The sequence below is a fragment of the Microbacterium sp. che218 genome, from assembly GCF_040436305.1.
In the GTDB taxonomy this organism is placed as follows: Bacteria; Actinomycetota; Actinomycetes; order Actinomycetales; family Microbacteriaceae; genus Microbacterium; species Microbacterium algihabitans.
Genome location: NZ_AP031501.1, coordinates 1364546 through 2271680 on the forward strand (window position 1 = coordinate 1364546; position 907135 = coordinate 2271680).

The 907135-nt window shown below is 70.4% G+C and carries 847 protein-coding genes, 8 tRNA genes, 4 pseudogenes and 1 riboswitch (2 of these 860 cut by a window edge); of the genes and pseudogenes, 393 read left to right on the plus strand and 466 right to left on the minus strand.

The window, feature by feature from the left end; translation table 11 throughout:
• The 8 genes from ptsP to ABXS86_RS06455 form a co-directional block, all read left to right on the plus strand.
• Positions 1-1419 carry the 3' portion of a phosphoenolpyruvate--protein phosphotransferase gene (gene ptsP, locus ABXS86_RS06420; RefSeq protein WP_353665983.1) on the plus strand. It extends 267 nt beyond the left edge of the window, so the window shows 1419 of its 1686 coding nt (coding positions 268-1686); the start codon falls outside the window, past its left edge; its stop codon occupies positions 1417-1419.
• Positions 1420-1514: 95 nt separating this feature from the next.
• A complete protein-coding gene (locus ABXS86_RS06425) occupies positions 1515-3179 on the plus strand; it encodes a PTS mannitol transporter subunit IICB (protein ID WP_353665984.1) in 1665 nt (554 codons plus the stop codon).
• 105 nt (positions 3180-3284) lie between these two features.
• On the plus strand, positions 3285-3722 hold the full coding sequence (locus ABXS86_RS06430; RefSeq protein WP_251504554.1) for a PTS sugar transporter subunit IIA: 438 nt from the start codon (positions 3285-3287) through the stop codon (positions 3720-3722).
• Positions 3719-4870 carry a mannitol-1-phosphate 5-dehydrogenase gene (locus tag ABXS86_RS06435; RefSeq protein WP_353665985.1) on the plus strand — a complete coding sequence of 384 codons (1152 nt, stop codon included), beginning with the start codon at positions 3719-3721 and terminating at the stop codon, positions 4868-4870. The genes ABXS86_RS06430 and ABXS86_RS06435 overlap by 4 nt, the downstream gene beginning before the upstream one ends.
• Positions 4871-4891: 21 nt before the next feature.
• Positions 4892-5674 carry an alpha/beta hydrolase gene (locus ABXS86_RS06440; protein WP_353665986.1) on the plus strand — a complete coding sequence of 261 codons (783 nt, stop codon included), beginning with the start codon at positions 4892-4894 and terminating at the stop codon, positions 5672-5674.
• A gap of 665 nt (positions 5675-6339) precedes the next feature.
• Positions 6340-10278, plus strand: coding sequence for a beta strand repeat-containing protein (locus tag ABXS86_RS06445; RefSeq protein WP_353665987.1), 3939 nt, complete (start codon positions 6340-6342; stop codon positions 10276-10278).
• A gap of 77 nt (positions 10279-10355) precedes the next feature.
• Complete coding sequence (locus ABXS86_RS06450; protein ID WP_353665988.1) at positions 10356-11870, plus strand: SpaH/EbpB family LPXTG-anchored major pilin; 1515 nt, start codon at positions 10356-10358, stop codon at positions 11868-11870.
• Positions 11871-12010: 140 nt separating this feature from the next.
• Positions 12011-12859 carry a class C sortase gene (locus tag ABXS86_RS06455; protein WP_353665989.1) on the plus strand — a complete coding sequence of 283 codons (849 nt, stop codon included), beginning with the start codon at positions 12011-12013 and terminating at the stop codon, positions 12857-12859.
• A gap of 133 nt (positions 12860-12992) precedes the next feature.
• Here the strand turns inward: ABXS86_RS06455 and ABXS86_RS06460 are convergent, their stop codons facing one another.
• Genes ABXS86_RS06460 through ABXS86_RS06470 form a run of 3 tightly spaced genes read right to left on the minus strand, consistent with a single transcriptional unit; the run spans position 12993 to position 16231 of the window.
• On the minus strand, positions 12993-14654 hold the full coding sequence (locus ABXS86_RS06460; RefSeq protein WP_307209622.1) for a tripartite tricarboxylate transporter permease: 1662 nt from the start codon (positions 14652-14654) through the stop codon (positions 12993-12995).
• Between the two features lie 12 nt (positions 14655-14666).
• Entirely contained in the window at positions 14667-15218 is a 552-nt protein-coding gene (locus ABXS86_RS06465; RefSeq protein ID WP_307209620.1) for a tripartite tricarboxylate transporter TctB family protein, read from the minus strand.
• The gene (locus ABXS86_RS06470) at positions 15215-16231 is read right to left on the minus strand and encodes a Bug family tripartite tricarboxylate transporter substrate binding protein (RefSeq protein ID WP_353665990.1); all 1017 of its coding nucleotides are present in this window, start codon (positions 16229-16231) and stop codon (positions 15215-15217) included. Before ABXS86_RS06470 ends, ABXS86_RS06465 begins: the two co-directional genes overlap by 4 nt.
• 169 nt (positions 16232-16400) lie before the next feature.
• Here ABXS86_RS06470 and ABXS86_RS06475 point away from each other — a divergent pair, with 169 nt between their 5' ends.
• Both ABXS86_RS06475 and ABXS86_RS06480 read left to right on the plus strand, forming a co-directional pair.
• Positions 16401-17975 (plus strand): ATP-binding protein, encoded by a 1575-nt coding sequence (locus tag ABXS86_RS06475; RefSeq protein WP_353665991.1) that lies wholly within the window; start codon positions 16401-16403, stop codon positions 17973-17975.
• Entirely contained in the window at positions 17975-18652 is a 678-nt protein-coding gene (locus ABXS86_RS06480) for a response regulator (RefSeq protein WP_353665992.1), read from the plus strand. The genes ABXS86_RS06475 and ABXS86_RS06480 overlap by 1 nt, the downstream gene beginning before the upstream one ends.
• A 269-nt stretch (positions 18653-18921) precedes the next feature.
• Here the strand turns inward: ABXS86_RS06480 and ABXS86_RS06485 are convergent, their stop codons facing one another.
• The 8 genes and pseudogenes from ABXS86_RS06485 to ABXS86_RS06520 all read right to left on the minus strand — a co-directional run bounded on the left by ABXS86_RS06485 (position 18922) and on the right by ABXS86_RS06520 (position 28540).
• On the minus strand, positions 18922-20028 hold the full coding sequence (locus ABXS86_RS06485; RefSeq protein WP_144829013.1) for an adenosine deaminase: 1107 nt from the start codon (positions 20026-20028) through the stop codon (positions 18922-18924).
• A gap of 23 nt (positions 20029-20051) precedes the next feature.
• On the minus strand, positions 20052-21341 hold the full coding sequence (locus tag ABXS86_RS06490; protein ID WP_353665993.1) for a thymidine phosphorylase: 1290 nt from the start codon (positions 21339-21341) through the stop codon (positions 20052-20054).
• Positions 21338-21742, minus strand: a pseudogene (locus ABXS86_RS06495) (cytidine deaminase); the annotation flags it as partial. The gene ABXS86_RS06490 and the pseudogene ABXS86_RS06495, both read right to left, overlap by 4 nt.
• Before the next feature lie 43 nt (positions 21743-21785).
• Positions 21786-23081 carry an ABC transporter permease gene (locus tag ABXS86_RS06500; RefSeq protein ID WP_144829018.1) on the minus strand — a complete coding sequence of 432 codons (1296 nt, stop codon included), beginning with the start codon at positions 23079-23081 and terminating at the stop codon, positions 21786-21788.
• Entirely contained in the window at positions 23078-24442 is a 1365-nt protein-coding gene (locus ABXS86_RS06505) for an ABC transporter permease (RefSeq protein ID WP_353665994.1), read from the minus strand. Before ABXS86_RS06505 ends, ABXS86_RS06500 begins: the two co-directional genes overlap by 4 nt.
• Entirely contained in the window at positions 24439-25959 is a 1521-nt protein-coding gene (locus ABXS86_RS06510) for an ABC transporter ATP-binding protein (protein WP_353665995.1), read from the minus strand. Before ABXS86_RS06510 ends, ABXS86_RS06505 begins: the two co-directional genes overlap by 4 nt.
• A 161-nt stretch (positions 25960-26120) precedes the next feature.
• Entirely contained in the window at positions 26121-27227 is a 1107-nt protein-coding gene (locus tag ABXS86_RS06515) for a BMP family protein (RefSeq protein ID WP_307209609.1), read from the minus strand.
• 194 nt (positions 27228-27421) lie between these two features.
• Complete coding sequence (locus tag ABXS86_RS06520) at positions 27422-28540, minus strand: mannose-1-phosphate guanylyltransferase (protein ID WP_154096064.1); 1119 nt, start codon at positions 28538-28540, stop codon at positions 27422-27424.
• A 212-nt stretch (positions 28541-28752) separates the two neighbouring features.
• On the opposite strand from ABXS86_RS06520, the gene sdhC reads away from it, so the two are divergent.
• The 7 genes from sdhC to trpS all read left to right on the plus strand — a co-directional run bounded on the left by sdhC (position 28753) and on the right by trpS (position 35833).
• Entirely contained in the window at positions 28753-29187 is a 435-nt protein-coding gene (gene sdhC, locus ABXS86_RS06525; RefSeq protein ID WP_013583715.1) for a succinate dehydrogenase, cytochrome b556 subunit, read from the plus strand.
• Positions 29187-29645, plus strand: coding sequence for a succinate dehydrogenase hydrophobic membrane anchor subunit (locus ABXS86_RS06530; RefSeq protein WP_144829026.1), 459 nt, complete (start codon positions 29187-29189; stop codon positions 29643-29645). Before sdhC ends, ABXS86_RS06530 begins: the two co-directional genes overlap by 1 nt.
• 58 nt (positions 29646-29703) lie before the next feature.
• The gene (gene sdhA, locus ABXS86_RS06535) at positions 29704-31533 is read left to right on the plus strand and encodes a succinate dehydrogenase flavoprotein subunit (protein WP_353665996.1); all 1830 of its coding nucleotides are present in this window, start codon (positions 29704-29706) and stop codon (positions 31531-31533) included.
• A 1-nt stretch (position 31534) separates the two neighbouring features.
• Positions 31535-32320 (plus strand): succinate dehydrogenase iron-sulfur subunit, encoded by a 786-nt coding sequence (locus ABXS86_RS06540; RefSeq protein ID WP_251504629.1) that lies wholly within the window; start codon positions 31535-31537, stop codon positions 32318-32320.
• 163 nt (positions 32321-32483) lie between these two features.
• Entirely contained in the window at positions 32484-33683 is a 1200-nt protein-coding gene (locus ABXS86_RS06545) for a YihY/virulence factor BrkB family protein (protein ID WP_353665997.1), read from the plus strand.
• 91 nt (positions 33684-33774) lie between these two features.
• A complete protein-coding gene (locus ABXS86_RS06550) occupies positions 33775-34623 on the plus strand; it encodes an exodeoxyribonuclease III (RefSeq protein WP_353665998.1) in 849 nt (282 codons plus the stop codon).
• Between the two features lie 205 nt (positions 34624-34828).
• A complete protein-coding gene (gene trpS, locus ABXS86_RS06555) occupies positions 34829-35833 on the plus strand; it encodes a tryptophan--tRNA ligase (protein ID WP_154096067.1) in 1005 nt (334 codons plus the stop codon).
• A gap of 351 nt (positions 35834-36184) precedes the next feature.
• Here trpS and ABXS86_RS06560 read toward each other — a convergent pair whose 3' ends face one another.
• Positions 36185-37051: an endonuclease domain-containing protein gene (locus ABXS86_RS06560; protein ID WP_353665999.1), complete on the minus strand. Its 867-nt coding sequence runs from the start codon at positions 37049-37051 to the stop codon at positions 36185-36187.
• A 414-nt stretch (positions 37052-37465) separates the two neighbouring features.
• On the opposite strand from ABXS86_RS06560, the gene ABXS86_RS06565 reads away from it, so the two are divergent.
• Together ABXS86_RS06565 and ABXS86_RS06570 are read left to right on the plus strand one after the other, a co-directional pair.
• Positions 37466-38023 carry a GNAT family N-acetyltransferase gene (locus ABXS86_RS06565; RefSeq protein ID WP_353666000.1) on the plus strand — a complete coding sequence of 186 codons (558 nt, stop codon included), beginning with the start codon at positions 37466-37468 and terminating at the stop codon, positions 38021-38023.
• 52 nt (positions 38024-38075) lie between these two features.
• On the plus strand, positions 38076-38939 hold the full coding sequence (locus ABXS86_RS06570) for an Fpg/Nei family DNA glycosylase (protein WP_353666001.1): 864 nt from the start codon (positions 38076-38078) through the stop codon (positions 38937-38939).
• On the opposite strand, the gene ABXS86_RS06575 is transcribed toward ABXS86_RS06570, so the two are convergent.
• Positions 38932-41601 carry a polysaccharide lyase 8 family protein gene (locus ABXS86_RS06575; protein WP_353666002.1) on the minus strand — a complete coding sequence of 890 codons (2670 nt, stop codon included), beginning with the start codon at positions 41599-41601 and terminating at the stop codon, positions 38932-38934. The two genes, ABXS86_RS06570 and ABXS86_RS06575, sit on opposite strands and share 8 nt — an antisense overlap.
• Before the next feature lie 439 nt (positions 41602-42040).
• On the opposite strand from ABXS86_RS06575, the gene ribD reads away from it, so the two are divergent.
• The 7 genes from ribD (at position 42041) to ABXS86_RS06610 (ending at position 50046) form a co-directional block, all read left to right on the plus strand.
• Positions 42041-43114 carry a bifunctional diaminohydroxyphosphoribosylaminopyrimidine deaminase/5-amino-6-(5-phosphoribosylamino)uracil reductase RibD gene (gene ribD / locus ABXS86_RS06580; RefSeq protein ID WP_353666003.1) on the plus strand — a complete coding sequence of 358 codons (1074 nt, stop codon included), beginning with the start codon at positions 42041-42043 and terminating at the stop codon, positions 43112-43114.
• Positions 43114-43770 (plus strand): riboflavin synthase, encoded by a 657-nt coding sequence (locus ABXS86_RS06585; protein ID WP_307209586.1) that lies wholly within the window; start codon positions 43114-43116, stop codon positions 43768-43770. The genes ribD and ABXS86_RS06585 overlap by 1 nt, the downstream gene beginning before the upstream one ends.
• Positions 43767-45035, plus strand: a complete 1269-nt coding sequence (ribA, locus tag ABXS86_RS06590; RefSeq protein WP_307209584.1) for a GTP cyclohydrolase II — start codon at positions 43767-43769, stop codon at positions 45033-45035. Before ABXS86_RS06585 ends, ribA begins: the two co-directional genes overlap by 4 nt.
• Positions 45035-45508, plus strand: coding sequence for a 6,7-dimethyl-8-ribityllumazine synthase (ribH, locus tag ABXS86_RS06595; protein ID WP_251504658.1), 474 nt, complete (start codon positions 45035-45037; stop codon positions 45506-45508). The genes ribA and ribH overlap by 1 nt, the downstream gene beginning before the upstream one ends.
• Positions 45509-46017: 509 nt before the next feature.
• Positions 46018-46371 (plus strand): Fe-S protein, encoded by a 354-nt coding sequence (locus ABXS86_RS06600; RefSeq protein ID WP_144829056.1) that lies wholly within the window; start codon positions 46018-46020, stop codon positions 46369-46371.
• A 180-nt stretch (positions 46372-46551) separates the two neighbouring features.
• Positions 46552-48006: an MFS transporter gene (locus ABXS86_RS06605; protein WP_230704278.1), complete on the plus strand. Its 1455-nt coding sequence runs from the start codon at positions 46552-46554 to the stop codon at positions 48004-48006.
• 162 nt (positions 48007-48168) lie between these two features.
• Positions 48169-50046, plus strand: coding sequence for an ABC transporter ATP-binding protein (locus ABXS86_RS06610; protein ID WP_353666004.1), 1878 nt, complete (start codon positions 48169-48171; stop codon positions 50044-50046).
• A 184-nt stretch (positions 50047-50230) separates the two neighbouring features.
• Here the strand turns inward: ABXS86_RS06610 and ABXS86_RS06615 are convergent, their stop codons facing one another.
• A complete protein-coding gene (locus ABXS86_RS06615) occupies positions 50231-51694 on the minus strand; it encodes an ABC transporter permease (protein ID WP_353666005.1) in 1464 nt (487 codons plus the stop codon).
• A complete protein-coding gene (locus ABXS86_RS06620; protein WP_353666006.1) occupies positions 51691-52455 on the minus strand; it encodes an ABC transporter ATP-binding protein in 765 nt (254 codons plus the stop codon). The genes ABXS86_RS06615 and ABXS86_RS06620 overlap by 4 nt, the downstream gene beginning before the upstream one ends.
• Before the next feature lie 170 nt (positions 52456-52625).
• Here ABXS86_RS06620 and ABXS86_RS06625 point away from each other — a divergent pair, with 170 nt between their 5' ends.
• On the plus strand, positions 52626-53081 hold the full coding sequence (locus ABXS86_RS06625; protein ID WP_353666007.1) for a hypothetical protein: 456 nt from the start codon (positions 52626-52628) through the stop codon (positions 53079-53081).
• A 103-nt stretch (positions 53082-53184) separates the two neighbouring features.
• On the opposite strand, the gene ABXS86_RS06630 is transcribed toward ABXS86_RS06625, so the two are convergent.
• Positions 53185-55074, minus strand: a complete 1890-nt coding sequence (locus ABXS86_RS06630; protein WP_353666008.1) for a phosphoenolpyruvate carboxykinase (GTP) — start codon at positions 55072-55074, stop codon at positions 53185-53187.
• Between the two features lie 119 nt (positions 55075-55193).
• Here ABXS86_RS06630 and ABXS86_RS06635 point away from each other — a divergent pair, with 119 nt between their 5' ends.
• Positions 55194-56633 (plus strand): helix-turn-helix transcriptional regulator, encoded by a 1440-nt coding sequence (locus ABXS86_RS06635; protein ID WP_307209568.1) that lies wholly within the window; start codon positions 55194-55196, stop codon positions 56631-56633.
• A gap of 374 nt (positions 56634-57007) precedes the next feature.
• Here the strand turns inward: ABXS86_RS06635 and ABXS86_RS06640 are convergent, their stop codons facing one another.
• Positions 57008-58480, minus strand: a complete 1473-nt coding sequence (locus tag ABXS86_RS06640) for an NAD-dependent succinate-semialdehyde dehydrogenase (RefSeq protein WP_307209566.1) — start codon at positions 58478-58480, stop codon at positions 57008-57010.
• Between the two features lie 261 nt (positions 58481-58741).
• A complete protein-coding gene (locus tag ABXS86_RS06645; protein WP_353666009.1) occupies positions 58742-60592 on the minus strand; it encodes an FAD-dependent monooxygenase in 1851 nt (616 codons plus the stop codon).
• A gap of 97 nt (positions 60593-60689) precedes the next feature.
• Between ABXS86_RS06645 and ABXS86_RS06650 the strand changes: the two genes are divergently transcribed.
• From ABXS86_RS06650 to ABXS86_RS06665, 4 genes are all read left to right on the plus strand, one after another.
• Complete coding sequence (locus tag ABXS86_RS06650) at positions 60690-61394, plus strand: IclR family transcriptional regulator (protein WP_353666010.1); 705 nt, start codon at positions 60690-60692, stop codon at positions 61392-61394.
• Between the two features lie 227 nt (positions 61395-61621).
• The gene (locus tag ABXS86_RS06655; protein ID WP_353666011.1) at positions 61622-63643 is read left to right on the plus strand and encodes a primary-amine oxidase; all 2022 of its coding nucleotides are present in this window, start codon (positions 61622-61624) and stop codon (positions 63641-63643) included.
• A gap of 281 nt (positions 63644-63924) precedes the next feature.
• Positions 63925-64518: a TetR/AcrR family transcriptional regulator gene (locus ABXS86_RS06660; protein WP_353666012.1), complete on the plus strand. Its 594-nt coding sequence runs from the start codon at positions 63925-63927 to the stop codon at positions 64516-64518.
• Positions 64519-64633: 115 nt separating this feature from the next.
• Positions 64634-65590 carry a helix-turn-helix domain-containing protein gene (locus tag ABXS86_RS06665; RefSeq protein WP_307209555.1) on the plus strand — a complete coding sequence of 319 codons (957 nt, stop codon included), beginning with the start codon at positions 64634-64636 and terminating at the stop codon, positions 65588-65590.
• A 472-nt stretch (positions 65591-66062) separates the two neighbouring features.
• On the opposite strand, the gene ABXS86_RS06670 is transcribed toward ABXS86_RS06665, so the two are convergent.
• On the minus strand, positions 66063-66866 hold the full coding sequence (locus ABXS86_RS06670; RefSeq protein WP_353666013.1) for an SDR family NAD(P)-dependent oxidoreductase: 804 nt from the start codon (positions 66864-66866) through the stop codon (positions 66063-66065).
• Positions 66867-66910: 44 nt separating this feature from the next.
• Positions 66911-67642 carry an SDR family NAD(P)-dependent oxidoreductase gene (locus tag ABXS86_RS06675; RefSeq protein ID WP_353666014.1) on the minus strand — a complete coding sequence of 244 codons (732 nt, stop codon included), beginning with the start codon at positions 67640-67642 and terminating at the stop codon, positions 66911-66913.
• A 157-nt stretch (positions 67643-67799) separates the two neighbouring features.
• Between ABXS86_RS06675 and ABXS86_RS06680 the strand changes: the two genes are divergently transcribed.
• From ABXS86_RS06680 to ABXS86_RS06690, 3 genes are all read left to right on the plus strand, one after another.
• Positions 67800-69281, plus strand: a complete 1482-nt coding sequence (locus tag ABXS86_RS06680; protein ID WP_353666015.1) for an APC family permease — start codon at positions 67800-67802, stop codon at positions 69279-69281.
• An 80-nt stretch (positions 69282-69361) separates the two neighbouring features.
• Entirely contained in the window at positions 69362-70180 is an 819-nt protein-coding gene (locus tag ABXS86_RS06685; protein ID WP_353666016.1) for a MoaF C-terminal domain-containing protein, read from the plus strand.
• A gap of 463 nt (positions 70181-70643) precedes the next feature.
• On the plus strand, positions 70644-71138 hold the full coding sequence (locus tag ABXS86_RS06690; RefSeq protein ID WP_353666017.1) for a hypothetical protein: 495 nt from the start codon (positions 70644-70646) through the stop codon (positions 71136-71138).
• A 109-nt stretch (positions 71139-71247) separates the two neighbouring features.
• On the opposite strand, the gene ABXS86_RS06695 is transcribed toward ABXS86_RS06690, so the two are convergent.
• The 5 genes from ABXS86_RS06695 to ABXS86_RS06715 all read right to left on the minus strand — a co-directional run bounded on the left by ABXS86_RS06695 (position 71248) and on the right by ABXS86_RS06715 (position 78281).
• Positions 71248-72252 carry an ABC transporter permease gene (locus ABXS86_RS06695; protein ID WP_307209543.1) on the minus strand — a complete coding sequence of 335 codons (1005 nt, stop codon included), beginning with the start codon at positions 72250-72252 and terminating at the stop codon, positions 71248-71250.
• Complete coding sequence (locus ABXS86_RS06700; RefSeq protein ID WP_353666018.1) at positions 72249-73775, minus strand: sugar ABC transporter ATP-binding protein; 1527 nt, start codon at positions 73773-73775, stop codon at positions 72249-72251. Before ABXS86_RS06700 ends, ABXS86_RS06695 begins: the two co-directional genes overlap by 4 nt.
• A 63-nt stretch (positions 73776-73838) precedes the next feature.
• A complete protein-coding gene (locus ABXS86_RS06705) occupies positions 73839-74843 on the minus strand; it encodes a sugar ABC transporter substrate-binding protein (protein WP_307209539.1) in 1005 nt (334 codons plus the stop codon).
• A 106-nt stretch (positions 74844-74949) separates the two neighbouring features.
• On the minus strand, positions 74950-76599 hold the full coding sequence (locus ABXS86_RS06710) for an amidohydrolase (protein WP_353666019.1): 1650 nt from the start codon (positions 76597-76599) through the stop codon (positions 74950-74952).
• 206 nt (positions 76600-76805) lie between these two features.
• The gene (locus ABXS86_RS06715) at positions 76806-78281 is read right to left on the minus strand and encodes an aldehyde dehydrogenase family protein (protein WP_353666020.1); all 1476 of its coding nucleotides are present in this window, start codon (positions 78279-78281) and stop codon (positions 76806-76808) included.
• 394 nt (positions 78282-78675) lie between these two features.
• On the opposite strand from ABXS86_RS06715, the gene ABXS86_RS06720 reads away from it, so the two are divergent.
• From ABXS86_RS06720 to ABXS86_RS06730, 3 genes are all read left to right on the plus strand, one after another.
• A complete protein-coding gene (locus ABXS86_RS06720) occupies positions 78676-80328 on the plus strand; it encodes a thiamine pyrophosphate-binding protein (protein WP_307209533.1) in 1653 nt (550 codons plus the stop codon).
• Positions 80325-81689, plus strand: a complete 1365-nt coding sequence (locus tag ABXS86_RS06725; RefSeq protein ID WP_353666021.1) for an FAD-binding oxidoreductase — start codon at positions 80325-80327, stop codon at positions 81687-81689. The genes ABXS86_RS06720 and ABXS86_RS06725 overlap by 4 nt, the downstream gene beginning before the upstream one ends.
• 186 nt (positions 81690-81875) lie before the next feature.
• Positions 81876-82376 carry a hypothetical protein gene (locus ABXS86_RS06730; RefSeq protein WP_353666022.1) on the plus strand — a complete coding sequence of 167 codons (501 nt, stop codon included), beginning with the start codon at positions 81876-81878 and terminating at the stop codon, positions 82374-82376.
• A 74-nt stretch (positions 82377-82450) separates the two neighbouring features.
• Here the strand turns inward: ABXS86_RS06730 and ABXS86_RS06735 are convergent, their stop codons facing one another.
• Positions 82451-83833 (minus strand): MFS transporter, encoded by a 1383-nt coding sequence (locus tag ABXS86_RS06735; RefSeq protein ID WP_307209528.1) that lies wholly within the window; start codon positions 83831-83833, stop codon positions 82451-82453.
• A gap of 118 nt (positions 83834-83951) precedes the next feature.
• On the opposite strand from ABXS86_RS06735, the gene ABXS86_RS06740 reads away from it, so the two are divergent.
• The 6 genes from ABXS86_RS06740 (at position 83952) to ABXS86_RS06765 (ending at position 90845) form a co-directional block, all read left to right on the plus strand.
• The gene (locus tag ABXS86_RS06740; RefSeq protein ID WP_353666023.1) at positions 83952-85508 is read left to right on the plus strand and encodes a fumarylacetoacetate hydrolase family protein; all 1557 of its coding nucleotides are present in this window, start codon (positions 83952-83954) and stop codon (positions 85506-85508) included.
• Positions 85472-86191 carry a GntR family transcriptional regulator gene (locus tag ABXS86_RS06745; RefSeq protein WP_307209527.1) on the plus strand — a complete coding sequence of 240 codons (720 nt, stop codon included), beginning with the start codon at positions 85472-85474 and terminating at the stop codon, positions 86189-86191. Before ABXS86_RS06740 ends, ABXS86_RS06745 begins: the two co-directional genes overlap by 37 nt.
• 104 nt (positions 86192-86295) lie before the next feature.
• Positions 86296-87816, plus strand: coding sequence for a 5-carboxymethyl-2-hydroxymuconate semialdehyde dehydrogenase (gene hpaE / locus ABXS86_RS06750; protein WP_353666024.1), 1521 nt, complete (start codon positions 86296-86298; stop codon positions 87814-87816).
• 165 nt (positions 87817-87981) lie between these two features.
• Positions 87982-89130: a 3,4-dihydroxyphenylacetate 2,3-dioxygenase gene (gene hpaD / locus ABXS86_RS06755; protein ID WP_353666025.1), complete on the plus strand. Its 1149-nt coding sequence runs from the start codon at positions 87982-87984 to the stop codon at positions 89128-89130.
• 144 nt (positions 89131-89274) lie between these two features.
• The gene (locus tag ABXS86_RS06760) at positions 89275-90060 is read left to right on the plus strand and encodes a fumarylacetoacetate hydrolase family protein (protein ID WP_144829114.1); all 786 of its coding nucleotides are present in this window, start codon (positions 89275-89277) and stop codon (positions 90058-90060) included.
• Positions 90045-90845, plus strand: a complete 801-nt coding sequence (locus ABXS86_RS06765) for an HpcH/HpaI aldolase family protein (protein WP_353666026.1) — start codon at positions 90045-90047, stop codon at positions 90843-90845. The genes ABXS86_RS06760 and ABXS86_RS06765 overlap by 16 nt, the downstream gene beginning before the upstream one ends.
• On the opposite strand, the gene ABXS86_RS06770 is transcribed toward ABXS86_RS06765, so the two are convergent.
• A complete protein-coding gene (locus ABXS86_RS06770; protein ID WP_353666027.1) occupies positions 90839-91678 on the minus strand; it encodes a helix-turn-helix transcriptional regulator in 840 nt (279 codons plus the stop codon). The two genes, ABXS86_RS06765 and ABXS86_RS06770, sit on opposite strands and share 7 nt — an antisense overlap.
• A gap of 101 nt (positions 91679-91779) precedes the next feature.
• Between ABXS86_RS06770 and hxlB the strand changes: the two genes are divergently transcribed.
• Together hxlB and hxlA are read left to right on the plus strand one after the other, a co-directional pair.
• Positions 91780-92352, plus strand: a complete 573-nt coding sequence (gene hxlB, locus ABXS86_RS06775) for a 6-phospho-3-hexuloisomerase (protein WP_307209517.1) — start codon at positions 91780-91782, stop codon at positions 92350-92352.
• 29 nt (positions 92353-92381) lie between these two features.
• Positions 92382-93005 carry a 3-hexulose-6-phosphate synthase gene (hxlA, locus tag ABXS86_RS06780; RefSeq protein WP_307209514.1) on the plus strand — a complete coding sequence of 208 codons (624 nt, stop codon included), beginning with the start codon at positions 92382-92384 and terminating at the stop codon, positions 93003-93005.
• Between the two features lie 70 nt (positions 93006-93075).
• Here the strand turns inward: hxlA and ABXS86_RS06785 are convergent, their stop codons facing one another.
• The 3 genes from ABXS86_RS06785 to glyA form a co-directional block, all read right to left on the minus strand.
• A complete protein-coding gene (locus ABXS86_RS06785; protein ID WP_144829129.1) occupies positions 93076-93558 on the minus strand; it encodes a cytochrome C5 in 483 nt (160 codons plus the stop codon).
• 90 nt (positions 93559-93648) lie between these two features.
• Positions 93649-94533, minus strand: coding sequence for a bifunctional methylenetetrahydrofolate dehydrogenase/methenyltetrahydrofolate cyclohydrolase (locus ABXS86_RS06790; protein ID WP_307214023.1), 885 nt, complete (start codon positions 94531-94533; stop codon positions 93649-93651).
• A 256-nt stretch (positions 94534-94789) separates the two neighbouring features.
• On the minus strand, positions 94790-96064 hold the full coding sequence (gene glyA / locus ABXS86_RS06795; RefSeq protein ID WP_353666028.1) for a serine hydroxymethyltransferase: 1275 nt from the start codon (positions 96062-96064) through the stop codon (positions 94790-94792).
• 57 nt (positions 96065-96121) lie between these two features.
• Positions 96122-96207: riboswitch (ZMP/ZTP riboswitch) on the minus strand.
• Between the two features lie 478 nt (positions 96208-96685).
• Between glyA and ABXS86_RS06800 the strand changes: the two genes are divergently transcribed.
• The 3 genes from ABXS86_RS06800 to ABXS86_RS06810 all read left to right on the plus strand — a co-directional run bounded on the left by ABXS86_RS06800 (position 96686) and on the right by ABXS86_RS06810 (position 99999).
• Positions 96686-97072 carry a YrdB family protein gene (locus tag ABXS86_RS06800; RefSeq protein ID WP_186325400.1) on the plus strand — a complete coding sequence of 129 codons (387 nt, stop codon included), beginning with the start codon at positions 96686-96688 and terminating at the stop codon, positions 97070-97072.
• Positions 97069-98475, plus strand: a complete 1407-nt coding sequence (locus ABXS86_RS06805) for an FAD-binding oxidoreductase (protein WP_353666029.1) — start codon at positions 97069-97071, stop codon at positions 98473-98475. The genes ABXS86_RS06800 and ABXS86_RS06805 overlap by 4 nt, the downstream gene beginning before the upstream one ends.
• Before the next feature lie 123 nt (positions 98476-98598).
• Positions 98599-99999 (plus strand): L,D-transpeptidase family protein, encoded by a 1401-nt coding sequence (locus tag ABXS86_RS06810; RefSeq protein WP_353666030.1) that lies wholly within the window; start codon positions 98599-98601, stop codon positions 99997-99999.
• A gap of 600 nt (positions 100000-100599) precedes the next feature.
• On the opposite strand, the gene ABXS86_RS06815 is transcribed toward ABXS86_RS06810, so the two are convergent.
• Positions 100600-102819 (minus strand): NADP-dependent isocitrate dehydrogenase, encoded by a 2220-nt coding sequence (locus tag ABXS86_RS06815; RefSeq protein ID WP_353666031.1) that lies wholly within the window; start codon positions 102817-102819, stop codon positions 100600-100602.
• Positions 102820-103004: 185 nt separating this feature from the next.
• Between ABXS86_RS06815 and ABXS86_RS06820 the strand changes: the two genes are divergently transcribed.
• Complete coding sequence (locus tag ABXS86_RS06820) at positions 103005-103457, plus strand: GNAT family N-acetyltransferase (protein WP_144782529.1); 453 nt, start codon at positions 103005-103007, stop codon at positions 103455-103457.
• 159 nt (positions 103458-103616) lie between these two features.
• On the opposite strand, the gene ABXS86_RS06825 is transcribed toward ABXS86_RS06820, so the two are convergent.
• From ABXS86_RS06825 to ABXS86_RS06870, 10 genes are all read right to left on the minus strand, one after another.
• On the minus strand, positions 103617-105434 hold the full coding sequence (locus ABXS86_RS06825) for an ABC transporter ATP-binding protein (RefSeq protein WP_307209497.1): 1818 nt from the start codon (positions 105432-105434) through the stop codon (positions 103617-103619).
• Positions 105431-107293 carry an ABC transporter ATP-binding protein gene (locus tag ABXS86_RS06830; RefSeq protein WP_353666032.1) on the minus strand — a complete coding sequence of 621 codons (1863 nt, stop codon included), beginning with the start codon at positions 107291-107293 and terminating at the stop codon, positions 105431-105433. The genes ABXS86_RS06825 and ABXS86_RS06830 overlap by 4 nt, the downstream gene beginning before the upstream one ends.
• A 563-nt stretch (positions 107294-107856) precedes the next feature.
• On the minus strand, positions 107857-108354 hold the full coding sequence (locus ABXS86_RS06835; RefSeq protein ID WP_353666033.1) for a methylated-DNA--[protein]-cysteine S-methyltransferase: 498 nt from the start codon (positions 108352-108354) through the stop codon (positions 107857-107859).
• Complete coding sequence (locus ABXS86_RS06840) at positions 108351-109979, minus strand: AlkA N-terminal domain-containing protein (protein ID WP_307209491.1); 1629 nt, start codon at positions 109977-109979, stop codon at positions 108351-108353. Before ABXS86_RS06840 ends, ABXS86_RS06835 begins: the two co-directional genes overlap by 4 nt.
• A 172-nt stretch (positions 109980-110151) precedes the next feature.
• Positions 110152-112143 carry a hypothetical protein gene (locus ABXS86_RS06845; RefSeq protein ID WP_353666034.1) on the minus strand — a complete coding sequence of 664 codons (1992 nt, stop codon included), beginning with the start codon at positions 112141-112143 and terminating at the stop codon, positions 110152-110154.
• 115 nt (positions 112144-112258) lie between these two features.
• Positions 112259-113326, minus strand: coding sequence for a glycosidase (locus ABXS86_RS06850; RefSeq protein ID WP_353666035.1), 1068 nt, complete (start codon positions 113324-113326; stop codon positions 112259-112261).
• A 2-nt stretch (positions 113327-113328) separates the two neighbouring features.
• Positions 113329-114156 (minus strand): carbohydrate ABC transporter permease, encoded by an 828-nt coding sequence (locus ABXS86_RS06855; RefSeq protein WP_144782543.1) that lies wholly within the window; start codon positions 114154-114156, stop codon positions 113329-113331.
• Positions 114153-115127 (minus strand): carbohydrate ABC transporter permease, encoded by a 975-nt coding sequence (locus ABXS86_RS06860; RefSeq protein WP_144829157.1) that lies wholly within the window; start codon positions 115125-115127, stop codon positions 114153-114155. The genes ABXS86_RS06855 and ABXS86_RS06860 overlap by 4 nt, the downstream gene beginning before the upstream one ends.
• Before the next feature lies 1 nt (position 115128).
• On the minus strand, positions 115129-116412 hold the full coding sequence (locus ABXS86_RS06865) for an extracellular solute-binding protein (protein ID WP_144829159.1): 1284 nt from the start codon (positions 116410-116412) through the stop codon (positions 115129-115131).
• A 38-nt stretch (positions 116413-116450) separates the two neighbouring features.
• Positions 116451-117476: a LacI family DNA-binding transcriptional regulator gene (locus ABXS86_RS06870; RefSeq protein WP_353666036.1), complete on the minus strand. Its 1026-nt coding sequence runs from the start codon at positions 117474-117476 to the stop codon at positions 116451-116453.
• Between the two features lie 186 nt (positions 117477-117662).
• Here ABXS86_RS06870 and ABXS86_RS06875 point away from each other — a divergent pair, with 186 nt between their 5' ends.
• A complete protein-coding gene (locus tag ABXS86_RS06875; protein ID WP_353666037.1) occupies positions 117663-119090 on the plus strand; it encodes a dihydrolipoyl dehydrogenase family protein in 1428 nt (475 codons plus the stop codon).
• Positions 119091-119205: 115 nt separating this feature from the next.
• Complete coding sequence (locus tag ABXS86_RS06880; RefSeq protein WP_307209476.1) at positions 119206-119727, plus strand: DUF1697 domain-containing protein; 522 nt, start codon at positions 119206-119208, stop codon at positions 119725-119727.
• Here ABXS86_RS06880 and ABXS86_RS06885 read toward each other — a convergent pair.
• The 11 genes from ABXS86_RS06885 to ABXS86_RS06935 all read right to left on the minus strand — a co-directional run bounded on the left by ABXS86_RS06885 (position 119708) and on the right by ABXS86_RS06935 (position 133690).
• Positions 119708-120661, minus strand: a complete 954-nt coding sequence (locus tag ABXS86_RS06885; RefSeq protein WP_353666038.1) for a DMT family transporter — start codon at positions 120659-120661, stop codon at positions 119708-119710. The two genes, ABXS86_RS06880 and ABXS86_RS06885, sit on opposite strands and share 20 nt — an antisense overlap.
• Positions 120662-120867: 206 nt before the next feature.
• Positions 120868-121905 (minus strand): hypothetical protein, encoded by a 1038-nt coding sequence (locus ABXS86_RS06890; protein WP_353666039.1) that lies wholly within the window; start codon positions 121903-121905, stop codon positions 120868-120870.
• Positions 121906-122204: 299 nt separating this feature from the next.
• Complete coding sequence (purH, locus tag ABXS86_RS06895; RefSeq protein ID WP_251504779.1) at positions 122205-123815, minus strand: bifunctional phosphoribosylaminoimidazolecarboxamide formyltransferase/IMP cyclohydrolase; 1611 nt, start codon at positions 123813-123815, stop codon at positions 122205-122207.
• Positions 123816-123878: 63 nt separating this feature from the next.
• Positions 123879-124478, minus strand: a complete 600-nt coding sequence (gene purN, locus ABXS86_RS06900; RefSeq protein WP_154096099.1) for a phosphoribosylglycinamide formyltransferase — start codon at positions 124476-124478, stop codon at positions 123879-123881.
• A gap of 42 nt (positions 124479-124520) precedes the next feature.
• Entirely contained in the window at positions 124521-126017 is a 1497-nt protein-coding gene (locus ABXS86_RS06905) for a DUF6350 family protein (protein WP_353666040.1), read from the minus strand.
• A gap of 40 nt (positions 126018-126057) precedes the next feature.
• A complete protein-coding gene (locus ABXS86_RS06910) occupies positions 126058-127320 on the minus strand; it encodes a CbiX/SirB N-terminal domain-containing protein (protein WP_353666041.1) in 1263 nt (420 codons plus the stop codon).
• Positions 127317-128456 (minus strand): uroporphyrinogen-III synthase, encoded by a 1140-nt coding sequence (locus ABXS86_RS06915; RefSeq protein ID WP_353666042.1) that lies wholly within the window; start codon positions 128454-128456, stop codon positions 127317-127319. Before ABXS86_RS06915 ends, ABXS86_RS06910 begins: the two co-directional genes overlap by 4 nt.
• Positions 128453-129730: a uroporphyrinogen-III C-methyltransferase gene (cobA, locus tag ABXS86_RS06920; RefSeq protein WP_353666043.1), complete on the minus strand. Its 1278-nt coding sequence runs from the start codon at positions 129728-129730 to the stop codon at positions 128453-128455. The genes ABXS86_RS06915 and cobA overlap by 4 nt, the downstream gene beginning before the upstream one ends.
• A complete protein-coding gene (gene nirD / locus ABXS86_RS06925) occupies positions 129727-130215 on the minus strand; it encodes a nitrite reductase small subunit NirD (RefSeq protein ID WP_353666044.1) in 489 nt (162 codons plus the stop codon). The genes cobA and nirD overlap by 4 nt, the downstream gene beginning before the upstream one ends.
• Positions 130212-132791, minus strand: a complete 2580-nt coding sequence (gene nirB / locus ABXS86_RS06930; protein WP_307214021.1) for a nitrite reductase large subunit NirB — start codon at positions 132789-132791, stop codon at positions 130212-130214. The genes nirD and nirB overlap by 4 nt, the downstream gene beginning before the upstream one ends.
• 461 nt (positions 132792-133252) lie before the next feature.
• Positions 133253-133690 carry a nitroreductase family deazaflavin-dependent oxidoreductase gene (locus tag ABXS86_RS06935; protein ID WP_353666045.1) on the minus strand — a complete coding sequence of 146 codons (438 nt, stop codon included), beginning with the start codon at positions 133688-133690 and terminating at the stop codon, positions 133253-133255.
• A gap of 66 nt (positions 133691-133756) precedes the next feature.
• Here ABXS86_RS06935 and ABXS86_RS06940 point away from each other — a divergent pair, with 66 nt between their 5' ends.
• Complete coding sequence (locus ABXS86_RS06940; RefSeq protein ID WP_307209457.1) at positions 133757-135208, plus strand: NCS2 family permease; 1452 nt, start codon at positions 133757-133759, stop codon at positions 135206-135208.
• Positions 135209-135703: 495 nt separating this feature from the next.
• Here the strand turns inward: ABXS86_RS06940 and sucD are convergent, their stop codons facing one another.
• From sucD to ABXS86_RS06960, 4 genes are all read right to left on the minus strand, one after another.
• A complete protein-coding gene (sucD, locus tag ABXS86_RS06945; protein ID WP_353666046.1) occupies positions 135704-136606 on the minus strand; it encodes a succinate--CoA ligase subunit alpha in 903 nt (300 codons plus the stop codon).
• 35 nt (positions 136607-136641) lie between these two features.
• On the minus strand, positions 136642-137805 hold the full coding sequence (gene sucC / locus ABXS86_RS06950; RefSeq protein ID WP_251504791.1) for an ADP-forming succinate--CoA ligase subunit beta: 1164 nt from the start codon (positions 137803-137805) through the stop codon (positions 136642-136644).
• Between the two features lie 489 nt (positions 137806-138294).
• On the minus strand, positions 138295-138489 hold the full coding sequence (locus tag ABXS86_RS06955; protein WP_144829200.1) for a hypothetical protein: 195 nt from the start codon (positions 138487-138489) through the stop codon (positions 138295-138297).
• A 53-nt stretch (positions 138490-138542) separates the two neighbouring features.
• The gene (locus tag ABXS86_RS06960) at positions 138543-138935 is read right to left on the minus strand and encodes a VOC family protein (protein ID WP_353666047.1); all 393 of its coding nucleotides are present in this window, start codon (positions 138933-138935) and stop codon (positions 138543-138545) included.
• A 53-nt stretch (positions 138936-138988) separates the two neighbouring features.
• On the opposite strand from ABXS86_RS06960, the gene ABXS86_RS06965 reads away from it, so the two are divergent.
• Positions 138989-139396 carry a RidA family protein gene (locus ABXS86_RS06965; RefSeq protein WP_353666048.1) on the plus strand — a complete coding sequence of 136 codons (408 nt, stop codon included), beginning with the start codon at positions 138989-138991 and terminating at the stop codon, positions 139394-139396.
• Between the two features lie 9 nt (positions 139397-139405).
• Here the strand turns inward: ABXS86_RS06965 and ABXS86_RS06970 are convergent, their stop codons facing one another.
• Genes ABXS86_RS06970 through ABXS86_RS06980 form a run of 3 tightly spaced genes read right to left on the minus strand, consistent with a single transcriptional unit; the run spans position 139406 to position 141575 of the window.
• The gene (locus ABXS86_RS06970) at positions 139406-139813 is read right to left on the minus strand and encodes an ASCH domain-containing protein (protein ID WP_353666049.1); all 408 of its coding nucleotides are present in this window, start codon (positions 139811-139813) and stop codon (positions 139406-139408) included.
• A complete protein-coding gene (locus tag ABXS86_RS06975; protein ID WP_154096107.1) occupies positions 139813-140415 on the minus strand; it encodes a DNA-binding response regulator in 603 nt (200 codons plus the stop codon). Before ABXS86_RS06975 ends, ABXS86_RS06970 begins: the two co-directional genes overlap by 1 nt.
• A complete protein-coding gene (locus ABXS86_RS06980) occupies positions 140412-141575 on the minus strand; it encodes a sensor histidine kinase (protein WP_353666050.1) in 1164 nt (387 codons plus the stop codon). Before ABXS86_RS06980 ends, ABXS86_RS06975 begins: the two co-directional genes overlap by 4 nt.
• Before the next feature lie 152 nt (positions 141576-141727).
• Here ABXS86_RS06980 and ABXS86_RS06985 point away from each other — a divergent pair, with 152 nt between their 5' ends.
• Complete coding sequence (locus tag ABXS86_RS06985; protein ID WP_353666051.1) at positions 141728-142228, plus strand: small multidrug efflux protein; 501 nt, start codon at positions 141728-141730, stop codon at positions 142226-142228.
• A 43-nt stretch (positions 142229-142271) separates the two neighbouring features.
• Here the strand turns inward: ABXS86_RS06985 and ABXS86_RS06990 are convergent, their stop codons facing one another.
• A complete protein-coding gene (locus tag ABXS86_RS06990) occupies positions 142272-142826 on the minus strand; it encodes an RBBP9/YdeN family alpha/beta hydrolase (protein WP_353666052.1) in 555 nt (184 codons plus the stop codon).
• A gap of 141 nt (positions 142827-142967) precedes the next feature.
• On the opposite strand from ABXS86_RS06990, the gene ABXS86_RS06995 reads away from it, so the two are divergent.
• On the plus strand, positions 142968-143399 hold the full coding sequence (locus ABXS86_RS06995) for an Lrp/AsnC family transcriptional regulator (protein WP_353666053.1): 432 nt from the start codon (positions 142968-142970) through the stop codon (positions 143397-143399).
• A gap of 23 nt (positions 143400-143422) precedes the next feature.
• Here the strand turns inward: ABXS86_RS06995 and ABXS86_RS07000 are convergent, their stop codons facing one another.
• Positions 143423-144022: a hypothetical protein gene (locus tag ABXS86_RS07000; protein ID WP_353666054.1), complete on the minus strand. Its 600-nt coding sequence runs from the start codon at positions 144020-144022 to the stop codon at positions 143423-143425.
• A gap of 76 nt (positions 144023-144098) precedes the next feature.
• On the opposite strand from ABXS86_RS07000, the gene ABXS86_RS07005 reads away from it, so the two are divergent.
• From ABXS86_RS07005 to ABXS86_RS07015, 3 genes are all read left to right on the plus strand, one after another.
• Positions 144099-144464 carry a hypothetical protein gene (locus tag ABXS86_RS07005; RefSeq protein WP_353666055.1) on the plus strand — a complete coding sequence of 122 codons (366 nt, stop codon included), beginning with the start codon at positions 144099-144101 and terminating at the stop codon, positions 144462-144464.
• 131 nt (positions 144465-144595) lie between these two features.
• Positions 144596-145177: a helix-turn-helix domain-containing protein gene (locus tag ABXS86_RS07010; protein ID WP_353666056.1), complete on the plus strand. Its 582-nt coding sequence runs from the start codon at positions 144596-144598 to the stop codon at positions 145175-145177.
• A gap of 39 nt (positions 145178-145216) precedes the next feature.
• A complete protein-coding gene (locus tag ABXS86_RS07015) occupies positions 145217-145699 on the plus strand; it encodes a hypothetical protein (RefSeq protein ID WP_353666057.1) in 483 nt (160 codons plus the stop codon).
• 97 nt (positions 145700-145796) lie between these two features.
• Here the strand turns inward: ABXS86_RS07015 and ABXS86_RS07020 are convergent, their stop codons facing one another.
• The 3 genes from ABXS86_RS07020 to ABXS86_RS07030 form a co-directional block, all read right to left on the minus strand.
• Positions 145797-146279, minus strand: coding sequence for a nucleoside deaminase (locus ABXS86_RS07020; protein WP_353666058.1), 483 nt, complete (start codon positions 146277-146279; stop codon positions 145797-145799).
• Entirely contained in the window at positions 146276-146602 is a 327-nt protein-coding gene (locus tag ABXS86_RS07025; protein ID WP_353666059.1) for a putative quinol monooxygenase, read from the minus strand. Before ABXS86_RS07025 ends, ABXS86_RS07020 begins: the two co-directional genes overlap by 4 nt.
• 130 nt (positions 146603-146732) lie before the next feature.
• A complete protein-coding gene (locus ABXS86_RS07030; RefSeq protein ID WP_353666060.1) occupies positions 146733-147005 on the minus strand; it encodes a hypothetical protein in 273 nt (90 codons plus the stop codon).
• Positions 147006-147205: 200 nt separating this feature from the next.
• Here ABXS86_RS07030 and ABXS86_RS07035 point away from each other — a divergent pair, with 200 nt between their 5' ends.
• From ABXS86_RS07035 to ABXS86_RS07050, 4 genes are all read left to right on the plus strand, one after another.
• On the plus strand, positions 147206-147565 hold the full coding sequence (locus ABXS86_RS07035) for a hypothetical protein (RefSeq protein ID WP_307209422.1): 360 nt from the start codon (positions 147206-147208) through the stop codon (positions 147563-147565).
• Positions 147562-147795, plus strand: a complete 234-nt coding sequence (locus ABXS86_RS07040) for a DUF1653 domain-containing protein (RefSeq protein ID WP_353666061.1) — start codon at positions 147562-147564, stop codon at positions 147793-147795. Before ABXS86_RS07035 ends, ABXS86_RS07040 begins: the two co-directional genes overlap by 4 nt.
• Before the next feature lie 129 nt (positions 147796-147924).
• On the plus strand, positions 147925-148632 hold the full coding sequence (locus ABXS86_RS07045; protein WP_353666062.1) for a histidine phosphatase family protein: 708 nt from the start codon (positions 147925-147927) through the stop codon (positions 148630-148632).
• Entirely contained in the window at positions 148625-149449 is an 825-nt protein-coding gene (locus tag ABXS86_RS07050) for an NAD(P)H-hydrate dehydratase (protein WP_353666063.1), read from the plus strand. The genes ABXS86_RS07045 and ABXS86_RS07050 overlap by 8 nt, the downstream gene beginning before the upstream one ends.
• On the opposite strand, the gene ABXS86_RS07055 is transcribed toward ABXS86_RS07050, so the two are convergent.
• Complete coding sequence (locus tag ABXS86_RS07055) at positions 149437-150195, minus strand: alpha/beta fold hydrolase (protein ID WP_353666064.1); 759 nt, start codon at positions 150193-150195, stop codon at positions 149437-149439. The two genes, ABXS86_RS07050 and ABXS86_RS07055, sit on opposite strands and share 13 nt — an antisense overlap.
• 121 nt (positions 150196-150316) lie before the next feature.
• Here ABXS86_RS07055 and ABXS86_RS07060 point away from each other — a divergent pair, with 121 nt between their 5' ends.
• Together ABXS86_RS07060 and ABXS86_RS07065 are read left to right on the plus strand one after the other, a co-directional pair.
• The gene (locus ABXS86_RS07060; RefSeq protein WP_353666065.1) at positions 150317-150919 is read left to right on the plus strand and encodes a hypothetical protein; all 603 of its coding nucleotides are present in this window, start codon (positions 150317-150319) and stop codon (positions 150917-150919) included.
• Positions 150920-151063: 144 nt separating this feature from the next.
• Entirely contained in the window at positions 151064-151456 is a 393-nt protein-coding gene (locus tag ABXS86_RS07065) for an aldehyde dehydrogenase (RefSeq protein ID WP_295824610.1), read from the plus strand.
• A 47-nt stretch (positions 151457-151503) separates the two neighbouring features.
• Here ABXS86_RS07065 and ABXS86_RS07070 read toward each other — a convergent pair whose 3' ends face one another.
• Positions 151504-151761, minus strand: coding sequence for a nuclease (locus ABXS86_RS07070; RefSeq protein WP_353666066.1), 258 nt, complete (start codon positions 151759-151761; stop codon positions 151504-151506).
• Between the two features lie 217 nt (positions 151762-151978).
• Between ABXS86_RS07070 and ABXS86_RS07075 the strand changes: the two genes are divergently transcribed.
• The 6 genes from ABXS86_RS07075 to ABXS86_RS07100 all read left to right on the plus strand — a co-directional run bounded on the left by ABXS86_RS07075 (position 151979) and on the right by ABXS86_RS07100 (position 160552).
• Positions 151979-153520 (plus strand): AAA family ATPase, encoded by a 1542-nt coding sequence (locus ABXS86_RS07075; RefSeq protein ID WP_353666067.1) that lies wholly within the window; start codon positions 151979-151981, stop codon positions 153518-153520.
• 116 nt (positions 153521-153636) lie between these two features.
• Entirely contained in the window at positions 153637-154185 is a 549-nt protein-coding gene (locus tag ABXS86_RS07080) for an HNH endonuclease (protein WP_353666068.1), read from the plus strand.
• Positions 154186-154518: 333 nt separating this feature from the next.
• Positions 154519-155898, plus strand: coding sequence for an MFS transporter (locus ABXS86_RS07085; RefSeq protein ID WP_353666069.1), 1380 nt, complete (start codon positions 154519-154521; stop codon positions 155896-155898).
• Positions 155899-155902: 4 nt separating this feature from the next.
• Positions 155903-158095: a molybdopterin oxidoreductase family protein gene (locus ABXS86_RS07090; RefSeq protein WP_353666070.1), complete on the plus strand. Its 2193-nt coding sequence runs from the start codon at positions 155903-155905 to the stop codon at positions 158093-158095.
• Positions 158088-159653, plus strand: coding sequence for an FAD-dependent oxidoreductase (locus tag ABXS86_RS07095; protein WP_353666071.1), 1566 nt, complete (start codon positions 158088-158090; stop codon positions 159651-159653). The genes ABXS86_RS07090 and ABXS86_RS07095 overlap by 8 nt, the downstream gene beginning before the upstream one ends.
• Before the next feature lie 266 nt (positions 159654-159919).
• Positions 159920-160552, plus strand: coding sequence for a LysE family translocator (locus tag ABXS86_RS07100; protein WP_353666072.1), 633 nt, complete (start codon positions 159920-159922; stop codon positions 160550-160552).
• Positions 160553-160745: 193 nt separating this feature from the next.
• On the opposite strand, the gene ABXS86_RS07105 is transcribed toward ABXS86_RS07100, so the two are convergent.
• The gene (locus tag ABXS86_RS07105; protein WP_353666073.1) at positions 160746-162227 is read right to left on the minus strand and encodes an FAD-dependent oxidoreductase; all 1482 of its coding nucleotides are present in this window, start codon (positions 162225-162227) and stop codon (positions 160746-160748) included.
• Between the two features lie 200 nt (positions 162228-162427).
• Between ABXS86_RS07105 and ABXS86_RS07110 the strand changes: the two genes are divergently transcribed.
• From ABXS86_RS07110 to ABXS86_RS07125, 4 genes are all read left to right on the plus strand, one after another.
• Entirely contained in the window at positions 162428-163096 is a 669-nt protein-coding gene (locus tag ABXS86_RS07110) for a TetR/AcrR family transcriptional regulator (protein ID WP_353666074.1), read from the plus strand.
• A 220-nt stretch (positions 163097-163316) separates the two neighbouring features.
• Positions 163317-164558 carry an acyl-CoA dehydrogenase family protein gene (locus tag ABXS86_RS07115; RefSeq protein ID WP_353666075.1) on the plus strand — a complete coding sequence of 414 codons (1242 nt, stop codon included), beginning with the start codon at positions 163317-163319 and terminating at the stop codon, positions 164556-164558.
• 178 nt (positions 164559-164736) lie between these two features.
• A complete protein-coding gene (locus tag ABXS86_RS07120; RefSeq protein ID WP_144829336.1) occupies positions 164737-165909 on the plus strand; it encodes an AI-2E family transporter in 1173 nt (390 codons plus the stop codon).
• A gap of 5 nt (positions 165910-165914) precedes the next feature.
• On the plus strand, positions 165915-166958 hold the full coding sequence (locus ABXS86_RS07125; protein WP_353666076.1) for an ATP-dependent DNA ligase: 1044 nt from the start codon (positions 165915-165917) through the stop codon (positions 166956-166958).
• A 498-nt stretch (positions 166959-167456) separates the two neighbouring features.
• Here the strand turns inward: ABXS86_RS07125 and ABXS86_RS07130 are convergent, their stop codons facing one another.
• The gene (locus tag ABXS86_RS07130; protein ID WP_353666077.1) at positions 167457-168734 is read right to left on the minus strand and encodes an MFS transporter; all 1278 of its coding nucleotides are present in this window, start codon (positions 168732-168734) and stop codon (positions 167457-167459) included.
• A 55-nt stretch (positions 168735-168789) separates the two neighbouring features.
• Here ABXS86_RS07130 and ABXS86_RS07135 point away from each other — a divergent pair, with 55 nt between their 5' ends.
• Positions 168790-169740 (plus strand): ArsR/SmtB family transcription factor, encoded by a 951-nt coding sequence (locus tag ABXS86_RS07135; protein ID WP_353666078.1) that lies wholly within the window; start codon positions 168790-168792, stop codon positions 169738-169740.
• Here the strand turns inward: ABXS86_RS07135 and ligD (ABXS86_RS07140) are convergent.
• Positions 169737-170762 carry a non-homologous end-joining DNA ligase gene (gene ligD, locus ABXS86_RS07140; RefSeq protein WP_353666079.1) on the minus strand — a complete coding sequence of 342 codons (1026 nt, stop codon included), beginning with the start codon at positions 170760-170762 and terminating at the stop codon, positions 169737-169739. The genes ABXS86_RS07135 and ligD (ABXS86_RS07140) overlap by 4 nt on opposite strands.
• A gap of 373 nt (positions 170763-171135) precedes the next feature.
• Here ligD (ABXS86_RS07140) and ABXS86_RS07145 point away from each other — a divergent pair, with 373 nt between their 5' ends.
• Entirely contained in the window at positions 171136-171762 is a 627-nt protein-coding gene (locus ABXS86_RS07145; RefSeq protein WP_353666080.1) for a DUF1684 domain-containing protein, read from the plus strand.
• Positions 171763-171958: 196 nt separating this feature from the next.
• On the opposite strand, the gene ABXS86_RS07150 is transcribed toward ABXS86_RS07145, so the two are convergent.
• From ABXS86_RS07150 to ABXS86_RS07160, 3 genes are all read right to left on the minus strand, one after another.
• Entirely contained in the window at positions 171959-173068 is a 1110-nt protein-coding gene (locus ABXS86_RS07150; protein ID WP_353666081.1) for an SseB family protein, read from the minus strand.
• Positions 173069-173420: 352 nt separating this feature from the next.
• Positions 173421-175856 (minus strand): ATP-dependent helicase, encoded by a 2436-nt coding sequence (locus ABXS86_RS07155; RefSeq protein ID WP_353666082.1) that lies wholly within the window; start codon positions 175854-175856, stop codon positions 173421-173423.
• A gap of 268 nt (positions 175857-176124) precedes the next feature.
• Complete coding sequence (locus ABXS86_RS07160; protein ID WP_144829359.1) at positions 176125-176601, minus strand: general stress protein; 477 nt, start codon at positions 176599-176601, stop codon at positions 176125-176127.
• 139 nt (positions 176602-176740) lie between these two features.
• Here ABXS86_RS07160 and ABXS86_RS07165 point away from each other — a divergent pair, with 139 nt between their 5' ends.
• Positions 176741-177151 (plus strand): YccF domain-containing protein, encoded by a 411-nt coding sequence (locus ABXS86_RS07165; RefSeq protein ID WP_144829362.1) that lies wholly within the window; start codon positions 176741-176743, stop codon positions 177149-177151.
• A gap of 3 nt (positions 177152-177154) precedes the next feature.
• On the opposite strand, the gene ABXS86_RS07170 is transcribed toward ABXS86_RS07165, so the two are convergent.
• Positions 177155-178096, minus strand: coding sequence for a hypothetical protein (locus ABXS86_RS07170; RefSeq protein WP_353666083.1), 942 nt, complete (start codon positions 178094-178096; stop codon positions 177155-177157).
• Between the two features lie 220 nt (positions 178097-178316).
• Positions 178317-178685, minus strand: coding sequence for a VOC family protein (locus tag ABXS86_RS07175; protein ID WP_353666084.1), 369 nt, complete (start codon positions 178683-178685; stop codon positions 178317-178319).
• 55 nt (positions 178686-178740) lie between these two features.
• On the opposite strand from ABXS86_RS07175, the gene ABXS86_RS07180 reads away from it, so the two are divergent.
• The 6 genes from ABXS86_RS07180 (at position 178741) to ABXS86_RS07205 (ending at position 182046) form a co-directional block, all read left to right on the plus strand.
• On the plus strand, positions 178741-179178 hold the full coding sequence (locus ABXS86_RS07180; RefSeq protein ID WP_307209367.1) for a MarR family winged helix-turn-helix transcriptional regulator: 438 nt from the start codon (positions 178741-178743) through the stop codon (positions 179176-179178).
• Positions 179179-179320: 142 nt separating this feature from the next.
• On the plus strand, positions 179321-180244 hold the full coding sequence (locus tag ABXS86_RS07185) for a DMT family transporter (protein WP_353666085.1): 924 nt from the start codon (positions 179321-179323) through the stop codon (positions 180242-180244).
• Entirely contained in the window at positions 180225-180965 is a 741-nt protein-coding gene (locus ABXS86_RS07190) for a GntR family transcriptional regulator (RefSeq protein WP_353666086.1), read from the plus strand. The genes ABXS86_RS07185 and ABXS86_RS07190 overlap by 20 nt, the downstream gene beginning before the upstream one ends.
• A gap of 70 nt (positions 180966-181035) precedes the next feature.
• Positions 181036-181108, plus strand: a tRNA-Met gene (locus ABXS86_RS07195).
• A gap of 54 nt (positions 181109-181162) precedes the next feature.
• Positions 181163-181633 carry a helix-turn-helix domain-containing protein gene (locus ABXS86_RS07200; protein ID WP_307209361.1) on the plus strand — a complete coding sequence of 157 codons (471 nt, stop codon included), beginning with the start codon at positions 181163-181165 and terminating at the stop codon, positions 181631-181633.
• On the plus strand, positions 181630-182046 hold the full coding sequence (locus tag ABXS86_RS07205) for an antitoxin (RefSeq protein WP_353666087.1): 417 nt from the start codon (positions 181630-181632) through the stop codon (positions 182044-182046). The genes ABXS86_RS07200 and ABXS86_RS07205 overlap by 4 nt, the downstream gene beginning before the upstream one ends.
• 3 nt (positions 182047-182049) lie before the next feature.
• Here the strand turns inward: ABXS86_RS07205 and ABXS86_RS07210 are convergent, their stop codons facing one another.
• The gene (locus tag ABXS86_RS07210; RefSeq protein ID WP_353666088.1) at positions 182050-182391 is read right to left on the minus strand and encodes a metalloregulator ArsR/SmtB family transcription factor; all 342 of its coding nucleotides are present in this window, start codon (positions 182389-182391) and stop codon (positions 182050-182052) included.
• A 117-nt stretch (positions 182392-182508) separates the two neighbouring features.
• On the opposite strand from ABXS86_RS07210, the gene ABXS86_RS07215 reads away from it, so the two are divergent.
• The 3 genes from ABXS86_RS07215 (at position 182509) to ABXS86_RS07225 (ending at position 183967) form a co-directional block, all read left to right on the plus strand.
• Positions 182509-183225: a DUF2071 domain-containing protein gene (locus ABXS86_RS07215; protein ID WP_353666089.1), complete on the plus strand. Its 717-nt coding sequence runs from the start codon at positions 182509-182511 to the stop codon at positions 183223-183225.
• Positions 183226-183244: 19 nt separating this feature from the next.
• A complete protein-coding gene (locus tag ABXS86_RS07220) occupies positions 183245-183469 on the plus strand; it encodes an RNA-binding S4 domain-containing protein (protein WP_144829382.1) in 225 nt (74 codons plus the stop codon).
• A 108-nt stretch (positions 183470-183577) separates the two neighbouring features.
• A complete protein-coding gene (locus ABXS86_RS07225; protein ID WP_307209353.1) occupies positions 183578-183967 on the plus strand; it encodes a nuclear transport factor 2 family protein in 390 nt (129 codons plus the stop codon).
• A gap of 147 nt (positions 183968-184114) precedes the next feature.
• On the opposite strand, the gene ABXS86_RS07230 is transcribed toward ABXS86_RS07225, so the two are convergent.
• On the minus strand, positions 184115-184270 hold the full coding sequence (locus ABXS86_RS07230; protein WP_353666090.1) for a zinc transporter permease: 156 nt from the start codon (positions 184268-184270) through the stop codon (positions 184115-184117).
• A gap of 155 nt (positions 184271-184425) precedes the next feature.
• Positions 184426-184548, minus strand: a complete 123-nt coding sequence (ykgO, locus tag ABXS86_RS07235) for a type B 50S ribosomal protein L36 (RefSeq protein ID WP_144829392.1) — start codon at positions 184546-184548, stop codon at positions 184426-184428.
• Positions 184549-184628: 80 nt separating this feature from the next.
• Here ykgO and ABXS86_RS07240 point away from each other — a divergent pair, with 80 nt between their 5' ends.
• Together ABXS86_RS07240 and ABXS86_RS07245 are read left to right on the plus strand one after the other, a co-directional pair.
• Positions 184629-185624, plus strand: coding sequence for a GTP-binding protein (locus ABXS86_RS07240; protein WP_353666091.1), 996 nt, complete (start codon positions 184629-184631; stop codon positions 185622-185624).
• 37 nt (positions 185625-185661) lie between these two features.
• Positions 185662-186180: an Lrp/AsnC family transcriptional regulator gene (locus ABXS86_RS07245; protein WP_230704209.1), complete on the plus strand. Its 519-nt coding sequence runs from the start codon at positions 185662-185664 to the stop codon at positions 186178-186180.
• Here the strand turns inward: ABXS86_RS07245 and ABXS86_RS07250 are convergent.
• From ABXS86_RS07250 to ABXS86_RS07285, 8 genes are all read right to left on the minus strand, one after another.
• Positions 186086-186682: an Lrp/AsnC family transcriptional regulator gene (locus tag ABXS86_RS07250; RefSeq protein ID WP_353666092.1), complete on the minus strand. Its 597-nt coding sequence runs from the start codon at positions 186680-186682 to the stop codon at positions 186086-186088. The two genes, ABXS86_RS07245 and ABXS86_RS07250, sit on opposite strands and share 95 nt — an antisense overlap.
• A 35-nt stretch (positions 186683-186717) precedes the next feature.
• Entirely contained in the window at positions 186718-187446 is a 729-nt protein-coding gene (locus ABXS86_RS07255) for a 3-keto-5-aminohexanoate cleavage protein (RefSeq protein ID WP_353666093.1), read from the minus strand.
• 27 nt (positions 187447-187473) lie between these two features.
• Positions 187474-188145 carry an RraA family protein gene (locus ABXS86_RS07260; protein ID WP_353666094.1) on the minus strand — a complete coding sequence of 224 codons (672 nt, stop codon included), beginning with the start codon at positions 188143-188145 and terminating at the stop codon, positions 187474-187476.
• Positions 188146-188148: 3 nt separating this feature from the next.
• Positions 188149-188964, minus strand: a complete 816-nt coding sequence (locus ABXS86_RS07265; RefSeq protein ID WP_353666095.1) for a carbon-nitrogen hydrolase family protein — start codon at positions 188962-188964, stop codon at positions 188149-188151.
• A complete protein-coding gene (locus ABXS86_RS07270; protein WP_230704206.1) occupies positions 188961-190100 on the minus strand; it encodes an ABC transporter ATP-binding protein in 1140 nt (379 codons plus the stop codon). Before ABXS86_RS07270 ends, ABXS86_RS07265 begins: the two co-directional genes overlap by 4 nt.
• A 21-nt stretch (positions 190101-190121) precedes the next feature.
• Positions 190122-191195, minus strand: a complete 1074-nt coding sequence (locus tag ABXS86_RS07275; protein ID WP_307209334.1) for a PotD/PotF family extracellular solute-binding protein — start codon at positions 191193-191195, stop codon at positions 190122-190124.
• Between the two features lie 73 nt (positions 191196-191268).
• Positions 191269-192060 (minus strand): ABC transporter permease, encoded by a 792-nt coding sequence (locus ABXS86_RS07280; protein WP_307209333.1) that lies wholly within the window; start codon positions 192058-192060, stop codon positions 191269-191271.
• Positions 192060-192959, minus strand: a complete 900-nt coding sequence (locus tag ABXS86_RS07285; protein ID WP_353666096.1) for an ABC transporter permease — start codon at positions 192957-192959, stop codon at positions 192060-192062. Before ABXS86_RS07285 ends, ABXS86_RS07280 begins: the two co-directional genes overlap by 1 nt.
• 291 nt (positions 192960-193250) lie before the next feature.
• Between ABXS86_RS07285 and ABXS86_RS07290 the strand changes: the two genes are divergently transcribed.
• On the plus strand, positions 193251-193460 hold the full coding sequence (locus ABXS86_RS07290) for a hypothetical protein (RefSeq protein ID WP_251504960.1): 210 nt from the start codon (positions 193251-193253) through the stop codon (positions 193458-193460).
• A gap of 69 nt (positions 193461-193529) precedes the next feature.
• Here ABXS86_RS07290 and ABXS86_RS07295 read toward each other — a convergent pair whose 3' ends face one another.
• From ABXS86_RS07295 to ABXS86_RS07310, 4 genes are all read right to left on the minus strand, one after another.
• Positions 193530-194621, minus strand: a complete 1092-nt coding sequence (locus ABXS86_RS07295) for an ABC transporter permease (RefSeq protein ID WP_307209328.1) — start codon at positions 194619-194621, stop codon at positions 193530-193532.
• Complete coding sequence (locus ABXS86_RS07300; RefSeq protein ID WP_353666097.1) at positions 194618-195670, minus strand: ABC transporter ATP-binding protein; 1053 nt, start codon at positions 195668-195670, stop codon at positions 194618-194620. Before ABXS86_RS07300 ends, ABXS86_RS07295 begins: the two co-directional genes overlap by 4 nt.
• Before the next feature lie 156 nt (positions 195671-195826).
• On the minus strand, positions 195827-196753 hold the full coding sequence (locus ABXS86_RS07305; protein ID WP_353666098.1) for an NAD(P)/FAD-dependent oxidoreductase: 927 nt from the start codon (positions 196751-196753) through the stop codon (positions 195827-195829).
• Between the two features lie 52 nt (positions 196754-196805).
• Positions 196806-197801, minus strand: coding sequence for a glycerophosphodiester phosphodiesterase family protein (locus tag ABXS86_RS07310; protein ID WP_353666099.1), 996 nt, complete (start codon positions 197799-197801; stop codon positions 196806-196808).
• Between the two features lie 142 nt (positions 197802-197943).
• Between ABXS86_RS07310 and ABXS86_RS07315 the strand changes: the two genes are divergently transcribed.
• Positions 197944-198813, plus strand: a complete 870-nt coding sequence (locus ABXS86_RS07315) for a Bax inhibitor-1/YccA family protein (RefSeq protein ID WP_251504976.1) — start codon at positions 197944-197946, stop codon at positions 198811-198813.
• A 304-nt stretch (positions 198814-199117) separates the two neighbouring features.
• Positions 199118-200347 (plus strand): non-homologous end-joining DNA ligase, encoded by a 1230-nt coding sequence (ligD, locus tag ABXS86_RS07320; RefSeq protein WP_353666100.1) that lies wholly within the window; start codon positions 199118-199120, stop codon positions 200345-200347.
• Here the strand turns inward: ligD (ABXS86_RS07320) and ABXS86_RS07325 are convergent.
• Positions 200314-200871, minus strand: a complete 558-nt coding sequence (locus ABXS86_RS07325) for a TetR/AcrR family transcriptional regulator (RefSeq protein WP_353666101.1) — start codon at positions 200869-200871, stop codon at positions 200314-200316. The two genes, ligD (ABXS86_RS07320) and ABXS86_RS07325, sit on opposite strands and share 34 nt — an antisense overlap.
• Positions 200872-200940: 69 nt before the next feature.
• Here ABXS86_RS07325 and ABXS86_RS07330 point away from each other — a divergent pair, with 69 nt between their 5' ends.
• The gene (locus ABXS86_RS07330) at positions 200941-201654 is read left to right on the plus strand and encodes an MBL fold metallo-hydrolase (RefSeq protein ID WP_353666102.1); all 714 of its coding nucleotides are present in this window, start codon (positions 200941-200943) and stop codon (positions 201652-201654) included.
• A 214-nt stretch (positions 201655-201868) separates the two neighbouring features.
• Here ABXS86_RS07330 and ABXS86_RS07335 read toward each other — a convergent pair whose 3' ends face one another.
• The 7 genes from ABXS86_RS07335 to guaB form a co-directional block, all read right to left on the minus strand.
• Entirely contained in the window at positions 201869-203236 is a 1368-nt protein-coding gene (locus tag ABXS86_RS07335; protein ID WP_353666103.1) for a glycosyltransferase, read from the minus strand.
• A gap of 869 nt (positions 203237-204105) precedes the next feature.
• The gene (gene guaA / locus ABXS86_RS07340) at positions 204106-205686 is read right to left on the minus strand and encodes a glutamine-hydrolyzing GMP synthase (protein ID WP_144829443.1); all 1581 of its coding nucleotides are present in this window, start codon (positions 205684-205686) and stop codon (positions 204106-204108) included.
• The gene (locus ABXS86_RS07345; RefSeq protein WP_144829446.1) at positions 205683-206204 is read right to left on the minus strand and encodes a DUF3817 domain-containing protein; all 522 of its coding nucleotides are present in this window, start codon (positions 206202-206204) and stop codon (positions 205683-205685) included. Before ABXS86_RS07345 ends, guaA begins: the two co-directional genes overlap by 4 nt.
• 10 nt (positions 206205-206214) lie before the next feature.
• Entirely contained in the window at positions 206215-207108 is an 894-nt protein-coding gene (locus ABXS86_RS07350) for an SURF1 family protein (protein WP_353666104.1), read from the minus strand.
• Positions 207109-207122: 14 nt separating this feature from the next.
• Complete coding sequence (locus ABXS86_RS07355) at positions 207123-208238, minus strand: GuaB3 family IMP dehydrogenase-related protein (protein ID WP_154096307.1); 1116 nt, start codon at positions 208236-208238, stop codon at positions 207123-207125.
• A gap of 15 nt (positions 208239-208253) precedes the next feature.
• Positions 208254-208940: a TMEM175 family protein gene (locus ABXS86_RS07360; RefSeq protein ID WP_307209305.1), complete on the minus strand. Its 687-nt coding sequence runs from the start codon at positions 208938-208940 to the stop codon at positions 208254-208256.
• Between the two features lie 77 nt (positions 208941-209017).
• A complete protein-coding gene (gene guaB, locus ABXS86_RS07365) occupies positions 209018-210520 on the minus strand; it encodes an IMP dehydrogenase (RefSeq protein WP_144829455.1) in 1503 nt (500 codons plus the stop codon).
• 302 nt (positions 210521-210822) lie between these two features.
• Here guaB and ABXS86_RS07370 point away from each other — a divergent pair, with 302 nt between their 5' ends.
• From ABXS86_RS07370 to ABXS86_RS07385, 4 genes are read left to right on the plus strand one after another with little or no spacing between them, the layout of a single operon-like run.
• Entirely contained in the window at positions 210823-212121 is a 1299-nt protein-coding gene (locus ABXS86_RS07370) for a branched-chain amino acid ABC transporter permease (RefSeq protein ID WP_307209303.1), read from the plus strand.
• Between the two features lie 11 nt (positions 212122-212132).
• On the plus strand, positions 212133-213113 hold the full coding sequence (locus ABXS86_RS07375; RefSeq protein WP_251505002.1) for a branched-chain amino acid ABC transporter permease: 981 nt from the start codon (positions 212133-212135) through the stop codon (positions 213111-213113).
• The gene (locus ABXS86_RS07380) at positions 213106-214038 is read left to right on the plus strand and encodes an ABC transporter ATP-binding protein (protein ID WP_144829463.1); all 933 of its coding nucleotides are present in this window, start codon (positions 213106-213108) and stop codon (positions 214036-214038) included. Before ABXS86_RS07375 ends, ABXS86_RS07380 begins: the two co-directional genes overlap by 8 nt.
• Entirely contained in the window at positions 214038-214826 is a 789-nt protein-coding gene (locus ABXS86_RS07385) for an ABC transporter ATP-binding protein (RefSeq protein WP_307209298.1), read from the plus strand. Before ABXS86_RS07380 ends, ABXS86_RS07385 begins: the two co-directional genes overlap by 1 nt.
• Positions 214827-215497: 671 nt before the next feature.
• On the opposite strand, the gene ABXS86_RS07390 is transcribed toward ABXS86_RS07385, so the two are convergent.
• The 3 genes from ABXS86_RS07390 to groES form a co-directional block, all read right to left on the minus strand.
• Positions 215498-216784, minus strand: a complete 1287-nt coding sequence (locus tag ABXS86_RS07390; RefSeq protein ID WP_307209296.1) for an ABC transporter substrate-binding protein — start codon at positions 216782-216784, stop codon at positions 215498-215500.
• 292 nt (positions 216785-217076) lie between these two features.
• On the minus strand, positions 217077-218018 hold the full coding sequence (rarD, locus tag ABXS86_RS07395) for an EamA family transporter RarD (protein ID WP_307209293.1): 942 nt from the start codon (positions 218016-218018) through the stop codon (positions 217077-217079).
• A 137-nt stretch (positions 218019-218155) separates the two neighbouring features.
• Complete coding sequence (gene groES, locus ABXS86_RS07400) at positions 218156-218452, minus strand: co-chaperone GroES (RefSeq protein ID WP_013583903.1); 297 nt, start codon at positions 218450-218452, stop codon at positions 218156-218158.
• A gap of 132 nt (positions 218453-218584) precedes the next feature.
• On the opposite strand from groES, the gene ABXS86_RS07405 reads away from it, so the two are divergent.
• Complete coding sequence (locus tag ABXS86_RS07405; protein ID WP_353666105.1) at positions 218585-219772, plus strand: class I SAM-dependent methyltransferase; 1188 nt, start codon at positions 218585-218587, stop codon at positions 219770-219772.
• A 21-nt stretch (positions 219773-219793) separates the two neighbouring features.
• On the opposite strand, the gene ABXS86_RS07410 is transcribed toward ABXS86_RS07405, so the two are convergent.
• From ABXS86_RS07410 to tsaB, 4 genes are read right to left on the minus strand one after another with little or no spacing between them, the layout of a single operon-like run.
• Entirely contained in the window at positions 219794-220195 is a 402-nt protein-coding gene (locus ABXS86_RS07410) for a hypothetical protein (protein ID WP_353666106.1), read from the minus strand.
• A gap of 47 nt (positions 220196-220242) precedes the next feature.
• On the minus strand, positions 220243-221343 hold the full coding sequence (tsaD, locus tag ABXS86_RS07415; RefSeq protein ID WP_353666107.1) for a tRNA (adenosine(37)-N6)-threonylcarbamoyltransferase complex transferase subunit TsaD: 1101 nt from the start codon (positions 221341-221343) through the stop codon (positions 220243-220245).
• A complete protein-coding gene (gene rimI, locus ABXS86_RS07420) occupies positions 221343-221870 on the minus strand; it encodes a ribosomal protein S18-alanine N-acetyltransferase (RefSeq protein WP_353666108.1) in 528 nt (175 codons plus the stop codon). The genes tsaD and rimI overlap by 1 nt, the downstream gene beginning before the upstream one ends.
• Positions 221870-222502, minus strand: coding sequence for a tRNA (adenosine(37)-N6)-threonylcarbamoyltransferase complex dimerization subunit type 1 TsaB (gene tsaB / locus ABXS86_RS07425; RefSeq protein WP_353666109.1), 633 nt, complete (start codon positions 222500-222502; stop codon positions 221870-221872). The genes rimI and tsaB overlap by 1 nt, the downstream gene beginning before the upstream one ends.
• A 64-nt stretch (positions 222503-222566) precedes the next feature.
• Here tsaB and ABXS86_RS07430 point away from each other — a divergent pair, with 64 nt between their 5' ends.
• Positions 222567-223529: an alpha/beta fold hydrolase gene (locus ABXS86_RS07430; protein WP_353666110.1), complete on the plus strand. Its 963-nt coding sequence runs from the start codon at positions 222567-222569 to the stop codon at positions 223527-223529.
• Here ABXS86_RS07430 and tsaE read toward each other — a convergent pair.
• From tsaE to coaA, 8 genes are all read right to left on the minus strand, one after another.
• Positions 223507-224010, minus strand: coding sequence for a tRNA (adenosine(37)-N6)-threonylcarbamoyltransferase complex ATPase subunit type 1 TsaE (gene tsaE / locus ABXS86_RS07435; protein WP_353666111.1), 504 nt, complete (start codon positions 224008-224010; stop codon positions 223507-223509). The genes ABXS86_RS07430 and tsaE overlap by 23 nt on opposite strands.
• On the minus strand, positions 224007-225122 hold the full coding sequence (gene alr / locus ABXS86_RS07440; protein ID WP_353666231.1) for an alanine racemase: 1116 nt from the start codon (positions 225120-225122) through the stop codon (positions 224007-224009). Before alr ends, tsaE begins: the two co-directional genes overlap by 4 nt.
• Before the next feature lie 2 nt (positions 225123-225124).
• Positions 225125-225511 carry a holo-ACP synthase gene (locus ABXS86_RS07445; protein WP_353666112.1) on the minus strand — a complete coding sequence of 129 codons (387 nt, stop codon included), beginning with the start codon at positions 225509-225511 and terminating at the stop codon, positions 225125-225127.
• Between the two features lie 74 nt (positions 225512-225585).
• The gene (glmS, locus tag ABXS86_RS07450; RefSeq protein WP_353666113.1) at positions 225586-227436 is read right to left on the minus strand and encodes a glutamine--fructose-6-phosphate transaminase (isomerizing); all 1851 of its coding nucleotides are present in this window, start codon (positions 227434-227436) and stop codon (positions 225586-225588) included.
• Positions 227437-227446: 10 nt separating this feature from the next.
• The gene (locus ABXS86_RS07455; protein ID WP_307209266.1) at positions 227447-228469 is read right to left on the minus strand and encodes an HTTM domain-containing protein; all 1023 of its coding nucleotides are present in this window, start codon (positions 228467-228469) and stop codon (positions 227447-227449) included.
• On the minus strand, positions 228466-229278 hold the full coding sequence (locus ABXS86_RS07460; RefSeq protein ID WP_307209264.1) for a DUF5819 family protein: 813 nt from the start codon (positions 229276-229278) through the stop codon (positions 228466-228468). The genes ABXS86_RS07455 and ABXS86_RS07460 overlap by 4 nt, the downstream gene beginning before the upstream one ends.
• Positions 229271-232318, minus strand: a complete 3048-nt coding sequence (locus tag ABXS86_RS07465) for an LPXTG cell wall anchor domain-containing protein (RefSeq protein ID WP_353666114.1) — start codon at positions 232316-232318, stop codon at positions 229271-229273. The genes ABXS86_RS07460 and ABXS86_RS07465 overlap by 8 nt, the downstream gene beginning before the upstream one ends.
• A gap of 301 nt (positions 232319-232619) precedes the next feature.
• A complete protein-coding gene (gene coaA, locus ABXS86_RS07470; RefSeq protein ID WP_144829506.1) occupies positions 232620-233573 on the minus strand; it encodes a type I pantothenate kinase in 954 nt (317 codons plus the stop codon).
• Positions 233574-233658: 85 nt separating this feature from the next.
• Between coaA and ABXS86_RS07475 the strand changes: the two genes are divergently transcribed.
• On the plus strand, positions 233659-234588 hold the full coding sequence (locus tag ABXS86_RS07475; protein WP_353666115.1) for a Ppx/GppA phosphatase family protein: 930 nt from the start codon (positions 233659-233661) through the stop codon (positions 234586-234588).
• A 100-nt stretch (positions 234589-234688) separates the two neighbouring features.
• Here ABXS86_RS07475 and glmM read toward each other — a convergent pair whose 3' ends face one another.
• The 5 genes from glmM to ABXS86_RS07500 form a co-directional block, all read right to left on the minus strand.
• The gene (glmM, locus tag ABXS86_RS07480; protein ID WP_353666116.1) at positions 234689-236044 is read right to left on the minus strand and encodes a phosphoglucosamine mutase; all 1356 of its coding nucleotides are present in this window, start codon (positions 236042-236044) and stop codon (positions 234689-234691) included.
• A 14-nt stretch (positions 236045-236058) separates the two neighbouring features.
• Complete coding sequence (gene rpsI, locus ABXS86_RS07485) at positions 236059-236529, minus strand: 30S ribosomal protein S9 (RefSeq protein WP_144829514.1); 471 nt, start codon at positions 236527-236529, stop codon at positions 236059-236061.
• A gap of 24 nt (positions 236530-236553) precedes the next feature.
• A complete protein-coding gene (gene rplM, locus ABXS86_RS07490; protein WP_056226423.1) occupies positions 236554-237000 on the minus strand; it encodes a 50S ribosomal protein L13 in 447 nt (148 codons plus the stop codon).
• A 189-nt stretch (positions 237001-237189) separates the two neighbouring features.
• The gene (locus ABXS86_RS07495; RefSeq protein ID WP_353666117.1) at positions 237190-237936 is read right to left on the minus strand and encodes a type II CAAX prenyl endopeptidase Rce1 family protein; all 747 of its coding nucleotides are present in this window, start codon (positions 237934-237936) and stop codon (positions 237190-237192) included.
• A gap of 210 nt (positions 237937-238146) precedes the next feature.
• Positions 238147-238983, minus strand: a complete 837-nt coding sequence (locus ABXS86_RS07500) for an alpha/beta fold hydrolase (RefSeq protein WP_307209251.1) — start codon at positions 238981-238983, stop codon at positions 238147-238149.
• Positions 238984-239124: 141 nt separating this feature from the next.
• Here ABXS86_RS07500 and ABXS86_RS07505 point away from each other — a divergent pair, with 141 nt between their 5' ends.
• Together ABXS86_RS07505 and ABXS86_RS07510 are read left to right on the plus strand one after the other, a co-directional pair.
• Positions 239125-239610 (plus strand): hypothetical protein, encoded by a 486-nt coding sequence (locus ABXS86_RS07505; protein WP_353666118.1) that lies wholly within the window; start codon positions 239125-239127, stop codon positions 239608-239610.
• Positions 239611-239773: 163 nt separating this feature from the next.
• A complete protein-coding gene (locus ABXS86_RS07510; RefSeq protein WP_307209247.1) occupies positions 239774-241063 on the plus strand; it encodes a hemolysin family protein in 1290 nt (429 codons plus the stop codon).
• A gap of 7 nt (positions 241064-241070) precedes the next feature.
• Here the strand turns inward: ABXS86_RS07510 and ABXS86_RS07515 are convergent, their stop codons facing one another.
• Positions 241071-241208 (minus strand): hypothetical protein, encoded by a 138-nt coding sequence (locus ABXS86_RS07515; protein ID WP_186325407.1) that lies wholly within the window; start codon positions 241206-241208, stop codon positions 241071-241073.
• 136 nt (positions 241209-241344) lie between these two features.
• Between ABXS86_RS07515 and ABXS86_RS07520 the strand changes: the two genes are divergently transcribed.
• Positions 241345-241824, plus strand: coding sequence for a MarR family winged helix-turn-helix transcriptional regulator (locus tag ABXS86_RS07520; RefSeq protein WP_307209244.1), 480 nt, complete (start codon positions 241345-241347; stop codon positions 241822-241824).
• A 26-nt stretch (positions 241825-241850) separates the two neighbouring features.
• Complete coding sequence (locus tag ABXS86_RS07525; protein WP_353666119.1) at positions 241851-242270, plus strand: organic hydroperoxide resistance protein; 420 nt, start codon at positions 241851-241853, stop codon at positions 242268-242270.
• A 72-nt stretch (positions 242271-242342) separates the two neighbouring features.
• Here the strand turns inward: ABXS86_RS07525 and ABXS86_RS07530 are convergent, their stop codons facing one another.
• The gene (locus tag ABXS86_RS07530) at positions 242343-243413 is read right to left on the minus strand and encodes a PIG-L family deacetylase (RefSeq protein WP_353666120.1); all 1071 of its coding nucleotides are present in this window, start codon (positions 243411-243413) and stop codon (positions 242343-242345) included.
• Positions 243414-243599: 186 nt separating this feature from the next.
• Here ABXS86_RS07530 and ABXS86_RS07535 point away from each other — a divergent pair, with 186 nt between their 5' ends.
• From ABXS86_RS07535 to ABXS86_RS07545, 3 genes are all read left to right on the plus strand, one after another.
• The gene (locus ABXS86_RS07535) at positions 243600-243881 is read left to right on the plus strand and encodes a hypothetical protein (RefSeq protein WP_353666121.1); all 282 of its coding nucleotides are present in this window, start codon (positions 243600-243602) and stop codon (positions 243879-243881) included.
• A 70-nt stretch (positions 243882-243951) separates the two neighbouring features.
• Positions 243952-244476: a YbhB/YbcL family Raf kinase inhibitor-like protein gene (locus tag ABXS86_RS07540; protein ID WP_353666122.1), complete on the plus strand. Its 525-nt coding sequence runs from the start codon at positions 243952-243954 to the stop codon at positions 244474-244476.
• A gap of 10 nt (positions 244477-244486) precedes the next feature.
• A complete protein-coding gene (locus ABXS86_RS07545; RefSeq protein WP_307209236.1) occupies positions 244487-244705 on the plus strand; it encodes a three-helix bundle dimerization domain-containing protein in 219 nt (72 codons plus the stop codon).
• A 6-nt stretch (positions 244706-244711) separates the two neighbouring features.
• On the opposite strand, the gene ABXS86_RS07550 is transcribed toward ABXS86_RS07545, so the two are convergent.
• Positions 244712-245815 carry a PIG-L family deacetylase gene (locus ABXS86_RS07550; protein WP_353666123.1) on the minus strand — a complete coding sequence of 368 codons (1104 nt, stop codon included), beginning with the start codon at positions 245813-245815 and terminating at the stop codon, positions 244712-244714.
• Between the two features lie 262 nt (positions 245816-246077).
• On the opposite strand from ABXS86_RS07550, the gene ABXS86_RS07555 reads away from it, so the two are divergent.
• From ABXS86_RS07555 to ABXS86_RS07570, 4 genes are all read left to right on the plus strand, one after another.
• Positions 246078-247634 (plus strand): sugar transferase, encoded by a 1557-nt coding sequence (locus ABXS86_RS07555; RefSeq protein ID WP_353666124.1) that lies wholly within the window; start codon positions 246078-246080, stop codon positions 247632-247634.
• A gap of 76 nt (positions 247635-247710) precedes the next feature.
• Positions 247711-249036 (plus strand): UDP-glucose dehydrogenase family protein, encoded by a 1326-nt coding sequence (locus tag ABXS86_RS07560; protein WP_251506450.1) that lies wholly within the window; start codon positions 247711-247713, stop codon positions 249034-249036.
• 180 nt (positions 249037-249216) lie between these two features.
• The gene (locus tag ABXS86_RS07565) at positions 249217-249441 is read left to right on the plus strand and encodes a hypothetical protein (RefSeq protein ID WP_144829552.1); all 225 of its coding nucleotides are present in this window, start codon (positions 249217-249219) and stop codon (positions 249439-249441) included.
• 54 nt (positions 249442-249495) lie between these two features.
• Positions 249496-251502, plus strand: a complete 2007-nt coding sequence (locus tag ABXS86_RS07570; protein ID WP_353666125.1) for an ABC1 kinase family protein — start codon at positions 249496-249498, stop codon at positions 251500-251502.
• A gap of 89 nt (positions 251503-251591) precedes the next feature.
• Here the strand turns inward: ABXS86_RS07570 and ABXS86_RS07575 are convergent, their stop codons facing one another.
• A complete protein-coding gene (locus ABXS86_RS07575) occupies positions 251592-252206 on the minus strand; it encodes a twin-arginine translocase TatA/TatE family subunit (protein WP_353666126.1) in 615 nt (204 codons plus the stop codon).
• A gap of 1 nt (position 252207) precedes the next feature.
• Complete coding sequence (locus tag ABXS86_RS07580; protein WP_353666127.1) at positions 252208-252873, minus strand: hypothetical protein; 666 nt, start codon at positions 252871-252873, stop codon at positions 252208-252210.
• On the opposite strand from ABXS86_RS07580, the gene tatA reads away from it, so the two are divergent.
• Both tatA and tatC read left to right on the plus strand, forming a co-directional pair.
• Positions 252872-253333 (plus strand): twin-arginine translocase TatA/TatE family subunit, encoded by a 462-nt coding sequence (tatA, locus tag ABXS86_RS07585; protein ID WP_353666128.1) that lies wholly within the window; start codon positions 252872-252874, stop codon positions 253331-253333. The two genes, ABXS86_RS07580 and tatA, sit on opposite strands and share 2 nt — an antisense overlap.
• Positions 253334-253401: 68 nt before the next feature.
• Positions 253402-254133 (plus strand): twin-arginine translocase subunit TatC, encoded by a 732-nt coding sequence (gene tatC / locus ABXS86_RS07590; protein ID WP_307209225.1) that lies wholly within the window; start codon positions 253402-253404, stop codon positions 254131-254133.
• A gap of 60 nt (positions 254134-254193) precedes the next feature.
• On the opposite strand, the gene ABXS86_RS07595 is transcribed toward tatC, so the two are convergent.
• On the minus strand, positions 254194-254547 hold the full coding sequence (locus tag ABXS86_RS07595) for a DUF6907 domain-containing protein (protein WP_353666129.1): 354 nt from the start codon (positions 254545-254547) through the stop codon (positions 254194-254196).
• 94 nt (positions 254548-254641) lie between these two features.
• Positions 254642-254917, minus strand: a complete 276-nt coding sequence (locus ABXS86_RS07600; RefSeq protein WP_307209220.1) for a helix-turn-helix domain-containing protein — start codon at positions 254915-254917, stop codon at positions 254642-254644.
• Between the two features lie 445 nt (positions 254918-255362).
• Between ABXS86_RS07600 and ABXS86_RS07605 the strand changes: the two genes are divergently transcribed.
• Positions 255363-256733 (plus strand): sugar transferase, encoded by a 1371-nt coding sequence (locus tag ABXS86_RS07605; protein ID WP_307209218.1) that lies wholly within the window; start codon positions 255363-255365, stop codon positions 256731-256733.
• A 69-nt stretch (positions 256734-256802) separates the two neighbouring features.
• On the opposite strand, the gene ABXS86_RS07610 is transcribed toward ABXS86_RS07605, so the two are convergent.
• Complete coding sequence (locus ABXS86_RS07610) at positions 256803-258437, minus strand: polysaccharide biosynthesis tyrosine autokinase (RefSeq protein WP_353666232.1); 1635 nt, start codon at positions 258435-258437, stop codon at positions 256803-256805.
• A 309-nt stretch (positions 258438-258746) separates the two neighbouring features.
• On the opposite strand from ABXS86_RS07610, the gene ABXS86_RS07615 reads away from it, so the two are divergent.
• Entirely contained in the window at positions 258747-261269 is a 2523-nt protein-coding gene (locus tag ABXS86_RS07615) for a LuxR C-terminal-related transcriptional regulator (protein ID WP_353666130.1), read from the plus strand.
• On the opposite strand, the gene ABXS86_RS07620 is transcribed toward ABXS86_RS07615, so the two are convergent.
• Both ABXS86_RS07620 and ABXS86_RS07625 read right to left on the minus strand, forming a co-directional pair.
• Positions 261247-261459, minus strand: coding sequence for a hypothetical protein (locus ABXS86_RS07620; RefSeq protein WP_251506426.1), 213 nt, complete (start codon positions 261457-261459; stop codon positions 261247-261249). The two genes, ABXS86_RS07615 and ABXS86_RS07620, sit on opposite strands and share 23 nt — an antisense overlap.
• A 31-nt stretch (positions 261460-261490) precedes the next feature.
• Positions 261491-262177, minus strand: coding sequence for a DUF998 domain-containing protein (locus tag ABXS86_RS07625; RefSeq protein WP_353666131.1), 687 nt, complete (start codon positions 262175-262177; stop codon positions 261491-261493).
• Positions 262178-262652: 475 nt separating this feature from the next.
• Here ABXS86_RS07625 and ABXS86_RS07630 point away from each other — a divergent pair, with 475 nt between their 5' ends.
• Positions 262653-262871 (plus strand): hypothetical protein, encoded by a 219-nt coding sequence (locus tag ABXS86_RS07630; RefSeq protein ID WP_353666132.1) that lies wholly within the window; start codon positions 262653-262655, stop codon positions 262869-262871.
• A 173-nt stretch (positions 262872-263044) separates the two neighbouring features.
• Here ABXS86_RS07630 and ABXS86_RS07635 read toward each other — a convergent pair whose 3' ends face one another.
• Complete coding sequence (locus tag ABXS86_RS07635; RefSeq protein ID WP_307209210.1) at positions 263045-263422, minus strand: hypothetical protein; 378 nt, start codon at positions 263420-263422, stop codon at positions 263045-263047.
• 80 nt (positions 263423-263502) lie between these two features.
• On the opposite strand from ABXS86_RS07635, the gene ABXS86_RS07640 reads away from it, so the two are divergent.
• On the plus strand, positions 263503-264093 hold the full coding sequence (locus ABXS86_RS07640) for a MarR family winged helix-turn-helix transcriptional regulator (RefSeq protein WP_353666133.1): 591 nt from the start codon (positions 263503-263505) through the stop codon (positions 264091-264093).
• A 23-nt stretch (positions 264094-264116) separates the two neighbouring features.
• On the opposite strand, the gene ABXS86_RS07645 is transcribed toward ABXS86_RS07640, so the two are convergent.
• Entirely contained in the window at positions 264117-264824 is a 708-nt protein-coding gene (locus ABXS86_RS07645; RefSeq protein ID WP_307209206.1) for an esterase/lipase family protein, read from the minus strand.
• A 111-nt stretch (positions 264825-264935) separates the two neighbouring features.
• Between ABXS86_RS07645 and ABXS86_RS07650 the strand changes: the two genes are divergently transcribed.
• Together ABXS86_RS07650 and ABXS86_RS07655 are read left to right on the plus strand one after the other, a co-directional pair.
• Positions 264936-265181, plus strand: a complete 246-nt coding sequence (locus tag ABXS86_RS07650; RefSeq protein WP_251506410.1) for a hypothetical protein — start codon at positions 264936-264938, stop codon at positions 265179-265181.
• 53 nt (positions 265182-265234) lie between these two features.
• Entirely contained in the window at positions 265235-266623 is a 1389-nt protein-coding gene (locus ABXS86_RS07655; RefSeq protein ID WP_353666134.1) for a glycosyltransferase, read from the plus strand.
• A 152-nt stretch (positions 266624-266775) separates the two neighbouring features.
• On the opposite strand, the gene ABXS86_RS07660 is transcribed toward ABXS86_RS07655, so the two are convergent.
• Both ABXS86_RS07660 and ABXS86_RS07665 read right to left on the minus strand, forming a co-directional pair.
• Positions 266776-266964, minus strand: coding sequence for a hypothetical protein (locus tag ABXS86_RS07660; RefSeq protein ID WP_144829610.1), 189 nt, complete (start codon positions 266962-266964; stop codon positions 266776-266778).
• A gap of 89 nt (positions 266965-267053) precedes the next feature.
• On the minus strand, positions 267054-269660 hold the full coding sequence (locus ABXS86_RS07665) for an MMPL family transporter (RefSeq protein WP_353666135.1): 2607 nt from the start codon (positions 269658-269660) through the stop codon (positions 267054-267056).
• 117 nt (positions 269661-269777) lie between these two features.
• Here ABXS86_RS07665 and ABXS86_RS07670 point away from each other — a divergent pair, with 117 nt between their 5' ends.
• The 3 genes from ABXS86_RS07670 (at position 269778) to ABXS86_RS07680 (ending at position 272655) form a co-directional block, all read left to right on the plus strand.
• Entirely contained in the window at positions 269778-270344 is a 567-nt protein-coding gene (locus ABXS86_RS07670; protein WP_353666136.1) for a TetR/AcrR family transcriptional regulator, read from the plus strand.
• A 207-nt stretch (positions 270345-270551) separates the two neighbouring features.
• Positions 270552-271574, plus strand: coding sequence for a TerC family protein (locus ABXS86_RS07675; RefSeq protein ID WP_251506399.1), 1023 nt, complete (start codon positions 270552-270554; stop codon positions 271572-271574).
• 115 nt (positions 271575-271689) lie between these two features.
• Complete coding sequence (locus ABXS86_RS07680; protein ID WP_307209195.1) at positions 271690-272655, plus strand: LLM class F420-dependent oxidoreductase; 966 nt, start codon at positions 271690-271692, stop codon at positions 272653-272655.
• Between the two features lie 67 nt (positions 272656-272722).
• Here ABXS86_RS07680 and ABXS86_RS07685 read toward each other — a convergent pair whose 3' ends face one another.
• The 6 genes from ABXS86_RS07685 to ABXS86_RS07710 all read right to left on the minus strand — a co-directional run bounded on the left by ABXS86_RS07685 (position 272723) and on the right by ABXS86_RS07710 (position 281119).
• Positions 272723-273655: a helix-turn-helix domain-containing protein gene (locus ABXS86_RS07685; protein ID WP_353666137.1), complete on the minus strand. Its 933-nt coding sequence runs from the start codon at positions 273653-273655 to the stop codon at positions 272723-272725.
• Positions 273652-275811, minus strand: coding sequence for a right-handed parallel beta-helix repeat-containing protein (locus tag ABXS86_RS07690; RefSeq protein WP_353666138.1), 2160 nt, complete (start codon positions 275809-275811; stop codon positions 273652-273654). The genes ABXS86_RS07685 and ABXS86_RS07690 overlap by 4 nt, the downstream gene beginning before the upstream one ends.
• A complete protein-coding gene (locus tag ABXS86_RS07695) occupies positions 275804-277102 on the minus strand; it encodes a glycosyltransferase (RefSeq protein ID WP_307209189.1) in 1299 nt (432 codons plus the stop codon). Before ABXS86_RS07695 ends, ABXS86_RS07690 begins: the two co-directional genes overlap by 8 nt.
• An 81-nt stretch (positions 277103-277183) precedes the next feature.
• Entirely contained in the window at positions 277184-278182 is a 999-nt protein-coding gene (locus ABXS86_RS07700; RefSeq protein WP_353666139.1) for a hypothetical protein, read from the minus strand.
• A gap of 115 nt (positions 278183-278297) precedes the next feature.
• The gene (locus ABXS86_RS07705) at positions 278298-279521 is read right to left on the minus strand and encodes a M20 family metallopeptidase (RefSeq protein WP_307209184.1); all 1224 of its coding nucleotides are present in this window, start codon (positions 279519-279521) and stop codon (positions 278298-278300) included.
• A gap of 50 nt (positions 279522-279571) precedes the next feature.
• Complete coding sequence (locus ABXS86_RS07710) at positions 279572-281119, minus strand: AbgT family transporter (protein WP_307209182.1); 1548 nt, start codon at positions 281117-281119, stop codon at positions 279572-279574.
• 113 nt (positions 281120-281232) lie between these two features.
• On the opposite strand from ABXS86_RS07710, the gene ABXS86_RS07715 reads away from it, so the two are divergent.
• A complete protein-coding gene (locus ABXS86_RS07715) occupies positions 281233-282282 on the plus strand; it encodes an Lrp/AsnC family transcriptional regulator (RefSeq protein WP_353666140.1) in 1050 nt (349 codons plus the stop codon).
• Between the two features lie 174 nt (positions 282283-282456).
• Here ABXS86_RS07715 and ABXS86_RS07720 read toward each other — a convergent pair whose 3' ends face one another.
• From ABXS86_RS07720 to ABXS86_RS07730, 3 genes are read right to left on the minus strand one after another with little or no spacing between them, the layout of a single operon-like run.
• Positions 282457-282834 (minus strand): PPOX class F420-dependent oxidoreductase, encoded by a 378-nt coding sequence (locus ABXS86_RS07720; RefSeq protein WP_353666141.1) that lies wholly within the window; start codon positions 282832-282834, stop codon positions 282457-282459.
• A gap of 2 nt (positions 282835-282836) precedes the next feature.
• On the minus strand, positions 282837-283370 hold the full coding sequence (locus ABXS86_RS07725) for a 2'-5' RNA ligase family protein (RefSeq protein WP_353666142.1): 534 nt from the start codon (positions 283368-283370) through the stop codon (positions 282837-282839).
• A gap of 7 nt (positions 283371-283377) precedes the next feature.
• Positions 283378-283755 (minus strand): hypothetical protein, encoded by a 378-nt coding sequence (locus ABXS86_RS07730; RefSeq protein ID WP_353666143.1) that lies wholly within the window; start codon positions 283753-283755, stop codon positions 283378-283380.
• A 170-nt stretch (positions 283756-283925) separates the two neighbouring features.
• Between ABXS86_RS07730 and ABXS86_RS07735 the strand changes: the two genes are divergently transcribed.
• Entirely contained in the window at positions 283926-284219 is a 294-nt protein-coding gene (locus tag ABXS86_RS07735) for a hypothetical protein (RefSeq protein WP_307209172.1), read from the plus strand.
• Between the two features lie 15 nt (positions 284220-284234).
• Here the strand turns inward: ABXS86_RS07735 and ABXS86_RS07740 are convergent, their stop codons facing one another.
• Positions 284235-284561, minus strand: coding sequence for a hypothetical protein (locus ABXS86_RS07740; RefSeq protein WP_353666144.1), 327 nt, complete (start codon positions 284559-284561; stop codon positions 284235-284237).
• Positions 284562-284723: 162 nt separating this feature from the next.
• Here ABXS86_RS07740 and ABXS86_RS07745 point away from each other — a divergent pair, with 162 nt between their 5' ends.
• On the plus strand, positions 284724-285203 hold the full coding sequence (locus ABXS86_RS07745; RefSeq protein WP_353666145.1) for a MarR family transcriptional regulator: 480 nt from the start codon (positions 284724-284726) through the stop codon (positions 285201-285203).
• Positions 285204-285209: 6 nt separating this feature from the next.
• Here the strand turns inward: ABXS86_RS07745 and ABXS86_RS07750 are convergent, their stop codons facing one another.
• Positions 285210-285449, minus strand: a complete 240-nt coding sequence (locus ABXS86_RS07750; protein WP_307209166.1) for an ATP-dependent DNA ligase — start codon at positions 285447-285449, stop codon at positions 285210-285212.
• 156 nt (positions 285450-285605) lie between these two features.
• Between ABXS86_RS07750 and ABXS86_RS07755 the strand changes: the two genes are divergently transcribed.
• Positions 285606-286631: a glycoside hydrolase family 6 protein gene (locus ABXS86_RS07755; protein WP_251506359.1), complete on the plus strand. Its 1026-nt coding sequence runs from the start codon at positions 285606-285608 to the stop codon at positions 286629-286631.
• Between the two features lie 120 nt (positions 286632-286751).
• On the plus strand, positions 286752-287705 hold the full coding sequence (locus tag ABXS86_RS07760) for a response regulator (RefSeq protein WP_251506356.1): 954 nt from the start codon (positions 286752-286754) through the stop codon (positions 287703-287705).
• A gap of 87 nt (positions 287706-287792) precedes the next feature.
• Here the strand turns inward: ABXS86_RS07760 and ABXS86_RS07765 are convergent, their stop codons facing one another.
• Entirely contained in the window at positions 287793-289268 is a 1476-nt protein-coding gene (locus ABXS86_RS07765; RefSeq protein WP_144829665.1) for a glycosyltransferase family 2 protein, read from the minus strand.
• A gap of 142 nt (positions 289269-289410) precedes the next feature.
• On the opposite strand from ABXS86_RS07765, the gene ABXS86_RS07770 reads away from it, so the two are divergent.
• Complete coding sequence (locus tag ABXS86_RS07770; RefSeq protein WP_307209161.1) at positions 289411-290490, plus strand: hypothetical protein; 1080 nt, start codon at positions 289411-289413, stop codon at positions 290488-290490.
• Positions 290491-290510: 20 nt separating this feature from the next.
• Here the strand turns inward: ABXS86_RS07770 and ABXS86_RS07775 are convergent, their stop codons facing one another.
• On the minus strand, positions 290511-291311 hold the full coding sequence (locus ABXS86_RS07775; protein WP_353666233.1) for a fructose 1,6-bisphosphatase: 801 nt from the start codon (positions 291309-291311) through the stop codon (positions 290511-290513).
• Between the two features lie 180 nt (positions 291312-291491).
• On the opposite strand from ABXS86_RS07775, the gene ABXS86_RS07780 reads away from it, so the two are divergent.
• Positions 291492-293159 carry a sensor histidine kinase gene (locus ABXS86_RS07780; protein WP_307209159.1) on the plus strand — a complete coding sequence of 556 codons (1668 nt, stop codon included), beginning with the start codon at positions 291492-291494 and terminating at the stop codon, positions 293157-293159.
• On the plus strand, positions 293156-294274 hold the full coding sequence (locus ABXS86_RS07785) for a hypothetical protein (RefSeq protein ID WP_353666146.1): 1119 nt from the start codon (positions 293156-293158) through the stop codon (positions 294272-294274). Before ABXS86_RS07780 ends, ABXS86_RS07785 begins: the two co-directional genes overlap by 4 nt.
• Here ABXS86_RS07785 and ABXS86_RS07790 read toward each other — a convergent pair whose 3' ends face one another.
• On the minus strand, positions 294275-294901 hold the full coding sequence (locus tag ABXS86_RS07790; protein ID WP_353666147.1) for a hypothetical protein: 627 nt from the start codon (positions 294899-294901) through the stop codon (positions 294275-294277).
• Between the two features lie 101 nt (positions 294902-295002).
• On the opposite strand from ABXS86_RS07790, the gene ABXS86_RS07795 reads away from it, so the two are divergent.
• Both ABXS86_RS07795 and ABXS86_RS07800 read left to right on the plus strand, forming a co-directional pair.
• Positions 295003-296772, plus strand: a complete 1770-nt coding sequence (locus ABXS86_RS07795) for a DUF4012 domain-containing protein (protein WP_353666148.1) — start codon at positions 295003-295005, stop codon at positions 296770-296772.
• A 176-nt stretch (positions 296773-296948) separates the two neighbouring features.
• Positions 296949-297521, plus strand: coding sequence for a hypothetical protein (locus tag ABXS86_RS07800; RefSeq protein ID WP_307209152.1), 573 nt, complete (start codon positions 296949-296951; stop codon positions 297519-297521).
• Positions 297522-297591: 70 nt separating this feature from the next.
• Here the strand turns inward: ABXS86_RS07800 and ABXS86_RS07805 are convergent, their stop codons facing one another.
• From ABXS86_RS07805 to ABXS86_RS07970, 34 genes are all read right to left on the minus strand, one after another.
• On the minus strand, positions 297592-298287 hold the full coding sequence (locus tag ABXS86_RS07805; RefSeq protein WP_307209150.1) for an endonuclease/exonuclease/phosphatase family protein: 696 nt from the start codon (positions 298285-298287) through the stop codon (positions 297592-297594).
• A gap of 91 nt (positions 298288-298378) precedes the next feature.
• Positions 298379-299236 carry a tRNA pseudouridine(38-40) synthase TruA gene (gene truA, locus ABXS86_RS07810; protein WP_307209149.1) on the minus strand — a complete coding sequence of 286 codons (858 nt, stop codon included), beginning with the start codon at positions 299234-299236 and terminating at the stop codon, positions 298379-298381.
• A gap of 86 nt (positions 299237-299322) precedes the next feature.
• Positions 299323-299886, minus strand: coding sequence for a 50S ribosomal protein L17 (gene rplQ, locus ABXS86_RS07815; protein ID WP_307209146.1), 564 nt, complete (start codon positions 299884-299886; stop codon positions 299323-299325).
• A 41-nt stretch (positions 299887-299927) separates the two neighbouring features.
• Positions 299928-300917: a DNA-directed RNA polymerase subunit alpha gene (locus ABXS86_RS07820; protein WP_058230893.1), complete on the minus strand. Its 990-nt coding sequence runs from the start codon at positions 300915-300917 to the stop codon at positions 299928-299930.
• Positions 300918-301095: 178 nt separating this feature from the next.
• Entirely contained in the window at positions 301096-301494 is a 399-nt protein-coding gene (gene rpsK / locus ABXS86_RS07825) for a 30S ribosomal protein S11 (protein ID WP_013583990.1), read from the minus strand.
• A gap of 36 nt (positions 301495-301530) precedes the next feature.
• On the minus strand, positions 301531-301905 hold the full coding sequence (gene rpsM / locus ABXS86_RS07830) for a 30S ribosomal protein S13 (RefSeq protein WP_056226287.1): 375 nt from the start codon (positions 301903-301905) through the stop codon (positions 301531-301533).
• A gap of 142 nt (positions 301906-302047) precedes the next feature.
• Positions 302048-302164: a 50S ribosomal protein L36 gene (gene rpmJ, locus ABXS86_RS07835; protein ID WP_005050492.1), complete on the minus strand. Its 117-nt coding sequence runs from the start codon at positions 302162-302164 to the stop codon at positions 302048-302050.
• A gap of 60 nt (positions 302165-302224) precedes the next feature.
• Positions 302225-302446 carry a translation initiation factor IF-1 gene (gene infA, locus ABXS86_RS07840; protein WP_013583992.1) on the minus strand — a complete coding sequence of 74 codons (222 nt, stop codon included), beginning with the start codon at positions 302444-302446 and terminating at the stop codon, positions 302225-302227.
• 141 nt (positions 302447-302587) lie between these two features.
• Complete coding sequence (locus ABXS86_RS07845; RefSeq protein WP_353666149.1) at positions 302588-303292, minus strand: DsbA family protein; 705 nt, start codon at positions 303290-303292, stop codon at positions 302588-302590.
• Positions 303292-304131, minus strand: a complete 840-nt coding sequence (map, locus tag ABXS86_RS07850; protein ID WP_353666150.1) for a type I methionyl aminopeptidase — start codon at positions 304129-304131, stop codon at positions 303292-303294. Before map ends, ABXS86_RS07845 begins: the two co-directional genes overlap by 1 nt.
• Position 304132: 1 nt before the next feature.
• Positions 304133-304729 (minus strand): adenylate kinase, encoded by a 597-nt coding sequence (locus tag ABXS86_RS07855; protein ID WP_251506279.1) that lies wholly within the window; start codon positions 304727-304729, stop codon positions 304133-304135.
• Complete coding sequence (gene secY / locus ABXS86_RS07860; protein ID WP_076673717.1) at positions 304726-306048, minus strand: preprotein translocase subunit SecY; 1323 nt, start codon at positions 306046-306048, stop codon at positions 304726-304728. Before secY ends, ABXS86_RS07855 begins: the two co-directional genes overlap by 4 nt.
• 109 nt (positions 306049-306157) lie before the next feature.
• Positions 306158-306691, minus strand: coding sequence for a 50S ribosomal protein L15 (gene rplO / locus ABXS86_RS07865; protein WP_144829702.1), 534 nt, complete (start codon positions 306689-306691; stop codon positions 306158-306160).
• On the minus strand, positions 306691-306876 hold the full coding sequence (rpmD, locus tag ABXS86_RS07870; protein ID WP_013583998.1) for a 50S ribosomal protein L30: 186 nt from the start codon (positions 306874-306876) through the stop codon (positions 306691-306693). Before rpmD ends, rplO begins: the two co-directional genes overlap by 1 nt.
• Positions 306876-307559, minus strand: a complete 684-nt coding sequence (gene rpsE, locus ABXS86_RS07875; protein ID WP_144829707.1) for a 30S ribosomal protein S5 — start codon at positions 307557-307559, stop codon at positions 306876-306878. The genes rpmD and rpsE overlap by 1 nt, the downstream gene beginning before the upstream one ends.
• Positions 307556-307915, minus strand: coding sequence for a 50S ribosomal protein L18 (gene rplR / locus ABXS86_RS07880; RefSeq protein ID WP_056226271.1), 360 nt, complete (start codon positions 307913-307915; stop codon positions 307556-307558). The genes rpsE and rplR overlap by 4 nt, the downstream gene beginning before the upstream one ends.
• Before the next feature lie 2 nt (positions 307916-307917).
• Positions 307918-308454 carry a 50S ribosomal protein L6 gene (gene rplF / locus ABXS86_RS07885; protein ID WP_144829709.1) on the minus strand — a complete coding sequence of 179 codons (537 nt, stop codon included), beginning with the start codon at positions 308452-308454 and terminating at the stop codon, positions 307918-307920.
• Positions 308455-308460: 6 nt separating this feature from the next.
• Positions 308461-308859 (minus strand): 30S ribosomal protein S8, encoded by a 399-nt coding sequence (gene rpsH, locus ABXS86_RS07890; RefSeq protein WP_094736305.1) that lies wholly within the window; start codon positions 308857-308859, stop codon positions 308461-308463.
• A gap of 92 nt (positions 308860-308951) precedes the next feature.
• Positions 308952-309542: a 50S ribosomal protein L5 gene (rplE, locus tag ABXS86_RS07895; protein WP_144829713.1), complete on the minus strand. Its 591-nt coding sequence runs from the start codon at positions 309540-309542 to the stop codon at positions 308952-308954.
• 2 nt (positions 309543-309544) lie between these two features.
• Positions 309545-309904, minus strand: coding sequence for a 50S ribosomal protein L24 (gene rplX, locus ABXS86_RS07900; protein WP_094736303.1), 360 nt, complete (start codon positions 309902-309904; stop codon positions 309545-309547).
• A 2-nt stretch (positions 309905-309906) separates the two neighbouring features.
• Positions 309907-310275, minus strand: coding sequence for a 50S ribosomal protein L14 (rplN, locus tag ABXS86_RS07905; protein WP_013584005.1), 369 nt, complete (start codon positions 310273-310275; stop codon positions 309907-309909).
• 35 nt (positions 310276-310310) lie between these two features.
• The gene (rpsQ, locus tag ABXS86_RS07910) at positions 310311-310637 is read right to left on the minus strand and encodes a 30S ribosomal protein S17 (RefSeq protein ID WP_144829716.1); all 327 of its coding nucleotides are present in this window, start codon (positions 310635-310637) and stop codon (positions 310311-310313) included.
• Positions 310637-310948, minus strand: a complete 312-nt coding sequence (gene rpmC / locus ABXS86_RS07915) for a 50S ribosomal protein L29 (RefSeq protein WP_144829719.1) — start codon at positions 310946-310948, stop codon at positions 310637-310639. The genes rpsQ and rpmC overlap by 1 nt, the downstream gene beginning before the upstream one ends.
• A complete protein-coding gene (gene rplP / locus ABXS86_RS07920; protein WP_013584008.1) occupies positions 310948-311367 on the minus strand; it encodes a 50S ribosomal protein L16 in 420 nt (139 codons plus the stop codon). Before rplP ends, rpmC begins: the two co-directional genes overlap by 1 nt.
• Positions 311367-312125 carry a 30S ribosomal protein S3 gene (gene rpsC / locus ABXS86_RS07925; RefSeq protein ID WP_307209124.1) on the minus strand — a complete coding sequence of 253 codons (759 nt, stop codon included), beginning with the start codon at positions 312123-312125 and terminating at the stop codon, positions 311367-311369. Before rpsC ends, rplP begins: the two co-directional genes overlap by 1 nt.
• A complete protein-coding gene (rplV, locus tag ABXS86_RS07930; protein ID WP_013584010.1) occupies positions 312125-312523 on the minus strand; it encodes a 50S ribosomal protein L22 in 399 nt (132 codons plus the stop codon). The genes rpsC and rplV overlap by 1 nt, the downstream gene beginning before the upstream one ends.
• Before the next feature lie 22 nt (positions 312524-312545).
• On the minus strand, positions 312546-312827 hold the full coding sequence (rpsS, locus tag ABXS86_RS07935) for a 30S ribosomal protein S19 (RefSeq protein WP_013584011.1): 282 nt from the start codon (positions 312825-312827) through the stop codon (positions 312546-312548).
• A gap of 12 nt (positions 312828-312839) precedes the next feature.
• Positions 312840-313679 (minus strand): 50S ribosomal protein L2, encoded by an 840-nt coding sequence (gene rplB / locus ABXS86_RS07940; RefSeq protein WP_013584012.1) that lies wholly within the window; start codon positions 313677-313679, stop codon positions 312840-312842.
• A gap of 24 nt (positions 313680-313703) precedes the next feature.
• A complete protein-coding gene (gene rplW, locus ABXS86_RS07945; protein ID WP_144829723.1) occupies positions 313704-314003 on the minus strand; it encodes a 50S ribosomal protein L23 in 300 nt (99 codons plus the stop codon).
• Positions 314000-314662, minus strand: coding sequence for a 50S ribosomal protein L4 (gene rplD / locus ABXS86_RS07950; RefSeq protein ID WP_307209120.1), 663 nt, complete (start codon positions 314660-314662; stop codon positions 314000-314002). Before rplD ends, rplW begins: the two co-directional genes overlap by 4 nt.
• 2 nt (positions 314663-314664) lie before the next feature.
• The gene (gene rplC / locus ABXS86_RS07955) at positions 314665-315324 is read right to left on the minus strand and encodes a 50S ribosomal protein L3 (protein ID WP_055959336.1); all 660 of its coding nucleotides are present in this window, start codon (positions 315322-315324) and stop codon (positions 314665-314667) included.
• Positions 315325-315332: 8 nt separating this feature from the next.
• Positions 315333-315641 carry a 30S ribosomal protein S10 gene (gene rpsJ, locus ABXS86_RS07960; protein ID WP_013584016.1) on the minus strand — a complete coding sequence of 103 codons (309 nt, stop codon included), beginning with the start codon at positions 315639-315641 and terminating at the stop codon, positions 315333-315335.
• Positions 315642-316080: 439 nt separating this feature from the next.
• Entirely contained in the window at positions 316081-316296 is a 216-nt protein-coding gene (locus tag ABXS86_RS07965; protein ID WP_353666151.1) for a hypothetical protein, read from the minus strand.
• Between the two features lie 89 nt (positions 316297-316385).
• Complete coding sequence (locus tag ABXS86_RS07970) at positions 316386-317930, minus strand: sugar transferase (RefSeq protein ID WP_353666152.1); 1545 nt, start codon at positions 317928-317930, stop codon at positions 316386-316388.
• A gap of 155 nt (positions 317931-318085) precedes the next feature.
• Here ABXS86_RS07970 and ABXS86_RS07975 point away from each other — a divergent pair, with 155 nt between their 5' ends.
• Positions 318086-319699 carry a hypothetical protein gene (locus tag ABXS86_RS07975; protein ID WP_307209108.1) on the plus strand — a complete coding sequence of 538 codons (1614 nt, stop codon included), beginning with the start codon at positions 318086-318088 and terminating at the stop codon, positions 319697-319699.
• On the opposite strand, the gene ABXS86_RS07980 is transcribed toward ABXS86_RS07975, so the two are convergent.
• Entirely contained in the window at positions 319686-321029 is a 1344-nt protein-coding gene (locus tag ABXS86_RS07980; RefSeq protein ID WP_307209106.1) for an O-antigen ligase family protein, read from the minus strand. The genes ABXS86_RS07975 and ABXS86_RS07980 overlap by 14 nt on opposite strands.
• Positions 321030-321187: 158 nt before the next feature.
• Here ABXS86_RS07980 and ABXS86_RS07985 point away from each other — a divergent pair, with 158 nt between their 5' ends.
• Genes ABXS86_RS07985 through ABXS86_RS08015 form a run of 7 tightly spaced genes read left to right on the plus strand, consistent with a single transcriptional unit; the run spans position 321188 to position 329179 of the window.
• Positions 321188-322300 (plus strand): hypothetical protein, encoded by a 1113-nt coding sequence (locus tag ABXS86_RS07985; protein ID WP_409988242.1) that lies wholly within the window; start codon positions 321188-321190, stop codon positions 322298-322300.
• Positions 322297-323652 (plus strand): flippase, encoded by a 1356-nt coding sequence (locus tag ABXS86_RS07990; RefSeq protein WP_353666154.1) that lies wholly within the window; start codon positions 322297-322299, stop codon positions 323650-323652. The genes ABXS86_RS07985 and ABXS86_RS07990 overlap by 4 nt, the downstream gene beginning before the upstream one ends.
• Positions 323633-324673 (plus strand): nitroreductase family protein, encoded by a 1041-nt coding sequence (locus tag ABXS86_RS07995; RefSeq protein ID WP_144829746.1) that lies wholly within the window; start codon positions 323633-323635, stop codon positions 324671-324673. The genes ABXS86_RS07990 and ABXS86_RS07995 overlap by 20 nt, the downstream gene beginning before the upstream one ends.
• Positions 324670-325776 (plus strand): polysaccharide pyruvyl transferase family protein, encoded by a 1107-nt coding sequence (locus ABXS86_RS08000; protein ID WP_307209100.1) that lies wholly within the window; start codon positions 324670-324672, stop codon positions 325774-325776. The genes ABXS86_RS07995 and ABXS86_RS08000 overlap by 4 nt, the downstream gene beginning before the upstream one ends.
• Entirely contained in the window at positions 325773-326825 is a 1053-nt protein-coding gene (locus ABXS86_RS08005) for a glycosyltransferase family 4 protein (RefSeq protein WP_353666155.1), read from the plus strand. The genes ABXS86_RS08000 and ABXS86_RS08005 overlap by 4 nt, the downstream gene beginning before the upstream one ends.
• A complete protein-coding gene (locus ABXS86_RS08010) occupies positions 326825-327883 on the plus strand; it encodes a polysaccharide pyruvyl transferase family protein (RefSeq protein ID WP_353666156.1) in 1059 nt (352 codons plus the stop codon). Before ABXS86_RS08005 ends, ABXS86_RS08010 begins: the two co-directional genes overlap by 1 nt.
• Positions 327884-329179, plus strand: a complete 1296-nt coding sequence (locus ABXS86_RS08015) for a hypothetical protein (RefSeq protein ID WP_353666157.1) — start codon at positions 327884-327886, stop codon at positions 329177-329179.
• Positions 329180-329210: 31 nt separating this feature from the next.
• Here the strand turns inward: ABXS86_RS08015 and ABXS86_RS08020 are convergent, their stop codons facing one another.
• The 3 genes from ABXS86_RS08020 to ABXS86_RS08030 form a co-directional block, all read right to left on the minus strand.
• Entirely contained in the window at positions 329211-330260 is a 1050-nt protein-coding gene (locus tag ABXS86_RS08020) for a glycosyltransferase family 4 protein (RefSeq protein WP_353666158.1), read from the minus strand.
• Positions 330257-331720 carry a polysaccharide biosynthesis tyrosine autokinase gene (locus ABXS86_RS08025; protein ID WP_307209090.1) on the minus strand — a complete coding sequence of 488 codons (1464 nt, stop codon included), beginning with the start codon at positions 331718-331720 and terminating at the stop codon, positions 330257-330259. The genes ABXS86_RS08020 and ABXS86_RS08025 overlap by 4 nt, the downstream gene beginning before the upstream one ends.
• An 80-nt stretch (positions 331721-331800) precedes the next feature.
• Entirely contained in the window at positions 331801-333180 is a 1380-nt protein-coding gene (locus ABXS86_RS08030; RefSeq protein ID WP_307209088.1) for a polysaccharide biosynthesis tyrosine autokinase, read from the minus strand.
• A gap of 96 nt (positions 333181-333276) precedes the next feature.
• Here ABXS86_RS08030 and ABXS86_RS08035 point away from each other — a divergent pair, with 96 nt between their 5' ends.
• On the plus strand, positions 333277-334473 hold the full coding sequence (locus ABXS86_RS08035; protein ID WP_353666159.1) for a hypothetical protein: 1197 nt from the start codon (positions 333277-333279) through the stop codon (positions 334471-334473).
• Positions 334474-334552: 79 nt separating this feature from the next.
• Here ABXS86_RS08035 and ABXS86_RS08040 read toward each other — a convergent pair whose 3' ends face one another.
• The 18 genes from ABXS86_RS08040 to ABXS86_RS08125 all read right to left on the minus strand — a co-directional run bounded on the left by ABXS86_RS08040 (position 334553) and on the right by ABXS86_RS08125 (position 360012).
• On the minus strand, positions 334553-335149 hold the full coding sequence (locus ABXS86_RS08040) for a low molecular weight phosphatase family protein (RefSeq protein WP_307209084.1): 597 nt from the start codon (positions 335147-335149) through the stop codon (positions 334553-334555).
• 91 nt (positions 335150-335240) lie between these two features.
• Positions 335241-335774: a VanZ family protein gene (locus tag ABXS86_RS08045; RefSeq protein ID WP_353666160.1), complete on the minus strand. Its 534-nt coding sequence runs from the start codon at positions 335772-335774 to the stop codon at positions 335241-335243.
• A 146-nt stretch (positions 335775-335920) separates the two neighbouring features.
• The gene (locus ABXS86_RS08050; RefSeq protein WP_353666161.1) at positions 335921-337834 is read right to left on the minus strand and encodes a DUF4012 domain-containing protein; all 1914 of its coding nucleotides are present in this window, start codon (positions 337832-337834) and stop codon (positions 335921-335923) included.
• A 116-nt stretch (positions 337835-337950) separates the two neighbouring features.
• Entirely contained in the window at positions 337951-338235 is a 285-nt protein-coding gene (locus tag ABXS86_RS08055; protein ID WP_307209078.1) for a hypothetical protein, read from the minus strand.
• A 128-nt stretch (positions 338236-338363) separates the two neighbouring features.
• Complete coding sequence (gene tuf / locus ABXS86_RS08060; protein ID WP_307209076.1) at positions 338364-339557, minus strand: elongation factor Tu; 1194 nt, start codon at positions 339555-339557, stop codon at positions 338364-338366.
• Positions 339558-339718: 161 nt separating this feature from the next.
• Positions 339719-341833: an elongation factor G gene (gene fusA, locus ABXS86_RS08065; protein ID WP_144829778.1), complete on the minus strand. Its 2115-nt coding sequence runs from the start codon at positions 341831-341833 to the stop codon at positions 339719-339721.
• A gap of 87 nt (positions 341834-341920) precedes the next feature.
• Entirely contained in the window at positions 341921-342391 is a 471-nt protein-coding gene (rpsG, locus tag ABXS86_RS08070; RefSeq protein WP_144829781.1) for a 30S ribosomal protein S7, read from the minus strand.
• A 5-nt stretch (positions 342392-342396) separates the two neighbouring features.
• A complete protein-coding gene (gene rpsL, locus ABXS86_RS08075) occupies positions 342397-342765 on the minus strand; it encodes a 30S ribosomal protein S12 (RefSeq protein WP_013584051.1) in 369 nt (122 codons plus the stop codon).
• 350 nt (positions 342766-343115) lie between these two features.
• On the minus strand, positions 343116-343949 hold the full coding sequence (locus ABXS86_RS08080; RefSeq protein ID WP_353666162.1) for a hypothetical protein: 834 nt from the start codon (positions 343947-343949) through the stop codon (positions 343116-343118).
• Complete coding sequence (locus ABXS86_RS08085) at positions 343946-345577, minus strand: DUF5684 domain-containing protein (RefSeq protein ID WP_353666163.1); 1632 nt, start codon at positions 345575-345577, stop codon at positions 343946-343948. The genes ABXS86_RS08080 and ABXS86_RS08085 overlap by 4 nt, the downstream gene beginning before the upstream one ends.
• Positions 345574-348036 carry a transglutaminase domain-containing protein gene (locus tag ABXS86_RS08090; protein WP_353666164.1) on the minus strand — a complete coding sequence of 821 codons (2463 nt, stop codon included), beginning with the start codon at positions 348034-348036 and terminating at the stop codon, positions 345574-345576. The genes ABXS86_RS08085 and ABXS86_RS08090 overlap by 4 nt, the downstream gene beginning before the upstream one ends.
• Positions 348037-348080: 44 nt before the next feature.
• Positions 348081-349457, minus strand: a complete 1377-nt coding sequence (locus ABXS86_RS08095; RefSeq protein WP_353666165.1) for a DUF58 domain-containing protein — start codon at positions 349455-349457, stop codon at positions 348081-348083.
• Between the two features lie 42 nt (positions 349458-349499).
• Positions 349500-350465, minus strand: a complete 966-nt coding sequence (locus ABXS86_RS08100) for an AAA family ATPase (RefSeq protein ID WP_353666166.1) — start codon at positions 350463-350465, stop codon at positions 349500-349502.
• Between the two features lie 42 nt (positions 350466-350507).
• Entirely contained in the window at positions 350508-356459 is a 5952-nt protein-coding gene (locus ABXS86_RS08105) for an Ig-like domain-containing protein (protein ID WP_353666167.1), read from the minus strand.
• On the minus strand, positions 356456-357592 hold the full coding sequence (locus ABXS86_RS08110; protein WP_353666168.1) for a serine/threonine-protein kinase: 1137 nt from the start codon (positions 357590-357592) through the stop codon (positions 356456-356458). The genes ABXS86_RS08105 and ABXS86_RS08110 overlap by 4 nt, the downstream gene beginning before the upstream one ends.
• A 100-nt stretch (positions 357593-357692) precedes the next feature.
• On the minus strand, positions 357693-358355 hold the full coding sequence (locus tag ABXS86_RS08115) for a spermidine/putrescine ABC transporter substrate-binding protein (RefSeq protein WP_144829799.1): 663 nt from the start codon (positions 358353-358355) through the stop codon (positions 357693-357695).
• Positions 358356-358438: 83 nt separating this feature from the next.
• The gene (locus ABXS86_RS08120) at positions 358439-358924 is read right to left on the minus strand and encodes a hypothetical protein (RefSeq protein ID WP_353666169.1); all 486 of its coding nucleotides are present in this window, start codon (positions 358922-358924) and stop codon (positions 358439-358441) included.
• Between the two features lie 11 nt (positions 358925-358935).
• Complete coding sequence (locus tag ABXS86_RS08125) at positions 358936-360012, minus strand: ABC transporter (protein ID WP_353666170.1); 1077 nt, start codon at positions 360010-360012, stop codon at positions 358936-358938.
• A gap of 118 nt (positions 360013-360130) precedes the next feature.
• On the opposite strand from ABXS86_RS08125, the gene ABXS86_RS08130 reads away from it, so the two are divergent.
• Complete coding sequence (locus ABXS86_RS08130; RefSeq protein WP_353666171.1) at positions 360131-360715, plus strand: hypothetical protein; 585 nt, start codon at positions 360131-360133, stop codon at positions 360713-360715.
• Positions 360716-360740: 25 nt separating this feature from the next.
• On the opposite strand, the gene ABXS86_RS08135 is transcribed toward ABXS86_RS08130, so the two are convergent.
• From ABXS86_RS08135 to pxpA, 5 genes are all read right to left on the minus strand, one after another.
• Positions 360741-361340, minus strand: a complete 600-nt coding sequence (locus tag ABXS86_RS08135; protein WP_353666172.1) for a hypothetical protein — start codon at positions 361338-361340, stop codon at positions 360741-360743.
• Between the two features lie 174 nt (positions 361341-361514).
• A complete protein-coding gene (gene rpoC, locus ABXS86_RS08140) occupies positions 361515-365390 on the minus strand; it encodes a DNA-directed RNA polymerase subunit beta' (protein WP_307209031.1) in 3876 nt (1291 codons plus the stop codon).
• Positions 365391-365446: 56 nt separating this feature from the next.
• The gene (locus tag ABXS86_RS08145) at positions 365447-368944 is read right to left on the minus strand and encodes a DNA-directed RNA polymerase subunit beta (RefSeq protein ID WP_154096198.1); all 3498 of its coding nucleotides are present in this window, start codon (positions 368942-368944) and stop codon (positions 365447-365449) included.
• Positions 368945-369217: 273 nt separating this feature from the next.
• Positions 369218-370762 carry an urea amidolyase family protein gene (locus ABXS86_RS08150; protein ID WP_353666173.1) on the minus strand — a complete coding sequence of 515 codons (1545 nt, stop codon included), beginning with the start codon at positions 370760-370762 and terminating at the stop codon, positions 369218-369220.
• The gene (pxpA, locus tag ABXS86_RS08155; protein WP_353666174.1) at positions 370756-371508 is read right to left on the minus strand and encodes a 5-oxoprolinase subunit PxpA; all 753 of its coding nucleotides are present in this window, start codon (positions 371506-371508) and stop codon (positions 370756-370758) included. The genes ABXS86_RS08150 and pxpA overlap by 7 nt, the downstream gene beginning before the upstream one ends.
• A 69-nt stretch (positions 371509-371577) precedes the next feature.
• Between pxpA and ABXS86_RS08160 the strand changes: the two genes are divergently transcribed.
• The 3 genes from ABXS86_RS08160 to ABXS86_RS08170 all read left to right on the plus strand — a co-directional run bounded on the left by ABXS86_RS08160 (position 371578) and on the right by ABXS86_RS08170 (position 373562).
• The gene (locus ABXS86_RS08160; protein ID WP_144829823.1) at positions 371578-372444 is read left to right on the plus strand and encodes a spermidine synthase; all 867 of its coding nucleotides are present in this window, start codon (positions 371578-371580) and stop codon (positions 372442-372444) included.
• A 71-nt stretch (positions 372445-372515) separates the two neighbouring features.
• The gene (locus ABXS86_RS08165; RefSeq protein ID WP_251506155.1) at positions 372516-373043 is read left to right on the plus strand and encodes a hypothetical protein; all 528 of its coding nucleotides are present in this window, start codon (positions 372516-372518) and stop codon (positions 373041-373043) included.
• Positions 373044-373073: 30 nt separating this feature from the next.
• The gene (locus ABXS86_RS08170; protein WP_307209018.1) at positions 373074-373562 is read left to right on the plus strand and encodes a SprT-like domain-containing protein; all 489 of its coding nucleotides are present in this window, start codon (positions 373074-373076) and stop codon (positions 373560-373562) included.
• Between the two features lie 5 nt (positions 373563-373567).
• Here ABXS86_RS08170 and ABXS86_RS08175 read toward each other — a convergent pair whose 3' ends face one another.
• Both ABXS86_RS08175 and ABXS86_RS08180 read right to left on the minus strand, forming a co-directional pair.
• Positions 373568-373786 carry a hypothetical protein gene (locus ABXS86_RS08175; RefSeq protein ID WP_307209016.1) on the minus strand — a complete coding sequence of 73 codons (219 nt, stop codon included), beginning with the start codon at positions 373784-373786 and terminating at the stop codon, positions 373568-373570.
• Positions 373787-373937: 151 nt separating this feature from the next.
• A complete protein-coding gene (locus ABXS86_RS08180) occupies positions 373938-374561 on the minus strand; it encodes a 2-phosphosulfolactate phosphatase (protein WP_353666175.1) in 624 nt (207 codons plus the stop codon).
• Between the two features lie 83 nt (positions 374562-374644).
• On the opposite strand from ABXS86_RS08180, the gene ABXS86_RS08185 reads away from it, so the two are divergent.
• Positions 374645-375166, plus strand: a complete 522-nt coding sequence (locus ABXS86_RS08185) for a hypothetical protein (protein WP_307209013.1) — start codon at positions 374645-374647, stop codon at positions 375164-375166.
• On the plus strand, positions 375163-375675 hold the full coding sequence (locus tag ABXS86_RS08190; RefSeq protein ID WP_353666176.1) for a GNAT family N-acetyltransferase: 513 nt from the start codon (positions 375163-375165) through the stop codon (positions 375673-375675). The genes ABXS86_RS08185 and ABXS86_RS08190 overlap by 4 nt, the downstream gene beginning before the upstream one ends.
• A gap of 13 nt (positions 375676-375688) precedes the next feature.
• On the opposite strand, the gene ABXS86_RS08195 is transcribed toward ABXS86_RS08190, so the two are convergent.
• The 3 genes from ABXS86_RS08195 to ABXS86_RS08205 form a co-directional block, all read right to left on the minus strand.
• Entirely contained in the window at positions 375689-376339 is a 651-nt protein-coding gene (locus ABXS86_RS08195) for a response regulator transcription factor (RefSeq protein WP_353666177.1), read from the minus strand.
• A gap of 79 nt (positions 376340-376418) precedes the next feature.
• Positions 376419-377588, minus strand: coding sequence for a sensor histidine kinase (locus ABXS86_RS08200; RefSeq protein WP_307209008.1), 1170 nt, complete (start codon positions 377586-377588; stop codon positions 376419-376421).
• Positions 377589-377660: 72 nt separating this feature from the next.
• Complete coding sequence (locus tag ABXS86_RS08205) at positions 377661-378149, minus strand: Lrp/AsnC family transcriptional regulator (RefSeq protein WP_187358364.1); 489 nt, start codon at positions 378147-378149, stop codon at positions 377661-377663.
• Between the two features lie 108 nt (positions 378150-378257).
• On the opposite strand from ABXS86_RS08205, the gene ABXS86_RS08210 reads away from it, so the two are divergent.
• Positions 378258-379667: a DUF6421 family protein gene (locus ABXS86_RS08210; protein ID WP_353666178.1), complete on the plus strand. Its 1410-nt coding sequence runs from the start codon at positions 378258-378260 to the stop codon at positions 379665-379667.
• Between the two features lie 13 nt (positions 379668-379680).
• Positions 379681-380373 carry an SDR family oxidoreductase gene (locus ABXS86_RS08215; protein WP_353666179.1) on the plus strand — a complete coding sequence of 231 codons (693 nt, stop codon included), beginning with the start codon at positions 379681-379683 and terminating at the stop codon, positions 380371-380373.
• Here the strand turns inward: ABXS86_RS08215 and ABXS86_RS08220 are convergent.
• Both ABXS86_RS08220 and ABXS86_RS08225 read right to left on the minus strand, forming a co-directional pair.
• A complete protein-coding gene (locus ABXS86_RS08220) occupies positions 380370-381836 on the minus strand; it encodes an MFS transporter (RefSeq protein WP_353666180.1) in 1467 nt (488 codons plus the stop codon). The genes ABXS86_RS08215 and ABXS86_RS08220 overlap by 4 nt on opposite strands.
• 139 nt (positions 381837-381975) lie before the next feature.
• Positions 381976-385173, minus strand: coding sequence for a DEAD/DEAH box helicase (locus ABXS86_RS08225; protein ID WP_353666181.1), 3198 nt, complete (start codon positions 385171-385173; stop codon positions 381976-381978).
• Between the two features lie 119 nt (positions 385174-385292).
• Between ABXS86_RS08225 and ABXS86_RS08230 the strand changes: the two genes are divergently transcribed.
• Positions 385293-386360, plus strand: coding sequence for a threonine aldolase family protein (locus ABXS86_RS08230; protein WP_353666182.1), 1068 nt, complete (start codon positions 385293-385295; stop codon positions 386358-386360).
• Positions 386361-386433: 73 nt separating this feature from the next.
• On the opposite strand, the gene ABXS86_RS08235 is transcribed toward ABXS86_RS08230, so the two are convergent.
• Positions 386434-388356, minus strand: a complete 1923-nt coding sequence (locus tag ABXS86_RS08235) for a M3 family metallopeptidase (protein WP_353666183.1) — start codon at positions 388354-388356, stop codon at positions 386434-386436.
• A 67-nt stretch (positions 388357-388423) separates the two neighbouring features.
• Complete coding sequence (locus tag ABXS86_RS08240; RefSeq protein WP_144829862.1) at positions 388424-389038, minus strand: NUDIX hydrolase family protein; 615 nt, start codon at positions 389036-389038, stop codon at positions 388424-388426.
• A 142-nt stretch (positions 389039-389180) separates the two neighbouring features.
• Here ABXS86_RS08240 and ABXS86_RS08245 point away from each other — a divergent pair, with 142 nt between their 5' ends.
• From ABXS86_RS08245 to ABXS86_RS08265, 5 genes are all read left to right on the plus strand, one after another.
• Positions 389181-389849, plus strand: a complete 669-nt coding sequence (locus tag ABXS86_RS08245; protein WP_353666184.1) for an alpha/beta hydrolase — start codon at positions 389181-389183, stop codon at positions 389847-389849.
• 201 nt (positions 389850-390050) lie between these two features.
• The gene (locus ABXS86_RS08250; protein WP_409988243.1) at positions 390051-391646 is read left to right on the plus strand and encodes an ABC-F family ATP-binding cassette domain-containing protein; all 1596 of its coding nucleotides are present in this window, start codon (positions 390051-390053) and stop codon (positions 391644-391646) included.
• 69 nt (positions 391647-391715) lie between these two features.
• Entirely contained in the window at positions 391716-396407 is a 4692-nt protein-coding gene (locus tag ABXS86_RS08255; protein WP_353666185.1) for an ATP-dependent helicase, read from the plus strand.
• Positions 396408-396451: 44 nt separating this feature from the next.
• Positions 396452-397228, plus strand: a complete 777-nt coding sequence (locus tag ABXS86_RS08260) for a DNA-formamidopyrimidine glycosylase family protein (protein WP_353666186.1) — start codon at positions 396452-396454, stop codon at positions 397226-397228.
• Between the two features lie 253 nt (positions 397229-397481).
• Entirely contained in the window at positions 397482-397889 is a 408-nt protein-coding gene (locus ABXS86_RS08265; protein ID WP_144829878.1) for a transferase, read from the plus strand.
• A 148-nt stretch (positions 397890-398037) separates the two neighbouring features.
• Here the strand turns inward: ABXS86_RS08265 and ABXS86_RS08270 are convergent, their stop codons facing one another.
• On the minus strand, positions 398038-398427 hold the full coding sequence (locus ABXS86_RS08270) for a DUF1304 domain-containing protein (protein WP_307208980.1): 390 nt from the start codon (positions 398425-398427) through the stop codon (positions 398038-398040).
• A 34-nt stretch (positions 398428-398461) separates the two neighbouring features.
• Here ABXS86_RS08270 and ABXS86_RS08275 point away from each other — a divergent pair, with 34 nt between their 5' ends.
• The 8 genes from ABXS86_RS08275 to ABXS86_RS08310 all read left to right on the plus strand — a co-directional run bounded on the left by ABXS86_RS08275 (position 398462) and on the right by ABXS86_RS08310 (position 406544).
• The gene (locus ABXS86_RS08275; protein ID WP_353666187.1) at positions 398462-399184 is read left to right on the plus strand and encodes a LysR substrate-binding domain-containing protein; all 723 of its coding nucleotides are present in this window, start codon (positions 398462-398464) and stop codon (positions 399182-399184) included.
• A gap of 165 nt (positions 399185-399349) precedes the next feature.
• The gene (locus ABXS86_RS08280; RefSeq protein ID WP_353666188.1) at positions 399350-400489 is read left to right on the plus strand and encodes an ABC transporter substrate-binding protein; all 1140 of its coding nucleotides are present in this window, start codon (positions 399350-399352) and stop codon (positions 400487-400489) included.
• Positions 400486-401403: an ABC transporter permease gene (locus tag ABXS86_RS08285; protein ID WP_307208976.1), complete on the plus strand. Its 918-nt coding sequence runs from the start codon at positions 400486-400488 to the stop codon at positions 401401-401403. Before ABXS86_RS08280 ends, ABXS86_RS08285 begins: the two co-directional genes overlap by 4 nt.
• Entirely contained in the window at positions 401400-402209 is an 810-nt protein-coding gene (locus ABXS86_RS08290; RefSeq protein ID WP_353666189.1) for an ABC transporter permease, read from the plus strand. The genes ABXS86_RS08285 and ABXS86_RS08290 overlap by 4 nt, the downstream gene beginning before the upstream one ends.
• Positions 402206-403309 (plus strand): ABC transporter ATP-binding protein, encoded by a 1104-nt coding sequence (locus tag ABXS86_RS08295; protein WP_353666190.1) that lies wholly within the window; start codon positions 402206-402208, stop codon positions 403307-403309. Before ABXS86_RS08290 ends, ABXS86_RS08295 begins: the two co-directional genes overlap by 4 nt.
• Positions 403310-403591: 282 nt before the next feature.
• Positions 403592-404323 (plus strand): glutamine amidotransferase-related protein, encoded by a 732-nt coding sequence (locus tag ABXS86_RS08300; protein ID WP_353666191.1) that lies wholly within the window; start codon positions 403592-403594, stop codon positions 404321-404323.
• Positions 404324-404612: 289 nt separating this feature from the next.
• Entirely contained in the window at positions 404613-405428 is an 816-nt protein-coding gene (locus ABXS86_RS08305; RefSeq protein WP_353666192.1) for a TspO/MBR family protein, read from the plus strand.
• Between the two features lie 69 nt (positions 405429-405497).
• The gene (locus ABXS86_RS08310; RefSeq protein ID WP_353666193.1) at positions 405498-406544 is read left to right on the plus strand and encodes a sodium:calcium antiporter; all 1047 of its coding nucleotides are present in this window, start codon (positions 405498-405500) and stop codon (positions 406542-406544) included.
• A gap of 5 nt (positions 406545-406549) precedes the next feature.
• Here ABXS86_RS08310 and ABXS86_RS08315 read toward each other — a convergent pair whose 3' ends face one another.
• A complete protein-coding gene (locus tag ABXS86_RS08315; protein WP_353666194.1) occupies positions 406550-408697 on the minus strand; it encodes an alpha-galactosidase in 2148 nt (715 codons plus the stop codon).
• Positions 408698-408757: 60 nt separating this feature from the next.
• Here ABXS86_RS08315 and ABXS86_RS08320 point away from each other — a divergent pair, with 60 nt between their 5' ends.
• Positions 408758-409876: an ROK family transcriptional regulator gene (locus tag ABXS86_RS08320; RefSeq protein WP_353666195.1), complete on the plus strand. Its 1119-nt coding sequence runs from the start codon at positions 408758-408760 to the stop codon at positions 409874-409876.
• A gap of 54 nt (positions 409877-409930) precedes the next feature.
• Here the strand turns inward: ABXS86_RS08320 and treZ are convergent, their stop codons facing one another.
• From treZ to ABXS86_RS08350, 6 genes are all read right to left on the minus strand, one after another.
• Positions 409931-411682 (minus strand): malto-oligosyltrehalose trehalohydrolase, encoded by a 1752-nt coding sequence (treZ, locus tag ABXS86_RS08325; protein ID WP_353666196.1) that lies wholly within the window; start codon positions 411680-411682, stop codon positions 409931-409933.
• A 64-nt stretch (positions 411683-411746) separates the two neighbouring features.
• The gene (treY, locus tag ABXS86_RS08330; RefSeq protein WP_353666235.1) at positions 411747-414152 is read right to left on the minus strand and encodes a malto-oligosyltrehalose synthase; all 2406 of its coding nucleotides are present in this window, start codon (positions 414150-414152) and stop codon (positions 411747-411749) included.
• A gap of 5 nt (positions 414153-414157) precedes the next feature.
• Positions 414158-416380: a glycogen debranching protein GlgX gene (gene glgX / locus ABXS86_RS08335; protein ID WP_353666197.1), complete on the minus strand. Its 2223-nt coding sequence runs from the start codon at positions 416378-416380 to the stop codon at positions 414158-414160.
• An 81-nt stretch (positions 416381-416461) separates the two neighbouring features.
• The gene (locus ABXS86_RS08340; protein ID WP_353666198.1) at positions 416462-416947 is read right to left on the minus strand and encodes a glutaminase; all 486 of its coding nucleotides are present in this window, start codon (positions 416945-416947) and stop codon (positions 416462-416464) included.
• Positions 416944-417795, minus strand: a complete 852-nt coding sequence (locus ABXS86_RS08345) for a transposase (protein ID WP_353666199.1) — start codon at positions 417793-417795, stop codon at positions 416944-416946. Before ABXS86_RS08345 ends, ABXS86_RS08340 begins: the two co-directional genes overlap by 4 nt.
• Positions 417796-417840: 45 nt before the next feature.
• A complete protein-coding gene (locus ABXS86_RS08350; protein ID WP_144829916.1) occupies positions 417841-418518 on the minus strand; it encodes a GTP pyrophosphokinase family protein in 678 nt (225 codons plus the stop codon).
• 302 nt (positions 418519-418820) lie between these two features.
• On the opposite strand from ABXS86_RS08350, the gene ABXS86_RS08355 reads away from it, so the two are divergent.
• Positions 418821-419147, plus strand: coding sequence for a hypothetical protein (locus tag ABXS86_RS08355; protein WP_144829919.1), 327 nt, complete (start codon positions 418821-418823; stop codon positions 419145-419147).
• A 6-nt stretch (positions 419148-419153) separates the two neighbouring features.
• On the opposite strand, the gene ABXS86_RS08360 is transcribed toward ABXS86_RS08355, so the two are convergent.
• Positions 419154-419471, minus strand: a complete 318-nt coding sequence (locus ABXS86_RS08360) for a hypothetical protein (protein ID WP_056226105.1) — start codon at positions 419469-419471, stop codon at positions 419154-419156.
• 125 nt (positions 419472-419596) lie between these two features.
• Here ABXS86_RS08360 and ABXS86_RS08365 point away from each other — a divergent pair, with 125 nt between their 5' ends.
• Entirely contained in the window at positions 419597-419908 is a 312-nt protein-coding gene (locus ABXS86_RS08365; protein ID WP_251506063.1) for a hypothetical protein, read from the plus strand.
• Between the two features lies 1 nt (position 419909).
• Here ABXS86_RS08365 and ABXS86_RS08370 read toward each other — a convergent pair whose 3' ends face one another.
• Together ABXS86_RS08370 and ABXS86_RS08375 are read right to left on the minus strand one after the other, a co-directional pair.
• Positions 419910-420164, minus strand: a complete 255-nt coding sequence (locus ABXS86_RS08370; protein WP_307208950.1) for a hypothetical protein — start codon at positions 420162-420164, stop codon at positions 419910-419912.
• Positions 420165-420253: 89 nt separating this feature from the next.
• Positions 420254-420781 (minus strand): MarR family winged helix-turn-helix transcriptional regulator, encoded by a 528-nt coding sequence (locus ABXS86_RS08375; protein ID WP_307208948.1) that lies wholly within the window; start codon positions 420779-420781, stop codon positions 420254-420256.
• A gap of 138 nt (positions 420782-420919) precedes the next feature.
• Between ABXS86_RS08375 and ABXS86_RS08380 the strand changes: the two genes are divergently transcribed.
• On the plus strand, positions 420920-421408 hold the full coding sequence (locus tag ABXS86_RS08380) for a MarR family winged helix-turn-helix transcriptional regulator (protein ID WP_307208946.1): 489 nt from the start codon (positions 420920-420922) through the stop codon (positions 421406-421408).
• A gap of 39 nt (positions 421409-421447) precedes the next feature.
• Here the strand turns inward: ABXS86_RS08380 and ABXS86_RS08385 are convergent, their stop codons facing one another.
• The gene (locus tag ABXS86_RS08385) at positions 421448-421687 is read right to left on the minus strand and encodes a DUF3072 domain-containing protein (RefSeq protein ID WP_144829936.1); all 240 of its coding nucleotides are present in this window, start codon (positions 421685-421687) and stop codon (positions 421448-421450) included.
• A gap of 78 nt (positions 421688-421765) precedes the next feature.
• On the opposite strand from ABXS86_RS08385, the gene ABXS86_RS08390 reads away from it, so the two are divergent.
• Together ABXS86_RS08390 and ABXS86_RS08395 are read left to right on the plus strand one after the other, a co-directional pair.
• Positions 421766-422728, plus strand: coding sequence for an alpha/beta fold hydrolase (locus ABXS86_RS08390; protein ID WP_353666200.1), 963 nt, complete (start codon positions 421766-421768; stop codon positions 422726-422728).
• Between the two features lie 98 nt (positions 422729-422826).
• Positions 422827-423930 carry an aromatic acid exporter family protein gene (locus ABXS86_RS08395; RefSeq protein ID WP_353666201.1) on the plus strand — a complete coding sequence of 368 codons (1104 nt, stop codon included), beginning with the start codon at positions 422827-422829 and terminating at the stop codon, positions 423928-423930.
• 19 nt (positions 423931-423949) lie between these two features.
• On the opposite strand, the gene ABXS86_RS08400 is transcribed toward ABXS86_RS08395, so the two are convergent.
• From ABXS86_RS08400 to ABXS86_RS08420, 5 genes are all read right to left on the minus strand, one after another.
• On the minus strand, positions 423950-425203 hold the full coding sequence (locus tag ABXS86_RS08400) for an ADP-dependent glucokinase/phosphofructokinase (protein WP_353666202.1): 1254 nt from the start codon (positions 425201-425203) through the stop codon (positions 423950-423952).
• Between the two features lie 7 nt (positions 425204-425210).
• Positions 425211-426074, minus strand: a complete 864-nt coding sequence (locus ABXS86_RS08405; RefSeq protein ID WP_154096228.1) for a ketose-bisphosphate aldolase — start codon at positions 426072-426074, stop codon at positions 425211-425213.
• 35 nt (positions 426075-426109) lie between these two features.
• The gene (locus ABXS86_RS08410) at positions 426110-427012 is read right to left on the minus strand and encodes a carbohydrate ABC transporter permease (protein WP_230704124.1); all 903 of its coding nucleotides are present in this window, start codon (positions 427010-427012) and stop codon (positions 426110-426112) included.
• Position 427013: 1 nt separating this feature from the next.
• On the minus strand, positions 427014-427943 hold the full coding sequence (locus tag ABXS86_RS08415; protein WP_144829949.1) for a carbohydrate ABC transporter permease: 930 nt from the start codon (positions 427941-427943) through the stop codon (positions 427014-427016).
• 73 nt (positions 427944-428016) lie between these two features.
• The gene (locus ABXS86_RS08420; RefSeq protein WP_353666203.1) at positions 428017-429309 is read right to left on the minus strand and encodes an ABC transporter substrate-binding protein; all 1293 of its coding nucleotides are present in this window, start codon (positions 429307-429309) and stop codon (positions 428017-428019) included.
• Positions 429310-429543: 234 nt separating this feature from the next.
• Here ABXS86_RS08420 and ABXS86_RS08425 point away from each other — a divergent pair, with 234 nt between their 5' ends.
• A complete protein-coding gene (locus ABXS86_RS08425) occupies positions 429544-430350 on the plus strand; it encodes a DeoR/GlpR family DNA-binding transcription regulator (protein WP_353666204.1) in 807 nt (268 codons plus the stop codon).
• Between the two features lie 3 nt (positions 430351-430353).
• Here the strand turns inward: ABXS86_RS08425 and ABXS86_RS08430 are convergent, their stop codons facing one another.
• On the minus strand, positions 430354-431487 hold the full coding sequence (locus tag ABXS86_RS08430) for a PQQ-dependent sugar dehydrogenase (RefSeq protein ID WP_353666205.1): 1134 nt from the start codon (positions 431485-431487) through the stop codon (positions 430354-430356).
• A gap of 300 nt (positions 431488-431787) precedes the next feature.
• Here ABXS86_RS08430 and ABXS86_RS08435 point away from each other — a divergent pair, with 300 nt between their 5' ends.
• From ABXS86_RS08435 to ABXS86_RS08445, 3 genes are all read left to right on the plus strand, one after another.
• On the plus strand, positions 431788-432447 hold the full coding sequence (locus ABXS86_RS08435) for a hypothetical protein (RefSeq protein WP_353664128.1): 660 nt from the start codon (positions 431788-431790) through the stop codon (positions 432445-432447).
• Positions 432448-432457: 10 nt separating this feature from the next.
• Positions 432458-434158: a LamG-like jellyroll fold domain-containing protein gene (locus tag ABXS86_RS08440; protein WP_353664129.1), complete on the plus strand. Its 1701-nt coding sequence runs from the start codon at positions 432458-432460 to the stop codon at positions 434156-434158.
• Positions 434159-434266: 108 nt separating this feature from the next.
• Positions 434267-434896, plus strand: coding sequence for a dihydrofolate reductase family protein (locus ABXS86_RS08445; protein WP_353664130.1), 630 nt, complete (start codon positions 434267-434269; stop codon positions 434894-434896).
• Between the two features lie 47 nt (positions 434897-434943).
• Here the strand turns inward: ABXS86_RS08445 and ABXS86_RS08450 are convergent, their stop codons facing one another.
• Together ABXS86_RS08450 and ABXS86_RS08455 are read right to left on the minus strand one after the other, a co-directional pair.
• Positions 434944-436299, minus strand: coding sequence for an APC family permease (locus tag ABXS86_RS08450; RefSeq protein ID WP_307208922.1), 1356 nt, complete (start codon positions 436297-436299; stop codon positions 434944-434946).
• A gap of 17 nt (positions 436300-436316) precedes the next feature.
• Positions 436317-437921: an amidohydrolase gene (locus ABXS86_RS08455; protein ID WP_353664131.1), complete on the minus strand. Its 1605-nt coding sequence runs from the start codon at positions 437919-437921 to the stop codon at positions 436317-436319.
• Positions 437922-438093: 172 nt separating this feature from the next.
• On the opposite strand from ABXS86_RS08455, the gene ABXS86_RS08460 reads away from it, so the two are divergent.
• On the plus strand, positions 438094-438723 hold the full coding sequence (locus ABXS86_RS08460; protein ID WP_353664132.1) for a TetR/AcrR family transcriptional regulator: 630 nt from the start codon (positions 438094-438096) through the stop codon (positions 438721-438723).
• A 7-nt stretch (positions 438724-438730) separates the two neighbouring features.
• Here the strand turns inward: ABXS86_RS08460 and ABXS86_RS08465 are convergent, their stop codons facing one another.
• Together ABXS86_RS08465 and ABXS86_RS08470 are read right to left on the minus strand one after the other, a co-directional pair.
• Positions 438731-439546 (minus strand): DUF1206 domain-containing protein, encoded by an 816-nt coding sequence (locus ABXS86_RS08465; protein ID WP_307208916.1) that lies wholly within the window; start codon positions 439544-439546, stop codon positions 438731-438733.
• Between the two features lie 16 nt (positions 439547-439562).
• On the minus strand, positions 439563-440243 hold the full coding sequence (locus tag ABXS86_RS08470; protein WP_307208914.1) for a phosphatase PAP2 family protein: 681 nt from the start codon (positions 440241-440243) through the stop codon (positions 439563-439565).
• A gap of 115 nt (positions 440244-440358) precedes the next feature.
• Between ABXS86_RS08470 and ABXS86_RS08475 the strand changes: the two are divergent.
• From ABXS86_RS08475 to ABXS86_RS08485, 3 genes and pseudogenes are all read left to right on the plus strand, one after another.
• Positions 440359-442032, plus strand: a pseudogene (locus ABXS86_RS08475) (amidase); the annotation flags it as partial.
• A 362-nt stretch (positions 442033-442394) separates the two neighbouring features.
• The gene (locus ABXS86_RS08480; RefSeq protein WP_353664133.1) at positions 442395-445214 is read left to right on the plus strand and encodes an aminotransferase class III-fold pyridoxal phosphate-dependent enzyme; all 2820 of its coding nucleotides are present in this window, start codon (positions 442395-442397) and stop codon (positions 445212-445214) included.
• A 27-nt stretch (positions 445215-445241) separates the two neighbouring features.
• Positions 445242-446267, plus strand: coding sequence for an agmatine/peptidylarginine deiminase (locus tag ABXS86_RS08485; protein WP_353664134.1), 1026 nt, complete (start codon positions 445242-445244; stop codon positions 446265-446267).
• Positions 446268-446315: 48 nt separating this feature from the next.
• On the opposite strand, the gene ABXS86_RS08490 is transcribed toward ABXS86_RS08485, so the two are convergent.
• Both ABXS86_RS08490 and ABXS86_RS08495 read right to left on the minus strand, forming a co-directional pair.
• Positions 446316-446804, minus strand: coding sequence for an SRPBCC family protein (locus ABXS86_RS08490; RefSeq protein WP_353664135.1), 489 nt, complete (start codon positions 446802-446804; stop codon positions 446316-446318).
• A gap of 90 nt (positions 446805-446894) precedes the next feature.
• Positions 446895-446984: transfer RNA gene (locus tag ABXS86_RS08495), tRNA-Ser, on the minus strand.
• Between the two features lie 125 nt (positions 446985-447109).
• Between ABXS86_RS08495 and ABXS86_RS08500 the strand changes: the two genes are divergently transcribed.
• Positions 447110-448063, plus strand: a complete 954-nt coding sequence (locus ABXS86_RS08500) for an L-lactate dehydrogenase (RefSeq protein WP_353664136.1) — start codon at positions 447110-447112, stop codon at positions 448061-448063.
• Positions 448064-448179: 116 nt separating this feature from the next.
• Positions 448180-449547 carry a DNA repair protein RadA gene (gene radA / locus ABXS86_RS08505; RefSeq protein WP_144829999.1) on the plus strand — a complete coding sequence of 456 codons (1368 nt, stop codon included), beginning with the start codon at positions 448180-448182 and terminating at the stop codon, positions 449545-449547.
• A 506-nt stretch (positions 449548-450053) separates the two neighbouring features.
• Here the strand turns inward: radA and ABXS86_RS08510 are convergent.
• The 6 genes from ABXS86_RS08510 to ABXS86_RS08535 all read right to left on the minus strand — a co-directional run bounded on the left by ABXS86_RS08510 (position 450054) and on the right by ABXS86_RS08535 (position 455642).
• Complete coding sequence (locus tag ABXS86_RS08510; protein ID WP_353664137.1) at positions 450054-450464, minus strand: dehydrogenase; 411 nt, start codon at positions 450462-450464, stop codon at positions 450054-450056.
• A gap of 148 nt (positions 450465-450612) precedes the next feature.
• Positions 450613-451329, minus strand: a complete 717-nt coding sequence (locus tag ABXS86_RS08515; protein ID WP_307208901.1) for a FadR/GntR family transcriptional regulator — start codon at positions 451327-451329, stop codon at positions 450613-450615.
• A gap of 23 nt (positions 451330-451352) precedes the next feature.
• Positions 451353-452132 (minus strand): 3-oxoacyl-ACP reductase, encoded by a 780-nt coding sequence (locus tag ABXS86_RS08520; RefSeq protein WP_251505998.1) that lies wholly within the window; start codon positions 452130-452132, stop codon positions 451353-451355.
• A gap of 45 nt (positions 452133-452177) precedes the next feature.
• Entirely contained in the window at positions 452178-453533 is a 1356-nt protein-coding gene (locus tag ABXS86_RS08525; RefSeq protein WP_353664138.1) for an aldehyde dehydrogenase family protein, read from the minus strand.
• Entirely contained in the window at positions 453530-454306 is a 777-nt protein-coding gene (locus tag ABXS86_RS08530; RefSeq protein ID WP_307208895.1) for a gamma-glutamyl-gamma-aminobutyrate hydrolase family protein, read from the minus strand. Before ABXS86_RS08530 ends, ABXS86_RS08525 begins: the two co-directional genes overlap by 4 nt.
• The gene (locus ABXS86_RS08535; RefSeq protein ID WP_353664139.1) at positions 454287-455642 is read right to left on the minus strand and encodes a glutamine synthetase family protein; all 1356 of its coding nucleotides are present in this window, start codon (positions 455640-455642) and stop codon (positions 454287-454289) included. Before ABXS86_RS08535 ends, ABXS86_RS08530 begins: the two co-directional genes overlap by 20 nt.
• Before the next feature lie 146 nt (positions 455643-455788).
• Between ABXS86_RS08535 and ABXS86_RS08540 the strand changes: the two genes are divergently transcribed.
• Positions 455789-457327: an amino acid permease gene (locus tag ABXS86_RS08540; protein ID WP_353664140.1), complete on the plus strand. Its 1539-nt coding sequence runs from the start codon at positions 455789-455791 to the stop codon at positions 457325-457327.
• Between the two features lie 54 nt (positions 457328-457381).
• Here the strand turns inward: ABXS86_RS08540 and ABXS86_RS08545 are convergent, their stop codons facing one another.
• The 3 genes from ABXS86_RS08545 to ABXS86_RS08555 all read right to left on the minus strand — a co-directional run bounded on the left by ABXS86_RS08545 (position 457382) and on the right by ABXS86_RS08555 (position 461197).
• Positions 457382-458044 (minus strand): hypothetical protein, encoded by a 663-nt coding sequence (locus ABXS86_RS08545; RefSeq protein ID WP_307208889.1) that lies wholly within the window; start codon positions 458042-458044, stop codon positions 457382-457384.
• A gap of 46 nt (positions 458045-458090) precedes the next feature.
• Positions 458091-458600 (minus strand): amino-acid N-acetyltransferase, encoded by a 510-nt coding sequence (locus ABXS86_RS08550; protein WP_144830023.1) that lies wholly within the window; start codon positions 458598-458600, stop codon positions 458091-458093.
• Between the two features lie 71 nt (positions 458601-458671).
• Entirely contained in the window at positions 458672-461197 is a 2526-nt protein-coding gene (locus ABXS86_RS08555) for an ATP-dependent Clp protease ATP-binding subunit (RefSeq protein ID WP_144830026.1), read from the minus strand.
• Positions 461198-461387: 190 nt separating this feature from the next.
• On the opposite strand from ABXS86_RS08555, the gene ABXS86_RS08560 reads away from it, so the two are divergent.
• Complete coding sequence (locus ABXS86_RS08560; RefSeq protein WP_353664141.1) at positions 461388-462011, plus strand: hypothetical protein; 624 nt, start codon at positions 461388-461390, stop codon at positions 462009-462011.
• Positions 462008-462244, plus strand: coding sequence for a helix-turn-helix domain-containing protein (locus ABXS86_RS08565; protein WP_144830033.1), 237 nt, complete (start codon positions 462008-462010; stop codon positions 462242-462244). Before ABXS86_RS08560 ends, ABXS86_RS08565 begins: the two co-directional genes overlap by 4 nt.
• A 40-nt stretch (positions 462245-462284) precedes the next feature.
• On the opposite strand, the gene ABXS86_RS08570 is transcribed toward ABXS86_RS08565, so the two are convergent.
• The 3 genes from ABXS86_RS08570 to ABXS86_RS08580 form a co-directional block, all read right to left on the minus strand.
• A complete protein-coding gene (locus ABXS86_RS08570; RefSeq protein ID WP_353664142.1) occupies positions 462285-463016 on the minus strand; it encodes a hypothetical protein in 732 nt (243 codons plus the stop codon).
• A gap of 112 nt (positions 463017-463128) precedes the next feature.
• A complete protein-coding gene (gene cls / locus ABXS86_RS08575; RefSeq protein WP_307208880.1) occupies positions 463129-464595 on the minus strand; it encodes a cardiolipin synthase in 1467 nt (488 codons plus the stop codon).
• 65 nt (positions 464596-464660) lie between these two features.
• Positions 464661-464858 carry a hypothetical protein gene (locus ABXS86_RS08580; RefSeq protein ID WP_144830042.1) on the minus strand — a complete coding sequence of 66 codons (198 nt, stop codon included), beginning with the start codon at positions 464856-464858 and terminating at the stop codon, positions 464661-464663.
• 134 nt (positions 464859-464992) lie between these two features.
• Between ABXS86_RS08580 and ABXS86_RS08585 the strand changes: the two genes are divergently transcribed.
• Positions 464993-466150 carry a DUF4192 family protein gene (locus ABXS86_RS08585; RefSeq protein ID WP_353664143.1) on the plus strand — a complete coding sequence of 386 codons (1158 nt, stop codon included), beginning with the start codon at positions 464993-464995 and terminating at the stop codon, positions 466148-466150.
• On the opposite strand, the gene lysS is transcribed toward ABXS86_RS08585, so the two are convergent.
• The 14 genes from lysS to tilS all read right to left on the minus strand — a co-directional run bounded on the left by lysS (position 466101) and on the right by tilS (position 478746).
• On the minus strand, positions 466101-467621 hold the full coding sequence (gene lysS, locus ABXS86_RS08590) for a lysine--tRNA ligase (RefSeq protein WP_353664144.1): 1521 nt from the start codon (positions 467619-467621) through the stop codon (positions 466101-466103). The genes ABXS86_RS08585 and lysS overlap by 50 nt on opposite strands.
• A 90-nt stretch (positions 467622-467711) precedes the next feature.
• Positions 467712-468566 (minus strand): pantoate--beta-alanine ligase, encoded by an 855-nt coding sequence (panC, locus tag ABXS86_RS08595; RefSeq protein ID WP_353664145.1) that lies wholly within the window; start codon positions 468564-468566, stop codon positions 467712-467714.
• Positions 468563-469285 (minus strand): DUF2520 domain-containing protein, encoded by a 723-nt coding sequence (locus ABXS86_RS08600; RefSeq protein ID WP_307208872.1) that lies wholly within the window; start codon positions 469283-469285, stop codon positions 468563-468565. The genes panC and ABXS86_RS08600 overlap by 4 nt, the downstream gene beginning before the upstream one ends.
• The gene (locus ABXS86_RS08605; RefSeq protein WP_353664146.1) at positions 469282-470952 is read right to left on the minus strand and encodes a PH domain-containing protein; all 1671 of its coding nucleotides are present in this window, start codon (positions 470950-470952) and stop codon (positions 469282-469284) included. Before ABXS86_RS08605 ends, ABXS86_RS08600 begins: the two co-directional genes overlap by 4 nt.
• Positions 470949-471563, minus strand: a complete 615-nt coding sequence (locus ABXS86_RS08610) for a PH domain-containing protein (protein ID WP_251505956.1) — start codon at positions 471561-471563, stop codon at positions 470949-470951. The genes ABXS86_RS08605 and ABXS86_RS08610 overlap by 4 nt, the downstream gene beginning before the upstream one ends.
• Positions 471517-472002: a DUF3180 family protein gene (locus ABXS86_RS08615; RefSeq protein ID WP_307208868.1), complete on the minus strand. Its 486-nt coding sequence runs from the start codon at positions 472000-472002 to the stop codon at positions 471517-471519. Before ABXS86_RS08615 ends, ABXS86_RS08610 begins: the two co-directional genes overlap by 47 nt.
• Entirely contained in the window at positions 471999-472526 is a 528-nt protein-coding gene (gene folK / locus ABXS86_RS08620; RefSeq protein ID WP_144830063.1) for a 2-amino-4-hydroxy-6-hydroxymethyldihydropteridine diphosphokinase, read from the minus strand. The genes ABXS86_RS08615 and folK overlap by 4 nt, the downstream gene beginning before the upstream one ends.
• On the minus strand, positions 472523-472891 hold the full coding sequence (folB, locus tag ABXS86_RS08625) for a dihydroneopterin aldolase (protein ID WP_307208866.1): 369 nt from the start codon (positions 472889-472891) through the stop codon (positions 472523-472525). Before folB ends, folK begins: the two co-directional genes overlap by 4 nt.
• Positions 472891-473682 (minus strand): dihydropteroate synthase, encoded by a 792-nt coding sequence (folP, locus tag ABXS86_RS08630; RefSeq protein ID WP_307208864.1) that lies wholly within the window; start codon positions 473680-473682, stop codon positions 472891-472893. Before folP ends, folB begins: the two co-directional genes overlap by 1 nt.
• Positions 473679-474266, minus strand: coding sequence for a GTP cyclohydrolase I (gene folE, locus ABXS86_RS08635; RefSeq protein ID WP_353664147.1), 588 nt, complete (start codon positions 474264-474266; stop codon positions 473679-473681). Before folE ends, folP begins: the two co-directional genes overlap by 4 nt.
• 6 nt (positions 474267-474272) lie before the next feature.
• Positions 474273-476276 (minus strand): ATP-dependent zinc metalloprotease FtsH, encoded by a 2004-nt coding sequence (gene ftsH / locus ABXS86_RS08640; protein ID WP_353664148.1) that lies wholly within the window; start codon positions 476274-476276, stop codon positions 474273-474275.
• A gap of 149 nt (positions 476277-476425) precedes the next feature.
• Positions 476426-476977, minus strand: a complete 552-nt coding sequence (gene hpt / locus ABXS86_RS08645) for a hypoxanthine phosphoribosyltransferase (RefSeq protein WP_251505922.1) — start codon at positions 476975-476977, stop codon at positions 476426-476428.
• Positions 476978-477026: 49 nt separating this feature from the next.
• Positions 477027-477506, minus strand: a complete 480-nt coding sequence (locus ABXS86_RS08650; protein ID WP_353664149.1) for a hypothetical protein — start codon at positions 477504-477506, stop codon at positions 477027-477029.
• A gap of 247 nt (positions 477507-477753) precedes the next feature.
• On the minus strand, positions 477754-478746 hold the full coding sequence (tilS, locus tag ABXS86_RS08655; RefSeq protein ID WP_353664150.1) for a tRNA lysidine(34) synthetase TilS: 993 nt from the start codon (positions 478744-478746) through the stop codon (positions 477754-477756).
• A 200-nt stretch (positions 478747-478946) separates the two neighbouring features.
• On the opposite strand from tilS, the gene ABXS86_RS08660 reads away from it, so the two are divergent.
• On the plus strand, positions 478947-479480 hold the full coding sequence (locus tag ABXS86_RS08660; protein ID WP_144830087.1) for an inorganic diphosphatase: 534 nt from the start codon (positions 478947-478949) through the stop codon (positions 479478-479480).
• A gap of 58 nt (positions 479481-479538) precedes the next feature.
• On the opposite strand, the gene ABXS86_RS08665 is transcribed toward ABXS86_RS08660, so the two are convergent.
• A complete protein-coding gene (locus ABXS86_RS08665) occupies positions 479539-480999 on the minus strand; it encodes a M23 family metallopeptidase (protein WP_353664151.1) in 1461 nt (486 codons plus the stop codon).
• A gap of 212 nt (positions 481000-481211) precedes the next feature.
• Here ABXS86_RS08665 and ABXS86_RS08670 point away from each other — a divergent pair.
• The 4 genes from ABXS86_RS08670 (at position 481212) to ABXS86_RS08685 (ending at position 483968) form a co-directional block, all read left to right on the plus strand.
• Positions 481212-481284: transfer RNA gene (locus ABXS86_RS08670), tRNA-Glu, on the plus strand.
• Positions 481285-481314: 30 nt separating this feature from the next.
• Positions 481315-481388: transfer RNA gene (locus ABXS86_RS08675), tRNA-Asp, on the plus strand.
• 64 nt (positions 481389-481452) lie between these two features.
• Positions 481453-481525 (plus strand) — tRNA-Phe (locus tag ABXS86_RS08680).
• A gap of 367 nt (positions 481526-481892) precedes the next feature.
• On the plus strand, positions 481893-483968 hold the full coding sequence (locus ABXS86_RS08685) for an MDR family MFS transporter (RefSeq protein WP_409988215.1): 2076 nt from the start codon (positions 481893-481895) through the stop codon (positions 483966-483968).
• Positions 483969-484022: 54 nt separating this feature from the next.
• Here ABXS86_RS08685 and ABXS86_RS08690 read toward each other — a convergent pair whose 3' ends face one another.
• From ABXS86_RS08690 to ABXS86_RS08700, 3 genes are all read right to left on the minus strand, one after another.
• Entirely contained in the window at positions 484023-485609 is a 1587-nt protein-coding gene (locus ABXS86_RS08690) for an AMP-binding protein (protein WP_307208852.1), read from the minus strand.
• 78 nt (positions 485610-485687) lie between these two features.
• The gene (chrA, locus tag ABXS86_RS08695) at positions 485688-486881 is read right to left on the minus strand and encodes a chromate efflux transporter (protein WP_353664152.1); all 1194 of its coding nucleotides are present in this window, start codon (positions 486879-486881) and stop codon (positions 485688-485690) included.
• A gap of 41 nt (positions 486882-486922) precedes the next feature.
• Positions 486923-487879, minus strand: a complete 957-nt coding sequence (locus tag ABXS86_RS08700; RefSeq protein ID WP_353664153.1) for a Gfo/Idh/MocA family protein — start codon at positions 487877-487879, stop codon at positions 486923-486925.
• Between the two features lie 106 nt (positions 487880-487985).
• Between ABXS86_RS08700 and ABXS86_RS08705 the strand changes: the two genes are divergently transcribed.
• The 8 genes and pseudogenes from ABXS86_RS08705 (at position 487986) to ABXS86_RS08740 (ending at position 496047) form a co-directional block, all read left to right on the plus strand.
• The gene (locus ABXS86_RS08705; protein ID WP_353664154.1) at positions 487986-488957 is read left to right on the plus strand and encodes a polysaccharide deacetylase family protein; all 972 of its coding nucleotides are present in this window, start codon (positions 487986-487988) and stop codon (positions 488955-488957) included.
• 158 nt (positions 488958-489115) lie between these two features.
• Positions 489116-490243 carry a glycosyltransferase gene (locus tag ABXS86_RS08710; RefSeq protein WP_307208845.1) on the plus strand — a complete coding sequence of 376 codons (1128 nt, stop codon included), beginning with the start codon at positions 489116-489118 and terminating at the stop codon, positions 490241-490243.
• Positions 490244-490277: 34 nt separating this feature from the next.
• Positions 490278-490535: a glutaredoxin family protein gene (locus ABXS86_RS08715; protein ID WP_103206884.1), complete on the plus strand. Its 258-nt coding sequence runs from the start codon at positions 490278-490280 to the stop codon at positions 490533-490535.
• Between the two features lie 10 nt (positions 490536-490545).
• A complete protein-coding gene (locus ABXS86_RS08720; protein ID WP_353664155.1) occupies positions 490546-491484 on the plus strand; it encodes a hypothetical protein in 939 nt (312 codons plus the stop codon).
• Between the two features lie 37 nt (positions 491485-491521).
• A complete protein-coding gene (locus ABXS86_RS08725; protein ID WP_353666237.1) occupies positions 491522-492760 on the plus strand; it encodes a kynureninase in 1239 nt (412 codons plus the stop codon).
• A gap of 58 nt (positions 492761-492818) precedes the next feature.
• Positions 492819-494567, plus strand: coding sequence for a cation:proton antiporter (locus ABXS86_RS08730; protein WP_353664156.1), 1749 nt, complete (start codon positions 492819-492821; stop codon positions 494565-494567).
• A gap of 95 nt (positions 494568-494662) precedes the next feature.
• Positions 494663-495415: pseudogene (locus ABXS86_RS08735) on the plus strand (SDR family NAD(P)-dependent oxidoreductase).
• A 155-nt stretch (positions 495416-495570) separates the two neighbouring features.
• On the plus strand, positions 495571-496047 hold the full coding sequence (locus ABXS86_RS08740) for a dehydrogenase (protein WP_353664157.1): 477 nt from the start codon (positions 495571-495573) through the stop codon (positions 496045-496047).
• Positions 496048-496297: 250 nt separating this feature from the next.
• On the opposite strand, the gene ABXS86_RS08745 is transcribed toward ABXS86_RS08740, so the two are convergent.
• The 8 genes from ABXS86_RS08745 to ABXS86_RS08780 all read right to left on the minus strand — a co-directional run bounded on the left by ABXS86_RS08745 (position 496298) and on the right by ABXS86_RS08780 (position 512560).
• A complete protein-coding gene (locus ABXS86_RS08745) occupies positions 496298-498637 on the minus strand; it encodes an excinuclease ABC subunit UvrA (protein WP_353664158.1) in 2340 nt (779 codons plus the stop codon).
• Positions 498638-498856: 219 nt separating this feature from the next.
• Positions 498857-500404 (minus strand): DEAD/DEAH box helicase, encoded by a 1548-nt coding sequence (locus tag ABXS86_RS08750; RefSeq protein ID WP_353664159.1) that lies wholly within the window; start codon positions 500402-500404, stop codon positions 498857-498859.
• Positions 500405-500588: 184 nt separating this feature from the next.
• Complete coding sequence (locus tag ABXS86_RS08755) at positions 500589-501161, minus strand: DNA-3-methyladenine glycosylase I (protein ID WP_353664160.1); 573 nt, start codon at positions 501159-501161, stop codon at positions 500589-500591.
• A 123-nt stretch (positions 501162-501284) separates the two neighbouring features.
• Positions 501285-503387: an acyl-CoA dehydrogenase gene (locus tag ABXS86_RS08760; RefSeq protein ID WP_353664161.1), complete on the minus strand. Its 2103-nt coding sequence runs from the start codon at positions 503385-503387 to the stop codon at positions 501285-501287.
• 591 nt (positions 503388-503978) lie between these two features.
• Complete coding sequence (gene recQ / locus ABXS86_RS08765) at positions 503979-506021, minus strand: DNA helicase RecQ (protein WP_353664162.1); 2043 nt, start codon at positions 506019-506021, stop codon at positions 503979-503981.
• Between the two features lie 169 nt (positions 506022-506190).
• Positions 506191-510195: a type VII secretion protein EccCa gene (gene eccCa, locus ABXS86_RS08770; RefSeq protein WP_353664163.1), complete on the minus strand. Its 4005-nt coding sequence runs from the start codon at positions 510193-510195 to the stop codon at positions 506191-506193.
• Positions 510192-511199, minus strand: coding sequence for an RDD family protein (locus tag ABXS86_RS08775; RefSeq protein ID WP_353664164.1), 1008 nt, complete (start codon positions 511197-511199; stop codon positions 510192-510194). The genes eccCa and ABXS86_RS08775 overlap by 4 nt, the downstream gene beginning before the upstream one ends.
• Positions 511196-512560, minus strand: a complete 1365-nt coding sequence (locus tag ABXS86_RS08780; RefSeq protein ID WP_353664165.1) for a hypothetical protein — start codon at positions 512558-512560, stop codon at positions 511196-511198. Before ABXS86_RS08780 ends, ABXS86_RS08775 begins: the two co-directional genes overlap by 4 nt.
• 291 nt (positions 512561-512851) lie before the next feature.
• Between ABXS86_RS08780 and ABXS86_RS08785 the strand changes: the two genes are divergently transcribed.
• From ABXS86_RS08785 to ABXS86_RS08830, 10 genes are all read left to right on the plus strand, one after another.
• Positions 512852-513163: a WXG100 family type VII secretion target gene (locus ABXS86_RS08785; protein ID WP_353664166.1), complete on the plus strand. Its 312-nt coding sequence runs from the start codon at positions 512852-512854 to the stop codon at positions 513161-513163.
• A gap of 29 nt (positions 513164-513192) precedes the next feature.
• Entirely contained in the window at positions 513193-513480 is a 288-nt protein-coding gene (locus ABXS86_RS08790; RefSeq protein WP_230704084.1) for a WXG100 family type VII secretion target, read from the plus strand.
• A 113-nt stretch (positions 513481-513593) separates the two neighbouring features.
• On the plus strand, positions 513594-513989 hold the full coding sequence (locus ABXS86_RS08795) for a hypothetical protein (protein WP_144830139.1): 396 nt from the start codon (positions 513594-513596) through the stop codon (positions 513987-513989).
• Positions 513990-514033: 44 nt separating this feature from the next.
• Positions 514034-515284 (plus strand): S8 family peptidase, encoded by a 1251-nt coding sequence (locus ABXS86_RS08800; RefSeq protein ID WP_353664167.1) that lies wholly within the window; start codon positions 514034-514036, stop codon positions 515282-515284.
• The gene (locus ABXS86_RS08805) at positions 515281-516852 is read left to right on the plus strand and encodes a hypothetical protein (protein ID WP_353664168.1); all 1572 of its coding nucleotides are present in this window, start codon (positions 515281-515283) and stop codon (positions 516850-516852) included. The genes ABXS86_RS08800 and ABXS86_RS08805 overlap by 4 nt, the downstream gene beginning before the upstream one ends.
• A 54-nt stretch (positions 516853-516906) precedes the next feature.
• Positions 516907-517224 (plus strand): WXG100 family type VII secretion target, encoded by a 318-nt coding sequence (locus ABXS86_RS08810; RefSeq protein WP_144830148.1) that lies wholly within the window; start codon positions 516907-516909, stop codon positions 517222-517224.
• The gene (locus tag ABXS86_RS08815; RefSeq protein ID WP_144830152.1) at positions 517224-517517 is read left to right on the plus strand and encodes a WXG100 family type VII secretion target; all 294 of its coding nucleotides are present in this window, start codon (positions 517224-517226) and stop codon (positions 517515-517517) included. Before ABXS86_RS08810 ends, ABXS86_RS08815 begins: the two co-directional genes overlap by 1 nt.
• Before the next feature lie 69 nt (positions 517518-517586).
• The gene (eccD, locus tag ABXS86_RS08820) at positions 517587-518921 is read left to right on the plus strand and encodes a type VII secretion integral membrane protein EccD (protein ID WP_353664169.1); all 1335 of its coding nucleotides are present in this window, start codon (positions 517587-517589) and stop codon (positions 518919-518921) included.
• A gap of 4 nt (positions 518922-518925) precedes the next feature.
• Positions 518926-520254 (plus strand): type VII secretion protein EccB, encoded by a 1329-nt coding sequence (gene eccB, locus ABXS86_RS08825; protein WP_353664170.1) that lies wholly within the window; start codon positions 518926-518928, stop codon positions 520252-520254.
• Positions 520251-521600 carry a S8 family serine peptidase gene (locus tag ABXS86_RS08830; RefSeq protein WP_353664171.1) on the plus strand — a complete coding sequence of 450 codons (1350 nt, stop codon included), beginning with the start codon at positions 520251-520253 and terminating at the stop codon, positions 521598-521600. Before eccB ends, ABXS86_RS08830 begins: the two co-directional genes overlap by 4 nt.
• A gap of 15 nt (positions 521601-521615) precedes the next feature.
• Here ABXS86_RS08830 and ABXS86_RS08835 read toward each other — a convergent pair whose 3' ends face one another.
• Together ABXS86_RS08835 and ABXS86_RS08840 are read right to left on the minus strand one after the other, a co-directional pair.
• Positions 521616-522899 carry a DUF5684 domain-containing protein gene (locus ABXS86_RS08835; RefSeq protein WP_353664172.1) on the minus strand — a complete coding sequence of 428 codons (1284 nt, stop codon included), beginning with the start codon at positions 522897-522899 and terminating at the stop codon, positions 521616-521618.
• Positions 522900-522928: 29 nt separating this feature from the next.
• Positions 522929-523159, minus strand: a complete 231-nt coding sequence (locus ABXS86_RS08840; protein ID WP_307208754.1) for a hypothetical protein — start codon at positions 523157-523159, stop codon at positions 522929-522931.
• 25 nt (positions 523160-523184) lie between these two features.
• On the opposite strand from ABXS86_RS08840, the gene ABXS86_RS08845 reads away from it, so the two are divergent.
• From ABXS86_RS08845 to ABXS86_RS08855, 3 genes are all read left to right on the plus strand, one after another.
• A complete protein-coding gene (locus ABXS86_RS08845; RefSeq protein ID WP_307208741.1) occupies positions 523185-523703 on the plus strand; it encodes a CGNR zinc finger domain-containing protein in 519 nt (172 codons plus the stop codon).
• 79 nt (positions 523704-523782) lie between these two features.
• Positions 523783-524187 (plus strand): GNAT family N-acetyltransferase, encoded by a 405-nt coding sequence (locus ABXS86_RS08850; protein ID WP_353664173.1) that lies wholly within the window; start codon positions 523783-523785, stop codon positions 524185-524187.
• Complete coding sequence (locus ABXS86_RS08855) at positions 524184-525206, plus strand: pirin family protein (protein ID WP_353664174.1); 1023 nt, start codon at positions 524184-524186, stop codon at positions 525204-525206. The genes ABXS86_RS08850 and ABXS86_RS08855 overlap by 4 nt, the downstream gene beginning before the upstream one ends.
• A 2-nt stretch (positions 525207-525208) precedes the next feature.
• Here the strand turns inward: ABXS86_RS08855 and ABXS86_RS08860 are convergent, their stop codons facing one another.
• Together ABXS86_RS08860 and ABXS86_RS08865 are read right to left on the minus strand one after the other, a co-directional pair.
• Positions 525209-526402 (minus strand): M15 family metallopeptidase, encoded by a 1194-nt coding sequence (locus ABXS86_RS08860; RefSeq protein ID WP_353664175.1) that lies wholly within the window; start codon positions 526400-526402, stop codon positions 525209-525211.
• Between the two features lie 72 nt (positions 526403-526474).
• The gene (locus ABXS86_RS08865; protein ID WP_353664176.1) at positions 526475-527167 is read right to left on the minus strand and encodes a hypothetical protein; all 693 of its coding nucleotides are present in this window, start codon (positions 527165-527167) and stop codon (positions 526475-526477) included.
• Between the two features lie 131 nt (positions 527168-527298).
• Between ABXS86_RS08865 and ABXS86_RS08870 the strand changes: the two genes are divergently transcribed.
• Entirely contained in the window at positions 527299-528405 is a 1107-nt protein-coding gene (locus ABXS86_RS08870) for an Rv2578c family radical SAM protein (protein ID WP_353664177.1), read from the plus strand.
• Positions 528406-528477: 72 nt separating this feature from the next.
• Here ABXS86_RS08870 and ABXS86_RS08875 read toward each other — a convergent pair whose 3' ends face one another.
• A complete protein-coding gene (locus ABXS86_RS08875; protein ID WP_307208689.1) occupies positions 528478-530826 on the minus strand; it encodes a DEAD/DEAH box helicase in 2349 nt (782 codons plus the stop codon).
• Between the two features lie 378 nt (positions 530827-531204).
• Between ABXS86_RS08875 and ABXS86_RS08880 the strand changes: the two genes are divergently transcribed.
• A complete protein-coding gene (locus ABXS86_RS08880; RefSeq protein ID WP_251505818.1) occupies positions 531205-531837 on the plus strand; it encodes an antibiotic biosynthesis monooxygenase in 633 nt (210 codons plus the stop codon).
• A complete protein-coding gene (locus ABXS86_RS08885; RefSeq protein WP_307208673.1) occupies positions 531834-532739 on the plus strand; it encodes an aldose 1-epimerase family protein in 906 nt (301 codons plus the stop codon). The genes ABXS86_RS08880 and ABXS86_RS08885 overlap by 4 nt, the downstream gene beginning before the upstream one ends.
• Before the next feature lie 1354 nt (positions 532740-534093).
• On the opposite strand, the gene ABXS86_RS08895 is transcribed toward ABXS86_RS08885, so the two are convergent.
• The 6 genes from ABXS86_RS08895 to ABXS86_RS08920 all read right to left on the minus strand — a co-directional run bounded on the left by ABXS86_RS08895 (position 534094) and on the right by ABXS86_RS08920 (position 540780).
• Complete coding sequence (locus ABXS86_RS08895; RefSeq protein WP_353664178.1) at positions 534094-537255, minus strand: efflux RND transporter permease subunit; 3162 nt, start codon at positions 537253-537255, stop codon at positions 534094-534096.
• An 80-nt stretch (positions 537256-537335) separates the two neighbouring features.
• On the minus strand, positions 537336-537701 hold the full coding sequence (gene crcB / locus ABXS86_RS08900; RefSeq protein ID WP_353664179.1) for a fluoride efflux transporter CrcB: 366 nt from the start codon (positions 537699-537701) through the stop codon (positions 537336-537338).
• Positions 537702-537732: 31 nt separating this feature from the next.
• Positions 537733-537957, minus strand: a complete 225-nt coding sequence (locus ABXS86_RS08905; protein WP_353664180.1) for a hypothetical protein — start codon at positions 537955-537957, stop codon at positions 537733-537735.
• Positions 537958-538018: 61 nt separating this feature from the next.
• Positions 538019-538903, minus strand: a complete 885-nt coding sequence (locus ABXS86_RS08910) for an alpha/beta hydrolase (protein WP_353666238.1) — start codon at positions 538901-538903, stop codon at positions 538019-538021.
• A gap of 15 nt (positions 538904-538918) precedes the next feature.
• Entirely contained in the window at positions 538919-539362 is a 444-nt protein-coding gene (locus tag ABXS86_RS08915) for an SRPBCC family protein (RefSeq protein WP_353664181.1), read from the minus strand.
• On the minus strand, positions 539359-540780 hold the full coding sequence (locus tag ABXS86_RS08920) for a flavin monoamine oxidase family protein (RefSeq protein ID WP_353664182.1): 1422 nt from the start codon (positions 540778-540780) through the stop codon (positions 539359-539361). The genes ABXS86_RS08915 and ABXS86_RS08920 overlap by 4 nt, the downstream gene beginning before the upstream one ends.
• A gap of 56 nt (positions 540781-540836) precedes the next feature.
• On the opposite strand from ABXS86_RS08920, the gene ABXS86_RS08925 reads away from it, so the two are divergent.
• The 3 genes from ABXS86_RS08925 (at position 540837) to ABXS86_RS08935 (ending at position 543960) form a co-directional block, all read left to right on the plus strand.
• Positions 540837-541472 carry a TetR/AcrR family transcriptional regulator gene (locus ABXS86_RS08925; RefSeq protein WP_353664183.1) on the plus strand — a complete coding sequence of 212 codons (636 nt, stop codon included), beginning with the start codon at positions 540837-540839 and terminating at the stop codon, positions 541470-541472.
• 143 nt (positions 541473-541615) lie between these two features.
• Positions 541616-542686: an alpha/beta hydrolase gene (locus tag ABXS86_RS08930; protein WP_353664184.1), complete on the plus strand. Its 1071-nt coding sequence runs from the start codon at positions 541616-541618 to the stop codon at positions 542684-542686.
• Positions 542683-543960, plus strand: coding sequence for an MFS transporter (locus ABXS86_RS08935; protein WP_353664185.1), 1278 nt, complete (start codon positions 542683-542685; stop codon positions 543958-543960). Before ABXS86_RS08930 ends, ABXS86_RS08935 begins: the two co-directional genes overlap by 4 nt.
• A 45-nt stretch (positions 543961-544005) precedes the next feature.
• Here the strand turns inward: ABXS86_RS08935 and ABXS86_RS08940 are convergent, their stop codons facing one another.
• From ABXS86_RS08940 to ABXS86_RS08965, 6 genes are all read right to left on the minus strand, one after another.
• Positions 544006-545463 (minus strand): aldehyde dehydrogenase family protein, encoded by a 1458-nt coding sequence (locus ABXS86_RS08940; protein WP_353664186.1) that lies wholly within the window; start codon positions 545461-545463, stop codon positions 544006-544008.
• A 10-nt stretch (positions 545464-545473) separates the two neighbouring features.
• On the minus strand, positions 545474-546130 hold the full coding sequence (locus ABXS86_RS08945) for a class II aldolase/adducin family protein (protein ID WP_353664187.1): 657 nt from the start codon (positions 546128-546130) through the stop codon (positions 545474-545476).
• Positions 546127-547056: a carbohydrate kinase family protein gene (locus ABXS86_RS08950; RefSeq protein ID WP_353664188.1), complete on the minus strand. Its 930-nt coding sequence runs from the start codon at positions 547054-547056 to the stop codon at positions 546127-546129. Before ABXS86_RS08950 ends, ABXS86_RS08945 begins: the two co-directional genes overlap by 4 nt.
• Before the next feature lie 91 nt (positions 547057-547147).
• Positions 547148-547513 (minus strand): fluoride efflux transporter FluC, encoded by a 366-nt coding sequence (locus ABXS86_RS08955; protein ID WP_353666239.1) that lies wholly within the window; start codon positions 547511-547513, stop codon positions 547148-547150.
• A 43-nt stretch (positions 547514-547556) separates the two neighbouring features.
• Positions 547557-548528: a DNA topoisomerase IB gene (locus ABXS86_RS08960; RefSeq protein ID WP_353664189.1), complete on the minus strand. Its 972-nt coding sequence runs from the start codon at positions 548526-548528 to the stop codon at positions 547557-547559.
• A 3-nt stretch (positions 548529-548531) separates the two neighbouring features.
• Entirely contained in the window at positions 548532-548801 is a 270-nt protein-coding gene (locus ABXS86_RS08965) for a Rho termination factor N-terminal domain-containing protein (RefSeq protein ID WP_144830232.1), read from the minus strand.
• A 193-nt stretch (positions 548802-548994) separates the two neighbouring features.
• Here ABXS86_RS08965 and ABXS86_RS08970 point away from each other — a divergent pair, with 193 nt between their 5' ends.
• The 3 genes from ABXS86_RS08970 to ABXS86_RS08980 all read left to right on the plus strand — a co-directional run bounded on the left by ABXS86_RS08970 (position 548995) and on the right by ABXS86_RS08980 (position 551107).
• Positions 548995-549159, plus strand: a complete 165-nt coding sequence (locus ABXS86_RS08970; RefSeq protein ID WP_186325427.1) for a hypothetical protein — start codon at positions 548995-548997, stop codon at positions 549157-549159.
• A 497-nt stretch (positions 549160-549656) separates the two neighbouring features.
• The gene (locus ABXS86_RS08975; RefSeq protein ID WP_307208604.1) at positions 549657-550502 is read left to right on the plus strand and encodes a DUF4097 family beta strand repeat-containing protein; all 846 of its coding nucleotides are present in this window, start codon (positions 549657-549659) and stop codon (positions 550500-550502) included.
• Positions 550502-551107 carry a PadR family transcriptional regulator gene (locus ABXS86_RS08980; RefSeq protein ID WP_144830239.1) on the plus strand — a complete coding sequence of 202 codons (606 nt, stop codon included), beginning with the start codon at positions 550502-550504 and terminating at the stop codon, positions 551105-551107. The genes ABXS86_RS08975 and ABXS86_RS08980 overlap by 1 nt, the downstream gene beginning before the upstream one ends.
• Positions 551108-551111: 4 nt before the next feature.
• On the opposite strand, the gene ABXS86_RS08985 is transcribed toward ABXS86_RS08980, so the two are convergent.
• Positions 551112-551642, minus strand: a complete 531-nt coding sequence (locus ABXS86_RS08985) for a universal stress protein (RefSeq protein ID WP_307208592.1) — start codon at positions 551640-551642, stop codon at positions 551112-551114.
• 159 nt (positions 551643-551801) lie between these two features.
• Between ABXS86_RS08985 and ABXS86_RS08990 the strand changes: the two genes are divergently transcribed.
• Positions 551802-551984, plus strand: coding sequence for a DUF3073 domain-containing protein (locus ABXS86_RS08990; protein WP_056225789.1), 183 nt, complete (start codon positions 551802-551804; stop codon positions 551982-551984).
• Positions 551985-552129: 145 nt separating this feature from the next.
• Here the strand turns inward: ABXS86_RS08990 and ABXS86_RS08995 are convergent, their stop codons facing one another.
• Genes ABXS86_RS08995 through purM form a run of 3 tightly spaced genes read right to left on the minus strand, consistent with a single transcriptional unit; the run spans position 552130 to position 555968 of the window.
• A complete protein-coding gene (locus tag ABXS86_RS08995; protein ID WP_353664190.1) occupies positions 552130-553347 on the minus strand; it encodes a CynX/NimT family MFS transporter in 1218 nt (405 codons plus the stop codon).
• A complete protein-coding gene (purF, locus tag ABXS86_RS09000; RefSeq protein WP_144830250.1) occupies positions 553344-554819 on the minus strand; it encodes an amidophosphoribosyltransferase in 1476 nt (491 codons plus the stop codon). The genes ABXS86_RS08995 and purF overlap by 4 nt, the downstream gene beginning before the upstream one ends.
• A gap of 6 nt (positions 554820-554825) precedes the next feature.
• Complete coding sequence (gene purM / locus ABXS86_RS09005; protein ID WP_353664191.1) at positions 554826-555968, minus strand: phosphoribosylformylglycinamidine cyclo-ligase; 1143 nt, start codon at positions 555966-555968, stop codon at positions 554826-554828.
• Positions 555969-556061: 93 nt separating this feature from the next.
• On the opposite strand from purM, the gene ABXS86_RS09010 reads away from it, so the two are divergent.
• Positions 556062-556673: a zinc-binding alcohol dehydrogenase gene (locus tag ABXS86_RS09010; RefSeq protein ID WP_353664192.1), complete on the plus strand. Its 612-nt coding sequence runs from the start codon at positions 556062-556064 to the stop codon at positions 556671-556673.
• 6 nt (positions 556674-556679) lie between these two features.
• On the opposite strand, the gene ABXS86_RS09015 is transcribed toward ABXS86_RS09010, so the two are convergent.
• Entirely contained in the window at positions 556680-557015 is a 336-nt protein-coding gene (locus ABXS86_RS09015) for a potassium transporter Trk (protein WP_353664193.1), read from the minus strand.
• Between the two features lie 179 nt (positions 557016-557194).
• Positions 557195-558163 carry a LacI family DNA-binding transcriptional regulator gene (locus ABXS86_RS09020; protein WP_307208542.1) on the minus strand — a complete coding sequence of 323 codons (969 nt, stop codon included), beginning with the start codon at positions 558161-558163 and terminating at the stop codon, positions 557195-557197.
• Positions 558164-558311: 148 nt separating this feature from the next.
• Here ABXS86_RS09020 and ABXS86_RS09025 point away from each other — a divergent pair, with 148 nt between their 5' ends.
• The 6 genes from ABXS86_RS09025 (at position 558312) to ABXS86_RS09050 (ending at position 565366) form a co-directional block, all read left to right on the plus strand.
• Complete coding sequence (locus ABXS86_RS09025; RefSeq protein WP_353664194.1) at positions 558312-559808, plus strand: mannitol dehydrogenase family protein; 1497 nt, start codon at positions 558312-558314, stop codon at positions 559806-559808.
• 43 nt (positions 559809-559851) lie between these two features.
• Entirely contained in the window at positions 559852-560856 is a 1005-nt protein-coding gene (locus ABXS86_RS09030) for a zinc-binding dehydrogenase (RefSeq protein WP_353664195.1), read from the plus strand.
• A 69-nt stretch (positions 560857-560925) separates the two neighbouring features.
• On the plus strand, positions 560926-562326 hold the full coding sequence (locus tag ABXS86_RS09035) for an MFS transporter (protein WP_353664196.1): 1401 nt from the start codon (positions 560926-560928) through the stop codon (positions 562324-562326).
• A gap of 244 nt (positions 562327-562570) precedes the next feature.
• Entirely contained in the window at positions 562571-563797 is a 1227-nt protein-coding gene (gene manD, locus ABXS86_RS09040; protein ID WP_353664197.1) for a D-mannonate dehydratase ManD, read from the plus strand.
• Positions 563787-564437 carry a bifunctional 4-hydroxy-2-oxoglutarate aldolase/2-dehydro-3-deoxy-phosphogluconate aldolase gene (locus ABXS86_RS09045; protein ID WP_353664198.1) on the plus strand — a complete coding sequence of 217 codons (651 nt, stop codon included), beginning with the start codon at positions 563787-563789 and terminating at the stop codon, positions 564435-564437. Before manD ends, ABXS86_RS09045 begins: the two co-directional genes overlap by 11 nt.
• Entirely contained in the window at positions 564434-565366 is a 933-nt protein-coding gene (locus ABXS86_RS09050) for a sugar kinase (protein ID WP_353664199.1), read from the plus strand. The genes ABXS86_RS09045 and ABXS86_RS09050 overlap by 4 nt, the downstream gene beginning before the upstream one ends.
• Positions 565367-565486: 120 nt before the next feature.
• Here the strand turns inward: ABXS86_RS09050 and ABXS86_RS09055 are convergent, their stop codons facing one another.
• Positions 565487-565843, minus strand: coding sequence for a sterol carrier family protein (locus ABXS86_RS09055; protein ID WP_144830284.1), 357 nt, complete (start codon positions 565841-565843; stop codon positions 565487-565489).
• A gap of 287 nt (positions 565844-566130) precedes the next feature.
• On the opposite strand from ABXS86_RS09055, the gene purD reads away from it, so the two are divergent.
• Positions 566131-567402: a phosphoribosylamine--glycine ligase gene (gene purD, locus ABXS86_RS09060; RefSeq protein WP_353664200.1), complete on the plus strand. Its 1272-nt coding sequence runs from the start codon at positions 566131-566133 to the stop codon at positions 567400-567402.
• Positions 567403-567522: 120 nt separating this feature from the next.
• Here the strand turns inward: purD and ABXS86_RS09065 are convergent, their stop codons facing one another.
• Positions 567523-568965 (minus strand): ice-binding family protein, encoded by a 1443-nt coding sequence (locus ABXS86_RS09065; RefSeq protein WP_353664201.1) that lies wholly within the window; start codon positions 568963-568965, stop codon positions 567523-567525.
• Between the two features lie 179 nt (positions 568966-569144).
• Between ABXS86_RS09065 and ABXS86_RS09070 the strand changes: the two genes are divergently transcribed.
• A complete protein-coding gene (locus ABXS86_RS09070) occupies positions 569145-569486 on the plus strand; it encodes a hypothetical protein (RefSeq protein WP_353664202.1) in 342 nt (113 codons plus the stop codon).
• A 9-nt stretch (positions 569487-569495) separates the two neighbouring features.
• On the plus strand, positions 569496-570089 hold the full coding sequence (locus ABXS86_RS09075; protein WP_353664203.1) for a class I SAM-dependent methyltransferase: 594 nt from the start codon (positions 569496-569498) through the stop codon (positions 570087-570089).
• Positions 570090-570481: 392 nt separating this feature from the next.
• Here ABXS86_RS09075 and ABXS86_RS09080 read toward each other — a convergent pair whose 3' ends face one another.
• From ABXS86_RS09080 to ABXS86_RS09090, 3 genes are all read right to left on the minus strand, one after another.
• A complete protein-coding gene (locus tag ABXS86_RS09080) occupies positions 570482-572044 on the minus strand; it encodes an MFS transporter (protein WP_353664204.1) in 1563 nt (520 codons plus the stop codon).
• The gene (locus ABXS86_RS09085; protein WP_353664205.1) at positions 572041-572664 is read right to left on the minus strand and encodes a PadR family transcriptional regulator; all 624 of its coding nucleotides are present in this window, start codon (positions 572662-572664) and stop codon (positions 572041-572043) included. The genes ABXS86_RS09080 and ABXS86_RS09085 overlap by 4 nt, the downstream gene beginning before the upstream one ends.
• Positions 572665-572884: 220 nt before the next feature.
• On the minus strand, positions 572885-574651 hold the full coding sequence (locus ABXS86_RS09090; protein WP_307208466.1) for a BCCT family transporter: 1767 nt from the start codon (positions 574649-574651) through the stop codon (positions 572885-572887).
• Between the two features lie 136 nt (positions 574652-574787).
• Here ABXS86_RS09090 and ABXS86_RS09095 point away from each other — a divergent pair, with 136 nt between their 5' ends.
• The 5 genes from ABXS86_RS09095 to ABXS86_RS09115 all read left to right on the plus strand — a co-directional run bounded on the left by ABXS86_RS09095 (position 574788) and on the right by ABXS86_RS09115 (position 580890).
• Entirely contained in the window at positions 574788-575705 is a 918-nt protein-coding gene (locus ABXS86_RS09095) for a phosphoribosylaminoimidazolesuccinocarboxamide synthase (protein ID WP_409988249.1), read from the plus strand.
• An 85-nt stretch (positions 575706-575790) separates the two neighbouring features.
• Positions 575791-577128 (plus strand): uracil-xanthine permease family protein, encoded by a 1338-nt coding sequence (locus tag ABXS86_RS09100; protein ID WP_353664207.1) that lies wholly within the window; start codon positions 575791-575793, stop codon positions 577126-577128.
• 22 nt (positions 577129-577150) lie between these two features.
• Positions 577151-578494 carry a carboxylesterase family protein gene (locus ABXS86_RS09105; RefSeq protein WP_353664208.1) on the plus strand — a complete coding sequence of 448 codons (1344 nt, stop codon included), beginning with the start codon at positions 577151-577153 and terminating at the stop codon, positions 578492-578494.
• Positions 578495-578605: 111 nt separating this feature from the next.
• The gene (gene nhaA / locus ABXS86_RS09110; protein ID WP_353664209.1) at positions 578606-579937 is read left to right on the plus strand and encodes a Na+/H+ antiporter NhaA; all 1332 of its coding nucleotides are present in this window, start codon (positions 578606-578608) and stop codon (positions 579935-579937) included.
• Positions 579938-580086: 149 nt separating this feature from the next.
• Entirely contained in the window at positions 580087-580890 is an 804-nt protein-coding gene (locus ABXS86_RS09115; protein ID WP_353664210.1) for a MerR family transcriptional regulator, read from the plus strand.
• Positions 580891-580894: 4 nt separating this feature from the next.
• On the opposite strand, the gene ABXS86_RS09120 is transcribed toward ABXS86_RS09115, so the two are convergent.
• The 5 genes from ABXS86_RS09120 to ABXS86_RS09140 form a co-directional block, all read right to left on the minus strand.
• The gene (locus ABXS86_RS09120; RefSeq protein ID WP_307208426.1) at positions 580895-581908 is read right to left on the minus strand and encodes a LacI family DNA-binding transcriptional regulator; all 1014 of its coding nucleotides are present in this window, start codon (positions 581906-581908) and stop codon (positions 580895-580897) included.
• Between the two features lie 257 nt (positions 581909-582165).
• Positions 582166-583620, minus strand: coding sequence for a glycoside hydrolase family 1 protein (locus tag ABXS86_RS09125; RefSeq protein WP_353664211.1), 1455 nt, complete (start codon positions 583618-583620; stop codon positions 582166-582168).
• Between the two features lie 29 nt (positions 583621-583649).
• A complete protein-coding gene (locus ABXS86_RS09130; RefSeq protein ID WP_251505721.1) occupies positions 583650-584555 on the minus strand; it encodes a carbohydrate ABC transporter permease in 906 nt (301 codons plus the stop codon).
• The gene (locus tag ABXS86_RS09135) at positions 584552-585637 is read right to left on the minus strand and encodes a carbohydrate ABC transporter permease (RefSeq protein ID WP_353664212.1); all 1086 of its coding nucleotides are present in this window, start codon (positions 585635-585637) and stop codon (positions 584552-584554) included. The genes ABXS86_RS09130 and ABXS86_RS09135 overlap by 4 nt, the downstream gene beginning before the upstream one ends.
• Before the next feature lie 75 nt (positions 585638-585712).
• Positions 585713-586984, minus strand: a complete 1272-nt coding sequence (locus tag ABXS86_RS09140; RefSeq protein WP_353664213.1) for an ABC transporter substrate-binding protein — start codon at positions 586982-586984, stop codon at positions 585713-585715.
• A gap of 228 nt (positions 586985-587212) precedes the next feature.
• Between ABXS86_RS09140 and purS the strand changes: the two genes are divergently transcribed.
• The 7 genes from purS to ABXS86_RS09175 all read left to right on the plus strand — a co-directional run bounded on the left by purS (position 587213) and on the right by ABXS86_RS09175 (position 593419).
• Positions 587213-587461 carry a phosphoribosylformylglycinamidine synthase subunit PurS gene (gene purS, locus ABXS86_RS09145; protein WP_353664214.1) on the plus strand — a complete coding sequence of 83 codons (249 nt, stop codon included), beginning with the start codon at positions 587213-587215 and terminating at the stop codon, positions 587459-587461.
• Positions 587458-588165, plus strand: coding sequence for a phosphoribosylformylglycinamidine synthase subunit PurQ (gene purQ / locus ABXS86_RS09150; protein WP_144830357.1), 708 nt, complete (start codon positions 587458-587460; stop codon positions 588163-588165). The genes purS and purQ overlap by 4 nt, the downstream gene beginning before the upstream one ends.
• A gap of 78 nt (positions 588166-588243) precedes the next feature.
• Positions 588244-589674, plus strand: a complete 1431-nt coding sequence (locus ABXS86_RS09155) for a helix-turn-helix domain-containing protein (RefSeq protein ID WP_307208371.1) — start codon at positions 588244-588246, stop codon at positions 589672-589674.
• Between the two features lie 34 nt (positions 589675-589708).
• Positions 589709-590416, plus strand: a complete 708-nt coding sequence (locus ABXS86_RS09160) for a GntR family transcriptional regulator (RefSeq protein WP_353664215.1) — start codon at positions 589709-589711, stop codon at positions 590414-590416.
• Between the two features lie 107 nt (positions 590417-590523).
• On the plus strand, positions 590524-591018 hold the full coding sequence (locus tag ABXS86_RS09165; RefSeq protein ID WP_353664216.1) for an ureidoglycolate lyase: 495 nt from the start codon (positions 590524-590526) through the stop codon (positions 591016-591018).
• 2 nt (positions 591019-591020) lie between these two features.
• A complete protein-coding gene (locus tag ABXS86_RS09170) occupies positions 591021-592493 on the plus strand; it encodes an NAD(P)/FAD-dependent oxidoreductase (RefSeq protein ID WP_353664217.1) in 1473 nt (490 codons plus the stop codon).
• Complete coding sequence (locus ABXS86_RS09175; protein ID WP_353664218.1) at positions 592490-593419, plus strand: NAD(P)-dependent oxidoreductase; 930 nt, start codon at positions 592490-592492, stop codon at positions 593417-593419. The genes ABXS86_RS09170 and ABXS86_RS09175 overlap by 4 nt, the downstream gene beginning before the upstream one ends.
• Positions 593420-593505: 86 nt before the next feature.
• Here the strand turns inward: ABXS86_RS09175 and ABXS86_RS09180 are convergent, their stop codons facing one another.
• The 8 genes from ABXS86_RS09180 to ABXS86_RS09215 all read right to left on the minus strand — a co-directional run bounded on the left by ABXS86_RS09180 (position 593506) and on the right by ABXS86_RS09215 (position 603009).
• Positions 593506-594318 carry a lytic transglycosylase domain-containing protein gene (locus ABXS86_RS09180; RefSeq protein ID WP_353664219.1) on the minus strand — a complete coding sequence of 271 codons (813 nt, stop codon included), beginning with the start codon at positions 594316-594318 and terminating at the stop codon, positions 593506-593508.
• A 100-nt stretch (positions 594319-594418) separates the two neighbouring features.
• A complete protein-coding gene (locus ABXS86_RS09185; RefSeq protein ID WP_353664220.1) occupies positions 594419-595630 on the minus strand; it encodes an ROK family transcriptional regulator in 1212 nt (403 codons plus the stop codon).
• Between the two features lie 98 nt (positions 595631-595728).
• Entirely contained in the window at positions 595729-596949 is a 1221-nt protein-coding gene (gene mmsB / locus ABXS86_RS09190; protein ID WP_353664221.1) for a multiple monosaccharide ABC transporter permease, read from the minus strand.
• Positions 596950-596954: 5 nt separating this feature from the next.
• Positions 596955-598484, minus strand: a complete 1530-nt coding sequence (gene mmsA / locus ABXS86_RS09195; RefSeq protein ID WP_144830377.1) for a multiple monosaccharide ABC transporter ATP-binding protein — start codon at positions 598482-598484, stop codon at positions 596955-596957.
• A gap of 103 nt (positions 598485-598587) precedes the next feature.
• Positions 598588-599709 carry a multiple monosaccharide ABC transporter substrate-binding protein gene (gene chvE, locus ABXS86_RS09200; RefSeq protein ID WP_353664222.1) on the minus strand — a complete coding sequence of 374 codons (1122 nt, stop codon included), beginning with the start codon at positions 599707-599709 and terminating at the stop codon, positions 598588-598590.
• A gap of 261 nt (positions 599710-599970) precedes the next feature.
• Positions 599971-601500, minus strand: a complete 1530-nt coding sequence (locus ABXS86_RS09205) for a tripartite tricarboxylate transporter permease (protein WP_353664223.1) — start codon at positions 601498-601500, stop codon at positions 599971-599973.
• Between the two features lies 1 nt (position 601501).
• Positions 601502-602065: a tripartite tricarboxylate transporter TctB family protein gene (locus ABXS86_RS09210; protein ID WP_307213986.1), complete on the minus strand. Its 564-nt coding sequence runs from the start codon at positions 602063-602065 to the stop codon at positions 601502-601504.
• Entirely contained in the window at positions 602065-603009 is a 945-nt protein-coding gene (locus tag ABXS86_RS09215; protein ID WP_409988216.1) for a tripartite tricarboxylate transporter substrate binding protein, read from the minus strand. Before ABXS86_RS09215 ends, ABXS86_RS09210 begins: the two co-directional genes overlap by 1 nt.
• 221 nt (positions 603010-603230) lie before the next feature.
• Between ABXS86_RS09215 and ABXS86_RS09220 the strand changes: the two genes are divergently transcribed.
• Entirely contained in the window at positions 603231-604511 is a 1281-nt protein-coding gene (locus ABXS86_RS09220) for an ATP-binding protein (RefSeq protein WP_353664224.1), read from the plus strand.
• On the plus strand, positions 604508-605224 hold the full coding sequence (locus ABXS86_RS09225; protein ID WP_353664225.1) for a response regulator: 717 nt from the start codon (positions 604508-604510) through the stop codon (positions 605222-605224). Before ABXS86_RS09220 ends, ABXS86_RS09225 begins: the two co-directional genes overlap by 4 nt.
• Before the next feature lie 12 nt (positions 605225-605236).
• On the opposite strand, the gene ABXS86_RS09230 is transcribed toward ABXS86_RS09225, so the two are convergent.
• Positions 605237-605806, minus strand: coding sequence for an NTP transferase domain-containing protein (locus tag ABXS86_RS09230; protein WP_353664226.1), 570 nt, complete (start codon positions 605804-605806; stop codon positions 605237-605239).
• A 51-nt stretch (positions 605807-605857) separates the two neighbouring features.
• Here ABXS86_RS09230 and ABXS86_RS09235 point away from each other — a divergent pair, with 51 nt between their 5' ends.
• From ABXS86_RS09235 to ABXS86_RS09295, 13 genes are all read left to right on the plus strand, one after another.
• A complete protein-coding gene (locus ABXS86_RS09235) occupies positions 605858-606838 on the plus strand; it encodes an XdhC family protein (RefSeq protein WP_353664227.1) in 981 nt (326 codons plus the stop codon).
• On the plus strand, positions 606835-608133 hold the full coding sequence (locus tag ABXS86_RS09240; RefSeq protein ID WP_353664228.1) for an amidohydrolase family protein: 1299 nt from the start codon (positions 606835-606837) through the stop codon (positions 608131-608133). Before ABXS86_RS09235 ends, ABXS86_RS09240 begins: the two co-directional genes overlap by 4 nt.
• Positions 608130-608756 (plus strand): helix-turn-helix domain-containing protein, encoded by a 627-nt coding sequence (locus ABXS86_RS09245; protein WP_353664229.1) that lies wholly within the window; start codon positions 608130-608132, stop codon positions 608754-608756. The genes ABXS86_RS09240 and ABXS86_RS09245 overlap by 4 nt, the downstream gene beginning before the upstream one ends.
• 27 nt (positions 608757-608783) lie before the next feature.
• Positions 608784-609719 (plus strand): PDR/VanB family oxidoreductase, encoded by a 936-nt coding sequence (locus ABXS86_RS09250; protein ID WP_353664230.1) that lies wholly within the window; start codon positions 608784-608786, stop codon positions 609717-609719.
• 739 nt (positions 609720-610458) lie between these two features.
• A complete protein-coding gene (locus ABXS86_RS09255) occupies positions 610459-611709 on the plus strand; it encodes an amidohydrolase family protein (RefSeq protein WP_353664231.1) in 1251 nt (416 codons plus the stop codon).
• Positions 611710-611736: 27 nt separating this feature from the next.
• A complete protein-coding gene (locus ABXS86_RS09260; RefSeq protein WP_230704039.1) occupies positions 611737-612513 on the plus strand; it encodes an ABC transporter ATP-binding protein in 777 nt (258 codons plus the stop codon).
• Positions 612510-613403: an ABC transporter permease gene (locus ABXS86_RS09265; RefSeq protein WP_251505681.1), complete on the plus strand. Its 894-nt coding sequence runs from the start codon at positions 612510-612512 to the stop codon at positions 613401-613403. The genes ABXS86_RS09260 and ABXS86_RS09265 overlap by 4 nt, the downstream gene beginning before the upstream one ends.
• A gap of 116 nt (positions 613404-613519) precedes the next feature.
• The gene (locus tag ABXS86_RS09270) at positions 613520-614698 is read left to right on the plus strand and encodes an ABC transporter substrate-binding protein (protein WP_307208254.1); all 1179 of its coding nucleotides are present in this window, start codon (positions 613520-613522) and stop codon (positions 614696-614698) included.
• A gap of 241 nt (positions 614699-614939) precedes the next feature.
• On the plus strand, positions 614940-616271 hold the full coding sequence (locus ABXS86_RS09275; RefSeq protein ID WP_353664232.1) for an FAD-binding oxidoreductase: 1332 nt from the start codon (positions 614940-614942) through the stop codon (positions 616269-616271).
• On the plus strand, positions 616268-617047 hold the full coding sequence (locus ABXS86_RS09280; protein ID WP_353664233.1) for a creatininase family protein: 780 nt from the start codon (positions 616268-616270) through the stop codon (positions 617045-617047). Before ABXS86_RS09275 ends, ABXS86_RS09280 begins: the two co-directional genes overlap by 4 nt.
• Before the next feature lie 136 nt (positions 617048-617183).
• The gene (locus ABXS86_RS09285; protein WP_353664234.1) at positions 617184-618413 is read left to right on the plus strand and encodes an MFS transporter; all 1230 of its coding nucleotides are present in this window, start codon (positions 617184-617186) and stop codon (positions 618411-618413) included.
• 50 nt (positions 618414-618463) lie between these two features.
• Positions 618464-619042: a LysM domain-containing protein gene (locus tag ABXS86_RS09290; RefSeq protein WP_353664235.1), complete on the plus strand. Its 579-nt coding sequence runs from the start codon at positions 618464-618466 to the stop codon at positions 619040-619042.
• Positions 619043-619109: 67 nt separating this feature from the next.
• Complete coding sequence (locus ABXS86_RS09295) at positions 619110-619490, plus strand: hypothetical protein (RefSeq protein WP_353664236.1); 381 nt, start codon at positions 619110-619112, stop codon at positions 619488-619490.
• A 62-nt stretch (positions 619491-619552) separates the two neighbouring features.
• Here the strand turns inward: ABXS86_RS09295 and ABXS86_RS09300 are convergent, their stop codons facing one another.
• Together ABXS86_RS09300 and ABXS86_RS09305 are read right to left on the minus strand one after the other, a co-directional pair.
• Complete coding sequence (locus tag ABXS86_RS09300; RefSeq protein ID WP_353664237.1) at positions 619553-620347, minus strand: alpha/beta fold hydrolase; 795 nt, start codon at positions 620345-620347, stop codon at positions 619553-619555.
• A gap of 224 nt (positions 620348-620571) precedes the next feature.
• Complete coding sequence (locus ABXS86_RS09305; protein WP_353664238.1) at positions 620572-621192, minus strand: TetR family transcriptional regulator; 621 nt, start codon at positions 621190-621192, stop codon at positions 620572-620574.
• 68 nt (positions 621193-621260) lie between these two features.
• On the opposite strand from ABXS86_RS09305, the gene ABXS86_RS09310 reads away from it, so the two are divergent.
• On the plus strand, positions 621261-622019 hold the full coding sequence (locus ABXS86_RS09310) for an SDR family NAD(P)-dependent oxidoreductase (RefSeq protein WP_353664239.1): 759 nt from the start codon (positions 621261-621263) through the stop codon (positions 622017-622019).
• Positions 622020-622235: 216 nt separating this feature from the next.
• Here the strand turns inward: ABXS86_RS09310 and ABXS86_RS09315 are convergent, their stop codons facing one another.
• Together ABXS86_RS09315 and ABXS86_RS09320 are read right to left on the minus strand one after the other, a co-directional pair.
• On the minus strand, positions 622236-623612 hold the full coding sequence (locus ABXS86_RS09315) for an amidohydrolase family protein (RefSeq protein ID WP_353664240.1): 1377 nt from the start codon (positions 623610-623612) through the stop codon (positions 622236-622238).
• An 85-nt stretch (positions 623613-623697) separates the two neighbouring features.
• Entirely contained in the window at positions 623698-624642 is a 945-nt protein-coding gene (locus ABXS86_RS09320; protein ID WP_307208194.1) for an alpha/beta hydrolase, read from the minus strand.
• Between the two features lie 144 nt (positions 624643-624786).
• Between ABXS86_RS09320 and ABXS86_RS09325 the strand changes: the two genes are divergently transcribed.
• The 8 genes from ABXS86_RS09325 to ABXS86_RS09360 all read left to right on the plus strand — a co-directional run bounded on the left by ABXS86_RS09325 (position 624787) and on the right by ABXS86_RS09360 (position 632135).
• Positions 624787-625284 carry a pyridoxamine 5'-phosphate oxidase family protein gene (locus ABXS86_RS09325; RefSeq protein WP_353664241.1) on the plus strand — a complete coding sequence of 166 codons (498 nt, stop codon included), beginning with the start codon at positions 624787-624789 and terminating at the stop codon, positions 625282-625284.
• Positions 625285-625381: 97 nt separating this feature from the next.
• On the plus strand, positions 625382-626089 hold the full coding sequence (locus tag ABXS86_RS09330) for an SDR family NAD(P)-dependent oxidoreductase (RefSeq protein ID WP_353664242.1): 708 nt from the start codon (positions 625382-625384) through the stop codon (positions 626087-626089).
• A 74-nt stretch (positions 626090-626163) separates the two neighbouring features.
• Entirely contained in the window at positions 626164-626514 is a 351-nt protein-coding gene (locus tag ABXS86_RS09335) for a carboxymuconolactone decarboxylase family protein (RefSeq protein WP_144830428.1), read from the plus strand.
• A gap of 3 nt (positions 626515-626517) precedes the next feature.
• On the plus strand, positions 626518-627837 hold the full coding sequence (locus ABXS86_RS09340; RefSeq protein ID WP_353664243.1) for a M20/M25/M40 family metallo-hydrolase: 1320 nt from the start codon (positions 626518-626520) through the stop codon (positions 627835-627837).
• Between the two features lie 654 nt (positions 627838-628491).
• Positions 628492-629535 (plus strand): amino acid ABC transporter permease, encoded by a 1044-nt coding sequence (locus ABXS86_RS09345; RefSeq protein WP_353664244.1) that lies wholly within the window; start codon positions 628492-628494, stop codon positions 629533-629535.
• The gene (locus tag ABXS86_RS09350) at positions 629532-630314 is read left to right on the plus strand and encodes an amino acid ABC transporter ATP-binding protein (RefSeq protein WP_353664245.1); all 783 of its coding nucleotides are present in this window, start codon (positions 629532-629534) and stop codon (positions 630312-630314) included. The genes ABXS86_RS09345 and ABXS86_RS09350 overlap by 4 nt, the downstream gene beginning before the upstream one ends.
• 267 nt (positions 630315-630581) lie before the next feature.
• The gene (locus tag ABXS86_RS09355) at positions 630582-631562 is read left to right on the plus strand and encodes an ABC transporter substrate-binding protein (RefSeq protein ID WP_353664246.1); all 981 of its coding nucleotides are present in this window, start codon (positions 630582-630584) and stop codon (positions 631560-631562) included.
• A gap of 69 nt (positions 631563-631631) precedes the next feature.
• Positions 631632-632135, plus strand: coding sequence for a GNAT family N-acetyltransferase (locus ABXS86_RS09360; protein ID WP_353664247.1), 504 nt, complete (start codon positions 631632-631634; stop codon positions 632133-632135).
• A 99-nt stretch (positions 632136-632234) separates the two neighbouring features.
• On the opposite strand, the gene ABXS86_RS09365 is transcribed toward ABXS86_RS09360, so the two are convergent.
• Positions 632235-633329, minus strand: coding sequence for an FAD-dependent oxidoreductase (locus ABXS86_RS09365; RefSeq protein WP_353664248.1), 1095 nt, complete (start codon positions 633327-633329; stop codon positions 632235-632237).
• Positions 633326-633829, minus strand: a complete 504-nt coding sequence (locus ABXS86_RS09370; protein WP_353664249.1) for a GNAT family N-acetyltransferase — start codon at positions 633827-633829, stop codon at positions 633326-633328. The genes ABXS86_RS09365 and ABXS86_RS09370 overlap by 4 nt, the downstream gene beginning before the upstream one ends.
• A gap of 136 nt (positions 633830-633965) precedes the next feature.
• On the opposite strand from ABXS86_RS09370, the gene ABXS86_RS09375 reads away from it, so the two are divergent.
• Positions 633966-634682: a GNAT family N-acetyltransferase gene (locus tag ABXS86_RS09375; protein WP_353664250.1), complete on the plus strand. Its 717-nt coding sequence runs from the start codon at positions 633966-633968 to the stop codon at positions 634680-634682.
• Between the two features lie 26 nt (positions 634683-634708).
• Here ABXS86_RS09375 and ABXS86_RS09380 read toward each other — a convergent pair whose 3' ends face one another.
• The 9 genes from ABXS86_RS09380 to ABXS86_RS09420 form a co-directional block, all read right to left on the minus strand.
• Entirely contained in the window at positions 634709-636139 is a 1431-nt protein-coding gene (locus ABXS86_RS09380; protein ID WP_353664251.1) for an AMP-binding protein, read from the minus strand.
• On the minus strand, positions 636136-637245 hold the full coding sequence (locus ABXS86_RS09385; protein WP_353664252.1) for an MSMEG_0565 family glycosyltransferase: 1110 nt from the start codon (positions 637243-637245) through the stop codon (positions 636136-636138). Before ABXS86_RS09385 ends, ABXS86_RS09380 begins: the two co-directional genes overlap by 4 nt.
• Before the next feature lie 31 nt (positions 637246-637276).
• The gene (locus tag ABXS86_RS09390) at positions 637277-638134 is read right to left on the minus strand and encodes a carbon-nitrogen hydrolase family protein (protein ID WP_307208104.1); all 858 of its coding nucleotides are present in this window, start codon (positions 638132-638134) and stop codon (positions 637277-637279) included.
• A gap of 24 nt (positions 638135-638158) precedes the next feature.
• Positions 638159-639415: an MSMEG_0569 family flavin-dependent oxidoreductase gene (locus ABXS86_RS09395; RefSeq protein WP_353664253.1), complete on the minus strand. Its 1257-nt coding sequence runs from the start codon at positions 639413-639415 to the stop codon at positions 638159-638161.
• Positions 639412-639702 carry an MSMEG_0570 family nitrogen starvation response protein gene (locus tag ABXS86_RS09400; RefSeq protein WP_307213979.1) on the minus strand — a complete coding sequence of 97 codons (291 nt, stop codon included), beginning with the start codon at positions 639700-639702 and terminating at the stop codon, positions 639412-639414. The genes ABXS86_RS09395 and ABXS86_RS09400 overlap by 4 nt, the downstream gene beginning before the upstream one ends.
• Position 639703: 1 nt before the next feature.
• Complete coding sequence (locus tag ABXS86_RS09405; RefSeq protein ID WP_316000786.1) at positions 639704-640606, minus strand: carbon-nitrogen hydrolase family protein; 903 nt, start codon at positions 640604-640606, stop codon at positions 639704-639706.
• Positions 640607-640614: 8 nt separating this feature from the next.
• Positions 640615-641142: an MSMEG_0572/Sll0783 family nitrogen starvation response protein gene (locus ABXS86_RS09410; protein WP_307208085.1), complete on the minus strand. Its 528-nt coding sequence runs from the start codon at positions 641140-641142 to the stop codon at positions 640615-640617.
• A 103-nt stretch (positions 641143-641245) separates the two neighbouring features.
• On the minus strand, positions 641246-642637 hold the full coding sequence (locus ABXS86_RS09415; RefSeq protein WP_353664254.1) for an MSMEG_0567/sll0787 family protein: 1392 nt from the start codon (positions 642635-642637) through the stop codon (positions 641246-641248).
• Positions 642637-643731 (minus strand): MSMEG_0568 family radical SAM protein, encoded by a 1095-nt coding sequence (locus ABXS86_RS09420; RefSeq protein ID WP_316000788.1) that lies wholly within the window; start codon positions 643729-643731, stop codon positions 642637-642639. The genes ABXS86_RS09415 and ABXS86_RS09420 overlap by 1 nt, the downstream gene beginning before the upstream one ends.
• 163 nt (positions 643732-643894) lie before the next feature.
• Between ABXS86_RS09420 and ABXS86_RS09425 the strand changes: the two genes are divergently transcribed.
• A complete protein-coding gene (locus ABXS86_RS09425; RefSeq protein WP_230704025.1) occupies positions 643895-644908 on the plus strand; it encodes an LLM class flavin-dependent oxidoreductase in 1014 nt (337 codons plus the stop codon).
• A gap of 214 nt (positions 644909-645122) precedes the next feature.
• Here the strand turns inward: ABXS86_RS09425 and ABXS86_RS09430 are convergent, their stop codons facing one another.
• Genes ABXS86_RS09430 through ABXS86_RS09455 form a run of 6 tightly spaced genes read right to left on the minus strand, consistent with a single transcriptional unit; the run spans position 645123 to position 652942 of the window.
• Positions 645123-646310, minus strand: coding sequence for a PLP-dependent aminotransferase family protein (locus tag ABXS86_RS09430; RefSeq protein ID WP_353664255.1), 1188 nt, complete (start codon positions 646308-646310; stop codon positions 645123-645125).
• Positions 646307-647953: an ABC transporter ATP-binding protein gene (locus ABXS86_RS09435; RefSeq protein WP_353664256.1), complete on the minus strand. Its 1647-nt coding sequence runs from the start codon at positions 647951-647953 to the stop codon at positions 646307-646309. The genes ABXS86_RS09430 and ABXS86_RS09435 overlap by 4 nt, the downstream gene beginning before the upstream one ends.
• Positions 647950-648798 (minus strand): ABC transporter permease, encoded by an 849-nt coding sequence (locus ABXS86_RS09440; RefSeq protein WP_307208042.1) that lies wholly within the window; start codon positions 648796-648798, stop codon positions 647950-647952. The genes ABXS86_RS09435 and ABXS86_RS09440 overlap by 4 nt, the downstream gene beginning before the upstream one ends.
• A complete protein-coding gene (locus tag ABXS86_RS09445) occupies positions 648795-649811 on the minus strand; it encodes an ABC transporter permease (RefSeq protein WP_307208036.1) in 1017 nt (338 codons plus the stop codon). The genes ABXS86_RS09440 and ABXS86_RS09445 overlap by 4 nt, the downstream gene beginning before the upstream one ends.
• Positions 649812-649840: 29 nt before the next feature.
• Positions 649841-651496, minus strand: coding sequence for an ABC transporter substrate-binding protein (locus ABXS86_RS09450; RefSeq protein ID WP_353664257.1), 1656 nt, complete (start codon positions 651494-651496; stop codon positions 649841-649843).
• A 33-nt stretch (positions 651497-651529) separates the two neighbouring features.
• Positions 651530-652942, minus strand: a complete 1413-nt coding sequence (locus tag ABXS86_RS09455; protein ID WP_353664258.1) for an FAD-binding oxidoreductase — start codon at positions 652940-652942, stop codon at positions 651530-651532.
• A 315-nt stretch (positions 652943-653257) separates the two neighbouring features.
• Between ABXS86_RS09455 and ABXS86_RS09460 the strand changes: the two genes are divergently transcribed.
• From ABXS86_RS09460 to ABXS86_RS09470, 3 genes are read left to right on the plus strand one after another with little or no spacing between them, the layout of a single operon-like run.
• Positions 653258-654448 (plus strand): LLM class flavin-dependent oxidoreductase, encoded by a 1191-nt coding sequence (locus ABXS86_RS09460; protein WP_353664259.1) that lies wholly within the window; start codon positions 653258-653260, stop codon positions 654446-654448.
• Positions 654445-655797: an NtaA/DmoA family FMN-dependent monooxygenase gene (locus tag ABXS86_RS09465; protein ID WP_307208016.1), complete on the plus strand. Its 1353-nt coding sequence runs from the start codon at positions 654445-654447 to the stop codon at positions 655795-655797. The genes ABXS86_RS09460 and ABXS86_RS09465 overlap by 4 nt, the downstream gene beginning before the upstream one ends.
• Entirely contained in the window at positions 655794-657704 is a 1911-nt protein-coding gene (locus tag ABXS86_RS09470; protein WP_353664260.1) for an FAD/NAD(P)-binding protein, read from the plus strand. Before ABXS86_RS09465 ends, ABXS86_RS09470 begins: the two co-directional genes overlap by 4 nt.
• A gap of 130 nt (positions 657705-657834) precedes the next feature.
• Here ABXS86_RS09470 and ABXS86_RS09475 read toward each other — a convergent pair whose 3' ends face one another.
• Positions 657835-658857 carry a methylenetetrahydrofolate reductase C-terminal domain-containing protein gene (locus ABXS86_RS09475; protein WP_353664261.1) on the minus strand — a complete coding sequence of 341 codons (1023 nt, stop codon included), beginning with the start codon at positions 658855-658857 and terminating at the stop codon, positions 657835-657837.
• Between the two features lie 112 nt (positions 658858-658969).
• Here ABXS86_RS09475 and ABXS86_RS09480 point away from each other — a divergent pair, with 112 nt between their 5' ends.
• The 3 genes from ABXS86_RS09480 to ABXS86_RS09490 are packed head-to-tail and all read left to right on the plus strand — an operon-like array spanning position 658970 to position 663286.
• Positions 658970-659584, plus strand: a complete 615-nt coding sequence (locus tag ABXS86_RS09480) for a pyridoxal 5'-phosphate synthase (protein WP_316000800.1) — start codon at positions 658970-658972, stop codon at positions 659582-659584.
• Between the two features lies 1 nt (position 659585).
• Positions 659586-660419: an FAD binding domain-containing protein gene (locus ABXS86_RS09485; protein WP_353664262.1), complete on the plus strand. Its 834-nt coding sequence runs from the start codon at positions 659586-659588 to the stop codon at positions 660417-660419.
• Positions 660416-663286, plus strand: coding sequence for a molybdopterin-dependent oxidoreductase (locus tag ABXS86_RS09490; RefSeq protein WP_353664263.1), 2871 nt, complete (start codon positions 660416-660418; stop codon positions 663284-663286). The genes ABXS86_RS09485 and ABXS86_RS09490 overlap by 4 nt, the downstream gene beginning before the upstream one ends.
• A gap of 295 nt (positions 663287-663581) precedes the next feature.
• Here the strand turns inward: ABXS86_RS09490 and ABXS86_RS09495 are convergent, their stop codons facing one another.
• On the minus strand, positions 663582-664439 hold the full coding sequence (locus tag ABXS86_RS09495; RefSeq protein WP_353664264.1) for a PhzF family phenazine biosynthesis protein: 858 nt from the start codon (positions 664437-664439) through the stop codon (positions 663582-663584).
• A gap of 75 nt (positions 664440-664514) precedes the next feature.
• Between ABXS86_RS09495 and ABXS86_RS09500 the strand changes: the two genes are divergently transcribed.
• Positions 664515-664883: a hypothetical protein gene (locus tag ABXS86_RS09500; RefSeq protein ID WP_307207956.1), complete on the plus strand. Its 369-nt coding sequence runs from the start codon at positions 664515-664517 to the stop codon at positions 664881-664883.
• A gap of 53 nt (positions 664884-664936) precedes the next feature.
• On the opposite strand, the gene ABXS86_RS09505 is transcribed toward ABXS86_RS09500, so the two are convergent.
• From ABXS86_RS09505 to ABXS86_RS09545, 9 genes are all read right to left on the minus strand, one after another.
• On the minus strand, positions 664937-665146 hold the full coding sequence (locus tag ABXS86_RS09505) for a hypothetical protein (protein ID WP_307207951.1): 210 nt from the start codon (positions 665144-665146) through the stop codon (positions 664937-664939).
• A 289-nt stretch (positions 665147-665435) separates the two neighbouring features.
• The gene (locus ABXS86_RS09510) at positions 665436-666719 is read right to left on the minus strand and encodes an allantoate amidohydrolase (protein WP_144783285.1); all 1284 of its coding nucleotides are present in this window, start codon (positions 666717-666719) and stop codon (positions 665436-665438) included.
• 73 nt (positions 666720-666792) lie between these two features.
• Complete coding sequence (locus ABXS86_RS09515; RefSeq protein WP_353664265.1) at positions 666793-668025, minus strand: pyridoxal-phosphate-dependent aminotransferase family protein; 1233 nt, start codon at positions 668023-668025, stop codon at positions 666793-666795.
• A gap of 175 nt (positions 668026-668200) precedes the next feature.
• On the minus strand, positions 668201-669817 hold the full coding sequence (locus ABXS86_RS09520; RefSeq protein ID WP_353664266.1) for an AtzH-like domain-containing protein: 1617 nt from the start codon (positions 669815-669817) through the stop codon (positions 668201-668203).
• Positions 669814-670056, minus strand: a complete 243-nt coding sequence (locus ABXS86_RS09525; RefSeq protein WP_353664267.1) for a hypothetical protein — start codon at positions 670054-670056, stop codon at positions 669814-669816. Before ABXS86_RS09525 ends, ABXS86_RS09520 begins: the two co-directional genes overlap by 4 nt.
• Positions 670053-671282: an acetamidase/formamidase family protein gene (locus ABXS86_RS09530; protein ID WP_353666241.1), complete on the minus strand. Its 1230-nt coding sequence runs from the start codon at positions 671280-671282 to the stop codon at positions 670053-670055. Before ABXS86_RS09530 ends, ABXS86_RS09525 begins: the two co-directional genes overlap by 4 nt.
• A 2-nt stretch (positions 671283-671284) precedes the next feature.
• Positions 671285-672619 (minus strand): allantoinase AllB, encoded by a 1335-nt coding sequence (allB, locus tag ABXS86_RS09535; RefSeq protein ID WP_353664268.1) that lies wholly within the window; start codon positions 672617-672619, stop codon positions 671285-671287.
• A gap of 51 nt (positions 672620-672670) precedes the next feature.
• Complete coding sequence (locus tag ABXS86_RS09540) at positions 672671-673507, minus strand: aspartate/glutamate racemase family protein (protein ID WP_353664269.1); 837 nt, start codon at positions 673505-673507, stop codon at positions 672671-672673.
• A complete protein-coding gene (locus tag ABXS86_RS09545) occupies positions 673504-675147 on the minus strand; it encodes an NCS1 family nucleobase:cation symporter-1 (protein WP_353664270.1) in 1644 nt (547 codons plus the stop codon). Before ABXS86_RS09545 ends, ABXS86_RS09540 begins: the two co-directional genes overlap by 4 nt.
• Before the next feature lie 159 nt (positions 675148-675306).
• Here ABXS86_RS09545 and ABXS86_RS09550 point away from each other — a divergent pair, with 159 nt between their 5' ends.
• The 4 genes from ABXS86_RS09550 (at position 675307) to hpxO (ending at position 678125) form a co-directional block, all read left to right on the plus strand.
• Positions 675307-675918: a helix-turn-helix domain-containing protein gene (locus ABXS86_RS09550; protein WP_307207898.1), complete on the plus strand. Its 612-nt coding sequence runs from the start codon at positions 675307-675309 to the stop codon at positions 675916-675918.
• 169 nt (positions 675919-676087) lie between these two features.
• Positions 676088-676615, plus strand: a complete 528-nt coding sequence (uraD, locus tag ABXS86_RS09555) for a 2-oxo-4-hydroxy-4-carboxy-5-ureidoimidazoline decarboxylase (RefSeq protein WP_353664271.1) — start codon at positions 676088-676090, stop codon at positions 676613-676615.
• Positions 676612-676932 (plus strand): hydroxyisourate hydrolase, encoded by a 321-nt coding sequence (uraH, locus tag ABXS86_RS09560; RefSeq protein WP_353664272.1) that lies wholly within the window; start codon positions 676612-676614, stop codon positions 676930-676932. Before uraD ends, uraH begins: the two co-directional genes overlap by 4 nt.
• An 8-nt stretch (positions 676933-676940) precedes the next feature.
• Positions 676941-678125 (plus strand): FAD-dependent urate hydroxylase HpxO, encoded by a 1185-nt coding sequence (gene hpxO / locus ABXS86_RS09565; protein ID WP_353664273.1) that lies wholly within the window; start codon positions 676941-676943, stop codon positions 678123-678125.
• Positions 678126-678140: 15 nt separating this feature from the next.
• On the opposite strand, the gene ABXS86_RS09570 is transcribed toward hpxO, so the two are convergent.
• On the minus strand, positions 678141-678644 hold the full coding sequence (locus ABXS86_RS09570; RefSeq protein ID WP_353664274.1) for a MarR family winged helix-turn-helix transcriptional regulator: 504 nt from the start codon (positions 678642-678644) through the stop codon (positions 678141-678143).
• Positions 678645-678707: 63 nt separating this feature from the next.
• On the opposite strand from ABXS86_RS09570, the gene ABXS86_RS09575 reads away from it, so the two are divergent.
• Positions 678708-679931: an FAD-dependent monooxygenase gene (locus ABXS86_RS09575; RefSeq protein WP_353664275.1), complete on the plus strand. Its 1224-nt coding sequence runs from the start codon at positions 678708-678710 to the stop codon at positions 679929-679931.
• A 23-nt stretch (positions 679932-679954) separates the two neighbouring features.
• Here ABXS86_RS09575 and ABXS86_RS09580 read toward each other — a convergent pair whose 3' ends face one another.
• Genes ABXS86_RS09580 through ABXS86_RS09590 form a run of 3 tightly spaced genes read right to left on the minus strand, consistent with a single transcriptional unit; the run spans position 679955 to position 682784 of the window.
• Positions 679955-680479 carry an adenine phosphoribosyltransferase gene (locus ABXS86_RS09580; protein ID WP_154096905.1) on the minus strand — a complete coding sequence of 175 codons (525 nt, stop codon included), beginning with the start codon at positions 680477-680479 and terminating at the stop codon, positions 679955-679957.
• Positions 680480-680538: 59 nt separating this feature from the next.
• Entirely contained in the window at positions 680539-681573 is a 1035-nt protein-coding gene (locus ABXS86_RS09585) for a glycosyltransferase (protein WP_353664276.1), read from the minus strand.
• A complete protein-coding gene (locus ABXS86_RS09590) occupies positions 681570-682784 on the minus strand; it encodes a glycosyltransferase (protein WP_307207835.1) in 1215 nt (404 codons plus the stop codon). The genes ABXS86_RS09585 and ABXS86_RS09590 overlap by 4 nt, the downstream gene beginning before the upstream one ends.
• Before the next feature lie 224 nt (positions 682785-683008).
• Here ABXS86_RS09590 and ABXS86_RS09595 point away from each other — a divergent pair, with 224 nt between their 5' ends.
• The 3 genes from ABXS86_RS09595 (at position 683009) to ABXS86_RS09605 (ending at position 687055) form a co-directional block, all read left to right on the plus strand.
• Positions 683009-684199: a glycosyltransferase gene (locus ABXS86_RS09595; protein WP_307207833.1), complete on the plus strand. Its 1191-nt coding sequence runs from the start codon at positions 683009-683011 to the stop codon at positions 684197-684199.
• Between the two features lie 132 nt (positions 684200-684331).
• Positions 684332-686011: a glycoside hydrolase family 13 protein gene (locus tag ABXS86_RS09600; protein WP_353664277.1), complete on the plus strand. Its 1680-nt coding sequence runs from the start codon at positions 684332-684334 to the stop codon at positions 686009-686011.
• 42 nt (positions 686012-686053) lie between these two features.
• Positions 686054-687055, plus strand: a complete 1002-nt coding sequence (locus ABXS86_RS09605) for a LacI family DNA-binding transcriptional regulator (protein ID WP_353664278.1) — start codon at positions 686054-686056, stop codon at positions 687053-687055.
• A 34-nt stretch (positions 687056-687089) separates the two neighbouring features.
• On the opposite strand, the gene ABXS86_RS09610 is transcribed toward ABXS86_RS09605, so the two are convergent.
• The 3 genes from ABXS86_RS09610 to ABXS86_RS09620 all read right to left on the minus strand — a co-directional run bounded on the left by ABXS86_RS09610 (position 687090) and on the right by ABXS86_RS09620 (position 691000).
• The gene (locus ABXS86_RS09610) at positions 687090-688205 is read right to left on the minus strand and encodes a DUF4190 domain-containing protein (protein ID WP_353664279.1); all 1116 of its coding nucleotides are present in this window, start codon (positions 688203-688205) and stop codon (positions 687090-687092) included.
• A gap of 206 nt (positions 688206-688411) precedes the next feature.
• Complete coding sequence (locus ABXS86_RS09615; RefSeq protein ID WP_353664280.1) at positions 688412-689626, minus strand: DUF4190 domain-containing protein; 1215 nt, start codon at positions 689624-689626, stop codon at positions 688412-688414.
• 180 nt (positions 689627-689806) lie between these two features.
• A complete protein-coding gene (locus ABXS86_RS09620; RefSeq protein ID WP_353664281.1) occupies positions 689807-691000 on the minus strand; it encodes an NAD(P)/FAD-dependent oxidoreductase in 1194 nt (397 codons plus the stop codon).
• A 108-nt stretch (positions 691001-691108) separates the two neighbouring features.
• On the opposite strand from ABXS86_RS09620, the gene ABXS86_RS09625 reads away from it, so the two are divergent.
• Entirely contained in the window at positions 691109-692323 is a 1215-nt protein-coding gene (locus ABXS86_RS09625; protein ID WP_353664282.1) for an amidohydrolase, read from the plus strand.
• Positions 692324-692722: 399 nt separating this feature from the next.
• Here ABXS86_RS09625 and ABXS86_RS09630 read toward each other — a convergent pair whose 3' ends face one another.
• The 3 genes from ABXS86_RS09630 to ABXS86_RS09640 are packed head-to-tail and all read right to left on the minus strand — an operon-like array spanning position 692723 to position 695875.
• Positions 692723-693631, minus strand: a complete 909-nt coding sequence (locus ABXS86_RS09630; protein ID WP_353664283.1) for a carbohydrate ABC transporter permease — start codon at positions 693629-693631, stop codon at positions 692723-692725.
• Complete coding sequence (locus ABXS86_RS09635; RefSeq protein WP_353664284.1) at positions 693628-694581, minus strand: carbohydrate ABC transporter permease; 954 nt, start codon at positions 694579-694581, stop codon at positions 693628-693630. The genes ABXS86_RS09630 and ABXS86_RS09635 overlap by 4 nt, the downstream gene beginning before the upstream one ends.
• Positions 694574-695875, minus strand: a complete 1302-nt coding sequence (locus ABXS86_RS09640) for an ABC transporter substrate-binding protein (RefSeq protein WP_353664285.1) — start codon at positions 695873-695875, stop codon at positions 694574-694576. Before ABXS86_RS09640 ends, ABXS86_RS09635 begins: the two co-directional genes overlap by 8 nt.
• 184 nt (positions 695876-696059) lie before the next feature.
• On the opposite strand from ABXS86_RS09640, the gene ABXS86_RS09645 reads away from it, so the two are divergent.
• On the plus strand, positions 696060-696935 hold the full coding sequence (locus ABXS86_RS09645; RefSeq protein WP_353664286.1) for a neutral zinc metallopeptidase: 876 nt from the start codon (positions 696060-696062) through the stop codon (positions 696933-696935).
• A gap of 591 nt (positions 696936-697526) precedes the next feature.
• Here ABXS86_RS09645 and ABXS86_RS09650 read toward each other — a convergent pair.
• The 6 genes from ABXS86_RS09650 to ABXS86_RS09675 form a co-directional block, all read right to left on the minus strand.
• Positions 697527-698114, minus strand: a complete 588-nt coding sequence (locus ABXS86_RS09650) for a copper resistance protein CopC (RefSeq protein ID WP_353664287.1) — start codon at positions 698112-698114, stop codon at positions 697527-697529.
• A gap of 2 nt (positions 698115-698116) precedes the next feature.
• The gene (locus ABXS86_RS09655; protein WP_353664288.1) at positions 698117-698854 is read right to left on the minus strand and encodes a YcnI family protein; all 738 of its coding nucleotides are present in this window, start codon (positions 698852-698854) and stop codon (positions 698117-698119) included.
• A gap of 65 nt (positions 698855-698919) precedes the next feature.
• The gene (locus tag ABXS86_RS09660; RefSeq protein WP_353664289.1) at positions 698920-699522 is read right to left on the minus strand and encodes a hypothetical protein; all 603 of its coding nucleotides are present in this window, start codon (positions 699520-699522) and stop codon (positions 698920-698922) included.
• Between the two features lie 199 nt (positions 699523-699721).
• Positions 699722-700975, minus strand: a complete 1254-nt coding sequence (locus ABXS86_RS09665) for a wax ester/triacylglycerol synthase domain-containing protein (RefSeq protein WP_353664290.1) — start codon at positions 700973-700975, stop codon at positions 699722-699724.
• A gap of 75 nt (positions 700976-701050) precedes the next feature.
• On the minus strand, positions 701051-701278 hold the full coding sequence (locus tag ABXS86_RS09670) for a type II toxin-antitoxin system ParD family antitoxin (RefSeq protein WP_353664291.1): 228 nt from the start codon (positions 701276-701278) through the stop codon (positions 701051-701053).
• Positions 701247-702374 carry a VanZ family protein gene (locus ABXS86_RS09675; protein WP_353664292.1) on the minus strand — a complete coding sequence of 376 codons (1128 nt, stop codon included), beginning with the start codon at positions 702372-702374 and terminating at the stop codon, positions 701247-701249. The genes ABXS86_RS09670 and ABXS86_RS09675 overlap by 32 nt, the downstream gene beginning before the upstream one ends.
• A 44-nt stretch (positions 702375-702418) precedes the next feature.
• On the opposite strand from ABXS86_RS09675, the gene ABXS86_RS09680 reads away from it, so the two are divergent.
• Together ABXS86_RS09680 and ABXS86_RS09685 are read left to right on the plus strand one after the other, a co-directional pair.
• The gene (locus ABXS86_RS09680; protein WP_353664293.1) at positions 702419-703267 is read left to right on the plus strand and encodes a serine hydrolase domain-containing protein; all 849 of its coding nucleotides are present in this window, start codon (positions 702419-702421) and stop codon (positions 703265-703267) included.
• A 113-nt stretch (positions 703268-703380) separates the two neighbouring features.
• Entirely contained in the window at positions 703381-705474 is a 2094-nt protein-coding gene (locus ABXS86_RS09685) for an APC family permease (protein WP_409988217.1), read from the plus strand.
• 222 nt (positions 705475-705696) lie between these two features.
• On the opposite strand, the gene ABXS86_RS09690 is transcribed toward ABXS86_RS09685, so the two are convergent.
• From ABXS86_RS09690 to arfB, 5 genes are all read right to left on the minus strand, one after another.
• Entirely contained in the window at positions 705697-706458 is a 762-nt protein-coding gene (locus tag ABXS86_RS09690; RefSeq protein WP_353664295.1) for an ABC transporter permease, read from the minus strand.
• Complete coding sequence (locus ABXS86_RS09695) at positions 706455-707243, minus strand: ABC transporter ATP-binding protein (protein WP_353664296.1); 789 nt, start codon at positions 707241-707243, stop codon at positions 706455-706457. The genes ABXS86_RS09690 and ABXS86_RS09695 overlap by 4 nt, the downstream gene beginning before the upstream one ends.
• A 90-nt stretch (positions 707244-707333) precedes the next feature.
• The gene (locus ABXS86_RS09700) at positions 707334-707693 is read right to left on the minus strand and encodes a DUF1048 domain-containing protein (RefSeq protein ID WP_353664297.1); all 360 of its coding nucleotides are present in this window, start codon (positions 707691-707693) and stop codon (positions 707334-707336) included.
• A gap of 1 nt (position 707694) precedes the next feature.
• Positions 707695-708024 carry a PadR family transcriptional regulator gene (locus tag ABXS86_RS09705; protein WP_308196430.1) on the minus strand — a complete coding sequence of 110 codons (330 nt, stop codon included), beginning with the start codon at positions 708022-708024 and terminating at the stop codon, positions 707695-707697.
• A 173-nt stretch (positions 708025-708197) separates the two neighbouring features.
• Entirely contained in the window at positions 708198-708635 is a 438-nt protein-coding gene (gene arfB / locus ABXS86_RS09710; RefSeq protein WP_353664298.1) for an alternative ribosome rescue aminoacyl-tRNA hydrolase ArfB, read from the minus strand.
• Between the two features lie 319 nt (positions 708636-708954).
• On the opposite strand from arfB, the gene ABXS86_RS09715 reads away from it, so the two are divergent.
• From ABXS86_RS09715 to ABXS86_RS09745, 7 genes are all read left to right on the plus strand, one after another.
• On the plus strand, positions 708955-709095 hold the full coding sequence (locus tag ABXS86_RS09715) for a hypothetical protein (protein ID WP_353664299.1): 141 nt from the start codon (positions 708955-708957) through the stop codon (positions 709093-709095).
• Positions 709092-709181, plus strand: a complete 90-nt coding sequence (kdpF, locus tag ABXS86_RS09720) for a K(+)-transporting ATPase subunit F (protein WP_074696280.1) — start codon at positions 709092-709094, stop codon at positions 709179-709181. Before ABXS86_RS09715 ends, kdpF begins: the two co-directional genes overlap by 4 nt.
• Before the next feature lie 29 nt (positions 709182-709210).
• Entirely contained in the window at positions 709211-710884 is a 1674-nt protein-coding gene (kdpA, locus tag ABXS86_RS09725) for a potassium-transporting ATPase subunit KdpA (protein ID WP_353666242.1), read from the plus strand.
• Complete coding sequence (gene kdpB / locus ABXS86_RS09730) at positions 710884-713046, plus strand: potassium-transporting ATPase subunit KdpB (RefSeq protein ID WP_353664300.1); 2163 nt, start codon at positions 710884-710886, stop codon at positions 713044-713046. The genes kdpA and kdpB overlap by 1 nt, the downstream gene beginning before the upstream one ends.
• 11 nt (positions 713047-713057) lie before the next feature.
• Positions 713058-713648, plus strand: coding sequence for a K(+)-transporting ATPase subunit C (kdpC, locus tag ABXS86_RS09735; protein ID WP_154096941.1), 591 nt, complete (start codon positions 713058-713060; stop codon positions 713646-713648).
• Between the two features lie 359 nt (positions 713649-714007).
• Entirely contained in the window at positions 714008-716530 is a 2523-nt protein-coding gene (locus ABXS86_RS09740) for an ATP-binding protein (protein ID WP_353664301.1), read from the plus strand.
• Positions 716527-717198, plus strand: coding sequence for a response regulator (locus tag ABXS86_RS09745; protein ID WP_251505457.1), 672 nt, complete (start codon positions 716527-716529; stop codon positions 717196-717198). The genes ABXS86_RS09740 and ABXS86_RS09745 overlap by 4 nt, the downstream gene beginning before the upstream one ends.
• Positions 717199-717205: 7 nt before the next feature.
• Here the strand turns inward: ABXS86_RS09745 and ABXS86_RS09750 are convergent, their stop codons facing one another.
• A complete protein-coding gene (locus ABXS86_RS09750) occupies positions 717206-717397 on the minus strand; it encodes a hypothetical protein (protein ID WP_353664302.1) in 192 nt (63 codons plus the stop codon).
• A 60-nt stretch (positions 717398-717457) separates the two neighbouring features.
• The gene (locus ABXS86_RS09755) at positions 717458-718360 is read right to left on the minus strand and encodes an arginase family protein (RefSeq protein ID WP_353664303.1); all 903 of its coding nucleotides are present in this window, start codon (positions 718358-718360) and stop codon (positions 717458-717460) included.
• A gap of 130 nt (positions 718361-718490) precedes the next feature.
• Between ABXS86_RS09755 and ABXS86_RS09760 the strand changes: the two genes are divergently transcribed.
• Positions 718491-718988 carry a hypothetical protein gene (locus ABXS86_RS09760; RefSeq protein ID WP_353664304.1) on the plus strand — a complete coding sequence of 166 codons (498 nt, stop codon included), beginning with the start codon at positions 718491-718493 and terminating at the stop codon, positions 718986-718988.
• Here the strand turns inward: ABXS86_RS09760 and ABXS86_RS09765 are convergent.
• The 9 genes from ABXS86_RS09765 to ABXS86_RS09805 all read right to left on the minus strand — a co-directional run bounded on the left by ABXS86_RS09765 (position 718957) and on the right by ABXS86_RS09805 (position 726561).
• On the minus strand, positions 718957-719664 hold the full coding sequence (locus tag ABXS86_RS09765) for a hypothetical protein (RefSeq protein ID WP_353664305.1): 708 nt from the start codon (positions 719662-719664) through the stop codon (positions 718957-718959). The genes ABXS86_RS09760 and ABXS86_RS09765 overlap by 32 nt on opposite strands.
• A gap of 253 nt (positions 719665-719917) precedes the next feature.
• Positions 719918-720394 carry a hypothetical protein gene (locus tag ABXS86_RS09770; protein ID WP_353664306.1) on the minus strand — a complete coding sequence of 159 codons (477 nt, stop codon included), beginning with the start codon at positions 720392-720394 and terminating at the stop codon, positions 719918-719920.
• 136 nt (positions 720395-720530) lie between these two features.
• Positions 720531-720836 carry a winged helix-turn-helix domain-containing protein gene (locus ABXS86_RS09775; RefSeq protein WP_353666243.1) on the minus strand — a complete coding sequence of 102 codons (306 nt, stop codon included), beginning with the start codon at positions 720834-720836 and terminating at the stop codon, positions 720531-720533.
• Between the two features lie 2 nt (positions 720837-720838).
• Positions 720839-721270: a chemotaxis protein CheY gene (locus tag ABXS86_RS09780; RefSeq protein WP_353664307.1), complete on the minus strand. Its 432-nt coding sequence runs from the start codon at positions 721268-721270 to the stop codon at positions 720839-720841.
• Between the two features lie 73 nt (positions 721271-721343).
• Positions 721344-722183, minus strand: a complete 840-nt coding sequence (locus tag ABXS86_RS09785) for an ABC transporter ATP-binding protein (protein WP_353664308.1) — start codon at positions 722181-722183, stop codon at positions 721344-721346.
• Entirely contained in the window at positions 722176-723000 is an 825-nt protein-coding gene (locus ABXS86_RS09790) for an ABC transporter ATP-binding protein (RefSeq protein ID WP_353664309.1), read from the minus strand. The genes ABXS86_RS09785 and ABXS86_RS09790 overlap by 8 nt, the downstream gene beginning before the upstream one ends.
• Positions 722997-723905 carry an ABC transporter permease gene (locus tag ABXS86_RS09795; protein ID WP_353664310.1) on the minus strand — a complete coding sequence of 303 codons (909 nt, stop codon included), beginning with the start codon at positions 723903-723905 and terminating at the stop codon, positions 722997-722999. Before ABXS86_RS09795 ends, ABXS86_RS09790 begins: the two co-directional genes overlap by 4 nt.
• The gene (locus tag ABXS86_RS09800) at positions 723902-724963 is read right to left on the minus strand and encodes an ABC transporter permease (RefSeq protein WP_307207757.1); all 1062 of its coding nucleotides are present in this window, start codon (positions 724961-724963) and stop codon (positions 723902-723904) included. Before ABXS86_RS09800 ends, ABXS86_RS09795 begins: the two co-directional genes overlap by 4 nt.
• 11 nt (positions 724964-724974) lie before the next feature.
• Entirely contained in the window at positions 724975-726561 is a 1587-nt protein-coding gene (locus tag ABXS86_RS09805) for an ABC transporter substrate-binding protein (RefSeq protein WP_353664311.1), read from the minus strand.
• Between the two features lie 202 nt (positions 726562-726763).
• Between ABXS86_RS09805 and ABXS86_RS09810 the strand changes: the two genes are divergently transcribed.
• Positions 726764-727300, plus strand: coding sequence for an Lrp/AsnC family transcriptional regulator (locus tag ABXS86_RS09810; RefSeq protein WP_144830646.1), 537 nt, complete (start codon positions 726764-726766; stop codon positions 727298-727300).
• Position 727301: 1 nt separating this feature from the next.
• On the opposite strand, the gene ABXS86_RS09815 is transcribed toward ABXS86_RS09810, so the two are convergent.
• Positions 727302-727652, minus strand: coding sequence for a hypothetical protein (locus ABXS86_RS09815; RefSeq protein ID WP_353664312.1), 351 nt, complete (start codon positions 727650-727652; stop codon positions 727302-727304).
• A gap of 93 nt (positions 727653-727745) precedes the next feature.
• Here ABXS86_RS09815 and ABXS86_RS09820 point away from each other — a divergent pair, with 93 nt between their 5' ends.
• The 3 genes from ABXS86_RS09820 (at position 727746) to ABXS86_RS09830 (ending at position 730042) form a co-directional block, all read left to right on the plus strand.
• A complete protein-coding gene (locus ABXS86_RS09820) occupies positions 727746-728999 on the plus strand; it encodes an aminotransferase class V-fold PLP-dependent enzyme (protein ID WP_353664313.1) in 1254 nt (417 codons plus the stop codon).
• A complete protein-coding gene (sufU, locus tag ABXS86_RS09825; RefSeq protein WP_353664314.1) occupies positions 728996-729451 on the plus strand; it encodes a Fe-S cluster assembly sulfur transfer protein SufU in 456 nt (151 codons plus the stop codon). Before ABXS86_RS09820 ends, sufU begins: the two co-directional genes overlap by 4 nt.
• A gap of 147 nt (positions 729452-729598) precedes the next feature.
• Positions 729599-730042, plus strand: a complete 444-nt coding sequence (locus ABXS86_RS09830) for a hypothetical protein (RefSeq protein WP_307207748.1) — start codon at positions 729599-729601, stop codon at positions 730040-730042.
• Between the two features lie 72 nt (positions 730043-730114).
• Here ABXS86_RS09830 and ABXS86_RS09835 read toward each other — a convergent pair whose 3' ends face one another.
• Genes ABXS86_RS09835 through ABXS86_RS09850 form a run of 4 tightly spaced genes read right to left on the minus strand, consistent with a single transcriptional unit; the run spans position 730115 to position 733338 of the window.
• Positions 730115-731092 (minus strand): SRPBCC family protein, encoded by a 978-nt coding sequence (locus ABXS86_RS09835; RefSeq protein ID WP_353664315.1) that lies wholly within the window; start codon positions 731090-731092, stop codon positions 730115-730117.
• A gap of 15 nt (positions 731093-731107) precedes the next feature.
• Entirely contained in the window at positions 731108-731458 is a 351-nt protein-coding gene (locus ABXS86_RS09840; protein WP_353664316.1) for an ArsR/SmtB family transcription factor, read from the minus strand.
• Between the two features lie 47 nt (positions 731459-731505).
• Positions 731506-732579, minus strand: a complete 1074-nt coding sequence (locus tag ABXS86_RS09845; protein ID WP_353664317.1) for a DUF4241 domain-containing protein — start codon at positions 732577-732579, stop codon at positions 731506-731508.
• Positions 732580-732588: 9 nt separating this feature from the next.
• Positions 732589-733338 (minus strand): DUF429 domain-containing protein, encoded by a 750-nt coding sequence (locus ABXS86_RS09850; RefSeq protein ID WP_353664318.1) that lies wholly within the window; start codon positions 733336-733338, stop codon positions 732589-732591.
• Between the two features lie 82 nt (positions 733339-733420).
• Between ABXS86_RS09850 and ABXS86_RS09855 the strand changes: the two genes are divergently transcribed.
• Both ABXS86_RS09855 and ABXS86_RS09860 read left to right on the plus strand, forming a co-directional pair.
• Positions 733421-733792 (plus strand): hypothetical protein, encoded by a 372-nt coding sequence (locus tag ABXS86_RS09855; RefSeq protein WP_353664319.1) that lies wholly within the window; start codon positions 733421-733423, stop codon positions 733790-733792.
• Positions 733793-733829: 37 nt separating this feature from the next.
• Entirely contained in the window at positions 733830-734711 is an 882-nt protein-coding gene (locus tag ABXS86_RS09860) for a helix-turn-helix transcriptional regulator (RefSeq protein ID WP_353664320.1), read from the plus strand.
• Between the two features lie 99 nt (positions 734712-734810).
• On the opposite strand, the gene ABXS86_RS09865 is transcribed toward ABXS86_RS09860, so the two are convergent.
• Both ABXS86_RS09865 and ABXS86_RS09870 read right to left on the minus strand, forming a co-directional pair.
• Positions 734811-736010, minus strand: coding sequence for an MFS transporter (locus ABXS86_RS09865; protein WP_353664321.1), 1200 nt, complete (start codon positions 736008-736010; stop codon positions 734811-734813).
• A gap of 193 nt (positions 736011-736203) precedes the next feature.
• Positions 736204-737289 (minus strand): citrate/2-methylcitrate synthase, encoded by a 1086-nt coding sequence (locus ABXS86_RS09870; RefSeq protein ID WP_353664322.1) that lies wholly within the window; start codon positions 737287-737289, stop codon positions 736204-736206.
• Positions 737290-737341: 52 nt separating this feature from the next.
• Between ABXS86_RS09870 and ABXS86_RS09875 the strand changes: the two genes are divergently transcribed.
• From ABXS86_RS09875 to ABXS86_RS09885, 3 genes are all read left to right on the plus strand, one after another.
• Positions 737342-738517, plus strand: coding sequence for a citrate/2-methylcitrate synthase (locus ABXS86_RS09875; RefSeq protein WP_353664323.1), 1176 nt, complete (start codon positions 737342-737344; stop codon positions 738515-738517).
• Between the two features lie 134 nt (positions 738518-738651).
• Positions 738652-738903 carry a type II toxin-antitoxin system Phd/YefM family antitoxin gene (locus tag ABXS86_RS09880; RefSeq protein WP_307207718.1) on the plus strand — a complete coding sequence of 84 codons (252 nt, stop codon included), beginning with the start codon at positions 738652-738654 and terminating at the stop codon, positions 738901-738903.
• Entirely contained in the window at positions 738900-739295 is a 396-nt protein-coding gene (locus ABXS86_RS09885) for a type II toxin-antitoxin system VapC family toxin (protein WP_307207716.1), read from the plus strand. Before ABXS86_RS09880 ends, ABXS86_RS09885 begins: the two co-directional genes overlap by 4 nt.
• Before the next feature lie 108 nt (positions 739296-739403).
• Here the strand turns inward: ABXS86_RS09885 and ABXS86_RS09890 are convergent, their stop codons facing one another.
• The 3 genes from ABXS86_RS09890 to ABXS86_RS09900 form a co-directional block, all read right to left on the minus strand.
• The gene (locus tag ABXS86_RS09890) at positions 739404-740258 is read right to left on the minus strand and encodes an NTP transferase domain-containing protein (protein WP_353664324.1); all 855 of its coding nucleotides are present in this window, start codon (positions 740256-740258) and stop codon (positions 739404-739406) included.
• Positions 740252-741448 carry a gephyrin-like molybdotransferase Glp gene (gene glp, locus ABXS86_RS09895; RefSeq protein ID WP_353664325.1) on the minus strand — a complete coding sequence of 399 codons (1197 nt, stop codon included), beginning with the start codon at positions 741446-741448 and terminating at the stop codon, positions 740252-740254. Before glp ends, ABXS86_RS09890 begins: the two co-directional genes overlap by 7 nt.
• Before the next feature lie 68 nt (positions 741449-741516).
• A complete protein-coding gene (locus ABXS86_RS09900) occupies positions 741517-741984 on the minus strand; it encodes a GNAT family N-acetyltransferase (protein ID WP_353664326.1) in 468 nt (155 codons plus the stop codon).
• A 128-nt stretch (positions 741985-742112) separates the two neighbouring features.
• Between ABXS86_RS09900 and ABXS86_RS09905 the strand changes: the two genes are divergently transcribed.
• The 4 genes from ABXS86_RS09905 to ABXS86_RS09920 all read left to right on the plus strand — a co-directional run bounded on the left by ABXS86_RS09905 (position 742113) and on the right by ABXS86_RS09920 (position 746051).
• A complete protein-coding gene (locus tag ABXS86_RS09905; protein WP_307207709.1) occupies positions 742113-742607 on the plus strand; it encodes a DUF1990 family protein in 495 nt (164 codons plus the stop codon).
• Positions 742608-742761: 154 nt separating this feature from the next.
• The gene (locus tag ABXS86_RS09910; protein WP_373459117.1) at positions 742762-743721 is read left to right on the plus strand and encodes a carbohydrate ABC transporter permease; all 960 of its coding nucleotides are present in this window, start codon (positions 742762-742764) and stop codon (positions 743719-743721) included.
• On the plus strand, positions 743721-744662 hold the full coding sequence (locus tag ABXS86_RS09915; RefSeq protein WP_307207703.1) for a carbohydrate ABC transporter permease: 942 nt from the start codon (positions 743721-743723) through the stop codon (positions 744660-744662). The genes ABXS86_RS09910 and ABXS86_RS09915 overlap by 1 nt, the downstream gene beginning before the upstream one ends.
• A gap of 27 nt (positions 744663-744689) precedes the next feature.
• Positions 744690-746051, plus strand: a complete 1362-nt coding sequence (locus ABXS86_RS09920; RefSeq protein ID WP_353664327.1) for an ABC transporter substrate-binding protein — start codon at positions 744690-744692, stop codon at positions 746049-746051.
• Between the two features lie 210 nt (positions 746052-746261).
• Here the strand turns inward: ABXS86_RS09920 and ABXS86_RS09925 are convergent, their stop codons facing one another.
• From ABXS86_RS09925 to ABXS86_RS09950, 6 genes are read right to left on the minus strand one after another with little or no spacing between them, the layout of a single operon-like run.
• The gene (locus ABXS86_RS09925; protein WP_307207700.1) at positions 746262-747149 is read right to left on the minus strand and encodes an Asp23/Gls24 family envelope stress response protein; all 888 of its coding nucleotides are present in this window, start codon (positions 747147-747149) and stop codon (positions 746262-746264) included.
• A gap of 19 nt (positions 747150-747168) precedes the next feature.
• Positions 747169-747750 (minus strand): hypothetical protein, encoded by a 582-nt coding sequence (locus ABXS86_RS09930; RefSeq protein WP_353664328.1) that lies wholly within the window; start codon positions 747748-747750, stop codon positions 747169-747171.
• Complete coding sequence (locus ABXS86_RS09935; protein WP_353664329.1) at positions 747747-748316, minus strand: DNA/RNA endonuclease G; 570 nt, start codon at positions 748314-748316, stop codon at positions 747747-747749. The genes ABXS86_RS09930 and ABXS86_RS09935 overlap by 4 nt, the downstream gene beginning before the upstream one ends.
• An 11-nt stretch (positions 748317-748327) precedes the next feature.
• Positions 748328-748720 (minus strand): hypothetical protein, encoded by a 393-nt coding sequence (locus ABXS86_RS09940; RefSeq protein ID WP_307207694.1) that lies wholly within the window; start codon positions 748718-748720, stop codon positions 748328-748330.
• Positions 748717-748905 carry a DUF2273 domain-containing protein gene (locus ABXS86_RS09945; RefSeq protein WP_144830731.1) on the minus strand — a complete coding sequence of 63 codons (189 nt, stop codon included), beginning with the start codon at positions 748903-748905 and terminating at the stop codon, positions 748717-748719. The genes ABXS86_RS09940 and ABXS86_RS09945 overlap by 4 nt, the downstream gene beginning before the upstream one ends.
• A complete protein-coding gene (locus ABXS86_RS09950) occupies positions 748902-749381 on the minus strand; it encodes an Asp23/Gls24 family envelope stress response protein (RefSeq protein ID WP_144830734.1) in 480 nt (159 codons plus the stop codon). The genes ABXS86_RS09945 and ABXS86_RS09950 overlap by 4 nt, the downstream gene beginning before the upstream one ends.
• A 299-nt stretch (positions 749382-749680) precedes the next feature.
• Between ABXS86_RS09950 and fdhD the strand changes: the two genes are divergently transcribed.
• Both fdhD and ABXS86_RS09960 read left to right on the plus strand, forming a co-directional pair.
• On the plus strand, positions 749681-750559 hold the full coding sequence (fdhD, locus tag ABXS86_RS09955; RefSeq protein ID WP_353664330.1) for a formate dehydrogenase accessory sulfurtransferase FdhD: 879 nt from the start codon (positions 749681-749683) through the stop codon (positions 750557-750559).
• A gap of 50 nt (positions 750560-750609) precedes the next feature.
• The gene (locus ABXS86_RS09960) at positions 750610-752931 is read left to right on the plus strand and encodes an FdhF/YdeP family oxidoreductase (RefSeq protein ID WP_353664331.1); all 2322 of its coding nucleotides are present in this window, start codon (positions 750610-750612) and stop codon (positions 752929-752931) included.
• A gap of 165 nt (positions 752932-753096) precedes the next feature.
• Here ABXS86_RS09960 and ABXS86_RS09965 read toward each other — a convergent pair whose 3' ends face one another.
• The gene (locus ABXS86_RS09965; protein ID WP_353664332.1) at positions 753097-754092 is read right to left on the minus strand and encodes a glycerate kinase; all 996 of its coding nucleotides are present in this window, start codon (positions 754090-754092) and stop codon (positions 753097-753099) included.
• 225 nt (positions 754093-754317) lie between these two features.
• On the opposite strand from ABXS86_RS09965, the gene purL reads away from it, so the two are divergent.
• Positions 754318-756657, plus strand: a complete 2340-nt coding sequence (purL, locus tag ABXS86_RS09970; protein ID WP_353664333.1) for a phosphoribosylformylglycinamidine synthase subunit PurL — start codon at positions 754318-754320, stop codon at positions 756655-756657.
• Positions 756658-756710: 53 nt separating this feature from the next.
• Complete coding sequence (locus ABXS86_RS09975) at positions 756711-756848, plus strand: hypothetical protein (RefSeq protein ID WP_164481587.1); 138 nt, start codon at positions 756711-756713, stop codon at positions 756846-756848.
• 71 nt (positions 756849-756919) lie between these two features.
• Here ABXS86_RS09975 and ABXS86_RS09980 read toward each other — a convergent pair whose 3' ends face one another.
• Together ABXS86_RS09980 and ABXS86_RS09985 are read right to left on the minus strand one after the other, a co-directional pair.
• A complete protein-coding gene (locus ABXS86_RS09980) occupies positions 756920-757990 on the minus strand; it encodes an epoxide hydrolase family protein (RefSeq protein WP_307207685.1) in 1071 nt (356 codons plus the stop codon).
• 33 nt (positions 757991-758023) lie between these two features.
• Positions 758024-758329 (minus strand): YciI family protein, encoded by a 306-nt coding sequence (locus ABXS86_RS09985; RefSeq protein WP_353664334.1) that lies wholly within the window; start codon positions 758327-758329, stop codon positions 758024-758026.
• A 176-nt stretch (positions 758330-758505) separates the two neighbouring features.
• On the opposite strand from ABXS86_RS09985, the gene ABXS86_RS09990 reads away from it, so the two are divergent.
• Together ABXS86_RS09990 and ABXS86_RS09995 are read left to right on the plus strand one after the other, a co-directional pair.
• Positions 758506-759495, plus strand: a complete 990-nt coding sequence (locus ABXS86_RS09990; RefSeq protein ID WP_353664335.1) for a hypothetical protein — start codon at positions 758506-758508, stop codon at positions 759493-759495.
• Positions 759496-759528: 33 nt separating this feature from the next.
• The gene (locus tag ABXS86_RS09995) at positions 759529-760302 is read left to right on the plus strand and encodes a hypothetical protein (RefSeq protein WP_307207677.1); all 774 of its coding nucleotides are present in this window, start codon (positions 759529-759531) and stop codon (positions 760300-760302) included.
• Positions 760303-760439: 137 nt separating this feature from the next.
• Here ABXS86_RS09995 and ABXS86_RS10000 read toward each other — a convergent pair whose 3' ends face one another.
• Positions 760440-760700 (minus strand): DUF3253 domain-containing protein, encoded by a 261-nt coding sequence (locus ABXS86_RS10000; RefSeq protein ID WP_353664336.1) that lies wholly within the window; start codon positions 760698-760700, stop codon positions 760440-760442.
• A gap of 47 nt (positions 760701-760747) precedes the next feature.
• Between ABXS86_RS10000 and ABXS86_RS10005 the strand changes: the two genes are divergently transcribed.
• Positions 760748-761479: a YqjF family protein gene (locus ABXS86_RS10005; RefSeq protein WP_307207674.1), complete on the plus strand. Its 732-nt coding sequence runs from the start codon at positions 760748-760750 to the stop codon at positions 761477-761479.
• 52 nt (positions 761480-761531) lie between these two features.
• On the opposite strand, the gene ABXS86_RS10010 is transcribed toward ABXS86_RS10005, so the two are convergent.
• The 4 genes from ABXS86_RS10010 to ABXS86_RS10025 all read right to left on the minus strand — a co-directional run bounded on the left by ABXS86_RS10010 (position 761532) and on the right by ABXS86_RS10025 (position 765600).
• Positions 761532-762437: a glycine betaine ABC transporter substrate-binding protein gene (locus tag ABXS86_RS10010; protein WP_307207671.1), complete on the minus strand. Its 906-nt coding sequence runs from the start codon at positions 762435-762437 to the stop codon at positions 761532-761534.
• A gap of 137 nt (positions 762438-762574) precedes the next feature.
• Positions 762575-763558 (minus strand): ABC transporter permease, encoded by a 984-nt coding sequence (locus ABXS86_RS10015; protein WP_353664337.1) that lies wholly within the window; start codon positions 763556-763558, stop codon positions 762575-762577.
• On the minus strand, positions 763555-764865 hold the full coding sequence (locus ABXS86_RS10020) for a glycine betaine/L-proline ABC transporter ATP-binding protein (RefSeq protein ID WP_353664338.1): 1311 nt from the start codon (positions 764863-764865) through the stop codon (positions 763555-763557). Before ABXS86_RS10020 ends, ABXS86_RS10015 begins: the two co-directional genes overlap by 4 nt.
• Positions 764866-765294: 429 nt before the next feature.
• Positions 765295-765600 (minus strand): chorismate mutase, encoded by a 306-nt coding sequence (locus ABXS86_RS10025; RefSeq protein ID WP_144830779.1) that lies wholly within the window; start codon positions 765598-765600, stop codon positions 765295-765297.
• 80 nt (positions 765601-765680) lie between these two features.
• On the opposite strand from ABXS86_RS10025, the gene ABXS86_RS10030 reads away from it, so the two are divergent.
• A complete protein-coding gene (locus tag ABXS86_RS10030) occupies positions 765681-766805 on the plus strand; it encodes an AI-2E family transporter (protein ID WP_353664339.1) in 1125 nt (374 codons plus the stop codon).
• A gap of 28 nt (positions 766806-766833) precedes the next feature.
• On the opposite strand, the gene ABXS86_RS10035 is transcribed toward ABXS86_RS10030, so the two are convergent.
• Both ABXS86_RS10035 and ABXS86_RS10040 read right to left on the minus strand, forming a co-directional pair.
• Positions 766834-768033, minus strand: coding sequence for a lactonase family protein (locus ABXS86_RS10035; protein WP_144830785.1), 1200 nt, complete (start codon positions 768031-768033; stop codon positions 766834-766836).
• Positions 768033-769319, minus strand: a complete 1287-nt coding sequence (locus ABXS86_RS10040) for an adenylosuccinate synthase (protein ID WP_353664340.1) — start codon at positions 769317-769319, stop codon at positions 768033-768035. The genes ABXS86_RS10035 and ABXS86_RS10040 overlap by 1 nt, the downstream gene beginning before the upstream one ends.
• A 109-nt stretch (positions 769320-769428) precedes the next feature.
• Here ABXS86_RS10040 and ABXS86_RS10045 point away from each other — a divergent pair, with 109 nt between their 5' ends.
• The 6 genes from ABXS86_RS10045 to ABXS86_RS10070 all read left to right on the plus strand — a co-directional run bounded on the left by ABXS86_RS10045 (position 769429) and on the right by ABXS86_RS10070 (position 775903).
• Positions 769429-770136 carry a Pr6Pr family membrane protein gene (locus ABXS86_RS10045; protein ID WP_353664341.1) on the plus strand — a complete coding sequence of 236 codons (708 nt, stop codon included), beginning with the start codon at positions 769429-769431 and terminating at the stop codon, positions 770134-770136.
• 26 nt (positions 770137-770162) lie between these two features.
• Positions 770163-770831 (plus strand): peptidylprolyl isomerase, encoded by a 669-nt coding sequence (locus ABXS86_RS10050; protein ID WP_260979706.1) that lies wholly within the window; start codon positions 770163-770165, stop codon positions 770829-770831.
• A gap of 81 nt (positions 770832-770912) precedes the next feature.
• The gene (gene argG, locus ABXS86_RS10055) at positions 770913-772355 is read left to right on the plus strand and encodes an argininosuccinate synthase (RefSeq protein ID WP_353664342.1); all 1443 of its coding nucleotides are present in this window, start codon (positions 770913-770915) and stop codon (positions 772353-772355) included.
• A gap of 397 nt (positions 772356-772752) precedes the next feature.
• Positions 772753-773358, plus strand: coding sequence for a TetR/AcrR family transcriptional regulator (locus ABXS86_RS10060; protein WP_353664343.1), 606 nt, complete (start codon positions 772753-772755; stop codon positions 773356-773358).
• Positions 773355-773969, plus strand: a complete 615-nt coding sequence (locus ABXS86_RS10065; protein WP_144830797.1) for a hypothetical protein — start codon at positions 773355-773357, stop codon at positions 773967-773969. The genes ABXS86_RS10060 and ABXS86_RS10065 overlap by 4 nt, the downstream gene beginning before the upstream one ends.
• Entirely contained in the window at positions 773966-775903 is a 1938-nt protein-coding gene (locus ABXS86_RS10070; RefSeq protein ID WP_353664344.1) for a YhgE/Pip domain-containing protein, read from the plus strand. Before ABXS86_RS10065 ends, ABXS86_RS10070 begins: the two co-directional genes overlap by 4 nt.
• A gap of 562 nt (positions 775904-776465) precedes the next feature.
• On the opposite strand, the gene ABXS86_RS10075 is transcribed toward ABXS86_RS10070, so the two are convergent.
• Complete coding sequence (locus ABXS86_RS10075; protein WP_353664345.1) at positions 776466-777920, minus strand: sensor histidine kinase; 1455 nt, start codon at positions 777918-777920, stop codon at positions 776466-776468.
• Positions 777917-778651: a response regulator transcription factor gene (locus ABXS86_RS10080; RefSeq protein WP_353666244.1), complete on the minus strand. Its 735-nt coding sequence runs from the start codon at positions 778649-778651 to the stop codon at positions 777917-777919. Before ABXS86_RS10080 ends, ABXS86_RS10075 begins: the two co-directional genes overlap by 4 nt.
• A gap of 122 nt (positions 778652-778773) precedes the next feature.
• Between ABXS86_RS10080 and ABXS86_RS10085 the strand changes: the two genes are divergently transcribed.
• From ABXS86_RS10085 to ABXS86_RS10095, 3 genes are all read left to right on the plus strand, one after another.
• A complete protein-coding gene (locus ABXS86_RS10085; RefSeq protein WP_353664346.1) occupies positions 778774-780231 on the plus strand; it encodes an ABC transporter permease in 1458 nt (485 codons plus the stop codon).
• Between the two features lie 32 nt (positions 780232-780263).
• A complete protein-coding gene (locus tag ABXS86_RS10090) occupies positions 780264-780971 on the plus strand; it encodes an ABC transporter ATP-binding protein (protein WP_353664347.1) in 708 nt (235 codons plus the stop codon).
• Between the two features lie 250 nt (positions 780972-781221).
• Complete coding sequence (locus ABXS86_RS10095) at positions 781222-781764, plus strand: SRPBCC family protein (RefSeq protein ID WP_353664348.1); 543 nt, start codon at positions 781222-781224, stop codon at positions 781762-781764.
• Positions 781765-781771: 7 nt separating this feature from the next.
• Here the strand turns inward: ABXS86_RS10095 and mnhG are convergent, their stop codons facing one another.
• The 7 genes from mnhG to ABXS86_RS10130 all read right to left on the minus strand — a co-directional run bounded on the left by mnhG (position 781772) and on the right by ABXS86_RS10130 (position 789227).
• Positions 781772-782152 (minus strand): monovalent cation/H(+) antiporter subunit G, encoded by a 381-nt coding sequence (gene mnhG, locus ABXS86_RS10100; protein ID WP_307207645.1) that lies wholly within the window; start codon positions 782150-782152, stop codon positions 781772-781774.
• Entirely contained in the window at positions 782149-782418 is a 270-nt protein-coding gene (locus ABXS86_RS10105; protein ID WP_307207642.1) for a monovalent cation/H+ antiporter complex subunit F, read from the minus strand. Before ABXS86_RS10105 ends, mnhG begins: the two co-directional genes overlap by 4 nt.
• The gene (locus tag ABXS86_RS10110; RefSeq protein WP_353664349.1) at positions 782415-783029 is read right to left on the minus strand and encodes a Na+/H+ antiporter subunit E; all 615 of its coding nucleotides are present in this window, start codon (positions 783027-783029) and stop codon (positions 782415-782417) included. The genes ABXS86_RS10105 and ABXS86_RS10110 overlap by 4 nt, the downstream gene beginning before the upstream one ends.
• Complete coding sequence (locus ABXS86_RS10115) at positions 783026-784582, minus strand: Na+/H+ antiporter subunit D (protein WP_307207638.1); 1557 nt, start codon at positions 784580-784582, stop codon at positions 783026-783028. Before ABXS86_RS10115 ends, ABXS86_RS10110 begins: the two co-directional genes overlap by 4 nt.
• Positions 784579-785157 carry a Na(+)/H(+) antiporter subunit C gene (locus ABXS86_RS10120; protein ID WP_353664350.1) on the minus strand — a complete coding sequence of 193 codons (579 nt, stop codon included), beginning with the start codon at positions 785155-785157 and terminating at the stop codon, positions 784579-784581. The genes ABXS86_RS10115 and ABXS86_RS10120 overlap by 4 nt, the downstream gene beginning before the upstream one ends.
• Positions 785154-788081: a Na+/H+ antiporter subunit A gene (locus tag ABXS86_RS10125; RefSeq protein ID WP_353664351.1), complete on the minus strand. Its 2928-nt coding sequence runs from the start codon at positions 788079-788081 to the stop codon at positions 785154-785156. The genes ABXS86_RS10120 and ABXS86_RS10125 overlap by 4 nt, the downstream gene beginning before the upstream one ends.
• A gap of 96 nt (positions 788082-788177) precedes the next feature.
• Positions 788178-789227: a LacI family DNA-binding transcriptional regulator gene (locus ABXS86_RS10130; RefSeq protein WP_353664352.1), complete on the minus strand. Its 1050-nt coding sequence runs from the start codon at positions 789225-789227 to the stop codon at positions 788178-788180.
• Positions 789228-789285: 58 nt separating this feature from the next.
• Here ABXS86_RS10130 and ABXS86_RS10135 point away from each other — a divergent pair, with 58 nt between their 5' ends.
• Genes ABXS86_RS10135 through ABXS86_RS10155 form a run of 5 tightly spaced genes read left to right on the plus strand, consistent with a single transcriptional unit; the run spans position 789286 to position 795249 of the window.
• The gene (locus ABXS86_RS10135; protein ID WP_353664353.1) at positions 789286-790527 is read left to right on the plus strand and encodes an MFS transporter; all 1242 of its coding nucleotides are present in this window, start codon (positions 789286-789288) and stop codon (positions 790525-790527) included.
• Positions 790528-790536: 9 nt separating this feature from the next.
• Entirely contained in the window at positions 790537-791235 is a 699-nt protein-coding gene (gene nucS / locus ABXS86_RS10140) for an endonuclease NucS (protein ID WP_144783567.1), read from the plus strand.
• Positions 791236-791282: 47 nt separating this feature from the next.
• The gene (locus tag ABXS86_RS10145; RefSeq protein ID WP_307207628.1) at positions 791283-791966 is read left to right on the plus strand and encodes an HAD hydrolase-like protein; all 684 of its coding nucleotides are present in this window, start codon (positions 791283-791285) and stop codon (positions 791964-791966) included.
• On the plus strand, positions 791959-793146 hold the full coding sequence (locus ABXS86_RS10150) for a hypothetical protein (RefSeq protein WP_353664354.1): 1188 nt from the start codon (positions 791959-791961) through the stop codon (positions 793144-793146). Before ABXS86_RS10145 ends, ABXS86_RS10150 begins: the two co-directional genes overlap by 8 nt.
• A gap of 39 nt (positions 793147-793185) precedes the next feature.
• On the plus strand, positions 793186-795249 hold the full coding sequence (locus ABXS86_RS10155; RefSeq protein ID WP_353664355.1) for a bifunctional lysylphosphatidylglycerol flippase/synthetase MprF: 2064 nt from the start codon (positions 793186-793188) through the stop codon (positions 795247-795249).
• A 95-nt stretch (positions 795250-795344) separates the two neighbouring features.
• Here the strand turns inward: ABXS86_RS10155 and ABXS86_RS10160 are convergent, their stop codons facing one another.
• Positions 795345-795551 (minus strand): cold-shock protein, encoded by a 207-nt coding sequence (locus tag ABXS86_RS10160; RefSeq protein ID WP_144830844.1) that lies wholly within the window; start codon positions 795549-795551, stop codon positions 795345-795347.
• A 333-nt stretch (positions 795552-795884) separates the two neighbouring features.
• Here ABXS86_RS10160 and ABXS86_RS10165 point away from each other — a divergent pair, with 333 nt between their 5' ends.
• Genes ABXS86_RS10165 through ABXS86_RS10180 form a run of 4 tightly spaced genes read left to right on the plus strand, consistent with a single transcriptional unit; the run spans position 795885 to position 798958 of the window.
• Positions 795885-796490 (plus strand): GntR family transcriptional regulator, encoded by a 606-nt coding sequence (locus ABXS86_RS10165; RefSeq protein ID WP_307207620.1) that lies wholly within the window; start codon positions 795885-795887, stop codon positions 796488-796490.
• 50 nt (positions 796491-796540) lie between these two features.
• Complete coding sequence (locus ABXS86_RS10170) at positions 796541-796969, plus strand: hypothetical protein (protein WP_353664356.1); 429 nt, start codon at positions 796541-796543, stop codon at positions 796967-796969.
• 4 nt (positions 796970-796973) lie between these two features.
• Entirely contained in the window at positions 796974-798290 is a 1317-nt protein-coding gene (locus ABXS86_RS10175; RefSeq protein WP_353664357.1) for a sensor histidine kinase, read from the plus strand.
• On the plus strand, positions 798287-798958 hold the full coding sequence (locus ABXS86_RS10180) for a response regulator transcription factor (protein ID WP_353664358.1): 672 nt from the start codon (positions 798287-798289) through the stop codon (positions 798956-798958). The genes ABXS86_RS10175 and ABXS86_RS10180 overlap by 4 nt, the downstream gene beginning before the upstream one ends.
• 246 nt (positions 798959-799204) lie before the next feature.
• Here ABXS86_RS10180 and ABXS86_RS10185 read toward each other — a convergent pair whose 3' ends face one another.
• On the minus strand, positions 799205-799471 hold the full coding sequence (locus tag ABXS86_RS10185; protein WP_136586355.1) for a GlsB/YeaQ/YmgE family stress response membrane protein: 267 nt from the start codon (positions 799469-799471) through the stop codon (positions 799205-799207).
• Positions 799472-799763: 292 nt separating this feature from the next.
• Between ABXS86_RS10185 and ABXS86_RS10190 the strand changes: the two genes are divergently transcribed.
• Positions 799764-800642, plus strand: coding sequence for an SMP-30/gluconolactonase/LRE family protein (locus ABXS86_RS10190; protein WP_353664359.1), 879 nt, complete (start codon positions 799764-799766; stop codon positions 800640-800642).
• A gap of 31 nt (positions 800643-800673) precedes the next feature.
• Here ABXS86_RS10190 and ABXS86_RS10195 read toward each other — a convergent pair whose 3' ends face one another.
• Positions 800674-801183: a hypothetical protein gene (locus tag ABXS86_RS10195; protein ID WP_353664360.1), complete on the minus strand. Its 510-nt coding sequence runs from the start codon at positions 801181-801183 to the stop codon at positions 800674-800676.
• A gap of 182 nt (positions 801184-801365) precedes the next feature.
• On the opposite strand from ABXS86_RS10195, the gene ABXS86_RS10200 reads away from it, so the two are divergent.
• Positions 801366-801875, plus strand: coding sequence for a DUF6611 family protein (locus tag ABXS86_RS10200; RefSeq protein WP_353664361.1), 510 nt, complete (start codon positions 801366-801368; stop codon positions 801873-801875).
• Positions 801876-801932: 57 nt separating this feature from the next.
• Positions 801933-803381 carry a glycoside hydrolase family 43 protein gene (locus ABXS86_RS10205; protein ID WP_353666245.1) on the plus strand — a complete coding sequence of 483 codons (1449 nt, stop codon included), beginning with the start codon at positions 801933-801935 and terminating at the stop codon, positions 803379-803381.
• A gap of 183 nt (positions 803382-803564) precedes the next feature.
• Here the strand turns inward: ABXS86_RS10205 and ABXS86_RS10210 are convergent.
• A tRNA-Leu gene (locus ABXS86_RS10210) sits at positions 803565-803648 on the minus strand.
• 152 nt (positions 803649-803800) lie between these two features.
• Here ABXS86_RS10210 and ABXS86_RS10215 point away from each other — a divergent pair.
• From ABXS86_RS10215 to pknB, 7 genes are read left to right on the plus strand one after another with little or no spacing between them, the layout of a single operon-like run.
• Positions 803801-804538, plus strand: coding sequence for a DUF3662 and FHA domain-containing protein (locus ABXS86_RS10215; protein ID WP_353664362.1), 738 nt, complete (start codon positions 803801-803803; stop codon positions 804536-804538).
• Entirely contained in the window at positions 804535-805071 is a 537-nt protein-coding gene (locus tag ABXS86_RS10220; RefSeq protein ID WP_353664363.1) for an FHA domain-containing protein, read from the plus strand. Before ABXS86_RS10215 ends, ABXS86_RS10220 begins: the two co-directional genes overlap by 4 nt.
• A 9-nt stretch (positions 805072-805080) precedes the next feature.
• A complete protein-coding gene (locus ABXS86_RS10225; RefSeq protein WP_307207603.1) occupies positions 805081-806319 on the plus strand; it encodes a PP2C family protein-serine/threonine phosphatase in 1239 nt (412 codons plus the stop codon).
• Positions 806316-807719, plus strand: a complete 1404-nt coding sequence (locus ABXS86_RS10230) for an FtsW/RodA/SpoVE family cell cycle protein (RefSeq protein ID WP_353664364.1) — start codon at positions 806316-806318, stop codon at positions 807717-807719. Before ABXS86_RS10225 ends, ABXS86_RS10230 begins: the two co-directional genes overlap by 4 nt.
• Positions 807720-807768: 49 nt before the next feature.
• On the plus strand, positions 807769-809223 hold the full coding sequence (locus ABXS86_RS10235; protein WP_353664365.1) for a peptidoglycan D,D-transpeptidase FtsI family protein: 1455 nt from the start codon (positions 807769-807771) through the stop codon (positions 809221-809223).
• Positions 809220-811010 (plus strand): serine/threonine-protein kinase, encoded by a 1791-nt coding sequence (locus ABXS86_RS10240; protein WP_353664366.1) that lies wholly within the window; start codon positions 809220-809222, stop codon positions 811008-811010. Before ABXS86_RS10235 ends, ABXS86_RS10240 begins: the two co-directional genes overlap by 4 nt.
• Positions 811011-811045: 35 nt before the next feature.
• Positions 811046-812746, plus strand: a complete 1701-nt coding sequence (gene pknB / locus ABXS86_RS10245; protein WP_353664367.1) for a Stk1 family PASTA domain-containing Ser/Thr kinase — start codon at positions 811046-811048, stop codon at positions 812744-812746.
• On the opposite strand, the gene ABXS86_RS10250 is transcribed toward pknB, so the two are convergent.
• The 3 genes from ABXS86_RS10250 to ABXS86_RS10260 are packed head-to-tail and all read right to left on the minus strand — an operon-like array spanning position 812718 to position 814317.
• Positions 812718-813371, minus strand: a complete 654-nt coding sequence (locus ABXS86_RS10250; protein WP_353664368.1) for an anthranilate synthase component II — start codon at positions 813369-813371, stop codon at positions 812718-812720. The two genes, pknB and ABXS86_RS10250, sit on opposite strands and share 29 nt — an antisense overlap.
• Positions 813368-813523, minus strand: coding sequence for a hypothetical protein (locus ABXS86_RS10255; RefSeq protein WP_307207593.1), 156 nt, complete (start codon positions 813521-813523; stop codon positions 813368-813370). Before ABXS86_RS10255 ends, ABXS86_RS10250 begins: the two co-directional genes overlap by 4 nt.
• Positions 813523-814317, minus strand: coding sequence for a class E sortase (locus ABXS86_RS10260; protein WP_307207590.1), 795 nt, complete (start codon positions 814315-814317; stop codon positions 813523-813525). Before ABXS86_RS10260 ends, ABXS86_RS10255 begins: the two co-directional genes overlap by 1 nt.
• A 54-nt stretch (positions 814318-814371) precedes the next feature.
• Between ABXS86_RS10260 and ABXS86_RS10265 the strand changes: the two genes are divergently transcribed.
• On the plus strand, positions 814372-814611 hold the full coding sequence (locus tag ABXS86_RS10265; protein WP_144830902.1) for a cell division protein CrgA: 240 nt from the start codon (positions 814372-814374) through the stop codon (positions 814609-814611).
• A 51-nt stretch (positions 814612-814662) separates the two neighbouring features.
• Here ABXS86_RS10265 and ABXS86_RS10270 read toward each other — a convergent pair whose 3' ends face one another.
• Both ABXS86_RS10270 and ABXS86_RS10275 read right to left on the minus strand, forming a co-directional pair.
• Positions 814663-815589, minus strand: a complete 927-nt coding sequence (locus tag ABXS86_RS10270) for a rhomboid family intramembrane serine protease (protein ID WP_353664369.1) — start codon at positions 815587-815589, stop codon at positions 814663-814665.
• A gap of 17 nt (positions 815590-815606) precedes the next feature.
• Positions 815607-816164 carry a peptidylprolyl isomerase gene (locus ABXS86_RS10275; protein WP_353664370.1) on the minus strand — a complete coding sequence of 186 codons (558 nt, stop codon included), beginning with the start codon at positions 816162-816164 and terminating at the stop codon, positions 815607-815609.
• A gap of 100 nt (positions 816165-816264) precedes the next feature.
• Here ABXS86_RS10275 and ABXS86_RS10280 point away from each other — a divergent pair, with 100 nt between their 5' ends.
• Positions 816265-816837, plus strand: a complete 573-nt coding sequence (locus ABXS86_RS10280; RefSeq protein ID WP_144830908.1) for a DNA helicase — start codon at positions 816265-816267, stop codon at positions 816835-816837.
• Complete coding sequence (locus tag ABXS86_RS10285) at positions 816834-817307, plus strand: aminoacyl-tRNA deacylase (protein WP_307207583.1); 474 nt, start codon at positions 816834-816836, stop codon at positions 817305-817307. The genes ABXS86_RS10280 and ABXS86_RS10285 overlap by 4 nt, the downstream gene beginning before the upstream one ends.
• A gap of 3 nt (positions 817308-817310) precedes the next feature.
• On the opposite strand, the gene ABXS86_RS10290 is transcribed toward ABXS86_RS10285, so the two are convergent.
• The 10 genes from ABXS86_RS10290 to dnaA all read right to left on the minus strand — a co-directional run bounded on the left by ABXS86_RS10290 (position 817311) and on the right by dnaA (position 828009).
• On the minus strand, positions 817311-817742 hold the full coding sequence (locus ABXS86_RS10290) for an NUDIX hydrolase (RefSeq protein ID WP_251505148.1): 432 nt from the start codon (positions 817740-817742) through the stop codon (positions 817311-817313).
• 86 nt (positions 817743-817828) lie between these two features.
• A tRNA-Ala gene (locus ABXS86_RS10295) sits at positions 817829-817901 on the minus strand.
• 13 nt (positions 817902-817914) lie between these two features.
• Positions 817915-817988 (minus strand) — tRNA-Ile (locus tag ABXS86_RS10300).
• A 65-nt stretch (positions 817989-818053) separates the two neighbouring features.
• Positions 818054-818455 (minus strand): DUF3566 domain-containing protein, encoded by a 402-nt coding sequence (locus ABXS86_RS10305; protein WP_144830917.1) that lies wholly within the window; start codon positions 818453-818455, stop codon positions 818054-818056.
• On the minus strand, positions 818452-821082 hold the full coding sequence (gyrA, locus tag ABXS86_RS10310) for a DNA gyrase subunit A (RefSeq protein WP_353664371.1): 2631 nt from the start codon (positions 821080-821082) through the stop codon (positions 818452-818454). Before gyrA ends, ABXS86_RS10305 begins: the two co-directional genes overlap by 4 nt.
• A 47-nt stretch (positions 821083-821129) precedes the next feature.
• Positions 821130-823163, minus strand: a complete 2034-nt coding sequence (gyrB, locus tag ABXS86_RS10315) for a DNA topoisomerase (ATP-hydrolyzing) subunit B (protein WP_353664372.1) — start codon at positions 823161-823163, stop codon at positions 821130-821132.
• Between the two features lie 119 nt (positions 823164-823282).
• Complete coding sequence (locus ABXS86_RS10320; RefSeq protein ID WP_353664373.1) at positions 823283-823771, minus strand: DUF721 domain-containing protein; 489 nt, start codon at positions 823769-823771, stop codon at positions 823283-823285.
• The gene (gene recF / locus ABXS86_RS10325) at positions 823764-824918 is read right to left on the minus strand and encodes a DNA replication/repair protein RecF (RefSeq protein WP_353664374.1); all 1155 of its coding nucleotides are present in this window, start codon (positions 824916-824918) and stop codon (positions 823764-823766) included. The genes ABXS86_RS10320 and recF overlap by 8 nt, the downstream gene beginning before the upstream one ends.
• A 53-nt stretch (positions 824919-824971) precedes the next feature.
• Positions 824972-826123, minus strand: a complete 1152-nt coding sequence (gene dnaN, locus ABXS86_RS10330; RefSeq protein WP_353664375.1) for a DNA polymerase III subunit beta — start codon at positions 826121-826123, stop codon at positions 824972-824974.
• Positions 826124-826572: 449 nt separating this feature from the next.
• Complete coding sequence (gene dnaA, locus ABXS86_RS10335; protein ID WP_353664376.1) at positions 826573-828009, minus strand: chromosomal replication initiator protein DnaA; 1437 nt, start codon at positions 828007-828009, stop codon at positions 826573-826575.
• A 294-nt stretch (positions 828010-828303) separates the two neighbouring features.
• Here dnaA and rpmH point away from each other — a divergent pair, with 294 nt between their 5' ends.
• From rpmH to rsmG, 6 genes are read left to right on the plus strand one after another with little or no spacing between them, the layout of a single operon-like run.
• Complete coding sequence (rpmH, locus tag ABXS86_RS10340; protein ID WP_013584598.1) at positions 828304-828441, plus strand: 50S ribosomal protein L34; 138 nt, start codon at positions 828304-828306, stop codon at positions 828439-828441.
• 8 nt (positions 828442-828449) lie between these two features.
• Positions 828450-828788, plus strand: a complete 339-nt coding sequence (gene rnpA, locus ABXS86_RS10345; protein ID WP_144830964.1) for a ribonuclease P protein component — start codon at positions 828450-828452, stop codon at positions 828786-828788.
• A complete protein-coding gene (gene yidD / locus ABXS86_RS10350) occupies positions 828785-829141 on the plus strand; it encodes a membrane protein insertion efficiency factor YidD (protein ID WP_154097008.1) in 357 nt (118 codons plus the stop codon). The genes rnpA and yidD overlap by 4 nt, the downstream gene beginning before the upstream one ends.
• Positions 829142-829143: 2 nt before the next feature.
• Positions 829144-830205 (plus strand): membrane protein insertase YidC, encoded by a 1062-nt coding sequence (yidC, locus tag ABXS86_RS10355; RefSeq protein ID WP_144830970.1) that lies wholly within the window; start codon positions 829144-829146, stop codon positions 830203-830205.
• A gap of 15 nt (positions 830206-830220) precedes the next feature.
• Entirely contained in the window at positions 830221-830724 is a 504-nt protein-coding gene (locus ABXS86_RS10360; RefSeq protein ID WP_307207570.1) for a protein jag, read from the plus strand.
• 6 nt (positions 830725-830730) lie between these two features.
• Positions 830731-831360 (plus strand): 16S rRNA (guanine(527)-N(7))-methyltransferase RsmG, encoded by a 630-nt coding sequence (gene rsmG / locus ABXS86_RS10365; protein WP_353664377.1) that lies wholly within the window; start codon positions 830731-830733, stop codon positions 831358-831360.
• On the opposite strand, the gene ABXS86_RS10370 is transcribed toward rsmG, so the two are convergent.
• Positions 831352-831675 carry a hypothetical protein gene (locus ABXS86_RS10370; protein ID WP_353664378.1) on the minus strand — a complete coding sequence of 108 codons (324 nt, stop codon included), beginning with the start codon at positions 831673-831675 and terminating at the stop codon, positions 831352-831354. The genes rsmG and ABXS86_RS10370 overlap by 9 nt on opposite strands.
• Before the next feature lie 4125 nt (positions 831676-835800).
• On the opposite strand from ABXS86_RS10370, the gene ABXS86_RS10375 reads away from it, so the two are divergent.
• The 3 genes from ABXS86_RS10375 (at position 835801) to ABXS86_RS10385 (ending at position 838134) form a co-directional block, all read left to right on the plus strand.
• Entirely contained in the window at positions 835801-836733 is a 933-nt protein-coding gene (locus ABXS86_RS10375) for a ParA family protein (protein ID WP_409988218.1), read from the plus strand.
• The gene (locus ABXS86_RS10380; RefSeq protein ID WP_353664380.1) at positions 836733-837704 is read left to right on the plus strand and encodes a ParB/RepB/Spo0J family partition protein; all 972 of its coding nucleotides are present in this window, start codon (positions 836733-836735) and stop codon (positions 837702-837704) included. The genes ABXS86_RS10375 and ABXS86_RS10380 overlap by 1 nt, the downstream gene beginning before the upstream one ends.
• Positions 837705-837786: 82 nt before the next feature.
• Positions 837787-838134: a tryptophan synthase subunit alpha gene (locus tag ABXS86_RS10385; protein WP_144830986.1), complete on the plus strand. Its 348-nt coding sequence runs from the start codon at positions 837787-837789 to the stop codon at positions 838132-838134.
• Positions 838135-838256: 122 nt separating this feature from the next.
• Here ABXS86_RS10385 and trxA read toward each other — a convergent pair whose 3' ends face one another.
• The 4 genes from trxA to ABXS86_RS10405 form a co-directional block, all read right to left on the minus strand.
• On the minus strand, positions 838257-838580 hold the full coding sequence (gene trxA / locus ABXS86_RS10390) for a thioredoxin (RefSeq protein WP_144830990.1): 324 nt from the start codon (positions 838578-838580) through the stop codon (positions 838257-838259).
• A gap of 61 nt (positions 838581-838641) precedes the next feature.
• Positions 838642-839628 carry a thioredoxin-disulfide reductase gene (gene trxB, locus ABXS86_RS10395; protein ID WP_353664381.1) on the minus strand — a complete coding sequence of 329 codons (987 nt, stop codon included), beginning with the start codon at positions 839626-839628 and terminating at the stop codon, positions 838642-838644.
• An 88-nt stretch (positions 839629-839716) separates the two neighbouring features.
• Positions 839717-841339 (minus strand): murein biosynthesis integral membrane protein MurJ, encoded by a 1623-nt coding sequence (gene murJ / locus ABXS86_RS10400; protein WP_307207560.1) that lies wholly within the window; start codon positions 841337-841339, stop codon positions 839717-839719.
• Complete coding sequence (locus ABXS86_RS10405) at positions 841336-843576, minus strand: DUF6049 family protein (RefSeq protein ID WP_353664382.1); 2241 nt, start codon at positions 843574-843576, stop codon at positions 841336-841338. Before ABXS86_RS10405 ends, murJ begins: the two co-directional genes overlap by 4 nt.
• A gap of 107 nt (positions 843577-843683) precedes the next feature.
• On the opposite strand from ABXS86_RS10405, the gene ABXS86_RS10410 reads away from it, so the two are divergent.
• Together ABXS86_RS10410 and ABXS86_RS10415 are read left to right on the plus strand one after the other, a co-directional pair.
• Complete coding sequence (locus tag ABXS86_RS10410; protein WP_353664383.1) at positions 843684-845198, plus strand: methyltransferase; 1515 nt, start codon at positions 843684-843686, stop codon at positions 845196-845198.
• Between the two features lie 44 nt (positions 845199-845242).
• Positions 845243-846670 (plus strand): CCA tRNA nucleotidyltransferase, encoded by a 1428-nt coding sequence (locus ABXS86_RS10415; RefSeq protein ID WP_353664384.1) that lies wholly within the window; start codon positions 845243-845245, stop codon positions 846668-846670.
• 301 nt (positions 846671-846971) lie between these two features.
• On the opposite strand, the gene ABXS86_RS10420 is transcribed toward ABXS86_RS10415, so the two are convergent.
• The 3 genes from ABXS86_RS10420 to ABXS86_RS10430 form a co-directional block, all read right to left on the minus strand.
• Entirely contained in the window at positions 846972-848075 is a 1104-nt protein-coding gene (locus ABXS86_RS10420) for a hypothetical protein (protein ID WP_353664385.1), read from the minus strand.
• A complete protein-coding gene (locus ABXS86_RS10425; protein WP_144831012.1) occupies positions 848072-848431 on the minus strand; it encodes a PadR family transcriptional regulator in 360 nt (119 codons plus the stop codon). Before ABXS86_RS10425 ends, ABXS86_RS10420 begins: the two co-directional genes overlap by 4 nt.
• Positions 848432-848580: 149 nt before the next feature.
• Entirely contained in the window at positions 848581-849615 is a 1035-nt protein-coding gene (locus ABXS86_RS10430; RefSeq protein WP_353664386.1) for an NAD(P)-dependent alcohol dehydrogenase, read from the minus strand.
• Positions 849616-849778: 163 nt separating this feature from the next.
• Here ABXS86_RS10430 and ABXS86_RS10435 point away from each other — a divergent pair, with 163 nt between their 5' ends.
• From ABXS86_RS10435 to ABXS86_RS10450, 4 genes are all read left to right on the plus strand, one after another.
• Positions 849779-851065 (plus strand): GAF domain-containing protein, encoded by a 1287-nt coding sequence (locus ABXS86_RS10435; protein WP_353664387.1) that lies wholly within the window; start codon positions 849779-849781, stop codon positions 851063-851065.
• A gap of 61 nt (positions 851066-851126) precedes the next feature.
• Positions 851127-851651, plus strand: a complete 525-nt coding sequence (locus ABXS86_RS10440) for a hypothetical protein (RefSeq protein WP_353664388.1) — start codon at positions 851127-851129, stop codon at positions 851649-851651.
• Between the two features lie 269 nt (positions 851652-851920).
• Entirely contained in the window at positions 851921-853471 is a 1551-nt protein-coding gene (locus tag ABXS86_RS10445) for an aldehyde dehydrogenase family protein (protein WP_353664389.1), read from the plus strand.
• Positions 853472-853582: 111 nt separating this feature from the next.
• Complete coding sequence (locus ABXS86_RS10450) at positions 853583-853972, plus strand: DUF779 domain-containing protein (protein WP_353664390.1); 390 nt, start codon at positions 853583-853585, stop codon at positions 853970-853972.
• Here the strand turns inward: ABXS86_RS10450 and ABXS86_RS10455 are convergent.
• The 4 genes from ABXS86_RS10455 to ABXS86_RS10470 are packed head-to-tail and all read right to left on the minus strand — an operon-like array spanning position 853969 to position 857429.
• Entirely contained in the window at positions 853969-854574 is a 606-nt protein-coding gene (locus ABXS86_RS10455) for a response regulator transcription factor (protein WP_353664391.1), read from the minus strand. The genes ABXS86_RS10450 and ABXS86_RS10455 overlap by 4 nt on opposite strands.
• Positions 854571-855680: a sensor histidine kinase gene (locus ABXS86_RS10460; RefSeq protein ID WP_353664392.1), complete on the minus strand. Its 1110-nt coding sequence runs from the start codon at positions 855678-855680 to the stop codon at positions 854571-854573. Before ABXS86_RS10460 ends, ABXS86_RS10455 begins: the two co-directional genes overlap by 4 nt.
• A 19-nt stretch (positions 855681-855699) precedes the next feature.
• Positions 855700-856497 carry an ABC transporter permease gene (locus tag ABXS86_RS10465; RefSeq protein ID WP_353664393.1) on the minus strand — a complete coding sequence of 266 codons (798 nt, stop codon included), beginning with the start codon at positions 856495-856497 and terminating at the stop codon, positions 855700-855702.
• On the minus strand, positions 856494-857429 hold the full coding sequence (locus tag ABXS86_RS10470; protein ID WP_353664394.1) for an ABC transporter ATP-binding protein: 936 nt from the start codon (positions 857427-857429) through the stop codon (positions 856494-856496). Before ABXS86_RS10470 ends, ABXS86_RS10465 begins: the two co-directional genes overlap by 4 nt.
• 181 nt (positions 857430-857610) lie before the next feature.
• Between ABXS86_RS10470 and ABXS86_RS10475 the strand changes: the two genes are divergently transcribed.
• From ABXS86_RS10475 to ABXS86_RS10485, 3 genes are read left to right on the plus strand one after another with little or no spacing between them, the layout of a single operon-like run.
• Positions 857611-857901, plus strand: coding sequence for a hypothetical protein (locus ABXS86_RS10475; protein ID WP_353664395.1), 291 nt, complete (start codon positions 857611-857613; stop codon positions 857899-857901).
• Positions 857898-859652: an alpha/beta hydrolase gene (locus tag ABXS86_RS10480; RefSeq protein WP_353664396.1), complete on the plus strand. Its 1755-nt coding sequence runs from the start codon at positions 857898-857900 to the stop codon at positions 859650-859652. The genes ABXS86_RS10475 and ABXS86_RS10480 overlap by 4 nt, the downstream gene beginning before the upstream one ends.
• Before the next feature lie 4 nt (positions 859653-859656).
• Positions 859657-860205 (plus strand): hypothetical protein, encoded by a 549-nt coding sequence (locus ABXS86_RS10485; protein WP_353664397.1) that lies wholly within the window; start codon positions 859657-859659, stop codon positions 860203-860205.
• Here ABXS86_RS10485 and ABXS86_RS10490 read toward each other — a convergent pair.
• The gene (locus tag ABXS86_RS10490) at positions 860183-861013 is read right to left on the minus strand and encodes a class I SAM-dependent methyltransferase (RefSeq protein WP_353664398.1); all 831 of its coding nucleotides are present in this window, start codon (positions 861011-861013) and stop codon (positions 860183-860185) included. The genes ABXS86_RS10485 and ABXS86_RS10490 overlap by 23 nt on opposite strands.
• Positions 861014-861121: 108 nt before the next feature.
• Between ABXS86_RS10490 and ABXS86_RS10495 the strand changes: the two genes are divergently transcribed.
• Together ABXS86_RS10495 and ABXS86_RS10500 are read left to right on the plus strand one after the other, a co-directional pair.
• Positions 861122-862063: a RimK family alpha-L-glutamate ligase gene (locus ABXS86_RS10495; protein WP_353664399.1), complete on the plus strand. Its 942-nt coding sequence runs from the start codon at positions 861122-861124 to the stop codon at positions 862061-862063.
• Positions 862056-863369: an O-acetylhomoserine aminocarboxypropyltransferase/cysteine synthase family protein gene (locus ABXS86_RS10500; protein WP_353664400.1), complete on the plus strand. Its 1314-nt coding sequence runs from the start codon at positions 862056-862058 to the stop codon at positions 863367-863369. Before ABXS86_RS10495 ends, ABXS86_RS10500 begins: the two co-directional genes overlap by 8 nt.
• 334 nt (positions 863370-863703) lie before the next feature.
• On the opposite strand, the gene ABXS86_RS10505 is transcribed toward ABXS86_RS10500, so the two are convergent.
• Positions 863704-864765, minus strand: a complete 1062-nt coding sequence (locus ABXS86_RS10505; RefSeq protein WP_353664401.1) for an LLM class flavin-dependent oxidoreductase — start codon at positions 864763-864765, stop codon at positions 863704-863706.
• A 123-nt stretch (positions 864766-864888) separates the two neighbouring features.
• Here ABXS86_RS10505 and sfnG point away from each other — a divergent pair, with 123 nt between their 5' ends.
• Together sfnG and ABXS86_RS10515 are read left to right on the plus strand one after the other, a co-directional pair.
• Positions 864889-866022 carry a dimethylsulfone monooxygenase SfnG gene (gene sfnG, locus ABXS86_RS10510; protein ID WP_353664402.1) on the plus strand — a complete coding sequence of 378 codons (1134 nt, stop codon included), beginning with the start codon at positions 864889-864891 and terminating at the stop codon, positions 866020-866022.
• Positions 866023-866152: 130 nt separating this feature from the next.
• Positions 866153-867181: a putative FMN-dependent luciferase-like monooxygenase gene (locus ABXS86_RS10515; protein WP_353664403.1), complete on the plus strand. Its 1029-nt coding sequence runs from the start codon at positions 866153-866155 to the stop codon at positions 867179-867181.
• 7 nt (positions 867182-867188) lie between these two features.
• On the opposite strand, the gene ABXS86_RS10520 is transcribed toward ABXS86_RS10515, so the two are convergent.
• Entirely contained in the window at positions 867189-868094 is a 906-nt protein-coding gene (locus ABXS86_RS10520; protein ID WP_353664404.1) for a LysR family transcriptional regulator, read from the minus strand.
• 182 nt (positions 868095-868276) lie between these two features.
• On the opposite strand from ABXS86_RS10520, the gene ABXS86_RS10525 reads away from it, so the two are divergent.
• The 6 genes from ABXS86_RS10525 to ABXS86_RS10550 all read left to right on the plus strand — a co-directional run bounded on the left by ABXS86_RS10525 (position 868277) and on the right by ABXS86_RS10550 (position 876181).
• Entirely contained in the window at positions 868277-869590 is a 1314-nt protein-coding gene (locus tag ABXS86_RS10525) for an MFS transporter (protein WP_144831988.1), read from the plus strand.
• Positions 869587-870336: a 3-hydroxybutyrate dehydrogenase gene (locus ABXS86_RS10530; RefSeq protein WP_353664406.1), complete on the plus strand. Its 750-nt coding sequence runs from the start codon at positions 869587-869589 to the stop codon at positions 870334-870336. The genes ABXS86_RS10525 and ABXS86_RS10530 overlap by 4 nt, the downstream gene beginning before the upstream one ends.
• Positions 870337-870575: 239 nt before the next feature.
• On the plus strand, positions 870576-872216 hold the full coding sequence (locus ABXS86_RS10535) for an ABC transporter substrate-binding protein (protein WP_307207514.1): 1641 nt from the start codon (positions 870576-870578) through the stop codon (positions 872214-872216).
• Positions 872217-872338: 122 nt separating this feature from the next.
• Positions 872339-873412 (plus strand): ABC transporter permease, encoded by a 1074-nt coding sequence (locus ABXS86_RS10540; protein ID WP_144831075.1) that lies wholly within the window; start codon positions 872339-872341, stop codon positions 873410-873412.
• Between the two features lies 1 nt (position 873413).
• A complete protein-coding gene (locus tag ABXS86_RS10545) occupies positions 873414-874493 on the plus strand; it encodes an ABC transporter permease (RefSeq protein WP_307207509.1) in 1080 nt (359 codons plus the stop codon).
• The gene (locus ABXS86_RS10550; protein ID WP_353664407.1) at positions 874490-876181 is read left to right on the plus strand and encodes an ABC transporter ATP-binding protein; all 1692 of its coding nucleotides are present in this window, start codon (positions 874490-874492) and stop codon (positions 876179-876181) included. The genes ABXS86_RS10545 and ABXS86_RS10550 overlap by 4 nt, the downstream gene beginning before the upstream one ends.
• 379 nt (positions 876182-876560) lie before the next feature.
• Here ABXS86_RS10550 and ABXS86_RS10555 read toward each other — a convergent pair whose 3' ends face one another.
• Together ABXS86_RS10555 and ABXS86_RS10560 are read right to left on the minus strand one after the other, a co-directional pair.
• Positions 876561-877670 (minus strand): hypothetical protein, encoded by a 1110-nt coding sequence (locus ABXS86_RS10555; RefSeq protein WP_307207506.1) that lies wholly within the window; start codon positions 877668-877670, stop codon positions 876561-876563.
• 61 nt (positions 877671-877731) lie between these two features.
• Entirely contained in the window at positions 877732-878910 is a 1179-nt protein-coding gene (locus ABXS86_RS10560; RefSeq protein ID WP_353664408.1) for a hypothetical protein, read from the minus strand.
• A 190-nt stretch (positions 878911-879100) separates the two neighbouring features.
• Between ABXS86_RS10560 and rpsF the strand changes: the two genes are divergently transcribed.
• The 6 genes from rpsF to ABXS86_RS10590 all read left to right on the plus strand — a co-directional run bounded on the left by rpsF (position 879101) and on the right by ABXS86_RS10590 (position 883037).
• On the plus strand, positions 879101-879493 hold the full coding sequence (rpsF, locus tag ABXS86_RS10565; RefSeq protein WP_058622540.1) for a 30S ribosomal protein S6: 393 nt from the start codon (positions 879101-879103) through the stop codon (positions 879491-879493).
• Positions 879494-879498: 5 nt separating this feature from the next.
• Entirely contained in the window at positions 879499-880026 is a 528-nt protein-coding gene (locus ABXS86_RS10570) for a single-stranded DNA-binding protein (protein WP_154097038.1), read from the plus strand.
• A 101-nt stretch (positions 880027-880127) separates the two neighbouring features.
• Positions 880128-880382 (plus strand): 30S ribosomal protein S18, encoded by a 255-nt coding sequence (gene rpsR, locus ABXS86_RS10575; protein ID WP_055832386.1) that lies wholly within the window; start codon positions 880128-880130, stop codon positions 880380-880382.
• Between the two features lie 10 nt (positions 880383-880392).
• A complete protein-coding gene (rplI, locus tag ABXS86_RS10580; protein WP_056224965.1) occupies positions 880393-880845 on the plus strand; it encodes a 50S ribosomal protein L9 in 453 nt (150 codons plus the stop codon).
• 429 nt (positions 880846-881274) lie between these two features.
• Positions 881275-882609: an amidohydrolase family protein gene (locus tag ABXS86_RS10585; protein ID WP_353664409.1), complete on the plus strand. Its 1335-nt coding sequence runs from the start codon at positions 881275-881277 to the stop codon at positions 882607-882609.
• Positions 882606-883037 carry a cupin domain-containing protein gene (locus ABXS86_RS10590; RefSeq protein ID WP_154097039.1) on the plus strand — a complete coding sequence of 144 codons (432 nt, stop codon included), beginning with the start codon at positions 882606-882608 and terminating at the stop codon, positions 883035-883037. The genes ABXS86_RS10585 and ABXS86_RS10590 overlap by 4 nt, the downstream gene beginning before the upstream one ends.
• A 71-nt stretch (positions 883038-883108) precedes the next feature.
• On the opposite strand, the gene ABXS86_RS10595 is transcribed toward ABXS86_RS10590, so the two are convergent.
• Together ABXS86_RS10595 and ABXS86_RS10600 are read right to left on the minus strand one after the other, a co-directional pair.
• Positions 883109-885247, minus strand: a complete 2139-nt coding sequence (locus ABXS86_RS10595; RefSeq protein WP_353664410.1) for a beta strand repeat-containing protein — start codon at positions 885245-885247, stop codon at positions 883109-883111.
• A gap of 78 nt (positions 885248-885325) precedes the next feature.
• A complete protein-coding gene (locus ABXS86_RS10600; protein ID WP_353664411.1) occupies positions 885326-886522 on the minus strand; it encodes a hypothetical protein in 1197 nt (398 codons plus the stop codon).
• 591 nt (positions 886523-887113) lie between these two features.
• On the opposite strand from ABXS86_RS10600, the gene dnaB reads away from it, so the two are divergent.
• Positions 887114-888481: a replicative DNA helicase gene (gene dnaB / locus ABXS86_RS10605; protein ID WP_144831102.1), complete on the plus strand. Its 1368-nt coding sequence runs from the start codon at positions 887114-887116 to the stop codon at positions 888479-888481.
• Positions 888482-888495: 14 nt separating this feature from the next.
• Entirely contained in the window at positions 888496-889113 is a 618-nt protein-coding gene (locus tag ABXS86_RS10610) for a GyrI-like domain-containing protein (RefSeq protein ID WP_353664412.1), read from the plus strand.
• A 243-nt stretch (positions 889114-889356) separates the two neighbouring features.
• On the opposite strand, the gene ABXS86_RS10615 is transcribed toward ABXS86_RS10610, so the two are convergent.
• Positions 889357-889935: a hypothetical protein gene (locus tag ABXS86_RS10615; RefSeq protein ID WP_353664413.1), complete on the minus strand. Its 579-nt coding sequence runs from the start codon at positions 889933-889935 to the stop codon at positions 889357-889359.
• A 57-nt stretch (positions 889936-889992) separates the two neighbouring features.
• On the opposite strand from ABXS86_RS10615, the pseudogene ABXS86_RS10620 reads away from it, so the two are divergent.
• Positions 889993-890342: pseudogene (locus ABXS86_RS10620) on the plus strand (DnaB-like helicase C-terminal domain-containing protein); the annotation flags it as partial.
• A 26-nt stretch (positions 890343-890368) separates the two neighbouring features.
• On the opposite strand, the gene ABXS86_RS10625 reads toward ABXS86_RS10620, so the two are convergent.
• Positions 890369-891451, minus strand: coding sequence for a HigA family addiction module antitoxin (locus tag ABXS86_RS10625; RefSeq protein WP_353664414.1), 1083 nt, complete (start codon positions 891449-891451; stop codon positions 890369-890371).
• On the minus strand, positions 891444-891812 hold the full coding sequence (locus tag ABXS86_RS10630) for a hypothetical protein (protein ID WP_353664415.1): 369 nt from the start codon (positions 891810-891812) through the stop codon (positions 891444-891446). Before ABXS86_RS10630 ends, ABXS86_RS10625 begins: the two co-directional genes overlap by 8 nt.
• Before the next feature lie 78 nt (positions 891813-891890).
• Between ABXS86_RS10630 and ABXS86_RS10635 the strand changes: the two genes are divergently transcribed.
• From ABXS86_RS10635 to ABXS86_RS10660, 6 genes are all read left to right on the plus strand, one after another.
• The gene (locus ABXS86_RS10635) at positions 891891-892691 is read left to right on the plus strand and encodes an adenylate/guanylate cyclase domain-containing protein (RefSeq protein ID WP_353664416.1); all 801 of its coding nucleotides are present in this window, start codon (positions 891891-891893) and stop codon (positions 892689-892691) included.
• A gap of 10 nt (positions 892692-892701) precedes the next feature.
• Positions 892702-893313, plus strand: coding sequence for a hypothetical protein (locus ABXS86_RS10640; RefSeq protein WP_353664417.1), 612 nt, complete (start codon positions 892702-892704; stop codon positions 893311-893313).
• Positions 893303-893845, plus strand: a complete 543-nt coding sequence (locus tag ABXS86_RS10645; RefSeq protein ID WP_353664418.1) for a Pycsar system effector family protein — start codon at positions 893303-893305, stop codon at positions 893843-893845. The genes ABXS86_RS10640 and ABXS86_RS10645 overlap by 11 nt, the downstream gene beginning before the upstream one ends.
• Positions 893846-893893: 48 nt before the next feature.
• Positions 893894-894484, plus strand: coding sequence for a hypothetical protein (locus ABXS86_RS10650; RefSeq protein WP_353664419.1), 591 nt, complete (start codon positions 893894-893896; stop codon positions 894482-894484).
• A gap of 1106 nt (positions 894485-895590) precedes the next feature.
• On the plus strand, positions 895591-896124 hold the full coding sequence (locus tag ABXS86_RS10655; RefSeq protein ID WP_353664420.1) for a helix-turn-helix transcriptional regulator: 534 nt from the start codon (positions 895591-895593) through the stop codon (positions 896122-896124).
• 4 nt (positions 896125-896128) lie between these two features.
• On the plus strand, positions 896129-896692 hold the full coding sequence (locus ABXS86_RS10660; RefSeq protein WP_353664421.1) for a dihydrofolate reductase family protein: 564 nt from the start codon (positions 896129-896131) through the stop codon (positions 896690-896692).
• A gap of 47 nt (positions 896693-896739) precedes the next feature.
• Here the strand turns inward: ABXS86_RS10660 and ABXS86_RS10665 are convergent, their stop codons facing one another.
• Positions 896740-896952 (minus strand): hypothetical protein, encoded by a 213-nt coding sequence (locus tag ABXS86_RS10665; RefSeq protein ID WP_353664422.1) that lies wholly within the window; start codon positions 896950-896952, stop codon positions 896740-896742.
• A 34-nt stretch (positions 896953-896986) separates the two neighbouring features.
• Here ABXS86_RS10665 and ABXS86_RS10670 point away from each other — a divergent pair, with 34 nt between their 5' ends.
• A complete protein-coding gene (locus tag ABXS86_RS10670) occupies positions 896987-898489 on the plus strand; it encodes an SPFH domain-containing protein (protein ID WP_353664423.1) in 1503 nt (500 codons plus the stop codon).
• Between the two features lie 86 nt (positions 898490-898575).
• Here the strand turns inward: ABXS86_RS10670 and ABXS86_RS10675 are convergent, their stop codons facing one another.
• From ABXS86_RS10675 to ABXS86_RS10685, 3 genes are all read right to left on the minus strand, one after another.
• Positions 898576-899802, minus strand: coding sequence for an exonuclease domain-containing protein (locus tag ABXS86_RS10675; RefSeq protein WP_353664424.1), 1227 nt, complete (start codon positions 899800-899802; stop codon positions 898576-898578).
• A gap of 245 nt (positions 899803-900047) precedes the next feature.
• The gene (locus tag ABXS86_RS10680) at positions 900048-901124 is read right to left on the minus strand and encodes an alkene reductase (protein ID WP_353664425.1); all 1077 of its coding nucleotides are present in this window, start codon (positions 901122-901124) and stop codon (positions 900048-900050) included.
• Between the two features lie 79 nt (positions 901125-901203).
• Complete coding sequence (locus ABXS86_RS10685; protein WP_353664426.1) at positions 901204-901809, minus strand: hypothetical protein; 606 nt, start codon at positions 901807-901809, stop codon at positions 901204-901206.
• 160 nt (positions 901810-901969) lie between these two features.
• Here ABXS86_RS10685 and pdxH point away from each other — a divergent pair, with 160 nt between their 5' ends.
• The 3 genes from pdxH (at position 901970) to ABXS86_RS10700 (ending at position 904863) form a co-directional block, all read left to right on the plus strand.
• Positions 901970-902611 carry a pyridoxamine 5'-phosphate oxidase gene (gene pdxH, locus ABXS86_RS10690; protein ID WP_353664427.1) on the plus strand — a complete coding sequence of 214 codons (642 nt, stop codon included), beginning with the start codon at positions 901970-901972 and terminating at the stop codon, positions 902609-902611.
• A 56-nt stretch (positions 902612-902667) separates the two neighbouring features.
• A complete protein-coding gene (locus tag ABXS86_RS10695) occupies positions 902668-903516 on the plus strand; it encodes a shikimate 5-dehydrogenase (protein ID WP_353664428.1) in 849 nt (282 codons plus the stop codon).
• Positions 903517-903705: 189 nt separating this feature from the next.
• Positions 903706-904863, plus strand: coding sequence for a GTPase family protein (locus tag ABXS86_RS10700; protein ID WP_353664429.1), 1158 nt, complete (start codon positions 903706-903708; stop codon positions 904861-904863).
• Here the strand turns inward: ABXS86_RS10700 and nagA are convergent.
• The 3 genes in view from nagA to ABXS86_RS10715 are tightly spaced (each overlapping or abutting the next) and all read right to left on the minus strand, a layout consistent with a single transcriptional unit that may run on beyond the window.
• On the minus strand, positions 904850-905977 hold the full coding sequence (gene nagA / locus ABXS86_RS10705) for an N-acetylglucosamine-6-phosphate deacetylase (RefSeq protein ID WP_353664430.1): 1128 nt from the start codon (positions 905975-905977) through the stop codon (positions 904850-904852). The genes ABXS86_RS10700 and nagA overlap by 14 nt on opposite strands.
• Positions 905974-906744, minus strand: coding sequence for a glucosamine-6-phosphate deaminase (locus ABXS86_RS10710; protein ID WP_353664431.1), 771 nt, complete (start codon positions 906742-906744; stop codon positions 905974-905976). The genes nagA and ABXS86_RS10710 overlap by 4 nt, the downstream gene beginning before the upstream one ends.
• Positions 906741-907135 carry the end of a copper homeostasis protein CutC gene (locus ABXS86_RS10715; RefSeq protein WP_353664432.1) on the minus strand. The gene runs 1423 nt beyond the window's last position, so 395 of the gene's 1818 nt are visible here — the last part of the coding sequence; its start codon lies off the right edge, out of view — the gene reads right to left on this strand; its stop codon occupies positions 906741-906743. Before ABXS86_RS10715 ends, ABXS86_RS10710 begins: the two co-directional genes overlap by 4 nt.

A 907135-nucleotide genomic window follows, 5' to 3' on the forward strand; every position in this document is an offset into this window, starting at 1 on the left:
CTGGCCGCCGGCAAGACCGGCGAGTTCGCGGTGCACGACGCCTTCGCCTCGTTCCGCGAGCAGCTCGTGGCCCTCGGCGGCTACCTCGGCGAGCGCGCCGCCGACCTCGACGACGTCGCCCAGCGCGTGATCGCGCGCCTCCGTGGCGTCGCCGCCCCCGGCATCCCCGACCCCGGTCACCCCTTCGTGCTGGTCGCCAAAGACCTGGCCCCCGCCGACACCGCCCTGCTCGACCTCGACAAGGTGCTCGCCCTGGTCACCACCGAGGGCGGCCCCACCTCCCACACCGCGATCCTGGCCCGCGAGAAGTCGATCGTCGCGGTCGTCGGCGCCGCCGGCGCGAAGGACCTCGTCGACGGCCAGACGGTGATCGTCGATGCCGCCGCCGGCGTCGTGACCGTCGACCCGAGCGCCGACGACCTGGCGCGGGCCGAGAACCGTGCCGCGGCTCGGGCCGCCTCGGCATCCGCCCCCATCACCGACGGCGCCCTCGCCGACGGCACGAAGGTTCCGCTGCTGGCGAACCTCGGCAAGCCCGGCGGAGCGGGCGAGGCCGTCGAGCTCGGCGCCGAGGGCGTGGGCCTGTTCCGCACCGAGTTCCTCTTCCTCAGCTCCAGCTCGGCCCCCACCGTCGAGGAGCAGCGCTCGGCGTACATCGAGCTGCTCAGCGCCTTCCCAGGCAAGAAGGTCGTCGTGCGCGTGCTCGACGCCGGCGCCGACAAGCCCCTGCCGTTCCTCAACGACGCGCACGAAGAGAACCCCGCGCTGGGTCTGCGTGGCCTGCGCGCCCTCCGCGCCAGCGAGGACATCCTGCGCGAGCAGCTGACGGCCCTCGCCGAAGCGGATGCCGCGACCCGGGCGTCGGAGGCCGGCCCCGCCGACCTGTGGGTCATGGCGCCCATGGTCTCGACCGTCGAGGAGACCCGGTACTTCACCGCACTGGCGAAGGACTACGGCCTCAAGACGACCGGCGTCATGGTCGAGGTCCCCTCCTCGGCTCTCCTGGCCGACCGCATCCTCGAGATCGCCGACTTCGCCTCGATCGGCACCAACGACCTGACGCAGTACACGCTCGCCGCCGACCGCCTGCTCGGCTCGGTCGCGTCGTTCCAGGACCCGTGGCACCCGGCCGTCCTCCGCCTCATCCGCGAGGTCGGGGCCGCGGGCCGCACGCACGGCAAGCCCGTCGGCATCTGCGGCGAGGCCGCGGCCGACCCGATGCTCGCCGTCGTGCTCGTCGGGCTCGGCGCGACCACGCTGTCGATGGCCCCCACGGCCCTCGCCGACGTGCGCGCGACCCTGCTCACCCACACTCTCGACGATGCCCGCCGCATCGCCGAGGCCGCCCTGTCCGCGGACGACGCGGCCTCCGCCCGCGAGGCAGCCCAGGCCGCCTCCTCTCTCGTCCATACCCCGTGAACCCCGGGGCGGTTCCGGCCGCCCCGTCGACACCGCGGCGAAAGCCGTACCCACCACGCGGCCCCGGCCGCGCAGCCAGTCAAGGAGACACAGCAATGACGACGACGTCACCCACCAAGAAGCCGGGAGGGGCACGGATCGCAGTCCAGCGATTCGGCACGTTCCTCTCCGGCATGATCATGCCGAACATCGCGGCGTTCATCGCATGGGGCTTCATCACCATGCTCTTCATCCCCGCCGGGTTCTTCGGTGCCAACAGCCCGTTCGGCTGGCACTGGGCCCCGGTCGCCGAGATCCTCGGCGGAGGCGGCAACGCCGCGACGATCAACTGGCCCGGCGCCATGACCGCGCTCACGGCCAACGAAGACGGCAGCACCTACCAGGGCTACGTCGGCCTGGTCAGCGTCATGATCACCTACCTGCTGCCGCTGCTGATCGCCAACACCGGTGGACGCATCGTCTACGGCGCCCGCGGTGGCGTCGTGGCGACCATCGCCGTGATGGGTGTCATCGTCGGCACCAACATCCCGATGTTCCTCGGCGCGATGATCATGGGCCCGCTCGCGGCCTGGGTCACCAAGCAGATGGACAAGCTGTGGGACGGCAAGATCCGCCCCGGCTTCGAGATGCTCGTGAACAACTTCTCCGCCGGCATCCTGGGCATGATCCTCGCGATCATCGGCTTCTTCGCCTTCGGTCCGGTCTTCCTCGGCATCAGCGCGGTCCTCGGCAGCATCGTCGCGTTCCTCGTGCAGTTCAACCTGCTGCCGGTGCTGTCGATCATCGTCGAGCCGGCCAAGGTGCTGTTCCTCAATAACGCCATCAACCACGGCGTCTTCACCCCGCTCGGCATCGAGCAGGCGGCGGAGTCGGGCAAGTCGATCCTGTTCCTCATCGAGGCGAACCCCGGCCCCGGCCTGGGTCTGCTGCTCGCCTTCACCTTCTTCGGTGTCGGTGCGGCAAAGGCGTCGGCTCCCGGCGCGATCATCATCCAGTTCCTCGGCGGCATCCACGAGATCTACTTCCCGTACGCCCTCGCGAAGCCCATGACGATCCTCGCGCTGATCGCCGGTGGCGCCTCGGGTGTCGCGACGAACATGATCTTCCAGGGCGGCCTGGCCTTCCCGGCCGCGCCCGGCAGCATCATCGCCGTCACCGTCGCCGCGATCGGCGCCGGTCCCGCCAACCTCCTGGTGGTGTACCTGTCGGTGGTCGTCGCCGCCGTCGTGACCTTCCTGGTGGCCGGCATCATCCTCCGCGCCTCGCGCAAGCGCGACCAGGAGGCCGAGGGCGACAGCTTCGCCGCCGCCATCGACCAGACCGCCGCGAACAAGGGCAAGGAGTCGTCGACCCTCGGCGCCCTCCGCACCCGCGCCGCCGGCACCACCGGTTCGGGCACGACCGAGGCGGCCGACCGCGATGTCGACGCCGCCCTCGGTGGCGCCGCCGGAGCCGTGGCGACCAAGCAGCTGAACAACATCGTGTTCGCCTGCGACGCCGGCATGGGCTCCTCGGCCATGGGCGCCAGCGTCCTGCGCAACAAGATCAAGAAGGCCGGCATCGACGGCGTCACGGTCACCAACCAGGCGATCGCGAACCTCGATGGCTCGGCCGACCTGGTCATCACGCAGAACCAGCTCACCGACCGCGCCAAGGCGCAGTCGCCCGACTCGCTGCACGTGTCGGTCGACAACTTCATGAACTCGCCGAAGTACGACGAGGTCGTGGAGATGGTGCGCGCCCAGCACGAGACCAAGTAATTCCCCTAGCACGCCAGGGGTCGGTGCGTCAGCCCGACCCCTGGCGTCTTCCCGTCCGGCCCGCGGTTTGCGAGGCTGGACAGCACGACGAGAAAGGCGAGAACCATGTCGAACGTCCTCCGCAGCGAATCCGTCCGCATCCACCCCGGCAGTGCCACCCGCGAGGAGGCGATGAAGGAGGCCGCCGACCTGCTCCAGGCCACCGGCGCCGTCACCGCCGACTACTTCGCCGCCATGCAGCAGCGCGAAGAGACCGTGTCGACGTACATGGGCAACGAGCTCGCGATCCCGCACGGCACCAACGAGACCAAGCAGGCCATCCTCGAGTCGGGCCTCTCCGTCGTGCGCTACGACGGCGGCGTCGACTGGGGCGGGGAGCCCGTCAGCTTCGTGATCGGCATCGCCGGCAAGGGCGACGAGCACCTCGAGATCCTGTCGCAGATCGCGATCCTGTTCTCGGAGGAGGACGACGTCGCGCGTCTGAAGGCCGCCTCCTCCCCCGAGGAGCTCTTCCAGGCCCTCTCGGGCTCCGTCAACGCATGAAGGCCGTCCACTTCGGCGCCGGCAACATCGGCCGGGGCTTCGTCGGTCTGCTGCTGCACGAGGGCGGATACGACCTCGTCTTCTCCGACGTCTCGGCGGCCCTCGTCGACGCGATCAACTCGGCATCGTCGTACACGGTCCACGAGGTGGGCGACGGAGGCGTCGACAAGCAGGTGACGAACTTCCGCGCGATCGACAGCTCGGTCGACGCCGAGGCCCTCGTCGACGAGATCGCCACCGCCGACGTGGTGACCACCGCCGTCGGCCCGACGATCCTCAAGTTCGTCGCCCCGCACATCGTCGCGGGCCTCGCGTTGCGCGACCCCTCGCTCCCGCCGCTGCAGATCATGGCGTGCGAGAACGCGATCGGGGCGACCGACCAGCTGCGCGAGCACGTGGTCGAGCTCGCCGGCGAGTCGTGGGACGCCCTGGCGGCCCGTGCCGTGTTCGCCAACACCGCGGTCGACCGCATCGTTCCGGCGCAGGCCCAGGGCGGCGTCGACGTCACCGTCGAGCCCTTCTACGAGTGGGCGATCGAGGCCGCGCCGTTCGGCGACACCCCGCCGCACATCCCGGGGGCGCACTTCGTCGACGACCTCGAGCCGTACATCGAGCGCAAGCTCTTCACCGTGAACACCGGGCACGCCACCACCGCGTACTTCGGCGCGCAGGCGGGCATCGAGCGCATCTCCGACGCCCTGGCGAACCCCGACATCGCGGCGAAGGTCGAGGCCGCACTCGAGGAGACCAGCGCGCTGCTGGTCGAGAAGCACGAGCTGGATGCCGGCGTGCAGAGCGAGTACCGCTCGACGATCCTGCGCCGCTTCCGCAACGCCGCCCTCCCCGACACCGTGTGGCGCGTGGGACGTCAGCCGCTGCGCAAGCTCTCGCGTCACGAGCGCTTCGTCGGGCCCGCCGCCGAGGCCGTGGAACGGGGCCTGCCCGTCGACGCCCTCGTCGCCGCCATGGCCGCCGCCCTCGAGTTCTCGGACACCGAGGACACCCAGGCCGTCGACCTGCAGCGCATGCTGCGCGAGCTCGACGCCGAGGCGTTCACGGCGGAGGTCACCGGCCTCGACGCCGCGCACCCGCTGTACGCGCGCATCGTCGGGATCGTCACGGCTCGCAAGGCGGCACTGCCCGCCTGAGCCCCGCGTTACCCTCGACAGGTGACCGACACGACCCCGTCCGACGCCGGCGGAGCGCCCCGAGCGCCCCGCCGGCGTCGTCGTCTTCTGCGCTGGATCCTCGGGGGTCTGGCCGCGATCGTCGTGCTGCTGATCGGCGGCATCCTGATCTACACGCAGGTGGGCGTCATGGGCGCCGAAGCCGAGCCCCTCGCGGCTGCCGAGGCGAATCCCGGCCTCACGATCAGCGCCGACGGCACGGGTATCGTGCTCTCCCCCACCTCGGGCGCGACCGGGCAGGGCCTCGTCTTCATCCCGGGCGCGAAGGTCGAGGCCGAGGGCTACATCGCGACCTTCCTCGACACGGTCGTGGACGACGGCATCACCGTCGTCATCACCCGTCCGTGGTTGAACCTCGCCTTCTTCGATCCGCGGCCGTTGTCGACGTTCACCGAACTCGCGCCCGGTGTATCTAGTTGGGCGGTCGGTGGTCACTCCCTCGGCGGCGTCAGGGCCTGCCAGTTGGCATCCGACGCCGATGCCCTGGTGCTGTTCGCCTCGTACTGCGCGAACGACCTCTCGGCGTCCGGTCTGCCCGTCCTCAGCCTGTCGGGTTCGGAGGACGGCCTCTCGTCTCCCCAGAAGATCGCGGATGCCAAGGGCGAACTCCCCGCGAATGCGACGTTCGTGGAGATCCCCGGTGCCTCGCACGCCTCATTCGGCGCGTACGGCCCGCAGCCCGGCGACGGCACCCCCACGGCGGATCCGGCCGAGGTCGACCGCGTCATCGCCGACGAACTCGCGGGGTTCCTGCCGCGGCCGTGAGGCGTCGTCGACCGAGCAGCAGTGCGATGATGCTGCACCGTATCCGCGTGCCATGCCGAGCTCAAGCCGTTTCGCGCACGACGCGCCCGAGGGGTTTCGTTCCGCCCAAGACCAGTAGTCGGGAACGGTAGTAACTGCGTAGTCAGGCTCATTGCCGCTGTGTTCGACGAATTCATAGCATCGAAGCGATCGGTCCTCGCGAGTCACGGTTGAACGGACGAGACCGGAGCCATCGTCCGTTCCCCCCGAACTGCTCGGCCTGACAGCCGACGGTCGTCGACCCCTCGCGACGCAGCGCGTCGCGCGAGAGGCCCATGTTCTCGTCGCGTCCCCCCGCGCGTCCGATCCGGACGCGAGCCGCCGCCACGGCGGCGGTCGTCGCCGTGGTCGCGATGCTGGTGGGCGCGGTCACGACACCAGCGGGTGCCGCCGCCACCGCGACTCCGGTTCCGGTCGACAGCACGCCATCGGCGACGCCGACTGTAACCCCCACCTCGACGCCGACGGCTACCTCGACCCCAGCCTCTCCGACCCCTTCTCCCGAGAGTCCCTCGGTCGACGAGGCGCCACCTTCTCCCCCCGCGCCGACGGACGCCCCCGAGGAGCCGGCTGAGCCCGTCGTACCCGCGGCGCCGGATCCGGCACCGACCGAGACGGACGAACCTGTGTCCGAGGTCGCCGAAGACGTCGAGGTGGCTGAGACCCCGGCGCGAGGACCCCCGGGCGCGCGCATCGGAATCCTTGCCGCAGGCATCCCCGAACCACCCGCCGAGGTATGGACCGAGCCGTTCGAACAGGGTCTGTCGCTGACGGCACCGTCGTCGGTCACCGCCTACGCGGGCGGCCGCTACACCGCCTCGGCCGGCTGGGCGAACGGCACCACCTGCACCGGCGTGCTGCTCAACCGCAACGCCACCTACCCGAACACCCAGTTCTGCCCCAGCCAAGGCCTCGGGCTCACCACGAACTCCGCCCGCGAGGTGCGCCGCCTCGCCGATGTCCTCGGCCAGCTCGCCGCGGGCACCGCGGGCTCCGCGACCGCCAACGCTCCGGCCAACGGTTCCACGACCGCAACCCAGAACAACCACGCTCTGGTGGCCCTCCCCTACGCCGCTGTGGCGGCGGGCGGAACCACCGTCGCGCAGAGCAATGCCGGCCTCGGCGTCACGGCCGCAGGCTCCCGCTATTACACGCTGCGCTTCGACGCCGCCGCCGCACCCTGCGCCGCGAACCCCCCGGCCCTGGCACTCTCGCTCTTCACCGGCACGACGACGCTGCTGACCGCGTTCCCGACCGCCGTGAATCCGTGCGCGGCGACCGGCAACGTGTTCTACACCTCCCCCGCGCAGGCGGCCACGGGAGGCATCGGCGGCGTCCTCGACCCGGCCGTCTCGACCTCCGCCCGAGCGGCCACGTACACCGGAACCGTTTCCGCGTTGCTCACCCCCGCACAGATCGCCTCGGCACAGGTGCGCCTCACGAACACCACGACTGGCGCCGGCAGCGGCTTCGGCGTTGACAACCTGCGGCTGTTGGATGTCACCCCGAGCCTGGACTGGTCGTTCGGGCCCGCCAGCGTCCCGGTCGGCACGCCCTCCACGCTGACCTACACGATCACCAACACCTCCGACCTGCTCGCCAAGAGCGACTGGTCGTTCACCAACACCCTGCCCACCGGACTGACCGTCGCCCCGACCCCCGCCGTAGGTGGCACCTGCGCCCAGGTCACCGGGACGGCTTTCGTTGTGACGGCCCTTGCGGGTGCGACGAGCATCGGCGCGGTCGGAGGAGACCTCGCCCTGGGCGCGACCTCGTGCACGATCAGTGTTGACGTCGTGGCATCCGCGGAGGCGACTTTCGTCAACGCCCCGACCAACGTCGTCACCCCGTTGATCGCCCCGGATGCCGCGACGCTCACCGTCACCCCCGCCTCGCGGCTGACGGTGCGCAAGGACCTCCCCGCGCGCGCCGCCTCCACCGACCAGTTCACCCTCTCGATCCGCACCGGCACCACGGTGGTGGCCTCGGCCACGACCAGTGGGACGAGCAGCGGTGTGCAGTCCGCGCAGGTCTCACGACAGATCGTCGACGCCGGAGGCACCTACACGATCCACGAGACGCCCACCTCCGGCGCCGGCATCGGCTACGCGAGCTCGTACGAGTGCACCCGCGACGGCACGGTCGTCGCCACGGGCGCATCGCGCTCGGGGACCATCGTCATGCCCAGCGACCCCGGCGCCGAGATCGTCTGCACCTTCAGCAACACCCTGCAGCAGGTTCGCCTCGCCTGCGACAGCGGGTTGTTCTACGGGGTCACGACGAGCGGTGCGCTGGTGCAGGGCGACATCGTCAACGGCGGCCAATCGACTGTCGGCACCTGGCCGAACGTCACCGGCGCCAACTCCCTCGGAGTGGGCGCCGGCGGTACCACCGCCTTCGCCCTCAACAGATCGGCGGATGCCACGACGGTGCTGTCCGTACTGAAGTGGTCGCAGACGGGCGGCTTCGAGACGCTCGCGAACACCGCGTACACCCCGATCGGACCCGGCGGAACGGCGGTCGCGGGCAGCATCGTGGCGGGCGCCGTGGATCTCACCACGGGCCGCTACCTCTTCGGCAAGTTCAACGCCGGGACCTTTTCCCTCTGGAGCTTCACGGAGTCGGCGCCGGCCGCCTCGCGCTTCACCTACCTCGGCTCCTTCGCCACCGGATCGGCGCCGAACGGCAACGGCGACATGGCATTCGATTCCCGCGGCAACCTCTACATCCTCGGCGCGGCGACCGTCAACAACGCCAGCAGCGCCGCCATCTTCACCGTGACGGCGGAGACCCTGGCCTCGGCGAACGGTGGAACCCTCGCCGTCAACACCTCGACGACGCGCGCACTGATCGGACTGGACGCCACCCCTGCCTTCGGCAGCGTCAACGGAATCGCCTTCTCTCCGCGCGGCACCATCTACCTCTCGAGCAACACGAGCACCTACGAGTTCGACCCGACATCGTGGACCCGCATCGCCGGTAGCCCGCGCATCGATTTCGCCTCGACAGACCTCGCCACATGCACGTCCCCCGGCAGCGTCAGCGTGCTCAAGAACGTCGTCGGGCGCGCGGCGACCGCGGATCAGTTCCAGATCACCCTTGCCGACCCCACCGGCGCGGTCGGCACCGCGACCACCGCGGGCTCGACGACCGGGCGACAGTCCGCCCAGGTCGGACCGTTCCCCGTGCGCGTCGGCACCGCGTTGACGGTGACGGAGGCGATGGCGACCGGATCCACCTCTGTCATCGGGGCGTACACGGTGCGACTCGAGTGCTGGACCGACGGCATCCGGATCGTGAACACGACCACCGCGACCGCCGGGTTCACGATGCCCGACCGATTCGGGGCGAACGTCGTATGCACGTTCTTCAACTCCCCCAGCCCCGTGGCGACCGTGACGATCACCAAACGCGTGCTCGATCCGGCGACGGGTCAATCCGCTCCGGCCGCCGGCTGGAGTCTCGGCACCGCAGCGAACGCGACGGCCGGCACTGCGACGGCACTGCCGAGTGAAGCTCCCCGACAGAACTCCGATGCCGCGGGCAACGCCGTCTGGACGGTGCTGTTCGGCTCCGCCGCATCGCGCGCGACCCTGACCATCTCGGAGGTGCAGCAGACGCGCTTCACCTTCGTCAGCGCAACGTGCACCGTGAACGGGACGACCACCCCGGTGACCTTCACGACGGCAGCCGGGGTCGTCAGCGGCACCCTGCCGAACGTCGGGCCTTCCGCCGTCGTCGCCTGCACGATCACGAACCAGGCGGTCACCTCGCTGACCCTGGTCAAGTCGGTACCGTTCGGTTCCGCCGCAGCGACCGATTGGACGCTCACCGCCGCCGGCCCCGCCGGCGCCCTGCCCGGTCCTTCCGGACGCACGGGGACCGCGGCCACCACGAACGTCGTCGTCAGCCCGGCGCGCGCCTACCGCCTGTCGGAGTCCGGGGCGAACGCCGCCTACGTGCAGGTGGGGGCCTGGCAGTGCGTCGACGCGAGCGGTGCCGCGCTCCCCGTCACCGCCGCAGGCGATGTCACCCTCGCCACCGGGGCGGCGGCCACCTGCACGGTCACCAACGCCACGGCCACGATGACCCTGCTGAAAGACGTCGTCACGCCCGGCTCCGGCTTCGTGCCCTCGACCTGGACGGTGACGGCCACTCCCGCCGCACTGACGGGAGCGACGCTTCCCACCCAGAACCGGGTCGGCGCCGCCTACTCCGCCGGTCAGAACGCCGCGAGCACCTTCGAGGTGCGCCCGGGTCACGGGTACACACTCTCGGAGGCCCCGACGGTGTCGGGCACCCGGCTCAGCTATCAGACCCTCCGTCTCGAGCGACTCGACGGCACGACCTGGACGACGGTGAGCAGCCGCACGATCACCGCGCCCGCCGCCGGGCAGAACGTCGTGTACCGGTTCGTCAATGCTCCGGTCGTCGGGCCCCGTCTCCCCCTCACGGGCGGAATGGGCGCCGACGCGTTCGTCCTCGCCGGGGGCCTCCTGCTCGCCCTCGCCGTCGCGGGCGCCGTGATCTCTCGCCGACGCAAGGGAGGGAGCCTTCCGACATGACCCCTCCCGTCGCGCGACGCCGCCGACCAGAACCGCTTCCCACATCCGCATCATCCATCCCTTCTCAAGGAGAGAACATGTCCATCCGCAAGAGAGCAGGCGCCATTGTGAGCGTCCTCGCGCTCGGGGCCCTCGCCGCCGTCGGTGCCGTCGCACCGGCTTCGGCCGTGACGCTCCCGGGCAACATCGATTCGACCGTCAACCGCACCCTGACGATCCACAAGCACGCGCTCGGGCCGTCGACTCCGCTCAACCCGCTGAGCACGGGCCAGGAGTTGGCGAACCCGCCCGCCGACCCGCTGGCCGGCGCGCAGTTCACTGCGACGCTCGTCTCGGGCGTCGATCTGACCACGGCAGCCGGGTGGATCCAGGCCGCTCAGCTGACGCCCGCCCAGGCAGCGCAGCGTCCGAACACGGTGAGCTTCCCGTCGACAGTCTCGAACGCTGCGGGTGTCTCCACGTTCCCCGTCGACGCCGCGACCTACCCCACCGGCATGCCGATCGGCCTCTACCTGGTCACCGAGACGCAGCTGCCCCCGGGTGCGACCAACCCGGCCGCTCCGTTCCTGGTCACGCTGCCGTTGGCCACGGGTGCCGCGGGCTCCCCCGCCAACCAGTGGATCTACGACGTGCACGTCTACCCGAAGAACGCCGTGACCCAGCTGACCAAGACGCGGGTACCCGCTCCGGCCGGTTCGGTCGAGCAGCGCAATCCCGACCTGATCCGCTGGGCGGTCGCCTCGTCCATCCCGACGCTGGCCGCGGGTGACGCGATCGACGTCTTCACGCTCACCGACAACCTGCCGGCCGAGCTGACCTACCTCACGGCCGCGACCGTCCCGGCGGGGGTGACCCCGACCAACGTCGTGGTGACGAACGCCTCGGGAACGGCGCAGACGTTCACCGAGGGCGCGGATTACTCGATCACGAACACCGCGGGGGCCCTCACGTTGACCTTCACTCCTGCCGGGCGTACGCGCCTCGCCGGTTCGCAGGGCGGCACGGTCACGTTCAACGTGCTGACGCGCGCCACCTCGATCCCCGCCAGCGGCATCATCGTCAACACCGCAACGGCCAATGTCAACGGGGCAACCGAGTCGGTCACCGGTAGCACCCCGATCGGACAGCTCACCGTCCGCGCGTACGCCAGCAGCAACAACGCGGGAGTGAACCTCGCGGGCGCGGTCTACCAGGTGTTCCTCACGGAGCAGGATGCCATCAACGGGGCCAACCCGATCGTCATCAACGGCGAGACCAACTGGACGACCGGCGCCAACGGCAACGTGGTCATTCCGATCATCACGCCGGGCAACTACTGGGTGCGTGAGATCACGCCGCCCACCGGTTACCAGCTGCCTTCGCCCGACCGCGTCCTGACCGCGGTCGTGCCCGGCCCGACCTCGACCACCGCGCCGGTGCGCAACTACCTTGAGTTCGCGCACAACCAGGTTCCCGCATTCGCCCTGCCCATCACGGGTGGCGACGGCGGCGTGTGGTTCGGTGTCGGCGGTGCGGCCCTTCTCACGGTGATGATCGGTTCCGCCTTCGTCGTCGCGCGGCGGCGTGCCCGCACGGCCCCGGCCTCGGCCTGAGGGACGATCGCACAGTGATGGGGATGACGGGTCGGCGCGCCGCCGCACCGTCGTCCCCCTCCCCGGAGGGGAGGTCCGTAGATCGGGCCTCCCCTGCGGCCTTGCGTCGGGATCGTCGACGCGCGCAGTGGCGCCTGTCCATGGTCTCTCTCCTTCTCGCGGTGGGAGCGCTGGCGGGGGTGGCCCTGTTGATGTATCCCACCGTCGCAGCGTGGTTCGCGCAGTACGCGCAGTCGCAGATCATCGACGGATACTCCGATCAGATCCGCGACCTCGGCGCCGACACCCTGGCCGACAGACTCGAGGCCGCACGGCAGTACAACACCCGGCTCGTCGACGGTGGTGCCGAGATCGCGGCGAACGAACGACTCCCCCTGGCCAACTCGCCCGACCAGACCAGCGAGTACGCAGATCAGTTGCGCTCCGACGAGGCGGGCCTGATGGCTCGGCTCAAGATCCCGAGCATCGAGGTCGACCTGCCGGTCTACCACGGCACGAGCGAGCAGGTGCTCTACGAGGGCGTCGGCCATCTCGAGGGAACGGCGCTGCCGGTCGGCGGCGACACGACCCACTCCGTGCTGACCGCGCACCGCGGTCTCGCCACGGCCGAACTCTTCACCCACCTCGACCGGGTCGCGAACGACGACACCTTCACCATCGAGGTCTTCGGCGAGGTACTCGTCTACCGAGTGGTCGAGACCCGCGTCGTCGAACCGCAGGACACGGAATCGCTCGCCCCCGTCGTCGGGCGCGACCTCGTCACGCTCGTGACGTGCACCCCTCTGGGTGTCAACAGCCACCGCATCCTCGTCACGGGCGAGCGGGTCATCCCGACCCCGCAATCCGAGCTCGACGGCGCGGGGGGCCATCCCGAGATCCCGACGTTCCCGTGGTGGATCTTCGTCCTCGCCGGCTCCGTCCTGGCCGCCGGGCTCTACGTCTGGTGGGCCGGTCGGCCCCCGCGTCGCGGGCTCCCGCCCCGGACCTGAGCCCGCGATCGTCCACGCCCTGCGGATGCCGGGGACCACGGCATCCGCTCGCTCCTCGAACCCCCACCGAACGTCCACAACACGCCGCACCCCGGGGCCGAGGAACGGCGTGTCGTGGACACTCGACAGGGGTTCACTCCCGCGGAGGCTCGCCCCGCGCAGTCCGCGCCTTCTCTGCGGCGAGCTCGGCGCGGATCGTCTCGGTCCGCACGTCGGTCGGGCGCTCGCCCGGCTCCCACAGGTGGTCGACCGCGGCCTGCGGGTGCCCCTCGGTCGCGGCGAGCGAGGCCTCCAGCGCCCGCTCGTACCGGCTCTGCCGACGCTTCAGCCACAGGCCCACCACGAGGAAGACGGCCAGCAGCACGTAGGCGCTCGCGGCGAACGGGTGCAGCACGAGGTCGGCGATGTTTCCCTGGCTCAGCTGCAGCGCCTTGCGCAGCTGCTGCTCGCCCATCGGTCCGAGGATCAGCCCCACGATGAGCGGTGCGATCGGGAAGCCGAAGCGCCGCATGAAGTACCCGAGCGCTCCCACGATGAGCAGGATCACGATGTCGAGCGTCGAGAAGCTCACCGCGTAGGCGCCCAGCACCGCGAAGGTGAGGATGCCGGCGTACAGGTACGGGCGCGGGATCTGCAGCACCTTCACCCACAGGCCCGCCAGCGGCAGGTTCAGCACGATCAGCAGGACGTTGCCGATGTACAGGCTCGCGATCAGCGCCCACACCAGGTCGCCCTGGTTCTGGAAGAGCTGGGGTCCGGGCTGGATGCCGTAGGACTGGAACGCCGTGATGATGATGGCCGCGGTCGCCGTCGTCGGAAGACCCAGGGTCAGAAGCGGCACGAGCACGCCCGCCGCGGCGGCGTTGTTGGCCGCCTCGGGGCCGGCGACGCCCTCGATCGCCCCGCGACCGAACTGCTCCTTGTTCTTCGACAGCTTCTTCTCGCTCGCGTACGACAGGAAGGTCGCCACGTCCGCCCCGCCGGCCGGGATGGTGCCGATCGGGAAGCCGATGAAGGTGCCGCGCAGCCACGGCTTCCAGGAGCGCCTCCAGTCCTCTCGCGTCATCCAGCTGCGCCAGCCGCGCGTGACGGGGATCACGGGGATCGTGCCGTGCCGGAGACGCGCGGCGACGTACAGGGTCTCGCCGACCGCGAAGAGGCCCACGGCCACGAGCACGACGCTCACGCCGTCGGAGAGGGCCAGCACGCCCATCGTGTACCGCGCCTGACCGGTCGTCGCCTCGGTGCCGATGAGGCCCACGAGCAATCCGATGCCGAGCGAGGCGAGGCCGCGCGCGGGCGAGGAGCCCAGCAGGGCCCCGACGGTGATGAACGCGACCACGATCAGGGCGACGAAGTCGGCCGGTGAGAGGTTGACCGCGAAGCGCGCCAGCAGGGGCGCGAACAGGGTCAGCAGGGCCGTGGCGATCGTGCCGGCGATGAACGAGCCGATCGCCGCGGTGGCCAGGGCGGCCGCTCCGCGACCGAGCTTGGCCATCTTGTTGCCCTCGATCGCGGTGATGACCGAGGCCGACTCTCCGGGGGTGTTCAGCAGGATGCTGGTGGTCGAGCCCCCGTACATGCCGCCGTAGTAGATCCCGGCGAAGGTGATGATGGCCGCCGTCGGCGACAGCGAATAGGTCAGCGGCAGCAGCAGCGCCACGGTCATGGCAGGTCCGATGCCCGGGAGCACTCCGACCGCGGTCCCGATGACGACGCCGAGCAGCGCGAACAGCAGGTACTCCGGCTGCAGCGCTGTGGCGAATCCCTCCATGAGGGAGTTGACAGCATCCATGTCGACGGTCTCCTAGCCGAACAGGGGTCCGGGGCCGTACCACCAGTCGAAGGCGGCCCCGCGAGGAAGGAAGAGGCCCAGGCCCTCACCGAAGAGGAGCTGGGTGCCGATGCCGATGACGAGACCGACGAGGAAGGCGACCCAGGGGCGCTTGGCGCCGAGGGTCCAGGCGACGCCGCCGAACAGTAGGGCGGCGACCATCCACCACCCGAGCAGTTCGAGAAGCAGCAGCACGGCGACCATCAGGGCGACGAGCTTGAGGATCGTCCACCAGTCGGTCGTGGCGTCGGGGTCGATGTCTTCGCCCTCTTCGCGCGGGGCGACCTGGCCCCGCAGCGCCGCGACGACGAGCGCCGCGCCCGAGCCGAGCAGGATCACCGCGACGGCGAAGGGGAACACCTGGGGGCCGATCGCGGCCCCTGCGGGCACCCGGATGGCGAAGGCCCCGACGAGGGCGAAGACGCCGAGGCCGAAGACGACGCCCGCGAAGATCGCGTTGCCGATCCGGTCGGCGCCCCACCGGGGGCGGGCGGTCGCCGCCCCCGGCGCGTCGGTCGTCGTCACGACACCAGCCCGATGTTCTTCAGGGTGCCCGAGACGTCGACGATGTTCTCGTCGACGAACGTGGTGAACTCCTCACCCGTGAGGAAGGCGTCGGTCCAGCCGCGCTCCTCGAGCACGCTCTTCCAGGCGTCGGATGAGTGCATGTCGGTCACGAGCTTGGTCAGGCCCTCGGCATCCGCTTCGCTGATCCCGCCGGGTGCGAGCAGCCCGCGCCAGTTCGTGTAGACGACGTCGAAGCCCTCGCTGGTCATCGTCGGCACGTCGGGCAGCAGTGTCGCGGGCTCCTCGCTCGACACGGCGAGCGCGCGCAGGTCGCCCGAGTCGACGTACTCGGCGAACTCGCCCACGCCCGAGATTCCGGCCGCGGCGTTGTTGCCGAGCAGGAGCGACACGGCCTCGCCGCCGCCGGCGTTGGGCACGTAGTTCAGCTTCGTGGTGATGTCGGCGCCCGTGAGCCCGGCCTCTTCGAGCAGGAGGCCCGCGAGGATGTGGTCGGCACCGCCCGCCGAACCGCCGGTGATGGTCACGGCCTGTCCGTCGGCGACGACGGCGTCGACGAGGTCCTTCAGCGTCTTGTACTCGCTCGCGGCGGGCACCACGACAACGAGGGGCTCCTCGGTGAGGCGGGCGATCGGGGTGGTGTCCTCGATGCGGTTCTCGGCCGCGTTGGTCTCGACGGCTCCCACCATCACCAGGCCCGTGACCATGAGCGTGTAGGGGTCGCGCTCGTTGGCGAGCGAGGCCAGGCCGACGGTGCCGCCGGCGCCGCCGACGTTGCTGACGGCCGCGGTGCCGACGAGGTCGTCTCCGGTGAGCACGTCCGACACGGCGCGACCGGTCTGATCCCAGCCACCGCCCGGGTCGGCGGGGACGACGATGTTCACGGCGTCGATGGATGCGGCATCCTGCGACGCCGCTGCTCCCCCGGCTCCCGCACCCTGCGGGTTGCACGCGGTGAGGGCCACGACCGACAGCGCGGCCAGCGGGACGAGGGCAAAGGTGGTGCGACGCATGCGCGGTACTCCTCTTCGAGTTCGAGGAGGCTCCGTCGCCTCCCCGCTGATCGCTCACGGTAGGCAGAGCAGCCGGATGCCGTCGCGCTTGCGCAACTAAGACCGAGTTCGGCAACTATTGGTCGCGCTCGACCGTCGGCCGGGTGCGGGTGACGAGAGAGAATGAACCGTGGTCCGAGCACTGTCGCTGAGACTGCAGCTGTTGCTGCTGCAGGCGTTGATCGTGTGCGTCGTGACCCTCGGAGCAGGCGTCGTCACCGTGTGGATCCAGGAGAGCGCGATCCGCGACTCCTACCGCGAGCGCATGGTGGGCGTCGCCCTGTCGATCGCACGCCTGCCCGTCATCGTCGAGGCGTTCGACGACCCCGACCCCTCCGTCGCGATCCAGCCCGTCGCCGAGGTGATCCGCGAGGCGTCGTCGCTGACCTACGTCGTGGTGACCGACCCCTCCGGCATCCGCTTCTCGCACCCGAATCCCGACCGCATCGGCGAGAGCGTGTCGACCGACCCGTCGATCCCGCTGTCGGGGCAGGTCTGGTCGGGCACCGAGACCGGCACGCTCGGCGAGTCGTATCGCGTGAAGGTGCCGGTCTTCGCCGACGGCGACGAGGAGGGAGCGCAGGTCATCGGCTCGGTCTCGGTCGGGGTGCTGGAGTCCGAGCTCGCCGCCGACCTGCAATCGCGCCTGCCGGGCCTGCTGCTGGCCTTCGGCGGCGCGGCGGTGGCGGGGGTGTTCGGCGCCGCCTGGGTCGCGGCCCTGATCAGGCGGCGGATCTTCGGTCTGGAGCCCGACGAGATCGCCGAGATGGTCGGTGAGCGCGAGACGATGCTGCACCGCCTCAGCGAGGGCGTGGTGCGCGTGGACCACCGTGGCATCGTCACGAGCGCCAACGACGCCGCCGAGAGGCTCATCGGCCGCGGTCCGCTCGTGGGTCGGCGCGCGGACGAGACGCTCGACGGCCCGCTGCTGCAGGTCATGGAAGACGGCGAGCCCGAGGGGCGACTGGTCTTGGCCGGAGAACGCCCCGTCATCGCCCGCTCCACCGGCCTGCGCGACGACCGCGGGCGCTCGGTGGGGGCGACCCTGCTGTTGCGCGATCACAGCGAACTGCACGAGGCGCTACGCCAGATGGACGGCCAGCAATCGCTCACCGAGGGACTGCGGGCGCAGGCGCACGAGTTCGCCAACTCGCTGCACGTGGTCTCGGGCCTGCTGGAGCTCGGCGCGTACGACGACGCCCGCGACTTCATCGCGCGGGTGCGGCCCGGCGGTCCCCTCGATCCTGGTCCGGATGCCGCGGCCCTGGGCAGCGAGCTGACGGCGCTGCTGTCGGTCAAGCTCGCCCGCTCGCGCGAGCTCGACGTCGCCCTCGAGGTCACGGCCCTCGGCACCCCTGCTCCCGAGGTGATCGGCGACCTCGTCACGGTCGTCGGCAACCTGGTCGACAACGCGCTGGAGGCCTGCCGTCCCGGCGATCGTCTGCGGGTGGAGGTCGACGCCACCGGGCCCGGCGTGCGCGTGCGGGTCGACGACAGCGGCGCGGGGGTGCCGGCCGCTCTGCGCGAGCACGTCTTCGACGAGGGCGTCAGCACCAAGGACACCCGCGACCGGGCCCGCGGCATCGGGCTCGCGCTCGTGCGGCGCGTGGCGCGGCGGCGCGGCGGCGATGCCCGCGTCGTGCCATCCCCGCTGGGCGGCGCCCGGTTCGAGGTGTCGCTGCCCGTGGCGGAGAGGGTCTCGTGATGCTGCGGGTGCTGGTGGTCGACGACATCCCCGCGGTCGCTTCTCTGCACGGCCGGTTCGTCTCGGCGCACCCGGCGTGCGAGCTCGTCGGGACGGCGGGAAGCGGTCCGGATGCCGTGACGGCGATCGACCGCCTCCGCCCCGACCTCGTGCTGCTCGACGTCCACCTCCCCGGCTTCTCGGGGCTCGACGCGCTGCGCGTCGTACGCGCCGACGCGGGCCTGCCCCAGCCCGAGGTGATCGCCGTCACGGCCGCTCGTGACGTCGACACCGTGCGCACCGCCCGGCTCATGGGCGTGCAGCACTATCTGGTGAAGCCCTTCACCGCGGGAGAGCTGCACGCGCGCATCGACGACGTACTCGCCGAACGTCGCTCGTCGGCCGCGGTCGCGGGATCGCTCGACCAGCAGGGCGTCGATGCGGTGCTCCGACCGATCACCCGCCGACCGTTGCCCAAGGGCCTGTCGCGGCCCACCCTCGACCTGGTGCGATCAGCGCTGGTCGAGCTCGGTACCGCGAGCGCCTCGGAGGTCGCCGATCGCCTCGGGCTCTCGCGGGTCAGCTGCCGACGCTACCTCGAGCACATCGCCGAGGACGGCGAGTGCACCCGCAGCCTCGACTACACGACGGCCGGTCGGCCGAGCACGCGCTACACGGTGGTCGGTGCCGCGCCCTGAGCGTCCCGCTCCCGCGCCCCCGGCGCCCCGGCCCACACCCCCGTTGAGTGTCCACAACACGCCGCACGCTGGCCGTGGCGGCGGCGTTTCCTGGACACTCAACTGACGGAACGCGCACATGGTGCGAATGCCGGCGCGGCCGTGCATCCCCCCGTTGAGCGTCCAGAACACCCGGACCGTCGCGCGCGGTCGTCCGGGTGTTTCGGACACTCAACGAGGACAGCCGAAGGGGCGCGCACCGGAAGGTGCACGCCCCTGAACAGCCCGGCTCAGCGCTGGAAGCCCTCGCTGATGATCTCGATGAGCTCCTCGCGCTCCTCCACCGGCAGGAAGGCCCCGGCGGCGGCGTTGAGCTGGAACGCCTCGAGGTCGTCGAGGTCGTACTCGAAGGCCTGAGCGAGCAGACCGAGCTCGCGCGTGAGCGTGGTCGCGCTCATCAGGCGGTTATCGACGTTCACGGTCACCGAGAAGTCGAGCTGGTACAGCAGGTCGAACGGGTGGGCGTCCATCGTGTCGCCCCAGGCCGTGACGGCACCCGACTGCAAGTTCGACGTCGGCGACAGCTCGAGCGTGATCTCGCGATCGCGCACCCACCGCGCCAGGTCGCCGAAGGTGACCTGCACCTCTTCGCCCTCGCGCGAGACGACGTCGAGGTCGTTGGCGATGCGCACGCCGTGACCGAGGCGCAGGGCGCGACCGTCGATCAGGGCGGAGCGGATGGAGGCCAGTCCCGCCCCCTCGCCCGCGTGCACGGTCGTGGGGAAGAACTCCTGCGCGAGGTAGTCGAACGCCTCGCGGTGGCGCGACGGCAGGAATCCGTCCTCGGGGCCGGCGAGGTCGAAGCCGACGACACCGCGACCGCGCCACGAGACGGCGAGCTCGGCGATGTCGCGCGCGTTGTCGTTGTGGCGCAGGGCCGTCAGCAGCTGACCGACGCGGATGTCGTGTCCGCGTGCGTCGGCGGCGTCCTCGCCCTCTTCGATGCCCTCCTGCACGGCATCCACCACGTCGTCGAGGCTCAGCCCGCGGGTGAGGTGCTGCTCGGGAGCCCAGCGCACCTCGCCGTACACGACGCCGTCGGCGGCGAGGTCTTCGACGAACTCCTTCGCGACGCGCACGAGACCCTCACGGGTCTGCATCACACCGACGGTCGCGTCGAACTTCTCGAGGTAGTCCTCGAGGGAGCCTCCGTCGAGGTGGTCGCTGAACCAGGCGGTGAGGCCCTTCGCGTCGTCGGCGGGCAGGTCGAGACCCACCTCGTCGGCGAGTTCGAGCACCGTCTCGGGGCGGAGGCCGCCGTCGAGGTGATCGTGCAGCGAGACCTTCGGCAGCTCGCTGATCTTCCGGCCGCCGATGCGGACGTCTTCGGTGGCCATGGTGCTCCTCTTTCCGGATGCCATCACGCGGTGATGCGTTCGCGCACGAGCGACCGCGCGGAGGGGGCGGTGTCGCCGATCTCCCACGCTCCCTCGACCGCGTCGAGTGCGCGCGTGAAGCGCGTCTCATCGTCGGCCGAGAGGGTGAACAACGGCTGACCGGCGCTGATGGACTGACCCACCGTCACGTGCAGGTCGATGCCCGCGGCGTGCACCACGGCGTCTTCCGCGCGGGCGCGGCCGGCACCCAGGCGCCACGCACCGATACCGAAGGGCAGGGCGTCGACGCGAGTGACGACGCCGGAGCGGTCGGCGACCACCGTGTGCGTCTCGCGGGGCGTGGGCAGAGCGGCATCCGGATCGCCGTCCTGCGCACGGATCATGCGCTTCCACACGTCCATCGCGCGGCCGTCCGACAGAGCGGCTTCGACGTCGGCGTCGGGCTTGCCGGCGAGGGTCAGCATCTCGCGCGCGAGGGCGACGGTCAGCTCGACCACGTCGGCGGGTCCGCCGCCGGCGAGCACCTCGACCGATTCGCGCACCTCGTTGGCGTTGCCGATCGCAAGCCCCAGCGGCACGTTCATGTCGGTGAGCAGCGCCGTCGTGTTCACGCCCGAGTCGGTGCCGAGGGCGACCATGGTCTCGGCGAGCTCGCGCGCGCGGTCGATGTCCTGCATGAAGGCGCCCGAGCCGAACTTCACGTCGAGCACGAGCGAGTCGGTGCCCTCGGCGATCTTCTTCGACATGATGCTCGAGGCGATCAGCGGGATCGCCTCGACTGTTCCGGTGACGTCGCGCAGGGCGTACAGCTTCTTGTCGGCGGGGGCGAGACCGGTGCCGGCGGCGCAGATGACAGCACCCACGTCGCGCAGCTGCGCCATGATCTCGTCGTTCGACAGCGCCGCGCGCCAGCCGGGGATCGACTCGAGCTTGTCGAGCGTGCCCCCGGTGTGGCCGAGGCCGCGACCCGAGAGCTGCGGCACGGCGACGCCGAACGCGGCCACCAGCGGAGCCAACGGCAGCGTGATCTTGTCGCCCACGCCTCCGGTGGAGTGCTTGTCGACCGTGGTCTTGCCGAGCGACGAGAAGTCCATGCGCTCGCCCGAGGCGATCATCGCGTCGGTCAGCACGCGGATCTGGTCGCGGCCGAGGCCGTTCAGCAGGACCGCCATCGTGAACGCCGCCATCTGCGCGTCCATGACGTAGCCGCGCGTGTACGCGTCGACGAGCCAACGGATCTCGCCCTCGGAGATCGCCTTGCCGTCGCGCTGCGCCCGGATGATGTCGACGGCATCGAACTGCTCGGCGGTCATCGAGCCGCCTCCTCGAGGTCGCGCGGGCCGAAGGCGTCGGGCAGCACCTCGTCGATGGTCCGGATGCCGCTGACGGTCTCGAGCAGCATGCCCGGGATCGCGTGCTCGAACAGCAGCTGGCGGCAGCGGCCGCACGGCATGAGCGTGCGACCCTCGCCGTCGACGCACACGAAGGCGACCAGCTGGCCGCCCCCGCTCATGTGCAGGTCGGACACGAGTCCGCACTCGGCGCACAACGTCACGCCGTACGAGGCGTTCTCGACGTTGCATCCGGAGACGATCCGGCCGTCGGCCACGAGCGCCGCGGCGCCCACCTTGAAGCGGGAATAGGGCGCGTACGCGCGGTGCATGGCATCCGTGGCGGCGGAACGGAGTTCGTCCCAGTCGATGTCGGTCATCGTGGAGTGGTGGGTCCTCTCGTGAAGGGAAGGGTGGTCGGGCCGGTCAGCCCTTGACGTACGGTTTGCCGGCGGCCGCGGGTCCGCGGACCTTTCCGACCAGACCGGCGACGGCGAAGATCGTCACCACGTACGGCAGCATGAGCATGAACTCGCTTGGCACCGGCGAACCGATGACGCCGAGGGTGTTCTGCAGGTTCGAGGCGAAGCCGAACAGCAGTGCCGCCAGCGTCGCGCGGATCGGGTCCCACTGGCCGAAGATGACCGCCGCGAGGGCGATGTAGCCGGCACCGGCCGTCATCTCCTTGTTGAACGCGCCGACGGAGCCGAGCGTGAAGAACGCCCCGCCCAGACCGGCGATGGCGCCACCGAGGGCGACGTTCCAGAAGCGCGTCTTGGCGATGTTGATGCCGACCGTGTCAGCGGCCTGCGGGTGCTCGCCGACCGCGCGGAGGCGCAGGCCCCAGCGGGTGTGGAACAGACCCACGTAGACCAGGGCGACCGTGACGTACATCAGGTAGACGATGATCGTCTGGTTGAACAGCATCGGCCCGAGGATCGGGATGTCGGCCAACAGCGGGATCGGCAGACGCGGGAAGCGCGGGGGCGAGTTCAGCGTCTCGGCGTTGGGGGCGAGCACCTGCGAGAACAGGAAGCTCGTCAGTCCGACCACGAGCACGTTGAGCACGACACCGACGATCACCTGGTCGACGAAGTACTTGATGGCGAAGGCCGCCAGCACGAACGACACCAGCACGCCCGAGACGCCCGCGGCCAGCAGACCGATGAAGGGGTTGCCCGTCGCGGTGGCGACGACCGCCGAGGTGAATGCGCCGGCGAGCAGCTGACCCTCGATCGCGATGTTGACCACGCCGACCCGCTCGCTGAGCACACCGGCCATGGCGCCGAAGATCAGCGGGACCGAGAGGCTCAGGCCACCGGCGAGCAGACCCGTCAGCGGGATGACCGAGGTGGTTGCTCCGGCGGCGGCCCAGGTGAGGAAGCCGGTCATGAACACCAGCGCGAAGATGACGGCGAGCCAGATCGGCGGGCGGCGGTGGGCGCGCACCATGAGCACGCTCACCACGGTGACGGCCGCGAGCAGGATCGTGCACACGATGCCGGTGACGACACCGCCGAGCACGACCTCGGGCAGCTGCAGGAACTCGCCGGGGCTGGAGATGCGGAACACCGCGTCGCCGTCCTGACGGGCGATGACGAAGAGCACGAGCGCCAGCAGCGTGATCACGCCGTAGACGATGGGGGCCTTCCAGCCGACGACGACGGCGGTGTCGAGTGCGTCGGGCGTGGCGGCCTCGGGCTGTGCGGCGGTGGTGCTCACCGGGCCGCCTCCTTCTTCTTGGCGGCGCGTGCCTTCGACGGGCGCGCTCCGGGGGCCGGCAGACGGAAGATCGCGCGCACCAGCGGCGGGGCCGCGATGAAGAGCACGATGAGGGACTGCACGACGAGGACGATGTCGACCGGAACGCCGTTGGCGGCCTGCATGGCGAACCCGCCGGCCTTGAACGCACCGAACAGGATGCCGGCGACGAGCACGCCGACCGGGGTGGATCGACCGAGCAGGGCCACCGTGATGGCATCGAAGCCGATGCCCGCGTCGATGCCGCTGGAGAAGCCGGTGGTGACGGTGCCGAGCACCTGGTCGACGCCGGCGAGGCCCACGAGAGCGCCCGAGATGAGCATCGCGTAGACGTACATCGACTTGACGTTGATGCCGGCCACTCGCGCGGCGTTGGGGTTCAGACCCACCGCGCGGAAGCGGAAGCCGAGCGAGGAGCGCTCGAGGATCCACCACACGACGGCGACGGCCACGAGCGACAGGATGAAGCCGAAGTGCAGGTTGTAGCCCGAGCCGAGCAGGTCGGGGAAGACCGCCGTGTCCTTCATCGCCGGGGTGGTGGGGTTGTTCGACCCCGGAGCCTGCAGAAGGCCGGGGGTGCGCAGCAGGTAGTACACGATGTAGAACGCGACGTAGTTGAGCATGATCGTGACGATCACCTCGTGCGCACCGGTGCGGGCCTTGAGCACACCCGCGATCCCCGACCAGATGGCACCGGCCGCGACGCCGACCACGAGGGCGACGAGCATGTGGACGCCCCACGGCAGGTCGAACGCGAACGCGACCCAGCCGCCGGCGGCTGCCGCCACGAGCATCTGGCCACGGCCACCGATGTTGAACATGCCGACGCGGAACGCGAGGGCGACACCGAGGCCGGCCGCGATCAGCGGCGTGGCGAAGGTGAGGGTCTCGGTCAGCGGACGGATGCCGGTGGCGAACTCGGGGCGACGGAAGTTGTAGATCGCGCCCTGGAAGAACGACGAGTACGCGCCCGACACCGACGTCCAGATCGCCGAGAGCATGTCGCCGGGACGAGCGAAGAAGTAGGCCGACGTCGCCTGCACGTTCTCGTCGGTGGCGGCGATCATGATCGCGCCGACGATCAGCGCGAGGATCACGGCCAGCACCGAGATGATGGCGTTGCCGGTGGCGATCTCGCGGAAGGCACGGCGCCAGCGGTTCTCGTCGGTGGCGGGTTCGGGGGCGACCTTGCGGGCGCCCGCTGCGGGATCCACGGCCGTCGAGCCTTCGAGGGCGACGTCGGCCTGGGCGGCCTGGGCGACCTCGGCCGCGCGATCGGCCCGCGAGGCGGTCGGATCGTGCGGGCTGTACGAATCGCTCACGCGGCGACTCCTTCGTTCTGGGGCGCTTCGCCGGCCATCATGAGGCCCAGCACGTCGCGCGAGGTGTCGCCGGGGACGATGCCCACGACGCGACCGCGGTACATGACCATGATGCGGTCGGCGAGGGCGGTGACCTCGTCGAGTTCGGTGGAGACGACGATGACGGGAACACCGGCGTCGCGCGTCTCGATGACGCGCTTGTGGATGAATTCGATCGATCCGACGTCGACGCCGCGGGTGGGCTGCGCGGCCACGAACAACCGCAGTTCGCGGCTGAGCTCGCGCGCCAGCACGACCTTCTGCTGGTTGCCGCCCGACAGACGCCCGACCGGGGTCTCGATCGAGGGGGTGCGCACGTCGAACTCCGAGACCTTCTCTCGGGCGAAGTCGGCGAGGTTCGACCGCTGGATCGCGCCGCCCTTGACGAACGGCGCCCCGTCGGCGCGGTCGAGCATGAGGTTCTCGGCGATCGAGAACTCCCCCACCAGGCCGTCTTCCTTGCGGTCCTCGGGGACGAACCCGACGCCGGCCTCGAGCACGGCGCGCACGCTGCGCCCGTTCAGCTCGGAACCGTCGAGCACGATCGAGCCCTCGACGCGTTCCTGGAGCCCCAACAGGGCCTCGGTGAGCTCGGTCTGACCGTTGCCCTGAACGCCGGCGATCGCGAGCACCTCGCCGCGGCGCACCTCGAAGCTGACGTCGTTGACGACGAGCTGGCCGATGGGGTCGACCACCGTGAGGTTCGACACCTGCAGGGCGACGTCGCCGAGGGTCGGCGCCTCTTTCTGCACGGTGAGCTCCACCGCGCGACCGACCATGAGCGAGGCCAGCTCGGCGTTCGACGCCGTGGGCTCGGCCTCGCCGACGACCTTGCCGAGGCGGATGACCGTGATGCGGTCGGCGACCTCGCGCACCTCGCGGAGCTTGTGGGTGATGAAGACGATCGAGGTGCCCGACTCCTTGAGCTGACGCATGATCGCCATCAACTCGTCGGTCTCCTGGGGCGTCAGCACGGCGGTGGGCTCGTCGAAGACGAGCACCTTCGCGTCGCGCGAGAGCGCCTTGATGATCTCGACGCGCTGCTGCACCCCGACGGGCAGGTCGTCGACGAGGGCGTCGGGGTCGACGGCGAACCCGAACCGGTCGGAGATCTCCTTGACCTTGGCCCGCGCGGCTGCGAGGTCGAGACGCCCACCGACCTTGGTGGGCTCGTGACCGAGCATCACGTTCTCGGCGACGGTGAAGACGGGGATGAGCATGAAGTGCTGGTGCACCATGCCGATGCCCGAGCGCATCGCATCGCCGGGGCCGGAGAAGTGCTGGACGGCGTCGTCGAGCAGGATCTCTCCCCCGTCGGCCTGGTAGAGGCCGTACAGGACGTTCATGAGGGTGGATTTGCCGGCACCGTTCTCACCGAGCAGGCAGTGGATCTCTCCGGCCTCGACGGTGAGGTCGATGTGATCATTCGCCACCAGGGACCCGAAGGTTTTCGTGATCCCGCGGAGTTCGAGCTTCATGTTCCCGATCCTAAGTTCTGTGGCGCCGGACGCGGGAGGCGTCCGGCGGCCGGGACCCGCCTCGTGAGCGGTCCCGATCCGGGCGCGAGGCGGAGAAACCGCCGCCTCACAAGGGAGGGGGAGGCCGGCGTGCGCCGACCTCCCCCGCACAGCGAGCGGACTCAGCCGGCCAGGTACGACTCGACCTTGATCTTGCCGCTGATGATGTCGGCCTTCAGCGCGTCGACCTTCGAGGTGAGGTCGGACGACACACGGTCGGACCAGTCGTGGTACGGGGCGATGCCCACACCGTCGTTCTCGAGCGTGCCGACGAACGGCGTGACGTCGAAGTTGCCTTCACCCGCGGCGACGATGGCGTCCTTCGTACCCACGTCGATGCCCTTGAGGATCGAGGTGAGCAGCAGGCTGCCGATCGAGGGGTCGGTCTCGAACACGTCGGCGTCCACGCCGACGAGCGCGATCTCGCGACCGGCGTCCTGAATGGCGACGGCGGCCGACTGGTAGATCGGGCCACCGACGGGCAGCAGCACGTCGACGTTCTGGTCGATCAGGGCCTGAGCGGTCTGACGGGCGGTGTCGTTAGCTTCGAAGCCACCGGTGAACGAGCCGTCCTTGGCGGTACGGTCCCAGCCGACCACGCGGACGTTGGCGCCGTTGTCGGCGTTGTACTTCTCGACGCCCTGCGCGAAGCCGTCCATGAAGATGGTCACGGTCGGGATGTTCATGCCACCGAAGGTGCCCACGACACCGGTCTTCGAGGTGCCCGCGGCCAGGTAGCCGGCGAGGTACGCCGCCTGGGCGGTGTCGAAGATGATCGGCTTGATGTTGGGGGCGTCGGTCTTGCCGTCGAAGTCCTGGTCGACGGTGTCGTCGATCGAGACGTACTGCAGGTCGGGGTTGGCCGTGGCCGACTCGAGGGCTGCGGGGGCCAGCAGGAAGCCGACGGTGATGATGGTGTTGCAGCCCTGGTCGACCAGGTTCTGCAGGTTCGACGCGAAGTCGGTCTCGGACTGCGACTGCACCTCGATGGGCTTCTTCGAGCCGAGCTCCGACGCGGCGGCGTCGAGGCCCTCCTTGCCGAGCTGGTTGAACGACTTGTCGTCGAATCCACCCGAGTCGGACACCATGCAGGGCAGGTAGTCGCTGGCGCCGGCAGCGGCACCACCGGATGCGCCGTTGCTCTCGGGTGCGGCGCCGCAACCGGCGAGCAGCGCCGCGGCGCCGATCATGGCGAGGCCGCTGACGACGGCCTTCTTCGTGGTCTTCACGAATGGTCCTCCAAGACGGATGCCCCCAACGGGTTCGGGGGACGATCCCGTCACGTTACCTACTGTGTCGCGGTGCTCGTGACCGGGGAGCCGCCGTGCGAGCCAATGGTTACAAAGACGCAATGTCGCGTCATGAGACCGCCACACGCCCTCCGTCCGAAGGCACCGGATGCCACGTGATGTGGCATCCGGTCTCAGAGCACGTCGCCGCGACCGGTCAGCTTGAGCGCGTCGACCACGCCCTTCACGCGCTGGGCGTTCTCGCTGGTCGTGACCAGGAGCGCGTCGGGGGTGTCGACGACGACGATGTCGCGGACGCCGATGAGGCTGATGACGCGCTTGGTCTGCGAGACCACGATGCCGCTGGAGGCGTCGGAGAGCACCCGCGCGTCTTCACCGAGGATGGCCAGCTCGTTGCGGCCGCCCGAGGAGTTGAGCTTGGAGAGGCTAGCGAAGTCGCCCACGTCGTCCCAGTCGAAGTGCCCGGGGATGACGGCGAGACGCCCCTTCTCGGCTGCGGGCTCGGCGACCGAGTAGTCGATGGCGATCTTCTTCAGACCCGGCCAGATGCGGTCGACCGCGGGGCCGCGGCGCTCGCGGTCGTCCCAGGCCTCGGCGAGTTCGAGCAGGCCGGCGTGCAGCTCGGGCTCGTTGACGGCCAGCTCGGCCAGCAGCACGTCGGCACGCGTGATGAACATGCCCGCGTTCCAGAGGTAGGCGCGGTCGGCGAAGTACTCCTTCGCCGTCTCGAGGTCGGGCTTCTCGACGAAGCGCTCGACGATGTAGGCCTCGGGGGCGCCCTCGACGATCAGTTCGGCCGCCTGCTTGATGTAGCCGAAGCCGACCGAGGGCTCCGCCGGCTGGATGCCGATCGTGCAGATGTACCCCTCGCGGGCCACGGCCACGGCCTGGTGCACCGCGAACTCGAACTGGCGCGTCTGACGGATGACGTGGTCGGCGGCGAACGAGCCGATGATCACGTCGGGCTCGCGGCGCACGAGGATCGCGGCGGCCAGGCCGATGGCGGCGGAGGAGTCGCGCGGTTCCGACTCGAGGAAGACGTTGTGGTCGGGCACGCCCGGCAGCTCGCGTTCGACCGCGGCGCGGTGCGCGCGCCCGGTGACGACGGCGATGCGGTCGTCGCCCGACAGCGGGGCGAGCCGGTCCCACGTGTCGCGCAGGAGGGTCTGCCCCGACCCGGTGAGGTCGTGGAGGAACTTGGGTGCGTCGGCCCGGGACAGGGGCCACAACCGGCTGCCGATCCCTCCGGCGGGGATCACGGCGTAGAAATCGTCGATCGCAGGGTTTGCCATGGCACAGACACTAGCGTTCGCGACCCGTCCCGCCCGCGCGCGAGGCGGGCGGAAGGCCGGGTGAACGGCATCCGGGATATCTCGATATCGAGAGAGTCTTAGGCGCCCCTAATCCCCGCCGTTCATAGCCCGGCCGTAGTATTCAAGAGCGCCCGTGTGACGCTCGGGGCCCGTGCGAGGCCCCACACCGTGTTCGATCAGGGAGGACGACCGTGTCAGCACCAGCACGTGCCACGCCGTCGGTGAAAGAGACCACCTCGAAGAGGCCCCGCGGGACTCTGTACCGGGGCCGCGAGGGAATGTGGTCGTGGGTGCTTCACCGCATCACCGGCGTCGCCATCTTCTTCTTCCTCCTGGTGCACATCCTCGACACGGCGCTCATCCGCGTCTCCCCCGAGGCCTACGACGCCGTCATCGGCACCTACAAGAACCCGATCATGGGTCTCGGCGAGGTGGCCCTGGTCGGCGCGATCGCGTACCACGCGTTCAACGGCCTGCGCATCATCCTCGTGGACTTCTGGCCCTGGGCCACGCGCCACCAGCGCCAGCTGTGGTGGGGCGTGCTCGGCCTGTGGGTCGTCACGATGCTCGGGTTCACCCCGCGCCACCTGATCAACGTCTTCAGCGCCGTCACCGGGAGCCACTGATGTCCGTCGCCCAAGAAGCCGCCACGATCCCCGCCCCCCGCACGCCCAGCGTGCGAAAGAAGGGCTCCAACCTCGAGAAGTGGGGCTGGATCTACATGCGCGCCTCCGGCGTGCTGCTGATCGTCCTGATCTTCGGCCACCTTTTCGTCAACCTGATGACGGGCGAGGGCATCCACCAGATCGACTTCGCGTTCGTCGCGGGCAAGCTCGCCTCGCCGTTCTGGCAGTGGTGGGACGTGCTCATGCTCTGGCTCGCCCTCATCCACGGCGCCAACGGCATGCGCACGATCGTCAACGACTACGTCGGCAACGCGACCGTCCGCAAGATCCTCGTCGGCTCCCTGTGGGTCTCGGCCGGATTCCTCATCCTCCTCGGCACGCTCGTGGTCTTCACGTTCGACCCCTGCATCGGTGTGACCGAGTCCAGCAGCCTGTGGGACGTGTGCCGCGCGGCGTGAGCCGACGGCATCCCCTCTCCACCGACGTCTTCCCCCTGACAGCAGAGGCATTGCACACGTGAGCACTCAGACCAGTTCGGACTCGATCGTCAAAGACGGCGTCCACTACCACCAGTTCGACGTCGTCATCGTCGGCGCCGGCGGCGCGGGAATGCGCGCGGCCATCGAGGCCGGCCCCGGTGCGAAGACCGCCGTCATCTCGAAGCTCTACCCCACGCGTTCGCACACCGGTGCGGCGCAGGGCGGCATGGCCGCGGCGCTGGCCAACGTCGAAGAGGACTCCTGGGAGTGGCACACCTTCGACACCATCAAGGGCGGTGACTACCTCGTCGACCAGGATGCCGCGGAGATCCTCGCCAAAGAGGCCATCGACGCCGTCATCGATCTCGAGAACATGGGCCTGCCGTTCAACCGCACGCCCGAGGGCAAGATCGACCAGCGCCGGTTCGGCGGGCACACCGCCGACCACGGCAAGACGCCCGTGCGCCGCGCCTGCTACGCCGCCGACCGCACCGGTCACATGATCCTGCAGACGCTGTTCCAGAACTGCGTCAAGCTCGGCATCAACTTCTTCAACGAGTTCTACGTGCTCGACCTCATCACCGTGAAGGACGCCGCGGGCAAGACCCAGGTCGCCGGTGTCGTGGCCTACGACCTCGCCACGGGCGAGCTGCACGTGTTCCAGTCGAAGGCCGTCATCTTCGCGACCGGTGGCTTCGGCAAGATCTTCAAGACCACCTCCAACGCCCACACCCTCACGGGTGACGGCGTCGGCATCGTGTGGCGCAAGGGCCTGCCGCTGGAGGACATGGAGTTCTTCCAGTTCCACCCGACCGGCCTCGCCGGCCTCGGCATCCTGCTCACCGAGGGTGCGCGTGGTGAGGGCGCGATCCTGCGCAACGCGAGCGGTGAGCGCTTCATGGAGCGCTACGCCCCCACCATCAAAGACCTCGCGCCCCGCGACATCGTCGCCCGCTGCATGGTGCAGGAAGTGGCCGAGGGCCGCGGCGCCGGCCCCCACCGCGACTACGTGCTGCTGGACTGCACGCACCTGGGCGCCGAGGTGCTCGAGACCAAGCTCCCCGACATCACCGAGTTCGCCCGCACCTACCTGGGCGTCGACCCGGTGGTCGAGCCGGTGCCCGTCATGCCGACCGCGCACTACGCGATGGGCGGCATCCCCACCAACATCAAGGCCGAGGTGCTCGCCGACAACGACACCGTCGTTCCGGGCCTGTACGCGGCCGGTGAGTGCGCGTGCGTCTCGGTGCACGGCTCGAACCGTCTCGGCACCAACTCGCTGCTCGACATCAACGTCTTCGGCAAGCGCGCCGGCCGCAACGCCGTCGAGTACGTCAAGACCGCCGACTTCGTCGACCTTCCCGAAGACCCCGCTGCCGAGGTGCGCGGGCTCATCGAGGACCTGCGCAACAACAGCGGAACCGAGCGCATCGCAGTGCTGCGCAAGACGCTGCAGGACGAGATGGACAAGGGCGCGCAGGTGTTCCGCACGCACGAGTCGCTGGCCCACGTCATGGACGTGATCGCCGACCTGCGCGAGCGCTACAAGAACATCCACGTCGACGACAAGGGCAAGCGCTTCAACACCGACCTGCTCGAGGCCGTCGAGCTGGGCTTCCTGCTCGACCTCGCCGAGGTCGTCGTCTACTCGGCGCAGAACCGCGAGGAGAGCCGCGGCGGTCACATGCGCGACGACTTCCCCACGCGCGACGACGAGAACTACATGCAGCACACCATGGCGTACCTGTCGGGCGACCCCCACTCGTCGCACCCGGCCGATCACATCGAACTCGGCTGGAAGCCCGTGGTGTTCACCAAGAACGAGGCCGGGGAGCTCCGCTACCCGCCGCTGGAGAGGAAGTACTGAGATGGCATCCACCGTCGTCGAGACCGTAGACACCTCCGACGAGGTCGTGGAGACCCCCGAAGACACCGGGATCCAGTCGTTCCTCGTCACCTTCAACATCCGTCGCTTCGACCCCGAGGTCGACGACGAGCCGCGCTGGGTCGACTACGACGTGGAGTTGTTCTCCACCGACCGCGTGCTCGACGCCCTGCACAAGATCAAGTGGGAGGTCGACGGTTCGCTGTCGTTCCGCCGCTCGTGCGCGCACGGCATCTGCGGATCGGATGCCATGCGCATCAACGGCCGCAACCGCCTCGCCTGCAAGACGCTGATCAAGGATCTCGACATCTCGCAGCCGATCTACGTCGAGGCGATCAAGGGCCTGCCGCTTGAGAAGGACCTCATCGTCGACATGGAGCCGTTCTTCGCCTCCTACCGCGAGGTGCAGCCCTTCCTCATCTCGAACTCGAAGCCCGAGCCCGGCAAGGAGCGCGTGCAGTCGATCGTCGACCGCGAGGTCTTCGACGACACCACCAAGTGCATCCTGTGCGCCGCGTGCACCTCGTCGTGCCCCGTGTTCTGGACCGACGGTCAGTACTTCGGTCCCGCCGCGATCGTCAACGCGCACCGCTTCATCTTCGACTCGCGCGACGACGCGGGCGATGTGCGCCTCGACATCCTCAACGACAAAGAGGGCGTGTGGCGCTGCCGCACCACCTTCAACTGCACCGAGGCGTGCCCGCGTGGCATCGAGGTCACCAAGGCCATCGCCGAGGTCAAGCAGGCCGTCCTCCGCGGCGGTCGCTGACCTCAGCCTCTCGAACGGCGGGTGCGCGGTCCCTGAGCTTGTCGAAGGGGGCGCCCCGCCGTTCGGCGTTTCCGGGTGACTTTCCTCCGGTGAGAGGGAGGGTCCGGATGCCGTGACCCGGCGCGACGCGAGCCCCCGGCATCCGTTCATCTAGGCTTTCCAGGTGACCGAGACCGCCCCCGACCCGCGTCCGCTGCCCGCGGTGCGCGCCGAGGACACCTCGCTGCGGGAGCGCCTCGCGGAGGCCCAGTCGGCGGTGCGCGGGCGACTCGACCAGCCCCTCGCGCGGGCGCAGCGCATCGCGCAGTGGTTCCCGATCCGGGTCTGGCGGCACTTCCTGCAGCACAACGGCTTCCTTCTCGCCGCGGGCATGAGCTACCAGGGACTGTTCGCCGTCTTCTCGGCGCTGTACCTCGCGTTCGCGGGCGTGGGCATCTGGCTCGGCGGCAGCACGAGCGCGATCACCGGGCTCATCCGGATCGTCAACAGCTACATCCCCGGGCTGATCAGCGAGAACGGACTCGTCGACCGCGACCAGGTCGAGGCCGTAGCGCAGGAGAGCGGGCGCCTGCTCACCGTCACCGGCATCGTGGCCGTGGTGGTGGTCGTGTGGACGGCGATCGGCTTCGTCACCTTCACCCGTCGCGCCGTGCGCGACACGTTCGGACTCCCCTTCGACCTGCGCAATTACGTGATGCTCAAGGCCCGCGACTTCGTGGCCTCGGTGCTGTTCGGCATCTCGCTGCTCGTCGGCGCTCTGCTGGGCTCGGTGACCACCGGCGCCGTCGACCTCGTGTTCGGGCTCATCGGGTGGGATCGCGAGACCCTCGGCTGGTCGATCGGGGCGCGGCTGGTCTCGCTCGTGGTGGCGTTCGGCATCAACACCGTCGCCCTCGCCTCGCTGTTCCGCTTCTTGACGGGCACGACGCTGTCGTGGCGGCGCGCGTGGCCCGGCGCCATCGTGGGTGCGGCCGGCATCGTCGTGCTGCAGGTGGCCGCCGGTTTCCTCTTCGTCTACACCCCCTCGAACCCGCTGCTGGCGACCTTCACGGTGCTCATCGGATTCCTGTTGTGGTTCCGCTTCATCGGCATCGTGATCCTCGTGTCGGCGGCGTGGATCGCGGTGGCCGCGGGCGATCGCGACGTGCCGCTGCGCTCCCCCGAAGACCGCCGGGCGATGGAGCAGGCCGCCCTCGTCATCGCCGCCCAGGTGGGTCTGCGCGAGGCCGAGAAGGCGTTCGCGATGTCGCGATGGCCGTTGCGCTGGCGTGCGAAGCGTCGGGTGATCGCCGCCGAGAAGAACCTCGCACGCGCCGAGGCCGACGTTCCCGCTCCGCGGCGGACGTCGCTGCTGCCCGACTGAGCGGGTTCGGTTCCGGATGCCGGCGGCCGGGCGCGCAGCCCCGTCCCGCCCGCACGGGCTCGATGTCGGAGGTCGTCGATAGGCTCGTGGGGTGGCTCGTTCCGTGCGTATCGTCTCCGTCAACGTCAATGGCATCCGTGCCGCCGTCCGCAAGGGCATGGTCGAGTGGCTCGACGCCTCCGGCGCCGACATCGTCACCCTGCAAGAGGTGCGGGCGACCGCCGACCAGCTCGCCGAGGCCCTCCCCGGGTGGGAGATCGTCAACGACGAAGCCCTCGCGAAGGGGCGCGCGGGAGTCGCCATCATCAGCCGTCTGCCCGGCGTCGAGACCCGCACGCACCTCGGCCCCGAGCCGCTCGATGCGTCGGGCCGGTGGATCGAGACCGACTTCGACATCGACGGCGAGACCGTCACCATCGTCAGCGCCTACGTGCACAGCGGCGAGGTCGACACCCCCAAGCAAGACGCGAAGTGGCTGTTCCTCGACGCGATGGAACGCCGCCTCGCCGAGCTCGCCGCCTCGAGCGAGCTGGCCCTCGTCACCGGCGACCTGAACGTCGGCCACCGCGAGCTCGACATCAAGAACTGGCGCGGCAACCGCAAGAACGCCGGCTTCCTCCCGCGCGAGCGTGCCTACTTCGACCGCTTCTTCGGCCCCGCGGGCGAGCAGATCGAGGGCGTCGACGGGTCGACCGGCACCGGCCTCGGCTGGATCGACGTGGGCCGCCGCGCCATGGGCGAGATCGAGGGGCCGTACACGTTCTGGTCGATGCGCGGAAAGGCGTTCGACACCGACAGCGGCTGGCGCATCGACTACCACGTCGCCACGCCCGCCCTGGCCGAGCGCGTCACCTCCTATCGGGTCGACCGCGCCCCGTCGTACGACACCCGGTGGAGCGATCACTCCCCCGTGATCGTCGACTACACGCTCGGGCGCTGACCACGGGCGTCGCATCCGTCGTCGGCCCGGAGCGGGTCCCGCCGTGGGCCACGGTGCGCGTCGCGCGCGGGACCTCCCGACCTCGGCATCCGGTCGCCTGATGCCGAGCACGGAGCACCGTGGTCGTCGCCGGGGGCCGAGCATCGGCATCCGGACCCTTCCCCGACGGAAGGTCGGCCCCGCGCACGCGGCCTAGGATCGTACGGTGACCACCGAGCGCCTCTACTCCGGAATGCAGCCCTCCGCCGACAGCCTTCAGATCGGCAACTACATCGGGGCCCTCCTGCAGTGGCGCGACCTCCAGGACCAGTACGACGCCTTCTTCTCGGTCGTCGACCTGCATGCCCTGACGCAGCCCGGCGACCCCGCCGAGCGTCGCGAGAAGACCCGCCGCACCGCCGCCCAGTACATCGCCGCCGGCATCGAGCCCTCGCGCTCCACGCTGTACGTGCAGTCGCACGTGCCCGCGCACGCCGAGCTGCAGTGGGTGCTGTCGACCCTCACGGGCTTCGGCGAGGCCGGGCGCATGACCCAGTTCAAGGACAAGTCGGCCCGCTACGGCACGGATGCCACCAACGTCGGTCTTTTCACCTACCCGGTGCTGATGGCCGCCGATATCCTGCTGTACCAGACCGACGTCGTGCCCGTCGGCGACGACCAGAAGCAGCACATCGAGCTCACGCGCGACTTGGCCGAGCGCTTCAACCAGCGCTTCGGTGAGACCTTCACGGTGCCGAAGCCCGTGATCCAGCGCGAGACCGCCCGCATCTACGACCTGCAGAACCCCACGGCCAAGATGTCGAAGTCGGCCGAGTCCGACGCGGGCGTGCTGTGGCTGCTCGACGACCCCAAGGTCAGCGCGAAGAAGATCATGCGCGCCATGACCGACTCCGAGGGGTCGGTGCGCTTCGACCGTGAGACCAAGCCGGGCGTGTCGAACCTGCTCGTCATCTACTCGGCCCTCACCGGCCGCGAGATCACCTCGATCGAAGACGAGTACGCGGGCCGCGGGTACGGCGACTTCAAGAAGGGCCTCGCCGAGGTCGTCGTGAACGAGTTCGAGCCGGTGCGCGCGCGGGCCACGGAGCTGCTCGACGACCCCGCCGAACTCGACCGCGTGCTGGCCGTGAACGCCGGCAAGGCGGCATCCGTCGCCGAGAAGACCCTCACCGACGTGTACGACCGCATCGGCCTGCTTCGCCGCGGCTGACCCTTCGGCTGTCCGACGCCCGCGCGACTCGCTGAGTCGTGCGGGCGTCGTCGTTGCGGGGGGGGGTACTCCGCGCGCGGCATCCCAGACACAGCGCAGGAGTTCCACGCATCTGCCCCCTCTCTACGGCACCCATCGGTGGCCGCGCGAGCGATTCTCCTGCGCTGCGTCGGGGCGACGCCCTCTCCGCCCGAGGGGAGGTAGCCCCGTAGGCGAGTGAAGGACTGGAGCCGGATCCGCACGTCATCGAGACCCATCGCAGGAGATTGGCGCTCTGGGTGGAGCTCACATCGCGTCTGCGGCTACTGGAGCCCTGTCCTCCTGCGTTGTGTCAGCGGGCACCCACCACTGTCACCCACTGAATCGAGCGGGGTGCTGCCGAAGACCGGCAACGGCGCGCGCGAGGATCTCCGGCTCGGAAAAGATCAGCCGCGCGGAGGGACGCAGAACCACGTAACCGCGCTCGGCCAAGCGCAGATCGCGCACTCGGTCACGCTCCTGCGCCTCCCACCCACCATGATGCGCGCGACTGTCGCACTCGACGACGATCCAGTCATCGACCACGAGGTCGACTCGTCCGACTCCGTCGATCTGCACCTGAACTCGAACGTCGAAGCCGTTTCCGCGCAGGAGAAGGCGGGCGATCGTTTCCGAACCCGCCTCCGCGCGAGCATCGGTGAGGGGTCGAAGCACCTGATATCGAGCCGAGAGGAGCTCGAACACCTCCGCAAGGCCATCCGCGTCGATCGCACCGGTGAACAAGGCGCTGTCGAGTGTCGCAATCGCGGCGCGAGGAGGCTGACAACGAACCGCAGCCGCAAGGGCCTCGACGATCGGAACCGTGTGGAGGCTGCCCGCAGCGCACGCGCGCCAGTGGACGACTACTCCCTGAGTAGCGGACAGTCGAGTCCCGCGGGAATGGGGCGACCTCAGCCGCGAACGCTCCGGCTCGACCTGGACGTGCAGACCGTTCTTGTCGAGAACGAAGATGCCCGCTTCAGCGATGGCGGACACGCAGTCAAGTCGGCCGCCGACACGCTGCGCCTCCCGAACGGCTTGCGGCGCTGACCCATCGAGGTAGACGTTCCGACGGGCGCGCACCAGCACCCCCTCGGCCAGCGCCGAGCGCACCTCGGCCCGGGTGGCCCCTGTTGCACGAACGTCTGCAAAGGTCAGCGTATGACCGGGTGCGAAACCCGGAATCGAAGGTGAGGTCATCCGACACACAGTGGACGGATCCTGCCGCAGCGATCAGAGAATCCGGCTCGAGCGGGGACAACTCAGGCAGCGGCACCGATGGGGAGAAGCCTCGCCACAGCGCAGGAAAAGCGCCCCGCGTGCCCAACGATGCCGATGTCATTGCCGTTCCTCACAGTGCACGTCCTGCGTTGTGTCCACCGAGGCTCTCGCCGCCCTGGATCGGCCACCGGTCCCTCGCCGAGCGGGGCAGGCCCGCCTGTGCGCCGTGCCGGCCACAACGCAGGATCTCCTCGGGTAACTCGCGACGTTTGGCGTGTGAGGGCGCGGAACGGGCGGATAGTCCTGCGTTGTGCCGCAGCACGGCGCCGAGGTGCGGGTGCCCCGGCGGAGCTGTGCCGCGGACGGGCCCGCCGCCGCCGGTAGCGTGGCCGCATGGAACCGGAGATCCTGCGCACCGCCCGCCTCGAGCTGTCGGCGCCGCGCGAGAGCGACGTCGCGGCGATCCACGCGGAGTGTCAGGATGCCGCGATCCAGCGGTTCACGACGGTGCCGTCGCCCTTCCTGCCGGCCGACGCCGAGACGTTCGTCGAACTGACGCGAACGTGGTGGGCCGAGGGGTCGGAAGCGACGTGGGCGATCCGCTTCGAGGGGCGACTGGTCGGCATGGTGGGCCTGGCCAAACTGCCGTCGGGTGGTCCCGAGGTCGGCTACTGGGTCTCGTCGAGCGTGCGCGGTCAGGGGCTGGCCACCGAGGCGGCGCGGGCCGTGGTCGACTGGGGCTTCGCCACCGAACGGCCGGCGGTGCAGCGCATCGAGTGGCGTGCGGTCGTGGGCAATCTCGGGTCGGCGCGCGTGGCGCGGGCGGTGGGGTTCCGCTACGAGGGGCTGCTGCGGCAGGCGGGCGCGAACTCGCTGGGGCGCTCCGACATGTGGGTGGGCGGGCTGCTGCGCTCCGACGACCGCGACCCGCAACCCTGGCCCGTGCTGTAGGCCGGGGGCAAGGGCCTGCGCCGATGTCGGAGGTCCGTGGCAGCATGGCCGCATGCCGGAGATGCCAGAGGTCGAGGGGCTCGTTGAATACCTGCGCGGGCGCGTGACAGGGCTGCGCGTCGACAAGGCCACCGTGTCGGCCATCAACGCGCTGAAGACCTACGACCCGCCGCTCACCGCGCTGGTCGGGGCCCACGTGACGGGTGTCGATCGCCACGGCAAGTTCGTCGACGTCTCGACCGACGCGGGCGTGCACCTGGTGTTCCACCTCGCCAAGGCGGGGTGGCTGCGGTGGTACGACGCGCTGCCCGCGACGATCATCAAGCCCGGCAAGACGCCCATCGCACTGCGGGTCGGTTTCGACGACGGATCGGGGTTCGACCTCACCGAGGCCGGCACCAAGAAGTCGCTCGCGGTGTACGCCGTGCGCTCCCCCGCCGAGGTGCCGGGCATCGCGCGGCTGGGTCCCGATCCGCTGAGCGAGGGCTTCGACCGCGCGACGTTCGGCTCGCTGCTCGAGGGCCGTCGCACGCAGATCAAGGGTGTGCTGCGCGACCAGTCGATCATCGCGGGGGTCGGCAACGCCTACTCCGACGAGATCCTGCACGCGACCAAGATGTCGCCGTACGCGCTGGCGGCGAATCTGTCGGGCGCCGAGGTCGACCACCTCTACGGCGCGATGACGACGACGCTGGCCGAGGCGATCGAGGCGGCCCGCGGCAAACCGCCGGCCGAGTTGAAGGATGCCAAACGCCGCGGCATGCGCGTGCACGGGCGACGCGGCGAGGCGTGCCCCGTCTGCGGCGACGAGGTGCGCAGCGTGTTCTTCGCCGACAACTCCCTCGAGTACTGCCCCACCTGCCAGACCGGCGGCAAGCTGCTCGCCGACCGCCGGCTGTCGCGGCTGCTCAAGTGACGTTATCGCCCGGCTCTTCACCCGCCCATCGCAGGGGAAGCACGACGCTCGCCCCGCCCGAGCCGGAGAGGTCGACGCGCAGGCGCACTCTGTCGCCGCTCTCGAGCACGGTGACACGACGATCCTGTCCGACGTAGGTTCCCGCTCTCGCGATCGTCACCTCCACCGAGGTCAGCGTCACCTGCGGATCGGCGAGGGCGAGCCAGGGCTGAGTCGCCGAGCGAGCGAAGACGAACGAGACCGGCTGCGTCACGGACACTCCGGCTATCGGCCCGCCCGCGGCCCACACGTTCGCGGTGACGAGGCCCGACTGCGCGAACCTCACGGCATGAGCGTCTGGGCCCTGGGCGAGGGTAACGATCCTCGCGTCGATGGTCTCCGCGAAATCCCGCGTCTCGACGAGGCTCGCACCGGGCAGCATGACGTACTCGTAAGAACCCGACGTCGGATCCACGCCGTGATCGATCGACACTCGCGCGTACCGTCGAGTCGTCACCGGGGTGGTGCCCCCGAAGGCGATATCCGACCAGCGCCCCGACCGTTCTTCCCACGCGACATCGACGAGACCCTGCTGCAGCAGGACGTATCCGCCGGTGCCGTCGAGATGGATCCAGGCGGGCCCGGTGAGACGCTTCTGGGTGCCGAGCGGGAATGGCATCCGCTCATCGTCGACAGTGAAGATGCACTCCCCTTCGGCACCCAGATTGCGGTTGTCGACGACGGTCGCGACCGGGTAGCCGTCGGCGGAGGAGATGTCACTCCCGAGACAGACGAGGACATCCTCGGCGAAGAACCACGACTTCTTTGCGGCGAGGGTCGAGTTCATCGGCTTCGCGATCGTTCCGATCGCCGCAGCGTTCTCGCAGAGCGCGCCGCCCGCCCACGCGTTGCTCGGCCGGGTGTTCGCGAAGTCGCCGCCGAATCCGTCGGGGACGGGTTTTCGACTCACCGTGATTCCGGGATGGGCGTACGGATCGACCGTGGGCCAGTAGTCGTCGGCGAACTGCGTCGCTCCGAGACCATCCACGCCCCACCACCCGACCATGCCGACGCCGGTGTGCCACCCCCGACGGTTGGCGTTGTTTCCGTACTCGTAGTACGAGGTACGGGTGGACGACATGGCGATTGCGGCGCCCCATGTGTTCGCCCGCAGCACCGCCCGGCTCATCATCGTGAACGACCGTGACGATGCAGCGACGCTGGGGACGATCGACAGGTCTCGAAGGACGTCGGAGACGACGCTGTACTCGTCTTGCCGCATCGCCGTGATCGGGGTCGGCTGGGAGCGCGAGAAGAAGTCTGCGAAACGCGCGCGCCATGAGGCCCGAACCGACGTCGGCACGACGTCGCTGAGGCGCACGAGCTGGGCGACCAGGTGACGGCCGCGCGTGTTGTCGCTCGTGCCGCTCCATGCGCACGCCCTCCCCGAGACGGCGTCGGGCACGATGCTCGCGATGAGCAGGGGCAGCACCCCGCCTTCCACGTGCTGCACCATGCGGGATAGGTCCGTCGCCGAGAGCGCCCACGAGGTCCCGGCGGTCAGTCCGGCCATCAGAGCCACTCCGCGCAGCAGTTCGGCTCCGTAGGTGCCCGTGTAGGCCACGCGGGTGTGCTGCACGAAAGATCCGTCAGCGTAGAACCCGTCACCCTTCCACACGGTGTCGATCACCTTCGGGACCGCCGCCATGCCCACCGAGATCAACGCAGGATCCCCGGACAGGACACCGGAGAGCACGCGACTGACGAGCATGTCGGACGTGTTGGCGGCCGTTGCGAGCGCGATGCTCGCGTCGGACACGTGACCACCGACGGCATCGACGATCTGGGTCACCTGCGCGGGCGTCAACGACCCGTGCGCGAAGATCGCCGCGCTCAGAAGCCTCTGGGGCGCGCCGATCGCCCAGTCGTACCAGTTGCCGTATTCGACCGCTCCGGGTTGGTAGGCGATCTCGATGAAGCGGAGAACTCCCGCCGCGATTCGTGTCGATACCGACTCGTCGCCCCGGAGGGCGCTGCCCGACGTCCGTGACGAGATGCCGATTGCCTCCAGCCTGTTCGCGGTCGACGTGAGGTTGGCGGAGTTGGTTCCGAGTGGAAGATCCGCCCAGAGACTCGACGACGAGAGCAGCATCGACCTGGCCCACAGCCCCGCGCGATAGCTCGCGACACCGAGTTCGCCGGCCGCGGCGTTGACGACGTTCTCGTCGAAGTGGTCGCCGTCGAGGGACTCGCCGACGGCCGTCAGTCGCCACCGCTGTCGCAGGTCGTCGATCGTGGGAGTTCCGGCGAGAACCGAGGCGGTGGTCGTCCCGATGGCGCTGGCCGCGGTGATCCACCCCTCGCCCGTCGAACCCGCACGCACGAAGAAGGACGCGACGCCCCCTGCGATCACGACGGTGGCGGGTCCCCGTAAGCCGGCGCTGTAGACGAGCGCCGCGCTGACCCCCCTCGTGTCCACGTCGTCGACATGCAGACTGACGAGAACGTTCTGCTCGAGCGTCGTCGTGTACGCCGTGCTCCCGAACCGCACGCGCGATGTCGAAGCCGCGAAAGCGGGCGACGCGACCATGACCGAGACGGCCGGGACCGCCCACATCGCGCCCGCCATCAGCTGTCGACGGGTTGCCAGGTCTCCGTGGTCTGCGTTCGGGTTCTGCGACATGTCTCCCTCTCGGATGTCGGTCGATCCTGGTCGGCCGAGCGCGGTCGTCCGCAGGGCAGGGGGTGCGCGGCAGAGGGGTGAAGCCACCCGCGATGCGTCGCCGATCACGACGAGAAGCGCCTCCGACGGCGGCGAGCCTCCGATGGCCAGCGGTCACGGGAGTACCACGAAACGTCGCCGCGTGACGGGGAATGAAACCGCCCGAGCGGCGTTGAGTAGACTCCGAAGAGCAAAAACGTGCTCCGGGGTCGGTGAGAATCCGAACCGGCGGTGATAGTCCGCGAACCCCTCCGCTCACGCGGTGGGGCCGATCCGGTGGAATTCCGGGACCGACGGTGATGCGAGGGTCAGCCCTCGCTAGTCCGGATAGGAGGCAGCACGGATGGCGCGACGCGCCTTCCCGCTGGCCCTGCCCCGATTCCGCGGGAAGGACAGGGAAATGGCATCCGCCGTCGAGATCGACGCCATGCGGCGAGCGCTGCAGCTCGCCCGGCGCGGCCCGCGCGGGCTCAACCCGCAGGTCGGTGCCGTGATCCTCTCGCCCGAGGGCGAGATCCTCGCCGAAGGCTTCCACCGCGGAGCCGGCACCGCCCACGCCGAGGTCGACGCGCTCTCGCAACTCGCCCCCGGCGCGGCCCGCGGCGCCACCGCCGTCGTGACCCTCGAGCCGTGCAACCACACCGGTCGCACCGGCCCCTGCGCCGTCGCGCTCATCGAGGCGGGTATCGCGCGCGTGGTCTACGCACTCGACGACCCCACCGACGCCGCGGCCGGCGGAGCCGATCGCCTGCGCGCAGCCGGCGTCGACGTCGAGTCGGGACCCGAGGCGGATGCCGCCGAGGCACTCGTCTCCGACTGGACGCACCTGCAGCGCACCGGCCGCCCGCATGTCACGGTCAAATGGGCGCAGAGCCTCGACGGTCGCGCTGCCGCCGACGACGGCACGAGCCAGTGGATCACCGGACCCACCGCCCGACGCGACGTGCATGCGCGCCGTGCGCAGGCCGACGCGATCGTCGCCGGCACGGGCACCGTGCGCTCCGACGACCCCGCGCTGACCGCGCGAGCGGACGACGGAACGCTGCTCGAGCAGCAGCCGATGCCCGTGATCATCGGCGAGAGCGAGACGGCTCCGGATGCCGCGGTGCGCCGACACCCCCGCGACCCCCTGTTCTATTCGACGCACGACCTGCACGCGGTGCTCGCCGACCTCGCCGAGCAGGGCGTGCAGCGCGTGTTCGTCGAGGGCGGGCCGACGCTGGCGAGCGCGTTCGTGCGCGGGGGCTTCGCCGACGAACTGCTCGTCTACGTCGCCCCCGTGCTGCTGGGCGGTCCGCGCCTCGCTCTGGGTGATGTGGGCGTGCCGAGCATCGACGCGGCGAAGCGCCTGACGGTGGCATCCGTCACCCCCCTCGGCGACGACCTGCTGATCGTCGCCCGCCTGGCCGCGGCCGGGCCCCGAAGCCCCGAGACTGTGCCCGCGACCGCGGGCGAGAACGAAGGAGACGCCTGATGTTCACCGGAATCGTCGAAGAGATCGGCGCCGTCACGGCCGTCGAGCCGTCGGGCGACGGCGTGCGCCTGACCCTGCGCGCCCCCCTGTCGGTGTCGGACGCCGGCCACGGTGACTCGATCTCGGTGAGCGGCGTGTGCCTCACCGTCGTCGACCAGGGCGACGACTGGTTCACCGCCGACGTGATGAAGCAGACCCTCGACATGTCGACGCTCGCGGGCGTCACCCCGGGCCTCCCGGTCAACCTCGAGCGCGCGACCGCCGCGCACGGACGCCTGGGCGGACACATCGTGCAGGGCCACATCGACGGCACCGGCGTGGTGCGCGAGGTGCGACCCGGCGCGCAGTGGAGCGTCGTGCGCGTCGGCATCCCGGCCCACCTCGCCCCGCTCGTGGTCGACAAGGGGTCGATCGCGATCGACGGCGTCTCGCTCACCGTCAGTGCCGTGAGCGAAGCCTCCGAGCCCGAGCCGTGGCTCGAGGTCTCGCTGATCCCCGAAACGCTCGAGGCCACGACCCTCGGCCGCGCCGAAGCCGGCACGCCCGTGAACCTCGAGACCGACATCCTGGCCCGTCATGTCCAGCGCATGCTCGCCTTCCGCACGACAGAGAATCCCGCGGCGACCGCCGCACAGACCGAGAGGGGCTCCCGATGAGCCTGTCCACCATCCCCGAGGCCCTGGAGGCCCTGCGTCAGGGTCGACCGATCCTGGTCGCCGACGACGAGAACCGCGAGAACGAGGGCGACGTCATCATCTCGGCGCAGCTCGCGACCCCCGAGTGGCTCGCCTGGACCGTGCGGTGGTCCAGCGGGTACGTCTGCGCCCCCATGCCCGGCGAGTGGGCCGACCGCCTCGACCTGCCTCCCATGGTCGAGGTCAACCAGGACGCCCGCGGCACCGCGTACACGGTCAGCGTCGACGCGGCATCCGGGGTCACCACCGGCATCAGCGCCGCCGACCGCGCGCGCACCCTCAACGTGCTGTCCGACCCCGCGTCGGTTCCGACCAGCCTCATCCGCCCCGGCCACGTGCTGCCGCTGCGCGCCGTCGACGGCGGCGTGCGCGAGCGCGCGGGCCACACCGAGGCCGCGGTCGACCTCATGCGCCTCGCGGGACTCGAGCCCGTCGGCGCGATCGCCGAGGTCGTCGCCGAAGATGGCAGCATGATGCGTCTGCCCGGACTGTTCGAGCTCGGCGAGCGCGACGGCATCCCGGTCATCACGATCGAGCAGCTCATCGGCTACCTCAACGAGACCGACCCGCTGCCCGCGACCGCCCCCGCCCGCCGTCGGGTGAGCCTGCGCGCCGAGTCGAACGTGCCCACCTCGCACGGCACCTTCCGCTTCCTCGCGTACAAGGACCGCATCACCGGCACCGACCACCTCGCCGTCGTGTCGGGCGACCTGTCCGACGAAGCCCCGCTCGTGCGGGTGCACTCCGAGTGCCTGACGGGTGAAGCCTTCGGTTCGCTCAAGTGCGAGTGCGGTCCGCAGCTCGAGGCGGCCCTCGACACGATCGACCGCGACGGCGGCATCGTGATCTACATGCGCGGACACGAGGGTCGCGGCATCGGCCTGATCAACAAGCTGCGCGCCTACAACCTGCAGGAGCGCGGCATGGACACCGTCGACGCCAACCTCGCCCTCGGCCTGCCCGCCGACGCGCGCGACTACGCCGCCGCCGCCGGCATCCTGACCGACCTCGGCGTCGAGAAGGTGCGCCTGCTGACGAACAACACCGACAAGGTCGCGCAGCTGCGCGCCTTCGGCCTCGACGTCGTCGAGCAGGTTCCGCTGCTCGTGGGCGTCGGGCCGAACAACCACCAGTACCTCGAGACGAAGCGCGACCGCATGGGTCACATCATCGCCGAGGACGACCTGCGCGACGCCCTCGCGCACATGAAGGAAGAGAGCGCCTGATGGCCGGCAGTGGAGCACCCGAGACCGGCGGCGTCGACGCGTCGGGTCTGAACGTCGTCGTGGTCGCGGGAACGTGGCACGAGGTCATCACGAACGGTCTGATCGCGGGCGCGAAGCGCGTGCTCGACGCGACCGGCGCGACCTACCGCGTCGTGCGGGTCCCCGGCTCGTTCGAGCTGCCCGTCGCCGCCCGCGCGGCCTTCGAGGGCGGGGCGGATGCCGTGGTGGCCCTGGGCGTGATCATCCGGGGCGGCACGCCGCACTTCGAGTTCGTGTCGTCGGCGGCCACCGACGGTCTGACCCGCGTGGCCCTCGACGCCGGCAAGCCCGTCGGCTTCGGCGTGCTCACGCTGGACGACGAGCAGCAGGGCCTCGACCGCGCGGGCCTCGAGGGCTCCAAGGAAGACAAGGGCGAAGAGGCCGCGGATGCCGCGATCCGCACCGCCCTCGTTCTGCGCGACCTGCGCGGCTGACGCGTTCTTCACGACGGGCCCGGCGACCTCTGCGGTCGCCGGGCCCGTTCGCGTTCGCGGGCCCGGGGCGGAGAGAGGTGGCTGAGCCTGTCGAAGCCACCGGGGGCCCGCGGGTCGGGGGCGGCCCTTCGACAAGCTCAGGGACCGCGCGCGGGCTCAGGGCCGAAGCGAGGTGGCTGAGCCTGTCGAAGCCACCGGACGTCCGCGGGTCCGGGGGCGGCCCTTCGACAAGCTCAGGGACCGCGCGAGGTCGGGGCCGAAGGGAGGTGGCTGAGCCTGTCGAAGCCACCGGGGCCCGCGGGTCGGGGCGGCCCTTCGACAAGCTCAGGGACCGCTCGCGGGACGGGGCCGCACGGGAGGTGGCTGAGCCTGTCGAAGCCACCGGGGCCCGCGGGCCGGGGGCGGCCCTTCGACAAGCTCAGGGACCGCTCGCGGGGCTCAAGGGGCCACGCGCGCTGTGAGGCCCGCCTTGCTGGCGACAAGGCTGCGGCATCCCTACCCTGACGGGCATGGAGATCCTGCGGAACGTCGTCGTCCTGGTCCACCTCGTCGGTTTCGCCATCCTCTTCGGCGCGTGGGTCGTCGAGGCCGTCGCCCGCCGCATCCGCGTGACCCCGCTGATGAACTACGCGCTGGTCATCTCCCTCGTGACCGGCCTCGCGCTCTCGGCGCCGTGGGGCCTCGACCACGACCTCAACTACGCCAAGATCGGCGTGAAGCTCGTCGTGCTGCTCATCATCGGCGCACTGCTGGGCATCGGCTCGGCCCGACAGAAGCGCACCGGGTCGCTGTCTCCGGCGATCTTCTGGCCCATCGGCATCCTGGCCCTGCTCAACGCCGGTCTCGCCGTCATCTGGCGCTGACCGACGCGGACACGGGCGCGCTCAGCGCGCGCATAGACTGGAGGGTCTAGACGCCCCTCACTCGGGGACGTCGCCGGTGCCTCCGCCCGTGCGCTCTCTCACCACCACCCCCGTGATCGTTGCGCACCACCGCTGCGCCCCACCCCGGACGCGAACGAAGACCCTTCCCGTCAGGCAGTCATGACCACGTCATCCCCCTCCACTCGCTCGACCCCGGCCGCACCGGCCAACCCGCGTTCGCGCGTCATCACCGCGAGCCTCATCGGCACCACGATCGAGTTCTACGACTTCTACGCGTACGCCACGGCGGCCGTGCTCGTGTTCCCGGTGCTCTTCTTCCCCACCGGCAACGAGACCACCTCGCTGCTGCTGTCGTTCAGCGTCTTCGGCGCCGCGATGGTCGCGCGCCCCCTCGGTGCCGTCGTGTTCGGCCACTTCGGCGACCGTTTCGGTCGCAAGGCCACCCTCGTGGCATCCCTTCTCACGATGGGTGTCGCGACCTTCCTCATCGGCTGCCTGCCGACCTTCAACGAGATCGGCGTCTGGGCCGCGGTGCTGCTGCTGATCATGCGTCTCGCGCAGGGCTTCGCCCTCGGCGGCGAGTGGTCGGGCGCGGCGCTGGTCGCCACCGAGAACGCCCCGAAGGGCAAACGCGCCCTGTTCGGCACGTTCCCGCAGCTGGGCGCCCCGATCGGCTTCATCATCGCCAACACGGTGTTCCTCGTGATCAACTTCGCGCTGCCGCACCCCGACGGCACCGCTCAGCGCTCCGCCGAGTTCCTCACCTGGGGCTGGCGCGTGCCGTTCCTGTTCTCGGCGATCATGGTCATCGTCGGCCTCTACGTGCGCCTCAAGCTCGTCGAGAGCGAGTCGTTCGCGAAGGCCGAGAAGAGCGGCGCGATCCGCAAGTTCCCGCTGGGCGAGGTGCTCCGCCGCAACTGGAAGCAGCTGATCCTCGGCACGTTCATCATGCTGGCGACCTACGTGCTCTTCTACCTGATGACGAGCTTCACGCTGTCGTACGGCACCAAGCCCACCGCCGAGGGAGCCGCCGCCGCGGCCGAGAAGGCCGGCACCGCGTTCGACGCCGCCGCCTACGTGCCCGGCCTCGGGTTCGGCTACACCGACTTCGTGATCATGCAGATCATCGGCGTGGTGTTCTTCGGCGTCTTCACGATGCTCTCCGGCCCTGTCGCCGACGCGATCGGCCGTAAGCGCCTGCTCATCGGCGTGACCATCGCGATCATCGTGTTCGGTCTGCTGTTCTCGGTGTTCCTGCTGCCCGCGGCCGATCCGAAGTTCACCGGAGCGCTGGTGCAGGCCTTCCTGGTGCTGGGCTTCCTGCTCATGGGGGCGACCTTCGGCCCGATGGGCGCGGTGCTGCCGGAACTGTTCCCGACCAACACTCGCTACACCGGGTCGGCGATCTCGTACAACGTCTCGTCGATCCTGGGCGCGGCCCTCGCGCCGATCGTCGCGGTCGCGCTGTGGGCCGCCGGCGACGGCAACCCGTGGCTCGTGGGCGTGTACCTCTCGGTCATGGGCGTGCTGACGCTGATCGCCCTGGTGCTCTCGCCCGAGACGAAGGACGTCGACTACGACGACAACATCGCCGCCGGAGCGACCGCGCCGTAACCACGCGTTCGCATCAGACACCGGATGCCACGGGGCCCAGGCCTCGTGGCATCCGTCGTTCCGAGAGGGCTGAGCGGTTTCGCACGCCGTCGAGCGGACGGACCGGCGGTGTCGGTGGTGCGGGGTACGGTCGAAGCACCCCATTCCTTTCCCGAGGTGAGCATGTCGTTTCCCGCTCCCGCGCGTGGTCGGCGCGGCCGCCGCGCGCCCGAAGGCCCGCGCGCGTCGTTCCGTCAGCTGGTCCCGTTCCTGCTCGAGCACAAGCGCACGCTCGTCGTGGTCGCCGTTCTCAGCGTGCTCGGCGCCGCCGCGACGCTCGCGCAGCCGCTGCTCGTCGGCGAGGTCATCTCGCGCGTGCAGGCCAGCGTCCCCCTCGGCTCCCTGGTGTGGCTGCTGGTGGGCTTCGTCATGCTGTCGTCGGTCATCTCGGGCTTCCAGCACTACCTGCTGCAGCGCACCGGCACCGCGGTGGTCTTCTCGAGCCGGCGGCGGCTCATCGCGCGCATCCTGCGCCTGCCCATCAGCGAGTTCGACGCGCGTCGCACGGGCGATCTCGTCTCGCGCGTGGGCACCGACACGACCCTGCTGTACGCGGTGCTCACGCAGGGCTTCGCGGATGCCGTGGGCAACGCCCTCATCCTCGTCGGCGCGGTCATCGCGATGGCCTTCATCGACCCGCTGCTGCTGGGGCTCATCGTGGTGGTCGTGGGCGCTTCGCTCGCGGTGGTCGTGCTGCTGAGCACGCGGATCCGCGCGGCATCCGCCGATCAGCAGGCAAAGGTCGGCGAACTGTCGTCGGGCGTCGAGCGCGCCGTCGGCTCGATCCGCACCATCCGCGCGTCGGGCGCGACCGAGCGCGAGCTCGCCGCGGTGACCGAGAACGCCACGGCCGCCTATGCCGCGGGCGTGCGCATCGCGCGGGTGTCGGCGCTCATCGTGCCGATCGCCTTCGTCGCCTTGCAGGTGTCGCTGCTGGTCGTGCTCGGCGTCGGCGGGTACCGCGTGGCCTCCGGCGCCATCGACGTCGCCTCGCTCGTCACCTTCGTGATCTTTCTCTTCCTGCTCGTGCAGCCCCTGGCCTCGGCGATCGGTGCCATCACCTCGGTCAATCAGGCGCTGGGCGCGCTGGGGCGCATCCAAGAGGTGCTCGACCTCCCCCTCGAAGACGACGCCGACCGTCCCTCGTCGCCTGCGGCGGTTCCGGATGCCGCGGCCCTGACGTTCCGCGACGTGCACTTCCGCTATCCCGACAACGTCGTGAAGGCGCGCGAGGCCGCCGCCGCCGAGGCCCGCTCGGTGCTCGAGCAGGCGCACCTCGAGCGCGCGGCCGACGAGACGGCCGCCGAGGTCGAGGACGACCGCGACGTGCTGCGCGGGGTGTCGTTCGAGGTGCCGCGCGGGTCGCGCGTCGCCCTCGTCGGCCCCTCGGGCGCGGGCAAGAGCACGATCCTCGCCCTCATCGAGCGCTTCTACGACCCGACCGGCGGGGCGATTCTCGTCGACGGCGTCGACGCGCGCGACCTCTCCCGCGACGACCTGCGCGCCCGCTTCGGCTACGTCGAGCAGGATGCGCCGACCCTGGCCGGCACGATCGCCGACAACCTGCGACTGGCCTCGCCGGCGGCATCCGACGCCGACTGCGAGCGGGTGCTGCGCGCGGTCAACCTCGGAGACGTGCTCGAGCGCAGCCCGCTCGGTGTCGACGCTCCGGTGGGCGAAGACGGCGTCATGCTCTCGGGCGGAGAACGCCAGCGCCTCGCGATCGCCCGCGCGCTGCTGGCCGCTCCCCCGGTGCTGCTGCTCGACGAATCGACCTCGTCGCTCGACGGCGTCAACGAGCAGCGCATGCGCGAGGCGATCGACGCCGTCGCCACCGACCGCACCCTGCTCGTCATCGCGCACCGCCTCTCGACGGTCGTCGACAGCGACCTCATCGTGGTGCTCGACAAGGGCCGGGTCGTGGGTCGGGGCACGCACAGCGAGCTCGTGGCATCCACTCCCCTCTACCGCGATCTCGCGAAGCACCAGCTGCTCGTCTGAGCGGCGCGGCGGGCGGTGGGCCCGGGGCGGGCGCGTGCCTCGCTCCGAACGCGAGACTGCATCTCGCTGACAAGCCCGTTGCAGCCTGACGCCGAGATGTCAGCCGGAGGCAGTCTCGCGATCGCATGGGCCCGGGCCGCCGCGATGACCGACCCCTGGTGCGGTCAGGGACCGGCGCGGCGGATCAGTCGCCCGCGAGGGCGTCGATCGGCGACACCGCCGTGGCCAGCCGCGTGGGAGCGACGGCGGCGACGGCGGTGAGCAGCGCGGTGGCCACCGCGACGATCCCCACGGTCACCCACGGGATGCTCGGCAGCAGGAACGTCGGCGACGAGAACTCCGGCGGGACGCCGACCGAACCGAGCAGCGACTGCGCTCCCGCCCAGCCGTAGATCACTCCGAGCACGAGCCCGAGAGCCACCGAGGTCACGGTGAGGTGCGCGGCCTCGAGCAGCACCATGCGCCGGATCTGCGGGGCGGCGAAGCCGAGCGTGCGCAGCAGACCGAGCTCTCGGCGGCGCTGGATCACCCCGAGGGTGAGCAGGTTCACCAGACCGACGGCGGCGATGACGGCCGACACGGCGACGAGCGACATCATGATCGTGGCGAAGGTGTCCATGAGCGCGAGAAGTTCCTCCGGCGGTTCGCCGCCGCCCGATCGGATGAGAAGGTCGCGGGCCGACTGCGAGGCGACCGCGAACATCGTCACGAGTGTGACTCCCATCACGACGCCGATCGCCATGCGGCTCGAGCGCTCGGGGTAGCGCAGCGCGTTCTCGGCCGCCAGGCGGGCCTCGGCCGAGCGGCCGAAGAGACGTCCGGTCACGCGGAGCAGAGACGGCATGACCACGGTCGCGCCGAGGCTCAGCCCCGTGAACGAGAAGATTCCGCCCACGAACGCCACGACGACGCCGAGGGGTGAGAGAAGGCCCAGGGCGATCCCTGCGGCGAGCACCAGCGTGCCGCCGAAGAAGAGGATTCCCGCGACGATGCGGCGACCGCGACCGCCGACGGCCTCGCTCCGGTTGCGCTCGGTCGCCCCCGAGATCGCCTGCAGGGGCGTCACCTCGAGCACCCGGCGCGAACCGGCCCAGGCGGCGGCCCACGTCGTGAGGGTCACGATCACGGCGGGAGCGACCAGCACCGGCTGCAGAAGGGCGTAGTCGACATCGATCCCCCACGCGGTGCGCGCCACCGACAGCAGCGCGGCCGCGACCACGGTTCCGCCGATCAGCCCCACGACCGCTCCGATGGCCCCCACCACGAGACCCTGCCGCGCGACCCGCACGCGCTCCGACCGAGCCGAGGCCCCGATCAGGCGCATCAGAGCGATCTGCCGCGTCCGGCCGGCGACGATCGTCGCGAAGGTGTTGGTGGTGACGATCGCCGCAACGAACATCGCCACGCCGACCAGCAGCGCGCTGAGGATCGCCACGACCGCGACGACGCTCTCGCGACCCGCAAGGTAGGGCGCCGCCAGCAACCACGCGCCGATGAACCCCGTCGCGGCGATGAGCAGCGTGCCGAAGCCGCTCGAGATGGCGGCGACCAGCACCGACGCGCCGAGACCGCGTTCCGCGCGCGGCAGGGCGCGCGGCAGGCGGCGGGGGCGCGGCGTACCGACGGGCCGCTCGGCGACGGCGCTCACGCTCCGACCTCGGACGAGAGCATGTAGGCCGAGATCGCCTCGGCGCTCTGGCGCGGGGTGTCGGCCACGACGCGGCCGTCGCCGAGGAAGATCACCCGGTCGGCGTGCGAGGCGGCGACCGGGTCGTGCGTCACCATCGCGATCGACTGCCCGTGCTCCCGGCTCGCCGCGACCAGCAGAGCCAGCACCTCGCGGCCGGTGCGGGAGTCGAGGTTGCCGGTGGGCTCGTCGGCGAAGATCAGGTCGGGCTGCGTCGCCAGGGCCCGCGCGATGGCGACCCGCTGCTGCTGGCCGCCCGAGAGCTCGTGCGGGCGGTGGCGCAGACGGCCGCCCAGTCCCATCGACTCGACGAGCGCGTCGATACGGCGGCGGGCCTCGGGCGAGGGAGACCGACCGGCCAGCTCGAACGGCAGGGTGATGTTGCCGAGCACGTCGAGCGTCGGCACGAGATTGAACGACTGGAAGACGAACCCGACGCGCGAGCGGCGCAGGACGGTCAGGTCGAGGTCGCTGAGCCCGGTGATCTCGGTGTCGCCGATGAACGCGCGGCCCGAGGTCGCGGCATCCAGTCCCGCCATGACGTGCATGAGGGTGGACTTGCCCGAGCCGGACGGTCCCATGATCGCGGTGAACTCGCCGCGGCGGAGGCCGATCGTGACGTCGTCGAGCGCGTGGACGCGCGACTCTCCGGTACCGAAGGTCTTCGTGAGGTTCTGCACTCGCGCGGCCATCGGCGCGGTGTCGGAAGGATTCTGCTGCATGACTCCGACGCTACGAATCTCCCCCGCCCGGCGGCATCGGCCTGACGTCGTCTCGTCGTACATCCCGGGGATGACGCTGCACGGGCGGCGGGGTGAAATGCGTCTCGAGAGGGACGGTCGTCATCCCCGGGGACGACGACCCGGCGATCTCACCCGGCCACGATCGAACCATGACATCGCACCGCACCTCACCGCTCCTGTTCGCCCTGGCCGTGGCCGCGGGCGGGGCCCTCACCCTCTCGCTCGCCGGCTGCACCGGCATCGAACAGGCGCTGTCGCAAGAGGTCACCACGGAGTACACCGACGCCGCCGACGTCGCCGCCCGGGCCGACACCACGGTGCCGTGGCTGCCCGCCGACGCGACCGGAATCGTCGTGAAGACCAAGCGCGACGGCGAGGTCGCCACCGCTCTGGCGCGGAGCGGCTCGCCCCTCGATACGGCGACCTGCGTCGAGATGGAGCGTCAGTCGGCCCCGACCGTGCACATCGACGACGCCCCCGACGTGTACGCGAAGGATCGCGTCTTCGCGTGCGGGGCATGGTCGGTGATCGCCACGGCCGACGGCTGGTACGGCTGGACGCCCAACAGCCCCGGCGAGAAGGAGAAGTCGCCGGCGGCATCCTGAGCGGACGAAACACCGACGCCCCTCCCGCGCGCCAAGAACGGGAGGGGCGTCGATTCGAGGGCTCGCCCAGTCCGCGCGAAACGGCGCGGAGGGCGAGCCGGTCTCAGGCGCGCTGCAGGCGGTAGCGCAGCGCAGCGAGCTCGGCGCGCAGGGCGGCCGGCAGGTGCGAACCGAAGGTGTCGTAGAACTCCTCGGTCAGATCGGCCTCGGCGAGCCACGACGCGCGGTCGATCGAGAACAGCTCCTCGAGGTCGGCGGCGGGCAGGTCGAGACCCGACAGCTCGAGGTCTTCGACCTTGGGCAGGCGGCCGATCGGGCTGTCCACGGCGTCCACCTGTCCGTCGACGCGGCGGATGATCCAGTCGATCACGCGGGCGTTGTCGCCGAAGCCGGGCCAGAGGAACCGGCCGTCGTCGCCCTTGCGGAACCAGTTGACCTGGAAGATGCGCGGAGCGCGGTCGAAGCGGAGCTTCTGACCGACCTTCAGCCAGTGGCCGAAGTAGTCGCCCATGTTGTAGCCGCAGAAGGGCAGCATCGCGAAGGGGTCGCGGCGCAGCTCGCCGACGGTGCCCTCCTGCGCGGCGGTCTTCTCGCTCGAGACCGTCGAGCCGATGAACACGCCGTGCGACCAGTCGGTCGCCTCGACGACCAGCGGCACGTTGGTCGCGCGGCGGCCGCCGAACAGGATGACGTCGAGGGGGACGCCCTCGGGGGCCTCCCAGTCCTCGGCGATCTGCGGGCACTGCGCGGCGCCGACGGTGAAGCGCGAGTTGGGGTGCGCAGCGGGGCGGCCCGACGCGGGCGTCCACGCCTTGCCCTCCCAGTCGGTGAGGTGCGGGGGCGCCTCATCGGTCAGACCCTCCCACCAGACGTCGCCGTCGGGGCGCAGCGCGACGTTGGTGAAGATCGTGTTGCCCCACAGCGTCTCGATCGCGGTGACGTTGGTCGACTCGCCGGTTCCGGGGGCGACGCCGAAGAAGCCGGCCTCGGGGTTGATGGCCCAGAGGCGTCCGTCTTCACCCGGGCGGATCCACGTGATGTCGTCGCCGAGCGTCTCGACGCGCCAGCCGGGGATCGTGGGACGGAGCATCGCGAGATTGGTCTTGCCGCAGGCCGAGGGGAACGCGGCGGCCACGTGGTACGCCTTGCCCTTCGGGTCGATCACGCGGATGAGCAGCATGTGCTCGGCGAGCCAGCCCTCGTCGCGGCCGATGACCGAGGCGATGCGCAGCGCGAAGCACTTCTTCGCGAGGATCGCGTTGCCGCCGTAGCCCGAGCCGAACGACCAGACCTCGAGGGTGTCGGGGAAGTGCACGATGTACTTCTCGTCGTTGCAGGGCCACGCGACGTCGTGCTCGCCCGGGGCGAGGGGCGCACCGACCGAGTGGACGGTCTTGACCCACGGCGCTCCGTTGGCGATCTGCTGCGTGACCGAGGTACCGACGCGGGTCATCACGCCGATGGATGCCACGGCGTAGGCGCTGTCGGTGATCTGCACGCCGATGTGGCTCAGGGGCCCGCCGACCGCGCCCATCGAGAACGGCACGACGTACATGGTGCGACCGCGCATCGAGCCCTCGAAGACGCCGTTCAGCGTCTCGCGGATTTCGGCGGGAGCGATCCAGTTGTTCGTGGGACCGGCGTCTTCTTCGCGGTTCGAGGCGATGTAGGTGCGTGACTCGAGACGGGCGACGTCGCCGGGGTGCGAGCGGGCGAGGTACGAGCCGGGGCGCCACTCGGGGTTGAGCTTGATGAGCTTGCCCTCGTCGACCATCTCGCGGAGGAGGGCGTCGTTCTCGGCCGCCGAGCCGTCGACCCAGTGGATGCGGTCGGGCTGGGTGAGGGCGGCGACCTGGTCGACCCAGGCGGTGAGGGCGGCGAGGCCGGGACCGTCGACGGCCGGGCGAACGCCGTAGCCGGAACGGGCGGGGGCGGTGGGGGCCGCAGCGGCGCGGCCGGTGGAGCGGGGGGCCAGGAAGTCGGCGAGTGCCATGTCGTTCTCCTCGGTTGAGAGCGAATATCGGTGTCGTTCCTCCATGGTGCGGGTGCAGAGCACGGTCTTATAGAGATTTCGACCTGTAAGAAACGGCATTCTTTCGCTATGGTCAAGGAATGGCGTCCACCTTCGAACTCACGACCCTGGGTCATCGCATCCGGCACCATCGCCTCGCGCGGGGCTACACCCTCGACGAGCTCGGTGCCCTGGTCGGAGTGGCCGGCAGCCAGCTGAGCCTCATCGAGAACGGCAAGCGCGAACCCAAGCTCTCGCTGCTGCAGGAGATCGCACGCGCGACCGAGACCGAGGTCACCGAGCTGCTCTCGCGCGAACCCCCGAACCGGCGGGCGGCGCTCGAGATCGAGCTCGAGAAGGCCCAGACCTCCCCGTTCTTCCGTCAACTCGGCATCCCACCGGTCAAGGTCACCAAGGGCACGAGCGACGACACGATCGAGGCCGTGCTCGGTCTGCACCGCGAACTGCAGCGCCGCGAACGCGCCACGATCGCCAGCCCCGAAGAAGCCCGCCGCGCCAACACCGAGCTGCGCCTGCGCATGCGCGAGATCGCCAACCACCTGCCCGAGATCGAGCGCCTCGCCGAGAAGCAGCTCAAGGCCGCCGGGCACTCGACCGGCGCCCTCACGCACCGCACGGTGAGCATCATGGCCGAGCAGCTCGGCTTCGAGCTGCTCTACGTCAGCGACCTGCCGCACTCGGCCCGCTCGGTCACCGACCTCGAAAACGGGCGCATCTACCTGCCGCCGGCCTCGATTCCGGGCGGCCACGGCCTGCGCTCGATGGCCCTGCAGGCGATGGCGCACCGCCTGCTCGGACACCGCCCACCCACCGACTACGCCGATTTCCTGCAGCAGCGCCTCGAAATCAACTACTTCGCCGCGAGCTGCCTCATGCCCGAGACGAGTTCGGTCGCCTTCCTCGCGCAGGCGAAGAAAGACCGCAACCTCGCTGTGGAGGACTTCCGCGACGCCTTCGGGGTGACCCACGAGGCGGCCGCGATGCGCATGACCAATCTGATGACGACGCACCTCGGCATCCATCTGCACTTCTTGCGCGTCGACGGCGACGGCGCGATCTCGCGCGTGTACGAGAACGACGGACTGCCGTTGCCCACCGACGTCACGGGCTCCGTCGAGGGCCAGGTCGTGTGCAAGAAGTTCTCGGCGCGGTCGGCGTTCGACGAGCACAACCGCACCACCGAGCACTACCAGTACACCGACACCCCGGCCGGCACCTTCTGGTGCTCGACCCAGACGGGCACCACCAGCGACGGCGACTTCTCGATCACCGTGGGCGTGCCGTTCGACGACGCGCGGTGGTTCCGCGGACGCGAGACCTCGACGCGGGGCGTGTCGCACTGCCCCGACGAGTCGTGCTGCCGGCGCCCCGACACCGAGGCGGCCGAGCGCTGGCAGGGCAAGGCATGGCCGAGCGCGCGCGTGCACCGGCACATGTTCTCGCCGCTCCCCCGCGGCATGTTCCCCGGGGTCGACGACGCCGAGGTGTTCGCGTTCCTCGACCGGCACGCGAACGGTTGACGCCGGGTCGGCCGGGGACGTCGGCATCCGTCCCCTCCTGCGACACCACGCAGGACGTGCGGTCGGCTAGGTCGTCCAGAGGGTCAGATAGGCGACCGCAGAACGGGATCTCCTGCGTCGTGTCGCGGAACGGCGAGTGCCTCGGACGGCGCGACCCCGGCGCACCGAGCAACGCGGAGCTGTGGCGCCCCTCCGCCTCCCCGACATGACACAGGAGTTTCGCGCGACGAAGTCTCCCAACGGGCCAGATGGGCCGCCGGAGAACGGGATCTCCTGCGTTGTGTCGCCGGGATGCGGACGGAACGACGGATGCCACGACCCCGGGCCCTCGCGGGGCGCCGGGGTCGTGGCATCCGGTGTCTTCTTCGGCCCGATCAGGCGTAGGGGTTGGCCGTCAGCGTGTACTTGGTCTGCAGGTACTCGTGGATGCCCTCGTCGCCGCCCTCGCGGCCGAGGCCCGACTGCTTCCACCCGCCGAAGGGGGCCGCGGCGTTGGAGACGACGCCGACGTTGAGGCCCATCATTCCGGTCTCGAGCTTGTCGATCATGCGCTGACCGCGCGCGAGCGACTCGGTGAAGACGTAGGACACGAGGCCGTACTCGGTGTCGTTGGCGAGGCGCACGGCGTCGTCTTCGTCGTCGAAGGGGATGATCGCGAGCACGGGTCCGAAGATCTCCTCGCGGAGGATGTCGCTGCCGGGCTGCACGTCGGCCACGACGGTGGGCTCGAAGAACGTGCCGGGGCCGTCGATGGGCGAGCCGCCGACGGTGACGGTCGCGCCGCGTTCGACGGCGTCACCGACCAGGGTCTTGGCCTTGTCGACCGCGCGGTCGTCGATGAGGGGTCCAATCTGCACGCCCTCTTCGGTGCCGCGGCCGATCTTCATGCCCTGCACGCGCTCGGTGACACGGCGCGTGAACTCCTCGACGACGCTGCGCTGGACGATGAAGCGGTTGGCCGCGGTGCAGGCCTGGCCGATGTTGCGGAACTTCGCGAGCATCGCCCCTTCGACCGCCTTGTCGAGGTCGGCGTCGTCGAACACGACGAACGGCGCGTTGCCGCCGAGCTCCATCGAGGTGCGCAGCACGCCGGGCGCGGCCTGCTGCAGCAGCTTCACGCCGACCGGGGTCGAGCCCGTGAACGAGAGCTTGCGCAGGCGCGGGTCGGAGATGATGCGCTCCGAGACCGGGCCGGTGTTGGTGGTGGTCACGACGTTGACGACACCGGCGGGAAGGCCCGCGTCCTGCAGGATCTGCGCGAAGAACAGCGTCGTGAGCGGCGTCAGGGTCGCGGGCTTGATGACGACCGTGCAGCCGGCGGCGAGCGCGGGCGCGATCTTGCGGGTGGCCATCGCGAGGGGGAAGTTCCACGGGGTGATGAGGTAGCACGGGCCCACGGGGTGCTGCGACACGATCATGCGACCGGTGCCCTCGGGGTTGGCGCCGTAGCGGCCCTGGGTGTGCGCGGTGACCTCGCTGAACCAGCGGAGGAACTCCCCGCCGTAGCCGACCTCTCCGCGCGCCTCGGCGAGGGGCTTGCCCATCTCGAGCGTCATGAGCAGCGCGATGTCTTCCTTGCGCTCCTGCAGCAGGTCGAACGCGCGGCGGAGGATCTCGGCGCGCTCGCGCGAGGGGGTCGCCGCCCACGACGGGAACGCGTCGGCCGCGGCATCCATCGCCGCGATGCCGTCGTCGACGGTCGCGTCGGCGATCTGGTGGATGACCTCACCGGTGGAGGGGTCGTTGACGTCGACGGTCTTGCCGCCCGTGGCGGCGCGCCACTCCCCGTTGATCAGCAGGCCGGTGGGTACGGATGCCAGCAGCTCGCTCTCGCGCGAATCGGTCATGAATCCTCCTGGATCGGTGCGGGGGTGTCCCGCCCATTCTCGTCAGCACACGAGGGTGCGCCGATATACGTTGCGTACAAAGGGAGTGTTGTGCTGGCCGCCGTGGCGGGTGGGGTGCGGGGCACGGGGCGACCCCGGCCGGCACGGCTTGTTCACGCATAAACGCTTCTCGCGCGCATGAACGCGCTGTGCTCGCGTTTCTGCGCGCGGATTGCGTTTATGCGTGGGAGGGGGGCGGATGCCGCGACCCCGGTCGACCCGTCAACGCACGACTGCCTCCGCCGGCTGCGCCATCATGCCGGCGAAGAAGCGCTCGAGCCCAGCCGGGTCGGTCAGCGGCAGCACGTGGGCGACGTACTGATCGGGCCGCACCACGACCACGGCTCCCTCAGCGGCGATCCCGCGCTCGGCGTAGATGTCGGCGCTCGTCCAGGCCGAGGGCGCGGCGGCGAAGACCTTCTCCCAGTCGGTCAGGCCGAGCGGACCGGAGCGCGGGCGGAACAAATCCGGCACGTCGACCACGTCTTCCCACCGACCGGGAAACACCGCCTTCACGTCGAACACCGCGTCGAGGTCGGCCCCCTCGGGGGCGAGACGCTCGACGATGTCGCGCGCTGCCGTGGCCCACTCCCGCAGCGCCGAGCCCTCGGCATCCGCGAAGGCGTACACGCGCCAGCGCCCGTCGGCCGTGGCGTGGTGACCGAGGTGCACGGGGTTGCCGTCGCACACCCGCACGACCTCGACGCTCTTGAAGCGCTTGCCGACGGGGAATCCGGATGCCAGCTCCTGAGCGGGCGCGTCGGCGGTGATCGCCGAGGGGCCGTAGTGCGTCATGAAGCCCGAGGGGAACTCGGCCGTGGCCAGGTAGTAGGTCGACAGCTCCGCGGGGTCGGTGATCTCGCCGGGCTTGCGCGCCATGAGCGACGACCACTCGCGGTCGAAGTCGATGAGCTGCTGGGCGACGGGGCGACGCTCGTCGTCGTAGGTGCGCAGGAGGTCGGCGGATGCCAGGCCGGTGAGCACGTGCCCGAGCTTCCAGCCGAGGTTGAAGCCGTCCTGCATCGAGACGTTCATGCCCTGCCCGGCCTTGGCGCTGTGGGTGTGGCAGGCATCGCCGGTGAGGAAGACGCGCGGGCTGTCGAGGTCGTCGACGAACTGGTCGGTCACCCGGTGCCCCACCTCGTACACGCTGTGCCACGCGACCTGCTTCACGTCGATCGAGTACGGGTGCAGGATCTCGTTCGCCCGGCGGATCACCTCGTCGATCGGGGTCTGCCGCACGCGGTGGTCGTCGTCGGCCGCGACCTCGCCGAGGTCGATGTACATGCGGCTGAGGTAACCGCCCTCGCGCGGGATGTGCAGGATGTTGCCCGCCGCCGCGTTGATCGCGCACTTGATGCGCCAGTCGGGGAAGTCGGTCTCGACGAGCACGTCCATCACGCCCCACGCGTGCCGGGCCGCGGCGCCGACGTGGGTGCGGCCGATCGCCTGGCGCACGCCGCTGCGGGCACCGTCGCATCCGGCGACGTACTTCGCGTGGATCGTGCGATCGCCCTCGGCGGTGCGCACGCGCACCTCGACGGGGTACTCCCCCTCGCCGACCGTGAGGCCGAGGAACTCGACGCCGTAGTCGGGGCGGATGCGCGCGGGGCCATCGGCGGCGGCCTCGGCGAAGTAGTCGAGCACGCGCGCCTGGTTGACGATGAGGTGCGGGAACTCGCTGATCTTGAAGCCGTAGTCCTCGGTGCGGGTGGTGCGCACGATCTCGTCGGGAGCGTCGGGGTTCGGAGCCCAGAAGTTCATCCAGCCGATGTTGTAGGCCTCGGCGGTGATGCGGTCGGCGAACCCGAACGCCTGGAACGTCTCGACGCTGCGGGGCTGGATGCCGTCGGCCTGCCCCAGCGGCAGACGCCCCTCGCGCTTCTCGATGAGGCGCGTGGTGAGCTGGGGGAACTGCGACATCTGCGCGGCCAGCAGCATGCCGGCGGGACCGGAGCCCACGATGAGCACGTCGACCTCGTCGGGCAGGCGCTCGGGCCGGTCGAGGCCGGTGCCCGCGGCGTTCTGCACGCGCGGATCGCCCGAGACGTAGCCGTGGTGGTGGAACTGCATCGTTTCTCCTGACGTCGATGTCGAGGTTGCCCCGCGGCACGGCGTGTTCTATATTAGAACGCAGCGTTCCGCTATCGAACGAGAGGTTAGCCGAGCCATGACGCCACGGCAAGACTCCGCCCCCGCTTCGCAGACGCTGAGTCGCGGCATCCGTCTCCTCGAGGTGCTCGCCGACGCCCGCACGCCGCTCACGATCGACGAGCTCGCGGGACGTGTCGACCTGCACCGCTCGGTGGCCTACCGCCTGCTGCGCACGCTCGAAGACCACGGCCTCATCACCCGCGACGCCGCGGGGGCGGTGCGCCTCGGCACAGGCCTGGCCGCCCTGGCCGCCGGCGTCGCCGCCGACCTGCAGGCCGAGGCCCTGCCCGAACTCACCGCGGCCGCCAACGACCTCGGCATGACGTGCTTCCTCGTCGTGCTCGACCACGACGAATGCGTGACCCTCGCGAGCGTCGAACCCCGGCACACGGTGACCGCGGTGGCGCAGCGGCCCGGGTCGCGGCATCCGGTCACCCGGGGTGCTCCCGGTCGCGCGATCCTCGCGCAGCTCCCCCCGCGCCGGTGGCCCGACAAGGTCGACGCCCGGCTGGCGTCGGAGGTGACGGATGCCGCGGAGCGCGGCTGGGCGCGCAGTCACGACGAGGTGATCCCGACGCTCCGCGCGGTGGCGGTCCCCCTCGCGGTGCAGGGCCGCGAGCCCGCGGCGGTCGCCGCCGTGCACGTGTCGACCGACCTCGACGACGCCGCGATCGCGGCTCGGCTCGAGGCCGCGGCATCCGCGATCCGGGGGGCGCTGTAGGTCGGACGCGCGATGCGCTGTCCCCCGCGCTGCGCCCCGGCCCTCCGCGACCCGAAATCCGCCGAGACTGCATCTCGCTGACGAATGGGCTTCAGCCTGACACCCACTTGTCAGCGAGGTGCAGTCTCACCGCCAGACGGGCCACGCACGCGCTGACATCGGCCGTGCACGCGCAGACAACCCCGCCCGACCCCGGGCGACGAGGGTGGACGGTGGAGGAGACACACATGCACGAACACGCTCACCCCACCGTCGATCAGGCGATGGAGAACCCCGACCTCGAGCCCGCGACGGGGGCCGGGCCGGCGACGCATCCCCTCGACCCGCTGAGCGCGGAGGAGATCGAGCGCACGCGCGACATCCTGGTCGCGGCGGGCCTGCTCGGCGAAACCGTGCGGGTGCCCATGCTGCTGCCCGCCGAACCCGAGAAGACGGCCGTGGCCGCGTGGCATCCGGGAGACCCCCTCGACCGTCGCGCCGACGTCACCCTGCTCGACACCGCAACCGGAGAGGTGACCGAGGCGATCGTCGCAATCACGGCGGGCGAGGTGGTGAGCAGCCGTCGGTACGCCTCCGACACCGCCCCCTACGGGCAGCCGCAGTACCTGTTCGAGGAGTACGAGCGCGCCGCCGAACTGGTCAAGGCCTCGCCCGAGTGGCGGGCCGCGATGGAGCGTCGCGGGCTCGCCGACCGCATCGACCTGGCGTTCTGCACCCCGCTCGCCCCGGGGTTCGTCGGGCGGGAGAACGAGGTCGGGCGCCGCGTCATCCGCTCGCTCACCTTCCTCCGCGACAGCGAGGACGACATCGCGTGGGCGCACCCCGTCGAGGGCCTGATCGTGCACGTCGACCTCACCGCGAACCGGGTGATCGGCATCGAGGACGAGGGCGACGTGGCCGTGCCCTCCGGCAGCGGCCGGTACGACCCCGCGGCGACCGGACCCGCGCGCACGACGCTGAAGCCGATCGAGATCACCCAGCCCGAGGGGCCGAGCTTCGCGGTCACCGGCTCGCACGTGCAGTGGGAGAACTGGTCGCTGCGCGTCGACTTCAACGCCCGCGAAGGACTCGTGCTGCACGACGTGCGCTTCGACAACCGCCCCGTGCTCTCGCGCGCGAGCGTGCCCGAGATGGTCGTGCCCTACGGCGACACCAGCAACACCCGCTTCTGGATCAGCTACTTCGACGCCGGTGAGTACCTGCTCGGCAAGAACGCCAACCACCTCGAGCTCGGGTGCGACTGCCTCGGCGTCATCCACTACTTCGACGGCCACGTCGCCGACGATCACGGTCACGCGATGCGCATCCCCCACGCGGTCTGCATGCACGAAGAGGACTACGGCGTGCTGTGGAAGCACACCGAGCCCGGCCCGGTCGGCTCGCACGTGCGTCGTTCGCGGCGCCTGGTGGTGTCGTACTTCGCCACGATCGGCAACTACGACTACGGCTTCTTCTGGTACTTCTACCTCGACGGGTCGATCCAGGTCGAGGCCAAGGCCACCGGCATCGTGTTCGTCGGCGGCGGCGAGCCCGGCTCGACCAACCGGCACGCCCCCGAGATCGCGCCCGGCGTGTTCGCGCCCGTGCACCAACACCTCTTCTCGGCGCGGCTCGACATGGCCATCGACGGCGACGAGAACCGCCTGTTCGAGGTGGACGCCGTGCGCATCCCGATGGGCGACGACAACCCGTTCGGCAACGCCTTCACCTGGTCGCACACGCCGCTGCGCACTGAGCAGGAGGCGCAGCGCGAGGCCGACACCTCGGTCGCCCGCGTGTGGGAGGTGCAGTCGACCACCCGCACCAACTACGTCGGCACGCCCACCGCCTACCACCTCATCCCCGAGCCGACGGCTCTGCTGATGGCGGATCCGGCCTCGACGGTCGCCGCGCGCGCGGCCTTCGCGACCAAGCACCTGTGGGGCACGGCGTACGACCCCGACGAACGCTGGCCCGCCGGCCGCTACCCCAACGCCCACGCGGGCGGTGCGGGGCTTCCGGCCTACACCGCCGACGATCGCTCGATCGACGGCGCCGACCTCGTGCTGTGGCACACGTTCGGCCTGACCCACGTGCCACGGCCCGAGGACTGGCCGATCATGCCCGTCGACTACGCCGGATTCTGGCTCAAGCCCTACGGCTTCCTCGACCGCAACCCGGCGCTGGATCTGCCCGCGTCGTCGCAGGCGCACGCGGTCGGCGGAGACGGATGCTGCGGGGGCGGGGCGGCCTGCAGCTGCGGGCACTGACGGGCGCCGCAGAACCTCGGCGATCCGCACAACCTCAGCCCGGAGACCCCGGATGCCGCGGAGGATGCGCGAATCGCTGAGGTTGCGCCCGCGGGCGCCGGGGCGCCGCAGAACCTCGGCGATCCGCACAACCTCAGCCCGGAGACCCCGGATGCCGCGGAGGATGCGCGAATCGCTGAGGTTGCTCGACAGCGCGGGCCGGCCGCCCCCGACCCGCCGGATAGGGTGAGCCGGTCGAGCCGATGCTCCACGGCATCCGGACACGAGGAAAGAGGACGCGCGTGCCCCGACTGGTCGACCACGAGGCCCGCCGACACGAGATCGTGCTGGCGACCTGGCGCCTGATCGCCGAGCGCGGCATCGAGGCCACGACCATGCGCGAGCTCGCGCGCGAGCTGGGCCTGGCCAACGGCAGCGTGACGCACTACTTCCCCGACAAGAGCGCGATCCTCACCGCGGCGTTCGCTCACGTGTTCGCCGCGACCAACGCGCGCGTCGCCGCGCATCGCGCCGCGTCGGGGGCGACGGGGCTCGCCGCGCTGCGGGCGTTCCTGCTCGAGGCCGCGCCCATCGACGAGGAGCGCGCTCTCGAGGCGCGCATCGTGATCGCCTTCCTCGAGTACGCCGCCGCCGACCCCGCGTTGGCGACGATGTTCCGCGATCTCATGCGCGAGTGGCAGCAGGCGTTCGCCGAGATGGTCGCCGAGGCGCGGGCCCAGGGCGAGGTGCGCGACGGCCTCGACGTGCAGGCCGTGAGCGATGCGATCCTGCACGCGGTGAACGGCATGCAGGCCAATGGCATCCTGCTGCCCGAGACGGCGCGCGAGCAGCGCATGCGAGCGACGGTCGACGCCCTCGTCGACATGCTCCGCTGAGAAAGCACTCGCGGCAGCCGATACAGAGAGGTAATATTCGGGAAACTTTGACTCTACAAGCGTCGGATAAAAAGGATGCGGGAGCCGAAGGCCAAGGGAAACGAGGAGGTCTCCCATGTCGATCGTCACGACCCGACCCGGATCGGGTGTCACCGCCATCCACGCCGCCGACCTGGCCGCCTTCCGCGCCGCCGTCGACGACAGCTTCGTGCCGCTGCACGTCACCGCCGCCGACCCCGATCATTTCCGCGGGAGCATCCGCGCGGCCTCGGCCGACGGCATCCACGTCTCGACCGTCACCGCCTCGGCGCACGTGGTCGAGCGCACGCCCGACCTCATCGCCCGCGCCGACGGCCCGGCCGTGAAGATGAGCCTCATGCTCGCGGGCTCGGGCCTTCTGATCCAGGACGGCCGCGAAGCGCTGCTGCGCCCGGGCGACTTCGCCGTGTACGACACCTCGCGGCCCTACACGCTGTGCTTCAGCGGCGACTTCCGCACGATCGTCACGATGTTCGCCCCCAGCGCGCTGCCCCTGCCCTCGTCGGCCCTCGCGCAGCTGACCGCCGTGCGCGTCGCCGGCGACGGAGGGCTCGGCGGGGTCGTCGCGCCGTTCCTCGCCCAGCTGGGCACGCACCTCGACCAGGTCGCGAGCCCCTCCGGATCGCGCCTCGTGCACACTGCCCTCGACCTGCTGACCACCGTCTACGCGCACGAGCTCGGCAGCGACGTCGATGCGACCGACCCGCACGCGGCCCTGCGCCGCCGCGTCGAGGAGTACATCGACTCCCACCTCGACTCGGCCGATCTCGCCCCCGGTGCGATCGCCGCGGCGCACTACATCTCGACGCGTCACCTGCACACGCTGTTCCAGGGTCGCGACACGACGGTGGCCGCGCTCATCCGCTCGCGTCGGCTCGAACGCTGCCGCCGCGACCTGACCGACCCGCTGCTCGCGGATCAGTCGGTGTCGGCGATCGGTGCGCGGTGGGGGTTCCCGGATGCCGCGCACTTCAGCCGCACGTTCAAGACGGCCTTCGGTTTCTCGCCGAGCGAGTGCCGCGCGGGGCGCTGACTCGCCGCGCCCCGCCGTTCTCGCACGCACGGATCGCACGACCCGCTTCGAGCGGTTGCCCCCCCCCCCCCCCCCTGCGCACCCGTGACCCCGGGGCCACCCACGACGCCCCGGGGCCACGGACGACGCCCCGAAATCTCACTGAGCCCGCTTCGACCGGTCGCCCTGCGCACCCGTGGCCCCAGGGCCACCCACGACGCCCCGGGGCCACGATCGACGCCCCGAAACCTCGCTGAGCCCGCTTCGACCGGTCGCCCTGCGCGCCCGTGGCCCCGGGGCCACCCACGACGCCCCGGGTCCACGAACGACGCCCCGAACCCTCGCTGAGCCCGCTTCGACCGGTCACCCTGCGCACCCGTGGCCCCAGGGCCACCCACGACGCCCCGGGGCCACGAACGACGCCCCGGAACTCCTGCTGAGCCCGCCGGTGAAGGCAAAGACGGCGGCGACGCGACCCCACGCGGGCCCGCTCTCACATCCCCGCGTGGTCGAACGCGATGGTGGGGACGTCGACGATGTGCGCCCCGCCGTCGGCGACGATCGTCGCGCCGGTGATGTACGACGACTCGCGCGAGGCGAGGAAGCGCACGACCGCGGCGATCTCGTCGGGCTGCGCGGGGCGGGCGAGCGGCACGTCGCGCGTCACGGTCGCGTAGGCCTCGTCGCGGTCGGTCAGGCCGGCCGCGGCGGCGAAGGCGTCCATCTCGTCGTCGGCCATGGGGGTCGCCACCCACCCGGGGCACACGGTGTTCACGCGCACGCCCTGACGGCCGTAGTCGCGGGCGAGCGAGCGGGTGAGGCCGATCAGCGCGTGCTTGCCGACGGTGTAACCGGCGACCGAGGGACCCGCGGCGAGCCCCGCGATCGACGACATCACGACCACGCGCCCCCGCGCGGCGATGAGGGCGGGGAGCGCCGCGCGCACGATGACGAACGCGGTGGTGACGTTGGCGCGCAGCGCGTTCTCCCACGCGGCGTCGTCGGTGTCGGCGACGGTGGCGAAGCCGTGTCCTCCGGCGTTGGCGACCACGACGTCGAGACGACCCTGCTCCTCGAGCACGCGGGCGACGAGGGCGGCGGCGTCGGCCGAGTCCGCGGCATCCGCGGCGATCGCCGTTCCCCCGATCTCGGCCGCGACCCGCTCGAGGGGCTCCGCGCGGCGGCCCGTCACGACGACGTGCGCGCCCTCGCGAGCGAACCGCCGCGCGACGGCTTCGCCGATGCCCGTGCCTCCGCCGGTGACGAGCACCACGTGACCGTTCAGGTCGGCATCCATCCGTTCCTCCTTCTGCCCGGGCTCGCGCCGGGCGTCTCGCGCGCTCACGCCGGAAAGCCGGACCGAGCGCTCACACCGAAGTCCGACACCCACGTCGCCGCCGACACCGGTCGCAGCCGCGGCGAGGCCAGCAGCACGATCTGATCCGCGACCTCGGCCGCTGTCTGCACGGGGTAGCCCGCGCCGCCGAACCCGTCGGGCAGCTCGAGATCGCCGCGGCTCATCGGGGTGTCGACGATCGAGGGGCACACCGCGTTGACCCGGATGCCGTGCGGCGCCAACTCGACCGACGCCGCCCGCGCGAGCTGCAGCAGGGCGGCCTTCGAGGCGCCGTACGGCACCATGCCGGGCGTGGCCACGAGGGCCGAATCGCTCGCGACGACGACGACGGAGGCGGCGTCCGACGCGCGCAACCACGGCAGGGCGGCGCGGAGCGCGAGGAAGGCGCCCGTGACGTTGACGGCGAACACGCGCTCCCAGTCGGCGAGCGACGTCTGCTCGAGCGGGGTGCCGACCGGACCCGAGACGCCCGCGGCCAGCACGAGCACGTCGAGCCCGCCCAGCGCCCGCGCGCACTCGTCGACGGCCGAGGCCGCGGCATCCGCGTCGGTGAGATCGGCGACGGATGCCGTGGCGGCGACCTCCCGCACGCGCGGGTCGCGATCGACGGCGGCGACGTGCGCCCCCTCCCCCACGAGCGCCTGCACCGCCGCGCGACCGATGCCGCCCGCCGCACCCGTGACGAGTGCGCGGCGCGAGGTCAGTCGAAGCTCCATGCGCTCATCCTGAGCGCGCGCCCGGGGCACGGCATCCGTCCCTGCGCGCACGCAACAGTCCCCCTCACCGGCGGTCAAGTCGGGCGTTCACGAGCGGAGCAAGATCGCTGCAACGGGCCGACGCGCCCCCTCGCACCCGAACCCCCGAAGGACTGCCATGACCGACTCGACCTCCGCCGGCTCCTCGACCGCGCTGCAGCGCGGCGCGCTGGGCGTCGCCGGCATCGTCTTCCTCGTGTTGGCCGCCGTGGCGCCGCTGACCGGCATCGTCGTGGTCGCCTCGCTCGCGATCGCGCTCGGCAACGGCGGCGGCACCCCCGCGTCGTTCCTCATCATCGCGGTGATCCTTCTGCTGTTCGCGGTCGGCTACGCGCAGATGTCGAAGCAGCTGGTCAACGCCGGCGGGTTCTACGCCTTCGTCGTGAAGGGGCTCGGGCGCACCGGCGGGCTCATCGCGGGGCTCATCGCGACCCTCGGCTACAACTTCTTCGTCGTCGGCACGATCGGCACGAGCGGCTTCTTCATGCAGTCGATCATCGCGGGGCTCACCGGCTTCGACATGCACTGGTACCTCTGGGGTCTGCTGTCGATCATCGTGTGCTTCGCGATGGCCCGCACCGGCGTCGACTTCTCGTCGAAGGTGCTCGGGGTCGCCCTCGTGCTCGAAGTGCTCATGCTCGTCGTCTTCGACGTGTCGGTGCTGGTGCAGACCGGCTACGACCTCGGGGCGTTCTCGCCCGAGGCGGTGTTCTCGGGCTCGCTGCCGATCGGTCTGCTGCTGGCGGCGACCGGGTTCCTCGGGTTCGAGGCGACCGCCCTCTTCGGCGAAGAGGCGCGCAACCCGCGGAAGACCATCCCCCGCGCGACCTACACGGCGATCATCGCGATCGGCGTGATCCTCGGCGTGACCACCTGGGCCGTCGTCAGCGCGACGGGCGTCGGCCAGGCGCAGGGCACCGCGCAGGAGCACCTCGCCACCGGCGACCTCATCTTCAGCCTCGCCGCGACCTACCTCGGACCGCAGCTGACCGTCGTGATGGAGGTCCTGCTGCTGGTGAGCCTGTTCGCCGCGATGCTCGCCTTCCACAACTCCGCGACCCGCTACCTCTACGCGCTCGGCCGCGCCCGCGTGCTGCCCTTCGCGCTCGCCCGCACCCGCGCCTCGGGTGCCCCGCAGATCGCCGGCATCGTGCAGGCCGGGTTCGCCGCGATCGTGGCGGGACTCTTCGCCCTCGTCGGCCTCGACCCGATCCTCAACCTCGTGCCCGCGATGCTCGGCTTCGGCACTCTCGCCGTCATCGTGCTGCAGGCCCTGGCCGCGCTGTCGATCGTGGTGTTCTTCCGCCGCCGCGGAGACCGCCGGTGGTGGAGCACGCTGATCGCCCCCGGCATCGGTTTCGTCGCCCTGGCCGTGATCGTCGTGCTCGCCGTGGCGAACTTCGACGTCGTCGCCGGTTCCAGCGAGCCCGCGATCCGCGCGATGCCCCTGCTGCTGCTCGCGGCCGTCATCGGCGGCATCGGCTACGGCGTGTTCCTGCGCCGGCGCAAGCCCGCCGTCTACGCCGCGCTCAGCGACGACCTCGAGGCCTTCAACATCGTCCCAGCCGAGAAGGGCAAAGACCCCGTGCCGGGACTCTGATTCCGGATGCCGCGACCTCGCCCCCGCGCCGGGTCTCGGCATCCGCCCGCCTTGCCCCTGCCCCCAGAGAAAGAGATGGCATGACGACCGACACCCTGAACCTGTCCGACACCCGCACCTGGCTCCCGCTCGACGGGCTCGCGCCCGGCTTCGACGCCGCCAAGGCCGATCTGAGCGCCGACCTCGCCGGTCGCACCTTCACCACCGTCGACGAGGCGGGCTCGCAGACCGTCTACCGGTTCGAGGCGGATGCCGTGTCGTGGGAGCGCGACGGCGAGACCGGCCGCGACGACGTGGAGGTCATCGCGGTCGACGAGGAGCTCTACTACGCCCAGTTCACACCCGCGGCCCACCCCGACGAGGCGGTGACGCTCATCCTGGATCTGCGCAGCGGCCACGCCCTGACCGTGCGCAGCCTTCTCGGCACCGCCGCTCCCGGGCGCACCGCCGTGCAGATGAGCTTCACCCCCGCGCACATCGCCGAGCTCGAGGTGCGCGGAGACGCCCCCGCCCCCACCGACGAGCTGATCGGCCGTCGCGTGTTGTGGGTCTACTCGGGCGTCCACGCCTACGAGCACGTGTACCTCTCGCCGCACTGGTACTCCTGGCACTGCCTCGCCGGCCCCGAGCAGGGCCTCGCCGACACCGACGAGAACACCGTGTGGCGCGTGCGTCCCGGCATCTACGTGTTCACCTGGCGCGAGAAGGTCATCCCCTGCGGCTCGGTCACGATCGCCGACCACCGCGACCAGAAGGCGCTGCGCGCCCACGGCGTGCTGTTCGGAACCGACGAGTCGGGCTCCGGAGCCACGCACTTCACCTTCGGAGCGCACGGTCGACTGCTGTCGAACACGCTGCACCCCGCCGAGTACGACCCCGCGCGTCCGCTGGAGCGCTGAGCGGTCGGTTCCGGCGAGAGCCGCGTTCCCTGCGGGGGCGCGGCTCTTCGCGTGTGCCGGGGACAGCAGCCATGGGCGACAGCACCTCGAAGAAGAGGTGAAATTCGTGAGAGCGCGGAGGATGCCGCCGCGAACGGGGAATCGCGGATTGACGGATGAAATGTGATTGCCCCGGCGCGCCGACGCCGATGGCGCCTCGTCCGGGGCTTACGCAACCAGGTTATCAAAGAGCGAGGCAGCGCGCGTTCGAGCATCACCGTCACCGTCGACGACTGTGCCATCCTCATCCGGTGAATCCCGTCGACCCCTCCACGTTGCGGGTGGATAGCGTCATCGGCGCTCGTCGCCTCTCCCCGTATTTGGCAGCATGTGGGGCGGATGCCGCAAGGGCTGTCCGGTTGTACTCGTGGAACATCGAGGCCAGTGCCGCTCTCCTCGGCGCATACGCAGCCCTCGAGGTGGGGTGCGCAATGCCATGCATGGCCAGCTCACCGTCTTCTACGACCGGCCGGACTGGTGGGAGGTTGCACCCCTCAGCACCCTCCAGCGAGAAGAGGTCCGCGGGGCGTCCGAATATCTCGACGCCCGAAAGCCTGGGACATGGACCGACGGCCATCTCGTGGCGGAACTGAAGAATTCATTCTGGGAGGGCCTTCTCGTAAACCGTCTACATGCGGCGTTGTGGAACCCCGCATTGGTCAGGGCGTTCCCGAACTTCACCGGCCGTCGTGGAGACTTGAGGGACCGCATGGAGAGGCTCCGGTTGCTCAGGAACCGGGCGGCACACCATGAGCCCATTCATGAACGTGATCTAAGGGTCGACCACCGGTTCATGTGCGACGTGGCCTCATACGTCTCGCACGACCTGGGGGTATGGATCGCCACCCACTCGCGGCTGCCCGAGGTGATCGACGGGAGGGAAGATACGCTCGACGGATCTCGGCCCACCCGCTTCTGAGTCCGGTACCTCGCGTCAGGGGCCTTGGGACGGATCGGCAGCTCTCACCAACCCCGGTCACCACCACACGAAAACCCCGGCCACTGCGGAACGCTGCTCGAGGCCGCTCTCAGGCCGCGAGCGCCACCAGCCTCTGCGCCCGCGCCGTCGCCAACCGCACCCGCAAGACGTGGGTGAGGGCACTGAGTCCGATCGCGGCGACCAGGGCGAGGCCGCTCGCGACCGCCTGCCAGAAGGTGGTGACCCCGAGCAGCACGAGCGAGTTGTTCAGCGCGCCGTAGAAGAGCACGCCGACCACGACACCGAAGATCGTGCCCTCTCCGCCGGTGAGGGCCACCCCTCCCAGCAGCACCGCGGTGAGCACGACGAGTTCGAAGCCCGCGCCGATCTGCCCGGCCGGGGCGCTGTTGAGGCGCGCCACGACGATGGTGCCGGCGAAGCCCGACATCGCCCCCGACAGCACGAACAGCGAGAACGGCAGGCGGCGCACGGGGACGCCCGACAGGTACGCAGCCTGGCGGTTCACTCCCACCGCGTAGACGTGGCGTCCGGTCGGGGTGAGCGCGAGGAAGACCCCGGCCACCACGAGCAGCAGCACGGCGATCCACACCGAGATCGGCACGCCGGCGACGGTGCCGACACCCAGCAGGCCGAACTGCGCGCCGAAGTTGTTCTTCGGCGTCGGGCTGATGAGCTGCGCGACGCCGCGGACCGCGGTGAGGGTGCCGAGCGTGGTGATGAACGAGTTGAGCCCCAGGATGGTGACGACCACGGCGTTGACGAGCCCGACCGCCGCCCCGGCCAGGATCGCGAGCACGATCGCGACGGCGGGTTGGCCTGCTCCCTTGTCCATCACGAGGGATGCCACCACTCCGCCCAGCGCGAGGCTCGACCCGACCGACAGGTCGATGTAACCCGCGATCAGCAGCATCGCCACGGGGATCGCCACGATCGCGATCACCGCGCTGTCCTGCAGGATGCCGCGGATGTTCTGCCACCCGAAGAAGGAGTCGGTGGCCAGCTGCACGCCGACGACCATGATGATCAGCACGACGAGCAGCGGCGTGCGCACGACGCCCTCGACGGCGGCGCGGAGGAAGCGGTTCTCGGTCACGGGCGGGTTCCTTCGGTGAGAGCGGCGGGGGCGACGGGGGCGGCGTGCACGGCCGAGAGCAGGCCGTCGGCCGTGGTCTCGGCGACGTCGAGCTCGTCGACCACGGCGCCGCGAGAGAAGATCAGGCAGCGGTGCGCGAGGTCGACGACCTCTTCGGGTTCGTTGGTGGCGACGATCACGCCCAGCCCCTTCTCGGCGGCGAGGGTCTTGATCGCGTCGTAGATGTCTTTGCGGGCGCCGACGTCGACGCCCTGGGTCGGGTCGTCGAGCAGGATCACGCGCGTGCGGGCGGCGTCGTTGACCCAGCGCCCGAGCAGGATCTTCTGCTGGTTGCCGCCGCTGAAGCGACCCGCGGGCAGGTCGGCCGCGCGCGGCCGCAGGGCGAGCCCGTCGGCGATGCGGTCGAACACGCCGCGCTCGGCGCGCAGCGAGCGCAGACCCCACGAGCCCAGGCGGCGCATCGCGTCGATCACGGTGTTGTCCTGCGCGGGGAGGGCGGCGAACAGTCCCTCGCGCGCGCGGTCAGCGGGCACGAGCGCGATCCCCGCGCGCAGGCCCTGCGCCGGCGACCGAGTCTCGCGGGCGACGCCGTCGATCGCGAGGGTTCCACCCGTGCGCGGGATGCGGCCGAACACCGTGCTGAGAAAGCGCGTGCGTCCCGAGCCGACGAGTCCGTAACAGGCCACGATCTCGCCCGGGGCGACGGTGAGGTCGACGGGGCTGAGGCCGGGGGCGGTGAGTCCACGCACCTCGAGCACCGGCGTCTCACCCTGGCGCGGCGGGGCGGGTCGATCGTTCGTCGCCCCGTGACCGTCGCTGATCGCGGCCACGAGAGCCTCGCGGGTGATCCCGGCGCCCTCGGCCGACCAGACGGCCCGTCCGTTGCGCATGACGGTCGCCGCGTCGGCGAGCGCGAGCACCTCGCCGAGCAGGTGGGTGACGTAGAGGATCGCGATGCCCCGGCCCGCGAGGTCGCGCACGAGCGCCCCGAGCCGCGTCGCCTCGGCGCGGGAGAGGGCGGCGGTGGGCTCGTCGAACACGATGAGCTTCGCGTCGCGGCGCACGACCTTGGCGATCTCGACGAGCTGCCGCTGCCCGATGGGCAGCGTCGCGACGCGCACGTCGGGGTCGATGGCCCCGGCGCCCACGGCGTCGAGCGCCTCGCGGGCGAGGCGGCGTTGCTCACCGCGGCGGATGACCCCGACGGCGGTGAGCTCCTGGCCGATGAAGAGGTTCTCGGCGACCGTCATGTTCTCGAGAAGGCTGAGGTGCTGGTAGATCACGGCGACGCCGGCCGCGATCGAGGTGCGGGGGGTGAGCGCGTCATGCGTGGTGCCGTCGATCTCGATCGTTCCCGCTGTGGGGGCCACTCCCCCGCCCAGGCAGGCGATGAGTGTGGACTTGCCCGCGCCGTTGTGACCGAGCAGCGCGTGGATGCGCCCGCCGGGGATGTCGAGGGTGACGTCGTCGAGCGCGAGGGTCGCGCCGTACCGCTTCGTCAGACCGTGCACGGTGACCGTCATGTCTCCTCCGTTCTCATCGAGTGGGGGCGGGGCGGAGCGGGTCGCCCCGCCCCCGCCGAGCGGTCAGCCGCCCAGTTCGGTGATGTAGCTCGAGAGGTTCGGGTCATCGGCCGTGACCACCGTCACGGGCAGGTCGACGCTCGCGTCGGTCTTGCCCTCGCCGAGCGAGATCGGGATGTCGATGACGTTGTCGACGAGGTCCTTCAGCGAGAAGTAGGTCGCGGCGCGGAAGAAGCCGCCTTCCTTCATCTTCTGCAGCAGGAACAGGTTCGGGTCGAGCCCGCCGACGTAGGTCTTCGTGTCGGTCTCGGGTCGGCCCGAGGCGACGAGCGCCTGGTACGCACCCTGCGCGGCGTCGCCGACGGCCGAGACGACGACGTTCGCGTCGGGGTGCTGCGCGAGCAGCGTCGTGGTGACCGACAGGCCGTCGTCGGGGGTGACCGCCTGCTGCTCACCGACGATCTGCAGGTCGGGGCCGGCCGCCTTGAGACCGTCGAGCAGGCCTTGCGTGCGCTCCTGCCCGATCTGCCGCTCGGTCTCGCTGAGCACGATGACCTTCGCGTTCGGGCCGACGTTCTTCAGCGCCCACTCGGCGGCGTCCTTTCCGAGGTCGACCCCCGACTGGTAGAAGCTGAACTGCAGCGTCGCGTCCTGATTGGTCATGTCGCCGCCATACGTCACCCAGTACTTGCCGCCGTCGCGGTACTGCTGGGCGACCGATTCGAGGCTCGCCGGGTCGACGGGGAACGACACGACCGCGTCGACGTCGCTGGTGAGGTTCGAGGTGAGCTGGCTGACCTGCTTCTGCAGGTCCATCTCGTCGTTGGTGAAGGTGACCTCGACGCCCTTCTCGGCCGCACGCGCCTCGACGATGTTGACGATCGCGCCGTAGACGGGGAGGGCGGTGAAGGGGTAGTCGAACAGAATCTTCTTGACCGGACCGCGCTCGGCCGGGGCCGCGCTCGACCCCGATCCGGCGTCGTCGGCGGCGGTGGTGCTGCAGGCGGAGAGGGCGAGACCGGCGATGACGACCGAGGCCATCGCGGTCAGGCGGAGGCGACGCTTCATGGTGCTGCTCCTTACGGGTGGAACGGGCGGGTGTGGGTGCGGGTGGTGCGAGGGGTTGCCGAGGGCCGCCCCCGGGGATCCGAGGGCGGATGGAACGGTGCGGCGGTCAGGCGGTGAAGACCCGACGACCGGCGAACCACGTCTCGACCGCGCGCGTGTGCACGACGCGCTCGATCTCGACGGAGAAGGGATCCTGGTCGAGCACGACGAAGTCGGCGGATTTGCCGACGCTGAGCGAGCCGGTCACCTCGCCGAGTCCCATCGCGATGGCGGCGTTGACGGTGAAGACCTCGAACGCCTCGTCGAGGGTGAGCGCCTGCTCGGGCCAGAGCGTGCCGGGCGCGCGGCCGAGCGGGTCGGCGCGGGTGACCAGCCCCTGGATCCCCTCCCACGGGTTGGGCGAGACGCTGACCGGCCAGTCCGAGCCGCCGGCGACCAGCACGCCCCGGTCGACGAGGTCGCGATTGGGCTGCAGGTGCGTGGCCTCAGGCTGCGGACGCACCTGCGCGATGGCATCCGGAATCACCCCGGGGAACCACAGGAAGGGCGAGATGTCGGCCGAGACGTCGAGCTCGACGAAGCGCTGCCGGTCGTCGGGGTGCACGAACTGGCCGTGGGCGATCTGGTACCGCGTGGCGGTGTCGCCGCCGGAGCGGACGACGGCGATCGCGTCGAGGGCGACGCGGACCGCGGCGTCTCCCGTGCAGTGGATCTTCGCGCCCAGGCCCTGCGCCGCGGTGCGGACGAGCCAGTCGGTGAGGTGCGCGGGGTCCATGGTGGTGACACCGCAGTGCGCGTGCCCGTGATCGGGGCTCGGCAGGTAGGGGGTGAGGAACGCGCCCGTGAACGTCGGGGGCACGCCGTCGAGGGCGACCTTGACGAAGTCGGGCCGGTGGTGGGCGGTGCGGAACTCCTCGCGCCGCGCGACGAGCTCGTCCCCCACCGGGGTGTTCGCGAAGAGAAACTCGCTCGACAGCAGCGACGACACCACCCAGGCGTGCAGGTCGCCGTCGTCGTCGAGGTCGCGCAGGGCCCCCATGATCTCGACGGTGGCCGCGGCATCCTGGAATGCGGTGATGCCGAAGGAGTGCAGGATCTCGATCGCCCGGGCGCTGGCCCGACGGTAGCGTTCGGGCGTCCGCGCGAGGTTGCGGTCGAGGGCCTCGGTGACGGCGAGGGTAGCCGCCTCCATGAGCATGCCCGTCGGCTCTCCCGTCTCGGCGTCGCGCACGATGCGTCCCTGCGCGGGATCGGGGGTGTCGGAGCGGATGCCGGCGGCCTCGAGCGCCGCGGAGTTCGCGAAGCGGTTGTGGTGGCTGTCGTCGGTGAGCACGACCGGACGCCCGCCCGCGGCCTCGTCGAACCGGGCGCGGGTCGAGACCGTCGAGAACTCCTCGAGCAGGACGCTGCCGAACGCCTCGCCCACCACCCACTCGTCGGGACCGAGTTCGGCGGCGTAGGCGCGCACCGCCTCGAGCACCTCGTCGAGGCCCGCGGTGGGCGGGAACGCGAGCTGGTAGAGCTCGGCCTCGCCCGCCATGAGGTGGTGGTTGTGCACGTCGACCAGTCCGGGGACGACCGCGGCCCCGCCGAGGTCGCGCACCTCGGTGTCGGGGCCGGCCGTGGCGAGCACCTCGTCGTCGCCGCCGACGGCGATCAGACGTCCGTCCGCGACGGCGAGCGCGGTGGCGTGCGGGCGCGAGCGGTCCGCCGTACGCACGACGGCGCCGTGCAGGATGAGGTCGGCGACGGTCATGGGGCTCCCGGGTGTTCGGCGGCGTCGGGGCGACGACGGTGGGGGTGGAACGGGTCCGGCGGGCGGATGCCGCGATGCCGGGGTGGAGCGGGTGAGTACATCATCTGCGTCGGGGGCGTGCTCTGCTTGACCAGGGGTGCCCCCGGGTTGACGCAGGACGCACGACCCGCGGCCCGGGCGGGAGCCGACCCCCCGCCCGGGCGGCGTCAGCCGTTGATGACCTGCGGCACGCCGAGCGCCTTGAGGCCTTCGACGCCGAACTCGAGGCCGTAGCCCGAGCCCTTCACCCCGCCGAACGGGATGAGGGGGTGCACGCCGCCGTGGGAGTTGATCCACACGGTGCCCGCCTGCAAGCGCGCCGCCACGCGTCGTGCGGCGTCGCGGTCGCTCGACCACACCGAGGCGCCGAGGCCGACGTCGAGGCCGTTCGCGCTCGCGACGGCGTCTTCGAGCTCGGTGTAGCGGATGACGGGGAGCACCGGTCCGAACTGCTCCTCGTCGACGAGCGCGACCCCGTCGGTCACATCGGCCACGATCGTCGTGCGGTAGAACAGCTCGCCGAGATCGGTGGCGGGCTCGCCGCCGAGCACGATGCGTCCGCCCGCGCCCTTGGCGTCATCGACGAGGCGGTCGACGATGTCGAACTGCTGCTTGTTCTGCAGCGGGCCGAGAACGGTGCCCTCGTCGAGACCGCGACCCATGGGCACCTGTGCGGCGTAGCCTGCGAGCGCCTCGACGACCGCGTCGTAGACGTCGTCGTGCACGTACAGGCGCTTGAGGGCGGCGCACGTCTGGCCGGTGTTGATGAACGCGCCCCAGAACAGGCCCTCGGCGATGGCCGCCGGGTCGACGTCGGGGAGCACGATGCCGGCGTCGTTGCCGCCGAGCTCGAGCGTGAGGCGAGCGAGGTTGCCCGCGGAGCTCTCGATGATCTTGCGGCCGGTCGCGGTGGAGCCGGTGAACATCACCTTGTCGACGTCGGGATGGGCGACCAGTCGCGCGCCGGCGTCGCGGTCGCCCGCCACGGCGATCAACACGTCGTCGGGCAGCACCTCGTTGATGACGTCGACGAGGGCGAGCACGCTGAGGGGCGTGTACTCGCTCGGCTTGACCACGACGGTGTTGCCCATCCGCAGCGCCGGGGCGATCTGCCAGACCGTGATCATCATGGGCCAGTTCCACGGCCCGACCGCGGCGACGACGCCGACCGCGCGGTAGTGCAGCTCGGCGTACACCTGACCGTCGTCGACGACCACCTCGGGCTCGAGCGCGGTGCCCGCGGCGGTGCGCAGCCACGCGGCGCACGCGCCCACCTCGAAGCGGGCGTTGGGGCCGTCGAGGGGCTTGCCCTGCTCGCGCGAGAGCAGGCGCGCGAGGGCTTCGGCGTTCGCCTCGATGCGGTCGGCGGCGGCCATCAGCAGTCCGCTGCGCTCCTCGTGGCCGCGGGCGTCCCACGCGGGCTGCTCGGCGCGGGCGCGCGCCACGGCGGCGTCGACGTCGGCCACGGTGTGCACCGGAGCTCGGCCGATCACCTCGCGGGTGGCGGCATCCGGAATCTCCCGCCCCTGACCCTCGGGGGCCTGCACGCGCGCGAGCAGCGCGGCGTCGTCGACGGCGGACTCGGCGGCGGGCGCGGCCGCGTCGATCTCGGGATCGGCCAGGGCAGGGGTGGGATCGGACATCTCGGCTCCTTCGGTTCGTGTCCCGGGCCGTGTCGCGATGCCCGTCCCGTCAGCCTCCGCCGGTGGCCCGGGCGCCGCTTGTCCGCGCGCGCGCGGGCCATGACCGGGCGTGCCCGCTTGCCCGGCGGAGCGCTGGCCTGAACGTCCGTCGAGACTGCATCTCGCTGACGACTCCGCGTCAGCCTGACACCGGGTTGTCAGCGAGGGGCAGTCTCGCGGGGCAGACGGCCGACCAGCACCCGAACCGCCCCACACAGCCCGCGCGATCGTATATGATCGCTCCCGTCAGGCGCACGAGGTCGTGCGTCGCTGCTCGAAAAAGGGGCACGTAGCGCGAGACCCGCGCGAGACACATACGGCTCATTCCCGTTCCTGTTTCGCGAAAGGCTTCCGCATGCCCATCGTCTCCGCGCACGTCGCCCACACCCTCGGCCGCCACCTCGACCACGTGTTCGGCGTCATGGGCAACGGCAACGCGTACTTCCTCGACGCCCTGCACCGTCACACCGACGCCGTCTTCACCGCGATGCGGCACGAGGCCGGCGGAGTCGTCGCCGCCGATGCGCACTATCGCGCGTCGGGCCGGATCGCCGCCGCCACCGCCACCTACGGCGCCGGTTTCACCAACACGCTCACTGCGCTCGCCGAATCGGCGCAGGCGCGCATCCCCCTGCTCCTCGTGGTCGGCGACGAGCCCACCTCGGGCCCGCGCCCGTGGGGCGTCGACCAGGTCGCCCTCGCCTCGGCGGTCGGCGTGCGCACCTACACGGTCGGCGATCGCGACGCCTCGGCCACCGTGCTGATCGCGCTCGAGCACGCGCTGACGTATCGCGTGCCGGTGGTGCTGGCGATCCCCTACGACGTGGTCACGCGAGAGGCCGGAGAGCTGACGGATGCCGGGACCGTGACGATCCCCGCTCCCCTCGCCCCGCGGAGTCCGGCAGCGAGCGCCGCGCTCGACCGCGTCGCCGACGCCCTCGCCTCGGCCGACCGTCCGTTCCTGCTGGCGGGTCGCGGAGCCTGGCTCGCCGACGCCGGCCCCGCGCTCGGGCGCCTCGCCGAGACGACCGGGGCGATCACGGCATCCACCGCCCTCGGCCGCGGGATCTTCCCCGACACCGCCCACGACCTCGGCGTCACGGGCGGCTTCGGCGCCGCGGGCGCGATGGAGCTCGTGCGCGAGGCCGACGTCGCCGTCGTCTTCGGCGCGGGGCTCAACCAGTTCACGATGCGCTTCGGCGAGCTCTTCGCCCCGGGCACGCAGGTCTTCCAGGTCGACGTGGCGACCACCGCGACCCACGCCCAGGTGGGTGGGTTCGTGCGGGCGGATGCCGCGGTGGCGGCCGACGAGATCGCGAACCGCCTGCGCTCTCGCGGGGCGGTGTCGTCGGGCTGGCGCGACCGCGTCGACGTCGCGCCGCTGCGCGAGCAGGAGGCCGGCGAGGGACTCGCTCCGGACGGCCGCCTCGACCCCCGCTCCGCCGCCGCGCGGATCGGCGAGCTGCTGCCCGAGGATCGCGTGGTCGTCTCGGACGGCGGGCACTTCCTCGGCTGGTCGAATATGTACTGGCCGGTGGCCTCGCCCGACCGCGTGATGATGATCGGCACCGCCTACCAGTCGATCGGCCTCGGCTTCCCCTCAGTCGCGGGGGCCATCGCCGCCCGCCCCGACTCCACCGTAGTGCTCACCACCGGCGACGGCGGCGGACTCATGGCGATCGCCGACCTCGAGAGCGCCGTGCGCACGGCTGCCGGCCACGGCATCGCTGTGGTGTGGAACGACGCCGCCTACGGCGCCGAGATCAACCTGTACGGGCTGAAGGGCCTCGCCCGCGAGCCGATGCTCATCCCCGAGGTCGACTTCGCCGCCGTCGCACGCGGCTTCGGCGCCGAGGGAGTGGTGGTGCGCGAGGTCGCCGACCTCGAGGCGCTGGCGGAATGGACCCGTCGCGACCCCGCCGAACGGCCCTTCCTGCTGCTCGACCTGCGCATCAGCGGCACCGTGATCGCCCCGTACCAGCGCGAGATCATCAAGGTGAACTCGTGAGCGAGCCCGCGCCCGGCGACACCCTCGACGAGCTCCGCGCAGCGCTCGGCGACCGCCTCCTCGACGATCCCGCGAGCCTCGCCGCCTACGCCGTCGACAGTTCGCGCGCGCAGCCCGAGGGTCTGCCGATCGCCGTGGTGCGGGCGACCTCGACCGGCGACGTGTCGACGGCTCTCGCGTGGGCGCACGCCCGCGGCATCCGCGTCTCCGTCCGAGGCGCGGGCACCGGACTCTCGGGCGGGGCCGTGGCCTATGCCGGTGGGCTAGTGGTCTCCCTCGAGGCCATGAACCGCATCGTCGACATCGACGTCGGCAACCGTCTCGCCGACGTCGAGGCGGGAGTGATCACGGCGGATCTCGATGCCGCCGCCCTCGCGCACGGCCTGTTCTTCCCGCCCGACCCAGCGAGCGCGCAGTGGTCGACGATCGGCGGCAACATCGCCACGAACGCCGGTGGTCTGCGCTGCGTCGCGCACGGCGTGACCACCGACGTCGTGGCGGCCCTCGAGGTCGTGCTCGCCGACGGCCGCGTGATGCGCACCGGTGCGCGCACGCGCAAGAACACCACGGGGTACGACCTCACCAGCCTGTTCACCGGATCGGAGGGCACGCTCGGCGTCATCACCGCCGCAACCGTGCGCCTCAAGCCCGTGGCGCCCGGGCAGCCCCGCACCTTCCGCGCGAGCTTCGACGACATCGAAGACGCCGGCCGCGCGGTCACCGCGATCGTGTCGGGCCCGGCCGCCCCCGAGGTGCTCGAGCTGATCGACGCGCGCAGTGTCGAGATCATCGAGGCCTTCCACCCGAGCGGCCTCCCCTCCCCCGGCGCGGCGATGCTCGTCGGGCAGACCGTGGGGCTCGCCGCCCTCGACACCGCCGAGGCGATCGTCGCCGTCTGCCGCGCGCACGGCGCCGTGGAAGCCGAGATCAGCGACTCCGACAGCCTGCTCGAGGCCCGTCGCCTGGCCAATCCCGCGCTCACTGCGCAGGGCCTGCGGGTGTCGTGCGACGTGGGCGTGCCCGTCGCGCAGCTGGCGACGGTGTTCCGGGGCATCGGCGAACTGGCCGAGCGCCATGGCCGCCGCATCGCCGTGGTCGCGCACGCGGGCGACGGCAACCTGCACCCGACGGTCGAGGCGGGCGAGAGCCCCGAGGAGTACGCCGCGGCCGAGCTCGTGATCGACGACATCACGCGCCTCGCCCTCTCGCTCGGGGGGACCATCTCGGGCGAGCACGGCATCGGCTCGGTCAAGCGTCACGAGCTCCCCTGGCAGCAGGATGCCGTGGCCCTCGACGTGCAGCGCGCGATCAAGGCCGCGCTGGATCCGCGCGGCATCCTGACGCCCGACCGCTCGATCTGAGGCCCGGGGCGCGCTGACCGACGCAGCCCGCCTCGCTCACCCGCGCACGCGACTGTGCTGCGCGCGCACGATGGACGCCCGGCTCTGTCGCGGTCGGCCGCCCCCTTCGTACGCTCGCGTCATGCACTCGATCCGACGGCGACGACCCTCGACGCGGCCGTCGCGCGCGGGCGCCGAGGGCCGACGATGACGCTGGAGCTGGCGGCCCACGGAGCCGCGCTCGTCTGCTCGGGAGTCGCCTCGTGCTGCGCCCGCTCCGGCCCCGCCGACGAGCGCCGAGAGCGCGTCGTCGCGTCGGCGTTGATGACCGCCGCGATGCTCGAGCCGTTCGTTCTCCACCTCGTGCCGCCGATCGTCTGGGCGATCGTCCTTCTCGCCGCCGCGCTGGTCTCGAGCGCGGCGCGCCGGTGGCGTGCGGGGCGCGGCGAGCACGGCGTCTACACCCCCGCGGGCCTCGTGGTCATGGCCGCGCTGATCGCGTCGTCGACGCACGGCGAGCCGTTGCCGATCACCACCACGACGCACGCCCACAGCGGGCCGGTGCTGGCCGGGCTGTGCGCCGCCCTTGCGCTGGCGTACACCGCGGCATCCGCGCACCGGATGCGCAGCGGGTCGCCCGCCGGCCGCGCGCACCACGCCGCGATGGGTGGCTCGACGGCGCTGATGGCGCTGGGAGCCCTGCTGTGAGCGCCGGCCGCGCGCCGCGCAACGCCGAACGGCCCCACCGCGCCGGAGCGCGACAGGGCCGTCCGTCGAGCGACTCAGACCTTCGACAGCCCGCGGATCGGGCTCACCTCTTGCTCGGCCTCGTGGTCGGGGCCGAGGGGGATGCCGCTGCGGTCGCGCAGCAGCATCGTGGCGACGAGACCGAGCACGGCCATGATCGCGAGGTACACCGTGACCGACACGGTCGTTCCGGTCGCATCGACCAGGGCCGTCGCGATGGTCGGGGCGAACGCGCCGCCGAGGATCGCACCGAGCGCATAGGCGATCGACACCCCCGAGAAGCGGATGGATGCCGGGAACAGCTCGGCGTACAGCGCGGCCTGCGGGCCGTAGGTCAGGCCGAGGCCGACCGTGAGCAGCATGAGACCGATGGTCAGCAGCACGATGCTGCCGGAATTAACGAGCGGGAACAGCGCCACGATCGCCACGAGCATCGAGAGCCACCCGATGATGTAGGTGTTGCGGCGGCCGATCTTGTCGCCGAGCCATCCGCCGAGCCACGTGAAGATCAGCCAGGTGATGGCCGACAGGGTCACCGCGCCGAGCACGTCGGCGGTGGCGAGGCCCAGGGGGCCGTCGGGGTTGGTCGCGTAGCGCTGGATGTATCCGCCGGTGGTCATGTAGCCCACGGCGTTGTTGCCGGCGAACACGAACGCCGCGATGATCACGAGCAGCGAGTGCTTGCGGAACAGCTGCACGATCGGCATCCGGGTCTGCTCTTTGCGCTCGGCGAGCTCGACGAACACCGGGCTCTCCTCGACCTTCTTGCGCACGTAGTAGCCGACGAGGATCAGCACGAACGACAGCAGGAACGGCACGCGCCAGCCCCACGCGAAGAACGCGTCTCCCGGCGCGATGACGGCCATCAGGCCGAGCATGCCGCTCGCGAGCAGCAGACCGAGGGGCACGCCCAGCTGCGGCGAGGCGCCGAACAGGCTGCGCTTGGTCTTGGGGGCGTGCTCGACGGCCATGAGCACCGCGCCGCCCCACTCGCCACCGGCCGAGATGCCCTGCAGCACGCGCAGCAGGATCAGCAGCACGGGAGCCGCGACACCGATGACCTCGTAGGTCGGCAGCACGCCGATGAGGGTGGTCGAGGCGCCCATCATGATGAGCGTCAGCATCAGCACGACGCGACGGCCGTACTTGTCGCCCAGGTGCCCGGCGAGGAAGGCGCCGAGGGGGCGGAAGAGGAAGCTCAGACCCACGGTGAGGAACGCGAGGATCTGCGCGATGCCGGGGCCGGCGGGCGCGAAGAACAGCTGGCCGAAGACGAGGCCGGCGGCCGAGGCGTAGAGGAAGAAGTCGTACCACTCGACGGTGGTGCCGACAACGGTGGCGAAGACCACGCGGCGGCGGTCCTTCGGGGTGGAGATGGTGCCGGTGGGCGTGAAGCCCTGTGGCTGAGAGCGGGACATGGGGACTCCTTCGAGACGTCATCGTCAGACCCCGGGACGTCGTCGTCGGCGACGAGGCGCGGTGTTGCTGGGGCGTTCGTCATCGTATACGATTTCGGATACGACGCAAGGGAGCTTCATGAACGACACCACCGACCCCCGGTTCACCGTCCTCGGCGGTCGCCCGGGCAAGATCGTGGCCGTCCATCTGTCGTACGGCTCGCGCGCCGATCAGCGCGGTCGTCGACCGGCCGCCCCGTCGTACTTCTTCAAGCCGTCGAGCTCGCTCGCGGCATCCGGGTCCGAGATCGTGCGCCCCGCGGGCACCGAGCTCCTCGCCTTCGAGGGCGAGATCGCGCTCGTCATCGGCGAGCCGGCGCGATGGGTGACCCCGGATGCCGCGTGGTCGCGCGTGGCATCCGTCACCGCCGCGAATGACTTCGGTCTGTACGACCTCCGCGCGAACGACAAGGGCTCGAACGTGCGCTCCAAGGGCGGCGACGGCTACACCCCGCTCGGCCCCGCGCTCATCGACGCCCGCGAGGTCGACCCCGCCGCCCTGCGCCTGCGCACCTGGGTGAACGGCGACCTCGTGCAGGACGACTCCACCGCGGGCCTCATCTTCTCGCTCGCCCAGATCGTCGCCGACCTCTCGCAGCACTTCACCCTCGAGACCGGTGACGTGATCCTCACCGGCACCCCCGCCGGCTCGTCGGTGGTCGTCCCCGGCGACGTGGTGGAGGTGCAGGTGGATGCCGGCGCCCTCTCGACCGGCCGGCTCCGCACGACCGTGACCCAGGGCGCGCGGTCGTTCGATGCCGCGATCGGCTCGCTCCCCGCGGTCGACGACACCCAGCGCGCCGAGGCGTGGGGCTCGGCCGAGGCGGCTGCCGCCGCTGCCACGAGAACAGGCGATGTCACCGCAACAGGAGAAAAACCGGCGGATCAGCCTGTTCCCGTCGCATCCCCTGTTCTGGTGACGGATGCCGCGCCCCCGGCCCCCGCCCTCTCCCCCGCCCTGCGCGACAAGCTCTCGCGCGTGCCGGTCGCCGCGCTCAGCGGACAGCTGCGCAAGCGCGGCCTCAACGACGTCACCATCGACGGCGTGCACCCGCTCACCCCGGGCAGCCGCTTCGTCGGCACGGCGCGCACGCTGCGCTTCGTCCCCCACCGCGAAGACCTCTTCGCCTCGCACGGCGGCGGCCAGAACGCCCAGAAGCGCGCGTTTGACGCGGTCGGCGAGGGCGAGGTCATCGTCATCGAGGCGCGCGGCGAGACCGGCTCCGGCACGCTCGGCGACATCCTCGCGATCCGCGCGCACGCCCGGGGGGCTGCGGCCATCGTCACCGACGGCGGGGTCCGCGACGCCGAGGCCGTGGCCGCCGTCGGCATACCCGTGTTCACCGCCGGGGCGCACCCGGCCGTGCTCGGCCGTCGCCACGTGCCGTGGGAGACCGACGTGGCCGTGGGCTGCGGCGGCACGACCGTCGAGCCCGGCGACGTCCTCGTGGGCGACGGCGACGGCGTGATCGTCATCCCGCCCGGGATCGCCGAAGAGGTGGTCGACGCCGCCCTCGCGCAGGAGGCCGAAGACGCGTGGATCGCCGCGCAGGTGGCATCCGGTCACCCGATCGAAGGGTTGTTCCCGATGAACGCGGAATGGCGCGCGCGCTACGAGAGCGAGGTCGGGAAGTGAAAGACGTGACGGCCACCAAGAGCAAGTCGCAGCAGGCGTACCAGTGGATCAAGCAGCGCATCGCGTCGCAGGAGTTCACCCCCGGCTACCGCCTGGTGCTCGGCTCCATCGCCGGTGAGCTCGACATGAGCGTCGTGCCCGTGCGCGAGGCCATCCGCCAGCTCGAGGCCGAGGGCCTGGTGATGTTCGAGCGCAACGTCGGCGCACGCGTGTCGATGGTCGACGACACCGCCTACCGCTTCAGCATGCAGGCCCTCAGCCTGCTCGAGGGAGCCGCCACCGCGCTGTCGGCCCGCGCGCTCACCCCCGACGACGTGCGCCGCGCCCGCCAGGTCAACGAGCTCATGGTCGAGACGCTCGAGCACTTCGACCCGCGCGCCTTCACCGCGCTCAACCAGGAGTTCCACGCGATCCTGTTCGAGAAGTGCGCCAATCCGCGCATGCTCGAGCTCGTGCAGGCCGAGTGGGCGCGCCTCGGGCACCTGCGTGATTCGACGTTCAGCTTCGTGCCGGGCCGCGCCGCGGAGTCGGTGCGCGAGCACGAGAACATCCTCGTGCTCATCGAGAACGGCGCTCCGCTGGCCGAGATCGAGAAGGTCTCGCGCCGCCATCGCTCGGCCACCCTCGACGCGTACATGATCCACGAGCACCCCGACCAGGTGCTCGGCCTTCCCGCTTTCTGACCTCGAACGACAGTTCCGGATGCCATGACCCCGCGCCCCGACGACATCGCCGTCGCGGATCGCCTGCCACCCGGCATCCACCCCTCTTCACCGAAGGAGCACCCATGACCACCCCGCTCACCACCGCCCGCCGGATCCCGGCCGATCTGCCCGAGCGCATCCAGCACTACATCGGGGGCCGCTTCGTCGACTCGGTCGACGGCGACACCTTCGACGTTCTCGACCCGGTGACCAACCAGACCTACCTCACCGCCGCCGCGGGCAAGAAGGCCGACATCGACCTCGCCGTCGCCGCTGCGCGCACGGCCTTCACCGAGGGACCCTGGCCCCGGATGCTGCCGCGCGAGCGCTCGCGCGTGCTGCACCGCATCGCCGACATCGTCGAATCGCGTGACGAGCGTCTCGCCGAGCTCGAGTCGTTCGACTCCGGCCTGCCGATCACCCAGGCGCTCGGTCAGGCGCGGCGCGCGGCCGAGAACTTCCGCTTCTTCGCCGACCTGATCGTGGCCCAGACCGACGACGCCTTCAAGGTGCCCGGTCGCCAGCTCAACTACGTCAACCGCAAGCCGATCGGCGTCGCCGGGCTCATCACGCCGTGGAACACCCCCTTCATGCTCGAGTCGTGGAAGCTCGGCCCCGCTCTTGCCACCGGCAACACCGTGGTGCTCAAGCCCGCCGAGTTCACGCCCCTGTCGGCGTCGCTATGGGCCGGCATCTTCGAGGAGGCGGGCCTGCCCGAGGGCGTGTTCAACCTCGTCAACGGCCTCGGCGAAGACGCCGGCGACGCGCTCGTGAAGCACCCCGATGTGCCGTTGATCTCGTTCACCGGCGAGAGCTCGACGGGTCAGCTGATCTTCGCCAACGCGGCGCCCTTCCTGAAGGGCCTGTCGATGGAGCTGGGCGGCAAGAGCCCGGCGATCGTGTTCGCCGATGCCGACCTCGACGCCGCGATCGACGCGACGATCTTCGGGGTGTTCTCGCTCAACGGCGAGCGCTGCACCGCGGGCAGCCGCATCCTCGTGCAGCGCGAGGTCTACGACGAGTTCGTCGAGCGCTACGCCGCCCAGGCCGACCGCGTGAAGGTCGGCTTCCCCGACGACCCCGACACCGAGGTCGGCGCCCTCGTGCACCCCGAGCACTACACCAAGGTCATGTCGTACGTCGAGCTCGGCAAGACCGAGGGGCGCCTGGTCGCCGGCGGCGGTCGCCCCGCGGGCTTCGACGAGGGCAACTTCGTGCGCCCCACCGTGTTCGCCGACGTCGCCCCCGACGCGCGCATCTTCCAGGAGGAGATCTTCGGCCCGGTCGTCGCGATCACCCCCTTCGACACCGACGACGAAGCCCTCGCCCTCGCGAACAACACGAAGTACGGCCTCGCCGCCTACGTGTGGACCAACGACCTCACGCGCGCGCACCTGTTCGCGCAGAACGTCGAGGCCGGCATGGTGTGGCTGAACTCCAACAACGTCCGCGACCTGCGCACCCCCTTCGGTGGCGTGAAGGCCTCGGGCCTCGGCCACGAGGGCGGCTACCGCTCGATCGACTTCTACACCGACCAGCAGGCCGTGCACATCACGCTCGGCCCCGCCCACAACCCCACCTTCGGCAAGGCGCAGGGGCACTGAGCCCCGCCGCCGGTGGCTGAGCCGCCATCAGGTGGCTGAGCTTGTCGAAGCCACCGCCCGACCACCGGTCCCTTCGACAGGCTCAGGGACCTCCGCGACGACTGGTCGCTGAGCCGATACCCCACCCTTCCGGCATCCGCCCCTCTTCACACGCAAGGACGCGACATGACAGACCGCAGCCAGATGACCCGCACCTCGTCGGGATTCTTCGTCTCGCAGGAGGCCCCCATCGAGACCTCCAACCCCATCCCCACGCCCACCTCGCCAGCGCCCGACATCCTGCGGTGCGCGTACATGGAGCTCGTGGTCACCGACCTCGCGGCATCCCGTATCTTCTACGTCGACATCCTGGGCCTGCACATCACCGAAGAGAACGACGAGGCGATCTACCTCCGCTCGACCGAGGAGTTCATCCACCACAACCTGGTGCTCCGCCAGGGCCCGGTCGCGGCCGTCGCCGCCTTCTCGTACCGCGTGCGCAGCGCAGAAGACCTCGACAAGGCCGTCGCGTTCTACGAAGAGCTCGGCTGCGAGGTGCGCCGCGAGCCGAACGGGTTCACCAAGGGCATCGGCGACTCGGTGCGCGTGGTCGACCCCCTCGGCTTCCCGTACGAGTTCTTCTTCGACACCGAGCACCAGGAGCGCCTGTCGTGGCGCTACGACCTGTACTCCCCCGGCGAGCTCGTGCGCCTCGACCACTTCAACCAGATCACGCCCGACGTGCCCCGCGCGGTGAACTTCATGCAGTCGCTCGGCTTCCGCGTGACCGAAGACATCCAAGACGAAGAGGGCGTCGTCTACGCGGCCTGGATGCGCCGCAAGCCCACCGTGCACGACACCGCCATGACCGGCGGCGACGGCCCCCGCATGCACCACGTGTGCTTCGCGACGCACGAGAAGCACAACATCCTCTCGATCTGCGACAAGCTCGGGGCCCTCCGCCGATCGGATGCCATCGAGCGCGGCCCCGGCCGCCACGGCGTCTCGAACGCGTTCTACCTGTACCTGCGCGATCCCGACGGCCACCGCGTCGAGATCTACACGCAGGACTACTACACCGGCGACCCCGACAACCCGGTCGTCACGTGGGACGTGCACGACAACCAGCGCCGCGACTGGTGGGGCAACCCCGTCGTGCCGTCGTGGTACACCGAGGGCTCGCTCGTGCTCGACCTCGACGGCCAGCCCCAGCCCGTGCGCGCCCGCACCGACTCGAGCGAGATGGCCGTGACCATCGGCGCCGACGGCTTCAGCTACACCCGCGCTCCCGAAGAGGTCGGCGCCGGCGAGTTCAAGCTGGGCAATCAGCTCTGAGCCGCCGCCCTGCCCGCCCAGCCAGCGCCCGCGCCCGCACCCATGTCCCACTTATGGCGGTCTGAGCCCCTCTCAACCAGCCGAACTCGGGACACGCTCCACCAAAAGTGGGACGAGGTTCGTGAGACCGACCAAGGAGACCCCATGCTCACCGACGCACAGATCGACGCCATCGCGGCCGAGCTCGCCGAGGCCGACCGCGCGCACGCGGTGATCCCGCGGATCACGGCGAGGTATCCGGATGCCGTGGTCGAAGACTCCTACGCGATCCAGGGCCGCTGGCGCGATACGCAGATCGCCGCGGGTCGCACCCTCGTCGGGCGCAAGATCGGCCTGACGTCGAAGGCGATGCAGCAGGCGACCGGCATCACCGAGCCCGACTACGGCGTGATGTTCGACGACACGGTCTACCGCTCGGGAGACGAGATCCCGGTCGCGCTGTTCTCGAACGTGCGCATCGAGGTCGAGCTGGCGTTCGTGCTGAAGACCCCGCTCGAGGGCCCCGACTGCACGCTCGACGACGCCCTCGCCGCGATCGACTACGCCGTGCCCGCCCTCGAGGTGCTCAACTCGCACATCGAACTCGAGGGCCGCACGATCGTCGACACGATCAGCGACAACGCCGCCTACGGGGCGATGGTGCTCGGCGACGTGCACAAGCGGCCCGACGAGATCGACCTGCGCTGGGTTCCGGGCGTGCTGAGCCGCAACGGCGAGATCGAAGAGACCGGCGTCGCCGCGGGCGTGCTCGGCCACCCCGCGACGGGCGTGGCGTGGCTGGCGAACAAGTTCCATCAGCACGGCGCGCGCCTGGAGGCGGGCGAGATCATCCTGGCAGGATCGTTCACGCGCCCGATGTGGGTGTCGCAGGGCGACGACGTGCTGTGCGACTACGGACCGATGGGAACGATCTCGTGCCGCTTCGTCTGACCCCGACCTTCCGCTCGGCCCTCGCGGCATCCGACCGCCCCCTCGCGGGCATGTGGGTGTGCTCGGGCAACGCCACGATCACCGAGGTCGCCGCGGGCTCGGGCCTCGACTGGCTGCTGCTCGACCTGGAGCACTCCGCCACCTCGCTCGAGTCGGTCCTGACCCAGCTGCAGGTGGCCGCGGCCTACCCGGTCACCCCGGTCGTGCGGGTGCCGTGGAACGACCCCGTGACCATCAAGCGGGTGCTCGACCTGGGCGCGCAGAACCTCATCGTGCCGATGATCTCGACCGCCGCCGAGGCGCGCGCCGCGGTCGCCGCCACGCGGTATCCGCCGCAGGGCGTGCGCGGTGTCGGCAGCGCCCTCGCCCGCAGCGCCCGCTGGAACCGCGTCGACGGCTACCTCGCCGAGGCCGCCGAGCACGTCTCCCTCACGGTGCAGATCGAGACGACGACGGGCGTCGACAACGCCGCCGACATCGCCGCGGTCGCGGGAGTGGATGCCGTCTTCGTCGGCCCCAGCGACCTCTCGGCCTCGATGGGTCTGCTCGGCCAGCAGTCGCACCCCGACGTCGTGGCGGCGGTGCACCGCGTGTTCGCGGCTGCGAAGCATGCCGGTACCCCGGTCGGCGTGAACGCGTTCGACCCGACGGTGGCCGAGGCCTACCTCGACGCCGGCGCCGATTTCGTCGCGGTCGGTGCCGACGTGGCTCTGCTCGCCCGCGCGTCCGAGGCGCTGGCGGCGCGGTTCGTCACCGGGCGCACGGCGCAGCGCGACAGCTACTGAGCGCGCGCCGTTCCGAGGGCCGCGAGCTCGGCCCGCGTGGAGACGCCGGCTTTGCGCAGCAGGTTCGACACGTGGAACTTCGCCGTGTTCTCACTGATGCCGAGGCGTTCGGCGATCGCGCGATTGCGTGAGCCCGCGACGACCAGGCTGAGCACCTCGCTCTCGCGGGGGCTGAGGTCGACCGCCTCGTCGAGGAAGTCGGGGCGCGGGGGCGGATCGAGCGGCAGCACGACCGACAGTTCCGACCCCCACCCGGGAGTCGAGGCGACATCGAACGCCCCGTTGAGCGCGCTGACCCGCTCGACGATCGGTCCCAGCGAGTCGTCGTGAGCGGTGAGGGTGCCCGCCCCGTCGTCGCGGATGCCGATGAGCAGGTTCAGCCCGTCGCAGTCCCATTGGATGCGCACGCGGTGCGGAGTGCCTCGATCGAGCAGGGCGAGCACGGCGCTGCGGACGATCGCCCGGGCCTCGTGGGCGACTTCACCCGGAAGGGCGCGCCCGGTCGCCGGCGGCTCGACGAACTGCACGTCGAGGTCCCCGTGTCGAACGAGCGGGCGGAGGTCGGTGCGCAACCGGGCGAAAGCCCCGGTGACGGGCTCGAGCAGGGCGCTGCGCTGCTGATCGGTGGAGGTCCGCAGCACGACGAGGGCGGCGGCCGCGGTCTCCACGGCGAGGGCGCGCGCGGCCCGGTCGTCGAGGCGCGTGGACCGCAGGATCGCCAGCACCGATTCGAGCGTCACGGCGTGGCGGTCGGCCTGCTCGGCGACGATGCGTTCGTGCTCGATGACGAGGGCGCGGGACGCGGGAGACGACAACGCAGCGGACGGCTTCACCCGCACAAACCTAGCCGACGGAGCCGAACCTACCCGATCGGGTAGGTCGACCCGTGCGGTCGACCGGCGACGCGCTCCGCTCCCCGGCGAAGCATGGAGACATGACCTCCCCCGACGCCGGCATCGCGGCATCCCTCACCCGCATCTCGGGCGAGCTGACCGCGGTCGTCGACAGCCTCGCCACCGGCGAAGCCGCGGACGACGTGCTCGAGGTGCTGGGCGGGGCCGACCGCGTGTTCGTCCTCGGCGCCGGCCGTTCGGGCCTCGCCCTGCAGATGACCGCGATGCGCCTCATGCACCTCGGCCTCGCCGTGCACGTCGTCGGCGAGACCACCGCCCCCGCGATCCGCACCGGCGACGTGCTCCTCACCGCCAGTGGCTCAGGGACGACGACCGGCATCGTCCGCGCCGTCGAGACGGCCACCGAGGTCGGCGCACGCGTCGTGGCGATCACCACCGCGCCCGACTCGCCCCTCGGGCGAGCGGCGGACGCCCTCGTCGTGGTGCCCGCCGCCACGAAGCTCGATCGCTCGGGCACGGCCTCCACCCAATACGCCGGCGGCCTGTTCGAGCAGGCCGTCGTGCTCGTCGGCGACGCGATCTTCGACGCGCTCTGGCAGCGCTCGGGCCTCTCGGCCGACGACCTGTGGCCCCGCCACGCGAATCTCGAATGACCCTCCACCCCGACAGTCAGGACCCCCGAATGAAGCTGCAGTTCGCCATGGACACCCTCACCACCGAGGCCGCCCTCGACCTCGCCGCCGCCGCGGCGCCGCACGTCGACATCCTCGAGCTCGGCACCCCGCTCATCAAGAGCGAGGGCCTCTCGGCCATCACCGCCATCAAGAAGGCCCACCCCGACAAGATCGTCTTCGCCGATCTGAAGACGATGGATGCCGGCGAGCTCGAGGCCGACATCGCCTTCGGCGCCGGAGCCGACCTCGTGACGGTGCTCGGCAGCGCCGGAGACAGCACGATCGTCGGAGCCGTCACCGCCGCCAAGAAGCACGGCAAGGGCGTCGTCGTCGACCTCATCGGGGTCGCCGACAAGCCGGCCCGCGCCAAGGAGGTCATCGCCCTCGGCGCCGAGTTCGTCGAGATGCATGCCGGCCTCGACGAGCAGGCCGAAGAGGGCTTCACCTTCGCCACGCTGCTGCGCGACGGAGAGGCCTCGGGCGTGCCGTTCTCGGTCGCCGGGGGCGTCAACGCGTCGAGCATCGCCGACGTGCAGAAGGCCGGCGCCCAGGTCGCCGTCGCCGGCAGCGCCATCTACAGCGCTCCCGATGTGGGCGCCGCGGCCGCCGAGCTGCGCGCCGCGATCGTCTGAACGCCGACCGCACCCCGAGAACGACGAAGGGCCGGACGATCACTCGTCCGGCCCTTCGTGGTGTCGAGGGTCAGTCCTCGTCTTCGTCGTCTTCGTCGTCGTCGCCGACGATCTCGATGTCTTCGACCTCGAGCTCGGGCGTGAGCTGCACGTGCACGAGGGCGTCGGGGAACGAGGTCTGACCGGCGAAGACCACGATGATCGCGTCGGCGAAGACGCCCACGCCGATCGCCTCGAGGTCGGTGCGCAGGTCGACGTCGGCATCGAGCTCGTCATCGTCGAGGGCGTCTTCGATGTCGCTCGCGACCTCTTCGACGATCGCGCGCCAGCGCTCTTCGCCGACCGAGAGCACGTCCTTGAGGTTGCTCATGATGGCGTCGAGGTCGGGGGCGTCTTCTTCGTCGATCTCGGGGTCGAGGTCGACCTCCACCTCGACGCCGGCGGCATCCAGGTGTCCCGACCCGATGACGCTGTCTTCGTCGATCTGGGCGTCGTCGAGCAGGCCGCTCTCGGTGACGCGGCGGAGGAGGTCGTTCAGCACGGACTCAGTCATGCATCAACGATCCCACGTCCGACTCCCTGTGGGGAACACCTTGCGCGCGCCGCGAAGGCTGTTCAGCCCGCGCTTGCGCGCGGTTCACCCTCAGGCGGATGCCGCCCGCTCGGCCGCCTCGACGACGTTCGTCATCAGCAGGGCCACGGTCATCGGTCCGACCCCGCCGGGGTTCGGCGAGACGAAGCCCGCGACCTCGGCCACGTCGGGGTGCACGTCGCCGTACACGCGCGACTTCCCTGTCTCGGGGTCGGTCTCGCGCGTGACGCCCACATCGAGCACCGCGGCGCCCGGCTTGACGTCGGCGGCCCGTACGATGTGCTTCACTCCCGCGGCGGCGACGATGACGTCGGCCTCGCGCAGGTGCTTCGCCAGATCGGCCGTGCCGGTGTGGGTGAGGGTCACGGTGGCGTTGATCTCGCGACGGGTCAGCAGCAGACCGATCGAGCGGCCGATCGTGACGCCGCGGCCGACGACGACGACCTCCTTGCCCTTCAGGTCGTAGTCGTTGCGCAGCAGCAACTCGATGACGCCGCGCGGGGTGCACGGCAGCGGCGTGTGGATCGGCGCGTTGACGTTGAGCACGAGACGCCCGAGGTTCGTGGGGTGCAGGCCGTCGGCATCCTTCGCCGGATCGATCCGCTCGAGGATCGCATCGGTGTCGATGTGCTTCGGCAGCGGCAGCTGCACGATGTAGCCGTGGCATTCCGGGTCGGCGTTGAGGCGGTCGATGACGGCCTCGACCTCCTGCTGCGTGGCCTCGGCCGGAAGCTCGACCTGGATCGAGTTCATGCCGATCGCCTCGGACTGCTTGTGCTTCATGCCGACGTACAGCTGCGAGGCGGGGTCGGCGCCCACGAGCACCGTCGCGATGCCGGGGACGATCCCCTTCGCGCGCAGGGCCGCGACGCGCTCGGTGAGCTCCGCCTTGATCGCCGCCGACGCGGCCTTACCGTCGAGAATCGTCGCCGTCATGGCATCCCTCTTCCTGGTGTCGATGGGGTCGTGCGGGGTGTCGATCGGGGTCGCGCGGGGAATCCCCACGCATAAACGCTTTCTGCTCACATGAACGCGCTCTCCCCGCGTTTATGCGAGCGAACCGCTTTTATGCGTGGGTTTCGGCGCCGCGCAGCCCGCGAGAGCGGGGCCGGATGCCGGAAACCCGCCGCCGCGCGAGGAGCGGCCACCCGCCGGAACGGGGCCGCCGCAGCAGCCCCGCCCCGGCCGGGGCTCACTGGTGCAGGTCGGGGTACAGCGGGAAGGCGTCGGCGAGGGTCGCGACGCGTGCGCGCAGGGCCTCGACGTCGGCGCCGGGGATCAGCGCGAGAGCGATGATGTCGGCCACCTCGGTGAACTCGGCGTCGCCGAAGCCGCGGGTCGCGAGCGCCGGAGTGCCGATGCGCAGGCCCGAGGTCACCATCGGCGGACGCGGGTCGTTCGGCACCGCGTTGCGGTTGACCGTGATGTGGATGTCGTGCAGCAGGTCTTCGGCCTGCTTGCCGTCGATCTCTGCCTCGCGCAGGTCGACGAGCACGAGGTGCACGTCGGTGCCGCCCGAGCGCACGGCGATGCCGGCGTTCTTCACGTCGTCCTGCGTGAGGCGGTCGGCGAGGATCGACGCGCCCCGCAGGGTGCGCTCCTGGCGTTCCTTGAACTCCGGCGTCATCGCGAGCTTGAAGGCCGTGGCCTTCGCCGCGATGACGTGCATGAGCGGGCCGCCCTGCTGACCGGGGAAGACCGCGGTGTTGATCTTCTTGGCCAGGTCGGCGTCGTTGGTGAGGATGAGGCCCGAGCGCGGGCCGCCGATCGTCTTGTGCACGGTGGTCGAGACGACGTGCGCGTGCGGGATCGGAGAGGGGTGCACGCCCGCAGCGACGAGACCGGCGAAGTGCGCCATGTCGACCCACAGCAGGGCGCCCACCTCGTCGGCGATCGCGCGGAACGCCTCGAAGTCGAGCTGGCGGGGGTAGGCCGACCAGCCGGCGATGATGACCTTCGGCTTGTGCTCGAGGGCGAGGCGGCGCACCTCGTCCATGTCGATGATGCTGGTCTCGGGGTCGACGCCGTAGGCGACGATGTCGTAGAGACGGCCCGAGAAGTTGATCTTCATGCCGTGGGTGAGGTGACCGCCCTGGTCGAGGGCGAGGCCGAGCAGCGTGTCGCCGGGGCGGGCGATCGCGTGCAGCACCGCGGCGTTGGCCGAGGCGCCCGAGTGGGGCTGGACGTTGGCGAACCCGGCGCCGAACAGCTGCTTCGCGCGCTCGATGGCGAGCGACTCGGCGACGTCGACCTCTTCGCAGCCGCCGTAGTAGCGACGACCGGGGTAGCCCTCGGCGTACTTGTTCGTCAGCACCGAGCCCTGCGACTGCAGCACCGAGACGGGAACGAAGTTCTCCGACGCGATCATCTCGAGGAATCCGCGCTGACGGTTCAGCTCGCGCTCGAGGACCTCGGCGATCTCGGGGTCGACCTTCGAGAGAGGGGCGTTGAAGTACGGATCGGTCATGCGATCTCCTTGACGATGGTTCCGGATGCCGCGGACTCGGCGAGTCCGCGGAGATACCGCATCGACCCAGGCGTGCGGTCGAATACCGTCAAGCGGTCGCTCCCCGGTGGTGTCCCACCTCAACGCCAGTCGCGACGGTGCCACTGTAGCGCGTATCACGCGCGCGTCCTCGCGCGTCGCGGCATCCACCGTTCCTCCACAGGTTCCGCCCGACGCGGAGGTGGCTGAACTCGTCGAGGACACGGGGGTCCGGTCCGAAGCAGAGGTGGCTGAGCTTGTCGAAGCCACCGGGGCCACTGCGGGTCCCGGGCCCTTCGACAAGCTCAGGGACCTCCGCCGCGCAAGGTGGCCGAGCCGGTCGAAGCCACCGGGTCCCGCGTCGGTCCTGTCCGAAGCAGAGGTGGCTGAGCCCGTCGAAGCCACCGGGGTCACTGCGGGTCCCGGGCCCTTCGACAAGCTCAGGGACCTCGGAGAGCGAGGTGGCTGAGCCTGTCGAAGCCACCGGGGCCACACTGCGGTCCTGGGCCCTTCGACAAGCTCAGGGACCTGGGTTGCGCCGCGATCGGCTCGACGGTGAGCGATCCCGGATGCCGCGCGCCAGCGCCCGCGTAAAATGCTGGGGTGACCGACACTCCGAACGTCCGCGCGCAGGCGCCTCTCGCTCCCGGCATGCGCCCGCGCCCGTCGGGGGTCGAGATCGGCAGCGTCATCTGCGGCCTCTTCGCCTTCATCACGCTCGCCATCTGGGGCTTCACCGCGTGGCCCTTCCCCTGGAGCATCGTCGCCGGCATCGGCGCCCCCGTCCTGGCGATCGCGGTGTGGGCGTTGTTCGTCTCGCCGCGCGCCGTGCTGGCGGTGCACCCCTTCGTCCGCGCGATCGTCGAGCTGTTCGTCTACGCCGCCGCGACCGTGGCGTGGTGGAGCATGGGCCAAGCCCTCATCGGCCTCGTGTTCGCGATCGTCGCCGTCACCTTCGGCGCTCTGAACGGCAGACGGCGCCTGGCGTGACCGCCGACGAGACGGCCGACCAGACGCCGTCTCCGCGCGCGCCCGAGCGCGCCCTCGCCCTGCTCCGCGCCGAGCTGGGCGCGCGCGCGGACACCTGGCCCGCGTCGCTCGAGGCGGCGCGGGCCGACAAGTCGGGCCACGCGGCCGAGGGACTCCCCCTGGCCGTCGTGCACGCGGCATCCGTCTCCGACGTGCAGGCGGTGATGCGCATCGCCACCGCCACGCGCACGCCCGTCGTGCCGCGTGGCGCGGGCACCGGCCTCGCGGGCGGCGCGAACACCGGCGGCGGAGAGATCAGCCTCTCGGTGCGCGGCATGGACCGCGTGCTGGAGGTGCGCCCCGACGACCTGCTGGCCGTGGTCGAACCCGGCATTTTGAACGCCGACCTCAACGCGCAGCTCGAACCGCACGGGGTGTGGTGGGCACCCGATCCGGCCAGCCGCGCCATCTCCACCGTCGGCGGCAACATCGCCACCGGCGCCGGCGGCCTGCTGTGCGCGAAGTACGGCGTCGTGCGCGACGCGGTGCTCGGCGTCGACCTCGTGCTCGCCGACGGCCGACTCCTGCACCTCGGCCACCGCAGCGTGAAGGGCGTCACGGGTCTCGATCTCACCTCGCTCGTCATCGGGTCGGAGGGCACGCTCGGCGTCGTCGTCGGCGCGACGCTCAAGCTCCGTCGCCTCGTCGAGGGCGAGCGCGTCACTCTGACGGCCCTGTTCGAGGGTGCGCGGGCCGCCGCCGTCGCGTCGGCAGCGGTCACGGCATCCGGAATCCAGCCCGCGATCATGGAGTTGATGGATGCCACGAGCCTCGCGGCCGTTCATCGACTGCTGTCTCTGCCGGCCCCCGTCGCCGGTGCCGCTCAGCTGACCGTGCAGACCGACGGACCCGTGGCCGTCGACGAGGCCCGCGCGGTCGCCGAGGTGCTGCGCGCCGCCGGCGGAACGGTGACCGTCGCCGCCGACGCGGCCGAGGGCGAGGCGCTGCTGGCCGTGCGGCGCGCGATGCATCCCGCCATGGAGACCCTCGGCACGACCCTCATCGAAGACGTGTCGGTGCCGCGCAGCGCGCTGCCCGACATGTTCGACGAGATCGCGCGGATCGAGCGCGAGTTCGGCCTCGTCATCCCCGCGGTCGCCCACGCGGGCGACGGCAACCTGCACCCCAACTTCGTGTTCGAGGGGCCCGAGGTGCCGCCGATCGTGTGGCAGGCCGCCGAAGAGCTCTTCCGCGCGGCGCTCGCGCTGGGCGGCACCCTCACCGGCGAGCACGGCATCGGCGTGCTCAAGCGGCGCTGGCTGGCCGACGAGCTGGGCGACGACCAGTGGACGCTGCAACGCGACATCGCGCGGGTGTTCGACCCCCTCGGCATCCTGAACCCGGGAAAGGTGTTCGCGCCCTGAGGCCGTCCGCGGCCGGAACGGCCACGTCGCGCCACCGGCGTGATCAGACCGTGATATTGCTCGGGGGTGATGCGCAGGCCGCGGCTTTAGCATGGGAAGACTGACTTCCGGGGGGTTTGACTCATGACCGACGGCGCACGTGGCACCGACGGCGCGACCTACGCTTGGGCTCCGCCCGAGCCCACGACGCGCAAGAACCGCTCCGGCCTGTGGATCGGCATCCCCGCCGGCGCGACGGCCGTGGCCCTCATCGCGGCCTCTCTCGTGCTGATCGCCCCCGGCGCCTCGGTCGCCGGCGTGCAGATCGGCGGCCTCACCGCCGGCGCCGCCGCCCAGGCGATCTCGACCCGACTGGCCGAGACCGCCGTCGTCGTCGAGAGCCCCGCCGGAGAGGTCACCGTCACCGGCGCCGACCTCGGCGCGACGGTCGACGCCGCCGCCCTGGCCGACAAGGCCTTCGCCGACAATCCCATGTGGAAGCCCGCCGCGTGGTTCCCCGAGGGAGCGGGCGTCGCCGTCCAGATCGACGAGTCCGCCGCCACCGCCGCCCTCCGCGACAAGGCCCCCGGCGCGTACCGCGCGCCCGTCGACGCCACCGTCGCCTACGACGCGGGCTCGCAGGCCTACGTCGCCACCCCCGCCGAAGCGGGCGAGGGCATCGACGTCGCCACCGTCGCCGCCGCCCTGCAGTCGGCCTTCGACTCCGGTGAGAGCACCACCACGGTCGACGCCACCCTCGTGCCCGTCGAGGCCCCCGTCTCGACCGACGAGGCCGGCGCCGCCGTCGCGACCCTCAACGGCATCCTCGACTCGGCTGGCTTCTACGTCGGCGACGAGCGCACCGTCCCCGTCGACCGCGCCACCGCCGCCTCGTGGCTCACCGTCACCCCCGACGGCACGGGCGACTTCGCCGTCTCGGCCGACCAGACCGCGATCCAGACGGTCGTCGCCGGCCTGACCGGCACGGTCGACCGCGGCGCCGTCAACGCCGACGTGATCGTCGACACCGGCGGAGAGGTCATCCACACCCTCACCGAGGGCCAGACCGGTCGCGCGCTCGGCGACACCGCCGGCATCGCCGCGGCCTTCGCGACGCAGCTCGCCGACGGCAACGGGCGCTACGCACTGAACGTCACCGAGACGCCGTTCGACACCACCAAGACCGAGCGCCGCATCGACGTCAATCTCAGCACGCAGACCACGACGCTGTGGCAGAACGGTCAGGTCTACCGCACCTACACGATCTCGTCGGGCGCCGGCGAGCACGCGACGCACACCGGCAACTTCCGCATCGGCTGGAAGACCGCGATGCAGGACATGGGCTGCGTCCCCGGCTACGACTACTGCACCAAGGACGTCCCCTGGGTCGCGTACTTCAACGGCGACGAGGGCTTCCACGGCACCTACTGGCACAACAACTTCGGTACGCCGATGAGCCACGGCTGCATCAACATGACCATTGCGCAGGCCAAGGAACTCTACGACTGGGCCTACCGCGGCACGGAGGTCTCGGTTCACTACTGAGTCCGGATCCTTTTGAGAGGGGTGGATGCTTCGGCATCCGCCCCTCTGTCTTTTCTCCCGGCGGGACTGCGTCGTGGTGCGACAGCGCCCTGGCGCGACAGCGTCCCGGCGGGCCGGCGTCTTCGCACCCTGCGTCGCCCCACCGCGACACAACGCAGGACCTCCGCCACGCAACCCGCCCCGACACTCCGTGTCCGGGGCCCCGGCGCGCACAACTCCTGCACTATGCCCCGACCGAGCCCTCCGGAGTGCCCGACAACCGCGGATTGCAGGAGTTGTGCCGGCAGCTCGACGTCTCTCGGCCAGGCCACGCGGTCTTGCAAGACCGACCGAGCGCCGCGTGCCGAACCGTCGCCGGATCACCGGCCGTGGTCCCCGTTCCGGACACAACGCCGGACTTTCGCCCGGCAACCCGCCCCCGGCCCTCCGCTTCCGTGGCCCCGGCGCGCACAACTCCTGCGCTCTGCCCCGACCGGGCCCTCCGGAGTGCCCGACAACCGCGGATTGCAGGAGTTGTGCCGTGCCGACGCGCCGAGCCGCGGCCCGGAAACGCAGAAGGGGCGGATGCCGTGTGGCATCCGCCCCTTCCGGGTTTCCGGCTCAGCGCAGGGCGTCGACCACCGCGTTCAGCGTGGCCGAGGGGCGCATGACCTTCTCGACGAGCTCCGCGTTCGGGCGGTAGTAGCCGCCGATCTCGGCGCGGTGACCCTGGACGGCGTTGAGCTCGGCGACGATCGTCTGCTCTTCCGCGGCCAGCTTCTCGGCGACCGGGGCGAAGACCTGGGCCAGGTCGGCATCGGTCGACTGCTTCGCCAGCTCCTGCGCCCAGTACAGGGCGAGGTAGAAGTGGCTGCCGCGGTTGTCGATGGTGCCGAGGGCACGGCCCGGCGACTTGTCGTTCTCGAGGAACGTGCCGGTCGCGGCGTCGAGGGTCTGCGCGAGCACGCGAGCCCGCTCGTTGCCCGTGGTGTCGGCGAGGTGCTCGAGCGAGGCCGCGAGGGCGAAGAACTCACCGAGCGAGTCCCAGCGGAGGTAGTCCTCCTCGACGAGCTGCTGCACGTGCTTGGGAGCCGAGCCGCCGGCACCGGTCTCGAACAGGCCGCCGCCCGCGAGCAGCGGGACGATCGAGAGCATCTTGGCGCTCGTGCCCACCTCGAGGATCGGGAACAGGTCGGTGAGGTAGTCGCGCAGCACGTTGCCGGTGACCGAGATCGTGTCCTCGCCGCGGCGGATGCGCTCGAGCGAGTACGTCGTCGCCTCGGCGGGGGCGAGGATCTCGATCGTGAGGCCCTCGGTGTCGTGGTCGGCGAGGTACTCGTGCACCTTGGCGATGAGGTTGCGGTCGTGCGCACGGGTCTCGTCGAGCCAGAACACGGCCGGCACGCCGGTCGCGCGGGCGCGGGAGACGGCGAGCTTCACCCAGTCGCGCACCGCGACGTCTTTGGTCTGCGTCGCGCGCCAGATGTCGCCGGTGTTCACCTCGTGCTCGAGCAGCACGTCGCCGTTCGAGGCGACGACCTGCACACGGCCGGGAGCGGCGATCTCGAACGTCTTGTCGTGGCTGCCGTACTCCTCGGCCGCCTGGGCCATGAGACCGACGTTCGGGACGGAGCCGATGGTGGCCGGGTCGAGCGGGCCGTTGGCGATGACGTCTTCAATGGTCGCCTGGTAGACACCGGCGTACGAGGAGTCGGGGATGACGGCGAGGGTGTCGTCTTCTCCCCCGTCGGCGCCCCAGAGCTTGCCGCCGTTGCGGATGAGCGCGGGCATCGAGGCATCGACGATCACGTCGGAGGGCACGTGCAGGTTGGTGATGCCCTTGTCGCTGTTGACGTACGACAGGCGGGGGCCAGATGCCAGGGCGTCGCGGATCTCGGAGGCGATGGCGTCGCCGCCCTCGACGTTCGACAGACCCGCGAGGATCGAGCCGAGGCCGTCGTTGGGGGTGAGACCGGCGGCCGCGAGGGCGTCGCTGTGACGGTCGAACACGTCGGCGAAGAACGCCTTCACGACGTGGCCGAAGATGATCGGGTCGCTGACCTTCATCATCGTGGCCTTCAGGTGCACCGAGTAGAGCACGTCGTCGGCCTTCGCCTGGGCGAGGGTGTCGGCGAGGAACGCGTCGAGGGCCGCGGCCGAGAGGAACGTGGCATCCACGATCTCACCCTGGAGGACCTTGAGGCCCTCCTTCAGCGTCGTGGTGGCGCCGTCGGCGGCCACGTGCTGGATCGTGAGCACGTCGTCGTCGCCGAGCACGACCGACTTCTCGTTCGAGCGGAAGTCGTCGTGACCGAGGGTTGCGACGCGGGTCTTCGAGCCCTCGGCGAACGCCTTGTTGCGGTGGGGGTGCTTCTTGGCGTAGTTCTTCACCGCGAGCGGGGCACGGCGGTCGCTGTTGCCCTCGCGCAGCACGGGGTTCACGGCGGAGCCCTTGATGCGGTCGTAGCGCGCGCGCACGTCCTTGTCTTCGACGCTCGACGCCTCATCGGGGTAGTCGGGGATGTCGTAGCCCTGCGACTGGAGCTCGGCGATCGCGGCCTTCAGCTGGGGGATGGATGCCGAGATGTTCGGCAGCTTGATGATGTTCGCCTCGGGCAGCGTGGCGAGTCCGCCGAGCTCGGCCAGCGCGTCGCCGACCTGCTGCTCGGGCGTCAGGCGCTGCGGGAAGGCCGCGAGGATGCGGCCGGCGAGCGAGATGTCGCGGGTTTCGACGTCGACACCCGCCTGCTTCGTGACGGCCTGCACGATGGGCAGGAACGACGCGGTGGCGAGAGCCGGCGCCTCGTCGGTGTACGTGTAAATGATGGTGGAATCGGGCACGTCAGATCTCTCCGTAGAGGCGGCCAGGGTTGCGATTCAGCCTATCGCACGTGGGCAAAGTCTCTTGATGTCGAGATAGTTCTCGGCATCCGCCCTCGTCTTCTGCCCCTGCTCCCCCACCGGCAAGAGCATGCGTCGGTATGCGATCTTTGGGGGCGGGGCGGGCGTGCCGGTAGCCTGAGCGCATGGCTGACCTGCGTCTCGTCGAACTGTCCGCCGCCACGATCGTGGCCGTCAACACGCTCTCGCTCAAGCCCGGACAGGAACAGTTCCTCGCGCCCGTGAGCTACGGGGTCGCCGCTACGGTGAGCAACCCGCAGACGACCTGGCAACGCGTGGTCCTCGACGGCGATGAGGTCGTCGGCTTCGTCAGCGCGAACTTCGATCGCGACGCCCACGAGGAGCACTTCCAGTCGGTGTTGTGGCGCATCAACGTCGACGCCGACGAGCAGGGCCGAGGCGTCGGAAGCTACGCGATCGCCGCCGTACTCGAAGAGGCCCGCGGTCGCGGCATGGACCACGTCGACGTGATCTACGAACCCGGTGTCGGTGGTCCCGAGGCGTTCTTCCAGCGCGTCGGCTTCGAGCCGGTCGGCGAGACGGCGTACGGCGAGGTCATCGCTCGCGCGCGGGTGTGATCGGCTGAGGCGCGAAGATCCGGGCGGGGCGCTGGGCGCCCTCATTCGGTTCGACTGGTGTGACTCGAAACGGCACCGGACAGCAGACTTCTGTCGACGGAAAGACGGATGCCACGCGCCCGAGGGGCAGCGTGGCATCCGTCATTCCCGCGGGGCGGGCTAGACCAGCGACTCTCGCCAGGCGGCGTGGAGCTGGGCGAACTTGCCCGTGCCGGCGATGAGCGCGGCAGGGGTGTCGTCTTCGATGATGCGACCGTGCTCCATCACCAGCACCCGATCGGCGATCGCAACCGTCGACAGGCGGTGGGCGATGATGATCGCCGTGCGGTCGGCGAGCAGCGTCTGCAGGGCGTCCTGGATCTGCCGCTCGCTGGGGATGTCGAGCGAGGCCGTGGCCTCGTCGAGGATGAGCACCGCCGGGTCGGCGAGGAACGCCCGCGCGAACGAGATCAACTGACGCTGGCCCGCCGACACACGGCCACCGCGCTTGTTCACGTCGGTGTCGTAGCCGTCGGGCAGCTTCGAGATGAAGGCGTCGGCACCCACGGCGCGAGCCGCCGCGCGGATCTCGTCCATCGTGGCATCGGGCTTACCGAGGGCGATGTTGTCGGCCACGGTCCCGCTGAACAGGTAGGCCTCCTGCGTGACCATGACGATCGCGCGACGCAGGTCTTTCGGGTGCAGACGCCGCAGGTCGACGTCGTCGAGGGTCACGGCGCCCTTCGTCGGGTCATAGAACCGCGACACGAGCTTGGCCAACGTCGACTTGCCCGCGCCGGTCGTGCCGACGAGGGCAATCGTCTGCCCGGCGGGGATGTCGAGGGAGAAGTGCGGCAGGATGACGCGGTCTTCGGAGTATCCGAAGGTGACGTCGTCGAAGCTCACGTGGCCTCGGGCGGTCCACAGGTCGACCGGGTCGGTCGGGTCGGGAACCGTCGGCTGCTCCTCGAGCACGCCCGACACCTTCTCGAGCGCGGCCGTCGCCGACTGGTAGGAATTCAGGAAGAACGCCACCTCCTGCAGCGGCGAGAAGAAGTTGCGGACGTACAGCACGGCGGCGGTGAGCACACCGATCTCGAGCGGCCCCGCGATCACGCGTCCGCCGCCCCACAGCAGCACCACGGCGACCGAGACGGCGGCAACGCCCATGATGCCCGGCTCGAAGGTTCCGAACAGCTTGATCGAGCGCATGTTCACGTCGCGGTAGTCGCCGGCGAGCGTGCCGAACTCCGCGTCGTTGCGCGGCTCCTTGCGGAACGCCTTGACCGCCCGGATGCCGGTCATCGTCTCGACGAACTTCACGATCACCTGTGCGCTGATGACGCGCGACTCCCGGTAGATCACCTGCGAGCGCGAGTAGAACCACCGCATGAGGAAGTACATGGGGATGCCCATGACGGTGAGGATCAGCCCGGACTGCCAGTCGATCAGGAACAGTGCCGCGAGGGTGAACAGGCCGTAGAGCACGCCCGACACCAGCTCGTTGAGCCCGCCGTCGAGCAGCTCGCGGATCGTGTCGAGGTCGCTCGTCTGCCGCGAGATGATGCGCCCCGACGTGTACGACTCGTGGAACTCGAGGCTCAACCGCTGCGTGTGCAGGAAGATCCGCTTGCGCAGATCGAGCATGACGGCCTGCGTGAGGCGCGCGGCCACGACGACGTACCAGCCGATGAGCACGGCGCCGCCGATGCCGGCGAGCAGGTACACGATGACGACGCCGTAGGTCGGCATCCAGTCGCTGCGCTCGATGACGGCCGGCAGGGCGTTGTCGATGCCGTACGCGATCAGCGCCGGGCCCGCGACCCGCAGGGCGGTCGAGACGACGAGCACCGCGCCGGCGAGCACGAGCTGCCAGCGCAGCGGTGAGACGAGCGAGCCGAGAAGGCGCAGCGAACGCTGACGGATCGCGCGGCTCTCGTCGCGCGTGTAGTCGGAGCGGTCTTCGCCGCTCGTCCCGGAGACGGTGGAGGTGCTCATCGGGTCGCCTCCTTCTCGGTGAGGACGTCGTCGTCGGACGGGATCACATCGATCGCGCCCGTGCGGGCTTCGCGCTCGGCCTCTTCGAGGCTCGAGATGACGTAGCGGTAGTGGTCGCTCTCGCGGAGCAGGTCGGAGTGCGTGCCGACGGCGGTGATGCGACCGTCTTCGAGCAGAGCCACCCGGTCGGCGAGCGTGACCGTCGAGGGACGGTGCGCCACCACGAGGGCGGTCGTCTCGCTGAGCACCTCGCGCAGCGCGTCTTCGACCAGGGCCTCGGTGTCGACGTCGAGCGCCGACAGCGGGTCGTCGAGAACGAGCACGGCGGGGCGGGCCGCGACCGCGCGCGCGAGCGCCAGGCGCTGACGCTGGCCGCCCGAGAGGCTCAGGCCCTCCTCGCCGATGACCGTGTCGAGGCCGTCGGGCAGGTCGTACACGAAATGCGCCTGCGCGACCTGCAGCGCTTCGCGCAGGATCTCCTCGGCCTCGGGTGAGCCGGGCGTGAGGTCTTCACGACCGAGCAGCACGTTGTCGCGCACGGTCTGCGAGAACAGCGTGGCGTCTTCGAAGGCCATGCCGACGTGGCGCCGTAGTTCGGCGAGCGTCAGGTCGCGCACGTCGACGCCGTCGATCAGCACGCGTCCGCCGGTCACGTCGTACAGGCGCCCCGGCAGCGTGGTGAGCGTGGTCTTGCCCGACCCGGTGAGACCGACCAACGCCATGGTCTCGCCCGGTCGCAGCACGAGGTCGATGCCGTTCAGTAGGTCGGGCTCGGTGCCGGCGGAGTCCTGGTAGCGGAAGTGCGCCCCCTCGAAGGTCAGCTCGCCGCGGGGCTCCGCGATGGTGCGGGGGTTCTCGGGGTCGACGATGGTGTTCTGCTCGTCGAAGACCTCGAAGATGCGGTCGGTGGCGGTGCGCGCGTCGAGCAGGAACGAGAACAGGAACCCGATCGACTCCATCGGCCACCGCAGCACGGTCGCCATGGCGAAGAACGCCACGAGCTCGGCGACCTGCAGTTGACCGAGCTGGGTCAGCACGATGCCGGCGCCGAGGCACACGGCGAACGCGATGTCGGGCAGCAGCACGAGCCAGAACCAGATCCACCCGATCGCGCGGGCCTTGTCGATCTCGGTCTCGCGCAGCGACTCGGCCTGGCGGGTGAACTTCTGCAGAGCGTGCTTGCCGCGACCGAAGGCCTTGAGCACCCGGATGCCGTGGACGCTCTCTTCGACGCTGGTGGCCAGGTCGCCGGCCTGGTCTTGACTCTGACGCGTCAGCGCGCCGTAGCGCTTCTCGAAGCGGAAGCCCACGTAGATGACCGGAGCGGAGGTGACGAGGAACAGCGCGCCGAGCAGCCAGTGCCAGCGGAACAGCAGCACCGCGCCGATGGCGATGGTCAGCATGTTGACCACGAGCAGGATCACGCCGAAGGCGAGCCACCGACGCAGCATGCTGATGTCCTGCATCATGCGCGAGAGAAGCTGCCCCGACTGCCACCGGTCGTGGAAGGCGACGGGCAGGCGCTGGAGGCGCGAGTAGAACGACTGGCGCAGGTCGTACTCGACCTTGGTGGCCGGCGAGAGCACGAACCACCGGCGGAGCCACACCATGGCGGCTTCGGCGAGGCCCAGGCCGAGCACGGCGAGCGAGCCCCAGACGAGGGCTCCGGCGTCGAGCGAGGCGATGGGGCCTGCGACGATCTGCTCGAGCACGAGCGGGATCGCCAGGGCGAGAAGGCTCGCGATGAGGGCGGTGACGGCACCGGCGATGAGGCGCGGCAGAACCGGCCGCGCGATCGGCAGAAGGCGCGCGAGCGCGCGCGGAGTGGAGAGGCGGTGCGGAGGCGTTGAGGTGGTCATGATCCTCGTGGGGTCGGAGCGGGCGCCGGGATCGGGCGCGGAGAGGGAGCCGGGAGGCGCGACGAAGTGCGTCGGTCGAGGCGTAGCGGTCGCGCGTGAGCGCGGCGCGGGGCCCTAGGAGCGTCGGCCGGGGCGCGCAGCGACGGAGGATGCGGCGGCCGGGGCGACGGGGGCGTCGATCTGGTCCATGGAATCCTCCTCAGTTGGTGTAGCTTCCGCCGGGGGGACGGCAGCCCTCCAGACTATCCCTGAGAGATTGCTGGGGGCAAGGATTTCTTGCGGCACCCGAAGGAACCAGTACCTACAGTCCCGGCCCCGGGTCCCTGAGCCCATCGAAGGGACCGGAACCCGCAGTCCTCGGGCACCAGGTCCCTGAGCCTGTCGAAGGGACCGGAACCCACAGTCCCCCGGTGGCTTCGACAAGCTCAGCCACCTCCCCCACCCGGGACCGAACCCGCAGTCGCCCTGTGGCTTCGACGAGCTCAGCCACCTCTCCCACCCGGGACCGGAACCCGCAGTCACCCGGTGGCTTCGACAAGCTCAGCCACCTCTCACCCCCTTGGTCAGCTCGCCGCCTCGCGCGCCAACAGGCTCTGCTTCACCCCCGTGCCCCACACGAACCCGCCGAGCGTCCCGTCTCCGCGGAGCACGCGGTGGCAGGGGACGAACAGCGCGACGGCGTTTCGCGCGCAGATCGAGGCCGCGGCGCGCACGGCGGCCGGCGAGCCGAGGGCGACCGCGAAGCCGGTGTACGTCAGCGGTGCGCCGGGGGCGATGGAGCGCAGCGCCTGCCACCCCGCTCGCTGCAGGGGCGTGCCGGTCTGCGCGACGGCGACGGCGTCGATCGCGGCGAGATCGCCGTCGTAGTACGCCCGCACGGCGGGGGCGGCCCCCGTGCCGCCGCTCACGACGCGCTCTGGCCGCCGCTCGGGCCGCAACCGGGCGAGGACGGCGTCGGTGTCGGCCGTCCAGCCCGAGACGATGACGCGGTCGGCCTCGTCGGCGAGGATCGCGAAGGGTCCGTCGGGGGTGTCGACGAATTCGAGGATCGCGGTGGTCATTCGGGGGTCTCGCTTCCGGTCGAGGGGCGGGGTGAGGGATCGGGGCGGCCGGCGACGACAGCGGATGCCGCGACGTCGACGGCTGGTCGGGCGCGCGCGCCCCGGGGTCGGGCCACCACGGCCGCCGCGGTCTCTGCGGGCGACCTCCACGCCTGGGTGACGGGGGCGGCGTACCAATAGTGGGCCATGGCGTAGCTGCGCCAAGGCGACAGGCGTTCGGACCATTCGGTGAAGCCCGCGGGGTCGGAGGGCAGCCCGAGTGCCGCGGCACCGGCGCGCGCGGCGACATCGCCGGGCAGCAGCACATCGGGGTCGCCGAGCACGCGCATGCGCACGTAGTCGGCGGTCCAGGGCCCGATCCCCCGTCGCGCCAGCAACCGCTCGCGCTGGTCGACCCCGTCGTCGCCGAAGCCCAGGGTCAGGCTGCCGTCGGCGAGCGCTTCGGCCGCCTCGACGATCGCGCGCATGCGGGCAGCCGGACCCCGCAGCACCTCAAGGCCACGCGCGGCAATGACCGCCGGCGTCGGGAAGAGGGTCATCGGCTCGGGGCCGACTCCGACCGTTTCGCCAAGTTCGGCGGCGAGACGGCCCTGCATGGTGCGGGCGGACGCCACGCTGATCTGCTGGCCGATCATGGCGCGCAGCAGCATCTCGTCGGCGTCGATCGCGCCGGGCACTCGCACGCCGGGGATGGCGGCGACGGCGGGCGCCAGCTGCGGATGTCGGGCGAGTGCTTCGTCGATCGCGAGAGGGTCGGCGTCGAGGTCGAACAGGCGCCGCACGCGGGAGATGAGGGTGCCGAGATCGGCGAGCGCCGACAGTCGCGCCCGCAGGCGAAGGCGCCCGTCGTCGGCCAGGCGCACCTCGAACCACGCGGGTCCGCCGGGAAGGCGCACGACGCGCGCGAAGGAGGCGTCGCCACCGACCTCGACCTCGGGGATGGCGTGCGCGCGCATCCACCCGAACAGCCCGACCGTGTCGATCGGCCCGCGCACCGGCAGGGCGAGGTCGATCTCGCCCGCGGCGGCCTCGACACCCGAGGAGTGCGGCCGGCGGGCGCGCAGCTCGCGCGGGGGCATGCCGAACACCTCGCCGATCGTGTCGGTGAACTGCCGCACGCTCGAGAAGCCCGCCGAGAACGCCACGTCGGCCGACGAGAGGTCGGTGCCCACCAGCAGGGCGCGGGCGGTGTGCGCGCGATGCGCTCGAGCCAGCGCGAGAGGACCGGCGCCCAGTTCGGCCTGGAGCAGGCGAGTGAGGTGACGCGACGAGTAGCCCAACCGCTGGGCCAGACCGGGCACGCCCTCGCGGTCGACCACCCCGTCGGCGATCAGGCGCATCGCCCGCGCGACGACGTCGCCCCGCACGTCCCACAGCGGCGACCCGGGTGCCGCCTCGGGCAGGCACCGCTTGCACGCCCGATACCCGGCCTCGTGCGCGGCCGCGGAGGTCGCGTAGAACGTGACGTTCTGCTCTTTCGGGGTGCGTGCGGGGCAGCTCGGGCGACAGTAGATGCCGGTCGAGCTCACCGCCGTGACGAACTGGCCGTCGAACCGGCGATCGCGCGATTGGATGACGCGGTAGCGCTCGGCGAAGCCGGGAAGGGCGGCGGCGGTGGTGGTCATGGCATCCAGCCTGCCATCGACCTCCGACATCGGCTGGCGGAAATCGGACACGACCGTGACGCGGCTGACGGGCACGCCCCGAGGCCGCCGGCCCCACGGCGCAGCGACACCGCCCAGCGACCCGGCGCAGCGGATCGGCCGAGCCCCGAAGGACCCGGCCGGTCCGCCGCACTCACCCCTGGGCGATCGCGAATCCACCCGGGGGCACGACCACGGTCACGGTTCCGCTCGTCGACGTGCTGCGCACCAGCGCGCCCGAGGCGTCGTAGACCGACACGGTCGACGACACTCCCGCGGCACCGATGCCGGTGCGCTGCGGCCCCACCGCGCTCGAGTGCACGAGCTCGCTGCGCGCGTCTCCACCCAGCACGAGCCGCGAGATCCAGGGCCGGACGATCAGTCCGTCGAGCGTGAGCTCGCCCTTCTGCACCTTCACGTCGACCTGAGAACCTTTGCCCGCGGCGGGCGCCGTGAGCGCGTAAGGCAGCAGAGCGCCCGGCGTCGGCGAGATGCCCTGATCGGGTCCGGTGATCTTCAGCGCGCCGCCGCCTCGCCAGGTCGACTGCGACTTCTCACCCGGCTCGGTCCACACGACGGGTTCGATCCATCGTCCGGTGTCGGAGGGGCCGATGTCCCAGGTGGCGCTCTGACGCGCTTCCAGCGTCAGGCCGTCGCCCGACCAGCTCGACTCCCCCGTCCACGACGACTCCGGAGTGAACACGGTGCCGTCGGTGCGCACGGCGTCTTCGGCCTCGACGTACGACAGTCCCACGCGGCTCTCGACCGAGGTCAGGGCCGTCGCCCGCTCCGCCACCGCGGGGTGGGCGTCGAGCGCGAGCGCGGTGAGCAGGCCGTGGATCGTCGACTCGGCTCCGCTGTTGCGGTTGACCGTGCCGTCGGGCTGGAGACCGTCGTAGGTGATGCCGGTCGCGGGGTCGTACATCTTCTCCCCGGCGTGATTGGCTCCGAAGAACCAGGCGGCCTGCATGCTCGCGAGCTCGGCGAATGCGGCCGATCCCGTCGTGTCGGCGAGCGCGAGCAGCGACTGCACGCGCGAGTCGGCGCCGTACGCGATCTGCACGCGGTCGGTGGGGCTCGGGAACCATCCGTTGTCGGGCCCGCCGGCGGTGAGCAGCGTCGTGGTGAAGCCCGTGGCATCCGCGATCGCCGGTTTCACCAGCGCGTCTTCACCGAACAGGTCGCCGGCCTCGGCGAGCGCTGCGGGCATCTGCGAGCCCCACGCGTGCCACATCGCGGGCGACTGGGCCCACGGCAGGACGGCGCCGTACGGCCATTGGCGGGTGTTCCCGGATGCCATGGCGGCCACGCCCTCCGCGAGCTGACGCGCCGCCGTGGCGGAGGTGTCGTCACCGGCGCGCACGGCCGCCGTGAGTCCGAGGACCGCTTCCGCCGTGGCATCCGCCCCGTCGACGATCAGCCACGCCGGCACCTTCTTGCCGTCGGATTCGACGTACTGCCCGTACTTCGACAGCGCGTCGCGTTCGATGGCACCGCGCGAGAGAGCGAGGCGGTCCTTGAGGAACGAGGCGAACGCCGGGTCGTCGTCGACGAACGCCGCGTAGCCCTCGCCGAGGGCCCAGACGGTGCGGGCTGTCCAGTAGCTGGGTCCGGAATCCGAGGGGTCGGGCAGCTCGACGGGCTCGGCCGAGGGGTTGAGCTCTCCGTCGGGCTGCATCCACAGCACGACGTTGCCGGCGGAGGGACCGTCGGTCGTCTGGTGGTACGCGACGGTGCGCAGCAGCTCGTACGCCTTCTGCCGACTGTCGGGGTCGCCGGTGAGCTCCCAATGCCGGGTGTAGACGACGGCCGCACGGGTGTTGTCGTCGGCGTTGAAGGCGCCCTGACCCCAGTCGCCGGTCGCGGGGTCGAGCGGACCGCCACCCACGCGTTGGAAGGTGCCGCCGTCGCGGGCGTCGGCGTAGGTCCACGGCGCGAGGATCGTGGGTTCTTCGGCCTGTCGGTAGGTCGAGTGACCGGCGACATCGGCGGGCGGGGTCGCTTCGTCGAGCAGGAAGTCGAGGTGGTCGAGGTTCGTCAGCGAGCCGGATGCCGCTGTCGCGGGCGCCACGGCAGGTTGCGGGGCCGCTGCGGCGGCGGTTGTCAGCGGGACGGCGAGGGCGGCGGCGCCCAGCACGGCCGTCATTCGCGCACTCCATCGTGCGTTCATGGGGAGGGGGATCCTTTCGATGGGTGGGGTGCGCGACCCCGGCCGACGCGTTCCCGTCAGGGGACCCGCGAGGGCCGGAGCCGCGCTGTACTCAGTCGGTGCGCTCGAGCAGGGCGACGCCGATCTTCGAGTCGGCCATGCCGTAGAACACGAAGTGACGACCGTCGATCTCCTCGATCGCGGTCGGGAACACGACGTTGGGCACGATGCCGCTGCGCTCGTCGTCGGTCTCGGGAGCCAGGAGCGGCTCGGGCGTGCGCGCGATCACGCGGCTGGGGTCAGCGGCATCCAGGATCAAGGCCCCGGCGGCGTAGTTGACCTTCTGCTGCTGCGAGAAGGCGCTGTCGATCACGCCGGTCACCCCGTGGTGCAGCACGAGCCACCCCTCGGGAATGCGCAGCGGCGGCGGACCGCCACCGATCTTGACCTCTTCGAAGGGGTACTGCGGCCCCGCGACGAAGCGGTGCTGTCCCCAGAGGGCGAGCGCCGAGAGGTCGTCGCGGACGGCTTCGAGGGGCACGTAGCTGATCCAGATCGACTGCCGCTGGTCTTCGATCCCGGCCGGCACGCGCACGCCCTGGCCGGGCTTGGTCTCGCCGAGGTCCCACATCGGGCGGTGCAGGACCGCGAGCGACTCGGTGCCGTCCGGCGCCGTGACCGGCTCGGGGAAGAACACCGTGTCCTTGTTGTGGAACAGGTTGAGGTCCATGTCGAGGTCGTCCTGGTAGCGGAACATCGCCGGCCCCAGCCGCTTCCACTCGCGCAGATCCTCCGACACGGCGACGGCCGTGCGGGGTCCGAGCGGGCCGTAGGCGACGTAGGTCATCACGTGCAGGCCGAGCGCCTCGATCCACGTGGTGCGCGGGTCTTCGGTGCCGGCGTTGCCGACGCCGCGCTCCCACCCGCGATCGGGCTGCAGCACGACGCCCTCGCGCTCGACCGAGACGGGCACGCCGTCTTCGATCACGACGCGGGCGATGCCGACGCGCGAGACGTTGCCCTCCGCGACCAGGCGGGGCAGCAGGTACAGCTGGCCGTCGGGGCCGCGACCGGATGCCGGGTTGAGAACGCCCTCGGCCTCGTCGGCGTTGCCGGGCTCGGGGGTCATCACCACCCCGACGCGCGTGAGGCGGTAGGGGACGGGGGATTCGGGGGTCATTGTCATCCTTTCACTCCGGATCCGAGGTCGTTCGAGGTGAAGTAGCGCTGGAAGATCAGGAACAGCGCCACCGCGGGTGCGGCGAGCACGACGGCGCCGGCCATCATGGCGCCGAAGGGGTTGGTGGTGGATGCCGCGATGTTCGAGATGAAGTTCGCCAGCGACACCGCCAGGGGCTGCATCGTGGCGTCCTTCGTGATCAGGAACGGCCAGAGGAACTCGTTCCACGGACCGATGAAGGTCAACAGCACCGCCGTGAGCAGCGCCGGGCGCACGAGGGGCAGCGCGACGCTCCACAGCAACCGGAACTCGTTGGCGCCGTCGATACGGGCGGCGTCGAAGAGCTCCTTGGGCAGCTGCAGGAAGTACTGACGGAAGATGACCACGGCCGTGGAGTTGATGAAGAACGGCAGGATCATGCCCAGGTAGCTGTCGCTCAGGCCGTAATCGCGGGCGATCATGACGTAGAGCGGGATCATGAGCAGCTGAAACGGGATCACCTGCACCAGCAGCACGAGCGCGAAGGTCGCGGAGCGTCCGCGCCACCTCAGCACCGCGAGCGCGTACCCGGCGAGCACGCCGAACACGAGCGTGCCGAGGATGACGCCGCCGGTGAAGATGCCCGAGTTCGCCAAGCCCTGCAGCAGGTTGATGCGCCCGTCGATCGCGGTGTAGTTCTCCACCGTGAGGTTGGAGGGGTGCGGGAACGCCCCCGCGATCGAGGTGTCGGGGCTCGTCTGCAGCGACCCGGCGATCATGTAATAGAAGGGGAACAGGAACGCGAGCGCACCGACGGTCAGCACGCTGTACGTGACGATCTTGCTTCTCATGATTCCTCCCTTCCGACGAACCGGCGCTGCAGCAGCGCGATGACGAGCACGAAGATGATCAGCACCACGCCGATGGCCGCGGCCACGTCGGGGTTCTGCTGTTCGATGCCCTTCTGGTAGATGAGGAGCACGGGCGACGTGGACGCACCGTTGGGTCCGCCGCCGCTCGTGAGCAGGTAGGGCTCGGTGAAGAGGTTCGCGCCCGTGATGGTCGACAGCAGCAGCACGAGGAACGTCGCGGGCCGCACGCCCGGCACGGTGACCGCGAAGAACTGGCGGATGCGCCCGCCCCCGTCCACCGCAACCGACTCGTGCAGCTCGCGCGGCACGTTCTGCAGGGCGGCGAGGTAGAGCAGGATGTAGAACCCGAGGCCCTTCCAGGTGACGAACAGCGCGATCGTGGGCATCGCCAGCGCGGAGTTGACCAGCCACGACGGGTTCGGCGCGAGGGGTCCGAGCACGTTGTTGACCAGGCCCGTGTTCGAGAACAGGAACAGCCACACGGCGACCACGGCGACGGATGCCGTGACGTAGGGCACGTAGAACGCCACCCGGAAGAAGGTGCGGGCGCGCACTGCGCGATCGAGCGCCGTCGCGAGCAGGATCGACAGCACCACGGTCAGCGGCACGTTGATCAGCAGGAAGACGCCGACGTTGCCGAAGGCCCGCCACACGTCGGGATCGCTCAGGGCGGTGACGTAGTTGTCGAAGCCGACGAAGGGCCGGTCGACGTTGGCGCCGGGGGCGGTGAAGAAGTAGTCGTGGAACGACATCCACACCGCGAAGATGATCGGGTACGCGAACACGACCCCGATGAAGATCAGGTACGGGGCGGAGAACAGGATGCCGAGCGGCTGCGCTCCGAACGGGCGGCGCCGCGTCTTGGTCGTGGTCTCCGCGCCCCCCGCACGGCCCGGCCGCCCGGGGTCGCCCCCGGTGCGGCCGGCCGTGCCGGCGACGGACGTGGTCATGTCACTTCCCCGCCGCGAGCTGGTCGATCTGGGTCTTGGCATCCGTCAAGAAGGTCTTGACGTCGCCCTCGCCGAAGATGACGGCCTGGGAGTACCCGTCGCGGAACGCCTGCCAGATCTCCACGGAGTTCTGCACGTTCGGCACCTCGACGGTGCGGGCGGCCTGGTCACCGAACTGCTGGTACGACGGGTTGGCCGAGAAGTAGTCGGCGTAGGTCGTCGTGAGGTCGGTGCGCAGCGGCATCTGTCCGGTCTCCTCGAGCCACGTGCCGTCCTGCTCCTCGCTCGTGGCGAACTTCAGCACGTCCCACGCGGTGGCCTTGTTGTCGCACGCGGTGAACAGGCCGACGTTCTTCGCGTCGCTGAAGGTCCACGTGTCGGAGGCGGCGGTGCCCTTCTCGGTCGGCACGGGGACCGAGCCCCAGTTCACCTTGTCCTTGTAGACCGAGATGGCCCACGGCCCGACGATCGCCATGGCGGCCTGGCCGTCGGCGAACGCGTCGCCCTGGTACTGCTCGTTGCCGGCGAGCTGGTCGCTGTAAATGGTGCGCCAGAAGTCGGCAACCGCTTCGCCGTCCGCGTCGTCGAAGGTCGCCTGACCGTCTTCGACCAGCTGCTTGCCGCCCGTCTGCGCGGCGTACAACGGGTAGAAGTCGAACCACGACTGGAAGAACTCGCTCGTGGGCGCCGGGTTGATCGCGTACGGCGCGACCCCGGCCGACTTCAGCGTCTGCGCGGTCTGGAGGAACTCGTCGTAGGTCGACAGCTTCGGGTTCTCGGCGTCGAGGCCGGCCTGGGCGAAGAGGTCCTTGTTGTAGAAGATCATGACCGGGTTGCTCTTCCACGGCAGCTGGTAGAAGCCGCCGTCGTCGGAGCGGTACTGGTCGGCGAGGTCGCCGCTGCGGTCGGTGATGTACTGCTCGCCGTCGGGGAAGTCCGACAGGTTGACCAGTCCGCCCTGCTTCTGGAAGCCGGGGACGGCCGCGGGCGAGGTGTTGAAGATGAGGCACGGCGCGTTGCCGGCGGTGATCGCGGCCCCGATGACCTCTTCGCTCGAGGATCCGGCGGGGATCTCCTGCGCGGTGATCTGCTGGTCGGGGTTGGCGTCGTTCCACGCCTTCACCATCTGCTCGCCCCACGCGATCTCGGCGTCGTTGTTGGAGTACCAGATGGTGATCGGGCCGCGGGCGTCCATGCCCGAGCTCGCTCCTCCCCCGCCGCTGCAGGCGGACAGGGCCAAGACGCCGGTGGCGGCGAGTGCTGTGGTCAGAATGCGTCGTCGCATGTCTTCCTCCTTGTGTGTGCGGGATGACCCGCGGTGCGTCAAGCGGTCGGCGGCGCCCCGGTCGAGGCGCGGACGATGAGTCGGGGATCGGGCAAAGCGAGGGCCTCGGCGGCACCGCCCGTGGTGGCGGCCAGCAGCGCGCGGGCGGCGGCGGCTCCCCAGCCCCGCGCGTCTGTGGCGACGCTGGTGAGGGCAGGGAAGAGGTGGCGGCCGATCTCGGCGTCGTCGAACCCCGTGATCGACAGGTCGCGCGGCACGACCAGCCCGCGACGCTGCGCGCGGCCGAGACCGGCGATGGCCATGTTGTCGTTCGAGTACACGATCGCGGTCGGGGGCACGTCGGCGTCGAGCAGCGCATCCGTGGCCCGGGCGCCGTCGGCCGCGCTGAAGTCGGTCGGCACGACACGGGACCGGATGCCGCGGTCTGCAGCCGCCGCGTCGAACGCCGCCGTACGGCTGCGGCCGTGGAGCATCGCGGTCGGGCCCGCCACGTGGGCGATGTCGGTGTGGCCGAGGTCGGCGAGGTGGTCGACGGCGAGGCGGATGCCCGCTCCGTCGTCTACCGACACCGAGGTGAAGGGGCTGTCGACGTCGGGGACCCCGAGCGTGACGGCGGCGATGCCGAGCTCGGCGACGAGCGCGACGCGGGGGTCGCCCGCGCGGAGGTCGGAGAGGATCACGCCGTCGACGCGGCGGTCGGCGGCCAGGCCGCGGTAGGTCTCCTCCTCGTGACGACCGGGAGTGGCCGCGGCCAGCACGAGCACCTGGCCCGAGATCGAGAACTCGTCTTCGACGCCCGCGATGAACGAGGGGAAGAAGGGGTCTGCGGCGATCACGTCGGGGCTGCGACCGATCACGAGCCCGCAGGCGAAGGCCCGGCCGACGCTGAGCGAGCGGGCCCGCAGGCTAGGGCTGAAGCCCATGTCGGCGGCGACGGCGAGGATGCGCTCGCGCGTGTCGGGGGCGACGCCCGCGCGACCGTTCAGCGCGAACGAGACGAGGCCTTTGCTCACGCCGGCGCGGCGCGCGACATCGGCGATGGTGGGTCGCGTGTCGTTCGTCATCCGTCACTCCGTCGTGGGGGCCTGCGGCCTAAACCGGTTCAGTACCCGAAACACTAAACCGGTTCAGAGCGCAAGGTCAAGACCTTGCAGGGTTCCCTCAGGCTGCGGTTGGCTCAGAAACCCGCGTGCGGGTGGGCAGCGCGCAACCCCCGCCCGATGTCGGACCCCCTGAGTAGCGTGAGTGACATGAGCGAACGCGAATACGACCTCATCGTCATCGGCGCCGGCCCCGTCGGCGAGAACGTGGCCGACCGTGCCGTGCAGGCCGGCCTCACCGCCGTCATCGTCGAGTCCGAGCTCGTCGGCGGCGAGTGCTCGTACTGGGCCTGCATGCCGTCGAAGGCCTTGCTGCGCAGCGCCGCCGCATTGCGGGCCGCGCGCGACGTCGACGGGGCGAAGCAGGCGGTCACGGGCGACCTCGACGTCGCGGCCGTGCTCCGCCGTCGCGACACCATGACCAGCAACTACGACGACTCCGGCCAGGTGCAGTGGCTGCAGGGCGCGGGAATCGAGCTCGTGCGCGGCCACGGCACGCTCACCGGCGAGAAGACCGTGCGCGTCACCGCCGCCGACGGCACAACCACCGACCTGGTCGCGCGCCACGCGGTCGCGGTCTGCACCGGGTCGACTGCGCTCCTGCCCGACATCCCGGGTCTGGCCGACATCTCACCGTGGACGAGCCGCGAGGCCACCGCCGTCGAGCAGATCCCCGCCTCTCTTGCGATCATCGGTGGCGGCGTCGTCGGCGCCGAGATGGCCACCGCGTTCCAGAGCCTCGGCAGCGAGGTCACGATCATCGCCCGCTCCGGCCTGCTCGGCGCCAATGAGCCCTTCGCCGGAGAACTCGTCACCGACTCCCTGCGCGAGCGCGGCGTCACCGTCAAGACCGGTGCCGACACGACCTCCGCTCGTCGCGACGACGACGGCCGCGCCACGCTCGAGCTCTCCGACGGCACGACCGTCACGGCCGACGAGGTGCTCGTCGCGATCGGTCGCACGCCCCGCACCCAGGATCTGGGGCTGGACGCCGTGGGCCTGAAGCCGGGCTCATGGCTCGAGGTCGACGACACCCTCCTCGTCCGCGGCTTCGACTGGCTCTACGCCGTCGGCGACGTCAACCACCGCGCGCTGCTGACCCACCAGGGCAAGTACCAGGCCCGCGCGGCGGGCGACGTGATCGCGGCCCGCGCGAAGGGCGACGAGATCGACGACGCTCCGTGGGGAGCGCACGTGGCGACCGCCGATCACGACGCGGTGCCGCAGGTGACGTTCACCGACCCCGAGGTGGCCTCCGTCGGTCTCACCGCGAAGAAGGCCGAAGAGAAGGGCCTGAACGTCAAGGTGCTCGACTACGACCTCGCGAGCATCGCCGGCTCGAGCGAGCAGTCCGACGCCTACGTCGGAAAGGCCCGCGCGATCGTCGACCTCGACCGCGGCGTGCTCGTCGGTGCGACCTTCGTCGGCCCCGACATCGCCGAGCTGCTGCACTCCGCGACCATCGCGATCGTCGGTGAGGTGCCGGTGAAGCGTCTGTGGCACGCCGTGCCGTCGTACCCGACGGTCAGCGAGGTGTGGCTGCGCCTGCTCGAGACCCTGGGTCGCGACTCGGCCTGAGGCGGCGCGGGCGGGCACCGTCGATCGATGCGCGAGTGAGCTGGGTCACGGCCTCACGCGCCTCGCTCGTCGCCCCACTCTCTTCCGCCTGGGTCGCACGGAATAAGGTCGCTTCATGTCACGCTCCGTCGTCGCCCTGATCCGTGGAGTCGGCGGACCCACGGCGATGAAGATGCCCGCGCTGCGCGAAGTGCTGGCATCCGCCGGTCTGGGCGAGGTCGAGACGCTGCAGGTCGCGGGCAACCTCGTGCTGGAGCCGGGGCGACGCAGCTCCGCCAGCATCGCGAAGACGGTGCGCGCGGCGGTGCGGGAGGGGTTCGGCTTCGACCTGCCCGTCATCGTCCGCACCCACGACGAGCTCGCCGATGCGCACGCGCGCAATCCGTTCGCGTCCGACCCCGAGGGTCGCTGGGTGCAGACCGTCTTCCTCGATCAGCCCGCCGCGACCGCGACGCTCGAGCTGCCCGCGGGCGCGCCGGAGGAAGTGGTGGTCGACGGACAGGAGGTGTTCGTCCGCTACCCCGACGGCATCGGACGGTCCAAGGTGCAGGCGAGCTACATCGAGAAGCGACTCGGCGTCGTCGGCACGGCGCGCAACGCCAACACCATCGCGAAGCTCATCGAGATGAGCGCGTGAGCGCAGCGGCATCCGTCGTCTCGAGAGACACGGGCGCCGTAGGGCCCGCCGAGCGCTGACGGATCGTCACGGCGATCGCCGCGCACGCGATGACCGCGAGACCACCGGCCACAGTTCCGAGGGTCAGCGGCTCTCCGAGTACCAGAGCCGCCCAGCCCAGCGACAGCACCGGCTGGGCGAGCTGCAGCTGGCTGACGCGGGCCATGGGTCCGATCGCGAGTCCGCGGTACCAGGCGACGAACCCGAGGAACATACTCACCACCGCGAGGTAGGCGAACGATCCCCACGCGGCGGGATCCGCGCTGACGGGCGTGCGGATCGCGGAGAAGAGGGTCAGGCCGATCATCACGGGGCTCGACAGCACGAGCGCCCACGAGATCGTCTGCCACGCGCCGAGTTCGCGCGAGAGCACCCCACCCTCGGCGTACCCCACGGCGGCCGCCACGACCGCGCCGAGCAGCAGCAGATCGGTGGCGTGCAGCCCCGCGCCACCCGAACCGCCGACGGCGAAAGCCACGGCGACGACGGCCCCGATCGCGGCCGCGATCCAGAACCCGCGGCCCGGTCGCTCGCGCGTGCGGAGCACCGCGGCCACGGCAGTCGCGGCGGGCAGCACCGCGATCACGACCGCACCGTGACTCGCGGGTGCCGCGGTCAGAGCGAACGAGGTCAGCAGCGGGAAGCCCAGCACCACTCCCCCGCCGACGATCGCGAGGCGTGCGGCCTGCTGGCCCGACGGCATCCGCGACCGCGTCACCGCGAGTGCGACCCCCGCGATCGCCGCGGCCACGACGGCGCGCCCCGCCCCCACGAACAGCGGGTCGAGCTGCGCCACCGCGACGCGGGTGAAGATCACGGTGAACGAGAAGGCGAGCACGCCGAGGCCACCCCACACGAGGCCGCGGCGCGAGACGTATCCGGATGCCGACTGCATCCCTCCACCCTGCGAGACCGGGCGCCGCCCCCGCGCGGTCCACTCGCCCCCGCGTGGCCTGCGGCCGCCATCCCGTGTGAGGCAGTCCCCTCCGGTTTGGGGCGGATTCCGTCGTTCGGGGCGGATGATTCACGCCCCGAACGACAGAACGCGCCCCGAACCCGGGCGCCTGGGCAGGCAGACGCCGTCCGCGCGACCCGGTCGAACTACACGCCTGAACCTCTCATCGGCATGTCCACCGAACCCGAACGCGGAACGGGATGCGCGCTCGCGTACGCACGGGAGCGCCGGATCTGCCGGACCTGCAAGGGAATCACCACCGCGAGGGTCACGACGAAGAACACCAGGAGCACGATGCTGAAGATGCGCGAGGAGGGGTCGGTGTTCGGCGACATGAGGCTGTTGATCTGCAGAAGCCCGAGGGCGAGATATAGCGTGACGAGGTTGACCACCTGATAGGTCATGAGAACCGCCGCCGCGGGAGCGTAGCGAGCGGCTGCTTCCTCGTCTTCCGCCGCCAGCGTCGGACCCGTGCTTCTCGTGATGGCCTTGCCGATGGTGCGGAGACGCCCGAGATCACCGTCGACGAGGGCGCGCGCACGACGGCCGAGTCGAAAGGTGGCTAGCGAAGCCACCCCGCCGCCGACGAGCAGCGCGAATGCGATCGGGAAGCTCACGACGGGGAACCATGCGTCACCCATGCCGACGGTGAGCGCGAGTGCGATGCAGAGGGCGCCGAGGACGACCAGCGTGATGAGGGCGGCCACCACCGTGCGACGCACGTCGCGACGACGCTCCGCCGAGGGATAGAAAGACTCGGCGGGAAGCGCGGCCGGCGCGGGCGCCGTCAACCGCAGCAAGTTGCCCAGCCAGAACGCGACCGCCATCAGGGCCGCTCCGACGACGATGAACGCCAACGGCAGCCAGGCGGGAGCCCCCGCGACCACCGTGTAGGCGATGATCAGTCCCGCCGACACCACCTCGCTGACGATCACCGTCACCCAGATGCGGCGAAAGATCCTGCGCGAATCCCCCGAGCGACGCGGGTCCCAGAACGCCACCCACGCACCGACGAGAAGCGGTCCGAGCACGAAGCCGACACTCGCGAATATGCCGAGGAACAGCTCACCACCGCTCGAGTCCGACGACTGGACGGCGAGAAGGACCCCCACCCCGACGGGGAGGATCGTCGCGAGGACGACTACAACGACCAACACGAGCACCCGCACCCAACGCGACGACATCCGAACCCCCACCTCGCGACCGTTTGGACCTCACCGCACCATAGCGGCGGCTCCGCTCGTCGGCCGGGGGGCTGGCGCGAACGCACCGCAAGCGACACCTGCACCCCACCAGTGCGGGTTGGGGCGGATTTCGTCGTTCGGGGCGGGAGATTCACGCCCCAAACGACGAAAGGCGCCCCAAACCGCACCCCGCGAGCCCGCGCAACGCCCCGCCAACGCCAACGCCAAGGCCCACCCACCCCCAAACACCACACCGCCCCCGCGACCGAGGTCACGAGGGCGGCGCGAAGAGCGACGGCTCAGTGGAAGAAGTGACGCTCTCCCGTGAAGAACATCGTGACGCCGGCGGCGCGCGCGGCGTCGACGACCTCGGCATCCCGAACCGATCCACCGGGCTGGATGATCGCCGAGATCCCGGCGTCGATCAGCACCTGCGGCCCGTCGGCGAAGGGGAAGAACGCGTCGGATGCCGCGACCGAACCGGCCGCACGGTCACCGGCCCGCTCGACGGCGAGGCGGCACGAGTCGACGCGGTTGACCTGGCCCATGCCGATGCCGACGGTGGCCGAGGCCTGCGCGAGCACGATGGCGTTGGACTTCACCGCGCGGCACGACTTCCACGCGAAGATGAGGCTCTCCATGTCGGCCTCGGCGGGACGCTCGCCCGAGACGAGCTCCCAGTTCTTCGCGACCGACTCGATGTCGTCGGGGAAGCGGTCGGCATCCTGCAGCAGCAGTCCACCCGAGACCAGGCGCACGTCCATCGACTCCTGCGTCCAGTCGGCGGGCAGGCGCAGCACGCGCAGGTTCTTCTTGAGCTTGAACACCTCGAGCGCTTCGGGCTCGAAGTCGGGCGCGATGATGACCTCGGTGAAGATGTCGCGCAGGTTCTCGGCCATCTTGAGCGTCACGGTGCGATTCGCGGCGATCACTCCACCGAAGGCCGACACGGGGTCGCACTCGTGCGCGCGCAGGTGCGCCGAGGCGATCGGGTCGAGCGCGTTGGGGGCGGCGACCGCGATGCCGCAGGGGTTCGCGTGCTTGATGATCGCGACGGCGGGCTTGACCATGTCGAACGCGGCGCGCAGGGCGGCGTCGGCGTCGACGTAGTTGTTGTACGACATCTCCTTGCCCTGCAGCTGCGTGGCCTGGGCGATGCCGTGCCCGCCGACGCGCGTGTAGATCGCGGCGCGCTGGTGCGAGTTCTCGCCGTAGCGCAGGGTCGACTGGCGCTCGGCCTGGATGGTGAGGTGCGCGGGCAGGTCGATGTCGTCGCCGAGAGTGCCCTCGGCGAACCAGGTCGACACGGCGGTGTCGTAGGCGGCGGTGTGCGAGAAGGCGCGGGCGGCGAGCTCGCGGCGCTGCACGAGGGTGGTGCCGCCCTGCGTCTGCACGGCGTCGATGATCGCGGGGTACGACTCGGGCGAGACGACGATGGCGACGTTGGCGTGGTTCTTCGCCGAGGCGCGCACCATCGCGGGGCCGCCGATGTCGATCTGCTCGACGACGTCGTCTCCCTCGGCTCCGGATGCCACGGTCTCGACGAACGGGTAGAGGTTCACGACGACGAGTTCGAAGGGGCGGATGCCGAGCTCGTCGAGCTGCGCTTCGTGCGAGGCCAGGCGCAGGTCGGCGAGAAGACCGGCGTGCACGTTGGGGTGCAGGGTCTTCACGCGGCCGTCGAGCGACTCGGGGAAGCCGGTGACGGCCGAGACATCGGTGACCTCGAGGCCGGCGTCGCGCAGCAGCGTCGCCGAGCCGCCGGTCGAGACGATCTCGACGCCGGCTGCGGCGAGGGCTTCACCGAGCTGCAGCAGGCCGGTCTTGTCGCTGACCGACACGAGGGCGCGGCGGATGGGGACGATGTCGCGGGGACGGTAGTCGGCGGGGTCGTGGCGGGGTCCGGCCATGGCTTTCGGCTCCTGTGTCTCGAGTCGGGTTCGTCCGCAGCGGGCGAGCGCCCGCCGCGCGGGTCAGGCGGTTCGGGATGCCGCGGCGGCGAGGTCGAGCTCGCCCTCGGCGATGCGGCGCACGACGTCGATGAGCAGACGTCGTTCGACGGGCTTGATGCGCTCGTGCAGGGTGTCTTCGGTGTCGCCGGGCAGCACGGGGATGCGCTCCTGGGCGAGGATCGGCCCGGTGTCGACGCCGGAGTCGACGACGATGACGCTCGCTCCGGTCTGCTCGACGCCGGCGGCGAGGGCGTCGCGCACGCCGTGAGCTCCGGGGAACTCGGGCAGGTACGCGGGGTGGGTGTTGATGATGCGGGGTTCCCACGCGGCGACGAGGTCGGCCGGCAGCAGGCGCATGAGTCCGCTCAGCACGACGAGGTCGGGATTCCACACGGCCAGCTGCGCGCCCAGTTCGGCGCCCCACTCTTCGCGGCTCTCGAACGAGTCGTACGCGACGAGGAAGCTGGGGATGCCGAAGTGCTCGGCGTGGGCGAAGCCGTCGGCTTCGCGATCGGCACCGACCACCACGACGCGCGCCGGAAAGTCGGGGGCGGATGCCGCCTCGAGCAGGGCGCGGAGGTTGGAGCCGGTGCCGGAGATGAGGACGGCGACCGTGAGCACGCGCTCAGTCTACGCAGGTGGGTCGGAGCGCGCCGAAGCGGGTCAGCGGTCGTCGCGGTCGGCCGAGCCCCACGCCGCGCGGATGCGAGCGCGCTCCTCGTCGGTCAGGCCGACGTCGGTGCGCTCGGGCGTCGCGGCGGGCGAAGGGCTAGGGCCGCCGGCATCCGGTTCGGTGAAGGTACGGGGCCAGACGTCGGAGGCGATGCCGGTTCCGGGGGCCGCGAGCACGGGGGCGGGGCCGGTCGCGTGCTCGTCGTGGTCGAACGCGGCGTGCTCGCGGGGGGCCGGCACGAACGCGGGCGTCTCGTCGCGCTGCTCGACGACCTCGGCCGGGGCGTCGCCGCCGACGCGGGGGCCGAGCAGCATGATCGCGAGTCCGACGAGCACTTCGAGGCCCAGCGCGAGAGCGAGGGGGCCGGGCTGCGGGCCGGTCTCGACGAGTCGTCCGGGCCCGATCGCTCCGCTCGAGAGCACCGCGGCGAGCGCGCCCGCTCCGCCGGTGAGCACCGCGACGCTGAGGGCGACGACCAGCCGGGGTGCGACGGGTTCGTGGTCATCGTGCAGCGGCATCCGGGATCGCAGGATCCACCCGGTCAGGGCGCCGACCGCGACGGGAAGCAGCACGAGCAGCAGCAGCCACGACGAGGTGGTGTCGGGGACCGCGCCGAGCACCGGGATGCCGGGGAGCGCTCCGACCTGCGTCGCCGCCGGCGTCACGGCGGTGTCGGTGCCGAGCGCGAAGCCCGGGCCGGCCGTGAACGACAGGGCCCACAGCACGAGCGTCGGCAGGTACATCACCTGCCCGAGGGCGATGACGGTGGCGCCGAGCGCGTCGGCGTTGCTGGCCTGGAACAGCCCGATCACCTGCGTCGAGCGCGCGATGAGGCCGGCCACGACCACCACCGAGGCGACGGCGACCAGTCCGAGCGCGGTGACGGCGAAACCGCGCAGCGCCAGGGCGGGCACGCGGGCCCAGTCCCGCGGCATCCGCGAGATCCATCCGCGCACGACGTCGACGGGGCCGTCGTCGCCCACCCGCCACGCACCGAGCACCGCCCCGACGAACGAGGGGACGACGAAGAACAGCGACGGCAGAAGGATCGAGAGCCAGGTGTCGGATGCCACGAGCGCGGCGTTCGAGGTCAGGGCGACGACAGTGGTCAGGGCGGTGAAGACCACCGATCCCGACAGCCAGCCGCTGAGGGCTGCTCCCGCCTCTCCGGCGCGGGCTCCCGAGCGCGCGGCGAACAGCGCGGTGAAGGCGGCGAAGGCGAGAGGGGCGAGCGACAGCGTGAAGGTCGCGAACGAGGGGTCGATGCCGGTCGCCGCGAGATACGTGTCGGGCAGCGTGAGGGTGACCGGCACCAGGTGGCCGAGGTGCCACACCGCGGCCGACGCCGGCCACAGGGCCGACCAGTCGGGGGTGCCGATGCCGAACACCCACAGCAGCGTGAGAGGTGCGAGCACCACGGCGATACCGCCCGCGGCGGCCAGAACGGCGTCGAGAGCGGCCAGAAGGGCGACGAGGAGGCGATGCATGGGCGAGAGGAACCCTACCCGCGCCTCCTTCGACCGCCGCTCAGGCGCGGCGGCGAGCGCGCGACGCGAGCGCGCGCACCGCGGCGAGCACCCCGCGCGAGGAGGCCCCTGAGCCTGTCGAAGGGTCCGGGACCGACGCGCGACCGGGGGCTTCGACAGGCTCAGCCACCTCCGCCACCGAGGACCCTGAGCCCGTCGAAGGGTCCGGGACCGACGGATGACCGGCGGCTTCGACTAGCTCAGCCACCTCCGCCACCGAGGACCCTGAGCCCGTCGAAGGGTCCGGGACCGACGGATGACCGGCGGCTTCGACAGGCTCAGCCACCTCCGCCACCGAGGACCCTGAGCCTGTCGAAGGGTCCGGCATCGCCGGATGACCGGGGGCTTCGACAGGCTCAGCCACCTCCGCCACCGAGGACCCTGAGCCTGTCGAAGGGTCCGGAACCGACAGATGACCGGCGGCTTCCACAGGCTCAGCCACCTCCGCAACCGAGGACCCTGAGCCCGTCGAAGGGTCCGGGACCGACGCGCGACCGGGGGCTTCGACAAGCTCAGCCACCTCCGCCGAGCCCGGCGTCGACGCACCACCGGCGGCTTCGACAAGCTCAGCCACCTCGGGCGAGGTCCGGGCGCGTCGCGCCGCGGCCCACCGCTCCCACACCACCGTCGCCAGGCGCGGGTCGGCACCGATCGGGGCGGTGGTCAGGTCGGCATCCGCCTTCTCGATCACGCGCGAGAAGTGTCCCGGTGCGAGCACGTAGCTCGCGGCGACCGTGCGTCGACCGTCCGCGCGTGCTGTGGCCACGGCATCCGGAATGCGGGGGTCGGATGCCGCGGCGTAGGCCGTGACGACGGGACCTGTGACACCGGCATCCGCCATCAGCTCCGCCATCCGCTCGACGTCGACCACGGCGCCCGGGCGGGTGGATCCGGCCGCGGCGAGCACGACGGTGTCGTCGTGAGCGGCACCGGCGGCGCGCACCCGATCGGCGAGGATCTCGGCCAGCACCGGGTGAGGTCCGAGCGCGGGGGCGACCGGGAGTCCGCCGGCGGCCTCCACCAGGTCGACCTCGGTGTGGTAGCCGGTCGACAGCAGCAGGGGCACGATCACGATGTCGTCCGTGCGCTCCCGCGCTGCGGCGACCACGTCGGTGACGTACGGACCGTGCACGTCGACGTACGCCTCGAGCACCTCGACGCCCGCAGGAGCGGTGGAGCGCAGCACCTCCAGCAGCTCGCGCACGACGACGCGACCCTCTTCGAACCTCGTGCCGTGGGCGCAGGCGATCAGTACGGCGGTCATGCGTCCTCCTCGTCGATCACGTCGAGCCGGTATCCGCGCTTGTAGACGGTGCGGATCAGGTCGAGCCCGCCGAGCGCCTCGCGCGTGCGGGCCACGGCGACCTCGACGGCATGGCCGCTGGACTCCGCGCTCGACAGCGCGGCGATCAGATCGGCGCGCGAGACGACGGCTCCGGGGTTCTTGGCGAGCGCCCGCAGGATCTCGACGCCGGTGCGCGGTAGGGGCGTGAACTCCCCGTCGAGCACGATCCCCGATGAGCGGATGCCGAGGCGCCCGACCGTCGTGGGGATGAGCGCCGCGTCCGCCCCGCCGTAGTGCGTGACCACGGCGCGCACGAGCGCTCCGAGCCGACCGCGGTCGGGGATGAGCGGGGTGATGCCCGCCTCGACGAGCGGACCGGCGGTGATGGGCCCGACGGCGGCGACGAGCACGTGCCCGCGGGCGGCTCGCGAGGCCACTCCGTCGAGCGCGTCGGCCCGTTCGGCGGCGAGGATCCACTCGCGAGCGGCGGGAGCCGAGGTGAACAGCACCGCGTCGATCTCTCCGCGCGCCACCTGCTGGGTCGACGCGGCGACGACCTCGGGATCGGGCGGCGGGCCCCAGCGGTAGATCGTGAGGCTGGTCACGCGGGCCCCGGCCGCTTCGAACGCCTCGTCGAGACCGTCGGCCCCCGAGCCGTGGTGCTGCACCGCGACGTGGAGGCCCTCGATCCCCTCGGCCACGAGGAAGTCGCGCAGTTCGGCGGCCGTCTCGCTCTCGGCGACCCAGTCGGCCTCGAACCCGGCCTGCTGGATCGCCCCGCGCGCCTTGGGGCCGCGGGCCACGATCCGTGCGATGTCGAGCACGGGGGCCAGAGCGTCGTGCAGGCCCGCCTCGTCAGCGGTCTCCATCCAGGCGCGGAACCCCACGCCGGTGGTGGCAACGACGACGTCGGGCGGGTCGTCGACCAGCGACCGCGTCTGCGCGATCAGCTCGTCGTCATCGACGTGCGGGACGATCGTGAGCGCCGGCGCGACGCGCACGCGCGCGCCGTGACGTTCGAGCGCGGCCGACAGTTCTCCCGACCGTCGGTCGACGGGAAGCAGCACGGTGCACCCCTGGAGCACCGTGCTGATCGTCCGCGCGGGTGTGGTCACCCGATGCCCTCGCTCTGGGCAACCGCGACCGCCACTGACGGCGCAGGAGCCTGAGCCACGGCGGGCGGCGCGACCGGCAGCAGCAGATCGGCCCGGGCGACCTTCCCGAACACCAGCACCGCGGGGTTCGCGAGGCGGTGGGTCTCGGCATCCGCCATCGCCGTCCCGAGCGTGGTGCGGATCGTGCGCTGAGCGGGCGTGTGGCCGTTCTCGACGAAGGCGACGGGTCGCGTCTCAGGAGCCCCGGCGGCGCGGGCCGCGGCGACGAACCGCGGCAGGGCGCTCACGCCCATCAGCGCGACGACCGTGGCACTGTCGTCGCGCAGGGCGGCGAGGGTCGCTTCGCTCGGGGTCTCCTGACCGTTCACGACATGCAGGGTACCGGCGACACCTCGGTGCGTCACGGGAATGCCCGCCGACGAGGGAACGGCGATCGCGCTCGAGATGCCGGGCACGACCTCGACCGCGATCCCGGCCTCACGGCACGCGATGACCTCTTCACCACCGCGGCCGTAGACGAACGGGTCACCGCCCTTGAGCCGCACGACCCGCAGGCCGCGAGACGCGCGTTCGACGAGGATGGCGTTGATCTCGTGCTGCGGCACCGGGTGGTGCTGCGGGCGCTTGCCCACGTCGATCAGCTCGACGTCGTCGCCGAGCTCGGCGAGCACGCCGGTGGGTCCGAGCCGGTCGTGCACGACGACGTCGGCCTCGGCCAGCAACGCGCGGGCGCGCACCGTCAGCAGATCGACCGGGCCGGGACCGCCGCCGACGAGCGCCACACTCCCCACGAGCGGGCGACGTCGGCGGCGGAGCGGAAGGGCGCCTTCGGCGAGGCGCTGGGCGATGGCGTCGCGCACGGCGACGCTGCGGCGGGGGTCGGCGCCGGCGGTGGAGACGACGCCGACCATGACGTCGCCGCTCGTGGTCTCGGCGGCCAGGCGCGCGGTGCCCTTGCCCCCGTGCCCCGCGTTGACGCACCACACGCGGCGGGCCTCGGCCGCGGCGACGACGGCGGCGTCGACGGATGCCGCGCCCGTGGCCGTGTGGCAGAACCAGGCGTCGTCGAGGTCTTCGGCGGCGAAGGCGCGGGCCCGCCATTCGATGTCGCCCGCGGCGGCGAGCGCGGCGAGACCCGGCGTCGCGACGGGGGCGACCACCCGCACCCGGGCGCCGGCGGTCCGCAGCCGAGCGATGCGCTTCTCGGCGACGGAGCCGCCGCCCACGCACACGACGAGCTTGTCGGTGAGGTCGAGTCCTGCGAGAGCGATCATCGGGCGTCTCCTTCTGCGAGGTCGGCATGCGCGGGATCGGCGTGCGCGCCGTCGGCCGGCACCGCGCCGGTCACGAGCTTCACGAACACATCCCCGTCGGCGACCGCGACCGGGTGAACGGCCACGGTCAGCGGCTCCTTGCCCTGCGTGTCGAGGCAGGCTCCCGTGCGCAGGTCGAACACCTGCTTGTACATGGGCGAGGCCACGGTGGGCACTCCCCCGCGGTCGCCGACGATCCCGCGCGAGAGCACCGCCGCTCCGCTGAACGGGTCGATCTGGTCGGTCGCGAATATTCGCCCGTCGAACGTGCGGAACAGCGCGATCTGCCGGTCGCCGAGGAGCGCTGCGGCCCCGCGCTCGATGAGCAGGTCGTCGACGCGGCAGACGCGGATCCAGTCCTGCGCCGCCGGCCCGTCGGGAGCGCCGGTCGAGCTCGACGTCACCGCCGGGGTCCCGGCATCCGGAGTCGTCTCCATCAGGGTCATGACCGCACCGCCAGCGTCGTGCCACCGATGAGCACCGCGCCCGACGCGCGTTCCTCGGCCGTGGCGGGTCGGGCCTGGCCGCGCTCGGCGACGTAGGCGAGCGAGGGGTCGGCCTTGTCGGGGGCGTTCACGAAACTCTGGAAGCGCTTGAGCTTCTCGGGGTCGGCGAGGGTCGCTGCCCATTCGTCTTCGTAGGCGTCGATGTGGGATGCCATGGCCCGGTCGAGATCGTCGGCGATGCCGAGCGTGTCGTCGAACACGACGCCCTTCAGCGCCTCGAGACCCCCCTCGTACTCCTCCGCCCAGGGAGCGGTGCGCTGCAGCCGGTCGGCGGTGCGGATGTAGAACATGAGGAACCGGTCGATCGCGCGCAGCAGCCCCTCGTCGTCGAGACCCTCGGCGAACAGCACCGCGTGGCGAGGGGTGAAGCCGCCGTTGCCGCCGACGTAGAGGTTCCAGCCGGCCTCGGTCGCGATCACCCCGATGTCTTTGCCGCGGGCCTCGGCGCACTCGCGCGCGCAGCCCGAGACGCCGAACTTGAGCTTGTGCGGCGACCGCAGGCCGCGATAGCGCAGCTCGAGCTGCACGGCCATGCCGACCGCGTCCTGCACGCCGTAGCGGCACCAGGTCGAGCCGACGCACGACTTCACGGTGCGCAGCGACTTGCCGTACGCGTGGCCCGACTCGAAGCCGGCGTCGACGAGGCGCTTCCAGATGTCGGGCAGCTGGTCGAGGCGGGCGCCGAACAGGTCGATCCGCTGGCCGCCGGTGATCTTCGTGTACAGCCCGAAGTCGCGCGCGACCTCGCCGATCACCATCAGCCCCTCGGGCGTGATCTCGCCGCCGGGAATGCGCGGGACGACGCTGTAGCTGCCGTCGCGCTGGATGTTGGCCATCACGTGGTCGTTGGTGTCCTGCATCGTCGCGAGCTCGCCGTCGAGCACGTGCCCCGAGTACAGGCTCGCGAGGATGCTTGCGAGGGCCGGCTTGCAGATGTCGCAACCGCGGCCGGTGCCGAAGCGCTCGACGATCGAGGTGAAGGTGCGCAGCCCCGACACCCGGACGGCGTCGAACAGCTGCGCCCGCGTGAACGAGAAGTGCTCGCACAGTCCATTCGAGACTTCTTTTCCGGATGCCGCCAACTCGGTCGCCACGAGCTTCTTCACGAGCGTGAAGCACGAGCCGCACGCGGCCCCGGCCTTGGTGCAGGCCTTGACCTCGGCGGCGTCCGCGCACTGGTGTTCGGTGACGGCCTCGCGCACGGTTCCGGCGGTGACGCCGTTGCACGAGCAGACGATCGCATCGGCGGGCAGGTCGCCCTGCGGGGCCGGGGCGAGGTCGGAGGGCATGAGGTAGGCCGCGGGGTCGCCGCCGAGGGCACGACCGACGAGCGGACGCAGCGAGGTGTACGCCGAGGCGTCGCCGACCAGGATGCCGCCGAGCAGCGTCTGCGCGTCATCGCTCAGCACGAGCTTCTTGTAGACGCCCGACACCGGGTCGGCGTAGGTGACGTCGAGGGCGTTCGGCGTCTCGGCGAACGCGTCGCCGAAGCTCGCGACCTCGACGCCCGAGAGCTTGAGCTTGGCCGAGGTGTCGAACCCGGGGAAGGCGGCCTCGCCGCCGAGCAGGCGGGTCGCGGCGACCTCGGCCATCGCGTACCCGGGGGCGACGAGACCGATGCACTGCCCGTCGAAGCTCGCGACCTCCCCGATCGCCATGATCGCGGGATCCGAGGTGTCGCAGCCCTCGTCGATCACGACGCCGCCGCGGGGGTCCACCCGCAGCTCGGCTGCACGCGCGAGCTCGTCACGGGGCCGCACGCCGACCGTGAAGACCACGATGTCGACGGCCTCCCACGTGCCGTCGCGCAGCTCGAGGCCGCATACGGCGCCGGTCTTGTCGGCATCCACCCGGGTCGTCACCGAGCTCGTGCGCACCTCGATGCCGCGCGCTTCGATGAGCCGCTGCAGGGTGCGCGCCCCGCCCAGGTCGAGCTGAGCCGACATGAGGCGCTCGTTCGACTGCAGCACGAACGGCGAGACGCCCTCGGCCTGCAGGGCTCCCGCGGCCTCGAGTCCGAGCAGACCGCCGCCGACGACCGCGCCACGCAGGGGCCGGCCGAGCTGGGCCGAGCGCTTCGCGACCCACGCCCGCATCGCCGCGACGTCGTCGAGCGTGCGGTAGACGAAACAGCCCTGGTGGTCGAAGCCGTCGAGGGCCAGGCGCGCGGCGAACGAGCCGGTCGCCAGCACGAGGCGGTCGTACGCGTGCGTCGACCCTCCGGCGGTGGTGACGGTGCGCTTCTCCCGGTCGATCGCCGTGACGCGGGCGTCGGTGCGTACCCGCACGCGGTCATGTTCGAGCACGGCGGGGTCGAGGGCGAGGTCGTCGGGGGTCTTGCCGCTGAAGTAGCCGGTGAGGCCGACGCGGTCGTACGGGCCGCGTGCCTCGTCGCCCAGCACCGTGACCGACCAACGACCGTCGGTGTCGCGGCTGGTAAGGCTCTCGACGAAGCGGTGGGCCACCATTCCCGCACCCACGACCACGACGGATCCGGATGGAGCGGGGTGGAGCATGCCGTCACCGTACGCGGCGGACTTTGCCGAGGCGTCAGCGGCGTGTTTCGTTCCGGTTGCGGGGTTCGAGCGGGCCATGCCCCGACGCTAGGCAGCCGAGGTTTCCCCCGCCCTCGCGCCCGCGTTACCCCCGGCGAACGTTTCTCTCACGCGGCCCCGGGCGTGGTGTGAGGTTTGGTCCCGCCGAGGTGGCTGAGCCCGAGGTGGCCGAGCTCGAGGTGGCTGAGCCTGTCGAAGCCCCCGCAATCCGCGCCGCGCCCACCGAGGTGGCTGAGCCTGTCGAAGCCACCGGAACCCGCAGACGCCCGGGCCCTTCGACAAGCTCAGGGACCTCCTCACGAGGTGGCTGAGCCTATCGAAGCCCCCGCAATCCGCGCCGCGCCCACCGAGGTGGCTGAGCCTGTCGAAGCCACCGGAGCCCGCAGAACGCCCCGGCCCTTCGACAAGCTCAGGGACCTCGATCAGTCGACCGGCTCCAGCACGAACAGCTCGATGCGGCGGTCGGTCTTCTTCTGGTACTCGTCGTAGTCGGGCCAGACCTCGGTCGCGTAGCCCCACCACTCCTCGCGCTCGGCACCCTCGGCCTGGTGCGCGTCGTACTCTTTCTTCACGTCGCCGTCCTGCAGGGCGACGCGAGGGTTCTTCACGAGGTTGTAGAACCACGCGGGGTGCTCCGGGGCGCCGCCCTTCGAGGCCACGACCGCGTACTTTCCCTCGTGCTCGACGCGCATCAGTGCGGTCTTTCGCAGGCCGCCCGTTTTGGCGCCGACGGTGGTGAGGACGATGATGGGTACGCCCCGCATGTCGGCGGACTCCTTGCCCCCCGTGGCTTCGAACGTTTCCGCCTGCTGACGGGCCCATTCGCTGGTGCTGGGTAGATACTCTCCTGAGAGTGACATAGCTCACACGATACGTCGGCGTCTTCCCCTCCGGTCTAGCCCCTCCCCCTTTTTCCTGGAGCCTTCATGAGCGCTTCTGCTCCCGAGACCACGACCGTTCCCGCCCCGAAGAACCGTCTCGACAAGTTCTTCGAGATCACCGCGCGCGGCTCGACCGTCGGCGCGGAGGTCCGCGGCGGCGTGGTCACCTTCGTGACGATGGCCTACATCGTCATCCTCAACCCGATCATCCTGTCGGGCACGCCCGACGTCGCCGGCAACGCCCTCGGCTTCACGCAAGTCGCCGCGGTCACCGCGCTCACCGCGGGTGTCATGACGATGCTCTTCGGCCTCGTGACCCGGCTGCCGTTCGCCTTCGCCGCTGGCCTGGGCATCAACTCGTTCCTCGCGGTCGGCATCGTGGGCGAGGTCACCTGGCCCGAGGCCATGGGACTCGTCGTCATCAACGGCCTGATCATCGTGCTGCTCGCCGTCACGGGCCTGCGCCGAATGATCTTCGAGGCCGTGCCCCTCGCGCTGAAGACGGCGATCACCGTCGGCATCGGCCTGTTCATCGCCTTCATCGGCTTCGTCGACAGCGGCCTGGTCACCTCCACCGGCCTCAGCTCTCCCCCGGTGGGCCTCGGCGTCGGCGGTTCGATCGCCACGATCCCGACCGCCCTCTTCGTGCTGACCCTCGTCATCACCGCCGTCCTCCTCGTGCGCAAGGTCAAGGCCGCGCTGCTGATCGGTCTGCTCTCGGGCACCGTCATCGCCGTGATCGTCGAGGCGGTCGCGGGTCTCGGCGCGAAGGCCGACGGCAACGCCGGCGGCTGGGGCCTGACCGTGCCGACCCTCCCCGCGCAGTGGGTCAGCCTTCCCGACCTCTCCCTCGTCGGCCAGGTCGACCTGGCCGGATCGTTCGGCCGCATCGGCATCCTCGCCGCCCTCATGCTGGTGTTCACGCTCGTGTTCACGAACTTCTTCGACGCGATGGGCACCATGACCGGCCTCTCGCGCGAGGCGGGACTCGCGGCCCCCGACGGCACCTTCCCCCGCCTGCGCTCGGCGCTGGTGATCGAGGGCATCGGCGCCGTCGCCGGAGGCGCGACCTCGTCGTCGTCGAACACGGTGTTCATCGAGTCGGGCTCCGGCATCGGCGAGGGCGCCCGCACGGGCCTCGCCAACGTCGTGACCGGCGGGCTGTTCCTGCTGGCGATGTTCTTCACGCCCCTGACCAGCATCGTGCCGAGCGAGATCGCCGCCGCGGCGCTGGTCATCGTCGGTGCGCTGATGATGGCGCAGATCCGCCACGTCGACCTCTCCGACCTGTCGGTGCTGATCCCCGTGTTCCTCACGGTCACGGTCATGCCGCTGACCTACTCGATCGCCAACGGCATCGGTGCGGGCTTCGTCAGCTGGGTGCTGATCCAGGCACTGTCGGGTCGCGCGCGTCGGATCAGCCCGCTGCTGTGGATCGTCGCCGCCGGCTTCGTGGTCTTCTTCGCCCGCGGCCCGGTCGAGGCCCTGCTCGGCTGAGGTCCGATTCCCCTCGGAGGGGTCCGGATGCCACGGCATCCGGGCCCCTTTCCGTCGCTGCCGCACGGCCCGGCCGCCCGCGCCGCGCCGCGCCGCCGCCGCCCCGCGCCGCGCGCGGCGGAGCGAGCGAGCCGTAGACCGAAGACGCGCACCCGTTCGCCGAGACCGCACTCGTTTCCCGCCCGTCCGATACGTCCTCGACGATCGTGTACGTCCTCACCCGGTCCACCCCGCCCCGCCCGCGCCGCCACCCCCGCAGCGCCGCCCCGGCGAAGCGCCGCGTCTCGCCATCCGTCGCCCCCGACCCGCCGCCCCCGAAAACGCACCCGTTCGCCGAGATCGCACCCGTTTCCCGCCCATCCGATGCGTCCTCGGCAATCGAATGCGTTTTCGCGCCCGCCCCGGCCGCCCGCGCGCCCGCGCCGGCCGCGCCGGCCGCGCCGGACACGCGAAAGGGCCCGGATGCCATGGCATCCGGGCCCGAAGAGCGAAGCGTCAGAGCGCTTCGATGATCTCGCGCATCAGGGCGGCAGCCTCGGACGGCGTCTTGCCGACCTTGACGCCGGCGGCCTCGAGGGCCTCCTTCTTCGCCTGAGCGGTACCGGCCGAGCCCGAAACGATGGCGCCGGCGTGGCCCATGGTCTTGCCCTCGGGAGCGGTGAAGCCGGCGACGTAGCCGACGACCGGCTTGGTGACGTTGGCCTTGATGAAGTCGGCGGCGCGCTCTTCGGCGTCTCCACCGATCTCACCGATCATGACGATGGCCTTGGTCTCGGGGTCGGCCTCGAACGCCGCGAGGGCGTCGATGTGCGTGGTGCCGATGACCGGGTCGCCGCCGATGCCGATGGCGGTCGAGAAGCCGAGGTCGCGCAGCTCGAACATCATCTGGTAGGTCAGGGTGCCCGACTTCGACACGAGGCCGATGGGTCCCTTGCCGGTGATGTTCGCGGGCGTGATGCCCACGAGCGCCTCGCCGGGCGTGATGATGCCGGGGCAGTTCGGGCCGATGATGCGGGTCTTCTCGCCCTTGGCCTTCGAGTACGCCCACGCCTCGGCGGTGTCGCCGACGGGCACGCCCTCGGTGATCACCACGAGCAGGGGGATCTCGGCGTCGATGGCCTCGACCATCGCGTCCTTGGTGAAGGCCGGGGGCACGAACGCGATCGACACGTCGGCGCCGGTCTCGCGGATGGCCTCTTCGACCGACGCGAAGACGGGCAGCTCGACGTCGTTGCCCGACGCGTCCTTGTGCGAGACCGTGGTGCCGGCCTTGCGGGCGTTCACGCCACCGACGACCTGGGTGCCGGCCTTGAGCATGAGGGCGGTGTGCTTGGTGCCCTCACCGCCGGTGATGCCCTGGACGATGACCCTGGAGTCCTTGTTGAGGTAGATAGACATGTTCTCTTTATCCGGTCCCTGAGCTTGTCGAAGGGTTACGCGTTGGCCAGTTCGGCGGCCTTGTCGGCACCCTCGTCCATACCGGCGGCGAGGGTGACGAGCGGGTGGTTGGCGGCGGCGAGGATCTGGCGACCCTCTTCGACCTGGTTGCCGTCGAGGCGCACGACGAGCGGCTTGGTGGCGGTGTCACCGAGGATCTCGAGGGCCTTGACGATGCCCTCGGCCACGGCGACGCACGAGGTGATGCCACCGAAGACGTTCACGAAGACGCTCTTGACCTGCTCGTCGCCGAGGATGACGTCGAGGCCGGCGGCCATGACGGTCGCCGAGGCGCCGCCGCCGATGTCGAGGAAGTTGGCGGGCTTGACGCCGTTGTGCTTCTCGCCGGCGTACGCGACGACGTCGAGGGTCGACATGACCAGGCCCGCGCCGTTGCCGATGATGCCGACCTGACCGTCGAGCTTGACGTAATTGAGGTCGTGCTGCTTGGCCTTGGCCTCGAGCGGGTCGGCGGCGTCCTTGTCTTCGAGCGCCTCGTGGTCGGGGTGGCGGAAGCCGGCGTTCTCGTCGAGCGAGACCTTGCCGTCGAGGGCGATGATGTCGCCGTCTTCGCTCTGGATGAGGGGGTTCACCTCGACGAGCGTGGCGTCCTCGCCCTTGTAGACGTTGAAGAGCTTGACGAAGACGTCGGCCACCTTGGGGGCCAGCTCGTCGTCGAACTTCGCGGCCTTGGCGATCTCGAGGGCCTTCTCGGGCGTGATGCCCTCGATCGGGTCGACCTCGATGCGCGCGAGCGCCTCGGGACGCTCGACGGCGAGCTCCTCGATCTCCATGCCGCCTTCGACGCTCGAGAGCGAGAGGTAGGAACGGTTGGCACGGTCGAGCAGCACCGAGAAGTAGAACTCCTTGGCGATGCGGGCGCCGGCGGCGACCATGACGCGCTTGACGACGTGACCCTTGATGTCGAGGCCGAGGATGGCCTGGGCCGCCTCGAACGCCTCGTCGGGGTTCTTCGCGACCTTCACGCCGCCGGCCTTGCCGCGGCCTCCGGTCTTGACCTGAGCCTTGACGACGACGACACCGCCGAGCTTCTCCGCGGCCGCCTTCGCCTCCTCAGGGGTGTCGGCGATGATGCCGGCGAGTACCGGCACCTCGTACTTTTCGAACAGATCACGTGCCTGGTACTCGTAGAGATCCACGGACAATCCTTCGCTGGGCGATCGGTGGTGGGAGGAGGCGAACTCTCTCGATATCAAGAGATCTTCGCCAGTCGACAACCCTACTAGACGGGGCTGGAGACCCCCGACCCTTGCCCCTTCGATGGGAGGGGGTTCCCGGATGCCGCCGTGCCCGGCAGGGCGATCCCTGAGAGGTTCGAGGCACGCATTCTCGTGGTCGTCTGTACGCGCTGGGGCTGTTGGCCACCATGAGCGCACTTGCAGTGACCGCCTGCGGCTCGGCCGACTCCTCAGGCGCCAGAGTTCGATCGCCGACGCCAGAGCGCGTGGCCGGCGTAATGCCCAGGGTCGGCAACATGGTCGCCGCCGCGGTCGTCGGCGACCCCGCCCGATGTCGATGCCGCGGTCGAGAACGCGCAGCAGTACGACGCGACGATCGATTTTGCGCTCACGTGCCCGCCCGCGTCGTGATCTGAGCCGCCTGCTCGCACCGCTTCGGCGGGCGTCGGCTCACTTCTTCGGACGCACCACGAACCACGCGATGACCGCGCCGATGATCCCGAGGAACAGGCCGATCGAGATGCCAAATCCGACCCCGATCGAGGGCACGAGCAGCCCGATGAGCGGCCCGGCGATGATGCCGACGACCACCCCGATGATCACGTACCGCGCCAGCCCCGCGTCCCCCGCTGCGTTGTCCGCCATGCCCCGACCGTAGCGACGCCGGCGGGCGGGAGGCAGAGCTTGACGGATGCCGCTCACCCCGGGTTGTGCATGAATTCGATGCGGATGCCGTCGGAGTCTTCGACGAACGACGCGTAGTACGTCGGCGTGAACCGGGGATACTCCTTGGGTTCGCGCACGGCCGTCCACCCGGCATCCAGCGCCAGAGCGTGCATGCGGTCGACCTCGGCACGCGAGGCGACGGCGAACGCGAGGTGCTGCCAGCCGACCCGCCCGTGTTCGTGGGGGCCGGATGCCGTATCTCGGGCTGGCAGCACGATGAACTCGGTCTCGCCTTCGGCGTACCACGAGGCCCCGTTGCCGCCATCCGTGCGCTCGAGCCCGAGAGCGGTAAGGATCGGATCGAACTGCGCGATCGCGCGATCGACGTCGGAGACGCTGACACTCAGGTGATCGAAGAGAGGCATGCGCCTAGTCTGGCGAGGACCTCCGACATCGCCACCTCCGGGAGCCTCGAACCATGCCGTCCGTCGTGACCCTCATCCGTTCCGCGTCGCTGTCGGATGCCGCCGAGTACGCCTACGCCGCCACCGCTCCAGCGAACGCCCGCCTGATCTTCCTCGCCGGCTCGTGCCCGTTGAGCGCCGACGGCTCGACCGCCGGCGTCGGCGACTACGCGGCGCAGGCCGCGAGCTGCATCGAGAACATGACGATCGCCCTGCGCGAGGCCGGCGCGACGATCACCGACGTGATCAGCACGCGCGTGCTCGTGGCATCCACTCGCCAGGCCGATCTCGTCGCGGCGTGGGAGGTCGTGCGCGACGCATTCGGCGACCACGACGTGCCGAGCACGCTGATGGGCGTCACCGTCCTCGGCTACGACGACCAGTTGGTCGAGATCGAGGCGGTCGCCGCCGTCGTCGACTGACCGCGGGCGTCAGCCCACGACGGCGAACCGCTCCAGCACCACCCGCGTGTCGTCGTCGATGGCGAAGTCCGCTCCCAGCTCGTCGCGCATCGCGTCCGACGTCCAGAACCGCACGTGACCGTCGCGCCACTGCGCGACCGACGCGTAGCCCTCCCCCTCGGCCAGGACATGAGGGAGGGGAACGTCCCGCAGGGCCACGACCTCGACCGCGGTCGTCTCGATGACGCACACCGGCTCACCGAAAGAGTCGATCACCACGCCCCGCTCGCCGACGGCGGGGAACGGGTCGCCGGCGACGGTGTACTCCTGCTCCAGCGAGCTCGTCGCTGTCTTCTCGCCCGCGCAGATCGCCGCGACGATGCGGTCGCGACCGGGCCCGGGGAACATGAACTCGATCGGCGCCAGCTCGTCCTCCATCAGATCCATCCCCGCTCGCGCGCGTGGATCGTCGCCTGCTGCCTGCTCGCGAGCCCGAGCTTGCCGAGCACCGACGACACGTGGTTGCGCACCGTCCCCGCCGACAGGTGAAGGGATGCCGCGATCTCGGCGACCGTCTCTCCCCGAGCTCCCGCGCGCAGCACGTCGAGCTCGCGGTCAGTGAGAGGGCTGCGCTCGTCGCTCAGCGCGTCGGCGGCGATCTCGGGGTCGACGTAGCGCCGCCCGGCCGCGACCTCGCGGATCACCGCCGCCACGTCATCCGCGGGCCTCGACTTGGGCAGGAACCCGTCGACCCCCGCACCGAGCGCGCGTCGCAGAACGCCGGGTCGCGCGTGACGCGTGACGATCACGCAGCGCGAGGCGACGCTGCGCAGGATCTTCGCGGCCGTGTCGACCCCGTCGAGTCCGGGCATCTCGAGATCGAGCAGGCACACGTCGGGCTTCAGCCGCTGCGCCTCGGTCACGGCGCTTTCGCCGTCGCGGCATTCGGCCACGACCTCGAGGTCGTCCTCCAGCCGCAGCAATGCGGCGAGCGCTGTGCGGATCATGTCTTCGTCGTCGGCGATGAGCACGCGGATCATGCGGCAACCTCCTCGGGCACTCGAACCGTCACGCGGAAGCGGTCGCCGAGCCGTGTGGCATCCACCGTCCCTCCCACCGATCCCACGCGTTCGGCGATGCCCGACAGCCCCGCCCCGTCGCCGACGGGAGACGCGGCACCCCGCGAGTCGTTCTCGACGACCAGCACCCAGGCGCCCTCGTGGCGGGCGAGCGAGAGCGAGGCCGAGACCCCGCCGCCGTGCTTGAGCACGTTCGTCGTCGATTCGCGTACGACCGGCCCGAGCACGTCGGCCGGCGCCCGATCGGCCTCGGCGTCGACCAGCAGATCGACGGTCAGCCCTGCCGCGCGCAGCAGGTCGGCGGCGTTGGCGAGTTCGTCGGGCAGGGGCACTCCGCGGAACCGCGCGGCCAGATCCCGCGTGCCGCGGCGGGCTTCGTCGACGCTCGCGCGAGCCGCGCGCACCTGTTCGACCGCGGCATCCGGATCCCTCCCCATCATCTTCTCGGCGAGCTCGAGCTGCAGCGCGATCACCTGCAAGTGGTGGCCCTGCAGGTCGTGCAGGTCGCCGGCGAGGCGCAGGCGCTCTTGCGCGGCGGCGAGACGCCCCTCGGCGCGGCGCGCGCGGTCGAGTTCACGCACGATGTCCCACCACCACAGCGAGGTCGCGGTCAGGGGCGCGAGCATCGCGACGAACATCGGCAGGGCGAAGCCGCTGACCTCGTATCCGTCGGGGTGGATGCGCGTGGCATCCACGAACCAGGCCGCCGCGATCACGGCGAGCAGCAGCACGACAAGACGCAGCCGGATGCCGTGCCTCCAGCGCACGAGACACAGCGCCTGCGCGGCGAAGCCGACGCCGAGCAGCAGCGATCCGGCGCTGACGCCCATGAGCACCGCCGAGACGACGCCGAGGGCGACGAGCGGCCACGCACGACGGCGGATCGCGTCCTCGCCATCGTCGAGCGGCTCACGGCGGTAGCGGACGAGCAGCAGAACACCGGATGCCAGCGACCCGGCCACCCCGACGAGGTTGAGCACGAATGCCGGCACGGTGCCGTCGACGAAGACGGTGAGCGACCAGATGAGAGCCGCGAACAGGTGGAGGAACAGGATCGACGACGCCGTGTACCACCAGGTGACGCGCACGTCGCGGGCGTAGGTGGCGGTGGAGGTGCTCACCCCGGCCACTGTACGGCCGTGACATTCGTCACGGGTGGCCCGTCGCATCCTCCCGTGCAGTCATGACACCGCGACACTGCCGCAGAACGGCGCGGATCGATGGGATGGAATCACCGCGGAACACGCCGCGGACTCATCCCCCAGGAGAACTCATGTCGAACCCCGTCAGCGATCTCGTCCTCGGTTTCCAGGACCTCGTCTCCGATGTGCCCGAGTTCGTCCAGCCGCTGATCGTCGCCCTGGCCGGCGCCGTGCCCTTCATCGAGGGCGAGGGAGCCGCCGCGATCGGCATCATCGGCGGCATCCACCCCGTCGTCGCGGCGATCGCCGGCGCCGTGGGCAACCTCATCTGCGTGGCCATCGTCGTGCTCGCCACCGCGCGCGTGCGCACCGCCGTCACCACCCGCCGCGGAGCCGCCGCGAAGCCTCCGACCGCGCGCCGCGAGAAGTTCGAGAAGGCCTACCACCGCTACGGAACCCCCGGTGTGAGCCTGCTCGGCCCCCTGCTCCTGCCGACGCAGTTCACCGCCGCCGCCCTCACCTCGACCGGTGTGCCCCCGCTGCGCGTGATCGCCTGGCAGGCCGCGGCGATCGTGCTGTGGACGACGGTGATTACCCTGCTCATCACGGGCGTCATCCGCGCGGTGGCGTGAGGTCTGGGCCGGGGCACCGCGCGGGGAGATCGCGGGGCCTCGGTCAGTCGTCGGCGAACGCCCGGTCGAGCACGTCCCGGCCCATCCGCCACTCTCCGAGACCGCTCGCCGCGTTGAGATGGCCGAGGTCACCCGCGACGACGAAGTCGCTGCCCCACCCGCGCGCGAAGCCCTCCGCGATTCCGAGAGTGCAGTACGGATCGTTCGCGCTGGCCACGACCACGCTGGGGCAGGGCAGGGGCCGCACGTCGATGCCCGTGAAGCTCCCAGCCTCTTCGACGGGAAACGCGTCGCCCGTCGGGTCCGGCGGCGCCACGATGAGCACCCCTCGCGGAGAGCGACCACTCGCTTCCTGCAGCCACCGTGCTACCGCCCAGCATCCGAGGCTGTGCGCGATCAGAACGACATCGTCTACGCGCCGCTCGAGGGCTGCCACCGCCTGATCGATCGATGCGACCCAGTTCTCGAGATCCGGCTGCGACCACGAGTTCGGCTCGATCCGGACGGCGATCTCACCGCCCCACCGGCGCTCCCACCGGGTCTGCCAGTGCGCGTCGTCCGATCCTCCGATGCCGGGGACCATCACATATCCGATCACGTTCTTCCTTTGCATCCGCGTTTCAGATCACCCCGCAGCGGGGGCTTTCGGATCGAGCATGATGGGATCATCACCGGAGTGCGAGCGCAGCAAGCGATCCCTAAGCGGGAGGACCGAAACGCGATGGAACCATTGGACCGAGTGGACCGCCGGATTCTCGAGTTACTGCAAGACGACGGGCGACTCACCGGCGCCGAGGTGGGTCGCAGGGTCGGCTTGTCGCAGCCGGCGGCCAGCGCCCGCATCGCGCGGCTCGAGAAAACGGGCGTCATCTCCGGGTATCGCGCCGTCGTCGACGCAGCCGTCCTGGGCCTGAACATCCGCGCCGTCATCCGCCTGCGCACCACCCACGCGCAACTCGGCCCCGCATTGCAACTGGCGTCACAGATGGAGGAGGTCACGTCGACTCTGCGAGTGACGGGTGAGGACTGTCTGATCTTCGACGTGCACTGCGTCGACGCAGCACGGTTGGAAAGGGTCGTCGATTCGCTCGCGCGTTTCGGCCCGGTCACCACCTCGCTGGTGCTGCGTGAGTACCCCTCGAAGCCCCTTACGTCCGGAGCTGCCGACTAGCTCGCAACCGCCGTTGCGCGCGCTTAGGACGAGGGCGGCGTGTGCGCGGGGTCGTCGTCTCGGCTCGCGACAGCGCGAGCCTCACCTGGCCGCAAGTCGGTCCCCTCGGCGATCGCTTCGCGTCTCGCGAGCTCTTCGCGGATGACCGCGCTCTTGCGCAGACTGCGCGGGGTGGTGACGACGGAAACGACGAGCATCACGACGAAGAACGCCGCGGCCAGGCCCCAGTACGGGCTTCGCGTGATCGTGAGCGAGAGCGCAACAAGGGTCATCAAGCCGAAAGCGACCGGATTCAGCCACAGTGCGCGCTGAAGCTGCTGATGACGCCTTTCGATGATGGACCGCCATGCGACCACATCGATGTGGTCAGGAAGTCGTCCCGTCTTGAGCGCCCGCCTGATGCGCTCCAGTTCACCGGCCCCGCCGGCGTCGCGTCGCGCACGTCTGGTGAGGAAGATGAACGCCACCGTCATCCCCACGCCGAAAATGACCGTTCCGACGAGGCCCACCACGAGAGGCCGATCCGGGGCTCCCACCTGCCCGCCGGCGAGATAGACACCGCTGATGAGGACGAAGTAAATCGGGGCGAGAACCCACAACGGCAACATCCGGAATCTGCGCATGAGCGATGGTCTCAGCCCGCACAGAAGTGAGGGGCGGGCCTGCTGTTCTGTCGCGGCGGGCGCTAGGTTGTCGCGCGTGGGTGGAGATCAGTGGGGTGCCGGCGACGTTCTCCTGCTCGTCCTCAGCTCGGCTATCGCCGTCGTGTTCCCGATCGTGATGCGTCGCAAGCTCGCCACGCCCGAACTTCTTCGCGACCGCGTCATGTTCTCGCCCGGCGGAGAGGTCGTCGCCTGGGCCGTCGGGCTCACCTGTTACGCGATCATCTCCGGGCTCTCCTTCGCTTTACTGGCCCTGCGCGATCCATTGCTCTGGGGAGTCGTGGCTATATCGATCAGCCTGCTCGTGTGCGTCGCCTGGTACGTCATCCTGTATCGGCGCACGATCCGCGAAATGGAGCGAGAGCTTATGTCTCGCGACTCGTCGCATCCAGACACCGAGTGACGCCCCGACCGTCAACCTGTTCGGCATCTCGTCACGACCAGCCCCATGGTCCGGGGGGAGGCCCCGACATCGCGGAGGCCACGTACCCTGAGGGCCTCTCCTGTTATCGTTTAAGAGAACAGGAGGTCGAAATGGGCATCGTGAACACTCTTCGCAGGGCGCGCCGACGCTCCGGCGCAAGCCTTCGAAGCGTGGCATCGCTATCGGGGGTGGGGGCCGGCAATCTCAGTGCGATCGAGAACGGCCACCGCGAGCCGACCTCGTCGACTGTGGATCGGCTCGCCTCGACTATGGGGATCGAATGGGTTCCCTTCCACGCCGAAGGACGCACGCCCGCCGCGAGCGCCGCCGATGAGATCACCCGTGCCGAGAACGACGGCAGGCATGCGCAGGCCTATCGCCGCTTCCTTCAGTTGGCCGACGATCTCGCTTCCGCCGATCCGGTGACACGGGTGCTGCTCTCAGCGGAGCCGCCAGACGACTCCCCCTCTCGCTGGCTGGACGCGATCGCCGCTGTCGTGGAATTGCGCTTGCACGAGGTTCGCGCTCCGATCCCTTCATGGGTCACCGGCTACTCCGGTCAGCCGGATGCCGTGTGGGAGCCTCAGCGCGGTTCACGCGCTCTTCTCCTGGCTGCGGATCGCGAGCAGGTTCCTGCTGAATTCCTTCAGCGGGGCGTGGCAATCGAGCAAGGAGAACTTCACAGTTTGTGACCGCCGTCCTCCTCACAAGACGGGGAGCGTCCACCCCGCATGCTGACCCGCGATGACATCATCGACGGGATCCGCGAGATCATCGTTCGCCTGAGGGCGGCCGACAAGAACGCGTCCATGCAGATCGTCGGCGGAGCAGCCATCGCTCTGACGATCGACGAAGCCCGCCCGATGACCGTGGACGTCGATGGTCCGATCACACCATCCGAAGATGTCATGGCTGCAGCCGCCTCCATCGCGCGCGAGCGAGGCTGGCCCGCCGACTGGGTCAACGACCGCGCGGGGATATTCCTCCCCGATGGAATGGGGCGAAGCGCCGAATGGGTGACCCTTTACGACCAGGACGGAATCATCGTCCAAGCGGCATCGCCCGCGACGCTTCTCGCCATGAAACTTCGCGCCTTCGAGAGACGGGGGCTGCGCGACGCTGACGACGTCGCCACACTCCTCGCCATTCTCGGAATCCGGACCGCCGAAGAGGCTGAGAACCTGCTCAATGACTTTTCCCAGCTGAGGACCTGACACCACGGACATTCGCGCGAGTGGAGCAGATTCTGGCCTCCGGCCCGCTCCAAATGCCTCGCCGACCTCCTCTCCCCGATTTCTCCTGAGCCCCCGCTCAGCCCCAGAACCCGCGGTGCGGCTCCGCCGCCTCGTCCTCGAGGTGCGGCCCCGACACCGCGATCGCCCGCCCGCCGTGCGCGAAGACCTCTCGCGAGGGCAGGTCCAGGGCCGCGCCGTCGTCCTCTCCCCCGGCGATGTCGATGAGTCCCGTGCCCGACAGGGCGTACACGACACGGCCGATGCCCGCCCAGAAGATCGCCCCGCAGCACATGGCGCAGGGTTCGCACGACGTGAACAGAGTGGATGCCGGCAGCTCAGCGACATCCACCTCCTTCCACACCTGTCGCACGAGGTTCGTCTCGGCGTGACCCGTGACGTCGCGGTCGGTGAGCACGGTGTTCTCGGCCTCGATCACGCGGCCGTCGCCCGTGACGAGCAGGGCACCGAACGGGTGGTTGCCGTGCTCGCGCGCCGCGATCGACAGGTCGATGGCGCGGCGGAGGCGGGCGAGGTCGGTCGCGTCGAGTGAGTCGGTCATGCAGTCGATGATGGTGGATCAATGTTTCCGGCGGTGGACACGAAGTGCCGCAGTTCGAGCGGACGCGCCAAGAACCGCTCCTCCTCGGGAAACGTCACCGGGCTCGTGCGCCATTCCCGCCCCGCGTAGCCTTCGAGCGCGACCTCGTCGGCCCAGACGCTGACGTATAGAACGCGTCGCGCATCCCCGTCGTCGACCAGCACCTCGTGCCGCAACATTCCCGGATGCCGCGACGGAAATGACGACACGAGCTCGACCAGCCGTTCGACGAACTCGTCCTCGACGCCGTCCCGCAAGTGGGCTTCGGATACGCGCACGATCATGCACCCGACGCTACGAACCCCGCGACACCGCCGCCGCACGATGCGTGCCACATTCCGCCGCATGAACGACAGGGGGCGGATGCCGGGGGCTCCCGCGATCAGCTCACGCGGTTACGCTCGCGCGTCAGGGTCACTCCCGGCGATCCGGCAGGTCGCGCGGGCGGCCGTCGTCGCCCTCCCCCGTCAGTACGGACCCGTACACGGCGGGAAGGTCCGTCGAGGTGGACGGCGTCCATCCGTAGGCCGCGGACTCCGCCGCTCCCGCGTCCATCAGCGGACGCAGCGCGGATCGCAGAGCCTCGCGCCCTCGCCGCCGACGAACCAACGCGATCGTGAGCCGCACGACGATGCCGACCGCGATGGCAGCCCAGAACACGTACTCGATCCATCCGAATGCGCCCATGCGTGGCCTCCCGTGTCGCCGCGGTGCGTGGGAGGGCCGACGATACCCGCTCGCGTTCCGGCGAGAAAGAGACGGCGTCACCAGCTCGGTCGAAATAGCCCCGGCCATCGCCGACGCGGTCAACGGCGAAGCGCGCGGCGTCTGAGCGGCGGATCGACGCCCGGCGACCGCGCCGAAGGCCCGCCGTCTAGGCTCGACACATGACCTGCACCGCTCGCCCCACCTACGACGAGATCTACGAGTGGGTCACCGACTACGAGAAGCACGACAGCGTCGCCCACGCGACGGTGCACGTCCTCCGCCAGGAAGATCCCGAGCACCTCAACTCGGGCATGGTCGCGGTCCACCTCAACCACGGTCCCGCGTCGATCTCGTTGAACGTCGACTGCGAGCGCATGTGGACGGCGGCTCTCTCGGAACGCTCCGGTGAGTTCCCCCTCTCGGGTGGCAACCTCGTCGCCCTCGGCGAGGAGCTGTACACTACGGGCAAGCTCTGCGAGTACCTGCAGGCGCGCACCGACGGAGCCCCCGACTCCGCGCCCGAGGCCGCGCTGCGGTGACGCACGACGACGCGGCGCCGGTCGAGATCGAACCCGGCGTCTACGAACACTTCAAGGGCATGCGCTACGAAGTGTTCGGCACGGCGAGACACTCCGAGACCGAAGAGGTCTTCGTGTCGTACCGCACGCTCTACGGCGACCACTCGTTCTGGGTGCGCCCGATCGCGATGTTCACCGAGCACGTCGAACGCGACGACTATTCGGGCCCCCGGTTCCGTCGCGTCGAGTAGCGCGCCTCGACGGATCCCGGATGCCGCGGAGCCCTGGCTCCACGACGTCACCGCTTCGGCCTGCGCCGACGCATAACCGCCCTGTCAACGCCCGTGCGCTCACGCGATCAGCCGACCTACCGTGCCGCCATGGCAGTGACTCGACTCTGGCTCGTCCGGCATGGTGAAAGCGAAGGCAACGTCGCCGCTTCGAGAGCGGAACGCGAGGGATCCCCGGTGATCGCGCTCGACGAGCGCGATGCCGACGTCGAGCTCTCCCCCACCGGCCGCGAGCAGGCCGAGGCCCTGCGCACCTGGGTGGCGTCGCTCGATGCCCCGATCGACGAGTACTGGGTGTCGCCGTACCTTCGCGCACGGCAGACCCTCTCCCTCGCGGTCGGCGACGACCGGCCCGCGCTGGTCGACGAGAGGCTGCGAGACCGGGAGCTCGGCATCCTGGACCTGCTCACCTGGAAGGGCGTCGAAGAGCTCCACCCCGAAGAGGCCGCGCGCCGGCGACACCTCGGCAAGTACTACCACCGGCCACCGGGCGGAGAGTCGTGGGCCGACGTCGCGCTCCGGCTCCGCTCGTTCCTCGGCGAGGCGCTCGACCGTCCGGGCCCGACGGTCCTGATGGTCGCGCATGACGCCGTCATCATGTTGATCCTGCACGTGCTGCTTCCCCTCGACGAGCCGGAGCTCATGGCCTTCGCCGCGACCCACACCGTTCGCAACGCGTCGGTGACCGAGCTCGTCCGCGACGACGAGGGCTGGAAGCTCGTGACCTTCTCGGCAGTCGATCATTTGAAGACCGAGGGCGCCGACGTCACCGTGCACGGAGGAGAAGACGATGCCTGAACCCGTCACCCTCCAGCTTCTGCGCGAGTGGGGCGTGCCCGATGCCGACGGCTCGAAGAAGTCGCGCGGCCAGGTCGTCGTGGTGGGCGGGTCGCGACGGTCGCCCGGCGCTCCCCTGCTCTCCGCCGAGGCCGCGATGCGCGTCGGTGCGGGTCGCGTCGGTATCGCCGTGCCGTCCGCGATCGCCCCGCAGCTCGGTCCGGCCATGCCCGAGGCCGGCATCTACGAGCTGCCGGTCGGCTCCGATCCGGTCGACGACGCCCTGCGCTCCGGACTCGAGTCGGCGGATGCCGTGCTCCTCGGCCCCGGTTTCGATGATCCGGATGCCACCCGCGCGGCCCTTCACTCGGTATCCGACGCCGAGGTGGGCCGGCTCGTTCTCGATGCGTTCGCGCTCGGCATCCTGCCCTCGTTCGACCGTGACCTGCTGCCCGACGACCTGCTGATCAACGCCAACGAAGAAGAAGCCGAGCTGCTGCTCGAGCGCGACCTCGGCGACGACCGCGCGGCCGACATCGTCGAGATCGCGCGCCACTACCGCGCCGTCGTGCATTGCTTCGGCACCGTCGCCACCCCCGACGGCCGCTGCTGGCAGGCGGAGCCGGGCGGATCGGGCCTGGGCACCGCGGGCAGCGGCGACGTGTTGTCAGGCGCGATCACCGGCTTCGCCGCCCTGGGGATGGATGCCGAGCGGGCGGCTGTCTGGGGCGGGTGGACCCACGCTCGGGCGGGCGACCGGCTGCAGGAGCGGGTCGGCATCGGCTTCCTCGCGCGCGACCTCATGCCCGAGCTGACGGCCGTGGTTCACGAGAGCTGAGGCAGCGCTCCTGCGAACGCGCGGATGCGCTCGGCCGACTCGTGCGACGCAGTGAACTGCGCGAGGTGGTGATGGCCAGGGATCGCCGAGACCTCCGCCGTGGCGGCTCGCGCGCCGAGCCGGTCCGCCCACGACTGCTGAGCGATCGGATCGGCGCCTCCGCGCAGCACGAGCAGCGGAACGTCGAGCAGTCCGACGCGATCCTCGATCGGATACCGCAGCATGTGCCGCACCTGGCGCGCGTACCAGATCGGTCCGCACCGCACGTAGTCGGTGAACACGATCATGTTCGGCCGGGGCGGCTCGAGCGCCGAGTCTCGCGCCAGCAACGCCGCCTGCCAGAGCAATCCGCGACGTCGACTGTCGGTCACCGGCCCGAACACCACCACCCCGCGCGCGAGGTCGGGGCGTCTGATCGCCAGCTCGACCACCCACTGGCTCCCCATCGAGTGCCCGACGAGCACCGCGTCGCTCACGCCCAGCTCGCCGAGCACGACGCCGAGGGCGTCGGCGATGATCCGGATGCCGGAACCGCGCCCCGGCTTCGGCAGGCCACCGAAACCGGGAAGGTCGATCGAGTGCACCTCGGCATCCGTCGACAACTCCTCGTGCAGGGGCTTCAGATAGCGGTGCGACATGCCGATGCCGTGGATGAGCACGTACACCGGCCGCCCCGGTCGCCGGGTCGAGAACGAGCGGAAGGGGAGATCCCCGACGGTGTGGTCGGCGGTGTCGAGGTGGGGCACGGGGGCCACCGTACGTCGGCCGGTGTCGGCGCAGGCGAGGGTTGCGGACACTCCCCCGTCGGCGACACGACCACCCCTCGGGTGCGTCCGGTGCCGACGGACCGCGTGGGAGAGTGACGACGTGAAACTGTATTCCGACTTCGCCGCGCAGCGCGCACGTCAGATGACCGCCGACGTGGTCGCCCTCGCGCTCATCGCGATCAGCATCGCCACCGGCATCGTGGTGTTCTCGACGGTGAACCAGCTCGCGCAGTTCGGGGTGCAGATGCAGAACGCGGGCACCGACTTCCGCACGTCGATGACCGACGTCGGCACGCGACTCGGCGGGGTCCCCTTCATCGGCGAGGGGATCAGCGCCCCGTTCAGCACGGCGAGCTCCGCGGGCGACACCCTGGCGGCTGCCGGCCAGACCCAGCAAGACCTCGTTCTGCAAGCGGCCATCGCGCTCGGGGTGGGCGTCGCGGCCCTCCCCATCCTCATCGTCCTGCTGGTGTGGCTCATCCCGCGCCTGCGCTTCATCTCACGCGCCACGCGCACCCGCGCGCTCATGCGGGCCGGGCTCAACACCGACCTTCTCGCGCTCCGCGCACTCACCCATCAGAAGGCGGGCGTCATCGCGAAGATCGCTCCGGATGCCGTGGGCGCGTGGCGCCGTAGCGAGCCTGAGGTCATGCAGCGCCTGGCCGGACTCGAGCTGAGGTCCGTCGGCATCCGGGTTCGATAGCAACGACGAGGGTCGCTGAGCAACCCGCTGAGAGCCCTGTCGCACCTGCGCCTCTCGCGCGTAGCATCGCCGGTACGCCGGAGTCCCTCCGCGGCATCCGGTCCCTCCGAACCGACGAGAACACGGGAGATCTAGATGGACACGATGGCGATGATGAAGTCGATGGACATGGGCGAGATGACCATGGACATGGATGCCATGCAGGAATGCATGCAGTCTCTGAACGCGTGCGCGATGGCCGCGGCCATGTGCGCCGGCAGCGACATGATGCACGGCGCCGAGATGGCCACGTGCTGCGCCATGTGCTCGAACATGGTCGAGATGGCTCAGGCGACGATGCACATGATGATGCGTCCGGCCGGCATGAACATGGACGTGATGAGCGCCATGATGACCGCCTGCATGACCATGGGCAAGGCGTGCGCCGCCGAGTGCCGCGCGCACGGCGACATGGACGAAATGTGCCGCTACTGCGCCATGGCCTGCGACGACATGGTCATGAAGTGCGAGGCCATGATGGCCTCGATGACCGCCTGAGTTCTCTTCTTCGCGCGGCCGCTGACGTTTCGTCGGCGGCCGCTCGGCTATGCGGCGCGCGCGGTCGTGATGATCGCCGACGCGCTGAGCAGCTCGGCGACCGGGTGGTACGCCACCGGCTCCCCCACCGCGATGTCGACGGCCGGGCCGACGATCCGCAGCTGCACCGTGCTGCCGTTCAACAGCGCGACCGTCGCGGTCGAGCCGTTGGCCTCGATGACGAGGCCGTCCCACCACGCAGACGGGTTCGAGGCTGCCATGCAGCGCTGGATCGGGTGGACTGTCGACGAGATCGTGCGGGACATGGCTTCACCTGCCTTCGGAGTGGTTGGTGTGATGAAGCTACGGGATGCCGCGGGGGGTGGGCGATCTGGGGCGTAGTGGGGCGTAACAACGCGGGAGTCGAGGTGTGCGTCTCCCGAAAGATGCTTTGCGATCAACTGCGGCTCCGAACGCTCACCTCGCCGCGCTCCGCGCGGAAAGATCCGACTCGGGCGCCGAACCACCAGTTAGGGTCAGCTCATGGACTGGAGCACAACAGGAGCAGCTGCACGCGCAATTCTCACAGCCCTGTTGCGGTACTCATACCCGGTTGACAGTCAATCGCTGCTACAGACGGCCAATGAGAATACCCCCGACTGGGACAGTCGAGAGAACGCATTGCGCGAAAATTACCAGGCTCTGGATCTTCTGGAGAGATTGAACCTAGTCACGCAACCAGACGGTGCAAGTTATCAAGTCACACCGGCGGGCCGGAATGCGAGCATCCAGGATCTACCATTTTGGTTGGCGCTGTTAGACAGTCCAGTGGTGAAGGAGTGGGCCGCCGTTGAGGATCTTCGAGAGGCATCAGCTCGAGGCCGATGGACACGCGGCGCGAATACTTTTCGGCGACTTGAGTTGCACAACTGGCGCCAATTCGAAGACGTTGGAGTGGACTTCCATCCTCGATTAACCATCCTGACAGGCGTGAACGGTGCGGGCAAGACCACATTGCTAAATGTCCTTGCCTCACATTTCAGTTGGCAAGCACAACTCATCTCCTCGCGAGCAACGCAATCCCCTGACGACGGAGTCGCGACGCGCGTAGGCTCTTTGTTCTATACGAATGGCGTAAAGACAGCCGTAAATGAACCTGCGATTACGCAAACCGGCATCAACTACCTGCAGCTCCCTTCGGCGCAGCAAGTGCCAGGGATCTTCATCTCTTCGCACCGCTCCATAAGTGGCTATCAGGCACTAGAACATCTGCCTGCTAAGTTCTCAAGCTCCGACACCCTCTTGAGTCAGTTTGCAAGCGAGATCAAGTCTCGGTACTCAGGGAGCAACAGCAGGTTTTCGCCCACTTACCGCATGAAAGAAGCGTTAGTGGCCGCGGCAATGTATTCGTACGGCAATGCGGCCATTCGCGCTAACCCGGAGGCACGAGACGTGTGGGAAGGCTTTCAAGAGGTGCTTTCCAACCTCCTCCCGAAGTCAATGGCCTTTGATCGCCTTGTGGTTGAGGAGGGCGACGTCTGGATGGAGACCGCGTCAGCGCGGTTCCCTATTGAAGCAGTTTCAGGCGGGGTCAGCGCGATGCTGGAGCTCGCCTGGCAAATTTTCCTAAGGGGTCGCGATTCCGAATCGTTCACAGTTTGCATAGACGAACCAGAGAACCATCTGCACCCCGAACTCCAGCGCGAAATAGTCCCGGCCCTGTTGGAAGCCTTTCCAAGAGCGACATTTATTGTGGCCACCCATTCTCCGTTCGTGGTAACTGGATCACCCGATAGTTATGTGTATGCGCTCCAAACCGGAGAGGGCGGAAGGGTAACCCCACGGCAAGTGAACGGCTTCAAGGCATCCGGAACTTCTGATGAAACTCTCATGGGCGTACTGGGGCTGCAGACTCCACTTCCCCTCTGGGCCGAAGAGCGTTTACGTGATGCGATAGCCGCCGTACCTGCAGACCCGTCTGCGGAAGATCTCCGGCGACTCCGCGGTGAGCTGAAGGCCGCAGGGCTGGGTGACCAATTCCCCGCCGCTGTGGACGCGCTGAGACCGAGTGGCGGCCTCGAGTGATACAAATCCGCCGGGGACCTCGACCGCGCTGGATTGAACAAAACCAGTCTAGCAAAACGGAGGAATACATAATCGCCCCCGCCGGCGCCAAACCATCTCCGTGGCGTGCATCAGAAGTGATTTCGGCACTGAAATCAGACTGCCACTCAAAATGCATGTATTGCGAAGGTCGGATAGATGATGTCGCCTATTCCGCGGTCGAGCACATCGCCCCAAAGGAGCGTTTCCCTGACCTCATACTCGAGTGGGAGAACCTGGGACTAGCGTGCACGCGATGCAACACCAACAAGGGCGCTTATTGGACAGAAGATCCAAGTCTCAAAATCCTCAATCCCTACTCTGATGAGGTTGGTGAGCATCTGAGTTTCGCGGGACCGATGCTCGTTCCTGCAGCAGGGAGCAAACGGGGCGCCAACACTATTCGAAAACTCAAGTTCAACGAGCGCACCGATCTTCTCATCAGCAAGTTCTCGGCTATTCAGGAGTTGCACGACAGGATTGAGCGTTGGGCCAGCGAGACGAATGTCGAATTGAGGGAGCTTTATGAAGAGGATTTACGTGACGCATTGAACCCTTCACGTGAATTCGCTGCCACATTGATAGCTCATGCCCGGGCAAATGGCTATCCGGTAACCGACTCACCCCGCTCAACCTCTCCTCACTAGTCAAAATGCGGCCTGTGAAGATTTCACGATCGACGGTCAGGCAGTCACCCAACGTTGCAGTAGCGCGCCGCCGGGCATTAGCGGCAGTTATCCCAGAACGTCCCCTGCCCGGAACCTGTCTCGTTTCAGAGCACGGTCGCTCGAGCGTCATCCCGGAAGAATGTAACGCCCACGTAAACTCCCCCTCTCCCTTCCCCCCCTCCACCGGTGAGCCAGTCGTTACCTCCCCGCCCCCGACGACGCCGTCCCGGGTAATCCCTCCTCCCTACGCTGGCGGCACGTCCCGCCCATGCGGGGCGCTGCACCTCCCCGCATCGCCCACCGGAGGACTCCGTGACCGTCACCGACCCGCGCCCCGAAACCGCCCACGCGCCCGTAGCGGACAGCACCCTGAAGCACCGCCCCGGCCGCTGGATCGACAACTGGAACCCCGAAGACACCACGCAGTGGAATGCCGAGGGCAAGGCCATCGCCGCCCGCAACCTGCGGTGGTCGATCTTCGCCGAGTTCCTCGGGTTCGTCGTCTGGCAGCTGTGGTCGGTCGTCGTCGTCTCGCTGCCGGCGGCGGGCTTCCAGCTCTCGACCGGTGAGATCTTCTGGCTCATCTCCATGCCGAGCCTCGTCGGCGCGACACTGCGCATCCCCTACACGTTCATGGTTCCGCGCTTCGGCGGCCGCAACTGGACGATCGTCTCGGCCGGCCTCCTGCTCATCCCGAGCATCGGACTGGCGATCGCGGTCAGCAACCCCGCGACCCCCTTCGGCGTCCTCCTGCTGATTGCGGCCCTCGCCGGCTTCGGCGGCGGAAACTTCGCCAGCTCGATGTCGAACATCACCTTCTTCTACCCGGCAGCGCAGAAGGGCTGGGCGCTCGGACTCAACGCCGCCGGCGGCAACCTCGGCGCCTCGGTCGCTCAGTTCGTCGTCCCCATCGTTATCACCGTCGGCGCCGCCGCGACCCTCAACCTGCCCCTCGCAGGTCTCATCTGGGTGCCGCTGATCCTCGTCGCGATGGTCGGCGCCTACTTTCGCATGGACAACCTCTCCGCTGCCAAGGCCGACATCGCGGCATCCCTCGCCGCTCTGAAAGAGCCGCACCTGTGGATCCTCGCCGTCCTCTACATCGGAACCTTCGGCTCGTTCATCGGCTTCGCGGGCGTCTTCCCGAAGCTGCTCGCCGACACGTTCCCCGACTTCAAGGGCATCGCGATCGGCACCGCGACCGTCACCCTCGCCTTCCTCGGCGCCCTCGTCGGCTCGCTCGCCCGGCCCTACGGCGGCAAGCTCGCCGACCGCTTCGGCGGCACGGTCATCACGATCGGTGCATTCACGGTGATGGGCCTCGGCATCCTGAGCGTGATCCTCACCCTGCCGACGCAGAACTTCGCGATCTTCCTGCTCTGCTTCCTCGTGCTGTTCGCGGCGGCGGGCATCGGCAACGGCTCGACCTACCGCATGATCCCGACGATCTTCGCCCTCCGTTCCAACGGCGGCATCGGCGCGCAGCGCAAGGCCGCCGCGGCCCTCGGCCTCATCTCGGCGATCGGCGCCTACGGCGGCTTCTTCATCCCGCAGGTGCTCGGCTTCTCGAAGACCACGTTCGGCTCGTACGTGCCCGCCCTCGGCAGCTTCGTCGCGGCCTACGTGATCTTCCTCGCCCTCACCGCAGGCGTGTACCTGCGGATGTCCAAGAAGACCGGCACCCGGATCTGACGCCATGAGCTCCGCCGACACCCACTGCCCCTACTGCGCGCTGCAGTGCGCCATGACCGTGAGCCACGCCTCCTCCACAGGCGAGAAAGCCACCACGGTCACCGGCCGCGACTTCCCCACCAACCGGGGAGGACTCTGCGCGAAGGGCTGGACGTCGGCGGAGCTCCTCGCGTCTCCCCAGAGACTCCGGATGCCGTTGCTCCGGCGTCCCGACGGCACCCTCGCCGAGACCACCTGGGAGAAGGCACTGGATGCCGTGGCCAGGGCCTTCCGCGACACGAAGGCCACCCACGGCCCCGACGCGAACGCCATCTTCGGCGGCGGCGGACTCACCAACGAGAAGGCCTACCAGCTCGGCAAGTTCGCCCGCGTCGCCCTCGGCACCTCGCGCATCGACTACAACGGCCGCTTCTGCATGTCGTCGGCGGCAGCGGCATCCAATCGCGCCTTCGGAATGGACCGGGGCCTGCCGTTCCCGGTCACCGATCTCGACGACGCCGCGACGATCCTGCTCCTCGGCTCCAACGTCGCCGCGACCATGCCGCCCTTCCTCGCCCACCTCGCCGGGGCACGAGCGGCGGGTGGTCTCATCGTCGTCGACCCGCGCCGCTCGGCCACCGCGCGCCTCACCGAAGACGGCGCCGGCACGCACCTGCAGGCGGCTCCCGGAACCGACCTTCCGCTGCTGCTCGGCCTCACGCACATCGCGATCGCCGAGGGTCTCGCCGACCGCGCCTATATGGAGGTGCGCACGAGCGGGTTCGACGCCCTCCGCCGCAGCGTCGCGCAATGGTGGCCCGAGCGGACGGCATCCACCACCGGAGTCCCCGTCGCCGACCTCCGCGCCACCGCGCGCCGCCTCGCCGCGGGACGCGCGTTCATCCTCACCGGACGCGGCGTCGAGCAGCACGTCGACGGTACCGCCACCGCGACCGCCGCGATCAACCTCGCCCTCGTACTCGGCCTCGTCGGCCGCGAGGGCTCGGGCTACGGCACGCTCACCGGCCAGGGCAACGGACAGGGCGGACGCGAGCACGGCCAGAAGGCCGACCAACTCCCCGGATACCGCTCCATCCGCGACCCCGACGCCCGCCAGCACGTCGCCGGAGTCTGGGGCGTCGATCCGGATGAGATCCCGGATGCCGGCATCCCGGCCACCGCCCTGCTCGGCGAACTCGGCGGGCCCGTCAAGACGCTGCTGGTCGCGGGTTCGAACGTCGTCGTCTCGGCGCCCGACGTCGACGCCGTTCGCGCGCGGCTCAACGCCCTCGACACCCTGATCGTCTGCGATTTCTTCCTCTCCGAGACCGCGGAGCTCGCCGACATCGTGCTGCCGGTGCTGCAGTGGGCCGAAGAAGAGGGCACGATGACCTCGCTCGAGGGCCGGGTGATCCGCCGGCGGCGCGCGCTGCCGGGACCCGACGGCGCGCGCAGCGAGCTGTGGATCATGGCCGAGATCGCGCGGCGTCTGGGCGCGGCATCCACGTGGTCGATCGATCCGGCCGAGGTCTTCGACGAACTCGCCCGCGCGTCGGAGGGCGGCATCGCCGACTACTCCGGCCTCTCGCACGCGCTGCTCGACACCGGCATCGAGGCGTACTGGCCGTACCGCTCGTCGGGGACACCGCGTCCGTTCGCGGAGCGTTTCGCTCACGCCGACGGCCGCGCGCGGCTCGTCCCCGTCGAGGCCACTCCCCCGGCCCCGATCGACCGCGGCGCCGACCTCACCCTCACCACGGGCCGCTATCTGCAGCAGTACCAGTCGGGTACCCAGACCCGCCGCGTGACCGAGCTCCACGAAGCCCGCCCCGAGGCGCGGCTCGAGATCCATCCGGCGACGGCGTCTCGCCTCGGCATCCGCGACGGAGTCCTCGTCGCCGTCTCGAACGCGCGCGGCACCGTGCGTGCGCGGGCGAGCGTGACCACGGATATCCGCCACGACACGGTGTTTTTGCCGTTCCATTACGCGGGCGACGAGTGCGCCAACCGCCTGACCGGGGCCATCGTGGACCCGACCTCGGCAATGCCCGAGTTCAAGCGCACGCGGGTTCGGGTCGAGGCGATTCCGGATGCGACGACCCCGCCCACCCCGCACGCCGCGGCCTCGCCGGTCGTCGTGGCGGAGCACCCGGGGGTCGCGCCCCCGCTCGTCGGCGTCGCAGGGACCCGAAGCACCCAGGAGGAGACCCATGTCTGAGCGTGTGGTGCTGGTGGGCTACGGCCCCGTCGGGGCGCGGCTGGTCGAGGGGCTCCTGCCCGCCGTGCGCGAGGGGCGGATCGACCTCACCGTCGTCGGCGCCGAACCGCACGACGTCTACAACCGCGTGCTGCTCGCCGAGTACGCCGTCGGCCGCACCGACCGCGACGGGCTCGACATGAGCGATCGCCGCGTCGCCGAAGACGCGGGTGTGCGGTTCGCGCTAGGGACGACGGTGGTCGGCGTCGACCGCGACCGCCGGGTGGTGCGCCTGCACGACGGCATCCGGGTCCCCTACGACCGACTCGTGCTCGCCACCGGTGCGCGGGCGAACGTGCCCACGCTCGCCGGACTCGAGCGGGCGCAGCGGCACCGATCCGCGCGGCCGGCGGATCCCTCCGCACTGGATCAGGGAACCGCGCCGCTCCCCCGCGGCGTCGTGGCCCTGCGCGACCTCGCCGACGCCGAGCACGTGCGTGCGGCGGTCTCGGCGGGTCAGCGCATCGTCGTGCTCGGCGCGGGAGTGCTCGGTATGGAGCTCGCCCTCGCCGCCGCCGAAGCGGGAGCCGAGGTGGTCGTCGCGTATCACTCGGCCGCCCCCATGAACCGGACGCTCGATGAGAACGGCGGACGCGTGCTCGCCTCGGCGGCGAGCGCCGTGGGCGTCGAGATGATGCACCACGCGCGTGCCGAGAGCATCGTGCAGCGCTACGACGACCACGGTCAGGCCTGGTTCGACGGACTCGTCTGCGCCGACGGCAAGGTGCTCGCGGGCGACCTGCTGGTGTTGTCGTGCGGCGTCGGGGCGCGGACGGAGCTCGCGTCGCTCTGCGGTCTCGCCACCTCGGCCGGCGTGCTGGTGGACGCGTCGTCGCGCTCGTGGACCGATCCGAACGTCTTCGCGATCGGCGACTGCGCGCACGTCGCCGACCCCGCGGATGCCGAGCCCGACGGTCGCGTGCCCGGCGGCCCGAGCGGACTCGTCGGTCCCGGCTGGCGGCAGGCCGACCGCCTCGCGGCTCTGCTGTCGTCGGGGGTCGTGGGACCCATCGCCGTCGAACGCCCCGGCGTCGTCATGCTCAAGGCCGAGGGCATCGACGTGGTCGCCGGAGGCGCGGTCGACGCCGATCCGTTCTCGCACGCTCCCGGATGCCACGGCCCCCAGGTCACGCTCTGGGCCGACCCCGCGCGCGGCGCGTACGTGAAACTCGTCACCGTCGAGGGCGTGCTGACCGGCTTCGTCGCGGTCGGGATGCCGCGGACCGGCGCCGAGCTCACGCTGCTGTTCGAGCGCGGGTCGGAGCTGCCCGCCGACCGCTCATCGCTGCTGCGCCTCGACGCCGCGGGTGCCGGAATGCCCGCCGTCGGCGACCCGTTCGCCGCGGATGCGACCGTGTGCTGGTGCAACGGGGTGAGCGCGGGGGCGATTCGCGAGGCCGTCGCCGCGGGCGAGCCGACGGTCGCGTGCGTGAAGTCCGCGACCCGCGCCGGCACCGGCTGCGGCGGCTGCGTCGGGCGGATCACTGAGCTGCTGGCCCGCGAGGCCGTTCCGGCGTAGGGCCGCGGCTCATCCGCCGCGGCCCGCCAAACGCCCACCTCACTTGCCGGATATGGCTGCCCGCGCACCCCACACCGACCATTGGCGGCAAATAAACCGCCGCAGCCCGCCAAACGCCCGCCTCACCTGCCCCAAATGGCTGCCCGCGCACCCCACACCGACCATTCGCGGCAATTCAACCGCCGCAGCAGCGAGGTCGCGGCATCCGGAATCTCCTCATGACCGCCCGTCACGACCCCGAAGCGCGACGGCAGTACAGTTCACGCATGCCTCCGATCGAGACCCTCTTGGCGTTCGTCGCCGCGTCGGTCGTGCTCATCGTCATCCCGGGTCCGGGAGTGCTGTTCGTCATCGGCCGATCGATCGCCCTCGGTCGTCGCGCGGGACTGCTCAGCGTGGTCGGCAATGCCCTGGGGAACATCCCCGCGATCCTGGCCGTGGCCTTCGGAATCGGCGCGCTCGTGGCGTCTTCGATCGTGGCCTTCACGGTCCTGAAGGTCGTCGGCGCGGCGTACCTCGTGTGGCTCGGCATCCAGGCGATCCGTCACCGCCGCGATCACGTCGCCGGTCCCTCGCGCGCCCCCGCCTCACGCTGGACGTTGCTGCGCCAGGGCTTCGTCGTGGGCGTCACCAACCCCAAGACGATCGCGTTCTTCGTCGCCGTGCTGCCGCAGTTCGTCGACCCGCACGCGGGAGCCGTGTGGCTGCAACTTCTCGCGCTGGGCGTGATCTTCCAGGCGCTCGCCCTGGTCTGCGACTCGACCTGGGCACTGGCCGCCGGCACCGCCCGCACCTGGTTCGCCGGATCCCCGAAGCGCCTGTCTGCCCTCTCGGGCACCGGCGGGGTCATGATGATCGGCCTCGGCGGCGCGCTCGCGCTCACCGGCGCGAAGAGCTGACGCGGGCGTCGCACCGGGCGCTGGTCGCGTGACCGGGCACGGCTCGTCTCACCGGACGCGAAACGTCCCACCGGGCGCGGCTCTCGCGAGACTGCTTCTCGCTGACAACTCCGCGTCACCCTGCAACGCAGTTGTCAGCGAAGTGCAGTCTCGGCGCCCAGGGCGGCCCACTCCGACGCGGCCCGGCGCAGCCTCAGCGCCCCCGCACACCCAGATCGGTGGATGCCGCGCCCTCCAGCCGCGTGCCGTCGGGGGCGTAGCGCGAGCCGTCGACCGGGCTGTCCCACGAGCGTTCCGCATCGTTCCAGGTGAGCGGGGCCGGGGCGACGATCGCGCGCGTCTGCCCGTCGACCGTCGAGACCGCCGCCGTGCGCAGGCCCTGGCGCGACACGACTCCCGCGCCCTCGGCCGGTCGCTTGACCGGCGCGGGGGTGGCGTCGGCGAAGGCTTCCGCCACGACCGACGCGCGGCGTCCGGCTTCGCCGATCCCCCGACCCAGGTCGGCGGGAACGGTCATGCGCGTGCCCATCGTGCGCATCCAGCGCGGGCGGTCGCGCCACGACACCCCGCGGATCTCGTCGCTCAACCGCATCGCCGCCGCCGGGGCGTTCGTCAGGCCCCACCCCGCGTATCCGGTGGCGAAGCGCAGGCGGCCGAGGCCCCGCGGCATCCCGCCGACGAAGGGAACGAGGTTGTGCGACTGGTAGTCCTGCCCCGACCAGCGCGCGAGCTCCGCCCCGACAGGAAGCGTCCGCCGCGCCCACGCGGCGAGTGCTTCGGCGAGCGCGACCTCCGACGAGGCGGACCCCACCGGATGCCGTGCCCCGGTCACGATGAGAGCGGCACGTCCGAACGACGAGGGCGCGGCCACGATGCTGCGTCCCTCAGCGCCGACCTCGCTCCACATGCCTCCCGGCGTCTCGGCATCCGCGTCCATCTCGAACGCGATCGCCCACGATCGCAGGGCTCGCGTCTTCAGGTCGTAGAGCCCGCGGCGCGTGATGGGTGTGCCGGTCGCCAGCACCACGGTGTCGCCGAACAGCGTGCCGTGGTCGGTGTCGGCCCGCCCCTCGGGGAGCACGCTCACATCGCTGACGCGGACGCCGGTGTGCAGGGTCGCCCCCGCGGCGAAGGCCGCGCGGGCGAGCGTGTGCGCGAGCCGCACCGGGTCGAGCGCCAGCTGATCGTCGAGGGCCACTGCCCGCACCGGAGTGCGTCCGCCGAAGTCGCTCGGGCTGTCCTCGCGGATGGCGAGGCCCGCCTCTCGCGCGGCGTCGCGCACAGCGTCGAGGGCGACGTCGGTCGCGAGGCCTCGACCGAAGGTGAACGAGGTGCGGCGATCGGCATCCGCCCCCGCCTTCTCGACGAGCCACTCCTGCCCCGCCCGGTTCGCCTCGACGTAGGCCCGCACGAGGGTGGCGGGGTGATGCGCGCGCAGGGCCGCGAGGGTCGACCCCTGCAGCACGGATGCCATGCCCACCGACGCCCCGGTCGCCCCCTGACCCACGTCGCCCGCGTCGACCACCGCGACGTCGACTCCCGCCTCGGCGAGCATGACGGCGGTCGACAGGCCCGTGATCCCGGCCCCGACGATGACGACGTCGTGCCGCCCACCGTCCTTCAGGGGTGCCGTCTCGACGGACGCGGAATCGGTGTGCCACAGGGAGGACGTCATCCTTCCATCCCACTCCGGATGCCGGCGCAACAGCATCCGCTTGCCTCCGCGGCCCCGATCGTCTACCCGTCCTCCCCACCCGGCGGATTCCTCGCGTGAGGGTCGATCCGTGTCGCCTCGGAGCGTTCTCGGCGACACATCTCGACCCCTCACGCACGGCGGCGCGGGCCGCGCACCCACCCCGCGGATAGGCTCGACGCGTGACCGACAACGCCGCTCCCACGAGTCGAACGGCCGTGGTGGCCGCGGCCATCGACCTCTTCGTCGAGCACGGGTACGACCAGACCTCGGTCGAGCAGATCGCCCAGGCCGCGGGAGTGTCGCGTTCGACGTTCTTCCGGCAGTTCGGCGGCAAAGAAGACGTCGTGTTCGCCGACCACGAGGTGCTCATCGCCGAGACCCGCGCCTACCTCGCCCAGCCGCACGACGACCCCTGGGCCGCGGTGTGCGAGGCCTCGGTGCGGGTGTTCCGTCACTTCGCGGCCGACCCCGAGGTCGCACGGCGGAGGTACGCGATCGTGCGGCAGGTTCCGGGGCTGCGCGACCGCGAGATCATCACGGTCTTCCGCTACGAGCGCCTGTTCGACGAGTACCTGCGCGAGGCGCTCCCCGGTCTCGACCCGCTCGACGCCGTCGGGTTCTCGGCCCTCGTGACCGCCGTGCACAATCACGTGCTGCGCCGTCTCATGCGCGGCGCCCGGGTGCCGGCATCCGTTCTGCGTCGTGCCCTCGACGACGTGCTGCGCCGCTACGGCGTGCACCCCGACGGCGACGATTCCGCCGGCGACGACCTCATCGTCGCCGCGTTCCCCCGCCGCATGCCCGCGGCAGAGGTCACGCGGCGCCTGGGCGCGACGCTCGGCGACTGAGGCGCGGGGCCGGCGCTCGGCGCTCGGCCCTTTGGGGTCGCGAGACTGCATCTCGCTGACAACTGCGTTGCAGCCTGACACCGAGTTGTCAGCCGGATGCAGTCTCGCGCTCTCGAGGCACGCTCGGCGTCCCGGCGACCCGGAATGCTCCACCCGAGCGTTCGCCCCGAGTGCCCGCTCGGCGTGACACTCGGTCCCGACATCCGCGATACTGGGAACCATGACCATCGACGCCGATGCCCGCACGCTCCCCGGAGAGCGCGTCGCCCACTACGACCTGCTCGGTCGCCGCGACACCGACTACTACGCGGTGTTCGCCGACATCCCCGACGCCGACCGCGCCGTGTGGGACACCGCGAAGGCCTTCGCCGACGAGGTCGGCACGCGCATGCAGGGTGAATGGGATGCCGCGAGCTACCCGATCGACCTGGTGAAGCGCATGGGCGAGCTCGAGCTGTTCACCGACGGCATCGAGCACAACGAGCTGCCGTACACCTCGTCCCTGGCGGCGGGGCTGGTCAACATGGAGATCTCGCGTCACGACGGCTCCCTCGCCACCGCCCTCGCCGTGCAGGGCGGGCTCGCACTGCGGACGCTGGCGTTCTACGGCTCGCCCGAGCAGCAGCAGCGTTGGCTGAAGCCGCTCGCCGACGGCACGGTTCTCGGCGCTTTCGCGCTGACCGAGCCCGACCACGGCTCCGACTCCGTCTCGCTCGAGACGACGGCGACGCGCACGGCCGACGGCTGGTCGCTCAGCGGCACGAAGAAGTGGATCGGCAACGGCGCCTCCGGCGGCATCACCTTCGTGTGGGCGCGTGTCGAGAACGAGGGCGGCGACGACCACGGCAACGTGCGCTGCTTCCTCGTCGAGCAGGACACCCCCGGCTACGTCGGCACCGTGATCACCGGAAAGGTGTCGCTCCGCGGCATCCACCAGGCTCATATCGCGATGGACGACGTGCGTCTTCCCGCGGATGCCGTGCTGCCCGGTACCCACACCTTCAAGGACGCGTCGGTCGTTCTCTTCGCCACGCGCTCGGGTGTCGCGTGGTCGGCGCTCGGTCACGCGACCGCCTGCTACGAGATCGCGCGGACGTATGCCACCGAGCGCATGCAGTTCGGTAAGCCCCTCGCGAAGTTCCAGATGGTGCAGGAACGCCTCGCCCAGATGCTCGACGAGCTCACCGCGATGCAGCTCTACTGCCGCCGTCTCGCCGACCTCGAGTCGTCCGGCGGCCTGCGACCCACCCAGGCATCGCTGGCGAAGTACCACAACACCCGCGCCGCACGCCGGGTCGCCGCGATCGCCCGTGACCTGCTCGGCGGCAACGGCATCCTGCTCGAGAACGGCGTCATGCAGCACATGGCCGACATCGAGGCGATCCACACCTACGAGGGCACCGAGAGCGTCCAGGCGCTCCTGCTCGGCCGCGACATCACGGGCATGAGCGCGTTCGTCTGATCCCGGATGCCGCGACCCCGGCGGCCCGATCGCTTCGGCCGGGGCGCGGGTCATTGCACGGTCCGCGCTTGGCCGCCTGCGCGGAACGGCGCGGGCCTCGGCGTCCGTCGTCCTATCCGCCGCCCGGGGACGGCGCAACCTCCGCACCCATGTCGGAGGCCCCCGCTACCTTGTGAGCATGGGCCTGTTCTCTCGTCATCCCGCGCCTCGCGACGCCGTCAACTCCGTCGCGCAGGCCGTTCAGACTCCGCCGAAGAGCCTCTGGGCCGACGGGTTCGGCCGTTTGGCGGTGCGGGCCGTGCAGATCATCGTCGTCGTGATCCTCGTCGCGGGGCTCATCTGGGGCATCCAGCAGGTGACGCTCGTGGTCATCCCCCTCGTGCTGGCCCTCATCTTCGCGTCCGCCTTCGGGCCGGTCACCATGTGGATGCGCCGCAAGGGCGTGCCCTCGGTCATCGCGACGCTGCTCACGCTGCTGGCCGTCGTCGTGGTGCTCGCCGCGCTCGGCTGGCTGGTCGCCAACGCCGTCATCAACCAGTGGGACTACCTCAGCTCGCAGGCCGTGCAGGGCTTCGAGCAGGCGCAGGACTGGTACCACACGCTGCCGTTCGCGATCTCCCAAGACCAGGTCAACCAGGCGATTCAGGGCATCCAGGGCTTCGTCACGAGTTCGTCCTTCGGCACCGGTGCGCTGGCGGGCGTGAGCGCGATCGCCTCGTTCGTGACGGGCTTCGTGCTGATGGTCGTCATCCTCTTCTTCTTCCTCAAAGACGGCCCGCGCATGTGGGAGTTCGTCCTTCGTCCGTTCCACGGCAGCGACTACGAGCGGGCGCGCCGCATCGGCGACAAGACCGTGACGGTCCTCGGCTCGTACGTGCGCGGCACGGCGTCCGTCGCTGCCGTCGACGCGATCGGCATCGGCATCGGACTCGCGATCCTGCAGGTGCCGCTCGCCCTGCCGCTGGCCGTGCTCGTCTTCCTGCTCGCGTTCATCCCGATCGTCGGTGCGGTCACCGCCGGCATTCTGGCGGCGCTCGTCGCCCTGGTGACCAACGGCCCGATCGTGGCCCTGATCGTCGTCGGAATCGTCGTGCTCGTGAACCAGCTCGAGGGCAACTTCCTCCAGCCGGTGCTCATGGGGCGCTCGATGAAGCTGCACTCGTTCGTCGTGCTCGTCGTGCTGGCCGGCGGTACCGCGATCGGTGGCATCCTCGGCACCCTGCTGGCCGTACCGTTGACGGCCGTGGTCTGGGGCATCATCACCGTCTGGAACGGCCCCGACAAGCCGGCCGAGTGGGCGCGCCGCAAGAAGCGCAAGAACCCCGTGCCTCTGGCGGGCGACGAGAGCTGACAGCCATGCCGTACGACATCCCCGCACCGATGCTGGCGAAGTCGGTGCCCGAGGTTCCGGAGCACGCCAAGGTCGAGGGTGGCTTCAGCTACGAGCCCAAGTGGGACGGCTTCCGCGCCCTGATCTCGTGGGACGGCACCGATGTCGAGATCGGCAGCCGCGGCGCCAAGCCGCTGACGCGGTACTTCCCCGAGCTGGTGGCGGCGTTCGCCGAACTGCTGCCCGAGCCGTGTCTCATCGACGGCGAGGTGGTCGTCGCTCGTGACGCCGAGGGCGGCCAGCGTCTCGACTGGGAGGCGTTGTCGCAGCGCATCCACCCCGCGGCCTCGCGCGTGAACATGCTCGCCGAAGAGACCCCGGCCATGTTCATCGCGTTCGATCTGCTCGCCCGGGGCGACCGCGACCTGCAGTCGGAGCCGTTCTCCGAGCGGCGCGCCCAGCTCGAAGACCTGCTCGGCGCCGTGCCGCACCCCGTGCACGTCACGCGCACGACTGACGACCCCGACCTCGCGCGCCGCTGGCTGGCCGAGTTCGAGGGCGCGGGCCTCGACGGCGTGATCGCCAAGCCCCTCGCCCAGCCCTACGCGCCGAACAAGCGCTCGATGTTCAAGATCAAGCACGCTCGCACAGCCGACGTGGTCGCCCTCGGCTACCGCATCCACAAGTCGGGCGAGGGCGTGGGCTCGCTGCTCGTCGGCCTGTACGACGACGAAAGCCGTCTGCACGGGGTCGGCGGCGTCTCGGCGTGGACCGACAAGCGTCGCAAAGAGCTGATCGACGAGCTCGCTCCCCTCGTGGAGCGCGACGCCGACGGCGGGGCCGTAGTCGGCGAGACCGACCGCTCGCGCTTCTCGGCGTCGAAAGACGTGTCGTTCGTGCGGCTGCGTCCCGAGCTCGTGCTCGAGGTGCGCTACGACCAGCTCGAGGGCATGCGCTTCCGCCACACGGTGCAGTTCGACCGCTGGCGCCCCGACCGCGACGCCCGCTCCTGCACCTTTTCGCAGCTCGAGACCGTCACCTCGTACGACTTGGGCGACGTGCTCGACTGAGGGCGGCGGCTCGCCGAGCTGGCGGTGCGCCCGGGGCGTGGCATCCGCCCCCGCTTTCGCGTGACGCGGCCGCGCGCGTCACGAGAACAGGCGATGTCACGAGAACAGGCTGAATCCGGCGCAATCGTCCTGTTCTCGACGCAGTCGCCTGTTCTGGTGACACCGGCGGCGGGCAGCCCCCGCTCGCGAGTGGCGCGGCCACGCGCCGCGCGCGTCACGAGAACAGGCGATGCCACGAGAACAGGCTGAATCCGGCGCAATCGTCCTGTTCTCGACGCAGTCGCCTGTTCTGGTGACACCGGCAGCGGGCAGCCCCCGCCCCCGCCCGGCGCGGCGGCGCGCCGCGCGCGTCACGAGAACAGGCGATGCCACGAGAACAGGCAGGAGAACCGGCGCAATCGTCCTGTCCTCGACGCAGGTGCCTGTTCTGGTGACACCGAGCGGCATCCCCCGTCGGCTGGGTGACCCCGAGCGGCGCCCAGGGTCAGCCGCGTCGGCTCATCGGATCGACGCGGCATCCGCCTCCCGTGCCGCCCGCCGAGCGATCACGACTACGCCCGCCGACGCCCCGGCGAACATCGCGGCGAGGATCGCCCACCCGCCCGTGCCGAGGTCGATCGCGGTGAGCGTCACGACCGCGGGCGCGATCATCGCGCCGACCGCGTACCCGGTGCCGTAGACGCCCTGGTAGCTGCCCATCCGCTCCTGCGGGGCGAGGTCGAAGCTCAGGCTCCAGCCCGCGGCGCTCGACATGATCTCGGCGAGCGAGTGCATGACGGCGGCCGCCAGGAGCACCACGATCACCAGTGTCGCGGGACCCCACCCGTCTCCGCCGACCCACCCGGCACCCGCCCACAGCGCGCACGCCGCGACCATGAGCCACCCGGCTCGCGTCATCGCACGTCCCGCGCCGGCGAAGGTTCCGGTCCCGCGGCTCATCCGCACCTGCAGGAGCACCACGACGATCGTGTTGACCAGCAGGAGCGGACTCACGACCACGTCGGCGGCGATCGTGTGCGAGACGACCCACAGCGGAACCCCGATCTCGAACACCCCGAACTGGATGCCGAAGACCCCCATCAGGGCGGTCAGCCACAGGAACCGGGGGTCGCGGTAGGGGCTCCGGCCCGCGGGAGCGGGGGCATCCGACGCGGGCTCGGCGACCGCCACGTCGACGCGCGCCGGATCCAGACCGGCCACGAGCACGGCGGATGCGAGGAAGAGCGAGCCGGCGACGGTCATCGTCAGGTGGAAGGCGAACGGCGTGCCGAGCGCGAGGGGAACGGCGGCGACCGTCGTGCCGACGCCGATACCGATGTTCGTGACGGTTCGCATCGTGGCGCGGATGCGCACGCGATCCTCGCCGCGGAACGCCCGTCCGACGACGGAGGAGCGCACGCTGCCGCCGCCCTGCTGGGCGAGCAGCACCAGCGAGGCGACGACCACGATCGTGGGCAGATCGCGCACGAACAGGTAGCCGATGAGGGCGGTCCCCTGCACGATGTGCAGCACGACGAGCATCGTCCGCGCGCTGAAGCGATCGGACAGGTGCCCGAACACGAGCGAACTCGCGACACCGACCGCGCCGGCGATCGTGAGCCCGATCCCAACCGTGACCGGCTCGAGGCCCACGATGAGCGTGAGGTAGAGCGTGGTGAGAGTGAAGAACGCACCGCGACCGAGGGTGTCGACCAGGGTGATCGTGAGCAGACGGCGGAGCGTCCGGTCCGTCTGCACAAGGGTTCTCAGGGGGACGGTGGGGATCGTGCTGGTCACGTCTCCATTGATCCAGGCACGGCGGGGCCGTTCAATCGATGTAGCGTGGGGCTTCATGATCCGATACGAGTTGGATGCTGCCGACATCTCGGCCATCCGCTTCGGCATCTCGCCGTTGTCCGAGCTTGGACTCGGTCTGCGCGCACTCTCGCATCCCGACGGCTACCCCCTGCAGCGTCCGTGGCTCGAGCGGATCGCGTCGGTGCGCCCGCTGCTCGATCTCGAGGTGCTGCTCGCGCTCGTCAACGACCGCAAGTGGACCGCCGACTTCGTGAACCCTCGGCCGGCTTCTCCGCTTACCTCGCTCGACGACGAGCTGACCGCGCTCGGACGCATCACGCGCGCCCACTTCACGACCGACCTCGAGCGCGTGCACGGAGAGGTACCCGCCGTGTTCCGTGGCCGGCACGACCTCGTCATCGCCCGCCTGCAACGCGCCCTCGCCACCGCGTGGGACCTGTGCTTCGCCCCGCACTGGGCGCGCATGAGCACCGTGCTGCGCGCCGACATCGCGTACCGTGGCCGCATCGCCGCCCAGGCCGGGATGGGCACCGTGCTCAACGGCCTCTCGGATGCCGCCCGCTACGACGGCCGCCACCTCGACGTGCGGCTGTGGAACCCCGAAATCCGCCGTCGCCCGGTGCGCGGCGACGGGCTCACTCTCGTCCCCTCCATCTTCACGGTCCGCGTCTCGACCCCTATCGACGACGACCTGCCACCCACCGTCATGTACCCCGCCCGCGGCCAGGGAGCGATGTGGTCGACGAGCGGCCAGCCCGCACCCGATGCCGTGTCCGACCTGCTGGGTCGCACGCGCGCGACGTTGCTCGCGGCGCTCGGCGAACCGGCATCCTCCACCGACCTGGCCCTGCAGCTCGGGGTGTCGACCTCCGCGATCAACCAGCATCTGCGCGTGATGGAGCGCGCGGGACTCCTCAACCGCGCGAGATACGGCCGCGCGGTGCTGTACTACCGCAGCGCCGCGGGCGACGCACTGACCCCCTAAGCGCCCGGCGTCTTCGCCCGCGAGGGCTGCACGCGCGGCGGCTCCCCCGGCATCTTCGGAAACTCGGGCGGGAACGGCAGCTCGCCCAGACCGTTGTCGAGGTCGCGCTGCCACCACTCCAGCAGGGTGTCGACGCGTCCGGGCTTGTCCGCGAACCCCTTCCACGGATCACCGACGGATGCCAATCGCTCGGGGATCGAGCGCACGGTGAACGCGAGCGGGTCGAGGTCGTCGAGCTCGTCCCAGGCCACCGGCGTCGACACGGTCGCGGTCGGCAGCGCTCGCGGCGAGTACGCCCCCGCCATGGTGCGGTCGCGGTTCGCCTGGTTGAAGTCGACGAAGATCCGCTCGCCGCGCTCCTCTTTCCACCAATTGGTGGTCACGGCATCCGGCATCCGTCGCTCAAGTTCACGTGCCGCGGCGATGACCGCGTGCCGCACGTCGAGGAACTCGTGCGTCGGCTCGATCGGGCAGAACACGTGCAGGCCGCGGTTGCCGCTCGTCTTGATCCAGGGCTCGAGCCCCGCTTCGCGCAGCACCGCGCGCAGCTCGTGGGCGGCGGTGACGGCGTCGGCGATGCCCGTGCCCGGCTGCGGGTCGAGGTCGATGCGCAGCTCGATCGGGTGATCGGGGTCGGTCGCGAGCGACGCCCACGGATGGAACACGATCGTGTTCATCTGCGCCGCCCACACCGCCGACGCGATCTCGCCGAGGAAGAGCTGCGGATGCCGGCGCCCGCTGTTGTACGTCACGGTCACGGCCTCGACGAAGTCGGGCGCGCCCTTCGGCGGGTTCTTCGAGAAGAAGGCCTCACCCCCGACGCCCTCGGGGAAGCGCTCGAGCGACACCGGCCGGTGCCCGTTCGCCGCGATGAAGGGATCGGCGACGGCGATCAGGTACTCGGCGAGCTCGCGCTTGGTGATCCCGACCTCGGGCCACAGCACGCGGTCGGGGTTCGAGATGCCGACCTCTCGCTCGCCCTCGGGTCCCGGAACGGTCAACGTGATGCGGGGGGATGCCATGACCCGACGCTAGTGCGCGGGCCGGGGCCGTGTCTGCCCCGTTGCGAGCGCTCGGGTGGGGTGACGCTGCAGTGGGACGTCGCTGCCATGGGGCGCCTGCCGTTCCGGGGCGCGCTTCGTGGCCCCGGGGCGACAGAAATGGCCCCGGGGCCACCTACGCACAGCACCTGGACGCTCCGTGGCGCCCTCGCTCGGCCCGGGCACCGCATCCGAGCCCCTGGGCCACACCGCATCCGGCGCGGATCGGGGCGCCATCCGTGGCCCCGGGGCGACAGAAATGGCCCCGGGGCCACCTACGCACAGTGCCCAGACGCCCGGCGACACGCGTGTCCAGCCCGAGCCGCGGCATCCGGCACCGTCCTACGCTCGAGGCATGACCACCGCTGCTGGCCGCACCGCCCTGGATATCGTCGACTGGCGCCGCCGCGTTTTCGCGCTGTACGACGCGGTGCGCGAGGCCGACGACCCTGAGGACGCGCACGAGCTCTGGCGCATCGAGCGCGATGCGCTGTTCGCCGATCATCCCGCCACTCCCCTGCTTCCGGAGCAGCGGGACGGGTTCGACGGCCTGCCCCTGGCTCCCTACGACGCCGCGTGGCGTTTCGAAGTACCTCTGCTCGACGCCGACGAGGCATCGTTCGTCGCGACGACGGGCACCGACGGCGAGGTCGGCTTCGAGAGGATCGGCCGGGTCGAGCTCCCCGACACCGGCTCCCTCGACGTGTGGCGCCTCACCTCGTACGGCGGTGGCCTGTTCGTGCCGGTTCGCGATGCGTCGGCCGGACGACCGGGTGGAACCTACGGCGGCGGACGCTACCTGCTCGACACGATCAAGGGCGCCGACCTGGGCACGGGTTCCGCGCCGGACACGCTCGTGATCGACTTCAACTTCGCCTACAACCCGTCGTGCGCGTACGACCCGATGTGGGCCTGTCCGCTCGCGCCGTCGGGCAACGTGCTTCCGGTCACCGTGCCCGTGGGCGAGCTCTACGGCGTCTGAGCGGTCACCACTCCGGAGAAACGGCCCCACTCGGGCCGGAACACCGCGGCGGCGGCACCGCTCGGCGGATCTCCGGAGTTGCGCACGGGCGCGCCCACGGACCGCAAGCGTAGCGCCCGCACGCTCGCGGACCGACGGCTCCGGCGTGGAGAGGCCGCGAGGCCGACGGCTGCGCCGGCCCCACGGCATCCGGAACCTACGAAGCGGGCGTCTCGTCGACCTCGGCAAGGGCGATGAGCGGCGCGAGCTCGTCGCGGGTCATGCGGATCCACGGGCCGGCGGCGTCGATCAGGATGCCGGTGAGCCCGCCGTCGGTGGCCAGTGCCTTCGACAGCTGGGCACGCTTGATGGGCAGCGGCTGGTCGCCGCGACCGAGGGCCAGCAGCTCGAGCGGGTGCGTGAAGACCTCGAGGAAGCGCTCGCCCGCAGCCGACCGCGACTCGGCGACGCCGATGGGGCCGTCTTCGCCCGCGCGGTTGACGGCGATCCACAGGGGCGCGTCGGCGATGATCGCGTCGACGATGGCGCCGGGCGTCTCGTCGCCGCGGGTCTCGCACAGCAGGGTCTTGATGCGCAGTTCGGGGTCGGCCTCGGCGACCATGCGCTCGAGCAGGGCCGAGGGGAGCACGGCGCGGTGCTCCTCCGACGCGGGGTCGAGGATGATGCCCGCGTAGGGTCCGGCGAGCACGTGCCGCAGGAGCGCCATGATCGGCTGGCCCATCGCCGAGGTGTCGCGATCGCCGTCGGCCTCGACACTCGCACGCAGCGCGAGTCCGCCCGTGTACGCGAGCACGAGCTGCTCGTCACCGCGGTTCGCGACGGCTAGCGGCAGGTCTTTGCCCTCAGCCACGAGGGCGCGCGCGTCGCCCTTCACCCGCAGGAACACGTGCCCCTGCAGCAGCTGACGAGCGACGTTGAGCAGCTGGTTGGGCTCCGGCTGACCGTTGACCTCGGCGAGGGCGTTGCCCAGCAGCACGTTGTCGCGCAGACCCGGAACCGTTTCGGGAGCCTCCGGCGCCTCCATCGCTCCGGGCTGGCGCGCCGAAGGGCGGTCGGCCACCGGCGGGGCGTTGGTCAGCTGGGGTGCTGCCTCCGGGGCGGCGCCGACGCCGCGGAACGACGACATCGAGATGCCGACGGTCGGAGTCGCCTGAGCAGGGGCCGCGTCCGCGGAATCCGTTGCGGGAGCGGCGTCGCTCGGACCGGCAGGATCGACGGGCTGTTCGCCCGGCTCGATCGCGGAGTCGGGACGGGCGGCCGATGCGTCGTCGGAGTCGGACTTCTTGCGGCGCGAGAAGAGAGCCATTGTTTCAGCCTAGCCGGGGCGTTCCCTCGGGCGGTCCGCGGGGCGCGCGCCGTGTGGTCGGCGCGGCGGGCGTGGCGCGGGGTCGGCGGGGTTCGGGTGTGAGTGTGGGGCGGAGTCGGCGGGGTTGGGGTGTGGGTTTGGGGCGGGATCCGCAGCTCGGGGCGAGAATTCTCCGCCCCGAACGCAAGAACGCGCCCCAAACCCGGAGGCCCCAGGCCCGGCGCGGTCCGACCGCCACCGCGATGCCCCGGCGGCGCGCGCAAGCGCATGTTCCGGGCGGATTCCGCGACCCGGGGCGGATACTTCACGCCCCGAACGCAAGAATGCGCCCCAAACGGGGAGGCCCGGGCCGTCAGAGCTTGGTGATCGGCGCGATCTTGATGAGCAGCTTCTTCGGCCCGACCGAGTCGAACCGCACGTGCGCGACGCGCTTCGCGCCTTCGCCGGTCACGGCATCGACGCGGCCCTCGCCGAAGTCGTCGTGGCGGATGCGGTCGCCGGACGCGAGCTCCATGTCGCCGTTGTCGCGCACCTTCGCCGGGATGCGGTTGGGGAACTTGCTCGGATCCGCCGGCGCGCGCTTGGGCAGCGGCACCAGGTCGTCCCCGTAACGGTTGCCCCCGGCCCCGGGCTGGCCGGGACGCCGACCGCGGGCGTTGAGCGCGCGTGACTGCGAGCCTCCGCGACCGTTCACGTCGCCGGGAGACTGCCTCCAGTCGATGAGGTCGGCCGGGATCTCCTGCAGGAACCGGCTGGGCATCGCGACCGTCACCTCGCCGAACTGCGCGCGGGTCATCGCGAGCGAGACGTGCAGGCGCTTGCGAGCACGGGTGATGCCGACGTAGAACAACCGTCGCTCCTCCTGCGGACCGCCGGGCTCGTTGGCCGAGATGCGGTGCGGCAACAGGTCTTCTTCGACACCGGTGAGGAAGACCGCGTCGTATTCGAGGCCCTTCGCGGTGTGCAGCGTCATGAGCGACACGGATCCCGACGCGTCGTCGAGGTCGTCGGCGTCTGCCACGAGGGTGACCTCGGTCAAGAAGTCGATGATCGTGCCCTCGGGGTTGTTGCGCGCGAACTCGCGGGTCACGGCGACGAGTTCGTCGAGGTTCTCGAGGCGCGCCTCGTCTTGCGGGTCTTTGCTGGCGCGGAGGGCATCGAAGTAGCCGCTCTTGTTCAGCAGCAGCGTGAGGCCCTCGGTGACCGAGGTGGAGGGGGCGAGCTCTCCGGATGCCGGGAGCATGACCGCCGTAGCCTCGCTCAGCACCGCGTCGAGTTGGTCGATGGCCTTCTGCAGCTTCGGCCCGACGCCGATCTGGGCCGAGTTGGCGAGGGCGTCGCGGAAGGTGATGCCGTGCTCGGCGGCGTAGCGGGCGATCGCCGTCTCGGTGACGTCGCCGATGCCACGGCGCGGACGGTTGAGGATGCGGCGCAGCGCCATCGAGTCGGCGGGGTTCGCGACGGCGATGAGGTACGCGAGCGCGTCTTTGATCTCGGCGCGCTCGTAGAACTTGGTGCCGCCCATGATCTTGTAGGGCACCGCGGAGCGGATGAAAATCTCTTCCAGCGCACGGGACTGCGAGTTGGTGCGGTAGAACACCGCGACCCCGGAGTACGGCAGCCCCTTCTTGTGCAGCGCCTCGATCTCGTCGGCGACGAACTGCGCCTCGTCGTGCTGCGAGTAACCGGTGAAGCCAATGATGGGGTCGCCCGCGCCGACGTCGGTCCACAGCTTCTTGTCTTTGCGGTCGAAGTTGTTCGAGATGACCGCGTTCGCAGCCGAGAGGATGTTCTGCGTCGACCGGTAGTTCTGCTCGAGCAGCACGACCTTGGCGCCCGGGTAATCGCGCTCGAACTCGCTGATGTTGCGGATGTCGGCACCGCGGAACGCGTAGATCGACTGGTCGGAGTCACCGACGACGGTCAGCGAAGCGGCGTCTTCACCCGCGGGCTCCGCGTCGAAGATCATCATGCCGCCCGACGAGAACGGCTCGGCATCCGCCCCCGGTGCCCGGGTGAGCTCATGGATGAGCGCGTACTGCGCGTGGTTTGTGTCCTGGTACTCGTCGACCAGGATGTGCCGGAACCGCTTCCGATAGCGGTCGGCGACCTGCGGAAACGCGCGGAAGAGGTAGACCGTCTGCGCGATGAGGTCGTCGAAGTCGAACGCGTTGGCCCGCTGCAGCTCACGCTGGTACGAGCCGAAGATCTCGACGAACACGCGCTCGGCGGGGTCGCTCATGTTCGCGGATCGGGCGTACGACTCGGCATCCGCCAGCTCGTTCTTGAGCTTCGAGATGCGGCTCTGCGTGCCGGCCGGGGTGAGGCCGAACGAGTCGCCCTCGTGCTCTTTGACGAGTCGCTTGATGAGCGCACGAGAGTCGCCGGAGTCGTAGATCGTGAACGACTTGGTGAAGCCGAACTGCTCGGCCTCGCGCCGCAGAATGCGCACGCACGCCGAGTGGAACGTCGAGATCCACATGCCGTCGGCCTTCTGCCCGATGAGCTGGTGCACGCGCTCGCGCATCTCGCCGGCGGCCTTGTTGGTGAAGGTGATCGCGAGGATCTGACTCGGATACGCCTCACGCGTGCGCAGCAGCGACGCGATGCGACGCGTGAGCACACTCGTCTTGCCCGAACCCGCGCCCGCGACGATCAGCAGCGCCTGCCCGCGATAGGTGACGGCCTCGCGCTGCGGGCCGTTCAGTCCCTCGAGCAGGTCGGCGTCGGGACGGGCCGACGACGGCGCGGGGCCGTCGAAGATGAGTGGCGTGGAGGCATCGGTCATGGCGGATCAAGTCTAGGCGGGGCCTCCGACATCGGCCCCCGGGGGACCTCCCTCTCGCGGTTCGGTGCGCGCGGGGCGGCCCCGGGGCCACGTTCAACGCCCCGGGACCACGCCCGACGCCCCACACCCGCGCGGCAGGCCACGCGCAACGCCCCGGGGCCACGCCCGACGCCCCAAGGCCGCGCAAACGATCACCCGCAACGCCCCGCGCCCACGCCCAGCGCCGCACAGCCGCGCGGCACCCACCGCCGCGTCAACGGCCCTTCGTTCAGACCCGCTCTTCGCCCGCCGCGCCGGCCGACAGCAGCGACTGCGCGCGGGCCAGGTGCTCGGCATCCACCGTCACGTCCCATCGCTCGGCCTCGAAGCCCTGCACCGACGAGAAGTCGCGGCGACCGCCGGTCATCGCGTGGCCGACGAAGCCGAAGACCGCGCCCCACACCGCTCCGAGCACGAGGCCCAACAGCAGCAGCCCGAGGAATCCGGTCGGGGTCAGCAGTCCCACGAGCACGCCGATCATGAGGCCGAACCACGCGCCCGACGCCGCGCCCAGCAACGCCGCGCGCCCGCGGGTGAGGCGGCCGGTGATCTGCTCGACGATGCGCACGTCGTGACCGACGATCGCGGTGTGCTCGACCGGGAATCCGGCATCCGACAGCCGGTCCACGGCGGCCTGCGCGCCGGTGTAGTCGCTGAAGCTCGACAGGACGCGGCGCTCGGGGGTGGCGCGGGTGATATCGGACATGACGGTTCCTTCCCTCGGTGGCCTCACGCTAACCCCGCCGACCGAGCACGATGGGGCGCTTGCGCGGCGCGCGAGCAGCGATTAGTCGCCGAGAGTCAAACCCCGGATGCCGCGCTGCTGCGCCCGCGACAATGGAGGCATGCGCTTGATCCTCAACGTCCTCTGGCTCGTGCTCTCGGGCTTCTGGCTCTTCCTCGGCTACCTCGCTGCGGGGATCGTGCTGTGCGTGCTGATCGTCACGATCCCGTGGGGCATCGCGTCGTTCCGCATCGGCCTGTACTCGCTCTGGCCTTTCGGTCGCGAGATCGTCGCCAAGCCCCGCGCGGGCGTCGCGTCGTTCCTCGGCAACGTCGTGTGGGTGATCCTGGCCGGCTGGTGGCTCGCCCTCGGCCACATCTTCACCGGCCTGCTGCTGTGCGTGACGATCATCGGCATCCCGCTCGGCATCGCGAACTTCAAGCTCGTGCCCGTCTCGCTCATGCCCCTGGGCAAAGAGGTGCGCGAGATCCGTCGCGGCGGACCGTTCGATGCGACCCTCGGTCGCCGCTGACCCTCAGCCTCGACGGCTGCGGTCGTAGACGCGCTGCGGCAGGGCGAGCACGACGCCCACCACGGTGATGACGGCGCCGATGACGGCGGCGACCGTGACGACCTCGACCGGCAGAGCGCCCTCTCGTACGGCCGTCATGCGCGCCAGGTCCCAGGGCAGCACGCCGATCTGCTCGTTCCAGGAACGCAGCGCGTCGCCGACACCCAGCAGAGCGATGGTGGTCGCGGGCAGCGCGTAGCCCACGCCCACGCTGGCGAGCGCGACGCCCGCGGCGCGGCGACGGCCGAGCTGTGCCGACAGCGACCAGCCCGCGGCGACGAACACCCAGGCGACCAGGGCGAACGCGATCGCGAGATATGCGATGCGCACGATCGGGGACGACCACAGCGCCGGCCAGATCCCCTCGGGCCCCGACAGGGCGATCGCGATCAAGGCGAAGACGCAGCGCAGCACGAGGGCGCCACCGACGGCCGCGATGATGGGCCACGGAGAGCGGCGGCCGAGCAGCAGTCGCACCACGGCGGCGAAGAGCAGCCAGCCGCCGATCGCGACGAGCACGCTCCACAGGCCGTCGCGCGGCGCCTGCACGACGCGGGTGGCCACGAGCAGACCGCCGGGCACGATGATCATGAGCCAGCGATCGAGCGGCAGCACGCCGAGGCTCGATTCGCGCGCCCGCCAGGGGCGGGTCGAGGCGATCCACGATGCGCGGGCCGCGGCGGCGCCGGGGCGGCGCACCAGACTCGTGCGGGCCGCGACCATGCCGATCACCAACCACGCCGCACCGAGTGCGAAGAGGAAGCGAGCGAGCCACTCGGTCGTGGCGTCGACTTCGGCGGGCTGCCGGGCGAACGGATCGACGATCGCGGCGAGGATCACACCGAGCACCAGCAGGACTCCGGCGTAGGTCAGGGCCATCATGCCTCGCCCCGCCGTCGTCGCCATGCACCTACGTTACCCGCCGGTGGCACCGCTCCCGGACGCGGGCCGCGGGAGGCCCCACCCCTCCCATCGTGCGGGCGCCATCGCCGACACGCCGATTCCGCGGCATCCGGAAACGGCGTGTCGACCCCCTGATCCGCACGACGGTCGCGGCCCGGCGACCCGCGGCGGATCAGAGACGAAAGACTCCGGATGCCAACGCCCGCCCGACCCGATCGAAACCTCAGCCGCGGTCGTGAAGGGTGACGTGGTAGCCGTCGGGGTCGGCGAAGGTGAACGTACGGCCGAAGGGGCCGTCGATCGGGTCCATCACGATGCGGTGGCCGTCGGCGGCGAGCTCGTCGTGGATCTCCTGCACGCCGGTGGCGTGGAGCCACACGGCGACGCCGATTCCCGGCTGGGCGACGCCGGTCAGATCGGTGCCGGGGGCGAGGTCGCGCAGGGCGAAGGCGATCGGAGCCGTGTCGAAGACGACGGCGTGGGGCGGGCCGGCGGGCGAGCGCCGCAGGCCGAGGTACTTCTCGTAGAAGGCGTGCGAGGCGGCGAGGTCGCGCACCTGGAGGGAAATGAAGTCGGGTCCGGTCACGGGCATGAGATTCTCCTTGCGTGTCAGTTATCTGACATCCACTGTATGTCAGAATTCTGACATGACGCAAGAGGCGATCAACCTGAACACCTCCCTGGGCTACCTCCTCAAAGAGGCGGCGAGCGCACTGCGCGCGGCAATGGAAGACGTGCTGCGCCCCCTCGGAATGACGGTCACGCATTACTCCTGTCTCGAATTGCTCAAGCAGCGACCTGGCCTGTCGAACTCCGACCTCGCCCGTGGCGCCTTCGTCACCCGCCAGTCGATGAACGTGCTGCTGCAGACCCTGGAGCGCGAGGGCATCGTCGAGCGTGCGGATGCCGCGCCGGTCGGCAAGGCACTGCCCACGCGCCTCACGGCGAAGGGTCGCGCCGCCCTCGAGGAGGCGAGCGCCGCCGTCCGCGGCGTGGAGAAGCGGATGCTGAGCGGCATGACGGATGCCGAGCAGAAGGCGGCCCTGGTGGCCCTGCGCTCGATGGTGACGTCGCTGCGCGGCTGAATCCGTCGCCGCGAGGGAGCTTCGCCGGCACGCCCGCCGCCGACGCCCGCGTTCCGCTCTCGCGCCCTGCGCGTCGCGCGAAAGGGGCCGCCGTTGCGCACAGCCGCGACTGCGCCCGTTCAGATTGTGTAACAATCCATCCATGCTTCCCGCTCTCGCGATCCTCGCCGCGGCGCTGTGCTTCTCCACCACCGGCACCGCCCAGGCTCTCGCGGGGGTCGACGCCTCTCCCCTGGCGGTCGGAGCCGCGCGCATCGTCGTGGGCGGCGGCATCCTGGGACTGCTCGCCCTGCTCCGCCGGCGGCCGACACCTGCGCGCACGGCGTCGCCTGGCATCGTGCCTTCCCGCGGTTCGCTCGCAGGCCTCATCGCGCTCGGCGCGGTCGGGGTGCTCGCCTACCAACCGCTCTTCTTCCTCGGCACGCGTGACAACGGCGTAGCCATCGGCACGGTCGTCGCGCTCGGTTCGGCGCCCATCGCGACGGGCATCGCGGATGCCGTGCGCCTCCGGCGCGTTCCCTCGAGCCGCTGGATGCTCGCCACCGCCATCGCCCTGGCCGGGGTCATCCTCGTGTCGGGCGTCACCGGCGGAGCGGTCGCACTGACACCGGGCGGCCTGCTCGCGTCGGCCGGCGCGGGAATGTCATACGCCCTCTATACGGTGTGCGGCAAGGCGCTGATCGAGAGGGGCTGGGATTCCACGCGCGTCATGGGCACCGTCTTCGGCGTGGCGGCCATCGCGAGCGCTCCCGTGCTGCTGCTTGCCGGAAGCGCGTGGCTGCTGACCCCGAACGGCCTCGCGCTCACACTGTGGCTGGGCGTCGTGACGACGACGATTGCGTACCTGCTGTTCGGATGGGGCCTCGCCCGCCTGAGCGCGGTGACGGTGTCGACTCTCACTCTGGCCGAGCCGTTGGCCGCAACGCTGCTCGGACTCTTCGTGCTGCACGAGCAGCTGACCCCCGTGAGCGCGGTCGGCCTGACCCTCATCGCTGTGGGGCTCGCCGTGGTGTCGGCCCCCTCGCGTCGGCGTGAGGGGGTTCCGGATGCCACGTCCCCAGCCTGACGCCCACGACGCCGCGACCGCACGGTCGAGCGCGGCCGATCACTCCCCCACCGACCGGGGAACACGGCCCCCGAGGAGAACGGGCACCCCGGGCCCTCGCGCGGCGGACCTGCTCGCCGACAACATCCGTGCGGCGATCCTCGCGGGTGACCTCGCCCCCGGCACTCCCCTGCGCGAAGAAGAGCTCAGCGCGACGCACGGCGTCTCGCGCCACACCGCTCGCACCGCCCTCGCGACACTCACGAGCGAGCGCCTCGCGGTGGCCGAGCCCTACCGCGGCGTGCGCGTCTCGCTGCTGGACGACGACGCCCTCATCGCTCTGCAGCAGCTGCGGTGCGCGCTCGAGACCGAGGCGTTGCGGATCGTCCGCGACCGCGGCATCTGCCCACCTGACGTCGACGCGGCTCTCGCCGAGCTCGCGACGGCGGAGGCCGCGGGCGACTGGCCCGCCACGCTCGCCGCGCACGCGCGCGTGCATCTCGCGCTGGTCGACGCCGCGAACAGTCCTCGCATCGCGGAGGAGTACCGCCGCCTCGACTCCGAGATGCACCTGCTGCTGACCCACGTCCGGCCGGCCTACTCCCCGGGCGCGCTGACCACCGAGCACCGGACCTACGTGGCCGACGCCCTGCGCGACCCCGAACGTGCGGTGCGCGCGCACCTCGATCACTCGACGCGGGCGATCATCGACGGGCGCAGCGCGCGTTCGCCCCGCATGTGACGACACATCGCGTCACGCTTCGCAACGCCCATTCGCGCGGTTCATAGCCCGCGTTAGCGTGGGGTCACATCGCGGCGATCCGGGCGGTCCCGGGCCTCGGCTCATAACCGAAGGCGTGGCGGGTTCGACTCCCGCCGTCGCGTCTACATCCGTCGTCCGAGCGACCGAGTCGTAAGATATATCACGGAGGTATATCCGTGACCCGAAGCTTCGATCGCAGCCGTGCCCCGCACCTGGTGCGATCCGCGCGCCTCGACCGCAAGATGTCTCAGGCCGATCTGGCGCGAGCGGCCGGGATGAGCCAGCCCAACGTGGCGGCCATCGAGAACGGCACGAGAAATCCCAGTGACGACGCCTTCGAGCGCCTTCTGCGCGCGGCTGACTACCGCCCGAGTCTCGCGCTCGAAGAGAACGCTGACGCGATCATCGAAGCGGGCCGCCGGCACGGCCTGCACGACATCCGCGTCTTCGGTTCGATCGCCGTCGGAGCAGACCACTTCACGTCGGACATCGACCTCCTCGCTCGCGTCGATCGAGGACGCGGGTACTTCGACGTCGCAGCCTTCGCGCACACCGTCGAAGAGCTCACGGGCTTCGCCGTCGACGTGATCGTTGACGACGAGCACCGGCCTGCGTTCCTGAACTCCGCAGCGATGGCCGCACTGTGACGGGTTCCGAGCCGCCGGAGGCCGCTCGCTTCACACGCGCACCGCGCGCGGAGCATTCCGCCACGACCAACGCCCGGGCGAACTTCCTCGAGAGCGTCGACGCGATCGAAGCCTTTCTCGGGCATGCGGTGAGCGGCGGGCGAGAGGCCTTCCGACGCACCTCCGCGTCGTACGCGTCCGGCTCGATGGCGATCATCCGGGCCGCAGCGCTCTTCGAGACCGACGAGTTCGCGCCATTCGTGAGCGATACCCCCATCGAGGTCGTCACAGCCCTCCGGACGATGCGCGACATCGCATCGCGCACGGGATCCCGCGCGATGAACGACGACCTCTTCTGGGTGACCTTGACGGCCGAGCTCCCCCCGCACATCGCCGACTGGCGACGCGCGGGCGTGAAGGCTGCGTCCGACTGACCCCTACGCTTCCGCCTGCAGCGCTCCCCCGCGTGCAGCCGGACGCCTCTTGCGCACCTCACGCAGCACGATCTGCTCAGGGCACACCGTCGACAGGAAATCGCCCACCGACAACGCGATTCGCTCACCGACCAGCGAGTACAGGATGCGGTTCGCGTCACGTCGCTCGGAGACGAGACCCGCTTGGCGCAGCACGCCGAGGTGCCGAGAGATGGTGGGTCCGCTCGCGTCGAACCGTGCCGCAATCTCACCCGCGGCCATCTCGCCGTCCTTCAAGTCTTGGAGGATCTGGCGGCGCGTGGGATGCGCGAGAGCCGCGAAGATGTCGGATGCCGCGTCGGTCACGGTACCCAATCTAGCACTGGAGCTAAATTGCGTGTAGCTTCTTCGCTAATTAGCGAAGGACATCAAATGGACACGCCGACCGACACCCTGGGGCGATGGACAGCGAGCAGGCGCCCCGTGACCCCCATCCCCCGAATGGCCGCGACGATCGCACAGCGCGTCCTCGTGAACTACCGGGTCGACCCCGACGTCGCGCGGTCACTCCTCCCCGACGGCATCCGCCCCCAGATCGTCGACGACAGCTCCGTGGCGGGCGTTTGCCTGATCCACCTCACCGGCTTTCGGCCGGCCTGGTTCACTCCGGCGATCGGTCACCGCAGCCGAAACGCCGCCCACCGCATCGCGGTCGAGTGGGATGGCGCCAACGGCCCGCAGACCGGTGTGTACATCCCCCGCCGCCATAGTTCATCGCGTCTCGCACGGCTGGCCGGCGGACGCGTCTTCCCCGGAACCCACGCCCCCGCGCGTGTCGACTTCCGCACCACCGCCAACGACCTCGAGGTCCGCGTCGAGGCCGACGATCTGCGCGTCCACCTCGCAGCACACCGGGGTCCCGGCACCTCGTTCCGCAGCAGCCTCTTCGAGACCCTCGAGGAGTCGTCGACCTTCTTCCGAAAAGATGCCGTGGGCTGGTCACCCACCCGCTCGGGTGCCCTCGAGGGGCTCCGGCTCGAGACCGACGCGTGGAGCGTCGAGCCGATCGACGTCACCGCGCTCTCGTCGACCTTCTTCGACGCCTTGCCTCGCGGCACCGCGGAGTTCGACCACGCTCTGCTCATGCACGACGTGCCGACGCAGTGGAGCAGCGTTCCGACCCTCCCGACAACCTCCTGACTGCTGCCAGACTGAAAGCATGACCTCCCCCGCCCCCGAAGACGTGCCCGTCGGCAGCGAGGGCATCCGCCTCGGCCAGTTCATGAAGTTCGCCAGCATCCTCGACTCCGGCGGAGACGTCAAAGAGGCCATCATCGACGGCTATGTCGAGGTCAACGGCGAGGTCGACCGCCGCCGGGGCCGCCAGCTGCAGGTGGGCGACGTCGTGACCTTCGAGGGCCGCTCCTTCCGGGTTCAGGCCTGATCCGGCCCGACATTGGCGCGATGAGCCATCCCTCCTTACGTGAAGCGGCCCGCCCTGCTGCGCTGCAAGGCGCTTGCGCACTGTCATCCGCTCCGGAAGCGTGACCACATGGACAATCGCGAGAATGCCGTCGCCGCTGGAAAGTGGATCGCTCGTTACGTCCGCGCGTGGTCGACGAACGACCCGGACGACATCCGCTCCCTTTTCACGGAGGAGGCCGAATACCGCGACGGGCCGTCGACCCCTCCGTGGGTGGGTCGCGACGCGATCGTCGACGCGTGGCTCGCTCAGAAGGACGAACCGGGAACGTGGTCGTTCACGCACGAGCTCGTCGCGGTCGACGGCGACGTCGCCGTGATCCGCGGGTGGACGGACTACCCCAACGCCACCGCGAAGGCGAGACACTACGACAACATGATGGTCATCCGGCTCGCCGAAGACGGCCGTGCCGCGCTCTTCACCGACTGGTGGGTGGCGTCGACACCATCCGATTCGTGAACGGATCCGTTCTGCAGGGTCATGTCGACGCGTTGACCCCCTCCTTCCGCGTTCAGGCCTGATCCGGGGCAGGCGAAAGGCCCGCCACCCCGACGGGGAAGCGGGCCTCGAAGCACCCCGCGCTCGTGACGCGGGATGCCGCACGACTCAGTGCTCGTCGTAATGGTCGGCGTGCAGCGCGTGACGGTGGCCGTCGTGCACGTAGTCGGCGTGGTCGTCGTGCGCGACCTTCTCGTGGCCGCAGTCGTCGCCGTGTGGGTGCTCGTCGATCGTGTGCTCCGCGTGGGTCTCGGGCGTGCTCATTCTTCACTCCTGTGGTCTTTCGGAATCCGGACAGCGGCGGCGCGTGCCGTCCACGCCCTCCACGCCCTCCACGCCCTCCACGCCCTCCACGACACCACCACCTCCGCCTCACGACAAGAGCTTGCGCCGCGGACTCACCCCGGCGCAGACCGCGGTCATCCCTGCCGGCCCTTGAACCGCGGGTTCGCCTTATTGATGACGAACACGCGCCCTCGACGCCGGACGACTTGAGCTCCGGGCTGTTTCTTCAGCGACGCCAGCGATGCGCGAACCTTCATGACATCCTCCTTGTTGATAACCGTTCTCATCTACACGATAGAGTCATCGCAGCCCCACCGACGAACGAGAGGCGGATGCCATGCCCCACACGATCGCCATCATGGGCGTGTGCGCCCCGGAGCGCCGCGCCTACGCCGAGCGCACCGCCGTCGCGCTCGCGCGCCCCCTGCACCTGCTGCGCTATGCCGACCTGCGCGTCTCGCACGTGCTCCCGCTCCCCCGCCCGCGTGCCGACGACACATCGGCGGTCGTCGACCTGGGCACCGACGTCGATCTCGTGCACGCGATCACCGCGCGGGGAGCAGCGCAGGTCGAGGCGGTGTGCGTGGTCGACGCCCGCCACATGATCGGCGACCTTCTCGACGACGCTCCCCTCGCGGCATCCGCGAAGCCCGGTGACACCCGCGGCGATGTCGGTGCGCGCGCTCGACAGGCGGCGCTGGCGCTGGAGCTGGCGACGCGCATCGTCTGGATCAACTGGGAGCGCGTGCCCACCCACGCTCTCGCGGTGCAGATGGCCCTCGCCTCGCATCTGAACCCCGCCGCCATCGTGCGCCTCTCGCGCGACCCGCTGAGCGACCTGCAGTCCGAGGCCGCGCACGAAGGCGAGATGCTCGAGCGAGCTGGGTGGGTGCGCGCCTTGAACGACGAGCACGACCCGTACATGCACGACAACCGCGTCTTCACGCTGCGCTACGAGCAGGTGCGGCCGTTCCACCCCGGCCGCCTGTCGACCGCGCTCGACCGCCTCGACGACGGCGCCGCCGGACGCCTCCTGCGCTCCGCGGGCTTCTGCCGGCTGGCGTCGCGGCCGGGCATCCTCGCGCGGTGGGAGCACGTCGGCTCCGCGATGTGGCTCGAACCTCTGGGCGCCGACGACGGCCGCATGGGCCTCGGGCAGGAGATCGTCTTCACCGGGCTCGATCTGTCGGCCCCGCGCCTCCGACACCTCCTCGATGCCGCCGCGCTCACCGACGACGAGCTCGCCGCCGGCCCCTCCGCGTGGGTGCGCTACGACGACCCTCTGCCCGCGTGGCCCGTGGTGAGTTCTTCGATTCCGGATGCCGATGACTGACGCGGCGCGCGCACGGCTCGTGTGATTGGATCGAGGCGTGCAGCTCGAGGCCATCGACGTGATCGATCGCAAGATCATCGATCAGCTGCGCCTCGACGGCCGTCGCTCGTTCGGCCAGATCGCCCGCTACGTCGGATTGTCCGAGGCGAGCGTGCGCCAACGGTACAAGCGGCTTCTCGACCTGGGTGTGGTGCAGGTCATCGGCATGCCGAACAGCCCCAAGCTCGGGTTGCTCGAAGTGCGCCTGTCGATCCGCGTGCGCGGAACCACGGTCGACGCCGTGGCGCACGCGCTCTCGGCCCTCGCGCCCGTCAAGTACGTCGGCGCGTGCATCGGCGCCTACGACCTGATCGTCGACGTGCGCTGCGAGACGCAGACCGAGCTCACCGCGTTCCTCACCGATACCCTCCACACGATCCCCGGCATCGCCGTCGTCGATACGACGAACATCCTCGAGGTGATCAAAGACGAGTATCTGTGGTCGGGCTTCCGTGACCCGGTCGGCCGTTTGACCCGGCCGCATCCGTCTGCCGGATCGCGCCCGTCTGGGTCGTGACCGCCCCGGTGGCCCCCGCGGAGCCGGCGGATCCGCCGACGGCGCGCTGACCCGACTGGTCGCGCAGCCCGTTCCACGAATAGTCCTTGTACAACCGCGTCAGCACGTACTGGTCGATGGTCGTCACGCCCGGCGTGCGCCGGAGCTCATCGAGCAGCTCGACGAGCTGGGTCAGGTCGCGAGCCGTCGCTTCGAGGTAGATGTCGTGCGCGCCGGAGGTGAGCGAGACGTGCCCGATCATCGGGTTCGACGCGAGCGAACGGGCCACCTGCCGGGGGCGCAGCCCCTGCACCGACAGCATGAGGCGCACCGACTGATGCCCGAGCGTCAGCGGGTTGCACAGCGCGACGATCCGCAGGATGCCGGATGAGGTCAATCGGCTGACGCGCGTGCGCACCGTCGCCTCGGACACTCCGACGATCGCCGCCATCTCCGTGTAGGCACGGCGGCCGTCCTCGACGAGGAGTTCGACGAGGCGACGGTCCAGATCGTCGGCGCTCATGCTCTCATTCTCGCGCGTCGGCGCTCACCCGCGGCTCAGTCGCCGGCGGACCACCGTCGCGCGGTCCGCACCATCTCGGTGTTGTCGGGGGCGATCGACCCGTCGGGCAGGGTCAGCATGTCCTCGAAACCGACGCGCACCTCGCACCCGTCCTCGATCGCCGCGCGCACGACGGGCCATGCCGTTTGGTCGTACCCGTGGTAGAGCAGCGGTACCGTCACCCCCGCCTCACGCAGAGCAGCGGCGATGCGCCGTGAGTGGTCCACGGCATCCTGGATCTGCTCGTCTTCGGGCTCGATGAGGATGCGCACGTTGTCCTGCAGGGTGGGCGACGCCAGCAGCGCGGGCACCTCGTCGATGTGCCACACGGCGCTCTCGAGTACCATCCCGCGCTCACGCACCAGCACGGCCGCCTCGGCCGCCCCCTCTTCCGAGAATGCGACGGAGGCGAAATCGGGGAGACACTCCTCGGGCCACTCCGCAACCAGGCGCATCCGCTCCTCGTGTCCCGAACACGTCCACAGCCCCGTGGTGGTTCCGACGACGATGCCGGGATCACGTTCCCGGATGCCGCGCACCATGCGGGCGATCTCGTCGGGCGCGATCGTCTGGGCGCCGTCGTCGGTGCGCGCATGGGCGTGCACGACATCGGCTCCGGCACGCACGGCCGCGACCGCGGCATCCGCGATCTGCTCGACGGTGAGGGGAATGGCGGAGTGTTCGTCGCGCGAGCGACCTCCGTTGATGGCGGCCTTGATGAGCATGGTTCTCCTGCGCTTTCGCTGTCGTCGTCAGTGGCCGGTGAGGGCGTCGAGCACGGCCGTCGCACCCGTCAGCTCGCCCAGGCGACCGCCCGCGCGCAGCTGTGCGACGAGCTCGGGCTCTTCGGCGTCGTCATCGAGCGCGGTGTCGATCAACGCGACGACCGTCGCCGCCGCAGCGATGAACACCCCGTTGCGATCGGCCAGCACGACGTCGCCGGGCTGCACCGGCACGCCGCCGCACGTGACCGCGATGTTGTGGCCACCGGCATCCACCCCCAGCAACTTCGTGGTCAGCACGCTCGTGCCCCGCGCGTAGACGGGGATGCCGAACGCCTCCACTTCGTCGAGATCGGTGACGACCCCGTCGACGACGATGCCGGCCGCCCCGCGGATGCTGAGAGCCGCCGCGAGAACCTCGCCCACCGGCGCGTGCCGCACGTCTCCCCCGGTGTCGATGACGAACACGTCACCCGGCTCGCACCAGCCCGCGGCGTGATGGAGCGCCGTGGAGTCCTGCGCGGTGAGGCGCACCGTGACGGCACGCCCGACGACCCGACGATCGCCGGTCTGTCGACGGATCGCAGGATCGACGAAGCCTTCCTCGAGGTAGTGACCGAGGGTCGGGAACGACACGCGTTCGAGCTTTGCAACGAGGTCGGGATCGAGGGCGGGCGGCGTCGGGCCGGAGGTGTAGGGCATGGATCAGTCCAAGAGGGAGAGGTGGGCGGAGAGGCGGCGATTCGACAGCGCGGGCAGCGCGTCGCGCACTTCGGCGATGCGATCGAGCGAGACGGGCACGATGCCGATCGCGCGACCGGTGGCGGGCAGGTGCGCCTGCTCGACCCCGAGGGGATCGATGACGAGGCTCGTGCCGATGCAGTCGGGCGAGGACGATCCGGATGCCAGCACCCAGCACGTGTTCTCGATCGCGCGAGCGGTGAGCAAGGTGGTCCAGTGCTCGACCTTTCGATGACCGGCGACCCAGGCCGCCGACACGCTGAGCACGTCGGCGCCGCGCGAGACGAGGTCGCGCGCCAGCTCGGGGAAACGCAGGTCGTAGCAGTTGACCAGTCCGACGGCGACGCCGTCGATGAGCACGAGCGGCGGCAGCTCCTGGCCCGCGGTGACGTAGTCGGACTCGCGATAGGTGAAGGCGTCGTAGAGGTGCAGCTTGCGGTACACGTCGACCAACTCGCCGCGCGGGTTGACGACGACGAGGGTGTTGAAGGGTCGCTCGGAGCCACTGGGCTCGTAGCCCCCGGCGATGATCCACAGGTCGTGCCGCATGGCGAGTTCCGACAGGTGCGCGAGGAACGCGGGCCATTCCCGGGCGACGACGTCTGCACGCTCCGACGCGTCGATCTCGCCGGCGACGAGCATCGCCTCTTCGGGCAGGACGAGAAGGCGAACCCCTTCGGCCGACGCGTCGGCGGCGAGCGCGGTGACCTCGTCGCGGTTGTGAGCGGCGTCGGTGGTGGGAGCCAGCTGCCCCACCGCGGCCAGCAGGACCGGGTTCATGCGAGCTCTCCCGTCGGGATGACACGACTGTCGGACGGATGCCATGACACCGTCACGCGCGCACCATCGGCCGTTGCCGCGAGGGCCCGGGCGGCGTCGCCGCTCGGCACCGAGGCCGACAGGACGATGCCCGAATCGAGCGCGAGGTGCGAGATCCACTCGTCGCCGAGGAAGACGCGTTGCGTGAGGGTCGCCGGCAGGTGGACGCCGCCCTCGGTACGAGCACCGTCGGGGAGCACGCGTACCCGCTCGGGACGCACCGCGAGGGTCAGTGGCGTCCCCGGCGCGGCGTCCGGGATCTCGTCCACCGGCACCTCGCCCACGCCGGGGATCGTGAAGCGGCCGGTCGCGGCATCCGCGACACCGTCGATGAGATTGCAGCTGCCGATGAACCCCGCCACGAACCGCGACGCCGGGGTGTCGTAGATCTCGGTCGGCGTTCCGATCTGCTGGATGCGCCCCTCCGACATGACCGCGATACGGTCCGACATCGTCAGCGCCTCCTCCTGGTCGTGGGTGACGTAGATGAACGTGATGCCGACCTCACGCTGCATGCGCTTGAGCTCGAACTGCATCTCTTTGCGCAGCTTCTGATCGAGCGCTCCGAGCGGCTCGTCGAGCAGCACCACGGCTGGGCGCCCCACGACGGCGCGGGCGAGGGCGACGCGCTGACGCTGACCGCCGCTGAGCGCCGCGGGCTTGCGGTCGGCGAACGCGCTCAACCGAACGAGCTCGAGCGCCGCGCGGACCCGATCGTCGATCTCGCGCTTCGGAGTGCGGCGCACGCGCAACTCGAAGGCGACGTTCTCGTAGACGCTGAGGTGCGGGAACAGCGCGTAGCTCTGGAACAGCATGTTGAGGTCGCGCTGACGGGTGGCGACACCGTCGACGTTGCGGCCGTCGAGCTCGATCGAGCCGGCGGTCGGCGTCTCGAACCCCGTGATCATGCGCATGAGCGTCGTCTTGCCGCAGCCAGACGGGCCCAGGATGCTGAAGAACTCGTTCTGTGCGATGTCGAGGTCGAGAGGGTCGACGACGCGGTTGGCGCCGAACGACTTGGTGAGGCCCCGCAGGCGCACGGCCGGGGCGGGGCCCGTGGCCGGCGCAGTGCCGGCCACGGGGCTGTCGATCGTCATGGGGCTCATTTCGGTCTCAGATCACGAGGCGCGGAGGCGGGTCCAGCCGTCCTGGAAGTACGACAGAGCCGCACCCGGGTCGACGATGAATTCCGACTTCGTGAGGGAGTCAGCGGGGGCGTAGATCGCCGGGTTGCTCACGAGGCTCTGGTCCTTGACGAGCTCGAGCGCCCCGGCGTTGGTGGAGGCCAACGACGCGTCGTCGGTGAGGAGGGCCGCCACCTCGGGGCGGAGGGTGTAGTTGAGCCACTTGTACGCGGCATCCGTGTTGCTCGTGCCCTCGACGACCGAGAAGCTGTCGGTCCAGAGCGTGCCGCCCTCTTCGGGGATGATGTAGTGCACATCGGGGTTGGCCATGACGGCCTTGGCCGCGGTCGTGCCGCTGTACGCCTCGGCGATGCACGCATCGCCCGAACCGACGAGGTCGGCGTAGTTCTGGCTGTTGTACCCGGCGAGGAGCGGCTTCTGCTCGGTGAGCTTCTGCGTGGCCTTCTCGATGTCGTCCTGGCTCGTGGTGGTGGCGCTGAGTCCCTCGACCTGGAGTCCGGCGATGTAGGCCGAGAGCATGTTGTCGAGCATGTAGATCTTGCCGCTGTACGCGGGGTCCCACATGTCGGCCCAGCCGGTGATCTCCTTGCCCGTGCAGGCCTGGTTGTACAGGATGCCGGTGGTGCCCCAGGCCCACGGAATGGCGTGCGCGTTGTCGGGGTCGAACGAGGGGTCGACGAACTTCTCGGCCAGATTGTCGAAGCCCTCGAGCTTGCTCTTGTCGATCTGCGCGACGAGGTTGCGGTCGACGAGCAGCTGGACGGCGTACTGGCTGGGCTCGACGATGTCGTACCCCGAGTTCCCCGCGGCGAGCTTGGAGATCATCGTCTCGTTGCTGTCGAAGGTGTCGACGGTGACCGTGATGCCGGTCTCCTTCTCGAAGCCCGAGATGACGGAGTCGGGGATCTCGCCCGCCCAGGCGTAGATGCTGAGCGACGACGAACCGCCGCCCGCGGAGTCCGTGCCAGCGCCGGAGGCGCAAGCGGTGAGTGCGGAGAGGACGCCGACGGCGAGGACCGCACCGACGGCCCGGTGACGCGTGTTCATTGGTGCCTGCTTTCGTGGTGGGTGGAGCGCATGTTTCGGGTGATGCCTGAGTCCGACGTCGTCGTCGGCCCGCTCAGGCGGCGGGAGTGGGAGGGCCCGCGAGGATGCGGCGCATCTGCGAGACGCCGACCACGAGGATGAGGCCGAGAGTGGCGAGCACGAGGAGCGTCCCGAGCGCGTTCAACTCGGGGGTGAGCCCCGTGCGGAGCGTGCTGTAGATGCGCAGCGGGAGCGTCGTCGTGCCGACACCCGAGGTGAAGGTCGACACGACGATGTTCGAGAACGACGTCGCGAAGCTCAGCAGGAATGCCGCCATGAGCGAGGGACGCAGCAGAGGCAGGATGACGCGGGCGAAGGTCTGCCAGGGGCTCGCGCCGAGGTCGGCCGCCGCTTCGCCCAAGCTCGGATCGAGGGTGCTCATGGCGCCGACCAGGACGAGGGTCGACAGCGGCAGCGTGATCACGACGTGGCCGAGGATGAGCGTCGCGTAGCCGGTCGGAATTCCGGCGCTCGAGAAGATGGTCAATAGCGAGACGCCCAGCACGATCTCGGGGACGATCAGCGGGATGAGGATCGCGCCGAGGAACACGGCGCGACCACGGACGCGGAACCGCACCAGTCCGTATGCGGAGAGCAGACCGATGATGGTCGAGAGCACGGCGGCGGCGAGACCGACGACGAGGCTCGTACGCAGGGCATCGCCCAGCATCCGATCGCTGAAGAGCTCGGCGTACCACCGCAGAGTGAGGCCGTCGAAGCGGTACCCGACCTCCGAGGCGTTGAACGAGTAGACGATGACGGCGGCGATCGGGATGTAGAGGAAGACGAAGACCGCGCCGGCGATCCAGGAGATGATGCGGTCCATCACGAGGCCTTCCGAGAGGTGCGCAGGCGGGCGAGAAGAGCAGCGACGACGATCGTCAGCAACATGAGGGCGAGCACCACCATCGACAGGGCCGCTCCGAGGGGTTCGTTCCGGAACTCGGTGAACAGCGTCACGATCAGGTTCCCCACGAGCGGGTCCTTACCGCCGCCGAGGAGGACGGGAATCACGAAGACCCCGAGGGTGGGCACGAAGGTCAGCACCACTGCCGAGACGATCCCCGGTGTGGCCAGCGGGATGAACACCCGCAGGTGCGTCTGGACCGCCGTGGCGCCGAGGTCGGATGCCGCCTCACGCAGGGCCGGATCGACCGCCCGCAGCGAGGCGTAGATCGGGAAGACCGCCACGGGGAGGAACGCGTACAGCAACGACAGCGTCACGGCCAACTGCGAAGGGACGAGCGAGGTCGCGTCGATGCCCGCCGCGCGGAGCAGCGGGATGAGAGGGCCCCCCGATCCGAGCAACGTGATCCACGCGAAGGTGCGGACGAGGAAGTCGGTGAGGAACGGGATGATCACGAGAACGAGCAGTACGGGCTGCGTGCGGGCCGACCGGGTGGCGATGAAGTAGGCGACGACGTAGCCCACGACCACGCACACGACCGCATTGAGTGCGGCCATGCCGAGGCTGTACCCCAACGTCTTCGCGTACACGGGGTCGAGGAGTTTCGCGTAGTTGTCGAGCGTGAAGCCGCCGAGCGTGCCGCCGAGCGGGTCACTGATGGCGAAGCTGTCGCGCAGGATGACCAGGGTCGGCACGATCACCAGCAAGACGATCACGATGGTCGCGGGCAGCAGCAGGAGGTACCCCGCGACCGAGCGAGGGCGTCGCGCCCGGGTCGGGTCGGTCTGCGGACGGCGTGTCTGCGTGAAGGTGGTCATGGCGTTCCTCGTGTTCAGGTGTCGTCCATCCTGGAACGGGCGGCCGTCCATCCGACCGGCCACCTTCCTCGAATCGCGCGGCCCGGACGTTACTCGTTGACGCGTTTCGCAGCGCCCCACCCTCGACGACCACCGCACCGGTCGCCCGAGGCGGGACGACCGCAGGCCGACGCGCGTCGATGCCGCATCGTGATTCGCAGGGGCGATCCGTGGATCGGAGCGGGCTCCGGCGGTCGACGCGGCGCTGTCAACCCGGTCCGACCGACGACTCTTCAGGAGCACCGTGGAGCGATGAGCACTCCTGACATCCCCACCCGCCACTCCGACGACGCCCGTGCTGACGCGGCCGCCCCCACCGACGCGGTCACCGACGAGGTACGCGAAGACGCCGCCCAGGCCGAAGAGAACGTGAACCTCGACGACCACACCGGCGAGACCCTCGAGGGCGACGCGGCTCCGGCCGACGACCCCGGATTCCCCGCCGCTGAGGGCCACGCCTGACGGCGACCCTCACGGCGCGCGCAACCCTCGCGGCGAGGGCGTGTGCGCCCTCCGGTGCCTGTCGACCGGCTACGCGATGCGCGTGCCGGGCGGCAGGCGCTTTGCCGGTGTGCGCGTGCGCGCGACGCCCCAGGCCATGAGCCCGGCCGCGATGAGCAGCTGCACGAGCAGACCGACGAACCAGCTCGGCGCGGTTCCCCGCACCTGCTCTTCGGTCGTCGGGTAGGGGTCGCTCGCGTTCCACCCGCGGGCATCGCATCCGTCGTAGGAGGTCTGCTGCTCCGGGGCGATCTGCGCGAGGCGCACGCCCGAGGCGATCTGCGAGAACAGGTCGCTGGGGTACCCGTTGTCGTATGTCGGGGGCGTGGCATCCGCGAGGATCACGAACGGATTCGCGGCGAGCACCCACCAGACCCGGTCGAAACGCGCCACCTCGAACGAGTTGGTCGTGGTTTCGGTGCACTCGAGTTCGTCGAACGACGGGCACCCCTCGGCGCGCACGTCTGCCCACGGATCGCAGGTCGGCGGGAGCGCGCTGTAATCGAAATCGCGCGTCACCGTCGTCTGGGTGGTCCGCAGCGCGGTCCCCCCGAGCCCGAAGGCGAGCAGCGTGCCGATTGTGAGCGCGGCAATGATCAGGTAGGTGCTCGCGACCGAGAAGAGGGGCCGGGCGACGATGGCACTGAGTCCCACGCCGATCGCCGCGACGATCCCGACCTCGATGATCAGGATGCCGAGCGAGGTGATGATGACCGCCGGATTGAGGCGACCCGCGAGCGTGGCGACGGCGAGGAACGGCAGCGCGACCACGAGGAACGCGAGACCCGAGATCCACGCCGCGAGGAACTTGCCGACCACGATCTCGCTCGTGGTCGCCAGTGTCACCTGCACGGGGGCGAGGGTCGCCGCGTCGCGGTCGCCGTTGACCGCACTGCCGCTGAGCGTGGGCGACACCAGCAGCGTCAGCAGCAGCACGAGCATGATGATGAGCGAGAAGAACCAGTCGTTGCCGCCGCTCAACAGCGAGAACGCCGCGAACGACAGCGCGAGCATGCCGATCAGGATGACCGCGAACACTCCCAGCAGGACGTACCAGGCGACCGAGCGCACGCGTTGACGCAGCTCGATGCCGATGATGGTTCCGAGGCGGTGGAGGCTCATGCCGGGCTCCCGTCGTCGGGGCGGGTATCGGGCGCGGTCGGCGGAGCCCACCCCGCGTGCGGGTCGGCCGGTGGCGGGTCGACGGGCCCGCTCGGGGCGCCCGTGGGGCCGGCGTGCCCCGACGCTCGAAGATCGAGGAACGCGTGCTCGAGGTCGCCGACGGCCGGAGCGAACTCCGCGATCGGCAGCCCGGCCGCGATCAGCGCCCGAAGGCCCGCGACGGCCGCGGCCTCGTCGGTGAACGGAACGAGGAGGTCGCGTCGGTCGGCGGCGACATCGTCGACCGCGCGGCCGAGGGCTGCGGCGACCTGGGCACGATCCGCCTCGAGCGAGCGTGAGGCGTCGGCCACCGCCCGCAGGCGCCACACGCGAGTCCGGGTGGCGGCGGCCGCGATGCGGTCGCCGGCCACCGTGCGACCGTCGACGAGGAAGACGGCGTCGTCGACGACCTCCTCGAGCTCCGAGAGCACGTGGCTCGAGATGAGCACGGTGCGCCCCTCGGCCGCCAACCGCCGCAGCAACTCGCGCAGCGCGATGCGCGACTGCGGGTCGAGACCCGACGCGGGTTCGTCGAGCAGCAGCACCTGCGGGTCGTGCACCAGCGCGCGGGCGAGCGCGAGGCGCTGCTTCTGCCCGCGAGAGAGCACCCGCGCCGGAGCACCCGCGAGAGCGGCGAGGTCGACGAGCCCGAGCAACTGGTCGGCACGGGCACGGGCGTCGTCACGCGCGAGGTCGTAGAGCTGGCCGGTGGCCACGAGCACCTCGCGGGCCGTCAGGCTCGGCCAGGCGCCGAGGGAATCCGGCATCCACCCGAGAAGACGGCGCGCGCCGGCGGGGTCGGCGACCGGATCGACACCGCCGATGCTCATCCGCCCCGCGTCGGGTCGCAGCAACGACGCGAGCATGAGCATGAGCGTCGTCTTGCCCGAGCCGTTCGGCCCGACCAGACCGGTCACCCGCCCTGTCGCCGCGCGGAAGGTGACCTCTTGCACCGCGTGCACCGCACCGAACGACCGTCTGATCCCCGCGACGTCGATCCCCACATCCATGGCCCCCACCCTAGGGGCGGCCTCTCGAGACGCCCGGGCGAATTCCGCTCGGCGACGGACGAATCGCGCAGGCAGCCCACGACGGCGCCCGTGCCCGCCCGGACCGCCCGGCCGGAATGCGTGATCGACGCTGCTCCGGCCCCGGCGTGTCCTCGGTCAGGAGACGAGCGCCCGCCCCAACGCATCGCCCGACGTCCACGCCGTGCGGACGGCCGCCGCCTCCCCCCAGGCGTCGCCGCACGCGGACAGCCCGGGCGACCGGAAGAACGGCTCCCCCGTCGTCTCGGCCGGTCGGGCGAAGGTCCAACGATGCGCGTGGGTGGAGGCGGGCTCCACGTCGATCCGCAGCAGGCGCCGGGTGGCCGCCAGCACGGGCTCGATCGCCGCGTCGGGGTCGTCGAGGTGCCGGCGCGCGCGTTCCGCCGTCGTGTGCACCACGAGCACGGGCGCCGCGTCTCCGCGACGGTCGCCGTCGTCGGCGATGAACGACACATCGGCATCCGCTTCGGCGAACGCCCCGTGCAGATCGGCGTCCCACTGCCGTTCATCCCAGCGCAACACGACCGCGATCACGGGCTCCCAGTCCTGCGGACCCCCGGGCGCCTCGCCGGTCAGGCGCGCCGCCTGGGGCGCGGGCATCGCGAGCACCACCTCGCCCGCTTCGACACCGTCGACGCGATAGGGCTCGACCCGCTCGACCACCCGGCCCGATTGGACGTCCACGCCGTCGGCGAGGTCGAGCGCGAGAGACCGAAGTCCCAACGGCGCCGCCCAGCGCATGGGTCCGGGCTTCCGTCGGCGCTCACCGGAGGGGTCGATCACCTGGAAGGTATCCGTCCAGGGCCGAGCGATCCCGCGCTCCTCCCAGTCGGCGACGACGTGCGAGAAGCCCTCCGCCTCGCCGACCACGAAGTACGACGCGCCGAGGTCCACCGGGCGGCCGTCGATCGTGCGGCTCGACAGGCGTCCGCCGACGCGGCGTCCGCGGTCGATCACACGTGCCGTGCCCCCTGCGTCCTGCACCGCCCGCGCGCAGGCGAGTCCCGAGATCCCGCCGCCGACCACCGTCACGTCCACCGTCATGCCGCCATCCTGCCGGAGACCCGTCGGGCCGGGTCGGGCTTGCGCGCGGGTGTCAGACGGTTCCGGATGCCGAGCCGAAGAACTCCACGCCCAGATCGGCGTGGTCGACGAAGACGCCGTCGAGACCCGCGTCTCGAAGAACCGCCCATTCGCGCCGATATTCGCCGAACGCGGCCTTTCCGCCGGGCCGACGGTACGCCGGGAGAAGAAACGTATTCTCCGGTCGGCATGTCCACGTGAAGACGCGCAGCCCTCGGTCCTGTGCCTCGCCGACGACGCGCGCTGGCCCGCGAGCTCGCCCCAGCCGGTCGGGGGCCAGGACGATCCTCTTGTCGGGGCTGATCCCCTGCACTTCGGCGGCGAGCGCGTCGAGGCCGGCTGTCGTCAGCATCGAACGGTAGGTCACGGCATCCGCTCCGTCTCGCTCACGCAGGTCCCACGGCGCCCCGTCGGCCTCGATGAGCTGCATGAGGGGGATCCGGATGCCGCGTTCCCGCAGCCGCGCGAGAACGAGCGGCTCGAACGACTCGATCACCAGCTCGTCGATGGCGTCCACCCAACCGGCGGCACGGAGCTCGTCGTCGACCAGAGCCGCCATGTCGTATCCCAGCCGGGCGAAGGTGGCAGCGTGTTTAATCTCGAGAACGACCCCCACCCCGCCCGCGCGAGCGAGGTCGAGGAGGTCGCGCAGGCAGAGCACTCCCTCCTCGTCGTCGTGCGCGGCGCTCTCGGGCCGGAGGGCGGGGATGCGCTCGCGACAGCGCAGCGTGCGCAGTTCCTCCCACGTGAAGTCCTCGACGAACCAGCCGGTCAACAGCTCCCCGTCGACGGTCTTGCTCGTCCGGCGGTCGGCGAACTCCGCCCGCGTCGAGACGTCGGTCGTGCCCGAGATCTCGTTCTCGTGGCGCACGACGAGCACCCCGTCCTTCGACGGCACGACGTCGGGCTCGACGGCATCCACCCCCGCCTCGATCGCACGCAGATAGGAGCTGCGCGAATGCTCGGGCCGATAGCCGGGAGCACCGCGATGACCGATCACGAGAGGCACGTGCACACGCTAGTCAGACCAGGTGAACGGCCGCATCGCTCAAAGCGAAATCCCAGTCAGCACAAGGATTCCGTCGAACGGCTCGGCTAGTGTTGATCTACAGCACGGTGCTGTGATCACCATCTTTGGAGTGTGAGTTCCCGTGGCCCTCAATAACCCGGCATTCAATACCCCGGCGTTCCAGGACCCTCGAGCCGGTGGCGCTAACACGCGCTACAGCCCGCCCCCGGCCGTCGATCCCGCCGCCGCCGCAACGATCGAAGGCGCCTACGCCGCCCCGTCCGCGAGCGCCGTCGAGACCGGCCGCATGACGGTCGAAGACACCGTCATGAAGACGCTGGCCCTGTTCGGCATCCTCGTCGTGACCGCCGTCGTCGGCTGGATCTGGTCGATGGCCGGCGTCAGCGTCGCCAACCCGAACCCGTCCGCCGCCCCGATGATCGTCGGTGGCCTCGTCGGCTTCGTGCTGGCCATGGTCGCGACGTTCAAGAAGAAGCCGTCGGTTCCCGTCATCATCGCGTACGCGGCCTTCGAGGGCCTGTTCGTCGGTGGCATCTCGGCGTTCTTCGAGTTCATGTTCCCCGGCATCGTCCTGCAGGCGACGCTGGCGACCCTCTCCGTGGTCGGCGTGACCCTCGCCCTCTTCGCGAGCGGCAAGATCCGCGCCTCGGCCCGCGCCACCAAGATCTTCATGATCGCGATGGTCGGCTACCTCGTGTTCGCCCTGGTCAACCTCGGCCTGATGCTCTTCAACGCCCCGATCGCCGGTGGCGCCTTCGGCCTCTACAGCATGAAGGTCGCGGGCATCCCGCTCGGCCTCATCATCGGCGTTCTCGTGGTCATCATGGCCGCGTACTCGCTGGTGCTCGACTTCGACCAGATCCAGCGCGGCGTCCGTAACGGCGCTGCCCGGGTCTACGGCTGGGTCGGCGCCTTCGGCATCATGGTCACCGTCGTGTGGCTGTATGTTGAGATCCTCCGCATGATCGCGATCCTGCGCGGCAACAACTGACGCAGCATCTCGCACGAAGGGCCGTCCCACTTCGGGGCGGCCCTTCGTCGTGCGGCCCCCGCGCGCGAGCCCCGCGCGCTGGCCCCTCCCCCCTGTTGAGTGTCCAAAACACGCCGCACGCCCTCGCGGGAAGCGGCGTGTCGTGGACAGTCAACGGCCCCTGCGCCACCCCGCGAGTGTCCAAGACACCCGGACCCCACCGCGACCTCGTCCGGGTTTCTTGGACACTCGACACCGCGCGACGGCCCCGCGCCCCGCCCGCAAGGGGTTCGGACCCCGGATGCCGCGACGCTAGCCTCGCGCCATGAGCCCCGCGAAGACGCCGCCCGAGATCCTCGACGTCGACGGCCACGAGGTCCGCGTCACGAGCCCCGACCGCATCGTGTTCCCCGAGCCGGGCCTCACCAAGCTCGACCTCGTGCGGTACTACCTCTCCGTCGCCGAAGGCGCCCTCCGCGGAGCCGGCGGGCGCCCGATGGTGCTCAAGCGCTTCTCGAAGGGTCTCGATCAGGAGCCGTTCTTCCAGAAGCGCGTTCCCGAGAACCACCCCGACTTCATCGACACCGCGACCCTGCGCTACGCCTCGGGCACCTCCGCCGAAGAGACGGTGATCCGGGATGCCGCGGGGCTGGCCTGGGTCGTCAACCTCGGCTGTCTCGACCTGAACCCGCATCCCGTCCGCGCCGAAGACCTCGATCACCCCGACGAGCTGCGCGTCGACCTCGACCCGATGCCCGGCGTCGACTGGTCGCAGATCGTCGACGTCGCCTTCATCGCCCGCGACGTGCTCGAGGACCACGGTCTGACCGGCTGGCCGAAGACCTCGGGCTCGCGCGGGCTCCACATCCTCGTGCGCATCCGCCCCGAGTGGGACTACGCCGACGTGCGTCTGGCCGCCGAGACCCTCGCCCGCGAGGTCGAGAACCGCGCCCCGGGCCTCGCGACCGCCCGCTGGTGGAAGGAGGAGCGCGGCGAGAGCGTCTTCGTCGACTTCAACCAGAACGCCAAGGACCGCACCGTCGCCTCGGCGTATTCGATCCGCGCGCTCCCCGACGCTCGGGTCTCGACTCCCCTGACATGGGATGAGGTGCGCGACCGCCGCCCCGAGGAGTTCACCGTGCTCACTGTGCCCGACCGATTCCGCAGCGTCGGTGATCCGCACGCGGGCATCGACGACGCCGCGGGCTCGCTCGACGCTCTCCTCGCCCTGGCGAAGGAGCTCGGCCCGGCCGAGAAGCCCCCGCGGGGGTCGGACGGTTCGGGCCGTCGCGCCTCGACCATGCCGCTCATCGAGGTCGCGCGCACCAAGACCAAGCCCGAGGCGCTCGATGCCCTCGAGACGTGGAAGCAGCGGCATCGGGAAGCGACGTCGAAGCTCCATCCCGCCGACGTCCTCGTCGACGGCATGCGCGGGTCGAGCTCGCTCTGGTACCGCGTCCGCGTGAACCTCCAGCATGTTCCGGATGCCGAGCGCCCGGCGCAAGAGGATCTGATCGCCGACTACGACCCTTGGGCCGGCCGTTCCGCTTCCTGATTCTGCGTGAGCGAGGCGACCAGGTGGTGCCGCCCGTAGCGGTACGCGTCGTCGAGGTCGCCGCCGAGACGGAAGGCCCCGGCGAGCTCCATCGTCACGAACCCTGTCGCCCACGCGGTGAGCAGCCTCGCCGCTTCGAGCGCATGAGCCTCGCCCACGGCGACGGTGGTCGCGCGCAGCACGGGGGCGCTCGAGGCAGCGAGTCGGTCGGCATCCACCACCGTCGTGAACAGCAGGCGGAACGCTTCGGGCCGGTCGTGCCCGAACGCGCGGAACGCGACCAGCAGGTCGTCGAGGCCTCCGGATGCCGCCTCGAGCCGCGCCGTCAGGTCGTCGGCCGCGGCCGCCCCGACGAGTCCGAGCAGGGCTTCGCGGTCGCGCACCCTCTTGTACAGCGAGGGAGCCTTGACCCCGACCGCCTGGGCCACGGCCTGCATGGTGACGGCGCTGGGCCCGCCCTTCTCGAGCAGTCCCGCGGCCGCGTCGACGATCTCGTCGAGCGACGTTCGTTCCGGTGTGGGCATGACCCCTCCTCATGGCTACGCTTATAAGCTATCATGGCTAATACTCGTAGCCATTCAGAAAGGCACCCCATGAGACTCGCGCCATCGCTCCACCGCATCGGCAACGACATCGTCGCCTCGTATCTCGTCGTCGCCCCTGAGGGCATCACCCTCGTGGACGCTGGGCTCCCCGGAATGTACGCCGACCTGCTCCGTGAGCTGCAGAGCATCGGCCGGACGCTCGAGGACATCCGCGGCGTCATCCTCACCCACGGCGACAGCGACCACGTCGGATTCGCGGAACGCCTCCGCCGCGAGCACGGCGTGCCCGTCTTCGTCCACGCAGCCGACGCCGACCGGGCGCGCGGCGGCGACAAGCCCAAGAGCGCGATGGGTCCCTTCCGCCTCGGCCCGCTGCTGGGCTTCGCCGCCTTCGGCATCCGCAAGGGCATGCGCCCGCAATGGCTGACCGAGGTCCGCGAAGTCGCCGACGGCGAGACCCTCGACCTCCCCGGAAGCCCCCGCATCCTCGGGATGCCGGGCCACTCGCCCGGCAGCGTCGCGGTCTTGTCCCCCGCGGTTCGTGCCGTGTTCGTCGGTGACGCCCTCACGACGCGCCACGTCCTGACCGGTCGCACCGGCCCCGGGCCCGCGCCGTTCACCGACGACCCGGCCGAGGCGCTCGCCTCCCTCGATCGCATTGCGGGGCTGGATGCCGACTGGGTCTTGCCCGGCCACGGCCCGGCGTTCCGTGGCTCCCCGGCCGAGGCGGCCGACGCCGTGCGAAAGGTCGCGCGCGGCTGACGCGGAGGCTGACGCGGCTCGGACCGTGTCGGCCTGAGCGGACGCTCCGCCCTTCACCGACGACCCGGCCGAGGCGCTCGCCTCACTCGTTCGAATCGGGGGCGTGAATGTCGACGGGGTTCCGCCCGGCCGCGGCCCGGCGTTCCGCGGTTCTCAGGCCGATGCGGGGAACGCCGTGCACAGGGTCGCGCGCGGCTGTCGCGGGTGCTCGGCGTCAGCGCCGGCGCGGCCTCCCCAGCACCTCGCGTACGACCGCGGCGAGCGTGTGCATCGCGCGCGCCGGGCTCACGGCATCCGCCGCCTGCCGCGCCTCGGCAGAAAGGCGCTCGCGCAGCCGGTCATCCGTGAGCACCCGCCGCAGCGCGTCGACCAGGGCATCGTCGTCGCCGTCTGGAACCAGGATGCCGCCGCCCTCCGCGAGCATGTCGCGCGGGCCGTAGCGGATGTCCCACGCGACCACGGGAGTGCCGTGTGCGAGGGCTTCGGCGAGGGCGAGCCCCTGCCCCTCGAAGCCGGAGGTCGTCAGGTACGCCGCGGCCCGGTCGAGCACCGCCCCCGGCCCGGTCGTGAGTCCCGGTAGCGAGACGGCGTGCTCGAGACCGCGCTCGGCGACGAGCGCTTCCAGCGCACCTCGCTGCGCACCCTCGCCCCAGAACTCGAGCCGGGCGTCCGGCACGTCATCGAGCGCTCGGGCGAAAGCCTCGATCGCGCGGTCGAGACGCTTGCCCGGGGCGAGCCGCCCCAGCACCACGACGAGGCCGCGCTCCCGCTGCGACGCCGGTACGGCGGCATCCGGAGCCTCCACCCCGTGCGGAGCGACCACGTCGTTCGCGGCGGTGCCGAAGCGGGCGCGCACGTCGTCGCGCTGGTACGCGGTCGGCCACAGCACGGCGTCGAAGCGCGGAGCGATCTTGAACCACCGCGTCCAGAGCGGGTTGAGGTCGGAGTCGGCCTGGAACGGCGGCTCGAGGTGGATCGTGTGCACGGTGTGCACGATCCGCGCGTCGTCGTCACCCCAGCCCGCGATGAGCTCGCCGAGCTGCCGCGATTCGCAGATGACGACGATCGGCCGATCGTTCTCGGCGCGGAGCCGGTCGGCCAGGTGGGTCAGCCAGGCGCGGTACAGCGCCCCGAATCCGTCGATCACGCCGACGGCTCCGCCCGCGGCATCCCGGATCACGATCGGCGCCGTCGTGAGGTGCCAGTCGGGGTCGATCACCACGGGCAGCTCGACCGCTCCCCCGGCCACGAGGCGGTACTCCAGCGCCGGATCGGCGTCACCGGGATGCGCCGCGTCGCGCGCCCACTCCGCCGCCCCTCCCCGCGCGTCGACGGCCTCGTCGAAGAGGTTCCGGAAGATCCCGGATGCCGCGGCCGCCCCCCGCTCCACGAAGGTCGCGCGCTGTGCGGAGTGGGCGTCGGCGTCACCGGGGTCGACGGTCAGCAGAAGAGTGTCCGCGCCGGCATCCGCCATCTGTCGCGCTCGCGAGAGGGTGGCGATCGTGTATCCGCCGTCGAGGTCGGGGATCAGCCGGCTCGACAGGATGAGGTACCACGCGTCGGGGAAGTCGCCGGAAGTCACGCCCCCATCCTCCCCTACCCGCCGCGCGGTCCGCGGCGCGCCCGGGCCGCGGTCACCCCGGGGTGCTCCTCGGGTCGTGGGCGGTGGCGAGCGCGGTCTGCGCGCCGGGGCCGCGGTAGCCCCGGCCCGCCCATCGGGTCGCGGGCGGTGGCGAGCGCCGTCTGCGCGCGCCGGGGCCGCGGTAGCCCCGGCCCGCCCATCGGGGCGCGGGTGGTGGCGAGCGCGGTCTGCGCGCCGGGGCCGCGGTAGCTCCGGACTGCCCATCGGGTCGCGGGTGGTGGCCCCGGGGCGCCGCCCGTGCAGCCGCCGACGTCGCCGGGGCGTCGAGCGTGGCCCCGGGGCGCCAGACGTGGCCCCGGGGCCACGTCGTGACAGGGTTTGGGGCGAATTCCGTCGCTCGGGGAGTATTTTTCCCGCCCCAAACAAAAAATGCCGCCCCAAACCCGGCACACCGGGCGGGCGGAGCGCGCACGCCGCCGCGCACGCAAGGCGAAGTGACACGCCCTCCTGAGTCGATCGGGGTAGGGGCCCCCGCTGCCCACACCTCCGCGTCGAGACAGAGCGCCGCCGGCGCCGGACGGCGAAGGGGCACAGTCTTCGGGTCGATCGGGGCAGGGGCCGATACCTCCCCGCCCGGGCAGGCGGAGCGCGTACGCCGCCGCGCACGCAAGGCGAAGTGACACGCCCTCCTGAGTCGATCGGGGCAGGGGCCCCACTGCCCATACCTCCGCGCCGAGACAGAGCGCCGCCGGCGCCGGACGGCGAAGGGGCACAGTCTTCGGGTCGGTCGGGGCGGGGGCCCCGCTCTCGACCCGAAGGCTGTGCCCCGGAGCCGGCCGACGACGTCGGCGCGGGAGCAGGCTAGACGCTCACTCCCACTCGATCGTCCCCGGCGGCTTCGACGTCACGTCGAGAACCACGCGGTTGACGTCGCGCACTTCGTTGGTGATGCGGTTCGAGATCTTCGACAGCACGTCGTAGGGCAGGCGCGTCCAGTCGGCGGTCATCGCGTCTTCGCTCGAGACGGGACGCAGCACGATGGGGTGGCCGTAGGTGCGGCCGTCGCCCTGAACGCCGACCGAGCGCACATCGGCGAGCAGCACGACGGGGCACTGCCAGATCTCGTTGTCGAGGCCTGCCTTGGTCAGCTCGGCGCGCGCGATGGCGTCGGCCTCACGCAGGATCTCGAGACGGTCAGCGGTGACCTCGCCCACGATGCGGATGCCAAGACCGGGCCCCGGAAAGGGCTGTCGCCCGACGATGGCTTCAGGCAGACCGAGTTCGCGGCCGATGGCGCGCACCTCGTCTTTGAAGAGGGTGCGCAGCGGCTCGACGAGCTCGAACTGCAGGTCTTCGGGCAGGCCGCCGACGTTGTGGTGGCTCTTGATGTTCGCCGTACCGGCGCCGCCGCCGGACTCGACGACGTCGGGGTACAGGGTGCCCTGCACGAGGAAACGCACCTGCTCGCCCTCGGCCTTGGCTTCGGCGACGAGGTCGGCCTGGACCTTCTCGAACGCGCGGATGAACTCGCGGCCGATGATCTTGCGCTTCTGCTCGGGGTCGCTGACTCCGGCGAGCGCATCGAGGAACGTCTCGCGCGCGTCGACGGTGATGAGCTTCACGCCGGTCGAGGCGACGTAGTCGTTCTCGACCTGCTCGCGCTCGCCCTTGCGGAGAAGTCCGTGGTCGACGAACACGGCGATGAGCTGGTCGCCGACGGCCTCGTGCACGAGGGCCGTCGAGACGGCGGAGTCGACGCCGCCCGAGAGGGCCGAGATCACGCGGCTGGTGCCGACCTGCTGACGGATGCGCTCGACCTGCTCGGCGATGACGTTTCCGCTGTTCCAGTCGGCGGGGAGCCCGGCGGCCTTGTGGAGGAAGTTCTCGAGCACCTGCTGGCCGTGGTCGGAGTGCTTGACCTCGGGGTGCCACTGCACGCCGTACATGCGGCGGGCATCGTTCGCGAACGCCGCGACGGGGGTGTGCGCGGTGCGGGCGAGCACCTCGAAGCCCTCGGGGGCCCGCGAGACCTGGTCGCCGTGGCTCATCCACACGTTCTGCTCGGCGGGCTGACCCTCCAGCAGGGTTCCCTCGGTGACGACGGTGGCATCCGTCGCGCCGTATTCGCGCAGGCCGGTGTTGGCGACCTCTCCGCCGAGCGCCTTGGCCATGACCTGGAAGCCGTAGCAGATGCCGAGCGTGGGCACGTCGAGGTCGAAGACGCCGGAGTCGAGGCTCGGGGCTCCTTCTTCGTACACCGACGAGGGGCCGCCAGAGAGGATGAGGCCGACGGGGTTCTTGGCCGCGATCTCGTCTGCGGTGGCGGTGTGCGGCACGATCTCGCTGTACACGCCCGCTTCGCGGACGCGGCGGGCGATCAGCTGCGCGTACTGGGCGCCGAAGTCGACGACGAGGACGGGGCGCTGGGACGTTTCGGTCTGTTCGGTCACCGGTTGCCTTCCGGGGCGGGTACGGGAGCGGCGGCCTGGGCGGCTTCTCGCTCGGCGAGGTAGGCGCGCACACGGCGGGCGGTGCGCACCTCGAGGATGAAGGACAGGAACGGCACGACGCCACCGAGGGCGAGGAACACGAACCGACTGAAGGGCCACCGCATGAGGCTCCACACGCGGAAGCACGAGAAGAGGTAGACGACGTAGAACCAGCCGTGGGCCACGAGGATCGCCAGCGAGACGTTCACTCCGTCGCCGGTCGAAAGGATGCTGCAGCCGTTACCGCCGGGCATGAAGAGCGAGAACCACTGGCAGTCGGGACCGGGCACGGCATCCGCGAACCACAGGAAGCCGCCGGATCCGCCGAGGAACAGCTCCACGTGAATGGGCGTGTACTTCAGGATCATCTCGGTGACCAGCAGCAGCAGGCCGATACCGGTGATGACGGAGCAGATCTGGTAGAACTTCAGGGCTCCGCGGATCGCCGGGAACGAGGCGAGCTTGGGGGCGCGGGGCATGGATGCCAGTCTAGTCGCGGCTTTCCGCGGCTCCTGCCGGACTGCTCGACGCGGAGCTTTCCGCGAGAGCCTCGGCCTGTTCGTCTTCGAGGTCTTCCACTTCTTTCTCCCACGCGTCGCGCGCCAGGCGGTACCAGAGGTATAGCGCGAAGCCGGCGAAGATCGCCCATTCCGCCGCGTAGAAGATGTTGAGCCAGTTGACCCGCGAACGCTCGTCGGGCGCGGGCGAGGCGATGTCGTCGAGGAAGCCGATCGCCGTCTGCGAGGCGACGTACTGCCGGTAGACGTCGAGGTCGGCGGTGTCGTGCCAGCGGCCGAGCAGCATGGCCGGAGACATCTTGACCAGCGTCTGCGGATCGGCGCCGGCGGGCGGCACCGAAGGGCCTTCGTCGGAGATCAGGCGCCCGGTCACCTCGACGACGGCAGCGGGATTCGCCTCGGCGTCGGCCTCGAGCTGGGCGGCCGCGGCGTTCGCCTGGTCGAGGCTGCTCGTCCACCCGGTCGCCACGGCGATCGAGGTCGGGGTCGCCGCGCCCGTGACGCGGAGCTGGCCGGTCACCCAGTAGCCCTCGACGTCGTTGTTGTAGCGCGACGAGACGACGATGAAGTCGGATGCCACCCACGTGCCGCTCACCTCGACCCGCTGCCCCACGAGGGGTTCGGGCAGGTAGTCACCCGGCTTCACCACGTCGGCGAGCGGCTGCACGACCTCGGTCAGTCCCGGCTCGGGCGGAGACGTGTCGACGGCACGACCCAGCTGCCACTGGCCGAGCCACGCGAGCACCCCGGCCACCACGAGCGAGAACGCCAGCAGCGCGATCCAGCGCGGGCGCAGCATGACCTCGCGCAGCGTCGGCGGAAAGATCTGCGGCGGCGCCGGCTCGGTCACGGGGGTGGAGGTCATGGGGCTTTCGGGGGTCAGTGCCCGTAGGGCGCGACGACGACCTCGACGCGCTGGAACTCCTTGAGGTCGGAGTACCCGGTGGTGGCCATCGACTTCTTGAGGGCGCCGATGAGGTTGGCGGTGCCGTCGGCGACGGGCGCGGGACCGTAGAGGACCTGCTCGAGCGGACCGACGCGATCCACGGCGACGCGGCGTCCGCGCGGCAGCTTGGCGTGATGCGCCTCGGGACCCCAGTGGAAACCACGGCCGGGGGCGTCGGTCGCTCGCGCGAGCGCGACACCGAGCATGACGGCATCCGCACCCATGGCGAGAGCCTTCACGATGTCACCGGAGGTTCCGACCCCGCCGTCGGCGATCACGTGCACGTAGCGTCCGCCCGACTCGTCGAGGTAATCGCGGCGCGCGCCGGCGACGTCGGCGACCGCGGTGGCCATGGGCGCGTGCAGTCCCAGCGTGGCGCGCGTCGTCGAAGCCGCACCGCCGCCGAAGCCGACCAGCACGCCCGCGGCCCCCGTGCGCATGAGGTGCAACGCGGCGGTGTAGGTCGCGGCGCCGCCGACGATCACGGGCACGTCGAGGTCGTAGATGAACTTCTTCAGGTTCAGGGGCTCGTCGACGCTCGAGACGTGCTCGGCCGAGACCGTGGTGCCGCGGATGACGAACAGGTCGACGCCGGCGGCGACGACGGTCTCGTACAGGTCGTTGGTGCGCTGCGGCGTGAGGGCACCCGCGACGGTCACGCCCGCGGCGCGCACCTCCGCGAGGCGGTCGCGCACGAGCTCGGGCTTGATGGGCTCGGAGTACAGCTGCTGCATGCGACGCGTGGCGTCGGCCTCGGGCAGCGTCGCGATCTCGGCCAGGAGCGGCTCGGGGTCGTCGTACCGCGTCCACAGGCCCTCGAGGTCGAGGACGCCCAGGCCGCCGAGGCGCCCGAGCTCGATCGCGGTGCGCGGGCTGACCACGGAGTCCATCGGCGCACCGAGCACCGGGATCTCGAACGGGAACGCGTCGATGGTCCACGCGGTCGAGACGTCTTCGGGGTTGCGCGTGCGCCGCGACGGCACGACGGCGATGTCGTCGAAGGTGTACGCGCGGCGGGCGCGCTTGGCACGGCCGAGATCGATCTCCATGGTCACCCGACCAGCCTACCCGCGCCCTCCGACATCGCCGTCGGCCGCGTCGGACTGCGCAGCAGACCCGGAGGGCGGGCTCAGCGGATCATCCGAGCCCCGCAGCAGGCGTGTGAGCAGCCCGTCGAAGGCGAACAGCACGAAGCCGATCGAGCCGAGCAGCGGGCTCAGCAGCATCGCCGCCGCGCTGAGGATGACCGCGCTGAGGCTCGCGCGCCCCAGCCGCCGCGCGTCGTCCCGCGTCAGATCGGCGATCGCCCCCGAACGAACGGCCCATGCCCACTGCAGCCAGCCCATGACGATCGCGAGGAAGAAGTTGACGGGGAGCAGCACGCGGCCGAGGAGCAGGTCGGAGTGCGTGGTGTCCAGCGACGAGGTGAAGGGGACGAGCACGACCAGCAGCAACCGGATGTTGTTGATCCACATGCCGGTGTCGTCGATGCGCACGATCCACTCGAACTGGCGCACGTGTGTCATCCACATCACGCACAGGATGAGGAAGCTGATGACGAACGAGAACAGCGGGTGCGCGAGATCGAGCAGACCTCGAGCCAACGCGTCGTCCGTGGTGGGCGAGCCCAGCGACTGATCGGTCAGCCCCAGCACGAGCAGCGTGGCCGCGATCGCGAAGACGCCGTCGGTGAACGCCTCGGTCCGTCGCGCCGACATCGACGCCGCCGGGTGGCTGCGCCGTCGGATCATGCGCACAGCGTAGCCGCGCACGTCCCCCGGAGACCACGAAGGGCCGGGCACCCGGCCCGGCCCTTCGTGCGACGCGATTACTTCTTGTAGTTCGGCGCCTCGACGACGATCTGCACGTCGTGCGGGTGCGACTCCTTGAGTCCCGCCGAGGTGATGCGGACGAACTTGCCCTTGGTCTTGAGCTCTTCGACGGTGCGCGCGCCGACGTAGAACATCGACTGACGCAGTCCGCCGATCAGCTGGTACGCCACGGCCGCGACGGGTCCGCGGTAGGGCACCTGCCCCTCGATGCCCTCGGGGATCAGCTTGTCGTCGCTCGGCACGTCCGCCTGGAAGTAGCGGTCCTTCGAGTACGAGGTCTTCTTGCCGCGCGTCTGCAGGGCACCGAGCGAGCCCATGCCGCGGTACTGCTTGAACTGCTTGCCGCCCTGGAAGACGATCTCGCCCGGCGACTCGTCGGTTCCGGCGAGGAGCGAGCCAAGCATCACGGTGTCGGCACCGGCCACGAGGGCCTTCGCGATGTCGCCCGAATACTGCAGCCCACCATCGGCGATCACGGGCACGCCCGCGGGGATCGCCGCCTTCGCGGCTTCGTAGATCGCGGTGACCTGGGGGACACCGACGCCCGCGACGACGCGGGTGGTGCAGATGGATCCCGGACCGACGCCCACCTTCACGGCGTCGACGCCCGCGTCGATGAGCGCCTGGGCGCCCTCGCGCGTGGCGACGTTGCCGCCGATGACGTCGATGTGGTCGAACGTGGGATCGGCCTTGACGCGCCGCACGATGTCGATCACGCCCGCCGACTGGCCGTTGGCGGTGTCGACCACGAGCACGTCGACGCCCGCGTCGCGGAGCGCTTCGGCACGCTGCCAGGCGTCGCCGAAGAAGCCGATCGCCGCGCCGACCCGCAGGCGTCCCTGCTCGTCCTTGGTAGCGAGGGGGTACTTCTCGCTCTTGTCGAAGTCCTTGATGGTGATGAGACCGGCGAGCTTGCCCTCGTCGTCGACGAGCGGGAGCTTCTCGACGCGGTGCTTGGCGAAGGTCGCGATGACGTCATTGGCGTGGATGCCGACGTGCCCGGTGATCAGACCGTCCTTGGTCATCACGTCCTTGACCTTGGTGGTCTGGCGCTCGAAGCCCGAGACGAAGCGCATGTCGCGATTGGTGATGATGCCGACCAGCACGCCGTCGGGGTCGACCACCGGCAGGCCCGAGATGCGGTACTGAGCGCACATCGCGTCGACCTCGGCGACCGTGGCATCCGGGTTCGTGGTGATGGGGTTCGAGACCATGCCCGACTCGCTGCGCTTGACCTGGTCGACGATGCCGGCCTGATCCTCGATCGAGAGGTTGCGGTGCACGATGCCGATGCCGCCCTGGCGTGCGATCGCGATCGCCATGCGCGCTTCGGTGACGGTGTCCATCGCGCTCGAGAGCAGAGGCGTCGCGACCGTGATGCGGCGCGACAGACGCGACGACGTGTCGGCCTCGCTCGGGATGACGTCGGTGTGCCCCGGCAGGAGCAACACGTCGTCATAGGTCAGTCCGATGAAACCGAAGGGGTCGTGCTGCTCCATGGATCCTCCTGCGCGCGCGGCGCCTGCTCTGTTCGGGACGACGTCGGCCGGAACGCGTGCGAAGCGCTCCGCCTCAAAGTGTAAGCGTCGAAGGGGGCCGTGACATTCCCGGACGTCTGTCCGCCGTGCGCAGCCGTGACGACACGGTTCGCTAACGACTCGTCACTGGAAACACGCGCGACACATTACGCTCGTAGCGTCGACCGTCGAAGCTGACGGGACGACTTCGTCAGCGCTGCCGAACTGGAGACTCCGTGGGTCATTCCTCCCCCACCGCGATACGATCGCGATCCCTATCCCGCATGGCTGTGATCGTCTCGCTCCTCGCGAGTGCGATCGCCGTTCTGAGCCTGCTCCTCGCCTCGCCGGCGAGCGCGCAGACGACGCCCGCCCCGACTCCGGCCGCCTCGGCCGGCACCGGCGATGTGTCCACTCAGTACTCGGTGGGCGGCATCATCCGCTCCGGCGACGAGCCACTCGAGGGGGTTCAGGTCAAAGTCGAGGGCTCAGGCTTCAGCGAAGTCGGCACCACCGGCGCCGACGGGCGCTGGGCGGTCTCGGTCCCGGGGCCGGGCGCGTACACCGCTCAGCTGCAGGTCGACACCCTTCCCGACGGCGTCGCCCCGCGCGACCCCGACAACATCACCCGCGACGTCACGATCGGCACGACCAACACGGTCAACGTGCTGTTCCCCACGGGTGAGGGCACGGCCGCGACGGCCACGATCTGGGACACGCTCTTCTCGCGGTTCTTCTACGGCCTGAACTTCGGCCTGCTGCTGGCACTCGCCGCGATCGGCATCTCGCTCATCTTCGGCACCACCGGCGTCAACAACTTCGCCCACGGCGAGATGCTCACCTTCGGCGCGATCATCTTCTACGTGTTCACGGCCATGGGCTGGAACATCATCCTGGCGATCCTGCTCACCGTCGCCCTCTCGGCGGCTCTCGGGTGGACACAGGATGCCGTGCTCTTCAAACCTCTGCGAAAGCGCGGGGTGGGGTTGGTGCAGGTGCTCATCGTCACGATCGGTCTGTCGATCGTGCTGCGCTACCTGTACCTCTACTTCTTCGACGGCGGCACGCGCAACATCGACACCGGCATCACCGACAACGTGACCATCGGTCCCGTCACGGTGACGCTGACCTCGATCATCAGCATGGGCGTCAGCATCGTGATGCTCGCCTTCGTCGCGTACTTCCTCACCCGTACCCGCATCGGCAAGGCCACGCGCGCCGTGAGCGACAACGCCTCGCTCGCCGCGGCATCCGGCATCAACGTGGACCGCGTGATCCGCATCGTGTGGGTGCTCGCGGGAGCGCTGACCGGTCTCTCCGGCGTGCTGTACGGCCTCTACCGCGGCGTCACCTGGGACATGGGTTTCGCGATCCTGCTCCTGCTGTTCGCCGCCGTCACCCTGGGTGGCCTCGGCAGCGCGTTCGGCGCTCTCGTGGGCTCGCTCATCATCGGCATCATCACGGAACTTTCCACCATCGTCATCCCTCCCGACCTTCGGTATGCGGTGGCCCTGATCGTGCTCATCGGCGTGCTGCTGTTCCGGCCGCAAGGTGTGCTCGGTCGTAAAGAGCGGATCGGCTGAGGAACGACGACATGGACTGGCTTTCGATCATCAACAACGCCGCGGGCGAGCTCATCAGCCCGACCACCGCGGCCTACGCCCTCGCCGCCATCGGCCTGAGCGTCCACTTCGGCTACGCGGGCCTGCTCAACTTCGGACAGGCCGGCTTCATGGCGGTCGGCGCGTACGCCTTCGCCATCGCGACCCTGTCGTTCTCGGCCCCCGTGTGGCTCGCGATCCTCCTCGCCATCGTCGCCTCGGTGGTGTTCGCCTTCATCCTCGGCATCCCGACGCTGCGACTGCGAGCCGACTACCTCGCCATCGTGACCATCGCCGCGGCGGAGATCGTGCGATACGTGGTCTCGACCGTCGGCCTGACGAACGTCACCGGCGGTTCGCAGGGCCTCAACGGCTACAACCGCGAGTTCCAGGCGATGAACCCGCTCCCGGCGGGCACCTACGGCATCGGGCCGTGGACCTACTCCGCGAACGACTGGTGGGTGCGTCTGTTCGGCTGGCTGCTCGTCATCCTCGCGACGATCCTCGTCTACGTGCTCATGCGCAGCCCCTGGGGCCGCGTGGTCAAGGGCATCCGCGAAGACGAAGACGCCGTGCGCAGCCTCGGCAAGAACGTCTACTCCTACAAGATGCAGGCGCTCGTGCTCGGCGGCGTGATGGGCGGCCTGGCCGGAGTGGTGTTCATCCTCCCCCGCGCGGTACAGCCGGGAAACTACGGAACGGCGCTGACGTTCTTCATCTGGACCGCCCTCCTGCTGGGTGGGGCCGCGACCCTGCTCGGACCCATCGTCGGAGCGATGCTCTTCTGGGTGCTGCTCTCGCTGTCGAACGGCATCATCGTGGGCCTGCGCGACGTCGGCATCCTGGGCTTCATGTCCTCCACCCAGACGGGTCAGGTGCGCTTCATCCTCGTCGGCATCGGTTTGATGCTGCTCGTGATCTTCCGGCCGCAGGGCATCTTCGGCAACAAGAAGGAGCTGTCGTTCAATGTCTGACACGACCGTCACCCACCCGCTCGTCAAGGGCGAGGTCGGACCCGGCTGCGCGAAGGTCGACCCGATCGTCGTCGCCGACAGCGTCACCCGCCAGTTCGGCGGCCTCAAGGCCGTCGACGTCGATCACCTCGAGATCCCGCGCGGTCAGATCACGGCCCTCATCGGTCCCAACGGTGCCGGCAAGACCACGCTGTTCAACCTGCTGACCGGTTTCGACAAGCCCAACACCGGACGCTGGAGCTTCGAGGGGTCGAACCTCGCCGGCGTCGCTGCGTTCAAGGTGTCGCGCAAGGGAATGGTGCGCACCTTCCAGCTCACCAAGTCGCTGGGTCGCCTGTCGGTGCTGCAGAACATGCTTCTCGGAGCCCGCGGGCAGAAGGGCGAGAACATCTTCCGCGCCCTGATCCCCGGCATCTGGAAGTCGCAGGAGACCGAGAACACGGAGCGCGCCGACGATCTGCTGCGCCGCTTCAAGCTCGACGCGAAGCGCGAGGACTTCGCCGCGTCGCTCTCGGGTGGCCAGCGCAAGCTCCTCGAGATGGCGCGGGCGCTCATGAGCGACCCGAAGCTCGTCATGCTCGACGAGCCGATGGCCGGCGTCAACCCGGCCCTCACGCAGAGCCTGCTGGGTCACATCCTCGACCTGAAGAAGGAGGGCATGAGCGTGCTCTTCGTCGAGCACGACATGCACATGGTGCGCCACATCTCCGACTGGGTCATCGTCATGGCCGAGGGCCGCGTCGTGGCCGAGGGACCGCCCGAGACCGTGATGAGTGATCAGGCCGTGATCGACGCCTACCTGGGCGCCCACCACGACACCGACCTCGGTGACATGACCACCTCGCAGCTCGAGACCATTCAGGCCGAAGCCGCCGCCGAGGCGGAGGCGGAGCTCACCGCCGACGAGAAGGACGGGAAGCTCTGATGTCTCAGACCGCCACCGACACGCGCACGCCCGTGCTGCGCACCGACGACCTGGTCGCCGGGTACCTCCCGGGCGTCAACATCCTCAACGGGTGCACCGTCGACGCCTACAAGGGCGACCTGATCGGCATCATCGGCCCCAACGGCGCCGGCAAGTCGACGCTGCTGAAGGCCATCTTCGGCCAGGTCAAGATCCGTTCGGGCTCCGTCCTGCTCAACGGTGACGACATCACCGCGCTCAAGGCCGACAAGCTCGTCGGCAAGGGCGTCGGCATGGTGCCGCAGAACAACAACGTGTTCCCGAGCCTCTCGATCGAGGAGAACCTGCAGATGGGGCTCTTCCAGCGCCCCAAGGTGTTCGCGGAGCGCTTCGAGTTCGTGACCGGCCTGTTCCCCGAGCTGGCCAAGCGTCGCCGTCAGCGTGCGGGCTCGCTCTCGGGTGGCGAGCGGCAGATGGTCGCCATGGGCCGCGCGCTCATGATGGACCCCTCGGTGCTGCTGCTCGACGAGCCGTCCGCCGGCCTCTCCCCCGTGCGTCAGGACGAGACGTTCCTGCGCGTCGCCGAGATCAACCGCGCCGGCGTGACGATCATCATGGTCGAGCAGAACGCCCGCCGCTGCCTGCAGATCTGCCACCGGGCGTACGTGCTCGACCAGGGCAAGGACGCGTACACGGGCGGTGGCCGCGAGCTGCTCAACGACCCCCGCGTCATCGAGCTGTACCTCGGCACCCTGGCGGCCGACGAGGACGCGAAGCGCGACGGCGGCAAGAACCCCCACGCCGAGTAACTCCGGCTCTGCAGTGCCCCGCGGCTCCCGCCGCGGGGCACTCGTGGTTTCCGGGGGCTCCGGCGCGCGCGTGGATCGTGACGAGGGGCGGCTCGGTCCACGTGCGGCGCCGTGGGCTGTGCGCCGGCACGCGCGCTATGAGCTGTCGGGATGGCGTGAGCGGTCCCTGGTGTCCCGGGGACCCGCCCGTTCCGCCTGTGAGGCGCACAGAGCCGCGACGGGCATCCCGGTAGGTCCGCCGCACGCGTTCCCGACCCGCGCGGCGCGCGCACCCGAGCCCCCGCCCCGCCCTCGCCCCGGTCGAGTGTCCGAGAAACGCCGCACCGCGGGCCCGCGTGCGGCGTGTTGCGGGCACTCAACGAGGGGTACGCCTCGCGAGGGTCGAGTCCCGCCTGGGCTGCGTCCCGCCCGGGTCGAGCCCCGCCTGGGTCGAGTCCGGCCTCGGTTGAGAGTCCAGAACACCCGGACGCGCAGGGGCTCCCCTCCGGGTGTTGTGGACACTCAACGGAAGCAGCCAGGCTCCGTGAGCCGAACGCGAACGCCGCCCGGCAACGCGAACACCGCGCCGCCGGCCCGCAACACGAACGCCGCCGCCCGCAACCCGAACACCACCCCGGCAACGCGAAGAGGCCCGGATCCTCGCGGATCCGGGCCTCTCGTACGAACTCAGGTCACTCGTTGAGCGAACCGAACTCCGTGTTCAGCAGGGTGTACTTGTTGTCGGCACCGTACTGGTAGATGCCGATGTACGCCTCGGTCGGGTCACCGTTGCCGTCGAAGGTGATCGGGCCCGAGACACCGTCGTAGTCGATGTCGGTTCCCGCGTTGATCAGCTTGAGGCAGTCGGCGAAGGTGGTGCACTTCTCGCCGTCCTCCGAGACCGACTGCAGGTTGTCGCGGATCGCGGTACCCGAGTCGTCCTTGGCCTGCGCCGCAGCCAGGGCCGCGACGATGACGGCGTCGTACGACTCCGGCGCGTAGCTGAAGTCGGTCAGCGCGGGGTCGACCTCCTTCAGGCGGTCCTGGAAGGTGGTGTCGGCCGGGTTGCCGGGCAGCGTGCCCTTGGCGCCCTGCAGCGTGCCAGCGGGGAACTCGTACGAGTTCGACAGGTTGCCGTCGACGAAGTAGACCTTCGACGCCGGGTAGCCCTGCGTGCTGACGAGCTGCGGGATGATCGACGAGGTCTCCTCGAAGGCGATGACCGCGACGGCGTCGGGCTTGGCCGCGAGCAGCTGGTCGACCTGCGAGGTGAACACGGTGTCACCCGGGTTGTAGGGAACGGCGACCGAGACCTCGCCACCGGCGGCCTCGACGGCCTTGGTCGCGTTGTCCTTCAGGCCGATGCCGTACGGGTCGTTGATGTAGATGATGCCGATGTTGGCGGCACCGTCTCCGGTCATCAGGTTTCCGAGCACACGACCCTGCAGCACGTCGGACGGCGCGGTGCGCCAGTAGTACCCGTCGTCGGCGTAGGTGGTGAAGTCGGGCGAGGTGTTGGCCGGCGAGATCTGCACGACACCCGCGTTGACCAGCTGGTCGACGAAGGTGAAGGACACACCCGACGAAGCTGCACCGATGACGACATCGGCGCCCGCGTCGACGAGCTCGGTGGCCGACTGCGTGGCGATGTCGGTGGTGGTGTCACCCGAGTCACGCTCGGTCAGCTCGGTCTTGAAGGGGAAGTCGCCGCCGGTGGCCTCGATGTCCTTGATGGCGAGCTTGACACCCGCGACCTCGGGCGGGCCGAGGAAGGCGAGGTTGCCCGTGGCGGGCAGGATCGTGCCGACGTGGAACGTGCCGTCGGCGGTCGAGGTTGCCCCGCCGCCGGACGATGCGCTGGGCGCTGCGGCTTCGCTGCCGCCGCCACCAGAGCATCCGGCGAGGACGAGCGCGCTGGCGCCGACCAGGGCGATACCGCCGAGGACCTTCGCGGTGCGCGTACGCGTGAAGACGTTCATAGGGCTCCTTGCTGTGAATGAACGTTCGGCGACCCTTTGGGCCGCCTGGTGTCCCCAAACCTAATCGGCCGCGCATTTTCCGCGTGTTGCCGTTCGTTAACGATGTGGGTCAAAGCGGTCACGGCCGCATAACGGTTGGCATCGCGCGTTGACGGAGCCCCTCATCGCACCTACCCGGCGGGACCGATTACGAAGAAGGAGCCGATTCGAGAAGCGCCATCCCGCAAGGTGCTCACACTCTGGCAGACCTCCGCCGCCGGCGTCTGTAGACCGAACGGGGGACGCGGTGCGCTCAGACGGGTTCGACGACGTCGGCGACCACACGGCGGTTGCGCCGCGACGCGATGACGGAGTCGACGCTGAGCATCGCCAGGGCGATCCACACGAGGGCGAAGCCGATCCACCTCTCGATGGTCATCGGCTCGCCCAGGACCCACACCCCGATCGCGAACTGGATGATGGGAGCCACGAACTGCAGCAGCCCGATCACCGTCAGCGGCACGCGCCGCGCGCCCGAGGCGAACAGCAGCAGGGGGACGGCGGTGACGGCGCCGGCGAGCAGCAGCAGCACGGTATGCAGCACGCCCGCGGTCCCGAGGGTGATGCCCGTGAGGTTCGCCACGAAGAACAGTTGGATCACGGCGACCGGCAACAGCCACATCGACTCGAGGGTCAGCCCGCTGACGGCATCGACCGCCGGTCCGATCTGCTTCTTCACCAGACCGTAGAAACCGAACGAGAACGCCAGCGTCAGGGCGATCCACGGGAAGGCGCCGTAGCCGATGACGATCACCGCGACGGCGACGACGGCCAGACCGATCGCGATCCACGGGATCACGCGCAGCCGCTCGCGCAGCACGATGACCCCCAGCAGCACGGTGACGATCGGGTTGATGAAGTAGCCGAGGCTCGTCTCGATCACGTGCCCGGTCAGCGCCCCGAACAGATACGTCTGCCAGTTGACGTAGATGAGCACGCCGGCGAGCGCGGTGAGGGCCATCAGCCGCGGCTGGCGCACGATCGCGAGGAACGACTTCCAGGTGCGCAGCACCGTGAGCAGCAGGAGGCAGAACACGAACGCCAGGATGATCCGCCACGCGACGACCTCGAACGGGCCGGTGGGAGCGAGCTGCAGGAAGTAGATGGGCAGGACGCCCCAGAGCAGATAGGCGGAGAAGGCGTAGAGCACTCCGCGGTTGCTCCCGCCGGTGGGTGCGGGGGCGGCGGGGGTCACCGATTCAGCCTACGCGGAGCGAGGAGAGGCCGAGTGACGCCGGTGCACTCTTTCCTGCCAGAGGCCCCGGCCAATCCCGGAGACGACGAAGACCCCGGATGCCGTGGCATCCGGGGTCTTCGGAGGATCTCACTCGATCAGCGGACGACGACCGCCAGCACGTCGCGAGCCGAGAGCACGAGGTACTCTTCGGCGCCGAACTTGACCTCGGTGCCGCCGTACTTGCTGTAAAGCACGCGGTCGCCGACGGCGACGTCGAGGGGGACACGGTTGCCGTTGTCGTCGATGCGGCCGGGGCCGACGGCGACGACTTCGCCCTCCTGCGGCTTCTCCTTGGCGGTGTCGGGGATGACGAGACCACTCGCGGTGGTCTGCTCAGCCTCGACCTGCTTGATGACGATGCGGTCCTCGAGCGGCTTGATGGAAACCGACACGGTCTACCTCTTCTTTCTCGTTACAGAAGACTTGTCAGCACTCACGCGGGGAGAGTGCTAATCCGAGTGTAGAGAAGCGCTGGCACTCACGCAACGCGAGTGCCAACACGGCCGCCCGCCTAGGCTGAATCGGTGGACACCAGCGAGCTGACCGCCCTGCTCACGCCCGAGGGCTTGCGCCTCCTCGACGCGACCGGACCGATCGCCTCGACCGACGACGCCGCCCGCGCGGTGTCGCGCCTGCGCGCAGCGGGCCACTCCCACGACCTCGTCTCGGCGGTGGTCGGGCAGGCGCGGCTGCGGGTCAAGGCGGCGACGAAGTTCGGCCCGTTCGCCGAACGCATGCTCTTCACCCGCGCAGGCCTCGAGCAGGCGACGCGCCTGTCGATCGCGGCCCGTCACGCCGGCCGGTTCCGTGCCGCGGGGGTGGCGCGCGTGGCCGATCTCGGCTGCGGGATCGGCGGCGACGCCCTCGGGATGGCGGGTATCGGCATCCGCGTGCACGCCGTCGACGCCGACGAGGTCACCGCGGCCATCGCGGCGTACAACCTCGCGCCGTTCGGCGATGCGGCCTCTGTCACCCACGCGCGCGCCGAAGACGTCGACCTCAACGGGACGGATGCCGTGTGGCTCGACCCCGCGCGACGCACGGCGGGGCATTCCGAGACGCGGCAGGTGTCGGCCGCCGAGTGGTCGCCCTCTCTCGAGTGGGTGTTCGAGCTGCTGAAGGCGAAGCCGGGCGGAGTGAAGCTCGGGCCCGGCTTCGACCGCGCCCAGATCCCCGACGACCTCGAGGCGCAGTGGATCAGCGCCGATGGCTCGACGATCGAGCTCGTGCTCTGGTCGGGCTCCCTCGCCCGAGAAGGCGTCCGGCGCGCCGCCCTCGTCGTGCGCGGGAACGACGCGTGGGAGCTCACGGCGCCCGCCGACAGTCCCGACGTCGAGGTTCGCGAGCTCGGTGCCTTCGTGCACGAACCCGACGGCGCCGTCATCCGCGCGCGTCTCATCGGCGAGGTCGCCCGAGCGCTGGATGCCGGCATGCTAGCGCCCGGCATCGCCTATCTCACCTCCGATGCAGCGCTGACGAGTCCGTTCGTGTCGTCGTTCCGCGTGCGGGAGCAGCTGCCGGCCGACCCCAAGAAGCTCGCGCAGGCGCTTCGCTCGCGGGGCATCGGCACCCTCGAGATCAAGAAGCGCGGCGTCGACGTCGACCCCGCGGTGCTGCGCAAGAAGCTGTCGCTGCGTGGAGACGAGTCGGCGACGCTGATCCTCACCCGCGTGGGTTCGAAGCGCCTCGCCCTGCTGGCCGACCGGGTGTGACCTCGGACCCGCTGGGGAGCGTCAGACCACGGCGAGCTGCGAGAAGCCCCAGATCAGCCATCCGGCGCTGAACACGATCGACAGCAGCGAGAGGCACAGCGACCAGACCCCCACCCGGGTGCTGTCGTGGGGCCGACGCAGGGAGACGATCGACAGGATCACCGCGACGGCACCCAGCGGCAGCAGCCAGCCGGTGAAGAACGAGGCGACGAGCGCGAGGATCGCCGCTGCGAGCGCCCCCGGCGCGAGCGACCGAGGGGTCGGCGGCGCGGGCGGCACGTACGGGATCAGGTGATCGCCGAAAGCGGCCATCTCGAGTTGGGCGGTCGGCAGTCGCTCGGGGTCGTCGCCCGCCGGGGCGGCAGCAGACCTCGACGCCTGCGCGGCGAGACGGGCGGCGTCCGACGGGTCGAGAGAGGGCACGGGCGGCGCGTCCTTGCGGGCGCGTCGTGTGGGCGGTGTGGGTTCGCTCACGGGGCACTGCCCGAGGGGACCATCGGAGCCACGGCATCCGGATCTTCGTCGACCTGGATCTCGGTCACCGGGAGCGTCGAGTCGGCCCCGAAGGCGAGCGTCGAGGGGCGGCGACCCGACGAGATGAGCTCGGCGGCGAGCGCCGCGATCATCGCACCGTTGTCGGTGCACAGCCGCAGGGGCGGAATGCGCACCGCGACGCCCGCGGCCGCCGCCCGCTCGAGGGCGACGTCGCGCAGGCGCTTGTTGGCGATCACTCCCCCGCCCAGCAGCAGACGCGGCACCTCGAATCGCGCGCACGCGTCGAGAGCCTTCGTGACGAGCACGTCGACGACGGCCTCGCGGAACGACGCCGCCACATCCGACACGGGCACCGGCTGACCGGCAGCCTCGTGCTGCTCGACCCACCGGGCGACGGCGGTCTTGAGCCCCGAGAACGAGAAGTCGTAGCGGTGCGCGGCCATGTCGGAGGCCCGCGAGAGGCCCCGGGGGAAGCGAATCGCCGTGGGGTCGCCGTCGGCGGCCGCCCGATCGATCTCGGGTCCGCCGGGGTAAGGCAGCTTCAGCAGCCGGGCGACCTTGTCGAAGGCCTCGCCCGCCGCGTCGTCCATCGTCTCGCCGAGCAGTTCGACGTCGCTGGTGAGATCGCGAACGAGCAGCAGCGAGGTGTGACCCCCGCTCACCAGCAGCGCGACGGTGGGGTATTCGAGCTCGCCCGCGTCGGCGTCGAGGATGTCGGCGGCGATGTGACCGACCAGGTGGTTGACCGCGTACAGCGGCTTGTCGAGCGCGACCGCGAGGCCCTTCGCCGCTCCGACGCCGACCATCAGCGCGCCGGCGAGACCGGGGCCGCTGGTCACGGCCACGGCGTCGAGATCGGCCAGGGTCACGCCGGCCTCGGCGAGCGCGGCGTCGATCGAGGGCTGCAGCGCCTCGAGATGGGCGCGCGCGGCGACCTCGGGCACGACGCCGCCGTAGCGAGCGTGCTCGTCCATGCTCGACGCGATGGTGTTGCTGAGCAGCTGTCGACCGCGCACGATCCCGATGCCGGTCTCGTCGCAGCTGGTCTCGATGCCGAGTACGAGGGGCGCGTCCATCAGCACCATCCCTTTCCGCTGGTGGTGGTGGGGGTCTCGGAGATCCCGGATGCCGGGTCCCCCGCACGCCGCGCGTTCCAGCCCCGCAGGTCGAGCTGCATCACGATCGCGTCGACGTCGTCGGGCTGGTAGTACCGAGGTCGTCGTCCGACCTCGACGAAGCCCTCGGAGAGATACAGTTTCTGCGCGACCGGGTTGTCGGCTCGCACCTCGAGGAACACGTCGTGCACCTCGCGCCGCGCGGCTTCGTCGAGCAGGGCGGCGAGAAGGGCACGGCCGCGCCCTTTACCCCGCGCGGTCTCGGAGATCGTGATGGTCTGGATGTCGGCATCCCGAGCCCCGCGCACCGCGCGCAGGCCCGCGTAGCCGACGAGACTCCCGGCTTCTTCGACGACCACGTACCAGCCGTGCGGCGAGGCCAGCTCTTCGCGCATCATGGCCGGGCTCCAGGCGTCGGTCGGGAACGACGCGTGCTCGAGCGCCATGATCGCGTCGAGGTCGGCGGCGGTCGCCACCCGCATCGACATCAGCTGACCCGCTTCGGCGCGTGGGCGGCGACGACGTCGGGGCTGCGCAGGTACAGAGGCTCGGGGCCGGCGAGCGTGCGATCGGCGTCGAGAGCGCGCGCTGCGGCGAGCGCGATCATCGCGGCCGACACGCTCGTGGCGTCGTAGCGGCGTGCGCCGTGCTCCTCGAGGCGCGCGTCGAGGTCGTCGCGGGGGCTCAGGGCCGCCTCGGTCACGCGCACGGGCAGTCCGTCGTCGTCGAGCCCGTCGTAGACGCTGTAGGCGAATTCTCTGCGGCGGGCGTCGGTCACGACGGCGAAGCGGCCCGTCTCGGTGCCGGTCACGGCGTCGGAAAGCAGCACGCCGAGCGCGACGCCGTCGTGGCTGGGTACGGCCAAGAGCGGCACACCGCGACCGAGCGCATAGACCCGCGCCGTGGCGATGCCGGCGCGGAGCCCGGTGAACGGCCCCGGTCCCATGCCGATCGCGACATGCGTCGGCGCGGGAGCTGCGGTGGTGGCGCGCCGCAGCAGGTCGCCGATCACCTCGGCGTGCCCGAGGGGGTTGGCGCTCTGCTCGTCGGCGAAGATCTCGCCGTCGCGAGCGATGGCCGCGACAGCGGTGCCGAGCGAGGTGTCGATGCCGATGATCACGGTTCCAGGGTAGTCGGCGCCTCCGACACGTCATCCGGGACCGCCTCCGCTCCGAAGAAGGGGCATGGATGCCACCGACCTCGGCCTGCGCCGCATCGTCGTGCCCACGGGGGTGGGGCCGATCGTCGTGCGCGCGGGTCGGGCATCGGGGAGCCCCGTCGCCACGATCCTCCTGCACGGGGCCGCGGGGTCGTGGCGCACGTGGGTGCCGCTCATCGCGGCCTCCGACGCCCTGCGCCTGCCGCTGTCCGACATCGTGGCGATCGACCTCCCCGGCTGGGGCGAGACGCCGGGCCCGGTCCCCGACCCCGCCGACCTCGCGGTCGCGGTCGCCGCCGTCGCCCGGGCGCTCGGCTACCCGCGCTGGCGCATCGTCGGCCACTCCCTCGGCGGTGTGATCGCCCTCGACGTCGCCGCACGCTTCCCGAACGACACCGTCGCGGTCGGTGTGGTCTCACCGAGCGGCGCCGGAGCACGTGCCGTCGGCAGACGCCCGATCGCGAAGGCGGCGCGATTGCCGTGGCTCGCGGGGATGGTTCTGGCCATGCGCATCCTGCGTGCGCTCGGGCCGCTGTCTGCTCCGCTGCTGCGGGTCCTGCGCCGCACAGGTGTGCTGCACCGTCTGGCGCGGCCCCTCTTCCGGCATCCGGACGGGGTCGAGCGGGCGGTGACCGACGCCCTCGCCACGGAGATCCGTCCGACGGCGTTCCTCGCCGCGATGAAGGCGTCGCGCACGCACGACGACGGCGTCTGGCGACGCATCCTCTGCCCCGTGCGCTCGGTCCGGGGCGAGCACGACGTCTTCGTCTCCGCCCGCGACGCGCACGATTGGGCGCGTCTCATGCGCGACTACGACGACCGCGTGCTCGCCGACAGCGGCCACTTCGCCCACGTCGAGCAGCCGGTCGAGACCCTGCGCGCCCTCCGCGAGGTGTGGGCGGCGCATCGCGCGCCCGCCCGCGGTACCGGCGGCCGACAGCGGCCCACCGCACAGACGCGTCTTTTCAGGGACGACGCGAGATCGTGACCGTCCGCGGGGCGTCGGCGTCGAGCTCCACGGTGTGCACCGCGATCTCACCGCAGGCGTTGTCGACGCCGCGACCGCCGACCTGACGCGAGATCTCGATCTCCCACCATCGGTCGGCCAGGTATTCGGCGACCCCGCGCCCCCACTCGACGATGACGGCGGATCCGGCCACGTCGATGTCGAGGTCGTCGAGCTCGACGGCGGCCCCGAGCCGGTACGCGTCGACGTGCACCAGCGGAGTCCCCCCGACCAGCGAAGGGTGCGTGCGTGCGATCACGAACGTCGGGCTCTGGACGGGACCCCGGATGCCGAGGCCCTCGCCGATCCCCCGGGTCAAGGTCGTCTTGCCCGCCCCGAGCGGGCCGGTGAGCACCACGACGTCGCCGGGCTCGAGGGCGCGACCGATCACGCGGCCGAGTTCCTCCATGTCGCCGGGGGCGTCGATGACGCGCTCGCCCAGCAGGTCGTCCGGAATGCTCATGCCCCGCCCTCCCGTCGCGGTACGCGCGCCCCCACCCGCGTGACGATCTCGTAGTCGATGGTGGCGGCGGCCTCCGCCCACTCGCGCGCCGAGGGCACGCCCAGGGTCGGGTCCCCGAAGAGCACGACCTCGTCGCCCACGGCCACCGGGTGATCGCCGACGTCGACGATGAACTGGTCCATCGCGATGCGACCCGCCACGGTGAACCGGCGACCGTCGATCGTCACCGGGCCCCGACCCGAGGCCTGCCGCGGCACGCCGTCTGCGTACCCGAGGGGCACGAGCGCGAGGGTGGTGTCGGTCGTCGTGCGGTAGTCGTAGCCGTACGAGACCCCGGTTCCGGCGGGCACGCGGCGCACGGCCGCGACGGCGCCGCGCAAGGTCATCGCGGGGCGCAGGCCCAGATCGGCGGGCGTGCGGTCGTCGAACGGCGAGACGCCGTAGATGCCGATGCCGATGCGCACGCAGCCCAGCCGCGCCTCGGGAAGGGCGATCGCCGCGTTCGTCGCGGCGATGTGGCGCAGCGGAGGGTTCAGTCCGACGCCCGCGGCGAGCACGACGCCCTCCTCGAACTTGGCCAGCGCCGCCCGATCGTCGTCGATGCTCGTGTTCGACAGGTGGGAGAACAGCCCCACCACCCGCAGGCGACCGATCCGCTCCAGACGCGCGGCCTCCGAGAACACCTGCCGCCAGTCCGCCGGTGCGATGCCGTTGCGCGAGAGCCCGGTCTCGATCTTGAGGTGGACGGCGGCGGGACGCTCGCCCTGGGCCGCCGCCGCCGCCCTCAGCAGCTGGTCGAGGTCGGAGATGCCGAGCTCGACCTCGTGTCGCACGGCCTCGACGAACGACCCCCCGGGCGCGTGCAGCCAGGCGAAAAGCGGGGCGCGGATGCCGGCGCGACGCAGCGCCAGGGCCTCGTCGATGTCGGAGACGCCGATTCGGGTCGCCCCTCCCCGCAACGCCGCCTGCGCCGCGCGGAGCGCACCGTGGCCGTAGCCGTCGGCTTTGACCACGGCGATGATCTCGGAGCCGGTCAGCCGACGCAGGTGCCGGACGTTCTCGGTGATCGCGTCGACGTCGATGAGCGCTTCGCGCAGCACCCCGGATGCCATGCTCACGCGGTGTCCTCTCGGGTGGGTTCGGATCCGGATGCCGCCTCGGCGACCACGTAGGCCGTCGCGAGCCCGGCATCGTGCGACATCGACAGGTGCACCGCGGTGATGCCGCGTGCGGCGATGGTCGCCGCGGTCTCTCCGCTGAGCGCGAAGACGGGGCGACCCGACGGCTCCGACGTGACCTCGATGTCGGTCCAGTGCACGCCGTCCGACCCACCGAGGGCCTTGATGAGCGCTTCTTTCGCGGCGTACCGGGCGGCCAGCGACCGCGGCTTGAGCACGCGCTCCGCGGGGGCGAACAGACGCGGCAGCAGGCGCGGGGTGCGAGCGAGGTGCTCCTCGAACCGCGGAACGTCGACCAGGTCGACGCCGATTCCGACGATCATGGGCCCTCCCCTCACGGCATCCGTTCCATTCTGCCGGTGCCGACGGGCACCCGAGGCCCCGAAGACGACGAGACTTACTCGACCGTCACCGACTTCGCCAGGTTGCGCGGCTGGTCGACGTCGAGGCCCTTCGCCTCGGCGAGACCCATCGCGAAGATGTGCAGCGGCACCACGGCCAGCAGCGGCTCGAAGAGCGGGGCCGCGAGCGGGATGCGCAGCACCTCATCGGCGGCGGGCAGCACGGCCACGTCGCCCTCCTCGGCGATCGCGATGACGCGGGCACCGCGGGCGCGGATCTCCTCGATGTTCGAGACGACCTTCTTGTGCATCTCGCCCGACCCGCGCGGGCTCGGGACGACGACGAACACGGGCTGGCCGGGCTCGATCAGCGCGATGGGACCGTGCTTGAGCTCGCCGGCGGCGAAGCCCTCGGCGTGGATGTACGCCAGCTCCTTGAGCTTCAGCGCGCCCTCGAGAGCGATCGGGTAACCGACGTTGCGGCCCAGGAACAGCACCGAACGGGTGTCGGCCATCCAGTGCGCGAGCTGCTCGATGCGCGACTGCTCGGTCTCGAGCACACGGGCGATCTTGCCGGGCACGGCCTCGAGCTCGGTCACGGCCTCGACGGCCACGACGGGGTCGATGGCGCCGCGCACGCGGCCCACGTGCAGCGCCAGCAGGTACAGGGCGGTGATCTGCGCGACGAAGGCCTTGGTGGAGGCCACGGCGACCTCGGGACCGGCGTGGGTGTACACGATGGCATCCGACTCGCGCGGGATCGTGGCGCCCTGGGTGTTGCAGATCGACAGCGTCTTCGCGCCGCGCGAACGGGCGTACTTCACGGCCATCAGGGTGTCCATCGTCTCGCCCGACTGGCTGATCGACACGACGAGGGTACGCGCGGACAGCACGGGGTCGCGGTAGCGGAACTCGTGCGCCAGCTCGACGTCGACGGGAACGCGCGTCCACGTCTCGAGCGCGTACTTGCCGACCATGCCGGCGTAGGCGGCGGTGCCGCACGCGATGACGAGGATGCGGTCGATGTCGGCGAGGAACTCGTCCATGCCGTCGAGCTCGGGGATCTCGACCTGACCCTCGTGAATCCGACCGCGCAGGGTGTTGGCGACGGCCTCGGGCTCCTCCGAGACCTCCTTGGCCATGAACGACGACCAGCCGCCCTTCTCGGCGGCGGAGGCGTCCCAGGTGACCTCGAACGGCTCGACCTCGACGGGCGCGCCCGAGAAGTCGGTGACCTCGACGCCCTCGGGCGTGATCGCGACGATCTCGTCCTGACCGATGGCCAGCGCATTGCGCGTGTGCTCGACGAAGGCAGCGACGTCGGAGCCGAGGAAGTTCTCGCCCTCGCCGAGTCCGATCACCAGCGGGGAGTTGCGGCGCGCACCGACGACGAGGCCGGGGTGGTCCTTGTGCATCGCGAGAAGCGTGTACGCGCCCTCGAGGCGCGACACCACGGCGCGGAACGCCGCGACGAGGTCACCCGTGCGGGCGTACTCACGGCCGATCATGACCGCGGCGACCTCGGTGTCGGTCTCGCTGCGGAAGGCGAAGCCCTCTCCGACGAGCTCGCTCTTGAGTTCGGCGAAGTTCTCGATGATGCCGTTGTGGATGACGGCGAGCTTGTCGTCGTCGGCCAGGTGCGGGTGCGCGTTGGCGTCGGTCGGCCCGCCGTGCGTCGCCCACCGCGTGTGGCCGATTCCGGTGGTGCCGTCGGGCATGGGCGACGACGCCAGGTCGTCGCGCAGCACCGCCAGCTTGCCCGCGCGCTTGCGCATGTCGAGCTGACCGTCGCCGTCGATCACGGCGATACCCGCGGAGTCGTAGCCCCGGTATTCCAGTCGCGACAGCCCCGCGATGAGAATGTCCTGGCTCTGCCGAGGACCCACGTAACCGATGATTCCGCACATGGGGTCGAGTCTACGTGGCAGGCCGGAGTGAACCCCTCCGCAGTGAGGCGAGGCGCGCGCCCAGTCGCATCCACGACCCGTCTCTGACCAGGAGCAGGTCGAGGGCGATCATCATGAGCGAGAACGGCCACAGCCCCAGCAGGATCGCGATGCCCAGGTGCATCCCGGTGATGAGGAACACCGCGGCGTACCGCGTGGGCTTCCAGAGGATCATCAGCGGGAACAGCATCTGCACCCACAGCGCGAGCCACGTGGCCAGCGCGACCATGGGCGCGGACTGCCAGGCCAGCTGACTGAGCGCGGGGAGCACGTGGAACTGCTCGATGCTCAAGGCGTAGTAGATCGCCGTTCCGTTCAACCACTCCTCGCCCTGGAACTTCAGCACGCTCGAGACGAAGTACACGAGCAGGATCTGGAAGACGCAGAGGATCAGCACGGTGTTGTGCAGCCACGCCCCGAGCCAGGTCGGCACCCACGCCGGTCGCCGCCGCGCCCAGAACGAGAGACGGGCGCCGCGGCGGTGGCGCAGCCACGCATCGACCGAGAAATGCCGGCTGAGGTCGGCGAACACCACGAACAGCAGCACGATGCGCATGAGCGTGTCGCCGCCGTTGCCGAGCAGCGTCGTGTTCGTCGACAGGCCGACCCACAACACCATCAGCACGGGGGTGACCCAGCGGGTCTTGAAGCCGGCGACGAACACCACCGCGAGCACGATGAGCAGGTGGAAGCAGATCTCGAAGACCACGGCGTTGTCCTTGGGGAAGAACACGCGCAGCGGTTCCCACCATCCCCGTCGGCTCGCCTCGGGCTCCACCCACCAGGCGCCCGCTCCCCACAGGTACTGCCGATCGGCGTAGCTGGGCACCAGCACGATGAGCATCGACAGCCCCATCAGGATGCGCAGGATCGAGAAGCCGATCGTGGCGTGCGGCCGGTGCATGAGCCACGCCACGAACCGCGGCCACAGCGCCGAGGGCCGAAGCCTCTCGCGCAGCGGTTGCGGGCGGGCGACGGATGCCGTTGTGTTCATCGTCCCGTGTACCTCTCGACGACCTCGTCGTAGATGGCTTGGACCTCGTCGGTCGGCGCCGCGGCCGGCTGACGCCAGCCGAATGTGATGTAGGACAACTCCGTCTGCCGCTCCTGATCGAAACGGTGGAGGAAATCGTTCGGTCGATCCGACTCGATACGCCACCGAACGCGCTCGACCGGCCGGTCGAAGTACGCGGTGCCGAAGGCCGAGGCGAAACGAACGAGCATGTAGTCGTAGCGCAGGTAGCTCACCGCGGCGGCCCGACTGCCCTCGAGGCCGTCGAGCTGGGTGAGCAGGTCTCCGGCGTCCACGGGCTCGAAGGCGCCGTCACCGAGCCCCCGGATGAAGGTGTCCCGCACCCGATCCCGCTGCTGCGGGCTCAGCGCCTGGTACCGCGTGAACATCGCCTGGGTCGCGTTGAACGAGTTCTTCGAGATGCGAGACGGCATCGGGATGCCACGGGCCGATGTGAACTCGATGTCGGTCACGTCGACCCAGTCGCTGTGGACGAGTTCGTTGCCGTCGCGCCACTGCACCTGGATCTGGAGGTTGCGATTGACCTTCATGATGTTCGGCGCGAAGACGTTCCAGCGCTGTGAGAACCAGGGCGAGAACACTTCACTCACGACCGGGCGAGTCGGAGACGTCGGGACGGTGAACGACCCGGCGACGAAGGCGTATCCGGCGACGATGGCGAGGGTCGCGGCGGCGGCGACCGCCGCGACCCTCGTCGACCGCCCGGTGGAGGGACGCCCCTCCGCAACCCCCGCGTCAGGGGCGCCCTCCACCGTGGTCGTCTTACTCACCGGCGTTCGTCCTCCGGTTCTCGCGGCGACGGATGCTCCAGAGCCCGGCACCGAAGAGCAGCAGGAGAGCTGCTCCACCGAGAGCCAGAGGTGCGTTCACCTCGGCACCGGTCTGCGGGAGACCGCCCTGGATGCCGTCTCCGCCACCGTCCCCGCTGGGGCCGGCGTTCGCGGGATCGACGACCAGGAAGGCCGTGTTCTCGCGGTCCTGCGGCAGGTCGCCCGTGACCGATCCGCGAATCTCGACGCGGTGTGCGCCGAGCTCGAAGTCCGGTCCGACGGCGAACGACATGCGCGCCATGCCGGAGGCATCGACCGTGACCGGGGTCAGGTCGAACGGGGTCGAGAACACCGTCGCGAAGACCGTCTCACCGGGCTGGAAGCCCGAGACCACGATGTTCTGACGGGCGTCCGTCCCGCGGACCACCACACCGTTCACCGCGTCGGCTCGGGCTCCCGCTGTCGGGTCCCCGTCCGTCGCGTCGCCATCGGCGGCGTCGGTCGCGTCAGCGGCGTCGACCGCGTCAGCGGCGTCGACCGCGTCAGCGGCGTCGGTCGCGTCTGCGTCGACCATGTCGGCGTCGGCGTCGGCGTCTGCGACGTCGGCGTCAGCCACATCCGCGTCAGCCACATCGGCGTCAACCGCGTCCGCGTCAGCCACGTCAGCGTCAACCGCGTCCGCGTCAGCCACGTCAGCGTCAGCGACATCCGCGTCAGCGACATCCGCGTCGACCATGTCGGCGTCTGCGACGTCGGCGTCAGCCACATCGGCGTCAGCGACATCCGCGTCAACCATGTCGGCGTCCACCATGTCCGCGTCTGCGACGTCGGCGTCAGCAACGTCCGCGTCAGCGACGTCGGCGTCAGCGACGTCGGCGTCAGCAACGTCCGCGTCAGCAACGTCCGCGTCAGCAACGTCGGTGTCGGCTCCGTCGGCGTCGATGTCGAGCACGTCGGCGTCGGCATCGAGGATGTCGATGTCGAGAGCGTCCGCGTCGATCACGTCGAGGTCCAGACCGTCGGCGTCACCGTCGATGTCGAGCACGTCGGCGTCAGCGTCGAGCACGTCGGCGTCGGCGTCGATGTCGAGCGCGTCCAGCACATCGGTCACGTCGATGTCGAGCACGTCCAGCGCGTCGGTGTCAGCGGCATCCGCGTCGACCACGTCTGCGGTGTCGGCTCCGTCGGCGTCGATGTCGAGCACGTCGGCGTCGGCATCGAGGATGTCGATGTCGAGAGCGTCCGCGTCGATCACGTCGAGGTCCAGACCGTCGGCGTCACCGTCGATGTCGAGCACGTCGGCGTCAGCGTCGAGCACGTCGGCGTCGGCGTCGATGTCGAGCGCGTCCAGCACATCGGTCACGTCGATGTCGAGCACGTCGGCGTCGGCATCGAGGATGTCGATGTCGAGAGCGTCCGCGTCGATCACGTCGAGGTCCAGACCGTCGGCGTCACCGTCGATGTCGAGCACGTCGGCGTCAGCGTCGAGCACGTCGGCGTCGGCGTCGATGTCGAGCGCGTCCAGCACATCGGTCACGTCGATGTCGAGCACGTCCAGCGCGTCGGTGTCAGCGGCATCCGCGTCGGCGACGTCGGAGGCGTCCACCGTGTCGGCGTCGATGTCGAGCACGTCGGCATCCGCGTCGAGCACGTCGAGCACGTCCACCGCATCGAGCACGTCGGTCACATCCAGCACGTCGGCATCCGCGTCCAGCACATCGGCGTCGATGTCGAGCGCGTCGAGCACGTCGGTCACGTCGATGTCGAGCACGTCCAGCACGTCGAGACCGTCCGCGTCCACGACGTCGAGCACGTCGAGAACGTCAGCCGCGTCGGCGTCCGCTCCGTCGGCGTCGATGTCCAGCACGTCGGCATCCGCGTCCAGGATGTCGATGTCCAGCGCATCCGCGTCGAGCAGATCGATGTCCAGACCCTCGGCGTCACCGTCGATGTCCAGCACGTCCGCGTCCGCGTCCAGCAGGTCGAGAGTGCCGTCGATGTCGAGAGCGTCGAGCAGGTCGGTCACGTCCAGGTCGAGCACGTCCAGAGCGTCGGCGTCAGCGGCATCCGCATCGGCAACGTCGGAGGCGTCCACCGTGTCGGCGTCGATGTCCAGCACGTCGGCATCCGCGTCGAGCACGTCGAGCACGTCCACCGCGTCGAGCACGTCGGTCACGTCCAGCACGTCGGCATCGGCGTCGAGCAGATCGAGGTCTGCGTCGAGGTCGAGGGCGTCGAGCACATCGGTCACGTCGATGTCGAGGATGTCCAGCGCGTCGGCGGCATCCGCGTCGAGCACCTCGGTCGCGTCGACCACGTCGAGCACCTCGGTCGCGTCGACCACGTCAGCGGCGTCGAGCACCTCGGCCGCGTCGACGACGTCGGTTCCGTCGGCGTCGATGTCGAGCACGTCAGCGTCCGCGTCGAGGATGTCGATGTCCAACGCGTCCGCGTCGATCAGGTCGATGTCCAGACCCTCGGCGTCACCGTCGATGTCCAGCACGTCCGCGTCCGCGTCCAGCAGGTCGAGAGTGCCGTCGATGTCGAGGGCGTCCAGTACATCGGTCACGTCGATGTCGAGCACATCGAGCGCCTCCGCGTCGGCTGCGTCGGCGTCGGCCACATCCGCGGCGTCGACGGTATCGGCGTCGATGTCGAGCACGTCGGCATCCGCGTCGAAGGCGTCGACGACGTCCAGGTCGAGCTGGTCGACGACGTCGGTGACGTCGAGCACGTCGGCGTCGGCGTCGAGCAGATCGAGATCCGCGTCGAGATCGAGGGCGTCGAGCACGTCCGCGACGTCGATGTCGAGCGTCGTGTCGACGGCGTCGGCCAGATCGAGCGCGTCGACCATGTCCGTGACGTCGAGGTCGAGCGTCCCGTCGAGCAGGTCGAGCACCCCGAGCTGGATGGGCGCCGGGGCGCTCACCGTCGGAGCGGCCTGCGCGGCCGTGACCCCGCCGAACAGGCTGAGCGATCCCGCACCCACCGCTGCGGCGACCTTGATCGCGGCTCGTCCGGTGCGACTGCCCGTCCACACCCGACCGTTCTCCGTCGACCCGCTGCCGGGACCGGAACCCCGGTCCCTCCATCTCACGCGAAACATGTGACTCCCCCTTCGGTACGCCGGCGCCGCCGTCGGCGCAGGTCACGGCATCCCGCAAAAGAGAGCCGTGCAGTCACGCTAGGTCGGCTGTGAGGAGTCTGTGAACGACCTGTGGTACCGGTTTGAATGCGGGGCCGCGGCCAGTAGGTATACCGAGCGACCGCCGACGGTACCGCGCGGATCCGTCGCCGATTACCGGCCCTTCACGGGGACGGACGGTTCCGGATGCCGTGGCTCAGAGCTTGCGCAGCAGCACCGACTCGACGGTGTGGTCGGCGCCCTTCTGCAGCACGAGCTTCGCGCGATGCCGCGTCGGCAGCACGTTCTCCTCGAGGTTGGGGAGGTTGATCTCGCGCCAGTAACCGAGTGCGCGCTCGACCGCTTCTTCGTCGCTGATGTCGGCGAACACGCGGAAGAACGACGTCGGGTTCGTGAAGGCGTTGTCGCGCAGAGCGAGGAACCGGTCGACGTACCAGCGCTCGATGTGGGCGGCGTCGGCGTCGACGTAGATCGAGAAGTCGAACAGGTCGCTGACGGCGACCTCGTTCGGCGAGGGCGGCGGCTGCAGGACGTTCAAGCCCTCGACGATCACCACATCGGGACGGTGCACGCTCACGTGCGCGTCGGGCATGATGTCGTACCGCACGTGCGAGTAGAAGGGGGCGCGGGCCTCTTCGGCGCCCGACTTGACCTCGCTGAGGAACTCCACGAGCGCCCGCCGGTCGTACGACTCGGGGAAGCCTTTGCGGTCCATGAGGCCTCGCCGTTCGAGCTCGGCGTTGGGGTAGAGGAAGCCGTCGGTGGTGACCAGCTCCACGCGCGGCGTATCGGGCCATCGACTCATGAGCTCGCGCAGCAGACGCGCGATGGTCGATTTGCCCACCGCCACCGACCCGGCGACGCCGATGACGAAGGGGGTCGTGGCATCCGGCTCGCCGAGGAACTGGCTCGTGTCGACGCCGAGCCGGCGCGTCGCGCGGGCGTAGAGGCTCAACAGGCGACTGAGCGGCAGGTACACCTCCGCGACCTCGCGGGGGTCGAGCCGGTCGCCGATTCCGCGCAGCTGCACGATCTCGTTCTCGGTCAGCGGTTGTTCGAGTCCCCCGGCCATGCGGGCCCAGTCCTCACGGTCGATCTGACGGTAGGGGCTCAGCGACGGTGCGGGAGCGGCTGTCTCGGCGGCGGACACCCGCCCATGCTACCGGCGCGGCCGCGCGGACCCTCGAGCGCCCCGCGGCCGGAGGTCAGCGGCATCCGCCCACTACGCTCGGACCGTGCGCCTGGGAGTCCTCGACATCGGCTCGAACACCGTTCACCTGCTCGTCGCCAATGCGCGGGCGGGGGGCCGACCGACCGCGACCTCGTCGCATCGATCGGTCCTGCGCCTGATGCGCTACGTGCAGCCCGACGGTTCGATCTCGCCCGAGGGGGTGAGGGGATTGGTGGATGCCGTGACCGCCGCCCGCGAGAGGGCGCGCGCCGAGGGGGTCGACGAGTTGCTCGCCACCGCGACCTCGGCGGTGCGGGAGGCCACGAACGGCGACGACGTGATCGCCCTGATCGAAGAGGCCCTCGGCCAGCCGCTGCAGGTTCTCGGCGGCGAGACCGAGGCGCGGTTCACCTACCTCGCTGTGCGCCGCTGGTTCGGCTGGTCGGCGGGACAGATCCTGCTGTTCGACATCGGAGGCGGGTCGCTCGAGATCGCCGGTGGGGCCGACGAGCTGCCCGACCTCGCCGAATCGGTGCCACTGGGCGCCGGGCGATCGACCGTGCGGTTCCTCCCCCACGACCCGCCCAGCGACGACGAGATCGACGCGCTGCGCCAGCACGCGGCATCCGTCCTCGCCCCCGTCGCCGAGCGCTTCGCCGCGCTCCCCCGCCCGGATCACGTGATCGGCTCGTCCAAGGCGATCCGTTCGTTGGCGAAGCTCGCCGGGTACCCCGTGCCGGGGTGGTCGGGCATCGATCGCATGGTGCTTCCGCGCAAAGAGCTCAAGGACTGGATTCCGCGCCTCGCCCGTATCCCCGCCGACGCCCGCGAGGCGCTGCCGGGCATCACGGCCGATCGCACGTTCCAGATCGTGGCGGCGGCGGTCGTCGTCGAGCGGGCCATGAAGGCGATGGACGTCGATGAGCTCGAGGTCTCACCGTGGGCTCTGCGCGAGGGCGTCCTGCTGCGCTACATCGAGTCACTCGAGTACTGAGACGACGAAGGCTCAGGACCTCCGACGCACGGAGGTCCCTGAGCCTGTCGAAGGTCCCTGAGCCTGTCGAAGGTCCCTGAGCCTGTCGAAGGGACGGGCTCTAGAGCGCCAGCCGCTCCCGCACCACGTCGGCGAGCCGATCGGCGTGCAGGCGAGCGGTGTGCTCGTCAGCGGCTTCGACCATCACGCGCACGAGCTGCTCGGTGCCCGACGCGCGCAGCAGCACGCGTCCGGAGTCGCCGAGTTCCGCGGTCGAGGCCGCAACGGCCTGCTGCACCTGCTCGTCGCTCACCCCGTCGCGGTCGACGCCGCGCACGTTGACGAGCACCTGCGGGTAGACGGTCATGATCGAGGCGAGCTCGGCGAGGGTCTTCCCCTGCCGCGCCATCTCCGCCACGAGGTGGAGTCCCGTGAGCAATCCGTCACCGGTCGTGGCGAACTCGCTCATGATCACGTGCCCCGACTGCTCGCCGCCGAGGGAGTAACCGCCCTCGTTCATGGCCTCGAGCACGTAGCGGTCGCCGACCCCGGTCTGCAGCACACGGATGCCGTGGTCCTGCATCGCGCGATGGAGTCCGAGGTTGCTCATCACGGTGGCGACCAACGTGTCGTCGACGAGGGCGCCGCGGTCTTTCATCGCGACCGCGAGGATCGCCATGATCTGGTCGCCGTCGACGATGTTGCCCTCGGCGTCCACGGCGAGGCAGCGGTCCGCGTCTCCGTCGTGCGCGATGCCGAGGTCGGCACCGAGGCGCACGACGGTCTCGGCGAGCACGTCGAGGTGGGTCGAGCCCACACCGTCGTTGATGTTCAGTCCGTCAGGGTCGGCGCCGATCACGGTGACCTGGGCGCCGGCGTCCTTGAAGGTCTCGGGCGAGACACCGGCGGCGGCTCCGTGCGCGCAGTCGAGCACGACGTGGATGCCGTCGAGTCGGTGCGGGAGCGAGCCGAGGAGGTGCAGGACGTAGCGGTCCTCCGCGTCGGCGAAGCGGCGGATGCGTCCCACGCCTGCGCCGGTGGGCTGCAGTCGTTCGCCTTCGAGGGCGCTTTCGATGCGTTGCTCGACGACGTCGGGCAGCTTCGTGCCGCCGCGCGCGAAGATCTTGATGCCGTTGTCGGGTGCGGGGTTGTGCGACGCCGAGACCATCACGCCGAAGTCGGCGTCGTGGTCGGCGATCAGGAAGGCGGTCGCGGGAGTGGGGATGACCCCGGCGTCGAGCACGTCGACGCCCGACGACGCCAGTCCCGCGGCGACCGCGGCCGAGAGGAACTCCCCCGACACGCGAGGGTCGCGCGCGACGACGGCCGTGAGTCGACGACCCTCGGCTTTGCGCGCCTCCGCGGAACGACCCTGGCCCAGGACGACAGCAGTCGCCTGGGCCAGGTGCAGCGCGAGTTCGGCGGTGAGGAGGCCGTTGGCCAGCCCCCGCACCCCGTCCGTGCCGAAAAGAGGCATACGGAGCGTCGAACTCAGCGCTTGGAGTACTGAGGCGCCTTGCGGGCCTTCTTCAGACCGGCCTTCTTGCGCTCCTTGACGCGAGCGTCGCGCGAGAGGAAGCCGGCCTTCTTCAGGGTCGGGCGGTTGTTCTCGGCGTCGATCTCGTTGAGCGCACGAGCGATGCCCAGACGCAGCGCGCCGGCCTGGCCCGAGGGGCCACCACCGGAGATGCGCGCGATCACGTCGTACGAGCCCGCGAGCTCGAGCACCGTGAACGGGTCGTTGATCAGCTGCTGGTGCAGCTTGTTCGGGAAGTAGTCCTCGATCGTGCGGCCGTTGACCGTGATCGTGCCCGAGCCGGGAACCAGACGCACGCGGGCGATGGCCTGCTTGCGACGGCCGACGGCGCCGCCGGGGACCGAGAGCACGGGGCGCTCGGTGGCGACGGCCGTCTGCTCGGCCGGCGTCTCGGTGCTGTAGTTGCTGGAGTCGATGTTCGACACTGTTTCGTCCTTATCCGGCGGCGCTTACTGGGCGACCTGGTCGAAGGTGTATGCCGTGGGCTGCTGGGCACCGTGGGGGTGCTCGGCGCCGCGGTAGACCTTGAGCTTCTTGAGCTGCGCCGCGCCGAGGCTGTTCTTGGGCAGCATGCCGCGGATGGCCTTCTCGACCGCGCGGACGGGGTTCTTCTCGAGGAGTTCCTCGTAGTTGACCGACTTGAGGCCGCCCGGGTAACCCGAGTGACGGTAGGCCATCTTCTTCTGGAGCTTCTGACCCGTGAGCGCCACCTTTTCGGCGTTGATCACGATGACGAAGTCGCCGGAGTCGATGTGGTTGGCGAAGGTCGCCTTGTGCTTGCCGCGGAGGAGGACCGCCGCGTGCGAGGCCAGACGGCCGAGAACGACGTCGGTGGCGTCGATAACGACCCACTCGCGCGTGACCTCAGCGGCCTTGGGGGTGAAAGTGCGCGTCACAGTAGTGCTGCTTTCTTGATCGAACGGAGGAGTTCGTGAATCCCGCTCCGGTGGTCCGTTCTCCGCCCGAGGGGCGGGGGAACAGGGCCGGTGGAGGGCTCACGTTCGGGTGACCCGCTCGCAGAGAGGCAGGCACCAAAGATCAAGACTACGTCATCCGGATGCCACGGCCAAACCGTGCCGTCGGGCTCACGCGAGCAGGGTGCCGATGGCGACCAGGGCGATACCCGACGCGTTGAAGACGATGTGCACTGCCACCGCCGGCCAGATGCGCCCCGTGCCGACGACGAAGACCCCCGTGACGACGCCGAGCAGAGCCAGTGCGGCCAGGTCCACGGCATCCGGTGCCCCCAGGATCTGGTGCGTGACCACGAACAGGGCGGTCGACAGCGCCACGGCCGCGACGCCCGCCGCGAGAGGGCCGCTCCACCGCTTCACCACCGCGAAGATGCAGAGCAGCACGACCCCGCGGAAGAAGATCTCCTCGCACAGCGGCGCCACGATCACATCCCCGACCGCGTCGGTCAAAAACGACGACGGCAGCCCGTCGCCGGTCGTGAACGTCGACGGCCAGGCGACAGCCCCCTCGAGGCCGGCGAGCACCCCTTGCGTCCCGCGCACGACCAGACCGAAGACGATGCCGTACGCGAGGTCGACGAGTCTGATCCGCAGCAGGCCGCGCGGCCGCGACCGGCGCAGGGCGAACACGGCGGGCGCCAGCAGAGCCACCCAGAACACGACGCGGGAAGCGTCCGACGACGTCTCGACGGGGAGGGCGACGGATGCCGCGTGCGCGAGCAGCACGCCCACGCCCAGGGCGAAGACGGCCCAGCCGAGCATCTCGAGATCCCAGCCGCGCACGCTGGATCCACCCTCGCGCCAGCCCCGGCGCCGGCGACGACCGTGACGCAGGAGGGCGGCGTCGGTGGCGGACATGCGCGTCACGTTAGGGGCGAGCCGGGCACGTCATCGACATCCGTGGCGGCCCCCGGGATCCTGTCGCCCGACGCATCACCCCTCGCGCAGATCTCGCTCACCCCGGCCGGACGCCACGACGCCCCCGTCACCGATGGTGACGGGGGCGTCGTGCAGAGGTCGCACTCTCCGCGGATGCGGGCGAGATCGAGAGGGCGACCGGGGGGGGGCTCAGCGCTGGAGGAAGTCGATCAGCACGCGGTTGAACTCCTCGGCGTGGCTCACGTTCACACCGTGCGGGGCGCCGGAGACGACGTGCAGCTCACTGCCCGCGACCGCCTCGTGCGTGCGCTTGCCGGACCCCTCGAACGGAACGGTCGCATCGCTGTCGCCGTGGATGACGAGGGTCGGCACCGTGACGTGCGGGAGATCGCCGCGGAAGTCCGTCGTGGCGAAGGCCTCCATCGACTTCAGCGCCGCGTGGTGATCGGCCTGGTTGGCGAGGCGCTCCGCCTCGGCACGGTCGGCCTCCGAGACGGCCAGCTCACCGTCCACGGAGAAGAAGTCGGTGGTGAACTGGTGGTAGAACGACTTCTCATCGTCCTTCAGCCCCTGCTTCATCCCGTCGGCGGTCGCGTCGTCGAGAGGGCCTTCGGGGTTGTCGTCCGTCTTCGCGAGATACGGCGGCACAGCCGAGGCGAAGACGACGCTGTGCACGCGGTCCGCCCCGTGCCGCGTCAGGTAGCGGGCGACCTCTCCGCCGCCCATCGAGAAGCCGACGAGCGTGACATCGCGCAGGTCGAGGGTCTCGAGCACGGCCTGGAGGTCGTCCGAGAAGGTGTCGTAGTCGTAGCCCGAGCGCGGCTTGTCGCTGCGGCCGAAGCCGCGCCGGTCGTAGGCGACGACGCGGTAGCCGGCGCCCTCGAGGGCGGGAACCTGATGGGCCCACGACTCGCCCGAGAGGGGCCAGCCGTGGATGAGGACGACGGGGCGACCGGAGCCGCCCGTGTCGTCGACGTGGAGGTCGATGTCGGTCAGGAGTCCATGGTGTGCGGTGATCTCGCTCATGCCGGTGATGATTCGACCCGAAGCTGGACGTCGGGCCGCCGTTGACGGGGAGGCCGCCGCTTGGTATTGCCCCCGAACGCACACCGACGGCCCCGCGCGCAACACCCTGCGGCCAGCGGGAGCGCTGATTAGCCTTCGGGCATGGCCTCGACCCGATTCCCCGCCACCGTCGCCCTCATCGCCGCGGCCGCCCTCGCGCTGAGCGGATGCGCGTCCACCCCGGCGGGCGGATCGGATGCCGCCGCATCCGACCGCGAGGCCGTCCGGGCCATCACCACGGCTGAGGCGAGCGCCGGCGGCCGGGCCTTCGAGTTCGAGACCGACGACGGCGAGTGGCAGGTGCACGTGGCGACGGGCGACCGCGCAGTCGAGGTGCGCGTGAGCTCCGACGGCGCGACGGTGCAGTCCTCGCAAGACGCCGACGCGCTCGACGACGAGGACCGCACCGCTCTCGACGCGACCACGACCACCCTGGCGGACGCGGTGCGCATCGCTGCGGGCGAGGGCGGCGACGCCGCGGTCGACGAGGCGCAGCTCGAGGACGAGGGCGGAACCTCGGTGTGGGTCATCGAACGCGAGGGCGGCGAGACGGTCCGGGTCTCGGGCGCCGACGGCACGATCCGCTGACGAGCAGACGAGCGCATCCCGGCGCAACCCCCGGCCTCCAGGGCCGTGCCCGAGCGCACGCTCCGTACACTCGGCGCATGAGCCACGCCTGCGGTCCCGACGGTCACAGTCCGAACGCCCGGGTGACCCCGGGCGCGAACGCCGGAGCGAGCGGGGCGGCCCGGTGAACGACCTCGCGCTCAACGTCGCCCTGGTCGTGGTGTTCGTCTTGATCGGAGGCGTGTTCGCCGCGACCGAGATGGCATTGGTCACCCTGCGCGAGAGCCAGGTCAACGCTCTCGCGTCGCGGGGCAAGCGCGGCCAGAAGGTGGCCGATCTCGCGCGCAACCCCAACACCTTCCTCTCGGCGGTCCAGATCGGCGTGACCGTGGCGGGTTTCGCGTCGGCCGCGTACGGCGCCTCGTCGATCGCGCCCTCGGTGACCCCGCTCTTCGTCTCTCTGGGCCTCGAGCAGGGCGCCGCCGCGACGGTCGCGACGATCGCCCTGACGCTCGTGATCGCGTACCTCTCGCTCGTCCTCGGAGAGCTGGTGCCCAAGCGCCTCGCGATCCAGCGCAACGCCGCGTTCGCCTACACCGTGGCGCCGGTGCTCAACGGCTTCGCGAAGCTCATGCGCCCGGTGATCTGGCTGCTGTCGATCTCGACCAACCTGCTGGTCCGACTGCTCGGCGGCGATCCCGACAAGACCGGCGAGGAGCTGACCGAAGAGGAGCTGCGCGACATCGTCTCGAGCCACGAGGGGCTTCCCGACGACGAGCGTCGCATCCTCGACGATGTGCTGTCGCTGCGCGATCGGCACGTGAGCGAGGTCATGCGCCCGCGCCCGGAGGTCGTGACGCTCGACGCCGGGGGCACCATCGCCGAGGCGGCCGAACGCGTGCGGGATCTGCCCTACTCGCGCTACCCGGTCGCCGAGCAGACGATCGACGACGTCGTGGGCTTCGTCCACGTCCGCGACCTCTACGACGAGCCCGGCCGCCCGCTTTCGGCCGTCATGCGCGAGATCCGCTACATCCCGTCGACCGCGCGGGTGCTTCCGACCCTCACGGCGATGCGCGCCGACGGGAGTCACATCGCCGTCGTCGTCGACGAGTACGGCGGCACCGACGGGATCGTGACGTTGGAGGATCTGGTCGAAGAGGTGGTGGGCGAGATCTTCGACGAGTACGACACGGATGCCGAGCAGCCCCTGTCCGAGGGAGAGCACGGCACCGTCGAGGGTCGACTCAACCTGCAGGACTTCGAAGAGGCGACCGGCGTGCCCCTCCCCCGCGGTGCATCCGACACGGTCGCGGGATTCGTGGTGGAGCGCCTGGGACGACTCGCGCGGGTCGGCGACACCGTCGAGGTCGAGGGAGCGACGCTGCAGGTCAGCGGAGTCGAACGTCGCCGCGTCTCGCAGTTGCTGGTGACGCGGCATCCCGCCGACGACATCGAGCCCGACCGCGGGTGACGCGGGTTCAGACCGCGCCGCCTCCCGCGAACGTCGAAGGGGTGCCGAGGTCGAAGTGGTGCCCGTTGATGGCGAGCAGGTCGCCGTCGCCGTCGGGGAGGAATCCCGACGGCGAGGCGAAACTCGCGTCGCTGCGGCTGGTCATGCGATCCATGCTGAGGCGTCGGTGGTCGCGATGTCAGGGCTTGACATCGCGCCGGCAGCCCGTCCGAAGCGCTCGTGAACGGCGGGCGATCGTGGGTTAGGTTGTGCACAACCAAGTTGTGTGCAAGAGTTCTGGCATGCCCGCCGTCGATCACCTCGTCTGCTTCGCGCTGTACGCGGCGAACCGCACGACCACGCAGGCCTACCGCGTCCTGCTCGAGCCCTGGAATCTCACCTACCCGCAGTACATCGCGCTCGTCACGCTGTGGACCGACGGCGACCAGAGCGTGACCAGCCTCGGCGAGGCGCTCCAGCTCGATTCCGGCACGCTGTCACCGATGCTCGCGCGCATGGAGGCCGCGGGTTACGTGACGCGAACCCGCCGCAGCGCCGACGAGCGCGTCGTGACCGTGTCGCTCACCCCGCGCGGAACGGCCCTGCGCACCGAACTCGCGCACGTACCCCGCTGCATCGCGGCCGGGTCGGGCCTGCCCGATCTCGACAGCGCCCGCGAGCTGATCGACGCGCTGCACCAGCTCACCGAGGCCATGAAAGACCTGCGGGACCACCCCGAACCGGTGATCGCCGCATCCCGGGCGCCACGCACCACCGCGTGATGCCCCGCCCCACGAAAGGAACCCCCATGGACGTCCTCTACACCGCCGAAGCCGTCTCGACCGGCGAGGGCCGCAACGGCCACGTCACCGCCGGCGACTACATCGACCTCGACGTCGCCGTCCCCCAGGCGATGGGCGGATCCGGCGCCGGAACCAACCCCGAGCAGCTCTTCGCGGCCGGCTACGCCGCCTGCTTCCACAGCGCGCTGCACGCGGTGGCCCGCGGCCACAAGGTGAAGCTGACCGACTCGTCGGTCGGCGGTCGCGTGCAGATCGGCCCCAACGGTCAGGGCGGCTACCAGCTCGCCGTTCTGCTCGAGGTCGTCCTGCCGGGCATCGAGGCGCAGCTCGCGCAGCAGCTCGCCGACGAGGCCCACCAGGTGTGCCCCTACTCGAACGCCACCCGCGGAAACATCGAGGTCACCGTCACCGTCTCGGAGGACTGACCTCCCCCCGACCCCCGGGGCGGAGCGCTGAGCCCCACGTATCGCGCTCCGTCCTGGGCCTTCTCGTCAGGCTCAGTGCAGCTGCAGTTCGCCGTCCGTCTTGGGATACGAGCGCCGCAGCCACTGACCGAACCCCGGCTGCGCCAGACATGCCGCGGCGGAGTCGCACGTCACGACCGGGTCGTGCGCGGCATAGGTCTGGTAAGCCGCGACCTTCGCGTCCAGATCTGCGCCGAGCACGTTCGGCGGCTGATGCTGCGAGGGGTAACCGATGTAGTAGGTGATGGCCTCGGCCGCCACCCCCGCCGTCGCCGCGACCGTGCGCACCAGCGAGCCGACGCACGAGTGGTCGGGGTGGTCGCCCCGGGCGAAGGCGCTCTCGTGCGGAACGTTCGTCGTCACGCGGTCGGGCCGACCCGCGTGGATCAACTCGGCGACGGTCTGCGACAGGCGCCCGCCGTCGAGGGTGGGGCCGTCGTCGATGGGCTGCAGCACCGGCACGGTGCCGTTGATGAGCTGGGTCAGACCCGCGTCACCCGTGGCGGGGAAACCCTTCGCGCTCAGATTACCGTCGGGCAATCGCAGGACGGTGATCGACAGCCGGTCGTCGTCCGACGGCACGAAACGCGTGACCCGCGCGCCGCTGAGTAAGGTGATCTGCTTCTCGTCCCACGGCTCCGAGCTGCCGCGCATCTCGTCGTAGGCGGCGCGGATGCCGGCTTCGCGCAGCTTCGCGTACTCCAGGCCTCGTCCCGCGTCGCCGGCCGTGACGAAGATCGTGCGCAGAGTCGCGCCCGAGGCGATGATCCCCGCGAGGTGCGGGTTGGCGAAGATGATGTCGTCATCGGCGTGGGCCCAGACGGCGACGGTCGTGTCCTCCCCCGGCTCCTCGTCCGCCGGCGACGTGGCACCGGGCGACGAATCGGGCAACGGCACGATCGGGCTCAACTTCACCCAGCTGCCCTCGGGTCCCGCGGCGCGTCGCACCTCCCGGTACACCAGCGCTCCCCCACCGAGAACGGCCAAGCCGCCGACCGCGATCCCCCCGAAGACGAGTGCGCGCCGAGACAGTCCGCTCTTGCGCGCCGACCCGTCGTCTCCGCGCGCGGGGTCGCCACCCGAAGGCTCGTCGATGTCACTCACGGCGACTCCGTCCTGTACAGCGCCCCCCGGCGGCGGATATCGGCTACCGACGGTACATCGGCTCGTCGATGATCCCGCTGAAGAACCTCCGAGCGACGGCATTCGCGCCACTCTCTGCGCTCTTCGTACACCGAGCGCTGGGCCGACGCTCAGCCCACTCCGAAGCGCGATGCCCACACTCGGGGCATGCAGACGTCCTCACCGCCGCGGTCACTGTCTCCCGAAGCCCTCCGCATCCGCGAGATCCTCAACGAATGGGACCCGATCGGCGTGCACCACATCGGCCGGGGCTGGCCCGCCGACGAGTACGACGACCTGATTGTCCCCATCCTCGGAGCTCTCGAGAGCGCCCCCACGGCCGACGACCTCGCGGCCGAACTCCGCACGGTCGTCGAGGTCGATTACGGCCTCCCCTCACCCGGCGGATGCCACGACGTCGCCCGCTCGCTTCTCGCCGTCACCCGCTGAGCGCTACCCGTCGGCCGGGCACGGTGCAAGCCCTCGCGAGACGTCACCTGCGCCGCCTAACGTGCCCGTCATGGTCGACCTCTCCCGCGCGCAGACCCCGGATCCCTACCCGCTTCTTCCCGCCGTCGCCTCGTTCGACGTCGTCAGCGACGACGTCGCCGACGGACAGCCGCTGAAGGACGACCAAGTCGCCGACGGCGGCAACACCTCCCCGCACCTGCGATGGTCGGGGGCCCCCGAGGGGACGAAGTCGTTCGTCGTCACTTGTTTCGACCCCGACGCGCCGACCCCGAGCGGTTTCTGGCACTGGGTCCTCGTCGACCTTCCCGGCGACGTGACAGAACTGCCCACGGGCGCCGCCACCGCCGAACTGCCCGGCGGCGCGTTCCACGTGCGGAACGACGGTGGCGAGGCCGGCTTCATGGGAGCGGCACCGCCGGAGGGCGACCAGATCCACCGCTACTTCTTCGTCGTTCACGCCGTGGGCGAGGACACCCTCGGCGTCGACGCCGACGCCTCCCCCGCCGTGGTCTCGTTCAACCTGGCGTTCAAGACGCTCGGCCGCGCGATCCTGCACGGCACCTACCAGCACTGAGGTCCGGGCCATGACGAAACGCAGCGAGGGCTTCGACAAGGACGAGACGATCGCCGAAGTGGAGGAACGCGTTCAAGCGCGCTTCCCGACGGCGCCGTCCGACGTCATCCACGACGAGGCGGTGGCGGCGGTCGACAAGTACGCCGACGCCCCCGTCAAGGACTTCGTCGAGATCATCGCCGAGCGCGACGCGCGCACCGCCGTCGAGAACACCCTCGACGGGAGCTGATCCCGCTCAGCCCAGCTGGAGCTCGTCCTCGGTCTTGGGGTACGACCGCTGCAGCCACTCGCCGAACTTCCGCGTCTTCAGGCACGCCGATCGGTCCGCGCACCGGATGACGTCGTCCTGCTGGGTGTAGATGCGGTACGTGTCGACCTTGGCGTCGAGGGTCGCGTCGTCGAGGTTGCGGGGCAGGTTCTGCGACGGGTAGCCGACGAAGTACCGGATGCCGGGCGCCAGGGCCGCGTTCGCTCCGATCGCCTCGCGCACGAGGCTGCCCACCACCGAATGGTCGGGGTGGTCTCCGGGCGCGAAAGCGCTGCCGCGCGGGATGTGCGTCAGGGTCTGCGCGGGGGCGAGCGCAGCTCCGAGCTCTGCTATCGACGCGACGAGCTGATCGCGCGAGACGGCCGGGCCGCCGTCGATCGGGGCGAGCGTCGCGCTCTGCCCGTCCCACAGTTTGCTCAAGGTGGCGTAGCCCGTCGCCGAGAATCCCCCGTCGGTGATGTTGCCGTCGGGAAGGCGCAGGAACAGCACCGACACGCGCGCGTCGCCCTGGGGGCTGAGCCGTCGCACGTGCAGCCCGGACGAGAGGTCGAACTCCTGCGCATCCCACAGCCCGTCGTTCTTGCGCATGGCGTTGTAGGCGCGGAGGATGCCGAGCTCGCGCGCCTTCACGTACCCCATCCCCTTGCCCGCGTCGCCGGCGGTCACGAAGACCGTTCGGACGCACTCGCCGCCAGCGAGGGCGTCGGAGATCATCGGGTTGGCGAAGATGATGTCGTCGTCGGGATGGGCCCAGACGGTCAGCATCGTCGCGCCTGCCTCGCACGGCTGGGCCGCGGGAGAGGACACCGCGGGAGTCGGCGGTGGGGTCGGCGTCGCGCTCGGCGTGTCGCTCACGGCGGGGGTCGGCTGCGCCGAGGGCGATTTCGTCGAAACGGATGAGGCCGACGGTGACGCGGAGGCCGCGACGGGGTCGCCACCGGGTCGCAGGAGGGCGAACGCGAAGACGCCCGCGACGGCGCTGACGACCACCACGGCCATGGCGAGCGCCGCGATGAGACCCGCCGAGAGACGTCGGCGCGCAGGCCTCGGACGCAGATCGGCGCGTGACATCGAAGGCCTTCCGGCGGCAGGTGGGGCGTCTCGCCCTGACGAGGCCGAGAAGGACGGACGCCGGGGGTCCCCCCGGCCCGCCCCGAGTGTAAACGACGCGCCCTTCCCCCCGCCACGACCCGGCCGTCCGGCGCGTGGTCGCAACGTTCATGTTTCGTACGAGTGACAGTTCGCGAAGGTCGCCGACTTGGACGAATCGAGCCTGTTATCTTTCACGAGTCGATATCGGCGCGCTCGAACCCCGGGGGAGGGGCATCTCATCGTGGCCTTTGACGTGCGGACGGGCCTGCCCGCCGAGGACGCACCGCTTCCTGACGACCCACGGGCGCAGACCCCGGGGCCGCCGACCGTCGCGCCTCGTGTTCCCCCAGCGCCATCCCCCGACCCGTGGCGGCGCCGTTACCGACGCAACCTCACCATCACCGACTTCTTCGCCCTCGTCTGGGTGGTCTACGGCACGCAGCTGCTCTGGTTCGGCCTCGGCAACGCGCAGGTCGCCGCGGGCAGCGACAGCCGCATCTCGGACCTGTCCTACTGGGTCTTCTCGGCGATCGTCATCGTGACGTGGATGTGGTCGCTGTCGTTCGTCGACTCCCGCAGCGACCGCGTCATCGGCACCGGCTCGCAGGAATACGTCCGCATCGCCGATTCGAGCTTCCGTCTGTTCGGCACGATCGCGATCGTCGCCTTCCTCACGCAGATCGATGTCGCGCGCGGTTACCTGCTCATCAGCCTCCCCGCCGGCATCCTCGTCCTCATCTTCACGCGGTGGATGTGGCGGCAGTGGCTCGTGTTCCAGCGCTCGCGCGGCCTGTATTCGGCGAGCGTCCTCTTGGTCGGATCGCTCCCCTCGGTCACGCACCTCGCCCAGGAGTTCGCACGCACCCCGAGCGCCGGCTACCGAGTGGTGGGGGCATGCGTTCCCAACGGGAAGGTCGCCGATGTCATCCCCGGGACCTCGATCCCCGTGATGGGCCAGGTCGGCGACGTGACCCGGGCGCTGCACGCGACCGGCGCCGACACCGTTGCGATCACGAGCGCGGACGACCTGCCGGCATCGAAGGTGAAGCAGATCTCCTGGAGCCTCGAGGCGGGTCGTCAGCACCTCGTGCTCGCGCCGAGCATCGTCGACATCGCCGGACCGCGCCTGCACACGCGCCCCGTCGCCGGACTCCCCCTCATCCACGTCGAGACACCGAAGTTCTCCAAGGGGCAGAGCTTCCTCAAGCGCAGCGTCGACCTGATCGCGGCGTCTGTCGGCGTCGTGCTGCTCAGCCCGCTCCTGCTGTTCCTCATGGCCGCCGTGCGGCTCTCGAGCGAAGGGCCGATCTTCTTCCGGCAGACGCGCGTGGGATTCCGCGGGCGCGAGTTCACCATGATCAAGTTCCGGTCGATGGTGGTGGATGCCGAGGCGTTGCTGGCGCAGCTGGCCGCAGACGACCGCGACTCGGGCAACGAAGTGCTCTTCAAGATGAAGAACGATCCGCGCGTCACCCCGATCGGGCGGATCATGCGCAAGTTCAGCCTCGATGAACTCCCCCAACTGTTCAACGTGATCGGCGGCTCGATGTCGCTCGTGGGCCCGCGTCCTCCGCTGCCGTCCGAGGTCGCCGTCTACGCCGATCACGTGCACCGCCGCTTCCTGGCCAAGCCCGGGATCACCGGTCTGTGGCAGGTCAGCGGCCGCTCCTCTCTATCCTGGGAGGAGTCGGTGCGACTGGATCTCTCCTACGTGGAGAACTGGACGCTCCTCGGCGACTTCGTCATCCTCGGCAAAACCGCCCGCGCCACCCTGGCACCGGGCGAGACCGCCGCGTGAAGTTCACCCGCGTCATCGCGGGTACGCGCCTCCGCCCCGCGGGGACGCGTCGACATCAACTCGAAAGGCTCTGATCGTGCGTTTGTCTGTAGTGGGATGCGGTTATCTCGGAGCGGTGCACGCCGCGGCGATGGCTTCCATCGGCCACGAGGTCGTCGGGATCGACGTCGATGAGCGCAAGATCGCCGCTCTCTCCCGCGGGGAGGCCCCCTTCTTCGAGCCCGGCCTGCAGGAGATCCTGAGCGAAGGCATCGCCTCGGGCCGCCTGTCGTTCACGACCGAGATGTCCGCGGCGCAGGGCGCCGTGGTGCACTTCATCGGCGTCGGCACCCCGCAGCAAGCCGGTGGACACGCCGCGGACATGACCTACGTGAACGCGGCCGTCGACGCCCTGCTGCCCTTCCTCAGCGAGGGCGACATCGTCGCCGGCAAGTCGACGGTGCCCGTCGGCACGGCCGCGCGTCTCGCACCGCGGGTCGCGGAGCGCGGCGCGACGCTCGTGTGGAACCCCGAGTTCCTCCGCGAGGGCTGGGCCGTGCAGGACACCGTCGACCCCGACCGTCTCGTGGCCGGCGTCCCCTCCGACGACGGCGCCCCGACGGCGGAGGGCGAGCGTTGCGCCCAGGTCCTCCGCGAGGTCTACCACCCGTCGATCGCCAAGGGCACGCCCTTCATCGTCACCGATTACGCCACGGCCGAGCTCGTGAAGGTGTCGGCGAACGCCTTCCTCGCGACGAAGATCAGCTTCATCAACGCCATGGCGGAGATCGCCGAGGTCACCGGAGCCGACGTCACGACGCTCGCCGATGCCATCGGCCACGATGCCCGCATCGGCCGACGGTTCCTCGGCGCGGGAATCGGCTTCGGCGGCGGATGCCTGCCCAAGGACATCCGTGCGTTCTCGGCTCGCGCGGAGGAGCTCGGTCGCGGCGAGTCCGTCGCGTTCCTCCGCGAGATCGACGCGATCAACCTGCGCCGGCGCGACCGCGCCGTCGAGCTCGCGACGCAGGCGCTCGACGGCAGCGTCTTCGAGAAGAAGATCGCCGTCCTGGGCGCGGCCTTCAAGCCCCACAGCGACGACATCCGCGACTCCCCCGCGCTCGACGTCGCCGTACGCCTGCACGGGCTCGGTGCTCACGTGACGCTCACCGACCCGGCCGCGATCGAGAACGCGCGGCGTATCCATCCCCAGCTGACCTACGACGCCGACCTCGACGCGACCCTGCGCGATGCCGACGCCGTGATCGTGGTCACGGAGTGGGACGAGTACCGCCGCGAGCTCTCCCCCGAGCACGCCGCGTCGCTCGCGCGCGGCCGCGTCGTCATCGACGGCCGCAACTGCCTCGACCCCGCGGCCTGGCGTGCGGCCGGATGGACCTACTTCGGCATGGGCCGCCCCTGAGCCTCGCGTGATGACGAACGCCCCGACCTCTCCGGTCGGGGCGTTCGTCGTCGGTCCGCGTCGCTCGTCATGAATTGCGTGACGAATGCGGTGGTCGACACGTCTGAGTGGTGAGGGTCTCGTCCGTGCCCACGAGCTCCGTGTCGGCATGCGGCGGATCCGGATCCAGAGGAGGATGCCATGCGCAACAAGATCATCCTGATCGGCGCGATAGCGGTCGTCGCGTACGTCGTCGGTGCGCGCTCGTCACGAGTGCAGGTGAAGAACCGCGAATCGGTGGGGCACCAGCTGGTGCGACTCTGGGACGACCCCCGGGCCCGCAAGCGTCGTCACAAAGCGGCCAAGAAGGCCGCGTCGGCGGCGGAGAAGCGGGGGAAGAAGCTGCTGCGCGAACTCCACCACTGACCGCCCGCGCGTCCGGCTCGTGGCGGGTGAGCGACGGGCCGATACGCTGACCCCGTGGTCGCCACTCTGCTCATCTCGATCTCCGCCATCGTCTCCGCGGTGCTCGTGGGGTTCGTGGCGCGTCGCGTCCTCGGCACCGCAGTGGGGTGGCCCCGCAGCATCGTGGTCGGCCTGCTCGTCTTCTTCCTCGGCGTGCCGTTCACGCAGTGGACGTTGCGTCAGACAGGGCTTCCGAATGCCGCGGCGCCGATCCCCGCGGACGATGTGTGGTTGTGGGTCGGGCTGATCGCCCTCTCCCTCGCGTGGGTCTTCGCGTTGGGCGTCGCCGCTTTGGTCGCGAGCGAGGCGATCTTCCCCACGCGCGCGCTCCCCAACCCCATCGACCTCGTGCGCGCCGCGCTGCGTCAGCGAAAGCGCACCCGCCGGTACCTGGAGATCCTGGCCATCGCCTCGCGTCACGGCGTCGGCTGGCTGTTCCACGGCGGCCGTTCACGCGTCGAAGAGCAGTTGAGCACCTCGGAGGAACGCGCGAACGCGATTGTCGCGACCATCAACGACGCCGGCGTCAGCTTCGTCAAACTCGGGCAGGTGCTCTCGACCCGCCGAGACCTCATCCCGGAGCCCTACCTGAGCGCGCTCGCCTCCCTCCAGACGAAGGCGACCACCTTGCCGTGGGAGACCGTGCGGGCGGTGATCGAGACGGACCTCGGTCGCCCCCTCGATGAGGTGTACGCCGACGTCGATCCCTCTCCTCTCGCCGCCGCCTCCGTCGCGCAGGTCCACCGCGCACACCTTCTCGACGGCACCGCCGTCGTCGTGAAGGTGCAGCGTCCCGCCGCGCGTGCCCAGGTGGAGGCGGATGCCGACATCATCGGGCGGCTCGCTCACCGGGCCGAGATGCGCACGCGCGTCGGTCGCGATCTGCGCATCGAGTCGGTCGCGCGCGGCTTCACCGCCACCCTGCTCGAGGAGCTCGACTACCGCATCGAGGCTCGCAACACCATGATGGTCGCCTCGACGGTGGATCTCATCGATCGAGCAGAGCCCGACCGCCGCGGCATGGTCACCGTTCCGCAGATCCACGCGGCAGCCTCGCATCAGCGCGTGCTGACGATGGAGCTCGTCGACGGCACAGCGCTCAGCGACTCCGCCGAGCGGTTGGCCGGCATGACCGCCGACGACCGGGAACGTCTCGCACAGGTGTTGATGTCCACGGTGATCGAACAGATCCTCGTCTACGGGGTCTTCCACGCCGATCTACATCCGGGCAATGTCCTCCTCCGCGAGAACGGCTCTCTCGGTCTCATCGACTTCGGTGCCGTCGGAGTGATCGAGCGCAGCCGCCGCCAGCACATGACCGCCTTCCTCCTCGCCACCCTGAGCGAGAACGACGTCGCGGCCACCGACGCCCTGCTGCTGATCGTCGATCCCCCCGACGACCTCGACGTCGAGGCCTTCCGCCACGATGTCGGCATCGTCCTGACGACCGAGCACCTGCGCACGGCCGGGCAAGGCTCGATCTTCACCCGCATGGTCGATGTCATTCGCCAACACCACATCGCACTCCCGGGCGAGCTGGCGTCGGCGTTCCGCAGCTTCGCCACGCTCGAGGGCTGTCTCCGGGTCATCGTCGACGATTTCGACATGGTCGGAGAAGCCCTCCCGCTCATGCCGAGCATTCTCCGGCGCACCGTTTCGGCGAAGAAGATGCTGACCGACCTGCAGGCGCAGAGCGTCATCTCCCTCGCGCGGCTGCAGCGCATCCCCCGTCGGCTCGAGAACCTCCTCGCCGGCGCCGAGAAGGGGTCGATCGGCATCACCCTCCGCGGCGAGAGCGGCGACGACGTCGGCGGCATCCTCGGCCGCACCACCGCCGAGATCGCCTCGACGCTGGTGTCCATCGCCGCCGTCGTCATCGCCGTGGTCCTCGTGGTCGCCGGCGGCGGTCCCGTTCTGGGCGGATCGATCACGCTGTTCGGCGTGCTCGGCGCCGTCATCGGCCTTTTCGGGTTCCTCGGACTGCTGCGCATCGTCCGCAGAACATTCACCAGAAGAGGCTGACACGCGCGAATCGATGGGCTCCGGATGCCGCGTCCGGGCCGTGCGCGGCACTAGCGTGACATCAACCACCTCATCGGTGGGCAATCGGGCTACGAAGGAGAAGTCCCATGATCGCTCTCGCCGCTGTGTTCTGTGCCGTCGTCGTCTGGGCGCTCGCGTCCGTCGCCGTCGGCGTCGGGGTGGGTCGGATGATCACCCGCGCCGAGTCCGAGTCGGTCATCTCGGTCGCGGGCACCCCGCACGAGTTGGTCCCCTCCGGGCGCCTCTGACGTCTCGCCATCCGGCGGAGCGGAGGGCGCCTCTCTCGGCGAGCCCTCCGCCGTGTCGGGTGCGTCGCGAGGCGGGACAGCGCTCGACTCACGCCGTCCCTTCGGGGAGACCTCGCCCCCCTCACCTTCGGACTCACCCTGAGCGGCGTCTGCGGTCGTCCGCTCCCCTCCCGGCGCCGCATCCCGTGCGGCGGTGTCGGCGAGTTCGCGCAGGATCCGGCGCGGATGAAGAGCGCGCGGGTCGTACTCGCGCCAATCCGGCGCCAGGTCGTCGAGTTCGTCGACGACCTGCGACCGTCCCTCGAGGTAGAGGGCATGCAACCGACCCAGTGAGCGCGGGATCGTCTGACGAAGCTCCCGCAGCCGTGATGGTCCGAGGATCACCCCGACGAGGATTCCGACGAGGAGCAGTTTGTCGATTCCGAAATCGAACATGTCACTTCTTCCACGGGGCGGGCGGATCTGACGGCGTGAGCTGCGCCTGTCGGTACTCCCGCCGCGTGCGCGGGGCCGGATCGACGGCGGAGGCGCTCGGGCCGGCGGGTCGCAACGATCCGACGGCACCCAGGATCGCCGAGACGGCGCCTGTGGCCTGTCGCTCGAACGCGAACCACGCCGAGGCGGGGCCGTCGACGGGGTCGACGATGTCGTCGTTCTCGGCGTTCGTGCCCGCCGAGGCGAGTCGGGCTCCGGCGCAGGCGCGCACGAGCTCCGCCCACGAACCGGCCGAGCCACGCACGGAGGGGGCTTCGGTCAGCCGGGCGAACTCGCGAACCGTGAACGTGGAGGCGATGAGATCGGGGCGCAGATCGAGCACGACACGACGGTGTGCGGCTTCTGCGCAGAGCACCGTGTCACCCGCCCGCAGGAGGCCCTCGTCCAGACGGCGCGAGCGATGGGTTTCGAGCGACAACCCGTAGGTCCGTCCGATCGTCAGGACGTCCTCGGGCACCGCGTGCCCGGGTCGCGCCGCCGTGCCGGCACTGTGCACCGTGAGGCATCCGGACCGCGCCTGCGGCAGCCGCGACGAGAGCAATCCGGCCACGAACGGCGACCGGATCATGTTCGCCGTGCACACCACGAGGATGCGATCGACGGTCATGAACGGCATGCGCGCATCACGCCCCCTCTTCTGCGAGAGCTCGTCCCGCGGCTCCAGTAGAACGCGTGAGCCGTCGTCGTCGTTCGATCCGCCTTCCTTCGCCAACCGGGTGAATTTCCCCGGGGTCCGGGCGATGTTCGCGCACTCACGCCCCCTTCTCCTGATGACGGGCGTCAAGCATGAGGAGTACCGCCGTCTATCGAAGGGTTCCCACATGGGTATTTTCGGCAATGCGTTCTCTGGCTGGCACCTGCTCCTCATCCTGGCGGTCGTCCTTCTCTTGTTCGGTGCGGCCAAGCTGCCAAGCCTTGCCAAGAGCGTCGGTGAATCGGTTCGCATTCTCCGTGCCGAGACGCGCGAGGCGAAGGGCGACAAGGCGGAGCCCGCGTCGGCGCCCTCTTCCGCGACGACGAACGATCAGCCGGGCCGCAATCCGTCAGGCTCGTCGTCGTCCACGTGAGCTCCCGCACCCGCGTGCGCGATCGGCGCCGAGACCGAGCCGCCGACGGCACGGGGAGCGGCGGGGCCATGTCCCTCCTGTCCCATCTTTCCGAGTTCCGTCGACGCGCCACGGTCTCTGCGATCGCCATCATCGTGGCGGCCATCGGCGGCTTCCTGCTCTCCGACCTGGTCATCGAGGCGGCATCCGCGCCGCTGAGCTCCGTGCAGGGCCCCTCGACGACCAGCCTCAACTTCACGCGACTCGGCGAAGCATTCGACCTACGGTTCAAGATCGCCATGACGCTCGGCATCGTGCTCTCGGCCCCCGTCTGGCTGACCCAGGTGTGGGGCTTTCTCGTTCCCGGTCTCACCTCGCGCGAACGGCGGATGGGCATCGTCTTCGTCGCCACGGCGCTTCCGCTGTTCTTCGGAGGCGTCTTCTTCGGCTGGACCGTCATGCCGCAGATCGTGCACGTGCTGGCGAGCTTCGCCCCGGCCGGTTCGACCACCATGCTCACCGCGAGTCAGTACTTCGACTTCCTCCTCAAGCTCGTGGTCGGCGTCGGGATCGCCTTCGTCTCTCCCCTGGCCGTGGTCCTGCTGAACGCCGTCGGAGTGCTGAGCGCACGGACGATCATCCGCGGATGGCGCGTCGCACTCGTGATCATCGTCGTCTTCTCGGCTGCGGTCACGCCGCCCTCCGACCTGTTGAGCATGCTCATCATCGCCCTTCCGCTGTGCCTGCTCTATCTGGGCTCGGCCGCGTGGGCGTGGGTGCACGACCGGCGAGCCGCTCGGAAAGCAGCCGCGGCGTCCTGACGCCGACACCGTCGACGCCCGACAACGTCGTGGGTCGTCGGCATGCCGCCGGGCAGCGCATCACCGGTCGTCGAAGACGGATCGCAGGACGCCCGTCGGCCCGAGATCGTCGGTCAGTTGACGCCCGAGGGACCGAGCCGCGTCGGCATCGAGAGCGAGGGCGATCCCCGCGCCTGTCTCGACGACCACCCATGTGCGATCGTCGTCGGAGCGCCGGAGCGCGCCGACCTCGACGTCGCTGAGGATCCCCGTCCCCCGCCCGGAACCGTCACGGACCCGCGCACGGATCCCGCGGCCTGCGCTGCGATGATCCTCGTCGTCGGGGTGGGCCGTCGCCCCGTGCGCGGTGACGCACCATTCGTAGGGGCACCGTCGGGTCTTCACCTCGCGGGCGAATCGATCATCAGCGGCCATGCCAGACACCTCTCTCTCGGGGTCGCCGCAGAACTCGGCGACCCGAACATCGGCGGGCACGCACACAGTGAACAACAGACCTCCGACACTGCCCTCACCGTTCGGGAGGCAGCCCCTTCGGCGGGGTCGGAATGAGGTCTGGCAGCGGCACCCCGAGCACCTCGGACACGGCCACGATCGTTCTCAGACGCGGGTTCGCGGAAGTGCCCGGATTGGACTCGCCCTTCTCGAGCTTCCGGTACGTGAAGGTGGCAAGCCCCGCCGCGTGCGCGACCTGCTCCTGGGAAAGGTGCTGTTCGGAGCGGGCGCGGAATATGCGCAGACCGAGCTCGCGGACGAAGTCGGACCAGGGGTCGGGCACATCGGTCATGAGTAAAGCTTGATCGGTACATCACGCCCACATAGACATGTAAACATGCCTGCATGGACATCGGTCCCCTCGGAGCGGGACTGCGGGTGCGTGGTGAGACGGATTCGCGTGCGGGTGAGGGCGGAGGCTATCTGCGGTCGCACGCGCCGACGGGCATCCCTCGCTACCGCTTCATCACAGCGAGGATCCCGGCCGGGGTGGAGCTTCACCCTCCGCTGAGACCCGCGGACCCTTGTCTCCTGCAGGCGCGAGGGATGGCAGAGTCCCCGCGCCCGCCGTCGAAACCATCCCGGGGCGGCGGGGGGAACATCGGCCCCCGGGCATGGACTGCGGAGTACGTATGAACCCTTCCGTCTCACTCGTCGACTCACCCGTCGAATCCCATAAACTCACCCCGACTCGCCTCGGCACGCGCCCGCCCTGGCAGAGGCGGTACTCCCGGGTGGTGGCGGCGGTCGATACCGCGGTGGTCGCCTCGGCCGTCTTCGGTGCGCAGGTCGTCTGGCTCGGGCCGGATCCGGTACCCGTGGCGTCCGCCCCCGTCACCTACACGGCGGTGTCCATCGGTCTCGCGGGGGCCTGGCTGGCGGCCCTCTTCCTCTGGGGTACCCGCCAGCCTCGCGTCATCGGATACGGAGCGGCTGAATACCGGCTCATCCTCGCCGCGTCGGTGCAGATGTTCGGACTCGTCTCCATCGTGGCCTATCTGAGCAATGCGGAGCTGTCGCGCGGTTACTTCCTCCTCAGCCTCCCCCTGGGTACCGCCGGCCTGCTGTGCGGACGTCTTCTGAGCCGGCGATGGCTCGCCCACCGTCGCGCCGCGGGGGCCATGAGCACGCGGGTGGTGCTCGTCGGAGCCGCAGACGAGAACGAGCGCGTCGCCGGCGAACTCTCCCGCCAGCCGAGCGCCGGCCTCCACGTCGTCGGAGTGCTCGCCCTCTCGCGCGCGGGATCGGGCCCCGCGTGGTCGGACGAGGAGGCGAGCGCCCTGCGCGAATGTCTGGCGACGTCCGGCGCCGACAGCGTGCTCGTCTCGGGCGGAGCGGTCCTCCAGCCCGCAGACATCCGCAGGATCGGCTGGAGCCTCGACTCCGGCCGCCACCACCTCATCGTCGCGATGAACCTCATCGATGTCGCCGGCCCTCGACTCCACACGAGGCCGGTCGCAGGTCTGCCCCTCGTGCATGTGGAGACGCCGCAGTTCTCCGCCACCCAGCGCGTCCTCAAGCGCGCCTTCGACATCGCCGGCGCCGGTGTGCTCGTGCTCGCTCTCGCTCCCGTTTTCGCGGTGCTCGCCCTGCTCGTGCGCGCCTCGGGGCCCGGACCGGTCTTCTTCCGTCAGGAGCGCGTGGGACAGGGTGGTAAGCACTTCGGCATGCTGAAGTTCAGATCGATGATCGACGGAGCCGACGCGCGACTGCAGGAGCTGCTCGCCGAACAGGGGCGCGAGGGCACTCCCCTGTTCAAGATCGACAACGACCCCCGCATCACGCCTGTCGGGCGCTGGTTGCGCAAGTACTCGCTCGACGAGCTGCCGCAACTCTTCAACGTCCTCGGGGGGCAGATGAGCCTCGTCGGCCCGCGCCCGCAGCGTGACGCGGAAGTCGAGTTCTACGACGACGATGCCCACCGCCGGCTCATGGTGCGGCCGGGGATGAGCGGACTCTGGCAGGTCAGCGGAAGATCCGCGCTCGCGTGGGACGACGCCATCCGTCTCGACCTCTTCTACGTCGAGAATTGGTCGCTCGTCGGCGACATCGTGATCCTCGCCCGCACGTTCAAGGCGGTGGTGGCTCCGGGTGACACGGCGCACTGACCGAGAAGGGGGCGCCGATCCATCGGATCGGCGCCCCCTTCTTTTCGTCGGTTCAGTGCAGCGGCGGTCTCACTTCCCCCGTGAGCGGCGCAGGTGCGCGGAGTCTTCGGCACCGGAACGAGCGCCGACCGGGGCGGGATCACCAGCCGACTCACCCGCCGACACCGTCGCCGTCCTCCGATGGGCAAGAGTGCGCAGACCCTGAACGTTCTCGGGCGGGAGGCCGCCGGAGGTACGACGCGACGCGGCCTCCGCGTCGGGCAGGGACACCGTCTCCGCCGGCACCCGACGCCACCGGCGCCACCAAGGTCCGCGCGTCGACGCCGCCACCCCGTAGCCGTAGTAGCCGCCGTACTGGGCCCCGTAGTAGCTCGAGTCCGCGCCGCGCAGCGGCATCCGGTTCAGCACGACGCCCAAGAGGCGACCGCGGGTCTTGCCGAGGTTCTCGGTGGCGCGCGTGAGCATGTCGTCGGTGGTTCGCCCAGCTGTGACCACCAGCACGGCCCCGTCCGCCCAGCTCGCAATGACGGCCGCGTCCGCCACAGCCAGCGTGGGCGGCGAATCGATGATCACCACGAGGTCTTCGGCGAGCTTGCGCGTCAGCGTCTGCATGCGCTGAGAACCGACCATCTCGGTGGGGTTGGGCGGCGTGCGCCCGGCCGCCACGACGAACAGACGCCCGTGCTCGTCGACCTGGTGAGCGACCTGTTCGATCTGCGCCCGGCCGGCGAGGACGTCCGAAAGTCCCACGTCGTCGGAGAAACCGAAGATGCCCCCCAGCACCGGTCGCCGCAGGTCGGCATCGATGAGGATGACGGACTGCCCGGTCGCAGCGATGCTGACGGCCAGGTTCGCCGCGGTGGTGGACTTGCCGTCTCCGGGGAGCGGACTGGTGATCACCATGATGCGAGCGGGGCGGTCGACGTCGACGTACTGGAGGTTCGTGCGCAGTTCGCGCATGGCTTCCTTGTGGGCGAAGGAACCCCGACCATCCTTGATGTCGTCGAACGAGAAGACCGCTCGACCTCCGGCGAGGTCCTTGTCGACGGGGAGCACGCCGACGACCGACGCGTCGACGGCGTCGGTGATGTCTCGCGCGGTCCGCACACGGCGGTCGAATGCCCGGCGCACGAGCGCGAACACGACACCGGCCACGGCGCCGAGCAGCCCCCCGATCAACACGTCGAGCTTCACGTTCGGAGACGACGGAGCGTCGGGGAGACGCGCGGAATCGCCGGCGATCAGGCGAACGGCGCCTTCGCCGTTCCCGCCCGTTTCCAATCCGTTGACCTCGGAAGTCATCCCGTGGATCCAGGCTTCGGCGAGATCGCGGGCCGCCTCGGGCGTCGATCCCGTGGCATCCACCCGGATATTCACGGTGTCGACCGGATTGGACACGTGGATGCGCTGCACGAGGTCTTCCGGGCTGTCATCGACCCCCAACTGCTGCCGCGCCGACTCGGCGACGCTGCGCCAATAACCCATGTCGACGAACGACTTGACCTTCGACAGCGCGAGCTGGTCTCCGGCGAGCGCTGCTCCCGTCGACCCGTCCGACGAGGTGGCCGCGACGTACCCGCTGGCGTCGGCGGTGTAGACGCGCGGTTGCACGGCGCTCCAGGCGAAGCCCGCCAAGCTCCCCACGATCGTCAAGGCGACGATCGCCTTCCAGTAGGCGCGCAAGATGCGCACGACCTTCTGCATGTCCACTCGGATCCGCCTTTCGCGATGCGGCGGAGACACCGCCGGGTCGCCGCAGCATAGGCATGACTCCGAGACGTCTTCGCGCGGGCCGTCGCACTGCGGCGACGGGCGAAAGGCCGCGCTTGCCGACAGGGTCCCGCGCTGCGCAGCACCGCCGACCCACCGGCTCGACCGTCGGAGGGGTGAGAAAAAAGGGTGAAGAACAGGGGGTGATGAGGGGATGACAAGGGGGATGAAAGATCGCCGTTTCGACGGATCGGATGCCGCATCACCCCGAGGATCATCTCGACACGCACGGCACACCGCCGCGTGGAGATCGCGCTCGCCCGAGAGCGCCGACGTCGCGACAACTTGGAGGCACTCATGCTGATCGATGTAGAGACAGCGCCCGATGGCATCCGTGCGATCCGCCGGACCAGCCGATTCTGGACGACGCGCCACGAGGCGATCGCCCGCGTGAGCGAGGCAATGTCGAGCGACGTCGTGCTCCTGCGGGGCCCCGCCGGCGTCGGAAAGACCTCGCTGCTGCGCCAGTTCGCGGCCTCCATGGAGCACGATACGGAGCGCGGCGTGCAGGTCATCGATGGCGGTGTGACCGGTGCGAAGGAACTCTCGCGCGTCCTCGACGCCTTCTCTGACGGACCGAGCCTGCACGTGCTGCTGATCGACAACTTCAACGAGGCAGAGGGGCTCACCACCGACGACGTCCTCGCGCTCCTGCGTGCCGACACGGCCCTTCGCATCGTCGTCGCCACCCGCCAGGCGACAGGGCTCGAGAGCCCGCTGGTCGCTCTCGAGTTCGACGTGCAGGTCGTCGCCGCCCCGCACCTGCTGATGTCGCAGCAGGAGGTGGCGTCCGTTCTCGCGCTCAACGGCGTCGAAAGCACGGAGGTCGGGGTCGAGACCCTCGTCGAGCGCACTCACGGCTGGCCGGCGCTGTGCCAGCTCGTCGCCGCACGTCTGCGGCTCGAGGGCCTGCCCCTGCGCACTCGGGAGGAGGCCATCGTCGCGGCGGAGCATGCCGGAGCGACCTTGACGGCCGACATGGAGGAGCGCCTGTCACAAGTCATCACCGATGAGGTCCGACTGCTCGCGGTCGCCCCGTACGTCACCGTGCCCCTCGCGGACGCGCTGGGGATGGATCCGACCGTCGGCTCGGTGCGCGAGCTCTTGAGCGAACTGCAGAGTGCGGGGTTCATGTGGCCGAGCGCGACACGCTTGACCCTCGCGGAGCCGGTCCGGGAGCAGTGGCTCCGCGACATCGGCACGCGCAAGCCCGATCTCGTCAGCTCCGCCCAGTCGAAGCTGCTCGACCACCTCGTCCGCGGCGGCGAGCAGGTGCGAGCCGCGCAGATGGCAGCCGATGCGGAGCGGTGGGAGATGCTCGCCTCGATCCTGCGGTCCTCCGGACCCGAGATCTGGGCGCGCGACAAGACGGCCTTCTCCCGACTGGTCGGCGTGCTGCGGACGACGGCACCGCTGACGCCGCGGACCATGGACGCGTTGCTCGCCCTCGATCCGCAGACCGCCTGCTCGGCCGAGACCCCGACCGCCGCCGTCCGGGTGCTGACGCAGCTGCCCGACGCGAAGAGCGCCTCATCGACCGATGTCGAAGCGCTCATCCTCCGCGTCGGGATCCTGCGGGCGGCCGGCCGTTTCGCACTGGCGACCGAAGCCGCCTCCCTTCTCTCCGACGCGCTGCGCCGGTCGTCGGAATCCGGTGCGGACGCGACCGCCGAGGGGTGGTACCAGGTGGCCATGACCTCGTTCGCGATGGGCAAGCTGCGCGACGCCGGTCTCGCCCTGGCCCAGTCCGAGCGGGTCGCTCCCCCCGCCCGCAAACTCCGCGCCCGGGGGGCCCGCGCGATCATCGCTCTGATGGAGGGCGATGTCGCCGAGGCTCGCAACATCGCGCGCCAGAGCGCCGAGGACGATTGGGCGGCCTCGCCCTGGGGAGAGGGGATGCGCATCGCGACCGCGTGGCTCCTCCTCGAAGAGGGGGATGCCCCCGCCGCGAGGACGATCCTCGACGACGTCAGCGCCAGTGCGGGCGCCCGCGAGCTCTGGCCCTACGCCGCGGCCGTACACGTCCAGTCCTACCTGCTGTCCGAGGCGGCGCCCGATGCGCTGGGTCTCCTGCGGTCGTGGACCGCACGCGCGCGCAGCACGCCGCCCTCGCACTTCCAGTCGACGCAGATCCTCACCGCGCGCGCCCGGGTGCTGATCGCCCTGCGTCAGGCGCGCAAAGCACTGGCTCTGTTCGAAGGGCCGTTCGCCCTATCGTCCACGACCGCTCCGGCGATCGCGCTGTCGCAGTTGTACGCCGGGCGCGCCCACGAGGCCTTCGTGATGAGCGTGAAGTGGGGTCTGCACCATGAGCCGTCACCGCGGGCTGCTCTGGAGAGCCTGGTCGTCAGCATCGTCGCCGACGTTCGTCTGAACGGCGTGGCCGCGCACCGCTCGGCCGTGCAGCGTGCCGAGGCCCTGAGCATGCGCTACGGCCTGTGGAGTCCGTGGAGCGCGGTCGCGCCGGAGGATCGTGCCCTCGTGCTGCGGATGCTGTCGCCGACGGCACGAGAGCAGGTGGAGAAGCGCGCCTCGTTCTTCGCGTCGTCGGTGAGCGTTCCGCACCTGACGCGCCGGGAGCAGGTCGTGCTGGCGCAGTTGACGCCGACCTCGACCATCGCGGACATCGCTCGAGCGCTCGTGGTCTCCCCCAACACGGTCAAGACCCAGCTGCAGAGCCTCTACCGCAAGCTCGAGGTCTCCGACAGGTCGAGTGCGATCCGCGCCGCGCACGCCTGGGGTCTCATCGAGACCGACGTGGAGTGATCGCACGGTCGCGGCGCCGGCGGCGCGCACGTCCGATGACGACGCGTGCGAGGACCAGCGCCGCGATCACGATCAGCACCCCCGGCAGCGACAGCGGAACGCCTGCACCGCGCAGAACCGCGAGGATGACCAGAAGCGCGGCGAACGACAGCAGCCAGGTCAGCACCCGTCGAAGTCGGTGAAGTCGCACGCGAGCCACGGTAATCGCTCGGCGGACCGATTCAGACCGAGGCGCCCCGGCGAACGGCCTGGCGATGGTCGGCGGCGACCTGCAGTCCGAACACGCCGAACCAGGCGATCGCCAGTGTCGCAGCCGTGAATTCGAGGTTCCCGCCCAGCGCGGTGTCTCCGCGGAAGAGGGCGATCATCGCCCCGGTGAAGGAGGTGACACCGACCGCGACGAGAGTGATCACGCTCGTCGCCCGCATCCAGGGACGACGGCGGATCACCGCGACCTGCCCCATGGCGACGATCGCGAGGACGAACCCCAGCACCGCGAACGTGATGTGCAGGAGATCCTGAGGGAGCGAGCCGGGAGTGAAGGGGACGGGACAACCCGGCGAGCACGTGACGACGGAGGCGACGCCGAAGCAGAGCCCGCAGATCAGCAGGGTCGTCGCCACCGGCCATCCCACGACGTAGCCCACCGGTCGCGCGACGAGCGCGCGGTCCACCAACACCGCGGCTACGGCGAGCAGCAGCAGCGCGAGGTTGAACACCGGCGCCGTGGGCATCGCGGTCGCGCCCAACTGACTGACGTACTGCACGCTCGGATCCCAGGCGCGACACAACCAGATGAGGGCGGCGCTGCCGAATGCGGCGGCAGCGCCCACGTTCGCCAGCAGAGCGGGCCGACGGGGGGCGTCTCGACGGACTCCCGAGACGGGCCGCTCGACGGTTTCGGTCATGGGTCCTCCCGGGTGGCGCCCGGCCACACTATCGCTTCGCCCCGTCGCCCCGCCTCGCGTGGTGAGGTGTTCGGCCGTCAGGGTGATTTCCGGGCCGTTGGGCTTCAGTCTGCCCACGCGACGTCGGATGCTTGATTCAGCGGGCAGAGCGAACGCGGCGCATGCGAGCCGGGGGGCCGCAAACGCAAGATGCCGACGCTCTGCCCGCACCTTCTTCTCCGCGAGCGACCCGCCGCCAGCGTCTGATGATCTCTGATGCATCGACGGGTGATAACGCTCAGTCAGCCCCTCAGACGGCTTGCGCGACGTGCGATGCTCGACCTCGAGCAGCGGCGCGAACGGTTCTCCCCCAGGTTCCCGACCCGCCGACCGGCTGCTCAAGGAGGCACGGTTTCGCGGTCACGGCACCCGAACGGCGAGACCGTGCCTCCGCTCCGGCGGCTCGCTAGGCTAGCGGCGAACGGGAGGGAGCCCCATGACGAAGCGGTCGACGCATCGCCCGGTGGCCGTTTTCCTCTGCGTCGCGTCGGCGGCGGTGTTGGCCGCCCCCACGCTCTTCTTCCCGGCCGACTCCCCCACGGAGCCCAAGCTGGGCCTGCTCGCGATCGGCACGGTGCTCTTCGCCCTCGGGACGATCCGCATTCGCACCGAGCACGCGACTTCGCCGATCGATGGAGACGTCACCGGGGACTGAGCGCCTCGAGTTCTTCCGCGGCGACGATCGAGATCGGTTCCGTGGGGAGGTCCCACGTGGCAGGAAGGTTCATTGCTCTCTTTCACCGGGAGGAGACGTTGTTCAGCGGGCGATCGGGGTGCGACGGCGACGGGACCACTCGAGGTCCCGTCCGACCGCCCCCTCGAACCCGCTCAGGCCGCTCGAGCGAGCGAGCGAGCCGACTTGGCACCCGGCGAAGCAGGACGGGTGGCGGAGCCGGCCTGGGCCGGTTCGTCGACGGGGATGTCGAGGCTCAGCCCTCGCGAGGAGTTGGCGTCGTTCGCCATGCGCTTGAGGAGGTTCTGGTCGAGAGCCTCGGGCTGCTCGGACTCGAACACGAAGCGCAGCGGAATGGACGGCTGCAGCCAGATCGTCGATCGGCCGGTGGGCTCGTCGGCGCCGTGGATCCACGAGAGCGTGAAGCTCTCGCCACGTCGCAGTTTCGTGGCGACCACGACTTTGACGTGCGCCAACATGCGGTCGTCGATGCTGATCGGCTCGGTCGTCGTGCCGTAGTAGAGCTTCGCCATGATGTACCCCTCTGCTCGTTGCTCGTGTGAGAACTTACTAGGTAGACTAGCGAATAGGCAAGCGAGATATTAGGAATCAGATGACGACCGAAGATCCGTCACCGCCCTCGTACTGGTACAGCGAGAACCGGGAAGACGAGCGCGGAGCGCGCATCATGGAGGCCATGCGGTCGTACCGCGCGGCCGAGATGACGATGCGCCGACGCACGCAGGACTCCATGGCGATGGGCGAGAACGAACTGCTCGTCCTGCGCTTCCTCACTCGAGCGGCCAGTGCCCACCGCGACGTGACCCCGATCGATCTCGCCCGTCACCTGGGCGTGTCCACGGCATCGGTCACCGCCCTCCTCGACCGCCTCGAGCGCTCCGGTCACCTGACCCGCAAGTCGCACCCCGTGGACCGGCGCAAGGTGCTCGTCTCGACGACCGCCCACGCGGATGACGAGATGCGCGAGACCCTCACCGCGATGCACGCTCGAATGATGCAGGCCACACGCGGCATGACCGAGAGCGAGACCGATGCCGTGACGGCGTTCCTCCTCCGCATGCGCTGCGCCGTCGCCAATTCGTGCGCCGACGCCGGCGACACGTGCTGCATGATCGCCCGGGCTTCGTCCGCGGCATCCGACACCGTTTCCGGACCGCCCGTCGCCCACCCCGACGCCGCGTGACGGCCACCACGCGGGCGGAGAGATCATTCCGCCACGCGGACGACCTCTTCCACCACGCGAGGATCGGCGAGCACGCGGAAATGGCCGCCCGTGGGCAGGGGCACGTTGCGTGCGCCCGCCAGCTCGCTGCCCTCCGGGATGTGCGGGTCGAAGACGCCGTAGATCGAGACGATGCGCGCATTGACCTCGACGGCCGCGGACAGCGCCCGCATCGTCGCGTCTCCTGAAGCGAAGGCGCGCAAGGAGGGCGTCGGCATGACCCTGCTGTAGCGCGAGCCGCCGAACGGCGTCGCCACGGCCACCATCGCCCTGACGCGGTCGCCGAGCGGGCTGAACGCCATCAGGTGCTTGCCGATGAGGCCGCCTTTGCTGTGCGCCACCAGCACGACGTCGTCGAGGCCCCTCTTCTCGAGGAGAGAGCCCAGACGGCGAGCCTGCTCGGTGATCGGCCGACGGTTGTCGCCGAGCTCGGTCACCGCGTGGACGGGGTGGCCCCTGTCGTGCAGCACCCGGGCGAGGGGTTCGAGGAAGCGCCAGGTCTCGTAGATGCCCGGGAGCAGAACGATCGGCGTGCCGGTTCCGCCCGTCAACCCATCGGGGAGCGACCGACCAAAGGCCGCCCGTCGCTGGGCGGCGAGCGCGTAGCCGTAATCGCGCACCCACCACCCCAGGTTCCGCGCCCGGGCACCGGGCGTCCTCGGGTCGCGTGGGGGCACGGCATCCGTCGACATCCGCCCATCCTCGCGGCCTCATCGCGAGCGCGGAGGCGGGTTGCTCTGCACAGGCCTCCGTGCGACGCAACCCCGGCGTCCGCCCCGCTGCGGCCGCCGTAGGGTGTCGCCATGGAAACCTCGGACATCCGCTGGAACGAGCCGGCCCGCCAGAAGATCCTCGACGACGCCGACAAGGTGCTGCGCGAGGCCGTCGTCGCCGTGGCACGCGAGGGCGAGGGGATCTCGTCGGACGAGGCCTTCGCCCAGATCAACGCCCGGATCAAGGATCGCTTCATCGACTACGAGCCCGGCCCCGACATCCGCACCTACGCCGACGCGATCGCCGCCGGGGAGATCCCCACCGACGACGCGTGATGGCCCGCGGTTCCCTTCTCCCCGCCGGCCGGCAATTCGTCCTGACCTGGGGCGTGCCACGAGATTACGGCGGTCTCACCGCGGCGCTGTTCCAACGCTCGCGGCTGTTCGCCGGGCTCGGCAAGACGGCGGTCCACGTCCTCACCTGCGACGATCACGACGACCGGGTGGCGGTGTCCGCCGAGCTCGCTCGTCGCGGAGCCCTCACCGACGGGGTGCGACTGATCAATCTCTGGGATTGGCTGCGCGGAAACGATCTGCGCGGTCGGGCCGTCGGCGCGGGAGCGGGTTTCTCCCCGCTCGACGACGACGCGGATGCCGAGTACTCCGGTGAGACGCTCGTGCGACGGATCCGCACCGATGCCACCGGCGCCGTCGTCCAGATCGACCATCTGCGCCCGGACGGGACCCTCGCCGCGAGCGACCGGCGGGACGTACCGCACGCCTCCGGACGCGCACGCCGCGTGATCGTGACGTGCGACGCGACCGGTGCGCCTCGGTCGGCGTGGCGGGGGGTGCGTGAGCTCTACGCGGCGTGGCTCGACCGACTCACCGCCGGCGGACCCTCCTTCCTGCTCGTCGACAGCAAGGCGATGGCGCGGTTCGCAGCGGGATACCGCCGACCCGGAGTCACCGTGCTGCACGTGGTGCACGGCTCGCACCTCACCGACGACGGCACCTCGATCCGCCCTTCGCGCGCGGAGGTCTTCTCCCGCCTGAGCGCGTTCGACGCCGTCGTGTTCTGCACCGCACGCCAGGCGGGCGACGTCCGACGAGAGGTGGGGGTGCTCCCCCTGTTGGCCGCTGTTCCGCATCCGGTGACGATCCCCGAGGCCGACCTCGTTCGGCCGCGATCGGGTGCGACGGTGATCGCTCGTCTCGAACCCATCAAGCGGGTCGAGGATGCGATCGAGGCTGTCGCCCGCGCCCGCTCCCGCCTGGGCGACCTGACCCTCGACGTCTACGGCGACGGCCCCGCACGCCCCGCTCTCGAACGTCTCGCGGGAGAGGGAGTCCGCTTCCACGGATTCCAGCCCGGGGCTCGAGACACCCTCGCGTCGGCCGGGTTCCTCCTGCTGACCAGCCGGTCGGAAGCGTTCTCGCTCGTGGTCGCCGAGGCGATGGCGGCGGGCTGCCTCCCGATCGCCTACGACGTGGCGTATGGGCCTCGTGAACTGATCGCCCACGGCAGCACCGGGTGGCTGGTCCCCCCGGGTGACGTGGACGCGCTCGCCGCCGCCCTCGTCGACGCCTCATCCCTCGACGCCGCATCGCTGCAACGCATGCGGCGCCGCGCGCGCGACCGCGCCCGCGCGTACGACGAGAACGCCGTGCTCGCGCGGTGGGGTCTCACGCTTCGGCGCGCCCGACGCCGGCACCGCGCGCGTCAGTCCACCTGGCGTGTGCGCGAAACCCTTCGGCGCCGCCTTCGGATTGGCTGAATTCCGGCAGGAGAGCCGGCGGCCGGGCGTACTGTTTCTGTACCCGGCCCCGGCATCGCCGGCGCGGATGACGCCTCATCTCGGCGTCCGCGACGACTCCCGCCCGTCGAGCCCGTCCCCCACCTGGCTCCGGACGGGGGTCGTCGTCCGGCTCAGCGGTCCTCGCCGTAGCCCTTGATGCTGCGCAGGTCGTCCTTCAGATCCTGCTGGGCCGGGTCGTCGTCCTGCACCGCAGCGTCCGCCGCCCGCTGCTCGCGCGCGCCGTCCTTCTTCTCCTCGACACCGGCGTCGGTGGCGCCGTCCATGACGGGAGCGTCCTGGGTCTCTTCGCGATCGGTCATCGTCGTCCTCCTCGGTACGGGTCGTGACCGCATCCTCCCCTCCGCGCGAGGGGATCGGCCGGGGCTTGCGCACCCCCGGCCGCGGATGCTCAGACCCCGTGGTGCGACGGGTGCCGGCGCTCGAGCGCCGAGCCCTCCACGTCGACGTTCGGCACGATGCGGTCGAGCCATTTCGGCAGCCACCACGCCGCTCCGCCGAGCACGTGCATGAGGGCCGGCATCAGCAGCATGCGCACGATGAAGGCGTCGAACAGCACGCCCAGGGCGAGCCCGAGCCCCATCGACTTGATGATGACGGAATCGGAGGCGATGAAGCCGGAGAACACCGCGATCATGATGATCGCCGCCGCGGCGACCACGGTGCGTCCCGCCCGGAAGCCCTGCGCGACAGCGAGTCGCGGAGCGGCGCCGTGCGCCCAGGCCTCGCGCATACCGGTGGCGAGGAAGAGCTGGTAGTCCATCGCGAGCCCGAACAGGATGCCGACGAGGATCACCGGGAGGAAACTCAGGATCGGCCCGGGGTTGTGGACGCCGAGCACCTCGCCGAGCCAGCCCCACTGGAAGACCGCGGTCACCGCCCCGTAGGTGGCGAACAGCGACAGCACGAATCCGAGGGTGGCGATCAGGGGCACCAGCAGCGAGCGGAAGACCGCCACCATGATGAGGAACGACAACCCGACGACGACGACGAGGTAGATGGGCAGGACGTCGGCGAGCCCCTCGGAGATGTCGATGTTGATGGCCGCGGCCCCGGCCACCCCGAGCACGATGTCTCCATCGACCGGCGGGATGGCGCGCAGATCGCGCACGAGTCGATCGGTCGACACCGCATTGGGCCCCTCGGCGGGGATCACCTGGAAGGCGGCGAGACGGCGGTCCTCCGACACGGCGACGGGCGCCACGGCCACCACGTCGTCTTGAGCGAAGAGCTCGCGGGCGACGTCGAGCTGGATGCCCTGCACGTCGGCCTCGGCCGTGTCCGCCGGCAGCGCCGCGGTCACCAGCAGAGGAGCGTTCGCTCCGGCGCCGAACGCGTCTTGGGTCCAGGTGAAGGCCTGATACGCGGTCGAGTCCTCCGCCTCCGAGCCGCCGTCGGGAAGCCCCAGACGCATCGACAGCGCGGGGATGGCGACGACGAGCAGGGCGAGGGTCGCCACGAGCATCGTGATGACCGCCCGCACGGTCGACATGGGTGCGACGGGGGCGCCGGCGGTGGGGATCGAACCGGTGCGGGCGGCGCGGCGCGGATGCTCCTCGGCATCCGTCGGAGCGACTCCCGTGCGAGCGGCGCGGCGCGGGTGTTCGGCCGCCTCGAGCGCGGCGACGCGGGCGCGGGCGCGACGACCCAGGATCCGCAGCCCCGAAAGGCCCAGCAGCGCGGGGGTGAGCGAGACCGCGATGAGGACGGCGACCAGGACGCTGACCGCACCCGCGGTGCCCATCAGCCCCAGGAAGGGGATGCCGGTGATGTTCAGGGCCAGCAGCGCCACGATGACCGTGGTGCCGGCGAAGACCACGGCGTTGCCCGCAGTGCCGTTGGCGAGGCCGATCGACTCGACGACGTCCGCCCCCTGCAGGACCTGCCGGCGGTGCCGGTAGAGGATAAACAGCGCGTAGTCGATGCCGACGGCGAGGCCGAGCATGACTCCGAGGATCGGGGTGACGGATGCCATCTGCACGACACCCGAGAACGACAGGGTAGCCATCGCACCGATGGCCACACCCACGAGCGCGGTGATGATCGGGAAGGAGGCCGCCAGCAGCGAGCCCAGCACGACGATGAGCACGATCGCGGCGATCGCGACGCCGATCGCCTCGCCGACGCCGAGGATCTCGGGCACCCCCTGCGAGATCTCGGTGTTGAACGCGACGTCGACGCCGGCGACCGGATCCGAGGTGAAGTGGGCGACGACCGCCTGCTTCGATTCCTCCGAGAGCTCGAGCCGAGGCTCGCTGAAGGACACGTTGACGATGGCCGTCGACCCGTCCTCGGACACCAGCCGCACGGCATCCGCGAATCCGAGCAGCTCCGAGCCCTGGTCGAGCTGGGTCTGCTGCGCCTCGAGTTGCGCGCGCCCGTCCGTCAGCTGCGTCTGCTGGTCGCCGAGCGCCGCGCGCTGCTGATCGAGCTGGGTCTGCTGCGCGGAGAGCGCCGACAGCTGCGCGGCCTTCTGCGCCTCGGGCAGCGGCGCGGCCTCGAGCTGCGCACGCGCCGCGTCGAGCTGCTGCTGACCCGCGTCGAGCTGAGCGGTGCCGGCGTCGAGCTGTTGCTGGCCCGAGGTGAGCTGCGCGCGCGCCGCCTCGAGCTGCTGAGCACCGTCGGTGACCTGCTGCCGCTGGTCGTCGAGCTGCTGCTGCGCCGAGAACGGATCCGTCACGCGCGCCACGTCGGGGAGGTCGCCGTCGGAGGCGACCAGCGCGCTGATGGCGCTCTTCTGCGCGTCGTCGAGGGCCGAACCGTCGTCGGTGCGGAACACGACCGCGCCCGCTGCGCCGGCGAAGTCGGGCAACTCGCCCTCGAGTTCGGCGATGACGTCGCCGGATGCCGTGCCGGGGATGTCGAAGCTCGAGCTCAGGCCCTTGAATCCGATCAGGAAGCCGCCGACGACGACGCCGAGGATGACCACCCAGGCGATGATGACCGTCCACGCGCGCCGAGCGGCGAAGGTCCCGAGACGGTGCAGAAATTCGGCCATGCGGTGTTCCTCTCGTGCGGTGCGCACGCAGGAGCACCGTCGGCTCCGACCAGTGGGGCTAAGATAACACGCACCGTCTCGTCTCGATCCCGTTGGACATCGTCCAGAATGTGTGTCATGGCACTTCCGCGCAGTGGCCCGATCCGCAGCGAAGCCGCGCGCCTGGCCATCCTCGACGCGGCCGTCGCCCTGTTCGCCGAGCACGGCTACGACCACCTGACGATCGAGGGCATCGCCCGCCGCGCCGGCGTGGGGAAGCAGACGATCTACCGCTGGTGGCCGAGCAAGGGCGACGTGCTCGCCGAAGCGATTCTCGAGGGACGACTGCTCGGACCCCAGCGCGAGGTCCCCGACACCGGCGACCCGCGCGCCGACCTGGCCGCGTGGCTGACCGAGATCTTCACCTTGCGCGCGAGCGCCGACGGAGAAGGACTGCTGCGCTCCCTCGTCGCCGCCTCCGCCGGCAGCGCCGAAACCGGTCGGCGCCTGCGATCCGAGATCCTGGCCGCGCCGCTGATGGACCGCTTGTCACGAGCGATGGGCGACGCCGGCGGTCCGCGTCTCGAAGCGGCCGCCGATGCTCTCCTCGGCGCGGTGATCCTGCGCGCGCTGAGCCGTGAGCACTTCGCCTCCGCCGACATGCTGGCGCTGGTCGACGTCGTCGTCGGCCCGCCCCCGCACTGAACGAAATACCACAACGGGGCTCTCAGCGTCCAGCCCCGCAGCGCACAGCGGCATCCCGTACAATCGCTTTCAACAAGGGGAGTACTCCCACCGCGACGATCTCGTCAATACGGACCACGCCATCGTGAGCCCGGGACGTCGGCCCTCTCGCCGGGGCGGAAGAGACCTTGGTGTCTTGTTGTACACCTATTTCCCTTGGAGGTCGCCATGGGCGTCACCCCCCTTATCTGGATCATCACGATCGCGGTCACCATCGCGTTCTTCGTGTTCGAGTTCTTCGCGCACGTGCGCAAGCCGCATGAGCCGACGATCGGCGAATCCGCGCGCTGGTCCGCCTTCTACATCGGGCTTGCGCTCCTGTTCGGCGTCGGCATCGGCGTCGTGTCGGGCTGGACCTACGGTGGTGAGTACTTCGCCGGGTACCTGACCGAGAAGGCACTATCGATCGACAACCTCTTCGTCTTCCTCATCATCATGACCGGCTTCGCCGTGCCGAAGAAGTATCAGCAGAAGGTGCTGATGGTCGGCATCGTGATCGCGCTGATCATGCGCGGTGCGTTCATCGCCGTCGGCGCCGCCCTCATCGAGAACTTCTCCTGGATCTTCTACATCTTCGGCGCCCTGCTGCTGTTCCTGGCCTACCGCCAGGCCTTCGCCCACGGCGAGAGCGACCCGGCCAACGGCAAGTTCATGAGGTTCGTCCGCCGCGTCCTCCCCGTCACCGAGGAGTACAGCGAAGACAAGCTGACCGTGAAGAAGGACGGCAAGCGCTTCGTCACCCCGATGCTGCTCGTCATCATCGCGATCGGCTTCATCGACCTCGTCTTCGCCGTCGACTCGATCCCCGCGATCTACGGCCTGACGAACGAGGCATACATCGTCTTCACCGCCAACGCCTTCGCTTTGATGGGACTGCGTCAGCTGTACTTCCTCATCGGCGGCCTGCTTGAGCGCCTGGTCTACCTCGCCCAGGGCCTCGCCGTCATCCTGGCCTTCATCGGCGTCAAGCTCGTGTTCCACGCCCTGCACGTCAACGAGCTGCCCTTCATCAACGGCGGCGAGCCGCTGCTGTGGGTGCCCGAGATCCCCATCTGGTTCTCGCTGCTGTTCATCGCCGCGACCGTCGCCGTCGCCACGATCGCCAGCCTGCGCAAGACCCGCAACGACGACAAGAAGAAGGAACGCGAGACCTTCGACGGCGAGAAGGTGATCCACGCCCCCGAGGACTGACCCTTCGACGACGGGCCCGCGGCAGCCGCCGCGGGCCCGTCGTCGTTCCCTGCCGCATCCGAGGTGTCGGCGCAACCCCGGCGATCCCCCTCGAGGTCGCACCTACCGTGGCCGCATGACGCGATTCGGCTACACCCTCATGACCGAGCAGAGCGGCCCGAAGGCCCTCGTTGACTATGCCGTCGGCGCCGAACGCGCCGGCTACGACTTCCTCGTCTCCAGCGATCACTACTCGCCGTGGCTCACCAGCCAGGGGCACGCCCCGTACGCGTGGACGGTTCTCGGCGCGGTCGCGCAGGCGACCACCGATGTCGAACTCATGACCTATGTCACCTGCCCGACGATCCGGTATCACCCGGCCGTCGTCGCGCAGAAGGCCGCCACCCTGCAGTTGCTCTCCGACGGACGCTTCACGCTCGGCCTCGGTTCGGGTGAGAACCTGAACGAGCACGTGGTCGGAGAGGGGTGGCCCGCGGTGCACGCGCGTCAGGACATGCTCGTCGAGGCGATCGAGATCATCCGCGCCCTGCACACGGGCGACCTCGTGACGTACGACGGCGAGTACTTCCGCGTCGACTCCGCTCGCGTCTGGGACGCTCCCGACGGCGGGGTCCCGATCGGGGTCGCGGTGTCGGGCGAACACTCCATCAAGCGATTCGCCCCGCTGGGCGACCACCTCATCACCACCGAACCCGAAGCCGATCTCATCGCCGGCTGGGACGAGCACCATGAGGGCGAGTCCCGCAAGATCGGCCAGATCCCCATCAGCTGGGACCCGGACAAGGGCGCCGCGATCGAGCGTGCGCACGACCAGTTCCGATGGTTCGCCGGCGGATGGGCCGTCAACTCCGATCTGCCGACCCCGGCCGGGTTCGCGGGCGCGTCGCAGTTCGTGCGCCCGGAGGACGTCGCCGACTCCATCGCGTGCGGCCCCGATCTCGACGAACTCGCCGAGAGCGTGCGCCCGTTCATCGACGCCGGTTTCACCGACATCGCCATCGTGCAGGTCGGCGACGCCCAGCAGCAGCGGTTCGTCGACGAGGTCGCAGCTCCGCTGCTGGAGAAGCTCCGCGCCCTCTGATCCCTCGGATCGACCCGCCGCGGGGGCGCGCACCTCATGCGTCCCCCGGCGGCATCCGGGGTCCGCCTCACCGGGTCGCGACGTATCCCGCCTCGCGCACCCACTCCTCGAGGCGCCACACCGGGAGGCGGAAGACCCGCGCCACGGCGACGGAGGAATGGTTTGCCTCGGCCACCGCGGCGATCGCGAACTCGCGGAGCGAACGGAACTCCCGACCTGCGAGCACTCCCTCGCGGAGGTCGGCGAACGTCCGCGGCTGTCGGGGCGGGGTCTGACCCTGCACCACCAAGACGTACGGCGACATCTGCTCGACCCCGTGGGCGGCCGCACGGCGGTGCACCGATTCCGCGGCGGACGTGGCGTGCGAGGCGGTGTCCCCACGGCCCGCGTCGATCACTCCGGCGGGCACGTGGCTCGACACGGGCACGCTGACGGAGGCCACGGGCGGTGCCGGTACCGGAGCAGTCCATGGGGCGGGCGGGAGCGCACCTCCCCACGTCTTCTCGGTCGGCGTCGCCGCCGGTGGCGCGAGGCTTGCACCCGAGGTCGCCTCCGGCATCGCCGGTGGCGCCACGGCCGTCGTCCAGGCCGCGGGCGGAAGGTCGCCTCCCCAGACGACCTCGCTGGGCACGACGTAGGGGCTGGGCGCCGGCGCGGCTTTCGCCTCGGGCATCCACGGCGCCGGAGGGAGTTCGCCGCCCCAGATGACCTCGCTGGGAACGACGTACGCGCTCGCGGGCTCGGCCGGTGCCGCCGTGCGTACCGGGTCGGCGAAGAGCTCGGCGACGTCGACCTCGAAGGTCTCGGCCAGAGCGACGAGGGTCGCCAGCGAGGCCGTCGTCCGACCGGCTTCGAGTGCGCGCACCCGCGACTCCGACAGCCCCGCTTCGAAGGACAGGGCCGTGATCGACAGATCGCGTTCCTCACGCATGCGGCGCACGCGAGCAGCCAAGGTGTGCAGGACTTCGTCGAGGCGATCCGCCTCCGGTGCGTCGCTCACGCGCTCACTCCCGTCTCACGCGAGGCGCGATCGGCCTCGTCGACCCACTGTTGCAGACGCCAATGCTGTATCCGGAACAGGCGCGCGATGGTGGTGACGGAGTAACCGCCCTCCCGCACCGCCGCGACGGCGAAGTCCTGGAGCGAGGCGAACGTGCGCCCCTCCAGGGGCCCCGTCCGCAGATCGGCGAAGGATCGGGGCCGAACGCGCCCCGGACGGACCCCACCACGCGGGGTCGCGACCGGCTCCGCCGTCGCGAACCGCTCCCCCGGCGTCCACGACCCCGGACCCCGCGGAATGCGTGAGCCCGCGACACCGACGGGCGTCGGAGACGTCGCTCCGACGAGCACCGGAGCGGCCACTGCCGCCGGCTCCTCGTCGACCGGGCGCGCCGCTTCGACGACGCCACCCGGGTAGGCGGCCATCTGCTCCTCACCGTGGCGCAGCAGTGCCTCACGCAGCAGGTCGCGCAAGCGCTGATGCTCGCGACGGCGACGCCACAGCACGGGCACGCCGATCGCGGGGATCAGCAGCACGAGGGCCCACATCCACATCATCGGATGCTCGTTCATCCACCCGACCCATGCCCATTGGAACGTCCAGGCGGACTGATCGTTGTCGGCCTGCATGGTGCGCGCCCCCGACCACAGGGCGACCGCGTCCTGACCGACGCCGCGCAGCACGTTGCCGGTGATGTCGGCGCGGGCTCCCTCAGCCAGTTCGACCGCGTATCCGGATGCCACGGTCATGTCGTTGCCGCGCACGATGACGGCCGCGCGCGTCAACTCCAGCGCGATGCGGCGGCCCACCAAGCGGGAGTCGGACACCGTGGCATCCGTGATCTCGCCCGAGATGTCGAGACCGCGCAGATCTGCGGACGACAGATCGGCGTTCGTGACGGTCAGCCCCGTGGAGGGCCCCTCGACGAGGACGGCCGTGCGCGTCTCGTCGACCGTGGTGCGCCGGATCTCGGTGTCGTCGGTCGAGATGACCCGCACACCGCCCTCGCGATTGCCCGAGATGCGCGACTCGGTGAGCGTGAGCCCTGTGGAGGGGGTGAGCCCGTAGCCGCCGGTCGTCGGTCCGTCGGCGAGCGCGGCTCCATCGACCCTCACACCCCATCCGGCCGATCCCTCGACCGTGACGTCGTCGAGAGTGACGGCGCTGGACTGCCGCGAGACGGCGATTCCGTCGCCCCCGGAACCGGTGACGCTCGTCTTCTGGATGGTGGTTTCGCTCGCCCCGTTGGTGACCTCCACGCCCGTCAGCGTCGAGTCGTCGAAGTGCGAGTCCGTGATCTGGATGCCGTTCGTGTCGGATCCGAAGAACCCGTAGTGCAGTCCCGTCGTCGTGACGTCCTGCAACGCGGCGATCGACCCGCTGCCGCTCCCCGTGATCGAGATCCCGCCCGTGCGACCGCTCCAGAAGCCGAGATCAGAGAGACGTGTCGACACCAGGCCCAGGATGCCGTCGCGCACGCGGATGTACGCGCGCCCGTCGCTCTGATCGACATCGGGGGCGGCCAGCGTGTCGTCCCAGCTGGTCACGGTGACGGGGTGGTCGGCTGTTCCGCCGATCGCGAGGATGCCGCCCCAGCCCACGATGCTCGTGGTGGTGTCCGCCGTGCTGAGCAGGCGCAGGGTGTCCGTGCCCTGAGCTGCGCTCGAATACAGGTCGAGTTCGGCGCCCGCCCGGATGACGACGTTGCGAACGAGGGTCGCGGTCGTGTCGTCGTCGACGCGCACGGCCCCGAGGGCCACGAGGTCGCCGAAGAGGTAACCCGTCTGCTGACCGTTGCGAGGAGCCAGCACCACGGTGTTCCAGGTGTCCAGCAGAGCGGGATCGCCCGCGGGCAGCGCCGCCACCGCGGAGAGCCGGGCGTCCTCCGCCGCGACCCTCTCGGCCGGCGTCTTCGGCTTGTCCGAATCGGCGGAATTCGCCGAGCCCGACGGAGAGGGCGCGACGAGGGGCGTGTCGGACTGTGCGGCCGCGTCCACCCACGGCAGGAACGTGCCGGTGTGCACGAAGTTGCCCGTCAGCACGACCCCCCCGACCAGCACCACGACGGCGACCACCATGGCCACTCGAACCGGGCCGCGGAGGCCGGGCCGGGCGTCCCCGCGCTCCTCCGCCGTCAGCGCGCCGTCGTCATCCACGGCTCACCTCGCCGGTCGCCGCCGCAGCGTGTGCATCCGCACTCGACAGGCCGACGCTCGCCGCCGACTGCCCCTCGCCCCCGAGGCTCGCCTCGGTCTGGCCCTCGCCGCCCGTGGCATCCGCCGAACGCGTCAACCACCCCTGCTTGTTCATCGTGAACAGCGCGTAGACCTTGATGGGCAGCGCCACGAGGATGATCACGAGGGTGACGAGCGGGAGCAGCACGATGTCCTCGGGCCGCCGCCACAGATGCGACATGCCGCGGATGCCGCGACCGACGAACAACCACAGCACGGCCAGTCCCAGGGCGAGCCAGGGGTGGGAAGAACGCACGGAGAGCGCGATGTAACCGAGGGCGACGAACATCGTGAACGGGGTGAGCAGGATCTGCATCATCGTGATCTGAGAGATCAACGGCACCTTGAACACCCAACCGTGCCGGATCGCCGTGAGATAGCAGCGATAGGAGTTCCGGCTCCATCGCACCCGCTGCTTCACGAACGCCCGGAACGTGCCGGGGAACATCGACAGCGCCCGCGCACTGTCCTGATGCGCGACGCGGAATCCCTGCGACAGCACGAGCCACGTCATCCGGCCGTCGTCTCCGGCCACGCACTCGCGCCCGAAGAAGATCTCGTGCTCGAGGTCTTCGACGCGCGGCTGGATCACGGTGCGGCGGTACGCGGCGGTACGACCCGAGGCGCAGATGATCCCCCCGAACCGTCCCATCGCGGGGGCGTAGTCGGTGTACCGCAGGTCGATGATCCAGTCCGCGACGCGGCGCCACACGCTCGATCGCGGAAGGTAGACGTTCTGACGGGTGCTGACGGCGCCGACCGCCGGATCGATGAAGGGCATCTGCACGGCCGCGAGCATGCCCTCGTCCCACGCCGTGTCGGAGTCGACGAACACGATGAGCTCGGTGTCGACCATCCGGATGCCGACGCCGAGGGCCGACCGTTTGCCCCGGTGCTGGAACATGACGACGTCGACGCCCGGGATGCCGAGGGCCTCGATGCGCCGTTGGGCCTCGACGTCGGCGAGGTCGAGCACGATGATGATGCGCGACGGCCCCTGTCGCACCCAGGTGCGAAGGCACCGCACGAGCACGTCGGGGTCCTCGTGGAACGACGGGACGACGACGGTCGTGGTCGTGCGGAAGGCGTTTCGCACGGGACGGGCGGTCGCGGCGAGGATCTTGCGCACCAGCCAGAAGCCCCACGAGACGATCCCGAGGTAGCCGAAGGGCAGCACCCACATGAGCTGCTCACCGAACGAGCCGTCGTGCACCGTGTCCCCTCCTGACGGCCAATGCCGTCGGCTGCGCCAGGGGAGACAGTGAACGATAGCGCGTCCGGTGCCGCCGTGTCGTCAGGTACAGCGACCGGTAACGAGCTCGATACCCGCCGACACGGTGTTGTCACACCCGACGACGTTGCCCGCCGCCTGCGCCGCGCCCGCCAGACGCACTCCGACGCCCGTCGCCGCCGCACGCAGATCCGAGCCGCTGACGGTGTTGCGCTCTCCCCACGGCGCGACGATGACGTGCACCGAGACGGCGTCCACGGGGCCGGTCACGGTCGTGTCCTCGAGCCGCCAGCCGGAGCCCTTCAGGTCGACCGCGCTGTCGACGCTGGCCTCGGTCGCCGTGGCCAGCGTGGAGGCCCGGATGATGCCGTCGCTGGTGCCCTCCTTCACATCGACGGCCTCCGCGGTGGTGTCAGCGACGACGAGCTGTTCGAAGACGTTCCGATCACTGCGGTCGGGCTGACACGCGCTGTAGCGGCACCAGTTCGACTCGGCCGAACCGACGTAGATCCCCTCCCCGAATTCGGGGTCGGTCAGCCCCGTCTGCTCGACCGTGACCGCGCGCACGAGATTGTCGCTGCTCGCCGCACGCAGGTGGAGCCCCTCCTGGCCGACGTGGGAGATACGCAAGCCGGACAACGTCGTGTGCGAGACGCCGTCGAGGACGACGCCCTTCTGCCCACCGCGCACCTCCAGGTCGCGGACGTCCCAGTACGAGGCTCCGTCGAGGTGCAGCGCGTACCCGTCATCGACACTGCCCGCGTCGATCACGCTGTTGGCGACGCCGCACAGGACGATGGGCTGATCGGCGGTCCCTGAGGCGGTGGCGCGGAACCGCCCCGTGTAGGTCGCATCGGCCAGCTGCAGGACGGCCCCGGGCTTCGCGTCATCCAGAGCGCGCTGCAGGGCGTCGGCGTCGGCGCCGACCTGCACCGCCCCGGGCGCGCACGGCTCGTCCGCCGCGGGAAGCGCCGTCGACGCGGTCGACGCGACACCGGGGGCGCATGCGGAGAGCATCAGACCGGCGCTGAGCAGCGCGAGGGATCGAGGAAGGCGGGACATCGGACCGAGTATCGCAGGAGCCCCGCTTCGACGGACCCACGTCCGACCGGCGGCGGGGTCTCCCCCGCCGCCGGCGGATGCGTTCGGCGTCGCAGGGACGCGGGGCCGGACGAACTCAGTCCCGCGCGAAGGTCGCCTTGGCGTCGGCGACCACGGTCGGTTCACGGAACGCGGAGAGCGCCGTTGCGGCGAGCATGAGCGCTCCGTCGGCGATCGTGGGCGGCGCGAGCTCGGCCGAACCGGCGGCCGCGGCGAACTCCCGGGTGTGCGGAGCCACGTCGCGGGCGAGGCAGATCATCGGGTGGATCGACGGCACGACATGGCTGACGTTGCCCATGTCCGTGGAGCCCGCGACCGTGGGGTCGGGCTCGAGATCGCGCCCGAGCACGCCGTAGGCGGCCTCGGCGACGTCGACGAGCGTCGGGTTGGACCGCAACGAGAAGTAGGGTGGCGTGTTCTCCGCGATCTCCACCGTCGTGCCGGTTGCGATCGCCGCACCCTCGAAGCAGTCCCGCACGCGCGGCACGACGTTCGAGAGCAGATGGTCGCGATCTGCCGCCCGCACGAAGATCCGCAGACTCGCGCGCTCGGGGATGATGTTCGGCGCTTGCCCGCCGTTCGTGATGATCGCGTGGATGCGGACGTCATCGGTCATCTGCTGCCGGAGCATCCCGATGGCCGTCAACGCCAGCGTCGCGCCGTCGAGGGCGTTTCGACCGAGTTCGGGCGCCGCCGCCGCATGCGCCGCCTTTCCGTGGAAGTCGATGTCGAGGGCGACGCGCGACAGCGACGAGCCGCGCACGGCATCGGTCCCCGACGGGTGCACCATCATCGCCAGGTCGACGCCGTCGAGCACACCGCCCTCGATCATGGGCACCTTGCCGGCGGCGCCCTCTTCGCCCGGGCTGCCGATGACGACGAGATTCGCGGGCACCGGCGACGCCTCCAACGCATCCTTGACGAGAAGACCCGCGCCGAGACCGCAGGCGGCGATGATGTTGTGCCCGCACGCGTGACCGATCTCCTCGAGGGCGTCGTACTCGCAGAAGATCGCGATGGTCGGGGCGTCGGCATCCGTCGTCGACCAGCGCGCCACGAACGCCGTCTCGAGGCCGGCGAAACCGCGCTCGACGGCGAAGCCCGCCAGCTCGAGTTCGGCCGTCAGGCGCGCGGCGGCGTGCGTCTCCGTGAAGCGGATCTCAGGATGCGCGTGCAGGTCCGCGGCGACGTCGACGAGCGTTGCGAGCCTGCGCTCGAGGAGGGGACGCAGCTCGGTGATCGTGGTCGGCATCGCGTCGATGCTCGCTGCGGCGGCGGAACGCGCGGTGAGAGTGGACATGGGGTGGACCTCCTGGGGGTCTCGGCGGGCGGATGGAGAGGCGATGACGGTCACTGCAGCTCGAGGCCGTGACCGGGTCCGACCGGCAGGCCGAGCAGACCCCAGACGATGAACTGCAGGAGCCAGACGCCCCAGATCACGAGGGTGAAGGGGATGACGAGGCTGAACAGGGTTCCGAGTCCGGCCTTCGGCTGCCACCGCTGCAGCAGACCGAGGACGACGGGCAGCATCGGGTTCATCGGCACGAGCGGGTTGGTCGCGGAGTCGGTGATGCGGAAAGCGGCCTGGACGTACGCGGGGTCGATGCCCGCGAGCATGAACATCGGCACGAAGATCGGCGCGAGCAGGGTCCACAACGCCGAACCGCTCGCCAGGAGCAACGCCGGGATCGTGCAGAACAGGCTGAAGAGCACCAGTCCGCCGAGCCCGCCGAGCCCGGTCGCCTTCATCGCCTCGGCCCCCGATGTCGCGAGCAGCAGGCCGAGCTGAGACCAGTTGAACCACGCGATCGCCTGCGCGGCCGTGAAGATCACGACGATGAAGGGAACGAGGTCCTTCACCGCTGCCGTCATGTGCTCGGGTACCTGTCGCGCCGAGGTGAGGGTGCGGGCACCGAGTCCGTATGCGATGCCCGCGACGAGGAAGAGGAACAGGATGAAGATCGGCAGCGCCGTCATGAAGGGCGATCGGAGGATCTGCCCTCCTTCGCCCTGCAGGGGCGACCCGGGCACGGCGACGACCGTCGCGACGATGGCGAGGTAGGCGACGACGGCGATTCCGGCCACCCGCAGTCCGCGGCGCTCGATCGCCTCGAGCGGCTTGGACGCGTCTTCGTCGGCAAGGCCCCCCTCGTACGGGGTGAGACGCGGTTCGACGTAGCGCTGGCAGACGACCGTGATGACGACGGCGAGGAGGAGCGTCGAGGTAGCCATGAAGAAGTAGTTGGCGAGCGGTGACACCGACGCCCCGGGATCGACGATCTGCGCGGCGCTCGTCGTGATGCCCGACAGCAGAACGTCCGTGCCCGCGGGGACGACGTTGGCACTGAACCCGGCGACGACCGCGGCGTACGAGGCCGCGAAGCCGGCGAGCGGGTGCCGACCGGCGGCGAGGAACGCTGCTGCGGCGAGGGGCGGCAGGATCACCATCGCCGAGTCGGACGCCAGGTTGCCCATGAGGCTGACGAGCACGACCACGAACGTCACCGCCCAGCCGGGCGCCGCGAGCACGGCGCCGCGCATCGCGGCTTTCAGCAGTCCGAGCCGCTCGGCGACGCCGATGCCGAGCATGACGGTGACGATGAGGCCGAGCGGGGGGAACGTGACGAAGTTCTGGATCGCGGTCGTGAGCGCGTAGACGACGCCTTCGCCCGACAGGATGCTGCGGATGGGGATCGTCTCGCCCGTGGCGGGGTCGATCGTGGCCGCCCCGAGCAGGGTGGCGATCGCCGAGGCGACGGCCACGAGACCGGCGATGAGGAGGAAGAGGTAGAAGGGGTGGGGCAGCTTGTTGCCCACGCGTTCGATCCCGCGCAGGATGCGGCCGCCGAGGCCTTTGGCATCGGCGAGGGTCAGTGCTGGGGTGGTGTCGGTCGACATGGGGGGCTCCGTGTTGTTCGACGTGGCGGTCGGAGTGACTGTGCCTGGCATCTTGCCGATCGCGTGTCACAACCAGGGGCGGATGTTCGATTCGGACTCCCACGGATGCCAAGATGTCGGTTATGCGCATCGAGTCGCCGCCCCACCCGCACGACCTGTCGGATTCGGACCTCGCGCTCGTCGCCGCTCTGCAGGACGCGCCGCGCGCCTCGTGGGCGTCGATCGGCCGCGCCGTGGGCGTCAGCGCCCCGACCGCCCGACGGCGTTGGGCGGCGATCGTCGAGTCGGGGGCCGCATGGGCGACGACGTACGTGGGTTCCGGCGCGGGCATGCTCTTCGGGCTGACCGAGGTGCGCTGCCGACCGGGCAGCGTCGACGCCGTCGCCGCCGTGCTGCGCATGCATCCGAAGGTCATCTCCGTCACCGGCATGACGGGCGACCGCGATCTCGTCCTGACGATCCTCGCGGAGGACATGGCGCGCTTCCGCCGGCTCATCCAGTCGTGGTTGGGGTCGCACGAGGCGGTCATCGGTGTGCGCTCGACCGTGGTGACCCGCATGTTCTCCGAAGGTTCGCGCTGGCGCGCGGTCGGTCCCCCGCAGGCGGTTGCTCTGCCCTCGGTCCCCGATGACGAGCCGATCGCGCCGACCGCGCGGTGGCATGCGGTGCTCGACGAACTGGAGCGCGACGGTCGCGCGTCGCCGCAGGCGATCGCGGCCAGGCTCGGCAGCTCCGAGGCTCACGCGCGTCGCGTGGTGCGGCGGCTGCTGGGCACGGGATGGATCCAGCAGCGCATCGACGTGTCGCTCGAACAGAGGATGTGGCCGCACGCTCTGGCCCTTTGGCTCGTGGTACCCGCGGCACGGCTCGAGGCGACGGCGCTGCAGATCGCGAACATGCCGATGACGCGGATGTGCGCCGCCCTCGCGGGCGGGGCGTCGAATCTCTACGTCATCGTGTGGCTCCGTGACCTGTCGGATGCCGCATCGCTGGAGGCGGAGCTGGCGCGGAGCCTGGAATTGCGCGTCCTCGATCGCGCCATCCTGCTGCACTACTACAAGCGCGTCGGCCACCTCTTCGACGACGAGGACCGACGCGAGGGCCACGTGTCGTGGCTTGCCCCGGCTCCGGAGCATGCGCGGACGGCCGGCGCCGGCCCCTGAGCGGTCAGGTCATCGGAGGCGTGGCATCGTGTCCGCCTTCGAGGTGTGCCCCGCTTACACCGACGTCCACGGCGAGCACGTCATCGACATCGAGGACACCAATCAGCTGCCCCGCCGCTTCGCAGTGATGTGCGCGGCGCGTCTGCCGCCGGCGCTCCACGCGCCGACGCCCCCTCAGGCGCGGAAGGAGGGAGAGCCCAGAACCCGCTCGACGGTCAGCTCGAGGACCACGCGCTCGGGGTTCACCCGGGGCTGGCGGTAGCGGGCGGCGTACAGTTCGACGGCGTGCGCCACCGTGTCGGCGTCGTCGGTCACCCGAGCGGGACCTTCGAAGCTGATCCAGCTGCCCCGGTCCACCGAGCAGATCGATGCGCGTCCGCTGCGGGCGGCGTTGACGAATTTCTGCGTCCCCCGCGAGCCGATCACACGGACCACGCCGTTCTCGTAGGTGAAGCCGACGGGCACCGAGTGCACACGGCCGGAGCGGCCCACGGTGGACAGGGTGGCCAGGTGGTACTCGCTCACGAAGGCGAGGGCGTCGTCGGTCAGCACGGTTACAGCGTGCCACGTCCGGCGATGGACGACACCGTCCGTGTGGCGGCATCCCACCTCCGGATGCCGACGGCTCGGGCCGCGAGATCGGCACCGCCCGCGGCGGCGAGCACCTCCAGCGCGTCGCCCACACGGTCGAGCGGCACCCGACGGGCCAGCGTCACATGGGCCGTCCACGCGCCGGGACGCGTGTGGTCGACGTCATCGCCGGGGCCCGCCATTTCATGGACGCGGGAATGGAGCGCGAGAAGGTCCGTGGTCGGCACGACCGATCGCGCGATCACGCGCGAACGCCCCGTGCCGAACAGGAGCGGCGCGCCAAGGGTGAGAGGCACCGGGAGCGCCCCGCCGAGCTCCGACGCTGCGATGTCGCGAAGCGCGGACCGCACGAGCAGCGTCGTGTGCGGCCGGTTGCTCTCGCCCTTGTGGTGGGACTGGCTCGGCAGACCGGCGTCGGCCAAGGCCTCCCACTCGCTGCGCACAGCCGCATCCGTGTCGTCGTCGAAGACGAGCTCGAGACTGACGACGTCCGTCATGGCGCGCTCAGCGGGTCGACCACCAGGCGGCGGCGACGAGGAGAGGTTGGAAGAAAAGGCGTCCGAACCGCTTCTGGTCGGTGTCGAGGCCGAAGGCCGATCGTCCCTTGCGCCACTGATCGATGTTGCCGGGGAAGATCGCCACGAAGAAGGCAGCCAGCGCCGCTCCGATCCGCCGACGCTCCTTGGGCAACGCCACGAGCGCGAGACCGAACGCCGCCTCGACGACACCGGATGCCACGACCACGGCGTCCCGATCCAGAGGGAGCTTCTCGACCAGGGCATCAGGCACCTGCGCCTGGAAATCGCGCCGCGCGAAGGTCAGGTGCGCGACACCGGCGAACATCATGGCCAGGGCGAGGGCCCACCGCACCGCAGTTCTCATGACCCCCACGTTATGACGTGCCGCAGCCGTCCCGGCGGGCTTGACGGCGGGCTCCGTAACGCTGCACGACATCGGCCGATCATCGCTAGGACACCCGTCCGGATTGCGCAACCCCAGGCCGCCACCCGCGCCCGTGAGTTGACTTGGATCACACACGAAGGAGGTGCCCCGTGACCCTGACCGACGTCGCTTCCGCAGCGACCCGCGACCCGGATCTGGATGCCCTCCTGGTGCGCGCCGCCTCCGGTGACTGCGACGCGTTCGTCGCCTTCTACGATGCGACGTCGCCCCGCGTGTACGCCACTCTGCTCGCGCTCACGGGCTTGGCGCAGCGGGCCGACGCCCTGCTCGAGGGGATCTACGTCGAGGCGTGGGAGCGGATGCGCGGACGATCCGCACCTCCGTGCCCGGGCATGGAGTGGATGTCGGCGATCGCCCACCGTCACGCCACGACCCCGGCCTGAGCGGGCCGAGTCGGCTCAGAGGGATCGTTCGACGACCGGTGCGTCGTGCGGTTCGAGGTCGAGGGTGAGACCGCTCGAGGAGTTGGCCGAGTTCGCGTAGGTCTGCAGCAACTGCGGATCGAGCATCTCGGGCTCGACCGCTCCGAAGACGAACCGGAGCGGGATCGACGGCTGGATCCAGATCGTGCTGCGTCCGGTCTCTTCGCCCGACGGGTGCCGCCACGACATCGTAAAGCTCTCGCCGCGTCGGAGCTTCGTCGCGATCACGACCTTCACGTGCGCGAGAACACGATCGGGAATGCTGATCGGACTGGCGGAGGAACCGTAATACAAGAAGCCCATGAGCGTCTCCTTCCAGGAGATCCGGCCCTCGTTATTTTACTAGATTGCCTAACTATCGCAAGGGAAGAGAAGGGAAACGACGGGGATCCGTCCTGTTGTCGGACTCGAACCGGAATGCATCGCCTCTCGTGTATCTCGACGACCTAACTAGACTGGCCCCGGGTGGCCGGAGCCCCGAGGAGACCTATGACGTTCGACCATGCTGAGGACCACGCGACCACAGCCGCACGCGCCGTGGAGCGGCTGCGTCTCGCGGAGGCGCGCCTCGCGCGACGCCGCCAGACCGACTGCGGCCCCAGCGAGAACGCCCGAGCCGCCATGCGCTTGATCCTCGAGCGGGCCGACGCGGGCATGTCTGTCACGCCGACCGAGATTGCGCAGTCGCTCGCGGTGTCGACCGCGTCGGTGACGGGCATGCTCGACCGCCTGCACGCGGGAGGCCTCATCACGTTCGCCGCCAATCCCGCCGATCGCCGGAGCAAGTTCGTGCTCCCCTTCGATCGCGACGCCGATGCCGACGCGATCGACCCCGTCACGGCACGCATCCGCGAATTCGCGCTCGACCTTCCGGACGCGCTCGCCGACCAGGTCGCAGCCTTCCTCGATCGCGTGCGCGAAGTCGTCGACGCAGAATGCGCCTGACGCTCGTCACCCGATGAGGGTCGGCACCGAATCGGGATCGGGCTCGGCGACGACGCTGAGACCCTGCGGGGTGCTCGCCTCGTTCATCAGGTCGTCGATCCACCGGCGGTTCAACTGCGGCGCACGACTGCCGTAGAAGTGGAAGACCAGCGGGATCGACGGCGAGATCCACAGCGAACGCGTCCCGCTGCCGTCACCCATCGGGAAGTGGAACATGAACGGCTCGCCGCGGCGCAGCTTGTTCATGAAGACGACTCGAAGGTGTGAGAGTGTCCGATCCTCGATGTCGAACGAGTGACCTGACGTGTTGTAAACCAGTTTTCCCACGGAGAGAGTCTATGCCCGTTCACCGAGTTAACTACCTCGGCGCCATCCCCGCTCACCTCGGATAGAGTCCTCCTCGTGGCGCGAACGCACCGGCCGAAGAGGCCCCGACGACGGATTCCGCGCGCCCTCCTGATCGTGGGGGCGGTCGTCGTCGTCGCGGCGCTGATCGCCGTCATCGCCGTGGTCGGGAGCCTCGTGACCACTCTCTTCCAGACCCTCGGGGCCCGTCCGCCCGCCGTCGACACCCGCATCGTCGCGCCCGACGAGTCGAAGGCCGCGCAGGCGGCACGCGCCGCCACCGGCGACGCCGACGAGAACTCCGCCGCGGAGTGGCTCTCCACTCAGCCCACGACGTACTGGCTCACGCCCGAGATCGATCCCGTCGACGAGGTGTGGGACCGCGTGGCGCACCTGGCCGCCGAAGCCCGCGACCAGAAGGCGGCGTTGTCGATCGCCGTGTACGGGCTCCCCGATCGCGACTGCGGCAATCACTCCGCTGGCGGACTCGACCCCGACGCCTACCGCGAATGGACCGGGCGGATCGGCGACGCCCTGCGCAACGCCTCCGACATCCAGAAGATCGTCGTCCTCGAGCCCGACAGCATCGCTCTGGCGTCCTCGTGCGGTTCTATCCAGGACCGGGCGGGCTACCTGCGAGGGGCCGTCGAGAGCATCCGCGGCACCAACACCTGGATCTACATCGACGGGGGCCATTCCTCCTGGCATCCGCCGGCCGAGATGGCCGACCTCCTGCGAGCGACGAATCTCCTCTCCGACGTTCGCGGAGTCGCGCTGAACGTGTCCAACTACCAGGACACTGCGGCGGAGTTCGCCTACGCCCACGCGCTCTCCGACCAGCTCGGCGGCATCCACGCGGTCATCGACACCTCACGGAACGGTGCCGGGCCGGCGGGCTCCGAGTGGTGCAACCCGGCCGGTCGACTCGTGGGGAGCCCGGGCGGTTCCTACGGCGACGGGGTCGTCGACACGAACCTGTGGATCAAGCCCCCGGGCGAGAGCGACGGCGAATGCAACGGGGGTCCGGTCGCGGGCACCTGGTGGCCGGCGGCCGCAGCAGAGTTGACCCGAGAGCAGCGCTGACGGCGCGGACCGTCCGCGCCGCGCGTGAAGTGTGTCAAGATTGCGCTCGTCGCTGTGCGACGCCGTGTCTCGGGGGAGAACGCGGGCACGACCTCGTGCGAAGCCGGAAGAGTGGGTGAAATGAGCGACAGCACCGAGTTGCTGAAGACAGCCGTCATCGTCGAAGACGATCCCGACATCCGACACCTCCTGGTCGAAGTGCTCGAGTCGGCCGGTTTCTCCACCGTGTCGGTCGGTAACGGCATCGACGGCGTGCGGGCGGTCATCGCCTACCAGCCGCTGATCACCACGCTCGACGTGAACATGCCCGGCATCGACGGGTTCGAGGCCGCGCGCCGCATCCGCCAGCAGAGCGACACGTACATCATCATGCTGACCGGCCTCGAAGAAGAGGCCGACGTCGTCTTGGGCCTCGGCGCGGGCGCCGATGAGTACGTGGTCAAGCCTTTCCGTCCGCGCGAACTCCGCGCGCGCATCGAGGCGCTGCTGCGACGTCCGCGCGCTGGCGACTCCGCGGCATCCGCGGCCCCCCGCCAGGACAGCGTCGGCCCTTCGTTCCCCGCAGCCCGCACCGATTCGCCTGCGCCCGCGGCTCCCTCACCGGTCACCCCGGTCCCTGCGGCGAGCGCACCGGTGGTCGTGCCGTCGTCGCAGGGACCCGAACCGCGCGCCGCGGCATCCGGAAGCGAGATCGTGCCACGAGCCGCTGCGGGCGAGCTCACCCCGACCGGCGGAGCCTGGGTGGCGCACCGCGACCTGCAGCTCGACCCCGACAGTCGCCTCGTGCGTGTCGGTGGCGAAGAACTCGACCTCACGCGCACCGAGTTCGACCTGCTCGCGACCCTGATGGAGTCGAAGCGACGCGTCCGCAGCAAGGCCGATCTCACCCTGGTGCTGCGCGGCGAGTCCTACGTCACGAGCTACTTCGTCGGCGAGGCGGACAAGCGCGCGATCGAGGCCCACATGACCAACCTGCGCCGCAAGCTGGGCGACAACCCCGCGAACCCCCGGTACATCGAAACCGTGCGCGGCGTGGGCTACCGTCTGACCTCCGAACTGCTGGCCGCGCCCTGACGACCCCGGACATAACGAATGCCTCGGCCCTCCCCAGGGCCGAGGCATTCGTCCTTTCTGACGCGTTCGGGTCAGATCGTGGGTCCGTCAGACCTTGAAGCCGTGCTGGCGACGGACGAGCTTGGAGAACATCAGGAGGGTCTGCAGGACCGTGACCACGCCGACGATGGGCCATCCGATCCACAGGATCGAGGACTGCACCATCGGGCCGACCATGATCCAGATGACGGCGAGGGCGATCGCCACTCCGATGAGCACGATCATCGGCGTCCAGTGACCGAGGCCGCCACCGCGCTCGGCCTTGGCCTGCATCGCCCAGTTGTCGACCTTCTTGCGGGAGAGGAAGCGGGTCCACGAGCGCACGAAGTGACTGATGCGGATCCACATGAACAACTCGGCCGGGAAGAACAGCACGGCGAACAGCACATCGTTGCGGTTGACGTTCTTCATCGTGCGGGCGATGCGCAGGTTCAACAGCATGGCGATGACCGGCGGGATGAGCCACAGCGGCGAGAAGACGAAGGCGTTCAGCGTCAGCGAACCGGCCAGCAGCGTCAGGAACGCGACGCGGACGAAGAGGTTCGTGAGCATGCCGAAGTTCTCGAACCACCGCAGGCGCAGGTTGGGGTGGAAGGGCTGGCCCTTCGTGTCACCACGCTGGCCGGGCCACATCAGCTCGATGGCGCCGTAGGTCCACTTGACCTGCTGTGCGTCGTAGCCCGACAGGGTGGTCATGCCACCCACGTCGGCGCGGGCGTACGGGCTGATCTTGGTGAGGTAGCCGGCGCTCTTGATCTGCAGCGACAGCAGCGAGTCCTCGACCTCGGAGTCCTTCACCCACGGGGTCGACTGGTGGTTCTGCGACATGGCGTCGCGGAGGGCGTTCGTGGAGAAGATCGAGAACTGACCGCCGAGCACGGCCATGTTGCGGCCGCGGAGCATGTTCTGCAGGTTGAAGGCGGCGAACTGCGTGCGCTGACCGGCCGTCAGGAAGCGCGCGATGACTCCCTTGATGGGCTTGTCGTCGATCGTGTAGATCGCCGAGATGCCGCCGATGCGGGAGTCCGACACGGCCTCGGTCTCGAGGAACTCGACGGCCTTGCTGTCGGCGATGGTGTCGCCGTCGACGCCGAGGAGGTAGTCGTAGCCCTCGACGAGGGAGTAGCCGTAGTTGAGCGCGCCGACCTTCTTGTCGGGGTTCTTGCCGATGTCGTGCACGAAGACCTCGGTGAACTGCTCGCCGAGCTCGGTGTGCAGCTCGTGGGGTCCGCTGTACTCCGAAGCGATCTTCACCGTCGCGTCCGACGTGTTGTTCACGACCACGTGGATGACGTCGGGAACGCGGGTCTGCGCCAGGAGGGCCTCGATCACATCGGCGATCGACTCCTCCTCGTTGTAGGCGGGGATGACGCAGCCGATGGTGGAGCGGTGCACCGAGGTGTTCTCGAGGACCGCGGCGAAGTCATCGGCGAAGCCGTGCTCCTCGCTTGCCGTCGCCGTCAATTCGCCCGGGTGGATGCGGAGATCCCGAGACTGCGGGGTGAAGTTGCGCGCATCGGTCATGGCGGGGTCTTCCTGTCGGTGGAGCGGCGTATCGGCTTGTTCCTACTCTGGTAGGTTCGCCGCAAGACGACCACTGCCGAACACCCCCGTCTGCGCAAGATTTCCTCAAGATTGCGTCGGACGCCCGAAGGAGACGACCCCTGTGATCGTCCTCGCTCTTCTCGCATCGATCGCCGCAGCCGGCGTCGCGGGGACCATGCTGTTCCTCACCCACGGCCGCCCCGGCGACGACCGCGGAGGTGCCCGCGCCGACATGGTGCGCTACTTCGGCATGGCGGCCATCGCGGCGCTGCTGTGCGGTGCGATGAACGTCGTCGAGACCGCAGGCGGAGGGGTGACCGCCGCCGCGGCGGGCAACGCCACCAATCTGCTCGCCGTGGGCCTGCAGTGGGCGGGCTCACGCCGGCTGAACGGTCGCTCCGCGATCGGCGGGGTGAGCACCGGGGCGGTCGCGATCCTCATGTTCGGGGTCACGTACCTCATCGACCTCGACGACGCCACCCTGCTCAAGACGGCGGGGCTGGTGGTGTTCGCCGCCCTGGGTGCGCTCGAGCTCTCGCGACGGCCACTGGGCGAGCTGCGCGGCGCGAAGCTGATCGCGTGGACGCTCAGCCTCTTCGCGGCGTACAACCTCGCTCGCCTCGCCGTGGTGGCGGCTTTCGGGATCACGCCCCTGCTGAGCCCGGGGGCCGTTTCGGCCGAGACGACGGCCGCCGTCAGCGCGCTCGCCATCGCCTTGGTCTCCGTCGGCGCGGTGTGGATAGGCCGACAACTCGACGACGACCCCGCCCCCGGCACTCGCGCGCACGATCGCGGAATGCTCCGTCGCGAGGCCGAGATGCTCCTCGCAGAACACGTGTCCGTCCGCGCGACGCTGGTGCGGGTGCCCGAGATCGATCTCATCCGCGCCGCCCACAGCGGCGAACGGGGCGACACGATCCTGCGCACGGTCGGCGAGGCGGCCCAGGACGCGCTGCCCGGAGCCGCCACCGGTCTGCCCGCGCGCGACACGGTCTTCGTCGTCGCGCCGTCGGTGCTCGAGACCGCAGAGGTCGAGCACGCCGTGCGCCGCGCCTTCGCCCGCCGCATGCCGGCGATCGATTACGACGACGTTCCCGATCTGACGTTCGAGCACTACCTCGTCATGGACGTCGAGGATCTCTCCCTGCTCATGGAGAGTCGACGCCTGCGCCCGCGGCAGGGGCACAACGGCGCGGAGTGAGAGGGGCGGATGCCGCCCGCTCAGCCCTGCCCGTTGGTCTGGCCCCAGCCGGGTGCGCGTCCCGTGCTGCTCTGCGTGTCGGTCCCCTGGCTGCCTCCGTTGACCTGTCCGTCGTCGGCGAAGATCGCGATCGGCAGGTACTGGTAGACGGTCTGCTGCGAGAACGAGGTGTCGGTGTTCGCCGTCCCCTCGACCGCCACGTTCAGGGCGAACTCGAGCGTGATGCCGTAGGTGTCGTTGGGCAGCTGGCGGATCGAGGTCGTGGGCACCAGCAGGCCGCCCTGGTAGCTGTTCAGCAGCAGACCACGCTCGGAGCGGAGGGTGTCGGTGGGGACCAGGGTGCGCGGGTCGGCGCTGAACTGGAACGGGTTCGACACCTGACCGCTGGTCTGAGCGGTCTGCGAGGTCACCGAGATCGACGAGACGTACACGCGTCGCTTCTCGGCGAGGACCGCCTTCTCGTCGACTCGCTTGTCGACGATGTTGACCGCGAAGCCGAGCTGCTTCTCGTTGGTGGGGGTCCACTCCATGGTGCGCTTGGGGTCGACCGCCCACACGTCGAGACGCAGCTCGAGCCCGTCGGCGACCTCGGAGGTCAACCGCACGGAGCCGTCATAGGTGAACTGCGAGTCGAAGGGCTTCGCGTCGGCGGACGACTGCGGAGCAGCAGTCGGCACGACCACCGACTGATTGCCCCCCGGCTGGCCGGGCAGGGAATTGAAGGCTTCGGCGATCTGACCGCAACCGGTCAGGGTGGCCGGCGCGACGATGGCGAGGGCAACGGCCAGGGCGGTCGCGCGCACGCGACGGCGAGAGGTCATGCTCACAGGTGACTCCTGAGGAATGGGCGCGGACGCGCCGAGGTCGACGAACGACCATCACGCTGCGGGATGCAGGCCTCAGGGGGAGTCTGACCGGGCCCGTGGGTGCGAAACCACGAGCGGCGAGCAGAGACAGGATGGCGCGCAGAAGACTACACCACTCTCTATACACTCGAAGACATGGCATCACTGAGGAGCGTCCCACCGGCGGTTCCTCCCGAGGCCGTGCCTGACGACGACGCGACGAATCCGAGCAGCCGAACCCGATCGGTCTGGCTCCTCCAACTCGTGCTGGGCGCCAGCGTAGTCATCACCGTGCTGCTCGTGCAGGCGCTCGAGCCCTCGCTGTTCGCCCTGTGGCCCTTCTCCTCGGGCGTCGGCGTCATCATCGCCCTCACCGCGGTGGCGATCGTGGTGCCCTGGCAGAAGCTGCCCCGCGCGGCGGTCGCACTCATCCCCTTCGGTGACATCGTCGGCATCGGTCTGCTGAGCTTCGGCACCGACCTGCGCTTCAGCTTCTTCTGGGTCTTCCCGATCATCTGGATCGCCACCCATTTCACCCTCGTCTACCTGATCTCGGCGATCGGCGCGGTCGGCGTCATCATCGTCATCGACGCCGCCGTCAACGCCACCGGCCCCGTCACCGCGCTGCGTCTGATCGTGGTGCTGCTGTCGCTCACCTTCATCGCGATCACGTCCTACCTCTCGGCGCGACAGACGCGGGCGTTCAAGCAGCTCCTGCGTCGCCAGGCGAGCCGCCTGCAGGGCACCCTGCAACGCGTCTCCGGCCAGGAGCGCCGCGTCTCACAGATGCTCAACGGCCTCGACACCGGCATCGCGCGCCTCTCCGCCGACGGGGAGGTCCTGGCCCTCAACGACACGTACGTCGCGCTGTACGGAGTCGAGCGCGACGAGCCGCAACGACCCGGCGGCGCGGTCGAGTACGCGAACCTCCGCGGTGAACCGTTGCCCGAGTCCGAGCGGCCCTTCGCCCGCGCGGCCCGCGGCGAGCAGTTCGACGACGAGCGGGTGTGGCTGTTCGATCCGCACGGCGAATGGCATGCCCTCTCGGCATCCACTCGTCGTCTCATCTCGTCGGACGAGCCCGAGAGCACGCTGTTGATCATCCACGACATCACTGCGCTGATCGAGTCCGAGCGCGCGAGAGAGCGGCTGGCCGCGACCGTGTCGCACGAGCTGCGGAACCCGCTGACGGCGATCATCGGCCACGCCGACCTGGCGCTCGACGATCCGAACCTCTCCCCCAAGGTGCACGAGCAGCTCGAGGTCATCGCCGCGGCCGGCGAGCGCATGCAGAAGCTGATCTCCGAGATCCTCGCGACCTCCCGTGGAGTCTTCCGCGAGACGTCGGGGCCGGCGACGGCCGATGCGAGCCGCATCATCGCCTCGTCGCTGGCGTCGTTCCGCCCCGCCGCCGCCGCGCGCCGGGTGAGCGTGATCGATGAACTCCCCGCGTCCGCCGAGGTGCTCGGCGATGCGTTCCGCCTCCGGCAGGCCTTCGACAACATCCTCAGCAACGCGATCAAGTACACGCCGGCGGGTGGAACGATCCGCATCAGCGGAGAGGTCTCCCCCGACGACGTGATCCTCCACTTCGCCGACACCGGCATCGGCATCCATCCTGATGACATCGATCGGGTGTTCGACCCCTACTTCCGTGCCCAGGCGGTGCGCGAGAGTCCGACGCCCGGCACGGGTCTCGGCATGGGGATCATCCGCAGCATCGTGGAAGACCAGGGCGGATCGCTCTTCCTCGAGAGCGAACTGGGCGCGGGCACGACCGTGACGGTGGTGCTCCCGGCGCGATCGGATGCCGCCGCCGCATGAACACCACCGAAGTCCTCTCGAACCTCGGACTCGCGCAGGCGGCCGTCGCGACCGTCTCCACGGTGATGATCATCGGCCTCGGCTTCCTGCACCGCCCCTCGCGCTCCGCACTGCTGTGGTCGCTCGCCTTCGTGCTGGCGATGACGAGCACCTGGGTGTCGATCATGGGATCGATCGCGGATGCCGAGCCCGTGCGCCGCGCGGGGCTCGGACTCATGCTGGGTGCGCCCGCCCTCATCTGGTCGGGTTTCCGCGCGCGTCGCGGGGTGCCGGCGTTCCCGTGGATCGGCGGGGTGCAGGCGGCCCTGACCGCGGCCGCGTTCACGGCCGTGACCGACGCCGCCGCCTACGGCCTCGTCTTCCGGTTGGCCTTCGTCGCTGCGGCGGTGTTCGCCGGACTCACCATCGGCGAGCTCCGGCACGCCGCCGATCGCCTGGAACGACTCGCTCTGCCGCTCACGATCGTGTCGGCGGGCTTCGTCGCCGTCGGAGCGGCGATCCTCGTGTCGGGGCTGGCCGCCCCCGCCGACATCGGCGATCTGGCCCTCCCCCGCGTGATCAACGGACTCGCGATGCTCATCTACCTGGTGTGCGCCACGGTCTCGTTGCTGTACTTCACCTCGGTGTCGCCGACCGGGGGCCACACGGCGTCGACGTGGCCGCACTTCGTGATCACGGCATCCGACCGTCTGCGTCGCGCCCGCCGCGCGCGCGAGCAGTCCTGGGCCGTGCTGACGGTCCGACTCGACGACCCCACTCACATCCGCAGCGCGGCCGGAGAGAACGGGTGGCTGCGGCTGGTCGCGGAGTTCGAGGCGGTCGTCGACGAGAGCTTCCCCGCCGACGCGGAAATCGGACGCGAGACGCGGGGCCGCCTCGTGATCGTCCTCGCGCGTCCGGGTTCCGTGATCCGGGAGCACGTGCGCACCACCCTGCGCCGCATCACCGAGTTGGACGTGTCCGACCACGTCGACGTGCAGTTGTCGGCGAGCGTGGGCTGGGTGCCCGCCGAGAGCGCCGACTACGACCTCGCCGCCCTCGTCGTGGCCGCCGGTGAAGCAGCCGCCGAAGCCACCCGTCAGGGCGGCGATCGGTGGGAGCGCGTCCGCCCCTGATCAGCCTGCGGGCGTCGCCTCGCCGCCGCCGGCGATGGCGACCGTCAGCGTGTCGCTGGCCGTCTGCTTGGCGAACTCGTTGGACGTCGGGGTGGTCTGGACCAAGAACTCAAAGGTGAATTGGAGGGTGACAAATGTCGCGTTCGCCGGGACCTCTCCGACGTTGAAGGTCTGTGAGTAGCTGTACGGCGCGAGCACCAGATACCCCGGGGCGTCCGTCTGATCCGACTGCGCCGACAAGGGCGCGAACGACTGCGAGGCGTTTCCCGGCACGGCCGTCATGGTCGCCCTCTGCAGGTACACCTTCTGCCCGTCGTTGGGCGTGACGGTGGTCACCATCGACAGGTTCACCGGCTTCAGCGCCGTGGGCGTCCACTTGTCCATCGACAGCGTCGACCAGTAGTCCACCGTCGCCCCGACGGCACCCGCCGTCAGCGTCCGCTGCGTCGAGCCGCTCGCGAGATCGTTGCGCACCGGCTGCGGGACCGTGGTCTGCGTGACGGTCGGCGAGGCCGAGGGCGTGCCCTGCCCGCCGCCCTGGGCCCAGGGGGGAGCCCCGCACGCGGTCAGCGCGAACACGGACGCGCCCACCATCGCCGCGCCCCAGAACGCCCTGCCGCGCCGCATCGCCCGCACCATGGATTCTCCCCCGAGTCGTTCCTCCCAGTGTAGGTGGCCGCGGTCGACGCGGTCCGGTGCGCGGATGCGGCAGGCTTACAGTTTTCGGCGTGATCCGCCCTCCCCGCCGCTCGTCGGCCACGCCGGCCGCCTCCGTCTTCGCCTGGACGGTGGTCGGAGTGCTCGTGCTGGGTCTCGCCGCCGCCGCCTGGATCGGCACGCGAGGGGCGCTCGCGGCGGGCCACCTCGCGTCCGCGCAGGCCGGCGTCTCCGCTGCAGCCGCCGACGGCGACGATCTCGCCGCCGCCCTCTCCCGCCTCTCGACGGTCGGCGCCGACACCCGCGCGGCGCGGGAATTGACGAGCGATCCGATCTGGACCGCGTCGATGGCGCTCCCGTGGGTCGGGCCGCAGCTCGACGCGCTGACCCGCACCGCCGCTGCGATCGACGACGCCGTCGCGACCGCCTTCGAACCGCTCGCCGAGGCCTCGGCGGGCCTGTCTCCCGAGTCTCTCCGGCCCGTCGGCGGCGCCTTCGACGTCGCCCGGCTGGCCGAGGTCGCGCCCGCCGCCTCGACGGCCGCCGCCGCACTGCGGGCCGCCGCCGATGACGTGGCCGGCATCGAACGGGCTCCCCTCCTCGGCCGACTCGCCGATGCCGTCACCGCCTCGGCGCAGCAGCTCGACACCGCCGCCGACGACGCCGACGCGCTCAGACGGGCGACCCTGCTCGTGCCGGGCATGCTCGGAGCCGACGGCCCCCGGTCGACGCTCGTGCTCTTCGAGAACAACGCCGAGTGGCGCTCCCTCGGCGGCGTCGTCGGAGCCGTCGCCCAACTCGACGCCGATGACGGACGGTTGACGCTCGTCGCGCAGGCCTCCAGCCCGGAGTTCGAGCCCGTCGCCACCTCGCCCGCAGGGGAGCTCCCGGCCGAGGTGCAGAGCATCTACGACACCCGGCCGGCACGGTTCGTCCAGAACGCCACCCAGGTGCCCGACTTCTCGGTGGGAGCCCCGGTCGCTCGCGAGCTGTGGCGACGCCTCTCGGGTACCGAGGTCGACGCCGTCGTCGCCGTCGATCCTGTGACCTTGTCGTACCTGCTGCGCGCCACCGGGCCCGTCGCCCTCCCGTCGGGAGATCAGCTCACCGCCGACAACACCGTCTCCCTCCTGCTCGACGAGGTGTATCGCCGTTACTCCGACTCGAGGGAGCAGGACGCGTTCTTCCAGAGCGCGTCGACGGCCGTCTTCCAAGCGATCGCCGATGGTCGCGCCGACCCGGCTGCTCTCATCGACGCGGTCCGTCGCGCAGGGCTCGAGCGACGCCTGCTCGCGTGGAACGCGGATGCCGCGCAGCAGGCGCTCCTCGACGGCACCACTCTGCAGGGGGCCCTGCCGGCCTCCGATGCCGGCACCGGGGTCTTCGGGGTCTACCTCAACGACGGCACCGGCTCGAAGATGGACTACTACCTGCACCCGCAGGTCGAGACCGCGTCGTGCGGCGAGGGAATGGCGTCCGTGCACGTGACGCTGCGCAGCGATGCCCCCGACCCTGCCACGCTGCCCTCTTACGTCACCGGTGGTGGTGAGCACGGTGTGCCCCCGGGCGACGTGCTGACCGGGGTCTACGTCTACCTGCCTCCCGGCGCCGAGATCGTCGGCCAGCGCACGACAAGCGACGGCGATCCCCCGGGCTTCGCCGGCGGCGTGCACGACGGCCGTCGGGTGCTGAAGTGGTCGGTGCAACTCGCACCGGGAGAGAGCGCCGATCTCGATGTCACCGTCTCCGTGCCGGGCGTGACCGCGGTCAGCGCGGTCTCGACGCCCACCCGCATCCCCGACGAGGTGCCGCGAGCAGGCACGTGTCGGTCCGGTGAGTGACGCCGCGCCGGACCCCCTGGTGAAGTCTGCCCCGCTGTCGCGTGAAAGCGAGCCCTTTCCGCCGGGTCGCACACGGCCCGACCGACAGACTCGGGCAAAGGAGCCGCCATGTCATGCGGTCGCGGAAGACGCCGCGTCCCCTCCGACACGGCATCCGGCTCGACCACGCTAAGCAGATGGGGCACACCATGAAGACCACGATCATCCGGGCCGTCGCCGCGCTCTCGCTCGCCGCGGCCGCGCTGATGGCCCCCACGGCCGCCAACGCGTACACCGACGCGGGCGCCATCGTCGCCAACCCGGCCACGCTGCCGGCCGGCAACGTCACCACTTTCACCACTCCCGGAACCCCCTTCGTCGGCGACGAAGACGTTCTCATCTCGGTCACCGGCATCAACGCCAGTGGCATCACCCTCGCCTCGGCCAAGGTCGAGACCAACACCTCGCTGCGCGGCAAGTCGTCGAACGGGTCGCTCCGCGTCCCGGTCAAGATGCCCGCGAACGGCAAGGGATCCTACGACTTCACCTTCACCGGCGCGTCGAGCGGACGCGTCCTGCACGCGACGGTGACGCTGACCACGGCGGACTCGGGTTCGGCATCGAACCCCTCGAAGGGCGGACTCGCCGTCACCGGTGTCGACGGCGGCGCCGCGGCGGGCCTCTGGATCGGCGGAGGCGCGCTCGTCCTCGCCGGTGGGGCCGTCGCGATCGGCGCGAGCATCCGTCGCCGTCGTCGCGTCGAGGCCTGAGCACCGACACACGTACAGGAGGGGCCGTCGTATCGACGGCCCCTCCTTTCGCGTTCCCTCTGACCGCGGGTCAGCCGGCGACGGGGGCGCGATGCCCCTGCGTCACCTCGGCCGTGATGAGGATCGGGAGATGGTCGCTCAGCCCCTGCGGGAGGGTCTTGATGTGGGCGATGTCGAAGCCGATCGACGTCGCGAAGTCGTAATGCCCGCGGAACACGCGGTACCTCGTGTACGTGCGCGCATCGCTCAGCGTGAGTTCGTATCCCTGGTCGCGGACCTTCTGCCCCAGGTTCTCCTTGAAGACCGGGTAGTTGTAGTCGCCGACCATGAGAGCGGGCAGCCCCGGTCCGAGGTTCTGCAATTCGGTCAGAGCGGTGCGGATCTGATGCCGCCGCAGGGAGTTGAGCGCAGTCAGGGGCGCGGCGTGGAACGAGGCGACGATCACGTCGCGGCCCGTGTCGATGTCGCTGAGGCGCACCCCCAGCATCCGCTCTTCAGCCGGTTTCAGCACACGGTCGTGGAGGGACTTCTTCAACGCGATCGCGCGCACCTCCTCCGCACGGAAGGTGTTCTCGCGGTAGTACAGGGCGAGTCCGAGGCGATTGCGCTGCGTCGCCTCCGCGAGCCGCAGACCACCGATCTGAGCGGGGATGTCGTTCGCGTCGCACTCCTGCAGACAGAGCACGTCGACCTCGTGGGCCTCGACGAGGTCGACGAGCTCACCGGCAGCGCGGTGCTTGTTGAGGTTGTACGAGATGACCTTCATGGCGAACACAGCCTACGACCGTCGGCTCGGGGCGAGCCGAGGGGTTGCACACACTCGCAACGGGCGATTCCGGATGCCGTCGACTCGGAGATCAGGAGTCGGCGACGTCTGCGTCGCGGCGCGCACGCGTCTGCTCCGCACGGGAGGCGAGCAGCTCGTCCGCCGGGTAACCGACCTCGGCGAGGACGAGACCCCGCGCCGCCAGCACCTTCGTTTCAGGGATGCGCATGCGCGCGTCGCGGATCGCCACCACGTCATCCACCGCGATGCGCCCCTCCCCTACGGCGACGCACGCACCCACCAGGGCGCGCACCATGCTGTGGCAGAAGGCGTCCGCGCGGACGTTCGCGACCAGCACCCCGTCGTCGCCTCGTCGCCAGTCATACTCGAGCAGGGTACGGATGGTGGTCGCCTCTTCACGGGCTTTGCAGTACGCCGCGAAATCGTGGAGCCCGATGAGACGAGAGGCGGCGGCATCCATCGCCTCGAGATCCAGCGCGCTGCGCACCGTCGTCGTGCGAAGGCGATCGAGCGGGTCGTACCCGGTGGCCGCGTCGGCCAGTCGATAGCTGTACCGCCGCCACACCGCCGAGAAGCGCGCGTCGAACCCCTCCGGAGCCGTGGAGGTGCGTCGAACCGTCACGTCGGGATAGGCGCCCAGTACGCCACGCACGCGGCCGGCCAACGCCGCGACCGCGTCGCCTTCGTCGTTGTCACGCCGTCGTCGCGGAAGGCGGGCCTCCTGCTCGTCGTCGAGGTCGAGATGCGCCACCTGGCCCGACGCGTGCACACCGGCGTCGGTGCGGCCCGCGACGATGAGACGCGGCGACCCTCCGACGATGCGCGACAGGGCGTCTTCGAGCACTCCTTGCACGGTTCGCAGACTCGGCTGTCGCGCCCACCCGCGGAAGTGCGTGCCGTCGTAGGAGATGTCGAGGCGGATGCGCACTCCCCCAGCCTACGAGCGTCGAAGGGGGCGCGAGAACGACGAAGCCCCCACCCTGACGGGTGGGGGCTTCGTGCGAGCGGGAGGGCTCAGGCCTTGGCGTCGTCCGTGACGGCGTCGTCGGCGGCGGCCTCGGCGGCCGCGCCCTCCTCGGGCGACTCGGCGCCGGCCTCGGCGGCCTCGTCGTTCGAGGTCTCCTCAACGGCGGTCTCGTCGGCGGCGGGCTCCTCGGCAGCAGCCGGGGCGGCAGCGGCGGCGGGGGCCGCAGCAGCCTTGTTCGAAGCCTTCTTCGCGACGGGCTCGAGAACGAGCTCGATCACGGCCATGGGCGCGTTGTCGCCCTTGCGGTTGCCGACCTTGGTGATGCGGGTGTAGCCGCCCTCACGGTCGGCCACCAGCGGCGCGATCTCGGTGAAGAGGGTGTGCACGACCTCTTTGTCACCGATGACGCCCAGCACGCGACGACGCGCGTGCAGGTCGCCACGCTTGGCGAAGGTGATGAGGCGCTCGGCGAGCGGACGGAGGCGCTTGGCCTTCGTCTCGGTCGTCTTGATCGACTTGTGCGTGTAGAGGGCTGCCGCGAGGTTCGCGAGAAGCAGACGCTCGTGGGCCGGGCCGCCTCCGAGGCGGGGACCCTTCGTGGGCTTGGGCATGTCGTGTTACTCCTGGAAAAGGTTCGGTCGGGTCTGACGCGTCAGACGGTTTCTTCGTCGTAGCCGCTGTAGAACTGGGCGCCGTCGAAGCCGGGCACCGAGTCCTTGAGCGACAGGCCGAGGGAGGTGAGCTTGTCGCGCACCTCGTCGACCGACTTCTGACCGAAGTTGCGGATGTTCATCAGCTGCGTCTCCGAAAGGGCGACCAGCTCCGAAACGGTGTTGATGCCCTCGCGCTTGAGGCAGTTGTACGAGCGGACCGAGAGGTCCAGGTCTTCGATCGGCATCGACAGCTCGTTCGAGAGGACGGTCTCGACCGGCGCGGGGCCGATCTCGATGCCCTCGGCCTCGACGTTCAGCTCGCGGGCGAGGCCGAACAGCTCGGTGAGGGTGCGGCCGGCGGAGGCCACGGCGTCGCGCGGGGCGATCGAGGCCTTCGACTCGACGTCGAGGACGAGCTTGTCGAAGTCGGTGCGCTCACCGGCACGGGTGGCGTCGACGCGGTAGCTGACCTTGAGCACGGGCGAGTAGATCGAGTCGATCGGGATCTGACCGGCCTCGGCGTACTCGTTGCGGTTCTGGGTCGCCGAGACGTAGCCGCGGCCACGCTCGATCGTCAGCTCGAGCTCGAACTTGGCGGTGTCGTTGAGCGTCGCGATGACCAACTCGGGGTTGTGCACCTCGACACCCGCGGGAGCGGAGATGTCGGCGGCGGTGACCTCACCGGCGCCGGTCTTGCGCAGGTACGCCGTGATGGGCTCGTCGCGCTCGCTCGAGACGACCAGCTGCTTGATGTTCAGGATGATCTCGGTGACGTCTTCCTTCACGCCCGGGATGGTGCTGAACTCGTGCAGGACGCCGTCGATGCGGATGCTCGTGACGGCCGCGCCGGGGATCGACGACAGGAGGCTGCGACGCAGCGCGTTGCCGATCGTGTAACCGAAGCCGGGCTCCAGCGGCTCGATGACGAAACGGCTGCGGAACTCCCCGATCTTCTCCTCGGTCAGAGTGGGACGCTGTGCGATGAGCACTATGTGTTCCTTTCGATCACGTGCCCGCTATATGACACGTGTAATGGGGTGAGGTGTTGAGTTGTACTCGCGGGATGCCGCGTGGCCTCGACGGCCGCGCGGGGCATCCGGAAGTCTGAATCGCGCGAGAGCGCGGCGTTCCCGGGGAGTGACGAACACTCCCCGGGAACGAAACGCATCAGACGCGGCGACGCTTGGGCGGACGGCAGCCGTTGTGGGCCTGCGGCGTCACGTCCTGGATCGAGCCGACCTCGAGGCCGGCTGCGGTGAGCGAGCGGATCGCGGTCTCACGACCCGAACCCGGACCCTTCACGAAGACGTCGACCTTCTTGACGCCGTGCTCCTGCGCCTGGCGAGCGGCCGACTCCGCGGCCATGCCGGCGGCGTACGGCGTCGACTTGCGCGAGCCCTTGAACCCGACACCGCCGGACGAAGCCCAGCTGATGACGGCACCCGAGGGGTCGGTGATCGAAACGATGGTGTTGTTGAACGTCGACTTGATGTGGGCCTGACCCACGGCGATGTTCTTCTTTTCCTTGCGGCGCGGCTTGCGCGCGGCGGACTTGGCCTGTGCCATGTGCGTTCTCCTGAATCCTGACGCTCAGCCCGCGGCTTAGCGCGCCTTCTTCTTGCCGGCGACGGTGCGCTTGGGACCCTTGCGGGTACGCGCGTTCGTCTTCGTGCGCTGACCGCGCACCGGGAGGCCGCGGCGGTGGCGCAGGCCCTCGTAGGAACCGATCTCGACCTTGCGGCGGATGTCGGCGGCGACCTCGCGACGGAGGTCACCCTCCACCTTGTAGGTGCCTTCGATGTGGTCGCGCAGAGCGACCAGCTGGTCGTCGGTGAGGTCCTTGACGCGAATGTCCTGGCTGATGTCAGTGGCGTTCAGGATCTCGACGGAGCGGGTGCGACCCACGCCGTAGATGTAAGTAAGTGCGATCACCACGCGCTTGTCGCGCGGGATGTCGACGCCGGCGAGACGTGCCATGCGGCTCTCCTCAGAGTGTCGTGGAGGTGTGGAGCAGGATCGGTGCTCGGGCCTCCGACCCGAGGTGTCCCCCGTCCGCGTGAGCGAACGGGATCTGATCCTGCCGATGTGTATTCAGTTGGAAAGGTGTGGAGCTGGAAGCTCAGCCCTGGCGCTGCTTGTGGCGCGGGTTGCTCTTGCAGATCACCATCACGCGCCCGTGACGACGGATCACCTTGCAGTGGTCGCAGATGGGCTTGACGGAGGGGTTGACCTTCATGATGTTCCTGTTTCGCTGTCTTCGAGGCCGCGGGAGCGGCTCGTTACTTCTCGGCCGGACTCAGCGGTAGCGGTAGACGATACGACCGCGGGTGAGGTCGTAAGGGCTCAGTTCGACGACGACGCGGTCCTCGGGGATGATGCGGATGTAGTTCTGTCGCATCTTGCCCGAGATGGTCGCGAGCACTTTGTGCCCGTTCGTCAGCTCGACACGGAACATCGCGTTGGGCAGTGCTTCGGACACCGTGCCCTCGATCTCGATGACACCGTCTTTCTTCGCCATATACTCGCTCACGCTCAGTTGCAGACCGGCCGGTCTGCGGTGGATGGGGATTCGGTGCTTCGACACGCCAATCAAGGCGCAACGCACCAAAGATCAAGCATACGTGGTATCGCTTGACCCGGCAACTCGCCGGGAGTGTCGTCAGTCGTTGATACGGGCGACGATGTCCTTCTGCGGGTCGCCGGTCAGATCGTTCTGGTTCGACAGCACGGTTCCTTCGACGGCGATCGTCGGGGTTGCGATGCCGCTCTGCCCCGGCTGGACCGGAGTCTTCTGCGTCATCGCCGTCACGAACTTCTCGTAGGTCCCGTCGGTGATGCAGGAAGTCACGGCATCCGATGCACCCGCCGAGGACGCGATCGAGGCCAGCGTCGCGTCGTCGAGCCCCGCGGTGTTCTCCGACGGCTGCTGCGCGTAGAGGGCCTTCACGAACGCCGGAACGTTGGCCGGGTCATCGACCGCCACGCAGTACGCGGCCGATGCGGCCCGGGTCGAGTACTGGGTTCCCTGCGATGCCCGGTCGAGGATCGAGATCGGGTGGATGTTCAGGGTGATCTGGTCATCCGCCACGAGCTGGTCGAGAGTGGGGCCGTAGCTCTGCTCGAACTGGTTGCAGATGGGGCACATGAAGTCGATGTAGGTGTCGACCGTCTTCGGGCCGGTACCTACCGCGATCGCACCGGTCTCGGTGTTGACGGCCGACGACTGGGGCAGCGTTCCCGGCGAGCCCACCTGGCTGTTGGCGAACCACACCACTCCGCCGACGATCAGGACCACCACGACCGCGGCGGCCGTGACTCCGATTGCGAACCAGTTGGTGGACTTCCGCACAGCGGCCATCATCATCAGTCGATCTCCTTCGGCACCACGCCGAACGGCGCGAGTTTCTCGGCTCCGCCATCGTGCGCGGTCAGCACCCAGATGCCTCCATCATGCACGGCGACACTATGTTCCCAGTGGGAGCCGGCCGTGCCGTCGATGGTCGTGACGGTCCACCCGTCGCCTTCGACCTGCGTCGCCTGATCGCCGATGACCACCATCGGCTCGATCGCCACGGCGAGACCGGGGCGCACCTCGGGACCCAGATCGTCGACGGCGTAGTTGAACACGCTCGGCGACTCGTGCATCTTGCGGCCGATACCGTGCCCGACGTAGTCGCGCAGGATGCCGTATCCGCCGGCGGGGGCGTTGTCGTCGATGTACTGCTGGATGGCGGCTCCCACCTCGGCGAGGTGCGAGGCACGGCTGAGTGCCGCGATACCGGCCCAGAGCGACCCCTCGGTGACCTCTGAGAGGCGGCGACGCGGCGCCACCATCTCTTCGGACGCTTCTCCCGGCACGATCACGGTGAAGGCCGAGTCACCGTTCCAACCGCGGAACTCCGCGCCGGCATCGATCGAGAGGATGTCGCCCGCCTGCAGGGGGCGCTCGTTGGGGATCCCGTGCACCACCTGCTCGTTCACCGACGCGCAGATCGTGTGCCGGTAGCCGCGCACCATCTGGAAGTTCGACTTCGCACCGCGGCTGCCGAGCACCCGCGCGGCCTCGGCGTCGAGCTGAAGCGTCGTCACGCCCGGCTCGATCATTCCGCGCACGGCGGCCAGCATGTCTGCCGTGATGAGCCCCGGCTCGATCATCGACCGCAGCTGGGCGGGTTTCTTGTAGATGGAGGAGCGCAACACCACGTCAGGCAGCCGACGTGGCGACGATGCCGCGCGCCTCGAGCGCCGCGAAGATGCGCGCGGTGACCTCGTCGAGGCTGCCGACGCCGTCGATCTCGTCGACGATGCCGCGCGTGCCGTACACGTCGAGGATCGGCGCCGTCTCACGCTCGTAGATGCCGAGGCGGGTCGCGATGGCCTCTTCGGTGTCGTCCGCACGGCCCTGCTCCGTGGCGCGGGCGGTGAGACGCGACAGCGACTCCTCGCGCGGCACGACGAGGGCGATGACGGCGTCGAGCGCCTCGTCGCGACCCTCGAGGAACTCGTCGAGATGCATCACCTGAGCGAGGTTGCGGGGGTATCCGTCGAGGAGGAAGCCTTCGGCGGCGTCCTCCTGCGAGAGGCGGTCGCGCACGACCGCGCTGGTCAGCTCATCAGGAACGAGATCGCCCGCGTCGATGATCGACTTCACCTGGAGGCCGAGCTCGGTGCCGTCTTTCACGTTGGCACGGAAGACGTCGCCCGTGGAGACGACCGGGATGCCGAGGGCCTCCCCGACGCGGACGCCCTGGGTTCCCTTGCCCGAGCCCTGCGGGCCCACGATCAGAAGACGCGCGGTCATCGCAGCAGCCCTTCGTAGTGACGCTGCTGGAGTTGCGCGTCGATCTGCTTCACCGTCTCGAGACCGACACCCACGATGATGAGGATCGACGCTCCGCCGAACGGGAAGTTCTGGTTGGCACCCACGGTCGCCAGCGCGACGAGAGGCAGGAGGGCGATCAGGCCGAGGTAGATCGAGCCGGGCAGCGTGATGCGAGTGAGCACGTAGTCGAGGTACTCGGCCGTCGGGCGACCCGCGCGGATGCCGGGGATGAACCCGCCGTACTTCTTCATGTTGTCGGCGACGTCGACCGGGTTGAAGGTGATCGCGACGTAGAAGTAGGCGAAACCGATGATCAGGAGGAAGTAGATCAGCATGTACAGCGGGTGGTCACCGCGCGTGAGGTACTGCGAGATCCACGTGACCCAAGGGGCGGGCTCCTGGCCGGCCTGCGGCTGGTTGAACTGCGCGATCAGGGCGGGGATGTACAGCAGCGACGAGGCGAAGATGACGGGCACGACACCGGCCATGTTGACCTTGATCGGGATGTAGGTGTTCGTGCCGCCGTACGTACGGCGTCCGACCATTCGCTTGGCGTACTGCACGGGAATGCGACGCTGCGACTGCTCGACGAACACCACCAAGGCGACGATCACGATGCTGACCGCCAGCACGAGGAGGAACACCTCGACGCCACGGGCGTTGAGGATCGAGATCATCGCGCCGGGGAACGTGGCGGCGATGGAGGTGAAGATGAGGATCGACATGCCGTTGCCGACACCGCGCTCGGTGACCAGCTCGGCGAACCACATGACCAGGCCGGTACCGGCGGTCATCGTGATGATCATGAGCAGCTGCGCCCACCAGATGTCGTTGGTGAGCAACTGCTGGCACTCGGGCACTCCGGCCGAACCGAAGAGCTGACCCGACCGCGCCACGGTGACGAGAGTCGTCGACTGCAGGAGCGCGAGAGCGATGGTCAGGTACCGGGTGTACTGGGTGAGCTTGGCCTGACCGGCCTGGCCCTCTTTGTACAGCGTCTCGAAGTGCGGGATGACCACGCGCAGCAGCTGCACGATGATGGTCGCCGTGATGTACGGCATCACTCCCAGCGCGAAGATCGACAGCTGCAGGAGCGCGCCGCCCGAGAACAGGTTGACCAGGGAGAGAAGGCCCTCGGTCCCACCCGACTGATTCAGACACTGCTGAACGTTGGGGAAGTCGACGAAGGGCGTCGGCACGTGGGCACCCAGCCGGTAGATGGCGATGATGCCCAGCGTGAAGGCGATCTTCCGCCTCAGGTCGGGCGTGCGGAAAACCCGCGCGATGGCGCTGAACAAGGGAGAATCCTCCAGAACGATCTCGGCGCGCGACGGGGCGCACACCAAATCAGACTAACCCAGAAGGGGCCGACGGCCGGAAGGCCGCCGGCCCCTTCGGGGTCGGGCGTCAGTTGACGGAGCCGCCTGCGGCGACGATCTTCTGCTCAGCGGAGCCGGAGACCTTGTCGACCGAAACGGTCAGCGCGACCGAGATGTCGCCGGTGCCGAGCACCTTGACCTTCTCGTTCTTGCGGACGGCACCCTTGGCCACGAGGTCTGCGACGGTCACGTCGCCACCCTGCGGGTAGAGCTCGGCGAGCTTCTCCAGGTTCACGACCTGGTACTCGACGCGGAACGGGTTCTTGAAGCCGCGGAGCTTCGGGGTGCGCATGTGCAGCGGCATCTGCCCACCCTCGAAGCCGACCCGGACCTGGTAACGGGCCTTGGTTCCCTTGGTACCGCGACCAGCCGTCTTACCCTTCGAGCCCTCACCGCGACCCACGCGGGTCTTGGCGGTGTGAGCACCCGGGACGGGACGCAGGTGGTGGACCTTCAGCACGCCGGGGCGCGCCGCGGGGGCTTCCTTCTTGGCGGCCGTCTTACGGGCCGTTGCCTTCTTCGGGGCGTCGACCGTGGCGGTCTCGTCCTTCTTGGCAGCCATTAGTCGATCTCCTCAACCTTGACGAGGTGGGCGACGGTCTTGACGTAACCGCGCGTCTGCGCGTCGTCGGGACGGACGACCGAGTCGCCGATCCGCTTCAGACCGAGCGAGCGCAGCGTGTCACGCTGGTTCTGCTTCTCGCTCACCTTGGACTTGATCTGCGTGACCTTCAGACGCTCGGCCATCAGGCACCTACCTTCTGGGCGGCGGCCTCGGCGCGCACGAGGCGGGCCGGGGCGACCTGGTCGAACTCCAGGCCACGGCGGGCGGCCACGGCACGGGGCTCCTCGAGCGACTTCAGAGCCGCGACGGTCGCGTGCACGATGTTGATCGTGTTCGACGAACCGAGCGACTTCGAGAGGACATCGTGGATGCCGGCGCACTCGAGGACGGCACGGACGGGACCACCGGCGATAACACCGGTACCGGCAGCGGCGGGGCGCAGGAGCACCACACCGGCAGCGGCCTCACCCTGGACGGGGTGGGGAATGGTCGAGCCCGAGCGGGGGACGCGGAAGAAGTTGCGCTTGGCCTCTTCGACACCCTTCGAGATGGCGAGGGGGACTTCGCGGGCCTTGCCGTAACCGACACCCACGACGCCGTTGCCATCGCCCACGACGACGAGCGCCGTGAAGCTGAAGCGACGGCCACCCTTGACCACCTTGGACACGCGGTTGATCGTCACGACGCGCTCGAGGAACTGGCTCTCGTTGCGGTCGCGCGAACCACGGTCGCGCTGGTTGGTGTTGCGCTCGCGACCACCGCGACGCGGCTCACGCTCACGCTCGGCGGGGGCCTGAGCCGCAGCCGCACCCTCAGCCGGTGCAGTCTGCTCGGTGGTCACTTCGGTCTCCTTGTTGTCACTCACAGGTTCAGCCCTCCTTCGCGAGCTCCGTCGGCGATCGCGGCGACGCGGCCGGCGTAGCGGTTACCGCCACGGTCGAACACGACGTCGGACACGCCGGCAGCCTTCGCACGCTCGGCGACGAGCTCGCCGACCTTGCGGGCCTTGGCGGTCTTGTCACCGTCGAAACCGCGCAGGTCGGTCTCGAGGGTGGAAGCGGAGGCCACGGTGTGGCCCTTGCTGTCGTCCACGACCTGGACGAACACGTGGCGGGCGGAACGCGTCACCACGAGGCGGGGGCGCAGCTCGGTGCCGACGATCTTCTTGCGAAGACGCAGGTGGCGACGCGAGCGGGCTACGGACTTTGTCTTGACAGCCATGGCTACTTACCACTCTTTCCGGCCTTGCGGCGCACGACCTCGCCCGCGTACCGCACACCCTTGCCCTTGTACGGCTCGGGCTTGCGGATCTTGCGGATGTTGGCGGCGGCCTCGCCGACGGCCTGCTTGTCGATGCCGCTCACGGTGACCTTGTTGTTGCCTTCGACCGTGAGGGTGATGCCGGCGGGCGGCTCGATGAGGACGGGGTGCGAGAAGCCGAGGGCGAACTCGATCGAGCTGCCCTTCTGCGCCACGCGGTAACCCGTACCGACGACCTCGAGGCCCTTGGAGTAGCCCTGGGTGACACCGATGATGTTGTTGTTGATGAGAGTGCGGGTCAGGCCGTGGAGCGACCGCGACTCGCGCTCGTCGTCGGGGCGGGTGACGAGAACCTGGTTCTCCTCGACCGCGACCTCGAGGGGCTGCGCAACGGTGAGCGCGAGCTCGCCCTTGGGGCCCTTGACGTTGACCTCCCGACCGTTCACCGAGACGGTGACTCCGGCGGGGATGTCGATGGGAAGACGTCCAATACGCGACATGTCAGATCACCACACGTAGGCGAGGACTTCCCCGCCGACGCCCTTCTGCTCGGCCTGACGGTCCGTGAGGAGACCGGAGGAGGTGGACAGGATGGCGACGCCGAGGCCACCGAGGACCGTGGGGACCTCGGTCGACTTCGCGTACACGCGAAGGCCGGGCTTCGACACGCGCTTGATGCCGGCGATGGACCGCTCGCGGTTCGGGCCGTACTTCAGCGTCATGTTGAGGGTCTGGCCGACGCGGGCGTCTTCGACGTTCCAGTCGGCGATGTAACCCTCCTGCTTGAGGATGGCTGCGATGTTGGTCTTGAGCTTCGAGCTCGGCATCGACACGGAGTCGTGGTGCGCCGAGTTCGCGTTGCGCAGACGGGTCAGCATGTCTGCGACCGGGTCTGTCATCGTCATGTCTTGCTTCTTTCTTTCATGAGGTTTCGGCTGCCGTTACACGACAGCCGACCTTCGATGACGGGCCCCCGGAAACCCGGGGGCCCGAAGGGTCAGGCCTGCGCGTCGGCCGACTGGAAGGGGAAGCCCAGCTGGCGGAGCAGCGAGCGACCCTCGTCGTCGGTCTTGGCGGTGGTGACGATCGTGATGTCGAAACCACGCACGCGGTCGATGCGGTCCTGATCGATCTCGTGGAACACGGACTGCTCCTGGAGACCGAAGGTGTAGTTGCCGTTGCCGTCGAACTGCTTGGCCGACAGACCGCGGAAGTCGCGGATGCGGGGCAGCGCGAGGTTCACCAGACGGTCGACGAACTCCCACGCGCGGTCGCCACGAAGGGTGACGTGCGCGCCGATGGCCTGGCCCTCGCGCAGCTTGAACTGCGCGATGGACTTGCGGGCCTTGGTGACGACGGGCTTCTGACCGGTGATCTTGGTGAGGTCGTCGACCGCACCATCGATCACCTTGCTGTCACGAGCGGCCTCGCCGACACCGGTGTTCACGACGACCTTGACCAGGCCGGGGATCTGCATGACGTTCTCGTAGCCGAACTCGTCCTGCAGCGCCTTCTTGATCTCGGCGTTGTACTTCTGCTTCAGGCGGGGCTGGATCTTGCCAGCCTCCGCGGCAGTCACGGTGCTCATGTTCAGAGGTCCTTGCCTGACTTCTTCGCGAAGCGCACGCGGACGGTGCGCTTGACGCCGTCCTTCACCTGCTCCTCGACACGGTGACCGACACGGGTCGGCTTCTTGGTCGAGGGGTCGACGAGCGCGACGTTGGAGATGTGGATCGGGGCCTCGAAGGTCTCGATGCCACCGGTCTTCGTGCCGCGCTGGGACTGGCCCACGCGGTTGTGCTTGGTGACGTAGTTCACGCCTTCGACGATGACGCGGTTCTGCTCGGTCAAGACCTCGAGGACCTTGCCCTGCTTGCCGCGGTCGCCGCCACGCTCGGGCTTGGCACCCGAGATGACCTGAACCAGGTCGCCCTTTTTGATTTTCGCCATGATCAGATGACCTCCGGGGCGAGCGAGACGATCTTCATGAACTTCTTGTCACGAAGCTCACGACCGACCGGTCCGAAGATACGGGTGCCGCGGGGCTCCCCGTCGTTCTTCAGGATCACGGCGGCGTTCTCGTCGAACTTGATGTACGAGCCGTCGGGACGGCGGGTCTGCTTGACGACACGGACGACGACGGCCTTGACCACGTCGCCCTTCTTGACGTTTCCACCCGGGATCGCGTCCTTGACCGTGGCGACGATGACGTCGCCCAGGCCGGCGTAACGACGGTTGGAGCCGCCGAGCACGCGGATGGTGAGCAGCTCCTTGGCGCCGGTGTTGTCGGCGACCTTCAGCCGGGATTCGTTCTGAATCACTGTTTACTCCTTGGATTCCAAGTAAGCCGCGAGGCTTACTTGGCCTTCTCGAGGATCTCGACCAGGCGCCAGCGCTTGGTGGCGCTCAGCGGACGGGTCTCGTTGATGACGACGAGGTCGCCGATGCCCGCCGAGTTGGACTCGTCGTGCGCCTTGACCTTCGAGGTGCGACGGATGACCTTGCCGTAGAGCGGGTGCTTCACGCGGTCCTCGACCTCGACGACGATCGTCTTGTCCATCTTGTCGCTGACCACGTATCCACGACGCGCCTTGCGGTAACCGCGGGCGTTCTCGTCACGGACGTCGTTCTCGGCGTGCTCGTGGCCGGCGACCTGCGCCTCGGCCTTCTTCGCGGTAGCCATTACTCCGCCTCTTCCTTCGTGGCGTCGTCAGCGGCATCCGCCTTCTTCGCCTTGCTCTTCTTCGCCTTCGTCGCCTCGACCGGGGCCGGGGTGGCGCGGATGCCGAGCTCGCGCTCACGGATCACGGTGTACAGACGCGCGATGTCGCGCTTGACTGCACGGATGCGACCGTGGCTCTCGAGCTGGCCGGTGGCCGACTGGAAGCGCAGGTTGAACAGCTCTTCCTTGGCCTTGCGCAGCTCCTCGACGAGGCGCTGGTCTTCGAACGTGTCGAGCTCGCTCGGAGCGAGCTGCTTGGTGCCGATCGCCATTACGCGTCGCCCTCCTCGCGCTTGATGATGCGTGCCTTCAGGGGCAGCTTGTGAATGGCACGGGTCAGTGCTTCTCGAGCGAGTTCCTCGTTCACACCCGCGACCTCGAAGAGGACGCGGCCCGGCTTGACGTTCGCGACCCACCACTCGGGGGAACCCTTACCGGAACCCATGCGGGTTTCGGCGGGCTTCTTGGTGAGGGGACGGTCGGGGTAGATGTTGATCCACACCTTTCCACCACGCTTGATGTGACGCGTCATGGCGATACGAGCGGACTCGATCTGACGGTTGGTCACGTAAGCGGGGGTCAGCGCCTGGATGCCGAACTCACCGAACGACACCGTGGTGCCACCGGTGGCCTGGCCCGAGCGACCGGGGTGGTGCTGCTTGCGGTACTTGACCTTGCGGGGGATGAGCATTACGCCGACGCTCCTTCTGCCACGGGGGCCTCGTTGCGCGGGCCACGACGGCGGTCGCCACCGCGGTCGTCACGACCGCGCGACTTCGGTGCGTTGGCCTGCTCGCGGGCGAGCTCCTTGTTGGTGAGGTCGCCCTTGTAGATCCAGACCTTCACGCCGATGCGGCCGAAGGTCGTCTTGGCCTCGTAGAAGCCGTAGTCGATGTTCGCGCGGAGGGTGTGCAGGGGCACACGGCCTTCGCGGTAGAACTCCGAGCGGCTCATCTCGGCGCCGCCGAGACGGCCCGACACCTGGATGCGAACACCCTTGGCGCCGGCGCGCTGCGCGCCCTGCAGACCCTTGCGCATTGCGCGACGGAACGCCACGCGAGCAGACAGCTGCTCGGCGACACCCTGCGCGACCAGCTGAGCGTCAGCCTCGGGGTTCTTGACCTCGAGGATGTTCAGCTGGATCTGCTTGCTGGTGAGCTTCTCGAGGTCGGCGCGGATGCGCTCGGCCTCGGCGCCGCGGCGACCGATCACGATGCCCGGACGGGCGGTGTGGATGTCGACGCGAACGCGGTCACGCGTGCGCTCGATCTCGATGTTGCTGACACCGGCGCGGTCGAGCGAGGTGGTCAGCAGGCGACGGATCTTGATGTCCTCGGCGAGGTAGTCGGCGTAACGCTGACCGGGCTTCGTCGAGTCCGAGAACCACCGCGACACGTGGTCGGTGGTGATGCCGAGGCGGAAGCCGTACGGGTTGACCTTCTGTCCCATTACTTGCTCGCCTTCTTGTTGGCGCGAGCCGGGGCCGCCTCAGCGGTCTCGGGCGTCGCGAGCACGACCGTGATGTGGCTCGTGCGCTTCTTGATCTGGAAGGCGCGACCCTGAGCGCGGGGCTGGAAACGCTTGAGCGTCGTGCCCTCGTCGACGTACGCGTTCTTCACGTACAGGTCGGCGTCATCCAGGTATTCGTTCGTCTTGTCAGCGGTGACGCGAGCGTTCGCGATCGCCGAGGCGACGAGCTTGTAGATCGGCTCGCTCGCGCCCTGCGGCGCGAACTTCAGGATCGCAAGGGCCTCTTCGGCCTGCTTGCCCTTGATGAGCGCGACGACGCGACGAGCCTTCTGAGGGGTCACGCGGATGTGTCGCACACGTGCGATGGACTCCACCATTTCTCTCTCCTCCTCGGTCGCCTTAACGGCGACGGCCCTTCTTGTCGTCCTTCACGTGGCCGCGGAAGGTGCGGGTGGGCGAGAACTCGCCCAGCTTGTGGCCGACCATGGTCTCGGTCACGAACACGGGGATGTGCTTGCGACCGTCGTGCACGGCGATGGTGTGTCCCAGCATGGCGGGGATGATCATCGAACGGCGCGACCAGGTCTTGATGACGTTCTTCGAACCGGCTTCGTTCTGCGAGACGACCTTGCGAAGCAGGTGCTCGTCGACGAAGGGGCCCTTCTTAAGGCTGCGAGGCATCTTCCTCTACTCCTACTTGCGCTTCTTGCCGGCGGTGCGACGGCGGACGATGAGCTTGTCGCTCTCCTTGTTCGCGTGGCGGGTGCGGCCCTCGGCCTTACCCCACGGCGAAACAGGGTGACGACCACCGGAGGTCTTACCCTCACCACCACCGTGCGGGTGGTCGACCGGGTTCATGGCGACACCACGCACGGTCGGGCGGACGCCCTTCCAGCGCATGCGGCCGGCCTTGCCCCAGTTGATGTTCGACTGCTCGGCGTTGCCGACCTCGCCGATCGTGGCGCGGCAGCGCACGTCGACGTTGCGGATCTCGCCGGAGGGCAGACGCAGCTGCGCGTAGGGGCCGTCCTTCGCGACCAGACGCACCGAGGCGCCGGCCGAACGGGCCATCTTCGCGCCGCCACCGGGGCGGAGCTCGATCGCGTGGATCACGGTACCGGTGGGGATGTTGCGCAGGGGCAGGTTGTTGCCCGGCTTGATGTCAGCGCCGGCACCCGACTCGACGACGTCACCCTGCGACAGCTTCGCGGGAGCGAGGATGTAGCGCTTCTCGCCGTCCGCGTAGTGCAGCAGCGCGATGCGCGCGGTGCGGTTGGGGTCGTACTCGATGTGAGCGACCTTGGCGTCGATGCCGTCCTTGTCGTTACGACGGAAGTCGATCAGACGGTACTGACGCTTGTGGCCGCCACCGATGTGACGCGTGGTGATGCGGCCCTGGTTGTTGCGGCCACCGGTCTTCGACAGCGGGCGCAGCAGCGACTTCTCGGGCGTCGATCGGGTGATCTCGGCGAAGTCGGCCACCGACGAGCCGCGGCGACCGGGGGTCGTGGGCTTGTACTTGCGAATAGCCATTGTTGTTGTCCTCTATCCCGACCGTCAGCCGACAGACGTGAAGATGTCGATGGTGCCCGACTTGAGCGACACGATGGCGCGCTTGGTGTCCTTGCGCTTGCCGATGCCGAAGCGGGTGCGACGGGCCTTGCCCACGCGGTTGATCGTGTTGACCGAAGCCACCTTGACGCCGAAGATCTTCTCGATCGCGAGCTTGATCTCGGTCTTCGACGAACGGGGGTCCACCAGGAAGGTGTACTTGCCCTCGTCGATGAGCGAGTAGCTCTTCTCGGAGACGACCGGCTTCAGGATGATGTCGCGCGGGTCCTTGTTGACGGCGGTCATGCCGAGACCTCCTCGGTGGCCGCAGCCTTCGACGCGACGAACGCGTCGTAGGCGGCCTTGGTGAAGACGATGTCGTCGGAGACGAGCACGTCGTAGGTGTTCAGCTGGCCGACGGTCAGCACGTGGACGTACGCGAGGTTGCGCACGCTTTTGATCGTGAACTCGTCGTCGCGGTCGATGACCACGAGGACGTTCTTCACGGCACCGAAGGCCTTCAGCGCGGCGGCAGCAGCCTTGGTCGAAGGCGCACCCTCGATGGCGAAGCTGTCGACGATGTGCAGACGCTGGCCACGAGCACGGTCGCTGAGCGCACCCAGGAGGGCGGCGGCGATCATCTTCTTGGGGGTGCGCTGGCTGTAGTCGCGGGGCTTGGGGCCGTGGACGACGCCACCACCGGTCATGTGCGGCGCGCGGATCGAGCCCTGACGGGCGTTACCGGTGCCCTTCTGCTTGAAGGGCTTGCGGCCGGCACCGGAGACCTCGCCACGACGCTTGGTCGAGTGCGTGCCCTGGCGAGCCGCGGCGCGCTGCGCCACGACGACCTGGTGGATCAGGGGGATGTTCGTCTTGACGTCGAAGAGAGCGGCGGGCAGCTCGACGGAGCCTGCCTTCTTGCCGTCTGCCTTCACGACGTCGAGCGCGAGAGTCGAGTCAGCCATGTTCAGGCACCCTTCACTGCGTTGCGGACGTAGACGATGCGGCCACGAGCACCGGGGACGGCGCCCTTGACGAGCATCAGACCCTTCTCGGCGTCGACGGCGTGCACCGTGAGGTTGAGGACGGTCACGCGCTCGCCACCCATACGGCCGGCCATGCGCATGCCCTTGAAGACGCGGCTCGGGGTCGACGATGCGCCGATCGAGCCGGGCTTGCGGTGGTTGCGGTGCGAACCGTGTGAAGCGGAGACACCCTTGAAGTTGTGACGCTTCATGACACCCGCGGTGCCCTTGCCCTTGCTGGTGCCGACGACGTCGACCAGCTGGCCGGCCTCGAAGAGGCCGTCGACGGTGAGCTCCTGGCCCAGCGCGTAATCGGCGGCATCCGCCGTGCGCACCTCGGTGAGGTGGCGGCGCGGGGTGACGCCCGCGGCGTCGAAGTGAGCCGTGAGGGGCTTGTTCACCTTGCGGGGGTCGATCTGGCCGTAGCCGATCTGAACGGCGTTGTAGCCGTCCTTCTCGAGCGAGCGGAGCTGGGTCACGACGTTCGGGGCGACCTCGATGACGGTGACGGGAACGAGCTTGCCGTTCTCGTCCCACACCTGGGTCATGCCGAGCTTGGTGCCGAGGAGGCCCTTGGAGATCTTGGAGTTGATGTCAGCCATGTCGAACCTCAGAGCTTGATCTCGATGTTGACATCGGCAGGAAGGTCGAGGCGCATCAGCGAGTCGACGGCCTTGGGCGTCGGGTCGATGATGTCGATGAGGCGCTTGTGGGTGCGCATCTCGAAGTGCTCGCGGCTGTCCTTGTACTTGTGGGGCGACCGGATGACGCACACGACGTTCTTCTCGGTCGGCAGGGGAACCGGGCCCACCACGGTGGCACCGGCACGGGTCACGGTGTCGACGATCTTGCGCGCCGACGAGTCGAGCCCGGCGTGATCGTACGACTTCAGGCGAATGCGGATCTTCTGTCCCGCCATTGTCTGCTCTCTCTCTTTCTCGCGTCTTACCCGACCTGGGGCATTGGACGCACGGTGGCGCTCTCGCGCCCTGGCACTTCCCCTCGCTTGCGCGAGAGATGCTGCACCGCTGTTCAGCTGTCAAACCGGATGCCATGGCTTCCGGCCCACCCCTCGTGCGCACGCGCACGAATCCGGCGAAGGATGAGGGGTTCGGTGTCTGTTCTGCTGCCCGCGGCCCAGGACCCTGCGCTTCCGCGCCGCCTGTGCACTGCCGAGACAGTGATCCTGGCGCGCGCCGAGCGCGCACCGGAATGTGGAACTGAACTAGTCTACGGACCGCCCGCGCGTGTCGCAAACCCGGGCGTGTCGCGTGCGGCGTATCCTCAGCAACTCTTCCCCGAACGCGACGACGCCGCCCCCGATTCCCCGGGGACGGCGCCGATCGTCGGACGTGATGTCAGGCGTTGCCGATGTTCTTGTCGACGTTCTCGCGGACCTCGTCGACCTTGGCGTGCTGCTCGGCCGGAACGACCTTCTTGATGGCCTCGGCTGCACCGTCGAGGATCTTGTCGCTCACCTCTTCGGCCTTCTCGCTCTTGAGCGCCTCTTCGATCTTGTCGCGGTTCTCGTCGAGCAGCTTCTTGCTCTTGGCGATGATGTCGTCCACACCCATGGTGATCCCCCTCGCTGACGGGGCCGACGGTGGTGTCGGCCGTGCCCTCATTCTGGAGGGACCGCCCGGCGCGGGGAAGCCCCTTCCGGTCAGTGTGCGGTCTCGCCCGGCGCGACGACGGCGCGGAACGTGCGCAGGAGGATGACAATGTCCTGCGTGAACGACCAGTTCTCGACGTAGTAGAGGTCGAGGCGCAGGGAGTCCTCCCACGACAGCGTCGAACGCCCGCTGACCTGCCACAGGCCGCTCATTCCCGGCTTCACGAGCAGACGACGGTGAGCGGCGTCGTCGTAGAGCTCGACCTCGGCTTGGCGCTGCGGTCGGGGACCGACGAGGCTCATGTCGCCGAGCAGCACGTTGATCAGCTGAGGGAGCTCGTCGAGCGAGTACCGGCGCAGGATGCGCCCGACGCGCGTGACGCGCGGGTCGTTGGCCACCTTGAACAGGGGCTTGTCGGTGGTGCCCTGCTGGTCGAGCAGACCAGCGAGCTGATCATCGGCGTTGGCCACCATCGAGCGGAACTTCAACATGCCGAACGGTCGCCCGCGACGCCCGATGCGCTCCTGCGAGTAGAAGAGGGGCCCGGTGCTGGTGAGCTTCACCGCGACCGCGACGACGATCATGACGGGCGAGAGCAGGAGGAGCAGCAGCGCGGAGCCGACGATGTCGAAGGAACGCTTCGCCATGCGATTGATGCCCTCGAGCTTGGGGAAGGAGACGTGCACGAGCGGCAGGCCCGCGACGGGGCGCGCGTGGATGCGGGGGCCGGCGACGTCGGTCAGCGCGGGCGCGACGATCCACGCCACGTCACGGTCGGCCATGGCCCATCCGAGCTCGCGCATGGCCTGCGGGTCGAGGTCGTCGGCGCCGGCGACGATGACGGTGTCGGCCTTGACGCTGTCGACCGTCTGCTCGGCCTCGGCGTACGAGCCGAGGACGGGGACCGATTCGATCTCCGCCCGGGTCCCGCGCTCGGTGACGGCGCCGACTATGTGGTAGCCGGCGCGCGACGCGCGCTGGATGGACCGGATGACGTGCCCCACCTTCGCGCGCTCGCCGATCACGACGGCGCGGTGGACGTCTTTGCCCTGCAGCTGTCGGCGGTGCAGCCACCGGCGCCAGAGCGATCGCGACACGATCAGCAGCACCGCACCGATGGGGAGGGCGAGGACGAACAGCGATCGAGCGAGATCGATGCGCAGGAAGAACGCGATGACGAGAGCCAGGCCGAACGCGAGGAGGGATGCCCTGACGATGCGCTGGTACTCGGCGAACCCCTCGCTGACTGTGTGGCGGTCGCGCGAGTCGACGACGTCGAGACAGATCAGCCAGATGATGCCGAGGACGACCAGCGCCAGCGCGTACGAGATGCGCGGACCGCCGTCCCAGGCCACGGGGAGGCTCAGCTCGGGCAGCGCGAGGAGGGCGTAGATCGAGAACGACAGCGCGATCACGAGGGCGTCGCTGTAGAAGAGCCTGCTCGCGTAGCGCTCGGGCCACCGGGCGACGCGCTTGCCCGATGGGCGGTGGTCGCCCGCCCCGGGGACGGGATTCTGCGCGTCGTCGACCCCGGCGCCGGGTACGGCCGAGGATGGATCTCGATGCTGCGTTGCCGGTGCGGTGTGTCGCGTCACGATGGGCTCCCATGTCGTCGGCAGACGTTAATCATACGTCGCGCTAAGCACTCCCCCAGGCTCGCGGCGCGACGGTGGCGGACCAGCCCGCGGAAATACACCTCACAGACGAGGATCCCGCACGTTACGCTCACCCCATGTCCTGGGGGAGAGAAATGAACACGACGCGCCGTCGAGCACTGCTCGGCATCGCCGCAGCGGCCACGGCCGTCACCGTCGCCGCACCCGCTCAGCGCGCATCGGCGGCCGACCCCGCCGACGTCGTGACCAAGCAGCAGGTGCACGGTGTCCGCAACGTCCTCGAGTTCGGCGACTCGAGCATGACCGATGAAGCACGCCTGCGCCTGGCGCTGTCGAGCTTCGTCTCGTCTCGCGAGGAGGTGCGACTGACGATCTCGCGCCGCATGGTGATCACCGACACGATCACCGTGGACACCTCCTACGTCTCGCTCGACTTCACCCAGGGCACCGTCGACGCCCGGGGGGTGAAGAACAAGCCCGCCTTCGTCTTCACCGGCAGCAGCAACGCCGGCTACCCCAACACCCGTTGCACCGTGACGGGTCTGCGCATCCTCGGCCCGGGCTCGGCGGCGACGACAGCTCCGGGAGTCGTCTTCGAAGGGACCTCCACCACCGACGTGCGCGGGGTCGGGATCTTCGGCATGGAGCTCTCCGGCTTCGCGACGGGGATCGAGTTCCGCTCCAACGCGTTCCTGCTCAGCTTCTTCAACTGCCACGTCTATCGCTGCAACGTGGGCATCTCGATGCCCGGAGGACTGCGCAACTACGGCGAAAACATCAAGTTCATCGGCGGCGGCATCGGCACCTGCGATCTCGCGGTGCAGAACTCCAACCCCGACGGCAACTTCCACCTGATCTCCACTTCGATCGACTTCTGCCGACGTGCCGTCGAGGCCCTCGCCGGCGGTGTCTTCATCGATGCCCCGCACATCGAGTTCAACGAGACGGGGGCGCGGTCCACCGACGCCCACTTCGTCACGGGCTCCGACTCGAGCGCGAAGATCATCTTGACCAGCGGCCACATCTTCTTCCATGAGGACCCCGTGGCCCCCGCGATCTTCGAGACCCGCAACCCCAGCTGGGGTGGCGGCATCCACCTCATCAGCACCGCCCTCATGCGCACCAGCACGACCTCCGGCTTCCTGTGCGGCGGAACGGGTCAGATCACCATCAGCGATCCCGTCGTGTACGACGGGGGCGCGTCCGGCTCCTCCATGGGCGCTCTCATGCCCAGCCCGCAGGCCAACGTCCTCGTCGACGGCAGCTTCGAGCAGAGCACCGTCGTCGAGGCCTACGTCAACAACACCGACCGGACGTCGCGCACGGCCAACCCGGGCATCTCCCTGCGCGTGGCCTCGGGCAACCTGGTCGTCAAGAGACTCAGCACCACCAAGCCCGGCACGGTGGCATTCGACGTGCCCGTCGCCTTCGGCAAGCTCTACGCGATGGCCATCACCTTCGGCTCGACGACCTCGACCGGTTCGCTCGAATTGATCGAGTCGTTCGTCGCCCTCCGCGGCGAGACGACGGCGGGAGTGCCGAACGTGCTGCGAAATCAAGCGCGGGGAGCCACGTCGATCCCTCTCAAGACGATCGCCGGCACGGCCAACTACCGGCGCGTCTTCGGCGCCGGCACGTGGGACCGCCGTGCACCCGCCTGGGCCACGCACTTCCGCCTGCGGTTGCTGTTCGACAAGACCGGGCTGGGTGAGACCCAGATCCAGGAGATCGTCATCACGGCGTTGTGACCGCGACGCCTCGTTCACTCGGGGCGTTCAGCGGCTGACCCTTGAGCCCGCCCTCGGGCAGCAGATCGGTCGGCGGCGCCTTGGCGGTCGGCGTCGTGGCGAGCAGGGCCACCGCGAACCAGATGGGCAGCACCGTCCACGACGGCGCGGCGTTCAGACCGACGGCGACGAACACCGCCATCGCCAGCACGCTGCGGGGCGATCGCAGGTTGCGCAGGATCAGCGTGAGGATGAGTCCGATCAGACACGCGACGGCGACCACGCCGACCTCGGCGAGGACCTGCGCGTAGGCGTTGTTCGCGATACCGCGGTTGCCGATGGCCGCCGCGGTGTCGCTGAACGTATCGTCCCAGTACCCGTACCGACCCGGGCCCACGCCGAGCCACGGGAAGACCTCGGACATGTCGATCGCTCGCTGGATGGACGACGTGCGGTTGTTGAGCGAGTACTCGATGCTCGCGCCGAGCGATGCGTCGCTGATGAGGCCGAGCTTGCCGAGCTGGCGCGTGATGTACACCGCGACCACGTCGACGGTGGAGACCACGATGATCCCGACCAGGGCGACGAAGGCCAGGACGCCGACGACACGACCGGCCGGTCGCAGCACCGCGACGGCCAGCACGCCGACCACCACGCCCACGAGGGCGACGGTCGACTGCGAATACAGGAGGCAACCGGCCGCGGCGGCGACGCCCCACCAGTCGCGGCGACGGAGAACGACGAAGAGCGCGATACCCGCGAAGAAGCCGAGGTAGTTGCCCTCGAGGAAGGGGCCGTTGCGCGGGAGACCCACGCCGTACGCGGCACCGATCTGCACCGTGGCGTGGACCTCGCGCAGGATCGACGCGGCTCCCACGAAGTACAGCGCCACCTGCAACAGGCTCCAGGCCGCGGCGAGCTTGACGGCCACGCCGAAGCCGCGGGCGATCCAGTCCGGTCCGAGTCGCGTTCCGGCGAAGTAGGACAGGACGATGACGAGCGCCGCGTAGACGAAGTACAGCAGCATGTCGGCGTTCATCCCGCGCTCGTACCCGAGTGCGGTCTCGCGGGGCGGGCCCATGATCAGCCACAGCGTGGTGGACAGGTAGACCAGGGCGAGCAGGGCCCACTGCAGCGGCGCGCCGAAGTACCGCCGACGCTCGCCCGTGCGCTCACTGGTCATGTAGAGCACGACGGCCAGGATGCCGGTGATCTCACTGATCTTCAGCGGGAATCCGGCGTCGAGGGTCAGCGCCTGCTGAAAGGGCACCGCGCACACCGCGATGAACATGAGCTTGGACGCGAGAGTCGGGGGAAGGCGCTCCGCCAACGCTGCTCTCACATCACTCACCGCGTCAGCGTACCCAACCGGGCGCGGATCGGACGAATGACGCCATTCGCATCAATGCAATGACGTCCATTGCACATAAAGGCGCCCGACGTGGGAGCACATAGACTGGAGGCCATGACCGAAATGCCTGGCCCCGGCCATTGCTCGGGGACAGATCGGTGAGGGTCGTCTTTCTGAGCCACACAGCGCCCAGTGGTGTGTTCCGTGTCGGAAGCCACCATCTTTCCCGCGAGATCGCGCGTCTCGGACATTCCGTGGCGCACGTCGCGACGCCCGTGTCGCTCGCCCATCTCGGAAAAGCGATGCGTGATGAGGACGTGCGCGCGCGTCTCGAATCGGCGCGCGCCCCTCGGTCCGACGCCGATGGGGTCCGTCAGTTCGTCCCCCTCGTCCCCGCACCGCTCGGCTCGGTGCCCACCGCCGTGAACGAGGCGCAGTTGCGCCTGACAGGTCCCTGGCGTCGCCGCCGTCTCGGTGCCTTCCGATCGGCCGACGTGGTGTTCGTGGACCAGCCCCTGCTCGGCCCGGCGATCGCGGACTTCCCCCGGGCGGAGATCATCTACCGTCCCACCGACGCGCACCACGACCCGCGCGCACGTGCGGCCGAGGTGCGGCTGCTCGAGCGGGCCGACGGGATCTCCGCCGCCTCCGCCTCGACCCTCGAGCAGGTCACCGCGGGCACCGGATGGACGGGACCCTCGACCGTCATCGAGAACGGCGTGGAGTACGACCGGTTCGCTTCCGCGGGTGACGGTGGAGAGCGGTCGGGTGTCGTCTATCTGGGCGCCCTCGACGCGCGCTTCGACTGGGCTCTCGTGGCCGACCTCGCCCGGGCGCTTCCCGACGTGTCGTTCACCATCGCCGGCCCGCGCCCCGCGGTCGTCCCGGCGCTCCCCGCCAACGTCGCCCTGGTCGGTGCCGTCCCGTACGCGCAGGCGCCCGCGCTGCTCGCCCGTCACGCCGTCGGACTGCTCCCGCTCTCGGACCACCCTGGGAATGCCGGTCGCAGCCCGATGAAGTACTACGAGTACCTCGCCGCCGGTCTCTCCGTCGTGGCGCGCTCCTCCGACGAGCTGCGCCGCCGCGCCGACACGAACGTCCACCTCTACGACGACGTCGTCGGCGCCGCGCGCGCCGTCACCTCGGCCGCGGCGGCCGGCGAGGCCGAGCGCGCAGCCGGGCGTCGCGCCGCTCAGGGCATGGGCTGGGCCGACCGGGCGAAGCGTCTTCTCGCCTTCGCGGACTCGGCGCACAGGGGTTCGGCGACGTGAGCACCTCCTCTGCGCCGTTCTCTCGCCGCCGCTCGATCAAGAGCGGCGTCTGGGCGACGATCCAGCAGTTCGTCACCCTGGGCAGCACGGCCATCACCGGCATCATCCTCGCGCGCACGGTCAGCGTGTCGGATCTGGGGGTGTTCAGCTTCGCGACGAACCTTGCCAGCATCGGCACGGCGATCCTGACCGCGGGCCTCGCCGGTATCGCCATCAAGGCGTTCGTCGACAAACCGGCATCCGCCCATCGCACGATGACGGCGCTGATCCTCATCCGCGAGTTCTTCGCGATCCTGGCGTACCTGGTGCTCCTGCCGATCTCGGCCCTGGTCGGCGACGCCGCCGTCGTCGGGGCCACCGCGATCGCGCTGCTGGTGCTGTTCGCCCGCGCCCTCGACGCCAGCGAACTGTGGTTCCAGGCCCAGGCGCGCAGCGGAAGTACCGCGCCGGTGCGCATCGCCGTCGTCCTGGTGATGCTCGGCATCCGACTGGTCCTCGCCTTCGCGGGCGCCGATCTGATGACCTTCGTCATCCTGTACGTCGTCGAAGCGGTCGTCGTCTCGAGCCTGCTCCTGGTGCGGTACGCCCGTGACCGCGACTCCCCCAAGTTCGCCAAGCCCGAGATCGAGACCCCGCGCGCGCTGCTGGGCAGCTCGTGGATCCTGATGCTGGCGAGCCTGGCCACCCAGATCAACTCCCGCGGCGACGTCGTGGTCATCCAGGCGCTGCTGGGCAGCTCGGCCGTCGGCCTGTACTCCGCCGCGGCACGCCTGTCGGAGATGGCCTACTTCCTGCCCGTCGTGTTCATGACGGCGACCTTCCCCCGCCTCCTGCAGGTGCGGCGGGAGTACGGCCAGAAGAGCCGGCAGTACAAGCAGGAGCTGCAGGCCAGTTACGACCGCGCGTTCTGGGCCGGGGTGCTCATCGCCGTGGTGATCCTGCTCATCGGCCCGTGGGTTCTCACCACCCTGTACGGCGCGAAGTACGAGGCATCCGGTCCCGTGCTGCAGATCCACGTGCTCGCTCTGCCGTTCGTCTTCATGGCGGCGGTGTTCAGCAAGTTCATCATCGCCGAGAACGCACTCTTCGCCTCACTGACCAGAAATACGCTCGGCGCCGTCCTCAACATCGCCCTGAATTTCCTTCTCATCCCGCATTGGGGAATCCTAGGAAGCGCGTGGGCGACGGTGTTCTCGTATTTCGTCGCCTCGTACCTTTCGTGTTTCGCGACGAAGACGACACGTGTCGCGGGCGTTCAGATGACGTTGGCGTTCATTTATCCGCTCCGACTCCTCGCCTCCGCCGTGCGCGGAACGCGAAAGAAAGGCAGCCATGAAGAAGAAGCTCCGTAAGGCCGCAGGTCGTCTGCGGGAGCGCCTGCGCGTTCGCCTTCGCAAGGGCAACGCCCTCGAGCGCTCGATCTACTTCACGTTCTGGAGCGACGCCTACCGGCGCGAGCGCCTCGTGGTCGCCCGCGGCAACCAGGAGTACTGGCGTCGTCTCGAAGACGGCAAGCTCGAGTTCCTCCTGCGCCGCAACATTCACATGGCTGAAAAAGGTCTCACCATGCGCCCCCGGCGCGAGACCTTCGCCGTGGCGTACATCGAAGAGACCGTGACCCTCGCCGGCCGTCTGACGCAGGCGATGCCCCCGATCATCTCGGCCGAGGTCGAGCTGTGGGCGCGAGAGGTGCTCGAGCGCTACTTCGAGGCGACGGCGTCGAGCTCCGACCCCACGATCGCGCGTGCCCGCGAGAACTTCGGCCGCATCTCGTGGAACATCGAGCGCGACAACGTCAGCGGCCCGCACGCCCCCTTCGTGGATGCTCCCCCGGTCGAGATCGAGGCCCTGACCGCGCTCGCCAAGCGCCGCAAGTCGGTGCGCTGGTTCGAGCAGCGCCCGGTGCCGCACGAGGTCGTCGACAAGGCCATGCTGGTCGCCGCCGAGGCCCCCACCGCGTGCAACCGCCAGCCGTTCTCGTTCCGCTTCTTCGACGACCCCGAGCAGGTCGCCAAGGTCGCGAAGGTGCCCATGGGCACCGCCGGCTACGGACAGAACCTGCCCGGCATCGCGGTGATCGTCGGCGACATGTCGGCCTTCATCGACGAGCGCGACCGCCACCTCATCTACACCGACGGCTGCCTCGCGGCGATGTCGTTCATCCTCGGCCTGGAGTCGCAGGGTGTCGCGTCGGTCTGCATCAACTGGCCCGACATCGCATCCCGCGACGAGAAGATGAGCCGCCTTCTCGGCCTCCAGTCCCACGAACGGGTGGTCATGCTGGTCGGCTACGGCTACGCGGACGAGCAGGGCACGACGCCCTACTCCGCGAAGCGCCACCTCGACGCCCTAAGGAGCTACAACTCGCTATGACCGCTGAGTGGATCGAACTGCGTGGCGTCAACACGCACAACAAGGGCGCCCATCTGATGATGATCGCCGTGGCGAATCGACTGCAGGGTCGGGCGAAGCTGACCGTTTCGCCGAACGGAAGCGATTTCGACGACCGCGGAGCTCTGGGCTTCCACCAGACCCTCCTGCTGAACCAGCTGCCCGCCGTATCGGGTGCCGTGGGCGGTCTGATCCCGGGCTCGGTCAAGGACGCGTTCGGCCTGGTCGCCTCGAAGGACGTGGGTGGTGTGCTCGACGCCGCCGGCTTCGCGTACAGCGACTCCTTCAGCATCCAGCGCAGCAAGCGCGAGGCAAAGATCAGCGCGGCCTGGAAGAAGCGCGGCGTTCCGCGTGTCTTCCTCCCGCAGGCGTTCGGTCCGTTCACGAACCCCGAGCAGGCGAAGTGGACCCGCGAGCTGCTCGACGGTGCCGCCCTCGTCTACGCCCGCGACCGTCAGAGCCTCGACTACGTCACGGCCCTCGGTGCCAAGACCGAGGTGCGCCTCGCCCCCGACTTCACCATCGGCCTGAAGCCCGGCAGCATCCCCTCGCCCCTCACCGGCGAGTTCGGCGCCATCGTGCCCAACGCGAAGATGCTCAGCCACACCAAGCTCTCGCTCGAGGAGTACACCCAGTTCCTCGCCGACGGTGCGGCGGAGTTCCGCGCTCAGGGGCTGCGCGCCGTCGTGGTCGTGCACGAGCACAACGATCGCGCCCTCGCCAAGGCGCTGTCCGAGCGCAGCGAGGTCGAGATCTTCGAGAGCCCCGACCCCCTCGTGCTCAAGCGCGTGCTCTCGGACGCGCGGATCGTGGTGGCCAGTCGCTTCCACGCGCTCGTCAGCGCCCTCTCGTCGCGCACGCCCGTCGTCGCGCTCGGGTGGTCGCACAAGTACGCCGAGCTCCTCGAGGACTTCGGCGCCGGTGCATGGATGACGGACGGGTCGGATGCCATCGCCGCACGCATCCGCCACACCCTCACCGACACCGAGACCGCCGCCCGCCTGGACGCGCGGGTGCCCGAGCTGCTCGCGCAGAACGAGCGCATGTGGACCGAGGTCGAATCGGTCCTCGGGATTCGTTCGTGACCGCCGGGAGCGGCCCGTCGCGCCTGCGCGTGCTGATGCCGTCGCGCTTCGTCGACCGTCACGTCGGCGGCAATACGACCTACGCACGGTACATCGCCACGGGACTCGAGGCCCGGGGGGTGCCCGTCGGGCGCATCGCGGCCGCCTCGCACCCGATCGCGACCGCCGCGCTCGAGACCGCCGCGGGTCTTCGCCGGCATGCCGCGGGCGATGTGCTCCACTACGTCGGAGACACGGGGCCCCTGCTCGGCACCCGGACCCCGACCGTGGTCACGGTGCACGGCGTCGCGAGTCGGTGGATCGACGTCGCACGTCGTCCCGCGCAGGAGAAGGCCTGGCGTTTCCGCGTCGGCCGCGCGATCAGCGCCGCCGACCACGTCATCACGGTGTCGAACTCCAGCGCGCGCGATGTCGCCGAGGTCTTCGGCGTCGAGCCCGAGCGTCTGACGACCATCGAGCATGGCATCGACGTGGAGCGGTTCTCGACTCCCGTGGAGCTGTCGGCCGAGGTGCGCGCGAAGCTCCCCGAGCGTTTCGCCTTGTACCTGGGCAACATCGAGCCGCGCAAGAACCTCGTCTCGCTGGTGCGGGCCTTCGCGACCCCCGAGGTGCGCGCGCTCGGCCTGCCCCTCGTCATCGCCGGCAAGGCGGCGTGGAACGCCGACGACTCGCTCGGCGAGATCCGCGACTCCCCCGACGTCATCTCGCTCGGGTTCGTCAGCGACGAGGACCGCGCCGCTCTCATGCAGGCGTGCGAGGTCTTCCTCTTCCCCTCGCTGTACGAGGGCTTCGGCTTCCCCGTGCTGGAGGCCCTCGCCGCCGGCGCCGTCGTGGCCACCTCGGATCGCGGATCGCTCGCCGAGGTCGCGGGCCCGTCGCTGCGCCTGCCGGGTCTGGAGCCCGAGGCGATCGCCGCCGGCATCGTCTCGGCGGTCACCGACGACACCGCCCGCGCGCAGTGCCGCGCAGAGGGCCTGGCGTGGGCGAGCCGCTTCACGTGGGACGCCAGCGTCGACAAACATCTCGAGGTCTACCGGCGGGTGCTGTGATGAACCGTTCTCCTCGCGTGCTGATCCTGCACGCCTACTCCGCCGACAACGCCGGCGACGGTCTGCTCGTGCGCGAGACGCTGGCCCTGCTTGAAGACGCCTTCGGCACGGTGGATGCCACGATGCTCGCCTCGCGACCGGACAGCTTCGCCGACCTGGGCATCCCGACCTTCCCCACTGTGCCGACCCGGCGCGGATGGGACCGGCGCACGCGCGCCGTGCTCTCGCGCATCGACGACTTCGACCTCGTGGTCGGCGTCGGCGGTGGATATCTGCGCGCGGGCACTCCCGTCGAGTTGCTGAAGTCGGCACTCGTCATGGGACCGCAGCTGTGGGCGGCCTCGCGCTCGAGGACGCCGTCGGTCTACCTCCCGCAGAGCATCGGGCCCGCCCGCTTCGGCACGCGCCGCGTGCTCACCCGCCTGCTCCGCGACATCGACGTGGTCATGGTGCGCGACGACCGCACCTTCCTCGAAGTCGCGGGACCCACCCTCGTGCGCACGCCCGATCTGGCTGCGGCGTCCATCGCCGATGCCCGCAAGGCCGGCACCACGGTGGAGCCCCGCCCCGTCCTGTCGATCCGCAGCGTCCACGGTCGCATCAACCCCGACATCTACGCGCTGGCCGAGCGCATGGCGCCCTACGACGGGTACATCCAGAGCACGATCGGCGGTAACGACGACCGCCCGGCATCCGCGACCCTGAGCCCCGCGCGCACCCTCGAGCGCAGCGAACTGATGGGCGCGGGGAATGCTCCGCGCGTGGTGGTGGCCGTGCGTCTGCACGCCGCCCTGATGGCTCTGGCCGCGGGCCACTACGTCGTCCACCTCGCGTACGAGCGCAAGGGCTTCGGCGCCTTCGACGACCTCGGAATCGCGCCCTGGGTGCACCGCGTCAACGGCTTCGACGTCGACACCGTCGCCACCCAGGTCGCCGACCTGCTGAACGATGCGGCGGTGCGCGACGACTACGACGCGCGCCTGATGAACTCGTCGGCGCGCATCCGCGATGCCCGCGCGGACATCGTCCTCGCCCTGCAGAACGCGATCGGAGACTAAGTGCGCCGGTCCGACCCGGCCGACCCCTCCTCCGTGCGGCGGCGTCCGCGTGCGCGACTCGCCGCCGCGCTCGGCCTGCTCGCAGCCGTGGCCGTCGGGGCCGCCGGGTGCGTGGCGGGCCCGCCCGCCCCTCCCGAGCCCGCTCCCTCGACCGAGATCGTCGCCACGGTCGACGACGCCATCCAGGAATGGTGGGTCGGGCCCGTCGTGCAGCAGCAGTCGGACTGGTACTCCACCGCGGCGCTCAGCGAGACCGGCGAAGTCGAGGCCGTCGACATCGACGACACGGGCGCGACCTCCCGCACCGTGGTCGCCACCGCCCCGGTGGACGACCACAACGTGCCGGCGCGCATCACGATCCCCGGGCGCGGATCGCTCATGCAGTGGACGCACCACGGCACCGAGGAGGGCTTCTACGTGTCCGTCGCCCCCGGGTCGGGACGCGCCGAGACGTTCGCCGACCGCCCGGTGACCGAGATCACGGTGGGCAGCAAGGTCTCGTACGGCCAGATTCTGCACGTTCCCGATGCCCAGACCGCCGACACCGACACGTTCTGGGTGCTCCTGCGCAACGACCTCAACTGGGGCGTCGCGGAACTGGTCGTGAACTGGACCACCGGCGAGGCGAGCTACTCCGGCAAGTACCGCCGTCTGATCACGTTCCCCGAGCAGGCGTACCTCACCTCGACCTTCGACGACACGTCGGCGGGAACCGTGCGCATCGCCGCGGGGTACAACCCCGCCGTCGGTCGCAGCGAGGTCTACCTGCTCGAACTCGACCTGCGTACCGGCATCCTGACGGATCTGATGAAGCCCCGCACGACGCACGACGTCACGTCGTCGACCTACCTGTCGGCCGAGGAGCTCACCCCGGTGCTCGGCCAGACCTCCGGCACCCGCCGACTCCTCGACGTCCGTCCCTCTCCCGCCGCACCCGCGGTCCTGACCGTGGAGTACCCGGGAGACGTCTCGCCCGACGGCGTGTATACCGAGACCGCGGTCGACGCGAACGGCCTGACGACGTCGCGCACCTTCGGCAAGACGGGCGCCCACCTCGAGCGCTATCCGTGCGGCGCCGCCTACGGCGTCGACGGTTCGGTGTGGCACTGCGGCGAGGACGGGGGGAAGTCCTCCCTGTGGCGCGACGACCGGAAGATCCTCGACTCCGAAGCGCCGCTGTTCCGTCCGATGCCGACTCCGGGCGGGCCGGTCTCCGTGCTCGTCGGAAGGATCGAGCGGTACGAGGACTACAAGAGCTGGAGCGGGAGCTCACTGCTGGCCGTCGCGGTGCGCTGATCGCACGACGCGGGGGCGGATGCCGCGGGGCTCAGATCCCGCGCCAGACGGCGTCGAGCGCGTCGGCCTGGGTCGTCGGGTTCATCTGCGCGAGCATGCGTTCGCCGCGCTCCTGCGCATCGCGCAGGGCCGCGGGGTCGTCGAGGAGTCGACGCACGGCGGCCGCCCCGTCCGAAGCGGACTCGAAGGTGAGCAGACCCGCCTCGTCGAGCGAGGGGATGCGGCGTCCGAGGACCGGGATGCCGCGAGCCGCGGCATCGAGCACGCTGAGGGGGAAGCCCTCGTACGAGGCCGTGTGCACGTAGAGCGAGAGGGCGTCGAGTTCACGCGTGACCTCGTCTTTGCGCAGCCACCCCGTGACCCGCACGCCCGCCTCCTGCAGACGCTGCGTCCACGCGTCGTCGCCGCCGCCGATCCAGACCGCCTCGACGGGGGCGGGGCCGGCGGCGAGCTCGCGCGCGAGGGCGATCATCATCGCCGGGTCCTTCTGCCCCGCGAGGCGCCCGACCATGCCGATGCGGCGGGGGGCGTCGTGTTCGCGCGTGCGGGGCGCTCGGGAAGGCACCGACGCCGTGTTGGGCACACGCGCCACGCGCGCCCCTGCGCCGAGCTGACGGGCCAGATCGGCCTCGTGCCCGGAGAGGACCGCGAAGACGTCCGTCCGGCGCGCCAGGAGGCGCTCAGCGCCACGGACGGCGGTGCGCAGCGCCCGCGACACGCTCGGGTCGTCGAACTTGAAGCAGTGCGGCGAGTAGACCACGGGGATGCCGGACGGCCGGACGAGTCGCACGAAGGCACCGGGGAAGCTCGAGTGCGCATGGATCACATCGGCGTCGCTCCCCCGCAGGGCCGCGCGCGTGCGCATGGGCTGCCGCAGACGCGAAGCGCCCATGTCGAGATGCGCCGCGTCGACGTCGTCCCAGATCGGCGACGGCCGACCGTCGACCCACGGAGACAGGATCGTGTGCCGGATGCCGTGGGGCGAGTTGCGGATGTAGTCGCAGACCGCGACCGGGACGCCGCCGGTGAGACGATCGACCACGTGCACGACGGACGTGGAGTGATCGACCTCGGAGCTCACTTCGCGGAGACCTTGCGCTTCTTCTTCGGACGCGACGAGGCGCGCTTGCCCGAACGCTTCGACGAAGAGCCCGACGCGGAGCCGGTCTCGGCGTCGCCGCCGTAGGAGTAGGCGCCGTAGCCGTAGCTGTCCGGGCCGCGGGTCGGGAGCATCGTCATGATGACGCCGACCAGTCGGCCACCGGCCGTCTGCAGGGTGCGCAACGCGCCCTCGAACTCCTGCTTCTTGGCCTTGCCGGACGCGGCGACCATGATCGCCCCGCGCGTGACCTTGCTGAGAACGGCCGCATCGGTGACCAGCAGCAGCGGGGGCGCGTCGATGAGGACGTAGTCGAAGTGCTCGGTCAACGTCGCGAGCAGCTGCGACATCGCGGCGGAGCCCAGGAGCTCGGCCGGGTTCGGCGGGACGGGGCCCGAGGGGAGCACGAACAGCTGACCGCGACCCCACTTCTGCAGCACGTCCGCCACTTCGACGCGGCCGATGAGCACGTCGGTGAGGCCGACGCCGCCCTCGATGCCCATGTAGTCGGCGATGCGCGGCAGACGCAGGTCGCCGTCGAGCAGAGCGACGCGCGCGCCGGTCTCGGCGAGGGCGATCGCGAGGTTGGCCGTAGTGGTGGACTTGCCCTCACCGGGGCCGGAGCTGGTGACGACGAAGAGCTTGGGGCCGCCTTCGACGTTGAGGAACTGCAGGTTGGTGCGCAGTGCGCGGAAGGACTCCGACCGCGGGCTGCGGGGGTCTTCCTGCACGATGAGCGGACGCTTCGTGGCCTCGGGGTCGAACGCGATTCCACCGAGCAGCGGTGCCTCGGTGAGCGATTCGAGGTCTTTCAGCGTGCGCACGCGGGTGTCGAGCGCGTTGCGGAGGATGGACAGCAGCACGGCGACGACGAGGCCGAAGAGGGCCGCGACGACGACGATCACCGGGATGCGCGGGCTGAAGGGGGTGGTGGGCTCGACCGCGGGCTGGACGACCGTCAGACGCACCGGGCTGGCCGCGCCCTCGCTGACCGGCGGCTCGAGCGTGGTCTGGACGGCGTCCACCAGGCTCGAGGCGATCGCGTCGGCGAGCTTGGCGCTCTGCGCGCCGCTCGTGGAAGTGACGGTGATGTTGATGTTGACCGTGTTGAGCGGTGCCTCGGCCGTCACCTTCGAGGCGAGCGCGCCCACCGAGGTGTCGAGGTTGAGGTCGTCGATGACGGGCTGGAGCACGAGCGCGCTCGTGACGACGTCGACGTAGCTCGCGACGATCTGCCGGGCGAACGTGGTGCCCTGCACCAGGTCGCCCGTGGCGGGATCGGCGCTATCGGCCTGCACCGACACGTACAGGCGCGTGGTGGACTGGTACTGGGGCGTCTGCGTCGCCGCATAGCCGAATCCGCCGGCTCCGCCGAGGATCGTGAGCACCAGGATCAGCACCCAATTTCGGTGCAGGATCCGGATGTAGTCGCGCAACTCCACGGTGAATTCCCTCAATCACAGTCGTGGGGCACAGCTGTCGCGCCCCTTTTGTATCCTGTCATACCCCCATCGGGCAGACGTCATGCGTCGGTCGGCTGGTGCGTCATGCCGTACGTGTAGGCGCCGTACCCGTAGGTGTCGGGCCCCCGGGTCGGCAGCTTGGTCAGGATGACGCCGAGAAGGCGCACATCGGCCGCCGACAGCGCCTTGGCGGCGTCGGCGAGCTGGGGCTTGCGGGTGGAGCCGGACGCCGCGACCAGGATGGCCCCGGTGGCGAAGCGCGCCAGCACGGCGGCGTCGGTCACCGGCAGCACCGGCGGGCAGTCGACGATCACGTAGTCGAAGGCCTGACGCAGCGTGTCGAGCGTCGCCTCCATCGTGGGCGAGCCCACCAGCTCCGCCGGGTTCGGCGGCTGCGCGCCGGCGGGGAGCACGAACAGGCGCCCGGAGCCGTACGGCTGCAGCAGGGCGGACAGCGGTGCAGCACCCGCCAGGACGGTCGACAGTCCGGCGCCGCCTTCGATGCCGAAGATCTGCGCGGTGCGCGGCTTGCGCATGTCGGCGTCGACGAGCGCGACGCTCGAGCCGTCCTCGGCGAGGGCCAGGGCCAGGTTCGCACTGGTGGTCGACTTGCCCTCGCCCGGGTTGGCGCTGGTGACCACGTAGACGGGCGCGCGTCCGTCGAAGTTGACGAACTGCAGCGCCGTGCGTGCACGACGGAACGCCTCGGACCGCGGATCGCGGGGCGACTCCTGCACGATCAGGGGTCGCTTGGCGGCGTCGGGGTCGAAGGGGATACCGCCCAGGATCGGTGCCGACAGGATCGACTCGACGCTAGCCGCCGTGTGGATGCGCGTGTCGATGATCGTGCGGATGATCGCCAGGATGATGCCGGCGCCGGCGCCGAGCGCGAGGCCCAGGAGGAGGTTCAGACGGTAATCCGGGGCCGAGGGCTCCAGCGGAACGCGCGCGGGGCTGACCGTCTCGACGCGGAGCAGTCCGACACCCTCGGTGCCGCGAGGAGCCTGAAGCTGTCTCTCGACGACGGTCGTGAAGCTTTCCGCCACCGCATTGGCCAATTGCGAGGCCTCGCTCGGGACGGCATCCGTCGCCGTGATGACGATCGTCTGCGTACTCGCCGGATTCTCAGCCGAAATGCGGCTTTCGACATTGTCGTCATTGCCGGAGAGCCCGAGCTGAGCGATGACGGGGTCGACGACGACAGCGCTCGAGACCAGGTCGACGAAACTCTCGAGCGACTGGCGGACGTAGCTGCGGCCCTGGATCAGGCCGTTCGGCGTGCCATTCGTCTCAGCTGCCACGTACAGCTCGACCGAGGCCTTGTAGGTCGTGGGAGTCAGCACGGCGAGAGCCGTTCCCGCCGCGGCGCCGATCGCCATGCAAGCGACGACGAGCAGCCAGCCGCGCCGAATAGCAGCGAGCACGTCACGCAAAAGCAAAAGCAAATCCTCCGAGCGCTGAACGGGACCGTCCGCCCCGGTTAGCATTGAATGCCGACGCACGATCTTTTCACACTACGCGCCAAGAAAATTCTCATGACTCGAATGCAGGACCTTTTCGCTTCCCAGCGGCGACGCGACGAACGCGTCCGCACCACTCTCGGTGACCCTGCAACCGATCGGCGCCTCGAGGCGATGTTCGATGGGGCGCCCCGCGTCACGTCGACGCACACCGACTTCGCCGACGAGGTGCAGGCACTGAACGCCCTGATCGGCAGCCGTCGCGTCGCCGAGCCCGAATTGCGTGGGGTGAAGAAGCCCGGCCGCCTGCGCCGCAGCCGCAGCGGCCGCGACTGGCTGTCGATCGGCGCCGCCGCCCTCGCCGTCGTCTCGGTCGTATCGGCCTCGACCCTGGTGGGCATCTCGGTGGCGTCGGCCTCTCCCGCCTCGGATGCCCTCAACACCCTCACGGCCAATGAGGCGGTGCTCGCCAACAGCATCGAACGGGTCAACAGCAGCATCTCGGCCCTCGAGCAGTCCCGCCAGACGGCGAAGAGCGACGCCGAGGCTCTCGCCGCTCCGCTCGCCTCGCTCGCCCAGATCGCCGAGATCCCCGCCGTCGCCACCGCGGAGACCGCGCGTCAGGCGCTGCTGGCGGAGATCGACGGCGTGAAGATGCCCGACCAGCTCGCCGCGTACCGACGTCCCGCGATCGACGGCGACTCACTCGAGTCGGTCGGAACGGCGATCGACCTCGTGGACACCCGCACGCGCGAGGCGCAGGAGGCGTCCGCGCAACTGGACGACCTGCGCACGACGCTGGAGAAGACGGTGCAGCCTTTCGAGGAGGCCGTCGCCGGAGTCGGCCGCGAGCTGCCCGCCGTGGCCACCACGCTCGTCTCCGAGAACGACCTGGCCGATGAGACGCTGCGCACCAACGTCACCAGCCTCGCCGCGCGCGTGGCCACCGTCGAGAGCCACACCTCGCCCAGCGCCATCAGCGACTTCGTGAACGCCGTGGCCGCGTTGAAGACGGGGCAGCGCACGGCGGAGATCGAGGAAGCCGACCGACAGGCCGCCGCCGAAGCGGAGCGTCGTCGCCAGCAGGAGCTGCAGCGTCAGCAACAGCTGCGGGAACAGCAGGAGCAGCAGCAGCAAGAGCAGCAGCCGCAGCCGTCGACACCTCCCCAGGAGCAGCCTCCTGCCACGACGCCGCCTCAGGAGCCCGTCCCCGACCCTGACCCCAGTCCCACGGGTACTCCCGCCGCGGTGGCCCCCGTTATCGTCGGCTGACAATTCTCCGAGCTCCACACCACTGCGGCCCGCACCCTCACCGAGGGTCGCGGGCCGCAGTTGTCTGCCGGGAGCGGGGTCAGCGCGTGAGCGCGAGCCGCACGACGCGCACGACCTGCTCCACGGCGGGGGCCAACTGCGACGCGGTGAGCTCGTAGGTCTCCCACGACCGGCGGTACGGGTCGACGATGTCGTCGTCGGCCGGGTCCGCGGGAGGAGGCGTCAGGCCGCGCACGCCGGTCACGGCATCGATGGCCGCCTTCAGCCGCCGCGAGTCGTCGTCGCCCGCGGCAGCCGCATCGCCGACGATGTCGGCATCCGGAACCTCCGCCGCGAGCCGCGCGAACTCGCGCAACGTCAGCGTGGACCGCAGCCGTGCCGGGTTGAGCTCGACGATGCGGCGTCGGTGCTCGCGACTCATCGCGAGGATGAGGTCGGGGGTGCGCAGGTGGGCTTCGGTGAGGTAGGTCGCCCGGTGGCCCTCGATCAGCGCGGGATCGACGGCCAGCTGCGCCGCCAGGCGCTTCGTCTCGTCGGTCATCGACTCGCCCTGCAGCCCGTACGTGCCGGCGCTGGTGACCTTCACGTCGAGGTCGGCGAGCCGGGTCGCCAGCATCGTGGCGGCCAGGGGCGAACGGCACACGTTGCCCGTGCACACGGTCATGATCTCGATCATCGGAACTCCGTCTTCGTTCGCGCGCGAACCGATCGGCGCGCGGGGATGGGGGTGGGGGGAAAGGCACTCGCGGATGCCGAGGACGAGGCCGTCATCGGCGATCCGTCCGCGGCGCGGGGCGGGGGCCTGCGGAATCCGGTCGAGGAGGGACGGCGGCGCGCTGGGCGTTCATCATTGCGACATTGCGTTCCCACAGCGCCCGGGCCACGATCTTGCGGTCACGACCCTCGACGAACACGCGCAGCACGATCACGATCGCGACGCCGATGTACCCGCCGATCGTGTTGGCGAGCACGTCGAACACGCTCGCGAACCGCTGCGAGAGGAAGAGCCCCTGCAGCACCTCGATCACCGCGGAGGTCGCCGGCACGATGACGAGCGCGAGCCAGAAGAACCGGCGAGGGACCACGAGACCGACGAGGAAGCCCAGGGGGACGAACATGGCGATGTTGGCGCTGAACTCCAACTGCGGGTACCCGAACCACTCCGGCACTCCGTTGCGGTGCAGCACGGCGAGGAAGCGCGAGATCGCGCCCTGGTATCCACGGTCCAACGGCGTGGGCGACATGGTCATCGCCGCCACGACCGCCGCGTAGATCAACAGCAGCACCGACGCGCTCCCCACGCGCGCGTGGCTGCGCGGCGGGGCCTGTCCGGGAAGGGGAAGCAGAGCAGCCTCCATCATTCGGGAGCGGGTCGAAGCTCGCTGGCGTACGAGACAGTCACACTACCGGCCCGCCGGGAGCGACCCGCGCACGGCCGGTGCACTCGTCACTGCCCGAACAGCGAACCGCACGAGGCGTCGACGGTCACCGACGTGTCGGTGGCGGTCGGCGAATGCCGCAGCTCGAGCGGACCGAGCGGACCGTCGGGCAGCTTCACCGTCGAGGTGAGCGCCCGGGTCTCCCCCGTCGGCAGGACGACCAGTCGGTTCACCGCGGTGTTGCCCTTCTCCGTGCCCGACCGGTCGAAACCGCCGCGATCGCTCGAGGCGGGATCGGTCGAGACGAGCTCTCCCCCGGGAGGAGCGAAGAACAGCACGTTCAGCATCATCGAAGTCGCGGGCAGGCCGTTCGCCGCGTTGCGCTCACCCAGCGTGTAGGCGCTGCGCCCCTCGGTCGGCACCGAGCTCGACAGAGTGGTCGTGGTGGTGATGGTGCGCGCGGTGGGGTCGCAGACGGCGGACACGGACTGCGTGAGGTAGTACTCGAGCTTTCCGACCGAGTAGTCGTTCAGATAGGTCCCCACCTGCGTCTTGACCGTGTTGTCGGTGCGCAGGCCCCCGTCGAGGCCGACCTCGGTGACCAGCTGCTGCGCCTCGGGAGAGGTGAACGAGAGATTGATGCGCTTCTCTTCGGCCGACTGCGTGAGTGCATCGAGCATCTTCGTCGGGTCCCACTTGGTCGACGTCAGGTGGCGGAAGACCTTGTCGGACACCGCGGCGAAGAAGGCGTCGGAGCTGCGTGCCGTGGGGAACTTCTGGTACGCGTCGCTCAACAGCACCTTCACGGCGTTGTCGCCGTTGATCTGCTGACCCGCGACGTCGACGGGGCCTGCGACCTGGAGCATGTGCGAGAGCACGACGGGGTCGATCGAGATGACACCGTCGAACCGGCCTCCGTTCACCTCCGTGTAGGCGTCGCTGAAGAGCTGCGCCGTCGTCGGGAAGTCCGGCGTCATGGTGTTGTCCTGCGAGTAGTGCGCGAACGACGAGGGGTACAGCGACATGGTCTCGGCCGGGAGGTCGGTGAACTGCACGCCGGCGCCCTCGGGACCGTAGAACGTGCTCGGCCCGCCCTGGTCGAGCAGCGAGAACGCGCCCTGGTCGACGTCCATGATGATGTTCGCGGAGGGGTTTCCTCCGGTCGCGCGGCTCTCGGCGTTGTTCTGGAAGACCACGAGGTACTTCTTCGGACCGTTCGCCCCCGCGATGTCGAGCAGGGTCGGCAGGTACCGGTTCGCGATGTCGAGGGCGGGAGCCGCGCGATCGACCACGTCGCGGATCTCGTCGACGGGACCGCTGACGGGCGAGAGGAGCTGGTCCGAGTCGATGCCATCGGTCTCGGCCTTGGCCGCCCTGAATGCCTGCGACATCGCCGGTAGGGCGTCCTGGGCCTGGACGAACGGCTGGAGGTTGATGCCGCCCCCGTCGAGGGTGAGCTTCGACAGGTCGGTCTGCGCGAGCAGCTGAATGCCGGGCGGAAGGGCATCCTGCACCAGGATGTCCGCGGCGCGGGTCACGCGGGAGACGGCGTCGATGTTCACCCCGACGACCGGGAACTGCGACGCCATGTCCCACAGCGGGGTGTTCACGGTGGCGGCAGCGCGCGACGTGCGCTCGCTCAGGTCGGCGGCGGCCTGCTGGAGCCCGGCCTCGTCACGGGCTTCGGCGAGCGGACCGAGGCTCGAGATCGACGACTTCGCCGCCAGCAGGTCGTCACGCACTTCGAGGGCCTGCACGGCGAGGGTGGCACCCAGGATGCCGGCGAAGGCGGCGGCGCCGCCCACGACCCCGAACACTCCGCCGACGACCCACGGCCAGACGCGGCGTCGCGGGGCGTCGTCTTCGTCGTCGTACCGCGACCGACGCGGGGGGGCGTCCGTCGGCGTCGAGTCGAAGACGTCGAGGTCGGAATCTCCTCGTGTCGCCTGACTTCTCGCATCTCGTCGCAGACGTTCACCCATGGGATGAATTCTAGTTGAGGCTCCCTGGACGTCCTTGGGGCGCGATTGCGCTCCGCGGACACCCGCGGGATCGCCCGGACGAACCGGGCTCGCGTCGGCCTCCCGTCGGAGACGCCTCAGACGAAGGGCAGGGCGATCAGGATGCCGGCGGCGACGCACGCCGACGTGAGCCCGCCGACCACGGGCATGGCCGTCGCCTGTCCGCGGCGGCCGACGAAGAACCCGATGACCGCAAGGACCACGCCCACTGCGGCGATCGCGAGACCGGTGCCCACCGCCTGCGCGACGACGGTGCCCGAGCCCGCGAGCAGAAGCACGGCGACACCCACGACGGGTACCGCGACGGCGGCGATCGCAAGCAGCAGGGACAGCACACCGAGCAGACGGGACAAGGAATTCACCCGAGCGACTCTACCGGGCGGCTCGCATGCGCCCCGGCCGGAATGCTGGAGAGGAAGGCACGTCCCCCCGGGAACGACAAAGGCCGGGCCCGAAGGCCCGGCCTGTGCCGAGTGAAGTCTGGAAGGACTTACTTGACGATCTTGGTGACGGTACCGGCACCGACGGTGCGGCCACCCTCACGGATCGCGTAGCCGAGGCCCTCTTCCATGGCGATCGGCTGGATGAGCTCGACCGACATCTCCGTGGTGTCACCGGGCATGACCATCTCGGTGCCCTCGGGCAGCGTGATGACGCCGGTCACGTCGGTGGTGCGGAAGTAGAACTGCGGGCGGTAGTTCGTGAAGAACGGGTTGTGACGGCCGCCCTCTTCCTTGGACAGGATGTACGCCGTGCCCTCGAAGTTGGTGTGCGGGGTCACCGAACCGGGCTTGACGATGACCTGGCCACGCTCGACGTCGTCACGCTTGGTGCCGCGGAGGAGCAGACCACAGTTCTCGCCGGCCCAGGCCTCGTCGAGCTGCTTGTGGAACATCTCGATACCCGTGACCGTGGTCTTCTGCGTCGGGCGGATGCCGACGATCTCGACCTCGGAGTTGATCGCGAGGGTACCGCGCTCGGCGCGACCCGTGACGACCGTTCCACGACCGGTGATGGTGAAGACGTCCTCGATGGGCATGAGGAACGGCTTGTCCTTGTCACGCACCGGGTCGGGGATGGACTCGTCGACGGCTTCCATGAGCTCGACGATCGAGTTGACCCACTGCTCGTCACCCTCGAGAGCCTTGAGGCCCGAGACGCGGATGACGGGAGCGTTGTCACCATCGAAGTCCTGCGACGACAGAAGCTCGCGAACCTCGAGCTCGACGAGCTCCAGGATCTCCTCGTCGTCGACCATGTCGCTCTTGTTCAGCGCGACGAGCAGGTAGGGAACGCCGACCTGCTTGGCGAGCAGAACGTGCTCACGGGTCTGAGCCATCGGGCCGTCGGTGGCGGCGACCACGAGGATCGCGCCGTCCATCTGAGCGGCACCGGTGATCATGTTCTTGATGTAGTCGGCGTGACCCGGGGCGTCGACGTGAGCGTAGTGACGCTTGGGGGTCTCGTACTCGACGTGCGAGATGTTGATCGTGATGCCGCGCTGACGCTCTTCGGGCGCCGAGTCGATCGACGCGAAGTCGCGCTGAACGTTGGTGGCCGACGGGAACTTGTCGGCGAGCACCTTCGAGATGGCAGCGGTGAGCGTGGTCTTGCCGTGGTCGACGTGACCGATCGTTCCGATGTTCACGTGCGGCTTGGTCCGCTCGAACTTGGCCTTAGCCACTGGGTCCTCCTCAGGACGTTGGTTGCGACGTCTCGGGCACTGGATTGCGACCGATTCTTCGCGGGGATGGTTCTCAGATTACTAGAGAGTCGGTATTCAGTTTGAGCGGATGCCGGGAACCCGAGCAGAACCCGGGATTCCCGGCATCCGTGAGAGCGGTGTTACTCGCCCTTGTTCTTCTGGACGATCTCGTCAGCGACGGCGCGAGGAACCTCGGCGTAGCTGTCGAACTCCATCGAGTACACGGCGCGGCCCGAGGTCTTCGAGCGCAGGTCGCCGATGTAGCCGAACATCTCGGACAGCGGGACGAGCGCCCGCACGACCTTGACACCCTGGGCGTCTTCCATCGACTGGATCTGCCCACGACGCGAGTTCAGGTCACCGATGACGTCGCCCATGTACTCCTCGGGAGTACGGACCTCGACCGACATGAGCGGCTCGAGGATGACGGGGTTGGCCTTGCGGATCGCTTCCTTGAAACCCATGGAGCCGGCGATCTTGAACGCCATTTCCGAGGAGTCGACGTCGTGCGACGCGCCATCGAGCAGGATCGCCTTGACGCCCACCATGGGGTAGCCGGCGAGCACGCCGACGTTCATGGCGTCCTGGAAGCCCTGGTCGGTCGGCGAGATGTACTCGCGCGGGATACGACCACCGCTGACCTTGTTCTCGAACTCGTAGGTCTTGTCGGCCGTGACCTCGAGGGGCTCGAGCGCGAACTGGATCTTCGCGAACTGTCCCGAACCGCCGGTCTGCTTCTTGTGGGTGTAGTCGTGACGCTCGACGGTCTTCTTGATCGTCTCGCGGTACGCCACCTGCGGCTTGCCGACGTTGGCCTCGACCTTGAACTCGCGCTTCATGCGGTCCACGAGGATGTCGAGGTGCAGCTCGCCCATGCCCTTGATGACCGTCTGGCCGGTGTCGTTGTTCTGCTCGACACGGAACGTCGGGTCTTCTTCGGCCAGCTTCTGGATCGCGAGACCCAGCTTCTCCTGGTCGGCCTTGGTCTTGGGCTCGATCGCGACCTCGATGACCGGCTCGGGGAACGTCATCGACTCGAGGACGACCTGGTTCTGCGCGTCGCAGAGGGTGTCGCCGGTCGTGGTGTCCTTCAGGCCGATGACCGCGTAGATGTGGCCGGCGGTGACCGAGGGAACCGGGTTCTCCTTGTTGGCGTACATCTGGAAGATCTTCCCGATGCGCTCCTTCTTGGACTTCGTCGAGTTGACGATCTGCGCGCCCGAGTCGAGGTGACCGGAGTACACGCGGATGTAGGTCAGACGACCGAAGAAGGGGTGCGTGACGATCTTGAACGCCAGCGCGGTGAAGGGCTCTTCACGATCGGCGTGCCGCTCGATGATCGTCTCTTCGTTCTTCGGGTCGTGCGCCTCGATGGCCGGCACGTCGAGGGGCGACGGCAGGTAGTCGATGACGGCGTCCAGCATGGGCTGCACACCGCGGTTCTTGAACGCCGAGCCGCAGAGCACCGGGTAGATCTCCGAGTTGACCGTCATCTTGCGGATGGCGGCCTTGATCTCGGCGACGGTGAGCTCTTCGCCACCGAAGTGCTTCTCGAGAAGCTCTTCGTCGGTCTCGGCGACCGTCTCGAGGAGCTCTTCGCGGTACTTCGCGACGACGTCGGCCATGTCGGCCGGGATTTCCTGGATGTCGTACTTGGCGCCCATGGTGACATCACCCTTGGCGTCGCCCGCCCAGACGAGTGCGCGCATCTCGACGAGGTCGACGACACCGATGAAGTCGTTCTCGACGCCGATGGGCAGCTGGATGACCAGCGGCTTCGCCTTGAGCTTGTTGATGATGGTGTCGACGGTGAAGTAGAAGTCCGCGCCGAGCTTGTCCATCTTGTTGACGAAGCAGATGCGGGGGACGTTGTACTTGTCGGCCTGACGCCACACGGTCTCGGACTGGGGCTCGACGCCCTCCTTGCCGTCAAAGACGGCGACGGCGCCATCGAGGACGCGGAGCGAGCGCTCCACCTCGACGGTGAAGTCGACGTGACCGGGGGTGTCGATGATGTTGATCTGGTTCTTGTCCCAGAAGCACGTCACAGCAGCGGAGGTGATCGTGATGCCACGCTCCTGCTCCTGCTCCATCCAGTCGGTCGTCGAGGCGCCGTCGTGGGTCTCGCCGATCTTGTGGTTGGTTCCCGTGTAGTACAGGATGCGCTCGGTCGTGGTCGTCTTGCCGGCATCGATGTGCGCCATGATGCCGATGTTGCGGACCTTGGTCAGGTCGGTGAGCACGTCTTGTGCCACGGGTGTCTTCCTTACCTGTTGGGAGGTTGATGCCGGGCCCATCGGGGGGTCCGTGACCGGGATGCGGTCACGGACCCCCCGCGGGTTTTACCAGCGGTAGTGCGCGAAGGCGCGGTTCGACTCGGCCATCTTGTGGGTGTCTTCGCGGCGCTTGACCGCGGCACCGAGGCCGTTCGAGGCGTCGAGGATCTCGTTCTGCAGACGCTCGGTCATCGTCTTCTCACGACGACCCTTCGCGTAGCTCACGAGCCAGCGCAGCGCGAGGGTGTTCGCGCGGTGCGGCTTGACCTCGACCGGAACCTGGTAGGTCGAGCCACCGACGCGGCGGCTCTTGACCTCGAGGGTGGGACGGACGTTGTCGAGCGCCTTCTTCAGCGTGGCGACGGCGTCCTGGCTGTTCTTCGCCTCGACGCCCTTGAGGGCGTCGTAGACGATCGACTCGGCGATGGACTTCTTGCCGTCGACGAGGATCTTGTTGACCAGCTGGGTGACGATGGGAGCGCCGTACACCGGGTCGTTGACGACGGGACGCTTCGGGGCGGGACCCTTACGAGGCATTGTTCTCAGCCCTTCTTCGCGCCGTAGCGGCTACGAGCCTGCTTACGGTTCTTGACAGCCTGGGTGTCGAGCGCACCACGGACGATCTTGTAACGGACACCGGGGAGGTCCTTCACACGACCACCGCGGACGAGCACGAGCGAGTGCTCCTGCAGGTTGTGGCCCTCACCGGGGATGTACGCGGTGACCTCGGTGCCGTTGCGCAGCTTCACGCGGGCGACCTTGCGCATCGCCGAGTTCGGCTTCTTGGGGGTCGTCGTGTACACGCGGGTGCACACGCCGGCCTGCTGGGGGTTCGACTTCAGCGCGGGAGCCTTGGTCTTCGAGACCTTCGGCGAGCGGCCCTTGCGAACCAACTGCTGAATGGTTGGCACGTTCTCTCCTTGATTGGCTGGGCGATCCTCTCGGGCGCCCAGGGTGCTGCACGGTGACAGCGTCGTGTCTCCCCCGTCATGTCGCTCATCTTGCGATTCGTGACGTGTCGGGCTCACGTGTGATCCACCCCGCGACAGAATGATCTGACGCGATTCGTGGTGGATATGCCGTGGGGGCGACCTGTTCGCAGGCCGATCCCTGAGATGGTGCGAGCGTTGATCCGCACGACCCGCCCGAGGGCATGACGCACGGCGCGCGTGAACGCACACCCGGTCAATGATACGCGTTCTCCGGGGGTGCGGCAAACGTCCGCGAGTCCCCCGGCTGGGAGTGTGCCGGATGCGGCTCCTCAGCCGAGCAGGACCACCGCACCCACGACAGCCGCCGCGACGATCACGACCACGACGACGGCCAGCACCACGACGCGACCGGCCCCGCGGCGCTCGGAGCGCGGGCGGACGACCGCGGCGTCGGTCGCGGACGCACGGGGAACCGGGAGCGCGCGTTCGACGCGCACGGGTCCGTCGGTGCGGGGTGCGTAGACGTCACTGCGAAGGGCGGCGGGTACGCGCGCTTCGCGCGAGACGACGGGTGGCAGGGGCGCCTCGGAGGGGGCCGGGCGCGCCGCCGCCTCGCGACGGCTCCGACGGGACCCCGCGGCGGTGTCGTCGTCGCCGCGCGCGGGCGCGGCGCGCGGGCGGGTGTCCTCATCGATGCCCGGCGACTCGGGGCCGGGCCGGCGCCGGGTGGCGTCATCGAGGTCGGGGGCCGCCGCGGGGGCGGGGCGACGGATGATCTCGTCATCGAGGCCCTCGACCTCGGCCGGGGCACGGCGCAGGGTCGCGTCGTCGAGGTCCGGGACGGCTGCCGTGGCGGGGCGACGGATCGTCTCGTCGTCGAGGTCGGGCGCCGCAGCGGACGGCCTCGCTGCACGCCGCGGTGCGGTCGTGCCGATCCCGTCGTCGTCCGTCGTCGAGACGACCGTGTCATCGGCGGCTCGAGCGCGGCGGGACAGCACCGTGTCGGCATCCGGTTCGGCATCCGGTCCGGCGGGATGCACGCGCACCGTGTCGTCGTCGACCTCCACCGCAGCGGCGTCGTCGTTCGCCGGAGGAGCCGGCCACGCGCGCAGACGCCCGGCCCAGAGCGTGACCTCGTCGGGACGGTCGTGCGGGCCGCTCACGCGCTGCTCCGCGCGAGCCGCACCTCCGCGTCGCCGAGGAAGAACCGCTCCCCCGCCTCGATCTCCTCGCCGGGAGGGGCTTCGACCTCGGTGCCCATCAGCGTCGCGAACAGGACGCCGTTGGTGGAGTCGAGATCGGTGACGAACCACGTCTCGCCGCGCAGTTGCAGGCGCGCGTGGGTCTTCGAGACCGTGCGGGTCTCGTCGGCGATCGACACGAGCTGCGCGTCGGGGAAGGCGTTGTCGGCAGCGGGACGGCGCCCCAGGATGACCACGGTCGAGGTCAGATCGATGGGCGCCCCGCTCGGAGGCACGAGGGCCCACGGGATCCGCTTGCGCTTTGTCACCACCGTGCGGTCGAGGGCGTCGAAGTCGTCGTCGTCGGATGCCACGGCCGGCACCTCGGGTCGCGTGTACAACGACGACACCGACGTGCGTGCGGAGCGCGGGGAGCCGGCATCCGGAGCATCGGGAACCGCGGAGACCGCCTCGGAGAGCTCGGGGAACTCGTCGGCCGGTGCGGGCGCCGACGCGCGCGGCGCGGGCACGGGCTCGGGGGCGGGCCGGGTCAACGGCACCTCGGCGATCGGGGCCGCCGCGTCGGAGTGGGTCGTGCGGCGCGCGGGCGTCGCCCACGGGGCGATCGGGTCGGACTGCTCATCGACGGCCGGGGGTGCGGGCTCGACCGGCGCGGGAGTCCATGACGACGGCGCGCCGGGGATCACCAGTGCACGGGTCGACGCGTCGTCGTCGGCCGTCGGCGGGACGGCACGGGCGGCGCTCCGGGAAGAGGCGTCGTCGTCCGCCGCGGCCGGGGTGGATCGGCGGGACGGCGCGTCGTCGTCGGCACCGTCACGGAGGGCGTCGAGCACCTCGAAGACCGAGGATCCGGATGCCGCGGCGACGGCCGGCCGCTCGGCGGGCGCGATCTGCTCGTCGGAGACGGCGGGCGTGGAGCGACGGCGGTCATCGAACTCCGCGGGACGCAGACCGGGCGGAGGACCCCATCCACCGGACGCGGGCACGGCATCGGCGAGCGAACCGGTCGGAGCGGCGAACGGCACGATCACCGGCTCGGACACCGGAGCCGGCTCGACGGGCGCATCAGCGGCATCCGGAGCATGCTCCTCGCCGTCGCGGCTCCCGTCGCCGGAACGGGACTCGGGCGCGGGGGTCCATCCGCCGACAAGCGGAACGTACGGCCCCTGGAAGTCCTGCCCGCGGCGCACGGGCGCCGACTGCTCGTCGGGACCGCGGGGCGCATCGCCCTCCCACCGCGCGGAGCCGAAGCCGAGGATGCTCGCCCACACGACGGGGAAGATCGCGCCGACCACCGTCATGCCCGCACCGGCGCCGAAGCCCACCGTGATGCGGTGCACCGCGATGATGAAGAGGATCACGAAGGTGAGCGTTCCGAAGAGCGGAACCAGGTTGATGAGCACGAACCACGGCGAGAACCCGCCGAGCTTCAGCACGGTGGCCACGTTCACGATCGGGACCCAGGCCTTCCAGACCGGCTCACCGGTCTTGCGGAACACCGCGGCGAGGGCGAGGGCGAACCACACGTACACGACGACGACGAGAGCGAGAGTGCTCGCGCCGAGAACCACCATGGTCGAATCGGTCATGTCGTGTCGCGTCCTCCCGGGGCGGTGGGACGCTTCCCCCTCTCGTCGCGATGCGGGGATCTCGTGCGCGCGGAGCGCGGAGCGAGGAACCGCAGGAACGATCTCAACGATACGGCCGCGCGCACGCGCCGCCAGAAGCCTCGCTGACGCACCAGCACACGCCGCTCGGCGTCGACGATGCTCCAGAACTCCGCCACCTCGTCGGCCGTCACCGCTCCACCCGCGAACACGGCGCGGTCGGCGTCGTCTGCGAGCCGCGCCCCCGACGGGGTCGCGAACGCGTCGGCGACCTCGCGTCGGGTGGGGGCGCGCGGCACGGTGCGACCGGCATCCACCCCGGCGTCGACGTACTCGTCCCATCCGCCCGCGATCGCGGAGCGGGGGTCGGGGTCGCGGCGCCGACCGCGGCGGCGCACGGCCTTGGCGATCACGACGGCGAGGAAGGGACCGAACACGATGAGAAGGGCGAGCAGCGCGAGACCCGTCACGCGCAGGATCGGCCAGAGCCAGGCCAGATCGACGCCGTCGTCGGCGCGCTGATCGTCGTCGAGGGAGTTGTCCTCCTGCACGGGCTCGGGCGGAACGACCTCGTCCACCGTGTCGGGGCGCACCTCCGTCACGTTCTCGGGATCCTGCTGCTGGGTGACCTCAAGGCTCGGCGACTGCTCCCACTGCGGGGTCACGTCGATCGGCGTCCACCGACCGTCGTCGCCCTCGACCTCCGTCCAGGCGACGAGATCGCGCGCGCGGCACTCCCCTGCCTCGCAGGTCGGAAGCGCGCTGTCCGGCGACGACAGACGCGTTCCCACGACGACGCGGGCCGGAAAGCCGAGTTCGTGCGCGATGAGCGCCGTCGCCACGGCGAACTGCTCGTCGTCGCCGACGGCGGCCACGTAGTTTCCGGATGCCGCGGCCCGGGGGTCGTCTTCGCGCTCGAGCAACCGCTCGAACATGCGGTCGATGCGGGCAAGCGAGTGACCGGAGGCGCTGGGCTGCAGCTGGTACCCGGGCAGGTCCGCGGTCCAGGCCGGCGGCGCGGCCCCCTCCGGCGCGAGACTGTGGCTGAGGTAGCCGCGCTCGCGGAGCAACTGCACGAGCGCCTGCAGGGCCGCACCGTCGGATCCGTCGGCGTGCTCCTCCACCCAGCGGCGGAGGTTTTCGCCTCCGGCCGTCGCGCCGACGGCACCGGGAGGCGTCAGGGCGGCGAGATCTTCGGGTGCGGCCTCGACCGCGTCGATGCGATAGGAGTCGCCCGGTTCGAGTCCGCCGTCGGCCGTCTGCACGCCCGCCTCGGCGTCGGCGCTGTAGTAAAAGCGGTCGGCGAGCTGCGCGCGGCGCTCGCCCTCGAAGGTCGCCGCCGCCAGGCTGCCCGCGGTGGGCATCCAGATACCGCCCAGATCGACGATGTCGACGTCGGCGGAGACGGGGCGCCCCGTGCCCGCGTCGCGGGTGGACGGCAGTCGCACGAAGCCCGTCCCCTCGTCTCCCGAGGCGCGGAAGATCTCGCCGTCGTACGTGTCGAGGGTCGCGATGCGGATGCGCTCGGGCAGGGCGCCGTCGTCGCTGCGGACGCGGAACAGCACGTCGTCGCTGCGGGCGTCGGAGAACATCGCCCGGTACTGCGCGAGCGGGCTGACCGCCTCGGCGATCAGACGCTGCGGACCGGCGGCCGCTCGCAGCACCTGGCGGTCGGCGTCGCGGGAGGCCCACGGCACCACGGCGACGGTGGCGACGATCGCGACGACGATCATCGCGACGCCGAGCGCTCCGCGTCGGGAGTCGGTGCGCGAGCGACCGCGCAACACCTGCACCGCGGTCACGTCGGCGGCCCTCCGCAGCGCGCGGGCGCGTTCGTCGCGCGCACGCCAGGCGAGCCAGAGCACGGCAGACAGCAGAGCGGCGAGTCCGACGGCGGTCTCGACGGGAGCCGGCAGCGACACCGCCCCGATCGGGAGCGGAGCACTGGTGGAGGTCCGGCCGAAGAAGAGCCCGAACCCGGTCATCGCCAGGCCCGGCACCACCGCCGCGGGAGCGCGCCGGTCGGTGCGGGCCGCGAGGGCCAGGGTGAGGGCTGTGCCGACGAGGAACACCACGAGCGCCGGGACGAGCAGATTGCGGTACGCGCCGACCGGCAGGTCGACGGTGACCAGGTCCTTCCAGGCGACGATGACACCCGCCAACGCCTCACCCAGCCCACGCAGCACGTCGAGCGGCGAGCTCAGTCGCGAGGGGACGGCCAGCGGCACGGCGAGCACGGCGAACGCGCCGACCAGCCCGGCGGCGAGCACCCACCCTCCCCCGCGCCGCCACGCGGCGAGCACGACGACCGCAGTCGCCGCCAACGAGGACACCAGCACGAGCAGCAGGAACGACCCCGAGGCGTACACCGGCCACGCCGCGACGGCCGCGAGGGCGACCGACACCGCGGTGTACGCCGATGCGGCCACCCATCGGGGCACGGAGGACTCCCGCGTTCGCGCCGGACGCTCGCGACGACCGGCGCTCACGAGGTGGCTCCGCGAACCAGCAGGCCCGACAGGTCGTCGAGGGTTCCGATGGTGAGGACGGTGAGTCCCGCGATGCTCTGCATGCGCGGGTGCGCCCGCTCGTCGCAGATGACCGCGGCGACGGCGGTGTCGGCGGGGAACGCCAGAGCGGCCTGGCGCAGGCGCGCGAGGGGCACGGCGGACCCGACGACGACGAAGGCGATCGACAGGCGCTCGTTGGCCTCGGCGGCGAACCGGCAGACGTCTTCGACCGGCATGGTGTTCTCGTGCCGTTGGACGGCGCTGAACCCGTCGAGCATCGCCCGAGGCGAGACGATCGGCACGTGGCGGATGGCGCGCAGGCGCCCCTTGACCACACGCGGGATCTCCGAACCCGTGACGATGTCGATGTCACGCGCATCGCGGACGGCACGCAGGCCCAGCGAGGCCGCGGCCGACACGGCGAGCTCGTACTCGTCGGCATCCGCGTATTCCTGCGTCGCGGCGGCGAACACGACGGCCATGCGCGAGCGTCGCGACTCCTCGTACTGCCGCACCATCAACCGACCCGTCTTGGCCGTCGACTTCCAGTGCACCTGACGACGGGAGTCACCCGGGACGTACTCGCGGACCGCGTGGAACGACATGTCGGCGTCGACGAGGCGACGGGTCGCATTACCCTCGAGGTCGCGGACGAGCCCCGCGCTGGTGGACGGCAGACCCACCGTGCGGGGGTGGACGAACAGATTGTGCACGTCGTCGAAGGCGTGCTCGCGGCGGAGCAGCCCCACGGGGTCGCTGCGGACCGTCGTCACCGGTCCGACGCGCACCACGCCGCGGGGCAGGGGCGGGATCTCGAGCGGCTCGGTCGTGCTCTGATCGGGGCGCAGCAGGGGTACCCCGAACTCCACGAGCCCGCGGCCGACGGGGATGTCGAGACGACCGGGCAGGGCGGGACGCGCGCTGACGTTGCGCACGACGATCTCGCCCGTCACCCCCGTGCCCGCGACGACCCGCTCATGGGTGAGCGAGAGATCGACCTCGTACGCGCGCGCACCGAAGAGGAAGGGCACGGCCATCGCGAGCAGCAGCAGCGCCGCGGTGCCCGCGACCATCCACTCCACCCATCCGAAGACGATGCCCAGCAGCAGGCCGATCGTGGCGGCCGCGACGACCACGGCTCCGGCGGGGCGCACGGTGCGTCCCGCCCAGCGGACCGCAGCCCGCACGGCATCCGTCGCCACCCGCCACCACTCGGCGATCCGCACCACCGTCCGCACGATGCGACGCTGACGGCGCGCGGCCGTGGAGGTGATCGAGGTGCGCGAGCCCGTGGCCATCGTGGTCGCGGAGGCGCGCGTCAGACGGGACTCGGTGAGGTTCACATCGGGCACGGGTCACCTCCCCGGCTCGCGGATGCCATGGCGACGGTCACGTCAGGCGCCCTCGCGCTGCGAGGGCGGAACCGTGTCGAGCAGGACCTGGCCGATGACGGCCTCCTGCGTCACCCCGTCGAACTCGGCCTCGGGGTGCAGGATGAGGCGGTGCGAGAGCACGGCCACCGCGAGCGCCTTCACGTCGTCGGGGGTGGCGAAGGTGCGTCCCTGGGCGGCCGCGCGGGCACGGGTGGCGCGGGTGAGCGCCAGGGCTCCGCGGATGGACACGCCCAGACGCACCTCGTCGGCCGTGCGCGTGGCGTCGACCAGGCGCGCGATGTAGTCGAGCACGAGGGCGTCGACGTAGACGGATGCCGCGAGGTCGGCCATGCCGACGAGGGCCTGAGGGGTGATGATCGGGCGCAGGTCGGCCGTGGCCGTGGCCGCGCCGTCGAGGATGCGGACCGTCGCCGCGTGATCCGGATAGCCGAGCGAGGTGCGCAGCAGGAAGCGGTCGAGCTGCGCCTCGGGCAGGCGGTAGGTGCCGGCCTGCTCGACGGGGTTCTGCGTCGCGAGCACGAGGAAGGGCACGCCGACCTCGCGGGAGACGCCGTCGATGGTGACCTTGCCCTCCTCCATCACCTCGAGCAGGGCCGACTGCGTCTTGGGGCTCGCGCGGTTGATCTCGTCGGCGAGCACGATGTTGGCGAAGATCGGGCCGGAGTGGAACTCGAACGACCCGGTCTTCTGGTCGTACACGGTGATGCCGGTGATGTCACCGGGCAGCAGGTCGGGGGTGAACTGGATGCGGGTGTTGGTGCCCTGCACGGTCTGCCCCACGGCACGCGCGAGAGAGGTCTTCCCCGTGCCCGGCACGTCTTCGAGCAGCACGTGCCCGTCGCTGAGCATCGCCGTCAGCACGAGCTCCACGACGTGACGCTTGCCGAGGACGGCGCGCTCGACGTTGTCGGCGATCTGCGAGAAGGTCTGGGAGAACCAGGTGGCCTGCTCCTGGGTGATCGTCATGTCGGTGCGTTCTTCCTGTCGGGGGATGGACGGGGGCGGCGCTCAGCCGTTGCCCTTGGGCGGTTGGGAGGGCGAGGACTTGCCCGGGTCGCAGCCGCCGCGGGTGACGAGGGTGGCGGGGTCGAGGTTCCAGCCCTGGTCGCCCCAGTGCACGGCGATCTTGGCGTTCTCGACGCGGGTCGCCCCGTTGGGGACGATCGAGGGGTCGGTGGTCGCGATGGGTCGGTCGTTCTTGTCGAAGTAGCGGACCCCGCTGATGTCGACCGTGGTGCGGCCGACGTCGTTGGTGGTGTCGCCGCGCACGGTCAGGGGATTCCCCGCGACGCACGACCCGATGCGCGCCGATGCCCGCACCTGGTACGGGGCGCTGCCGGCCGCCGCCTCGACGACGCCGCGGTTCGACCTCGTCCCCCACAGGTTGTGCTGGAAGAAGACGCCGATGCCGGGATCGCGTCCGAACACGTCGCTGCCGGGGCCCCAGTCCTCGTAGACGACCCGGTTGTTGCGCGGGGGCTTGTCGCCCTCCTGGATGTCGCGGATCGTCCACGTCGCCTTGTCGCCGTTCACGGCGGGGCGCGAGTCGACGCGGAACGTGTAGCCCTGGGGAGCCGCGGAGTCCTGGGTCGCGTCGATGCTCTTCTCCGTGGCATCCGACCCGAAGACCGTGCCGTCGTACACGGAATCGACGCACATGCGCACGGTGTAGGTCTCGCCGTCGTCCTGGTTCGGGAACTCCGCCCGCGCCTGCGTCCCGCTCGTCTTGCACGATCCGTTCAGGGTGAAGCCGTAGCGCAGCTCGGAATCGTCGCCGTTCTTCGACGCCGACCCCTCGGCGACGATCGTGACCTTGCCGTTTCCGGTGGGCTTCGACGTCAGCGTCAGCGCGAGCTGCTGCGGCTTGCCGACGCCGTGGGCGGTGAAGGTGAGGGTCTGCCCGGTCTGCGAACCGCCGAGCCCGGGAGGCACGGTGAAGCGCGAGATCGGCGTCACCGAGATCTGCGTCGACGAGTTGCTGCCGACGCCGAAGCCCTTCAGCGAGACGGTGTCCTGGTTGCGACCGATCGAGACGGTCTTGGTCTCGCCGGCCGCGCTCTTGACCTCGAGGGTGCCGGTCTCGGCCGAGTCGATGCCGCGGATCGTCAGATCGGCGACACCGCCCTCTCCCCCGTTCGAGACGGGGGCGAAGTCGCCGCCCGACGGGCGACCGGGGGCGTCGTACGACCACGCCGTGGTGCGCACGGCGCCGCGCGACTCGCCCACGCTGTTGATCGCGGTGACGACGTACTCGCGCTGCTCGCCGTTGGGCGCCGAGATCGCCGGGCACGAGCCGTCGGGGGCGCACCGGGCGACGATGTCTCCCCCGTACCGCACGACGAAGCCGCTCAACGCGGGATAGGCGCGACGCGCCTCGCCGGCGTCGACGCGCAGCGTGAGGGAGCCGTCGGCGTACGCCGTCTGGCGCACGCTCGCGGGAGCACGGGGGTAGCCGAGCAGGTCGAGCACGACCCGGGCGTCGCGGGTGGATGCCGTCGTGCGGCCCTGCGCGTCGCGCAGGGTGACGCTGGCGCTGCAGGTGCCGCCCGGGGCGTCATCGCTCCACGAGGCGACGACGGCGGAGTCCGAGGCGACGGCGAAGCTCACTCCCGTGCACGCCGCCGCGGCGCGCACGCCCACGACCTCGAGCGGGGTGCGCGGCAGGGGGTTCACCTCGCCGCTGGCACCGACCACGTCGATCGTGCAGCTCTTGCCCGACGCTTGGGAGCACTGCTCCGACGTCGTACCGCCCTGAGGAAGCGTCGAGGGGGCCGCGCCCACGCGGATGACGAGTCGGGCGGGGGCGACCGCGTTGTGGCTCGTGACAGAGATCACCGCCGCCTTCTCGGTGCCCGGGACCGCCCGGTCGTCGCCGACGACCGTCACCGTCGAGCCGTCGAGCCGGACGTCGAACGCGGAGCCCGAGTAGTCGACGGCGTAACGGATGCCGTCCCAGTCCTCCCGACCGAGCTGCCAAGTGGTCATGTTGCGCAGATCGAACATCTCGGTCTCACCGGGGCCGACCGTCAGGGCTCCTGGGCGCAGCTCGGGCTGAGGGTCGCGCGCGACGACGCCGATCGGCACCGAGACGATGGTCCAGTCCTCGGTGCCGGCCACGCGCACCGGCACCTGGCACGAGTCGGTCCAGGGCGAGCCGGTGCCCGCGTCGTAGCGCACGACCGAGCCCGACACCGAGCACTTCCCCTCAGCCCGCGCGCCCGACGACGCCACGTCGGTGCCGACCTCGAGCGTCGCCCGCCGCGGCACGGCGACGAGCGAGGCCATGTCGAACTCGACCGAGGCGAGCTCGTCGACGCGCTGGGCCGAGCCCGGGCGCAGCGACAGGCTCACGTCGTCGTCGCCGGGCACGCGCAGGAAGGCGTAGGTCGTGACGTCGGTGTCGCCGGCGCGCCCGGTGACGGCGAAGGGGATGACCCGCCGGGTCGCCGGGAGCTCGCCCGAGATGCGGCGGCCGTCGAGCTGCACGCCCTGCGGCGTACCCCACAGCGACACGTCGAGGTCGCCGACCTCGCCGCCGGCCCAGGTCGCCCGACCGGCGAGCACGTCGACGCCGCCGGTGAAGTCGTCGCGATTCTCGACCGTCAGCACGGTGTCGGTCACCACCGGGTAGTCGGGCACGCTCTCGCGGACCACCTTCACGACGATCAGGCCCCGACCGGTGTTGCCGGAGTCGCTGGAGACGTCGTAGAGGAACGACATCGTGCCGGGCTGTTCGCCCGCGCGGAGCACGACGCCGGTGTCGGTCACGGTGTCGATGAAGCCCGCGATGCGCGCGAATTCGGGATTGGCGCTGTCGTCGACGAGGGTCTCGGGAAGGTCGGGGCGCACGCCCGTGAGCGTCAGCCGCCCCTGCGTCGGGTCGATGTCGTTGGCCAGGGGGCTCACCCGGATCGTGCGGTCGGCCCCGGCCTGCACCTGCACGTAGTCGGTGAAGGTGACGGGGCTGGGGTTGGCCTCGGCGTTCAGGATGCCGATGCGCACGGTGCCCTCGCCGGTCGCGCCCGCCGAGTCGGACACCCGGTAGCGGAACGACACCTGTCCACGATCGCCGGGGATCGAGGAGTACACGATCGACGATCCGTCGGGCGCGACGGTGGCGGTGCCGCGGTCGGGCTGGGCGACGATGCGGTCGAGGGTGACGGCGTCGCCGTCGGGATCGACGCCGAACGCCGAGAAGTCGATCGTGGTGGTGCCGCCGCTGAGCACGCGCCCCTCGAGGGTGTCGGGGAGCGGCGCGCGGTTGGCCTCGTCGCCGAGCACGGTGATGCGCACCGTCGCCTCATCCCACAGCGCCGGGGTGCCTGTCGTGTAGACGCGGTAGGTCACCTCGTACGAGCCGGGTGCGGTGGGCGCGAGGTAGCGCAGCACCCCGCCCGAGGCGAAGGCGAGCGCGTCGCTGGCGGGCTGGGCCTGGATGCTCGCGGGATCGAGCGTCGGCCGCCCCCCGGCGGGCGAGATGTCGTTGTCGAGCACCGGGATGTCGATCTGCGCCCCCGCGCGCACCGTCACGGTGTCATCGACGGCGATGGGGGCGATCTCGGGGGCCGGAGGGAGCAGGTACACCGTCGCCTCGCCGACCACGCTGGAACCCTCGTCGTCGGTGCCGTCGCTGACGGTGTAGCCGACGGTGCCCAGGAGCCCCGCGCTCCCGTCGGCGGTGCTGCCCGAGACGCGCAGGTCGTTCTGGGCGACCGTGTCCACGGTGAGCGACGCCCCGTCGGACGCCGCGGGGGTCACGTCGCTGAGCAGCAGCACGCGACCGGTGGGGTTCGACACCGCGCTGAAGACGTCGAGGGTCGCATCTTCTTGCGGGCGCACGAAGGCCACGACCGGAGAGGTCGACAACTGCGCCGGCGCGTCAGCGGGCAGAAGCGTGATGCGTGCGGTGCCGGTCGCATCGCGCCCCCCGCCGTTGACGGTGAAGTCGACGCGGTAGACCCCGGGGGCGGATGCCGTGAAGTCGAAGGTCGTGCTGCCGCCGACGACCGTCGCGGTGGCGGCGGCGGCGTCGAGCACGCGAACGGAGGTGAGCGAGACGTCGCCGGCGGTCCCGGTGACGTGCGGGCCGACGTCGACCGCGAGCGAGGTGCCCACGGTGTCGATCCGCGCGAACGACTGCACGGCGAGCGCCGGATCGGGCAGGACACGGATCACGAGGGGCTTCGTCGTGACGGCGCCGTCGGTGTCGGCGACGGTCACATCGAGCTGCACGTTCTGCTCCGCACCCGAGCCGTCGTCGGCGTGCTGGTAGACCACGTCGCCGCCGGGGGTCGAGGCCACGGTGCCGACGTCACCGGGGTTGTCGACCGACAGCAGCAGCAGGGGGTCGCCGTCGGGGTCGACCCACCCGGGGAGCACGGGCACTGTGATGGTCCCGCCGCGCTGCACCTCGGGCGTGGGCCACTGCTGCAGGCATCCCTCGACGCCGCACCAGGCGGGCGCCGCGTTCGTCTCGGGGGGTGAGACGGTGAGGGTGACGGTGGTGGGCGCCGACGTGAGCCCGTCGACGGCGGTGCCGTCGGTGACGGTGTAGCTGAAGGTCGCGCTGCCGGTGGCGCCGGCGGCCACGCGCACCACGAGGCGTTGGCCGGAGTCGGTGTCGGTGAGCGTGCCGAAGCCCGGGTCGAGACCGGTGACGCTCTCGGCGACGATGCTCAGGACGTCTTCGTTCGGATCGTGGTCGTTCAGGAGCACGGGCAGAGTGGTGAGGCGTCCGGCGCGCACACCGAAGGCGTCGGGCTCGGCGATCGGCGGCTTGGGATCGAGCACCACGCTCAGCTGCTCGTCGCTCTGCACGGCGGTCTGCTCGGTGCGGTCGTCGAGCGACCAGTTCTGACTCGACGCGACGAGCGCACCGTCGGGCACCGTCCACACCCAGCCGGTGCGGGTCTCGTTGAGGATGACGGCGTGATCGGTGGCGACGAACACCGGGCGGCGCTGATCGGGCATGGTCTGGCCGGCGTAGTCGAGTTCGGTCTCGCCCTGATCCGAGCGCCACAGCGTGCCGCGCGCCTCGCCCGGCAGCAGCCAGGCGGCGTACGCGACGCCCTCGTGCGACAGCGGCCGCGCGGGCTGCCCCAGCACGTTGCCGCCGCCGCCGACCTCGCGCCGCGGCTCCGAGCCGTCGGCCGGGATGCTCCACAGCGACTGGTCGTCGGCGACGTAGACGGCTCGGGCATCGGCATCCGCGTCGGAGACGAAGAGCTGCTCGCCGGCCTCGATGTCGACGGGATCCGCACCGCGTCTCCAGGTGCGGCCGGAGTCCGCGTCCACGAGCACCCAGGTGTCACCCGCCGCCGAGAGCAGCGGCGTGGTCACCTGCGCGTCGAGCGCATCGCGGCCGCGGAGCTCGTCGGCCTCGATGTCGTAGCGGATGACGGAGCCGTCGGCGGACGAATAGGCGAACAGCATGCCCCGCGCATCGAGCGCCACGGCATCGGACGTGTACGCCGGCGCGGCGTCGTCCGACGACGTGTCGAACGGGTCGAGCTCGGTGGCCGCCTGCCCGGCTCGGCTGAGTCGGCTGGCGAACAGCGTCCCCGAATCGGTGCGGTAGACGACGTAGTCGCCCGCGGTGACGACCGAGGTCGTTCCCGGAGGGGTGTCGGGGGCGGCTTCGAGCTGGTCGTCCTGCAGGTCGACGGGCTGGGCCTCGTCGATGCGAGCGAGCTTGCTGAAGCTGTCGGTGAAGAGGAACGCACCCTCGGGCGACTGCGCGACCTGACTCGGGTTGCCGGCGCTGCGCACGGTGTCGAGCTCGCCCACGGCGGTGTTCACCCGCGCGTAGCGCTGCCCGTCTCCGGTCTGCAGGGCCCACACCGAGGTGTCGACCTCGGGCGTCTGCTGCGCGTCGAGCCCGGGCCAGACGATGCTCGCCGTCACCACGAGCGCGGCGGCGGCGATGGTGGCCCCGAGGCCGGCGATCGTGCGGCGCTTCACCGCAGCACTCCCGTGGCGAATAGTGCGGCGACGACGACCGCTCCGGCGGTGACGAGGGTGGCGGATGCCAGGATCCACGGCAGCGCGCGCGAGGCGCCCGCGTTGCCCGAGGCGATGTCGGTGTCTTCGTCGCGGGCATAGCCGGTGATGCCGGACGAGCTGCGCAGTTTGCGCGAGCCCTCTCGCTCGATGCGCGAGCGGGCGGGACCGCGCAGCGTGCCGTCGGCGAAATCGACGGCGCGCGCCGTGGCCGTCCATTCCGCGGCGGGGACCTCGAGGGGTGTCGCCGGCAGCCCCAGCTCGGTCTGCACGGCCTGGAGCGCCTCGCCGAAGGCGCGGGCGCTCGCGTGGCGATCGGCCGGATCGCGCGACATCGACCGGGCCAGCACCGCCTGCAGCGAAGCCGGGACGTCGCCGCGGCCGATGTCGGTGTACGAGGCGCGGGCGATACGGCGGCGCAACTGCTCTCGGGAGTTCTGGCCCTTCTCGCGCCGCTCGAACGGGCTCTGGCCCGCGAGCAGCGAGTACACCGTCGCGCCCAGGCTCCACACCTCGCTGGCGACGGTGCCGGCGGTCTGCTCGGCGACGACCTCGGGGGCGCTCCACGGGACCGACATCGCGAGCATCTCGTCGGCACCCTGGCGCACGAGCGACGACGAGATGCCGAAGTCGGCGAGAACCGGCGCCCCGAAGGTCGTGACGAGGATGTTGCTCGGCTTCACATCGCGGTGGATGAGGCCCGCGTGGTGCGCGGACTCGAGCGCGCCCGCCATGCGCACCCCGATCGACAGCACCTCGTCCACCGGCATCCGCTCGACGCGATAGCGCTGCGAGAGCGAACCCGGGCAGAACTCCATGACGATGTAGGGCCGACCGTCGGCGGAGATCCCCGCCTGATAGACGGTGACGATCGACGGGTGCGCCGACAGGTGGGCGAGCACGTCGGCCTCGGCGTTGAACATGCGCAGAAGATCGGGGTCGCGCACGTCGCTCGGCAGCACCTTCACCGCGACGTCGCGACGAGGCATGTCCTGGCCGTACAGGAACACGTCGGCGAATCCACCGGAGCCGAGGGGACGGATGTAGGCCAGCCCGGGCAGGATGGGCGGCGACGACGGAAGCCGCTGCGGCATCGAGCCCCCTCCCCCGCACGACACGCCCGCACCGACGCGGCGGACAACCCGTCGATGCTAACAAAGCAGTCGATGAGACCCGCGCGCCCGTCCACAGGGGTCAGGTCGCCGACGGCCCCGGTTCGCGTGGATCGAAAGGAGCGTCGAGAGAGCGCGTCAGTTCGTCGAGGAGGGCAGCGATCTGCGGCTCGACGTATTCGGCGACCGCGGCCTGGATGCGGAGTCGGTGGTGCAGCAGCACCGTGCACACCTCTCGACCGATCATGTTGGCGTAGTCGTCGGCGAGCCCCACCTCCTGCCGGAGCGCGGCCTTGGCGGCATCCGACAGGGGAGGAAGGGCGGGGAGCGCCGCATCCTCCTCGGCGGCGAGGCCCGACAGGGTGAACAGGAACGGCGAACCGGGCTCGGGGTCGGGGTCGAGCGGCATGCCCTCGAACTCCGGCTCGAGGTCTTCAGCGGGGCGATAGGTGCGGCGGCGATTGCGCTCGGCCTGCTGGTCGAGCTCGGCCTGCAGCATCGGCAGGTTGCGCGAGGTGTACTCGGCGACGGCGTGGTCGACGATGCTCTTCACGCGCGTCGACAGACCGTGCTGCACACCGTGCGGCACGTCGGCTCCGAGCCCCGCCGCCGACAGGACCGGCGAGCCGAAGCACCGGCGGCACGGGGCGATGCGGCCGCGGTGGTTCGCGGGCTCCCAGCGCGGCAGCCAGCGCAGCCAGGCGTCGACCGCCTGGCTCACCTGCGACTCGAGGGAGCGCTCCACGGCCCTAAGGCTAGTGCGACACGCCCGGAAGTACGCGGATGCCGTGCTGCGCGCCGTTCCGGGAACACCGTCTCGCGCCGAGATCAGGGCGCGTCGTCGTCATCGTCCTCCCAGCGCCAGCGCGGGCCGCTGGTGCGGGAGCGCACGAGGAAGACGCCGAAGAACGCCGCCAGGAGCGCCGCGAGGGCGACGACCGGCCCGGCGAATCCGATGGCCACGCTCCCCGCCGCCGACAGCCCCCGCGCCGGGTCGGCTCCGCTGACGAGCGCTCCGACGACGATGCCGAGGATCTCGCCCACATAGGCGCCGATCGCGCACGGCACCGCCGTCAGGTACGACGGCGGGTCGGCCCGCACACCCCACAGCAGCACGCCCGCGAAGGCGGCGAAGGCGAACACCTGGCCGATGACACCCGGGACGACGCCCAGGCCGCGCACCGGGATGACGTCGGCGTCGAGCACGAGACTCACCACCCCGAGCCCGCCGATCGACAGCGCGACGCAGACGACGGTCGCGAAGACGACGGCGACCGGCGGGGTTACCCCCGCCGGTCGCGGCTCGTTCGTCATGGCATCCGGTCTCAGCGCTGGGAGAGCTGAGGGCCGGCCTCGAGGGTGCGCTCGTACTCGCGCTGCGCCTCGGCGTTGATCTCGGTGACGCGGCGACCGCGGGCCGACACCCACGCGCCGAACCAGATGGTGAGCTCACGGCCGAGGACGAAGGCCACGATTCCGAGGGGGGCGAGCAGGTTGTCCTGCAGCAGCTCGAACGACTGACGCGCCGTGATCATCCAGAACGGGGCACCCAGGAGCGCACCCAGCAGATGACCGGCCCAGGCGACGACGCCCACGAGCAGGCCCCAGACCACCCAGTGGCCCCAGCGTCCGCGGTTGATCAGCGCACCGAGGAACCAGAAGCCGAGGTAGAAGGCGACCGTCGGCACCCAGAGGCCCGCCGTGGCGAGGGTCGCGAGCGCCTCACGACCGAGGTCGGCCGCGGCGAAGTCTCCGGAGAGCAGGCCCAGACCGAGGGTCGCCGCGAGGTACAGCACGGCGAAGACGAGGGCGGCGAGCAGACCGATGGCGCCGGCCGCGCCGCGGTTGCCGCGCGGACGGGGCGCCTCGGGCGCCTGCACGAAGATCGGCTGCGCTCCGCCGCCGACGCGGGCGGGTTCGTCGTAGACCGGCGCCGTCGACGCGGTGGCGGCACCGGTACCGGCGGCCGCACCGGCCGCGGCTCCGGCGACCGCGGGAGCGGCGGTGGTCGCCGCCGTCTGGTCGACGTGGCCGGTGTGCGCGACGGGGGCGTCGTACGCGGTGGTGCGCGGCGCCGCGTTTTCGGACTCGGCGGAGGCGGCGTAGGCGGCCCAGCGAGCGTCTTCGTCGTCGAGATCCGTCTGCGAGGTGGACTGCGGCGGCACCGGCGAGGCGTCGTGGACGACGGGAGCCGTGTGCTCGCTGCGCGCGGCGAGCGGGGCCGCTGCCTCGCGCTCGTGGTCTTCGCGCTCGTCCCAGGCGGCCTGCGCCTCCTGCGGGTCGACCGCATCGCGGCGCGCCGCCTCGGCGTCGGCGAGTCCCTCGTGGGCTCGGCCGACGACGTCGTGCCCTTCATCCTTGGGTTCAGCGACGGGGTCGCCGTACGACTGGTGGTCGCTCATGGGGTCTCCTCACGCGGTGCTTGCCGCGCAAGGCTATCCCGGGTCGTGCGGGCCGCCGCGCAGGCGTGCCGGGCATTGTCGTCTCGACCGTGTCGGCGGGGACGCTTAGGGTGTCAGCATGCCTCGTCGACCGCTCCGCCCGGCCCTGACCGCCGTCGCGCTCGGCGCGGCGATGCTCGCCCTCACCGCGTGCGCGCCCGCCGCCGACGAGTCCGCTCCCGCGCCGTCGGCGACCGTCTCCTCGTCGCCGGCCCCCATTCCGACGATCACCCAGACGGCAACGGCCGTGCGCATCCCCGCGGACTGCCGGTCGATGCTCACGGCGGACGTGCTGGCGCAACTCGGCGACACTCCCCTGAACGATCCCGCGATGGGTCCCTCGGGTGCGCAGTCCGACGGCTCGCTCACCTGCATCTGGCGCGACCCCGCCGCCGACACCACCGGACTCGTCACCCACATCACGCGCATGGACCGCGGCCCCGCCCTCGACATGCTCAACGACCTCGTCTCGACGCAGGGGTTCAGCTGCTACACCCCCGACGCGGGCACGCGCTGCGAGAAGACGTGGATCAACGACACCTACCCCGTCAACGACGGGCGCACGCTCTACTGGCGCGACGACGTGCTGATCGACACGCAGTACTCGAACCTGGCGCCCACGGGGTACACGGCCAGCATCATCTCGTCGATCTTCGGGTCGTAGTCCTGCCGCCGGTCACCCGGACTCCTCACTCGCCGAAGAAGGCGTGCGACGCCACGATCGCGGCGTAATCCCGGGGTTGCCAGTCGACCAGAGTGGATGACACCCATCGGTCGGCCCGCAGGTCGTGGATCTCGACCACGCCGCCCGCATCGCGCTCGCAATGAACGGTGTCGGCTTCCGTCGCGCACGCGAAGCCCTGACCGGCCAGAGTCGTCTGAACGGCCGCGGACCCCTGGTCCGACACCGTGGAGACCGTCGTCTCGAGCGAGCGATCCCCCTCTCCGCGCCAGTGGCACGTCACGACCACCGTCGCGCCGGCGGCGGCGACGGCCTCCGGCGTCGAGGCGGCGGCCGTGTGCCGCTGCGAGAGCAGGGCCCCCGGCGACCACACGAGCGACGACCAGAGCGGCTGGGAGTAGAGGTGCCGGCAGTCCGAGGCCGGGGGCGGCGGCGGCTCCCCCGTGTCGGACGGGACCGTCGAGGCGGCGCGCAGGGTCTCACCGACGAAGGAGACCGCGACCGGCACACCGGGCATCGCGAGCACGACGAGGCCGCCGACGGCGGCCGCGCACAACAGCCCCGCCGGCCAGGCCAGCCACAGGCTGCGTCCACCGATCCGGGCCATGCGTTCCTCCGCATCCACGGTAGGCGCACCACCCCTCGGCAGCGGGTCCCCGACACGCCGCGACCCCGGCCCGACACGCCGTCGACACCGCCCTGACACGACGAAGGCCCCCGGCGCGAGCCGGGGGCCTTCAGGGTGATCAGGATGCCGCGTCGAGGACGCGGCATCCCTGAATCAGTTGTACGTGCCGGGCGTGAAGTCGTCCGTCGAGAAGCTGTCGAAGTCGACGTAGCTCAGGTCGGCGTCGCTGTACGCGCCGTCCGAGGCGAAGATGCGGTTGGGGTACCGCTCGCTCTTGGCCTCTTCCGTCGCCTCGACCGTGACGTTGCGGTACTTCGCAAGTCCGGTTCCGGCGGGGATGAGCTTTCCGATGATGACGTTCTCCTTGAGGCCGACCAGCGGGTCGCTCTTGCCCTCCATGGCCGCCTGCGTCAGAACGCGGGTGGTCTCCTGGAACGACGCGGCCGACAGCCACGACTCGGTCGCGAGCGACGCCTTGGTGATACCCATCAGCTCGGGACGACCCGACGCGGGGCGCTTGCCCTCGCCGACCGTCTCGCGGTTGATGGTCTGGTAGCGCTTGAAGTCCACCAGCTCACCGGGCAGCAGGTCGGTGTCGCCGTGGTCGACGACGGTGACCTTGCGGAGCATCTGTCGGACGATGACCTCGATGTGCTTGTCGTGGATCGGCACACCCTGCGAGCGGTACACGCCCTGGACGCCGTTGACGAGGTACTTCTGCACCTCGCGGGCACCCTGCACGCGCATGACCTCCTTGGGGTCGAGCGTTCCGACCAGGATCGGCTCGCCGACCGAGACGTGCTGGCCGTCTTCGACCAGGAGCGTCGCGCGCTTCAGGACGGGGTAGACCACCGGCTCGTCGCCGTTGTCGGGCGTGAGGATGACCTTCTTGGCCTTGTCGGTCTCGTCGATCGTGATGCGGCCGTCGGCCTCGGCGATCGGCGACGCACCCTTGGGGGTACGGGCCTCGAACAGCTCCTGCACACGGGGAAGACCCTGCGTGATGTCATCCGCCGACGCCGAACCACCGGTGTGGAAGGTACGCATCGTCAGCTGGGTACCGGGCTCACCGATCGACTGGGCCGCGATGATACCGACGGCCTCGCCGATGTCGACGATCTTGCCGGTGGCCAGCGAACGGCCGTAGCACTTCGCGCAGACACCCACGGCCGAGTCGCAGGTCAGCACGGAGCGGACCTTGATCGACTCCACGCCACCTTCGACCAGCTTGTTGATGAGCACGTCGCCCACGTCGTCGCCGGCCTCGGCCAGCACGGTGCCCTGCGCGTCGACGACCGCCGTGGCGAGCGTGCGAGCGAACACCGAGTTCTCGACGTTGGCGTCCTTGACCAGCGAACCGGTCGAGTCGGCGGCGGCGATCGGGAGCTCGAGGCCCTTCGACGTGCCGCAGTCCTCTTCGCGGATGATGACGTCCTGCGAGACGTCGACGAGACGACGCGTCAGGTACCCCGAGTCGGCCGTACGGAGGGCCGTGTCGGCCAGACCCTTACGGGCACCGTGGGTCGCGATGAAGTACTCGGCGACCGACAGACCCTCGCGGTACGAGGAGATGATCGGACGCGGGATGATCTCACCCTTGGGGTTGTTCACCAGGCCTCGCATACCCGCGATGTTGCGGATCTGCAGCCAGTTACCACGGGCGCCCGACGAGACCATGCGGTTGATGGTGTTGTCGGCGGGGAAGTTGTCCCGCATCGCCTTCTGGACCTCGTCGGTGGCCTCGGTCCAGATCTTGATGAGCTCCTGACGACGCTCGGCGTCGGTGGTGAGACCCTTCTCGTACTGGCCCTGGACCTTCGCGGCCTGCTTCTCGTAGCCCGCGACGATCTCCGCCTTGTTCGGCGGGGTGAGGATGTCGCTCAGCGCCACCGTGACACCCGAACGGGTGGCCCAGTAGAAGCCGGCGTCCTTGATGCGGTCGAGCGAAGCAGCGACCTCCACCTTCGGGTACTCCTCGGCGAGCTTGTTGACGATCTGCGACAGCTTGCCCTTGTCGGCCTGCTCGCGCACGAACGGGTAGCCCTTCGGGAGCGTGTCGTTGAAGATCGCCTGACCGAGCGACGCGTCGACCAGACCGTGCTTCTCGTAGCCCTCGGGCGCCTGGCCCTCGAGGAACGTGAGGCCGGGGATGCGGATGCGCGCCTTGGCCTGCAGGTCGAGGGTGCCCTCGTCCTTGGCCAGGATCGCCTCGCCCACCGAACCGAACGCACGGCCTTCGCCCTTCGCACCCTCCTTGAGGGTGGTCAGGTGGTGCAGACCGATGATCATGTCCTGCGAGGGCAGCGTCACCGGACGGCCGTCCGACGGCTTGAGGATGTTGTTCGAGGCGAGCATCAGCACGCGCGCCTCGGCCTGAGCCTCGACCGACAGGGGAAGGTGGACGGCCATCTGGTCACCGTCGAAGTCGGCGTTGAACGCCGCGCACACGAGCGGGTGCAGCTGGATCGCCTTGCCCTCGACGAGCTGGGGCTCGAACGCCTGGATGCCGAGACGGTGCAGGGTGGGTGCACGGTTCAGCAGCACGGGGCGCTCGCGGATGATCTCCTCGAGCACGTCCCAGACCTCGGGACGGTAGCGCTCGACGGCGCGCTTGGCGGCCTTGATGTTCTGCGAGTGACCGAGGTCGATCAGGCGCTTGATCACGAAGGGCTTGAACAGCTCCAGGGCCATCTGCTTGGGCAGACCGCACTGGTGGAGCTTGAGCTGGGGCCCGACGATGATGACGGAACGGCCCGAGTAGTCCACGCGCTTTCCGAGCAGGTTCTGGCGGAAGCGACCCTGCTTTCCCTTGAGCATGTCGCTCAGGGACTTCAGGGCGCGGTTGCCGGTACCGGTGACGGGGCGACCACGCCGACCGTTGTCGAACAGTGCGTCGACGGCCTCCTGCAGCATGCGCTTCTCGTTGTTGACGATGATCTCGGGGGCACCGAGGTCGATCAGGCGACGGAGGCGGTTGTTGCGGTTGATCACGCGACGGTAGAGGTCGTTCAGGTCGGAGGTGGCGAAACGGCCACCGTCGAGCTGGACCATCGGACGAAGCTCCGGCGGGATCACCGGGACGACGTCGAGCACCATCGAGGCCGGGCTCATGCCGGTCTGCAGGAACGAGTTGACGACCTTCAGGCGCTTGATCGCGCGGATCTTGCGCTGGCCCTTGCCCTCGGAGATCTGCAGGTGCAGGTTGTCGGCCTCGGCCTGCAGGTCGAAGGCCTCGAGACGACGCTTGATCGACTCCGCGCCCATGTGGGCCTCGAAGTACTGACCGAAGCGGTCCTGGAGCTCGTGGAAGACGTCGTCTTCGGGCTTCAGGGCGCCCACCTCGAGCGTGCGGAAGTCCTCCCACACGCGCTCGAGCTTGGCGATCTGCTCGTCGGCGCTCTTGCGGGCCGCCGTCATGTCCTTCTCGGCGGCGTCCTTGACCTTCTTCTTCTGGTCGGCCTTGGCACCCTCGGCCTCGAGAGCCGCGAGCTCCTCCTCCAGCTTGGCCATGCGCGCCGCGATGCGGGCGTCACGACGGTCGCCGAGCGTCTTGAGCTCGAGACGGATGTTGTTCTCCTGCGTCGCCAGGTCGCGGTGACGAGCATCCTCGTCGACCGAGATGACCATGTAGGCGGCGAAGTAGATGACCTTCTCGAGGTCCTTCGGCGCCATGTCGAGCAGGTAGCCGAGGCGCGAGGGGACGCCCTTGAAGTACCAGATGTGCGTGACGGGCGCGGCGAGCTCGATGTGGCCCATGCGCTCGCGACGGACCGAGCTCTTGGTGACCTCGACGCCGCAGCGCTCGCAGACGATGCCCTTGAAGCGGACGCGCTTGTACTTTCCGCAGGCGCACTCCCAGTCGCGGGAGGGTCCGAAGATCTGCTCGCCGAAGAGGCCGTCCTTCTCGGGCTTCAGCGTGCGGTAGTTGATCGTCTCGGGCTTCTTGACCTCACCGAAGGACCAACGACGGATGTCGTCGGCGGTGGCCAGACCGATACGGATCTGATCGAAAGTGGTTGATTCGAGCACTGGTTCTCCTGTGTCGGAATTCTCTGAAATCTGAGCTGGGTCGCTGAGCTGGAAGCTCAGATCTCGTCGATCGACGAGGACTCGAAGCGGCTGGAGATGTTGATGCCGAGCTCTTCCGCAGCGCGGAAGGCGTCGTCATCCGTGTCGCGCAGGTTGACAGCCGTGCCGTCGGCCGAGAGGACCTCGACGTTCAGGCAGAGCGACTGCATCTCCTTCATGAGCACCTTGAAGGACTCGGGGATGCCGGGCTCCTGGATGTTCTCGCCCTTGACGATGGCCTCGTACACCTTGACGCGGCCGAGGATGTCGTCGGACTTGATCGTGAGGAGCTCCTGCAGCGCGTACGCGGCACCGTAGGCCTCGAGCGCCCACACTTCCATCTCACCGAAGCGCTGACCACCGAACTGCGCCTTACCACCGAGCGGCTGCTGGGTGATCATCGAGTACGGGCCCGTCGAACGCGCGTGGATCTTGTCGTCGACGAGGTGGTGCAGCTTCAGGATGTACATGTAGCCGACCGAGATGGGCGCCGGGAACGGCTCGCCGGAGCGGCCGTCGAACAGCAGCGTCTTACCCGTGGAGTCGACCAGGCGGTCGCCGTCGCGGTTCGGGATCGTCGAGTCGAGCAGACCCGCGATCTCGGCCTCGAACGCACCGTCGAACACCGGGGTGGCGACCTTCGTGCCGGGAGCCGCCTCGCGGGCGACCTCGGGCAGCTGGGCGGCCCACTCGGGGGTGCCCTCGACCTTCCAGCCCTGCTGGGCGATCCAGCCGAGGTGGAGCTCGAGGACCTGGCCGAAGTTCATTCGACCCGGGATGCCGAGCGGGTTGAGGATGATGTCGACCGGCGTGCCGTCGGACAGGAAGGGCATGTCCTCGATCGGGAGGATCTTGGCGATGACACCCTTGTTGCCGTGGCGGCCGGCGAGCTTGTCGCCCTCGGTGATCTTGCGCTTCTGGGCGATGTAGACCACGACGCGGCGGTTGACGCCCGAGCCGAGCTCGTCGTCACCGTCTTCGGCGTTGAACTCCTTGACGGCGATGATCGTGCCCTGCTCGCCGTGGGGCACCTTCAGCGAGGTGTCACGGACTTCGCGGCTCTTCTCGTTGAAGATCGCGCGGAGCAGGCGCTCCTCGGCGCTCAGCTCGGTCTCGCCCTTGGGCGTGACCTTGCCGACGAGGATGTCGCCGGGACGCACCTCGGCGCCGATGCGGATGATGCCGCGGTCGTCGAGGTCCTTCAGCAGGTCGGGGCTGACGTTGGGGAGGTCACGGGTGATCTCCTCCTTGCCGAGCTTCGTGTCGCGCGCGTCGACCTCGTACTCCTCGATGTGGATCGACGACAGCGTGTCGTCCTTCACGAGGTCCTGGCTGAGGATGATCGCGTCCTCGAAGTTGTGGCCTTCCCAGGTCATGAACGCCACGAGGAGGTTCTTGCCGAGGGCGAGCTCGCCGTTCTCGGTCGCAGGACCGTCGGCGATGACCTCGCCGGCCTCGATGCGCTCGCCGGCCGAGACGACCACGCGCTGGTTGTACGACGTGCCCTGGTTGGAGCGGTCGAACTTGCGCAGGAAGTAGTCCTGCGTGCCACCCTCGTCGAGCTGGATGGTCACGACGTCGGCCGAGACCTCCAGGACCACACCGGCCTTGTCGGCGGTGACGACGTCACCGGCGTCGATGGCTGCGAAGCCCTCCATACCGGTACCCACGACGGGCGACTCGCTGCGCACGAGCGGCACGGCCTGGCGCTGCATGTTCGCACCCATGAGGGCGCGGTTGGCGTCGTCGTGCTCGAGGAACGGGATGAGCGAGGTCGCCACCGACACCATCTGGCGCGGCGAGACGTCCATGTAGCCGATCTCGTCGTTCGGGAAGAGGTCGACCTCGCCACCCTGGCCACGACGCGCGAGGATGCGGTCCTCGACGAAGTGTCCGTCGGCCTGGAGGGCGACACCGGCCTGAGCGACGATGTGGTCGCTCTCTTCGCTGGCGGTGAGGTAGTCGATCTGGTCGGTCACCCGGCCGTCGACGACGCGACGGTACGGGGTCTCGATGAAACCGAAGGCGTTGATGCGGGCGAACGAGGCCAGCGAGCCGATCAGACCGATGTTCGGGCCTTCAGGGGTCTCGATGGGGCACATGCGGCCGTAGTGCGACGGGTGGACGTCGCGGACCTCGACGCCGGCGCGCTCACGCGACAGACCGCCGGGGCCCAGGGCCGACAGGCGGCGCTTGTGGGTCAGACCCGCGAGCGGGTTGTTCTGGTCCATGAACTGCGACAGCTGCGAGGTTCCGAAGAACTCCTTGATCGCGGCGACGACGGGGCGCACGTTGATCAGGGTCTGCGGCGTGATCGCCTCGATGTCCTGCGTGGTCATGCGCTCGCGGACGACGCGCTCCATGCGCGACAGACCGGTGCGGACCTGGTTCTGGATGAGCTCGCCGACGGCGCGGATGCGACGGTTGCCGAAGTTGTCGATGTCGTCGGTGTCGAGACGGATCTCGGCAGCCTGGCCACCGCGGACACCGTCGAACGTGACGTCACCGCGGTGCAGGCGCACGAGGTACTTGATCGTGGCGACGATGTCGTCGACGGTCAGCACCGAGTCGCTCAGCGGCTTGTCGAGACCGAGCTTCTGGTTGATCTTGTAGCGACCCACCTTGGCCAGGTCGTAGCGCTTGGAGTTGAAGTAGAAGTTGTCCAGCAGCGCGCGGGCGGCCTCGGCGGCGACCTGCTCGCCCGGACGGAGCTTGCGGTAGATGTCGCGGAGGGCGTCTTCCTTCGTGAGGATCGTGTCCTTGGACAGCGTCTCTTCGATGGAGTCGAAGCCGGAGAACTCGGCGAGGATGTCTTCGCTGGTCAGGCCGAGGGCCTTGAGGAAGACGGTGACCGACTGCTTGCGCTTGCGGTCGATGCGCACGCCGACCTGGTCGCGCTTGTCGATCTCGAACTCGAGCCAGGCTCCGCGCGAGGGGATGACGCGCGCCGACACGATGTCCTTGTCGGAGGTCTTGTCGGGCGTCTTGTCGAAGTAGACACCGGGCGAACGCACGAGCTGCGACACGACGACACGCTCGGTGCCGTTGATGATGAACGTGCCCTTGTCGGTCTGGAGCGGGAAGTCGCCCATGAAGACCGTCTGGGTCTTGATCTCACCGGTCTGGTGGTTCATGAACTCGGCCTCGACGTACAGCGGGGCGGCGTAGGTCTTGCCGCGCTCCTTGCACTCTTCGATCGAGTACTTCTCGGGCTCGAGGTACGGGTTCGTGAACGAGAGCTGCATCGTCTCGCTCAGGTCTTCGATGGGAGAGATCTCCTCGAAGATCTCCTCGAGTCCGCTGATCTCGGGGACGTCGGTGCGTCCCTGTTCCTGGGCCTCGGCGACGCGCGCCTTCCAGGCCTCGTTACCGACGAGCCAGTCGAACGACTCGGTCTGCAGTGCGAGCAGATCGGGAACGGTCAGCTTGTCGGAGATCTTCGCGAACGAGAGGCGGGATGCTCCGCGTCCGCTCTTGGGGGTGGTGGTGGTGGATGCGTTGCTCGCAGCAGCCAAGGGAATAACCTCCAGAAGCCCGGGCGAGGGGCTCGTGATTCCTTGTCGTCAGGTGGAGTGCGTTCCTGCCCCGATAACCTGCTCGCCGCACACCGCGATGAAGCGGGGACGGGCAGGCTCAGCCGACCACCATATGAGGGCAGGGGGAATCGAGGAGCGCAAAGTCCAAGCATACGCGGGAGGACTCGCCGTGTCCAGTCCAATTCTTGACGCGTCTGCGGACCTGCGGTATAACCGCGTGCGCCCGTTCGGCATTCCCCTCGCCGGCGCCGTTCAGCCGCGCCGGAACCGCACTCGATCGCCCGGCCGCACCTGTGCGAGCGCGTCGAGCGCGGCATCCGGAACCACCCCGATCACGGGGTAGCCGCCGGTCACGGGCCCGTCGGCCAGGAGGATCACCGGGCGCCCGTGCGGGGGGACCTGGATCGCCCCGGGGCGCATGCCCTCGCTGGGCAGCTCTTCGGGGCGCACGCGCGCGAGGGCGGGGCCGTCGAGGCGGATGCCGATGCGGTCGAGGTCGGGCGAGACGGTCCAGGTCGCCTCGACCAACGCGTCGACGGCGGCGGGGGCGAACCACTCCGCGCGGGGTCCGGGGCCGAGAACCATATCGAGCGCGGACGGCGGCACCGACCAGGGGAACCCGTCGATCGCGGGGATCTCGCCGACCGCGGATCCGCTGCGCACGACCGCGTCCGCCCGCAGCGGCGCGGGGCCGAGACCGGCGAGCACGTCGGTCGCACGGGAGCCGAGGGCGGTGGGCGCGTCGACTCCCCCGCGGATCGCGAGGTACAGCCGCAGGCCCCCGCGGGCGGGCGCGATCGACAGCTCGGCGCCGGCGGACAGCAGCAGGGGCGCGTAGGCGTCGGCCGCGCGGCCGTCGACGGAGACGTCGGCGAGCGCGCCCGTCACGGCGACCCAAATGTCGACCTCGGCCCGCGCGCGGAAGCCGCCGAGGGTGATCTCGATGCCCGCGGCCGACTCGGCGTTGCCGACGAGGCGGTTCGCGATGCGGAGCGCTTCCCGGTCGAGGGCGCCGGAGCGTGCCACCCCGAGGGATGCGCGGCCGGGGCGCCCGAGGTCCTGCACGGTGGCGAGCGGGCCGGGGGCGACGATGCGCAGGGCGGGGGTCGTGTGCGGGGAGGGGGTCGCGGCTGCTGCCGGTGGTCCGCCCGCCAGATATCCGGCGCCGACCCGCACCCGTTCCCGCGCGGGCACGAACCGCACGCGGGCTCGGGGTGGCAGCAGCACGGGCTCGGCGGCATCCGGATCGAACAGCACCGCGTCGGTCGACGCGATCAACCGCCACCCTCCCGGGGTGTCGCGCGGATACGCGCCGGTGAAGGAGCCCGCGAGGCCGACGGCTCCGGCGGGAACCCGCGTGCGCGGTCGGGCGAGGCGCGGCACGTCGAAGGGCCAGTCCGGGCTCACGAGATAGGCGAAGCCGGGCGCGAAGCCGGTGAACGCCACCGTCCACTCCGCGGCGCGGTGGCGGGCGACGAGCTCGTCGGGGCGGATGCCGAGGAGTTCGGCCGTGTCGACCAGGTCGACGCCGTCGTAGCGCACGGGCACCTCGACACGGGGGCCGGGGGGCGCGGCATCCGGAACCGCTCTCTCGGCTGCGCGCACCCACGCGCCCACGACCGCCGCGGAGGTGCGGCGCGGGTCGAAGGCCACCAGGACCGTGCGGGCGGCCGGCACGAGATCGTCGACGCCGGGGAGAGGATCCGCGGCGAGCGCTGCGTGCAGGCGCGTGACGGCCGCGAGGTCGGCCACCTCGGCGAGCACGGCGCTCTCCCCCATCGGTCGCAGGGTCACCACGGAGCGCGCACCTCGACACTGGCGTCGTCGAGGGCCGAACGCACGGCCCGCGCCATCGCCACCGCGGCGGGGGTGTCGCCGTGCAGGCAGAGCGACGCGGCGCGCACCTCGAGCATTGTCCCGTCGACCGTCTCGACGAGGCCGTCGCGCACGAGGCGCGCCGCGCGTTCGGCCACGACCGCGGGATCGTCGATCAACGCACCCGGTCGGTCGCGCGGGACGAGGCCTCCGGCTCGGGTGTAGCCGCGGTCGAGGAAGGCCTCGTGCACGAAGGGAAGGTTCGCGGATGCCGCGGCCTCGGCGATCGCACCGGGCATGCCCAGCACGGGCAGGGCGCGGCCGAGCCGTGCGGAGAGATCGGCGACGGCGGCGACGACGGCCTCGGCCTGCCGCTGCTCGACGGTGACCGCGTGATAGAGGGCGCCGTGCGGCTTGACGTAGCGGAGGTCCGCCCCGGCGGCGGCGAGAGCCCCGAGCTGCCCGGAGACGCCTGCGCGCAGCTCCGCGGGGTCGGGGTCGCGGCGGATCCGTCCGAAGTTCGCGCGATCGACGTACGAGGGGTGGGCCCCCACGGCGACGCCGAAGCGCGCGGCGCGCTCGACCGACGCCCGCATCGACGCGGCATCGCCCGCGTGCCCGCCGCACGCGACGTTCGCGCTGGAGATGACAGCGAACATCGCCTCGTCGTCGGCCGTGGGCACGCCGTCGACGGTCTCGCCGAGGTCGGCGTTCAGGTCCACCCGCATGCCGCCACGGTACCGGCGGGCGGCCCGACGCGGGCCGGTGCGGGGCGGGGCGCGGGTTAGCGTTGACGCATGGCACGGATGCGCGTGGAACCCGACGATGCTCCGACGGCGCGCCTGTCGGACGGATCCCTCGCCCGCGTCACGCCCTCGGGCTTCGTCTCGGGCTTCGAACTGGTGGTCGACGGCACGCCCCAGTCGCACGTCGACCTCGACGATCCCACGCACCTGCACTTCGAGTACGTGGCCCGCATGGGTGCCGTCATCGACAGACTCCGGATGCCGGGGCAACCCCTCACCGCCGTGCACCTGGGTGCGGGGGCGCTGACCCTGCCGCGGTACGTCGAGGCCACACGGCCCGGATCGCGCCAGCAGGTCATCGAGCTCGAGCCGGCGCTCTGGGACCTCGTGCGCGAGAACCTCCCCCTGCCCCGCGGCGCCGCCGTGCGCGTGCGCATCGGCGACGCCCGCGCGGGCGTCTCGCGGTTGCCCGCCGGGCTCACCGGAGCCGTCGACCTCCTCGTGAGCGACGTCTACTCCGGCGCGCAGACGCCCGCCCACCTGACGACCGTGGAGTTCTACCGCGACGCCGCGCGACTGCTCGCCCCCGACGGCGTGCTGCTGGTCAACGTGTCGGACGGGCCCGGCCTCGCCTTCGCCCGTCGACAGGTCGCGACCGTGCGCGCGGTCCTGCCCGAGGTGATCGTGCTCGCCGAGGTGCAGGTGCTCAAGGGGCGCCGCTTCGGCAACCTCGTGGTGGCCGCCTCCGCCGCGGCGCTCCCCGTCGAGTGGCTCCCCCGGCTCATGGCCGCCGGCCCCCACCCCGCGAAGGTCGCACAGGGCGCCGAGATCGACGAGTTCATCCGCGACGCCCGACCGGCCACCGACGCCGACGCGACGCCGTCGCCCAAGCCCTCGGCATCCATCTTCGAGAGGTGACCGCGTGGCGCGCCCGCCCGCGGGCCGCGGGCATCGCAGACTGGAACCCTGCCTGACCGAGAGGAGCGACGGTGAGCTTTATCCACGGGTACGACCCCGACACGTTGCGTGAGATCACCGACTCTCGTGAGTGCGCGGACCGTCTCGAGGAGATCGGTTCGCAGCGCAGTCTGCACGCGCTGCTCGAGCGCGTGTGGTTGCTGAAGGTGCTGGACCGCTTCGACGAGGCCCTGAGCATCTCCGAGCAGTCCGTGCGCGTCGCCCGCATGGCCGGCACCCGCCGCGACCTGCTGCGCGCGCGCATCCTGCACGCCACGATCATGCAGTGCCGCGGCGCCTACGCCGCCGCCGAGCAGGAGCTCACCATGTGCGCCGAAGAGGCCGAGGGCCAGGGCTGGGCGAGCATCGCCGCCTTCGCGCTGCAGCACCGCGGCAAGGTGCACTACGACGAGGGCGACTACGAGGGCGCCCGTCGCGACTTCAAGCAGGCCCTGTTCCTGCGCCAGAACTCCGGCGCGACCGACAAGCAGCTCGAATCGACCCTGCTCGCGATCGACGCCGCCGACCGTCGCCGCGCCCGCGAGGTCGTCGCGAGTTGAGTGTCGGAGCTTCGGCTTAGTCTTCCGGTCATGTCCGACCTGCAGCGTGTGCGCATCTGGGCCGAGGCGCTGATCGCCCTCCACCTCGATGCGTCGTGGACGTTCGCCTTCGACAACGCCAAGCGCCGCGCGGGGCTGTGCGACTACACCCGCAAGCGCATCAGCGTGTCGCGCTACCTCACCGCGCGTTACGACGACGACACCAACCACCAGACGCTGCTGCACGAGGTGGCGCACGCCCTGGCGGGTCCGGCCGCGGGCCACGGCCCGGGCTGGAAGCGGGTCGCTCTCGACCTCGGTTACGTGGGCGGCACGACGCACGCGGGCGAGACCGCCAACGAGCTCGCGCCGTGGGTGGGCACCTGCCCGGCCGGGCATGTCGCCTATCGGCATCGCCGGGCCACCCGGCCGACCTCGTGCGCGCGCTGCGCCCCGTCGTTCGACCCGCGCTTCGCGCTGTCGTGGGAGCACCGCGAGATCAGCACCGCGACGCGTCTGGCGGCGGCGACGCCGCGCTGAGCACGTCAGGACTTGTCTCGCCTGCCCTGCACGATGAGCAGGACGATGAGGAGGACGGCGGACGCGACTCCCAGAAGTCCGAATGCCCAGGTGGGGAGTCCGAGCAGGCGGTTGACGCCGACTCCCGGCGAGCTGTCGTTGCCCAGGTTGGCGAAGAAGACGACCGCGCAGAGTGCACCCACGAACCCGAACACGACGATGGGGCCCGTAATCTTCGGATCCACGGTGAGCACCTCAGAACTATGAGCGGTCGGACGGGCGGCCGGTGCTCCTCGGGGAGCGAGATCGCGACTCTGCGGCGAGCCTAACTTTCCGCACCGGCGGCGTCGGAACCCCTTGCTCGGCCGACAGGCGTGTGAGCGGAATCCGTCCGGCCTAGGCGGGGCCGAACACTCCGTCGCTCAGCACGGGGACGACGGATGCCGCGTCGCGGGTCGCCGCGTGCAGCACGCCGTCGCGACCACCGTCGGCCACCAATGCCCGCCCCGTGCCGCTCGCGGTGAGCAGGTGCCGCACGGCGCCCCCGAGGGCGCGGAACCCTTCTCCTGCCACCGCGGCGTCGGGCGAGGCGTGGTCGATGCCGAGGTCGCCGAGCGCCGCGATCACCGCTCCCGCCCCGAGCAGGTCGTCGACCGCGAAGCGGAGGGCCTCGTCGCCGTCGGGGTATCCGGCCGCGACGATCGAGATGCTCGTGCGCTCGCCGCGCGATCGCTGCACCGCGAGCACGTGGTCGGCGACCGCGGCGGCGTTGCGCAGACCGCCGACGACGACGTGGGCTCCTGTCGCCTCTGCGGCGAGCGCGAGCGCCGCCGCGGGGTCGTCGTCGCCCGCCAGGTCGAGGGCAGCGCCGTGCTCCACCGCTGAGAGGGCGTGAGCGGTCAGGCCGAGGGTCTGCACCACGACGACGACGTGAGCCGGGGCGAGGCGGTCGAAGCCCCGCCGCCCCCAGTCGAAGCGGACCTGGTAGTCGGACTGCGCGTGGGGATCACTGCTCGGCATCCTTCGAGCCTAGAACGCCAGGCTCCGGCTCCGCCGCGTCAAGCCGGGGTCGATACCGAGGGTCGTCGTGCAGCATGAGCCGCATGCGCATTCTGCTGAAGTTCGTCGTCGACTGCGACCCGGATGCCGCTTGGCGCGCCCTGCACTCGCCGCGCGCCGTGGCGGAGCTCTACGGTCCCCTGCTCGACGTGGAGGCGCTCGGCACCATGCCCACGTCGTTCGAATCGGGCGACGACGTGCCCGTGCAGATGAGCGTGGCAGGGCTCGTGCCGGTCGGACGCCAGCTCATCTCGGTGGCCGATCGCGAGACGCGCGACGGAAACGGCCGGGTGCGCGTGTTCCGCGACTGGGGCGTGCCGCTGACCGGTCCGCTCGCCGCACTCGACGTGTGGGACCACCAGATGGCGGTGTCTGCGGCTCCGGGCGATCCGTCGAAGACCCTCTGGCGCGAACGACTGACCATCGGCGGCGCTGCTGCTCCCGCGCTCTGGCCGGGCCTGTGGGCGACGTGGCAGTGGCGCGCGACGCGCATCAAGGCCCTCGCCCCGACCTGGGCGCACGACCCCGAGTCCGAGTCCGAGCCCGAGAGCCCCGCGTCCCCGTGACCGCCCTGTCGGTGCGCTCGGCGATGCCCGCCGACGGTCGACGCATCGCGCAGGTGCACGTGCGGAGCTGGACGGAGGCGCACGCCGGGACCGTGCCGCGTTCGCTGTCCGACGCTCTCGATGAAGACCTGTCGGCCTGGCGCTGGGAAGTGCGCCTGGCCGGAGGCACCCCCGCCGGTGCCGAACGGCTGGGTGACGCCTGGGTCGCCGACGTCGACGGGCGCGTCGTCGGGTTCGCCTCGGCCGGCCCCACCCGCGACCCCGACCTGCCCGACGACCAGCGCGAGCTCTACGCGCTCTATGTGCTCGCGCAGCACCACGGCACCGGGGTCGGGCCCGCGCTGATCGATGCCGCGCTCGGCAGTGCGCCCGCGAGCCTGTGGGTGCTCGAGGGCAACGACCGCGCGTTCGCGTTCTACCTCAAGCACGGCTTCCGCCCCGACGGTGCCCGTCGCGACGACGAGCGCTGGGGAGACCCCCTGCACCAGGTGCGCCTCTCGCGCCCCTGACAGGCGGCGCGCCTCAGGCCAAACCGTGCCGATAGGCGAAGACCACCAGCTGCACGCGGTCGCGCAGAGCGAGCTTGGTGAGGATCCGGCTGATGTGGGTCTTCACCGTCGCCTCCGACAAGAACTCGCGCTCCGCGATCTCGGCGTTGCTCAACCCCGCGGCGGCCAGGGCGAAGATCTCGCGCTCGCGCTCGGTGAGCGCGCCGAACGATGCGGGCACGGGCTCCGTCGACCCGGCGTCGGCGATGTGGGCGAACAGCTCGCGCGTGGCTTGCGCCGCGATCACCGCCGATCCGGCGTGCACGGTACGCACCGCGGACAGGAGGAATTCCGGTTCGGCGTCCTTCAGCAGGAACCCGCTGGCTCCGCCCTGGATCGCGCGCGCCGCCGCCTCGTCGAGGTCGAAGGTGGTCAGCACGATCACGCGCGGCGGCTCGGGCTCGCGCAGGATCTCGGCGGTGGCGGCCAGGCCGTCCATCACCGGCATCCGCACGTCCATGAGCACGATGTCGGGCCGCACCTGGCGCACCACCTCGATCGCCTCGCGTCCGTCAGAGGCCTCGCCGACGACCTCGAGGTCGCTCTGCGAGTCGATCACCATGCGGATGCCCGCGCGGAACAGCGACTGATCGTCGACGAGGACGATGCGGACGGGGGCGGTCATGACGGCGCCACCTCTCTGGAATCGCGAAGGGGTCGGCATCCACTCTGCCCCGCCGACGCTCGCCGCGTCGACGCCGCGCTCACGCCCGCGCGCCGATCGGCAGGCTCGACCGCACGGCGAACTCGCCGTACTCCGGCCCGGCCGTGAGCCACCCGCCCACCAGTTGCGCGCGCTCGCGCATGCCGATGAGTCCATGTCCACCCGACGCGACCGGGGCCGTGGAGGGGGCGGATGCCGTGCCCCGCGCGTTGCGCACCGAGAGGTCCACGCGGTCGGGCCACCAGCCCAGGTGCACGCGCACCTCTCCCCCGGCGCCGTGTCGGAGGGCGTTGGTCAGGGCTTCCTGCATGATCCGGTAGACCGCGAGCTGGATGGCCGCGGGCGGCTCCCCGGGCGGTTGCGGGTCGACGTGCACGTCGAGGGCGAGTCCCGCGGCGCGCATGCGATCGAACAGCGCGTGCAGGTCGGCGAGCGTCGGTTGGGGGCCCTCGCCTTGACTGTGGCGGAGCTGGGTGAGCAGGAGACGCACGTCGGTGAGCGCTGCGCGTGCCGTCGACGAGATCGTCGTGAGCGCCTCCGCCGTCGCGGTGGGGTCGGACGCCGCGGCGTAACGCGCCCCGTCGGCCTGCGCGATGACCACCGCGAGCGAGTGGGCCACGACGTCGTGCATGTCGCGGGCGATGCGCACGCGCTCCTGCTCGGCGATCGTCTGCGCCTCGGCCGCGCGCTGGGCTCGGCTGGTGTCGGCCGCGCGCATCGCCGTGCGCACGAGCGCGCCCGACACCCACGAGAGCATGAGGGCGAATCCGGATGCCAGCAGCAGGGCGACCAGCGCGAACCACTCGTTCGGCGAGGGAAGCGCGGTCATCCCGCGACCCACGAGGTACAGCGGCACGATCACCGCCCCCGCGATGCCCGAAGCGAAGCCGCTCCAGAACACGCGCCGCGACCCGTACGCGGCGGTGGTGTACAGCACCGCGAAGATCGCCACGTCGGTGGGCGAGGGTTCGCGGCCGAAGCCCATCTGCAGCAGCGCGCCCGCCCACGCGAGGGAAAGCCCCAGCGCCGGGTGGAGGCGTCGGAAGGCGACCGCGCCGGTGAAGGCGAGGGCGACGAGCACGGCGCCGACGATTCCGCCGAAGCTCGTGCCGCCCGAGGTCTCGATCGCCAGAGCGATGAGGAAGAACGCCGCAGCGACCGAGAGATCGGTGATCAGCTGCGCGCGAGTGAGAGAGCGGAGGACGAACATCACCGCAACGCTACGCGGGGGCCTCCGACACGGCATCCGCCGCACGATGTATCCGCGCGTACCTCGCGAGGATCAGGCGGGGAACTCGGCGGGTTCGATGGGCCGCGCCTCGAAGAAGGTTTGCAGCACCACCGTGGTGCGCGTGTTCACCTGGGCGGCGGCGCGGATGTCGCGGATCAGCGCCTCGAGGTCGCGCGGGGTGGGCACGCGGACGAAGAGCATGTACGCCGCCTCGCCGGCGATCGAGTGGCAGGCCTCGATCGCGCTCAGGTGCGCGAGCAGCTCGGGGGCGTTGTCGGGTTGCGCGGGATCGAGCGGGGTGATCTCGACGAACGCGGCCAGGGGGCGGCCGAGGGCCTCCGCATCGAGGATCGGCCGATAGCCCTGCACGATCCCCCGGGCCTCGAGACGCCGCAGCCGCGACTGCACGGCCGAGACCGACAGGCCGACGCGATCGGAGAGATGCGACAGGGTGGCGCGCGCGTCGATCGAGATCTCGCGCACGATCGCGGCATCGACGGAATCCTCCAGTCGCGGTGCGCGGGAGGGGGCCTCGGTCATGCGCTCGACAGTAGCAGTGCGGGAATACGGCGCTCTGGCGCGTGCCGTAAGTTTTCCGTTAGCATGACGTTTTAACAGGAATATTTCCACCCTCGATCGGAGGATGCCATGACCATCGCGACGCCCACCCGTGCCGGCCACGAGCTGCTCGACGGACACACCGTCGACACGGTCGAACGGACCCCCGCATGGACGCAGCTGAAGACCGCCGCCACCGCCCTGCAGGCGCTGCAGGCGAAGGACGGCTCGATCGAGGACACCGCCGCCGCCTCCCCCCTCATCGACGAGGTCATCCAGTCCCTCGACGCGCTCGCGCCGCTCTTCCCGCACGATGAGGCGTACCTCGCCGCGTCGGTCGTCGACTTCCGCCGCTGGCGCGACGAGAGGCTCGGCGTGCCCGACTTCCTCGACTCCCTCGTGGCGTTCCAACCCCAGGAGCACCGGGTCGACGGCATCCGTCACCTCGTCGTCTTCCCGATGTACACCCAGAACGGCTCGAGCGACCGCCACGTCGAAGCCCTCATCGTCGAGGCGATCTGGCCCGAGTTCATCGCGCGACTCGAGACCGAGTACACCAACCGCCTGTTCGTCTCGCTGCGTCTCGTCGACTTCACCTCGGGCTACGACACGAACTCGGCCGTGCTCTTCCCCGAGACCGTGGCGATGCGCGAGATCCCGACCTTCACCTGGGGCGCGATCTTCCAGGACCGTGAGGCCGCGCGGTACCGCCGGGTGACCCGCGCCGCCGCCGACATCACCAAGCTCGAGCTGCCCGCCGCCGCCGCCCGCATGCTCGACGACCAGGCGCTCACCGAGCAGACGTTCGTGATGTGGGACCTCATCCACGACCGCACGCACATGCGCGGCGACCTGCCGTTCGACCCGTTCATGATCAAGCAGCGGATGCCGTTCTTCCTCTACTCGCTCGAGGAGCTGCGTTGCGACCTCACCGCGTTCCGCGAGTGCGTCTCGCTGCAGGCGCGCCTGTCCCTCCGACAGGCTGAGGGAGCCGAGCTGGACGCCACCGAGAAGGCAATGCTCGAGCACGCCGAACTCGTGCAGTACGCCGTGATCTTCGATCGCATCTTCCGCTTCGCCATCACCGGCTCGCGCGTGCGCAACTACGACGGCCTCGGCGGACAGCTGCTGTTCGCGTGGCTGCACCAGCACCGCGTGCTGCACTGGACCGACACCTCGCTCGCGTTCGACTGGGACGAAGTGCCCGCCGCGGTCATCGCCCTCGCCGACGCGATCGACGAGCTGTACTGGCGCTCGATCGACCGCCCCAAGGTTGCCCACTGGCTCGCGGCCTACGACCTCGTGCGCGGGGTCGTCACGCCCCACCCCGCCTCGGTGTGGGCGCGCGGACTGTCCGACGAGGTGCTCGCGGGACTGCCGAAGGGGTACACCGACGAGGTGCTCGACGACGAGTTCCCGCTGTCGATGTTCTTCGAAGCGCTCGAGAAGAAGATGCGCCCCGTGATCGCCTCGACCGAGGGCATCCGCGGCACGGACTGACGAAGGGGCCGACATGACCGATCGCACCGACGAAGGAGTGAACGGGCGGCTCGTGCTGCTCGCCGGCGGAACGAGCGCGGTGGGCCGTGCGAGCGCCCGCGCTCTCGTCGACGCCGGGGCGCGGGTGGTGATCGTCGGCTCCGACGCCGAACGGGTGGCCGCTGCGGCGGCCGAGGCGCCGGGGGCGTTCACCGAGCTGTGCGATCTGACGGATCCGGATGCCGTGACCGCCCTGCGCGATCGCGTGCACGCCGCGCACGGCAGCGTCGACAGCCTGTTCCCCCTCGTCGGCGGCTGGCGCGGCGGGGGCGGACTGGCCGGTCAGAGCGACGACGACCTCGCCTTCCTGATGCGTTCGTTCACGGCGTTGCGGCTCGTCACCCGCGCGTTCGACGCCGACCTGCGCTCATCCAGCGCGGGCCGCCTCGCGATCGTCTCGTCGACCGCGGTCGCCCGCCCCCTCGCGGGCGGCGCGAACTACGCGGCGGTCAAGGCGGCCAGCGAAGCGTGGGTCCGCGCTGTCGCGCAGGGATACGCGAAGGCCGCGCGAGACGACGCACGTGAGGTGTCGTCGGCCGCGGTGATCCTGCGGGTGCGGAGTCTCGAAGGACTCGAGTCCGCCGTGGCCTCGGCCTTCGTCGCGTTGTGGGACGACGCGGCCGACGCATGGAACGACGTCGTGATCGAGATCGGGGCCGGCGGCTAGGACGCGGACCGGTCGGGGTCGGACGGCTGGGCTGCGGCCTGGCGTTCGTCGGACCGCTCGGCTCCGGCGGCATCCGTCCCGCCCGTGTCGGCCACCTCGGTGTTGACCGTCGCCTCGCTGTACTGGCGCGAAAGGATCCGGTACGAGCGGGTCAGGAACGCGAGCGCGCCGATCACCACCATGACGAGGCCCGCGATGAGGAAGACGAGGGCGATCCCCCGCGACTGCCCCTCGCCGAGCAGCCAGCCCCACGTGGCCCGGCCGCTGTCGTCGTTCATGTAGGGGATGTTCAGGAACTGCGCGATCGGGGCGATGAGGAACGACGTCACCGGCGCGGCCGCCGACTCGAACGCCGCCGCGAAGCCGAAGACGCGCCCCTGCGTCGCGAAGGGCACGACCTTCTGGATGACCGTCTGCTCGGCCGCCTCGACCGGCGGGATGAGCGCCATGTAGACCCAGATGCCGAGGGCGTAGAGCCACCACCACTCGCGAAGGGTGAACACCGCACCGAGGACGCCCATGCCGATGACGATCCACAGCATCGTGCGAATGGGGTTCTTGCCGAGGCCGAACTTCGCCACGAGCCCGCCGCCGATGATGAACCCGGTGGCCGTGACCCCCAGCACGATGCCCCAAATCTGCACGTCGAAGAGCTCGAGTCCGTAGGGGTCCATCAGCGCCATGTAGACACCGCCGATGAGGTTGTTGAACGTCGAGAAGATGATCAGTGCGAACAGGCCCGGCGCGGAGCGGACGGCGCGAACGGCTCCGCGCAGATCGACCAGGGGCCCGGGCTCGTCGGCGGCCGCGGGGCGGTCTTCGGGGATGCGGATGGTGAGAAGATGCAGCAGCGCGAGCGCCGTGCACACGAGGGCGATCGCGAGCGTCCACCCCATGCCGAGGAAGCCGACGGACAGGCCGCTGAAGACGCTGGTGACGACGAAGGCGAGGCCCTGCACCGTGCCCACCAGTCCGTTGGCGTTGGCGTGCCGTTCGATGGGCACGAGGAGCGTCACGGTCGTCGAGAGCGCGATGTTGCGCATGTTCTCGACGACGGAGCCGGCGAGGATGATGCCGGAGAACAGCCAGAACCAGGGTTTGCCCAGGTCGAGCAGCGCCGCCTCGGGGAAGGCGAGCCAGAGCGCGCCGGCCAACAGGAACGCCGTCAGCGTGATGACACCCGAGAACACCATGACGCGATGTTTGCGATGCCGGTCGACGAGGGAACCGAACACCATCGCGAACACGGCGAGCAGCAGCATGTAGGCACCGCCGACGAGGCCCGTGGCCAGCACCGACCGCGTCTCGAGGTAGACCCAGAAGGTCAGGGCGAACCACAGGAAGCTGGTGGTCACGTTGGCCGCGGCCGTGTTGATCAGTACCGCCAGGAATGTGCGGTTGCCGCCGACGGGCGCGGCGGTCGCACCGTCATCGACGGCGGCGGACGGCTGCGGTTCGGACATGGGGGTCACGTTAGACCGAACCCCCGACATCGACCAGGGCACCACCGTCACCGACTGCCGCGCGTGCTCGGGTGGCCCGGCGCGCTCGAGCGACCCTGCACGCTCCACCAGCCCGGCGCGCACGGGCAACCGCGTGCGCTCAGTCGATGAGGCGGCGGATGTCGGCTGCAGTGAGACGCGGCCCACCCGCGATCGACTCGCCCGCGAAGGTCTCGCCCTCGGCGCCGTCGAGCACCTTGGCGAACAGCTCGGCCTTCGCCTCGCGCAGGGCCACGACCTTCTCTTCGACCGTGTCGGATGCCACAAGTCGATAGACGATCACGGGGCGCGTCTGACCGATGCGGTGCGCGCGATCGATCGCCTGCTCTTCGACGGCGGGGTTCCACCACGGGTCGAGCAGCACGACGTAGTCGGCCTCGACCAGGTTCAGACCCACGCCTCCCGCCTTGAGCGAGATGAAGAATGCGGGGTCGTCGCCGTCGCGGAAGCGATCGATCTCGGCCTGCCGGTGCGTCGTCGCTCCGTCGAGGTAAGCCGAGCCGAGTCCTGCATCGGTGCACCGCTGCCGCGCCGCCCGGAGGAACCGCGTGAACTGGCTCAGGACGAGCACGCGGTGCCCCTCGGCTGCGGCCTCGGTGACGAGGTCGACGAGGGCGTCGAGCTTGGCTGACGGCGCCTCGCCCTCGTCGGTCAGCGCGGGATCGAGCGCGAGTTGCCGCAGCAGGGTGAGCGACCGGAAGATCGCGAAGCGATTGCCGTCGACGTCGTCGAGCAGGCCGAGCAGGCGCTGGCGCTCACGATGGAAGCGCCGATCGTAGATCTTGCGGTGCGCCGGGTGGAGGGTCACCTCGATGACCTGCTCCTGCTTGGGGGGCAGCTCGGAGGCGACGAGCTCCTTCGTCCGCCGCAGGAGGAACGGACGGATCCGGCTGCGCAACAGCTCGAGGCGTGCGCCGTCGGAGTTCTTCTCGATCGGCGAGCGGTACCGGGCGGAGAAGGATTCTCGCGTTCCGAGAAGACCCGGGGCCACGAGCGAGACCAGCGCCCAGAGCTCCTGCAGGTTGTTCTCCATCGGGGTGCCGGTGACCACGAGCGTGAAGGGCACCGACAGTGCCCGCGCCGCGCGGTAGCCGCGCGAGGCGGGGTTCTTGATCTGTTGGGCCTCGTCGAGCACGACCCCCGACCACGCGACGTCGGCGTACTGCTCCTGCTCGAGTCGCATGAGGGCGTAGCTCGTCACCACGACGTGCGCGCCCTCGGCCACCTCGGCGATGGGTGCGGTCCGCCGAGCCTGCGTCGAGGTGACGACGGCGACGCGGAGTCCTGGCGCGAAGGTCGCGCACTCGCGAGCCCAGTTCCCCACCACGCTGGTGGGCGCGACGATCAGGAACGGCGCCGCGTCCGGGTCGGCGGTGCGCACGGTCTCCATCAGCGCGATCGTCTGCACCGTCTTGCCGAGTCCCATGTCGTCGGCGAGGACCCCTCCGAGGCCGTTCGACCAGAGGAAGGACAGCCAATCGAGCCCTGCGCGCTGGTAATCGCGGAGCGTCGCGCGCAGCCCCGGGGGCGGTTCGACGGGCACGATCGCCGCCTCGTCGGTCAGCCCGCGCACGCGCAGCCACCAATCGGCCTCTTGCGCCGCGATCATGCCGAGTTCGGCGAGGTCGTCCCACAACCCGACGTTGTAGCGGTTGATCGACAGATCGGCACCCGGCCGATCGGCGAGGGCGCGCGCTTCGTCGATCACCTCCCGCAGCCGGTCGAATGCCTCCGAGTCGAGTCGCACGTACGAGCCGTCGCCGAGGAACAGCGCGCGATCGCCGTTCGCGAGAGCCGTGTAGAGATCGGCGAAGTCGACCTCGATCTCGCCCACGCTGACCCGCGCATGCAGGTCGAACCAGTCGCTGCCGTCGTCATCGCCCGTCGAGAGGTGGACGGACGGTTCAGCGTCGGCCGGTCGATAGCGGACGGTCTCACCGGAGACCGTCACCCGGACGTCCTCGAGATCGCGGAATCGCGGAAGCACCTCGCCCTCGAGGATCGCCGCGACCGGGGCGGGCAGGATCGCGGGGGACGACTCCCCCACCGCCCGCGGATCGGGGAGCTCGAGGCCGAACTCTTGCGCCGTGGTGCGGACGGCGGCGCCGACGCGGGCCTCGTGATCCTCGTCGCGTCGCCCTCTCGTGGGGGTGCGGTCCCAGCGCATCCGGACCGATGCCCGACCGACCCCGTGCTCGACGAGCACCTCGAGCACGTTGCGCGGAGCCGGCGGGAGGTCGACGGAGCCGCTCGGCGAGACCACCGGGCCCTCGAGCTGCAAGCGGGGCAGGTACTCGCTCACGAAGGTGTCGGTGGCGGCATCGATCGAGAGGGCGTCGGGCTGCGCCAGGAGGGCGCGGACGGGGCCTGCGACCGGGGACGCGAACCGAGCCAGCGTGATGCGTTCGTCGACGCCGTCGCGGTCGTCGACGACGGCGACGGCGACCGCCGGGTCGCCGATCACCCACGACGGCAGGCCCGCAGCGTCGTCGGTGAGGCCCTGCATCACTCCGCGCACCTCCAGCGCGTCGCCGATGCGCTCGACGGACACCGCGGCGGTGACGGTTTCCTTCGGGATGCGCACGGGGTGGTGGGCTCCGCCGCCCGAGACGAGCGGCACCCCCGCCGCGATGACGGCCTCGAGCTGCAGCCAGAGCGAGTGCGGAGGGACCGCCGACAACGGCATCCATTCGTCGGAGAGGAAGACGCCGTTCGCGGAGCGGCCCAGGCGGCCGAGGCTGTCGAGGGCCGCGCGGGCACGCGGTTCGGCCGGGAGCGCGGGCAGGCTCGACCACCCGGCCCGGCCCTTGATCCACGTGCCTCGGGTGCCCCGGATTCCGGGGCGTACGGCCGGGGTGAGAGCCGCCCCGCGCCCGAAGCCGCCCGTGCGGCGCACCGAGAGGAACAGGCAGAGGTCGGCGGAGGGCTCTTCGAGAGCCGGGGGGACGACCTCGAAGAGCTCGTCGAGCGACCGCTGCCACGCGGGCCGGCGTGGGCGGCCGACCGCGAGCATGCGATCGAAGAGCACCAGGGCCGCGGCGCAGGAGTGCTCGCACTCGGGCCCGCGCCCGCACGAGCACCAGCCCGAGACGCGCGAGAAGTCGGTCGGCACACGCAGCTCGAGGTGCTCGTATCCCGTCGGACCGAAGGACTGCGCCGTCGCCACCACCACGCCGTCGTACGCCTTGGCGTCGCCCACCTCGACCGAGCCGTAGATGAGCAGCCGGTCGGCCCGGGTCATCGCGCCCGACGAGAACATCTCGCCGGCGATGCTGATCGCCTCGGGGTCCATGTGCATCCCGTCATTCTCTCCGGGGCGGACGACATCGGGCCGCCGCACCGGCGGAGAAGTGGACAGTCCGACCACATCTCCCGATGGGGAGGAGGGGTGGGCCCGGCGGTCGTTACGCTGGAGAAGTGACCACCCTCCACGACTCCTCGGTGCGCGGTTTCGCCTCCGACAACTACTCCGGCATCCACCCCGATGTCCTCGCCGCGATCTCCGCCGCCAACGAAGGCCACCAGGTCGCCTACGGCGAAGACGTCTACACCGACCGCCTCCAGGAGCTGTTCGTTTCGCTCCTCGGCGACGGCGTCGAGGCCTACCCGGTCTTCAACGGCACGGGCGCCAACGTCGTCGGCCTGCAGTCGATGCTCCCCCGCTGGGGCGCCGTCATCTCGGCATCCACCGCGCACATCAACGTCGACGAGGGCGGCGCCCCCGAGCGCGTCGGCGGCATCAAGCTGCTGACCGTTCCGACCGACGACGGCAAGCTGACCCCCGACCTCGTCGACCGCGAAGCCTGGGGCTGGGGCGACGAGCACCGCGCGCAGCCGCTGGTCGTCTCGATCACGCAGTCGACCGAACTCGGCACGCTCTACACGGTCGACGAGATCCGCGAGCTCGCCGCCCATGCGCACGGCCACGGCATGCGTCTGCACATGGACGGTGCGCGCATCTCGAACGCCGCCGCGGCCCTCGACGTTCCGCTGCGGGCCTTCACGCGCGACGCCGGCGTAGACGTGCTGAGCTTCGGCGGCACGAAGAACGGCGCGATGATCGGCGAGGCCATCGTCGTGCTCGACCCCGAGGCCTCCACCGGACTCACCTACCTGCGCAAGCTCGACATGCAGCTGTCGAGCAAGATGCGGTTCGTGTCGGCGCAGCTGGTCGCCCTGCTCGAGAACGACCTGTGGCTGACGAACGCGCGGCACTCCAACGCGATGGCGCAGCGGCTGCGCCAGGGCATCGAGGGCGGTCTCGCCGACGGCTCGATCCAGGGTGTCGAGTTCACCCAGCCGACGCAGGCCAACGGCGTCTTCGCGATCCTCCCGGCCGGCGTCGCCGACCGCCTGCGCCAGAGCTTCCGCTTCTACGACTGGGACGAATTGCGCCGCGAGGTGCGCTGGATGTGCTCGTTCGACACGACCGAGGCCGACATCGACGCCTTCATCGCGGCGATCGCACGCGAGACGACGGCCTGAGCTCGCGCCACCACGCAATCACGTCGCACCCAGGGCCGCGGCATCCGCTCCAGGATGCCGCGGCCCTCGTCGTTCACGCCCCCGCGAGCCAGGCCCGGTAGGCGTCGAAGGTCGACTCGCGACCGAGGAACGACTGCACGAGGTCGCGGGCGTCGCGGGTGCCGCCGGGCTCGAGGATCTCGCGCCGGTAGCGCGTGGCCGTGTCGACGTCGAACAGGTCGTCTCCGAAGGCCGACAGCAGGTCGCGGGCGATCACGAGGCTCCACTGGTACGTGTAGTAGCAGGCGCCGTAGCCGGTCAGGTGCCCGAAGCCCGCGTACGAGTGGGAGCCGTCGAGCGGGGTGACGGGACTCGCGGCGCGGTAGTAGCCGTCGACGGCCTCGGCGAGGTCGGCGGGGCGGTCGACGTGCAGGCGGTACGAGGTGGTGGCGTGCCCGAGCTGACGCGTGACCTCCAGGGCCCGGCCGAAGGCGTCGGCCGTGCGCATGCGCGCGACCAGATCGGCCGGGATCGGCTCGCCTGCGTCGTTCACGGCGAAGGCGGCGAGCGCCTCGGCGTCCCACGCCCACTCCTCGAGCAGCTGGCTGGGGGCCTCGACGAAGTCCCACTCGGTCGCCACGCCCGTCCACCGCGCCCAGGTCTGGTGGCCGCCGAGGATGTCGTGCACGAGGTGACCGAACTCGTGGAAGAACGTCACCACCTCGTCGTGCTCGAGCAGGCCGCGCGAGAAGTTGCACAGCAGCACCGACTCGGGCAGCGACCGGTCGGTGATGCCGGGCGCCAGGCCGAAGCACGCCGCGTGGTTGTACTTGCCGTCACGCGGGTGCAGGTCGAGATGGATGCGCCCGAGGCGCTCCGCGCCGCGCACGACGTCGTAGGTGCGCACGTCGTCGTGCCACGAGGGGGCGTCGACGGGGACGTACTCCACATCGAGCAGGCGAGCGGTGGTCGCGAGGACCCCCTCGAGCACGCGGTCGAAGCGGAAGTACGAGCGCACGAGCTGCGAGTCGACGTCGTACTCCTCGCGCTTGAGGGCGCTGAGGACGTACCAGAAGTCGGCGATCGTGACGGCGTCGGCGGTGGGCTCGTCTCGGCGGAGACGCTCGAGAACGCGGTCGTACTCGACGGCGGCGGCGGGAGCCACGGCATCCGCCACCTTCTCGAGGAACGCCCTCACCGCGGCCGACGACCCGATCATGCGGGTCTCGGTCTCGTAGTCGGCCCAGTCGCCGTACCCGAGGAGCTTCGCGCGCTCGGCGCGCACCGCCAGCAGCTCGGCGAGCACGGGCTCGTTCACGGGCCACGCGAGGTCGTTGTAGGCCCCCATGAGCTCGTGGCGAACCGCGCGGTCGCGCGCGTACTCGCGCACCGGCATGAGGTCGGTGTACTCGGTGGTGAGCGTCACCATCCCGTCGGCGTCGACCGGGTGCTCGCCGATGAAGTCGGCCGGGAGCCCGTCGAGCGACGACGCGGGCACCCGGATCTCGCGGCGGCCTTCGCGGATGTTGCGAGAGAAAGTCAGCGAGAGCTCGGTGTCGCGGTCGGTGAGTTCGCGCACGCGCTCGCGGTCGGCGTCGTCGAGGTCGACGCCGCCGCGACGGAAGTCGCGCTGGATCTGGGCGAGCAGACGCTGCTCGTCGGCGTCGAGTCCGTCGGCGGCGGCATCGGCGAAGACGCCCCACAGCGCACGGTCGAGCAACCGGCGCGACTGCACGGCGTCGACCGCCTGCGCCTGCTTCTCGGCGGCGTCTCGCACATCGGCGTCGGGGTGCGATTCACTCACCAGGTGCGAGGGCGCCGCCGCCTCGCTCAGGGCGATCTCGGCCTCGTTCCACAGCGAGAGACGCTCGCGCAGCGGGAGGTCGGACTCGGTGGTGAGTCGGGCGTCGATCTCGGCCACGCGCGCGAGGCGCTCGGTCGGGCGGTCTTCGGCGAAAGCTCGCCAGCCGTCGAGATCGCGCGGGAGGGTCAGGGGTTCCAGGGGAGGATGCGGCATGCTTCGACCCTAGGCAGGGCCTCCGACACAGGCAATGATCCGGGCGCACGGGCCCGAGCCCGAGGGGTCAGCGCAGGGCGCCCACTGAGGCGAGCGCCTGACGGATGAGGGTGCCGCGGCCGCCCTCCATCTCATCGGACAGGGCGTCGGATGCCGCTTCCTCGGGCGAGAGCCAGGTGACCTCGAGCGCGTCCTGGCGCGGTTCGCACGTGCCCGTGACGGGGACGACGAAGGCGAGCGCCACGGCGTGCTGGCGGTCGTCGTGGAACGCGCTGACCCCGGGGAGAGGGAAGTACTCGGCGACCGTGAAGGGTGTCGGCGAGGGCGGGAGCAGCGGGAACGCCATCGGTCCGAGGTCGTTCTCGAGGTGGCGGAAGAGTGCGTCGCGAACCGTCTCGCCGTAGCGGACGCGGCCCGAGACGAGGGTGCGGGTCATCTCGCCGAGGGGCGTCGCCCGCAGCAGGATACCGACCTGGGTGACGGCGCCCATGCCGTCGGTGCGCACGGGCAGCGCCTCGACGTAGAGCATCGGCAGGCGTCGTCGCGCTTCGGCGAGTTCGACCTCGCTCAGCCACCCCGGATTGGAGTTGGGCGCCGCGGGGGCACCCGAGAAGGAGGCTCCGAGCGACTCGCGCTCATCGCCGTTGTCACCGGGTTCGGGATCGGGAGTGCGCACGGGCATGCTCCCTGTATATCAACCGACCGGCCCGGGTGCCGCGTGTCCAGCCCACGGAGACCGGAACGGTACCGTCCGCGGGTGCGCGTCGGAGCAGATCGCCGGCCCCGGTGCGGACGATGTCGGAAGCCCTTGCCACAATGGCCGCATGAGTGTTGAGTCCTCCCTCGACCCGTCCGTCGTGCGGTGGTCGGTGCCGCCCGAAGAGCGCGGCGACCGACCGGTCCTGCTGTTGCTGCACGGCTACGGCTCCGACGAACACGACCTGTTCGGTCTGGTGCCGTACCTGCCCGAGGCCTTCGTGGTGGCCAGCCTGCGCGCCCCGCTCTCGCCGCCCTGGCCCATGCCGGGCGCGTCGTGGTACCCGATCGAGGGTCTCGACGGTCGTGATCCCGACGCGGTCACCCGCGCCGCTCAGGCGGTGCTCGCCTGGATCCGCGACGCCGTGGGTGATGGCCCCGTCGGACTCCTCGGTTTCTCGCAGGGCGGTGCCGTCGCCCTGCAGACCCTCCGGGCGGATCCGGATGCCGTGCAGTTCGCGGTCGTGCTGGCGGGGTACGCCGCGGGCGGTGAGCTACCGGGCGACGCCGTGCTCGGCGAACGACGCCCACCGGTGTTCTGGGGCCGCGGGGCCGCGGACGACGTCATCCCCACGCCTCTTGTCGACGCGACGTCGCAGTGGCTTCCCGCTCACAGCGACCTCCGCGGCCGGGTGTACCCGGGGCTCACTCACTCGATCTCGCAGGACGAGCTCGACGACGTGCGCGCCTTCCTCGACGAACGGCTGGCCGAACGCGCCGGAACCGACGCGAGCTGATCCCGGGGGTGACGCGCAGCCCGAGCGTGGGCTATCGTGAATGCTCCTGTCCCCGAGAACGAGGTCTCCTCCGGTGAAGAACGTCGACGCATCCGCGCCCCTGTCCGCGCGCTGACCCGTCGACCCGCCGTCTTCTCGGCATCCCTCCGCTGAGGCGGACGGGTCCGGTGTCCGCGCACCCCGCGTCATCGGAGTTCCGTCGTGTCATCTCTTCCTCCTTCCCTCGTTTTCGACCGTGTGCGCCTCATGTGGCCCGACGGAACCGTCGCCCTCGACGAGATCTCGGGGGCGATCGGGGTCGGCCGGACCGGCCTCGTCGGTCGCAATGGCGCCGGCAAATCCACACTCCTCCGGGTGGCTGCGGGGCAGCTCGCCCCTACGTCCGGCACGGTCTCGGCGTCCGGTGAGGTCGCGATGCTCCCTCAACGCCTCGCCGCCGACCCGCATCGTCCCGTCGCCGCCCTTCTCGGCGTCGAAACGGCTCTCACCGCACTCCGCGCGATCGAGTCGGGCGATGTCGCACCGCACCACTTCGACGCCGTCGGCGACGACTGGGACGTGGAGGCGCGCGCCCATGCCCTGCTCGCCGAGGCGGGTCTGCCGCCCGAAGCCCTCGATCGAACGGTCGGCGAGCTCTCCGGCGGCGAGACGATGATGGCCGCCCTCGTCGGGCTCCGCGCCCGCGCGGCCGACATCACACTCCTCGACGAGCCGACCAACGACCTCGACCGCGATGCGCGGGCGCGCGTGAGCGGTCTCGTACGGGGGTGGTCCGGCACGCTGATCGTCGTCAGTCACGACATCGGCCTGCTGGAGCTGATGGATGCCACCGCCGAGCTGTACGACCACACTCTCGATGTGGTCGGCGGTCCGTACAGCGCCTGGCGCGCCCACCGCGACGCGGAGCAGGAGGCCGCCGTGCGCGCCGAGCGCGACGCGGCCCAGTCGCTGCGGCGTGAGCGCCGGCAGCGCATCGAGTCGTACGACAAGCTCGCCACGCGATCGCGCGTCGCGCACAAGGCGCAGGTCGAGAAGCGGGTCCCTAAGATTCTCGCGGGAGCCCGAGACGACGCGGCCCAGGTGAGCGCGGGCCGGTTGAGTACCGAGATGAAGGGGAAAGAGGATGCCGCGCGCGCGGCGCTGAGCGAGGCGTCCGCCCGTGTGCGCGATGACGACGTGGTGCGCATCGACCTGCCCGATCCGGGCAATGCGACCGGGCGGCGGGTCATGTCGCTCGGCGACGGCGAGCGGGAGTGGATCGTCACGGGCCGCGAGCGCGTCGCCGTCGTGGGGCGCAACGGCGCGGGCAAGACGACCCTCCTCGAGAACCTCGTCGACTCCGCGGCGCCGGAGGGACCGGTCCGCGCGCGTGCGAGCGTCGAGCACATCGGCTACATGCCGCAGCGCCTCGACGGCCTCGACGACACGGCATCCGTCCTCGAGACGGTGTGCGCGGCGGCGCCGAGCGTTCCCGTTCCGCTCGTGCGCGATCGACTGGCGCGGTTCCTCGTGCGCGGCGACGCGGTCAGCCGACCGCTCGGGTCGCTGTCGGGAGGGGAGCGCTTCCGCGTCGCCCTCGCCCGCGTGCTGCTGGCGGATCCGCCCCCGCAGCTGCTCGTGCTCGACGAGCCGACGAACAACCTCGACCTCGACACCGTCGAGCAGCTCGTCGCAGCTCTCCAGGCGTATCGCGGCGCCGTGCTCGTCGTGAGCCACGACGACGGCTTCCTCGCGCGGCTCGGACTCGATCTGCGGCTCGAGCTGAGGGAGGGGAGGCTCCGGGAGAAGCCGGTCTAGGCGGGCGTTTCCGCGGCGGGCGAACGTCAACCCCGACCCGATGTCGGAGGTCCGGGAGAGGATGTCGGCATGGCCGACGTGTTGGAGAGATTCGGTCCTGCGACGCAGGACTGGTTCCGTGGCGCCTTCTCGGCACCGACCAATGCGCAGAAGGGCGCGTGGGAATCCGTGTCGTCGGGCCGCAACGCGCTCGTGGTCGCGCCCACCGGTTCGGGCAAGACGCTGTCGGCCTTCCTCTTCGCGATCGACCGAGTGTTCCGCGAGAAGGGCCCCGAGGTTCCGGATGCCGCTCCCGCACGCCGCGGCAAGAGCGTCGCCCCGAAAGCGCCCCCGACCACCACCCGCATCCTCTACATCTCGCCGCTGAAGGCCCTCGGCGTCGACGTCGAGCGCAACCTCCGCTCGCCGCTCGTCGGGATCGGGCAGTCCGCACGCCGTCTCGGCATCGAGGTGCCCTCGGTGACGGTGGGCGTGCGCTCGGGCGACACGAGTTCGAGCGACCGCCGCAAGCTCGTGACCGCGCCTCCCGACATCCTCATCACCACGCCCGAGTCGCTCTACCTGATGCTCACCAGTCAGGCGGCCGAGACGCTGCGCGGTGTGCACACGGTGATCATCGACGAGGTGCACGCGGTCGCGGCCACCAAGCGCGGCGCGCACCTGGCGGTGAGCCTCGAGCGCCTCGACGCCCTGCTCGACAAGCCGGCCCAGCGCATCGGCCTCTCGGCCACCGTGCGTCCCATCGACGAGGTGGCGCGTTTCCTCGGCGGGGCGCAGCCGGTCGACATCGTCGCCCCGCGGGCGACCAAGGCCTACGACCTCTCGGTCGTGGTGCCGATCGACGACATGCTCAACCCGCCGCCGCCCCCGGGGTCGCCGGCCCCCGACGAGGCCGTCGACGGCGAGTGGTTCTCGGAGCGCCCCGAGAGCACCGAGATGGCCGGGTCGGTCTGGCCGCACGTCGAAGAGGCGATCGTCGACCGTATTCTCCAGCGGCGATCGACGATCGTGTTCGCCAACTCGCGTCGCCTGGCCGAGCGTCTGACGGGCCGACTGAACGAGATCTACGCCGAGCGGCAGGGCATCGACGTGCCCGACCCGACCGTTCCCGCGGCGATGATGGCGCAGGCGGGCTCGTCGGCGGGCGTCGCCGCGATCCTCGCCAAGGCCCACCACGGCTCCGTGTCGAAAGAACAGCGCGCCCAGGTCGAAGACGAACTGAAGTCGGGCGTGCTGCGGTGCGTCGTCGCGACCAGCAGCCTCGAGCTCGGCATCGACATGGGCTCGGTCGACCTCGTCATCCAGGTCGAGTCGCCGCCGAGCGCGGCCTCCGGCCTGCAGCGCATCGGACGTGCCGGCCACCAGGTCGGCGAGGTCAGCCGGGCGGCGCTCTTCCCCAAGCACCGCAGCGACGTGCTGCACACCGCCGTGGTCACCGAGCGCATGCTCGCCGGGCAGATCGAGGCGATCTCGGTGCCCCAGAACCCGCTCGACATCCTGGCCCAGCAGACCGTCGCCGCCTCGGCGCTCGGTGCGATCGACGTCGAGGAGTGGTTCGACACGGTCAAGCGCAGCGCGCCGTTCCGCTCGCTCCCCCGCTCGGCGTACGAGGCCACCCTCGATCTCCTGGCCGGCCGCTACCCCTCCGACGAGTTCGCCGAGCTGCGCCCCCGCCTGGTCTGGGACCGCGACGCCGGCACCCTCACGGGTCGACCCGGAGCGCAGCGCGTCGCTGTCACCAGCGGCGGCACCATCCCCGACCGCGGCCTGTTCGGCGTCTTCGTCGCGGGAGAGTCGCAGAACGCGCGCGTCGGCGAGCTCGACGAAGAGATGGTCTACGAATCGCGCGTCAACGACGTCTTCACCCTCGGCACCACGAGCTGGCGCATCGTCGAGATCACCCACGATCGCGTCAACGTGCTGCCCGCCTTCGGCCAGCCCGGCAAGCTCCCGTTCTGGCACGGTGACGGCATCGGCCGACCGGCCGAACTCGGCGAGGCTCTCGGAAAGTTCTCGCGCGACATCGCGGGCGTCGACCGAGGCAAGGCCGAGGAGCGCCTGCGCGAATCGGGCCTCGACGACAACGCCATCACCAACCTGCTCGCGTATCTGGCCGAGCAGCGCGAGGCCACAGGGAGCCTTCCCACCGACAAGACGCTGACCGTCGAGCGCAGCCGCGACGAGGTCGGCGACTGGCGCATCATCCTGCATTCCCCGTACGGCATGCAGGTGCACGCCCCGTGGGCTCTCGCCGTCAACGCCCGTATCCGCGAGCGTCTCGGCGTCGAGGGGGCTGCCGTCGCGAGCGACGACGGCATCATCGCCCGGGTGCCCGATGCCGCGGCCGAGCCGCCCGGCGCCGACCTGTTCGTCTTCGAGGCCGACGAGCTCGAGCAGATCGTCACCGACGAAGTGGGCGGTTCCGCGCTGTTCGCCTCACGCTTCCGCGAGTGCGCCGCGCGCGCCCTTCTGCTGCCCCGGCTGAACCCCAACCGGCGGTCTCCGCTCTGGCAGCAGCGGCAGCGCTCGGCCCAGCTGCTCGAGGTGGCCAAGCGGCACCCCGCGTTCCCGATCATCCTCGAGACGCTGCGCGAAGTCCTGCAAGACGTCTACGACCTGCCGTCCCTGCTGCGGCTGACCCGGCAGATCGGCGAGCGCCGCATCCGCCTCGTCGAGATCACGACGTCGCAGCCCTCGCCCTACGCCCGCGATCTGCTCTTCGGCTACGTCGGGGCGTTCATGTACGAGGGCGACTCCCCGCTCGCCGAGCGTCGAGCGGCAGCACTGTCGGTCGACCCGGCGCTGCTGAGCGAACTGCTCGGCAAGGTCGAGATGCGCGAGCTGCTCGACCCCGACGTCATCGCGCAGTTCGAGCGCGAGGCCCAGCGCCTCGACCCCGACCGCAAGGCCCGGGGCGTCGAGGGCGTCGCCGACCTGCTCCGCATCCTCGGACCGCTCGATGCGAGCGAGGTCGCGCAACGCCTCGACACCGAGGGCGACGCCCTCGCCGAGGCCGAGGGCCATCTCGCGACCTTGGTCGACGACCGTCGCGCGATCCGCGTGACCATCGCGGGCATCCCACGGGTCGCAGGGATCGAAGATGCCGGTCGACTGCGCGACGCGCTCGGTGCCGCCCTGCCCGTCGGCATCCCGAACGCCTTCCTCGAGCCGCTCGCCGATCCGCTCGGCGACCTGGTCGCCCGCTTCGCGCGCACGCACGCCCCCTTCACGACGGATGCCGTCGCGCAGCGCCTGGGTGTCGGCATCGCGGTCGCGCGACTCACTCTGCAGCGCCTCGAATCGCAGGGGCGCCTCTCGAGCGGGTTCTTCCTTCCCGCCGCTTCGGCGGGCTCCGGGGCCGGTGATTCCGGACGCGGCGACGAGATGGAGTGGTGCGACGCCGAGGTGCTGCGTCGGTTGCGCATGCGCTCCCTCGCGGCGATCCGCGGCAGCGTCGAGCCCGTGTCACCGGCGGCGTACGCCCGTTTTCTCCCGGTGTGGCAGCACCTGGGCCGCCCCCTCGAAGGGGTGGATGGGGTGCTCGCCGTCGTCGAGCAACTGGCCGGAGTGCCCATTCCCGCCAGTGCGTGGGAGTCGCTCGTGCTGCCGTCACGTGTGGCCGACTACACCCCCGCGATGCTCGACGAACTGACCGCGACGGGTGAGGTCGTGTGGTCGGGGCACGGCACCCTTCCCGGCCGCGACGGGTGGATCGCGCTGCATCCCGCCGAGGCAGCACCCTTCACCCTGCAAGACCCCGAAGACGCCGACGACCCGGCGCCCGACTCGCTCGAGGCGCGCGTGCTCGCGGCGCTCGCGGGCGGGGGCGCGTACTTCTCGGCGCAGCTGCGACAGCTGGCGGGGGCCGAGAACGAGCAGTCGGTCAACGACGCCCTGTGGGCGCTCACGTGGGCCGGACGCGTCACCAACGACACCTTCGCCCCCGTACGCACCCTGCTCAGCGGTGGAGGGCAGTCGCACCGGGTCGCCCGCCGCGCCCCGCGCGCCCGCATGTACCGCGGCGCGTCCATCCCGCGCGCGACCTCCGCTCCCCGTCCTCCCTCGCTCGGCGGGCGCTGGTCGCTCCTGCCCGAGCGGGAGGCGGATGCCGCGGCCCGCGCGACCGCGACCGCGAGCCTGCTGCTCGATCGCTACGGCGTCGTCACGCGCGGGGCCGTGCAGTCGGAGGGCGTGCCCGGTGGGTTCGCGCAGGTGTACCGCATCCTCGCCGGCTTCGAAGAGGCCGGTCACTGCCGCCGCGGCTACGTCATCGAGAAGCTCGGCGCCGCGCAGTTCGCCGCGTCGGCGACCGTCGACCGTCTGCGCGAGTTCGCCGCGGTGGCCGATCCACCCCCGCTCCGGGCGGTCACACTCGCCGCCACCGATCCGGCCAACCCCTACGGCGCCGCCCTCGGATGGCCCGCCATCGAAGGTGTCACGCATCGACCGGGACGCAAGGCCGGAGGACTCGTGGTGCTCGTCGACGGCGAGTTGACGCTGTACCTCGAACGCGGAGGCCGCAGCGCCCTCGCCTTCACCGACGACGAAGCGCGACTCCAGGCGGCCGGGCGCCACCTCGCCGAGACGGCGAAGAAGCGGCGCCTCGACACCCTGACCGTCGAGCAGGTCAACGGCGAGTTCGTCTACGGCACCGCCGTGGGCCGAGCTCTGCGCGAGGCGGGCTTCGTCGAGTCGCCCAAGGGCCTGACGCTGCGCAAGGTCACCGCGGGAGACACCTTGCGAGAGGCCGCGCGTGCCTGAGCAGTCGCCTGCGACCCCCACCCACCGAACCGACGGAGTCACCTGTGCCCGAGGGTGACACCGTCTACCGCGCCGCAGCGAAGCTGTCGGCCGCGCTCACCGGCAGGGTGGTGACTCGTTTCGACATCCGCGTCCCCGGAAGCGCCACCGCCGATCTCCGCGGCGAGACGGTGCACGAGGTCGCCGCGCGCGGCAAGCATCTGCTGCACCGCATCGGCGGATACACCCTTCACTCGCACCTCAAGATGGAGGGCCGGTGGGACGTCTATCGCCCGGGCGAGCGCTGGCGTCGCCCGGCGTTCAAGGCTCGCGCGATCGTCGGCGTCGCGGGAGCCGACGCCGTCGGGTTCGACCTCGCCATGGTCGAGGTGTTGCGCACGAGCGACGAGCACATCGTCATCGGGCACCTGGGCCCCGACCTGCTCGCCGACGACTGGGACGAGGCCGAGGCGGTGCGCCGAGTGGCCGCCGACACCCGCGCCGCCCACGTCGCCCTGCTCGACCAGCGCAACGTCGCCGGGTTCGGAAACGTCTACGCGAACGAGCTGCTGTTCGTCCGAGGGATCGCACCGACGACCCCCGCGACCGAGATCGATGCTCAGGCCACGATCGCCCTCGGCGAGCGCATGATCCGCGCGAACCTCCCGCGACCCGAGCGCACCTTCACCGGCGACAGCCGGCCGGGCCGCCGGTTCTGGGTCTACGGGCGCGAGGGGGCGCCGTGCCGCCGGTGCGGCACACCCATCCGCGCCACGACGCTCGGAGCCTCGGCCACCAGCGAACGCAACGTCTTCTGGTGTCCCACCTGCCAGCCCGGTTGAGCCCCGCCCCTCTTCCCGCGCCGGCGAGCCGCGTCGACAAGTCTTCCGCCTCCCCGTGTCAACCCGTCCGTCACGCTCGGCGCGACGTGCGAGAACGTAGGGACAACGACAAGAGCGGGCCATGCCGACGTTCTCTCGACATCGAGGAAACCGATCGGCTAGGGGGCGACGAACAACTGCCAGAGGGAATGAAGGGCATTCCCGACCCGTTGTCATACATGTCGGCGGACCCGAGAGCCGACCGGAGGGGATCGTGGGAAAGAACTACATCGACATCGAAAACGACCACGGCGAAATGCTGCGTTACCGCAAGCACGTCAATGGTCGCGGACTCGTCGCGCACGGCGCGAAGGTCCACCCGTCGGCGCTGGTCGAGAACGGCGCCTACGTCGAACCCGGCGTGCAGATCGCCGCGGGTGTTCGTGTCGGTCGCGGCGCGTGGATCGAATCCGACGCCGTCATCGGCCCGGAAGCGCGCATCGAGCCTCACGCCCACATCTGCGCGGGTGCCGTGATCGGCGCAGGCGCGCACATCGGCGTCCGCACCCAGGTGGGTCACAACGCTCGCATCGCGGTGGGTTCGCTCATCGGCGACGACGAGATTATCAACGACGGTGAAGCCGTCGCCACCGACCGACGGGGCCTGCGCCTGGCGGCGTGAGCACTGCCCGTCGGGCACAAACGACCCGCACGACTCTTCGGAGCGTGCGGGTTTTCGTTTGCCGGGGCCGCCGCCTGCCCGGATCCCGCGAGAGCCGATCCCGTCGTGCCCGCGCGATTCTGCGAGGGCAGGCGGAGACCGCGCAGCGTCAGGCGAAGATCGCCAGCACGAGTCCGATCAGCGGCAGCGTGCCCTGGATCGATGCGGGGCGCAGGTACTTGCGGCCCGAGGTCACGAGCACGAGCGCGGCGGCCACCATCGACCCCAGCGAGAAGATCAGCAGCGTACGTCCGGCCACGTCGCCGATGCCGTTCACGAGCCAGAACACGATTCCGACGAACGCGCCGATGGCGAGGAACAGGTTGTAGAAGCCCTGGTTGTAGGCCATCGGCTTGGTGACGTCGGCCGCCTGCTGGTCGGCGATCCCGAAGGTGCGCCACGTCTTGGGCTGAGTCCATCGAACGCTCTCGAGCACGAAGATGTAGACGTGGAGCAGGGCCGCGAGGCCGGCGAAGACGAGTGCCAGGATGCCGATCATGCCCCCACGTTAGCTTCGCGGATAGCCTGGGGACATGGCGAACGGCAGCGGGGCACGAGGTCGCGGCGGAACCCCCCGTCGCGCACTGGGCTCGAAAGCCGCGCCCGCGAAGCGGGGTTCCGCCCCGAAGGCGAAGCCGAAGCCCGCCCCGAGGGCTCCTCGCGAAGCGCCGCGCACCTTCGTGCTCGGCGCGATTCCGGGCGCCACTCCCGGCAAATGGATCGGCCTGTGGCGCGATCGGATGCCGCGGGTCGCCCTCGAACTGCGCGAGATCGCGGTCGAGACGCAGGTGGCCGCCCTCGACGAGGTCGACGCCGCTCTGGTTCGCCTGCCGCTGGCGGCATCCGACGACCTTCACGTCATCGCGCTCTACGAGGAGCAGCCGGTGGTCGTGATGTCGACGGAATCCCACCTGACCGCGGCCGACGAGGTGGATCTCGCCGACTTGGCCGGTGAGATCCAGATCACTCCGGCCGACGATGTGCTGCATCTCGAGATTCCGGATGCCGTGGCCCCGAGCTTCGCGCCACCTTCCGACACCGCCGAGGCGATCGCGACCGTCGCCGCGGGTGTCGGGATCGTCGTGGTGCCGATGTCGCTCGCCCGGGCTCACCAGCGGCGCGATGTGGAGTACCGCGTGCTCCGCGACGGACCGGTCTCGACCGTCGCCCTCGCCTGGCTGCGCGAGCGGACGACGCCCGACGTCGAGGAGTTCGTGGGCATCGTGCGCGGACGCACCGCGCGCTCGTCGCGCTGACGATCCGCCTGCCCGCAGAAAAACGCCCCAGGGCGGGATTCGTTCGCCCGCAGGACGAATCGAATTCACCCGTCGCGTCCCCGCCGGTCACGCCGCGCTCGTAGCTTTCCTCCGTCTCACGTCGGCCGTTCCGGTCGCCCCTCCCGAGAGACCCGAGAGGAAACCATGTCATTCCCGAGCCTTTCCGCCGGCCGCACCGTCGCCGGACTCGCCCTCGTCACGGCCGCAGCGCTCACGCTCGCCGGCTGCGCGGGCGGCAGCGCCGACTCCTCCGCCGACGGCGGCGTCGACGCGAAGACCGCGACCAGCGTCGCCGCCTTCGGCACCCTCGCCGACCTCGAGACCGCGGCCAAGGCCGAGGGCCAGCTCAACGTGATCGCGCTGCCGCGCACGTGGGCCAACTACGGCGAGATCCTCGACCTGTTCGCCCAGCGCTACCCCGAGATCACGATCAACGAGCAGTCGCCCGACGTCTCCAGCGCCGAGGAGATCCAGGCCGCGACCGCCAACGAGGGTCTCGACACCGCGCCCGACGTGTTCGACCTCGGCCTCGCCGTGGCCCTGCAGAACACCGACAAATTCGCCGCGTACAAGGTGCAGACCTTCGACGAGATCCCCGATGCGCTGAAGGAGTCGTCGGGTCTGTTCGTCGGCGACTACGGCGGGTACATGTCGATCGGATACGACTCCGCGCGCTTCCCGGCGCCCACCCAGCTCAGCGACCTGCTGAAGCCGGCCTACAAGGGCGCCGTGGCGATCAATGGCGACCCGACGCAGGCGGGTTCGGCCTTCGCCGCGGTGGGCCTCGCGACCGTGCAGAACGACGGCACGCTCGACGACTTCACCCCCGGGATCGAGTTCTTCGGCGAGCTCAACAAGGCCGGCAACTTCCTCAAGGTCGACCCCACCGACGCCACGATCGCCAGCGGCGAGACCCCCGTGGTCTTCGACTGGGACTACCTCAACGCCGCGCAGGCGTCGGCCGTGCCGACGTGGAAGACCGTGGTGCTGCCGGGCACCGGATACGCCGGCTACTACAACCAGGCGATCAACAAGGACGCCCCGCACCCGGCCGCCGCGCGCCTGTGGCAGGAATTCCTCTACAGCGACGAGGTGCAGAACCTCTGGCTCAAGGGCGGCGCTCGTCCCGCACGCATGGAGGCCATGACCGCGGCCGGCGCGATCGACGCGACGCTCGCCGCCGCACTGCCGACGGCGCCGAGCGACACCGTCGTGCCGACCGAGGCCCAGTCGACCACGGCCGGCGAGACCCTCGGACAGAAGTGGGCGACGGCGGTCCAGTGACCGTTCTCGACCAGGTCGTCGTCCCCGCGGCGTCGGAGCAGCCCGCTCCGGCGCCGCGGGGCGCGGCGCGTCGAAGCTGGGCGTGGCTCGGACTCGTCCCCTTCGCCGCGTACGTGGTGCTCTTCCTCGCCCTGCCCACCGTGCTCGCGGTGGGCTCGGGCTTCGTCGGTCGCGGCGGTGCGCTCACCCTCGACAACGTCGCCGCCCTCGGCGATCCGCTCGTGCTGGCGACGTTCGCCAACTCCGCGTGGGTGTCGCTCGTGACCGCGGTGATCGGCTCCGTCGTGGGCGCCCTGGTGTGCTGGGCCCTGCTCGGGCTCGCCGAGACCGGAGCCGTGCGGACCGCCGTCGACGCGGCATCCGGAGTCCTCGCGCAGTTCGGCGGCGTGATGCTCGCCTTCGTGCTCATCGCGGCGATTGGTGCGCAGGGAGTGGTGACGGTGATGCTGCGCCAGCTCACCGGCATCTCGCTGTACGAAAACGGCGTGTGGCTCTACGACCTGCCCGGGGTCGTCGTGGCCTACCTCGTGTTCCAGATCCCGCTCATGGTGCTGACGTTCATGCCCGCCCTCGCCGCCCTGAAGCCGCAGTGGGTCGAGGCGCACCTGACGCTGGGCGGCACGCGCGGCGGCTTCTGGCGCCACGTCGGCATCCCCGTGCTCGCCCCGTCGTTCCTCGCGAGCCTGCTGCTGCTGTTCGCGAACGCGTTCTCGTCGTACGCCACCGCCGCCGCCCTCGCGAGCCAGGGGTCGCAGATCGTGCCCCTGCAGATCCGCACCGCCCTGACCAGCGAGACCGTGCTCGGGCGCGAAAATCTCGCGGGCGCGCTCGCCCTCGGCATGATCGTCGTGGTCGCCGGCGTCATGGTGGTCTACGCGCTCATCCAGCGCCGTGCGGCGAGGTGGCAGGCGTGAACCCGCTCGCTCCCCCGCGCACCGCGCGCTGGATCATCGCGGTCGCCGTCGGCCTCGCCTTCGCCGTGCCTTTCGCCGCCACCGCGCTCTTCACGCTCACGCCACTGCCCGGCGGTTCGGGACTGTCGTTCGATCGTTGGGCGGGCATCTTCGACCCGGCCAACGCCGCGAAGTACCGCCCGATCTGGACGGGGCTCGGCAACTCCCTGATCCTCGCCGCCGTCACCGTCGCCCTCGTGCTCGGGCTCTTCACCCCGACCCTCGTGCTCGTCGCGCTGGCCTTCCCACGGCTCCGGCGGGTGTTCGAGTTCGTCGCCCTCCTGCCGATCTCGATCCCCGCCATCGTGCTGGTGGTGGGGCTCACGCCGATCTATCTGCAGATCGGACGCACGCTCGGCACCGGAGCGTGGACGCTCGCCTTCGCCTACGGCATCCTGGTGCTGCCTTTCGCCTACCGCTCGATCCAGGCGTCGATCGACGCGATCGACATCACGACCCTGTCCGAAGCCGCCCGCACGCTGGGCGCCGGCTGGGGCTCGGTGCTGCTGCGGGTCATCGTGCCCAACCTGCGGCAGGGTCTGCTCGCAGCGGCTCTCATCTCGGTCGCGGTCGTGCTGGGCGAGTTCACGATCGCCTCGCTGCTGAACCGACAGACGCTGCAGACCGCGCTCGTCGTCGTCAACAAGCAGGACGGCTACGTCGCGGCGATCTTCACCCTGCTTGCACTGGCGTTCGCGTTCATGCTGCTGCTCATCATCGGCCGTGTCGGACGCATCGGCGCCGGCGCCGGAAGGAAGACCTCATGACCACCGCCGACACCCCCGCTCGCGCCCTCCCCGACACCGCCGCGACCGCCCTGGCGCCGAGCGCGAGCTCGGGAGTCGAGCTGCGCGGGGTCGTGAAGGACTACGGCTCGACGCGCGTGCTGCACGGCGTCGACCTCGACGTCGCGCCCGGCGAGTTCGTGTCGCTGCTCGGACCCTCGGGCTGCGGCAAGACGACGGCCCTGCGCGTGCTCGCGGGACTCGAACAGGCCAGCGCGGGTGAGGTGCGGATCAGCGGGCGCGACGTCTCGGGCGTGCCGACGAACAAGCGCGACATCGGCATGGTGTTCCAGTCGTACTCGCTGTTCCCCCACCTGCGCGCGCTCGAGAACACCGCGTTCGGCCTCCGTCGCCGCGGCGTCGGCACGGCCGAAGCCCGCCGCCGAGCGGGCGACGCGCTCGACCTCGTGGGCCTCGGCCACCTCGCCGACCGGTACGCGCATCAGATGTCGGGCGGTCAGCAGCAGCGCGTAGCGCTGGCGCGGGCCCTGGTGACCGAGCCGCGCGTGCTGCTGCTCGACGAGCCGCTGTCGGCACTCGACGCCAAGGTGCGCGTGCAGTTGCGCGACGAGATCCGCCGCATCCAGCAGCGCCTGGGCACCACGACCGTCTTCGTCACGCACGACCAGGAGGAAGCCCTGGCCGTGTCCGACCGCGTCGCCGTGATGGGCGCCGGCCGCATCCTGCAGGTCGGCAGCCCCGAAGAGCTCTACACGCGCCCCGCGAACGCCGAGGTGGCGGCATTCGTCGGGTCGTCGAGCCTCGTGCCCGGCGTCGTCACGGGCGACACGGTCGAGGTGTGGGGTCGACGCCTCCCGCTGCTCGCCGCGGCCGACGAGGGACCCTGCGAGGTGTTCGTGCGCCCCGAGAACGTTCGGCTCGTCGGCGCGGGCGATGAGGGAACGGATGCCGTGGTGGAGCAGACCACGTTCCTCGGCAGCATCCGCCGCTCGCTGGTGGCCACCGCCGAGGGCTCGCACGTGCACGTGCAGCACGGCGCCGACCTCGGTCTGGCGGTCGGTGACCGCGTGCGCGTGCGCCTCGACGACATCGCCGTGCTCACGCGGCCCGTCGCCGACTGACGCCCCGCGCCATCGGCATCCGCCCCCACCACCCGCCCCGCGGCGCGCCGACTCCGGCTGACGCCCCGAGGGCACGCCCCACCCGCCCCGCGGCGCGCCGACTCCCCGCGGGCCCGGCCTCCCCACCCCACGCATAAACGCGATTCACACGCATGAACGCGCTCTCCCCGCGTTTACGCGCGCGGATCGCGTTGATGAGTGAAGGGCGGGCGGGCAGCACGCAGGTGTCGCCGCGTTTTCCAGCCCTGCTCGGCGGGGGCGCGAGCCGAATAGAATCCCTGGGTGACTCCGCTGCCCCTGCTCTACGTCTGCGCCCGCCCGCAGCGCGATGCGGCCGTGGCGGAGTGGGCCTCGTTCCGCGACGGGCTGGGAGTGCGAGACGACGACCTCGTGCACCACGACCTCGTCCGGGAGCCCCTCCCGGCCGACCTCGAGCGCTACGCCGCAGTGGTCGTGGGCGGCAGCCCGTTCAACGTCACCGCCACCGACAAGACCGATGAGCAGCTGCGCCTCGAGCGCGACCTCGAGCGTCTGGCCGCGGCCGGCATCGAGGGCCGCACGAACGTCATGTTCACCTGCTTCGGCATCGGCGTGGTCACGCGCCTGCTGGGCGGAGTCGTGACGCTGGAGCACCCCGAAGACACCGGACCCGCCGAGATCGCGCTGACCGCGGCCGGGCAGGCCGACGAGCTCTTCGGCATCCTGGACCCCCGCTTCCAGGCGTACACCGCGCACAAGGAGGGCACCGCGGCCGTGCCGCCCGGGGCCACCCTGCTGGCGTGGAATGACGCGTGCCCCGTGCAGGCCTACCGGGCCGGGACGGGGCTGTGGGCGACGCAGTTCCACCCCGAGCCGACCGCCGACGCCTTCGTCGCCCGCATGCGCGTGTACCGCGAGGCCGGCTACTTCGACGCCGACGCCTTCGACGAGGTGTCGGCGCAGGTGCGTACGGCCACGGTCGAGCAGCCGACCCTTCTGCTGCGGTCGTTCGCCGCCCGCGCCGTCGCCGCCTGAGCCCGCCGTCGCAGGAGGCCGAGCGCGGCGCCTCACGCAGCTGCCGTCCTGCGGATCCGGACCAGAACACGCCGCTCCGACGCCCAGCCGCCCGGCGTGTCACACTCCCCGTCCGCACGACGGCGCCTGAGCCCGCGGCAGCTGCCGTCCTGCGGATCCCGGACCTCGACACGCCGCCGCGACGAGGCTCCACACGGCGTGTCCCCTCCCCCGTCCGCACGACGGCACCCCCGACCGGGGGTGTCAACCCCGACCGACTCATTTACCTAGCTTTTCTAGTGTTCTAGACATGAACGCAACAGCTCAGTGGCGGGGCTCGGACCTCGCGCGCCAGATCGTCGTCCTCTCCGCCGTGTCGTTCATGCTGATCGCGGCCGTCATCGGCGCGGGCGCCTTCGGAAACTCCGCCGTGCAGGACCAGCAGGGGGGCGCGCTCAACACCGACGGCTCGTACCTCGCGCCCGCCGGCCCCGCGTTCTCGATCTGGTCGGTCATCTACCTCGGCCTGATCGTGTACTCGATCTGGCAGGCGCTCCCCCGCCAGCGCACGAACCCGCGCCAGCGCGCCCTCGGCTGGCTGATCGCGCTGACGATGACCCTCAACGGACTGTGGCTGGTCGCCGCGCGGTTCGGAACGCTCTTCCTCACCGTCATCGTGATCGTGCTGCTTCTGGCGGCGCTCGGCTGGACGTTCCGCGTCGCCGTCGCCACCCGCGAGCCCCGGGGCGGCGTCTTGGACTCGGTGCTCATCGACGGCGTCACCGGCCTCCACCTCGGTTGGGTCACCCTGGCGACCGTCGCGAACACCGCCGCATGGCTGACGACGATCCTTCCGCCGAGCTGGGAGCAGGGGGCGGATGCCATCGGCATCGCGGTCCTGATCGTGGTGGCCCTCATCGGACTCGCGATCGCCTGGCGCAGCTCGTGGCGCGTGACGCCCGCGATCGCCCTCGCCTGGGGTCTCAGCTGGCTCGCCGTGGAGCGCTTCACCGGCGAGCCGCACAGCGGCCCGATCGGCGCGACCGCTCTCGTCGTGGCCGCGGTCGTGCTGCTTCCGCCGGTGATCGTCCGGGTGCTGCGTCTGATCCGCCCGAGCGTCGACTGACGACTAGACCCGTTGCATCCGTCCCGCAAGAGGGGCGGATGCGCACGGCGCGGGGAGTGTAATCGGGCGGTGGACTCGCTGCCGTTCTTCCTGCTCGTCGTGATCTTCGTCGCCGCAGCGGCGGTGGTGTGGGTCGCCGGGATCCAGCTGTCGAAAGCGACCGACGTCCTCGACGCCCGACTGCACCTGGGCAGCGCGCTCGGAGGCCTCATCGTGCTCGCGGTGGCGACCAACCTCCCCGAGATCGCCATCACGGTGTCGGCGGCCGTCTCGGGCAACCTCGAGGTCGCGGTGGGCAACATCCTGGGTGGGATCGCCCTGCAGACGGTCGTGCTCGTCATCCTCGACGCGTTCGGCAAGCGGGGCCGCGGGGTGAAGCCGCTGACCTACCGCGCGGCATCCCTCACCCTCGTCCTGGAGGGCCTCGTCGTCGTCGCCGTCCTCGCCGTCGTCATCGCGGGAAGCCAGCTCCCGAGCGGACTCGAGGTGCTGCGGCTCACCCCCGACGTCGTGCTGATCGCGGCCCTGTGGATCGTGGGATTGATCCTCGTGCAGCGCGCCGGATCGCACCTGCCGTGGCACGAGGACGGTCGGGCACCGGATGCCACGCCGAAGCCGCACAAGGAGGATCCTACGAAGGCGATGAGCACGAAGAAGGCCGTGGTCGTGTTCTCGATCTCGGCACTCGCCACCCTCGTCGCGGGCGTGGTGCTCGAGCGCGCGGGAGATGCGGCGTCGTCGCAGATCGGACTGTCGGGGGTGCTCTTCGGCGCGACGGTGCTCGCCCTTGCGACCTCTCTACCCGAGATCTCGACCGGGCTGCAGGCCATCCGTCAGGGTGACGACAACCTCGCGATCAGCGACATCTTCGGCGGCAACGCCTTCCTGCCGGTGCTCTTCCTCGTGGCGACGGTGATCTCGGGGACGGCGGTGCTGCCCAGCGCCAACGCCGCCGACATCTACCTGACGGCTCTCGCCGCCCTGCTGACGCTCGTGTACGTCGTGGGCCTGATCTTCCGCCCGCAGCGGCGGCTGATCGGGATGGGCGTCGACTCGTTCGTCGTCCTCGTGCTCTACGCCGTGGGCATCGGCGGCTTGTTCGCCATCTCGGCCTGAGGGGCTCAGCGAGCCGTCAGCTCCACCACCACCGCCTGCTGGGGGTTCTGCACGGGCGGACGGATGCCGGCCACGGCCAGCTGCCGACCGGTGAGAACGGTGTCGTGGTGGGCCCACGGCAGGGGCGACTGCGCGGGCTCCTGCACCAGACCGCCCGGCGTCACGAGCCGTACCCGATACACGCGGTCGGGATCGAGGCCCGGCAGACGCACGCGTCCCGCGGGGGAGGCGATCAGCGTCTGCGTCTGCGCGATCGTGAAGAACGCGTGGTCGCGATCGGCCGCGACGACGCCGCGCACGTCGAGGCCGGGATCGGCGACGTCGACGTTCACGAGACGCCCCGTCGCCACGAGCGGACGCACCCGCCGCGCGAGGGCGACCCACTCCCCCACGACGGCGCGGTCGCGCTCGTCGAGCGTGGTGAGGTCCCACTCGATGCCGAAGTGACCGAACAGCGCGACGGCTCCGCTGAAGGCGAGGGAGACCGTGCGCCCCGTCGAGTGCACGTGCGGGGTGGTCAGGTGCATGCCCATCATCTCCGGCGGCACGACCAGGGCGGTGTAACGCTGCGTCTCGAGCCGCTCGACCGGATCGAGGCAGTCGCTCGTCCAGATACGGTCGGTGCGGTCCAGGATGCCGAGGTCGACGCGCGCCCCGCCCGAGGCGCAGCTCTCGATCTCGAGGCCCGGGAAGGTCGCTTTCAGCTCGTCGATCAGCCGGTATACGGCGAGGGTGTGGGCGTGCACGACCGAGCCGCCGCCGGGCCCGGTCGCGGCATCCACGAGATCCCGGTTGTGGTCCCACTTCACGTAGGCGATCGGGTAGGCCCGCAGCACCTCGGTCATCCGCTCGAGGATGTACGCGTACGCGCCGGGGTGCGCGAGGTTCAGCACCTGCTGCTGGCGCGCCGAGGGCGGCAGCTCGTCGCGACCGCACAGGATCCACTCGGGGTGCGCGCGGGCGACGTCGCTGTCGGGGTTGACCATCTCGGGCTCGAACCACAGCCCGAACTCCATGCCGAGGCCCGTGACGTGGTCGGCGAGCGGGCTCAGTCCCTCGGGCCAGACGCCCTCGTCGACGAACCAGTCGCCGAGACCGGCGGTGTCGTCGCGGCGGCCGCGGAACCAGCCGTCGTCGAGCACGAACCGCTCCACGCCGATCTCGGCGGCGACGTCGGCGAGCTGCAGCAGCTTCGGCAGGCGGTGGTCGAAGTAGACGGCCTCCCACGTGTTGAGGGTGATCGGGCGCGGGCGCTCCGGGTGCTGCGGCCGGGCGCGCCAGGTGTCGTGGAATCGCGCGGCGAGCTGGTCGAGGCCGTCGCCCCACGACCCGTACACGAGCGGCGACGAGACCTCGGCGCCCGGTGCGAGCACGATCTCGCCCCACGCGGCCATCTCGCCGCCCGCGAGCAGCGCCTCGCCCAGCGGCAGCCGCTCGGCGAACACGCGCTGGTTGCCGCTCCACGCGACGTGGATGCCGTGCACCAGACCCGCCTCGAACCCGAAGCCCGGTCGGCCGGCGGCGAGCAGCAGGGTCGCGTCGGCTCCGGGGCGACCGCGACGACTCTCGCGCAGGTGCATGCCGAAGGTGAAGGCGTGGCGCTGCGACGAGCGCTCGCGCAGGTGGCGGCCGGTGGTGTCGAGGATCTCGGTGGCCTCCCACGGCAGCGGGAAGCTCGGCTGCAGGGTCGAGACGACGAGGTCGTCGGTCCCGTCGTTGACCACCGTGAGCTTCTGCGAGAACAGGCCCGCGGCATCCACCCGAAGATCCGCGCGCAGACGCAGAGCGCGCTGGGCGTCGACGAGGTGCAGCGTCACGGCGTCGGGGGTGGAGTCGACGGATGCCAGGGAGAAGACCGTTCCCTGCACGACGCCGCCGCGCCCTCCCTCGTATCCGGGAGCGCCGGGCCAGCCGGCCGCGGCCGTCGGCACGATCGTGAGTCGGGGCGTCTGATCGATGCCACCCGAGACGCGTTGCGGGCGCGCGGCCACGACCATCGACGAGAGCGCATCCTCGTCGAGGGCGCCGAGGTCGGGGCCCCAGTGGATGATGGCGGGCGCGGGCAGCGCGGCGAGGTCGATGACGACGCTGGTGCCACCTGCGCGGAGGTGCGCCGCCGGAGCGGTCTCGGGTGCGACGACGGTGTGCGACATGGCATTATTTCTACCACGGAACAAATGCCCGCCTACTATGGGCGAACGGGAGGAGGCGCAATGCTCACCGAGAGCGAAGCCGCCGTGGCCCGCGCCGTGCTGACCCACGGCCCCCTCTCGCGCACCGCCCTCGCCGCGCGCCTGCACCTGTCGCCGCCGAGCCTCACCCGCCTGACCCGCCCCCTGGTGGACGCCGGCATCCTGATCGAACTCGACGACGAGGTCGACGGTTCGGTCGGGCGCCCCTCGCGGCCGCTCGACATCTCGCCCACGGCCGGGACGTTCGTCGGCATCAAGCTCACCGGCGACCACCTCTACCTCGTCGCGACCGACATCCGGGCCGAGGTGCGCGAGCGCTCCGACCGTCCCCTGTCGGGTTCGACGCCGGGGGCCGTGATCGGCGACATCGCCGCCGCGGTCGATGCCCTCGGGCTGAGCGATGTGCGCGGGATCGGGGTGAGCCTCGGCGGCGCCGTGCGCGACGGGGTCGCCGTCGACGCCCCCTTCCTCGGCTGGCGCGACGTCGCCCTCGCCGATGCGCTCGCGGCGCGCCTCGACGTGCCGGTCGCTCTCGAGAACGACGTCGTCGCCCTTGCCGAGGCCGAGCGCTGGTTCGGGGTGGGCCGCAACCTTCCGGGCTTCGCGATCGTGACCGTCGGCGCGGGAGTGGGCTTCGGCCTCGTGATCGACGGGCGCACCGTGCGCACCCCCGATGCCGGGGTCGGCACCGTCGGCCACCTCCCGCTCGTCGCCGACGGGCCCGCCTGCCCCGAGGGGCATCGCGGCTGCGCCGCCGCCCTGCTGACCACGACCGCCATCTCGGCTCAGGTCTCCGACGCCCTCGGCCGACAGGTCGGGTACCACGAGGTTCTCTCGCTCGCCCGCGCCGGCGATCCCGCCGCCCGGAGGGTGATGGAGGCCGCGGGCGACGCCCTCGGAACCCTGTGCGCCCTCGCCGCCAACCTCTCCCTGCAGTCCGACATCGTGCTCGCCGGAGAGGGCGTCGAGGCGTTCGACCTGGTGCGCTATCGAGTCGAGGCGTCTCTCGCGCGCGGCCGCGAGCGCTCGGCATCCGCCGTCTCGATACACCCCGACCGCTCCGGCTTCTCCGCCTGGGCGCGGGGAGCCGCGGCGGTGGCGATCCAGGCCGCGATGGGCCGCATCTCGCTCAGCGACTGACTCGCGCACGCCGACGACCCCGCCCCTCGAGGGAACGGGGCCGTCGAACGGGTGTCAGAGGGCGGGTGCGACGATCGCGCTCGCTCCGGCGGGCACCGTCAGCGTGGTGCCGTCGAGCACGACGCCCTCGGCGGTGGCCAGCAGCACACGAGCACCGGATGCCGCGGAGGCCGACGCCGCGGCATCCGACAGGTTCACGACGACGAGGAGGTCGCCGCGACGCAGTTCGTACACGCGCCCGCCCTCGGCCTCGCGAGCGGCAGCCGACAGGCCCTCGCGCGAGGGGTCGGTGAGCTCGGGGCGCTCGCGACGGATCTTCGCGAGCTCGCGGTACAGACCGAGCAGCTGCGCGTGGTCGCCCTCGCCCGCCTCGTCCCAGTCGAGCTTCGAGTTCTCGAAGGTCGAGGGGTCCTGCGGGTCGGGCACGGTCGACTCGTCCCAGCCCATCTTTGCGAACTCGGCGATGCGCCCCTCGGCGGTGGCCTTTCCGAGCTCGGGCTCGGGGTGCGAGGTGAAGAACTGCCACGGGGTGGTGGCGCCCCACTCCTCGCCCATGAACAGCATCGGCGTGCCGGGAGCCGTCAGCGTGAGCACGGCGGCCGCGGCGAGGCGGTCGTAGTCGAGCGTCTGCGAGAGGCGGTCGCCCGCGGCGCGGTTTCCGATCTGGTCGTGATCCTGCGCGAAGGTCACCAGGCGCCAGTTCGGCACGTCGGCGGGGATGGGCTTGCCGTGCTTCTCTTCGCGGAAGGTCGAGTAGGTGCCGTCGTGGAAGAAGCCGCCCTCGCTCACCTTGCGGAACGCGTCGAGGTCGGCGAAGTCCTCGTAGTACCCGATCGCCTCTCCGGTCAGGGCGACGTGGGCGGTGTGGTGCCAGTCGTCCGACCACTGCGCGGTGAGTCCGTAGCCGCCGGCCTCGCGCGGGAGGATCAGCTTCGGGTCGTTCATGTCGCTCTCGGCGATGGTCGTGAGCGGGATGCCGCGGTGCGCCGACAGGGCGTCGGTGCGCTCGGCGATCTCCTGCAGCACGTGCGGGTCGCGGTGGTCGAGCAGCGCGTGCACGGCATCGAGGCGCAGACCGTCGACGTGGTAGTCGCTCATCCACATCAGCGCGTTCTCGACGATGTAGGCGCGCACGGCGTCTTCGTCGAGGTTGACCGAGTCGCCCCAGGTGTTGCGGCTGCCCTCGCGGAGGTACTCGCCGAAGAGGGGCAGGTAGTTGCCCGAGGGCCCGAGGTGGTTGTAGACGACGTCCTGGATCACGGCGAGACCCGCGGCATGGGCGGCGTCGACGAAGCGCTGGTAGGCCTCCGGCCCGCCGTAGGCCTCGTGCACGGTGTACCAGAGCACCCCGTCGTAGCCCCAGTTCCACGTGCCGTTGAAGCCGTTCACCGGCAGCAGCTCGACGTGGGTCACGCCCAGGTCGACGAGATGGTCGAGGCGGCCGATCGCGGCATCCAGGGTCCCCTCGGGGGTGAAGGTGCCGAGGTGCAGCTCGTAGATCAGCCCGCCCGCGAGCTGCTTGCCCGTCCACGCGGCGTCGTTCCACGCGTAGACCGAGGGGTCGAACCACGCCGACGCCTCGTGCACGCCGCCGGGCTGACGCCGCGACCGCGGGTCGGGACGCAAGTCGTCGCCGTCGCCGAGCACGAAGCCGTACCGCTCCCCGTCGGCCAGGTCGACCGGAGCGGTCCACCACCCGCCGGCATCCGCCGACATCTCCACGTCTTCGACGACGGTGTCGCCGCTGTCGTCGAGACGGCGCAGCCGCACTCGCTCGGCCTTGGGGGCCCAGACGTCGATGCTCATGGTTGTGTCCTTCGCGCGTGAGATGGTCGTCGCGCGACGGGGCGGAAACCCCGCCGCGCGCAGGTCAGGAGATCAGCAGGGCGACCGGGTAGGTCGCGAGCAGATCGCCGAGGCGGGTCGGACCGCCCTGGTACTGCTTGCCGGTGAGCACGTCGATGACCAGCGTGTCGGGCAGCAGCAGCACGGTGTCGCGCCAGCCGCCCGCGGTGCGCAGGCCGTGCGGCAGACGCGTCGCGACCGCGAACACCCCGCCGCGATCGAACGCGACGACGTGATCGGATGCCACGCCCGCGGCCTCCAGAGGACGGTACACGTCCAGCGGCACGTCGTTCCGCACCCGGAGCGCGCGCGAGGTCACGAGCAGCTTCGCGGCGCCGGTCCCGTCGATGGGCGGACGCACGGCATCCGTCCCGTCGATCGAGGCGAGCAGGCGCCGACGCTCGGCGAAGTCCACCGCCCGACGGTTGTCGGGGTCGACCAGCGACTGCTCCCACAGCTCCGAGCCCTGGTACACGTCGGGGACGCCCGGGCCCATGATCTGCAGCAGCTTTGCCGACAGGCCGTTCGACCAGCCGTCGGCCGAGATCTCGTCGACGAACGCGCGCACGCGCTCGGCCGCCGGACCGGTGGCCGCATCGACCAGCGCGTGCATGCGCTCTTCGAAGGCCTCGTCCTGCTCCCACCAGCCGGTGACCTCCGACGCCTCGCGCGCGGCCTTCTCGGCGTAGGCGTGCAGGCGTTCGCGGTAGTCCTTCAGACCTTCGGGAGTGGATGCCGATGCCGGCCACGCCCCGACGATGGCCTGCCACAGCAGGGCGTCGAAGGGACCGTGCCCGGTCGAGGCGATACCGCGGAACTCCTCGAGTCGCGCGGCCCACCGCTCGGGCATCTCGGCGAGCACGGCGATGCGCGCACGCGTGTCTTCGCCGCGCTTGGTGTCGTGCGTCGAGAGCGTCGTCATCGCGGTCGGCCACGACGCGTGGCGCAGCGCCTGCGCGGTGTGGAAGCCGTGCACGTCGAGCGCGAACTGGCCCGGGTCGCCGCCCACCTCGGTGAGCGAGCCCAGCCGCGTGTAGCGGTAGAACGCCGTGTCTTCGACGCCCTTCGCCATCACGGGTCCGGTCGTCTGCTGGAAGCGCCACGCGATCTCGAGGTCGGTGTCGGCGAGGGCCGGCACGAGCTTCTCGATCACGTCGTCGAGTTCGGGGCGGCGGATCTCGGCCTCGCCCGCGGCGGCGTCGAGGTGCGCACGCCCCGCCGGGAGGTACGAGCGGTAGACGGGGAAGCACGCGAGGATCTCGGCGAGGGCGTCCTGCAGCACCTCGGCCTCGAACTCCTCGCGCAGCTCGGCGGGGAGGCCCCGGACGATACGGCGGATCTCCGACACCTGGATGGAGTCGGCGATCTTGCGCTTGGTGTCGTGGATGAGGTCGTGCCACCCGGTCAGGGCGGGCAGGTCGCTCTCGGTGCGCAGGCGCGCATCCAGGGCGTCGAGGGGCACCTCACCCGCGGGGTCGGTGAGCACGCGGTCGATCTCGGCGAGCGCGTCGTATCCGGTCGTGCCGGCGGTCTTCCACCACGAGGGCAGGGCTTCGCCGTGCTCGAGGATCTTCTCGCCGAGCACGTAACCGACCTCGTCGTCGCTCGCCTCTCGCAGGGCGGCCGAGAGGCGGTCGAGGTACCCACCCGGGTCGACGAGACCGTCGGGGTGATCCACCCGCAGGCCGTCGGCGAGACCCTCGCGCACCCAGCGCAGGATCTCGGCGTGGGTCGCCTCGAACACCTCCGGCAGCTCGACCCGCACGCCCGCGAGGGTCGTCACGGCGAAGAAGCGGCGGTAATTGAGGTCGGCCGCTTCGTCCTGCCAGAAGCGCAGCTCGAAGTTCTGCGCGTCGAGCAGAGCCTCGATCGCGTCGCGCGAGCCCGAGGCCGCGGCATCCGTCCCCGTTCCCGGAGCCACCGGGAAGGCGTGGTCGTAGTAGCGGATCAGCCCGTCGGGGGCGTCGTCGGCCGGCGTCGGGTCGTACGAGATCTCGTCGATGACCTCGGCGAGATCGGCACCCAGGATCGGCACGCGCACCTTGCCCGCGCCGAACTCCCAGTCGATGTCGAAGGCGGGGGCGTGGGCCGAGGCCCGTCCCTGGCGCAGCACGTCCCACCACCACGAATTGCTCCGCGGCTCCGAGACCCCCATGTGGTTGGGCACGATGTCGATCAGGATGCCGAGATCTTTCGCGCGCGCCGCCTGCACGAAGCGCGAGAGTCCCTCGGCGCCGCCGCGGGCGGGGTCGACGCGCGTGACGTCGACGACGTCGTAGCCGTGGTCGGACCCGGGTGTGGCCTCGAGGATCGGCGAGAGGTACGCCCACGAGACCCCGAGGTCACGGAGATAGTCCGTGACCTCGGTGGCGTCGTCGAGGGTGAACGATTCGCGGATCTGCAGGCGATACGTCGAAAGCGGATGCCGCATCTCGGTCACAGCTCCGGCTTGGGCGCCTGCCCGGGCAGGTCGTCGGTGCCGAGCGTCTGGATCTGCGCCGTGAGCGAGGCCGCGACCGAGTGGTCGATCTCGGGCTCGGGCAGGTGGTGCTCGCGGAGCACCATCAGCGACTTCGGCTCCAGCGGCAACGTCTCGCCGGGGTTGAGCGGCTCGGTGTTGGCGCGCTCGCCCGCGGTGTCGACGTACGCGTCCCACTTGGGGGCGTACTCGAAGTCGGGCAGCTGGAAGTCGACCTTGTCGTCGCCCGCGTTGAACAGCACGAGGAAGTGGTCGTCGCTGATCGATTCGCCGCGGCGGTCGCGCTCGCGGATGCCCTGGCCGTTGAGGAAGACCCCCACCGCCAGGCCGAAGCCGTTGTCCCAGTCCTCGGGCTGCATGAGCGAGCCGTCGGGTCGCAGCCACACCACGTCGGGCACCGGAGCGCCCTCCTCCATCTTCACGGGGCGACCGTCGAAGAACCGGCTGCGGCGGAAGGTCGGGTGCTGCTTGCGCAGTCGCGCGAGCGCGGCGGTGAACTCGATCAGCGGGGTGTCGATGTTCGACCAGTCCACCCAGGTGATCTCGTTGTCCTGCGCGTAGCCGTTGTTGTTGCCGCCCTGCGTGCGACCGAGTTCGTCGCCGTGCAGCAGCATCGGAACACCCTGGCTGAGCAGCAGCGTCGCGATGAAGTTGCGCTGCTGCTGCGCGCGACGCTTGAGCACCTCGGGGTCGTCGGTGGGACCTTCGACGCCCATGTTGCTCGAGCGGTTGTGCGATTCACCGTCGTTGTTGTCTTCGCCGTTGGCCTCGTTGTGCTTCTCGTTGTACGACACGAGGTCGCGCAGGGTGAAGCCGTCGTGGGCGGTGACGAAGTTGATGGATGCCACGGGGAAGCGGCCCGAGTGCTCGTACAGGTCGGCCGACCCGGTCAGGCGCGAGGCGAACTCGCCGAGAGCCTGCGGCTCACCGCGCCAGAAGTCGCGGACGGTGTCGCGGTACTTGCCGTTCCACTCGGTCCACTGGGGCGGGAAGTTGCCGACCTGGTAGCCGCCGGGGCCCACGTCCCACGGTTCGGCGATCAGCTTGACCTGCGAGACGATCGGGTCCTGCTGCACGAGTTCGAAGAAGGCCGCGAGACGATCGACCTCGTAGAACTCGCGGGCGAGGGTCGAGGCGAGGTCGAAGCGGAAGCCGTCGACGTGCATCTCGAGCACCCAGTAGCGCAGCGAGTCCATGATCAGCTGCAGCGTGTGGGGGTTGCCCACGTTCAAGCTGTTGCCGGTGCCGGTGTAGTCCGTGTAGTAGCGCTTGTCGTCGTCTTCGAGGCGGTAGTACGCCTCGTTGTCGATGCCGCGCATCGACAACGTCGGGCCCATGTGGTTGCCCTCGGCGGTGTGGTTGTAGACCACGTCGAGGATGACCTCGATGCCGGCGGCGTGCAGGGCCTTGACCATGGCCTTGAACTCCTGCACCTGCTGACCGTGGTCGCCGGTGGAGGAGTAGGTGTTCTGCGGGGCGAGGAACGCGATGGTGTTGTAGCCCCAGTAGTTCGACAGCCCCTTCTCCTCGAGAGTGGAGTCGTTGACGAACTGGTGCACCGGCATGAGCTCGATCGCCGTGATGCCGAGCTTCTTGAGGTGCTCGATGACGGCCGGGTGGGCGATGCCGGCGTAGGTGCCGCGCAGCTCCTCGGGCACGTCGGGGTGCAACTGGGTGAGGCCGCGCACGTGCGCCTCGTAGATGAAGGACTCGGCGTAGGGGATCTTCGGCTGGCGGTCGCCCGACCAGTCGAAGAAGGGGTTGATGACGACGCCCTTCATCATGTGGGCGGCGGAGTCCTCGTCGTTGAACGAGTCGGGGTCGCCGAACTCGTAGCTGAAGACCGCCTGACCCCAGTCGACCTGACCCTCGACGGCCTTGGCGTAGGGGTCGAGCAGCAGCTTCGCGGGGTTGAAGCGCTTGCCGTTGGCGGGGTCGTACTCTCCGTGCACGCGGTAGCCGTAGCGCTGCCCGGGCAGGATGTTGGGGAGGTAGGCGTGCCAGACGAACGCGTCGACGTCGATCAGCTCGACGCACGTCTCCGTTCCGTCTTCATCGAAGAGGCAGAGCTCTACCTTTTCCGCTCCTTCACTGAACAGGGCGAAGTTCGTCCCATTACCGTCGTAAGTGGCCCCGAGGGGATAACTGGATCCTGGCCATACCTGCTGCACGTCGCTCACGATAGACCAGCGTCGTTTCCGCGAACCTGCGTGGTCACGGCAGTTGACACCCACCCCACCCCCGACTATGCGCGCGGGCCTCTATGCCCTCTCGGGCGGATGCCGCAGCAGCTCGATGCGCTCGTCGAGGTAGCGGTCGAGGGGCATGTACCCACCCGCGGCGCTCCACCGGACGAGCACTTCCTCCCCCCGGAGCGCGAGCGGTGCGGTGCGCTCCCCCAGCGCCGACAGGTCCACCGGCTCCCATGCGATGTGGATCGTATCCCCCTCGGGCACGCCTCCTCGCGCTGCCGCGGCCGAGAGCTCCGCGCGACGCCGCTGCGACTCCGCGGCGAATCCGCGGCGCACCTCGGCGCGCGAGCGCACGATGTCACCGGTGCTCAGCACCTCGTCGTCGGTGAGCAGCAGCGCCCCGAGGTGCCACGCCGTCCCCCGCGGGACGATGCGCGCGGCCCGCGGGATGCCGAGCAGACGGCGCCCCTCCTGCAGTTCGCCCAGGCGCTCGCGCGGGGCGTCGGCCAGCCGCGTCCGCGCTCCGGCGAGGATCCCCTCCACGGCGGCGTTCATCCGCGCTCTCCTTCTTCGCGGGCGGCGCGGGCCTTCTCGAGCGTGCGAAGGCTCGACGCCACCGCCGCAGCGGCATCCGCTTTCTCCTTCTCGCGCTCGTCGAGCTCGTGGGCGGCGGCGTCGGCCTCCGCCTCGGCGCGCTCGAGATCGGCGCGGAGCCCGTCGACGCGCTCGCGCAGCCGGTCCGTCCGTTCCTGCGCCGAGACGCGTCGGCGCTCCGCCGCGGTCTGCTCGCGTTCGGCGGCGGCGTGCGCGCGCTCGGCCTCGCGCTCGGCGCGTTCGGCGGCCTTGCGCTCCCGCCGTGCGGCGAGGTCGTCGCGCGGCGCCGGCGCCGGAACCGCCTCGGGGACCGACCCCGCGACGGCCGCCGCCAGCTCTCCCCCGCCGAGATCGGCGAGGTCGATCGGAGCGACGAGACGCCCCGTGAGCACGGCCGCCGCCACCGACGCGTCGACCACCGCGGCGTTGATCGTCTTCTGCACGGCATCCGCCACCGACACGCTGAGGGGTGTTCCGGCCTCGGCCGCGAGCTCTCCGGCCCGTCGCGCGAGCGCGGCCACCAGCTGCCGGCGTTGACGCCCCAGCCGAGACAGCTCGGCGGCGTCGAGGTCGTCCTGCGCCTCGTGCAGGGCCCGCGACAGCTCGACGGCCTCGCCGAGCTGTCCGTCGCGCACGAGCAGGTTGACGGCCCAGGCCGCCACCGTGGGCTTGCGCAGCTTCGCGATGCGTCGGCCCACCGCCCCCGACTCCGCCGCGGCACGTTCGTTGCGCGCCGCGGTGAAGTGCGCCGGCGGCAGCGCGAGCAGCTCTGCGGCGACCTCGTCGAGGCGGGCGGCGTCGTCGCTCATCCCTCCATTGTGACCACCGCGACCCGAACGGGCCACTCGATGCCCTCAGAGGGAGACGACTCCCGGACGCGGTCCCCGGATCTCGCGGTGGAGGCGCTCCATGCGGTGATCGAGTTCGGCGGCGATGTCGGCGGCGTCCTTCAGCTCGTCGAGGAGGTCGGAGGGGACGAGCCGGTCGTACTTGTAATAGATCTTGTGCTCGAGACTCGCCCAGAAGTCCATCGCGATCGTGCGGAACTGCACCTCGACGGGCACGTCCACTCTCCCGGTCGACAGGAACACGGGCACCTCGACGATCACGTGCAGACTCTTGTATCCGTTCGCCTTTGGCTGGGCGATGTAGTCCTTCACGTCGCGGACGGTGATGTCGTCCTGCTGGGTGAGCAGATCGGAGAGCCGGTACGCGTCGTCGATGAAGCTGCACGTGACGCGGATGCCGGCGATGTCGGTGATCGTCGACCTGATCGACGCGAAATCGGTGTCGATGCCCTTGCGGCGCACCTTGTCGACGAGGCTGTCCGGCGACTTCACCCGGCTCGAGACGTGCTCGATCGGGTTGTACGCGTGCATCTCCTGGAACTCTTCGCGCAGGATCGAGATCTTCGTCTCGACCTCGGCGAGCCCGAAGCGGTACTCCATGAGGAACCGCTGGAACTCGTCGCGCATCGCGCGCAGCGCGGCTCCCGAAACGGTGATCTGCTGATCGTCCAGCGGGTCAGACATGGTCCGACCGTAACCAGCACCGCTACGAGGTCGCTGGGAGCCTCAGGTTCGCGGCGGCGCGGGAGCTCGCGGAACGAGCTCGCCGTCGACGACATCGATCGCGGTGAGACCGTCGAAGACGTCGGGAAGATCGTCGTCGTGGCCATCCGCAGGTTCTGGGTGCCAAGGATTCGGGGGAGATGTCACGGCGCCCTCCTTCCGTGAATACCTCTCACGATGACACGCCCGGGGTGCACGACCCCCGCCCTTGACACTCGCCGACGCCCCGCGTACCCACGGGCGTCCTGGCGTATCGTGGCCGCATGGGGACCATTCACTACGGCGGCAGCGGCACGATCGTCCACATCGAAGACCGCGCCCTCGCGCACCTCAAGGTCGTGATCTCCACCAAGCTGCGCCGCGGAGAGAGCTTCACGCTCTCGTGGCGTCACCGCGACGACGAGGAACGCGGCCGCAGCACGCTGTGGCTGCACCCGGCGATTCCGCTGCGTTTCGTCTTCGATGACGCCGAGCCGACGATGCTCAGCCGCGAGTGGATCGAGCGCCTGGCCGATTCGGCCAACTCCTCGGGCGGCATCATGCTCGTGCCCGAGGACATCACCCCGGCCGAAGAGGCCGAGAAGCACTGAGGCGGGTCAGCCCTCTTCGACGAGGGCGTCTTCGCTCGGTTCGGGCGTGATCGCCAGACCGTTGGGACCGGATGCCGCGAGCATGAGGTCTTCGACCCAGACGCGGTTGATGCGCGGCTGACGGCTGCCGTAGAAGTGGAACTGGATGGGCACCGACGGGTGCATCCAGAAGCTGCGACGCCCGCTGCCGTCTCCGACCTCGACGTCGAACATGAACGACTCCGACCGGCGCAGCTTGTTCATCACGACGATGCGCAGGTGCGCGAGCGTGCGGTCATCGATGTCGACCGCATTGGCGACGGTGTCGTAGATGAATCTGCCCATGCGCACGAGCCTATCCGAGGAACGCAGATGGGACCGCTTCCGCGGAACGACCGGTCAATGCCACGTCAGCGGACGCGAATCAAGCCCCGCGATCGGCTCGCAGCCTCGCGACTACCGTTGCGGGTGTGGGAACGCTCTACTACGGCGACGTCGCGACGCCGATCGAGATCGAAGACCGCGCTCTCGCGCACGTCAAGGTCGTCATCGCCACCAAGCTCCGCCGCGGTGAGAGCTTCACCCTGTCGTGGACGCACGGACCCGACCAGGAGGTCGGGCGCAGCACCGTGTGGCTGCATCCGTCGATCCCGCTGCGGTTCGTCTTCGACGAACCCGAGCCGGCTCTCCTGAGCCGTTCGTGGATCGAGGCCCTCGCCACCTCGGCCAACTCCTCGGGCGGTCTGATGATCGTGCCCGAGCCCGAGCACCCCGGGTCCTGACTCAGACGAGCGGCGGGCCCAGGATCTCGCGGGCCCCGTCTTCGACGGCGGTCGGCACGACGAGCGGACGACCGGCCGAGAAGGCCTCCCACTCGCGCAGCACGATCGCCTCGATACGGCCGGGATCCTCGTCGGGGTAGTCCGCGCGCAGTCGCCCGAGGACCTCGCGGAACGGAGCGACCAGCACGCCGTCGACCTCGCGGACGACCTCGCTCGAGCGCGCGGAGATCACCGCATCGCGCGCATCGTCGTCCATGTGCTCATGGTTTCACGCGCTCTCACGCCCGCCTAATGCTGCGGGGGAAAGAAGGTCGCCTAGCTACTCGCCTGCTTCGCGATCGACACTCACGGGGCGGCGTCGACCTCGACCGGGTGCGGGTCGACCTGGTCCACGGCATCCTGCAGGCGACCGAGGCACGCGATGACCGCGGCGCTGTCTTCGGGCGACATGTCGACGACGGCCGACATCATGCGGGTGTGCATCGACCCCAGCGTGGCGCGCACCTCGTCGTCGCTCTCGGTCGTGGCCACGATGAAGATGCTGCGGCGATCGGTGGGATGCGGAACGCGCGTGACGTGTCCGGTCTTCTCGAGTCGATCGACGATCGCCGTGGTGGACGCCGTGGAGACGCCGAGGTAGCGGGTGAGCTCGCTCGGCGACACCTGTCGCTTCTGGCCCGCGGCCTTCAGCAGGTAGCGCAGCACGAGCAGCTCGTTCTCGCCCATCGACATCGATTCGCGCGTGCGGCGACGCATCGCCACCTCGGCGGCGCGGTACACACGGAAGGCCTGAAGCACGTCGACCGCTCGACGGCGGCGATCCTCTTCGCTCGCGCCGTACCAGTAGCGCGACGCTTCCGACCCGTTTTCCACCTGGGCATCCTATGTCAGAGCCGCGCGTCCAGCCCCCTGCCCCTGCGGAGCATGGACAGGTAGCATGGCGGATTAGAACAGTCGCCTACTTGATCGGCTTCGAAACCACTAGATCATCGAGACACCCGAGGGGGAGAGATGCGACACACGGCTTCCGCCGACGACGTGGTCCGAGCCCTCAACGACCTCACCGACTCGGGAATCGCTTCGGAGCGAGCGGCGCTGAACTCCCTGGGTATCGGGCCCAACGACGCCAAGGTACTGCGCTTCCTGCTGCAGCGCTCCCCCGACGACGAACCCGTCACCCCTCGCCTGCTCGCCTCGATGCTCGGCATCTCGTCGGCGGCGACCACGGCGCTCATCGACCGCCTCGCCGATGCGGGCTGGGTCGCGCGCGAGCCGTACCCGGGAGACCGTCGGTCGATCGTCGTCCGCGCGACCATCGACGCCTCCTCGCCGGCGCGCCGCGTGCTGTCGGTACGGCGCGCCTCGGCCGTGGCGGCGGCCGGACGCCTCGGCCCCGCCGAACGCCGCGTGGTCGCCGACTTCCTCGACGACATCGCGCGCGGAGAACAGCAGGACATCGACGACATCTCCGCAGACGAAGAAGCGTCCCGCACGACCTGATCAGGTCGCGGGGACGCCTCGTCGTTCAGAGGGTGAAGGTCACTCCGTGGAGCGGCCGGTCTCGCCCTGCAGCCGCTCAATCTGCTCCGACGCCTCGGCCTTCGTGAGGTCGGCGGAGATCTCCTCCCCGGCCTGGCGGGCGAGGGTGTCGAGGTAGCTGGCCTGCGGCGCGGTCATCGGCTCGTCACCGGTGACCCAGTCCGACGGGTCCTTCTCAGCGGGGTTGTCGCCCTCGCGCTGTGCGCCGAGGGTCTCGTGTTCACGGGAAGTATCGCTCATGCAGGAAGGCTAGGCCGCACCTGCGACGTCGGGTCCGGGATTGACAGCGGATGCCGTGGCGTACGGCATCCTGGATCGATGGCCGACTCCTCCTCCCTCGACGTGCAGGTCGAGACGCACCGGCGGGGCGCTGTCCGCACGCGCGTCACGCGCATGTCGACCGGGGCGCGGGAGGGCCGCGCCTTCGTCCTCGTCGCCGGCATCGGCGTGGCCGCGACCTACTTCGAGTTCCTCGCCCCGCTCCTCGCCGAACGCGGAGAGGTGTTCGCTCTCGATCTGCCCGGTTTCGGCGGGGTCCCGGCATCCGGAGAACAGCCCACCGCCGCGTTCTTCGCCGACCAGGTCGAGAGCGTGCTCGATCACTACGACCTCGCCGACCCCGTTCTGCTCGGCCATTCGATGGGGACGCAGGTGGTCACCGAGGTGCTCGCCCGGCGCCCCGACCTCTCGCACGCCGTGCTGGTGAGTCCCGTCGTCGACGAAGCGGAGGCCACCGCCTTCGTCCAGGCCGTGCGGTTCGTGCAGTCGACGGTGCGCGAGTCGCTGCACATCGCCCTCCTGGCCGTCTCGGCCTACCTGCTGTGCGGAGTGCTGTACTTCTTCGAGGCGCTCCCCCACATGCTCCGCTACCGCATCTCGGATCGCGTCGGCGCGGGGCACGCGCGCCTGCTCCTGCTGCGCGGCGAGTTCGATCGCCCGTCGCCGCGGCGGTTGCACTCCCGTCTCGTCGCGCGCGCCCGCAGCGCCCGCCGATGGGAGATCGAAGGCGCCGCGCACTGCGTCGTCAACAGCCACGCGGTCGGCGTCGCACGGTTGGTCTTCCGGCACATCGACGACGATCTGAAACCGAAGGGGCGGATGCCGGCGGCCGAAGCCGCAGTGCCGCCCGCGACGCACGCCGACATCAGCATGGTGCTTGGAGCGGTGGCCAGTCGCCTCGCCGAGTGGATCAGCGCAGCCCGCAAGGACGAGCACGGCGTGGAGCGCGCAAAGGCCCGTCACGCCCGGGTGCTCTGGAGGGCCTACCGCCCGAAGGGGTGAGGGATACCCGCCCCGTCGCGCTGCGGCAACCCCCGCGACGAGATCGGCGCGAGCGCGCAGCATGAAGGGGTGCCGCCTCGCCCCCGCACGCTGTGCCTGTGAACGTTCCCCCCGCCCTCGACCCCCGACGGTGGTGGGCCGACGCGGTGACCGCCGACCGCCTGCTGCTCGCCGCCAAGACAGCCGTCGCCGCCGCTCTCGCGTGGTATCTCGCGCCCTACGTGCCGTGGGCCCAGAGCGAGTACTCGTACTACGCGCCGCTCGGGGTGCTCGTCAGCATGTATCCGACGGTCGCGCGGTCGGCCTCCAGCGGCGTGCAGGCCGTGGTCGGGCTGGGCATCGGCATCGGCCTGGGGCTCACCAGCCTCGCGGTCGTCGGCCTCGGCGTGCCGCGCATCGCCGCCGTCGCCGCCGTCATCCTGATCGGCGTGCTGCTCGCGGGGGTCCGCGCTCTCGGCGTCGGCCGCGACTGGGTGGCCATCGCGGGGCTCTTCGTGCTGCTGCTGGGCGGCGCCGACCCCGACGGCTACTCCGTGTCGTACCTCGTGACCATGGCGTTCGGCGTCGTCGTCGGCGTGATCGTGAACCTCGTCGTCGTCCCGCCGCTGCGCGTGAAGCGCGCCGACGACCGACTCGCCGAACTGCGCGACGCACTCGCCGCGTCGCTGCGGAGCATCGCCGATTCGCTCGCCGGCCGCGCGTTCGACCCCGACGCCGCGGACGAGGCCGCGGCTCGCCTGCGCGGCACGCTCGCCGACGTGCGCGAAGAGGTCGAACTGGCCGATGAGAGCCGCCGCTACAACCCGCGCGGTCGCCGACTGCAGGCGCCGCGCGATCTCGGCCGGCGGCGCCTCAACGCCCTGACGGGGACGGCCGACGCCACGCGGGAGCTCTCCGCCGCCCTCGCCGGGCTCACCAGCGGTCCTTCCGTCGACGCCAAGCTCCCCGCCGACGCGCGCCGCGTCCTCTCCGAGGCGATCACGACGGTGGCGCACCTGGTCGAGACACCGCCCGATCCGACCGGCACGGCCGATCAGCTGTGCGCCGCAGAGGAGGCGCTGACGACCTTCACCGACCGCCTTCGCGCGCTCGAGGCGCACGACGAACCCCTCGACGCCTGGGCCGCGGCCGTGAGCCTTCGCCGCGTGATCGCGGCGTGCGGGCCGTTCTCCGATCCGGATGCCGACACCGGGGCGCACTGACCCCGCTCGCCGCCGCGGGTCAGCGTCGGCCGCACGCCGCGTCGAGGGCGCGGTCGAGGGCGACGGCGGTGGCGCGTCGGGCCGCAGCGGGCGCGGCGGCGAGGAAGCCCCCGACGAAGGTGTCACCCAGGCCGATCGTCGTGGGGTGCGCCGTGTTTACGACGAAGGCCGCCACTCCGGTCGCGCCGAGCTCGCGCTCCGCGGCGGTGACGACCGTCTCGCCGCCGGGGTGTCGGCCCAGGCGCGCGGTGTCGTCGAGGTCGGCGGCCGTGCAGGCGTCACCGAGCCGGAAGCGCGTGGCCGCCGTACACACCGCGCTCTCGAGGCCCGCGCGGTGCGCGGCCGCTGCGGGGCCGACCGCGATCGCCCAGTACCGGGTGTGCACGACCAGGGCCCGTGCGGGGATCAGCGCGTGCGCGTCGGCGAGGGCGGCGCAGACATCGGCCGGGGAGAGCAGGTCGACCGGGCGGGCGAGGTATTCCTGCAGCTCGTCCTCGTTCATCCCGTAGACGTCGATGCGCTCCAGGAGGCGCTCGCGCACGAGCGCCGACAGCTCGCGGCGGTAGAACCCCGCGTCCTCGTAGTAGACGAGGGCCTCGCGCGGAAGGCGCCGCATCGCCGCGACGAGATCGTCGAGCCGCGACGCGAGCAGGGCGGCATCCTGCATCGTGTTGAAGCCCGACACCAGGAACGCCGCCGCGTCGGCGAGGGCGTCACCGAGGCCGGTCGCGATCGCCATCTCGCGGTTCGGGGCGTCGTTCGCGAAGATGATGCGGTTCGACGTCGGCGCCGTCACCGCCCCGTCGACCAGACGCACCGTCGTCGCTTCGGGATATTGCACGATGAGGTGCGGGTCGAGGGTGTCGTGCGTGGCCGACGAGACGATGCTCATCGACGCCGGCAACAGACGCCGCACGTTGTCGTCGATGCTCACGAGATGCTGCACGGTGGGCACGCCGATGCGGTCGAGGGCGATCCCCGCCCGCACCCCGGTGCCACCGAGGGTGATGGTCTTCTCGAAGTGCGCGGCGAAGGTCTCCACGATCTCCGACGACAGCACGAAGCGCTCGCCTCCCCCGCCGGTGGCGAGGAAGGCGAGCACCGTGACGACGAGCGCACGCTCGTCGATGATCGGCGTCGTGGTGGTCAACTCGTCGACACGGATGCCGTAGCTCTCGGCGAGGGCTGAGAGCACGTCGGCATCCCACCGGATCTCGTAGTCGACGGTGCCGCCGAGTCCGAGCACGAGGTCTTCCGCCATGACGTCGATCACCGTCCGATCAGTAGAGGTCGGCCTTGCCGGCGGCGCCGAACAGGTCGATCTTCTCAGCGGCGGTCACCTTCATCGCGGCGATGCACTCGGGCTGGATGGCGTTCGGCTCGCGCAGGCGGCGGTCGGTGCCGAGCACCTCGCGCATGCGGTCGTGGTACGCCACCTTGATGTCGCTGGAGATGTTGATCTTGTTGATGCCGAGCGACACCGCGCGGGCGAGCTCCGCGTCGGGGTTGCTCGATCCGCCGTGCAGCACGAGCGGGATGCCGACGGCGGCCTTGATCTGCTCGAGCAGGTCGTGGCGCAGCTCGGGGTTCTTCTCGGCCGGGTAGAGCCCATGCGAGGTGCCGATGGCGATCGCGAGGCTGTCGACGCCGGTCTGCTCGACGAAGCGCACCGCGTCGTCGACGTTGGTGTAGATGATCTCGGCCGCACCCGACTCGCCGTAGCTGTCGTTCGCGCCGATGGTGCCGAGCTCTCCCTCGACCTGCACGCCGACGGCGTGGGCGGCCTCGACGACCTTGCGGGTGAGCGCCACGTTCTGCTCGAACGGCTCGAGCGAGGCGTCGATCATGACCGAGGTGAAGCCGGCCTTGATCGCGGTGATGATCTGGTCGTACGTTCCGCCGTGGTCCCAGTGGATGGCCACCGGCACGCTCGAGCGGTGCGCGCGGGCGTGCATCGCCGGGATCAGGTCGGTGGTGATGTGCGAGACCTCGTCGGGGTGGATCGCGATGATGACCGGAGCGTTCTTCTCCTCGCTGATGTCCATGATCCCGGTGAACATCGCCCAGTCGCTGATGTTGAAGGCCGGGATGGCGAAACTGTGGGCGTTGGCGACGTCGAGGATGGACTTGCCGGTGTAAAGCACGGATGACTCCTTGTTCGGGGTTGGGTAGGCGGCGGTCAGCTCTTCACCGAGCCGGCCGTGAGGCCGCTGATGAAGAAGCGTTGGAAGAAGAGGAAGAGCAGCAGCACCGGGATCGAGCCGAGGATGCTCATCGCCATGATCTGGTTCCACTCGTACGAGTGCTGGCCCATGAGCAACTGGATGCCGATGGGCACGGTGCGCATGTCGATGGTGCGCGTGAGGGTCAGGGCGAACAGGAACTCGTTCCACGCGATCATGAACGTGTAGATGCCCACCGAGACGATGCCCGGGATCGAGATCGGCACGAGCACGCGCCACAGCGCGGTGAAGGAGCCGGCGCCGTCGACGCGGACCGCTTCGTCGAGCTCCTTCGGAAGGGTGTTGAAGTACCCGGTCATCATGATGATCGCGTAGGGCAGCGTGAAGACCATGTAGGTGAAGATCAGGCCCGGATAGGTGTTGTAGAGGCCGAGCCCGACCATCAGCCCGAAGTACGGGATGAGCAGCGTGATCGGCGGCACCGCCTGGACGCTGACGATGATGACGTTGACGATGCGCTTGCCGCGGAACTCGAAGCGGCTGAACGCGTACGCCGCCTGAATCGCGACGAGGAGCGTCAGGATCGTCACCGCCCCCGCCACGACGTAGCTGTTGATGAAGAAGCGCACCGTCTCGGGGTTGGTGAAGATCGACACGTACGCGTCGAACGAGAAGGTGTCGGTGATCAGGCGCGGCGGGAGCTCGAAGATCTGCGTGTTCGACTTGAACGAGCTCGACAGCATCCACAGCACCGGACCCGCGGCGAACACGGCTCCGATGACGAGGCCGATGAGCACGCCGGTCTGCGCGAGCCGGCGACGCGTCTTCGTGGTGCCGACGCGCTGACGCGGGGCGGTGGTGCCGACGCGCTGACGCGGCGTGGTGGTCGTGGAGGCCATGTCAGTCCCTCGCCTTCTGCTGGCGGACGTAGAGCACCGCGATGATCATCGACATCGCCAGGACCAGCACCGCCGAGGTGGAGGCCATCGAGAAGTCGTATTTCGCGAATGCGAGCTTGTAGGTGAAGGTGCTGAGCATCTCGGTGACGTCGATCGGACCGCCGCCCGTGGTCAGCCAGATGAGCGCGAACTGCTGCGAGGTCCAGATCAGGTCGAGCAGCACGAGGCTGACGATGATCGGTCGCAGCTGCGGGATCGTGACGTTCCAGAACCGCTGGGCGGGGCTCGCCCCGTCGACGGTCGCCGCCTCGTACAGGTCGCTCGGAATGCCCTGGAGGCCGGCGAGCAGGCTGACCATGAAGAACGGGTAGCCGGCCCAGATGTTGATGAACGTGACGGTGCCCAGGGCGAGCTGCGGCGACGAGAGCCATTCGATGTTCGTGTTCAGGAGGAAGTTGACGATGCCGTTGGGGGCGAGCAGCATGCGCCACAGCACCGCGATGACCGCGACGGTGAACAGCCAGGGCAGCACGTACAGCCCGCGGAAGATCGCGCGGGGCACCGCTCCGATCAGGCGGCTGTTGAGCAGCATCGCGAACGACAGACCGAGCACGAGGTGCGCAGCGACGCTGGTGAGGGTGAAGAAGAGGGTGTTGCCGGTGGCCTTCCAGAAGCCCGGGTCCGTCAGGATCGCGACGTAGTTGTCGACGCCGACGAGGTCGGGGCTCTTGTTCAGGATGACGTTGTCCTGGAAGGAGTAGCCCACGACCATCACGATCGGCACGATCATCAGGACGAAGAGCAGGATCAGGGTCGGCGAGAGGAAGACGTACGCCTCGCCGGCCTTGCGGAGCTGGCGGGTGCGGCGCGAGGTAGGTCGTCCGGTGACGATCACCTCGGTGTCGGGGGGAGTGAGGGTGCGCATTGACATGGTGTGCGGCTTTCGATGAGCGGGATGCCGCACCGCCAGGCGGTACGGTGCGGCATCCCGGATCAGGATCGGATCAGAACTCCGACGTCCATTCGTCCTGCGACTTCTTCAGCGCGTCGCTCATGGACTGCTGGCCGTCGAGGGCTGCCTGGAACTGCTCGCCGAACTGGCGCATCAGGTCCTCGGCGACGGGCAGACCGGTGAACTCGTTCGCCGGGTAGCCCTTCTTGTAGATGTCGAAGGCGGTCTTGAACAGCTCGTCGTCTTCGACGAACGTGGGCACGCTCTCGGTGTTGCCCGGGAACGCCTTGGCCATCGTCGACAGCTCGCTGTTGACGTCCTTGCCCATCAGGAACTGCACGAGCTTGAACGCGGCGTCCTTGTGCTCGGAGTTCTCGGCGACGCCGATGCCCCACGAGGCGTAGGGGATGCCGCGCTCGCCGGAGAAGCCGTCCTCGGCGGGGATCGCCGAGATCGAGAACTTCAGGTCGGGGTTGGACTCGCGGATGAGGTTGATGTGCGCGAGCGAGTCGATCATCATGCCCACGCGGCCGTTGGTGAACTCCTCGACCTTGTCCTGCTCCTTCATGGTGAACGAGCCCGGCGCGATGACGCCGTCCTTCCACAGCTGCTGGATGTAGTCGGTCGCCGACGAGACGTCGGAGTTCGTCAGGTCGGGCTTGCCGTCGTCGAGCATCGATCCGCCCGAGGCCCACACCCACGACATGACGTCGTTCTGCACGCCGTTGGGGGCTTCGAGCGAGAGCGGAAGCACCCACCCGGAGACGTCGCCGCCGAGGGCGGTGATCTTCTTCGCGGCGTCGGCGAACTCGGTGCGCGTGGACGGCGGGGCCGAGACGCCCGCCTGCGAGAGCAGGCCGTCGTTCGTGAACATCGGGTAGACGAAGTTGACGACCGGGATCATGTAGGTGCTGCCGTCGACCTTGATCTGGCTGGCGAGCTGGCTCTCGTCGTAGCCGGAGTCGCTCATGAGCTTCGACAGGTCGGCGATCACGCCCTGCTTGGCGAAGTCGCTGACCCACGCGCCGTCGAGACCGACGACGTCGGGCATGGTGCCGGATGCCGCTCCGGCGAAGAGCTGCTCCTTGGTGGAGGCGTAGGGGCCGCTGACCAGGTCGACCTTGATGCCCGGGTTCTCCTTCTCGAACTGGTCCATGAGACCGCGGAATTGCCCGTCGCCCAGTTCGGGCTCCCACCACTGGGCGAATTCGATCGTGACGTCCCCGCCGTCCGCGGGTGCGGCGTTGTTCGACGAGCACCCCGCCATCGCCAGGAGGGTCGTGGCCGCTGCTGCGACACCGACGAGCTTGAAGGCGTTCCGACGCCGGCGCCCGCTGTTGTCCATCGTTTCTCCTCGTTGAGATCTGCTGCATTTCGCGCTGTTCTGCGCGTTCTTGCATCTTTGAGCATGAGTATGCGCGTCATTGCGGGGACAGGTCAAGTGTTCGATGCAGATTCGTGACAATTCACGCATGAAAGCGCGCCAGAGAACGCAGATCAAGGTCCAAAGCTGCTGTTCTTTGCCGTTTTCTCACAAATCCTGCGGATGCCGCAGCAGAACCGTGCTAAAGATGACGCCATGGACGGAACCACAGCCACGACGAAGCGGCGGTTGCCGGCGGGCCGCAAGGCGGAACTCGCCGCCTACGTCGCCGACACCGGACAGGTGACGGTGGTCGACCTCGCCTCGCACTTCGGCGTCTCGATCGACACCGTCCGCCGCGATCTCGATCAGCTCGATCGCGAGGGCATCGTCGTGCGTACGCACGGCGGGGCCGTCAGCGCTATGTCGGTCCCCGGCCGCGATCGCGGGCTCGACGTGCGCCTGCAGATGCAGATCTCCGAGAAGGAGCGCATCGCCGCCCTCGCCGTCGAGCTCATCGAAGACGGCTCCACGCTCATGCTCAATGCCGGCACGACGACGCTCGCCGTCGCCCGCGCCCTGCGCAACCACCGCGACCTCACCATCGCGACGAACAACCTGCGCATCCCCGCCGAGATCTCCCCGTCGGTGTTCCGCGACCTCTTCATCTTCGGCGGGGCGGTCCGCACGATCACCCAGGCGACGACCGGGCCGGTGACCCTCGCGATGAACTCGCACTCGCCCGAGGTCGACATCCGCAGCGACTACGCCCTGATCGCGGTGGGGGCGGTCGACGGATCGGGCTTCTCCACGAGCAACCTCGGCGACGCCACGATGATGACCGAGATGATCCAGAAGGCCGACCGCACGGCGATCCTCGCCGACTCCTCCAAGCTCGACCGGCGACTGTTCGCGCAGATCGCCCCTCTCGAGAAGGCGGACTACCTCATCACCGACGCGCCGCCGTCCGAGGAGCTGGCCGCAGCCCTCGCGGAGGCGGGGGTCACGGTCCTGACCCCCTGACGCTCAGTCGGCGACGAGGGGCACGCGCAGGATCGCGTCGGAATCCCCGCCGCCGCGGTCGGTGTTGCTCGTCACGACCCACAGCGCACCGTCGGGGGCGACGACGACGTCCCGCAGCCGCCCGTACGTGCCGACGAAGTACTCCGACGCCGTGCCCAGGTCGGCCGTCGGGACGACGCGCACGCGCTGGCCGCGCAGGTTGGCGATCACCACCGCGCCGTCGATCACCGCGAGTCCGCTCGGGCTGGCATCCGCCGGCGCCCACTGCTGCACGGGGTCGATGAACCCCTCCTGCCCTCCGACGCCCTCGACCTCGGGCCAGCCGTAGTTCGCGCCCGGTTCGATGACGTTGAGTTCGTCCCACGTGTTCTGGCCGAACTCCGAGGCGTACATGACGCCGGCGGCATCCCACCCGATGCCCTGCGGGTTGCGGTGACCGAGACTCCACACGGGCGAGCCCGGGAACGGATTGTCGGCCGGTATGGCCCCGTCGGGCTCGACGCGCAGGATCTTGCCGCCGAGCGAACCGGGATCCTGGGCGGCGCCGGGCTCGGAGGCATCTCCGGCCGTGACGTACAGCAGACCGTCGGGGCCGAAGGCGATGCGCCCGCCGTTGTGGATGTTCGCCGAGGGGATGCCGTCGACCACCGTCTCGGCGGCGCCGAGACGCAGCGAGCCGGCCTCTCCCTCGAGGGGGAGACGCATCACGCGATTGTCGTCGGCCGTGGTCGCGTAGGCGTACAAGAATCCGTCGGAGACGGCGATGCCGAGCAGGCCTCCTTCGCCCCCGGGCGCGACCCCGGGTACCTCGCCGACCACCCGCGTGGATCCGTCGACGATCTCGAGCACCTCGCCGGTGTCGCGTTGGCTCACCAGCGCGGTGTCCGCATCGAAGGCGACCGACCACGGCGTCGTGAGCCCGTCGACCACCGTGGTCGCCTCCTCGGCGAGCGCGGGCGGTGCGCCGGTGGACGTCGACGGCGACGGCGACGGCGACGGGGCGATGGACGAGGGCGGCGCGGCGCTCGGGGTGCCGGCATCCGTCTCCCGTTCGGCGGCGCACCCGGCGAGGGCGGCGAGCGCGAGCGCCCCGACGGCGGCTGCGGTGGCGCGCAGCGGAACAGTGGCGGTGGTCATGGCTCTCCTCGTCGGGGTCCGTGGATTCTCTGGGATACCCGCTCGACCTGAGTTCCCGGTGAGGGTTGCGCCGACTCGCGTCGCGCAGGGGCGAGTGGGTGACCTCGATCGGAGCGGCGGGTGAGAGACCGGAGGACCCTGTTTCGTCCCCGACATCGCCGGGTATCGCGGTGTCGCCCTCGTGACATGGCCGGATGAGCCCCCACCCCCCGGCGACCGCGGCCACCCGGCCGTTCGCCGCGAGCGCGGGGTCCTTGTATGAGGATGCCCAACCCCGACCCGCCCGCAAAGGAGCACCCTGTGTCCTCATCTCCCTCACCCTCACCCGCACGCCGACGCCGCCGCCTCGCGCTGCCCGTCGTGCTCGCCGGCAGCATCGCGTCGCTCATCCTGGCCCTGGGCCTGTCGCCGACCGTCGCCGCCTTCACCGCATCGATCCAGAACACCGTCAACACCGCCGGCGCGGGCTCGTTGATCATGCAGGAGAACGACTCCACCGGCCAGATCGTCTGCCGCAGCACCGACGGCGCCTCCGGCGTCTCGACGAACAGCGCCACGTGTTCGACGATCAACAAGTACGGCGGCGACCTCGCGATGGCACCCGGCCAGACGGTGACGACGAACATCCCGATCCTGAACGTCGGCTCGCTCGACGCGAAGGGCTTCACCCTGACGCCCGGCGCGTGCACCCAGTCGGCCTCGAGCACGGTCTACGGCTCCGCCACCGACCTGTGCTCGCAGATGAAGATCAAGATCACCTCCGGCGCCTTCGTCATCTACGACGGCACCGTCGCCGGCCTGTCCTCGACGATCGACATTCTCGACAAGGTGGGTGCCTCTTCTCTGCCGGCCGGTTCGTCGGCGACCTTCACGTTCGCAGTGACGCTGCCGAGCACCCTCGATGCCAGCTACTCGAACCTGAAGGTGTCGCAGCCGCTCACCTGGACGTTCTCGTCCTGAGCCCCGCCCCGTGACCGACACCCTCGAAGCTCCGCCCTCCCGGGGTCGTCGCGGATCCGCTGTACCGGTGGCGGTCGTGATCGCCTTGCTCGCGGTCGCGATCGCCACCGTTCTCGGGGCCACGGGCACCCGCCTGTTCGTCGTCGAGACCCCGAGCATGGCCGAGGCGGCTCCTGTCGGCACGCTCGTCGTGACGGAGCCCCGCAGCCACTACGACGTGGGCGATGTCGTGACGTACACGCACGACGACCGCACGATCACCCACCGCATCGTCGAGACCGACGGCGACGTCTTCCGCACGCGCGGCGATCTCAACGGCTCCGCCGACCCGTGGGACGTGCGTCCCGATCAGATCATCGGCGCGGCGGCGCTCATCGCACCCGGACTCGGGTTCGTGTTGAAGGCCGCCCCCTGGCTCCTGCTCGGCGCGGCCCTCGTCGAGGCGCTCGCGCGGGCGCGCGGCGGTCGTCGCGCGTGGGCGTGGAGCGTCCGACTCACCGGCTGGTCCGTCGTTATCACGGCGCTGACCCTCTGGCTCCGACCGTGGTTCAACATGGTGCTGCTCGATTTCCGCGCCGCCGACAGCGGCGACGGAGCCCTCATGCACGTCGTGAACACCGGCATCCTGCCCCTGCTCGTCGACACGACCCGTCTGATCAGCGGCGAGCAGGCGACGGTGCTGTCCACGCACCGCATCGCTTCGGGCGCGTACTCGCTCACTCCCGTGCCCGACCCCGACCTGCCGGTGCGCATCCTGCTCGTGCTCCTGTGCCTCCTGCCCTTCCTCGCGTCCCTCCTGATCCGCGAGAGCGACGTCGCGCCGGCCGGGGGCGTGCGCGTCCGCGTGGATCGCCGCGCGCGCACGGTGATCGTGCCCCTGGCCATCGCGACCCTCGTCGCCGTGATCGCGCTCACCGGGGTCGGCGGGAGCCAGGCCGCCCTCACCGCGTCGATCCGCAACACCTCCGACACGGCGGGGGCGATGAATCAGAACTGCCGCTTCGCCGTGACCTCCCTCGCCGCCGCGAACCCCACCGATCTCTACGCCGCGTACGCGATGTCGGCGACCTCGACGGCATCCGAGACCGACATCTCGGGCCACGGTCGCACCGGCACCTGGCGCAAGCCCCCCACCACCTCGGGTTCGGTGGGGTGCCGACGCGACAGCCCCGCCCGATCCGTGACCTTCGACGGCTCGCAGTGCCTGTACGTGCCCGGCCAGCTCGACCCGCAAACCTACAGCCTCGAGGCCTGGTTCTCGACCACCTCGGCCCCGAGCGGCAAGATCGTGGGGTTCGGCACCGACCCGGCACCCGAGAACGAGAACCACTGGGACCGCCACATCTACCTCGATGCGAACGGCCGCATCGTCTACGGCAATTTCCCCGACGCCTTCGCCCTGATCACCACCCCCGCGGGCAGAAACTACGCCGACGGAGCGTGGCACGCGGTGGTCGCGACGCTCTCGAGCTCCGGCATGCGGCTGTACGTCGACGGTGCACTCGTCGGCACCGACGGCGCCACCCGAGGCCAGTGGTACGACGGCTACTGGAAGTTCGGATGCGGCAAGACCGACTTCTGGACGTCCCAGACCGGTCCCGCCCCGAGCGACCCTGCCTTCTTCACGGGCTCGATCCAATACGGCGCGATCTACGACCGGGTCCTGACGGCCGCCGAGGTCGAGGACCACTGGCTCGCCGGCACCGGATGACGGGGATCCCGGCGGGGGCGGATCGGTCGGGGTGTTGACCGGGCCGACGCGCGGGACGAGCATGAGTCCGCGGGTCGGTGACCCGCGAGGGACACGAGGGAGTGGGTCATGACCGATCGGACCGGACGAGTGCAGATCGACCTGTTCAGCACGCTCGACGGCGTGATGCAGGCTCCGGGCGGCCCCGACGAAGACCCCTCCGGAGGGTTCGCCTACGGCGGGTGGCAGGCGCCGCTCGAAGACGACGTGGTCGGCGAGAGGGTCATCGCCGGCATCCGGGGAATGGACGCCCTCCTGCTGGGGCGCCGCACCTACGACATCTTCGCGGCGTACTGGCCGCGGTTCGACGCCGACGGTCCGGTCGGAGAGATCGCGCGCATCTTCAACGCCGTCCCGAAGTACGTCGCCACGCGCGGCGCCCCCGATCTGCCGTGGGAGAACTCGCACCGCCTCGGCGACGACCTGCCCGCCGAGATCGCGCGGCTCCGCACGGACCACGCCGACGTGCACGTGGTGGGGAGCATCGACTTCGCCCGCACCCTCGTGGCCGAGGGGCTTTTCGACGTGCTCAACCTGTGGATGTATCCGATCGTGCTCGGCGCCGGCAAACGCCTGTTCCCCGCGGAGGGCGGGGCGCACGGTCTCACGCTGCTCGAGCCGCCGGTCGCGGGCAGCGCCGGCGCGATCGCCCTGCGCTACGGTCCCGGCGAACCGGTGCGCACGGGCGGTATGACCTGAGCACGGCTCGGCCGCCGCGATGCCCGTGGGCGCCGCGGCGGCCGCGCTCAGGCGACGACCCGCTCGGGCGCGGGCGCCTCGTCGTCGAACTCCACCTCGGGCGCGCGACGGCGGAAGCCGCGGGTGAGCACCGCCAGCCAGACCACGCCCACACCGATCCAGACGAGCCCCACGGTCAGGGCGAGGGGCGACAGGCTGAACCACAGCCACGCGGTCAGCGCGAAGCCCAGGCCCGGCAGCACCCCGTACCGGAAGATCGCCGCGCCTCCGCGACGACGCTCGTCGATGAGGAAGTGCTTCACGACCGAGAGGTTGACCAGCGAGAACGCGGCGAGCGCGCCGAAGCTGATGAGGGATGCCACGGTGTTCAGGTCGGCGAAGAGCGCGGCGAGAGAGACGACGCCGACGAAGATCGCCGCACCGATCGGCGTGCGGTACCTCGTGCTGAGCCGGGCGAAGAAGCGCGGGAGCACGCCGTCGCGGCCCATCGCGAAGAGGATGCGCGAGACGCTCGCCTGCGAGGCGAGGGCCGCCGCGATGCAGCCGGCGATGTAGGCGACGAGGAAGAAGACCTCGAGCCAGCGGCCCGCCGACAGCTCCATGATCTGGTTGGCCGCGGCATCCGGATTCTCGATGTCGGCCACGTTCGGGATCACCAGCGTCGACACGTAGGCGATGACGGTGAAGATGAGCCCGCCGATGACGGTGGTGAGGATGATCGCCCGCGGCACGGTGCGCTCGGGGTCGCGCGCCTCTTCGGACATCGTCGAGATCGCATCGAATCCGAGGAACGACAGCGCCAGCATCGCCGCGCCCGCCAGGAGCCCCGGGAAGGTGAGGCCCGCGTCGTACAGCGGCTGCAGCAGCGAGACGCCCGGGTTCTGCAGCACGTGCAGCACCGCGCACACGACGAACACCGCGGCGAAGACGAGCTGCAGGCCCACGAGCACGAGGTTCGCGTTGCGCACGACCGTGACGCCGACGATGTTCAGGCCCGTGATCAACAGCACGCCGGCCAGGGCGAACACCCACGGCGGGATCCCCGGCAGCTGGGCGTTGAGGTAGATGCCGATCAGCACGTAGTTGATCAGCGGCAGCAGCAGGTAGTCGATCATGAGCGACCAGCCGGTGAGGAAGCCGACCGTGCCGCCGAACGCGCGGCGGGCGTACGTGTAGGCGCTTCCGGCGCGCGGGAACGCCTTCACGAGGGCGGCGTAGCTGAACGCCGTGAAGAGCATCGCCACGAGGGTGACGAGGTAGGCGGTCGGCACGTGGCCGCCCGTGGTGACGGCGACGAGGCCGTAGGTCGTGAACACGGTGAGGGGCACCATGTACGCCAAGCCGAAGATGACGAGGGAGGGAACTCCCATGACTCGCCGCAGCGAGGTGTCGGTGGAGGTCACGCGCTTTCCTGTTCGGGTCAGACGGCGGCGGGTTCGGGGACCGGCGCCGTATAGGTGCGGATGCCGCGTCGCCAGGTGCCCCGGATTCGGGCGTCGGCGATGCGGTCGGCGGGGCCGCGGCGCACGTCGCGGTCGAGCCAGACGAGGTCGGCTCGCATGCCGGGACGCAGGGTCCCGCGGGTGGCATGGTCGCCGGCCTGATGGGCCACGCCGCTCGTGGCGGCGTCGATGGCTTCGGAGAGGGTGAGTCGTTCGTCGGGCTGCCAGCCTCCGGCGGGTCGGCCGTCGGCGTCCTGCCGGGTGACGGCTGTGCGCAGCCCCACCAGGACGTCGGGCGAGGTGACGGGCCAGTCGCTGCCGAAGCTGAGGCGCGCTCCCGCGTCGCGGGCCGCACGCATGCGGTACTGCCGCTCGCGGTGGGGGCCGAGGCGCGGGAGGGTGAGCTCGGTCATGACGTCGTCGGCCATCGCCCACTGCGGCTGGAAGCAGAACGTCACGTCGAGGTCGGCGAGGCGGGGCAGGTCGGCGGGGTCGACCACCTGCGCGTGCGCGATGGTCAGCCGTCGGCCGCGCCGCAGGCTCTCGCGGATGCCCTCCGCCGCATCCAGGGCGGCGCGCACGGCGGCGTCGCCGATGGCGTGGAGATGCACGTCGAAGCCCGCGGAGTCGCACGCGGCGACGGCGTCGACGAGCTGATCGGGCCGCCAGTTGGGCAGGCCGCGGGTGCGGGCGTCGTGATAGCACTCGAGCAGGTGCGCCGTGTGGTTCTCGAGGATGCCGTCGACGAAGAACTTCACGGTGCGGCAGGTCAGCCCGGGCGCGGCCGACACCTGCGCGGCCGTCTCCCGCAGCTCGTCGAGCTGAGCGGGCCAGCGGGTGGGGTCGGCGCGCAGCGCGAGGTCGACGTCGACCGCGAGGCGTCCGGCGCGCGCGGCGGCGATCCACGTCGGCACGTCGGGCGTCTCGGTCCATGCCTCCTGCACCCAGGCGATGCCGTGTGCGGCGAGGGCGGCGGTGGCGGCGGCGAGCGCCTCGACGTCGGCGGCGAGCGAGGGACGCGGAGCGTGGTCGAGCACGAGGTCGATCGCCGGACGCTCGATCAGGGTCCCCGAGGGCGATCCGTCGGCCCGACGCACGATGCGGCCGAGCTCGGGGTCGGGGGTGTCGGCGTCGACTCCTGCGGCACGCAGCGCCGCGGAGTTGACCCAGACGGTGTGGTAATCCCAGGCGTGCAGCACGACGGGGCGGTCGGGCACGGCGTCGTCGAGCCAGCGCGCGTCGAACAGGCCGCCCTCGACGATCGTCGCGTCGTAGCTGCCGCCGACGAGCCATGCGGCGTCGGATGCCGCGGCCCACTCCCGCACGCGCTCGACGATCTCGGCCACACGGGCGGCGTCGCGCAGGGCGGGTCCGGTGCGCTCGCGACCGGCCAGCAGCGGGTGCGCGTGACCGTCGCCGAAGGCGGGCAGCAGCAGCCCGCCGTCGAGGTCGACGTGCTCGGCGTCGGAGGGGACGGGATGCGCGTCGTCGACCACGACACCGTCGACGACGACGAGACGGTCGATGTCGGGCTGCTGCCCGTCGACCCGAATCGTCCCGCCGGTGAAGACGACGATCGCCATGGAAAACCTCCTCGTGACCCACGCTGTGAGAAACATACAGCGTAGGTTTCTTGAACGCTACGACGAGTTCTTCCCCGCTCCCGGCCGTTTCGCCGACTCGTCACGAACGCCTTACACGTTCGAAACACACCGCATCGCGTAGCGTGGTCGAACCCCACCGAAAGGCCCCGCCGTGCCCCGGCCGACCCAGCCCAAGCTCTCGCGCGACGCGATCGCCCGTGCCGCGCTCGCCCTCATCGACCGCGACGGCAGCCAAGGGGCGAGCATCCGCCGCGTCGCCGACCGCCTCAAGGTGCACCCGACCTCGCTCTACAACCACGTGCCGAATCTCGCCGCGCTCGTCGAAGACGTCCGCGCGCTCGTGTCGGCGCGCATCGATTCCTCATACCTGCGCGAACGCGAATGGGAGGAGGGCCTGCTGCTGTGGGCGCGCTCCTATCGCGACGCCTTCCGCCGGCATCCGAAGACCATCCCCCTGCTGATGTCGCAGAGCTCGTCGGCCCCCCTGCTGATGTCGCAGTACGAGGACTTCGCGATCGCCGCGGAACGCGTCGGCTGGTCGAGCGACGACATCCTTCCGCTGCTGACGGCCTTCGAGTCGTTCATCATCGGCAGCGTGCTCGACATGACCGGCCCCTCGGTCATGTTCGACCCGTCGGGGCAGGAGCAGGACGTCCCCCGCTTCGCGGCCGCCTACGCCACGCTCTCGAGCCACGACCCGGCCGACCCGGTGGCCACGCGCGCGTTCGAGCTCGGCCTGTCGCTGCTCATCGCGGGAGCGCGTCCCCGCCCTTCCGTGTGAGCCCGGCTCACATGCGCGCGTAGCGCGCGCGGGCGAAGCAGAACAGCCCGTACACGACGAGACCGGCGCCCACGAGCCAGAGCACGATCTGACCGAACGGCAGCCCGGCCAGCGAGCGCAGCGCCGCGTCGAGACCGCCCGCGGCGTTCGGGTCGTGCGCGAAGGCCGCGACGAGGAACAGGATTCCCGCGACACCGATCGCGATGCCCTTGGCGATGTAACCCACCATGCCGAAGGTCCGGATGCCGCGCCCCGCGGTCCCGCCGGGGCTCGAGATGTTCTTCATGAAGGCCTTGGTGATTCCGCGGACGATGAAGGCGACGCCGATCACGGCCACCGCGAGTCCGATGACCACCAGGACCACGACGCCGGCGGGCGTCGCCATCAACTGCGCGCTCATGGTCCGCGACTGCTCCCCCGAGTCGGAGCTCCCGCCCGAGACCACCGTGAAGGCGGTGACGGCGATCGCCGCATAGGCGACGGCGGTTCCGACGTCCTTCGCGCGGTGGGCCCATCGCTTCTTGGTGTCGGGGTCGCGCTCGGCGACGGCTTCGGCGATCTGCCAGACCGCGAGGGCCGCGAGACCGATCACGATGACCCACAGCAGCAGCATTCCGGCCGGTGCCTTCGCGACCTGACCCAGCGCCCCGCTCTGATCGGCGGTGTCGCCGCCGCTGCCGGTGGCGATCGAGATCGCGATCACCCCGATCAGCAGGTGCAGCAGCCCCAGCACCACGTAGCCGATGCGCGCCGCCACTCGGAAGGCGGTGGAATCCTGCGCTTTGTCGGCGGCGGCGGAAGCGGAGGCGGAGGCGGAAGTCATTCGGGCACGATAGCGCTCAGGAAGCCGCGTCGACCACCCGTTGCGCGCGACGCACTCTCCATACTTCGACGAGCGCCCACACCAACGTCGACACGGCGACGCCCTCGAGCAAGCCCGCCGTCACGTCGGAGAGCCAGTGCGCGTGCAGGTAGGTGCGACTCCACATCATCAGAAGGACCCACACCACCCCGGCGGCCCAGATCCACCCGCGGCGCAGGATGAGTGCGAGGGTGATCGCGATGGTCGTCGCCACGGCGGTGTGTCCCGAGGGGAACGAGGTCGCCTGCGTCTCGGCGAGCGAGTCGGCTGGTCGGGCGCGTGCGATCACGGACGCGAGCGGAGCACCGATCAGCACGACGAGGGCGATCGCCCCCGCGACGTTGAGGGCGTCCCAGGGGCGCTTGATCAGGAGGAACACGATGGTGGTCGAGACGCCGATGACGATCATGCCGATCGTGCCGCCGACGGTGGCCGGGATCCACGCGATGATCACCAGGACGGGGTTGGCCAGGGCGGCCATCGCGTCGTCCCACCACTGATCGAACGCCAGCGGCGCCCCGCCGTCGAGCTCGACGGCCAGGCGCAGTGCCACGAACAGCACCGCCGCGATCACTCCCACGATCAGGGCGATGGGACGGCGCGCGTCGGACGTCGGTCGATCGGGCAGGATCGCGGGCTCGTCGGTGGTGGCATCCATCCGCGAATCGTCTCAGGAAGGGGGTGATTCGGGCTAGCCATTGCCGAGAGCAGGCGAAACACTTCTCGTGCAGATTCTTCTCGAAACCGTAAAACAAACAGTGTAGGTTTTCGCCATGACTTCCGAGGCACTCACCGTCGTCGACGCCGACATCGACAGCCTGCGCCACGCCCTCGACGCCGGTCGCATCACGAGCGTCGAGCTCGTCGCGCGCTACCTCAACCGCATCGCGGCGTACGACCGCTCCGGCATCCGCCTCAACAGCGTGCCGGTGCTCGACCCCCGTGCGTTCGCCGCGGCACGCGCCTCCGACCTGCGCCGCGCACAGGGACGCACACGGGGCCCGCTCGACGGCATCCCCTTCACCGCGAAGGACAGCTACCGCGTCGAGGGCCTGCCCGTGGCATCCGGATCCCCCGCCTTCCGCGACCTGATCGCCGGCGACGACGCCTTCGCCGTCGAGCGCCTGCGCGCGGCCGGCGCCGTGTTCCTGGGCCTGACGAACATGCCGCCCATGGCCGCCGGCGGCATGCAGCGCGGGGTGTACGGCCGCGCCGAATCGCCCTACAACGGCGACTACCTGGCATCCGCCTTCGGCTCCGGCTCGTCCAACGGATCAGGCACCGCCACCGCGGCCAGCTTCTGCGCGTTCGGGCTCGGCGAAGAGACCTGGTCGTCGGGTCGCGCGCCCGCCTCGCACAACGCCCTCGTGGCCTACACGCCCTCGCGCGGGATGATCTCGGTGCGCGGGAACTGGCCGCTGGTGCCGACCATGGACGTCGTCGTACCGCACACGCGCACGATCAGCGACCTGCAGCTCGTGCTCGACGCGGTCGTCGTCGACGACGCCGAGACCGAGGGCGACCTGTGGCGCACGCAGCCGTTCATCGAGCTGCCGCGTCCCTCGGACGTGCGCCCCACCTCGTTCGCGGCGCTCGAGCCCCTCCCGCTCGCGGGCCTGCGCCTCGCCGTGCCGCGCATCTACGTCAACGGCGACCCCGACAACGCCTCCCCCATCGTCACGCGCGACAGCGTGATGGCCCTCTGGAACGACCTGCGCGCCGACCTCGAAGCCGCGGGTGCCGAGGTCGTCGAGACCGCCTTCCCCGTCGTCGAGCGCTACGAGAAGCTGCACGCGGGCGACGAGGACTTCCTCGACCGCGGATTCGTGACGCGCACCTTCCTCGACGACGAGGTGGGCGATCTCGCGGTGTGGGCGATGGACACGTTCCTGCGCACGAACGCCGACCCGCGGCTCCCCCGCCTCGCCGATGCCGAGGCGGCGCTGATCTTCCCGCACCCGCCGGGAGCGCTTCCCGACCGCTATGGCATCTGGCACTACGACATCTCGTACGACATCGGCGAGTACGTCGACCGTGCGCAGCAGTGGAACCCCGACTGGCGCGACGTGCCGAGCCTCGAAGCGGGACTGCGCGGCCTCGAGCACACCCGCCGCGTCGACTTCGAGGAGTGGATGCGGGCCGAGGGCATCGACGCGGTCGCCTTCCCCACGCAGGCCGACGTGGGCCCCGCCGATGCCGACGTGAACCCCGCCTCGGCCGACATCGCGTGGCGCAACGGCGTGTGGGTCTCGAACGGCAACCTGGTCCCCCGCCACCTCGGCATCCCCACCGTCACCGTGCCGATGGGCACGATGACCGACACCCGGATGCCGGTGGGCCTGACCCTCGCCGGTCCCGCCTACAGCGACACCCGCCTCGTGCAGCTTGCCCAGGCGATCGCGGCCCTCGGCGAGCGCCGCACGACGCCGCCGCGCACCCCCGCCCTGCCCGACGAGGCGTTGTTCGCCGACCCGCGCCCGGCGGCCGAGGGCGATCTGTCGGTCGCCGTCGACGATGTCGTGCGCGACGGCGAGCGCGTGAGCGTCACGGCCATCGTGGCCGGGGGAACGGCGGTCGACGTCGCGCTCTTCGTCGACGGGGTGCGCGTGCCCGCCCGGGTGGACGGCGACCGCGTGAGCGGCGTGGCCGAGGTCTCACCCGACTTGTACGGTGAGGCCGTGAGCGAGTGGGTCGCGCCGTACGGCCCGCTCGTCGTCATCGCCGTCCGCGATGCCGGTGGAGCCGTCGCCGGCACCGTCGCCACGGCATCCGACTCTTCGCTCTGACACCCGAACCGCCCGAGGACACCATGACCGACATCGCGCCGACCCCGGTCTTCGACTACTTCAGCCAGGTCGATCTGCCCACTCCGACGCTCACCGACGACGAGGTGCGGCGCCTGTTCGCCGACACGTTCGGCGTCGACATCGACGTGCAGGCGCTCGGCAGTCAGCAGGATCAGAACTTCCGCGTCTTCGCGCGGGGTTCGGCCGAGCCGCTCGGCGTGCTCAAGCTCAGCAATCCGGTCTTCAGCGAGGCCGAGATCGAGATGCAGGATGCCGCGGCGGCACGCGTCGCCGAGCGCAGCCCGCAGGTGCGCATCCCGCGCATCGTCGAGGGGCCGCGCGGCGCGATGTCGACGTGGTGGGAGTCGAGCCAGGGCCGCATCCACGCCCGGGTGATCGAGAACATCGCCGGGCGCACGCTGATGGGCTCGGGCTACCTCTCCCCCGCGACGGTGGAGAGCATGGGCGCACTGTCGGCGGCGGTGAGCCTGTCGCTCGCCGACTTCACCCACCCCGCGAGCGCCCGAGTGCTGCAGTGGGACCTTCGCCACGCCGAGCGCGTCATCGACACCCTGCTCCCCCTCGAACCGGATGCCGGGGTGCGGGCGATCGTGCAGCGCGCGGCCGACGCCGCCCGAGCCGCTCTCGCCCCCGTCCGCGATCGGCTCCCCGTCCAGGCCGGGCACTTCGACGTCACCGACGACAACGTGCTGCGCGCCCCCGGCGCCGCGGTCCCCGACGCCGTCATCGACTTCGGCGACGTGTGCGCGTCGTGGCGCGTCGGCGAGATCGCGGTGACCGTCTCGTCGGTCCTGCACCACGACGACGCGACCCCCGAGACCGCCTTCCCCGCCATCCGCGCGTTCGACCGGGTACGCGACCTGACCGACGACGAGCTCACCGCGCTGTGGCCCCTCGTCATCCTCCGCGGCGCGGTGCTCGTGCTCAGCGGCCGCGCACAGGTGCGCCTCGACGACGAGAACGAGTACGCCAGCGTCGCGCTCGACCGCGAGTTCCGCATCCTCGAGCAGGCGGCATCCGTCCCGATCCCCGTGATCACGGCCGCGACCCGGGCGGCCCTCGGGCGTTCCCGCACCGAAGAGCCCGCGTGGACCAGTGCTCCGGTGCTCTCGCTCGGCCGTCATGTCGAGCTCGACGCCGCGACGGAGTCGCCGCTGAACGACGAGGGCGCCTGGCTCGATGCCGCCACCCTCGACGACGCGGCCCTGGCCGCCCTCGACGCGGGCGCCGACGTCGTGACGGTGCCGGCCTGGTGCGCGCGCCTGACCGGAACGACCGACCCGCTGCCCTCGACCCCCGAGACGGTGCCGACCGACGTGCTCGTGTGGCTCGCGGCCCCGGCCGAGGTCGACGACGCACTGGTGTGGACGGCAGGCCCCGAGAGCGTGACGACCCTGCCCGCCCGCACGCGCCTCTCGGCTCGGCGACCGCTCGACGCACTCGTCCCCCCGCTGCGCACGACCCGCGCGCTGGCCGACGCCTGGCGCGAGGTGGCCGGCGACCCCGGCGCCGTGATCGGCGTTCTCGCCGCCGCCCCGACCCCCGACGACCTCCTCGCCCGACGCCACGAGGTGCTCGCCGAGGTGCAGGAGCACTACTACGCCGCCCCGCCGCGCATCGAGCGCGGATGGCGAGAGCACCTCATCGACGTCGACGGCCGCGTCTACCTCGACATGGTGAACAACGTCGCCTCGGTCGGTCACGCGCACCCCCGCGTCGTCGCGGCGGGCTCGCGCCAGATGCGCCTGCTGAACACCAACTCGCGCTTCCACTACCGCGCGATCACCGACTTCGCGGACCGGATCGCAGCGACCCTGCCCGACGGCTTCGACACCGTGTTCTTCGTCAACTCCGGCTCCGAGGCCACCGACCTCGCGATCCGCCTGGCGATGGCCGCCACCGGCCGGCCCGACATCGTCGCGATGCGCGAGGCGTACCACGGGTGGACCTACGCCAGCGATGCGGTGTCGACCTCGATCGCCGACAACCCCAACGCGCTGTCCACCCGCCCCGCGTGGGTGCACACCGTCGACGCCGCCAACTCCTACCGGGGGAAGTACCGGGGGGCGGATGCCGTGGACTACGCCCCCGAAGCCGTCGCGGTGATCGACGAGCTCACGGCATCCGGTCGCCCTCCGGCGGCACTGATCGCCGAGACGTACTACGGCAACGCCGGCGGAGTCGCCCTGCCCGACGGCTACCTCACGGAGGTCTACGCCGCCATCCGCCGCCACGGCGGGCTCGCGATCGCCGACGAGGTGCAGGTCGGCTACGGGCGGCTGGGTAAGTGGTTCTGGGGCTTCGAGCAGCAGGGGGCGGTGCCCGACATCGTCGCGGTGGCGAAGTCCATCGGCGGAGGCCACCCCCTCGGCGCCGTGATCACGCGGCGCGAGGTCGCCGACCGCTACCGCACGCAGGGGTACTTCTTCTCGTCCACCGGAGGCTCGCCCGTGTCGTCGGCGATCGGCATGGCCGTGCTCGACGTGATCGAGCAGGAGAGGCTGCAAGAGAACGCGCGGGTCGTCGGCGGCCACCTCAAGCGACGCCTCGAGGAACTCGGCGAGAAGCACGACCTCATCGGCACCGTGCACGGCTCGGGCCTCTACCTGGGCGTCGAGTTCGTGCGCGACCGCGAGACCCTCGAACCCGCCACCGCCGAGACCGCCGCGATCTGCGACCGCCTGCTCGAGCGGGGCGTCATCATGCAGCCCACCGGCGACTTCCAGAACGTTCTGAAGATCAAACCGCCGCTGGTGGTCACGCAGGCGTCGGTCGACGTCTTCGTCGACGCCCTCGATCACGTCTTGACCACCGGATTCTGACCCGCCCCGACCCTCGAGGAGCACGCCATGTGGCGCATGCCCGCTGAAACCGCCCCCCACGAACGCACGTGGATGGCCTTCCCGCGCGAGGGCTTCACCCTCGGAGACGGCGCCGAGGCCCGCGAGGAGGGCTACCGCGCGTGGACCGACGTCGCCCACGCGGTTGCGCAGTTCGAGCCGGTGACGATGGTCGTCGACCCCACCGAGACCGCGCGCGCCCGGCGCATGCTGTCGGCGGAGGTCGAGATCGTCGAAGCGCCTCTCGACGAGTTCTGGATGCGCGACGTGGGCCCGACCTTCGTCACCGACCCCGATCGCCCGGGTGTGCTCGGGGCGGTCGACTGGATCTTCAACGGCTGGGGTGCACCCGACTGGGCGGAGTGGCAGAAGTCGGCGGGCATCGCGCGCGTGGTCGCCGAGCACCTCGGCGCCGAACGCATCGACTCGCTGCTCGTCGCCGAGGGCGGCGGCCTGCACGTCGACGGCACGGGCACCGTGCTCCTCACCGAGACCGTGCAGCTCGACCCGCGCCGCAACCCCTTCGCCGACCGCGCCCGCGTCGAGGCCGAGATGGCCCGCACGATCGGGGCGACGGATGCCGTGTGGCTCTCGCGCGGACTCACCCGCGACTACGACGACTTCGGCACGAACGGCCACGTCGACATCGTCGCGACCTTCGCGTCACCGGATCACGTGCTCGTGCACGAACAGACGGATGCCGCCCACCCCGACTTCGAGGTGTCGCAGCTCGTGCGCCGAGAGCTGTCCGAGGCGTTCGCCGCGCGCGGCCGCGCGGTGACGATCACAGGCGTGACCGCCCCCGCCACCCTCCGCGACGACGAGGGGTGGGTCGACTGGAGCTACATCAACCACCTCGTCACCAACGACGGCGTCGTGCTCTGCGGCTTCGGCGAGGAGTCCGCCGACGCCCGCGCCCGCGAGATCATCGGCGACGCCTACCCCGGCCGGCGTGTGGTGACGGTCGACGCCCGCCCGCTGTTCGACCGCGGCGGCGGCATCCACTGCATCACCCAGCAGCAGCCGCGGGTGTGAGCCCGCGGGGCGGGTGACCGCGCCGACGCGAGCGCGAGCGGCGTCGCCTCAGGCGTGTGAAGGGCGCACAGCCGCCAGCACGAGCGGGTCGCTGCATCCTCGCGCGAAGCCGCGGATGCGCCGATCCATGTCGCGCTGGAGCAGGAATGTGCCGATCCGTTCGGCGAGCGGCGCCAGCCACCGGGGGCGGCACGCGAAGTTGTACCGCCAGACCGCGAGCGTGCTGCCGGGGTCGTCGGCGACGGGCGTGAACTTCCACCCGCCCGCGAGTCGCTCGAAGAACCACGACCCCTTCGTCATCTTCATGCCGACGTTCGACGGCGGGTTGTACGAGACGTATTCGCTCTCCATGCGGAAGCCGAAACGCTGGACGGTGTAGGTCCGCACTCCCTTCCCGGGAGCGGTCGCGCCGTCGACGAAGTACTGACGTCGGATGAACGGATCCCATCGCTTGCGGATCTCACCGGTGGTCTGCGAGACGGCGAACGCCGTGCGCGCATCGACCGGGACGACGCAGCGGGACTCGATGACGGGCATGGACTCATCGTGGCAGGCCGCGTCTGACCGCACATTGCGGGGAGGAAACGACGAAGGCCCCGCATCCGTGAGGATTCGGGGCCTTCGTGGTGGCGGTGACGGTGGGATTTGAACCCACGGTAGGGGTGAACCTACACAACATTTCGAGTGTTGCACCTTCGGCCGCTCGGACACGTCACCGCCGACTAGCTTACGACACTCTCCGGGATGCCGCGAATCGGCGCGGGAGCACGGCTCGACCCTCGTTCATCCACCGTCGAACGATGCCACTGGAAGCGGTTCCCGACCGCTGCCAGGATCGAGCCATGAGCGTGATCGAGAACTCGAAGCTGACGGTCGTGGGAGCAGGCAGCGTGGGGGCGAGCGTCGCCTACGCCGCCCTCATCCGCGGGTCGGCGCGGCACGTCGCCCTGTACGACATCGCCGCCGAGAAGGTCGAGGCCGAGGTGCTCGACCTCGCCCACGGCACGCAGTTCACTGGGTCGAGCGACATCACCGGCGGGGCCGACGTTTCGGTCGCCGAGGGGTCGCACGTCGTCGTCATCACCGCCGGCGCGAAGCAGAACCCCGGGCAGACGCGCACCGAGCTGGCCGCCACGAACGCGCGCATCATCGGCGACATGATGCCGAGGCTCCTTGAGGTCGCCCCGAACGCCGTGTACGTCATCGTCACGAACCCGTGCGACGTGCTGACGGTGCTCGCCCAGCAGTCGACCGGGCTCCCGGCATCCCGCATCTTCGCCTCCGGAACCGTGCTCGACACTTCGCGCCTGCGGTGGAAGATCGCCCAGCGCGCCGGGGTCGCGACCTCGAGCGTCCACGCCTGGATCGTCGGCGAGCACGGCGACACGGAGTTCCCGCTGTGGTCGACGGCGACGATCGGCTCGGTCCCCATCACCCAGTTCGAGCTGCCCGACGGCACCCGCTTCGACAAGGCCGAGCTCGACGCGATCGCCGTCGACGTGCGCGACGCCGCCTACAAGGTCATCAAGGGCAAGGGCGCGACCAACTACGCCATCGGCCTTTCCAGCGCCCGCATCGTCGAAGCCGTCCTGCGCGACGAGCACGCCATCCTGCCCGTCAGCACGGTGCTCGACGACTTCCACGGCATCAGCGGCACGGCGTTGTCGGTCCCCTCGATCGTCTCGGCGCGCGGCGCCGTGCCCCTGGCGGCGACGCCGTTCTCGGCCGACGAGCTGACGCTGCTGCGCCGCTCCGCCGACGCGCTGACGACCGTCGCCGAGTCGCTGCGCGACTGATTCCGCGCTTTCCCTCGCGTCGACCCCGCACGCCCCATGCGTGCGAAGAGGGGCAGATCCCGGATGCCATGACCCCGGCGACGAGCGATGTCGGAGGCCCCGCGTAGCCTGAGCACATGGCATCCCGACGTCCCGCTGCAGCCCCCGCGCCCTACCGGTGCACCGAGTGCGGATGGACGACGGTGAAGTGGGTCGGGCGCTGCGGCGAGTGCCAGTCGTGGGGAACCGTCGTCGAGGCGGCGGAGCAGACGGGCATCGTCCGTTCGATCACGCCGGTCACCCCCGGGGCCGGTCGCGTCGCGCGCCGCATCACCGAGATCGACACGCAAGACGCCCCGCGTCGCACGAGCGGGGTCGGCGAGTTCGACCGCGTGCTGGGCGGCGGCATCGTCCCCGGCGCCGCCATCCTGCTCAGCGGCGAACCGGGCGTGGGCAAGTCGACGCTGCTGCTCGAGGTGGCCGCCCAGAGCGCCCGCGCGGGTCGCCGCGTGCTCTACGCGAGCGGCGAAGAATCCGCGGCGCAGGTGCGCCTGCGCGCCGAACGCACCGGTGCCCTGCACGACGAGCTCTTCCTCGCGGCCGAGACCGACCTCGCCACGATCCTCGGCCACATCGACCAGGTCGAGCCGGGCCTGCTCATCGTCGACTCGGTGCAGACGGTCTCGTCGGCGCACAGCGACGGTGCCGCCGGGCAGCCCGCGCAAGTGCGCGAGGTGGCATCCGCCCTCATCCGCGTCGCGAAAGAGCGCGGCCTGCCGATCATCCTGGTCGGCCACGTCACCAAAGACGGCTCGATCGCGGGCCCCCGCATCCTCGAGCACCTCGTTGACGTCGTCTGCCACTTCGAGGGCGACCGCCAGACCTCACTGCGCTTTGTCCGCGCCCTGAAGAACCGGTTCGGGCCGACTGACGAGGTCGGCTGCTTCGACATGACGGGCACCGGCATCGCCGAGGTCGCCGACCCCAGCGCCCTGTTCCTCGGTCACGGCGAGCCCGAACCCGGCACGTGCGTCACCATCGCGATGGAGGGCCGGCGGGCCCTGCCCGTCGAGATCCAGGCCTTGGCGGTACGCCAGACCGCTCCAAACCCGCGCCGTATCGTCAACGGCGTCGATTCCTCGCGCGTGGCGATGGTGCTCGCGGTGCTCGAGAGCCGTATGGGGCTGACGCTCTCCGACCGCGACGTCTACGTCTCGACCGTCGGCGGAGTGCGTCTGGTCGAGCCCGCCGCCGACCTCGCCATCGCGATCGCCGTCGCCAACGCCGTGAAGAACCGCAAGGTGTCGAAGCGTCTCGCCGCGATCGGCGAACTCACCCTCACGGGCGAGATCCGCAACGTCACCCAGGCCGCCCAGCGGGCGTCCGAGGCGAAGCGCCTCGGGTACCACACGGTGCTCGACTCCTCATCCCGCAAGCTCGCGCAGGCCCTCAACGAGCTGCAGGTGCGCGGAATGCCGCGCGACGACAGCGAACCGGGGTTCTGACGCGGGTCCGGCTTCGAAGGCCGACCGGTCGAGTCCAGCGAGGTCGCGCGTCGACTCGAAACAAGAGACGCCGACGCGGAAGCCGACCGAGGAGTCGGGCCCGGCTCAGCGGCCGGGAGGAGCCGACCGGCGACGGCGGTGCGGGGAGGTCATCCCCAGCACGGCGGGGATGACAAGTCCGGCGGCGCACACGGCACCGGCGATCAGGTACTCCATAGCCCGAGTCTTGCACGCGCGGGTCACCCGCGCGAGTTGCGTCCTTCACCCGCGAACTTTCGCCCCGCCGGTGTCTCGGCGATGCGCCCCCAGGCACCGGCGTCGCCCAACTCCGCTGAGTGTGCAGAACACCCGGACGCGTCTCGAGCCGCTCCGGGTGTTGTGGACGCCCAGCGCTGAACGGCCGGTGCGCAACCGGCCGCGATGGCTCGCCTCGACCGTGGCGGCTCGAGGTCGCGCCGAGCGCCAACAGACGGCCGTCGGACGCGGAGGGCGAGCCCGCCGGGACGTCAAGCGTCGAGCGCGGCGATCAGATCGGCGGGCGATGCCTGGATCGGGTGCGGGCCGGCGATGTCGATGAACACCGTCGTGATGGCATCCTGATGCGTTCCGAGGAAGGTGCGCAGCCACTGCGGCGACTGCAGGGCCACGTGCGGCGGAAGCGTCTCGGGCTTGTGCGCCGCGTCGCTGAACAGCAGCAGCGCCAGCTGACCGGTGTTCGGATCACGGTACGTCCACACCTCGCCGACACTGCGAGGGTCGTCGGCGTCGCCCGGGGTCATCAGCGGCACGACGGTCGGTCCGTGGCGGAGCGCGAAGGCGATCGCGGCCATGTCCTGCGTCTGCAGGGCGTCGCTGAGCGCGGTGTTCTTGAAGTCCACGTCGAGCTTCTTCCCTTTGCGCTTCTTGCCTGCGGCCATCCTCCGAGCCTAATCGCGCCGGGCGCCGCGACCACATCGCGGGTTCGGGGCGCATTCCGTCGTTCGGGGCGGACGATTCCCGCCCCGACGTGCAGAACCCGCCCCGAACCGCACCTCACGGGCGCCGGGACCCGCGCCCCACGAACCCCTACGCCAAGAAGCCCCGCAGCAGCGCCTCGGATCCGGCGAGGTGATCGCGCATGGCCGCGTGGGCGGCATCCGGTCGTCCCGCGAGGATCGCCGACACGATCGCCGCGTGCTGCGAGGTCGAATGGTCGATGTTGCGCGGCAGCAGCGGAAAGGTGTCGAGCCAGGCGTTCACGCGCGCGCGGTTGTCGGCGACGAGGGGAACGAGCGACGGGATGCCGGCGAGCTCGGCGATCGTGAGGTGCAGCAGCGTGTCGAGCCGGCGGTAGTCCTCTCCCCCGGCGACCGCGGCGGCTTCGTGCCGCGCCCACAGCACGTCGCGTTCGTCGGCGGAGAGGGAGCGTCCCGCCGCTGCCCACGCGGCGCCCGGCTCGAGCACTCCGCGCAGGGCGATGACGTCGGCGAGCTCGTGCGCCGACACGACCGCCGGCTCCGACGGCCGCGGCACGGGGTCGACGACGAAGGTCCCGCCGTAGCGCCCGCGTCGCGTCTCGAGCCACCCGGCGTCGGCGAGCTCGCGGATCGCTTCGCGCACGGTGTCGCGACTGACGCCGTAGAGGGCGGCGAGCTCGCGCTCGGCGGGCAACGACTCCCCCGGCGCGACGAGTCCGAGCCGCACGGTCTGCACGATGCGCGCCGTGGTGTCTTCGAGCGCGTTGCCGGTGCGCACAGGCCGGTAGACGGCCCGTCGCAGGTCGTCCAGGGGCGCCTCGCTCACCCTCTCAGCCTGTCACGTCGGGTTCAGAGCGGGGTCACGTAGGCGTTGGTGATACCGCCGTCGACCACGAACGCCGTGGCGGTGATGAAGGACGCGTCGTCGGATGCCAAGAAGGCCACGGCCGCGGCCATCTCTTCCGGCTCCGCGAACCGGCCCATCGGCACGTGCACCAGGCGGCGCTGCGCGCGCTCGGGGTCTTTGGCGAAGAGCTCCTGCAGGAGCGGGGTGTTGACGGGTCCGGGGCACAGCGCGTTGACGCGGATGCCCTGTCGCGCGAACTGCACACCGAGCTCGCGGGTCATCGCGAGCACGCCGCCCTTCGACGCGGTGTACGAGATCTGCGAGGTCGCCGAGCCCAGCAGCGCGACGAACGAGGCGGTGTTGATGATCGACCCGCGACCCGCCGGCACCATGTGGCGCAGCGCCGCACGCGAGCAGAGGTACACGCTCTTCAGGTTGACGTCCTGCACCTTGTCCCACGCGGGCAGCTCGGTCGTCTCGATCGAGTCGTCGTCCGCGGGCGAGATACCGGCGTTGTTGAAGGCGATGTCGACGCTACCGAGGTCGGCGGCCACGCCGTCGAAGAGGGCGTTCACGGAGTCTTCGTCGGCGACGTTGACCTGACGGAAGACGCCGTCGACCGAGGCGGCGGCCGCCGTGCCGGTGGTCTCATCGAGGTCGGCGATCACGACGCGCGCGCCTTCGGCGGCGAAGCGACGGGCGGTGGCGAGGCCGATGCCGCTCGCGCCTCCCGTGACGATGGCGACGCGATCGCGCAGACGCTGAGTGAGGTCGATGGTCATGAGCTGTGGTTCCTTACGCGTGGGACGGGGTCGGGAGAGGGGCGGTCACTCGGTGGCGTAGAAGACGTTCTTCGTCTCGGTGAAGTGCTCGGCGGCATCCGGCCCCAGCTCGCGACCGAGGCCCGAGGCCTTCATGCCGCCGAACGGGGTGGAGTAGCGCACCGACGAGTGGGAGTTCACCGACAGCACCCCGCTGCGCACCCCACGGGACACCCGGATGCCGCGCCCCAGGTTCTCGGTCCAGATCGAGCCCGCGAGACCGTAGGCGGTGTCGTTGGCGAGACGAATGGCATCCGCCTCGTCGTCGAACGGCAGCACGGCCAGCACGGGGCCGAACACCTCGTCGCGGGCGATCCGGTCGCCCGACTGGGCGAGCACCACGGCGGGGGCGAACCAGAAGCCGTCGCCCTCGGGGGCCGATCCGCGGAACGCGACCTCGGCGCCGTCGAGGAAGCCCTGCACGCTCGAGCGGTGCGACGCCGAGATGAGCGGGCCCATCTGCGTCGCCTCGTCGTGGGGATCGCCGACCTTCCAGGCCGCGACCGCCGGCTCGAGCATCTCGAGGAATCGGTCGAAGACGCTGCGCTGCACCAGCAGGCGACTGCGCGCGCAGCAGTCCTGGCCGGCGTTGTCGAACACCGAGCCGGGCACGCCCGCCGCGGCCTTCTCGAGGTCGGCGTCGGCGAAGACGATGTTCGCGCTCTTGCCGCCCAGCTCGAGGGTGACGGGCTTGAGCAGCTGGGCGCATCCGGCCGCCACTTCGGTGCCGACCTCGGTCGATCCGGTGAAGACGACCTTGTGCACGTCGGGGTGGGTGACGAAGCGTTGGCCGACGACCGAGCCCGATCCGACGACGACACGGAACAGTCCCTCGGGGAGTCCCGCCTCGACTGCCAGCTCACCGAGACGAACGGCGGTGAGCGGGGTGAGCTCGGCCGGCTTCAGCACGACGGCGTTGCCCGCGGCGAGCGCCGGCGCAAAGCCCCACGCGGCGATCGTCATGGGGAAGTTCCACGGCACGATGATCCCGACGACGCCGTAGGGCTCGTGGTAGGTCACATCGAGCCCGCCCGCGACCGGGATCTGCGACCCGATCAGGCGCTCGGGAGAACCGGCGTAGTAGTTGAGCACCTGGGCGACGTGCTGGGCCTCCCACCGGGCCGAGCCGATCGGGTGTCCGGAGTTGCGCACCTCGAGGGCGGCGAGCTCGTCGACGTGCTGCTCGACGACGCGCGCGAACGAGCGGAGCGCATCGGCGCGGGCGACCGGGGCGAGGGCGGCCCACGAGCGCTGCGCGCGGACGGCGTCGGCGACGGCGGCGTCCACCTCGGCGACGTCGGCGCGCTCGAGCGTGGTGATCGGCTTTCCGGTCGACGGATCGGTGACGGTGAAGGAACTCATGCGGTGGCTTTCTGGTGCTCGGGGGAACGGGCGGCCCGGTGTCGGGCTGCGGCGGCGACGAGTCCGAGGAAGAGTCGCCGGTCCTCGGCGTTCTCCTCCGGATGCCACTGCACGGCGACCAGGTAGTCGTCGCCGTCGACCTCGACGGCCTGCACGAGTCCGTCGTCGGTGCGCGCGGTCACGTGCAGGCCGTCGGCGACGCGGTCGACGCCCTGATGGTGGTAGCTGTGGACGGTGAGGGGTCCGGCGCCGACGAGGCCGGCGAGCCGGGTGTCGGCATCGACCTCCACGACGTTCTCGGCGAAGACGCCGCCGCCGACGCGGTACCTCTCGGTGCCGAGGGCTTCAGGCAGGTGCTGGTGCAGCGTGCCGCCCATGGCCACGTTGATGAGCTGGAGTCCGCGGCAGATGCCGAAGACCGGGATGCCGCGCTCCCGCGCCCCCGCGAGCAGCGCGATCTCCCACGCGTCGCGGTCGGCGCGGGCGGGGTCGGTCGTGGGGTGGCGCTCGGCGCCGTAGAGCTCGGGCTGCACGTCGAGGCCGCCGGTGAGGATCAGCCCGTCGAGCCCGTCGAGCACCGCCGCGGCGGCCTGCTCGGGCCGCGGCTGCGGCGGCAGCAGCACGGCGCTGGCGCCCGAGGCGGTCACGGCGTCGAAGTACTGCTGCGGCAGGAACGAGGCGCGCACGTCCCAGACTCCCTGTTTCGCGCGCTCGAGGTAGGTGGTGAGCCCCACGACGGGGGTCCTGCTCGGATCAGAGGCGCTCGAAACCACGCACCCGCTCCCAATCGGTCACGGCGGCGTCGTAGGCCTCGACCTCGATGCGCGCCTGGTTCAGGTAGTGCTCGACGACCCCGTCGCCGAAGGCGGCGCGGGCGATCGTCGATTCGGAGAAGAGCTTCGCGGCGTCGCGCAGGGTCGTGGGCAGCGTGTCGACGCCCGCGGCGTACGCGTTGCCGGTGAGAGGGGCGGGCAGCTCGAGCTCGTTCTCGATGCCGTACAGGCCCCCCGCGATGATCGCCGAGATCGCGAGGTAGGGGTTCACGTCTCCCCCGGGCACGCGGTTCTCCACGCGCAGCGATGAGCCGCGACCGACCACGCGCAGTGCGCACGTGCGGTTGTCGACACCCCAGGCGACGCCGGTCGGCGCGAAGGACCCCTTGGCGTAGCGCTTGTAGGAGTTGATGGTGGGGGCGTACAACAGCGTGAACTCGCGGAGGGTCGCGAGGATGCCGGCGATCCAGTGCTGCATCAGGGGGCTGAACCCGTGCTCCTCGTCGCCCGCCATGACGGCCGCGCCGTCGTCTCCGCGCACCGAGAGGTGGATGTGGCAGCTGTTGCCCTCGCGCTCGTTGAACTTGGCCATGAACGTGAGCGACTTGCCGTGGCGGTCGGCGATCTCCTTCGCGCCGTTCTTGTAGATCGTGTGGTTGTCGGCGGTCTCGAGCGCCTCGGCGTAGCGGAACGCGATCTCCTGCTGACCGAAGTTGCACTCCCCCTTCACGCCCTCGCAGTACATGCCGGCCCCGTCCATGCCGACGCGGATGTCGCGCAGCAGCGGCTCGAGCCGGGTGGTGGCGAGCAGGTTGTAGTCGACGTTGTAGTCGGTCGAGGGCGTCAGGTGCGTGTACCCCTTGGCCCAGGCGTCGCGGAACGAGTCGTCGAAGACGATGAACTCCAACTCGGTGCCGGCGTAGGCGGTCAGGCCGCGTTCGGCCAGCCGCTCGCGCTGGGCGTTCAGGATGCCGCGGGGCGACTGCACCACGCGGGCGCGGTCCTCCCAGGCGAGGTCGGCCATCACCAGCGCGGTTCCGGGCTGCCAGGGCACGCGTCGCAGCGTGTCGAGGTCGGGCACGAGCAGCATGTCGCCGTAGCCCTTGTCCCAGCTCGACATCGCGTAGCCGTCGACGGTGTTGAGGTCGACGTCGACCGAGAGCAGGTAGTTGCACGCCTCGGCACCGTGGCCCTGCACCTCGTCGCGCCAGAACCGCGCGGCGACGCGCTTGCCGACGAGGCGGCCCTGCGCGTCGGGGAAGGCGACGACGACCGTGTCGATCTCTCCCGCATCGATCGCGGCATCCAGCTCCGCGGTGGTGAGATTGCCCGCCATGGTGTCCCTCTCGCCTCATCGACGCCCTCCCGAGCGGAGGACGTAACGAGGAACTTACACGCCAAAGGTAGACAGGTCGACCAATAGAAGGCCATGATCTTCCGCAAAGGCGAGCCCGAAGCCTGCCCGACACGTCTGGAGGCCCCATGTCCACCTCGAGCCACTCACGAAAAAAGGTCGCCGGAGCCACCTATACGGCAACCGACGCCACCTACTTCGAGAAACGCACCCTGAAACGCTCCGCCGGCGTGTGGGGGCTGTGGGGCCTCGCGGTCGCCGCCGTCATCTCGGGCGACTTCTCCGGCTGGAACTTCGGCATCGGCTTCGCCGGTTTCGGAGGCATGCTGATCGCCTTCGTCATCCTCGTGATCATGTACTACGGCCTCACCTTCTCGATCGGCGAGATGGCGGCGGCCATGCCGCACACCGGCGGCGCCTACTCGTTCGCGCGCTCGGCGATGGGCCCCTGGGGCGGCCTCGCGACCGGCCTCGCCGAGACCATCGAATACGTCGCCACCACCGCGGTGGTGGTCTACTTCTCGGGCCAGTACGCCGACTCGGCCCTTGAGCTCCTCACCGGCGTGAGCCTTCCGTCGTTCGTGTGGTGGATCATCCTCTACGCCCTGTTCATCGCGCTCAACGCGGCGGGCGCCAACATCTCATTCGGGTTCGCGATCGTCGTGTCGATCATCTCCATCGGCATCATCGTGGTCTTCGGGATCATGGCGCTGGCATCCGGGGCCTTCGACTGGGACTCCCTGTGGAACCAGACACCCGACCCCGGCAACACCGAATTCCTCCCGTTCGGCGTGGGATCGATCCTGCTCGCCCTCCCCTTCGCGATGTGGTTCTTCCTCGGCATCGAGGAACTCCCCCTCGCCGCGGAGGAGTCGCACGACCCGGCCCGCGACATCCCGCGCGCCGGCCTCTGGGCCCGCGGCACGCTCATCGTGACGGGCCTCATCGTGCTCTTCCTCAACACCGGCGTGCTCGGGGCCGACGAGACCGGCGCCTCGGTCGAACCGCTTCTCGACGGCTTCCGCGCGATGGTCGGCGATCAGGCCGCGGCGCTCCTGTCGCTGCTCGCCCTCGTGGGCCTGCTCGCCTCGCTGATGGGCATAATGTTCGCCTACGGACGCAACATGTACTCGCTCTCGCGCGCCGGGTACTACCCGCGATGGCTCTCCCTCACCGGAAAGCGCAAGACCCCGTGGGTCGCCCTCGTCTTCGGCGCCGTGCTCGGCTTCATCGCCCTCGTAGTGGTCCAGGCAGCCGGAGGCGACGCCAGCCCGGCCGGCGCGATCGTGCTGAACATCGCCGTGTGGGGCGCGGTGCTGGCCTACTTCCTGCAGATGGTCTCGTTCATCGTGCTCCGCCGGAAGTTCCCGAACGCCGTGCGGCCCTACAAGAGCCCGTGGGGCCTGTTCGGCGCGTACTCGGCCGCGATCATCGCCGCCGTGGTGTTCTTCGGCCTGCTGCTGAATCCCGCCTACCTGCTCGCGATCGTCGCGATCATCGCGGTCTACGCGGTGATCTTCGTGGCCTTCGCCGTCTACGGTCGGCACCGCCTGGTGCTCTCACCCGAAGAGGAGTACGCCCTGTCCGGCGGCCTGCATGGCGACCCGCAGCAGGAGGGCTACGACGCCATGGAGGGCGAGGTGTTCGGCAGCGACCGGCGCTCCTGACGGGACAAGAGAGGGGGCGGATGCCGCGGCATCCGCCCCCTCGTCGTGCTCGGGTCAGCGCAGCACGAACGACGCCGTCCCCGTCGAGGGGATCCCGCCGATCGACACGCTCAAGTGGTAGGTCGCTCCGGCGCCGGGGGCGTACGGGCGCTCGCTCTCGCACGTGCCGACCGAGGAACGCGTGCGGTCCCAGGTCAGCGGCGCGGAGCTCGTGACGGTCTGCCCGGCCGACAGGGTGACCTCCATGTCGCTGGGCTCCGACTGGCAGTCGGTCGAACGCCACCACACGTCGGAGCCGCTGGTGACGGTGAACGACTGCGCGCTCGTACCGACGTTCATGATGCAGGGGTTCGCCGAGGTGTTGGTCAGGCGGATCGAGAGCTGAGGGTTCTCGCCCTGCGCGTACTCCGCCTTGTCCGACAGCGCCTCGACCGTGATGTCGGAGGGCGTGCACTCCACCGGTCCGGAGGGCGCCGCCTGCGTGGGCGACGGCGACGGGGAGTCGGCCACCGCGGGCGCGGCGGAACTCGGCGCGACGGCAGGCGCGCTCGCGACAGGGGTGGGCGGAGCGTCGGCAGCGGGGGCGGTGCGCCACGGCGGAGCCGCCACGAGCCACACGACGAGGCCGATCACGATCAGGGCGAGAAGCCCGGCCGCAAGACGACGTCGACGGTAGACCGCCGGGGACTGCCTCCGCCTACGGGGGGCATCGGTCATGGTTCAAGGGTAGGCGCAGCAGCGAGGCGCCCCCGCCACGGCACGCTCACAGTTGCTTGAGCATGCGGGTGTTGCCCAGGGTGTTCGGCTTCACGTGCGCCAGGTCGAGGAACTCGGCCACCCCCTCGTCGGGGCTGCGCACCAACTGCGAGTACACGTCAGGGTCGACGACCTGCTCGCCGATCGGGGCGAACCCGCGCCGCGTGAAGAAGTCGACCTCGAAGGTGAGGCAGAACAGCCGCGAGACGCCCAGCTCGCGAGCCCGCGCCTCCAGCACCTCGACGATCGCTCGACCCACTCCGTGATGCAGCCAGTCGTCGTGCACGATGAGCGTGCGGATCTCGGCGAGGTCGTCCCACATCACGTGCAGGGCACCGCAGCCGATGACGACTCCGTCGGCCTCGGCCACGACGAACTGCTGCACCGACCCGTAGAGCACGACGAGGTCTTTGCCCAGCAGGATGCGCTTCTGCACGAACGGCTCGAGCAGTTCGTGGATGCGGCGGACGTCGGCGGTTCCGGCAGGGCGGACGACGAACGGCGCGGAAGAGGTCATCGGACAAGCGTACGCCGCAACGACGAAGGGCCCGGATGCCGTGGCATCCGAGCCCTTCCTTCGCTATGCGATCAGCTGCCCGCGAGCGTGTCGGGGGTCGCGGCGATCTCGCCGGCCGTGCCGACCCCGATCGCGACCTTCTCACCGCGGGGGCTGGTCTCGAACGAGAACTGACCGTTCTCGACGCCGACCTTGACGTGATCGCCCGACTCGAGCTCGCCGTGCAGGATCTTCTCGCTGAGACGGTCCTCGACCTCGCGCTGCATGGCGCGGCGCAGGGGGCGCGCACCGAGCGTCGGGTCGAACCCGATGTCGATGAGCTTGTCCTTCGCCTCGTCCGACAGCTCGACGGTCATGTCGCGGTCGAGCAGACGGTCGGCCAGACGCTTCACGAACAGACCGACGATCTGACGGAGCTCGTCCTTGTTCAGCTGCGGGAAGACGATGACGTCGTCGACGCGGTTGAGGAACTCGGGCTTGAAGTGACGCTTCAGCTCCTCGTCGACCTTGCCCTTCATCCGCTCGTACGAGGTCTGGGCGCTGCCCTCGACCTGGAAGCCGACGGGGCCACCGGCGATCGCCGACGAACCGAGGTTCGTCGTCATGATGATCACGGTGTTCTTGAAGTCGATGACGCGACCCTGACCATCGGTCAGGCGACCCTCTTCGAGGATCTGCAGCAGCGAGTTGAAGATGTCGGGGTGGGCCTTCTCGATCTCGTCGAAGAGAACGACCGAGAACGGCTTGCGGCGCACCTTCTCGGTGAGCTGGCCGCCCTCTTCGAACCCGACGAATCCGGGAGGGGCACCGAACAGACGCGAGACCGTGTGCTTCTCACCGAACTCCGACATGTCGAGGGAGATCAGCGCACCCTCGTCGTCGAAGAGGAACTCGGCGAGCGCCTTGGCCAGCTCGGTCTTTCCGACGCCCGTGGGGCCGGCGAAGATGAACGAGCCCGAGGGGCGCTTGGGGTCCTTGAGACCCGCGCGCTGACGACGGATCGTGCGCGAGAGGGCCGCGATCGCCTCTTCCTGGCCGATGACCCGCTGGTGCAGGGCCTTCTCCATGAACATGAGGCGGCTGGACTCCTCCTCGGTGAGCTTGAACACCGGGATGCCGGTCGCCTGGGCGAGCACCTCGGCGATCAGGCCCTCGTCGACCACCGCGTGGGAGGCGACGTCACCCGAGCGCCACTGCTTCTCGAGGCGCAGACGCTCGGCGAGGAGCGACTTCTCCTCATCGCGCAGGGCGGCGGCCTTCTCGAAGTCCTGCTCCTCGGAGGCGAGCTCCTTCTGCTCGCGGACCTTGGCGATCTTCTCGTCGAACTCGCGCAGCTCCGGCGGGCTCGACAGGATCGACAGGCGCAGGCGGGCACCGGCCTCGTCGATCAGGTCGATCGCCTTGTCGGGCAGGAAGCGGTCGCTGATGTAGCGATCAGCCAGGTTGGCCGCCGCGACGATCGCGCCGTCGGTGATCTGCACCTTGTGGTGCGCCTCGTACCGGTCGCGCAGACCCTTCAGGATGTTGATCGCGTGGGGCAGGCTCGGCTCGGCCACCTGGATCGGCTGGAAGCGGCGCTCGAGCGCGGCGTCCTTCTCGAAGTGCTTGCGGTATTCGTCGAGCGTGGTGGCACCGATGGTCTGGAGCTCACCGCGGGCGAGGAGGGGCTTGAGGATCGACGCGGCGTCGATCGCACCCTCGGCGGCACCGGCACCCACGAGGGTGTGGATCTCGTCGATGAAGACGATGATGTCGCCGCGCGTGCGGATCTCCTTCGTGACCTTCTTGAGGCGCTCCTCGAAGTCACCGCGGTAGCGGGATCCGGCGATGAGCGAGCCGAGGTCGAGCGAGTAGACCTGCTTGTCCTTGAGCGTCTCGGGCACGTCGCCCTTGACGATGGCCTGGGCGAGGCCTTCGACGACCGCCGTCTTTCCGACACCGGGCTCGCCGATGAGGACGGGGTTGTTCTTCGAGCGGCGCGACAGGATCTGCATCACGCGCTCGATCTCCTTCTCGCGCCCGATGACGGGGTCGAGCTTGTTGTCGCGCGCGGCCTGCGTGAGGTTGCGGCCGAACTGGTCGAGCACGGCCGAACCGCCCTGGGCGGCTCCCTGGCTCTGCTCGCCGGCACCCGAGGCGACGCCCGCGGGCTCCTTGCCCTGGTACCCCGAGAGCAGCTGGATGACCTGCTGGCGCACCTTGTTCAGGTCGGCGCCGAGCTTGACGAGCACCTGTGCGGCGACGCCCTCGCCCTCGCGGATGAGACCGAGCAGGATGTGCTCGGTTCCGATGTAGTTGTGGCCCAGCTGCAGCGCTTCGCGCAGCGACAGCTCGAGCACCTTCTTCGCACGGGGCGTGAAGGGGATGTGGCCGGTCGGCTGCTGCTGCCCCTGGCCGATGATGTCCTGCACCTGCTCGCGGACGGCGTCGAGCGAGATGCCCAGCGACTCCAGCGCCTTGGCAGCAACACCCTCACCCTCGTGGATGAGGCCCAGGAGGATGTGCTCGGTTCCGATGTAGTTGTGGTTGAGCATCTTCGCCTCTTCTTGGGCGAGCACAACCACACGACGAGCACGGTCGGTGAATCTCTCGAACATCCTCAGTCCCTCCAAAAATGGGCTGACAGGCACGCCTCCGCGCGCCGTACAACGAGAGTAACCAGCGGCCGGAGGCCTGAGACCCATGTTCGCCGTGGGCATACCGTCTGCGCGGTCGACCTTGCGGAACCCATCGATAGTCGTTACCTTATCGACAACCGATAACAACGATCATCGATAAGGAGCGATCATGGCATCCCCCCGACCTCCCCGCGTCCTCTCCCGCAGCGACGCGGCCTCCCTCTGGTTCTTCGTCGTGGCCGGCGCCGCGATCGCCGTCTGGGCGGTCGTCCGCAGCATCGCGAACATCATCGCCGCCGTCCCGAATCAGAACGTCCGCGTCGCGGTGCCTTTCCTCGATTCGCCCGCGCAGGCGGCTCTCGGCCCCGACGGCGCGCCCGTCGCGATCGAGCTCACCGGGGGCGTGGTGACCGCCCCCTCCCTTCCGCCCGCCTCCCTGTGGGCGCTGTTCATCGCCGAGGGCCTCTTCGCCGCGGTCGTGATCACCGTGGTGACCCTGCTCCTCGTGCTCACCGCCGACATCTTGCGCGGGCGCATCTTCAGCCGTCGCAACACCGCCCTGGTGTCGGCCGCGGGTATCGTCGCCCTGGTCGGCATCGCCGGGGTGCCGTTCTTCCAGAACATGGTGGCCAACGGAGCGATCGCCTGGCTCTCCGAGCGCACCTACGACCGCGGAGACGTGCAGCTGGTCGACCTGCCCTCCCTCATCGGCGTCGCCTTCGTTGCGGCCCTCGCGAGCACCGCGTTCGCGGTGGGCGACCGCCTGCAGCGCGACACCGAGGGCCTCGTATGACCCCGGCGGCGACCGACGACGGACCCACCGGCATCCACTGCCGACTCGACGAGCTGCTCGAGGCCCGGGGCATGACGCTGACCCGCCTGAGCGAGCTCGTCGGGGTCTCGGTGGTGAACCTGTCGGTGCTGAAGAACGACCGCGCCCGGGCGATCCGCTATTCGACGCTGTCGGCGATCTGCCGGGTGCTCGAGTGCGAGGTCGGCGACCTCCTGGTGATCGACCCGTCCTGAGCGATCACCGGTCGCCGCCTCGCGCCATCGGCGACCGGGGTCAGCGCGAACCGAGGATGGCGATCGGCTCCGGCACCTCGACGCCGCCGCCGGACAGCGCGACCGAGGTGACGTCGGGGCCGGCGACGCCGGTCACGTCGGCGACCGTGACGCGAGGCGCGAGGTCCATCGTGCAGATCCGGTCGGCGGGCGGCATCGCGAACTGCACCGACAGCTCGGACCCCGCCGCGGTGACCGATTCGACCACCGGCGGGCAGCCGGAGCTCCCGTAGGTGAGGACGGCGAGCAGGTCGCGGCCGACCCACCCGGCGCTGGAGGTGAACTCCTCCGGCGTCGCGGAGGCCGCGGCGAGGCCCGGGAGCATCGCCGCCCCGTCGGCCGCACCGGTCACGCGCACCGCGAGTCCGGCCGTCGGATCCACTCCCGTCGGCACGCTGACGAGGGTCGCGCGCGGGGCCATGTCGCGCGTGCACGTCGTGCGCGGCGAGTCGGCGAGCGCCACCGTCAGGGTGGTCCCCTCGACGGTCGGCTCCCCCTCCACGACCGGGGGACACGACGAGCTGCCGAGCGTGACGAGGGCGATCGCGGCGCCCCCCTCGAGCCAGCCGACCTGGATCGAATCGGCGGATGCCGTGCCCTCGGCATCCGGAGTCGATGACGACGCGGGGGGCGAACCCGGCGTCGACGCGGCCGTGGCGCAGCCCGTGAGGGCCCCGGCCGCGAGCAGACCGGCGCCGATCGCGGCGATGAGTGTCAGACGATGACGGGACATGAGAACCTCCGGGGCGAGTTGCGCCCATGATGGCGGAGTTTCCTGGACGGCGTCGGCACGGCGTCGGCGCGTCCGGCGGGCGGGCGGATCGATCCGACGCGCCCACGGGCGATCACTGCAGGGCCGAGGTGAGCCGCGCGAGGTTGTCGAGGATCGTCGAGCGCAGCGGCTGGCGACGCCACTCTTCGATGGTGAGCTGACGGCTGAGACCGCGGTAGTTGTCTTCGACCGCGCGCATGTCGCGGACGAACTCTTCGCCGCGCACGAGCAGCGAGACCTCGAGGTTCAGACCGAACGAGCGCATGTCCATGTTGCTCGAGCCGATGACGGCGACCTCGTCGTCGATCGTGACGCTCTTGCTGTGCAGGATGAACGGCTTCGGATACATCCAGATGACGACACCCACACGAAGGAGCGCCTCGTAGTAGCTGCGCTGCGCGTGGTAGACCATCGCCTGATCGCCCTCTTCGGAGACGAACAGCTCCACGTGCACGCCGCGTTGGCACGCGGTCGTGATCGCGAGCAGCAATGCCTCGTCGGGGACGAAGTACGGGCTGACGATGATGATCTTCTGCTGGGCGGCGAAGAGCAGGCCGAGGAAGAGCTTGAGGTTGTTCTGGAAGTCGAAGCCCGGACCCGACGGAACGATCTGACAATCGAGATCGCCCGGGCCCGAGGTCACGCTGAACAGGTCGATCTCGTGGCGGAGGGTCTCGTCGGTCTCGCTGTACCAATCGGACAGGAAGACCGCGTTGATGCTCGCGACCACGGGGCCCTGCACCCGCACCATGAGGTCGACCCAGTGCAGGCCGCGGCGGATGTTCTTGCGCAGGTTGTACGAGGAGTCGGTGACGTTCTGCGAGCCCATGTAGGCGACGTCACCGTCGATGACGAGCAGCTTGCGGTGGTTGCGCAGGTCGGGGCGCTGGTACCGGCCGCGCAGCGGCTGCACCGGCAGCATGAGGTGCCAGTGCGCGCCCATGGCGTCGAGACGGCGCAGCGTGCGCTTGTAGTGCGGCTTGCCGCGGTTGGCCCAGTGATCCAGCAGGACGCGCACGACTACGCCGCGCTCCGCGACCTCTTCGAGCGCCCGGAAGAAGTTGTCGGTGGAGTCGTCGGACTGCAGGATGTAGAACTCCACGTGCACGTACCGCTTCGCCTCGCGGATCGCGTCGGCCATGGCATCCAGGCTCTGCTGGTAATCCGAGATGAGGGTCGCGGCGTTGTCGCCGGCGATCGGCATGGCGCCGAGGTTGCGGTTGAGGCTCACGAGCGAGCGGAACCACTGCGGGGCGTTGGGGCGTAGCGTGCCGAACTCGAGCGAGGCGCTGGTGTCGTGGATGTACTCGTTGATGGCCGCCTGCTTGCGTCGCCGTTTGCGCGGCAGACGCGGGTTTCCGATCAGCAGGAACAGGAACACCCCGACGAACGGGATGAAGTAGATCGCCAGCAACCACGCCATGGCGGCCGTCGGGCGGCGGTTGCGCGGCACGATGATGATGGCGGCGATGCGCACCACGAGGTCGACGACGAACAGCGTGATGACGAGCCAGCTCGCGTCGAACGTGGCGTTGATCACGGATCCTCCTGGGCGGGTTGTGCACCCAGCGTAGCGACGGCCCCTGACACGGGGCCGCGCCGGTGTCAGTTCGCGGGTCCGTCGCCGGTGCGCGCGACCGGCGGGAGACCGCGCTTGGCGCGCTCCTGCGCCTCGATGCGGGCGTAGGCCTTGCGCTCGGTGCGATCCATGCGGATGACGTTGCGGAGGATGAAGAAGAAGACCACTGACACCACGAGGGTCGGCAGGATCGCCCACAGCATCGCGGTCCAGGTCTCGTCCATGTGTCCAGGATACCCGCGGTGCCCCGACATCCGGCCGGCTCCCCCTTCTCCCCAGGAGCGGGTTCGGCGGATTCGTCCACGATCGAGGTATCCGCCGCCGCGCGCGCCCCGCGCATCCCGGCACTCTCGTGCCCATGACCACCATCGTCCCCGCGTCCACGCCCGCCTCGTTCCTCTCCCTCGTCCCCCACCTGCTCGGGTGCGTTCCGCGCCGGAGCCTCGTGCTCGTGCCGTTCGCCCACGGACGCTCGCTCGGCGCGATGCGCGTCGATCTGCCCCCGAGCAGCGACCCCACCGCCTGCGTCAGCGTGGCCTCCACCGTGATCGGCATGGCGTGCAAGGTCGCGACGGCCGATGCCGTGGCCGTCGTCGTCTACGCCGACGAGCCCCTCGCCGAGGCGGCCGCGTCGGCGCACGGCCCGCTCGTCGACGCGACCATCGCGCGAGCCGAGATCTGCGGCCTGCGCATCACCGAGGCTCTGATCGTCGGTGCCGACGGGTGGGACGATCACCGCGCGCCGTCGTCGACCGGGCCGTATCCGCTCCCGGAGATCGATGAGTCGCAGGCCGGGCTGCCCGACACCCGCATCGACGACGACCAGTACGCCGCCGCCGAACTGCCCGGGGTCGACGACGACCTCAAGGAGGTCGTGGCCGAGGCGATCGACGCGATGGAGCACGTGCTCGGAACGGTCGCGGAGCGTCGCCGCCTGCCCCTCGATCGGGTCGCCGTCTCCGCGGCCACGGCGTCGCTGCTGGCCGAACCGCCGCTTCTCTTCGAAGACGCGATCTCGCGCGCCCCGTCGGAGCTGACGCCGCGAGAGCTCGCCGCCGTCTCGTTCTGCCTCGAGCGCCCGTCGTTGCGCGACGTCGCCCTCATGCAGTGGGCGGGCGACATCCGCGACGGGTACGCCGTGCTGGGTGCCCAGACGGCGTACCACGCGGGCGCGGCGTTCCCCGAAGACCTCGCACGCCCCATGTGGGGCGAGGGGGCTCACCCCGATCCGGACCGACTGCACCGGGCGCTGGCGTTGTGCCGCCTCGTCGCCGCGACCGTGCCGCCACGTCGTCGCCCGGGATCGCTCTCGGCGTGCGCGTGGCTCGCCTGGGCGGTGGGGCGCTCGACGCACGCCGCCACCTACGCCGAGCACGCGCTCGACATCGACAGCGCGCATGGCCTCAGCGGAATCATGCTGAGCATGATCGACGGCGGCCGCCTGCCCGAGTGGGTGTTCGAGCGGCCTACTTCACGAGCGGGAACATCACCGTTTCGCGGATTCCGAGACCGGTGATCGCCATCAGCAGACGATCGATGCCCATGCCCATTCCGCCGGTCGGCGGCATGCCGTGCTCGAGCGCCCGCAGGAACTCCTCGTCGATCGGCATCGCCTCGTCGTCACCGCGCGCGGCGAGCTTCGCCTGCTCCACGAAGCGTTCGCGCTGGATGACGGGGTCGATGAGCTCCGAGTACCCGGTGGCGAGCTCGAAGCCGCGGACGTACAGGTCCCACTTCTCCACGACGCCGGCGATCGAGCGGTGCTCGCGCACGAGCGGGCTCGTGTCGAGCGGGAAGTCCATGACGAAGGTCGGGCGGGTCAGGCCGCCCTTGACGAAGTGCTCCCACAGCTCTTCGACCCACTTGCCGTGCGTTTCGTGCGGGGGCGCGTCGACCCCGGCCTCGGCGCCGAAGGCGCGCAGTTCGTCGAGCGAGGTCGAGGGGGTGATCTCGTGACCGGATGCCGCAGACAGCGAGTCGTACATCGAGATGCGATCCCACTGCCCGCCCAGGTCGTACTCCGTCCCGTCGGCCCAGGTCACGGTGGTGGAGCCGGCGACCGCGATCGCGGCGTCCTGGATGAGCGTCTGGGTCAGATCGGCGATGCCGTTGTAGTCGCTGTAGGCCTGGTAGGCCTCGAGCATCGCGAACTCGGGGCTGTGCGTGGAGTCAGCGCCCTCGTTGCGGAAGTTGCGGTTGATCTCGTACACGCGGTCGATGCCGCCGACGACGGCGCGCTTGAGGAACAGCTCGGGCGCGATGCGCAGGAACAGCTCGGTGTCGAACGCGTTCGAGTGGGTGGTGAACGGGCGCGCGCTCGCGCCACCGTGCTGCACCTGCAGCATGGGGGTCTCGACCTCGACGAAGTCGCGCTCGGTGAAGGTGCGGCGCAGGCTCGCGTTGACCTTGGCGCGGGCCAGCACGGTCTCGCGCGCCCGGTCGCGCACGATCAGGTCGAGGAAGCGGCTGCGCACGCGGCTCTCTTCGCTCAGCTCGGTGTGCAGGTTCGGAAGGGGCAGCACGGCCTTGGCCGCGATGCTCCACTCGGCGACCATGATCGACAGCTCGCCGCGGCGGCTCGAGATCACCTCGCCCGAGATGAAGACGTGGTCGCCGAGGTCGACGAGCTCCTTCCACGCCTGCAGCGACTCCTCGCCCACGCTGGCGAGCGACACCATCGCCTGGATGCGGCTGCCGTCGCCGGCCTGCAGCGAGGCGAAGCAGAGCTTTCCGGTGTTGCGGCTGAACACGACGCGACCCGCGACGGCGGCGGTCTCGCCGGTCTCGGCCCCCGCCTCGAGGTCGCCGAAGCGCGCGCGCAGTTCGGGGATGGTCGTGGTGATCGGAACAGCGACCGGATACGGCCCACCCGCGGCGTCCGTGCGCTCGGCGAGCAGACGCTCGCGCTTGGCCAGGCGTACCGCCTTCTGTTCGAAGACCTCGTCTTCGGTCGGTTCGGCGGCGTCGTTCGCGGGCGCGTCGGTCATCAGAAAGGCTCCTCGGGGTCTGCTCCAGTCTATTCGCCGCGCTCGAGGGCCCCGTGGCCCGCCGACGTCCCGGCGGTGACCGGCCCGAGGTCAGCGCAGCGAGATCTCCGCGTTGCCGATGAAGCGGTGCCCGCCCACGGTCGCGGCGATGAGGGCGAACGCCCGGCCGTGGTGGCCGTCGTCGACGGGCAGGAACGTCTCGGGATCCACGACGCTGAGGTACTCGAGCGTGATGCGCGCCTCGCCCATCAGCGACGACTGCGCCGCCGCGATGCACGCGTCGACCCCGAGGTCGGCGTTGGACGCCGCGGCCTCCAGGGCCCGGGGCAGGGCCGCCGCCGCGCGGCGATCGGCCGGCTCCAGCAGCGCCACACGGCTCGAGACGGGCAGCCCGTCGTCGGTCCGCACGGTCGGCACGGTCGCGATCGACACGGCGAAGTCGAGATCGCGCACCATCTTGCGCACGAGGAAGATCCGCTGCAGATCGCGCTCCCCGTAGACGGCGACGTCGGGCCGGACGAGGTGGAACAGCTTCGCCTCCACCGTGAGCACGCCGTCGAAGTAGAACGGACGCACCCGGCCCTCGTAGCGCAGGCCCACATCGCCCGCTGAGACGCGGGTCGTGGCGGTGCCGGCGGGCAGGAACTCGCTCGCGCTCGGAGCGAAGACCACGTCCACACCGAGATCGCGCAGCACGATCTCATCGGCCTCCGGCGAGCGCGGGTAGCGCGCGGTGTCATCGGCGGTGCGGAAGCGCAGCGGGTTGACGAACGTCGAGACGACGACGACCTCGGCCTGCGCGCGCGCCTCACGGATGAGGTCGATGTGGCCGTCGTGCAGGGCGCCCAGAGTCGAGACGAGCGCGACGCGGGGGCCGCCGGAGGATCGGTCTGCGCCTCGGATCTCGCCGAGTCGGGTGCGCAGATCCTCGAGGGTGCGGATCATTCGTCGATCGTAGCGTCGCCGACAAGTCCGCCCCGCCCGGCGCCCTCCACGAGCGCCTGGTCGACGCTGGAACGCACGAGGGCCGACAGGTATCCGCCGGGGTTCTCGACGCCGACGCGCCCGAGGAGCTCCGACGACTGGCGCACGATCGAGCGCGAGAACTCCGTGGCCGTCGCGATCGCCTCCGCGTACGTCGCGCGGTCGTCCTCCGCCACGACCACGGGCTCGCACCCGAGCTCGACGGCCAGGGCCTGCGCGATCGGAAGCACCGGAGCGGGAGCCGTCACCGCGGCATACGACTGGGCGAGCTGGCGCAGGTCGACCGACGAGACCCCGGTGAAGACGATCGCCGGGTGGATGGCGAGCGGGATCGCGCCGAGGCGGGCGGCCGGATCCAGCACGCGCGAACCGTACGCGGGGTCGGTGTGCAGCACGAGCTGACCGGGCTGCCAGGCACCCATCTCGGCGAGTCCGGCGACGAGGCCCGCGAGCTCGTCATGCGGAACGGCGATCACCACGAGTTCGCTGCGGCGCACGACCTCGTCGGCCGCCAGCACCGGCAGATTCGGCAGGATCGCTTCGACGCGGTCGTCGTCGGAGCCCGAGGTGATGCCCGTGAGCGCGTGCCCGGCACCGGCGAGGGCTGCCGCGATCACCGGACCGACGCGTCCCGCGCCGATCACCCCGACGCCCAAGCGCCCGTCGCGACCGCCGCTCATCCGGCCCACCGGTGACTGCGATCGGTGGCCGCGGCGGCGACGCCGCCTCGCGCCGCGCGCGCGAACATCTCCAGCGCGTCGGCGCGGTCGATCGCGCCGATCGAGGTCTGCACGTTGCCGGCGATGACGTGTCCGGTCACGGTCGCGGTTCCCGCGGCGCGCGCGATCGGGCCCTGCTGCAGCCCCACGGACTGCAACCGGGCCAGGGGCAGCACGCTCAGCGAGCGCCAGATCCACCCGCGGCGCATCAGCAGGGCATCGGCTGTCACGAGCAGGCCGTTGCGGCGCCACGAGAAGGGCCGCAGCCACCGCGCGCGGCGCGGGGTCGTGACGTAGGGGTCGTTCTCCACCGGACCCAGGATGCCGTCGCGGAAGACGAGTGTCCATTCGTCGTCCGACAGCCCCGGCGCGAAGATCCCCAGCACCCGTTCGACGTCGGCGCGGGTGCCGATCGGCAGCACCGCGGCCAGCTGATCGTTGCTGGTGTCGGTGGACGCGCGGCCCGAGAGGCGGTTGACCGAGACGGACCACCATCCGAAGGGGCGCCACATCAGCGGCTGACGCACCTCGATGGCGTGCACGCGGCCCGGCGGGACGATCTCGGACACCGTGGTGAACAGCCCGAAGGTGACGCGCACGCCGTCGGGGGTGGGGGCGATCGAGTACCGGAGCCCCCGGGCGATCGAACGCACGTAGTACGCACCGAAGGCGAGGAACATCGGCACGACGGTGAACAACAGCCACAGCGTCGACACCGACGCGGCCACGATGATCCCGACCACGAGGGCGATGAGCACGATTGTCGACCCGCTCAGCACGCGAGAGGCCACCAGGCGCCCGAGGGGGATGCGCACGATGCTCTGCGGCTCGGCGTCGGAGAAGTCCTCACCGTCGACGATGCCCTGCAACCCGGAGCCGACTGCCTCGGCAGCCTGGCGCACGAGGGACGACCGCTCGCCGTCGGCCTCGCGCGCTTCGGCGAGACGCCGACCGGAGGCGAGGCGGAGGATGTCGCCGCGGATCGCCTCGGCGTCCTTGCCCGAGAGGTACTCGAGCTTCACGTTCGCGTCGAGGCCCGCGCCGACAACCTCGAGTTTGGCGAGCCCCAGCAGACGGGCGAGCATCGGGCGCGTGAGGTTCACGCCCTGCACCCGATCGAGCGGGGCGCGCCGATGCGTGCGGAAGAGGACGCCCGAACGCACCTCGACGTCGTCGTCGCCGATGCGCAGGGTGTGGAACCGCCACGACAGGCGGAAGAGCACCAGCAGCACGAGCACCACGGCGAGAGCGACCCCACCCGCGATGAGGATCAGGTTGTGGGAGAACAGGAAGTCGACCGGGTCGGGCGGCATGCCGCCGGGAGGCAGGTCGGTGACGACCGGGAAGAACCACTCGATCAACCGTTCCCGGAGGTTGGCGACGAGCACTCCGATGATGACGAGCAGTGAGAGACCGCCGCGCAACAGCGGGGTCAGCGGATGGAGCCGATGCCACTCGCCGTCGCTGTACGGCGATCGCACGCTGACGCGCGGCACGGCGGGGGCCGCGCCCTGCGGAGAGGCGCCGGCGGCGGCTGCGGGCGGAAGGGCATCGGCGCCCGACCCGCCCACGGGGCTCGGCGGCGTCGAGCCAGCCGGAGGGCCGGCCGGAGGTGCCGGGTCGCTCACAGGCCGGTCCGACGGGTCTCGGCCACGGCGACGAGGGTGTCGCGCAGGTGCTCGGCCGCCTCCTGCGTCAACCCGGGGATCGTGACGCCCGTCGAGGCGGCGGCGGTCACGAGCTTGAGCTGCGCGATGCCGAAGCCGCGATCGAGCGGCCCGTGGGTGATGTCGACGAGCTGCATGCGGCCATAGGGCACGGCCACGACGCGCTGCCACAGGATGCCGCGACGGAAGACCAGGTCGTCGTCGCGCAACTGGTACCCGACCGATCGCGCCTGCCGCGGCGTGATGATCAGCCCGATGGCGGTGACGAGCAGGATCACTCCCGCGGGGATCCACTGCCACATCACTCCGGTGAGCAGCTGCGCGACGAGCGCCGCGGCGGCCACCAGGACGAACACCGCGCCCTGCGAGATGAGCTGCACCCGCACGTAGGCCCGCGCCAGCTGGTACCAGGTGCCATCGCCGAGCGGCAGCCGTCGCTCCGAACGAGGCTCGAGAATGCGGTCGTAGGTGCGCTCGCTCAGCACGGCACCCTGCGTCACCGCCTCCGGCGAGGACGCGGGGGCGTCAGATCCCGACGGGGCCGGCGGGGAGGTCTCCGGGGGTGTCGTCATCGTCGTCCTTCCGGATGGTGCACAGCTGCTCGGCCACGAGTCCCGCGACGACCAGGACGACAGCGCACACGAGCGTCGCGATGATCGTCCCCATCGAGCCTACCGATGGCGTCACCGGACGGCTCAGCAGAAAGGCGAGCAGGCCGACCGCGAACCCCGCCGCGGCAGCCCCCAGCAGCGACGACGCCTTGGCGAGCATCGCAATGCGCAGCGCCCGGAACGGGTCGATGCGCCGCGCGCTGCGACCGCGGCTCGCGCGGAAGACCGGCACCGCGAGCACCACGATGACCGCGCCCAGCAGCGCGAGGATCGTGGGCAGGCTCACGGCCGGCGAGAACGTCGCGCGCCCCATGGCCGTCAGCGCGGTGTCGAGGACGAAGCCGCAGACGAGCCCGATGATGACGGCGATGGTCAGGATGCCGGCTCCCGTACGCTTCATCGGTCGCTCCCCCGGAGTCCGGCGAGCAGGTCGGCGACGCGGCCGCGGCCCGGGATCTCGGCATCCGGATCGATCTGCACCCACGGCGCCAGGACGAACTCGCGCTCGTGCGCCCGGGGATGCGGTACGACCAGGTCGTCGCGGTCGATCATCTCGTCTCCGTACGCGATCAGGTCGAGATCGAGCGTGCGATCGCCCCACCGCTCGCGACGCACGCGACCGTGGCGCGCCTCGATGCGGTGCAGCGACGCCAGCAGCTCGGCGGGCGAGAGCCGCGTCTGCAGCACCGCGACCGCGTTGAGGTAGCGGGGCGCGTCCTCGTCCTCGCCGTCGAGGGTCACCGCGACCGTCTCGATCGGGTGCGACACCCGCACGTCCGAGGTGAGGGTCAAGCGGCGCAGCTCGTCGACGGCCGCGGCGAGTGTCTCGGCGCGCTCGCCCAGGTTGGCGCCGAGGGCGACCACCGCGGGCACGGGCGTCGAGCGCGGAGCCGCGTCGAGGCCGTGGGCCAGACGCACGTTCACGGCCGCCCCCTCGTGATCGTCACCGACACGTCGCCGAACGGCACCGTGATGGGGGCTTTCGGCTTGTGCACCGTGATCGTGACGGTCTCGACGCGTCGGTCGGTCAGCACCTCGTCGGCGAGGCGCTGCGCGAGCGTCTCGATGAGATCGACCGGCTCCCCCTCGACGACGGCGACGAGGCGTTCGGCGAGCTCGCCGTAGTGGACGGTGTCGACCACGTCGTCGGTCTCGGCCGCGCGACGCAGCGACAGGTTCAGCACAGCGTCGACGACGAACTCCTGTCCGTCGCGCTTCTCGTCGGGATACACGCCGTGGAAGCCAACGGCGCGCACCCCCGTCAGTGTGATGCGGTCAGCGGCATCCATCAGGCCTCCCAAGCGCGGGCGACGGCGAGCGCGTCGCGGGTGGTCGGTACGTCGTGCACGCGCACGGCCCAGGCGCCGTCGCGCGCCGCCAGGACGCTCGTGGTCGCCGTGGCCAGATCGCGGCGGGCGAGATCGGCGTCGTCGCCGAGCGCGTCGCCGAGGAATCGCTTCCGACTGGTGCCGACGAGCACGCGGTACCCCGACGCGACGAGGTGCGGCAGTGCGCGCAGCGTCTGCCAGTTCTGCGTGCCACGCTTGCCGAAGCCGATGCCCGGGTCGACGACGATGCGCGCCGGATCGATGCCGGCTGCGCGCGCCGCCTCGACCCGCTCGGCCAGTTCGGCGGCCACCTCTCGACCGACGTCGGCGTAGTCCGCCCGCGCGTACATCTCGGTCGACGGGCCGCGCCAGTGCCCCAGAGCGATCTCGGCGTCGGTTCCGGCGACGGCGGAGAGCATCTCGGGGTCGGCGAGGCCGCCCGAGACGTCGTTGATCAGCCGCGCACCCGCTCGCGCCGCGGCGACGGCCGTCGAGGCGTTCATCGTGTCGATGCTCACCCACGCGCCCTCTGCGGCCAGGGCCTCGACGACCGGGAGCACGCGCTGCTGTTCGACTCGCGGGGCCACGCGCGACGCCCCGGGGCGCGTCGACTCGCCGCCGATGTCGAGGAGATCGGCGCCCTGGTCGCGCAGGCTCCGCGCGTGGGCGATCGCGACGTCGGGGTCGATGTAGCGGCCCCCGTCGCTGAACGAGTCGGGGGTGACGTTGACGATCCCCATGATGAGGGTCACGCGCGCGCCCCGATCAGAGCGACCAGCTCGGATCGGGCGGCGGGGTCGGTGTACACGCCGCGCGCGGCGATCGTGACGGTCGAGGCGTCGAGTTGGCGCCCTCCCCGCATCGTTACGCACTCGTGCGTCGCATCGAGCACCACGAGCACGCCACGCGCGTCGAGGGCCGAGTCGATGGCATCCGCCACCTGCTCCCCCAGGCGCTCCTGCACCTGCGGACGGGCGGCCAGGATGTCGATGACCCGGGGCAGAGCGCCGAGACCCACGACCTCTTCGCCCGGCAGGTAGGCGACGTGCGCGCGGCCGCGGAACGGGAGCAGATGGTGCTCGCACATCGACCGGAAGGCGATGTCGCGCAGCATCACGGCTCCCGAGGGCAACGTGTCGGGTGCGGGTCCGCGCGACACGGAGATGATGTGCCGTAAGGGCTCCCCGGCATCCTGGTTCACGCCGGAGAAGAACTCCGCCCAGGAGTCGGCGACACGCGTCGGGGTCTGGCGGAGGCCGGGGCGATCGGGGTCTTCCCCGATCGCCCCCAGCAACTCACGTACCAGAGCGGCGACGCGCTCTCGATCGACGGCCACGGCGCCTCAGGCGGTTGCCGGGCGCGTCTGTCCGCTCGGACGGTGCTGCGCCTGGGCCGTCGCCTGCGACTCCGCCTCGGCGGATGCCGCGATGCCGGCGGGAGCCTGGCGGCGGGGGACGTCGACCGGAGGCTGGTTAGAGACCGGACGATCGCCCGACGACAGCCACTGCGGGCGCGGCGTCAGACGCTTGACGTCCTTGAAGATCTCGGCGAGCTCGAGGTGGTCGAGGGTCTCCTTCTCGAGCAGTTCGAGAGCCAGACGGTCGAGCACCTCGCGGTTGGCGTTGATGACCTCGTAGGCCTCGTTGTGCGCCTGCTCGATGAGAGCGCGCACCTGCGCGTCGACGCGCTCGGCGATGCGCTCCGAGAAGTCACGACCGTGTCCCATGTCGCGGCCCATGAACACCTCGCCCGACGACGAGCCGAGCTTGACCGGGCCGACCTCGTTGGTCATGCCGTACTCGGTGACCATCTTGCGGGCGATGCTGGTGGCCTTCTCGATGTCGTTCGACGCGCCCGTGGTGGGGTCGTGGAACACGATCTCCTCGGCGACGCGGCCGCCCATCGCGTAGGTCAGCTGGTCCTGCAGCTCGTTGCGGGTGATGGAGTACTTGTCGTCGAGCGGCAGCACCATCGTGTAGCCCAGCGCCTTGCCGCGCGGGAGGATCGTGACCTTGGTGACGGGGTCGGTGTGGTTCATGGCCGCCGCAGCGAGGGCGTGGCCGCCCTCGTGGTAGGCGGTGATGAGCTTCTCTTTGTCCTTCATCACGCGCGTGCGGCGCTGGGGACCGGCGATGACGCGGTCGATGGCCTCGTCGAGGGCGCGGTTGTCGATGAGCTGCGCGTTCGAGCGCGCGGTGAGCAGCGCCGCCTCGTTCAACACGTTCGCGAGGTCGGCACCGGTGAAGCCGGGCGTCTTGCGTGCGACGACCTCGAGGTCGACCGAGTCCGACAGCGGCTTGCCGCGGCCGTGCACCTCGAGGATGCGCTGACGACCCTTGAGGTCGGGCGCGTCCACGCCGATCTGCCGGTCGAAGCGGCCCGGGCGCAGCAGCGCGGGGTCGAGGATGTCGGGGCGGTTGGTGGCCGCGATCACGATGACGTTGACCTTGGGGTCGAAGCCGTCCATCTCGACGAGCATCTGGTTGAGCGTCTGCTCGCGCTCGTCGTGACCGCCGCCCATGCCGGCGCCGCGGTGGCGGCCGACGGCGTCGATCTCGTCGATGAAGATGATGGCCGGGGAGCTCTCCTTGGCCTGGTTGAACAGGTCGCGCACACGGCTGGCGCCGACACCGACGAACATCTCGACGAAGTCCGAACCCGAGATCGAGTAGAACGGCACGCCCGCCTCGCCGGCGACGGCGCGCGCGAGCAGGGTCTTACCGGTTCCGGGAGGGCCGTACAGCAGCACGCCCTTGGGAATGCGCGCACCGACCTCTTCGAACTTCTTCGGGTCCTTGAGGAACTCCTTGATCTCGTCGAGCTCTTCGATCGCCTCGTCGGAGCCAGCGACGTCTTGGAAGGTGACGGTCGGCGTCTCCTTCGTCACGAGCTTCGCGCGCGACTTGCCGAACTGCATGACCTTGCTGCCGCCGCCCTGGGCGCTGGAGAGCAGCCACCAGAAGAGCAGACCGAGCAGCACGAGCGGGAGCATCAGCCCGAGGAAGCCGTCGAACCAGCTGGGCTTGGGCACGACGTCGTTGAAGCCGTCGGAGGGGTTCGCCGTGTCGATCGCGCTGGCGACCTCGCTGGCGCGCGCCTGGCTGAAGTAGAACTGCACGTCGTTCGCGCCCTCGAATGGCGTCGACAGCGTCAGATCGACACGCTGGTCGGGATCGTTCGTCACCGCCTGGGTCACGGTGCCGCCCTTGAGGAGCTCCAGGCCCTCCTTGGTCGACACCTGACGGGCGCCGCTGAGGTTGGAGATGAGCGAGAAACCGATGACCAGAAGCAGACCGACCAGCAGAACGTAGACGATCGGATTACGCGTGATCTTCTTGAAATTCATGGTGGGCGAGCCCAGCCCTTTCGTGTGCTCCGCAGAAAAGCGGTCGCATCAGGCTAACGCGCGAGGACTATGCCGGGCCTGTGCGTTCGTCGTGGGCGTACGCCGAATGCTCGACGTCGGTGTTCGACCGACCTCGGCAGCGCCCGATCTCAGGAGTAGACGTGCGGCGCGAGCACCGCGACGTCGCGCAGGTTGCGGTAGCGCTCGGCGTAGTCGAGGCCGTAGCCGATGACGAAGTCGTTGGGGATGTCGAAGCCCACGTAGCGGCAGTCGACCTCGACCTTCATGGCCTCGGGCTTGCGCAGGAGAGCGAGCACCTCGACCGACTCGGCTCCGCGCGACGCGAAGTTCTCGAGCAGCCAGCTGAGGGTCAGACCGGAGTCGATGATGTCCTCGACGATCAGCACATGCTTGCCGGTGATGTCGGTGTCGAGGTCTTTGCGGATCTGCACGACACCGCTCGAGCGGGTCGAGGCGCCGTACGACGAGACGGCCATCCAGTCCATCGACACGTGCATCGGCAGGTGACGGGCGAAGTCGGCCATGACCATGACCGCGCCCTTCAGCACGCCCACGAGGACGACGTCGCGCCCCTCGTAGTCGGCGGCCACCTGCGTCGCCAGTTCGGCGAGCTTTCCGTGGATCTGCTCCTCGGTGAGGAGGACTTCGCTGATGTCGTCGGAGATGTCGGCCGCGCGCATTGGGAAAGTCTACGTCGGCGGATCCGCCGCCGCCGTCCGGGCGACCCCCTCACACCTTCGGGGAGGGGACGTAGAAGGCGGTGACGCTCGCCGAGAGGCGGTGCTCGGTCAGGTCCGGGCCGATTCGCGCACGGAAGCCGTCGTCGACGGGACCGACCTCGACGAGGAAGTCGTCGCGGACCTCCGCGGTCACACCCGTGTCGCCGCAGGTGACGGAGGGGCGCGGCTCGATCGTGGTGATCACGACGAGGCACACGTTCGTCGTCCCAGCCTGATGGCCGATGTACAGGAGGGTGTTCTCCACGTTCGCGATGAAACGGACCGAATCGGGCTCGAGTCCCGCGCTCGGGTCCTGCCCGCTGATCGTCGAGAAGATCACGTCTTCCGACGCCTGGGTCCACTCCAGTTCCGGGATGCCGCCGTCGCCCGGCCGCGGAGTGAAGAGACCCCCCGCGGCGGCGCCGGCGACAAAGATCGCGACCGCACCGACGATGAGGGCGACGAGCGATCGTCGGCGCCGCGGCTTCACGACCGGGCTCTCCGGCGCCTCCTCCTCCCGCGCGGCGGGTGGTTCCGCGAGCGGAGGGGACGGTACCTCGTCGGAAGCGGGCTCCGTTGCGCTCGGGACCTCCTGGTCCTCCAACTCCTGGAGGCGGCGAATCGTCGCGGGAGGGATCGCCTCGAGCGACGGCGCACCGTAGACGCGTTCCCGAAGCTGCGCCAGCTCCTCGGCCTCGCGGGACGACAGCACGCTCAGACTCCGACCGTCGCCGGGGTCACGCCCGCGCGACCAGTTCGATGCGGGCGCCGACCCGGCGGGCCAGGCATCGCGGAAGGTCGATCGGCCCCTGCCCGCGCCAGTCGGTCGCGAGCCGGGCGACCTCGAGGGTCTGGGTGCGCGAGAGCGAGACCCCGAATTCGCTGTCGGCCACGTAGCGGATGATCCGGTTGCGCAGCGCGGCGGGGTTCGCGGCGAGGGCCGCCACCGAGATCGAGATCCCCGCCTCGGCGTGCTCGACGATGTCTTCGATCGTCTCGTCGATCATCTCCTGGAACGCGGCGGCGTCTTCGCGCAGCTGCTCGGCGGTGCGCGCGAGTGCCTCGGCAACTCCGGGGCCGAGCTCGGCCTCGAGCACCGGGAGCACGTGCTCTCGCACCCGCACGCGCGAGAACATCGGGTCGGCGTTGTGCGGGTCGGTCCACGGCTCGAGACCCTCCGCGGCGCACGCGGCGACGGTCGTGCGCCGACGCACGCCCAGCAGCGGGCGCACCCAGGTGGGTCCGGTCTCGTCGCGACGCCGGGAGGCCATTCCCGCCAGGCTCGCCGTTCCGGATCCGCGGGCGAGTCCGAGCAGCACCGTCTCGGCCTGATCGTCGAGCGTGTGGCCGAGCAGAACGGCATCCGCCCCGATCTCCTCCGCAGCCCGCGCGAGCCCGGCGTAACGCGCGGCACGCGCGTCGGCCTCGGGGCCCTCCGCCGACACGACTTCGACGCGCACGACCCGGGCGTCGAGTCCGAACGATCGGGCGGCGTCGGCGGCGCGTCCGGCCACGGCATCCGACCCCTCCTGCAGCCCGTGGTCGATCACCACCGCTTGCGCCCGGACGCCGCGGCGCACAGCTTCGAAGGCGGTCGCCAGCGCCAGGGCGAGCGAGTCGGGTCCACCCGACAGAGCGACGACGACGGTGCCCTCGATCTCGTCGAGCGCCGCACGGACGGCACGGCGCACCTCGGCGACGGACGGGTCGAGGCCGGGGCGGTGATCCATGTCTCCACGCTATCGCCGGGCCGCGCCGCCGCCTGCTCCGCCCAGGACATGACGCAGGAGTTCCCGGCAGTGAGGCCCCGACACCGCGTCTCGTCGGCCCTCGTCGACCCCGAACTCCTGCGGTCTGGTTCCGCGTGGGCGTCGCGCGCCCGCCCGACTAGGCTGGGCCGCGGAAATCCACAGATCTAAGGAGCACGAGTATGGGCGCTTTCGACGCCGTCATCGAGATCCCCCGCGGAAGCCGCGTGAAGTACGAAGTCGACCACGGCACCGGCCGCGTCTACCTCGACCGCATCCTCTACACGGTGTTCGGCTACCCGGCCAACTACGGCTTCTTCGAGAACACCCTCGGCGAAGACGGCGACCCGCTCGACGTGCTGGTGCTGCTCGACCGCGACCTGCACCCCGGCATCCTCGCCAAGGTGCGCCCCGTCGGCGTGCTGAAGATGAGCGACGAGGCCGGCGGTGACGACAAGGTCGTGGCCGTGCTCGCCAAGGACCCGCGGTGGGACCACATCCAGGACGTCGACGACATCGACGAGTGGACCAAGAAGGAGATCTCGCACTTCTTCGAGCACTACAAGGACCTCGAGCCCAACAAGTGGGTCAAGGTCGACGAGTGGGCGGATGCCGCTGAGGCCGAGCGTCTCGTGGCCGAGGCCTTCACGCGCTTCGACGAGCACGACGCTCAGACCAAGACGCAGGGTTCGGGCGAGGCTCCGAACACCCTCTGATCTTCTGCAGACGAGAAAACCCCCGGTCCTGCGACCGGGGGTTTTCTCGTGGGCTCGGTCAGACCGAGACGCCCCGATCGCGCAGCCAGGGCGCGGGATCGGTGGTTCCACCCCACGGGGGGTAGACCTCGAAGTGAAGGTGGCAGCCGAAGGAGTTGCCGGTCTGTCCGGTCGCGGCGATCTGCTCGCCCGCTCCCACGCGCTGACCGTACGAGACGTAGATGCCGCCGTCGACGATGTGTCCGTATCCGGTGCCCGAGCCGTCGTCGTGCTGGATGCGGATGTAGTTGCCGAACCCGCCGTAGCGGCCGGCGTAGGTGACGCGACCGGCCGCGGCCGCGTAGATGGGCGACCAGCAGCTGGCGCCGAAGTCGAGACCGAGGTGCCAGGTGCTCGCGCAGTAGCTTGCGCTGCACTGGCCGGTGCGCGGGCCGTAGCCCGACGACGTGTACGCGGAAGACGGGCGAGCCCAGCCCGACCCGACGACGCTTCCGCCGCCACCGCCTCCGCCGCCGCCACCGCCACTGCTTCCGCCGCCGCCGCTGCTGCTTCCGCCCCCGCCGCCACCGCCGCTGTTGTTCGCGGCGTTCTGGCGGTCGCGCTCTTCCTGCTCGCGGCGTTCGCGGTCGCGGCGCTCGGCCTCTTCGCGGGCCTGACGCTCGCGCTCCTCGCGGGCCTTGCGTTCTGCCTCGACGCCGGCCTGGTAGTCGGCGATCGTCTTGGCCGTGGTGTCCTGCAGGGCCGCGAGCTGCGCTTCGAGCGTGACCTGGTTGGCCTGCTGCGCGGCCAGGGCCTCCTGCGCGGCCTGAGCGGCCTGCTGCGCGGCGACCATCTTGTCTTCGGCGATCTTCTGCAGGCGGTCGCGCTCGGCACGTGCGTCGTTGGCCTGGTTGCTCAGCTGCTGGGCGTTGTCGCGGGCCGTCACGGCGGCGGCGTACACCGAGCGATTGCGCTCGAGGAGCTTATCCATCGTGCCGAGCTTGGCGAGCAGGTCGTCGGCCGTGGCCGCCGAGCCCGAGAAGAACAGGTCGAGCGAGGTGTCGTCTCCGCCCGAGCGGTACAGCTGCGCGGCGACCTTGCCGGCCTTCGTCGCGGCATCCGTCGCCTTCGCGGCTTCGGCGTCGGCCTGGGTCTGGATCAGCTGCGCGCGGTAGTCGGCGTCGAGGTAGGCCTGCTGCGCGGTGAAGTACTCGTCGGAGCGCGCCTGCACCTCGGCCTGGGTGCGCGCGACCTCGGACTGCAGTCCCGCGATGAGGCCCTGGATGCGCGCGATTTCACCCGCCTTCGCGGATTCGTTCGCCTTCGCGGCTTGCACGTCGTCCCACGAGGGGTAATCGGCGGCGACGGCGGGAGAACTGAAGCCGGATGCCGCGGCACCGAACGCACCGACGGCGACGGCCCCCATCACGCCGAACTTCAGCGCGCCACGGCGGTCGAAGGTCGGCCACAACCGTCGCTTTTCGGCCGGACTGGGCGCGCAGCCGCAGTCGTCTGTTTCGTCGAGGTGCTCGAGCGTCACGGGAATACCTCATCTCACCGGTCGCAACTCGGCCAACAGTAGCAACACGAGTCACACGTACAACAGGGCGAGTTCCCGCTGCCGCGGCCCATCTTGGCCCTCGACACGCGCGGGAGCCGCACGCCACGCCCCGAATTGGCAATCTCCGAAGATGTGAAGTAGGCTCGGTCGTCGGCAAGCGAGGATGAAATCGCAAGGTTTCAGGCTCATCCGGCCCCATCGTTTAGCGGCCTAGGACGCCGCCCTTTCACGGCGGTAGCACGGGTTCGAATCCCGTTGGGGTCACTTTCCGGTGAAGTACAATTTAAAACGCATGGCCCTGTAGCGCAGTTGGTTAGCGTGCCGCCCTGTCACGGCGGAGGTCGCGGGTTCAAGTCCCGTCAGGGTCGCTCCACAGCGACGGGCCTTCTTTCGAGGAGGCCTTTCGTTTAGGAAGCGGCAGACATGTCGCTCGGCTCTGTAGCTCAGTTGGTAGAGCGCACGACTGAAAATCGTGAGGTCACGGGATCGACGCCCGTCGGAGCCACAGGGTGATCATTACAGTCACCTTAGAAACCCTCGTCTAGCTTCTACATGGCGGGGGTTTCGTCTTTTCCCTGGCGAAGATCCTCTTCTCCACCGCGCCCCGCTGCGCGGAGAACAGGACGCGCGTCGAGAACAGGCCGTTCTCCGCGATATCCCCCTGTTCCCGTGGCATCCCCTGTTCTCGTGACCGGCGGAGGCGCCGCACTGACGATCCGTCGTGCCGCGAACGCCCGCATAGCTTCCCCACAGCCGCGGGTGGTTACGGACGCCTCCGGACAGCGCTACTATTTGTTGACTTTTAGCAAACACCTGGCGCCCGACTGAGCTACCCCGAGCCGTCCGCCAGGCCTTCTCTCGAAGAGGCCCCGATGTCAGACATCACTCAAACCAGACGCGCCCGTGCGGCCTCCCCCACCACCGGGGCGACCGACACGGTCATGACGCACCGCATGATCATGTTCGTGATCTTCGGCCTCATGGCCGGCATGTTCCTCTCCGCCCTCGACCAGACGGTCGTCGGCACCTCGATCCGCACGATCGGCGACGACCTGCAGGGCCTGAGCCTTCAGGCCTGGGTCACGACGGCCTACCTGATCGTGTCGACCATCTCGACGCCGATCTACGGCAAGCTCTCCGACATCTTCGGTCGGCGCCCGCTGTTCCTCATCGCCATCCTCATCTTCATCATCGGTTCGGTGCTCGCGAGCTTCTCGACCTCGATGGTCGAGCTCGCCGCGTTCCGCGCCATCCAGGGCCTCGGCGCCGGTGGACTGATGTCGATGCCGCTCGCGATCATGGGCGACATCCTCGCCCCGCGCGAACGCGCGAAGTACCAGGGCTACTTCCTGGCCGTCTTCGGTATCTCGAGCGTCATCGGCCCGCTCGTCGGCGGTCTGTTCGCCGGTGCCAGCCAGATCCTGTTCATCACCGGATGGCGCTGGGTCTTCCTCATCAACGTGCCGATCGGCATCGTCGCGCTCGCGATCGTCTGGCGCTTCCTGCACATTCCGAAGCAGCCGCGGCACTCCGTGCGCATCGACTGGTGGGGCGCCACGACCGTGATCGTCGCGCTCGTCCCGCTGCTGCTCGTGGCCGAGCAGGGCCGCGAGTGGGGCTGGGGCTCGCCGATCGCGATCGCCTGCTACGTCATCGGCGCCCTCGGCATCCTGGCCTTCGTCATCGCCGAGACCGCGATGAAGGACGACGCGCTCATCCCGCTGAAGCTGTTCCGGTCGCCGACCTTCTCGATGGCGACCATCATCGGCGTGCTCGTGGGCTTCGGCATGTTCGGCGCGATGCTGACCCTGCCGCTGTACCTGCAGCTCGTGCTCGGCTCCTCGCCGACGCAGAGCGGTTTCGAGATGCTGCCGATGATCCTCGGCCTCATGATCGCCTCGATCGCGAGCGGTCAGATCATCGCCCGCACCGGGCGGTACCGCATGTTCCCGATCCTGGGCACGGCGTTGATGTCGATCGGCTTCTTCCTGCTGACGTTCCTCAAGTACGACAGCCCCTACTGGCACGTCGCCGTCGCGATGCTCGTGATCGGCCTGGGTCTGGGTCAGCTGATGCAGACGCTGACCATCGCCAGCCAGAACTCGGTGGGCCTGCGCGACATGGGCGTGGCTACGAGCGGCTCGACGTTCTTCCGCCAGATCGGTGGAACGCTCGGCACCGCGGTGCTGCTGTCGCTGCTGTTCACGCTGATGCCCTCGAACATCATCGGATCGTTCTCCGACCGCGGCACCCTGACCGACGCGCTCGACGCGGCGTTCGACCCCACCGTGTCGTCGGCGCCCGCGAACGAGAAGATCATGTCGTCGATCTACGCCCCCATCGTCGCGCAGACCACCCAGGCCGTGACGCAGCAGGCACAGCAGGGTGTGCAGCAGGCGACGGATGCCGCGACCCAGGCCGTCGCCGCGCAGGTCGCCGCCGGCCAGATCCCCGCGGCCGCTCAGGCGCAGGCGACGCAGGCCGCCGTGGCGCAGGCCGTTCAGGCCGCCGCCACGCAGATCCAGCAGCAGGTGCCCGTCGCACGGGTCGCCGCCGACGGCACGGTCAGCCTCGACTTCTCGAACGCGACGGATCGCGCCGCCTTCGTCGACACCGTGGCGACCACCCTCGAAGACCGCTTCACCGCGGGCGACGAGAACACCTCGATCGGCGGGTCGACCCTCGACGACACCTCGTTCCTGGTGGGCGCGGATGCACGGCTGACGAAGCCGTTCCTCGTCGGGTTCAACAACTCCGCCACGACGGTCTACTGGACCGCAATGGGCGTGGTGCTGCTCGCCTTCGTGCTGTCGCTGTTCTTCCGCACGCCGCCGCTGCGGGCGAAGTCGGCGCTGCAGGAGGCCGCCGACGAGCGCCGAGGCAAGAAGGAAGAGGGCGAGCGTGCCGAAGAGGCCGCCGCCCAGTCCGGTGCGTTGATCGCACCGTAGTCCGCACCCACGAAGGGCGGGGCCGTCGCAAGACGCCCCGCCCTTCGTCGTGTGTCAGGCCGCGGCCTCGCGCGCGCGCAGGTCCTTCCGCAGGATCTTGCCCGAGGTCGACTTGGGGATGACGTCGATGAACTCGACGCGGCGCACCTTCTTGTGCGGAGCGACGTTCTCGGCGACGAAGCTCATCACGTCCTCCGCCGTCAGGCCGGCATCCGGAGCCGCCACCACGAAGGCCTTGGGGATCTCCTCGCCCTCGTCGTCGCGCACGCCGATGACCGCGGCATCCTGGACCTTCGGATGCGCGAGCAGCAGGGCTTCGAGCTCCGCCGGGGCGATCTGATACCCGTGGTACTTGATGAGCTCCTTGAGCCGGTCGACGATCGTGAAGTACCCGTCGACGTGGTGGACGCCGATGTCGCCGGTGTGCAGGAAGCCGTCGGCGTCGAGCGTCTCGGCCGTCGCGTCGGGGCGGTTCAGGTAGCCCAGCATGACGTTCGGTCCGCGCACCCAGATCTCGCCCGGCGCGGTGAGACCGTCGTCGCCGTGCTCCTCGAGCTCGGCTCCGGTCTCGGGGTCGACGAGCTTCGCGTCGCAGTTGGGGATGAGCACGCCGACCGAGCTGACCGGCATGTCGGAGTTCCCCGGGATCGCGTGCGAGACGGGGCTGAGCTCGCTCATGCCGTAGCCCTGGTAGAACCGCGCGCCGATGCGTCGCCCGGCGGTTTCGGCCGTCTCACCGTCGAGGGGCGCGGCCCCCGAGAACACGCTGTGCACGCTCGAGAGGTCGAACTGCTCGACGGCCGGGTGCTTGGCGAGCGCCACCGCGATCGGCGGGGCGATGAAGAGGAAGGTGCAGCGGCGATCCTGGATCGTCGTGAGGAAGTCGGTCAGGTCGAAGCGCGGCATCGTGACCAGGGCGGCGCGCTGGCGCAGCGCGAGGTTGAGCAGCACGGTCATCCCGTAGATGTGGAAGAACGGCAGCACCGCGAGCACCCGGTCGTCGCGGGCGATCTCGATCACGACCCGGCATTGCGCCACGTTGGCGACGAGGTTGCGGTGCGAGAGCATCACCCCCTTGGGCACACCCGTCGTCCCCGACGAATAGGGCAGCACCGCGGTGTGGGTGGCGGGGTCGAACCGCACCTCCGGAGGCGTGCGCCCCTCGGCCAGCAGCGAGCGCAGGTCGGGGTGTCCGTCGGCTCCGTCGAGCACGATGAGCCGATCGTCCGGGATGCCGACGGCGCGGGCCGCCTCGCGCGCCTGGGGCAGCAGCGGCGAGACGGTGACGAGCCACGTGGCTCGCGCGTCGCGGAGCTGGGTCTCGATCTCACGCTCGGTGTAGAGCGAGTTGATCGTGGTGATGACCGACCCGGCGCGCAGGATGCCGTGGAAGACGGTGGCGAACGCGGGGACGTTCGGACACAGCATCGCCACGACCGTCTCGGTGTCGGCCCCCCGGTGCGCGAGGGCCCCGGCGAAGGCGTCGACCTGCTGCCGCAGTGTGCCGTAGGTGGTCTCGGCCCCCGACGTCGGGTCGATCAGCGCGACGCGGGCCAGATCAGCGTCGTCGAGGGAGGCGAAGAGGTAGTCGTAGATGCTCTGGTCGGGGATCTCGACGCTCGGGTGGGGGCTGTGGAACACGGTTCTCTCCCTCGAGGATGCTCGCCGCGGCGCTGCGGTGTGCTCATCCTGGCATCGATCCCGACGTGTGGGGCGGACTCAGAGGAAGGCCAGAACCACTCCCCCGGCCGCGCCCACGATGACCACGGCCCATGCCGGTGCGCGGAACGCGGTCAGCAGCACGAAGCCCACCGCCGCGAGCAGGAACGGGCCCGGACCGGTCACCGCGGTCGTGAAGACCGGTGTGTAGAGGGCGGCGGCCAGGATGCCGACCACGGCCGCGTTCGCCCCGCGCATCGCCGCGCGTACCCGGGGCCTCTCGCGCACGGCATCCCAGAAGGGCAGGACTCCGACCAGCACGAGGAACCCGGGGACGAAGATCGCGGCGAGCGCGAGGGCGGCACCCGCGACGCCCCCGGGGCCGACGTTCGAGATCGACCCGAGGTACGCCGCGAAGGTGAACAGCGGACCCGGCACGGCCTGCGCGGCGCCGTAGCCGGTGAGGAAATCGCCCGACGACACCCATCCGGTCTCGACGACGCCCGCCTGTAGCAGCGGCAGGACGACGTGGCCTCCGCCGAACACGAGCGCTCCGGCGCGGTAAAAGGCGTCCACGAGCTGCGCCGCGCCGGCGCCCGTCGCGGACGCGAGAAGGGGCAGCGCGACCAGCAGCACGACGTACCCGACCAGGCATGCGATCGCCACAGCCCGTGGCACGCCGATCGACGGCACCCGCGGCCCCTCAGGCTCGGGCACTCCGCGCAGCAGCAGCAGCCCGCCCACGATGCCGACGGCGAGGGCGCCGAGCTGCCCCGGCGCCGCGGGCAGCAACAGGGCGAGCCCGAGCCCCGCCACCGCGATGCCCGCCCGGCGGGCGTCGGGGGTGAGGGTGCGCGCCATCCCCCACACGGCGTGCGCCACGATGGCCACCGCGATGATCTTGAGGCCCGACAGCACTCCGTCGCCGATCGGTCCCCCCACCAGCGCCGCCCCGCCGGCGAACAGCACGAGCAGGATTGCGGAGGGCAGGGTGAAGGCGAGGAACGCGGCGAGCGCGCCGAGGATGCCCGCGCGCTGCAGACCCATGGCGAAGCCGACCTGGCTCGAAGCCGGTCCGGGCAAGAACTGGCACAGGGCCACGAGGTCGGCGTAGGCGCGATCGTCCATCCACCGGCGCCGCACGACGAGGTCGTCGCGGAAGTAGCCGAGATGCGCGACGGGTCCCCCGAACGACGTCACTCCGAGGCGCAGGAACGCCCGGAACACCTCCCCCACCCGGCCGTCTCGCGTCATCCGCCGATTCTCTTCTTCTGGGGGAAACGGGAGGTGAATCCTCAGAGCAGCGGAACCGCGAGGATCTGGTCGATCGCCCGCAGCGTGAGCCCGGTCAGCTCCTGATCGCGGGCGATGTCGACGCCACCGATCGCGTCGCGGAAGCGCTCGATCTCTCCGACCATCGGGTTGTCGGGGGCTTCGACACGGATGACCTCTGCCGCGCCCCCACGCGGAGTGAGGGTCAGCAGTCGAGGGGCTTCGATCGCATCGATCGCGAGCGAGGCGTCTTCGCCCTGGATCTCGCTGAACAGGGACGTGTCGGTGATCTTCGACCACGCGACGTCGGCGAGAAAGCCGTCGTAGGCGGCGAGCGCCGAACCGAGGCCGTCGGTCGCGGAGGCGATGCCGACGCGTGCGCCGAGCAGCGCGCGCGGCGCACCGAACAGCCGCACCAGAACGTGCAACGGATAGACCCCGAGGTCGCGCAGCGCACTGCCGCCCAGCGCGGGGTCGAAGATGTTCGTCTGCTCCCCCGCGAGAACGTGGTCGTACCGCGCCGAGCGCTTCTCGTACCGGAACGAGACACGACGCAGTCGTCCGAGCCGGGGCACGAGCCGCTCCACTTCCGCCAGCCCGGGGTCGTAGGCGCTGCGCATGGCCTCGAGCAGCACGACGCCCCGCTCGCGTGCGTGGGCGACCGCTGCATCCCATTCGTCCGCGGTCAGGACCGCGGGCTTCTCGACGAGGGCCGGGATGCCGGCATCCGCCGCTGCGCGCACCTGCTCCGCGTGCACCGCGTTCGGGCTCGCGAGGTACACGGCGTCGACGTCGGGGGCGGCGAGGAGGGCGTCGAGCCCCTCGGCGGTGCCGGGTGCGCCCACGCGATCGGCGAACTCCCGCGCCCGCGTCGCGTCGCGGGAGGCGACGCGCGACACCTCGACCCCGTCGACGACACCCACGGCGCGGGCGAACTGCTCGGAGATGGAACTCGTGCCGACGATGCCGATGCGGATCATTCCTTCATCCTCCCGCGACGGGCGTGCGCGGATCGAATCGCGTATCCGAGCGTTCGCGTCATCTCACTATGCTCTCGCCGATTCGCCCACCCGATCCCGAGGCCCCATGCACAGCACCCGAGTCGCGCAGCGCCGCCGCACTTCGCGCGCCGTCCGTCGACGCCGCTCCGTCGTCGCCGCCGTCCTGTCCGTCGTCCTGATCGCCGCCGGCGTGACGGCTCTCGCGGTCACCCGCGGCGTCGCTCGGCCGGAGACCGGCTCCTCGCCCACCGCGGAGAGTCCCACCCCGGCTGGGACGCCCACGCCGACTCCGCTCACGCCGGCGGAGCAGCTCTTGGCGACCGCCGCCGATCCGAATGTCTGCGCGGTGTCGTTCGAGGGCGATTCGCTGGCGCTCGCCCCGCAGCTGCAGACCATCGGTGCGCGGTACGAGGCACTCCCCCTTCCCGCGCAGCCGGGTCGCGTCTTCGCCGGCTGGTACGCCGACGCGAGCGCGGCGAGCACCCTCTCGCTCATCGGCGACTTCGATGCGCAGATGGCGTACGTGCAGGACGGCGGGTTCTACCTGCCGACGTGGGACGAGGTGAGCGCCTTCATCGACGGGCGCCTCTACCTGCCCAAGCGATCCGTCGTGGTCACCGACGACGACGCCGACAGCTCGTGGCTCGATCTCGCCGCCCCCATCGTCGCCGCGCGCGAGGTGCTCACGACCTCGTTCGTCATCACGTCGGCCCGCACCGCGCCCGCGCCCAACCCGTTCGTCGTGCAGCGCTCGCACACGCACGACATGCATCGAGCCGGGGCGAACGGCCGGGGGCGGATGGTGAACGACGACGCGCCCACGATCGCGGCAGATCTCGAGCAATCGGCTCAGATCCTGGGGGCGAAGGAGGTCGTGGCCTACCCCTACGGCCACTACGACGACACGACGAAAGAAGGAGTGCGACAGGCCGGGTTCGACCTGGGCCGCACGATCGAGCACGGCTACGTGCGCATCGGCACCGACAAGCTGGCCCTCCCCGTCATCCGCGTCAACTACGGCATGACGGTCGACGACCTGCGTGCGAGCATCGGATGACGACACCGCGTTTTCGCCGTCTCACGGGCGGTTTCTCATGGATCACAGGGGTGAACATCCGCTACCTCCCAGGGAACTCCGCCACAATCCCAGATTGAGCACGCGTCGGCCGGTCTACGCTGTGTATTTCTGACTTACCGACGAAAACGCGAGCACCCATGGATCTATCCGTCATCGTTCCGACCTTCAATGAAGGCCCGAACGTCGCCGAGTTGGTCCGGCGCACCACGCAGGCACTGCTCGGCCGCACGGTCGAGGTCATCTTCGTCGACGACTCCACCGACGACACCCCCGACATCATCCGGGCCGTGGCCGCCGGCGCCGAGATCCCCGTGCGCTTGATCCACCGCGACGACCCCGTGGGCGGTCTCGGCGGCGCCGTCGTCGAGGGCATCCGCGCCGCGGAATCCGACCGGTGCGTCGTCATGGACGGCGACCTGCAGCACCCGCCCGAGGTCATCGCCGAGCTGCTCGCGCGCGCCGAAGAGGGCGACGCCGACGTCGTCGTGGCCTCGCGGTACATCGCCGGTGGCACCTCCGACGGTCTGGCCAACGCCGTGCGCACCACGGTCTCGCGCGCGTCGACGCTGCTGACCAAGGCGATGTTCCCGAAGAAGCTGCACAACTGCTCCGACCCGATGACGGGCTTCTTCCTCGTCGACCGTCGCTCGCTCGACATGGACACCCTGCAGCCCCGCGGATTCAAGATCCTGCTCGAGATCCTCGCCCGCAAGCAGATGCGCGTGGCCGAGGTGCCGTTCTCGTTCGCTCCCCGCTTCGCCGGCGAATCCAAGGCCTCGTTCAGCCAGGGCATGCGCTTCCTCATCCAGCTGACCATGCTCCGCTTCGGCCGCATGTCGGCCTTCGCGCTCGTCGGTGGTCTCGGCGCCCTCGCGAACCTGGCGATCATGTGGGCGCTGCAGGCCGTGGGCATGCAGTACCTCATCGCCGCCGTCGTCGCGAGCATCGTGACGATCGTGGCCAACTTCCTCGCCCTCGAGTACCTCGTCTTCGCCGACATGCGCGCCGAGTCGGGGCTGATGCGTCATCGCTTCGTGAAGTCGTTCACCTTCAACGGCGTCGAGGCCATCGTGCGCATCCCCGTGATCTGGGTGCTCGTGAGCCAGGCGCACTTCCAGAGCGTCGTGGCTGCCGCGCTGACCCTCGTCGCCGCGTTCGTCGTGCGCTTCGTGTTCCACGCCCTCGTGGTCTACGCGCCCAAGAAGAGCCGCGTCAGCAAGGTCGTCCACGCCATCGAGCCGCTGGAAGACGAAGTCACGGCCTGACGCCCGGCTGCCGGGGGCGGCGTACGCTGGAGATATGTCCTCCGACGCACCCATCCGCATGTTCGGCGCCGACTGGTGCCGCGATTGCATCCGTACGAAGAAGCAGCTCGACGAGCTCGGCATCGACTACGAGTACATCGACCTCGTGGCCGACCCGTCGGCCGCCGACGTCGCCAAGGAGATCTCGGGTCGCACCAGCATCCCCGTGGTCGTCTACCCCGACTCCAGCCACCACGTCGAGCCCTCCAACGCCGACGTCGAGTCGAAGCTGCGCGAGCTCTCGCTGATCTGATCGGGTCGGTGTGACCCTCTCCGCCGCGTGGCCGGTGCGCCGCGCGCTCACCGCAGAGCTCGGCATGGCGTTGCCCGCGTTCGTCGATCATCACGTGCACCTGCACCTGATCGACGCCGCGGGCCTGCCTTCTCGCGGGATCGCCGCGGTCGTCGACCTCGGCGGCGATCCGATGACCCTCGCCCGGCGCGGCTCCGGCCTGCCGCGGGTGTCGTTCGCCGGAGCCTTCCTGACCGCACCCGGCGGATACCCCTCGGGCAGGTCGTGGGCCCCGGCGGCCGTCGTGCGCACGATCACCGACGCGTCTCGGCATCCGGGAGTCCAGGGCGGAGCCCGCACCGCGGTGGATGAGCAGGCGGATGCCGGGGCCTCGGTCATCAAGATCGCGTTGCACGCCGACGCCGGGCCAGTGGTGTCCGACGAGGAGCTCGCGGCCATCGTGGCGTCTGCGCGGGAGCGCGGCCTGCCGACCGTCGCGCACGCCCAAGGGCGCGGGCAGGTCGACCGGGCGATCGCGGCCGGAGTCGACGCCCTGGCCCACACACCCTTCGACGAACCCGTGACCCGTCGGCAGATCTCGCGTGCGGTGGCGGGGGGACAGGCGTGGATCTCGACGCTCGACATCCACAAGGGCGCCGACCGCGCGCGGGCGATCTCGAACCTCCGAGCCTTCGCCGCGCGCGGAGGGCGCGTGCTCTACGGCACCGACCTCGGCAACGGCTCGCTGCCCGTCGGCCTGAACCGCCGTGAGCTGCTCGCCCTGCACGAGGCCGAGGTGCGGGGCGACGCGCTCATCGACGCGCTGACCGATCCGTGGCCGGCGGTCCGGTCCGACGACGCGGTGTCGACGTTCATCGCGGGCCCCGCCCCCACCGACCCCGACGACGTGGCGACGTGGCTCAGCCGCGGAACCGTCGTCCCCACCGAGGAGTTCACCCGTGTCGACTGATCCCACCCCCGACTTCGGTTCCGTCGACGCGCTCGAGGTGCCCCACCGCTCGCTCCGCGACGCCGCCGCACGTGCGGACGCGGCCGATCCCCTCGCCGCCCACCTCGACGCCTTCGTGGGAGCCGAGACCTCGCTGGTCTACTTCGACGGCAACTCACTGGGCCGACCGCCGCGGGCCACGGCCGAGCGGCTCTCGCGCTTCGTGTCCGAGGAGTGGGGCGGTCGTCTCATCCGCGGGTGGGACGAGTCGTGGATGGACCTCCCCTTCGCCATCGGCGACCGCATCGGGCGGGTCGCCCTGGGCGCGGCATCCGGTCAGACCGTGATCGGCGACTCGACCACGGTGCTGCTGTACAAGCTGCTGCGCGCCGCGCTCGACTTCCAGATGGCCGCCGATCCCGAGCGGGTCGAGATCGTCGTGGGTCGAGACGACTTCCCCACCGATCGCTACCTCGTCGAGGGCATTGCCGCCGAGCGCGGTGCGCGTCTGGTGTGGGTCGACGTCGACACGACGCGGGGAGTGGATGCCGATCTGCTCGACGCCGCCGTGAGTCGACGGACCGCGGTGGTGCTGCTCAGCCACGTGTCGTACCGCTCCGGATTCCTCGCCGACGGGGCCGAGCTCACCGCGATCGCGCATCGCGCCGGGGCCCTCGTGCTGTGGGACCTCTGCCACTCCGCCGGCTCGGTTCCGGTCGAGCTCGACGCGTGGGGCGCGGATCTCGCCGTGGGCTGCACCTACAAGTATCTCAACGGCGGGCCCGGCTCCCCCGCGTTCGCGTACGTCGCCGCGCGCCACCAGGGCGTCCTCGCGCAACCCGTGCAGGGGTGGATGGGAGCGGCCGACGTGTTCTCGATGGGCCCGGTCTACCGGCCCGCCGATGGCATGCGCCGCTTCTTGTCGGGCACTCCCCCGGTACTCGCGATGATCGCGATGCAGGACACCCTCGACTTGCTCGAGGAGGCCGGGATCAGCGCCGTGCGCGAGAAGTCGATCGCGCTGACGGAGTTCGCCCTCCGCGCGAGCGATGCGCTGCTGACCCCGCTCGGTGTGCGGCTCGCCTCGCCCCGCGACCCCGCGGAGCGTGGCGGCCACGTCACGCTGTCGCACCCCGCCATGCGCGCGGTGACGGCACGCCTGTGGCGTCAGGACGTCATCCCGGACTACCGCGACCCGCACGGACTGCGCATCGGGTTGTCTCCCCTGTCGACGAGCTTCGCCGAGACCCTCACCGGCCTCGAGGCGGTCGCCGCCGCCGTCCGCGCCGAGAGCTGAGGGCAGAGACCGGGCTCGCGCATCGAGGGCGCCGCGGGCGGAGGGCTAGCCTCGGAGGGTGATCGATCCCCTCCTCCTCGTCGTCGCCGGGGTGGTCGTGGTCGCCCTCGCCACCGTCATCGCGCCGCGCTTCAACGTCGCGGGGCCTCTCGTGCTGCTCGCGATCGGCGCGGCCGTGAGCCTGCTGCCGTTCGTTCCGCCCTTCGCGCTGAACCCCGAGGTCATCCTCATCGGCGTCCTCCCGCCCCTGCTGTACTCCGCGGCCGTGCAGCTGCCCGCGATCGAGTTCCGCCGCGACTTCGCCCCCATCGCGGGGCTCTCGGTGCTGCTGGTGGTCTTCAGCTCGCTCGTGCTCGGGGTGTTCTTCTGGGCGGTCATCCCCGGGCTCGGCCTCGCGTTGGGCATCGCGCTGGGCGCAATCCTCAGTCCGACGGATGCCGTGGCCACCTCGATCGCGAAACGCCTCGGCATCTCGCCGCGGGTCGTGACCATGCTCGAGGGCGAGAGCCTGCTCAACGACGCCACCGCGCTGGTGATGCTGCGCACGGCGGTCGCCGCCGTGGCATCCGGATTCGCCTTCGGCGACGCCCTGGCCAACTTCGCCTGGGCCGTCGTGATCGCGCTCGTCCTCGGCGCTGTCGTCGGCTGGGTGAACCTGCGCGTGCGCGAGCGCGTCACCAACTCGGCGGCCAACACCGCGCTGAGCTTCACGATCCCCTTCATCGCCTACCTCCCCACCGAGCACCTCGGGGGTTCGGGACTCGTCGCCGCCGTGGTCGCGGGGATCGTCACCGGGCAGGGAGCGGCGCGTCGCTTCACGCCCGAGCAGCGCATGAGCGACCGGCTGAACTGGCGCACGATCGAGCTGATCCTCGAGGGCGGGGTCTTCCTCGTGTTCGGCCTCGAACTGAAGGACATCGTCACCGCCAACCTGCGCGAGCACGAGGGACTCTGGCACGGCACCTGGCTCGCCCTGTCGGCCCTCGGCATCACCCTCGCGGTGCGCGCACTGTACGTGTCCAACCTCGTCTGGGTGCAGGGCCGCCGCAGCCGCCGGACCGACCGACATCAGGAGCGGATCGACGGAGCACAGGAGCGACTCGATCGCTTCGAGGCGGCCTACCGCAACGCGCCGGAGCAGTTCGGCGCATCGGCGGCGAATCCCGAGCGCGCGGAGCGGCGCATCGGCTGGATGCGCAGCCGTATCTCGCGCACCATGGCCGACCTCGACTACTACCGCGACACCCCGCTGGGGGCACGCCACGGAACCGTCATCGTCTGGGCCGGGATGCGCGGTGTCGTCACGCTGGCTGCTGCGCAGACGCTGCCGACCGACACGTCGCAGCGGCCGTTGCTGATCTTCGTCGCGTTCCTCGTGGCACTGTTCAGCCTCGTGCTGCAGGGGCTCACCCTCGGGCCCATCGTGCGCGCCGTCGGACTCACCGGCGAGGGCGGAGAGGGGCCGTCGCGCGAGGAACAGCAGGCCCTCGACCTCGAGCTGCGCGAGGCCGCCGTCGCCGCCGTGGCCTCGGGCGCGCTGACGCGGCGCAACGGCGACGCCTTCTCCCCCGAGCTGGTCGAGCGCGCCGGCGCCCTCGTCGTGCGGCCGCCCGACGAGGAGGCGACCGAGAGGGTGCGCGATCTGCTCGAGCTGCGCTTGGCCTCGATCGAGGCGATGCGTCATCGCCTCGGGGCGCTCAGCCGCGATGGCCGGTACAGCACGGCTGCGCTGCGGCACGCTCTCGCCGAACTCGACGCCGACCAGCTCAGCCTCGAGCTGCGCATCGACGACGGCGACGACGACTGACGCGGAATACCCCGCCCCTCCGCGCCGTTTCCATTCATGCGCATGCGGTCACCGCGAAAGTCGTGGCGACTCGACGGCGGGAGAGAAGAGCATCCATGAGCAGGTTCGTCCAGAAGGTCGCCCTCGTCACCGGAGGCGGAAGCGGAATCGGTGCCGAGATCGCACGGAAGCTGGCCGGCGAAGGCGCCTCGGTCGTCGTCACCGACATCAACGAGGACGCCGCGCAGAAGGTCGTCGCGCAGATCACCGAGGCCGGCGGAACCGCCGCCGCGTTCGCGCAGAACACCGCGAAGTGGCAGGACTCCGAAGCAGCCGTGGACTTCGCGAAGCAGACCTACGGCGGCCTCCACCTCGCCGTCAACAACGCCGGCATCGGTGGCCCCGCCGCCACCATCGGCGATTACGACGTCGATGCGTGGGACCGCGTGCGCTAGATCAACCTCGACGGCGTCTTCTACGGACTGAAGTTCCAGCTGCCCGCCATCGTCGCCTCGGGCGGCGGCGCGATCGTCAACATGGCCTCGGTGCTCGGCTCGGTCGGAATCGCGCAGAGCTCGGCCTACGTCGCCACCAAGCACGCGCTCGTCGGACTCACGAAGGTCGCCGCGCTCGAGTACACCGCGCAGGGTGTTCGCACCAACGCGGTCGGCCCCGGCTTCATCGACACCCCCCTCGTGCGCGCCAGCCTCTCGCCCGAAGCGCTCGCGCACCTCGAGACCGAGCACGCCGCCGGTCGCCTCGGAACGGATGCCGAAGTCGCCGCGCTCACGCTGTTCCTGCTGAGCGACGACGCGTCGTTCATCTCGGGCAGCTACCACCTCGTCGACGGCGGATACTCGGCCCACTGAGTCCACCCCGTCGTTCCCGGGCCCGTCGCGCAGCGGGCCCGCGGCGTCGGCGGGCGGTCGGGACGCGGGTGCGCTGTACACGGCCGGGACGGCGGCCGACGGGCGGAACGGGGGATTCGGAGCGGCCGTACGGCACAATGGAGGTGGAGGTTTCCATGAGCGATCCGATCCCGACGATGCCGTCATCTGCGGATGCCGCCGGGACCAGCCCCGTGCCTCTCGCGCACGCGGCTGCCGAGTGCCCGAAGTGCTTCACCGAGCTGCAGAGCGACCGCGACTGGTGGCGCGCCCGCCCGTCGGGATCCCGCCTGGTCGGCCTCGTGGTCTCACGCCCCGACATGGAGTCGGTCAAGCAGCAGCGTGATGACCTGACCCGCTTCGGCGTGCCGATCGAGGGCTTCCGTCACCCCGCCCCCGAGACGCTCGAGGGGTGGGCAGGCCGCCTCGACCGGTTCTTCGGAACCCTCACGCGCGGCGACGTCCTCGTCGTCGCGAGCGTGCACGCACTCGGCCTCACGCGCGAGGACGAGACGCGCGCGGTCGCCGACCTGCGTCGTCGCGGCGTCATGGTCAAGGTGCTGTCGCACGGCGACCGGCACCTGCACGACGCGACGCTCCACACGCACAGCTGAGGCGCGGTCGCTCCGCCGCTGTCGCGCGGGCGAGGTCCCTGAGCTTGCCGAAGGGGCCGGGCGCTTCACCACGCCATGCCGTCATCGTGCGGGAGGTCCCTGAGCCTGTCGAAGGGACCGGACACTTCACCAAGCCCTGCCTTCGTTGCGCGGGAGGTCCCTGAGCCTGTCGAAGGGACCGGGCGTCCGGCAGACTCCTCCGCTCCCTCGAGGAAGGTCCCTGAGCCTGTCGAAGGGACCGGGGCTCCTCTCAGGCGCCGACGTAGCGCGCGAGATGCTCGCCCGTCAGGGTCGAGCGCTGCTCGACGAGCTGCGCGGGTGTCCCCTCGAACACGATCGAGCCGCCATCGCGGCCCGCCCCCGGACCGAGGTCGATGATCCAGTCGGCGTGGGCCATGACGGCCTGGTGGTGCTCGATGACGACGACGGTGTTGCCGTCGTCGACCAGGCGGTCCAACAGCCGCAGCAGCGTGTCGACGTCGGCGAGGTGCAGGCCGGTGGTCGGCTCGTCGAGCACGTAGACGGCACCCGCTTTCGCCATCGAGATCGCGAGCTTCAACCGCTGGCGCTCGCCTCCCGACAGGGTGCTCAGCGACTGGCCGAGGGTCAGGTAGCCGAGCCCGACGTCGCGGAGGCGACCGAGCACCGCGGCGGCCGGCCCCTTCGTGAGGAACTCGGCCGCCTCGTCGACCGACATCGCGAGCACCTCGGCGATGTTCTTGCCGTCGAGGGTGTACTCGAGCACGTCATCGGAGAAGCCCGTTCCGCCGCAGAGCTCGCACACGGTCTCGACCGTCGATTGGAAGCCCAACTGCGTGACGATCACGCCGAGGCCGCGGCAGGCCGGGCATGCACCCTCGCTGTTCGCGCTGAAGAGGGCGGGTTTGACTCCGTTTGCCTTCGCGAAGGCCGCGCGCACGGCGTCGAGGATGCCGGTGTACGTGGCGGGACTGCTGCGCCGTGATCCCTTGATCGCGGTCTGGTCGACGACCACGACGTCGTCGAACGCGGGCAGGTTGCCGTGGATGAGAGACGACTTGCCGGAGCCGGCGACCCCCGTGACCACGGTCAAGACCCCCCGAGGCACGTCGACGTCGACGCCCCGGAGGTTGTGCTGGGTCGCGCCACGGATCGGCATGGACCCGGTGGCCGACCGGACCTTCTCACGCAGCTGGGCCCGATGGTCGAGGAAGCGCCCGGTGAGGGTGTCGGAGGCACGGAGCCCCGCGACATCTCCTTCGAACTGGATCGTGCCGCCCGCACGCCCCGCTCGCGGGCCCAGGTCGACCACGTGATCGGCGATCTCGATGACCTCGGGCTTGTGCTCGACGACGAGCACGGTGTTGCCCTTGTCGCGCAGCTGCAGGAGCGTCTCGTTCATGCGCTGGATGTCGTGCGGGTGCAGCCCCGCCGTGGGCTCGTCGAAGACGTAGGTGATGTCGCTGAGGCTCGACCCGAGGTGCCGGATCATCTTCGTGCGCTGCGCCTCACCGCCCGACAGCGTCCCGCTCGCGCGGTCGAGCGACAGGTAACCGAGACCGATGTGCACGAATGAGTCGAGCGTCTCGCGAAGGCCCTGCACGAGGGGCGCGACCGACGGATCGTCGACCGTGCGCACCCAGGCGGCGAGATCGGTGATCTGCATGGCCGCGGCATCCGCGATGTTCACTCCGTCGATGCGCGACGAGCGCGCACCCTCGTTGAGCCGGGTGCCCTCGCACGCCGGGCAGGCGACGAAGGTGACCGCGCGGTCGACAAAGGCGCGGATGTGCGGCTGAAGCGCGTCGCGGTCTTTCTGCAGCATCGACTTCGTGATCTTGGGCACGAGGCCCTCGTAGGTCATGTTGGTGTTCGCGATGCGGATCTTGGTCTGCTCGCGGTACAGGAAGTCGTTGCGCTCCTGCTCGGTGAACTGCTCGATCGGCTTGTCGGCGTCGAAGAAGCCCGATTCGCTGAAGACGCGCACCATCCAGCCGTCGGCGGTGTAGCCCGGCACGAGGATGGCGCCGGCGTTGAGCGACAGCGTCTTGTCGACCAGCTGGCCGAGGTCGATGTCGCTGACCTGACCGAGTCCCTCGCACTCGGGGCACATGCCGCCGGTGATCTCGAACGAGCGGCGCTCCTTCTGCCCCTTCTTCGCACCGGTCGCGATGGTCACTGCACCCGCGCCCGAGATGGACGGGACGTTGAACGAGAACGCCTGCGACGAGCCGACGTGCGGCTGCCCGATCCGGCTGAACAGCACGCGTAGCATCGCGTGCACGTCGGTGGCCGTGCCGACCGTGGAGCGCGCGTTGGCGCCCATGCGCTCTTGATCGACGCGGATGGTGGCGCTGAGGTTCTCGAGCGCGTCGACGTCGGGCCGCGACAGCTCGCCCATGAACTGCTGCACGAACGTGGGGTAGGTCTCGTTGATGAGCCGCTGCGACTCGGCCGCGATCGTTCCGAACACGAGCGACGACTTGCCCGACCCGCTGACCCCGGTGAACACCGTGAGCCGACGCTTGGGCACGTCGAGGTCGACGTTCTTCAGGTTGTTCTCGCGGGCGCCGCGCACGCGGATGACGTCGTGGGCGTCGGATTCGGTCATGGGCGTCTCCTCGGGATCGACCCCAGTGTGGCGGAGACCTCCGACATTCGCGAGGCGGGACGGATCGGGAGGCGCCGTCGTTCGGATCCGACGGGTGACACGCCGCTCATCGGCGTTCGGCATCCGGCGCGGCGTCGTCCGCATCCGCACGACGGCAGCTGCGGCCGGAGACGACGATGCCCCCGCAGACGGATCTGCGGGGGCATCGGGAGGATCGACTCAGCCCTGGGCGCGACGGTTGGTGCGGGGGCTGCGTGCTCCGACGACCATGCCGGTCGTGGGGGTTCCGGATGCCGAGCGGCCGGCGCCCTGCGAACGACCCGCACCCGTGCGCTGACCACCGGCGGCCGACTGGCCGCGGCCCGCGCCGGAGGAACGCTGACCCTGGCCACGACCACCCTGCGGGGCGCGACCGGCGGCGGGAGCGTCGGTACCCTGGGCGCTGCCACCCCGACCGCGGCGCTGGCGACCGCCACCGGCGGCGGGAGCCACGGCATCCGCGCCCTGCGTGCGCTGTGCGCGCTTGCGCTGGGCGTTGGCACCCTGCGAGCGACCGCCGCCCTGCGGCTGGGCCACGATGGGCTCGGGCTTGACGTAGGCGGCGACCTCGCCGACGAGCGCGACGACCTCGGGAGAGGTCGGGGTCACGGCCGTGGGCGTGGCCGAGATCTTGGCCTTGCGCAGGATGTCGAGGGTGTCGCGACGCTGCTCGGGGAGCATGATCGTGACGACGTCACCGGCGGTGCCGGCACGGGCGGTACGGCCCGAGCGGTGCAGGTACGCCTTGTGCTCGACGGGCGGGTCGACGTGGACGACGAGCTCGACACCGTCGACGTGCACGCCGCGGGCGGCGACGTCGGTGGCGACGAGCACCTTGGCGCGTCCGTCGCCGAAGGCGGCGAGGTTGCGGTCGCGCTGCGGCTGCGACAGGTTTCCGTGCAGGTCGACCGAGGGGATGCCCGCGGCCGTGAGGGCCTTCGCGAGCTTTTTGGCCTGGTGCTTGGTGCGCATGAAGAGGATGCGGCGCGCGGTGCCCGAGGCGAGCGTCTGCACGAGGTCCTTCTTGGCGTCGGCGTCGGCGGGAGCGAAGACGTGGTGGGTCATCGCCGCGACGTGCGAGTGCGCCTCGTCGACCGAGTGCAGCACCTCGTTGCGCAGGAAGCGCTTGACGAGCTTGTCCACACCGTTGTCGAGGGTGGCCGAGAACAGCAGGCGCTGACCACCGGCGGGCGTGCGCGACAGCAGACGCGTCACGCCGGGGAGGAAGCCGAGGTCGGCCATGTGGTCGGCCTCGTCGAGCACGGTGATCTCGATGTCGTCGAGGCTCGCGTAGCCCTGACCGATGAGGTCTTCGAGGCGACCGGGGCAGGCGACGAGGATGTCGACTCCTCCGGCGAACGCGTCGACCTGGCGCTTCTGGTTCACGCCGCCGTAGACGGTGGTGGTGACCAGGCCGTAGGCCGCGGCGAGGGGCTTGATGACCTCGTCGATCTGGTTGGCGAGCTCACGGGTGGGGGCGAGCACGAGCGCACGGGGCTTGCGGCCACGACGGCGGTCGTTCTTGCCGGCGAGGCGGGCGACGAGGGGCAGCGCGAAGGCGAGGGTCTTGCCCGAGCCCGTCTTGCCGCGGCCGAGCACGTCGCGGCCGGCCAGGGTGTCGGGCAGGGTGTCGGCCTGGATGGGAAACGCGTCGTTCTTGCCTTGCGAGGCGAGAACGTCGACGAGAGGGGCGGGCACGCCGAAGTCGGCGAAAGTCTGGGACGTCATGAATACTCCTGCCGCGGCGCACGCGCGCACGGCGATTCGGGATGCCGCGAAGCTGCGGCCAAGTGGGCGAAGGCGCCGAGTGGCGCATCCGTTCGCCGTGAAGGTCAAAGGCCCGAAAGAAGGGGCCGGTGCGTTCGACGACGCAGGGAGCGAAGGCTCCCGATGAGACCAGTCTAGCGGGGCGTCACGCCTCCGCGCGCCAGCACCCCGCGACGTGGTCGTCGACCATGCCCGCGGACTGCATGAGCGCGTACATCGTGGTGGGCCCGACGAAGCGGAAACCCCGGCGCCGCAGCTCTTTGCTCAAGGCGGTCGACTCGGCGGTGACGGCAGGCACGTCGGCGAACGTGCGGGGAGGGGTGTGCGCCACCGGCGCGAACGACCACATCAGAGCGTCGAGCTCGCCGTCGGCCATGCCTTCGACCAGGCCGGCGTTGCCGATCACGGCCTCGATCTTGGCGCGATTGCGGATGATCCCGGCATCCTGCATCAATCTCTCGACGTCGTCGGGGCCGAAGGCGGCGACCACCGCCGGATCGAAGTCGTGGAACACCTCGCGGAAGCGCGGGCGCTTGCGCAGGATCGTGATCCAGGCGAGCCCGGCCTGGAAGCCCTCGAGACTCGTCTTCTCGAAGAGGCGGCGGTCGCCGTGCAGCGCCGTGCCCCACTCCTCGTCGTGGTAGCGCTGGTACTCGGCGTCGGTGCCCGCCCAGGCGCAGCGCCGGATGCCGTCGGCTCCGGTCACGAGATCGGTCATGGGACCCAGGCTAGAGGGGACCTCCGACACCGCGGCATCCGGAGCCTCGTCCTGCCCCGCGAACGGGGCCGACACGAGAACAGGCCGACCCGTCGTGGATCGGCCTGCTCTCGTGCGGATGGATTACTTGGCGGGCTTTTTCTCCGGCACGGGAGCCTTGCCCGACGCCTTCAGCTCGGCGTAGTACGCGGCCGCCTCGTTCTGGCGGTCGTCCTCGACACCCGAGGCGATCGACGCCCGGATGTGCTCGGGACCGTAGCCGAACGCGTCGACCAGGTCTTGCGCGTGCGGGCGCAGACGACGGCACAGGCGGTCGATGTAGCTCGATACCGCGGCCCCGCGCTGCGCGGACAGGCGGCCGTTGATGAGGTACCAGGCGAGGTGCTTCTCGATGAGCTGCAGGCCGAAGAGGTCGCGCAGCCAGGTGAGCACCGTGAGCGTGTCGCGGTCGGTAATGCGGTTGATGGCGTCGGTGAACGCCTCCCACTGCAGCAGTTCGCCGTGCGCGCGCGCCGCTTCGATCAGCTGCGCCTGGTTCTCGTTGAACAGCGCCGCCGCGTCTTCACGTGAGAGCTTGGATGCCGGACGCAGGCGCCCCGCGATGTCGGCGATCATCTGCTGGACGCGGTCGGCGAGCAGCTCGTGCTGCTGCTCGGCGCGCAGGCCCCGCTCGACCGCACGGGCGGTGGAGCCGAAGTCGGACACGGCCTGGCCGAGCTGACGCATGCCCGCGCCGTGGAACAGCTTGCCCGCGGTCTGACCGACCGCGAAGGCGGCCAGCTGCTTGGCGTCCTTGCCCTTGAACTGTCGGGCGTAGTCGGCGAGCAGTCGCTTGCCGACGAGCTGCAGCAGGATGTTGTTGTCGCCCTCGAACGTCACGTAGATGTCGAGGTCGGCGCGCAGGCCCACGAGGCGGTTCTCGAAGAGGAAGCCCTGCCCGCCGCACGCCTCGCGCGACTCCTGCAGGGTGTCGAGCGCGTGCCAGGTCGACAGCGGCTTGAGGGCCGCGGCGAGGGTCTCGAGGTCTTCGCGGTCGGCGTCGGTGTCGAGGCGGCCGCTGAAGACGCCGTCGAACTTCTGCAGGAACTCGTCGTGGGCGAAGATCTGCGCGTAGGTGGTGGCCAGACGCGGGAGCAGGCGACGCTGGTGCTTGCCGTAGTCGAGCAGGGTCACCTCGGGGGTGCCGCTGCCGGAGTCGAACTGACGACGCTGGTTGCCGTAGGTGATGGCGATCGTGAGGCCGATGGCCGAGGCCCATGCCGCTGCACCGTCGAGCGACACGCGACCCTGCACGAGCGTGCCGAGCATCGTGAAGAAGCGACGACCGGGGCTGGCGATGTCGCTCGAGTAGGTGCCGTCGGCGGCGACGTCGCCGTAGCGGTTCAGCAGGTTGGTACGCGGGACGCGCACCTGGTCGAAGTGGAGTCGGCCGTTGTCGATACCGTTCAGACCGCCCTTGAGGCCGTCGTCCTCGCCGCCGATGCCGGGGAGGAAGTTCCCCTCGTCGTCACGCAGCGGCACATAGAAGCAGTGCACGCCGTGATTGACGCCGTCGGTGATGAGCTGGGCGAAGACCGTCGCTGCCTTGCCGTGCAGGGCCGCGTTGCCGAGGTAGTCCTTCCACGCACCGCGGAACGGCGTGTGGATGACGAACTCCTCGGTCGCGGGGTCGTAGGTCGCGGTCGTGCCGATGGCCGACACGTCGGAGCCGTGCCCGGTCTCGGTCATCGCGAAGGCGCCGGGGATGTCGAGGCTCATGATGCCCGGGAGCCACTTGTCGTGGTGCTCGCGCGTGCCCAGCTGCAGCACCGCCGAGCCGAACAGACCCCACTGCACGCCCGACTTGATCTGCAGGCTCGGGTCGGCGGCCACGAGCTCTTCGAAGCCGGCGATGTTGGCGCCGTTGTTCTCTTCGCCCCCGAAACGCTTCGGGAAGGCGCGGTGCACGGCCTTGTTCTGCACCAGCAGGTGCAGCTGGCTGAGGGTGCGCTCGCGGTGCGCATCCATGCCGAGGCTGTCGTCGCGCCAGAGGGCGGGATCCTTGATCAGCTCGCGCGCCTGGCGGCGGGTGTCGCCCCAGGTGCCGAGCAGCAGGTCGGTGACCCGCTCGGTATCGATACGCGCCTCGGAGGCCTCGGCGGCGGAGTGCGGCGCGGTGGGCGCACCCCCGACGGGCGTACGCGTGCTCGTGGCGGGCGTGGTGGGACGGACGGCGGCGTCGGTCATTCTCGGCACCTTTCGACGTTGCAAAGGACGTCTCTTACGGTAGGTGTCCCACAACGACAGCCCAAACCTCCTGTGCGATACGCACAACACTCGCGGGCCCCGCTGCGAGAGGTCGTTGTGGGTGGTCAACATTCCCGTGAGAGGGCTGAGCGATCGCGCGTGACCGGTGGCTTCGACGAGCTCAGCCACTCCCGCCGAGGGAGGTCCCTGAGCCCGTCGAAGGGACCGGGACCCGTGCGGAGCTCAGTTCGCAGCGGCTTCGACGAGCTCAGCCACCCCCGCCGAGCGAGGTCCCTGAGCCCGTCGAAGGGACCGGGACCCGTGCGGAGCTCAGTTCGCAGCGGCTTCGACGAGCTCAGCCACCCCCGCCGAGCGAGGTCCCTGAGCCCGTCGAAGGGACCGGGACCCGTGCGGAGGTCAGTTCGCGGTGGCTTCGACGAGCTCAGCCACCCCCGCCGAGCGAGGTCCCTGAGCCTGTCGAAGGGACCGGGACCCGTGCGGAGGTCAGTTCGCGGTGGCTTCGACAATCGCCGCCGCCTCCGCCGAGCGAGGTCCCTGAGCCTGTCGAAGGGACCGGAACCCGTGCGGAGGTCAGTTCGCGGCGACCACCGTCAGGATGCCGTCGCCGTACGCCTCGCGCTTCTTCGCACCGATGCCGGTGATGCCGTCGAGATCGGCGATCGCAGCCGGCCGCGCAGCGGCGATCGCCCGCAGGGTCGCGTCACCGAAGACGATGTAGGCCGGCACGCCCTGCTCGCGCGCCTTCTCGGCGCGCCAGGCGCGGAGCGCCTCGAACAGGTCGCGGTCGCCGGGGGCCACGTCATCGGCACTCGACTTCCGTTGCCGGCTGCCGCCGCCACCCCCACCGCCGGTGCGGCCGAGCGCATCGCGTCGCAGCGGCACCGGCGTCTCGCCGCGCAGCACGCCGGCCGAGGCCTCGCTCAGCGCGAGCGTGCCGTAGTCGCCCTGCGCGACGACGATGCCGCGGGCGAGCAGCTGCCGGATGACGCTGCGCCAGTCCTGATCGCTCAGGTCGGCGCCGAGTCCGTAGGTGCTGAGGCGGTCGTGCCCCTGCTGCGAGATGCGCTCGGTCTTGGCTCCGCGCAGGATGTCGATCAGGTGGCCCGCGCCGAAGGCCTGGCCCCGCTCGCGCTGCAGACGCACGATCGTCGACAGCAGCTTCTGCGCGGCGACGAGGCCGTCCCAGGTGTCGGGAGGGGTGAGGCACGTGTCACAGTTGCCGCACGGCTCGGATCGCTGCCCGAAGTAGTCGAGAAGGTTCTGCCGACGGCAGCCGACCGTCTCGCACAGTGCCAGCATCGCGTCGAGGTGCTGGCCGAGCCGCATCTTGTACGAGCGGTCGCCGGGCGACTGGTCGATCATGCGCCGCTGCTGCACGACGTCGCCGAGGCCGTAGGCCATCCAGACCACCGAGGGGTCACCGTCGCGACCGGCGCGACCGGTCTCTTGGTAGTACCCCTCGACCGACTTGGGCAGGTCGATGTGGGCGACGAAGCGCACGTCGGGCTTGTCGATGCCCATACCGAAGGCGATCGTGGCGACCATGACCACCCCGTCTTCACGGAGGAAGCGCGACTGGTGCGTCGCCCGCACCGACGAGTCGAGACCCGCGTGGTACGGCAGGGCGTTGAGCCCCTGCGACGACAGGTAGGCGGCGGTCTGCTCGACGGTCTTGCGACTGAGGGCGTAGACGATGCCGGCCGAGCCCTCGGGCTGCGACCGGATGAACTGCACGAGCTGGCGTCGCGGGTCGACCTTGGCGTCGATGCGGTACTGGATGTTGGGCCGGTCGAAGCTCGCCACGAACCCCCGAGCGTCGCGCAGGCGCAGACGCTCGACGATCTCTTGCGCCGTCTCGGGCGTCGCCGTGGCCGTGAGAGCCATTCGAGGAACGCCGGGGAAGCGCTCGGCAAGATCGCCCAGGGCGAGGTAGTCGGGGCGGAAGTCGTGGCCCCACTGCGACACGCAGTGCGCCTCGTCGATCGCGATGACGCTCAGTCGCCCGCGCGAGAGCAGGCCGAGGGTCTGCGCCCCGTTGAGGCGCTCGGGAGCGACGTAGAGCAGATCGAGCTCGCCCGCGAGATACGCCTGCTCGACGGCTTGACGCTCGGCCGGAGCCTGGGTGGAGTTGAGGTAGCCCGCGCGCACGCCGTTGGCGATGAGCGCCTCGACCTGGTCGTGCATCAGAGCGATGAGCGGGCTGACGACGAGGCCCGTGCCCGGGCGCACGAGCGCGGGCACCTGGTAGGTGACGCTCTTGCCGCCACCGGTCGGCATGAGCACGACGGCGTCGCCCCCGTCGACCACGTGCTGCACGATGTCTGCCTGGTCGCCGCGGAAGGCGTCGTAGCCGTAGACCTCGTGCAGCACCTCGCGCGGATCGCGCCCGGTGAAGTCGCGCACCGCGGGCAGTTCGCGCGCGGTGCCCGTCGCGGCCGCCGCCCGGGCGAAGGCCGACGTGGGATCGACCGGCGGGGGCGGGCCGTCGAAGTCGTCGGGCGGCCCGAACAGATCGGGGTCCCAGTCGGCGCCGGCGTACGGGTCGTCGGGGACGTCGAACGGCTCGGGCGGCGAGTCGGCGTAGGGCTCGGAGGCGGCGCCGGGATAAGTCACCCGACAACGGTAACCCGGGCCACCGACACCGACACCGCCCCGGCATCCGTCGGGGGACGACCGGGGACGACAGGGCGACTGTGGAGAAGGCGTGGCCCCCGGACGGGCGGGACAGAGACCGCCGCGGCATCCGTCGTGGATGCCGCGGCGGCTCAGGAGAGAACGTCAGTCAGTGCGCGGGCGGTGAGAACGCCAGCTGCGCGGCCACGAGTCCGTGCTCGCGGCTGACGATCTGCGCACGGCCGGGAGCCGCGCGCTCGGGCTTGACGCGCCCGATGAGCGCTCCCTCTTCGGGGTTGCCGCCCAGCAGGATGCCGGTGACGCCCAGGTCGGTGAAGCGCTGGATGATCGGGTCGTACGCCGCACGGCTGGCGCCGCCGGAGCGCCGCGTCAGGATGACGTGCAGGCCGAGGTCGCCCGCCTGGGCGAGCAGGGGCTGGAGCACTGCGAGCGGGTTGCCCTGGCTGGTGGCGACGAGGTCGTAGTCGTCGACCAGGATGAAGCCCTCGGCTCCCTTCCACCAGCTGCGCTCGCGCAGCTGCGCGGGCGTCACGTCGGGACCGGGGATCCGCGTGGAGAAGTACTGCGCGAGGTCGTTCATGCCGCCGGTGGCCAGGTCGTGCGAGGTCAGGTAGGCCCCGAGGTAGTCGTCGGGGATCTCGCCCAGCAGGGCGCGGCGGTAGTCGACGACGAAGATCTTCGCCTCGGCCGGCGTGTACAGGCGCTGGATCTCGGCGGCCGTCGCCCGCAGGAACGATGACTTTCCCATTCCCGAGTCGCCGTAGACGAACAGGTGCGGTTCGACGCGGGGGTCGATGCCGAACGGCGAGAGCTGCGCCTCTTCGATGCCCAGCAGCAGTCGACCGTCGCCGGGTTCGGTGAGCGCGCGCACCTCGTCGAGCGAGATCTCCTCCGGCAGCAGCCGGAGCTTCGGACCGGGTTCGCCGTGCCAGGCGGCGGAGACCTTGGCGATCATGTCGGACACGCCGTCGGCGATGGTCGCGGCATCGTCCGAACCGTCGATGCGCGGGACCGACGTGAGCATCTGCAGCTTGGTCGGGCTGAGTCCGCGTCCCGGCTGACCGACCGGGACGTTCGCGGCCTGCTTGCGGTCGACGTCGGAGTCGGTCGGGTCGCCGAGGCGGAGTTCGACGCGCGTCTGGATGAGGTCCTTGAGGTTCGCGCGGATCTCGAGCCACCGGTTGGCCGTGACGACCACGTGCACGCCGAAGCTCAGTCCTCGCGCGGCGATGGTCTGCACGCGCGCCTCGAGCGGCTCGAACTCCGAGCGCAGCGTCGACCAGCCGTCGACGACGAGGAAGACATCGCCGAAGCCGTCGTCGAGCCGGCCTTCGCGCCGACGCGAACGGTAGGTGTCCATCGAGTCGACGGCGTTGCGGCGGAAGTACTGCTCGCGCGCGTCGAGCACGGCCTCGACCTCGGCGACGGCGCGTCGCACAGCCTCGGGCTCGGTGCGCGTCGCGACGCCCGAGACGTGCGGGTGCTGCTGCATCGCGGTGAACCCTCCACCGCCGAAGTCGAGCACGAAGAACTGGAACTCCTGCGGCGTGCCCGTCAGCGCGAGGGCCGAGACGAGCGTGCGGGCGAGCGTCGACTTGCCGCTGAGGGGCGAGCCCACGATGGCGACGTGACCGGCCGCCCCGCCGAGCGAAACGGTGAGGTTGTCGCGGCGCTGTTCGAGCGGGATGTCGACGACGCCGATCGGCACCGTGAGCGCCCCGGCGTCGCGCCAGCGCTTCGACACCAGCCCGAGGGTCGGGTCTTCGGCGAGGTCGGGCATGAGGGCGTCGAGCGGCGACGGCTGGGCCAGCGGCGGGAGCCATACCTGGTGGGCCTCGGGTCCGCGGTCCTTCATGCGGTCGACGGCGATCTGGAACGTCGAGCGCTTCTCGGCCACCGGTGCCGCGATGGCCGCGGGCGCGGCATCCGGAGTCTCATCGGCCTGGTCGTCGTCGGGCTGCGCGAGCGCGGTGAAGACCTCCACGCGCGCCGGACCCGAAGACGTACCGCCGAACTCGTCGACCGCGACGCCGGCGACGCCCTTGGGACGCCCCGACACGTACGCCGCACGGAACTGCACGAGGTTCTCGGTGTCGCTCTTGAGGAAGCCGACGCCCGGCTCCTGCGGGAGCGTATAGGCGTCGGGGGTGCCGATGATCGTGCGGGACTCGGATGCCGAGAAGGTGCGCAGACCGATGCGGTACGACAGGTACGTGTCGAGGCCGCGGAGCTTGCCCTCTTCGAGTCGCTGCGACGCGAGGAGCAGGTGCACGTGCAGCGAGCGGCCGACTCGACCGATGTTGAGGAAGCTGTCGACGAACTCGGGCTTCGCGGTCAGCAGCTCGGAGAACTCGTCGACGACGATGAGCAGGGCCGGAAGCGGGGCGAGATCGGTACGGCCACCGCGGCGCGCGGCCTCGTACTCGCCGACGTTGGCGAAGTTGCCCGAGGCGCGCAGCAGCTCCTGGCGGCGCACGACCTCACCCTGGAGCGCGTCCTGGAAGCGGTCGACGAGCGCGAGCTCGCTGCCGAGGTTGGTGATGACCGCCGACACGTGGGGCATCTCGGCCATGCCGGCGAACGTCGCACCACCCTTGAAGTCGACGAGCACGAAGTTCAACTGCTCGGGCGAGTGCGTCATCGCCAGCGCGAGAACGAGGGTGCGCAGCACCTCGGACTTGCCCGAACCGGTCGCGCCGACCATCACGCCGTGCGGGCCCATGCCCTGCGACGCCGACTCCTTCAGGTCGAGCACCAGCGGCGCTCCCGAGGGCTCCTGGCCGATCGGCACGCGCAGGCGATCGCGCTCGAGGCGGGGAGCCCACGCGCGGTCGAAGTCGACCGAACGCACGTCGGGAAGGCCGAGCAGTTCGGTCAGCTCGAGCTGCCCCTGCGTCGTCGGCGCATCGACGACGACCATCGGGGCGGGGCGCAGCGGCATGAGCCGCCGGGCGGTGGCCTCTGCTTCGGCCACCGTCATGGCATCCGGAACGAAGGTCTGCGCGCGGCCCGCACCGTCGATGAACTCCGCGGTGGCGGTCGGCGCCTTCTCGTCACCACGGCGCACCCGCACCGGAGCGGGCGCATCTGCAAGCGCGACGCGCGCGCTGAGCGGATCGTCGAGCTCGTCCCACCGGACGGGCAGATCGACGACCGTGACGCCCTGCGCCCCTTCGAGACCCGCGAGCTGCTCGTGGCCCGTGATCTCGACGCCGTCGACGATGAGCAGGACGTGCGGGGTCACTCCGGCGCCGGGGGCGAATCGCGGGCGCGACGCGAGCTGCGCGGGGAGCATGTCGACGAGTTCGTCGACGGATGCCGCGATCATGCGCGCCGGCCCGAGGCGGTCCTGCACCCGCGACGACATCGCGTGCGGCAGCCACTTCACCCAGTCCCACGCGGCGGTCTGCCCGGGGCCGGCCAGCACCGCGACGACGACGTCCTCGGGGTCGTGCAGGGTCGCGGCCGACGCCACGAGCGAGCGGGCGAGGCTGCGCACGGCCTCTTCGTCGGAGCCGACGAGCTCGACCCGCGCGTAATCGGCGAGCGGGAAGCCCAGCGGCAGATCGCGCTGGATCTCGTGCGTGAGCATGAAGCGGTGCGCGGCGGAGGCCGCCACCGGGTCGAGCTGGGCGAGCGGCGGAAGCTCCGGCGCCTCCAGCGTCAGGCTCAGGGGCTGATCCGTGACGCCGATGCGCGCGAGCAGGAACGTCTCATCGCCCGGCTGTCGCTCCCACACCCGCGAGCGCTCCTCGGCGATAAAGGGGAGGGCCGCGGGGGCGGGCATGATCCAGCCGCCGTGACGACGCTGCTTGCGCGCGGCGACGCGCACCGTCTCGCGAAGGTCCGCGAGGTACGCGAGGTACTCACGGCGGTTGCCGAGCACCTCGGCGTTGCGCTGCGCGCGCTGGCGCCAGCCGTTGACCGCGACGAAGCCGAGCGACGACAGCAGGAACATGCCGCCGATGAGGAAGCCGGTGGGGCCGCTGTTCGAGATCGTCACCATGACGATCGCGCCGACACTGCCGAGCATCGGCAGGAGGGAGGTCAGGATGCCGCTGCCGCCCTCGTTCGGCACGAGCTCGGGTGGCGGCTGCAGGACGATGCGTCCGTTGGGCTGCGACGGCGGGGCGATGCGCGGACCCGTGCTCACACCGGACCTCCGATCAGGCGACTCAGGGTGAAGACTCGTTCGCTCAGACGGACGCGCGCGCCGTCTTCGAGCAGCGTGCGGGCTCCGGGACGCAGGGCGTGCACCGTGCCGTCGTCGGAGATGATCTCGGAGCCGTTGGTCGACCCCGCGTCGATGACCCAGGCGTTCTCGCCGTCGTGCTCGAGCCGCAGGTGGGTCTTCGAGATCAGGCGGTCGGGATCGTCGACGACGATGAGCAGGTCGCCGGGCTCGTTCGAAACGGGCGCACGTCCGAAGTTGACCGCGGCGGGAAGGTCGAGCTGCTCGCGCTGGCCGGTGTCGAACACGATGAGCAGTTGCGCGTGCTCGGTGCGCGGGGCGGATGCCGCGGGCTCGGGGGTCACCGCGACGGGACCGGGGGCGATGACCGGGGCCCGCTCACCGGCGGCGGCGGGAGCGTCGATCGCGACGAGGGGCGTCTCCCACGCGGGGGCCTCGGGGAGGTCGACGACGGCGGCGTCGACTCGCAGCGGTTCGCGCGAGGTGGAGGGGCGAGCGTGCACCGTGGGCTCGGACAGTTCGCGGGCGTCGTCGGCATCCGTCGTCTTGTCTTTGGGCACCGAAAGCAGCACCGTTCCGGCCGCGCGATCGGCCCACGACCGTCGCCGACCGCTCTTGTCGAACGCGGCGGATGCCACGACGACCCAGGCACCCGCCACCAGCACGAGACCGCCGAGCACGACGAGCGAGCCGCGGACGAACGCCCGCCCCGCGCCCGGGACGACAGGCTCGTCGACGCGCGCGGCGCGCAGGCCGAACAGCAGGGCGCCCGGCGTCAGGCCGCGTCGCGCCTGGAGGATCCACAGGCCCAGGAGCGCTTCGGCGGCCACGGCGATGCCAAGGACCGGGGAGCCGAGGAGGAATGCCACGCCCGAGGAGATGACCACGAGGGCCGCATCGACGCTGAAGGCACCCAGTCGCACCCCCACCGTCGCGGGCGCGCCGAACGGCGGCGTCTGCGTCATGTCGCCATCATCGCACGCGCGATCTCCACCGCTCCGGCGGCCAACATGCCCGCCGGAAGAGAGAACGCCGTCGCCAGCGCCTCGAAGACGTCGCCCGTGCGCGACCACCCCAGCGAACGCAATCCGCGCCCGACCGGCACCACCAGCAGCGCGGCGCCGAGGCCCACCACCAGCAGGAGTCCCGCCACGACCACGAGGAGCCCCGACGGGATGGTCGGCACGAGGGCCGCGAGCACCGCCGCGAAGACGACGGCTGCCCCCACGCGGGCCACCCAGCGCAGGAACGGCACCGTGCTCTTGCGCGAACCGAGCAGAAGAGCGAGGACGACGGTGGATGCCAGCGCGATGCGCCCGGCCATCACGACGGGGTTGTCGACCGCAAAGGTCGGCAGAGCCGTGAACGCGCTGGCAGCGCCCGCCGTCACGAGCATCACGACGCCGACCGTCAACCGCGCGGTCGAGCGTTCGACCAGGGCGTCGGCGTCGTCGGCCTCGATCGTGCGCACCTCTTCGGGCAGGTTCTGACGCACCGTCCAGCGGGTGCTCTGGAAGCGGCCGTAATCGATGAAGGTGCCGGGTTCGACGTCGACCAGGCTGGCCTGAAGCACCCGCTGCGCGACGGGGACGAGGCCGAGGGTGATCGCCGCCGGCGCCGAAGGGTCGAGATGTAGCAGGAGAGAGAGCCCCCACACGGCGGCGAGGATGGCCGCGATGATCGTGGCGGTGCGCCCCTGCGCGCGCAGGGTGTCAGTCGCGCCGAGCACTCCCACGACGCCTGTGACGACGGCGCCCGCGAGGAGCCCCGTGAACACGGCGACCAGCTCGGTCGAAGCGGGCTGGTCGGGCACGACCGCGACGCCTCCGCCGAAGGCGAGGGCGAGGAGACCCACGACCGGAGCGAGCGTCGCGGTGCGAGCGGAGGCGCGGAGGGCGAAGACGGTCGCCGCGGCGAGCGCCGCCAGCAGAGCCGCGGCGGCGACGACCGCGCGCACGTCGGGCGGGAGGGCGTCGGCACCGATGAGGCGGATAAGAGCCAGGATGCCACCGGCGGCCGCCATGACCCACCAGGCCGCCGTAGTGCGCGACGACGCGACCGGTCGCGAGGATCGCCCCGTCGCCTGCGCGACGGTGGCGCGCGGGTCGACCAGCACGAGCACGACTCCGTCGTCGAGGGTGGCCATCGAAGTCGAGCGGTCGATCTCGCGCCCCGAGACGCCGACGACGCGCACCGACCCATCGGAAGCGGACCCGGCGGCCCGCAGCACGTCGTCGATGCGAGCGTGGAGCGGGACGACGAGGTCGAAACGCGCAGCGCCGTCGATGAGCGCGACACGTCGCCCCTGCATCACTTCCGCGCTCAACGGTCCCCCTCGTTCTCGCGCCACCGACCCCAGGGCCGCCGCAACCGCACCAGCGTATCCACCCTGCGGGCATGCGCCGGTCTTTCCTCCCACCACCGGGAATAAAGATGAGAGTTTTGTCATCTTCGAAAAAGCGCAAGTGGCTTGTATCCCGGCACCGCTTTACATATCGTCGTGACCCGGTGGGGGGCTCCGGTTCTTCATCGATCCCGCGCGCGGGGCCGAATCCCGCGTGTGCAGACATGATCCGCAACGCCCGGGTTCGCCCGGAGGAACATCGAGGAGACACACGTGGCAGATCTCATCGCGGCCCAGGAGGGTGCGCTACGACGCGGAGCCGAAGCCGTCAACACCGCCAAGGGCGGCATCGACGAGCAGGTCCGCAAGGTCCGTTCCGAGCTCGACCAGGTTGCCGGTTTCTGGACCGGCGCAGCGGCCGGTTCGTACACGCAGCTCATGGCGCGCTGGAACGAAGAGACGACGAAGCTCAACGACGTGCTCGTCACGCTCGAAGACGCCCTGCGCGGCACCGAGCGCGACCAGGCGGCTTCGGAAGAGTCGCACCAGCAGACCATCGGCAACCTGGGCTCGCTGCTCGGCTGACCCCGCTCGACACGAAAGAAGGAACTCTCATGCAGTCCATGTCCGTTCGTCCCGAGCAGGTCATCGCCCTCTCCGGTCAGATCCGCAACGGTGCCTCCGGCATCCGCACCCGTCTCGACGAGCTCGAGTCGCAGGTCAACGCCCTCCGCTCCTCGTGGGACGGTGACGCGCAGACCGCGTACGACCAGGCGCAGGCCCAGTGGACGCAGTCCATCACCCGCCTGAACGAGCTGCTCCAGCAGATCGCCGGCAAGACCGACGAGATCGCCCAGGGCTACACCTCGACCGACAAGTCGGCCGCAGGCCGCTTCGCCTGACCCCCTTCGGAGCCGGTGGCCGCTGCGGTGGCCACCGGCTCCCGGGCTCACGCCCGTGCGCGGCACACTGCCGCCCTCCATACATTCCGATCACAGAGAAACGAGTGATCCCCATGGCCGAGTCGATCTTCCTCAATCTCGAGCTGGCGCTGCAGCGCGTGCTGCAACTGACCCAGGTGCCCGAGGAGCTCCCCTCCCCGGGAGCCATCGAGATCGTCGACGGCAACGGCACCGAGCCCGCCGCGGCGCGCTTGACCGATCAAATCCGTCAGCAGGCGATCGAACTGAGCCATCAGGTCGAGAACCTGCGCTCCACGGTCGCTCACAACGCCGAGGCCCTTTCTCAAGCGGCCCAGTCCCTGCAAGAGACGGACACCTCTGGGTCGCTCATGTCGCAGAACGCCCTGTCGATCGTCGAATCGGCGGCGGAGCCCGCTGCGGTAAGCGACCCCTCGTCCGGCGGGGGAGCAGCCGGTGTGCGGTCCGTCCTCCCGGGTGCGCCCCGGTGACCCGTCGGCAGGTTCTCGTCGGACGCACTCTCGGAGCGATATTGGTGGCCGGGGCCCTCGCGCTCGGCGGGGCCGCGCCGGCCGCGACCGCCGCCGCCGGCGGCGAGTACGACTGGTGGTACGACGCCTACCAGGTGCAGACCGCGCACGACGCGGGCCTCACCGGCGCCGGGGTGAAGGTCGCCGTCATCGACGGGCAGATCGATCCGAGCCTCCCGGTGTTCGAAGGCCGCAACCTCACCGTGAGCAAGGCTCAGCCGTGCAAGAACGGTGCGGCCTCGGCGACGGAGTCCGCCAACGAATCGTCCGTCCACGGCAGCACGATCACGGCCATGATCATCGGTAACGGCGCCGGCCCGAGCGGCGTTCGCGGTATCGCGCCCGATGCGGCCGTGACGTTCTACGGGTATGGATCTTCCGCAGAGAAGAAGGAACTCTGCGAAAGCCCCGAAGCCGGCCTGCGCGATTTCGGCTTCGCGGTCAAGACCGCCGTTGATGACGGCGCGAAGATAATCACGACCTCTGTGTCGATGTCGGCTTCCCCGAGCGATGCCACGGCCATCGCCTACGCGGTCGCAAAGGGGGCGATCGTGCTCGTGGCCACTCCGAACGCCGATTCCAGCTCCCTCGCGTCGAACGATCTGAGCACCATGAACGGCGTCGTCGCGGTCTCGGCCATCGACAGCTCGGGCGCCCTCCAGCCCGGTGACGGCGCATCGCCCTTCGGCGTGGCTCACGCCGACATCGTGGCCGCGGGAGTCGACCTCCCGACCGTGGGAGTCTCCGGCGACTGGAACACGAGCGGGGTCACCACCGGATCGTCTTTCTCGGCGCCGGTCGTCGGCGGAATGCTCGCCCTCGCGGCACAGAAGTGGCCCGAGGCCACCGGCAATCAACTGGTCCAGGCGATGATCGCGACCACCAACGGGACGCAGCACGATCCGACGCGCACTGAAGACGGGTACGGCTACGGCGCCGCGTGGTTGCCCACGATGCTCAGCATCGATCCCACTGGCTATCCGGACCGGACACCGCTCATGAACAAACCGGCGGGCTTCCCCACAACGGATCAGATCGACCGCGCTGTCGCCGCCGGAGGTTTCACCCCCGACGAGCAACCCCGCAGCATCGACCAGTACGCCGACGCCGAGCCCACCTCCACCGGCTCCGATCTCGGAGCGCTGGTGATGTGGGCCGCGATCGGTATCGGAGCCCTCGTCGTGGCGGCCGTGGTCGTCATCGTCCTCATCGTCGTCACCCAACGCCGCAAGGCTGGAAAGGGGAACAGATCGTGACAGGTATCTGGGAGCAACGTCTGCAGAATCTCGCCGAGGGCGGCGTGCCGTGGGACCTCCCGACCCGGTGGGAGCTGGCCGGGGCGCTCGAGGCACTCAAGCAGGTCCTCGACTCTGCCGCGGAAGACCCGGGCCTCGCGGGCGCGTCAGGCGACGCGGCACGAGCGCAGTTCACTCGGACGTCTCTCGAGATCGACGACCAACTCGTCTACCTCAGAGAGCACGTTCCGAGTCGGCTCGACCAGGCGAACGAGGTACGCCAGCAAGCGCGTGACTCCGCGGCGTCCCTTCCTCAAGGCCAGATGGACCCCGGGCAGCAGGCCATGGTCCGCGGGGCAGCCGCCGGAGCCTCCATCATCTTCGGTCCGGTCGCGTTCCTCGCCGGGGAGGGTGCCGGCCGTGCCATCAACGACTACATGGCTTCGCAGCGCGAGGCGGCTGCTCGAGAGGCCGTGGAGAAGCACTCGAACCAGTTGGACGATGTGGCGCTCGATCCACCCCCTCCGTTCACCGGGGGCGAATTCCCGCCTCCCCCGCCTCCGCCGCCCCCGCCGCCGCCGTACGACCCCGACGGCGGTACCGGCTCCACCAGCGGCCGAAGCTTCCAGTCGTACCCCGACTGGGACATGACCCCTGGCGGCGGCTCGAACGGAGGCGGCAACGTCGGCGGTGGCAACATCGGCGGCGGTGGCGAGATCGGCGGCGGCGGTAATGGCGGCGGCGGGGTCCCGACGGGCCCCGGACCCGGTGACTACGGCCCGTTCCCGACCCCGACCCCGGTTCCCGGTGGCCCGGCGCCCATCGACATCGGCAACGTTCCGCCCGACCCGACGCCCGACGGCCCGGTGATCGGAAGCCCGACGCTGCCCGGCGGCATCTCTCCGATGCCCGGCGGAGGTCTCGTCGGCGGTACGCCCGGCGGACCCGGTGCGGGTATCGGCTCGGGCCTCGGTGCGGGCCTCGTCGCCGGCGGTGGTGGCGCGCTTGCGCTCGGCCGCGTCGGTGGCGGTGGAGCCGGTGCCGGCGCCGGCGGCAGCCTATTCGGCGGCGGTACGGGCGGGGCCGGAGGCTCGGCCAAGGCCGGTGGCGGCGCCCGCTCGGGAGGCCTGCTCGGCAAGACCCCCGGTGGCGCTGGTCTCGGAGCCCGTGGTGTCGGCGGCCTCGCCGCCGGCGGTGGCACGCCCGCTTCGACCGCGGCCCGCGGCGCCGGTGTGCGCGGCGGCGCGAGCGGACTCGGCGGTGCGGGCGGTGCCGGAGGCACGGGCGCTGCCGGCGGATCCGCCAAGGGCGGGGCTCGCGGCGGCGGAGTCGGAGGCGGCACTTCCGCAGCAGGCGGATCCGCAAAGGGCGGGGCTCGCGGTGTCGGAGGCGGCTCGGCAGCCGGCGGCGGCCGCGGAGCGGCCTCGGGCTCGCGCGGCGTGGGCGGCATGGGCGGCCCCGGCTCGCGCTCCGACCGCAAGGACGAGGCCGCGCGCGGCCTCGGAGGCCCGATCGCTCCTCGCATGGAAGACGACGAAGAGATCGCCCCCCGGTCGGAGAACGCCCAGGCCGGCGGTCGCGACGAGTGACCGCTCGCCGAACACGTCCCTGCCTGATCGACTCCACGAAAGAGGAGAACCACGATGTCTGACCGCATCTCCGCCGGAGAGGGCGCGCTCGTCCGGGGCGCCGAAGCGGTGTCGGGCGCGCACGCCGACGTCAACGACAGCGTCCGCCGCGTGCTCGCCGAGCTCGACGAGCTCGCCGGCAACTGGGTCGGCGACGCCGCCTCGTCGTACAGCGCGCTGGTCAACGAGTGGACGGCCAGCGCCGACCGCTTGAACAGCACGCTCGTGACGCTCAGCGCCGCGCTCCGCTCGACCGCACAAGACCAGGAAGCGGTGGAAGAACAGCACCGCACCACCATCCACGGACTCGGCTCGATGCTGGGAGGCGAATGATGAGCGACCTTCGCGTCACCCCGGAAGCACTCCATTCGGCGGCGGGTCGCCTGCGCGCCGAGTCTGCCCGCATCGATGCGACGCTCGGCGGACTCGACGCCGAGGTCTCGCGACTGCGCGGGCAGTGGGAGGGCATGGCCCAGGTCGCCTACAACAACGCCCAGCAGCAGTGGAGTGCGACCCTCGAGCAGATGCGCGACGTGCTGCAGCGCATCGCGAACGCCACGGACTCCATCGCCGATGACTACGTCAGCGCCGACCGCGCCTCCGCGGCGCGGTTCGACGGGGCGTGACGCACCGCCCCGATAGGCTTTCGGGGTCTGACCGCAGGGGGGCTTCGGTCCGGAAAGAAGGGGCCGCGGATGGCTGACGTCATGAATGCGACGCGCGCGTTGCTGCGTCTGTCGGTGCAGAGCGAGGGGCGACGTCTCGACATCGCCGTACCGGCCCAGGTGCCGGTCATCGAGTTCCTCCCCGGCTTCGCGCGCTCTCTTGGTGTGCTCGATCCGTCCATGACCTCGGCGGGCTACGCCCTGCACCGCGCGGACGGAACCACCGTCGATCCTTCGCTCGGCGCCTCGGCCCAGGGAATCGTCGACGGCGAGGTACTGACGCTGGTGCGCGGCGGCCTCGTCGCCCAGCCGCGGGTCTACGACGACATCGTCGAAGCGGTGCTCGACGCCACCTCGCAGCAGAACCGGCCGTGGACGACGCGCGACAACGCCCGCACCGCCCTCGCCGTGAGCCTCGCCCTTCTCGGCGTCTGCGCGGTTCTGCTCCTCGCCGCCGGACGCACCCTGCCCTTCGGCGCCCTCGTCGCCGGCGGCGGTGCCATCGTGCTCCTCGTCGTCTCCGCCGTGGTCGCACGTCTCGGGCAGCGCGAAGCGGGCCAGGGTCTCGGCATGGCGGCGGCCGTCTTCGGCGCCGTCGCGGGCTATCTCGCGATCCCCGCGGCGATCGACATGTGGGGATGGCCCATGGCCGCAGCCGGCGGCGGCGCGTTCGTCATCGCCGGTGTCTCTCTCGCCCTGACGCGTGAGCGCGCCGAGCTCCAGCTCGCTCCCCTCGTCGCGGGCGGCGCGATCGGCGTCGCGGGCACCCTCGCCGCCTTCTTCCCTCCCGCCATGGTGTGGACGCTCATGATCGGCGTCGTCGGCACGCTCGCGGGCGCCCTCCCCTGGCTCGCGATGGGCACGACGCGGCTGCGCGTGTTCTCGCCCCAGAGCGACGTGGAGATGTTCGCCGACCCCGAGCCGATCGATGCCGACGACATCGCCGCCCGCGTCGCGCAGGGCAAGCGCATCCTCATCGCCCTGCGCCTCGCCCTCGCCGCGGCCGTACTGGTCGCCACTCCGCTCGTGGCCGCGCAAAACGCCACCGGCGCGATCCTGTGCGCTCTCGCCTTCGCCGGCATGATGTTCCCCTCGCGGCAGACCTACGCCCGCTCGGGCGTGCTCACGGTGATGGCCACCGGCGTGCTCGGCCTCGTCGTGGCCGGCGTCGTGGCGTCGCTCGCGCAGCCGGGTTTGCGCGTCGGCATCCTGATCGTGCTCGCTGTCGCGACCGTCAGCGTGGTGACCGTGACCCTGCTGGCGCCCAAGACGCGCCTGCGCCTCATCCGCGTCGCCGACACCGTCGAGCTCCTCGTGCTCGCCTCGCTCCTGCCGCTGTCGGTCATCTCGTCCGGACTGGCCTGACCCGATGGCCACCAAGGGCGACCTGATCGAGGCGCAGAACTTCTCGCGCCGACGCCTGCTCACCGCCTTCGTCAGCGGCGCCCCCGGCGGCAAGGAGCTCCAGCCGACCTCTCCCCTGCGCGCGGTGATCGCCGCGATCGCGCTGACCGTGATCGTCGTGCTGGTGGGCGTGTTCTACGGCCTCATCCGCCCGGGTCTTCCGACCGGCTGGGAGAACGGCAAGCTCGTGCTGGTCTCCGACACCGGAGCACGCTTCGTCACCGTCGACGGCGTGCTCCACCCGGTGATCAACACCGCCAGCGCCCGCCTGCTGCTGCCCGCCGACAACTTCGGGGTCATCTCCACCGACCAGGCGACACTCGCCGGCACCCCCGTCGGGAACACCCTCGGCATCACGGGCGCCCCAGACGAGCTGCCCCCCGCATCGGGTCTCATCAACTCGGGCTGGAGCGCGTGCGTCACCGACGACGCCGCCGTCGATGTCCGCGTGAGCACGGCCGCGGCTCCGACTCCCGCCACGGGCAAGGCCGTCGTGGTCTCCGTCGACGGCCTTCTGCACGTGGTGCAGGGCGAGCGCAGCTTCGCGGTGTCGAACGAAGACCCGGATGCCGTGTTGCGCGCCGCCGGCATCTCGTCGCTGAACCCGGTGCCGGTCTCGGCCGCCTGGCTCGACCTGTTCACAGCGGGCACGCCGTTGACGCCGATCACGCTGAAGAACTTCGGCCAGGGCGTACCGGGCACCTCGCTCAAGGTCGGCGAGGTGATCCGCCAGACGGGCACCCCCGACGACGAGCGTTACCTGGTGCAGACCGGCGGTGTGCTCGTGCGCCTGACTCCTCTCGCCTGGCAGCTGTACCAGCTCGGAAGCGGCAGCGCCCTCGGTACGAGCGTCACCGAGGTCTCGATCGACGAGACCCGCAACCTCCCGACCGCGACGCAGGACCTCGGTCAGGACTGGCCCGAGACCGCGTTCGACACCGTCGCCGCGGGCCAGCGCCCGTGCGCCGTGCTCGAGGGCGGCGAAGGTCAAGCCGTCACGGCCCTGGCCACGCAGCCGACGTCGACGGCGGTGACCGCCGGGGTGCAGGTCGAGCCCAGCCACGGCGCCCTCGTGCGGGCCGGCGGACGCGGCGACCAGAACTCGAGCGTGCTCACCCTGGTGGACGCCACCGGCACGGCCTACCCACTCCCCAGCGCGAGCGAAGAGGTCATCTCCCGCCTCGGGTACAGCACCGACGACGTCGGCGCTGTGGCCGACGGGTGGACGGCCCTGCTCGCAACCGGCCCGTCGCTGACGGAGGGCGCCGCGCAGACCACGCCGGAGACGAAGTGATCGCGGGCATCCGACGCGTCGGCGCGGTCGCTCTCGCGACCGGGATCCTGCTCGCGGGAGTGCCCGCCGCGGCGCACGCCGGAGTCGGCGGCCCGGTCTCGACGCAGGGCCTCGGCCCGGCATCCGGGATCGTGTCGGCCACGCAGGAGCAGTGCGATGCGTCGACGCGCGTGACCCAGACCCCGCTGGCGCTCGCCCAGCTGCAGAGCGACGCGGCCTGGGCGCTCACTCGCGGAGCGGGCGTCACCGTCGCGGTGGTGGATTCGGGGGTGGCGAAGAACCCGCACCTCGACGACAACGTCGTGCCCGGGGTGAACCTCGTGCCCGACGGCACCGACGCCAACGGACGCACCGACACCTACGGCCACGGCACCGTCATCGCGGGCCAGATCGCCGCGCAGGTGATCTCGGGCTCCGGGGTGCAGGGGCTCGCCCCCGAGGCGAAGATCCTGCCCATCCGCGTCTACGCGGGCGACGAGAAGTCGCAGATCGATGCCGGGATCGGCCCGAACACCGCGCGCATGGCCGAGGGGATCCGCGTCGCCGCCGACCGCGGCGCGCAGGTCATCAACGTCTCGATGAGCACGACCGAGAAGAACGGCGCCCTGGCCGACGCCGTCGCGTACGCGAAGTCGCGCGGCAGCCTCGTCATCGCGAGCGCGGGCAACCGCGACTCGACGGCGGCGGTCGAGCAGAGCGACGCCGACGGCGTCCGCTACCCCGCCGGGTTCTCGGGCGCGTTCGGCGTCTCGGCCACCAACCTCGAGAGCGCCGTCACGAGCGACAGCATCCGCGGCACGCACGTGCGGCTCTCCGCTCCGGGTCAGGCCATCGCCTCGGCCTGGCCGTTGGGCGGCGACTGCGTGGTGTCGAAGGAGCAACCCGCGACGAGCTACGCCGCGGCGTACGTGGCGGGGGCTGCTGCTCTCGTCGCGGCGGCGCACCCCGACGAGACCCCCGCCCAGTGGGCGTACCGCCTGGAGGCGACCGCCGTGCGGCCGCAGCCCGACGACCGCTCGAACATCACCGGGTGGGGCTTCGTTCAGCCCTACGACGCGATCGTGCTGGTCCCCGGCTCGGGGCTGCGCGGGCCGAACAGCCCGTTCCCCGGCGCCTCGCCCACGGCCTCGCCGACCGGAACGCCCGCTCCGGTGGCCGTGGTCGTCGGGCCGGGTCCGGATGCCGCGGCCATTTCGACCATGACCGGCATCGGTGTCGCGGGACTCGTGGCGCTCGGCGCCATCGGCGCACTGGCCGTGTACGTCAGCCGCCGTAGGGAAGAGACCGCACCGCGGCGCCCGACGCCGACGGGTCGCGGCCTGTACGGTCCCGACTCCGCGGAGTAGGAACGCCCCGCGAGGTCAGACCGTCGCCTCGGGGCGCAGCTCGACCTGCGCGTCGCCGAGTCGAAAGCGGTTCGGGACGACCGCCGTGCCTCCAGCCGGCAGCTTCTCGGCGCGACCGTCGTCGTGCACCAGGGTCACTCCGTTGGTCGACTCGAGGTCGGTGATGGTCCAGCCCGTGACCGTCCAGTCGAGGCGGGCGTGACGCTTCGACATGGTGCGCGTGTCGTCGGTCACCGTGACGTATTGCACGCCTTCGTCGTCGGCGGACGGACGACGGCCGAGCACGACGGTCCGGCTCTCGAGGGCGACGAGTTCTCCACCGGGCAGGCGCAGGCTCCACTCGCCACGGCGGCGTGACCGCGGGCGTGCCGTCTGCGTCATCTCCTCGATAGGCGAGGCGGCGGCCGACGACTGCTCGTCGGGACGCTGCGCCGTGGAATCGGTCGTCTCGGCGACCCGGCCGAGCTCCTCGCCCTCCGCGGAGGGCGCGTCTGCGTCCGCGGTGGTGGGCGTCTCGGCGCTGGCAGCGACGGCGGGCATCTCCACGTCGGGCGCGGAGCTCGGTACCTCGACGGCGGGCACGGCGGTCGGCACCTCGGCGACCGGTCCGTCGGCGAGCGACGCGGCATCGCGCGGCGCGACGGTCGTCTCCCCGGCGGGCACCTCGCCGATGACGACGGGCCCCGGCAGCACCGGAACGCTCGGCATCTCCGGCGCGACCGACCGCGAGCGACGGCCTCCGGCCGCGGCAGCCGGCGGAGGCGGATCCGTCGTGGCGGAGGAGGCCGAAGAGGGAGTCGCAGATGTCGTCGCGGAGGCTGCCGCGGTCGACGCCTCACCAGCCGACGCCTCCGCCCCCGGCACGGCACTGATCGGCGCGGGCTCGCCCTCGGCCACGGTCACGACCTCCGCGTCGTCGTCGGTCGCGTGATCCACGGCATCCGGAGTCTTCTCCCCGGCAGCGAGTACGCCCGCCCACGCGGGAGGGAACACCAGCGCGAGCGCCGTCGTGCCCGCCCCGCGCCCGCTGGGCTCGCCGAGGCGGTGCGCAGCGCGCGCTTTGAGCACGAGCCCGTAGACGTTGACGCCCGGGACGAGCAGCAGCACGGCCCACACCGGGTCCTGCCGGCCGAGGCGGAAGACCTCGGCCTCGTTCAGCAGCGGAATCCACGCCCGCCAGGGCTCACCCCCGCGGCCCGCGAACACGCGCGACAGGCCGATGGCGTACCAGACGTGCAGCACGAGGGCCAGCACCAGCACCGCTCCCGCGGTCACGGCGATCAGGCTCAGAGCATCCATGCGTCCTCCGTCGACGGTCTGACTCGACGCTACCGTGCGGGGTGGCCTCCGACCTCGCCGGCAGGGGGCGAGATCCGCGACATCGCGAGGGGAACGACGACGCTCGCGGCCTCGAGGTCGACGCGCCGCGCCCCGCACGCGGAGCAGCGGACGTACCGCACCCGGCCTTGGCTGGTCGAGTGAGCCGACTCGGTGATCCAGCCGTGTTCGTGAGGGGCGGATGCCGAGACGGCGAGGGCGAGCAGGTCTGAGACGGTCATGGTCCCAGCGTGATGTAATGCCGTTATGCATCTCAACCCTTACGGGGAGTACGCGGTCCTGCTGGCCGCGTCGCTCGCGAACGACTGGCCCGCCGATCGCGCCGGCATCGAGCAGCGCACGCGCGAGATGGGGATGACGATGACCTTCCCCGCGGCATCCGGAGATCACGAACGCACCCGCGCGGTCATCGACGAGTGGCTCCGCGTGGTCGACGAGACCGACCCGGCCGCGCGCGCCGCCCTCCTGAACGCGCAGATGGCGGCGGTCACCGCCTACCCGCGCCTCACCGACCACGACGGCGAGGGATGGCACCTGCACTACCGCGACAGCGACGAGGCGCTCCCCCGCGTGCTCGCCGCCGTCATCTCGGTGGGCACCTCTCTTCACCTCGTCACGCGCGGCATGAACCGCCTCGGCCGCTGCGCCGCCGAACCGTGCACGAACGTCGTCGTCGACGTCACCCGCAACGGCCGTCAGCGCTACTGCTCGGTGCGCTGCGCCAACCGCGCCGCCGTGCGGAGGCATCGCGCGCGCGTCGGGTGAGGGCGAGCGGAGGAGCGAATCATGCCGGATGGTTCCCCGTTCCCCGAACGTCCTCCTCCTCTACCCCACGACATCCCGGATGCCGCAGGGATGGCGGAACATCCATGCCAGCGCATACGTTGCTGTGGACACCGACGAAGGAGATTCCATGGCCGACGAACTGACCGTGACCCGCAACGACGAGGCGGGCCGCTACGAGATCCGCGTGGGCGACGAGCTCGGGGGCTTCATGGAGTTCCGCCCCGCGAGCGGCGATCGCACCGAGCTGCCCCACACCGAGGTCGACCCGGCGTTCAAGGGTCGCGGCCTGGGCTCGACCCTCGCGAGCGAAGCGCTCTCCGACCTCGCGCGCCGCGGCGACACGGTCATCCCCTCCTGCCCCTTCGTCGCGCACTACCTCAGCGAGCACGACGTACCCGGCCTGTCCGTCGATCAGCCCGAGCAGGGCGAGTCCGACGCGGCCGGAGGCGGCGACCGGTCGTGACCCGGCTCGACGTCGCTCCCCCGGCATCCGAGGGTCCGATCGACTGCGACGGCCCCCGCGCGTTGATCGTCGAGGCGCGAGAGGTGCCGCTGGGCGGCGTGCGCGGCATGGAAGTGCACCGCACCCTCCCGCACCGCGCGTTGCCGATGGTCGGCGCCTGGTGCTTCCTCGACCGCTTCGGCCCGCAAAACACGCTCATGCGCGTCGAGCCGCACCCGCACATCGGACTGCAGACGGTGACGTGGCCGATCATCGGCGAGGTCCGGCATCGCGATGCCGTGGGCAGCGACGTCGTCGTGCGCCCCGGCGCCCTGAACCTGATGACGAGCGGCGCGGGCATCGCGCACTCCGAGTATTCGGTCGGTGAGGGCCCGATCCCCCTCGACGCCCTGCAACTCTGGGTGGCGCTGCCCGAGGCGCGGCGGCACGGGGAGCCCGCGTTCGAGCGTCACGAAGACCTGCCGGTGCTCGACCTGGGCGAGGGTGCCGACGCGGTCGTGGTGATGGGCGCACTCGGCGAGATCGTCTCGCCCGCGACGGTGCACACCCCGATCGTGGGCGCCGAACTGCGCCTCCCGGCCGGCGCCACCGTTCGCATTCCCCTCCGTCCCGAGTGGGAGTACGCCCTATACGGCATGACGGGCACCGCCGAGGTCGAGACGGGGGTGAATGCCGTGAACGCCGACGCCGCGCTACGCCCCGGCACTCCTGCCGAGCCGGGGTCCACGGCATCCGTCGACCACACCCGCTTGATCTACCTCGGCCGGGGCCGCGATCATGTCGAGCTGCGCACCGACGAAGGCGCCCGCGTGTTCCTGCTGGGCGGGGAGCCGTTCGAAGCCGACATCGTCATGTGGTGGAACTTCGTGGGCCGTTCGCACGACGAGATCGTCGAGGCCCGCGAGGCGTGGGAAGCGCAGGCGCCGCGCTTCGGGACCGTGATCGACCATGGTCCGGAGCGCATTCCCGCACCTCCCCTGCCGGCGGTGCGGCTCACGCCGCGGAGGCGGCGGGGCTGAACTCAGTACGTCGGCGCCGCCGGGAGGCCGAAGAACTCCTCGAGGGTGGTGAAGCCGCCCTCGTGGTAGGCGCGAGCGAGTTCGGGACCGATGTAGCGCAGGTGCCACGCCTCGGGCTCGTATCCGCTCACCGCTTCGCGACCTTCCGCGTAGCGCGTGACGAAGCCGAACTCCCACGAATGCTCACGCACCCACGCGCCCTGAGCCGACGCGGCGACGTCGTCGAGGGTGCGGCACGAACCGTTGCAGGGCACGATGTCGACGGCCAGACCCGATTGATGCTCGCTGTAGCCGGGCCGGGCGCTCTCGCGATCGGCACCCTCCACCCCGCTGACGCGCACGCGGCCCGCGTAGGTGGACTTCTGGGTCGTGTACGAGCGGAACGCGCTCAGGTAGCCGATCTCGCCGGCCCCCGCGTCGGAGGCGGCCTTCACCATCGCGGTGAGCGCGTTCGCCGCCGGCGTGCGCAGCGCGGAGTCTTCCAGGGCGCGGACGTTCGCGGGCATGATGAGGTCGCCCGGGTAGTAGTCGACGGGGTTGAGCGGGCGCTGCTTGTTGACGACGACCCACTCGCGGTTCGGGTCGCTGAGCGAGACGCAGGGCGCGATTCCGGATGCCACGGCCTCGCGGAACGCGCTGCCCCCGCCCGCTGCGGCGATGGCGGCGGCGTCATCGCCGGCCGAGAGCGCCGCCGTGACGGCCGGGTCGTCGCACGGCGTGGCCGTCGCCGCCACCGCCGACACCGCGGGCACGGGCAGCCCCTCGGAGGGGACGGCGGGAGGACCCGCGATCGCCGCGGTCACGGCGGAGCCGTCGGCGCTCGTGGAAGCCGTGGCATCCGCCCCCGCTCCGATCGCCAGGCCGACGGCCACCGTCGCGGTGGCGACGACCACCGCGAACGCTCCGGCGACGACCGCGAGCCGGCGACGGCGGGCCGTCGGCAGGGCGGAGAACCACTCGGTCGCGGCACGGAGTCGGCCGCCTTCGGACGAGGAGGTCGAGTCCTCGACCGGCGCGAACGAGCGACGACGAAGCGGCGGCGCGGTCGGTCCGGCCTCGCGCAGAGCGCGGCGCGTCGGTGACCCGGAGGTCTCGGGCGTGGCCGGGGCGACAGGCACGGAGAGTGCCGCCGTGGCGAGTCGCTCAGCCTCCGCGCGCGCGGCGCGGCGGGGAGAGAGCTCGGAATCGGGGGACATGACTGGTTCCATTGTCTCCCGGGACCGCGGACCGGTCGACCCCGCCTCACCCGGTGGACGCCCGCGCGGCCCTCACAGCGCGTCGCTGAAAGCGACTTCGCCCGCCGCGACGAACACGAGGACGATGCTGAGCGTGCCGGCGACGAGCAGCAGGGCGGGATGCGCGAGCCCGACCACCACGCGCCGGGTGCGCGGCGACTCGGCGAAGAACTGCTCGGGGATGCGGTGCCGCGTCGGCACCGGCGCCCACCCGCGCAGGCGCGCGATGTACCCCACGCAGCGGAAGATGAGCACGGCCCACAGGACCGCGACGATGAAGGGCACGACGGCGCCGAAGATCTCGAGCGCCTCCTCCCATGCCGCTTCGGTGTTCGAGCGGGAATCCTCGGTCAGCTGCACCGCGACGGCTGCACCGAGCACAACGGATCCGATCCACAGGATGAGCGCCCCGAGCAGGGCGAAGAAGCGCGCGAAGAAGTGGCCGAGGATCGACGGTTCGGACTCCAGGTGCGCACGGGGCGTCTGCGACAGCACGAGCAAGGTCGCGCCGAGCGAGGGCAGCGCGGCGCTCAACGACACGGCCACCCGCAGGGGCTCCGGGCCGTGCGCGAGGTCGACGACGACGATCAGCACGGCCATCGCCGCGAGCCAGATCCATCCTGCGGCCGCGGGGTGACGCTCGACCCACGACGGATGCAGGGGCTCGAGGCGGCGCCCGGCCGCCGTCAGCAGCGCGTGGCCTCGTACGTGTCGCACGGTCTCCATGCGCCCCTCGTTCCCGTCGCGGCGGACGAACCAGCGACGCCTGTCACAGTATCGCGAGGGCATTCGAGCATGGGAGCGATTCTGGGATGCCGGGGCTTGCCCTGATGTAGAACATGTGTTCGAATGTGTGTATGCGGTGGCAAGGTCAACAACTCGGCGTCGACGACGCGGGAGCCCTCCCGGGCATGGAGCGCATGGACGGTCTCGTGCGCTCGGTCACGACGCCGGAGTTCGCCGGCATGACCTTCCACGAGGTGCTGTGCAAAAGCGCATTGAATCGCGTCCCCGGTGTTTCGGCGATGCCATTCGACTGGACGGTGAATCCCTATCGCGGATGCACTCATGCATGCTCATATTGCTTTGCTAGGAAAACGCATGAATACCTCGACCTCGATTACGGGGCCGATTTCGACTCGCAGATCGTGGTCAAGGTCAACGTCGCCGACGTGCTGCGCACAGAGCTGCGGCGCGGGTCGTGGGCCCGCGAGCCCGTCATGCTCGGGACGAACACCGATCCGTATCAGCGTGCCGAGGGGCGCTACCGCCTCATGCCCGACATCGTCGGCGCCCTGACCGACAACGGCACGCCGTTCTCGATCCTCACGAAGGGCACGTTGCTCCGGCGCGACCTGCCCCTGCTCACCGAGGCGGCGCAACAGGTGAAGGTGTCGCTGGCGATGTCGATCGCGGTGTTCGACGACACGCTGCAGCACTCGATCGAGCCGGGCACCCCGAGCGCCGAGGCACGCCTCGACACGGTGCGCGCGGCGACCGAGGCGGGGTTCCGCGTGACGGTGTTCCTCATGCCGATCATCCCGCACCTCACCGACTCGATCGCTGCGCTCGATCACGCCTTGGCCCGCATCCGCGCCGCCGGTGCGGCGCGCGTCGTCTACGGGGCGCTGCACCTGCGCCCGGGGGCGAAGCAATGGTTCTTCGAGTGGCTCGAACGCGAGCACCCGCACCTCGTGTCGTCGTACCGGGGGCTGTACCCCGGCGAGTCGACCTCCGCCCCGAAGGCCTACCGCACCTGGCTCGGCAAGCGCATGCGACCGCTGCTGCGCATGCACCGCCTCGACGGGTGGGACGAAGACGACCACCCGCGCGGACGCCCGCAGCCCGGCCTCGCGGCACGCACGCCGACGCCGGCGAGCAGCCTCGGTCCCATCAGGTCGACCGGGGTCCCGGCATCCGCCCGCCCCCGTGTCGCGCCGGCGAGCGAGCCCAGGCTGTTCTGAGGTCGCCACGTGACCGGCGAACGACGAAGGCCCCCGTCCGCGCGATGCGGACGAGGGCCTCCCTGACGACGATTACGCGTCGACGTTCGAGAGCTGACGGCCCGAGAGCTCCTCGAGCACGTCGTCGCCGAGCGCGGTCTCTTCGAAGGGAGCCTCGATCTCGGCGCGGTCGAGCAGCTCGGTCATGCGACGACGACGCTGGCGCGTGATCAGCGTGACCACGGTGCCGGCGCGACCGGCGCGACCGGTGCGGCCCGAGCGGTGCAGGTACGTCTTGTACTCGTCGGGGGCGTCGGCCTGAATGACCAGGTCGATGTCGTCGACGTGGATGCCGCGCGCGGCGACGTCGGTTGCGACGAGCACGTTCACGCGACCCGAGGTGAGCTTCTCGAGGTTGCGCGTGCGCTTCTGCTGGTTGAGGTCACCGTGCAGGGCGACGGCCGAGATCCCGGCGTCGTCGAACTGCTCGGCGAGCATCTCGGCATAGGCGCGGGTGCGGGCGAAGACGAGCGTCTTGCCGGCGCGGTCGACGAGCGAGTCGAGGATCTGCGCCTTGTCGCGGTGCTCGATGACGAGGACGCGGTGCTCGATGGTGCTGGAGTCCTGGTCTTCACCGGCGACCTCGTAGACGGCCGGCTCGACGAGGAACTCGTCGACCAGGGCCGCGACCTCGCGGTCGAGCGTGGCCGAGAACAGCAGCTTCTGGCTGCCCTTCTTGGTCGCGCGCAGAATGCGCTGCACGGGCTCGAGGAAGCCGAGCTCGCACATGTGGTCGGCCTCGTCGAGGACGGCGACCTGCACCTGCGAGAGGTCAAGCTTGCCCTGGTTCAGCAGGTCTTCGATGCGACCCGGGGTGCCGATGACGATGTCGACGCCCTTCTTGAGCGCACCGACCTGACGCGCCTGGGGCACGCCGCCGTAGACCTGGGTGGTGAACAGGCCGACGCTGCGCGCCAGCACCTGCACGGTGCGGTCGATCTGCAGGGCGAGCTCGCGCGTGGGGGCGAGGATGATCGCCTTGGGGGCGCGAGCGAACTCACGACGCTGACCCGCCTGCGAACGCAGGATGCTCTCGACCAGCGGTGCGCCGAAGGCGATGGTCTTGCCCGAGCCGGTGCGGCCGCGGGCGAGGACGTCGCGTCCCTCGAGGATCGGAGCGACGGTGGCCGCCTGGATCGGGAAGGGGCTCGCCGCACCGAGACCGGCGAGGGCGCGGACGAGGTTGTCGCCCAGACCCAGCTCGGAGAAGCCGGCACCGGTCACGGTCGCAGCGTCCACGGCCTCGGCCTGCAGGCGCTCGTGCACGACGTCGACGCGCTGCTCGTGCTCGGCGGAGCGCTTCGGGGTGTTGTTCTCCCCACGCCCACTCCACCCGCCGCTGTCGCGTCGGGCGGAGCCTCCGGGCGCGTGGCCCCAGTCGCTGCGGCTCGGGCCGTCGTTACGGCTCGGGCCGTCGTTGCGGCGGGGGCGCTCGTCGAAGGAGCGGGCCGGGCGGTCGCTGCGGTCGAATGACCGCGCGGGACGCTCGGTGCGGTCGAACGAGCGAGCCGGACGGTCCTCGAACGAACGGGCGGGACGGTCGCTGCGGTCGAACGACCGCGCGGGACGCTCGCCGGCGTCACGACGGGGACGCTCATCGCGATCGAACGAACGCGCGGGACGCTCGGTGCGGTCGAAGGAGCGGGCGGGACGGTCGCTGCGGTCGAACGAACGCGCGGGACGCTCACCGGCGTCACGACGGGGACGCTCGTCACGATCGAACGAACGCGCAGGGCGCTCGGTGCGGTCGAACGAACGAGCCGGACGCTCATTGCGGTCGAAGGAGCGGGCGGGACGCTCGTCGAACGAACGCGCGGGGCGGTCGCTGCGGTCGAACGAACGCGCGGGACGCTCACCGGCGTCACGACGGGGACGCTCGTCACGATCGAACGAACGCGCAGGGCGCTCGGTGCGGTCGAACGAACGAGCCGGACGCTCATTGCGGTCGAAGGAGCGGGCGGGACGCTCGTCGAACGAACGCGCGGGGCGGTCGCTGCGGTCGAACGAACGCGCGGGACGCTCACCGGCGTCACGACGGGGACGCTCGTCACGGTCGAACGAACGAGCCGGGCGGTCGTTGCGGTCGAACGAACGCGCGGGACGATCGTCGAACGAACGGGCCGGACGATCGTCGCGAGCCGAGGTGCGGATGCTGCGGGCCTCGGTACGGCCGGCGCGGTCGGCGGCGTTCCAGCGCCCCTTGTCGGGCGTGGCCTCCGACTCGGGGCGGTAGCCGCGGTGGTTGGGGCTCTTGCTGCCGGGCTTGGCGGGGCCTTCGGTTCCGGGACGACGCTTGCGGTCCTGGAACGAGGTCTTGGCGCCGTAGCGGGGCTCGAAGTTCTTGGCGGCGCGGCCGCCGGCGGGCTTCTTGTTCTTAGGCATGGAGAAACTTCCTGGGTTCTGTTCGCGCGAAACAGCGACACCGCTCGTGGCGGTGCGAAACCCGGACTCTCGTCGGCCGGGGGCCAATTCACTAGTGATGGTCGAGGCCGCGATCGCGTCCTGTCCATCGGCCCCTTGGACTACAAACCCATCCGCGCATCACGCACGGTGTCCAGAGCCGACCGCACCACGTTACAGGTGGCGCCTGGGAATGGCATCCATGCCCCCGCCTGTCACGAGAACAGGGCGCGCGACGAGAACAGGAGGATCTCGCCGAGAACCGCCTGTTCTCGCGACACCCTCCTGTTCTCGTGACAGACCGAACCTCTCGTCGCCGTCGACGCCGACGGATGCGGCGCGCTGACGGAAGATAGACGCATGGCAGACACCGACGCCCACCCCATCACGGTGGCGATCGAGCGGCGCATCGACCCGACGCGCACCGCCGAAGCGACCTCCTGGATGCAGGCCGGCACCGACCTCGCGACCGCTTTCCCGGGCTTCCTCGGCTCGGGCTGGGTGCGCGCGGGCGAAGACAGCGACCTCTGGTACATGCTGTACCGCTTCCGCGACATCACGACGCTCGAGGAGTGGGAGAGCTCCCCGCAGCGGCAGTGGTGGCTCGACTCGGGCCGCCCGTTCGCGCGCGAGGAGCGCAGCGAACGTCGCACGGGGATCGAGGGCTGGTTCGACGCCCCGCACGGCTCGATCCTCGAGGCGGCGACGGTGACGGATGCCGGGACTCAGCCGATCCAGCAGCCCGTGCCCCCGGCTCCCCCGCGCTGGAAGCAGGCGGTGACGATCTGGGTCGGCTTCTTCCCCACCAATCTGCTGGCGTCGTGGCTGCTGGGGTTCATCCCGGGCTTCGCCGAGGTGCCACTCGTGCTGCGCGTGCTCGCGACGACCCTCATGCTCACCCCCGTCATGACCTACGCGGTGCTCCCGTGGGTCACCCGCATGCTGCAGCCCTGGTTGCAGCGCCCCCGCCGATCGCGAAAGGCACAGCCATGACCGCCGACCCCACCGGATTCCGCTTCCGCCTGCGCGGCGAGCGCTCGTCGGCCGAGATCACCCAGGTGGGTGCAGCGCTGCGCGCGCTCACCGTCGACGGGGTCGATCTCGTGCCGAGCTATCCCGACGACGCCCCGACGCCCGCGGCATCCGGGGTCGTGCTCGTGCCGTGGCCGAACCGCATCCGAGACGGTCGCTACACCTTCGAGGGCGAAGACCTGCAGCTGGCCATCAGCGAGCCGAAGTTCGGCAACGCCAGCCACGGACTGCTGCGGTTCGGCACGTACCAGGCGATCGAGCACACCGACGCCCGGCTCGTTCTCGGGGCCGACGTCGTGCCCCAGACCGGATACCCCTTCCACCTGCGCACCCGCGTGACCTTCGACCTGCGCGACGACGGCCTGCACGTCACTCACGACATCGAGAACGTCGGAGCACGGACGGCGCCGGTGGCGCTCGGCGTGCACCCCTACCTGCAGATCGGGGGCGTGCCGACGGCCGATCTCGTGGTGCACTCCACCGGCACCTCGACGCTCGTCGTCGACGAGCGCAACATCCCCGTCGCCGAGGTGCCGGTCGATGCCGCCACCGATCTGCGCGCGGGCAAGCGCCTGGGCGACGCCGCCCTCGACAACGGCTATCGCGGGTTGGACCGCGACGCCGAGGGGCGCGCGCGCCACACGCTCACCGCTCCCGACGGGCGCCGTCTCGAGCTGTGGCAGGACGAGGGCTTCCGCTGGGCCCAGGTGTTCACGACCGACCGGTATCCGGGTCACCCGCTCGCCGTCGCGATCGAGCCGATGACGGCCCCCGCCAACGCCTTCGTCACCGGAACCGACCTCGAGAAGCTCGCACCGGGGTCGACGCTGCGCCGGAAATGGGGCGTGCGCTTCACTGCGTGATGCGTCCTTGTCCCCCAAATGGGGGACAAAGGATTAGCCATATGACCTGGGAAAATCCCAGGCAAGGGCTTTCCTACAAAGGCGGCGCGAACGTTACCATGAGCGGTGACGGATTTCCGTCAAGGCCGGGGGAGGCAAAGGACCAAGGTTTCCCCTTGTCTTCTACCCGAACGAGCCGACGGGGGCCGAGGGTCCCGCGATGAGGGGGGATCCCCGTTCCGTCTGAAGGAAAGATCCCCCATCATGAGCACCGCGCTCCGCTCCGCCGTCCCCGTTTCTGTCTCGGTGCCGCGTCTGACCGGCCTCACGCGTCGACTCGGGACGTTGTCCTCGCTCCACGTCGGTGCTGCGGCCCTGACTACGCTGGTCGGCGGCCTGCTGCTCGCGATCGCGACCACGAGCGACCCGCTGTGGTGGCACCTGCACTTCAGCCAGCTCGGCATCTTCGGCGATCTCTCCAGCGCATTCTTCAACACCACGCTCAAGGTCAGCGGAATGATCGTGGTGGTCTTCGCCTTCTGCGTGCGTCGTGACATCGCGCGCCTCGGCCGTGGCCCCGTGCGCCGCGGTGCGGCCACCGTCGCTTTCCTCTGCCTCAACTGCGTCGGTGTGAATCTCGCCCTGGTCGGCTGCATCCCCCTCAACACCGACAAAGACCTGCACGACAAGGTCGCCGGCTCCATGGTGCTCGGATTCCTCGTGCTGCTGCTCAGCGCTCCGCTGATGCTCAACCGCCTCGGCAAGCGCATGGCGATCGGCACGGGCATCGCACTCGTGTGGCTCATCGCCTCGATCACGCTGTTCGTGTCGGCCACGATCAACCTCGCGCTCTTCGAGACGATCTCGTGCGCGGCGATGTTCGCGTGGTCGGGCATGTTCACGCAGATCCTCGCAAGTGCGTCCGCCAAGACCACGCGCGATGTCGTCGAGGAGGTGGCGGATGCCGCTGCCCCCGCCGTCGCCCACGTCGCCCCGCGCCGCCGCGGCCGCTCGATCGTCGCCGCGCGCTCGCGCGCCTCGCAGCGCCCGCTCGGCGCCGCCCGCGCACTCCCCCGCCCGGCGCAGACGCGCGTCATCGCCATGACGCCCCTGTCCGCTTCGCCCCTCGAGCGCTTCCTGACGGTGCTCGCGCGCACCGAGCGCCCGCTGTCGATGAGCGACCGCACCGGGGTCGTGGCATCCGGAACCGTCCTCACCTCGGCGATCACCCGCACCGCGCCGCAACGCGGTGTCGACGGTCGCCCGTCGACTCACGTCGCCGCGCGGCACCTCACGGCCAACGCGGGTGAGGCTCCCACGGCCGCGCGGACGCACGTCGCCGCTCGGGGCCCCGCTGGCTCTCGCCCGCTCGCGATCAGTGCTTCTCGCGCAGCTCGCGTCGGCTCAACGGGTGGTCGTCGTCGACCGTCGGCGCACTCGGCACGGACTCTCGCTCCGCGCGGCGCTGCCGCCGGCGCTCGCTCGCTCCTTCGATGAGGTTGTAGAGCGTCGGCAGCACCAGCAGCGTCAGGAACGTCGACGACACGAGTCCGCCGATCACCACGACCGCCAGCGGCTGCGAGATGAACCCGCCGTGGCCGGTGATGCCGAGCGCCATCGGCACGAGCGCGAAGATCGCCGCGAGCGCCGTCATGAGGATCGGCCGCAGACGTCGCGCTCCGCCGACGATCGTGGCCTCGAACACGCTGAGACCACGCGCCCGGTACTGGTTGACGAGGTCGATCAGCACGATCGCGTTGGTCACGACGATGCCGACGAGCATCAGCGCACCGATCATTCCCGCGACCCCGAGCGGCACGCCCGTGATCAGCAGCATGATGATCGCTCCGGTCGCCGCGAACGGCACCGACACGAGCAGCTCGAGCGGCTGGCGCAACGACTTGAAGGTCGCCACCATCACGACGTAGACGATGAGGATCGCCGCGAGCAGGGCGAGGCCCAGCTGGCCGAAGGCATCCTGCTGGCTGGTGACCACGCCACCCACCTCGGCCGTGGCGCCCTCGGGCAGCTGCACGTCGGCGAGCGCCTCGCGCACGGTCGCCGACGAGCTGCCGAGGTCGTCTGAGGTCGGCGTCACAGTGATCGTCGCGGTGCGAAGGCCGCGCGCGGTCGTGATGGAGGGCGCCGTCTGGCTCTCTTCGACGGTCGCGATCTGGTCGAGGCGCACCGCTCCGCTCGCGCTCGGGATCTCGAGCGCGCGCAGGTCGTCGATCGTCTGCGGCGGGTTCGCGGTGGCGAGGTACACGGTCACCCCGCGGCCGTCGAGCTCGACGGTGCCCGCCTGACGGGGCTGCTGCGCCCCGGAGACGAGGGCGCCGACCGTGCGCTCCGACAGACCGCGTTCCGCGGCGGCGGCGCGGTCGACGCGCACCGACACGAACGGCAGCGAGGCCGACAGGCTGCTGGTGACCTGGCCCACGCCCTCGCAACCCTGCAGCTGCGACACGACGGAGTCGCTGGCCTGCTGGAGCGACGAGCCGTCGGCGGCGGTCACGTCGACGGTGATGTCAGTGGAGCCGAAGCCGCCCCCGGATGCCGCGACCTCGATCTCACCGGCGTCGGTGAGCTGTTCGAGCTCGGTGCGCACGCGCTCGCGGAGCTCGACCTGGTCGGCTCCGGACTCGGAGGTGATCGAGTACGTGATGCCCGAGCCGCCGCCCGAGAAGGCGTCGCGCAGCGCCGAGCCGCTCGAGCCGATCGAGGTCTGCACGGTTTGCACGCCCGGGGTGTCGAGCAGCACGGCCTCGACCTTCTGGGCCGCGGCGTCTTCGGCGTCGAGGCTGGGTGCCGAGCCGATCTTCTGCGTAACGGTGAAGGTGTTCTGACCCGAGTCGCCGAGGAAGTCGGTCTTGAGCAGGGGGAACGTGGCGAGGGTGCCGCCGAGGATGAGCACCGCCACCCCGAGGGTGACCGCCGAGTGCTTCAGCGTCCACGTGAGGATCGGGACGTAGGCCTTCTGCAACCGCGACGGAGGGGCGTCGGCGGCCTCGGGATCGACCGGGTCGCCGTTGTCGTCGCGGATGACCTTTCCGGGCTTGAGGAACCACGACGCCAGCACGGGCACGATCGTCAGCGAGACGAGCAGCGAGGCGGCCATCGCGATGGTCACGGTGAGCGAGAACGGGCGGAACAGCTCTCCGGTGACGTCGCCGACGAAGGCGATCGGCAGGAAGACCGCGACGGAGGTGATGGTGGATGCCGTGATGGCCGCGGCCACCTCGCGCACCGCGCGCACGATGGTGGGGATCTTGTCGGCGTCGCCGACGTAGTGGCGCTTGATGTTCTCGATCACCACGATCGAGTCGTCGACGACGCGGCCGATCGCGATGGTCAGGGCCCCGAGGGTCAGGATGTTCAGCGAGTAGCCGAACGACTGGAGGCCGACGAAGGTGATCAGCACGCTCGTGGGGATCGAGATGGCGGTGACGAGCGTCGAACGCACCGACATGAGGAAGACGAGGATCACCACGACCGCGAAGACGAGGCCGAGAAGACCCTCCTGCGCGAGGGCCTCGATGGACTGCTCGACGAAGGGCGCCTGGTCGAAGACGACGGTGAAGGTCGCCCCCTGGCCGAGCTGCGACTCGAGGGCGGGCAGCGCCGCGAGCACTCCGCGCGAGACGTCGACGGTGTTGGCCGCGGGGAGCTTGGTCACCGCGATGGTCAGCGCCGGCTTGCCGTCGACGCGCGACAGCGTCGTCACTGGGTCGGTCTGCAGGGCGACGTCGGCCACGTCGGCGATCGTGGTCTGGCCGGCCGCGATCTGCGCGGCGTCGGTCGGAACGAGGGGCAGAGCCGAGATCTCGTCGACGCTGGTGAGCTTCGAGCCCGTCTGCACGGTGAGGGTCTGGTCGTTCTCGGTGAGCGACCCGCCCGGGAAGAGCACGCCGTTCGCGTCGAGCGCGTCGGTGATGGCCTGCTGACTGAACCCGCGTTCGCCCAGGCGCGTGGCATCCGGAGTGATCGTCACCCGCTCGCCGGTGCCGCCGACGATCTGCGCGCCGTTGACGCCCGCCACGTCTTCGAGGTCGGGAACCACGCTCGTCTGGAGGGTCGCCTGCGTCGCCTGCGCGTCGGTGAAGCCCGTCACGGCGAGCTGGATGACCGGGAAGTCGTCGATGCTCGCCGACGCCACCGTCGTGTCGGCGGAGTCGGGCAGCTGGTCGTTGATGCGGGCGATCGCGGCGAGGATCTTCTGCTGCGCGGCCGCCAGGTCGGTGCCGTAGGCGAACGACGCCGACACGATCGACGAGTTCGTCGTGCTGGTGGCGGTGGTGGACTCGAGCCCCTCCACCCCGCGGATCGCGTTCTCGATCGGCGTCGACACGTCGGTCTCGACGACCTCGGGCGACGCACCCGGGTAGGTCGTGACGACGGCGAGCTGCGGGAACTCGATCGAGGGGATGAGCTCTTGCTTGAGGCTCGTCAACGCGAGACCGCCGAAGATCGCGGCGACGATCGTGACGAGGGCGATGAGGGCGCGGTTCTTCAGGCTGAGAACGGCCAGGTACGACACGAAGGACCCTCCGGGATCACATTCGATACAGGCGTGTATCGAACCTCAGTATCCCATGGGGTTTCCGAGGGCGGTCCGCTCTAGAGCAGCGAGCCCACCGTCAATCCGAGCGCGGCGGCGAGCACCGATCCCGCGAACGAGACGACGGCGTACGCCAGCGAGGCGCGCGTGCGCCCCTCCTCGGCCAGCAGGGCGGTCGTCACGGCCACCGCACTGAACGTGGTGTACCCGCCGAGCAGGCCGGTCCCGAGGATCCAGCGCCACGTCTCGTCGCCGGGAAGGGCGCTCAGGATGCCGAGGACCAGGGCTCCCGTGAGGTTCACCACGAGAATCCCCCAGGGGAATCCCTCGCCCGTGCGCCGACGGATGAGCACGTCGACGACGTAGCGCAGGGCCGCCCCGATGCCACCGGCGACGGCGACCGCGAGGAAGAGGAGGGGCGTCACGCCGCCAATCTACGCGGTCGCCGTCGGCCGGTCAGGCGTCGAGGGCCTCCACCCGCCGCCGCAGCTCGGCCGCCTTCTCGGCCCCGATCTGCGCCTCGGCGAGCTTGAGGGCGGCGCTCGCGGTGAGGGTGCGCGCCACGAGGTAGGTCGGGCTGGCCTTGAGGTCGGGGATGACGTCGAGGATGATGCCCTCGGCATCCGGATCGGTCATCAGCTTGCCGAGCTTGATCTTGGCGAGGTCGTATCGAGCGGCCATTTTTCCTCCGTGGGTGGGCGCATCGTCGCACCCCTCGGCAGATTGTTGCACATATGTACCGTTATGTCATCGCCGGCTGCGTCGCGCGGGCGAGAGCACCCACCTCGGCGAACGCGGAGCGCGATTCGGGCGTCCAGAACGCCCCGACGTAGACGTGAAACCCGGCCGGCGCCGTGATCAGACGCACCGGCGCCCCGGCGGCATCCGCCCGCCGAGCGAACGCCACCGCGTCGTCGAAGAAGATGTCACGGCCGCCCTGGAACAGCAGAGTCGGGGGCAGCCCGGTCGGATCCACGCGCGCGGGATCGAGCGCCGGGTCGCCCAGCCCCCGTTCGCCCGCCCAGGCAGCCGCTCCGGCGCGGAGTCCGGGCACCCGCAGCGAGGGATCGCGACGCACCCGCCGCGCGATCGCGGGGTTCTCGAGGGCCAGGTCGAGCCAGGGCGAGAACAGCACGAGGGCGTCGGGTCGGCGAGAGGCGCGCAGGGCCAGACCGACGGCGAGAGCGCCGCCCGCCGAGTCTCCGGCCACCCAGAGCCTCGAGGTCCCCGCCCGCGCCGCAAGGCGCTCGTACTGCGCATCGATCACGGCCAGGGTGTCCTCTGCGCCGTGATCGGGCGCCAGCGGATAGCAGACCACCGTGATCGCCGCCCCCGTCGCCCGGGCGAGACGCTCGATGATCCACCAGTGCTCGGCCACGAGCGGGTTCACGAGTCCTCCACCGGGCAGGTACATCAGCTCGAGCCCCGGAGTGCGCGCCGCCGGCTCGTAGCGGTACACCGGCAGGCCACCCTCGCGCGAAACGACCACGCGACCCGACCGGCGAAGGCGCGCGGGAGGCTCCGCGGGGCGCCGACCGGGATCGAGGGTGTCGAGGTAGTCGTCGCGCGCGAGCGCCCGCCGGATCGGCCGCGCACTCACCCACATGGCCCCCGCCGTGAGCGTCATCGACACCGACACGGGCTAGCCCTCGCGCGCGTCGGCGGCCATGTCGGCGAGCGCGTTCGTCGTCACCAGGCGCACCACCGCCGGCAGACCCGCGGCGATCTTGCGCCCGACCAGCGGACCGAACACCCCGGCGAGGGGACCCGAGATCTCCACGGCGTGCGTCACCGACAGACCGTTCGGCGTCTGGCGCATACGGTGCGGGAACGACAGCACCGCCCCGGGCAGACCGATGCGGAAGTTCATCGCGACACCCGGCTGCAGCTCGGTGAAGGTGAAGCGCTGCGCGGGAGTCCCGTGGTTGAGCACACGGCCTCCCGCGCCCACGCGCGGCGGCGCCGCGAACGCGGCCTCGCGCAGGTCGGGGTCGTCGACGGCCCAGTCGGCGGGGGTCGTCCACCTCTTCCACACCGCCTCGGCGGAGGCGGTCGTCAGGTGCGTGTATTCGCGGCGCCAGGTCATCGCAGGGCTCCCGTCTGTTCGTCGTCGGTCGAGGGATCGGAGAGCAGGGCGCGGGCCTGCAGCGCGGCGCGCTCCCCCGCGCGCACCGCGCCGTCCATGAAGCCGGTCCACCGACTCGCGGTCTCGGTGCCCGCCCACAGCACGCGCCCCACCGGGGCGGCGAGGGCGGACGCGTAAGGCACGACCGCTCCCGGCCCGGGGGCGGCGGTGGGGCCGCCGGCGACCCACGGCTCGGCACCCCAGCGCTGATCGATGTAGCCCGTGGCATCCAGCGCCTTCGGCCCGAACAGGTCGGCGAACGACGACAGGGCCCGGCCGCGGCGTTCGGCGAGGGGCAGGTCGTCCCACTCGCGCGCGTAGACACCCCCGATGAAGCCGAGCAGCACGCCGGGAGCGTCGGGACCGGCGGGACCGGCGTCGAAGGTGATGAAGGCGGGGCCGGTGTCGGACACCCCCTGACCCGACAGGTCGTGGTCGCGCCAGAACGGGCGGTCGTAGACCGCGTAGGCCTTCGACAGCACTCCCGCGGGCCAGCGCTGCGACATCTGCGTCTGCACGGGCGGCAGCGCGGGCGAGAACTCGATGCGCGTGCGCAGCGACGGCGGGACCGCGACGATCACCGCTCGCGCGCGGACCGTCTCGCGATCGGTCGACACCCGCACCTCGCCGCCGTCCGCCTCGACGCGGCGCACGGGCGAATCGAGGCGCAGCGCGTCGCCGAGCCCCGCGGCGAGACGCACGGCGATCTCGTGCGAGCCCTCGACGAAGTGCTCCTCCTGCGCGCCGCCGGCGGTGTCGAGCATCGCCGGCAGCCCACCCGCCTGGTGGATGTAGTGCAGGGCGTGCAGGAACGAGATCTCGTCGGGCTCGCAGCCCCACGTCGTGCGCCCGGCGATCGCGATGAGGTCGCGAGCGGCGGCGGAGGCGTGCGAGCGGCGCAGCCACGAACCGAGGCTCTCGGTGTCCCACTGCGCGGCCTGCGGCGCGGCCGCGGGGTCGCCGCAGGGCACCGATCGGGCCAGGCGGTCGAGCGTCAGCTGCACGCGGCCGACATCGAGCAGGCTCGCCCCCACCGGCGGCACGGTGCCGCGGTACCGGCGGTGCTGACCGCGCCAGCGGATGACGTTCTGCCCCGCCGTGTACGTCGGGAAGCGCGAGACCCCCACCTCGTCGGCGAGGGCGACGATGCGATCCTGCCCCGGACCGACGAAGGTGCCCCCGAGATCGACGTGCACGCCGCCCACCCGCGCCGACGCCACGCGCCCGCCGACGCGCGACGCGGCCTCGAACACGGCGACGCGCGCCCCGAACTGACGAAGACGATGAGCGGCGGTCAGACCCGACAGGCCCGCGCCGATCACGACGACATCGACGTCGGCAGCGGCCGACTCGTCCACGGCTCTCGAGGGTGCGGTCATAGGCTTGCTCCGTTTCTGGTGCGACACCGACCGGTGCGGCCGGCGAGGAGGACAGCGTGAGCGAGACGACGAGCCGATCGATGCGGGCCCGGGGCCGCGCGCGTCGCGAGCTGCTGCTGGACGCCACGATCGCGATCATCGCCGAGGGGGGCATCGCCGCCGTCACGCACAGGGCGGTGGCCGCCGCAGCCGGAGTGCCGCACTCGTCGACGACCTACTTCTTCGCCTCGCTCGACGACATGATCGGCGAGGCCGTCGCGCACGCCATGGCCGCCGAGCTCGAGCGACTCGAGCGGTTCCGCTCCGTGCTCGTCTCGGGCGCGAACAGTCCGGGGGCGGCGATCGACGAGTTCGTCGAGATCGTGCGCAGCCAGTCGCAGGACCACACGGTCGCGCAGTTCGAGATCTACCTGTTCGCGTCGCGGCATCCGGCGCTGCGCGTACACGTCGAGCAGATCCTCGACGAGACGCGGGCGCTCGCCGCGGCCGTGCTGCAGACCAACGGCGTGACCGATCCGCACGCCGCCGCCGCGGTCGTCGCGCTGATCGACGGTTTCGCCCTGCATCGCATCGCCCGTTCCGAAGAGGTCCAGTTCCAGTCCCTGGCGCACGCCCTGCGCGCCGCCATCGTGGGGTTCGTGACCCTCGCCGCGACCTCGTCGCTCGGCGAAGGGGATCGCTCGCCCGCCTAGTTGGCACAAACGTACAGGTTTCTCTCGCGCATCGCTGCTCGTCGCGAGTGAGTTCACATCTTCGTCACACAAAACGGTACGTGTGTGCAATAAAGTAACCCGATAGTCGATCCCGATGCCGTGATCGACAGAAGGGCTCCGCGATGATCCGACCCCGTCCCCAGGACCACCTGCTCCGCTGGGGCGCGCGCGCCCTGGGCTCACTCCCGCGCGCCGCGCTCCGCGCGGTGAACGGCCGCCCCGTCGTGGTCGACGGCCACACCCTGCACCCCGCGGTGCAGGCGTCGCTGCGGGTGATGAACGACTCCCCCGGGGCGCACTTCGAGCGCCTCCCGCTCGACGAGGCCCGCGCGCACATCGAGCTCGAGGCGTGGACCTTCGCCAGCGGCATCCGCCTGGCCGAGCGCTCCGACATCGAGATCCCCACGCGAGCAGGGAGCGTGCCGGGCCGCGTCTACCGCGCGCGCACCGACGTCGCGGCATCCGGAGTCATCGTCTACTTCCACGGCGGGGGCTGGGTGCTCGGCTCGGTCGACAGCGCGGATGCCACGTGCCGCACGCTCGCGAAGACCTCGGGCCTGACGGTGGTCTCGGTCGGCTACCGCCTGGCACCCGAGTCGCCCTTCCCCGCGGGGCTGCACGACGGCGTCGACGCGTTCCGGTGGGTGCGCGACAACGTGGCGCGTTTCGGGGGGACCGCGGAGACCGTCGGCGTCGGCGGCGAAAGCGCGGGCGGCAACATGGCGGCGGTCGTGGCGGCGGTGACGCGCGACGATGCCGGCGGTGCCCCCGCCTTCCAGATCCTGTTCTGCCCCGTGACCGACCTGTCTCGGGAACACCGGTCGTACGAGCTGTTCCGCGACGGGTTCTTCCTCACCGCGGCGCAGATGCACTGGTACGCCGCGCACTATGTCAGCGGCGGGGGCCGCGCGGAGGATCCCCTGGTCTCTCCCCTGCGAGCCGCCGACCTCGCCGGACTCGCTCCCGCCTACGTCGCCGTGTCGGGCTTCGACGTGCTGCGCGACGAGGGGGTCGCCTACGCCGAGCGCCTCGAGGCCGCGGGCGTGCCCACGCGGCTCGTGACGCACACCGACCAGATCCACGGCTTCTTCAACGCGTGCGGAGCCCTGCGCGACGCCCGGGAGGCAGTGGCGGATGCCGGGCGGTGGGCCCTCGACACGCTCTCGGCCGCGCGGACGGGCGGCGGCCGGTGATCCCCGACGCGCCGCTGGTGACGCCCACGGCCTATGCCGAACCGACGCGTCCCGTGCGGGCGGGGTGGATCGCGGCGTTCGCCGGAGTCTGGCTCGGGCTGTGGATGGCGCAGCTCGTGCCGGTGCAGGTGCTGCTGCCCCTGCAGATCGCGGCCCAGCACGCGTCGGACGACTGGCTGGTCTCGCTGGTCGCGTACGGCCTGGTCAGCGCGGTCGCGGGGACCTTCGTGGTGGTGGCGTATCCGATCGTCGGCGCGCTGAGCGATCGCACGCGCTCCCGCTTCGGCCGGCGGCGGCCGTGGATCTTCGGCGGGGTCGTCGTGGCGTCGGTCGGACTCGCCCTGCTCGGCGTCCAGACCGAGACCCTCGGCACCGTGGTGATGTGGACCGCGGTGATGATCGGCTTCTGCATGGCGTCGGCCGCGCTCACCGCGGTGATGGCCGACAGCGTGCCGGCCGGTCAGCGCGGGCTCGTCTCGGGCTGGATCTCGGCCCCGAACGCTCTCGGCATCCTGCTCGGGATCGTGCTGGTGACCGCGGTTTTCACCACCACCGCCTCGGGCTACCTCGCCCTGGCCGTGTGCAACCTCGCCCTCGCGGTGCCGTTCCTGCTCGTGCTGAGCGACGTACCGCTGACCGATGCCGAGGCGGCCCTGCTCGGCCCGCTCACCGCCCGCACGATCCTCTCCTCGATCTGGGTCGACCCCCGGCGGCACCCCGACTTCGCGTGGACGGTCGCGAGCCGCGTGCTCATCAACCTCGGCAACGCCATTGCCACGACGATGCTGCTGTACTTCTTCACCTTCGCGCTGCGGGTGGCCGACCCGACCGGCTTCCTCGTCTTCACGACGGTGATCTACATGGTCGTCACGATCGTGGCATCCGTCGCCCTCGGCAAGCTCAGCGACGTCGTGCAGCGCCGACGCGTGTTCGTGCTCGCCTCGGGGGTGGCGCAGGCGGTCTCGGCTCTGCTGCTGGCCGTCGCCCCGGCCGAATCGACCGCGGTGATCGGCGCCGTGCTGCTCGGCCTCGGCCAGGGGTGCTTCTTCGCGGTCGATCAGGCCCTCGCGACGCAGGTGCTCCCCTCGGCCGAGACGCGCGGCAAGGACGTCGGAATCATGAACATCGCCCTCGCCGGCCCGCAGGCCTTCGGACCACTGCTCGGGGCCGGGGCGGTCGTGCTCTTCGGCGGGTTCGCGGGCCTCTTCGTCGCCAGCGGCCTGGCGGGTCTGCTGGGCTCGGTCATCATCATGCGGGTGCGCTCGGTGCGGTGATCGTCGACGGATGCCGAGAGCCCGTGGCATCCGCGCCCTCGGGGTTCAGCCGTAGAGCGCCCGGATGATCCGCTCCACGATGTGGTCGACCGTGGGGGTGCGGCGCATGGTCGTGAGCGTCAGCAGTGGGAAGCGCTGACGGGTCAGCGCCTTCGGGTACGCGAACTCGCGGAGCCCATCCGCCCCGTGGATGCGCCCGAAGCCCGAATCGCCCACGCCGCCGAACGGCAGGGAGGGGATCGCGGCGAACGAGATGACCGAGTTGATCGCGATCATTCCGCCGCGCAGGCGCAGCGCGAGCTCGCGGCCGCGACGCTTCGAGAACACCGCACCCGAGAGCCCGTACCGCACGGCATTGGCCTTCTCGATGGCTTCGTCCATGGATGCCACGCGGTTGACGACCAGGGTGGGGCCGAAGGTCTCGTCCCGCACGGCCGATGACCGCTCGTCGACGTCGGTGAGCAGCACCGGTTGCACGGTCGTGCCCGCGCCCGGGACGGAGCCCACGCGCGGCGTCGCGCCCCGCGCGAGCGCGTCGGCCACGTGCGCACGCACGACGTCGGCCTGGCGCGGCATGGTGAGCGGACCGAGCGTGGCGTCGTCGCCGGTTCCGGCGCGCAGTTCGCGCGTGCGCTCGGCGACGGCCTCGACGAACCGGTCGTACACCTTGGCGTGGGCGTAGACGCGCTCGATGCCGATGCAGGTCTGCCCCGCGTTCGAGTACGCACCCCAGACGGCCGCTTCGGCCGCCGCCGCGAGATCGGCGTCCTCATCGACGAGGAGGGCGTCCTTGCCACCGGCCTCGATGACGACCGGGGTGAGGGTCTCCGCGCACGCGGCCATGACGGCTCTGCCCGTCGCGGTGGATCCGGTGAAGGCCACCTTGTCGACACCCGCGCGGCAGAGGGCGGCTCCCGTCTCGCCGAACCCGGTCACCACAGAGAAGACGTCGGCGGCCCCGCCGGCGCGCACGAACGCCCGCTGCAGCCAGGCGCCGACGCCGGGGGTGTACTCGCTCGGCTTGAACACCACCGCGTTGCCCGCGGCGAGCGCGTAGGCGAGGGAGCCCATGGGCGTGAAGACCGGGTAGTTCCACGGCCCGATCACCCCCACGACGCCGTAGGGCACGTACCCCACACTCGCGTGCTGGTTGAGCATCAGCACGCCCGATCCCACCCGCCGTCGGCGCAGGGTGCGCGGGGCGTGCGTGGCCGCCCACGCGAGGTGGTCGAGCGCGAGCATGATCTCGAGGCGCGCGTCGCCCCGGGGCTTGCCCGTCTCGGCGCGTACGAGCGAGATGAGGTCGTCGAGGTGCGCCACGATGTCGCGGCGCCAGGCGTGCAGCACGCGGCGTCGCCCCGCGAAGCCGAGGGCCCGCCACGACGCCGCCGCGCGGCGGGCACGATCGACCGCCGCGTCGACGTCGTCCGGGCGGTGCACCGGGAACGTGTCGACGACGCTGCCGTCGAGCGGACTCGTCGACGAGAAGGTCGTGGCGGTCATGGCATCCATCTCACACCTCGTGCTTCTGTCCGTACCCCGTCGCCACGGCCGCCGCGATCACCGCGGCCTGCTGGTCGGGGCTGAGCTCGGCCGGGTCGCCGGCCGCGCGGGCGCGGAGGTAGATGTCGCACGCCCATTCGAGCACCGCGGTGTTCGCCACCGCGTCGGCGAGGTCGCCTCCGGTGGTCACGGCCCCGTGGTGGGCGAGGATCGCGGCGTTGGCCACGGCGAGGGCGGCACCGGTGTCGGCGGCGAGCTCGGCGGAACCGAACACCGAGAACGGCACGACCTCGATCTCGCCGCCCAGGGCGATCTGCTGGTAGTGCACGCACGGCAGGCGGTCGGACACCAGCGACACCGCCACCGCCGCCGGCGCGTGGGTGTGCACGACGGCCCCCACGGCGTCGTCGGTGTAGGCCGCCCGATGCAGATCGAGTTCCGAGCTGGGGGCGAGCGAGCCCGTCACCACGCGCCGGTCGGCGTCGACGACCACCACGTCGTCGGCGACCGCCGCGGCGAACACGACCCCGGTCGCGGTGATGGCGATGCCGCCCTCGACCCGCACGCTCACGTTGCCCGCGGTGCCCTTGACGAGTCCCTGCGCGGCGAGAGAGCGGCACGCGCTCGCCACGGCCTCGCGCACATCCCCCACGGTCGCGGCCGTCATCGCGCCGCTGCCGAGAGGAGGGCGTCGATGGATGCCGCGTCGTACACGCCGTGATCGGTGCCCACTCCCGCGACCACCTGCGACGCCGTGGCCGAACCGAAGCGCGCGGCGTCGCGAGAGGACTGCCCGCGGAGCTTGGCGTACACGAAGCCCGCTGAGAAGGCGTCGCCGCCGCCGCTGGTGTCGACCGGTTCGGCGGGGACGATCGGGACGAACTCGACGGCATCCTCTTCGACCACGACGACGTCGCCGCCGCCGTCGGTCACCGCGACGACGCGGGCTCCGGCCGCGTGCAGGGCGCGGGCGGCGGCGACCAGGTCGGCGGCACCGGTCCACCCCATCGCCTGCTCGGCGTTGGGCAGCACGTAGTCGGTGTGCGGCAGCAGCGGCTCGATGAGGGCGTAGAAGGCCGGTTCGCCGCCGATGAGGAAGTCGAGCGAGGTGGTCGCTCCGTGGGCGTGGGCGTACTCGAGGATCTCGACGACGTTCTCGGGCCCGAGCAGCTCGGGAGCGCCGACGTGCACGTGCTCGGCGGCGGCGAGCGCGTCCCACGGCACGACGTCGGCCGCGAGCGCGTTCGCCCCGACCACGTGCAGGGCGGGTCGCGATCCGTCGGAGCGGATGGGCAGCACGGATGCCGACGTGGGCAGCTCACCCGTGATGAGGTGGGTCACGTCGACGCCCGCGTCGCGCAGAAGACCGACGAGCACGCGTCCGGTGACGTCGTCGCCCACGGCGCCGCTCGTGACCACCTGCGCACCGAGCTTCGTCAGCACGAGCGCGGTGCCCCCGGCGGGACCGGCGGCCGACATGACGATCTCATCCACGAGCAGCGACCCCTGCCCCTCGGGGATCTCATCGACGGGTTGCACGATCGTGTCGAGCACGTGGGCGCCGAGCGTGACGATCTTGGGGGCGGCGTTCATCGTCGAACCTCCGGAGTCGGGTCGCCGGCGCGGCGAACCCACGTCGGTAAGTGGCACATTTGTACCACTTACTCGACCGGTTCGACAAGCGTCAGACGCGGGCGTGCCCGCCCCGGCCGAGCAACACGCCCACCCAGGCCGCCGCGGTGCCCACGATGACCGTCGCCACCCCCCACCACAGCAGCCCGAGATCCGCCGACTCGACGGCGAGCGAGCTGTAGGTCGTGAAGCCGCCGAGCACTCCCGTGCCGACGAACAGCTGCACCCGCTGGGCGCGCGACGACTGCGGCATCCAGGCTCTCCACCCGAACAGGATGCCGATCGCGAACGCCCCCACGACGTTGACGATCGGCACGAGAGCGGGCCCCAGGTCGTCGCCGAACGCGAGCGTCAGCCCCGCGCGCGCGGCGGTGCCGATCGCGCCGCCCACGGCGACGAGGACGACGTCGCGCCACATGCTCACCGCGCCACCCTACGCCCGCGGCCCCCGGGCGCGAACGTCAGGGTCGCTCCCCCAGGATCAGCCGCCGGATGGCGGCGTCCTTCGAGCCGCCGAGCTCCATCGTGCGGCCCTTGCGGTACAGCGAGAACACGCGCGGGTCGATGTAGCTCGCCCGCGCCACGGCGGGGGTGTTGCCCAAGGCCTCTGCGGTCGCGCGGACGGCGGCGACCTCGGCCTTCTTGCGCTCGTTCTTGCCACCGACGGCGCCGACCTTCGCGAGGGACTCCGCCGCGAGGATCGTTCCGCGCAGCGTCCGGAAGTCCTTCGCGCTGAACGGCCCGCCCGTGAGCGAGCGCACGTACCCGTTGACGTCGCCGGGGGTCAGCGGCACGCGCCGCCGGCCCCGCTTGAAGGTCAGCAGTGCCGCACGCGGACGCCCGAACGCGAGTTCTTCGACGATGGCGGCGAACTCCGCGTCGCGCAGAGACAGCTCCGCCCGCTTGCCGCTCTTGGCCGGGAACGACAGACGGATGAGGTCGCCGTCGACGGTCGCATCCCGGCGCTGCAGGGTCGTCAGGCCGCGGCTGCCGTTGGTGACGAAGTAGCGCGCGTTGCCGACGCGCGGCGCCACGAGGTCGAGGAAGCGGAACGACACCGCCAGCACGCGTTCGCGATCGGCCTCGGCCCGTCGGAGCGACTGCGTCACCCGGGAGCGCGCCCGCGGAAGCGCCTCGGCCAGTTGCAGCGCTCGGGCGAACTTGCCCTTGTCCTGTCTCTTCGACCAGTCCGCGTGATAGGTGTACTGCCGTCGCCCCGCCTCGTCGGTGCCGACGGCCTGGATGTGCGCGTTCGGCTCCTTCGCGATCCACACCTCGCGCCACGCGGGCGGAATGACCAGGCCGCGAGCGCGCTCCGCGTCGCGCTCGGGCACCGAGGCTCCGGTGTGGTCGACGAAGCGGAACCCCGAGCCGGAACGCACGCGCCGGTAGCCCGGGTCCTCGTAGGGCCGGACGCGGATCAGTCGCGCCATGGATCAGTGCGAACGGAGCAGGTCGATGAGCTCCGCCTTCTTCTTGCCCGAGTACCCGGAGATGCCGAGCTCTTTCGCGCGCTGCTTCAGTTCGGCGACCGTGCGGTCTTCGTAGTCCTCGGCGTGCCCGCCCTTGGCGCCCACCGTGCCGCGACCCTGCGCCGCAGCCGCGTTCGAGATGCGCGCGGCCTTCTCCTTCGAGTCGCCCTGCGTGCGCAGCTCCTCGTACAGATCGGGATCTTTCAGACTGTTGGATCCTCGCCCCTGGGGCATGATCGGCTCCTTCCGACGGATGGCTCGACCGTACGACCGTGCTCGCGCCGCGGTCCGCGGGGTTGACAACAGTCCGGCTATCAGCCGATTTCGAGGGGCGTCAAGCCCGGGGGCGGGCGGCGTCGGCAGTGACACGCTGGACAAAACCCACTCGCCAGGTGCCGCCCACGAGGCGGCGTGCAAGGAGCCCCCCATGAACATCTTCCTGATCATCATCATCATCGCCGCGATCGTCATCGCGATCGTCAGCGGCCTCAGCCAGGCGGCCAGCTTCCTGCTGTGGGTCGCCATCATCGTCGGCCTCATCGCGCTGATCGTGCTGCTGTTCCGCCTCATCAGCGGTCGCAAGCCCGTCTGATCGTCGCGCCGGCGCCTTCGGAGCGCCCCACGACCACGCGGGTATCACCCGCTCCGGATGCCGCTTCCTCACCGAGGGCGCGGCATCCGTCGTTTCCGAGCGCGAGGTGGCTGAGCCTGTCGAAGCCACCGGGCGCAGAGGTGGCTGAGCCTGTCGAAGGCACCGGGCGCAGAGGTGGCTGAGCCTGTCGAAGCCACCGGCCGTGCGGAGGTGGCTGAGCCTGTCGAAGCCACCGGACCCGCGCGGGACCCGGTCCCTTCGACAGGCTCAGGGACCTCCCCGTGCGCTCGGGCACCCGTGCGTCCCGGTCCCTTCGACAGGCTCAGGGACCTCCCCGGCCGTGCCGAGGTCACCGCGCACCCCGGTCCGTTCGACGAGCTCCGGGACCTCTCTGTCGGCGACCTCACAGCGCACTCATGCCTTTCGGGGTTGACGCACTCGCGATATATCGCGATACTGGACTCAACGCGATATATCGCGAGTGAGGAGCATCAACCATGGAGAAATGGATCGTCCACCCCGGCGAAACCCGCGTCATCGACGTCGGCGCGCTGCGCGAGCTGAAGATCGGACTCGTCGGCGGCCAGGTCGACGTCATCGCCCACGACGAACCCGAGGCACGCATCGAAGTGCACGGCGTCACCGTGAAAGACCTGCGCATCGAGATGGTCGACGGCCGCCTCGAGATCGACCACCCCCAACTGCGGTGGGACAACTTCCTCGAGGTCTTCCGCAACTTCGGCGCCGGCGGCCCGAAGGCCGAGGTCAGCGTCGCGGTCCCCCGCAACGTCGCCCTCACCCTCGGCGTGGTCAGCGCGAGCGCACTGGTCTCGGGGCTGCGCACCGACGTGCGTCTGAACACCGTGTCGGGCGACATCATCGTCGACGGCCTCGTCGGCGACGTCGACCTCAACGCCGTCTCCGGCGACGTGCAGGTGCGCGAGCTCGACGGTGCGCTCAGCGCCAACAGCGTCTCGGGTGACGTCGCCGCGACCGGCCGCATCACCAAGGCCTCGATCGACACGGTCTCGGGCGCCATGCTCGTCGACTCGACGGGGCCGACGCAGTCCATCTCGCTGAACTCGGTGAGCGGCACCGGGACGATCCGCCTCGACCGCTCGCTGCCCGCCAATTACGTGTCACGGTCGGTCAGCGGGCGCGTGCAGATCGACGGCCAGGTGCGCTCGGGCAAGGGCCCGACCAACTACACCGGCTCGACCGGCGCCCTCGCGGGTCAGTTCGTCGACGTCCGCGCCAACACCGTCTCGGGCGAGATCACGGTGCTGCGCCGCGGCATCTCCGGCCTTCGTCCCGAAGAACTCGCCGGAGAGGAGGAGTGGTGATGAGCCCCGTCTTCTCCCATGGCGATCTTCGCCTGTACATCCTGAGCCTGCTCGATGAGGCCCCGCGCCACGGCTACGACCTCATGCAGGCGTTGTCCGAGCGCACGGGCGGCACCTACTCCCCCTCGGCCGGCACCATCTACCCCCGCTTGTCGAAGCTGGAGGAAGAGGGCCTGGTGACCAAGTCGGTCGACGGTCGCAAGACCGTGTACGAGATCACGGATGCCGGGCGCGCCGAGGTCGCATCGCGTTCGGGCGACCTCGAGGGCATCCAGGCCGGCCTCGCCGACAGCGTGCGGCTCATCGCCGACGAGGTGCGCGGAAGCGTCCGCGACGCCATGCGCAGCCTGCGCGCCGACCTCGCCGCGGCGTCCCGCGAAGAGCGCGAGCAGGCGCAGTCGGTGCCCGCCGACGATCCCCGCTCCCGTAGTCGCGAGCAGCTCTCGCGCGCCGATGCGGCGATCAACGAGTTCCGCGGACGCGTGCGCAGCGAACTGCGCGCCCACGTCGCGCGGGGCGGCGAGCTCGCGGCATCCGGAGTCGACGAGATCGAGTCGGCACTGCGCGACGCGTCCGAGGCCGTGACCCGGGCGATGCGCGGCTGACGCTTCACTCCCAGGGCAGCTCCTCATCGGCGGCGGCCGGTTCTCCGAGCGGAACGACGAGAACCGGCCGGCGCTGCCGATGACTCAGCCGCGCCGCGACCGAACCGGTGAGGAACTCCCGGAACGACTCGCCGATCCCGCGCTTGCGGGTGCCCACCACGAGCAGTCCGGCATCGACCTCGTCGGCGAGCTGGATGAGGGCGAGGGCGGGGTCGCCGATCACCTGCCGGACGCTCCAGTCGAGGTCGCGGCCGGCCAGCGCCTCGCCCGCCGCGCGACGCACCTCGTCGAGGGCGGCCGTGGCGGCGGCGCCCGCGACGTCGACGGTCGAGGAGTGCACGTAGCCGTCGGGGTCTTCGAACGCGACGAAGCGCGTGGTGTCGACGTGCACCACGATCAGCGGCGCCTTCGACAGCGCGGCGTACCGGGCCGCTTCGCGCACGACCCGCGACGACTGCCCGGGGACGACACCGGCGATGACCGCGCCGGTCGCGGTCTCGGGACGGGGCTGGTCCGGGCGGGGCTGATCGGTCATAACGGCTCCTGTCGCGACGGGGCGCTCCCCCGCGAGCCCACGACGGCTCGGCCGGAATGCGCCGTGATATCCTGGCTGTTACTCTTACCGGCTCGGTCCGGAACCGCAATACGCAGGGCTCTCAAGCGGCCCTCGACGTCGATCGTGAGGGGGTCTCGCATGGGGCGTGGCCGTCAGAAGGCGAAGAACACCAAGATCGCCCGTGAGCTGAAGTACGACACCTATTCGGTGAACTACTCGGCTCTCGAGCGCGAACTGGGTGCACCCGCTCCGGGTGAAGACGCGTACGTCGACAAGTGGGCCGACCAGTACAGCGACGAGTACGACAACGAGAAGGCCTGACGCCTTCGCGTTCGTCTTTCCCCTCGCGAGGCCGTATCGGTCCGGAGCGGTGATCGTCGTACCCCGATGAACAGATACGCCGAAGGGCGGTGACGTTTCTTGTCGCCGCCCTTCGTTCGTGTCCGTCGGGGCGCTCGCCCCGCCGTCACCACGTGCGGCCGGTGCGGCGCTCCCACGCGTCTTCGACGCTCTCGCTACGCGCCATCACGATCCCCGCGGGGGCCGCGCAGGCGATGACCACGCCGAGCACGATCAAGCCGGTGGTCCAGCCTCCGGTGATCTCGTGCGTGAGGCCGAGCGCGAGGGGCATGAGGGCCGCGATCGCGTATCCCACGCTCTGCACGAACCCGCTGAGCGCGACGGTCGTCTCGTGCTGGCGCGTCCGCAGGCCGAACAGCACGAGGGTGAGCGGGAAGAGCAGCGGCGGGATGCCGATGAGCACGACCCACAGCACGGTCGCGGCGCCGGGGGCGACGAGCAATCCGGTCACCCCGACGACGCCGGTCACCACCGCGACGACGTAGAACGGGGTCGTGCGCCCGAGGCGCGCCACCAACAGCGGGACGAGCAGCGACACGGGCAGACCCATGAACGAGAAGAGCGCGAGCAGTCCGCCGGCCTCCGCGGCATCCACTCCCGCCACATCGATCAACAGCGGCGGAAGCCACGCGAACATGCCGTAGGCCACCGAGGAGTTGACGGCGAACGTGACGACCAGCGCCCACGTCTGCGGCACGCGCACGAGGCGCGAGAGCACGGCCGTCCGCGGCTCGTCGACGGCGTCGGTGCGCGACGCGCGGGCACGCAGGCTCAGCGCCACCCACGGCAGCACCGCCGCGACCGCGACCACCGCCCACACCACGAACGACCCGCGCCACCCCACGGCTCCCGCCAGCGGCACCGCGACCAGCGGCGGCGTGAAGGTCGCCACCGCCATCGTCGTGCTGTAGACGGTCGTCATCAGGCCGATGCGCTCGGGGAAGTACTTCTTCACCACGGTGGGGATGAGCACGTTCGCCACCCCGACGGCCGCGAACACCCCGGCCGTCGCCGCGAGCAGCGTCAACGCGTTGCCCGCGGCCGCCCGCGCCGCGAGCATCGCGGCCGCCACGATCGCCGCGATCAGCACCGTGCGCTCGAGCCCGACCCGTCGCTCGATCGCGGGGGTCACCATGCCCGACAGTGCGAACGCGACCGGGGGCGCCATGCCGATGAGACCGACCACCGCCGTGGGCAACGCGAAGTCGCGACCGATCTCATCGAGCAGTGGCGACAACGACGCGACCGCGATGCGCAGCGTCAACGCCAGCAGCACGATCGCCGTGGCGGCGAGGGCGATGGTTCCCGCGCTGCGGCGGGTCAAGACTCCTGGCTGCCCTCGACCCAGGCGAGGTACTCCTCCGACACGGTCCCCGTCACGTAGCGACCGTCGAAGCAGCTCATGTCGAGGTCGGTGAGGTCGGTGCCTTCCATGATGGCCGCCTTGAGGTCGTCGACCTCCTGGTAGACCAGGTAGTCGCAGCCGAGCTCTTCGGCGATCTCGGGGATCGTCCGTCCGTGGGCGACGAGCTCGTGACGCGAAGGCATGTTGATGCCGTACACGTGCGGGTAGCGCACCGGCGGTGCCGCCGAGGCGAACGTCACGCTCTTGGCCCCGGCATCCCGCGCCATCTGGATGATCTCGCGGCTCGTCGTGCCGCGCACGATCGAGTCGTCGACGAGGAGGACGTTCTTGCCCTGGAACTCCGTCGACATGGCGTTGAGCTTCTGTCGCACGCTCTTCTTGCGCACCGCCTGCCCCGGCATGATGAAGGTGCGGCCGACGTAGCGGTTCTTGTAGAAGCCCTCGCGGTACTCGATGCCGAGTTTGCGGGCCACCTGCATCGCGGCCGGACGCGCGGAGTCGGGGATCGGCATGACCACGTCGATCGTCCCGGCCGGGGTGTACTTCGCCACCGTGTCGGCCAGGCGCTCGCCCATGCGCAGGCGCGTCTCGTACACCGAGATGCCGTTCATGACCGAGTCGGGGCGGGCGAGGTAGACGTACTCGAACGAGCACGGCGCGAGCGTGGGGTTCTCGGCGCACTGCTGGGAGTGCAGCGTCCCGTCGAGGGTGATGAACACCGCCTCTCCGGGCAGCAGGTCGCGCACGACCTCGAAGCCGGCGTTCTCGAGCACCAGCGACTCGGAGGCCACGATGTACTCGTCGCGCGGCTCTCCGCCCGGCACCTGGGCTGCGGGACGCTTGCCGAGGATGAGGGGGCGGATGCCGAAGGGGTCGCGGAACGCGAGCAGGCCGTAGCCGGCGATGAGGGCGATCGAGGCGTACGACCCCTCGACGCGCTCGTGCACGCGGGCCACCGCGCGGAACACCTGGGCAGGGTCGAGGTCGGGACCGGTGATCTCGGACTGCAGTTCGGAGCCGAGGATGTTCACCAGCAGCTCGGTGTCGCTGCTGGTGTTCAGGTGCCGGCGGTCCTTGTGGAACAGCTCGCCCGTGAGCTCGCGCGTGTTCGTCAGGTTGCCGTTGTGCACCAGCACGATGCCGTAGGGCGCGTTGACGTAGAAGGGCTGGGCCTCTTCTTCGTTCGACGCGGTGCCCTTGGTGGCGTAGCGCACGTGTCCGAGGCCGATGTCGCCGAGCAGGGCGCGCATGTCGCGGGTACGGAACGCCTCGCGCACCTGGCCGCGGGCCTTGTGGATGTGGAACACGCCGCTGGACTCGGCCGTGGCCATGCCCGTGGAATCCTGTCCCCGGTGCTGGAGAAGGAGGAGCGCGTCGTAGATCTCCTGGTTGACCGGGCCCTGCCCGGCCATGCCGACGATGCCGCACATGAGGTGTTAGCTGGCTCCGTTCGCCGGCGTGCCGGCATCCGCATACGTTCCGACCAGGCGCACGGCGCCTCCGTCGACGCCCTTGGCGCCCTGTTCGTACTCGCCCTCGGGGCGGGCGCCGTCGCGCACGACGCCGACCTGCCACGTGGCGATGCCCTCGGCCTGCAGCGCCGCGATCGCGGCGTCGGCCACCTCGGGGGCGACGACCGCGAGGAAGCCGATGCCGAGGTTCCAGGTGCCCTCGGTGGCCGTGAGGTCGAGGCCGCCCATGTCGGCGAGCACGCGGAACACCGGAGACGGGCTCCACGTCGAGCGGTCGACGTCGACCCAGGTGTCCTGCGGCAGCACGCGCGCGAGGTTGGCGGCGATGCCGCCGCCCGTGACGTGGCTGAGGGAGTGGATGCCGGAACCCACCGCGCCGTCGTCGAGCAGGCGCAGCAGCGGCGAGGTGTACAGGCGCGTGGGCTCGAGCAGCGCCTCACCCCACGTGCCGCCGAGCTCGGCCGAGGCCGAGCCGTACGCGATGCCCGCGCCGGTGATGATGTGGCGCACGAGCGAGTAGCCGTTGGAGTGCAGGCCGCTGGAGGCCAGCGCCAGCACGACGTCGCCGCTGCGCACGCGGTCGGCGCCGAGGATGCGGTCGGCCTCGACCACACCGGTCGCGGCACCCGCGACGTCGTAGTCGTCGATGCCCAGCAGGCCGGGGTGCTCGGCGGTCTCGCCGCCGACCAGCGCGGTGCCGGTCATCGCGCAGCCGCGCGCGATGCCCGCGACGATGTCGGCGATGCGCTGCGGCACGACCTTGCCGCACGCGATGTAGTCGGTCATGAACAGCGGACGGGCACCGACCACGACGATGTCGTCGACGACCATGCCGACGAGGTCTTCGCCGATCGTGTCGTGCTTGTCGATGGCCTGCGCGATCGCGACCTTCGTGCCGACGCCGTCGGTGCTGGTCGCGAGCAGGGGCCGCGCGTAGTCGCGCAGGGCGGAGGCGTCGAAGAGACCGGCGAATCCGCCGACCCCGCCGAGCACCTCGGGCCCGTGCGTGCGACGCACGGCCGACTTCATCAGTTCGACGGCGAGATCTCCGGCGGCGGTATCGACGCCTGCGGCGGAGTATGGGTTTTCGTGGGGAGCGGAAGCCACCGCAACAGACTACCCGGGCTCGACACGCGCGGGTGTCCGCGCGTCGGCGCAAGGCCCGGTCGCACACCCGGTGCGAATCCCTACAATGACGCCATGACGGGCGGGCAGCCGGAGTGGGTGATCCGCGAAGACGCGGCGCAATCGGTGCTCGTCGCGCTCTATCTGCGCCAGGTCATCGGCATCCGGGCCCCCGAAGAGCTCCCGGCGCTGCGCCGCGTGCCCGCGCCGCTCACGGTGTCGAGGTCCGACGACGCGCAGGCCCGCCTCGAACGCGAGTGGCGGGAGTTCTGGGCCATGACCGTCGAACCGCAGGCGCACCCCTCCCCCGTCCCGCTCGAGCTCATCGACGGCTTCGACACTCTCGTCACCCTCCCCGAGGGGCGAGCCGAGGCCCTGCGCGCGGCCATCTCCGACCACGCCGACGACGCCGTCGAGTTCGCGCGCCTGTCGCACGACCGCTACTCCCGCGAGGCGGCGGCGCGACCGGGGGTGTCGTACCGCGCCTACGCGAGCGCGATCGCCGCGCACGAGCGGATCGTGGGGCGACGCGCGCACTCGTTCGAACTCAACGTGCAGGTGCTCCCGCTCGCCCAGCGGGGTGTGTGGTGGATCGGCTCGCTCACGGTCGCGGTGACCGACGGCCTGCGCGGCGACGTCGCCGCGTTCGACACGGCGATCCACCCGATCATCGCCGAACTGGCGTGACGCGGGTCAGACCTCGTACTGCTCGTGGTCGACCATCACCTGGCGGGTGCGGCCGCCGAGCGTGCGCTCGAAGATGAGGGCGACGATCGCGGCGAGCACGACGCCGACGACGACGCAGATCAGCGCGGTGAAGCCGAAGACCTGGAGCTCGGAGTACACAACCTGCGTGTAGGGGCTGAGGTTGGCGCCGTCGATCGCGTACGTGAGGATGAGGGCGGCCAGGATGCCGAGGAAGGCACCGGCGGCCAGGAAGACGCCGTACTTCGGCGCGCGGCGGACGGTCACGGTCTCGATGTCGTCGCGGACGTACACCGGTCGTTCGGGGGCGGGCTGCTCGGCCATAGGCCCATTGTCCCACCGCCGGGCGCGCAGCGGGTCGTGGGTTCGAGCGGGGGCGGATGCCGAAGACGCACCCCTTCGCCGAGACCGCATTCGCGCGGCGTCGATTCGATGCGGCCTCGTCGATCCGATGCGGCGTCGGCGATTCGGCGGTTCCGCTCGGCGCGGGACGCCGCCGCGGATCAGCGCGCGGCGGAGGGCGGGGCCGTCGAGCCGCGCACGATGAGCTGCGAGGGCAGCACGGTCTCGCCGACCGACGCCGTGCCCGACATCGCCTGCAGCAGCAGGTCGACCGCGAGGGCTCCGGCGCGGGCGATCGGCATCCGCACCGTGGTGAGGCTCGGCGTGACGGCTCCGGCGAGCTCGATGTCGTCGATGCCCACGAGGCTCACGTCGTCGGGGCACACGCGCCCGAGCTCGGCCATGCCGGCTTCGAGCCCGAGGGCGACGAGGTCGTTGTAGGCGATGACCGCGGTGGCACCGCTGGCGACGGCCGCCGCGGCGCCCGCTCGCCCGCCCTGGATGGACGCGGCGTGGTTGCTCAGGCGGGTGAGGCGGATGCCGAAGCGCTCGCACGCGCGCGCCACGGCGTCGGCGCGCTGTTCGTCGGCCCACGACCCGTGCGGGCCGGAGGCGTACGCGACGTGATGGTGGCCGAGGGCGGAGAGGTGTTCGACCGCCTGGGTCGGCCCGCGCTCGGCGTCCATCACGACGCACACGGCGCCGTCGATCACGCGGTTGACGATGACGTGAGGGGTGTCGGCCACGAGCGAGAGAACCTCGCGCTCGGGGAGGCGCGGGGAGCACAGCAGCAGTCCGTCGGTGCGGCATCCGAGCTCGATCGCCTCGCGCTCGCGGCGTAGGTCTTCGTCGGCGTCGAACAGCACGATGCGGTGCCGGCCGTGCCACGCCTGCCCCTGGATCGCCTTGAGCAGGGTCGCATAGACCGGGTTCGCGGCATCCGGCACCACTACCGCGATCGTGCGGGTGCCGACGGCGGCCTGCGGCGTGGCGTAGCCGAGCTCGGCCGCGGCGCGACGCACACGCTCGAGGGTCGCGGGGGCGAGGCGGTCGGGCTCGCCGAAGGCGCGCGACGCCGTGGCGATCGACACACCCGCGTGCCGTGCCACCTCGGTCAGGTTCGCCGCCATCACCACCGTCTCTCTGCCGTCTTTCCATCATCGTGCATGCCGACCTGAAAACTGTTGACAAGTTTGTACAAACACTGCACACTGCTTTCATGCCGATCATCGACGATCTCCCCCGGTCGAGCCCCGCCGCCTCGACGGGAGCCCGCGCATGAGCGCGATCCTGCGCCGCGGCGCGAGCCTCCCCACGGCCGTCCCCGCGGTCCCCTCGGGCGCCGGCATCCTGCACCTCGGACTCGGCAGCTTCCACCGTGCCCACCAGGCCGTCTACACCGCGGCCGCGATGCGCGCCGAGGGCGGCGATTGGGGCATCGTCGGCGTCGCCTCGCGCTCGCGCCGGGTCGTCGACGCCCTGCACGCGCAGGATCACCTCTACTCCGTCGCGACGGTCTCGCCCGCGGGCACCACCCTCGACATCCCCGGGGTGCACACCGACTCGTACGTCGCCGCCGACGACCCGGCCCGCGTGGTCTCCGACCTCGCCGACCCGCGCATCCGCATCGCGACGCTCACGGTGACCGAGAACGGCTACAGCTACTCCAACGCCACCCAGCGCCTCGACGTCGCCGACCCGATCGTCGCCGCCGACCTGCGCGGGGGCGCCCCCCGCTCGACCATCGGCCAGCTCGCCCGCGGGCTTCAGCGCCGGGCCGCGGCGGGCGGAGAACCGATCGCGATCCTTAGCTGCGACAACCTGCTGTCGAACGGCTCGCACACCGAGAAGCTCGTGCGGGCCTTCCTGCAGGAGCTTCCGGATGCCGAGTCGGCCGAGGCCCTCGCCTACCTCGACCGCGCCGTGACCTTCCCCTCGAGCATGGTCGACCGCATCGTGCCCTCGACCACCCCCGAGCTGACCGACCGCGTGGCCGCTCTCCTCGGCGTCCGCGACGAGGTCCCCGTGCCGGCCGAGCCGTTCACGATGTGGGCGATCGAAGACCGCTTCGCGGGCGGCCGCCCCGCGTGGGAGGCCGGCGGCGCGGTGTTCACCGACGAGGTGGGCGCGTACGAACTGCTCAAGGTGCGCCTGCTCAACGGCACGCACTCGCTGATCGCCTACCTCGGCGCCCTGCGCGGGGTTCCTACGATCCCGGATGCCATCGCCCTGACCGACGTCGAAGCCGCCGCCACCGCGATCCTGCGCAACGAGTACGAGCCCTCGGTCACCGCTCCGCGCGGTGTCGACATCGGCGCGTACGAGCGCGACCTGTTCGCCCGCTGGGGCAACAGCGCGCTCGGACACCGCACGAGCCAGGTCGGCTCCGACGGGTCGGTCAAGCTCGGCCAGCGCATCCCCGGCCCGGTCGCCCAGGCGTTCGAGCGGGGAGAGTTCCCGCACCTGATCGCCCTCACCGTGGCCGCGTACCTCGCCTGCATCGCCCCGCCCGCGGGCTTCGACCCCGGCCCCCACGCCGCGGCGATGACCGACCCGGCGCGCGAGCGCCTCACCGCCGTCGCCACCCGCGGCGGCCGCGACCTCGCCGCCCGCGCGATCGTCGAGCTCCAGCTGTTCGGCGAAGACCTCGCGCACCGCACCGCCTTCGTCGACCGCGTGGGCGACCTGCTCGACACGATCGTCGAGCGGGGCATCGACGGTGCGATCGCCGAGACCCTCTCGGCATCCGGCACCCTCGCCCCCACCGCCCCCTGACCCATCCGCGCCCGCCCGGGCGCACAGACTCGAAGGAGACGCGATGAAGCTTCTCGCGATCCACGCCGCGGAAGACATCCGCTGGGAGGACCGCCCCGCCCCCGAGCCGGGCGACGGCGAGGTGCGGCTGCGTGTGCGCTACGTCGGCATCTGCGGGTCGGACCTGCACTACTACTTCCACGGCAAGAACGGCGAGTACGCGGTGCGCGAGCCCCTGACCCCCGGTCACGAGCTGTCGGCCGAGGTCGACCTCGACCCCTCGGGTCGGCTGGCGCCGGGCACGCCCGTCACCGTGCACCCCGCGCGCTTCGGCCCCTCGGTGCCGGGCCTCGAAGAGCGCCCGCACCTGCGCGCGGGCGGCGACTACCTCGGCAGCGCCGCGGGCTTCCCGCACCGCCAGGGTGGAGCCGCCGAGCTGCTCGTGGTCGAGGAGCACATGATCCGCGTGCTGCCCGAGGGGCTGTCGCTCGAGCGCGCCGCCCTCGCCGAGCCGCTCGCCGTCGCCATCCACGCGGTGAGCCTCGCGGGCGACCTCTCCGGCACGCGCGCGCTCGTCATCGGGTCCGGCCCCATCGGCCTGCTCGTCGCCGCCGCCGCCGTGCACGCGGGAGCCGAGCTGGTCGCCGCGAGCGACGTGCGCCCCGAACCGCTCGAGCGCGCCCGCGCCCTCGGTGCGGCCGAGACCTTCCTCGTGGGCACCGACACGATCGAGAACGAGTCGTTCGACGTCGTCTTCGAGTGCTCCGGCGTCGGAGTGGCCCTCACGCAGGCCGTCCGCGCCGCCCGCCGCGCCGGCACCGTCGTGCAGGTGGGCATGCTCCCGGATGCCGAGCTCGGGGTGAACCTCGCCCCGATGCTCGCGAAGGAGCTGACGCTGCGCGGAGCCTTCCGCTTCTCGAGCGAGATCGACGACGCCATCGCGATGCTCGCCTCGACCGACGCGCTCGACACCGTCGTGTCGCACGTCGTCCCCGCCGCCGACGCGGTCAGCGCGTTCGCCGTGGCGCGGGACTCCTCGGCATCCGCCAAAGTCCTGCTCGCTCTCTGAGCAAGCCCCTCGAACATCCCCCGACACCCCAGCGATTCCGCTACGCATCACCTACGAAGGAGTAATCCGATGAGCAGCTCATCCGCCCCCGGCGTCGACGCCTCGACGTCGCCGCCCGTCGCCACACGGTCCGTCGGCGACCTCGCCCGCGCCGCTGTCTCGGGCTGGCTCGGCACCGCCCTGGAATTCATGGACTTCCAGCTGTACTCGCTCGCCGCGGCCCTCGTGTTCAGCCAGATCTTCTTCGCCGGCGGCGACGCCGCGATGGCGGTCGTGCTCGCGATGGCGACCTACGGCGTGGGCTACGTCGCCCGCCCGGTCGGCGCCTTCTTCTTCGCCCGCATCGGCGACAAGATCGGCCGCAAGCAGGTGCTGTTCTACACGATCCTGCTCATGGGCGCGGCGACCACCCTCATCGGCGTGCTGCCCACCTACGAGCAGGTCGGCATCCTGGCCCCGATCCTCCTCGTGGTGCTGCGCCTCGCCCAGGGCTTCGGCGCCGGCGCCGAGATCTCGGGCGCGGGCGTCATGCTCGCCGAGTACGCCCCCGACAACCGCCGCGGCGTCGTCGCCTCGCTCGTCGCGCTCGGCACCAACTGCGGAACGCTGTTCGCCTCCGGCATCTGGGCGATCCTGCTCGCCGTGATGATGGAGAGCGACGTCATCGCCTGGGGCTGGCGCATCCCCTTCATCGGCAGCGCGATCATCATGCTCTTCGCCCTGTGGGTGCGCTTCAACCTCAAGGAGAGCCCGGTCTTCGAGGAGCGCACCGACGTCGTCGACGGCAAGGCGCTCTCGCGCGCCGAGCTGCACAAGGTCGCCACCGAGACCAACGACATCCGCACGCTCGAGTCGCTGCAGAAGAAGCCGCTCAAGGCCGTACTCGTGTCGTTCTTCCTGCGCTTCGGCCAGGCCGGCAACTCCGGCATCGTGCAGACGTACCTCATCTCGTTCATCACGATCACCCTCGCCATCTCGAAGGAGGTCGGTCCCGAGATCGTCATCGTCTCGTCGCTGATCGGCTTCCTCACCATCCCGCTCGTCGGCTTCCTCGGCGACAAGTTCGGCCGCCGCCGCATGTACATCGTCATGTCGGCGCTGTCGCTGCTGCTGATCGTGCCGGCGCTGCTGATGATCAACTCCCGCGATGTGGGCGCGATCTTCGTCGGCTACGCCCTGATCCACAACATCTCGGTGCTGGGCCTGGCGTCGATGGAGAACATCTCGATCCCCGAGATCTTCGGCGCCCGCAACCGCTACACCCTCACCGCCGTCGTCCGCGAGGTCGCCGCGATCGTCGCCACCGGTATCGGCCCCGTCGTCGCCGCGGCCTGGGTGGCCGCCGCCACCGGCAGCATCATCCCGATCATGGTGCTCATGGGCATCTTCACCGCGTCGGCCCTGGTCGCCGCGATCGTGGCCCCCGAGTGGACCGGTCGCGATCTGCGGGATCCTCGCCCCGCGATGTGATCCCGCGGGGGTTCGTCTTCGGGCGGCCCCGCACCCGGGCGGGTTCGTGACGGCGGACCCGCCCGGCATCCCTCCCCTGCGCGCGTCTTCCCGGGGCGCCCAACGTGGCCCCGGGTCCACGTTCGACGCCCCGGGGCCAGCTCCGACGCCCCCGCGTGTGCGGCGCTGCCCCATCCAGCGCCCCGGGGCCACGAATCGCGCCCCACTTCGACCCGCCACCTCCCCTCCGCCAGAAAGTCCGCATATGAGCATCGCCTCCGTCGACGTCATCGTCACGAGCCCCGGCCGCAACTTCGTCACCCTCAAGATCACCACGAGCGACGGCATCGTCGGATGGGGGGATGCCACCCTCAACGGCCGCGAGCTGTCTGTGGCGTCGTACCTCTCCGAACACCTCGCCTCGATGCTCATCGGCCGCGACGAGGACCGCATCGAAGACACCTGGCAGTACCTCTACCGCGGGGCGTACTGGCGCCGAGGACCGGTGACCATGGCCGCGATCGCCGCGGTCGACATGGCCCTGTGGGACATCAAGGCCAAGAAGGCCGGGATGCCGCTGTACCAGCTGCTCGGAGGCGCGAGCCGCGACGGCGTGCGCGTCTACGCCCACGCCTCGGGCACCGACGTCGAGGCCCTCTCGAACGCGATCACCGGATACCGCGAGCTCGGCTTCACCGCCGTGCGCGTGCAGACGGGCGTCCCCGGCCTCGGGCAGATCTACGGCGTCTCGGCCGCGGGCCCGGGCGTGCGGTACGACTACGAACCCGCGAAGCGCTCGGGCGACCGCCCCGCCGAAGAGACCTGGGACACGCGCCAGTACCTCAACCACATGCCCGGGGTCTTCTCGAAGATCCGCGAGGAGTTCGGCACCGCCCTGCGTATCCTGCACGACGGCCACCACCGCATGTCGCCCATCGAGGCCGCGCGCTTCGCGAAGGACGTCGAGCCCTACGACCTGTTCTGGCTCGAAGACGCCACTCCCGGCGAAGACCAGACGGCGCTGCGCCTCATCCGCCAGCACTCGACCACGCCGCTCGCGATCGGGGAGGTGTTCAACACCGTGTACGACTACCAGACGCTCATCACCGAGCGGCTGATCGACTACGTGCGCTCGGCCGTGACCCACACCGGTGGCATCACCGCGATGAAGAAGCTCCTCGACTTCGCCGCGATCTACGGCATCCGCTCCGGCATCCACGGTCCCACCGACATCTCGCCCGTCGGCATGGCGGCGGCCCTGCACCTCGATCTCGCGATCCACAACTTCGGCATCCAGGAGTACATGCCGCACAACGAGCAGACCCTCGAGGTGTTCCAGACCTCGTTCACCTTCGACAAGGGCTTCTTGCACCCGGGCGACCAGCCCGGCCTCGGCGTCGAGCTCGACGAAGAAGCCGCCGGCGCTTTCGAATACACGAAGGCGTACCTGCCCGTGAATCGCCTTCTCGATGGGACCGTCCATGACTGGTGAGCTTCCCTCCCGCACCGTCTCGTCGAAGCTCGTCGTCGTCGCCCGGGCATCAGCGGCGTCGGAGTACGCGCCCGTGCTGGCCTCGCTCGCCGAGGCGGGGGTGCAGAGCGTCGAGCTGACGCTCACCACGCCCGGCACCTTCGACGCCTTCGCCGACCTGCGCGCGTCGTTCGACGGCGACCTCGGCATCGGCACGGTCACGAACCTCGACCAGCTCGAGCGCGCGATCGCCGTCGGCGCCGACTACGTCGTCACCCCGATCACCTCGACCGCTCTGGTCGAGCACGCGGTCGCCGCGGGCATGCCGATCATCCCCGGTGGCCTCACCCCCACCGAGCTGTTCGCGTCGTGGTCGGCGGGCGCCTCGGCGGTGAAGGTGTTCCCGGCCGGTCAGGTCGGCCCCGGCTATCTGAAGGACCTGCGCGGACCGTTCCCCGACATCGCGGTCGTCCCCTCGGGAGGGGTGGATGCCGACAGCGCGGCCGCCTGGCTCGCGGCGGGCGCCGTGGCAGTCAGCGTCGGCGGTCCGCTGCTCGGCGATGCGTTCCGCGGCGGCGACCTGGGCGCGCTCCGCGAGCGGGCCGAGCGGTTCGTCGCGGTGTGCGCGGGGTCGGACCTGCTCGCGGGGCGGAGCGCGTGACCCGCGTCGTCACCCTCGGCGAGACGATGGCGCTCGCCCGCACGACCGAGGTCGGCTCGCTCCGGCACGTCGCGGGCCTCGCCCTCGGCATCGGGGGCGCCGAGACCAACGTCGCCGTGGGCCTGCGCCGCTTGGGCGTCGACGCCGCGTGGCTCGGCCGCGTCGGCGACGACCCGCTCGGCGAGCGCATCGCGCGGGAGCTGCGCGGAGAAGGACTCGACGTTCACGCGATCGTCGACGCCGAGGCGCCGACCGGCCTGATGCTCAAGGAGCGCCCCTCCGCGGCATCCACCGCCGTGCACTACTACCGCCGCGGTTCGGCGGGCTCGCGCCTTTCGCCCGACGACGTTCCGGCGGGATGGATCGAAGACGCCGACCTGTTGCACGTCACGGGCATCACGCCCCTGCTGTCCGACACCGCTCGCGCCGCCGTGCTCTCGGCCGTCGAGCGCGCCCGCGCGGCCGGCGTCGCGGTCAGCTTCGACGTGAACTACCGCTCCGCCCTGGCGTCCCCCGAGGTCGCGGGCCCGATCCTCCGCGAGATCGCGGCGCTGTCGACCCTCGTGTTCGGCGGGGTCGAGGAGTTCACCCTGATGAGCGCGGATGCCGCGGAGTCGCTCCTCGATTCCGGCGTGCAGCACGTCGTGGTCAAGCGCGGCCCGGGCGGGGCCGCCGCCTTCACGGCGACCGGCGCCACCGAGGCTCCGGGCTTCGTCATCGACCCGCTCGACACGGTCGGCGCGGGCGACGCGTTCGTCGCGGGCTACCTCAGCGCTTACCTCGAGCGCCTCGACGTGGCCGACACCCTCGTGCGGGCCAACGCCTGCGGCGCCATTGCCTGTCTCGTGCCCGGCGACTGGGAAGCCGCGCCCACGCGCCGCGACCTCGAGCGCTTCCTCGCCGGCGGCGGCGACCCGGTCCGGCGCTGACGCGGTCGCCCCGGCGCTGCCCCGACCACCGCTCGAGATCACGCGATCCTGCCCAGCTCGTCGGGGGGATCTCGAGCGGGTCGTGCACCCAGCGGAGAGCCGCGGATGCCGCGACCCGGGCTACGGCCGCAGCGGCAGCAGCGCGCTGATGTCGGCGCGCACGCCCGAGGCGACGATGCGGCCGGCGGTCACGGCATCCGCCCAATGCTCTTGGCCCGTCGCTACGGCGATCCACGTCGCGGCGTCGGTCTCGACCACGTTGGGCGGAGTGCCGCGCGTGTGCCGGGGGCCTTCGATCACCTGCACCGCGCCGAAGGGCGGCACGCGCATCTCGACCGAGTTGCCCGGGGCCTTCTCGACGAGCAGCTGCAGCAGGTAGCGCACGGCCGTGGCGGTCGCGGGGCGCGGGGCGTCTCCGGCGGCGACCGCGGCGAGCGCTGCGCGACCGTCTCCGGTCTCGATGCGGCGGGGAGGCATGGCATCCACGGTACCCGCGGAGCAGGAAGGGGTCTGCGTCTCGCGGCCCGCGCGAACCTCGGCGATTCGCACAACCTCCGTGGCATCCCACCGCCGCGGGCTGAGGTTGCGCAGATGACTGAGGGTGTGACGCCTCCCCCACGCCGACACCCGCGCACGAGCTCAGCGATTCGCACAACCTCCGTGGCATCCCACCGCCGCGGGCTGAGGTTACGCAGATCGCTGAGCGTGCGCGCCTTCCGCATCGCGGCGCGAAGGCACGGACCCGCGCTCGATAGGCTGACCGCGTGAGAATCCTGGTCCTCGGTTCGGGCGCGCGCGAGCACGCCATCATCCTCGCCCTGCGTTCGGAGGAGGCCTCGCACGCTATCTTCGCCGCCCCCGGCAACGCCGGGATCGCCCGCGAGGCTCACCTGGTCGACCTCGACCCGATGAACCCGACGGCCGTGCTCGAGTTCGCCAAGAGTGAAGCGATCGACCTCGTCGTCGTCGGCCCCGAGGCGCCCCTCGTCGCCGGCGTCGCCGACCCGCTGCGCGCGCACGGCATCCCCGTGTTCGGCCCGGGTAAGGCCGCCGCCCAGCTCGAGGGGTCGAAGACCTACGCGAAGCGCATCATGGATGCCGCGGGCGTGCCCAGCGGAGGAGCCGTGCGCGCGCACGACAGCGCCACCGTCGAAGCCGCCCTCGACCGGTTCGGCGCCCCCTACGTCGTCAAGGCCGACGGGCTGGCCGCGGGCAAGGGCGTCATCGTGACCTCCGACCGTGCCGCCGCCCTCGCCCACGCCGAGAGCTACCTGCCCAGCGGCGCCGTGCTGATCGAGGAGTTCCTCTCGGGCCCCGAGGTCTCGCTCTTCTTCCTCAGCGACGGCGACCACGTCGCCCCCCTCAGCCCCGCGCAGGACTTCAAGCGCCTCCGCGACGGCGACGAGGGGCCCAACACCGGCGGCATGGGCGCGTACTCTCCGCTGCCGTGGCTCGACGAGCGCTTCGGTGGCGAAGACGAGTTCGTCGCCCTCGTGACGCGCGAGATCGCCGAGCCCGTGATCCGGCAGATGGATGCCGAGGGCACCCCCTTCATCGGACTCCTCTACGCCGGGCTCATCCTGACCGAGCAGGGCGTGAAGGTCATCGAGTTCAACGCCCGTTTCGGCGACCCCGAGACGCAGGTCGTGCTGCCGCGTCTGATCGACCCCCTGTCCCGCCTTCTGCTGGCGGCGGCCTCGGGCACGCTCGAGGATCAGCCGCGTCCCGCTTTCGCCGAGGCGACCGCCGTGACGGTCGTGCTGGCGAGCGAGGGGTACCCCGAGGCGCCCCTCACCGGTCGCGTGCTGACCGGGATCGACGCGGCCGAAGAGGTCGACGGAGTGCACGTCGCTCACGCGGCCACGGCTCAACGTGACGGCGAGCTCGTCGCCACCGGCGGGCGAGTGCTGAGCGTGGTCGCGACCGGCACGACCTTCGCCGAGGCGCGCGAGGCGGCCTACGCGGGGCTCGAGCGCATCGGCCTCGAGGGCGGGCAGTTCCGCACCGACATCGCCGCGCGGGTCGCCCAAAGCTGAGCGCCCCCGCGGGGGACTCGCATCGCGGCCTTCGAGGGCGCGACCGACCCCGACGAGCGGTCGATCGCCGGCACGACGAAGACCCCCGACCGCAGGGGCCGGGGGTCTCGGTTCAGATGCTCAGGAGCGACGCGCTCGGCGACGGACGATGAACACGGTGGTCAGGCCGGCCACGAGAAGACCGACAGCGAGGGCCAGCGCGACGGTGGCGTCGGTACCGGTCACGGCGAGTCCACTCGGGCTGCTCGGGTTGTTCGGCTGCGACCAGGTGGGAGGCACCGACGGCGATGCCGAGGGGCTCACGCCGGGCTGAGACGGCGACGGCGAGGGGCTCGCACCCGGGCTAGACGGTGACGGGCTCGCACCCGGCGCAGACGGTGACGGGCTCGCACCCGGGTTGGACGGGGACGGGGACGGACCAGCACCAGGGTTAGACGGCGACGGGCTCGCACCCGGGTTGGACGGGGACGGCGACGGACCAGCACCCGGGCTCGACGGCGACGGCGAAGGGCTCGCACCCGGGTTGGACGGCGACGGCGAAGGGCTCGCACCCGGGCTGGACGGCGACGGCGAAGGGCTCGCACCCGGGCTGGACGGCGAAGGCGACGGACCAGCACCCGGGTTAGACGGGGACGGAGACGGGCTCGCGCCCGGGTTGGACGGCGACGGCGACGGACCAGCACCCGGGCTCGAGGGCGACGGCGAAGGGCTTGCACCCGGGCTCGAGGGCGACGGCGACGGGCTCGCACCCGGCTCAGACGGCGACGGCGAGGGGCTCGCACCCGGCTCAGACGGCGACGGGCTCGGCCCGGACGGCGTTCCGGGCGGAGGGCAGTCTTCGGCTGCGGAGATCGTGTTGGTGTCGAGCGTCACAGCCCCGTTCAGCGCGATGACTCGCCCCTCGACCTCAGCCGCGGTGGTCACGGTGACCGACTGGTCGGCGACAACGGTGCCCTGGAAGTCGGCCGCGGTTCCGAGGGTGGCCGAGCTGCCCACCTGCCAGAACACGTTGCACGCCGTCGCTCCGCCGGTGATGGCGATGCGGCTCGACGATCCGATGATCAGAGTGGATTCGGCTTGGAAGACCCAGACCGAGTCCTCGCCACCCGTGAGTGTCAGGGTGCCGGTGTCGGCCAGCGAGAGCGCCCCGCCCGAGTAGACGCCCGGTGAGAGCGACAGGGTGTTGAGCTCGGCGAGCCCGGTGCGGGTCGGTGTGAGCGAAGCCGCGGTGCCGTATGCCGTCAGCGCGTCGCGCTGCGCCTGCACGGCGACGGCGTCGGTCTGGTGCACCGTTCCGTTGACGACGCCGTTGGGCAGACCACCGAAGCCGGTGATCGATGTGCCGGGAGCGATGCCGAGGTCGCCGTTGACGACCGTGGGACCGGTGTTGGTGACGGCGCTGGCGCCCAACACGCCGTAGTCGATTGCCGTGCCGAGGTCGATGGGCCCGTCGGCGACGGTGGCGGCGGAAGCCTGGGAGATCAACCCGGCCCCCAGAAGTGCAGCGAGGCCGACGCCGGTGACGGCCAGAGTGAGAGGGCGGATGTTGCGGGACGTGGCCATGGAGGCCCCTGTCTGATGACGAAGAGGCATAAGCGAACGTCGACGACGCATGATCTCCGGTTCTCGAAGTATGTGGCACTCAGCTGGTCCATAGGATTATTCGGAGCTATTGGCGACCAACTGCCAGGTTCACCGATTCTGCGTGCGTCGTCGGCGCGTGCGCCGCTAACGTGTGGGCCATGGTCGACAGGGACGCCATGGAACGCGGTCGAGCGATCTTCGACCCGATCGCCGAGCGCGAATGCGCGTTGCCCGGCGTCGACATCGGGCGGATGTTCGGCACCGAAGGACTCCGCATCCGCGCCAAGGTCTACGCCTTCGTCGTCCACAACGGCTCGTTGGTGGTGAAGCTGCCCGAGAAGCGGGTCGGCGACCTCGCCGCCGCGGGCGACGCCGAGCCGATGGTCATGCGGGGGCGACCGATGCGCGAGTGGGCCGAGGTGACGATCACGGCTGGACCCGACCGATGGGCCGCCCTGATCGCCGAGGCCCGCGGCTTCGTCGACGAGATCACGCCATAGCCTCGACCGATGAGTTCGACCGCGTACGACGCCCGGGCCGACGAGTACATCGCCGCCCTCGGGTCGATGGATGCCGTGCACCCCGTCGACCGCCGCATCGTCGACATGTGGGCCCGGGCGGTGGAGGGACCGGTCCTCGACGCCGGCTGCGGCCCGGGGCACTGGACCGCGCACCTCGGCGGACTCGGCCTCGACGTGCGGGGCGTCGACCTCGCGCCGCGGTTCGTGGCGCACGCGCGGGCGGCGCATCCCCGCATCCGGTTCGATCTGGGCAGCATCGACGCCCTCGAGATTCCGGATGCCGCTCTGGCCGGCGTCGTGTCGTGGTTCTCGACCATCCACCATGCGCCGGCCGACATCGGCACCCCGCTGCGCGAGTTCGCGCGGGTCCTGCGGCCGGGCGGCACGCTGTTGCTCGGCTTCTTCGTCGGCGCGACTCTCGAGCCGTTCGCTCACGCCGTCGCTCCCGCGTGGCGCTGGCCGGACGAGGCTCTCGCCGACCGCCTCGATGCGGCCGGGTTCGACGTGACCGAGACGCACACGCGCTCGACCCGCGGCGAGCGCCCCGTCGGCGCGATCGCCTGCGAGCGGCGGACCGCGTGAGCAGTCCCCGCTGACAGCCTGCGCCGGCGGAGGAGTTTCGGGGAGCGGAGGACCGCCGCCGCGGCATCCGTCCTCCCCTCGCCGAATCCCCTCCGCAGCGCCCCGCGCGCTCGACGAACGTGCTCGGCCCGCGCTCACCCGAGCGCCGGGGACGGATTTCGCGATCGGATCACGAAGCCGGCGTGACGAAACTGCCCGTCACCCCGTCTTATTCATGTGCCGCCTTTGCGGACTCCGAGACCGCCCGGCCGACGCGCCCCCAATTTCCGCGTCGGCCGGGTGCCGCGACGCGAATCTCCTCCCCCGCGGCCGCGAGCGCCACGCCCGACGTCCCATACACGCGAAACGCCGCCGCCCCCTGACCAGGGAACGACGGCGTTCGACCGTGCGGGTTACTCCCCCGCGGCCGCCGGGGCGGCCTGGGCCGCCTGCTGCGCGGGTGCCGCATCGCGCGGGGCGCCATGCGGGCGGATCACCGAGGGGCGCTTCATGAACAGCACCGCGACGAGACCGACGGCGATGACGCAGATCGGCAGGATCAGCGACTCGCCCATGGCCGTCGAGAAGCCCGCGACCACCTGCGGCGGCAGCGCACCCGAGCCGAAGCTCGCCGACGCGTCGGCGGCACCGGGCAGGTTCGCTTCGAGGCGCGCCTGCATGAACGCGGCGATGGATGCCGAGCCGATGACCGATCCGACGGTGCGGGTGGTGTTGTAGATGCCGGCACCGGCGCCCGCCTGACGCGGCGGCAGGTTGCGCGTCGCGGTGGTGGCGAGCGGGCCCCACATTCCGGCGTTGCCGACGCCCATGAGGACTGAGGGGATGAGGAACGCCCAGATCGGCGCGTCGTTGAGGATGAGCGCGAGGTAGATGCCGAGCGATCCGCCCACGAGCAGCAAGCCCGGGACGAGCAGGAAGCGCGGGTCGGTGCGGTCGAGGAGCTTGCCCGCGAAGGGTGCCAGCACCCCCGAGATGATCGCGAGCGGGATGAGCAGCAGCGCCGACTCGGTGGGGGTCAGACCCCGCGCGAGCTGCAGGTAGAACATCTGCGGCAGCGCCATGCTCGTCACGGTGAAGCCGACCGTCGCGATCGCGAGGTTGGCGACCGAGAAGTTGCGCTCGCGGAACAGGTCGAGGGGCACGAGAGGCTCGCCCTTGCTGCGCGCCTGCGTCCAGATGAACACGCCCATCACGACGACACCGGCGGCGACCATGACCCAGATCCACGTCGCCCAGGAGTAGTGCTCGCCCTCCTGCAGGCCGAAGACGATGAGGAAGAGGCCCACGGCGCTCAGGATCACCCCGAGGATGTCGAACTTGTGAGCGGTCTTCGGCAGCTGCGGCACGAGGATCACCGCGGCGATGAAGCCGATGATGCCGACGGGGATGTTGATGAAGAAGATCCACTCCCACCCGAGGCCGTCGACGAGCAGGCCGCCGGCCAGGGGGCCGACGAGGGTCGCGACACCGGCGGTGGCACCCCACAGGCCCATGGCCGCACCGCGGTTCTGCGGCGGGAAGGTGCGGGTGATGACGGCCATGGTCTGCGGCGTCATGAGCGCGGCGCCGAGGCCCTGCACGGCGCGGGCGACGATGAGCATCTCGAGCGAGGGGGCGAGTCCGCACGCGAGCGAGGCGATCGTGAAGATCGCGAGACCCGTGAGGTAGACGTTCTTGGGCCCGAAGCGGTCGCCGAGGCGCCCGGTGATCAGCAGGGGGACCGCGTAGGTGAGCAGGTAGGCGCTGGTGACCCACACGACGTTGTCGAGGTTGTTGGTGTTCGGGTCGAGCGCCGCCTTGATGGCGGGGTTCGCCACCGAGACGATCGTGGTGTCGACCAGGATCATGAAGAACCCGATGACCAGGGCCCAGAGGGCCGGCCAGGGGCTGCGTTCGGTGGTCTTGTGCGACCCGGTGCGGGTGGAGGCCGCGGAGGCGGCGCGGGAGTCGGTCATGGGGTGGTCTCCTTTGAGACGCGGTGCTTCTTCTTGATGTGTTCGGGGATTTCGGCGATGCCCCAGGCGAGGGAGCGATCGGCGAGGCGCGCACGCAGAGAGTCCTGCCACGCGAGTTCGGCGTCGAGCAGAGCGGACTGCCGCTGCAGCTCGACGAGAAATTGTTCGGGGGTCTCGCGCTCGGCCGCGTTCGCGAGTCCGGCGCGGTGCTCGTCGAGAGAGTCGAGGAGCAGGGCGCGGCGGGCATCCAGCAGGTCGACCACCTCGGCGCGGTCCAGATTGTGGGCCTCCGACAGGGCGACGCGGAAGTCGCTCGGGCGATCGATCTGGGGCAGCTCGGCGCGCACCCACTCTTCGACGGCCCGATGGCCGGCATCCCGGATCGTGTACGTGGTGCGTTCGGGGCGGTTGCCGTCGCGGTCGACGCCCACCTCGGCCAGCAGACCGTCCCTCTCGAGGCGCGCGACCGTGTGGTAGATCGTGCCCTTCTGCAGGGGCACGAGGCGATCGTCGCGACGCTCCTTGAGCAGCCGGACGAGCTCGTAGGTGTGCATGTCGCCTTCGCGCAGTGTCGCCAGGATCATCACGGCGACCGGGGTGAGACGGCTGGGCTCCGGCATCCGTCCTCCTCATGGTCCGTTTCGACTAGTCCACGTGGACTATACGCCTTCTCGGCGCTCGGGGCGAACTCGCGCGGGTGAACATCGCGTATCGCACCGCCGCCGCCGCGCACAGTCAACGCCCGGGTGGTCGTCGGGACGGAGGGCTTGCGCCCGACGCGGAACACGCCGCGCCCGGTGCGGACGCGGCGTGTTCGGAGAGCGTTCCGGATGCCGGGGCTCAGGCCGACGGCGAGTCGCCCGAGACCGTCTCGGGAGCCTTCTCCGCCTCCGCTCGAGCCTCTTCGCGCGCCTCGGCCTGCGCCGCGACCGCCCGTCGGTGGCGCCAGCGGGTGGGGATGCCGAAGATCCCGCGCTGGTTGGGCTCCTCGACCTCGAGTCCGTAGTGCTCGCCGATCGAATCGCGCAGCTGCGCTCGCTCGGCCTTGTCGTAGGCCTTCATCTCGCGCCGGAACGCCACGACGGTGGCCCAGCAGATCGCGAGCAGCACGACGCTGAACGGCAGGGCGATGCTGATCGCCGCGGTCTGCAGGGCCTGAAGTCCACCCGCCAGCAGCAGGGCGAAAGCGATGAGCGAGGTCGCGAGCGTGAAGAAGACGCGCACCCACCGCTTGGGCTCCTCTTCGCCGCCGGTGGCGATCATGCCCATGACCAGAGCGCCGGAGTCAGCCGAGGTGACGAAGAAGATACCGATGAGGATCAGGAAGCCCACCGAGATCACGACCGACCCGGGCACGCTCTGCAGCATCTGGAACAGCGCCGTCGAGACATTGACCGCCCCGTCGGCGCCGACGAGTTGCACCGTGCCGGTCAGCTCGCCGTAGATGGCCGTGCCTCCCAGCACCGTGAACCACAGGATGCCGACGAGCGTGGGCACGAGGATCACGCCGACGACGAACTCGCGCACGGTGCGACCGCGCGAGATGCGCGCGATGAAGATGCCGACGAAGGGGGCCCACGAGATCCACCAGCCCCAGTAGAACGCGGTCCACGTGCCCTGCCAGGCGACGCCCTCTTCACCGGAGTAGGCGCTGGTCGTGAACGACAGGCTGACGAAGTTCTGGATGTAGTTGCCGATCGACTGCACGACGTCGCGGAGCAGGAACTCGGTGGGGCCGACGAACAGAAGGAACAGCATGAGCAGTCCCGCGAGCACGAGGTTGATGTTCGACAGCCACTTCATGCCCTTGCCCACGCCCGACAGCACCGAGAACAGCACGAAGCCGGTGATGATGCCGACGATGATCGCCTGGCTGATCACCGACGGCGAGACGACGCCCAGGTAGTCGAGGCCCGCGCTGATCTGGATGACACCGAGGCCGAGCGAGGTGGCCACGCCGAAGAGCGTGCCGACGAGCGCCGCGACGTCGATCGCGTTGCCCCAGCCGCCCTGCACGAGGCGCGCGCCCAGGATCGGCTCGAGCGCCCAGCGGATGGTGCGCGGGCGACGACGGCGGTGGAACGCGTAGGCGAGGGCGAGACCGAGCACGACGTAGATCGACCACGCGTGCACGCCCCAGTGCAGGAACGTCTGCGACATCGCCTGCTGAGCGAGCTGGTTGGGAGTGCCCTCCACGCCGGGCCGCGGCTCGATGAAGTGGCTGAGGGGCTCGCTCACGCCGTAGAAGACGAGACCGATGCCCATGCCCGCGGCGAACAGCAGCGAGAACCACGACATCGTCGAGAACTCGGGCTCGTCGTCGTCCTGACCGAGCTTGATGTTGCCGAAGCGGCTGAAGCCCATCGCGAGGGCGAAGACGACGAAGAACGCGGCGATCAGCACGTAGTACCAGTTGAACGCCGAGACGATGAAGGTCTGCACGGCGCCGAAGGTGGCTTCGGCGGCGGTCGGGAAGAGCATCGCGAACGCGATGAAGGCGAGTGCGATGGCGGCGGCGGGCCAGAAGACCCAGCCGCGGATGGTGGAGTGCCTACTCCCCGCGTGGGGGTCGATGGCTACCGAGTTTCGGGGGGCGTCATCGGTCATTCCTCCGAGGGTAGTCAAGGGGTTCGCCGCACTCGGGGGGCAGGCGTCGCCGCACGCGTTGTGACAGAATCAGCCTTCCGCGCCGTCGTGGGCGGCGGGTCGCACCCGCGATAATGAGCGGGTGACCACCGCTCCCCTGCTCGAGATCCCCGGCTGGCGCCACGTCTATTCCGGCAAGGTGCGCGACCTCTACGTCCCCGCCGACACCGCCGCAGACGCCACCCCCGCGCACCTCCTCGTCGTGGCGAGCGACCGCGTGAGCGCGTTCGACCACGTGCTCTCCCCCGGCATCCCGGGCAAGGGCGAACTGCTGACCACGCTGAGCCTGTGGTGGTTCGACCAGCTCGCCGGAGCCGACGGCGGTCGGGCGATCCCGAACCATCTGGCGGCCGATCACGCGCTGCGGGGCGACGACCCGGTGTCGTTGATCCCGGATGCCGTGCGGGGGCGCGCGATGCTCGTCCGCTCGCTCGACATGCAGCCGATCGAGTGCGTCGTGCGCGGCTATCTCACCGGCTCGGGTTGGGCCGAGTATCAGGCGGAGGGCACGGTGTGCGGCATCCGTCTGCCCGAGGGCCTGAATGACGGCGACCGCCTCCCCGAGCCCCTCTACACGCCCGCCTTCAAGGCGCCGATGGGCGAGCACGACGAGAACATCACCTTCGAGCGTTCGGTCGAGCTCGTCGGTGCCGAGACCGCCGCCGCCTTGCGCGACCTCTCGCTCGAGATCTACCGCCGCGCCGCCGCGACCGCCGAAGCGCACGGCCTGATCCTGGCCGACACCAAGTTCGAGTTCGGCTTCGACGCCGAGGGCGTGCTGACCCTCGCCGACGAGGTGCTCACCTCCGACTCCTCGCGCTACTGGGACGCCGAGGCCTGGCGCACCGGATCCACCCCCGCCGAGCGGATGGCGAGCTTCGACAAGCAGATCGTGCGTAACTGGCTGACACAGAACTGGGACAAGCAGGGCGAGCCGCCCCTCCTTCCCGACGAGATCGTCGAGCGCACGCGCGAGCGCTACGCGACGCTGCTCGGCCTGCTCACCGGCGCCTGACCCGCGCCCGCGGAGGCTTCGACAGCCTCACCGCAACCGCAACCGGTCCCTGAGCTTGTCGAAGGGCCCCCTCTCAAGGAGACACATGTTCCGCTGGAAGCTGCACGGCAACGGCCGCACGGTCGAGCCCGGGGCCGTCGTCGCCCCCGGCGAGCGCCTGAACTGGGGCGCGACGATCGCGATCGGCCTCCAGCACGTCATCGCGATGTTCGGCGCGACCTTCCTCGTGCCCGTGCTCACCGGCTTCCCGGTGTCGACGACGCTGCTGTTCTCGGGCGTGGGCACCCTGCTGTTCCTGCTCGTGACGAAGAACCGCCTCCCCAGCTACCTGGGGTCGTCGTTCGCGTTCATCGCGCCGATCACCGCCGCCACGACCATGGCCGGCACGGGCTCGGCGCTCGCGGGCATCGTCGCCGTGGGTGTGCTTCTCGCCGTCATCGGCGTCATCGTGCAGTTCGCCGGCCTCGGCTGGGTCGACAAGGTCATGCCGCCGGTGGTCGCTGGCGCGATCGTCGCCCTGATCGGCTTCAACCTGGCGCCCGTCGCGTGGTCGAACTTCCAGCTCCAGCCCCTGCCGGGCACGATCACCCTGGTCGCGGTGATCCTGTTCAGCGTGCTGTTCCGCGGCTTCCTCGGGCGCATCTCGATCTTCCTCGGCGTGATCGTGGGCTACGTCGCGACCGTGATCATCCAGGCCGTCTCGGGTGAGATGCTCATCGACTTCGACGCCGTCGCCCAGGCGCCCTGGGTGGGCCTGCCGACCTTCCAGTTCGCCGACTTCACGAAGCCCGCCACCTGGTCGGTCATCGCGATGTTCCTCCCCGTCGTGCTGGTGCTCGTGGCCGAGAACGTCGGTCACGTGCGGGGTGTGGCGGCGATGACGGATGCCACGGCCAACCGCTCCACCGGTCGCGCCCTCATCGCCGACGGTGTCGCCACGACGCTCGCGGGAACCTTCGGCGGCTCGGGAACCACCACCTACGGCGAGAACATCGGCGTCATGGCCGCGACCCGCGTGTACTCGACCGCGGTGTACTGGGTCGCCGGTCTCACCGCGATCGTGCTGAGCCTCTCGCCCAAGGTCGGTGCGGTGTTCAACACCATCCCGCCGGGCGTGCTCGGCGGCGTCACGACCGCGCTGTACGGCCTGATCGGCATCATCGGCATCAAGATCTGGGTCGACAACCGCGTCGACTTCTCGCGCCCGGTCAACCAGTACACCGGCGCCGTCGCGCTGGTGCTCGCGATCGCCGGGTTCACGATGAAGTGGGGTGACTTCCAGCTCGGTGCCATCGTGCTCGGCTCGGTCGCGGCGCTGCTGATCTACCACCTCGGCAACGCGATCGCCCGCGCCCGCAAGACCGGCGCCGACGACGGCGGGCCGATCCCCGCGGTCGGCCCTCTGGGCGGCGACCCGAGCTGACGGCTCGGTCGCACACGGGGACATGACATCCGACGACCGGCGCACCCGCGTCTTCACGACATCCGTCGGCGACATCGAAGCCGTCGTCGACGGTGACATCGTGCGCGCCGCCGGCGTGCCCTACGCGCACGCGGACCGGTTCGAGAAGCCGCGCGCGCTCTCGCACCTGGGGAGCGATCCGTTCCCCGCCTTCGAGGCGTCTCCCGCCTGCCCCCAGGTGCCCACCGAGGCGCTCGAGGTCATCGGCGATCAGACCGGCGGACTTCCCCAGAGCGAGCACTGCCAGCGCTTGACCGTCACCCTCCCCGCCGATCACGGTGCCGCCGACGAGCCCCTGCCCGTCATGGTCTGGATCCACGGCGGGTCGTACGTCAGCGGAGCGGGCGATCTGCCCCTGTACGACCCCCGCTCGCTCGTCCTGCAGGAGCGCGTGATCGTCGTCACCGTCACCTACCGGCTCGGCGTCCTCGGCTACGTCGGCGACGGTGTCGAACGACCCGCCAACCTCGGGCTCCTGGACCAGCTCGCGGCCTTCCGGTGGGTGCAGGCCAACATCGCCGCCTTCGGGGGCGACCCGGCACGGGTGACGGCCTTCGGGCAGTCGGCGGGGGCGGATGCCGTGCTGCACCTCATGGCGACCGATGGAGCCGCTTCGCTGTTCTCGCGAGCGATCGTGCAGAGCGCTCCCCTGCGCACCATCCGCGGGCGGGCCGGGATCGGCGCGGCGATGAACGCCGCCCTCGACGAGACCCTCGTTGACGGCGGTGACCTCGACCTCGCCGTGGCACAGGCGGCGGTGGCCCGGGCGGCGCAGAAGAGCCCGGTGGCCTTGATGGCATTCGGGCCGCAGGCGGGTCAGGATCCCCTGCCGAACGAGAACGCGATGCGCGAGCGATGGGCGGATGTCGCACCCGGCATCCCCCTGCTGATCGGAACGACCGCTCACGAGGCGCGCCTGTTCCTGCCCCTCGTCCCCGCTCTGAACAGAGTGTCGAGGGTCCCCCTGCTCGGTCCTCTGGCGGTCGCCCTCGTCGACCGCGCACTCACCACCTGGGTCTACAGCGGTCCGGCGCGCGCCTTCGCGCGCGCGTACGAGCGCGCCGGCGGCGAGGTCGTGCGTTTCACGTTCCGCTGGCGGGCGCCGCGCAATGCGTTCGGCTCCTCGCACGCGATCGAGGTTCCCTTCGTCTTCGGCTCCGAGGACGTGGCATCCGGTCTCGCCCCCTACGCCGGCGCGACCGCCTCCGACCTCGATCGCACCGGCGTGCTGGTGCGCACGGCGTGGGGGCACTTCGCCCACGGCCGCACCGACGCCCTCGGCTCGGCACGCGGTGTGATCGCGTTCCGCCGCACCGCCCGGCCGTGAGCGAGCGGCCCCACCACCCGGCAGCTCGCTTCGCGAGGTCGCGGTAAACTGGGTCTCGGTGCGTCGGGAAGTCTGGTCGACATTTCGTCGATCGACCCCTCAGGAGGCCTCATGAGCCACGACACCACCCGCGCGCCGAGCTGGCCGGGCTACCGCGAAGTCCACCGCGTCACGACGCTGCTCCGCCGCGAATCCGTCGGCGGCATGCTGCTCGTCGTCGCCGCGATCGTCGCGATCATGTGGGCGAACTCCCCCGCGTCCGACGCCTACTTCGCGCTGCGCGACTTCCGCATCGGCTACGAGCCGTGGCACCTCGATCTGAGCCTCGGTACGTGGGCGGCCGACGGTCTGCTCGCGGTGTTCTTCTTCATGGTGGGCCTCGAGCTCAAGCGCGAGATCGTCAGCGGCAGCCTCCGCCGCTTCGGCACCGCGATCGTCCCGGTCACGGCGGCGTTCGCGGGCGTCGCCGTTCCCGCGCTCATCTACGTCGCGGTGGTGCACACGCAGCCGAGCCTGCTGGCCGGATGGGCGATCCCCACCGCGACCGACATCGCGTTCGCCGTCGCCGTGCTCGCGCTCGTCGGCTCGCACCTGCCCGGGCCCCTGCGCATCTTCCTGCTGACCCTCGCGGTGGTCGACGACCTCATCGCCATCGCGATCATCGCGATCTTCTACACCAGCGACATCTCGCTACTGCCCCTGGCCGTGTTCGCGGCGCTCGTCGTGATCTACGGCGTCATCGCCCACCGGGCGCGGGCCTGGTTCTCGCGCCACGCGTGGGGCGCGTGGGTCGTGCTGCTGCCGATCGGCTTCGCCGCGTGGGCGTTCCTGCACGCGTCGGGCGTGCACGCCACGATCGCCGGTGTGGCGCTCGCCTTCACCATCCCCGTCGCCGGCTCGCGGCGTCAGCCCGAGCACCACGGCATGGACCTCGCCGAGCAGTTCGAGCACCGCTTCCGCCCGCTGTCGAGCGGCATCGCGGTGCCGATCTTCGCGTTCTTCGCCGCGGGTGTGGCCGTCGGCGGGGGCGAGGGCATCATGCGGGCGCTCGCCGACCCCGTGACCATCGGCGTCGTCGCCGGTCTCGTTCTCGGAAAGCCGATCGGCATCCTGCTCGGCGTGCGCGTGCTCACCCTCGTGACGAAGGTGCGCCTCGACCCGGCGCTCAAGTGGATCGACCTCGCCGGGGTCGGCCTGCTCGCCGGCATCGGGTTCACCGTGTCCCTGCTGATCGCCGAGCTGAGCTTCCCCGCGGGCTCCCCGCACACCGACGACGCGAAGATCGCGATCATGGCGGCCTCGCTCCTGGCATCCGTCTTCGCTTCCGCCGTGCTCCTCGTACGCAACCGCCGCTACAAGCAGTTGGAGCAGGACGAAGAGGTGGATGCCGACGGCGACGACATCCCCGACGTGTACCAGCGGCCGTTGCCCGACGCCCGCTGAGCAGCTGCCGCGCCGAGCGACGTCACGAGAACAGGCTCCGCGCCCGGAACAGGACGATTGCCGCCGGAGCCGCCTGTCCTCGTGACATCTCCTGTTCTCGTGACGGACGGCTTGACCCTCACGCGACGTGAGGGCGCAGCCTTGTCGGCATGATGAACGACATGACACGAGAGGGGCTGCCGGTCGGCGAGACCGCTGCGCAGCTCGGGCTGACGGTGCGGACCCTGCACCACTGGGATGAGATCGGGTTGGCCCGTCCGGCCGCGCGTTCGGCCGCCGGTTATCGCTTGTACACGGATGCCGACCTCGAACGCCTGCGCCGCATCGTGGTGTACCGCGAACTGGGGCTGGATCTCGAGGCCATCCGCGCAGTGCTCGACGAGCCCGGCGACGACGTCTCGGCGCAGCTGCGGGTGCAGCGGGCGCAGCTCGCGCAGCGGATCGACCAGCTGCGCGAGCTCGACGACGACCTCGGACGCATGATCGGGGCCCAGGAGCGCGGCGTGCTGCTCTCGCCCGACGAGCAGAGGGCGGTCTTCGGCCCCGCCTGGAACACCGACTGGCCGGCCGAGGCGCGCGACGCCCACGGCTCGTCGCCGCAGTGGCAGCAGGCGGCCGAGCGCTCCGCCTCTCGGGGAGCGGCGGACTGGGCCGCGGTCACGTCGACGCTGGCCGCGGTGGAGGCCGAGCTGGGTGCGGCGATGGCCGCCGGCATCCGCCCCGATGACGCCGCCGCGGGGGCCCTCGTCGAGCGTCACCGCGAGGCCCTGTCGGCGTTCTACCCGGTCTCGCGGCAGATGCACGTGCACCTCGGGCGCATGTACGTCGCCGACGACCGGTTCACCGCGCACTACGACCGCGAGCGTCCGGGCCTGGCCGCATGGCTGCGCGACGCGATCGAGGCGAGCGCTCGCACGCACGGCATCGAGCCCGACACCGCCGAGTGGGCGTGATCGTTCACGCCGATGCGCGCTCGATGACCTCTGTGGGGAGGATCGTGGCATGCACGGCGGGACGCCCGGCGAGGATGTCGAGCAGAACGGATGCCATGTGCCGCCCCTGCGTGAGCGAGGGCTGACGGACGGTGGTCAGCGCCGGCGAGACCGCCGTCGACACGGCCGAGTCGTCGAAGCCGATCACGGCGATGTCGCGACCGGGCTCGAGGCCCTTCTCGCGCAGCACCTCGTAGGCGCCGCGCGCCATCAGGTCGCTCGCGACGAAGAGGGCGTCGGGCCTCTCGCCCGCCGCGAGGATGCGGGTCATGGCGCTCGCGCCGCCCGACTCGGTGAAGTCGCCGTTCTCGACGGCGGCGGGGGTCACACCGGCATCGGCCATCGCGGCGCGGAAGCCCTTGAGCCGGTCGATGCCGGCGGGCATGTCGGGCGGTCCCGAGATCGTGGCGATGCGCCGGTGCCCGCGCTCGAGAAGGTAGTCCGTCGCGAGCCGGCCGCCCTCGACGTTGTCGACGTCGACGTAGTAGTCGTCGGCGCGGATGCGCGCGGGGCGTCCGCCGTAGACGACCGGCACGACGTCTGCCACCCGGTCGAGGAAGGTGTCGCTGGTGTGGTGCGAGGCGACGATCGCGCCGTCGACGCTGCCGCTGCGCAGGTAGCCGAGCGCCTTGGCGCTGGCGTCGTCGCTCGCGATCAGCATGTTCATGATGTAGTCGGACTCGCCGATCACCTCGCCGATGCCCGCGACGATCGAGGCGAAGAACGGGTCGCCGAAGAAGCGGTCGGTCTGCTCGGGGATCACCAGCGCGATGGCGCGGGTCTGCCTGCTCGCGAGCGAACGCGCCGCGCGGTTGGGCACGTACTGCAGCTCGTCGATCGCCCGTCGGACGGCGTCGAGGGCCGAGGGCGAGACGGCGGTGGAGCCGTTGACGACGCGCGACACGGTCGAGCGCGACACTCCGGCGCGCGCGGCGACCTCTTCGATCGTGGCGGCGCCCCGCGCGGGTGCGAGATCCAACGCTTCCCTCCTTCGGGGGCCGGTGAGACGGCTTCGGCGCGGGTGCCGGCGGGGACCGGTCGCGCGATAGTGCGAGCGTACTGCGGGCGAGAGCGCTGTGTGCAGCGACACCCGGGGTACGGGAACAGGCCAAACTTACACCGTATGTCTACGACGCTCGACCACGCGCGTGGGTCGGATCGCCTCGGTGGAGCGGCTGCCGCGAACGACGAGGGCCCGGCTCCCTGGGCGGGTGGCCGGGCCCTCGCTCATACGACTCAGCGGACGACGGCCGTCTCCAGCGCGCGCTGCGCGATGACCCGCGCGTAGGCGCGGCCCGAGTCCTTGATCGTGCGCTCCTGCGTGGCGTAGTCGACGTAGACGATGCCGAAGCGCTTGGCGTAGCCCCAGGCCCATTCGAAGTTGTCCATGAGCGACCAGTAGAAGTAGCCGCGCACGTCGACGCCCTTGTCCACGGCATCCAGCACCGCTCCCAGGTGCGCCTCGACGAACTCGACGCGATCGGCGTCGTGCACGCGGGTCTCGCCCGCATCGGTGACCGGCTCGTCGTCGTACGAGGCGCCGTTCTCGGTGACGTACAGCGCCACACCGGCCTCGGCCGCGTACTCGTCGCTCACGCGCTCGAGCAGGCGTGTGAGCCCCTCGGGCTGCACCTCCCAGCCCATGTTCGTGCGCGAGAGGCCGCGGTCGTGCCAGTACAGGTTCTCGCTCGCGGGGAACGGCTTGCCGATCGGGCGCGGGGTGGGAGCATCGCCGGCGGGCGGGTCCACCTCGGGCGGCGTGCCGCCCACGAACTCGCCGTGGTAGTAGTTCACGCCGAGCGAGTCGATGGGCGTCGAGATGACGTCGAGGTCGCCGGGCTGCACTGCCTCCTGCCAGCGCGCGACGGCCTCGGCGTCGGTATCGCGGAAGTCCTTGATGATGTCGGCCGGGTAGGTGCCGCGGAACACCGGGTCGAGGAACCAGCGGTTGAACTGCCCGTCGATGCGCCGCGCGGCGTCGAGGTCGGCGGGGTCGGCCGGGTCGACGGCATCCGCCACCGTGAGATTCAGCGTGATCCCCAGATTGAGCGAGGCGTCGCGCGCGCGCAGCTCCCGCACGGTCTGGCCGTGTCCGAGCAGCAGGTGGTGCGCGGCGAGCATGCCCTCGGCCTGCGAGTAGTGGCCCGGGGCGTGCGCGCCCGCGGTGTAACTGAGGAACGACGAGCACCACGGCTCGTTCAGCGTGGTCCACACGTCGACGCGGTCGCCCAGGGCGTCGTGCATGTCGAGCGCGTACTCGGTGAAGCGCTCGGCCGTCTCGCGCACGGTCCAGCCGCCACGATCCTGCAGCGCCTGCGGCAGATCCCAGTGGTAGAGCGTCAGCCAGGGCAGGATGCCGGCGCCCAGCAGTTCGTCGACGAGTCGCTTGTAGAAGTCGACGCCCTTCGGGTTGAGCGCGCCGCCGTCGGGGCGCACGCGAGACCACGACGTCGAGAAGCGGTAGGTCTGCAGGCCGAGCTGCTTCATCAGCTGCACGTCGCCGGCGTAGCGGTGGTAGTGATCGCACGCGACATCGCCGTTGTCGGCGTTGATCACGGCATCGGGGACACGGCTGAAGGCGTCCCAGATCGACGCGGCGCGACCGTCTTCGAACGCCGCCCCCTCGATCTGGTAGGCCGCCGTGGCAGCACCGAAGAGGAAGCCCTCGGGGAAGGCTCGGGCGTCGGACATGGTTCGGGTTCCTTCCGTGGGCGCAAGAGTCATCCCTTGACCGCCCCTTGCATGATGCCACTGACGAGCTGCTTGCCCGCGAACACGAACAACACCAGTAGCGGAATCGTCGACAGCAGCACGCCCGCGAGCACGATGGAGTAGTCGACGAAGTAGTTGGACTGCAGCAGCGACAACGCCACCGGCAACGTGGGGTTCTGGCGGTCGAGAACGATGAACGGCCAGAAGAAGTTGTTCCACGCGCTGACGAACGTGAACAGTCCGAGCATCGCGGCGGCCGGTCGAGCGGCCGGCACCCCCACCGTCAGGAAGGTGCGGAACGAGCTCGCCCCGTCGACGCGCGCGGCCTCGATCAGCTCGTCGGGCACGGCCTGGCGCAGGTACTGCGTCATCCAGAACACCCCGAAGGCGCTCGTGAGCGCGGGGATGATGATCGCCCCGAGCTGCCCGGTCCACCCGAGCTCGCTGAACAGGATGTACAGCGGCACGACACCGAGCTGCATCGGCACGGCCATGGTGCCGACGACGAACAGCAGCAGCCACGGCCCGCCGCGGAACTTCAGCTTCGCGAACGCCCATCCCGCGAGGGTCGAGAAGAAGACGACGGATGCCGCGATCAGGCCGGAACTGATGATCGAGTTCAGCAGCGCGGGCCAGAAGTTGACGGCCTGGTCGCCGATCACCGCGGCGGCGTTGGTGAAGAAGTTGCCGCCGGGGATCCACGAGCGGTTGGCGTCGCGGATGGTCGAGGCATCGCCCGAACCGATCAGCAGCGACCAGTAGAACGGGAACACGCTGGCCAGCAGCACTGCGCCGAGGGTGGCGTAGACGATCCACCCGGGGCGGGATCCGCGCACCGGGCGCGGCCGACGCCGCCCTCGCTCGGGCAGGTCGCGATCGATCACGGGCACGGGGGCCGGGGTGACGGCGGTCATCGACGCGCCTCCTTCCTGGGGGTGGCGAGGCGCGCGGCATCCGCCTCGAGACGCTCTTTCGCGGCACGGGCTTGAGCGCGCCGTTCGCGCCGGAACCGCGGGTCGCGGGTGCCCTCGTCGCGCACGAGGGTGCGGGTGACGAGCATGTTGATCGCGCCGATCGCGAGGATGATGATGAAGAGGATCCAGGCGAGCGCGGCTGCGCGGCCGAAGTCCCACTCACCCCAGCCGATGTTGTAGAGCCACAGCGTCACCGTGAGCCACTGGTTGTCGGCGCCACCGGTGCCGTTCTGGTCGTACATGCGCGGCTCGTCGAAGATCTGCAGCCCGCCGATGGTGGCGGTGATGATCACGAAGATCAGCGTGGGCTTGAGGCTCGGCAGGGTGATCGAGAAGAACTGACGCACCTTGCCGGCGCCGTCGACGGTCGCGGCCTCGTAGAACTCGCGCGGAATGGCCTGCATCGCGGCGAGGAGGATCAGGGTGTTGTAGCCGGTCCAGCGGAAGTTGACCATGGTGGCGATCGCCACGTGGCTGGCGAGGGCGTCGGAGTGCCACGGGACGGCGGCAAGGCCGAGGTTCTGCAGCGTGGTGTTCACGACGCCGTACTGGTCGCCGAACATGTTGCTGAAGATGAGCGCCACGGCGACGGGGGCCATGACGTACGGAATGAGCACGCTCATGCGCCAGAAGGTCTTGGCGCGGATGTTCTGGTCGAGCATCGCGGCGATGAAGATCGCGACGATCAGCTGCGGGACGCTCGAGAGCAGGAAGATGCTGAAGGTGTTGCGCAGGGCGATCCAGAACTTGGGCTGCGAGAGCACCCAGGCGTACTGGTCGAAGCCGATGAACTCGCCGGAGTTGCGGACCAGGTCCCAGTCCATGAACGAGATCACGGCTGTGTAGGCGATGGGGAAGAGCCCCGTGATCGCGAACAGGATGAAGAACGGCGAGATGTAGAGGTAGGGCGAGAGCTTGAGGTCCCACGCGCTGCGGCGCTGACCGAAGCCCAGCCGCCGGGGCTGGCGCTCGCCCGCGGGTGCCGCCGCCGGGCGGGACGGCCTTTCGAGTGTGCTTGTCACGGTGGTGTCTCCTCCTCGAGACGAGGGGCGGATGCCGGGGGCCGTTGCTGCGCCCCCGGCATCCGCCCGCATCGGTCAGGACAGGGCGTCGACCTCGGTCGCCCACTGCTGCCACGAGTCCGCGGCGCTCTGGGTTCCGTCTTCCACTCGCGTCAGCGCCTTCTGCATGGCGTCGTTGATCTGGAAGTAGAACTTGCCCTTGTACGGCGAGACCTTCACGGCCTGGGCGCGCTCGGAGAGCATCTCGCCCACGGGGGCGTTGTTGAAGTACGCGTTCGTGTTGGTCAGCAGCGCGTCGGCCTTGAGGGCGTCGACCTGGCTGGGGAACGTTCCGGCCTCTTCGAACGCCTTGACCTGGGTCTCGGGGTCGGTCAGCCAGTCGGCGAGCTCCTGCGCGGCTTCGACGTTCTTGCCGTTGGCGGGAACGGTGAGGTACGAACCACCCCAGTTGCCGGCACCGCCGGGGAAGACGTTGGCGATGTCCCAGCCCTTGACCTCGGGGGCGTTGCCCTCGATGACGCCGAGCATCCAGCCGGGGCAGAGCATGGTGGCGAAGGCGCCGTTCGACAGGCCTGCGAACCAGTCGTCGGACCACTGGCCGAGGTGCGCCGACTGCGTGGCGCTGGCGGCGAGCACCTGGTCGTAGATCTTCTTGACGTCGGCGTTCTTCGTCGCGGTGATCTCGCCGTTGTCGGGGTTCTCGTAGGCGGCCTCGACCTGGTTGATGGCGCCCTGGTAGGTGCCGCCGGCGGAGTCGAAGAAGGCCTTGCCCGTGGCGGCGACGTACTTGTCACCCGCGGCGAAGTAGGTCGACCAGTCGCCCTCGAGCATCTTGGCGACCTCGGCGCGGTCGGTGGGGAGCCCTGCGGCCGCGAACAGGTCGGAGCGGTAGCAGACGCCCTCGGGGCCGATGTCGGTGCCGTAGCCGACGAGCTTGCCGTCGGGGCTGGTGGCGGCCTCGACCTTGTAGTCGAGCCAGCGGCTCTTCAGGTCGTCGGGGACGGGCGCGAGCAGGTCGGCGTACTCCATGACCTCGGGCAGCCAGTCGACCTCGATGGCCTCGATGTCGGCGAGGCCGGTCTTGCCGAGCTTCTGGAAGTAGTTCTCGCGGGCTTCGTTGCTGGTCGCGGCCTTGTTGTGCACGATCTTCACGTTCGGGTGCGCGTCCATGTACTCCTGCAGGAGCGCGTCGGTGTAGCCGAAGTCGTTGAAGGTGGCGACGGTGAGGGTCACCTCGCCGTCGGCTCCGGAGCCGCCACCGGCGCCGGAGCAGCCGGCGAGCACGAGGGCGGAGGTGGACGCGACGGCGGCGACGAGCGCGGTCCGGCGCAGGGCACGAGTATTCACAGATCACTCCTTTGTGGTGGGTGCGACCGCGGCGACGAGCTCTCGCCTTCCTGCTGTGGGAGCGCTCTCAACGGTCGGGTCGAGAGTATGGGATCGCTCCCAAATGGTCAAGGAAGCGCTCCCACATTCACCTCGCGCGCTCACCCGCGCTCGCTCTCGACGTCAGCGGCCGGGGCGCACCCTCCCGTAGACTGGGCCTCACAACGCCACCCGACATCTGGAGCTGAAGTGCCCACCATCGTCGTCGACGTCATGCCCAAGGCCGAGCTTCTCGACCCCCAGGGGAAGGCGGTGGCCGGCGCCCTGTCGCGGCTCGGTGAGACCCGCTTCTCCGACGTGCGCATCGGCAAGCGCTTCGAGCTCACCGTCGAGGGCGAGGTCGACGAGGCCACCCTGGCGCGGGCGCGCGAGCTCGCCGACGAGATGCTGTCGAATGCGGTCATCGAAGACGTCGTGAACATCGAGGTCGTGGAGTGACGGCCCGTATCGGGGTCATCACCTTCCCCGGGTCGCTCGACGACCGCGACGCCCAGCGCGCCATCCGTCTCGCCGGCGGCGAGCCCGTCGCGCTCTGGCACGGCGAGCACGATCTCCGGGGCGTCGACGCCCTCGTCCTGCCGGGCGGGTTCAGCTACGGCGACTACCTCCGCGCCGGCGCCATCGCCGCCTTCGCGCCGATCATGGCCGAGGTGAAGGACGCCGCAGCCAAGGGCATGCCCGTGCTCGGTATCTGCAACGGCTTCCAGATGCTCGTCGAGGCGCACCTGCTGCCCGGCGGCCTCATCCGCAACGCCCACCAGCAGTTCATCCGGCGCGACCAGCGTCTGCGCGTCGAGAACGCGTCGACGGCCTGGACCAGCGACTTCACCGAGGGCGACGAGATCGTCATCCCGCTGAAGAACGCCGACGGCGGATACATCGCGGATGCCGAGACCCTGGCCCGCGTCAACGGAGAAGGCCAGGTCGCCTTCCGCTACCTGGGCGTCAACCCCAACGGCTCGCTCGACGACATCGCCGGACTCACCAACGAGCGCGGCAACGTCGTCGGACTCATGCCCCACCCCGAGCACGCGGTCGAGCCGGGCTTCGGCCCCGGTACCTCCGCGGCGATGCGCTCGGGCGTCGACGGACTCGGCTTCTTCACCTCGGCGATCGCGGCCGTGGTGAACGCCTCCGTCTGACCCGTCCACCCCCGCCGAAGACGTAATCTCGAAGGGCTCGGGGGAGAACAAGCGGCCCACACGCGCGACGGGGGCGGGATGAGCGAGAACGACGGCGGCGGTACCGCGGCCGTCCGCGCCGCCGCCGTCCACGTGTCGCCGCGCCTGGCCCCCGGCAACGGCGTCCCCCTGCTGAGGCACCTCGCACTGCTCGCCGAGGTCGACCTCGGCCCCGCTCCTCGGGCGTGGACGGAGCCGCAGGCGCGCCTGCTCTCGGCGGCCCTGGTCGCGCGCGCCCGCACCGACGCCCTCGGCGAGGGGATCGCGCTCATCCAGCGCTACTTCGACGAGGCGCGGCTCACCCGACCCGCAGCACTTCCGGCCTCGGCGCGCGCCGAGCTGCTCACGAGCGCCGCCGAGTACCTGAACGCCATCGGCCGCCCCCAGGTGGCGGTCCGCTACGCCGCCGAGGCGCTGCTGTTCGCCGACTCACCGGGCGACAGGTACCGCGCCCTCGCCGCCCACGCCGAGGCCCTCGCGGTCAACGGCGAGTTCGGAGAGGCGAGAGAGATCGTCGCCGAAGCGCGCGGACTGTTCCACGGCGAGGGGTGGGATGCGAGCGAGATCTCGCATGGACTGCTGTTCGCGGAGTCGCTGATCGCGGTCTCGCAGGCGGACCCCGCTCCCCTCCTCTCCATCGCCGAGGAGCTCGAGCGGGCACGACCCGACGACCCCTACTGGCGATTCTCCGCCGGAGTGATGCGGGTGGTCGGACGATGGCTGCAGGGCGACATCGCGATCGCCCTGGCGAAGGCGCGGCAGTTCTTGCACGGCTCGGGCCGCACCCGCAGCTACCGGCTCATGCGCGAACGTCTCGTGAGCATGACGAGCGGCCTGCTGACCGTGCAGGGAGAGTACGGCGAGGCCCTCGCGATGATCGCGGACCGGGTCAGCCACCCCGGCCACGCCATCTGCTTCGAGTCGCAGCGCGCCACCGTGCTGCTGCAGCTCGGGCGCGACCAGGAGCTCATCGACTCCACTGACGCCTGCGTCGCGATGGACGACCACTGCCTCTCCCCGTTGTCGGCGTTGCTCAGCCGACGCGCGGTCGCCCTGCTGCGCCTGGGCCAGGAGAAGCGGGCCGCCGCGAGCATGGCATCCGCCCTCACCCTCATCGAACGCACCGGCGGCTCGAAGATCTCGTTCCTGCTCATCCTCAGCGGCGAGGCCGAGAGCCTCCTCGACCTCGTCGAAGCGGAACGACCGGCCCTGCGGGTGATGGTCGATTCCGCCCGCGCGGCCCTCCCCCTGCCCACGGCGCCCTCGCAGAAGGAGCGGCGCATCGACCTCACCGCCGCCGAGCGCGAGCTCGCCCGGATGCTGCTCTCCGACCTCTCGCTGACGCAGATCTCTCAGCGACGAGGGGTCTCGGTCAACACGGTGAAGTCGCAGGTGCGGTCGATCTACGGCAAGCTCGGCGTCTCGAGCCGCGCCGACGCCCTGCTCGCCCTGCGGTCGCCGTCGTCGTGACCTCGCCCGCGCGCCGATCGGAGAAGATGGGCGTGTGCGCGCACCCGATCAAGACCCCGTCATCGACCGCATCCTGGCGCTGTGGAACACCGACGAGCACACACTGCCGTCGGAACCGCGCCTGGCGGAGCTGACCGGCGCGAGCCGCGCCTCGGTGCGCGAGGCGCTGATCCGCCTCGAGGAGCGCGGCTACGTCCACCGCACGCAGGGCACCCGCACCACCGCCAACCGGCGCCTGCCCGAGGTGGGGCGCCGCATCGACGAGCAGTTCGACCACTCCCTCTCGATCCGCGCGGCGGGGTACGAGCCGCGGTTACAGGTGGTGTCGGCGGAGCGCCGCGTGCTGGCATCCGCCCCCTCCCGCTTCGACGACCTGCCCGACGGGACCGAGGTGCTCCGCACGGTGAAGATGTGGAGCGTCGACGATCAGCCCTACGCCCTCGCCGAAGACCTCATCCCGGTCACCCGCGAGGCGGACCTCGACCCGCACCTGCCGGTGTTCGACCTGGCCGAGGCCGGCAACAGCGTGCAGGTGGCGTGGGAGACGATGTGGGTGGATGCCGTGGCCCTCGACGCCGAGCGCGCCGGGGCCCTGCAGACTCGGCCAGGCCTGCCGGTCATCGAGATGACGTATTGCGGGTACGGCGCCGACGACCGCGTGGGGTACTGGTCGCGCGAGGTGCAGCTGCCCGCCCCCGCGGGGTTGCGCAATGCTCTGATCCGCCGCGTGCACCGGGGCTGAGCGTTTCGCGGGTGTAACCGCTCGGTGAACTTGTCCGACAAGCTATCCCGTCACTTGTCGGACAAGCGTAACCTCGCAGCATCCACCCGATGCGAAGCGAGGACCCCATGACCGACACCCTCACCACCCACCACCTGTCGGCGGAGCCGCTCACCGCCTCGGCCTTCGAGCCGTTCGGCGTGCTGCTGACCCCCATGGAGGACGGCACCCCGTTCACCTCCGAAGAGGCCGTGCTCGACGTCTCGAACGGGATCCCCCGCTTCTACCTCATGCACCTCGACGACAAGGCCCCCGAGTTCGTGCGCGTGACGCGCCACCTCGACACCACGCAGACGCTCATGGCCGTCGGCGACGTCGAGTGGACCATCGCCGTCGCCTCTCCCGGGATCGAGGAGCCGACGCTCGACGACCTGCGGGCGTTCCGCATTCCGCCGCGCACCGCCATCACGATGCGCAAAGGCACCTGGCACGCGGGTCCCTTCTTCGCCGAGCCGAGCATGGACTTCGTCAACCTCGAGCTCGACGACACCAACGTCAGCGACCACCACAACCACCGCCTCGACGACGCCTACGGTGTGCGCGTCGTGATCGACGGAGAGTGAACGTGCTGAGCCCCCTGCCCGACGCCGCGGCGCGCCTCGCCGCCATCGAACGCGAGGCCGCGCACCAGAGCGCCCTCAGCGCCGGAGACGGTCGTTCGTGGGTCGGCGAGCGCGACGGGGTGCACCCCGTGGTGATCGTGGGCGCGGGCCAGGCGGGTCTCGTGCTCGCGCGCGGCCTGCGCCGCCGCGGGATCGACGACGTCGTGGTGATCGACGCCGCCCCCGCGGAGGCGACCGGCCCCTGGACCACCTATGCCCGCATGCACACCCTGCGGACGCCGAAGGACATCGCGTGGCCCACGTGGGGCACCCCGGCCGTGAGCCCCCGGGCGTGGTTCGAAGCCGTCTACGGCGTCGAGGCGTGGGACGCCCTCGAGTACTTCCCCACCACCGCGTGGCACGGCTTCCTGCAGTGGTACCGCGAGGTGTCGTCGGTTCTGACGGTGGCCTCGACGCGGGTCACCGCGCTGCGCACGGCCGGCGCCGACGACCCGCTACAGCTCGATCTCACCGGGCCCGACGGCGACTGGACCCTTGATGCCCGCCACGTGGTGCTCGCCACCGGCATCGAGGGCGCCGGCGGCCGCCACCTTCCGCCGCTGCTGCGGTCGCTCCCCGCCGACCGCGTGTTCCACACGCACGACGACATCGACTTCGACGCCCTCGCGGGCCTGCGCATCGGCGTCCTGGGCGCGGGGACGGGCGCGTTCGACAACGCCGCGACAGCGCTCGAGCACGGCGCGGCCAGCGTCGAGGTGCACATGCGCCGCCCCGCGATGCCGCAGGTGAGCCCGTACCGGTGGATGGAGTTCGCCGGCCTCATCGAGAACTACGGCTCGTTCACCGACGCGCAGAAGTGGGCGTTCAACGTGCACCTCTCGGCCGTCGACCAGCCCGCGACGCAGAACGCCCTCTGGCGCGCCCACGCGTTCGACTCCTTCCGCTTCGTCACCTCGTCGCCGTGGCAGCACGTCGAGTGGACCGGCAGCGACATCGCGGTGACCACGCCGCACGGCATCCGCACCTACGACGTCGTGTTCGCCGCCACCGGGATCGCCGCCGACCTCGCCCAGCGCCCCGAGCTGGCAGGGGTGGCTCCGGATGCCACGTTGTGGAGCGACCGCCTCACGCCCGAGGCCGCGGCGCAGAACCCCGGTCTGGCGGCGTTCCCCTATCTCGACGACGACTTCGGCCTCGTCAGCCGCACCTCGTCCGAGCGATCGGCGCTGTCGCGGATCCACATGTTCAACCACGGTGCGCGCATCAGCCAGGGGATGCTGAGCCACCAGATCCCGGGGCTCGTGGGCGGGGCGACGAAGCTCGCCGCCGCGCTCTCGCGGCGCCTGTTCGAGCACGACGCCGACGCGCTGCTCGCCGAGTACCTCTCGTACGACGTGCCGGTCGGAGTGCACATCGGCCGCCGGACGCAAGCACCTCAGCCCGCCGCGACACCGGAGGTAGCGTCGCTGTCGTGACCGCCTCGACTCCCCTCCTCGTCTCCGTGCCCACCGACCGCCTCCGCGACGACCTGGGCGAGCTCCCCGACGGGGTCGAGGTCGTCGTGTGGGACATGACCGGGGCCGCCCCGCGCGACCGCTTCGACATCGTGGTGCCGCCCTACATGAGCATGGACGGCGTGATCGAGCGCCTGTCCGAGATCGAGGTCGGCCTCGTGCAGGGCCAGTCGATCGGCTACGACAACGTCGTGGGGCGTCTGCCCGAGGGCATCCGGTTCGCCAACGCCTCGAGCGTGCACGAGACCGCGACCGCCGAGCTCGCCGTCGCTCTGGCGCTGGCCGCGCAGCGGCGGATCCCCGAGTTCGTGCGCGCGCAGGATCGCAACGACTGGCTCGGCGGCGGCGCCACCGGGCTCGCCGACCAGCGCGTGACCCTGCTGGGCTTCGGCGGTGTGGGGCGCGCGATCGCGGCACGACTCACGCCGTTCGAGGTGTCTCTGCGCGCCGTCGCCTCGCACGGCCGCCTGCAGGACGAGGTCGAGGTCTTCCCCCTCGGCAAGCTCTACGAGGTGCTCGCCGACACCGACGTGCTCATCGCCTCGCTCCCCGGCGGAGACGCGACCCGGCACATCATCGACGACGAGGCCCTGTCGGCGCTGCCCGACGGGGCGCTGGTCGTCAACGTCGGCCGCGGTCCGCTCGTCGACACCGATGCCCTGGTCGACCACGTGCGCCGCGGCCGCATCCGCGCGGCGCTCGACGTCACCGACCCCGAGCCGCTGCCCGCCGACCACCCGCTGTGGAGCCTCGACGGCGTGCTCATCGCTCCGCACGTGGGAGGGGCGACGGATGCCATGCACCCCCGCATGGCGCGCTTGGTGCGCCGTCAGATCGAGCACCTGCGGCGCGGCGAGGAGCCCGAGAACGTGGTGCTCGGCGGCTGAGCGCTGCGCGCTCGTCCTGTCGAGTGTCCACGACACTCCGCGTGAGCCCGCCGGTCACGGCGTGTCTGGGACACTCGACAGGCCTGTCACCCCGCTGCACGGGCCGCATACGCGTTCGCGGTGGCGGCGACGGCGTCGACGTAGCTGTCGAGGTGGTTGTACGAGTACACCGCGCGGCGCCAGCCCGCGGCATCCGTCATCTCACCCGACGCGCACAGGTACCGCGCCGCGGCGAGGGCTGCATCGTCAATCTGGTTCGGATCGGCCACGCCGTCGCCGTTCGCGTCGGCGCCCCACCGCTCCCACGTCGCGGGGATGAACTGCAGCGGGCCGACCGCGCGATCCCACCGGGCGTCGCCGTCGAACCGGCCGCCGTCGGTGTCGGCGATCGCGGCGCTCGCAGACCCGTCGAGGGCGATCCCCCGGATCGGCGGGTCGGGGTACCCGTCGGGCCGCAACGCGCCGCCCGAGTGCGTGCCGTGGCCGGACTCCACGGCGCCGAGCCCCGCGAGGGTGTTCCAGCCGAGTCCGCACGCGGGCTGCTCGCGCTGCACCGTGAGCGCGGCCGACGCGTACGCGCGCACGGCTCGCTCGGGAACCCCGGTGCGCCCGGCCGTGGCCGCAGCCCACGCGGGGTCGGCCGCGACGCCCGCGGGGACGACCGCCTCGCCCGCAGCCGCCTCGACGATCACCGGGGCGGGCGCGCTCCCGGCGACGTCGATTCCGGATGCCGCGGCCACCGACACCTCCGCCGTCGCGCTCACGCGGCGCTGGGCCTCTTCCTGGGCCGCGGCGTGCGCCTGCGCCTGCGCGACGAGCACCAGTGTGCCCGCGCCGAGGACGACCAGCGTCGCGAGCCACGGCCAGATCGGCCGGCGGCGGAACTCACCGACGTCCACGCGCACCTCCTGAGCGGCGCACCGACGGCATCCGCCCGCCGAGACGATAGGGGCGCCCGCGGTCGCCCGCGTGAACGGGCGGGATACGAGCGACGCCGGGTCAGCCGCGGAAGCCGGCCGGGTTCGACAGCAGGTCGGCGAAGGCGAGCTCGGCGGGTCCCACCAGCATGAGACGCGAGCGCAGGTGCGCGCGTTCGAGGCGGATCGTGCGGCCCTCGGCACCGAGCGGGTGCACGCGCACCGCGTCGGCCAGGCGCTCGCGGCTCACCGAGAGCAGGGCGCCGAGATAGCCCGAGAGCACGACGGTCTCGGGGGCGAAGGCGTTGACGAAGTTGGTCAGGGCGAGCGAGAGCATCTCGACCTGGCGGGTCACCTCGGTCATCACCCGGGGATTGCGGGCGACGCCGAGCTCGACGTCGAGTTCGTCTTCGTCGAGCTTGCGGCGGCCCAGCAGGGGTTCGAGCAGGTCGAGGCTCACCTCGGCCTCGAGGCACCCCCGACGACCGCACACGCACGCGCGTCCTCGCGGGTCGACGACGGTGTGCCCCAGTTCGCCGGCGTAGCCCGACGTGCCGCGCAGCAGGGTGCCGTCGATGATCAGTCCGCCGCCGATGCTGTGCATCGCGCCGCCGAGGTAGAGCAGGTTGCCGACCCCCACTCCGACGCCGAAGCGCGACTCGGCGAGGGCGCCGATGCTGGCGTCGTTGCCCGCGGTCACCGGCATGCCGAGCTCGTCGCTCAAGCGGGCCGAGACGGGATCCCGCCTCCAGCCGAGGGTCGGCGAGACGAGCACCGAGCCGTTGGCGTTGACGAGACCCGGCACCGCGAGACCCGCGCCGACCACGCGGTAGTGGCGGTCGATGTCGGCGCGCATCGCCTCGACCGACGACGCGACGATCTGCACGAAGCGCCGGGGCGAGGGGGCGCTGGCGGTGTCGTGGCGCAGGCGCGCATGCACGACGCCGCCGAGGCCGACGAGGGCGACGGTCACCGCGTGCGGCTCGGCGCGGACGCTGAGGGCGGCGACGTGGCCTTCGGGTTCGATGTCGAGCGTCGGGCGCCCGACCTTGCCGGTGCGTTCGCCTCCGGGAGCCTCGCGCACGAGGCCCAGCTCGGTCAGCTCCATCACCAGACCGGTGACGGTCGAGCGGTTCAGTCCGGTCGTCGCACCCAGTTGAGCGCGCGAGAGAGCACCCCGGGAGTGGAGGAGCGAGAGGACGGACGCGAGGTTCTGCTGACGGATCAGATCATTCGTCGTACGGCCAGTCGGCGGCGCGAGCGGGGTTGCGGGCTCGAACACGGCGGGGGTCATGAGGGTCGCACCTCCCCCATCATCGCATCATGACGCGACGGGGTCGAAAGGGCCGGAGCGGATGGGGAGCGGGCCCCGGGGCCGCGCTCCCCATCCGATCACGCACCGCCGTTGCGCCGCTTGTTGAAGATGTCGAACGCGACGGCCAGCAGCAGCACGATTCCCTTGATGGCCATCTGCCAGGCGGCGTCGACGCTGAGGATCGACAGACCCATGTTGAGCACGCCCATCACCAGGCCACCGACGACCGCGCCGACCACGGTGCCGATACCGCCCTGCACGGCCGCGCCTCCGATGAACACCGCCGCGATGGCATCCAGCTCGTAGTTCTGACCGGCCGCGGCGACGGCGCTTCCGGCGCGGGCGGTGCTGACCACCGCAGCGAGACCGGCGAGGGCGCCCATGTTCACGAAGATGAAGAAGTTGACCCACTTCGTCTTCACACCGCTCATGACGGCGGCGAATAGGTTGCCGCCCATCGCGTAGATGTGCCGACCGAAGGTCGTGCGGTTGAGCACGAACGTGTACGCCAGCACGAGCACGGCGAGGATGATCAGCACGATCGGGGTGCCGTTGTAGGTCGCGAGCGTGAAGGCTGCGGCCATGATCACGACGACGGCCGCGGCGTTCTTCAGCCAGAACGACCACGCCACCTCACGCGGCAGCTCGAGTCGGCGCAGGGTCGCGCGGGTGCGCAGCTGCTGCACGATGAGCAGCACGCCGGCGAGGGCGCCCAGCAGGAGCGTCAGGGCGTCCCAGTTGCCGAGGTAGCCGAGGAACGGCGGCAGCCACCCGGCGCCGATCGCCGTGAAGCTGTCGGGCAGACCGCTGATCGTGCCGCCGGTGAGCAGCACCAGGGTGAGACCGCGGAACAGCAGCATGCCGGCCAGGGTGACGATGAAGGCGGGTATGCCGACGAACGCGACCCAGAAACCCTGCCACGCGCCGACGATCGCGCCGACGACGAGCGAGAGGACGACCGCGAGGTACCAGGGCAGACCCCATTGGTTCATCGCGATCGCCGCGATCGCGCCGACCATCGCCACGACGGAGCCGACCGAGAGGTCGATGTGCCCGGCGATGATGACCATGACCATGCCGATCGCGAGGATCAGCACGTAGGCGTTCTGCTGGATGAGGTTGTTGACGTTGCCCGGCAGCAGCAGGCGACCGCCGGTGAGCACCTGGAACAGCGCGATGATGATGACGAGTGCGGCGAGGATGCCGAACTGACGGAAATTGATGCGCGACAGGATGCCGCGACGGCGCGGCCCCGGTTGCGTCGGCGCCTCAACCGTCTGGGTGGATGCGGTGGCCATTGCTCTCAGTTCCTTCCGGCGGTCATGTGCCGCATGAGCGTCTCCTGGGTCGCGTCGTCGCGGCTGACCTCGGCCGTGATGCGTCCCTCGGAGATGGTGTAGATACGGTCGGAGAGGCCGATGACCTCGGGCAGCTCCGACGAGATGACGATGACGGCCTTCCCCTGGGCCGCGAGTTCGTTGATGATTCCGTAAATCTCGTACTTCGCACCCACGTCGATGCCGCGGGTCGGCTCGTCGAGGATCAGCACGTCGGGTCCGGTGAACATCCACTTCGACAGCACGACCTTCTGCTGGTTGCCGCCCGAGAGCCGCCCCGTGATCGCCGCGACGCTGGGCGCCTTGATGTTCATCTTGTAGCGGTACGAGTCGGCGACCTTGTACTCGCGGTACCGGTCGACGACGCCGAGGCGCGCGAGACGGGCGAGGGCGGATGCCGAGACGTTGACCTGGATGTCGCCGATCAGGTTCAGACCGTACTTCTTGCGGTCTTCGGTGGCGTAGGCGATGCCGTGCTTGATCGCGGCGTCGACCGTGCGCACGTCGATGGCCTTGCCGTTCTTGTAGACCTCGCCCGAGATCCCGGTGCCGTACATGCGGCCGAAGATGCTCATCGCGAGCTCGGTGCGACCGGCGCCCATGAGACCGGCGAAGCCGACGATTTCTCCCGCGCGCACCATGAACGAGGCGTCGTCGATGACCACGCGCTCGGTGTCGACCGGGTGGTGCACGGTCCAGTTCTCGACCCGGAACAGCTCTTCGCCGATGTCGGGCTCGCGCGGCGGGAAGAGGCTGTTCAGGTCGCGACCGACCATGGCGCGGATGATGCGCCCCTCGTCGGTCTCGGGGTCGTCGCGCATCATCGTCTCGATCGTGCGACCGTCGCGGATGATCGTGATGCGGTCCGAGATGCGCAGCACCTCTTTGAGCTTGTGGCTGATGATGATGCAGGTGATGCCCTGCGCGCGCAGCTGGTCGATGAGATCGAGCAGGTGCGCGGAGTCGTCGTCGTTGAGCGCGGCGGTCGGCTCGTCGAGGATGAGGAGCTTGACCTCTTTGGCCAGCGCCTTGGCGATCTCGACGAGCTGCTGCTTGCCGACGCCGAGCTCGAAGATCTTCGTCGCCGGGTTCTCGCGCAGACCCACGCGCTTGAGCAGCTCGGCGGCGGCGGTGTTGGTGGCGTTCCAGTCGATGACGCCGCGGCGCGATTTCTCGTTGCCGAGGAAGATGTTCTCGGCGATCGAGAGGTACGGGCTCAGCGCCAGCTCCTGGTGGATGATGACGATGCCGGCGGCCTCGCTGTCGTTGATCGAGCGGAAGGCCATCTGCTCGCCTTCGAGGGTGATCGTCCCGTCGAAGCTGCCGGTCGGGTAGACGCCGCTCAGCACCTTCATGAGCGTCGACTTGCCCGCGCCGTTCTCGCCGCAGACGGCGTGCACCTCACCCCGGTACACGTCGATCGACACGTCGGCCAGGGCCGGCACGCCGTTGAACGACTTCGAGATCCCCGACATACGCAGGATCGGTTCGGTCATGGTGTGTCCCTCTCCCGCCCCTCCGGGCGGCTGTTCGGCTCCACCGCCCGCAGGCGGCACGGGGAGCGGCGGGGCGGGCGAACCCGCCCCGCCGCAGAGTGGATCAGAGCCCGACGTCGGAGGCCTTGAGGAAGCCCGAGTCGATGAGCTTGGACTGCACGTCGTCCTTGACGACGACCTCGGGCGTCAGCAGGTACGAGGGCACGACCTTCTTGCCGTTGTCGTAGGTCTTGGTGTCGTTGACCTCGACGGTCTTGCCGTCCTTGATCTCCTGGATCATCGTGAAGACGCGGTCACCCAGCGCGCGGGTGTCCTTCCAGACGGTCATCGACTGCGTGCCGTCGAGGATCGCCTTGACGTTGGCCTTGTCGGCGTCCTGACCCGTGATGATCGGGTAGTCGGCACCGGCGGTGTAGCCGGCCGACTTCAGCGAGGCCTCGATGCCGATGGCCAGGCTGTCGTTGGGCGAGAGCACCACGTTGACCTTCTTGCCGTCGCCGTAGAACGACGACAGGCGGTTGTCCATCTCGGCCTGGGCCTTGTCGGACGCCCAGCCCTGGATGCCGATCGACGCCCACGCGTCGTCGTTCGCGGGCGACTTGCCGCTGGGGACGACCAGCTTGCCGCTGTCGACGTACGGCTTGAGAACGTCCCAGGCGCCGCCGAAGAAGAACTTCGCGTTGTTGTCGTCGGGGCTGCCGGCGAAGGGCTCGAGGTTGAAGGGGCCCTTGCCGTCCTTCAGGCCGAGCTGGTCTTCGATGAACTGGCCCTGCAGGGTGCCGACCTTGTAGTTGTCGAAGGTGGCGTAGTAGTCGACGTTCTCGCTGCCGTTGATGAGACGGTCGTAGGCGATGACGGTGGCGTTCTGCGACTTGGCCTCTTCGAGCACCGGGCCGAGGGTCGAGCCGTCGATCGCGGCGATCACGAGGATCTTCGCGCCGCCCGAGATCTGGTTCTGGATCTGGCTGATCTGCTGGTCGGTCTTGTTGTCGGCGTACTGCAGGTCGACCGTGCAGCCGGCATCCGTCAGCTTCTTCTGCAGCTGCTCGCCGTCGTTGATCCAGCGCTCGAGGCTGCGGGTCGGCATCGCGATGCCGACGTTGCACTCTCCGGTACCGCCGGAGGCAGCGGCGCCGCCGCCGTCGGCCGGACGGGTGGAGCTGCAGGCTCCGAGACCCACCGCGAGAGCGGCGATGGCCGCTCCGGTCAGGATTTTCTTCAGCATGTGATCTGCGTTCCTCTCTGAACTGCAGGGACCCTCATGGTCGTACCCGCGCCCTCCCCGGCGTCGGATCGGGTACGTCGTCGTTCCCGGCTGTGTGACCCGTCGAATTATGACGGCTCCGAAAAAATATCTATCCGGTGGGGTTTTGTCTATAGCCACGTCAAAATTACGCACACCGTGACCTGAGCGTGATTTTCCGCCCCCTGACGCACGAGAACGGGCGGGGCGCCGAAGCACCCCGCCCGTCGTCGACCCGGTCGATCAGACGCCGACGGTCTCCTTCTGGGTCGTCTTCGCCCGTCGCCGCGCCAGCACGCGGTTGCGCCCGGCGGCGACCAGCACCACGAGCAGCACGGCGTAGATGGCGATGACGATCGGCCCCTGGAAGAGCGTCGTCAGGTCGCCGTTCGCGCTCATCGCGGCATCGCGCAGGCTGGTCTCGGCCAGCGGACCCAGCACCATGCCGATGATGAGCGGTGCCAGCGGGTAGTCGTGCGCCCGCATCGCGAAGCCCAGCAGACCGATGGCCAGCAGCAGCAGGAGGTCGAAGGTCGCCCCCGACGTGGCGTAGATGCCGAGCCCGCAGAACACCGCGATCGCGGCGTACAGGTACGGGCGCGGGATCACCAGGAGCTTGGCCCACAGCATCGCGAACGGCAGGTTGAGGATCAGCAGCACGACCATCGCGATGAAGAAGCTCGCGATGAGCGCCCAGACCAGATCGGGCGACCGCTCGAACAGCAGGGGCCCGGGCTGCAGACCGTACTGGCGGAAGGCGGCGAGCATGATGGCCGCCGTCGCCGACACCGGGAGCCCGAGCGCCAGGAGCGAGCCCATCGCCATACCCGTGGTCGAGTTGCCGGCGGCCTCGGGTGCGGCGAGGCCTCGGATGGCGCCCGTGCCGAAGCGGGGCTTCTTGCGCCGACCGTCGAGGCGCTTCTCGATGCCGTAGGCGAGGAAGGTGGGGATCTCGGAGCCACCGGCGGGGATGACGCCGAACGGCAGACCGATCGCCGTGCCGCGCAGCCACGCGGGGGTGGCCTCGGCGAACTCGCGCTTGCTGAGCCACGGGCGACCCGTCGGACGGATCATCTGCTTGTTGCTGATGTGCCGCTCCAGGCACGCGACGTAGATGACCTCGCCGAGGGCCAGGATGCCGACGGTCACGGTGATCAGCGAGATGCCGTCGAACAGGTTGGGCGAGTCCATCGTGAAGCGCGGGGCGCCGGTGACGCCGTCGATGCCGACCACCGCGATGCCGAGCCCCAGCAGCAGGGATGCGAGGCCCTTCGCGGCGTTGTCGGTCACGATCGACGAGGTCGCCGCGAAGGCGAAGATCGCCAGCGCGAAGAATTCCGCCGGTCCGAAGCTGCTCGACAGCCCCGCGAGCACGGGGGCGAAGAACACCAGCAGAGTCGCGGCGATGATGCCGCCGATGAAGGCGCCGATCGCCGCGGTGGCCAGCGCCTGCGCGGCCCGGCCGTTGAGCGCCATCTTGTGGCCCTCGAAGGTCGACGCGATCGCCGAGGCCTGCCCGGGGGTGTTGAGCAGAATGCCGGTGATCGAGTCGCCGAACAGCCCGCCGAAGTACACGCCCGAGAACATGATGAACGCCGCGGTCGGGTCGAGCGAGAACGTCACCGGCAGCAGCAGCGCGACCGCCATCGAGGAGCCCAGGCCGGGCATGACGCCGACCGCGGTTCCGAGCACGCAACCCACCAGCACCCAGATCAGATTCTGCGGGGTCAGGGCGCCGGCGAATCCCTCGCCGAGGAGAACGAGAACGTCCATGTCAGAAGGCCCATCCGAGGAGTCCGGAGGGGAGGGAGAGCCCCAGCCCCATGTCGAAGGCGATGTAGCTGAGCGAGCTGATGGTCAGCCCGACCAGGGCGGCGAAGAGCACCTTGCGCTGCCCGAACCCGCGCGCGATGCCGGTGAACAGCAGGGCAGCGGCGATGATCCAGCCCAGGATGCCGAGCAGGAACGCGAACGCGAGGAACGATCCCGCGACCCAGGCGAAGGAGCGCCAGTCGACGCCGACCGCGCGCTCGCCCGACTCCTCCTCGTCGATCGAGGGGGTGACCAGGGCCGCACGCACGGCCGCGATGCCGAGGATGACAGCGAACGCGTACAGCCCCGCCGCGATGATTCCCGGGAAGAACTGCGGGCCGGGGAAGGCGGCGCTCGGCGGCACCTTCATCACCACGATGCCGTACAGCAGGTAGGTCGCGAAGGCGGCGAGGATCGCGGGCATGAGCAGCGCCTTCGCGATCCCGCGGGGGCCGCTCCCCCGCTGGAACCGCAGGCGGTTGCCGATCGTCGCCGAGACGGACGTCGGGTTGTTGTTCGACGGCATCACAGGCCCATCTCCTCGTACAGACGCTCGATGCGCTCGCGCTCGTCGGCGAGGAACGCGTCGAGCTCGTCACCCGTGATGACGCGCTCCGTCCAGTGGTACCGGGCACGGGCGTCGGCCCACTCGGGCGTCGCGATCGAGTCGAGCACGAGGTCGGTGAGTCCGTCGACCTGCTCGTCGTCGAGACCGCTCGGGGCGGCCAGCATGCGCCAGTTCGTCAAGCCGACCTGGTAGCCCTGGTCGACCGCCGTGGGGATGTCGATCCCCTCGATCGGATCGGCCGCGACGAGGGCGAGTGCGCGCAGCCGGCCCGACTCGATCTGGTCGATGTTGTCGGGGTAGCCGCCCGCGGCCGCCCGGGCGGTGCCGTTGAGCAGGGCCTGGATCGCCTCGCCCCCGCCGTCCGACGAGATGTAGGTCATGTCGGCCGGCGCGATGCCCGCGGCGAGCGCGAGCTCGGCCACGACGAGCTGGTCGAACGAGCCGCCGCCGGTCCACGGCAGGGCGCGCGGGTCCTGCTTCCACGCCTGCACGAGGTCGTCGAGGCTCTCGTAGGGCGAGTCGGCCGGAACCACGATGACGTCGTACTCCTCGACCATGACCGCGAGCGGAGTCACGTCGTCGAGGGTCGCGGTCGAGTCGAACTGCACGGTCGCGGCGAGCAGTCCCGTGCCGCCCACCAGCAGGTTCCCGGCCTGGCCGTTCAGCACCGAGACGTTGCCGAGGGCGATGGTGCCGCCGGCGCCGGGCATGTTGACCACCTGCACGTTGTTGACCAGGCCGTTGGCCTTCTGCGCCTGCTGCAGCTCGCGGGCGACGCCGTCCCAGCCGCCGCCGGCGGCAGCGGGCGCGATGATCGTCATCGACGCGTGGATGTCGTCGCCGGCGGATGCCGAGGTGATCGAGCCGTACGAGGCGACGGCGATCGCGGTCGCGGCGACCACACCCCCCGCGATGCGGCCGATCCAGCGGCGCCGCGGCCGGTCGACCGGTGCACCATCGGCCGGCGGATGGTCAGGGACAGATGAAGGCGTAGGCTCCGTCATCACAGCTCCTCCTCGCGGACGTCGTCGTTCCGCAGAATGTGATGACGCTCCCAGGAGGGGTGGCACGGCGCAGCCCCCGCGCGCTTTGTGCTCATATTGCGTGCGACAGAAAGCCCACCATGCGCGAGTTCTCCATGGCGCTCACCCCGCGAGCGGCGAGACGCGTGCTCGTGGTGCTGCCGAGCGTCATCGTGCTGTTCGCCGTGGGGCTGACCACCGTGATCGCGGCCTCCGTGCAGGAACGCCGCATCCTCGACGACACCGTGGAGCGGGTGTTCGACGTGGCATCCGGGCTCGCCGAACTCGACGACGTGCGCACCGCCGCGGCATCCGTGTCGCGCGCCGGATCGGCGGAAAACCTCGCGGATGCCGAAGACCTCGCGCCCGCGACGACCGTGCTGCAACCGCTGGCCCACCTCGTCGAGCGCACCACCGGGGTGTTCTACGTGGTGATCACCGACGACGAGGGCGTGCGCATCACCCACCCCGAGGCCGCGCAACGCGGCGTGCTCGTCGAGACCGCCAACGCGAGCGTGCTGGCCGGGACGCCGTTCGTCGGCATCGAGACGGGCCCCTCAGGCAGCACGGTGCGCGCGAAGGTGCCGATCAGCTTCGACGGCACGATCGTGGGCATGGTCGCCGTTGGGGTGCTCGAATCGCGCATGCTGTCGGACCGCGACGAGGCGCTGGGTGCCCTGCTGCCCTGGGCGCTCGGGGCGCTCGTGATCGGAACCCTCGCGTCGTCGCTGCTGGCCGCCGCGATCGAACGTCGCTTCCGGCAGGCCGACGCGCTCGCGGCGGAGCAGGAGCAGACAACCCGGACGATGGCGGCCCTGCGTGAGCAGGCGCACGAGTTCGGCACGCGTCTGCACGTGCTGCACGGTCTGGTCTCGCACGGCGACACCCGCGACGCGCTGGCCTACATCGCCGACGCCGCTCCGACGCTCACCGCCCGTCCGGCCTCGGACGCGCGGCTCGGCCCCTCGGTCGTGGGGGCGAGTCTCGAGGCGCTGCGCGCGGAGGTCGGCGCTCTCGGAGCGCACCTCGAGGTGCAGGTCGACCGCGACCTTCCGGTCGACGAGACGGTGCTCGTCGTCCTCGCCAACCTGTGCCGCAACGCCGCCGAAGCCGGCGCGTCGCGCGTACGCTGCACGCTCTCGCAGGTCGGGGAACGGCTGCACGGCGCGGTCGACGACGACGGCCCGGGACTCGACGCGCGCGACGTGGAGCGCGCGTTCTCGGTGGGCCACTCCTCGAAGCCCGACGTCACCGGCACCGGCCGCGGGCTCGGACTCGGTCTCGTCCGGCGCGCCGTCGCCGAGCGCGGGGGCGAGGTCACCGTCAGCCGATCGGCGTGGGGCGGCGCGAGCTTCTCGTTCGAGATGGCGGTGCCGCGATGACCGACGATCCGGTGCGGGTACTCGTCGTCGACGACGATGCCGCGGCGCGCGCGCTGCACGGTCGCTTCGTCGACGAGGCTCCGGGCTTCCGGGTGATCGGCTCGGCGGCGACCGGCACCGCGGCCGTCGAACGCGCGCGACAGGGCGTCGACCTGGTGCTGCTCGACATGCGATTGCCCGACATCAGCGGCGTCGAGGTGCTGCACCGCCTGCGCACGCTGGGGGCGGAAGGCCTCGACGTGCTCGTCATCAGCTCGTCGCAGGATCAGGTGACCGTGCGGCAGGCACTCGCCGCGCACGTCGTGGGCTACCTCGTGAAGCCGTTCACGCAGGAGATGCTGCAGCGACGCCTCGACACGTACCGCCGCGAGCGGCAGGCGCGCGCCGAGGCCGACCGCGATCGCGCGTTGACGCAGGGCGACATCGATCGCCTGCTGGGCACGGGCACGGTGCGCGTGCCCGACCGCTCGTCCCCGGCGCCGTTGCCGAAGGGCCTCGCCGAGGTCACCCTCGAGCGGGTGCGGGCGAGTCTCGATCCGGTCGCCTTCGCCTCGGCATCCGACGTCGCCTCGGCCTGCGGCCTGTCGCGGGCCACCGCCCAGCGCTACCTCGAGCACCTGGTGTCGACAGGGGTGATCGACCTCGCGCACCGCTACGGCGCACGCGGGCGCCCGCGCATCCTCTACCGACTGGCGCCGCGACCGCCCGGATAGAGCGGGCTCGCCTCAGCGCGTGTCGTGGTCGCGCCCCGACCACAGGTCGCCGCACTCCACGAGCTCGGCGTCTTGCGCGATGAGGTACGGACGCGCACCGATGTCGCCGCGCACCGAGGCCGCCACCGGCGCCCAGTGCGCTCGGCCGAGCAGCACCGGATGCCCCGGAGCGCCGTCGTAGGTCGCCTGCGCGAGGGCGTCGGGCGCAGCCCGTCGGGCGAGGCGGGCCACCGCCGCGGGCGACACCTCCGGGGTGTCGACCGGCAGCACCACGACAGCGGACGAGGTTCCGGATGCCAGCGCGCCGAGCCCCGCGCGCAGCGACGCCGCCATGCCCGTGGCCCAGTCGTCGACCCGCACGATCACCACGCCCGGGGGCACGAGAGGGGCCGCCTCGTCGGCCGCCGCCCCGAGCGCGACGACGACCTCCCGGCATCCGCCCTCGACGAGGGCACGCACCGCGAGGGCCAGCCACGGGGCGCCCGCGGAGGTGCGCGCGAGCGCCTTGGGCCCGCCGAAGCGCCGCCCGGCGCCGGCCGCCAGCACGAGCCCCGACGTGGGCACGGGAGGGTCGGTGGCCATGGTCACGACAGCGTAGCGTGCGCGAAACACGCCCCGACTACCGTCGCCGACATGCTCGAACTGGCCGCCGATCTGGTGCCGCTGCTGGCGGCCGAAGTGCCCGTCGCGGCGGTCACCGTGACCGCTGTCGTGCGCAGCGCACCGCGCGGAGTGGGAGCGACCCTCGCCGTCACCCGCGACGCGCGCGTGATCGGATCGATCTCGGGCGGGTGCGTCGAGAACGACGCGGTCATGCTCGGCCTCGACGCCCTGCGCACCGGCTCGGTGCGCCGCGCGCGCTTCGGTTTCACCGACGACGGCTCCGTCACCCCGATCGCGGCCGGGCTCGCGTGCGGCGGGGCCGTCGATGTCGTCGCCTACCCGGTCGAGGCGTCAGCCCTGCCCGCTCTCGAGGCCGCGCGCTCCGGCCGCGAAGCCACCCTGCGCCTCACCCTCGACGGGGACCCCCTCGTGCTGCATCGGCCGGCGCTCCCCCGTCTGCTGGTGCTGGGCGCGGGCGAGCACGCGGCGGCACTGTGCCGTCTGGGCGCGGCCGCGGGCTTCGCCGTGACCGTCTGCGACGACTGGGCGCTGCTGGTGACGAAGGAGCGTTTCCCCGACGCCAGCGAGCTCGTCGTCGCCGCTCCCCACGACTTCCTCGCGAGCCTCGACGACGTCGACGAGCGCACCGCCGTCGGCGTGCTCACCCATGACGAGCGTCTCGACGTCCCCGCCCTCGCCGCGGCCCTGCGCCTGCCCGTGGGCTTCGTCGGGGCGATGGGCGCGCGGGCGACCGTCGCCCGACGAGCGGCACTGCTCCGCGCAGCGGGCGTGACCGATGCCGAGCTCGCCCGCCTCCACTCCCCCCTCGGCCTCGACCTCGGCGGGCGCTCACCCGAAGAGACCGCCCTGTCGGTGGTCGCCGAGATCGTGGCGAGCCGCAACCAGGCGAGCGCCCGCCCGCTCCGCGAAGGACGCGGCCCGCGCCTCCACGCCGTCAGCGACACGGATGCCGAGGCGATCGCCGCGTCGTGCGTTGTGAGGATCGCGTGAGCGTCGTCGTCATCCGAGGCGCGGTCGCCGTGCTCGAAGGACCCGGTCGCGTGCGCACCGGCGACGTCGTCATCGACGACGGGATCGTGGTCGAGTCCGCGGACACCACCGGAGCGCGGATCATCGACGCCGCCGGCGGCGTGGTGACGGCCGGACTCGTCAACGCCCACCACCACCTGCTGCAGACGGCGTTCCGCACGCTGCCGGGAACCCGTGGCATCCCGATGCGCGAGTGGCTGCCCGCGATGGCCGCGGCCTACGGTGCCGCGGGCGTCGACCCCGAACTGACCGGACTCGCGGCGAGCGCGGGCCTCGCCGAGGCCCTGCTGAGCGGAGTGACCACGGTCGCCGACCACCACCTGACGTGGCCGCAGGGCGCCGACGACGTCGGCATGGCCCGCGCCGCGGCCGCCGCCGCGTCCGACCTCGGCGCCCGTCTCGTGTTCGTGCGCGGCGCCGCACGCGACGACCCTCAAGAGGCCGCCGCCTCCGCCCAGGCGATCGTCAAGGCCCTCGTCGCCGATCGGCCGGGCGGCGTGAGCGTCGACGGCATGCTGCAGGTCGCCGTCGGCCCGGCCGGCGTGCACAGCGACCCGCGCGAGACCTTCGACCTCCTCGCAGAGGTCGCGCGCCGCCACGGACTGCGGCGCCGCACCCAGGCCAACGAGGTCGTCGACGTCGAGGTCGCCCTCGAACGCTACGGCCGACGCCCGATCGACCTGCTGCAGGACTGGGGATGGGTGCATGCCGATGTGACGCTCGCCCACCTGTGCGACGTCACCGCCGACGAGATCACGCGCCTTGCGGCCGCCGGAGTCACGGCGACGCACGCGCCCGGCTGCGATGTGCCCATGGGCTGGGGCGTCGCCCCGGTGCGGCGCCTGCTCGACGCCGGCATCCCGGTGGGTCTCGGCACGAGCGGCGGCGGCAGCAACGACGCCGGACACCTGCTGGCCGATGCGCGCCTGGCGATGCAGGTCTCGGCCCTGGTGGGGCCGCAGCTGCCGGCATCCGAGGTTCTGACGATGACGACGGCGGGCTCGGCCGACGGACTCGGTCGCCCCGAGCTGGGCCGGCTCACCCCCGGGTCGGCGGGCGACGTGTGCGTCTGGGACGTGTCGGGAGTCGCCGACGCGGGCGTGGCCGATCCGATCGCCGGGCTGCTGTGGGCCGCGCCCGGGCGCCGACCGCGCACGGTGATCGTGGGCGGTCGGGTCGTCGTCGACGAGGCGCGACTGGTCGACGCCGACGAGGCCGAGATCGTCGCCCGGCTGTTCGAGAGGGTGGGACGATGACGACCATGGCCGCCGCGATTTCCGCCGAGACGACGCCCACGAGCGAAGAGCGCCTCGGCGCCCACCTGCGCGGACTCCGCAAGGCGCGCGGCCTCACCCTCACCCAGCTCGCCGAAGCGGCCACGCTGTCGCACCCCTTCCTGAGTCAGCTCGAGCGCGGCCTCGCCCGGCCCAGCATGGCCAGCCTCGAAAGGCTCGCCCGCGCCCTCGGCACGAGCCGCGTCGAGTTGATCGCCGCGTCGGAGCCCCCGCGCGCCGACCATGACGCGCAGCCCTCGTTCGTTGCCGCGGGCGAAGGCGTCGTCGGCCCCTACGCCGAGGGCACCGCCCGCCTACTGGCCGAGGGACCCCGGCGCTTCGAGCCGCTGGAGTTCACCGGCTCGAACGATCAGCCCGGCGATCACTACATTCACGACGAAGACGAGTTCCTCACCGTACTCGAGGGCTCGGTCGTCATCTCGTTCGGCCCCTTCGGCGAGCGCACGCTGCACGTCGGCGACTCCGTCTACTGCCGGTCGGGCACACCGCACCGCTGGCACTCGCCAGACGGTCGCACCTACCGCCTTCTCATCGTCAAAGAGGTCGTGCACGGCGACGGCGCCGACGACGCGATCGACGTCTAGCGAACAGGAGTTCTCGTGAGTGCAGGGGTGACCTTCGATGCGGTGATCCGCGAGAGGCGCGACGCCGCCGACGGCGTGATCGTGCTCGACCTCGAGCGCGCGACCGGCACCCTGCCGCACTGGTCACCCGGGGCGCACATCGACGTGGTGCTGCCCGGCGGCATCGAGCGCCAGTACTCGCTGTGCGGGTCGCCCACCGCGCGCGGCACCTGGCGCATCGGCGTGCTGCGCGAGCGCGAGGGCTCGGTGTGGCTGCACGAGAACGCGCAGGTCGGAGAGACGCTGCGCGTGCGGGGACCGGCCAATCACTTCCTCTTCGCGCCCACCGCGGGGCGGTCGTACGTCTTCGTCGCCGGGGGCATCGGCATCACCCCGATCCTGCCCATGCTCGAGGCGGCGGAGGCCGCCGGAACGACGTGGACCCTGCTGTACACCGGGCGCTCGCGACGCACGATGGCGTTCGTCGACGAGCTCGAGCAGCGCTACGGCGATCGCGTCGAGGTCTTCGCCGCCGACGAGGGGCGCCGCCTCGACCTCGGTGCGCGGTTCTCCACCCCCGTCGCGCGCGAGGTCGTCTACGCGTGCGGGCCCGCTCGGCTGCTCGAAGGGCTGGATGCCGCCATGGCCGGCTGGCCGCGCGGGAGCCTGCACGTCGAACGTTTCGAGGCCAAGGTGCTCGGCCCGCCGGTGTGGGCGGAGCCGTTCGAGGTCGACCTGATGATGTCGGGCCTCACGGTGACCGTCCCGCCCGAGCGCTCGATCCTCGACGTGGTGGAGGAGCAGGGCATCGTCGTGCCCTCCAGCTGTCGCGTCGGCACGTGCGGAACATGCGAGGTCGCTGTCATCGACGGCGACATCGAGCACCGCGACTCGGTCCTGTCGCCCGAGGAGCAGGACGCCAACCGCACCATGATGCCGTGCGTCTCGCGCGCGGCCTGCCCGCGGATCACGCTCGAACTGTAGGGCCATAGGTCCCTGAGCCCGCACCGAGGTCCCTGAGCCTGTCGAAGGGACCGGCGCCCACAGCCGCGCCCGGGGGCTTCGACAGGCTCAGCCACCTGGGTCGAAGTCCCGGAGCCCGTTCCGAGGTCCCTGAGCCTGTCGAAGGGACCGGTACCCGCAGCTGACCACGGAGGCTTCGACAAGCTCAGCCACCGGGGTCGAGGTCCCGGAGCCCGTTCCGAGGTCCCTGAGCCTGTCGAAGGGACCGGTACCCACAGCTGACCCCGGAGGCTTCGACAAGCTCAGCCACCGGGGTCGAGGTCCCTGAGCCTGTCGAAGGGACCGGCGCCCGCATCCGCGCCCGGAGGCTTCGACAGGCTCAGCCACCTGGGTCGAAGTCCCGGAGCCCGTTCCGAGGTCCCTGAGCCTGTCGAAGGGACCGGCACCCGCAGCTGACCCCGGAGGCTTCGACAAGCTCAGCCACCTGGGTCGAGGTCCCTGAGCCTGTCGAAGGGATCGGTACCCACAGCCGCGCCCCAGAGGCTTCGACAGGCTCAGCCACCTCGACGGGCCCCGCCTGTCCGACAACTTTGTCGAGAGGGTCATGCGGGGGAAATACAGCGGAAACGCATGGTTCCTAGCATCGGATCATCGCCGGATGTTGGTCACACCAACACTGACGCAGCCGCCACAAGCGGCTCAGCCCCGCTGAGGTGGCTCCCGTCTTGCGCTTGTCTTCCCGACTTCTCCGGAGGCCCTCGTGTCTGCCGCTCCACCCGTCTCGATCGCCGCACTGCGCGGCGTGCGCCTGACCTCGGGCGCGCTCGTCGACATCGCGCTCGACGGCGACGAGGTGCTCGCGGTGGTTCCCGCCGGCAGCCCCCTCCCCGGCACCGACGGCGAGGTGCTCGACCTCGACGGCTACCTCGTCACCGCCGCGGGCGCCGAGCCCCACGCCCACCTCGACAAGTCGCAGTCGTGGGACGCCATCCAGCCCGCCTTCGGCGACCTCGAGCGCGCCATCGAGAGCTGGCACGCCTTCGCGGCGACCCTCGATGAGGACGACACGCTGCGGCGCGCACGCTCCACGGCGCTGCGCATGTTGGCATCCGGAATCACCTCCGTCCGCACGCACGTCGATCTGCTGCGCGGCGAGGACGCTCTGGTCGGCGTGCGCGCCCTGGTGCGCCTGCGCGAAGAGCTCGACGGTCTCATGGACATCGAGCTCGTCGCCCTCGGGGGCCCGAACATCCCGGATGCCGTGTTCGAGGCGGCCCTCGACGCGGGAGTCGACCTGGTCGGAGGCGCACCCCACCTGGCAGACGACCCGATCGCCGACCTCGAGCGGCTGATCGCGCTCGCCCGTCGTCGCGACGTGGGTCTCGACCTGCACACCGACGAGAGCCTCGCCGGCGCCGACACCCTCGCCGCGTACGCCCGCCTGGTCGCCGGGTGGAACCGCCCGCGCACCGCCGGTCACTGCGTGCGCCTGAGCATGATGCCCGCCACCGACCTCGCCGCCCTGGCCGACGAGGTGCGCGCGGCCGACATCGGCGTGATCGCGCTGCCCATCACCAACCTGTACCTGCAGGGATGGGAGGCCGACCACGCCGTCCCGCGAGGCATCGCCCCGATCGGCCGCCTCAAGGCCGCGGGCGTGCGCGTCGCCGCCGGAGCCGACAACGTGCGCGACCCCTTCAACCCCGTCGGCCGGTGCGACCACCTCGAGACCGCCTCGTTGCTCGTCGCCGCGGGCCACCTCGCCCCCGCCGACGCCCTCGACGCCGTGACCACCGGCGCTCGAGACGTCATGAACCTCCCCTTCGCGGGACCCGTGGCCGGCGCCCGCGCCGACCTCGTCGCCGTGCGCGCCGCCTCGATGGGCGACGCCGTGGCCTTCGCCGACGCCGACCGCGTCGTGATCCACCGGGGACGACTCGTCAGCCGCACCACGGTGACCACCCTCACCGCCGTCCCCACTCCGACCGCCGCGCCCGCGACGGCCTCCTGACCACCCGAACGGAAAGCGAGCGCCCCCGTGACCTTGGCCTCCCCCGCTCCCGCAGATGTCGCGGCATCCACCGCCCCTCTGTTGGACTTCCGCAACGTCGCCATGACGTTCCCCAACGGCACCACCGCCCTCTCCGGCGTCGACCTCACCGTCGAACGCGGCGAATTCGTCAGCGTCGTCGGCCCCTCGGGCTGCGGCAAGTCGACCCTGCTTCGCATCGCCTCGGGTCTCGAGACCGCGAGCGAAGGAACCGCCTCCGTCGCCACCGACCGCATCGGCTACGTCTTCCAAGACGCCACGCTCCTGCCCTGGCGCGACGTGCAGGCCAACGTCGAACTCCTGGCCGAGCTCAACTGGCAGCCCAAGCGCGTGCGCACCCCCAAGGCGAAGTGGGCGATCGAGCTCGTCGGCCTCAAGGGGTTCGAGAAGCACCTGCCCAAGCAGATGTCGGGCGGCATGAAGATGCGCGCCTCGCTCGCGCGCTCGCTCACCCTCGACCCCGAACTGTTCCTCTTCGACGAGCCCTTCGGCGCCCTCGACGAGATCACCCGCGAGCGCCTGAACGACGAACTGCTCAAGATCTTCGTCGCGCAGAAGTTCGGCGGACTCTTCATCACCCACTCGGTCTCCGAGGCCATCTACCTCTCCACCAAGGTCGTCGTGATGTCGGGTCGCCCCGGCCACCTCGTCGACACCTTCGAAGTCCCCTTCGACATGCCCCGCGACCCCGAGATCCGCTACACCGCGGAATTCGCCAAGCTCGTCGGCGAGGTCTCCCACGCCCTCCGGGAAGGACACTCATGAGCACCACGTCTGCAGAACCCGTCGTCACCGAGACGTCGGAGACCACGGCATCCGTTCCGCCCGTGCAGCCGCCCGCCCCCCGCACCACGGCGACCCGCCGCCGCGGCTTCGGTGCGCGCGTCGCCATGATCCTGCCGCCGTTGGGCGTGCTGGTCGTGCTGCTGGGCGCCTGGTACGGCATCTCGATCGCGCTGGCCGCCTCGGGCAAGGGCTTCCTCATGCCCATGCCGCACGAGATGTTCACCATGGGTTTCTTCGACCCGCAGGTGGGCGCCGACATCTGGGTGGCGCTGTTCCGCACCACCGGAGTCGCCCTCACCGGCCTCGCGATCGCGATGGTCATCGGCATCGGCTGGGCCATCGCCATGTCGCTCGCCCGCTGGGTCGAGCGCTCGACCTACGCCTACGCCGTGATGCTCCAGTGCATCCCGATCCTCGCCCTCGTGCCCCTGGTCGGCTTCTGGTTCGGCTACGAGTTCCTCGCCCGCGTCATCGTCTGCGTGCTCATCGCGCTGTTCCCGATGGTGTCGAACACCCTGTTCGGTCTGCAGTCGGTCGACAAGTCGCAGCGCGAGCTGTTCCGCCTGCAGAAGGCGAACAAGTGGACGGTGCTCACCAAGCTCACCCTCCCCGCGGCGCTGCCCTCGATCTTCGTCGGCATGCGCACCTCGGCCGGCCTGTCGGTGATCGGCGCGATCGTCGGCGACTACTTCTTCCGCCGCGGCGAGCCGGGCATCGGCTCGCTCATCTCCAACTACCAGTCGCGCCTGCAGAGCGCCGAGCTGTTCGCCGCGATCCTCGCGGCCTGCCTCCTCGGCGTCGTCATCTTCGCCCTGTTCGGCTGGCTGTCGAAGGTGGCCGTCGGCCGCTGGTACGACAGCACCCTCTAGGCCTCCAGATCCCGGATGCCACAGCCCCTCCCGCGCGAGAGTGCGGGAGGCGGCATCCGGAGTACCCGAAAACACCCGCACCCGAGAGCTCCACCCGTCACAGAAAGCGAACCAGCATGAAGCGCTCCACCCTCCTTCGCGGCTCCGCCGTCACCGGCGCCATCGCGATCGCCCTCACGTTGACCTCCTGCGCCGGCAGCGCAGCGGAAAGCGCCCCCGCCGCCACCGACATGGCGATCGGCTCGGTCGACCTGTCGGCCGACTGCCCCTCGACCATCGTCGTGCAGACCGACTGGAACCCCGAGGCCGAGCACGGTCACCTCTACGAGATGATCAAGGACAACTACACGATCGACGCCAACACCAAGGCCGTCACCGGCCCGCTCATGGCGGACGGCGGATACACGGGCGTCAACCTCGAGATCCGCGCCGGTGGTCCCGCGATCGGCTTCCAGACCGTGTCGGCCCAGATGTACCAGGACGACAAGATCACCCTCGGCTACGTCAGCACCGACGAGGCGATCCAGCTCTCGGGCACCACGCCCACCAAGGCCGTGTTCGCGCCGCTCGACATCAGCCCGACCATGGTCATGTGGGACCCCGCGACCTACCCGAACGTCAAGACGATCGACGACGTCAAGGGCGCCCTGACGGCGAACGGCGGCGTGTGGCGCTACTTCGACGGCTCGGCCTACATCGAGTACCTCAAGAGCGCGGGCCTGGCCGACTCGGCGATCCTCGACGGCTCGTACGACGGTACCCCGTCGAACTTCGTCGCCGCCGGCGGCAAGGACATGCAGCAGGGCTTCGCCTCGGCCGAGCCGTACGTGTACCAGAACGAGGTGTCGGCGTGGGGCAAGCCCGTCGACTTCGCGCTGATCCACGACGCCGGATGGCAGACGTACCAGTCGTCGATGTCGGTCAAGGCCGACAAGTTCGACGAGCTGTCGCCCTGCCTGAGCAAGCTCGTGCCCGTGCTGCAGAAGGCCGGCGTCGACTACTACAAGGACCCGAAGGCCGCCAACGACCTCATCCTGAAGCTCGTCGACGAGTACGCGACCGGCTGGACCTACACCCAGGGCGTGGCCGACTACTCGGTCAAGACGCAGGTCGACCTCGGCCTCGTCGGTGACGGCCCCGACTCCACCTACGGCAACTTCGACGACGCCCGCTTCGCGGACTTCTTCTCCAAGGCCAGCAAGGTGTACACCGACCTCGGCACCCCGCCGGCGTCGGGCTACACCCCCGCCGACCTGTACACGAACGAGTTCATCGACTCCTCGATCTCGTTCTGACCCGCCCGGCCCGGTCCGCCTCGTGCGGGCCGGGCCGCCGGTCGCCGGTCGCAGTTCCCTGAGCCCCACCCAGGTCCCTGAGCTTGTCGAAGGGACCGCGACCAGCGGGAGACCGGTGGCTTCGACAGGCTCAGCCACCTCCCCACCACAACCCCGCATCACGCCCGGTGGCTTCGACAGGCTCAGCCACCTCCCCGCCGCCCCTCGGCATCCGCCCCACCGTTCCACCCGGAGAACCCCCATGAGCGACACCGCCACCCGCGTCCTCTCCCTCGAGGACGAACTGCTCGACCTGCTCGGCCCTGCGGCCGTGAGCACCGAACCGCGCGTGCGCGAACGCGCCAGCGTCGACGGCTCGCCGATGTCGCCGATCATCGCCGCGATGCTCCCGCTGGGCCTGGCCGACCTCGTCGTCTTCGCCGCGGATGCCGAGCAGATCGCCACCGCCGCCGCCGCCGCCGCGCGACACGGGGTGCCGATCACCGTGCGCGGCAAGGGCACCGGCAACTACGGTCAGGCGATCCCCATGCAGGGCGGCCTCGTGATCGACACCACCCGCGCCAAGGCGATCGTCGAGGTCGGCGACGGCTTCATCACCGCCGAAGCCGGCACCCCGATGGTCATGCTCGAGCAGGCCGCGTGGGCGAGCGGCCAGGCCCTGTGGATGTACCCCTCCACCGCGCAGTCGACGATCGGCGGCTTCCTCTCCGGCGGATCCGGCGGCACCGGGTCGATCGAGCACGGCTCGAACGACCGCGGCTTCGTCGCCGCCCTCGACGTCGTGCACGCCGACGGCAGCGCCGAGATCCTCCACGTCGAGGGCGATGAGGCCCAGAAGTACGTGCACAACTACGGAACCGCGGGCGTGATCGTGCGCGCGACGGTCCGCCTCGAGCCCCTGCGCGAGTGGCGGGGGCTGTGGGCGAGCTTCCCCGACTTCGCCGGCACCCTCTCGGTCGTGCAGACGATCGGCAACCTCACCCCCACCCCGCGCCTGGTCTCGGGCGACGGCGTCGAGATCTCGGCGGCCCTTCCCACCGACGAGGCGATCCCCGAGGGTCGCTCGAGCCTCCGCGCGATCATCGACGCCTCGCTCATCGACGAGGTCACCGCGATCATCGAGGGGGCGGGAGGCCGCGTCGAGGCGGTGCGCGAGGGCCCGCAGGCCAGCATCCGCCTGTCGATGCTCAGCTACAACCACCCCATCGAGTGGTACCAGAAGAGCCAACCGCACGAGGTGTTCCACCTCGAGGTCGCGGGCGCTCCGCTGGCCGACGACATCGAGGCCGTCGAGTCGGTGTTCGCCGGTGGCAAGCTCCACATCGAGTCGACGAAGGCCTTCCCGATCGGCATGCTGGCGGCCCCCTACGTGAGCGAGGAGGATGTGTACCGCGGCATCGCCGAGCTCAACGCGATCGGTGTCGGCGTGCACAACCCGCACCAGTGGAACGTCGACTTCAACGTCGAGCAGACCGCCGAGACCGCCGCCCTCACCGACCCGAACGGTCTGTTGAACCCCGGCAAGCTCAACCCCGACTACACCGGAGCGCGCAAGGGAGCGATCATCTCATGACCCGTCTGCTGGCCGAACTGAGCGGCCCCGCGGCCGCCGAGGCCCTCACCGAGAAATCCATCATCGTGCTGCCCACCGGCGCGATCGAGCACCACGGCCCGCACCTGCCCCTCGCAACCGATGCCATCGTCGCCGAGGCCTCGGCGACCGCTGCCGTCGCCCGCGCCGCCGCGCAGGGCCTCGACGTGTGGCAGCTGCCGACGATGTCGATCACCAAGTCCGACGAGCACTCCTGGGCGCCCGGCACCCTCTGGCTGACCCCCGAGACGATGATGCAGACGATCGTCGACATCGGTCGGTCGCTGCTGACCACCCGCGCCCGCACGCTGGTGTTCCTCAACGGTCACGGCGGCAACGTCGCCCTGCTCAACGTCGCCAACCGCGAGCTGCGCCGCCGCTTCGGCCTGCGCACGTTCTTCATGCCCGCGGCCCGCGTGCCCTCGTTCGACGGCACCGATGGCGGACCCGACGAGCACGGCACCGGCATCCACGCCGGTCACGGCGAGACGAGCATGATCATGCACCTGCGTCCCGAGCTCGTCGACGCCTCGACGTTCGAGGCCACGGTGCCCGCGCACATCGGCGACTTCCGCCACATCGGCTTCAACGGCAAGCCCGTGACCTTCGGATGGCTCTCGAACGACTTCGGCCCCACGGGGGTGCTCGGCGACCCGACCGGCGCGAACGCCGCCCACGGTGCGCAGCTGTTCGAAGACAGCGTGTCGTTCGTCGTTGAGGCGCTCGAAGAGATCAGCCGATTCGACTACACCGCGTGAGTCGCTCAGGGCGAGCACGACTCCTGCACATGCGGCGGTTCCGTGAGGGATACGGCCCGGTCGGTCCGTCCTGCAGGAGTTGTGCAGCGCTCGGGCCGGATCCGATTCCGGATGCCGTGGTCTCGGCGGTGCGCGCGTGAGCGTCGCCGCCGAGACCGGCCAGGGCGTCCGCGCCTACGGCCAGGTGCTGCGCCTGCCCGGGGCCCGCAGCTTCGTGGCCGCCGGCATCCTCGCGCGCTTCCCCCGCGCCACGCTGTCGCTCGGCATCATCCTGCTCGTGTCGGCCACGACGGGCAGCTTCGCCTCGGCCGGGCTCGTCGTCGCACCCCTCGTCGGAGGCATGGCGATCGCGGCACCCCTGTGGTCGTCGCGCATGGACCGCCACGGCCAGGCCCGCGTGATCCTGGTGTCGCTCGGATGCCTCGTGCTCGCGGCATCCGCCCTGCTCGTCCTCGTGCTCACCGATGCGCCGTTCTGGACGTGGCTCGTGGCCGCGTTCGTCACGGGGGCGGCGACCCCCGACCTCACCTCTGCCGTCCGCGCACGGTGGACCGTGCTCGCCCCGCCGGCGCAGCGGACACCCGCGTTGGCCCTCGAGACGATCGCCGACCAGATGGTGTTCATCTCGGGGCCGCCTGCCATCACCGCGGTGGCCGCCGCCCTCGACCCCGCGGTGGCGATCCTCGGCTCGCTCGGACTCGGAGTGGTCGGCGGAGTGTGGCTCGCATCGCAGCGCTCGACGCAGCCCGCACCGACACCGCGCGGGCCGCGCCGAGGCCCGGTCCTGCCGCCCGCCGGGGTGATCCCCATCGCGGTGGCCTGCATCGCCTTCGGCGGAGTCTTCGGCGCGTTCGACGTGAGCCTGGTCGGCTGGGCCGAGCTGAGCGAGCGGCCGTGGCTCGCCGGCCCGGCATTCAGCGCGTTGGCCGTGGCGATCGCGATCGGGTCGGTCATCACCGGAGCACGGACGTGGAAGCTCTCCCCCGCCGCGCGGTACATCCTCTTCGCGGCGCTCGCCTGCGCGATCGCCCTCGCCCTGCCGTTCGCTCAAGGGTCCGCCCCCGTGCTGTTCGCGGTGATCCTGCTGCTCGGGCTCGCGCTATCGCCGGTGATGGTGTCGGGAATCCTCGTGGCATCCGCCCGCGCTCCCGAGGGGCGTGTCACCGAAACCCTCGCCTACCCGACCGCGGCGATGTCGCTCGGCGTGCCGATCGGGGGAGTGATCGCCGGAGCCGCCCTGGATTCGACGGGCCCGGCGGCCGCTCTCGTCACCATCGCGGTGTCGCTGGCGTGCGCAGCGGCGATCGCCGCGGTGGGCGAGGCACTGCTGCGCGTGGTGCGGGGGCGCGAGACGGTGGCGGGCTGACGGACGGCACCCGTATGGGTCGCGCGAGACCGCGGGTGAGGGCGCGAGCGGTGACGGCGACCAGCACCCGTACACTTCGACGCATGGGGGCGAAGCGCGCGGGGACGACGATCGGCATCGGAGTTCTGGCGGTGATCCTGACGGCGTGCACGCCGCCGCCCGCACCGCTCGTGGACGCGGTCCGACCGTCGATGAGCGCCAGCCCGACCATCGAGACGACGCCGTCGACCGCCCCCGTCGTCGACAGGGGGCCGTGCGGCGCCTCAGTGCCCGTACGCGCGGTGTCCGATCCGTCGGATCCGGAGCAACTGGGCGGGAAGACGCTCGAGATCCCGGTCGACCGCGGCCCCCTCGACACCGCTTCCGGCGAAGCCGTGCTGAACGCGGAAGGGACGCCGGTGGCCTATCACGTCGCTCCCGGCGACGTGTTCTCGACCATCGCGGCGCGGTTCTGCGTTGCCGAAGACTGGCTGCTGATCGTGAACCACGCCCGCCGCGACAACAACGGACTGTACGCGGGCGACACCCTGAACCTCGACGCGCACACCATCTTCAGCGTCGGCGACCAGAACGGCGTGGTCTCCGACAACGTCTTCCCCGCGGAGTTCACGCTGCCGCCGCAGCGCTAGCGGGATCGACTGGCCGGTTCGCGACGAAGGGTGGTGCGGGCGCGCACCGCGCCGATACCGTGAAGCGATGGACGCCGAAACCGTCGCGACCCCGCCGGCCGGGCCGCAGGTTTCGCGGGCGCGCGTGAGCCGTGGCCTAGTGTTGATCGTCGGGGTGATCTTCATCCCGATGGCACTCAACCTCATCTTCAACAGCTGGGGTCCGCTCACCCGCGAGACCGCCATGCGCATGGCGTTCGCGACCGTCGCCGGTCAGACGATCGCGATCTTGAGCGTGATCGTCACCCTGGCCATGACCGCCCTGACCCGCTGCTGGCGTCAGCTGCCCACGTTCATCGTGATCGCCCTGCTCGTGTTCGGTGCGGCGTCGGCGACGATGGGCACCGCGGCCGACACGCTCTCGTCACGCCTGACGATCGTCGACCAGGTGAGCCGCCTGAACCCCTGACGCCGCGTTGAGCGTCCGGAACACGCCGCGGCGCGCGCTCACGAGCGGCGTGTCCTGGACTTTCAACGAGCCAACGCGGCAGCGAGGTGGCGCAGCACCGAGACGTGACCGTCGTCGGGGTGCAGGTCGAGCGTCGGGTGCGGGAGGGCGGCCTCGAGCAGCCGGGCGTGAGCGGGAGGGATGACGCGATCGCGATCGCCCTGGACGAGCAGCACGGATGCCGAGACCTCGGCGAGCGCGAAACCCCAGGGGCGGGTGAAGGCGAGGTCGTCGTCGATGAGCCCCTCGGGTCCGTCGGCTCCGGCCGCGCCGGCGTCGGCGCCGAGAGACGCCCACTCGCCCTCGAGGGCCGCGAAGTCGGCATCCACGAATTGCTCGGAATCGAACTCGTCGGTCTCGGCGAAGCGGCGGCGCGACTCCTCGCCCTCGACGGCCGATCGCAGCCCGCCCGGCGCCTGCATTCCGGTGAACCAGGCGTCGTCACCGGTGAACGGTGCGGGGCTCGCGAAGGTCACGACTCCGCGAACGAGCTCCGGGATCGCCGCCGCGCACGCGAGGGCGTGCGGGCCTCCGCCCGACGCGCCGACCGAGACGACGGATGCCACGCCGAGGGCGTCGAGCACCGGAACGAGCCCCGCGGCGACGTCGGCGACGGTGCGGCCCGTCTGACGCGGCGACCCGGCGTAGGCGGGGCGGGCGACCGAGACGACGACGAGACCGTGTGCGTCGGCCGCACTCTGGACCGGAGGAAGGATCGTCCCGGTCTGCGGCGCCCCGTGGTGCCACAACAGCACGTCGCGCCCCGCGACCTCGTCGACGGAGGTGTGGACGTCGAGCCCCGCGATGCGTCTGCGCATGCCCCCACGCTGTCACGGCGCGGCGTCGCGCGCGAGGGCGGGCGCGGGTCGCGCGAGCTCGCAGGCCCCTGAGCGTCCACGAAACCCGGACGACAGCGGCATCCGGTCCGGGTGTTTCGGACACTCAGCGGGGGTGCGGGCAAAGCCGGTTGAGCGTCCAGAACACGCCGCCCCGGTGCGCGGGACGCGGCGTGATTTGGACCCTCGATTCGGCGGGCCAGGGCCTATGCCGGTCCTGCAGAATCGCTCGGTCTCGTCTCGTCGAACGAGACGAGAGCGAACGCGCGTCGCACGACGGCCACCGGGGATTCGTCGCCTCCGTGCAGCGCCCACCAGAAGAGGGCCGCGCTCGAGGCCCCGGCCAGTGCGTGAGCACGAACGGCCGTCTGCAGGGCGTCGCGCGGGGAGGCATCGCGCTCGGAGGCGAAGCGCACTGCAGCGTCGGTCATCGCTCCGATCGTCGACGCGCCGACGACCGCGAGCGCCGGGTTCGCCTGGATGACGTGCAACCGGTGGCGGGTGACCTCGAGCATCTCTGCCGGAAGGTCCACGGCGGCGGCATAGGCGGTGCGGATCACGTCCCACAGATCGTCGTCCGGCGCGCTCCCCGCGAGAGACGCCCGGAATCGATCGGCCGACTCGTCGAGACCGCCCCAGACCAGCGCTGCCTTGCTGGGGAACAGCCGGAACAGTGATCGACGGCTCACCTCGGCCGCCGCCGCCACGTCGTCCATCGACACGTCATCGAATCCGCGTTCGTCGAAGAGCCGCAGGGCGATGAGGGAGACCCGATCGGGATCGATCGTGCGGGGGCGGCCCGTGGGACGTTCGTTCGCGGGGTTCATAGACACCTTTCGGCACTGAGTGCTAAAACTGTACCGACGCGGCGGGCGCCGCGCGCGAGGGAGGAATCATGACCGACACGAGCATCGACCGATTCGCCGGCAAGACCATCATCGTCACGGGTGCAGGATCCGGCATCGGGCGCGCCACGGCCGCGCGGATCGCGCGCGAGGGCGGACGGGTGATCGCCACCGACGTCGCCGCCGAACGCCTCGACGAGGTGCGCGCAGAGCTGGCGGACTTCACGGTCGAGACGGTCGTCGGAGACGTGTCGCAGGCCGAGACGATCGAGCGCATCATGCAGGCCGCCGGGGATCGGATCAACGGGCTCGCCAACGTCGCCGGCATCATGGACGCCTTCCTTCCGCCGAGCGAGGTCGACGACGCCACCTGGGACCGGGTGCTCACCGTCAACCTCACCGCCCCGATGCGCCTGACCCGCGCCGTCCTGCCGGTGATGATCGCCGCGGGTGCGGGATCGATCGTCAACGTCGCCTCCGAGGCCGCACTGCGCGGATCGGCCGCGGGAGCCGCGTACACCTCGTCGAAGCACGGGATCGCCGGATTCACGAAGAGTGTCGCGTTCTTCCACGGACCGCAGGGCATCCGCGCGAACGCCGTCGCCCCGGGCGCCGTGGCCACGAACATCGAGGCCCCGATGCGGAGCGAGTATGCGGCGGGCCGGATCGGACCGATCCTGCAGGTCGTGATCCCTCCCGTGGCCCAGCCCGAGCAGCTCGCCGCGGCCCTCACCTGGCTCCTCAGCGACGACTCCGCCAACGTCAACGGCGCTCTCCTGCCGAGCGACGGCGGGTGGTCGGCGGTCTGACTCCCCGGGCCGATCCGCCGCGGGCGCCGAGCGGCGTACCTGCGGCCGCCCGCGAGCCCCTGAGTGTCCAAGAAACCTGGACGACCGCGGCATCCCGTCCGGGTGTTTTGGACGCTCAACGGGGGTGGGAGCCAGGGCAGGTCGAGTGTCCACGACACGCCGCCCCGGCGCGCGAGACGCGGCGGGTCGTGGACGCTCGACAGGAAGGGCGCGGGGTCAGAGGATGACGCCGAACTCGTCGGCGAGGGCGGGCAGCTCCTCGTGCAGCACGCGCGAGGCCTCGACCGCGAGCGGGTTGGTCGAGACGCCCCGGTCGTTGACGAGCTTTCCGCCGACGTAGACCTGCTGCAGGTTGCGCAGGCCGCAGGCGAGCACGTAGCTGCGCACGGGGTTCCACAGCGGTCCGATGTCGGGCGTGCGCGGGTCGACGACCACGAAGTCGGCGAACTTGCCCACCTCGAGGCTGCCGACGCGATCGTCGACGCCCATGATCTCGGCCCCGCCGAGGGTGTGCAGGCGCAGCACGCGCTCGGGCATCATCGACAGCGGGTCGTGGGTGCGGGCGCGCTGCATGAACATGCCCATGCGCATGTTCTGCCACGGGTCGGCGACGTCGGTGCAGGCCTGGTCGTCGAGGCCCATGCCGACCTTCATGCCCTGCTCGAGCATCTCGGGCACGTGGGCGATGCCCGACGCCAGACGCCCGTTCGACGCGGGCTGCCACGACATTGATGCGCCACCGGCGGCGGCATCCGCGATGATCTCGGGCGTCGTCTGGATGAAGTGGCCGAACATCATGCCCGGCCGGAGGGCTCCGGCGTTCTTGTACAGCCGGAACTTCGTCTGCTGGTGCTCGATCGCCTCGTAGGTCTCGAGGAAGTGCGCCTGGTTGGTCACGCCGAAGCGGTCCATGACGGCGACCTCGATCTCGGCGGCGTCGGGACGCGTCGACCACTGCACCTGGCCCATGATCGAGGCGCCGAGGGCGATGTCGGGATCCATCGCGAGCACGTGATCGAGGGAGGCTTCGAAGCGCGCGAAGATCTCTTCGTCGGTGCCGACGGTGGCATCGAGAGCGATCGAGTCGACGAAGCGGAGCCCCGCGTCGTGGCATCCGTCGGCCTGCCGGGTGTGCCAGGCGTGATCGCGGAGCTGCCCGCCACCGTCGGCGCGCTTGCCCTCGACCATCGGCTCCCAGGGCAGGAGCGGGTCGGTGAAGTTGTACGCCGTGGTCACGCCGTTGGCGAGGAAGTCGAGCGAGCCGTGCAACGTGGCCCAGTAGATCTGGTCGGGCGAGGCGTTGTTGAGCACGCTGAACATCGACGTGCACCAGCCATAGAGCGTCTGGTCGACGCCGAGTCCGCGTGAGCCGCTCGTGAAGAGGTGGCTGTGCGACGAGACGAAGCCCGGGGCGACGAACTTGCCGTCGACGTCGAGGATCTCGTCGGCCGTCGTGCCCGGCGCGGGGTCTCCGGCGCCGATCGCGGTGATGCGTCCGTCCTCGACGAGCATGTAGCCGCGCTCGATGTAGCCGGGGTCGTCGGTGCCTGCGGGGACCGTGATGAGACGTGCGTTGGTGACCAGGAGCGACATGTTGATGACGGTAACAATGGCGTGTTTCCGCGGTGTTCCGGGCGTGGGGCGGGTTGTTTGCGGGGCGCGGTGCGCGTCTTTCGAGTCAGGCGAACGCCTCGCGCACGGCGGGCGCGACCTGCGCGAGCACCTCGTCGCGCGCGGGCGTCGAGGGGAACACCAGGAACAGGTGCGGCACCCCCTCGCGCCGCACGAACTCGACCGGCACACCCGAGGACGCGAGGCGGCCGGCGTACTCCTCCGCCTCGTCCGACAGCGGGTCGACCGCGGCCGCCACGATCACGGCCGGCGCCGAACCGCCGAGCACCGCGGCCCGCAGGGGCGCGGCGTCGACGGGTACCCGGCGCGTGGCATCCGGAACGTACAGCCCCCAGTACCACTGCATTCCGCGGGCGGTGAGGGGCAGATTCTCGGTGTGCGCGCGGTAGCTCGAGCGCTCGGGGTTCGGGGCGTCGAGCACGGGGCACAGCAGCACCTGCACGCGGATGCCGGGAGCCCGGCCATCGCGCGACCGCAGGGCGAGCGCCGCGGCGAGGTTGCCGCCCGCGCTGTGTCCGGCGACGCCGAGTCGGGCGGGGTCGATGAGTCCGTCGGCACCCGTGGCGGCGAAGCGTAGCGCGCGGTCGAGGTCGTCGAGACCGGCCGGGAAGGAATGCTCGGGCGCGAGGCGGTAGTCGACGCTGAGCACCTGGGTTCCGGTCGCGAGAGCGAGAGCCCGGCACAAGGCGTCGTTGTTGTCGAGGTCGCCGGCGACCCATCCGCCGCCGTGGGCGAAGACGAGCGTTCCGCGGTGGCCGGCACGCGGGCTGTAGAGGCGCAGGGCGAGACCGTCGGCGTCGAGATCGATCGACTCGAGCGTCGCGTCGTCAGGTGAACGCACCCACGACGGGTTCGCGCGCAGCTCGGCGATCCGCGTCGCGTCATCGCCGTCGGCATCCGTCGCCCCCGACGGGATCGTTCCCGCCTGAGCCGCCAGGCGTTCGAGGTGGGCGCGCACGGCGATGTCGGTGATGGCGGGGTGGACGCTCACGGGTCTCCTGCGGGTCGGGGCTCACGGGCGCCGCAGGCGGCGCTGCCCCGAGCGTAAGACGCCGGATGCCGCCGGAGCGGCCCTCGCGACGAAGCTTCACCCCGCCGAAACATCGATGTCGCCCCGCGCCTCCAGCATGAGCGCATGACCTCCCCCGAAGAGCGTGCCGCCGCGATCCTGGCCGCGCAGCGGTTCGTCGTGATCGGCACGGCGGATGCCGTCGGGCCCTGGACCGCCGCCGCCCAGTACCGACTGCTGCCGGGCGGACTGTACGTCGAGTCCGACCTCGCGTCGCGGCATGCGCGGGCGATCGCGGCCTCGGGCGCGGCATCCGGGGTCGTGTACGACTCCTCCGCGGGGCTCGCCGACGCCGACGGGGTGCAGCTGTCGTTCCGGGCGAGGCAGGCGGATGCCGACCCGGCGGCCGTGCGCGAGGTGCTGGCAACACGCCTGGCCCGCGACGCCGTGACCGCCGCCGCGCTCGACGACGAGGTCGCGGCGATCGTCGCGATTCCGCGCAAACGCCTGTACGTCTTGGAGGTCGAGCGCGCCTACGTCTTCGACCGCGACGCGTGGCGCACCCGCGGCACCGACGCGCGGCTCGAGGTGGATGCCGCGGCGGTATGGGCTCTCCTCGCTTGAGGCGCGTTACGCCCGCGAAACAGCGCCGTCGCCGCCGCGTTCGCCGCCGGGCGTACGGTGACCGCCAGGGCGACCCGACGCCCACGGGAGGAGCGTCATGTCGCAGCGCGTCATCGTCACGGGAGGCTCCGGAGGCATCGGCGCCGCCATCGTCGCCCGGTTCGCGGCCGATGGAGCCCGGGTCGCGGTGCTCGATCGTCGCGCCCCGGCCGACGGCGCGGCATCCGCCTACTTCTCCGTCGACCTGCGCGACCCCCTCGACACGCGCCGCGCGGTCGGAGAGGCGATCACGACGCTCGGCGGGGTGGACGTGCTCGTGAACTGCGCGGGGGTGTTCCAGCACGTGTCGCTGCTCGACATCACCGTCGACGACTGGGATCTCGTGCTCGACATCAATGCCCGCGCGACCCTCGTGACCATGCAGGCCGTCGCCCCGCTCATGCTCGAGGCGCGCGGTGGCACGATCGTGAACATCGCCAGCATGGCCGCCAAGCAGGGCGGCGGAGGAGAGGGGCACTACGCCGCCTCGAAGGCCGCGGTCGTCGCCCTCACCCGCGCCGGCGCGCAGGAATGGGGATGCCACGGCGTGCGCGTCAACGCCGTCTGCCCCGGCTACGTGCTCACCGAGATGGGCGCCGACACCCGCTCCGACGACGATGTGCGGGCGTGGAGCGCGAAGTCGCCGCTCGGCCGCCTCGGCGTGCCGGAAGACGTCGCGGGGGTCACCCACTTCCTCGCCTCCCCTGCCGGCGGATACCTCACCGGGCAGGCGATCAACGTCACGGGCGGCATGATCATGCACTGAGCGGGGCCCGGGTCTGTGACCCCGCGTGACCGCTCTCCCACTCGCACGCGGTGCGCGTGGTTACGGTAGCGAGCATGTCCGAGTACTTCGACCGCACCGCCGACAAGACGTACACGAAGGTGTACAAGACCGAGACCCCCGACATTCTGGCCGCGTTCGCCGCGTTCGATCAGGCCGTGTTCGCCCCCGAAGGGCGCGCGATCCCGCTGAAGTACCGCGAGCTGATCGCCCTGGCCGTCGGCATCACCACCCAGTGCGTGTACTGCATCGACGGGCACTCGCAGAACGCCGTCAAGGCCGGAGCCACCGAAGCCGAGCTCGCCGAAGCCGCGTGGGTCGCCACCGCCATCCGCGCCGGAGGCGGCTACGCCCACGGTCGCCTCGCCTTCAAGCTCGGCGAGGACGCCCGCCCGCACGAGCACTGACCCATGACAGACGTCTCTCCGTCCGCGCCGGGTCCCCTCGAGATCGAGGCGCTGGAGTTCATCCGTGCGCTGATCCGCATCGACAGCGTCAACACCGGCGATGCCGCCACCATCGGAGACGGAGAGACCCGCGCGGCGCTCTACGTGAAGCAGCGCCTCGACGAGGTCGGGTACGAGACGGTCCTGGTCGAGCCCCGCCCGGGGCGCGCGAGCGTGGTCGCCCGGTTGGCCGGTGCGGATCCGGATGCCGGCGCCCTCGTCGCCCACGCGCACCTCGACGTCGTACCGGTCGACGCCGACGACTGGACGCACCCGCCCTTCGGCGCCGAGATCCACGACGGCCTGCTCTACGGCCGCGGGGCCGTCGACATGAAGGACTTCGCCGGCATGCTGCTGGCCATCGCCAGGGCGTTCCGCCGCGACGGGGTCGTTCCGCGGCGCGACCTGATCTTCGCCTTCTTCGCCGACGAGGAGGCCGGCGGCGTCTGGGGCGCGCGGTGGCTCGTCGAGAACCGCCCCGAGCTGTTCGCCGGGGCGACCGAGGCGATCAGCGAGGTCGGAGGCTTCTCGATCCCCCTGCCCGACGACCGTCGTGCGTACCTCGTCGCGACCGCGGAGAAGGGCGTGACCGTCGCCACGCTCACCGCCCGCGGAGCGGCGGCGCACGGCTCCCGCCCCACCGCCGACAACGCGGTCGTCCGCCTCGCACGGGCCGTGGCCGCGGTCGGCGCACATCGCTTCCCCGTCGTGCGGACCGCGACGCTCGAGCGCTTCCTCGAGGTCTACGGACGCGCCAGCGGCGAGCCCCTGGACGGTGACGATCTGTCTCGCCTGGGGTTCTCGGCATCCGTTATCGATGCGGGAGCCCGCAACACGGTCTCGCCGACCGTGCTCACGGCCGGCGGCAAGATCAACGTCATCCCCGCCTCGGCGAGCGCGACGCTCGACGTGCGCGTGGTGCCCGGGCAGGCGGACGCGCTGCGCGACGAGCTCGCGGCCGTCGTCGGCGACGACATCGAGATCGCGTGGTCGCGGTACATCCCGGCGATCGAGGCGCCGGCCGAGGGGCGGCTGATGGACGTGCTGCAGCACGCCGTGACCGCCGAAGACCCCGACGGCACCGTCGTGCCGTACCTGCTGCCCGCCAGCACCGACAACAAGCACCTCAGTCGTCTCGGCATCCGGGGCTACGGGTTCGTGCCGCTGCGGGTGCCCGCCGACTTCGACGTGTTCGGGCAGTTCCACACGGCCGACGAATGCGTGCCGGTGGAGGCTCTGTTCTTCGGGACGCGGGTGACGGCGCGGATCCTGCGCGACGCCTGAGGGTGGGGAGGTGGCTGAGCCCGTCGAAGCCACCGGTCCACGCGGGTTCCGGTCGGCAGGTGACTGAGCCTGTCGAAGCCGCCGGTCCGCGAGGGTTCCGGTCGGCAGGTGGCTGAGCCTGTCGAAGCCACCGGTCCACGCGGGTCGCGGTCCCTTCGACAGGCTCAGGGACCTGGGTTCGGAGGGAGCTGAGCCTGTCGAAGCCACCACCGGTCCGCGCGGGTTCCGGTCGGCAGGTGGCTGAGCCTGTCGAAGCCACCGGTCCACGCGGGTCGCGGTCCCTTCGACAGGCTCAGGGACCTGGGTTCGGAGGGGGCTGAGCCTGTCGAAGCCACCACCGGTCCGCGCGGGTTCCGGTCCCTTCGACAGGCTCAGGGACCTGGGTTCGGAGGGGGCTGAGCCTGTCGAAGCCACCGGTCTCCCGTCGGTACCGGTCCCTTCGACAGGCTCAGGGACCTCGCGCAGTCACCGGGGTCCCGTACCGCCTCAGCCGCCCGCGCGTCCAGCGCGTTACCCCGCGTGGCGGTGCGTTTCGGCGCGTGGCGGGGCGTTTCGACGTGTGAATCGGCGCCTCGCCGGGCGCTCGACCCCGTCATAGCGTTTCGGTCACCCACCGGCACCCCGTGCCGTTTCGGAAAGCCCGAGGAGCACGTCATGACCACCACCGCGCCGGCCCCCGCCGACCGCTCGACAGCGCCCGCGACGGCGCCCGGGTCGACCACCAAGGTCGATCTCGGCACCATCGCCGTCGTGCCCACCCGTCACTGGTGGCGCTGGATCCTCAGCGCCCTGCTGCTGTTCGTCGTCGCCCAGTTCGCCTGGAGCCTCGTGACGAACGACCGCTACATGTGGGGCACGTTCGCGCAGTACTTCTTCTCGGAGCCGGTGCTGATCGGCATCGGCTACACGCTCTCGCTCACCGCGATCTCGGCCGTCGTCGGCTTCTCGCTCGGCACACTGCTGGCCCTCGGCCGGTTGTCGGCGTCGCCGCTGCTGAGCTCGGTGGCGTGGGGCTACATCTGGTTCTTCCGCTCGGTGCCCCTCGTCGTGCAGATCATCGTCTGGTACAACCTGGGTTACCTCTACCCGACGCTGGGGCTGGGCACCCCCTTCACCACCGATTTCTGGATCGTGGAGTTCCCCACGGTCCAGTTGGTCAGCGCCTTCGCTGCCGCGATCCTCGGACTCGGGCTGCACCAGGCGGCGTACTCGGCCGAGATCATCCGCGGCGGGCTCGTCTCGGTCGACCCCGGTCAGCACGAAGCGGCTGCGGCGCTCGGCATCCCGGCATCCCGTCGCCTGTTCCGCATCATCCTGCCGCAGGCGATGCGCTCGATCGTCCCCAACGCCACCAACGAGGTCATCGGGCTCGTGAAGGGTGCGTCGGTGGTGTTCGTCATCGCGATCCCGGAACTCTTCTACGCCGTGCAGGTCATCTACAACCGCAACAGCCGCGTGATCCCGCTGCTCCTGGTCGCGGTGGTCTGGTACACCCTCATCACGACGATCCTGAGCGTCGCGCAGTACTACATCGAGCGGTACTACGCCCGCGGATCGGCCCGGGCATTGCCTCCGACGCCGGCGCAGCGCGCCCGTTCTTGGGTGAGCACGCAGTGGGCGCGGCTCGGCGACTCCCCGACTCCGCCGGGAGGGACGGATGCCGAGACACCCGCCGCCCCGAAGGGGGCCCGGGCATGAGCGCGGTCACCGCCACCCGCGGACTCGTCGAGGTGCATGACGTGCGCAAGAGCTTCCACGGGGTCGAAGTGCTGAAGGGCATCGACCTCACCGTCGAGCCCGGCGAGGTCGTCGCCCTGCTGGGCCCGAGCGGCTCGGGCAAGTCGACGCTGCTGCGCACCATCAACCACCTCGAGACTGTGGATGCCGGCTCGGTCACCGTCGACGGGGAGTTCATCGGCTACGAGCTGCGCCATGGGAAGCTGCACGAACGACGCGAGCGCGAGATCCTGCGGCGACGGACGCAGGTGGGGATCGTGTTCCAGAACTTCCACCTCTTCCCGCACCTCACCGCCCTCGAGAACATCACCGAGGCGCCGCTCGCGCTCAAGCGTCTGAGCAAGAGCGAAGCGCGCGAGCTCGCCCTCGGTCTGCTCGACCGGGTGGGCCTGGCCGAGAAGGCCGACGCCTACCCCCGGCAGCTGTCGGGCGGCCAGCAGCAGCGCGTCGCGATCGCCCGCGCCCTCGCGCTGCAGCCCAAGGTGCTGCTGTTCGACGAGCCGACGAGCGCCCTCGACCCCGAGCTCGTGGGCGAGGTGCTCGACGTCATCCGCGACCTGGCGAAGCTCGGCACCACGCTCGTGATCGTCACGCACGAGATCGGCTTCGCCCGCGAGGTCGCCGACCGCGTGGTCTTCCTCGACGAGGGACGCATCGTCGAGCAGGGGACGCCCGACGAGGTGCTCACCCGACCGCAGCACGCGCGCACCCGCGAGTTCGTCGCGAGAGTGCTCGGCTGACGCGTCCGCCGCGTCCCGGTGGCTTCGACAGGCTCAGCCACCTCGCCACCCACGTCCCTGAGCCGCCCGCCAGGTCCCTGAGCCCGTCGAAGGGACCGGAACCCATCGCCGTCCCGGTGGCTTCGACGGGCTCAGCCACCTCGCCACCCGAACCCATCGCACACCCGGTGACTTCGACAGGCTCAGCCACCTCGCCCCACCTCACCACCCGACCCCGCCGCGCGACACCGACGCCGCGGCATCCACACCCTCACAAGGAGACACAGCATGGCACTCAGCAAGAAGCAGGGGATCGCCCTCGGCGTGATCGCCGCAGCCCTCGTCGCCGTCGTCGGCGTCGGCGTCACCATCGGCCTCAACCGACCGACCGAGGCGGTCGCGGCGCCCGAGCCCTCGGCATCCGCCACGAATGCCCCCGCGGAATGGGTGCACACCGACGCCGTGCCCGACGCCGTCGCGGCCCTGAAGGCGAGTGGCTTCACCCCCATCGAGCCGGGCAAGCTCACCGTCGCGGTGGGCGCGTTCACCCCTCCCCTGAGCTATGTGCCCGAGGGTGAGACGCTGCCGTCGGGCACCGAACCCAACATCGGTTCGCTCATCGCCGAAGGTCTCGGCCTGGAGTACAACCCGGTCGTGGTGGCGTGGGCGGACTGGCCCCTCGGCATCCAATCGGGGAAGTACGACCTCATCACCGCCAACGTCACGGTGACCGAGGAGCGCAAAGAGCTCTACGACTTCGCGAGCTACCGGCAGGACCTGCTGGGCTTCGCCGTGCGCGCCGACAGCTCGATCGCGAAGATCGAGACCGCCGACGACATCTCGGGGCTGAAGATCGTCGTCGGCTCGGGCACCAACCAAGAGAAGGTGCTGCTCAGCTGGAACCAGGAGCTCTCCGCCGCCGGCAAGGCCCCCGCCGACCTGCAGTACTACGACGACAACGCCGCGGCGACCCTCGCCCTGCTCTCGGGCCGCGTCGACGCCACCTTCGGACCGAACGCGACCGCCGCGTGGGCGGCGCGCGACACCGGTGAGACCAAGGTCGTCGGTGTGGTCCCGGGCGGCTACCCGCTGCAGGCCGACATCGCCGCGGGCACCAAGAAGGGCAACGGCCTCGTCGAGCCGGTGCAGATCGTGCTGAACGACCTCATCGCGAACGGGAAGTACGCCGAGGTGCTGAAGGCCTGGAACCTCGACTCCGAGGGCATCTCGACCTCGCAGATCAACCCGCCGGGACTCCCGAAGTCCTGACTGCCCGCGCACGGCCCGGTCTTCTTCGACCGGGCCGTGCCGTGCGTTCACCGGAGAAGAATGGATGCCATGACCACGACCCTCACCGTCCGCCTCGTCGCCCCGCAGGAATACGCGGAGGCCGGGCGGATCACCGCCGAGGCCTATCGCGCCAGCTACGACGGGCTGTCGGAGGCGTACCTCGCCTCGCTCGCCGACGTCGCCGGCCGCGTGGAGCACGGCGAGGTGTGGGTCGCCCTCGAGGGCGACGAGATCGTCGGCACGGTGTGGACGCCGCGGCCCGGCGAGCGACTCTCGCCCCTGGCCCGCGAGGGCGAGCTCGACTTCCGCCAGCTCGCCGTGGCACCGTCGGCGCGCGGCAGCGGCGTCGGCGAGCTGCTCACGCGACACGTCCTCGGCCTCGCCCGCGAGCGCGGCGCGACCCGCGTGGTGATGAACAGCGGTCCGGAGATGCTCGGCGCGCACGCGCTCTACCTCAAGTTGGGCTTCCGCCGCCTGACAGAGCGGGAGGACCCGATCGAGGTCGAACCCGGTCGCTGGCTCGACCTGCGCGCGTTCGGGTACGACCTCTGACGGGCGGGGTTTTCGACCGGCAACGGAATCGGATGTCAGGCGCCCAAGGATCCACCTCCGATGCGTTCGCCCGACCCCGCTCCGGCGGCAGGTCGGATGTCAGCCCGCGAGGGCGGCGAGCGTGCGGCCGACGACGGGCGTGAACTTGAACCCGTGGCCGGAGAAGCCCGCTCCGACGACGATCGGACCCCTGCGCTCGAGCACGAAGCGGGCGTCGACCGTCGAGGTGTAGGTGCACGTGATCTCGGTGAAGTCCGCGGCATTCACCCCCGGAAGCCACTCCGCGGCGTACCGGGCGAGCGCCGCGGTGAGGTCCCGGTCGGGCACGAAGCTGCGGTTGTCGGGGTCGGTCTCGGGGCCCGCCGCGTGCCACCCGGCCTTCACACCCTGACCGGGCGTGAGCATTCCGTAGACGGGCGCCGCGAACCACGCCGTCGCGGGATCGTCCGCCGACGGGTGGTGGTTGAAGCCCGGCCAGTGCGCCGTCTCATCGAGAGGACGGAAGTGCGCCGGCTGCTCCTGCGTCACGCGCAGGGCGGGGAGCGAGACGCCCGGAACGCCCGCGAGGGTCTTCGCCGTCCACGCGCCGGCGGTGCACACGAGGCGCCGCGCGTGCACGCGCCGAGGGCCCTCGGCATCCGTCACGGTGAAGCGCACGTCGTCGCCGGCGTGCACCTCGATGTCGGTGACGGCGGTGTTCCACTGGGTGCGCGCTCCGGCGCGCGCGGCTCCCGCGAGGAACGCGGCGACCGACTTGTCGGCGTTCAGCCGACCCGCCCCGGGAGTGTGCAGCACAGGTCCGGCGAAACGCAGACCGGGCCACCGACGCGACGCCTCCGACGCGTCGAGCACCTCGGCCGCGAGGCCGCCCGCCGAGATCGCGGCGGCCGTCGCCACGGGGTCGACGCCGGGACCGTGCGTGACGATGCCGGTAGTCGTCAGCAGGGGGCGGCCCGCCTCGGTCTCGAGCTCGCGCCACAGCACCTCGGCGTCGCGGAGCCACGCGAGGTACTCGGGCTCGACGTAGGCGACGTTGAAGTTGCGCGAGGCTCCGTGCGAGGCGCCGCGGACGTGACCGGGTTCGAACTGCTCGAACACGCTGACCTCGCGACCGGCCCGGGCCAGGTGCCACGCCGTGGCCGCGCCCATCGCGCCGGCGCCGACCACGGCGACGTCGATCCGCTCCGCGCTCACAGGCGGAGGTCCTTGGCGAAGCAGCGCGAGCCGGCGAACCGGATGTACGGCTCGAAGACCTCGATGGGCGCGTAGCCGATTCGCTCGTACAGCGCGATGGCCTCGGGTTGGCGGTCGCCCGTCTGCAGGATGAGCCGTGATGCGCCCCGTGCCGCGGCGAGGCGCTCGAGTTCCGCCATGAGCGCTCGGCTCGCCCCGCGCCCCCGCGCGCCAGGGGAGACGTACACGCGCTTGACCTCGAGTTCCGCGCCGAGGGCGCGCAGCGCGGCATGGCCGACCGCCTCGCCGTCGACGTCGCGCACGAGCACGACCTCCACGATCGTGGCGGGGTCGACGGCGAAGTCCCGGGCCAGCCGGTCGGCCGTCGCCTCGTCGAAGGCGGCGAAGATCTCCGCGTATCGGGGTGAGATCTCGGCATCCATCGCCTCACGCAGCGCGACCGCCGAGGCGTCGTTCCAGTCGACGTTCTCGATGGTCCAGGTCGTCTGCGCGGCGGTCATCTCCCCAGTATTTCCGGATGCCGCGCGGCGCAGGGTTGCACCGGAAACGCCCGGTAACACGGGCCGCGGTCGGCCCCGCATTGCGCCCGACGACAGCCGAGTTGCACCCCGGGCGGAGTCGGCGCAGAGTGTCACGGTGACCACGCCCTCGACCCTCGACATCCCCCACGCCGATGCCACCGTGCTCGACAACGCCGCCTGGTACTCGCTCGCAGGACCCCACGCCTCGTTCGCGATCGGCGGCGACCTCGTGCGCCGGTATCCCGAAGACGTCGCGCCGTTCGTCGCCGTGCGTTCGTGGGATGAGCCCGGAGTGTGGGATGCCCTGCGCGAGCTGGTCGGACCCGGCGCCGACGTGGGCCTGTCGGGCTACGAGGGCCCCATCCCCGAGGGCTGGGAGTACCTCGGCGGGGGTGAGGGCGTGCAGCTCGTCGAGACGCCGGCCCTGCAGACCCGCCCCGATGACGAGGCGATCGAGCTCGGTGCCGACGACGCGGCCGAGATGATCGCGATCGTCGAGCGCAATCAGCCCGGCCCATTCCGGCCCCGCACCTACGAGCTGGGGCGGTACATCGGCATCCGTCGGGAAGGACGACTGGTGGCGATGGCCGGTGAGCGCCTGCACCCCACCGGCTGGACCGAGATCAGCGCGGTCGCGGTCGACGCCGATCACCGTCGGCAGGGCCTCGCCTCACGACTCGTGCTCGACGTGGCCTTCCACATCCAGCAGCGCGGCGACCGGGCTCTGCTGCACGCCGCCGCGGCGAACGTCAACGCCATCGCGGCGTACGAGAAGCTGGGCTTCGCGCTGCGGCGTCGCAATCGCTTCGCGGCGATCCGGACGCCCGCGTAACCCTCCGCGCCGAGCGATGCCGACGCTCAGCCGCCGAACCGCTCCGCGAGCGCCGAGCGCCTCACCTTCCCGGCTTCGTTTCGCAGCGGCTGTGTCACGACGTGCAGGGCGACGGGGGCGCGCCCACCGAGGCGCGCGCGAGCGTGCTCCCTCACCGACGCGGATGCCGCGGAATCGGTGAGCCGCACGGCGGCGTGCACCACGTGGCCCAAACCGTCGTCTGCCACACCGAATGCGACGGCCTCCTCGACGGCGGGATGCGCCTCGAGCACCGCCTCGACCGCGGCCGGGGCGATCTTGTCGCCGCCGCGATTGATGAGGTCGTCGGCGCGGTCGTGCAGGAAGAGATAGCCCTCGGCATCCACGTGTCCGACGTCGCCGAGCGTGTCCCACCCCTCGTCGTCGCGGCGCGAAACCGCGCCGACATAGGAGTACGCGGCCGTGTCGCCACGGCGCATCCACACCAGACCGCGCTCGCCCCTCGGCAGGTCGCGCCCTCGGTCGTCGCGGACCCGGATCTCGGTGCCGCCGATCGGCCGCCCGACGCTGCCCGGGCGTTCGAGCCACTCCGTTCCCGTGATGCGGGTCAGGCCGTTCGACTCGCTCCCGGCGTACACCTCGTCGACGCGCTCGGCCCCCAGCCAATCGATGGCAGCTCGTTTCAGGGCGGGAGCGCACGGCGCACCCATGTGCAGCACGCTCTCGACGCTCGCGACGCGCTCAGGACGTCGAAGGTCGGGGGGAAGACGCACCAGGCGTGTCATCATCGCCGGGACGAGCAGCCCCCAGGTCGCGCCGTGCGCCTCGACGGCGTCGACCCACGCCCGCGGCTCGAACCGGTCGAGGATCACGAGCCGGTGGCCGGTGAGGAGCCCCCGGAAGGCGTAGGTGAAGACCGCCGAGTGCCAGAGAGGACCCGCGACGATCTGCGTGGCCACGCGCGGCAAAAACACGGCGACCGGCCGCGTCGGGTCGAGGGTCGCGGCAGCCGCTGCCCGCACGATCTTGGGTCGACCCGTCGACCCCGAGCTCGCCGGAGCCTTCCAGCACGATGCCGCGACGTCGGGCAGCTCCCCGAGTCGAGGCGCGACCCGCACCCCCGGCAGCCACGGGACGTCGCTCGAGGCGGGTCGCGCACCGACCGCGGCCGCGGGTCGCGCGACGGCCTCGAGCTCTCCTCGCTCGGAGAGGGTGAGATCGGTCGACAGCGGCTGCGGAGTCGCACCCGCCCGCCAGATGCCGAAGCAGGCGATCACGGCGTCCCGTCCATTCGGTAGCGACACGGCGACGGTGTCGTCGTGCCTCACGCCACGTGCGACGAGCTCGTGCGCGAACGCCGAAGCAGCGGCATCCAGCTCGGACGCGGTCATGACCCCCGCGGAGTCCGCCACGATAGGCTCGTCGGGGCGGACCCGCGCGCGATCGGCGAGGATCGATGAGAAGGAGCGCTCGATCATCGTGCGATCCGCTGCGGCACGCGCGCGTAGAACATTTCGTGCGCCCGGGCCGCCCGTTCCCAGGTGTGAGCACGGGCGAGAGCGAGTCCCGCGCCGGTATCGATCGCGGCGGTGCCGCGGAGCACAGCGTTCAGCTGGAGGGCGATGTCGGTCGGCGTCTTCGCGTAGAGCACGGTGTCGCCGAACACCTCCCGGATCACCGGCAGGTCGCGCGCGACGACCGGCGTCGAAGCGGCGAGCGCCTCCATGGCGGCGAGACCGAAACCCTCCTTCGTCGAGACGAACGCGAGAGCGCGGGCTCCGGCGACGAGAGCCGGCAGGGTGTCATCGCCGACCGTGCCCAGGATGGTGGGGGCGATCCCGAGTTCCGTGGCACGCTCCTCGAAGCGCTCGCGGTAGTCGCGGTAGTCGAAGAGCGTCTCCCCGCCGCCGAACACGAGACGCAGACGGGGATGCTCGTCGCGGATCCGGGCGAACGCCTCGAGCAGGTCGATCGAGCCCTTGCGCGGCTCGATCCCCCCGAGTGCCAGCACGTACTCGCCGAGAGCGGCCCGCCATTGCGCCCGGGCAGCCTCACCCGTCGCACCCGACGCGGCGGCGAAACGTTCGGCGTCCACCCCGTTCGCGATCACCTCGGGACGCACACCGTATTCGTGCTCGACCTCGCGCGACACCGCGTGCGAGACGCACAGGCGGGCGAACGGCTCGATGACGGCGCGATCATGGCAGGCGACCAGTTGCGGGGTGGTGAAGGCATCGAGATGGTGAATAGTCCTCACCACGGGGATGCCGCGGCGCAGCGCCGCGTTGGCCGTGATGCAGTCCTGCGCGTGCACGATGTCGCTTCGGCCGTCCAGCGCGACAGCCATCAGCTCGATGGAGCGCTCGATGCGCTCACCCACCCCCTCTCCCTCGATCGGAGGGCACGGCACGACCCGCACGCTCACGCGCGGATCGACCGGGCGGAAGAACGCCGTGTCGTCGCCGCGCCCGAGCGTCCACACCTCGACCTCGTGGCCGCGGGCGACGAGCGCCTCGGCGAGCGCGAGAGTGTGCACGACCCCGCCGCGGGGTTTGGTGGAGTACGTCAGCAGTGCGATGCGCATCGTGGTCCTGTCCGCGGGGTCGGGCCTCGGTCTACGCCGGGGCGCTCAGCCGGTAGGCGTGCTCGGCGCGTTGCGCCAGGTGGTTGAGCGAGCGACGGGCTCGCGCGATATCGCCGACGACATCGGCCTTCGCGACCGCGAGGCCGCCCTTGGCCCACGTTTTCGCGACGATCTCGCCCGCCGGGTCGACCACCTTCGCCTGCCCGAGGAAGCGCAGGCCGCCCAGCACCCCGGTCTGATTGGACGACACGAGGTACACCTGGTTCTCGGCGGCGCGGGCGCAGTCGTACAGATCGAACAGGTGGGCCTGGCGGTCGTTGCGGATGCGGTCGGAGCGGTCTGTCACGCTCGCGGGCCACGCGCTCAGACAGGTGATGATGTCGGCGCCGTCGAGCGCGATCGAGCGGGCCGCCTCGGGGAACGTCTTGTCGAAGTCGATGAGCATGCCGATCCGCCCCACCGGGGTGTCGAACGCTCGAAAGCCGGTGCCCGCCGCGTACACGTCCGACTCCCCGAGGGGCAGGTGCACCTTCCGGTGCACACCGAGCACACCCTCGCCGGTCACGCACACCGCCGAGTTGTAGCGGCGCTCCCGTCCGTCCTCCACCGCGCGCTCGGCGATGCCGAAGCACACCGTCATGTCGCCGGCGAGCTCGATGATCGCCGCGACCTCGGGACCGTCGATCTCGACGGAATGCGGGATGCCATCGCCCTCCTCGACCGGGTGGTGCAGGTCGAGCAGGTAGCCGCCGATCGTGGCGTCCGGGAGCACGAGCAGGTCGACCCCGCGCGTGCGGGCGTCGGCCACGATGCCGGGGAGCTTCGCAAGCGTGCGCTCGACGTCGCGACCGAAGTGTGCCGCCACCGCAGCCATCGTCACGGATGCCATTTCTCGAGCGTACGCGCTGGCCGCTCAGCGCACCGCGAGGACGTCGCGCGAGGCCGCCACGATCCCGACGGCGACGTGCTCGGCATCCCGGGCGATCGCGTGGAACCGCCCCGAGCCCCAGGTGTGCAGCCACGGAAGACCAACGAACGAAAAGCCCGGCACCGCCGTCGCGCCCCACTCGTGCACAGGATGCCCGTGGCTATCGAGCACGTCGAGGTCGCCGAGCCACGACCAATCGGCACGGAAGCCGATGGCCCAGACCACCGCGTCGATGTCGTCGAGGTCGAGTCGCGTCGGACCCCCGTCAGGCGTCCAGACCGGCCGATAGCGCTCCTCGACGGGGGCATCGATTCCCTCACGGGCGATGTAGGCGTCGATGTCGTTCTTGATCGACTCGGCGACCGAATCGGCGCGGTCGAGGTTGGCCGTGAGACTGTCGTCGAACTCCAGGGTCGCGTCGGTGATGCCGATCGCGCGCCCGTGCAGCCCCATCCCCTGCGCCGCGAACAGGCGGAGGTCGATGTCCCGCCCCCCGTCGCGCCCGGTGACGTAGTGATTGGTCGCGGCACGCTTGGCGGCCGCCTGCGCCCCGGCGGGCACGTCGTACACGCCCATGTCGGCGAGCCAGGTCATGCAGTCGCGGCCGCGATAGAACCGCGCCACGCGCGGCGCCCGCCCCACGGCGAGATGCACCTGGCGCCCCTCGAGATGAAGGTCCTCGGCGATCTGCGTGCCGGACTGACCCGTGCCCACCACGAGCACCGTTCCCGGCAGCTGCCCGGCGTTGCGGTAGTGGTGGGAGTGCATCTGCACGATGCGCTCCGGCAGATCGGCGGCCCACGACGGGGTGATCGGGCGGTGGTAGCCCCCGGTCGCGGAGGTGACCGTGTCGGCGGTGATCTCCCCGGCGCTGGTCTGCACCACGAAGACCCCGTCGTCGCGGCGATCCACCCGCCGCACGTGCACTCCCTCGGCGACGGGCGCGTCGAAGGAATCGGCGTAGCCGCGCACCCAGGCGTACACCTCGTCACGGGTCATGAACCCGTCGGGGTCGCCGCCGTCGTAGACGTAGCCGGGGAGCCGGCAGTGCCAGTTCGGCGTCACGAGGGTGAAGTTGTCCCACCGGCCGTCGCGCCACTCGTGCGCCGCGGACTCCCGCTCGATGACCACGTGCCGCACCCCGGCCTGGACCAGGTGCCAGCTGACCGAGAGACCAGCCTGTCCCCCACCCACGATCACGGCGGGGTAGTGGTCTCCCGCGCGGAGCTCGACGGGGATCACGACGCCCTCGCGGGCAGGGGCGGCTCCATGCGCAGCACGGTGACTTCTCCCTCGGGATAGGCGGCGGCGGTCCGCACGATCTCGTCGCGGGATGCCATGGCCGAGGTGCATGCGAAACCGTACGCGGCGCGCACGCGTTCGCCCGCGGCATCCAGAGCTTCACTCGATCGGGCGACGAAGTCGACGACACCGTACCGACCGCCGGTGGAGAGGTAGTCGTGCATGACGAGACTCGGCGAGTAGTGCGACGACTCGGCACCGTCGGGCCAGCGGACGGCGAAGTGCATCTCAGGCACGGGCCACCTCTTTCCATCCCTCGACGTGCGCGCCGGTCGTCTCGGCGACGGGCCCGTAGACGTCGGGGCGACGGTCGCGCAGGTGGAACATGCCCCCGCGCATCGCCCGGAAGGTTTCGTCGACGTCGATCTCGGCGATCGCGAGCCCGGTGCCGAGCAGGGTCGTGGCGAGGATGTTGCCGCCCGGGTCGACGACCTTCGCGTTGCCGACGTAACGGAGCGACCCGAAGGTGCCCGACTGATTAGAGGCCATCCAGAACACCTGATTGTCGAGGGCGCGGGCGATGTCGAACTGGTTGAACCGGTAGGTCCACCGATCGTCCTGCAGGTTCTCGGCGGTCGCGGTGCGGGCCGCCGGCCAGGCCGACATGCTCACCACGATCTCGGCGCCGTCGAGGGCGAGCATGCGCGCCGCCTCGGGGAACGCCTTGTCGTAGCAGATCTGCATCCCGACACGCCCGACGGGGGTGTCGAACGCCTCGTAGGTGTCCCCCGCCGAGTACGACATGTTCTCGCCCAGCGGCTGGTGCACCTTGCGATACGAGCCGTAGATGTTCTCACCGTCCAGGCACACCGCGGCGTTGTAGCGCGTCTCGCCGTCGTCGGCCAGCTCGCAGAACCCGATCGTCACGATCATGTCGCCCACGAGCTGCTGCACCCGGGCGATCTCGGGCCCGTCGAGCCGGATGGCCGGCGGCATCGACTTCTTCGTGGTCTTGATCGTGTCGCCGTGGTTGCCGAGCGACGAGAGGTATCCGCCGATCGCGGCCTCGGGGAAGGCCAGGAACGACACTCCCGCGGCCCGCGCCTCGGCCACCAGCTCGGAGATGAGCGCGTAGTTCTGCTCCAGGTCTCGGGTGAAGTTGGCCGAGACGGAGGCGACGGTGATCGACATGGTGAGCCTCAGAGGTTGTAGACCGAGTTGATGATCGCGCCCTTGCGCGCGTAGTAGATGACCGCGTCCTGCACGTCGAGCGGGTGCGCGGGGATCACGCCCTCGATGATGTCTTCTTCGCGGATGCCGTGCAGCGCCAGGCCGAAGCGGCAGCAGTAGACCGTGCCGCCCTCCTTGATGAACGTCTCGAGCGAGTTGTTCATGTTCAGCTCGCCGGGGAAGCCCGCGTCGCCCGTGGTGGGGAAGCCGCGGTTCGCCGCGGCCGCGAGGGTGCCCGGCCCGTACAGGTAGATGGCCGACTCGAAGCCCTTCCGGAGCGCTCGGGTCGCCTGGAGGATCGCGACGAAGCTCACCGACGACTCGTGGGGGATGCCGTGGATGAGCGTGAAGTACGACTCGCCGTTCTCGGCCTGGAAGTCGGGGAACAGCTTCGTGGAGCCGTAGATGTTGCTGCCCTTGGGGAGCGAGGGGTGCGGGACCTCGCCGAGGGACTTGGCGATGTTCTCTGCGATCTGGGCGTCGAGTTCGGTGGTCATTGTCGTGTCCTTCGCGTCGGGTGGAGCCGGGATGGAGCGCGTGTCTGATGTCCAGGCTCGCGGGTGGGTGTTTCGAAATGGTTTCGCTCGGAAAGAGGTTGCGTTACGCCTGACCGAGGCCGGTGGCGTCGGCGTCGAGCGCGCGCGTCTCAACGCCGTCGGGCCAGCGCAAGACGACGCCGAGCTCCGTGCTGAGCTCGCCGATCGTCGCCGACGTCGCCAAGGGCGAGGACATCTGCGGAGCGTCGGCGGTGAGCATGGCGAAGCCCGGGAAGCAGGTGAGCCAGTCTCCGAACGCCACGTCGGACGGCGCCGGGACGCTGGCGACGTCGATGAGGGCGCCGGTTCCGGATGCCTCGGCGAGCATCGCCGCCGTGCCGACGAGACCGGCCATGCTGACGTCTTTCGCGGCGGCAGGCTGCTGCGCGGCGACGAGACCCGCCAGGTGACGCAGCTCCTCCCCCGAGCGGGTCGAGGTCGAATCCCACTGGCGTCCCTCGAAGCCGCGACGCCACCGCCCGTGCAGGTCGACGGTGAGACCGAGTCGGTGACCGACGCGTCCCCCACCGCCGGGTACGGGGGCGGTCGTCCGCCCCAGCGCCGTCACCGCGAGCGACGACGCTCCGCGCAGCTGCGTGTGACCGCCGAGGACGGGGACATCCCATGCGACCGCGGCGCTGCGCAATCCCGAGACGATGCGGCGCACCGCCGACGCGGTGGGTGCCGATACGGCATCCATCAGTCCGACGGCTCGCGCGCCCATCGCCGAGAGGTCGTTGACGTTCACGAGCACCCCGCACCACCCGGCCCACTCGGGGTCGCGATCGATGAGGGCGGGCAGAATCGCGTCGGTGGCGACGACGATATCGGTGCCCGCGACCAGCGCGCCGTCGTCGCCCACCCAGCCATCACCGCCGAGCGCCTCGGGATGATCGTCACGGATGCCGGAGAGCACGTCGCCCAGCGGGAGCTTCATCGCTGCGACGAGGTCGGCGACGCGCTCGATGGGCCACCGCATCCGCACGTGCGGGGCTCCGCCGATGACCGTCCGCCCCCAGCGCACCCACCCGAGGTGGCGGAACAGGGGCTCGTTGCGCTCCTGCACCGTGGCGTCGAAGCGCAACACGCCCCGGCTCGCCGCTTCCGTGCACGCGGCCCGGACGAGGGCTGAGCCGATACCGCCTGCCTGGCGAGCGCCGCGACGCACGACCAGTCGGCCGCCCGTCCACCAGCCGATGTCACGGACCGTGGCGGGGGCGAGGCGCACGCCGCCGAGGACGTCGCCCATGGACGTGGCCGCGACCAGCACGACGGTGCGGGGGTCGTCGTCGATGTCGTCCTGGTCCGTGCCGGCGAACAGGCCCTGCTCGCCGACGAACACCTCATGCCGGATCGAGCGGTACGCGGCGAGGTCCGCGGCATCCGCCACCCGGATCGTCCACGCGGGCGCCTCCTGCCTCCGAGGAGACCCGGTCAGCACCGGTACGTCGAACATCAGGCGCCTGCTGTCTTGAGGATGCTGCACGCGCCGCAGGCCGCGCAGCCTGCGCGCTGATCCTCGCCGCGCATCCCCGCCGCGTGCATCAGCGCGGCGACCCGCGAGGTGATGTCGTCGACGACGGCGCGATGGGGAGCGGAGATCTTGTCGACGTCGGTCGCGAGCGTGCCCTTCAGCGGGCGGAAGGGAACGACGAAAGGATAAACGCCCATTTCGATGAGCTCGCGTGCTCCCTCCACCGCCTCGTCGGGGTCTTCCCCCATCCCCACGATGAGGTAGGTCGACACCTGGTTCCAGCCGAAGACCCGGACCGCCTCACGCCACGCGGCGCGGTACTCGTCCATGCTCACGCGCGATTTGCCCGGCATCCATCGCCGACGCACCTCGTCATCCATCGACTCGACGTGGATACCGATCGAGCGGGCCCCCGCCTCGTAGAGATCGGTGATGGCTTGCAGGTCGGCCGGAGGTTCGCACTGCACCTGGATCTCCAGCCCCGGAACCGCCGCCTTCACCGCGCGAACGCAGCGGGCGAGGTGTTTCGCGCCGCGATCCCACCCGTTGGAGGTCCCCGTCGTCATCACCATGTGGGTCACGCCGTCGAGGCGGACGGCCGCCTCAGCGACCTCGGCGAGCATCGCGGGCGTCTTCACCGCAATCGTCGTGCCCGCGTCGAGGGACGCCTCGATCGCGCAGAAGCGGCATCGCTCGCTCTCGTCGTAGCGAACGCAGGTCTGCACGACCGTGGTCGCGAGCACGTTCTTGCCGTGCAGCTTCGCGATCTTGTCGTAGGTCACCCCCTCGGCCGTTTCGAGGTCGTAGAACCGGGGGCGCACGACCGGCGCCACGTCGAAACCGAGATCGGCACCGTCACGGGTCAGCCGCCCCGACGCGGTGATGACATAGGGGCTGTTCGGGTTGAGGGGGATGGCCGCCCCCTCGCCCTCGATGACGAAGTGGCCGTCGTCGCTGGGGCCGGCCCCGCCCGTGCGGCGCACGGGGGCGTCGCTGCGAACGCCGAGCAGGGCTAGGCTGACTCGGGTCGAGACCCGGTCACGGTCCACCGGTGCGAGCGCTGAAGCGTTATCCATGCACTCCAGTAGAACCACGGAGTGTTTCGATACGACGTCCGGCGGATAGCGGTCTGGTTTCCGGCCCCGGGTTTCTCCTCTCCCTCTCCCCTGGCAGCGACGGCCATGACGGACCGTGACACGGCCGGCCCTCCCGGCGCCGGACGCGGTTTAGCGTGGCAAGGTGACCCGCCCGCTGCGCTCCCTCGGCTTCCTCACCATCGGCCTCTTCGACCGAGATGATCCGCGCGCCGGACACGAGACGACGCTGTCGATCATCGAACGCGGCGAGAGCCTCGGCTTCGACAGCGCCTGGCTGCGCGACCGGCATCTGCAGTACGGCATCTCGTCTCCCGTCGCGGTGCTCGCGGCCGCCACACAGCGCACGAGTCGCATCCGCCTGGGCACGGCGGTGATCCCGCTCGGGTGGGAGAATCCGCTGCGCCTGGCCGAAGACCTCGCGACCGTCGACGTGCTGTCGGGCGGGCGTCTCGAGCCCGGGTTCTCGGTCGGGCCGCCGCGGCGCCTCGACGAGGTCGCGCCGGCGCTGTACCCCGACACCGCCGACCGCGAGGACTTCGGCTACGAGCGTCTGGTGCGGCTGCGCCGCTTCCTCGCCGGCGAGCAGGCCAGTCCGTTCGCGGGGACCGAGGGGATCGAGGAGTACTCCGAGCGGGTCGAGCCGCACGCCGCGGGCTTGGCCGATCGGCTCTGGTACGGCGCGGGCAGTCCCGGCTCGACGACGTGGGCGGCCGAGAACGGCTTCCACCTGCTCACCAGCAGCGTGATCCAGGCGGTCGAGTCGACCGACTTCGACGCCGAGCAGTACGCGCAGATCCGCCGCTACCGCGACGCGCATCGCGACGGCGAAGCCGCCCGCGTCTCGCAGGGGCTCGTCGTGGTGCCCACCGACTCGGCCACGCCCGAGCAGCGTCGCCGCTACGAGGCGTATGCCGACTCGCGGCGTGGGCGCGTCGGAGTCCCCCAGGGCCCGCGCGGCATGCTGTTCGCCGAAGACCTCGTCGGCACCTCGGAGCAGATCGCCGAGCGACTGCTGTCGTCGCGCGCGTTCCCCGAGGTCGACGAGGTGGCCTTCGCCCTGCCGTTCGCCCTCGCGCCCGACGACTACGTGCAGATCCTCGAAGACATCGCCGGGCGACTCGGGCCGCTGCTGGGGTGGGCACCGACCGCACCCTGAGGGACCACCGCCGGGTGGACGGATGCCGCGCGGGCGGGCCCGCGGGGAGGGGGTGCCCGCCTGGTGCGGACGGCGCGGGGTCCCGTTGAGCGCACTCGCGCTGCGCGACGGCCGCGCGGCACAGCTTCCGCGATTCGCACAACCTCGGCCGGGGTCGGGCCGCGTGCGCTGAGCCTGCGCGAATCGCTGAGCCTGCGCGAACTGTCGCGCGCGCTCAGCGCTGCCGCGCCGCCGCCCGCGTAAGCCGCGCCGCCGCTTCGCGCAGCAGCTCCTCCGACGTGTCGCCGTAGGCGAGACGCAGGTGGCGGTCGGCATCGGTGCCCGGGCCCGAGGCGAAGAACGACCCGCGCTGGTACTCCACGCCCTCGGCGCTCGCGTCGGCGGCGAGCCGGTCGGCGTCGATGCGGTCGTCGGTCAGGCGCGGCCACAGGAACAGCCCACCGTCCGGCACGGCGACGTCGAAGAGGCCGGATGCCGAGAGCTCGGCGGCCAGAGCGTGCGCGCGCAGGCGGTACAGGTCGCGGGCCCGGCCGAGCACGCGGTCGAACAGCGACTCGTCGGTGGTCAGCAACTCGGCGACCACGCCCTGCACGAACGTCGACGAGTGCGAATCCTGGCGGCTGCGGAGGGCGACGGCATCCGGGATCAATCGCTCCGGCAGCACGACCCACCCGAGCCGCAGGCCCGGCCCGAGGGTCTTGGTGAAGGTGTTCACGTGGATGACGTGGTCGGAGTCGTGGAACGGCGCGACCGACTCCGCCTCGCCGTGGAACCGCAACTCGCGGTAAGGGTCGTCGGCGAACACCGTGAAGCCGTAGCGCTCGGCGAGCGCGACGAGCTCGCGACGCTTGGCCGTGGGCAGCGACGACTGCGAGGGGTTGTGGAACTCGGGCACGGTGTACACCGCGGCGGGTCGGGCTCCGTCGCGCAGTCGCTGCTCGAGCTCGTCGATGTCGAGCCCCGCCGAGCCGACGCGGATGGGGAGCACCCGCGCGTCGGCCAGCTCGAGCCCGCGCAGGAACAGCGGGAACACGGGGTTGTCGACCGCGACGAGATCGCCGCGCTCGAGCACCGTCTGCACGGCGAGCGCCAAGCCGTGGAAGCCGCCGTTGGTGATGAGCACGCGGTCCACCGCGACGCCCTCGCGCGCCGCGATCCATTCGCGCAGCGCCGGGATCCCCTCGGTGCGGGAGTACTGCAGCGACGCGGCACCGGGGCGCGAGAGCACGCGGGCCGTCGCATCGGCGAGCTCCGCGGTGGGCAGCACCGTGGCATCCGGGATGCCGCCGAGAAGCTCGATCGCATCGGGGCGACGATCGCGCAGCGTCTGGTCGCCGAAGCCCTTCGGCGCGGTGAAGGCCTGCACGAGGGTGGGACGGGACGACGGGGAGAGAAGGGTCATCGGGAACTCCGGGGGTCGCGGAACGGGATGGCGTCGATGAGGGCGCGGGTATACGCCTCGCGCGGGTGCGAGAGCACGTCGGCCACGCGGCCGGCCTCGACGACCCGGCCGTCCTTCAGCACCGAGACGGTGTCGGCGATCTGGCGGATGAGGGCGAGGTCGTGCGAGACGAACAGGTAAGTGAGCCCCCGCTCGCGCTGCAGGAGGCGCAACACGTCGAACACCCCGGCCTGCACCGTCACGTCGAGGGCACTGGTCGGCTCGTCGAGCACGATGACGTCGGGCTCGAGCACGAGGGCCCGGGCGATCGCGACGCGCTGGCGCTGACCGCCCGACAGGGCATCGGGGCGACGCCGGGCGAGATGGGTCGACAGGCCCACGGCATCCAGTGCCTCGGCGACCGCGGTCACCCGCTCGGCACGCGTGCCGACCCGATAGCGGTCGAGCGGCTCGCGCACGATGCGCCCGACGCTCCACGTGGGATCGAGCGAGGTGAAGGGGTTCTGGTACACGAGCTGCAGGTGGCGACGGATGCCGCGCAGCTGGGCCGGCGTGCGTCCGATGACCGGCTCGCCGTCGACGCGGATCTCGCCGGCATCGGGGGTGTCGAGCCCGAGCAGCAACCGCACGGTGGTCGTCTTGCCCGAGCCGGATTCTCCGACGAGCGCGTGCGTGGTTCCGGGCGGCACCCGGAACGACACCCCCGACACCGCCGGCCGCGCGGCACCGTCGACGACGAAGCTCTTCGACACCTCGCGCACCTCGATGCGGGTCGAGCCGGTGTCGGTCGTCCACGCGTCGACCCCGCGGTCGTCGAGGTCGCGCCGGTACCGGTCGGGGTTGAGCGCGGGGGCATCGGCCTGCAGCTGCCTCGTGTACGCGGATGCCGGGGCGGCGAACACCGCGCGCGTGGCACCGGCCTCTTGGATGCGGCCGTCTTTGAGCACGACGATCTCGTCGGTGCGTTCGGCGGCGATCGCCAAGTCGTGCGTGATGAGGAGGAGTCCGATGCCGAGGTCGTCGCGCAGCTCGCCGAGCAGGTCGAGGATGCGCTTCTGGATCGTCACGTCGAGCGCGCTGGTGGGCTCGTCGGCCACGAGCAGCTGCGGCCCGGGCAGCACCGCGAGCGCGATGAGCACGCGTTGCAGCATGCCGCCCGACAGCTGGTGCGGGTACGAGTCGTAGACCCGGCGGGGGTCGGGCAGGCCGACGCGGTCGAACGCCTCGAGAATCGCCGCGCGCTCGTCGGCGACTCCGGCGAGGGCGGCCGCCTCGTGCGCCTGCGACCCGATCGTGCGCACGGGGTTGAGGGCGTGCGCCGGATCCTGCGGCACGAAACCGATTCGTCGTCCGCGCAGGGGGCGGAAGGCGCGCTCCGAGAGCCCCAGCACGTCGGTGCCGTCGAGCTCGACGCGCCCGTGCGCGCGGCCCGTGGCCCGCGGCAGCAGGCGCAGCACCGAGCGGGCGATCGTCGACTTGCCCGAACCCGATTCGCCGATCAGGGCGAGGCTGCCGCCGCGCGGGATCGAGAACGATACGTCGTGCACCACGGGGGTGCGCCCGTAGGCGACCGAGAGATCCTCGACGCGCAGGAGCGCGGTCCGCGTGACCAGGTCGGGACGGACGGGAAGCGAGAGGGTCATGACGTCCTCCGGAGGAAGCGGCTGATGCGGTTGATCGAGAGCACCGTCGCCACCGTGACCACCGCCGGCCAGACGACGAGCCACGGCGCACGCGGGTAGTCCTTGCCCGCCGAGATCAGCAGTCCCCAGTCGGATGCCGGGGGCGGATCGCCGTAGCCGAGGAAGGCGAGTCCCGCGATCACGAGGATCGACAGTCCGAACTGCAGTACCGCGAGCGGCACGAGCGAACGCGACGCGTTGGGCAGCACGTGGCGGAACAGCACGTGCAGGCTCGACCCGCCCTGCAGCCGCGCGGCCTCGACGAACACCGACGAGCGCACCCGGAGCACCTCGGCGCGCATGACGCGGGCGAAGACCGCCACCGCCGAGACGCCGGTGGCGATCGCGGCGTTGATGGTCTGGAAACCGAGCGAGCTGACGATGACCACCGCGAGCAGGAATGCGGGGATCGCCAGGAGCACGTCGACGAAACGCGCGAGCACGACGTCGGTCCACGAGCCGAGGAAGCCGGCGAGAAGCCCGATCAGCCCGCCCACGACTACCCCGATCGTGACCGCGACGAGCGCGCTGGTCACCGAGGGCTGTGCGCCGAAGACGATCCGCGCGAACAGGTCGCGGCCGAGGTGGTCGGTGCCGAGCAGGTGCGCGGCGCTCGGCGCCTGGAGCTTGTCGGCGGGCACGCCCTGCGCGGGGTTCTGGCTCGTGAAGAGCGTCGGCGCGAGCGACCACGCGAGCACCACCGCGACGACGACGAACGAGGCGATCACGTCGAGGGGCAGGGCGAACCGGATGCCGCGCGCCCGGGCGATCGACGGGCTCGGGACGAGGGCGGGGGCGGCGCTCATACGACGCTCACCTCCTCGCGCAGCGAGGACGCCGCGTCCGAGGGGGTGGGAGTAATCCGCGCGCGGCCACGGGAGGCGATCGAGACCCGCGGGTCGAGCAGCGGATACGCGAGGTCAGCGACCAGGTTGACGACCACGAAGACCACTGCGGCCAAGGACACGACCGCCTGCAGCACCGGCAGGTCTTGACCGGCCACGGCCGACTGCACGAGCGTGCCGACGCCGACGCGTCCGAAGATCGCCTCGGTGATGAGCGCGCCGCCGAGCAACTCGCCCACGATGAGGGCGAGCACCGTGACACTCGGCAGCGCCGAGGGCTTGGCGAGGTGGCGCAGGAACAGCGCACCCGAGCGCAGACCGCGCGAGCGGGCGACGGCGACGTACTCCTGCCGCGACTCGTGATCGAGCGACGAGATGAGCACCTCGGCCAGCTGTGCCGACACCGGGATGCCGAGGGCCACCGCCGCGAAGAAGGTGCCCCACGGCGTCTCGGTGTCGATCATGCTGAACAGCCCGAGCCCGAACGCGAAGACGTGGATGAGCAGCAGACCGATGACGAAGTTCGGCACCGAGAGGAACAGCGACGGCAGCGAACGCAGCACGCCCTGTCCGAAGCGCGCGGGGACGAACTGCGTGCCGTACGCGATCGCCACGGCCAGCACCACGGCCACGGCGAGGGCCGCCGCGGCGAGCGCGAGGGTCGACCCGAGCGCATCGAGCACGAGTGTGGCGACGGGCAGGTTCGAGCGCAGCGAGACGCCGAGGTCGCCGACCACGAAGCGCCCGAGCGACGAGCCGAGCTGCACCCACCACGGCTGATCGAGGCCGTAGAAGGCGACGATGCGGGCGATGTCGTCTTCGGTGAAGCCGTTGTCGGGGTTGCGCAGCGTCGTGGTGATCGGGTCGCCCGGCAGCACGCTGATCACCGCGAACGTGAACAGGTAGGCCAGGAGCACGACGATGATCGCCTGCCCGGTGCGCCGCAGGGCGAAACGGCCGTAGGTGCGCAGCATGCGCTCCTCCTCTCGGGGTGGAATCGCGGTCAGTCGTTCAGCGAGGCGTCGAGGTAGTACGCGTAGGCGAGGCCGTTGTAGGTGACGCCGGTCAGCTCCGGCGACTGCACGTACACGCGCTGCACGATCTGGGTCAGGGGAACGAAGTAGCCCTGATCGAGCACGTAGCCCTGCAGCTCGTCGGCGACCTTCGCGCGCGCGTCGCGGTCGGTGGCGGTCGCGAGAGCATTCGCGAGGTCGTTCAACGTGGCATCCGAGGTTCCGACCTTGAACCAGTCCTCGTCGCCCTTCTTCTGCGCGGTCAGCACACCCGCGACGGTTCCGACGTCGACGAAGCTGCGCGTGATCTCGGTGGCGGGCACGGCCGCGTTGCCGATGACCTTCTGCCCGTAGGTGGGCACGTCGTAGCGCTCGAGGTTCACCTCGAAGCCGAGGCTCGTGAGCTGCTGGTCGACGAGCTCGTCGACCGACTGCGAGGCCTGCAGGTAGGGGTTGGGGTAGAGCGTGAACGATAGCTTCTGGCCGTTCTTCTCGCGCACCCCGTCGGCCCCCTTCGTCCAGCCCGCCTCGTCGAGCAGTCGGGCGGCCTCGTCGGGGTCGTACGCGAACGCGTCGCCGTGGTCGGTCGCCTCGGGCACCGTGCTCTGGAAGAACGACTCGGCCGCGTGCCAGTCGGGCGTGTACACGGTCGAGAGGATCTGGTCGCGATCGATGCCGTGCTGCACCGCCTGACGCACATTGACGTCGTCGAAAGGCGCGACCGAGGTGTTCAGCGCGTAGCCGTTGACGAACCCGAGGTAGCGGGGCGTTTCGACGGTGAGCCCCTCTCCCTTGAGCGCCTCAAGGTCCTGAGGGCTGGCGTTATAGGCGACCTGGGCCTGACCCGACTCGACCGAGGCGGTGCGCAGCGTCGGTTCGGCGACCTGCTTGTAGGTGATGGTGTCGAGGTACGCGGCGCCCTCGTGGCCGACCGCTTCGGGGCCCCAGTCGTAGTCGTCGCGCTTCTTCAGCACGACGCTGTCGCCCTCGGCGACCTTCTCGACGACGAAGGGACCGCTGCCGATGTCCTTCGTGAGGTCGGCCTGCTGGTCGGCGGGCAGGGCAAGGCTCGCCGGCGACAGCAGGATCGAGCCGTGGTACGCCAGCGTGGGGATGAAGCTCAGCGTCGGTGCCGAGAACGACACCGTCACCGTCGTGGCATCTACCGCCTCGGCACCCACGTAGTTCGCCGAGGGGAAGAGGCCGATGCGGTTGATGCCCTCGTCGGGACGCCCCTTCGCCCACAGGTCGATGTTGGCCACGACCGCGGCGGCGTCGAGCGGAGTGCCGTCCGAGAACGTGACCCCCTCTTTCAGGTGCAGCGTGAACTGCGTCTTGTCGGCGTTCTCGTCCCAGCTCTGCGCGATCCACGGGCTGAGGGTGCCCTCGGCGTCGACGTAGACGAGCTTGTCGGTGAGGTTGCCCCAGATCTGTCCCTGATAGCTCGAGATGGAGCTGTTGTTGGGGATCCAGGTGGCACCGAGCGAGTCGATGAGGAACACCAGATCGCCGCCGGAGCGCGGGGCGGAGCCCTCGGCGGGGGCGGCGGTCGAGCCCGCGCCGCACCCGCTGAGCAGGACGGCGCCGACGGTGAGGGCGGAGGCGACGCCGAGGAGGCGCCGGAACGGGCGGGGCTGCGTGGTCATGGGGTGTCCTCGTGTGTGCGGTGGAGATTCGGGTTACAGGGCTTTGCCGGGGTTGAACAGGCCGGCGGGATCGAGAGCGTTCTTGAGGGCGAGCTGCGCCTCGCGCACGCGGACGTCGAGCTCCACGGCGGCGAGATCGCGCTTGACCGTGCCGATGCCGTGCTCGCCGCTGACGGTTCCGCCGACGGCGAGGGCTGCGCGCACCACGTCGTCAGCGGCGTCGTGCACGGCGGAGGGCGGCAGCGCGGGGTCGGCTCCCGGCGGGATGCGCAGGCTGATGACCGGGTGGAGGTTTCCGTCACCGGCGTGGGCGACTGCACTGACGGAGACGCCGTGGCGGTCGGCGATCGCCGGGAAGCCGGCGAAGATCTCCGCGATGCGCGACTTCGGCACCGCGACGTCTCCCCCGGCGAACCACTGGTCGTCGTCGAAGCGCCGACCCGAACGCCGCAATTCCCAGAGGGCCTCGGCATCCGCGTCGCTCTCCACCCGCACGTGCGCACCCGCCGCGGTGAGCGCCGCCGACAGCTCGGCGGTCTGCTCGTCGATGCCGAAGCCGTCGAGCTCGATGAGCAGCAGGGCCGCGCCACGATCGCGCAGACCCGAGCCCTGCGCGGCGTCGATGCCCTCGAGCGTCGGCTGGTCGAGGAACTCGATGACGCTCGGGCGCACCCGTGACGCGGTGATCGCACCGATGGCGTCGGCTCCGGCGGCGGTCGTGGCGAAGAAGGCGGAGAGGGTGCGCCGGGCCACGGGCAGCGGACGGATGCGCACGGTGGCCCCCACGACGATGCCGAGCACGCCCTCCGAACCGACGAACAGCGAGACGAGGTCGAGCCCGGTGACGCCCTTGATCGAGCGGTGGCCGACCGAGACGAGGCTGCCGTCGGCCAGCACGACGTCGAGGGCGAGCACCGATTCGCGCGTCACGCCGTACTTGGCGCAGCGCAGACCGCCGGCGTTCGTGGCGATGTTTCCGCCGATGGTCGAGATGCGCCAGCTCGCGGGGTCGGGGGCGTAGAACAGGCCCAGGGGCGCCAGCCGCTCGTTGAGCGCGGCGTTGAGCACGCCCGGTTCGACCACGGCGACCTCGTCGGCGGGCGACACCTCGACGATGCGATCGAGGCGGGCGGTCGAGACGACGAGTTGATCGGCGGATGCCGTGGCCCCACCCGACAGACCGGTTCCGGCTCCGCGGGGCACGATGCTCACCCTGTGGCGCGCGGACAGCCGCACGAGCTGCTGCACTTCGGCGGGGGTCGCCGGGAACGCCACGGCCGGCCCATCGCCGTCGGAGACCCGGCGCGGAGCGGTGCCCGCGTCGAACGCGAACGCGGCGGTCTCGGCCGAGGGGCGGAGCACCTCGATGTGCGGCGCCTCGGCTCGAACGTCGTCGAGCAGGGCGTCGAGGCCCGTGGTCGGGGCGATGACGGGGGCGGCACTCATGAGCGGACCTCCTCGGGTCGGGATGCGGCGGCATCCGGGAAGACGGGGACGACGCCGAAGGTAGGACGACGGGCCGCCGAGCTGGTCCCGGAGGACACGCGCCGTAGTGGCCCGTCATCACCGGTCACGGTGCGTCGCACGGCGTCACGAAGACCGCGCAGAGGTGCGGGCGGCGAGCCGTCGCGCTACGGTGCGCCTCTGATCGAGTGCCCTCGACGCTTGAAGGCGCTGCGTTACGACCGGCCTTGAGCCCCGCCGCGCCGCCGGGCGACAGTGGGGACCTCGACGACCGCCTCTCCAACCCAAGGAGCCCCGATGCCGCACCGCATCCCCCTCGCCGTCGCGCTGGACGGCGCCGGCTGGCATCCGGCCGCGTGGCGCGAGCCCACGGCCCGACCCACCGAGCTCACCTCCGCCGCGTATTGGCGTGACCTCGCGCGCACCGCCGACGACGCCGGCATCGTGTTCGCGACGATCGAAGACGCGCTGAGCCTGGGCGGACGATCGAGCGAAGCGGATGCCGAGACCCGCCGCGACCGCGTCCGTGGGCGCCTCGACGCGGTGCTGCTGGCGTCGTTCCTGGCCCCGCGCACGCGTCGTCTCGGTCTCGTGCCGACGGTCACGACGACCCACCCCGAGCCGTTCCACCTGGCCACGGGCCTGCAGACCCTCGACCACGTCAGCCGAGGACGCGGGGGCGTGCGCATCGTCGCCGGCTCCACCGCGCAGGAGCGCGCGAACTTCGGGCGCCGCGCCGACGGACCCACCGGGCTCCCGGCATCCGGTCGCGTCGAAGACGACCCCGCGCTGCTCGCCGCCTTCCGCGAGGCGGGAGAGGTGACCGAGGCGATTCGTCGGCTCGCCGACTCGTGGGAAGACGACGCGATCGTGCGCGACCTCGAGTCGGGCAGGTTCCTCGACCGCGAGCGCGTGCACAACGTCGAGATCGCGGGCGAGTTCTTCTCCATCACGGGTGCCTCGATCGTGCCGCGGTCGCCGCAGGGGCAGCCCCTCATCACCGCGCTGGCGCACCAGAGGGTTCCCTACCGTTTCGCCGCGGAGCACGCCGACCTCGTCTTCATCACGCCGGCGGATGCCACGGCGGTGGCCGGCATCCTCGACGAGCTCGCCGCCCCCGAGCGCGGGGAGCCCCTGCGCGTCTTCGCCGACCTCCTCGTGCTCGTCGAAGAGACGCGCGCCGAGGCCGAGGCGGTGTGGAACCGCCTGCAGGAGCGCGCCCCGCTGACGACCGACGCGCGCGTCGTGGTCGGCACCGAAGACGACGTCGTCGAGGAGATCCGCGCCCTCGTCGAGGCGGGAGTCGACGGCGTGCGCCTGCGCCCCGCGCGCCTGCCCGCCGACCTCGACCGGATCGCGCGCCTCGTCGTGCCGCGGGGGGCGGATGCCGGCATCCTGGCCCCCGATGCCGGCGAGCCCACGCTGCGCGAGCGGCTCGGACTCCCCCGCCCCGCCAGCCGTTACGCCCGTCAGGAGGTCGGCGCATGAGCCGTCGCCAGATCCACCTCGCCGCGCACTTCCCGGGCGTGAACAACACCACCGTGTGGACGGATCCCGCGGCGGGCAGCCAGATCGACTTCTCGTCGTTCGAGCACTTCGCCCGCACCGCAGAGCGCGGCGTGTTCGACTACCTCTTCCTCGCCGAGGGGCTGCGCCTGCGCGAGCACCGCGGACAGCTGCACGACCTCGACGTCGCCGGACGCCCGAACACCCTCGCGATCCTCACGGCGCTGGCCGCGGTCACCGAACACATCGGTCTCGTCGGCACGCTCAACACCACCTTCAACGAGCCGTACGAGCTCGCACGTCAGCTCGGCACCCTCGATCTGCTGTCGAACGGGCGCGCGGGGTGGAACGCCGTGACGAGTTCCGACGCGTTCCACGGCGCGAACTTCCGTCGCGGCGGCTATCTCGACCACGCCGACCGGTACGTGCGGGCCGAGGAGTTCGCGGCCCTGTCGAAGGCCCTCTGGTCGTCGTGGCGCGGCGACGCCATCGTGGCGGATGCCGAGACGGGCGCGTTCCTGCGCGACGACGCCATCGCGCGGGTGCGCCACGAATCCCGCCTGTTCGACGTCGATGCGGTGTTCGACGTGCCGCGGTCGCCGCAGGGCCGACCGGTCATCGTGCAGGCGGGAGACTCCCCCGACGGCCGCGACTTCGCCACGCAACACGCCGACGTGATCTTCTCGCTGCACACCGAGTTCGCCGACGCCCAGCAGTTCTACCGCGACGTCAAGGGCCGCCTGGCCGCGCACGGCCGCGACGAGGACTCGCTGAAGATCTTGCCCGCCGCGACCTTCGTGCTCGGGGACACCGCGGCCGAGGCCCGCGAGCGCTCGCGCGAGATCGCCCTCGCCCAGGTGCGGCCGCAGACGGCGATCACCTACCTCGAGCAGATCTGGAACCGCGACTTCAGCGGCTACGACGCCGACGGGCCTCTCCCCGACGTCGAGCCCGACACCGGAACCGAGACCGCGCACGGCTTCGCGGGACGCCACGCCGCGATCCGCGCCCGCATCGACCAGCTGCGCGCATTGGCCGCCGAAGAGAAGCTGTCGATCCGCGAGCTCGTCATCCGCCTGACCGCGAAGCACACCTTCGTCGGGACGCCCGAGCACGTGGCATCCGAAATCGACCGCTACGTGCAGGAACGCGCCACCGACGGGTTCACCGTGGTCGGACATGTGACCCCGCACGGCCTTGACGAGTTCGCCGCCAAGGTCGTGCCGCTGCTGCAGGAGCGCGGCTCGTACCGGCGCTCGTACGACGAGGGCGCGACGCTGCACGACCTGCTGGGCCTGCCTCCGGTCGCGCGGGAGGCGGCCGCACGATGACCGACGCCGTGATCGTGGGGGCGGGACCGCGGGCGGTGATGCTCGTCGAGCGCCTGCTCGCGCGACGCACCCGCGACGCGCGCCCGCCGCTGCGCATCACGTTGATCGACCCGTTTCCCCCGGGTGGCGGGCGCATCTGGCGTCGCGAGCAGTCGTCGTTGCTCAAGCTCAACTCGATGGCGCGCGACGTGACGGTGTTCACCGACGACAGCTGCGTGATCGCGGGCCCCGTGCGATCGGGGCCCTCGCTCATCGAGTGGGCCGAACGCGTGCGCGACGGGCGACTGCCCGACGTCTCGATCGACGACCCCGCCCTGGCCGACGAGGTGCGCGAGCTGCGCGGTGACAGTTTTCCCACGCGGCGCCTGCAGAGCGCCTACCTCGACTGGTTCTGGCGGCGCACGGTCGCGATCGCGCCGCCCGGCGTCGAGGTGCAGTGGCACCAGGGCAGCGCCGAGTGGGTCGACGACACCGCCGAGGGGTGGGAGGTCGCCCTGTCCGACGGCACGCGGCTGCCCGCCGACCTCGTCGTCTACGCGCTCGGTCACACCGGCCGAGCGCCCGAGAACACCACCCTCGACGTGATCGCGACGGCCGCGGCGGCGGGCTTCACCTACCTCGAGCCCTCCTTCACCGCTGACGCCGACCTCTCGCGTCTCGTACCGGGCGCCGACGTGATCGTGCGCGGCATGGGATTGGCGGCGGTGGATGCCGTGGTGCTCCTGACCCAGGGGCGCGGCGGTCGCTTCTCCCGCACGGCGGCCGGGCGGCTGGTCTACACCCCCTCGGGTGCGGAGCCGCGGCTGCACCTGGGCTCGCGGCGCGGGGTGCCGTACCGCTCGAAGGTCGCCTCGCAGGTGCAGGGCGACGCTCCCGCGCGCGAGGTACTCACCCCTGCGGCGGTCGCCGCCCTGCTCGACCGCCCCGGCACGGTCGACTTCGCCGACGACGTGTGGCCGCTCATCGCTCGCGAGCTCGTGTGGGGGCACTACCGCGAACTGTTCACCGGCCACCCCGAGCGGGTCACCACGACGTGGGAGACCTTCCGCGCGACCTTGCGCGACGTCGACGGCGACACCGACGCCCTCCGCCGAGCCGTGCACGACGCGGTGCCCGACCCCCTCGACCGCTTCGACGTGCCCCGCCTCGACCGGCCGCTCGGCGACGAGACCTTCGTCGATGCCGACGCCGTGCACGACCGCGTGCGCCGGCACGTGGCCGACGACCTGCGCCTGCGCACCTCGCAGGATCACAGTGCGAGCCAGGCGCTGTTCCTGACGATCCTCGGGTCGTTCTTGGCCCTGGCCGACATCCCGCCCGAGCGGTGGAGCGCACGCTCGCGCGCCGTCGACCTGCCGATCACGTGGCACGCCTTCTTCAGCTACGTCGCCTCCGGGCCGCCCGCCCACCGGCTCGAAGAGCTGCTCGCCCTGGCCGATGCCGGGGTGGTGCGCTTCCTCGGGCCCGACCTGTCGGTGCGCCTCGACGAGCAGCGCGGCTTTGTCGCCACGACCTCGCGCGCGCCCGGTGAGGTGGTCGCCGATGCGCTGGTGGACGCCTGGCTGCCCGCGGCCGGCGCAGCCGCCAGCGACAACCCCGTGCTGCGGGAGCTCGCGACGCGGCACGGGCGCGAAGTGCACGTGGCGGACAAGGCCTACACCGGCTCGCTCGGCCGCATCGAGGTCGACCCCGACGGACGCGTGATCGACCGTGACGGGCTGGTCCACGCGACGATGTTCGCCCTCGGGCCCTTCACCGCGGGACCGGAGGCGGGTGCCTTCACCCGGCCGCAGTCCAACGCCCTCTCTCTGCGCCACACCGACCGGGTGGCAGAGGCCGTGACGGCGGCGGCGAGCGCGGTCGCCTCGACCCGGTCGGCAGCGCGGGTGCGCGTGGCGTCGCGCTGACCCCGCGCTCGCGCTGTGCTGCGGCGCCTCCGCCCCGCGCCCATCCTGTTGAGTGTCCAAGAAACGCCGTGCCTCCACGGCGGTCGCGGCGTGTTTCGGACACTCAACGGGGTGAGACGGCCGCACCGCCTCAGCGCAGGCGTCGCGCGATCTCGGCCAACGCTTCGGCGAACGAATCCTCGGCGCCCTCGCGCCCGCCCGACAGGTTCACTCCGACGACGCCGGGCAGGGCGAGCATCTCCTCGGCGAGCGCGACGGCCAGGGCGATCCCCTCGGCGCGCGGGTCGCGGGCCGATCGCACGCGCGAGAGGAAGCCGTCGGGCAGCACGAGCGTCGTGAACGACTCGAGCAGGTCGGCCGACGCGGCATCGACGACCACCGGCACGCACGGGATGTAGCGGATGCCGTCGCCCGCCGCCTCGATGAAGCGGCGCACCGGCGCGGCTCCGCCGGCATGGTTGACGAAGCACACGTCGGCCCCCGCGCGCTGCTTCTCGCGCAGCCGTGCCGCACGCCGGTCGATCGGGGGTGCGGCCGGAGACGCCGCCACCGACACGACGTGCCCCGCGGCGCGGGCGAGCGCTGCGGCCTCGGTGGAGTCCAGGTCGAACACCGGCGCGGCATCCGGTCGATCTCCGGTGCGGGTGTGATCGCCGGTCACGCAGTGCACTCCCGCGACCCCCTCCACGGCGAGGGCGGCGAGCTCGCCCTCGATCGCGACGCGGTTGCGGTCGCGCATGTTGAGCCCGGTCCACACGCGCAGACCCCGCGACTGCAGAAGGTGTGCGCGGTAGGCGGGTGGGAACTGCACGCGCGCGCTTCCCGCGTCGCCGGCGAGCACGGCATCCATTTCTCCGGCGAGGATCGCGGCGCACGAGTCGATGGATTCCACACTCAGCGCCCGCGCGGGCAGATCGGCGACCACCCAGGGGCGCGTCCCGAGCGCCGCCAGGGTCTCGGCCGCCGCCGCCGTGCGCGACCCGGGCACCACGGCGACCGTGCGATCGACCCCCGTCCACGGCACGGTCGGCCGGTGCAGGAACGCGCAGCGATGCGCGGCGTCGATCTCGCACGAGCCGTCGAATCCGACTCCCCCGCAGGGGCCGTACTCCATGCGCTTCGGGCAGGTGTCGATCAGCGGCAGCGAGGTCATGGCGGGAGTGTAGGGACCGCGTGTTTCCGCGAATGTTCGTGACGGCAACATTGCCGAAATGCGCGGTGCCTACGCTCGGCGATACCCGCTGCCCCATCCCCCGGAGGTCGCCATGATCACGGCCGGCACCACGTTCGGTTCCGACGTCGACGACGTCGACGCGCTCACCGACGACCCGCTCGCCCTGCTCGTGCGGTGGCTGCCCCCGCACGACAACGAGCTGCGACCGCTCGCCGCCCTGGCCACCGTCGGCCTCGACGGGCTCCCCTCGCTGCGCCACGTGCTGGCGAGCGAGTGCGACGCCGAGGGTCTCACCTTCCACACCGACGCTCAGAGCGCCAAGGCCGCCGAGCTCGCCCAGAACCCGGTCGCGGCGATGTCGATCGCCTGGCCCGAGATCGGTCGGCAGCTCGTGGTGCGCGGCACCGTCGAGCAGGTCTCGGCCGCGGATGCCGCGAAGGTGTACTCCGAGCGGTCGCGGTACCTGCAGCTGTTGGCCTGGACGAACACCCGCGAGAACGCGCACCTGCCCGTCGACGAACGTCATCGCCTGTGGGCGGAGTTCGACGACGCGCACCCGCAGCTCGACCCGCCCGCACGGTGGGTCGGCTTCCGCCTGCGCCCGCGAACGCTCACCTTCTGGCGCGGCGATCCCGCCGGTCAGAGCACACGCCAGCACTACACGCTCGTCGACGGCCGCTGGTCGGGCGAGATCCTGGCGGGCTGACGTGGACATCACCACCGTCACCTCGTTCCGCGCCGCGCGCTCGCGCGCCGACCTCGCGCTGCGTCCCGGCGAGGTCGTCATGGCCGGGGGCACCTGGCTGATGAGCGAGCCGCAGCCCGACACCACCGGCTTCGTCGACCTCACCACTCTCGGCTGGACCGACCTCGAGGTCACCGACGACGGCCTGCGCATCGGGGCGACCTGCACGATCGCACGTCTGCTCGCGTGGGCCGAACGGGAGGCGCCCGCGGCCTGGACCTCGCTCGAGCTCGCCCGCCCCGCCGCCGATGCGCTGCTCGCGTCGTTCAAGATCTGGAACACCGCCACCGTCGGCGGCAACGTCTGCCAGGCCTTCGCCGCCGGCGCCATGATCGCCTTCCTCACGACGCTGGATGCCACGGCACTCATCTGGACGCCCGACGGCGGCGAGCGCCGCGCGGCCGTGGCCGATCTGGTGGTCGACAACGCCGCGAACGCGCTCGCGCCGGGCGAGGTCGTGCGCGCCCTCGACGTCCCCGCGCGGGCGCTGTCGTCGCGGGTGGGCCTGCAGAAGATCGCGCTGGCCGAGCTCGGTCGCTCCGGCGCCGTCGTCACCGCCCGCGTCGACCCCGACGGCTCCGCGGTGTTCGTGGTGACCGCCGCGGTGCGCCGCCCCCGCGTGCTGCGCTTCTCGCGCGTGCCCGGAGCGGGCGCACTGCGGGATGCCGTGGCATCCGCCCCCGATTTCTACACCGACCCGCTCGGCAGCGCCGATTGGCGTCGGGGAGTGAGCGTCGTGCTCGCCGAACGACTGCGCGCGCGCTTCGCGCGTGAGCTGCAGGAAGGTGCCGCGTGAGGTTCGAGGTCAACGGCTCCCCCGTCGAGGTCGACCCCCGCCCCGGTCAGAGTGCCCGCACGCTGCTGCGCGAGGGCGGACACGTCGAGGTGAAGAAGGGGTGCGATGCGGGCGACTGCGGCGCGTGCTCGGTGCTGCTCGACGGCACGCCGACGCACTCGTGCATCATCCCCGCGATGCGACTCGAGGGGCGTGCGATCACGACCGCGGCCGGCCTCGCCCCCGGCGACGAGCTCCACCCCGTGCAGGAGGCCCTGGCGACCGGCTTCGGCTTCCAATGCGGCTTCTGCACGCCCGGCATGAGCGTGACGGCGTCGACCCTGACCCCCGACGACCTCGGCGACCTCGACCGGCGCATGAAGGGCAACCTCTGCCGGTGCACCGGGTACCGCCCGATCCGCGAGGCGATCCGCTCGTCGGTGCTGGGGCCCGTGCGCGAGACCGGGAAGAGCTGCGGGGCGGATGCCGAGGCCGCGGCGCCCGGCGGCTGCGGTGGCACGTGCGAGGGGCACGACACGACTCCTGCAGATCCGCCCCTCACGACTCCCTCGACGCCTGCAGCTGCCGATCTGCAGGAGTCGTGCACGCCGACCTCCCCCACCGGACGCGTCGGCACCTCTGCGATCCCCGAGGCGGCGCGCCGCATCGTCCAGGGTCGCGAACCCTTCACCTTCGACGAGCCCGTGCCCGGCGGTCCGCCGCTCGTGCTGCGCGTCGTGACCTCGCCGCACGCCCACGCCCGGGTCGTCTCGATCGACACCGCGGCCGCGCGGGCGATCCCGGGCGTCGTCGCCGTGTTCACCCACGACGATGTGCCGGCCGTGCGCTACTCGACCGGCCGCCACGAGCACCGCACCGACGACCCCGACGACACGCGCATGCTCGACGACGTGGTGCGTCACGTCGGCCAGCGGATCGTCGCGGTCGTCGCCGAGACGGCTGAAGCAGCCGATGCCGGCTGCCGTGCCGTCGAGGTCGAGTACGAGGTGCTGCCCGCGGTGTTCGACCCCGAAGAGGCGCGCCGGCCCGGAGCCCCGCTGCTGCACCCCGAGCGCACGCCCGACGAGCGCGTGATGGATGCTGGCCGCAACGTCGTGGCGGGCTTCCACACCGGCCACGGCGGCGACATCGACGCCGCCCTCGCCGCGAGCCACACCACCGTGACGGGCGAATGGCGATCGTCGCGCGTGACCCACGCGGCGCTCGAGACGCACGGCGCCGTCGGCTGGATCAATGACGACGGTCGCCTCGTGATCCGCTCGTCGACGCAGGTGCCCTTCCTCGTGCGCAACGAGCTCGCGCACGTGTTCGACCTCGAGCGCGATCGCGTGCGCGTCTACGCGACCCGCGTGGGCGGCGGCTTCGGCGGCAAGCAGGAGCTCTTCACCGAAGACCTCACCGCGCTCGCGGTGCTGCGCCTCGGACGCCCGGTCGCGTACGAGTACTCGCGCACCGATCAGTTCGTGCGGGCCTCGCTGCGGCATCCGATGCGCGTGCGCACGACCCTGGGGGCGGATGCCGACGGCACCCTCACCGCGATGAAGCTCGACGTGCTGAGCGACACCGGGGCCTACGGCAACCACGCGATCGGCGTGCTGTTCCACTCGTGCGCCGAGTCGACGACGCTGTACCGCGTGCCGACGAAGTGGATCGACGCCGAGGCGGTCTACACGAACAACCCGCCCTCGGGCGCGTTCCGCGGATACGGGCTCGGACAGGTGGTGTTCGCCGTCGAATCGGCCATGGACGCCCTCGCGCAGGAGCTCGACATCGACCCCTTCGACCTGCGCCGCATCAACGCCGTGCGCGAGGGCGACTCGCTGCACCCCGACGCCGACGAGAAGTACGAAGAAGACCTGATCTGGGGCAGCTACGGCCTCGACCAGTGCCTCGACCTCGCGCAAGACGCGCTGCGACGCGGCAACGGCGTCGACGCCCCCGACGGCTGGCTCGTGGGCGAAGGGATGTCGGCCGCGATGATCGCCACGATGGCGCCGCGCGGGCACATCGCCCACACCACCGCGACGCTGCGTGCCGACGGCACCTACGTGCTGCGGGTCGGCACGGCCGAGTTCGGCAACGGCACCTCGACCGTGCACCGCCAGATCGCGGCCACCGTGCTCGAGGTGCCGCTTGAACGCCTGCACCTGTGGGCCGCCGACACCGACGCGGTGCGCCACGACACCGGCGCGTTCGCCTCCGCGGGAACCGTCGTCGCCGGCAAGGCGCTGTACGGCGCCTGCCTGTCGCTGAAGCGCCGGATGATCGCCATCGCCGCCGAGCTGTCGGGGGCGGATGCCGCGGGCGCCGAGGTCACGGCATCCGGAATCTCGTTCGCGGGCGAGACCGTGACCTGGGCGCGGATCGTCGCCGCGGGGGGCGGGGACGACCTCACCGCCGACGGGGCCGAATTCGGCGACTTCCGCTCGCTCGCCTTCAACGTGCACGCCGTGCGTGTGGCCGTCGACCCCGAGACGGGGACGGTGAAGGTGCTGCAGTCGATCCAGTCGGCCGACGCCGGCGTCGTGATCAACCCGGCGCAGTGCCGCGGCCAGATCGAGGGCGGCGCCGCGCAGGCCCTCGGCGGTGCGCTGTACGAGGAGGTGCTGCTCGAAGACGGCGTCGTGCAGAACCCCGTGTTCCGCACGTACCGCGTGCCGCAGTTCGCCGACGTGCCCGACACCGAGGTGTACTTCGCCGAGACCGACGACACCCTCGGCCCGTTCGGCGCCAAGTCGATGAGCGAGTCGCCGTACAACCCCGTCGGGGCCGCGATCGGCAACGCCGTCTCGCGCGCGCTCGGCCGCCGCGGATACGAACTGCCGTTCTCGCGCGACCGCGTGTGGAGGCTCGCGGGAGGGGAGTGAGCGGGGCCCGCGGCCGGGGGCCCGCCAGCGGGGGTTTGGGGCCTTGCTCCGGCTCCGGTGTCGGCGGGGCCCGCCAGCGGGGGTTTGGGGCGCGTTTCGTCGTTCGGGGCGGACAATTCCCGCCCCAAATTCACAAACCTGCCCCAAACCGGTGACGCTCGGGGCGGCGCGTGGGCCACGGGCTGAGGACGTCACTGGCTCCGGCCCTGGCGCGTCTTCACGGTTCAGGGCGCGTGTCGTCGTTCGGGGCGGACGATATACGCCCGAACGCAAAAATCCGCCCCGAACCGGGAGCTCAGAGGGGCGTCGCGGTTCCCCGGACGAGAATGCCCCCGGATGCCGGGACCTCGACCTCGAGCACGCTCGGCCGCCCGATGTGCCGGCCCTGGAGCACGGTGAACGCGAACGGGGCGGCGAGGCCGACCTGCTCGCGCAGGTACGCGCCGAGCGAGGCGGCGGCGGAACCCGTCGCGGGGTCTTCGGTGATGTCTCCGACGGGGAAGAGGTTGCGCGCCTCGGCGACGAGGCCGTCGACGACGTCGCCGTCGATGTGGACCGTGATGACGGTGCCTTTCCATCCCCGCTCGTCCATCAGCGTCCGCAGCTCCGCGGGGTCGAACGTGAAGGAATCGAACGTCTCGCGGGAGGCGATCGCGACCACCGGATGCAGGTTGCCGGCGAAAGCCTGGGCGAGCGGCATCCGCTCATCGAGGTCGTCGGAGCGCAGCCCCAGGATGCCGAGCAGGCGAGCGGCGACCTCGGGCTCGAGGGCGTCGAGACGCGGCTCGACGCTGGTGAACCCGGCGGTGACGCGGCCCTCGGCGTCGCGGTCGGTCGACACCTCGACGGTGCCGGCCGCGGTGTCGAACGTAAACGGGCCGACGCCTTCGGCCTCGGCGAGCGCGACGGCGGTCGCGATCGTGGCGTGTCCGCAGAAGGGCACCTCGGCTCCAGGCGAGAAGTAGCGCACGGCGACCCGCCGACCGTCGCGCTCACCGACAAAGGCGGTCTCGGGGTGGCCGAGGTCGGTCGCGATGCGCTGCATCTGCGCGGCGTCGAGGTCCACGGCATCCAGGACGACGCCCGCCGGATTGCCTCCGCCCGGCTCGGCGGCGAAGGCGAGCAGCTGCAGGATGCCGGTGGTCGAGGTCATGCGATCCATTCTCGCGGCATCCGCCGGCCGGGCAGTGTGCGCGGGGATCGTCTTCGCACCCGCAAAGATGGGCTCATGCGGATCGCGGGGGGAATCGTGCTGGTCATGGTGGCGACGGTCATCGGGCTGTTCGGGGCGCTGATGCTGGGGGCATCCGGGGTCAGCTGGGTGAGCGGAGGCGTGAACCAGTACTCCGACTCCGACGATTCCGAGCGCGCGATCGGCATCGCGATGGGCGTTGCCGCCCTGATCGTCTGGGCGCTGCTCGCCTGGGCGGCGTTCGCCGCGGCGCGCGGCCACCGGCGCGGGCGACAGCGCGCCTCGACGGTCGCGGGAGCCGTGCTCGTGGCGGTGAGCATCGTCGTCGTCGGCGGCGCCACCGTGTGGGCGACGTCCGCGCCCGCAACGGTCGTCGAGAATCCCCCGGCCTGGAATCGCGCGTGAGCTGAGGGCTCGTCGGGGTGCGTGGCCACAGCACCGTCGATACCGGGCGACTCCTACTTCTCGAGGCGCTCGCCCCGCAGCCCCGCGACCACGCCCCAGACGACGAGCACCGGCCCGAGCACGAGGAACAGAAACTCCCACCGCTCCGTCTGATATCCCGTGTCGATCGGAAGCAGCACGAGACCGACGACCAGCATGAGCACACCGACCGGCACGAGCCACCACGCCGAGGGCGCGGGACGGTCGCGCTTGATGAAGACCATGAGCCGACCGTAGCGATGTCGACGCACCGTGGGGGCGGCGTTGACCAGACCCCCGTCCGCAGGTGGCCCCGGGGCCACGGCGGTCGCCCCGGGGCCACTTCCGCCGCCCCGCTATCGACCCGCCCGCACGCTCCGCGCCCCGGGGCCACGCCTGCCGCCCCACTATCGACCGCGCCCGCACGCTCCGCGCCCCGGGGCCACGCCTGCCGCCCCACTATCGACCGCCCCCGCACGCCCAGCGCCCCGGGGCCACGACCGACGCCCCGAATCGGGCGCAACCGCAAGCGCCTCAGCGCACCTCCGCCCCGAGGTGCAGCACCGCCTCGGCGAGGGCGCGCAGGCCCGCCGCCACGTCGGCGCCCGCGACGTCCTCGGCGGGGTGGTGGCTGATGCCGTCGGGGTTGCGCAGGAAGAGCATGCCGACGTCGGTGATGGCACCGATCGCCATGGCGTCGTGACCGGCGCGACTGAAGAGCGTGGGGGCGTCGCCGCCGATGCCCGCACGAACGACGTCCTGCAGCAGCGGGGCGCAGAACACCGCCGGCGCACTGTGCACCTCGCGGGCGTGCCACCTCAGGCTCCGGCGTCCCATGATCGCGTCGAGCTCGCGTGAGATCTCGTCCCACACGTGGTCGCGCGTGGCGTCGAACTCTCCGCGCAGGTCGAGCGAGAGGTGCGCCTCGCCGGGCACGACGTTGACCGCGCCGGGAAACGCCTCGAGCTGACCCACCGTGCCCACGATGTGGTGCTCGCCGCGGCAGATCCGCTCGACCGCCAGCGCGGCCTCGCTCGCACCGAGCAGGGCGTCGCGTCGCATGTCGTAGGGCGTGCCGCCCGCGTGCCGCGCCTCACCCTCGACGACGAGCTGGAACCGCCGGGCCGACGCGATCGACGACACCGCCGCCAGGGCCTGCCCGCTGCGGTGCAGCTCGGGCGCCTGTTCGATGTGCGCCTCGAGGTACGCCACGAGCTGGTCGGGCCGGCGCGCGGCCTCGCCCACGCGGCCCGGGTCGAGCCCGAAGTCGCGGAACGCCTCGCGCAGGGTGAGTCCGTCGGCATCCGCCAACTCCCACCACGCGGGGTCCCACTGACCGGCCACGGCCGACGAGCCCAGCAGGGCCTTGCCGAACCGCGTTCCCTCCTCATCGCTGAAGGCGATGACCTCGAGGGCGAAAGGGAAAGGGCTGGATGCCGTGCCCTCGTCGTCGACGCGGCGCAGCAGCCGCACGACCTCGAGCGCCATCAGCACCCCGACGATGCCGTCGTAGCGCCCCGCGTCGGGCACGGTGTCGAGGTGCGACCCGAGCAGCAGGGCGGGAGCGTCCGGCACCCCGGCAGGGGCGAGACGGCCGACCTGGTTGCCCGCCGCGTCTTGCCGGGTGGTCATGCCGAGCTCGCGCATCCACTCGGCGGCGAGGCGGTTGACGCGTGCGTGCTCGGGCGAGAGGTAGACGCGGGTGATCGAGCCGGGCGTCGAGGTGACGCGGGCGAGCTCTTCGCAGCGCCCCATCACGCGGCGCGCGGCCGAGGCGATGCGCTCCTCTGAGACCTGGAGGCGAGTGGATGCCGTCATGCCCGGGCCTCGCGCGGACCACGGCTGCGGGCCGTCGCCGTCCCGCGCCTCGCGAGGGCCACGGAGGGCACCGTCACGCCCCCGCGCCCGCGTACACGCCCTGCGCGGCCTCGACTCCGCCGCCAGCCGGGACCGCGGCACCGTGCCGGCGCAGCACCGCCTCGAGGGCGGCGAGGGTAGTGAGCACCGCGTCCGTGCGCGCGTTGTAGCCCATCGTGCCGATGCGCCAGACGCGGCCGTGCAGCGGCCCGAAGGACGTGCCGATCTCGATGCCGAAGTCGCTCAACAGCTCGCTGCGCACGGCGTCGCCCACGACGGCATCCGGGATCTCGACCGCGACCACGTTGGTCATCTTGTGCGCGACATCGCCGAACACGGTCAGCCCGAGGCCCTCGACCCCCGCCAGCATCGCGTCGCCGTGCAGGTGGTGACGCGCGATGACCTCCTCGCGCCCCTCGAGCAGCAGCACACGCGCGCACTCGCGGGCGCCGTAGAGCATGGTCGTCGCCTCGGTGTGGTGGTTGAGGCGGCGCGGACCCCAGTAGTCGAGGATCATCGCGAGGTCGAAGTAGTTCGAGCGGATGAAGTCGGATGCCGAAGCGTCACCCTCCTCGCGGATGCCGGCCTCGACGCGGGCGCGCGAACGCACGACCTCGACGGCGCGGTCCGACAGGCTCAGCGGCGCCGATCCCGAGGGGCCGCCGAGGCATTTCTGCAGGCCGGCGGTGGCGGCATCCAGGCCCCAGGCATCCATCTCGAAGGGGTTGCCGCCGAGAGAGGCAGTGGCATCGGTGTAGAACAGGGCGCCGTGTGCGCGGCAGATCTCGCCGATCTCCTCCAACGGTTGGAGCATCGTCGTGGAGGTGTCGCCCTGGACGCACGCGACGAGGTGCGGCTTCACCCGCTCGATCGCCTCGCGGATCGTCGACACCGGGAACACCTGCCCCCACGGCACCTCGATCGTGTGCACCTCGGCGAGGGCGCGCTCGGCGATCTCGGCCAACAAGTGACCGAAGCGGCCGAACACCGGCACGAGCACGCGATCGCCCGGGCGGATCAGCGACACCATCGCCGCCTCGATGCCCGCGCGCGAGGTGCCGTCGATCAGCAGGGTCGCATCGTTCGCGGTGCCCCAGACCTGGCGGTACAGCTCCTGCGTCTCGGTCATGGTCGCCGTCATGAACGGGTCGTACTGGCCGACCAGCGGCGCCCCCATCGCGCGCAGCACGCTGGGGTAGGCCGAGATGGGGCCGGGGCCCATCAGCAGGCGTGCGGGCGGGTCGATCGGGCCGGGGAGGTGGGACATCAGGACTCCGTGGTGCGGGGACGGGCGGGGGAAAGGATCGAGAGGGCGTGCGCAACTCCGGAGATTCTCGTCCGGGAGGGGGCGGATGCGGTGCAAGAGCCGCTGAGGCCCCGGATTCTCCGGAGTTCGGCCCGCCCGGCGCGCGAGACGGTCACCCCGACGCGCGACGGGCCGGTCACCGGACGCCCCCGGCGAGCGCGGCGAAACGACGCGCCAAGCGGACGAGCGCGATGTCGGTGCCGGCACGCGAGACGAGGCAGACGCCGACCGGAGCGCCGCCGACGCGCAGCAGCGGGATCGACACGGCGGGGAGGCCTGCGGCCGCGGCGGGCGCGGTCATGCGCAGGGTCGCGGCGCGCACGGCGTCGACGTCGGCGGTGCGCAGCGGCGCGGGACCGGGCACGGTCGGGAACACCATCACGGCCCCGTCGACGACCTCGGCCAGGAGGGCGGCGATCGGTTCGAGCTCGGCGCGCGCGGCGGCCTCGTCGTCCGCGGTGATCTGCGACGCGACGCGGAAGCGCTCGGCCACGGCCGGCCCCACGGCTCCGGGGTGCGCGCGCAGCCAGTCGCCGTCGTTGCGCCACGCCTCGGCGCCCTGCACGGTGCGGAACGCCGAGAAGGTGGCATCCAGATCGCCCGTGTGCACCGCGCGGAACGAGGGAGGGTCGTCGGATGCCGCGAGCGCGGCGAGCAGCCGGCTGAACGCCTCACGGGTCGCCGGCTCGACGCAGTCGAGCACCTCTTCGGGCACGACGAACCGCCACGGCAGGTCGTCGCCCGAGGCTCCGTAGACGTTCTCGGTCGAGCTCGAACCGTCGTAACTGAGGCACCAGTCGGCCACGCGCTGCAGGGTCTCGCCATCGCGCGTGAGCCAGCCGATCGTGTCGAACGACTGCGCGAGCGGAAGCATGCCCTGCCGCGGCACGAGGTCATGGGTCGTGCGCAGGCCCCAGAGCCCCTGGTACGACGCGGGCACGCGGATCGACCCCGCGGTGTCGGTGGCGAGGCCGATGTCGGCGTGGCCGAGGGCGACGGCGGAGGCGGGGCCGCTCGACGATCCGCCGGGCAGTGCCCCGACCACCGCACCGTTGGGCGGGGTGCCGTAGTGCACGTTGTCGCCGGCGATCGAGTAGGCGAACTCGTCGGTCCGCGCGATGCCGCGCAGTGACGCCCCCGCGCGCAGCAGATCGGCGACGGCCGGGGCCGTCGCCTTCTCGGGCCGCGCCTCTTCGAGGTAGGTCGGGTTGCCCGCGCCGATGCGGAAGCCGGCGACGGCGAACAGGTCCTTCACCGCGACGGTCAGGCCGGCCAGTGGCCCCTCCCACGCTCCCTGCAGGAACGGGTCGCCCACGCTCCGCCAGATCGTGCGATCGAGTGCCGGCGTGCGGGGCGTGACGTGCGCGGCCGTGATGAGCCACCGGCCGTCGATGCGCTGCCACACCTGGGTCTGCAGGCCGCGGCCTCCGCCGACGAACTGCGACACCGACATGAGCAGGGCGCTGTCGGGGCCGAGCGGGCGGTAGTGGATCTCGGCGATCTCGCGCGGCGGCACTCCCCCGCGCAGGGCCCGGAACCTGCTGATCGCGTCGTGTCCGACGAGCAGGCCCGCGGTGTCGCCGCGCAGCGTCTCGGGCCCGGGGGCGAAGAAGTCGTCGAGCGCGTCGAGGTCGTTCGCCACGATCGCCCGCTCGTACGCGTCGAACGCGGCACGCAGGTCGGCAGGGATCGCCGGGGGTTCGGCGGGCGCCGCGGGCGCGGGCATGGCGGGCTCGGGCGCGGCATCCGTCATGAGCGGCGCCCCTCTCCGCGCGGCGTTGAGTGTCCAAAACACCCGGACCAACCGAAAAATCGTCCGGGTGTTTTGGACACTCGACGGGGAGGGGCAGCGTCGGGAGCGCCCGGCGCGAACGGCCGGGCAACGACGTCGGCATCGAAGACCGACGCGAAGTCGACATCGAAGTCGGCGTCGAACGGCAGGGCGTCGGCGGCCTCGGCACGGGCCAGGGCGGCGGCGAGAACGGGGCTCATGCGACGTCTCCTTCTTCTTCGTGCGGCGCCGAACCGTCGACGGGCTCGGGTTCCGCGGCAGCGTCGGGGGCGGATGCCAGCGGCACGGGCTCCACGGCTGCGACCTCTGCGAAGTCGGCCTCACGGATGCGGGCGTGCACCCCCGAGACGATGTCGACCACCTGCGAGATGTCGAAGTCGGTCGCCGCGCTCAGGTAGGCGTAGGCGAGGTGCTCGTCCATGCCCCAGCGCCCGCCGAGCAGGGCGAGCGAGGAGCGCACGCACGCGCGCATCGCGGCGTCGAGGTCGGGGTCCATGCCGGTCGGGACGAGGTAGTCGGGCGTCCGCACGAGCGGACCGCTCACCTCGCCGAACGCCGCGCGGGCGGCATCCGCGGGGATCACCTCGAAGCGCAGGGTGGCGCGCAGCGAGGCCTCGAGAGCGGTGAGCGCCACCTCTCCGTCGCCCTGCGCGAAGTGCGGGTCGCCGACGTAGGCCAGCGCCCCCTCGACCTGCACGGGGAGGAAGAGTGTGGTCCCCTCGACGAGCAGGTTGATGTCGATGTTGCCGCCGTGGGTTCCGGGCGGAACCGAGTGCGGACGCTCCTCCCCCGCAACGGCGACACCCATCGTGCCGAGGAACGGCGCGAGCGGATACGACACGATCGGCTCGGCGCCCTCGACCACGGGGAGGGTGCCGTAGCGGATGCCGTCCCGCTCGACGACGGCCGAGAACACGCTGACGTTGTGCTCGCCGCGGGGCAGCTCGCCGACCAGGGCGCCCTTGCCGTGGCGGTTCGAGATCACGCCGTACGGCACGCGCGGCACGAGGGTCTCGACGGTGATCTTCAGCAGGTCGCCCGGGTGCGCTCCGCGCACGTGCACGGGTCCGACGACCACGTGGGGGCCGTCGGCGGAGGGGTCTCGGGGGGCGGATGCCGCGATCTCGACCGCATCGTCGAGCACCTGATCCGCGGGCACGCCGTGGCCTGCGAAGAACGCGCGCGGGTCTTTGCCCTGGTCGTCGAGAATGCCCTCGTGGCTCACGGTGTCGAAGGTGACGCTCTCGCCCGAGGCGACCTCGAGCACGGCGGCGTCGGTCGCGCACGGGAGGCGCCCCCACAGCACGGTGTCGAGGGTCGCGGCGACGTAGTGATCGCCGGGGATCGGCCCGGTGTGGGGCTGCAGGATCGGGAAGGCGCGGGTGCCGGCGCCGTGGCTGAGCCTGACGAAGCCGCCCTCGACCACGCTCACGCCTCCACCACCGCTGCCGCGCGCAGCAGCTCGCGGCCCTCGCGCTCGGTGACCTCGGCGCCGCGCCGGTAGACCGATGCCCCCCGCAACCAGGTCTCGCGCACCACGCCGGTGAGCGTCTGCCCGTGCCACGGCGACACGGGGTTGCGGTACTCCAGCGCCGCGGCATCCACCGTGAACTGCTCGTCGGGGGCGAAGGCCACGAGGTGCGCGGGAGCCCCGACCTCGATCACGCCGAGCCCCTCGAGCCCGGCGATGCGCGCGGGGCCGGTGGTCATCAGCGGCAGCAGCGTCTCGAAGGCGAGTCCTCGCGCCCGGGCGGTGGAGTGCACCGCCGACAGCCCGGTCTGCAGTCCCGCGATACCGCCCCACGCCAGCCCGAAGTCGGGGTTGTCCTTGAGGGCGACGGTGGCCGGGGAGTGATCGCTGACGATCGCGTCGATCGTTCCGTCGACCACGCCCGCCCACAGCAGGTCGGGGTTGTCGCCGCCGCGGATCGGGGGGCAGCACTTGAACGCCCCGGCGCCGTCGGGCACGGCCGCGGCGTCGAGGGTGAGGTAGTGGGGGCACGTCTCGATCGTCAGGCGCACGCCCTCGGCCTTGGCGGCGCGCACCGCGTCGAGCGACCCGCCGTCGGAGACGTGCACGATGTGGGCACGCGCTCCGGTGCTCCGCGCGGCGTCGATCACGCGCTGGATCGCGGCGCGCTCGCTCAGCGGGGGCCGGCTCGCCTCGAAGTCGGCGTAGTGCGGGCCCAGTGCCCCGTCGGCGTGGAGGTGCGCCGGGTCTTCCGCGTGCACGATGAGCAGGCCGTCGAACTCCGCGAGCTCGGCGAGGCACCGCTTGAGCTGCTCGGGGTCGAGGTGACCGAACTCGTCGATGCCGCTCGGCGACAGGAAGCACTTGAAGCCCACGACCCCGGCATCCGCCATCGCACGCAGCGAACCGAGGTTCTCGGGCACGGCGCCGCCCCAGTACGCGACGTCGACGGCGAGCTTGCCGCGGGCGGCGGCGCGTTTCGCCTGCAGCGCCTCGATCGTGGTGGTCACCGGCGAGCTGTTGAGCGGCATGTCGACGACCGTGGTCACGCCTCCGGCCGCGGCCGCCGCGGTTCCGGTCGCGAAGCCCTCCCACTCGGTACGGCCTGGTTCGTCGAGGTGCACGTGCGAGTCGACGAGGCCCGGCAGCAGCACGGCGTCGGCGGGCAGGACCGTGTCGGCGGAGACGTCGAACGACTCGATGCTCGCGATGAGTCCGTCGTCGATCACGACGGTGGCGGGGGTGAACGCACCGTCGAGATAGACCCGGCGGGCAGCGATCCGTGTGCTCATGCCGCTCACGCTAAGGGCCTCGCGTTTCGCGAATGTAACCGTCATCAACATTCATGCGAACACCTCGGCGCCGCGGGTCACGTCGTCGCGGTTCGGGGCGGATCCCGGCGTTTGGGGCGCAGATTTTCCGCCCCGCACGACGGAATCCGCCCCGAACCCGTGATGACCGGCCCCGGCCGCGCCCGCGAACTCGCGCGGCGGCCGCGCGTACTCGTCGCGCTTGCTCGTGCCCAGGCCCATGCGCACCATCCCGGATGCCATGCCCACCGCGGCCGCGACCCCGTCGACGACCGGCACCCCCACGCGTGCCGTCAGCTCGGCGCAGAGGTCGGCCATGCCGGCGCAGCCGAGCACGATGACGTCGGCGCCGGAGGCCGCGGCATCCGCGCTCAGCTCGGCGATGGTGGAAACGGCGGCGGATGCCGTGTCCTCGAGGTCCAGGACCGGAATGCCGGTCGCCGCCAGCGAGACGCACGCCCGCTCCATGCCGTACCGGGAGACGAGGTCGTGCGCGCGCCCGAGCGTGCGGCTGAGCGTCGTGACCACCCCGAAGTGCCGCCCCGACGCTGCGGCCAGGTGCATCGCCGCTTCGGCGATGCCCACCACGGGTGCCTCGACCAGCTCGCGCGCCGCGTCGAGTCCCGGGTCGCCGAAGCACGCGATCACGTACGCGTCCGCCGGGTCGGGGCCGTCGCGGTCGGCCGCGATCAGTTCGACCACGGCGGCGGCCGCGGCGATCTCGTCGACGTGACTCTCGATGGCGGCCGCCCCGACCTGCGGGCACACGGCGTCGATGTCGACGTCGGGTCCCGCCACCCCCCGGGCGGCGTCCGCGATCTTCGCGGTCATCGCCCGGGAGGTGTTGGGGTTGACGAGCAGGATCCTCACGCGAGCGCCTCGCGCGGGCCCGCGGCATCCGGAGCCGTGTTCGCGAGCACCGGCACGGGCTCTGCGGCCGCCGCCTCGGCCGCCTGGTCGACCGTGCCGTCGGAGATGCCGTCGGTCTCGCCAGCGAAGGTCGGAACCCGAGGGTCGAGGTGCTCGAAGAGCAGGAAGAGCACGAAGCCGAGACCGCAGCCGATGAACCAGCTGTAGTCGCTCACCCACGACACGTTGAACAGCCCCAGGTCGGCGAAGAGCTTCGGGAAGATCGCGATGGCCACCGTGGGCACGCCCGCGGCGATGACGGCCTTGACCGCGTTGGGGTTGAAGCCGTTGCGGTACCAGTAGGGCCCGGCGGTGTCCATCGTGAACATCGCGTCGACCTTCACCCGCTGGCGCGCGGCGAAGTAGTACCCGGCGATCAGGATGCCGAACAGGGGCCCGATCAGCGCACCCAGCACGCCCAGCGAGTAGTGGATGGCGTCGCTGTTGGAGTACCAGTTCCAGGGCATGAGGAAGGTCGAGCCGACGGCGGCGATCATGCCGCCCGCGCGCCACGAGATCTTCTTCGGGGCGACGTTGGAGAAGTCGAACGCGGGCGAGATGAAGTTGGCGACGATGTTGATGCCGACCGTGGCGGTGACGAAAGTCAGCCCGCCCAGCAGGATCGCGAACGGGGTGTCGATGCGCTCGACGGTCGCGATCGGGTCGGTGATGAGGTCGCCGAACACGGGCACCGTGGCCGAGGCGGTGATGACGGTGAGCAGCGAGAAGAAGACGAAGTTGATCGGCAGGCCCCAGAAGTTGCCCTTCTTCACCGCGGCGAAGCTCTTTCCGTAACGGGCGAAGTCGCCGAAGTTCAGCATCGGACCCGAGAAGTACGACACGACGAGCGCGATCGCGGCGAACATGACGGGGATCGAGGCCCAGAAGTCGAGCTGGGTGGTCGACAGGGTGAACGAGATGTTCTCGATGCCGGCCTGCGACACGAGGTACACCGCCAGCACGATCATCACGAGGTAGACCGCGGGGCCTGCCCAGTCGATGAAGCGGCGGATGACCTCCATGCCGTTCCAGAAGAGGAGGAACTGCGCGGTCCACAGGATCGCGTAAGAGATCCAGCCCAACGCCGACAGCCCGGCGAACGACACGTCGAGGAGAGCTGCGGAGCCGGGGATGAACTTGAGGAACACGATGTTCAGCGATTCGGCCGCGAGGAAGGTCTGCACCCCGTACCAGGCGATCGCGATGAGCCCGCGGATGATCGCGGGGATGTTCGCACCCCGGATGCCGAAGACCACGCGGTTGATGACCGGGAAGGGCACACCCGTCTTCTGGCTGGGCTTGGCGACCATGTTGGCGAACACCTGCACGATGACGATGCCGGCGATCAGCGCCACGAGCACCTGCCACGACTGCAGGCCGAGGGCGAAGAGCGAGCCGGCCGTGACGTAGCCGCCGACGGAGTGCACGTCGCTCATCCAGAACGCGAAGATGTTGTAGCTCGACCACTTCTGCGTGCGCAGGGGAGCCAGGTCTTCGTTGGCGAGACGGTCGTCGTAGTGCGGCTTCATGTTGCCGCCCCCGTGGGGGTGGCCGGCGGCCTCCACGAGATCGTGGGGACCGGTGAGCGGGGTGGAAGTCATGTCATTCCTCTCAGGACGATGGATGCCACGACGTGGAGTCCGCGGCCGGAGTGGAGCTCTGATGTGAAGTTATGGGTTCACACAACCCCGCTGGTTTCGCTCGTGTAACGAGCATGTGAAGTCGCTCCTTCACGCTTTTCGCCTCCCTAGACTCGGGACATGTCGCAGCCGCCCGTCGCCGAAGCCACCGCCGTCGAGCCCGGTTCGGCGGGCGTCGGGGCGCGGATCCGCGACCTGCGGCAGGCGCGCGGCATCTCGGCGCGGGCGCTCGCGAAGTCGCTCGGCATCTCCCCCAGCGCCGTGTCGCAGATCGAACGCGGAGTGATGCAGCCGAGCGTCTCGCGCCTGATCGCCATCACCGACGCGCTGGGCGTTCCGCTCGTGGCGGCCTTCGACCCGGCATCCGATCGTCCCGTCGAACCCGTCGGCCCCTCGGGCTTCACGCTGCAGCGCGCCGGGCAGTCGCCCGACATCGTGCTCGACAGCGGGGTGTCGTTCCGCCGACTCACCCCCGGCACCTCGCCCGGTGTCGACTACTTCGAATCGATCTACCCACCCGGAGCCTCGGCCCACGGAGCCGACGGTCTGTTCCACCACGAGGGCTACGAGGTCGGCACCGTCGTCGCGGGCGAGCTCACCATCGACTTCGAGGCCGAGCGCGTGATCCTGCGCGCGGGCGACGCCATCAGCTACCCCTGCTCGGTGCCCCACCGCCTGCACAACACGGGCGAGGCCGACGCCGTGGCGCACTGGTTGATCGTGCACGCCTGACACCGCGGCCCGGGTTGGGGCGGATTCCGCCGTTCGGGGCGCGAATCGCACGCCCCACAGGACGGATCTCGCCCCAAACCTGTGGACGGCGGCCGAAATGTTCCCCACAGCAACATTGCCGACACATCCCGCCACAGCGCCGTAACGCGGTCGGCCTAGCGTGACCTGCATGCACCTGCACCACTTCCATGCCCTCGACGAGGCGGATGCCGCGGCGGTGGTCCGCGTGTGGGCCGACGTCCCCGGCTGGGTCGACGCCGTCGTGGCCGGTCGCCCCTACGCCGACGTCGACGCCCTCGCCGCCTACGCCGGTGACCTCGCTTCGGCCTGGTCTCCGCGAGACCTCGAGGCAGCCCTCCACGCACACCCGCGCATCGGCGCGAAGGTCGCGGGCGACGGCGCCGAGGCGACAGCGTCTCGGCGCGAGCAGGGGTCGATGGCCTCCGCCGCCGACGACGACGTGGCGGCGATCGCGGCCGGTAACGCGGCCTACGAGGAGCGCTTCGGCCGCGTCTTCCTCATCCGCGCGGCGGGGCGGACGCCGGGCGAGATGCGCGCCGAGCTCGAACGACGCCTGTCGAACGACCCCGACACCGAGACGATCGAGGCGACCCGTCAGCTCGCCGAGATCGCGCTGCTGCGTCTGCGCACCACCTTCGCCGACGACGCCCCCGCCGAACCGGAGGCCGCCGAATGACGCACCTGACGAGTCACGTGCTCGACGCCACCGCGGGGATCCCCGCCGCCGGCGTCACCCTCACGCTCGCCCACCGCGGCGGCGCGACCGTCGACACCGCCACCACCGACGCCGACGGGCGGGCGAGCCTCGGCCCCGACCTCCTGGCCGACGGCGACTACACCCTCACCTTCGCCACCGGCGCGTACTTCCGCGCCCGCGGCCTTCCCTCGTTCCACCCGGAGGTCGTCGTGACCTTCACCGTCGGCGGCGAGGCGCACCTGCACGTGCCCCTGCTGCTGAGTCCGTTCGCCTATTCGACCTACCGCGGCAGCTGAGGAGCGACATGAAGGTCATCGTCATCGGCGCCGGCGTCGGCGGCACCTCCGCCGCCCTGGCCCTGCAGAAGCTCGGACACGAGGTCGTCGTGTACGACCGCATGCGCGAGAACCGCCCTGTCGGTGCGGCGCTGTCGCTGTGGTCCAACGGCGTGAAGGTGCTCAACTGGCTCGGCCTGGGCGCCCAAGTGGCAGCCCTCGGTGGCCGCATGGACGACATGGCCTACTACGACGGCCACACCGGCGACGAGATGTGCCGATTCAGCCTCGCCCCCGTGACCGCGCAGACCGGGCAGCGCCCCTACCCCGTGGCGCGGGCGGATCTGCAGCAGCTCATGATGGATGCCGTCGGCGCCGAGAACATCCGGCTCGGCCGCCAGCTGACCGGGGTCTCCGAGGCAGACGGAGTCGTCACCGCGACCTTCGCCGACGGCTCCGTCGACACCGCCGACCTTCTCATCGGCGCCGACGGTGCCCGCTCGATCGTGCGCGATTATGTGACCGAGCCCGCCGGCATCCGTCCCGAGCGCCGCTACTCCGGATACGTCAACTACAACGGCCTCGTCGCGGCCGACCCGCGCATCGGCCCGCTGGAGCAGTGGACCACGTACGTCGGCGACGGAAAACGTTGCGCGGTCATGCCCGTCGCCGGCGACCGCTTCTACTTCTTCGTCGACGTGCCCGGCCCCTCGGGTGTCACCGAAGACCGCATGGCCGCCCTCGAGCACGCGTTCGGCTCGTGGGGAGCCCCCGGCGTGCGGGCTCTGCTCGACGGCATCGACCCCGACGAGTCGCTCAACCGCGTCGAGATCTGGGACATCGACCCGTTCGACACCTGGGTGCGCGGGCGCGTGGCGATCCTCGGCGACGCCGCGCACAACACCGCCCCCGACATCGGCCAGGGCGCCTGCTCGGCACTCGAAGACAGCTTCGCCCTCGGCATCGTGTTCGCGACCTCCACGCTCGGCGTCGAGGACTCGCTGAAGCGCTACGAGCGCATCCGCACCGAGCGCGCGGGCGATCTCGTGATGCGCGCCCGCAAGCGCGCGCACGAGACGCACGCGTTCGACGTGGACGCGACCCAGGCCTGGTACGACGGCCTGCGCCGCGAAGACGGCACAGGCGTCATCCGCGGCATCGTCGGCAACATCGAGGGCAGCCCGGTCGAGCTCGGCGCGAGCGTTCTGGGCTGAGCGCGGGGCACGGGCTCAGTCCCCGCGCGGCGACTCCCGCAGGCGCGCGTTCGCGGCGGCCGCCGCCGCGGTCATGCGGGCCAGGAACGCGTGGACGACCCGCAGTTCGTCGGCGGGCGTCTCGCGAACGGCACCGGCGACCTCGGCTCCAGCGAAGCCGAGGAAGCGCTCGGTCTCATCCAACGCCGCCGATGTCGGGCGCACGGTCACGCGACGCCGATCCGCGTCTTCACGGTGCCGAGTCACATACCCGGCTCGTTCCAGCCGATCGATGAGCACCGAGACGGCCCCCGAGGTCATTCCGATCTGCCGGGCCAACTCGACCGGTGACAGCGGCGCTTCGGCCTGAGCGGCCCAGACGATCTGACCCAGGGCCTCGGCATCCGACGAGGGCAGTCGCATCCAGACCGACAGATGGCGATTCAGTTCGTCGGATGCCAGCGCCCAGTCGCGAAGCCCGTGCATGACCCCGTACTCGAGGTCGGACCACGAGGTGGAGAGGGAGTTCGCGTTCGTCACCGCAATGACTTTACAGTCAAGTGACTTTGCCGTAAAGGTTGTCGTGACCGACGAGGAGACCTCATGAACGCACCGCACGCCCTCATCTCCGGCGCCAGCATCGCCGGGCTGTCCACCGCCTGGTGGCTGAAACGCATCGGCTGGGAGGTCACCGTCATCGAGCGGGCCCACGCCTTCCGCGCGGGCGGTCAGAACGTCGACGTCCGCGGCGTCGCACGCGAGGTCCTCGACCGCATGGGTCTGACCGAGGCCGTACGGGCGAAGAACACGACCGAGACGGGCACGGTCATCGTCGATGAGCGCGGCGACGTCATCGCCGAGCTGCCCTCCGACGGACCCGATGGCGCGACCGCCGAGCTCGAGGTGCTGCGAGGAGACTTCGCCCGGGCGATCCTCGATGCCCTCCCCGACGACGTCGAATTCGTCTACGGCGACGCCGTTCTCGAGGTCGACGAGTCGGTCCCGAGCCACGTCGTCGTCTCGACCGAACGGGGGCGCCGCTTCGACGTCGACCTGCTGATTGTGGCCGAGGGAGTGCGCTCCCGGACGCGCGACCTGTTGTTCGCCGCATCGGAGGTGGACGCCGTGCCGTTGGGGATCACGATGGCGTTCGGCACGATCCCCCGCACCGGCGACGACGACGACCGCTGGCGCTGGTACAACGCCGTGGAGGGGCGGCAGGTGCACCTGCGCCCCGATCCCTACGGCACGACGCGCGCGATCCTCTCGTACGCCGGGACCGACGACCTGCCCGACCGCGACAGGGACGACGCGGTGAGCGTCCTCCGCGACCGCTACGCCGATGCGGGGTGGCAGTCGCAGAGGGTCCTCGACGGCTTCGCGACCTCCGACGACGTGTACATCGACGAGCTGACGCAGATCCGGATGCCGGGATGGCACCGCGGGCGCGTGTGCGTCATCGGCGACGCGGCGTGGTGCGTCACCCCGCTCGGAGGCGGAGGGGCCTCGCTCGCCCTGGCCGGCGGGTACGTGCTCGCCGCGCAGCTGTCGCAGATCGACGGTCGACCCGGGATCGACGACCTCGACCGAGCCCTGTCGGCGATGGGCGAATGGATGCGGCCGCTGGTGGATCAGGTGCAGGGGATGCCGCGGGGGATGCTGCGGTTGGCCTATCCCCGCACCTCGCTCGGCCTGACGGCCCGCAACGTCGTGACGAAGATCATCACCTCGCCGCCGCTCTCGCACGTCGTGGGCAGGTTCACCGCGATCGCGGGCACCGACCGCGAGCTGCCGCCGTTGCGGGAGGCACCCGACCGGACCCGGTGACCGAACGAGAGGGAGGCGTCGGGTCAGACGTGGAAGACCGAGTGCAGGTCGCCACCGAGGGCCTCGCGACCGCCGAGGCCGTCGATCTCGAGAAGGGTCGCGATGCCGACGACCTCGCTGCCGACCGCCTGCAGCAGGTCGCGGCCGGCGCGGAGCGTGCCGCCCGTGGCGAGCACGTCGTCGAGCAGCAGAACGCGCGCGCCCGCGGCATTGTCGTCGTGCATCTCGATCTGCGCCGAGCCGTACTCGAGGTCGTACGACATCGAGGCCGCGGGCCGGGGCAGCTTGCCCGCCTTGCGGATCGGCATGAGGCCCACGTTCGCGGCGATCGCCGCCGCGCCCGCGAGCAGGAATCCGCGGGCCTCGACGCCTGCGACCGCGTCGAAGCGACCCGCGAAGGGCTCGATCAGCGCGTCGACGACGGTCCGCAGCGCGGCGGCGTCGGTGAGCAGCGGAGTGATGTCGCGGAAGACGATCCCGGGCTTGGGGTAGTCGGGGATGCTCGTGATGAGCGATTCAGCGCGGGCGAGGGCAGTGGCGTCGGGCACCCGCCCAGCCTACGCGCGCCGTCGATCCTGTCCGTGGCGAGGGCCCGTACGGGGACGGCTCAGAACTCGACGCGGCGCCCGAGCCGGCCGGCGATCGCATCGTCGACGGCGGTGCGGATGACGCGCGCCTTGTCTGCCCGCCGCGTCACGGCCATGCACACGAGGCACAGCGCGGCGAATAGGGCCCCGTTGAGCACGCGGTCGCGCGACCACCGCTTTCCGATCCGCAGCTCGCGGTGCACCCGGTTGCGCAGCGAGTAATAGAGCAGCGCGTCGTTGGTCGAGCGGAACATCGCCAGCACCTCGAAGCCGGGCGGCATCCACCGCTCGCCGCGCGGATCGACGACCACCGCACGCGGGGTCAGCACGATGCGCCCGCCCGCCGCCACGATGCGCGAGGTGTACTCCAGATCGTCGCCGTAGAGCACCAGGTCGGCATCGGGATCACCGATGGCCCGCGTCGCCGCCGTGCGCATCAGCAGCCCGCCGTAGGGCGCGTAGGGCAGATCGCCACTCGTCCGCGGCACCGTGCGGCGCAGGCCGAGTCGCTCGAGGGCACGCCGGGCGAACAGGCCCACCTCGACCCCCGCGAACGATCGGTTCGCCTCGGGCTGTTCGCGCGAGAGCTCCGACGCGATCGTCTCGGCCACCTCGTCGGGCTCGGCCGAGGGAGCGCGCACGGGCGCCACGGCGCACGGCACCGTGCCCGCGTCCCACAACCGGCGCTCCTCGGCGATGAGGCTGTCGAGCGCGCCCGGTTCGGGGAGGTTGTCGTCGTCGAGGAGCCACACGTACTCGGCCCCCGAGTCTCGGGCGAGGGCGATCGCGAGGCCGAACGCCGGGGCCGAGCCTTCGTTGCGGTCGAGACGGTGGCAGAGAACACGGGACTCGTACTCGGCGACGAGTTCGCGCAGCTCTCGCTGGGCGTCTGGGGTGGACCCGTTGTCGACGATGATCACGCTCTCGACCCCCTGCGCGAGCAGGGCTTCGACCGTGGCGCGGCACGAGCGCGCTCGCGAGGCGTAGGTGACGGTGGCGCCGACCACCGACGGACGGACGGTGGTGGCTGTCTCGGCAGTCGGGTGCGACGTCACGAGCCGTAGACCTCCGCGAGCGAACGTTCGAACTGGGCCGCGGAGAACTCCGCGCGCGCCGCCGCGCGCACGCCGCGGGCGTCGGCGCGGGCGGCCGCAGGGTCGTCGAGCACGGCGATCACCCCGCGGGCGAGGGCGTCGGCCTCATCCGCGACGGCGAAGACGTGGAGGCGGTCGTCGACGATCCCCTCGACCCCGACGGTCGTCGACACGACGGGGATGCCGCGCACCATGGCCTCGACGGTCTTGAACTTGACCCCCGCGCCCGAACGCAGCGGAACGAGCACCGCGGCGGCATCCGCGTAGTACGGATCGAGGGTCTCGACCCGACCGGTCACCTCGACAGCGTCGAGGTCTGCGGCCAGCTCGTGCATGCGCGGGGTGGGATTGGCGCCGGCGAAGACGAACCGCACCCGAGGGTGACGGGCCCGGACGATCGGGAGGATCTCGGTGGCCGCCCACTCCGCCGCATCGGCGTTGACCGAGCGATCGAACGCGCCGACGAACAGCACGACGGGCGCCGTCGTGGTGCCGGGGTCTGCGTGCTCCGCCGACTCGACACCGGCGAGGGGCGGTCGCACGACGCGCGCCGGGGCCGCAGCGCCCGCGCAGCGATGGATGACGTCGACGTCCTTCGCGCTGAAGGTGACGGCGACATCGGCCTTCGAGTACACGCGGCGTTCGTCGCGGGCCACGATGAATCGCCGCCACCGCGCGAGAAGGCGCTGCGGCAGCGGGGCTGCGGCGCTCGCCTCGAGGAAGCGCTCGTAGCTTTGCGACAGCACGTCGTGCACGACGACGACGTGGCGAGCGGACGGAGCCGGCAGGTGCGCGGCGAGCCATGCGGTCTCGGTCCACTGATACTCGACGACGTCGGCCGTCTCGACGAGGCGCCGCGCGACCGTCGATCCTGAGAACGCCCGGCGGATCCGCGCGACAGGACGGACGGGGAACAGGCGCGCCTGCTGCTTGTCGGAGAAGTCCGCGAGGCGCCGTCCGAGCGGAGTCGACACGGCGAGCAGCTCGACGCGGAACTCGTTGCGCAGGGCCAGTCGTCCGACGCGGTTGTCGGGGCTGTCCGGCGCGAGGATCGTGATGCGGTGCCCGAGCGCAGCGAGGGCGCGCAGGTGCCGGAGGTAGTACTGGCCCCCCGCGTGCGGCACGCCGTCGAAGGGGACCATCGGGGTCACGCTGACGATGCGCGCAGACACCGTCTCTTGCTCGACTTTCGGCTGGGCGTACACGGGACCCACTGTGGTGACCCGCGCGGGCCACCCGCACTCGAGCCGCTCCCCGCGGTGGCTCGTTAAGGACGACCCCCGAACGGGTGAGGTTCCGGTCGAACCTCGCGCCGCCCGCGTCCTCGTCGGCATCGCCGGTGATCGCCCCCGCGTAACGTCCGTCGCGTTCGGATGCGACCGGAGGGGATGTCCGCGTGAAGATCACCCACGTGCAGAGCACCTTCGTCGCCCCGCTCGGAGGCGCCGAGTCGTACGTGCTCGCCCTGGCCGCAGCGCAGGCACGACGCGGCAACTGCGTCGAGATCGTCACCGCCTGGACCGACCCCGAGACGGTCGCGCGGGCCCGCCGCTCCGGCGTCGTCGTGCGGCAGCTGCCGGTGCGTCGCCCGTACCGCCCCGACGAGCACGGCTCGACGGTGACGGCGCGGGTGGCCTTCCACGCGCTCGACCTGTGGGGGGCTTTCGTGGTGCCCCGCGCACTGCGGCGCGTGCAGAAACCCGACCGGGTGGTGCACGTGCACCGCTTCCAGGGCATCGGGTCGGCGATCCTGCGCGCGCAGGCGGCTCCGGTCGTGCACACCGCCCACGATTACTGCCTCGTCGACACGACCTCGACCAGCGTCCGCCACGGGATCGAGCGGTCGCGGTTGGGCCTCGTCCAGCGCCTCCGCGCGCGAGTGCTGTGGCGCTCGGCCCGTCGTGCCGATGTCGTCGTCTTCCCCAGCGTGCGCACGCGCCGGCGCCACGCCGCCCTGGGCCTGCCCCTCGACGAAATCGACGCCCGCGTCGTGCCGCACGGCTGGATCGCCGCGGCGCACCCGGAGGACCGGCAGCCCTCGGCGCGCCCGCGTTTCGTGTTCCTCGGCAAGCTGCAGAAGGAGAAGGGCATCGAGACCCTGCTGCGGGCGTGGGAGCAGGCCGGCATCGACGGCGAGTTGGTCATCGCCGGCGACGGTCCGCTGCGCGCGGTCGTCGAGAAGGCCGTCGGGGAGACGGTGACCTACGTCGGCTGGGCGGACGACGCCCGCAAGGCGGCGCTCCTGTCCACGGCCACCGCCCTGGTGTTCCCCTCGCAGTGGCCCGAGACCTTCGGCCTCGTCATCGCGGAGAGCCTGCTCGCGGGGTGTCCGGTAATCGCGACGCCCGACGCGGCCGGCTCTCTCGTGGTCGACGGGGTCAACGGCGTCGTGAGCGCGTCGTCGAGCGCGGAGGCCCTCGCCGCGGCGCTCGAGCGCGTCGCCCTCGACGCGCGCCTGCGCGCCGCGCTCACCGACGGAGCACGGGCGAGCGCCGCCGACCTCGACTTCGACACCCATCTGGCCCGGATCACCCGCGTCTATACCGACGCGATCACGCACTTCGACCGGTCGCGCCGCGGACTCTGACCTCGGCACAGTACGTCGCCTCATCCTCCGTTTCACCCGCGCTCGACGGATCCTCACCCCACCGCCCCGTGGCCGACGTTCGAGCGGGAGCCCGTTGACGCGACTGCAAGCGCTTGCACTAACGTGGTCGTCATGACTTTCACGCAGGAAGACGCGCGCGCCGAGCTCGTCGCCGCTCCCGGCTCCGAGTGGTGGCGCACCGCCGTCATCTACCAGATCTACCCCCGCTCGTTCGCGGACGCCTCGGGCGACGGTCTCGGCGACCTGCCCGGCGTCACCGCGCACCTCGACGACCTGCAAGACCTGGGGGTCGACGCCATCTGGCTGAGCCCCTTCCAGCGTTCGCCGCAGAAGGACGCGGGCTACGACGTCGCCGACTACCGCGACGTCGACCCGATCTTCGGCACCCTCGCCGACTTCGACGCGATGCTCGCGGGTGCGCACGAGCGCGGCATCCGGGTCATCGTCGACCTCGTGCCCAACCACTCGAGCGATCAGCACGTGTGGTTCCAGGAAGCGCTGAAGGCCGCCCCGGGCAGCCCCGAGCGGGCGCGCTACATCTTCCGCGACGGCAAGGGCGAGAACGGCGAGCTGCCCCCGAACAACTGGGAGAGCGTCTTCGGCGGCGGCATGTGGAAGCGCGTGACCGAGGCCGACGGCACCCCCGGGCAGTGGTACCTGCACATCTTCGACGAGAGCCAGCCCGACTTCGACTGGACCAACGACGAGGTGCGCGCGGAGTTCCGCGACATCCTGCGCTTCTGGCTCGACCGCGGGGTCGACGGCTTCCGCGTCGACGTGGCGCACGGTCTCATCAAGGCCGAGGGGCTGCCCGACTACACGCCCGATCCCGACGCGGGGTCGATGGGCGGCGACGCCGACGCCGTCCCCTACTGGGGTCAGCCGGGCGTGCACGAGGTGTGGCGCGAGTGGCACGAGGTGCTCGCCGCGTACGACGGTGACCGCGCCCTCTGCGCCGAGGCGTGGCTGCCCACCGTCGCCGAGACGGCGCTGTGGGTGCGGCCCGACGAGATGCACCAGGCCTTCAACTTCCACTACCTCGAGACCGCCTGGGACGCACCGGCCCTGCGCGCGGTCATCACCGACTCGCTCGACGAGTACGGCGCCGTCGGTGCCCCCAGCACCTGGGTGCTGTCGAACCACGACGTCGTGCGCCACGCCTCGCGCCTCGCGCTGACGGCCGAGAACCCGCAGGGTGCGGGCATCGGCCCGAAGTCGCCCGGCAAGCCCGACCCCGTGAAGGGTCTGCACCGCGCCCGCGCCGCGACCACGCTCATGCTGGCGCTCCCGGGCTCGTCGTACCTGTACCAGGGCGAGGAGCTGGGTCTGCCCGAGGTCATCGACCTGCCCGACGACGCACGTCAGGACCCGACCTGGTTCCGCACCAACGGCGAGCGCTACGGGCGCGACGGATGCCGCGTGCCGATCCCGTGGACCGCCGACGCCCCCGCCTACGGCTTCAACACCACGGGCGCGTCGTGGCTGCCGCAGCCGACGGAGTGGGCCGACCTCGCGCGCGACGTGCAGGTCGACGACCCCTCGTCGACGCTGACGCTGTACCGGTCGCTGCTGGCCGAGCGCCGCGCGCGCAACCTGGGCGCGGGCGAGCTCGAGTGGCTCGAGGGCTTCGTCGACGACGTGGTGGCGTTCCGCAACGGCTCGCTCCTGGTGGTGGCGAACCTCGGCGATGCCGCGGTGGAGCTGCCCGCCGGCGAGGTGCTCATCGCGAGCGGGCCCCTCGACGGCGACACCCTGCCCACCGACACGACCGTCTGGATCGCGGCGGCCTGAGCCGCGGCATCCGCCGGCATTTCGACGAGAGCACACGAGACCGTGGTCGGCATCGACGACGTCGCCCGCGCGGCGGGGGTGTCGACGGCCACGGTCTCGCGTGCGTTGAGCGGGCGGGGGCCGGTGTCGGCGGCGACCCGCGAGCGCGTGATGGTCGCCGCGGAGAGTCTGGGGTACGTCGTGTCGGCGGCCGCCTCGAGCCTGGCGTCGGGACGCGCGCGAGCCGTCGGTGTGGTCGTGCCGTTCCTCGACCGCTGGTTCTTCAGCACCGTGCTCGCGGGCATCTCCGACGGGCTCGTCCGCCACGGCTACGACATCACCCTCTACAGCGTCGGCGTCGACCGCGACGAGCGTCGACGCGTCTTCGACGACCACGTGCGACGGCGCCGGATCGATGCCCTCATCACGATCGCGCTCGAGTCGGACGCCGATGAATCGGCGTCGCTGCGCCGGCTGGGCGTGCCGATCGTCGCTATCGCCGGGCCCAACCCCCTGCTGACGACACTGACCGTCGACGATCTCGCGGTCGGCCGACTCGCCACTGCGCACCTGCTCGCGCTCGGGCATCGCCGGGTGGCGCACATTGGGGCGGATGCCGCGACGGCGGCCGGATCGACGGTGCCGGCACTGCGACGACGGGGGTTCGAAGAGGCGCTGGCCGAAGAGGGCGTCGCGGACGCACCGGTCTACCCGGCCGACTTCACGATCGAGGGCGGCTCGGCCGCCGCCGCGCGCGCCCTCGACGCGGAAGAGCGCCCCACGGCGTTGTTCGCCGCCTCGGATGAGATGGCCATCGGCGCGATCCTCGCCGCACGCGAGAAGGGCCTGCGGGTGCCCGACGACGTCTCGATCATCGGTGTCGACGGTCACGAGCTCGGCCGGTGGTTCGGCCTGACCACCGTCGACCAGTTCGCCCGCGGCCAGGGCGAGAGGGCTGCCGCCGCCGTGCTCGCGGAACTCGACGGCGCCGAGCCCGCGCGCGGACTCGGCACCCTGCCGTTCGAACTCGTCGAGCGTGGATCGACGGCCCCGCCGGTCGCCTGAGAGTCCGGTTTCGGGCCTCGGTGCCGGGCAGCCGTCAGCGCTGCGACTCGCGCAGGGATCCCGTAACGGACGCGTCCGGATCGGCCAGCAGGCACGAGACGACCCGGTCCCCGCGTCCCCACTCCTTGACCGTCGGACTGAGATACACGAGCTCGAGACGCGATTCGTCGTAGTCCGTGCCGACGAAGTCGGCGAACCGGTCGCGGCATCCGCCCACGGAGTCACGGGCGACGAGGTCGTCTCCCGGATACTCGTCGCCGCTCAGCGAGAACTGCTCGTAGAGCTCATAGGCGTGCGGAACGCCGCAGTCCACCAGATTCGCCTCGCCGATCTCTCCCGCGCCCCGTTTGACGAAACACTGTCCCACCTCGGGCGCGAAGCTCGACGACGCGCCCTCCTCGACCGTCGCGGTCGGGCTGGCAGAAGCCGCGGCTGCGCGCTCGCCGGCGGCGTTCGGCGTTCCGGCTCCTGAAGGGACGAGCAGCAGTCCGACCGCAGCCACGATCGACACGCTCAACACCGTGGTCAGGACCGACCCCAGCACGACACCGCCGAGCGCCAGGCCCCTGCCCCGCTCGCCGGTCCGGCGGATGTGGCCCAGCGCGATGGCCCCGGTGACGATTCCGCCGACGGGCGCGAGGGCGCCGAGAACGAGGGAGACCACGGCGAGAGCGTTCAGCGGGGGCGTGGCTGCACGGACAGCGGGCGCGTCAACGGGCGACGTGAGCTGGTCGAATGGCCAGAAGTCGGCGGTCTCGTCGCCGTCCGCGCGCCGTCGGACCTCATCATCGGCGGCATCCGCGTCGATCCCGTCGCGCTCGACGGCGGGAGCCTCCGCGCCGGGTTCCGCGCTGAGCAGACCCTTCTTCACAAGACGCTCGCGCATCATCGCCACGGTCGTGCGGACGGCCGGCGCACCGGTGATCGGCTCGACGTCGACGATCGCGCCGTCCGGCGCCGACGAGAAGCGGACGCGGAACCGTGTCGCGGGCCTCTTCGTCGCCTTGGCCCGGGGAGCCGGCGTGCGATCCGCTTCGAGGCCGTCACTGCGCTCTCGGATGTCGAAGCCCTGATCGAGGAGGAGCGCCGTCACGGCTGCCTTCGCCTCGCCGACCGTCGCAGACATCGACAGGCGCAGGCTCTTGTCCATCGGTCCCCCCGCAGGTGCGTCGCATGCGCGGGCCCGCGCACAGCACCGCTCAACCTAGGGGCGGCGACCCCGACGATCACCCCGACCGCGCACCCCTCGCGGGTGTTTTCACGACCGAACTCACCCGCACCCGGCGGCGAGACGGCGAGCAATTGTGATCCCTCGAGAAATCGCTCCGCCCCGCCGCCGCGGGCGAAAGGGTAGGTTCAGCGCGCCGAGCCCTCGAGGGTTCCCGAGACCTCGCCGGCGGGGTCGTAGAGCAGGCACGAGATGCTGCGGTCGCCGTCCGACCAGGTCTGCTCGGTCGGAGCGACGAACTCCCAGTCGAGGGTCGAGTCTCCGTACGGGATGCCGACGAAGCCCTCGAACGCCGCGTCGCAGCCGGTGAAAGCCGCCTGCGACAGCGCGTCGTCGCCGGGGAAGGCGCCGTCGGCCGCAGCGAACGTCGAGAACACCTCGTAGGTGTGCGGTGCGGCGCAGTCGACGAAGTTCTCGTCGCCGACGAAGCCGCTGCTCAAGTCGTCGAGGCACTCGCCGACGAGCAGGGCATAGGGGTCGCCGGGAGCGGGGTCGTCGGGAGCGATCGAGACGCCGCCGCTCTCCGACGGCACCGGCGGGGCGAACGGGTCGGTCGACGAACCGGACTCGCCGGATGCCGCCGTCGCTCCGACGAACACCGAGAAGATGAAGAGCCCGATCGCCGCGAGGATGTACAGCACCGTCAGCACGGAGCCGGCGATGATGCCGCCGATCGCGAGCCCGCGCCCCTTCTCGCCCGTGCGCTTGACCTGGGCGAGGGCCACCGCGCCCGCCACGATGCCGCCGATCGGGAAGAGGAAGCCGAGGATGATCGCCACGATCGCGACGACGTTCGTGCGGTCCGACGCCGGCGGGGCCGGGTAGGGCGCGAGGGAGGTGCCGTCGGCGGCCGTCGCCTGCGCGGCACCCGGGTAGCCCTGCGCTGCGCCGGGGTAGCCCTGCGCGCCCGGGGCGTACGGCGGCGGCACGGGCGGCGTCGCGGCATCCGCCCCCGATGCCGCGGGAGGAGCGACGGGCGGGACGCCCACCAGCTGACCCCGCTCGGCGAGCCGGACGCCCGCGGAGTGCGCGGCCTCGCGAACCACATCACCTGCCTTGACGGCGCCGATCGCCCCGCCCTTGAAGAATCCGCCTGCCGCGGAGTGCTCGAAGCTCGCGAGCGAACCCTCGGGCACCCCCGAGAAGTGCACGTCGAATCGCACGTGCATGTCCTGGCCCGCGAAGGCACCGGCGACGAGCGTCGTGCCGAGGCTCCCGCGCGAGACGTCGAGGGATCCGGATGCCGTGGGGGTCACCGTGAAACCGAGGTCGGTCAACGCGGTGGACAGCGCGTCGCGCGCCTGGTCCACGGACAGGGGAAGACGCAGTTCAGCGGTCGCCATGGGGTGCTCCTGGATGCAGTGCACGCTGGGCGAACACCCAGCGTGCGTCCAGGTTAGACCCGGCCGGACGGCGCGCACATCGGGCCGCGTGGTGGCCGTGCGGCCAAAGGTCGGGCGCGCACGCGCGGCTCGGCCGCCCGGACCGGCCGCGAGACGCGAGACCGGTCCGGGCCGACGGTCTCAGCGGATGCGGCCCACGAGGTCGTCGCGCGTGAGGGTCTCGGCCTCGGCCAGCACCGCGCGCGCCGCATCGCGGGCGTCTTCGACGTTCCACAGCAGCACGCCCACGACGCGGTCGTCGTCGAGGTAGTAGACGACGCCGTGATCGGCATCCGTCCAGTCCTCGACCGTGTCGAGAGAGGAGTCGAGCGTGCCGACGGCTTCGTAGCGGACGCCGAAGACGGCGGAGTAGTAGTACGGCGTGTGCGTGTAGGCCTCGGCGGCGCCCGCGAGGTTGCGGCCCGCGGCCTTGCCCTGCTCGTTGGCGTTGTCGACGTGCTCGACGCGACGTCGGCCGAGGATCCGGTCGGGGTAGCTCGCCACGTCGCCCGCGGCGAAGACGTCGTCGGCCGAGGCACGCAGCTGCGCGTCGACCACGATGCCGTCATCGACGGTCAGACCCGCCTGCTCGGCCAGGTCGGTGGCCACCTCGATGCCGAGCCCGCTGACCACGGCATCCGCCCGCACCTCGTCGCCGTTCTCGAGCTGAAGGCGCACGCCGTCGGCATCCGCCTGTCCGCCCTCGACCTTGGACCCTGCGACGATCTCGACGCCCGCGTCGCGGAAGAGCTTCTCGAAACGATCGGCGAGCGCCGGCGGGAACATCGAATCGCCCAGCACGGCGCCGGTGTGCACGAGCACCGTGTCGACGTCGTTCTGCACGAGAGCGGCCGCGAGCTCGGAGCCGATGTAGCCCCCGCCGACCACCACGATGCGGTCGAGGTCCTTCGCGAGCGAGCGCAGGCGCCGGTAGTCCTCGGCCGTGCGGAACGACAGGACCCGCTCGCCGTCCGTGCGGTCGTCGACCGGCAGCGGAACGGGCTTGCCGCCGGTGGCGACGAGAAGCGTGCCGTAGGAGAAGGTCTCGCCGTCGGCGTCGACCTCGTGCGCGTCGGGACGGATCGCCGTCGCGCGCGTCTGCAGACGGATGTCGGCGCCGGTGTCGTCGGCGGTGCCGAGCGGCACCTTCTCCCACGTGAACTCGTCGTCGGTCCACAGCTTCTTGCTCAGCGCGGGGCGCGTGTAGGGCTCGTCGACGTCGTCGCTGAGGATGCCCATGGAGCCGTCGGCGTCGATCTCGCGGATGCCGCGGGAGGCGGTGTCGGCGACCATTCCGCCGCCGACGATGAGGTAGTCGAAGTGTGTGGTGGTCATGCCGAAAGCGTGGTCGCCCGAGCTGACCGGAGCGGACGGGTTGCGAGGGTCCGCGGCATCCGGTACTGACCGGACCGCGGGACGGAACGGCTGAGTAGGCTCGGGGGCATGAGCGTCGACCTCGAAAGCCTCTACACCGACCTGCACGCCCACCCGGAGCTGTCGTTCCAGGAGACGCGGACGGCGGGCGTCATCGCCCGCCACCTCGCCGACCTGGGCCTCGAGGTCGAAGAAGAAGTGGGCCGCACCGGTGTGGTCACGAAGATCGACAACGGTGACGGACCCGTCGTGTGGCTGCGTGCCGACATGGACGGCCTCCCCGTCGAGGAGCAGACCGGCCTCGCCTACGCCAGCACGGCGCGCGGCACCGATCCGGCCGGCAACGCCGTTCCCGTGATGCACGCGTGCGGCCACGACATGCACGTCACCGCCCTGATCGGTGCGCTCGAGCGACTCGTCGCGACCACCGATGAGTGGTCGGGAACCGTAGTGGCGGTGTTCCAGCCCGCCGAGGAGTACGGCGCGGGCTCGAAGGCGATGATCGCCGACGGCGTGCTCGAGCGGTACCCGAAGCCCGACATCGTGCTCGGCCAGCACGTCACGCCCCTGCCCGCCGGCGTCATCGGCGTGCGCCCGGGAACGCAGATGGCGGCCTCCGACGGCCTCACCGTGATGCTCTACGGCCGCGGCGGTCACGGTTCGCGCCCGCACTCCACGATCGACCCCATCGTCATGGCGGCCGCGACCGTGATGCGCCTCCAGACCGTCGTCTCGCGCGAGGTCGACCCGCGCGACGTCGCCGTCGTGACCGTCGGCTCGATCCACGCCGGGCTGAAGAACAACATCATCCCCGCCGAGGCGAAGCTCGAGCTGAGCCTGCGCTACCCCGACGACGCGGCGCGCGAGCGCGTGATGACGAAGGTCGAGCGCATCATCCGGGCCGAGGCCGCGGCATCCGGAGCCGAACAGGAACCCGTGATCACGACCGACCACACCCTGCCGCCCACGATCAACGACGTGGATGCCACGACCCGCCTCACCGAGGCGTTCCGGCGTTCGTTCGGCGAGGGCTCCGTGGTCGACCCCGGCATGTTCACCGGCAGCGAGGACGTGTCGTGGTTCGCGCGCGAGTCGGGTGCACCGTTGGTGTTCTGGTTCTGGGGAGGCGTCGACCCGCAGACCTTCGCCGACGCCCTCGCCGGCGGCACGATCGAGCGCGACATCCCGACCAACCACTCCCCCTTCTTCGCTCCGGTGATGCAGCCGACGATCGACCGCGGCGTGGAGAACCTCGTCGTGGCGGCGCGGGAGTTCCTGGACTGAGGACGAGACGCCCGCGGAAGCCCGCGCCGGCCCCGGTCCCTTCGACAAGCTCAGGGACCTCTCTACCGAGGTGGCTGAGCCTGCCGAAGCCGCCGGACCACGCGCTGGGCACCGGTCCCTTCGACAAGCTCAGGGACCTGCGTACCGAGGTGGCCGAGCCTGCCGAAGCCACCGGACCACGCGCTGGGCACCGGTCCCTTCGACAAGCTCAGGGACCTGCGTACCGAGGTGGCTGAGCCTGTCGAAGCCACCGGACCACGCGCTGGGCCCCGGTCCCTTCGACAAGCTCAGGGACCTGCGTACCGAGGTGGCTGAGCCTGTCGAAGCCACGGGACCACGCGCTGGGCCCCGGTCCCTTCGACAGGCTCAGGGACCTCGGAATCGAGGCACCCCGCCCGGTCACTTGATGCCGCTGCGCGCGAAGCCCGCCACGAAGTATCGCTGGAACACCAGGAACACGATCGCGATCGGCACCACGTTCAGGAGCGCGTAGGCCATCGTCGCGCCGTAGTCGCTGCCGAACTGGCCCTGCAGGTAGAGCAGGCCGATCGGCAGGGTGAACAGGCGGTTCTCGCGCAGGGCGATCAGGGGCCAGGCGAAGTCGTTCCACGACGACAGCAGGCTCATGAATACCAGCACCGCGATGAGCGGCTTCGACAGCGGCAGCACGACCCGCAGGAACGTCTGCACGTGCCCGGCCCCGTCGAGGCGCGCGGCCTCGATCAGTTCGCGCGGGATGCCGAGCATGAACTGGCGCGCGAGGAAGAGCCCGAACGCCGAGGCCGATACGGGCAGGATCACCGCCCAATAGGTGCCGTACAGCCCGGCCGCCGTGACGATGCGGAACAGCGACACCATGATCACCTGCACCGGCAGCACGAGGGTCGCCAGCGCGAGGAAGAACAGCGCGGTCGAACCGCGGAAGCGCAGCTGCGCGAAGGCGTAGCCGGCGAGCAGGCTCGTGCTGACCGAGATGAGGGTCACCACGACCGCGATCGCGACGGAATTTCCGAACCAGGTCGCCACCGGGAACGAGGCGAACACGCGCTCGAAGTTCTCGAAGGTCACGTCGCGCGGCCAGAGGCGCAGCTCCCGCCCCCCGAGCAGCTCGGCGCGCGACGAGAAGGCGACGGCGAGCATCCAGTACAGCGGCGACACGGAGGCAAGACCCACCACCGCGACGATGATCGTGCGCACGATCGCACTCCCCCGCCGCGAGCGGTCGCGGGCGCGCCGACCCGGGGTCACCGCGGGTGGGGCGAGGGGGGACGCGGATGCCGAGGCATCCAGGCGCTCATCGAGGCTCACTCGACCACATCCTTGGTGCGGGACGCGCGGTACTGCGCCGCGGCGAACACGAGGGCGAACAGGAACAGCACCATGCCGATCGCGGCGGCGTAGCCCTGGTCGCGCGTGACGAAGCCGGTCTCGTAGGCGTAGGTGACGAGCACGCTCGTCGCGCCTCCCGGGCCTCCGCCGGTGAGCACGAACACGATGTCGAAGACCTGGAACGAGAAGATCACGTTCAGCACCACGAGGAAGAACGACGTGGGTCCGAGCAGCGGGATCGTGACGTTGCGGAAGCGCTGCCACCGGTTCGCACCGTCGAGGGTCGCCGCCTCGTACAGGTCGGGTCCGATGCCCTGGAGCCCGGCGAGGTAGATGAGCATGTTGAAGCCCGTGCGCCACCACACCGTCGCCAGCACGATGGTCGCGAACGCGGGCACCGGGTCGGACTGCCACGTGACGGGTGAGAGGCCGACGGCGGTGAGGATGCGGTTCAGGATGCCGGAGTTCTGGTCGAACACGAGCACGCCGATCAGCGCGGTGGCCACGCCCGACACGGCCATCGGCAGGATCAGCAGCGAGCGCCACAGCGGTCGGGCGGGCAGGGCGGTGTTGAGCAGGGTCGCGGCGACCAGGCCCAGCAGCATCGACAGCGGCGTCACGAGCACCGTGAACAGCACGGTGTTGCCGAGCGCCCGCCAGAACAGCGGGTCGCCGACGAGCCGTGCGTAGTTGTCGAGGCCCGCGAAGGTGCCGTCGCCGAACCCGTCGGTGCGCTGCAGGCTGACGAAGAACGCCCCCACCAGCGGCACGAGCACGAACACCAGCAGCAGCAGGTAGTTCGGCGCGAGGAACCCGTACGCCGCGAGGGCCTCGCGACGGGCGCCGGGGCGGCGGGTGCGCAGGCGCTCCCCCCGCTCCGGTCGGCCCTGCCGCGAAAGACGCGGTCGGGCGACCGCGGTGTCAGCCACCGGTGGCCGCTCCAATGCCCGACTGCAGGTTCGTCACCGTGGTCGCGGCATCTTGGGCGCCGGTGAAGGCGAGGTCGAGCTGCTCCTTGAGCACCGGGATGATCGCCGACATCGACGGGCTCGCGACCTGCGCGACGTCCTGCGGCTGCACGAGCGAGGCCTGACCGGCGAAGACCGGGGCGAGCTCGGGCCGCACCGCGAACTCGAGCTGGTCGTTGAGCAGGTCGCCACGGGTGGGCAGAAGGGATGCCGCGCGGCAGAAGTCGCGCATGGGAGCGGCATCCGTCACGAACTCCAGGAACGCCGCGGCCAGCTCGGGCTGCTGCGTGTTCGCGGTCGCCACGAGCGCGTTGCCGCCGAAGTCGCTGCCCGCGCGGGCGTTGCGGGGCGCGTAGGTCGCCGTCCATTCGAAGTCGGCCGTGGTGTCGGCATCCGGGATCTGGAAAGCCCCCGACCACACGATCGCCACCGACTGAGAGAACCACGACTCGGCCGCGTAGCTCGAGGAGGCGATCGTGTTGTTCGCGGGCACGTAGTTCTTGGTGAAGAACGAGCTCGAGAACTCCACGGCCTGACGTGCCGCGTCGGAGTCGATCGCCGGGGTCTTCTGGTCGGACTCGAGGAACGCGCCGTCGGACTGGAAGAGCAGGCTCAGCCAGCGGGTGACGCCGTTGCCCTGCCAGTTGTACGCCCACGGCCAGCGGTCGGCCGGGAGCCCGGCGCGCAGTCGCTCGCCCAGGGCGTCGAGCTGGTCCCAGGTCCACGCGTTCTCGGGCGAGGTCGGGATCTCGGACGCGTCGATCCCGGCCTGACGGAACAGGTCGAGGTTGACGAAGAGCGCCGAGGTGTCGGTGTGATGCGGCAGGCCGAAGGTGCCGTCGCCGTTCTGCACCGCCGCCCACGCCTGCGGGGTGAACTGCCCCTGGCGATCGGCCGACAGCAGGGGCTTCAGGTCGAGCAGCTGACCGCGACCGGCGTACGCGCCGAACGTGTAATAGGGCACGCGGAAGATGTCGGGCGGGTTGCCCGCCTGCAACTGCGCGTCGATGTTGGTGAACATCTGCTCGTAGGGAACGGCGTTGAGCTCGACGGTCGAGCCCTCGTTGGCCGCTTCGAACGCGGCGATGGCGGCGCGGAAGCCCGCGAGCTCGGCATCCGTCCCCCACGTGGTGAAGGTGAGGGTGCCTTGACGTTTCTCGGCGGGGGCGGTCTGCACGAACCCGCAGCTGGCGAGGAGGAACGGCAGCGCGAGCGCTCCCGATCCGGCGAGGAAGGTACGACGTGTCAGGGGCATGGCGTTCTCCGATGTCTTCGCGAGGAGCGGACGCCGGGGCCGCGCTGCTCCTCGGGGCCGACGGTACGCGCGCGGATCCGTCGCACCGGGGGGTTGCGGAAACCGCCCCGCATCTGCGCGCCCAGCGATTTCACGCCGCGTCCAGCCCCTGTTCTCGGGCCGCCCCGCGGGTAGCGTCACGCCCGTGACCTTCAACGACAACGCCCGCGTCGGCAACAACACCGCCAAGCGACGCGGCGGCACCGTGGCCGCGGTCGGCGGTGGAGCCGTCGGCGTCGGCGGCATCGTGGTGCTGCTGATCTCGCTGTTCACCGGCACCGACCTCACCGGTCTGCTTGGTGGAGGCGGAGCCCCGGCAGCCCCGCAGAGCGGTGGTGAGCGCGTCGCCAGCTGCGAGACGGGCGCGGACGCCAACAGCAACGACGACTGCCGACTCGCGGCCGCATCTCTCAACCTCGACCAGTTCTGGGGGAACACCCTCGAGGGGTATCGGGCTCCGCAGCTGATCATCGTCGACGGCTCGACCTCGACCACGTGCGGCACGGCCTCGAACGCGACCGGGCCGTTCTACTGCCCGCCCGACGAGACGGTGTACGTCGACCCCACCTTCTTCGCGATCCTGCGCGAGCAGTACGACACCACCGCGGGTCCCCTCGCCCAGCTGTACGTGCTCGCCCACGAATACGGCCACCATGTGCAGAACCTCATCGGCGTGATGGACCAGCACCCGAATAACGGCACGGGCCCCGACAGCAACGGCGTGCGCACCGAGCTGCAGGCCGACTGCTTCGCCGGGGCGTGGGTGGCGAACGCGGGCGAACAGGTCGACGAGACCGGCACGCCCTACCTCGAGCCCCCGACCGACCAGCAGATCACCGACGCCCTCGCGGCGGCCGCGGCCGTCGGCGACGACCACATCCAGGCCGAGTCGGGCGGGGCGATCAACTCCGAGAGCTGGACCCACGGTTCGAGCGAGCAGCGCCAGCGGTGGTTCGACACCGGCCGGCAGGGCGGCGTGAACGCCTGCGACACGTTCTCGGTGTCGGGCTCGAGCCTGTAGGTCTGCGGGCCGGCGCGGCGGGCCGAGGTCGTGCCGTCGTGCGGACCGGGGGGTCGACACGCCGATCCCGGATGCCGAGACCCCGGCGTGCCGCACGCCCCATCCGCAGGACGGCCGAGGTCGACGAACGGCCGGGCCGATCGGCATCCGGTGTCTCATTCGACGCACCGGGGGCCGAGGTCGCGCCGTCACGCGGACCCGGGGGGCGACACGCCAGTCCCGGATGCCGTGAACCCGGCGTGCCGCACGCCCGATCCGCAGGACGGCGGAGGTCGACGAACGGCCGGGCCGATCGGCATCCGGTGTCTCGGCCGACACACCGGGGGCCGAGGTCGTGCCGTCGTGCGGACCCGGAGGGCGACACGCCGATCCCGGATGCCGTGACCCCGGCGCGCCGCACGCCCGATCCGCAGGACGGCGGAGGTCGACGAACGGCCGGGCCGATCGGCATCCGGTGTCTCATTCGACACCCCGCGGGCCGGGGTCGCGCCGTCGTGCGGACCCGGAGGGCGACACGCCAGTCCCGGATGCCGTGAACCCGGCGTGCCGCACGCCCGATCCGCAGGACGGCGGACCTCGGCGGCCCGCGGGTCAGTCCTCGCGCGGGCGCGTGCGCACGATGATGACGATCAGCACGACCACCAGCACGAGCACCCCGCCACCGGCGAGCAGGCCGATGACCAGGCCCGATGGGGCACCGCCGTCGGAGGCCGGAGCGGATTCGACCGGGGCCGCGGTCTCGCCGGCGGCGCTCGCGCACACCGACGTGTCGGATCCGGCCGAGGTGCTGACGCCGGTGTAGGTGAAGGGGATGACGCCCGAGACGGGATGACCGTCGGACGACACGGCACGCCACTCGATCGAGTAGTCGCCGGGGTCGCCGAGGGCCACCGCGGTGGTGAGGTTCGGGCCCGCGAGAGCGGCGCACTCGCTCTCGTAGTGCCGGCCGTCGGGGCCGAGCACGATGACGATGTTGCCGCCGTCATAGCCGAGCAGGTTGGCGCTGAAGTCGAGCGAGACCTCCGACAGCGACGAGACGCTCTCGCCCTCGGCCGGCGATGACGACACGAGACTGTCGTGCGCCGAGGCCGCGGTGGCCCCGCCGAGGGCGGCGGTCATCGCGGCTGCGACGACCACCGCCCCGGCCAGAACCCGACGCAGCGTGTTCCGGGAGCCCATGATCAGGCGCGCTTCGACCGACGCGCGAAGGCGAGGGCGCCGAAGACGGCGCCGACGGCCGCGACCACGAGGGCCGCGATGCTGAGGCCGAGGGCCACGCCCGACGAGTCGTCGCTCGAGGAGGCGGCCGCGGTCATGTCATCGGCGGTGTGGTCGGCCGCGGTCGTGCCGTGGCTGTGCTCGCCGGTGGGCGGGGTGTCGGTGATGTAGAGCACGGGCGCCGGCTCGAGCGAGTCGTCGGCCGCGACCTGGTCGGGCGTCGCCGCCCAGTCGACGACCTCTCCGTCGGAGTAGGTCTGCTCGGCGGGGAGCAGGATGCGCCCGGTGTCGGGCACGGGTCCGAGCACGGCCGAGAACATCTGGAACTGGTCCTGTCCGATCCCCACCCCGGGGTCGGCCTGCCAGACGATCTTCAGCGGCGCATCGGTGATGGTGTTGCCGTCGACCTCGACGGGGGCGGGGAGCGACCCCTTCTCGACGGTCGCGGTCCAGCCCGGAACGGGCTCGACGAGCACCGCGCTGAGCGGGGTATCGGTGGGCAGGGTGACCTCGACCTTGACGGTGGACGCCGTCTCAGACTCGGTGGGGACGCGGAAGTTGACGGTGGCGTAGCTGCCGGGAGTGGCGGTGTTCGGGTTGACGGTGACGTGCGCCGAGGCCGCCAGCGGCACGGCGACGGCGAGAGCGGCACCCGCGGTCAGGCCCAGGAGGGTACGGCGAAGGGTGGTCTTGCGAGACATGGTTGCTGCTTTCTGAAAGTGCGCACGCCGAAGGGGCGTTTCACGCGCGAGATGAGGGGTCGAGGTCAGGCCGCGAGCGGCGGACCCCGGTGCCTCATCGGCGACAGCACCGTCATGGCCCGCGGCAGCAGCAGCGGCTCGGGCGCGGTGCGCACGGCATCCGTGAGAGCGGCGATACCGCGGAACGGACGCAGGACCAGGAGAGCGGCGATGAAGAAGCGGGCGATCGCCTGCACAGAGCGCTCGCCCCGGCCGAGCGCCAGGATCGTCACGACGGCGGCGAAGGCGTGCGCGGCCCACATCCACGGCGAGTGCATGGAGTGGGCTGCCATGGCGTCGGTGGATGCCGCGGCGTCGATCACGACCGCGGCCGTGCCGTGGTGGCCAGCGCTCACGGCAGCGCCGTCACCGCGCAGATCGAGGATCAGGATGCCGTGGAACAACGCCTGGCTGAGCGCGATCGCCGCCGACAGACGCCACCACGACATCGCCCGTCCGGCCAGCAGCACGCACACCGGGGTGGCGAGGCAGAGGGCGACGGCGATGTTCATCGCGGACGGCAGAGCGGAGTCGACCGCGCCGTGCGAGACGGTGGCGAGGAAGGTCGCCACAGCGGCCGCGGCGACACCGCGACCCGCGCGCTGAGCGCGCCCTGCTCTCGACGACATGGGACTCCTTCTCGTCCAGCCTATTCGGCGCGCGGCGCCGGTTCGGCGGCGGTGCTCCGTCGTCGAGACAGGTCGATGCGGGTCGGGGCGTGCCCGGGCACGACGGCGGGAAGTTCTGGCGGCACGCCGGGTCACGGCATCCGGAAACGGCGCGTCGGTCGCGACCCCCGCGGTTGTGCACGCGAGCCGCACCCGCAGATCAGGCCGAGCCTGCTCGCAGCGCCTCCCACGCGTCGTGCGCGGCATCGGCCAGCAGTTCGACGTCGGGCACGGCGAGCGGATCGACGCAGAAGCCGACGCCGAGCCATTGGTCGTTCGAGATCGCCGCGACGCGCAGCGCGTGACGGGGGCCGGGTTCCGACGACGTGTAGACGTGCGCCACCCGTCGCCCGGCGACGGCGACCGCGACGCGGGGTCCGGGCACGTTCGAGATCGCGAGGGCGAACTCCCGCGGGTCGTCGGCGAGCCCGCGCGCGAAGACCCCCACCGGACCGGCCGCGGCGAGCGCGTGGAAGAGCTCGTCGAGAGAACGGGCATCGTGCCCGCGCTTGCGCTCGCGGGTCTGCGCGCTGAGCAGGTCGAGGCGCCGCAGGTCGTCGGGCTCGTGCAGGTGCAGGTCGAGGTCGATGAACGAGTCGCGGTTTCCGGATGCCGCGGCATCTTCCCCCCGCTCGTGCAGGCTCACCGGCACCTGGGCGTTGAGCCGCGGGGTGTGCCCGTGATGCAGGAGCCGTCGGCGCAACGCGCCCCCGATGACGGCGAGGAGCACGTCGTTGACGGTGGCGTGATCTGCGCGCGAGGCCCCGACGGCTCGCGCCTCGGCGAGCGGCACATCGACGAAGGCGAGCGCGCGGCGCGCGGTGATCGGCCGATCGAACGGCGACCGGGAACCGGGGTGACCGAGCTCGCGGGCGAGGGTCTGCGGCATCCGCTCCCATTCGCTCCAGCGGGTCGGCCGCGCCTCGGGGTCTCGCACGCCGACGTCGTGGGCGGGCGCATCGTGCGGCTCGAAGACGATGCTCTCGAGGAAGCGCACGGCCGTCAGCCCGTCGGCGACCGCGTGGTGCAGGCGCACGGCGAGGGCTTCGCGGCCGTCGGCGAGCGGGCCGATGAGGTCGATGCTCCACAGGGGGCGCGAGCGGTCGAGCGGCTCCGACATCAGGCGTCCGACGACCTCGCGCAGCTCGATCGGATCCGCCGCCGCGCGCTGCCGCACGTGGTGCGCGAGGTCGAGGTCGTCGGCATCCGCCCACGACGGAACGCCGCGGTCATCGACGACCACTTGACGCCCGCGGGGGAAGGCGGGGAGCCGTTCGGCGACGCTCGCGCGCAGGGCGTCGAGGTCGAGGGCGTCGCCCGGGTCGAGCACGAGGAGCTTGAGCGCGTGTCCGCGCACGACGTCGGACTCCAGCGCCAAGATGCGGGCGTCTGCGGCCGACAGCGGCTCGTTCATGCCGCAACGGTAGCGGCTCGGTCGCGCCGGGCGCAGCTTCTGTCAGGCCGAAACGGGGTCGTCCTGCGGCACGGGTTACCTGACGGCGCGGGAGCGGAGACGCTCGAAGAAGGCGGCATCCATGTCCCCGCTTTCGCCGGAGCGCATGCCTTCGAGGGCGGCCTTGCGCAGATGCACGCGAACCCGATCCCTTCGGATCAAGTCGCACACATATTCACTGCTCGACGAGTACCGCTCCGACGACACCCGCTCGTCCACGAAGGCTCTCAACTCATCGGGGAGGGAGATGCTCACCGTCACCATGTGCGCGAGAGTACTCCTCGCCCCGGTCCACCGACGGGCTCACCACACCCGCGCGGTCGTCGACCAGGCGGCGCCGCCCGATCCAGCCCGTGAGGCCGCGGCCGTCGCGCCAGACGAACACCAGAGCGACGGTGACCAGGGCGAGGACGATGGCCGTGTACGACCACGGCACGGGGAGTGCCGCGAGCAGCGTGTACGCCCCCGCACCGGTGGCGAAGCGCAGCAGCCTCGCGGCCCACGTCGGCAGCACCCCGTCGGTGAAACGCACCCGCGTGGCGATGTCGCCGATCGAACGTCCGGTGCCCAGCACCACGATCAGCCAGACGACGGCCGCCGCGAGCGTCCCGCCGATCGAGGCGAGGCCGTACGCCGACTCCGAGACCGCGTCGCCGCCCAGCAGCACGAGCGCCGCCTGCAGGACCGTCGCGACGGCGAAGCCGACGAGCCAGGTGCCCACGACGTCGCAGACGATGCCGAGCAGTCGCCGCCGGCGGGTCACGGGGCGGGGCTCCTCGGCATCCGGAGCCTTCTCGACCCCCCGGTGCTGCGCCGGCACCGCGAAGGCGAGGAGCGAGCCGAGCAGGGCTCCACTGGTGTTGGCGATCAGGTCGTCGACGTCGAAGACCCGGTAGGCGCAGGGGAAGATCCCCCACACGCCGGTGATCTGCGTCGTCTCGATGAGTCCCGACGCGAGCAGTCCCGCGAGACCCGCGACGACGATGCCGCGGCCGCCGAGCACCCGCAGGAAGAAGCCGAGGGGGGCGAACAGCATCACGTTCAGGGCCACCTGCAGCACGACCGGATCGGTGAGGTAGCGGCCCGACACGGCGACGGCGGCACGGATGTCGTCCACGAACGCGAAGGGCTGCAGGTTGACGCCCGCGCAGGTGTAGACCTGCGAGCTGGGCAGCGGGATCAGCGTGTAGGTCCAGATCGCCCAGAAGTACACCGCCGCGCCCGCCCACAGGAGCGTGCGCCAGATCGTGAGTCCGCCGCGACGGCGGTAGCTGATTGCGACGAAGGGCACGAAGGCCAGCAGCGCCACCAAGGCTCCCGCGAACACGGCGAGCACTCCCGAGACGGCGAAGTTGGTCATTTCGCGAGCCTATGCGCGATCGATGCGCGCTCTAGCCTAGTTGCATGACCCGTGCCGACGCCCTCCGTGACGAGATCACGGCCCGGATCGACGAGACCGGCTTCGGCGCCCACGGCCTGCACGTGCGCGCCGGCGACGACGAGGCCACGCATCGCTGGACGCCCGACGTGCGCGAAGAGATCCACTCCGTCGCCAAGGCCGTCGCGGTGCTGGCCGTGGGCCTCGCCGCCGACGAAGGACTCGTGGATCTCGACGAGCCCGTCGCCCGCCTCGTTCCGGCGGTCTCGGACGTGACGCTGAGGCAGCTGCTCACGATGTCGAGCGGCGTCGACTTCGCGTACTCCGAGACGATGATGACCGACTGGCCCGACCTCGCCGCCGAATTCCTGTCGCGCCCGTCGCGCGGCCGGGTGTTCCAGTACTCCAATGCGAGCACCTACACCGCGATGCACGTGCTCTCACAGCGCACCGGCGACGTCGAGGAGTTCCTCCGTCCGCGCCTGTTCGTCCCCCTCGGGCTCGACGACCTCTCTTGGCGCCGCTGCCCGAACGGGCGGGTGCTCGGCGGCGAGGGGCTCGCGCTGCGGACGGAGGAGATGGCGCGTCTTGGTCTGCTCATCCGTGATCGAGGCGTCTGGAACGGTCGCCCCCTCGTCTCTCCCGAGACGGTGGATGCCATGCACTCGGGCTGGATCGAGACCGGCAGCACCGGCGACGGGTATCGCCGCTACGCCCTGGGCGGGTGGGACGGGCCGGGCGACGCGTGGCGCCTGCACGGGGCCTACGGCCAGCTCATCGTCTTCACCGGCGATGCCGTCGTCACGATCTCCGCCGACGATCACGGGGGCGCCGACGCCGTGGCCGCATTCAGCGCGCGGATCACCGTCGGATGAAGACATTTCCGGATGCCGGGAATACGGCATCCGGTGCATTCGTTGATCACGTTCCAGCGACCAGAGGCTGAACGACCTGCGCGTCAGATTGCGCAACGCCCTCAGTGCGCGTAGTGTCGCGCGCCGTGACTGACGAAAGTCTCGTTGACGGCGAAGAGACGCCGATCGCGAAACGCATCCTGATCGGCGAGCCCCTCACCTCCGAGAAACTCGACGAGCAGCTCCTCCCGAAGAAGATGGCATTGCCCATCTTCGCCTCCGACGCGCTGTCCTCCGTGGCCTACGCCCCGCAGGAACTTCTGATGATCCTGCTCATCGGTGGAACGGCCCTCCTGACCCTCAGCCCCTGGGTCGCGGTGGCGGTCGTGACGCTGCTGGTCGTGGTGGTGCTCAGCTACCGGCAGCTGATCAAGGCCTACCCCTCGGGTGGTGGCGACTACGAGGTCGCCAGCAAGAACCTCGGCGAGGTGCCGGGTGTCGTGGTGGCCGCGGCCCTGTTGGTCGACTACGTGCTCACGGTCGCCGTGTCGGTGGCATCCGGAGTCGACAACATCATTTCGGCATTGCCCGAATTGAATCCCTTCCGCGTCGAGATCGCCGTCGGGTTCGTCATTCTCATCGTCGTCGTGAACCTCCGCGGAGTGCGCGAGGCCTCGGGCGTCTTCGCGATCCCGACCTACCTCTTCATCGGCTCGGTCGGCGTCATGATCGTCGTCGGGCTCGGGCGCACGCTCCTGGGCAACGCCCCCGTGGCCGAGAGCGCCCAGTATGCCGTGCAGGCCGAATCGCTCACGCAAGCCGCGCTGATCCTGCTCGTGCTGCGCGCGTTCTCGAGCGGATGCTCCGCCCTGACCGGTGTCGAAGCCGTGTCGAACGGCGTGCCCGCCTTCCGCATGCCGAAGATCCGCAACGCCCAGACCACGCTGACGATGATGGGCGGCATCGCCATCATCCTGTTCGCCGGCCTCACGGCGCTCGCGCTCATCTCCGGCGTTCACTACGCCGAGAACCCCTGCAACCTGATCGGATTCGACTGCGCGAACAACCCGCAGCCGAGCCTCATGGCCCAGGTCGCCGCGGCGACCTTCGGCACGGGCAGCATCCCGTTCTTCATCATCCAGGCCGCCACCGCGTGCGTGCTGCTGCTCGCGGCCAACACCGCGTTCAACGGCTTCCCGCTGCTGGGCGCCGTGCTCGCCCGCGACGGCTACGCGCCCAAGGCGCTGAACACCCGCGGCGACCGCCTCGTGTACTCGAACGGCATGATCATCCTCGGCATCGTCGCCATCGGCGTGCTGATCGTCTACCAAGCCAACCTCACGACGCTGATCCAGCTGTACATCATCGGTGTGTTCGTGTCGTTCTCGCTGGGTCAGATCGGCATGGTCCGGCACTGGCGCCGCGCGCTGCGGGGGCTGAACGACCTGCCGCCCGAAGCCGCGAAGCAGCAGTCCGCCGCGATCGAACGCCGCTCGGCCATCTCGGGCCTGTGGATCAACTCCGTGGGTGCGGCGATGACGGTGCTCGTGCTCGTCATCGTGACCATCACCAAGTTCACCCACGGCGCGTGGCTGGTGTTCATCGCGATCCCGATCCTCGCCGTGCTCATGATCGGCGTGAACCGCTACTACCGCGACGTCGAACACGAGATCCGCATGGACGAGACCGTGCACTTCGGCTCGTCGGGTGATGTCGCCATCGTGCTGGTGAACCGTCTGCAGAAGCCGGTCATGAAGGCGATCGACTACGCCCTGGCCGCGAACCACCAGAAGACCCTCGCGGTGCACGTCGCCATCACCGAGGAGGACTCGGCACGGCTGCAGAAGGAATGGGCCGAGCACGACATCCCGATCCCGCTCGTCATCATCGACTCGCCGTACCGCACCTACACCTCACCGGTGTCGGCCTTCATCAAGAAGTACCGCGCGAACAACGGCTCGGCCGTCGTGACCGTCTACCTGCCGCAGTTCATCGTGGGCCACTGGTGGGAGTCGATCCTGCACAACCGCCGCTCGCGCCGCCTCGCGCACCAGCTCATGCTCGTGCACGGCGTCTCGATCACCCTCGTGCCGTGGCTGCTCGACTCGTCCGAGGTCATCTACGGCCGCCGCTCCCGGCCCCTGCCGGGCCAGCAGCGCGGCGGGCAGCCCGTCGCCGAGGTGCCGGTCCACAAGTCGAAGAAGGCGCCGCAGCCGCCGGCATCCTGAGCCCGTTCCGAACGCGCTCGCCTCTGCGGCGGGGGCGTTCGGCGTTTCGCGGCGCCGGCTCCGCGGCATCCGGGGTCCGACGACGCCGCGACGGCGCTCAGCTCGCTCGACTGTCCAGAACACCCGGACGATCTCGAGGAACGTCCGGGTGTTCTGGACACTCAACGGCCGGCGGTGGGGGGCTTCGGCAGAACGGGCCGCGCGCCCCGGCGCCGACCCGCGTCAGCGGACCGACCGGCGGAACAGCGTCACCGCGATCGTCGCGGCCACGACGAGGATCGCGAGGCACCACGCCAACGCGATCCAGATCTGCCCGCCGACGGGCTGCTGTTCGAGCAGGGCGCGGATCGTATCGACGATCGAGGTGACCGGCTGGTTCTCGGCGAACCAGCGCACGGGTCCGGGCATGGTGGCGGTCGGCACGAACGCGGAGCTCACGAACGGCAGGAAGATCAGCGGGTAGCTGAAGGCACTCGCGCCGTCGATCGTCTTCGCCGCGAGCCCCGCGATGACCGCGATCCAGGTGAGGGCGAGCGTGAAGAGCATCAGGATGCCGGCGACCCCGAGCCACGCCACGACCGAGGCACCCGAGCGGAACCCGAGCAGCAGCGCGACCCCGACGACGAGGGCGAGCGAGACCGCGTTGGCGACGAGAGAGGTGAGCACGTGGCCCCACAGCACACTCGTGGCGGCGATCGGCATCGAACGGAACCGGTCGACGATGCCGCCCTTCATGTCGAGGAACAGCCGGTACGCCGTGTAGGCGATTCCGGATGCCACGGTGACCAGCAGAATGCCGGGCAGCAGGTAGTCGACGTACGCCGTGCCGCCGGTGTCGATCGCGCCGCCGAACACGAAGACGAACAGCAGCATCATCGCGATCGGCATGATCGCCGTGGTCACGATGGTGTCGGGGCTGCGCAGGATATGCCGCAGCGACCGCCCGGTGAGCACGGCGGTGTCGGTGAGGGCGTGCGTGGTCATGATGCCTCCGCTTCGGTGGCGCCGGTCGCCCCGACGATGGCGAGGAAGATCTGCTCGAGGCTCGGCTGCTTCTCCACGTACTCGCGGGTCGCCGGGGGGAACAGCGCGCGCAGCTCGGCGAGGGTGCCCTCGGCGATGATGCGGCCCTCGTGCAGGATCGCGATGCGCTCGGCGAGGTGCTCGGCCTCTTCGAGGTATTGCGTGGTCAGCAGCACGGTCGTTCCCGCCGCGGCGAGCCCGCGCACGGCGTCCCACACCTCGAGGCGCGCCTGCGGGTCGAGGCCGGTGGTCGGTTCGTCGAGGAAGACGACCGAGGGGTCGCCGACGAGACTCATCGCGATGTCGAGGCGGCGCCGCATGCCGCCCGAGTACGTGGATGCCGCGCGGCCCGCGGCATCCGTCAGCGACAACCGCGCGAGCAGGTCGTCGGCCACGCGGTGCGGGTCGGCGACGTGACGCAGGCGGGCGATGAGCACGAGGTTCTCGCGCCCGGTGAGCACCTCGTCGACGGCCGCGAACTGCCCCGTCAGGCTGATGGCGGCGCGCACCCGCGCCCCCTCGGTCGCGACGTCGAGGCCGTCGACCTGGGCCGTGCCGCCGTCGGCGGTGAGGAGGGTCGAGAGGATGCGGACGGCGGTGGTCTTGCCGGCGCCGTTGGAGCCGAGCAGGGCGACGATCGAGCCGCGGGCGACGTCGAGATCGACGCCGGTCAGCACGTGCACGTCGCCGTAGGACTTCACGAGGCCCCGCACGCGGATGGCGGGGGCCGTGTCGATGACAGGCATGGGTGTTCCTTCCGTTTCGTCCGGTCGGAGGGCGCACGAGGCCATCGCCTCCGGCCGACCGGGTGCCGGAGGACGTGCGGACGGAGCGGCTCAGCCCTGCTGGCGGGCCGCCTCGTCGATGGCGCGCGCGAGGCGCGTGCGTTCGCGGCCGATCCAGCTGCCGTCGCCGTAGTTCGCCATGAACTCCTCGGCGAAGACGACGGGGTCAGCGCCCACGAGATCGCGCACGGGCGTCTGGGCAGCGGCTGCCTGCTCGAGCAGGTCGGCGAGGTCGCTCACCATGCGGATGAGGCCGTCGGTGTTCTCGGTGGGGCCGAGGTTGAGCAGGTACCGCTCGAGGGCCGCGGCCGTCTGCCGATACGGCTCGGGCAGGGCGTGCACGCGCTGGCGGTATTCGCGCCACTGCTTCTTGGCGCTCAGGTCGCCGATGATCTTCTCGTACCAGGCCATGTCACTTCCCCTTCTCGCGGAGCGCTTCGAGCCGGTCGGCGAGCGTGCTCCAGGTCGTCCAGAATTCGGCGAGCTGCGCCCGCCCGTCGTCGTTGAGCGTGAAGACCTTGCGCGGCGGCCCCTTCTCGGATGCAACCTTCTCGACGTCGACCAGACCGCGCTGCTCGATGCGCACGAGGATCGCGTAGATCGTGCCCTCGGCGAGGTCGGCGAACCCGCGTTCGCGCAGGTCGGCCGTGATCTCGTACCCGTAGGCGGGTCGCCCCGCCAGCACGGCGAGCACCACGCCCTCGAGCACGCCCTTGAGCATCTCGCTGTCTTGCTTGGCCACTCGCTACTCCTTCTCGCTGACTACCGGTAAAAAGTATCACTGAGTACCGGTACTCCACAAGACCGAGTACTGCCCGGCCACGTCGAACCCGCTGAGTGTCCACGACACCCGGACGAATGCCGCATGGCGTCCGGGTGTCGTGGACACTCGACGGGGAAGACAGGCCCCACGACTCAGTCGGTCGGACGCTGGCGCATCTTCTTCACGTCGGTGCGGCGCTGCTTGGCCTGCAGCCGGCGTTCCTTCGACCCGCGCGTCGGCTTCGTCGCGCGGCGCGGAGGGGCGGGCGGGCGCACGGCCTCGCCGACGAGGGCCGCGAGCCGGGCCCGCGCGGCGTCGCGATTAAGCAACTGCGCGCGGTGCTCCGAGGCCGCGATCGTCAGCACCCCATCGATGAGTCGATCACTGAGCCGCTCGAGCACGCGCTCGCGCTGCGCGCGGGACAGAACGGCGGATGCCGCGGCATCCCACATCAACTCCACCCGGGAGTCGGCCGTGTTCACGCCCTGACCGCCCGGGCCCGACGAGCGCGAGAACCGCCACGACAGCTCCGCCGCCGGGATCACGAGCGCCGCGCTCACGCGCACGTCGGATCCGTCTGAGGAGAGCATGCCTCCATCATGCGCGGTCGGCGCCTCTGGCGGCCCCGCGCGGTGTCGAGACTGCATCCGGCTGACAAACCGGCGTCAGCCTGCAACGGAGATGTCAGCGAGATGCAGTTTCGCGAACGCAGAACCCGCGCGCCGCAACAGGTCCCGGCACGGCGGGCTCTCAGCCTTCCCGTAAGCACCCCGTATGTGTCCGTCAGCGACCCGTAGGGAAAGCGTTAGGAGCCCCGGATGCCGGCTCCCGGCGGAGTTGTATCGACAGACGTGCCGCCCCGCGGTGCCCGCGGCTCGCCCGCGGTACAGACCCGAATCTGGAGTCGTCGTGCTCGATGTCGTCTTCCTCGCCGTGACCGTCGCGCTTTTCGCGCTGGTCGCGCTCGTCGCCAAGGGGGTCGAGAAGCTGGGCCCCGAGGCCCGCCCCTCGTCCGCCCGCACCTCTGGTCGAGGCGGTGACCGCTCGTGATCTTCTTCTCGATCCTGGCCGCCGTGCTCGCTGTCGCCGCCGTCGTGTACCTCGTGGTCGCGCTCGTCCGACCGGAGAAGTTCTGACGATGGACGCTTCTCCCGACACCGCAGGGATGATCTGGTCGATCGTCCTGACCAGCCTCACCCTCATCGTCGCCCTCGGCCTGGCGTACCGCCCCGTCGGCGACTACATCGCCCGCATCTACACCGGCGAGCGCGATCTCGCCGTCGAGCGCGGCACCTATCGTCTGATCGGCGTCGACCCCCGCAGCGCTCAGACCTGGCAGGCGTACCTGCGCTCGGTGCTGCTGTTCTCGTTCGTCAGCGTCGTGTTCGTCTACGCGATCATGCGCCTGCAGGCGGTGCTCCCGCTCTCGCTCGGGTTCGACGCCCCCGGCGAGGCGCTGTCGTTCAACACGGCAGTGTCGTTCGTGACGAACACCAACTGGCAGTCGTACTCGGGTGAGGCCACGCTCGGCTACACCGTGCAGTTCGCCGCCCTCACGGTGCAGAACTTCGTGTCGGCCGCCGTCGGCATCGCCGTCGCCGTCGCCCTCGTGCGCGGTTTCGCGTACCGCCGCAGCGGCGTGATCGGCAACTTCTGGGTCGACCTCGTGCGCGGCACCTACCGTCTGCTGCTGCCCTTCGCGATCATCGCAGCGATCGTGCTGCTCGCCGGTGGCGTCATCCAGAACCTCTCGGGATTCACGGATGCCACCACGGTGGCGGGCGCCGCCCAGTCGATCCCCGGCGGACCGGTCGCCTCGCAGGAGGCCATCAAGCTGCTCGGCACCAACGGTGGCGGCATCTTCAACACGAACTCCGCCCACCCGTTCGAGAACCCCACGCCGTGGACGAACCTCTTCCAGATCTTCCTCATGCTGGTGATCCCGTTCTCGCTCCCCCGCGCCTTCGGCCGGATCGTGAACGACGACCGTCAGGGCTACACGATCCTCGGCGTGATGGGTGCGATCTTCGTGGCATCCGCCGCCCTTCTCACCTGGGCCGAGATGGCCGGCAACGGCACAGCCCCGATGCTCGCGGGCGGTGCGATGGAGGGCAAAGAGGTGCGCTTCGGCATCTTCGGCTCGACGCTCTTCGGCACCACCAGCACGCTGACCTCGACCGGTGCCGTCAACTCGATGCACGACAGCTACACGGCCCTCGGCGGCATGATGCCGATGATCAACATGATGCTCGGCGAGATCGCCCCCGGCGGTGTCGGATCGGGCCTCTACGGCATGCTGATCCTCGCCGTGATCGCGGTGTTCGTCGGCGGCCTGCTGATCGGTCGCACCCCCGAGTACCTGGGCAAGAAGATCGGCCCCAAGGAGATCAAGCTCGCGAGCCTGTACATCCTCGTCACCCCGACCCTCGTGCTCGCCGGGACGGCGTTGAGCTTCGGCATTCCCGCGATCCGCTCCGACGTCGAGACCACCTCGATTTGGAACCCGGGCATCCACGGACTGAGCGAGGTGCTCTACGCCTTCACCTCGGCCGCCAACAACAACGGGTCGGCCTTCGCGGGCCTCACCGCCAACACCCCGTGGTTCAACACCGCGCTCGGTGTGGCGATGCTGCTCGGCCGGTTCCTGCCGATCGTGTTCGTGCTGGCCCTCGCCGGTTCGCTCGCGGCTCAGGATGCCGTGCCCTCGACCGCCGGCACCCTGCCGACGCACCGCCCGCAGTTCGCCGGCCTTCTGGGCGGCGTGGCCGTGATCGTGACGGCTCTCACCTATTTCCCGGTCCTCACCCTCGGACCCCTCGCTGAAGGACTTACCCGCTGATGTCCGTTTCCACTCACATGGCCCCTGAGCCTGTCGAAGGGTCCCCGGCCCCTGAAGCCGAACAGGCGTCGACCGCCCCGCGCCGCGCGTTCAGCGCCGCGCAGGTCGTGGCCGCCCTCCCGGGCGCGGCCAAGAAGCTCAACCCCGCCTCGCAGTGGCGCAACCCCGTGATGTTCCTCGTCTGGGTGGGCGCTGCCCTGACGACGCTCATCGCGATCGCCGAGCCGTTCGTCGGCGGGAGCGACGACAGCCTCCCCTTCGGCTTCACCTGGGGCATCGCCGTCTGGCTGTGGCTCACGGTGTTCTTCGCGAACATCGCCGAGTCGGTCGCCGAGGGCCGCGGTAAGGCGCAGGCGGCGACCCTGCGCAAGACGCGCACGACGACCTCGGCCCGCCGGGTTGTCTCGTACGACGCGAAGGCCGACCCCTCGGCATCCGGTGCCGCCACCGAAGACGTCCCCTCGGGCGACCTCGGGCTCGGCGACATCGTGCTGGTCGAGACCGGAGAGCTCATCCCCGGTGACGGCGACATCGTGTCGGGCATCGCGACGGTCGACGAGTCGGCCATCACGGGCGAGTCCGCCCCGGTCGTGCGCGAATCGGGTGGAGACCGCAGCGCCGTCACCGGCGGCACGCGCGTGCTCAGCGACCGCATCGTGGTGAAGATCACCTCGAAGCCGGGCGAGACCTTCGTCGATCGCATGATCGCCCTGGTCGAGGGTGCGTCGCGTCAGCGCACGCCCAACGAGATCGCGCTGAACATCCTGCTCGCGAGCCTGTCGATCGTCTTCGTCGTCGTGGTGCTCGTGCTCAACCCGATCGCCTCGTACGCGGCGTCCCCCGTCTCGATCCCCGTGCTCGTGGCGCTGCTCGTGTGCCTCATCCCCACGACCATCGGGGCGCTGCTCAGCGCGATCGGCATCGCCGGCATGGACCGCCTTGTGCAGCGCAACGTGCTCGCCATGTCGGGCCGTGCGGTCGAGGCCGCGGGCGACGTCACCACCCTGCTGCTCGACAAGACCGGCACCATCACCTACGGCAACCGTCGCGCGTCGGCCTTCGTGCCGATGAAGGGCATCGGCAGCCCCGAGCTCGCCGAGTACGCCTCGCTGTCGTCGCAGGCCGACCCCACGCCCGAGGGCGTCTCGGTGGTCGAGCTGGCCGCGGCCCAGGGCATCGTCGCCGACATGCCCCGCGGTGCGGAACCCGTTCCTTTCACCGCCCAGACCCGCATGAGCGGCCTCGACCTCGTCGACGGCACGCAGGTGCGCAAGGGGGCGAGCTCGGCCGTGCTCGCGTGGCTCGAGGCCTCGGGCAGCCCGGTCGCCCCGGCGCTGCGCGCGCAGCTGATGAGCGAGACGGATGCCATCGCCCAGTCCGGCGGCACGCCCCTGGTGGTCGCGACCCTGTCGAAGGGTGCGGGCCAGGTGCTCGGCGTCATCCACCTCAAGGACGTCGTCAAGGACGGCCTGCGCGAACGCTTCGGCGAGCTGCGCGCGATGGGGATCCGCACCGTGATGATCACGGGAGACAACCCCCTCACCGCCAAGGCGATCGCCGCAGAGGCGGGCGTCGACGACTTCCTCGCCGAGGCCACGCCCGAAGACAAGCTCGCCCTCATCCAGCGCGAGCAGGAGGGCGGCAACCTCGTCGCGATGACCGGTGACGGCACGAACGACGCCCCCGCCCTGGCGCAGGCCGACGTGGGTGTCGCGATGAACACGGGCACCTCGGCCGCGAAGGAGGCCGGCAACATGGTCGACCTCGATTCCGACCCGACCAAGCTCATCGACATCGTGCGCATCGGAAAGCAGCTGCTCATCACGCGCGGCGCGCTGACCACGTTCTCGCTCGCCAACGACATCGCGAAGTACTTCGCGATCATCCCGGCGATGTTCATGGGCGTGTTCCCGGGCCTCGCGGCGCTGAACATCATGGGCCTGCACTCGCCGGCATCCGCCGTCACGAGCGCGATCATCTTCAACGCGATCGTGATCATCGTGCTCATCCCCCTCGCCCTGCGCGGTGTGAAGTACCGCGCCGCGAGCGCGTCGAGCATCCTCAGCCGCAACCTGCTCGTCTACGGGCTCGGCGGCGTCATCGTCCCCTTCATCGGCATCAAGCTCATCGACCTCGTCGTGAGCCTGCTCCCCGGCTTCTGAAAGGCCCCGTCATGCGCACCACCCTGCGTACCACCGGCGTCGCCGTCCGCGCGATGGCCGTCTTCACCCTGCTCCTCGGCGTGGCCTACATGCTGCTGATCACCGCCGTCGGCCAGGTCGCCCTGCCCTTCCAGGCGAACGGTTCGCTCATCACGGCCGCCGACGGACAGGTCTCGGGCTCGCAGCTGATCGGGCAGTCCTTCACGGATGCCGACGGCAACGCCCTCCCGCAGTACTTCCAGTCCCGTCCCTCGGCCGCGGGCGACGGCTACGACTCGACGGTCTCGAGCGGATCGAACTGGGGGCCCGAGAACGAGGACCTCATCGCCGCGATCGAGGAGCGCAAGGCCGCCTCGGTCGAGCTCGACGGGTCGGGTCAGATCCCCGCCGACGCCCTCACCGCCTCGGCATCCGGACTCGACCCCGACATCTCGGTGGCCAACGCCGAGCGCCAGGTCGCGCGCGTCGCGGAGGCCCGCGGCGTCTCGGCATCCGAGGTCGAATCCCTCGTCAGCGAGCACACGATCTCGCGCGACCTGGGCTACCTCGGCGACCCACGCGTGAACGTGGTCGAACTCAATCGCGCGCTCGACGCCCTCTGAGAGACGAGAATCAGGGACATGCATCTGTCACCCGCCGCCGTCGCGCTCCCTGCGCGGCGGCGGCGCTGTGCGTCCGAGCGGCGAGCGGTCGCTGAGCGGCGAGCGGTCGCTGGGACGCGAGCGGTCGCTGGGACGCGAGCGGTCGCTGAGCCTGTCGAAGCGTCCGCGGGGGTCGCGGACCGGCGAGCGGTCGCTGAGCCTGTCGAAGCGTCCGCGGGGGTCGCGGTCCCTTCGACAAGCTCAGGGACCTGGGGCAGCTCAGGGACCTGGGGCAGCTCAGGGACCTGGGGCAGCTCAGGGACCTGGGTCAGCTCAAGGACCTCGGCGAGCGCAGGGATCTGGGTCCCGAGGAGCGCCTCGTGAAGCGCGGACGCCTGCGCGTACTGCTGGGCATGGCGCCCGGCGTCGGCAAGACGTACGAGATGCTCGAAGAGGGCCGGCGTTTGCGCGACGAGGGCCACGACGTCGTCATCGCGATCGTCGAGACCCATGGTCGCGTCGCCACCGCAGCGCAGGCCGAGGGCCTCGAGGTCATCCCCCGCCGGGCCGTCGCCCACCGCGGGGTCGCGCTCGACGAGATGGATCTGGATGCCGTCCTGGAGCGGCATCCGCGGATCGCCCTCGTCGACGAACTCGCTCACACCAACGTCCCCGGCTCGCGCAACGACAAGCGCTGGATCGACGTCGAAGAGCTCCTCGACGCCGGCATCGACGTCATCACGACGGTCAACGTGCAGCACATCGAATCCCTCAACGACGTGGTCGAGAAGATCACGGGGGTCGTGCAGCGGGAGACGGTTCCGGATGCCGTGGTCCGCTCCGCCGATCAGATCGAGGTCGTCGACCTGGCGCCGCAGTCTCTCCGCGATCGCCTCGCCGCGGGCTCGGTGTATCCCGCCGAGCGCATCGACGCCGCCCTGTCGAACTACTTCCGCCTCGGCAACCTCACGGCGCTGCGCGAGCTCGCCCTGCTGTGGCTCGCCGACGAGGTCGACTCGGCTCTGCAGCGCTATCGCACCGAGCACGGCATCGAGGGCTCGTGGCAGGCGCGGGAGCGCGTGGTCGTGGCGCTCACCGGCGGCCCCGAGGGCGAGACGCTCATCCGCCGCGGAGCCCGGATCGCGGCCCGCTCGGCCGGCGGCGAGCTGCTCGCCGTGCACGTGTCGAGTCAGGACGGACTGCGCACCAGCGCTCCGGCCACGCTCGCCGAGCAGCGCGCCCTCGTCGAATCGCTCGGCGGCTCGTACCACCAGGTGGTCGGCGATGACCCGGCGACCGCTCTCGTCGACTTCGCCCGCTCGGTCAACGCCTCGCAGCTCGTCATCGGCGTGAGCCGCCGCGGCCGACTCGCCGCCGCCCTCACCGGTCCCGGCATCGGTGCCACCGTCATCCGCCTCTCGGGCGACATCGACGTGCACATCGTCAGCCACGCGCGCGCGGGCGGCCGGTTCGCCCTCCCCCGCCTCGCCGGGCCGGCGCTGAGCGTCAAACGTCGCATCCTCGGCTTCGTCGCGGCCCTCGTGGGCGGACCCGTGGTCTCGCTCCTGCTGCTGTCCACCGGCTCGGACGACTCCATCACCACCGACGTGCTGGCCTACCAGTTGCTCGTCGTGATCGTCGCCCTCATCGGCGGCATCTGGCCCGCGGTGTTCGCCGCCGTGCTGTCGGGGGTGACGCTCGACTTCCTCTTCATCCAACCGCTTTACACGGTCACGATCAGCAACCCCGTCCACGCGATCGCGCTCGTGCTCTACGTCGTCATCGCGATGCTCGTCAGCATCGTCGTCGACCAGGCGGCCCGCCGCGACCGCACCGCACGCCGCGCGGGCGCCGAGGCCGAGATGATCGCCACGGTGGCCGGCAGCGTGCTGCGCGGCGAGAGCGCCGTGCCCGCCTTGGTGAGCCGTGCCCGCGAGGCGTTCGGCCTGGCCGGGGTGCGGCTGATCGCGGCCGACGGATCGGTGCTCGCCACCGACGGCGAGCCCGTGCGCGACGATCGCCGCGTCTCCCTCCCCGTCGGCGACGGTCGCGCGACGCTCGAGCTGCACGGCGGCGACCTCGACGCCTCGGAGCGCCGCCTGCTCGACGTCGTCGTCGCGCAGCTCGCGGCCGCACTCGAGCGCACCGACCTGGCCGAGACCGCGGCCGAAGTCGGTGCCCTCGCCGAGACCGATCAGGTGCGCAGCGCTCTGCTGTCGGCTGTCAGCCACGACCTGCGCCGTCCCCTCGCCGCGGCCGTCGCCTCGCTCGGCGGCCTGCGCGCCGCCGGCGATCACCTCTCCGAGGACGACCGCCGCGAACTGCTCGAGACCGCCGACGAGAGTCTCGCGACTCTCTCGGTGCTCGTGACCGACCTGCTCGACGTGAGCCGGGTGCAGGCGGGGGTGCTCGCGGTCTCGCTCACGCAAACGGATGCCGCGGGCGTCGTGCTCATGGCCCTCGACGAACTCGACCTGGGCCCCGACGACGTCGAGCTCGCCCTCGACCCCGACCTGCCCTCGCTCAGCGCCGACCCGGTGCTGCTGCAGCGGGTCCTCGTGAACGTCCTGACCAACGCCCAGCGCTACACGCCCGAGGGCGAGCGCGTGCGCATCGCCACGAGCCGGCTCGGTGGCACGGCCGAGATCCGCGTGATCGACCACGGGCCGGGCATCGCCGCCGAGCGCCGCGAAGACATGTTCTCGCCGTTCCAGCGCCTCGGCGACACCGACAACACCGCCGGCCTCGGCCTCGGCCTCGCGCTCTCGCGCGGCTTCGCCGAGGGCATGGGCGGCACTCTCACCCCCGAAGACACCCCCGGCGGCGGGCTCACCATGGTCGTGGCGCTCCCCGTCGCGGGCGCGGAGGCCCTGGCATCCGGAACCTCCAGGAGGACGCCGTGAAGGTACTCATCGCCGACGACGACCCGCAGCTCGTCCGCGCTCTGCGCATCACGCTCGCCGCGCACGGCTACGACGTGGTGGCCGCGGCCGACGGAGCCGCAGCCATCACCCTCGCCGCTCAAGCGCATCCCGACATCGTGCTGCTCGATCTCGGCATGCCGCACCTCGACGGCGTGCAGGTGATCGAGGCCCTGCGCGGGTGGACGACCGCGCCGATCATCGTCGTCTCGGGCCGCACGGGCTCGGCCGACAAGGTCGAGGCGCTCGATGCCGGTGCCGACGACTTCGTGACGAAGCCGTTCCAGATCGACGAGCTGCTCGCGCGCCTGCGCGTGCACGCGCGGCGGTCGGTGCCCTCGGCCGGAGACGCCGTCGTGCGCTTCGGCGACGTCGAGGTCGACCTGGCCGCCAAGGCCGTGCTGCGCGCGGGCACGCGCGTGCACCTCACTCCCACGGAGTGGCGGATGCTGGAGTTCCTCGCCCGCAACCCCGGCTCGCTCGTCACGCGCCAGACGCTGCTGAAGGAGATCTGGGCCAGCGAGCAGGTCGCCGACTCCGGCTACCTGCGGCTGTACATGTCGCAGCTGCGCAAGAAGCTCGAGGCCGACCCCTCGAACCCCGTACACCTGCTCACCGAGCAGGGGATGGGCTACCGGCTGGTCGTGTGACCGGCGCTCAATCCGGCTTGCGACGGGTGCGGGCGATCCAGATCGCCTGCCCGATCGCCATCGTCGTTCCGGTGACCATCAAGACGACACCTGTCGTCGCATGCCCGGCACCGACCGCCATGCCCACGCCGATCATGACGAAGAACACTCCCAGCGCGAGTCCGCCCCACTGCTTCGCTGTGCGGTCCGCGTCGGTCATGATCCCATCATGTCGGCCCGCGATCCTCTGGGGCATGAGTTGACCTGAACGGCTCCGGCGTCAGAGCTCCAGAGCCGTTCCGAGCGTCGATAGTCCCTCGCCGATCACCTCGCCCAGCAGCCGCGCGCAAGAGCCGTCGGGGTCGAGATCCGGGTCGAACACGGTCACCGACGCGCCCGCGGCGAACGGCGCGAGGGTGGCCAGCAGTTGCGTGAGCTGAGTGGCGTCGATCCCACCCGGGTCGGGGCTGTCGACGGCGGGCATGACGGCGGGGTCGAGCACGTCGACGTCGACCTGCAGCCAGTACCCCGTCCCGACCGTGCGGCGGATCTCGGCCGCGACGCTCTCGACCCCGCGAGAGAGCAGGTCGGCGGCCGACAGCACGCAGCCCAAGACGCCGCGGACCTCGTCGGCGTGCTCGTCGTCTGCGCGATGCCCGAGGTGGGCGACGGCGGATGCCGCGAAGTACGGCGACAGCCCGTCGACGTCGGCGATCGCCGGCCCGTGCAGACCGACCGCGGCGGCGAGGTCCTCGCCCGCGACACTGGCGCAGTCGTCGCTGTTGCCGGGATGCCGGAAGTCGGCGTGACCGTCGATGTGGACGAGGCCGCTGCGCCCCCGTCGAGCGCTCGCGATGCCGGCGCCGACCAGGATGCTGCAGTCTCCCCCGATCACCAGGGGCGCGCGACCCGATCGCCAGACGCGCTCGATGCGGTCCGCCAGTCGCCTCGCGTGGTCGACGAGCTGCGCTTCGTTGCGGACGTGCCCTCGGGCGCGCGTGCTGTCGTCGTCGACGTATCGGCCCGGCACGACGACGCCGCCGTCGCGCGCTCCCGCAGCGGTCAGACGGTCGAACAACCCGGCCTCGCGGAGCGCTTCGGGAGCCTTGGACGTTCCCGGCACGCTCCCCCGCTCGGGCGGGCGGAGTCCGAGGTTGGTCGGGGCGGAGACGACGGTGATCACCCTTCGATCCTCGTCGGTCTTGCGGGCGTGAATGCAAGCCCTCTCCCACAGTTTGCCGACGAGGGACCTGGGCTGCGAGGGTGCACCCATGCCCCAAGGCCGAACTCCGTTGCGCGACCAACGCTTTCGATTGATCTCTCTGGCTGCCGGCCCGATCGTCGGGCTCATCATCGTCACGGTGATGTTCGCCTCCGGGGTGTTCCCTCCGATCCCGGTGGGGTGGTTCGTGGCGATCATCGCGGTCGTGCTGCTGCTCGCCATCGGGGGAATCAGCGCGGGGCTGCTGCTGGGCAAGAAACTCGTCGGCGACCGCATCGAACTGGCCTACCGAGCTCCCGGCGAGAAATGGCGCCACGGACGTGCCGACCTGTCACCCGGGGTGATGAGACTGCAGAAGTACTGGTGGCAGCTCCGTATCCCGACGGGAGACCCGCTGACGCTCGAGGTCGAGAGCGTCGCACGGGAAGAGCGCAAGCCGAGCCCCCGGCAGTGGTGGACGATGAACCCGCAACTGCGCATCACCGATATGCACACCGACCGAGGCACCTACGAGATCGGCGCGCTTCCCAGCCACCTCGCCGAGGTGCGCGACCGACTCACGAGATCGTCAGCGTCGCCGTCGCGGTGAGGTTCTGATCGCTGTCGCGATACGCCGCTGTGATGGTCGATGATCCGGATGCCGCGGGCGCGGTGATCTGCGTCGTCCACACGCCGTAGTAGCTCGTGGTTCCCGAGCTCGCCGCCAACGTCGCCCCGCCCGACGCCGAGGCCGAGACCGACTGGCCCGCCCAGTTCTTCCCGGCGTTGTCGGTGACCTTGACCGTCACCGTGGCCTTGCCGCCCGGGGCGACGCTGGTCGGCGAGACCGACACCGACAGCACCCGGCGGGCGAAGGTCACCGTCTGCGACGCCGAGGCCGTTCCGCCGCTTCCCGTCGCCGTCGCGGTCGCCGTGGCCGTGGCGTCGGCGCGACCGGTCGCGATGGCCTGCGTGCGGAACGTGCCGGTCGCATCGGTCGTGCCGCTGCGAGCAGCGAACTGCCATGCCCCGCTCGTGCCGCTCAGCGTCACCGATTGACCCGCCAGCGGCTGACCGGACGCGTCCTTGCGCACGATGGTGACGTTCACCGCTTCGCCGGAGCGCACGAGGGTCGAGCTGAACGTCAGCGTGACCGACCCCGGGTCCGACCCCGCGTGCGCGGGTGAGGTCACGGCCAGGACCACCGCGGGAACGGTGAGGGCGGCTGCGCCGACGACTGCGCGGCGCGAGGGGATGCGGTGCTCGGGGGTGGGATTCTCGGACATATCGGCGCAGCCTTTCGCTCGGTGAGCGGCGATGTGGAGCGCCGCACGCTCGGCACGGTCCCCGCCATCGTCACCCCTGCCACGCGTGGCGATCCGACGGACCTCGTCCGATTAGGCCGACGACGACGAGTTCTTCACCCTCAGCGCCTGTCGACGAACGCGTCGTCACCCGTCTCGTCGTCGACCTCCGTCGCCAGGAACTCCGCCTGCACCCGGGCGCAGCGCGACGCGAACACGATCGAGTGCAGCAGCATCAGCGCAGTTCTCCGACCGTGTGGCATCCGGGACACGGGAAGGCGATGCGGTCGCCCACGCGCACGTCGCCGGGCAGGACGACGGTTCCGCACGACTCCTCCCCGTGGGCGTCGACGACGGCGAAGGGTTCGTCGTAGGCGTGCGAGACGCGTCCGATGAGCCGCGCCTCGCGCCAGACGGCCTCGAGTCCCGCGACGCAGGCGTCGAGGCGCAGGCTGTCGGGCGTGGCATCCGTCACCGTCGCCACCACGACGGTCGTCGACAGGACCACGGATACCACCCCGCCCGAGGCCGGGATCACCGCGGGCCCCGTGCAGACGCAGGGCGTGCCGCAGATGTCGGCGTACCGACCGACCGACATCGCGCGCACCGTGACGTCGTCGAGGGTGGGCGCGGAGCCGGCGGGCCACGCCGCCGCGTCGAAGGGCGCCGGGATGCTGGCGCGAAGGGTGGGGAGCAGGGCCGTGAGGGTCATGGCATCCGGTCTACGCCGCGTCGGGCGGCGGATCCGCGGCCCTCACGATTCGCGAACGGCCGCGGACGCTTTCCTCACTCTTCGCTCGCGGGGAGGATGCGCCGGGGGTGGCCGCACGCCGGGCCCGGCGCCGCGCTCACGACGCGTCGCCCGCGATCTCGCGCAAGGTCGCGAGGTGGCTCCGCCAGGCGGCGCGACCCTGGCTGGTGAGGGTGAGCGAGGTGCGCGGCATCTTGCCCGCGAACGACTTGCCGACCGACAGGTATCCGGCCGCCTCGAGGCTCGACACCTGCTTGCTGAGGGCGGAGTCGGTCACCTCGATCGCGTCGCGCACCTCTTTGAAGCTCAGCGTGCCCGCGCGGTCGAGGGCCGCGACGATCGAGAAGCGCACGGGGTTCTGCAGCAGCTCGTCGAGACGGTGCCGCGGGTGCGAGGCGGCCATGGTCACGACCGGGCCTCGCGGGCCGCGCACACGAACGACACGACGAGCACGAGGCCCGACGCCAGGCTCGCGAGCAGCACGTTGCCGTGGGCCCAGATCACGACCGAGAGCGCGATCGCGTACGAGACGAACCAGCTGGCGATGTAGGTGGTCCAGCGGCGACCGCGGGCGAAGGCGGAACGCCCCTGGATGCTGATGACGAAGAAGATGATGAGCGCGAACATCACCACGAGCAGGCTGACGTAGGCGAGACCGAAGGCGTCGCCGGTGGTGAGGGCCATGGCGAAGGTGCCCATCGAGGTCGCCACGCCCAACGCGACGATGAAGGTGATGTACGGCCACCGCGTGGCGTTGTGCGCCGAGTGGCTCAGGCGGTCGGCGTGGTCGAGCAGTGCTCGCGCCTCGGTCGGAGTGACGGTGGGCGTGTGGTCCATGGCGGATCCTTTCGACCCTTCCACCATGACATGTACTTTCCGTATTGGCAAGTACTTCCCCCGCGCCGGATTCCTATCGCAGGACCGCGGGCACCTCGGCCCACACCGCCCGATCTGCGACCGACGGCGCCACCGGAATCCGGCCTTCGCCGTCGGGCTCGGGGATCGCGGCGAGAAGAGCTCGGGTGTACGGATGCCGCGGAGCCGCCCATACCTCCGCGGTCGGCCCCGACTCCAGCACTCGGCCGCCGAACATCACGTGGGTCCGGTCGGCGATGCGCCGCACCACGGCGAGGTCGTGCGAGATGAACAGCATGCCCGCCCCGGCCTCGGCGACCAGATCGCGCATGAGCGCGGCCACGCTCGTCTGCGTCGAGGCGTCGAGGGCCGAGATCGGCTCATCGGCGACGAGCAGCGAGGGACGCGCGGCGAGTGCGCGCGCGATCGCGAGGCGCTGCTTCTGCCCGCCCGAGAACTGGTGCGGAAACCGCGTGGCGACGGCGGGCGGCAGGCCCACTCGTTCGAGCCACTCGCCCACCGTCGACCCGGCGGCCCCGCGGGCGCGGGCCGTCGCGATGCCGTCGGCGATCTGGTCGCCCACGCGCCGGCGCGGGTTGAGCGAGGTCGAGGGGTCCTGGAAGACCATCTGAATGCTCGTCAGCGCCTTCGAGCGCCGACGCAGACCCAGCGGTGCCACCGGCGAGCCTTGGAAGAGAACGGTTCCGCCGGCGGTCTTCTCGATCCCCACGACAGCGCGGGCGAAGCTTGACTTGCCGCTGCCCGACTCCCCCACCAGCGCGACGGTCTCGCCGGGCGCGACGCGCAACGACACCTCGTCGACGGCGACCACCGGCGGCGTGCCGGGGTAGCGCACGGTGACTCCCTGCGCGTCGAGGACGGCGGCCTCACTCATCGATCTCGCCCTTCGTCACGGCATCCGCCCACTCGGCGTCGGGAGCCTCGATCTTCGACCCCGGCAGAGCTGCCAGCAGAGCACGCGTGTACTCGTGCTGCGGGTCGCGGAAGAGGGTCTCGCGATCGGCGCGCTCGACGATCAGACCGTCCTTCATCACGGCCACCTCGTCGGCGATCGCACTCATCACACCCAGGTCGTGGGTCACCAGCAGCACCGCGAGGCGTCGCTCGGTCGCGAGGTCGCGCAGCAGCTGCAGGATGCCGGCCTGCACCGTCACGTCGAGGGCGGTGGTCGGCTCATCGGCCAGCAGCACCTCGGGGTCGCAGGCGAGGGCGCAGGCGATGGCGATGCGCTGACGCTGGCCGCCCGAGAACTGGTGGGGGTAGCGGCTCAGCGCCTCGGCCGCACGGGGCACCTGCACGATCTCGAGCAGTTCCTGGGCCCGCGCGCGCGCAGCTCTGCCCTTCAGGCCCAGGTGCACCCGCAGGTGGTCGGTGAGCTGACGGCCCACCGGCAGCTGCGGATGCAGCGACGCCGAGGGGTCTTGGAAGATCATCGCGATGCGCTTGCCCCGGATGCGGTTGAGCGCGCGACGACCGAGCCCGAAGATCTCCTCGCCGGCGAGCAGGATCGAACCGCCCGTCCGCGCCTGGCGGGGAAGAAGTCCCAGCACGGCGAGCGAGGTCAGGGTCTTGCCCGAACCCGACTCTCCGGCGAGGCCGTGGATGCGGCCCGGCTCGAGTTCGAGAGAGACGCCGCGAACGAGCGGGCGACCGATGTCGATCGTCAGATCGCGGATCGAGAGGGAGCTCATGCGGGCACCCCCGCCGAGGCCTGGTGATCGGCCTGCCGCTCATGCGTGATCTCGGCCGTGGGGTCGAGCACGTCGCGCATCGCATCGCCGAGGAAGTTGAACGCGAGCACCACCGTGAGGATCGCCAGCCCGGGGAACACCCCGAGCCACCATGCGTCGAAGTTCTGCATCGCACCCGAGATCATCGAGCCCCACTCCGCGGTCGGCGGCTGTGCACCCAGGCCCAGGAACGACAGGCCCGAGAGCAGCAGGATCGCCGCGCCGATGTCGAGGGTCGCGAGCACGAGCACGGGGCCGGCGATGTTGGGGAGGATGTCGACGGCCAGCGCGCGCAGCGGCGAGTGCCCGAGCAGTCGACCGGCGATGACGTAGTTCTGTCCGCGCAGACCCAGCACGATGCTGCGGGTGACGCGGGAGTACTGCGGCCACGACACCACGATCGCGGCGATCACGGCGTTGAACAGCGACGGTCCGAGCGAGGCGGCGACCACCATCGCCAGGATCACGGTCGGGAAGGCCATGAACAGATCGGTGATGCGCATGAGCGTCTCATCGATCCACCCGCCGAAGTATCCGGCGACGGCGCCGATCACGGTTCCGATGATCAGGGCGGCGAGCACCAGCATGAGCGCGAGCGGGAGGCTGACGGTGGCGCCCGTCATCAGGCGCGAGAAGATGTCGCGCCCGTTGCCGTCGGTGCCGAGCAGCGTGTCGACGCCCGGCTCCTGCAGGCGCGGGAGCACCTGGTCGTTGGGGCCGAAGGGCACCCACCATTGCGCGGTGAAGGCGACGATCACCCAGGCGCCGGCGATGACGGTGCCGATGATGCCGAGGGGCGTGCGCCAGGCGCGGGGCCAGCGGAAGCGGAAGCGCCCGCGCTTCGACGCGGCGGCGAGGTGGCTCATGCGATCCTCACTCGGGGGTCGAGCACGCCGTACAGCAGGTCGACGATGAAGTTGATGAGCAGGTAGATGACTCCGACGACGAGACCCACGCCCATGATTCCGGGCAGGTCGAGGTTCGCGGCCGAGTTGTAGGCGTAGGTGCCGAGCCCCGGCCACGCGAACACCGACTCGACGAGCACGGTCCCCGACAGCAGCGCCCCGAACGCGACACCCACGACGGTGAGGATGGGAAGCGACGCACCGCGGAGCACGTAGTCGACGATGATGCGCATCGCCGGCAGACCCTTGGCGCGGGCGGCGCGGACGTAGTCGCTCCCGAGCACCTCGAGCACCGAGGTGCGGATGAAGCGGGTGAGCAGCCCGATCGTGACCAGCGAGAGCACCATCACCGGCAAGGCGAGGTGAGCGAGGGCATCGATGAACCCCACACCATCGCCGTTGAGCAGGTAGTCGACCGTGTAGAGGCCGGTCACCCGCGGAGGCGGAGTGATGGCGGGCGAGATGCGGCCCGACCCCGGCGCGATGCGCAGCTCGAGGAAGAAGACGTAGAAGCTCACCAGAGCCAGCCAGAACGTCGGCACGCTCAGCCCGACCAGGGTGACCACGCGGATCACCTGGTCGGAGACGAGCCCGCGGCGGTAGGCGGCGAGGGTTCCCAGCACGATGCTCACCACCATGCTGAGGATGATCGCCCCGATAGCGATCTCGATCGTCGCCGGGACCGCCGTGGCGAGGTCGCTGGTGACCGGGCGACCGGTCACCAGCGAGGTGCCGAGGTCTCCGCGCAGGAGATTGCCCATGTAGATGAAGTACTGGACGAACAGCGGCTGGTCGAGTCCCTGGGCCTTGATGAACGCCTCGCGGGTCGCGGGGTTCTGCGAGGCTCCCTCACCCAGCGCCGCCGACACGGGATCGCCCGGCACCAGGTTGGTGAGCGCGAACGTGACGACGGTCACGCCCACCAACAGGAGGAGGGAGGTTCCCGCGCGACGCAGGAGGTAGCCGACCAGGGGCGATCGGCGTCTCCGCGTCCCGCTGCGCACGGGCACTGTCGTCATGAGGGGACCGCTCAGCCGGCCGGCGCGATCTCGGCGATGTCCATCTCCCAGACCGAGTTGTACACGGCACCCGTGACGGCGTTCGCCGAGGCGATGTTGCGGCCTGGGATGATCAGCGGCACGAACGGCCCCTCGGTCTGCATGGCTTCGGCGAAGTCGCTGAAGGCGGCCGTGCGAGCGGTCGGGTCGGTGGCCGATGCGGCATCCGCGGCGATCTTCGCGATCGTCGGGTTGGCCTCGGCGGTCCAGCCGGAGCGCAGGCCCACCTTCAGGCCGGGGCCGAAGGGAAGGAAGTTGGCGGAGTCGGCGTAGTCGGGACCCCAGAACCACAGGCCGAAGCCCTCGGTGCCGCCCACGTAGGCGTCGAGTTCGGTGGCGAAGGGCGCGGGCGCGAGCTCGACCGTGATGCCGGCGTCCTTGAGCTGCGACTGCACGCGCTCGGCGAGAGGGGTGAACTCCACGCCGCCGACGGGGTAGTCGTTCGGGAACTGCAGACGCAGGGTCTGGCCGGTGTAGCCGGCCTCGGCGAGCGCCGCCTTGCTCTTGGCGAGGTCCTGGCTGACGCCCGACTCGAGCGCTCCCTCGAATCCGAGCGGGATGACGCCCGTGGCCTGCTTGGCGCCGGCACCGGCGAGCTCGAGCAGCTTGTCGTAGTCGAGGGCGTAGCGGATCGCCTCGGCGAGCTTGACGTTCGCCAGGTCGCCGGCCACGGCGGGCGACTGGTTGAGCAGCAGGAAGATCGTCTGGCCCGAGGGGACCGAGTCGACCGTCAGACCGTCGCCGAGGCCCGAGACCTGGTCGCCGTTGAGGTCCATCGCGACCATCGAGTCGCCGCCCTTGAGGTTGGCCAGCTGCGTGGCGCTCTCGGTGACGTTGCGCACCACGACCCGCGAGAAGTCCGACTTCTCGTCGCCGTTGTAGGCGTCGTTGCGGGTGAGCACGACCTGCGACGACAGGTCGAGGGTGTCGAGCACGAACGGGCCGGAGCCGGCGGACGCGCCGTCGAGGTACTTCTGCGCCGAGTCGGAGCCGTCGGTGTTGCCGCCGTTCTCCTTCACCACGTCGGAGTTGACGATGCCGAGCGCCGGGTTCGCGAGGATCGCGGGCAGCTGCAGCAGCGGGGTCGCGGACGTGAACGAGATCGTCTTGTCGTCGACCTCGGCGATGGTGATGCCACCGAGCAGGAAGTTCGGCTTCGCCTCGGCCATGCCCTGGATGCGCTGGAGGCTGAACACGACGTCCTTCGCCTCGATGGGCGAGCCGTCGGAGAAGACGCGGTCGCCCTCGAGCGTGAAGGTGAACTCCGTCGCCGCGTCGTTCTGCGTCCAGGACGCGAGGCCGGGCTGGGGGGTCGACACATCGGAGCCGTCGAAATCGACGAGGGTCTCGTACATCGCCTTGGCGATCATGTTGCCGGTGGGGTCGTAGGTGTGGCCCGGGTCGGTCGTCTCGATGGAGAAAGCGGTGTCGATGACGAGCGACTGAGCGCTGTCTGACGAGTTGCCGTTGTTCGCCGAGTTGCCTCCGGTGCAGCCGGCGAGCGCGAGGAGCGCCACCGCTCCGATCGCGAGAACCGACGTGGTGCGACGTGACGACATAGAGGCCTCCGGAGCCGAGGAGTACATTCGGGAACGGCCGCCACCTCAGTGGACGGCCGGGTTTAGATTCGCACCTTATGCGACGATGTGTCCAGCGATGTTACCTGGCAGCGTCGGTCCGTCCAGCCAATGAACCACTGGGAGCAGAATGTCCAGCAACGTCGCGGAACCTACGAAGGATTCTGGACGAAGTGTCACGCCATTGGACGATACGGCGTACAAAATCCTCGCGGTCCTGCGAGATAACGGTCGCATCTCGATAGCCGCGCTCGCGGAGAAGGTCGGGATCTCACGCGCCAACGCCTACACGCGGGTCGAGGCCCTCGTGCAGGAGGGGGTCATCACGGGCTTCAGCGCGCAGGTCGACCATGCCCGCGCAGGGCTGTCGATCGGCGCGCTGGTCTTCGTGACGGTCATGCCGCAGGCCTGGGCCTCGTTCCGCGACCGGGTCGTCGAGATGCCCGACGTGGAGTGGTGCGCGATCACCACGGGCGAGCACGACGCGATGCTGCTGATCCGCGCCGTCGACGTCAGCGGCGTGCACGAGTTCTCGACGGGCGTCATCGCGCAGCTGCCCGAGGTGCGGACGGTGGTCAGCGTGGTCGTGCTCGACGAGGTCATCCGCCGCCCCTACCTGCTGCCCGCCGATCTGCCCGACCGGACGGCCACGAACACCTTGCTGGGCATGACGAGGTGGACGCCCGCGACCCCTGGCCGCGACACCCTGCCGCCCCGCTGAGTCAGGCGGAGATCTCCTCGCACACGCTCAGCTGCGGCGCACCGTGCATCTCGTAGTGCTCGACGAGGCGGATGCCGCCGGCCTCGGTCAGCTCGAGGTCGCTCTCGCCGTCTCCCGCGACCACGGTGCCGTCGGCGACCAGCACGTGCACGAACGACACCCAGATCTTGTCGGCGGTGCGCGTGCCCACGAACTTGCCGAAGGTCACGGTGTCTCCCTCGTACCCTCCCCAGATCGCCCCGTCGCGCTCGAAGTACTCGAAGATGCTGGGGGCCTCGGGATCGACGGCGGAGGTGGTCGACGAGACCATGCGGAATCTGCGGCCGTCGAGGGAGGGGAGCGTGGCGGTCATCTGTCGATTATGGGGGTCGCCTCGATCGACCCGACCCGCTCGCCCCTGAGACCGCACGGCACCCACCCACTCGGCGCGACGTAGCCTGGAGGGGTGAGCCTCCCCTTCGACGTCGCCGCCGTGCGCGCCGACTTCCCGATCCTCGAGACCGAGATCGACGGTCGGCCCCTCGTTTACCTCGACTCGGGCGCCACCAGCCAGAAGCCGCGCGTGGTGCTCGAGGCCGAACGCGAGTTCCTCGAGCAGGCGAACTCCGCCGTGCACCGCGGCGCCCACACCCTCGCGGCCGAGGCCACCGAACTCTTCGAAGACGCACGCGTCACCGTCGCCGAGTTCGTCGGCGCCGAGGCCGAGCAGCTCGTGTGGACGAGCGGCGCGACGGCCGGGCTCAACCTCGTCGCCGGGTCTCTCGGCTACCGCGGCGACCTGCAGATCCGCGAGGGCGACGAGATCGTCGTGACCGAGGCCGAGCACCACGCCAACCTCATCCCCTGGCAGGAGCTCGCCGCCCGCACCGGTGCGCGCCTGCGCCATATCCCCGTGCGCGAAGACGGCATGCTCGACCTGCACGCTGCGGCCGAGCTCATCGGCGAGCGCACCAAGGTCGTCGCCTTCCCGCACGTGTCGAACGTGCTCGGCATCGTGAACCCCGTCGCGAAGCTCGTCACCCTCGCTCGCGGCGTCGGCGCGCTGACCGTGCTCGACGCGTGCCAGTCGGCACCTCATCTGCGCCTCGACCTGCCGGCATCCGGAGTCGACCTCGCCGTCTTCTCGGGCCACAAGGTCTACGGGCCCTACGGCATCGGGGCGCTCTGGGGCCGCGACGAGGTGCTCGAGGCACTGCCGCCGTTCACCACCGGCGGGTCGATGATCACCACCGTCACCCTCGACCGGGCCGAGTACCTGCCCCCGCCGCAGCGCTTCGAACCCGGCACGCAGCCAGTGTCGCAGGCCGTCGGCCTCGCCGCCGCCGTGCGCTGGCTCGGCGAGCACGACCTCGACGCCGCGCACGCGCACGAGGCCGCGCTCGAGAAGCGCCTGCGCGAGGGGCTCCGCTCGATCGACGGCATCCGCCTTCTCGGAGACACGGATGCCGCCGAGCGCGTCGCCCTGCAGGCCTTCGAGGTGCAGGGCGTGCACGCGCACGATGTGGGTCAGTTCCTCGACGCGCGCGGCGTGGCCGTGCGCGTCGGCCACCATTGCGCGCAGCCGCTGCACCGCCGATTCGGCATGACGGCGTCGGTGCGCGCGAGCGCCGCGATCCACACCACGGAGGACGAGATCGACACCTTGCTCGATGCCGTCTCGGGCGTGCGCGGCTTCTTCGGCGTGGGGGCCGCGGCATGAGCGGGCTCGAGTCGCTCTATCAGGAGCTCATCCTCGACCACGCGAAGAACCGTCGGGGTTTCGGCCTGGCCGAACCCGGGGCGCACAGCGCGACCGTGCACCAGCGCAACCCGATCTGCGGCGACGAGATCACCCTGCGCGTCGACGTCGAGGGCGACCGCGTGGCATCCGTCACCTGGGAAGGCGCGGGCTGCTCGATCTCGCAGTCGTCCGCGTCGATGCTGGTCGCCCTGCTGCAGGAAGACGGCGGCGACGAGGGCATGACGAAGACCGACGTCGAGGCGCTGATCGCGCAGTTCCGCGAAGCGCTGCGCTCGCGCGGCAAGATCCCCCTCGACGAGGAGACCTTCGCCGACGCCGCCGCCCTGTCGGGGGTGTCGAAGTACACGGCCCGCGTGAAGTGCGCGATGCTCGCGTGGGTCGCGCTCGAAGAGGGACTGCGGCAGGCCTGAGGTCGCCGGTGCCCGCGGCACAACCTCAGCGACACGCACAAGCGCCGTCGGCATCCGCCGATCCGGGCTGAGAATGCGCGGATCGCGGAGGATACGCGCGGCCCGAGGCGCGCTAGCCTTCCGTCAGAGCACGAGAGGGCGGATGCGATGGCCACCGGTGGAGCAGGATTCAGCGACGAAGAACGCGCGGCGATGAAGCAGCGCGCCGAAGAGCTCACGGCCACGAAGGGCCTGAAGGGCGCGGCGAAGCTCGAAAAGGAGAACGAAGCCTGCCTCGAGGCGATCGACAAGCTCGAGGGCGTGGACCGCGCGATGGCCGAACGCCTGCACGTGATCGTGCTCGAAGAGGCCGCGCACCTCACGCCCAAGACGTACTACGGCTTCCCCGCCTACGCGAAAGACGGCAAGGTCGTCGTGTTCTACCAGCCGGCGTCGAAGTTCAAGACGCGGTACGGCACCGTCAGCTTCGACGACACCGCGCAGCTCGACGACGGACCGATGTGGCCGGTGTCGTTCGCGATCGCCGAGGTGACGGCCGAGGTCGAGAAGCGCATCCGCGAAGCCGTGCGCCGCGCGGCTCCCGCGGCCTGAGCCCGGCTGCGCCGGACGCCTCAGTCACCCCGAGCGGATGCCGCGACCCCGGGCCACGGCATCCGTCGCGCTTCACGCCAAGACGACGCGCTCCATCCGCTCGAAGCTCTGCTCCATGCCGTCGACCATGCCGGTGGCGAGCACGGTGTCGCGGGTGGCGGCGTCGGGATACTCGATCAGCAGGGTGACGAGCGTGGCGCCGTCCTCTTCGTAGAACGACAGGTCGTTCGTGGTCGAGGGGAAGTCGGTGCCGGTCATGTGCTCGGTCTGCACGATGCGCCGGGGCTCGTCGATCAGCAGTGTCGTGCCGTCGAAGCCGAAGCCCTCTCCCTCGGTGCCCGGTTCGGGCTCCCACGCGATGCGGTAGTCGCCGCCGACCGACACGTCGACTTCGGCGACGCTCATGCGCCAGCCGTCGGGGCCGAGCATCCACTGCCGCATGAGGTCGGGGTCGACGTGCGCGCGCCAGACGAGCTCGCGCGGACCCTCGATGAGCCGCGTGATGCGCACGTGCTGGTCATCGAGGATCTCGAGCTGCGTCCCCGTGCCCTGCGCGAACTCCCGGAGCCCTTGCAGCACGGCATCGAGCTGGTTGATGGCGAGGGTGGATCCTTCGACCGCGCCCATGGCGAGCACCTGCTCGAGGCCCTCGAGCGAGTCGAAGTACGTCACGTTCGTCAGGCGCGAGCCGGCATCGGTCTGATCGAAGGCGAAGGTCATGCGCATGGCCGGCATGCCGGGGATCGCGTCGCCGTTCTCGTCGACGAACGAATCGACCACCTCGAAGCCGCGGGGCTCGTCGATGTCGATGAACTCCCAGCTGCCCCGCGCGATCTCTCCGGTCGGGCTAGCCATCGCGTACCGCGCCCGGCCTCCACGCTCGAAGTCGAAGGTGGAGAAGGTGGCCGGCCAGCCGGGAGGACCCCAGAAGCGCTCGAGCTGACGTGGGTCGGTGAACACCTGCCAGAGGCGCTCGGGACCGGCCGCGAAGTCGGCGACCAGGGTCATGGTCAGCGCTTCGGCGTCGCTGTCGACGGATGTGACGGGCATGGCGGACTCCTTCGTCTAACTCTCGTTCGGGGTGAGTTCGGGTTCGCTCAGCAGGGCGTCGAGCCGATCGATGCGACCGCGCCACAGGTCTTCGTACGAGCGCAGCAGTTCTTGCGCCCGGGCAAGGGCGGCGGGATCGGCACGCACGAGTCGCACCCTCCCCTCCGCACGTTTGGTGATCAGCCGCGCCTCGGCGAGCACGGCGATGTGCTTCGACACCGCGGCGAACGACATCGCGTAGGCCGCCGCGAGCTGCGTCACCGATTGCTCGGAGACGAGCGTGCGCCGCACGATGTCGCGCCGCGTGGCATCGGCGAGGGCGTGGAACACCCGGTCGATGTCGGCGTCGCTCTGTTGTTCAACCATTTGGTTGCACGTTAGCGCGGCGTGGCGGGGCGCGCAAGAGGTGCCCGTCACAGGTGCCGCAGATTGCCCTCGTCGTCTTCGGTCACCAGCACCATGAAGTCGACGACGAGCTGCGCGACAGCGCCCGTCTCATCGAGCCCCCAGTACACCGGGTAGCTGCCGTCGCCGTAGCCCGACTCCGCGACGATCCCCTCGTCGGACCCTCCGAGCGCTACCTGCTGCACGCTCGGCGAGGGGGCGTACATGAAGGCGCTGAACGCCTCGGCCTTCGCCCGCCGGGTCATCTGCGCGTACGCGACGTAGTCGACGATGCACGCCGAGCCCGCGTCGACGCCGATGACGTGTCCCGGGCCGGAGACGAGGGCCGCCGGATGCCAGGTCGTCGGCATCCGCTCGCTGAAGAGCACGCGCAGGGCGGCGTTGCGACCGAAGCCCGTCACCCTCTCGACGGGATAGGTGCCCGGCGGCACGCTGCGCGCGAGCGGACGCGCGTCGTCGTTGTCGTAGCCGAGGTCGCACACGGCGAGGACGCCGGAGGTGGTGACGAGGATTCCCGCGGGTGAGACGCGCACCTCGGAGCTCTCGCCGGATCGCTTGTGCACGACCGTCCGCTCGGTGAAGTTGCGCACCTCGTCGAGGGTCCGCTGTTCGTCGGGTGCCACGCCCAGGGGCGCATCGGGCGACGCCTGGGCCGCGATCGAGAGCACCTGCTCGGCGTCGACGAACGGCAGACGCGGGTCGTCGAAGTGCTGCTCGATCGCGCTGATCCGCCACTCCCGCCCGACGCGTTCGAGCACGTACTCGTGCTTCTCGCGGGTCTGCGACTCGATCATCTCGGTCAGCACGTACGCGCGCTCCCCCTCGACCTCGGAGCGCACGATCTTCTCGACGGCCACGCCGTATCCGGGCGGTGTCCCGAACGACGAGTCGAGCGCGACGCGTTCGCCCGTGAGGTGATCGCGCTGCAGCGGAGCCACCAGCTCGCGCCACACGCCGAACGCGTCACGGCGCGTCGCCCGATCGTCGAACGCCGGCGCCGCCGCGCGCCACTGCGTGTCGTAATCAGTGAGAAAGCGCTGCACGCGCTTCTCGGCTCCCTTGGCCCCGCGGTCCCCGAACACCTGGTCAGCCTACGACTCGGGCAGCGCCTCGAGAGGCCCGTCCGGCAGTACGACCCAGCCCTCGCGGCGCGCGACGGAAAGCATGTCGGATGCCGGCTTCTCGAACGACCCGAGCGCTCCCGCGCGGGTGGCGAGAGCGGCGATGAGCGCGTCGAAAGCATCGGCTTTCGCGATCGCGAGCGGGGCGAACCCACGGATGTCGAGCCAGGGCGCGCGTTCGCGCAGCGTGTCGAGGAGGATCGCGCGCCGCGCGGCATCCACCCGGTAACCGGAGGTGTCGAAGCCCCACCGGCGCAGCGATCCGCCGGGGTACACCTCGAACAGGCGCCCCTCCCCCGCCCGGTCGACCGGGAAGCCGACCGCCGCGAGGCGCCGCAGCAGCCCCGCGCCGCGCAGCGCCGTCACGCCCAGCCGGTCGGTCGAGACGCTCAGCGGCCAGCGGCCGATGCGCTCGCGCACGACGTGGTCCGTGTGGCGGTAGACGAGCTTCCGGCGCCAGTCCGCGCCGCCCTCGACGGGGCCGAGCTCCGGCTCCGCGTCGGCGTGGTGGGCCCCGACGAAGTCGACGAAGGCGTCGGGCCAGCCCAGCGGGCAGTCGACCCCGAGCCACACCTCGCCCGAGGCGACGGATGCCACGATGTCGGCATCCGTCATGCCGATCTCGAGGCGCTCGAGCCGGGCCGCGCCGCCCGTCCAGGCGATCTCGGCGAGCGCGGTTCCGGGCGCGGCCGCGGCGAGGTCCACTCCGACGGTTCTCATCGCATCGAGCCTAGGCCGGGCCCGACGGGGGCGGCCCGTCAAGACGACGCTGAATCGGCCCGCGACCTGGGAGGATCAGCACATGGCAGACGAGGACCTCCCCGATTCGCTCGAACCGGCGATCCACGTTCCGCCGCGCGACGAGCCCCCCGCTCCGCCGACGCCCAAGGGCGACCTGCGGGTGGTGTCGATCATCGCCCTCGTCACCGGCGTGATCGTGATCGCCTGGTACCTGTTCCTCGTGACGGCGAGCGCGATCGCCCACCTCGAGAACCTGGCGTGGATCCAGATCGGCATGTGGGTGCTCGCGCTGGTGTCGTTCGTCTGCGGCATCCTGAGCCTGAATGCCCGCATGGCCCGTGAACTCGCCGCGGCGGGCTTCATCGCGGGGGTCGCCGCGGGGCTGCTGTCGATCTCGATCGGGTTCTTCAGCGGACTCGAACTGCTGAGCTGAGCGGAATACCGCCTGCCGCGCAGCGGTTCTCGCTCTCATGACGCCGGATGCCGCTCTGGAACGCGCCCTGTCGAGCATCGACGTGCGGCCGGGTCACGCGTGGCGGCAGACGCTCGCCGCGGGCGGCACCCTGTCGCTGAAACGCGGCGAGGCGGCGATCGTCTACCTGCGCGAAGGCGAGATCACCGGACGCACCGGCGCGCGTGCGGCCTGCACGGTCGATGCCGCCTCCGGCGAGGCGGCCACTCTCGACGGGGGCCGCACCCTTCTCGCCGGTGACGCGCTGATCTCGCTCGGCTGCCACGCCGTCGCCGTGTCGTCGCAGTCGGGCGCCGAGGTGACGGTGGTGCCGCTCGAGGTCGTCCCCACCTTCGACACGCGCGCTCTTCCGCCCCTGATCTTCGTCAGCGGTTTCGCCGGCGCCGAGCCGGCCGCCGCCGGACTCGCCGCTCATCTGGGTCTGCCGAAGCCGGGCACCGGTCGCCAGGGCGATGAGACGATCTGCCGACTCATGGTCACGACGGTGCTGCTGTCTGCTCTGCGCACGTGGGCCTCGACCCAGCGCGAGGCGTCGTGGCCGCCGCTCACCGACGACCCCTTCCTCACCCGTGTGGTCGCGGCCGTCGCCGACGATCCCGGGCACGAGTGGACCCTCGACCAGCTCGCAGCGCTCGGTGCGATGTCGCGGTCGGTGTTCGCCGCGCGCTTCCGCGAGGTGTTCGGCACCTCGCCCGCCTCGTACGTGACCGAGGTGCGCATGCGCCGGGCGAAGGAGCTCCTCGACGCCGGCACCTCGGTGTCGGAGACGTCGCGATCGCTCGGCTACGGCTCGGATGAAGGCTTCCGGCGCGCGTTCCGCCGCCACACCGGTGTCGCCCCCTCGGCCTGGCGCACCGCCCGGCGACCGCTGACCGTCTGACCCCGGACCATCGGTCGCAGCCGACGACCCCCTCGTCGAACGGGCGAGCGGCCCATCGATGACCTCCGCGGGGAGGTGCGCTGAGCCGCTCGCCTCTGTTCAGACGCGGGCGGGTCGGCGTGAGCGCAGGGAGAGCCCGAACAGCACGGCCCCGATGATCAGGAGCGCGATGCCGATGGCATCCGCCGCGAACACCCCTGCGGCATCGACGAGGATGCCGCCGGCGCCCGCCGCGATGGTGATCGCCAGCTGAAAACCGGTGACGACGAGGCTACCGCCCGCCTCGAGACGGTCGGGCATGAAGTGCCCCACCCAGGTGTTCACGATGATCAGCCACGACGAGAAGAAGAAGCCCCACACCAGCACCGCCGCGGCCACCGCGGCGAAGGCTCCGGGCAGAAGGGCGACCGCCGCGATCGCCAGCGCGATGGCGAGAGGCCCGATGACCGCGAGGCGGGCGAACGCCCGGTCGACGATCATGCCCACGGCGATGTTGCCGACGAACCCGCCGACGCCGAAGAGGGCGAGCAGCAGCACGATCGTGCCGGCGGTGACGTCGGGGATGCGCTCGAGCGAGAGCCGCACGTACGTGTAGGCGAGGAAGTGGCCGAGCACGACGAGCACGTGACCCGCCATGCCGCCCAAGACGCCGGACCGGCGCAGGGTGTCGCCCAGGATGCGCAGGCTCGACGCCGCCGCCGGCGGCACGGGCGGCAGCACGACCCGCACGGCCATGCCGACGAGGGCCGTGGCGACGGCGATCAGCAGGAAGGCCAGTCTCCAGTCGAGGGCCTCGCTGAGGGCGACTCCGATCGGCACGCCCGCCACCGTGGCCAGCGACAGGCCCGCCGAGCCGAACATCATCGCCCGTCCGATGCGGTCGGGGCTCGACAGGCGCGCGGCCACGGTGATCGACATGGACCAGAACGCGCTGATGGCGGCGCCCAGCAAGAAGCGCGCGATCAGGATCGCGGGAAGACTCGGGGCGATCGCGACCACGAGGCTCGAGATCGCGGCCGACGCCGCCGCGGCGACCAGGAGCGAGCGGCGATCGAGCCGCGGCAGCAACAGCCCCACGGTCGGGGCGAACAGGAGGCCGGCGAGAGCGGTGACGGTGACGGTCTGGCCCGCCTGCCCGGGCGTCACGCCGAGGGCGGCGGCCATCTCGGTGAGCACGCCGTTGGGGAGGAACTCGGCCGTGACGAGCAGGAAGCTCAGCAGCATCACGACGACGAGTCCGCCGTAACGCATCACGGGGACCCCCGCGACGGGGGTGGGAACGGGAGCGGTGGTGGTCATGCTCCGATGCTCGTCCGGCGCGGGAGGGGGCGCCCGACCGTTCGTCCGCGGCATCCGACCGATCGTCCGGGCCGGCGGTCCGCCGCCGTCCTGCGGACCCCGACCTCGACACGCCGCCCCGCCCGCCCGTTCTCGCGGCGCGTCGCCCGCGGCATCCGCACGACGGCACCCGGCCCGGGCCGACGACCCCGGATCACCCCGCGAACGGCCGCCCCACGTACCGCGCGGCGGGGCGGATGATCTTCGGGTCGGCCGCCTGCTCGAGCACGTGCGCGCTCCAGCCGATCGTGCGGGCCAGGGCGAAGGTCGGCGTGAACATCTCGCGCGGAATGCCGCAGTCCTCCATGACCACCGCCGCATAGAACTCGACGTTGGCGTGCAGAGGGCGTTCCGGATGCCGCGCCGCGAGCTGCCGCTCGGCCTCGACCTGGAACGCGAGAGCCTGGGCCACGCGCGGGCCGCCGAACTGCTCGGCGACACCGCGCAGCAGCTCGGACCGCGGGTCGCTCGTGCGGTACACCGCGTGACCGAAGCCCATGAGGCGCCGCCCTGCCTGCAGCTCCCCCGCGATCCATGCCGCCGGGTCATCGCCGGCACGGTCGAGGCCGTCGAGCGCGCGGGCCGGGGCTCCCCCGTGCAGCGGTCCCGACAGGGCGCCGAGGGCGCCGGTGAGGCACGACGCCATGTCGGCCCCGGTCGACGCGATGACCCGGGCCGTGAAGGTCGAGGCGTTGAAGCCGTGGTCCATCGCCGCGATCAGGTAGGCCGACAGGGCGCGCACGTGCCGCTCGTCGGGGTCGTGCCCGGTGACCCGCGCGAGGTAGTCCGCCACGATCCCCCGCCCGGTCGATGCGTCGCCCGGGGCGAGGGCGAGCGACGCCATGGCCGCGAACGCGATCGCCTCGTCGAGCCGGTCGGCGGGGTCGAGGTCGTACAGCGGTTTCGACGAGCGGGCGGATGCCGCGAGCGTCCACACCGCGCGCAGCGCCGCGAGCGGCTGGTCGGTGCGCGCAGCGACGGCGGAGATCAGCTCGGGGAGTCGGGGATGGCCCTGCGCCGCGGTCACGCGAGCGGCGAAGGAGGCTCGGGCCGTGGCATCCGGAAGCTCTCCGACCACCAGCAGATGCCAGACGTCTTCGAACGAGTGCGACCGAGCGAGGTCGACGGCCGCGTGACCGCGGTAGTGGTACCAGCCCTCCTCGCCGTTGACGTCGCTGATGGTCGTTTCGGCCGCGACGACGCCGTTGAGGCCGCGGGGCACATCGATCAGGTCGCTCATGGGCTCAGTGTGCGAACCTGACGGTCACAGCGTCAACGTTGATCGGATCAATATGACCCTCCCCCGCCTGACCGCCGCGCAGGTCGCCGCCCGCCTCGGCGTGAAAGCCGAGACCGTCTACGCCTACGTCTCGCGCGGACTGCTGACCCGCGAGCGCGACGCGCACGGCTCGAGCTTCGACGCGCTCGAGGTCGAGGCCTTCGCCGCGGCGCGTCTGCGCACGCCCGCTCGGACGCCGACGCACCCGACGACCGGCATGCCGCTGGGGGTGGTGCAGACGCAGATCGCCGACATCGAAGACGGCGAGCTGCTGTACCGCGGTCGCCGTGCCCGCGACCTGATCGGCACCCCGTTCGCCGAGGCCGTCGCATGGTTGTGGGGCGTGGAGCGGGTCGATGCCCCCGACCCGGCGATCGGCAGCGCCCGCGCCATGGTCGAGGCTCTCCCCCTGCATGCCGGAGCGATGGACCGCCTCCGCGCGGCGGTGACGGGCTTCGCGGCCGACGACCCGCTGCGCTACGACGCGTCGGCCGCGACCGCCCACCGCATCGGCTGGACGCTGATCACCGGTCTCCCGGTCGCCCTGGGAGGGACCCCCGACGTCGACCTCGCGCGCTCGCTCGTGAGCGGCTGGAGGGGATCGGCGGATGCCGCGACCCTGAGCGCTGTCGACGCCGCGCTCGTGCTGCTCATGGACCACGACCTGGCCGTGTCGACGTTCGCCGCGCGAGTCGCGGCCTCGGCGCGCGCGGACGGGTACGCCGCGATCAGCGCGGCCCTCGGCGCGGCCGACTCTCCGCTGCACATCTCGGCGGCGACGCGCACCGCGCGCCTGCTCACCCGCGTGCGGCGCGGACAGGAACCCGAGCGCGCCCTCGCGGAGACGCTGCGCGAGGGCAGCGGCATCCCGGGCTTCGGTCATCCCCTCTACCGCGAGGGCGACGATCGCGCCGACGCGCTGTTCCCGCTGATCGCCGCGCTTCCCGACGGGGCCTCGGCGATGGATGCCGTGGAGCGCCTCTCGGCCGTCGTCATCGACCGCACGGGGCTCCGGCCCAACGTCGACCTCGCTCTGGCGGCCCTGGTGTCGGCCGCGCGCCTGCCCGACGACGCCGCCAGCACGATCTTCGTGCTCGGTCGCATCGCGGGGTGGACCGCGCACATCACCGCCGAGTACGCCGAGCCGGCGATGCGACTGCGCCCCCACGGGCAGTACGTGGGGCCGTGAGGCGCGGCTTCGACACGTTCAGCCACCCCGATGGGAGGTCCCTGAGCCTGTCGAAGGGCCCGGGCGACGACATGACGGGACGACCACGGGTGAATTTTCTCCGTCCTAGCCAGGAACCTGGCTAGCCTGGCGCCATGATGTACAACGTGCTCGAGGCGCGCAACAACCTCTCGAAGCTGATCGCCGAGGCCGAGTCCGGCGTCGAGGTCACGATCGCGCGGCGCGGGGTTCCGGTCGCGCGGATCGTTCCGATCGACGCTCAGCCTCCGCGGCCGCGCAACGCCTTCGCGAAGTGGTTGGAGGAGAACCCCCTGACGCCCGAGCTCGCGCGACCGGTCGAAGAGATCGAGGCGATCATTGCTGAGAATCGCGCGGCAGGGGCGTGATTTACGTCGACAGCTGCCTGGTCATCTATGCGGCCGAGCGCGACGACAGTGTCGGCGACCGCGCGCGCAAGGCTCTCGCTGCAGCTCACGCCCCGTTGGCGGCGAGCCCGCTCGTGATGCTCGAAGCGATGGTCGGACCCATGCGCGAGCGAGGCGCCGAGTCGCAGCTTCACATGTGGAGCGTCTTCGATCGTTTCGAGATGTTGCCGATCGAGCCCGACGCCTATGTCCGCGCTGCACGTCTGAGAGCTCGCAATCCCGGCCTGCAAACGGCAGATGCGCTGCACCTCGCCGTCGCGCAAGAGGAGGGGTGCTCGCTGCTGTGGACGAACGACTCGCGTCTGGCCGCGATCGCGCCGGGGTTCGCGGTCGACGTGCTGAGGGCCGCCTGACCCTCGTCGAGAGGCGCCGACCAGCGCCAACAGACTCTCCGCAGCCCCGGCGAGCCAGGGCCTCTCGGCCCGCGACCACGCGACGACCAGCCCCTCAGGCCGCGCGGCTCAGCGGTTCTCCCACCCGCGGGCCATCTCCACCACCGCGGCGACCGCGGCGTCGGTGTCGGCGGGTGAGCCGCCGGCTCGACCGGCGACCAGACCCGCGACGAACGCGCTGAGCGGTGCCGCCGGGCGGGCCACCCCGTTCGCGACGTCGCGCGCGAGATCGAGGATCAACGAGATCGGGATGTCACCCTCGGCCAGATCGAAACGCTCCGCCAGGGCGGCGCTCCAGTCGTTCAGCGCCTCGGGCGGCAGCGTGCGAGATTCGGTCATGACTCCTCCTCGGGCCGTCGGGCGGGTCGACGACCGCGCCTGCGTCAGATCGTCCCACGTGTCGACGTCGCGCGTCAGGGACTCGTCCGCGGTGATCGCGGTGACGAGCAGCCCGCCCAGCAGCGCGCGCATCGAGGCGTCGCGCCCGTCATCGGGCAGGGCGAATGCCGCCTCTCGCAGCGCCCCGGTGCGGTATCGACCGATCAGCCACTGCCGACGCCCGTCGTCGAGGCAGGCGCCGTCGGCATCCGGAGTCACCTCGTCGGGCAGCAGATCGACGGCGGCGCGAGCGGTCGGCAGATCGCACGCGAGCACGTAGACCTCGTCGGCGCGCACGCGGGCGAGGGCGGCGACGATGCCCGCGACCGGTCCGCCGAAGGGAGGGTCTTCGCGCACCCACTCGACGTCGAGGTCGTCAGCGAGCACCGGTGCTGCCACGACGATCCGCTGTGCACCGTGGGACCGCACGGCCGCGATCGCCGCGTGCAGCAGGGTCGTGCCGTTCACCTCGAACAGCGGCTTCGTCGCCCCGTCGACCCGTGAGGCGCGTCCGCCGGCGAGCAGGATCGCATCGACACTCACCACAGCAGCACCTCGACCGGATCGGCCGCGGCGATCCCCCGCGTGCTCGGGGGGATCACGGCGAGGCCGTTCGCGTCACCGAAGCCGCGCGTGCCGCGCTCGACGGGCTCTGCCACCGGATGCGCGGGGTCTGACCGGTCGATCCGCACGGGAACGTACTGCGCCCGCTCAGGCCGTGCGCGCCAGTCGACGGCGAACGGCACCACGGCACGGGAACGGCCGAGCTCACTGTCGCCCTCGAGCGCCCGAAGGGCGGGACGCACGAAGAGCTCGAACGACACCGCCGCGCTGACCGGGTTGCCCGGCAGGCCGAACAGCAGCGTCCCCGCCGCCGAGCGACCGAAGCCCTGCGGCTTTCCGGGCTGCATGCGCACGGGCTCGAATCGCATGAGATCGCCGAGGGTGTTCTTCACGACCTCGTAGGCCCCCGCGCTCACCCCGCCCGAGAACACGACGACATCGGCCCCCGCGGCCTCGGCGGCGGCGATCGCGCGGCGTGGCCCGTCGCCGCTGTCGTCGACGCTCGTGCGCAGCACCACCTCGGCCCCCGCCTCTTCGGCGAGGCCCGCGAGGAGCACGCTGTTCGACTCGGGGATCTGCCCGCGCCGCAGCGGTGTCCCCGCCGGTCGCAGCTCGGATCCCGTCGAAACGATCGCCACCCGCGCGGCGCGCGCGACCGAGACGGTCCCGACTCCGGATGCCGCGATCGCACCGACCCGTCCCGCGGTCAGTCGCACCCCGGCGGCGGCGACGAGTGATCCGGCCCGCACGTCGGAGCCGCGTCGACGGATGTGCGCGCCGGGCCCGCGGGGGGCCGTGAGCACCGTCACCGGGCCGAGCCCGCCCTCGAGCCCCTCGGCGGTCTCTTCGAACGGCACCACGGCGGTCGCGTCGGTGGGCACGGGGGCTCCGGTCATGATGCGCACCGCGTCCCCAGGCCCGATCGGCGGGTCGAGGTCGACGCCGGCCGGCAGGTCGGCGACCACCCGCAGAGTCGTCGGCACCCGGGTGATGTCGTCGGCCCGCACGGCGAAGCCGTCCATCGCGGAGCAGTCGAACCCCGGCACATCGACCGCGGCGTGCACCCCGGCCCGCAGCACGCGGCCTCGTGCGGCCGCGACGTCACGCGGCTCGGATTCCAGCGGCACGACCGCCTCGAGGATCGCGGCGAGGTGCTCGGCGACGTCGATCACGCGAACGGAGCGGGGACTGTCGAGACCATGCCTTCAGCGTAGGCGCGGCCGCCGACACCGCCCACGCGTCAGAGGTCGAACCGGTGCGGAATGCCGCTGTCGCCGTCGCCCTCGCGATACGGCACGAAGCCCATCGCGACGTAATAGGCGAGACCGGGGGCATTGTCGGCGCCGATCGTGGCGTCGATGTGACGGAGTCCGGCGTCCTGCGCCGCGGCGACCGACCGCGCGAACAGACTCCGGCCGATGCCGCTGCGCCCCATGTCGGGGTGGATGTGGGTGCCGATGATGCCCCAGCCCTCCTCCACGCCGTACGGGTTTCCCGCCCACGCGCGCTTGAGCGACTGGAAGCCGATCACCACCCCGTCGCGCACCGCCACCGTGAGGACGATCGTGTGCTCGGCGTCGTCGAGATAGCGCTCGCGCACGAAGTCGGCGTCGACCGCCCACGCACGCAGCCCCGCCCGGTGGATGGCGTTCTGCACCTCGACCATGTCGTCGAGATCTTCGGGGCGCGCGTCGCGGAACTCGATCATGCGGTCATCCTTGCACTGCTTCTGATGCGCATGTCGGCGTGCCATGCGCCCCTCACCCGACCGCGACGGCGCTCCGACCGACGCGCAAGCCCGACGGCATCCGGATGCCGCTGCCCTACCGTGATCGCATGGACGGCCTGACGTACGCCGAGGTCGGCGCGACGGGCGGCACGATGCCCGCGGGCTACCACCACGTGCGCGCGCGGCGCGTGATCGGCCGCGGTCGCGCGGACTTCGAGCGCGCGGCCGACCTGCTGTTGGCGGGTGAGGCGCAGCGACGCGCGGGGGCGCGGGTGGCGCTGTCGGAGACGCCGATGCGCGTGGGCACACGCGTCACGATGCGCCTGGGTCTCGGCATCCTGAGCTTCCGGATCCCCTGCCTGGTCGTGTGGGCCGAGCGCTCGGCCACGGTCGCGGGTTTCGCCTATGGAACGCTGCCGGGTCACCCGGAGCGCGGGGAGGAACGCTTCACGCTGACGCTTCGGCCGGACGACGAGGTGGTGTTCGAGATCGCCGCCTTCTCGGCGCCCGGCCGCTGGTTCACCCGCATCGGTGCTCCCCTCGGTCGTCGCGTGCAGGCGTGGATGACCGAGCGCTACCTGCGCGCACTCGACGCGCGCTGAACCGGCCTTTATCCCACGTTCGGCCGCCCTTGGCAACGCCCTGGACCTCTTCTCGCGGCTTCTCGACCCTGGCGAAGCGCTTCTCGACGACGAGGGCGCGCGCGAGAGGAGACCCCATGAGCATCGAGATCACCGCCGCCGACCGGTCCTTCCGGTGACGGTCTCCCCCGCCCGGCCTCGCACTCCCCTCACGAAACGCCGCCCTCCGCGGCAGAAGGTGAAGTACAACCGCCGCGAGGCGATCGCCGGCTACCTGTTCATCTCGCCCTGGATCATCGGGTTCCTCGTCTTCACGGCGGGGGCGATGATCTACAGCCTCGTCATCTCGTTCTCGAGCTACAACCTCGCGACGGGGGCCGCCCGACCGGTCGGCGTCACGAACTACTCTCAACTGTTCGAAGATCCGCGGGTCGCCGTCTCGCTCGGCAACACGCTGTTCTACGCCGTCATGGCGGTGCCGCTCGAGATCGCCTTCGCCCTGGTCCTCGCGTTGCTGCTGAGCCGGGTCGGCCGCGGGGCCGGCATCTTCCGCACGCTCTACTACCTGCCGAAGATGACGCCGGCGGTCGCCACCGCCGCGGTGTTCTTCCTGCTGCTGAACGGCAATTCCGGCGCGATCAATCAGGCGCTCCGAGCCGTCGGCATCCCCGGTCCGCAGTGGCTCGTCGACCCGGCGTGGGTGAAGCCGAGCATCGTCCTGATGGCACTGTGGACCGTCAGCGGCACCATGGTCATCTTCCTCGCGGCCATCAAGAACGTGCCCGTCGACCTCTACGAGGTCGCGCAGATCGACGGCGCAGGTCCCGTCCGCCGCTTCTTCTCCATCACTCTGCCGATGATTTCGGGCGCGATGTTCTTCAACGTCATCGTGCTGACGATCGCGGCCTTCCAGGTGTTCGACCAGGCCTACCTGCTGTTCTGGCGCGACCAGAGCAACGCCTCGCCCGAAGCATCGCTCTTCTACGCGATCTACCTCTTCCAGCAGGCGTTCCGGCAGTTCAACTTCGGCTTCGCTGCGGCGATGGCGTGGCTGCTGTTCGTGATCATCCTGCTCATCACGATCGTGCAGGTGCGCCTCGGCAACCGCTTCGTCTACTACGAGGGGGACCGCTGATGGCCGACACCCTGCAGACCCCGGGCGTCGCTCAGGCCCGGCCCGAGCTGGCGGCATCCGTCACGAGGACGCCGCGATGGCGCCGTGCGCTGAAGCAGCCCAAGACCCTGGCGGGCCGCGTGGTCCTCGCGGCGGTGCTGGTCGTCTTCGCGCTGCTGTTCCTCTACCCCTTCGCGTGGCTGCTCGCGGCGAGCCTCAAGCCGCGCGGCGAGGTGTTCGACAACGCCCTGATCCCGAAGACCTTCACCCCGGGCAACTACGCCGAGGTGTGGACCCAGCTCCCGCTGCTCAGCTGGATGTTCAACAGCGTCGCGATCGCCCTGCTGGCGGCGACGACCGTCGCGGTGATGAGCTCGATCGTCGCTTTCGGCTTCGCGTACTTCCGCTTTCCCGGCCGCGGGCTGCTGTTCGGGCTCGTGCTCGCGACGATGATGCTGCCCGGTGCGGTCACGATGATCCCGATCTACCTGATCTGGAAGGAGACCGGGCTGCTCGGCACCTGGGTGCCGCTGTGGGGCATGAATCTCTTTGGCTCGGCCTTCTACATCTTCCTGCAGAGGCAGTTCTTCCTCGGTGTCCCCCGGGAGTTGTTCGAGGCGGCGCGGCTCGACGGTGCCAGCGCCTGGGGCCTGTTCTGGCGCATCGCGATGCCGCTGTCGATCCCGTCGTTCATCATCGTGTTCCTGTTCGAGTTCCAGGCGAGCTGGAACAACCTCCAGGCCGCGCTCATCTACCTCAACGCCGGCAGCGTCGAGGAGTTCACCGCGCCGCTGGGCATCGCCTACGCCATGACGAAATACAGCCCCAGCGCGGGCGGCCAGGGCGACTACCAGTACGTGATGGTCGCTTCGCTGCTGGTGACCCTCCCAATGCTGATCATCTTCGCCTTCGGTCAGCGCTACTTCATCGAGGGCGTCGCGACCCAGGGCCGCAAAGGCTGACACTCCCCCCTCTCGAAAGGACACATCATGCGAAAGCGCTCCCTCGCCGGCGCCGCGGTCGTCGCGGCATCCGCCATCGCCCTCACCTCGTGCAGCGCGGGCTCCGACGACCCCGCCGCCGACGTCGACTTCTCCGCCGCACCGACGGGCGCTCTCGCCGCGTGGGGCTTCGAGAACGCGGATGACGTGGGGCAATCGCGCCTCGACTACGCCGCCGACCAACTCCCCGACGTCGAGGTGACCCTGGATGCCACGGCCTTCGACGCCCAGAAGTTCACGACCCGCATCGCGAGCGGCGACGTCCCCGACGTGGTGCAGATGGACCGCCGCTACGTCACCACCTACGCCGCGCAGGGTTTGCTGATCCCCCTCGACGCGTGCTTCGAGGCCGAAGGCGTCACCCCGAACGAGCGCTGGTACCAGAACGTCGTCGACGACGTGACCTACGACGGCGGCGTCTACGCGGTGTCGCAGTTCTACCAGCCGCCCGCGATCCTGCTGAACATGAACGTGCTGAACGAGGCCGGGGTCACCCCCGCTGAGTTCGACACCTCGAAGATGGACGGACTGCTCGCCGCTGTCCGCAAGATCTACCAAGCCTCCGGCGGCACCCCGTCGCGTCTCGGCTTCGATCCCGTCGCGACGGGACAGGGCGGACTCTGGGTTCTCGGCATGGGCGGACAGCTGACGGATGCCGAGGGCAAGCCGACCCTCGACGATCCCGCCAACGCGGCGGGTATCGACGCGCTGAAGCAGATCACCGACGCCCAGGGCGGCTATGCGGCGGTGAAGAGCTTCACCGACTCCTTCGACACGTTCGGCGACGCCAACCAGTTCGTGAAGAACCAGGTCGGCGCGCAGGTGGCCAACCAGTGGTACCCGAACGTGCTCGGCGCCTACCGCGACCAGGTCTCGCTGCAGGCGGTCCCGTTCCGCGATGCAGAAGGGCAGCCGTTCTCGCTCGCATCGGGCACCGCGTTCGCGATCCCCGTGGGGGCGAAGAACCCCGCGGCGGCCTGCGCCTGGATGACCGACCTCACCTCGACCGACGCCTGGATGGCGGCCGGCGCCGCGCGCGCCGCGACGATCGAGAGCAAGGGCGGGCTCAACACCGGCCTGTTCACCGGTTCGCCCGAGGCCGACGCGAAGATCCGCGATCAGTTCGTGGTGCCGACCGGCGACAGCGGCTTCGATCAGGTGATCTCGACGTACTACGACGTGGTCGAGAGCGGGAAGTCCTTCGGTTCGTCGCCCGCCGGGCAGGACATCCAGAACGAGCTCAACAACGCGATCACCGCGGTCCTCCTCGGCGACAAGACGACCGAGCAGGCCCTGGCCGACGCGCAACAGGCCGCGCAGCGGGCGTACGACAACGCGACGGCGAAGTAGCGCGACGCGCACGGGGCGGGCGAAGCCCCGCGCCCGCCCCGTCGCGTGCACAACTCCGGAAGAACGGCCGCCCCGCGCGCACACTCCCGCCGAATTCCGGCGTCCCGCACCCCTGGTCCCCGCAGAATTCAGGAGTTGTGCACGCGGTGCGGTCAGCGGACAGACCGAAGGCCCCGCCGAAGCGGGGCCTTGGGGTCCAGCGGATGCGGCTCAGGGGCGCGGACGCTCGTCCTCGACCACTGACTGCACGCTGTCGGTCGCGGGGGTCTTGTCGTCGGCGCGCACCTCGTCGGCGGCGATCGCGATGTCGATCGCGGCGTCCTCGAGGGCTTCCGCGACGACGTCGCTCACGTCTCCGCGGTCGTCGGCCGCCGGCGTGGTGCGCTCGGGCTCGAGACCCTCCGTCACGCGGTCCGCGGCCGCGATGTCCGACTCCGCGTCAGCCGCAGCCACGCGCTCGCGCGCTTGGCGGACCGTCTCGTTCACGGCGGCGGCGGCTCCGGCCGCGACGTCCTTCGTCTTCGACACGGCGGTGTCGATGGTCTCCGACGCGCTGGCCGCGAGGTCCTTCGACCGTGCACGCACGTCATCGGCCGCTTCCGACGCCCTGGCCTTCGCGTCATCGGCCACGGCCGACGCGCGATCCGCGACGTCCCTCGCCTTGGCCTTCGCGTCATCGGCCACTTCCGAGGCGCGGGCGGCGACGGCATCCGCCCGTTCTTCGGCCTCGGCCACGACATCGCGGTCGAACGGTCCGAAGACGCCCGTCACCACGACGTCGACGTCGACCCGACCGCGGCCCAGCGGCTCGAGCGCGGTGCGAACGGCCCGGCGGACCTCGTCCGACACCTCGCGCAGCTTGTGCGGGTAGTCGACGACCAGCGAGATGGTCGCGGTGACGCCGTCAGCGCGGTCGGTGTCGATCTTCACGCCCGGGGCGGTGCGGGCGAGGCCGACGCGCTCGCGGACGGCGTCGGACGCGCGTCCGAGCAGGCTGCCCAGCGCGTGCACGCCCGGAACGGAACCGGCGGCGGTCGCCGCGAGCGTTGCCGCCGCCTCGAGATCGGGCGGGTCGATGGTCGCATCGATAGTGGTCATGACGTCTCCTCGTGGGGTGTCAGTGCACGCGGGTGTTGTCGCGCGCGAGCTTGGCGCGCAGGCCCGAGTGGATCGAGATGTAGGCGCGCAGGTTCTGTCCGGTGAGGGCGGCGAGGTTCGTCACGAGCGTGTCGACGTGCTCGGCCACCTGACGCGGCGAGGTGTTCTGTCGCGGGGTGACCGCGACGTGCAGCACGGACTCGTGCTGGATCTCTCCGGCGCTGACACGCGACGACAGGATCTCGTCGCGCTCGGCGAGCGCGTTCTTCAGCGCCTCCGACGCGAACCCGTCGGTGACGGTGATGCGACCCTCGGCGCCGGCGCTGCCGGTGGACTGCAGGGGCGCCTGGCGGCGTCCGCGGACGGCGGACGAGGCGATGAGCACGATCGCGATCACCACGAAGGCGGCGACGGCGCCCCAGCCGGCAGACTCGCGTCCGAGCGACTCGAGCCAACCCTGGAACCCGCCCATGACGGTGGTCCAGGTGTCGGCGCCGCCGGGCGCGAGGCCGACGAGCAGCGCCAGGGCCGCGAGTGCCAGCAGCACGAGGGCGACCACGAAGAGGACGAAGCGGTTCAGACCGCGACGCGTGGCATTCATCGGGACTCCTTGGTGTCGGGGCGCTCGACGCGCAGATGCGTGCGCACGGCGGGGGTGAGCTTGTAGGCGGCGACCTCCTCGTCGACGATGCGGCGCAGCTGCGCCTCATCGACCGGGATGCCGACCGGGGGACGAACCGTCACGTCGACCGAGCGGTGGGCGACGCCCACGACGATGTCGTCACGGGCGATGCCCGACTCGTTGCTGAGGTGCTGGGCGACGGCGGATGCTACAACGCCGTTGTCGACGACGACGGCACGGTCGCCCCACTCCATCTCGTGGCGCGAGAGGCGCCCGGGCTTCAGAGCGAGGATCAGCACGATCAGACCGAGGATGGCCAGCACGACGCCGGCGACGATGAAGGCGACCGGCATGAGCGCGGTCGGGGCCGCCACGAGGGCGTTCAGGGCCTCGCCGGGACCGACCAGCAGCGGCTGGGCTCCCACGAGGTGGAGGATGATCTCGACCGCGGCGTAGGCCAACGCGAGCAGCAGCAGCACGACCACGATGAGCATGGCCGCGGTGCGCGGGGAGTGGGTCTCGCGGCGCACGACGGTGCGGAGCACGCTATCGCTCATCACAGCACTCGCTTTCGCTGGGGGGCGCTGGCGCCCGTGATCGTCATGTCGACGCGCGAGACCTCACGGCCGAACAGCCGGGTCAGACGCGTTCGCAGTTCGCCCTGAGCCGCGCGTGCTGCGTCGAGCACGGGGGTCGCGGCGCGGACGGCCTCGGTGTCGTCGAGGCGTGGGACGGGGAAGGCCGTCGACACGCGCACCACGGCGGAGTCGCGGGACGAGACGATCTCGACGTGGACGTTCTTGGCATCCACACCGACGATGTCGGCGGCGGCCCGCTCGGCCGTCTTCTGCAGCACGCGGTCGGCGATGTTCACCCGACCGGCGGGGAGGCCGGGGCCGGCAACCGTGGTGCGGTTGCCGACCCCGGGGGAAGCGGTGACGGTGGTCACGATGTGCTCCGACCCTTGAAAGCGTTGACGACGTTGCGGACGTCGATCTCACCCGCGGTCATGCGGGCGACGACCACACCGATCGCCATGAACAGGGCGACGAGGATGAATCCCCAGAAGCCGAAGATCAGGGCGCTGAGGGCCAGCACCAGGCCGGCGAGGGCGCCCTTCGTGCTGACGCTCACTGGACGCGCTTCTCGGACTCGGCGTCGTTGTTCTCGTCGCCCGGGATGTGGACGTCGTTCACGTCGACGTTGACCTCGACGACCTCGAGGCCGACGAGACGGTTGATCGCTCCGGCGACGCGGGCGCGCACCTGGTCGGCGACCTCCTGGATGGGGGCGCCGTACTCGACGACGATGGTGACGTCGGCGGCGGCCTGGGTCTCGCCCACCTCGACCTTGACGCCCTGCGTCAGGTCGGTGGCGTTCATGGCGTCGCGGATGGCGCCGAGGGCGCGGGCTCCGCCGCCACCGAGGGCGTACACGCCGGTGACCTCGCGGGCCGCGATGCCGGCGACCTTGGCGACGACGCCTTCGGCGATCGTGGTCTTGCCTTCGGTGTGGGCCTCCGGGCCGCGTCCGCCGAGGGGGCGGTTCACGCGCGACGCCGCCTGGGGGACGTTCTGCGCAGCGGGGGTGGTGGTGGTGTCGGTAGCCATGTCCGTGCCTTTCGATGTCTTGACCCGGGTGCTCCGGGGTGGCGCTTCGGCCTACATGACTAAGACGTAGTAGGTGGGGGAATCGTCACGCCGCTCTTGAAATATCTCGAAGAATCTGTATTCGGCAGAATGGGAAAGGCCGAATCCCGCAGGATTCCGAGGATGAGCGCGGTCCCACCGCCTGCTGCTCCGCGCCGCGGAATTGCGCGGAATCGACGGCCTTTCCGCCGACCGTGGGGCCCGAACGCGGGCGTACGCTCGACCCATGCCCCCCATCTCGCTCGCGGTCCGGTCCTGACATGGGCCGTCTCACCGCCTCCCGTCGCGTCACGCGTCTCACCCTCGACGGCGTGAACAGGCAGAGACCGGATGCCGTGGCGGTGGAGGAACCGCTCGAGATCCGCGTCGCCGGCACCCCCCTGTCGGTGACCATGCGCACGCCCGGTCACGACGTCGAACTCGCCGCCGGGTTCCTCGTCTCGGAGGGCGTCATCAGCCGTGGCGACCAGTTCGCGCGCGCGATCCACTGCGGGGGGCCCGGAACCGGCGGCGCCGACGGCAACACCTACAACGTGCTCGACCTGACCCTCGCAGCGGGAGTGGAGCTGCCCTCCCCCGACATCGCGCGCTCCTTCTACACGACGAGCTCGTGCGGGGTGTGCGGCACGGCGTCGATCGAGGCCGTCGAGAAGGTGTCGAGCTACGACGTCGCCTCCGACGGCACCCGGGTCTCGGCCCACGACGTCGCCGCCTTCCCCGATCGCCTGCGCGAGCAGCAGAAGACCTTCGACAAGACCGGTGGACTCCACGGCGCGGCGCTCTTCGACGTCACCACCGGCGAGCTGCTCGTCGCCCGCGAAGACGTGGGACGCCACAACGCGGTCGACAAGGTGGTCGGCTGGGCGCTGTTGAACGATCGTCTGCCGCTGCGCGGCACCGTGCTGCAGGTGTCGGGCCGCGTGAGCTTCGAGCTCGTGCAGAAGGCCGTGATGGCCGGCATCCCGATGCTCTCCGCCGTCTCGGCGCCGTCGTCGCTCGCGATCGAGCTCGCCGAGCGCGCGGGTCTCACCCTCGCCGCTTTCGTGCGGGGCAACAGCATGAATCTGTACACGCGGACGGATCGCATCATCGCGCCGTCCACAACCCCCGCGACGACCGACCTCGCGAGCGTACGCTGACGACGACCGGATGCCATGGGCCCGGCGCCACGACCATCGGAGGGACTGAAATGGGTGAGTCGTTCGGACTGATGACCGAAGAGCCGCGCCAGGGGGGCCTCGGCCCGCAGGTCGATGGCGACTGGTCGAGCACCGGTCCCTACGAGCACCCGGCCGCAGGCTGGGGCGCCGCCCTCACCGTCGGTAAGGTGCTCTACGAACAGCGCCAGCCGATCGCGGGCACCAAGGCGATGTTCACGATGAACCACCCGAAGAGCGGTTTCGACTGCCCCGGGTGCGCCTGGCCCGACGACAAGGGCGTGACCCTCGACATCTGCGAGAACGGCATCAAGCACGTCACGTGGGAGATGACGCACAAGCGGGTCGGCAAAGAGTTCTTCGCCGAGCACTCCGTGAGCGAGCTGTCGCAGTGGAGCGACTTCGAGCTCGAAGACGCCGGTCGCCTCGTCGGTCCGATGGTCTACGACGCCGACACCGACCACTACGTGCCGATCTCGTGGAACGACGCGTTCCGCATGATCGCGCAGCACCTCACCGCGCTGGAATCCCCCGATCAGGCCGCCTTCTACACGTCGGGGCGCCTCAGCAACGAGGCCTCCTTCCTCTACCAGCTGTTCGCGCGCGAGCTCGGGACGAACAACCTCCCCGACTGCTCGAACATGTGCCACGAGGGCTCGGGCCGCGGGCTCACGGCATCCCTCGCCACGGGCAAGGGCACCGCAGACCTCGAGGACTGGGAGAACGCCGACGCGCTGTTCATCCTCGGCGTCAACGCGGCCTCGAACGCCCCGCGCATGCTCACCAGCCTCGCCGAGGCGATCGACCGCGGCGCTCAGGTCGTGCACGTGAACCCGCTGCGCGAGGTCGCCGGCACCCGCACGATCGTGCCGCACGAGATCGTCGACATGGCGACCTTCCACTCCACCCCGACCAGCACGATGAACCTGCAAGTGCGCCCCGGCGGCGACCTCGCGCTCATCCGCGGCATGGCCAAGGTGGTCTTCGAGGCCTCGGCGACCGACCCCACCGCGATCGATCAGGCGTTCCTCGACCAGTACACGAGCGGGCTCGACGAGTACCGCGCGATGGTCGAGGCGACGACGTGGACCGAACTCGTCGAGCAGGCGGGCCTGACCGAGGCCGAGATCCGCGGGGCGGCGTCGGTGTACCTCGCCTCCGAGCGCTGCGTCATCAGCTGGTGCCTCGGCGTCAGCCAGCACCAGCACGGCGTCGACACCGTGCGCGAGATCGTCAATCTGCTGCTGCTGCGCGGAAACGTGGGGCGCAAGGGCACCGGCCCCTCGCCCGTGCGCGGCCACAGCAACGTGCAGGGCAACCGCACGTGCGGCATCAACCACAAGCCCACCGAGGACTGGCTCGCCAAGCTCGACGAGGTCTGCGGCATCACCTCGCCCCGCGAGCCCGGCCTCGACACCGTGCACACGGTCGCGGCGTTGCACCGCGGCGACCTCAAGGTCTTCCTCGGCATGGGCGGCAACTTCGTGCGGGCCGCTCCCGACACCAAGCTCACCGCCGAGGGCATGGGACGCTGCGAGCTGACCGCGCACGTGAGCACGAAGCTCAACCGCAGCCACCTCACCCACGGCAAGGCGGCGCTGATCCTCCCGTGCCTCGGCCGCACCGAGCGCGATGAGCAGGAGTCCGGGCCACAGTCGATCTCGACCGAGGATGCCATGAGCTCCGTCATGCTCTCGCTCGGCTCTCGCAAGCCCGCCTCCCCGCACCTGCTGAGCGAGCCCGAGATCATCGCGCGCATCGCCCGCGCGAGCATGCCCGAGTCGGCGACGCCGTGGGAGTGGTACGTCGGCGACTACGACCGCATCCGCGACACGATGGCCAAGGCGCTGCCCGGCTTCGAGGGCTTCAACCAGATGGTGCGCCAGCCCTACGGCTTCCGCATCCCGCAGCCGGCACGCGAGCGCGACTTCCAGACGCCGTCGGGCAAGGCCGAGTTCTCGCACGCCGAGCTGCCGAACGTCATCCCCGAAGAGGCCGACGTGCTGGTGCTGCAGACCATGCGCTCGCACGATCAGTGGAACACCACCATCTACTCGGCCGACGACCGCTACCGCGGCGTGCGCAACATCCGCGAGCTCGTCTTCATGAACCGGCGCGACATGAAGGAGCGCGGCATCGCCGAGGGCGACCTCGTCGACATCGTGGCCACCTCGCGCGACGGCTCGGTGCGCAGCGTCACGGCGTTCCGTGCGCTGGAGTACGACACCCCGCGCGGCAGCGCCGCCGGGTACTTCCCCGAGATGAACGTGCTGCTCGGCCCCGACGACTACAGCCGCCAGAGCGACCAGCCGCTGATGAAGGACATCCGGGTGCGCATCGCGAAGACGGCCTGACGCCGCGCAGACGCAACGGGATCGGAGAGTCGCGCCGGAATCGGATGGTTTCGGCTGCGGCATCCGATTCTGTGATGCGTCTCCGATTCCGGTGAGGGTCGAGGCGCACCGATTCATGCCCGGATTCCGTCAGCCAGGTCCGGGCCGGGCCGATCAGGCTCAGCCTCAGAGGTCGAGCTGCCAGAGGGCCTGCGTCGTCGTGACGCGCAGCGCGTCGGCGGCGTCGGCGAGCGACCGTTCGACGCCCACGACCTCGCTCATCGAGAAGACGCGCGAGCCGACGGCGTCCGGGGCGACGACACCCGCGATGACGACCGCGGGCACCCGGTGGCGCGCGGCGACCGAGAGCACGTGCCCCGGCCCCTTGCCCGCGATGCTCGTGGCATCGAAGGCCCCCTCCCCGGTGAGGGCGAGGTCCGACTCGGCGAGCGCTTCGCTCAGTTCGAGGGCATCCGCGACGAAGGCCGCACCGTCGACGACCTCGGCGCCGGCCGCGAGAAGGGCGCCCGAGAGGCCACCGGCGGCCCCCGACCTCGGCACGACCGAGACGTCGAGCCCGAAGCGCTCGGCCCAGTCCGCGGCATCCGCCCGCAATCTCTCCGTCAAGCGCTCGACGAGTTCGGCGTCCGCGCCCTTCTGCGGACCGAACACCTCGGCCGCGTGCACGAACGTGGTGGTCGTGTCGGTGAGCACCGTCACCTGACCGGGAGCGAACGGCACGTGGTCGCCGAGCGCCTCGATCGCCCCGCGTCCGCCGTCGGTCGCGGCCACGCCGCCCGTGCCCACCACGATGCGGATCGACCCCGAGTCGAGCGCGAGCCCGATGAGCTCGCCGACGCCCCGTGTCGTCGCACCCCAGGGGTCGTTGGCCTCCGCTCCGCCAGCGAGGACGAGTCCGGATGCCGCTGCCGACTCGATCACGGCGGCTCGACCGTCGAGGCGCCAGGCCGCGTGCACGGGTTCACCGAGCGGTCCGGTCACCTCGTCGTGCACGTTGGCCCCGCCGAGCGCGTCGAGTGTTCCGTCTCCGCCGTCGGCCATCGGCACGATCGCGATCTCGGCGCCGGGCCATCGGTCGCGCACGGCCAGGGCCATGGCATCCGCCGCCTCTCGCGCGGTCAGCGTGCCCTTGAACTTGTCGGGGGCGATGACGATGCGCATGGGCGTCCTCTCAGCGGACTGCTGACGGCGCAGCCCCGTCCATCTTGCCCGAGCCGCCGCAACACCTCGGCGATCCGCACATCCTCAGCCCGATTGCGGGGAACCCGGCTGACTTTCCGCGGATCGCTGAGGGTATGCCCACAGGCGGCCGGCGGCCCCGGGCATGTCGGCGCTCCCAACTAGACTGACTGGCGTCCGGCCCCTGCGATCTTGGAGCTCAGCCGCGTGACCACCCCGAACCCCGCCGCCCGTACCGCTCTTGCGGACACCGTCGACAACGCGATCTCCACGCCCGAGAAAGAGCAGCCCTACGGCGCCCTCGGTCTCAAGAGCGACGAGTACGCGAAGATCCGCGAGATCCTGGGCCGCCGCCCCACCAGCGGCGAGCTCGCGATGTACTCGGTCATGTGGAGCGAGCACTGCTCCTACAAGTCGAGCAAGATCTACCTCCGTCAGTTCGGCCAGAAGGTCAGCGACGAGATGAAGACCCGCCTCATGGTGGGCATGGGTCAGAACGCCGGCGTCGTCGACGTGGGCGACGGCTGGGCGGTCACCTTCAAGGTCGAGTCGCACAACCACCCCAGCTACATCGAGCCCTTCCAGGGTGCGGCCACCGGTGTCGGCGGCATCGTGCGCGACATCATCTCGATGGGCGCGCGTCCGGTCGCGGTCATGGACCAGCTGCGCTTCGGAGCGATCGACCACCCCGACACCCCGCGCGTCGTGCACGGCGTGACCAGCGGCATCTCGTTCTACGGCAACTGCCTGGGCCTGCCGAACATCGGCGGCGAGACCGTGTTCGACGCGGTCTACCAGGGCAACCCGCTCGTGAACGCCCTCGCGGTGGGCGTCATGCGCCACGAAGACATCAAGCTCGCCAACGCCACCGGCGTGGGCAACAAGGTCGTGCTGTTCGGCGCCCGCACGGGTGGCGACGGCATCGGCGGCGCGAGCATCCTGGCATCCGACACCTTCGCCGACGGCGGACCCACCAAGCGCCCCGCGGTGCAGGTGGGCGACCCGTTCGCCGAGAAGGTGCTCATCGAGTGCTGCCTCGAGCTGTACCGCGACGACCTGGTCGAGGCGATCCAAGACCTCGGCGCCGCGGGCATCTCGTGCGCCACGAGCGAGCTCGCCGCCAACGGCGACAGCGGCATGAAGGTCGAGCTGTCGAAGGTGCTGCTGCGCGACCCCTCGCTGACGCCCGAAGAGATCCTCATGTCGGAGTCGCAGGAGCGCATGATGGCGATCGTCGCGCCCGAGAAGCTCGACGCGTTCCTCGCCGTCGTCGGCAAGTGGGACGTCGAGACCAGCGTGCTCGGCGAGGTGACCGGAGACGGCCGCCTCGTCATCGACTGGTACGGCGAGCGCATCGTCGACGTCGACCCCTCGACCGTCGCGGTCGACGGTCCCGTCTACGAGCGCCCGGTCGCGTACCCCACGTGGATCGACGCGCTCAACGACGACAGCGCCGCGAAGCTGGAACGAGCGACGGATGCCGACACCCTCCGCGACCAGTTCACGACCCTCGTCGCGAGCCCCAACCTCGCCGACACCTCGTGGATCACGAACCAGTACGACTACTACGTGCTCGGCAACACGGCGCTGAGCTTCCCCGACGACGCCGGCATGATCCGCGTCGACGAGGAGACCGGTCTCGGCTTCGCGATCGCGACCGACTGCAACGGGCGCTACAACCAGCTCGACCCCTACAACGGCGCGAAGCTCGCCCTCGCCGAGGCGTACCGCAACGTCGCCGTCACGGGTGCCGTGCCCACCGCCGTCACCGACTGCCTCAACTTCGGTAGCCCCGAGAACCCCGAGGTCATGTGGCAGTTCAGCCAGGCCGTCGAGGGCCTGAGCGACGGCTGCCTCGAACTCGGCATCCCGGTCACGGGCGGCAACGTCTCGTTCTACAACCAGACCGGTGACCAGCCGATCCACCCGACTCCCGTCGTGGGCGTCCTGGGCATCATCGACGACGTCGCCGCCCGCGTCCCCAGCGGATGGCAGGACGCCGGCGAGAACCTCTACCTGCTCGGCGTCACCGCCGACGAGCTCGACGGCTCGCAGTGGGCCGGCACGATCCACGACCACCTCGGCGGACGTCCGCCGAAGGTCGACCTCGCCATGGAGCGCAAGCTCGCCGAGCTGCTGCAGGCCGCAGGATCCCAGTCGCTGGTCTCGAGCGCGCACGATCTGTCGTCGGGCGGTCTCGCGCAGACCCTCGCCGAGGGCGTCATGCGCTTCGGCGTCGGCGCGCGCGTCTGGATCACCGAGCTCATGGAGCGCGACGGCGTGGATGCCACGGCCGCCCTGTTCAGCGAGTCGACCGGCCGCGTGCTGGTCAGCGTGCCCCGCGAAGAAGACGTGAAGTTCCGCGGACTCTGCGACGGCCGCGGTTACCCGGTGCTGCGCATCGGCGTGACCGACGTCGAGCCCGGCACCGAGGCCACCCTCGAGATCCAGGACGTCTTCACCGTCCCCGTCTCGGAGCTGCGCCGCCTCTCGAACGAGACGCTGCCCGCGGTCTTCGGGCCCACCGTGTCGGAGCCGGTGGCCTGACCCCGGGCCCCGGCCCTGCCCCGCACCCCCGCAACGACGAGAGGAGACGCGCGATGACCGATGAAGACGACGACATGACCGTGTTCAGCGACAAGCGTCAGAAGCGCGTCAAGATCACCGCGTGGGTCGTGATCGGCGCGCTCGTGCTCACCGGCGGCGGTGCCACGGTCATCTCACTGATCCTGGGCTGACCCCCGCGATCCCCGCGTGAGGGGTCATCTTCCGTCGCCTGGCGAGCGCCTCGGCGACAGAAGATGACCCCTCACGCGTTCTCGAGCAGGGCGCGGAGGTCGGCGGCGAGCATCGCCGGGTGCTCCATCGCGCCGAAGTGTCCACCCGAGGGGAAACACGTGAACCGCACGGTCGGGTACCAGCGCCGGGCGAACGACTCGACCCCGTGATCGATGTCGTGCGGGAAGAGACCGAACGCCGTGGGCACGCTCACCCGGCCCGTCGGCGGGAAGCGCCGCCGGTCGAAGTACACCCGGGCCGCGCTGCCGGCCGTGCGGGTGAACCAGTGCAGCGACAGGTTCTCGAGGATCAGCTCGAGGGGGATGCGCTCGAACACGTCGCCGTCGCCCCAGGCCTGGAACTTCTCGAGGTACCAGCTCGCGAGTCCCGCCGGGGAGTCGGTGAGCGCGGCGGCGAGGGTCTGCGGTTTCGTGCGCTGCTCGGCGGCGTAGGCTCCCTCCGCGCTCTCCCAGGCGGCAGCGGCATCCGCCCACTCCTTCTCTTCGGCCGACAGATCGTCGTCGTCGATCGTGTGCCAGAGCGGCACGTCGGAGAGGTGCAGACCCGTCACGCGGTCGGGGGCGAGCGAGGCGATCTGGTCGGCGATGGCGGTGCCGAGGTCGCCGCCGTGCACCGCGAACGACTGCACGCCGATCTCGTCGAGCGCAGCGAGGAGGCGCTCGGCGTTCCAGCGCGGGCCGCCCTCGTCGCGACCCGCCGGGTCGCTGAACCCGAAGCCGGGGATGCTGGGCACGATCACGTCGAGGTCGGCGAGGTGCTCGGCCACCCCACGGAAGCGCACGAAGCTGTCGGGCCAGCCGTGGATGAGCACGATCGCCGGCGCACCGGGCGTGCCGGAGCGCCACAGGTGCACACGCCGGCCCGCGTCGCCGACGAGCAGGTGCTGCTCGACGCGCAGCCGCTGCTCGACGCGGCCCCAGTCGAACTCGGCCCAGGCATCGAGCACGCGGCGCAGGGCCGAGGGGCGCGTGCCGCGCGACCAGTCGTCGCCCACGTCGTCGGGCCACCGCGTCGCGGCGATGCGCCGTCGCAGATCGTCGATCTCGTCAGCGGAGGTGCGCGGGTCGAGGCGGGTGATCATGCGGTCCACCCTGACACGGCCGCGCGCGTGAGGTCAGTACTCGACGAGCGGGCGCACTTCGACCGTGCCGTAGAGAGGCGCCTGACGCGCGTACTCCGTCGCCGCGTCGAGGTCGCCGACCTCGAGCAGGTAGTACCCCGACAGCGCGCGCGAGGGCTGGGGCTCGGCATCCGGATGCCGTGAGATCGAGGTCACCACGACGCGGGCGTCTTCGACCTCGGCGAACTGACCCGACTGGAGCATCACCCCGTCGGCGCGCAGAGACTCCTCGTATCGCATCCACGCGGCGTAGTCCTCGTCGGCGTCGCCGCCCTCGTACGTTCCATCGGACCACATCACGAGCATGACCTTCAAAACGACCTCCCGGTTCGCGTCGCGCCCAGCCTCGCATCCGGCCGCCGACTGGGGAACCCCGCCCCCGACCGCCGCGAACGGGTCGGCGCGCCCCGGCGTGCGCCTGCGGATTCCGGCCTGACGCCCAGCGTGGTATCGGAGGCCCGACGTAACATGGGCACGTGGAACCGCTCGTGGCCCTGTTCGCCGAGTGGTGGTGGATCGGCCCCGCTGCGGCCGGTGCGGGCACCGTCGGCTGGATCGGCGTGCGCCGCTCACGCCAGCGCGCGCTTCCCGCCGGCACCACGACCACCACGGATCGCGCCGCCCGCGCCTGGGCCTCGCGCCCGCTGGGCAAGTCGGCCGCCCGCCGGCTCGAGCTCGACGCGGCGATGCTCGACCTGCAGACCGCCCGCACGGCGGTCATGCGCGGCCGCGCCGAGATCAAGGTCGCCGACGCCGAGGTGGTGCGGGCCCAGGCCGAGCGCGCGGCATCGCGCGTCTCGAACGACCAGGTGGCGGCCGCCCGGGCACGACTCGCCGACGCGCAGCGCGACCTGCGCGCGGCGATGGCCGAGGTGCGCGCCCGCCGCGCGGGTGTGAAGGCGGCGAAGGCGATGCTCCCCGCGATCCGCTCGGGCAGCGCGCCCCTGCCTGTCGCACGTTTGCTCGCCGAGCATGACGCGATCCTGATGCGCTGGATGACCTACGAGACCGACCCGGCGCTCGCGATCGACTACCCCCAGATGAGCGACTCCCGCTCTCCCCTGCTCGCGGAGTTCCTCCGTGCGCACGAGCGGGCGCAATGGCTCCGGCCGGCCTCGGTGCAGACGCGCCTCGCTCCCGCCGACTTCCTCGCCTACCGCGATGCCGTGCGCCGCACTGCCCACGCCTTCGATCGCGCCGAGCGGGCCGCGCGTCGAGGCGGAGAGCAGCCGCGACTCGAGGCCGACGACGCGTGGGGCCGCATGGCATCCGACCTCGCTGAGACGGCGCAGCGCGCCCTCGCACGGTCGATGGAGTCGGTCGGTCGGGCAGCCGCCCGCAGCTGGAGCGAGCGCGGCGCCAAGCGCGCGCAGAAGAAGACTCCGGATGCCGCGGGCCCCCGGCCGCAAGACGGCTCGGTCTGGCCGCCTCCCGCACGAGACCGGCCGCGTCCGCCCGCTTCCTGAGAGGGGCCGAGAACAGCGGCGTAGCATGGCGCCGTGAATGAGTTCTGGACCTTCGCCGGGCACTACTGGTGGCTCGTGTTCCCCGTCTTCGGGATGACGATGGGCGCCATCAACGCGCGCGTCAAGCACCGGGAGGTCACGGCTCGACGCCGCCACCGCGAGCAGCTCGAACTGCTGAAGGCCCAGGGCGGGACGATGGCCGTCTCGGCTCCCGGCGGAGCCGGCGCGGCCGCATCGATCGCCGCGGCATCCGTCGCCCCCAGCGAGAGCACCCAGAAGCGCGTCGTCGCCGCGCAAGACAAGGTGACCCACCGGTGGTTGGAGTACGAACTCGACGCCGCCAAGCTCATCAGCTACCCCGCGATGAGCGACGGGCGCCAGCCGCTCACGGCCGCCTTCCTGCGCGCGAAAAAGGTCGCCGACAACCTGTGTCCCGCCGACGGCGAGATCCTCTCGCCCGAGCAGCTCAAGGAGTACCGCGACGCCGTCACCGACTACGAGGTGGCCTTCGACGTGGCCGAGCGCGACGCCCGCCGCGTGAAAGACGCCGCCTTCACCGCCGACGAGCGCAAACGCCTCGACACCGCGAAGAAGCTGCTCACGGTCGCCACCGACCAAGCCGCGACCCGCAACGAGCGACAGCTCGCCTATCGCCGCGTGCGCGAAGAGCTCGACGGCCTCATCCTGCTGTCCGACGACGCCGTCGACGTTCTCGAGAAGAAGGTCGCGCTCGAGCTCCCCCGCGAGCGCTCGACGCCCCCGGCATCCGGACCCCCGGCGGAGGCCGCGCCCGGCTCCGTCGCCTGAGCGACCGCCGCACGGGGCTCATCGGGACCGGAGAACCGCCACAGAATCGGACCGTCGGTTCCCCGGCACCCCATGGGCGCACACGCGGGCATGCGGGCCCTGATTTACCAGGTGAATCGGCGCGGAGACAGTCCCTGTCAGCGAGCCCGACGGATACGCACCGGGCCGCGCGCCGTGGTCACGTCGACCACCTCGCCCTTCTGCGTGACCTCGACCTCGCCGAGCTCGACCAACGATCGCGCGGCGTCGCGTGCGGGCTGCATGAGGTAGCGCCAGTCGTCGCCGCCGACCGCTCGCGCGGCCTCGGAGGGGCAGATGGTCTTGTCGGCGTCGCGCGCGGCGAGCAGTTCGCGGATGGATGCCACGAGGCGGGGATCCGCAGCAGATGACGAGGCCATGTGTCCAGTGTCCCCCCGCGAAAAGGGGCCGGGGCCAGACTGTCCCGGTGATCACCGAGCGCCACGCCCCCGACCTGCCCGGACGCGCCGTCATCGCGCAGCGCTGGAACCGCGCGATCTTCGTGCACTGGCGCATCGATCCGGCGGAGGTCGCCCCCCTGCTGCCCCCGGGGACGCGTCCCGATGTGCACGACGGTTCCGCCTGGGTCGGGCTCGTCCCCTTCGTGCTGAGCGAGTTCCGGTTCCTCCCGCTGCCCCCGGTGCCGTTCGTGGGCTCGTTCACCGAGATCAACGTGCGCACCTACGCCGTCGACGACGAGGGCCGTCGCGGGGTCGTGTTCCGCACGCTCGAGGCCGAGCACCTCGCCCCGGTGCTCGCGGCGCAGGCATTGTTCGGCCTGCCCTACCGCTGGGCGCGCGCGGGGGTGCGCACCGACGGCGCGCGGATCGAGTACCGCTCGCGGCGCCACGGGGGTCGCCACCCGTCGACCCGGGTGCGGGCGACTCTCGGCACCGAGACGGTCGACACCCCGCTGTCGCGCTTCCTCACCGCGCGGTGGGGGTTCCACGAGCGACACCTCGGCCGCACGATCTGGGCGGCCAACGCGCACGAGCCCTGGCCGCTGGTGACCGCCGAGCTCGAGGCGCTCGACGACGACCTCGTCGCCGACTCCGGCTTCCCCCAGCTGGCGGGACGCACGCCCGACTCGGTGCTGGCCATGCCCGCCGGCCACCCCGGTTTCATCACGCGTTTCACGGGGGCGCACGCGATCGCCTGACACGACGAAGCCCCCTCCGCACGACGACGGAGAGGGCTTCGGTCGGAACGCGTCAGTCGCGCTGCGTCGAGAACGCTTCGGGGTACTTCTCGAGCCACGCGTCGACGGCCTCGGCCTCACGGCCCTCGCCGTACTCGTTCACGACGAGGTCTTCGAGTGCGCCGTACTGCTCGTCGTCGAGCGTGATGCCCTCGATGAGCTCAGCGGCATCCGGGTACTTCTCGGCGAAGCCAGCCGTTCCGAGGAAGTGCAGCGCCTCGGGGTCGCCCATCAGACCCTGGGGGTCTTCGAGGTCTTTCACGTCGTAGGCGTCGTTGGCCCAGAACGGACGCCACAGCGTGACGGCGATGTCCTTCTGCGCCGAGATGGCGTTGTCGAGTTCGGTGAGCATCGCCGCGGTCGATGAAGTGACGAGCTCGAAGTCGCCGTCGAGGCCGTAGCCGGGCAGCATCGTCTCCTGCGTCTGCTTCGTCAGGCCCGCACCCGGCTCGATGCCGTAGATGCGGCCGTCGAAGCGGGCCGCATTGGCCTTGAGCTCTTCGATCGAGTCGATGTCGACGTAGCTGGGCACCGCGATCGTGAGCTTGGCGTTGTCGTAGTAGGCGCCGAGGTCTTCGATCTTGTCGCCGTAGCGGTCCATGTACGACTTGTGCGTGAGCTCGGGCCAGGCCGAGGGGTAGATGTCGACATCGCCCTGGGCGAGGCCGGTGTACAGGGGTCCGGCCTCGGTGAGCGTCTGCATCTCGACGTCGTAGCCGAGCTTGCCGAGCTGGTCCTCGAGCAGGTACGCCGTGCTCAGGCCGTCGGTCCACGAGGGGAGGAAGCCGAGCGTGATCGTGCCCTTCTCGCCGCCGCCGCCGGTGCCGCCTTCGGCCTGGTTTCCGCTGGCGCAGCCCGCGAGGGCGAGGGCGCCCACGGCGCCGAGGGCGAGGGCTGAGGTGAGGTGTCGCGTGTTCATTGCTGTGTTCTCTTCCGTTTCGTATGTGATTCCGTGGGTGCCTTCCCGCGTGAGGGGTCGATTCGTGTCGCCTGGCGCGGGCCGAAGCGACAGAAGATGACCCCTCACGCGGAGAAGAAGGGGGCGGATGCCGGAGCTCAGCGCCCGGCCGACACCGGGGTGCGGCGGGTCGGCGTCTGATCGCGCTCGATGGGCTCCGCGGCATCCGGAGTCTGCAACGTCGACGCCGACGTCGCGGCAGCCGCACGCGCAGCGCGGCGACGGCCCAGCACGCCGAGCAGCGATCCGGTGTTGTCGGCGCGGTTGCCGAGCGCCGCGGTGAGGCGGTCGAGGTACACCGCGAGCACGACGACGCTCAGGCCGGCTTCGACGCCCTTGGGCAGGTTGACGGTCGAGATCGACTCGACGACCTCCTTGCCGAGGCCGTCGGCTCCGACGATGCCGGCGACGACCGCCATCGACAGCGCGAGCATGATGACCTGGTTGATGCCGGCCATGATCGTGGGCATCGCGAGCGGCAGCTGGATGCCGCGCAGGATCTGGCCCGGGGTCGCCCCGAACGCGTGACCGGCCTCGACGGTCTCGGAGTCGACGCCCCGGATGCCGAGCTCGGTCAGACGCACGCCCGGGGGCAGCGCGAAGATCACGGTCGACACGACGCCGGGCACCACGCCGATGCTGAAGAACGTGATGGCGGGGATGAGGTAGACGAAGGCGGGCATCGTCTGCATGAAGTCGAGGATCGGCTTCAACACGGCCCGCACCGTGGAGTTGCGCGCCGACCAGATGCCGAGCGGCACCGAGATCGCCACGGCGACGACCGTTGCGACGAGCACGAGGGCGAGGGTCTGCATCGCGGTGACCCACTGGCCCATCGCGAGGATCAGCGCGAAGCCGATCACGGTCCCGAGCGCGAGCTTCCACGAACGCAGGAGCCAGGCGAGCAGAGCAGCCACGACGATCACGACGACGATGGGAGCGGCGAGCAGCACGTCGCTGAGGCCGCCGACGAGGAAGCGCACCACGAGGGCGATCACGTCGAACAGGCCGGAGAGGTTGTCGCGAAGCCAGTCGACTCCGGAGTCGACCCATACGCCGACGGGAATGCGAAAGCCGTTCATCGGGCGACCTCCTGGTTCTCGAGCGACGTGGCATCCGGCGCATCGAGCACCGCGTCGATCTCGGCGGAGGGCAGGGGCTGGGGCAGCACGGTGACCTCCTCGGTCGAGGTGGGTCCGGGGCCGAGCGCGGCGAGCAGCGTCACGCGCGGGATGACGCCGCTCAGACGGCCCTCGGTGTCGAGCACCGCCAGCGGGAGCGGCGACTCGACCGAGGGGACGAACAGGTTCATCAGCACCTCGTCTTCGTGCACGCTCTGCGGCAGCGGCTTGAGCTTCGACAGCAGCGAGCTCTCGCCGGCGCGCACGAGTGTGATGGCGTCGCGGTCGGTGATGATGCCGAGCGGCTTGCGGTCGCGGTCGGTGACGTAGACGGCCGACATGTAGGCGTCGCGCATCTGGCGCAGGGCCGTGCGCGGACCGGCCGAGGCCTCGACGCGCGGACGCGGACGCTCCATGACGTTGCCCGCGGTGAGCACGCGGGCACGGTCGACGTCCTGCACGAACTGCTCGACGTAGTCGTTGGCCGGGTCGGTGAGGATGTCTTCGGGCGTGCCGATCTGCACGATGCGCCCGTCGCGCATGACCGCGATGCGGTCGCCGAGGAACATGGCCTCGTTGAGGTCGTGGGTGATGAAGACGATGGTCTTCTTCAGCGTGCGCTGCAGCTCGAGCAGCTGCTCCTGCATCTCGCGACGGATCAGGGGGTCGAGCGCGCTGAACGCCTCGTCCATCAGGAGCACGTCGGTGTCGGCGGCGAGGGCGCGGGCGATGCCGACGCGCTGCTGCATTCCGCCCGACAGGGCCGAGGGGAGCTTGTCGCCCCAGCCCTCGAGGCCCACGAGGGCGAGGATCTCGTTCGCCTTCGCGAGACGCTCGGCCTTGCCGACGCCGCGCAGTTCGAGCGGGTAGGCGACGTTGGCCGCGACAGTCCGGTGCGGGAGGAGCGCGAAGTGCTGGAAGACCATCGCGAGACGATCGCGGCGCAGCGAGCGCAGACGCGACGAGCTCACGCCGGTGAGGGCGTCGCCCTGCACCTCGACGGTTCCCGCGGTGGCCTCGTGCAGGCCGTTCAGCATGCGGATGATCGTGGACTTGCCGGAGCCGGACAGGCCCATGATGACGAAGATCTCGCCGGGGTGGACCTCGAAGCTGGCGTCGATCACGGCGGCGGTCCCCTGCTCGGAGACCTCGCTGCGCGAGGAACCGGCGCGGAGTTTCTCGACGGCGGCCTGGGGAGCGCGGCCGAAGACCTTGAACAGGTTCTTCGCCGCGAGGGCGGGTGTCGATAGGGCAGGCGGGTGGGTCACTGTGTGCACCTCAGCGGCCTTCGGGTGGCCGCAGCGGTCACGCCCGGGTGGCAGCCGTCTGCGCTCTCCGGGGGGAGGAGCGCGTCAGCGCCGGACATCGGATCCGGCGCCCAGGCCGCCGACCGTACGCTCACCGGTTCGACTCCCCCGAGTCGTCACCGGCGACCGCGGACTGGTCGGGTGGGCGGCCCCGTCAAGGGCCTCCACCAACGTTTCACGCCCATGGATCGCCTGGCAAATCGCCGGTCGGCTTGAGATCCCGGATGCCGTGTGGCACGCGCGCACGTGTGAATCGGTGCGCTCCGTCATCGGGGGTCGACCGTCGCGGCACGAGGCCCGGGCGTGTCGCGACGCCCCTTGCGCGAAGGCCCGGGGATGTGGCATCCGGAACCCTCCGCGCCCGGCGGCAGGGCCAAACCGGGCGGGGCGTCAGTCGGCGGCGGGCTGCTCTGCTGCCGAGCGGTGGTGGCGGATGACCTCGGCGACGACGAAGTTGAACCACTTCTCGGCGAAGACCGGATCGAGGTCGGCGTCTTCGGCCAGACGCATCAGACGAGCGATCTGCTGCTCTTCACGGGCGGGGTCGGATGCCGGCATGCCGTGCTTCGCCTTGAGCACCCCGACCTGCTTGGTGCAGCGGAAGCGCTCGGCCAGCAAGAAGATCAACGCGGCGTCGATGTTGTCGATGCTGCCCCGCAGCCCCTGCAGGATGGTCGAAGCGTCGGCGTCGGTCATGTGGCCTCCCAGATCGCTCCGACCCTACCGCGCCGTGCGCGCCCCCGAGCACGGCTCCCAGGGAGTCCTACAGTGGCACCATGAGCCGATCGACGCGCCCCGACCCCACCGCCGAAGGCGCGGACGCCGGGGCGTCCACCTCTCGCGACCGACCGATGTGGTCGGCGCTGTCTCGGCCGTATGCGGCGGGGTTCTTCCTCACGCTCGGCGGTCTGACCGCGTTCCTTCTCGCCCTGGCTCTCGGCAAGCTCTCGACGGTGCTCATCTACATCGCGATCGCGCTGTTCGTAGCCCTCGCGCTGGACCCACTCGTGCGCCTCCTCGTGCGCCGCGGGCTCTCGCGCGCGTGGTCGATCGTCATCGTGTTCGGCGGTCTGGCCGTCATCCTCGCGGGGGCGCTCTGGCTGCTCATCCCGCCAGTCGTGCGACAGGTCGAGCAGTTCGTGGGCGACATCCCCTCGTTCGTGAACGACCTGATCGACAGCGAGGCGGTGCGCTGGGTCGAGACCAATTTCGGCGACAGCCTGGGCGACATCCTCAAGGAGATTCAGAACTTCGCCACGAACCCGTCGAACATCGCCGCGATCGGCGGCGGCCTGCTGCAGGTCGGCATCGGGATCGGCGAGTTCATCTCGGGCGCGATCATCGTGCTCGTGCTGAGCCTGTACTTCCTGGCCTCGCTGCCGAAGATGAAGAACAGCCTCGTGCGCCTCAGCCCCGCTCGAAGCCGCGAGACCGTCGCCGACATGACGGGGCAGATCACCGACTCGGTTGGTGGCTACCTCGCCGGCATGGTCGTGCTGGCCCTGTGCAACGCGGTGTTCGCGTTCATCGTGTTGACGATCCTGCAGCAGCCGTTCGCCGCCCTGCTCGCAGCACTCGCCCTCGGCATCACGCTGATCCCCCTCGTCGGATCCGTGCTCTTCTGGGCGACGGCGACGCTGTTCACTCTGCTAGTGAGCCCGACGGCCGGTCTGTGGTTCGCGGTGATCTATCTCGCGTACATGCAGGTCGAGGCATACGTCCTGACGCCCCGCGTGATGAACCGCACGATCTCGATCCCCGGCGTGCTCGTCGTCATCGGCGCACTCGTCGGCGGCACGCTGCTCGGCCTGCTCGGTGCGCTGGTTGCGATCCCGGTGACGGCCTCAGTTCTGCTGATCATCAAGCAGATCGTGATTCCGCGCCAGGACGCGAAGAAGTAGCCCGCGCGCGACCAGAGCGCGCGCAGGCTCAGCGCCGGGGCAGCAACCGCGTCGGCGACGGCGACGGCGTGCGGTGTCGCACGCGACCGGGCACCCCGGTGCGGGCGTCGAGCGGGAGCGACACGATCTCGTCGGCGAGCTGACCCGCGACGAGCAGCATGTCGTCGACCACCACGTGGTGTCGGGGCCAGTGCGTGCCGGTCTCGGCGAGCGCGAGCAGCTGCAGGGCTTCACCGCCGCCGCGCACCGACAGTACGCCGACGGTGTCGCTGCCGCGCACGCCGGCGTAGAGCGTGGTTCCGTCGCGGCCCATGCTGAGCTCTGCGGCGGTGTCGGTCTCGAGCGAACCGAGCAGCGGCTCCCCCGACACGACACTCCAGCGTCCCTCGCGGTCGGCGCCCAGCACGAAGACCTCGCGACTGAGCTCGGTCACGACGTAGAAGAAGCCCGACGGATGCCACAGACCGTGCCGCGGTCCGCTGCCTTTCGGCAGCACGACCTCTTGCACGAGACGCAGGCCCTGAGCGCCGGAGCGCCAGAACCGCACGAGGTCGAGCCCCATGTCGGTGGTGGCGATGAGGCCGCCCGGCAGGAAGGTGGCCTGGTGGGCCCGCGAGACGCGATCACCCGCGAGAGCCTCTTCCGACTCGGCATCCGTCTCGGGCACGTCGTCGTAGCCGGGCACGAGGTGCGAGAACTCCTCGCCGACCGCTTCGCGCACCGCGCGCGCGGCCGCGGCCAGATCGGGCACGACCGCGCCCGAGACGCGTGCGCCCGTCGACTGGGTCGGCCCCTCGGTCGACGAGCCGTACGGGTCGACAGCCTCCGCGGCGATCTGCGGGCGGGAGGGTCGCCCGGCGGCGTCGAGGTCGATGCGCACGATGCGACCGTCGCCCCAGCAGCTCGCGATGAGGAACGACGCGTCGGGAGAGACGGCCACGTGGCACACCGCGGCACCCGCGTCGACGGGCGCGCTGACCGCCGCGAGCCGCGTCTCGGACGTCCGCCGATAGGCCTGCACCGTGCCGTCGGACTCGAGGGCCGCGTAGAGCAGGTCGTGCGTCGGGTGCGCCGCGATCCACGACGGCGAGCCGGGCGCGGCCACGGCCGTGCCGACCATGCCCAGCGGACCACCGGCGCTCTGCGCGTCGGCCTCGCCCGCCTGCAGGATGCCGATGCCCTCGGCCGAGCCCGCGTCGGAGGCGTACGCGCCGACCCAGAAGCGCATCAGTCGATGAGGTCGTGGCGCACGATCACCTGATCGCGGGCCGGGCCCACGCCGATGACCGAGATGCGGGTTCCGCTCATCTTCTCGAGCGCTAGCACGTAGTTCTGCGCGGTCTGCGGCAGGTCTTCGAACGTGCGCGCCGACGAGATGTCTTCGCTCCAACCGGGGAAGTTCTCGAGGATTGGCTTCGCGTGGTGGAAGTCGGTCTGGTTGACCGGGAGGTCGTCGTATCGAACGCCGTCGACGTCGTAGGCGACGCACACGGGGATCTGCTCGAGACCGCCGAGGATGTCGAGCTTGGTCAGCACGAGGTCGGTGATGCCGTTGATGCGCGTCGCGTAGCGCGTGATGGGCGCGTCGTACCAGCCGACGCGGCGCGGGCGACCGGTGGTCGTGCCGAACTCGAACCCGCGCGAGCGCAGCCAGTCGCCGCTCTCGTCGAACAGCTCGGTCGGGAAGGGGCCGGAGCCGACACGCGTCGTGTAGGCCTTGACGATGCCCACGATGCGGTCGAGGCGGTTGGGGCCGACGCCCGAGCCGGTCGAGGCGCCGCCGGCGGTCGCCGACGACGAGGTCACGAACGGGTAGGTGCCGTGGTCGATGTCGAGCATGGTGGCCTGGCCGCCCTCGAACACCACGACGTCGCCGGCCTCGAGAGCGTCGTTGAGCAGCAGCGAGGTGTCGGCGACCATGGGGCGCACGCGCTCGGCGTACGACAGCAGGTCGTCGACGACCTCGTCGGCCGTGATCGACCGGCGGTTGAAGATCTTCACCAACAGGTGGTTCTTGTGGTCGAGGGCGCCCTCGACCTTCTGGCGCAGGATGTTCTCGTCGAAGAGGTCTTGCACGCGGATGCCGACGCGGTTGATCTTGTCGGCGTAGGCCGGGCCGATGCCGCGACCGGTGGTGCCGATCATGCGCTTGCCGAGGAAGCGCTCGGTGACCTTGTCGAGCGTGCGGTGGTACTGCGTGATGATGTGCGCGTTGGCGCTGATCTTCAGGCGGCTCGTGTCGAGGCCGCGCGCGTTGAGCGCCTCGAGCTCGTTGAAGAGCACCTCGAGGTCGACGACGACGCCGTTACCGATCACGGGGTTGACGCCCGGAGACAGGATGCCGCTGGGGAGCAGGTGCAGCGCGTACTTCTCGTCGCCGATGACGACGGTGTGGCCGGCGTTGTTGCCGCCGTTGAACTTCACCACCCAGTCGGTGCGCTCACCGAGCAGGTCGGTGGCCTTGCCCTTGCCTTCGTCGCCCCACTGGACGCCGACGATCACGATTCCGGGCATGAGTGCTCCTCGCATGTTGTCCGGCGGTACACCCCATCCTATCGAGCGGGTCCGACACGGCCCCGCGCAACCCCGGCCCGCCGGGCGTGCACCTCGCTAGCCTGGGCGCATGATCCGCTCTCGGGGATGGGCCACCGGCTGGAACGCGGCGCGCGTGGCGATCGCCGCGCTCATCGTCGTCGCGGTCGTGGCGCAATTCGTCTCGACGTTCAACGAGGCCGTCGCCCGAGGTCGCGACACCACGACGGTGGTCGCCAACTTCTTCAGCTTCTTCACGATCCTCTCGAACGTGTCGGCGGCGATCGTGCTGGTGCTGCTGGGCGTGCGGTTCTTCGCCCGACGACGCCGCGTCGAGGTCGATCCCGCGGGGCTCGCGACCGCCCTCGCCTTCGTGTCGACGTACATGATCGTCACCGGCATCGTCTACAACCTGCTGCTGCGCGGGCTCCCCCTGCAGCCCGACACCGTCGGCTGGTCGAACGAGATCCTGCACGTGTGGGGGCCGCTGTTCCTTCTGCTCGACGTGCTCCTCGGGCCCGGCCGACGCCGCCTGGCCCGGGCGGCGGCCTTCGGCGCGGCGATCTTCCCGATCGTGTGGATCATCTACACGCTGCTGCGCGCACCGATGATCACCAACCCCACGACAGGTGCGCCGTACTGGTACCCCTACCCCTTCCTCGACCCCAATTCCGGCGGGTGGGGCAGCGTGGTGGTCTACATCATCGTGATCGCGCTCGCCATCATCGCGTTGGCCTTCGGGGTGGTCGCGATCGGGCGGGCACGCGGCATCCGGATGCCGCGCACGCACGCGAGCTGACGGCTGCGACGCCTACCCTGGGACGCGTGCGTACCCGACTGATGTCCGCGGCCCTGGCCGCCTCCGCCCTGCTCCTGCTCGCCGGCTGCGCGTCGGGCACCTCCGGCGATGCGGCTCCCGCACCCGCCTCGAGCGCTGCATCGGGCGACTGCTCGTACGCGGCGTCGGGTCAGGCCGCGGCCGACGCGACCCCGCCCGCCGACGGCGCCGACCGCCCCACCGGCGACATCGCCGCCGCGCTGCAGACCTCCGCGGGCGACATCCCGATCACTCTCACGGGCGAGCGCACCCCGTGCACCGTCGAGAGCTTCGTCTCGCTCGCGCAGCAGCAGTACTTCTCGAACACCGAGTGCCACCGCCTCACCACCGAGGGCATCTTCGTGCTGCAGTGCGGCGACCCCACGGGCACCGGACGCGGCGGTCCCGGCTACCGCTTCGCCGACGAGCTCGACGGCGGCGAGACCTACCCCGCCGGCACGGTCGCGATGGCCAATGCCGGCCCCGACACCAACGGGTCGCAGTTCTTCCTCGTGTACGAGGACACCCCGCTGCCGGCGAAGTACACGGTGTTCGGCACGATGTCGCCCGAGGGCCTCGCCGTCGTGCAGAAGATCGCACAGGCCGGAACGGCGGGCGGCGCCTCCGACGGCGCTCCGGCGAACCCGGTCACGATCACCGGCGTGACGATCGGCTGACCCCTTCTCCCCCGCCCCCGCGGGGGCGCGAGTTCTCCACCGAATCGGGTCTCGGCATCCGCCCGCTCTAGACTTGACGGCATGTCCAAGGTCCTTCAGTCCCTTCCCGTCGGCGAGCGCGTCGGCATCGCGTTCTCGGGTGGTCTCGACACCTCGGTGGCCGTCGCGTGGATGCGCGACAAGGGCGCCGTGCCCTGCACCTACACGGGCGACCTCGGGCAGTACGACGAAGACGACATCGCCTCGATCCCGGGCCGCGCCACGCAGTACGGCGCCGAGGTCTCGCGCCTGGTCGACTGCAAGACCGCGCTCGTCGAAGAGGGCTTCGTCGCCCTCGCGTGCGGCGCCTTCCACATCCGCTCGGGCGGACGCACCTACTTCAACACCACCCCGCTGGGCCGTGCCGTCACCGGCACCCTGCTCGTGCGCGCGATGAAAGAAGACGGCGTCGACATCTGGGGCGACGGCTCCACCTACAAGGGCAACGACATCGAGCGGTTCTACCGCTACGGCCTGCTCGCCAACCCCGCGCTGCGCATCTACAAGCCCTGGCTCGACGCCGACTTCGTCACCGAGCTGGGTGGTCGCAAAGAGATGAGCGAGTGGCTCGTTGCGCACGACTTCCCGTACCGCGACAGCGTCGAGAAGGCGTATTCGACGGATGCCAACATCTGGGGCGCCACGCATGAGGCGAAGACCCTCGAGCACCTCGACGTCTCGCTCGAGATCGTCGAGCCCATCATGGGCGTGCGCTTCTGGGACCCCGAGGTCGAGATCGAGACCGAAGACGTCACCGTCGAGTTCGAGGCCGGTCGCCCCGTCGCGATCAACGGCACGCGCTTCGCCGACCCGGTCGAGCTCGTGCGCGAGGCCAACACCATCGGCGGCCGCCACGGCCTGGGCATGAGCGACCAGATCGAGAACCGCATCATCGAGGCCAAGTCGCGCGGCGTCTACGAGGCCCCGGGCATGGCGCTGCTGTTCCTCACCTACGAGCGCCTGGTCAACAGCATCCTGAACGAAGACACGCTCGCGACGTACCACGAGCAGGGTCGTCGCCTCGGTCGCCTCATGTACGAGGGCCGCTGGCTCGAGCCGCAGTCGCTCATGCTGCGCGAGTCGATCCAGAAGTGGGTCGGGTCGACCATCACCGGTTCGGTCACCGTGCGCCTGCGCCGCGGCGAGGACTACACGATCCTCAACACCGTGGCATCCGGAATGTCGTACTCGCCCGAGAAGCTCTCGATGGAGCGCGTGGGCGACGCGGCGTTCGGCCCCGTCGACCGCATCGGTCAGCTCACCATGCGCAACCTCGACATCGCCGACTCGCGCGCGCGTCTCGAGCAGTACGCCGCGATGGGCCTGCTCGGCGGACCCACCGGCGAGCTGGTCGGCGACGTGACCGCGGGTGGCGCGCAGGAGATCACCGAGTCGGCCTCGCCGCTCGACGCGGCCGGCGAGCGCCTCGCCGACGCGACGGATGCCGCGGGCGAAGGCGCCGCGTTCGACGCCGGCACCGACTGACGACCCCCTTCGACGAGAGCCCGCGGCGCCCCTCCGGCCCCGCGGGCTCTCGCGTTCGCGCACCCGAGGTCCCTGAGCCGCGCACCCAGGTCCCTGAGCCTGTCGAAGGGACCGGAACCCGCATCCGCCCGCCGCACCCAGGTCCCTGAGCCTGTCGAAGGGACCGGAACCCGCAGCCGCCCGGTGACTTCGACAAGCTCAGCCACCCCTATCCCGGTGCTCACCGAGGTCCCTGAGCCTGTCGAAGGGACCGGACCCCCGCTTGCCTCCGGGGGCTTCGACAAGCTCAGCCACCTCCGCCCGATCCCCCGCACCCGCCCGGTGACTTCGACAAGCTCAGCCACCTCCTCAAATAACTTGCACACCAGCGTGCACTTTCGGCGTACACTGATCATCCGTGAGCACCCCCACCCGCCGTGACGCCGTCGAGAACCGCGCCGGCATCCTCAGCGCCGCCACCGCGGCCATCGGCCACGACCCGCGCGCCTCGATCGACACGATCGCCCGCCGCGCCGGCCTCTCGCGCCGCGCCCTCTACGGCCACTTCGACGACCGCAACGCGATCGTGCGCGAGGTCATCGCCGCGGGAGCCGCCCGCTTCAACGCCATCGCCGACGAGATCGACGACGCCGACTCCCGCGTCGCGCTCGCCCGCCTGGCATCCGAGCTCTGGCGCGAAGCCGCCCACGTGCAGGCCGCCGCCGCCCTCGCGCTCGACGACGCGCACCTCGCCGAGACCTCCGCCGCACTCGCCCCGCTCCGCCGTCGCATCGTCGCGATCGTGCGCCGCGGACAGGACGCCGGCGAACTGCGCACGGATCTTCCCGCGCCCACCCTCGCCCGCCTGCTCGAAGAGACCGGCCGCATGGTCGTCGCCCGGGTGGACGCCGGCTCCTCGACGGCCCGCTCGATCGCGGTGTGCGCCGTACTCGGCATCGCCGGGCTCTCGTGGACCGAAGCGCGCGCCCTGCTGAAGCAGCACCCCGACCTGGAGGCGCAATGAGAATCGTCCTGACCGCCGTGGCGAAGGGTCGCGCGCAGAGCGTGCTGCCCGAGACCACCACCGCCTTCGAGACCGGCTCGGCCACGCTCGTCGTCGCCGAGACCGAGCAGCGCCCCACGGTGCTGGGCCTCGTGGCATCCGGCCGCATGAAGATCGACAGCGGCTCCGTCACGATCGACGGACGAGCGGATGCCGGCGCCCTCCGCCGCCGCGTCGCCCTGGTCGACGCCCCCATCGTGTCGGAGCCCGAGGCGAACGTCACCGTCACCGGCGTCGTCGCCGAGGAGCTGATGTTCGCGGGGCACGCCCCCACACCCTTCGCGGCGGCGCGGTGGCTCGAGGGCATCGGTCTCGACGCGATCGCGGGTCTTCCGATCGGCAACGTCGAGCCCGCCGCCCGCGTGCGCCTGCTGCTCGAGCTCGCCGCCCTCCGCACCGACGTCGAAGGATTCGTGCTGGTCGCCCCCGACCGCCACGGCGGCGAGCCGCTGGACTGGTGGCGCATCGCACAGGAGTTCGCCGAGCGCGGGTACGCCGTGCTCGTGGTGGCCGGGCACGCCTCTCGCACAGCGATCGACGCCCTCGACGAGACCGCGGAGGCCGCGCGATGAAGATCCCCCAGATGATCACGGCCGAACTGCGCCGTCTCACCTCCACCCGTATGTCGGTCATCGCGCTCATCGCGCTGCTGGCCGTGCCCATCCTGTACGGCGGGCTCTACCTGTGGGCCAACCAGGACCCGTACGGCAACCTCTCCAGCGTGCCCGTCGCCCTCGTGGTGAACGACCAGGGCGCCGAGGTCAACGGAGCCGAGCGCAACCTCGGCGACGAAGCGGCCGACCAGCTGCTCGACAGCGACACGTTCGAATGGCATCGCGTCTCGACCGAGCAGGCCGACCAGGGCCTGCAGCGCGGCGACTTCGACTTCGTGGTGACGCTCCCCTCCGACTTCACCGATGCCGTCGCCTCGCTCTCGAGCGACAGCCCGCGCCAGGCCGACATCGAGCTGCGCACCAACGACGCCAACAACTACCTCGCGTCGACGATCGGTACGCAGGCCGTGGCGCGCATCCAGGCCTCCGTCGCGCAGAAGGTCGTCGACGAGGCGGGGCTCACCCTGCTCGACGCCCTGCACACCATCCGCGTGCAGCTCGTCGACGCCACGACCGGCGCGACGCAGCTGGTCGATGGTCTCGGCACCGCGAAGAACGGATCCTCGCAGCTCGTGAGCGGCTCGACGCAGCTCGCCGACGGATCCGCCCAGCTCGCCGACGGAACGGCGCAGTTGTCGGCCGGCGCGGCGCAGCTGAAGGACGGGACCGCGCAGCTGCGCGACGGATCCGCTCGCGTCGCCGACGGCGCCCAGCAGGTCGCCGGCGGTGTGGACCGCATCGATGCCGCCGCCCGCCAGGTGGGCTCGATCGCGGGCGACGCCGCGGCCCAGCTTCCGCAGGCGCGCTCCGACATCGCGAAGGCCCTGACCGACGCCGGGCTCGACAAGGCCCGCGTCAATGAGATCCTCTCGCGCCTCGACCCGGTCGGTGATCGCCTGCAGAGCGCCAACACCCGCGTGCAGGACACCGTCGCGCAGATCAACCAGCTCGACGACGGCGCGCGCCAGGTGGCATCCGGAAGCGCCACCGTGGCCGCCGGAGCCGCCACCGCCGCCGACGGGGCCTCCGCCCTCGCCGGTGGCGCGGCGTCCGCGGCATCCGGAGCCTCTCAGCTGCGCGACGGATCCGCCCAGCTGCGCGACGGCGCGACCCAGCTCGATGACGGCATCGGCCAGCTCTCCACCGGCGCCACCCAGTTGCGCGACGGGCTGGCCTCCGGCGTCGAGCAGATCCCCGACTCCGACGACGCGACCCGCCAAGCGCAGGCCGCGGCGATCTCCGACCCGGTCGCGGTCGGCACGAGCTCGGTCACCAAGGCGCAGAACTACGGCGCGGGACTCGCCCCGTTCTTCGCGGCGCTGGCCGGCTGGATCGGCATCTACGCGCTGTTCCTCATCGTCAAGCCGGTGTCGAAGCGCGCGATCACGGCGCTGCGCTCCCCCATCCGCGTGACGCTCGCGGGCTGGCTCACCCCCGCGGGCCTCGGGGCCTTGCAGATGGTCGGCCTGTTCACCGTGCTCGCGATCACGCTGCAGTTCTCGTTCGCGAATCCGTGGGCGGCCCTCGGCATCCTGCTGTTCGCCTCGGCGACGTACGCGGCGATCGTGCTCGCGCTGAACGTGTGGCTCGGCTCGGTCGGGCAGTTCCTCGGACTCGTGCTCATGGTGCTGCAGCTCGTCACGGCCGGCGGCACGTTCCCCTGGCAGACGCTGCCCGCGCCCCTCGCGGCGCTGCACCATGTGCTGCCGATGGGATACGTGGTGGATGCCATGCGGCAGGTCATGTACGGCGGAGACCTCACGCGGGTCGGGCCCGACCTGCTGGTGCTGGGCGCGTGGATGGCCGGCGGCGTGCTGCTCGCGGCGATCGGCGTGACGCGCATGACGCATCACCGCACGCTGCGCGACCTGCAGCCGAGCCTGATCGGCTGAGGCGCGGGGACAAGCCCAGGTCCCTGAGCTTGTCGAAGGGACCGGTCCCCCGCGTGGTCCCGGTGGCTTCGACAAGCTCAGCCACCTCGCTTCCGCCCACCCAGGTCCCTGAGCCTGTCGAAGGGACCGGCCCCCACGCGGTTCCCAGTGACTTCGACACGCTCAGCCACCTCGCCCTCGCCCACGCCCATCACGAGGGCTGCGCCCGCCCAGGTCCCTGAGCCTGTCGAAGGGACCGGTCCCCCGCGTGGTCCCGGTGGCTTCGACAAGCTCAGCCACCTCGCCCCCGCCCACCCAGGTCCCTGAGCCTGTCGAAGGGACCGGCCCCCACGCGGTTTCCAGTGACTTCGACACGCTCAGCCACCTCGCTTCCGCCCACCGAGGTCCCTGAGCCTGTCGAAGGGACCGGCCCCCACGCGGTCCCCAGTGACTTCGACAAGCTCAGCCACCTCGCGTCCGCCCACCCAGGTCCCTGAGCCTGTCGAAGGGACCGGCCCCCACGCGGTCCCCGGTGACTTCGACACGCTCAGCCACCTCGCCCCCGCCCCGATCCCTCCCCGCCTCACGCGGGCAGACGCACTTCGAACACCGTCCGACCGGGCACGCTGTCGACCGTGATCGACCCGCCGTGGGCGGTCACGATCGCCTGCGCGATCGAGAGGCCGAGGCCCGTACTGCCCTCGTCGCGGTTGCGCGCGTCGTCGGCACGGGCGAAGCGGTCGAACAGGCGCTCCGCGACTGCGGGGTCGATCCCGGGTCCGGTGTCGGTCACGCTCAGCACCGCGTCGGCGCCGTCGCGGGCGAGTGACAGGGTCACCCTCGTGCCGGCCGGGGTATGCGTCTGGGCGTTGCGCAGCAGGTTCGCCACCACCTGGCGCAGACGGTTCTCGTCACCGGTCACCTCGATGAGGTCCTCGCTCACGTCGAGCCGCCACTCGTGCGTGGTCGCGGACGCTTGCGCGTCGCTCACGGCGTCGACGGCGAGCAGTGTCAGCTCGACCTCGTCGCGGCGCAGGGGCTGTCCGGCATCCAATCGCGCCAACAGCAGCAGATCGTCGACGAGCGAGGCCATGCGCTGCGCCTCCGACTCGATCCGGTCGAACGACCGCGCCTGGGTCGGCGTCATCGGCGCGTCCTCGCCAAGGGAGAGCTGGGCGTACCCGCGGATGCTGGCCAGGGGCGTGCGCAGTTCGTGACTGGCATCCGCGATGAACCGGCGCAACTGCTCCTCGCTGTACTGGCGCGCGTCGAGCGAGCGCTGCACGTGCGCGAGCAGGTCGTTCAGCGACGCCCCCACCCGGCCCACCTCGGTGGCGGGGTCGGTGTCGGGCGGTGCGACGCGGTCGGCGATGTCGACGTTTCCCGCGTCGAGCGAGAGCGTCGAGACCCGCTGGGCGACATCGGCCACCCGCTCGAGGGGCCGCAGGCTGCGACGCACGAAGAGCGATAGGCCCAGGATCGCGGCGACGAGCACGACGGCGCCGACCGCCGCGAGGATCATCGTCAGCGCCGAGGTCGTCGCGCTCACGTCGGCCTCGGACTCGCCGGCGAACACCGTCGTGCCATCGCGTTGCGCCCCCGCGACGCGGAAGGTGCCGAGGTCGCCGCCGAGGTCGACGCTCGAGGGCTGCCGGTCGGTCGAGACCGCCGCGGTCAGGCGGGCGGCCTGATCGTCGGTGAGGGCGACGTCGGTGCCGTCCGATCGCGTGTAGCCCGACCGCTCGACGGTGCCGTCAGCGGCGACGACGGCCTGCAGTGACCCGATGCGCGGCGCGGGGCCGCCCGACCCGCTCCCGGGGGGACGCGATCCGCCGTCGAACCGCGACGAACCCGCCACGAACGACAGGCTCTCGCGCACCTGCTGGTCGAGACGATCGAAGGCGAACGAGCGCAGTGCCACGATCGTGGCGACGCTCATGATCACGAAGGCGAGCGCGACGAGCGCGCTCATGCCGACGACCAGCGTGCGCCGCAGCGTCCACCGGCGCGAGAGCGCGGTGCGGGACGCGACGGTCATGAGGCTTTGATCGTGTAGCCGACGCCGCGGACCGTATGGATCAGCGGGTCGCCGAGGGTGTCGATCTTCTTGCGCAGGTACGAGATGTAGATCTCGACGACGCTGCCGTCGCCGCCGAAGTCGTAGCTCCACACCTCGTCGAGGATCTGCGCCTTACTCAGCACGCGGCGCGGGTTCTGCATCAGGTAGCGCAGCAGCTCGAACTCCCGCGCGGTGAGTTTGATCGGGATGCCGCCGCGCTCCACCTCGTACGCATCTTCGTCGAGGCTCAGATCGCCCACACGCAGCCGCGGGTCGGCGTCGGCGACGGCGGCCACGTGTCGGCGGGCCATGCCGCGCAGACGCACAACGACCTCCTCGAGGTTGAACGGCTTCGTGACGTAGTCGTCGGCACCGGCCGAGATGCCGGCGATCCGATCTTCGACCGCGTCCTTGGCCGTGAGGAACAGCACCGGAGCGTCGTTGCCGACGGCACGCACGCGCGCGAGCAGCCCCATGCCGTCGAGCCCCGGCATCATGACGTCGAGCACCATCAAATCGGGCTCGAAGTCGCGGATGACGTTCAACGCCTCCTGACCGCTCGCTGCCGTGCGGGTGTCCCAGCCCTCGTTCTGCAGCGCCATGCGCAGCAGCTCGCTGAGGTTCGCCTCGTCGTCGACGACGAGAGCGCGGATCGGCGAGCCGTCGGGGCGGGCGAGGGGGGCAGGGCGGGAGGTCACGGATGCCAGCATGCACGCTCCCGCGACGCGGTGCCACCGCGTCATACGTCCTTCATAGAAACCGTGAGGGGGCGGTGAGGGTCGCGTTCCTACTTTCGCTCCGACGGCCGCATCCCGCGTCCGGAAGGAGACCCATGTACGGCACGTACCTCCGGCGCGAACTCGCCGGCCGCACCAAGCAGACCGTGATCGTCGCGGTCGGACTCGCGATCGCCATCGCGCTCGTCATCGTCGTGAACGCCCTCTCGGCGGGAGTGCGCGACGCGCAGACGCAGGCCCTGTCGTCGGTCTATGGCGTGGGCACCGATCTCACCGTCACCGGTGCGCAGACCCAACCGGGCGAAGGAGGCGGAGCCCGCTTCGACTTCGACGCCCAAGACGGCACCACCACCGACGGCACGACGACCCTCGACCAGTCGCGTCTCGTCGCCGAGCGTCAGCGCACGACCCTCGACGCCTCGACCGTGACCTCCGTCGCCGACATCGATGGCGTCTCTGCGGCGACCGGTGCCCTGTCGCTGACGAACATGACCTTCTCGGGCGAGATCCCGCAGCGCGGCACGGGGACGGGAACGACAGGATCCGCCCCGACCGACGGCGACGGGCAACCGCCGGCAGACGGGCAGGGCGGCGGCAGCTTCGGCGTCGACTCGCTCAGCGTGCTCGGCGTCGACCCCGCGGCATCCGTCGGCCCCCTGTCGGCGGTCACCGTGAGCGAGGGCCGCGCCCTGACCGGCGCCGACGTGGGCAGCGACGTCGCCGTCGTCGATGCGACCTACGCGGCGAGCGCGGGCCTCGCGGTCGGTGACACCATCGAGGTCGCCGGCACCGCCGTGCAGATCGTGGGCATCGTCGCCTCGGCCTCGGCCGACGCCGACACGGCCGCGAACGTGTACCTCCCCCTCGACGTCGCCCAGTCGCTCGCGGGCGTCGGCGACGTGGTGTCGACCGTGTACGTGCAGGCGGAGTCGTCGGATGCCATCGACGCGGTGCAGAGCCGGATCGCAGCCGCACTCCCCGATGCCACCGTCAGCTCGGAGTCTCAGCTCGCCTCCACTGTCTCGGGCTCGCTCTCGAGCGCATCGTCGATGATTTCGAACCTGGGTACCTGGCTCTCCCTGGTCGTGCTGCTGGTCGCGCTGGCGCTGGCCGTGCTCTTCACCATCTCGGGCGTCGCGCGTCGCACCCGCGAGTTCGGCACTCTGAAGGCCATCGGGTGGTCGAACGCACGGATCGTGCGCCAGGTCGCGGGCGAGTCGCTCGCGCAGGGGCTGCTCGGCGGGGTCGCGGGTCTGATCCTCGGCCTCGGCGGCATCCTGCTCGTCAACGTCATCTCGCCGACCCTCTCGGTCGCCGCGAGCACGGCGAGCGGGCCGGGCCGCGGTGCCGGAGGCCCCGGCGGCGGGGCCGGCGGTGGGTTCGGACAGGCGGCGGCGCAGGCCACCGATGTCGTGCTGAACGCTCCGGTCACCCCCGTGGTCGTGCTCGCCGCGGTCGGCATCGCGGTGCTCGGCGGCGTCCTCGCGGGAGCTTTCGGCGGGTGGCGAGCCGCTCGCCTCAGCCCTGCCGCAGCCCTGCGTTCGGTCGCGTGAGCGGCATCCACCCCCTTCGAAGGAGACAGACCATGAGCCTCACCGTTCCCACCCGCACCGCCACCGCCTACCGCCTGGAAGACGTCACCCGCACCTACCGTCAGCGCGAGCACACCGTTCGGGCCCTCGCGGGGGTCGACCTCGAGATCGACGCCGGAGACTTCGTCACGATCCAGGGGCCGACCGGCGGCGGCAAGTCGACCCTGCTGCAGATGCTCGGCGCGCTCGACCGCCCCTCGAGCGGCGCCGTCGTGCTCGGCGAGATCGACATCGCCCGTGCCTCGAACACGCAGCTCTCCCGTCTGCGTGCCGAGGAGATCGGCTTCGTGTTCCAGGGGTTCAACCTCATCCCCACCCTCACCGCGGCCGAGAACGTCGACATGGGCCTCGAACCGCTCGGACTCGACCGCATCGAGCGCCGACGCCGGGTGACCGAGGCCCTGACGCGGGTGGGTCTCGCCGATCGGGCCGACCACCGCCCCGGCGAACTCTCGGGCGGGCAGCAGCAGCGCGTCGCGATCGCCCGCGCCACCGCCAAGCAGCCCCGGGTACTCCTCGCCGACGAACCGACCGGCAACCTCGACGAGGCGATGCGCGACGAGATCCTCGACGTGCTCGAGGCGCTGAACGCGGAGGGGCTGACCCTGATCGTGGTCACCCACGACTCGGCCGTGGCCCGCCGCGCCCGCCGGCGCCTGCGCCTCGACAAGGGTGTCGTGACCGACATCACGCGCGCCTGATCAGACCGGCCCGGGGCTCCGCCTCCCCCTGCGCGGGACCCCGGGTCTCCCTCCTCCTAACCCCGGCCCGGCCGCTTCGACAGGCTCAGCGACCTCCCCCCGGGTCCCTGAGCCTGTCGAAGGGCCCTGAGCCTCAACCGAGGTCCCTGAGCCTGTCGAAGGGACCGGACCCCCACCCCCCTCGGTCAAGGGGTTCGCCGCCTTCGACGGCCGCCCTCTACAGTCGGAGCACGCCGACCGGAGGGATGCCATGGCCGCCCGCAACACCCGCCTCATGCGTTGCACGCCCGACGACCTGTTCGCCGTGCTCTCCGACGGCTGGCTCTATCCCGTCTGGGTGGTGGGGGCGGCGCGCATGCGCGACGTCGACGAGGAGTGGCCCCAGGAGGGGTCGCAGATCCATCACTCCCTGGGGATCTGGCCCGTCATGATCCACGACGAGACCGAGATCGTCGAGTGGGATCCGCCCCGCCGAATACGCCTGCGGCCCGAGGCCGGCATCCTGGGGCGCGGCGTGATCCGCATCGACGCCCGCCCGCACGAGTTCGGCACCGCCGTCACGATCGTCGAGGAGCCCGTGTCGGGAGCGGCCGCGATCCTCCCCTCGCTGCTGTGGAAGCCGTTGCTCGTCGCCCGCAACCACGAATGCCTGAACCGCTTGGCCTTCCTCGCCGAGGGGCGGCGCGAAGAGCGTGAGGCGCGCGAGCTCGACCACCGCACCGAGACGCCCGACCCGGCGCAGGGCACCCCGTCTGCACAGGCTCAGGCCGACGTGCGCGAGGCCGGGGTCTGACCCGGTTTCAGCTCTCCGGGCGGGACTGCGCGCCGGTCGATCCTGGCTGCTCCGTGCTGTGCCGCAGCTCGTCGACGTAGAGGTTGGCCTCGTCGGTGGTGCGGTTGCGGTAGGCCGCGCGGCCGACCATGTGCGCGCTCAGGGGGGCCGTCGCGAACTGGATGAGCACGATCGGGATGCCGAAGGCCAGCACCTCCCACGTGCGCGAGCCGAGCGCGACGGCGATCACGATGAGCAGCACTCCGAGCACCTGCGGCTTGGTGGCCGCGTGCAGACGCGTCGGCACATCGCGCCAGCGCAGCAGGCCGATCGTCGCGGTCAGGCACAGCACTGCACCGAGGAGCACCAGGATCAGCGCGATCGTGTCCAGGACGGCATCCGCACTCATCTCGGATTCTCCTTCCGCGCCACGAACCGCGCCACGGCGATCGAGCCGAAGACACCGACCGCGGCGATGATGAGCATCGCCGGGAGCGAGCGGGTGTGGTGGTTGATGACCATGTCGGCGCCCAGGATGCAGAGCACCTCGGTCAGCAGCACATCGGCCGCGACGGCGCGGTCGAGGATCGAAGGCCCGATCACGAGACGGATGAGGGCGAGCACCGCAGCGGCGGCGAAGACGACGAGGATGACGACGACGAGGGCGGTGTTCACAGCAGGGTCCTCCCGTCGCGCGGCGTCTCGGCACCGTGGTGCGCGGCGGCGCCGGACTCGGCGATCTTGGCGCGCAGCTCCTGCAGTTCTTCCTTTGAGCCGACCGCCCGTGTGATCCGCGCCTCCCACCCGAGCACGATGCGACGCTGGTGCTCGGCATCGCGGTCGTTCCGCACCCCGATGGTGTGCAGGAACAGCGTGCGGTTCTCGCGGTCGACGTCGACGATGAGCGAACCCGGGATGAGCGACGCCGTGATGGCGGTGTGCGCCATGATCACGTCGTCGTCGACACGCAGCGGCACGGCGATGATCGCGGCACCGGGCTGACGGCGGAAGTCGAGCACCTGCCACGCCACGATGAGCGAACCCTTGACCACCGCGCCGAGGAAGGTGACGACGAAGATCAGGCCGTACCAGAGGTTGATGCGGCCCGAGAGTTCGACGGGCGGCAGCCGGAAGACGCGTGTCACGAACACGGCCATGACGAGTCCGGTGAGGAAGGCGAGCCACGTGAACTGGCCCCACAGGAGCATCCACAGGGCCACCAGCCACACGAGGAACGGCAGCTGGTGCAGGAACAACGACACCTGGGAGCTCCGCGACGGGCTCATCGCTGACCCCCCTGTTCTTGCAGCTGTACGAGGGTGACGCCCTCGGTGATGCGCTCACCGGCGCGCAGACACGCGTCGAGCAGGGGGCCGGCGAAGACCGTCAGCGCGATCGTGACCACGACCATGCCGGCGGTCGCCACCGTCATGATCTTCGGCGTCGTGCGCCGCTCGGTCGAGATCGTGGCGGCCGGGGCGTTGCCGAGGTAGGCGATGCGCTCGCTCGTCTCGGCGGAGTCGTCGTCTTCGCGCCAGAACGAGAGGTTCCACGCACGCATCAGGGCGTACAGCGTGAGGATCGAGGTGACGATGCCGCCGACGATGAGCACCATCATCACGGGCGTTCCCACCTGAGCTGCGGCGTCGAAGAGCGCGAACTTGCCGATGAAGCCCGAGAACGGCGGCAGGCCGCCCAGGTTGATCGCCGGGATGAAGTAGAGGACGGCGAGCAGAGGGGCTGCGCGCATCAATCCCTTCACCTTGAGGATCGACGTGCTGCCCGCGCGACGCTCGATGAGGCCGACCGCGAGGAAGAGGGTCGTCTGCACGATGATGTGGTGGACGATGTAGTAGATCGTCGCGCCCACGGCGAGAGGCGTGTTGATCGCCAGCCCGAAGATCATGTAGCCGATGTGGCTCACGAGGGTGAACGACAGGATGCGCTTGAGCTCCGCCTGCGCGACCGCGCCCAGGATGCCGACGATCATCGTCGCGAGCGCGACCATCATGAGCAGGAAGTTCAGGTCGTTCGCGACGAAGAGCTGCGTCTCCGTGCGGATGATCGCGTAGACGCCGACCTTGGTGAGCAGGCCCGCGAACACCGCCGTGACCGGGGCGGGCGCGGTGGGGTAGGAGTCGGGCAGCCAGAACGACAGCGGGAACACCGCCGCCTTGATGGCGAAGGCGAGCAGCAGCATGAGGTGCAGGATCGTCTGGGTGTCTTGCGGCAGCAGCGCCATGCGCTCGCTGATCTGCACCATGTTCACCGTGCCGAGGGCGCCGTAGACCATGGCGATCGCGGCGAGGAACAGGATCGACGACACCAGCGACACGACGATGTAGACCACGCCGGTGCGGATGCGCGACTCGGTGCCGCCCAGCGTGATGAGCACGTACGAGGCGACGAGCAGGATCTCGAAGCCCACGTAGAGGTTGAACAGGTCGCCGGCGATGAAGGCGTTGAAGATGCCCGCGCCCAGGATCAGGTACGCCGGGTAGAAGATCGAGACCGGGGTGTCTTCGTCGTTGTCGGCCGCGCCTTGACCGATTGAGAACAGCAGCACCGCGAGCAGCACGATGCTCGTGACCACCACCAGCAGCGCGGCCAGCACATCGACGTAGAGCACGATGCCGAAGGGGATGTCCCACGCGGCGATCGCCACGGCGATCGGGCCACTCGTGTCGACGGCGACGAGCAGCACCGCACCCAGCACGAGGACCGCGGTCAGCGAGGCGACCGACACGAAGATCTGCGTCTTCTTGCGGCGGCCGAAGATGAGGTTGATCGCGGCGCCGATGAGCGGGATGCCGACGAGCAGGGGCACGAGGGCGCTCACGAGCGATCACCGTCCTGGGGGTCGCGGGGGGCGTCGTCGGTGGGCTCGTCGCGGGTGACGGCCACGCGGTCGACGGGAGCGTCGTCGATCAGACCCGACAGATCGCCGTGGTGCAGGATGCGGATCGGCGAGGCGACACTGCCGACGAAGTCCGTTGTGACGTCTTCGTCGTCGGAGCGCGACTCCTCGTCCATCGCGTCTTCGGGCTCGTTCGCCGTGCGCGCGCGCAGGGCCACGTCGTCGGCGTCGTCGATGACCGTGTCGGCCTGACCCAGCTGCCACGAGCGGTAGATGAGGGCGAGCAGGAAGGCCGAGATGCCGAAGGTGATGACGATCGCCGTCAGCGTCAACGCCTGCGGGAGCGCGTCGGACATGTCCGCGGCATCCGTCTCTCCCCCGTCGTAGAACGGAGCACGCCCGGGCGCGCCCATGACGATGAGCAGCAGGAGGTTCGCGGCGTTGCCCAGCAGCAGGAATCCGATGAGAACGCGCGTGAGGCTGCGCTCGAGCATCGCGTAGACACCGCAGGCGAAGAGGATCGCCATGACGATCACGAGGACGAGGGAGATGGTCATGAGGCCGACATCTCCGCATCTTCCGGATGCTGCGACTGGCGGTCGACCTCGGCGCCGAGGCTGCGCAGTACGTCGAGGACGAGGCCGATCACGACGAGGTAGACGCCGACGTCGAAGATCGTGCTGGTGACGAACTCCCAGTGTCCGATGATCGGCAGTTCGCCCTCGAAGGTGAAGCTCTGCAGGGGGGCGAAGCCGAAGGCCATCGGCACCAGGGCGCACAGCACCGCGATGGCCATGCCCGCGCCGAGCAGGCGACCGGCGTCGGTGGGGGCGGCGGCGCCCAGCTCCCATCGCCCACCGGCGATGTAGCGCATGACCAGGCCCATGCCCGCGACGAGACCACCCGCGAAGCCGCCGCCGGGGAGGTTGTGCCCCGCGAACAGCAGATAGAGCGAGACGATCATGATCGAGTGGAACAGCACCCTGATGATGATCTCGAGCAGGATCGAGCGGTTCTCGGGCTGCACCTTCGAGCCCGAGATCAGCCAGGCGCGCGGAGCGCCACTCTCGCCGACCCGCTGGGCGCGCACGCCGCTGTCGGTCTCGATGAGGGGGCGTCGTCGCCCGAGACCCACGCGGCTGCGAGCGGTGCCCGAGCGGCGCGCGAGGTTGTCGCTGCGGTCGGTGATGAACACGAGGGATGCCACGCCGGTGGCCGCGAGCACGAGCACCGACAGCTCGCCCATGGTGTCCCACCCGCGCAGGTCGACGAGGGCGACGTTGACGACGTTGCGTCCGTGGCCGATCTCGTACGCGAGCGGGGGCCAGGCCAGCGAGACCGGCAGATCCTGCCGCGCGCCCGTCGCCACGATCGCGACGAGGGCCATCGTGAGACCGACTCCGGCTCCGAGGATGGCGCGGGCGATGGGGGCGACCGACTCGTTCTGCTCGCCCATACGGGCGGGGAGGCGTCGCAGCACGAGCGCGAACACCACGAGGGTGACCGTCTCGATCAGCACCTGGGTGAGCGCGAGGTCGGGTGCGCCGCTGGTCGCGAAGAGCACGACCATGCCGAGCCCCGTCACCGAGACGAGGGCGACGCCGGTGTAGCGCTTGCGGGCGCGCACGGCGAGGATGCCGGCCGCGATCATGATGGGCGCCGAGATGAGCTGGGCGGGTGACTGCCACGCGGCCAGTTGCGCGCGCCACTCGCTCGAGGCGATCAGCGCCGTGCCCTCGGCGACGACGAGCACGACGAAGATGGTGCCGACGTAGAAGGGCAGCGAGCCGCGCTGGAAGCGGGCGGTCACCCACTCCGACGTGTGGTCGATGGCGCGGAGCGAGCCGTTGTACGCGTCGTTGGCGGTGAAGGGCAGCACACGCGGGCGCTTGTGCAGCTGGGTCTTGCGCACGACCCAGAAGATTCCGGCGCCGAGGGCGAGCGTGCCGAGCGAGATGAACAGCGCCGGCTCGAGACCGTGCCAGAGCGCGAGGTGGTACGGGTACTCGGGAGCTTCGACCCCCGCGGTCGCCTCGGGCAGACCGTCGGCGTAGGGCGCGAGCCAGTGGTCGACGATCGGCGCGAGGAAGCCCAGCGTCAGGGTCGTCGCGGCCAGCAGGACGGGGGCGGACAGGAACCCGATGGGCGGGTCGGGCCACTCGGTGGTCTCGACATCGCGCTTGGTCCAATAGGCACCCCACAGGAACCGGATGCCGTAGGCCGCCGTCAGCGCGGAGCCCAGCACCACGCCGAAGAGGGCGACGAGACCCCACGGAGCACCGGCCTCGGCCTCGTGCAGGAGGGCGGTCAGCGCGGTCTCTTTCGCGACGAACCCGAGGGTGGGGATCACGCCCGCCATCGAGAAGATCGCGATGAACGATGCCGTCGCCATGACCGGTGCTTGTCGACCGAGACCGGAGAGCTGGCCGATGTCACGGGTGTTGAGCTGACGGTCGATCACGCCGACGACGAGGAAGAGGCAGGACTTGAAGAGGGCGTGGCTGAGCAGCAGGGCGACCCCGGCGAGGGCGGCGTCGCGGGTGCCGTAGCCGAGCATCACGGTGAGGAAGCCGAGCTGGCTCACCGTGCCGAAGGCCAGGATGCGTTTGAGGTCGCGCTCGCGCAGAGCCTGGAAGCCGCCCAGCAGCATCGTGAAGACGCCGAGGGCGATGAGCGTGGGGCGCCAGAAGGGCGTCTCGGCGAACCCCGGGGCGAGGCGCGCGATGAGGTAGATGCCCGCCTTCACCATCGCGGCCGCATGCAGGTAGGCGCTGACCGGGGTCGGGGCCGCCATGGCGCCGGGGAGCCAGAAGTGGAAGGGGAAGATCGCCGACTTGCTGAGCGCGCCGACCAGCAGCAGCAGCACCGCGATGTCGACGACGGTGCCCACCGGCGGGTCGGCCAGGATCGCCGACAGGCTCGACGTGCCCGCCTGCACCACCATGAGCACGACACCGATCAGCATGACCAGCCCGCCCAGGGTGGTCACCAGCAGGGCTTGCAGGGCGGCTCGCCGGCTCGAGGCGCGACCGTGGTAGTACCCGATGAGCAGGTACGACAGCACGCTCGTGGCTTCCCAGAGCATGATCAGCACGACGATGTCGTCGGTCAGGACGAGGCCGTACATCGCGCCCGCGAAGCCGAGCAGCACGGCGGAGAACTGCCCGACGCCGTGGGTCTTGCCGCGGAAGTACCAGCGGCAGTAAAGCATGACGAGCGCTCCGACACCTGTCACGACGAGGGTGAGCAACCACCCGAGCACGTCCATGCGCATCGACAGCGACACGTCGAGCGCCGGGATCCACCGGTATTCCTCGAAAGGAATATCGCCCGCGAAGACGGCGGGGGCCATCACGATCGCGTGGGCGAACGCGAGGGCGGGAAGCACGGCCGCGACGTAGAAGGCGCGAGCACCGATGCGCGAGACGAGCCACGGCAAGAGCAGGGGGACGGCCGCGAAGGCGCCGAGGAAGATCAGCACGGTCAGGCCTCCTCGGGGTCGACGGGCGGGTGCCCGGGCTCTCGGGGTGTCGAATCTATTCTATGCGGCGTATGAGACTTCCCGCGCCGCCGGCGATCATCTGGTAGACGGCGGGGCGGTCGTCGTGCCCTCGCGGAACGTGCACGACAGGGCGAGTCCCGAGGGCTCGGCGTCTTCGAGCATCGCTGCGACCGCTTCTCCGGCGGCCCGACCCTTCGCGGTCGCGGGCTGCACGAGGGTCGTGAGCACGTGGGGCGCGAGGCCGTCCACCACGACGCCGTCGAAGCCGGTGACGCTGACGTCGTGCGGCACCCGCAGCCCGGCCTCCTCGGCCGCCCGGATGACGCCGGCGGCAAGCAGGTCACTCTGCGCAATGACGGCGGTTGGTCGGCGGTCGGGGTCGGCGAAGATCGTGCGCCCCGCGATCGCGCCCTCGTCGATCGAGCTGGTCGCCGCGGCGAGAGCCGGGGCGTCGGGGAAGACCGCCCGCGCTCCCGCCAGACGGTCGGCGGTGACGTCGACGCGCACCTCGGCGTCGTCGGCGATCCACCCTCGTCGGCGGGCGGTGTCGGTGGGGAGGGTGACGATCACGACGTCGCGGTGGCCGAGCGCGGCGACGTGCAGCGCCGCTTCGCGCTGGGCCTCGGCGTTGTCGAGCAGAACCTGGGGGATCCCCTCGCCCGCGTCTCCCTCGACGACCACGACCGGGATGCCGCGGCCTCGGACGATCTCGAGCGAGTCGCGCATCCGCGGGCTGCAGCCGATGAGCACGGCGGCGTCGATGGGAGCAGTGTGCAGCGACGGCTCGCTCACCGTGACCCCATCGTCGCGCAGCAGCAGGAGGGCCGCTCCGAGGCGCGAGACCCCGTCGGCGAGCCCGTCCATCATGTGCGTGGTGACCGGGTCGAGGAACGCGGTGCCGAGGTGTTGATCGAAGACGACGCCGACGATCCCGGAGCGCCCGCGGCGCAGCGAGGCCGCTCGCGGGTCGGGGCCGGTGTATCCGAGCGACGCGGCGGCGGCGATCACGCGGGCCCTGGTCGCCTCCGAGGTCGGGGTCTTCCCGCTGAACACGACGGATGCCGTCGAGGCGGAGACTCCCGCCTCGCGGGCGACATCGCTGATCGTCGCGCGTCTGGTGCTCACGGCCCGATCGTAACGTGCCCGATCCCGCGGCGCCGAATCGATTCGATAGGGTTCTCCCATGCACTCGACGCTCACCCGGTCCCAGCTCGTCCGCTGGCACATCGCGATCTGCGCCATCTTCCTCGCGAGCGGGTTGAGCATCTCGACCTGGGCCTCGCGGGTGCCGGCCATCCGAGAATCCCTCGGCATCGAGAACTCCGGCGTCGGGCTGCTGCTGCTGGGGATGGGAGTGGCATCCATCATCGGCCTGTCGATCGCCCCGGCCGTCATGGCCCGCATCGGCGCCCGCAGCGGCATGCTCGTGGCCCTGCTCCTCGTCGGCGTCGGCCTGATGATCATCGGCTTCGGCGCCGACTCCCTCCAGCTCTTCGGCGTCGCCCTGGTGGGCCTGGCGTTGTTCGGCTTCGGCAACGGCGCCGTCGACGTGATGATGAACGTCGAGGGCGCAGCTCTCGAGAAGGCCACCGGCCGCACGATCATGCCGCTGCTGCACGCCTTCTTCAGCTTCGGCACCGTCATCGGCGCCGGTCTCGGCTTCGTCGCGGTGAGCCTCGGCATCCCCGTCATCGCGCACAGCGTGGCGATGGGCGTGGTGATCATCGTCGTCGCGTTCGTCGCGGTGGCCAATGTTCCGCGCGCCGAGGTCGCGATGGACGCCCCGGCCGACGAGGAGCGGGCGCACTGGCGCGAGCGCCTCGCGGTGGCTCTGCAGGCCTGGCGCGAGCCGCGTACCTACACGCTCGGCGTGATCATGCTCGGCATGGCCTTCGCCGAAGGCAGCGCGAACGATTGGCTGCCGTCCGCGGTGGTCTACGGCCACGGTGCTCCCGAAGAGGCCGGCCCGGCGGTCTTGGCGGTGTTCTCCGTGGCGATGACGGTCGGCCGCATCGCGGGCGGTCCCGTCGTCGACCGCCTCGGTCGCGTGCTCGTGCTGCGGGTCCTTGCCGGCACCGCCGCCGCGGGACTGCTGCTGTTCATCCTGGCGCCGTACGGACCCCTCGTCTTCGTCGGCGCCGCGCTGTGGGGCCTCGGCGCCTCGCTCGGCTTCCCGATCGGCATGTCGGCGGCCGCCGACGACCCCGCCAAGGCCGCATCGCGCGTGGCCGCGGCCGCCACGATCGGCTACGTCGCGTTCCTGTGCGGCCCCCCGATCCTCGGCTGGATCGGCGATCACATCGGCCTGCTCAACACGCTGCTGATCGTCGTCGGCCTGATCGTGGCATCCGGTCTCTTCTCCGGCGCCGCCAAGCCGCTCGTCGTCGCCGATAAGGCGGAGGCCGAGCCCGCGCGACGCGATTAGGCTCGTCGAGTGCGTCTCGTCATCGCCCGTTGCTCCGTCGACTACACCGGCCGCCTCAACGCGCATCTCCCCCTCGCCACCCGCCTGCTCGTCCACAAGAACGACGGCAGCCTGCTGGTGCACTCCGACGGCGGCTCGTACAAGCCGCTGAACTGGATGAGCCCGCCGTGCAGCCTCACCCTCGAGCAGCCCGACGAGGTCGACGTCGAAGACGGGGTGATCGAGCGCTGGCGCGTCCTGCACGCCAAGACCGGTGACGCCCTGCTGGTGCGCATCCACGAGATCATCCACGACACCGCCCACGAGCTGGGTGTCGATCCCGGGCTCATCAAAGACGGTGTCGAGGCCGACCTGCAGCGGCTCCTGGCCGAGCAGGTGTCGGTCGTGGGCGAGAACCTCACGCTCGTGCGTCGCGAGTATCCCACCGCTATCGGCCCCGTCGACCTGCTGCTGCGCAACGACGACGGCACGGGCACCGTCGCGATCGAGGTCAAGCGCCGCGGCGACATCGACGGCGTCGAGCAGCTCACCCGCTACCTCGAGCTGCTCAACCGCGACCCGCTCCTGGCTCCGGTGACCGGCGTGTTCGCGGCTCAGGAGATCAAGCCCCAAGCGCGCGTGCTCGCCACCGACCGCGGCATCCGGTGTCTCACCCTCGACTACGACGAGATGAAGGGCGTGCAGTCGGGCGCCCCGCGTCTGTTCTGACCGCGCCGCGTCGAGCCGGGCGGATGCCGCGCCGGTAGCGTGGACGCATGTCTGCACGCTCTCCCTTCTCCTGCGTCCTGTGGGACGTCGACGGCACGCTCGTCGACGCATCGGAGGGCATCCTCCGCCGATTGACCACCACGCTCGATCACTTCGGTCGCACGCCGCCGACGCGCGGCGAGCTGTCGAAGTGGATCGGTCCGCCCATGCGGGAGTCGTTCCAGGTCAACACCGGCATGACCCTCGCGCAGGCGGATGAGGCCGTGGTGTTCTACCGCGCGCTCAACAAGAGCGAGGGCTACACGGGCAGCGCCCAGCTGTATCCCGGCGTCGCCGAGCTCGTGCACGACGTGCATGCGGCGGGGGTTCCGCAGTCGACGGCGAGCTCGAAGCCCGAGGTGCAGGTGGTCGCCCTGATGGACCACTTCGGCCTCGCCCCCGACCTCGAGGCCATGGTGGGTGCGAGTCTCGACGAGCGCGCGTTGAGCGCCAAGTCCGACATCGTGCGCGAGGCGTTGCGCCGCCTCGAGGCCGCCGGAGCCGACATCTCGCGTCCCGTGCTCATCGGCGATCGGCATCACGACGTCGAGGGCGGGGCGGATGCCGGGGTGCCGGTCATCTTCGTGCGGTGGGGCTTCAGCTGGCCCCACGAGGCCGACGGTGCCCAGGCGGCCGTCGACGACGTCGACCAGCTGCGCGCCCTGCTCCTCATCGACGACGCCGGTGTCTGACATCGACGGGGCGGTGCCCGCGCTCGTCGCGCTGATCCTCGCGGCCGTGGCCGTGGCGATCGTCGTCTTCGTCGTGCGGACGATCCGTCGGTCGGCGAAGACCCGCGCGGCAGCCGATGCGGCGGTCGCCGAAGCCGCCGACGCCCTGCTGCGTCTCGACGACGCCGTCGTCGAACTCGACGTGGCCTTCGAGGCGGCGGATGCCGATGACGCCGGCGATGCGCCCACCAAACTGCGCCGCGCGCGTACGTCGGCGCACCGCGCCCGCGACCGCGGTTTCGTCGAGGTCTCCGATCTCGACGACGCGTCCCTGATCCCCGCGACGCGGCGCGATCTCGCCCGCCGTACCCGGGCCGGTCTCGAGGGACAGCTCGCCCGCACGTCCGACACGCGCGCGCGGCTCGCGGAGTGGGTCCGCGCACACCGTTCGACCGATCGGTTGGCTGCTGCGGTGCGCGAGCGTCGCCAGGCGGTCGTGGCGGCGGCCGGCGACCCCGAGCCGCTGCTGGATGCGCTGCGGCACCGCTTCGATCACTCCGACTGGGCCGAGGCCGAGGCGTCGGCCGCGGCGGCGTCGGCCGCGCTCTCCGAGGCGGACGACGCCCTCTCCGCAGCCGCGGATGACGAGGCGCTGCTGCGCGCGACACGGGAAATCCGCCGGGCGGCGCGCCACCTGCGGGCGGTCGAAGACGCCCATCGCATCGCCTTCCAGGCTGCCGAGAACGCCGAAGCCGAGCTGGCTGCGGCGCGCGCGGAACTCGACGACGCCGTGCAGATCGCCACGACCCGCGGCGGGCAGTGCGCGCCCGATGCCCTCGACCGCCTCCGTGCGGCGCGGGAAGACCTCGAGCGCGCGGCCGTCGAGGCGGGTGGCCGGCCGCGCGAGGCGATCGTCGCCGTCGCTCGCGCGCGCGAACTGCGCGACGAGATGATCGGCGACGCGGTCAGCCCGCGTCTGCGGATCGAGGCGGCGCGTGCTGCGCTGCCGGGCACCCTCGCGTGCGCGCGAGCCGCCCTGGCTCAGGCCGACACCCGCGACGAGGTGCGTCCGATCGCCGATCGCCTGCGGCTCGAACGTGCGCGCCGCGAGCTCGCCGCCTCGCGCGCGGCCACCGATGCGGGTCGGGCTCTGGCCGACGCTCGAGCCGCCTGGCACGCGGTTCCGCCCCCGCAGAACTGATCCCCGACCGCCGCGCACGAGTGCCCTATCGTGAGCGGCATGGGGAAGAACACGACGACGAGCCGTGCTCTGAGAGCAGCGAAGCGCATCCCGGTGACCCTGGGGTTCGCCACCGCTCTGCTGGTCATCGGCCTTCTCACCGGGAGCCTCTGGCAACCGTTCACGGCATCCGACCTCTTCCCCTCCGTCGCCTACGGACTGCCGGCGCTCGAGGCCGGGCGCTGGTGGACACCCGTCACGGGCACGTTCTTCGTCGGCTCGCCCTGGCTGTTCCTCGCCGGCTTCCCCGCCCTCGCCGGCATCGGCTCCCTCGAGTACCGCCGCGGCAGCCGCGTCGCCGCCGCGACCTTCGCCGTGGGGCAGCTCTTCGCCGTGCTCGCGGCGTCGCTGCTGCTGTGGGGCGCCTCTCTGCTGCCGTGGACGTGGGCGCAGCAGCAGGCGGAGGTGCTCTCCGTCGGCCCGTCGGCCGGACTCTTCGCGTGCATCGCCGCCGCCGTCGCCCTGCTGCCCTCGCCCTGGCGCCTGCGCGCGTGGACGGTGCTGCTCGCCTGCCTCGCGGTCGCTCTCTTCTACTACGGCTCGCTCCCCGACCTCGAGCGACTGCTCGCGGTGGGGCTCGTGCTCGCGGTGACGAGGTCGCTGCGCCCGCAGCGGGTGAACGTGCGCGAGCAGCGGCTTCTCGCCTTCGTCGTGCTGTGCGCGCTCGGCGCGATCGAGATCCTCGGCTACCTCGCCCCGATGACCGGCCCGTTCGGCTTCTCGGCCGCGACGTCGGGGTCGTGGATCGACGTGGCCGTCAATACCGTGATCGTGCTCGTCGTGGCCACCGCGCTGCGGCGCGGTCGTCGGTGGGCGTGGATCATCGTGATCGTCTACGTGGCGCTGAACGCCGTGCTGGTGCTGCTGCTGATCATGGTGCTGCTGCTGGCGGGGCTCCCGGGCGTCGAGGCCGACCTCGGCGCCGACGTCACGAGCGTGCTGGCCTCGTCGGCGCTGTGGATCGTGGCGGGGGCGTACTTCGTGCTCGTGCGGGGCGCGTTCCGCGCCCGGCCGCGGGCCCAGCTCGGCGCCTCTCCCGCGCCCACGGCGCAAGAGGTGAAGACGGCGCTGCACGCCGACGGGGGCGGCACCCTGTCGTGGATGACGACGTGGGAGGGCATGTCGTACGCCCGGTTCGGCAGCGGGATCGTCGCCTACCAACGCCGCTCCGGCGTCGCCCTGGCCCTGGCCGACCCGATCGGCCCCGAAGCGGAGCGCGCGCAGACCGTGCGGGCGTTCATCGAGGCCGCCGAGGCCGCGGGACTCGCCCCCTGCTTCTTCAGCGCCGGTGAGGCCACGCGCAGCGCCGTCCCCGACGGGTGGCGCAGCATCGTGGTCGCCGACGACACCGTGGTCGATCTCCCCGGCCTGCAGTTCACCGGCAAGGCGTGGTCGGCGGTGCGCACCTCGCTCAACCGTGCGCAGCGCGAGGGCATGACGTTCCGCTTGTCGCGCCTGTCCGACGAGAGCTGGGGCGTCCGGCAGCAGCTGAGCGCGATCTCCGACAGCTGGGTCGGCGAGAAGGGCCTGCCCGAGATGGGCTTCACGCTCGGAACCCTGCACGAGGCCGCCGATCCCGAGGTGCGCCTCGCCCTCGCGGTCTCACCGGCGGGCGACGTCGACGGGTTCCTCTCGTGGCTGCCGATCTACGGCGAGGGCGCGATCAGGGGCTGGACGCTCGATCTCATGCGTCGCCGCGAGGGCGGCTTCGGCCCCGTCATGGAGTACCTGATCGGCGCGTCGGCTCAGCAGTTCTCGAAAGAGGGCGCGGCCGTCATGTCGCTGTCCGGGGCCCCGCTCGCGCACGAGTACCCCGCGGATGCCGGCGTCATCGCCGACCTGCAGGAGCGCATGGCCGCGATGCTCGAGCCCGTCTACGGCTTCGCGTCACTGCACCGCTTCAAGCAGAAGTTCCACCCGCGCTACGAGACGATGTATCTGCTCTACCGCGACGAGGCCGATCTCACGCGCATCGGCGCCGCCCTCACGCGCGCGTTCCTGCCGCACGCGACGCTGCGACAGTTCGCGGCCGCCGGCGTCGACCTCGTGCGCCAGGAGCACTGACGAATCCCGGATGCCCTGGCATCCGGAACCGTGAGATGCCCCGACCGGCGCGAGGCGCACGGTCGGGGCGGATCCGGCCGAGGGCCGGACACGGATCAGAGGGGGCGGATGTTCTCCGCCTGCAGACCCTTGGGGCCCTGCGCGACCTCGAACTCGACGCGCTGGTTCTCTTCGAGCGAGCGGTAACCGCCCGACTGGATCGCGCTGTAGTGCGCGAAGACGTCCTGACCCCCGTCATCGGGAGCGATGAAGCCGAAGCCCTTCTCCGAGTTGAACCACTTGACCGTGCCCTGCGTGCTCATCGTGTTGCCGTTTTCCGCTTCAGCCGGCGCCGAGCGCGCCGGTCAGTGAGCCCAAAGTAACGGCCGGGCCGCATCGGCTCAAAGGTCCGTGACATAAACGTTGCGGGACGTCGTTCGGAGACCCTCGGCGAGGCCGAAACGGCCCTCAGCCCATACGACGCCCGGGCTGAGCAAAGCTCGAAGCCCGGGCGTCGACGGATCCCCCCGGATATGTCACGCGAGGCGTGACGGTGATGACAATACCGGCGCCGGAGCCCGTTCGCGACACGAAAACGAAGAATCAGCGAGTTATTGCTGTGTTCTGTGATAACCGAGGGTCGTAAAATTCGCCTGATGGACGATCGTCGGCGTGCTTCCGCCCTCGTCGACGAGGCCTACCGCGCCCTCGGCGAGGCGATCGTCGACGGTCGCCTTCAGCCGGGAGACCGTCTGCGCGACGTCGAACTGGCTGCATTGATGGGTATTTCCCGCACCCCCGTGCGCGAGGCCCTGCAGAAACTCGAGCGCATCGGCATGGTCGAGGTCGCCGCCAACCGCTACACCCGGGTGTCGGAGGTGAGCGACCGCGCGCGTGGAGATATGCGCGAGTACGCCGCGCACACGATCGCGGCCGTCATGCACATCGCCCTTCCCCGCTGCAGCGACGGGGAGGTGCAGAGCATCGTCTCGCACGTCGACGGGCTGCGCGACGCGGAGGACTCCCCCTCGTACGTCCTGGCCGCGCTCGCCCTGCACACCCACCTCGTAGCCGTTTCGCGCAACGTCGTCTTCCGCAAGCAGCTCGAGCAGACCGATCTGGTGCTCCGCCGCAATCTCGAGGGCTGGTACACCTCGTCCGAGACGCGGGCGGTGCTGTTCGAACACCTGCGCGATCAGATCGCACGCCGCGACACCAACGGTGCGGCGTGGACCTTCCTGTCTCTGCACGGATTCGCCTGAGCACGCAAGACGCCTCGAGCCCGCCGGAGCCTCGCGATAGCGTGACGCGCATGCCCCACATCGAGTTGCGCGACCTCGCCCCCGACACCACCGACGCGGCTTTCGAGGCCGTCCGCTCGAGCTCGTCGGCGTGGTCCCGCGCGCGATTCGACGACCGCGCGGCGTTCGACGCCTGGCTGGCCGACGACGCCGTCTCCGCACACGCCATCGTGCAGGACGACGGCGTGGTGGGCGTGGCCGCCGCCATGGACGTCGACGGCGACCGCGAGGTCCTGCTCGCCGTCAGCCCGGACGCCGACCCCGAGGCGCCGACCGAAGCGCTGCGCATGATCACGGTGCACGAGGCCGAGCGACCGCTCTACGCGTGCGTCGCGTCCGACGACGAACCGAGCCACGACGTGCTTGCACGGCTCGGTTTCGTCGAGCACGGGCGCGACGGGGCCGACGTGGTGTACGTCCTTCCGCCGACGTTAGAGTGACGCGGTGGGGACGACAGACGACCATCACGACCGGGGGGCGGTCGAGACCGCGGCCGACACCGCGGGGTTCACCAGCATCCTGAGTCGCCCTCGGGCAATGGTCGTCTTCGCCTTCATCGTCTTCGTCGTCACCACGCTGCAGTCGATCTCCGATCCGCTCGCGGGGGCGATGCAGGGTGACGTCGTGTGGGATTACCCGATCCCCCTCGGCGTCGTGACGGCTCTCGTCGTGCTCGGCTGCGCCGTGCAGAGCGGCTTCCTGCTCCTCGCGACCCGCCTCCCCCTGGTCGCGGTCGTCGGCACCACGGCCTGCTACCTCGCGCTCGTCGTCGGGCTCGAGGTTCCGCGCTGGCTCGGCGGGCTTCCCCCCGTCGTCGCTGTGGCGGTGTCCTTCCTCGCCGCGAGCCGGCGTCCGGCGGTCGCCACGGCCTGGAGCGCGGTCACGATCGGCGCGACGGTCGGCGTCCTCTCGCTGTGGTCGCTGTCGACGGGTGCTCCCCTCGGGGTGACCGGCAGCTTCGTACTCAGCACCGGACTCGCCTTCGCCGCCCCCGTGGTCGGCGCCGCCGCGCTCGGCGTCTGGTGGGCTCGTCGCATGCGCGGTCTGCATCGCGCCCGCGCCGCGGTCGCCGCCGCCGCGGCCCGCCACGAGACCGAGCTCGAGCACGCGAAGACCCTCGAGCGCGCGCGCATCGCGCAAGAACTGCACGACGTCGCCGGCCAGCACCTCGCGGGGCTGCTGTCGCTGGCCGATGCCGCCGTCGACATCGAGGCCCTCGACGCCGAGCAGGCGTCGGCCCTCATCGCCGAGATGCGCGCCGAGGGGCGCTTCGCCTCGGCCAGCCTGTACGCCGCCCTGCGCGACCTGCGCGCCGAGAACGACGCCCGCGCCGAGCCGACCCTCGACCTGCGCTCGCTCGACGAACTCGTGCAGTACTGGGCGTCGCGCGGCATGGATGTCACGCGCGAGGTCGACGGAGCGGTCGACGACCTGCCCGCGATGGTGTCGACGACCGCGTACCGAGTGGTGCAGGAGGCCCTCACGAACGCCTGCAAGCACGCGGCCGGCGCCGCCGTCACCGTCGAGGTCCGCGTCACCGACTCGTCGATCCGAGTGGTGGTGGCCAACGCCGAGGCCCCGGCTTCCGAGGCGGACGCGACGCCCGACGGGCTCGGATGGGGTGTCGCGGGAATGGCCGAGCGCGTCGACCTACTGCACGGCACCTTCGCCGCAGGCCCCGTCGCCTCCGGCGGCTGGGCGGTCGTCATGGAGGCCCCGCTGAGCGTGCACGCCACCCAGACCCCGGTGCCGACGCCGTGAGCGACACCGACATCCGCGTCCTGATCGTCGACGACAACCGCACCGTGCGCCGCGGCATCCGTCTGCGGCTCGAGAACGCCTCCGGCATCCGCGTGGCGGGAGAGGCCTCGAACGGTCGCGACGCCGCCGTCCTCGCGCGGGCGGAGCGGGCCGACGTCGTGCTCATGGATCTGCACATGCCGGGGATGAGCGGCATCGAAGCGACGCGCCTCATCACGAGCGAGGCGAACGAGACCTGCCGCGTGGTGCTCCTGACGAGCGAGGTGTCCGACGCGTTCGTCGTCGAGGCGCTGGAGGCGGGCGCGAGCGGCTATCTGCTCAAGGGGCACGACAGCGACCAGCTGCTGCCCGTCATCCGTGGCGCGGCCGCGGGGACCGCGACCATCTCACCCCGGGTGGCGCCTCGCCTCATCCGCGAACTGCGGGAGGGCAAGCCGCAACCGGCCGAGCCCGAGCAGGTGGCTCTGTTGACGGCCGCCGAACTGCGGGTCGTGTCGCTGCTGAGCAGCGGGCTCACCTCGAACGACGAGATCGCCCGGCATCTCACCGTGTCGGTGAACACGGTTCGCAGTCAGACGGCATCCGCGCTGCGAAAGCTCGATCTCGACGACCGCACGCAGTTGGCGCTCTGGGGGGCACGAAACGGCCTGATCCGGCGCGAGAAGTAGTCCGATCGGACGAAAACGCCCGCCTCGAGGCGGCGCGTCGGCCGTGATCCCGCGCACTCCCCCGACGCCCCGGGTCGCGACGCGTACGAGACTGCTCCCACGGCGGCCGGCTTGTTTCGCCGTCTCGTCCGTGCGGGGCTGGGATCGGGGGCGGCCCCGCACGGCCACCGCTTCGCGCAGGCGTCTCCGCCTGCACGCGAAAAGGCCCGGGGCACGGTCCACCGCCCCGGGCCTTTCGCGTGTCGGTCAGCGCGCGGTGCGGCGTCCCACGATGAGGCCGTAGATGAGCAGGACGATGATCGACCCACCGATCGCGAGGAGCCACGTCTGGATCGAGAAGAAGTCCTGCAGCGGGGCGTTGAAGAGCAGGCCACCCAGGAACCCGCCGAGCAGAGCGCCTACGACGCCGAGCAGAAGCGTGATGAGCCAGCCGCCGCCCTGCTTACCGGGGAGGATGAGCTTGGCGATTGCGCCGGCGATGAGGCCGAGGAGAAGAAATCCGAAGAATCCCATGATGTGTTCCTTTCGCGAGTGTGAACCGATGCCCGCTCAAGGCGAAGCTCTCGTAGTACTCAGCTTCCTCCCAGATACACCGTAAGCAGGGTGGGTTGCCTCTCGCCGGAATCCGTGATTCGTGCTCCACGCGTGCACGGCGCGGCCCGCGACGGGCATCTTCGTCGGGACGCGGGACCGGATGCCGACTCCCCCACCCCGCGCCCACGATCCTCCCCACTGCGGCTGCGGAATCCTGCCGGATACGATGCCCGTCCACGCTCCTCGCCACCGCAGAGAAGGGACCGACCCCATGACCCGTGCTGACCTGGTGCAGGACGACGGCCGCGTCGACAGACTGTGGACCGGCGCGACCTGGAGCGAGGGACCGCTGTGGATCCCGACCACCCGACGCCTGCGGTGGAGCGACATCCCGGGCGACCGCATCCTCGAGTGGGACTCCGCGAGCGAGACCACGATCGTCCACCGCGAGGGCGTCGAGTTCACCAACGGCCGCGTGCTCGACGCCGACGGCACGGTCGTGCAGTGCTCGCACGGCCGCCGCCGCCTCGAGCGCGAGAACCCCGACGGCTCCCTCGAAGAGATCGTCGCGCAGTGGGAGGGCAAGAGGCTCAACTCCCCCAACGACGTCGCGATCGCCCCCGACGGCTCGTACTGGTTCAGCGACCCCGACTACGGCATCCGTCAGGCGGACGAGGGCCACCTCGGCGAGCGCGAGTACGTCGGTCGCTACGTCTTCCGGTGGTCTGCGGCCGACGGCATCCGCCCCGTCATCACCGACATCGTGCAGCCGAATGGCCTGGCGTTCTCACCCGACGGATCGACCGTGTACGTCACCGACACCGCCATCGGCCTCGACGACGGGCCGGGGCACTGGATCCGCGCCTACGAGGTGGTCGACGCGGGAGCGGGGGCCGAGAACGGACGGCACTTCGCCACCATCGATGACGGCATGCCCGACGGCATCGCGGTCGACGAACGGGGCCGGGTCTGGTCGTCTGCGGGCGACGGAGTGCACGTCTTCGATCCGGATGCCGCGGAGCTGCTGTTCCTGCCTGTCCCCGAACCCGTCGCCAACCTCTGCTTCGGGGGCGACGACGGCACCGACCTCTTCATCACGGCGACGACGAGCCTGTATCGCGTGCGCACGACGACCCGAGCGGCCTTCTGAGGACAGGACATCCCGCCCGACGATCAGCTCGTCACAGGTGCTGACGCACCAGGGCACGGCGCAACCCGTCGGCGCGCACGTCGTCCCACAGGGCCGCCCCCGCTCCATCCGGAATGCCCGCCGCGGCGTCGCACAGGTGGGATCGGACGGTCGCGGCGTCGAGAGAAGTGGGGCACACGACCACGGCGAGCGCGATCAAGTGCCCTCGCCGGCGCTCCGCACTCTGCAACACCGCCTCGGCAGCCGCTTCGAGTCGGGGCCGTGCGTACTCCGCGTCGCGGGCGCACGCCACCGACACCGCGACCAGCACCCGGCGGTAGTCGGGACCCGAACCGAGCCGCTCGTCGAGAAGAGCGAGCCGCTCGTGCGCCGCGCGGCGCAGATGGCGCCCGCGATGAGTGGAACGCAGATCGATCCCGTACAGCAGGGTCGACGGCGCTGTCCCGATGCCCGCGTCGATCCCGTCCCACGCGAGACCGCCGCGGTCGCCTTCGACGCGCACCCCGGAGGTGAAACGGGCGATGAGGGTCAGTGCACTCATCCTCCTGTCCTACGCGAGCGCGGAGCGGAACGCTCGCGTCCTCACGGAATCCCTACGGTCGACCCCGGTTCACTGACGGTCTGCTGACGGCGAGACCCTGTGATCGACCGGGTCGGGCAGCCGCGCGTATGGCTCTCGCGAGGATGGACGCGCGCGAGATCCCGGCGGCAGACGATGGGCGCATGCGTTTCAACGATCGGGATTTCCCCCTGCGCGTGGGGGGACCGTGGGGCTCCTACGAGCGGCGGTTCAGCGGCCACGGGCTGGTCGCCGAGCACCTCCGCATCCTTCCTCCGGACGGCGATGATCGCTCGCGCCTCGCGTGGCACCTGTCGGGCATGTGGCCGTACGTCGGCTTCTTCCTCGGCATCGCCGCCGCCGTCGCCGCCCATCACGCCACATCCGTCGAGGCGAGCACGGCCATCGGCGCGATCGTGTGGCTCGCGCCCTGGGCGTGGACGACCTGGCGCGCCCGCCCCTACGCCCGCCGCGTGCGCGACCAGTGGCGCCTGCACGACGCCTCGACCTGGCTCATCGAGCCGTCGGCTCTGCGTGATTCCGCGCGCAGATTGGATGCCGCCAGCGCGGCCTCTTCTGCCACGCTGAAGCTCGTATGGTGCGAGGAATACGACGCGTCATTTGATGCGAGCGCGCGCGACACGAAAACATTACATGTTAACTATTTTCGGTAGGTCGCCCCCACCGATCGAACCGCGACGTCGAAGGAGACCGTCATCAGCGCCACGCCCATCCTCCCCGGCTTCCATCCCGACCCCTCGATCTGCCGCGTCGGCGACGACTTCTACCTCATCACCTCGACCTTTGAGTATCTCCCGGGCGTTCCGGTCCACCACAGCCGTGACCTGACGTCGTGGAGCGTGATCGGGCACGTCTTCGCCGACCGCGACCACCTCTCCTTCCCCTCGTCAGCGGGAAGCGCCGGCATCTTCGCCCCGACGATCCGCCACCACGACGGCCGATTCTGGGTCATCACGACCGACATCAACACCGTCGGCGACGGGCAGCTGCTGACCTCCGCCGCCACCCCCGAGGGGCCCTGGAGTCCGCCCCTTCGCGTGCCCGGTGCCATCGGCATCGACCCCGACCTCTTCTGGGATGCCGACGGCACCTGCTACCTGACCTGGGCCACGGGCCGCGCCGACGCTCCGATCATGCAGGCGTCCGTCGACCTCGAGACCGGCGATCTGCTCTCCGAGCCCGCTCTCCTCTCCACCGGGAGCGGCCTCGCGCACCCCGAGGGACCGCATATCCTGCGGCGTGACGACTGGTACTACCTACTCCTCGCCGAGGGGGGAACGGAGCGAGGGCACACGGTCACCATCGCCCGGTCCCGCACCGCGACCGGACCATTCGTGTTCCACCCCGGCGGTCCGATCCTCAGCCACCGCAGCTCGACCGATCCCGTGCAGAACACCGGCCACGCCGACCTCGTCGAGACGGCGGATGGATGGAACATCGTCTACCTCGGAGTGCGACCCGTCGGACCCGGCCCGGGCTTCCACCTCAACGGCCGCGAGACCTTCCTCGCGAAGGTGTCGTGGGTGGACGACTGGCCCGTCGTCGATGAGAACCTCGACATCGCCCCGGTGTCGACATCGTTCACCGACGACTTCTCCGCCGATCGTCTGGACCTGCGCTGGATCGCCCCCGGACGCCACCCCGGCGACTTCACGAGCGCGTCACCGCGCGGAGTCGTCATCGAACAGCCGTCGGACGAGCGGTATCGCTCGCTGCTGGCGACGAGAGTGCGCGATCAGCAGTGGGAAGCACGGGCAGACGTCGAACCCGGTGACGCACGCCTCGTCCTGCGCATGGACGAGGACCACTGGGTCGCCGTCGAGTGTCGGGACGGCCGGGCGGTCGCTCGCGCCACGGTCGGACCCTTCACGCAGGACCTCGGCGCGATCCCGCTCCCGGCGACGACGCCCGTGACGCTCGCGCTGCGCTCCACCCTGCCCACCCCCGGACCGCACGGCGGTATGCCCGTCGCCGACGACCTGCAGTTCGGCATCGCCACCGACGACGGGTTCGTCGAGATCGCCCGCATGGACGGTCGATACGTGTCGACGGAGGTCGCCGGCGGCTTCACGGGCCGCGTCGTCGGCGTCGAGCCCACGCCCGGCACCGGTCGCCCGGCGGTGCTGCGGTCGTTCTCGTACGCGGGCATCGCGGGCTGAGCGGCGAACCCTCACCGTTCTGTGCGCGAGGGGGGACTTTCCCTGGTGCCCCTCCACCCGCCGCTTCGCCGCGCGCGGAGCCTCTCGGGCGCCACGGGCCCAACCCCGCACGGTTCCAAGCCTTCCCGCTCCCGCACGAAACGACGAAGGCCCCGGGATGAACCCGGGGCCTTCGTCGTTCTGTGCGCGAGGGGGGACTTGAACCCCCACGCCCTTGCGGGCACTGGCACCTGAAGCCAGCGCGTCTACCTATTCCGCCACTCGCGCGAGATGCGGCACGGATGCCGCGAACTCAACTTCCCGAGAATATCACGGCCCCGACTGGGTCACGAATCGCGGGCCCCGATGACCGCTTCCATGACCTGTCCAGCCGTGCTGACTACGATGTGCCTACTGGTCTGCCTGCCTGAAGGAGTCTCGTGGGGCTACTCGACAGTTTCGAGAAGGGTCTCGAACGCGCCGTCAACGGTGCGTTCGCGAAGACCTTCCGCAGCGGCATCCAGCCGGTGGAGATCGCATCCGCTCTGCGCAGCGAGCTCGACAAGAAGGCTGTGGTCGTCACGCGCGATCGCATCCTCGCGCCCAACACGTTCTCGGTGCGCCTGTCGCCCGCCGATGACGAGAAGATGAGCGCCCTCGGTTCCACCCTCGTGCACGAGCTCGACACCCTGGTGAAGAAGCACGCGCGCACCCAGGGGTATTCGTTCGCCGGCCCGGTCGCCATCACGATCGAGCGCGACTCCAGCCTGTCCACCGGAACGCTGCGGGTCGACTCGCAGACCACCGAGGGTCAGGTCGCGTGGCGCGGCGTCGTCGACATCGACGGCAAGCGGCATCCGCTCACCGGAGCCCGCACCGTGATCGGCCGCGGAAGCGACGCCGACATCACGATCCCCGACGCCGGCACCAGCCGCAAGCACGTCGAGATCCTCTGGGACGGCGAGCGCGCGATGGTCCGCGACCTCGGCTCCACCAACGGCACCACTCTCAACGGCCGCAAGGTGTCGGAGGCGGCCATGCCCCCCGATTCCACGATCTCGATCGGCCGTACCAATATCGTGTTCCGTGTGGTCGCTCAGGCGCAGCCGCCGCGACGCGCGTCGGCCTCCGACGCCACGCGCATCTTCGACGTCCGGGAACGAGGACCCCTGTCATGAGTCCGTTGACTCTTCTTCTTCTGCAGGGCGGCTTCCTCGTTCTGCTGTGGTTCTTCGTGTTCGGCGTGGTCTATTCGCTGCGTGCCGACCTGTTCGGGGTCAAGGTCCGCAAGCTCCCCGAGCCCGTGGCATCCGCCCCCGCAGCCCCCGCTCCCACGGCGGCGCCCGACGCGGTCACGACGCAGGTCAAGCGCCCGGCGGCTCCCGCCCCGGCTCCCGCCGGCGGTCTGGCCACCACCTCGGCGGTGTCGCGCATCGTCATCACGAGCGGCCCCAAGGCCGGCCTCGAGCTGCCGCTCGGCTCCGAGCCGCTCACGATCGGTCGCTCGAGCGAGTCGGGCCTGGTCATCCGCGACGACTACACCTCCAGCCACCACGCTCGTCTCGTGCTGTGGGGAGACCAGTGGATGCTGCAAGACCTCGACTCCACGAACGGCACGTCCCACGACGGCGTGCGCGTCGCCTCGCCCGTGCAGGTGAAGGTGGGCGCGCCCATCAAGGTCGGCGCGACGACGTTCGAGTTGAGGAAGTAACCCTCCCCCATGGTCTTCCAGGGCTCGAGCGCCGCCATCTCCCATACGGGAAAGGTGCGCTCCAACAATCAGGATTCCGGTTACGCCGGGTCCAATCTCTTCGTGGTCGCCGACGGCATGGGCGGCCACGCGGGCGGTGACGTCGCGTCGAGCATCGCCATCGGTCGTCTCACCGAGCTCGACCAGCCGTTCCGCACGCCATCCGAAGCCGAGCACGCCATCCGCGACGCCCTCGCCGACACCGCGGCGGAGCTGATCGACACCGTCGCCCGCCGTCCCGAGCTCGCGGGCATGGGAACCACGGTCAGCGCTCTCGTCATGGTCGACGACTACGCGGTGATCGGGCACATCGGCGACTCGCGCATCTACCTCTACCGCGACGACACCCTCACTCAGATCACGGCCGACCACACCTTCGTGCAGCGCCTGGTCGACTCAGGTCGCATCACCCCCGAAGAGGCGCGGTACCACCCGCGGCGCTCGGTGCTCATGCGCGTGCTCGGCGACATGGATCCCGACCCCGAGGTCGACAGCTTCATCATGCCGACGCAGGACGGCGACCGCTGGCTGCTGTGCTCCGACGGCCTCTCAGGCGTCGTCGACGACACGCACACGGCCAAGGCGCTCGCGCTCGGCATGCCGCCAGCGCGCACCGCCGACGCCCTGCTCAAGCAGGCGCTCGACGGCGGCGCCCCCGACAACGTCACGGTCGTGCTGGTCGACGTGGGCGGACAGCACCCCGTGTTCATCGGCACGCCGACCATCGTCGGCTCGGCCTCGAACCCCAACGGTGTGGTCGTGCCCGCCGCGCGTCCGGGCCGCTCGAACTGGCTGCACCATGCGCGCCAGGTCGCCAACGAGCCCACGCACTTCGAGCCCGCCGCCGAGTTCCTCGAGGAGCTCATCGAAGAAGACCGCCGTCGCGCGCGGCGTCGTCGCTTCGGCTGGCTCGCCGCGCTGCTCGTGGTGCTCGCCGCCATCGGCCTGGGCCTGTGGGCGGGATACAACTGGACGCAGACGCGGTACTACGTCGGAGCCGACGACAACTCTGTCGTGATCTACCGTGGCATCCCGCAGTCCATCGGACCCATCCCGCTGTCGTCGGTCTACGAGGACACGAACATCGTGCTCGCCGACCTGACCGATAGCTTCCGTGAAAGTGTCGAGGCCACGATCCCCGCCCGATCGCTCTCCGACGCCGAGCTCATCGTCGATCGTCTGCGCCCCGCAGAGGAGGGAAGCGGATGACCGACCAGAAGCTGACCCGCACCCCGGATGCCGTGTCCACCGACACCGCCGTGATGCGGGCCCTGAAGAAGATCCGCACCCCCGCCAAGCAGCGCAACCGCGAGCTCGGCCTGCTGCTGTTCGCCATCGCCGTGTACGGCGGAGCCGTCACCCTCGTGCAACTCGGCGTGAACGGCACCGTCGAGCCCGGCTTCCTGACTCTCGCAGCCATTCCCGCAGTGCTCGCCCTGATCACGCACGTGGCGCTGCGCCTGCGCGCCCGTGACGCCGACCCCTTCGTGCTGCCCATCGCGACCGTGCTCACGGGCCTCGGCATCGCAATGATCTACCGGATCGACCTCGCCGACGGCGCGTCGGGCTGGGATGCCACCGGCCACCGCCAGATCGCGTGGGCCGCGATCGCGATGGTGCTGGCGCTGGTGGTGCTCATCTTCGTGAGCAACTACCGCGTGCTGTTCCGCTACACGTATCTGTTCGGCCTCGCCGGCATCCTGCTGCTGCTCCTGCCCTTCGTCCCGGGTCTGGGCACCGAGCAGAACGCCGACGTGTGGGTCTCGCTCGGCTTCGTGTCGTTCCAGCCGGGTGAGCTCGCCAAGATCTGCCTCGCGATCTTCTTCGCCGGCTACCTCGTGCGCACGCGCGAGAGCCTCACCTCCACGGGTACGCGCTTCCTGTTCATGACGTGGCCGCGTGCCCGCGAACTCGGTCCGGTGCTCGTCATCTGGCTCGTCTCGCTCGGCATCATCGTGCTGCAGCGCGACCTCGGCACCGGCCTGCTGATCTTCGGCATGTTCGTCGCGATGCTCTACGTCGCCACCGGCAAGACCAGCTGGGTGCTCATCGGTCTGGTGCTCGTGGCGAGCGGCGCGTTCCTCGCCTCCCAGGTGCTGCCCTACGTCAACGGTCGCTTCGCCAACTGGCTCAACGCCTTCGACCCCGACGTCGTCAATCGCGAGGGCGGCAGCTACCAGCTCGTGCAGGGCATCTTCGGCCTCGCGCACGGCGGTCTCTTCGGCACCGGTCTCGGCCAGGGGCGTCCGTCGATCACCCCGCTCGCGCAGAGCGACTACATCATCCCCAGCCTCGGCGAAGAGCTGGGTCTGGTGGGCCTGTTCGCGATCCTCGCGCTCTACATGGTGTTCGCCAGCCGCGGCATCCGGATCGGCCTCGCCGGTCAGGACGACTTCGGCAAGCTCCTCGCGACCGGCTTCTCGTTCACGATCGCGCTGCAGGTGTTCATCATGGTCGGCGGTGTCACGCGGGTCATCCCGCTCACCGGTCTGACCACGCCCTTCCTGGCGGCCGGTGGCTCGTCGCTCATCGCGAACTGGATCATCGTCGCGTTCCTGCTGCGCATCTCCGACGCGGTGCGCTCCCGCCCCCGGGTGGTGATCGGCTGATGACCCGTCCGTCCATCCCCGCCCACGCCCCGATCCCGGAGGAGGCACCGTGACCAAAGAACTCCGACGCCTCAGCATCGTCATGCTGGCGATGTTCCTCGCGCTGTTCGCCTCGACGAGCATCATCCAGGTGGTGCAGGCCAACGCCCTCACCAACACCTCGGGCAACACCCGTGCGCTGTACGACTCCTACGAGGTGCAGCGCGGGTCGATCGTCGCCAGCGGCGCCGCCATCGCCTCCTCCGTTCCGTCGGACGACGTGTACAGCTGGCAGCGCGAGTATCCGGATGCTGCGATGTGGGCCCCTGTGACCGGGTACGTGAACCCGGTGCTCGATGCGCGCACAGGTCTCGAACAGGCCGAGAACAGCGTGCTGAGCGGCCAGGACTCGAACCAGTTCTTCTCGCGCATCGACCGCGCCATCACCGGCAAGGCGCCCCGCGGCTCCAACGTCGAGGTCTCGGTCGACGCCACCGTGCAGAAGGCCGCGTGGGACGCCATGGGCGATCTGCAGGGAGCCGTCGTCGCGATCGAGCCGTCGACCGGGCGCATCCTCGCGATGGTCTCCAAGCCCAGCTTCGACACGAACACCCTGGCGTCGCACGATACGGATGCCGTGAACGCGGCCTACGACCAGCTCGTGGCCGACCCGTCGAAGCCGCTCGACAACCGCGCGATCGCGGGCGACCTCAACCCTCCGGGATCGACCTTCAAGCTCGTCGTGGCGTCGGCCGCCTTGGCATCCGGAAAGTACACGCCCGACTCGGCGTTCCCCAATGTGGCCGCGTACACGCTCCCTGACTCCACGAACGTGGTCAGCAACGCCGGGGGCGGCGCGTGCGGCGAGGGCGACACGGTCACCATCGCCACGGCCCTGCGGCTGAGCTGCAACATTCCGATGGCCGAACTCGCCGTGGAGCTCGGTGCCGACGCGATCCGCGCCGAGGCCGAGAAGTACGGCTTCAACTCGACCTTCTCGATGCCGCTGGAGTCCACGGCCTCGACGTACCCCTCGAACCCCAACGCCCCGCAGACCGCCCTGAGCGGCTTCGGACAGGGCGACGTGCGCGCCACGCCCCTGCAGATGGCGATGGTGTCGGCGGGCATCGCGAACGACGGCGTGGTGATGAACCCGCGCATGATCGATCGGGTGATCAACACCGACCTGTCGGTGAGCGACCAGGGCTCCGACAGCGAGTTCGGTCGGGCCCTCGAGCCCGACATCAACGCGCAGATGGTTTCGATGATGACGGCGAACGTCCAGGACGGCGCGGCATCGAATGCAAGAATAGACGGGGTTCAGGTGGCGGGTAAGACCGGCACTGCGGAGAACGACTCCCGTCCCTACACGCTCTGGTTCACCGGTTTCGCACCGGCGGACGACCCTCAGGTCGCCGTCGCCGTGGTGGTCGAAAACGGTGGTGGCCGGGGGCAGAGCGGGAGCGGCAACGAGATCGCCGCCCCGATAGCGAAGAAGGTCATGGAGGCGGTGCTGGGTAAATGAGACCGACGCAGGGTGTGACCTTCGGAGGACGCTACGAGCTCGAATCGCGCATAGCGATCGGCGGCATGGGCGAGGTCTGGGAGGCGACGGATCACGTCATCGGACGAACCGTCGCCATCAAGATCCTCAAAGACGAGTACATGGGCGACCCGGGCTTCCTCGAGCGCTTCCGAGCCGAGGCCCGCCACGCCGCGCTCGTGAATCACGAGGGCATCGCCAGCGTGTTCGACTACGGCGAAGAAGACGGCAGCGCCTTCCTCGTCATGGAGCTGGTGCCCGGTGAGGCACTGTCGACGATCCTCGAGCGCGAAGGCTCGCTGTCGACCGACAAGACCCTCGACATCGTCGCGCAGACCGCGGCGGCACTGCAGGCCGCGCACGCCGCAGGTCTCGTGCACCGCGACATCAAGCCCGGCAACCTGCTGATCACGCCCGACGGGCGCGTGAAGATCACCGACTTCGGTATCGCCCGCATCGCCGACCAGGTTCCGCTGACCGCGACCGGTCAGGTCATGGGAACGGTGCAGTACCTCTCGCCCGAGCAGGCGTCGGGTCACCCGGCGTCGCCCGCGACCGACACCTACTCGCTGGGCATCGTCGCGTACGAGTCCCTGGCGGGCAAGCGCCCCTTCACGGGCGAGTCGCAGGTGGCGATCGCCATGGCGCAGATCAACGAGCAGCCCGCCCCCCTGCCGCCCACCGTGGCGCAGCCGGTGCAGAACCTCGTCATGGCGATGATCGCCAAGAAGCCCGAAGAGCGTCCCGCCTCGTCGGCTGCGGTCTCGCGTGCGGCCACCGCCCTGCGCCGCGGCGACCTCACGGCAGCTGCGGCCGCCGTGCCCGCCGTCGCCGCCGGTGCGGCCATCGCCGACGAGATGACGCAGCTGCTGACGCCCGGCGGACAGACCTCCGCCACCACGCGGCTCATGCCCGCCGCGGGTGCCGCGACGTCGCTTCTGACCGAGGAGCACGTCGAAGAGACGCCGGTTCCCGAGAAGAAGAAGCGCAGTCGCTGGACGTGGCCTCTGGTCGCCCTCATCGCACTGCTGGCCCTGATCCTCGGAGTGACGCTGTTCGGCCTGCTGTCGAACCAGGACGAGCCGGATGCCGCGCCCACCGAGTCCGCGCCCACGCAGTCCGCGCCGACTCCGAGCGCGCCGACCCCGTCGTCCACGCCGACCGCGACCTCGTCGCTCATCAACGTGAACGCTCTCGACCTGCCGGGAAAGACCTGCGACGAGGCGAGCCAGATCCTCAGCGACAACAAGCTGGGCGCGCAGTGCGAGACGGGAAACCCCGCCTCCACTCCCGATCAGGTGGGCATCGTCGACTCGGTGAACCCGACCGGCAGCGTGCCCGAGGGCACGATCATCGTGCTCCGCGTGTTCGGCGAAGAGACGCCCCTCACCGAGCCTGCCGCTCCGACGCTCCCCGGCACCTCCGTGCCCGCGGGCAGCGACGTGCGCGTGTCGTGGGGTCAGTACACCTGCCCCTCCGGAACCGGCAACGTGGTGTCGTACAACCTGACCGCCACCAACGGCACGTTCGACAACAACGGGCAGTCGTCGTCGTCGTTCCCGCCCGATTCGCGCAACGCGCAGCTCAAGGTGAGCAACGCCGTGGGTGACTCGCTCCGCATCTCGTACACGGTCAGCTGCTCGGGCACCGACCGCACGGCCGGCCCCTCGGGCGAGGCGTCCGCCACCATCACCGGTGGCAACACGCCCAGCCCGAGCACGACCGGCAACGGCGCGGGAGCGAGCGCCACCCCCGGCAAGAAGAACTGACTCACCCTCGATCCCCCCACGCCAGGAGTTCCTTCGTGACCACTGAGACGCGCGTCCTGTCCGGGCGCTATCGCGTCGACGACCTCATCGGTCGCGGCGGGATGGCGAGCGTGTACCGCGGGTACGACCAGACTCTCGGGCGCACGGTGGCGATCAAGATCCTGCGCTCCGACCTCGCCGGAGACGCGGCGTTCCGCACGCGGTTCCGACTCGAGGCGCAGGCGGCGTCGCGCATGGCGCACGCCACCATCGTGCGCGTGTTCGACGCGGGCGAAGACGCCGAGACCGGCGTCGACGGGGTCGAGCGTCCCGTGCCCTACATCGTCATGGAGCTCGTGCACGGTCGCCTGCTGAAGGAGATCATCGCCGAGGGCAAGGTGCCCACTGACGAGGCGCTGCGCTACGTCGACGGCATCCTGGAAGCCCTCGAGTACTCGCACCGCGCCGGCGTCGTCCACCGCGACATCAAGCCGGGCAACGTCATGATCACCGACTCCGGTCGCGTGAAGGTCATGGACTTCGGCATCGCCCGCGCCGTATCGGACTCCTCCTCCACCGTCGCCGAGACGACGGCCATCGTGGGAACCGCCGCCTACTTCTCCCCCGAGCAGGCCAAGGGCGAGTCCGTCGACGCGCGCGCCGACCTGTACTCCACGGGCGTCGTGCTCTACGAGCTGCTCACCGGACGCCCTCCGTTCCGCGGCGAGACCCCCGTGGCCGTCGCCTACCAGCACGTCAGTGAGGCGCCGGTCCCGCCGAGCGAGATCGACGAGTCGATCCCGCGGGCACTCGATGCGATCGTTCTGCGCGCGCTGGCGAAGGATCCCTTCCAGCGCCCGCAGGACGCCGCGAGCTTCCGCGAAGCGCTCGACGAGACTGCCGACGGCAAAGCTCCGAGCAAGCGGCAGATGTCCGCCCTGTCAAACGAGCTGTACGGGCCGAACCCGCGTCAGGCCGCCGAGACCGCGCGCTCGCTCCGCCAGCTCAGCACCGACACGACGATGCGCCGCACGCAGCCCGGACCCCCGGTCGCCTGGATCTGGGCCGGCGTGACGGTGCTCGCCGTTCTGCTCGTCGCGGTGCTGGTGTGGGTAATGCAGATCCAGCCCGCCTCGAACGTGCCCACCAACGCCCTGACCGTTCCCAACGTGGTCGACATGTCGTACGACCGCGCCGTCGAGGCGCTTCAGGGCGAGCAGCTCACCGCCAGCCGCGTGAACCAGCCCGACGAGAAGATCGCCGCGGGCAACGTCATCAGCTCCACCCCCGCGGCCGGCACCAACGTCACGGCCGGCCAGCAGGTGACCCTCTACGTCTCGACGGGCCCCGACACCGCGACGGTGCCGACCCTCGACGGCATCAACGAGACCGAAGCGCGCACGGCGCTCACCAACGCCGGCCTGACCGTCGGATCCATCCGACGGCAGAACGACGCCGCCCTCGCCGCCGGTACCGTCATCTCCGCGACGGCCGAGGCGGGCACGGAGGTCGCGAAGGGAACGACGGTCAACCTCGTGGTCGCCAGCGGCAAGGTCGTCATCAACGACTACGCCGGGTACACCCTCGACGGCGCGAAGCGCGAGCTCGAGTCCGACGACAAGCAGCTCACCGTTCTGACCAACGACGACCCCGGCTGCAAGGCCACCACTCCTGCGACGGTGACGACGCAGTCGCTGGCCCCGGGTGAAGTGCCGGTGCACAGCGAGATCACGCTGACGGTGTGCTCGGGGTCCTGACCCGACGGGGACGAAGCGCGCTCGCGCGCTCCACGGCACCGGTCAGACCGGCGTTCTCGAGCCACCGGCCGAGCAGCCGATGGCCGCCCTCGGTCAGCACGCTCTCGGGGTGGAACTGCACGCCCTCCAGCGGCGCGGAACGGTGACGGAGCCCCATGACGACGCCCCCCTCCGTGCGCGCCGTGACCTCCAACTCCGGGGGGATGCTCGATTCGTCGACGGCGAGGGAGTGATAGCGGGTGGCGACGAACCCGTCGTCGAGACCCGCGAACACGCCGACGCCGCGATGGCGGATGACGCTCGTGATGCCGTGCAGCAGTTCGGGAGCCTGCGCCACCCGTGCACCGAAGGCTGTCGCCAGGGCCTGGTGTCCGAGACAGACCCCGAGCAACGGGATGCCGGCGTCCGAGGCCGCGCGCACCACCTCGACCGACCGTCCCGCGTCGACGGGATGACCGGGCCCGGGAGACACAAGCACGGCGTCGTGACGACGCACGGTGTCGACGACCGCGGGATCATGGGCGTCGACCATCGACGTCTCCGCTCCGATGTCGCGGAGATAGCCGGCGAGGGTGTGGACGAAGCTGTCGCGGTTGTCGACGACGACGACCCGCAGACCGGTCACTCGACCGTGACCTCCGAGGGGTACACCAGGTCGCTCACCCAGGGGAAGACGTAGAAGAACAGGCCGTAGAGCACGGCCGCCAGAAGCACCACGAGGATGAGCACGCGGACCCACCAGGGGCCGGGCAGAACGCGCCAGAGAGCTCCGTACATCACGCGGCTCCAGAGGTCAGGGACGTGGGAGGGCCCGCTTCGGTGCGCGGGGTGTACGACTCGAAGACGCCGTACGCGATGGCGCGCTCGGAGAACCCGTACCGCGGGCTGCAGGTCGTCATCGTGATGATCCGGTCGGTGGCCTCCACCTGCGGCTGCTGCGGCAGCGGGAGCAGCACGTCGACGCCGTTCGGGCGCACGTACTCGATGTTGCGGAAGCGGTAGGTGTACCAGCCCTGTTCCGTCTCGACGACGACCGCGTCGCCGATGTGCAGCGAAGGGAGGTCGGCGAACGGGGCTCCGTGGCTGCCGCGGTGGCCGGCAATGGCGAAGTTGCCGACCTGCCCCGGCATGGCCGTATCGGGATAGTGACCGAGCCCGATCGGGTCGAGGGTGCGCGACGAGCTGACCCCGCCGGCGAGCGGGAACGAGTAGTCGGGCCCGAGCCGCGGGATGCGGACGACGGCGAAGCGCTCGGCATCGCCCGGCTGCGGGAGGGCAGGAGGATCAGCCGTCGGCGGACCGGTGGGTGCCGTGGTTCCCGGCGAGGATGCGGCGGGCGCGGGGGCCGAGGGCTCGAGCGCCCACGACTCGCTGAGCTCCTTGCCCTGGTCTTTGAACTGCGCCCCGATGATCGCGTCGCCGATCCACAACTGCCAGACCACGAACAGCAGGACGACGACACCTGCCGTCACGAGCAGGTCGCCGATCACTCCGACGACCGAGACGCGGCGCCGAGGAGCGCGGCCGCGACGTCGCGTACGACGGGTCTGCGGCTCCTGCACGGTCTGCACGAGGCGAGTCTAGTTCCATGAATTCGCGCGTCCCTGACCGTTAGACTGTCCGGCATGGCTCGAACTGGCAAAGGCGAAGACCCGATCGCTGAGCGCAACGACGGTGGATCGGCACCGAATCCCGTGTGGTTCCTGCCCATCATGATCGGCCTCATGCTCATCGGCCTCGTGTGGGTGCTGGTGTTCTACCTCAGCAACTCGCAGTTCCCCATCCCGGGCATCGGCCCGTGGAACCTGGTCATCGGTTTCGGTATCGCCTTCGTCGGCTTCCTCATGACCACGAAGTGGCGCTGACTTACACCCGTGTAATTCATCCCCACCTGTGGATGGGGCTGTGGATAACTCTCAGACGTACGCCAGGGCCGGAATCACCAGCAGGGCGAGAAGAACGACGCCGAGCGTCACCAGCAGACCGACCTGCACCCCGCGCTGACGCGGTGCGCGCGTGCGCGAGTAGATGAGGCCGACCAGGGCTCCGGCGATGAGGCCACCCAGGTGCGCCTGCCACGAGATGCCCACGGCGGCCAGCGACGCCGCGAAGCTGCCCGAGCCGATCGCGTCGATCCCCGCCACCACGAACGGCCAGGCGAAGTTGATCGCGATGAGGATCGCGATGACGCGGATGTCGGCGCCGATGTGGCGGCCGATCACCAGCAGCGCCCCGAACAGGGCGAAGATCGCACCCGATGCACCGACCGTCCACACGCCGGGCGCGAGCAGCGCCACGGCGACGGATCCGCCGATCGTGCCGATCAGGTAGAGGGCCAGGAACCGGGCGCGTCCGAGCATCGGCTCGAGGCTGCGGCCGATGAACCACAGCGCGAGCATGTTGAGGGCGATGTGGAAGAAGCCGCTGTGCACGAGAGAGACCGTGAGCAGCCGCCACGGCTGGATGACGCCCAGCTCGGGAATGAGGAAGACGCTGTTGAACGCGAGGAACTGCGTGAGGATCGAACCCACCCCGGGGATCAACCCGATGATGTAGGTCAATCCCGTGATCGCGATGATTCCGAGCGTCATGCGGGGGCGATCGGTCGAGAGCGCCATCGCGGGGCGAGACGCCCATCGACGCTGCGCTTTCTTCTGCGCGGGAGTCTGCTGAGCTCGCTGCTGGGCCATGCACTCCGGGCAGATGACGCCGACGGCGGCGGGTGTCCGACATTCCGGGCACACGGTGCGCATGCACCGCTGGCACAGCACGAAGCTCTGCCGGTCAGGATGCCGGTAACAGAAGTTGTCGCTGTTGCGACGGAACTCGTCGGTCGTGGACACCCGCCGTCGTCCGAGCGTCAGACGGCGACGACGTCGACCGAGTGCAGCACGACGTCTGCCTTCGGCCGGTCCTGCGCGCCGGTGGGCACCGCGGCGATCTCGTCGACGACGGCCTTGGAAGCCTCGTCGGCGACTTCGCCGAAGATGGTGTGCTTGCCCTGCAGCCACGGAGTGGGGTCGGTCGTGATGAAGAACTGCGAGCCGTTAGTGCCCTCGGCCTGACCCGTGATGGCGTTGCGACGCAGACCGGCGTTGGCCATGGCCAGCTTGTAGGGCTGCGTGAAGTCGAGCTCGGGGTGGATCTCGTCGTTGAAGTTGTATCCCGGGCCGCCGATGCCCTGACCGAGCGGGTCGCCGCCCTGGATCATGAAGTTGGGGATGATGCGGTGGAAGACGACGTCCTTGTAGAGGGGACTTTCGCCTTTCGCCCCGGTAGCCGGGTTCGTCCACTCCTGCGAACCATCGGAAAGCCCGATGAAGTTGCGGACGGTGCGCGGCGCGTGGTCGCCGAACAGGTTGACGACGATGTCGCCATGGTTGGTGTGCAGGGTCGCTACGGCGGTGTGGTTGGCCATGGGTACATTCTCTCAGAGTTATCTGCAAGGGTCGGCGGTGCCGGCGACCCGTTCTGGCAAGATGAACGAACGTACATCCCATCGACAGGGAGGATGAGCCGTGGGCCTCAGCCGCAAGAGCAAGAAGGAACTGCGCAAGCTCCAGAAGCACGCCGCCAAGGTGTGGGAGTCGCAGCAGGTGCTGCTGGGCGAGAGTGGGAAGGTCGCTCGCGAAGCCGGCCACCAGCTCGGTCGCTTCAGCCGTGAAGACCTCGTCCCCGCCGTGCAGGACGGCTACGGCAAGTACGCCGCTCCGTACGTGGACAAGACCGTCAAGGGCACGAACCGCTTCCTCAGCCACAAGGTCGTTCCCGCGGCCGGTGCTGTGGTCGGCGGAGCGATGTCGGTGTGGGACGCCGCGGGCGACACCCGTGACCGCATCGCCAAGGGCAAGGGCTTCGAGCTCGACACCCACAAGTACGCCAAGCGTGCCGAGAAGTACGGCAAGCAGGCGTCCAAGCGCCTCTCGAAGAAGCTTCCCTCGCAGCACGACGGCATCGGTGCCGGTGGCGTGATCGCCATCATCCTCGGTCTCGTCGCCGCCGCGGGCGTCGCGTACGCCGCGTGGCAGACGCTGCGCGCCGACGACGAGCTGTGGGTTGCCGACGACCCGCTGCGTGCGCCGGACGCGTGAGCGACCCCACCATCAGAGTCAGAGAGGCCGCGCGTGAGCGCGGCCTCTCTGTCGATGTGCGCGAGCGTCCCGCCGCCTCGAGCCTCGACGAGGCCGCCGAACTCCTCGGCATCCCCGCGGCGTCCATCGTCAAGACGCTCGTGGTGAAGCGCTCCGACGACACGTACCTCTTCGCCCTGGTGCCGGGTGATCGGGCCATCTCGTGGCCGAAGCTCCGCGCCGCGGTGGGGGTCAACAAACTCCGCCTCCCCGAACCCGAGCTCGCCCTGGCGGCGACCGGCTACGAGCGCGGCACGATCGTGCCCATCGGCAGCACCACGGCATGGCCCGTGTACGCCGACGAGCGCATCGTCGGCACGCGCATCGCCATGGGTGCCGGCGCACACGGCTACAGCCTGTTCGTCGACGCCGACGACCTGATCTCCGCGTACGGCGCGACCGTCGCCGACATCACGGTCGACCGCGCCTGACGATCAGGTGGGCAGCAGGCCCGCCATGCGCAGGGCCACGTCGACCAGCTGAACGCGACGGAGCTTGCGGGCCTCCGCGAGGGTGAACCACTCCGCGCGATCGGTCGAACCGTCGGTCTCGAACCTCAGGCGACCACCGACGACGTGGGTTCGATAGACGATCCGCAGGGCGTGGAGCGGCCCGTCGGAATCGTGGGCCAACCGTGCCTCGGCCGGGATGACGCGGGAATGGATGCCGAGCAGCTCGTCGATCGCGACGCGGAAACCCGTCTCTTCGCGGACCTCCCGGCGCACGGCGTGAGCGGGATCCTCGCCGGGCTCGAGACCGCCTCCGGGAAGCGTCCATGCGGGCCGTCGGCCGTCGATCCAGTGCGCGAGCAGCACACGGCCGTCGGCGTCGGTCACGACGGCGTACGCGGCGACCCGCATGTCCATGACGTGACTCTAGCGAGCGCCGGGGCACGTGTGTCGCGGTGCAAAGACGAAAGCCGGCCCGAAGGCCGGCTTTCGTTTCGCAGTTGTGGAGCCTAGGAGATTCGAACTCCTGACATCCTGCTTGCAAAGCAGGCGCTCTACCAGCTGAGCTAAGGCCCCGCGAGGGAAGGGGTGGGGCTACCAGGACTTGAACCTGGGACCTCTTCATTATCAGTGAAGCGCTCTAACCGCCTGAGCTATAGCCCCGTCTCGCTGACGTGATGTCAACCTCGAAGACTTTACCGGACTCGCGAGGTTTTGACGAATCGGCGTCAGTTCGAGGTGAAGCCGACGAGCAGGCCGCCGGTCACCTTCACCGCGAGGTTGTAGATGCCCGCCATAACAGCGCCGAGCACCGTCACCACGACCAGGTTGAGGATCGCCACGATCGCGGCGAATGCCATGACCTGGGGCAGACCGATGTACTGCGAGAGCGTCGCCCCGCCGTCGGTGAAGCTGGTGAAGAACTCATCGAGCTTCGACAGCAGCGTCGCCGAGACGACCAGGTAGATGAGGAAGTACGAGACCACCGTGACGATGGCCAGGGCGACCGCCACCAGGAACGACAGCTTCACCGCCGACCAGAAGTCGATGTAGACCAGGCGCAGACGCACCTGCTTCGCAGGGGTCTTGTGAGTCGACTTCTTGGCGAGCTTGTCGGCTACCGTGCTCATGCGTCAGTACTTTCCTCGGGGGTGTCGGAAGGGGAGGCGCTGGCCTCGTCCGCGGGTGAAGCGGCGGGCTCAGTGGTCGTCTCCGTCGTCTCGGCGAGGTTCCGCTCGGCGTTGCGCGCGATCGCGATGATCTTGTCATCGCCCCCGGCGCGAGCGAAGACGACACCCATGGTGTCGCGTCCCTTGGCGGGCACCTCGGCCACGCTGGAGCGTACCACCTTGCCGCTGGCAAGAACCACAAGGACCTCGTCGCCCTCGGACACCATCATTCCGCCCGCGAGGACCCCGCGATCGTCGGTCAGACGGGCCACCTTGATGCCCAGACCACCGCGGTTCTGCATGCGGTATTCGGTGACCGCGGTGCGCTTGGCGTAGCCGCCTTCGGTCACCACGAAGACGAATTCGTCGTCCTTGGCGACGGAGGCCGAGAGCAGGCTGTCGCCCTCGCGGAAGTCCATCCCCTTCACGCCCGAGGTCGACCGACCCATGGGGCGCAGCGCGTTGTCGGTGGCGGAGAACCGCAGCGACATGCCGAGGCGGCTGATGAGGAGGATGTCGTCGCCCTCGTCGACGAGCATCGCGCTGACGAGCTCGTCGGCGCCGCCCTGCTCGACGTCGTCGCCCTCGTCGGAGGTCTGACCGCGCAGCTTGATGGCGATGACACCGCCCTGACGGTTGGTGTCGTACTCCTCGAGGCGGGTCTTCTTGACCAGACCGCCCCGCGTCGCGAGCACGAGGTAGGTCGCGACCTGGTAGTCGCGGATGTCGAGGATCTGCGCGATCTCCTCGTCGGGCTGGAGCGCCAGCAGGTTGGCGACGTGCTGACCCTTGGCGTCGCGCCCGGCCTCGGGCACCTCGTACGCCTTGGAGCGGTACACGCGCCCCTTGTTCGTGAAGAACAGCAGCCAGTGGTGCGTCGTGGTGACGAAGAAGTGCTCGACCACGTCGTCGGCGCGCAGCTGCGCACCCTTCACGCCCTTGCCGCCGCGGTGCTGCGAGCGGTAGTTGTCGCTGCGCGTGCGCTTGATGTAGCCGTCGCGGGTGACGGTGACGACCATCTCCTCTTCGGCGATGAGGTCTTCGATCGAGACGTCGCCGTCGAACCCGTGCAGGATCTCGGTGCGACGGTCGTCGCCGAAGCGGTCGACGATCGCCGTGAGCTCGTCGCGGATGATGGTGCGCTGGCGGGCGGGCGTGGCGAGGATGTCGTTGTAGTCCGCGATGCGGGCCTCGAGCTCGGTCGCCTCGTCGACGATCTTCTGGCGCTCGAGGGCAGCGAGACGACGCAGCTGCATGTCGAGGATCGCCTGGGCCTGGATGTCGTCGATGTCGAGGAGCTTCTGCAGACCCTCGTTGGCATCCTGAGCCGTCGGCGAGCGACGGATGAGCGCGATGACCTCGTCGAGGGCGTCGAGCGCCTTCAGGTAGCCGCGCAGGATGTGCATGCGCTCTTCGGCCTTGCGCAGGCGGTAGCGCGTGCGCCGGACGATGACCTCGACCTGGTGGTCGATCCACAGGCTGATGAAGCCGTCGAGTGAGAGCGTGCGCGGCACGCCGTCGACGATCGCCAGCATGTTGGCGCCGAAGTTCTCCTGCAGCTGCGTGTGCTTGTAGAGGTTGTTCAGCACGACCTTGGCGACCGCATCGCGCTTGAGCACGACGACCAGGCGCTGGCCGGTACGGCCCGAGCTCTCGTCGCGGATGTCGGCGACACCGGTGATCTTCCCCTCGCGGGCGAGGTCGCCGATCTTGACCGCGACGTTGTCGGGGTTGACCTGGTACGGCAGTTCGGTGATCACGAGGCACGTGCGGCCCTGGATCTCCTCGATGTTGACCACCGCGCGCATCGTGATCGAGCCGCGACCGGTGCGGTAGGCGTCCTTGATGCCGCGCGTGCCCAGGATCTGGGCGCGCGTGGGGAAGTCGGGGCCGGGGATGCGCTCCATGAGCGCCTCGAGCAGCTCTTCTCGCGTGGCATCCGGGTTCTCGAGAGCCCACAGGGCACCGCTCGAGACCTCGCGCAGGTTGTGCGGCGGGATGTTCGTCGCCATACCGACGGCGATGCCGACCGAACCATTGACCAGCAGGTTCGGGAAGCGCGCCGGCAGAACCGTGGGCTCCTGCGTCTGGCCGTCGTAGTTGTCCTCGAAGTTGACGGTCTCTTCTTCGATGTCGCGCACCATCTCGAGCGCGAGGGGGGCCATCTTGGTCTCGGTGTATCGCGGGGCGGCGGCGCCCTGGTTTCCGGGAGAGCCGAAGTTGCCCTGGCCGAGCGCCAGGGGGTAGCGCAGCGACCACGGCTGCACCAGACGCACGAGGGCGTCGTAGATCGGGGCGTCACCGTGCGGGTGGTAGTGCCCCATGACCTCGCCCACCACACGGGCGCACTTCGAGAACGACTTGTCGGGGCGGAAGCCGCCGTCGTACATGCCGTAGATCACACGGCGGTGCACGGGCTTGAGACCGTCGCGCACGTCGGGCAGGGCGCGCCCGACGATGACGCTCATCGCGTAGTCGAGGTAGCTCCGCTGCATCTCGAGCTGCAGGTCGACCTGGTCGATCTTGCCGTGGTTGTGAGCGCCTTCTTCGCGCGCTTCGGCGGGCTCGGGAGTGGTGTCGTCAGCCATGTCTTCTCAGTTTCGTGAATACGTCGGAGCGAGATCTGTCGTGCGGATCAGATGTCGAGGAAGCGGACGTCTTTGGCGTTGCGCTGGATGAAGCTGCGTCGCGACTCGACGTCTTCTCCCATGAGCACCGAGAAGATCTCGTCTGCCGAGGCGGCGTCGTCGATGGTCACCTGCTTCAGCGTGCGGGTCTCGGGGTCCATCGTGGTCTCCCACAGCTCGTGGTCGTTCATCTCGCCGAGACCCTTGTAGCGCTGGATGCCGTTGTCTTTGGGGATGCGGCGTCCGGAGGCCTGACCGTCGACGAGCATCGCGTCGCGCTCGCGGTCGCTGTAGGCGTACTCGTGCGGGTGGTTCGACCACTTCAGGCGGTACAGGGGGGGCTGCGCGAGATACACGAAGCCCGCCTCGATGAGGCCGCGCATGTAGCGGAAGAGCAGGGTCAGCAGGAGGGTCGTGATGTGCTGGCCGTCGACGTCGGCATCGGCCATGAGCACGATCTTGTGGTACCGCGCCTTGGCCATGTCGAAGTCTTCGCCGATGCCCGTGCCGAAGGCCTGGATCATCGCCTGGACCTCTTTGTTGCCCAGGGCGCGGTCGAGGCGCGCGCGCTCGACGTTGAGGATCTTGCCGCGCAGCGCCAGGATCGCCTGCGTGTGCGGGTCGCGGCCCTGCACGGCCGAGCCGCCGGCCGAGTCACCCTCGACGAGGAAGATCTCGCTGATCGAGGGGTCTTTCGAGGTGCAGTCCTTGAGCTTGTCGGGCATCGCGGCCGACTCGAAGACGCTCTTGCGACGCGCGGTCTCGCGCGCCTTACGGGCGGCCAGACGAGCGGTCGCGGCGTCGATCGCCTTGCGGATGATGTTCTTCGCCTGCGCGGGGTTGCGGTCGAACCAGTCGCCGAGCTTGTCGCCGACGACCTTCTGCACGTAGGCGCGGGCCTCGGTGTTGCCGAGCTTGGTCTTGGTCTGACCCTCGAACTGCGGCTCCGACAGCTTGACCGAGATGACCGCGGTGAGACCCTCGCGGATGTCGTCGCCGGTGAGGTTGTCGTCCTTCTCCTTGAGCAGGTTGTTCGCGCGCGCGTAGCGGTTGACGAGCGTCGTCAGCGCCGCGCGGAAGCCCTCTTCGTGCGTGCCACCCTCGTGCGTGTTGATGGTGTTCGCGTAGGTGAAGACGTTCTCGGTGTACGCCGTCGTCCACTGCATCGCCAGCTCGAGGGCGATCTTGCGCTCGGTGTCCTCGGACTCGACCTCGATGATCTCGTCGTTGACCACGTCGGCCTTGCGCACGCGGTTGAGGTGCTCGACGTAGTCGACGAGACCGCGCTCGTAGAGGAATGTGTCGTGGCGCGCGCCGGTGACCTCTTCGCCGGGCTCGCCCTCGGTGATGACCGACTGCGGACGCTCGTCGCGCAGGCTGATGCGCAGCCCCTTGTTGAGGAACGCCATCTGCTGGAAGCGCGTCCGCAGCGTGTCGTAGTCGAAGTCGACGGTGTCGAAGATCGTGGCATCCGGCCAGAACGTGATCGTCGTGCCGGTCGCGTCGCTCTCTTCTCCCTGCGCGAGGGGGGCGAGGGGCACACCGCCGTCGCGGAACGACTGACGCCAGACGTGACCCTGACGTTTGACCTCGACCTCGAGGCGCGTCGAGAGCGCGTTGACGACCGACGAGCCGACGCCGTGCAGACCGCCCGAGACCGCGTAGCCGCCGCCGCCGAACTTGCCGCCGGCGTGGAGGACGGTGAGCACGACCTCGACGGTCGACTTGCCCTCGGTGCGGTGCATGTCGACCGGGATGCCGCGGCCGTTGTCGACCACGCGGACGGCGCCGTCGGTGAGGATCGTCACATCGATCGTGTCGCAGTACCCGGCGAGGGCCTCGTCGACCGAGTTGTCGACGATCTCCTGCACGAGATGGTGCAGGCCGCGCTCACCGGTGGAACCGATGTACATGCCGGGACGCTTGCGGACCGCCTCGAGACCTTCGAGCACCTGGATGGCGTCTGCCCCGTACTCGTTGGGAACCTTCTTGCTGATCGCTTCGGGTTCCTCGGAAACGCTGTCGGGGTTTTCGGACGTCATGGGTACGCGCGCTCCAGATCGATTCGTCGGAACCTCCATCCTATCGCGGAAGGGCCCTCGAAATGGCTTGTACGCCCCTACGCGGCGATAAATCGCGTCGAGCCGGGATCGACCATGGCTTACCCGTAGGTATCGCGCGGACCGCGGCCTGGAACGGCTCTGGGCCCCCATTTCCACGAGGGGACGTCGGGCCCTACGAAGCGGATCGCCTCGACACCCGCCTCGGGGTAGCGCCGAATGATCTCCGACAGGATGTGCGCGCGCATGAGCTGGAGCTGCTTCGCCCATGCGGTGGAGTCAGCCTGGACCGTGAGGGTGCCGTTGTCGAGCGCGACCGGCCGGGTGTGCGCGGCGGTGTCGGCACCGGCGACCTCGTCCCAGGTGCGCACGAGGTCTTCCCGCGAGAGCTGGGGCTCCCAGCCGGCGGACTGCGTCAGCGCCGAGAGCACATCCCCGAGTCCGCGGGGGTCGCGCCCAGGGGTGAAAGGAGCGTTCTCTCCGTCGTCGGCACGACGGCGCTTCTTCTTCTTGCGATACGGAGACGGCTCGAGACCACGCAAGCGAAGATAGGTCGCCATCGTCTCGGGGAGCTCCGCCTCGTCAGACATGATCCTGCTCCTGGATCTCGCCGGCCTCGACGCGCACGACGTGCGCACGCAGCGCATCGGGCACGTCTTCTTCGACCGCGGAGGTGACGATGACCTGCTCGTAACCCCCGGCCAGCTCGGCGAGGCGCGTGCGACGCCCCGCGTCGAGCTCGGCGAAGACGTCGTCGAGGATCAGCACGGGGTCGCCCAGGCGCGACTCGGCGCGCAGGAGTTCGGCGGATGCCAGTCGCAGCGACAGCGCGACCGACCACGACTCGCCGTGCGAGGCGTATCCCTTCACCGGCAGACCCCGCACCTGCAGCACGAGGTCGTCGCGGTGGGGACCGACGAGCGTGAGACCGCGCTCGAGCTCGGCGGAGCGACGGGCGGCGAGGGCGGCGCGGAACTGGTCGGCGAGAGGAGCCGACGATCCGCCCGCGTCGACGGCGTCGCCTTCTTCGGGGTCGCCGCCGCCCACCGACAGCGCCCACGACAGACGGGGGTCGTGATCGGCGCCGGCGATCGCCGCGTAGGCGCGCGCCAGAGGGGCGGAGAGATCGGATGCCAGCGCCAGCCGCGCCTCGATCACCTCGGTGCCGAGCGAGACGAGCTTGTCGTCCCACACGTCGAGGGTGCTGAGGGCGTCGCCGCGGATGCCACGGGCCCTGGCCGACTTCAACAGAGCGCTGCGCTGGCGGAGCACACGGTCGTAGTCGGCGAGCACGGCAGACATGCGAGGAGACCGCTGCACGATCAGCTGATCGGCGAAACGACGTCGTGCAGACGGGTCGCCACGCACGATCTGCAGGTCTTCGGGGGCGAAGAGCACGACCTGGGCGTAGCGCGGCAGTTCGGTGGTGCGCACGTTGACCCCGTTGACGCGGGCCTTGTTCGCCCCGTGGCGGTTGAGCTGGAGCTCGAGCAGCACGCTGCGCTCACCGTGGGCGAGTCGGGCGCGCACGATCGCGGCATCCGCCCCGTCACGCACCATCGGGGCGTCGTTCGACACGCGGTGCGAGCCCAGCGTGGCGAGGTAGGCCATGGCCTCGACGAGGTTCGTCTTGCCTTGGCCGTTGCGCCCGATGAAGACGTTCGCGCCGGGCGAGAGCGAGACATCGGCTTCCGCGTAATTGCGGAAGTCCTTCAGTCCGAGCTGCTCCACGATCACCGAGTCAGACTACCCGTCACCTCCGACACCGCCGGGGTCGTGGCGTTCGCGGCTCAGCGCAGCAGCAGGTTCGGCTGCAGCAGGTACTTGAACGAGCCCTCGCCGGCCTTGTCGACCGAGGTCTGCGGGGTGACCAGCACGGGGCTGAGCTTGTTCGCGTTGTCGCTCGAGGTGAACGTGATGCGCGTGAACTCGCTGCGCACCGCGCCGAGCGACTCGAGCAGGTACTGCGGGTTGAGTCCGAGGGTCACCTCGTCGCCGACGAGCGTGGCGTCGACCGACTCGGTCGCACGCGCCTGCTCGGTGCCCGAGGCGTCCATCGACACGCCGTCGGGTCCGAAGGTGAAGCGCAGCGGCGCCGATCGGTCGAGCACGAGGGCGACGCGACGCACGGCCTCCTGGAGCTCGGCGGTGTTGACGACGCTGTGGTGTTCGGTCTGCGCGGGGAACAGGCGGCGCACGGGCGGGAAGTTGCCCTTGATCAGCAGCGAGGTCACCGTCTTGTTGCCCGACGAGAACGCGATGATCTCGCGGTCGCCCGAGCCCGAGAACGCGATCGAGATGTCGCCGCCGTGCGCGAAGGTCTTGCCGACCTCCTGCAGGGTGCGGGCCGGCACGAGGGCGGAGGTGGGCTCGTCGGATGCCGTGGCGCCGCCGTCCCAGGGGATCTCGCGCAGCGCGACGCGGTAGCGGTCGGTGGCGACCAGGCTCAGACGCGTGCCGGTGACCTCGAGCTGCACGCCGGTGAGGACCGGGGTGACGTCGTCGCGCGACGCCGCGAACGCGACCTGCGCGATGGCCGTGGCGAACTCGTCGGCCGGCACGAGACCGGACTCGCCGGAGACCTCGGGGATGGCCGGGTATTCCTGCACGGGCATCGACGCCAGCGTGAACCGCGCGGAACCGCACGTCAGCAGGATGCCGCCGTCGTCGTCGACCGCGATCTGGATCGGGGCGTTCGGCAGACGGCTGGCGATGTCGCTCAGGAGGCGGCCGTGGACGAGGATCGTGCCGGGCTCGTCGACCGTGGCCTCGATCGTCGTGCGTGCGGATGCCTCGTAGTCGAAGGCCGCAAGGGTGAGCCCCTGCTCGCCGGCCTCGATGAGCACACCGGCCAGGATCGGCTGCGGATTGCGCTGAGGCAGGAGCTTGACCACGAACGAGACGGCTTCGCTGAACACATCGCGATTGACGTGGAACTTCACGGACGCTCCCTTGACGGCGGGTATGGCTTACCCATGCTAGTGCCCCACTCGCATCGACCCTTCGAGGCCCGACCGCACCACGAGGTCATCGAATGACCCTTAACGAAGAGATGGAGTCTTCATCTTGTTAACAGCTGTGGAGAGTGTGGATAACTTCCGACACGCTTGTTAACAGCAGGGATCGCGGCGGTTGTTAACTGTGGACTCGTTGCGGATCGCCTGTGTTGTTAACACGATCCCGGATGCCGAGTCCTGACGCTCGTCCACAGCCTCTCGGCGCGTCCTACACATCTCATCCGCAGCAATCGGGAGTTATCCACAGGTTTTCCACACTGTGTAGAACCGTGTCGAAAAGTGCTTCCGAGTGGCGCTCAGCCCCGGAATCACGCGGGAAAACGCGAAAAGGGTCCGCCGCGGATGCGGACGGACCCTTCACGGGAGAGAAGCGCTCAGCGCATACGGCCGAGCTGGCTGGTGATCTCCGAGACCTGGTTGAAGATCGATCGACGCTCCTTCATGAGGTCGCTGATCTTCTTGTAGGCGTACATCACGGTGGTGTGATCGCGGTTGCCGAACAGCTGGCCGATCTTGGGCAACGACAGGCTGGTGCGTTCGCGGCAGAGGTACATGGCGATCTGTCGAGCCGTCGCCACGGCCTGCGAACGGCTCGAGCCGTACAGGTCGTCGACCGACAGTTTGAAGTACTGCGCCGTGGCCGTGATGATGTCGGTCGGCGAGATGACGTTGGCGTCGTCCTGGTCGATGATGTCGCGCAGCACGGTCTGGGCGAGCGACATGTCGAGCGTCGAGCGGTTCAGGCTCGCGAACGCCGAGACGCGGATGAGCGCACCCTCGAGCTCGCGGATGTTCGACGACACCACGGTGGCGATGTACTCGAGGACGTCATCGGGGATGAGCAGCCGTTCGCTCTGCGCCTTCTTGCGGAGGATCGCGATGCGCGTCTCGAGGTCGGGCGCCTGCACGTCGGTGATCAGGCCCCACTCGAAGCGGCTGCGCATGCGGTCTTCGAAGCCCGTCAGCTGCTTCGGCGGCAGGTCGCTCGTGATGACGACCTGCTTGTCGTGATCGTGCAGCGTGTTGAACGTGTGGAAGAAGGCTTCCTGCGTCTCGGCACGGCCCTGCAGGAACTGGATGTCGTCGATCAGCAGGATGTCGACGTCTCGGTATCGCGCCTGGAACGCAGAGCCGCGGTTGTTCGCGATCGAGTTGATGAAGTCGTTCGTGAACTCTTCGCTCGAGACGTATCGGACCCGGATGCCGGCGTACATGCTCGCGGCGTAGTCGCCGATCGCGTGGAGCAGGTGGGTCTTGCCCAGCCCCGAGTCGCCGTAGATGAAGAGGGGGTTGTACGCCTTCGCCGGCGCCTCGGCCACGGCGACGGCGGCCGCATGCGCGAATCGGTTGGACTGGCCGATCACGAAGTTGTCGAAGGTGTACTTCGGGTTGAGCCGGGTGTCGTTGCGCGAGGCCGGGACGATCGGCTCGGGAGCCTGATCGATCACGGGGGAATGCCCGGCGGCGGGGGCCGGCGTGGACGCCCGTGTCTCGGCCGGCGCGGGTGACGAGGGGGAACTGTGGTGCGAGTCCCCGAGGTCGGGGTTCACCACGACGCGGAAGGTGCTGACCTCGGGATCGGTCCCCTGCACCTGCGCGAGGGCTTCGAGGATGGGCGCCCGCATGCGCTTGTTGAACTGCGCGGCCGTGAGGTCGTTCGGGACGTCGAGGTACAGGGTTCCGCCCATCACTCCCTGCGGCACGGCGAGATTGAGGAAGCCGTGGAGCTGCGGGGTGACGCGGTCGTCGGTGAGAAGATGGTCCAGCACGGTCGACCAGACGGGTACATCCGGGAGTTCGTGCAGAGACATGTCCCCTCCGGGATCTTGACGCGACGGGTGATCGACGTGTCGCGCCGAACCTGTGGATAACTTCCGGGGCCACGCTAGTTCGCGGCTCTCGCGGAGCAAAATCCACTGTAGATGCCGGTCGCGTGTCTTTGCCACGGTTGTGGACAACGCTTGGGGATAATGAGCGGTCGGCTTCCCGGTTTGAGTTAACGCCGCGCGCGACGTAGCCTTAGTCGGTTGACTTATGCCTATACGGCAGTCCCGACCCCGTCCCCGGCAGAAGAGCATCGGGCGACACCACCTCCGGAGTGACCCATGAGCAAGCGCACCTTCCAGCCCAACAACCGCCGCCGCGCCAAGAAGCACGGCTTCCGTGCCCGCATGCGTACGCGTGCCGGCCGCGGCATCCTCGCGGCCCGCCGCGCCAAGGGCCGTACCGAGCTCTCGGCCTGATAGACCCGGTGCTCGCGAAGCCGAACCGACTCACCCGCGGATCGGACTACAAAGCCACAGTCCGACGGGGCTCTCGGTGTGCCGGAGCGCACACCGTGACCTACGTCGGAACGTCGGCTGAGACCGATTCGCCCCGCTTCGGCTTCATCGTGAGCCGACAGGTCGGCTCCGCAGTCACCCGCAACACCATTCGCCGCCGCCTCAAAGCGGTGTGCGCCGAGGCGCTCCCGTCCATCCGCGGGGGCGCCTCGATCGTCATCCGAGCACTTCCGTCGGCCGCGACCGCTGATTACGCGACGCTCCGAGCCGACGTGGTGCGGTGTCTCGAACGAAAAGCATCGGCATGAGCGCTTCGACACTGCCGACCTCGGCGACCGGGGCGGCCCACCTGACCGCTGACGGGGTCGTGGCATCCATCCCCCTCCTCCCCCGTAATGCAGGGCTCGCCCTGCTCCATGCATATCGAGCGACGATCTCGCACGTCTACGGCGATGTGTGCAAGTACTACCCGTCCTGCTCCGCCTATTCGGTGGGCGCCGTGCAGCAGCACGGACTCGTGAAGGGCATCGCGTTCACCGCGGCCCGTCTCGCACGCTGTCATCCCTGGGCTCAGGGTGGCATCGACGACGTCCGTCCTCATCGGGCCTTCCGCCACGAACTCACTCGGCACGGTTTCGTCGTGCCCGCCCGAAAGGACTGATCGTGCAATTCGATCTCATTGGGACCATCCTCTGGCCACTGAAATGGATGGTCGAGCTCGTGCTGGTGGGCTGGCACGCGCTCTTCACCGCGGTCGGGCTCGCTCCTGCCGCCGGCCTCACGTGGGTTCTGTCCATCGTCGGACTCGTGCTCATCGTGCGTGCTGCCCTCATCCCGCTCTTCGTCAAGCAGATCAAGAGCCAGCGCAAGATGATGGAGATCGCTCCTGAGCTGCGCAAGGTGCAGGAGAAGTACAAGGGCAAGCGCGACCAGCTCTCTCGCGAGGCGATGAGCCGCGAGACGATGGCCCTGTACAAGAAGCACGGCACGACGCCCGTCTCGAGCTGCCTTCCGCTGCTGGTGCAGATGCCCATCTTCTTCGCGCTGTTCAGCGTGCTGAACGACGTCTCCAAGCACGCCGCCGTCGGTCAGGGTGGTGTGGGTCTGCTCACGCCCGAGCTGACGACGGAGTTCTACGACGCGCGCCTGTTCGACGTGGCATCCATGCACGTCAACCTCGTCACCGCGTGGGGCCAGTCCGACGGACAGGTCACCGTCGCGATCCTGCTGACGCTCGTCGTGCTCATGATCGCGTCGCAGTTCTTCACGCAGCTGCAGATCATCTCGAAGAACCTGTCGCCCGAGGCCAAGACCGGTCAGGCGTACCAGATGCAGAAGATCATGCTCTACATCCTGCCGCTGGCCTTCATCTTCTCGGGTGTCTTCTTCCCGCTCGGCGTCGTCATCTACTGGTTCGTCAGCAACCTGTGGACGATGGTGCAGCAGTTCGTCGTCATCCGCGAAATGCCCACTCCCGGCTCCGACGCCGCCAAGGCCCGCGAAGAGCGGCTGGCACGCAAGGGAAAGGCGATCGACTCGTCGGGCAAGGTCGTGCCGATCGAGAAGTACGAGGCCGAGCAGCAGCGTCTGTTCGAAGAGGCCGAGAAGGCCCGTGCCACGCAGCCGAAGCGGCAGCAGCCGGTGGGCAAGCAGCGCGCCAAGAAGCAGCAGTCCGCCAAGAATCCCGGCACCGGTGGTGCGTCGGGCTCCTCCTCCCCCGCCTGACCCACGGAGATCACGATGACGACGTCCGATCAGATCGCCCCCGACCAGACCGCCGCCACCGAGGAGCAGCTCGAGCAAGAAGGCGACATCGCCGCCGACTACCTCGAGGGCCTGCTCGACATCGCCGACATCGACGGTGACCTGGCGCTTGACGTGCGCGCCGGCCGTGCCTACGTGTCGGTCGAAGCCGAAGACGTGTCGGCGCTGTCGACGCTTTCGCACCCCGACACCGTGCAGGCGTTGCAGGAACTGACGCGCCTCGCGGTGCAGAGCTCGACGGGACGCTTCTCGCGCCTGATCCTCGACATCGGCGGATCCCGCGACGCGCGCCAGCGTCAGCTCGAGACACTCGTCGATCGGGCGATCACGCGCCTCGAAGAGGGTGCCTCCCAGGCATCGCTGCCGGCGATGTCGAGCTACGAGCGCAAGCTGGTGCACGACATCGCGGCCGACCGGGGGTACTCCTCCGAGTCGTTCGGCGAGGGTGCCGACCGGCACACCGTGCTGCGACGCGGCTGAGCGGGTATGGCGGAGCAACTCGAGACGGAGCCGGATGCCGCGGCGACGCTCTTCGGCGACCGGATCGACCTCGCGCGGCGGTTCGCCGAGAACCTCGCCGTTCATGGTGAGGAGCGTGGCCTCATCGGTCCGCTCGAGGTGCCCAGGCTGTGGACGCGCCACATCCTGAACAGCGCGATCGCCGCTCCGTTCTTCTCGGGCCGCGCGGTCGACGTGGGTTCGGGTGCCGGCCTGCCCGGCCTCGTCCTGGCCATCGCACGACCCGACGTCGAGTGGACGCTCATCGAGCCCATGGAGCGTCGCACGGCGTGGCTGACGGAGCAGGTGGCGGAGCTGGGGCTGTCGAACGTCACTGTCGCCCGTATGCGGGGCGAGGAGTGGGCTGAGGGCCGGGTCTTCGACGTGGCGACGGCGCGCGCCGTGAGCGCTCTGCGGACGCTCCTGCCGTTCACCGCTCCCCTCGTGCGCCCGGGCGGTCGGCTCGTCTTCCTGAAGGGCGCCAACGTCGGGGCCGAGGTCGAGGCTGCGGCCAAGCAGGTGCGCAAATTCGGCCTGCAGGACGTGAGGGTCGAGATCGTCGGCGAGGGTCAGCTCGACGAACCGACGCGAGTGTTCCTGGCCACGGTCTCACGCTGACGTCGGACTTTTCACTGTCCCCTCGTCGCGTGAGATCCGCGGAGCTTCCGGATCGAGGGTCCTGAGGAGCAGGCCGAACGCGTCGTCGGCGCGGTCGACATCTGCGGTGGCGTCGATGTCGAGGATCAAACCCCGAAAGACAGCGAGCACGAGAGTCGCCGATTCCGCTCTGTCGATCGTCGCGAGGCCTGCTTGAAGCGGCGTCAGCCAGTCGGTCGTGGCGCGGGCGCGAAGGCCCGGCCACAGCGCGGAGTCGTGCTGCTCGGTCAGCTGGTCGAACATGCGCACGAACGGCCGCGCCTGGGGGCCGGTCATGGCGACCCACGCGCGAGCGAGCGTGGAGGTGTAACGCTCCCCCGGTACGACGCTGAACATCGCTCCGAGGTACTCGAGGTGGCGTTGCCGTGCCCGGCGAAGGACGGCACGCAGAAGATCGTCTCGGGTGCCGAAGTGATACAGCAACATCCGCGCCGACGTTCCCGCCGCGTCGACGAACGGCTGCAGGCGGTCCGGTAGACCGTGCTCCAGAGCGTGGTCGGTGCACTGGTCGAGAAGGTCTTCCGAGATGTCTGGTTGCTTCGGTCGTCCCACGTGTCGATCTTTTCACGTAACAGTTAGTACGTCTATGCGATCAGCAGGTGGCACGCACTCTTGATGGCATCATGTTCAGCACGGAGCGCGGGGGCGCGGTGACGATGTGACCGACCACCGCTCTCCCGCAGGACGGCGCGGGTGCAGAAGGTACACGGCCTGTTCGCGTCGAAGGGCGAACCATCGCGGACTGATTGGTGGTCTGACGGCGAACGGCAACCCTCTTCGGGCGCCGCCTCACCGGCTCGACAACGTTCTGGTAGGCGGACACTGATATGGCGGAACCGTCACGAGCGGAGGCCGTACGTCACCTTACGAGGCACGTCTTTACAAAGGTGGCCCCTGGCCTCCGCGCGAACCGTGTGTCGTGGAGCGACGTGTCGTGGAGCTCTGCCAAGGTCGGCCGGGCACGTGACGCGATCGCGCTCGGGACGGGACGACGAGGGCTCTTGATGGAGCGCACCGCGCACGACGTGACACTCGCGGTATCTGCCGGGGCAACGGATCGACCGTCATCGCAGCGCTCTGCTCTCTGACAACAGAGGTGACGCGGGCGGGACGGTGCGGTGTGGGCTCCCCCGCATTTGTCCGTGGCGAGGAACGGAACGCATCTCCGCGTCTGCAGTGAGGTCGTTCGGAGAGGTCAAGCCGATCCGTCGACCCGGCGACGGGGTACGGACCAGGATGTTCGCGTCCGGACGCGACAATCGCTCGGGTGGGAGCCCTTTGCGACAGAGGTTGCGGAGAGCTACCGAGCGAGGGCGTGGCGCATGTGACGCGCCTCCCAGGACTGCCGTGTCAGGGCGTACACCGGTGCAGGTCCGTTCCACGTGAAACGTCGCGGCCTGTGTAGCGCGCAGGCGACTTGTCCCCCCAGAGAGCCGACCACACATCTCCCTGGCCGCCTTGACTATTCTTCGGTCAGGTCGAGCTTTGAGCTCAGCGTGCCGACGTGGTGCTGCTGGCCTCAGGCCGGGATTCTCAAGTCATTCCGGGATGCGCGCGTCGCATCTGTGATCACCTAACGTCGGTGCCGGCAGTCCTCCAATCTGGGCGGTCTGCGCCGACCTTCCGGCGAGCCACCGAGTGCCGCCCCTGTTGCTGGTCACAGCGATGGATGCGGCCCTCGATGCTTCGCTTCCGCGGGCTATCGAGCGACGCAGCGACTTCGTCGAGACCACGTTTACACAGCCTCCTCACTCGAGGCCGCCACACCAGCGACCGTGGTGAGGGGGACTGCAAGGTTCTCCCCCGCTCTGCTCTGCAGCGCATCGACCTGACCTGGGCTGAGCAGCCCGTCGTAGTTCGGACCATTTTGCAGATGTGGCGGGATCGTCGGAGGTCGACGCACTGTTGAGAGTGCGGCCCGATACGTCGGCCATGCTCCTGCGGTCGTTTCACGTGAAACATTCCTATCCGTCTGATGAGCGGTCCGGAGCCGCGGGTGCGGGGCGCGAACACGGCGACGGCGAATGGTCGAACGTCACTGTGGGTGCGCCACGGGTACCCGGGTTCGGGAGGCCGTTGAGACGCGCCGGAGGTGTTTGCCAGACGTCGGGTTGTCCGTCTCAGTAAAGATCATGACTCAGCAGGGCTGCGCGACGCCACGTGGCGGGCCGCGCCCCGGGAAGTTGGGGCTCCCGGAGTGGGCTGACAGACGCTCAGATCGCGTCGAATCGCGGGTGGGGATTCCGGTGCGGGCTCGAGATGGGGCACACCAGCCCGGGATCGCGGAATCCTCGCATCGGACAGGAGACTGGGTGTTTCGATTCCGATGGCCGAGGCGATGTGGGTCTGAAAGGCGTTCGCCGTGTGGATTGCATCGGATGACCCGTCTCGACCGCAGCAAGGCGACGGCTCGCGCGGTGTTCTACCGATGCGATTCGCGGCCTTCCGTGGAGTGGGCTCCTCGCTCGGGAGCTTGTGCAGCCGCCAGCAGCCACTTGGCGTCGGAGGTCGGTCCCCCGCCGCGTTCAGGAATGGCGGAGTCGCGTTGCGGGCATCGGAAGCCACCCCCGCGCCGTTGTTTCACGTGAAACACTCGCCCACTGCAGCGCCCAGCCGATGCGGCGTCGGGGTCAACGCGTGAACCGGTGCAGGGCACATCGCTGAGCGGCGGGGTTCGGCGGGCGTCGCGAAATCTCGGACCCGTTGTCGTGGGTAGCTCGCAGACAGGGGGCGGCTCGTGACCATCGACCCCGTGTTCGCGTGCCGAGCAAGGGGGTGTGAGCGACAATTGTTTCACGTGAAACATGAGGGCGAGAGCTCGTGCGGGCGGGAGTGACGGAGCGGCGTGATGCTCGTAGTCGGAGTCCCTCCCTGGTCTGCACTTCCTTGCGACGGGCTTCGTGCAGGAGGGGAGCCGCGGCGGCGCTTGTCGCTCTGGGCTCGACAACACGAGCGTCCGGAGATCGCCTGTCTTCGACTGACCTGGAGACTCCCACCGGCTGTTTCACGTGAAACATCTCGGGGACTGGATCGCATCGAGCCGGCATAGGGCAACCTCTACCGCGGCCCGCCCTGTCAAAGCTCGGACGTTCCGTGCTGAACTTCGCCGGAGTGCCCCGCGCGTCTGAGATACCTTCTCGCCACGGGACCCACTCAAGCTGGCTGTGGTGCAGCCGGGCAAGTTCGTGGTGATCCGATCGCACAACACATTCTGATCGGGAAAGCCAGGTGCATGAGGCCGTCCGGATGCGGGAGAGGCGAACCGTCGGCGCTGAGCAATCCGCAGACATGTCAGGTGAGGGGATGGATCGCCAAGGACTGAGTGATCCCGAGAGAAGAGACCGAACACACCCACCGGCGTGTAGGAGCACCGCAGCGCGACGACACTGCCCGCCGTCGGAGTGCCGCAAGGTCGACTGCTCCCCCACAGCCGATGATGCGAAGGGGCATCGAGCGTAAGCGAGCAGGAGCAACCCCGCATTCGGTGCATCGCGACGCGAGTTCGCTCGCGCCACTGTCGACACGAAGCACTCGGTGTCGCGGATCAACAACAGCGCGTGCGGTCGTGGCCTCCCGAGCGGTGGGCGAACACACAGCGGACGCTGTATGGACCGCGTTGCAGCGAGAGCCAAACGGGTGGATGTTTCACGTGAAACACGAGCAGTACGTCAGTGCTGAATGATCTCATCTGGACTCTACCCGTCTGCTGGTCCCGCTCCGCTGGTCCGGTCGTCATGGGGGGCGGGCTCATCTGAGGCATCCATAGGACTCGCACGGCCGAACCGGGATGAGTCACCCCCCCCACCGCGGCCAGCAAACGGTGTGGGCGGCGGATCGGCAAGTACGCATGCGCCCCGCAGTGTGAAGGTTTCACCACCGTGGCGCCGCCAGTGGGAATCGAGAAGTGCCCGGACCACGAGGATGCGACGCATGGAGGCCGGGTGCTCGAGTACGGTGGCTTGGATCAGATCGGGTAGCCGCCAGATCCCCTCTCGTCTGTCATCCGTCGTCCACGACTGACCACGCGCCGGCCGGATGAGCGGTGAACGAGCGTTCTCGAACCGCGCCGTCGGTTCGATGGGTGACGTTCTGGGGTAACGACGCACCGACAGACTTCCGATAGAGGACGTCTCTCGCACGCTCGCACTCGGCCCATTGGTTGAAGACTGTGGCAGCCATGCGGGCAGATCGAAGCGGCTCCTCCCCTGACGACCACGCGATCCACGCCCACGTTTCACGTGAAACATCGACCGCGATCACCAACAGACCCCTCTCGTCGACAGGACACCGCGCCAGCGGCCCTGAGACGTGCGGATCCCGGCGTTTCGGCTCTCAATGCCACCACCACCGCGGCAATGTCGGCGCCCGCGGGTAGACTGACCAAGTTGGCGATGGGAAGGTGTGTTTCACGTGAAACAGTCCGATGAGGCAGCCACGCCGTCATCTTTCGAGGACTCCCCTATCGCCCGCGAGATTGCGAATCTCTCAGCGCGGCGTCGAGCACTCGAAGAGGCAACGTCCAAGGTCGAGCTGTCGGGCCGAACCCGCGTGTTCACGGTGTCGAACCAGAAGGGTGGCGTCGGTAAGACGACCACCGCTGTTAACATCGCGGCGGCTCTCGTCTCGGTCGGCGCCCGCGTTCTCGTGATCGACCTCGACCCGCAGGGAAACGCTTCCACTGCCCTCGGGGTCGCCCACAACGCCGAGACGCCCAGCGTCTACGACGTGCTGATCGACGAGTTCCCTCTCGCTGACATCGTGCAGGTGAGCCCCGAGTCGCCGAATCTGCTGTGCGCTCCCAGCACCATCCACCTCGCTGGCGCTGAGATCGAACTGGTGTCGCAGGTCGCGCGTGAGCACCGTCTGCGCGGCGCGCTCCGCGACTACCTGGCGATGGAAGGCAACCACCTCGATTTCGTCATCATCGACTGCCCGCCGTCGCTGGGTCTTCTGACGATCAACGCCTTCACCGCTGCCGATGAAGTCATGATCCCGATCCAGTGCGAGTACTACGCGCTCGAGGGCTTGAGTCAGCTGCTCGGTAGTGTCCAGATGATCCAGAAGCACCTGAACCCGGGTCTGCACGTGTCGACGATCCTGCTCACGATGTACGACGGACGCACCCGACTCGCGCAGCAGGTGGCGGAAGAGGTGCGATCGCACTTCAGCCACGAGGTTCTCGACACTGTCATCCCCCGTTCTGTTCGCGTCTCTGAGGCGCCGAGCTTCGGCCAGACGGTCATCGCGTACGATGGCCAGTCAGCGGGCGCCATTGCCTACCGCGAAGCGGCGGTCGAGATCGTCGCCCGCGACACTGAAAAGAAGGATTCCTGATGGCGAAGAGGACCGGACTGGGCCGCGGTATCGGCGCTCTCATCCCCACGACAGAACCCTCGGAGTCCCGACCCGTCGACGTGTTCTTCCCCGGAGCGAGCACGACGACGAAGGATTCGTCAGACTCCTCCCCCGCAGGTGACCCCGCGGCCGACGATCTCGTCACGGTTCCTGGTGCGCGTCTCGTGCACATCGATCCGAAGACGATCGTCCCCAACCCGCGACAGCCGCGCACCCACTTCGATGCCGACGATCTCGCGGAGTTGGTGCATTCCGTTCGCGAGTTCGGTGTTCTCCAGCCCGTCGTCGTGCGCGATAAGAAAGACGGAACCTATGAGCTGATCATGGGTGAGCGTCGTACGCGAGCGTCGCGGGAGGCGGGCCTCGAGACGATCCCCGCCGTCGTCCGTGACACCGACGACGAGTACCTCCTCCGTGACGCGCTGCTCGAAAACCTCCACCGGTCGCAACTGAACCCGCTCGAAGAAGCGTCGGCCTATCAGCAGCTGCTCGAAGACTTCGGAATCACGCAGGAGGAGCTCGCGACGCGCATCGGCCGATCGCGCCCTCAGATCAGCAACACGATCCGCCTGCTGAAGCTGCCCGTCCCCGTGCAGCAGCGTGTGGCCGCCGGCGTGCTGAGCGCCGGGCACGCGCGTGCCATCCTCTCGCTCGACGACGCCAAAGAGATGCAGAAACTCGCCGACAAGATCGTCAACGAAGATCTTTCGGTGCGGGCCGCGGAGGCGGCGGCCAAGATGCCGGGTGTCGCCCCCGTTCGTCAGAAGCCGCAGGCGGGAACGCGTCGCGCCGGCCTCGACCAGGTCGCCGAGCGACTCGGCGACCGCTTCGACACCAAGGTCCGAGTGTCGCTAAACGCAAAAAAAGGCCAGATCAGCATTGATTTCGCGAGCATCCAGGATCTGAACCGCATCCTCGGCGTGCTCGGCGAAGAGGGATACACGGGCTGACTGACCCCTCGCCACCCGGCGTCACGCGGCGGGCGAACGCACCCCGGCCCGCGATGTCGGTGGGTCGACGTACGCTGGATGAGTGACAGCGAACGATGACAACCTGCGCCGTCGCGCCAGCCTCGAACTTCTGCGCGCGGAAGCGTCGGACGAACTGGCCGTGCTGATCCACGAGCGCCTTCGCGGTGGCGAAGATCCGTGGGATTTCATGGAAGACCTGCCGAGCGTCGACGAACTCGTCGTCTTGACCCTCCGCGCCGAGAACATCGCCGAGAACGGCGGGGTCCGCCCGAATCGCTCCCGCAACTATCGTGTGCTCCGGCAAATCTCCCTCGACTATCCGCCCCTCACACGCGCTGTGTGGCGCATTCTGGGCGACGAAGAGCCGCACCGGCGTTGGGACGCCAGCGTGCGCCTCGACGCGTCGTAGAGGCCCCCAGCGCCGCGGCGAGCGATGCGCCGGGTTCCCGGCATCCGGAACCTCGCCCGCAGGCGGCTGAAACGACGAATCCCCCGGCACCGAAAGGCACCGGGGGATTCGAGGAGAGCAGGTCAGCCGAGGAAGGCTGCGAGGTCCTGCTCGAGGGCGTACTTCGGCTTGGCGCCGATGATGGTCGTCTTGACCTCACCACCCTGGAAGACCTTCATCGCGGGGATGGAGGTGATCTGGTACTTCATGGCGAGATCGGGGTTCTCGTCGACGTTGAGCTTGAGGACGGTGATCTTTCCCGAGTTCTCGCTCTGGATCTCGTCGAGCACGGGTGCGACCATGCGACACGGTCCGCACCACTCAGCCCAGAAGTCCACGAGAACGGGTCCGTCGGCCTGCAGGACGTCCTGCTCGAAGGTCGCGGAGGTCGTCGCCTTGGCGGTCATGTGATTTCTCCTTAGATGAGATGTCAGTGCGTGAAAACGCAGGTGAACGCGTTTTTGTTCCTCAGACCACGGCGGCGTCGGGGAGGCCCTCGATCGGGCTCTCGGCGACGGCGGGCTCGCCGGCCTCACCGCGGGCGGCGAGGAAGTGCTCAACATCGAGAGCCGCGACCGTGCCGCTGCCGGCGGCCGTGATGGCCTGCCGGTAGGTGGGGTCGATCACGTCACCGGCGGCGAAGACACCCTCGACCGACGTGCGCGACGAACGGCCGTCGACCCAGATCGTGCCCTGGTCGGTGAGCTGCAGCTTGTCGTGCACGAGGTGCGTGCGGGGGTCGTTGCCGATCGCGACGAACAGCCCGTCGAGGGGCAGCTCGCGCGTGGTGTCGTCGACGGTCGAACGCAGGCGCACGCCGTTGACGGCCTCTTCGCCCAGGATCTCGTCGACGGCGCTGTTCCAAATGAACTCGATCTTGGGGTTCGCGAAGGCGCGCTCCTGCATGATCTTCGAGGCGCGCAGCGAGTCCTTGCGGTGGATGATGTAGACCTTCGACGCGAACTTCGTGAGGAAGTTGGCCTCTTCCATCGCGGAGTCGCCGCCGCCGACCACGGCGATCGTGCGGTCGCGGAAGAAGAATCCGTCGCAGGTGGCGCACCACGACACACCGCGGCCCGAGAGGCGCTCTTCACCCTCGAGACCGAGCTTGCGGTAGGCGGAGCCGGTCGCGTAGATGACCGAGATGGCCTCTTCGACCTTTCCGCTGCCGAGGGTGATCTTCTTGACGGGGCCGTCGAGCTCGAGCGAGACGACGTCGTCGTAGAGCACCTGGGCGCCGAAGCGCTCGGCCTGGGCCTGCATCTTGGCCATGAGGTCGGGGCCCTGGATACCGTCGGGGAAGCCGGGGAAGTTCTCGACCTCGGTGGTGTTCATGAGGTCGCCGCCGGCCTCGACGGAGCTCGCGACCACGAGGGGCTCGAGGTTGGCTCGGGCCGCGTAGATGGCGGCCGTGTAGCCGGCGGGGCCGGATCCGATGATGATGACGTGACGCACGGTAGCGCGTTCCCTTCGTTGATTCCGCCCGATGAAACCCATGCTAGCCCCGTGGTATTCCGCGTCCTCGGGGGGTGGCGCGGAAGGCTCAGCGCTTGGGCAGGAAGCGCCGACCGAGAGCGAGCGCCGGTGCGAGTTCGGGGGTGCGGAAGATCGCCAGGATGCCGATGTACACGGCCAGCACGACCGAGCCCACGAGCGCCGCTCCCAGCGCGCCCGTGTAGATCGAGTCCGACACCCAGCCGGTGGGACCGCCGCACAGCAGCAGCACTCCCCAGCCGGCGCCCGCGGCGGGGATCGCCGCACCGATGAAGCGCACGAGGGGCGGCATCCATTCGCCGATCCTGATCCCCCCGAGACGACGGTGCAGGATGATCGTCGCGATGATCACCTGGACGAGGCTCGACAGCGCCTGACCGAGCGCGACGGCGGCCGCGAGCTGCGACAGGGGCACGAGGCCGGCCGACACGGCCCACCCCGCGGCGAGGGCGCTGAGGGCGACCAGGCACCCCTGCACGAGGGTGAAGAAGAACGGCGTGCGCGTGTCGTTGTAGGCGTAGAACGTGCGCTGGACCACGAACAGCACCGCCAGCGGCAGCAGACAGACCAAGAAGCACAGCAGCACGGGAGCGGCGGCGAGGGCTTCGGCCGAACTGTTGGTGAAGATCCGCGTGGCAGGGACGGACGCGACCGCGAGGGCGGCGGTCGCGACGACGATGAAGAGACCCAGTACCCGGATGCTGCGGACGATGTCGGTCTTGACGTCGCCGTCGCGTCCGGCCGCGGCGTGCTCGCTCAGCTGCGTGAAGTACGGCGTCCCGATCGAGAGCACGATGATCGAGTACGGGAGCATGAAGACCAGCCACGCGTTCTGCGACGCGAGGATGGCCGGCCCCGTCCCCGAGGCGCCCGAGAGCACTCGTGTCTGCACGATGCCCGCGAGCTGGCCGACGATGACCATCAGGAAGGTCCAGCCGGCGAGACGGCCGATGTGGCGTAGGCCGACGCCGCGCCAGTGGAAGTCGGGCCGCAGCTGCAGTCCGGCGCGACGCCAGAACACCAGCAGCACGACGGTCTGCAGCACGATGCCGCCGGTGGCGACCCCGCCGAGTAGGCCGATCATCGTGGGGGTCCACTGGACCACGTCGGGGCTCGGCCCGCCGAAGAGCAGCAGGAACAGGCCGAAACCGGCGATCGAGACGAGGTTGTTGACGATCGGCGCCCACGTGTACGGGCCGAAGACCTTCCGCGCGTTCAGGATCTCGCCGAGCAGGGCGTACAGGCCGTAGAAGAAGATCTGCGGGAGGCACCAGTACGCGAACGCCGTGGCGAGGGCGATCTGGTCGGGCTCGACCTTCGACGGGTCGATGTAGACCGTGACGATGAAGGGCGCGGCGACCATCGCGATCGCGGTCGCCGCGAGCAGGATCACCGTTCCGAGGGTGAAGAGCTTCGACACGAAGGCGCGACCGCCGTCGGCGTGGGCTGCGGCCTTGACGATCTGTGGCACGATGACGGCCGTCAGCACGCCCGTCGAGATGACCGTGTAGATGTTGTTCGGCAGCTGGTTGGCGAGTCCGAACGCGTCGCCCGCGGCGCTGCCGACCGAGCCGACGATCGCGACGAGCACGACGATGCGCAGCAGGCCGCTGACGCGGGACACGATCGTTCCCGCTCCGATCAGAACGCTCGCCCGTCCGATACTGCTCACGGGTGGGTCTCCTGCTCGGTGGGGTTCTGCGCGGGGGTGGGTGGGTCGAGGACGTGGTCGGCGTCTTCGGCGGGACTGCGGCCGTCGGCATCCGGGTCCTTCGCCCCGATTCCATCGACCGGAGCGTCGTCATCCGGGTCGCCCGCACCGGACTGCTCGTCGGCACGGGCTCGCCGGCGTCGCGCGACCGTGCGCACGACTCCGAGGGTCAAGAAGCCGACGATGAGCAGGATGATGACGATCAGCCCGATGCTCTCCCACTCGGCGCGCACCTCGACGTCGACCGCCTGGGGGGCGCCCACGGGTTCTCCGCTGGGGCTGTAGAGCTGGAAGTCGACGCTGACCTCGCCGTTGGCGATGCGGGCCTCGACGGGCACCTCGACGCGCGTGTTGGCCGATGCCTGCGCGTCGACAGTGGTGCGGTCCTGCACGCGCAGACGCGCGTCGTTGGTGCGGACGGCCAGCACGACGGTCACCGGCCACGGCAGGTCGTTGCGCACCCACGGCCGGAGCGGGGCGCTGGAGGAGACCAGACGGAAGTCCGACGACAGGATGCCAACCGAGTCGAGCGTCGTGTTGGTCGCAGCGCGGTGGTCGGCCACGGCCTGACGAGCGGCATCGCCCGTCCACGAGGAGCTCGTGACCTGCAGCACCTCGGCGCGCTCGCGTCCGGTGAGCAGTTCGGGCTGCTCGAGGATCGTCGCGAATCGGTCGATCGTCTGCTCATCACCGACCAGATCGGCGACGTCGGTGACCCGTGCGGCGTCGACGGTGGGGGCGCCGAGTGAGATCTCGGATGCCGGGAGCGACGACACCTCGCGGAGGGTCGAGGCCGCGAACCCCGGGGCGGAAGTCGCGAGACCCAGGGTGGCGCGCAGGCTCACGCGCGAGCGGTCGGTGCCGCGGTCCAGCACGGCGAGGACGGGTTGACCGCCCGTGGTCGCCCGCGCGACGAAGAGGTAGCCCTGGGCGGCGGCGAGGGAGGCGCTGCGGCTCGTGGTGTCGTTCTGCCCGGCGGCGGCGGCGAGGGCCCGCGACACCTCGGCGTCGTAGACGGGCGTCGACACGCCACCGATGCTCGCGGCCGCCTGGCGGGCGCCGCCGGTCACGCTCGACGAGGGCACGAGCACGTGCGCGGGTTGCTCCGCTGTGCCGAGAGCACCGAGCGCGGCGACGGTGTCCGCTCCTGCGGAGCCCGTCACCGGCCAGTACACGCCCGACGTCGCGGTGCCGATGTCGAGGAGCGTCGACAGCGAGGGGTACGAGGGCTGGCCCGGGGTCGAGCTGGGCGAGGGATCGGGCGTCGAGACGGCCGAGACGGCGGGAGCGGGCTGGGTGAAATCGGCGGCCGCCATGTATCCCAGCAGCGACGTCGGCTCGAGAGGAGCCGAGAGGCCGGCCCGCAGCTGCGCCGCCACGTCGGAATCGCCGAACTGCAGGGCGAAGCGGTCGTTCGGCAGCTGCAGCAGGCGCTGCAGCCACGACACGGCGGTGGGCGGAGCCGCCGAACCGAGCACGCGGATGGCGGCAGGGATCGCGGGATCGATCGCGAGGGTGGCCGTGGTGCCGTCTACCGCGTCGAGCTGGGCCGAGAGGGCTCCGTCGACGGCGGTCAGCTCGGCGAGCTCGTTGGCGGTGAGCAGGCCGCGCGTCATCGGAGCCGCCGTGATCGGCACGACGAGGGCGATGGGGGTCGCGGGGGCACTGTCGGCGGGGATCACCACGACGCTCGTCGCCGTGAGCGAGCCCGTGGTGACGAGCAGGGGGTACACGCCCGCGGCGAGACCGGCCAGGGCGGGGTCGGTCGCAGCGACCGACAGGGTGGTCGTGGCCTGCGAGCCGGAGGACGCGGCATCCATCGATCCGATCGCGACCTGCTGCACGCCGGCGCCGGAGGTGTCGCCGCCGAGCCAGCGGTCGAGGGAGGCGTCGTCACCGAGGGCCGTGCGACCGAGCGACAGCACGAGCGGGGCGACGGAGGTGTCGGATGAGCCGGCCGTGACGGTGACCACGACCGAGAGAGCTTCACCCGCCCGAAGCACGCCGTTGCCCGCCGGAGCCGCGGCGATGGTCGCCGGGCTGGCGGACGCCGAGGGAGACGGTGTCGGCGTCGCGGCCGCGGCCGCAGAAGCCGGAACGGCCATTCCGACCGCGAGAGCGCCTGCCGCGAGGGTCGCCAGCAGCCGGCGCGTGAGGGAGCGCCGCGGCACGGGTGAGCCCGAGGGCTGTGAGGTCACGGTCATACGATCGTCGGTGGAACGAGGGGGCCTCGTACCGCCTGCGAGTCTAGGCCCGCCTCCCTTCGAGCCCCCCGATAGCCTCGCGCAGACGGTTGAATGGACCGGTGCTCCCCGAACCCGATCCCCAGCTGTGCCAGGCCCTCGCCGACGACCTCCGCGGGGCGGGCTACGCCAGCGCCGCCCTGCGCGATGCGTGGGGTGCTCAAGCCGACGACGCCGTCGCACGGGGCCTGCGGCGCCCGGCCCAGCGCGCGCTCGGTGAGCGCACCGACGCCCTGGCCGTGCTCGGGCGCCTGTGGGGACTCGGTTTCGCCGTCGACAGAGCGGATGCCGAGACGGCGCTCCCCTCGCTCGGGGTCGACGGAGCCGTGGCTCTGGGTCTCGTCCGCGCCGAGGGCGACGAGGTCACTCCCGCCGTGCTGGTGCGGCCGCAGGCCTTCGCCGACGACGAGGGAGAGGTCGAGTGGTGGATCGCCAGCGACCTGGATGAGGCCGCGCTCGAGGGTCCCCTGCCCGAAGACCACGTGCTCGGCGTCGGCGGAGCCTCTCAGACCCTTGCCCGCCTGCAGCTGACCCGACGCGGGGGCACCGCTCTCGATCTGGGCACGGGCTGCGGCATCCAAGCCCTCCGCCTCCGACGGCTCGTCGACCACGTCGTGGCCACTGACATCTCCGAGCGCGCCCTCCGCTTCACCCGCGTGAACGCGCTTCTGAACGGTGTCGACGGCATCGAGACGCGGCTGGGGTCGCTGTTCGAGCCGGTGGCGGGCGAGACGTTCGACCGCGTGGCATCCAATCCCCCGTTCGTCATCACGCCACGGGTCGAGGGCGTTCCGTCGTACGAGTACCGCGACGGCGGCCTGGAGGGCGATGCCCTGGTGGCCGCGGTCATCACGGGGGTCGGCGAGAACCTCGCTCCCGGTGGGGTCGCGCAGTCGCTCGGCAACTGGGAGTACCGCTGGGGCCAGACGGGCCTCGACCGCGTGCGCGGGTGGGTCGGCTCGGAGATGGACGCGTGGGTGATCGAGCGCGAGATGCTCGACCCGCTGGCCTACGCCGAGCTATGGGTGCGCGACGGCGGCACGGTTCCCGGAACCCCGGCCTACGCCGCCCTCATCGACGCGTGGCTCGACGACTTCGCGCGTCGGGGCGTCACCGGCGTCGGGTTCGGCTACGTGCTGCTGCGCCGGCCGCTCGCGGGCGCCCCGACCCTCGCGCGCTACGAGCGCGTCGCCGGCGGGGGCGAGGCGGCCTTCGGTCCGCACCTGGCCGCCTGCCTCGCCGCGCACGACCGCGCAGCTCTCATGGACGACGACGACCTCGCCTCAGCCGTTCTGAAGGTGGCGCCCGACGTCACCGAGGCGCGCCATCACCGTCCGGGCGAGGAGGATCCCTCGGTCATCGAACTGCGCCAGGGTGGCGGGTTCGCGCGGACGATCGAGGTCGACCCTGCTCTCGCGGCCCTCGTCGGCGCGTGCGACGGAGACCTCGCCGTGGGAGTGCTGGTCGACGCCATCGCGCAGTTGCTCGAGGTGGACGCCGTCGAGCTGCGCGCCGACGTGCTGCCGCGCGTGCGCGAGTTGCTCGTGACCGGGTTCGTGTCGTTCGCCGACGCGTGAGCAGCAGCCCGTGGCCGTGAGGCGCCCCGGTTAGGCTCGAAGGCATGCTGAACATGGTCGAGGGTCTCGCGCGCCTCGAGGAGCTCGCCGCCCATCCCGTGGTCGCGACGCTCGCTCGCGTGTTCGCCGACGCCGGGCGCGATCTGGCGATCGTGGGCGGTCCGGTGCGCGACGCCCTGCTGGGTCGCACGACGCACGATTTCGACTTCACCACCGACGCGCGTCCCGACGAGATCCTCGCCCTGGTCAAACCCGTGTCGAGCGTGCAGTGGGACGTCGGCCGCGCGTTCGGCACCATCGGCGCGAAGGTGAAGGGCGAGCAGGTCGAGATCACGACCTACCGCGCCGACAGCTACGACGGCGTCACCCGCAAGCCCACCGTGGAGTTCGGCGACACGCTCGAGGCCGACCTCAGCCGGCGCGACTTCACCGTCAACGCGATGGCGCTGCGCGTTCCCGCGCGGGCGCTGGTCGATCCCACCGGAGGCGTCGAAGATCTGCTGGCCGGTCGCCTGCGCACCCCGATCGACCCCGCCGTGAGCTTCGGCGACGACCCTCTCCGTATGCTCCGCGCGGCACGCTTCGCCTCGCAGCTCGAGTTCGCGGTCGATCCGGACACCCTCGACGCCATCACCGAGCTGCGCGGCTCGCTCGAGATCGTGAGCCCCGAACGCATCCAGGCCGAGCTCGTGCGGCTGCTGCAGACGGATGACCCCGTCCGCGGCATCCGGGTTCTCGTCGAGACCGGCCTGATCGAGGAGTTCCTGCCCGAGGTGCCCGCTCTGCGTCTCGAGGTCGACGAGCACCACCACCACAAGGACGTCTACGAGCACTCGCTCACCGTGCTGCGCCAGGCGATCGCTCTGGAGAAGAAACGGCATCCGGATGCCGCTCCCGACGTTCCCCTGCGCCTGGCCGCCCTGCTGCACGACATCGGCAAGCCCGCGACCCGGCGTCTCGAGGCGGGTGGAGGGGTGACCTTCCACCACCACGACATCAAGGGTGCGCGTCTCGCACGCAAGCGCCTGCAGGCCCTGCGGTTCGATGCGGCCACGACCACCGTCGTCACGCGACTGGTCGAGCTGCACCTGCGTTTCTTCGGCTACGCCGAGGGGGCATGGACGGATGCCGCGGTGAGGCGATACGTGCGCGACGCCGGCGACGAGCTCGAGCGCCTGCACATCCTGACCCGGGCCGACGTGACCACGCGCAACAAGCGCAAGGCCCAGCGCCTGGCATCCGCCTACGACGACATCGAGAACCGTATCGCCGCACTGCGCGAGCAGGAGGAGATCGACTCGATCCGCCCCGAGCTCGACGGAAACCGCATCCAGGAGGTCCTCGGTCTCACGCCCGGTCGCGAGGTCGGCGAGGCCTACCGCTTCTTGCTCGAGCTGCGGCTCGACGAGGGTGTGCTGGGTGAGGACGAAGCCGAGAAGCGCCTGCGCGAGTGGTGGGCGGCGCGGGGCTGAAACTGCCCTGTCACCGCTCCTGGGTGGTCGGCGCGACCGTCATGCGGATCTCGTGGGTGACACGCCGGCGGTGGACGACGGCCGACGGCGCGTCGCCGGTCTGATCCGCACGACGGTACATGCCCGATCCGGAATGAAGCGTCCCCGCGGCGCCCGGGACGGCATTCGGGAGCCCCCACTCCCCCGAAGATCCGTCCCGGACGCCCGTCTCAGTGAGGTCGATCGCCATCGTCGTCGGCCTGGCCGAGTGCCTCGAGGACGAGGTGCGTCAGGTCGATGCTGATGATGCGCGGCGGATCGGTCACGGGGTCACCGCCTGCGTGGGCTGCGTCGCGGGGGTCGCTTCTGTACTGGGCGTCGGCCCGGGGGTCGGGGCCGAGAATGCGGAGCGGTCGCCCTGCGGCAGAGGCTGCACGCGGTCGAACGGGAACGCGGGAAGCGTCGCGGTCGCCAGGTCGGTCATGGTGTCCCAGGCCCAGTCGTCGGCCGGGATCTCGCGCAGCGGGTAGACGTTCCACAGCGGCGCGGCGCCCGGGTACGAGTCGGCGACGGGAACGGGGCCGCCGCCCCCGGCGAAGTAGGCGTCGTAGGGCTCGGACGATCCCACGCCGCCGATCGTGCGCAGCGGGTTGCCGTCCTGGTCGAACAGCTGCACTCCCGTGATCGGGTTGCCGGCGGCGTCGTACGCGTAGATGTTGCGGATCCGCTGTCCGTCGACGGCCAGTCCGGGCGTCGCGTCCGCCGCCTGCGGAGCGTCCACCCAGCCGACGAAGAGTTGCGTGAGAGCCGTCGAGAACGAGCCCGCGAACATCGGCACCGCGATCACGGCGAAGACGGTCAGCGTCGTGCGCACCACGCGCAGCCAGGCGAACGGCGCCCAGCGACCCCTGCCCCACTGCACGCTGACGAGCAGGCAGGCCAGCAGGATCGCACACGAGACGGGGTTGTAGCTCAGCGTGAGGATCGCGTCCAGGATGCCGCCCGTGCTGGGCCGCGGCATGAAGGCGAGGAAGAACCAGAGGTAGAACACGACGCCGCGCAGCACCCACCACGCAGGCCGGAGCGAAACGAGCAGGTCGAGCAGCCAGGCGCCGACCGCGGTGGCGCGGACCCGGTCGCGCAACTCCGCCCAGCCGCGGCGCACGTCGTCGACGAGGGCGAAACGCTTCTTCGGGGTGGCCGCGGATCCGCGTTCCGGAAGCCCCGCGGCCGCGCGCAGTTCGGCGGCGTAGGTCGCGGCATCCGGGAGCGTGAACTCCTCGCCGGCCTCACTCGCCTGGTCGGCGAGGTCGGCTTCGAGACCGTCGAGCAGGTCGTCGACCTCGTCGAGAGGGAGGTCGTCGAGATGCGAGCGGACGGCGGCGGCGAAGGCGCGGATGTCGTCGTGGACGGTCGTGGTGATCATCGTGCGTCTCCGATCGTGCGCAGCTTCGGGGCGGGAGTGGTGTCGTCGAGCAGGCTCGTCATGGCCGATGCGAAGTGCGTCCAGCTGGTGCGCTGCGCATCGAGCAGCTCACGGCCCTGCGGGTTGATCGCGTAGTACTTGCGGTGCGGTCCGCCCTCCGACGGCACGACGTAGCTCGACAGTGCGCCCGCGGAGTACAGGCGGCGGAGCGTGCCGTACACCGACGCGTCGCCGACCTCGCCGAGCCCAGCCTCGCGCAGGCGCCGCACGATGTCGTACCCGTACCCGTCGTCGTGCTGCACGACGGCCAGTACCGCGGCGTCCAGCACCCCCTTCAACAGCTGCGTCGTATCCACGCGGCCCCCTTCGCTTGTCTGCCACGGACAGTACCACGCAGTGCGCAGTAGTGCGTAGTGCGAAACCGCTTCTTCTCGACGCGCTCACCCGGCGGACACACCGAGGGGGTGGCATCCATGATCCGGATGCCACCCCCTCGTGGTTCGCGTCAGGGCACGACGACGGCGCGGCCGCGCACCTGCCCCTCGTGCAGCTTCGCGTACGCCTCGACGGCACCGTCGAAGCCGTAGCGCTCGACGTGGACGCCGACGGCGCCGCTGCGGGCGAGATCGAGCACCTCGATGAGCTCGCTGCGCGTGCCCCAATACGGAGCACGGACCGCGGCACCCATCGGCGTGGAGAAGAAGCCGGCCGGCATGATGCCGCCACCGATGCCGACGATGTGGATGAAGCTGTCGATCCCCGCGACCGCGCGCGCGAGGTCGATCGTGGGCTGCACGCCGACGAAGTCGAAGACCGCCGTGGCGCCGAGTCCGTTCGTGAGCTCGCGGATGCGCTCCGCCGCATGCTCGTCGGAGTTCACCGTGTGGTGCGCGCCGACTTCGCGGGCGAGGGCCAGCTTGTCCTCGCCGAGGTCGACGGCGATGACGGTGGCCTGGGTGATCGCGCGGAGGATCTGCACGCCGACGTGCCCGAGCCCGCCGACGCCGATGACCACGGCCGTCGCACCGGGGTACAGCTTCTGTTTCGCGGAGACGATCGCGTGGTACGGGGTGAGTCCGGCATCGGTCAGCGACACCGTCTCGACCGGATCGAGGTCGCCCAGGGGAGCGAGGTGCCGCGGGTCGTCGACGATGACGTACTCGGCCATGGCGCCCGGGCTGCCCAGGCCCGGAGGGGTGATGCCCATCTCGGCCGCGTAGGGGCAGTAGTTCTCGGCGCCCTGCGCGCACGCGTGGCAGCGCCCGCAGCCCCACGGGCCGTAGATCGCGTAGGCCGCGCCGATCTTCACGCCCTCGACGCCCTCGCCGAGTTCGTCGACGATGCCCGCGCCTTCGTGGCCGAGCGTGAGTGGCAGGCCGTAGGTGTACTGGTCTTCGGGGAGGTCCATCACGAACCAGTCGGAGTGACAGAGGCCGGCCGCGGTCACCTTCAGACGCACCTGGCCCGGGCCCGCGTGGGGCTCCTCGATCTCGACGACCTCGGGTCCCTTGCCGATCTCGCGGTACTGCACAGCCTTCATGGCGTTCCTTTCTGTCGGTCCTTCCACCGTGCTCTTCTCATCCACGAAGGGCAACCGGGCTCGACGGCGAATCCCTGGACCGCACCGGCTGAGGCCGACCCTCCCGCCCACGTGCCACCCGACCTACACTGGACCCACCTCCGTCACCGCCGATGGGAGTCGTGTGTCCTCTCCATGGTCGCGACCGGCCGTTTCTCCCGAGACCTCGGGACTGCTCATCGCGCGCGCTCACGAAGAACTCATCGCCGGAAACGAGGACCGCCGGCTGAACGACGTCCGCCCCCTCGTGCAGGAGTCGTGGCGGCGCTCACTCGCCTCGCTCGTCGGACCCGAGGGACTGCCCCCGCTCGATCTGACGACCGACGAGCTCGAGGCGTACCGGCAGGGCCATCCGCTGGCCGGGGTGATGGACATGATCCGTTCGCTGCTGCTGCCCGGCACGGCGGAGGAATCCGGCGTGGTCGTCGCGGTCGGAGACGCCGCCGGACGCCTGCTGTGGGTCGAGGGCGACCGGCACATCCGCGCGTTGACGGGTGACATGGGCTTCGTCGCCGGTGCCAACTGGTCGGAGGACGCCGTCGGCACCTCGGCCCCCGGAACAGCCCTGACCCTCGACCGCTCGGTGCAGATCCGCGGCGCGGAGCACTTCAACCGCCTCGTGCAGCCGTGGTCGTGTACCGCCGCGCCCGTGCACGATCCCGAGACCCGGCGACTGCTCGGCGTGATCGACGTCACGGGCGGAGTCGAGGCCGTGACCCCTCAAGCGCAATTGCTGGTGGATGCCACGGCCCGGGCGATCGAGAGCGAGATCCTCGTCGCACGACTGCGTGCGCAGCAGGCTCCTCCCCCGCGGCGGTCGACGCCGCCGCGGGCTCTCCTGCGCATCCTCGGGCGGGATCGCGCGCTGCTGGAGGCCGGAGGGTCGAGCCTCGAACTGAGTGCGCGGCACGCCGAGATCCTGCTGCTGCTGGCGATGCACCGCGAGGGATTGTCGGCCGAGGCGCTCAGCGAAGCCGTGTACGGGCATTCGGCCGTCGAAACGCTGCGGCCCGAGATGGTGCGCCTGCGCCGCGTGCTGGTGCCGGCCGCCCCGCAGCTGGTGCCGCAGTCCCGGCCGTACCGCTTGGCCGATGGCCTCGAGACCGACGCGCAGCACGTGCTGTCACTGTTGGATCGCGGGGCGCACCGGGTCGCGCTCGCGGCCTATGCGGGTGCGGTGCTGCCCGAGTCCGACGCGCCCGGGGTGGTCGAGGTGCGCGAATCGGTGCGATCGGCGCTGCGCGAGGCCCTCATCGCCGAGGCGGGGGTCGATGTGCTGCTGGCCTACGCCGACACCCTCGACGGGCGGGACGACGGCGAGGTGCTGCGGCTGTGCCTGTCGATGCTCCCGGCCCGATCACCCAAGCGCGCGGGACTCGTCGCCCGCATCGAGAGGCTCGATCGCGACTGAGGCCCGCACCCACCCCGCGGGTTCGGAGCCCGATGTCGGAGGCCCTCGTTACTCTGAACATATGGACGAAAAAGCGCTCGACATCTTCTCGGCAGCCCGGGCCCGTCGCGACGTGGGGCGCATCCGCGAGGCGCTGGCCGAGGTCAAGGCGGGCGATGTCGCCCGCGTCATCGTCCGTTCACCGCGCTATGGCCTCTATGCGCTCGAGGGCACGGTGCGCATCGGCGTGGGCGGGCAGCCGCTCGTCGGCGACGTCATCCTCGCGACGAGCTCCGAGATCCAGCGCATCGACCTGGGTATCGAGGCGCCCCAGCCCGCGCTCGAGGCCGACGTCCTCGATCCTTCGACCCTCCCCCACGGCACCCCCGTGCGCGTGACCTTCCTCACGCCCACGCACCAGACGTTCGCCCTCACAGGGCCGATCACCGCGGGCAACGACCGCTTCCTGCTCGTCGGCAGCTGGATCGTCGCCGACGACCGTGCGATCGCGCCGCGCGTACAGAGCATCGAGCGCCTCGACGACGTCGACCTGCACGAGGTCAACGTGCCCCCGCTGCGCTCGGTGCTCGCCGACGCCGACGCCTAGACCGCGTTCACTCGAACGGATGCCGTGGCCCGAGGGTCGCGGCATCCGTCGTTCTGTCCGGCCGTCCCGCCCGCGCGTGCGTCGAAGCCGCATTCGTTCGTCGACGACGCACCCGTTTCGCGTCGATCTCGTGCGGTCTCGTCGATCGAATGCGTCCTGAGCGCACGCCCGCTCGCCCGCGCAACTCGATGCAACCTCCCGCGGCGTACCGTCGGCGCATCGCCGCCCGAAGTCGACGCGGCGACTCATGACCGTCGAAGGAGACACGCATGACCATCGTCGAAGAAGGCGTCTCGAGCGTCTACGCCGCTCCCGGAACCCGCGGAGCCGTCGCCGAGTACCGCGCGCGGTACGGGCACTACATCGGCGGCGAATGGGTCGAGCCGCACAGCGGGGAGTACTTCGAGAACATCACCCCCGTCACCGGCAAGCCGTTCTGCGAGGTCGGCCGCGGCGATGCGCACGACATCGACCGCGCGGTCGAGGCCGGGTGGAAGGCGTTCGCGTTGTGGAAGAAGACCACCCCCGCCGAGCGCAGCGTCATCCTGAACAAGATCGCCGACCGCATCGAGGAGAACCTCGAGAAGATCGCCGTCGCCGAGACGTGGGAGAACGGCAAGCCGGTGCGCGAGACGCTCGCCGCCGACATTCCGCTCACGGTCGACCACTTCCGTTACTTCGCGGGCGTGCTGCGGGCGCAGGAGGGCTCGCTCAGCCAGCTCGACGAGAACACGGTGGCGTACCACTTCAACGAGCCGCTCGGTGTGGTGGGTCAGATCATCCCGTGGAACTTCCCGATCCTCATGGCCGCGTGGAAGCTGGCCCCGGCTCTCGCCGCGGGCAACTGCGTCGTGATCAAGCCGGCCGAGCAGACGCCGGCATCGCTGCTGTTCCTGTTCGACATCATCGGCGACCTGCTCCCCGCGGGCGTGGTGAACATCGTCAACGGGTTCGGCATCGAGGCGGGTGCGCCGCTCGCGCAGCACAAGCGGATCCGCAAGATCGCCTTCACGGGTGAGACCACGACCGGCCGCCTGATCATGCAGTACGCCTCGCAGAACCTCATCCCCGTGACGCTCGAACTCGGTGGCAAGAGCCCCAACGTCTTCTTCGAAGACGTCGCTTTGCACACCGACGACGCGTACTACGACAAGGCGCTCGAGGGCTTCACGATGTTCGCGCTGAACCAGGGCGAGGTCTGCACGTGCCCCTCGCGCTCGCTGATCCAGCGGTCGATCTACGACCAGTTCCTCGGCGACGGCCTCGAGCGCGTGAAGAAGGTGCGCCAGGGCAACCCGCTCGACCCCGAGACGATGATCGGCGCGCAGGCCTCGAACGACCAGCTCGAGAAGATCCTGTCGTACATCGACATCGGCAAGCAGGGTGGGGCGAGGCTGCTCACGGGCGGTGAGCGCGTCGACCTCGGCGGCGACCTCTCGGGCGGCTACTACGTCGCTCCGACGGTGTTCGAGGGCACGAACGACATGCGCATCTTCCAGGAGGAGATCTTCGGCCCCGTGCTGTCGGTCACAACGTTCGACGACTTCGACGACGCCATCTCGATCGCCAACGACACGCTCTACGGCCTGGGCGCGGGCGTCTGGGCACGCAGCGGCGACACCGCCTACCGCGCCGGACGCGCGATCGAGGCGGGCCGCGTCTGGACGAACACGTACCACCAGTACCCCGCGCACGCGGCGTTCGGCGGATACAAGCAGTCGGGCATCGGTCGCGAGAACCACCTCAAGATGCTCGACCACTACCAGCAGACGAAGAACCTGCTCGTGTCGTACGCCGACGGGGCGATGGGCTTCTTCTGAGTCGCAGCGGCGCCGGGGCTTTCCCGGCGCCGCGTCGCCATGTACCACAATCGGTCGCCTGAGGACCCTTCAGGCGACCGAAAGTGGGACATCGTTCGAAAGGAACGGGACATGGCCGAGCTTTCTCGCGTCGATGTGACGGATGCCGCGGCCGCGCTGCTGCGCGAGCTCACCGTCAAGCACGGGCCGCTGATGTTCCACCAGTCCGGCGGCTGCTGCGATGGCAGCTCCCCCATGTGTTACCCCGTGGGCATGTTCATCACCGGCCCCAGCGACGTGCACCTCGGCGACATCGACGCGGGTCTGGACGACCCCATTCAGGTCTACATGTCGGAGTCGCAGTTCGAGTACTGGAAGTTCACGCACCTGACGATCGACGTCGTCCCGGGCCGCGGCGCCGGCTTCTCGGTCGAGGGGCCGACGGGCATGCGCTTCCTCATCCGCTCCCGGATGCTGACCGAGGAAGAGGCGGAGGCGTTCGGGGTGGGCGCCGACCGCTAGAGCCACCCGCGCTCGACGGCGACCCGCACGGCATCCGCCCTGTTGCGTGCGCCGGTCTTGCCGATCGCGCTCGAGAGGTGGTTCTTCACCGTGCCCTCCGAGAGGTGGACGGTCCGTGCGATGTCGGCGATCGTGCCTCCGTCGCGCGCCGCGGCGAGCACGTCGGTCTCACGCTCCGTCAGGGGCGAGTCCCCCTGCGCGAGCGACTCGGCGGCCAGTTGCGGGTCGACCACGCGGAGCCCCTGCGACACCCGCCGCACGGCATCCGCGAGCTCGGTGGCGGGGGTGTCCTTCACCACGAAGCCCGACGCGCCGGCCTGCATCGCCCGCGCCAGGTAGCCGGGGCGTCCGAAGGTCGTGACGATGAGGGCGCGGCATCCGGGAACCTCCGCGCGCAACTGCGCGGCGGCGGCGATCCCGTCGATGCCCGGCATCTCGATGTCGAGCAGCGCGACGGTTGCCTCCGACGTGCGCGCCGCCTCGACCACCTCGTCTCCGCGTCCGACCTGGGCGACGACCTCGATGTCGGCCTCGAGCCCGAGCAGGGCGGCGAGGGCGCCGCGCACGAGGGCCTGATCGTCGGCGATGAGCAGTCGGATCACCACGCCACCTTCACTTTGAAGCCGCCCAGGTCGCTGCGGCCGATGGTCAACCGCGCTCCCGAGGTCTCGACGCGTTCGCGGAGTCCCGTGAGTCCTGAGCCGGTGGATGCCGTGGACGCCGGGCCGCATCCGTCGTCGGCGACCTCGATCGAGCGGTTGTCGAGTCGCACGCGGCAGGCACTCGCGCCGGAGTGGCGCACCACGTTGGTGACGGCCTCGCGCACGACCCACCCGGCGAGCTCGCGGCGATCGGCGGGCACCTGGTCGGTGGAGCCGGGCAGGTCTGCAGAGACGCCGGCGCTCTCGAGCGCGGCGCGGGCGGCGGCCAGCTCGCCGCTGATGCTCACGCCGCGATACCCGTGCACGGTCGCGCGCACGTCGGCCAGGGCTCCGCGGGAGAGGCCTTCGATCTGGGCGATCTCGTCGCGGGCGGCCGGGGAGCCGGCATCCATCAGTCGTCCTGCCAGTTCGGCCTTGACGGTGATCACCGTGAGCGAGTGTCCGAGGATGTCGTGCACGTCGCGGGCGACGCGGCCGCGCTCGCGTTCGGCGGCGAGTTCGGCGATCTGCTCTTGAGCCGCACGCAGCCGCTCGAGGGTCGAGATGTTCTCGACGAAGCTGAACATCATGATCGAGATCGAGAGGATGATCGCCGAGTTCACGACGTTCGAAAACGCATCCGCCCCCATCGCGTCGCCGACGATGAACGACACGGCGCTGAGGGCCGGGACGAAGAGCCAGGTGGTCCTCCGGCCCATCGCCGAGACGGCGAACGCGACGCCGACGAAGGTCCACATCCAGCGGATGTCGGTGCCCAGCCAGGGCAGCAGCGTGAGGCTCAGCGCGAAGAGCACCACCGTCGGCAGCAGCCTGCGGATGCGCGACGGGGTGACGCGGGCGTAGGGAACGGTCGCCATGAACACGGCGGCGAACACGATGATGATCGCGGTGCCGACGAGGTGACCCGTCACGCTCGGGCTCTGCCACAGCTCGACCAGCACCGGATAAGTCCAGATCAGCGAGATCGACGCGCCGATGAACCAGCCGCGTCGGAACGGACGGCGGCCCGGAACGCGGGTGCGCTCCGGGCCGGTCGTCGTGCTCACGTCGTTCACCCTAGGCGTGTCAGCCGCGACGCGTGTCGCGACGGAAGAAGGACACGGTGCCGGCGATGAACACCGCGAGCCAGACCACCGCGTTGACGAGGGCGCCGAGGTCGAAACCGTCGCCGGTGAGGGGCGAGCGGGCGAGCTCGCCGATGCCATAGACCGGCGTCAGCTTGCCGATCACTTGGAGGAAGTCGGGCATCGACGACAGGGGGAAGAACAGGCCGCCCAGGAACGACAGCAGCACCACCGCGAGGCTCGTGATCTGCGCCGCGTTCTCGCCCGGCACCATGTAGCCGACCATCAGGCCGAGGGTGGTGAAGACGGCTCCGGCGAGCACCCAGGCCGCGAGTCCCGTGACAATCCACTGCACCGGCGCGAGCTGCACGCCGGCTCCGGCGGCGACCGCGTAGGTCGCGATGACCGCGACCAGGCCGAACATCATGCCCGCGAGCATCTTGACCACGACGTTCGAGATCGGGTTGAGGGGGGTGAGCCGCAGCTGCCGCGACCAGCCCTGCGCGCGCTCGACCGCGACCGACGCCCCCGTCTGGGTCGCCGACATCATGGTTCCGTACATCGCCATCGAGACCATGATGTACGCGGCCACCGACACTCCCCCGGACGCCAGCGGTGTATCCGTCAGCGGCACATCGAGCGTCTGGAACCCGACGATGAAGAACATCAGCACGGGGAACGCGACGGTGAAGAGAATGCTGCGCGGATTGCGCAGCTTGCGCACCAGTTCGATGCGCAGATAGGTCAGCGTGAACCCACCCATGGCGGGCAGCGGGCGGTCGAGGGCGATGGCGGTCATCGGCGTGCTCCCGTCGGGACGAGGTCGGATGCCGAGGGCTCGGCGGTGAGCGTCAGGAACACGCTCTCGAGGTTCTGGGCGGTGATCTCGAGATCCCGCGCCGGGGTGGAGGTGAGCAGGTGGCGCGCGAGGGCGTCGGAATCCCGCGTGTGCACGGTGACGCGCTCGCCGGCGGCCTCGACCGAGTCGACGCCTGGAACAGACGCGAGGGCCGTGAGGTCGGCATCCGGAAGCGTCACCTGAACGACCCGCCCCGAGACGAGGTTCTTGATCTCGGTGGTGCTGCCGTCGGCCACGATCTGCCCGCCGCGCATCAGCACGATCCGGTCGGCGTACTCGTCGGCCTCGTCGAGATAGTGGGTGGCGAACATCACGGTGCGTCCGCGCGCGGCATCCGCTCGAATGGCGCTCCAGAACGAGCGGCGCGCCTCGACGTCCATGCCGGTGGTCGGCTCGTCGAGGATGAGCAGCGCGGGGTCGCTCACGAGCGCCATCGCGAAGCGCAGTCGCTGCTGCTCGCCGCCCGAGCACAGACCCACCTTGCGGCGGGCGAGGTTCAGGATGCCGGCACGCTCGAGGGCCTCGTCAACGGGACGTTTCTCGGTGAACAGGCTCGCCGTCAGCTCGACCGTCTCGCGCACGGTCAGGTCTTTCAGCAGCCCGCCCGACTGGAGCACGGCCGAGACGAGGCCGCGGGCGACGGCTCCGCGAGCGCTGTGGCCGAACACCTCGATGCTGCCGGCGTCGGGGTTGGTCAGGCCCAGGATCATGTCGATCGTGGTGGTCTTGCCCGCGCCGTTCGGGCCGAGGAAGGCCACGATCTCGCCCGGTCGGACGGTGAGGTCGACGCCGCGGACGGCGTGGACGGAGCCGAAGCTCTTGACGACGCCCCGCGCGTCGATCGCGGCGGGGGTGGGGGTGGAGGAGGTCATGTGTTCATGCTGGCCGCGGGGCTGGCAGGGCACATCAGCCGGCCGTCACCATTCAGGGGTGACGTTCGTCATGGGTGTCTCGGGTGAACTTGGACAATCGACGGGTGAATATGGTCTGGACCGGGCTTTTCCCTGTGGATAACTCGCTCGGGGTCGCCGTGATCCTCAGTACCTTTCCCGCATGCGTGCATTCACCGTGATCCCCGACGAGCTCCGCCGCACCGCCCTGATCTTCGACAACGTCATCCGACCCGCCGAAGGTCAGTTCCGGATGCCGTGGACCCGCGCCCTCGGTCACGAGGCGCTCTGCGCGGCCGTCGACGACTTCGCGGGGGCCCTGGCCGGCGGATGGACCGAGGCGGTCGCGAGCGTCGACGACGTGGCATCCGGCCTGCGAGAAGTCGCGGCGATGTACGAACGCGTGGACGACGATGCCGACGTCACCCTCAAGGCGCTGCAGGCGCTGCTGTGACCGCTCTGGGGCACTCGTCGCACGCCACCGGGCTCGTTCCGGGGTCGGTGGAGGCCGCGTACGAGGTCGCGCATCTCGCCGCCGAGCGAGAACGCGTCGCGTCCGATCTGGTCGACCGACTGCTGCACATGCGCGAGATCGACGGATGGACCGGGCAGGCGGCCGAGGCGTATGCGAATCGCGTGGCCGGGGTGGCTCGACGGTGGACCGAGATCGGCGACGGGCTCTCCGCGGTCATCGATCCCCTGCAGACGTATGCCAGGGCGTTGAGTTCGGCCCAGGGGCTCGCCGCGCAGGCGATCGAGGCGTGGGCGTTCGCGTCGACGCTGCCCGAGACGCCGGGGACGCCCGCCGGCTTCTCGTCGTTCTCGCGGGGGTGGCCGGTGCTCGTGTCGGATCCCCGCCACCGCGGGCCGGCTCCGACGACCGCCGGCGAGGCGCGAGCGCGGGCCGAGGCGATGGTGGCTGACGCGTGCGCCGACGTGAAAGCGGCGGGCGATGCTGCCACAGTCGCCGTGCGGCGTGCGATCGAGGCCGTCCGTGCGCGCGGGGAGGCATGGGCCGAGATCGGCGAGAGCCTGGGGGTCGCGGCGCTCCCGCCCGGACGAGTGCTCGCGATGACCCGCACCCTCGACCCGGAGACCCTCGCGGCGCTGCTCGGCGCGCGACCCGACCTGTTGAAACGCCTGGCGCAGACGAATCCGGCCGACGTCGCGCCGTGGTGGCGCGGCCTGAACCCGGCGCAGCAGGACGCACTGATCGCCTGTGCCCCCGGGATCATCGGCAACCTCGGCGGTGTCGCCTACGCCGCGCGCGACCGCGCGAACCGCATCGTGCTCGCCCAGGCGCTCGAGGAGGCACGGAACAGCCCGTGGGACCAGTCGGAGCAAGTGGCCGCGTTGGAGGCGGTGGATCGCGCCGCGACCGGGAACACGCTCGCCTCGCTGGTGTTGGACCGGCCGCCGTTGGCTCAGGTGGCGGTGGGTGATCTGGATCGGGCGAGTCACGTGAGTGTGATCGTGCCGGGGATGGGGACGACGGTTGGGAATGACATCGAAAGCTATGTGAGGTTGGCAACTCACCTCAGAAACGAAGAAGACCGCGCGTCTGAGCTCGTTGCAGGAGACTTTTCTGTTGTTGCGTGGGTCGGATATCACCCCCCAATGCCAGATACTCACGCAACGGAGGTGTTTGCCGATGCGAGGGCCGAGGTGGGCGCGCGTGCACTTGCGCGGGATCTCGACGCTTTGCGCGAAAATAGTCGAGAGTGCACGGGGTTCGAGCTCTCAGTTATCGCTCATTCTTACGGAACAGATGTGGCCACATTGGCATTGGAAGGATCGGATGCTGATCGGCTCGTGCTTCTCGGTTCCGCAGGCATCGCGGACCAGGTGCAAAGTGTTGCCGAGTTGAGAGTCCCCGGAGATCAGGTTTTCGCTTCGCAGGCTCGCGCAGACGGCTGGGCTCCTATCGGGCAGCTATTTTCCACTCGCACAGATCCGACCGTATCCGAGTTCGGTGCTCAGGTGTTCTCGTCAGAATCCGCGGTTGTTGACGGCGAGAAGCTACTTGGGGTCAATCGGCACGGTCCGTTCGGCGCTGAAACCGCCGGAGAAGCGAGTTATTTCACGCCAAACACAACCTCGATGCGAAACATCGTGCTCGCACTTGTTGGGGCGGACGATCAGATGATCATGGGCGGGAATGTCGAGGATCGCGAAATAACAAATGGATCGAGATGGGAGGGGTGAGCCAGTGAAGAAATGGGTGACGACGATGTTGGCGTTTGGCGGGGTGTTAGCCCTGACGGCTTGCTCGAGTGCGGCGGACAACGAGGGGACTGGCATGACGCCCGCAGAGATTCTGACGAGAGCCAAAGAAGTATTCGCGGACGCCAGGGTAGGAGTCGGGGAAGACGGATGGACTGAAGACCAGAAGTGGCTTTCCTGTGGGCTCATCAATGAAATCCCACACGTGCAACTCACATTTACAAGCGAACGGAGGATTCCACTGTCGCTCGAGCCGGCCGAAGTTGCCTCGCGCGTCAGCGATCGCTGGGCGCAGATAGGGGTCGACGCGCAGTTGTCTATCGACGAGCAGCTAAACCCCGTTCGATATATCCTTTCGGATCCGCCATATTTAAGCGGTGTCAACCCGGACGGCTCACTAACCCAACTCTGGCTCGGTGCTGATTTCGCAAATTTCAGCTACACGAGTCCATGTGTTGTTGGCGACATTTTCGAATTGCAGCCGCGTGGCGGTTCGTCGAGCACTCCGACCGTCACGCCACCTTCGTCGCCCTGATCGTGTAGCTCAGCGGCATCACCGACGGCTGCGCGGTCAGCGCGAACTCGCCGTTCGGGCGCTCCGTCATGCGGCCGGGCAGGGCCTCCCACGGAACGCTGTCGTGCTCGACGAGAGTGTCGAGACGCAGGCCGCGCTCCAGCAAAGCCGTGACGATCTCGCCGAGGCCGTGGTTCCACTCGTACGTCTTCGTCGACGTCAGCGGAGCCGACACCTCGACGTAGGTGCTGTCGTCGTCCCACTCCAGGGGTGCCGTCTGCTCGAAGTAAGGGAACGCGAGCGTCAGCCCGGGCAGCTCCTCGTTCATCGCCCACAGCACGGGATGCCCCTCGCGGATGTGAAGCGTCCCGCCGGGCGCGAGCAGCTCGGCGACGACCTCCGCCCATTCCGTGATCGACGGGAGCCAGCACAGCGCCCCGATCCCCGTGTAGACGAGGTCGAACTCGCCGCGCGGGAGCACCTCCGCCGCGCGCCGAACATCCGATCGGACGAAATCGACCTGCACGCCGGCTTCGTCGGCGAGGCGTCGCGCCTCCGCGACGGCGTTCTCCGAGAAGTCGAGTCCCGTCACCCGCGCGCCCAGCCGGGCGAGTGAAAGAGTGTCGGTGCCGATGTGGCACTGCAGGTGCACCGCCCGCTTGCCCGCGATGTCGCCCAGTAGGGGCAGGTCGAACCGCACGACGTCCGACAGTGCCGCGGAATCCTCCACGTAGCGCTGGACGCCGTACCCCGAACTGTCTCGCGCGGCGTGCAGAGTCGCGCGCTCATCCCAGTTGGCGCGGTTGGCATCGATGTAGTCCGAGGTCATGGCATCCCTTTCCGGCATCCGAGCCTAGGGGGCGGATGCCGGCGGCCCCGGTGTCGTCAGGTGACGCACGGTTGACCCGTTGTCGGAGGTCCGGGTTAGCCTGGCGGCATGTCGGGCAAGGTCTATGTCATCCACGAGAACCCCCAATGGATCCCGCCGTTCGCGGCGGCGTTCGAAGCCGAGGGTGTGCCGTTCGAAGAGTGGATGCTGACCGACGGCTCGATCGACCTGGCCGTCGAGCCGCCCGAGGGCATCTTCTGGTCGCGGCTGAGCGCCTCGGCCCACACCCGCGACCACGCCTACAGCAAAGAGTTCGGCCGCGCTGTGCTGCGCTGGCTCGTGTCGTGGGGTCGCACGGTGATCAACGGGGCCGACGTGCTCGAACTCGAGGTCAGCAAGGTCGCGCAGCACGCGGCTCTGCGACACGCGGGCATCGAGGTGCCGCGCACGGTCGCCGTGTTCGGCGTCGACGACCTCGCGGCCAAGGCCGAGGAGTTCGGCGCCCCCTTCATCAGCAAGCACAACCAGGGCGGCAAGGGCCTCGGAGTGCGGCGCTGGGACACCGTCGGCGAGTTCGCCGCGTGGGTGAAGAGCCCCGACTTCGAGCCCTCCCCCGACGGCATCACCCTGTTGCAGGAGTTGCTCGTCGCCAAGACGCCCTTCATCACGCGGGCCGAGTTCGTCGCCGGCGATTTCGTGTACGCCGTGCGGGTCGACACCAGTGCGGGCAGCTTCGAGCTCTGCCCCGCCGAGGCCTGCGCCGTTCCGGGGGCAGACGGGGTCGAGCCCGAACCCCTGTTCCGTCTGCGTGAAGACGTCGACCAGGCGCTCATCGACCGCTACCTCGCGTTCCTCGCGGCCGAGGGTGTTGGCATCGCGGGCATCGAGTTCATCGAGACGCGCGACGGGCGCACCGTCACGTACGACGTCAATACGAACACCAACTACAACCCCGACGTCGAGGCCACCGCACCGCGCTCCGGACCCCGCGAGATCGCCCGCTGGCTCGGCACGCTGCTCCCGCAAGAAGCGGTGGGTCTGCGTGGCTGAGCCCGCTCCCCCGCACTCCGACTGGCAGGGCTTCGGCTTCGCCACGCGCCAGGTGCACGCGGGCGAGATCGAAGACCTCACTCACGGCTCGCGCATCACCCCGGTGCATCTCTCTGCCGCGTACCGATTCGATTCGTTCCAAGAGGCGACCGATCGGTTCGCCGGCGCAGATCTGGGTCACCTGTACTCCCGCAACGCGAACCCCACCAACCAGGTCGCCGAGGCCCGGTTGGCCTCCCTCGAGGGTGGATCGGGAGCGATCGTCGTCGGCTCAGGTCAGGCGGCGATCACGATCGCCCTGCTCGGGCTCGCCGCCAGTGGTGAGCACATCGTCTCGACCGCCAGCATCTACAGCGGCACGCGGGTGCTGTTCGACCGCACCTTCGCCCGCATGGGCGTCACCGTCGAGTACGTGTGGGATCCCGCGGACGAGTCGGAGTGGGATGCGCTCATCCGCCCCGAGACGAAGGCGATCTTCACCGAGACGCTCCCGAACCCCAAGAACGACGTCGTCGACATCGACGCCGTCGCACGCGTGGCACGACGGCACGGCATCCCCCTCGTCGTCGACAACACCATCGCGACGCCGTTCCTGGTCCGCCCGATCGAGCATGGAGCCGACATCGTCGTGCACTCGGCGACGAAGTTCCTCTCGGGGCACGGTGCGAACCTCGCGGGTGCGGTGGTCGACGGCGGGACGTTCGACTGGATGGCATCCGATCGCTCCTATCCCGCGATCACCGACACCGCGATCGCGGGGCACTCCTCGTTCGTCGAGGCGTTCGGCCCGCGCGCGTTCGAGCTGTCGCTGCGGTTCGGCATCGCGAACGACACCGGCCCCGCCCTGTCGCCGCTGAACGGATTCCTGCTGCTGCAGGGCATGGAGACGCTGTCGGTGCGCATGCGCCAGCACCTGGCCACGGCGCGCACGATCGCCGAGTGGCTCGAGCAGCACGCCGCGGTCGAGAGCGTCGACTACGCGGGCCTGCCCTCGCACCCGCAGCATGCGCTCGCCGTCCGCGACTACGACGGGCTGTCGGGCTCCGTCTTCTCGTTCACCGTGCGCGGAGGTCGCCCCGCCGCGGAGCGCTTCTTCGACGCTCTGCGTCTGTTCAGCCGCATGACCAACATCGGCGACACGCGGTCGATGGTCCTGCACCCCGCGACGACGACTCACCTCGGCTTCACGCAAGACACACGCGATCGCCTCGGCATCGGCGACGGCCTCATCCGGCTGTCGATCGGCCTCGAAGACGCCGAAGACCTCATCGCCGACCTCGATCAGGCGCTCCGCGCCGCGTCGTAGCGCTCCCGCGCCAGCGTCCCGGTGCCCAGGTCCCACCCTCCGGCCGCCACGCGACCCGATGTTCGTACATGCCCGGGTTCCTGGCATCCGGGGCCCCTTCGACGGCCCTTGAGTGTCCAAAACACCCGGACGGTTTTCGTTTTCGTCCGGGTGTTTTGGACACTCAGCGGAGGAGAGCGGCGCCCCGAGCCCCGGCGCCGAGCCCCAGCCCGGACGCGCGTCCGCGCCCTCACGCGTTCCCCCCGTTGAGTGTCCAAGACACGCCGCGCTACGCGAGGACGACCGGCGTGTTCTGGACATGCAACGGGTGTGCGCCCCGCGGCACGGAGCGCGGTCAGGCGTCGCGCTGGGCCTCGAGGCGGCGCACGCGCGGGATCACTTCGGCGGCGAAGCGCTGCAGTTCGGGCAGGTGCGGCGAGAACTGCAGCAGCAGGGTCGAGACGCCGACGTTCGCGAAGGCGACGATGCGTTCTGCCACCTGATCGGGGGTTCCAACGAGGTTGGGGCGAAGGCCGCGGTTCGACACCGAGTACTCCTTGAGGTCGACCTGGGTGTCGAGCTTCGACTTGCTCACGAAGTCCTGGTACGAACCGTAGGCCGCTCCCCCGCGTACGTCGGTGATGCGGTCGATCTCGGCCTGAGCCTCTTCTTCGGTGTCGCGGACGACGGCGTAGGCGGCCATGCCGAACGCCTCGAACGGCGTCGCCCCGGCTTCGGCGCGGCGCCGGCGCATGTCGGCGATCTTCGTCTCGAGCTCCTCGAGCGTGCCGCCGTGCGTCAGGTACGCGTCGGCGAAGCGCGTGATCGCATCGCGCCCCGCCTCGCTCTCGCCGCCGGCGTACAAGCGCGGCAGCACCTGAGGCTTGGGCTCCAGGTAGGTGCCCTCGGTGCGGTAGTACTCCCCCTCGTACGCGAACGGCGTCTCAGACCACAGGCCGCGCAGCACCTCGACCCACTCGATCGTGCGCGCATAGCGGTCGTCGTGAGCGCTGAACAGGCCGTCGTACTGCTTGGCCTCTTCGGCCCACCACGCCGAGACGACGTTGAGGGTGAAGCGCCCTCCGCTGATCTCGTCGATCGTCGCGGCCTGCTTGGCGGTGTGGAACGGGTTGTGGAAGCCCGGGCGCACGGCCGCGAGCAGCTCGAGCTTCGAGGTCACAGCGGCGAGTCCCGCCGTCACCGCCCACGCGTCGAGCGACGGCGCCTCGACGCCCTTGATGTCGTTCAAGTTCAGCTCGGGGATGAGCGTGAGGTCGAAGCCGCCTTCTTCGGCAGCGCGGGCGATCTCGGCGATATGGGCGAACGACACGGGCGTCTGCTCGTCGTCGACGTTGCGCAACCATCCGCCGAAGATGGGGGTCCAGTAGCCGAAACGCACGCGCTGGGGGGAGGTCATGGCTCCATCCTCACCCGCCGCATGTCGCCCGGCGTCACGCGACGAAACGGTCCGTCACATGTCGTTGACCGATGCTCGACGCGATGGGAGGTTGGCCGGGTTCCGATCCGCGAGGAGGATCCCATGACCGATTCCACCCCCACCCACGAGCCGCTGAAGTTCGCCTACTGGGTGCCGAACGTCAGCGGTGGGCTCGTGATCAGTTCGATCGAGCAGCGCACCGACTGGGACTACGACTACAACGTGAAGCTCGCCCGCACGGCCGAGCGCGTCGGGTTCGAATACGCCCTGAGCCAGGTGCGGTACGCCTCCAGCTACGGCGCCGCGCAGCAGCACGAGTCCACCTCGATCAGCCTGGCGCTGCTGCTGGCCACCGAGAAGCTGAAGGTCATCGCCGCCATCCACCCCGGCATCTGGCATCCGGCCGTCTTGGCGAAGTTCATCAACACGGCCGATCAGTTCTCGCACGGGCGCGCGGCGGTCAACGTCGTCAGCGGCTGGTTCAAAGACGAGTACACCGACCTGGGTCTCGAGTGGCTCGAACACGACGAGCGCTACGAGCGTGCGGCCGAGTTCATCCAGGTGTTGCGCGGCCTGTGGACGCAGGAGAAGTTCTCGTTCCACGGGAAGTACTACGACATCACCGACTTCACGCTGCGGCCCTTCCCGTACGAGGTGCCGGGGCGGGCCCACCCCGACATCTTCCAGGGCGGCAACTCCACGGCCGCGCGCTTCAACGGCGGAGCGTTCTCGGACTGGTACTTCTCGAACGGCAAAGACTTCGACGGCTTCACCGAGCAGTACGACGACGTGACCCGGATCGCCGCCGAGCACGGTCGACGCACCCGCTTCGGCCTGAACGGGTTCGTCATCCAGCGCGACAGCCGCGCCGAGGCGGAGGCCCAATTGCGCGAGATCATCGCCCACGCCGACTCGGGCGCCGTCGAGGGGTTCCGCAAGAGCGTGCAGGAGGCGGGCAACGCCACGGCCGACAAGAAGGGGATGTGGGCCGACTCCTCGCTGGAGGATCTCGTGCAGTACAACGACGAGTTCCGCACGCAGCTCTTCGGCGACGCCCAGCAGATCGCCGAGCGCATCGTCGAGTACAAGAGGCGCGGCGTCGATCTGTTCCTGCTCGGCTTCCTGCACTTCCAAGAGGAGCTGGAGCACTTCGGTGAGACGGTGATCCCGATCGTGCGCGAGCTCGAGGCGGATCTCGCGCGGACGGGCGACCCGATCGGGGTGGCTGCCGGCTGAACATCCCGTCACAGCTGCCCGAGAGAGGCCCTTACGGGCCCGACGCGGTCCTACCCTGGAGAACGCGGGCGTATTCCACTCCGCGCATACAGCGAAAACGGGCCGCGCGGCCTCGGAGGGACTCGGTTCGATGAGCGGCGCACGCCTCGGATTCTTCACACGGGTGCTGGATGCCGGCACCGACGGCGACCGTTATCGCAAGGCGCTCGCGCAGGTCCGCGCCGCCGACGAGCATGGTTTCGCATCCCTCTGGGTCGCTCAGCATCACTTCGACCGTGACGAGGGAGGCCTGCCGTCGCCGTTCCCGTTCCTGGCCGCGGCGGCCGTGCAGACCGAACGGATCGCGCTGGGAACGGGGATCGTGACCCTTCCCATCGACGACCCGGTGCGCGTGGCGGAGGACGCCGCCTTCGTCGACTCCCTGAGCGGCGGCCGCGTGCAGCTCGGCATCGGCACGGGCGGCACGCCCTCGTCGTTCGCGGCTTTCGAGCGGTCCTCCGACGATCGCCGGGCGATCCACGCCGCGCACGTCGACGTCCTGCGTGACGCCTTCGCAGGGCGCGGCATCCGGAACACCGATCTGCGCCTCAATCCTGCGGCGCCACACCTCGGCGGTCGGGTGTGGCAGGCGACGTTCTCGGTCGACGGCGGTCGTCGAGCCGGATCCGCCGGTGACGGACTGCTGCTCTCGCGCACGCAGCCTCGCGACGACGGCCAAGACCTGCACGAGGTGCAGGTGCCGATCGTCGAGGCGTACCTCGCCGCACTCCCTCGCGGTGTCGCTCCGCGCATCCTCGCGTCGCGCACCGCGGTGGTCGTCGACGCCGACCGTCTCGATGAGGTGTGGGCGGGGGCGGATGCCGGAATCCGGCGTCTCGCACGTACATTCCTTCAGCGGAATGCCGGCGACCTACGGGAACTAGCGACTCTCACCAACACCCACCTGGGGACGGTCGATGAGGTGGTCAGATCGCTCCGAGCGGATCACACCCCTGAGCTCGCGACCGACGTCGCCTTCCAGGTGCACTCGCTCGACCCGGCCCACGAGGTGACCCTCCGGTCGATCGACCTGTTGGCGACCGAAGTCGCCCCTCAGCTCGGCCTGCGCACGGGCACTGAGGCTGCAGAGGAACTCCGCGCGCTCAACGCCATGGCCTGACGCTGGGTCACCCCTCCCCGTCGAGCATCGCCTTCGATCGCCGGGTCTGCTCGCGCAGCGCATCGGCGAGGGCGGCGACGGCGGGGATGCGCATCGAATCGGCGCGCACGATCATCCAGTACGGCAACCGCTCGGTCATCGTCTCGGGCAGCAGCCGCTCGAGATCGTCGTGACGGTCGGCGACGAAGCACGGGAGCATGCCGATACCGGCCCCGGCGCGCGTCGCCTCGACCTGCACGAGGACGTTCGTCGAGGTGACGCCGTCGCGCATGCGCGGCACGACGCGTCGGGGGAGGTCGAGGGCTTCGACCTGCAGCATCGCGTCGACGAAGTAGACGAGCCCATGCGTCTGCAGCTCGTCGAGGTCGCGCGGGCGGCCGTGCCGGTCGAGGTACGAGCGCGAGGCGTACATGCCGAGGGCGTACGACCCGAGCTCGACGGTCGTGCCGCGCGAGGTCTGCGGCTGGCCGACGACCACTTCGAGATCGAGGCCGGGGCGGTGCAGGGCTGCGCGTCGCTGGGCGGCGACGACCTCGACGACGAGATCCGGATGCCGCTCCCGCAGGCCCGCGATGGCGGGGGCGGCGATGTAGGCGCTGAACCCGTCGGTGGCCGACATGCGCACGACGCCCGACACGGGATCGGGCTCCGCTCCCCCGGCGGCGAGCTGCGACATGGCCGCCTCGATGCGCCCGGCGGTCTCGGCGGCGTGTGATCCGAGAGTCGTGAGCTCCCACCCGCGGCCCGACTGGGCCACGAGCCTGCCGCCCAGGGCCTCTTCGAGGGCGGCGATGCGCCGCGCGACGGTGGTGTGGTCGACGCCGCGCAGCTGGGCGGCGGCGGTGTACCGGCCCGTGCGGGCCACGGCCAGCAGCGTCAGCAAGTCGTCGGCGCGTACGTTCCCGGCATCCATGTGTGCAATTCTGCACAGCGGGGGAGCGGGACTGGGCATTGTCGCGCGCCGCAGACCACCTCAGACTGAGGCGCGGTCGTCACCGTCGACACCGAAGGAGCAGCATGGAACCCCCCACCACCGCGCCGCGCAGCAGCGACGCCCCCACTTCGAACCGCATCCGCCGTGTCGTCGCCGCCTCCATGGCCGGCACCGTCGTCGAGTGGTACGAGTTCTTCCTCTACGCCACCGCCGCGAGCCTCGTCTTCGGCACGTTCTTCTTCCCGTCGTCGGGCTCACCGCTCGACGGCATCATCGCCGCCTTCGTCACCTACGCGGTCGGGTTCATCGCGCGCCCGCTCGGCGGCATCGTGTTCGGTCAGATCGGCGACCGCTTCGGTCGCAAGCCCACGCTGCAGGCGACCATCATCATCGTCGGTGTCGCGACCTTCCTCATGGGCTGCCTGCCCGGCTTCGCGAGCGTCGGCTACTGGGCTCCCGCGATGCTCGTCGCCCTGCGCTTCATCCAGGGCTTCGCGGTCGGCGGGGAGTGGGGCGGCGCCGTGCTGCTCGTGGCCGAGCAGAGCCCCGACCGCCGACGCGCCTTCTGGTCGAGCTGGCCTCAGGCCGCCGTTCCGGTGGGCAACCTGCTGGCGACGCTCGTGCTGCTGATCACCTCGTTCGTACTGAGCCCCGCCGCGTTCCTCGACTGGGGCTGGCGCATCGCCTTCTGGCTGTCGGCCGTGATCGTGCTGGTCGGCTTCTGGATCCGCCGTCACGTCGAAGAGGCCCCGATCTTCCTCGAGGCCAAGGCGCAGGTCGAGAAGGAGAAGGCGACCTCGTTCGGCGTCGTCGAGGTGCTGCGTCGCTACCCGAAGGGCGTCGTGCAGGCGATGGGCGTGCGCTTCGCCGAGAACATCGTCTACTACATCGTCGTCAGCTTCTCGATCGTGTACCTGAAGATCGTGCACTCGTACGACACCAGTCAGCTGCTGCTCGCTCTGCTGATCGCCCACATCGTGCACTTCGCCGTGATTCCGCCGCTCGGACGCCTGTCCGACCGCATCGGACGCCGCCCGGTGTACCTCGCGGGCGCCATCCTCAGCGCGACCTGGGCGTTCTTCGCCTTCCCGATGTTCGACACTCTCAACCCCGTGATGATCGTGCTCGCGGTGACGATCGGCCTGGTCTTCCACGCCGGCATGTACGCCCCGCAGCCCGCCGTCATGGCCGAGCTGTTCCCGACGCGCATGCGCTACTCGGGCGTCTCGCTCGGCGCGCAGGTCACGGCGATCCTGGCGGGCTCGCTCGCCCCGATCCTGGCCACCCAGTGGCTGCGCGACTTCGGCTCGTGGCTGCCGATCGCGCTCTACATCGTCGTGGCGTGCATCGTCACCTCGATCGCTGTGCTGTCGTTGAAGGAGACGCGCGGCATCTCGCTGCGCGACATCGACGCCGCCGACGCCGCGCGCACGGCGGCAGGCCCCGCGACGACGGGGGCGAAGGGAGTCCGATGAGCACGGATCTGACCGGCCACCGCGCCCTCGTCACCGGGGGAGCGAGCGGGATCGGCGAAGCCATCGTCCGCGCCTTCGCCGGCGCCGGGGCCCACGTCACCGTCGCCGACGTGAACGGCGAGCAGGCGGCGCGCGTGGCGGCCGAGGTCGGGGGAGAGGCCTGGGCCGTCGACCTCTCCGACACGGCGGCGCTGCGCGAGCTGCACCTCGACGTCGACATCCTCGTCAACAACGCCGGCATCCAGCACGTCAGCCCCATCGAGGAGTTCGACCCCGAGCGCTTCTCGTTCATGCTGCGGCTCATGCTCGAGGCGCCGTTCCTGCTGATCCGCGCGGCCCTGCCGGGGATGTACGAGCGCGGGTTCGGGCGGGTGCTGAACATGTCGAGCGTGCACGGCATCCGCGCCTCGGAGTACAAGTCGGCATACGTCACCGCCAAGCACGGCCTCGAGGGGCTGTCGAAGACCACGGCCCTCGAGGGCGGCCCGCGCGGAGTGACGAGCGTGTGCATCGATCCCGGCTACGTGCGCTCGCCGCTGGTCGAGAAGCAGATCGCCGACCAGGCCCGCACCCACGGCATCGCCGAGGAGCAGGTGCTCGAGACGGTGCTGTTGAAGGATGCCGCGATCAAACGGCTCGTGGAGCCCGCGGAGGTCGCCTCGCTGGCGCTCTGGCTCGCCGGTCCCGATGCCGCGATGGTCACCGGTTCGAGCTACCTCATGGACGGCGGCTGGTCGGCGCACTGACGGGGGCGGGCCCGCGGGGGCCGCTCTCGTCGTCTTCTCCCTTGGCAGGACGATTTACGACACACAGCGGGTGCAGGCCGGAAGGGATCCGGTGAGATGAGGGTCCCAGCGGGGTCTCCGGCGGGTTTCGGTCTCGTAAATATGCGCGGGAGTGCTTTACGGTGGACACCTCCCCGGTCAAGGATGTCCGAGGGACTACGGCGCTTGTCGCAGTCGACTCTTCACAGCAGAGGTAATTCATGACACTGCACACCAGTGGGCGCGGCCGTTTCGGCCTCGTCATCGGCGCCGCCCTCGGCGCCTCGGCCCTTCTTCTCGCGGGTTGCTCCGGCGGCGGCGACAACGCCTCGTCGGGTGACGGTGGCGGATCGACCGACCCCCTGATCGTCGGCACGACCGACAAGATCACCTCGATCGACCCCGCGGGTTCGTACGACAACGGCTCGTTCGCCGTCATGACGCAGGTCTACCCCTTCCTCATGAGCAGCCAGTACGGCACGTCGGAGGTCACCCCCGACATCGCCGAGTCGGCCGAGTTCACCTCGCCGACCGAGTACACGGTCAAGCTCAAGTCGGGCCTGAAGTTCGCGAACGGCCACGACCTCACGTCGTCCGACGTGAAGTTCTCGTTCGACCGCCAGGTCGCGATCAACGACCCGAACGGCCCCGCGTCGCTGCTGGGCAACCTCGACAGCGTCGCCGCTCCCGACGACACCACCGTCGTCTTCACGCTCAAGAACGGCAACGACCAGGTCTGGCCCCAGATCCTGTCGAGCCCGGCCGCTCCGATCGTCGACGAAGAGGTCTTCTCGGCGGATGCCGTGACCCCCGACGACACGATCGTCGACGGCAAGGCGTTCGCCGGCCAGTACATGATCGATTCGTACAAGGTCAACGAGCTCATCTCGTACAAGGTCAACGACACCTACCAGGGCTCGCTGCCCAAGGCCGCCAACGGCGGGATCTCGGCGAAGTACTACGCCGACTCCTCGAACCTCAAGCTCGACGTGCAGTCGGGTGCGATCGACGTGGCCTACCGCAGCCTGAGCGCGACCGACGTCGCCGACCTGCAGAAGGACGACGCCGTCAAGGTCATCGACGGCCCCGGCGGCGAGATCCGCTACATCGTCTTCAACTTCGACACCATGCCGTACGGCGCGAAGACCCCCGACGCCGACCCGGCCAAGTCGCTCGCGATCCGTCAGGCAGCGGCCGACCTCGTCGACCGTCAGGCCATCGCCACCGACGTGTACAAGGACACCTACTCGCCCCTGTATTCGTACGTCCCGCAGGGTCTCGCGGGCGCCAACGAGGCGCTCAAGGACATGTACGGCGACGGCAGCGGCATGCCCGACGCGGCCAAGGCCAAGGCGACCCTCGAGGCCGCCGGTCTCTCGACGCCCGTCACGCTGAACCTGCAGTACAACGGTGACCACTACGGCCCCTCGTCGGGTGACGAGTACGCCGCGGTCAAGGCGCAGCTCGAGAAGGACGGCCTGTTCACGGTCAACCTCGCTCAGACCGAGTGGGTGCAGTACACAAAGGACCGCAAGGCCGACGCGTACCCCGCCTACCAGCTCGGCTGGTTCCCCGACTACTCGGATGCCGACAACTACCTCACCCCGTTCTTCTCGAAGGACAACTTCCTGCTGAACCACTACGACAACGCCGACGTGCAGAAGCTGCTCGTCGACCAGGCGACGCAGACCGACAAGACCACGCGCGAGCAGGAGATCGGCGAGATCCAGGACAAGGTGGCCGCCGACCTGTCGACCCTGCCGCTGCTCCAGGGCAAGCAGGTGGCGATCGTGGGCTCGAGCGTGGACGGTGCCGTTCTCGACGGCTCGTTCAAGTTCCGCTACGCGCCGCTGCACAAGTAAGACCGACACGGCGTCTCGTCGCGTTCCGTTCGTCCGACGACCGGGGGTCACGTACCCTCGGTCGTCGGGCGAGAGCGGAGCGACGAGGCGCCGTTTCCCCATCGAGTGAGGTCTCTTTCCGTATGGTCACCGCCGTCGACGCCGCCGACATCGCCAAACCCGTCGCCCCCAAGGGGGGAGGACTCTGGCGCTACATCCTTGTCCGCCTCCTGCTGATCATCCCGACGGTCTTCATCCTCGTCACCGTGGTGTTCGTGCTCATGCGCATCACCGGTGACCCCATCACCGCCGCCCTGGGCGGCCGCCTCCCACCCGATCAGCTCGAGGCGCGCATCGCCGCCGCCGGCTACGACCGCCCGCTGATCGTGCAGTACTTCGAGTACATCGGGGGCATCCTCCGCGGCGACTTCGGCACCACGCTCACCGACAACCGTCCAGTGATCGAGATCCTGCTGCAGTACGGCTCCGCCACCCTCGAGCTCGCGATCTACGCGCTCATCGTGGCGCTGCTCATCGGCATCCCGTTCGGTCTGATCGCCGCCTACAAGCGTGACCGCTGGCAGGACGCCGTGCTGCGTATCGGCGCGATCCTCGGCTACGCGACCCCGATCTTCTTCGTCGGCCTGCTGCTGAAGCTCGTGTTCTCGGTGTGGCTGGGCGTGCTGCCGGTCGCGGGTCGGGCGGGCACGCGCACCGAGCTGAAGCTGCAGACGCTCGACAACCCCAGCGGCATCTACCTGATCGACGCCATCCGCCTCGGCGACGGCAACGCGATCAGCGACGTGCTCATCCACGCGATCCTGCCCGGGGTAGCCCTCGGCATTCTGACCGCGGGCATCTTCCTGCGCCTCGTGCGCACCAACGTCATCGGAACGCTCGGCGCGCAGTACGTCACCTCGGCGCGCTCGCGCGGAGTGGGGGAGTACCGCCTCGTCACCAAGCACGCGTACCGCCCCGCGCTCATCCCGATCATCACGGTCATCGGTCTGCAGATCGCCCTGCTGCTGTCGGGTGCGGTGCTGACCGAGACCACCTTCGAGTGGAAGGGCCTCGGCTTCATGCTCAGCGAGTACCTCAAGGCCCGCGACTTCGTGGCCGTGCAGGGCATCGTCGTGATCATCGCCGTGCTGGTGGCCTTCACCAACTTCCTCGTCGACGTCATCGCGGCGATCATCGACCCGCGAGTGAGGTACTGACATGTCGGATGCCACGACCCCCACGACCCCCGATGCCGTGACGGTGCGCAAGGTCCCCCTGCGCGACCGCCTCCCGGTCATCTCGCACCTGCGCCGCAGCGTCGGTCTGCAGCGCACCATGCTGGTGCTCGGTCTCGTGATCACCTCGGTGTTCCTGCTGACGGCGGTGTTCGCTCCGTTGCTCGCCCCCTACGGCTTCGCGCAGCAGGAGGCCGACGGCGTCAAGTTCGGCACGCAGCAGGCGCCGAGCGCGATGAACCTGCTCGGCACGACCGTCGGCGGCTACGACGTGCTCTCGCGCGTGATCTGGGGCGGCCAGACGGCGCTGCTGGTGATCCTGTGCGCGATCGCCTTCTCGATCTTCCTCGGCATCTTCCTCGGCCTGGTCGGCGGCTACTTCGGCGGCTGGCTCGACCGCCTGCTCGTGGTGCTGTGCGACGCGATCTACGCCTTCCCGTCGCTGCTGCTCGCCATCGTGATGTCGATCGCGATCACCCGCGGCCAGTCGACGCTGTGGGGCGGAATCCTCGCCACCGCGATCTCGATCACCGTGGTGTTCGTGCCGCAGTACTTCCGCGTGATCCGCGCCGAGGTGGTGCGGGTCAAGGCCGAGCCCTTCGTGGAGTCGGCTCGCGTGATCGGGGTGCCCACCGCGCGCATCCTGCTGCGTCACGTGCTGCGCAACTCGACGCGCTCGCTGCCGGTCGTCGTCACCCTCAACGCCTCCGAGGCGCTGCTGACCCTGGCCGGCCTCGGCTTCCTCGGCTTCGGCATCGAGGCCACCGCCGCCGCCGAGTGGGGCTACGACCTCAACCGCTCGGTGAGCGATGTCACCAGTGGCATCTGGTGGACGGCGATCCCGCCGGGCGTCGCGATCGTGCTGGCCGTGCTCGGCATCACCCTCGTGGGCGAGAGCCTCAACGACCTGAGCGACCCGCGTCTGCGTACGCGCCGCCGCGCGGGCCGGGCACCCGCGCCCGTCACGGCGATCGATCCGTCGACGGCTCCCGCCGAGGCCTCGGCCACCGCGTCCCCCGCCGGGCCCCCGGCATCCGCCCCCTCCGACGGGAGCCCCTCATGACCGGCACCACCGAATCCGTCGCCCGCATCGACGACCTGCGCGTCGCGTTCGCCACCGACGGCGAGCCGGTCGCCGCGATCAACGGGATCTCGCTCGAGGCGCACGCCGGCGAGGTGCTCGCGATCGTCGGCGAGTCGGGCTCGGGCAAGACCGTGACCGCCAACACCCTGCTGGGCCTGCTGCCCGAGACCGCCACGCTCTCGGGTGCGGTCATCGTGCGCGGGCGCGACGGCGAGCAGACCGACATCGTGCACGCGACCTCGGCGCAGCTGCGCGCGATGCGCGGGCGCGACGCGGCGATGGTGTTCCAGGAGCCCTCGACCGCCCTCAACCCCGTGTACACCGTGGGGTGGCAGATCGCGGAGGGTCTGCGCGCGCACGAGAAGTTGTCGAACGCGGATGCCAAGTCCAAGGCGATCGACATCCTCCGGCGCGTCGGCATCCCCGACCCCGAGAAGCGCGTCGACGACTACCCGCACCAGTTCTCGGGCGGTCAGAAGCAGCGCGTCGTCATCGCGATGGCGCTCGTGCTGAACGCCGGGCTGATCATCGCCGACGAGCCGACCACGGCGCTCGATGTCACGGTGCAGGCCGAGATCCTCGACCTGCTGCGCACGTGCCGCGACGAGTTCGGCGCCACGATCGTGCTCATCACGCACAACATGGGCGTCGTCGCCGACCTCGCCGATCGCGTGATCGTGATGTACCGCGGCGACATCGTCGAGCAGGCGCCCGTGCGCGAGCTGTTCGCCGCCCCCCGCGAGGAGTACACGCGCGAACTGCTCGCCGCGGTGCCGCACGTGGGTCGCGGCAAGAGCTCGCAGCAGTCGCTGGCGGATGCCGCGCCCACTTCGCCACCCGCGGGGAGCCTCGTCGTCGCCGAGAAGGTCGAGATCGGGTACCCCGGACGCTTCGGCTCGCCGGGCGTCGTCGCCGTGAAGGGCGTGGACTTCTGGATCGGACCCGGCGAAGTGCTCGGCCTGGTGGGGGAGTCGGGCTCGGGCAAGACCACGATCGGTCGCGCGATGGTCGGACTCACCTCGGTCGTCGGCGGATCGCTCAAGGTGCTCGGCACCGAGATGAACGGCGCCAAGCCGCGGCAGCTGGCCAAGACGCGGCCCGACATCGGGTTCGTCTTCCAAGACCCGGCGACGAGCTTCAACCCGCTGCTCACGATCGCCGAGTGCATCGCCGAGCCGCTGATCGTGCACAAGCGCGCCTCGGGCGCCCGGGCCGCGCGCCAGCGTGTGAACGAGCTGCTCGATGCGGTGCAGCTGCCGACCGCGTTCGGCGACCGGTACCCGCACGAGTTGTCGGGCGGTCAGCGTCAGCGCGCGTCGCTCGCGCGCGCCCTCGCGCTCGACCCGAAGCTGCTCATCGCCGACGAGCCGACCTCGGCGCTCGACGTGTCGGTGCAGGCGCGCGTGCTGCAGCTGTTCGCGCAGCTGCAGGCGGAGTTCGGCTTCGCGTGCCTGTTCATCAGCCACGACCTCGCCGTCGTCGACGAGGTGGCCGACCGCGTCGTCGTGCTGCAGCAGGGCGTGATCCGCGAGCAGGGCACGACCGTGCAGGTGCTCACCGAGCCGCGCGACGACTACACCAAGCGCCTGCTGGTGTCGCTGCCCGTGCCCGACCCCGTGGAGCAGGAGGCGCGCCGCGAGCTGTGGCGCACCACGCGCGGAGCCTGACGGGCGACGAAAGCGGGGCCCTCACGCACGCAGCGTGGGGGCCTCGCTTCGTGTGGGCGCGCGTTGCGCAGGGTCGTGATCCGCGCATCTTCAGCGCGATGCGGCGAATCGTGGCTGAGGTTGTGCGGATCGCGAAGTGTGCGCGGAGCGGCGATCGCGCGGCGCGTTGCGCAGGGTCAGTGATTCGCGCATTCTCAGCGCGTTGCGGCGGATCCTGGCTGAGGTTGTGCGGATCGCGGAGTGTGCGCGGCGCGGCGAGCGCGAGCGCGCGTTGCGCGGGGTCAGTGATCCGCGCATCCTCAGCGCGATGCGGCGAATCGTGGCTGAGGTTGTGCGGATCGCGGAGTTTGCACGCCGCCCGCCGACAGGGTCCCCCGCGTCAGCGCCCGAACACCGTCGTGAGGATCCACCATCCGACGACGGCCACGCCCACCACGACCGTCCACACCGGGAACCCGCGCTTGAGTCGCCGACCCTGCGCGGCCACGCCCGCCGGGGGAGGGGTGAGCAACGGCACGCTCGGGGCGGGGGCTCCGGATGCCGCGGTGCCGGCGTTCCTGCTCGCGGCGACCTCTGCGGCGAGACGGTCGTCGCGCCACCGCGCCCACTGCGCGAACTTCTCGTCGATCGCGTCGATCGTCGTGAACAGCCACTGCCAGGTGGCCGGATCGAGCGTCGACAGGTCGCGCTTGGCGTAAAGGAAGAGCCAGTCGTCGATGATCTCGACGTCGAGGGCGGCGGCGTTGTCGACGAAGCGCGCCATCACGTCGGGCGTGAAAAGGTACAGCGCGTCGCGCTCGTAACCCTCGGGGCAGTACAGCGCGAAGTGCTGGTCGAAGTCGCCCTCGAGGCTGAGCCGCTGGTCGCGCCCGAAGGTGACCGGCAGGTTCGAGCCGAACAGGCCGTTGTTGCCCACGGCATCCAGAACGATGTGGGGGAGCGGGGTCTCGAGCTTGAGCGCCACGTAGCCCCAATGATGGGTCTGCCTGCTCTTACCCGATCCCGTCTCGTACGTATAGTTCGCGACCTCGATGAAGCGCGGAGACGTGCTCCGCAGCAGGTCGGAGTTCTTGCGGTCGCCGCCGAGGCTGAAGATCATGCCCGGCAGCTGCGGCTTCGCGAACCCCGGCTCCCACGTCATGCCGTTGGCCCGCGCGAAGCGGTCGAGACGGAAGCGCCGCACACCCGCGCCGCCCACGCCGCGGATCAGTCCCACGACGATCACCACGATGACCGCGGCGAACACGAGCAGGGGAGCGGCGGCCACCAGGCTCAGCGAGCTCCTGCCGACGACGGAGGAGATGACGCCCAGGAACACCGGGCCGATGATGAAGAAGAAGACCACACCGACCACCGCGAACACGATGATGCCGGCCACGTTGCTGCTGAGCTTGCCCTGCTGCCGCAGCTCTCTCGTGAACGCGCGCACCTGGGCGCGGTCGACGGGCTCGGTCAGCGGCGCGGTGTCGAGCCGGGTCTGTGCGTTCATGTCGTGCCCCCTCGTTCGACCGTAGCGGTGGTGTCCGACATCGTCGGGGCGACGCCCGGGGTCATCGCGCGACCATCAGCAGCAGCAGCGGAGCCACGGCGAGCACCAGTCCGCCGAGCCCGAACACCCCCAGCACGATCGCCACGACGATCCACGGGTTCGCGCGCCGTAGCCGTCGACCCGGAACGGCGACCCCCGCGGGCGGGCGGGCGAGCAGAGCGGCCTGGGCGGCCGCGACCGTCGGCGCACCTGCGGCTGGCAGGGCTCCGCCGGGGCCGGCGGCGGCCGGAATCGACGCGGGGGGCAGGGCCACCGGCATCCGGTCGTCTCTCCATCGACCCCACTGGTCGAGCTTGTCGAGCAGCACCGAGATCACCGAGAACACCCATGCCCAGCGCGCCGGGTCGATCGTCGACAGCTCGTCACGGGAGTAGAGGAACAGCCAGTCGTCGACGATCTCGGCGTCGAGCACCGATGCGCTGTCGATGAAGCGCGCCATGACGTCGGGGGTGAAGAGGTAGAGGGCGTCGCGTTCGTAGCCGCGCGGGCAGTACAGCGTGAAGTGCGTGTCGAAGTCGCCCTCGAGGCTCAGGCGCTGGCCACGCCCCCATGAGGCGGGCAGGTTCGAGCCGAACATGCCGTTGTTCGCAGTGGCATCGAGCACGATGTGGGGGAGCGGCACGTCGAGCTTGATCGCGATGTAGCTCCAGCGCACGGTCGTCGTGTTCTTGCCGTCGCTCACGGTGTACGCGTGGTTTCCGACCTCGACGAAGCGCGGGCGGCGCCCGCGGACGATGTCGGATGCCGTGCGGGAGCTGCCGATGCCGAAGATCACGCCCGGCAGCGGGGGGTTCTGCACGGCCGGCACGTACTCCATGTCCACGTCGCGCGCGAAGCCCGCGAGGCGCCACCGGCGGTCCTCGACGATGCGCTGCCCGCGCAGGCCCACCAGGAGGGCGGCGATCAGGCCGCCGATGCCGATCAGCAGCGGGAGGGCGAAGAGCAGGCCCACCACGAGGGTCCCCTCGCGCAGCCACGTCGACAGCACGATGAGCAGCACCACCAGCGTGATGCCGATCCCGCCGAGGAAGACGAACGCGAACACCCAGCCGACGATCGTCGCGGTGGTGTTGCCGGGCAGACGGCCCTCGTCGCGCAGCCGTTTCGTGAACGCTTTCGCCGCCGCGCGGTCGGGCGCGACCTGCAGTGCTCGCGCGTCGAACGGTCGGATCCCTGCCATGCGGCCCCCCTCGCCGTCGGTGGAACATCAACGCTACCGATGACCGATTCCCCGCTGCCAGCGGCATCCGTTAGACTACGAAGGTTGTCCGGCGACGCCCATGCGCGTGTGAGCCCGTGATGACGTGCTACACACCCTCCTGCTGCCGGGAAATGCCCGTCAGCCGTTCTAGTCCGAAGGAGGTGGGTTAGTGACGCACCAGTACGAACTCATGGTCATCTTCGATCCCGAGGTCGACGAGCGCCAGGTCGCTCCGAAGCTCGACGGATTCCTCAAGGTCATCACGGCCGATGGAGGAACCATCGACAAGATCGACATCTGGGGCCGCCGTCGTCTCGCCTACGAGATCCGCAAGAAGAACGAGGGCATCTACGCCGTCGTCAACTTCGTCGCGACCAGCGAGGCCACGAACGAGCTCGACCGTCAGCTGAAGCTGAACGAGCAGATCATGCGCACCAAGGTCCTGCGCGCCGAAGAAGCGATCGCCCAGGTCGCCGCCGAGGCCAAGCGCTCCGAGGAGAAGGCCGCCCGCAAGGCCGCCGCTCCCCGCAAGGTCGAGTCCGCCGAGAAGGCTGCGAAGTAACGACGATGGCCGGCGAAACCGTCATCACCGTCGTGGGTAACCTCACGGCCGACCCCGAGCTGCGGTACACGCAGAACGGACTCCCGGTCGCGAACTTCACCATCGCGTCGACCCCCCGCACGTTCGACCGTCAGGCGAACGAGTGGAAGGACGGCGAGGCGCTCTTCCTGCGTGCCTCGGTGTGGCGCGAATTCGCCGAGCACGTCGCCGGTTCGCTGACGAAGGGCAGCCGTGTCATCGCGACCGGTCGCCTCAAGCAGCGTTCGTACCAGGACCGCGAGGGAAACAACCGCACCTCCATCGAACTCGAAGTCGATGAGATCGGTCCCTCGCTCCGCTACGCGACCGCCCAGGTCACCCGTGCCGCCGGTGGCGGCAACGGTGGCGGCGGCGGTGGCGGTCAGCGCCCGCAGGTGCAGCAGTCGAACGACGAGCCGTGGTCGACGCCCGGTTCGAACAACGGCGGCGGCAACAACAGCGGCGCAGACGCGTGGAGCACTCCTGGTTCCTACGGAGACGACACCCCGTTCTGAACTTCGCCCCGCTCTCGAGCGAGACGACCCCTGAAATTCCGGATGCCATGTCCCGGTCCGCGTGACCGACTCGGCATCCGAACCACACGAAAGAAGGAAGCATGGCTGGAAAGGCCACTGGCGACCGCCGCAAGCCGCGGAAGGGCGCCAAGAACGCAGCCCCCGCGAAGGCGATCCGCGTCGGCGTCATCGACTACAAGGACGTCCCCACCCTCCGCAAGTTCATCTCGGAGCGCGGCAAGATCCGCGCCCGTCGTATCACCGGTGTCTCCGTGCAGGAGCAGCGTCTGATCGCCCGCGCCATCAAGAACGCGCGCGAGATGGCTCTTCTGCCCTACGCCGGCGCCGGCCGCTAAGGAGCACCCGATGGCAAAGCTGATTCTCACGAATGAGGTCACCGGGCTCGGTAGCGCCGGTGATGTTGTCGAGGTCAAGAACGGGTACGCCCGTAACTACCTCATCCCGCAGGGCTTCGCCGTGTCGTGGAGCCGTGGTGGCGAGAAGCAGGTCGCGTCGATCCGCGCCGCTCGCGAGACCCGTGCGATCCACGACCACGAAGAGGCCGTGTCGCTGAAGAACACGCTCGAGTCGAACACCGTCAAGCTGGCCGTCAAGGCCGGCAACGAGGGTCGCCTCTTCGGTTCGGTCAAGCCCGCCGATGTCGCCGACGCCGTCAAGGCCGCCGGTCTGGGCGAGCTCGACAAGCGCAAGATCCAGATCACCTCTTCGATCAAGTCGGTCGGCGAGCACGAGGCGACCGTTCGCCTGCGTGACGACGTCACCGCCGTGATCACCCTCCAGGTGGTCGCCGCGAAGTAATTCGCTGCACTCTCGAGAACGGCCCCGTTCCTGCTCCGGCAGGGCGGGGCCGTTCCGCGTTCGCGGGGCGGGGCGCTGAGCCACCGCGAGGCGCGAGGTCCCTGAGCTTGTCGAAGGGAGGTCCCTGAGCTTGTCGAAGGGTCCGGGGGTGGCTTCGACAGGCTCAGCCACCGTGCGTGGGCCCAACCGTCGCGAGGTGCGAGGTCCCTGAGCCTGTCGAAGGGTCCGGGGGTGGCTTCGACAGGCTCAGCCACCGTGCGTGGGCCCAACCGTCGCGAGGCGCGAGGTCCCTGAGCTTGTCGAAGGGGCCGGGGGTGGCATCGACAGGCCCAGCCACCGTGCGCAGGCTCAGCCACCGGGCGCAGGCTCAGCCACCGTGCCCGCGGCGCACGACACATGACCGACACACCGCCTGCCTAGGCTGACGCCGTGCAAGAGCGATCCGGGCGTGTGGTGGTGTTCTCGGCATCCGTGGTGCTGCCCATCACCGCCCCGCCGATCCGCGACGGCGCGATCGCGGTGGCAGCGGGGCGCATCCGCCACGTGGGCGACCGCGCCTGGGTGCTGCACGAGCTGCACACCCGCGGGCTCGCCTTCGACGAGGTGCACTGGCCGGGCGTGCTCACCCCCGGTCTCGTCAACGCCCACTCGCACCTGCAGTACACCGGCATGGCCGAGGTGGGGCAGGGGCGCTACGCGGGCTTCGAGGAGTGGGCGCACGCGTTCCAGCCGGTGTACGAGCGGGGTCTGGACTGGGGGGCGGATGCCGCGGCGGGAGCCCGCGCCATGATCGCCGCCGGAACGACCGCCGTCGCCGACATCGTCACCGACGTCGAGGCCGCTTCGGCGCTGCACGACGCGAGGCTGCACGGCATCACCTACTGGGAGGTGATGAGCTGGACGAACGAGGCGTGGGCCGAGCGCGGACGCGCGGAGGTCGAGGCGCGTCTCGATGCGCTGCCGGCACCTCCGGGAACCGGCCTGTCGCCGCACGCGCCGTACTCGCTCGACGTGGAGCCGCTGCTCGAGATCCCCGACATCGTGCGCGAGCGGGGGAGTCGCCTGCACCTGCACCTGGGCGAGGCGGCCTTCGAACGCGAGCACGGCGAGGCGGTGTCGTGGCAGGAGAAGCGTCCGGCGAGCTTCATGGCCCTGCGCGATGAGGGCATCGGCACGGGCGCGACGGAGTTCGTCGACGAGCTCGGCGTGCTGGGGCCTGACTGCCACATCGCCCACGGCGTCTATATGACCGCGCGTGATCGGGCGACGCTGCGCTCCCGCGGCACGACGGTGGCGCTCTGCCCGCGGTCGAACGCCGTGATCGGGTTGGACGAACCGCCGATCGCCGCGTACCTCGTCGAGGGCAATGCGATCGCGGTAGGGACCGACTCCTTGGCATCCAGCCCCTCTCTCGACCTTCTCGCCGACGTCGCCGAGCTGCACCGCCTCGCGCGGGCGCAGGGGTACGCCAACCGCGACCTGTCGGCGCTGCTGCTGCGGGCGGCGACCCTCGGGGGAGCGCACGCGATGGGCCTCGACACCGGCCCCGCTCGCACCGGATATCTCGCCGTGGGCGCCGTGGCCGACCTCGCCTTCTTCGACATCCCAGGGCCTGCGGCCTCTCCGGCCGCGATGTCGGAGGTGGATGACACCATCGAGCACCTGGTCGTCGGCGGAGCCGGACGCGCCGCGGCGACCTTCATCGACGGCGAGGTGCGTTGGGCATCCGCCGCTTTCGCCGAACAGACCGGAGTGCGCGCATGACCGACGACCGCCCCGCCACCGCTCGCCTGCTCGATCTCGAGGCGCATCCCGAGGGAGGGTGGTTCCGCCGCATGTGGACGGGCGGCTACGCCGTCGACACCCCCGCGGGGGCGCGGCCGGCCGCGACATGCATCCACTACCTGCTGACGCCCGACGAGCGCAGCGCGTGGCACGTCGTCACGAGTGATGAGGTGTGGCTGTGGCATGGTCCGGGCTCCCTCGAGCTGTCGCTGGGCGGAGACGGCGAGACGCCAGGTGAGGCACAGACCGTGACCCTGGGGCCCGATCTCGCCGCCGGCAACGTGCTGCAGCATACGGTTCCCGCGGGTGTCTGGCAGGCCGCACGGCCGGCCGGTGACGCCGAGGTCGTGGTCAGCTGTCTGGTGTCGCCGGGCTTCAGCTTCGACGACTGGCGTCTCGCCGAGTAGACCGGCCCGGGCACGCCGCGACACCGGATGCCACCCCCAATAGTTGGCATCCGGTGCCCGTCGAACGTGACTCAGACGGTTGCGCGGCGACGACGCAGCACGAGCAGCGCGCCTCCGAACATCAGAGCCAGCAGACCCGCGACGCCGAGGCCGGCGGCCGACGAGCCGTCGGATCCGGTCATGGCGAGCGACGAACCGGCCTTCGCGGTGCCCGTGGCGGCGAGGGGAGCCGACGCCGAGGAGGCGACGGAGCCGATCACCGTGGGAGTGCCGGAGGTGCCGGGGGTTTCGGAGGTTCCGGGGGTGCCGGGGGTGCCGGGCGTTCCGGGGGTGCCGGGCTGGCCGGGGGTTCCGGGCTCGCCGGGCGTTCCGGGCTGACCGGGCAGGCCGGGCAGACCGGGCAGACCGGGCAGGCCGGGGGTTCCGGGCAGGCCGGGGGTTCCGGGCGTTCCGGGCTCACCGGGGGTGCCGGGTTCACCAGGGGTTCCGGGCTGACCGGGGGTGCCGGGCTCACCGGGTGTTCCCGGGGTGCCAGGGGTTCCGGGCTCACCGGGCTCACCGGGCGTTCCCGGGGTGCCGGGCGTTCCGGGCTGACCAGGCGTTCCGGGCTCACCCGGGGTGCCGGTGTTCGAGCCGTCCGTGTCGCTGTCACCGATCACCGAGACCGCGTTTCCGCCGATGGTGACGGGCAGGTTGATCGGGATGAGCACCTGGTTGCCGCCGCCGATGCTTCCGGAACCGTCGGTGATCACGTCACCGATGCCGCCGGTGGAGCCGCCGGTGGTGGTGGCGTCTTCGGAGTGGCTGTCGCCGATGCCCGAGACGGCGTTTCCGCCGACGGTGATGGGCAGGCCGATCGGGGCGAGAACCTGGTTGCCCCCGCCGATCGAGTCGGTGCCGTCGGTGACGATGTCGCCCGCGCCGATGCCGGTGGTCGATCCGCCGGTGGTGTCGGCGTCATCCGTGGTGCTGTCGCCCACACCCGAGACGGCATTGCCGCCGACCGTGATCGGCAGGCCGATGGGAGCGAGCACCTGGTTGCCGCCGGCGGCGCTGTCGGTGCCGTCGGTGACGACGTCACCCGCGCCGGAGCCCGATTCGGTCGATCCGCCGGTCACACCGGCATCCGAGGTGGTGCTGTCTCCGACGCCCGAGACGGCGTTTCCGCCGATCGTGACGGGCAGCTCGATCGGAACGAGGACCTGGTTGCCGCCGCCGATCGAGTCGGTGCCGTCGGTGACGACGTCACCCGAGCCGGAGCCCAAGCCGGTCGATCCGCCGGTCACACCGGCATCCGAGGTGGTGCTGTCTCCGACGCCCGAGACGGCGTTTCCGCCGATCGTGATGGGCAGCTCGATCGGAACGAGGACCTGGTCGCCTCCGCCGATCGAGTCGGTGCCGTCGGTCGTCGTGTCACCGGTGCTCGAGCCGTCCGTCGTGCCGCCGCCGGTGGTGGTGGCGTCTTCGGAGTGGCTGTCGCCGACCACCGATACGGCGTTGCCGCCGACGGTGACCGGTGCCTCGACGGGCAGGCCGACCTGGTTTCCGCCCAGCAGGCTGTCGCTGCCGTGGGTGGTCGCCTCGCCGGCGCCCGAGCCTGCGCTCGAGTCCGCGGAGTCGCCGGTGGTGGCGTCGTCGCTGTGGCTGTCGCCCACGACCGAGACGGCGTTTCCGCCGACCGTCACGGGCACCTCGACCGGCACGATGGCCTGGTTGCCGCCGCCGACGCTGTCACTGCCGTCGGTGGTGGTGTCGGCCACGGGAGCCGGGGCAGGCGCCGCCGGGGCCGGAGCCGGGGCGGCCGGAGCCGGCGCGGGGGCCGGTTCTGCGGGGGCCGAGGTATCGGCATCCGAGGTGTCGCTGTCTCCCACGACCGACACGGCGTTGCCACCGACCGTCACGGGGACGTTCACCGACACCAGGCCCTGGTCGCCGCCGAGCAGGCTGTCGCCACCGTCGGTGGTCGCCTCGGGGGCGGGGGCTGATTTCGGTGCCGAGGTGTCGGCGTTCTTGCTGTGGCTGTCGCCGATCACCGAGACGGCGTTGCCGCCGACCGTGACCGGTGCGTCCACCGAGATCGCCGCCTGGTCGCCCGAGAGCAGTCCGTCTGCTCCCGAAGTGTCCGCGGCATTGGCGATGCCGCAGCCGGCGACGGCCAAGCCGCCTCCGACGAGCGCGCCCATGAGGACGCGCGAGTAGATCTTGCGCATGAGAGTTTCTCCTGTAGATGAGTGAGGGTGCGCGTGTGCGCGGGGTCGTCAGCCGTGTCGAACACGGCGAGACCGGCCTCAGTCAGGAGAGACGTCGGTGTCGTAGACGGGGACGGAAGGCAGATCGTCGTCGACGTCGCCTCCGCGTGCGAGAAGAACGATCGCGGGCTGGTTCGCGGCGTCGCCGGCGGTCGCGGGGGTGGTTCCACCCGCTCCGGAGCCGGGGGAGGCCGTCGACGCCGAACCGGCGCTGGCGCCCGGCAGCATCAGCGAGTGGGGCTGTGCCGCGGCGCCGTCGTCGGACGAGGGAAGGGCGACGGATGCCGTGGCCTCAGGGGCCGCGACCTCGTCGAACGCGACGGCGAGGTCGGCCGTCTGGGCCTCGAGCGACCGGATGCCGGAGGTCGGGGCGGCCGATACTGGCTGGGCGACCGCAGGCAGGGTCGTCGGGGCCTCGGGCAGGGGCGTGGGAGCCTCGGGCAGGGCCACAGGGGCCTCAGCGGGCTCGGGAGCTGTGGCGGTGGGCTCGACGGCGGGAAGCGATGGCAGCGAACCCACGGGGCTCGGCACGACGACTTCTCCACCGGGCTCGACGCCGACCACGGGAGTCGAGGGGAGTGCGGGAACGGTCGGGATCACCGGGTCGATCGTGGGCAGCTCGCCGACGACCTCGGGCACGGTCTCATCGACCGCGTCGCCCACGGTGTCGACGACCTCGTCGACCACGGGTGCGACGACTCCGCCGACGACGGGCAGCGGCTCGACGACCTCGACGATCGGGTCGACCACGGGCTCGACGACCGTTCCGACGACGTCCGCGTCGGCGACGGTGTCGACGACCTCGTTCAGGGTGGAGCCGGCGTCGTTGACGGTGTCGGTGACGGCGTCGTTCACGTCTGCCACGGCATCCGGAACCGCCGACACCACCTGCTGCACGGGCTCGGCGACGGGGGCGGGGACGACGTCGATGACGGCGGCGGGAGCCTTTTCGACCACCTCGACGACCGGGGCGGGAGCGGCCTTCTCGACCTTCTCGGTGACCTTCTCGGTGGTGTCGGCGGCCTTCTTCGCGGTGTCGTCGACGACTTTTCCGGCGGTGTCGGTGACGTCGTCGACGGTCGATCCGATGGATCCGAGCAGGCCCGAGCCGTCGTCGGCCGAGGCGGACGAGGCCGAGATGAAGAGCGAGACGAGCGCGAGCGCGAGGGCCGCGAGCACGCCGAAGAGGGCGATGCGCAGTGTGCGCGGTACCCCACTCTTCAACGTGTCATCCACGATTCGCCCCCCATAGGTGAATCCAAGGTGATTCCTGGGCGGCGACGATACGCCCGGTTTCACCCCAGCAAAAGGGGTCTGGTGGATTTCCGGTAGTCGAACGGGAATCAGCGGGTGACCAGCGACACGCCGGACGGGAAAAAAGATTTGACAGCGAGGCCTCGGGATGGATAGGCGTCCGGCGAGTTATCCCCCGGGTTGTGCACATGTGGAGGCCCTAGCAGACAACCTTCAACTGCCACTTCACACGGGTTTTGCCCAGCAAACCTGTGGACAGATAAAACCCAGTTCAGGGTAGGTATCGGATGTCGAATCTACATCCATCCACCGAGTTCTCCACAGCACTTGTGCACAGACATGGCGGCGTTTCCCGCAAACTGTCCACAGAGTTATCCACAGGCCTGTTTGCGTGTTGAGAGTCGCGTATCTACCGTGGGTGCAGCCCCCTCGGACAGCGCCTCACCACCCGTGCACGCGTCGATGTCGGACGTTCGTGTTTACGTGCTGCCGAGGCCGTTCCACCTCTCTCCGCCGAAGCCGTTCGCGCGCGCGAGGAGTGCGACGGGCGGCCCGAGAGCAGAAGGAGAGTCCGTGTCGATCGCCGACATCGCCGAAGAACGTCTCGGTAAAGCACCTCGTCCCGAGCGCACCCCGCCGCACGACATCCTCGCCGAGCAGAGCGCGCTGGGCGGCATGCTGCTGTCGAAGGACGCGGTCGCCGATGTCATCGAGACGCTCCGCGGTGGCGACTTCTACGTGCCGAAGCACGAGCTGATCTTCGAGGCGATCCTCACGCTCTACTCGCACGGTGAGCCGACCGACGTCGTCGCCGTGACCGACGAGCTCATCAAGACCGGCGAGCTGCAGCGCGCCGGGGGAGCGGACTACCTCCACACGCTCACCTCGATCGTGCCGACCGCCGCCAACGCCGGCTACTACGCCTCGATCGTCGCCGAGCGCGCGCTGCTGCGCCGCCTGGTCGAAGCCGGCACGCGCATCGTGCAGATGGGCTACGCCGGCGAGGGCGACCCGACCGAGCTCGTCAACAGCGCTCAGGCCGAGATCTACAACGTGTCGGGCGACGACAGCGCCGAGGACTACATCCCGCTCACGACGGCGGTGGATGCCGCTGTCGAAGAGATCGAGGCCGCTCGCGGTCGCGACGGGTCGATGACGGGCATTCCCACCGGCTTCGCCGGGCTCGACCAGCTGACCAACGGTCTGCACCCGGGCCAGATGATCGTGCTCGCCGCCCGCCCCGCCATGGGTAAGTCGACGCTCGCGCTCGACTTCGCCCGCGCGGCCGCGATCCGCGCGAACGCGCCCTGCATCTTCTTCTCGCTCGAGATGGGTCGCAGCGAGATCGCCATGCGTCTGCTGAGCGCCGAGGGAGCCATCCCGCTGCAGAGCATGCGTAAGGGAACCCTCGACTCGCGCGACTGGACCACCGTCGCCGCGACCCGTGGTCGCATCAACGACGCGCCCCTCTACATCGACGACAGCCCCAACATGACGCTGGTCGAGATCCGCGCGAAGTGCCGTCGCCTGAAGCAGCGCGAGGGTCTGAAGATGGTCGTCATCGACTACCTGCAGCTGCTCACCAGCGGTAAGCGCGTCGAGTCGCGTCAGCAGGAGGTCAGTGAGTTCTCGCGTGCGCTGAAGCTGATGGCGAAGGAGTTGCAGGTTCCGGTCATCGCGCTGTCGCAGCTGAACCGTGGTGCCGAGCAGCGTGCCGACAAGAAGCCTGCGCTGAGCGACCTGCGTGAGTCGGGCTCGATCGAGCAGGATGCCGACATGGTGGTGCTGCTGCACCGCGAGGCGGCGTACGAAAAGGACTCCCCGCGTGCGGGCGAGGCCGACCTGATCGTCGCGAAGCACCGTAACGGTCCGACTGACACGATCACCGTGGCGTTCCAGGGCCACTACTCGCGCTTCGCCGACATGGCGCCGGGGATGTAACGAGGGCGTTCGCGATGGCGGACAAAGTCGACTTCAAGAAGAGCCTCGACAGCTACCAGGCTCCGCGCGGCGCATTCCGCATCGTCGACGTCCCCGACATGCGGTACCTCATGATCGACGGCCACGGGGATCCCAACGATTCACCGGCCTATGGAGAAGCCCTCTCGGCGCTGTACCCGATCGCCTACACGCTCAAGTTTCTGAGCAAGCAGGAGTACGGACGCGACTACGTCGTGCCGCCGCTCGAAGGTCTGTGGTGGGCGCACGACATGGATGCGTTCACGGTCGCACGCGACAAGTCCCAGTGGCACTGGACGATGATGCTGATGGTGCCCGACTGGCTCGACTCCGACGCCGTCGGTGCAGCTGTGCTTCGAGCGGGCGCAAAGGGCAAGGCGGCACGCCTCGACGACGTGCGGCTTGAGACGCTCTCGGAAGGACTGTGCGTGCAGACCCTCCACGTCGGCTCATTCGATGACGAAGGTGCAACTCTCGAATCCCTGCATCACGACTTCGTCCCGGCGAACGGACTCCGGGTTGTCGGCAAACACCATGAGATCTACTCCAGCGACTTCCGGCGAGTGAGTCCCGCGAAGCTGCGCACGGTGCTGCGCCAACCTGTGGGGGCCTGATTCGCGCCAAAGCGAGTCCGTGCCTCAGTTCAGTCAGGCGTTAGGGGCAACCCGCGCCGAGGCGGCGGGGCTAACCACCGTCGAGCAGCCCCTGCAGGCGAAGGGGGCGGTGGCAGGGCGGCTTCTCATCCGCCGGATCGACGAGGGGCCGAGCGGCGCGGGGGCCGCGGGTGGCGAAGCTGCTGCCCTCGACCCTGCACGTGCGCACGTCGACGGCGCCCGTGTGAGGTCGATCGGCGGGGGTTACGGCTTCCAGAACCCGAGTGTGCAGAGCAGTCGGGTCTCGTCGTCGGCATCGGCCGGCGGCTCGATGGCCGGCGGGAACACGCCCCACTGACGCCACTCGTCGGCGTGCGGGGTGACGTGCTCGTTCATCCCCTCGATGAGCTCGTGGGAGAGATGGAACGGGATGCCGAACTCTTTCGCGATCGACCACGCTTGGAATGCGCGGTACGTCGCGAGGTGCGCGAAGCCCTCGTCGGCGGGGTAGTCGCCGTAGGTGAAGCGGAAGGTGTCGGCGAAGTCTCCGGCCCGCACCGCAGCGGTGGCACTGTCGTTGAGGGCGTCGTACGAGGCGATCGGATCGTCGCCCAACAGATCGACATCGGCGAGCGGGTCACCGTCGGCGGCTGCGCGCCCGGCGATCACGTCGGGCACCCACGCTTCGTCGTAGGCATGGCGACCCAGGATGCCGAGCAGCGTGGGCGACTCGAGCTGGCTCCACTCCTTCGGCACGGATGCCGAGAAGTCGGCCGGATCGAGCTGAGCGACGACCTCGCGGAGCGCGGCGTCGGCGTGGAGGAAGAGAGTGGCGGGGCTCATGGTGGGGAGGGTACTCCGGGGTGAGGGTGGGGGCCAGGGCCCCTGCGCCGACGACGACTCGTCGGGATCCGTGCGAAGTGCGGTCGCCTGACGCAGCGCGAGGGTCTACCTGCAGCTGCTCCCGAGCGGTAAGCGCGTGGAGTCGGTCAGTGAGTTCTCGCGTGCGCTGAAGCTGATGGCGAAGGAGCTGCAGATTCCGGTCATCGCGCTGTCGCAGCTGAACCGTGGTGCCGAGCAGCGTGCCGACATGGTGGTGCTGCTTCACCGCGAGGCGGCGTACGAGAAGGATTCGCCTCGTGCCGGTGAGGCCGACCTGATCGCTGCGAAGCAACGTAACGGTCCGACCGACACGATCATTGGCGTTCGAGGGCCACTATCAGCGGTTCGCGGACATGGCACCGGGATGAGAGTCGCCAATCCGTCGATTACGCGGCTAGTTCCAGGCTTGCAGCGCATCCGTTACCGTCGGAGCACCACGGACGAGCGACGTACGCCAGTTGAGCACACCCTCGTGTTGCAGGTGGCCGATGACCATCAACGGATGGATGCCCACGCTGTCCGCGACAGCCTCAACCCAGGCTTCACCAATCCGCGCCGGCGAGGCGGGAAGACCATCTCCGAACGACCAGCGGGCAGCAAGCGAGTTGGCTGCGTCCTCGACGTTGGTCTCGGGCCCGCTGTCGGCGTCCGTCTCATCAATAATGGGCGTCGATCCCACGTGCCCGAGTAGGACGTGCGCAGCCTCGTGCAGAAGCGTGAAGAAGACCTTATCGAGCCGTTTGCCGCGCCCGGTGAGTCCGATGACGGGGGTTTCGTCAACCACAAAGGCACATCCGTCCAACTTGCTCGTCGGGAAGGTGTCGATATGAATCAGCTTGACTCCTACGTCGGCAAACTGGGCGGGCAGACTCTCGAAGTCCCGCGGGGACTTGATTCGCTGCGGCAGGGTGGTTGCTAATTCGCGAAAGGAGCTCTCGTCGTAGACTGCAGCGGATTGCCTCTCTGCTTTATCGCGAACACTGACAAACCAGGCCTCCTGCAGCTGAGTCATGGGCTCAGTCGCGTTTGACCTTCGGGCGGCAAGTGCGAGCTCCGGGCGCTCATCGAGGGATGAGATCTTATACAACCGAAGGATGTCTTGTTCCTGGCGCTGAGGATCTGTCGGGTGCACCAGCCCGCGCTGCGCGAGCAGCGAGATCGGGAAGTTTGCTCGAAGGCTGGCCCTCCGGCGCACGGACTCTAGACGCGCAGCCGACTCAGAGTCCGAGCGTTGCTGTGCAAGGTAGTAGCCGTCCTGCAACTGCAGCCAGTATTCGGGCGACGTTCCAAATGCAGCACCGATCTGTGCTGCTGATTCCCTCGTGATTTCCTTCTTGCCGTTGATGATCTCGGATACGAACTGTACGGGGCGCCCCAGTATGCTTGCGAACTCCGCCTGGCTCCAACCGCGACTATTCAGCTCATCGAGAAGGTGCTCGCCAGCGTGAGCAATGTCCTCAACGCGAAACTCATGCATTCCGATCTCCTGTCGGCGTCGCGGGTGCTAACCCTTGGATAAATACGGTCGGCGGGGCATCATGCGAGAACTCGATTTCAAGCAGGTATCCGCCGGTCACCCGCACTGTGCCTCCGCGCTCAGTGATCGGCACGAAGCCCATCGACGCTAGAGCCAAGACGTCATCAGGCGTCACTGCGGCTGCTAGGCCCTGAAGGCGCATCATCAGTGCCCGGCGCAAGTCACCGTCCCCCGGGTACGCATGATCTGTGCGCCGCTCGCAGAACGCGCGCACCAGATCGTCAGTGAACTCGATGCGCATGTCGTTCCCGGTCTGTTGTGTTTCTTCATCGTAGGCATGCCCGAAGTCGTGATCACGCATTCACCCCTAGGGTGAAGTATGGGTGTATAGTAGTGAGACCAGCGTGAGCGACACGCGGGCGAGAGCACTGAGGTCCACATGCAGTACACGGCACGGTCCTTCGGAGACACAGTCCTGGAGCGCTTCACGGAACGGCGGCGCCTCTCGAAGGGGCAGGTCTTCGCCCACGAAGCGATGGAGACGCGAAGTGGCACCGCACTGGGGCACCCCGACTTCGAAGACCTGGCGATTGGCCAGAAGCGTACGACCTCCATGACTGCGATGTTCATCGACCTACGCGACTTCACTGGACGCACCTTCTGGGACCCGCAGGACGAGGTGGCCGATCTTGCAGACGCAGTGCTTGCCGGCTTCGTCGAGACCGTCCTTCGTCACGGGGGTTACCCCCTCGGTCTGCGAGGAGACGGCCTTTTCGCAGGCTTTGGGCCCGGTGATCCGCAGGTTGGCGCATCATGCGCGCTGGCGGCCAGCGCCTTTGCGCTCAACGCGGTGAAGGAGAACGTGAACCCCCGCCTCGAGCAGATGGGTGTGGCGCGCGTTCAGGCTCGCGCTGGCCTGGACTTCGGGCAGATCACATTCGTGCGCACGGGGTCAGTCGGGCACAGCGAGATCAACCCGGTGGGGTTCGCGGCGAACTTCGCTTCAAAGTGCGAGAAGAAGGCACTGTCGTGGGAAATCGTAACCGGGGAAAATTTGGCCGGTCTGTTTCCCGACGCGACGCAGTTCACGAAGCTCCACCCGCCAAAGACCTACACACGAGACCACGTCACGAAGAGTTACCACTTCTACGACTACCGGTGGACGGGAACTTTGGCGCACTCGGAATCGCTAATCCACGAGCTCGCCGGCAGCTCCGTGTCGTCCGTGACCGTCGGCTAAGGAGGCCAACATGTCGATTGCATCCCTTCTCAGCCACCACGGAATTCATACTCCGCGGTACGTCACCGTCGACGGGCGAATCGTCTTTGACGGCGTTCACATATCCGATGCTGGCATCGCCGTGCATGACCGACTCGGCCCCGTCACCTCGGTGCAGACGCACACTTTCCACGGTGGTGTGGACGCTGGCCAGATCGACACGCCGAACCCCTGGTGGGAAGACAGCGAACAGGTCATGCGACATCGCGACTCCATTCATCGCTCGTTTCCCGGGTTCGGGTACAGTGCGGGCAATGCGACCCACGGGCCCCGCTGGACCGGCCAGATCGACACCGGCCGCGGACGATTCACGCTCCAGGTAGAACTCCGTGCGGACCAGCGGCTCCCAGCGCTTCGGGTGATCGGGCCTAAGCTCGGCGCGTTCTCGTCGGGACGATGGGTGCCATCCCCGCACCTGTACCTAAGCGGCAACCTGTGCGTGGCCGACCGCAGCGAGTGGAACCCGGTCGTGCACGACGCCGCGACTGCCGTCGCATGGGGCGCCCACTGGTTGGCCGCATACACCGAGTGGCGTATGAGCCGCCGCTGGCCGATAGATGGAGTTCAGGTAGATGGGGCGTAAGGGCGTTTCAGCAGGTGCATCGCCGGCTGACTGGGAGCAGAGCAAACTTGCGATCCAGGAGACGGGGGGTTGGATCAAGAACGCGGACGCGAAAGCGACGATCCTCGCAGGATCATTCGGCCTCAGCCTGACCTTCTCAGTACCTCGTCTGCTGGAGTCGCTACCGGATGTGATGACCGTTCCCTTCGCGTTCGGGGTCTGGGCGGTGTTCACCGTCGTCTTTCTGCTCACGGCGTCAATCACGGGGTTCAACATCGTCCGAGCGCTCATTCCACGGATGTCATCGGATCCGACCTCGCTCAACAGGTTCGCCTGGCCGAGCCTGGCGCAGGTATCAGCCGGCGATTCTCCGCCGGCTATATCGACAGACGACCAAGTCCGGCGTGAAGCCTGGGAGCAGGCGGCATCGCTCGCGCGAGTCGCGACGACGAAATTCCGCTACTTCAAGATCGCGCTTATCAGCTTCTGTATCTGCCTCGGATCTCTGGTCGCGCTTCTCGTGACGCAGACAGTTGCCACGGGTCTCGGCTAAACCGGGGTCAGTCGCCGGCCTAGGATCGTGCCATCGGGGAGGCAATCCATGGTGAACAAAAAGGTACCCAAAGTTCGGCAGTTCATTGTGGACGCCGACATGACAGATGGAGACGGCGAGGATATCGCTGACGATCAGTTTGGATCTGGAGGGGCCCGTCGCGCAGACGGCACGCTCATCAATCAGTACAAGAACCCGCGTCCGTACGAGACGGACAGCGCAGATGACGGCCGCGAGTTCGATGCTTGGCTCAGTCGCGAGAGCGAGGCTCGGACTCAGCGCGAGGAAGCGGAGGATCAGGCGGCATACGATCGGCGCGTACAGCAAACCGCGGATGGCATCCTGTGGGTCCTGCGCGAAGTAGTCGTGCCCATCGCTCAGGCGTACTGGGATGCGCGTGGCAAGGAGGACGTGCAGCGCTTCGGTCGATGGGTGGCCAGCCGGGTTGGGCGAGGTTCGCGCAAGACGGCCGCCGAACCGACCACGACCGGAGAAGTCGCTTTCCCGGTTGGCGCTGCCGCTGTATCTGCGACCACCATTGACACGCCTGTCGGTGTCATCAATCTTGACGATTACCGTGCCCGCCGCTCGGCGCCGAGCGACAGCACGACGGGTGACGAGGACGCGACGACTGCTTAGCCCATGTAATGCGGGCATTACTTCGCCCGCTCGAGGCTCCATCGGACAACTCCGCCAGTACGGTCTGCTCACATTGACGGTGTCGCGAACTAAGAGGTTTCTAAGCATGAACCGTGTCTGAGGCGTTGTACCCCACATACAGGAGCAACGTCAGGAGCCGCGTCGAAGTCAACGACGCCATGACGGCTCTCTTGGTGAGAGCGCGCTTTGACACGGGGAGCAACGTCCTCCGCGCGACAGCGGAGGAGGCGCGGAAGATTGGCATTCCGATCCACGTCCTTCTGCAGTGGGACGACGAGGGCAACGACCGTCAGGCAGCCCTCGACCTGTTCGACGCGTTCGCCTCGCCCGAGAGGACGCTCGTCGCTAATGTGGGCGCGCACACGGGCGAGCCGGCGTTCGCAGGGGAGGGTGCCGGGAGGTTCTTAGTCCGGCATCGTCAGCGCATCCGCTCGGTCGAAGCGCCACGGCGAGCGACCTGCGCCCACGGAGCATGTCGTCGTGTGGCAGGTGGTATGCGACCATCGATGGGCCCGCGCCCACACCGTCCACGAGAGTGGAGGGGCTGTACTCGGAGCCGGTGGCGCGAACTTACGTCTAGGGCTGTGTATCGGGAATCGATGTGGTGATAGCCATGAACGAAGCGTTCGACTAGTACGAGCCAGTGAGGCGCAAATGCATGGTCGACTCTTCGCTTGTGGCGGTGGGGAACATCGAGCCGGAGCAAGCGTCCGTGGCCTACAGCATCTCGGGCTCAACTTGGTTTGACTGCGCTTGGCAGGTGAACGGACATGCCTCGCGCGCAGATAGCGTGCCGTGTTGCTTGCGGGTCTTTGCGCGGTCGGAGCGCGCGACTACGACGCGGGCAAACTACCGGGACCACGTGTCCTCCAGCTTCGACGCCTTTAGCAACGGGAACCGGCGGGCGGAGCTCGCGGGGTCATTCCGGTCGGGCTGCGAGCTGTGGATCTGTTGCGATTCACGTTGCCCATGCGGGTACACGTCGAAGATTTTCTCATCCACGGCGGGATTTCGATTAGGGGTTTGCGATCGCGGGGCGACCAGGTCGGCAACATTCTCGTTGACGGCCGAGATGGCTTTGTCGCTTGGTCGCGCTGCGGTTCGATTACCGGCCGAGGGGCGGGGGTGACCCCCAGCCGCGACGCGTCGAGCCGCACCACCTCGTCACCTCGCATGGCCGGTGGTACCTGCTCGGGCGGGATCTCGACCGCGACGACTGGCGACTTTTCGCCGCCGAGCGGGTCCGCCCGCACGTGCCGCACGGCGCCCCCTTCGTGCCGCGGGTCGCGCCCGATGGTGACGTCGACGCCTTCGTCTGGGGGCGTTTCAAGGGATCGAATGCCAACGAGTGGCCGTGCCGTGAAACCGTCGTTTTGTACGCGCCCGCGCATGGCGTCCGGCCCTTCGCGGGTGACGGAACCGTGACGGGGGTCGACGAGGGTCGCTGCACCCTCGAAGCTGGATCGTGGTCGTGGGGTGCGTTGGCGGCATCCTTCGGTCGGTTCGAGGTGGCGATGGATGTCGTCGGGCCGCCCGAGCTGGCGAAGGCGTTCACGGTGCAGGCGGAGCGATTCGCGGCAGCAGGCTCTTCCACGGAGGTGTCCCGGCGAGGAAGCTAGCGGCATGACCCAGCCCCTCCGCTACGCGATCAACACCACGCTTGACGGCTGCTGTCACCACGAGGCCGGCCTGCCGCCGGACGCGGAGTCCATGGCGTTCTGGACGGACGAGCTCCGCCGGTCCGACACCCTGCTCTACGGACGCATCACCTACGAGCTGATGGCGGGCGCGTGGCGCCGACCGGAGTCGGGGGAGTGGCCCGACTGGATGGACGACAGTGAGGTCGCGTTCTCGGAGGTGATGGATCCGATGCGGAAAATCGTGGCATCCGGAACCCTCGACGCCGTCGACTGGAACGCCGAACTCATCCGGGGCGACGTCGTCGACGCCGTCCGACGGCTGAAAGAGCAGTCAGGAAGTGGCATCGCGCTCGGTGGCGTGAAGCTACCCGCGACGCTCGCGGCGCAGGGGCTCATCGACGAGTTCACCTTCGTCGTGCATCCGGTGATCACGGGGCGCGGACCGCGGCTGCTCGATGGCATCCGGGATCAGATCCACCTCGCGCTCGTCGAGCAGCGTGCATTCGCCTCGGGCGCGATCATGCAGCGCTACCGGCCTGTTGCATAGGAAGGGCCCCGCGCGAACTGGTCGCGCGAGGCCCTGGCATTCGGAGATCAGTCGTGGCGGAACGAGTGGTCGGTGTATCCGTTCTCTCCGCCGCCGTAGACGGAGGCGTGGTCGACCTCGTTCTCGTCGGCGCCCTTCTGCCAGCGGGTGACGAGGTCGGGGTTCGCGATCGTGGGGCGACCGCGGTGACGACCCAGCTGCGAGGCCATGTCAGTGACGACCGCCCGAGCCGCGTCGACTCCTACCGATAGCGTGTTCATAGAATCCGTCAACTCGGAGCCCGGGGGGCCTGTCGTGAATAGTGACCTGTTTTGGATCATCGGTGTAGCGCTGGCTGTGGGGGCGGTGTTGCTGATCCTGCTGATCGGGTTCTTCATTTTCCGCGCCTGGTATCAGGTGCCGCAGGCGGACGAAGCGATCGTCATTGTCGGTAAGAAGCAACGCGGCGAAGACGGATTGACGTCGAACATGACGGTCATCACCGGTGGCGGCGCCTTCGTGAACAAGCTGACTCAGCGCTCGGATCGCATCTCGCTGCGTTCGCGGCAGATCAAGATGGAGCCCGTCGCGCAGACGAAGAACGGCGTCACCATTCACCTGGCCGGCGTTGCGCTCGTGAAGATCGGATCGCTGCCCGACCAGGTCCGCGCGGCTGCGGAGCGCTTCGCCTCGCAGGACCAGGCGATCGACGTCTTTACCACCGAGCAGCTCGAAGGCGCCCTGCGCGGTGTTGTCGCGAAGCTGAACGTGGAAGAGGTCATGCAGGACCGACAGAAGCTCGGTGACGAGATCGCGGAGGGCATCAAGGGCGACCTGCTCGCCCAGGGCCTTGTTCTCGACTCCTTCGCCATTCAGGGCGTCACCGACCGCAATGGCTACATCGAGGCTCTCGGTGCGCAGGAGGTCGAGCGCGTCAAGCGCGAGGCGGAGGTCGCTCGCATCGAAGCGGCGCGCGAGGTCAAGGCGCGTCAGCTGTCGACGGAGGAAGCGAACCTCATCGAGCAGACCGCGTTCGATAAGAACACGGCGGCATCGAAGTCTGAGGTCGGCCGCGCCAACGCCGAGGCGGAGCAGGCCGAGAACCTCGCTCGCGCGGAGCGTGAACAGGCTGTGCTCGTGCAGCGTGCCGAAAACCGTCAGGCGGAGCTCGACGCCGACGTCAAGCGTGTCGCCGACGCGGAGAAGTACCGCAAGCAGACGGAAGCGGACGCCGAGGCGTACGGACGCCAGAAGAAGGCCGAGACCGACCGCCAGGTGGCGCAGCAGGAATCGGATGCCGAGGCTTACGCGGTGCAGCGACAGGCAGAGGCCCGTCAGGCGTCGGCCGCTGCTGAAGCGGCCGCCGTGCGCGCGCGTGCTGAGGCGGAAGCCGAGGCGCTCCGCGCGAAGTCGAGCGCCGAAGCCGAGGCTCTCCGCGCTCAGGCGAACGCCGAGGCAGAGGCGATCCGAGCGAAGGGTGAGGCGAGTGCCGCGGCCATCCAGGCCGAGGCGGAAGCGCTGCGGGAGAACCAGGAGGCGATCCTGGGTCGCGAGCTCATTGGGCAGCTTCCGGCACTGATGGCGGAGTTTGCGAAGGGGTATCAGAACGTCGGCAACGTCACCCTTGTCGGCGGTGACACCGCGGGCACGCACATCGCTCGTGAGCAGGCAGCGAGTCTGGCCGCGACGTTCGACAGCGTGAAGTCGGCGACGGGTGTCGACTTGGGTGCGATTCTGCAGGGGCAGGCGTTCGGGCGAGGTGTGGCGTCGTCGCGTTCACTCAAGCAGGCTGAGTCTGCGGCGGTCGCGGGCGACTGACAAACCAAAGCCGCGCGGACGCACGGACTAAATGACACAGGCCCCACGCTCGATCGCGTGGGGCCTGTGTCGTCGCCAATCCAGTGTCAGCTCCAGTCAACGGACGGTGCGACCGGCACCGAGATTCCCTCCCGGTCCCACGCCCGACGGGCTCCTCGTTTCAGGCGCTCGTTGCAGTGAACACCGCACACGTGCCGTTCGCGGTGAATCCAGTGTGCCTTTGCGGGTACCAATGCGCCGCACCACACGCACGGCTCGTTGCCCTTGGCTGGGCCGATCGGATGAGCGAGCGCTGCGCGGTACCAAGCCCAGAAATCATCGCCACTTTCGCCCGTCAGAGCCTGCGTGATTACCCACTCGGGGACTTTCGTCCGAGCTCCGCCGGCTGAGATCTTCGCGCGGAGCTCCTCCTCACCGATTGACATCCGAGTGACGAAGGCGTCCTCAGTGATGATTTCGAGTGCCTGACCCTTCTCCACCTGCAGAAACGCTTTCGCAAGTTTCGAGGTGAATGCGGCGCCCGGGCGGAACGTTCGATCATCGAAGTCTCCCGTGACGAGGATGGTCGTCGCGCGGGTAACGCCGTCTTGCCATGACCCACCCTGCTCGACGACGAGTTCGCGAGCTCGATTGCGCACCATGTGCTTCAACGCTCCGGTGAAACACACGATCTCACCAGCAAATCCCGTGCCGACGATGGCGTCGGCCTCCGCCGTCAGGCTCGCGAAGAGAGCGTCATCACGCTCGGTCCACGTACTGGCGGATGGAACAGCGAGAGCGCCCGTCAACTCCTCGACTGAGAATGCGGAGGCCTGCGTAGCGAGAGCGAGCAGCACGAGGGCGGACGTGCGGGCGTCGGCGAGCGGATCATGATGGTCGAAAAGGGGAAGCTCGAGATGCTCGGCGACCCATGGCAGTGAATACGAGGGCAGATGAAGTGCGGCTCGAGACAGCTGAAGAGTGCATACAACCGTGAGAGACGGCAGATCGATGTCGTACGCGCCGCAGCTGTTCAGCAGCACCGAGGTATCGAAGGCCGCGTTGTGCCCGACCACGGGGTCGTCTCCGATGAAGGCTCTCAGCTCCGGATAGACGTGGGACCACGGAGACGCATCCGCGACGTCGCGTGCCTGGATACCGTGGACGCGCACATTCGCCGGCTCGAAATCTGCGTGTTCCTCAGGCGGTTTGATCAGCGCGTGAAACTCATCAACGATGACTCCGTCTCGCACGCGTACCGCGCCGACGGCACATGCTGACGAGGGCGATCGATTTGCCGTTTCAAAATCGAACGCAACAAAGTCAAGTGACATGAACGCTCCCAGATCGCAACGAGTTCTCGCCAACATACGCGGTCAGCCGAACTCGGGCGATCTCGCGCTAAGGGATGAATTGCGTTCGTCGGCCATCACCCGCAGGCGACACTCGGGAAAAAGCACAGTGGCCAGGGCCGGGGGCCCTTTGCTCGGACGGGTCACACTCCGTGCAACGCTACCGGCCCGTCGCATAGGAAAGGGCCCCGCGCGAACTGGTCGCGCGAGGCCCTGGCATCCGGAGATCAGTCCTGGAGGAACGGGTAGTCGGTGTATCCGTTCTCGCCGCCGCCGTAGACGGATGCCTGGTCGACCTCGTTCTCGTCGGCGCCCTTCTGCCAGCGGGTGACGAGGTCGGGGTTGGCGATCGCGGGGCGACCAACGGCGACCAGGTCGGCGATGTTCTCGTCGACGGCGGTGACGGCCTCGTCGCGCGTGGTCATGCGCGAGAAGCCGGAGTTGACGATGAAGGTGCCGCCGAAGGTGCGGCGGAGGTCTTGGATCAGGTCGCTCGCGGGGTCGGCGTGCAGCACGCTCAGGTATGCAAGACCCAGGGGAGCGAGGCCCGACACGAGCGCCTCGTAGGTGGCGCGGGTCTCGGCCTCGTCTTTCTCCCACACGTCCTGGATGTTGTGGGCGGGCGAGATGCGGATGCCGACGCGATCGGCCCCCACCTCGGCGACGACGGCGCGGGCGACCTCGATGACGAAGCGGGCGCGGGCCTCGGGGGATCCGCCGTATCCGTCGGTGCGCTGGTTGGAGGCGGGGGAGAGGAACTCGTGGAGGAGGTATCCGTTGGCGGAGTGCAGCTCGACGCCGTCGAGGCCGGCATCCACCGCGCGACGTGCAGCGGCGACGAACTCGTCGCGGACGGTGGCGAGCTCCTCGGTCTCGAGCGCGTGGGGCACGGGATAGGCGACCTTCGTGCCGTCGGCCAGGCGCGTGTCGCCCTCGATCGCGATCGCGGAGGGAGCGACGGTGCGGTCGGTTCCGGTGATGTCGGTGTGGGTGACGCGCCCACCGTTCATCAGCTGCATGAAGACGACGCCGCCCTCGGCGTGAACGGCGTCGGCCACCTTCGCCCAGCCCGCAGCCTGCTCCTCGGTCACGATGCCCGGCTGACCCGGGTACGCCCGCGACTCAGCGCTGGGGAACACGCCCTCGGTCACGAGCAGACCGATGCCGGCGCGCTGCGCGTAGTACTTCGCGACGATGGGTCCGGGAACGCCATCGGCGCCGGAGCGCAGGCGGGTCATCGGGGCGAGCGACACACGGTTGCGGACGCCGACACTGCCGACGGTGGTGGGGCTGAAAAGGCTCACGAAGGGGGTCCTCTCGTTCGTTTATAGGCCGAGAGTTCGCAACGGTCGTGGCTGCGGGTCTATTCCGGGATGCGCGGGTTCACGGGAAGACCAGAAGATCGCCCGGGTCGATGCGCGTCTCGCCGGGGATGACCGGCTCACCGTTCTTCGTCAGCTGGGCGGGATCGACCGTGAAGCGCTCGCCGATGGCGCCGAGCGAGTCGCCGGACCACACCATGTACGCCGACACGCGGCTGGTGTCGGCACCGGAGACGATCGGGTTTCCCTCCGCGCCGGTTCGACGGCCGAGGTCTACGCCGTCCGCGGGGGCCGGCATCACGATGAACCTGTTCGTCCGGTCAGTGGGGTCATAGTCGTGCTTCGCGGGGTCGTAGTACTCCACGCCGTCCGGCAGCACGTCGCCCGGTTCGCCGAAGGCCGAGCGGAAGCTGTTCGGACACCCCTCGGTGCCCTGGCAGCGGAAGCCCTCGGGGTAGATGATCCACGGGCGGGACTCCTGCGCCCAGGCGGGCAGCTCGGTGATCGGCGGAGTCGCGGTGGGGGTCGGCGCTGCGGAGGTCGGGGCTGCCACCTGATCGATGAGGGGAGGCGCATCGGATCGGGGGAAGCCCCAGATCGCGAGCACACAGACGCCCGCAACAGCGACCGCCGAGACGGCGAGGGTGATCTTCGCGGCGCGCTTCATGCGATCAGGCTCGCACAGCGGCATCCGGGATCAGAAACAGCGCGGGCAGGACGGCGCGAGCGGTCGTGGGGTGTGCGCGAACGGTCCGGATGCCAGCCCCGCCCCTCCGGCTCGCGCACCGCCATACGCTGGTGGCCCAGCCATCCACCGGAGGACCGCGATGACCGAGAACCCGCTCGCCCACCGCCTCGACTACACGCTCGCCGAGCTCGACGACGATGCCCTCTCGGCGTCGCCCCTCGCGCTGCTGCAGCAGTGGTTGACGGATGCTGCGGACCTGCCGGAACCGAACGCGATGGTCGTGTCGACGGTCGACGGCGAAGGGCGGCCCACCTCGCGCACCGTGCTGCTGCGCGGGGTCGACGACGACGGCGCGCTGTGGTTCTTCACCAACCGGGACTCGCGGAAGGGGCAGGCGCTGGCGGGGAATCCGGCGGTGTCGATCCTGTTCCCCTGGTACGCGCTGCAGCGTCAGGTGATCGTGCTCGGCACGGCGATGCCGCTGCCGCCCGAGCGCGACGACGCGTACTTCGCCTCGAGGCCGCGCGGATCTCAGCTGTCGGCCTGGGCGAGCCGCCAGTCGCAGCCGGTGGCATCCCGTGCCGAGCTCGAGGAGCAGATGGCGGAGGTGTCGGCGCGCTTCGCCGACGACGCGGTCGTGCCCAGGCCGCCGCACTGGGGCGGGTATCGGGTCGAGCCGCGCGAGATCGAGTTCTGGCAGGGGCGCCCGTCGCGGCTGCACGACCGGATCGTGTTCACGCGGGATGGGGACGGTTGGGCGGGGATGCGGCGGCAGCCGTGACCCACGCGTCATAAGAAGATGGACGCACGAGCCCGCGCACTGGAAGGCAGAAGCCGATGACCGAGACGAACCTCGCACCGCACCGCATCGACGCGCAGACCACGGTCTGCATCTCCGTGTCGGCACGCCCGACGAGCATCGGCACGCGCTTCCACAACTACCTCTACGCCGAGCTGGGGCTGAACTTCGTCTACAAGGCGTTCCGCACGACCGACATCGTCGGCTCCATCGCGGGGGTGCGGGCACTCGGCATCCGGGGATGCTCCGTCTCGATGCCCCACAAAGAGACCGTCGTTCCGCTCGTCGACACCCTCGAGCCGTCGGCCGCGGCGATCGGCAGCGTCAACACCATCGTGAACGACGACGGCGTGCTCACCGCGTCGAACACCGACTACCTCGCGATCGACGAGCTCATCGCCGACCACAACGTCGACCTCACCCGTCCCGTGATCCTGCACGGCTCGGGAGGCATGGCGAAGGCCATCGCCGCGGTGCTGCACGCTCGCGGTGCCGACCAGGTCACTGTTCTCTCGCGCAACGTCGACACCGGGGCCGCCCTCGCCCGTCAGTACGGGTTCGCCGCGGCATCCGAGCTGCCGACTGCCGCGGAGGCGACGCTCATCAACGCGACGCCGATCGGTATGAACGGGCCGCACGCCGACGCCCTCGCCTTTCCGCTCGAGCACATCCGGGCAGCTCCCGTGGTGATGGATGTCGTCGCCTTCCCGGCCGAGACCCCGCTGCTGGCGGCGGCTCGCGCCGCCGGAGCCGAGGTGATCGGCGGAGATGCGGTCATCGCGCTGCAGGCTGCGCGGCAGTTCGTCGCGTACACGGGCGTCGTGCCGACGGCCGATCAGGTCGCACGGGCGGCGAAGTATTCGCGGGAGACCGTGGCGGCGGGGTGAGGCGGGGGCCGCATCAGCCGCGGAGCTTCACGGGGGCTGGGCGGCGACCTCCCCAAACCTCCTCCCATGGCATCCGCCCCCGCACAAGGGGCAGCCCCCGAAAGCCTTCCGCGGAGCCCCGGCACGTAGATTCGATGCATCCGCATCCGCGGGTCTCGAGCTGAGTCATCTGCGGGGGACGGCGACACCATGGCGAAGAAGAAGGCCGACACACCCGACCTCGACGACAAGGCGTTCATCGAGGCGAGCTCCGCGGCCAAGTCGCGGTACGGCCGGTTCAACCTCGCGATCGTCGGCGCCTCGGGCGTGGGCAAGTCGTCGCTGGTCAACGCCGTGTTCGGCCGCGACTGGGCGAAGGTCGGGCGCGGCCTGCCGGTCACCCGCGGCGTGCACTTCTACAGCGATGACTCGCTCGGGATCTGGGACGTCGAAGGGTTCGAGATCGGGTCACCGGTCCCGCCCGACCAGCAGCTGCGCACTCACCTCGACGCCATCGCCGCTCACCCCGGCGATCACCAGATCTCGGTCGTCTGGTACTGCGTGCGGGCCGCCGACGACAGGCTGACTCCGGCCGACATCGCGATGATCCGCGAGCTCGACGCGCGGGGGCTGCCGGTGATCCTCGTGCTGACCAAGGTCGACTGGATCAAGAACCCGATCACGGGGCACCAGGGCGTCGCGAAGGACCTGGAGGCGTTCGTCGACTGGCTGAACGACCCGGTGGATCCGAACACCGGCGAGCGGCTGCGCATCCCGTACCGGCAGGTCATCCTCACCTCCACCCGCGACAAGAACGGGAAGGGGAAGGGGCACGGCCTCGGTGACCTTGTCACGGAGACCCTCGAACTCGCGCCCGAACGTGACAAGGACGCCTTTCGCATCGCACAGCGCCTCAACCTCCCGTGGAAGAGGGAGATGGCGCGGCCGATCATCGCCGCGGCGGCCGCAACGGCCGCGGGAGCGGCGACGGTTCCGCTTCCCGTCTCTGATGCGCTCACTCTGGCGCCGATTCAGCTCACGATGATGGGCCGCATCGCCGCGATCTACGACCTCGAGGTCAAGACGATGCTGTCGGCCGGAGCGCTCGCGCAGTTCGGCGTGCAGGTGGCGGGCCGTGCGCTCGCGACGAGCTTCCTCAAGCTCATCCCCGGCGCGGGAATCGTCGTGAACGCCGCGGTCGCCGGTGCCCTGACGGCGGCGACGGGCGAGAGCTGGCTCAAGATCTGCGAACTGCTGCACACCGGCAAGATCGACGTGCGCAAGCTCGACCAGGAGTGGGCCAAGTACGCCCCCAACTTCATGGACGTCGCGAAGAAGCTGCTCGAGCGGCGCGTCACGAAGCGCTGAGCCACACCCGCTGCGGCTGCCAGTCGGCGTTCCACGCGACGAGGTCGGCGCGCATGCCGGGCTCGAGGAGCCCGCGCGTCGCCGCGCCCAGCGCCACGGCGGGAACGGCCGTCGCCGCGCCCACGGCATCCGAAGCACTCAGGCCCAGGTCGACGATGGCCGTGCGGACCGCGCGATCGAGCGTGAGGGTGGAACCGGCAATCGTGACGCCGTCGTCGAGCAGCGCGCGGCCCTCGACCACCCGCACGTCGAGGTCGCCCAAGCGGTAGTCGCCATCGGCGTGGGCGGCGGCGGCCATGGCATCCGTGATCAATGCCACCCGCTGCGGCGCCGCGGTCAGCAGCATGCGGGCGACCGCGGGATGCACGTGCACCCCGTCGAGGATCAGCTCGAGCGTCACGCGCTCGTCGTCGAGGGCGGCGGGCACGGGCCCGGGCAGGCGGTGGCCGATCGCGGGCATCGCGTTGAGCGCGTGCGTGAGCAGGGTCGCCCCGCGGGCGATCGCCTCGCGCGTGAGGGCGTAGTCGGCCTCGGTGTGCCCGAGGGCGATGCGGATGCCGCGCTCCGCGAAGAGCGGGATCGCGTCGAGCGCCCCGGGCAGTTCGGGTGCGAGCGTGACCTGGCGGATCAGGCCGGGTTCGGCGGACAGCACGAGGTCGACAAAGCGCTCGTCGGGCAGCGCGAGGGCTGTGGGATCGTGCGCTCCGCGCCGCGCGGGCGAGAGGCAGGGACCCTCGAGGTGGGCGCCGAGGATGCCGGGATCGGACCGGCGCGCGACCTCGACCCCGTCGAGCTGACGGCGCAGGACGTCGAGGGGGGAGGACACGAGGCTCACGAGCGTGGCCGTGGTGCCGTGGCGACGGTGCGCGGCGACGCCGGCCGCGATGGCATCCGCCCCGTCGTCGAAGGCATGCCCGCCGCCGCCGTGCACGTGCAGGTCGATCAGACCGGGGGTGAGTGTCGCCCCGTCGAGGTCGATGTGCTCGTCGGCCTGCGGGGCCGGTCCGGAGCCCACCGCGGCGATCAGCCCGTCGCGCACCTGCACCCACGCCCCGCGCAGGTCGCGCCGGGCGTCGACCACCCGGGCGCCGGTGAGCAGCAGGTCGGCGCTCATGCCGTCGCGATCTCGCGGTGATCCCAGGCGAAGCGGTAGTAGTCGCGGTGCTCGAGCCGGGCGGCTGCGGCCTCGTCGACGATGACCACGGCCCGGCGGTGCAGCTGGATGGCGGATGCCGGGCACGACGAGGTCAGCGGACCCTCGACCGCCGCCGCGACGGCGGGGGCCTTCGTCTCGCCGAACGCGAGCAGCACGAGCACCCGCGCGTCGAGGATCGTGCCGATGCCCTGCGTGAGGCAGTGCGTGGGGACGTCGTCGATGCTCGGGAAGAACCGCGCGTTGTCGGCCCGGGTCGCGGGCGTGAGCGCCTTGAGACGCGTGCGCGAGGCGAGCGAGGAGCCCGGCTCGTTGAAGCCGATGTGCCCGGTGCGGCCGATGCCGAGGATCTGCAGGTCGATCCCGCCGGCGTCGGCGATCGCGGCCTCGTAGCGCTCGCCGGCCTCGGCCAGCGGGCCCTCGTCGTCGCCCGGCACCCGCACGCGGGACGGGTCGAGACCGAGGGGCGCGACGATGTCGCGATCGACAACGGCGCGATAGCTCTCGGGGTGTCCGGCGGGGAGCCCGACGTACTCGTCGAGGGCGAAGCCGCGCACGGCCGACAGGTCGAGCGAGCGCTCGGCCAGCGCCGACCACACCGGCAGGGGAGTGGAGCCGGTCGCCAGGCCCAGCGTCGGCTCGTCGCGCGTCGCCAGTGCGGCGACGATGAGGTCGGCGGCGATACGGCCGGCCTCGGCGTGCGTCTTCACGATCGCGATCTCGGTCATGCGCGGGCCTCCTCTGCGGTCGGGGCGGTTGCGGATGCCGCGGGCTCAGCCAGGATGACAGGCGCGACCCACGAACGGGTGACCTCGGCGCGCTGTGCGGCATCGAACGCGAGCATGGCGGCCCCGATGCGGCCGGCGTGGGTGCCGAGGGCCGCGGTCTCGAGACGCGGGACCGGACGCCACACGAGGGCGGCCGCGAGGCGCTCGCGCAGGGGCTCGACGAACGAGGGCCCGGCCTGCGCGACGCCCCCGCCGAGCACGATCACCTCGGGATCGACGAGCAGCGTGAGGGTCGCCAAGCCCGTCGCGAGGGCGTCCAGGCCCTCGACCCAGACGCGCGCGGCGATCGGGTCGGTGTCGATGCGGGCGATGATGGCCGCGGCATCCGGAG

Bases quoted from the DNA above. Each gene is read 5' to 3' on its own strand.
- ABXS86_RS08910 (WP_353666238.1), bottom strand. From the start codon at position 538,903: ATGACGCTCACGGCGGGGGCCATGTGGGTGAGTGCGCGGCCGATCCGG.
- rpsH (WP_094736305.1), bottom strand. From the start codon at position 308,859: ATGACGATGACAGACCCGGTCGCAGACATGCTGACCCGTCTGCGCAAC.
- ABXS86_RS09100 (WP_353664207.1), top strand. From the start codon at position 575,791: ATGTTCCGCTGGAAGCTGCACGGCAACGGCCGCACGGTCGAGCCCGGG.
- ABXS86_RS07220 (WP_144829382.1), top strand. From the start codon at position 183,245: ATGACCTCCCCCGCCCCCGAAGACGTGCCCGTCGGCAGCGAGGGCATC.
- ABXS86_RS08085 (WP_353666163.1), bottom strand. From the start codon at position 345,577: ATGACCGATTCGACCATGGTGGTTCTCGGCGCGAGCACTCTCGCTCTC.
- ABXS86_RS09915 (WP_307207703.1), top strand. From the start codon at position 743,721: ATGGCCGACACCCTGCAGACCCCGGGCGTCGCTCAGGCCCGGCCCGAG.
- ABXS86_RS08100 (WP_353666166.1), bottom strand. From the start codon at position 350,465: ATGACGATCACCCAGGAGCAGGCCACCTGGTTCTCCCAGACCTTCTCG.
- ABXS86_RS08340 (WP_353666198.1), bottom strand. From the start codon at position 416,947: ATGAACGCCGCCGTGGAGGGGATCCTCGCCGGAGCGCGGACGCGGCTG.
- ABXS86_RS07430 (WP_353666110.1), top strand. From the start codon at position 222,567: ATGGATGCCACCGACCTCGGCCTGCGCCGCATCGTCGTGCCCACGGGG.
- gyrB (WP_353664372.1), bottom strand. From the start codon at position 823,163: ATGACGTCCGAAAACCCCGACAGCGTTTCCGAGGAACCCGAAGCGATC.
- ABXS86_RS08755 (WP_353664160.1), bottom strand. From the start codon at position 501,161: ATGACCGATCTCGTGACCGGAGCCGACGGCATCCGGCGCTGCGCCTGG.
- ABXS86_RS08160 (WP_144829823.1), top strand. From the start codon at position 371,578: ATGGCACGGATGCGCGTGGAACCCGACGATGCTCCGACGGCGCGCCTG.
- ABXS86_RS07020 (WP_353666058.1), bottom strand. From the start codon at position 146,279: ATGACCGACTCACTCGACGCGACCGACCTCGCCCGCCTCCGCCGCGCC.
- ABXS86_RS08245 (WP_353666184.1), top strand. From the start codon at position 389,181: ATGAGTGTTGAGTCCTCCCTCGACCCGTCCGTCGTGCGGTGGTCGGTG.
- ABXS86_RS08345 (WP_353666199.1), bottom strand. From the start codon at position 417,795: ATGAGCGACGACGCCGCCCGCCTCGACGAGGTCGCCGCAGAGCTGCTC.
- alr (WP_353666231.1), bottom strand. From the start codon at position 225,122: ATGGCATCCGGGGTGCTGCGCGAAGCGCTCATCGACGTCGACGCGATC.
- ABXS86_RS08445 (WP_353664130.1), top strand. From the start codon at position 434,267: ATGACCGATCGGACCGGACGAGTGCAGATCGACCTGTTCAGCACGCTC.
- ABXS86_RS06665 (WP_307209555.1), top strand. From the start codon at position 64,634: ATGTCGATCGTCACGACCCGACCCGGATCGGGTGTCACCGCCATCCAC.
- ABXS86_RS08135 (WP_353666172.1), bottom strand. From the start codon at position 361,340: ATGGCCCGGATCGGTGGACGCAGCCTGTGGCTGGCCTGGCCGGCGGGG.
- ABXS86_RS06790 (WP_307214023.1), bottom strand. From the start codon at position 94,533: ATGACGGCGACGATTCTCGACGGTAAGGCCGCGTCGGCGGCGATCAAG.
- ABXS86_RS08970 (WP_186325427.1), top strand. From the start codon at position 548,995: ATGAACATCTTCCTGATCATCATCATCATCGCCGCGATCGTCATCGCG.
- ABXS86_RS06855 (WP_144782543.1), bottom strand. From the start codon at position 114,156: ATGAGAAGCAAGATCGTCACGTACAGCGTGCTGACCGTCGGTGCGCTC.
- ABXS86_RS07100 (WP_353666072.1), top strand. From the start codon at position 159,920: ATGCCTCCGATCGAGACCCTCTTGGCGTTCGTCGCCGCGTCGGTCGTG.
- ABXS86_RS08385 (WP_144829936.1), bottom strand. From the start codon at position 421,687: ATGAGCGATACTTCCCGTGAACACGAGACCCTCGGCGCACAGCGCGAG.
- ABXS86_RS09130 (WP_251505721.1), bottom strand. From the start codon at position 584,555: ATGACCGCCGTCACCCCGGCCCCCGTGCCCGTGATCGATCGCGACCTG.
- ABXS86_RS08565 (WP_144830033.1), top strand. From the start codon at position 462,008: ATGACCCCGGCGGCGACCGACGACGGACCCACCGGCATCCACTGCCGA.
- ABXS86_RS09035 (WP_353664196.1), top strand. From the start codon at position 560,926: ATGAGCAGCTCATCCGCCCCCGGCGTCGACGCCTCGACGTCGCCGCCC.
- ABXS86_RS07360 (WP_307209305.1), bottom strand. From the start codon at position 208,940: ATGATCCGACGGCGCAGCCACCCGGCGGCGTCGATGTCGGCGCGACGG.
- ABXS86_RS10420 (WP_353664385.1), bottom strand. From the start codon at position 848,075: ATGATCACCACGACCGTCCACGACGACATCCGCGCCTTCGCCGCCGCC.
- ABXS86_RS06620 (WP_353666006.1), bottom strand. From the start codon at position 52,455: ATGCAGCAGAATCCTTCCGACACCGCGCCGATGGCCGCGCGAGTGCAG.
- ABXS86_RS06680 (WP_353666015.1), top strand. From the start codon at position 67,800: ATGACCGACTCGACCTCCGCCGGCTCCTCGACCGCGCTGCAGCGCGGC.
- ABXS86_RS07275 (WP_307209334.1), bottom strand. From the start codon at position 191,195: ATGAACACGCGTCACCGGGCCGTCGGTGCGGTCCTCGCCGTCGGCGTC.
- ABXS86_RS08185 (WP_307209013.1), top strand. From the start codon at position 374,645: ATGCGCATTCTGCTGAAGTTCGTCGTCGACTGCGACCCGGATGCCGCT.
- ABXS86_RS07765 (WP_144829665.1), bottom strand. From the start codon at position 289,268: ATGACCGATGCGCGCAACTTCACCCCGCAGTCTCGGGATCTCCGCATC.
- ABXS86_RS07800 (WP_307209152.1), top strand. From the start codon at position 296,949: ATGGGGCACACCATGAAGACCACGATCATCCGGGCCGTCGCCGCGCTC.
- ABXS86_RS09960 (WP_353664331.1), top strand. From the start codon at position 750,610: ATGGGTGAGTCGTTCGGACTGATGACCGAAGAGCCGCGCCAGGGGGGC.
- ABXS86_RS10475 (WP_353664395.1), top strand. From the start codon at position 857,611: ATGCGTGCATTCACCGTGATCCCCGACGAGCTCCGCCGCACCGCCCTG.
- ABXS86_RS07505 (WP_353666118.1), top strand. From the start codon at position 239,125: ATGGCCTCGACCCGATTCCCCGCCACCGTCGCCCTCATCGCCGCGGCC.
- rpsK (WP_013583990.1), bottom strand. From the start codon at position 301,494: ATGGCACAGGCCAAGTCCGCCGCGCGCAAGCCGCGCCGCAAGGAAAAG.
- ABXS86_RS09510 (WP_144783285.1), bottom strand. From the start codon at position 666,719: ATGACGGCATCCACTCGCCTCCAGGTCTCAGAGGAGCGCATCGCCTCG.
- ABXS86_RS08740 (WP_353664157.1), top strand. From the start codon at position 495,571: ATGAGCGATCCGATCCCGACGATGCCGTCATCTGCGGATGCCGCCGGG.
- ABXS86_RS06955 (WP_144829200.1), bottom strand. From the start codon at position 138,489: ATGGCGGACAACGCAGCGGGGGACGCGGGGCTGGCGCGGTACGTGATC.
- mmsA (WP_144830377.1), bottom strand. From the start codon at position 598,484: ATGACCGAACCGATCCTGCGTATGTCGGGGATCTCGAAGTCGTTCAAC.
- ABXS86_RS09835 (WP_353664315.1), bottom strand. From the start codon at position 731,092: ATGCCCGTCACATCCGTCGACAGCGACGCCGAAGCGCTGACCATGACC.
- ABXS86_RS09695 (WP_353664296.1), bottom strand. From the start codon at position 707,243: ATGCCTGTCATCGACACGGCCCCCGCCATCCGCGTGCGGGGCCTCGTG.
- eccB (WP_353664170.1), top strand. From the start codon at position 518,926: ATGGCCACCAAGGGCGACCTGATCGAGGCGCAGAACTTCTCGCGCCGA.
- ABXS86_RS06910 (WP_353666041.1), bottom strand. From the start codon at position 127,320: ATGACCGCCGTACTGATCGCCTGCGCCCACGGCACGAGGTTCGAAGAG.
- ABXS86_RS10090 (WP_353664347.1), top strand. From the start codon at position 780,264: ATGAGCCTCACCGTTCCCACCCGCACCGCCACCGCCTACCGCCTGGAA.
- purF (WP_144830250.1), bottom strand. From the start codon at position 554,819: ATGTGCGGCATCGTCGGCATGGCCGGGCAGGGCCCGGTCAACCAGGAG.
- rsmG (WP_353664377.1), top strand. From the start codon at position 830,731: ATGGCGGAGCAACTCGAGACGGAGCCGGATGCCGCGGCGACGCTCTTC.
- ABXS86_RS10515 (WP_353664403.1), top strand. From the start codon at position 866,153: ATGAGCGGCGCACGCCTCGGATTCTTCACACGGGTGCTGGATGCCGGC.
- nhaA (WP_353664209.1), top strand. From the start codon at position 578,606: ATGAGCCACGACACCACCCGCGCGCCGAGCTGGCCGGGCTACCGCGAA.
- ABXS86_RS09965 (WP_353664332.1), bottom strand. From the start codon at position 754,092: ATGCGCATCGTCATCGCCCCCGACAAGTTCAAGGGCACGCTGACCGCG.
- ABXS86_RS07225 (WP_307209353.1), top strand. From the start codon at position 183,578: ATGGACAATCGCGAGAATGCCGTCGCCGCTGGAAAGTGGATCGCTCGT.
- ABXS86_RS07115 (WP_353666075.1), top strand. From the start codon at position 163,317: ATGACCATCGACGCCGATGCCCGCACGCTCCCCGGAGAGCGCGTCGCC.
- ABXS86_RS08815 (WP_144830152.1), top strand. From the start codon at position 517,224: ATGAGCGACCTTCGCGTCACCCCGGAAGCACTCCATTCGGCGGCGGGT.
- ABXS86_RS09070 (WP_353664202.1), top strand. From the start codon at position 569,145: ATGGTCGACAGGGACGCCATGGAACGCGGTCGAGCGATCTTCGACCCG.
- ABXS86_RS10625 (WP_353664414.1), bottom strand. From the start codon at position 891,451: ATGCATGAGTTTCGCGTTGAGGACATTGCTCACGCTGGCGAGCACCTT.
- ABXS86_RS10320 (WP_353664373.1), bottom strand. From the start codon at position 823,771: ATGTCTGACGAGGCGGAGCTCCCCGAGACGATGGCGACCTATCTTCGC.
- radA (WP_144829999.1), top strand. From the start codon at position 448,180: ATGGCATCCCGACGTCCCGCTGCAGCCCCCGCGCCCTACCGGTGCACC.
- ABXS86_RS09450 (WP_353664257.1), bottom strand. From the start codon at position 651,496: ATGACCACGCAGCCCCGCCCGTTCCGGCGCCTCCTCGGCGTCGCCTCC.
- ABXS86_RS06605 (WP_230704278.1), top strand. From the start codon at position 46,552: ATGACCACGTCATCCCCCTCCACTCGCTCGACCCCGGCCGCACCGGCC.
- ABXS86_RS10185 (WP_136586355.1), bottom strand. From the start codon at position 799,471: ATGGGATTCTTCGGATTTCTTCTCCTCGGCCTCATCGCCGGCGCAATC.
- ABXS86_RS10145 (WP_307207628.1), top strand. From the start codon at position 791,283: ATGTCTGCACGCTCTCCCTTCTCCTGCGTCCTGTGGGACGTCGACGGC.
- ABXS86_RS07535 (WP_353666121.1), top strand. From the start codon at position 243,600: ATGCAGACGTCCTCACCGCCGCGGTCACTGTCTCCCGAAGCCCTCCGC.
- ABXS86_RS07025 (WP_353666059.1), bottom strand. From the start codon at position 146,602: ATGATCGTGCGCGTATCCGAAGCCCACTTGCGGGACGGCGTCGAGGAC.
- dnaA (WP_353664376.1), bottom strand. From the start codon at position 828,009: ATGTCTCTGCACGAACTCCCGGATGTACCCGTCTGGTCGACCGTGCTG.
- yidD (WP_154097008.1), top strand. From the start codon at position 828,785: ATGAGCGCTTCGACACTGCCGACCTCGGCGACCGGGGCGGCCCACCTG.
- ABXS86_RS10495 (WP_353664399.1), top strand. From the start codon at position 861,122: ATGTCGGGCAAGGTCTATGTCATCCACGAGAACCCCCAATGGATCCCG.
- ABXS86_RS07230 (WP_353666090.1), bottom strand. From the start codon at position 184,270: ATGAGCACGCCCGAGACCCACGCGGAGCACACGATCGACGAGCACCCA.
- ABXS86_RS07740 (WP_353666144.1), bottom strand. From the start codon at position 284,561: ATGGGCTTCTTGTATTACGGTTCCTCCGCCAGTCCGATCAGCATTCCC.
- ABXS86_RS10290 (WP_251505148.1), bottom strand. From the start codon at position 817,742: ATGGACATGCGGGTCGCCGCGTACGCCGTCGTGACCGACGCCGACGGC.
- ABXS86_RS09515 (WP_353664265.1), bottom strand. From the start codon at position 668,025: ATGTCCCACCTCCCCGGCCCGATCGACCCGCCCGCACGCCTGCTGATG.
- rplC (WP_055959336.1), bottom strand. From the start codon at position 315,324: ATGGCTGACATCAACTCCAAGATCTCCAAGGGCCTCCTCGGCACCAAG.
- ABXS86_RS09270 (WP_307208254.1), top strand. From the start codon at position 613,520: ATGAAGCGCTCCACCCTCCTTCGCGGCTCCGCCGTCACCGGCGCCATC.
- ABXS86_RS06745 (WP_307209527.1), top strand. From the start codon at position 85,472: ATGGCGCGCGCGCTACGAGAGCGAGGTCGGGAAGTGAAAGACGTGACG.
- ABXS86_RS10220 (WP_353664363.1), top strand. From the start codon at position 804,535: ATGAGTCCGTTGACTCTTCTTCTTCTGCAGGGCGGCTTCCTCGTTCTG.
- ABXS86_RS08990 (WP_056225789.1), top strand. From the start codon at position 551,802: ATGGGGCGTGGCCGTCAGAAGGCGAAGAACACCAAGATCGCCCGTGAG.
- ABXS86_RS06435 (WP_353665985.1), top strand. From the start codon at position 3,719: ATGAAGGCCGTCCACTTCGGCGCCGGCAACATCGGCCGGGGCTTCGTC.
- ABXS86_RS07305 (WP_353666098.1), bottom strand. From the start codon at position 196,753: ATGACGGTGGACGTGACGGTGGTCGGCGGCGGGATCTCGGGACTCGCC.
- ABXS86_RS06710 (WP_353666019.1), bottom strand. From the start codon at position 76,599: ATGACCGTCGCCGACCTCATCCTGCACGGCGCCGTCGTGCGTACGGCG.
- ABXS86_RS08700 (WP_353664153.1), bottom strand. From the start codon at position 487,879: ATGATCCGCATCGGCATCGTCGGCACGAGTTCCATCTCCGAGCAGTTC.
- ABXS86_RS08885 (WP_307208673.1), top strand. From the start codon at position 531,834: ATGACCGCCGACCCCACCGGATTCCGCTTCCGCCTGCGCGGCGAGCGC.
- ABXS86_RS09265 (WP_251505681.1), top strand. From the start codon at position 612,510: ATGAGCACCACGTCTGCAGAACCCGTCGTCACCGAGACGTCGGAGACC.
- ABXS86_RS09495 (WP_353664264.1), bottom strand. From the start codon at position 664,439: ATGACCTCGACCACCGGCATCCTGCAGCTGCTCGCCTTCGCCGCCGAG.
- pdxH (WP_353664427.1), top strand. From the start codon at position 901,970: ATGACCGAGAACCCGCTCGCCCACCGCCTCGACTACACGCTCGCCGAG.
- ABXS86_RS07105 (WP_353666073.1), bottom strand. From the start codon at position 162,227: ATGACGTCCTCCCTGTGGCACACCGATTCCGCGTCCGTCGAGACGGCA.
- sucD (WP_353666046.1), bottom strand. From the start codon at position 136,606: ATGTCTATCTACCTCAACAAGGACTCCAGGGTCATCGTCCAGGGCATC.
- ABXS86_RS07500 (WP_307209251.1), bottom strand. From the start codon at position 238,983: ATGAGCGAGATCACCGCACACCATGGACTCCTGACCGACATCGACCTC.
- purH (WP_251504779.1), bottom strand. From the start codon at position 123,815: ATGGCCGGACCCCGCCACGACCCCGCCGACTACCGTCCCCGCGACATC.
- ABXS86_RS08985 (WP_307208592.1), bottom strand. From the start codon at position 551,642: ATGACCGATCAGCCCCGCCCGGACCAGCCCCGTCCCGAGACCGCGACC.
- ABXS86_RS09400 (WP_307213979.1), bottom strand. From the start codon at position 639,702: ATGCACTTCGCCGTCCGCTGGCCCGACGGTGCCGAGTCGTCGCACTAC.
- ABXS86_RS09920 (WP_353664327.1), top strand. From the start codon at position 744,690: ATGCGAAAGCGCTCCCTCGCCGGCGCCGCGGTCGTCGCGGCATCCGCC.
- ABXS86_RS09245 (WP_353664229.1), top strand. From the start codon at position 608,130: ATGACGACCATGGCCGCCGCGATTTCCGCCGAGACGACGCCCACGAGC.
- ABXS86_RS08320 (WP_353666195.1), top strand. From the start codon at position 408,758: ATGCTCACCGAGAGCGAAGCCGCCGTGGCCCGCGCCGTGCTGACCCAC.
- ABXS86_RS09665 (WP_353664290.1), bottom strand. From the start codon at position 700,975: ATGAACGAGCCGCTGTCGGCCGCAGACGCCCGCATCTTGGCGCTGGAG.
- ABXS86_RS09105 (WP_353664208.1), top strand. From the start codon at position 577,151: ATGACATCCGACGACCGGCGCACCCGCGTCTTCACGACATCCGTCGGC.
- ABXS86_RS09525 (WP_353664267.1), bottom strand. From the start codon at position 670,056: ATGAGCCCCGTTCTCGCCGCCGCCCTGGCCCGTGCCGAGGCCGCCGAC.
- uraD (WP_353664271.1), top strand. From the start codon at position 676,088: ATGCACCTGCACCACTTCCATGCCCTCGACGAGGCGGATGCCGCGGCG.
- ligD (WP_353666100.1), top strand. From the start codon at position 199,118: ATGAGCCCCGCGAAGACGCCGCCCGAGATCCTCGACGTCGACGGCCAC.
- ABXS86_RS08790 (WP_230704084.1), top strand. From the start codon at position 513,193: ATGCAGTCCATGTCCGTTCGTCCCGAGCAGGTCATCGCCCTCTCCGGT.
- ABXS86_RS10610 (WP_353664412.1), top strand. From the start codon at position 888,496: ATGGCGGACAAAGTCGACTTCAAGAAGAGCCTCGACAGCTACCAGGCT.
- ABXS86_RS07170 (WP_353666083.1), bottom strand. From the start codon at position 178,096: ATGGCGACGACGGCGGGGCGAGGCATGATGGCCCTGACCTACGCCGGA.
- rplV (WP_013584010.1), bottom strand. From the start codon at position 312,523: ATGGTGGAGTCCATCGCACGTGTGCGACACATCCGCGTGACCCCTCAG.
- ABXS86_RS07595 (WP_353666129.1), bottom strand. From the start codon at position 254,547: ATGGCCGCTGATGATCGATTCGCCCGCGAGGTGAAGACCCGACGGTGC.
- ABXS86_RS09865 (WP_353664321.1), bottom strand. From the start codon at position 736,010: ATGACCACCACCGCTCCCGTTCCCACCCCCGTCGCGGGGGTCCCCGTG.
- ABXS86_RS09880 (WP_307207718.1), top strand. From the start codon at position 738,652: ATGATGTACAACGTGCTCGAGGCGCGCAACAACCTCTCGAAGCTGATC.
- ABXS86_RS09030 (WP_353664195.1), top strand. From the start codon at position 559,852: ATGAAGCTTCTCGCGATCCACGCCGCGGAAGACATCCGCTGGGAGGAC.
- ABXS86_RS07265 (WP_353666095.1), bottom strand. From the start codon at position 188,964: ATGAACCCGGTCCTGCTGGCCGCGGTGGGGCAGCTGGCTCCCACCACC.
- ABXS86_RS08270 (WP_307208980.1), bottom strand. From the start codon at position 398,427: ATGATCGGCATCCTGGCACTCGTCTTCGCCGGCCTCGCGGCCCTGCTC.
- ABXS86_RS10615 (WP_353664413.1), bottom strand. From the start codon at position 889,935: ATGAGCCCCGCCACTCTCTTCCTCCACGCCGACGCCGCGCTCCGCGAG.
- ABXS86_RS06575 (WP_353666002.1), bottom strand. From the start codon at position 41,601: ATGTCGCAGAACCCGAACGCAGACCACGGAGACCTGGCAACCCGTCGA.
- ABXS86_RS06490 (WP_353665993.1), bottom strand. From the start codon at position 21,341: ATGACCGCCGAGCAGTTCGATGCCGTCGACATCATCCGGGCGCAGCGC.
- ABXS86_RS07495 (WP_353666117.1), bottom strand. From the start codon at position 237,936: ATGTCCGCCACCGACGCCGCCCTCCTGCGTCACGGTCGTCGCCGGCGC.
- ABXS86_RS10230 (WP_353664364.1), top strand. From the start codon at position 806,316: ATGACCGACCAGAAGCTGACCCGCACCCCGGATGCCGTGTCCACCGAC.
- rpsJ (WP_013584016.1), bottom strand. From the start codon at position 315,641: ATGGCGGGACAGAAGATCCGCATTCGCCTGAAGTCGTACGATCACGCC.
- ABXS86_RS09430 (WP_353664255.1), bottom strand. From the start codon at position 646,310: ATGACCCTTCTCTCCCCGTCGTCCCGTCCCACCCTCGTGCAGGCCTTC.
- ABXS86_RS10525 (WP_144831988.1), top strand. From the start codon at position 868,277: ATGGCCGGCACCGTCGTCGAGTGGTACGAGTTCTTCCTCTACGCCACC.
- glyA (WP_353666028.1), bottom strand. From the start codon at position 96,064: ATGACCGATCCGTACTTCAACGCCCCTCTCTCGAAGGTCGACCCCGAG.
- ABXS86_RS06675 (WP_353666014.1), bottom strand. From the start codon at position 67,642: ATGGAGCTTCGACTGACCTCGCGCCGCGCACTCGTCACGGGTGCGGCG.
- ABXS86_RS09925 (WP_307207700.1), bottom strand. From the start codon at position 747,149: ATGACCACTATCGATGCGACCATCGACCCGCCCGATCTCGAGGCGGCG.
- ABXS86_RS09850 (WP_353664318.1), bottom strand. From the start codon at position 733,338: ATGAGAACCGTCGGAGTGGACCTCGCCGCGGCCGCGCCCGGAACCGCG.
- rpmD (WP_013583998.1), bottom strand. From the start codon at position 306,876: ATGGCCGAGCGTCTGAAGGTCACGCAGATCAAGTCCAAGGTGAGCGAG.
- ABXS86_RS07540 (WP_353666122.1), top strand. From the start codon at position 243,952: ATGGTCGACCTCTCCCGCGCGCAGACCCCGGATCCCTACCCGCTTCTT.
- ABXS86_RS07375 (WP_251505002.1), top strand. From the start codon at position 212,133: ATGGACTGGCTTTCGATCATCAACAACGCCGCGGGCGAGCTCATCAGC.
- ABXS86_RS08860 (WP_353664175.1), bottom strand. From the start codon at position 526,402: ATGTCCCCCGATTCCGAGCTCTCTCCCCGCCGCGCCGCGCGCGCGGAG.
- ABXS86_RS09020 (WP_307208542.1), bottom strand. From the start codon at position 558,163: ATGGCGGCGAACCTGACCGAGGTGGCACGGCACGCGGGTGTGTCGATC.
- ABXS86_RS08510 (WP_353664137.1), bottom strand. From the start codon at position 450,464: ATGGCCGCAGGCAAGAAGCGCAAAGGGAAGAAGCTCGACGTGGACTTC.
- ABXS86_RS10085 (WP_353664346.1), top strand. From the start codon at position 778,774: ATGTACGGCACGTACCTCCGGCGCGAACTCGCCGGCCGCACCAAGCAG.
- ABXS86_RS06460 (WP_307209622.1), bottom strand. From the start codon at position 14,654: ATGGATGCTGTCAACTCCCTCATGGAGGGATTCGCCACAGCGCTGCAG.
- ABXS86_RS09505 (WP_307207951.1), bottom strand. From the start codon at position 665,146: ATGGTCTTCATCAAGCGCGACCGTCCCGCGCCCTCGGCGTGGTGGCTC.
- ABXS86_RS07150 (WP_353666081.1), bottom strand. From the start codon at position 173,068: ATGGCTCTCTTCTCGCGCCGCAAGAAGTCCGACTCCGACGACGCATCG.
- ABXS86_RS09295 (WP_353664236.1), top strand. From the start codon at position 619,110: ATGGACGCCGAAACCGTCGCGACCCCGCCGGCCGGGCCGCAGGTTTCG.
- ABXS86_RS10195 (WP_353664360.1), bottom strand. From the start codon at position 801,183: ATGAGTGCACTGACCCTCATCGCCCGTTTCACCTCCGGGGTGCGCGTC.
- ABXS86_RS08210 (WP_353666178.1), top strand. From the start codon at position 378,258: ATGACCATCGCGACGCCCACCCGTGCCGGCCACGAGCTGCTCGACGGA.
- ABXS86_RS08540 (WP_353664140.1), top strand. From the start codon at position 455,789: ATGTCCACCTCGAGCCACTCACGAAAAAAGGTCGCCGGAGCCACCTAT.
- ABXS86_RS10535 (WP_307207514.1), top strand. From the start codon at position 870,576: ATGACACTGCACACCAGTGGGCGCGGCCGTTTCGGCCTCGTCATCGGC.
- ribD (WP_353666003.1), top strand. From the start codon at position 42,041: ATGGCATCCGCCGTCGAGATCGACGCCATGCGGCGAGCGCTGCAGCTC.
- ABXS86_RS10265 (WP_144830902.1), top strand. From the start codon at position 814,372: ATGGCTCGAACTGGCAAAGGCGAAGACCCGATCGCTGAGCGCAACGAC.
- ABXS86_RS08485 (WP_353664134.1), top strand. From the start codon at position 445,242: ATGTGGCGCATGCCCGCTGAAACCGCCCCCCACGAACGCACGTGGATG.
- ABXS86_RS10160 (WP_144830844.1), bottom strand. From the start codon at position 795,551: ATGAGCACGCAGGGCACGGTCAAGTGGTTCAACTCGGAGAAGGGCTTC.
- rpsS (WP_013584011.1), bottom strand. From the start codon at position 312,827: ATGCCTCGCAGCCTTAAGAAGGGCCCCTTCGTCGACGAGCACCTGCTT.
- ABXS86_RS09950 (WP_144830734.1), bottom strand. From the start codon at position 749,381: ATGGCTACCGACACCACCACCACCCCCGCTGCGCAGAACGTCCCCCAG.
- ABXS86_RS07790 (WP_353666147.1), bottom strand. From the start codon at position 294,901: ATGCGGCGCGGCAGGGCGTTCTGGGGCGCGGCGATGGTGGGCGCGTCC.
- ABXS86_RS06965 (WP_353666048.1), top strand. From the start codon at position 138,989: ATGCCGTCCGTCGTGACCCTCATCCGTTCCGCGTCGCTGTCGGATGCC.
- ABXS86_RS06720 (WP_307209533.1), top strand. From the start codon at position 78,676: ATGCCCATCGTCTCCGCGCACGTCGCCCACACCCTCGGCCGCCACCTC.
- ABXS86_RS10065 (WP_144830797.1), top strand. From the start codon at position 773,355: ATGAGAATCGTCCTGACCGCCGTGGCGAAGGGTCGCGCGCAGAGCGTG.
- ABXS86_RS09025 (WP_353664194.1), top strand. From the start codon at position 558,312: ATGAGCGCGATCCTGCGCCGCGGCGCGAGCCTCCCCACGGCCGTCCCC.
- ABXS86_RS06480 (WP_353665992.1), top strand. From the start codon at position 17,975: ATGCTGCGGGTGCTGGTGGTCGACGACATCCCCGCGGTCGCTTCTCTG.
- ABXS86_RS10550 (WP_353664407.1), top strand. From the start codon at position 874,490: ATGACCGGCACCACCGAATCCGTCGCCCGCATCGACGACCTGCGCGTC.
- ABXS86_RS10665 (WP_353664422.1), bottom strand. From the start codon at position 896,952: ATGAACACGCTATCGGTAGGAGTCGACGCGGCTCGGGCGGTCGTCACT.
- ABXS86_RS06510 (WP_353665995.1), bottom strand. From the start codon at position 25,959: ATGAAGCTCGAACTCCGCGGGATCACGAAAACCTTCGGGTCCCTGGTG.
- ABXS86_RS09790 (WP_353664309.1), bottom strand. From the start codon at position 723,000: ATGAGCTCCCTCTCGATCCGCGATCTGACGATCGACATCGGTCGCCCG.
- ABXS86_RS08715 (WP_103206884.1), top strand. From the start codon at position 490,278: ATGTCCTCCGACGCACCCATCCGCATGTTCGGCGCCGACTGGTGCCGC.
- ABXS86_RS07625 (WP_353666131.1), bottom strand. From the start codon at position 262,177: ATGACCGAAACCGTCGAGCGGCCCGTCTCGGGAGTCCGTCGAGACGCC.
- ABXS86_RS08760 (WP_353664161.1), bottom strand. From the start codon at position 503,387: ATGACCGACGCCGCCGTCCGTCCCACCACGCCCGCCACGAGCACGCGT.
- ABXS86_RS07645 (WP_307209206.1), bottom strand. From the start codon at position 264,824: ATGTCGACGGATGCCGTGCCCCCACGCGACCCGAGGACGCCCGGTGCC.
- rpsM (WP_056226287.1), bottom strand. From the start codon at position 301,905: ATGGCACGTCTCGCCGGCGTCGACATCCCGCGCGACAAGCGCGTGGTG.
- eccD (WP_353664169.1), top strand. From the start codon at position 517,587: ATGGCTGACGTCATGAATGCGACGCGCGCGTTGCTGCGTCTGTCGGTG.
- ABXS86_RS08840 (WP_307208754.1), bottom strand. From the start codon at position 523,159: ATGACCGTCTCAGACCTGCTCGCCCTCGCCGTCTCGGCATCCGCCCCT.
- ABXS86_RS08850 (WP_353664173.1), top strand. From the start codon at position 523,783: ATGCCGCAGGGATGGCGGAACATCCATGCCAGCGCATACGTTGCTGTG.
- ABXS86_RS09650 (WP_353664287.1), bottom strand. From the start codon at position 698,114: ATGGGCTCCCGGAACACGCTGCGTCGGGTTCTGGCCGGGGCGGTGGTC.
- ABXS86_RS06565 (WP_353666000.1), top strand. From the start codon at position 37,466: ATGGAACCGGAGATCCTGCGCACCGCCCGCCTCGAGCTGTCGGCGCCG.
- hpaE (WP_353666024.1), top strand. From the start codon at position 86,296: ATGACCACCCCGCTCACCACCGCCCGCCGGATCCCGGCCGATCTGCCC.
- ABXS86_RS08390 (WP_353666200.1), top strand. From the start codon at position 421,766: ATGGCCGACTCCTCCTCCCTCGACGTGCAGGTCGAGACGCACCGGCGG.
- ABXS86_RS07725 (WP_353666142.1), bottom strand. From the start codon at position 283,370: ATGACGGACGTCGTCAGTCTCGAGCTCGTCTTCGACGACGACACGGAT.
- ABXS86_RS10200 (WP_353664361.1), top strand. From the start codon at position 801,366: ATGCGTTTCAACGATCGGGATTTCCCCCTGCGCGTGGGGGGACCGTGG.
- ABXS86_RS08370 (WP_307208950.1), bottom strand. From the start codon at position 420,164: ATGGACGACGATGCGCGCGATGCGGTGATCTCCGCGCGCTCGAGCGAG.
- ABXS86_RS07135 (WP_353666078.1), top strand. From the start codon at position 168,790: ATGATCCGATACGAGTTGGATGCTGCCGACATCTCGGCCATCCGCTTC.
- ABXS86_RS07120 (WP_144829336.1), top strand. From the start codon at position 164,737: ATGGGCCTGTTCTCTCGTCATCCCGCGCCTCGCGACGCCGTCAACTCC.
- nagA (WP_353664430.1), bottom strand. From the start codon at position 905,977: ATGAGCGCCGACCTGCTGCTCACCGGCGCCCGGGTGGTCGACGCCCGG.
- ABXS86_RS09765 (WP_353664305.1), bottom strand. From the start codon at position 719,664: ATGTCCGAGAATCCCACCCCCGAGCACCGCATCCCCTCGCGCCGCGCA.
- ABXS86_RS08880 (WP_251505818.1), top strand. From the start codon at position 531,205: ATGGCAGACACCGACGCCCACCCCATCACGGTGGCGATCGAGCGGCGC.
- ABXS86_RS07035 (WP_307209422.1), top strand. From the start codon at position 147,206: ATGACCTGCACCGCTCGCCCCACCTACGACGAGATCTACGAGTGGGTC.
- ABXS86_RS09860 (WP_353664320.1), top strand. From the start codon at position 733,830: ATGACGCCGGATGCCGCTCTGGAACGCGCCCTGTCGAGCATCGACGTG.
- fdhD (WP_353664330.1), top strand. From the start codon at position 749,681: ATGGGCCGTCTCACCGCCTCCCGTCGCGTCACGCGTCTCACCCTCGAC.
- ABXS86_RS09090 (WP_307208466.1), bottom strand. From the start codon at position 574,651: ATGACCGATGACGCCCCCCGAAACTCGGTAGCCATCGACCCCCACGCG.
- ABXS86_RS09750 (WP_353664302.1), bottom strand. From the start codon at position 717,397: ATGACCGACGCGGACCGCACAGCGAAGCAGTGGGGCGGACTCGCGCTG.
- ABXS86_RS08520 (WP_251505998.1), bottom strand. From the start codon at position 452,132: ATGACCATCGACCTCACTCAGCGTCTGCGCGATCGCGTCGCCATCGTC.
- ABXS86_RS09220 (WP_353664224.1), top strand. From the start codon at position 603,231: ATGCGCGAGTTCTCCATGGCGCTCACCCCGCGAGCGGCGAGACGCGTG.
- ABXS86_RS06730 (WP_353666022.1), top strand. From the start codon at position 81,876: ATGACGCTGGAGCTGGCGGCCCACGGAGCCGCGCTCGTCTGCTCGGGA.
- ABXS86_RS09115 (WP_353664210.1), top strand. From the start codon at position 580,087: ATGATGAACGACATGACACGAGAGGGGCTGCCGGTCGGCGAGACCGCT.
- ABXS86_RS09045 (WP_353664198.1), top strand. From the start codon at position 563,787: ATGACTGGTGAGCTTCCCTCCCGCACCGTCTCGTCGAAGCTCGTCGTC.
- mnhG (WP_307207645.1), bottom strand. From the start codon at position 782,152: ATGAGTGCGGATGCCGTCCTGGACACGATCGCGCTGATCCTGGTGCTC.
- ABXS86_RS07160 (WP_144829359.1), bottom strand. From the start codon at position 176,601: ATGTCCGATATCACCCGCGCCACCCCCGAGCGCCGCGTCCTGTCGAGC.
- ABXS86_RS07750 (WP_307209166.1), bottom strand. From the start codon at position 285,449: ATGAACAAGCTGCGCCGCGGCGAGCCGTTCATGTTCCACTTCCCGATG.
- ABXS86_RS06640 (WP_307209566.1), bottom strand. From the start codon at position 58,480: ATGACCGATTCGCGCGAGAGCGAGCTGCTGGCATCCGTACCCACCGGC.
- ABXS86_RS07965 (WP_353666151.1), bottom strand. From the start codon at position 316,296: ATGGGTGTGGACGACATCATCGCCAAGAGCAAGAAGCTGCTCGACGAG.
- ABXS86_RS09305 (WP_353664238.1), bottom strand. From the start codon at position 621,192: ATGAACCCCGCGAACGAACGTCCCACGGGCCGCCCCCGCACGATCGAT.
- ABXS86_RS10470 (WP_353664394.1), bottom strand. From the start codon at position 857,429: ATGACCTCCTCCACCCCCACCCCCGCCGCGATCGACGCGCGGGGCGTC.
- ribH (WP_251504658.1), top strand. From the start codon at position 45,035: ATGGCCGGCAGTGGAGCACCCGAGACCGGCGGCGTCGACGCGTCGGGT.
- cobA (WP_353666043.1), bottom strand. From the start codon at position 129,730: ATGATCGCTCTCGCAGGACTCGACCTCACCGACAAGCTCGTCGTGTGC.
- ABXS86_RS07350 (WP_353666104.1), bottom strand. From the start codon at position 207,108: ATGACCTCCACCCCCGTGACCGAGCCGGCGCCGCCGCAGATCTTTCCG.
- ABXS86_RS08180 (WP_353666175.1), bottom strand. From the start codon at position 374,561: ATGCCGAGCAGTGATCCCCACGCGCAGTCCGACTACCAGGTCCGCTTC.
- allB (WP_353664268.1), bottom strand. From the start codon at position 672,619: ATGAGCACACGGATCGCTGCCCGCCGGGTCTATCTCGACGGTGCGTTC.
- ABXS86_RS09905 (WP_307207709.1), top strand. From the start codon at position 742,113: ATGGACGGCCTGACGTACGCCGAGGTCGGCGCGACGGGCGGCACGATG.
- ABXS86_RS09155 (WP_307208371.1), top strand. From the start codon at position 588,244: ATGAGCGAGAACGACGGCGGCGGTACCGCGGCCGTCCGCGCCGCCGCC.
- ABXS86_RS09330 (WP_353664242.1), top strand. From the start codon at position 625,382: ATGTCGCAGCGCGTCATCGTCACGGGAGGCTCCGGAGGCATCGGCGCC.
- rpmJ (WP_005050492.1), bottom strand. From the start codon at position 302,164: ATGAAGGTCAACCCCTCCGTCAAGCCCATCTGCGACCACTGCAAGGTG.
- tsaE (WP_353666111.1), bottom strand. From the start codon at position 224,010: ATGAGCATTCCGGACGACCTGCTGGGCGAGCGCGTCATCGACGCCCCC.
- ABXS86_RS09370 (WP_353664249.1), bottom strand. From the start codon at position 633,829: ATGACCGCCGCGCAGACGACCTGGACCATCGAGAACGTCGACTGGAAC.
- ABXS86_RS08550 (WP_144830023.1), bottom strand. From the start codon at position 458,600: ATGACCTCTTCCGCGCCGTTCGTCGTCCGCCCTGCCGGAACCGCCGAC.
- ABXS86_RS07050 (WP_353666063.1), top strand. From the start codon at position 148,625: ATGCCTGAACCCGTCACCCTCCAGCTTCTGCGCGAGTGGGGCGTGCCC.
- ABXS86_RS08355 (WP_144829919.1), top strand. From the start codon at position 418,821: ATGGGGACCATTCACTACGGCGGCAGCGGCACGATCGTCCACATCGAA.
- ABXS86_RS06875 (WP_353666037.1), top strand. From the start codon at position 117,663: ATGAGCGAACGCGAATACGACCTCATCGTCATCGGCGCCGGCCCCGTC.
- ABXS86_RS10490 (WP_353664398.1), bottom strand. From the start codon at position 861,013: ATGACCTCGGACTACATCGATGCCAACCGCGCCAACTGGGATGAGCGC.
- nirB (WP_307214021.1), bottom strand. From the start codon at position 132,791: ATGCTCCACCCCGCTCCATCCGGATCCGTCGTGGTCGTGGGTGCGGGA.
- ABXS86_RS08410 (WP_230704124.1), bottom strand. From the start codon at position 427,012: ATGGCCTCCACGACCACCACGCCGCGTCAGCGCGTCGGCACCACCGCC.
- ABXS86_RS09415 (WP_353664254.1), bottom strand. From the start codon at position 642,637: ATGTTCGACGTACCGGTGCTGACCGGGTCTCCTCGGAGGCAGGAGGCG.
- ABXS86_RS10710 (WP_353664431.1), bottom strand. From the start codon at position 906,744: ATGACCGAGATCGCGATCGTGAAGACGCACGCCGAGGCCGGCCGTATC.
- ABXS86_RS09480 (WP_316000800.1), top strand. From the start codon at position 658,970: ATGATCACGGCCGGCACCACGTTCGGTTCCGACGTCGACGACGTCGAC.
- rpsC (WP_307209124.1), bottom strand. From the start codon at position 312,125: ATGGGACAGAAGGTCAACCCGTACGGCTTCCGCCTCGGCATCACCACC.
- ABXS86_RS07580 (WP_353666127.1), bottom strand. From the start codon at position 252,873: ATGACCGTCGATCGCATCCTCGTGGTGTGCACGGCGAACATGATCCGG.
- ABXS86_RS09390 (WP_307208104.1), bottom strand. From the start codon at position 638,134: ATGGCATCCGTGACGATGGCTGCGGTGGCGGCACACTTCGGTCGCGAC.
- ABXS86_RS08940 (WP_353664186.1), bottom strand. From the start codon at position 545,463: ATGACCGCCACGACCTTCTCGTCGACGAGTCCGCTCGACGGCAGCGTC.
- ABXS86_RS06935 (WP_353666045.1), bottom strand. From the start codon at position 133,690: ATGTCACTCTCAGGAGAGTATCTACCCAGCACCAGCGAATGGGCCCGT.
- ABXS86_RS08130 (WP_353666171.1), top strand. From the start codon at position 360,131: ATGCCTCGTCGACCGCTCCGCCCGGCCCTGACCGCCGTCGCGCTCGGC.
- uraH (WP_353664272.1), top strand. From the start codon at position 676,612: ATGACGCACCTGACGAGTCACGTGCTCGACGCCACCGCGGGGATCCCC.
- ABXS86_RS07240 (WP_353666091.1), top strand. From the start codon at position 184,629: ATGCCCCACACGATCGCCATCATGGGCGTGTGCGCCCCGGAGCGCCGC.
- ABXS86_RS08490 (WP_353664135.1), bottom strand. From the start codon at position 446,804: ATGCCCGTCATCGAGTCCCGCTGCGTCGTCCCGGTCGATGCGCGCACG.
- ABXS86_RS08455 (WP_353664131.1), bottom strand. From the start codon at position 437,921: ATGGCGATCGTCGTCTTCACCGGCGGGACGATTCGGGTCGACGGGCAG.
- ABXS86_RS07670 (WP_353666136.1), top strand. From the start codon at position 269,778: ATGGCACTTCCGCGCAGTGGCCCGATCCGCAGCGAAGCCGCGCGCCTG.
- ABXS86_RS10305 (WP_144830917.1), bottom strand. From the start codon at position 818,455: ATGAGCACGGTAGCCGACAAGCTCGCCAAGAAGTCGACTCACAAGACC.
- ABXS86_RS08580 (WP_144830042.1), bottom strand. From the start codon at position 464,858: ATGGACGAGACCTGGACCGCGATGCTGTGGGCGATCCTGCCGACCCTC.
- ABXS86_RS08215 (WP_353666179.1), top strand. From the start codon at position 379,681: ATGACCGATCGCACCGACGAAGGAGTGAACGGGCGGCTCGTGCTGCTC.
- ABXS86_RS09520 (WP_353664266.1), bottom strand. From the start codon at position 669,817: ATGACGGATGCCGCGCCCGAGCCCGCCATGCCCGCGCCCGCGGCGCCC.
- ABXS86_RS09980 (WP_307207685.1), bottom strand. From the start codon at position 757,990: ATGATCACCCGCCTCGACCCGCGCACCTCCGCTGACGAGATCGACGAT.
- ABXS86_RS10155 (WP_353664355.1), top strand. From the start codon at position 793,186: ATGGGGAAGAACACGACGACGAGCCGTGCTCTGAGAGCAGCGAAGCGC.
- lysS (WP_353664144.1), bottom strand. From the start codon at position 467,621: ATGACCGACGCGCCCGCGAACGACGCCGCCGAACCGACCGAAGACGAG.
- ABXS86_RS06430 (WP_251504554.1), top strand. From the start codon at position 3,285: ATGTCGAACGTCCTCCGCAGCGAATCCGTCCGCATCCACCCCGGCAGT.
- ABXS86_RS10255 (WP_307207593.1), bottom strand. From the start codon at position 813,523: ATGTACGGAGCTCTCTGGCGCGTTCTGCCCGGCCCCTGGTGGGTCCGC.
- ABXS86_RS10520 (WP_353664404.1), bottom strand. From the start codon at position 868,094: ATGGATGCCGGGAACGTACGCGCCGACGACTTGCTGACGCTGCTGGCC.
- ABXS86_RS10540 (WP_144831075.1), top strand. From the start codon at position 872,339: ATGGTCACCGCCGTCGACGCCGCCGACATCGCCAAACCCGTCGCCCCC.
- ABXS86_RS08350 (WP_144829916.1), bottom strand. From the start codon at position 418,518: ATGTCTGACCCGCTGGACGATCAGCAGATCACCGTTTCGGGAGCCGCG.
- ABXS86_RS08845 (WP_307208741.1), top strand. From the start codon at position 523,185: ATGCATCTCAACCCTTACGGGGAGTACGCGGTCCTGCTGGCCGCGTCG.
- ABXS86_RS09475 (WP_353664261.1), bottom strand. From the start codon at position 658,857: ATGACCTCGCTGCCGCTGATCGACACCTGCCCGAAGCGCATGGAGTAC.
- ABXS86_RS08950 (WP_353664188.1), bottom strand. From the start codon at position 547,056: ATGAACGCCGCCCCCAAGATCGTCACGCTCGGCGCCCACGTGCTCGAC.
- ABXS86_RS09815 (WP_353664312.1), bottom strand. From the start codon at position 727,652: ATGACCGCCACGCTCCCCTCCCTCGACGGCCGCAGATTCCGCATGGTC.
- ABXS86_RS09440 (WP_307208042.1), bottom strand. From the start codon at position 648,798: ATGAGCGCCGCCCCCGCCCTCGTCCCGAGCCCGTCGATCGCCCGGGCG.
- ftsH (WP_353664148.1), bottom strand. From the start codon at position 476,276: ATGAATTTCAAGAAGATCACGCGTAATCCGATCGTCTACGTTCTGCTG.
- ABXS86_RS08975 (WP_307208604.1), top strand. From the start codon at position 549,657: ATGGAGAAATGGATCGTCCACCCCGGCGAAACCCGCGTCATCGACGTC.
- ABXS86_RS10505 (WP_353664401.1), bottom strand. From the start codon at position 864,765: ATGACCTCCCCCCAGCGCGTGCGTTTCGGCTACTGGACCCCCATCTTC.
- ABXS86_RS06425 (WP_353665984.1), top strand. From the start codon at position 1,515: ATGACGACGACGTCACCCACCAAGAAGCCGGGAGGGGCACGGATCGCA.
- ABXS86_RS08010 (WP_353666156.1), top strand. From the start codon at position 326,825: ATGAACCGTTCTCCTCGCGTGCTGATCCTGCACGCCTACTCCGCCGAC.
- ABXS86_RS09420 (WP_316000788.1), bottom strand. From the start codon at position 643,731: ATGGATAACGCTTCAGCGCTCGCACCGGTGGACCGTGACCGGGTCTCG.
- ABXS86_RS10595 (WP_353664410.1), bottom strand. From the start codon at position 885,247: ATGCGCAAGATCTACTCGCGCGTCCTCATGGGCGCGCTCGTCGGAGGC.
- ABXS86_RS10685 (WP_353664426.1), bottom strand. From the start codon at position 901,809: ATGAAGCGCGCCGCGAAGATCACCCTCGCCGTCTCGGCGGTCGCTGTT.
- ABXS86_RS08430 (WP_353666205.1), bottom strand. From the start codon at position 431,487: ATGACCACCGCCACTGTTCCGCTGCGCGCCACCGCAGCCGCCGTCGGG.
- ABXS86_RS08955 (WP_353666239.1), bottom strand. From the start codon at position 547,513: ATGTGGCGCGACGTCGTCCTCGTCGCCGTGGGCGGCGCGATCGGCACC.
- tilS (WP_353664150.1), bottom strand. From the start codon at position 478,746: ATGGATCACCGCCCCGGCCTCGACCCGTCCGTCGCCGAGGTGCGCCGT.
- ABXS86_RS06825 (WP_307209497.1), bottom strand. From the start codon at position 105,434: ATGAGCACCTCCACCGTCTCCGGGACGAGCGGCGAAGACCGCTCCGAC.
- ABXS86_RS08610 (WP_251505956.1), bottom strand. From the start codon at position 471,563: ATGACGACACCCCCGGAGACCTCCCCGCCGGCCCCGTCGGGATCTGAC.
- ABXS86_RS09700 (WP_353664297.1), bottom strand. From the start codon at position 707,693: ATGGCCTGGTACGAGAAGATCATCGGCGACCTGAGCGCCAAGAAGCAG.
- ABXS86_RS09575 (WP_353664275.1), top strand. From the start codon at position 678,708: ATGAACGCACCGCACGCCCTCATCTCCGGCGCCAGCATCGCCGGGCTG.
- ABXS86_RS08525 (WP_353664138.1), bottom strand. From the start codon at position 453,533: ATGAGTTCCTTCACCGTCACCGATCCGTCGACCGGAAAGCCGATCACC.
- ABXS86_RS08280 (WP_353666188.1), top strand. From the start codon at position 399,350: ATGTCATTCCCGAGCCTTTCCGCCGGCCGCACCGTCGCCGGACTCGCC.
- ABXS86_RS09340 (WP_353664243.1), top strand. From the start codon at position 626,518: ATGACAGACGTCTCTCCGTCCGCGCCGGGTCCCCTCGAGATCGAGGCG.
- tsaD (WP_353666107.1), bottom strand. From the start codon at position 221,343: ATGGACGCGCCCCTCGTACTCGGCATCGAGACCAGCTGCGACGAGACC.
- ABXS86_RS08750 (WP_353664159.1), bottom strand. From the start codon at position 500,404: ATGACGTCCCAGACTTTCGCCGACTTCGGCGTGCCCGCCCCTCTCGTC.
- ABXS86_RS08125 (WP_353666170.1), bottom strand. From the start codon at position 360,012: ATGAGCGACCACCAGTCGTACGGCGACCCCGTCGCTGAACCCAAGGAT.
- ABXS86_RS06685 (WP_353666016.1), top strand. From the start codon at position 69,362: ATGACGACCGACACCCTGAACCTGTCCGACACCCGCACCTGGCTCCCG.
- ABXS86_RS08795 (WP_144830139.1), top strand. From the start codon at position 513,594: ATGGCCGAGTCGATCTTCCTCAATCTCGAGCTGGCGCTGCAGCGCGTG.
- ABXS86_RS09380 (WP_353664251.1), bottom strand. From the start codon at position 636,139: ATGATCGAGCGCTCCTTCTCATCGATCCTCGCCGATCGCGCGCGGGTC.
- ABXS86_RS09125 (WP_353664211.1), bottom strand. From the start codon at position 583,620: ATGTCCGACGCCCGAGCCTTCCCCGAGGGCTTCCTCTTCGGTGCTGCC.
- ABXS86_RS10010 (WP_307207671.1), bottom strand. From the start codon at position 762,437: ATGAACACGCGACACCTCACCTCAGCCCTCGCCCTCGGCGCCGTGGGC.
- ABXS86_RS07775 (WP_353666233.1), bottom strand. From the start codon at position 291,311: ATGACCTCTCGCCGTCGCGTGCGCGCGACCGCCCTGGCCGTTGCCCTC.
- ABXS86_RS08745 (WP_353664158.1), bottom strand. From the start codon at position 498,637: ATGACCGAATCCGACGCCCACGACGTCATCCGCGTGCGCGGCGCCCGC.
- ABXS86_RS10225 (WP_307207603.1), top strand. From the start codon at position 805,081: ATGGTCTTCCAGGGCTCGAGCGCCGCCATCTCCCATACGGGAAAGGTG.
- ABXS86_RS10555 (WP_307207506.1), bottom strand. From the start codon at position 877,670: ATGAACGCACAGACCCGGCTCGACACCGCGCCGCTGACCGAGCCCGTC.
- ABXS86_RS08235 (WP_353666183.1), bottom strand. From the start codon at position 388,356: ATGCCGCATCCTCCCCTGGAACCCCTGACCCTCCCGCGCGATCTCGAC.
- ABXS86_RS07845 (WP_353666149.1), bottom strand. From the start codon at position 303,292: ATGATGATGGCCGCTGTGCGGAAGTCCACCAACTGGTTCGCAATCGGA.
- ABXS86_RS08835 (WP_353664172.1), bottom strand. From the start codon at position 522,899: ATGGATGCTCTGAGCCTGATCGCCGTGACCGCGGGAGCGGTGCTGGTG.
- ABXS86_RS10430 (WP_353664386.1), bottom strand. From the start codon at position 849,615: ATGAAGGCTGTGCAGTACCGCGAGATCGGCAAGGGACCCGAGGTCGTC.
- ABXS86_RS10645 (WP_353664418.1), top strand. From the start codon at position 893,303: ATGGGGCGTAAGGGCGTTTCAGCAGGTGCATCGCCGGCTGACTGGGAG.
- rplE (WP_144829713.1), bottom strand. From the start codon at position 309,542: ATGAGCACCGTGACTGCCGCGGAGGCTGGCAAGATCCAGCCCCGCCTG.
- ABXS86_RS10170 (WP_353664356.1), top strand. From the start codon at position 796,541: ATGCCCCACATCGAGTTGCGCGACCTCGCCCCCGACACCACCGACGCG.
- ABXS86_RS09015 (WP_353664193.1), bottom strand. From the start codon at position 557,015: ATGGCCGAGCAGCCCGCCCCCGAACGACCGGTGTACGTCCGCGACGAC.
- ABXS86_RS08660 (WP_144830087.1), top strand. From the start codon at position 478,947: ATGGGCGCTTTCGACGCCGTCATCGAGATCCCCCGCGGAAGCCGCGTG.
- ABXS86_RS07280 (WP_307209333.1), bottom strand. From the start codon at position 192,060: ATGGACCGCATCATCTCCTGGATCGCCGGCGCGGTCTTCGTCTTCCTC.
- ABXS86_RS06650 (WP_353666010.1), top strand. From the start codon at position 60,690: ATGACGCCACGGCAAGACTCCGCCCCCGCTTCGCAGACGCTGAGTCGC.
- ABXS86_RS10035 (WP_144830785.1), bottom strand. From the start codon at position 768,033: ATGCGCTTCTGGGTCGGCGCGTACGCCTCCGACGCGGGCTCGGCCGAG.
- ABXS86_RS07630 (WP_353666132.1), top strand. From the start codon at position 262,653: ATGACGAAGCGGTCGACGCATCGCCCGGTGGCCGTTTTCCTCTGCGTC.
- ABXS86_RS08295 (WP_353666190.1), top strand. From the start codon at position 402,206: ATGACCACCGCCGACACCCCCGCTCGCGCCCTCCCCGACACCGCCGCG.
- ABXS86_RS08705 (WP_353664154.1), top strand. From the start codon at position 487,986: ATGCACAGCACCCGAGTCGCGCAGCGCCGCCGCACTTCGCGCGCCGTC.
- ABXS86_RS08905 (WP_353664180.1), bottom strand. From the start codon at position 537,957: ATGGCCGCTCGATACGACCTCGCCAAGATCAAGCTCGGCAAGCTGATG.
- ABXS86_RS08945 (WP_353664187.1), bottom strand. From the start codon at position 546,130: ATGACGGCCGCGACCGTGGGGGATGTGCGCGAGGCCGTGGCGAGCGCG.
- ABXS86_RS07600 (WP_307209220.1), bottom strand. From the start codon at position 254,917: ATGACCGATGTGCCCGACCCCTGGTCCGACTTCGTCCGCGAGCTCGGT.
- ABXS86_RS06830 (WP_353666032.1), bottom strand. From the start codon at position 107,293: ATGACCACCTCAACGCCTCCGCACCGCCTCTCCACTCCGCGCGCGCTC.
- ABXS86_RS08870 (WP_353664177.1), top strand. From the start codon at position 527,299: ATGCGGTGGCAAGGTCAACAACTCGGCGTCGACGACGCGGGAGCCCTC.
- ABXS86_RS09300 (WP_353664237.1), bottom strand. From the start codon at position 620,347: ATGCGCAGACGCATCGCGGGGCTCGACGTCCACACCTCCGTCGACGAG.
- ABXS86_RS08275 (WP_353666187.1), top strand. From the start codon at position 398,462: ATGGCGAACGGCAGCGGGGCACGAGGTCGCGGCGGAACCCCCCGTCGC.
- ABXS86_RS06850 (WP_353666035.1), bottom strand. From the start codon at position 113,326: ATGACCCCCGAATCCCCCGTCCCCTACCGCCTCACGCGCGTCGGGGTG.
- ABXS86_RS07070 (WP_353666066.1), bottom strand. From the start codon at position 151,761: ATGTCCCGCACGATCTCGTCGACAGTCCACCCGATCCAGCGCTGCATG.
- ABXS86_RS07260 (WP_353666094.1), bottom strand. From the start codon at position 188,145: ATGCCCTACACCTCCGGCCCGACGCCGCCCGCCCTCGATCCCGACCTC.
- ykgO (WP_144829392.1), bottom strand. From the start codon at position 184,548: ATGAAGGTTCGCGCATCGCTGGCGTCGCTGAAGAAACAGCCCGGAGCT.
- rplX (WP_094736303.1), bottom strand. From the start codon at position 309,904: ATGGCGAAAATCAAAAAGGGCGACCTGGTTCAGGTCATCTCGGGTGCC.
- ABXS86_RS08480 (WP_353664133.1), top strand. From the start codon at position 442,395: ATGACCGACATCGCGCCGACCCCGGTCTTCGACTACTTCAGCCAGGTC.
- ABXS86_RS10450 (WP_353664390.1), top strand. From the start codon at position 853,583: ATGGCCGAGCTTTCTCGCGTCGATGTGACGGATGCCGCGGCCGCGCTG.
- ABXS86_RS06630 (WP_353666008.1), bottom strand. From the start codon at position 55,074: ATGGCACTCGCCGACTTCCTGGCCCCCCGCTCCACCGGCCGCGCCGCT.
- ABXS86_RS08035 (WP_353666159.1), top strand. From the start codon at position 333,277: ATGACTCGAATGCAGGACCTTTTCGCTTCCCAGCGGCGACGCGACGAA.
- ABXS86_RS10135 (WP_353664353.1), top strand. From the start codon at position 789,286: ATGCACTCGACGCTCACCCGGTCCCAGCTCGTCCGCTGGCACATCGCG.
- gyrA (WP_353664371.1), bottom strand. From the start codon at position 821,082: ATGGCTGACGACACCACTCCCGAGCCCGCCGAAGCGCGCGAAGAAGGC.
- ABXS86_RS07995 (WP_144829746.1), top strand. From the start codon at position 323,633: ATGAAGAAGAAGCTCCGTAAGGCCGCAGGTCGTCTGCGGGAGCGCCTG.
- treZ (WP_353666196.1), bottom strand. From the start codon at position 411,682: ATGAGCATCGACGTCTGGGCCCCCAAGGCCGAGCGAGTGCGGCTGCGC.
- ABXS86_RS09210 (WP_307213986.1), bottom strand. From the start codon at position 602,065: ATGCCGTCGAACAACAACCCGACGTCCGTCTCGGCGACGATCGGCAAC.
- ABXS86_RS06970 (WP_353666049.1), bottom strand. From the start codon at position 139,813: ATGGAGGACGAGCTGGCGCCGATCGAGTTCATGTTCCCCGGGCCCGGT.
- rplO (WP_144829702.1), bottom strand. From the start codon at position 306,691: ATGGCTGCCAAGAAGGACGAGACCGCCACGGTCGACGCCCCGAAGAAG.
- ABXS86_RS10165 (WP_307207620.1), top strand. From the start codon at position 795,885: ATGGACGATCGTCGGCGTGCTTCCGCCCTCGTCGACGAGGCCTACCGC.
- ABXS86_RS09080 (WP_353664204.1), bottom strand. From the start codon at position 572,044: ATGACCGACTCCCGCGCCGCCTCCGCGGCCTCCACCCGCACCGGGTCG.
- ABXS86_RS08225 (WP_353666181.1), bottom strand. From the start codon at position 385,173: ATGCACATGGACCCCGAGGCGATCAGCATCGCCGGCGAGATGTTCTCG.
- rplR (WP_056226271.1), bottom strand. From the start codon at position 307,915: ATGGCTGTCAAGACAAAGTCCGTAGCCCGCTCGCGTCGCCACCTGCGT.
- ABXS86_RS08420 (WP_353666203.1), bottom strand. From the start codon at position 429,309: ATGGACAACAGCGGGCGCCGGCGTCGGAACGCCTTCAAGCTCGTCGGT.
- arfB (WP_353664298.1), bottom strand. From the start codon at position 708,635: ATGCTCTCCTCAGACGGATCCGACGTGCGCGTGAGCGCGGCGCTCGTG.
- ABXS86_RS09805 (WP_353664311.1), bottom strand. From the start codon at position 726,561: ATGTCGTCACGTCGCACCACGTCGGTTCTCGCGATCGGAGCGGTGGCG.
- ABXS86_RS10025 (WP_144830779.1), bottom strand. From the start codon at position 765,600: ATGACCGACGCCGACGCTTCGACCATCCTGCAGGGGCTGCGGGGCAGC.
- ABXS86_RS10275 (WP_353664370.1), bottom strand. From the start codon at position 816,164: ATGGCCAACCACACCGCCGTAGCGACCCTGCACACCAACCATGGCGAC.
- ABXS86_RS09235 (WP_353664227.1), top strand. From the start codon at position 605,858: ATGCTCGAACTGGCCGCCGATCTGGTGCCGCTGCTGGCGGCCGAAGTG.
- ABXS86_RS07635 (WP_307209210.1), bottom strand. From the start codon at position 263,422: ATGGCGAAGCTCTACTACGGCACGACGACCGAGCCGATCAGCATCGAC.
- ABXS86_RS09545 (WP_353664270.1), bottom strand. From the start codon at position 675,147: ATGACTTCCACCCCGCTCACCGGTCCCCACGATCTCGTGGAGGCCGCC.
- ABXS86_RS08195 (WP_353666177.1), bottom strand. From the start codon at position 376,339: ATGACCGCCCCCGTCCGCATCGTCCTCGTCGACGATCAGTCGCTGTTC.
- ABXS86_RS06635 (WP_307209568.1), top strand. From the start codon at position 55,194: ATGGCGTCCACCTTCGAACTCACGACCCTGGGTCATCGCATCCGGCAC.
- ABXS86_RS07385 (WP_307209298.1), top strand. From the start codon at position 214,038: ATGTCTCAGACCGCCACCGACACGCGCACGCCCGTGCTGCGCACCGAC.
- ABXS86_RS06975 (WP_154096107.1), bottom strand. From the start codon at position 140,415: ATGATCCGCGTGCTCATCGCCGACGACGAAGACATGATCCGCACAGCG.
- ABXS86_RS09655 (WP_353664288.1), bottom strand. From the start codon at position 698,854: ATGTCTCGCAAGACCACCCTTCGCCGTACCCTCCTGGGCCTGACCGCG.
- ABXS86_RS08470 (WP_307208914.1), bottom strand. From the start codon at position 440,243: ATGGATGCCACCACCGACGAGCCCGCGATCCTGCCCGATCGACCGACG.
- ABXS86_RS10070 (WP_353664344.1), top strand. From the start codon at position 773,966: ATGAAGATCCCCCAGATGATCACGGCCGAACTGCGCCGTCTCACCTCC.
- ABXS86_RS06560 (WP_353665999.1), bottom strand. From the start codon at position 37,051: ATGACCTCACCTTCGATTCCGGGTTTCGCACCCGGTCATACGCTGACC.
- ABXS86_RS08240 (WP_144829862.1), bottom strand. From the start codon at position 389,038: ATGCCCGTGCGCACTCCCGATCCCGAACCCGGTGACAACGGCGATGAG.
- ABXS86_RS07125 (WP_353666076.1), top strand. From the start codon at position 165,915: ATGCCGTACGACATCCCCGCACCGATGCTGGCGAAGTCGGTGCCCGAG.
- ABXS86_RS09360 (WP_353664247.1), top strand. From the start codon at position 631,632: ATGACCACGACCCTCACCGTCCGCCTCGTCGCCCCGCAGGAATACGCG.
- ABXS86_RS09930 (WP_353664328.1), bottom strand. From the start codon at position 747,750: ATGAATGCCACGCGTCGCGGTCTGAACCGCTTCGTCCTCTTCGTGGTC.
- ABXS86_RS10015 (WP_353664337.1), bottom strand. From the start codon at position 763,558: ATGAACGGCTTTCGCATTCCCGTCGGCGTATGGGTCGACTCCGGAGTC.
- ABXS86_RS09800 (WP_307207757.1), bottom strand. From the start codon at position 724,963: ATGACGACAGTGCCCGTGCGCAGCGGGACGCGGAGACGCCGATCGCCC.
- rpmH (WP_013584598.1), top strand. From the start codon at position 828,304: ATGAGCAAGCGCACCTTCCAGCCCAACAACCGCCGCCGCGCCAAGAAG.
- ABXS86_RS07525 (WP_353666119.1), top strand. From the start codon at position 241,851: ATGGACGTCCTCTACACCGCCGAAGCCGTCTCGACCGGCGAGGGCCGC.
- ABXS86_RS08710 (WP_307208845.1), top strand. From the start codon at position 489,116: ATGGATCTATCCGTCATCGTTCCGACCTTCAATGAAGGCCCGAACGTC.
- ABXS86_RS09620 (WP_353664281.1), bottom strand. From the start codon at position 691,000: ATGACCACCACACACTTCGACTACCTCATCGTCGGCGGCGGAATGGTC.
- ABXS86_RS07165 (WP_144829362.1), top strand. From the start codon at position 176,741: ATGCGCTTGATCCTCAACGTCCTCTGGCTCGTGCTCTCGGGCTTCTGG.
- ABXS86_RS07255 (WP_353666093.1), bottom strand. From the start codon at position 187,446: ATGCTCATCAAGGCCGCCATCAACGGAGGTCGCTCGCGCGACGAACAC.
- ABXS86_RS07345 (WP_144829446.1), bottom strand. From the start codon at position 206,204: ATGCCCCGCGCCCCCAAGCTCGCCTCGTTCCCGGCGATCCGCGGAGCC.
- ABXS86_RS09085 (WP_353664205.1), bottom strand. From the start codon at position 572,664: ATGCCGGAGCCCAGCCGTCTCACCCCGGTCGCCGTGATGATCCTGGCG.
- ABXS86_RS07330 (WP_353666102.1), top strand. From the start codon at position 200,941: ATGAGACTCGCGCCATCGCTCCACCGCATCGGCAACGACATCGTCGCC.
- ABXS86_RS07700 (WP_353666139.1), bottom strand. From the start codon at position 278,182: ATGTCCCGCCTTCCTCGATCCCTCGCGCTGCTCAGCGCCGGTCTGATG.
- ABXS86_RS06865 (WP_144829159.1), bottom strand. From the start codon at position 116,412: ATGCGACGACGCATTCTGACCACAGCACTCGCCGCCACCGGCGTCTTG.
- ABXS86_RS08555 (WP_144830026.1), bottom strand. From the start codon at position 461,197: ATGTTCGAGAGATTCACCGACCGTGCTCGTCGTGTGGTTGTGCTCGCC.
- ABXS86_RS09350 (WP_353664245.1), top strand. From the start codon at position 629,532: ATGAGCGCGGTCACCGCCACCCGCGGACTCGTCGAGGTGCATGACGTG.
- ABXS86_RS06655 (WP_353666011.1), top strand. From the start codon at position 61,622: ATGCACGAACACGCTCACCCCACCGTCGATCAGGCGATGGAGAACCCC.
- ABXS86_RS07095 (WP_353666071.1), top strand. From the start codon at position 158,088: ATGTCTGAGCGTGTGGTGCTGGTGGGCTACGGCCCCGTCGGGGCGCGG.
- ABXS86_RS10560 (WP_353664408.1), bottom strand. From the start codon at position 878,910: ATGGCAGGGATCCGACCGTTCGACGCGCGAGCACTGCAGGTCGCGCCC.
- ABXS86_RS10570 (WP_154097038.1), top strand. From the start codon at position 879,499: ATGGCCGGCGAAACCGTCATCACCGTCGTGGGTAACCTCACGGCCGAC.
- ABXS86_RS10040 (WP_353664340.1), bottom strand. From the start codon at position 769,319: ATGCCCGGAATCGTGATCGTCGGCGTCCAGTGGGGCGACGAAGGCAAG.
- kdpC (WP_154096941.1), top strand. From the start codon at position 713,058: ATGCGCACCACCCTGCGTACCACCGGCGTCGCCGTCCGCGCGATGGCC.
- pxpA (WP_353666174.1), bottom strand. From the start codon at position 371,508: ATGCGGGTGGACCTGAACGCCGACCTCGGCGAGACCGTCGACGGCGTG.
- ABXS86_RS07185 (WP_353666085.1), top strand. From the start codon at position 179,321: ATGCTTCCCGCTCTCGCGATCCTCGCCGCGGCGCTGTGCTTCTCCACC.
- ABXS86_RS10465 (WP_353664393.1), bottom strand. From the start codon at position 856,497: ATGACCGCCATCGCCCTCGACCGCCCGCTGCCCGCCATGGGTGGGTTC.
- ABXS86_RS09640 (WP_353664285.1), bottom strand. From the start codon at position 695,875: ATGCCCCTGACACGTCGTACCTTCCTCGCCGGATCGGGAGCGCTCGCG.
- ABXS86_RS06905 (WP_353666040.1), bottom strand. From the start codon at position 126,017: ATGCATCGCCTCCTCGTCGCCCTTCTGGCCGCTCTCGACGCCGTTCTG.
- ABXS86_RS08110 (WP_353666168.1), bottom strand. From the start codon at position 357,592: ATGCCGCAGCGGCTTCCGTCGTCGCCGCCCATCCTGCCCGGGCTGGCC.
- ABXS86_RS07175 (WP_353666084.1), bottom strand. From the start codon at position 178,685: ATGCCCGTGACCGGACCCGACTTCATTTCCCTCCAGGTGCGCGACCTC.
- ABXS86_RS10630 (WP_353664415.1), bottom strand. From the start codon at position 891,812: ATGCGTGATCACGACTTCGGGCATGCCTACGATGAAGAAACACAACAG.
- ABXS86_RS09975 (WP_164481587.1), top strand. From the start codon at position 756,711: ATGACCGATGAAGACGACGACATGACCGTGTTCAGCGACAAGCGTCAG.
- ABXS86_RS08120 (WP_353666169.1), bottom strand. From the start codon at position 358,924: ATGACGAACGAGCCGCGACCGGCGGGGGTAACCCCGCCGGTCGCCGTC.
- ABXS86_RS06645 (WP_353666009.1), bottom strand. From the start codon at position 60,592: ATGCAGTTCCACCACCACGGCTACGTCTCGGGCGATCCGCGCGTGCAG.
- treY (WP_353666235.1), bottom strand. From the start codon at position 414,152: ATGCGGCATCCGCTTTCGACGTATCGCCTGCAGATCCGCGAATCGTTC.
- ABXS86_RS07015 (WP_353666057.1), top strand. From the start codon at position 145,217: ATGCTGACCCGCGATGACATCATCGACGGGATCCGCGAGATCATCGTT.
- ABXS86_RS10110 (WP_353664349.1), bottom strand. From the start codon at position 783,029: ATGAGCCCGTCGCGGAGCTCCCAGGTGTCGTTGTTCCTGCACCAGCTG.
- ABXS86_RS10650 (WP_353664419.1), top strand. From the start codon at position 893,894: ATGGTGAACAAAAAGGTACCCAAAGTTCGGCAGTTCATTGTGGACGCC.
- ABXS86_RS07780 (WP_307209159.1), top strand. From the start codon at position 291,492: ATGGCATCACTGAGGAGCGTCCCACCGGCGGTTCCTCCCGAGGCCGTG.
- ABXS86_RS06840 (WP_307209491.1), bottom strand. From the start codon at position 109,979: ATGACCACCACCGCCGCCGCCCTTCCCGGCTTCGCCGAGCGCTACCGC.
- ABXS86_RS07650 (WP_251506410.1), top strand. From the start codon at position 264,936: ATGGAAACCTCGGACATCCGCTGGAACGAGCCGGCCCGCCAGAAGATC.
- ABXS86_RS09460 (WP_353664259.1), top strand. From the start codon at position 653,258: ATGCCGCACCGCATCCCCCTCGCCGTCGCGCTGGACGGCGCCGGCTGG.
- ABXS86_RS09830 (WP_307207748.1), top strand. From the start codon at position 729,599: ATGGCCACCGGTGGAGCAGGATTCAGCGACGAAGAACGCGCGGCGATG.
- ABXS86_RS08220 (WP_353666180.1), bottom strand. From the start codon at position 381,836: ATGTCCGAACCGCAGCCGTCCGCCGCCGTCGATGACGGTGCGACCGCC.
- ABXS86_RS08810 (WP_144830148.1), top strand. From the start codon at position 516,907: ATGTCTGACCGCATCTCCGCCGGAGAGGGCGCGCTCGTCCGGGGCGCC.
- ABXS86_RS06585 (WP_307209586.1), top strand. From the start codon at position 43,114: ATGTTCACCGGAATCGTCGAAGAGATCGGCGCCGTCACGGCCGTCGAG.
- ABXS86_RS06610 (WP_353666004.1), top strand. From the start codon at position 48,169: ATGTCGTTTCCCGCTCCCGCGCGTGGTCGGCGCGGCCGCCGCGCGCCC.
- ABXS86_RS09775 (WP_353666243.1), bottom strand. From the start codon at position 720,836: ATGGCCGCCTCGCACCCGCGGCACCGTCTCGACGAGCTGCTGCAGAAC.
- ABXS86_RS09615 (WP_353664280.1), bottom strand. From the start codon at position 689,626: ATGGCGACCGCTGAACTGCGTCTTCCCCTGTCCGTGGACCAGGCGCGC.
- ABXS86_RS09310 (WP_353664239.1), top strand. From the start codon at position 621,261: ATGACCGACACGAGCATCGACCGATTCGCCGGCAAGACCATCATCGTC.
- ABXS86_RS10360 (WP_307207570.1), top strand. From the start codon at position 830,221: ATGACGACGTCCGATCAGATCGCCCCCGACCAGACCGCCGCCACCGAG.
- ABXS86_RS08305 (WP_353666192.1), top strand. From the start codon at position 404,613: ATGAACGCAACAGCTCAGTGGCGGGGCTCGGACCTCGCGCGCCAGATC.
- ABXS86_RS07730 (WP_353666143.1), bottom strand. From the start codon at position 283,755: ATGAGAACTGCGGTGCGGTGGGCCCTCGCCCTGGCCATGATGTTCGCC.
- ABXS86_RS09900 (WP_353664326.1), bottom strand. From the start codon at position 741,984: ATGATCGAGTTCCGCGACGCGCGCCCCGAAGATCTCGACGACATGGTC.
- ABXS86_RS06820 (WP_144782529.1), top strand. From the start codon at position 103,005: ATGGCTGACCTGCGTCTCGTCGAACTGTCCGCCGCCACGATCGTGGCC.
- nirD (WP_353666044.1), bottom strand. From the start codon at position 130,215: ATGACCCTGATGGAGACGACTCCGGATGCCGGGACCCCGGCGGTGACG.
- ABXS86_RS06785 (WP_144829129.1), bottom strand. From the start codon at position 93,558: ATGACTGAGTCCGTGCTGAACGACCTCCTCCGCCGCGTCACCGAGAGC.
- rplB (WP_013584012.1), bottom strand. From the start codon at position 313,679: ATGGCTATTCGCAAGTACAAGCCCACGACCCCCGGTCGCCGCGGCTCG.
- ABXS86_RS07515 (WP_186325407.1), bottom strand. From the start codon at position 241,208: ATGACCAGCCGCAGCGACGCGAGTTTCGCCTCGCCGTCGGGATTCCTC.
- ribA (WP_307209584.1), top strand. From the start codon at position 43,767: ATGAGCCTGTCCACCATCCCCGAGGCCCTGGAGGCCCTGCGTCAGGGT.
- ABXS86_RS07155 (WP_353666082.1), bottom strand. From the start codon at position 175,856: ATGACCGATGCCTCCACGCCACTCATCTTCGACGGCCCCGCGCCGTCG.
- ABXS86_RS10415 (WP_353664384.1), top strand. From the start codon at position 845,243: ATGCTGAACATGGTCGAGGGTCTCGCGCGCCTCGAGGAGCTCGCCGCC.
- ABXS86_RS08965 (WP_144830232.1), bottom strand. From the start codon at position 548,801: ATGCCCCAGGGGCGAGGATCCAACAGTCTGAAAGATCCCGATCTGTAC.
- ABXS86_RS07010 (WP_353666056.1), top strand. From the start codon at position 144,596: ATGGGCATCGTGAACACTCTTCGCAGGGCGCGCCGACGCTCCGGCGCA.
- ABXS86_RS08685 (WP_409988215.1), top strand. From the start codon at position 481,893: ATGTCAGACATCACTCAAACCAGACGCGCCCGTGCGGCCTCCCCCACC.
- tatA (WP_353666128.1), top strand. From the start codon at position 252,872: ATGAACGGCATGCGCGCATCACGCCCCCTCTTCTGCGAGAGCTCGTCC.
- rplD (WP_307209120.1), bottom strand. From the start codon at position 314,662: ATGGCTGACTCGACTCTCGCGCTCGACGTCGTGAAGGCAGACGGCAAG.
- ABXS86_RS06570 (WP_353666001.1), top strand. From the start codon at position 38,076: ATGCCGGAGATGCCAGAGGTCGAGGGGCTCGTTGAATACCTGCGCGGG.
- ABXS86_RS06600 (WP_144829056.1), top strand. From the start codon at position 46,018: ATGGAGATCCTGCGGAACGTCGTCGTCCTGGTCCACCTCGTCGGTTTC.
- ABXS86_RS09010 (WP_353664192.1), top strand. From the start codon at position 556,062: ATGACGGGCGGGCAGCCGGAGTGGGTGATCCGCGAAGACGCGGCGCAA.
- ABXS86_RS09855 (WP_353664319.1), top strand. From the start codon at position 733,421: ATGGCAGACGAGGACCTCCCCGATTCGCTCGAACCGGCGATCCACGTT.
- ABXS86_RS08960 (WP_353664189.1), bottom strand. From the start codon at position 548,528: ATGGCGCGACTGATCCGCGTCCGGCCCTACGAGGACCCGGGCTACCGG.
- ABXS86_RS10120 (WP_353664350.1), bottom strand. From the start codon at position 785,157: ATGACCATCTCCCTCGTCCTCGTGATCGTCATGGCGATCCTCTTCGCC.
- ABXS86_RS06485 (WP_144829013.1), bottom strand. From the start codon at position 20,028: ATGGCCACCGAAGACGTCCGCATCGGCGGCCGGAAGATCAGCGAGCTG.
- rplQ (WP_307209146.1), bottom strand. From the start codon at position 299,886: ATGCCCAAGCCCACGAAGGGTCCCCGCCTCGGAGGCGGCCCGGCCCAC.
- ABXS86_RS08545 (WP_307208889.1), bottom strand. From the start codon at position 458,044: ATGACCGATGCCCCCCGTAGGCGGAGGCAGTCCCCGGCGGTCTACCGT.
- glmM (WP_353666116.1), bottom strand. From the start codon at position 236,044: ATGCCTCTTTTCGGCACGGACGGGGTGCGGGGGCTGGCCAACGGCCTC.
- ABXS86_RS07975 (WP_307209108.1), top strand. From the start codon at position 318,086: ATGAACACGACGCGCCGTCGAGCACTGCTCGGCATCGCCGCAGCGGCC.
- ABXS86_RS10095 (WP_353664348.1), top strand. From the start codon at position 781,222: ATGGCCGCCCGCAACACCCGCCTCATGCGTTGCACGCCCGACGACCTG.
- ABXS86_RS08915 (WP_353664181.1), bottom strand. From the start codon at position 539,362: ATGACCTGGCGCCGCGAATACACGCACCTGACGACCGCCTCCGCCGAG.
- ABXS86_RS09225 (WP_353664225.1), top strand. From the start codon at position 604,508: ATGACCGACGATCCGGTGCGGGTACTCGTCGTCGACGACGATGCCGCG.
- ABXS86_RS07250 (WP_353666092.1), bottom strand. From the start codon at position 186,682: ATGAGCGCCGACGATCTGGACCGTCGCCTCGTCGAACTCCTCGTCGAG.
- ABXS86_RS10380 (WP_353664380.1), top strand. From the start codon at position 836,733: ATGGCGAAGAGGACCGGACTGGGCCGCGGTATCGGCGCTCTCATCCCC.
- ABXS86_RS10440 (WP_353664388.1), top strand. From the start codon at position 851,127: ATGGACGAAAAAGCGCTCGACATCTTCTCGGCAGCCCGGGCCCGTCGC.
- kdpB (WP_353664300.1), top strand. From the start codon at position 710,884: ATGTCCGTTTCCACTCACATGGCCCCTGAGCCTGTCGAAGGGTCCCCG.
- ABXS86_RS07180 (WP_307209367.1), top strand. From the start codon at position 178,741: ATGACGCAAGAGGCGATCAACCTGAACACCTCCCTGGGCTACCTCCTC.
- rplW (WP_144829723.1), bottom strand. From the start codon at position 314,003: ATGACCGCCGTCAACAAGGACCCGCGCGACATCATCCTGAAGCCGGTC.
- ABXS86_RS09345 (WP_353664244.1), top strand. From the start codon at position 628,492: ATGACCACCACCGCGCCGGCCCCCGCCGACCGCTCGACAGCGCCCGCG.
- ABXS86_RS06470 (WP_353665990.1), bottom strand. From the start codon at position 16,231: ATGCGTCGCACCACCTTTGCCCTCGTCCCGCTGGCCGCGCTGTCGGTC.
- ABXS86_RS07290 (WP_251504960.1), top strand. From the start codon at position 193,251: ATGAGCACTCCTGACATCCCCACCCGCCACTCCGACGACGCCCGTGCT.
- ABXS86_RS07445 (WP_353666112.1), bottom strand. From the start codon at position 225,511: ATGATCGTCGGAATCGGCGTCGACCTGGTCGACGTTCCGCGGTTCGAG.
- ABXS86_RS09785 (WP_353664308.1), bottom strand. From the start codon at position 722,183: ATGAGTGAGGCCGCCGTCCTCGACGCGCAGGGAGTCACCGTGCGCTAC.
- ABXS86_RS06880 (WP_307209476.1), top strand. From the start codon at position 119,206: ATGTCACGCTCCGTCGTCGCCCTGATCCGTGGAGTCGGCGGACCCACG.
- ABXS86_RS10030 (WP_353664339.1), top strand. From the start codon at position 765,681: ATGAGCCGATCGACGCGCCCCGACCCCACCGCCGAAGGCGCGGACGCC.
- ABXS86_RS07090 (WP_353666070.1), top strand. From the start codon at position 155,903: ATGAGCTCCGCCGACACCCACTGCCCCTACTGCGCGCTGCAGTGCGCC.
- ABXS86_RS07045 (WP_353666062.1), top strand. From the start codon at position 147,925: ATGGCAGTGACTCGACTCTGGCTCGTCCGGCATGGTGAAAGCGAAGGC.
- ABXS86_RS10190 (WP_353664359.1), top strand. From the start codon at position 799,764: ATGACCCGTGCTGACCTGGTGCAGGACGACGGCCGCGTCGACAGACTG.
- ABXS86_RS10700 (WP_353664429.1), top strand. From the start codon at position 903,706: ATGGCGAAGAAGAAGGCCGACACACCCGACCTCGACGACAAGGCGTTC.
- ABXS86_RS07565 (WP_144829552.1), top strand. From the start codon at position 249,217: ATGCGCAACAAGATCATCCTGATCGGCGCGATAGCGGTCGTCGCGTAC.
- ABXS86_RS09690 (WP_353664295.1), bottom strand. From the start codon at position 706,458: ATGACCACGCACGCCCTCACCGACACCGCCGTGCTCACCGGGCGGTCG.
- ABXS86_RS07715 (WP_353666140.1), top strand. From the start codon at position 281,233: ATGTCGGTTATGCGCATCGAGTCGCCGCCCCACCCGCACGACCTGTCG.
- ABXS86_RS09780 (WP_353664307.1), bottom strand. From the start codon at position 721,270: ATGGACCACACGCCCACCGTCACTCCGACCGAGGCGCGAGCACTGCTC.
- ABXS86_RS08570 (WP_353664142.1), bottom strand. From the start codon at position 463,016: ATGTCCCGTCATCGTCTGACACTCATCGCCGCGATCGGCGCCGGTCTG.
- ABXS86_RS10635 (WP_353664416.1), top strand. From the start codon at position 891,891: ATGCAGTACACGGCACGGTCCTTCGGAGACACAGTCCTGGAGCGCTTC.
- ABXS86_RS10445 (WP_353664389.1), top strand. From the start codon at position 851,921: ATGACCATCGTCGAAGAAGGCGTCTCGAGCGTCTACGCCGCTCCCGGA.
- ABXS86_RS09335 (WP_144830428.1), top strand. From the start codon at position 626,164: ATGTCCGAGTACTTCGACCGCACCGCCGACAAGACGTACACGAAGGTG.
- ABXS86_RS09385 (WP_353664252.1), bottom strand. From the start codon at position 637,245: ATGCGCATCGCACTGCTGACGTACTCCACCAAACCCCGCGGCGGGGTC.
- ABXS86_RS07000 (WP_353666054.1), bottom strand. From the start codon at position 144,022: ATGCGCAGATTCCGGATGTTGCCGTTGTGGGTTCTCGCCCCGATTTAC.
- ABXS86_RS07710 (WP_307209182.1), bottom strand. From the start codon at position 281,119: ATGTCGACCGACACCACCCCAGCACTGACCCTCGCCGATGCCAAAGGC.
- hpxO (WP_353664273.1), top strand. From the start codon at position 676,941: ATGAAGGTCATCGTCATCGGCGCCGGCGTCGGCGGCACCTCCGCCGCC.
- ABXS86_RS09325 (WP_353664241.1), top strand. From the start codon at position 624,787: ATGACCTCCCCCGAAGAGCGTGCCGCCGCGATCCTGGCCGCGCAGCGG.
- ABXS86_RS07545 (WP_307209236.1), top strand. From the start codon at position 244,487: ATGACGAAACGCAGCGAGGGCTTCGACAAGGACGAGACGATCGCCGAA.
- ABXS86_RS09455 (WP_353664258.1), bottom strand. From the start codon at position 652,942: ATGAGTGCCGCCCCCGTCATCGCCCCGACCACGGGCCTCGACGCCCTG.
- ABXS86_RS07680 (WP_307209195.1), top strand. From the start codon at position 271,690: ATGACGCGATTCGGCTACACCCTCATGACCGAGCAGAGCGGCCCGAAG.
- ABXS86_RS09840 (WP_353664316.1), bottom strand. From the start codon at position 731,458: ATGGTTGAACAACAGAGCGACGCCGACATCGACCGGGTGTTCCACGCC.
- ABXS86_RS10045 (WP_353664341.1), top strand. From the start codon at position 769,429: ATGATCCGCTCTCGGGGATGGGCCACCGGCTGGAACGCGGCGCGCGTG.
- ABXS86_RS10695 (WP_353664428.1), top strand. From the start codon at position 902,668: ATGACCGAGACGAACCTCGCACCGCACCGCATCGACGCGCAGACCACG.
- ABXS86_RS08600 (WP_307208872.1), bottom strand. From the start codon at position 469,285: ATGAGCGGCGGTCGCGACGGGCGCTTGGGCGTCGGGGTGATCGGCGCG.
- ABXS86_RS10640 (WP_353664417.1), top strand. From the start codon at position 892,702: ATGTCGATTGCATCCCTTCTCAGCCACCACGGAATTCATACTCCGCGG.
- ABXS86_RS08560 (WP_353664141.1), top strand. From the start codon at position 461,388: ATGGCATCCCCCCGACCTCCCCGCGTCCTCTCCCGCAGCGACGCGGCC.
- ABXS86_RS08500 (WP_353664136.1), top strand. From the start codon at position 447,110: ATGAGCGTGATCGAGAACTCGAAGCTGACGGTCGTGGGAGCAGGCAGC.
- ABXS86_RS09185 (WP_353664220.1), bottom strand. From the start codon at position 595,630: ATGACCCCCGCCGTGTTCGAGCCCGCAACCCCGCTCGCGCCGCCGACT.
- ABXS86_RS08425 (WP_353666204.1), top strand. From the start codon at position 429,544: ATGGACGGAACCACAGCCACGACGAAGCGGCGGTTGCCGGCGGGCCGC.
- ABXS86_RS06835 (WP_353666033.1), bottom strand. From the start codon at position 108,354: ATGACCACCGCGATCCTCGAATTCGTCGACACCCCCGACGGACCCTTC.
- ABXS86_RS09435 (WP_353664256.1), bottom strand. From the start codon at position 647,953: ATGACCCTCTCGCTTCCCGTCCGTCCCGACCTGGTCACGCGGACCGCG.
- ABXS86_RS07380 (WP_144829463.1), top strand. From the start codon at position 213,106: ATGTCTGACACGACCGTCACCCACCCGCTCGTCAAGGGCGAGGTCGGA.
- ABXS86_RS08040 (WP_307209084.1), bottom strand. From the start codon at position 335,149: ATGATCGAGATCATGACCGTGTGCACGGGCAACGTGTGCCGTTCGCCC.
- ABXS86_RS09875 (WP_353664323.1), top strand. From the start codon at position 737,342: ATGACCCTCCCCCGCCTGACCGCCGCGCAGGTCGCCGCCCGCCTCGGC.
- ABXS86_RS10675 (WP_353664424.1), bottom strand. From the start codon at position 899,802: ATGTCACTTGACTTTGTTGCGTTCGATTTTGAAACGGCAAATCGATCG.
- ABXS86_RS06940 (WP_307209457.1), top strand. From the start codon at position 133,757: ATGAGCGCTTCTGCTCCCGAGACCACGACCGTTCCCGCCCCGAAGAAC.
- ABXS86_RS09315 (WP_353664240.1), bottom strand. From the start codon at position 623,612: ATGTCGCTCCTGGTCACCAACGCACGTCTCATCACGGTCCCCGCAGGC.
- ABXS86_RS06960 (WP_353666047.1), bottom strand. From the start codon at position 138,935: ATGCCTCTCTTCGATCACCTGAGTGTCAGCGTCTCCGACGTCGATCGC.
- ABXS86_RS09600 (WP_353664277.1), top strand. From the start codon at position 684,332: ATGACTTTCACGCAGGAAGACGCGCGCGCCGAGCTCGTCGCCGCTCCC.
- ABXS86_RS09445 (WP_307208036.1), bottom strand. From the start codon at position 649,811: ATGCTGCGCACCTACGGCCGTTTCGCCCTGCGGCGCACCGGGCAGGCG.
- argG (WP_353664342.1), top strand. From the start codon at position 770,913: ATGTCCAAGGTCCTTCAGTCCCTTCCCGTCGGCGAGCGCGTCGGCATC.
- ABXS86_RS10000 (WP_353664336.1), bottom strand. From the start codon at position 760,700: ATGGCCTCGTCATCTGCTGCGGATCCCCGCCTCGTGGCATCCATCCGC.
- ABXS86_RS09770 (WP_353664306.1), bottom strand. From the start codon at position 720,394: ATGACCCTCACGGCCCTGCTCCCCACCCTTCGCGCCAGCATCCCGGCG.
- ABXS86_RS09660 (WP_353664289.1), bottom strand. From the start codon at position 699,522: ATGTCGTCGAGAGCAGGGCGCGCTCAGCGCGCGGGTCGCGGTGTCGCC.
- ABXS86_RS06870 (WP_353666036.1), bottom strand. From the start codon at position 117,476: ATGACGAACGACACGCGACCCACCATCGCCGATGTCGCGCGCCGCGCC.
- ABXS86_RS10660 (WP_353664421.1), top strand. From the start codon at position 896,129: ATGACCCAGCCCCTCCGCTACGCGATCAACACCACGCTTGACGGCTGC.
- guaB (WP_144829455.1), bottom strand. From the start codon at position 210,520: ATGGAGCAGCACGACCCCTTCGGTTTCATCGGACTGACCTATGACGAC.
- ABXS86_RS10075 (WP_353664345.1), bottom strand. From the start codon at position 777,920: ATGACCGTCGCGTCCCGCACCGCGCTCTCGCGCCGGTGGACGCTGCGG.
- ABXS86_RS07295 (WP_307209328.1), bottom strand. From the start codon at position 194,621: ATGAGCCTCCACCGCCTCGGAACCATCATCGGCATCGAGCTGCGTCAA.
- rpsQ (WP_144829716.1), bottom strand. From the start codon at position 310,637: ATGGCTACCGCGAAGAAGGCCGAGGCGCAGGTCGCCGGCCACGAGCAC.
- ABXS86_RS08535 (WP_353664139.1), bottom strand. From the start codon at position 455,642: ATGGCGGGCAATCTCACCACCGCGGAGCTGGATGCCGCGATCGATGCG.
- ABXS86_RS08415 (WP_144829949.1), bottom strand. From the start codon at position 427,943: ATGTCAATGCGCACCCTCACTCCCCCCGACACCGAGGTGATCGTCACC.
- ABXS86_RS07760 (WP_251506356.1), top strand. From the start codon at position 286,752: ATGAGCGACAGCACCGAGTTGCTGAAGACAGCCGTCATCGTCGAAGAC.
- ABXS86_RS08585 (WP_353664143.1), top strand. From the start codon at position 464,993: ATGACCACCATCGTCCCCGCGTCCACGCCCGCCTCGTTCCTCTCCCTC.
- ABXS86_RS06860 (WP_144829157.1), bottom strand. From the start codon at position 115,127: ATGACCACGTCCGTCGCCGGCACGGCCGGCCGCACCGGGGGCGACCCC.
- ABXS86_RS08380 (WP_307208946.1), top strand. From the start codon at position 420,920: ATGCGACACACGGCTTCCGCCGACGACGTGGTCCGAGCCCTCAACGAC.
- ABXS86_RS07665 (WP_353666135.1), bottom strand. From the start codon at position 269,660: ATGGCCGAATTTCTGCACCGTCTCGGGACCTTCGCCGCTCGGCGCGCG.
- folB (WP_307208866.1), bottom strand. From the start codon at position 472,891: ATGGATGCCGCTGACCGCATCACACTGACGGGGGTGCGCGCCGTTGGC.
- rpmC (WP_144829719.1), bottom strand. From the start codon at position 310,948: ATGGCGATCGGCACCAAGCAGCTCGCTCCGAGCGAGCTCGACACGTTC.
- ABXS86_RS10545 (WP_307207509.1), top strand. From the start codon at position 873,414: ATGTCGGATGCCACGACCCCCACGACCCCCGATGCCGTGACGGTGCGC.
- rpsR (WP_055832386.1), top strand. From the start codon at position 880,128: ATGGCTGGAAAGGCCACTGGCGACCGCCGCAAGCCGCGGAAGGGCGCC.
- ABXS86_RS06985 (WP_353666051.1), top strand. From the start codon at position 141,728: ATGTCGAACCCCGTCAGCGATCTCGTCCTCGGTTTCCAGGACCTCGTC.
- rpsG (WP_144829781.1), bottom strand. From the start codon at position 342,391: ATGCCTCGTAAGGGTCCCGCCCCGAAGCGTCCCGTCGTCAACGACCCG.
- ABXS86_RS09675 (WP_353664292.1), bottom strand. From the start codon at position 702,374: ATGACCAACTTCGCCGTCTCGGGAGTGCTCGCCGTGTTCGCGGGAGCC.
- ABXS86_RS07285 (WP_353666096.1), bottom strand. From the start codon at position 192,959: ATGACCACCTTCACGCAGACACGCCGTCCGCAGACCGACCCGACCCGG.
- ABXS86_RS09410 (WP_307208085.1), bottom strand. From the start codon at position 641,142: ATGACCACCGAACTCGACGCCCAGATCGCAGAGAACATCGCCAAGTCC.
- ABXS86_RS10080 (WP_353666244.1), bottom strand. From the start codon at position 778,651: ATGCTGGCATCCGTGACCTCCCGCCCTGCCCCCCTCGCCCGCCCCGAC.
- kdpA (WP_353666242.1), top strand. From the start codon at position 709,211: ATGATCTGGTCGATCGTCCTGACCAGCCTCACCCTCATCGTCGCCCTC.
- ABXS86_RS08000 (WP_307209100.1), top strand. From the start codon at position 324,670: ATGACCGCTGAGTGGATCGAACTGCGTGGCGTCAACACGCACAACAAG.
- ABXS86_RS08205 (WP_187358364.1), bottom strand. From the start codon at position 378,149: ATGACCGAGGCCCCCTCCCGCGCACCGCGACTGGAGGATTCCGTCGAT.
- ABXS86_RS06670 (WP_353666013.1), bottom strand. From the start codon at position 66,866: ATGGATGCCGACCTGAACGGTCACGTGGTGCTCGTCACCGGCGGAGGC.
- ABXS86_RS08775 (WP_353664164.1), bottom strand. From the start codon at position 511,199: ATGACGCAGACGCCGCCGTTCGGCGCGCCCGCGACGGTGGGGGTGCGA.
- ABXS86_RS06740 (WP_353666023.1), top strand. From the start codon at position 83,952: ATGAACGACACCACCGACCCCCGGTTCACCGTCCTCGGCGGTCGCCCG.
- ABXS86_RS06845 (WP_353666034.1), bottom strand. From the start codon at position 112,143: ATGACGGCCGTGCTGGGCGCCGCCGCCCTCGCCGTCCCGCTGACAACC.
- tatC (WP_307209225.1), top strand. From the start codon at position 253,402: ATGTCCCTCCTGTCCCATCTTTCCGAGTTCCGTCGACGCGCCACGGTC.
- ABXS86_RS07520 (WP_307209244.1), top strand. From the start codon at position 241,345: ATGCCCGCCGTCGATCACCTCGTCTGCTTCGCGCTGTACGCGGCGAAC.
- sfnG (WP_353664402.1), top strand. From the start codon at position 864,889: ATGACCGATTCCACCCCCACCCACGAGCCGCTGAAGTTCGCCTACTGG.
- hpt (WP_251505922.1), bottom strand. From the start codon at position 476,977: ATGCGCGCGGCCGACATCTCCGACGACATCAGCGAAGTCCTCCTCACC.
- ABXS86_RS07855 (WP_251506279.1), bottom strand. From the start codon at position 304,729: ATGACCGCGCGTCTTCTGATCGTGGGCCCGCAGGGCTCGGGCAAGGGA.
- ABXS86_RS07065 (WP_295824610.1), top strand. From the start codon at position 151,064: ATGGCGATGATGAAGTCGATGGACATGGGCGAGATGACCATGGACATG.
- ABXS86_RS09075 (WP_353664203.1), top strand. From the start codon at position 569,496: ATGAGTTCGACCGCGTACGACGCCCGGGCCGACGAGTACATCGCCGCC.
- ABXS86_RS09625 (WP_353664282.1), top strand. From the start codon at position 691,109: ATGAGCGTCGACCTCGAAAGCCTCTACACCGACCTGCACGCCCACCCG.
- infA (WP_013583992.1), bottom strand. From the start codon at position 302,446: ATGGCGAAGAAAGACGGTGTCATCGAGATCGAGGGCACGGTGTCCGAA.
- ABXS86_RS07145 (WP_353666080.1), top strand. From the start codon at position 171,136: ATGACCACCGCTGCTGGCCGCACCGCCCTGGATATCGTCGACTGGCGC.
- manD (WP_353664197.1), top strand. From the start codon at position 562,571: ATGAGCATCGCCTCCGTCGACGTCATCGTCACGAGCCCCGGCCGCAAC.
- ABXS86_RS07390 (WP_307209296.1), bottom strand. From the start codon at position 216,784: ATGAACGTCTTCACGCGTACGCGCACCGCGAAGGTCCTCGGCGGTATC.
- ABXS86_RS09870 (WP_353664322.1), bottom strand. From the start codon at position 737,289: ATGAGCGACCTGATCGATGTGCCCCGCGGCCTCAACGGCGTCGTCGCG.
- ABXS86_RS09065 (WP_353664201.1), bottom strand. From the start codon at position 568,965: ATGGCCACGTCCCGCAACATCCGCCCTCTCACTCTGGCCGTCACCGGC.
- ABXS86_RS07550 (WP_353666123.1), bottom strand. From the start codon at position 245,815: ATGTCACGCGCCGATCTGCGTCCGAGGCCTGCGCGCCGACGTCTCTCG.
- chvE (WP_353664222.1), bottom strand. From the start codon at position 599,709: ATGCTGAAGAAAATCCTGACCGGAGCGGCCATCGCCGCTCTCGCGGTG.
- ABXS86_RS07455 (WP_307209266.1), bottom strand. From the start codon at position 228,469: ATGAACACAACGGCATCCGTCGCCCGCCCGCAACCGCTGCGCGAGAGG.
- ABXS86_RS09405 (WP_316000786.1), bottom strand. From the start codon at position 640,606: ATGTCGATCACCGTCGCCTCCGTCTCGGCCAACTTCACCCGAGACCTG.
- ABXS86_RS10530 (WP_353664406.1), top strand. From the start codon at position 869,587: ATGAGCACGGATCTGACCGGCCACCGCGCCCTCGTCACCGGGGGAGCG.
- glmS (WP_353666113.1), bottom strand. From the start codon at position 227,436: ATGTGCGGAATCATCGGTTACGTGGGTCCTCGGCAGAGCCAGGACATT.
- ABXS86_RS06450 (WP_353665988.1), top strand. From the start codon at position 10,356: ATGTCCATCCGCAAGAGAGCAGGCGCCATTGTGAGCGTCCTCGCGCTC.
- ABXS86_RS08050 (WP_353666161.1), bottom strand. From the start codon at position 337,834: ATGGGTGAACGTCTGCGACGAGATGCGAGAAGTCAGGCGACACGAGGA.
- ABXS86_RS07660 (WP_144829610.1), bottom strand. From the start codon at position 266,964: ATGACCGATCGCGAAGAGACCCAGGACGCTCCCGTCATGGACGGCGCC.
- ABXS86_RS08315 (WP_353666194.1), bottom strand. From the start codon at position 408,697: ATGTCGCACACCGTCGTCGCACCCGAGACCGCTCCGGCGGCGCACCTC.
- rplF (WP_144829709.1), bottom strand. From the start codon at position 308,454: ATGTCGCGTATTGGACGTCTTCCCATCGACATCCCCGCCGGAGTCACC.
- mmsB (WP_353664221.1), bottom strand. From the start codon at position 596,949: ATGGCCACCGCATCCACCCAGACGGTTGAGGCGCCGACGCAACCGGGG.
- ligD (WP_353666079.1), bottom strand. From the start codon at position 170,762: ATGGCATCCCCCCGCATCACGTTGACCGTTCCGGGACCCGAGGGCGAG.
- ABXS86_RS06890 (WP_353666039.1), bottom strand. From the start codon at position 121,905: ATGTCGTCGCGTTGGGTGCGGGTGCTCGTGTTGGTCGTTGTAGTCGTC.
- ABXS86_RS07705 (WP_307209184.1), bottom strand. From the start codon at position 279,521: ATGTCCACTCTCACCGCGCGTTCCGCCGCCGCAGCGAGCATCGACGCG.
- rplI (WP_056224965.1), top strand. From the start codon at position 880,393: ATGGCAAAGCTGATTCTCACGAATGAGGTCACCGGGCTCGGTAGCGCC.
- ABXS86_RS07355 (WP_154096307.1), bottom strand. From the start codon at position 208,238: ATGGAGATCGATCTCGGCCGTGCCAAGCGCGCCCGCCGCGCGTACACC.
- ABXS86_RS08615 (WP_307208868.1), bottom strand. From the start codon at position 472,002: ATGAAGCGTACGGGAGCCGGCATCCTGACCATCGCCGTCATCATCGGG.
- ABXS86_RS09680 (WP_353664293.1), top strand. From the start codon at position 702,419: ATGACCCGTGCCGACGCCCTCCGTGACGAGATCACGGCCCGGATCGAC.
- ABXS86_RS06455 (WP_353665989.1), top strand. From the start codon at position 12,011: ATGGTCTCTCTCCTTCTCGCGGTGGGAGCGCTGGCGGGGGTGGCCCTG.
- hpaD (WP_353666025.1), top strand. From the start codon at position 87,982: ATGACAGACCGCAGCCAGATGACCCGCACCTCGTCGGGATTCTTCGTC.
- ABXS86_RS07675 (WP_251506399.1), top strand. From the start codon at position 270,552: ATGGGCGTCACCCCCCTTATCTGGATCATCACGATCGCGGTCACCATC.
- rimI (WP_353666108.1), bottom strand. From the start codon at position 221,870: ATGTCGATGCGGGTGGCGACCGCCGCCGACCTCGACGCGATCATGGCG.
- ABXS86_RS07190 (WP_353666086.1), top strand. From the start codon at position 180,225: ATGCCACGTCCCCAGCCTGACGCCCACGACGCCGCGACCGCACGGTCG.
- ABXS86_RS07640 (WP_353666133.1), top strand. From the start codon at position 263,503: ATGACGACCGAAGATCCGTCACCGCCCTCGTACTGGTACAGCGAGAAC.
- ABXS86_RS06760 (WP_144829114.1), top strand. From the start codon at position 89,275: ATGCTCACCGACGCACAGATCGACGCCATCGCGGCCGAGCTCGCCGAG.
- ABXS86_RS08980 (WP_144830239.1), top strand. From the start codon at position 550,502: ATGAGCCCCGTCTTCTCCCATGGCGATCTTCGCCTGTACATCCTGAGC.
- ABXS86_RS06540 (WP_251504629.1), top strand. From the start codon at position 31,535: ATGGCATCCACCGTCGTCGAGACCGTAGACACCTCCGACGAGGTCGTG.
- ABXS86_RS09795 (WP_353664310.1), bottom strand. From the start codon at position 723,905: ATGAGCCACCTCGCCGCCGCGTCGAAGCGCGGGCGCTTCCGCTTCCGC.
- ABXS86_RS09355 (WP_353664246.1), top strand. From the start codon at position 630,582: ATGGCACTCAGCAAGAAGCAGGGGATCGCCCTCGGCGTGATCGCCGCA.
- ABXS86_RS06625 (WP_353666007.1), top strand. From the start codon at position 52,626: ATGACATCGCACCGCACCTCACCGCTCCTGTTCGCCCTGGCCGTGGCC.
- ABXS86_RS07270 (WP_230704206.1), bottom strand. From the start codon at position 190,100: ATGACGATCGACAGCCCCGTGGCCGGCACTGCGCCGGCCACGGGCCCC.
- ABXS86_RS06810 (WP_353666030.1), top strand. From the start codon at position 98,599: ATGACCGACGGCGCACGTGGCACCGACGGCGCGACCTACGCTTGGGCT.
- ABXS86_RS09610 (WP_353664279.1), bottom strand. From the start codon at position 688,205: ATGGACAAGAGCCTGCGCCTGTCGATGTCTGCGACGGTCGGCGAGGCG.
- sufU (WP_353664314.1), top strand. From the start codon at position 728,996: ATGAGCGGGCTCGAGTCGCTCTATCAGGAGCTCATCCTCGACCACGCG.
- ABXS86_RS09670 (WP_353664291.1), bottom strand. From the start codon at position 701,278: ATGGTGACGGTGAGCATCTCCCTCCCCGATGAGTTGAGAGCCTTCGTG.
- ABXS86_RS08920 (WP_353664182.1), bottom strand. From the start codon at position 540,780: ATGACCGCACCCTCGAGAGCCGTGGACGAGTCGGCCGCTGCCGACGTC.
- ABXS86_RS08465 (WP_307208916.1), bottom strand. From the start codon at position 439,546: ATGACTTCCGCCTCCGCCTCCGCTTCCGCCGCCGCCGACAAAGCGCAG.
- ABXS86_RS09470 (WP_353664260.1), top strand. From the start codon at position 655,794: ATGACCGACGCCGTGATCGTGGGGGCGGGACCGCGGGCGGTGATGCTC.
- ABXS86_RS10370 (WP_353664378.1), bottom strand. From the start codon at position 831,675: ATGACCGGCCCCCAGGCGCGGCCGTTCGTGCGCATGTTCGACCAGCTG.
- ABXS86_RS10240 (WP_353664366.1), top strand. From the start codon at position 809,220: ATGAGACCGACGCAGGGTGTGACCTTCGGAGGACGCTACGAGCTCGAA.
- ABXS86_RS06700 (WP_353666018.1), bottom strand. From the start codon at position 73,775: ATGACGGTCACCGTGCACGGTCTGACGAAGCGGTACGGCGCGACCCTC.
- chrA (WP_353664152.1), bottom strand. From the start codon at position 486,881: ATGACGCGAGACGGCCGGGTGGGGGAGGTGTTCCGGGCGTTCCTGCGC.
- ABXS86_RS08170 (WP_307209018.1), top strand. From the start codon at position 373,074: ATGTCCGACCTGCAGCGTGTGCGCATCTGGGCCGAGGCGCTGATCGCC.
- ABXS86_RS06705 (WP_307209539.1), bottom strand. From the start codon at position 74,843: ATGAAGCGTCGCCTCCGCCTGACCGCGATGGCCTCGGTCGTCATCGCC.
- ABXS86_RS08360 (WP_056226105.1), bottom strand. From the start codon at position 419,471: ATGGGCAGATTCATCTACGACACCGTCGCCAATGCGGTCGACATCGAT.
- ABXS86_RS06885 (WP_353666038.1), bottom strand. From the start codon at position 120,661: ATGCAGTCGGCATCCGGATACGTCTCGCGCCGCGGCCTCGTGTGGGGT.
- ABXS86_RS10590 (WP_154097039.1), top strand. From the start codon at position 882,606: ATGACCGACGACCGCCCCGCCACCGCTCGCCTGCTCGATCTCGAGGCG.
- ABXS86_RS06735 (WP_307209528.1), bottom strand. From the start codon at position 83,833: ATGTCCCGCTCTCAGCCACAGGGCTTCACGCCCACCGGCACCATCTCC.
- ABXS86_RS09275 (WP_353664232.1), top strand. From the start codon at position 614,940: ATGAGCGACACCGCCACCCGCGTCCTCTCCCTCGAGGACGAACTGCTC.
- ABXS86_RS09205 (WP_353664223.1), bottom strand. From the start codon at position 601,500: ATGGACGTTCTCGTTCTCCTCGGCGAGGGATTCGCCGGCGCCCTGACC.
- ABXS86_RS09165 (WP_353664216.1), top strand. From the start codon at position 590,524: ATGACCGACACCCTCACCACCCACCACCTGTCGGCGGAGCCGCTCACC.
- hxlA (WP_307209514.1), top strand. From the start codon at position 92,382: ATGAAGCTGCAGTTCGCCATGGACACCCTCACCACCGAGGCCGCCCTC.
- panC (WP_353664145.1), bottom strand. From the start codon at position 468,566: ATGATCCGCACCCTCGAGGATCTGCGCACCCGACTCGGCGAGATCCGA.
- ABXS86_RS09055 (WP_144830284.1), bottom strand. From the start codon at position 565,843: ATGCCTCCCCGCCGCATCGAGACCGGAGACGGTCGCGCAGCGCTCGCC.
- ABXS86_RS07610 (WP_353666232.1), bottom strand. From the start codon at position 258,437: ATGCAGAAGGTCGTGCGCATCTTGCGCGCCTACTGGAAGGCGATCGTC.
- ABXS86_RS09550 (WP_307207898.1), top strand. From the start codon at position 675,307: ATGTCGCAGCCGCCCGTCGCCGAAGCCACCGCCGTCGAGCCCGGTTCG.
- ABXS86_RS07575 (WP_353666126.1), bottom strand. From the start codon at position 252,206: ATGTTCGATTTCGGAATCGACAAACTGCTCCTCGTCGGAATCCTCGTC.
- ABXS86_RS07785 (WP_353666146.1), top strand. From the start codon at position 293,156: ATGAACACCACCGAAGTCCTCTCGAACCTCGGACTCGCGCAGGCGGCC.
- ABXS86_RS06520 (WP_154096064.1), bottom strand. From the start codon at position 28,540: ATGGCAAACCCTGCGATCGACGATTTCTACGCCGTGATCCCCGCCGGA.
- ABXS86_RS06530 (WP_144829026.1), top strand. From the start codon at position 29,187: ATGTCCGTCGCCCAAGAAGCCGCCACGATCCCCGCCCCCCGCACGCCC.
- hxlB (WP_307209517.1), top strand. From the start codon at position 91,780: ATGACCTCCCCCGACGCCGGCATCGCGGCATCCCTCACCCGCATCTCG.
- ABXS86_RS07075 (WP_353666067.1), top strand. From the start codon at position 151,979: ATGGACTGGAGCACAACAGGAGCAGCTGCACGCGCAATTCTCACAGCC.
- ABXS86_RS07370 (WP_307209303.1), top strand. From the start codon at position 210,823: ATGGCTGTGATCGTCTCGCTCCTCGCGAGTGCGATCGCCGTTCTGAGC.
- ABXS86_RS09230 (WP_353664226.1), bottom strand. From the start codon at position 605,806: ATGGCCACCGACCCTCCCGTGCCCACGTCGGGGCTCGTGCTGGCGGCC.
- ABXS86_RS08255 (WP_353666185.1), top strand. From the start codon at position 391,716: ATGGCCGACGTGTTGGAGAGATTCGGTCCTGCGACGCAGGACTGGTTC.
- ABXS86_RS09500 (WP_307207956.1), top strand. From the start codon at position 664,515: ATGCGGATCGCGGGGGGAATCGTGCTGGTCATGGTGGCGACGGTCATC.
- ABXS86_RS08875 (WP_307208689.1), bottom strand. From the start codon at position 530,826: ATGCCTAAGAACAAGAAGCCCGCCGGCGGCCGCGCCGCCAAGAACTTC.
- ABXS86_RS09280 (WP_353664233.1), top strand. From the start codon at position 616,268: ATGACCCGTCTGCTGGCCGAACTGAGCGGCCCCGCGGCCGCCGAGGCC.
- rplP (WP_013584008.1), bottom strand. From the start codon at position 311,367: ATGCTCATCCCCCGCAAGGTCAAGTACCGCAAGCAGCACCACCCCGGT.
- ABXS86_RS07030 (WP_353666060.1), bottom strand. From the start codon at position 147,005: ATGGGCGCATTCGGATGGATCGAGTACGTGTTCTGGGCTGCCATCGCG.
- ABXS86_RS07300 (WP_353666097.1), bottom strand. From the start codon at position 195,670: ATGGATGTGGGGATCGACGTCGCGGGGATCAGACGGTCGTTCGGTGCG.
- ABXS86_RS06715 (WP_353666020.1), bottom strand. From the start codon at position 78,281: ATGTCCGATCCCACCCCTGCCCTGGCCGATCCCGAGATCGACGCGGCC.
- ABXS86_RS08865 (WP_353664176.1), bottom strand. From the start codon at position 527,167: ATGGAGACCGTGCGACACGTACGAGGCCACGCGCTGCTGACGGCGGCC.
- ABXS86_RS08200 (WP_307209008.1), bottom strand. From the start codon at position 377,588: ATGTTCGTCCTCCGCTCTCTCACTCGCGCGCAGCTGATCACCGATCTC.
- trxA (WP_144830990.1), bottom strand. From the start codon at position 838,580: ATGACCGCCAAGGCGACGACCTCCGCGACCTTCGAGCAGGACGTCCTG.
- ABXS86_RS08930 (WP_353664184.1), top strand. From the start codon at position 541,616: ATGATCCGACCCCGTCCCCAGGACCACCTGCTCCGCTGGGGCGCGCGC.
- ABXS86_RS09465 (WP_307208016.1), top strand. From the start codon at position 654,445: ATGAGCCGTCGCCAGATCCACCTCGCCGCGCACTTCCCGGGCGTGAAC.
- ABXS86_RS07325 (WP_353666101.1), bottom strand. From the start codon at position 200,871: ATGCCCACACCGGAACGAACGTCGCTCGACGAGATCGTCGACGCGGCC.
- ABXS86_RS07805 (WP_307209150.1), bottom strand. From the start codon at position 298,287: ATGAAGGTCATCTCGTACAACCTCAACAAGCACCGCGCTGCCGGTGAG.